788 protein-coding genes, 3 tRNA genes, 2 other RNA genes and 12 pseudogenes (2 of these 805 only partly in view) are annotated in these 922,746 nt (G+C 64.8%); 439 read left to right on the forward strand and 366 right to left on the reverse strand.

All coding sequences use genetic code 11. From position 1 onward, the window contains the following. The 3 genes from AB4Y35_RS07990 to dprA all read right to left on the reverse strand — a co-directional run. Positions 1-771, reverse strand: the beginning of a protein-coding gene (locus tag AB4Y35_RS07990) for a DNA topoisomerase III (RefSeq protein WP_368704024.1). It extends 1,887 nt beyond the left edge of the window; 771 of the gene's 2,658 nt are visible here — the first part of the coding sequence; it begins with the start codon at positions 769-771; its stop codon lies beyond the left edge, outside the window. Positions 772-1,028: 257 nt separating this feature from the next. Further along, positions 1,029-1,406: a thioredoxin family protein gene (locus tag AB4Y35_RS07995; protein ID WP_110383187.1), complete on the reverse strand. Its 378-nt coding sequence runs from the start codon at positions 1,404-1,406 to the stop codon at positions 1,029-1,031. Positions 1,407-1,502: 96 nt separating this feature from the next. After that, positions 1,503-2,768: a DNA-processing protein DprA gene (gene dprA / locus AB4Y35_RS08000; RefSeq protein ID WP_368704025.1), complete on the reverse strand. Its 1,266-nt coding sequence runs from the start codon at positions 2,766-2,768 to the stop codon at positions 1,503-1,505. A gap of 285 nt (positions 2,769-3,053) precedes the next feature. Here dprA and def point away from each other — a divergent pair, with 285 nt between their 5' ends. The 4 genes from def to htpX all read left to right on the forward strand — a co-directional run bounded on the left by def (position 3,054) and on the right by htpX (position 6,368). After that, entirely contained in the window at positions 3,054-3,557 is a 504-nt protein-coding gene (gene def / locus AB4Y35_RS08005) for a peptide deformylase (protein WP_322031547.1), read from the forward strand. Positions 3,558-3,611: 54 nt separating this feature from the next. Further along, positions 3,612-4,607 carry a methionyl-tRNA formyltransferase gene (gene fmt / locus AB4Y35_RS08010; RefSeq protein WP_368704026.1) on the forward strand — a complete coding sequence of 332 codons (996 nt, stop codon included), beginning with the start codon at positions 3,612-3,614 and terminating at the stop codon, positions 4,605-4,607. A gap of 125 nt (positions 4,608-4,732) precedes the next feature. After that, on the forward strand, positions 4,733-5,383 hold the full coding sequence (locus AB4Y35_RS08015; protein WP_368704027.1) for a LysE family translocator: 651 nt from the start codon (positions 4,733-4,735) through the stop codon (positions 5,381-5,383). 130 nt (positions 5,384-5,513) lie between these two features. Beyond that, the gene (htpX, locus tag AB4Y35_RS08020; protein WP_233878856.1) at positions 5,514-6,368 is read left to right on the forward strand and encodes a zinc metalloprotease HtpX; all 855 of its coding nucleotides are present in this window, start codon (positions 5,514-5,516) and stop codon (positions 6,366-6,368) included. Between the two features lie 55 nt (positions 6,369-6,423). Here htpX and AB4Y35_RS08025 read toward each other — a convergent pair whose 3' ends face one another. Then, positions 6,424-7,608 carry a hypothetical protein gene (locus tag AB4Y35_RS08025; RefSeq protein ID WP_368704028.1) on the reverse strand — a complete coding sequence of 395 codons (1,185 nt, stop codon included), beginning with the start codon at positions 7,606-7,608 and terminating at the stop codon, positions 6,424-6,426. A 233-nt stretch (positions 7,609-7,841) separates the two neighbouring features. Between AB4Y35_RS08025 and rsmB the strand changes: the two genes are divergently transcribed. The 10 genes from rsmB to AB4Y35_RS08075 all read left to right on the forward strand — a co-directional run bounded on the left by rsmB (position 7,842) and on the right by AB4Y35_RS08075 (position 17,248). Then, on the forward strand, positions 7,842-9,380 hold the full coding sequence (rsmB, locus tag AB4Y35_RS08030) for a 16S rRNA (cytosine(967)-C(5))-methyltransferase RsmB (protein WP_368704029.1): 1,539 nt from the start codon (positions 7,842-7,844) through the stop codon (positions 9,378-9,380). Further along, the gene (locus AB4Y35_RS08035) at positions 9,377-9,970 is read left to right on the forward strand and encodes a DUF4390 domain-containing protein (RefSeq protein ID WP_368704030.1); all 594 of its coding nucleotides are present in this window, start codon (positions 9,377-9,379) and stop codon (positions 9,968-9,970) included. The genes rsmB and AB4Y35_RS08035 overlap by 4 nt, the downstream gene beginning before the upstream one ends. After that, positions 9,960-12,380, forward strand: coding sequence for an ATP-binding protein (locus tag AB4Y35_RS08040; protein WP_368704031.1), 2,421 nt, complete (start codon positions 9,960-9,962; stop codon positions 12,378-12,380). The genes AB4Y35_RS08035 and AB4Y35_RS08040 overlap by 11 nt, the downstream gene beginning before the upstream one ends. Next, positions 12,381-13,082 carry a response regulator transcription factor EsaR gene (gene esaR / locus AB4Y35_RS08045; protein WP_368695002.1) on the forward strand — a complete coding sequence of 234 codons (702 nt, stop codon included), beginning with the start codon at positions 12,381-12,383 and terminating at the stop codon, positions 13,080-13,082. Between the two features lie 95 nt (positions 13,083-13,177). Next, positions 13,178-13,253, forward strand: a tRNA-Phe gene (locus AB4Y35_RS08050). 256 nt (positions 13,254-13,509) lie between these two features. Further along, positions 13,510-14,241 (forward strand): 7-cyano-7-deazaguanine synthase QueC, encoded by a 732-nt coding sequence (gene queC / locus AB4Y35_RS08055; RefSeq protein WP_368704032.1) that lies wholly within the window; start codon positions 13,510-13,512, stop codon positions 14,239-14,241. A 155-nt stretch (positions 14,242-14,396) separates the two neighbouring features. Beyond that, on the forward strand, positions 14,397-15,029 hold the full coding sequence (gene queE / locus AB4Y35_RS08060; RefSeq protein WP_368704033.1) for a 7-carboxy-7-deazaguanine synthase: 633 nt from the start codon (positions 14,397-14,399) through the stop codon (positions 15,027-15,029). 31 nt (positions 15,030-15,060) lie between these two features. After that, the gene (queD, locus tag AB4Y35_RS08065) at positions 15,061-15,504 is read left to right on the forward strand and encodes a 6-carboxytetrahydropterin synthase QueD (protein WP_028203213.1); all 444 of its coding nucleotides are present in this window, start codon (positions 15,061-15,063) and stop codon (positions 15,502-15,504) included. A 239-nt stretch (positions 15,505-15,743) separates the two neighbouring features. Continuing rightward, positions 15,744-16,526: an HpcH/HpaI aldolase/citrate lyase family protein gene (locus tag AB4Y35_RS08070; protein WP_368704034.1), complete on the forward strand. Its 783-nt coding sequence runs from the start codon at positions 15,744-15,746 to the stop codon at positions 16,524-16,526. Next, entirely contained in the window at positions 16,523-17,248 is a 726-nt protein-coding gene (locus tag AB4Y35_RS08075) for a tetratricopeptide repeat protein (protein ID WP_368704035.1), read from the forward strand. Before AB4Y35_RS08070 ends, AB4Y35_RS08075 begins: the two co-directional genes overlap by 4 nt. Positions 17,249-17,356: 108 nt before the next feature. Here AB4Y35_RS08075 and rodA read toward each other — a convergent pair whose 3' ends face one another. The 5 genes from rodA to AB4Y35_RS08100 all read right to left on the reverse strand — a co-directional run bounded on the left by rodA (position 17,357) and on the right by AB4Y35_RS08100 (position 24,001). After that, positions 17,357-18,523: a rod shape-determining protein RodA gene (rodA, locus tag AB4Y35_RS08080; RefSeq protein ID WP_342920231.1), complete on the reverse strand. Its 1,167-nt coding sequence runs from the start codon at positions 18,521-18,523 to the stop codon at positions 17,357-17,359. Positions 18,524-18,532: 9 nt separating this feature from the next. Beyond that, on the reverse strand, positions 18,533-21,034 hold the full coding sequence (gene mrdA, locus AB4Y35_RS08085; protein ID WP_368704036.1) for a penicillin-binding protein 2: 2,502 nt from the start codon (positions 21,032-21,034) through the stop codon (positions 18,533-18,535). A 101-nt stretch (positions 21,035-21,135) separates the two neighbouring features. Beyond that, a complete protein-coding gene (gene mreD / locus AB4Y35_RS08090) occupies positions 21,136-21,648 on the reverse strand; it encodes a rod shape-determining protein MreD (protein ID WP_069264625.1) in 513 nt (170 codons plus the stop codon). Beyond that, positions 21,648-22,766 (reverse strand): rod shape-determining protein MreC, encoded by a 1,119-nt coding sequence (mreC, locus tag AB4Y35_RS08095; RefSeq protein ID WP_368704037.1) that lies wholly within the window; start codon positions 22,764-22,766, stop codon positions 21,648-21,650. Before mreC ends, mreD begins: the two co-directional genes overlap by 1 nt. A gap of 191 nt (positions 22,767-22,957) precedes the next feature. Next, positions 22,958-24,001, reverse strand: coding sequence for a rod shape-determining protein (locus AB4Y35_RS08100; protein ID WP_004189550.1), 1,044 nt, complete (start codon positions 23,999-24,001; stop codon positions 22,958-22,960). Positions 24,002-24,431: 430 nt separating this feature from the next. Here AB4Y35_RS08100 and gatC point away from each other — a divergent pair, with 430 nt between their 5' ends. From gatC to AB4Y35_RS08125, 5 genes are all read left to right on the forward strand, one after another. Further along, complete coding sequence (gene gatC / locus AB4Y35_RS08105; RefSeq protein WP_028211911.1) at positions 24,432-24,731, forward strand: Asp-tRNA(Asn)/Glu-tRNA(Gln) amidotransferase subunit GatC; 300 nt, start codon at positions 24,432-24,434, stop codon at positions 24,729-24,731. Positions 24,732-24,922: 191 nt separating this feature from the next. Continuing rightward, the gene (gene gatA / locus AB4Y35_RS08110; RefSeq protein WP_368689449.1) at positions 24,923-26,413 is read left to right on the forward strand and encodes an Asp-tRNA(Asn)/Glu-tRNA(Gln) amidotransferase subunit GatA; all 1,491 of its coding nucleotides are present in this window, start codon (positions 24,923-24,925) and stop codon (positions 26,411-26,413) included. A 2-nt stretch (positions 26,414-26,415) separates the two neighbouring features. Continuing rightward, positions 26,416-27,891, forward strand: a complete 1,476-nt coding sequence (gene gatB, locus AB4Y35_RS08115) for an Asp-tRNA(Asn)/Glu-tRNA(Gln) amidotransferase subunit GatB (RefSeq protein WP_368704038.1) — start codon at positions 26,416-26,418, stop codon at positions 27,889-27,891. Positions 27,892-28,027: 136 nt separating this feature from the next. Continuing rightward, a complete protein-coding gene (locus AB4Y35_RS08120) occupies positions 28,028-28,864 on the forward strand; it encodes a PPK2 family polyphosphate kinase (RefSeq protein ID WP_368704039.1) in 837 nt (278 codons plus the stop codon). Positions 28,865-28,950: 86 nt separating this feature from the next. Then, positions 28,951-29,730 carry an exodeoxyribonuclease III gene (locus AB4Y35_RS08125; RefSeq protein ID WP_324162864.1) on the forward strand — a complete coding sequence of 260 codons (780 nt, stop codon included), beginning with the start codon at positions 28,951-28,953 and terminating at the stop codon, positions 29,728-29,730. 30 nt (positions 29,731-29,760) lie between these two features. Here AB4Y35_RS08125 and AB4Y35_RS08130 read toward each other — a convergent pair whose 3' ends face one another. The 8 genes from AB4Y35_RS08130 to argB form a co-directional block, all read right to left on the reverse strand. Beyond that, positions 29,761-30,900, reverse strand: coding sequence for a M48 family metallopeptidase (locus AB4Y35_RS08130; RefSeq protein WP_368704040.1), 1,140 nt, complete (start codon positions 30,898-30,900; stop codon positions 29,761-29,763). After that, on the reverse strand, positions 30,897-32,291 hold the full coding sequence (locus AB4Y35_RS08135; RefSeq protein WP_368704041.1) for an AmpG family muropeptide MFS transporter: 1,395 nt from the start codon (positions 32,289-32,291) through the stop codon (positions 30,897-30,899). Before AB4Y35_RS08135 ends, AB4Y35_RS08130 begins: the two co-directional genes overlap by 4 nt. 81 nt (positions 32,292-32,372) lie before the next feature. After that, positions 32,373-32,981, reverse strand: coding sequence for a methionine biosynthesis protein MetW (gene metW, locus AB4Y35_RS08140; protein ID WP_133188307.1), 609 nt, complete (start codon positions 32,979-32,981; stop codon positions 32,373-32,375). Beyond that, entirely contained in the window at positions 32,978-34,123 is a 1,146-nt protein-coding gene (locus AB4Y35_RS08145; protein WP_368704042.1) for a homoserine O-acetyltransferase, read from the reverse strand. Before AB4Y35_RS08145 ends, metW begins: the two co-directional genes overlap by 4 nt. 311 nt (positions 34,124-34,434) lie before the next feature. Continuing rightward, positions 34,435-35,025, reverse strand: coding sequence for an HdeD family acid-resistance protein (locus AB4Y35_RS08150; protein WP_368704043.1), 591 nt, complete (start codon positions 35,023-35,025; stop codon positions 34,435-34,437). Between the two features lie 61 nt (positions 35,026-35,086). Further along, complete coding sequence (slmA, locus tag AB4Y35_RS08155) at positions 35,087-35,773, reverse strand: nucleoid occlusion factor SlmA (RefSeq protein ID WP_368704044.1); 687 nt, start codon at positions 35,771-35,773, stop codon at positions 35,087-35,089. 45 nt (positions 35,774-35,818) lie between these two features. Beyond that, on the reverse strand, positions 35,819-36,577 hold the full coding sequence (locus AB4Y35_RS08160; RefSeq protein WP_368704045.1) for a pyrimidine 5'-nucleotidase: 759 nt from the start codon (positions 36,575-36,577) through the stop codon (positions 35,819-35,821). A gap of 52 nt (positions 36,578-36,629) precedes the next feature. Next, complete coding sequence (argB, locus tag AB4Y35_RS08165; protein ID WP_368689439.1) at positions 36,630-37,529, reverse strand: acetylglutamate kinase; 900 nt, start codon at positions 37,527-37,529, stop codon at positions 36,630-36,632. A 322-nt stretch (positions 37,530-37,851) separates the two neighbouring features. Here argB and AB4Y35_RS08170 point away from each other — a divergent pair, with 322 nt between their 5' ends. Then, positions 37,852-38,088, forward strand: coding sequence for a cysteine-rich CWC family protein (locus AB4Y35_RS08170; protein ID WP_368689438.1), 237 nt, complete (start codon positions 37,852-37,854; stop codon positions 38,086-38,088). On the opposite strand, the gene AB4Y35_RS08175 is transcribed toward AB4Y35_RS08170, so the two are convergent. Then, on the reverse strand, positions 38,078-39,751 hold the full coding sequence (locus AB4Y35_RS08175) for a hypothetical protein (protein ID WP_368704046.1): 1,674 nt from the start codon (positions 39,749-39,751) through the stop codon (positions 38,078-38,080). The genes AB4Y35_RS08170 and AB4Y35_RS08175 overlap by 11 nt on opposite strands. A gap of 117 nt (positions 39,752-39,868) precedes the next feature. On the opposite strand from AB4Y35_RS08175, the gene AB4Y35_RS08180 reads away from it, so the two are divergent. Together AB4Y35_RS08180 and AB4Y35_RS08185 are read left to right on the forward strand one after the other, a co-directional pair. Beyond that, complete coding sequence (locus AB4Y35_RS08180) at positions 39,869-41,302, forward strand: ATP-binding protein (protein WP_368694992.1); 1,434 nt, start codon at positions 39,869-39,871, stop codon at positions 41,300-41,302. 18 nt (positions 41,303-41,320) lie between these two features. Further along, a complete protein-coding gene (locus AB4Y35_RS08185) occupies positions 41,321-41,863 on the forward strand; it encodes a response regulator transcription factor (protein ID WP_028203192.1) in 543 nt (180 codons plus the stop codon). A 73-nt stretch (positions 41,864-41,936) separates the two neighbouring features. Here the strand turns inward: AB4Y35_RS08185 and hslU are convergent, their stop codons facing one another. The 9 genes from hslU to AB4Y35_RS08230 form a co-directional block, all read right to left on the reverse strand. Beyond that, positions 41,937-43,286, reverse strand: a complete 1,350-nt coding sequence (hslU, locus tag AB4Y35_RS08190; protein WP_368704047.1) for an ATP-dependent protease ATPase subunit HslU — start codon at positions 43,284-43,286, stop codon at positions 41,937-41,939. A gap of 36 nt (positions 43,287-43,322) precedes the next feature. Continuing rightward, positions 43,323-43,859 (reverse strand): ATP-dependent protease subunit HslV, encoded by a 537-nt coding sequence (gene hslV, locus AB4Y35_RS08195; RefSeq protein ID WP_069264666.1) that lies wholly within the window; start codon positions 43,857-43,859, stop codon positions 43,323-43,325. A 344-nt stretch (positions 43,860-44,203) separates the two neighbouring features. Further along, entirely contained in the window at positions 44,204-44,623 is a 420-nt protein-coding gene (dksA, locus tag AB4Y35_RS08200) for an RNA polymerase-binding protein DksA (RefSeq protein WP_322031516.1), read from the reverse strand. Positions 44,624-45,210: 587 nt separating this feature from the next. Continuing rightward, positions 45,211-46,320, reverse strand: coding sequence for a GTP-binding protein (locus AB4Y35_RS08205; RefSeq protein ID WP_368704630.1), 1,110 nt, complete (start codon positions 46,318-46,320; stop codon positions 45,211-45,213). Between the two features lie 221 nt (positions 46,321-46,541). Beyond that, entirely contained in the window at positions 46,542-47,744 is a 1,203-nt protein-coding gene (locus AB4Y35_RS08210; protein WP_368704048.1) for a class I SAM-dependent rRNA methyltransferase, read from the reverse strand. A 63-nt stretch (positions 47,745-47,807) separates the two neighbouring features. Next, a complete protein-coding gene (gene xerC / locus AB4Y35_RS08215; RefSeq protein ID WP_368704631.1) occupies positions 47,808-48,710 on the reverse strand; it encodes a tyrosine recombinase XerC in 903 nt (300 codons plus the stop codon). Between the two features lie 57 nt (positions 48,711-48,767). Further along, positions 48,768-49,451 carry a DUF484 family protein gene (locus tag AB4Y35_RS08220; protein ID WP_368689433.1) on the reverse strand — a complete coding sequence of 228 codons (684 nt, stop codon included), beginning with the start codon at positions 49,449-49,451 and terminating at the stop codon, positions 48,768-48,770. A 130-nt stretch (positions 49,452-49,581) separates the two neighbouring features. Next, positions 49,582-50,448 carry a diaminopimelate epimerase gene (dapF, locus tag AB4Y35_RS08225; protein WP_368694991.1) on the reverse strand — a complete coding sequence of 289 codons (867 nt, stop codon included), beginning with the start codon at positions 50,446-50,448 and terminating at the stop codon, positions 49,582-49,584. A gap of 58 nt (positions 50,449-50,506) precedes the next feature. Next, a complete protein-coding gene (locus tag AB4Y35_RS08230; RefSeq protein ID WP_368704049.1) occupies positions 50,507-51,394 on the reverse strand; it encodes a lipid A biosynthesis lauroyl acyltransferase in 888 nt (295 codons plus the stop codon). 272 nt (positions 51,395-51,666) lie between these two features. Here AB4Y35_RS08230 and metK point away from each other — a divergent pair, with 272 nt between their 5' ends. Next, on the forward strand, positions 51,667-52,857 hold the full coding sequence (metK, locus tag AB4Y35_RS08235) for a methionine adenosyltransferase (RefSeq protein ID WP_368704050.1): 1,191 nt from the start codon (positions 51,667-51,669) through the stop codon (positions 52,855-52,857). A gap of 123 nt (positions 52,858-52,980) precedes the next feature. Here the strand turns inward: metK and AB4Y35_RS08240 are convergent, their stop codons facing one another. Further along, positions 52,981-53,265 carry a hypothetical protein gene (locus AB4Y35_RS08240; protein WP_368704051.1) on the reverse strand — a complete coding sequence of 95 codons (285 nt, stop codon included), beginning with the start codon at positions 53,263-53,265 and terminating at the stop codon, positions 52,981-52,983. Positions 53,266-53,873: 608 nt separating this feature from the next. On the opposite strand from AB4Y35_RS08240, the gene AB4Y35_RS08245 reads away from it, so the two are divergent. Next, the gene (locus AB4Y35_RS08245) at positions 53,874-54,635 is read left to right on the forward strand and encodes a phytanoyl-CoA dioxygenase family protein (protein WP_368704052.1); all 762 of its coding nucleotides are present in this window, start codon (positions 53,874-53,876) and stop codon (positions 54,633-54,635) included. Positions 54,636-54,657: 22 nt separating this feature from the next. On the opposite strand, the gene AB4Y35_RS08250 is transcribed toward AB4Y35_RS08245, so the two are convergent. After that, the gene (locus AB4Y35_RS08250; protein WP_069264683.1) at positions 54,658-54,864 is read right to left on the reverse strand and encodes a DUF3185 family protein; all 207 of its coding nucleotides are present in this window, start codon (positions 54,862-54,864) and stop codon (positions 54,658-54,660) included. 234 nt (positions 54,865-55,098) lie between these two features. Between AB4Y35_RS08250 and mgrA the strand changes: the two genes are divergently transcribed. Both mgrA and AB4Y35_RS08260 read left to right on the forward strand, forming a co-directional pair. Then, on the forward strand, positions 55,099-56,142 hold the full coding sequence (gene mgrA, locus AB4Y35_RS08255; RefSeq protein WP_368704053.1) for an L-glyceraldehyde 3-phosphate reductase: 1,044 nt from the start codon (positions 55,099-55,101) through the stop codon (positions 56,140-56,142). 283 nt (positions 56,143-56,425) lie between these two features. After that, positions 56,426-57,349, forward strand: a complete 924-nt coding sequence (locus tag AB4Y35_RS08260) for a fatty acid desaturase (protein WP_368704054.1) — start codon at positions 56,426-56,428, stop codon at positions 57,347-57,349. Between the two features lie 141 nt (positions 57,350-57,490). Here AB4Y35_RS08260 and AB4Y35_RS08265 read toward each other — a convergent pair whose 3' ends face one another. The 5 genes from AB4Y35_RS08265 to AB4Y35_RS08285 all read right to left on the reverse strand — a co-directional run bounded on the left by AB4Y35_RS08265 (position 57,491) and on the right by AB4Y35_RS08285 (position 65,403). Next, complete coding sequence (locus tag AB4Y35_RS08265) at positions 57,491-57,676, reverse strand: hypothetical protein (protein ID WP_028203177.1); 186 nt, start codon at positions 57,674-57,676, stop codon at positions 57,491-57,493. Positions 57,677-58,054: 378 nt separating this feature from the next. Next, a complete protein-coding gene (locus AB4Y35_RS08270) occupies positions 58,055-59,296 on the reverse strand; it encodes an MFS transporter (protein WP_368704055.1) in 1,242 nt (413 codons plus the stop codon). A gap of 104 nt (positions 59,297-59,400) precedes the next feature. Then, complete coding sequence (locus AB4Y35_RS08275; protein WP_368704632.1) at positions 59,401-60,954, reverse strand: efflux transporter outer membrane subunit; 1,554 nt, start codon at positions 60,952-60,954, stop codon at positions 59,401-59,403. Continuing rightward, on the reverse strand, positions 60,954-62,210 hold the full coding sequence (locus AB4Y35_RS08280; protein ID WP_368704056.1) for an efflux RND transporter periplasmic adaptor subunit: 1,257 nt from the start codon (positions 62,208-62,210) through the stop codon (positions 60,954-60,956). Before AB4Y35_RS08280 ends, AB4Y35_RS08275 begins: the two co-directional genes overlap by 1 nt. Before the next feature lie 10 nt (positions 62,211-62,220). Next, positions 62,221-65,403, reverse strand: coding sequence for an efflux RND transporter permease subunit (locus AB4Y35_RS08285; protein WP_368704057.1), 3,183 nt, complete (start codon positions 65,401-65,403; stop codon positions 62,221-62,223). Between the two features lie 548 nt (positions 65,404-65,951). Between AB4Y35_RS08285 and AB4Y35_RS08290 the strand changes: the two genes are divergently transcribed. Next, positions 65,952-66,164: a hypothetical protein gene (locus AB4Y35_RS08290; RefSeq protein ID WP_028211876.1), complete on the forward strand. Its 213-nt coding sequence runs from the start codon at positions 65,952-65,954 to the stop codon at positions 66,162-66,164. A gap of 134 nt (positions 66,165-66,298) precedes the next feature. Beyond that, complete coding sequence (locus AB4Y35_RS08295) at positions 66,299-67,366, forward strand: serine/threonine protein kinase (protein WP_368704058.1); 1,068 nt, start codon at positions 66,299-66,301, stop codon at positions 67,364-67,366. 15 nt (positions 67,367-67,381) lie between these two features. On the opposite strand, the gene AB4Y35_RS08300 is transcribed toward AB4Y35_RS08295, so the two are convergent. Beyond that, positions 67,382-69,340, reverse strand: coding sequence for a DUF3857 domain-containing transglutaminase family protein (locus AB4Y35_RS08300; RefSeq protein WP_368704059.1), 1,959 nt, complete (start codon positions 69,338-69,340; stop codon positions 67,382-67,384). Between the two features lie 452 nt (positions 69,341-69,792). Between AB4Y35_RS08300 and AB4Y35_RS08305 the strand changes: the two genes are divergently transcribed. From AB4Y35_RS08305 to AB4Y35_RS08315, 3 genes are all read left to right on the forward strand, one after another. Then, positions 69,793-71,193: an OFA family MFS transporter gene (locus AB4Y35_RS08305; RefSeq protein ID WP_042265491.1), complete on the forward strand. Its 1,401-nt coding sequence runs from the start codon at positions 69,793-69,795 to the stop codon at positions 71,191-71,193. A gap of 13 nt (positions 71,194-71,206) precedes the next feature. Continuing rightward, the gene (locus AB4Y35_RS08310; RefSeq protein WP_324162980.1) at positions 71,207-71,335 is read left to right on the forward strand and encodes an oxalate:formate antiporter; all 129 of its coding nucleotides are present in this window, start codon (positions 71,207-71,209) and stop codon (positions 71,333-71,335) included. Between the two features lie 192 nt (positions 71,336-71,527). Next, complete coding sequence (locus tag AB4Y35_RS08315; RefSeq protein ID WP_368704060.1) at positions 71,528-72,922, forward strand: HdeD family acid-resistance protein; 1,395 nt, start codon at positions 71,528-71,530, stop codon at positions 72,920-72,922. 19 nt (positions 72,923-72,941) lie between these two features. Here AB4Y35_RS08315 and AB4Y35_RS08320 read toward each other — a convergent pair whose 3' ends face one another. The 14 genes and pseudogenes from AB4Y35_RS08320 to AB4Y35_RS08385 form a co-directional block, all read right to left on the reverse strand. Further along, positions 72,942-73,964, reverse strand: a complete 1,023-nt coding sequence (locus AB4Y35_RS08320; RefSeq protein WP_368704061.1) for an XdhC family protein — start codon at positions 73,962-73,964, stop codon at positions 72,942-72,944. Beyond that, positions 73,937-74,509: a CoxG family protein gene (locus AB4Y35_RS08325; protein WP_368704062.1), complete on the reverse strand. Its 573-nt coding sequence runs from the start codon at positions 74,507-74,509 to the stop codon at positions 73,937-73,939. The genes AB4Y35_RS08320 and AB4Y35_RS08325 overlap by 28 nt, the downstream gene beginning before the upstream one ends. Then, positions 74,500-75,810, reverse strand: a complete 1,311-nt coding sequence (locus AB4Y35_RS08330) for a VWA domain-containing protein (protein ID WP_368704063.1) — start codon at positions 75,808-75,810, stop codon at positions 74,500-74,502. Before AB4Y35_RS08330 ends, AB4Y35_RS08325 begins: the two co-directional genes overlap by 10 nt. A 5-nt stretch (positions 75,811-75,815) precedes the next feature. Then, positions 75,816-76,703, reverse strand: coding sequence for an AAA family ATPase (locus tag AB4Y35_RS08335; protein WP_368704064.1), 888 nt, complete (start codon positions 76,701-76,703; stop codon positions 75,816-75,818). Positions 76,704-76,779: 76 nt separating this feature from the next. After that, on the reverse strand, positions 76,780-77,577 hold the full coding sequence (locus tag AB4Y35_RS08340) for a xanthine dehydrogenase family protein subunit M (RefSeq protein WP_368704065.1): 798 nt from the start codon (positions 77,575-77,577) through the stop codon (positions 76,780-76,782). 13 nt (positions 77,578-77,590) lie between these two features. Further along, the gene (locus tag AB4Y35_RS08345) at positions 77,591-79,981 is read right to left on the reverse strand and encodes a xanthine dehydrogenase family protein molybdopterin-binding subunit (protein ID WP_368704066.1); all 2,391 of its coding nucleotides are present in this window, start codon (positions 79,979-79,981) and stop codon (positions 77,591-77,593) included. A gap of 14 nt (positions 79,982-79,995) precedes the next feature. After that, positions 79,996-80,493 carry a (2Fe-2S)-binding protein gene (locus AB4Y35_RS08350; protein ID WP_368704067.1) on the reverse strand — a complete coding sequence of 166 codons (498 nt, stop codon included), beginning with the start codon at positions 80,491-80,493 and terminating at the stop codon, positions 79,996-79,998. Between the two features lie 475 nt (positions 80,494-80,968). Next, positions 80,969-82,387: an amino acid permease gene (locus AB4Y35_RS08355; protein WP_368704068.1), complete on the reverse strand. Its 1,419-nt coding sequence runs from the start codon at positions 82,385-82,387 to the stop codon at positions 80,969-80,971. 324 nt (positions 82,388-82,711) lie between these two features. After that, on the reverse strand, positions 82,712-83,368 hold the full coding sequence (gene rqpR / locus AB4Y35_RS08360) for a response regulator transcription factor RqpR (protein WP_368689412.1): 657 nt from the start codon (positions 83,366-83,368) through the stop codon (positions 82,712-82,714). Next, a complete protein-coding gene (locus tag AB4Y35_RS08365) occupies positions 83,365-84,390 on the reverse strand; it encodes a sensor histidine kinase (RefSeq protein ID WP_368704069.1) in 1,026 nt (341 codons plus the stop codon). Before AB4Y35_RS08365 ends, rqpR begins: the two co-directional genes overlap by 4 nt. 405 nt (positions 84,391-84,795) lie before the next feature. Continuing rightward, positions 84,796-85,566, reverse strand: a complete 771-nt coding sequence (locus AB4Y35_RS08370; protein WP_368704070.1) for a ferredoxin--NADP reductase — start codon at positions 85,564-85,566, stop codon at positions 84,796-84,798. A gap of 649 nt (positions 85,567-86,215) precedes the next feature. Then, a complete protein-coding gene (locus AB4Y35_RS08375) occupies positions 86,216-86,860 on the reverse strand; it encodes a LysE family translocator (RefSeq protein ID WP_368704071.1) in 645 nt (214 codons plus the stop codon). Positions 86,861-86,995: 135 nt separating this feature from the next. After that, a complete protein-coding gene (locus AB4Y35_RS08380; RefSeq protein WP_042265511.1) occupies positions 86,996-87,796 on the reverse strand; it encodes an endonuclease/exonuclease/phosphatase family protein in 801 nt (266 codons plus the stop codon). A 53-nt stretch (positions 87,797-87,849) separates the two neighbouring features. Further along, positions 87,850-88,272: pseudogene (locus AB4Y35_RS08385) on the reverse strand (hypothetical protein); the annotation flags it as partial. Positions 88,273-88,921: 649 nt separating this feature from the next. Between AB4Y35_RS08385 and AB4Y35_RS08390 the strand changes: the two are divergent. The 3 genes from AB4Y35_RS08390 to AB4Y35_RS08400 all read left to right on the forward strand — a co-directional run bounded on the left by AB4Y35_RS08390 (position 88,922) and on the right by AB4Y35_RS08400 (position 91,053). Beyond that, positions 88,922-89,230, forward strand: a complete 309-nt coding sequence (locus tag AB4Y35_RS08390) for a DUF4148 domain-containing protein (protein WP_368704072.1) — start codon at positions 88,922-88,924, stop codon at positions 89,228-89,230. Positions 89,231-89,429: 199 nt separating this feature from the next. Beyond that, positions 89,430-90,536: an NAD(P)/FAD-dependent oxidoreductase gene (locus tag AB4Y35_RS08395; protein WP_368704073.1), complete on the forward strand. Its 1,107-nt coding sequence runs from the start codon at positions 89,430-89,432 to the stop codon at positions 90,534-90,536. A gap of 205 nt (positions 90,537-90,741) precedes the next feature. After that, the gene (locus AB4Y35_RS08400) at positions 90,742-91,053 is read left to right on the forward strand and encodes a high-potential iron-sulfur protein (RefSeq protein WP_069265209.1); all 312 of its coding nucleotides are present in this window, start codon (positions 90,742-90,744) and stop codon (positions 91,051-91,053) included. Positions 91,054-91,133: 80 nt separating this feature from the next. On the opposite strand, the gene AB4Y35_RS08405 is transcribed toward AB4Y35_RS08400, so the two are convergent. Then, positions 91,134-92,648: an amidase gene (locus AB4Y35_RS08405; protein WP_368704074.1), complete on the reverse strand. Its 1,515-nt coding sequence runs from the start codon at positions 92,646-92,648 to the stop codon at positions 91,134-91,136. Between the two features lie 188 nt (positions 92,649-92,836). Continuing rightward, positions 92,837-93,535 carry a dienelactone hydrolase family protein gene (locus tag AB4Y35_RS08410; RefSeq protein ID WP_368704075.1) on the reverse strand — a complete coding sequence of 233 codons (699 nt, stop codon included), beginning with the start codon at positions 93,533-93,535 and terminating at the stop codon, positions 92,837-92,839. A gap of 266 nt (positions 93,536-93,801) precedes the next feature. Between AB4Y35_RS08410 and AB4Y35_RS08415 the strand changes: the two genes are divergently transcribed. Both AB4Y35_RS08415 and AB4Y35_RS08420 read left to right on the forward strand, forming a co-directional pair. Then, positions 93,802-94,956, forward strand: a complete 1,155-nt coding sequence (locus AB4Y35_RS08415) for an NAD(P)H-dependent flavin oxidoreductase (protein ID WP_368704076.1) — start codon at positions 93,802-93,804, stop codon at positions 94,954-94,956. Positions 94,957-95,526: 570 nt separating this feature from the next. Beyond that, positions 95,527-96,672 (forward strand): branched-chain amino acid ABC transporter substrate-binding protein, encoded by a 1,146-nt coding sequence (locus tag AB4Y35_RS08420; RefSeq protein ID WP_342924397.1) that lies wholly within the window; start codon positions 95,527-95,529, stop codon positions 96,670-96,672. Positions 96,673-96,798: 126 nt separating this feature from the next. Here the strand turns inward: AB4Y35_RS08420 and AB4Y35_RS08425 are convergent, their stop codons facing one another. Continuing rightward, entirely contained in the window at positions 96,799-98,019 is a 1,221-nt protein-coding gene (locus tag AB4Y35_RS08425; RefSeq protein ID WP_368704077.1) for an MFS transporter, read from the reverse strand. A gap of 154 nt (positions 98,020-98,173) precedes the next feature. On the opposite strand from AB4Y35_RS08425, the gene AB4Y35_RS08430 reads away from it, so the two are divergent. The 3 genes from AB4Y35_RS08430 (at position 98,174) to AB4Y35_RS08440 (ending at position 101,040) form a co-directional block, all read left to right on the forward strand. Then, on the forward strand, positions 98,174-98,860 hold the full coding sequence (locus tag AB4Y35_RS08430) for a HugZ family protein (protein WP_368704078.1): 687 nt from the start codon (positions 98,174-98,176) through the stop codon (positions 98,858-98,860). A gap of 413 nt (positions 98,861-99,273) precedes the next feature. Then, a complete protein-coding gene (locus AB4Y35_RS08435) occupies positions 99,274-99,582 on the forward strand; it encodes an H-NS family nucleoid-associated regulatory protein (protein ID WP_069265202.1) in 309 nt (102 codons plus the stop codon). 294 nt (positions 99,583-99,876) lie between these two features. Further along, complete coding sequence (locus AB4Y35_RS08440; protein WP_368704079.1) at positions 99,877-101,040, forward strand: cation diffusion facilitator family transporter; 1,164 nt, start codon at positions 99,877-99,879, stop codon at positions 101,038-101,040. 79 nt (positions 101,041-101,119) lie between these two features. Here AB4Y35_RS08440 and AB4Y35_RS08445 read toward each other — a convergent pair whose 3' ends face one another. The 3 genes from AB4Y35_RS08445 to AB4Y35_RS08455 form a co-directional block, all read right to left on the reverse strand. Next, a complete protein-coding gene (locus AB4Y35_RS08445) occupies positions 101,120-101,590 on the reverse strand; it encodes an Lrp/AsnC family transcriptional regulator (protein ID WP_174479506.1) in 471 nt (156 codons plus the stop codon). A gap of 77 nt (positions 101,591-101,667) precedes the next feature. Then, positions 101,668-102,300 (reverse strand): exonuclease, encoded by a 633-nt coding sequence (locus AB4Y35_RS08450; RefSeq protein ID WP_028203150.1) that lies wholly within the window; start codon positions 102,298-102,300, stop codon positions 101,668-101,670. Positions 102,301-102,314: 14 nt separating this feature from the next. Continuing rightward, a complete protein-coding gene (locus AB4Y35_RS08455) occupies positions 102,315-102,959 on the reverse strand; it encodes an MBL fold metallo-hydrolase (protein WP_368704080.1) in 645 nt (214 codons plus the stop codon). Positions 102,960-103,728: 769 nt separating this feature from the next. Between AB4Y35_RS08455 and AB4Y35_RS08460 the strand changes: the two genes are divergently transcribed. Beyond that, complete coding sequence (locus tag AB4Y35_RS08460; protein ID WP_368704081.1) at positions 103,729-104,328, forward strand: septal ring lytic transglycosylase RlpA family protein; 600 nt, start codon at positions 103,729-103,731, stop codon at positions 104,326-104,328. Between the two features lie 155 nt (positions 104,329-104,483). Here the strand turns inward: AB4Y35_RS08460 and rsmI are convergent, their stop codons facing one another. Then, positions 104,484-105,386 carry a 16S rRNA (cytidine(1402)-2'-O)-methyltransferase gene (gene rsmI / locus AB4Y35_RS08465; protein WP_368694972.1) on the reverse strand — a complete coding sequence of 301 codons (903 nt, stop codon included), beginning with the start codon at positions 105,384-105,386 and terminating at the stop codon, positions 104,484-104,486. Between rsmI and AB4Y35_RS08470 the strand changes: the two genes are divergently transcribed. The 7 genes and pseudogenes from AB4Y35_RS08470 (at position 105,385) to AB4Y35_RS08500 (ending at position 109,669) form a co-directional block, all read left to right on the forward strand. Beyond that, positions 105,385-105,912: a YraN family protein gene (locus AB4Y35_RS08470; RefSeq protein WP_368704082.1), complete on the forward strand. Its 528-nt coding sequence runs from the start codon at positions 105,385-105,387 to the stop codon at positions 105,910-105,912. The genes rsmI and AB4Y35_RS08470 overlap by 2 nt on opposite strands. A gap of 113 nt (positions 105,913-106,025) precedes the next feature. Then, a complete protein-coding gene (locus tag AB4Y35_RS08475; RefSeq protein ID WP_069265196.1) occupies positions 106,026-106,613 on the forward strand; it encodes a phosphoheptose isomerase in 588 nt (195 codons plus the stop codon). A gap of 28 nt (positions 106,614-106,641) precedes the next feature. Continuing rightward, positions 106,642-107,424: a BON domain-containing protein gene (locus tag AB4Y35_RS08480; protein WP_324159678.1), complete on the forward strand. Its 783-nt coding sequence runs from the start codon at positions 106,642-106,644 to the stop codon at positions 107,422-107,424. Further along, positions 107,424-107,759 carry a c-type cytochrome gene (locus AB4Y35_RS08485; protein ID WP_368704083.1) on the forward strand — a complete coding sequence of 112 codons (336 nt, stop codon included), beginning with the start codon at positions 107,424-107,426 and terminating at the stop codon, positions 107,757-107,759. Before AB4Y35_RS08480 ends, AB4Y35_RS08485 begins: the two co-directional genes overlap by 1 nt. A 67-nt stretch (positions 107,760-107,826) precedes the next feature. Continuing rightward, a tRNA-Ala gene (locus tag AB4Y35_RS08490) sits at positions 107,827-107,902 on the forward strand. 191 nt (positions 107,903-108,093) lie between these two features. After that, positions 108,094-109,302, forward strand: coding sequence for a tyrosine-type recombinase/integrase (locus AB4Y35_RS08495; protein WP_368704084.1), 1,209 nt, complete (start codon positions 108,094-108,096; stop codon positions 109,300-109,302). Between the two features lie 94 nt (positions 109,303-109,396). Then, positions 109,397-109,669, forward strand: a pseudogene (locus AB4Y35_RS08500) (CopG family ribbon-helix-helix protein). Positions 109,670-109,843: 174 nt separating this feature from the next. Here the strand turns inward: AB4Y35_RS08500 and AB4Y35_RS08505 are convergent. Next, positions 109,844-110,017 (reverse strand): hypothetical protein, encoded by a 174-nt coding sequence (locus tag AB4Y35_RS08505; protein ID WP_368704085.1) that lies wholly within the window; start codon positions 110,015-110,017, stop codon positions 109,844-109,846. On the opposite strand from AB4Y35_RS08505, the pseudogene istB reads away from it, so the two are divergent. The 4 genes and pseudogenes from istB to AB4Y35_RS08525 all read left to right on the forward strand — a co-directional run bounded on the left by istB (position 109,935) and on the right by AB4Y35_RS08525 (position 113,446). Then, positions 109,935-110,660: pseudogene (gene istB / locus AB4Y35_RS08510) on the forward strand (IS21-like element helper ATPase IstB). The gene AB4Y35_RS08505 and the pseudogene istB overlap by 83 nt on opposite strands. 811 nt (positions 110,661-111,471) lie before the next feature. Beyond that, positions 111,472-112,002 carry a hypothetical protein gene (locus tag AB4Y35_RS08515; protein WP_368704086.1) on the forward strand — a complete coding sequence of 177 codons (531 nt, stop codon included), beginning with the start codon at positions 111,472-111,474 and terminating at the stop codon, positions 112,000-112,002. Positions 112,003-112,012: 10 nt separating this feature from the next. Further along, the gene (locus AB4Y35_RS08520; RefSeq protein ID WP_368704087.1) at positions 112,013-112,720 is read left to right on the forward strand and encodes a protein mobD; all 708 of its coding nucleotides are present in this window, start codon (positions 112,013-112,015) and stop codon (positions 112,718-112,720) included. Between the two features lie 168 nt (positions 112,721-112,888). After that, positions 112,889-113,446 (forward strand): hypothetical protein, encoded by a 558-nt coding sequence (locus AB4Y35_RS08525; RefSeq protein ID WP_368704088.1) that lies wholly within the window; start codon positions 112,889-112,891, stop codon positions 113,444-113,446. Between the two features lie 234 nt (positions 113,447-113,680). Here the strand turns inward: AB4Y35_RS08525 and AB4Y35_RS08530 are convergent, their stop codons facing one another. Beyond that, entirely contained in the window at positions 113,681-114,514 is an 834-nt protein-coding gene (locus AB4Y35_RS08530) for a DUF932 domain-containing protein (protein WP_368704089.1), read from the reverse strand. Between the two features lie 1,063 nt (positions 114,515-115,577). Between AB4Y35_RS08530 and dpdE the strand changes: the two genes are divergently transcribed. The 8 genes from dpdE (at position 115,578) to dpdD (ending at position 133,661) form a co-directional block, all read left to right on the forward strand. After that, positions 115,578-118,886, forward strand: coding sequence for a protein DpdE (gene dpdE / locus AB4Y35_RS08535; protein WP_368704090.1), 3,309 nt, complete (start codon positions 115,578-115,580; stop codon positions 118,884-118,886). Then, positions 118,883-121,459: a protein DpdF gene (dpdF, locus tag AB4Y35_RS08540; protein WP_368704091.1), complete on the forward strand. Its 2,577-nt coding sequence runs from the start codon at positions 118,883-118,885 to the stop codon at positions 121,457-121,459. The genes dpdE and dpdF overlap by 4 nt, the downstream gene beginning before the upstream one ends. A 95-nt stretch (positions 121,460-121,554) precedes the next feature. Then, positions 121,555-122,442: a protein DpdG gene (gene dpdG, locus AB4Y35_RS08545; RefSeq protein ID WP_368704092.1), complete on the forward strand. Its 888-nt coding sequence runs from the start codon at positions 121,555-121,557 to the stop codon at positions 122,440-122,442. After that, positions 122,439-125,609 carry a protein DpdH gene (gene dpdH / locus AB4Y35_RS08550; protein ID WP_368704093.1) on the forward strand — a complete coding sequence of 1,057 codons (3,171 nt, stop codon included), beginning with the start codon at positions 122,439-122,441 and terminating at the stop codon, positions 125,607-125,609. The genes dpdG and dpdH overlap by 4 nt, the downstream gene beginning before the upstream one ends. Continuing rightward, a complete protein-coding gene (locus tag AB4Y35_RS08555) occupies positions 125,606-126,328 on the forward strand; it encodes a hypothetical protein (protein WP_368704094.1) in 723 nt (240 codons plus the stop codon). Before dpdH ends, AB4Y35_RS08555 begins: the two co-directional genes overlap by 4 nt. A 3-nt stretch (positions 126,329-126,331) precedes the next feature. After that, the gene (dpdJ, locus tag AB4Y35_RS08560; protein WP_368704095.1) at positions 126,332-130,840 is read left to right on the forward strand and encodes a protein DpdJ; all 4,509 of its coding nucleotides are present in this window, start codon (positions 126,332-126,334) and stop codon (positions 130,838-130,840) included. Then, positions 130,840-131,367: a phospholipase D-like domain-containing protein DpdK gene (dpdK, locus tag AB4Y35_RS08565; protein ID WP_368704096.1), complete on the forward strand. Its 528-nt coding sequence runs from the start codon at positions 130,840-130,842 to the stop codon at positions 131,365-131,367. Before dpdJ ends, dpdK begins: the two co-directional genes overlap by 1 nt. A gap of 8 nt (positions 131,368-131,375) precedes the next feature. Next, a complete protein-coding gene (gene dpdD, locus AB4Y35_RS08570; protein ID WP_368704097.1) occupies positions 131,376-133,661 on the forward strand; it encodes a protein DpdD in 2,286 nt (761 codons plus the stop codon). Positions 133,662-133,701: 40 nt separating this feature from the next. On the opposite strand, the gene AB4Y35_RS08575 is transcribed toward dpdD, so the two are convergent. The 6 genes from AB4Y35_RS08575 to AB4Y35_RS08600 all read right to left on the reverse strand — a co-directional run bounded on the left by AB4Y35_RS08575 (position 133,702) and on the right by AB4Y35_RS08600 (position 139,348). After that, positions 133,702-134,070 (reverse strand): 6-carboxytetrahydropterin synthase, encoded by a 369-nt coding sequence (locus tag AB4Y35_RS08575; protein ID WP_368704098.1) that lies wholly within the window; start codon positions 134,068-134,070, stop codon positions 133,702-133,704. A gap of 128 nt (positions 134,071-134,198) precedes the next feature. Next, positions 134,199-134,900 carry a 7-cyano-7-deazaguanine synthase QueC gene (gene queC, locus AB4Y35_RS08580; RefSeq protein WP_368704099.1) on the reverse strand — a complete coding sequence of 234 codons (702 nt, stop codon included), beginning with the start codon at positions 134,898-134,900 and terminating at the stop codon, positions 134,199-134,201. A gap of 18 nt (positions 134,901-134,918) precedes the next feature. Beyond that, a complete protein-coding gene (gene dbpB / locus AB4Y35_RS08585; protein WP_368704100.1) occupies positions 134,919-135,995 on the reverse strand; it encodes a DGQHR domain-containing protein DpdB in 1,077 nt (358 codons plus the stop codon). Beyond that, positions 135,992-137,287 carry a tRNA-guanine transglycosylase DpdA gene (gene dpdA / locus AB4Y35_RS08590; RefSeq protein WP_368704101.1) on the reverse strand — a complete coding sequence of 432 codons (1,296 nt, stop codon included), beginning with the start codon at positions 137,285-137,287 and terminating at the stop codon, positions 135,992-135,994. Before dpdA ends, dbpB (AB4Y35_RS08585) begins: the two co-directional genes overlap by 4 nt. Next, entirely contained in the window at positions 137,284-138,405 is a 1,122-nt protein-coding gene (dbpB, locus tag AB4Y35_RS08595) for a DGQHR domain-containing protein DpdB (protein WP_368704102.1), read from the reverse strand. Before dbpB (AB4Y35_RS08595) ends, dpdA begins: the two co-directional genes overlap by 4 nt. A gap of 7 nt (positions 138,406-138,412) precedes the next feature. Continuing rightward, the gene (locus AB4Y35_RS08600; RefSeq protein WP_368704103.1) at positions 138,413-139,348 is read right to left on the reverse strand and encodes a hypothetical protein; all 936 of its coding nucleotides are present in this window, start codon (positions 139,346-139,348) and stop codon (positions 138,413-138,415) included. 393 nt (positions 139,349-139,741) lie between these two features. Here AB4Y35_RS08600 and AB4Y35_RS08605 point away from each other — a divergent pair, with 393 nt between their 5' ends. The 8 genes from AB4Y35_RS08605 to ggt all read left to right on the forward strand — a co-directional run bounded on the left by AB4Y35_RS08605 (position 139,742) and on the right by ggt (position 149,673). Then, the gene (locus tag AB4Y35_RS08605; protein ID WP_368704104.1) at positions 139,742-140,542 is read left to right on the forward strand and encodes an HNH endonuclease; all 801 of its coding nucleotides are present in this window, start codon (positions 139,742-139,744) and stop codon (positions 140,540-140,542) included. Positions 140,543-140,551: 9 nt separating this feature from the next. After that, positions 140,552-141,709 (forward strand): DGQHR domain-containing protein, encoded by a 1,158-nt coding sequence (locus tag AB4Y35_RS08610; protein ID WP_368704105.1) that lies wholly within the window; start codon positions 140,552-140,554, stop codon positions 141,707-141,709. 235 nt (positions 141,710-141,944) lie between these two features. Further along, entirely contained in the window at positions 141,945-144,332 is a 2,388-nt protein-coding gene (locus AB4Y35_RS08615; RefSeq protein WP_368704106.1) for a hypothetical protein, read from the forward strand. A 425-nt stretch (positions 144,333-144,757) separates the two neighbouring features. Then, positions 144,758-145,546 (forward strand): GntR family transcriptional regulator, encoded by a 789-nt coding sequence (locus tag AB4Y35_RS08620; RefSeq protein WP_368704107.1) that lies wholly within the window; start codon positions 144,758-144,760, stop codon positions 145,544-145,546. A 62-nt stretch (positions 145,547-145,608) separates the two neighbouring features. After that, the gene (locus AB4Y35_RS08625; RefSeq protein ID WP_368704108.1) at positions 145,609-146,427 is read left to right on the forward strand and encodes an ABC transporter substrate-binding protein; all 819 of its coding nucleotides are present in this window, start codon (positions 145,609-145,611) and stop codon (positions 146,425-146,427) included. Between the two features lie 15 nt (positions 146,428-146,442). Next, positions 146,443-147,210: an amino acid ABC transporter permease gene (locus AB4Y35_RS08630; RefSeq protein ID WP_042265588.1), complete on the forward strand. Its 768-nt coding sequence runs from the start codon at positions 146,443-146,445 to the stop codon at positions 147,208-147,210. A 1-nt stretch (position 147,211) separates the two neighbouring features. After that, complete coding sequence (locus AB4Y35_RS08635; RefSeq protein WP_368704109.1) at positions 147,212-148,012, forward strand: amino acid ABC transporter ATP-binding protein; 801 nt, start codon at positions 147,212-147,214, stop codon at positions 148,010-148,012. Positions 148,013-148,080: 68 nt separating this feature from the next. Further along, positions 148,081-149,673: a gamma-glutamyltransferase gene (gene ggt / locus AB4Y35_RS08640; protein WP_368704110.1), complete on the forward strand. Its 1,593-nt coding sequence runs from the start codon at positions 148,081-148,083 to the stop codon at positions 149,671-149,673. A 46-nt stretch (positions 149,674-149,719) separates the two neighbouring features. On the opposite strand, the gene AB4Y35_RS08645 is transcribed toward ggt, so the two are convergent. Beyond that, positions 149,720-150,166 carry an SRPBCC family protein gene (locus tag AB4Y35_RS08645; RefSeq protein ID WP_133185444.1) on the reverse strand — a complete coding sequence of 149 codons (447 nt, stop codon included), beginning with the start codon at positions 150,164-150,166 and terminating at the stop codon, positions 149,720-149,722. Positions 150,167-150,325: 159 nt separating this feature from the next. Here AB4Y35_RS08645 and AB4Y35_RS08650 point away from each other — a divergent pair, with 159 nt between their 5' ends. Then, positions 150,326-150,619: a hypothetical protein gene (locus tag AB4Y35_RS08650; protein WP_368704111.1), complete on the forward strand. Its 294-nt coding sequence runs from the start codon at positions 150,326-150,328 to the stop codon at positions 150,617-150,619. Between the two features lie 273 nt (positions 150,620-150,892). On the opposite strand, the gene AB4Y35_RS08655 is transcribed toward AB4Y35_RS08650, so the two are convergent. Further along, complete coding sequence (locus tag AB4Y35_RS08655; protein ID WP_368704112.1) at positions 150,893-151,201, reverse strand: DUF4148 domain-containing protein; 309 nt, start codon at positions 151,199-151,201, stop codon at positions 150,893-150,895. 274 nt (positions 151,202-151,475) lie between these two features. On the opposite strand from AB4Y35_RS08655, the gene AB4Y35_RS08660 reads away from it, so the two are divergent. The 6 genes from AB4Y35_RS08660 (at position 151,476) to AB4Y35_RS08685 (ending at position 157,561) form a co-directional block, all read left to right on the forward strand. Further along, positions 151,476-151,730 (forward strand): DUF2282 domain-containing protein, encoded by a 255-nt coding sequence (locus tag AB4Y35_RS08660; RefSeq protein ID WP_324159952.1) that lies wholly within the window; start codon positions 151,476-151,478, stop codon positions 151,728-151,730. Between the two features lie 40 nt (positions 151,731-151,770). After that, complete coding sequence (locus tag AB4Y35_RS08665; protein ID WP_368704113.1) at positions 151,771-152,619, forward strand: DUF692 family multinuclear iron-containing protein; 849 nt, start codon at positions 151,771-151,773, stop codon at positions 152,617-152,619. Continuing rightward, on the forward strand, positions 152,616-153,395 hold the full coding sequence (locus AB4Y35_RS08670) for a putative DNA-binding domain-containing protein (RefSeq protein ID WP_368704114.1): 780 nt from the start codon (positions 152,616-152,618) through the stop codon (positions 153,393-153,395). The genes AB4Y35_RS08665 and AB4Y35_RS08670 overlap by 4 nt, the downstream gene beginning before the upstream one ends. Positions 153,396-153,645: 250 nt before the next feature. Further along, positions 153,646-155,160 carry a diguanylate cyclase gene (locus tag AB4Y35_RS08675; protein ID WP_368704115.1) on the forward strand — a complete coding sequence of 505 codons (1,515 nt, stop codon included), beginning with the start codon at positions 153,646-153,648 and terminating at the stop codon, positions 155,158-155,160. 90 nt (positions 155,161-155,250) lie between these two features. After that, a complete protein-coding gene (locus tag AB4Y35_RS08680; protein ID WP_368704116.1) occupies positions 155,251-155,886 on the forward strand; it encodes a DUF2239 family protein in 636 nt (211 codons plus the stop codon). A 370-nt stretch (positions 155,887-156,256) separates the two neighbouring features. Next, complete coding sequence (locus AB4Y35_RS08685; RefSeq protein WP_368689386.1) at positions 156,257-157,561, forward strand: solute carrier family 23 protein; 1,305 nt, start codon at positions 156,257-156,259, stop codon at positions 157,559-157,561. Between the two features lie 91 nt (positions 157,562-157,652). Here AB4Y35_RS08685 and AB4Y35_RS08690 read toward each other — a convergent pair whose 3' ends face one another. Next, a complete protein-coding gene (locus AB4Y35_RS08690) occupies positions 157,653-159,320 on the reverse strand; it encodes a Na+/H+ antiporter (RefSeq protein WP_368704117.1) in 1,668 nt (555 codons plus the stop codon). Between the two features lie 521 nt (positions 159,321-159,841). Here AB4Y35_RS08690 and AB4Y35_RS08695 point away from each other — a divergent pair. Together AB4Y35_RS08695 and AB4Y35_RS08700 are read left to right on the forward strand one after the other, a co-directional pair. Further along, the gene (locus AB4Y35_RS08695) at positions 159,842-161,107 is read left to right on the forward strand and encodes an EAL domain-containing protein (RefSeq protein ID WP_368704118.1); all 1,266 of its coding nucleotides are present in this window, start codon (positions 159,842-159,844) and stop codon (positions 161,105-161,107) included. 48 nt (positions 161,108-161,155) lie between these two features. After that, positions 161,156-161,857 carry a copper homeostasis protein CutC gene (locus tag AB4Y35_RS08700; protein ID WP_368704119.1) on the forward strand — a complete coding sequence of 234 codons (702 nt, stop codon included), beginning with the start codon at positions 161,156-161,158 and terminating at the stop codon, positions 161,855-161,857. Between the two features lie 62 nt (positions 161,858-161,919). Here AB4Y35_RS08700 and AB4Y35_RS08705 read toward each other — a convergent pair whose 3' ends face one another. The 7 genes from AB4Y35_RS08705 to AB4Y35_RS08735 all read right to left on the reverse strand — a co-directional run bounded on the left by AB4Y35_RS08705 (position 161,920) and on the right by AB4Y35_RS08735 (position 171,296). Beyond that, complete coding sequence (locus AB4Y35_RS08705; protein ID WP_368704120.1) at positions 161,920-165,543, reverse strand: indolepyruvate ferredoxin oxidoreductase family protein; 3,624 nt, start codon at positions 165,541-165,543, stop codon at positions 161,920-161,922. 258 nt (positions 165,544-165,801) lie between these two features. Next, positions 165,802-166,740, reverse strand: a complete 939-nt coding sequence (locus AB4Y35_RS08710) for an ion channel (RefSeq protein WP_368704633.1) — start codon at positions 166,738-166,740, stop codon at positions 165,802-165,804. Between the two features lie 240 nt (positions 166,741-166,980). Further along, positions 166,981-167,226, reverse strand: a complete 246-nt coding sequence (locus AB4Y35_RS08715; RefSeq protein WP_368689381.1) for a hypothetical protein — start codon at positions 167,224-167,226, stop codon at positions 166,981-166,983. Positions 167,227-167,397: 171 nt separating this feature from the next. Continuing rightward, the gene (locus AB4Y35_RS08720; RefSeq protein ID WP_069265166.1) at positions 167,398-167,619 is read right to left on the reverse strand and encodes a hypothetical protein; all 222 of its coding nucleotides are present in this window, start codon (positions 167,617-167,619) and stop codon (positions 167,398-167,400) included. 210 nt (positions 167,620-167,829) lie between these two features. Next, positions 167,830-168,813: a carbohydrate kinase gene (locus tag AB4Y35_RS08725; RefSeq protein ID WP_321923026.1), complete on the reverse strand. Its 984-nt coding sequence runs from the start codon at positions 168,811-168,813 to the stop codon at positions 167,830-167,832. Between the two features lie 16 nt (positions 168,814-168,829). Beyond that, entirely contained in the window at positions 168,830-170,167 is a 1,338-nt protein-coding gene (locus tag AB4Y35_RS08730; protein WP_324153835.1) for an AGE family epimerase/isomerase, read from the reverse strand. A 73-nt stretch (positions 170,168-170,240) separates the two neighbouring features. Then, positions 170,241-171,296: a LacI family DNA-binding transcriptional regulator gene (locus AB4Y35_RS08735; protein WP_368704121.1), complete on the reverse strand. Its 1,056-nt coding sequence runs from the start codon at positions 171,294-171,296 to the stop codon at positions 170,241-170,243. Between the two features lie 229 nt (positions 171,297-171,525). On the opposite strand from AB4Y35_RS08735, the gene AB4Y35_RS08740 reads away from it, so the two are divergent. Continuing rightward, entirely contained in the window at positions 171,526-171,681 is a 156-nt protein-coding gene (locus AB4Y35_RS08740) for a DUF3309 family protein (protein WP_035512102.1), read from the forward strand. A gap of 107 nt (positions 171,682-171,788) precedes the next feature. On the opposite strand, the gene AB4Y35_RS08745 is transcribed toward AB4Y35_RS08740, so the two are convergent. Then, positions 171,789-173,636 carry an EAL domain-containing protein gene (locus tag AB4Y35_RS08745; protein WP_368704122.1) on the reverse strand — a complete coding sequence of 616 codons (1,848 nt, stop codon included), beginning with the start codon at positions 173,634-173,636 and terminating at the stop codon, positions 171,789-171,791. Positions 173,637-173,878: 242 nt separating this feature from the next. After that, on the reverse strand, positions 173,879-174,925 hold the full coding sequence (locus AB4Y35_RS08750; protein ID WP_368704123.1) for a bile acid:sodium symporter family protein: 1,047 nt from the start codon (positions 174,923-174,925) through the stop codon (positions 173,879-173,881). A gap of 687 nt (positions 174,926-175,612) precedes the next feature. Between AB4Y35_RS08750 and AB4Y35_RS08755 the strand changes: the two genes are divergently transcribed. From AB4Y35_RS08755 to AB4Y35_RS08765, 3 genes are all read left to right on the forward strand, one after another. Continuing rightward, positions 175,613-176,062: a hypothetical protein gene (locus AB4Y35_RS08755; protein WP_368704124.1), complete on the forward strand. Its 450-nt coding sequence runs from the start codon at positions 175,613-175,615 to the stop codon at positions 176,060-176,062. A gap of 535 nt (positions 176,063-176,597) precedes the next feature. Continuing rightward, the gene (locus AB4Y35_RS08760) at positions 176,598-177,695 is read left to right on the forward strand and encodes a porin (RefSeq protein ID WP_368704125.1); all 1,098 of its coding nucleotides are present in this window, start codon (positions 176,598-176,600) and stop codon (positions 177,693-177,695) included. A gap of 185 nt (positions 177,696-177,880) precedes the next feature. After that, complete coding sequence (locus AB4Y35_RS08765) at positions 177,881-178,855, forward strand: LysR family transcriptional regulator (protein WP_368704126.1); 975 nt, start codon at positions 177,881-177,883, stop codon at positions 178,853-178,855. An 18-nt stretch (positions 178,856-178,873) separates the two neighbouring features. Here AB4Y35_RS08765 and AB4Y35_RS08770 read toward each other — a convergent pair whose 3' ends face one another. Continuing rightward, a complete protein-coding gene (locus AB4Y35_RS08770) occupies positions 178,874-179,839 on the reverse strand; it encodes an NAD(P)H-dependent flavin oxidoreductase (RefSeq protein ID WP_368704127.1) in 966 nt (321 codons plus the stop codon). Positions 179,840-180,056: 217 nt separating this feature from the next. Between AB4Y35_RS08770 and AB4Y35_RS08775 the strand changes: the two genes are divergently transcribed. Next, complete coding sequence (locus AB4Y35_RS08775; protein WP_368704128.1) at positions 180,057-180,950, forward strand: alpha/beta fold hydrolase; 894 nt, start codon at positions 180,057-180,059, stop codon at positions 180,948-180,950. Positions 180,951-180,971: 21 nt separating this feature from the next. On the opposite strand, the gene AB4Y35_RS08780 is transcribed toward AB4Y35_RS08775, so the two are convergent. After that, the gene (locus AB4Y35_RS08780) at positions 180,972-181,445 is read right to left on the reverse strand and encodes an Lrp/AsnC family transcriptional regulator (RefSeq protein ID WP_368697090.1); all 474 of its coding nucleotides are present in this window, start codon (positions 181,443-181,445) and stop codon (positions 180,972-180,974) included. Positions 181,446-181,604: 159 nt separating this feature from the next. Between AB4Y35_RS08780 and AB4Y35_RS08785 the strand changes: the two genes are divergently transcribed. Both AB4Y35_RS08785 and AB4Y35_RS08790 read left to right on the forward strand, forming a co-directional pair. Next, the gene (locus tag AB4Y35_RS08785; protein ID WP_368704129.1) at positions 181,605-182,513 is read left to right on the forward strand and encodes a DMT family transporter; all 909 of its coding nucleotides are present in this window, start codon (positions 181,605-181,607) and stop codon (positions 182,511-182,513) included. A 101-nt stretch (positions 182,514-182,614) separates the two neighbouring features. Next, positions 182,615-183,919: a DUF445 domain-containing protein gene (locus tag AB4Y35_RS08790; RefSeq protein WP_368704130.1), complete on the forward strand. Its 1,305-nt coding sequence runs from the start codon at positions 182,615-182,617 to the stop codon at positions 183,917-183,919. A 213-nt stretch (positions 183,920-184,132) separates the two neighbouring features. Here AB4Y35_RS08790 and AB4Y35_RS08795 read toward each other — a convergent pair whose 3' ends face one another. The 6 genes from AB4Y35_RS08795 to AB4Y35_RS08820 are packed head-to-tail and all read right to left on the reverse strand — an operon-like array spanning position 184,133 to position 188,223. Further along, positions 184,133-185,065: an MBL fold metallo-hydrolase gene (locus tag AB4Y35_RS08795; RefSeq protein ID WP_368704131.1), complete on the reverse strand. Its 933-nt coding sequence runs from the start codon at positions 185,063-185,065 to the stop codon at positions 184,133-184,135. Next, positions 185,062-185,523, reverse strand: a complete 462-nt coding sequence (locus AB4Y35_RS08800) for a MaoC family dehydratase (protein ID WP_368704132.1) — start codon at positions 185,521-185,523, stop codon at positions 185,062-185,064. The genes AB4Y35_RS08795 and AB4Y35_RS08800 overlap by 4 nt, the downstream gene beginning before the upstream one ends. Further along, the gene (locus tag AB4Y35_RS08805; protein WP_368689367.1) at positions 185,520-185,753 is read right to left on the reverse strand and encodes a DUF1289 domain-containing protein; all 234 of its coding nucleotides are present in this window, start codon (positions 185,751-185,753) and stop codon (positions 185,520-185,522) included. Before AB4Y35_RS08805 ends, AB4Y35_RS08800 begins: the two co-directional genes overlap by 4 nt. A gap of 2 nt (positions 185,754-185,755) precedes the next feature. Beyond that, entirely contained in the window at positions 185,756-186,262 is a 507-nt protein-coding gene (locus tag AB4Y35_RS08810) for a YbaK/EbsC family protein (protein WP_368704133.1), read from the reverse strand. 40 nt (positions 186,263-186,302) lie between these two features. Next, entirely contained in the window at positions 186,303-187,226 is a 924-nt protein-coding gene (locus tag AB4Y35_RS08815) for a hydroxymethylglutaryl-CoA lyase (RefSeq protein WP_368704134.1), read from the reverse strand. A gap of 49 nt (positions 187,227-187,275) precedes the next feature. Continuing rightward, positions 187,276-188,223 carry a 2-hydroxyacid dehydrogenase gene (locus AB4Y35_RS08820; protein ID WP_368689364.1) on the reverse strand — a complete coding sequence of 316 codons (948 nt, stop codon included), beginning with the start codon at positions 188,221-188,223 and terminating at the stop codon, positions 187,276-187,278. Between the two features lie 270 nt (positions 188,224-188,493). On the opposite strand from AB4Y35_RS08820, the gene AB4Y35_RS08825 reads away from it, so the two are divergent. Further along, the gene (locus AB4Y35_RS08825; RefSeq protein ID WP_368704135.1) at positions 188,494-189,105 is read left to right on the forward strand and encodes an RBBP9/YdeN family alpha/beta hydrolase; all 612 of its coding nucleotides are present in this window, start codon (positions 188,494-188,496) and stop codon (positions 189,103-189,105) included. Between the two features lie 36 nt (positions 189,106-189,141). Here AB4Y35_RS08825 and AB4Y35_RS08830 read toward each other — a convergent pair whose 3' ends face one another. From AB4Y35_RS08830 to AB4Y35_RS08845, 4 genes are all read right to left on the reverse strand, one after another. Continuing rightward, on the reverse strand, positions 189,142-189,465 hold the full coding sequence (locus tag AB4Y35_RS08830) for a type II toxin-antitoxin system RelE/ParE family toxin (protein WP_368704136.1): 324 nt from the start codon (positions 189,463-189,465) through the stop codon (positions 189,142-189,144). Next, on the reverse strand, positions 189,462-189,737 hold the full coding sequence (locus tag AB4Y35_RS08835) for a CopG family ribbon-helix-helix protein (RefSeq protein ID WP_368704137.1): 276 nt from the start codon (positions 189,735-189,737) through the stop codon (positions 189,462-189,464). Before AB4Y35_RS08835 ends, AB4Y35_RS08830 begins: the two co-directional genes overlap by 4 nt. 107 nt (positions 189,738-189,844) lie before the next feature. Then, entirely contained in the window at positions 189,845-191,074 is a 1,230-nt protein-coding gene (locus AB4Y35_RS08840) for an acetate/propionate family kinase (RefSeq protein WP_368704634.1), read from the reverse strand. 23 nt (positions 191,075-191,097) lie between these two features. After that, positions 191,098-192,039 (reverse strand): bifunctional enoyl-CoA hydratase/phosphate acetyltransferase, encoded by a 942-nt coding sequence (locus AB4Y35_RS08845; RefSeq protein ID WP_368704138.1) that lies wholly within the window; start codon positions 192,037-192,039, stop codon positions 191,098-191,100. A gap of 496 nt (positions 192,040-192,535) precedes the next feature. On the opposite strand from AB4Y35_RS08845, the gene AB4Y35_RS08850 reads away from it, so the two are divergent. The 4 genes and pseudogenes from AB4Y35_RS08850 (at position 192,536) to AB4Y35_RS08865 (ending at position 197,469) form a co-directional block, all read left to right on the forward strand. Continuing rightward, positions 192,536-192,760, forward strand: a complete 225-nt coding sequence (locus AB4Y35_RS08850; RefSeq protein WP_368704139.1) for a hypothetical protein — start codon at positions 192,536-192,538, stop codon at positions 192,758-192,760. Between the two features lie 33 nt (positions 192,761-192,793). Continuing rightward, positions 192,794-195,406: pseudogene (locus AB4Y35_RS08855) on the forward strand (DUF3141 domain-containing protein); the annotation flags it as partial. 139 nt (positions 195,407-195,545) lie between these two features. Further along, entirely contained in the window at positions 195,546-196,325 is a 780-nt protein-coding gene (gene fabI / locus AB4Y35_RS08860; RefSeq protein WP_133185379.1) for an enoyl-ACP reductase FabI, read from the forward strand. Positions 196,326-196,458: 133 nt separating this feature from the next. Beyond that, complete coding sequence (locus AB4Y35_RS08865) at positions 196,459-197,469, forward strand: sulfate ABC transporter substrate-binding protein (RefSeq protein WP_368704140.1); 1,011 nt, start codon at positions 196,459-196,461, stop codon at positions 197,467-197,469. An 80-nt stretch (positions 197,470-197,549) separates the two neighbouring features. On the opposite strand, the gene AB4Y35_RS08870 is transcribed toward AB4Y35_RS08865, so the two are convergent. The 6 genes from AB4Y35_RS08870 to argS form a co-directional block, all read right to left on the reverse strand. Next, complete coding sequence (locus AB4Y35_RS08870; protein ID WP_368698449.1) at positions 197,550-197,855, reverse strand: hypothetical protein; 306 nt, start codon at positions 197,853-197,855, stop codon at positions 197,550-197,552. Between the two features lie 247 nt (positions 197,856-198,102). Beyond that, positions 198,103-199,725: an ABC transporter substrate-binding protein gene (locus tag AB4Y35_RS08875; RefSeq protein WP_368704141.1), complete on the reverse strand. Its 1,623-nt coding sequence runs from the start codon at positions 199,723-199,725 to the stop codon at positions 198,103-198,105. A gap of 178 nt (positions 199,726-199,903) precedes the next feature. After that, complete coding sequence (locus tag AB4Y35_RS08880) at positions 199,904-200,680, reverse strand: SDR family oxidoreductase (protein WP_368704142.1); 777 nt, start codon at positions 200,678-200,680, stop codon at positions 199,904-199,906. Between the two features lie 11 nt (positions 200,681-200,691). After that, positions 200,692-201,345 (reverse strand): thiol:disulfide interchange protein DsbA/DsbL, encoded by a 654-nt coding sequence (locus tag AB4Y35_RS08885; RefSeq protein ID WP_254314667.1) that lies wholly within the window; start codon positions 201,343-201,345, stop codon positions 200,692-200,694. Between the two features lie 204 nt (positions 201,346-201,549). Then, a complete protein-coding gene (locus AB4Y35_RS08890; protein WP_368704143.1) occupies positions 201,550-202,392 on the reverse strand; it encodes an SPOR domain-containing protein in 843 nt (280 codons plus the stop codon). 79 nt (positions 202,393-202,471) lie between these two features. Continuing rightward, positions 202,472-204,256, reverse strand: coding sequence for an arginine--tRNA ligase (argS, locus tag AB4Y35_RS08895; RefSeq protein WP_368704144.1), 1,785 nt, complete (start codon positions 204,254-204,256; stop codon positions 202,472-202,474). A gap of 357 nt (positions 204,257-204,613) precedes the next feature. Between argS and AB4Y35_RS08900 the strand changes: the two genes are divergently transcribed. After that, the gene (locus AB4Y35_RS08900) at positions 204,614-204,940 is read left to right on the forward strand and encodes a DUF1840 domain-containing protein (RefSeq protein WP_368689353.1); all 327 of its coding nucleotides are present in this window, start codon (positions 204,614-204,616) and stop codon (positions 204,938-204,940) included. A 140-nt stretch (positions 204,941-205,080) separates the two neighbouring features. Here the strand turns inward: AB4Y35_RS08900 and AB4Y35_RS08905 are convergent, their stop codons facing one another. The 7 genes from AB4Y35_RS08905 to AB4Y35_RS08935 form a co-directional block, all read right to left on the reverse strand. Next, a complete protein-coding gene (locus tag AB4Y35_RS08905; protein ID WP_342919521.1) occupies positions 205,081-205,281 on the reverse strand; it encodes an acid-shock protein in 201 nt (66 codons plus the stop codon). Positions 205,282-205,529: 248 nt separating this feature from the next. Beyond that, positions 205,530-208,247, reverse strand: a complete 2,718-nt coding sequence (gene metH, locus AB4Y35_RS08910; RefSeq protein WP_368704145.1) for a methionine synthase — start codon at positions 208,245-208,247, stop codon at positions 205,530-205,532. A gap of 61 nt (positions 208,248-208,308) precedes the next feature. Next, positions 208,309-209,391: a homocysteine S-methyltransferase family protein gene (locus AB4Y35_RS08915; RefSeq protein ID WP_368704146.1), complete on the reverse strand. Its 1,083-nt coding sequence runs from the start codon at positions 209,389-209,391 to the stop codon at positions 208,309-208,311. 202 nt (positions 209,392-209,593) lie between these two features. After that, positions 209,594-209,851, reverse strand: a complete 258-nt coding sequence (locus tag AB4Y35_RS08920) for a DUF3567 domain-containing protein (RefSeq protein ID WP_028201771.1) — start codon at positions 209,849-209,851, stop codon at positions 209,594-209,596. Between the two features lie 176 nt (positions 209,852-210,027). Further along, a complete protein-coding gene (pcaD, locus tag AB4Y35_RS08925; protein WP_368704147.1) occupies positions 210,028-210,816 on the reverse strand; it encodes a 3-oxoadipate enol-lactonase in 789 nt (262 codons plus the stop codon). Positions 210,817-211,248: 432 nt separating this feature from the next. Further along, on the reverse strand, positions 211,249-212,670 hold the full coding sequence (locus tag AB4Y35_RS08930) for a DUF3108 domain-containing protein (protein ID WP_368704148.1): 1,422 nt from the start codon (positions 212,668-212,670) through the stop codon (positions 211,249-211,251). Positions 212,671-212,788: 118 nt separating this feature from the next. Continuing rightward, on the reverse strand, positions 212,789-213,694 hold the full coding sequence (locus tag AB4Y35_RS08935; protein ID WP_368704149.1) for an IclR family transcriptional regulator: 906 nt from the start codon (positions 213,692-213,694) through the stop codon (positions 212,789-212,791). A 117-nt stretch (positions 213,695-213,811) separates the two neighbouring features. On the opposite strand from AB4Y35_RS08935, the gene AB4Y35_RS08940 reads away from it, so the two are divergent. The 7 genes from AB4Y35_RS08940 (at position 213,812) to rfaE2 (ending at position 221,220) form a co-directional block, all read left to right on the forward strand. Then, complete coding sequence (locus AB4Y35_RS08940; protein WP_368704150.1) at positions 213,812-214,804, forward strand: fumarylacetoacetate hydrolase family protein; 993 nt, start codon at positions 213,812-213,814, stop codon at positions 214,802-214,804. 194 nt (positions 214,805-214,998) lie between these two features. Next, a complete protein-coding gene (locus AB4Y35_RS08945; RefSeq protein ID WP_368704635.1) occupies positions 214,999-216,129 on the forward strand; it encodes an ABC transporter substrate-binding protein in 1,131 nt (376 codons plus the stop codon). A 59-nt stretch (positions 216,130-216,188) separates the two neighbouring features. After that, entirely contained in the window at positions 216,189-217,013 is an 825-nt protein-coding gene (locus tag AB4Y35_RS08950) for an enoyl-CoA hydratase/isomerase family protein (protein WP_368704151.1), read from the forward strand. Between the two features lie 119 nt (positions 217,014-217,132). Beyond that, the gene (locus AB4Y35_RS08955) at positions 217,133-217,879 is read left to right on the forward strand and encodes a PhaM family polyhydroxyalkanoate granule multifunctional regulatory protein (protein ID WP_368704152.1); all 747 of its coding nucleotides are present in this window, start codon (positions 217,133-217,135) and stop codon (positions 217,877-217,879) included. Positions 217,880-217,987: 108 nt separating this feature from the next. Beyond that, positions 217,988-219,193 (forward strand): patatin-like phospholipase family protein, encoded by a 1,206-nt coding sequence (locus AB4Y35_RS08960; protein ID WP_368704153.1) that lies wholly within the window; start codon positions 217,988-217,990, stop codon positions 219,191-219,193. Between the two features lie 486 nt (positions 219,194-219,679). Next, entirely contained in the window at positions 219,680-220,549 is an 870-nt protein-coding gene (locus AB4Y35_RS08965; protein WP_368704154.1) for a ferritin-like domain-containing protein, read from the forward strand. A gap of 179 nt (positions 220,550-220,728) precedes the next feature. Continuing rightward, a complete protein-coding gene (gene rfaE2, locus AB4Y35_RS08970; RefSeq protein WP_368704155.1) occupies positions 220,729-221,220 on the forward strand; it encodes a D-glycero-beta-D-manno-heptose 1-phosphate adenylyltransferase in 492 nt (163 codons plus the stop codon). Between the two features lie 111 nt (positions 221,221-221,331). Here the strand turns inward: rfaE2 and AB4Y35_RS08975 are convergent, their stop codons facing one another. The 3 genes from AB4Y35_RS08975 to AB4Y35_RS08985 form a co-directional block, all read right to left on the reverse strand. Continuing rightward, positions 221,332-221,571, reverse strand: coding sequence for a hypothetical protein (locus AB4Y35_RS08975; RefSeq protein WP_133185352.1), 240 nt, complete (start codon positions 221,569-221,571; stop codon positions 221,332-221,334). 73 nt (positions 221,572-221,644) lie between these two features. Further along, entirely contained in the window at positions 221,645-222,445 is an 801-nt protein-coding gene (locus AB4Y35_RS08980; RefSeq protein WP_368692514.1) for a type III pantothenate kinase, read from the reverse strand. After that, positions 222,442-223,353 carry a biotin--[acetyl-CoA-carboxylase] ligase gene (locus AB4Y35_RS08985; RefSeq protein ID WP_368692515.1) on the reverse strand — a complete coding sequence of 304 codons (912 nt, stop codon included), beginning with the start codon at positions 223,351-223,353 and terminating at the stop codon, positions 222,442-222,444. The genes AB4Y35_RS08980 and AB4Y35_RS08985 overlap by 4 nt, the downstream gene beginning before the upstream one ends. Positions 223,354-223,704: 351 nt before the next feature. On the opposite strand from AB4Y35_RS08985, the gene AB4Y35_RS08990 reads away from it, so the two are divergent. From AB4Y35_RS08990 to AB4Y35_RS09035, 10 genes are all read left to right on the forward strand, one after another. Beyond that, positions 223,705-224,838: an MlaE family ABC transporter permease gene (locus AB4Y35_RS08990; protein WP_368704156.1), complete on the forward strand. Its 1,134-nt coding sequence runs from the start codon at positions 223,705-223,707 to the stop codon at positions 224,836-224,838. Next, positions 224,835-225,770 (forward strand): ABC transporter ATP-binding protein, encoded by a 936-nt coding sequence (locus AB4Y35_RS08995; protein WP_368704157.1) that lies wholly within the window; start codon positions 224,835-224,837, stop codon positions 225,768-225,770. Before AB4Y35_RS08990 ends, AB4Y35_RS08995 begins: the two co-directional genes overlap by 4 nt. A 73-nt stretch (positions 225,771-225,843) precedes the next feature. Continuing rightward, positions 225,844-226,809, forward strand: a complete 966-nt coding sequence (locus AB4Y35_RS09000) for an MlaD family protein (RefSeq protein ID WP_368704158.1) — start codon at positions 225,844-225,846, stop codon at positions 226,807-226,809. Between the two features lie 87 nt (positions 226,810-226,896). Next, on the forward strand, positions 226,897-227,571 hold the full coding sequence (locus AB4Y35_RS09005; protein ID WP_368704159.1) for an ABC-type transport auxiliary lipoprotein family protein: 675 nt from the start codon (positions 226,897-226,899) through the stop codon (positions 227,569-227,571). Positions 227,572-227,641: 70 nt separating this feature from the next. After that, complete coding sequence (locus AB4Y35_RS09010; protein WP_368704160.1) at positions 227,642-229,024, forward strand: VanZ family protein; 1,383 nt, start codon at positions 227,642-227,644, stop codon at positions 229,022-229,024. 163 nt (positions 229,025-229,187) lie between these two features. Then, positions 229,188-229,514, forward strand: coding sequence for a ferredoxin (locus tag AB4Y35_RS09015; protein WP_069265095.1), 327 nt, complete (start codon positions 229,188-229,190; stop codon positions 229,512-229,514). A gap of 46 nt (positions 229,515-229,560) precedes the next feature. Continuing rightward, complete coding sequence (locus AB4Y35_RS09020) at positions 229,561-230,193, forward strand: alpha/beta hydrolase (RefSeq protein WP_368704161.1); 633 nt, start codon at positions 229,561-229,563, stop codon at positions 230,191-230,193. A 304-nt stretch (positions 230,194-230,497) separates the two neighbouring features. Then, the gene (locus tag AB4Y35_RS09025; protein WP_368704162.1) at positions 230,498-231,802 is read left to right on the forward strand and encodes a D-alanyl-D-alanine carboxypeptidase family protein; all 1,305 of its coding nucleotides are present in this window, start codon (positions 230,498-230,500) and stop codon (positions 231,800-231,802) included. Then, a complete protein-coding gene (locus AB4Y35_RS09030) occupies positions 231,799-232,764 on the forward strand; it encodes a D-amino acid aminotransferase (protein WP_368704163.1) in 966 nt (321 codons plus the stop codon). Before AB4Y35_RS09025 ends, AB4Y35_RS09030 begins: the two co-directional genes overlap by 4 nt. Further along, positions 232,761-233,054 (forward strand): DUF493 family protein, encoded by a 294-nt coding sequence (locus tag AB4Y35_RS09035; RefSeq protein WP_368692523.1) that lies wholly within the window; start codon positions 232,761-232,763, stop codon positions 233,052-233,054. The genes AB4Y35_RS09030 and AB4Y35_RS09035 overlap by 4 nt, the downstream gene beginning before the upstream one ends. A 76-nt stretch (positions 233,055-233,130) precedes the next feature. Here the strand turns inward: AB4Y35_RS09035 and AB4Y35_RS09040 are convergent, their stop codons facing one another. After that, positions 233,131-234,108 carry a transcriptional regulator GcvA gene (locus AB4Y35_RS09040; protein WP_368704164.1) on the reverse strand — a complete coding sequence of 326 codons (978 nt, stop codon included), beginning with the start codon at positions 234,106-234,108 and terminating at the stop codon, positions 233,131-233,133. Between the two features lie 101 nt (positions 234,109-234,209). Between AB4Y35_RS09040 and AB4Y35_RS09045 the strand changes: the two genes are divergently transcribed. From AB4Y35_RS09045 to AB4Y35_RS09090, 10 genes are all read left to right on the forward strand, one after another. After that, positions 234,210-234,536, forward strand: a complete 327-nt coding sequence (locus AB4Y35_RS09045; protein WP_158756803.1) for a DUF2917 domain-containing protein — start codon at positions 234,210-234,212, stop codon at positions 234,534-234,536. A 109-nt stretch (positions 234,537-234,645) separates the two neighbouring features. Beyond that, entirely contained in the window at positions 234,646-235,560 is a 915-nt protein-coding gene (gene lipB / locus AB4Y35_RS09050; RefSeq protein ID WP_368704165.1) for a lipoyl(octanoyl) transferase LipB, read from the forward strand. A gap of 13 nt (positions 235,561-235,573) precedes the next feature. Then, a complete protein-coding gene (gene lipA / locus AB4Y35_RS09055; protein ID WP_342949553.1) occupies positions 235,574-236,575 on the forward strand; it encodes a lipoyl synthase in 1,002 nt (333 codons plus the stop codon). A gap of 377 nt (positions 236,576-236,952) precedes the next feature. Continuing rightward, positions 236,953-237,504 carry a fimbrial protein gene (locus AB4Y35_RS09060; protein ID WP_368704166.1) on the forward strand — a complete coding sequence of 184 codons (552 nt, stop codon included), beginning with the start codon at positions 236,953-236,955 and terminating at the stop codon, positions 237,502-237,504. A gap of 76 nt (positions 237,505-237,580) precedes the next feature. Beyond that, the gene (locus tag AB4Y35_RS09065) at positions 237,581-238,360 is read left to right on the forward strand and encodes a fimbria/pilus periplasmic chaperone (RefSeq protein WP_368704167.1); all 780 of its coding nucleotides are present in this window, start codon (positions 237,581-237,583) and stop codon (positions 238,358-238,360) included. Between the two features lie 97 nt (positions 238,361-238,457). After that, on the forward strand, positions 238,458-241,028 hold the full coding sequence (locus tag AB4Y35_RS09070; RefSeq protein WP_368704168.1) for a fimbria/pilus outer membrane usher protein: 2,571 nt from the start codon (positions 238,458-238,460) through the stop codon (positions 241,026-241,028). Between the two features lie 39 nt (positions 241,029-241,067). Next, positions 241,068-242,099: a fimbrial protein gene (locus AB4Y35_RS09075; RefSeq protein ID WP_368704169.1), complete on the forward strand. Its 1,032-nt coding sequence runs from the start codon at positions 241,068-241,070 to the stop codon at positions 242,097-242,099. Positions 242,100-242,454: 355 nt separating this feature from the next. After that, positions 242,455-243,741, forward strand: a complete 1,287-nt coding sequence (locus AB4Y35_RS09080) for a dicarboxylate/amino acid:cation symporter (RefSeq protein WP_165979442.1) — start codon at positions 242,455-242,457, stop codon at positions 243,739-243,741. A 170-nt stretch (positions 243,742-243,911) separates the two neighbouring features. After that, on the forward strand, positions 243,912-245,873 hold the full coding sequence (locus tag AB4Y35_RS09085; RefSeq protein ID WP_368704636.1) for an ATP-binding protein: 1,962 nt from the start codon (positions 243,912-243,914) through the stop codon (positions 245,871-245,873). Positions 245,874-245,957: 84 nt separating this feature from the next. Beyond that, positions 245,958-247,307: a sigma-54-dependent transcriptional regulator gene (locus AB4Y35_RS09090; protein ID WP_368692531.1), complete on the forward strand. Its 1,350-nt coding sequence runs from the start codon at positions 245,958-245,960 to the stop codon at positions 247,305-247,307. Positions 247,308-247,378: 71 nt separating this feature from the next. Here the strand turns inward: AB4Y35_RS09090 and AB4Y35_RS09095 are convergent, their stop codons facing one another. Next, the gene (locus AB4Y35_RS09095) at positions 247,379-247,912 is read right to left on the reverse strand and encodes a TlpA disulfide reductase family protein (RefSeq protein WP_368692532.1); all 534 of its coding nucleotides are present in this window, start codon (positions 247,910-247,912) and stop codon (positions 247,379-247,381) included. 197 nt (positions 247,913-248,109) lie between these two features. On the opposite strand from AB4Y35_RS09095, the gene AB4Y35_RS09100 reads away from it, so the two are divergent. Next, positions 248,110-248,658, forward strand: coding sequence for a hypothetical protein (locus AB4Y35_RS09100; RefSeq protein WP_368704170.1), 549 nt, complete (start codon positions 248,110-248,112; stop codon positions 248,656-248,658). A 421-nt stretch (positions 248,659-249,079) separates the two neighbouring features. Here the strand turns inward: AB4Y35_RS09100 and AB4Y35_RS09105 are convergent. The 9 genes and pseudogenes from AB4Y35_RS09105 to AB4Y35_RS09145 form a co-directional block, all read right to left on the reverse strand. Then, a pseudogene (locus AB4Y35_RS09105) lies at positions 249,080-249,685 on the reverse strand (ATP-binding protein); the annotation flags it as partial. A gap of 450 nt (positions 249,686-250,135) precedes the next feature. After that, on the reverse strand, positions 250,136-252,352 hold the full coding sequence (locus tag AB4Y35_RS09110; protein WP_368704171.1) for an ATP-dependent RecD-like DNA helicase: 2,217 nt from the start codon (positions 252,350-252,352) through the stop codon (positions 250,136-250,138). Continuing rightward, entirely contained in the window at positions 252,349-252,846 is a 498-nt protein-coding gene (locus AB4Y35_RS09115) for a hypothetical protein (RefSeq protein WP_368704172.1), read from the reverse strand. The genes AB4Y35_RS09110 and AB4Y35_RS09115 overlap by 4 nt, the downstream gene beginning before the upstream one ends. Positions 252,847-252,848: 2 nt before the next feature. Further along, on the reverse strand, positions 252,849-253,373 hold the full coding sequence (locus AB4Y35_RS09120; RefSeq protein WP_368704173.1) for a hypothetical protein: 525 nt from the start codon (positions 253,371-253,373) through the stop codon (positions 252,849-252,851). After that, entirely contained in the window at positions 253,370-255,622 is a 2,253-nt protein-coding gene (locus tag AB4Y35_RS09125) for a hypothetical protein (protein WP_368704174.1), read from the reverse strand. The genes AB4Y35_RS09120 and AB4Y35_RS09125 overlap by 4 nt, the downstream gene beginning before the upstream one ends. 3 nt (positions 255,623-255,625) lie before the next feature. Further along, positions 255,626-257,332, reverse strand: coding sequence for a hypothetical protein (locus AB4Y35_RS09130; RefSeq protein ID WP_368704175.1), 1,707 nt, complete (start codon positions 257,330-257,332; stop codon positions 255,626-255,628). 318 nt (positions 257,333-257,650) lie between these two features. After that, entirely contained in the window at positions 257,651-258,610 is a 960-nt protein-coding gene (locus AB4Y35_RS09135) for a hypothetical protein (protein ID WP_368704176.1), read from the reverse strand. 458 nt (positions 258,611-259,068) lie between these two features. Further along, positions 259,069-260,100 (reverse strand): annotated as a pseudogene (locus AB4Y35_RS09140) (ATP-binding protein); the annotation flags it as partial. Positions 260,101-260,312: 212 nt separating this feature from the next. Then, entirely contained in the window at positions 260,313-260,570 is a 258-nt protein-coding gene (locus AB4Y35_RS09145; protein WP_028201802.1) for an accessory factor UbiK family protein, read from the reverse strand. A 528-nt stretch (positions 260,571-261,098) separates the two neighbouring features. On the opposite strand from AB4Y35_RS09145, the gene AB4Y35_RS09150 reads away from it, so the two are divergent. The 7 genes from AB4Y35_RS09150 (at position 261,099) to ptsP (AB4Y35_RS09180) (ending at position 269,084) form a co-directional block, all read left to right on the forward strand. Next, positions 261,099-261,437 (forward strand): P-II family nitrogen regulator, encoded by a 339-nt coding sequence (locus AB4Y35_RS09150; protein WP_028201804.1) that lies wholly within the window; start codon positions 261,099-261,101, stop codon positions 261,435-261,437. A 40-nt stretch (positions 261,438-261,477) separates the two neighbouring features. Further along, positions 261,478-262,995: an ammonium transporter gene (locus AB4Y35_RS09155; protein WP_368704177.1), complete on the forward strand. Its 1,518-nt coding sequence runs from the start codon at positions 261,478-261,480 to the stop codon at positions 262,993-262,995. A 396-nt stretch (positions 262,996-263,391) separates the two neighbouring features. Then, positions 263,392-264,681, forward strand: a complete 1,290-nt coding sequence (gene gshA / locus AB4Y35_RS09160; RefSeq protein ID WP_028201806.1) for a glutamate--cysteine ligase — start codon at positions 263,392-263,394, stop codon at positions 264,679-264,681. 123 nt (positions 264,682-264,804) lie between these two features. Further along, on the forward strand, positions 264,805-265,758 hold the full coding sequence (gene gshB / locus AB4Y35_RS09165; protein ID WP_342919490.1) for a glutathione synthase: 954 nt from the start codon (positions 264,805-264,807) through the stop codon (positions 265,756-265,758). Positions 265,759-266,195: 437 nt separating this feature from the next. Then, positions 266,196-266,777 carry a PTS sugar transporter subunit IIA gene (locus AB4Y35_RS09170; RefSeq protein WP_368704178.1) on the forward strand — a complete coding sequence of 194 codons (582 nt, stop codon included), beginning with the start codon at positions 266,196-266,198 and terminating at the stop codon, positions 266,775-266,777. 85 nt (positions 266,778-266,862) lie between these two features. After that, on the forward strand, positions 266,863-267,132 hold the full coding sequence (locus AB4Y35_RS09175; RefSeq protein WP_028201809.1) for an HPr family phosphocarrier protein: 270 nt from the start codon (positions 266,863-266,865) through the stop codon (positions 267,130-267,132). A gap of 212 nt (positions 267,133-267,344) precedes the next feature. After that, positions 267,345-269,084 carry a phosphoenolpyruvate--protein phosphotransferase gene (gene ptsP, locus AB4Y35_RS09180; protein WP_368704179.1) on the forward strand — a complete coding sequence of 580 codons (1,740 nt, stop codon included), beginning with the start codon at positions 267,345-267,347 and terminating at the stop codon, positions 269,082-269,084. 75 nt (positions 269,085-269,159) lie between these two features. On the opposite strand, the gene AB4Y35_RS09185 is transcribed toward ptsP (AB4Y35_RS09180), so the two are convergent. The 3 genes from AB4Y35_RS09185 to gpmA all read right to left on the reverse strand — a co-directional run bounded on the left by AB4Y35_RS09185 (position 269,160) and on the right by gpmA (position 272,822). After that, complete coding sequence (locus tag AB4Y35_RS09185) at positions 269,160-269,921, reverse strand: ThiF family adenylyltransferase (RefSeq protein WP_368704180.1); 762 nt, start codon at positions 269,919-269,921, stop codon at positions 269,160-269,162. Between the two features lie 179 nt (positions 269,922-270,100). Further along, positions 270,101-271,684, reverse strand: a complete 1,584-nt coding sequence (locus AB4Y35_RS09190) for a S41 family peptidase (RefSeq protein ID WP_368704181.1) — start codon at positions 271,682-271,684, stop codon at positions 270,101-270,103. Between the two features lie 388 nt (positions 271,685-272,072). Next, a complete protein-coding gene (gene gpmA / locus AB4Y35_RS09195; RefSeq protein WP_368704182.1) occupies positions 272,073-272,822 on the reverse strand; it encodes a 2,3-diphosphoglycerate-dependent phosphoglycerate mutase in 750 nt (249 codons plus the stop codon). Between the two features lie 211 nt (positions 272,823-273,033). Here gpmA and AB4Y35_RS09200 point away from each other — a divergent pair, with 211 nt between their 5' ends. From AB4Y35_RS09200 to AB4Y35_RS09220, 5 genes are all read left to right on the forward strand, one after another. After that, positions 273,034-273,459, forward strand: coding sequence for a rhodanese-like domain-containing protein (locus AB4Y35_RS09200; RefSeq protein WP_042270087.1), 426 nt, complete (start codon positions 273,034-273,036; stop codon positions 273,457-273,459). After that, positions 273,456-273,716: a glutaredoxin 3 gene (grxC, locus tag AB4Y35_RS09205; protein WP_042270085.1), complete on the forward strand. Its 261-nt coding sequence runs from the start codon at positions 273,456-273,458 to the stop codon at positions 273,714-273,716. The genes AB4Y35_RS09200 and grxC overlap by 4 nt, the downstream gene beginning before the upstream one ends. Positions 273,717-273,945: 229 nt before the next feature. Beyond that, positions 273,946-274,410, forward strand: coding sequence for a protein-export chaperone SecB (gene secB / locus AB4Y35_RS09210; protein ID WP_368704183.1), 465 nt, complete (start codon positions 273,946-273,948; stop codon positions 274,408-274,410). 46 nt (positions 274,411-274,456) lie between these two features. Continuing rightward, positions 274,457-275,455, forward strand: coding sequence for an NAD(P)H-dependent glycerol-3-phosphate dehydrogenase (locus AB4Y35_RS09215; RefSeq protein ID WP_324148394.1), 999 nt, complete (start codon positions 274,457-274,459; stop codon positions 275,453-275,455). Positions 275,456-275,531: 76 nt separating this feature from the next. Next, positions 275,532-276,065, forward strand: coding sequence for an O-acetyl-ADP-ribose deacetylase (locus tag AB4Y35_RS09220; RefSeq protein WP_368704184.1), 534 nt, complete (start codon positions 275,532-275,534; stop codon positions 276,063-276,065). 25 nt (positions 276,066-276,090) lie between these two features. Here AB4Y35_RS09220 and trmL read toward each other — a convergent pair whose 3' ends face one another. Both trmL and AB4Y35_RS09230 read right to left on the reverse strand, forming a co-directional pair. Continuing rightward, positions 276,091-276,561, reverse strand: a complete 471-nt coding sequence (gene trmL / locus AB4Y35_RS09225; protein WP_368692545.1) for a tRNA (uridine(34)/cytosine(34)/5-carboxymethylaminomethyluridine(34)-2'-O)-methyltransferase TrmL — start codon at positions 276,559-276,561, stop codon at positions 276,091-276,093. Between the two features lie 42 nt (positions 276,562-276,603). Further along, positions 276,604-277,434 carry a phosphoribosyltransferase family protein gene (locus AB4Y35_RS09230; RefSeq protein WP_368704185.1) on the reverse strand — a complete coding sequence of 277 codons (831 nt, stop codon included), beginning with the start codon at positions 277,432-277,434 and terminating at the stop codon, positions 276,604-276,606. Between the two features lie 87 nt (positions 277,435-277,521). Here AB4Y35_RS09230 and AB4Y35_RS09235 point away from each other — a divergent pair, with 87 nt between their 5' ends. The 8 genes from AB4Y35_RS09235 (at position 277,522) to AB4Y35_RS09270 (ending at position 284,892) form a co-directional block, all read left to right on the forward strand. Then, on the forward strand, positions 277,522-278,511 hold the full coding sequence (locus AB4Y35_RS09235) for a methyltransferase domain-containing protein (protein WP_368704186.1): 990 nt from the start codon (positions 277,522-277,524) through the stop codon (positions 278,509-278,511). A gap of 267 nt (positions 278,512-278,778) precedes the next feature. After that, the gene (locus tag AB4Y35_RS09240; RefSeq protein WP_368704187.1) at positions 278,779-279,255 is read left to right on the forward strand and encodes a DUF2244 domain-containing protein; all 477 of its coding nucleotides are present in this window, start codon (positions 278,779-278,781) and stop codon (positions 279,253-279,255) included. A gap of 89 nt (positions 279,256-279,344) precedes the next feature. Continuing rightward, positions 279,345-281,033 (forward strand): cytochrome c oxidase subunit II, encoded by a 1,689-nt coding sequence (gene coxB, locus AB4Y35_RS09245; protein WP_368704188.1) that lies wholly within the window; start codon positions 279,345-279,347, stop codon positions 281,031-281,033. Positions 281,034-281,155: 122 nt separating this feature from the next. Beyond that, entirely contained in the window at positions 281,156-282,769 is a 1,614-nt protein-coding gene (gene ctaD / locus AB4Y35_RS09250) for a cytochrome c oxidase subunit I (RefSeq protein ID WP_368692549.1), read from the forward strand. Between the two features lie 137 nt (positions 282,770-282,906). Then, a complete protein-coding gene (locus AB4Y35_RS09255) occupies positions 282,907-283,047 on the forward strand; it encodes a cytochrome oxidase small assembly protein (protein WP_208867222.1) in 141 nt (46 codons plus the stop codon). 40 nt (positions 283,048-283,087) lie between these two features. Beyond that, positions 283,088-283,666, forward strand: coding sequence for a cytochrome c oxidase assembly protein (locus tag AB4Y35_RS09260; protein ID WP_368704189.1), 579 nt, complete (start codon positions 283,088-283,090; stop codon positions 283,664-283,666). Between the two features lie 43 nt (positions 283,667-283,709). Next, a complete protein-coding gene (locus tag AB4Y35_RS09265; protein ID WP_254314617.1) occupies positions 283,710-283,931 on the forward strand; it encodes a DUF2970 domain-containing protein in 222 nt (73 codons plus the stop codon). 103 nt (positions 283,932-284,034) lie between these two features. After that, entirely contained in the window at positions 284,035-284,892 is an 858-nt protein-coding gene (locus tag AB4Y35_RS09270; protein WP_254352550.1) for a cytochrome c oxidase subunit 3, read from the forward strand. Between the two features lie 134 nt (positions 284,893-285,026). Here AB4Y35_RS09270 and AB4Y35_RS09275 read toward each other — a convergent pair whose 3' ends face one another. Then, a complete protein-coding gene (locus tag AB4Y35_RS09275) occupies positions 285,027-285,236 on the reverse strand; it encodes a twin transmembrane helix small protein (RefSeq protein WP_028201826.1) in 210 nt (69 codons plus the stop codon). A gap of 105 nt (positions 285,237-285,341) precedes the next feature. Between AB4Y35_RS09275 and AB4Y35_RS09280 the strand changes: the two genes are divergently transcribed. The 11 genes from AB4Y35_RS09280 to nagE all read left to right on the forward strand — a co-directional run bounded on the left by AB4Y35_RS09280 (position 285,342) and on the right by nagE (position 298,457). Then, the gene (locus tag AB4Y35_RS09280; RefSeq protein ID WP_368692551.1) at positions 285,342-286,136 is read left to right on the forward strand and encodes an SURF1 family protein; all 795 of its coding nucleotides are present in this window, start codon (positions 285,342-285,344) and stop codon (positions 286,134-286,136) included. Between the two features lie 104 nt (positions 286,137-286,240). Beyond that, the gene (locus tag AB4Y35_RS09285) at positions 286,241-286,885 is read left to right on the forward strand and encodes an SCO family protein (protein ID WP_368704190.1); all 645 of its coding nucleotides are present in this window, start codon (positions 286,241-286,243) and stop codon (positions 286,883-286,885) included. Between the two features lie 38 nt (positions 286,886-286,923). Next, positions 286,924-288,033, forward strand: a complete 1,110-nt coding sequence (locus AB4Y35_RS09290; protein WP_324162342.1) for a COX15/CtaA family protein — start codon at positions 286,924-286,926, stop codon at positions 288,031-288,033. A 9-nt stretch (positions 288,034-288,042) separates the two neighbouring features. Further along, entirely contained in the window at positions 288,043-288,948 is a 906-nt protein-coding gene (gene cyoE / locus AB4Y35_RS09295) for a heme o synthase (RefSeq protein ID WP_368695733.1), read from the forward strand. A gap of 4 nt (positions 288,949-288,952) precedes the next feature. After that, positions 288,953-289,594, forward strand: a complete 642-nt coding sequence (locus AB4Y35_RS09300) for an SCO family protein (RefSeq protein WP_368692554.1) — start codon at positions 288,953-288,955, stop codon at positions 289,592-289,594. A 191-nt stretch (positions 289,595-289,785) separates the two neighbouring features. Beyond that, positions 289,786-290,598, forward strand: a complete 813-nt coding sequence (locus tag AB4Y35_RS09305) for a MetQ/NlpA family ABC transporter substrate-binding protein (protein ID WP_368704191.1) — start codon at positions 289,786-289,788, stop codon at positions 290,596-290,598. A 456-nt stretch (positions 290,599-291,054) separates the two neighbouring features. Continuing rightward, complete coding sequence (locus AB4Y35_RS09310; RefSeq protein WP_324148451.1) at positions 291,055-291,789, forward strand: GntR family transcriptional regulator; 735 nt, start codon at positions 291,055-291,057, stop codon at positions 291,787-291,789. 76 nt (positions 291,790-291,865) lie between these two features. Next, the gene (gene nagA / locus AB4Y35_RS09315) at positions 291,866-292,969 is read left to right on the forward strand and encodes an N-acetylglucosamine-6-phosphate deacetylase (protein ID WP_368704192.1); all 1,104 of its coding nucleotides are present in this window, start codon (positions 291,866-291,868) and stop codon (positions 292,967-292,969) included. Beyond that, entirely contained in the window at positions 292,962-293,969 is a 1,008-nt protein-coding gene (locus tag AB4Y35_RS09320; RefSeq protein WP_368704637.1) for an SIS domain-containing protein, read from the forward strand. The genes nagA and AB4Y35_RS09320 overlap by 8 nt, the downstream gene beginning before the upstream one ends. 12 nt (positions 293,970-293,981) lie before the next feature. Beyond that, the gene (gene ptsP / locus AB4Y35_RS09325) at positions 293,982-296,576 is read left to right on the forward strand and encodes a phosphoenolpyruvate--protein phosphotransferase (RefSeq protein ID WP_368704193.1); all 2,595 of its coding nucleotides are present in this window, start codon (positions 293,982-293,984) and stop codon (positions 296,574-296,576) included. Between the two features lie 120 nt (positions 296,577-296,696). Further along, positions 296,697-298,457, forward strand: coding sequence for an N-acetylglucosamine-specific PTS transporter subunit IIBC (gene nagE, locus AB4Y35_RS09330; protein ID WP_368704194.1), 1,761 nt, complete (start codon positions 296,697-296,699; stop codon positions 298,455-298,457). 84 nt (positions 298,458-298,541) lie between these two features. Here the strand turns inward: nagE and cydB are convergent, their stop codons facing one another. The 4 genes from cydB to rpoH form a co-directional block, all read right to left on the reverse strand. Then, positions 298,542-299,678, reverse strand: coding sequence for a cytochrome d ubiquinol oxidase subunit II (gene cydB / locus AB4Y35_RS09335; protein ID WP_368692464.1), 1,137 nt, complete (start codon positions 299,676-299,678; stop codon positions 298,542-298,544). 37 nt (positions 299,679-299,715) lie between these two features. Then, positions 299,716-301,302: a cytochrome ubiquinol oxidase subunit I gene (locus AB4Y35_RS09340; protein WP_342919463.1), complete on the reverse strand. Its 1,587-nt coding sequence runs from the start codon at positions 301,300-301,302 to the stop codon at positions 299,716-299,718. Next, the gene (gene cydP / locus AB4Y35_RS09345) at positions 301,289-301,591 is read right to left on the reverse strand and encodes a cytochrome oxidase putative small subunit CydP (RefSeq protein ID WP_368704195.1); all 303 of its coding nucleotides are present in this window, start codon (positions 301,589-301,591) and stop codon (positions 301,289-301,291) included. Before cydP ends, AB4Y35_RS09340 begins: the two co-directional genes overlap by 14 nt. A gap of 188 nt (positions 301,592-301,779) precedes the next feature. Next, positions 301,780-302,715 (reverse strand): RNA polymerase sigma factor RpoH, encoded by a 936-nt coding sequence (rpoH, locus tag AB4Y35_RS09350; protein WP_069264904.1) that lies wholly within the window; start codon positions 302,713-302,715, stop codon positions 301,780-301,782. 577 nt (positions 302,716-303,292) lie between these two features. Here rpoH and AB4Y35_RS09355 point away from each other — a divergent pair. After that, positions 303,293-303,676, forward strand: coding sequence for a nuclear transport factor 2 family protein (locus AB4Y35_RS09355; RefSeq protein ID WP_042270104.1), 384 nt, complete (start codon positions 303,293-303,295; stop codon positions 303,674-303,676). Between the two features lie 141 nt (positions 303,677-303,817). Here the strand turns inward: AB4Y35_RS09355 and leuA are convergent, their stop codons facing one another. Then, entirely contained in the window at positions 303,818-305,464 is a 1,647-nt protein-coding gene (leuA, locus tag AB4Y35_RS09360) for a 2-isopropylmalate synthase (RefSeq protein WP_368704196.1), read from the reverse strand. Positions 305,465-306,049: 585 nt separating this feature from the next. Then, positions 306,050-307,012 (reverse strand): DNA-binding protein YbiB, encoded by a 963-nt coding sequence (gene ybiB / locus AB4Y35_RS09365; protein ID WP_368704197.1) that lies wholly within the window; start codon positions 307,010-307,012, stop codon positions 306,050-306,052. 239 nt (positions 307,013-307,251) lie between these two features. On the opposite strand from ybiB, the gene AB4Y35_RS09370 reads away from it, so the two are divergent. Next, positions 307,252-307,950 carry a fumarylacetoacetate hydrolase family protein gene (locus AB4Y35_RS09370; RefSeq protein ID WP_368704198.1) on the forward strand — a complete coding sequence of 233 codons (699 nt, stop codon included), beginning with the start codon at positions 307,252-307,254 and terminating at the stop codon, positions 307,948-307,950. Positions 307,951-307,992: 42 nt separating this feature from the next. After that, positions 307,993-308,640 (forward strand): maleylacetoacetate isomerase, encoded by a 648-nt coding sequence (maiA, locus tag AB4Y35_RS09375; protein WP_368704199.1) that lies wholly within the window; start codon positions 307,993-307,995, stop codon positions 308,638-308,640. 97 nt (positions 308,641-308,737) lie between these two features. Here maiA and ftsY read toward each other — a convergent pair whose 3' ends face one another. Beyond that, positions 308,738-309,898, reverse strand: a complete 1,161-nt coding sequence (ftsY, locus tag AB4Y35_RS09380) for a signal recognition particle-docking protein FtsY (protein ID WP_368695725.1) — start codon at positions 309,896-309,898, stop codon at positions 308,738-308,740. Between the two features lie 284 nt (positions 309,899-310,182). Here ftsY and rsmD point away from each other — a divergent pair, with 284 nt between their 5' ends. From rsmD to AB4Y35_RS09395, 3 genes are all read left to right on the forward strand, one after another. Next, positions 310,183-310,824 (forward strand): 16S rRNA (guanine(966)-N(2))-methyltransferase RsmD, encoded by a 642-nt coding sequence (gene rsmD, locus AB4Y35_RS09385; RefSeq protein WP_368698413.1) that lies wholly within the window; start codon positions 310,183-310,185, stop codon positions 310,822-310,824. 108 nt (positions 310,825-310,932) lie between these two features. Further along, positions 310,933-311,427, forward strand: a complete 495-nt coding sequence (gene coaD, locus AB4Y35_RS09390; RefSeq protein ID WP_133185293.1) for a pantetheine-phosphate adenylyltransferase — start codon at positions 310,933-310,935, stop codon at positions 311,425-311,427. A gap of 89 nt (positions 311,428-311,516) precedes the next feature. Continuing rightward, entirely contained in the window at positions 311,517-311,777 is a 261-nt protein-coding gene (locus AB4Y35_RS09395) for a YfhL family 4Fe-4S dicluster ferredoxin (protein WP_069264882.1), read from the forward strand. A 71-nt stretch (positions 311,778-311,848) separates the two neighbouring features. On the opposite strand, the gene hisC is transcribed toward AB4Y35_RS09395, so the two are convergent. From hisC to AB4Y35_RS09435, 8 genes are all read right to left on the reverse strand, one after another. After that, positions 311,849-312,916, reverse strand: coding sequence for a histidinol-phosphate transaminase (gene hisC, locus AB4Y35_RS09400; RefSeq protein WP_368704200.1), 1,068 nt, complete (start codon positions 312,914-312,916; stop codon positions 311,849-311,851). Positions 312,917-312,931: 15 nt separating this feature from the next. Then, a complete protein-coding gene (gene pth / locus AB4Y35_RS09405) occupies positions 312,932-313,534 on the reverse strand; it encodes an aminoacyl-tRNA hydrolase (RefSeq protein ID WP_368704201.1) in 603 nt (200 codons plus the stop codon). A gap of 149 nt (positions 313,535-313,683) precedes the next feature. Continuing rightward, positions 313,684-314,292, reverse strand: coding sequence for a 50S ribosomal protein L25/general stress protein Ctc (locus tag AB4Y35_RS09410; RefSeq protein ID WP_368692474.1), 609 nt, complete (start codon positions 314,290-314,292; stop codon positions 313,684-313,686). A gap of 169 nt (positions 314,293-314,461) precedes the next feature. Next, complete coding sequence (locus AB4Y35_RS09415) at positions 314,462-315,418, reverse strand: ribose-phosphate pyrophosphokinase (protein WP_069265235.1); 957 nt, start codon at positions 315,416-315,418, stop codon at positions 314,462-314,464. A gap of 90 nt (positions 315,419-315,508) precedes the next feature. Further along, a tRNA-Gln gene (locus AB4Y35_RS09420) sits at positions 315,509-315,585 on the reverse strand. A gap of 50 nt (positions 315,586-315,635) precedes the next feature. After that, complete coding sequence (ispE, locus tag AB4Y35_RS09425; protein ID WP_368704202.1) at positions 315,636-316,538, reverse strand: 4-(cytidine 5'-diphospho)-2-C-methyl-D-erythritol kinase; 903 nt, start codon at positions 316,536-316,538, stop codon at positions 315,636-315,638. An 80-nt stretch (positions 316,539-316,618) separates the two neighbouring features. Next, positions 316,619-317,281 (reverse strand): lipoprotein insertase outer membrane protein LolB, encoded by a 663-nt coding sequence (gene lolB / locus AB4Y35_RS09430; protein ID WP_368704203.1) that lies wholly within the window; start codon positions 317,279-317,281, stop codon positions 316,619-316,621. Then, complete coding sequence (locus AB4Y35_RS09435; RefSeq protein WP_368692477.1) at positions 317,281-319,116, reverse strand: tetratricopeptide repeat protein; 1,836 nt, start codon at positions 319,114-319,116, stop codon at positions 317,281-317,283. Before AB4Y35_RS09435 ends, lolB begins: the two co-directional genes overlap by 1 nt. 122 nt (positions 319,117-319,238) lie before the next feature. Here AB4Y35_RS09435 and mutM point away from each other — a divergent pair, with 122 nt between their 5' ends. Both mutM and mutY read left to right on the forward strand, forming a co-directional pair. Beyond that, positions 319,239-320,069 (forward strand): bifunctional DNA-formamidopyrimidine glycosylase/DNA-(apurinic or apyrimidinic site) lyase, encoded by an 831-nt coding sequence (gene mutM, locus AB4Y35_RS09440; protein ID WP_158756862.1) that lies wholly within the window; start codon positions 319,239-319,241, stop codon positions 320,067-320,069. A 15-nt stretch (positions 320,070-320,084) separates the two neighbouring features. Further along, a complete protein-coding gene (mutY, locus tag AB4Y35_RS09445) occupies positions 320,085-321,218 on the forward strand; it encodes an A/G-specific adenine glycosylase (RefSeq protein WP_368704204.1) in 1,134 nt (377 codons plus the stop codon). Between the two features lie 26 nt (positions 321,219-321,244). Here mutY and AB4Y35_RS09450 read toward each other — a convergent pair whose 3' ends face one another. The 11 genes from AB4Y35_RS09450 to kdsD form a co-directional block, all read right to left on the reverse strand. Further along, complete coding sequence (locus AB4Y35_RS09450) at positions 321,245-321,883, reverse strand: LON peptidase substrate-binding domain-containing protein (RefSeq protein ID WP_368692480.1); 639 nt, start codon at positions 321,881-321,883, stop codon at positions 321,245-321,247. Positions 321,884-321,925: 42 nt separating this feature from the next. Next, on the reverse strand, positions 321,926-322,819 hold the full coding sequence (gene rapZ / locus AB4Y35_RS09455; protein ID WP_368704205.1) for an RNase adapter RapZ: 894 nt from the start codon (positions 322,817-322,819) through the stop codon (positions 321,926-321,928). Between the two features lie 150 nt (positions 322,820-322,969). After that, positions 322,970-323,938, reverse strand: coding sequence for an HPr(Ser) kinase/phosphatase (gene hprK, locus AB4Y35_RS09460; protein WP_028201859.1), 969 nt, complete (start codon positions 323,936-323,938; stop codon positions 322,970-322,972). Between the two features lie 196 nt (positions 323,939-324,134). Then, a complete protein-coding gene (gene ptsN / locus AB4Y35_RS09465) occupies positions 324,135-324,590 on the reverse strand; it encodes a PTS IIA-like nitrogen regulatory protein PtsN (RefSeq protein ID WP_028201860.1) in 456 nt (151 codons plus the stop codon). A 355-nt stretch (positions 324,591-324,945) separates the two neighbouring features. Beyond that, positions 324,946-325,302, reverse strand: coding sequence for a ribosome-associated translation inhibitor RaiA (gene raiA, locus AB4Y35_RS09470; protein ID WP_028201861.1), 357 nt, complete (start codon positions 325,300-325,302; stop codon positions 324,946-324,948). Between the two features lie 173 nt (positions 325,303-325,475). Next, complete coding sequence (locus tag AB4Y35_RS09475; protein WP_368692482.1) at positions 325,476-326,993, reverse strand: RNA polymerase factor sigma-54; 1,518 nt, start codon at positions 326,991-326,993, stop codon at positions 325,476-325,478. Between the two features lie 282 nt (positions 326,994-327,275). After that, on the reverse strand, positions 327,276-328,067 hold the full coding sequence (gene lptB, locus AB4Y35_RS09480; protein ID WP_324153760.1) for an LPS export ABC transporter ATP-binding protein: 792 nt from the start codon (positions 328,065-328,067) through the stop codon (positions 327,276-327,278). After that, positions 328,064-328,756 (reverse strand): lipopolysaccharide transport periplasmic protein LptA, encoded by a 693-nt coding sequence (gene lptA, locus AB4Y35_RS09485; protein WP_368692483.1) that lies wholly within the window; start codon positions 328,754-328,756, stop codon positions 328,064-328,066. The genes lptB and lptA overlap by 4 nt, the downstream gene beginning before the upstream one ends. A gap of 31 nt (positions 328,757-328,787) precedes the next feature. Further along, complete coding sequence (gene lptC, locus AB4Y35_RS09490; protein ID WP_324153764.1) at positions 328,788-329,387, reverse strand: LPS export ABC transporter periplasmic protein LptC; 600 nt, start codon at positions 329,385-329,387, stop codon at positions 328,788-328,790. Further along, positions 329,384-329,938, reverse strand: coding sequence for a KdsC family phosphatase (locus AB4Y35_RS09495; RefSeq protein ID WP_368704206.1), 555 nt, complete (start codon positions 329,936-329,938; stop codon positions 329,384-329,386). Before AB4Y35_RS09495 ends, lptC begins: the two co-directional genes overlap by 4 nt. Next, positions 329,938-330,924, reverse strand: coding sequence for an arabinose 5-phosphate isomerase KdsD (kdsD, locus tag AB4Y35_RS09500; RefSeq protein WP_254314581.1), 987 nt, complete (start codon positions 330,922-330,924; stop codon positions 329,938-329,940). The genes AB4Y35_RS09495 and kdsD overlap by 1 nt, the downstream gene beginning before the upstream one ends. Before the next feature lie 225 nt (positions 330,925-331,149). On the opposite strand from kdsD, the gene AB4Y35_RS09505 reads away from it, so the two are divergent. The 13 genes from AB4Y35_RS09505 (at position 331,150) to AB4Y35_RS09565 (ending at position 349,236) form a co-directional block, all read left to right on the forward strand. Beyond that, complete coding sequence (locus AB4Y35_RS09505; RefSeq protein WP_368692485.1) at positions 331,150-333,165, forward strand: cation:proton antiporter; 2,016 nt, start codon at positions 331,150-331,152, stop codon at positions 333,163-333,165. A gap of 96 nt (positions 333,166-333,261) precedes the next feature. Continuing rightward, a complete protein-coding gene (locus AB4Y35_RS09510) occupies positions 333,262-333,828 on the forward strand; it encodes an adenine phosphoribosyltransferase (RefSeq protein WP_133182228.1) in 567 nt (188 codons plus the stop codon). A 35-nt stretch (positions 333,829-333,863) separates the two neighbouring features. Continuing rightward, positions 333,864-334,478: a LysE family translocator gene (locus AB4Y35_RS09515; protein WP_254338637.1), complete on the forward strand. Its 615-nt coding sequence runs from the start codon at positions 333,864-333,866 to the stop codon at positions 334,476-334,478. 18 nt (positions 334,479-334,496) lie between these two features. Beyond that, the gene (locus tag AB4Y35_RS09520; RefSeq protein WP_368704207.1) at positions 334,497-335,381 is read left to right on the forward strand and encodes a DUF4743 domain-containing protein; all 885 of its coding nucleotides are present in this window, start codon (positions 334,497-334,499) and stop codon (positions 335,379-335,381) included. Between the two features lie 75 nt (positions 335,382-335,456). Further along, a complete protein-coding gene (gene purU / locus AB4Y35_RS09525; RefSeq protein ID WP_133182234.1) occupies positions 335,457-336,326 on the forward strand; it encodes a formyltetrahydrofolate deformylase in 870 nt (289 codons plus the stop codon). A 247-nt stretch (positions 336,327-336,573) separates the two neighbouring features. After that, positions 336,574-337,899 carry a nitrate/nitrite transporter gene (locus AB4Y35_RS09530; RefSeq protein ID WP_368704208.1) on the forward strand — a complete coding sequence of 442 codons (1,326 nt, stop codon included), beginning with the start codon at positions 336,574-336,576 and terminating at the stop codon, positions 337,897-337,899. A gap of 45 nt (positions 337,900-337,944) precedes the next feature. Then, entirely contained in the window at positions 337,945-339,339 is a 1,395-nt protein-coding gene (locus AB4Y35_RS09535; protein WP_368704209.1) for a NarK family nitrate/nitrite MFS transporter, read from the forward strand. A 169-nt stretch (positions 339,340-339,508) separates the two neighbouring features. After that, positions 339,509-343,234: a nitrate reductase subunit alpha gene (locus tag AB4Y35_RS09540; protein WP_368704210.1), complete on the forward strand. Its 3,726-nt coding sequence runs from the start codon at positions 339,509-339,511 to the stop codon at positions 343,232-343,234. Further along, a complete protein-coding gene (gene narH / locus AB4Y35_RS09545; RefSeq protein ID WP_368704211.1) occupies positions 343,231-344,784 on the forward strand; it encodes a nitrate reductase subunit beta in 1,554 nt (517 codons plus the stop codon). The genes AB4Y35_RS09540 and narH overlap by 4 nt, the downstream gene beginning before the upstream one ends. Positions 344,785-344,800: 16 nt before the next feature. After that, positions 344,801-345,502 (forward strand): nitrate reductase molybdenum cofactor assembly chaperone, encoded by a 702-nt coding sequence (gene narJ / locus AB4Y35_RS09550; RefSeq protein ID WP_368704212.1) that lies wholly within the window; start codon positions 344,801-344,803, stop codon positions 345,500-345,502. Beyond that, positions 345,499-346,182: a respiratory nitrate reductase subunit gamma gene (narI, locus tag AB4Y35_RS09555; RefSeq protein ID WP_368692495.1), complete on the forward strand. Its 684-nt coding sequence runs from the start codon at positions 345,499-345,501 to the stop codon at positions 346,180-346,182. Before narJ ends, narI begins: the two co-directional genes overlap by 4 nt. Positions 346,183-346,451: 269 nt before the next feature. After that, positions 346,452-348,470 (forward strand): type IV pili methyl-accepting chemotaxis transducer N-terminal domain-containing protein, encoded by a 2,019-nt coding sequence (locus tag AB4Y35_RS09560; RefSeq protein ID WP_368704213.1) that lies wholly within the window; start codon positions 346,452-346,454, stop codon positions 348,468-348,470. Positions 348,471-348,540: 70 nt separating this feature from the next. Further along, a complete protein-coding gene (locus tag AB4Y35_RS09565; RefSeq protein WP_368704214.1) occupies positions 348,541-349,236 on the forward strand; it encodes a response regulator in 696 nt (231 codons plus the stop codon). A gap of 30 nt (positions 349,237-349,266) precedes the next feature. Here the strand turns inward: AB4Y35_RS09565 and AB4Y35_RS09570 are convergent, their stop codons facing one another. Beyond that, a complete protein-coding gene (locus AB4Y35_RS09570) occupies positions 349,267-350,352 on the reverse strand; it encodes an AI-2E family transporter (protein WP_342919433.1) in 1,086 nt (361 codons plus the stop codon). A 113-nt stretch (positions 350,353-350,465) separates the two neighbouring features. After that, entirely contained in the window at positions 350,466-353,357 is a 2,892-nt protein-coding gene (gene uvrA / locus AB4Y35_RS09575; RefSeq protein WP_368704215.1) for an excinuclease ABC subunit UvrA, read from the reverse strand. A 220-nt stretch (positions 353,358-353,577) separates the two neighbouring features. Between uvrA and AB4Y35_RS09580 the strand changes: the two genes are divergently transcribed. The 6 genes from AB4Y35_RS09580 (at position 353,578) to AB4Y35_RS09605 (ending at position 360,242) form a co-directional block, all read left to right on the forward strand. Continuing rightward, positions 353,578-354,753, forward strand: a complete 1,176-nt coding sequence (locus AB4Y35_RS09580) for an MFS transporter (protein WP_368704216.1) — start codon at positions 353,578-353,580, stop codon at positions 354,751-354,753. A 149-nt stretch (positions 354,754-354,902) separates the two neighbouring features. Further along, positions 354,903-355,445 carry a single-stranded DNA-binding protein gene (locus AB4Y35_RS09585; protein WP_069265232.1) on the forward strand — a complete coding sequence of 181 codons (543 nt, stop codon included), beginning with the start codon at positions 354,903-354,905 and terminating at the stop codon, positions 355,443-355,445. A gap of 298 nt (positions 355,446-355,743) precedes the next feature. After that, positions 355,744-357,411 carry a hydroxylamine reductase gene (gene hcp, locus AB4Y35_RS09590; protein WP_368704217.1) on the forward strand — a complete coding sequence of 556 codons (1,668 nt, stop codon included), beginning with the start codon at positions 355,744-355,746 and terminating at the stop codon, positions 357,409-357,411. 17 nt (positions 357,412-357,428) lie between these two features. Next, the gene (locus AB4Y35_RS09595) at positions 357,429-358,451 is read left to right on the forward strand and encodes a 2Fe-2S iron-sulfur cluster binding domain-containing protein (RefSeq protein ID WP_368704218.1); all 1,023 of its coding nucleotides are present in this window, start codon (positions 357,429-357,431) and stop codon (positions 358,449-358,451) included. A gap of 154 nt (positions 358,452-358,605) precedes the next feature. Next, positions 358,606-359,274 carry a transcriptional regulator gene (locus AB4Y35_RS09600; protein WP_368695711.1) on the forward strand — a complete coding sequence of 223 codons (669 nt, stop codon included), beginning with the start codon at positions 358,606-358,608 and terminating at the stop codon, positions 359,272-359,274. Beyond that, positions 359,271-360,242 (forward strand): threo-3-hydroxy-L-aspartate ammonia-lyase, encoded by a 972-nt coding sequence (locus AB4Y35_RS09605; protein WP_368692504.1) that lies wholly within the window; start codon positions 359,271-359,273, stop codon positions 360,240-360,242. Before AB4Y35_RS09600 ends, AB4Y35_RS09605 begins: the two co-directional genes overlap by 4 nt. Before the next feature lie 11 nt (positions 360,243-360,253). On the opposite strand, the gene AB4Y35_RS09610 is transcribed toward AB4Y35_RS09605, so the two are convergent. Beyond that, the gene (locus AB4Y35_RS09610) at positions 360,254-361,129 is read right to left on the reverse strand and encodes a LysR family transcriptional regulator (RefSeq protein ID WP_368704219.1); all 876 of its coding nucleotides are present in this window, start codon (positions 361,127-361,129) and stop codon (positions 360,254-360,256) included. A gap of 136 nt (positions 361,130-361,265) precedes the next feature. On the opposite strand from AB4Y35_RS09610, the gene AB4Y35_RS09615 reads away from it, so the two are divergent. The 6 genes from AB4Y35_RS09615 to AB4Y35_RS09640 all read left to right on the forward strand — a co-directional run bounded on the left by AB4Y35_RS09615 (position 361,266) and on the right by AB4Y35_RS09640 (position 370,453). Next, on the forward strand, positions 361,266-362,588 hold the full coding sequence (locus AB4Y35_RS09615) for an MFS transporter (protein WP_368704220.1): 1,323 nt from the start codon (positions 361,266-361,268) through the stop codon (positions 362,586-362,588). Between the two features lie 158 nt (positions 362,589-362,746). Beyond that, complete coding sequence (locus tag AB4Y35_RS09620) at positions 362,747-363,388, forward strand: response regulator (RefSeq protein ID WP_368704221.1); 642 nt, start codon at positions 362,747-362,749, stop codon at positions 363,386-363,388. A gap of 104 nt (positions 363,389-363,492) precedes the next feature. Next, complete coding sequence (locus AB4Y35_RS09625; protein WP_368704638.1) at positions 363,493-364,173, forward strand: response regulator; 681 nt, start codon at positions 363,493-363,495, stop codon at positions 364,171-364,173. Positions 364,174-364,199: 26 nt separating this feature from the next. Further along, complete coding sequence (locus AB4Y35_RS09630; RefSeq protein ID WP_368704222.1) at positions 364,200-364,883, forward strand: response regulator; 684 nt, start codon at positions 364,200-364,202, stop codon at positions 364,881-364,883. A gap of 239 nt (positions 364,884-365,122) precedes the next feature. Next, a complete protein-coding gene (locus AB4Y35_RS09635) occupies positions 365,123-365,854 on the forward strand; it encodes an aquaporin (RefSeq protein WP_368704223.1) in 732 nt (243 codons plus the stop codon). Positions 365,855-365,950: 96 nt separating this feature from the next. Then, complete coding sequence (locus tag AB4Y35_RS09640; RefSeq protein ID WP_368704224.1) at positions 365,951-370,453, forward strand: transporter substrate-binding domain-containing protein; 4,503 nt, start codon at positions 365,951-365,953, stop codon at positions 370,451-370,453. Between the two features lie 171 nt (positions 370,454-370,624). On the opposite strand, the gene AB4Y35_RS09645 is transcribed toward AB4Y35_RS09640, so the two are convergent. Together AB4Y35_RS09645 and AB4Y35_RS09650 are read right to left on the reverse strand one after the other, a co-directional pair. After that, complete coding sequence (locus AB4Y35_RS09645) at positions 370,625-371,569, reverse strand: LysR family transcriptional regulator (protein WP_368704225.1); 945 nt, start codon at positions 371,567-371,569, stop codon at positions 370,625-370,627. A 239-nt stretch (positions 371,570-371,808) separates the two neighbouring features. Then, positions 371,809-371,937, reverse strand: coding sequence for a hypothetical protein (locus tag AB4Y35_RS09650; protein WP_368704226.1), 129 nt, complete (start codon positions 371,935-371,937; stop codon positions 371,809-371,811). Between the two features lie 85 nt (positions 371,938-372,022). On the opposite strand from AB4Y35_RS09650, the gene AB4Y35_RS09655 reads away from it, so the two are divergent. The 3 genes from AB4Y35_RS09655 (at position 372,023) to AB4Y35_RS09665 (ending at position 374,898) form a co-directional block, all read left to right on the forward strand. Continuing rightward, positions 372,023-373,153, forward strand: coding sequence for a porin (locus AB4Y35_RS09655; protein ID WP_368704227.1), 1,131 nt, complete (start codon positions 372,023-372,025; stop codon positions 373,151-373,153). A 199-nt stretch (positions 373,154-373,352) separates the two neighbouring features. Then, on the forward strand, positions 373,353-373,787 hold the full coding sequence (locus tag AB4Y35_RS09660; protein WP_368704228.1) for a CHRD domain-containing protein: 435 nt from the start codon (positions 373,353-373,355) through the stop codon (positions 373,785-373,787). A 142-nt stretch (positions 373,788-373,929) separates the two neighbouring features. Then, entirely contained in the window at positions 373,930-374,898 is a 969-nt protein-coding gene (locus AB4Y35_RS09665; RefSeq protein ID WP_368704229.1) for an alpha/beta hydrolase, read from the forward strand. Here the strand turns inward: AB4Y35_RS09665 and AB4Y35_RS09670 are convergent. Then, positions 374,868-375,743: an EcsC family protein gene (locus AB4Y35_RS09670; RefSeq protein WP_368692563.1), complete on the reverse strand. Its 876-nt coding sequence runs from the start codon at positions 375,741-375,743 to the stop codon at positions 374,868-374,870. The genes AB4Y35_RS09665 and AB4Y35_RS09670 overlap by 31 nt on opposite strands. A 123-nt stretch (positions 375,744-375,866) precedes the next feature. On the opposite strand from AB4Y35_RS09670, the gene AB4Y35_RS09675 reads away from it, so the two are divergent. Both AB4Y35_RS09675 and AB4Y35_RS09680 read left to right on the forward strand, forming a co-directional pair. Beyond that, positions 375,867-377,462: an MDR family MFS transporter gene (locus AB4Y35_RS09675; RefSeq protein WP_368704230.1), complete on the forward strand. Its 1,596-nt coding sequence runs from the start codon at positions 375,867-375,869 to the stop codon at positions 377,460-377,462. Between the two features lie 87 nt (positions 377,463-377,549). Beyond that, positions 377,550-378,026, forward strand: coding sequence for a MarR family winged helix-turn-helix transcriptional regulator (locus AB4Y35_RS09680; RefSeq protein ID WP_368704231.1), 477 nt, complete (start codon positions 377,550-377,552; stop codon positions 378,024-378,026). Between the two features lie 23 nt (positions 378,027-378,049). On the opposite strand, the gene AB4Y35_RS09685 is transcribed toward AB4Y35_RS09680, so the two are convergent. Continuing rightward, positions 378,050-379,330 (reverse strand): amino acid deaminase, encoded by a 1,281-nt coding sequence (locus AB4Y35_RS09685; protein ID WP_368695702.1) that lies wholly within the window; start codon positions 379,328-379,330, stop codon positions 378,050-378,052. A gap of 127 nt (positions 379,331-379,457) precedes the next feature. Here AB4Y35_RS09685 and AB4Y35_RS09690 point away from each other — a divergent pair, with 127 nt between their 5' ends. The 3 genes from AB4Y35_RS09690 to AB4Y35_RS09700 all read left to right on the forward strand — a co-directional run bounded on the left by AB4Y35_RS09690 (position 379,458) and on the right by AB4Y35_RS09700 (position 382,392). Next, the gene (locus AB4Y35_RS09690) at positions 379,458-380,390 is read left to right on the forward strand and encodes a MurR/RpiR family transcriptional regulator (protein ID WP_368704232.1); all 933 of its coding nucleotides are present in this window, start codon (positions 379,458-379,460) and stop codon (positions 380,388-380,390) included. Positions 380,391-380,424: 34 nt separating this feature from the next. After that, positions 380,425-381,918 (forward strand): amidohydrolase family protein, encoded by a 1,494-nt coding sequence (locus AB4Y35_RS09695; RefSeq protein WP_368704233.1) that lies wholly within the window; start codon positions 380,425-380,427, stop codon positions 381,916-381,918. Positions 381,919-382,002: 84 nt separating this feature from the next. Next, positions 382,003-382,392: a RidA family protein gene (locus tag AB4Y35_RS09700; protein ID WP_028201897.1), complete on the forward strand. Its 390-nt coding sequence runs from the start codon at positions 382,003-382,005 to the stop codon at positions 382,390-382,392. Positions 382,393-382,440: 48 nt separating this feature from the next. On the opposite strand, the gene AB4Y35_RS09705 is transcribed toward AB4Y35_RS09700, so the two are convergent. Further along, positions 382,441-382,785: a helix-turn-helix domain-containing protein gene (locus tag AB4Y35_RS09705; protein ID WP_368704234.1), complete on the reverse strand. Its 345-nt coding sequence runs from the start codon at positions 382,783-382,785 to the stop codon at positions 382,441-382,443. Between the two features lie 567 nt (positions 382,786-383,352). Here AB4Y35_RS09705 and AB4Y35_RS09710 point away from each other — a divergent pair. The 11 genes from AB4Y35_RS09710 to pyrF all read left to right on the forward strand — a co-directional run bounded on the left by AB4Y35_RS09710 (position 383,353) and on the right by pyrF (position 394,946). Beyond that, positions 383,353-384,300, forward strand: coding sequence for an IclR family transcriptional regulator (locus AB4Y35_RS09710; RefSeq protein WP_368704235.1), 948 nt, complete (start codon positions 383,353-383,355; stop codon positions 384,298-384,300). Beyond that, complete coding sequence (locus tag AB4Y35_RS09715; RefSeq protein ID WP_368704236.1) at positions 384,297-385,313, forward strand: 2-dehydro-3-deoxygalactonokinase; 1,017 nt, start codon at positions 384,297-384,299, stop codon at positions 385,311-385,313. The genes AB4Y35_RS09710 and AB4Y35_RS09715 overlap by 4 nt, the downstream gene beginning before the upstream one ends. A 96-nt stretch (positions 385,314-385,409) precedes the next feature. Further along, positions 385,410-386,087, forward strand: a complete 678-nt coding sequence (locus AB4Y35_RS09720; RefSeq protein ID WP_368692571.1) for a 2-dehydro-3-deoxy-6-phosphogalactonate aldolase — start codon at positions 385,410-385,412, stop codon at positions 386,085-386,087. After that, entirely contained in the window at positions 386,084-386,863 is a 780-nt protein-coding gene (locus tag AB4Y35_RS09725) for an SDR family oxidoreductase (protein ID WP_368704237.1), read from the forward strand. The genes AB4Y35_RS09720 and AB4Y35_RS09725 overlap by 4 nt, the downstream gene beginning before the upstream one ends. A gap of 152 nt (positions 386,864-387,015) precedes the next feature. Continuing rightward, positions 387,016-388,017, forward strand: a complete 1,002-nt coding sequence (locus tag AB4Y35_RS09730; protein WP_368692573.1) for an arabinose ABC transporter substrate-binding protein — start codon at positions 387,016-387,018, stop codon at positions 388,015-388,017. Positions 388,018-388,151: 134 nt separating this feature from the next. Further along, positions 388,152-389,663 (forward strand): L-arabinose ABC transporter ATP-binding protein AraG, encoded by a 1,512-nt coding sequence (gene araG, locus AB4Y35_RS09735; RefSeq protein WP_324162371.1) that lies wholly within the window; start codon positions 388,152-388,154, stop codon positions 389,661-389,663. A gap of 23 nt (positions 389,664-389,686) precedes the next feature. Then, positions 389,687-390,703: an L-arabinose ABC transporter permease AraH gene (araH, locus tag AB4Y35_RS09740; RefSeq protein ID WP_133182306.1), complete on the forward strand. Its 1,017-nt coding sequence runs from the start codon at positions 389,687-389,689 to the stop codon at positions 390,701-390,703. 33 nt (positions 390,704-390,736) lie between these two features. Further along, entirely contained in the window at positions 390,737-391,549 is an 813-nt protein-coding gene (locus tag AB4Y35_RS09745; protein WP_368704238.1) for an SDR family NAD(P)-dependent oxidoreductase, read from the forward strand. After that, the gene (locus tag AB4Y35_RS09750; RefSeq protein WP_368704239.1) at positions 391,546-392,466 is read left to right on the forward strand and encodes an SMP-30/gluconolactonase/LRE family protein; all 921 of its coding nucleotides are present in this window, start codon (positions 391,546-391,548) and stop codon (positions 392,464-392,466) included. Before AB4Y35_RS09745 ends, AB4Y35_RS09750 begins: the two co-directional genes overlap by 4 nt. Before the next feature lie 291 nt (positions 392,467-392,757). Then, on the forward strand, positions 392,758-393,948 hold the full coding sequence (locus tag AB4Y35_RS09755; RefSeq protein ID WP_368704240.1) for an aldose 1-epimerase: 1,191 nt from the start codon (positions 392,758-392,760) through the stop codon (positions 393,946-393,948). A gap of 182 nt (positions 393,949-394,130) precedes the next feature. Further along, positions 394,131-394,946, forward strand: coding sequence for an orotidine-5'-phosphate decarboxylase (gene pyrF, locus AB4Y35_RS09760; protein ID WP_368704241.1), 816 nt, complete (start codon positions 394,131-394,133; stop codon positions 394,944-394,946). 92 nt (positions 394,947-395,038) lie between these two features. On the opposite strand, the gene AB4Y35_RS09765 is transcribed toward pyrF, so the two are convergent. Genes AB4Y35_RS09765 through thiL form a run of 5 tightly spaced genes read right to left on the reverse strand, consistent with a single transcriptional unit; the run spans position 395,039 to position 401,102 of the window. Then, a complete protein-coding gene (locus AB4Y35_RS09765) occupies positions 395,039-398,359 on the reverse strand; it encodes an ATP-binding protein (protein ID WP_368704242.1) in 3,321 nt (1,106 codons plus the stop codon). Positions 398,360-398,388: 29 nt separating this feature from the next. Continuing rightward, positions 398,389-398,937 carry a cupin domain-containing protein gene (locus tag AB4Y35_RS09770; RefSeq protein WP_368704243.1) on the reverse strand — a complete coding sequence of 183 codons (549 nt, stop codon included), beginning with the start codon at positions 398,935-398,937 and terminating at the stop codon, positions 398,389-398,391. A gap of 55 nt (positions 398,938-398,992) precedes the next feature. Then, complete coding sequence (locus AB4Y35_RS09775; RefSeq protein ID WP_342919401.1) at positions 398,993-399,493, reverse strand: CinA family protein; 501 nt, start codon at positions 399,491-399,493, stop codon at positions 398,993-398,995. Positions 399,494-399,538: 45 nt separating this feature from the next. Beyond that, a complete protein-coding gene (locus AB4Y35_RS09780; protein ID WP_368692581.1) occupies positions 399,539-400,123 on the reverse strand; it encodes a phosphatidylglycerophosphatase A in 585 nt (194 codons plus the stop codon). Then, positions 400,113-401,102, reverse strand: a complete 990-nt coding sequence (thiL, locus tag AB4Y35_RS09785; protein WP_368704244.1) for a thiamine-phosphate kinase — start codon at positions 401,100-401,102, stop codon at positions 400,113-400,115. The genes AB4Y35_RS09780 and thiL overlap by 11 nt, the downstream gene beginning before the upstream one ends. A 187-nt stretch (positions 401,103-401,289) precedes the next feature. Between thiL and AB4Y35_RS09790 the strand changes: the two genes are divergently transcribed. The 4 genes and pseudogenes from AB4Y35_RS09790 (at position 401,290) to AB4Y35_RS09805 (ending at position 407,754) form a co-directional block, all read left to right on the forward strand. Then, a complete protein-coding gene (locus AB4Y35_RS09790; RefSeq protein ID WP_368692583.1) occupies positions 401,290-403,584 on the forward strand; it encodes an NADP-dependent malic enzyme in 2,295 nt (764 codons plus the stop codon). 1,318 nt (positions 403,585-404,902) lie between these two features. After that, positions 404,903-406,606 (forward strand): group II intron reverse transcriptase/maturase, encoded by a 1,704-nt coding sequence (gene ltrA, locus AB4Y35_RS09795; RefSeq protein ID WP_368704245.1) that lies wholly within the window; start codon positions 404,903-404,905, stop codon positions 406,604-406,606. Between the two features lie 295 nt (positions 406,607-406,901). Next, positions 406,902-407,189: pseudogene (locus AB4Y35_RS09800) on the forward strand (ribonuclease); the annotation flags it as partial. Between the two features lie 7 nt (positions 407,190-407,196). After that, a complete protein-coding gene (locus AB4Y35_RS09805) occupies positions 407,197-407,754 on the forward strand; it encodes a barstar family protein (RefSeq protein ID WP_133182332.1) in 558 nt (185 codons plus the stop codon). 86 nt (positions 407,755-407,840) lie between these two features. Here AB4Y35_RS09805 and AB4Y35_RS09810 read toward each other — a convergent pair whose 3' ends face one another. From AB4Y35_RS09810 to speE, 3 genes are all read right to left on the reverse strand, one after another. Then, on the reverse strand, positions 407,841-408,581 hold the full coding sequence (locus tag AB4Y35_RS09810; protein ID WP_368704246.1) for a 16S rRNA (uracil(1498)-N(3))-methyltransferase: 741 nt from the start codon (positions 408,579-408,581) through the stop codon (positions 407,841-407,843). A 19-nt stretch (positions 408,582-408,600) separates the two neighbouring features. Then, on the reverse strand, positions 408,601-409,014 hold the full coding sequence (locus tag AB4Y35_RS09815) for a VOC family protein (RefSeq protein ID WP_342919395.1): 414 nt from the start codon (positions 409,012-409,014) through the stop codon (positions 408,601-408,603). A 102-nt stretch (positions 409,015-409,116) separates the two neighbouring features. After that, the gene (gene speE / locus AB4Y35_RS09820) at positions 409,117-409,980 is read right to left on the reverse strand and encodes a polyamine aminopropyltransferase (RefSeq protein ID WP_368704247.1); all 864 of its coding nucleotides are present in this window, start codon (positions 409,978-409,980) and stop codon (positions 409,117-409,119) included. Between the two features lie 380 nt (positions 409,981-410,360). Here speE and tkt point away from each other — a divergent pair, with 380 nt between their 5' ends. Then, positions 410,361-412,403, forward strand: a complete 2,043-nt coding sequence (gene tkt / locus AB4Y35_RS09825; protein WP_368704248.1) for a transketolase — start codon at positions 410,361-410,363, stop codon at positions 412,401-412,403. A 137-nt stretch (positions 412,404-412,540) separates the two neighbouring features. Continuing rightward, positions 412,541-413,551, forward strand: a complete 1,011-nt coding sequence (gene gap, locus AB4Y35_RS09830; protein WP_368692587.1) for a type I glyceraldehyde-3-phosphate dehydrogenase — start codon at positions 412,541-412,543, stop codon at positions 413,549-413,551. Between the two features lie 54 nt (positions 413,552-413,605). Here the strand turns inward: gap and AB4Y35_RS09835 are convergent, their stop codons facing one another. Continuing rightward, positions 413,606-414,331 (reverse strand): FadR/GntR family transcriptional regulator, encoded by a 726-nt coding sequence (locus AB4Y35_RS09835; RefSeq protein WP_368704249.1) that lies wholly within the window; start codon positions 414,329-414,331, stop codon positions 413,606-413,608. Positions 414,332-414,636: 305 nt separating this feature from the next. On the opposite strand from AB4Y35_RS09835, the gene AB4Y35_RS09840 reads away from it, so the two are divergent. The 3 genes from AB4Y35_RS09840 (at position 414,637) to AB4Y35_RS09850 (ending at position 417,593) form a co-directional block, all read left to right on the forward strand. Further along, a complete protein-coding gene (locus AB4Y35_RS09840; protein WP_368704250.1) occupies positions 414,637-415,980 on the forward strand; it encodes a C4-dicarboxylate transporter DctA in 1,344 nt (447 codons plus the stop codon). Between the two features lie 67 nt (positions 415,981-416,047). Continuing rightward, complete coding sequence (gene alc, locus AB4Y35_RS09845; protein WP_368704251.1) at positions 416,048-417,067, forward strand: allantoicase; 1,020 nt, start codon at positions 416,048-416,050, stop codon at positions 417,065-417,067. A 13-nt stretch (positions 417,068-417,080) separates the two neighbouring features. Beyond that, on the forward strand, positions 417,081-417,593 hold the full coding sequence (locus tag AB4Y35_RS09850; RefSeq protein WP_368704252.1) for an ureidoglycolate lyase: 513 nt from the start codon (positions 417,081-417,083) through the stop codon (positions 417,591-417,593). A gap of 103 nt (positions 417,594-417,696) precedes the next feature. Here AB4Y35_RS09850 and fur read toward each other — a convergent pair whose 3' ends face one another. Beyond that, entirely contained in the window at positions 417,697-418,125 is a 429-nt protein-coding gene (gene fur, locus AB4Y35_RS09855; RefSeq protein ID WP_069268417.1) for a ferric iron uptake transcriptional regulator, read from the reverse strand. 136 nt (positions 418,126-418,261) lie between these two features. Here fur and AB4Y35_RS09860 point away from each other — a divergent pair, with 136 nt between their 5' ends. From AB4Y35_RS09860 to AB4Y35_RS09910, 11 genes and pseudogenes are all read left to right on the forward strand, one after another. Continuing rightward, the gene (locus AB4Y35_RS09860) at positions 418,262-419,197 is read left to right on the forward strand and encodes an outer membrane protein assembly factor BamE (protein WP_368704253.1); all 936 of its coding nucleotides are present in this window, start codon (positions 418,262-418,264) and stop codon (positions 419,195-419,197) included. 173 nt (positions 419,198-419,370) lie between these two features. Further along, a complete protein-coding gene (gene dapB, locus AB4Y35_RS09865) occupies positions 419,371-420,168 on the forward strand; it encodes a 4-hydroxy-tetrahydrodipicolinate reductase (protein ID WP_368704254.1) in 798 nt (265 codons plus the stop codon). A 54-nt stretch (positions 420,169-420,222) separates the two neighbouring features. Continuing rightward, positions 420,223-420,951, forward strand: a complete 729-nt coding sequence (locus tag AB4Y35_RS09870) for a MotA/TolQ/ExbB proton channel family protein (RefSeq protein ID WP_254352461.1) — start codon at positions 420,223-420,225, stop codon at positions 420,949-420,951. Between the two features lie 12 nt (positions 420,952-420,963). Then, positions 420,964-421,395, forward strand: a complete 432-nt coding sequence (locus tag AB4Y35_RS09875; RefSeq protein ID WP_324162301.1) for a biopolymer transporter ExbD — start codon at positions 420,964-420,966, stop codon at positions 421,393-421,395. A 178-nt stretch (positions 421,396-421,573) separates the two neighbouring features. After that, complete coding sequence (leuS, locus tag AB4Y35_RS09880) at positions 421,574-424,168, forward strand: leucine--tRNA ligase (protein ID WP_368704255.1); 2,595 nt, start codon at positions 421,574-421,576, stop codon at positions 424,166-424,168. Positions 424,169-424,267: 99 nt separating this feature from the next. Continuing rightward, positions 424,268-424,831: an LPS assembly lipoprotein LptE gene (gene lptE, locus AB4Y35_RS09885; RefSeq protein WP_368704256.1), complete on the forward strand. Its 564-nt coding sequence runs from the start codon at positions 424,268-424,270 to the stop codon at positions 424,829-424,831. Between the two features lie 43 nt (positions 424,832-424,874). After that, entirely contained in the window at positions 424,875-426,095 is a 1,221-nt protein-coding gene (gene holA / locus AB4Y35_RS09890) for a DNA polymerase III subunit delta (protein ID WP_368704257.1), read from the forward strand. Positions 426,096-426,281: 186 nt separating this feature from the next. Next, positions 426,282-427,553 carry a glutamate-5-semialdehyde dehydrogenase gene (locus AB4Y35_RS09895; protein WP_368704639.1) on the forward strand — a complete coding sequence of 424 codons (1,272 nt, stop codon included), beginning with the start codon at positions 426,282-426,284 and terminating at the stop codon, positions 427,551-427,553. Between the two features lie 75 nt (positions 427,554-427,628). Further along, entirely contained in the window at positions 427,629-428,051 is a 423-nt protein-coding gene (locus tag AB4Y35_RS09900; RefSeq protein WP_368704258.1) for a CopD family protein, read from the forward strand. Positions 428,052-428,822: 771 nt separating this feature from the next. Next, positions 428,823-428,954: pseudogene (locus AB4Y35_RS09905) on the forward strand (ESPR domain-containing protein); the annotation flags it as partial. A gap of 381 nt (positions 428,955-429,335) precedes the next feature. After that, positions 429,336-432,434 carry a YadA-like family protein gene (locus AB4Y35_RS09910; RefSeq protein WP_368704640.1) on the forward strand — a complete coding sequence of 1,033 codons (3,099 nt, stop codon included), beginning with the start codon at positions 429,336-429,338 and terminating at the stop codon, positions 432,432-432,434. Between the two features lie 102 nt (positions 432,435-432,536). Here AB4Y35_RS09910 and AB4Y35_RS09915 read toward each other — a convergent pair whose 3' ends face one another. After that, a complete protein-coding gene (locus AB4Y35_RS09915; protein WP_368704259.1) occupies positions 432,537-433,394 on the reverse strand; it encodes a MurR/RpiR family transcriptional regulator in 858 nt (285 codons plus the stop codon). 289 nt (positions 433,395-433,683) lie between these two features. Between AB4Y35_RS09915 and edd the strand changes: the two genes are divergently transcribed. From edd to AB4Y35_RS09935, 4 genes are all read left to right on the forward strand, one after another. Further along, positions 433,684-435,597 carry a phosphogluconate dehydratase gene (gene edd, locus AB4Y35_RS09920; RefSeq protein WP_368704260.1) on the forward strand — a complete coding sequence of 638 codons (1,914 nt, stop codon included), beginning with the start codon at positions 433,684-433,686 and terminating at the stop codon, positions 435,595-435,597. Between the two features lie 2 nt (positions 435,598-435,599). After that, positions 435,600-436,241 (forward strand): bifunctional 4-hydroxy-2-oxoglutarate aldolase/2-dehydro-3-deoxy-phosphogluconate aldolase, encoded by a 642-nt coding sequence (gene eda, locus AB4Y35_RS09925; RefSeq protein WP_110385350.1) that lies wholly within the window; start codon positions 435,600-435,602, stop codon positions 436,239-436,241. Positions 436,242-436,539: 298 nt separating this feature from the next. Continuing rightward, positions 436,540-437,901, forward strand: coding sequence for a GntP family permease (locus AB4Y35_RS09930; protein WP_368704261.1), 1,362 nt, complete (start codon positions 436,540-436,542; stop codon positions 437,899-437,901). Between the two features lie 68 nt (positions 437,902-437,969). Further along, positions 437,970-438,479, forward strand: a complete 510-nt coding sequence (locus AB4Y35_RS09935) for a gluconokinase (protein ID WP_368704262.1) — start codon at positions 437,970-437,972, stop codon at positions 438,477-438,479. 96 nt (positions 438,480-438,575) lie between these two features. Here the strand turns inward: AB4Y35_RS09935 and purB are convergent, their stop codons facing one another. Beyond that, positions 438,576-439,964 (reverse strand): adenylosuccinate lyase, encoded by a 1,389-nt coding sequence (gene purB / locus AB4Y35_RS09940; protein ID WP_368704263.1) that lies wholly within the window; start codon positions 439,962-439,964, stop codon positions 438,576-438,578. 254 nt (positions 439,965-440,218) lie between these two features. Here purB and AB4Y35_RS09945 point away from each other — a divergent pair, with 254 nt between their 5' ends. The 7 genes from AB4Y35_RS09945 to AB4Y35_RS09975 all read left to right on the forward strand — a co-directional run bounded on the left by AB4Y35_RS09945 (position 440,219) and on the right by AB4Y35_RS09975 (position 447,934). After that, the gene (locus AB4Y35_RS09945) at positions 440,219-442,021 is read left to right on the forward strand and encodes a tetratricopeptide repeat protein (RefSeq protein ID WP_368704264.1); all 1,803 of its coding nucleotides are present in this window, start codon (positions 440,219-440,221) and stop codon (positions 442,019-442,021) included. 100 nt (positions 442,022-442,121) lie between these two features. Further along, a complete protein-coding gene (locus AB4Y35_RS09950; RefSeq protein WP_069268435.1) occupies positions 442,122-443,078 on the forward strand; it encodes a LysR family transcriptional regulator in 957 nt (318 codons plus the stop codon). Positions 443,079-443,278: 200 nt separating this feature from the next. After that, positions 443,279-444,565: a Glu/Leu/Phe/Val dehydrogenase gene (locus AB4Y35_RS09955; protein ID WP_069268469.1), complete on the forward strand. Its 1,287-nt coding sequence runs from the start codon at positions 443,279-443,281 to the stop codon at positions 444,563-444,565. Positions 444,566-444,811: 246 nt separating this feature from the next. Beyond that, complete coding sequence (locus tag AB4Y35_RS09960; RefSeq protein WP_368704265.1) at positions 444,812-445,705, forward strand: glutamate/aspartate ABC transporter substrate-binding protein; 894 nt, start codon at positions 444,812-444,814, stop codon at positions 445,703-445,705. An 89-nt stretch (positions 445,706-445,794) separates the two neighbouring features. After that, positions 445,795-446,535 carry an amino acid ABC transporter permease gene (locus AB4Y35_RS09965; RefSeq protein WP_133182381.1) on the forward strand — a complete coding sequence of 247 codons (741 nt, stop codon included), beginning with the start codon at positions 445,795-445,797 and terminating at the stop codon, positions 446,533-446,535. Continuing rightward, complete coding sequence (gene gltK / locus AB4Y35_RS09970) at positions 446,535-447,212, forward strand: glutamate/aspartate ABC transporter permease GltK (protein WP_368704266.1); 678 nt, start codon at positions 446,535-446,537, stop codon at positions 447,210-447,212. The genes AB4Y35_RS09965 and gltK overlap by 1 nt, the downstream gene beginning before the upstream one ends. Then, on the forward strand, positions 447,209-447,934 hold the full coding sequence (locus AB4Y35_RS09975) for an amino acid ABC transporter ATP-binding protein (RefSeq protein WP_368704267.1): 726 nt from the start codon (positions 447,209-447,211) through the stop codon (positions 447,932-447,934). Before gltK ends, AB4Y35_RS09975 begins: the two co-directional genes overlap by 4 nt. 68 nt (positions 447,935-448,002) lie before the next feature. Here AB4Y35_RS09975 and AB4Y35_RS09980 read toward each other — a convergent pair whose 3' ends face one another. Together AB4Y35_RS09980 and AB4Y35_RS09985 are read right to left on the reverse strand one after the other, a co-directional pair. Continuing rightward, positions 448,003-448,911: a class II glutamine amidotransferase gene (locus AB4Y35_RS09980; RefSeq protein ID WP_133182387.1), complete on the reverse strand. Its 909-nt coding sequence runs from the start codon at positions 448,909-448,911 to the stop codon at positions 448,003-448,005. 77 nt (positions 448,912-448,988) lie between these two features. Continuing rightward, positions 448,989-449,216: a hypothetical protein gene (locus tag AB4Y35_RS09985; protein WP_324140935.1), complete on the reverse strand. Its 228-nt coding sequence runs from the start codon at positions 449,214-449,216 to the stop codon at positions 448,989-448,991. Between the two features lie 60 nt (positions 449,217-449,276). Here AB4Y35_RS09985 and pyrC point away from each other — a divergent pair, with 60 nt between their 5' ends. From pyrC to rnpB, 3 genes are all read left to right on the forward strand, one after another. After that, entirely contained in the window at positions 449,277-450,332 is a 1,056-nt protein-coding gene (pyrC, locus tag AB4Y35_RS09990; protein WP_342947647.1) for a dihydroorotase, read from the forward strand. Continuing rightward, a complete protein-coding gene (locus AB4Y35_RS09995; protein WP_368704268.1) occupies positions 450,329-451,279 on the forward strand; it encodes a DUF3025 domain-containing protein in 951 nt (316 codons plus the stop codon). The genes pyrC and AB4Y35_RS09995 overlap by 4 nt, the downstream gene beginning before the upstream one ends. 70 nt (positions 451,280-451,349) lie before the next feature. Then, positions 451,350-451,761, forward strand: an RNA gene (gene rnpB / locus AB4Y35_RS10000) — RNase P RNA component class A. Positions 451,762-451,844: 83 nt separating this feature from the next. Here the strand turns inward: rnpB and AB4Y35_RS10005 are convergent. Next, positions 451,845-452,267 carry an OsmC family protein gene (locus AB4Y35_RS10005; RefSeq protein ID WP_027795839.1) on the reverse strand — a complete coding sequence of 141 codons (423 nt, stop codon included), beginning with the start codon at positions 452,265-452,267 and terminating at the stop codon, positions 451,845-451,847. A gap of 635 nt (positions 452,268-452,902) precedes the next feature. Between AB4Y35_RS10005 and rplM the strand changes: the two genes are divergently transcribed. The 3 genes from rplM to erpA all read left to right on the forward strand — a co-directional run bounded on the left by rplM (position 452,903) and on the right by erpA (position 454,336). Continuing rightward, positions 452,903-453,331, forward strand: coding sequence for a 50S ribosomal protein L13 (gene rplM, locus AB4Y35_RS10010; protein WP_027795838.1), 429 nt, complete (start codon positions 452,903-452,905; stop codon positions 453,329-453,331). Positions 453,332-453,342: 11 nt separating this feature from the next. Further along, the gene (gene rpsI / locus AB4Y35_RS10015) at positions 453,343-453,735 is read left to right on the forward strand and encodes a 30S ribosomal protein S9 (protein ID WP_028209425.1); all 393 of its coding nucleotides are present in this window, start codon (positions 453,343-453,345) and stop codon (positions 453,733-453,735) included. 235 nt (positions 453,736-453,970) lie between these two features. After that, on the forward strand, positions 453,971-454,336 hold the full coding sequence (gene erpA / locus AB4Y35_RS10020) for an iron-sulfur cluster insertion protein ErpA (protein WP_028201951.1): 366 nt from the start codon (positions 453,971-453,973) through the stop codon (positions 454,334-454,336). 59 nt (positions 454,337-454,395) lie between these two features. Here erpA and AB4Y35_RS10025 read toward each other — a convergent pair whose 3' ends face one another. Continuing rightward, positions 454,396-455,550, reverse strand: a complete 1,155-nt coding sequence (locus AB4Y35_RS10025) for an anhydro-N-acetylmuramic acid kinase (protein WP_368704269.1) — start codon at positions 455,548-455,550, stop codon at positions 454,396-454,398. A 302-nt stretch (positions 455,551-455,852) separates the two neighbouring features. On the opposite strand from AB4Y35_RS10025, the gene AB4Y35_RS10030 reads away from it, so the two are divergent. The 6 genes from AB4Y35_RS10030 (at position 455,853) to AB4Y35_RS10055 (ending at position 460,507) form a co-directional block, all read left to right on the forward strand. Beyond that, complete coding sequence (locus AB4Y35_RS10030) at positions 455,853-456,131, forward strand: type II toxin-antitoxin system RelE/ParE family toxin (protein WP_368704270.1); 279 nt, start codon at positions 455,853-455,855, stop codon at positions 456,129-456,131. Positions 456,132-456,143: 12 nt separating this feature from the next. Next, positions 456,144-456,455: a HigA family addiction module antitoxin gene (locus AB4Y35_RS10035; RefSeq protein WP_368690366.1), complete on the forward strand. Its 312-nt coding sequence runs from the start codon at positions 456,144-456,146 to the stop codon at positions 456,453-456,455. 125 nt (positions 456,456-456,580) lie between these two features. Continuing rightward, positions 456,581-457,846, forward strand: coding sequence for a tyrosine--tRNA ligase (gene tyrS / locus AB4Y35_RS10040; protein ID WP_368704271.1), 1,266 nt, complete (start codon positions 456,581-456,583; stop codon positions 457,844-457,846). Further along, entirely contained in the window at positions 457,843-458,313 is a 471-nt protein-coding gene (gene dtd / locus AB4Y35_RS10045; protein WP_368704272.1) for a D-aminoacyl-tRNA deacylase, read from the forward strand. Before tyrS ends, dtd begins: the two co-directional genes overlap by 4 nt. A 45-nt stretch (positions 458,314-458,358) precedes the next feature. Beyond that, complete coding sequence (locus AB4Y35_RS10050; RefSeq protein ID WP_368704273.1) at positions 458,359-459,042, forward strand: histidine phosphatase family protein; 684 nt, start codon at positions 458,359-458,361, stop codon at positions 459,040-459,042. Positions 459,043-459,355: 313 nt separating this feature from the next. Then, entirely contained in the window at positions 459,356-460,507 is a 1,152-nt protein-coding gene (locus tag AB4Y35_RS10055) for a branched-chain amino acid ABC transporter substrate-binding protein (RefSeq protein WP_368704274.1), read from the forward strand. Positions 460,508-460,596: 89 nt separating this feature from the next. Here the strand turns inward: AB4Y35_RS10055 and AB4Y35_RS10060 are convergent, their stop codons facing one another. From AB4Y35_RS10060 to AB4Y35_RS10110, 11 genes are all read right to left on the reverse strand, one after another. Beyond that, the gene (locus AB4Y35_RS10060) at positions 460,597-461,541 is read right to left on the reverse strand and encodes an oxygenase MpaB family protein (protein ID WP_368704275.1); all 945 of its coding nucleotides are present in this window, start codon (positions 461,539-461,541) and stop codon (positions 460,597-460,599) included. Positions 461,542-461,578: 37 nt separating this feature from the next. After that, positions 461,579-462,655, reverse strand: coding sequence for a Holliday junction branch migration DNA helicase RuvB (ruvB, locus tag AB4Y35_RS10065; protein WP_042262539.1), 1,077 nt, complete (start codon positions 462,653-462,655; stop codon positions 461,579-461,581). A gap of 98 nt (positions 462,656-462,753) precedes the next feature. Then, the gene (ruvA, locus tag AB4Y35_RS10070) at positions 462,754-463,335 is read right to left on the reverse strand and encodes a Holliday junction branch migration protein RuvA (RefSeq protein ID WP_368695673.1); all 582 of its coding nucleotides are present in this window, start codon (positions 463,333-463,335) and stop codon (positions 462,754-462,756) included. 106 nt (positions 463,336-463,441) lie between these two features. Then, positions 463,442-463,984 carry a crossover junction endodeoxyribonuclease RuvC gene (gene ruvC / locus AB4Y35_RS10075; RefSeq protein ID WP_028201962.1) on the reverse strand — a complete coding sequence of 181 codons (543 nt, stop codon included), beginning with the start codon at positions 463,982-463,984 and terminating at the stop codon, positions 463,442-463,444. 181 nt (positions 463,985-464,165) lie between these two features. Further along, the gene (gene purH / locus AB4Y35_RS10080; RefSeq protein WP_368704276.1) at positions 464,166-465,731 is read right to left on the reverse strand and encodes a bifunctional phosphoribosylaminoimidazolecarboxamide formyltransferase/IMP cyclohydrolase; all 1,566 of its coding nucleotides are present in this window, start codon (positions 465,729-465,731) and stop codon (positions 464,166-464,168) included. A 70-nt stretch (positions 465,732-465,801) separates the two neighbouring features. Further along, positions 465,802-466,035, reverse strand: coding sequence for a Fis family transcriptional regulator (locus AB4Y35_RS10085; RefSeq protein ID WP_028216158.1), 234 nt, complete (start codon positions 466,033-466,035; stop codon positions 465,802-465,804). Beyond that, entirely contained in the window at positions 466,032-467,099 is a 1,068-nt protein-coding gene (gene dusB, locus AB4Y35_RS10090) for a tRNA dihydrouridine synthase DusB (protein ID WP_368704277.1), read from the reverse strand. The genes AB4Y35_RS10085 and dusB overlap by 4 nt, the downstream gene beginning before the upstream one ends. A gap of 256 nt (positions 467,100-467,355) precedes the next feature. After that, positions 467,356-467,754 carry a type II toxin-antitoxin system VapC family toxin gene (locus tag AB4Y35_RS10095; protein WP_368704278.1) on the reverse strand — a complete coding sequence of 133 codons (399 nt, stop codon included), beginning with the start codon at positions 467,752-467,754 and terminating at the stop codon, positions 467,356-467,358. Then, a complete protein-coding gene (locus AB4Y35_RS10100) occupies positions 467,751-467,993 on the reverse strand; it encodes an antitoxin (protein WP_368704279.1) in 243 nt (80 codons plus the stop codon). The genes AB4Y35_RS10095 and AB4Y35_RS10100 overlap by 4 nt, the downstream gene beginning before the upstream one ends. An 89-nt stretch (positions 467,994-468,082) precedes the next feature. Then, positions 468,083-469,372 (reverse strand): UbiH/UbiF/VisC/COQ6 family ubiquinone biosynthesis hydroxylase, encoded by a 1,290-nt coding sequence (locus tag AB4Y35_RS10105; protein WP_368704280.1) that lies wholly within the window; start codon positions 469,370-469,372, stop codon positions 468,083-468,085. 52 nt (positions 469,373-469,424) lie between these two features. After that, positions 469,425-470,849: an aminopeptidase P N-terminal domain-containing protein gene (locus AB4Y35_RS10110; protein ID WP_368704641.1), complete on the reverse strand. Its 1,425-nt coding sequence runs from the start codon at positions 470,847-470,849 to the stop codon at positions 469,425-469,427. 271 nt (positions 470,850-471,120) lie between these two features. Here AB4Y35_RS10110 and AB4Y35_RS10115 point away from each other — a divergent pair, with 271 nt between their 5' ends. Continuing rightward, positions 471,121-471,732, forward strand: coding sequence for a glutathione S-transferase family protein (locus AB4Y35_RS10115; RefSeq protein WP_368704281.1), 612 nt, complete (start codon positions 471,121-471,123; stop codon positions 471,730-471,732). Between the two features lie 96 nt (positions 471,733-471,828). On the opposite strand, the gene AB4Y35_RS10120 is transcribed toward AB4Y35_RS10115, so the two are convergent. The 3 genes from AB4Y35_RS10120 to AB4Y35_RS10130 all read right to left on the reverse strand — a co-directional run bounded on the left by AB4Y35_RS10120 (position 471,829) and on the right by AB4Y35_RS10130 (position 475,387). Continuing rightward, entirely contained in the window at positions 471,829-473,436 is a 1,608-nt protein-coding gene (locus AB4Y35_RS10120) for an FMN-binding glutamate synthase family protein (RefSeq protein WP_368704282.1), read from the reverse strand. Between the two features lie 247 nt (positions 473,437-473,683). Continuing rightward, a complete protein-coding gene (gene mnmA, locus AB4Y35_RS10125; RefSeq protein ID WP_368695669.1) occupies positions 473,684-474,880 on the reverse strand; it encodes a tRNA 2-thiouridine(34) synthase MnmA in 1,197 nt (398 codons plus the stop codon). A gap of 12 nt (positions 474,881-474,892) precedes the next feature. Next, positions 474,893-475,387: an NUDIX hydrolase gene (locus tag AB4Y35_RS10130; RefSeq protein WP_368704283.1), complete on the reverse strand. Its 495-nt coding sequence runs from the start codon at positions 475,385-475,387 to the stop codon at positions 474,893-474,895. Positions 475,388-475,682: 295 nt separating this feature from the next. Between AB4Y35_RS10130 and AB4Y35_RS10135 the strand changes: the two genes are divergently transcribed. From AB4Y35_RS10135 to AB4Y35_RS10145, 3 genes are read left to right on the forward strand one after another with little or no spacing between them, the layout of a single operon-like run. Beyond that, on the forward strand, positions 475,683-476,834 hold the full coding sequence (locus tag AB4Y35_RS10135; protein ID WP_368704284.1) for a Re/Si-specific NAD(P)(+) transhydrogenase subunit alpha: 1,152 nt from the start codon (positions 475,683-475,685) through the stop codon (positions 476,832-476,834). Positions 476,835-476,851: 17 nt separating this feature from the next. After that, complete coding sequence (locus tag AB4Y35_RS10140) at positions 476,852-477,181, forward strand: NAD(P) transhydrogenase subunit alpha (RefSeq protein ID WP_028201972.1); 330 nt, start codon at positions 476,852-476,854, stop codon at positions 477,179-477,181. Next, entirely contained in the window at positions 477,182-478,636 is a 1,455-nt protein-coding gene (locus AB4Y35_RS10145) for an NAD(P)(+) transhydrogenase (Re/Si-specific) subunit beta (protein ID WP_368704285.1), read from the forward strand. It abuts the gene before it with no gap. A 75-nt stretch (positions 478,637-478,711) separates the two neighbouring features. On the opposite strand, the pseudogene AB4Y35_RS10150 reads toward AB4Y35_RS10145, so the two are convergent. The 7 genes and pseudogenes from AB4Y35_RS10150 to AB4Y35_RS10180 all read right to left on the reverse strand — a co-directional run. Beyond that, positions 478,712-479,404: pseudogene (locus AB4Y35_RS10150) on the reverse strand (helix-turn-helix transcriptional regulator); the annotation flags it as partial. 77 nt (positions 479,405-479,481) lie between these two features. After that, positions 479,482-479,871 (reverse strand): VOC family protein, encoded by a 390-nt coding sequence (locus AB4Y35_RS10155; protein ID WP_342919346.1) that lies wholly within the window; start codon positions 479,869-479,871, stop codon positions 479,482-479,484. A 187-nt stretch (positions 479,872-480,058) separates the two neighbouring features. Continuing rightward, positions 480,059-481,375, reverse strand: coding sequence for a class I SAM-dependent RNA methyltransferase (locus tag AB4Y35_RS10160; protein WP_368704286.1), 1,317 nt, complete (start codon positions 481,373-481,375; stop codon positions 480,059-480,061). 237 nt (positions 481,376-481,612) lie between these two features. Then, positions 481,613-482,317 (reverse strand): membrane integrity-associated transporter subunit PqiC, encoded by a 705-nt coding sequence (locus AB4Y35_RS10165; protein WP_368704287.1) that lies wholly within the window; start codon positions 482,315-482,317, stop codon positions 481,613-481,615. Continuing rightward, the gene (locus tag AB4Y35_RS10170) at positions 482,314-483,927 is read right to left on the reverse strand and encodes an intermembrane transport protein PqiB (protein ID WP_368704288.1); all 1,614 of its coding nucleotides are present in this window, start codon (positions 483,925-483,927) and stop codon (positions 482,314-482,316) included. The genes AB4Y35_RS10165 and AB4Y35_RS10170 overlap by 4 nt, the downstream gene beginning before the upstream one ends. Beyond that, positions 483,920-484,582, reverse strand: a complete 663-nt coding sequence (locus tag AB4Y35_RS10175; RefSeq protein ID WP_342919343.1) for a paraquat-inducible protein A — start codon at positions 484,580-484,582, stop codon at positions 483,920-483,922. Before AB4Y35_RS10175 ends, AB4Y35_RS10170 begins: the two co-directional genes overlap by 8 nt. Then, positions 484,579-485,394, reverse strand: a complete 816-nt coding sequence (locus tag AB4Y35_RS10180) for a paraquat-inducible protein A (RefSeq protein WP_368704289.1) — start codon at positions 485,392-485,394, stop codon at positions 484,579-484,581. Before AB4Y35_RS10180 ends, AB4Y35_RS10175 begins: the two co-directional genes overlap by 4 nt. Before the next feature lie 397 nt (positions 485,395-485,791). Between AB4Y35_RS10180 and AB4Y35_RS10185 the strand changes: the two genes are divergently transcribed. Both AB4Y35_RS10185 and AB4Y35_RS10190 read left to right on the forward strand, forming a co-directional pair. Beyond that, complete coding sequence (locus AB4Y35_RS10185; RefSeq protein ID WP_368704290.1) at positions 485,792-486,391, forward strand: YceI family protein; 600 nt, start codon at positions 485,792-485,794, stop codon at positions 486,389-486,391. Positions 486,392-486,433: 42 nt separating this feature from the next. After that, complete coding sequence (locus AB4Y35_RS10190) at positions 486,434-487,003, forward strand: YceI family protein (RefSeq protein ID WP_368690368.1); 570 nt, start codon at positions 486,434-486,436, stop codon at positions 487,001-487,003. Between the two features lie 80 nt (positions 487,004-487,083). On the opposite strand, the gene secF is transcribed toward AB4Y35_RS10190, so the two are convergent. The 5 genes from secF to queA all read right to left on the reverse strand — a co-directional run bounded on the left by secF (position 487,084) and on the right by queA (position 493,363). Then, the gene (gene secF / locus AB4Y35_RS10195) at positions 487,084-488,034 is read right to left on the reverse strand and encodes a protein translocase subunit SecF (protein ID WP_368704291.1); all 951 of its coding nucleotides are present in this window, start codon (positions 488,032-488,034) and stop codon (positions 487,084-487,086) included. A 15-nt stretch (positions 488,035-488,049) separates the two neighbouring features. Beyond that, on the reverse strand, positions 488,050-490,098 hold the full coding sequence (gene secD, locus AB4Y35_RS10200) for a protein translocase subunit SecD (RefSeq protein ID WP_368704292.1): 2,049 nt from the start codon (positions 490,096-490,098) through the stop codon (positions 488,050-488,052). 167 nt (positions 490,099-490,265) lie between these two features. Beyond that, a complete protein-coding gene (gene yajC, locus AB4Y35_RS10205) occupies positions 490,266-490,595 on the reverse strand; it encodes a preprotein translocase subunit YajC (RefSeq protein WP_042262488.1) in 330 nt (109 codons plus the stop codon). 248 nt (positions 490,596-490,843) lie between these two features. Next, positions 490,844-492,043 carry a tRNA guanosine(34) transglycosylase Tgt gene (tgt, locus tag AB4Y35_RS10210; RefSeq protein WP_368704293.1) on the reverse strand — a complete coding sequence of 400 codons (1,200 nt, stop codon included), beginning with the start codon at positions 492,041-492,043 and terminating at the stop codon, positions 490,844-490,846. A 246-nt stretch (positions 492,044-492,289) separates the two neighbouring features. Continuing rightward, a complete protein-coding gene (gene queA, locus AB4Y35_RS10215) occupies positions 492,290-493,363 on the reverse strand; it encodes a tRNA preQ1(34) S-adenosylmethionine ribosyltransferase-isomerase QueA (RefSeq protein WP_368704294.1) in 1,074 nt (357 codons plus the stop codon). A 237-nt stretch (positions 493,364-493,600) separates the two neighbouring features. Here queA and recG point away from each other — a divergent pair, with 237 nt between their 5' ends. The 6 genes from recG to ubiA all read left to right on the forward strand — a co-directional run bounded on the left by recG (position 493,601) and on the right by ubiA (position 500,791). Next, positions 493,601-495,892, forward strand: coding sequence for an ATP-dependent DNA helicase RecG (recG, locus tag AB4Y35_RS10220; protein WP_368704295.1), 2,292 nt, complete (start codon positions 493,601-493,603; stop codon positions 495,890-495,892). A 150-nt stretch (positions 495,893-496,042) separates the two neighbouring features. Then, on the forward strand, positions 496,043-497,002 hold the full coding sequence (locus tag AB4Y35_RS10225; RefSeq protein ID WP_069268466.1) for a hydrogen peroxide-inducible genes activator: 960 nt from the start codon (positions 496,043-496,045) through the stop codon (positions 497,000-497,002). Positions 497,003-497,406: 404 nt separating this feature from the next. After that, positions 497,407-498,846 (forward strand): catalase, encoded by a 1,440-nt coding sequence (locus AB4Y35_RS10230; RefSeq protein WP_368704296.1) that lies wholly within the window; start codon positions 497,407-497,409, stop codon positions 498,844-498,846. A gap of 88 nt (positions 498,847-498,934) precedes the next feature. Next, positions 498,935-499,111: a hypothetical protein gene (locus AB4Y35_RS10235; RefSeq protein WP_342919333.1), complete on the forward strand. Its 177-nt coding sequence runs from the start codon at positions 498,935-498,937 to the stop codon at positions 499,109-499,111. Positions 499,112-499,279: 168 nt separating this feature from the next. Then, the gene (locus AB4Y35_RS10240) at positions 499,280-499,768 is read left to right on the forward strand and encodes a Dps family protein (RefSeq protein WP_342919332.1); all 489 of its coding nucleotides are present in this window, start codon (positions 499,280-499,282) and stop codon (positions 499,766-499,768) included. Positions 499,769-499,927: 159 nt separating this feature from the next. After that, complete coding sequence (ubiA, locus tag AB4Y35_RS10245; RefSeq protein ID WP_368696008.1) at positions 499,928-500,791, forward strand: 4-hydroxybenzoate octaprenyltransferase; 864 nt, start codon at positions 499,928-499,930, stop codon at positions 500,789-500,791. 74 nt (positions 500,792-500,865) lie between these two features. Here the strand turns inward: ubiA and proC are convergent, their stop codons facing one another. From proC to AB4Y35_RS10275, 6 genes are all read right to left on the reverse strand, one after another. After that, positions 500,866-501,681: a pyrroline-5-carboxylate reductase gene (gene proC / locus AB4Y35_RS10250; protein ID WP_368696009.1), complete on the reverse strand. Its 816-nt coding sequence runs from the start codon at positions 501,679-501,681 to the stop codon at positions 500,866-500,868. Positions 501,682-501,703: 22 nt separating this feature from the next. Continuing rightward, the gene (locus AB4Y35_RS10255; RefSeq protein ID WP_368704297.1) at positions 501,704-502,402 is read right to left on the reverse strand and encodes a YggS family pyridoxal phosphate-dependent enzyme; all 699 of its coding nucleotides are present in this window, start codon (positions 502,400-502,402) and stop codon (positions 501,704-501,706) included. A gap of 178 nt (positions 502,403-502,580) precedes the next feature. After that, positions 502,581-503,810: a glycolate oxidase subunit GlcF gene (gene glcF / locus AB4Y35_RS10260; protein WP_368704298.1), complete on the reverse strand. Its 1,230-nt coding sequence runs from the start codon at positions 503,808-503,810 to the stop codon at positions 502,581-502,583. Between the two features lie 18 nt (positions 503,811-503,828). Continuing rightward, on the reverse strand, positions 503,829-504,917 hold the full coding sequence (glcE, locus tag AB4Y35_RS10265) for a glycolate oxidase subunit GlcE (protein WP_368704299.1): 1,089 nt from the start codon (positions 504,915-504,917) through the stop codon (positions 503,829-503,831). Positions 504,918-505,058: 141 nt separating this feature from the next. Beyond that, entirely contained in the window at positions 505,059-506,564 is a 1,506-nt protein-coding gene (locus AB4Y35_RS10270) for an FAD-linked oxidase C-terminal domain-containing protein (RefSeq protein WP_028201996.1), read from the reverse strand. A gap of 48 nt (positions 506,565-506,612) precedes the next feature. After that, positions 506,613-508,028 carry an FAD-binding oxidoreductase gene (locus AB4Y35_RS10275; RefSeq protein ID WP_368704300.1) on the reverse strand — a complete coding sequence of 472 codons (1,416 nt, stop codon included), beginning with the start codon at positions 508,026-508,028 and terminating at the stop codon, positions 506,613-506,615. 194 nt (positions 508,029-508,222) lie between these two features. Between AB4Y35_RS10275 and AB4Y35_RS10280 the strand changes: the two genes are divergently transcribed. Both AB4Y35_RS10280 and hmpA read left to right on the forward strand, forming a co-directional pair. Beyond that, entirely contained in the window at positions 508,223-508,804 is a 582-nt protein-coding gene (locus AB4Y35_RS10280) for a cob(I)yrinic acid a,c-diamide adenosyltransferase (RefSeq protein ID WP_368704301.1), read from the forward strand. Between the two features lie 265 nt (positions 508,805-509,069). Next, entirely contained in the window at positions 509,070-510,272 is a 1,203-nt protein-coding gene (gene hmpA, locus AB4Y35_RS10285) for an NO-inducible flavohemoprotein (protein WP_368704302.1), read from the forward strand. 119 nt (positions 510,273-510,391) lie between these two features. On the opposite strand, the gene AB4Y35_RS10290 is transcribed toward hmpA, so the two are convergent. From AB4Y35_RS10290 to AB4Y35_RS10300, 3 genes are all read right to left on the reverse strand, one after another. Further along, positions 510,392-511,396, reverse strand: coding sequence for a helix-turn-helix domain-containing protein (locus tag AB4Y35_RS10290; RefSeq protein ID WP_342919324.1), 1,005 nt, complete (start codon positions 511,394-511,396; stop codon positions 510,392-510,394). A 320-nt stretch (positions 511,397-511,716) separates the two neighbouring features. Beyond that, on the reverse strand, positions 511,717-512,169 hold the full coding sequence (locus tag AB4Y35_RS10295; protein ID WP_042262452.1) for a GDP-mannose mannosyl hydrolase: 453 nt from the start codon (positions 512,167-512,169) through the stop codon (positions 511,717-511,719). A 190-nt stretch (positions 512,170-512,359) separates the two neighbouring features. Continuing rightward, positions 512,360-514,318: a hypothetical protein gene (locus tag AB4Y35_RS10300; RefSeq protein ID WP_368704303.1), complete on the reverse strand. Its 1,959-nt coding sequence runs from the start codon at positions 514,316-514,318 to the stop codon at positions 512,360-512,362. Positions 514,319-514,946: 628 nt separating this feature from the next. On the opposite strand from AB4Y35_RS10300, the gene AB4Y35_RS10305 reads away from it, so the two are divergent. The 7 genes from AB4Y35_RS10305 (at position 514,947) to AB4Y35_RS10335 (ending at position 525,038) form a co-directional block, all read left to right on the forward strand. After that, complete coding sequence (locus AB4Y35_RS10305) at positions 514,947-515,951, forward strand: helix-turn-helix domain-containing protein (protein WP_342919322.1); 1,005 nt, start codon at positions 514,947-514,949, stop codon at positions 515,949-515,951. A gap of 103 nt (positions 515,952-516,054) precedes the next feature. Beyond that, positions 516,055-517,563: a mannose-1-phosphate guanylyltransferase/mannose-6-phosphate isomerase gene (locus tag AB4Y35_RS10310; RefSeq protein ID WP_368704304.1), complete on the forward strand. Its 1,509-nt coding sequence runs from the start codon at positions 516,055-516,057 to the stop codon at positions 517,561-517,563. 41 nt (positions 517,564-517,604) lie between these two features. Continuing rightward, positions 517,605-518,996 carry an undecaprenyl-phosphate glucose phosphotransferase gene (locus AB4Y35_RS10315; protein WP_368704305.1) on the forward strand — a complete coding sequence of 464 codons (1,392 nt, stop codon included), beginning with the start codon at positions 517,605-517,607 and terminating at the stop codon, positions 518,994-518,996. A 62-nt stretch (positions 518,997-519,058) separates the two neighbouring features. After that, positions 519,059-521,290 (forward strand): polysaccharide biosynthesis tyrosine autokinase, encoded by a 2,232-nt coding sequence (locus AB4Y35_RS10320; protein WP_368704306.1) that lies wholly within the window; start codon positions 519,059-519,061, stop codon positions 521,288-521,290. Positions 521,291-521,379: 89 nt separating this feature from the next. Next, on the forward strand, positions 521,380-522,498 hold the full coding sequence (gmd, locus tag AB4Y35_RS10325; protein ID WP_069267834.1) for a GDP-mannose 4,6-dehydratase: 1,119 nt from the start codon (positions 521,380-521,382) through the stop codon (positions 522,496-522,498). A gap of 6 nt (positions 522,499-522,504) precedes the next feature. After that, the gene (locus AB4Y35_RS10330; protein ID WP_368704307.1) at positions 522,505-523,464 is read left to right on the forward strand and encodes a GDP-L-fucose synthase family protein; all 960 of its coding nucleotides are present in this window, start codon (positions 522,505-522,507) and stop codon (positions 523,462-523,464) included. Between the two features lie 179 nt (positions 523,465-523,643). Next, positions 523,644-525,038, forward strand: a complete 1,395-nt coding sequence (locus tag AB4Y35_RS10335) for a glycosyltransferase WbuB (RefSeq protein ID WP_368704308.1) — start codon at positions 523,644-523,646, stop codon at positions 525,036-525,038. Between the two features lie 58 nt (positions 525,039-525,096). Here the strand turns inward: AB4Y35_RS10335 and AB4Y35_RS10340 are convergent, their stop codons facing one another. Further along, positions 525,097-525,747, reverse strand: a complete 651-nt coding sequence (locus tag AB4Y35_RS10340; RefSeq protein WP_368704309.1) for a hypothetical protein — start codon at positions 525,745-525,747, stop codon at positions 525,097-525,099. Between the two features lie 226 nt (positions 525,748-525,973). On the opposite strand from AB4Y35_RS10340, the gene AB4Y35_RS10345 reads away from it, so the two are divergent. Beyond that, positions 525,974-526,684, forward strand: coding sequence for a putative colanic acid biosynthesis acetyltransferase (locus AB4Y35_RS10345; protein ID WP_368690226.1), 711 nt, complete (start codon positions 525,974-525,976; stop codon positions 526,682-526,684). An 88-nt stretch (positions 526,685-526,772) separates the two neighbouring features. On the opposite strand, the gene AB4Y35_RS10350 is transcribed toward AB4Y35_RS10345, so the two are convergent. The 3 genes from AB4Y35_RS10350 to AB4Y35_RS10360 form a co-directional block, all read right to left on the reverse strand. Continuing rightward, positions 526,773-527,915: a polysaccharide biosynthesis/export family protein gene (locus AB4Y35_RS10350; protein WP_368704310.1), complete on the reverse strand. Its 1,143-nt coding sequence runs from the start codon at positions 527,913-527,915 to the stop codon at positions 526,773-526,775. Between the two features lie 285 nt (positions 527,916-528,200). Then, positions 528,201-529,430 (reverse strand): glycosyltransferase, encoded by a 1,230-nt coding sequence (locus tag AB4Y35_RS10355; RefSeq protein WP_368704311.1) that lies wholly within the window; start codon positions 529,428-529,430, stop codon positions 528,201-528,203. Then, on the reverse strand, positions 529,427-530,824 hold the full coding sequence (locus tag AB4Y35_RS10360) for a hypothetical protein (RefSeq protein WP_368704312.1): 1,398 nt from the start codon (positions 530,822-530,824) through the stop codon (positions 529,427-529,429). Before AB4Y35_RS10360 ends, AB4Y35_RS10355 begins: the two co-directional genes overlap by 4 nt. A 313-nt stretch (positions 530,825-531,137) precedes the next feature. Here AB4Y35_RS10360 and AB4Y35_RS10365 point away from each other — a divergent pair, with 313 nt between their 5' ends. Then, entirely contained in the window at positions 531,138-532,301 is a 1,164-nt protein-coding gene (locus tag AB4Y35_RS10365) for an acyltransferase family protein (RefSeq protein ID WP_368704313.1), read from the forward strand. A gap of 75 nt (positions 532,302-532,376) precedes the next feature. On the opposite strand, the gene AB4Y35_RS10370 is transcribed toward AB4Y35_RS10365, so the two are convergent. Beyond that, a complete protein-coding gene (locus tag AB4Y35_RS10370) occupies positions 532,377-533,681 on the reverse strand; it encodes a glycosyltransferase (RefSeq protein ID WP_368704314.1) in 1,305 nt (434 codons plus the stop codon). 350 nt (positions 533,682-534,031) lie between these two features. On the opposite strand from AB4Y35_RS10370, the gene AB4Y35_RS10375 reads away from it, so the two are divergent. Continuing rightward, positions 534,032-535,279, forward strand: a complete 1,248-nt coding sequence (locus AB4Y35_RS10375) for an oligosaccharide flippase family protein (protein WP_368704315.1) — start codon at positions 534,032-534,034, stop codon at positions 535,277-535,279. A gap of 54 nt (positions 535,280-535,333) precedes the next feature. Here AB4Y35_RS10375 and AB4Y35_RS10380 read toward each other — a convergent pair whose 3' ends face one another. After that, positions 535,334-536,500: a glycosyltransferase gene (locus AB4Y35_RS10380; protein WP_368704316.1), complete on the reverse strand. Its 1,167-nt coding sequence runs from the start codon at positions 536,498-536,500 to the stop codon at positions 535,334-535,336. 456 nt (positions 536,501-536,956) lie between these two features. Here AB4Y35_RS10380 and AB4Y35_RS10385 point away from each other — a divergent pair, with 456 nt between their 5' ends. Continuing rightward, entirely contained in the window at positions 536,957-537,892 is a 936-nt protein-coding gene (locus AB4Y35_RS10385; RefSeq protein WP_368690234.1) for a glycosyltransferase family 2 protein, read from the forward strand. Positions 537,893-537,948: 56 nt separating this feature from the next. Here the strand turns inward: AB4Y35_RS10385 and aroG are convergent, their stop codons facing one another. The 4 genes from aroG to AB4Y35_RS10405 form a co-directional block, all read right to left on the reverse strand. Continuing rightward, positions 537,949-539,022: a 3-deoxy-7-phosphoheptulonate synthase AroG gene (aroG, locus tag AB4Y35_RS10390; RefSeq protein WP_069267830.1), complete on the reverse strand. Its 1,074-nt coding sequence runs from the start codon at positions 539,020-539,022 to the stop codon at positions 537,949-537,951. A gap of 426 nt (positions 539,023-539,448) precedes the next feature. Continuing rightward, positions 539,449-540,915, reverse strand: a complete 1,467-nt coding sequence (gene tldD / locus AB4Y35_RS10395) for a metalloprotease TldD (protein WP_324157788.1) — start codon at positions 540,913-540,915, stop codon at positions 539,449-539,451. Positions 540,916-541,064: 149 nt separating this feature from the next. Next, a complete protein-coding gene (locus tag AB4Y35_RS10400; protein WP_368690371.1) occupies positions 541,065-541,898 on the reverse strand; it encodes a carbon-nitrogen hydrolase family protein in 834 nt (277 codons plus the stop codon). 69 nt (positions 541,899-541,967) lie between these two features. Then, the gene (locus tag AB4Y35_RS10405) at positions 541,968-546,443 is read right to left on the reverse strand and encodes a YhdP family protein (RefSeq protein WP_368704317.1); all 4,476 of its coding nucleotides are present in this window, start codon (positions 546,441-546,443) and stop codon (positions 541,968-541,970) included. A gap of 325 nt (positions 546,444-546,768) precedes the next feature. Here AB4Y35_RS10405 and glnE point away from each other — a divergent pair, with 325 nt between their 5' ends. Further along, a complete protein-coding gene (gene glnE, locus AB4Y35_RS10410; RefSeq protein WP_368704318.1) occupies positions 546,769-549,588 on the forward strand; it encodes a bifunctional [glutamate--ammonia ligase]-adenylyl-L-tyrosine phosphorylase/[glutamate--ammonia-ligase] adenylyltransferase in 2,820 nt (939 codons plus the stop codon). A gap of 66 nt (positions 549,589-549,654) precedes the next feature. On the opposite strand, the gene recN is transcribed toward glnE, so the two are convergent. Together recN and AB4Y35_RS10420 are read right to left on the reverse strand one after the other, a co-directional pair. Continuing rightward, complete coding sequence (recN, locus tag AB4Y35_RS10415; protein ID WP_368704319.1) at positions 549,655-551,334, reverse strand: DNA repair protein RecN; 1,680 nt, start codon at positions 551,332-551,334, stop codon at positions 549,655-549,657. 95 nt (positions 551,335-551,429) lie between these two features. Further along, complete coding sequence (locus AB4Y35_RS10420; protein ID WP_028202022.1) at positions 551,430-552,341, reverse strand: NAD kinase; 912 nt, start codon at positions 552,339-552,341, stop codon at positions 551,430-551,432. Positions 552,342-552,602: 261 nt separating this feature from the next. Here AB4Y35_RS10420 and hrcA point away from each other — a divergent pair, with 261 nt between their 5' ends. From hrcA to pabB, 7 genes are all read left to right on the forward strand, one after another. Next, entirely contained in the window at positions 552,603-553,622 is a 1,020-nt protein-coding gene (hrcA, locus tag AB4Y35_RS10425) for a heat-inducible transcriptional repressor HrcA (protein ID WP_133182506.1), read from the forward strand. Between the two features lie 205 nt (positions 553,623-553,827). Beyond that, complete coding sequence (gene hemH, locus AB4Y35_RS10430) at positions 553,828-554,895, forward strand: ferrochelatase (RefSeq protein ID WP_368704320.1); 1,068 nt, start codon at positions 553,828-553,830, stop codon at positions 554,893-554,895. Positions 554,896-554,942: 47 nt separating this feature from the next. After that, positions 554,943-555,350, forward strand: coding sequence for an RNA-binding S4 domain-containing protein (locus AB4Y35_RS10435; protein ID WP_069267787.1), 408 nt, complete (start codon positions 554,943-554,945; stop codon positions 555,348-555,350). A 550-nt stretch (positions 555,351-555,900) separates the two neighbouring features. Then, positions 555,901-556,503 carry a nucleotide exchange factor GrpE gene (grpE, locus tag AB4Y35_RS10440; RefSeq protein WP_368704321.1) on the forward strand — a complete coding sequence of 201 codons (603 nt, stop codon included), beginning with the start codon at positions 555,901-555,903 and terminating at the stop codon, positions 556,501-556,503. Positions 556,504-556,743: 240 nt separating this feature from the next. Further along, on the forward strand, positions 556,744-558,702 hold the full coding sequence (dnaK, locus tag AB4Y35_RS10445) for a molecular chaperone DnaK (protein WP_368696028.1): 1,959 nt from the start codon (positions 556,744-556,746) through the stop codon (positions 558,700-558,702). Between the two features lie 294 nt (positions 558,703-558,996). After that, a complete protein-coding gene (dnaJ, locus tag AB4Y35_RS10450; RefSeq protein WP_342919295.1) occupies positions 558,997-560,130 on the forward strand; it encodes a molecular chaperone DnaJ in 1,134 nt (377 codons plus the stop codon). 55 nt (positions 560,131-560,185) lie between these two features. Continuing rightward, a complete protein-coding gene (gene pabB, locus AB4Y35_RS10455) occupies positions 560,186-562,093 on the forward strand; it encodes an aminodeoxychorismate synthase component I (protein ID WP_368704322.1) in 1,908 nt (635 codons plus the stop codon). Between the two features lie 84 nt (positions 562,094-562,177). Here the strand turns inward: pabB and panB are convergent, their stop codons facing one another. The 6 genes and pseudogenes from panB to hda all read right to left on the reverse strand — a co-directional run. Beyond that, positions 562,178-562,993 (reverse strand): 3-methyl-2-oxobutanoate hydroxymethyltransferase, encoded by an 816-nt coding sequence (gene panB, locus AB4Y35_RS10460; RefSeq protein WP_368704323.1) that lies wholly within the window; start codon positions 562,991-562,993, stop codon positions 562,178-562,180. Positions 562,994-563,059: 66 nt separating this feature from the next. Continuing rightward, on the reverse strand, positions 563,060-563,752 hold the full coding sequence (locus AB4Y35_RS10465) for a deoxynucleoside kinase (RefSeq protein WP_368704324.1): 693 nt from the start codon (positions 563,750-563,752) through the stop codon (positions 563,060-563,062). Continuing rightward, complete coding sequence (gene folK, locus AB4Y35_RS10470; protein WP_368704325.1) at positions 563,749-564,288, reverse strand: 2-amino-4-hydroxy-6-hydroxymethyldihydropteridine diphosphokinase; 540 nt, start codon at positions 564,286-564,288, stop codon at positions 563,749-563,751. The genes AB4Y35_RS10465 and folK overlap by 4 nt, the downstream gene beginning before the upstream one ends. A 72-nt stretch (positions 564,289-564,360) precedes the next feature. Further along, a complete protein-coding gene (pcnB, locus tag AB4Y35_RS10475; protein WP_368704326.1) occupies positions 564,361-565,995 on the reverse strand; it encodes a polynucleotide adenylyltransferase PcnB in 1,635 nt (544 codons plus the stop codon). Then, positions 565,992-566,678, reverse strand: coding sequence for an HAD family hydrolase (locus tag AB4Y35_RS10480; protein ID WP_368704327.1), 687 nt, complete (start codon positions 566,676-566,678; stop codon positions 565,992-565,994). The genes pcnB and AB4Y35_RS10480 overlap by 4 nt, the downstream gene beginning before the upstream one ends. A gap of 653 nt (positions 566,679-567,331) precedes the next feature. Beyond that, positions 567,332-568,009 (reverse strand): annotated as a pseudogene (gene hda, locus AB4Y35_RS10485) (DnaA regulatory inactivator Hda); the annotation flags it as partial. A gap of 283 nt (positions 568,010-568,292) precedes the next feature. On the opposite strand from hda, the gene purM reads away from it, so the two are divergent. Then, complete coding sequence (gene purM, locus AB4Y35_RS10490) at positions 568,293-569,366, forward strand: phosphoribosylformylglycinamidine cyclo-ligase (RefSeq protein ID WP_368704328.1); 1,074 nt, start codon at positions 568,293-568,295, stop codon at positions 569,364-569,366. A 77-nt stretch (positions 569,367-569,443) separates the two neighbouring features. Here purM and kynA read toward each other — a convergent pair whose 3' ends face one another. Genes kynA through kynB form a run of 3 tightly spaced genes read right to left on the reverse strand, consistent with a single transcriptional unit; the run spans position 569,444 to position 572,347 of the window. After that, positions 569,444-570,406 carry a tryptophan 2,3-dioxygenase gene (kynA, locus tag AB4Y35_RS10495; RefSeq protein ID WP_368704329.1) on the reverse strand — a complete coding sequence of 321 codons (963 nt, stop codon included), beginning with the start codon at positions 570,404-570,406 and terminating at the stop codon, positions 569,444-569,446. Between the two features lie 10 nt (positions 570,407-570,416). After that, the gene (gene kynU / locus AB4Y35_RS10500) at positions 570,417-571,667 is read right to left on the reverse strand and encodes a kynureninase (RefSeq protein WP_368704330.1); all 1,251 of its coding nucleotides are present in this window, start codon (positions 571,665-571,667) and stop codon (positions 570,417-570,419) included. 35 nt (positions 571,668-571,702) lie between these two features. Beyond that, entirely contained in the window at positions 571,703-572,347 is a 645-nt protein-coding gene (kynB, locus tag AB4Y35_RS10505) for an arylformamidase (protein ID WP_368704331.1), read from the reverse strand. Between the two features lie 190 nt (positions 572,348-572,537). Between kynB and AB4Y35_RS10510 the strand changes: the two genes are divergently transcribed. Then, entirely contained in the window at positions 572,538-573,044 is a 507-nt protein-coding gene (locus AB4Y35_RS10510) for an Lrp/AsnC family transcriptional regulator (protein WP_028202039.1), read from the forward strand. Between the two features lie 33 nt (positions 573,045-573,077). Here the strand turns inward: AB4Y35_RS10510 and AB4Y35_RS10515 are convergent, their stop codons facing one another. After that, positions 573,078-573,590 carry a flavin reductase family protein gene (locus tag AB4Y35_RS10515; protein ID WP_368704332.1) on the reverse strand — a complete coding sequence of 171 codons (513 nt, stop codon included), beginning with the start codon at positions 573,588-573,590 and terminating at the stop codon, positions 573,078-573,080. 192 nt (positions 573,591-573,782) lie between these two features. On the opposite strand from AB4Y35_RS10515, the gene msrA reads away from it, so the two are divergent. Further along, positions 573,783-574,331, forward strand: coding sequence for a peptide-methionine (S)-S-oxide reductase MsrA (gene msrA, locus AB4Y35_RS10520; RefSeq protein WP_368704333.1), 549 nt, complete (start codon positions 573,783-573,785; stop codon positions 574,329-574,331). A 68-nt stretch (positions 574,332-574,399) separates the two neighbouring features. On the opposite strand, the gene AB4Y35_RS10525 is transcribed toward msrA, so the two are convergent. The 3 genes from AB4Y35_RS10525 to pdxH form a co-directional block, all read right to left on the reverse strand. Next, positions 574,400-575,809, reverse strand: a complete 1,410-nt coding sequence (locus tag AB4Y35_RS10525) for a DUF72 domain-containing protein (protein ID WP_368704334.1) — start codon at positions 575,807-575,809, stop codon at positions 574,400-574,402. A gap of 119 nt (positions 575,810-575,928) precedes the next feature. Then, a complete protein-coding gene (locus AB4Y35_RS10530; protein WP_368704335.1) occupies positions 575,929-577,143 on the reverse strand; it encodes a class I SAM-dependent methyltransferase in 1,215 nt (404 codons plus the stop codon). Between the two features lie 187 nt (positions 577,144-577,330). Further along, entirely contained in the window at positions 577,331-577,972 is a 642-nt protein-coding gene (gene pdxH, locus AB4Y35_RS10535; RefSeq protein ID WP_368704336.1) for a pyridoxamine 5'-phosphate oxidase, read from the reverse strand. A gap of 164 nt (positions 577,973-578,136) precedes the next feature. On the opposite strand from pdxH, the gene tcdA reads away from it, so the two are divergent. Next, on the forward strand, positions 578,137-579,009 hold the full coding sequence (gene tcdA, locus AB4Y35_RS10540) for a tRNA cyclic N6-threonylcarbamoyladenosine(37) synthase TcdA (RefSeq protein ID WP_368704337.1): 873 nt from the start codon (positions 578,137-578,139) through the stop codon (positions 579,007-579,009). A 90-nt stretch (positions 579,010-579,099) separates the two neighbouring features. On the opposite strand, the gene AB4Y35_RS10545 is transcribed toward tcdA, so the two are convergent. Continuing rightward, a complete protein-coding gene (locus AB4Y35_RS10545; RefSeq protein ID WP_324156713.1) occupies positions 579,100-579,834 on the reverse strand; it encodes a Crp/Fnr family transcriptional regulator in 735 nt (244 codons plus the stop codon). Positions 579,835-580,568: 734 nt separating this feature from the next. On the opposite strand from AB4Y35_RS10545, the gene AB4Y35_RS10550 reads away from it, so the two are divergent. After that, on the forward strand, positions 580,569-582,107 hold the full coding sequence (locus tag AB4Y35_RS10550; RefSeq protein WP_368704338.1) for a mannose-1-phosphate guanylyltransferase/mannose-6-phosphate isomerase: 1,539 nt from the start codon (positions 580,569-580,571) through the stop codon (positions 582,105-582,107). A 50-nt stretch (positions 582,108-582,157) separates the two neighbouring features. On the opposite strand, the gene trxA is transcribed toward AB4Y35_RS10550, so the two are convergent. Further along, on the reverse strand, positions 582,158-583,006 hold the full coding sequence (gene trxA / locus AB4Y35_RS10555; RefSeq protein ID WP_368690260.1) for a thioredoxin: 849 nt from the start codon (positions 583,004-583,006) through the stop codon (positions 582,158-582,160). Between the two features lie 106 nt (positions 583,007-583,112). Beyond that, on the reverse strand, positions 583,113-583,994 hold the full coding sequence (locus AB4Y35_RS10560) for a pirin family protein (RefSeq protein ID WP_368704339.1): 882 nt from the start codon (positions 583,992-583,994) through the stop codon (positions 583,113-583,115). 210 nt (positions 583,995-584,204) lie between these two features. Here AB4Y35_RS10560 and AB4Y35_RS10565 point away from each other — a divergent pair, with 210 nt between their 5' ends. Further along, positions 584,205-585,113: an EamA family transporter gene (locus AB4Y35_RS10565; protein ID WP_368704340.1), complete on the forward strand. Its 909-nt coding sequence runs from the start codon at positions 584,205-584,207 to the stop codon at positions 585,111-585,113. An 84-nt stretch (positions 585,114-585,197) separates the two neighbouring features. Here the strand turns inward: AB4Y35_RS10565 and AB4Y35_RS10570 are convergent, their stop codons facing one another. Both AB4Y35_RS10570 and tsaE read right to left on the reverse strand, forming a co-directional pair. Next, on the reverse strand, positions 585,198-586,745 hold the full coding sequence (locus tag AB4Y35_RS10570) for an N-acetylmuramoyl-L-alanine amidase (RefSeq protein ID WP_368704341.1): 1,548 nt from the start codon (positions 586,743-586,745) through the stop codon (positions 585,198-585,200). Then, positions 586,727-587,317: a tRNA (adenosine(37)-N6)-threonylcarbamoyltransferase complex ATPase subunit type 1 TsaE gene (tsaE, locus tag AB4Y35_RS10575; RefSeq protein WP_368704342.1), complete on the reverse strand. Its 591-nt coding sequence runs from the start codon at positions 587,315-587,317 to the stop codon at positions 586,727-586,729. The genes AB4Y35_RS10570 and tsaE overlap by 19 nt, the downstream gene beginning before the upstream one ends. A gap of 17 nt (positions 587,318-587,334) precedes the next feature. Here tsaE and queG point away from each other — a divergent pair, with 17 nt between their 5' ends. The 8 genes and pseudogenes from queG (at position 587,335) to AB4Y35_RS10615 (ending at position 594,593) form a co-directional block, all read left to right on the forward strand. Next, positions 587,335-588,732: a tRNA epoxyqueuosine(34) reductase QueG gene (queG, locus tag AB4Y35_RS10580; protein WP_368704343.1), complete on the forward strand. Its 1,398-nt coding sequence runs from the start codon at positions 587,335-587,337 to the stop codon at positions 588,730-588,732. Positions 588,733-588,848: 116 nt separating this feature from the next. Then, positions 588,849-589,334 (forward strand): methylated-DNA--[protein]-cysteine S-methyltransferase, encoded by a 486-nt coding sequence (locus AB4Y35_RS10585; RefSeq protein WP_368696125.1) that lies wholly within the window; start codon positions 588,849-588,851, stop codon positions 589,332-589,334. Between the two features lie 10 nt (positions 589,335-589,344). Next, positions 589,345-590,319, forward strand: a complete 975-nt coding sequence (gene xerD, locus AB4Y35_RS10590; RefSeq protein WP_368704344.1) for a site-specific tyrosine recombinase XerD — start codon at positions 589,345-589,347, stop codon at positions 590,317-590,319. 55 nt (positions 590,320-590,374) lie between these two features. After that, positions 590,375-590,866, forward strand: coding sequence for a Cys-tRNA(Pro) deacylase (gene ybaK / locus AB4Y35_RS10595; RefSeq protein ID WP_133182557.1), 492 nt, complete (start codon positions 590,375-590,377; stop codon positions 590,864-590,866). Positions 590,867-591,077: 211 nt separating this feature from the next. Beyond that, on the forward strand, positions 591,078-591,698 hold the full coding sequence (gene plsY, locus AB4Y35_RS10600) for a glycerol-3-phosphate 1-O-acyltransferase PlsY (protein ID WP_368690373.1): 621 nt from the start codon (positions 591,078-591,080) through the stop codon (positions 591,696-591,698). A gap of 203 nt (positions 591,699-591,901) precedes the next feature. Further along, a pseudogene (locus tag AB4Y35_RS10605) lies at positions 591,902-593,701 on the forward strand (methyl-accepting chemotaxis protein). 87 nt (positions 593,702-593,788) lie between these two features. Then, positions 593,789-594,112 (forward strand): ArsR/SmtB family transcription factor, encoded by a 324-nt coding sequence (locus AB4Y35_RS10610; protein ID WP_368616805.1) that lies wholly within the window; start codon positions 593,789-593,791, stop codon positions 594,110-594,112. Continuing rightward, complete coding sequence (locus AB4Y35_RS10615) at positions 594,105-594,593, forward strand: SRPBCC family protein (protein ID WP_368704345.1); 489 nt, start codon at positions 594,105-594,107, stop codon at positions 594,591-594,593. Before AB4Y35_RS10610 ends, AB4Y35_RS10615 begins: the two co-directional genes overlap by 8 nt. An 87-nt stretch (positions 594,594-594,680) precedes the next feature. On the opposite strand, the gene AB4Y35_RS10620 is transcribed toward AB4Y35_RS10615, so the two are convergent. Beyond that, entirely contained in the window at positions 594,681-595,166 is a 486-nt protein-coding gene (locus tag AB4Y35_RS10620) for a YajQ family cyclic di-GMP-binding protein (RefSeq protein ID WP_028209548.1), read from the reverse strand. 278 nt (positions 595,167-595,444) lie between these two features. On the opposite strand from AB4Y35_RS10620, the gene murB reads away from it, so the two are divergent. After that, entirely contained in the window at positions 595,445-596,491 is a 1,047-nt protein-coding gene (gene murB / locus AB4Y35_RS10625) for a UDP-N-acetylmuramate dehydrogenase (RefSeq protein WP_368704346.1), read from the forward strand. A gap of 42 nt (positions 596,492-596,533) precedes the next feature. On the opposite strand, the gene AB4Y35_RS10630 is transcribed toward murB, so the two are convergent. After that, positions 596,534-597,361: an EAL domain-containing protein gene (locus AB4Y35_RS10630; protein ID WP_342919268.1), complete on the reverse strand. Its 828-nt coding sequence runs from the start codon at positions 597,359-597,361 to the stop codon at positions 596,534-596,536. Positions 597,362-597,605: 244 nt separating this feature from the next. Here AB4Y35_RS10630 and hmgA point away from each other — a divergent pair, with 244 nt between their 5' ends. Further along, on the forward strand, positions 597,606-598,955 hold the full coding sequence (gene hmgA, locus AB4Y35_RS10635) for a homogentisate 1,2-dioxygenase (protein ID WP_368704347.1): 1,350 nt from the start codon (positions 597,606-597,608) through the stop codon (positions 598,953-598,955). Continuing rightward, a complete protein-coding gene (gene fahA, locus AB4Y35_RS10640; RefSeq protein WP_368704348.1) occupies positions 598,952-600,265 on the forward strand; it encodes a fumarylacetoacetase in 1,314 nt (437 codons plus the stop codon). The genes hmgA and fahA overlap by 4 nt, the downstream gene beginning before the upstream one ends. A gap of 76 nt (positions 600,266-600,341) precedes the next feature. Here the strand turns inward: fahA and AB4Y35_RS10645 are convergent, their stop codons facing one another. Both AB4Y35_RS10645 and AB4Y35_RS10650 read right to left on the reverse strand, forming a co-directional pair. After that, complete coding sequence (locus AB4Y35_RS10645) at positions 600,342-601,499, reverse strand: MFS transporter (RefSeq protein WP_368704349.1); 1,158 nt, start codon at positions 601,497-601,499, stop codon at positions 600,342-600,344. Positions 601,500-601,611: 112 nt separating this feature from the next. Next, a complete protein-coding gene (locus AB4Y35_RS10650; protein ID WP_368704350.1) occupies positions 601,612-602,796 on the reverse strand; it encodes an MFS transporter in 1,185 nt (394 codons plus the stop codon). 350 nt (positions 602,797-603,146) lie between these two features. Here AB4Y35_RS10650 and AB4Y35_RS10655 point away from each other — a divergent pair, with 350 nt between their 5' ends. Then, positions 603,147-603,416 (forward strand): hypothetical protein, encoded by a 270-nt coding sequence (locus tag AB4Y35_RS10655; protein ID WP_368704351.1) that lies wholly within the window; start codon positions 603,147-603,149, stop codon positions 603,414-603,416. A 65-nt stretch (positions 603,417-603,481) separates the two neighbouring features. Here the strand turns inward: AB4Y35_RS10655 and AB4Y35_RS10660 are convergent, their stop codons facing one another. Both AB4Y35_RS10660 and AB4Y35_RS10665 read right to left on the reverse strand, forming a co-directional pair. Further along, positions 603,482-605,299, reverse strand: a complete 1,818-nt coding sequence (locus AB4Y35_RS10660) for a winged helix-turn-helix domain-containing protein (RefSeq protein WP_368704352.1) — start codon at positions 605,297-605,299, stop codon at positions 603,482-603,484. Between the two features lie 256 nt (positions 605,300-605,555). Beyond that, entirely contained in the window at positions 605,556-606,365 is an 810-nt protein-coding gene (locus AB4Y35_RS10665; protein WP_368704353.1) for a crotonase/enoyl-CoA hydratase family protein, read from the reverse strand. Positions 606,366-606,483: 118 nt separating this feature from the next. Between AB4Y35_RS10665 and AB4Y35_RS10670 the strand changes: the two genes are divergently transcribed. Beyond that, entirely contained in the window at positions 606,484-607,014 is a 531-nt protein-coding gene (locus AB4Y35_RS10670) for a hypothetical protein (RefSeq protein ID WP_342919261.1), read from the forward strand. 111 nt (positions 607,015-607,125) lie between these two features. Here the strand turns inward: AB4Y35_RS10670 and AB4Y35_RS10675 are convergent, their stop codons facing one another. Next, entirely contained in the window at positions 607,126-608,088 is a 963-nt protein-coding gene (locus AB4Y35_RS10675) for a LysR family transcriptional regulator (RefSeq protein ID WP_368704354.1), read from the reverse strand. A gap of 586 nt (positions 608,089-608,674) precedes the next feature. Between AB4Y35_RS10675 and aspT (AB4Y35_RS10680) the strand changes: the two genes are divergently transcribed. From aspT (AB4Y35_RS10680) to AB4Y35_RS10690, 3 genes are all read left to right on the forward strand, one after another. After that, positions 608,675-610,357 (forward strand): aspartate-alanine antiporter, encoded by a 1,683-nt coding sequence (gene aspT, locus AB4Y35_RS10680; RefSeq protein WP_368704355.1) that lies wholly within the window; start codon positions 608,675-608,677, stop codon positions 610,355-610,357. 98 nt (positions 610,358-610,455) lie between these two features. Continuing rightward, complete coding sequence (gene aspT, locus AB4Y35_RS10685) at positions 610,456-612,141, forward strand: aspartate-alanine antiporter (protein ID WP_368704356.1); 1,686 nt, start codon at positions 610,456-610,458, stop codon at positions 612,139-612,141. Between the two features lie 71 nt (positions 612,142-612,212). Continuing rightward, positions 612,213-613,874, forward strand: a complete 1,662-nt coding sequence (locus tag AB4Y35_RS10690) for a bifunctional aspartate transaminase/aspartate 4-decarboxylase (protein ID WP_368704357.1) — start codon at positions 612,213-612,215, stop codon at positions 613,872-613,874. A 149-nt stretch (positions 613,875-614,023) separates the two neighbouring features. Here AB4Y35_RS10690 and AB4Y35_RS10695 read toward each other — a convergent pair whose 3' ends face one another. Beyond that, positions 614,024-614,683, reverse strand: coding sequence for a YceI family protein (locus AB4Y35_RS10695; RefSeq protein WP_368704358.1), 660 nt, complete (start codon positions 614,681-614,683; stop codon positions 614,024-614,026). A gap of 429 nt (positions 614,684-615,112) precedes the next feature. Here AB4Y35_RS10695 and AB4Y35_RS10700 point away from each other — a divergent pair, with 429 nt between their 5' ends. The 3 genes from AB4Y35_RS10700 to AB4Y35_RS10710 are packed head-to-tail and all read left to right on the forward strand — an operon-like array spanning position 615,113 to position 617,161. Next, a complete protein-coding gene (locus AB4Y35_RS10700) occupies positions 615,113-615,706 on the forward strand; it encodes a cytochrome b/b6 domain-containing protein (RefSeq protein ID WP_368704359.1) in 594 nt (197 codons plus the stop codon). Positions 615,707-615,712: 6 nt separating this feature from the next. Next, a complete protein-coding gene (locus AB4Y35_RS10705; RefSeq protein WP_368704360.1) occupies positions 615,713-616,498 on the forward strand; it encodes a molybdopterin-dependent oxidoreductase in 786 nt (261 codons plus the stop codon). A gap of 48 nt (positions 616,499-616,546) precedes the next feature. After that, a complete protein-coding gene (locus AB4Y35_RS10710) occupies positions 616,547-617,161 on the forward strand; it encodes a hypothetical protein (RefSeq protein WP_368704361.1) in 615 nt (204 codons plus the stop codon). Positions 617,162-617,729: 568 nt separating this feature from the next. On the opposite strand, the gene AB4Y35_RS10715 is transcribed toward AB4Y35_RS10710, so the two are convergent. Further along, positions 617,730-618,938: an MFS transporter gene (locus AB4Y35_RS10715; RefSeq protein ID WP_368704362.1), complete on the reverse strand. Its 1,209-nt coding sequence runs from the start codon at positions 618,936-618,938 to the stop codon at positions 617,730-617,732. A 475-nt stretch (positions 618,939-619,413) separates the two neighbouring features. Between AB4Y35_RS10715 and xdhA the strand changes: the two genes are divergently transcribed. The 3 genes from xdhA to xdhC are packed head-to-tail and all read left to right on the forward strand — an operon-like array spanning position 619,414 to position 623,946. After that, the gene (xdhA, locus tag AB4Y35_RS10720; RefSeq protein WP_368704363.1) at positions 619,414-620,952 is read left to right on the forward strand and encodes a xanthine dehydrogenase small subunit; all 1,539 of its coding nucleotides are present in this window, start codon (positions 619,414-619,416) and stop codon (positions 620,950-620,952) included. Between the two features lie 40 nt (positions 620,953-620,992). Beyond that, positions 620,993-623,359 (forward strand): xanthine dehydrogenase molybdopterin binding subunit, encoded by a 2,367-nt coding sequence (gene xdhB, locus AB4Y35_RS10725; RefSeq protein WP_133182597.1) that lies wholly within the window; start codon positions 620,993-620,995, stop codon positions 623,357-623,359. Beyond that, positions 623,356-623,946, forward strand: coding sequence for a xanthine dehydrogenase accessory protein XdhC (xdhC, locus tag AB4Y35_RS10730; RefSeq protein WP_368704364.1), 591 nt, complete (start codon positions 623,356-623,358; stop codon positions 623,944-623,946). Before xdhB ends, xdhC begins: the two co-directional genes overlap by 4 nt. A 72-nt stretch (positions 623,947-624,018) precedes the next feature. Here the strand turns inward: xdhC and AB4Y35_RS10735 are convergent, their stop codons facing one another. The 3 genes from AB4Y35_RS10735 to AB4Y35_RS10745 form a co-directional block, all read right to left on the reverse strand. After that, positions 624,019-625,029 carry a LysR family transcriptional regulator gene (locus tag AB4Y35_RS10735; protein ID WP_368704365.1) on the reverse strand — a complete coding sequence of 337 codons (1,011 nt, stop codon included), beginning with the start codon at positions 625,027-625,029 and terminating at the stop codon, positions 624,019-624,021. A 159-nt stretch (positions 625,030-625,188) separates the two neighbouring features. Continuing rightward, positions 625,189-625,842 carry a 2-hydroxychromene-2-carboxylate isomerase gene (locus AB4Y35_RS10740; protein ID WP_133182603.1) on the reverse strand — a complete coding sequence of 218 codons (654 nt, stop codon included), beginning with the start codon at positions 625,840-625,842 and terminating at the stop codon, positions 625,189-625,191. 79 nt (positions 625,843-625,921) lie between these two features. Further along, on the reverse strand, positions 625,922-627,421 hold the full coding sequence (locus AB4Y35_RS10745; protein WP_368704366.1) for a TAXI family TRAP transporter solute-binding subunit: 1,500 nt from the start codon (positions 627,419-627,421) through the stop codon (positions 625,922-625,924). Positions 627,422-627,991: 570 nt separating this feature from the next. Between AB4Y35_RS10745 and AB4Y35_RS10750 the strand changes: the two genes are divergently transcribed. Both AB4Y35_RS10750 and AB4Y35_RS10755 read left to right on the forward strand, forming a co-directional pair. Continuing rightward, the gene (locus tag AB4Y35_RS10750; protein WP_368704367.1) at positions 627,992-628,345 is read left to right on the forward strand and encodes a BON domain-containing protein; all 354 of its coding nucleotides are present in this window, start codon (positions 627,992-627,994) and stop codon (positions 628,343-628,345) included. A 345-nt stretch (positions 628,346-628,690) separates the two neighbouring features. After that, on the forward strand, positions 628,691-628,951 hold the full coding sequence (locus AB4Y35_RS10755; protein WP_069267822.1) for a hypothetical protein: 261 nt from the start codon (positions 628,691-628,693) through the stop codon (positions 628,949-628,951). Positions 628,952-628,987: 36 nt separating this feature from the next. Here AB4Y35_RS10755 and AB4Y35_RS10760 read toward each other — a convergent pair whose 3' ends face one another. Next, a complete protein-coding gene (locus AB4Y35_RS10760) occupies positions 628,988-629,776 on the reverse strand; it encodes a sulfite exporter TauE/SafE family protein (RefSeq protein WP_368704368.1) in 789 nt (262 codons plus the stop codon). A gap of 324 nt (positions 629,777-630,100) precedes the next feature. Here AB4Y35_RS10760 and rarD point away from each other — a divergent pair, with 324 nt between their 5' ends. Both rarD and AB4Y35_RS10770 read left to right on the forward strand, forming a co-directional pair. Next, positions 630,101-630,988: an EamA family transporter RarD gene (rarD, locus tag AB4Y35_RS10765; RefSeq protein WP_368704369.1), complete on the forward strand. Its 888-nt coding sequence runs from the start codon at positions 630,101-630,103 to the stop codon at positions 630,986-630,988. A gap of 169 nt (positions 630,989-631,157) precedes the next feature. Next, positions 631,158-631,538, forward strand: coding sequence for a DUF5594 family protein (locus AB4Y35_RS10770; protein WP_368704370.1), 381 nt, complete (start codon positions 631,158-631,160; stop codon positions 631,536-631,538). 27 nt (positions 631,539-631,565) lie between these two features. On the opposite strand, the gene AB4Y35_RS10775 is transcribed toward AB4Y35_RS10770, so the two are convergent. Genes AB4Y35_RS10775 through AB4Y35_RS10790 form a run of 4 tightly spaced genes read right to left on the reverse strand, consistent with a single transcriptional unit; the run spans position 631,566 to position 634,454 of the window. Further along, a complete protein-coding gene (locus AB4Y35_RS10775; protein ID WP_368704371.1) occupies positions 631,566-633,182 on the reverse strand; it encodes a TIGR01244 family sulfur transferase in 1,617 nt (538 codons plus the stop codon). Positions 633,183-633,221: 39 nt separating this feature from the next. Further along, positions 633,222-633,674: a DUF6691 family protein gene (locus AB4Y35_RS10780; RefSeq protein ID WP_368704372.1), complete on the reverse strand. Its 453-nt coding sequence runs from the start codon at positions 633,672-633,674 to the stop codon at positions 633,222-633,224. A 1-nt stretch (position 633,675) separates the two neighbouring features. Further along, entirely contained in the window at positions 633,676-634,122 is a 447-nt protein-coding gene (locus AB4Y35_RS10785) for a YeeE/YedE family protein (RefSeq protein ID WP_368704373.1), read from the reverse strand. Then, positions 634,119-634,454: a metalloregulator ArsR/SmtB family transcription factor gene (locus tag AB4Y35_RS10790; protein ID WP_028202089.1), complete on the reverse strand. Its 336-nt coding sequence runs from the start codon at positions 634,452-634,454 to the stop codon at positions 634,119-634,121. The genes AB4Y35_RS10785 and AB4Y35_RS10790 overlap by 4 nt, the downstream gene beginning before the upstream one ends. A 116-nt stretch (positions 634,455-634,570) precedes the next feature. Here AB4Y35_RS10790 and AB4Y35_RS10795 point away from each other — a divergent pair, with 116 nt between their 5' ends. Beyond that, positions 634,571-635,458: an MBL fold metallo-hydrolase gene (locus AB4Y35_RS10795; RefSeq protein ID WP_368704374.1), complete on the forward strand. Its 888-nt coding sequence runs from the start codon at positions 634,571-634,573 to the stop codon at positions 635,456-635,458. An 85-nt stretch (positions 635,459-635,543) separates the two neighbouring features. On the opposite strand, the gene AB4Y35_RS10800 is transcribed toward AB4Y35_RS10795, so the two are convergent. Continuing rightward, a complete protein-coding gene (locus AB4Y35_RS10800) occupies positions 635,544-636,647 on the reverse strand; it encodes an acyltransferase family protein (RefSeq protein ID WP_368704375.1) in 1,104 nt (367 codons plus the stop codon). Positions 636,648-636,921: 274 nt separating this feature from the next. Here AB4Y35_RS10800 and AB4Y35_RS10805 point away from each other — a divergent pair, with 274 nt between their 5' ends. Next, positions 636,922-637,890 carry a zinc-binding alcohol dehydrogenase family protein gene (locus AB4Y35_RS10805; RefSeq protein WP_368704376.1) on the forward strand — a complete coding sequence of 323 codons (969 nt, stop codon included), beginning with the start codon at positions 636,922-636,924 and terminating at the stop codon, positions 637,888-637,890. A 28-nt stretch (positions 637,891-637,918) separates the two neighbouring features. Beyond that, positions 637,919-638,095, forward strand: coding sequence for a DUF1427 family protein (locus tag AB4Y35_RS10810; protein WP_035512139.1), 177 nt, complete (start codon positions 637,919-637,921; stop codon positions 638,093-638,095). A gap of 63 nt (positions 638,096-638,158) precedes the next feature. Here the strand turns inward: AB4Y35_RS10810 and AB4Y35_RS10815 are convergent, their stop codons facing one another. Continuing rightward, a complete protein-coding gene (locus AB4Y35_RS10815; RefSeq protein WP_165979530.1) occupies positions 638,159-638,614 on the reverse strand; it encodes a host attachment protein in 456 nt (151 codons plus the stop codon). Between the two features lie 306 nt (positions 638,615-638,920). Here AB4Y35_RS10815 and AB4Y35_RS10820 point away from each other — a divergent pair, with 306 nt between their 5' ends. Then, complete coding sequence (locus tag AB4Y35_RS10820; RefSeq protein ID WP_368704377.1) at positions 638,921-639,616, forward strand: pyridoxamine 5'-phosphate oxidase family protein; 696 nt, start codon at positions 638,921-638,923, stop codon at positions 639,614-639,616. A 16-nt stretch (positions 639,617-639,632) separates the two neighbouring features. Here AB4Y35_RS10820 and AB4Y35_RS10825 read toward each other — a convergent pair whose 3' ends face one another. The 3 genes from AB4Y35_RS10825 to AB4Y35_RS10835 form a co-directional block, all read right to left on the reverse strand. Then, entirely contained in the window at positions 639,633-639,767 is a 135-nt protein-coding gene (locus AB4Y35_RS10825) for an entericidin A/B family lipoprotein (RefSeq protein ID WP_342952240.1), read from the reverse strand. A 159-nt stretch (positions 639,768-639,926) separates the two neighbouring features. Then, positions 639,927-641,030 (reverse strand): glycosyltransferase, encoded by a 1,104-nt coding sequence (locus AB4Y35_RS10830; protein ID WP_133188946.1) that lies wholly within the window; start codon positions 641,028-641,030, stop codon positions 639,927-639,929. A 90-nt stretch (positions 641,031-641,120) separates the two neighbouring features. Beyond that, positions 641,121-642,503 carry a calcium-binding protein gene (locus AB4Y35_RS10835; RefSeq protein ID WP_368704642.1) on the reverse strand — a complete coding sequence of 461 codons (1,383 nt, stop codon included), beginning with the start codon at positions 642,501-642,503 and terminating at the stop codon, positions 641,121-641,123. A gap of 584 nt (positions 642,504-643,087) precedes the next feature. Here AB4Y35_RS10835 and AB4Y35_RS10840 point away from each other — a divergent pair. The 11 genes from AB4Y35_RS10840 to AB4Y35_RS10890 all read left to right on the forward strand — a co-directional run bounded on the left by AB4Y35_RS10840 (position 643,088) and on the right by AB4Y35_RS10890 (position 658,062). Next, positions 643,088-644,194, forward strand: coding sequence for a sugar transferase (locus tag AB4Y35_RS10840; RefSeq protein ID WP_368704378.1), 1,107 nt, complete (start codon positions 643,088-643,090; stop codon positions 644,192-644,194). 277 nt (positions 644,195-644,471) lie between these two features. Beyond that, a complete protein-coding gene (locus AB4Y35_RS10845) occupies positions 644,472-645,566 on the forward strand; it encodes a polysaccharide biosynthesis/export family protein (protein WP_246089374.1) in 1,095 nt (364 codons plus the stop codon). Positions 645,567-645,678: 112 nt separating this feature from the next. Next, positions 645,679-647,877, forward strand: a complete 2,199-nt coding sequence (locus tag AB4Y35_RS10850; protein ID WP_368704379.1) for a polysaccharide biosynthesis tyrosine autokinase — start codon at positions 645,679-645,681, stop codon at positions 647,875-647,877. A gap of 400 nt (positions 647,878-648,277) precedes the next feature. Beyond that, complete coding sequence (locus AB4Y35_RS10855; RefSeq protein ID WP_368704380.1) at positions 648,278-649,381, forward strand: glycosyltransferase family 4 protein; 1,104 nt, start codon at positions 648,278-648,280, stop codon at positions 649,379-649,381. Further along, entirely contained in the window at positions 649,369-650,586 is a 1,218-nt protein-coding gene (locus tag AB4Y35_RS10860) for a glycosyltransferase family 4 protein (RefSeq protein ID WP_368704643.1), read from the forward strand. The genes AB4Y35_RS10855 and AB4Y35_RS10860 overlap by 13 nt, the downstream gene beginning before the upstream one ends. 207 nt (positions 650,587-650,793) lie before the next feature. After that, the gene (locus AB4Y35_RS10865) at positions 650,794-652,050 is read left to right on the forward strand and encodes a hypothetical protein (RefSeq protein ID WP_368704381.1); all 1,257 of its coding nucleotides are present in this window, start codon (positions 650,794-650,796) and stop codon (positions 652,048-652,050) included. Next, complete coding sequence (locus AB4Y35_RS10870) at positions 652,043-653,341, forward strand: oligosaccharide flippase family protein (protein WP_368704382.1); 1,299 nt, start codon at positions 652,043-652,045, stop codon at positions 653,339-653,341. Before AB4Y35_RS10865 ends, AB4Y35_RS10870 begins: the two co-directional genes overlap by 8 nt. 139 nt (positions 653,342-653,480) lie before the next feature. Beyond that, positions 653,481-654,422: a glycosyltransferase family 2 protein gene (locus tag AB4Y35_RS10875; protein WP_368704383.1), complete on the forward strand. Its 942-nt coding sequence runs from the start codon at positions 653,481-653,483 to the stop codon at positions 654,420-654,422. An 87-nt stretch (positions 654,423-654,509) separates the two neighbouring features. Then, the gene (locus tag AB4Y35_RS10880; RefSeq protein WP_368704384.1) at positions 654,510-655,604 is read left to right on the forward strand and encodes an acyltransferase family protein; all 1,095 of its coding nucleotides are present in this window, start codon (positions 654,510-654,512) and stop codon (positions 655,602-655,604) included. A 240-nt stretch (positions 655,605-655,844) separates the two neighbouring features. Beyond that, positions 655,845-656,951, forward strand: a complete 1,107-nt coding sequence (locus tag AB4Y35_RS10885; protein WP_368704385.1) for a glycosyltransferase family 4 protein — start codon at positions 655,845-655,847, stop codon at positions 656,949-656,951. Between the two features lie 34 nt (positions 656,952-656,985). Further along, complete coding sequence (locus AB4Y35_RS10890) at positions 656,986-658,062, forward strand: glycosyltransferase (RefSeq protein ID WP_368704386.1); 1,077 nt, start codon at positions 656,986-656,988, stop codon at positions 658,060-658,062. 120 nt (positions 658,063-658,182) lie between these two features. Here the strand turns inward: AB4Y35_RS10890 and AB4Y35_RS10895 are convergent, their stop codons facing one another. From AB4Y35_RS10895 to AB4Y35_RS10940, 10 genes are all read right to left on the reverse strand, one after another. Continuing rightward, positions 658,183-659,097, reverse strand: coding sequence for a transcriptional regulator (locus AB4Y35_RS10895; protein ID WP_133188926.1), 915 nt, complete (start codon positions 659,095-659,097; stop codon positions 658,183-658,185). An 89-nt stretch (positions 659,098-659,186) separates the two neighbouring features. Further along, positions 659,187-660,974 (reverse strand): hypothetical protein, encoded by a 1,788-nt coding sequence (locus AB4Y35_RS10900; protein ID WP_368704387.1) that lies wholly within the window; start codon positions 660,972-660,974, stop codon positions 659,187-659,189. A gap of 424 nt (positions 660,975-661,398) precedes the next feature. Next, on the reverse strand, positions 661,399-661,857 hold the full coding sequence (locus tag AB4Y35_RS10905) for a GtrA family protein (RefSeq protein WP_368704388.1): 459 nt from the start codon (positions 661,855-661,857) through the stop codon (positions 661,399-661,401). Continuing rightward, a complete protein-coding gene (locus AB4Y35_RS10910) occupies positions 661,850-662,932 on the reverse strand; it encodes a glycosyltransferase family 2 protein (RefSeq protein ID WP_368704389.1) in 1,083 nt (360 codons plus the stop codon). The genes AB4Y35_RS10905 and AB4Y35_RS10910 overlap by 8 nt, the downstream gene beginning before the upstream one ends. 59 nt (positions 662,933-662,991) lie before the next feature. After that, a complete protein-coding gene (locus tag AB4Y35_RS10915) occupies positions 662,992-663,978 on the reverse strand; it encodes a cupin-like domain-containing protein (RefSeq protein WP_133188918.1) in 987 nt (328 codons plus the stop codon). 115 nt (positions 663,979-664,093) lie between these two features. Beyond that, positions 664,094-665,239 carry an SGNH/GDSL hydrolase family protein gene (locus tag AB4Y35_RS10920; protein WP_133188916.1) on the reverse strand — a complete coding sequence of 382 codons (1,146 nt, stop codon included), beginning with the start codon at positions 665,237-665,239 and terminating at the stop codon, positions 664,094-664,096. A 31-nt stretch (positions 665,240-665,270) separates the two neighbouring features. Next, positions 665,271-667,574, reverse strand: coding sequence for a condensation domain-containing protein (locus AB4Y35_RS10925; protein WP_368704390.1), 2,304 nt, complete (start codon positions 667,572-667,574; stop codon positions 665,271-665,273). 3 nt (positions 667,575-667,577) lie between these two features. Next, entirely contained in the window at positions 667,578-677,507 is a 9,930-nt protein-coding gene (locus AB4Y35_RS10930; RefSeq protein WP_368704391.1) for an amino acid adenylation domain-containing protein, read from the reverse strand. A gap of 345 nt (positions 677,508-677,852) precedes the next feature. After that, the gene (locus AB4Y35_RS10935) at positions 677,853-679,004 is read right to left on the reverse strand and encodes an acyltransferase family protein (protein ID WP_368704392.1); all 1,152 of its coding nucleotides are present in this window, start codon (positions 679,002-679,004) and stop codon (positions 677,853-677,855) included. 186 nt (positions 679,005-679,190) lie between these two features. Beyond that, positions 679,191-679,871, reverse strand: coding sequence for a 4'-phosphopantetheinyl transferase superfamily protein (locus AB4Y35_RS10940; RefSeq protein ID WP_368704393.1), 681 nt, complete (start codon positions 679,869-679,871; stop codon positions 679,191-679,193). Between the two features lie 696 nt (positions 679,872-680,567). Between AB4Y35_RS10940 and AB4Y35_RS10945 the strand changes: the two genes are divergently transcribed. The 3 genes from AB4Y35_RS10945 to AB4Y35_RS10955 all read left to right on the forward strand — a co-directional run bounded on the left by AB4Y35_RS10945 (position 680,568) and on the right by AB4Y35_RS10955 (position 684,901). After that, positions 680,568-681,476: a glycosyltransferase gene (locus tag AB4Y35_RS10945; protein WP_246089371.1), complete on the forward strand. Its 909-nt coding sequence runs from the start codon at positions 680,568-680,570 to the stop codon at positions 681,474-681,476. A 308-nt stretch (positions 681,477-681,784) separates the two neighbouring features. Continuing rightward, positions 681,785-683,656 carry an HAD-IIIC family phosphatase gene (locus AB4Y35_RS10950; RefSeq protein WP_368704394.1) on the forward strand — a complete coding sequence of 624 codons (1,872 nt, stop codon included), beginning with the start codon at positions 681,785-681,787 and terminating at the stop codon, positions 683,654-683,656. An 81-nt stretch (positions 683,657-683,737) separates the two neighbouring features. Beyond that, positions 683,738-684,901 (forward strand): hypothetical protein, encoded by a 1,164-nt coding sequence (locus AB4Y35_RS10955; RefSeq protein ID WP_368704395.1) that lies wholly within the window; start codon positions 683,738-683,740, stop codon positions 684,899-684,901. Between the two features lie 49 nt (positions 684,902-684,950). On the opposite strand, the gene AB4Y35_RS10960 is transcribed toward AB4Y35_RS10955, so the two are convergent. From AB4Y35_RS10960 to AB4Y35_RS10990, 7 genes are all read right to left on the reverse strand, one after another. Next, positions 684,951-686,129, reverse strand: a complete 1,179-nt coding sequence (locus tag AB4Y35_RS10960) for a hypothetical protein (RefSeq protein ID WP_368704396.1) — start codon at positions 686,127-686,129, stop codon at positions 684,951-684,953. Between the two features lie 370 nt (positions 686,130-686,499). Beyond that, a complete protein-coding gene (locus tag AB4Y35_RS10965; protein WP_368704397.1) occupies positions 686,500-687,930 on the reverse strand; it encodes a UbiA family prenyltransferase in 1,431 nt (476 codons plus the stop codon). Between the two features lie 150 nt (positions 687,931-688,080). Further along, positions 688,081-688,506: a GtrA family protein gene (locus tag AB4Y35_RS10970; protein WP_368704398.1), complete on the reverse strand. Its 426-nt coding sequence runs from the start codon at positions 688,504-688,506 to the stop codon at positions 688,081-688,083. Then, on the reverse strand, positions 688,503-689,246 hold the full coding sequence (locus tag AB4Y35_RS10975) for an SDR family oxidoreductase (protein ID WP_368704399.1): 744 nt from the start codon (positions 689,244-689,246) through the stop codon (positions 688,503-688,505). Before AB4Y35_RS10975 ends, AB4Y35_RS10970 begins: the two co-directional genes overlap by 4 nt. Continuing rightward, positions 689,246-690,565, reverse strand: a complete 1,320-nt coding sequence (locus AB4Y35_RS10980; RefSeq protein WP_368704400.1) for an FAD-dependent oxidoreductase — start codon at positions 690,563-690,565, stop codon at positions 689,246-689,248. Before AB4Y35_RS10980 ends, AB4Y35_RS10975 begins: the two co-directional genes overlap by 1 nt. Before the next feature lie 442 nt (positions 690,566-691,007). After that, complete coding sequence (locus tag AB4Y35_RS10985) at positions 691,008-692,096, reverse strand: TAXI family TRAP transporter solute-binding subunit (protein WP_368704401.1); 1,089 nt, start codon at positions 692,094-692,096, stop codon at positions 691,008-691,010. 60 nt (positions 692,097-692,156) lie between these two features. Next, the gene (locus tag AB4Y35_RS10990) at positions 692,157-693,191 is read right to left on the reverse strand and encodes a hypothetical protein (RefSeq protein WP_368704402.1); all 1,035 of its coding nucleotides are present in this window, start codon (positions 693,189-693,191) and stop codon (positions 692,157-692,159) included. A 727-nt stretch (positions 693,192-693,918) separates the two neighbouring features. Between AB4Y35_RS10990 and groES the strand changes: the two genes are divergently transcribed. Continuing rightward, complete coding sequence (gene groES / locus AB4Y35_RS10995) at positions 693,919-694,209, forward strand: co-chaperone GroES (RefSeq protein WP_110857043.1); 291 nt, start codon at positions 693,919-693,921, stop codon at positions 694,207-694,209. A gap of 44 nt (positions 694,210-694,253) precedes the next feature. Further along, on the forward strand, positions 694,254-695,894 hold the full coding sequence (gene groL, locus AB4Y35_RS11000; RefSeq protein WP_133189858.1) for a chaperonin GroEL: 1,641 nt from the start codon (positions 694,254-694,256) through the stop codon (positions 695,892-695,894). A 251-nt stretch (positions 695,895-696,145) separates the two neighbouring features. On the opposite strand, the gene AB4Y35_RS11005 is transcribed toward groL, so the two are convergent. After that, positions 696,146-696,991 (reverse strand): hydroxymethylpyrimidine/phosphomethylpyrimidine kinase, encoded by an 846-nt coding sequence (locus tag AB4Y35_RS11005; RefSeq protein WP_368704403.1) that lies wholly within the window; start codon positions 696,989-696,991, stop codon positions 696,146-696,148. Positions 696,992-697,275: 284 nt separating this feature from the next. Here AB4Y35_RS11005 and AB4Y35_RS11010 point away from each other — a divergent pair, with 284 nt between their 5' ends. From AB4Y35_RS11010 to AB4Y35_RS11045, 8 genes are all read left to right on the forward strand, one after another. After that, the gene (locus AB4Y35_RS11010) at positions 697,276-697,446 is read left to right on the forward strand and encodes a rubredoxin (protein ID WP_008342674.1); all 171 of its coding nucleotides are present in this window, start codon (positions 697,276-697,278) and stop codon (positions 697,444-697,446) included. Positions 697,447-697,642: 196 nt separating this feature from the next. Beyond that, positions 697,643-699,148 carry a hypothetical protein gene (locus tag AB4Y35_RS11015; RefSeq protein WP_368704404.1) on the forward strand — a complete coding sequence of 502 codons (1,506 nt, stop codon included), beginning with the start codon at positions 697,643-697,645 and terminating at the stop codon, positions 699,146-699,148. Positions 699,149-699,381: 233 nt separating this feature from the next. Beyond that, a complete protein-coding gene (locus AB4Y35_RS11020; protein ID WP_133189864.1) occupies positions 699,382-699,960 on the forward strand; it encodes a YqgE/AlgH family protein in 579 nt (192 codons plus the stop codon). Next, positions 699,957-700,391, forward strand: a complete 435-nt coding sequence (gene ruvX / locus AB4Y35_RS11025) for a Holliday junction resolvase RuvX (RefSeq protein WP_133189866.1) — start codon at positions 699,957-699,959, stop codon at positions 700,389-700,391. The genes AB4Y35_RS11020 and ruvX overlap by 4 nt, the downstream gene beginning before the upstream one ends. A gap of 19 nt (positions 700,392-700,410) precedes the next feature. Next, entirely contained in the window at positions 700,411-700,932 is a 522-nt protein-coding gene (gene pyrR, locus AB4Y35_RS11030) for a bifunctional pyr operon transcriptional regulator/uracil phosphoribosyltransferase PyrR (RefSeq protein ID WP_133189868.1), read from the forward strand. Positions 700,933-701,024: 92 nt separating this feature from the next. After that, a complete protein-coding gene (locus AB4Y35_RS11035; protein WP_368704405.1) occupies positions 701,025-702,044 on the forward strand; it encodes an aspartate carbamoyltransferase catalytic subunit in 1,020 nt (339 codons plus the stop codon). 26 nt (positions 702,045-702,070) lie between these two features. Then, positions 702,071-703,354 carry a dihydroorotase gene (locus AB4Y35_RS11040; RefSeq protein ID WP_368704406.1) on the forward strand — a complete coding sequence of 428 codons (1,284 nt, stop codon included), beginning with the start codon at positions 702,071-702,073 and terminating at the stop codon, positions 703,352-703,354. Between the two features lie 72 nt (positions 703,355-703,426). Further along, entirely contained in the window at positions 703,427-704,197 is a 771-nt protein-coding gene (locus AB4Y35_RS11045) for a lysophospholipid acyltransferase family protein (protein WP_368704407.1), read from the forward strand. 36 nt (positions 704,198-704,233) lie between these two features. On the opposite strand, the gene AB4Y35_RS11050 is transcribed toward AB4Y35_RS11045, so the two are convergent. Then, complete coding sequence (locus AB4Y35_RS11050; RefSeq protein WP_368704408.1) at positions 704,234-705,085, reverse strand: symmetrical bis(5'-nucleosyl)-tetraphosphatase; 852 nt, start codon at positions 705,083-705,085, stop codon at positions 704,234-704,236. 374 nt (positions 705,086-705,459) lie between these two features. Here AB4Y35_RS11050 and rfbB point away from each other — a divergent pair, with 374 nt between their 5' ends. The 14 genes from rfbB (at position 705,460) to AB4Y35_RS11120 (ending at position 723,850) form a co-directional block, all read left to right on the forward strand. Further along, positions 705,460-706,521 (forward strand): dTDP-glucose 4,6-dehydratase, encoded by a 1,062-nt coding sequence (gene rfbB, locus AB4Y35_RS11055; protein ID WP_368704409.1) that lies wholly within the window; start codon positions 705,460-705,462, stop codon positions 706,519-706,521. 11 nt (positions 706,522-706,532) lie between these two features. Then, positions 706,533-707,426, forward strand: coding sequence for a glucose-1-phosphate thymidylyltransferase RfbA (gene rfbA / locus AB4Y35_RS11060; protein ID WP_368704410.1), 894 nt, complete (start codon positions 706,533-706,535; stop codon positions 707,424-707,426). After that, positions 707,411-707,962 carry a dTDP-4-dehydrorhamnose 3,5-epimerase gene (gene rfbC / locus AB4Y35_RS11065; protein WP_368704411.1) on the forward strand — a complete coding sequence of 184 codons (552 nt, stop codon included), beginning with the start codon at positions 707,411-707,413 and terminating at the stop codon, positions 707,960-707,962. Before rfbA ends, rfbC begins: the two co-directional genes overlap by 16 nt. Positions 707,963-707,969: 7 nt before the next feature. Further along, the gene (gene rfbD / locus AB4Y35_RS11070) at positions 707,970-708,854 is read left to right on the forward strand and encodes a dTDP-4-dehydrorhamnose reductase (RefSeq protein ID WP_368704412.1); all 885 of its coding nucleotides are present in this window, start codon (positions 707,970-707,972) and stop codon (positions 708,852-708,854) included. Between the two features lie 64 nt (positions 708,855-708,918). Continuing rightward, positions 708,919-710,121 carry a sulfotransferase family 2 domain-containing protein gene (locus AB4Y35_RS11075; RefSeq protein ID WP_368704413.1) on the forward strand — a complete coding sequence of 401 codons (1,203 nt, stop codon included), beginning with the start codon at positions 708,919-708,921 and terminating at the stop codon, positions 710,119-710,121. Positions 710,122-710,336: 215 nt separating this feature from the next. After that, the gene (locus AB4Y35_RS11080; RefSeq protein ID WP_368704414.1) at positions 710,337-711,782 is read left to right on the forward strand and encodes a mannose-1-phosphate guanylyltransferase/mannose-6-phosphate isomerase; all 1,446 of its coding nucleotides are present in this window, start codon (positions 710,337-710,339) and stop codon (positions 711,780-711,782) included. Then, complete coding sequence (locus tag AB4Y35_RS11085) at positions 711,782-712,576, forward strand: ABC transporter permease (protein ID WP_368704415.1); 795 nt, start codon at positions 711,782-711,784, stop codon at positions 712,574-712,576. The genes AB4Y35_RS11080 and AB4Y35_RS11085 overlap by 1 nt, the downstream gene beginning before the upstream one ends. Beyond that, positions 712,576-713,796, forward strand: a complete 1,221-nt coding sequence (locus tag AB4Y35_RS11090; RefSeq protein ID WP_368704416.1) for an ABC transporter ATP-binding protein — start codon at positions 712,576-712,578, stop codon at positions 713,794-713,796. The genes AB4Y35_RS11085 and AB4Y35_RS11090 overlap by 1 nt, the downstream gene beginning before the upstream one ends. Next, positions 713,796-715,265, forward strand: a complete 1,470-nt coding sequence (locus tag AB4Y35_RS11095) for a methyltransferase domain-containing protein (protein WP_368704417.1) — start codon at positions 713,796-713,798, stop codon at positions 715,263-715,265. The genes AB4Y35_RS11090 and AB4Y35_RS11095 overlap by 1 nt, the downstream gene beginning before the upstream one ends. Before the next feature lie 231 nt (positions 715,266-715,496). Next, positions 715,497-719,153, forward strand: coding sequence for a glycosyltransferase (locus tag AB4Y35_RS11100; RefSeq protein WP_368704418.1), 3,657 nt, complete (start codon positions 715,497-715,499; stop codon positions 719,151-719,153). A gap of 67 nt (positions 719,154-719,220) precedes the next feature. Next, positions 719,221-720,255, forward strand: coding sequence for a GDP-mannose 4,6-dehydratase (gene gmd / locus AB4Y35_RS11105; RefSeq protein ID WP_368704419.1), 1,035 nt, complete (start codon positions 719,221-719,223; stop codon positions 720,253-720,255). A 150-nt stretch (positions 720,256-720,405) separates the two neighbouring features. After that, on the forward strand, positions 720,406-721,560 hold the full coding sequence (locus AB4Y35_RS11110; protein ID WP_368704420.1) for a glycosyltransferase family 4 protein: 1,155 nt from the start codon (positions 720,406-720,408) through the stop codon (positions 721,558-721,560). Then, positions 721,548-722,663 carry a glycosyltransferase family 4 protein gene (locus AB4Y35_RS11115; RefSeq protein ID WP_368704421.1) on the forward strand — a complete coding sequence of 372 codons (1,116 nt, stop codon included), beginning with the start codon at positions 721,548-721,550 and terminating at the stop codon, positions 722,661-722,663. The genes AB4Y35_RS11110 and AB4Y35_RS11115 overlap by 13 nt, the downstream gene beginning before the upstream one ends. Next, positions 722,660-723,850: a glycosyltransferase gene (locus AB4Y35_RS11120; RefSeq protein ID WP_368704422.1), complete on the forward strand. Its 1,191-nt coding sequence runs from the start codon at positions 722,660-722,662 to the stop codon at positions 723,848-723,850. Before AB4Y35_RS11115 ends, AB4Y35_RS11120 begins: the two co-directional genes overlap by 4 nt. Positions 723,851-724,080: 230 nt before the next feature. Here AB4Y35_RS11120 and AB4Y35_RS11125 read toward each other — a convergent pair whose 3' ends face one another. Genes AB4Y35_RS11125 through rfbF form a run of 9 tightly spaced genes read right to left on the reverse strand, consistent with a single transcriptional unit; the run spans position 724,081 to position 733,801 of the window. After that, positions 724,081-726,414: a sugar translocase gene (locus AB4Y35_RS11125; RefSeq protein WP_368704423.1), complete on the reverse strand. Its 2,334-nt coding sequence runs from the start codon at positions 726,412-726,414 to the stop codon at positions 724,081-724,083. A 17-nt stretch (positions 726,415-726,431) separates the two neighbouring features. Then, entirely contained in the window at positions 726,432-727,427 is a 996-nt protein-coding gene (locus AB4Y35_RS11130) for a glycosyltransferase family 2 protein (protein ID WP_368704424.1), read from the reverse strand. Beyond that, positions 727,424-727,876, reverse strand: a complete 453-nt coding sequence (locus AB4Y35_RS11135; RefSeq protein WP_368704425.1) for a GtrA family protein — start codon at positions 727,874-727,876, stop codon at positions 727,424-727,426. The genes AB4Y35_RS11130 and AB4Y35_RS11135 overlap by 4 nt, the downstream gene beginning before the upstream one ends. Then, on the reverse strand, positions 727,851-728,780 hold the full coding sequence (locus AB4Y35_RS11140; protein WP_368704426.1) for a transketolase family protein: 930 nt from the start codon (positions 728,778-728,780) through the stop codon (positions 727,851-727,853). The genes AB4Y35_RS11135 and AB4Y35_RS11140 overlap by 26 nt, the downstream gene beginning before the upstream one ends. Beyond that, complete coding sequence (locus AB4Y35_RS11145) at positions 728,777-729,583, reverse strand: transketolase (RefSeq protein ID WP_368704427.1); 807 nt, start codon at positions 729,581-729,583, stop codon at positions 728,777-728,779. Before AB4Y35_RS11145 ends, AB4Y35_RS11140 begins: the two co-directional genes overlap by 4 nt. After that, complete coding sequence (locus tag AB4Y35_RS11150; protein ID WP_368704428.1) at positions 729,580-730,626, reverse strand: NAD-dependent epimerase/dehydratase family protein; 1,047 nt, start codon at positions 730,624-730,626, stop codon at positions 729,580-729,582. Before AB4Y35_RS11150 ends, AB4Y35_RS11145 begins: the two co-directional genes overlap by 4 nt. Before the next feature lie 9 nt (positions 730,627-730,635). Beyond that, positions 730,636-731,949: a lipopolysaccharide biosynthesis protein RfbH gene (gene rfbH / locus AB4Y35_RS11155; protein ID WP_368704429.1), complete on the reverse strand. Its 1,314-nt coding sequence runs from the start codon at positions 731,947-731,949 to the stop codon at positions 730,636-730,638. An 11-nt stretch (positions 731,950-731,960) separates the two neighbouring features. Then, on the reverse strand, positions 731,961-733,031 hold the full coding sequence (gene rfbG, locus AB4Y35_RS11160) for a CDP-glucose 4,6-dehydratase (RefSeq protein WP_368704430.1): 1,071 nt from the start codon (positions 733,029-733,031) through the stop codon (positions 731,961-731,963). Continuing rightward, on the reverse strand, positions 733,031-733,801 hold the full coding sequence (gene rfbF, locus AB4Y35_RS11165; protein ID WP_368704431.1) for a glucose-1-phosphate cytidylyltransferase: 771 nt from the start codon (positions 733,799-733,801) through the stop codon (positions 733,031-733,033). Before rfbF ends, rfbG begins: the two co-directional genes overlap by 1 nt. A 652-nt stretch (positions 733,802-734,453) precedes the next feature. On the opposite strand from rfbF, the gene AB4Y35_RS11170 reads away from it, so the two are divergent. From AB4Y35_RS11170 to AB4Y35_RS11180, 3 genes are all read left to right on the forward strand, one after another. Continuing rightward, positions 734,454-735,437: an NAD-dependent epimerase/dehydratase family protein gene (locus tag AB4Y35_RS11170; RefSeq protein ID WP_368704432.1), complete on the forward strand. Its 984-nt coding sequence runs from the start codon at positions 734,454-734,456 to the stop codon at positions 735,435-735,437. After that, the gene (locus tag AB4Y35_RS11175; RefSeq protein ID WP_368704433.1) at positions 735,434-736,456 is read left to right on the forward strand and encodes a glycosyltransferase family 4 protein; all 1,023 of its coding nucleotides are present in this window, start codon (positions 735,434-735,436) and stop codon (positions 736,454-736,456) included. The genes AB4Y35_RS11170 and AB4Y35_RS11175 overlap by 4 nt, the downstream gene beginning before the upstream one ends. A gap of 320 nt (positions 736,457-736,776) precedes the next feature. Beyond that, positions 736,777-738,660: a polysaccharide biosynthesis protein gene (locus tag AB4Y35_RS11180; RefSeq protein ID WP_368704434.1), complete on the forward strand. Its 1,884-nt coding sequence runs from the start codon at positions 736,777-736,779 to the stop codon at positions 738,658-738,660. 41 nt (positions 738,661-738,701) lie between these two features. Here AB4Y35_RS11180 and cysC read toward each other — a convergent pair whose 3' ends face one another. Continuing rightward, the gene (gene cysC / locus AB4Y35_RS11185; protein WP_368704435.1) at positions 738,702-739,310 is read right to left on the reverse strand and encodes an adenylyl-sulfate kinase; all 609 of its coding nucleotides are present in this window, start codon (positions 739,308-739,310) and stop codon (positions 738,702-738,704) included. A gap of 614 nt (positions 739,311-739,924) precedes the next feature. Here cysC and AB4Y35_RS11190 point away from each other — a divergent pair. After that, positions 739,925-741,046: an FkbM family methyltransferase gene (locus AB4Y35_RS11190; protein ID WP_368704436.1), complete on the forward strand. Its 1,122-nt coding sequence runs from the start codon at positions 739,925-739,927 to the stop codon at positions 741,044-741,046. A gap of 519 nt (positions 741,047-741,565) precedes the next feature. Here AB4Y35_RS11190 and AB4Y35_RS11195 read toward each other — a convergent pair. Then, positions 741,566-742,999, reverse strand: a complete 1,434-nt coding sequence (locus tag AB4Y35_RS11195; RefSeq protein WP_368704437.1) for an O-antigen ligase family protein — start codon at positions 742,997-742,999, stop codon at positions 741,566-741,568. Positions 743,000-743,333: 334 nt separating this feature from the next. Here AB4Y35_RS11195 and gmd (AB4Y35_RS11200) point away from each other — a divergent pair, with 334 nt between their 5' ends. Both gmd (AB4Y35_RS11200) and AB4Y35_RS11205 read left to right on the forward strand, forming a co-directional pair. Continuing rightward, on the forward strand, positions 743,334-744,371 hold the full coding sequence (gene gmd / locus AB4Y35_RS11200; protein ID WP_368704644.1) for a GDP-mannose 4,6-dehydratase: 1,038 nt from the start codon (positions 743,334-743,336) through the stop codon (positions 744,369-744,371). After that, entirely contained in the window at positions 744,371-745,270 is a 900-nt protein-coding gene (locus AB4Y35_RS11205) for an NAD-dependent epimerase/dehydratase family protein (RefSeq protein ID WP_368704438.1), read from the forward strand. The genes gmd (AB4Y35_RS11200) and AB4Y35_RS11205 overlap by 1 nt, the downstream gene beginning before the upstream one ends. A gap of 115 nt (positions 745,271-745,385) precedes the next feature. Here the strand turns inward: AB4Y35_RS11205 and galE are convergent, their stop codons facing one another. Both galE and AB4Y35_RS11215 read right to left on the reverse strand, forming a co-directional pair. Then, positions 745,386-746,417 (reverse strand): UDP-glucose 4-epimerase GalE, encoded by a 1,032-nt coding sequence (gene galE / locus AB4Y35_RS11210; RefSeq protein ID WP_368704439.1) that lies wholly within the window; start codon positions 746,415-746,417, stop codon positions 745,386-745,388. A gap of 32 nt (positions 746,418-746,449) precedes the next feature. After that, positions 746,450-747,625, reverse strand: coding sequence for a glycosyltransferase family 4 protein (locus AB4Y35_RS11215; protein WP_368704645.1), 1,176 nt, complete (start codon positions 747,623-747,625; stop codon positions 746,450-746,452). A gap of 650 nt (positions 747,626-748,275) precedes the next feature. Between AB4Y35_RS11215 and AB4Y35_RS11220 the strand changes: the two are divergent. The 12 genes and pseudogenes from AB4Y35_RS11220 to AB4Y35_RS11275 all read left to right on the forward strand — a co-directional run. Next, positions 748,276-748,467: pseudogene (locus tag AB4Y35_RS11220) on the forward strand (UDP-glucose 6-dehydrogenase); the annotation flags it as partial. Next, positions 748,439-749,431: a D-glycero-beta-D-manno-heptose-7-phosphate kinase gene (gene rfaE1 / locus AB4Y35_RS11225; protein WP_368704440.1), complete on the forward strand. Its 993-nt coding sequence runs from the start codon at positions 748,439-748,441 to the stop codon at positions 749,429-749,431. The pseudogene AB4Y35_RS11220 and the gene rfaE1, both read left to right, overlap by 29 nt. Positions 749,432-749,536: 105 nt before the next feature. After that, on the forward strand, positions 749,537-750,526 hold the full coding sequence (gene rfaD, locus AB4Y35_RS11230) for an ADP-glyceromanno-heptose 6-epimerase (RefSeq protein WP_368704441.1): 990 nt from the start codon (positions 749,537-749,539) through the stop codon (positions 750,524-750,526). A 450-nt stretch (positions 750,527-750,976) separates the two neighbouring features. After that, positions 750,977-751,348, forward strand: a complete 372-nt coding sequence (locus AB4Y35_RS11235; protein WP_368692727.1) for a CidA/LrgA family protein — start codon at positions 750,977-750,979, stop codon at positions 751,346-751,348. After that, positions 751,345-752,088, forward strand: coding sequence for an LrgB family protein (locus AB4Y35_RS11240; protein ID WP_368704442.1), 744 nt, complete (start codon positions 751,345-751,347; stop codon positions 752,086-752,088). Before AB4Y35_RS11235 ends, AB4Y35_RS11240 begins: the two co-directional genes overlap by 4 nt. A 943-nt stretch (positions 752,089-753,031) precedes the next feature. After that, a complete protein-coding gene (locus tag AB4Y35_RS11245; protein WP_368704443.1) occupies positions 753,032-753,628 on the forward strand; it encodes a hypothetical protein in 597 nt (198 codons plus the stop codon). Positions 753,629-755,217: 1,589 nt separating this feature from the next. Continuing rightward, on the forward strand, positions 755,218-756,228 hold the full coding sequence (locus AB4Y35_RS11250; protein WP_368704444.1) for a PRTRC system protein D: 1,011 nt from the start codon (positions 755,218-755,220) through the stop codon (positions 756,226-756,228). Continuing rightward, positions 756,225-756,560 carry a hypothetical protein gene (locus AB4Y35_RS11255; RefSeq protein WP_368704445.1) on the forward strand — a complete coding sequence of 112 codons (336 nt, stop codon included), beginning with the start codon at positions 756,225-756,227 and terminating at the stop codon, positions 756,558-756,560. The genes AB4Y35_RS11250 and AB4Y35_RS11255 overlap by 4 nt, the downstream gene beginning before the upstream one ends. Positions 756,561-756,667: 107 nt before the next feature. Continuing rightward, positions 756,668-756,826 carry a hypothetical protein gene (locus AB4Y35_RS11260; RefSeq protein ID WP_368704446.1) on the forward strand — a complete coding sequence of 53 codons (159 nt, stop codon included), beginning with the start codon at positions 756,668-756,670 and terminating at the stop codon, positions 756,824-756,826. After that, positions 756,823-757,071: a hypothetical protein gene (locus AB4Y35_RS11265; RefSeq protein WP_368704447.1), complete on the forward strand. Its 249-nt coding sequence runs from the start codon at positions 756,823-756,825 to the stop codon at positions 757,069-757,071. Before AB4Y35_RS11260 ends, AB4Y35_RS11265 begins: the two co-directional genes overlap by 4 nt. Before the next feature lie 2,004 nt (positions 757,072-759,075). Further along, entirely contained in the window at positions 759,076-759,204 is a 129-nt protein-coding gene (locus tag AB4Y35_RS11270; RefSeq protein ID WP_368704448.1) for a hypothetical protein, read from the forward strand. Positions 759,205-760,337: 1,133 nt separating this feature from the next. Next, positions 760,338-760,553: a hypothetical protein gene (locus AB4Y35_RS11275; protein ID WP_368702797.1), complete on the forward strand. Its 216-nt coding sequence runs from the start codon at positions 760,338-760,340 to the stop codon at positions 760,551-760,553. A gap of 138 nt (positions 760,554-760,691) precedes the next feature. On the opposite strand, the gene AB4Y35_RS11280 is transcribed toward AB4Y35_RS11275, so the two are convergent. The 5 genes from AB4Y35_RS11280 to AB4Y35_RS11300 form a co-directional block, all read right to left on the reverse strand. Then, on the reverse strand, positions 760,692-761,495 hold the full coding sequence (locus AB4Y35_RS11280) for a hypothetical protein (protein ID WP_368704449.1): 804 nt from the start codon (positions 761,493-761,495) through the stop codon (positions 760,692-760,694). A gap of 54 nt (positions 761,496-761,549) precedes the next feature. After that, positions 761,550-762,005: a hypothetical protein gene (locus tag AB4Y35_RS11285; protein WP_368704450.1), complete on the reverse strand. Its 456-nt coding sequence runs from the start codon at positions 762,003-762,005 to the stop codon at positions 761,550-761,552. A gap of 59 nt (positions 762,006-762,064) precedes the next feature. Next, positions 762,065-763,153 (reverse strand): integrase domain-containing protein, encoded by a 1,089-nt coding sequence (locus AB4Y35_RS11290; RefSeq protein ID WP_368704451.1) that lies wholly within the window; start codon positions 763,151-763,153, stop codon positions 762,065-762,067. 1,550 nt (positions 763,154-764,703) lie between these two features. Continuing rightward, the gene (locus tag AB4Y35_RS11295; RefSeq protein WP_368704646.1) at positions 764,704-765,540 is read right to left on the reverse strand and encodes a glycosyltransferase; all 837 of its coding nucleotides are present in this window, start codon (positions 765,538-765,540) and stop codon (positions 764,704-764,706) included. Next, positions 765,540-766,802 (reverse strand): oligosaccharide flippase family protein, encoded by a 1,263-nt coding sequence (locus AB4Y35_RS11300; RefSeq protein ID WP_368704452.1) that lies wholly within the window; start codon positions 766,800-766,802, stop codon positions 765,540-765,542. Before AB4Y35_RS11300 ends, AB4Y35_RS11295 begins: the two co-directional genes overlap by 1 nt. 544 nt (positions 766,803-767,346) lie before the next feature. Between AB4Y35_RS11300 and iscB the strand changes: the two genes are divergently transcribed. The 4 genes from iscB (at position 767,347) to AB4Y35_RS11320 (ending at position 772,131) form a co-directional block, all read left to right on the forward strand. After that, the gene (gene iscB / locus AB4Y35_RS11305; RefSeq protein ID WP_368704453.1) at positions 767,347-768,759 is read left to right on the forward strand and encodes an RNA-guided endonuclease IscB; all 1,413 of its coding nucleotides are present in this window, start codon (positions 767,347-767,349) and stop codon (positions 768,757-768,759) included. Then, positions 768,728-770,122 (forward strand): phosphomannomutase/phosphoglucomutase, encoded by a 1,395-nt coding sequence (locus AB4Y35_RS11310; protein ID WP_368704454.1) that lies wholly within the window; start codon positions 768,728-768,730, stop codon positions 770,120-770,122. The genes iscB and AB4Y35_RS11310 overlap by 32 nt, the downstream gene beginning before the upstream one ends. A gap of 341 nt (positions 770,123-770,463) precedes the next feature. Next, positions 770,464-771,753: a glycosyltransferase family 87 protein gene (locus tag AB4Y35_RS11315; RefSeq protein ID WP_368704455.1), complete on the forward strand. Its 1,290-nt coding sequence runs from the start codon at positions 770,464-770,466 to the stop codon at positions 771,751-771,753. 84 nt (positions 771,754-771,837) lie between these two features. Further along, a complete protein-coding gene (locus AB4Y35_RS11320) occupies positions 771,838-772,131 on the forward strand; it encodes a superinfection immunity protein (RefSeq protein ID WP_368704456.1) in 294 nt (97 codons plus the stop codon). Positions 772,132-772,204: 73 nt separating this feature from the next. On the opposite strand, the gene AB4Y35_RS11325 is transcribed toward AB4Y35_RS11320, so the two are convergent. From AB4Y35_RS11325 to AB4Y35_RS11340, 4 genes are read right to left on the reverse strand one after another with little or no spacing between them, the layout of a single operon-like run. After that, positions 772,205-773,497, reverse strand: coding sequence for a glycosyltransferase family 87 protein (locus tag AB4Y35_RS11325; protein WP_368704457.1), 1,293 nt, complete (start codon positions 773,495-773,497; stop codon positions 772,205-772,207). Further along, a complete protein-coding gene (locus AB4Y35_RS11330) occupies positions 773,494-774,579 on the reverse strand; it encodes a glycosyltransferase family 2 protein (RefSeq protein WP_368704647.1) in 1,086 nt (361 codons plus the stop codon). The genes AB4Y35_RS11325 and AB4Y35_RS11330 overlap by 4 nt, the downstream gene beginning before the upstream one ends. A gap of 21 nt (positions 774,580-774,600) precedes the next feature. Next, on the reverse strand, positions 774,601-775,845 hold the full coding sequence (locus tag AB4Y35_RS11335) for a glycosyltransferase family 87 protein (RefSeq protein WP_368704458.1): 1,245 nt from the start codon (positions 775,843-775,845) through the stop codon (positions 774,601-774,603). A 42-nt stretch (positions 775,846-775,887) separates the two neighbouring features. Further along, the gene (locus tag AB4Y35_RS11340) at positions 775,888-777,123 is read right to left on the reverse strand and encodes a glycosyltransferase family 87 protein (RefSeq protein WP_368704459.1); all 1,236 of its coding nucleotides are present in this window, start codon (positions 777,121-777,123) and stop codon (positions 775,888-775,890) included. A gap of 762 nt (positions 777,124-777,885) precedes the next feature. On the opposite strand from AB4Y35_RS11340, the gene AB4Y35_RS11345 reads away from it, so the two are divergent. The 17 genes from AB4Y35_RS11345 to AB4Y35_RS11425 all read left to right on the forward strand — a co-directional run bounded on the left by AB4Y35_RS11345 (position 777,886) and on the right by AB4Y35_RS11425 (position 795,141). Beyond that, positions 777,886-778,056 carry a Flp family type IVb pilin gene (locus AB4Y35_RS11345; protein ID WP_368704460.1) on the forward strand — a complete coding sequence of 57 codons (171 nt, stop codon included), beginning with the start codon at positions 777,886-777,888 and terminating at the stop codon, positions 778,054-778,056. A gap of 98 nt (positions 778,057-778,154) precedes the next feature. After that, complete coding sequence (locus tag AB4Y35_RS11350) at positions 778,155-778,325, forward strand: Flp family type IVb pilin (protein ID WP_368704461.1); 171 nt, start codon at positions 778,155-778,157, stop codon at positions 778,323-778,325. A gap of 81 nt (positions 778,326-778,406) precedes the next feature. After that, positions 778,407-778,577, forward strand: coding sequence for a Flp family type IVb pilin (locus AB4Y35_RS11355; RefSeq protein ID WP_368704462.1), 171 nt, complete (start codon positions 778,407-778,409; stop codon positions 778,575-778,577). A gap of 72 nt (positions 778,578-778,649) precedes the next feature. Further along, positions 778,650-779,192, forward strand: a complete 543-nt coding sequence (locus AB4Y35_RS11360; protein WP_368704648.1) for a prepilin peptidase — start codon at positions 778,650-778,652, stop codon at positions 779,190-779,192. 83 nt (positions 779,193-779,275) lie between these two features. After that, positions 779,276-780,112: a Flp pilus assembly protein CpaB gene (gene cpaB, locus AB4Y35_RS11365; RefSeq protein WP_342921481.1), complete on the forward strand. Its 837-nt coding sequence runs from the start codon at positions 779,276-779,278 to the stop codon at positions 780,110-780,112. 300 nt (positions 780,113-780,412) lie between these two features. Then, positions 780,413-782,089, forward strand: a complete 1,677-nt coding sequence (locus tag AB4Y35_RS11370) for a type II and III secretion system protein family protein (RefSeq protein WP_368704649.1) — start codon at positions 780,413-780,415, stop codon at positions 782,087-782,089. Between the two features lie 21 nt (positions 782,090-782,110). Further along, the gene (locus AB4Y35_RS11375; protein ID WP_368704463.1) at positions 782,111-782,410 is read left to right on the forward strand and encodes a hypothetical protein; all 300 of its coding nucleotides are present in this window, start codon (positions 782,111-782,113) and stop codon (positions 782,408-782,410) included. A 61-nt stretch (positions 782,411-782,471) separates the two neighbouring features. Continuing rightward, entirely contained in the window at positions 782,472-783,680 is a 1,209-nt protein-coding gene (locus AB4Y35_RS11380; protein WP_368704464.1) for an AAA family ATPase, read from the forward strand. 12 nt (positions 783,681-783,692) lie between these two features. Beyond that, positions 783,693-785,084 (forward strand): CpaF family protein, encoded by a 1,392-nt coding sequence (locus AB4Y35_RS11385; RefSeq protein ID WP_368704465.1) that lies wholly within the window; start codon positions 783,693-783,695, stop codon positions 785,082-785,084. A 31-nt stretch (positions 785,085-785,115) separates the two neighbouring features. Continuing rightward, on the forward strand, positions 785,116-786,093 hold the full coding sequence (locus AB4Y35_RS11390; protein ID WP_368704466.1) for a type II secretion system F family protein: 978 nt from the start codon (positions 785,116-785,118) through the stop codon (positions 786,091-786,093). Between the two features lie 44 nt (positions 786,094-786,137). Then, complete coding sequence (locus tag AB4Y35_RS11395) at positions 786,138-787,106, forward strand: type II secretion system F family protein (protein WP_368704650.1); 969 nt, start codon at positions 786,138-786,140, stop codon at positions 787,104-787,106. 66 nt (positions 787,107-787,172) lie between these two features. Then, entirely contained in the window at positions 787,173-787,667 is a 495-nt protein-coding gene (locus AB4Y35_RS11400; RefSeq protein WP_368704467.1) for a TadE/TadG family type IV pilus assembly protein, read from the forward strand. A gap of 47 nt (positions 787,668-787,714) precedes the next feature. After that, positions 787,715-788,821, forward strand: coding sequence for a TadG family pilus assembly protein (locus AB4Y35_RS11405; RefSeq protein WP_368704468.1), 1,107 nt, complete (start codon positions 787,715-787,717; stop codon positions 788,819-788,821). A gap of 219 nt (positions 788,822-789,040) precedes the next feature. Next, on the forward strand, positions 789,041-790,042 hold the full coding sequence (gene waaC / locus AB4Y35_RS11410; RefSeq protein ID WP_368704651.1) for a lipopolysaccharide heptosyltransferase I: 1,002 nt from the start codon (positions 789,041-789,043) through the stop codon (positions 790,040-790,042). Positions 790,043-790,272: 230 nt separating this feature from the next. Further along, complete coding sequence (locus AB4Y35_RS11415; RefSeq protein WP_368704469.1) at positions 790,273-791,157, forward strand: Kdo hydroxylase family protein; 885 nt, start codon at positions 790,273-790,275, stop codon at positions 791,155-791,157. Positions 791,158-791,242: 85 nt separating this feature from the next. Next, a complete protein-coding gene (gene waaA / locus AB4Y35_RS11420) occupies positions 791,243-792,550 on the forward strand; it encodes a lipid IV(A) 3-deoxy-D-manno-octulosonic acid transferase (RefSeq protein ID WP_368704470.1) in 1,308 nt (435 codons plus the stop codon). A gap of 587 nt (positions 792,551-793,137) precedes the next feature. Further along, on the forward strand, positions 793,138-795,141 hold the full coding sequence (locus AB4Y35_RS11425; protein ID WP_368704471.1) for an acyltransferase family protein: 2,004 nt from the start codon (positions 793,138-793,140) through the stop codon (positions 795,139-795,141). 27 nt (positions 795,142-795,168) lie between these two features. Here AB4Y35_RS11425 and ureG read toward each other — a convergent pair whose 3' ends face one another. The 17 genes from ureG to AB4Y35_RS11510 all read right to left on the reverse strand — a co-directional run bounded on the left by ureG (position 795,169) and on the right by AB4Y35_RS11510 (position 811,097). Continuing rightward, the gene (gene ureG, locus AB4Y35_RS11430) at positions 795,169-795,819 is read right to left on the reverse strand and encodes an urease accessory protein UreG (RefSeq protein ID WP_368704472.1); all 651 of its coding nucleotides are present in this window, start codon (positions 795,817-795,819) and stop codon (positions 795,169-795,171) included. Between the two features lie 16 nt (positions 795,820-795,835). Continuing rightward, the gene (locus AB4Y35_RS11435) at positions 795,836-796,516 is read right to left on the reverse strand and encodes an urease accessory protein UreF (protein WP_368704652.1); all 681 of its coding nucleotides are present in this window, start codon (positions 796,514-796,516) and stop codon (positions 795,836-795,838) included. Further along, on the reverse strand, positions 796,503-797,156 hold the full coding sequence (gene ureE / locus AB4Y35_RS11440) for an urease accessory protein UreE (protein ID WP_368704473.1): 654 nt from the start codon (positions 797,154-797,156) through the stop codon (positions 796,503-796,505). Before ureE ends, AB4Y35_RS11435 begins: the two co-directional genes overlap by 14 nt. A gap of 9 nt (positions 797,157-797,165) precedes the next feature. Continuing rightward, complete coding sequence (gene ureC, locus AB4Y35_RS11445; RefSeq protein ID WP_368704474.1) at positions 797,166-798,872, reverse strand: urease subunit alpha; 1,707 nt, start codon at positions 798,870-798,872, stop codon at positions 797,166-797,168. A gap of 41 nt (positions 798,873-798,913) precedes the next feature. Continuing rightward, positions 798,914-799,219, reverse strand: coding sequence for an urease subunit beta (locus AB4Y35_RS11450; RefSeq protein ID WP_069269270.1), 306 nt, complete (start codon positions 799,217-799,219; stop codon positions 798,914-798,916). Between the two features lie 17 nt (positions 799,220-799,236). After that, a complete protein-coding gene (ureA, locus tag AB4Y35_RS11455; RefSeq protein ID WP_028208480.1) occupies positions 799,237-799,539 on the reverse strand; it encodes an urease subunit gamma in 303 nt (100 codons plus the stop codon). Between the two features lie 251 nt (positions 799,540-799,790). Continuing rightward, positions 799,791-800,696 (reverse strand): urease accessory protein UreD, encoded by a 906-nt coding sequence (locus tag AB4Y35_RS11460; protein ID WP_368704475.1) that lies wholly within the window; start codon positions 800,694-800,696, stop codon positions 799,791-799,793. Positions 800,697-801,129: 433 nt separating this feature from the next. Next, entirely contained in the window at positions 801,130-801,705 is a 576-nt protein-coding gene (locus AB4Y35_RS11465; protein ID WP_368704476.1) for a GNAT family N-acetyltransferase, read from the reverse strand. A gap of 611 nt (positions 801,706-802,316) precedes the next feature. Continuing rightward, positions 802,317-802,808 carry an RES family NAD+ phosphorylase gene (locus AB4Y35_RS11470; protein ID WP_368704477.1) on the reverse strand — a complete coding sequence of 164 codons (492 nt, stop codon included), beginning with the start codon at positions 802,806-802,808 and terminating at the stop codon, positions 802,317-802,319. Further along, a complete protein-coding gene (locus tag AB4Y35_RS11475) occupies positions 802,808-803,236 on the reverse strand; it encodes an antitoxin Xre/MbcA/ParS toxin-binding domain-containing protein (RefSeq protein ID WP_069269414.1) in 429 nt (142 codons plus the stop codon). The genes AB4Y35_RS11470 and AB4Y35_RS11475 overlap by 1 nt, the downstream gene beginning before the upstream one ends. 530 nt (positions 803,237-803,766) lie before the next feature. After that, complete coding sequence (gene urtE / locus AB4Y35_RS11480; RefSeq protein ID WP_069269410.1) at positions 803,767-804,462, reverse strand: urea ABC transporter ATP-binding subunit UrtE; 696 nt, start codon at positions 804,460-804,462, stop codon at positions 803,767-803,769. Between the two features lie 22 nt (positions 804,463-804,484). Then, positions 804,485-805,366 carry an urea ABC transporter ATP-binding protein UrtD gene (urtD, locus tag AB4Y35_RS11485; protein ID WP_368704478.1) on the reverse strand — a complete coding sequence of 294 codons (882 nt, stop codon included), beginning with the start codon at positions 805,364-805,366 and terminating at the stop codon, positions 804,485-804,487. Continuing rightward, complete coding sequence (gene urtC, locus AB4Y35_RS11490) at positions 805,363-806,556, reverse strand: urea ABC transporter permease subunit UrtC (RefSeq protein WP_368704479.1); 1,194 nt, start codon at positions 806,554-806,556, stop codon at positions 805,363-805,365. Before urtC ends, urtD begins: the two co-directional genes overlap by 4 nt. 1 nt (position 806,557) lies before the next feature. Further along, entirely contained in the window at positions 806,558-808,207 is a 1,650-nt protein-coding gene (urtB, locus tag AB4Y35_RS11495; RefSeq protein WP_368704480.1) for an urea ABC transporter permease subunit UrtB, read from the reverse strand. A 115-nt stretch (positions 808,208-808,322) separates the two neighbouring features. Continuing rightward, positions 808,323-809,627: an urea ABC transporter substrate-binding protein gene (gene urtA / locus AB4Y35_RS11500; RefSeq protein WP_368704481.1), complete on the reverse strand. Its 1,305-nt coding sequence runs from the start codon at positions 809,625-809,627 to the stop codon at positions 808,323-808,325. Positions 809,628-810,047: 420 nt separating this feature from the next. Beyond that, positions 810,048-810,371, reverse strand: a complete 324-nt coding sequence (locus AB4Y35_RS11505; protein ID WP_028208467.1) for a rhodanese-like domain-containing protein — start codon at positions 810,369-810,371, stop codon at positions 810,048-810,050. 72 nt (positions 810,372-810,443) lie between these two features. Then, the gene (locus AB4Y35_RS11510; RefSeq protein WP_321929254.1) at positions 810,444-811,097 is read right to left on the reverse strand and encodes a protein-L-isoaspartate O-methyltransferase; all 654 of its coding nucleotides are present in this window, start codon (positions 811,095-811,097) and stop codon (positions 810,444-810,446) included. A gap of 284 nt (positions 811,098-811,381) precedes the next feature. Here AB4Y35_RS11510 and AB4Y35_RS11515 point away from each other — a divergent pair, with 284 nt between their 5' ends. From AB4Y35_RS11515 to AB4Y35_RS11550, 8 genes are all read left to right on the forward strand, one after another. Further along, positions 811,382-812,458: a LacI family DNA-binding transcriptional regulator gene (locus AB4Y35_RS11515; RefSeq protein WP_368704482.1), complete on the forward strand. Its 1,077-nt coding sequence runs from the start codon at positions 811,382-811,384 to the stop codon at positions 812,456-812,458. A gap of 169 nt (positions 812,459-812,627) precedes the next feature. Then, positions 812,628-814,115, forward strand: a complete 1,488-nt coding sequence (locus AB4Y35_RS11520; RefSeq protein WP_368704483.1) for a sugar ABC transporter ATP-binding protein — start codon at positions 812,628-812,630, stop codon at positions 814,113-814,115. Beyond that, positions 814,096-815,118, forward strand: coding sequence for an ABC transporter permease (locus AB4Y35_RS11525; protein ID WP_368704484.1), 1,023 nt, complete (start codon positions 814,096-814,098; stop codon positions 815,116-815,118). The genes AB4Y35_RS11520 and AB4Y35_RS11525 overlap by 20 nt, the downstream gene beginning before the upstream one ends. Before the next feature lie 101 nt (positions 815,119-815,219). Next, positions 815,220-816,188, forward strand: a complete 969-nt coding sequence (locus AB4Y35_RS11530) for a substrate-binding domain-containing protein (RefSeq protein ID WP_368704485.1) — start codon at positions 815,220-815,222, stop codon at positions 816,186-816,188. Between the two features lie 13 nt (positions 816,189-816,201). Then, positions 816,202-817,251 (forward strand): sugar phosphate isomerase/epimerase family protein, encoded by a 1,050-nt coding sequence (locus AB4Y35_RS11535; protein WP_368704486.1) that lies wholly within the window; start codon positions 816,202-816,204, stop codon positions 817,249-817,251. A gap of 25 nt (positions 817,252-817,276) precedes the next feature. Further along, the gene (locus tag AB4Y35_RS11540) at positions 817,277-818,425 is read left to right on the forward strand and encodes a Gfo/Idh/MocA family protein (protein ID WP_368704487.1); all 1,149 of its coding nucleotides are present in this window, start codon (positions 817,277-817,279) and stop codon (positions 818,423-818,425) included. 169 nt (positions 818,426-818,594) lie between these two features. Continuing rightward, complete coding sequence (locus AB4Y35_RS11545; RefSeq protein ID WP_368704488.1) at positions 818,595-818,918, forward strand: type II toxin-antitoxin system RelB/DinJ family antitoxin; 324 nt, start codon at positions 818,595-818,597, stop codon at positions 818,916-818,918. After that, entirely contained in the window at positions 818,915-819,202 is a 288-nt protein-coding gene (locus AB4Y35_RS11550) for a type II toxin-antitoxin system RelE/ParE family toxin (RefSeq protein ID WP_368704489.1), read from the forward strand. The genes AB4Y35_RS11545 and AB4Y35_RS11550 overlap by 4 nt, the downstream gene beginning before the upstream one ends. A 30-nt stretch (positions 819,203-819,232) precedes the next feature. Here the strand turns inward: AB4Y35_RS11550 and AB4Y35_RS11555 are convergent, their stop codons facing one another. Together AB4Y35_RS11555 and AB4Y35_RS11560 are read right to left on the reverse strand one after the other, a co-directional pair. Continuing rightward, positions 819,233-820,399, reverse strand: a complete 1,167-nt coding sequence (locus AB4Y35_RS11555) for an ABC transporter substrate-binding protein (RefSeq protein WP_368704490.1) — start codon at positions 820,397-820,399, stop codon at positions 819,233-819,235. 130 nt (positions 820,400-820,529) lie between these two features. Then, positions 820,530-821,471 (reverse strand): CysB family HTH-type transcriptional regulator, encoded by a 942-nt coding sequence (locus AB4Y35_RS11560; protein ID WP_028210583.1) that lies wholly within the window; start codon positions 821,469-821,471, stop codon positions 820,530-820,532. 248 nt (positions 821,472-821,719) lie between these two features. Here AB4Y35_RS11560 and AB4Y35_RS11565 point away from each other — a divergent pair, with 248 nt between their 5' ends. From AB4Y35_RS11565 to cobA, 6 genes are all read left to right on the forward strand, one after another. Further along, entirely contained in the window at positions 821,720-823,399 is a 1,680-nt protein-coding gene (locus tag AB4Y35_RS11565) for a nitrite/sulfite reductase (protein WP_368704491.1), read from the forward strand. A gap of 30 nt (positions 823,400-823,429) precedes the next feature. After that, a complete protein-coding gene (locus AB4Y35_RS11570; RefSeq protein ID WP_368691950.1) occupies positions 823,430-823,966 on the forward strand; it encodes a DUF934 domain-containing protein in 537 nt (178 codons plus the stop codon). Next, positions 823,963-824,742 (forward strand): phosphoadenylyl-sulfate reductase, encoded by a 780-nt coding sequence (locus AB4Y35_RS11575; RefSeq protein ID WP_368704492.1) that lies wholly within the window; start codon positions 823,963-823,965, stop codon positions 824,740-824,742. Before AB4Y35_RS11570 ends, AB4Y35_RS11575 begins: the two co-directional genes overlap by 4 nt. A 99-nt stretch (positions 824,743-824,841) precedes the next feature. Then, positions 824,842-825,804 carry a sulfate adenylyltransferase subunit CysD gene (gene cysD, locus AB4Y35_RS11580; protein WP_368704493.1) on the forward strand — a complete coding sequence of 321 codons (963 nt, stop codon included), beginning with the start codon at positions 824,842-824,844 and terminating at the stop codon, positions 825,802-825,804. A 25-nt stretch (positions 825,805-825,829) separates the two neighbouring features. Next, positions 825,830-827,146: a sulfate adenylyltransferase subunit 1 gene (locus tag AB4Y35_RS11585; protein ID WP_368704494.1), complete on the forward strand. Its 1,317-nt coding sequence runs from the start codon at positions 825,830-825,832 to the stop codon at positions 827,144-827,146. Between the two features lie 53 nt (positions 827,147-827,199). Beyond that, complete coding sequence (cobA, locus tag AB4Y35_RS11590) at positions 827,200-827,973, forward strand: uroporphyrinogen-III C-methyltransferase (RefSeq protein ID WP_368704495.1); 774 nt, start codon at positions 827,200-827,202, stop codon at positions 827,971-827,973. An 83-nt stretch (positions 827,974-828,056) separates the two neighbouring features. On the opposite strand, the gene AB4Y35_RS11595 is transcribed toward cobA, so the two are convergent. The 3 genes from AB4Y35_RS11595 to lptF are packed head-to-tail and all read right to left on the reverse strand — an operon-like array spanning position 828,057 to position 830,753. Beyond that, positions 828,057-828,434: a sirohydrochlorin chelatase gene (locus tag AB4Y35_RS11595; RefSeq protein ID WP_368704496.1), complete on the reverse strand. Its 378-nt coding sequence runs from the start codon at positions 828,432-828,434 to the stop codon at positions 828,057-828,059. Positions 828,435-828,488: 54 nt separating this feature from the next. Continuing rightward, on the reverse strand, positions 828,489-829,637 hold the full coding sequence (gene lptG / locus AB4Y35_RS11600; protein ID WP_368691945.1) for an LPS export ABC transporter permease LptG: 1,149 nt from the start codon (positions 829,635-829,637) through the stop codon (positions 828,489-828,491). 15 nt (positions 829,638-829,652) lie between these two features. Next, positions 829,653-830,753 carry an LPS export ABC transporter permease LptF gene (gene lptF, locus AB4Y35_RS11605; RefSeq protein WP_368704497.1) on the reverse strand — a complete coding sequence of 367 codons (1,101 nt, stop codon included), beginning with the start codon at positions 830,751-830,753 and terminating at the stop codon, positions 829,653-829,655. 134 nt (positions 830,754-830,887) lie between these two features. Between lptF and AB4Y35_RS11610 the strand changes: the two genes are divergently transcribed. The 3 genes from AB4Y35_RS11610 to AB4Y35_RS11620 are packed head-to-tail and all read left to right on the forward strand — an operon-like array spanning position 830,888 to position 833,329. Next, positions 830,888-832,399: a leucyl aminopeptidase gene (locus tag AB4Y35_RS11610; protein ID WP_368603822.1), complete on the forward strand. Its 1,512-nt coding sequence runs from the start codon at positions 830,888-830,890 to the stop codon at positions 832,397-832,399. A gap of 52 nt (positions 832,400-832,451) precedes the next feature. After that, positions 832,452-832,868, forward strand: coding sequence for a DNA polymerase III subunit chi (locus tag AB4Y35_RS11615; RefSeq protein WP_368704498.1), 417 nt, complete (start codon positions 832,452-832,454; stop codon positions 832,866-832,868). Positions 832,869-832,927: 59 nt separating this feature from the next. Beyond that, positions 832,928-833,329 carry a DUF2486 family protein gene (locus AB4Y35_RS11620; RefSeq protein WP_069265458.1) on the forward strand — a complete coding sequence of 134 codons (402 nt, stop codon included), beginning with the start codon at positions 832,928-832,930 and terminating at the stop codon, positions 833,327-833,329. Between the two features lie 60 nt (positions 833,330-833,389). Here the strand turns inward: AB4Y35_RS11620 and AB4Y35_RS11625 are convergent, their stop codons facing one another. After that, positions 833,390-833,749: a c-type cytochrome gene (locus AB4Y35_RS11625; RefSeq protein WP_368691943.1), complete on the reverse strand. Its 360-nt coding sequence runs from the start codon at positions 833,747-833,749 to the stop codon at positions 833,390-833,392. Positions 833,750-833,881: 132 nt separating this feature from the next. Beyond that, positions 833,882-835,555 (reverse strand): dihydroxy-acid dehydratase, encoded by a 1,674-nt coding sequence (ilvD, locus tag AB4Y35_RS11630; RefSeq protein WP_368704499.1) that lies wholly within the window; start codon positions 835,553-835,555, stop codon positions 833,882-833,884. A gap of 170 nt (positions 835,556-835,725) precedes the next feature. On the opposite strand from ilvD, the gene AB4Y35_RS11635 reads away from it, so the two are divergent. Then, a complete protein-coding gene (locus AB4Y35_RS11635) occupies positions 835,726-836,685 on the forward strand; it encodes a LysR family transcriptional regulator (protein ID WP_368704500.1) in 960 nt (319 codons plus the stop codon). A gap of 235 nt (positions 836,686-836,920) precedes the next feature. Then, positions 836,921-837,835, forward strand: coding sequence for a prolipoprotein diacylglyceryl transferase (lgt, locus tag AB4Y35_RS11640; RefSeq protein WP_324160849.1), 915 nt, complete (start codon positions 836,921-836,923; stop codon positions 837,833-837,835). A gap of 92 nt (positions 837,836-837,927) precedes the next feature. On the opposite strand, the gene AB4Y35_RS11645 is transcribed toward lgt, so the two are convergent. The 5 genes from AB4Y35_RS11645 to AB4Y35_RS11665 form a co-directional block, all read right to left on the reverse strand. Further along, positions 837,928-838,662, reverse strand: a complete 735-nt coding sequence (locus AB4Y35_RS11645; RefSeq protein ID WP_324160850.1) for an SIMPL domain-containing protein — start codon at positions 838,660-838,662, stop codon at positions 837,928-837,930. Between the two features lie 136 nt (positions 838,663-838,798). Then, a complete protein-coding gene (locus tag AB4Y35_RS11650; RefSeq protein WP_368704501.1) occupies positions 838,799-839,257 on the reverse strand; it encodes an EVE domain-containing protein in 459 nt (152 codons plus the stop codon). 113 nt (positions 839,258-839,370) lie between these two features. Further along, positions 839,371-839,552: non-coding RNA, 6S RNA (gene ssrS, locus AB4Y35_RS11655), on the reverse strand. 128 nt (positions 839,553-839,680) lie between these two features. After that, positions 839,681-839,995, reverse strand: a complete 315-nt coding sequence (locus tag AB4Y35_RS11660) for a cell division protein ZapA (RefSeq protein ID WP_042268772.1) — start codon at positions 839,993-839,995, stop codon at positions 839,681-839,683. After that, a complete protein-coding gene (locus AB4Y35_RS11665) occupies positions 839,992-840,345 on the reverse strand; it encodes a hypothetical protein (protein ID WP_028207759.1) in 354 nt (117 codons plus the stop codon). Before AB4Y35_RS11665 ends, AB4Y35_RS11660 begins: the two co-directional genes overlap by 4 nt. A gap of 451 nt (positions 840,346-840,796) precedes the next feature. Here AB4Y35_RS11665 and AB4Y35_RS11670 point away from each other — a divergent pair, with 451 nt between their 5' ends. The 5 genes from AB4Y35_RS11670 to cobC are packed head-to-tail and all read left to right on the forward strand — an operon-like array spanning position 840,797 to position 845,102. Beyond that, on the forward strand, positions 840,797-841,807 hold the full coding sequence (locus tag AB4Y35_RS11670) for a FecCD family ABC transporter permease (protein WP_368704653.1): 1,011 nt from the start codon (positions 840,797-840,799) through the stop codon (positions 841,805-841,807). Then, entirely contained in the window at positions 841,804-842,637 is an 834-nt protein-coding gene (locus tag AB4Y35_RS11675; RefSeq protein ID WP_368704502.1) for an ABC transporter ATP-binding protein, read from the forward strand. The genes AB4Y35_RS11670 and AB4Y35_RS11675 overlap by 4 nt, the downstream gene beginning before the upstream one ends. A gap of 41 nt (positions 842,638-842,678) precedes the next feature. Continuing rightward, positions 842,679-843,743, forward strand: coding sequence for a nicotinate-nucleotide--dimethylbenzimidazole phosphoribosyltransferase (gene cobT, locus AB4Y35_RS11680; RefSeq protein ID WP_368704503.1), 1,065 nt, complete (start codon positions 842,679-842,681; stop codon positions 843,741-843,743). A gap of 10 nt (positions 843,744-843,753) precedes the next feature. Continuing rightward, positions 843,754-844,530 (forward strand): adenosylcobinamide-GDP ribazoletransferase, encoded by a 777-nt coding sequence (locus AB4Y35_RS11685; RefSeq protein WP_368704654.1) that lies wholly within the window; start codon positions 843,754-843,756, stop codon positions 844,528-844,530. Beyond that, positions 844,515-845,102: an alpha-ribazole phosphatase gene (cobC, locus tag AB4Y35_RS11690; RefSeq protein WP_368704504.1), complete on the forward strand. Its 588-nt coding sequence runs from the start codon at positions 844,515-844,517 to the stop codon at positions 845,100-845,102. Before AB4Y35_RS11685 ends, cobC begins: the two co-directional genes overlap by 16 nt. Positions 845,103-845,123: 21 nt before the next feature. Here the strand turns inward: cobC and AB4Y35_RS11695 are convergent, their stop codons facing one another. From AB4Y35_RS11695 to cobU, 4 genes are read right to left on the reverse strand one after another with little or no spacing between them, the layout of a single operon-like run. Beyond that, a complete protein-coding gene (locus AB4Y35_RS11695; RefSeq protein WP_368704505.1) occupies positions 845,124-846,032 on the reverse strand; it encodes a cobalamin-binding protein in 909 nt (302 codons plus the stop codon). Continuing rightward, a complete protein-coding gene (cobD, locus tag AB4Y35_RS11700) occupies positions 846,032-847,057 on the reverse strand; it encodes a threonine-phosphate decarboxylase CobD (RefSeq protein WP_368704506.1) in 1,026 nt (341 codons plus the stop codon). The genes AB4Y35_RS11695 and cobD overlap by 1 nt, the downstream gene beginning before the upstream one ends. After that, positions 847,050-847,985 carry a CobD/CbiB family cobalamin biosynthesis protein gene (locus AB4Y35_RS11705; RefSeq protein WP_368704655.1) on the reverse strand — a complete coding sequence of 312 codons (936 nt, stop codon included), beginning with the start codon at positions 847,983-847,985 and terminating at the stop codon, positions 847,050-847,052. Before AB4Y35_RS11705 ends, cobD begins: the two co-directional genes overlap by 8 nt. Continuing rightward, positions 847,985-848,539: a bifunctional adenosylcobinamide kinase/adenosylcobinamide-phosphate guanylyltransferase gene (gene cobU, locus AB4Y35_RS11710; protein ID WP_368704507.1), complete on the reverse strand. Its 555-nt coding sequence runs from the start codon at positions 848,537-848,539 to the stop codon at positions 847,985-847,987. The genes AB4Y35_RS11705 and cobU overlap by 1 nt, the downstream gene beginning before the upstream one ends. Positions 848,540-848,668: 129 nt before the next feature. Here cobU and AB4Y35_RS11715 point away from each other — a divergent pair, with 129 nt between their 5' ends. Further along, entirely contained in the window at positions 848,669-850,204 is a 1,536-nt protein-coding gene (locus tag AB4Y35_RS11715) for a cobyric acid synthase (RefSeq protein ID WP_368704508.1), read from the forward strand. 29 nt (positions 850,205-850,233) lie between these two features. Here the strand turns inward: AB4Y35_RS11715 and AB4Y35_RS11720 are convergent, their stop codons facing one another. Continuing rightward, positions 850,234-850,653, reverse strand: a complete 420-nt coding sequence (locus tag AB4Y35_RS11720; RefSeq protein WP_069265444.1) for a PaaI family thioesterase — start codon at positions 850,651-850,653, stop codon at positions 850,234-850,236. A gap of 209 nt (positions 850,654-850,862) precedes the next feature. Between AB4Y35_RS11720 and AB4Y35_RS11725 the strand changes: the two genes are divergently transcribed. Then, positions 850,863-851,489 (forward strand): ParA family protein, encoded by a 627-nt coding sequence (locus AB4Y35_RS11725; protein WP_368704509.1) that lies wholly within the window; start codon positions 850,863-850,865, stop codon positions 851,487-851,489. Positions 851,490-851,543: 54 nt separating this feature from the next. Here AB4Y35_RS11725 and panD read toward each other — a convergent pair whose 3' ends face one another. From panD to AB4Y35_RS11745, 4 genes are all read right to left on the reverse strand, one after another. Continuing rightward, positions 851,544-851,930: an aspartate 1-decarboxylase gene (gene panD, locus AB4Y35_RS11730; RefSeq protein ID WP_069265442.1), complete on the reverse strand. Its 387-nt coding sequence runs from the start codon at positions 851,928-851,930 to the stop codon at positions 851,544-851,546. 98 nt (positions 851,931-852,028) lie between these two features. Continuing rightward, positions 852,029-852,871 carry a pantoate--beta-alanine ligase gene (gene panC / locus AB4Y35_RS11735; protein WP_069265441.1) on the reverse strand — a complete coding sequence of 281 codons (843 nt, stop codon included), beginning with the start codon at positions 852,869-852,871 and terminating at the stop codon, positions 852,029-852,031. Between the two features lie 305 nt (positions 852,872-853,176). After that, positions 853,177-854,091 carry a ScpA family protein gene (locus AB4Y35_RS11740; protein ID WP_368704510.1) on the reverse strand — a complete coding sequence of 305 codons (915 nt, stop codon included), beginning with the start codon at positions 854,089-854,091 and terminating at the stop codon, positions 853,177-853,179. Beyond that, the gene (locus AB4Y35_RS11745; protein ID WP_069265440.1) at positions 854,091-854,276 is read right to left on the reverse strand and encodes a DUF3460 family protein; all 186 of its coding nucleotides are present in this window, start codon (positions 854,274-854,276) and stop codon (positions 854,091-854,093) included. Before AB4Y35_RS11745 ends, AB4Y35_RS11740 begins: the two co-directional genes overlap by 1 nt. Positions 854,277-854,744: 468 nt before the next feature. On the opposite strand from AB4Y35_RS11745, the gene AB4Y35_RS11750 reads away from it, so the two are divergent. Then, entirely contained in the window at positions 854,745-856,430 is a 1,686-nt protein-coding gene (locus AB4Y35_RS11750; protein WP_368704656.1) for an autotransporter assembly complex family protein, read from the forward strand. 61 nt (positions 856,431-856,491) lie between these two features. Further along, positions 856,492-860,961, forward strand: a complete 4,470-nt coding sequence (locus AB4Y35_RS11755) for a translocation/assembly module TamB domain-containing protein (protein WP_368704511.1) — start codon at positions 856,492-856,494, stop codon at positions 860,959-860,961. A gap of 72 nt (positions 860,962-861,033) precedes the next feature. On the opposite strand, the gene metG is transcribed toward AB4Y35_RS11755, so the two are convergent. Beyond that, positions 861,034-863,187, reverse strand: a complete 2,154-nt coding sequence (gene metG / locus AB4Y35_RS11760; RefSeq protein WP_368704512.1) for a methionine--tRNA ligase — start codon at positions 863,185-863,187, stop codon at positions 861,034-861,036. 462 nt (positions 863,188-863,649) lie between these two features. Further along, complete coding sequence (locus AB4Y35_RS11765; RefSeq protein ID WP_368691928.1) at positions 863,650-864,303, reverse strand: OmpA family protein; 654 nt, start codon at positions 864,301-864,303, stop codon at positions 863,650-863,652. A 318-nt stretch (positions 864,304-864,621) separates the two neighbouring features. Here AB4Y35_RS11765 and apbC point away from each other — a divergent pair, with 318 nt between their 5' ends. The 5 genes from apbC to AB4Y35_RS11790 all read left to right on the forward strand — a co-directional run bounded on the left by apbC (position 864,622) and on the right by AB4Y35_RS11790 (position 870,236). Next, positions 864,622-865,710: an iron-sulfur cluster carrier protein ApbC gene (gene apbC / locus AB4Y35_RS11770; protein ID WP_368704513.1), complete on the forward strand. Its 1,089-nt coding sequence runs from the start codon at positions 864,622-864,624 to the stop codon at positions 865,708-865,710. A 149-nt stretch (positions 865,711-865,859) separates the two neighbouring features. Continuing rightward, entirely contained in the window at positions 865,860-866,414 is a 555-nt protein-coding gene (locus tag AB4Y35_RS11775; RefSeq protein ID WP_342920927.1) for a superoxide dismutase family protein, read from the forward strand. 143 nt (positions 866,415-866,557) lie between these two features. Beyond that, positions 866,558-867,127: a dCTP deaminase gene (gene dcd / locus AB4Y35_RS11780; protein WP_028207739.1), complete on the forward strand. Its 570-nt coding sequence runs from the start codon at positions 866,558-866,560 to the stop codon at positions 867,125-867,127. 86 nt (positions 867,128-867,213) lie between these two features. Beyond that, positions 867,214-869,493, forward strand: a complete 2,280-nt coding sequence (locus tag AB4Y35_RS11785) for an arginine/lysine/ornithine decarboxylase (protein WP_028207738.1) — start codon at positions 867,214-867,216, stop codon at positions 869,491-869,493. Between the two features lie 62 nt (positions 869,494-869,555). Next, entirely contained in the window at positions 869,556-870,236 is a 681-nt protein-coding gene (locus AB4Y35_RS11790) for a lysozyme inhibitor LprI family protein (protein WP_368704657.1), read from the forward strand. A 10-nt stretch (positions 870,237-870,246) separates the two neighbouring features. On the opposite strand, the gene AB4Y35_RS11795 is transcribed toward AB4Y35_RS11790, so the two are convergent. The 3 genes from AB4Y35_RS11795 to AB4Y35_RS11805 all read right to left on the reverse strand — a co-directional run bounded on the left by AB4Y35_RS11795 (position 870,247) and on the right by AB4Y35_RS11805 (position 873,807). Next, positions 870,247-871,176: a bestrophin family protein gene (locus tag AB4Y35_RS11795; protein ID WP_368704514.1), complete on the reverse strand. Its 930-nt coding sequence runs from the start codon at positions 871,174-871,176 to the stop codon at positions 870,247-870,249. Between the two features lie 254 nt (positions 871,177-871,430). Further along, positions 871,431-872,837: an argininosuccinate lyase gene (gene argH, locus AB4Y35_RS11800; protein ID WP_342920930.1), complete on the reverse strand. Its 1,407-nt coding sequence runs from the start codon at positions 872,835-872,837 to the stop codon at positions 871,431-871,433. 139 nt (positions 872,838-872,976) lie between these two features. Further along, entirely contained in the window at positions 872,977-873,807 is an 831-nt protein-coding gene (locus AB4Y35_RS11805; RefSeq protein ID WP_368704515.1) for a helix-turn-helix transcriptional regulator, read from the reverse strand. A gap of 200 nt (positions 873,808-874,007) precedes the next feature. Between AB4Y35_RS11805 and AB4Y35_RS11810 the strand changes: the two genes are divergently transcribed. Beyond that, on the forward strand, positions 874,008-874,772 hold the full coding sequence (locus tag AB4Y35_RS11810) for a methyltransferase domain-containing protein (protein WP_368704516.1): 765 nt from the start codon (positions 874,008-874,010) through the stop codon (positions 874,770-874,772). A 79-nt stretch (positions 874,773-874,851) separates the two neighbouring features. On the opposite strand, the gene ppc is transcribed toward AB4Y35_RS11810, so the two are convergent. Next, positions 874,852-877,926 (reverse strand): phosphoenolpyruvate carboxylase, encoded by a 3,075-nt coding sequence (gene ppc / locus AB4Y35_RS11815; RefSeq protein ID WP_368704517.1) that lies wholly within the window; start codon positions 877,924-877,926, stop codon positions 874,852-874,854. A 453-nt stretch (positions 877,927-878,379) separates the two neighbouring features. Here ppc and hemC point away from each other — a divergent pair, with 453 nt between their 5' ends. The 3 genes from hemC to AB4Y35_RS11830 are packed head-to-tail and all read left to right on the forward strand — an operon-like array spanning position 878,380 to position 882,809. Then, complete coding sequence (gene hemC, locus AB4Y35_RS11820; protein ID WP_368704518.1) at positions 878,380-879,432, forward strand: hydroxymethylbilane synthase; 1,053 nt, start codon at positions 878,380-878,382, stop codon at positions 879,430-879,432. Beyond that, a complete protein-coding gene (gene hemDX / locus AB4Y35_RS11825; RefSeq protein ID WP_368704519.1) occupies positions 879,429-881,606 on the forward strand; it encodes a fused uroporphyrinogen-III synthase HemD/membrane protein HemX in 2,178 nt (725 codons plus the stop codon). Before hemC ends, hemDX begins: the two co-directional genes overlap by 4 nt. Before the next feature lie 3 nt (positions 881,607-881,609). Continuing rightward, a complete protein-coding gene (locus tag AB4Y35_RS11830; RefSeq protein WP_368691918.1) occupies positions 881,610-882,809 on the forward strand; it encodes a heme biosynthesis protein HemY in 1,200 nt (399 codons plus the stop codon). A gap of 87 nt (positions 882,810-882,896) precedes the next feature. Here AB4Y35_RS11830 and AB4Y35_RS11835 read toward each other — a convergent pair whose 3' ends face one another. The 3 genes from AB4Y35_RS11835 to AB4Y35_RS11845 all read right to left on the reverse strand — a co-directional run bounded on the left by AB4Y35_RS11835 (position 882,897) and on the right by AB4Y35_RS11845 (position 886,606). Beyond that, positions 882,897-884,216 (reverse strand): MFS transporter, encoded by a 1,320-nt coding sequence (locus tag AB4Y35_RS11835; protein ID WP_368704520.1) that lies wholly within the window; start codon positions 884,214-884,216, stop codon positions 882,897-882,899. A gap of 161 nt (positions 884,217-884,377) precedes the next feature. After that, positions 884,378-885,136, reverse strand: a complete 759-nt coding sequence (locus tag AB4Y35_RS11840) for an SDR family oxidoreductase (RefSeq protein ID WP_069265421.1) — start codon at positions 885,134-885,136, stop codon at positions 884,378-884,380. Positions 885,137-885,166: 30 nt separating this feature from the next. Beyond that, the gene (locus AB4Y35_RS11845) at positions 885,167-886,606 is read right to left on the reverse strand and encodes an aldehyde dehydrogenase family protein (protein WP_368704521.1); all 1,440 of its coding nucleotides are present in this window, start codon (positions 886,604-886,606) and stop codon (positions 885,167-885,169) included. Between the two features lie 296 nt (positions 886,607-886,902). On the opposite strand from AB4Y35_RS11845, the gene ppa reads away from it, so the two are divergent. Next, on the forward strand, positions 886,903-887,430 hold the full coding sequence (gene ppa, locus AB4Y35_RS11850; protein ID WP_028207725.1) for an inorganic diphosphatase: 528 nt from the start codon (positions 886,903-886,905) through the stop codon (positions 887,428-887,430). A gap of 71 nt (positions 887,431-887,501) precedes the next feature. Here the strand turns inward: ppa and AB4Y35_RS11855 are convergent, their stop codons facing one another. From AB4Y35_RS11855 to AB4Y35_RS11865, 3 genes are all read right to left on the reverse strand, one after another. After that, positions 887,502-890,354, reverse strand: a complete 2,853-nt coding sequence (locus AB4Y35_RS11855) for an EAL domain-containing protein (protein ID WP_368704522.1) — start codon at positions 890,352-890,354, stop codon at positions 887,502-887,504. A 159-nt stretch (positions 890,355-890,513) separates the two neighbouring features. Next, positions 890,514-890,834, reverse strand: a complete 321-nt coding sequence (locus tag AB4Y35_RS11860) for a GIY-YIG nuclease family protein (RefSeq protein ID WP_368704523.1) — start codon at positions 890,832-890,834, stop codon at positions 890,514-890,516. Positions 890,835-890,916: 82 nt separating this feature from the next. After that, positions 890,917-892,089, reverse strand: coding sequence for a GNAT family N-acetyltransferase (locus tag AB4Y35_RS11865; RefSeq protein WP_368704524.1), 1,173 nt, complete (start codon positions 892,087-892,089; stop codon positions 890,917-890,919). Positions 892,090-892,317: 228 nt separating this feature from the next. Here AB4Y35_RS11865 and AB4Y35_RS11870 point away from each other — a divergent pair, with 228 nt between their 5' ends. After that, the gene (locus tag AB4Y35_RS11870) at positions 892,318-894,429 is read left to right on the forward strand and encodes an NAD(+) synthase (protein ID WP_368704525.1); all 2,112 of its coding nucleotides are present in this window, start codon (positions 892,318-892,320) and stop codon (positions 894,427-894,429) included. A 75-nt stretch (positions 894,430-894,504) separates the two neighbouring features. Further along, positions 894,505-894,843 carry a P-II family nitrogen regulator gene (locus AB4Y35_RS11875; RefSeq protein ID WP_028207721.1) on the forward strand — a complete coding sequence of 113 codons (339 nt, stop codon included), beginning with the start codon at positions 894,505-894,507 and terminating at the stop codon, positions 894,841-894,843. 175 nt (positions 894,844-895,018) lie between these two features. On the opposite strand, the gene AB4Y35_RS11880 is transcribed toward AB4Y35_RS11875, so the two are convergent. From AB4Y35_RS11880 to AB4Y35_RS11900, 5 genes are all read right to left on the reverse strand, one after another. Continuing rightward, positions 895,019-896,194 carry a porin gene (locus AB4Y35_RS11880; protein ID WP_254355771.1) on the reverse strand — a complete coding sequence of 392 codons (1,176 nt, stop codon included), beginning with the start codon at positions 896,192-896,194 and terminating at the stop codon, positions 895,019-895,021. A 579-nt stretch (positions 896,195-896,773) separates the two neighbouring features. Then, positions 896,774-897,556 carry an ABC transporter ATP-binding protein gene (locus tag AB4Y35_RS11885; RefSeq protein WP_110388757.1) on the reverse strand — a complete coding sequence of 261 codons (783 nt, stop codon included), beginning with the start codon at positions 897,554-897,556 and terminating at the stop codon, positions 896,774-896,776. Between the two features lie 30 nt (positions 897,557-897,586). Next, complete coding sequence (locus AB4Y35_RS11890) at positions 897,587-898,309, reverse strand: ABC transporter permease (RefSeq protein ID WP_028210520.1); 723 nt, start codon at positions 898,307-898,309, stop codon at positions 897,587-897,589. A gap of 19 nt (positions 898,310-898,328) precedes the next feature. Then, positions 898,329-899,018 (reverse strand): ABC transporter permease, encoded by a 690-nt coding sequence (locus AB4Y35_RS11895; RefSeq protein WP_028207717.1) that lies wholly within the window; start codon positions 899,016-899,018, stop codon positions 898,329-898,331. 256 nt (positions 899,019-899,274) lie between these two features. Beyond that, positions 899,275-900,051 (reverse strand): ABC transporter substrate-binding protein, encoded by a 777-nt coding sequence (locus tag AB4Y35_RS11900; RefSeq protein WP_368704658.1) that lies wholly within the window; start codon positions 900,049-900,051, stop codon positions 899,275-899,277. Between the two features lie 434 nt (positions 900,052-900,485). Here AB4Y35_RS11900 and AB4Y35_RS11905 point away from each other — a divergent pair, with 434 nt between their 5' ends. After that, positions 900,486-901,184: a pirin family protein gene (locus tag AB4Y35_RS11905; RefSeq protein ID WP_368704526.1), complete on the forward strand. Its 699-nt coding sequence runs from the start codon at positions 900,486-900,488 to the stop codon at positions 901,182-901,184. Positions 901,185-901,290: 106 nt separating this feature from the next. Here the strand turns inward: AB4Y35_RS11905 and AB4Y35_RS11910 are convergent, their stop codons facing one another. Then, positions 901,291-901,863: a periplasmic heavy metal sensor gene (locus AB4Y35_RS11910; protein ID WP_368704527.1), complete on the reverse strand. Its 573-nt coding sequence runs from the start codon at positions 901,861-901,863 to the stop codon at positions 901,291-901,293. 234 nt (positions 901,864-902,097) lie between these two features. Between AB4Y35_RS11910 and AB4Y35_RS11915 the strand changes: the two genes are divergently transcribed. Continuing rightward, on the forward strand, positions 902,098-902,829 hold the full coding sequence (locus tag AB4Y35_RS11915) for a response regulator (RefSeq protein ID WP_028207713.1): 732 nt from the start codon (positions 902,098-902,100) through the stop codon (positions 902,827-902,829). Next, positions 902,813-904,129 carry an ATP-binding protein gene (locus AB4Y35_RS11920; RefSeq protein WP_368704528.1) on the forward strand — a complete coding sequence of 439 codons (1,317 nt, stop codon included), beginning with the start codon at positions 902,813-902,815 and terminating at the stop codon, positions 904,127-904,129. The genes AB4Y35_RS11915 and AB4Y35_RS11920 overlap by 17 nt, the downstream gene beginning before the upstream one ends. A gap of 167 nt (positions 904,130-904,296) precedes the next feature. Here the strand turns inward: AB4Y35_RS11920 and AB4Y35_RS11925 are convergent, their stop codons facing one another. After that, positions 904,297-904,563 (reverse strand): hypothetical protein, encoded by a 267-nt coding sequence (locus AB4Y35_RS11925; RefSeq protein ID WP_028207711.1) that lies wholly within the window; start codon positions 904,561-904,563, stop codon positions 904,297-904,299. Between the two features lie 177 nt (positions 904,564-904,740). Next, the gene (locus tag AB4Y35_RS11930) at positions 904,741-906,420 is read right to left on the reverse strand and encodes a diguanylate cyclase (protein ID WP_368704529.1); all 1,680 of its coding nucleotides are present in this window, start codon (positions 906,418-906,420) and stop codon (positions 904,741-904,743) included. Positions 906,421-907,192: 772 nt separating this feature from the next. Here AB4Y35_RS11930 and AB4Y35_RS11935 point away from each other — a divergent pair. Together AB4Y35_RS11935 and AB4Y35_RS11940 are read left to right on the forward strand one after the other, a co-directional pair. Then, positions 907,193-908,956 (forward strand): ABC transporter permease, encoded by a 1,764-nt coding sequence (locus tag AB4Y35_RS11935; RefSeq protein WP_368704530.1) that lies wholly within the window; start codon positions 907,193-907,195, stop codon positions 908,954-908,956. Positions 908,957-908,996: 40 nt separating this feature from the next. Next, positions 908,997-910,346 carry an AAA-associated domain-containing protein gene (locus AB4Y35_RS11940; RefSeq protein ID WP_368690972.1) on the forward strand — a complete coding sequence of 450 codons (1,350 nt, stop codon included), beginning with the start codon at positions 908,997-908,999 and terminating at the stop codon, positions 910,344-910,346. A gap of 83 nt (positions 910,347-910,429) precedes the next feature. Here AB4Y35_RS11940 and AB4Y35_RS11945 read toward each other — a convergent pair whose 3' ends face one another. The 3 genes from AB4Y35_RS11945 to AB4Y35_RS11955 all read right to left on the reverse strand — a co-directional run bounded on the left by AB4Y35_RS11945 (position 910,430) and on the right by AB4Y35_RS11955 (position 912,929). Continuing rightward, on the reverse strand, positions 910,430-910,987 hold the full coding sequence (locus AB4Y35_RS11945) for a hypothetical protein (RefSeq protein ID WP_368704659.1): 558 nt from the start codon (positions 910,985-910,987) through the stop codon (positions 910,430-910,432). Between the two features lie 5 nt (positions 910,988-910,992). Further along, positions 910,993-911,505, reverse strand: coding sequence for a hypothetical protein (locus AB4Y35_RS11950; RefSeq protein WP_368690971.1), 513 nt, complete (start codon positions 911,503-911,505; stop codon positions 910,993-910,995). A gap of 341 nt (positions 911,506-911,846) precedes the next feature. After that, entirely contained in the window at positions 911,847-912,929 is a 1,083-nt protein-coding gene (locus tag AB4Y35_RS11955) for a sigma-54 interaction domain-containing protein (protein ID WP_368704531.1), read from the reverse strand. A 389-nt stretch (positions 912,930-913,318) separates the two neighbouring features. Between AB4Y35_RS11955 and AB4Y35_RS11960 the strand changes: the two genes are divergently transcribed. The 5 genes from AB4Y35_RS11960 (at position 913,319) to otsA (ending at position 917,724) form a co-directional block, all read left to right on the forward strand. Next, a complete protein-coding gene (locus AB4Y35_RS11960; RefSeq protein ID WP_368704532.1) occupies positions 913,319-913,636 on the forward strand; it encodes a hypothetical protein in 318 nt (105 codons plus the stop codon). Positions 913,637-913,945: 309 nt separating this feature from the next. Next, on the forward strand, positions 913,946-915,331 hold the full coding sequence (locus AB4Y35_RS11965) for a sigma-54 dependent transcriptional regulator (protein WP_324150203.1): 1,386 nt from the start codon (positions 913,946-913,948) through the stop codon (positions 915,329-915,331). 91 nt (positions 915,332-915,422) lie between these two features. Further along, positions 915,423-915,644 carry a hypothetical protein gene (locus AB4Y35_RS11970; protein ID WP_368704533.1) on the forward strand — a complete coding sequence of 74 codons (222 nt, stop codon included), beginning with the start codon at positions 915,423-915,425 and terminating at the stop codon, positions 915,642-915,644. A 162-nt stretch (positions 915,645-915,806) separates the two neighbouring features. Next, positions 915,807-916,028 (forward strand): hypothetical protein, encoded by a 222-nt coding sequence (locus AB4Y35_RS11975; RefSeq protein WP_368704534.1) that lies wholly within the window; start codon positions 915,807-915,809, stop codon positions 916,026-916,028. A 223-nt stretch (positions 916,029-916,251) separates the two neighbouring features. Beyond that, a complete protein-coding gene (otsA, locus tag AB4Y35_RS11980; protein ID WP_368704535.1) occupies positions 916,252-917,724 on the forward strand; it encodes an alpha,alpha-trehalose-phosphate synthase (UDP-forming) in 1,473 nt (490 codons plus the stop codon). A 155-nt stretch (positions 917,725-917,879) separates the two neighbouring features. Here the strand turns inward: otsA and AB4Y35_RS11985 are convergent, their stop codons facing one another. The 6 genes from AB4Y35_RS11985 to AB4Y35_RS12010 all read right to left on the reverse strand — a co-directional run. Further along, positions 917,880-918,470 carry a hypothetical protein gene (locus AB4Y35_RS11985; RefSeq protein WP_368704536.1) on the reverse strand — a complete coding sequence of 197 codons (591 nt, stop codon included), beginning with the start codon at positions 918,468-918,470 and terminating at the stop codon, positions 917,880-917,882. Positions 918,471-918,580: 110 nt separating this feature from the next. Beyond that, entirely contained in the window at positions 918,581-919,987 is a 1,407-nt protein-coding gene (locus AB4Y35_RS11990) for an MFS transporter (protein ID WP_368704537.1), read from the reverse strand. A 71-nt stretch (positions 919,988-920,058) separates the two neighbouring features. Next, positions 920,059-920,562, reverse strand: coding sequence for a YbhB/YbcL family Raf kinase inhibitor-like protein (locus AB4Y35_RS11995; RefSeq protein WP_368704538.1), 504 nt, complete (start codon positions 920,560-920,562; stop codon positions 920,059-920,061). 186 nt (positions 920,563-920,748) lie between these two features. Continuing rightward, a complete protein-coding gene (locus AB4Y35_RS12000) occupies positions 920,749-921,198 on the reverse strand; it encodes a very short patch repair endonuclease (RefSeq protein ID WP_028205780.1) in 450 nt (149 codons plus the stop codon). A gap of 40 nt (positions 921,199-921,238) precedes the next feature. Continuing rightward, entirely contained in the window at positions 921,239-922,588 is a 1,350-nt protein-coding gene (gene dcm, locus AB4Y35_RS12005; protein WP_368704539.1) for a DNA (cytosine-5-)-methyltransferase, read from the reverse strand. 136 nt (positions 922,589-922,724) lie between these two features. Continuing rightward, positions 922,725-922,746: the 3' end of a hypothetical protein gene (locus AB4Y35_RS12010; protein WP_368690992.1), read on the reverse strand. It continues 242 nt past the right edge of the window; 22 of the gene's 264 nt are visible here — the last part of the coding sequence; its start codon lies off the right edge, out of view; the stop codon is at positions 922,725-922,727.

Below are 922,746 nucleotides of genomic sequence, written 5' to 3' on the forward strand. Positions count from 1 at the left end.
CCAGAGGCGCGAATCGCGCTTTTCCGGATCGAACTCGTCCTTCTTGAATTTCGGGTCGTACCAGCGGCCTTCGTAGAAGCCGCCCGCGCAGACGAACTCCGCGCGCACTTCCCAATAATCACGCGGGATGAAGCGGCGGATCTTCTCTTCGCGTTCGACGACGATCGACAAGGTTGGCGTCTGAACGCGGCCCACCGTCGTGAGGAAGAAGCCGCCGCCCTTGCTGTTGAAGGCGGTCATCGCGCGCGTGCCGTTGATGCCGACGAGCCAGTCGGCTTCCGAGCGGCAGCGGGCGGCGTCGGCGAGCGGCTGCATGTCGTGGTCGCTGCGCAGGTTCGCGAAGCCGTCGCGGATCGCCTGCGGCGTCATCGACTGGAGCCACAGGCGCTGGACCGGCTGCTTCGCCTTCGCGTGCTGCGCGATGAGGCGGAAGATCAGTTCGCCCTCGCGCCCCGCGTCGCAGGCGTTGATGAGCTGCGTGACGTCCTTGCGCTTCATCAGCTTGTTGAGCACCTTGAGCCGCGATTCGCTCTTGGCGATCGGGTTCAGGTCGAAGTGCGGCGGGATCACGGGCAGGTGAGCGAAGCTCCACTTGCCGCGCTTGACCTCGTATTCTTCCGGCGCTGCGATTTCCAGCAGATGGCCGACTGCCGACGAGAGTACGTAGTCGTCGCTCTCGTAGTACTCGTCATGCTTGGTAAAACCGCCCAGCGCACGCGCGATGTCGTTCGCGACGGATGGCTTCTCGGCGATGATCAGAGCTTTGGACATGACTGGTTGCTTGTGGGTGTATCCGGTTGGCGCCCCGGGGCCGATGCCGCCTGAATGGGCGCTTGGGCGCGATGCCCGGCGTTGCTGCCCCGCTCGGGGGGCCGTTCTCGACCGCTTTATAGCACATGGCGCGTCGGCGTCGATTTTTGCGTCATCTCATGACGACACCCGCGCACCCGCCAGGGCGCCCAATCATAAGGGCGCGCCAGGCCGCGCGGCAAGCGGCGTGCCTGATCGGGGTCAGATGCTGGGGGCGCTCAAACCGCGCTCAGGGCGGGGCGCAGCTTGGGCGCGTCGGACACGCCCGGCAGCGCCGTGAGGTCCGAGAGCATGCGCTCGACCACGGCGGCGTGCGGCAGGACCGTGCCGAAAAAGCGCGTGGCGTGGCCGTCCTCGATCAGGATGGTCGGGAAGTTCTCGACATCGAGATCGTCGAAGCGGTCGGCATGGGTTTCGATGTCGATGTACGCGAAGCAGACATCGGGATGCGCCTCGGCGATGCGGTCGAACGTGGCACGGTAGTCGCGGCACGTCCCGCACCACTGCGCGCACAGGCACGCGACGAACAGCGTGTCCTGATTGCTGACGCGCTCGGCGATCTGGTCGGCGTCGGTGTCGAGGTCTAGCGCGGGCATGGTCGTTCCTTGCGTTCTCTTATATATAGAGCGGGGTATTTGGCGCGAATGTATCACGGCGGCGCGCAGGCGGTGATGCTCCCCCAATGTGCGGCATCAGCCGCGCGAAGCCCGCACGAACCAGCCGCCGGGCAGGGCGTCGAGGTGTCCCGCGAGTTCGAGTTGCAGCAGCGTGCCTTGCAGCACCGCTTCGGCCATGTCGGTGCGCTGCGCGAGGATTTCAACCGTGGCCGGCGCGTGACCGAGCGCGTCGAGCAGGCGGCGGGCTTCGGCGCCAAGGCTGGCGGGCGGTTTTCGCGCTGCTTCGGTGCGAGGCACAGGCGGCGGCTCGGGGTGAGGGAATGCGAGCGCCAGCTGTGGCGTTTCGCTTGTGTCGTCGCGCTGGATGCAATCGAAGGGAACCGAGACCTTCTGGCGGCGGGGTTCCCGCGGCGACGCGAGCGCGCGCCCGGCACCCGGGGGTGGCCCGATATTGAGTGCATCGAGCACCTCTTCGGGCGTTTCGACCAGCTGCGCGCCCTGCTTGATGAGCACGTGGCAGCCGCGCGTGAGCGGCGCGTGAATCGAGCCGGGCAGCGCGAACACGTCGCGTCCCATTTCGTTGGCGAGCCTTGCCGTGATGAGCGAGCCGGAACGTTGCGCGGCCTCGACCACCACCACGCCTTCGACGAGCGCGGCAATCACGCGGTTGCGCTGCGGAAAGTTCGCGGAGCGCGCCGGGGTGCCGAGCGGCCATTCGGAGGCGAGGGCGCCGTGTGCGGCGATCTCCATGGCGAGCGGACGATGGGCCGGGGGATAGACGAGATCCGCGCCGGTGCCGATCACGGCGACGGTGCCGCCCTGCTCGTGGAGTGCACCGCGATGGGCGGCGCCGTCCACGCCGAGCGCGAGCCCCGAGACGACCGTGAGACCCGACGCGGCGAGTGTGCGCGCGAAACGCGCGGCGTCCTCGACGGCCTGCGGCGTGGCGTTGCGGCTGCCCACGACGGCTACCGCGCGCGCGTGGAGCAGCTCGAGCCGGCCCATTGCGTAGAGCAGCGGCGGTGGATCGGGCATGTCGAGCAGACGGGCCGGATACGCCGGATCGGCAAGCGTGATCAGCGCATTGCCGGGCGCCGCGCGCCACGCCTGCAGGGCATCGAGTTGCGCCGCGAAGTCCGGCCGGGGCTCGGCCAATGCGGCGTGTGCGGCCTGCGTACCCGCCACCGAGGCGAGCGCCGCGAACGGCTGGGCCAGCACGTTTTGAGGCAGGCCGAACGCGCCGAGCAGCGCCCGCAGCGCAGCGGGCCTCAGGCCGCGCGCGAGGGCGAGGCGCAGCCAGGCAGCCAGTTCCCCGGCAGACAACGGCAAGGTCGTCGGCATTGCGTTCCCCGGGCGCGGACGGTTTGCCGCACCTCGTGATAAAATTTTCACCATCCGAAATACACCGTGGCGTCCTGACCCGTGGCACTGCGCACACGCCTTCGGGCGCACTGCGCCCGCACGGGCGATCAGCGCGTTCAACGTTGAATTGCGGCCCTTTCGTCCGAATATGAGGAGATATCCTCCGTATCCGGCCTGGGACCCGCAAGCTGGCCGAATGGCCAGGCCGCGCATCGTTCCCTGTGCCCGGCTCTTTCAGGCGCCCAACGAGAAACCCGTCAAATCATGGCTCTACTGAACATTCTTCATTACCCGGACAAGCGTCTGCACAAGGTCGCGAAGCCGGTCGAGGCGGTCAACGACCGCATCCGCAAGCTGGTCGCCGACATGGCCGAAACCATGTACGCCGCGCCGGGCGTCGGTCTCGCGGCCACCCAGGTCGACGTGCATGAGCGCGTCGTGGTGATCGACGTGTCCGACGCGCACGACGAACTGCGCGTGTTCATCAACCCGGAAATCATCTGGTCGAGCGACGAGCGCGAAGTGCACGAGGAAGGCTGCCTTTCCGTGCCGGGCATCTACGATGAAGTCGAGCGCGCGGAAAAGGTGCGCGTGCGCGCGATGAACGAAAAGGGCGAGACCTACGAGGTGGACTGCGAAGGGCTGCTCGCCGTGTGCATCCAGCACGAAATGGATCACCTGATGGGCAAGGTGTTCGTCGAATACCTGTCGTCGCTCAAGCAGACGCGCATCCGCAGCAAGATGAAGAAGCTCGAACGCGCGATGTAAGCGCGATCCGACTGTCTCTTTCTTCATCAACCCGCCGCCACGCACCGAGCGCCCATGAGCCACACTCTTCGCGTCATCTTCGCCGGCACGCCGGAATTCGCCGCCGCGGCGCTCGCGGCGATTCACGAAGCGGGCTTTGCCGTGCCGCTCGTCCTGACCCAGCCGGACCGCCCGGCGGGCCGCGGCATGAAGCTCCAGGCAAGCCCGGTCAAGCGCTATGCGCAGGAGCATGGCATGGCCGTCGCCCAGCCGCCGTCGCTGCGCCGTGCGGGCAAGTATCCGCAGGAGGCCGCCGCGGCGCTGGACCTGCTGCGCGCCACACCGCACGACGTGATGGTGGTCGCCGCCTACGGGCTGTTGCTGCCGCAGGAAGTGCTGGACATCCCGCCGCGCGGCTGCATCAACATTCACGGGTCCATCCTGCCGCGCTGGCGCGGCGCGGCGCCGATTCATCGCGCGATCGAAGCCGGCGACACCGAGACCGGCATCACGCTCATGCAGATGGACGCGGGGCTCGACACCGGCCCGATGATCTCCGAGGTGCGCACGCCGATCGCGCCCGGCGACACCACGGCGACGCTGCACGACCGCCTGGCGCAACTCGGTGCGCAGCTGATCGTGGATGGGCTCGTCGCGCTCGAGCGCGACGGCGCGCTGCCCGCCACGCCGCAGCCGGCAGAAGGCGCGACATACGCCGAAAAAATCGGCAAGCAGGAAGCCGCGCTGGACTGGCGCCGGCCCGCGGTGGCGCTCGCGCGGCAGATTCGCGCGTTCGACCCGTTCCCGGGCGGCGCGGCCACGCTGGACGGCGCGCAGCTCAAGCTGTGGGCTGCCGAGCCGGTCGAGCGTACGTCGACCGCCGCCGCCGAGCCGGGTGAGATTCTCGAAGTGAGCGCGGCGGGCGTGGTGGTGGCCTGTGGCGAGGGTGCGCTGCGCCTCACGCAGCTGCAAAAGCCGGGCGGCAAGCGGCTGCCCGCGCGCGAATTCCTGGCCGGCATGCCGCTAACGGCGGGGCAGCGGTTCCAGTTGCCCGAGACCCCGGCGGCCTGAACGCGGGCTCGCGCCATTGCCTGAACGCCAGCGCCTGACAACGGCCGCGAAGCCAAGTGCCGCGCGGTTCCCGGCGCGCTAGAATCAATGGCGTTTGAAGCGCGTTTTTCGATTTTGAGGTTGTCATGCTCGGCATTACCCATTTCGGTTTCTTTGTCGTCGCCGTATTTCTCCTGAACGTGACGCCGGGGCCCGACACGGCCTATATCGTCGGCCGCAGCGTCGCGCAGGGCCGCGGCGCAGGCCTCGTTTCCGCACTGGGTATCTCGGCGGGCTGCTGCGTGCACACGCTCGCCTGCGCGTTCGGCTTGACCGCGCTGCTCGCGGCGTCGGCCACGGCGTTCACGGTCATCAAGATCGTCGGCGCGATCTATCTCGTGTATCTCGGCGTGCGCCTCATGCTCACGAAGCACGAGTCCAGGCCCGCCGCAGGCGGCGCGCCAGCCACGCCTTCCGCCGCCGCGCCGCGCCCGCTGCGCCAGCTGTTCGTGTCGGGTTTCTGCACCAACGTGCTCAATCCGAAGGTGGTGCTGTTCTTCGTCTCGTTCTTCCCGCAGTTCGTGTCCACGGGGACGGAGCACAAGGCCCTCGCTTTCCTCACGCTCGGCGCCGTGTTCCTGTTGATGAGCACGGTGTGGAACAGCTTCGTCGCGTGGGTGGCGGGCAGCGTCACGCAGCGCTTCTCGGGCAAGCCGGGCGTGAAGAAGTGGCTCGACCGCACGGTCGGCTCGGCGTTCGTCGGGCTGGGCCTGAAGCTCGCGACCGCCACGCGCTGAGATTGAATTTTTCGGATCTGCCCATATCTAACAAATCGCTTACAATGCGCTCGCCCGAGCGCGGCTGACCGGCTGGCGGCGGGCGTTCAACGATCGATTTGATCCCCTGGTGGGTGAAGGAGCACAGCACATGTTCAACTGGGTCAAAACCGCGATGTTGATGGCCGCGATTACGGCCCTTTTCATCGTGATTGGCGGGCTGATCGGCGGGCATCGCGGGATGGTGCTGGCGCTGTTCTTCGCGCTCGCCATGAACTTCTTTTCGTACTGGTATTCGGACAAGATGGTCCTGCGCATGTACAACGCGCAGGAAGTCGATGAGACCACGGCGCCGCAGTTCTATCGCATGGTCCGCGATCTGGCCACGCGGGCGGGCCTGCCGATGCCGCGCGTCTACCTCATCAACGAGGACGCGCCCAACGCCTTCGCCACGGGCCGCAACCCCGAGCACGCCGCGGTCGCGGCGACCACGGGCATCCTGCGCGTGCTGTCCGAGCGCGAAATGCGCGGCGTCATGGCGCACGAGCTGGCGCACGTGAAGCACCGCGACATTCTCATCTCGACGATCTCGGCCACCATGGCCGGCGCGATCTCGGCGCTCGCCAACTTCGCGATGATCTTCGGCGGCCGCGACGAAAACGGCCGCCCGGCGAACCCCATCGCGAGCATTGCCGTGGCGCTGCTCGCGCCGATCGCGGGCGCGCTGATCCAGATGGCGATTTCGCGTGCGCGCGAATTCGAGGCGGACCGCGGCGGCGCCGAGATTTCCGGCGATCCGCAGGCGCTCGCCTCGGCGCTCGACAAGATCCACCGCTACGCGCAGGGCATACCGTTCCCGGCGGCCGAACAGCACCCGGCCACGGCGCAGATGATGATCATGAATCCGCTGTCTGGCGGCGGCTTGCAGAACCTCTTCAGCACGCACCCGTCCACGGAAGAGCGCATCCGCCGCTTGATGGAGATGGCTGCTGGCGGCCGACGCTAGAGCGGCAACCGCTAACCGGCAGTGAAAAAAACGCCTCTTCGGAGGCGTTTTTTGTTTAGCCCGTCGCCGCGGCGTCGCCGTTCACCTGTCGGGCGCCCGCTCGCGCCGAAACCCGCAATGTCCGTTGACGCAGCGAAACCACGAAGAACACGAAATAGACGCCGATGAACCAGGACACGTCGAGCGCGTAGTACACGTGCCCGAACTTGACGACGATCCACGCGGCGATGAACGCCAACGGTACGGCGTAGAAAAACACGCGATCCATCCGGTTTTCTTCTTTGCTGCTCTGGAACAGCGAAACGTAGCAGCACGCAAAAAACGGCGCGATGTCGTATTCCTTCATTCTCGGATTCAGCGCGAGACAGAACGCGAGCACATAGAACAGCCTGCCGGGCACGCTTGCGTTTTCGGCAATCATGAGCCGCCGCCCGCGCAATGGATTGACCGCATACACGAACAGCGCCACGACCACCAGTTCGTAGATCAGCACGTCTTCCAGTGTCGACAGCGCGCGCACGTGTTGTTCGAGTATCCCGAACAGCACGAGCCCGGAATCGTTCTGGGCGAGCATCTGCCAGCGCAGCAGGGTTTCGAAGTCGGTCCACAGGCGCGGCTCCAGCGCGAACTGCGCGATGGTTGCGAGCGCAACACACAAGGGCAAGGCGAAAAAATAGCGCATGCCTTTGGGGATAAAAAAGAACACGACGGCGTAGGTCAGGAAATAGATCTTGATGGAGGCAAACAGGGCGATGAAAAAAGCCAGCGCGCAATACTTTGCCGTTGCGTTGCCGCTTTGCTGCGATGAATGCCGCGAAGCGTCCTGTGAAGCCGCATAAAAAAGCGCAACGATCAGCAGGTGGCCGAAGATCGCAAAATTACCCGTGAGGATGCCGCCCACGCCCGCGCCGCCGGTCAGAAACCCCAACGCACCCGCGACGACGAAATCCGCATACCGGATGCTGTAGGCGAGATAGATCAGCGACGCGACAACGAACGCCAGATAGAGCCAGTGAAACGGCACGCGCGAGAACAGATTCAAAAAGATGGGCGGATAGACGAAGGGGAATCCGTGCGGGATATACGGATTCGCGCCGCGCTTGAACTGATCCAGCGCATACGCGTACACCTTGTAGTCCCAGAAAGGCGAGAACAGCTTCCCCCGTCCCTGCTGGTACACGGAAAAGAGCGCAACGAAGGCGAGGAACGCGAAGTCTTGTTTCTTCCCGAGTAGTTTCATGATGGCCGCTACGACGCAGGGAGGAGGGGCGTTTTCTGCCGCCATCATGCGGCGAGCCGTTAGTCGGTATCCGCCAATATGTATCCCGGCGCTTTCGTCGCTGTCCGCGCGCGGGTGCGGTGCCGTCAACGGGAATCGCGCCGGCTGGCAGTGTTGCGCGCTCGCCACGCTACAATGGCTCGCTTGTGCATCATCGACGCCGCGCTGCACCGCGGCCCGCATCCGGTTTTTTCATGACATCGAGCCCATCCCGGCGACCCAGCAAGCCGTCTCACGGCAAAAAGAGTTCCGCATCGCCCGCGCGCCAGCGGGGCGCGGCGTCGGCGCACAGCCACGCCGTGCACCTGGCCCCCGATTCGCTGGGCTTTGCGCTCGACCAGGCCGCTCATGCGGTCGGCGCGGTGCGCGCCGGTTCGGCCTTGCCTGCCGCGCTCGCGAGCGCCTTCGCCGTTTTGCCCGCCGACTTCGCGCCGCAGGCTCGCGGCGCCGTGCAGGACATCGCGTACCGCACGATGCGGCGGCTCGGCACGGTCGACTGGCTGATCCGGCAGCGCGTGAGCAAGGCGCCGCCGCCGCTCGTCGCGAACCTGCTGGCCTGCGCGCTGGCGTTGCTCGCCGAAGACGAGGCGAGCGCGGCCTACACGCCGTTTACGGTCGTCGATCAGGCCGTGCGCGCCGTGGGCGCGCGCCGCGAGATCGCCTTCGCGAAGGGGCTCGTCAACGCGGTGCTGCGCGGTTTTCTGCGCGAGCGCGACAGCGCGCTTGCCGCCGCCCAGGCCGATGAAACCGCCCACTGGAACTATCCGCGCTGGTGGATCGACGCGGTGCGCGCCGCGTGGCCCACGCAGTGGCAGGCGATTCTCACCGCGGGCAACACGCAGGGCCCGCTCACGCTGCGCGTGAACGCGCGCCGCGCGAGCGCTGCCGACTACGTCCAGCGGCTCGCCGCAGAAAACATCGCTGCCACGCAGATCGGCGCACACGCCGTACGCCTCGCCGCCGCGTTGCCGGTGGATCGCATCCCCGGGTTCCTCGCTGGCGATGTGTCCGTGCAGGACGCCGGCGCGCAAGTGGCCGCACAAATCCTCGGCGTGCGTGACGGCATGCGCGTGCTCGACGCGTGCGCGGCGCCCGGCGGCAAGAGCGGCCATCTGCTCGAGCTTGCCGACATCGACCTGGTTGCGCTCGAAAGCGACGCCGCGCGCGCCGCGCGCATCGGCGAAAACTTCGCGCGCCTCGGTTTCGCGCAAGACGATCCCGCGCACCCGATGCGGCGCGCAAGGATCGTGGTCGGCGACGCAGGCAATCCTGCCGCGTGGCACGACGGCGAAGGCTTCGATCGCATCCTCGCCGACGTGCCGTGCTCGGCCTCGGGCATCGTGCGCCGCCATCCGGACATTCGCTGGCTGCGCCGCGAGAGCGACATCGCGGCGCTTGCCGCCGAGCAGCGCCGCATCGTCGACGCGCTGTGGCCGCTCGTGAAGCCGGGCGGCGAGCTGCTCTACGTGACCTGTTCGATCTTCCCCGAGGAAGGCGAGGCGCAGGCGCGCTGGTTTGAAAGCACCCATGCGGATGCGGTACGATTGGACGCCCCGGGGCAACTGCTGCCCGAGGCGTTCGGCGCGCCGGCCCGGGGGCCAGAAGACGGCGCCGCCGGCGAGGCGCGGCACGAGGCCGCTGCAAAGGCCGAAGTGACGACAACTGGCTTTCCCGTTCCCGATCGCACCGCAGATCACGACGGATTCTTCTACGCGCGCTTTCAGAAACGGTGACCATCAAACGCTTCTTCCCGCTGCGGTTCGCGGCCCTGATCTGGCTGGTGCTTGCCGTCGTCGGCTTCGTGGCCGCCGCGCCGGCGCGCGCCGATTCGATCTCGGTGCAGCGCGCGTCGCTCCAGGCCGACAGCAACGGCTGGAGCCTCGACGCCCGTTTCGACTTCGACCTCAACAGCAGCCTGGAAGACGCGGTCAACAAGGGCATTCCGCTTTACTTCACCACTGACTTCGAGCTCACGCGCGCGCGCTGGTACTGGTTCGACGAGCAGCCGGTGAACGTGTCGCAAAGCATTCGCCTGTCGTTCCAGCCGCTCACGCGCGAGTACCGCGTGTCGAGCGGCGGCCTGCAGCTCGGCTTCTCGACGCTCGCGGACGCGCTCGCGGTCATCAAGCACGTCACCTCGTGGCACGTGATCGACCGCAACGACGTGCATGCCGGCGAAACGTACACGGCCTCGGTGCGCATGCAACTCGACGTCGCGCTGATGCCCAAGCCGTTCCAGATCGACGCCGTGAACAACCGCGACTGGAACCTCGCTTCCGACTGGAAGCGCTTCAACTTCACGGTGACCGAACGTGCTAAATAAAGTGCGCCGCGCCACCAGCTTCAGCAGCGTCGTCGTCAAGCTGCTCGTCTCCACCGTCGCGTTCACCGCGACGCTGCTGCTCGTCCTGCTCGCCGCGGCGAGCGCGAACACCGAGTTCTTCGACCGCTACTACGGCTGGCTCTACGCGGCCAACATCGTTGTCGCGCTGATCTTCCTGTCGGTGGTCACGGCGCTCATGATCGTGATCGTCGTGCGCCTGAGGCGCGGCAAGTTCGGCACGCGGCTGCTTGCCAAGCTCGCGTTCTTCTTCGCGCTCGTGGGCGTGGTGCCGGGCGGCATCATCTATATCGTTTCGTACCAGTTCGTCTCGCGCTCGATCGAGTCGTGGTTCGACGTGAACGTCGAAACCGCGCTCACCGCGGGCCTGAATCTCGGCCGCGGCATGCTCGACGCCTCGCTCTCCGATCTGCAAACCAAGGGCCGTCTGATGGCCGAGCAAATCGCGAACGGCGATTCCGCGGGCACGACGCTCACGCTGCTGCGTGCGCGCGACCAGTTCGGCGTGCAGGACGCGATGATCGTCGAGCCGGTGCGCAGCATGTCGGGCGCGGCGCCGGACATGCACGTGGTGGCGCAGGCGTCGAGCAACTTCTCGTCGCTCATGCCTGCTGACATGCCCACGGCGCTCATGATCGACCAGGCGCGCGGGCGCGGCTATGCGGCGATCGAAGGCGAAGTGGACGGCGACCCGCATCAGCTTGGCTCGAAGGGCGCGCTGCGATTGCGCGTGGTCACACGCATTCCCGATGCGAACACAACCGATCTGCAGCCGGTCGAGCGCTTCCTGCAACTCGAGCAGCCGGTGCCGGCCGCGCTCGCGCGCAACGCCGACGCCGTGCAGCGCGCGTATCGCGAGTACCAGGAAAAGGCGCTGGGCCGCACGGGCCTGCGCAAGATGTATATCGGCACGCTCACGCTCGCGCTCTTTCTCGCCACCTTCGTCGCGATGATGCTCGCGCTCGCGCTCGGCAACCAGCTGGCGAGGCCGCTCTTCCTGCTCGCGCAGGGCACGAAGGAGGTGACCGAGGGCGACTACACGCCCAAGCGCGAAATCAAGTCGCGCGACGAGCTGGGCTTCCTCACGCAGTCGTTCAACGCGATGACGCGCCAGCTTTCCGAAGCGCGCCAGGCCGTGGAGAAGAACCGCGTCGCGCTCGAGCATTCGAAGGCGTACCTCGAGAGCATTCTCGCGAATCTCACGGCGGGCGTGTTCGTGTTCGACCGGCAGTTCCGCCTCACGACGGCGAACCCCGGTGCGGAGCGCATCTTCCGTCAGCCGTTCCAGACGCAGCTCGGCGTCGCGCTCGATCATATCGGCGCGCTCACGGAGTTCGGCGCGATGGTGCGCAAGGCCTTCGCCGACCAGGAAGCGTCGCGCGGCGATGGCGATCTCGAGCGCGTCCACTGGCAGCAGCAGTTCTCCGTGCCGATTCCGGGCGAGACCGATCCGCTCACGCTGCTCGTGCGCGGCGCGCGCCTCGTATCCGACACGGGCCGCGACGCGGGCGACATGCAGACCTCGGGCTACGTCGTGGTGTTCGACGACATCTCCGACGTGATCTCGGCGCAGCGCTCGGTCGCGTGGGGCGAAGTCGCGCGCCGTCTTGCGCACGAGATCAAGAATCCGCTCACGCCGATCCAGCTTTCGGCCGAACGCCTGCAGATGAAGCTCACCGACAAGCTCGCGCCCACCGACGCCGAAGTGCTCAGGCGCGGCGCGACCACCATCGTCAATCAGGTCGCGGCGATGAAGCAGATGGTCGACGACTTCCGCGATTACGCGCGCACGCCGCCGGCGGTGCTCGCGAACCTGCAGCTCAACGAACTCGTGAGCGAAGTGCTCACGCTCTACGGCGCGGAAGAAGGCAAGAGCGCGATCAAGGTCGAGCTCTCCGACTTGCCGGTGATACGCGGCGACGCGACGCAATTGCGTCAGGTGATCCACAACCTGCTGCAAAACGCGCAGGACGCGGTGACCGATACGCAGAATCCTCGCGTGACGCTCGAGACCCGCGCCGTAGAATACGGAGACCCCGACGCGCAAGGACGCACGCGCGTGGCGGTTCGTCTCACGGTATCGGACAACGGCCCGGGTTTCCCGGCGCGCATCCTCACGCGTGCGTTCGAACCCTATGTGACGACCAAGGCCAAAGGAACAGGACTCGGGCTTGCGATGGTCAAGAAGATCGTCGACGAGCACGGCGCGCGCATCGACATCCGCAATCGAATGAGAGCGGGCGATGTGATCGAAGGCGCGCAGATCTCGATTCTCTTTCTCCAGTTGGCAGACGATGCCGTCACGCCCGGACCCGGCCGAGCCGGGGAGGGGCAGGCGCGTGCCGAAGCGGAGCAGGGATCAAAAGCAACAGTGCAGACAAGGGCAGCGTAAATGGCAACCATCCTGGTGGTAGATGATGAAATGGGCATCCGGGAATTGCTCTCGGAGATCCTCAGCGACGAAGGACACGTCGTGGAGCTCGCGGAAGATGCGCAGCAGGCGCGCGACTTCCGGCAGCGCCACGTGCCGGACCTCGTGCTGCTCGATATCTGGATGCCGGACACCGATGGCGTGACGCTGCTCAAGGAATGGGCCGCGCAGGGTCATCTCACGATGCCGGTCATCATGATGTCGGGGCACGCGACCATCGACACCGCCGTCGAGGCGACGAAGATCGGCGCGCTCAACTTCCTCGAAAAACCGATCGCGCTGCAAAAGCTCTTGAAGGCGGTCGAGCAGGGGCTCGCGCGCGGCACGGCCGCGCCGGTCACGCCGGCCACTTCGGCGGCGGCGGGGAAGACGGCGGCGGGCGGACCCGCGGTCGTGGCATCGGCGGCGGCGCTGCCGGTGCTGGGCGCTGACGGCGTGCATGGCATGCAGGCGGGCGCGGCCACGCAAACGGCATCGATCTCGTTCGACATCCCGCTGCGCGATGCACGCGACGCATTCGAGCGCGCCTACTTCGAGTACCACCTCGCGCGCGAGAACGGCAGCATGACGCGCGTGGCCGAAAAAACGGGGCTTGAGCGCACGCACCTGTATCGCAAGCTCAAGCAGCTCGGCGTCGACCTCGGCAAGAGCAAGGGCGAATGAACGTGGGCAGGTGAGCGGCGCGGCCAGACGCATCGATTTTGCGTAAGCCCACTTGGCAAACGCTGATTTCACCGCTATACTCTTCTTTCTTCGTTGGCCCGGTAGCTCAGTTGGTAGAGCAGCGGATTGAAAATCCGCGTGTCGATGGTTCGATTCCGTCCCAGGCCACCAGAATGCAGCCCCAGGAGATCGTTCGATTCCTGGGGCTTTTTCGTTGTGCGCGTTGTCCTGCGGCTCGAACTCCAGACATCGACGGTATCCGGGGTATAAGGGTGCGCCGATGCCCGTAGAGGGGCCCCGGCCTATACTGCATGAGCCGGCGCGGGGGTTGTCCCTGCCGGTCCGCCGGGCGCCAGGCGACAAAAGCGAGCAACCCAGGCACGCAACGAAGGCATTCGCGCGGAAACCTCATACACGGAGTTTCACGGTGACTCGAACAGAAGCCAAAGGCGCGCTCGTCCTGTTTTCCGGCGGCCAGGATTCGGCCACGTGCCTCGCATGGGCGCTCGACCGCTACGAGAGCGTCGAAACGCTCGGCTTCGATTACGGCCAGCGTCATCGCGTCGAACTGGAATGCCGCGAGGGCTTTCGCGCGGCGCTTGCCGGCACGTTCCCCGAGTGGGGCGAGCGTCTCGGCGACGATCACATGATCGATCTCTCGGTGCTCGGCTCGATCAGCGACACGGCCATGACGCGCGAGATCGAGATCGAAACCGCCGCGAGCGGCTTGCCGAACACCTTCGTGCCGGGCCGCAACCTGATGTTCATGCAGATCGCCGCGGCGATCGCTTATCGTCGCGGGCTCAAGGTGCTGGTGGGCGGGATGTGCGAAACGGACTTCTCGGGCTACCCCGACTGCCGCGACGACACGATGAAGGCGCTGCAGGTGGTGCTCAATCTCGGCATGGACACGCGCTTCGTGCTGGAAACGCCGCTCATGTGGCTCGACAAGGCCGACACATGGCGGCTCGCCGAACAGCTGGGCGGCGAAGCGCTGGTGGACATGGTCCGCGTGGAAACGCACACCTGCTACCTGGGCGAGCGCGCCGAGCTGCACGCGTGGGGCTTCGGCTGCGGCGAGTGCCCGGCGTGCAAGTTGCGCAAGCGCGGGTATGAAGCGTATCTCGCCGGCGAGAACGTGACGGAAGCCCCGGTCTGAGTGTTAGCCTCGGGCCGCACGCGTGACTTTCGCGGTGGATGAATACGGCCAGGGCCGCGCACGGGCGGCGCGCCCCGCCGACACGATGATTTCGCGCCCGAGACCAACCGGCTTTGCACGCGCCTCGCGCGCATGAGCCAGAACCAGGCTGCACGATGACTTACGCGGTAAAGGAAATTTTCTACACGTTGCAGGGCGAGGGCGCGAACGCCGGGCGTCCGGCCGTGTTCTGCCGGTTCGCCGGCTGCAATCTCTGGTCGGGCCGCGAGGAAGATCGCGAGCAGGCCGTTTGCCGCTTCTGCGACACCGACTTCGTCGGCACCGATGGCGAGAACGGCGGCAAATTCCGCACGCCGGAAGAACTCGTCGAGAAGATCGCCTCGCTATGGCCCGAAGGCGAGGGCAACCGCTTCGTGGTCTGCACGGGCGGCGAGCCGATGCTGCAGATCGACCAGCCGTTCGTCGACGCGCTGCACGCCGCCGGTTTCGAGATCGCGATCGAAACCAACGGCTCGCTGCCGGTGCTGGAAACCATCGACTGGATCTGCGTGAGCCCGAAGGCCGATGCGCCGCTCGTCGTCACGAAGGGCAACGAGTTGAAGGTTGTCGTGCCGCAGGAAAACCAGCGCCTCGCCGACTACGCGAAGCTCGATTTCGAGTATTTTCTCGTGCAGCCCATGGACGGCCCGTCGCGCGACCTGAACACGAAGCTCGCCATCGACTGGTGCAAGCGCCATCCGCAGTGGCGCCTGTCGATGCAGACCCACAAATACCTGAACATTCCCTGATTCACGCGAATTTACCTGAAGAAGCGCCGTGCTGACGATCACCCGAAAACTCGAATTCGACGCGGGCCACCGCATCCCCGACCACCGCAGCCAGTGCCGTAATCTGCACGGCCATCGCTACGTGCTCGAAATCACGCTGGAAGGCGACCTTGTCGAAACCGAGGGCGCGCCCGACCGCGGCATGGTGATGGACTTCGCCGACGTGAAGTCGCTCGCGAACCAGCATCTCGTCGATCTGTGGGATCACGCGTTCCTCGTCTTCGCGGGCGATACGCAGGTGCGCGGCTTTCTCGAAACGCTGCCGGGCCACAAGACGGTCGTGATCGACCGCATTCCGACCGTGGAAAACCTCGCGGCCATCGCGTTCGATATTCTCGCGAACGTGTACGACGCGCACTATGGCGTGAATCTGCGCCTGCACAAGCTGCGCCTGTACGAGACGCCGAACTGCTGGGCCGAAGTCACGCGCGACTGACGCGCGCAGGGCCCCTTTACCCGCCTCACTCACCCTCGCTCCGGCGACCCGCGCAAGGCGGGTTTTCCGTGCCGTCCCGCAAACTTTTGTCGCGGTATGATCATTGCCGCAAGGCCTGCGCATCCCCGCGCGCGGCCCGACAAACACATAACGGAGCGAGACCTGCCGGCTGCCGCGCTGCCGGGCGACACCGCCCGCGCCTGGCGCGTGCGCCCCGCAGTCTCGCCGGGAGCACGGCGATGAGCACCTTCACCAATCCCCTCAAGGAACGCCTCAAGGAGGCGGACCCGCTATTCGGCCTATGGCTGTCGATGGGCAGCGAGACCGCCGCCGAGGCGCTCGCGCACGCCGGCTTCGACTGGCTGCTGATCGACATGGAGCACACCCCCAACGACAGCGCCGACACCATCGCGCAACTACGCGCCATCGCGGCCGCGCATCTGCCCACCGAGCCCGTGGTGCGTCTGCCCGACAGCGAGCCGTGGCTCGTCAAGCACGTGCTCGACGCGGGCGCGCGCACGGTGATGTTCCCCAATGTGGCGTCGGCTGAAGAAGCGGCGCGCGCCGTGAGCCTCACGCAGTACCCCGACGCGAGCACGCCCGGCGGCCAGCGCGGCGTGGCGGGCGCGGTGCGCGCGGCGGCCTACGGCATGCGGCGCGATTATCTTCAGGGCGCGAACGCGCAGATCGCGACGATCGTGCAGATCGAGTCGGCGGCGGCGCTGGCCGAAGTCGAGAAGATCGCGAAGGTGCCGGGCGTCGACTGCCTGTTCGTGGGTCCCGCCGATCTGGCGGCGAGCCTCGGCCATCTCGGCGACTCGAAGCATCCGGACGTGGTCGCCGCCGTGCAGCGCATCGTCGCGGCCGCGCGCGAGGCGGGCGTGGCCGCGGGCATCTTCGCGATGGATGCGGCCGCCGCGAGGCAGTATCGCGAGATGGGTTTCAGCTTCATCGCCCTGGCCGCCGACGTGATGTGGCTCGTGCGCGCGACACGCCAGGCGCTGCAGGAGGCGAGATCATGACGCGTCCGAAAGCGCTTTTGGGGCGGGCGCGCGCGCTCGCCATCGGCTGCTTCGCGGCCGCCGCGCTCGGCGTGAGTGGAGCTGCGGCGGCCGCCGACGCCGCGAGCGCCACCGCGGGCGCGGAATCCGATCCGCAAACGGCCAACGCCGTTGCCGACTACAACGCGGGCAACCTCAGCGCGGCGCGCGCCGAGTTCCAGGCGGCCGCGGAGCGCGGCAACCGGCTGGCGGAGTTCAACTACGCGATGATGCTCGTGAACGGCGAAGGCGGGGCCGCCGATGTGGGCGAGGGGCGCAAGTGGCTGCGCAAGGCCGCGGACGCCAACATGTCGCACGCGCAGTATGTGTACGGCAAGATGTACGACGACGGTGACTTCGTCGAGCGCGATCCCGTGCAGGCGCACCAGTGGTTCCTCAAGGCAGCGAAGCAGGGCCACGTGCAGGCGGAGCTGGCGCTCGCGAACCAGTACCTGGACGGGCGCGGCACCACGCGCGACAACAAGCAGGCGTTCTACTGGTACAAGAAGGCCGCCGAGGGCGGCGACATGACGGCGCAATACGTGACCGGCTCGTTCTACGAGCGCGGCGGCGACGGCGTGCCGAAGAACCTCAACGTCGCGCGCGCGTACTACGCCGCGGCGGCGGCCCAGGGCGATCCTGTGGCGCGCCTGAAGTACCAGCAGTTGAGTGCACAGCTGATGAAGTCGGCGCCCACCCAGTAAGCGCCAGCGAGCGATCACCGAAACGAAAACGCGCCGGACTATGCCGGCGCGTTTTTTTGGGGGGCTTCGATCTCCGCGATCGGGCGGCCATGGCCGCCCGCCGCGCCCTCAACTCTGCATCAAGCGCTTCTGGCGTCCCACGCTCATGATCAGCCCGATCGCCACGCCGAGCGTGGTGAGCGCCGTGCCGCCATAACTCATGAACGGCAGTGGCACGCCGACCACGGGCAGGATGCCGCTCACCATGCCGATGTTGACGAACGCGTAGGTAAAGAACGCCATCGTGAGCGAACCGGCCAGTAATCGCCCGAACAGCGTCGCGCCGTTCGCGGCGATATAGAGCCCGCGCGCGATCAGACACATGTAGAGCGTGAGCAGCACGAGGCCGCCCGCGAGGCCGAACTCCTCGGAGAACACCGCGAAGATGAAGTCGGTGTGCTTTTCGGGGATGAACTCGAGGTGCGACTGCGTGCCCTTCAGCCAGCCCTTGCCGAGCGGGCCGCCCGAGCCGATCGCGATCACGGCCTGGATGGTGTGGAAGCCCTTGCCGAGCGGATCGGAGGTCGGGTCGAGCAGCGTGCAGATGCGGTGCTTCTGGTAGTCGTGCATGAGCGGCCAGTTCACCTGCGGCTGGCAGATCTTGTCCTGGAACGCCGCGATCGAGGCCACCGCGATCACGCCCGCAATCAGCACCGGCACGATCAGCTTGAACGAGAGTCCCGCGAAATAGATGACGAAGAGGCCTGAGGCGAACACGAGCACGGCGGTGCCGAGGTCCGGCTGCTTGGCGATGAGCCCCACCGGCACGAGCAGGATCACGAAGCCGACGACGAAGTCGTACCAGCGCATCACGCCTTCGCGGCGCTGGTAGTACCAGGCGAGCATGAGCGGCGTGGCGATCTTGAGGATTTCCGAGGGCTGGATCACGACGCCCACGTTGATCCAGCGCTTGGCGCCCTTGCGCGTGAGGCCGAATAGCGCCACCGCAACGAGCAGCGCGATGCCGAACGTATAGATCGGCACCGCGAAGCGCATGAGCGTGTTGGGCGGCACATTGGCGAGCGCCCACATCAGCACGAAGGTGAGCATGATGTTGCGCAGCTGGTCTTCCACGCGGCCCGGCACGTCGAGGCTCGCGCTGTACAGCGTGACGATGCCCACGCACAGCAGCAGGAACACGGTGAGCGCGAGCGGGCGATCGAAGCCGAGGAACATCTTGCGCAGCGTGTCGAGCACCGCGCGCTTGTCGATCTTGTCGAACTGGAGGAAAGGCATGGTGATTCCTTACTCGTCGATGCCGCCCGTTGCGGGCTTGGGCGGCGGTGCGAGCGTGGCCGCGTCGCTCGCGCTGGCGGGGCGGCGCGGGCGATGGGGGCCAGGGCCGAAGTGGCGGGGCTCGGAGGCGGGCGCGGGGCGCGCGGCGCCCGTGTCGGGCGTGCCGGCGGTGCCGCCATTCACGGCGTCGATTGCTGCGGGCGCATCGGGGCTCACGTTCTGACGGGGCTTGCGAGTCTTGCCGGCGGCGCTGCTGGCGGGCGTGGGCCGCGTCGCCGCACCGGAGGCCGCAGCCGGACCGGCAGCGGAGGCAGGCGCAGCGGCGGCCGCGCCTGAAGCTTGCGCAGCCGCCGCCGCAGCGGAAGCCGCCGCGGCCGCCGATGCCGCGCCGGGAATCGGCAGCGGCGTGAAGCCGGCGGCGACCCGCACTGGCTGCACGGCGGGCGTGGCCGGGGCCGGGCCCGAAGCCGCCGACGCCGCCGAAGCCGCCGAAGCCGCCGAAGCCGCCGAAGCCGACGAAGCCGACGAAGCCTCGGGCGGCGCGCCGATCACGGGCGCGGAGGCGTCTTCCGTGGCCGACGCCGCCGCGCTCACGGCCGCCTGCTCGACGCCCGGCTTCAGGCGATCGACGAGGTAGTAATCCAGCACGCGGCGCGCGATCGGGCCTGCGGCCTGCGCGCCCCAGCCGCCGTTTTCGACGATCAGCGCGAGCGCGATCTGCGGCTTCTCGGCCGGCGCGAACGCGATGAAGAGCGCGTGGTCGCGCAGATTTTCGGCGAGCGCATGCGCCTTGTACTTGCCGCCCTGCAGCGAGAACACCTGCGCCGTGCCGGTCTTGCCCGCCGAGGTGTACGGCGCGTTGCGGAACACCTGATACGCCGTGCCCGACTGATTCATCGTCACGTTTTCCATGCCGCGCTTCACCACGTCGATGTCGGCCTGGCTCACGTTCAGGCGGCCGCTTTGGCTCGGCACAGTGAGGCGTTCCTGCTTCGTGATCGGATTTTCGATTTCCTTCACGAGGTGCGGCTTCATGAGCACGCCGTTGTCGGCGAGCGTGGCCGTGGCGTGCGCGAGCTGCAGGATCGTGAACGAGTTGTAGCCCTGGCCAATCCCGAGGCTGATCGTCTCGCCCTCGTACCAGCGCTGCTGCTCGGGCTTGCGGTACGCCTTGCGCTTCCATTCGGTGGAGGGCAGGATGCCGCGCGCCTCGCCCGCGATGTCGATGCCGGTGAGCTGGCCGAAGCCGAGCGGCTTCATGAAGTTGGCGATGTTGTCCACGCCCAGGTCGTGCGCGAGCATGAAGAAGTAGGTGTCGTTCGACACCATGATCGCGCGGTTCATGTCGATCCAGCCCTGGCCCGAGCGCACGTCGTTGTTGAAGCGGTGGCCGCCGAACATGTAGAAGCCGGGGTCGGAGAAGCCCCACTGCGGCGTGCGCTTGTGCAGCGTGAGCGCGGCGAGCGCCATGAACGGCTTGTAGGTCGAGCCCGGCGGGTAGGTGCCGTGCAGCGGACGGTTCAGGAGCGGGTGATCGGGCGAGTTGTTGAGCTCGTCCCAGGTCTGCTGGTCGATGCCGTCCACGAACGAGTTCGGATCGAAGCTCGGCGCCGAGACGAACGCGAGAATGTCGCCCGTGGAAGGCTCGATCGCCACGAGCGCGCCGCGCTTGCCCGCGAAGGCCTGCTCGGCGATCTGCTGCAGACCGATGTCGATCGACAGCACGAGGTTGTTGCCCGGCGTGGCCTGGGTGCGCGAGAGCGTGCGCACGGGGCGGCCGCCCGCCGTCACTTCCACTTCCTCGAAGCCGGTCAGGCCGTGCAGCTCGGTTTCGTAGCTCTGCTCGACGCCGATCTTGCCGATGTAGTCGGTGCCGTTGTAGTTGTTCGCGTCCAGACGCGGATCGTAGTGCTCGGGATCGCTGTCGTTCTTGTCGGAGAGGTCGTCGATGCGCTCCTGGTCGCGCTGCGAAATCCGGCCGATATAGCCGATCACGTGCGCGGCCGTGGGCCCAAGCGGATACTGGCGGAACAGGCGCGCGCGCACTTCCACGCCGGGGAAGCGGAAGCGCTGGGCCGTGAAGCGTGCGACTTCGTCGTCGGTCAGGCGCGTGCGGATCGGCAGGCTCTCGAAGTTCTTCGAGTCTTCGAGCAGCTTCTTGAAGCGGCGGCGGTCGCGCGCATCGATCGGGATCACGGTCGAGAGCTCGTCGATCGTGTTGTCGAGCGTGTCGGTGAGCTTCGAGGGCGTGATTTCGAGCGTGTACGCCGAGTAGTTCTTCGCGAGCACGACGCCGTTGCGGTCGGTGATGATGCCGCGGTTCGGCACGATCGGTGCGACGGAAATGCGGTTTTCGTCCGCCTGCAGCGAGTACTTGCTGTGGTTCCAGACCTGCAGATAGAGGAAGCGGAACGCGATCAGCCCGAAGCAGACGAACACGAACAGCCCCGCCGCCGCGACGCGCAGGCGGAACTTCGTGAGCTGCTGCTGGGTGTCCTTGAATTCGGTCATGCTGTCAGACCCAGGCCCCACGGTTCCAATCGCGAGGAACGGCGGGCCGGGGTGCGTAAGAGGTAGTCAAGCGAGTCTTCCAGCGGCGGGCGGCGCGCCGCTCAAATGGGCCGGGTGTCGTCGGGATCGACGGGGCGGCGCTGCGGCAGCAGCAGCAGCACGCTCGCGATCGGCCAGAGGATCGCCTCGACGAAGCCGCTGATGAGGTATCCCCAGCCAGGAAACGACGCGCCCATCAGCAGGCGGATCACGAACGGCACGACCTGCGCGCCGACCAGCATGGGCGTGACGGCGAACATCTGCAGGCCGATCGACATCCACAGCACGCGGCGGTGAATGGTGATCGCGCCATACGAAAGCAGCGTGTAGGCGAGCGCGTGCTCGCCGAGCAGGTTCGCGTTGTGGACGTCCATGAGGAGCCCGAGGAAGAACGCGACGCCCATGCCGACCTTGCGCGGCTGGTGAATGTTCCAGAACAGCAGCACGAGCGCGACGAAGTCGGGCACGCCGGGCAGCTTGCCCCAGGGCAGCAGGTTCAGCAGGAACGCCGCCGCGAGGCTGAAAACGATGAAGTACGGATTGACCGGCTGCAGAATGTATTGCGGACGCGGCATCAGTGGCCCCCTTTCTCGACGGCCTTCGCTGCCTCTTCGCGCAGGCTCTCCCTGGGCCGCTTTTTCTCCGCCGGCTTCGTGTCTGCTGCGGCTGCATTCGCCGCGGGCTTCGCCTGCTGCGCCGGGGCCGGGGCCGCGCCCGATGCAGCGGCGGCGGGTTTCGCCTTCGCGTCGTCGGCTTTCTTGTCGCCCTTCTTGTCCGCGGCCTTGGCGGGCTTCTTCTTCGCGTCCTTCGCCTCGGCGGCCGCTGCGGCCTCTTCGGCGGCGATCGGGTTGGGCGGCACCTGCGGCACATAGTGCAGCACGAGCACCTGGCGCGCCCCGCGCACGGCGGCGAGCGGCAGGCAGACCACGCGCGCGAACGCGGTGTCGGCCTGCTTGTCCACGCGCAACACCTTCGCGACCGGCAGCCCTTGCGGATAGATGCCGTCGAGGCCGCTCGTCACGAGTTCGTCGCCCACTTGCAGATCGGCGCTGATCGGCACGAAGCGCAGATCGAGCAGGTCGCCCTTCGCCGTGCCGTAGATCACGCTGCGCAGACCCGTGCGCACGACTTCGACCGGCACGGCCTGGTCCTTGTCGGTGACGAGCGTAACTTCGGACTGCATGGGGAACACGCGCGTGACCTGGCCGATGACGCCGTCCTCGCTCAAGACCGGCGAGCCGTTCTGGATATTCTGCTGCGAGCCGCCGCCGATCACGACCTTCTGCGTGAACGGGTCGCGCGTGTCGTACTGGATCTCCGCCGGCGTGGTTTGCGCGCCGATGCGCTGCGAGAGCTGCAGAAGCGCGCGCAGGTGCGCGTTTTCGGCGGCGAGCGAAGCGGCCGCGTTGGCCTGCTGCGAAAGCTGCAGATTGCGCACGTGCAGCTGGGTGTTTTCGGTGCGCAGCGTGGAACTCGTCACGGCCAGATCGGCGGCGCCCATAAAGAAGTCACGCGGCACGAGGGCCGCGCGTTGCAGCGGGTAGAGACCCGCGCCGAGCACGCCGCGCACAATCTCGAGCGTCTTGAAACGCGCGTCGGAGACGAGGAGCGCGAGCGACAGCACGACGAAGAAAATCAGCCGTGCGAGTGCCGATGGGCCCTGTTTAAAGAGGGGCGGCGGACTGTATTCCATGGTCGGCGCCGGGGGCGTGTGCGGTTCGGTGAAACAGAGGGTGTAACGGAGGGCACAACGAAGCGTGAAACTTCGGCGCCCCGCAGGACGCCCCATTGCGGGCGCCGTGGCGGCGCGCGTGCCGCCACGCCATCAATGGCGCGGCGACGCCGAAACCGCGCCGCGGGTGAGCGCAGCGGTGCGCGGCGCGCTTACTCGTACGAGAAGATGCTGCCAAGCTTGTCCATGCGCTCGAGCGCCATGCCCGAGCCGCGCACCACGCAGGTGAGCGGGTCTTCGGCCACGAGCACCGGCAGACCGGTTTCTTCGGCGAGCAGGCGGTCCAGGTCGCGCAGCAGTGCGCCGCCGCCCGTGAGCATCATGCCGCGCTCGGCGATGTCGGCGCCCAGTTCCGGCGGCGTTTGTTCGAGCGCGATCTTCACCGACGAGACGATCTGGTTCAGCGGGTCGGTGAGCGCTTCGAGGATTTCGTTGCTCGAAATGGTGAAGCTGCGCGGAATGCCTTCCGACAGGTTGCGGCCCTTCACTTCCATTTCCTTGACTTCGGAACCCGGGAAGGCCGAACCGATTTCCTTCTTGATGGCTTCAGCGGTTTGCTCGCCGATCAGCATGCCGTAGTTGCGGCGGATGTAGTTGACGATCGCTTCGTCGAACTTGTCGCCGCCCACGCGCACCGAGCCCTTGTAGACGATGCCGCCGAGCGAGATCACGCCCACTTCGGTCGTGCCGCCGCCGATGTCGACGACCATCGAGCCCGTGGCTTCCGAAACCGGCAGGCCTGCGCCGATCGCGGCGGCCATCGGTTCTTCGATGAGGTAGACCTGCGAGGCGCCCGCGCCGTGCGCGGCTTCCTTGATCGCGCGGCGCTCGACCTGGGTCGAACCGCACGGCACGCAGATGATGATGCGCGGCGACGGCGAGAACATGCGCGACTCGTGCGCCGTCTTGATGAACTGCTTGATCATCTGCTCGGTGACGGTGAAGTCGGCGATCACGCCGTCCTTCATCGGGCGGATGGCTTCGATGTTGCCCGGGACCTTGCCGAGCATCTGCTTGGCTTCCTTGCCGACTGCCTGAATCGTCTTCTTGCCGTTCGGGCCGCCTTCCTGGCGAATGGAGACGACCGAGGGTTCGTCGAGGACGATGCCCTTGCCGCGCATGTAGATCAGGGTGTTGGCGGTGCCGAGGTCGATCGCCAGGTCGTTGGAGAAGTAGCTACGCAGAAAACCGAACATTCAAAAATCCTGTCTCGCTTGTGGCCGTCCTTCCAGCTTGGTGGGCGAGGACGGCAGCGGAAAAATTAACAGCCTCAGGGCGATATGCTCCACCACGAGAGCACTCCGAAATCACGGCGGAGGGCGTCGCAAGGGGCGCCACGAGGGGCCTGAGACTGCGGGGATGATTACCGGAGGCAGCCTGGCTGCGCCGCCCGTTTGATCTTGTCTGGCCGCATTGTGTTGCGTACAGAACTGAAAGGCGGATGCAAGGCGGTCCGGGTTTGGGTCGAACGCGTAATGATACCTTATAATTTTGCCTGTTTTGCAGGATCCGGAAGGCAGTTTTTGACCTCATCGAAGCTTTCCTCCAGAGCCGGATCCGGCGCGATAAACCGCTGTTGCAGCACCGAATTTCCGCACTGCCGCAGCCCCTTTTTCCGGTGACCGCATGGCCCTGACCCTGAACGATGTGAAGCGTATCGCGCATCTTGCGCGCCTCGAACTGGCCGACGCCGAAGCCGGCAATACGCTCGAACGCCTGAACGGCTTCTTCGGCCTCGTCGAGCAGATGCAGGCCGTGGACACGACCGGCATTGCGCCGCTCGCCCACCCGATCGAGCAGATCGAGGACGTCGCGTTGCGTCTGCGCGAGGACGCCGTGACCGAAATCGTGGACCGCGAAGCGCTGCAGCGTCCCGCGCCCGCGGTGCAGGACGGACTTTACCTCGTACCGCGCGTGATTGAGTAAGCGCGCAGCATTTTTTCGCCATTTCGAAATCTTTCGAGTCGTCGGAACAGTTCGAAACGGCACGGACTCCCGAATTTTCCGGGGTTTTCCGGGTAGCGGCCTGAACGTTTGCCAACGTCAGTCGAGCCGCTCCCGGACGGCGCAACGATCGGATTTCGACCACGCCGTGACGTTCTTCCAGGAATCACGCAATGCATGACAAAAGCTTGACCGAACTGCGCGCCGCGCTGGCTGCGAAGGAGTGCTCCGCAGTCGAGCTGGCCCAGCACTTTCTGGGCCGGATTGAGGCGCATCAAGACCTGAACGCCTTCGTCGACGTCAATCCCGAATTGACGCTCGCCCAGGCGAAGGCCGCCGACGCGCTCCTGCACTCGGGCCACGCGGGCCCACTCGCGGGCATTCCGCTCGCGCACAAGGACGTGTTCGTCACGCGCGGCTGGCGCTCGACCGCCGGCTCGAAGATGCTTGCAAACTATGTGAGCCCGTTCGACGCGACCGTGGTCGAGCGGCTCGAGCGCGCGGGCATGGTCTGCCTCGGCAAGACCAACATGGACGAATTCGCGATGGGCTCGTCCAACGAGAACTCGCATTTCGGCGCCGTGAAGAACCCGTGGGACACGAAGGCCGTGCCGGGCGGCTCGTCGGGCGGTTCCGCCGCGGCCGTCGCCGCGCGCCTCGCGCCCGCCGCGACCGGCACCGACACCGGCGGCTCGATTCGCCAGCCGGCGTCGTTCACGGGCGTGACGGGCATCAAGCCCACCTACGGCCGCGTCTCGCGCTACGGCATGATCGCGTTCGCCTCGTCGCTCGACCAGGGCGGCCCGTTCGCGCACAGCGCCGGCGATTGCGGGCTGCTCCTGAACGCCATGGGCGGCTTCGACGAGCGCGACTCGACCAGCCTCACGCACGAGCACGAGGACTACACGCGCTTCATCGGCCAGACGTGGAGCCAGGACGCCGGCGCCGACAAGCCGCTCGCGGGTCTGCGCATCGGCCTGCCGAAGGAATACTTCGGCGCGGGCCTGGCCGACGACGTGCGCGCCGCCATCGACGCCGCGCTGAAGACGTACGAGTCGCTCGGCGCCACGCTCGTGGAAGTCACGCTGCCGAAAACCGAGCTGTCGATTCCCGTGTACTACGTGATCGCTCCGGCGGAAGCCTCGTCGAACCTCTCGCGTTTCGACGGCGTGCGCTTCGGCCACCGCGCCGCCGAATACCGCGATCTGCTCGACATGTACAAGAAGTCGCGCGCCGAGGGCTTCGGCCCCGAGGTGAAGCGCCGCATTCTGGTGGGCACCTACGTGCTCTCGCACGGCTACTACGACGCGTACTACCTGCAGGCGCAGAAGATCCGCCGCATCATTGCGCAGGATTTCCAGGAAGCGTTCAAGCAGTGCGACGTGATCATGGGGCCGGTCGCCCCGAGCGTGGCATGGGATCTCGGCGCCAAGGGCGACGATCCGCTGCAGATGTACCTCGCGGACATCTACACGCTCTCCACGAGCCTCGCGGGCCTGCCCGGCATGAGCGTGCCGTGCGGCTTCGGCGCGGGTGCGAATGCGCAGCGACCCGTCGGTCTGCAGATCGTCGGCAACTATTTCAACGAGGCCCGCATGCTGCAGGTCGCCGACGCCTTCCAGCGCGCGACCGACTGGCATCGCAAGGCGCCGGCAGGGGTGTGAACATGGCAACACAGTGGGAAGTCGTTATCGGTCTCGAGACGCACGCGCAATTGTCGACGGCGTCGAAGATCTTCTCGGGCGCATCGACGCAGTTCGGCGCCGCGCCCAACTCGCAGGCCTGCCCCGTCGATCTCGCGCTGCCGGGCGTGCTGCCGGTGATGAACCGCGGCGCCGTGGAGCGCGCGATCCAGTTCGGCCTCGCGATCGACGCGACGATTGCGCCGCGCAGCATTTTCGCGCGCAAGAACTACTTCTATCCGGACCTGCCGAAGGGCTATCAGATCAGCCAGTACGAGATTCCGGTCGTGCAGGGCGGCCAGATCACCATTCAGGTCCCGGCTAACGAAAAGGCCGGCAAGGAAGCCTACGAGAAGACCGTCAATCTCACGCGCGCGCACCTCGAAGAAGACGCAGGCAAGTCGCTGCACGAAGACTTCGCGGGCATGACGGGCATCGACCTGAACCGCGCCGGCACGCCGCTGCTCGAAATCGTCACGGAACCCGAAATGCGCAGCGCCGCCGAAGCGGTTGCGTACGCGAAGTCGCTGCACACGCTCGTCGTGTGGCTCGGCATTTGCGACGGCAACATGCAGGAAGGCTCGTTCCGCTGCGACGCGAACGTCTCCGTGCGTCCGGTCGGCCAGAAGGAATTCGGTACGCGCGCCGAGATCAAGAACCTGAACTCGTTCCGCTTTCTCGAAGAGGCGATCCAGTACGAAGTGCGCCGCCAGATCGAGCTGATCGAAGACGGCGGCACGGTGGTGCAGGAAACGCGCCTCTACGACCCGGACAAGCGCGAGACGCGCTCGATGCGCAGCAAGGAAGACGCGCACGACTACCGCTACTTCCCCGACCCCGACCTCATGCCGCTCGTGATCGATGCTGCGTGGGTCGAGCGCATGAAGGGCGAACTGCCCGAGCTGCCCGCGACGATGCAAACGCGCTTTGTCGAGCAGTACGGCGTGACGCCGTATGACGCGAACGTGCTCACTTCGAGCAAGGCGATGGCGGCTTACTTCGAAGCGGTGGTGGCCAAGGCGGGCGCGGCGCAGGCCAAGGCCGCGGCCAACTGGCTGATGGGCGAAGTCTCGTCGCAGCTCAACCGCGAAGGCCTCGACATTGCCGACTCGCCGGTCTCGGCCGCGCAGTTCGCGGTGCTGCTCGCGCGTATCGCCGACGGCACGATCTCGAACAAGATTGCCAAGGAAGTGTTCCAGGCGATGTGGGACGAGAAGGCTGCCGACGAAGCCGCTGCCGACCGCATCATCGAAGCGAAGGGCCTCAAGCAGATCTCGGACACCGGCGCGCTCGAAGCGATCATCGACGAGGTGCTCGCCGCGAACCAGAAGTCGGTGGAAGAATTCCGCGCCGGCAAGGAAAAGGCGTTCAACGCGCTGATCGGCCAGGCCATGAAGGCTACGAAGGGCAAGGCGAACCCGCAGCAGGTCAACGAGCTGCTGAAGAAGAAGCTGGGCTGAGTTTGACTTGAGCCGGCCGGATTCGGGCATGCTTGCGAGGCGGCGTCGTGCGTAGCAGTGCGGCGCCGCCTTGCCGCTTCAGGCGGGCGCAATGGCGTGAAGCCATCTGTATTCACGAGAGAGAGGAGAACAACACATGTCCAAGGTCCCGAGTCTCGACGATTACCGCGTGCCGTACTTCAGCGACAAGAAGACGGAGACGTTCTCGCTCAATGCGCTCGACCCCGCCGTGAAACCGTTCTCGACCGGCAGCAAGGACGCCGACCGCGACCGGCTCGCCGAGATCGGCAACAAGCTCGACGTGTTGCAGGAGCGTCTGCATTCGCAGCGCCATCAGCGCGTGCTGCTCGTGTTGCAGGGCATGGACACGAGCGGCAAGGACGGCACGATCCGCGGCGTGTTTCACGAGGTCGATCCGCTCGGCCTGCGCATCGTGCCGTTTCGCGCGCCGACGCCCATCGAGGCCGCGCGCGACTTTCTCTGGCGCGTGCACCTGCAGGTGCCCGCGGCGGGTGAGCTGGCGATCTTCAACCGCAGCCACTACGAAGACGTGCTCGTGCCGCGCGTGATCGGCCAGATCGACCCGGCCGAGTGCGAGCGCCGCTACCGGCAGATTCGCCATTTCGAGGCGCTGCTCGCCGAGAGCGGCACGTCGATCATCAAGTGCATGCTGCACATCTCGAAGGACGAGCAGCGCAGCCGCATCCAGGCGCGCATCGACGACCCCACCAAGCACTGGAAATTCGACGTATCCGATCTCGAAGCGCGCAAGCATTGGGACGCCTATCAGGCCGCATACCACGACGCGCTCGCGGCCACCTCCACGGAATACGCGCCGTGGTACGTGATCCCCGCGAACTCGAAGTCGCACCGCAACCTCATGGTGGCCGAACTGCTGCTGCGCCTGATGGAAAGTCTGAAGCTCGAATTTCCGCCGGCCAAGGCCGAACTCAAGGGTCTCAAGATCGACTGAGACCGACCGTATTCCCTCGCGCGGCGCGGCGCAGTTCCGGTTCGGCGCGCCGTGCGAGGCAACGCACAATCAAGAGGAAAGAAGACATGTTGCGTGTGATCACCGCGAATCTGAACGGCATCCGCTCGGCGGCGAAGAAGGGCTTTTTCGAATGGTTCGGCGAACAGAAGGCCGACGTGCTCTGCGTGCAGGAAATCAAGTGCTCGCAGGACGACATGACGCCCGAATTCCTCGCCCCGCACGACTTCACGGGCTACTTCCAGCATGCGGTCAAGAAGGGCTATAGCGGCGCGGGCGTCTATTCGCGCCACGAGCCCGACGACGTCATCATCGGCTTTGGCAGCGAGGAGTTCGACCCGGAAGGGCGCTATGTGGAAACGCGCTTCGGCAAGCTTTCGGTGATCTCCGTGTACGTGCCTTCGGGCTCGAGCGGCGAAGAGCGTCAGGCCGCCAAGTACCGCTTCATGGACGAATTCATGCCGCATCTCGCGGAACTCAAGCGTGAGCGCGAAGTGATCCTGTGCGGCGACGTGAACATCGTCCACAAGGAAATCGACATCAAGAACTGGAAGGGCAACCAGAAGAACTCCGGCTGCCTGCCCGAAGAGCGCGCATGGCTCACGAGCCTGTTCGACGACGTGGGCTACGTGGACGTGTTCCGCACGCTCGACGCGCGCCCCGAGCAATACACGTGGTGGAGCAACCGCGGCCAGGCGTATGCGAAGAACGTGGGGTGGCGTATCGACTATCAGATCGCGACGCCCGGCATTGCGCACAAGGCGAAGAAGACCTCGATCTTCAAGGACATCAAGTTCAGCGACCACGCGCCGCTGACCATCGACTACGACTACAAGGTCAAGAGCTGACGCTCACCGCGGCGCGCTGTGAAACCGCTTTCAGGGCGCCGATACCACCTTGCGCTTTTGCACGGCCGGGATGCCCTCGTAGTCGGGCAACTCGGCGAGCGGCTTGCCGATGGCCTTGGCGTAGAGCGGCATCATGTCGGCGAGGCGCTTGGCGATATCGGCGCGCCGCGCCGGCGTGTACGGGTGCACGTAGATGAAGCCCTGATCGCGGTCGGCGCGCGTGGCCACCGCGAGCTTGTCCCACAGCGTGAGCGCCGCGCGCGGATCGAAGCCCGCGCGCGAAGCGATATCGCTGCCGATCACGTCGGCCTCGGTTTCGTCGGCGCGGCCGTAGTGCATCTCCACGAGCTGCGAGCCGATGCCGAGCGGAAACACGCCGAGATCCGCGAGCCCGAATAGCTGCGGCACCGAGCCCGATTCGATCTGCGCGGCCTGTTGTTCGCCCAGGCGCTCGCGCACGTGCTCGCGCACAGCATGCGCGATCTCGTGGCCGAGCAGCATGCCGAACTCGTTGTCGTTGAGCTTCACGCGATCGAGCAGGCCGCCATACACGACGATCTTGCCGCCCGGCAGCGCGTACATGCGGATGTCGTTCGAGCGGATCACCGCCACTTCCCACTTCCAGTTCTTGACGCGATCGCTCCACTTCTGCGAGTAAGGCGCGAGCCGGTCGACGAAAGCCCGCACGCGCTGCACGTGCGGATCGCTTTCGGCATAAAGGCGGTTCGAATGGGCCGCGCCGCGCACGATCTCGTTGAACTCGGCCGTGGCCTGCGCTTCGAGCATCGGCGAGGGAATCAGGTTGCGGTACACGGCGGCGTTGCCAAAGCGCACCACACGGCCCGTGTTCGGCGCGCCGGGGGCGACGCTGCCCGGCGCGACGCTTGCATTCGCGCCGCTGTTTGCTGCGCCGTTCGCGCTGTTCGCCGCGCCGTTCGTCGGGTTCGTTGCGGCATTGCCTGCACCCGCGGCGCTGCCTGCTGGCGGCGTGGCAGGGTTGGCCGGCACGCTCGCCGGGGCGCTCGTGGCGGCCGGGTTTTCGGCACCCCAGGCATTCCATGTGCAAAGACCCGGCAAGACGGCGGCGAGCGCCAGCACGAGCGCGCGAGCGCGCTCGCCGCTGCGCAGCGGCGCACGCGGGCTTTGCGCGACGGTCTCATGCGTGCTCACGACCGGACTCTCCACGGGGCAATACGAATGAGCAGGAGCATACCCGGTACCGCGAGCACCGTGCAGACGATGAAATAGTCGAACCAGCCGATCTTCGCGACGACGTAGCCGCTCGCGGCGGAGGCCAGCGTGCGCGGCACGGAGGCGAGGCTCGTAAAGAGTGCGAACTGCGTGGCGGTGTAGCGCGGATCGGTCGTGCTTGCAATATAGGCAGTGAACGCAGCGAGCGTGAGTCCCGTTGCGAAGGTCTCGAAGCCGTACACGAGCGCGAGCGCAACAGCGCGCGGATCGAGCGTGAACTGCACGCTGGCGCCGAAGAGCCCCGCGGCCCACGCAACCGCATGGCTCACGGCGAGCACGGCATCGTAGATGGCGGCGAGCGAGGGCGATCCGGCGCCGAGCTGCGCGAGCCACGCAAAACCCAGAGTAGAAATCATTTGCAGGAAGCCGAAGATCCACAGCCCGCGCCCAATGCCGATCTTCACGAGCGCCACGCCGCCGATAATGCCGCCCGCGAGGCTCGCGCCGAATGCCGTCATCTTGGCGATCACGCCGATCTCGGTGCGCGAATAGCCGATGTCGAGGAAGAACGATGTGGACAGGGTGGTCGCCATCGTGTCGCCGAGTTTGTAGAGAAAGATGAAGGCGAGCACAAACAGTGCCGCGGCGAGACCGTCGCGGCGCACGAATTCGGCGAACGGCTGCACGATCGCTTCGCGCAGGTTCCTGGGCGGCGCGCCGTGCACTTCGGGCTCTTTCACGACGAGCGTCATGACCATGCCGGGAATCATGAACACCGCCGTCACGACGAATACGGTGCTCCACGGCAGATGATCGGAAAGGATCAGCGCGAGCGAACCCGGCACGAGCGCCGCGATCTTGTAGGCGTTCACGTGCACGGCGTTGCCGAGGCCCTGCTGTGTGTCGGTGAGCAGTTCGCGCCGGTAGGCGTCGATGGAGATGTCCTGGCTCGCGCCGAAGAACGCCACCAGCGCGGTGAGCGCGGCTACAGTCCAGATCGAATCTTTCGGCGAAACGTAGCCGAGCGTGCCGATGGCGAGCGCCACGAGAATCTGCGTGACGAGCATCCAGCCGCGCCGCCGCCCCGGGCGCCAGCCGGGCAGGCGCGGCACGTAGCGGTCCATGAGCGGCGCCCAGACGAACTTCCAGGTGTAGGGGAACTGGATCAGCGCGAAGAGGCCGATCTCCTTGAGATTGACGCCCTCCGAGCGCAGCCACGCCTGCACCAGATAGACGAGCGTGAACAGCGGCAGCCCGGAGGTAAAGCCGAGGAACACGCAGATCAGCATGTGCGTATTCAGATACGCACGCCAGCCGGGGTGGGATTCGTGAGCGGTAAGAGCGGGTGCCTCGTGGGGCGGATTCTGCATGTCGTCGTTAGCGGCGGCGGTGTTGGGTGCGGTTCCAGGTGAACCGGTCGGGCAGAAAAACACGCGACGCCGCGCACGGCGTCATTTTTTTCTCACGCGATAGACCGCAAGACTACCACGCCAGTTCACACCCCAACGAACGGTCTGACCCCCATGGAGCACGGCGCGGTCGAGAATTTCGACGCCCACCTCGGGCGCGAGCGCCTCGAAGTCCTTCACCGTGAGAACACGTACGTTCGGCGTGTTATGCCACTGATAGGGCAGCGACTTCGAAACCGGCATGCGGCCGCGGAGTACCGAAAGCCGGTGCGGCCAGTAGCCGAAGTTCGGGAACGAGACGATGCACTCCTTGCCCACGCGCGCCGTCTCGCGCAGGATGGCGGCCGTCTGGTGAATGGTCTGCAGCGTTTGCGAGAGGATCGCGAAGTCGAAGCTCGCGTCCTCGAACAGGCGCAGGCCGTCCTCCAGATTCTGCTGGATCACGTTGATGCCGTTCTTCACCGAAGCGAGCACGCCCGCGTCGTTGATCTCGATGCCGTAGCCCGTGCATTCCAGCTCTTCGGTGAGCAGCGAGAGCAGCGAGCCGTCGCCGCAGCCGAGGTCGAGCACCTTCGCGCGCGGTTCGATCCAGCGCGCGATGGTGCGAAAGTCGGGACGGGCGGAAAGACTGTCGAAAGCGCTCTGGTTCATGCGCCCACCTCAGCAGCAATACGTTCGTAGTAAGCGCGCACCACATTGTGATAGCGCGCGTCGTCGAGCAGGAAGGCGTCGTGGCCGTGCGGCGCGTCGATTTCCGCGTAGGTCACCTGGCGCTTGTGATCGAGCAGCGCCTTCACGAGTTCGCGCGAGCGCGCGGGCGCGAAACGCCAGTCGGTCGCGAAGCTCGCCACGAGGTATTTCGCCTTCGTGTGCGCCAGTGCGCGCGTGAGGTCGCCGTCATACGCCTTGGCGGGGTCGAAGTAATCGAGCGCGCGCGTGATCAGCAGGTAGGTGTTGGCGTCGAAGTAGTCGGCGAACTTGTCGCCCTGATAGCGCAGGTACGACTCCACTTCGAATTCCACGTCGAAGTTGAAGTTGTAGGCGTTCTCGGCACCTTCCGCACGGCGCAGCGCCCGGCCGAATTTCTCGGCCATGTCGTCGTCGGACAGATAGGTGATGTGGCCGATCATGCGCGCCACGCGCAGGCCGCGGCGCGGCTTCACGTTGTGGGCGTAATAGTCGCCGCCATGGAAGTCGGGGTCCGAGAGGATGGCCGAGCGCGCGACCTCGTTGAACGCGATGTTCTGCGCCGACAGCTTGGGCGTGGAGGCGACCACGATGCAGTGGCCGATGCGATCGGGATAGCGCAGGCTCCATGCAAGCGCTTGCATGCCGCCAAGGCTGCCGCCCATCACCGCGGCGAACTTCTCGATGCCGAAGCGATCGGCCACGCGCGCCTGGGCGTCCACCCAGTCCTCGACCGTCACGACCGGAAACTTCGCGCCATAAGGCTGGCCGGTGGCCGGGTCGAGGCTCATCGGGCCGGTCGAGCCGAAGCACGAGCCGAGATTGTTCACGCCGATCACGAAGAAGCGGTTGGTGTCGAGCGGCTTGCCCGGGCCGACCATGTTGTCCCACCAGCCCACGTTTTTGGGGTCGTCCGCGTAGACGCCCGCCACGTGGTGCGACGCATTGAGCGCGTGACAGACGAGCACCGCGTTGCTGCGTGCGGCGTTGAGCGTGCCGTAGGTTTCGACCACGAGGTCGTACCCGGCCAGCGCCGTGCCGTTCTGCAGTTGCAGAGGCTCGTCGAAATGCAGTGTTTGAGGAGCGACGATGCCGATCGATTCCATTCGTTCCGCCTTGGTTTTTCGGGCGGCTAAACGGTGTCGGCGGGCGCGGAGTGCGAAAGGATTGGCGCAGCTGACGACCTCTTTAGCCGCATTTATATCGAACTCCGGGGCCCAGGCCCTGGGAGTTCACGCGCCCGCAATCGAGTCAGCAAATCGGCGCGTGGGTATTGCAAAAGGAACGCAGAGTATATCGGAAAAAGTGCAAAGCGACGCGGCGCACGGGAAAGGCGGCCCGGGCGGCGCGCTGCCGCCCGGCGCCTTGGCGCCGCCGCTTCACGTGCCCGCGCACCGCGCGAGGCCGCGAAGCCTTATCACTTCCTGGGCGCGGACGGATGCGCGTTGCGCCAGCGCCGCAGTTGCAAGGCCGCGATGATCATCAGGAGGCCGTAGAGGACCGCATAGGCGGCGATCACCCAGATCAGCGAGAGCGCGCCCGCGCCGGGGAACATCGCGAAGAAAAAGCCCACCGTGGCCGAGAGCAGCCCCGAAATCCCGACCGCCCACGGATGCGCGATGGCGTGCCGGTACTGGATCGCATAGACGATCTCGAAGATGCCCGTGAAGAACGCCCACACGCCGATGATCATGACGAGGACGATGGCGGTCTCGCCGGGCCAGAAGAACGCCACGAGGCCCGCGATCACGCCGATCAGACCGATGATGACGTAGGTCCAGCGCCGCGTGCCGCCGCCGCGCGCGCCGTAGATCAGCGCGAACGCACCGTCGACAAGGGCGTAGGCGCCCCAGACGATGGCGAGCGTGAGCACGGTGAGACCGGGCAGCGAGAAGGCGAGCACGCCGAAGACGATGGCGGCGATGCCTCGGGCAATGAGCCAGCCCCAATGGGCGGAGAGGCCCATCAGGATGGGCGGCAGGCCGAGGGGCGGAACGGGACGGTTCATGCGACGGTTCTCCTGGTAGCGACGCGAGCCACCGCCACGGAACAACGCCGCCGCGGCCGCGCTATTGAAGAATGATGCGGATCTGCTCGTCGGCGTGCTCGCTCGGTGAACGAGTGAAGCCGCTTTGCGCATAGCGATGCCAGCAACCGATCACATAGCGCACGACCAGATTCGCCCGGACCGTTGGATCGTATCCCTTGGCGGCCGGCTTCGCGTTGACATGGTCAGACCCCGAAATTGCCTTGCGCTCGGCCTCCTGCGCGAGGTCGACGCGCAGGCACTGGCGCAGCGACGCCTCGACGCGATCGAGCATCTGGTTCACGCGCTCGGCGAGCCGCTCGTGCTCGCCCACGAGCGCTTCGCAGGTCAGCACGCGGGTCATGCCGGCGTTGCGTGTGGAAAAGTTGACGAGCATCAGCGCGATCGCACGCGCCTGCAGGACGCCGCTCGGCTCTTTTTCGACGATCTGGTTGATGAGCCCGAAGAGCGTCTGCTCGATGAAATCGATCAGGCCCTCGTACATCTGGGCCTTGCTCGCGAAATGGCGATACAGCGCGGCCTCGGAAACCCCCAGGCGCGCGGCCAATGCCGCGGTGGTGATTTTCTCGCCGCGCGGCGCCTCGAGCATGGTGGCGAGCGTCTGGAGAATGTGGATACGGCGTTCGCCCGGTTTCGGGCGGGGGGCGCGGCGGGCCGCGCCCGGCGATTCTGCTGCTTCGACTGCTTCACGCGTTTCTGTCGGCTGCATGGATATCGTCCCTGGCGTTGGCCTCTGGGTTGGCGCTCCCCCGTTTTACTTCGAGCGTCCCGACTGCAGGCCTGGTTTCAGGGATTTTAGCGAACGAATGCGACGATCGACATAGTGCGGCCTGCCGGTACCCGGCAAGTGCGGGGGCAAATGCCCGGTGATCCAGACGGTGCGGATGCCGAGGCGCCGGTAGCGCTTGAGATGGCTGCGTGTGTCTTCGATCAGGATCGCATCGGCGAGCGCCACGCCCGCCCGGCGCAGCGTGCCGCGCAGCATCGCGCAGTCGGGCTTGGCGCGCCAGTGGCTGCGCGAGCGCATGCCTTCGATGGCGATCACACGTTCGAACAGCCGCTCGATGCCGAGCGCCGCGAGCACCGCGTGCGCGTAGTCCTCGGGGCCGTTGGTGAGCACGATCTTGCGCCCGGGCAGCGCGGCGAGCGTGCGGGCGAGGCCGCGCTCGGCGTGCAGCATGCCGTGCAGGTCGTCGAAGGTGTGCACGACCTTGAGGAAGTCGTGCGGGTCGATCGGATGATGGCGCGTGAGGCCGAGCAGCGTCGCGCCGTAGCGGCGCGTGTAGCTCGTGCGCAGGTGATTGGCTTCGTCGCGGCTCACGCCGAGCGCGTCGACGATGTACTGCGTCATGCCGGCGTTGATGGCCGGGAAGATTGCGCGCGACGCATTGTGCAGCGTGTTGTCGAGATCGAAGAGCCAGACGGGGCCGCGCGAGGTGGGGGCGCCCGCTGTACGGGCGACGCGGCGCGGCCGGCGCCGGGCACGCCTGGCATGAAGGCTGGAGTCGGTCATCGCGGACGTGAGACGCGGCGGCGGCACGGCGCCGCCGCCGGGAGCAAGGAGCTTAGTGCGAGCGGATCATCGTGCCGAACGGCTGTTCGGTCAGGATTTCCAGCAGCACGGAGTGCTCGATGCGGCCGTCGATGATGTGCACCGAGCGCACGCCGCTCTTGGCCGCGTCGAGCGCCGACGAGATCTTCGGCAGCATGCCGCCCGAGATCGTGCCGTCTTCGAAGAGCGCGTCGATTTCGCGCGCCGAGAGGTCGGTGAGCAGATTGCCTGCCTTGTCCATCACGCCCGGGATGTTCGTCATCATCACGAGCTTTTCGGCGTTGAGCACCACGGCGAGCTTGCCCGCCACGAGGTCCGCGTTGATGTTGTACGAGAGGCCGTCTTCGCCGAAGCCGATCGGCGAGATCACTGGAATGAACGCGTCGTCCTGGAGCGCCTTCACGACCGCCGGGTTGATCGCCTCGACTTCGCCCACCTGGCCGATGTCGACGTACTGACCGGGGTTGTCGCGGTCCGGCATCATCAGCTTGCGGGCGTGGATCAGGCCGCCGTCCTTGCCGGTCAGGCCGACCGCGTGGCCGCCGAAGTGGTTGATGAGCGTGACGATGTCCTGCTGCACTTCGCCGCCGAGCACCCACTCGACGACTTCCATGGTTTCTTCGTCGGTCACGCGCATGCCCTGGATGAACGTGCCTTGCTTGCCGATCTTCTTGAGCGCCGTGTCGATCTGCGGGCCGCCGCCGTGCACGATGACCGGATTGATGCCCACGAGCTTGAGCAGGATGACGTCGCGCGCGAAGCCCTGCTTGAGCCGCTCTTCGGTCATGGCGTTGCCGCCGTACTTGATGACGACGGTCTTGCCGTGATACTGGCGAATGTAAGGCAGCGCTTCGGCCAGAATTTCGGCTTTCAGGGTGGGGGCGATCTGCGAAAGGTCGATGGGCTCGGACATGGCGGCGGAGACTTGGACGAAAAACAGACGAAACTCGCGGACGAAAATCCGCGGACGAAGAACGCGGCCGCAAAACGGTCGAAACAGGCCGGATTGTACAGGACTGGCGCGGTGCAGCAGGGAAAACGGCGGGGAAAACGACGCGCATCGGGCGCTTCCCGAGGCACATGCGCAACACGGGCGCGAGCGTATCGGCGGCGCCGCAAAACGGGGCGAAATCGGCAGGGAAACGCGGGCGTGACAAGCGAGGCGCAGGACCCGCGCGCGGGCTGTGGCATCATCTTCCTGTCGCCAACCCATGGCTTCGAGAGGAGTGCGCGCCATGACCGCCTCCGCCGTGCCCGCCACCGGCATGAAAAGCGCCCGCTGCCCGCGCTGCGGCAACAGCTTCGATTGCGGCAGGAACACCGAACCCTTCGATTGCTGGTGCAAGTCGCTGCCCGCCTTGCCCGCGAGCGAGCTGGACCCGCGCGGGCGCTGCCTCTGCCCCGAATGCCTCGCGGCGGCGGCGGCGCCGGCAGCGGGCGCCGCGCCGAAGGGCAGAAGCGTTATGCCATGAATGGCGCGCCGAGTTGCGCGTTGCGTTGCGCGCCGTGCGCGAGCGCCGCGAGATCGGCGCTCACCTCGTCGAGCACGGGCTCCCACTGTCTGAACGCCTTCTGACGGTACAGCCGGGTATTCGGATACCACGGACTGTCGCGCCGATCCAGCAGCCAGACCCAATGCGGATTCACGTCCAGCAGCACCCAGGCGCGCTTGCCGAGCGCGCCCGCAAGGTGTGCGCTCGACGTGCACACGGAAATCACCAGGTCGAGCGCGTCGACGAACGCGGCGGTGTCGTCGAAGGTCTTCCACTGGGCGCTGAAGTCGGTCACCTCGAAGCCCGCTGCGCGCGCCGCGGCGATGTCCTGCTGTGCGCCGGGCTGCAGCGAATAGAACGCCACGCCCTCGATGCCGCCGAAATGCCGGGCATACCGTTCGAGCCCGACGCGACGAAACGGATTGCGTTTGTGCGTGAGGCTGCCCGTCCACGCGAGCCCGACCTTCAGGCGCGGTTCGCCCGCAAGGCGTTCGCGCCAGCGCGCCGCCGCCGCGGGATCGGCCTTGAGATAACCGGTGGGGCCCGGGATCGTCGCTTCCTCAGTGCCGAAGATGAGCGGCAGGCTCAACAGCGAGACTTCGCAATCGTAGGGCGGCAGGTTTTCGACGGGGCCGCCCGCGCAGTACAGATCGCAATGGCGGCCCAGGCTTCGTGCGAGCAGCGCGCCCATCTGCGGAAACGAATTCCAGACGAGCCGGCCGCCTTCGCGATGCACGCGTTCGGCGAGCAGGGGCACGTAGCGGCAGAATTGCAGCAGGTCGCCCATGCCCTGTTCGCCCCAGACCAGCAAGGTGCGGCCCGCGAGCGGCTCGCCTCGCCACTCGGGCTTCGGGAACAGCGGGCGGCCCATGGCCAGCTCACTCGACCCCTGCCAGCGCGTCTCGTGTCCGGGCCAGCCTTCGGCATAGTTGCCGCGCAGAAGCAGGGTCATCGACAGGTTCGAGCGTAGCGACGCGTCGTTGGGCGCATACTGGCAGGCGGCGCGCGCGGCGCGTTCGACCTCGTCCCACTGCTGCGCTTCCTTGCAGGCCATCGCATGGTTGTTCAGGGCGAGCGGGCTTTGCGGCGCGAGTTCGAGCGCGCGGCGACTGGCGTGGAGTGGACGCGCCGCGTCGGTATCGGTTGGGAACACGCGCGCCAGGTTGATCCAGGCGTTGACGTTGGCGGGCTCTTCGGCGACCGTTTCTTCGAGCAGCGACAGAATCTCGCGGTCTCCAAAATTGATCTGCATCAAAGCTGTTGCAAGATTGTTGCGCAGATTTGGAAACGTACGCGCGATTCCCAGCGCGTGGCGGTAAGGTTCTACCGCTTCGGCATGACGGTTTGCAAACTGCAGCGCGAGGCCTGCTGCGAACCGCGCGGCGGCCCGCTCCGGAGCGAGCCGGGCGATCGCGGCGCTCAGGCGTACGGCTTCTTGCGCGCGGGCGCTGTCCTGTGCGCGAGCGGCGATGCGCATGAGCGCGTCGTCGTCGAGGCCGCTCAGCGCGGCGCGCGTGGCGGCCAGCAATTCGTGTGCGGACGCATCGGTCGCCTTGCCGGTTCCACTGGCCGCCGCAGCGTCGATGAAATCGAGAAAGAGATTGCGCACGGTGTGGAGTACGTCAGGGGGCGAGGCTTGCATTGTTCCGTCTGGCTTGTCAGAAAGCGCCGAAGCAAAAGTGGTCGGCGGATGACATAGATTGAAGCAAACCCTTTCAAGATGATGAATCAGATAAGTCTTAACCGGTAAACTGACAGCATGCATCGCATAACCGTCAGTGCTCGCGTCAATCTCAGCCATCTGTTCTGGCTGCGCAGTCTCGCCATCATCGGCCAGCTCTGTACGATCGCGTTCGTGCAACTCTTCATCGGCGTGCAGTTGCCGCTACCCGCCATGCTGTTCGTGATCGCCATGGAAGTGGCGTTCAACGGCGTGACCTGGCTGCGCGTCACGCAGGATCGTCCCGAGTCGAATCTCGAACTGTTCGGCCAGCTCTGGGTCGATCTAGGCGCGCTTTCCGCGCTGCTCTTTCTTTCCGGCGGCACGACCAATCCGTTCGTCTCGCTCTACCTGCCCTCGCTCGCCATCGCGGCCGCCGTGCTGCCGTGGTATCTCACTGCCTGGCTCGCGGCCTTCGCGGTGGCCTGCTACGTGCTGCTCGGCTTCGACAACGTGCCGCTCAATCTCGACAATCCCGCCAACCTGTTCGACTACTATCGCGCGGGCATGTGGGTGAACTTCATGGTGAGCGTGTGCCTGATCGTGTGGTTCGTCGCGCGTATGTCGCGCGCGCTGCGCCAGCGCGACACCGCGCTCGGCGACGCGCAGCAGCGCCTGCTGCGCGACGAGCGCGCCGTGGCGCTGGGCGTGCAGGCCGCCACCGTGGCGCACGAGATCGGCACGCCGCTCTCGACCATCGCCATGCTCACCGAGGAACTGCGCGACGTCGCGCGCACGGACAAGGGCCTCGAACCGTATGCCGCCGACCTCGAGCTGCTCGACAAGCAGATCTCGCTTTGCACCTCGGCGCTCGCACGGCTGAGGAGCCGTGCGTCGTCCACCGGCGCGCGCCAGCTCGTGAGCGAATGGCTCGGGCCGTTCGTCGAGCAATGGCGCCTGCGTCATCCGCACGTGAAGTTCGAACTCCTCGACAATGGACCGGGCGACTTCGCCCTCGACGACACCGTCGCCGTTGGCCAGATCCTCACCATCCTGCTCGACAACGCCGCGCGCGCCAGCCGCGATTTCGTGACGCTGCGCGCCTATGCGGCCGCGCGAGCCGGCTACGTCGATTTCGAAGTTTGCGATGCGGGGCCCGGCATTCCGTCGTCGCTGCGCGCCTCGCTGGGCGCCGCGCCCGTGGACAGCACCCAGGGCGGCCACGGCGTCGGGCTGTATCTGGCGTTTTCGTCGGCGGCGCGCCTTGGCGGCTCGATCGAGCTCAACGACGTCACGCCGCCCGGCAGCGCGTCGGGCGAGGTAAGCGGTGCGGATGACGAGACGTCGGCCGGCGCCGTCACGGGCAGCGGCATGCGCACGCGCCGACCGCGCGGCACCCGTGCGGTGCTGCGCCTGCCGGCGAAGCCGGTCAAGGCGGGTCAGGCGAACTCAGCGGCGGCGCGCGAGGGCGCCGCGCCCGCGGGTTCGGAGATTGGATCAGGCGAGGGGCCGACCCGGCCCGACGCCGCGTAACAACACGGAGAATTAGGCATGAGCGATATGAGTTTTCTGGTCATCGACGACGACGAAGTGTTCTCCGACATCCTCACGCGCGGCCTCACGCGGCGCGGCTTCGAGGTGAAGCAGGCACACAATGCGGAAGAGGCGATTCGCTTCGCCAACCAGCAGAAGTTCTCGCAGATCACCGTGGACCTGCATCTCGGCAACGACTCAGGCCTGTCGCTCATCGCGCCGCTGCGCGAACTGCAGCCGGACGCACGCATGCTCGTGCTCACGGGCTACGCGAGCATCGCCACGGCGGTGCAGGCCGTGAAGGACGGCGCGGACAACTATCTGGCCAAGCCCGCCAACGTCGAGATGATTCTCTCGGCACTCCAAAGCGATGCGAGCGCCATGCAGGCCGAAGAGGCTATCGAGCACCCGGCGCCGCTCTCGGTCGCGCGCCTCGAATGGGAGCACATCCAGCGCGTGCTGGCCGAGCACAACGGCAACATCTCGGCCACGGCGCGCGCGCTCAACATGCACCGCCGCACGCTGCAGCGCAAGCTCGCGAAGCGCCCGGTGCGCCAGTAAGCACGGCTGCCCCAGGCGCGGCAAAAGAAAAGGGACCCCGCGGGGTCCCTTTTTCATGCGCCATGCGTAACGTTTAGAGCACGTAACGCGACAGGTCTTCGTCCTGCGCCACTTCGCCGAGTGCATTGTCGACATAGGCGGCGTCGATGGTCACGCTCTTGCCGGCGTGATTGCCGGCCGCGAACGAGACATCTTCCAGCAGCTTTTCGATCACCGTGTAAAGACGGCGCGCGCCGATGTTCTCGGTCTTCTCGTTCACCGAGAAGGCGATTTCCGCGAGGCGGCGAATGCCGTCTTCGGCGAAATCGAGCTGCACGTCTTCGGTTGCGAGCAGGGCCTGATACTGCTTCACGAGGCTCGCGTCGGTCGCGACCAGAATCGCTTCGAAGTCCTTCACGGAGAGCGAGTCGAGTTCTACGCGAATCGGGAAACGGCCCTGCAGTTCGGGAATCAGATCGCTCGGCTTCGAGAGATGGAACGCGCCGCTCGCGATGAACAGGATGTGATCGGTCTTCACCATCCCGTATTTCGTGTTGATGGTCGTGCCTTCCACGAGCGGCAGCAGATCGCGCTGCACGCCCTGACGCGAAACTTCGCCGCCGCTGCCTTCGTTGTTGCGCGAGGCGATCTTGTCGATTTCGTCGAGGAACACGATGCCGTTCTGCTCGACGTTCTGCACGGCCTTTTGCTTGACCTCTTCGTCGTTGAGCATCTTGCCGGCTTCCTCGTCGGTCAGCAGCTTGAGCGCTTCCTTGACCTTCACCTTGCGGCGGGTTTTCTTGCCGCCGCCGAGATTGGCGAACATCGAGCGGATCTGCTCGGTCATGTCTTCCATGCCCGGGGGGCCCATGATGTCCATGCCCACTTGCGGCTGCTCGACGTCCAGCTCGATTTCCTTGTCGTCGAGCTGGCCTTCGCGCAGGCGCTTGCGGAAGGTCTGGCGCGTGGTGTTGTCGCCGCTTTCGGCGTGGCTCGCCGCATCGGACGAACCGAAGCCTACCGGGCGCGCCGTCGGCAGCAGGATGTCGAGGATGCGGTCTTCGGCCTGATCCGTGGCCTTGCTGCGCACCTTGCGCATTTCCGTTTCGCGCGTCTGCTTCACCGAGATTTCTATCAGGTCGCGCACGATGCTGTCCACGTCGCGGCCCACGTAGCCCACTTCGGTGAACTTGGTCGCTTCGATCTTGATGAACGGCGCATCCGCGAGTTTGGCGAGACGCCGCGCGATTTCGGTCTTGCCGACGCCCGTCGGCCCGATCATGAGGATGTTCTTCGGCGTGATTTCCTGGCGCAGCGGGTCGGCGACCTGCTGGCGGCGCCAGCGGTTGCGCAGCGCGACGGCCACGGCCTTCTTCGCGTTCGCCTGGCCGATGATGTGCTTGTCGAGTTCCGAGACGATCTCGGCGGGGGTCATGGTGCTCATCCTGATTCCTTCTCGTCGGTACGGTCGGTTGGCGAGTTATTCGATGGTTTCGATCACGCGGTTGTGATTCGTGTAGATACACATGTCGCCCGCGATCTCGAGCGATTTTTCGACGATCTCGCGCGGCGAGAGTTCTGTGTTCTCCACGAGTGCGCGGGCCGCGGCCTGCGCATACGCGCCGCCCGAACCGATCGCGCAGATGCCTTCCTCGGGGTCGAGCACGTCGCCGTTGCCGGTGATCACGAGCGTGGTGGTCGAGTCGGCGGCGATCAGCATGGCTTCGAGGCGGCGCAGCATGCGGTCGGTGCGCCAGTCCTTGGCGAGTTCGACGGCGGCGCGCGTGAGGTTGCCCTGATGCTTTTCGAGCTTGGCTTCGAAGCGGTCGAGCAGCGAGAACGCGTCCGCGGTGCCGCCGGCGAAGCCGACCATGACCTTGCCGCCGTAAATGCGCCGGACCTTCTTCGCGCCACCCTTCATGACGATGTTGCCGAGGGTGACCTGGCCGTCGCCGCCGAGCGCGACCTTGTCGCCGCGCCGCACGGATACGATCGTCGTGCCGTGAAATTGCTCCATGTGCGTTCCTTTTTACCGTTGATGCCGGGTTGGATGCGAAGGTGGTGTGCCTGCCGCTTTCGGGTGGGCGCCGCGGTACCCGCGCGCCGTGCACGCTGCGGGCGCCGCCGCCCTGAATCCGGGTGCGTCGCGCGCGCTTCTCGCGCGCCGCGAGCGCATATCAGTTGCAGTTTAGGGCGGCGATGGGCATATCAAGGGCCGCGGGCGCAGAAAACGGCACGGCGGCGCGATGGCCGGTGTGGAACGGCGCGCGCAAAAGAAAAAAGCGCACGGGGCTCCGTGCGCTTCGACAGGGAAGGCAAGTCGCTAGCCGCGCAAGCAGGGCTTCGCGGCCAGAAAAAAGCTCAATCGCCGAACAGCTTCTGGCGCAGTTCGCGGCGCTCTTGCGCTTCGAGCGAGAGCGTGGCGGTCGGACGCGCGAGCAGACGCGGGATGCCGATCGGCTCGCCCGTTTCTTCGCACCAGCCGTAGTCGCCGGAATCGATGCGCGCAAGCGATTGCTGCACCTTCTTGAGCAGCTTGCGTTCGCGGTCGCGCGTACGCAGCTCGAGCGCATGCTCTTCTTCGATCGTCGCGCGGTCGGCCGGATCGGGAACGATCACGGTTTCGCGCAGATTCTCAGTGGTCTGGCCCGCATTGCGGAGGATTTCCGCCTGCAGCTGTTCGAGCCGGTTCTTGAAGAAGGCGAGCTGATCCTCGTTCATGTAATCCTTGTCGCCCATCTTCAGGATTTCGGCTTCGGTCAAGAGTCGTTTCGTCGTCATCTGGCTTGCTTCTTCAATGAGTGAGGCAAAACTGGCACATCTTGCCTGCACTTTTGTGTTGCCCGCAGTGGCCGTTACCAACCTTTACCACTTTGCCAGGCGCAGTTACCGCGCCGTTATATGCGCGCTGGCGGGCACGGACGATGAACTGTCGTGACGCCCGAAGCGCCGCTGCGGGGCCGAACTCCTCTGGAAACCGGTCATCAGATGCTCCTGAGGCATATATCGTACCGACTGCGCGCTGCGACGCGATGCGCTGCCGGCGGGGTGTCCCTCGGCTGAATTCCGGGGCACCTCTCTTCCAGTGGGGCCGTATTGTAACCGAACCGCAAACTCGCGCCGCAAGCGGGAAATCCCTGCTGTGACCCGCCGGTCGCCAGGCCGTTTGCGAACCGGTCGATATCCAGAAAATATAACGCGCCAATCGTGAAAAAGCGATGGTCGGGTACGTTATTTGACGCACAGAACCGGAAGGAATTCTTTGCGCCGGCCGCAAACTTGGCTCGGCTCTCGCGTCGCAGTGCACAAACTCCAGACGAAAACGCCCGGCAGCGGGCCGGGCGTATCGGGAAAAGCGGGGAAGCCGGTCAGGCGAGGCAGGCGTCGAGCCCGTCGGTGATGAGGTCCTGCGGCAGCTCGATGCCGATGAACACCATCTTGCTGCCCTTCTTCTCGATCGGCAGCCACTTGGCGGCCAGGTCGCTGCCCATCATCTGGTGCACGCCCTGGAACACCACCTTGCGGTCCACGCCCTTCATGTAGAGCACGCCCTTGTAGCGCAACAGGCGCTCGCCGTAGATCTGCAGAATGCCGCCGAGGAAGTCTTCGAGGCGGTTCGGATCGAACGGACGGTCGCTGCGGTAGACAAACGACTTGATCTTGTCGTCGTGGTGCGCGTGATGGTGGTGGCCGTGATCGTGGCCTTCGTGGTTGTCCCCAGGGACTAGCTTTGCGTCGCACTGGCCGTGATCGTGGTCGCAATCGGCGTGGTCATGATCATGCGCGTGGTCATGGTCATGATCGTGATGCGCATGAGCGTGATCGTCTTCGGCGAGGAAGTCGGGGTCGATTTCGAGCTTGGCGTTCAGGTTGAAGCCGCGCAGGTCGAACACTTCCTTGATGTCGGCCTCGCCGAAATTGACCTGGCGGATCTGCGCCTTCGGGTTCATGTGCAGCACGCGATGGCGCAGGTCGGCGAGTTCATTCTCGTCGACGAGGTCGGCCTTCGTGATGAAGAGGCGGTCGGCGAAACCGACCTGGCGCTGCACCACTTCGTGCTCGTCGAGCTGATGGTTGCCGTGCTTGGCGTCCACGAGCGTGATGATCGCGTCGAGCAGGAATTCGTCGGCGATCTCGTTATCCATGAAGAACGTCTGCGCGACCGGGCCCGGATTGGCGAGGCCGGTGGTTTCGATCACCACACGGTCGAAGTCCAGCTTGCCGTCGCGCTTTTGCTGCGCGAGGTCGCCGAGCACACGCGCGAGGTCGCCGCGAATCGTGCAGCAGATGCAGCCATTGCTCATCTGGATGATCTGCTCGGTGCTGTCCTGCACGAGGATTTCGTTGTCGATGTTCTCTTCGCCGAACTCGTTCTCGATCACGGCGATTTTCATGCCGTGCTTTTCGTTCAGGATGCGCTTGAGCAGCGTGGTTTTGCCGCTGCCGAGAAAGCCGGTCAGGATGGTGACGGGAATCATGCTGGTTGCCATGCTGTCTGCCTGGTAGGTGTTCGAGGGGTACGTTCAGGCGCGCCGCTTCGTGCTGTCGCTGCCTTCGAGTGTTACAACATAACTTCCTATTGAAACATATCTGCGCCGCGCCCGCATCCGGCGGCCGGGCGCGAGACCCAATCGGGGCGCGAACAGATCGCCATCAAGGTGTTCCAGCGCGCCGTCGAAAGGGCTCAAATAAGGCCGTCTCAGGCGATTTGCAACAGCAGGCCCTTCAGATATTCGCCTTCCGGGAATGCCGTGAGCAGCGGATGATCCACACCGGCTCCAAGGCGCTTGAGGATACGCGCGTCCACCTTCGCGTCGGCAGCGGCGCCCGCAACGATCTTCTGGAACAGCGCCGAATCGATCGCACCCGAGCACGAATACGTGAACAGCAGACCGCCCGGACGCAGCAGCTTGAAACCCGTGAGATTGATGTCCTTGTAGGCGCGCGCGGCGCGGTCCACATGCTCGCGCGAGGCCGCGAACTTGGGCGGATCGAGCACCACGAGATCGAAGCGCTCGCCGTCGTCGTAGAGGCGGCGCAGCGTCTTGAAGGCGTCGGCGTCGAGCCAGCTCGCGAGCGCGGCGTCGAAGCCGTTCGCCTCGACGTTCTTCTGCGCCGTGGCGAGCGCTTCGCCCGAGGAATCGATCGACACCACACGTTTCGCGCCGCCCTTCATGGCCGCGAGCGAGAAGCCGCCGGTGTAGCAGAAGCAGTTGAGCACCTCGCGCTCGCGCGCGTACGTCTGCACGAGCGCGCGGTTGTCGCGCTGATCCACGTAGAAGCCGGTCTTGTGGCCGTTGCGCACGTCCACGTGATAGCGCACGCCGTTCTCGCTCGTGATGATCGTGGCCGGCGGTTCGTCGCCGGCGAGCAGGCCGGTGATCTGTTCGAGCCCTTCCTTTTCGCGGATCGACACGTCCGAGCGCTCGTACACGTTTGGGCAGCCCGTGGCCGACGTGAGTGCGGCGACGATCGCCTCCTTCCACGCCTCGACGCCCGCCGCCATGAACTGGCACACGAGCTGGCCGCGGCCGTCGCCGCCATCTTCGATGTAGTAGTCGACGATCAGGCCAGGCAGGCCGTCGGCCTCGCCGAAGATGAGGCGCACCGCGCCCGTGCCGCTCACCATCGCGCGGCGGTCGGCGACGGCGCGCTGCACGCGCCGCTTGAAGAACGCGTGGTCGATCGGTTCGTTTTCGTCGAAGCTCCACACGCGCGCGCGGATCTGCGAGTGCGGGCTGTAGGCGGCGCGCCCGAGAAAGCGGCCGTCGGCCGCGCGCACGATGACGGTCGCGCCTGGCGCGGGCTTGCCTTCCACGTGGTCGATCGCGTTCGCGTACACCCACGGATGGCGGCGCAGCAGGGATTTTTCTTTGGACGGCTTGAGGGTGACGATATTCATGATGGCTTCGATGCTGGGTGACGGCACTCGTGTCGCGCAGCGTTGCGCGAGCGCCGTGGCGTATCAATCGCGCTTCTTGGCGCGCGGATGCGCGGTGTCGTAGACCTTCGCGAGATGCTGAAAGTCGAGCGACGTATAGACCTGGGTGGCCGAGATGCTCGCGTGGCCGAGCAGTTCCTGCACGGCGCGCAGGTCGCCGCTCGACTGCAGCAGATGCGTGGCGAACGAGTGCCGCAGCACGTGCGGGTGCACGTTCGCGGGAATGCCCGCCGCGATGGCGGCGCGCTTCACGCGCTCGCGCACCACGCCGGGCGCCATGCGGTTGCCGCGCACGGAGAGAAAGAGCGGGGCGTCGTCGTGCTTCACGAAGGCGCTGCGGGCGGCCAGCCAGGCGTCGAGCGCGTCGAGCGCCTTGCGCCCGACCGGCACCATGCGGTGACGGTTGCCCTTGCCCAGCACCTCGACTTCGGCGGCGTCGCGCTTGAGCCAGCCCGCCGATTCGTAGCCGTCGCGCTTCACGTAACGCACGTCGAGGCCCACGAGTTCGGCGAGGCGCAGCCCGGACGAGTAGAACAGCTCGAGCATCGCGTGGTCGCGCAGCGCCTCGGGGCCGCCTTCCTCTGTGCCGGCGACGGCAGGCGCTTCCATGAGATGCGCGGCGTCATCGACGGAAAGCGCCTTCGGCAGCGTTTTGGCGCGCTTGGGCGCACGCACGGCGGCCACGGGATTCGCGTCCATCTCGATGCGCCCCGCGAGCCAGCGATAGAAGGCGCGCCAGGCCGAGAGCCGGTGCGCGATCGAGCGCGCCGAGAGGCCGCCCGCATGCGCGCGCGCCACCGCGCCACGCACCTGCGCGGCGGTGACCGTTTCGAGCGGCTTGCCGTTGGCGAGCTTCTTCAGCTCGTCGAGTTCATGCGTGTAGCCGCGCAGCGTGTGCTCCGAGAGCCGCCGTTCGTGTTCGAGCATCGCGAGATAGGCGGCGATCGGATCGGTCGGGTTCACGTTGGGCGGCCTGGGCGGGTGTCAGTGCGGCAACAGGCGCGAGAGCGCCGCGCTCGCGAGTGCGCCGATCTGCGTGAGAAAGTCGGTGGCCATGCCTTCGTGGAAGCGGCGCGGGTCGGGCGAGCCCATCACCAGCAGGCCGAAGGCTTCGCCCACTGGCGCGTCGTTCGAGGCCACAGCGGGGGCGCGCAGTGCGATGATCGCAACCGATTCGGCGGCGCCGTCGCTCGAGTCGAGCCATTGCGCGGCCTCGAAGCCGGTGTTCGCGCCGCAATACGGCGTGTCGAGACTGTTCGCGAAGATGCGCACTTCCTCGCCGGTATGGCGTGCGAAGTCGGCCTGGCTGTAGGACTCGGCCACGTCCCACACGCGCAGCGCGGCTTGCGGCATGTCGAACACGTCGCGCAGGTTCTGCGTGATCGAGCGCGGCAGTGCGTACGGATCGCGCTCGGCGATCATGCGCGTGGTCCAGCGGTTGAACTTCGCGGCGATCGAATCGTTCTCGTGGCCGTAGCGCAGCAGCTCGGAGAGACGCCGCTCGAGATGCTTGTTCTTCTCGCGCAGCATTTCCATCTGGCGCTCCTGCAGCGAGACGGCAGCCTTGCCATGCGGATTGCCTAGCTTGATCGTCGCGAGCAGTTCGGCGTGCTCAACGAAAAAATCAGGGTGGGCGAGCAGATAGTCGGCAACTTCGCGATCGTTCATGTTGTGGACGCGTTGTAGTTGTGAGGCGCGCACGGCGGCGCGCGGTCTGTCATGCGGTGGATGGCTTTCGGGTATTCGTACAGCGCGACGTTCTCTCGTTGCGCGCGCCGCACGAGGCCGATGGTGCGTGTCAGTCGGCCAGCTCGATCTCGCCTTCGAACACCGTGGCAGCCGGGCCCGCCATGGTGAGCGCGGCGGATTCGTCGCGTGCGCCGTCCCAGGCGATGGTCAGCAGGCCGCCGTGGGTATGCACCTTTACGGGCGTGTCGAGCAGCCCGCGGCGAATGCCCGCCGCCACGGCCGCGCATGCGCCCGTGCCGCACGCGAGCGTTTCGCCTGCGCCGCGCTCGAATACGCGCAGCTTCACTTCGTTGCGCGAAACGATCTGCATGAAACCGGCATTCACCTTGTTCGGGAAACGCGCATGCGTTTCGATGACCGCGCCTTCGGCCTTCACCGGGTACGCCTCGACGTCGTCCACGACCTGCACCGCGTGCGGATTGCCCATCGAGACGACCGACACCCAGCGCCGGGCGCCGTTCACGTCGAGCGGCCAGAGCGTGTCGTTGCCTTCGCGGCGGCCTTCGAGGCCGTTCGCGTTGAACGGCACGAGCGCCGGTTCGAACTCGGGGCGGTCCATGTCGACGACGACTTCACCGTTTTCCTGCACGACGAGCGTGATCGTGCCCTTCTGCACCTGCACGCGCACGCGATTCGAAGCGGTGAGCTTGCGGTCGCGCACGAATTTCACGAAGCAGCGCGCGCCGTTGCCGCAGTGCTCGACCTCGCCGCCGTCGCAATTGAAGATGCGATAGCGGAAGTCCACGCCTTCGACGGTCGGCTTCTCGACCAGCAGCAACTGATCCGCGCCGATGCCGAAGTGGCGGTCGGCGAGCGCGCGCACGCGCTCGGGCGTGAGCGCGAGGTCCTGGCTGTAGCCGTCGAGCACGACGAAGTCGTTGCCCGCGCCGTGCATCTTGGTGAATTTGAGTTTCATGCCGTCATTGTAAGCGAGGCCCGGGCGAAAACCCGGGCCTCGATCGTGTGCGCGAAGTTCAGTTATAGACGCTCGGCTCGCCTGGCGGCCGCGTCTTGAAGCGCTTGTGGACCCAGTAGTACTGCTCGGGAATGTGCGGAATCTGTTCTTCGAGGAAGGCGTTCATGCGGCGCGCGTCGAGATCGTCGTCGCCGGTCGGATAATTTTCCCAAGGTTTGAACACTTTCAGCCGATAACCCTTGTAATTGGGCAACACCTCGCCGATGAACGGTACCACCTGCGCATGACCCACCTTCGCCAGACGTCCCACCGCCGTGAGCGTGCACGCCGGCACGCCGAAGAAGGGCACGAACGTGGAATTGCGCATGCCGTAGTCCATGTCGGCGCCGAGCATCACGGGTTTTTTGTCGCGCAGCCAGCGCAGCACGGCGCGCGCGCTGTCCGCACGGCTCACCATTTCCGCGCCGAAACGGCTGCGTCCCGCCTTGGCCGCGGCTTCGAACTCGGGGTTCGAGAACGGCTGGTAGAGCGAGCCGCAGGGCCGGTGCAGCGAGTAGTTCAGAAACATGGAGCCCGCCTCGATGCCCACGAAATGCAGGCCGAGGAAGAGCGTCGGCGGCAGGTTCGGATCGGTGAGATCGATCTCGCTGTCGAGCTCGACGATTTTTTCGAGCTTCTTCGCCGAGGCGAACCATTGCACGCTGCGCTCCATATAGCTGCGAATCGCATGACGGAAGTGCAGCCCCGCCACTTCCTCGCGCTTTTCGTCGCTCCACTCGGGGAAGCACAGGCGCAGATTCGTATGAACGACGCGCTTGCGCCGGCTCGGGATCTGGTAGAGCAGCCAGCCGAGGCCGTCGCCCAGACGCGCGACGAAGCCATAGGGCAGGATCGCAAACAGCTTGAGCAGGCCGATGGCGAAACGGGAGCCGAGTTTGCCTATCATGCGGCAACTCCGCTGCAGGGCTTGCGAACTGTGAAAGGGGCGATGGGCGGCACGCGGGGGAGACTCTGCGACAATTTAAGGAAGTCGCTATAATAAGGGCTTCGCCGAGTTAATAGACAACTTGCGGGGCGAAGCCGGTGGGCTGTGAACTACGCGTGATCGAACGCGAATCATGGCAACCGGGCAGCAATTCCGCTAAAGCGTCGCCGCTTCAAAGCTCCCGAAGCTGGCTACGTGAACTCAACCGTCACCAGCTACAAGGAGCTAGACACGTGGCAAACGACTATTTCTTCACCTCCGAATCCGTCTCCGAAGGCCATCCGGACAAGGTCGCCGACCAGATCTCGGACGCGATCCTCGACGCCATCCTCACGCAGGACAAGTACTCGCGCGTTGCAGCGGAAACGCTGTGCAACACGGGTCTCGTCGTGCTGGCCGGTGAAATCACCACGACGGCCAACGTCGACTACATCCAGGTCGCGCGCGACACCATCAAGCGCATCGGCTACGACAACACCGACTACGGCATCGACTACCGCGGCTGCGCGGTGCTCGTCGCCTACGACAAGCAGTCGCCGGACATCGCCCAGGGCGTGGACCGCGCGCACGACAACAACCTCGACCAGGGCGCCGGCGACCAGGGCCTGATGTTCGGCTATGCGTGCGACGAAACGCCCGAACTGATGCCGCTGCCGATCCACCTTTCGCACCGTCTGGTCGAGCGCCAGTCGAACCTGCGCCGCGACGGCCGTCTGCCCTGGCTGCGCCCGGACGCGAAGTCGCAGGTCACGATCCGCTACGTCGACGGCAAGCCGCACGCCATCGACACCGTCGTGCTCTCCACCCAGCACTCGCCGGACATCGACCTCGGCACGCTGCGCGAAGCCGTGATCGAAGAAGTCATCAAGCCGGTGCTGCCGTCCGAGCTGATCAAGGGCGACATCAAGTTCCTCGTGAACCCGACTGGTCGCTTCGTGATCGGCGGCCCGCAGGGCGATTGCGGTCTCACGGGCCGCAAGATCATCGTCGATACGTATGGCGGCGCAGCCCCGCACGGCGGCGGTGCGTTCTCGGGCAAGGATCCGTCGAAGGTGGACCGCTCGGCAGCCTACGCCGGCCGTTATGTCGCGAAGAACATCGTGGCCGCCGGCCTCGCGTCGCGCTGCCTGATCCAGGTGTCGTACGCCATCGGCGTGGCTGAGCCGACCTCGGTCATGGTCAACACGTTCGGCACCGGCAAGGTTTCGGACGCGACCATCACGAAGCTCGTGCGCGAACACTTCGACCTGCGTCCGAAGGGCATCATTCAGATGCTCGACCTGCTGCGCCCGATCTACGAAAAGACCGCTGCTTACGGCCACTTCGGCCGCGAAGAGCCGGAATTCTCGTGGGAAGCGACCGACAAGGCGCTGGTTCTGGCCGAAGCCGCCGGCACGGAGCCGGTGAGCGCAGCCGTCGCGTAAGCATTCGCAAGAGCCGGCCTCGCGCCGGCTTGAGTGAAGCAAGCGAAGAAAAACCCCGCAGGGCGCAAGCCCATGCGGGGTTTTTTGTTTTCTGCGGATTGCGCGGTGTCGGCCGCGCGGGTCTCAGCGCATCGCGAAACCGAACCAGCCCGTGCTGCTCGCGCCCATACGGCGCGGCTTGCGCGTGCTGCGCGTCACGTGAACCGTGGACGGCGCGGCGAGCGTGCGCAGCGGCGCATTCGGACGATAGAGCAGCGTGCGCAGCGAGAAGTGACGCGCGCCCGAGCGCATGCGCAGTACGGCGAAGAACGAGTGGAACCAGCCGCGCATGCTGTCGACGGGCTTCGCTTCGCGCACTTGCTGCGTGAGCGCGCGGGTGCGGGCGGCATGGTGTCGCAGAGCGCGCACCAGGTGACGGCGGGCGGGACGTGCCGCTTTCAGGGCTGTGTGGGCGGCGTGGGTCATGCGTTGAGGAGTGAAGAGGGTATGCATGGCGGTTGAGCAATCGGTTCGAGGTGCGCCTTGCGCGACGCTTTGCATCGAGCAGCAAACGTGCCTGTCTTCCAGGGCGTCACGATCTGGGTGGACGGGAGACGGGCCGCATGGCGCGGCGTAGGACGCGACGCGACGGATTCTTCTGTTGGAGCACCTTGTGTGGCAAGGCGTTCACGGCGATCCGTGCGTGCGATGAGAATTCGGCGAAGTAAAACAACATCGCGACAGGCTACACGCGAATCGTGACCGCAGAAAGTCCGTTAATACCCGGCCCTGCGCGTCTTTGATGCACACGATCCCGCCCTTTGTCTCCATCGCGGTGCGCGCGCGCCATTCGCGTGCGGCTCGATCCGCGGCGCGCATGGAGCCACCTCGTGTGAGAGCGTGGTCCTTCCCGCCGTGCCGGCACGCTTTACAATCGATGAGTCGGCGCGCGCCGACGCCTCAGCCTTATCGTTTGACGAAGCGACGAACGCAGGCTGCGGCCCTTGCTCGCATCGAGATCGCATAACGGAAGTCCCATGTCAGTCCAGTCAAAGAAAGAACAGGTGCAGGCGCTGCGCGAGCGCGGCTTCGTGGTCGTGCCGGGGCTCGTCTCGCCCGAGCGCTGCGAGGCGATCAAGCGGGTTGCGCAGGAGCAGTTGCAGGCGGCTGCCGCGCCGCTCGAATTCGAAGCCGATTTGCGCTACCCCGGCGCGCCCGACTCGAAGGACGCCCCCGGTGGCCATACGGTGCGGCGCCTGCTCGACGCGTACTCGCGCCACGCGCTGTATCGCGAGTGGGCCACGTCGCCGGAAATCGCGGGGTGGATGGAACTGTATTTCGGCGAGGAGCCGGTCCTCTCTTGCGCGCATCACAACTGCATGATGACGAAGCACCCGCACTACGGCAGCCTCACCGGCTGGCACCGCGATGTGCGCTACTGGTCGTTCGAGCGGGACGACCTCGTGTCGGTCTGGCTCGCGCTCGGGCCGGAGAAGATGGAAAACGGGGGCCTGTGGTTCGTGCCGGGCTCGCACGACGCGCCGTTCACCTCGGACAAGTTCGACGCCGCCAAATTCTTCCGCGCCGACCTGCCCGAGAACAAGGTGTGGATCGACCGAGCCATTGCCCCGACGCTCGCCGCCGGCGACGTGGTGTTCTTCCACTGCAACACGCTGCATTCGGCGGGGCAGAACCAGAGCGATCAGGTGAAGTTTTCGCTCGTCTACACCTATCACGGCGCGAGCAACGTGCCGCTGCCGGGCACGCGCTCGGCGTCGAAGCCCGAGGTGAAGTTCTGAGCCGACGCTGCCGTGCTGGCGCCTAGCGCCGGCGCCCCGACATCGCGAGCCCGGTGATGCCCGCGAGCGTCGCGGCGATGCCGCCCCCGATCAGGAGGATTGTGCGGTTGGTGGGCGCGCCGGTAAACAGGCGCGACATGTCGTTCGCGAACGAATGGAGCGACTGGCCGCCGAAGTACAACAGCACGACGCCACAGGCGATGAGCGCGATCGAAATCGCTTTGGCCATGAACAACCTCTCGCAAAGGATGGACGCCGCAGTGTAGGCGAGTGGCCGCGGCGCGTCCAGGGTGCGGCTTTTCCACCGGACTGACAAGCGCGCCCCATCGCCTTTCCCGCATAGTGGGCATCTGCACGGCTTGGGCGGATTGGCTAACATAGCTGCCTCACGCGAGCGGCGCGCTCCACGGCGCGTCGCGCCCGTCCCTTCGCTCACCACCCGTTTTCGCCGAGGATTCAGACCATGGCTTACGAAGCAGCCTCAGAACGCTATTCGGACATGCAGTACCGCTTTTGCGGCAAGTCGGGGCTCAAACTGCCCGCGCTGTCGCTCGGTCTGTGGCACAACTTCGGCGACACCACGCCGATCTCGACCCAGCGCGATATCCTGCGCACCGCGTTCGATCTCGGCATCACGCACTTCGACCTCGCGAACAACTACGGCCCGCCGTACGGCAGCGCCGAAACCAACTTCGGCCGTATTTTCAAGGACGATTTCCGTCCGTACCGCGACGAACTGCTGATCTCGTCGAAGGCCGGCTGGGACATGTGGCCGGGTCCGTACGGCCAGGGCGGCGGCTCGCGCAAGTACGTGCTCGCGAGCCTCGACCAGAGCCTGCAGCGCATGGGCCTCGACTACGTCGACATCTTCTATTCGCACCGCTTCGACGTGGAAACGCCGCTCGAAGAAACCGCGGGCGCGCTGGCCACTGCCGTGCAGCAGGGCAAGGCGCTCTACGTCGGCATCTCGTCGTATTCGCCCGCGAAGACGCGCGAAATGGCGCGGCTCCTCGCCGAATACAAGGTGCCGCTGCTCATTCACCAGCCGTCGTACAACATGCTCAACCGCTGGGTCGAGGAAGAACTGCTCGACACGCTCGAGGACCTGGGCACGGGCAGCATCGCGTTCACGCCGCTCGCGCAGGGTGTGCTCACGAACAAGTACCTGAACGGCGTGCCCGAAGACGCGCGCGTGAACCGCCCGGGCGGCGGCTCGCTCAAGAGCGAGCACCTGAGCGCGCAGAACATCGAGCACGTGCGCAAGCTCAACGACCTCGCGCTGCGCCGCGGCCAGAGCCTCGCGCAGATGGCGATCGCCTGGACGCTGCGCGGCGGCCGCGTGACCTCGGCACTGATCGGCGCAAGCCGCGCGGGGCAGGTGCGCGAGAACGTCGCTGCGCTGAAGAACCTCGAGTTTTCGAAGGAAGAACTCGCGGAGATCGACCGCTATGCGACCGAAGGCGGCGTGAACCTGTGGGAGAAGCCGTCGACCGATCAGCCCATCTGAGCGGCACGCTTCTGCCTGCTTCCCGGCGCAAAAAGCCGCCTCCCTTCGCGAGGCGGCTTTTTTATGCGCGAACAATCGGAATCGGGCAGACATCGGCCATGGCCGCGCGGCGCGCCGTTCTTCGCTTTGTCATGTGGCCCTGCTAACGTCGCGGCAGCCTTTGCCGCGAGGAATCACCATGGAGTTCTTGAGCGCCGAAACTGAAGCGCTTTCCCCGTCCGCCACCCGCGCCGAACCCGCCAGGCGGTCAACCCACTCACCCCGGCCCGCAACGGCGAGCCGCATGAACGCCGCGCTGATCGCGTTCGCGTTCACGGCGCTTAGCTACGAACTCATCGGCTTGCCGCTGTTGCTGGACGCAGCGGGCGGCCCGACGCTCGCGCTGCTGGCGACACTCGCGCCCGTCGTGCTCGCCACGCCGATCCACTGGGGCCTCATTCATGAAGGCATCCACGGCCAACTGGCGCGCGACCGGCGCGTGAACGAGTGGCTCGCCCGCGCGCTCTCGATCGGTCTGGCGATGCCGTTCGACGCCGTGCGTTTCGGACACCTGATGCATCACCGCTTCACGCGCGAGCCGTTCGACCGGCCCGATGTGCACGACACGCACGGCGCGAGCGGCCCGCGCTGGCGTCGTCGCGTGGCGTACTACGGGCGGTTGATGGGGGGTCTCTACCTCGCCGAATTGCTGCTGCCGCTGCTGGCGTTCGTGCCGGCGCGGCTCGCGCGTGCCGTCATCGAGCGCGGCGTGGGCGCGCATGGCCGCGAAGGCGTGCAGGTGCAGCGGCTCTTCGCGAACCACGCTACCGATCCCGTGCGGCGCCGCCGTGCGCGGCGCGACTGGCTTGCGTCGCTCGCCCTCTATGCGGCTTCGTTCGCGCTCTACGGCAAGGCCTGGCCCGTGCTGCTCGCGGCGATGTACCTGCGCGGACTGTGGCTTTCGCTTGCCGACAACCTGCCGCACTACGGCGTTGCGCTCGACGAACCGGGCCGCGCGCGGGATTTTCGCGTGCCGCGCGTTTTGGGCGTGCTGCTGATGAACCACCATCTGCATCGCCAGCATCATCTGCATCCGACGCTGCCGTGGACGGCACTGCCCGCGCTCGTGCACGCCGAAGACGCCGCAGGCGCGCCTGCGCGCGCGGGCTATCTGGCCGCTGCGTTGCGTCAGTTCAAGGGCTTGCAGCCGGGTATCGATCCCGGCTGAGAGGGGGAGTGCGAGCGAATGGCGCGCGCGTGCGCGAGCCGCGGCGCTTCGAGCCGCGAGGATGCCGCATCAATGCTTCGTCACTTCACGGGCCGGCGCATCGCAAGCCGCCGTGCGTACGAAGCGTACGGCAAACGTCCGCTACATCAGCGCCGGCAGTGTCTCGACGAGCGCAACGGCCGCGAGTACGCCGATCAGCGCGCCGATCACGCGCAGCGTGTTGTGTCTGAATTCCGTTGCGCACGGCACTGCGCCAAGAAAGAGCGCGCCAGCGAGGGCCATCGGGATGATCATCACGAAATCGCCGATCGTGAAATAACCTTCCATGCTTGTCTCCTGTCGATCCGGAGTTAGTGCTTCAGCATTGGCTCCGGTCCCATGCAGGGATTGCGTATCGTATGGGCGACGATGGCTCGCAGTGGTTGTCTTTCTCGTCGCCATGCCAATGGCATGACGCTGCGGCCCCGGGCCTGCAATCGAGTATAGGTGAGGGCGGCGGCGCGTGTGCGCGCCGTCAGACTCCCCGCGAAGCAGATGCCGCGCCGCAAAAGCCCCGCCAGATGCGGCGCTGCGCTGCGGTGCGAGGCACACGGCCCGCAAATCGCGAGTCGTCTGAATATTACGAACGCCTTTCGATGGCGGTAGCACGCAGCACACAATGGCGCGAGTGCGCACGTTGCATGCCGTGCGGGCGGCTTCGCGGGCTCAGGCCGCTCCGGCGCGCTCGCGCGCGCGCAAGGTGAGCGCCAGTGCGAGGCCCACGACCAGCAGCACGATCACGAGGCCGGCCACGCCGCCCCAGCCCGCGCCGGCCCAGAAGTGGCCGCCGATCGACCCCATCACGCTCGAGCCGAGGTAATAGGCGAGCAGGTAAAGCGCGGCGGCCTGGCCCTTCGCTTCACGCGCGAGCCGGCCGACCCAGCCGCTCGCTACCGCATGTCCCGCGAAGAAGCCGATGGTCAGGCAGGCGATGCCCGCAGCAATCGCGGTGAGCGCCGCGAACAGCGTGAGCACGACGCCCGTGAGCATCAGCGCGAGACTGGCGATCAGCACGCGGCCGCGCCCGAACGTGTCGGCCATGCGGCCCGACCACGGCGAGGCGACCACGCCGGTCAGGTAGACGAGGAAAATCGCGCCGATGGCCGCCTGGCTCATGTGATAAGGCGCCGCGATCAACCGGTAGCCGATGTAGTTGTAGAGCGTGACGAAGCTGCCCATCAGCACGAAGCCCATCACGAACAGCATCGGCAGGCCCGGCCGCGCGAAATGGCGCAGCAGCGCCGCGCGATGATGCGCGAAACCGAGGCCGCTCTTCGGCACGAAGTGGCGCGAGGGCGGCAGCAGCGAGCGGAACGCGAACATGGAGGCGAGCCCGAGCACGCCGATCACGGCCACGGCCGCGCGCCAGCCGAACAGGTCGGTGACGATGCCCGTGATCACGCGCCCCGCCATGCCGCCGATCGCCGTGCCGCCCACGTAGAGTCCCATCGACAGGCCGAGGCCGTCCGGGTGCATTTCCTCGGCGAGCCACGCCATGGCCACGGCGGGCACGCCGCCGAGCGCGATGCCGAGGAGCGTGCGCAGCACGAGCATCTCATGCCAGTGCGGCACGAAGGCGCTGGCGAGCGTGAGCAGCGATGAGGCGCACAGCGACGCGGTCATCATGCCGCGCCGGCTCCAGCCTTCGGAGACGAAGCCCGCGACGAAGATCGCGATGGCGAGTGCGGCCGTGGTGAACGAGAGCGAGAGGCTGCTCTGCGCGGGGCTCACGCCGAAGGTTTGGGAGAACGCGGGCAGGAGCGGCTGCACGCAGTAGAGAAGCGAAAAGGTGGCGTAGCCGGCGAACAGCAGCGCGAGGCTTGCGCGCCAGAATTCGCGAGTGCCGCGTTCGATGTACGGAACGGCGGAGGGCGCGGAAGTGCGCGGGGCGCCCGGTGATGCAGTCACGACAGGATCTCCAGCAAGATTGCAAAGGCGCAACGATACGCCTGTTGAGCAAATGGCGTGGTCGAGCGCCGCAGGCCGGGTGCCCGGCGCAACCGCGCGGCCGCTCAGCCCGGAGCGCGCGAGGTGCCCGGCTGCGCGCTGCGAGCGGCGTTCGGCGAAGCGCCTTGCGGCCCACTGGCGGGCTGCGCTTTTTGCGCGTCGTCCGGGTGGACCAGCGCCGCATCGCCCGGTAAATCCGCCGCGCTCCAGCCGCCGCCCAGCGCCTTCACGAGCGCGACGCTCGCCGCCATGCGCCGGCGCGAGATCGCCACGGCCTGGCGTTCGTTGGTGAGCGCCGTGGTTTGCGCGACCACCACGTCGAGATAGGTGATCGCGCCACCCAGATAGCGATTGTTGATGGTGACGAGCGTGCGCTGCGCGGCATCCACCGCGCGGTCCTGGGCGGTCGCTTCCTGCGCCAGCACGCGTAGCGCCGCGAGGTTGTCCTCGACCTCGCCGAAGGCGTCGAGCACCGTCTGGCGATACTGCGCGACGTTCTCGTCATACTGCGCGCGCGCTTCGTTGCGCACCGCCTCGCGCCCGCCGAAGTCGATCAGCGTGCCCGCGAGCGTCGGCCCGAGCGACCAGAAGCGCGCGGGCGCGACGAGCCACTGGCTGAAGTTGGTCGCCTCCAGCCCGCCCGTGACCGCGAGCATGAGGTTCGGGAAAAACGCCGCCGTCGCCACGCCCACCTGCGCGTTCGCGGCGGCCACGCGGCGCTCGGCGGCCGCGATGTCTGGGCGCCGTTCGAGCAGCGTCGACGGCACGCCCGGCGGGCTCGCGATCGCGCGCACCGCGTAGGCCTCCTTCGGCGCGGCAGCGAGCGTGAACGTGGAAGGCGACTGTCCGATCAGAATCGCGATGGCGTGTTCGAGCTGGGCGCGCTGCACGCCGAGATCGATCGCCTGCGCCTCGGTGGTCTGCAGCTGCGTTTGCGCCTGGCCCACGTCGGCGTCGGTGGCGATGCCGCCCGCGTAGCGGTTCTGTGTGAGTTCGAGCGATTCGCGGTAGGCCTTGATCGTGTCGTCGAGCAGTTGCCGTTCGCGGTCGATGCCGCGCAACTCGAAGTAGTCGGTCGCGAGTTCGGCCTGCATCGAGAGCAGCACGGCCTGCATGTCGGCGGCGCTCGCCTGTGCGTTCGCTTTGGCGGCCTCGACGTTGCGCGCGACGCGGCCCCAGATGTCGGGCTCCCAGGTGGCGTCGATGCCCACGGAGTAGTCGTTGATCGTCTGGCCGGCCTTCGACGTGTACAGGAGATTCTGCGAGGTGCGGTAGCGCGAAAAATCGCCGCTCGCCGTCACGAGCGGGAAAAAGCTCGAGCGCTGCTGCGCGACGTTCGCGCGCGCCGCGCGAAAGTGTGCCTGCGCGGCCTGCACGTTCTGGTTCGCGCCTTCGACCTGGACTTCGAGTGCGTCGAGCTGGGCGTCCTCGTAGATCGTCCACCATGCGCCGCGCGACGCACTGTCAGCGGGCTGTGCAATCGTCCAGCCCGTGCCTTCGAGTTCCCTGAAGGTCGCGGCCACGGGCATCGCCGGGCGCACGTAGTCGGGGCCCACCTTGCAGCCGCCGAGCGCCGCAAGCATGGCCAACGCGAACAGTCGAATCCGCGCGGGCTTCATCATTCGCCCTGCGCCTGCGCGCTGTTGCCCATGTTGCTGCCCGCACCGCTCGCGCCATGCGCCGCACTGGCCTCGTGCTCGCCGTGCGGCTGCACGATGCGCACCGGCGTGCCGTCGACGATTGCGTCCTGCGGATTGACGATCACGCGCTCGTCGCCCGTGAGCCCCGCCGCCACCGCCACGCGCGTGCCGAAGTCGGTGCCGAGCGTGACCTTCACGAGTTTTACGCGATCTTGCGCATCGACAGTCGCCACCTTCACGCCGTCGGGGCGGAACAGGAAGGCGTTGCCGGGCAGCGTGATCGGCGTGGCCGAGCCGTCGAGCGCGAAGTGAACCTGCGCGTAGGCGCCGGGCAGCAGCTCGCCGCTGCGGTTGTCCACATCGACTTCGACCAGCATCGTGCGCTGCTGTGCGTCGACCGCGCCCGCCGTGCGCGCGACGATGCCGGGAAAGTGCTTGCCCTGCTCCTCGTTGAGCGTCAGATACGCGTGCTGCTGCACGCGGATCTGCTGTGCGTAGGCCTGCGGCACGTTCGCGTACACGCGCAGACGGTCGGCTTGCGCAAGATGGAACAGCTCCTTTTGCGAGGTGCCGCCGTTGCCCGCGTCGATGAGCGCGCCCACATCGACGTTGCGCGCCGTGACGATGCCGTCGAAGGGCGCCGTCACGCGTTCGTACGACTGCAGTTGCGAGAGCCGCGAGACGTTGAAACGCGCGGAATCGAGCGTGGCCTTCTTTGCGAGCATGTCGCCGACTTTTTCGTCGGTGTCCTGCTTCGCCACCGAGCGCGTTTGCAGCATCTGCGTCCAGCGGTCGGCCGTGGTTTTGGCGAGCGCGTAGTTCGCTTCGGCGTTGGCGAGATCGGCGCGCGCGGCGCGCAACTGGTCGTCCACTTCGGGTGCGTCGATTTCGGCGAGCAGCTGGCCCGCCTTCACGTGCGCGCCGATGTCGAAGTACCACTTGCGCAGATAGCCGCTCGTGCGCGCGTAGATCGGCGTGTCGAGAAAGGCCTGCACGTTGCCGGGCAGCACGAGGTCGAGTGCGCGCGCCGAGCGCTGCGGCGTGACCACCTGCACGGTCAGCGTGCTCGCGCTTTTGGCCTCGCGTTCGAGCGCCGCGTGTGCGCTATGGCGCGACCAGATGCCCTGCGCCGCGAGGCCGAGCACCACGAGCGCGGCGAGTACGATGGGCCAGCGCCGCGGTTGATGAGGACGAGGCGGCTCTTGCGGCGAAGGCGTTTGCGAATGAGTCGTCATGACAGGGGTTTCATGATTTGGGCACCACGTTTTCACTGGCGCGCTGGCGGCGCTCGCCGAGCTTGCGGTAGATGAGCGAGAACACCACGGGGACGAAGATCAGCGTGGCGAGCGTGCCCACCGCGAGGCCGCCGATCACGGCGCGCCCGAGCGGTGCGTTCTGCTCGCCGCCTTCGCCGAGGCCGATGGCCATCGGCACCATGCCGATCACCATGGCGAGCGCGGTCATGAGCACCGGGCGAAAGCGCGTGTAGCCCGCTTCGATCGCGGCGCGCGCCGCGTCGCCGTGCAGGCGCAACTGCTCGCGCGCAAAGCTGATGACGAGAATGGAGTTCGCCGTGGCGATGCCGATACACATGATCGCGCCCGTGAGCGCGGGAATGGACAGCGTGGTATGTGTGAGGAACAGCATCCAGACAATGCCCGCGAGCGCGCCCGGCAGCGCCGTGATGATGATGAACGGATCGAGCCACGACTGGAAGTTCACGACGATCAGCAGATACACGAGCACGATCGCGAAGACGAGCCCGCCGAACAGTCCGGAGAACGAATCGTTCATCGTCTGGACCTGGCCGCGCAGCTTGATGCTCGACGTCTTCGGCAGTTCGCTGCGCGTCTCATCGATGATCTTCGCGATGTCGTCGGAAACGGCGCCCAGGTCGCGCCCGTCGGCGGTGCCGTAAATGTCGATGGTGGTCTGCGCGTTGTAGTGCGTGACCACGGCGTTGCCCGAGATGCGCTGCATGCTCGCGAGCGAGCCGAGTATGTTGCTGCGCCCGTTCGCGGTGAGCGGAATGTTGGCGAGCGACTGCAGCGAATCGATCGTGTATTGCGGGGCTTCGGTCACGACGTTGTAGCTCACGCCGTTGATCGGATTGAGCCAGAACGTGGGCGTGGTCTGCTGGCTGCCCGAGAGCGTGATGAGCAGGTCGCTCGCCACGTCCTTCTGCGTGAAGCCCGCCTGCTGCGCGCGCGTGCGGTCCACGTCGATGAAGATGCGCGGCAGGTCCGCGGGCTGCTGGATGCGCGCGTCGGCGAAACCGGGCACGCCGCGCAGCCGCGCGAGCAGCTTCGCCGCGAACGCGCGGTTGCCGGCCACGTCGCGGCCCACGATCTGCACGTCGATGGGCGAGGGCATGCCGAAGTTCAGCGTCTGGCTCACGATATCGGCGGGCAGGAAGGCGAACTGCACGCCCGGGAACTCGTCGTTGAGCGTGCGCCGCAGGAGGCGCACGTAACCGGCGGTCGCGTGATGGTCCTCGTTCAGCGAGATCAGCACGTCGGCGTCGGACGTGCCGATGGTGCCAGTGTTGCTGTACGAGAGGTTGATGCCCGAGACCGGCAGGCCGATGTTGTCGATGATCGAATGCAGCTCGCCCGGCGGAATCAGCGTGCGCACACGCTTGTCGATACGGTCGACGAGCACGGCGGTTTCCTCGACGCGCATGCCGGTTTTCGCGCGCACGTGCAGCGCGATGGTGCCCGCATCGACCTGTGGAAAGAAGTCGCGTCCGAGGAACGGCATGAGCAGCAGCGACGCGCCACAGCAGGCGAGAAACGCCACCACGAACCACACGGGATGCTTCACCCGCGCCATGAGAAACCCGCGATAGCGCTCGCGCAGCCCCTCGAAGCCGCGCTCGAACGCGAGGTGCACGCGCATGAACGGATTGCGCGTCGTGCCATGCAGGTGATGCAGGTCGGCGGGCTTGTGATGATGGCGCATCAGGTACTTCGCGAGCGTGGGTACGAGCGTACGCGAGAAGAAGTACGACGCCAGCATCGCGAACACCACGGCTTCCGCGAGCGGAATGAAGAGATAGTGCGCCACACCCGTGAGCAGGAACATCGGCACGAACACGATGCAGATGGAGAGCGTGGAGACGAGCGTGGGAATCGCGATCTGGTGCGCGCCGTCGAGAATCGCCTGCTCCAGCGTCTTGCCTTGCTCCAGTTGCTGGCTGATGTTCTCGATCGCGACCGTTGCGTCGTCAACCAGAATGCCGACCGCGAGCGCGAGCCCGCCCAGCGTCATGATGTTGATGGTCTCGCCGAGCGCCGCGAGCACGATGACCGAGGTGATCATCGACAGCGGAATCGAGATCGCGATGATGAGCGTGGCGCGCCAGTTGCCGAGGAACAGCAGGATCATGAGCGCCGTGAGCGCCGCGGCGATGAGCGCTTCGCGCAGCACGCCCTGCACGGAGGCGCGCACGAACAGCGACTGGTCGGCGACCGGATCGATATTGAGCGACGGCGGCACGAGATTGCGCAGCGTCGGCATCATCTCCTTGATGCGGTCCACGATCTCGAGCGTCGACGTGTTGCCGCTCTTGTTGATGGTGAGAAGCGACGCGCGCTGGCCGTCCACGCGCACGATATTGGTTTGCGGCACGTAGCCGTCGCGCACGTGCGCCACGTCGCGGATGTAGATCGTGCCGCTCGCCGTGGTTTTCACGGGAATGTCGTTCAGGCCCGCTAAGCTGTCGGGGCTTGCATTCATCGTCACCGAATATTCGGTCGCGCCGATTTTTGCCGTGCCCGAGGGCAGGATGAGGTTCTGCGCGCTGATCGCATTCACCACGTCCATGGGCGAGAGATTGTGCTGCTGCAGTGCGCGCTGGTTGATGTCGACCATGATCTGCCGCTGCTTGCCGCCATAGGGCAGCGGCGCGGAGGCGCCCGGCACAGTCGCGAGCTGCGTCTTCAGAAAGTTGTTGCCGTAGTCGAACAGCTCCTGCTCGGTCAGCTGCGGCGAAGAAAGCGACAGGCGCAGGATCGGCACCGTCGAGGCGTTGTAGCGCAGGATGAACGGCGGCTGGATGCCGGGCGGCAGCGAGCGCAGCTGCGCCTGTGACAGCGCCGTGACTTCGGCGAGCGCTTCCTGGATATTGGCATGCGGCTGGAAGAAGATCTTCACGACCGCGATGCCGTTCAGCGACGTCGATTCGGTGTGCTCGATATCGTTCACCGCCACGGAAAGGCCGCGCTCGTAGTTGAGCACGATGCGCTTTTCCATCTCGTCGGCGGGCAGACCCGTGTAGGTCCAGATCACCGAGAGCACCGGAATGTCGATGTTCGGGAAGATATCCGTGGGCGTGCGCAGGATCGTCAGCGGCCCGACAATCAAAAGCAGCAACGCGAGCACGACGAACGTGTACGGGCGCTTGAGCGCGAGTCGAACGATCCACATGGAACGGCGGGTTCCTTCGCTGGTGGCGGAGTCTGGCTCGCGCAGCTGGTCTGGCCGCGGTGGCGAGCGTTCAGGTTATCGGTATCGTGGCCGGCTGTTGTGGCGCGCGTGAGGTCTTTGCCTGTGCTGCGCCGGGCCTTTGTGGTGCACGGTTGGCACAGGACTATAGCGCCAGTCAGCATGCATCAGCGTACTTTTTCAGGGACTGCCCTAGCAAGGTCGCGAGGAATGGGGTTTACCATCTATTACAGTCAGGTTTTCGTAAGATGCGTGAGCGAAGCGGGGCGGGGCTTTGGGTGGCACAGGGTGCCGTGAGCACGCCGCCGTTGATACACCCCCCTATTTTTTCGCTTTGCTCACGCGCTCAAACAGGCAACAATGGGGATGCCAAGGGTCCGGCCGTGCTTAAGCGCGCGGCGCGAGCGGGTCGCCCGAGGCGGGTTTGGATGCGCGCGCAACAGGTCGTGCGCATCGGTTTTTTTGTCAGCATGCCGACCGGCCTTCCTTCGAGGGAGCCGGCGAAGGTAGCGAGGTAACGGGGAAACATCATGCAAATCGGTTCTATCGTCCGTTCCGTTCATATCGCGGTGCCACAGGGCGCGCGCGGCATCGTGATGCGCATTCTCGGCGACATGGCGATGGTGACGTGGTATGCCGGGGAGCCTGGCTCGTCGGCGCAGCTCAATACCGAGCCCTTTTTTCTCGAAGATCTGATCGATACGGGCGAGCACGTCATGCCCGCCGGCGCGCAGATCCACTGAGTCTGGGCCCCGTGACACGTTGACGAGGCGCGCCGCGTCCCGTCGCAGGGTTGTGCGCCGCGTTTGTGTTGATCGTGTCTGGCGCGTGCACCGCGCGCTCGCCGGCACCGCCCGCAAGAGGCACAATTGCGGGTATGAATTACGATCCTTCTCCCGTCCCGGGCGGGCCTTCCGGTCCCGGCGAGTCCAGCCACCCCGGCCATCCCGGCGACCAGGCCGCGCCCTACGCGCGCCTCACACCCGAATGCGTGCTCGACGCCGTCGACGGCGTGCTGATCCCGGCCGAGCGCCGCACGGACGGCCGCATGCTCGCGCTCAACAGCTACGAGAACCGCGTGTACCAGGTGGGCGTGGAAGACGGGCCGCCGCTCGTCGCCAAGTTCTATCGCCCCGGGCGCTGGAGCAACGAGGCGATCCTCGAAGAGCACGCTTTCGTCGCCGAACTCGCCGCGCGCGAGATTCCGGCCGTGCCTGCGCTCGCCTTCGAAGGGCGCACGCTGCACGACTTCGAGGGGTTTCGCTTCTCGCTGTTCGAGCGGCGCGGCGGCCGCGCGCCTGATCTCGACCGCAGCGACACGCTCGAATGGCTCGGCCGCTTCATCGGCCGCATTCACGCCGTGGGCGCGACCCGGCCGTATGAGGCGCGCCCCACGCTCGACATTCAGTCCTACGGCTACGAGCCACGCACGTATCTGCTCGAACACGGCTTCGTGCCAGAGGACGTGCGCGAAGCGTGGCAGGCCGCGGTGACGCTCGCGCTCGAAGGCGTGGAGGCGGCCTTCGAGCGCGCGGGCGACGTGCGGTCGTTGCGCCTGCACGGCGATTGCCATCCGAGCAACGTGCTCTGGACCGACGCCGGCCCGCATTTCGTGGACTTCGACGACAGCCGCATGGGTCCCGCTATCCAGGATTTGTGGCTGCTTTTGCCCGGCGATCGCGCGGGCGCTTCGCGTGCGATGGCGGATTTGCTCGCCGGTTACGAGGACTTCTGCGAATTCGAGCCACGCGAGCTGCATCTCGTCGAAGCGCTGCGCACGCTGCGCCTCATCCACTACTCGGCCTGGCTTGCGCGCCGCTGGCACGATCCCGCGTTTCCGGCCGCCTTCCCGTGGTTCAACACGCAGCGCTACTGGGAAGAGCGCATTCTCGAACTGCGCGAGCAGATCGGCGCGATGCAGGAAGGGCCGCTCTGGCCCGTCTGAGCGTCGTGCGCCGGCTCACTGCGCGCTCGCCGGACTATCCGGCGCGGCGCCCTGAGCCGACGGCTTGACGATCAACTGCGCGCGCAGGTCGCGCGCCATCGTCTCGAACGCGGGGCGCATCTGCGCGAAATCGTCGGCGCTGCAGACGTCGCTCGCGAAATGCGTTTGCCCCATACGCGTGACGCGCAGCACGTTCGCCTGCGGGTCGAGCGCGTACTGCGAACTGAAATCGATGAAACGGTTGTCGGCGTGCTGCGGCATGGGCACGTCGAGTACGTGCATGCCCGGCGGCAACACGATGCGCGTGCGCTCGGTCACCACCACGTTGCGGCACATGAAGGGCTGCGTGCGCCGCGATTCGCCGAGCCAGTAGCGCAGATTCGCGTCGAGCCCGCCCACGAAGCTCGTGAGCGTGGGCACGGGCGTGGTCATTTCCGGGTCGACGAAGCCGTCGAAGGTGCCCGTGAGCGTGAGCACGAGCGGACCCGCGGTGGCGTCGAGCGGGCTGGAGGCGAGCGTGGCGTTGCCGCGCAGGTTGGCGTTGCGCAGCTCCCATTGCAGCGACTCTTCGCGCTGCGCGGGCGTTTGCAGGCGCAGCACGCTGCGCGTCTGTTCGGCGGACCAGCCCTCTGACTGCAAGCGGTAGATGAAGCGCGCCGAGCCGTCGGGCGCGACCGTGATGTCGAGATCGCTCTCGCGCGTGGTCGTGGCCGTGGGGGGCGTGCGGACCCGCGTGCCGTCGCCGGCGAGCACGGCCTCGCGGTCCATGTCCGTCGACGGCAAGTAGCCGAACTCGATGTTGCTCGCCGTCGAATCCGCGAACATCTGCAGATCGGGCAGCCAGGTGATGACGTGATTGATCACGCCGAAGCCCGGCACGCCCGGCAGCGTGTAGACGGTGCCGCTGTTCACGAGCGCGGGCGTGCTGCGGATGCCCACGGCGCCGAGCAGCGCGCCGTAGAGCGCGACGTGGTCCTTGCAGTCGCCGTAGCGGTTCGCGAGCACGTCGGTTGCCCGGTGCGGCACGATCTCGCCGCGGCCGATATTCATCGCCACGTAGCGGATGTTGCGGCGCACCCAGTCATACAGCGTTTGCGCCTTGGCGCGCGCGGTGTCGTCGTGCGCCGTGAGCGTCTGCGCAAGCCGCGCGATGGCCGGGTCGCGCGCGGTGGGGTCCACCGCCGCGTCGCGATAGACCTTCGCGAAGGCGGCGTAGTCGGGGAAGGTGGACACCATCAGCCGGTCGCCGTAGCTCACGTAGGCGACCGAGCCATATTCGAGGCGCTCGAAGTTCGACTTGTCGTAGCGGTACTCGTAGCGCGTGCGGCCGTTCACCGTGGCGGGCGGCAGCACGGTGAAGCCGCGCGCGTCGGCGTAGAGCGGCACTTTCGAGGGCAGGTCGTAGATCACGCGGAAGTGGTGCGTGGGCGCGAGGTCGGGTGGCGTGAAGTCGCTGAACCAGCCGGGCACGAGCGGCACGCGCTGGATCTTGCGCCACGTGAGATGCACGCGCGCGCCCGGCTCCACGGCCGGGAATACGATCACCTTGTCCTGCACGTCCTGAAACATCGGGGCGTCGAACGAACGCACTTCCTGCACGTCGCGGATCTGCTCGGGGCGCACGTCGTGACGCCCGCCCTGGGCGTCCTCGGTCCACGCTTCGAGCACCTCCACGTGGGCCATCTCGCGGTTGAACCACACGTAATACTGGCCCGCGCGCGCAATGCCGGCCTCGGTGTTCACGCGTAGCGTGAGCGAGTCGAGCTTGGTGTACGAGCCGTCCGCGTTGACGGTGAAGGTCTGCGTTTCCGCTTCGTTGGTGTAGGGCGCCTGTGCGGCGCTGCCTGCCGGATTCAGCGCGCCCGCTTCGAGCGGCACCGGAGTGAGCTGCGCCACGCCCGGGCGCAGGTCGGCGGCGAAGGTTCCCGTGGCGGGGCCGAGCACGGCTAGGCAAAGAGCGAGAGCGAGGCGCATGGGGGGGCTCGGCAGGTGGCGGGTCGCGGATGAGCGCTACTTCTGCCACTTAAAAGTCATGCAACCCGCTTGTCAAGCGGATGGCCCGCACACCGCCCGCAGGGGGCCCTGAATCGAGTGTTGAGTCTAAATGCTGGGCCGCGCAACGACATGCCCGCCTGCGGCGCCCTGCGCGGCGTCATTGGGCGTCCCCGCCGGTTTGCTGCGCACGCAACAATCGAGGCAGCGCGGCGGCGCGCGGGCCGTTGTATGGCATATGTATGTTTACCTCATATTGCCAAGGAGGCGGTTGGGGACTAAGGTTCGTGCAGCCGTCAAGCGGCAATTAAGTGTTCTATGCGTTTGCGCATATAAAGAGCACGAAAGACCACGCCTACCAACAGCCATTTTGGATGGGACCAGAGCGAGCGTTTACCCCGCGCTCTCAACCTCTGGTCGATTCGGGAGATCCCATGAGCAGCGTTGCAGATTCGACGCGCGGTGCGCAAAGCGCACCTTTCTTTTCCAAAGAGGCGACCGTCGCCCCGCCGGGCTTTTCGCGCTGGATGGTGCCGCCCGCCGCGCTGGCCGTGCACCTGTGCATCGGCCAGGCCTACGCGTTTTCCGTGTTCAACGCGCCGCTCACGAAGGTGATCGGCATTACGCAGTCCGCGCCCGATGACTGGTCGCTCACCACGCTTGGCTGGATTTTCTCGCTGGCCATCGTGTTTCTCGGCCTTTCCGCCGCGTTCGGCGGCAAGTGGCTCGAACGTGTCGGCCCGCGCCGCACGATGTTTACCGCGGCGTGCTGCTTTGGCGGCGGTTTCCTCGTTTCCGCGCTCGGCGTGTATCTCCACCAGATCGCGCTGCTCTATCTCGGCTACGGCGTGATCGGCGGCATCGGCCTCGGGCTCGGCTACGTCTCGCCGGTTTCGACGCTGATCCGCTGGTTCCCCGACCGCCGCGGCATGGCAACGGGCCTCGCGATCATGGGCTTTGGCGGCGGCGCGATGATCGCCGCCCCGCTCTCCGTCATGCTGATGAAGCATTTCGCGAGCGACACGAGCGTGGGCGTCGCCCAGACCTTCGTGGTGCTCGGCGTGGCCTACTTCATCTCGATGACGATCGGCGCCATCACCATCCGCGTGCCCGCGCCGGACTGGAAGCCGGCTGGCTGGACGCCGCCCGTCGTGGCGAAGAAGCTCGTGTCGAACCAGCACGTGCATATCGACCAGGCGCTCAAGACGCCGCAGTTCTATCTGATCTGGCTCGTGCTGTTCCTCAACGTGACGGCCGGCATCGGCATTCTGGGCCAGGCCTCGGTCATGATCCAGGAAAGCTTCAAGGACACCGTGAGCGCCGGCGCGGCGGCGGGCTTCGTCGGCCTGCTCTCGCTCTTCAACATGGGCGGGCGCTTCGTGTGGGCTTCGGCTTCCGACTGGGTGGGCCGCAAGAACACCTACTTCATCTTCTTCGTGTTCGGCGCGGTGCTCTATTACGCGGTGCCGCAGTTCGCGCAGAGCGGCAACATCGTGTTCTTCGTGCTCGCGTTCTGCCTGATCCTGTCGATGTACGGCGGCGGCTTCTCGACCGTGCCCGCCTATCTCGCGGACATGTTCGGCACGGCGTTCGTCGGCGGCATTCACGGCCGTCTGCTCACCGCATGGGCCGCGGCAGGCGTGGCGGGCCCGGTGCTCGTGAACTACGTGCGCGCGTACCAGGTCGCGCACGGCGTGGCGAAGGCCGACGCCTACACGATGACCGTGCACATCATGGCGTCGCTGCTCGTGATCGGCTTCATCTGCAATCTGCTCGTGCGCCGCGTGGACGCGAAGCACCACATGAGCGAGACGCAACTCGCCGCCGGTAAATAAGGAGGAACGCGCAATGTCTACCCAAGCCGCCCCGCAATCGTCGAACAAGGCGCTGATGGCGATCTTCTGGCTCTACGTGCTGGTGCCGCTCGTGTGGGGCGTGACCAACACGCTCACGCAGGCGATGAAGCTGTTCGGCTGATGCCGTGACGCTCGAGTGAAGCGAGGCGGCGCGAGCCGCCCGCCAGAAACCCGTACTGCGGGCCGCCGACGAAAGTCGCGGCCCGCAGTTTTTTTGGGGGGCACGCCGTCACCTCGGCCGCACACGTTCGGGGCGATCCCTCGCCGCACCGCAGTACGATGCGTTTTCATAAGCGGCTGCCGGAGACGGGCGATGGTGCGGCTCATGATGATCCTGCTGGGCGTCGAGTATCTGCGCGAGCGCTGGCGCGGCGTGATGGCGGCGGGCGTGGTGAGCGCGCTCGTGGGCGCGGCGCTCTTCGTCGACGCACTGGACGGCGTGCTGTTCTTTCCGATCGCGCCGTTCGCGTGGCTGCTGCTGATCGAGGGACTGGCCACGCTCGCGGTGGCATGGACCGGCATGGGCGGCCAGCGCACGCTGCGCTATGTGAAGGGCTTTGGCTTCTGTATCACGGCGGCGCTCGTGCTGTCGGGCTACCGGCACGCGTCGTTCATTCTTTCGATGGTGTTCGCCACGCTCTTTCTCGCCGACGGCCTGCTGCAGATCGCCTCGGCCTGGGTCGTGCGCTATCGCACGTGGCGTCTCGCGGTGGCGGGCGGCGCGCTGCAGATCGCCATCGCCATCTTTCTCTATCAGCCTTATCCCACGCACTACAAGGGCACGGTGCCCTACTGCCTCGGGCTCATCCTGATGTTCGCGGGGTGGAACCTGCTGCTGCTCGCCTTGCGCGCGCGCCGGCTCGCCGTGAATCCGGCGGCGTCGCAGGGCGGCGCGGCGGCGCTCGTGGCGAGCGCGGTGGGGGCGGCGAACGCGGCCAAGGGCCGGTCACCCCGGCTCGCGCAGACCGTGTTCGACGGGCCGCCCGCACCGTACGAGCGCGCGCTCACCGTGCACGTGTGGACGCCGGTGGGCAGTTCGAGGGCCGAGGCGCGGCGTCAGCCGCTCATCGACCGCTATATTGCCGCCGTCGATCGCGATGGCGTGATTTCCACGGGTCACGCTGCGCTCGAATCGCCCGAGCGTGTCTATATCAGCCTCTATCCCGCCGTGGAAATCGATCGTTCTCCCGATGAATTCACGCGCACGCTGCGCGCGACGCGCGAGAACGACGTGCCGGGTCTGTTCCAGCCCGACTACGTGACGGAGTCGAAGGCGTGGTGCCCGTCCACGCGCCAGGTGCGCATTCGCAACTACGATCCGCTTCGGTTGGCGAGTTTCTGGCAGCGCTATCGCGAAGACACGACCTATAACCTCACGCACCGCAACTGCTCGAGCACCGTTTCGCACGCGCTGGAGGCGGCGCTCGAAGGCGCGACGCCGCGTGTGTGGGGTCATGGATGGCTCGCGTTCGCGCGCATGGTCACGACGCCGGAGCTATGGGTGGCGGCGCAGGTGCGCAAACGCGGCCAGACGATGGCCTGGACGCCGGGACTCACGCTCGACTACGCGCGCGCGTTGAGCATGCTGGCGGACCCGCGGCCTTCGGGATGGACGCGCATGCTCAGGTCGCTGCGCGCGTCGATGCTAAGACGGGAACGGCGGAAAGAGCGGGAGGCCAATCGCGACGGGCGCTCGCCTCACGCGTGAAGGCGGCCGCGCAGCGGCCTCACACATCGCACGTCGAACCCGCGCCCGCGGCCTGTTCGCGCGCGGCCTTTGCGCCTTCGACCTGGAGAATGGTCGGCAGCGAGACGCCGTTCTTCGCCGCCGTGACCTCGGCGAGGATCGACACCGCGATTTCCGGCGGCGTGCGGCTGCCGATGTAAATGCCCACCGGCCCATGCAGCCGCGCGAGTTCCGCCTCGCTCAGGTCGAACTCCTTGAGCCGCTCGCGCCGCGCCGCGTTGTTGCGCCGCGAGCCCAGCGCGCCCACGTAGAACGCCGGCGTCTTGAGCGCCTCCATCAGCGCGAGGTCGTCGAGCTTGGGGTCGTGCGTGAGCGCGATCACGGCGCAGCGTTCGTCGAGCTTCATGTCGAGCACCGTGTCGTCGGGCATGGTGCGCACGAGCGCCGTGCCGGGCACGTCCCAGGTGTCGGTGTATTCCTCGCGCGGGTCGCACACGGTCACCTGGTAGTCGAGCCCCACGGCGATCTGGCAGAGATAGCGCGAGAGCTGCCCCGCGCCGATCACCAGCATGCGGTAGCGCGGCCCGTGTATCGTGAGCAGGCGCACGTCGTCGAAGTCCACGCCATCGGTCGCTTTCGCGGGGCCGAGCGTGGCGCGGCCGGTCGCCATGTCGAGTGTGCGCGCAACGAGTTCGCCACGCTCGACGGTTTCGAGCAGTTCGCGAATGCCCGAGGCCTCGGAGAGCGGTTCGAGCACGAGCTGGATCGTGCCGCCGCATGGCAGTCCGAAACGATGCGCCTCTTCCGCCGTGATGCCGTACTTGACGGCTTCGGGCTTCACGATCGTCACGCCTTCGCGGTGCACGCGGTCGATCAGATCGTCCTCGATGCAGCCGCCCGACACGGAGCCGACCACGAGGCCGTCGCCGCGCACCACGAGCATCGCGCCCTCGGGACGCGGCGACGAGCCCCACGTTTTCACCACTGTCACCAGCAGCGCACGGTGCCCTGCGTCGAGCCAGCGCACGCTGGATTTCAGGACTTCGAGATCCACGCTGTCCATGATCGTTTCCTCTTCGGAGTTTCCTCTGCGCCTTCGCCTTGTGGCTGGCCTTCTGCGTCGCTCGCGGCCGGTTCCGCCGCCTCGTCGGTATTTTCCTGCGCGCCGCCGCCCAGCTGTTCCCCGAAACGCTTGAAAAACTCGCCGGCGATCTTGCGCGCCGCGCCGTCGACGAGCCGCGAGCCGATCTGCGCGAGCTTGCCGCCTACCTGGGCGTTCGCGGTGTAAGTGAGCGTGGTCGATTCGTCGCCCGCGGCTTCGAGCTTCACGTGCGCGTCGCCCTTGCCGAAGCCCGCTGCGCCGCCCTGGCCCTCGAAGACGATCGTGTAGCTGTTGGGGGCGTCGATATCGGCGAGTTGCATGCGGCCCTTGAAGCGCGCCTTCACCGGGCCCACCGCGGCGGTCAGCGCGACGGCGTAGGCGTTCTCGCCGTCGGCCTCGATGCTTTCGCAGCCCGGTATGCACGCCTTGAGGATCGCCGTGTCGTTGAGCGCTTCCCAGGCGCGCTGTTGCGGCACCGGCAGCGTGTGGCTTTCAGTCAGCTCCATCGTGTTTCTCCTTGTGCCGGGCGCGCCTGCAGGGTGTGCAACGCGCGTGCCGGTTTCGGCAGACGAGTCGCCAGAGGCGTTGCCGCATGAGGCGCAGACCGGATCGGCGCGGCTTCGCACAGGCTGCGCGCGAACGCTTCGAGGCTGTCGAGATTGTGGACGGGGTAGTGGGCGTCGACGTGGGGCAGCATCGCCTGCACGCCGCGCGCTTTCGGCGCGAAATCGCGGTAACGCAAGAGCGGATTGAGCCAGATCACGCGATGCGCGAAGCGGTGCAGGCGCGCCATCTCCTCGCTGAGCCGGCCGCATTCATCGTGATCGAGCCCGTCGGTGACGATCAGCACCGTCGCGCGCCCCCCGAGCATGCGGCGCGCCCAGCGGCGGTTGAATTCCGCGAGCGTGGCGCCGATGCGCGTGCCGCCGGACCAGTCCGCGACCTGGGTGGCGAGCTGCGCGAGCGCGACGTCGGGGTCGCGTTCGCGCAGTGCGCGCGTGGCGTGCGTCAGGCGCGTGCCGAACAGGAACACCTGCAGGCGCTCGCGCGATTGCAGCAACGCGTGGCAGAAGTAGAGCACCGCGCGCGAGTAGCTGCTCATCGAGCCGGAGATGTCGAGCAGCAGCACGAGCGGCAGCTTGCGTTCCACGGGCGCGCGATATTTCCACACGGTCCAGTCGCCGCCCGCGCGCACCGCGTGGCGCGCGCTCGCGCGCAGATCCGCGTGGGTGCCGCGCGACGCTGCCTTCAGGCGTCGCGTGCGAACGGTGGCGAGCGGCAGGCGGCGCGCGCGGATCAGGTGGCGCAGCGTGCGCCATTCGTCGGCGGTGAGCGTGTCGAAGTCGCGCTGGCGCAGGCGTTCCTCGGCGCTGAACGTGGCGTGTGCGCGCAACTCGTGCTCTTCGTGCGAGGGCGGCGGCTTCGCGCCGGGGCGATGGGCAGGACGCGCCGCGAGCGCGTCGGCAAGGCGGTTGTTGCGGCGCGGCGGCGGCACGCCGCCTTGCACCTTCGGCAGCAGCAGCGCGCGCAGCTTGCCTTCGAAATCCGGATCGCGCCAGAAGAGCGCGAACGCGGCGTCGAAGATCTCGCGCTCGTCGGGCGCGCTCGTGAGGAGCGCGGCGAGCGCCGCGTGCACGTCGTCGCGGCGGCCGAGGTCGATGTGGCGCAGCGCTTCGATCGCGTCGACGGCGCGCGAAGGCGACATCGGCAGGCCAGCGCCGCGCAGCACGCGCACGAAATGCACGACGTTGCGCGCAAACACGGGCGCGAGCGTGGGCATGGCGGCGGGCGACGTGGCGAGGGGCATCGTGCTCACTCCCCGAGCGCGAGCGTTTGCGCGATGCGTTGCGCGTCGAGCTGCGCGAGGTCGTCCTGGTACTTCAGCAGCACGCCTAGCGTGTCCTGCACCGACTGCGGATCGAGTTCCGTCACGGCAAGTGCGCTAAGCGCGCGGCACCAGTCGATCGTTTCCGCAATGCCCGGCGCCTTGAAGAGGTCCATCGTGCGCAACTGGTGCACGAACGCCACGGCGCGCTGCTGCAACTCCGGGGCGGTTTCAGGCGCGCGCGCGGCCACGATCGCGAGTTCGCGCGCGCGGTCCGGGTAGCCGAGCCATTGATAAAGACAGCGCCGCTTGAGCGCGTCGTGCACTTCGCGCGTGCGGTTCGATGTGATCACGACGAGCGGCGGCGTGCTCGCGCGCACGGTGCCGTATTCGGGAATCGATACCTGGAAGTCCGAAAGCAGTTCGAGCAGGAAGGCTTCGAACGGTTCGTCGGCGCGGTCGATTTCGTCGATCAGCAGCACGCGGCGCGCGCCCGGGTTGTGCGGGTCGGGCTGCAGTGCCTGCAGCAGCGGGCGCTTGAGCAGAAATTCGTCGCGATAGAGCGTGTCGTTGTGTGGTTTTTCGCCGGCGGCTTCGGCCAGACGCAGCGCCATGATCTGGCGCGGATAGTCCCACTCGTAAAGGGCGCTCGCCGTATCGAGTCCTTCGTAGCACTGCAGGCGCAAGACCGTCGTGCCGAGCATCGCCGCCGCGGCCTTCGCGAGTTCGGTCTTGCCCACGCCCGGCTCCCCTTCGAGAAACAGCGGGCGTTCCATGCGCAGCGCAAGAAAGAGCGCCGTGGCGAGTTCGCGGCTCGCGAAATAGCCGCGCGCTTCGAGTTGTGCGAGGGTGTCGTCGATCGAGGCGGATTGCATGCGGTGTTCTGGCAACGCGAATCAAAGGCGGCGAGCGCTCCCAAGTTCACCTGGAAGCGCTCGCCCTCGGGGCAGCCTAACCGTTGGCTTTCGCCACTGCACGCGCCGCGAGCACCGGTATGAGGTGCGCGCGATAGGCCGCGCTCGCGTGCAGGTCGGTGTTGAGGTCGTCGGCGGGCATCTTCACCGCGCGTGCGGCTTCGGGCGCGAAGTTCGTCTTCAGTGCGCTTTCCAGCGCGCCCGCGCGAAACACCGAAGGCCCGGCGCCCGTGACCGCCACACGCACCTCCCCACCGTACTTCGCGACGAACACGCCCGCGAGCGCGAAGTGCGAGGCCGGATTGCGAAACTTCTCGTAGGCCGCGCGTTCGGGCACCTGGAATTCGACGGACACGATCAGCTCGTCGGGTTCCAGCGCCGTTTCGTACATGCCGAGGAAGAAGTCGTCCGCTGCGATGCGCCGCCGGTCCGTCACCACCGTCGCGTTCAGCGCGAGCACCGCGGCCGGATAGTCGGCGGCAGGATCGTCGTTGGCGAGCGAGCCGCCTAGCGTGCCGAGCGCGCGCACCTGGCGGTCGCCGATCATGCCCGCGAGGTCCGCGAGCGCCGGCAGCGTGTTGCGGATCTGCGCGTTCTCGGCGACGTCGGCATGGCACACGGCCGCGCCCACCTTCACCACCTTGCCGTCCACCTGCACGGCTTTCAGCTCGGGTATGCGCGTGACGTCCACGAGCGTGGTGGGCTGCGCGAGCCGCAGCTTCATCGCCGCGAGCAGGCTCTGGCCGCCACCGAGGAATTTGGCGTCGGCGTCGGCCGCGAGGGCTTTCACGGCGCCTTGCGCGTCGCTTGCGCGCTGATAGTCGAATGCGTACATGGAGCGCCTCCGCTCAAGGTTGTGAAGGGGCCTGCGCGGCCTGGATCGCCTGCCATACACGATGCGGCGTGGCCGGCATCTGCAGGTCTTTCACGCCTAGCGGCGCGAGTGCGTCCAGGATCGCGTTGATGACGGCGGGTGGCGAGCCGATCGCACCGGCTTCGCCGCAGCCCTTCACGCCAAGCGGATTGTGCGTGCACGGCGTGCCTTTCGCGGTTTCGACCGTATACGAAGGCACATCCGACGCGTGCGGCATCGCGTAGTCCATATACGAGCCCGAGAGCAGCTGGCCGCTCTCGTTGTCGTACACGCACTGTTCGAGCATCGCCTGGCCGATCCCCTGGCCTAGGCCGCCATGCACCTGGCCTTCGACGATCATCGGGTTGATGACGTTGCCGAAGTCGTCCACCGCGGTGAAGCGTTCGATGCGCGTCTCGCCCGTCTCGGGATCGACTTCGACTTCGCAGAGATACGCGCCCGACGGATAGGTGAAGTTGGTCGGATCGTAGAACGCGCTTTCGTCGAGGCCCGGTTCGAGCGTTTCCAGCGGATAGTTGTGCGGCACGTACGCGGCGAGCGAGATTTCCGCGAAGGTCTTCGTGCGGTCGGTGCCCGCCACGCGGAACACGCCGTCGGCGAACTCGATGTCCTCCACGCCCGCTTCGAGCATGTGCGCGGCGATCTTCTTCGCCTTCGCCTCGATCTTGTCGAGCGCCTTCATGATGGCCGAGCCGCCCACCGAGATCGAGCGCGAGCCATAGGTGCCCATGCCGAACGGAATGCGGCCCGTGTCGCCGTGCACGATCTCGACCTGTTCGATCGGCACGCCCAGGCGATCGGCCACGACCTGCGCGAAGGTCGTCTCGTGGCCCTGGCCGTGGCTGTGCGAGCCCGTGAACACGGTGACGGAACCGGTCGGGTTCACGCGGACCTCACCGGCTTCGAAGAGGCCCGCACGCGCGCCGAGCGCACCCGCGATGTTCGACGGCGCGAGTCCGCACGCCTCGATGTAGCACGAGTAGCCGAGGCCGCGCAGCAAGCCTCGCGCCTTCGAGGCGTCGCGGCGCGCGGCGAAGCCCTTCACGTCGGCGAGTTCCAGTGCGCGCCCGAGGCACGCTTCGTAGTCGCCCGTGTCGTAGGTGAGGCCAACGGGCGTGGCGTACGGGAAGCTCGTGATGAAGTTGCGGCGGCGGATTTCGGCCGGGTCGATGTTCATCTCGCGCGCGGCCGTCTCCACCAGACGCTCGACCACGTAGGTCGCTTCCGGGCGCCCCGCGCCGCGGTACGCATCCACGGGCACCGTGTTCGTGAACACGGCCTTCACCTCGGCGTAGATCGCGGGCGTGGTGTACTGGCCCGCGAGCAGCGTGGCGTAGAGGATGGTCGGCACGCTCGAGGCGAAGGTCGAGAGATACGCGCCCATGTTTGCCGTGGTGTGCACGCGCATGGCGAGGAACTTGCCGTCCTTGTCGAGCGCGAGTTCGGCTTTGGTCACGTGGTCGCGGCCGTGCGCATCGGAAACGAAGGACTCCGATCGTTCGGCGGTCCACTTCACCGGCCGGCGGATCTTCTTCGCGGCCCACGTGAGCGCGACATCTTCGGCATACAGAAAGATCTTCGAGCCGAAGCCGCCGCCCACGTCGGGCGCGACGATGCGCAGCTTCGTTTCCGGCAGCCCGAGCACGAACGCGGCCATCAGCAGGCGCTCGACGTGCGGGTTCTGGTTCGCCACGTACACGGTGTAGCTGTCGTCGTGCGGCGCGTAGCTCGCGTTCACGGCGCGCGGCTCGATGGCGTTCGGGATGAGCCGGTTGTTGACGATGTCGAGCGTCGTCACGTGCGCGGCCTGCGCGAAGGCGGCGTCGGTCGCGGCCTTGTCGCCGTGGCCCCACGTGTAGCAGGTGTTGTTCGGCACGCCGTCGTGCACGAGCGGCTGGCCGGCGTCGGCGGCGTGCGCCGTGTCGACGGCGGCGGGCAGCTCTTCGTAATCGACCTCGACCCGTTCGGCGGCATCCTTCGCGGCCTTGACCGAGTCGGCGATCACGAGCGCGACCTGGTCGCCCACGTGGCGCGCTTTCTCGTGAGCGATCACGGGATGCGGCGGCTCGTTCATGGGCGTGCCGTCGATGCTGTGGATGAGCCAGCCGCACGGCAGGCCGCCCACGTTTTCCGCCGCGAGGTCCGCGCCGGTGAAGACGGCCACGACGCCGGGCGCTGCCTTCGCGGCGCCAATGTCGATGCTTTTGATGCGCGCATGGGCGTGCGGTGAGCGCACGAACACGGCGTAGGTCTGTGCGGGCAGCACGACGTCGTCGGTGTACTGGCCGACGCCGGTGAGGAAGCGGAAGTCTTCCTTGCGCTTGACGGGTGCGCCGATCATGCGGTTGGGTTCGGGTGCGTTCATGGTGGCCTCCCGAGTCACGCCGTCGTGGCGGCAGCGGGGGCGCCCGTGCGCATTGCCTGCGCGCCGGCGGCCACGGCCTTCACGATGTTGTGATAGCCCGTACAGCGGCAGAAGTTGCCGTCGAGTCCTTCGCGTATGTCGCTTTCCGTGAGGTCGGGCTTGGCGGCGGCGAGCGCGGTCGCGCACATCACCATGCCGGGCGTGCAGAAACCGCATTGCAGGCCGTGGCATTCGCGGAACGCGGCCTGCATGGGATGCAGCTCGCCGTTTTTCGCGAGGCCTTCGATCGTCGTCACCTCCATGCCGTCGCACTGCACCGCGAGCTGGTTGCACGACTTGATCGCGCGGCCGTTCAGGTGGACGGTGCAGGCCCCGCATTGTGCAGTGTCGCAGCCGACGTGCGTGCCGGTGAGACGCTGCTGTTCGCGCAGGAACTGGACGAGGAGCGTGTGAGGTTCGACCTCGGCGGTCACGGGCGCGCCGTTGACCGTGAGGCTAATACTGATCGCCATTGATGTGTCTCCAATGTCGACCGGAGCACGGCGCTGCGTGTGGCTCCGGTCCCATGCCAGATGATGGGATAGAGACCTGCCTGGGCCCGCTTTTTTACACTGAATCGACCGCCATAACCGCCCGCAGGAAAACTCGCCCGTCCAACGCATTGCGCTTCATTGCGCGTGCAACGCACGGCGCCACGCAAACCACGCGGGGCGCTTCGGGCGGATCGAACCATTGCGGGTGGAGCGGAATCTGGGTCCGGCTGGTGCCTTGCTTTTCAGTGAAGCCTGGGGGTGACGCCCGGACAGTAAAGCACAATTTGCCGAATTTCGCTGCGCGGGGTTTTACCCTCCAGAATGCTTGCAGCGTGCGCAAAAAAACGGCCCGCCTCGATGACTCGGGGCGGGCCGTTGCGTTGCAGTGCAGCGATCGAAGGCAATCCAGGCGGGATCCAGGCGGGATCGAAGCACCGCGAAGATCACGCAAACATCAGTCGTGATGCACGCGCTCGTGCGGTGCGTGCGCGAGACGCGAATGGCGGCGCGAATAGCCGAAGTAGACGATGAGGCCGAACGCGGTCCAGACGAGGAACGCGACCCACGTGAGCGGCTGAAGGTTGATCATCAGGAACAGGCACGAAGCGACCGCGAGAATCGGCACCACGGGCACGCCCGGACAGCGGAACGCGCGCGGCAGGTGCGGGTGGGTCTTGCGCAGCACGAGCACGGCGATCGACACCATCGAGAAGGCGGCGAGCGTGCCGATGTTGATCAGCTCGGCGAGCACGTTCAGCGGCACGAGCGCGCCGATCAGACCAAAGAAAATGCCGACGAGCCAGGTCGTGAAGAACGGCGTGGCGAAGCGCGGATGCACCTTCGAGAGTTTGGCGGGCAAGAGGCCGTCGCGCGACATCGCGTAGATGATGCGGGTCTGGCCGTAGCTCATCACGAGGATCACGGTGAGCATGCCGAGCACGGCGCCCAGATCGATGAAGCCCGCGACCCAGTTTTCGCCCGCCACCTGCAGCGCGAACGAAACCGGGTGGCCGACATGGGCGAAGCGCGGCGAGGGCACGATGCCGGTCACGACCGCCGCCACGGCGACGTACAGCACCGCGCACACGGCGAGCGAGGCGATGATGCCGACGGGCAGATCGCGCTTGGGGTTCTTCACTTCTTCGGCGGCGGACGACACCGAGTCGAAGCCGATGAACGCGAAGAACATCACGGCCGCGGCGCCGAACACGCCGCGCCAGCCGTTGGGCATGAACGGATGCCAGTTCGCGGGAGTGACGTGGAACACGCCCACGGCGATCACGAGCAGCACCACGGTCACCTTGATCGCCACCATGATGTTGTTGATGCGCGTGGATTCGCGCACGCCCACGGAAAGCAGCCCCGTGATCGCCATCATCACGAGAAAGGCGGGCAGATTGAAGAGCGTGTGCACGCCGGGCACGGCGCCGGGCGCGGCCGAGAGCGCGGCGGGCAGCGTGAGGCCGAAGCCCGAAAGCAGCGACTGCAGGTAGCCCGACCAGCCCACCGAGACCGCGGACGTGGCGAGCCCGTACTCGAGCATCAGGTCCCAGCCGATCACCCATGCGGCCAGCTCGCCGAGCGTGGCGTACGAATAGGTGTAGATCGAGCCGGCCACGGGAATGGTCGAGGCGAACTCGGCGTAGGCGAGCGCGGCGAAGCAGCAGGCCACGGCCGCGATCAGGAACGCGATCATGAGCGCCGGGCCGGCCTGCACGGCGCCCGTGCCGGTCAGCACGAATATGCCGGTGCCGATGATCGCGCCGATGCCGAGAAAGGTGAGGTCGAGTGCGCCGAGTGCTTTTTTCAGGCCGGCGCCCTGGGCGCTCGCCTGCAACATGTGCTCGACGTTCTTCTTGCGAAAGAGGGACATTTGGCGGGGAACTCCACGTAAAACGCGCGAAGGCGAGGAGCTGGAGCGGTGGTTCAGCCGTGGTTGACCCATGATTGACCTACGCCCGCCTGCGCCGGCTTCGCGTGCCGGATGTCTTTGGGGGAAACCCTAAATTTTAGCGGAAGTCGTGCGCGAGACCGGTCGAGCAGGGTCGGAAACGCTCGTTTGACGCGGACGATTCCGCCGCAATCCGCGACGCCCCAGCGCGATCCTTGCCGGGACCCGCGCAAACGGCGCAATTCATTTCCGGATCAACGGGTTGTGGCGAGAAGGCCGCCTTGATGCCGCAGGGGCGCCGGAACGTCAGGCGTTGACGGTAGGCGAGAGGTCGACGAGCCGGTTGCTCATCACATAGAAGGTCAGCTCGGCGTTGTTGGTGAGCTTCATCTTTTCGAGCAGGCGCGTGCGGTAGACGCTCACCGTCTTCACCGACAGCGAGAGCGCGTGGGCGATGTCGGTGAGACGCTTGCCCGAGGCGAGCATGCACAGCGTCTGGTATTCGCGGTCGGAGAGCTTTTCGTGGGGCAGCTGCTCGCCGTCCACCAGCACGTAGTCGGCGAGCGCTTCGGCCATCGCCGGGCTCACGTACTTGCGGCCCGCGGCGACCTGCTGGATCGCGGAGATCATCTGCGCGGCGTCCACCGTCTTCGAGAGATAGCCGGCCGCGCCCGCCTTCAGCGCGCGCACCGCGTATTGATCCTCGCGATACATCGAGAACATCAGCACCGGCACGCGCGGCGCCTTTTTCTTGGCGCGCTTGAGCACCTCCACGCCGTTCATGTCGGGCAGCGAGATGTCGAGCAGGACCACGTCGCACACGTGCTTCGCGATCGCGGCGAGCGCCTCGGCGCCCGTTTGCGCCTCGATCACCTCGGCGGCAATGCCGCGGTCGAGCAGCAACTGGCGAACGCCCTGGCGCACGACGGCATGGTCGTCGACGAGCAGGATGCGATGGGTCATGAGCGGGCGCCTTCTTTGATGAGGAGGGGCGAGGCGGAATGGGCGACGCCGAGCAGCGCGTCCCACGCGAAGCGCGCACGCACGGTCGTGCCGCGCGGGGCGGCTGCCTGCTGGGCGTCGTCGTGATGCGTGCGCGCGATGCCGCCCTTGACGGCGCGCAGCGAGCCGCCGAAGGCGGCGCAGCGCTCGCGCATGCCGGCGAGGCCGTAGTGGCCGGAGCGGCTCGTGCCGTTGTCTGTGCTGTCGTCGCCATGACCGTTCGTCAGGCTGCGACGCGTGCGGCCCGCGGCGCGCGCGAGGCCGATGCCGTCGTCGGCGATCGTGAGCGTGAGGTGGCGCGCCGTACTTTCGAGCCGCACCTCGGCGCACGTGGCCTGCGCGTGGCGCGCCACATTGGCGAGCGCTTCCTGGGCGACGCGGAACACGGCGAGCGCCGCCTCGGCGGGCAGGCGGGCGAGGCGCGCGTCGTCGCTGGCGCCGGCTACGCTTGCGGCGAGGCCCGTGCGCGCCGCGAAGCCGCGCACCCAGCTCGACAGCGCGGGCGCCAGGCCCGCGTCGAGGTGCGGCGCGTGCAGGCCGTCGAGCACCTGGCGCATCGCGCCGGTGGCGGCTTCGAGCGAGCGGGCGACGAGCGCGAGCGCCTCGGCGCATTGCGGCGGGGCGTTGGCGGGCAGCCAGGTGTGGACGTTGGCGAGCGCGAAGTGCGTGGCGGCGAGTTCCGCGCCGACGCTGTCGTGCAGGTCGCGCGCGAGCTGGTGGCGGACGGCTTCGTCGACGTGAATGGACTGGGCGGCGCTGCCGTGGGCAAGCGTGCGGCTCGCGCGCCGGCGCGCGCCGCGCGCTGGCGCGGCAATCTGCCGATGCGCGCGATCGAGGCCTTCGAGCGCGGCCACCGTGGCCGCCTCGTCGGCCGCAGCGGACCATGCGAGGAGGGCGAGGCCGTCGACGCCATGAGCGGCGCGCGGCGCATCGCCGGCGGGCGTGCGCGCGTTCGGCGCGGCGTATCTCGACGTATCCATCATTCCCCCGTTCAGGAACCGGTTCCTGCTGTCAGACGTCCGTCGGGATTTGGCCTCCCCGACGTGACGGCGAACAGCACGGCGCAGCGTAACGAAATTTACAACCAGTAACAACCTGGCTCTGCCCCTGGACACGTATCAGTGTGTCCAATGTTGCGCTGCGATAATATCTTAAAAAAGGAAAAACTTCAGGCTGGACAAGGGTTAGCGGCCAAACTTCAGGTGTAGCATGAGGTCGCGGGCCTTTGTCATGTAGGAAAAATACTGACAGGAAAGGTATCGCATTTGTGTGACAACTGTAACTGTGCCAGCGACAAAATAAAGGGCGCAAATAAAAATGCGCAGGCGAAAAAAAACCGGAGCACGAGGCTCCGGTTCTTCTTGTCGCGAGTGACCTGAGGCGGGCGCTTAACCGACGAACGCCTTTTCCACCACGTAGTGACCCGGCTGGTTGTTGCTGCCTTCCGTGAGGCCGGCCTGTTCGAGCAGATCGACGGTGTCGCGCAGCATGTGCGTGCTGCCGCAGAGCATGATGCGGTCGCGCTCGGGCGAGAACGGCGGCAGATCGAGGTCTTCGAACAGCTTCTTCGTGTCGATCAGTTCGGTGATGCGGCCGCGGTTGTCGAACACTTCGCGCGTGACGGTCGGGTAGTACACCAGCTTTTCGCGCACGATTTCGCCGAGGTATTCATGCTCGCGCAGTTCCTCGGTGATGAAGTCCTTGTACGCGAGTTCGTCGACGAAACGGCAAGTGTGCGTGAGCACGATCTTGTCGAAGCGGTCGTAGATGTCCGGGTCCTTGATGATCGACATGAACGGCGCGAGGCCCGTGCCGGTCGAGAGCAGCCACAGCACCTTGCCGGGCAGCAGGTTGTCGGCCACCAGCGTGCCGACGGGCTTCTTGCCGATCAGCACCTTGTCGCCGATCTTCAGGTGCTGCAGGCGCGACGTGAGCGGGCCGTCCGGCACCTTGATGCTGAGAAACTCCAGATGCTCTTCGTAGTTGGCGCTCGCGAGCGAGTACGCGCGCATCAGCGGCTTGCCGTCCACTTCGAGGCCGACCATGGTGAACTGGCCGTTGTCGAAACGCAGGGCCTGGTCGCGCGTGCAGGTGAAGCTGAAAAGCGTGTCGGTCCAGTGATGGACGCTCAGAACGGTTTCTTCGGTGAATTTGCTCATGGTTCCTGAAGTGCGAAACAAGCGCCGCCTGACTGCGGCGATCCTGCCGGCCTGCTGTCCAGTACAGCGTAGCTTTGACGATATGCCCGGGACCCGGCGGCCTGGCGTTACGCCACGGCAGGCAAGTCCCTGTTGTTTTGCCAGTTCGCCCCGCTGCGAACGAGGCGCAATCCGCTATTTTACCGCGCTCGAGCCACAAGGACCCGGTCGATCCTGCTTGTCGATCTGCCTGGACCGGGTTGGGTCCCCTGCGCGGCAAGGGAGGGTGGCTCGCTGCGGCGGTGTGCTGGCATCCGCGCGCCGGCGCAACACGCAACGGCCGGGACTGCTGGCGACGGCAAAAGGGGGCGGCGGGTCAAACTTCGCCCGGCCTCGCGGGCCGCAGCGGACCTTGCCAGGACCCGCGAGAGCGGGCTTTCCTGTTGCTGGCGACACGCGGCAGATTGCGAAAACGCGATCGGCGTGTGCGAATTTTCGGCTAAATGATACCGGAAGGTCTGACAGCCCGCAGCATTGACCCTGCTGGCGGGGCAGTTTCGGCGCGGCTTTTAGGCGCCGATGCGCGCGTAATGGCGCCATTTTCGACGCTGCAGCGGTGCTGCGACGGTGCGCCGCGGCGACCGGGGAGCCCGAGGCGCATGAACGCGCCCTAGCGGTCGGCCGCGAGCTTCACGCCGAGCCCGATCAGCGCGGCGCCGCAAAACGCGTCGATCGGGCGGCGCAGGCGGCGGTAGCTGCGCTGGGTGCGGTCGTCGGCGAACAGGAAGGCGAGGCTGCAATGCCAGCCGAACGACATCGCGGCGACCGTGGCGAGCGCGACGCCATAGAACCACAGCGGCGGATGCGCCGGAAACACGGCCGCGAACACGCTGGTCCAGAACACGCACGACTTGGGGTTCGTGAGGCAGGTTATGAGTCCCGCGCGCCAGGTGCGCAGCCACGTGCGCCGGTCGGCGAGAGGCGGCGGTGCGACTGCGGCCTGTGCCGCGGCAGCCAGCTCGCGGCGCACGCCGGAGCGCAGCAGCTTGAGCCCGAACCAGACGAGATAGAGCGCGCCGGCCACGCGCACACCGTTGTAGAGCCAGCCGATGTGCTGCAGCACGGCCGCGAAGCCGAGCATGGCGAGCGCCGCCCAGAGTGTCGAGCCAACGCCCACGCCGGCCGCCGAGGCGACGCCCAGGCCGCGCCGGCCGGCAAGCGAAAGCTGCGTGACCATGAAGAAGTTCGGGCCAGGGCTGATGAGCGCAAACAGATAGACGACAACGATCTGCAGCAGCGTGGCGAGGTAATGCATCTGAGGAGACCTGACGAAACGCGCGGCGCGCGCGACGCGACATATTAGCGCGGGCTTGCGCGTGCCGGTGGCCGCGATCGGGAGCGTGTCGCGCGGATGCTTCGGCGGAACCGCGTCGCGCCGCGGCCCGGCGCGTCAGTCTTCGAGCCGCAGGCGCGCCATGTACGGCAGGTGATCGGAGAGCCAGGCGGTCTCCTGCGCGGGCTGGATCAGCTCGACGGGCTTGAGGCCCCGCACGAACATCTTGTCGAGCGCGAGCGCCGGCGAGAAGGCCGGAAAGGTGCGCGCCGGCTCGCCGAGCAGCGTCGCGACTTCCTGCAGCCCATGCTCCGCGAAGAGCGGCACGGAGTCGTTGCGCCAGTCGTTGAAGTCGCCCGCCAGCACGAGCGGCCCCTGCGGCGCTTCCTTCACGATCCAGTGCGCGATCCAGTTCATCTGCCGCAGCCGCGCGCTGCGCGTAAGCGCAAGGTGCGCGCACAGCAGCGTGACGGACTGGCCGGCGACGTTTGCGCGCGCAACGAGCAGCCCGCGCCGCTCGAAGCGGTGCGCGGAGATGTCCCAGCGGCCGCCCAGATCGAGCGGATGCGGCGAGAGAATCGCATTGCCGTGCCGCCATGAAGGCTTGAACACGTTGGGCCCGAGGGCGATCTGCAATTCGAGCGCGGTGGCGATTTCGGTGGCCTGGCAGTGCCAGACGTCGTCGAGCGGGTCGCCCAGCTGCGCGCCGAAGGCCGAGGCGAGCACCGGCTGCGGCAAGCGGCGGGCCATCGCCTCCTGGAGAAACCACGCGTCGGCATGGGTGGACTGCACCCAGCGCCGCATGGCCTCCCAGGCCTCGAAGCCCAGTGGCGAGCGGCCCTTGTGCAGATTCCAGCTCACGGCGACGAAGTCTTTGCTCAGTGAGGTGTCGATGAGCGGTTGTTCGGGATTTCGCATGCGTTTTTTCTAACGGATTGGGTCACGCCGGGTCGTGCGTTGAATCGGTGCGGTCACTGTGCGGATGCGGACGGCGGTGCAAGCGTCGCACGTACCCGGTACGCAAGCGAAGGGTTCTGGTCGACGATCTGCCAGGTCACCCACTGCCCATCGGGCACGATCAGGCCCGGATGGCTCGCGTTCACCTGGCGCGGCTGCGGCGGCAGCCGGCAGCCTTCCGGCGTCGTCGGCACGGCGTCGTTTTCGAGCGTTTCCTGCGCCTCGACCGACAGGACGACCAGGTTCGCGCGCACCTGCAGCGGGGATACGGTGACCGTGCGCGACAGATCGATGCTGCCTGCCGGCTGATCCTTGCAGCCCACGTTGTGCGAGACGACTTTGTGATGCGTGTCCGTGTGCGCCTGGCCGATCGAGGTCGTGCCATTGAACGCGTCGATTTGCTGGCCGTCGCGCATCACCTGCAGCTCCCACTGAACCGCGCCCTGGGTGATGGGCGCGGGCGACTCGGCGGTCCCGGCGGGCGCAGTGGGCGGCGGCGGGGGCGTCACGGCGCGTGAGGTCGCGGGCGGGGGAGGCGGCTGGGGCGGGGGCTCCGCCGGCGCTTGCGCGCCCGGCAGGATGGGGGGTTCCGAAGGCGTCGTATAAGCCGGCTGCGCCGTTCCCTGCGCCAGTGCGCACACGCTCGTTCCCGCGAGGGCGGCGAAGAGCAGCAGGGCAAGGCAATGTTTCCACAACTTCATATGGGTGGCTCCGTGCACGGCGCCGCGCGAGGCGACAGTGTCGGCAACGCTACGGCGGGGCGGGTACGTTCTGACCATCGATCCTATACCGGGTTCGCAAACGCCGGACCGCGGCGGTCCATAGGAGGTGGGGACGCGGCAGGCCCGCTTCAACTATCGCGCGCCGCGTGATTGGTTATTTAAGCGCAACAACCATAAGTTTAAAGGGGCAATTATTCGAAAATTGTTGTCGTGACTGCAACGGTGACTTGTTGCTTATCGGGATGGTTTTTCGATAGCTCGTGTTTACACTGGCTTGGACGTGTCCGACACGTTGTCTGGATTCCGCCGGCTGGCCAGTAGGGGTTGCAAAGCTTGCCGGGCATCGCCTCGAAGGAGCATCGCCATGAAGCAGTCCGTTACGCTTGCTGCCCTGCTGGTCAGCGCCGCCGCCGCCCTTGTTACCGCGCCCGCATTCGCCGGCGGCGATGCGGCGACGCCGGCGGTTCAATCATTGCCCGTCGCGGCGGTCGCCACGAACGCCCCGAAGACGCGCGCCGAAGTAAGGGCCGAGCTGGCCAGTGCCCGTGCTCATGGCGAACTGAGTCTGGACCCGAATTCGCCGGCTTATCCGCAGCAATACGCGATGGGCGGCTATACCGCGCCTCGCGAGCAGGCCGCGGGCTTCTTCCACGCTCGCAACGTCGCTAACTGACGCATTGGCTTGCGCCGCGACAACGCCGCTTTGTTCCCTTCCGCGCTTTCCTTGCGAGAGTCTGGCGTAGCCTCCCCGCCGGGCGGCGTACAATTTTTGTCAAGCGGCGGCGCGCGTTGTGCGCTGCCCATCCCATGGCAGAGAGGATCGCGGTGCGGCTGGCTTGCCTGCCGGCGCTGCGAAGGCGGGACGCAGGGACATGGACCAGATCGAATGCGTGGTGATCGGCGCGGGGGTGGTCGGCCTCGCCGTAGCGCGTGCGCTTGCGGCGCGCGGGCGCGAGGTGATCGTGCTCGAAGCCGCCGAGGCCATCGGCACCAGCACCAGTTCGCGCAATAGCGAGGTCATTCACGCCGGGCTCTACTACCCGCGCGGCTCGCTCAAGGCCACGTTGTGCGTGCGCGGGCGCGAAATGCTCTACGAGTACTGCGCGTCGCACAACGTCACGCACGCGCGCTGCGGCAAGCTGCTCGTCGCCACGGCGGCGAACCAGATTCCGCAGCTCGAGGCGATTCGCGCGCGCGGCAAGGAAAACGGCGTGTTCGACCTCACGCGCATCAGCGGCAGCGAGGCGCTCGCGCTCGAACCGGCGCTCGAATGCGTCGCGGCCGTGTACTCGCCGCAAACCGGCATCGTCGACAGCCATCAGCTCATGCTTGCGCTGCAAGGCGACGCCGAGCGCGACGGCGCCGTGATCGCGCTGAAGTCGCCGGTCGAGTCGATCGATGCGCTGGGCAGCGGCTTCACGGTGCGAACGGGCGGCGACGCGCCGATCGACATCCGCGCCGGCTGCGTCGTCAATAGCGCGGGCCTGTATGCGACGAAGCTCGCCAAACGCATTCGCGGGCTCGACGCGCGCCACGTGCCGCCGTTCTATCTGGCGCGCGGCAATTACTTCAGCGTGTCGGGTCGCGTGCCGTTCTCGCGTCTCATCTACCCGATGCCCAACGACGCCGGCCTCGGCGTGCATCTCACGCTCGATCTGGGCGGCCAGGCGCGCTTCGGCCCCGACGTCGAATGGATCGATGCGGTCGATTACGACGTCGATCCCCGCCGCGCCGATTCCTTCTACGCGCAGATCCGCACCTACTGGCCCGCGCTGCCCGACGGCGCGCTGCAGCCGGCCTACGCGGGCATCCGCCCGAAGCTCTCCGGGCCGGGCGAACCGGCCGCCGATTTCATGATCCAGGGCGCGGCGTCGCACGGCGTGCGCGGCCTCGTGAACCTGTTCGGCATCGAGTCGCCGGGGCTCACGGCTTCGCTGGCGATCGCGCAGCGCGTCTGCGAGATGGCTTCGTTCGATTGATCGGGCTTTGCGCCCTTCTTCCAATGAGCGGCATCATGCCGCTCACTTATCTCCAGCATTGCAGCGTCACCGGGGCTTGCTTCGTTGTTAAGCTTCTTCGCGACGCCGCCACCAGAGCGGCTCAGAGGCATGCGCGGCACGCGCCACACGAAAGCGCCGCGCGAAAACCCAGCGAACGAATCGCCACAATACTGGAGTGAGTCATATGAAATCGTCCCGCCGCAGCTTTCTGATCACGAGCATCGGCGTCGCTTCGACGCTCGCGCTTTCGCGCCAGGCCTTCGCCGACGCGCCCAAGGCTGCCGAATCCGATCCCACCTCACAGGCGCTCGGCTACAAGCTCGATGCGACCAAGGTCGACCGAGCGAAGTTCGCGAAGTACGCCGCCGGCCAGGACTGCAGCAACTGCACGTTCTATCAGGGCAAGGCCACCGACGCGTTCGCGCCGTGCCCGATGTTCGGCGGCAAGCAGGTCGCCGGTAAGGGCTGGTGCAGCGCCTATAACAAGAAGGCGTGATGAGTCGGCGCGGGTGGCGTAGTGCGTAGACCCCACACGCCTCGCTGCCCGCGCCCGTCGATCATGAAAGCGCAAGCGCGCTACAGTCGCGCCTGCAGCAAGGGCGGCCGGCGGTTGAACCAAGGGCGCGCCGCCTCCAGCTGCGCCGCGAGGCGCAGCAACAACGCGTCGTTGCCCTCGCGCGCGGCGAACTGAACGCCGATCGGCAGCCCACGAGCGTTCCATGCGAGCGGCACCGACATCGACGGCTGGCCCGTCAGGTTGAACAGCTCCGTGCAGCCCGCCCACGCGAACGCCTTGTTCGAGGCTTCGGTCAGCAGCTTTCTCATCAGCACTTCCACCGGCATGGCCGTGACGGCGCGCATCTGGATGCGCTCGCTCTGGCTTGGCTTCAGTTCGCCGATTTTCACCGGCGGCGCCGCGAGCGTCGGGCACAGCAGCACGTCGTAGCGCTTCATCAGGTCGGCGAGCTGCGCCGTGATGCGCTGCTGCACGTCGAGCGCCGCGGGCAGCTCGCGCTCGCCGAGCTTCTGGCCGATGTGCGCCATGGCCCAGGTGGCGATCTCGAACTCCCGGCGGCGCGGCTTCGTGCCCGTGATGTCGTCCGCGTGCAGCACGTACTGTTCGGCCACCACCGACCACAGCATGAGGAACGCCTCGCGCGCCTGCCCGTAGTTCACGGGCAGCGAATACGGCTCCACGCGATGGCCGAGCGACGTGAGCAGTTCGGCGGCGTCGTCGAGTGCGCTGCGCACTTCGGGCGAAACCGTGTCCGCGAACATTGGCTCGGTCAGCAGCGCGATCGCGAGCGGCTTCGATCCGTCGAGCGGCGCGCGCGCGGCGGCGAGGAAGGTGCCGGGCGCGCCGGCAGGCAGCGCGGGGTCGCCGGCGATCAGGTCGAGCATCAGCGCGCTGTCACGCACGCTGCGCGATACCGCGAGATCGACGCCGAGCGCGCCGGGCGGCGGCGGCACGTCGGACGCGGGCTGGAACGCGCGCGACGGCTTGAAGCCGAAGAGCCCGCAGCACGACGCCGGAATGCGGATCGACCCGCCGCCGTCGGACGCATGCGCGAGCGGCACGATGCCCGCCGCCACCGAGGCGGCCGCGCCGCCGCTCGAGCCGCCGGGCGTGTGATCGAGGTTCCACGGGTTGCGGCAGGGGCCGAACAGCTCGGGTTCGGTATAGGGCATCTGCCCGAGTTCCGAGGCGCTGGTCTTGCCGAAGATGTTCAGGCCCGCGGCGCGAAAGCGCGCGACCACGGGCGCGTCGGCAGTGGGGATGTAGTGGCGGTAATGGCGGCTGCCGAGCGTCATGCGCAGCCCGGCCACCGCCGCGCCGAGGTCCTTGACGAGAAACGGCACGCCCGCGAGCGGCCCTTCGCTCAGCGCACTCACGCCGTTGCCGGACGCCTCGATGCGCCGCGCGCGCTCGCGCGCCGCTTCATAGTCCTTGAGGACGATGGCGTTGATCGCAGGATTGGTGGCTTCCGCGCGGGCGATGGCGGTGTCGAGCAACTCGCGCGCGCTCACCTCGCGGCGGCGCACGAGATCGGCGAGGCCGATGGCGTCGTATTCCAGATAGTCGGACTGCAAGGCGCGCACTCCTCGTCGTCGGGTTGGGGCCGGGCTGGGGCAATACGGGCTACGCAAGGAGTGTAAGCGGGCGGCGCGCCCGCCGGGTTTGTCGTTGCGCGCGCATCGATGCGTCAAGGGGTGCGCGCACAACGACAGACGGGCGGCGGCAAGGCTTCATCGCGACAACCGCCGCCGCCCGAAGGGTATTACAGATGCTCGGCGAGGAAGCTCAGCGTGCGGCCGTGCGCGAGCGCCGAAGCGTGCTGGTTGTACGAGGCGCGCACCGAGCAGTTGAAGCCGTGATCGGCGTTCGGGTACAGGTGGAACTCGGCGTTCGGGCGGCCCGCGAAGCGCTCCTTCACCTGGCCCACCGCCGACAGCGGAATGCCGTGATCGAGCTCGGCGTAGTGGAAGAGAATCGGCTTGGTGACCTGGTCGGCGAGATCGAGCTGATTCTGGATGCCGCCGCCGTAGTAGGACACCGCCGCATCCACCGAGCCGCTGGCGGCCGCGAGGTAGGCAAGACGGCCGCCGAAGCAGTAGCCGATCGCCGCGACCTTGCCCGTGCACTCGGGCAGCGCGCGCAGCGCGGCCGCCGTCGCGGCGATGTCGTCGACCACGAGGTTGACGTCCGTCTTCTGCATCAGCGCGATGCCGCGATCGCGATCCGCGCCCACGTAGTCGAGTTCGACGCGCGGGGCCGCGCGCCAGAACACGTCGGGGGCGATCGCCACGTAGCCGTCGAGCGCGTATTGCTCGACGACGTCGCGGATGTGCCCGTTCACGCCGAAGATCTCCTGCAGGATGACGATGCCCGGGCCCTTGCCGCCCCTGGGCAGCGCGAGGTACGCGCCGAAGCTGTCATTGCCGGCGGGAATGTCGATCCATTGGGTCGAAACGCTCATGTTGTTTCTCCGTCTTCATCAATGAGTCATGCGACGCGCCGCAGCGCTCAGGCAGGCGGCTCGCACACTGCCCGCGGCGCGTCGCGAAATCGGGGAGCCAGTTTGCCATAGGCCCTTGAACCTCTGCAGCGCACGCCACGGAAACCTCGTTCTCGCAAGCGGATCGTAATGATCTCGATTATTCATTTTTCGGGCACGAGGGCTTTGGCTAGAGTCGGTAGCGATTTATACCGTCATCGCTCATTCCGCCATACAAGGATCGCCTCATGAGTTCTGCTCCCGCGTTGCGCACATCGCCCGACTGTTCCACGCCGTTCAGCCGCCGCTTCGGTTTGCGCCTGCCGCTCGCGCAGGGGCCGATGGCGGGCGGCCCGACCACGCCCGCGCTCGTCGCGGCGGTGTCCAACGCGGGCGGGCTCGGTTTTCTCGCCGGCGCGGCGCTCGCGCCCGAAAAGATCGCGAGCGAAGTCGCCGCGATTCGCGCGCTCACGGACAAGCCGTTCGGCGTGAATCTCTTCGTGCTCGACCCCGCGCATCCCGACGAGGCCACCGTGCGCCGCGCGCTCGAAGCGATCGACCCGGTGGCGGCGCAGTTCGGCCTGCCGCCCGGTGAGGCGCTCGCACGTTACGCGCCCGACTTTCGCGCGCAACTGGACATGGTGATCGAGCTGCGCGTGCCGGTGGTGAGCTTCACGTTCGGCCTGTTGCCCAAGGCCGATGTTGCGCGCCTGCAGGCAGCGGGCAGCTACGTGATGGGGACGGCGACGCACGTGGCCGAAGCCCTCGCGTGGCGCGACGCGGGTGCGGATGCCATCGTCGCGCAAGGCGCCGAAGCGGGCGGGCACCGCGGCACGTTCATCGGCGAGGCGCCGCACGCGCTCGTCGGCACGATGGCGCTGGTGCCGCAACTCGTGGATGCCGTCGAGGCGGCCGGCCTGCCGGTGCTGGCGGCGGGCGGCATCATGGACGGGCGTGGCATCGTCGCGGCGCTCGCGCTGGGCGCGCAAGGCGCGCAGATGGGCACCGCGTTTCTCGGCTGCGCGGAAAGCGCGATTCCCGCCGACTGGAAGGCGCGGCTGCGTGCGTCGACGGATACCGCGACCTCGGTCACGCGCGCGATCACCGGGCGCCACGCGCGCGGCATTCGCAATCCGCTCATGGAGCAACTCGAGGCGCGGCCCGAGACGGTCGCGCCGTACCCCGTGCAGAACGCGCTCACGCAGCCGTTGCGGCAGCGCGCGGCGCGCGAGAACGACGGAGACTATCTTTCGCTGTGGTCGGGGCAGGGCGCACCGCTTTCGCGCACGCGCGAGGCCGGTCTGGGCGCTGCGCAAATCGTCGCGGCGCTCGATGCCGAATGGCGTGCGCTTCTCGGCAAACTGTTCAGCGAACGACCCGGCAAACTCAGTCACGACGCGTGAGGTATCTGGCCGCATGAGATGCGGCTCTGCAACGCATCGGCGTCCGAAATTAATCGAATGCTTACTTGAACCGGCGCGCGCAAAAAAGCGCGTGCCCGACGCGCGCGCAACTCGCAAACGTTATCGCGAATGCGAGGGATTTTCATATGGTCGCAAGGCGTCCTGGTGTATTCCCGGAACGCGTGCGCTAACACACCAATAACTCCCGTCAAATAATCCAAAAAACGATTCGCGCGGGACCTCTCAGGGAATCTCCCAATAATTGGATCCAAAGTCGGGATGCCTTATTACATAAGGCTTGCGGTCGATTGATCAGGGTTTCGAACTGTTCTTGCACTACGCATATTGGTACTCGCACCAATATCTGAAAAAAATCCCCCAAATTAATTTGATCACCTACACTTGCGCGCAAGTATGGATGGGCGGCCCGCCATGAACGGACCATTCGCCATGCTGGCCAGGTGCATCAAGGATGCATCCTGCGTGGTCGTCCGCACGGGGAGCGACACGTTCGGGGCGCGGGAGCACTGGGCGATTACGTAGCTTTTGGGTTCGAAACTGGAGACTTACATGACTATCAAGCTTCACAAGCTGTTGCCGATCAGCGCTGCGGCCATTATGTTCGCGTCGTTCGCAACGGCAGCGAGCGCAGACGTTACGGTCAAGATTGGCCACGTCGCGCCGCTTACGGGTGGGATTGCGCACCTCGGTAAAGACAACGAAAACGGCGCACGTCTCGCAGTCGAAGAGATCAACGCGAAGGGCCTCATGGTCGGCGGCCAGAAGGTCACGCTCGTGCTCGACGCACAAGACGACGCGGCTGACCCGCGCACGGCCACCCAGGTCGCGCAGAAGCTCGTCGACGACAAGGTCGTTGCCGTCGTCGGCCACCTGAACTCGGGCACTTCGATCCCGGCATCGAAGATCTACAGCGATGCAGGCATCGTGCAGATCTCGCCGTCGGCCACGAACCCGGCCTACACGCAACAAGGCTTCAAGACGACCTACCGTGTCGTGGCAACGGACGCCCAGCAGGGCCCGGCGCTCGCGAACTACGCGGCGAAGAACCTGAAGGTCAAGACCGTTGCCGTGGTGGACGACTCGACGGCTTATGGCCAGGGTCTCGCGAACGAATTCGAGAAGACCGCCAAGTCGCTCGGCATGAACGTGCTGTCGCATGACGCGACGAACGACAAGGCCGTGGACTTCCGCGCCATTCTGACGAAGATCAAGGGCGAAAACCCCGACGCGATCATGTACGGCGGCATGGACGCCACCGGCGGCCCGTTCGCCAAGCAAGCCAAGCAGCTTGGCCTGCGCGCGAAGGTGCTCGCGGGTGACGGCGTCTGTACCGACAAGCTGGCCGACCTCGCCGGCGACGCGACCGACAACATCGTGTGTTCGGAAGCCGGCATGGCGCTCGAAAAGATGCCGGGCGGCAAGGAATTCGAAGCCAAGTTCGAGAAGCGCTTCGGCCAGCCGATCCAGATCTACGCACCGTTCACGTATGACGCTGTGTACATCATCGTCGACGCCATGAAGCGTGCGAACTCGACGGATCCGGCAAAGATCCTCGCCGAAATGCCGACGACGGACTACAAGGGCGTGATTGGCGAGACGACCTTCGATTCGAAGGGCGACCTCAAGCACGGCGTGATCTCGCTGTACAACTACAAGTCGGGCAAGAAGTCGCTGCTCGACGTCGTGAAGATGTAAATCGCGCTTAGCGCGTATTTACCGATTTCGCTCACGCGATTGGAAAAGCCCGCGGGTTTCGGCCCGCGGGCTTTTTTTTCGTTTGGGGTTGCGCGCCGCGCGGCTATCGATGCGCTAGAAGCGCTTTCAGATCCCCAGCCGCCGCAACACCTTCGGTCCCGCAAACGCCACGAGCGCCGCGCACAACGCCACCACGGCGAGCCCGACGGTGAGGTTGGTCACCTGCGTGATGCCGCCGATCACCACCGGCCCGAACAGCAAGCCGAAATACGCAATGCCCGCGACGTGCGCGAGCCCTTCGGCCGCGTGAATGCCTTTCACGCGCGCGGCGGCCGCGAACAGCACCGGCATCATGTTGGCGAGGCCGAGGCCCATCAGCGTGAAGCCCGTGAGCGCGGTGAACGAGAACGGCAGCAACAGCGCGCCGATCATGCCCGCGCACGCGAGCGAGGCGCTCGCCATCACGAGCTGCGGCGCGCCAAAGCGTGCGCGCACGGCGTCGCCGGCGAAGCGCGCCGCGGCCATGCCGCCCGAGAACGCCGCGTAGGCCGCGCTGGCGAGTGCAGGCGTGGAGAGCACCACGTCGCGCATATAGACCGTGGCCCAGTCGTACATTGCGCCTTCGGCGATCAGGGCGATCAGCGCGATGGCGCCGAGCGCCCACAGCGCGGGCGTGCGCCAGCGGTTGCCGGTTTTCGCGTGCTCGCCGTGCGTCGCATGCGGCACGTGCGGCAGGACGGCTGGGCACGAGACGAACAGCACGAGCGCCGCCAGCGCCGACGCGAGAAAGAGATGCAGCGCCGGCGCCATGCCGCGCGCGAGCAGCGCGCCGCCAATCGCCGCGCCCGCCATGCCGCCGAGGCTGAACATGCCGTGCAGCCCCGACATGATCGGCTTGGCGACGGCTTCTTCCACGGCGCTCGCTTCGGCGTTCATGGCGACGTCGAGCGTGGCCATGCCCACGCCGAAAAAGGCGAGCACGACGATCAGCATCCAGTAATACGGGACCACCAGGATCAGCGCGCCGCACACGGACATCGTCAGGCCGCCGGCGAGGCAGGCGCGCCGCGAGCCCACCCGCGCGATCCAGCCGCCAATGGTCGTCATCGCGGCGATCGAGCCGCCCGCGACCGCGAACAGTGCGTAGGAGAGCAGCGCCGGGCTCAGATGGAACTTGTCGCGCACGGTGGGCACGTGCACGCCCCACGACGCGTACATCATGCCGGCGACGAAAAACAGCGCCATGGTCGCGATGCGCGCGCGATGGCGCGTGGCGGCGGGCAGCGCCCGATGATGGGCGGCTGGGCTCGCGACGGCGAGGGCGGGATCGGTCGGTCGGTCGGACACGGGAATTCCGGGCAGAAGGAAGAGAAGGGACCAGGAAGGCGCCTGAAAGCAAACGATGATTCTAACGAAGGTGCGACCGGCCTGTCGCAGCGCGTTGGCCGGGCCGGCTGCTCTAATATCGGCAGAATCCATCGTTCGATTCGAGGATGCGCCCTTGAAGATTCCCGCTCACGCCCCGCTGCATCTGCTGCACCAGGCGCCCACCGGCACGCTCGCCACGCACTCGCGCGAGCCGCGCGGTTTTCCGTATCCGACGCTGCTGCCGTTCGCGGTCGACGCGCGGCATCGTCCGGTGATTCTCGTGAGCCGCCTGGCCGAGCACACGCGCAATCTGCTCGACGACCCGCGCGCGGGCTTTCTCGTCGCGCACGCACCCGACGCCGACGTGCTGAACGCCCCGCGCGCCACGCTGCTCGGCCGCTTCGAACCGGTCGCGCCGGCCGATTCAGCCGCCCACGAAGCGAACGAGGCGCTGGCACGGCGCTACGTGCGCTATCACCCGGACGCCGAGCGCTATCTCGCACTCGGCGACTTCACCTTCTGGGTCATGCACGTCGAGCGGCTGCGCTATATCGGCGGGTTTGGCGCGATGGGCTGGATGGACGGCGCCGATCTCGACACACTGGCACCGCTCGCGCCCACCGAAGAAACCACGCTGATCCGCTTTTTCGAAACGCACCCCGCGCGCCGCGCTGGCCTGCATCTCGCAGGCGTGGATCGCTACGGCGCCGATCTCGTGATCGACGGCGCCCGCACGCGCTTCGTTTTCGATGCGCCACAGCTTGATTTGCAATCCTTGCATGCGGTGCTAGCGGACTGCATAGAGCGCCATACGCAATGACGGTTTATTCCGCCCATGCGGGCGTTATCCGCCGTTCTATATAGCGCGTGGCCTCATGCTGCCTCGCAGCAACCGGTTTCTGTCCCCGTTGATTGGCTCAAAGTTGTCATGCGATGAAATGTTTGATGGATTTCAACGCATTTAATTTTCATCCGCTGCTAATTATGAGATGTGGATTTATCTGGCGAAAGCGGGATTTAGTAAAAATACCGATTTGCACGAAATGACAATGAGTTAGACGCTTGCTGGAAGGCGCTGGATTGGAAATCTGGCTTTAATTATTTTTATTGCTTACACGCAACCCGGCATTCGAATCTGTGTTAATCTCGCCACCGATTTCCGAGGCACGCATCTATCAATCGGCATACTGGCGCGAGATCAGTAGCCATTAAGATCAAACCACAAGGGCACCTATGTCTTCCTACAAGGAACTTCTCGCTCAGCGAGAGAAGCTGGAAAAGCAGATTGAAGAGGCGAAGGCTCGCGAATATGCCGAGGTCCTCGATGAAATCAAGCAGAAAATGGCCGACTACGGCATTACCCTGGCAGAACTCGGTGGCGGCCGCGCCAGCGCCAAAGCCGCGAAGGCAGCCAGCCGTTCGCGTGCGAGCGTCGCGCCGAAATACCGCGATCCCGACAGCGGCAGCACGTGGTCGGGCCGTGGCAAGCCGCCGCGCTGGATCGCCGGTCAAGACCGCGATCGTTTTCTGATCCAGAAGTAAATCAACTTGTCAGCGGCGCGTTTGAACGCGCTGCGCATGAGTGAAAGCAGCAGCGGAGTCGGGCGAGGTATCTCCCGATTCTCGAAAACAAGAAGCCGCGCAGTCCGGGGACGCGCGGCTTTTTGATTTTCTGCGCCACGCGCGATTGGATCGAAGCGTATCCTTGACATGAATGAGAATGCTTCCTGGTATTGTAGGCATCTGATTTAAAAGAGATTTTTAGGGCTATCCATAAAATCGACGCACACAGTCGCTACAATCGCGGTTATTCCCTAATTTGCTCTCGCGCTGCGCATGACTTCTTCCGCCGCTCCACCGTTATCAGATAAACACGAGGTCGCGCGCCGCACCACGTGGGTCAGCGTTGCCGTCAATTCTGTTCTGGTGGTGCTGCAAATCGTCATTGGCGTGTTTGCGCATTCGCAGGCGTTGATCGCCGATGGCGTGCATTCACTGGCCGATATCGTTTCCGACTTCGTCGTGCTGCTGGCCAACCGGCATAGCGGCGCCAAGCCGGACGCCGATCATAACTACGGCCACAGCCGTTATGAGACCGTCGCGTCGTTATTCCTCGGCGCATTATTGATTGCGGTGGGCGTCGGCATGCTGGTGCGCGCCGGCACGCGCATCATGAATCTCGGCGATATTCCGGCGCTGCACGTGAGCGCGCTGATCGTGGCGCTCGTCGTGCTGGTTTCCAAGGAAGGGCTCTTTCGCTACATGCTGCGCGAGGCGCAGCGCGTGCGTTCGGCCATGCTGATCGCCAACGCGTGGCATGCGCGCTCGGACGCGGCGTCGTCGCTCGTGGTGGCGATCGGCATCGTGGGCAGCCTCGCGGGCGTGCGGCTGCTCGATCCGATCGCGGCGGCCATCGTCGGCTTCATGGTCGCGCGCATGGGCTGGGTGTTCGGCTGGGACGCGCTGCAGGACCTCTCCGACCGCGCGCTCGACGAAGCTGCCGCCGCGGACCTGCGCGCGCTGCTGATGGCCACGCCGGGCGTGCTCGACGTGCACGAGATGCGCACCCGCAAGACCGGCGACCTCGCGCTCGTGGATGCGCACATCCTCGTCGATCCGCTGATTTCGGTTTCGGAAGGGCACTTCATCGCGGAGTCGGCGCGCGCCCGCCTGCTCACCGATGCACGCGTGCTCGACGCGCTGATTCACGTCGATCCCGAAGACGACATGCACGTGCGCTCCGTGGCCAACCTGCCCGCGCGCGACGATGTGGCGGCACGCCTGCGTAACGCGCTGGCGGAGCATGACGTGCATGTCGAAGCGATCACGCTGCACTACCTGAGCACGGGGCTGGCGATTCAGGTGGTGCTGGCCGCGGCGGACGACGCGCGCCGCGTGGCCTCGGTGGATCTGGAAGCGCTGCGCGCGCGCCTCGGCGCGAGCAAGCTCGAGATCATGCAGCCACTCGGTGCGCATGGCGCGCTGGCCGCGCACGACTAACCGCGCGAGACGCAATGAATCGCGCCGCGCGGCCGGCATGCGCACGGCGCGGCAGGGAAGCCGCCGCGCCGTTATGGCTTCACAGCGGCAGTTGCGTATCGAACTTGATTTCCCGCAGCACGACGCTCGTGCGCACCTGCGCCACAGCGGGAATGCGGAAGATGCGTTCGTGCAGGAAGGCGTCGTAGGCCTTGATGTCGGGCGCCACGATCTTGAGGATGTAGTCCGATTCGCCCGTGGTGCTGTAACACTCGGTGACTTCGGGGCAGGTGGCGATCTCGCGCTCGAAGGCTTCGACGCCGCCTTCGGTGTGCCGCGTGAGATGGATATGCGCGAGGGCACAGACGTGCAGGCCAAGCTTTTCGCGATCGAGCAGCGCCGTGTAGCGCTGGATCACGCCCGACTGTTCCATATCCTTGATACGGCGCCAGCATGGCGTGCTGGAAAGCCCCACCTGATCGGAGATTTCCTGTACCGAACGGCGCGCGTCGAGCTGCAGCAGGCGCAGGATCTTCTGAGAGAACGTATCGAGTGTCAACTGCGCCTCCATTGCGTCGCTGTATTCCTGAATGGTAGAGGCCAGGAGAACAGAACGCAATGCGAAGCGCAGATGATGAGGGAGATTACCTAATTTGCCGGAGTGCTCGCGGCGTTTTGCCCTGAGTCGTCCCCATCTGCCGCGAGCGCGGCTTGCTGTGCGCGCAGGTCGGCCAGCATGTTGCAGAAGAGGGCGCCTTGCTCGATCGCGTCGTCGAGCGCGACATGCGTGTGCGGATGATCGTCGAACCAGTGCTTCGGGAAGCGCGGCTTGATGCACTTGCGGTACGGCAGGCCCGTCATCGCGAAGGCGAGCGTCTTGATGTCGAGCGCCGACCACGAGAACGGACAGCGCCCGGCGAAGCGCATCATGTACCAGAACATGAAGGTGAAATCGAAGCCCGCCGGCATCGCCACGAACACCGGCTTGCCGGGCAGCGCCTCCACCCATTCGACATAGGCGACGAGCGCCGCCGCCGGGTCCTGCAGATCCTTGCGGCACGCGGCCCAGGCCTCGGGCTGCGTCTCCCACCAGGCGGCCTGCACCGGATGCGGCGCCGCGCCTTCCAGCATCTCGAGATTGGCCGAGAACGTGGCGATCAAACGCTTGTCGGCGGTGTACGCGGCCGAAGCGAAACTCAGCATCGAATGCGGGCCCGGAATGGGACCATCGGCCTCGACGTCAGTGCTGACGTAAATCTCCTCAATAGCGGCTTGATTCATCGTACTTTTCACTCTCATCCAGGTACGCCATCTGCTACGTAAGGGTTGGAGCGGCGCTCCTCGCCGAAGGTCGAAACCGGGCCATGGCCCGGCACGAACGTGACGTCGTCGCCCAGCGGCCAGAGCTTTTCGCGGATCGAACGGATCAGGTCCGCATGATTGCCGCGCGGAAAGTCCGTGCGGCCGATCGATCCCGCGAACAGCACGTCGCCGACCGTGGCGACGCGGTGCTTGCGGCTGAAGAAGATCACGTGACCCGGCGTGTGCCCGGGGCAGTGATAGACCTCGAGTTCCTCGCTGCCGAAGCGCACCGTGTCGCCGTCTCGAAGCCAGCGCGTGGGCTCGAACGCCTCGGCGTGGCCGAAGCCGAAGCGCACGCTCTGCTGCGGCAACTGGTCGATCCAGAAGCGCTCGTCTTCCTGCGGCCCTTCGATCGGCACGCCGAACTTCGTGGCGAGCGCCTTCGCGCCCGCGCAGTGGTCGAGGTGGCCATGGGTGAGCAGCACCTTTTCCAGCTGCACGCCTTGGCGCTCGATCTCGGCTTCGATGCGTTCGAGGTCGCCGCCCGGATCGACGACGGCGGCGCGGTTCGTCGTTTCGTCGACGAGCAGCGAGCAGTTTTGCTGGAACGGCGTGACGGGAATCAGCGTGACTTTCATGCGGGGTTCGTGGGGTTCGGGTCTCGCGGGGCGGGCACAGCGACAAGTCGAAATCGACGTCGCGTGCCGACGGCCCCAGCCAAAGGATCGATTGTACCGGGGTGCAGGAAGCGCCGCCGACGCGGCTCGCGACGGTCTCAATCCCTTGTCTGACAAGGGATGCGGCGGCGCAAGGCGAACGGCTTTGTTACATCAATAGTGAAAAATCATGGAGATTTGTGGGGCACAGGCGTGACAGGAATAACTTTTGGGTATAATGCGACCCATCACGCACGGAATTCGTGCTTTCAAAGGGCGGTGTGACCTTCGTAAAAAAAGAGGTCGCATACATCGCCGTCAAGCAGTGCTGTCGTTCAAGGCGGGCCGAAACAGGCTGCCTTACAAGATAGCAAATCAGGTGTCGATCCGTTCGACGCCGCACGTCTTGCCCAGCCAGGTGCCACGCGCCTGCAACGGCCTACATGCCGTGACGCTGGGTGGGGCCTACGCCGCCGTTCCTGTGCGCCGAGAGTTTCCGGCGCGCCTGAACGAGCTTCATCGTTCGATGGCGGCATGTGGGGTCTGGTCAGGCTGCCGGGGACAGGTTGCGCCAGACGTGAAAGATAACTAGCGGTTAGCGGCTTATTAGGGCTGCATCCGGGCATTGGCACGCGTTCGCCTTTTTCATTCCAGGCGAGCGATGGCGAAGCTTTGCCCGCGACCGCCGAAGCCTTTCCGACAACGCGCACACATGGCGCGGGACAGGCTTCGAGAACGTGATGGCAATGTTATGAACCTTAGACTGACTCGACGACGACTCGGGAGTCTCGCGGCTGTGTCCATACTGGCCGGTTGTGCCATGCCGCCTGCCCAGCAGGACCAGGCATCCAGCGACGCCCTTCGCACGAAGGACGCCGCTTTCACCGCGCCGCAGGGCTACGGCTCCGCGCTCGCTGCGCTGCCCGCATCGGGCACCGCGAAGGACAACTCGCTCGCGAACGCCGAGGCGATCGACGAGAACAGCCCGGACGTCCACTCGTTCCACCAGACCGGCCGCGCCTCGTGGTACGGCCGCGCGTTCCACGGCCGCCGCACCGCAAGCGGCGAGCGCTTCAACATGAAGGCGCTCACGGCTGCGCACCGCACGCTGCCGCTCGGCTCGTATGTGCGCGTGAGCGTGCCGGGCACGTCGAAGTGGGTGGTGGTGAAGATCAACGACCGTGGCCCGTACGCGCGTGGCCGCGTGCTCGACCTCTCGTATGCCGCCGCCAAGCTCCTCGGCGTGCAGCACGCGGGTACGGCGAAGGTGAACATCGAAGGCCTCACGCGCCAGGAAGCGAAGGCCGCGCAAGCGGATATGCTTGCCGCGAACTCGAACATCGATCACTAAGCGGTCTCGTTTGGGCGTGGCGCTGAGTGCGCCGCGACGCGCCCGAAGCTGAACCGCCTGGTACCGCTGGATGCATATGCGAAGGGCCGCCTGATTGACTCAGGCGGCCCTTCGGGTTTTCTGGCTCGTGATTTTGACTGTTGTCGGCTCGCGGTTCAGTCGTCCGCCTCTTCCTCGCCCTCACCCTTCAGTTCCAGCGCCCGCGCGTAGAGGGCATTGCGCGACGCGCCTGTGAGCGCCGCCGCGATCTTCGCCGCGCCCTTCACCGGCACTTCCTGAAGCAGCACGCGCAGGAGCGCGTCGTGATCGGCTTCGCCTTCCGCCTGCTCGCTCGCGCCTTCCACCACCAGCACGAACTCGCCGCGCTGACGGTTCGCATCCCCTGCGAGCCACGTTGGCGCTTCGGCCAGGGTGCCGCTCCAGAGCGACTCGTGTAGCTTCGTCAATTCGCGGGCGATGAGGATGCGGCGCGCGGGACCGAACGCATCGGCGAGCGACTGCACGGTTTCGACGATGCGATGCGGCGCTTCGTAAAACACCATCGCGTGCGTATGCGCGGCGAGCGGCTGCAAGGCGGCTGCGCGCTGCTTGGGCTTGGGCGGCAGAAAACCGAGGAACGTGAAGGTCGAGACCCAATCGCCGGCAGCGGAAAGCGCCGTTGCGAGCGCGCTTGCGCCAGGCAGCGGCACGACGTTCAGGCCGGCGGCGCGCACGGCGTCCACGAGCTTGGCGCCCGGATCGGAAATGCCTGGCGTGCCTGCGTCGGACACACAGGCCACGCGCTCGCCCGCGCGCAGAAATTCGATCACGCGCTGCGCCGCCTCGCGCTCGTTGTGCTCGTGCACGGCGACGAGCGGCTTCGAAATACCGTAGCGCGCGAGGAGCTGGCCGGTATTGCGCGTGTCTTCGGCGGCGATGCGATCGACGAGACCGAGCACGTGCAGCGCGCGCAAGGTGATGTCGGCGACATTGCCGATGGGCGTGGCCACGACGTACAGCGTGGCGGCCGGATACTGCTGGGCCTGTGCGAGTTCGAAGGGGGACGAGAGGGACGTCATGACACGCAACGCGCGAAAGCAGGAAAAGAGGCCGACATTGTGCCACGCGGGCGCGGGCGCACCCGAGGGAAGCGGCGCGAACGAAAGTGCACGCGTCGACAACTTTTGCGCGCGAGCGCAGTCGAATGCCCAACGCCGTGCGACGGGCGCGCGTTTCGAAGCGCACGCGCTGGCATTTTTGCGGCGCGAGCGCCTCGAGCTGGTCGCGCGCAACGTGAATTGCCGTGGCGGCGAACTCGATCTCGTGATGCGCGAGCGTGACGGCACGCTGGTTTTCGTGGAAGTGCGCGCACGCGCGCGGCCGGAGTTCGGCGGCGCGGCGGCGAGCGTGGGGTGGCGCAAACAGCAGCGCGTGCTGCGCGCGGCGCGCTACTTTCTCGCGACGTGGCGCGCCGCCGATGCGAACGGGAAAGCGGCCACGCAAGGACGAACGCCGCCCGCGTGCCGCTTCGACGTGATCGCATTCGAGAGCGGCCGGCTCGTGTGGCTGCGCGACGCGTTTCAACCGGAAGCCCACCAGAGCTAAAACTTACGCAATGGAAAGAAGGGTGAAAATGAACGCCCTCGAGTGCGCTAAACTTGCGGCACGCCGCACCACGCGGAAATTTTGCGATACCCGCAGTACAGATTAGAGACTCGATGTCCGTCGAACGCATTCAACAGCACTTCCGCGATAGCGCAGCCACTACGCTCGCGGCCATGGAAACCCTGGCGGTCCCGATTGCCGCCGCGGTCGATACGATGTTCGCCGCGCTTGCGAACAGCAACAAGATTCTCGCGTGTGGCAATGGCGGATCCGCCGCCACCGCCCAGCAACTCGCCGCCGAACTGATCGGCCGGTTCGAGCGCGAACGTCCGGGCCTGCCCGCGCTCGCGCTGACCACCGACGCCTCGGTGCTCACCGCCGTCGCCAACGACTACGCATATGAGCAGGTATTCGCGAAGCAGGTGCGCGCGCTCGGCCAGCCCGGCGACGTGCTGCTCGCCATCACGACCTCGGGCAACTCCGTGAACGTGCTGGCCGCCATTCAGGAAGCGCACGAACGCGAAATGGTCGTGATCGCGCTGACCGGCAAGGGCGGCGGCGACGTGAACAGCGTGCTCGCCGATACCGACATTCAGCTGTGCGTGCCGAGCGACCGCACGGCGCGTGTTCAGGAAGTGCATCTGTTAACTATTCACTGCCTGTGCGACGGCATCGACGCGATGCTGCTGGGCGAAGACTGACACCGTAAGACGAAGAGAGGGGAAGTTGATGAGCAGATACGGCATGACGCGCGCGCTGGCACGGACCACGCTGACGATCGGCTTCGCAGCCTCGCTCTGCGCAAGCCTGCAGGGCTGCTTCCTGGCGCTGGCGGGCGCGGCCGGGGGCACGGCACTGGTGGCAACCGACCGCCGCACGGTGGGATCGCAAACCGAGGACCGCGAGATCCAGGTGAAGGCGCTCGCCGATCTCGGCAAGCAACTGCCCGATACGGCGCACGTGAACGTGGCGGTGTTCAACCAGCGCGTGCTGATCACGGGTGAAGTGCCCGACGACGCCTCGAAGCAGAAGGCCGAGAGCATCGTGCGAGCCGTGACGAACGTTGCATCGATCGTCAACGAGCTGGCGGTGCAGCCGGCCAGCTCGTTCTCCGACCGCGCGAACGACTCGTACCTCGAAGGACGCGTGAAGGCGGAACTGATTGCCTATAAGGGCATCTCTGCGAACAACTTCAAGGTGGTTAGCGAGCGTGGCACGATCTATCTGATGGGCCTCGTTACGCCGGATGAAGGCAATATCGCCGCCAACGCGACGGCCGGGGTGATGGGCGTGGCGCAGGTGGTGAAGTGCTACCAGTACATCGACGCGCAACAGGCGGCGGTGGCGACGGCGGCTGCTGCCAGTGCGCCGGCGGCGGCGCCTGCTGCCGATGCGCCGACGGTGGGGGCAGTGCCTGATTCGGGCGTGACCTCGCAGCCTATTGAGCACCAGGCGCCCGCGCCCGTGACGAATTCGTCGGCTACGAAGCCGGGGAATACGGGGGCTTTGTGATGCGGCGTTTGGTTGGTGGGGTTGTGGTTGCTGGGGCTCTTGTTGGGTTCGCTTCGCCGGCTTTTTCTGCTGTGGCGGATGGGTTGAAGGTCGCTCAGGCGAATGCTTGCATGGGGTGCCATGCGGTGGATCGCAAGCTTGTTGGGCCGTCGTTTAAGGATGTCGCTACGAAGTACAAAGGCGATGCTGCTGCCCAGGCCAAGCTGGAGAAGAAGGTGCGGGACGGTGGGGCTGGGGTTTGGGGGGCTATTCCTATGCCTTCTCACCCTGGGATGAGCGCCGCCGATATCCATTCTGTCGTGACCTGGGTGCTCGCTGGAGCGCCTTCGAAGTAGTTTTGCTTGGGGTCAAATTTGACGCTTGGCAAAACGGATTTTGTGTGTGTAGAATCGGTGATTCGTTGGGGCGGTAGCTCAGCTGGGAGAGCGTCGCGTTCGCAATGCGAAGGTCGGGAGTTCGATCCTCCTCCGCTCCACCAATAGAACATCCTGGCAGTTCCGAAGAAGTCCGGAAACCCCGCGTAGCGTAAGGCTCGCGGGGTTTTTTGTTTCCATTCTGGGGTCATGGGTTCCGTTGACAGCCGGGGGCATTTCGGAGCACGGTTGGGGAAATCAGGTCATTTTTCGCCCTTGGCGAGAATTTATGCCCCCCACAGACCGGGAGAGCCCCATGCCACTTACGGATCTGGAAGTTCGCCGCGCGGTTGCCAAAGAGAAAACGTACCGAATTTCGGATGGCCGCGGGATGTATCTGGAGGTTTCGCCGTCCGGCGGAAAGTACTGGCGTCTGAAGTATCGATTCAACGACCGGGAGAAGCGACTGGCGCTGGGCGTCTATCCGGATGTCACGCTCGCTCACGCCCGCAGGAAACTCGACGAAGCTCGCGCGATGCTCGCGGATGGTATTGACCCCGGCCAGGCTAAGAAGGACAAGAAGCGCATGGCGCGGCTCAATGCAGCCTGCACGTTCGAGGCCGTGGCGCTGGAGTGGTTCGAAAGGCAGGCGCCCACTTGGGCGACAAGCCATTCGGAAAAAATAATGGGGCGCCTTAAGAATGACGTTCTTCCGTGGCTGGGCCCTCGTCCAATCGCAGACATCACTGCGCCTGAAGTGCTGGAAGTGCTTCGCCGAACTGAAAAGCGCGGGGCGAATGATACTGCGCACCGCATCCACCAGAACTGCGGACAGATCTTCCGCTATGCGGTCGCGACGGGGCGTGCGCTGCATGATGTGAGCGCTGACTTACGTGGGGCGCTGCGGCCCAACAAGCATACCCACTTTGCCTCGATCACGGACCCTGAGAAGGTCGGCGAGATGCTCCGCTCGTTCGACAGTTTTTCGGGCACCTTCGTCGTCCGCGCTGCGCTCCAGTTGGCGCCGCTGCTGTTCGTGCGACCCGGCGAACTGAGGCAAGCCGAATGGGCGCAGTTTGACCTTGAGCAGCGCGAGTGGCGCTATACCGTTTCGAAGACGAAGACCGAACATCTGGTTCCGCTGGCCACGCAGGTGGTCGAGATACTGAAAGAACTCCAGGCACTGACCGGACAATGGCGCCATGTTTTTCCGGGGCGCGATCGCAGAAAACCAATGAGCGGCGCAGCGATCAATGCTGCGCTCCAGCGGCTCGGCTATGACACAAAAACCGAAATCACCGGTCACGGTTTTCGGGCGATGGCGCGAACCATCCTTCACGAGCGCCTCCGCTTCCCGGCCGAGGTCATCGAGCACCAACTGGCCCACCGAGTGCCCGACGCGCTTGGTAGCGCCTACAACCGGACCCGTTTTATCGACGACCGGATCTTGATGATGCAGGCATGGGCCGATTACCTGGATCGGCTGAAGGAGGGGGCGAACGTGGATCAGCCGAGCAGCCGTTAATTCGCTCCGTAGTGGCCAATGAGACACACCGATTGATTCTCGCCAACGGATCGCTCAACTTGATACAGGGCTATACCTTTGAATACCATTTGATATGGCAACTTCAATCAAGCTCGATGGGCTCCTGCAGGAGCGAGTACGGGATTTGGCCAGGCGGCGCCGCCGCACGCCACATTGGATCATGCGCGAAGCCATCGCACAGTGTGTCGAGCGGTAAGAAAACCGCGAGTCGTTCAAGCAAGAGGCGATGCACGCATGGCAGGCCTGTCAGGCGACCGGTCTGCACGTCGCTCACGAGGAAATGGACGCTTACCTTGCTAAGCTCCAGGCCGGGAAGGACGCGGAGCCGCCCGCATGCCACGAGTGATCTGGAGCCAAACTGCTCAACACACGATCGCTTGCCTCCGACGTTTTGTTGCCTACAAGGCGCTGCGCAGCCACACGCGATCCAATCGATTCGCGCCGGTTAGCGTGCGGTGCGGATTCGCCCGCCCCGACTAACCGCCCTGTTCATGATCTCGACGCGGCCTTCCTAAATGGCTTATCGATTAGCGACGGCGAGTATGAAGTCGCGTACCGTGTCGATACTGAAGCCGTGACGATCCTGATCATCCGGCATCAACGCGAAGCGGATATCCGGCATCAGCGCGACACTCGAAACCCGGGTACTGCAGGCCCAGGCCAGCCAGCAGCCGTTTCTCGAAACCTTCTCCATGATTCTGCAGGACGAGCTCGATCGCCGGCAATCCCGGCTGCTCGAACGACGTTTCCAGCAGTCCGGACTGGACGAGTGTAAAACCCTGACCGACTTCGACTGGTCCTTCAATCCGAAAGTACCCCGTCAAGCCTGCTTCGAGCTACACACCCTGAAGTTCGTCGCCGATAGCGACAACGCGCTGCTGATCGGCAAACCCGGCACCGGCAAAAGCCACGTTGCGAAGGCCATCGCCTACAACGCCACCCTGCAGGGGATGAAGGTGCGCTACGTCGAGTCCGACACCGTGTTCGCCGGCTATGCCGTGGAAACGCGTGCCGATCAGGACCGGTTGCTCAAAGCCCTCGTCGAGCCCGAACTCCTCGTGCTTGACGATCTGTTCCTCGCCAAACGCATTCCCGATGCCGCGGCCGAACTGCTGCAGACCTTAGTCCATCAACGCTACAAGCAACGCCGCAGCATCCTCGTCACATCCAACCGCGTCGTCTAGGACTGGGGGCGCTACCTTCGCGACAGCACCATGGCCTCGACGATCCTCGACCGCCTGCTTCATCGCTCCAAACTCCTCGAGTTTGAAGGCAAGAGCTATCGTCTGCGTGAAGCTGCCACCAGACTTGCCGTCACTGAGGAATCCGACGCATAATCCGCTCGTCCTGCCAGGGGGAATTTAGCCGCCCACAAGTGGAGGAAATTGAACTGCCCATCCGGGTGATCGGGCGGCTCGAAATCGCTGAGCGTCCCTTCGCACCGAGGGAGCCGACAGTCTTTGATCCCGCCAACCCGGAGCACTGACGTTTCACGTCGAGACGATTTCGCCGCGTCATCTGCGCATGGCGCCCAAAACCGGCGCAAGCCAATCCTGCCATCACTTCTACAATACCGTTTTTCCGCAAAGCAGCACGATATTTTCTGCATGGTCAACGTGTTGAGTCTGTGAGGTTATTCGTGCGGTTCCCTTGGTCTCTTGCCGAAAGTCCGCGAGCATATCCGGTCGATGCCGATTATTGGCTCGGCCGAGATTGCTAGAGCGATAGTCTTAGTATGTTCGCTCGATGGTTGCAGTTCGCGCGATCCGGGGGACGAAATTTCAAAGGAGAAGACTGCGCGTCGCTTCGATCTGCAGACTCGGTCTGACCGGTAGTGACCAAATGTCCGCTCGTCCGCGTATCCCAGTTTGTGATGCGCGCGTAAGCAGCCCGTGGCGGTATCTAATTAAGTCTTTCTGTTGGCATGTGTAAGTTCGCTAGGTTCTCCCTTAACGATTGTGTAGTTGGCGATCTTGGATTCTGCGTGTGTGGTGCCTGTGGTAACTCATCACTATGCGGTCGTTTGTCGAGTCACTCGTCCGATTCTGCGGCTCGCGTTCTTCGAGGCACGTTGCTCGGACGGGGTGTCAAAAATATTTTCTGTTCCATCAATTTCCTTCGTGTTCCGAGCGCATCCGTGCATACAGATTGAGCGTTGGTGAGGGTATTGACGAGCTGTCTTACCATTCGCATGATGGCCTCGACGGCGATGATTGGGAGCGAATCGTGCCGGGTGCAAAGAGCTATACACGTGCGCAGTGGGATGAGTTTGTCCATGCGCTCGAGGCATTGCCGGAAAAGCCACGAAACGAGCAACGCGTCACGGTCAGCGATGCGATGAAGGAGATGCGCGCGCAGATCGCTGCCACACAGGCAAAGGGCTATACGCTCGACGAGATCGTCAAGGAGGCGAGGCGTAACGGGCTCGATGTCAGCATTGGAGCGGTTAAATATGCGCTGTATCGTCCAGTACCTGCCAAGACCAACTCCGAAGCGACCGACCGACGAGGCAAGAACGGAGGTGAAACGTCTTCCGGTCAGAAGAAGCCTGCAAGGCGAGCGAACAACGCGCGCGATGATGGACGACAACCTAGGGGAAGGAGTGTAAGCCAGCCGGGTGCGATGCAGATTGAGGATGCATTCTCGTTTGAGATCCGCCCTGATATCGAAAACCTGTAGGAGGTCGAGCATGGATGCGAGCCAACCCATTTATCTGGTCGGAGGTAGCAAGGGCGGCGTGGGAAAAAGCATGGTGACACTTGCGCTAGCCGATTATCTGAAGCGGCACGATAGGCATGCCGTAATGGTTGAAACCGACACATCGAATCCCGATGTCATGAAAGCGCTTCGGGATGAAATGATGTGTGCCGCGTATGACCTCGACGATGCGGATGGCTGGATCGGATTCGTCAACTTCTGCGATACGCACCGGGGGGCAGCCGTGATCGTCAATACGGCGGCGCGCAATCAGACAGGGGTTGCACGTTACGGCGGAACACTGGCTCGGGCGCTCGCTGAACTGGAGAGGCAACTCGTCGTGCTGTGGGTGATCAACCGGCAGCGCGACAGTTTGGAGTTGTTGCATATTTTCGGCCAGACGTTCCCGAATACCGTGACACATGTGGTTCGTAACGGTTACTTCGGCACGCCCGACAAATTCACGTTGTATCAGGAATCGCAGATTCGCAAGTCGATCGAGACGAAGGGCTGGTCGCTGTATTTTCCCGATCTCGCGGATCGCGTTGCGGATGAACTGCGTAGCCAGCGTCTCTCTGTCCACAGGGCGGTGGAGACCATGCAGATCGGGCAGCGTGCGGAGCTGTTCCGCTGGCGGGAGTTGTGTGACGCGATGTTCTCGAAGGCGATCAGCGCCGAAGGGGCAGCCCATGAGCAATAGGCGGTCGAGGCCAGTCGACCCGCGGATCCGCCTGTTTCACGAAGTGTCAGGCGATGTTCCAGACGAGGCCAGCCTTGCTCGTATGTGCCGGGTGTCGAGCGCGCTGAACCTGCGTGACAATGACGCACTATGGTCGATGATTGCTGTGCTCGAATACTACGCGCCTATATGAAGCTATGCCCGAACGAACGTATCCGATGGGCAGGCGAGGGGAGTCTCGAAGCCGCGCGCCGCGAAGTCGGTGGCGCGACCGATGCATTGATGCAGCAGCATCGGGACGCGCTTGAGCGATGCAAGGCGACGATCCAATTGGCGGAGAATCTGACGCAGGAACACGAGGCGCGGTACCAGGCGGCATTGGCGAGCCTCAATGAGATGGCGGTGATGGCCTTGATTGAGCACATGTCCAATCGCGTTGTGCGCGCGGCGGGTAACCGGCTGATCGGTGCTGTCGCGACTTCGGCACGCGAGCAGCGAGAGCGATTGGCAGGCACGATTGGCGCATTCGAGTCGGCGGTCGAGGCAGCTGCGGCGCGCGTAGAGGCGATGGCGACTTGTACGGAAAAGAGTTTTGGGTGTTCGATGCATCGCCTGTTGCCGGTCGGCGCTGCCGTTCTTTGTCTACTACTGGTTGTCGGTGGGGGCGTAGCCTGGTGGATGGGATGCCATGTGGCCGGCTCGGAATTTCGCGCAGTTCACCTCCGGCAGGCAAACGGCTGGCCATAGGGCGCTGCTGTCTGTCGAGTCGCGTCCAGGGCCGCGCCGGCCGTTCGGTGTGGGTAGCGCAACGCGCTTCCGGGTAGCTAGGTGTGTTGTTGACGTGCTCGTTGCCGTTGCCGGAATTCGGCTCAGCGTTCGCGGCCTCGTTGTCCTGTATGCCCCGCATCAGGGCGTGACACGATGGGGGCATGGCGCGACGGCTGACAACCGAGGCGGCGTGGGTGCGCCGCCCCGTGGGCGTTATGCTTTCATCTGGAGCATGGCGTCCGCGAGCATCCACAGAGCACGGTTGAGTTTCACATTCTGGTCGATGCCGGTGATGGGGCGTGTGGACATGGAGCGGCCTGCCCGCGAGCGTCCATGCAGGCCGCCCTTCGTGAGGTTTTCCTGCACGCGGTTGAAGACGGTCCAAAGGTCGTCGCGGCGATCCTCGAAGCGACGCGGGGCGAGCACTTGACTTTCGGTGACTGGAGCGGGTGCTTCGGCGTTGGTCGGGTCGTAGCGCAGTGCAAGCGCGGAGCGGGCAAACGCGTACTGCTCGTCGCGGTCGAGCATCACAGCGCGCATGCCGTCCTTCTGCTCGCTGATCAGCGCGAAGCCGTCGAGCACATCGAACGCGCCATTGATCACGTTCTGGACGATGTTGCCTTTGTGCGGCACGCGGATATCGGCGATGTTGTCGCCCGCAACCATGCCGTTCTGGCAGACAAACCGGAACGCGCCTGCGAGCATCTGGTAGCTGGTCGTGCCGTCGTGCGAATTCAGCAGCACGATTTCGTCGGCTTCCTCGCCGGTGATCTGGTCTGCATGGCGTAGCCGGAGCATATGCTTGGTGAATTCGCGCTTACCCTGATCGTGCACGCGGGTCTGACAGATCATAAACGGTTCAAAACCTTCGTTGCGCAGGCCGCGCAGTACATCGATGGTAGGAATGTAGGTGTAGCGTTCCGAACGGCTTTCGTGTTTGCCGTCCGCGAAGATGGACGGGGCAACGCGGCGAATCTGATCGTCTGAAAGGGGCGCGTCAGCGCGCAGCATCGGGGAACCGTAACGGAAAGAGGAAGCGAGTTGCATGGCAGTCTCCGCAGTCAAAGTTGAGGACCTGAACCGGGCGAGGATGTGTGCCTTGCCATTGCGACAGCACACCTTCCGGTGGAACTCGGGGTTGGCTTAGCTGCCGCCAGGCTCCTAGGTTCCCGCCCGTGCGACTCGCGGAGCCGATAGCGGGCAAGCGTCAAGGAAAAAGGCGAGGGAGGGGTGCGGGCAACTCGGTCCCTCGCCCCTTGATGCATGTCCGGTATCGGCTACGGTCGCGGGTCAAGGGCGAGAACCTGGGAGTCGGGTGCATGCCATATCTCGGGTGACTGGGATGTAATGCCGCTTCGTGAGCGTCGCGGGAGCGGCTCAGATCGACGGTGCGTATGCCATCGATCTGATCGTGGATCGGATTGAAGTCGTCGGGCACGTCGAACGCGTCGTCATGAGGTTCTGGATGGTGTTCCACTTGCAGGAGGTTCGGATATCTGGGCGCTGTCGCCTCCCGTCGTGCGGTTCAGGCAGCACGGCATGTCCGCTCGTCCAATCGTGAGGTTCGTTTCTTCGGCGCCGTTATCCCACACGGCGTAGCATGTGCGTATCGTGTAGTAGCGGCAGTCGTCGTGACGTATGCCCGTCTGACAGAGGATGAGGACGCAGGAACTTTTCTCGGGGCGGGTAACACTTCAATGGCGACAAGAGGTTTGCTGATCGTTATCCGTCGACGACCGTTTCACCGCGCCGTTATTCGGGTGCTTACCCCAAACAGGAGTCGGTCTAGTTCGGGCCGCGCGAAATCCTCGACCTTGAGAGCGCGGTGAGAGTGATTGTTATTAAATAGCTCGAAAGGTATTCCACTCGTGTTTGCCTGGATACTGCGATTTGGTAAGATTCTCCGGCCACGTTTACAAAAATAACAAACTAGGACGTTCCTGTTCGCTTATCCTTTCAGTGCATGTTGACGTCGGAGGAATGGGTGATGGATAGTGCATTGCACCGATCCGATATGGAGCTACTAACTGCTCTGAACGTCGTGCGTTGACCGGGGGAGTTGTCGATCTGGCTAACTGCGCGATGAATCTCTTGCCGTAAGAAGACCAATATGTTCGTCAAGTGTGCGTTGTATCCGGGGGACGGAATCGCGAAGTTGCTCCAGCAAGGCAACGATGATTGCGTGATCGAGTATTTTGATGAACCATCCGCGGAAAGGCTCGTCAGGACCGTTCCGACTGCAACGGTCTCCCGCTCGCGTTTGCACAGACAAACGCGCGTGTATTTCTTTGACCAGGTGAAGAAGTGCTGGCGCATTGCCCGGGTGGTCGAGGTCGACGGGAGCACGCTGCAGTTGAAACTTCCCAATGGTCTTTTGAAGGTGAGAGAAGTTGCCGACGTATTCGTGAGGTGGGACCGGCCCATCCGCGACCCCAGTACATACCTGGCGAACTTTATCACCGAGAGTCCAAGCTACGTGTCCGGGCGAGGGCCCTTTATGCGCCGGACAATGGCCCTACGCGGGGGCTTCCAGGGGCTTTCCGCCTACGCGTCGTCGCGGATCGAACTATTGCAGCACCAATATGAGGTCGTTCGTCGAGTCCTCTCGGACCCTTGTCAACGGTACTTACTCGCCGACGAGGTGGGGCTGGGAAAGACCATCGAAGCTGGGATTATCCTTAGGCAGTACGTGCTGGATTACCCAACGAGTCACGTTGCAGTGGTTATCGTGCCGCCACCCCTCGTTCAGCAATGGAGGGAAGAGTTACGGAACACGTTTCACCTCTCCGACTTTCTTGATGATTCAATCTTCGTAGTTGGATTCGACAACCGAAAGGCGATGGCTGCGGTTCTCCCCAGGGCAGGAATGCTGGTTGTGGACGAGGCGCATCAAGTCACGGCCGGCTATGGTTCAGACGATCCGCGCAAGAGCGATTTGTTCAAAGAGATTGCATTGGCGGCTACAAGTGTCCGACGACTCCTTCTGTTATCGGCGACACCTGCGCTAGGCAATGAGCGCGCTTTCCTCGCCATGCTTCACCTCCTCGATCCGCGCCTTTACAGGCTCGAAGACGAGGCTTTATTTCGCGAGAAGATTCAGCATCGGGTCCAACTCTCAGAGCTGGTGGCGACTCTCGTTCCGGACAATGTGTTCCTGCTGGGAAATTCGATCAAGCAACTAAGGGAACTCTTTCCTCGGGACAATCTGATGGCGAAGCTTTGCGACGAACTTCAGGCGATCGTCGATGTGCTACCGGATGAAGACGACCCCGACCTTGATAGTGCGATTCGAACTCTCCGGGCACACGTCAGTGAGACATACCGACTGAGCAGGCGAGTCCTGCGAAACCGCCGCGCGGCGCTTTCCTTTCTCACGCCGAACCGAAGAGGGGTTAAGGTACTGAAATACGCTGCTGGTGCGCGAGTAGACATCGAAAGAGCACTCGAGGACTGGCGTATCGGTGCCATAACTGAAGGAGTAAATCGTGATGGTAGTGTTGCGTCGTTTCAGCCCATCTTCCTGAGCTTTCTTGACGCGTTCTTCTCCGACACAACAGTTTTGCGTGATCTTGTGTCAGCGCGTCTGCACGAGATCGATGGCGCCTCGAACGACACGTTGAGATGTGAGGTGCCGTCTTTCCCGGGCGAAAGCGAATGTTTGAGAAGACTGCTTTCCGCTATCGCGGGTCCCGTCGAAGGAAGCGTTGAAATTTGTCGACTGGTTTCGAGCCTGGTCGGCCAACGTGGGCAGAAACTGGTTCTTTTCACGTCATCTGAGTCGCGTGCGGACCAGTTGTACACAGAGTTGGCCAAACACATGAGAACTCAGGTTGTGCGTCATCGAGTACGCTCGAGGAATGCCGACATGAGCGAATGGGACGACTTTGACGAAACACTCGAGACGGAATGGAAGCGGTTTACAACTGATGCTGCATGCTCGGTTATCGTGTGCGATGGGGCGGCAGAGGATGGCTTGAATCTGCAGGGAGGAAACAAGATCGTTCTTCATGCCGATTTGCCGTTTTCACCAAACCGAATCGAACAACGCATAGGCCGAGTGGATCGCTTTGGGTCTGGGGGGGCAGTCCTTTCGTACGTTGGATACTCCGAGGAAAGCCAATGGGATCGCGCTTGGTTCAGTTGCCTAAACAACGGATTCGAAGTATTTGATCGGTCAGTAGCGAGCTTACAGTATCTGATTGACGAACGAATGGCGGTTGTTCGTGCAAAGCTCCTCCTGGACGGCGCCGACGCGCTCTGTGATCTGGAAGCGAGCTTGGTAGAAGGCATGGCAATACAGCGTGAGATTGACCGTCTCGACAAGATGGACGCGCTCGACTCCATTGATCAGGGGGACTCCGAAGACTTTGAACTTTTGGAGGAGGCAGATGGAGAATGGGCCCGTATTCGCGAGGACGTCGACGAATGGGCAGTGAAGACGCTTCAGTTTAGTCAGATCAAGAGTGGAGCATCCGATCTGGAGCAGGTGATTCGCTATCAGTACAGTTCCGATGAGTCATCGGTACGTACATTGCTTCCGCTGACGCGTTTTCTCGAATACCCCGGTTTTATTGAAGCTATCGATACTGAGCAGCCCGGTGCAAGGCAACAGACGCCTCGTACCTTTGCCTACGCATTTAGACGGCCTACCGCGCTCGCGCACAACGCGCACGTTTTGAGATATGGGTCAGCATTTTGGCGCGGACTCGAACAGTTTTCGCTGCTCGATGAACGTGGACGATCGTCGGCCATGTGGCGGTTCGTGCCTGAGTGGAGTGGCATCGACGTCGCGCATGTGTTCATAAGGTTCGATTTCATAGTCGAAGGGGACGTAGCTGAGGCCTTAGCTTTGTCGACGAGTGTAGGGCATGGCGAAGGCAGTTACTTTGCATTGAGAAGGAGAGCTGACGCAGCGTTCGAGCCGATGGTTGTAACGGTCTGGCTCAACTCGGAGTACGAGGAAGTCACAGATCAGGCAGTGCTCGAGCGTTTGAATGCGCCGTATATGAAAGAGCCACATTTGGGAAAGGGCCAAGACTTCAATCTGAATCCCGAACGGTGGGATGTAATTCGCAAACTTGCGATCTCGGCAGTTGATGACTGGTCTGTGCATGTTCGGCATTCACGGAGCGTTGCGGAGCAAGTTCTGCGAGAGCGTGAGGGATTCAGGGCCAAGATCCGGGCGGCCGGCAGTATGAGCGAGGTACGCCATCGTCTCTTCGACGTTCAGCGGCAGGCGCGTTTGGCTTTTATGGAGCTCGACGGGCTGGATGACGCCCGCGAGGCGGTCCAATTCGAGGCTCAATTGGACCGCGCGTTGTCCGCAGGCGTCGCCAGTCCTTCGATTCTGATAGATGCGGTACAAGCCGTGTTTGTCTCGAATCGTACTCTCGCTGACCTTGAGACAGCAGCCATATGAACGAATTTGGCTTTGCCCAGTTACAAAGGGCTCTACTCCAGTGGCCAGCGGAATTTCCGTATTCCGAGTTCGCGCTGCATGGTGTCTACATGCGGATCGGACAAATCCTCTCGCAGTCGTCGAGCAGTGCTCTAGCGAAGTATGATCTCATGCCGCTGATTCGTCAGATCTTGCTTCAGCAAGTGCAATCTGGCGGACTCGGTCACGTCAAGGTTCCGCAGCACCCGATTTGGCCGTCGTCACGTGAATGGGCAGAGTGGGGCGTGCTCGCGATGCAAGCGCCGGATGGGGGATTTGTCCTTTCCGCCGAGCGCTGGCGGCCGCAGTGGGACGAAGCTTCATCGTTGGGCGTATTCGATCGCGCTTTTTCAAATGAAAGTTCCGCTGTGGTGGACGGGTGCGAAACGGACCCGTGTGTGGCATCGACGACGGGGCTAAGGTATTACAGGTCGCGTGGGCAACGCGAGGCGGTGCGGGCGTCGTTCTTTGCGCCCCCAGGAAGTACATTGGTCGTCAATTTGCCTACTGGAAACGGGAAGAGCCTAGTCGCCCAAATTGATGTTCTTCTCGACGGGCGGGAAGGGAGCACGACGATCGTTGTCGTACCAACGGTGGCCTTGGCAATAGACCAAGAGCGGCAAATGCGGGAGCGCTTGGCGAGCCATGCTGCTAAGGGGGAGCTTTTTGCATGGCACGCCGACCTATCAAGCGAACAGAAGCAGCAGATCAAGGAACAGATTCGCCGGGGGCGCCAGCGAATCCTCTTTGCGTCTCCAGAGTCCGTATGTGGTGGCCTTGTTTATGCGCTTTACGATGCCGCACGCGCCGGTTTCATTCGGCGACTCGTTATCGATGAGGCTCATCTTGTCGCGCAGTGGGGGGACGAATTTCGCCCTTCGTTTCAGATGCTCGCAGGATTGCGACGTGGATTGCTGCGGGTTGTGCCAGACACGTGTGAACCCTTTAACACGCTATTGCTAAGCGCGACACTCGCAGGTGAAACGCTCGAGACGTTGGGCAGTCTCTTTGGTCCAATTTCAGACGTTCAGATCATTTCCGCGGTGCAACTTCGACAGGAACCGGACTACTGGTTCCATCGCGCACAAACGCGCGAAGAAAAGACGGCGAAACTTCTCGAGGCTGTTCGGCACGCACCACGGCCATTCATCGTCTATGTTAGTGAGCGAGCTGATGCTGAGCGAATAGAGCGTTCGCTGCGAGACTCGCTTGGCTTGGTCCGTATCGCGCATTTTCACGGGGAGACCTCGCCCGTCACCAGAAAGTCGATCATAGATAGTTGGAGCAGCAACAAACTGGATGCGATCGTTGCGACGTCCGCTTTTGGCGTCGGTATTGACAAGAACGATGTGCGTGCGGTGATCCACGCCTGCGTTCCGGAAACGCTCGACCGCTATTATCAGGAGGTTGGGCGTGGCGGGCGCGATGGACGACCGTGTGTATCGCTTGTTCTATACGACGAAGCCGATATAGAAACGGGGCGGAGTCTTGGCAGGACTCGTATCATTAGTGACGAATTAGGCCAGGCACGGTGGGACGCCATGCTCAGATCTCATGAGGCACGCGGAGAGGATCAATGGTCAGTCGACGTTACAGTGGTGCCAGCACATGGTATGCGCCAGAGCGACTATAACAAGGCATGGAACATTAGAACCCTGATCTTAATGGCGCGTGCCGGCGTAATCGAACTGGATTCTGATGCGCCGGAGACGCTTACTCGATTACCTGGAGAGTTGGACGATACCTACGAAGCGCGCCAGGAAGAGGCTGCGATACGTTATTTTAATCGAACTACTGTTCGTATATACAACCCGCGACACCGCGAAAGGAGTGTGTGGGAAAACGAGATACAAACCGCACGTCTGCGTGGGGAGAAGAGCACTGCACGCAGTTTCAGCCTTCTGCTTTCTGTATTGAGTGGCCAAGTTGAAGTCTCGGATGCGCTCACGCAGTTGTATGAAGTTGACAACGGCCGATGGCGAATTCCGGTCAGCGGCGGATGTGCGGGCTGTCCAGTGTGTCGGAGAAACGGCGATAAACGATTGCAAACATATATTCCGGCCGTGCCTCAGACTTTCACAAGAGAGTTCGACACGACAAAGTGGGGCAAGTTTTTTCCCGGCCGATCGCCGGATAAGTTCCTCATAACGATGCCAGATGTCCTGTCTCCGGTCGATGCCGGGAGGGTGATCAAGGCGCTATCTGCCGTTGTATCGCATTTTGACGTCGCTGAGATCAACGTCACGGACAGAAAGTTCTGGCGAAGCATCAAGGGTTATGGTGACCTCGCTCGGAGGTCACGTTCCAAGTTCATCATTGAAAACGATATTGCGGCTGGAGACATGTTTGTCGTTAACAAGCAGATTCCAGCGGTTTCGCTTTTGACTTCGCCAATGAGCGAGATACCACTTGAGATTCTGGCGGCCCACAAGCCGCTGCATCTGTTATTCGTATCGGAGAGCTACATGGATCCCTTTGCACCCGGAAGACGCTTCGCAGACGTATGGGCAAACCGCATTGATCTCGATCAGTTTCTTAAAAAATTGATGACATAGTTGTGTTGTTCGCTGTAAGGGGCATTCAAGCAGCGGAGAATGTAAATGTGCGGAAGCTACGCAGGCGGCTTCGCGAAAAGAGAAAAGAGTCAGAAATGGCGATATTGAATATGGAAAACGATGGGATGCCAGGGCAGGTACTCATCGCGCTAAAGACATTGGTCGCATTTGGTCCAATGACTAAGGACCGATTGATCGAAATATGTGCACCTGCGCCAGCGATCGACCCGAAGCGCTTCCGATCCGCCGTCACGCGATGGGCTCAACTCGGTCTCTTTACTGAAGTTGATGGAAAGATTCGCATCGCACCTGACTACAACTGGCTGTCGAACCTTGAGGGCGAAGAGGCGCTACGTCAGATTCCCTCGGTGGTTCGCGAGGTAGCACTTAGCGAGATTAATAACAAGAAGTTCTGGGATGCGGACGCTAATCTGAGTGCGGATTTTTCCCGTGCTGCAGCTTGGATGCTCGCACAAGACATTTATACCCTTCCGTCTTCAGCGACACAGATCCAAACGCTAGAGAGCCGCCAGATTGGGAATGAAGCGCGAAGAATTCTTCAAAACGACACCCGTTGGAACGGATTCAAGCACTGGTCGGTTTTTATGGGCTTTGCCAGTGGCGACGATCCCCTAATTATCGATCCGACGATCGCAGTTCGAGATTCGCTACCCAGTATATTCAAGGAAATGAATACACTAACGGCGGTCGATTTCATTGAGACGCTTGCGAGAATCCTGCCGGTGCTCGATTTTGGTAGCTACCGCCAACTGGTGGAGGCCGAAATCAGAAATACGGAATTGGAGTTGCCTGCAGGAGACGATCTGTCAATGTCGCTGTCTCGTGCGCTTAAGCGCCTGGAACTCGCCGGAGCGATCAATTTTGAGGCCCGTTCAGACGCAAAGCAGGGTTACAACTTTACTGGTTTTTCTGGCAGGGTTTGGGACCGGTTCACGCACGTTACTTATCACGGGGACGAATGATGGCGCTTGCACGTTGGTGGCCCTCGAGCGCCGCGGTTAATGATTGCATCAAGCCGGAAGCAGAATCCGCAGAGGAATGCCTGTTGCTTGCCGTTCATCAATCGATGGATCTGACGAAGAGGGCAACCCAGGAGCGGACCGAAGAGGCTGCCACCGAACAGGATTTACTCAAGTACTTCCTGACCGATGACATGCCTACGGGTACGCTTATCCTTCCCCTGAGTGGGCCCTCGGGATACGGGAAGTCACACTTGATTCGTTGGCTGCATGCGCAGATCCGGCGCCGCCCGGAAGCGAGCCACGCCTACATTATTCGAGTGCCCAAGAGTGCGAGCTTGCGGTCTGTAGTCAAACAGATTGTGGAAGCACTGGATCCAGAGCAGTCAGCAGAAATGCTCAAGGCGTTTAATCAAGCGATTCCGGATTTTCAGCCACGTGCGGCGGCTAATCGGTTGCGCGCCGAGTTGCAGAATGTACTCGAGGAGCGGTTTCGACAACTTCGACTGCAGTATTCATCCGATAGCGCGGACAGTTCCGAGCAACTAACGGACCTGCATCACCTAAAAAATCTTCCAGGCTTGTTGGGTGACGTCGTCTTTACAGATCGTTTGCTTGGGCCGGAGGGCGACGCTTCTGATGTGGCACCGCTTATCCGACTCGTACGGCGTGCGACGGGAGCGAGTGCCGCGAATGGACTAGTGGATGAATCGTTGCCCCAGTTTGAGTCGGGTGATTTCGACATACCGATTGGCTTGATCGGTCAGGCATCGGCAAAGGTAAAAAACTACTATCTAACGACAATTGATGGCGCCAACGCGGAAGGGCGTGCGCGCGCCGTGAGGCTACTGAATGATGCTGTAGATACCGCCGTCGGTAATAGTTTCAATTTGAGTGCAAAGGGTGGGTATTCACTTCAAGATGTCATTCTTGACATCCGTAGACAACTCCTGAAGGACGGGAGGGAACTGATACTACTGGTCGAAGATTTTGCAGCACTCACAGGTATCCAAGAGGTGTTGTTTAATATCTGCATCCAGGAGGCAATACGTGACGGCAAGCAAGAGCTATGTCGAATGCGAACTGCGATCGCAGTCACAGAGGGCTATCTTGACAAGTGGGAGACCATTCGTACTCGGGCGAAATATGAATGGGCTATTCGGCCGACCGAAGAGCGGGATGAGATTGTCATTTCGCGATCGGTCGATCTCGTTGGTAGCTATCTGAACGCGAGCCGATATGGGATCGATCAACTCCGACGCATGTTCAGTTCGATTGACGATGAAAGCGTAGATTCGAGCGATTGGGTGACGGCATTTAGCGACGAAGAGGATCAGACATCAATCATTTCCGGCTTTGGCTATAGTTCAAGGGCACTTGCACTATTCCCATTCAACAGGGAGATCATCTCGGCGTTTTGTGATCGATATCTGAAGATCGGTGGACGACTTTCGTTTAATCCACGTGCGGTCATCAATTACATACTGAGGCCATTACTTCTCGATCATCGTGCTGCATTCGATACCGGGTCCTTTCCTGCTGATGTTGCCGTGGCGACGCCAAGCGCTACGGTCGCCGAGTTTGTGGCTAAGCAGCGGACCTTAACCACAGTGCAGCGAGAGCAGTATCGAAGCTTGCTCGCGAACTGGGGCGGCAATCCTGTGAATAGTGATGGATTGCACGTTCTTAACGCGTCAGTGCTAGAAGCGTTCAATCTCAAGCCTCTTGAAGCGATTGTGAATCGACGTGGCGATGTTGACCTGCCGCCAGTTGATGATGGCGGAGAGACGAAGGTTGAGGTTGAGAGCGATCGTGAAAAACAGCCTGTCGGCGTGCAGGAAGATCCGAAGATAACTGAATGGAAAGCGCGACTCGAGGCGTGGCGGGGAGGTGTAGAACTCGACCAACCGAGCGCCTCGATGATTCGAACGGCCTGCGTCAAACTGGTAGACGCCGTAACAAGCTGGACCTTGAATTCGCTCTCGGGATCTGACGTTAAAAATCTGTCGCCGAAAGCATTCCAAATCCCAAACGCGCGGGGCAATAATCAAGAATACTCCGTCATCGTTAGGATCGCGGAGACCAGTGAGGATCCGGATGGATTTCTCTTCAAAAGCTTGCTGGCGATCGTAAGATGGGCCCAGAGAGCATACCAGTGGAACTACCCAGAAGCGGACGAAGATTTCGTATACGCGTCCCAATTGGGGGAAAAGCTTGCTTCCGAATATCTGTCTCAGGTTCGCGCGATTGCAGACTCGGCGCTAAAGACCGTACTTCCGGCTCTGGCAATGCAGTCGCACGCGTTAGGCCTTGCAACTGTGAGAAAAGACTCAATCGGGACGGAGAGCGTTGAAGCGGTCCTTGCACAGGTTCTGACGCCAGCCGTCGATGTACCCAGTACATTGACCGCGACTGGATGGGCACTCCTTCGGAGGGATTGTTTTACCCATCGAAAAGGGCTGATGGATCTGTTTTTCCGTAGGTCAATGTATTTTCAGGGCGACACCGGAAAGATCCCAATGGCACTCGATGTCACCCGGATCTGGGGAATGCTGCGTGATCAGGACATATATGCAATTGGGTTACAGGCGAAGGAGTTTGATCGCGAAAAGGGACTGGAGAAGGAGATAACTTCTCACGTCAGGCAACTTGCTTCCAGTTTTAGACCACTTTCGGCCCAGTTTTATGGTGAACTTCGGAAGTGGGGCGAAGAGATGACTGCATTGCTCGGCGAAGAGACAAATAAAGCAGACCTATATGCGGAACTTCGTGCGGTTGTCTCAAACGCAATGCGAATTGGTGTGTGGCCGGACAATGTTGATCAAAACGCCTTTAGGGAGATCTTGAAGCAGTTCAATGCCTGCCCTCTAGCAGAGATCAGGAATCTATATGCCGACGCGGAGCGTGCCCAAACGGAAGCGGCGCGCATGGCAGTAATCGGGCGTGTCGATCCCAAGGCATTGCAGGACACGGAGGCGTTGATGTCGTCCATATCCCGGTTTGTTTCAAACTTGAGTGGACTCGTTGAGGCGAAGCGAAACGCGCTTATGGGCTTGGACAAGCGGCCTGTTATTGACGAATTGCTACAGGGACTCGACTCCGTAACATCAGGCGTGGCCATGCTAACTGGACGCGACGCGGAAACTGCGCGTCAGGGGGGGGACTCGTGAGCTTGCTCGAACAGACGAGGGCCCTCAAAGAGGGTTTGGGATATCTCGAGACCGTGAACGATAACGGAGAGGAGGTCCGTGAACTCCACGGACAAAAGCGGACCCTCAGCGTTCTGGCAGAGTCTTTAAATGTCAGCCGGGACAGCGTTCTTCGGTTGCGCTCCGCGAATGTCAATCTCAAGCTGCCAGAAGAGCTAATTGATGATGTCGTCAAATTGGGGGCTGCAGTACGCAAGAGAATGGAGAAGAAGCCAGGCTCGCAAACCCTGAAGTCGGGAAAGGACTGGTCGACATTGCTCGAGAAATTGGGCGTGCTCACGAAGGCTCTGGACGTCGCTGCGAAAGCTGGGTGGAAAGCTTACGTCGTAGAGAAGATCACAACGGATCCGCCGGTTGCGGTGAGGAGTCGTACAGCCGATACAAGCGAGAACCGCGGGTACGTTCGCGAATACGAAATAATTTATTCTCAGTTGCAGCAGGCGAGTCAGAGATTGCCAACGGATGTTGCTTTCATCGAGAACGTAGAGACACTCTCTCATTCGCTGTCTAGCGCGTACGAAAAGATCGATTTTGATGTCCCCGAGGCTGTGAGACTTTTCCTGGAGGGGGCGAACAGCATTGCTGGCGCGTCGCTGTCTCTGCTCACCGAAGAGGTTCTGTGCTGGCTGAAAAATCGGCAGGAAGACGGGCTTTACACAATTAGGGCACGCGTGAATTGATTTATGTATAACGATACGACTCTATTGATCGCATGTCTCGACGCGTTGGAACAACGTGAACTCCCCCTTTTGTCGTGGGGGGTCGTCGATTCGGCCATCACGCACGATGAGTTGGTTGAGTTGGTGACTCCGATACTCGAGGAGGCGACCGACGAGGGGCTTTGCACATATTTTGATGCCGACGCCGTGATTGACGAGATGGCCCGGCGGGTCCTTGTCACCTGTGTCGACGACGGCGAACCTCGATATCGGTCACGAATGGCCGAGACGATAAGATTGGCAAGCAAGTTGAGGCAGTGGTTCCCCAAGCACGGTAGCGATGGTGGATGGGTCAATGCCCCGATGCTTGTAGCGGACTACCGATTTCGCTGGAGAAGGCGCGAATATCCCGATCGCGATCTGACGCTAAGTGAGGTCCTGCCGGGATTCGAGAATGTCTCGCCTCAGAGTATTCTGGGGATGCGAGCCCTTCTGCAAACGGGGGAGAATGAGTTGAAGCTTGCGCAGTTTCAAGTGGATGCAACTAGGCGCATCCTGAGCGCGGTTCGTTCGCGGAGTGGTGGGGGGACGATCGTCTGCGCAGGCACCGGAAGCGGAAAGACCATGGCTTTCTATTTGCCGGCGCTCTCCTATATTGCGCAACTAATTCAGAGCGAAGCATCGAAGCGATGGGTAAAGGCGATAGCCCTGTATCCGCGTAACGAGCTACTGAAAGATCAGTTTAGCGAAGTCTACTCGCAGGCCCGACGTCTTGATCCGGTTCTTGCCTCTGGACGACGCAAGTTGGTCTTGGGCGCGTTATTTGGTGACACGCCGGTTTCGTCCCGGTTTCTTCCGGAACGATGGCGAATGGTTGGGGCGGACGCAGTCTGCCCGTATTTTTCATGTCCCATCCCTGGTTGTGATGGGTCGATGATGTGGCGTGACGCAGATCGCTCACGGGAGATCGAGCGACTCTATTGTAATACCTGTGCCCATTGTGTGCCCGAGGATGAGTTGGTTCTTACTCGCAATCGCCTTGCGGAGCAACCTCCCGATATTCTTTTTACTACGACCGAGATGCTCAATCGTCGCATGTCGGACTCCCGCTATCGGCACTTATTTGGACTTGGCACCCGGGTCCATCGACCGCCCGAGTTGATGTTAATGGACGAGGTGCACACGTATGCAGGCTTCCACGGTGCGCAGGTTGCATATCTGATGCGTCGATGGCGCATGGCGGTTCGCTCGCCGGTCCACTTCGTTGGACTGTCGGCAACGTTGCGCGACGCGCCGACGTTTTTCAGTCAGCTTACGGGGTTGAAGGCCGACCTAGTTGCGGAGATATCACCGTCTCCTAGCGAAATGAAAAAGGAAGGCGCTGAGTACACGTTGGCATTACGGGGAGACCCTGTTTCAAGGACAGCCCTTCTTTCGGCGACGATTCAGACGACCATGCTGATGGCAAGGACCGAGGATCGACGAGGTTATCCAGTCAGCGACGGCGCATACGGTAGCAGGGTATTTGTTTTTACGGATGATCTGGACGTCAACAATCGATTGTATTTCAGCATGTTGGACGCCGAGGGGCGGACACAGGATTCTCGTCGTGAACTCGATCTGCGTCGGCACCCTAACGGTCCGTTAGCACACCTTCGTCGATCCAACTTTTCGACGTCGCAGTATGAAAATGGGCAAGACTGGAGGATAAGTGAATCAATTGGTTACGATCTCTCGGTGTCGTTGCAGGTTGACAGAACAAGTTCGCAAGATACGGGCGTAGACAACGAAGCGGACGTTATTGTCGCTACGGCCTCGCTTGAGGTTGGATACAACGATCCAGCTGTTGGGGTCGTCATTCAACACAAGGCTCCGCGTGAAGTTGCGGCGTTTTTGCAACGACGCGGTCGAGCGGGGCGGTCGCGTAGCACTCGTCCGTGGACTGTGGTCGTCCTGTCCGACTATGGGCGAGACCGGCTTGCATATCAGGCTTACGAGCGACTGTTTGATCCGGAATTGCCGAAGCGTGTTCTTCCCCTGGCCAATCGATATGTTCAGAAAATGCAGTCGGTTTATGCGCTGATTGATTATGTCGGAGGTCAGCTAGAGCAATCCCGTTTGCATTATCACGTTTGGGCATTGTTGAGCGGCCCGGGAAAACGACAGGCCGAAATTGATCTCCAGGCACGGATTGCGCATCTAATAACGGCGATCTTAGAGAATGATGGGGAACGGGAGGCACTCGCGCGCTACCTATCTGATGCGTTGAAAGTGGATCGCGACACTGTTGAAGCGCTCTTATGGGATTTTCCGCGTCCTCTAATGACTGCGGTGCTGCCCACCGCGCTCCGTCGTCTCGAGTCGCAGTGGACAAAAATGGGTAACCCAGGGGAAGACCCGTCGGCAGGCCTCGGTCCTCTGCCAGAATTTATCCCGGAATCGCTGTTTTCCGATCTTAGCTTACCCGAAGTCGCGATTCACTTGCCGGGCGCACAGGACGATCCGGAAGTGATGCCAGTTCTGCAGGCAATGCGCGAGTTTGCGCCTGGTCGGATTTCGAAGCGATTTGGGTTCAGGTACGGCACCGAAAACCACTGGTGCGGGCCAGAGCATTTCTCGAATGAGTCGCATCAACACTTCGATATCGGTCCGTGCATGAAAGGGTATCTGCTGGGCAACTTTGAATACCTCGATAAGGGGGTACCGAATAGCACCCCGGTATTTCGCGTCGTACGCCTGGATGTGACCCAATCACCGCGTAACCTCGGGACGACTTCAAACGCGTTCTTGGAGTGGCATACACAGTTGGTACCGGGACTGCGGCCGTCGGTCTTTCCTGTCCCGAGATCATCACGGCTTTCGGGGATTCTTGGCGCGGCTTCGTTCTACACGCATCGCGAACAGTCTCCGATTGAAGTTCGACGATTCTCGCGCCGTTCTCGGGCGAATCTTCGGTTCACGGATGGACGAACAGAGGAGCGGACCTTTACGTTCGCGATGGACGGTGACGAGGTCGCGATCGGCTTTACGCTGAGTGTTGATGGCTTGAAATTCGACGTTAACGTGCCGGACGCACTGCACTCCGATGCAAATGGTCACTCGTCAGAAAAATGGCGTGCGTTACGGACGGCACGGTATTTTGATCTTGCGTGGTCCGGTGAAATCCTCGCCAGTGTCCAGAATTCGTTTTCGCGAGACTGGCTCGCACGCGTCTATCTCGGCGCACTTGTGTATAACGCCCTGACAGTAAATTGTTCGCTTGAAGAGGCGGGGACTTTGCTAAGTGAAGGGCGGGCAGAAATGGGATTGGTCGAGGTCCTCGAGAACGTGTTCCAATCGACGCAGGTGGATGAAGAGGAAGCGTCATATGGAGATACTCGGGGACCGGAGCGACTAAGGCATGAGCTAATCGCTTTCCTGAGTGATTCAAGCGTGCTGACTGAATTGAAGGCGCTCTCGAACGTCCTCTGGCAACCCATCGATCGAACATGGCAACAGTGGCTAGATTTGCGCTATCTGACGACCTTGGGCGCCGCAATACAGAATGCGGTCCAATCCCTTTGTCCGGATATTGACGTCGATTCTCTCGCAGTTGACGTCATATCGGAGCCTTCCACTGGGCCAGTGGCGGCTATCTGGCTGACCGAAACCATGGTTGGTGGAGGTGGACTCATTGAGAACCTGCTCTCTTGTTACGGTGAGGATCCAGCGCGGTTCTACGCTCTAATTGAAGCGTCGCTGCAAGCAGGGGAGTTTGAACTTGTCGATCAGCAACTTGGTAGTGTAGTGCGTTTGCTCGCGCTTGAACCAGCAGAACCGGAATTAACGGACGCCGTGGCGGAATTTCGGTATGCGGTTGGGCTACAGAGCAGTCGAGCGGCTTTCGACAGATTGAGATCCTCACTTGTCGAACACCAGATGCTTCCAAGCCACGCTTTCCTGGCTTCATTAAACGCGCGCGTACTGAGACCCGGCAGTTCCCAGGTTTCAGACCGATTCCTGCACGACATACTGACTGATTGGCAAGTATCAGAACAGCGCCTGGGGATTGAGATCGACGCTCGACTAATCGCCGCGTTTGCCGCACGAAATGATCTGCCGGATGAACTTCAAGACATGCTCGGAGAGGCCGGTATGTCTACCGATTGGAAAACGGGGATGATATACGGACTTCTCTGGCCCCGTGGAAGCTTGGTGAGGCAGCAGCATCTCTCGATCTACAACCCCTATTGCAACCTGCCGAAAACTGAGCGGTTACTCGTGGCCGAATCGATTCCCGAGTGGGATATTCGGATAGATGTTACGGAACTCGAATGGGAGCAGCGTTGCCAATCCATACTTGCTCACCGCGGATTTGTTACCTTGACCTGTCCTAAAAGCAGTGAGCAAATGTTACAGAATGCGTTTCACACCCTCATGCTAGATCCTGTAGATGCAGGCAGCCTGCATGTCTACCCAGCGTTGGTCGGGATGCGACAGTCGATCTTGGCTGTAGAGGCAGACATTCGGCTTCCCGAAGTAGAGGTGATCTGATGCGATCTCGAAGGATATTTAAATCCGCGACTGCCAGCCAGCACGAGGTGCGTGAGCTATTCCAGTTTGTTTTTCTCGGTGAACTTCTCAACCCGGGGCGTGCAACATGGCTTGTTAGTCCATGGATCAGCGATGTATCGATCCTTGACAACCGAACGGGCGCATTCAACCTTGTTGATCCTGACTGGGGAAGTCGTGAAATTAGCATATCGGAAATGTTGCTATCGCTCATGCGCCGCGGACAGCCCGTTTTTATCGCAACTAGGAGTCTTGATCACAATAAGCGTTTTCTTTCTGTGATGCGAGAAAAGGCGAGAAATTCTGGTCTTGAATCGAAATTGTGGATAAACGACCGTGCGGACGCTTTGCATACAAAGGGATTGCTTACCGATAGGGCGTTGCTTTCGGGTTCAATGAATTTTACCTATGGTGGCTTCGAGTTGAATGACGAGGTGATTTCATTTGATGTCGACCTGCAGCAGATCGCCGAAGCAAGAATCAACTTTGACAGGTATAGAAACGGCTAGGACGGAACGTGGCAAATATAGAGGATCTTATTCCTTCGTTGGATCTGGAAGAGTTGGCGGATGCTGAACGGAGTTGGCTTGATGCGTACGTCGCACGACTCGTCGACTCCGGCCCGACGCCTCTCGATCGGAATGCCGAGGGAGTCCGTGTTGCCGGAGCAGAGACGTGCGCGTGGCTGAAATTTTGGTCGAGCGCGTCGAACGTTCGGCCACTTGTTTTGCCGCTGGCATTCGACAGCGATGGAGCGATCGCATGGCTCGCGTGTGCGGATAGCGATCTGCTGGCTAGCGAAATGCTTGAGGAGTTAGCCGCCCACGTTGGCGTCGCCTACACCGATTTCTCGCCCTTGAGTCGCCTTGCCAGTCCGTACGATGCGATAACTCGAATCGCTACCGAGCGGTTTAAGTGGGTCTACAAGTTTGAAGGTGGTCGTGGCTCCCAGAATGGACAAATCTGGTCGATGCTAGGGATCTATCGAACTTCGATGGCGAATCGACCGGAGCGATACCGTCCAGTCCCACAAACGTTTGGCTCGCTCAGGCTACGCTTCGAGCGAGCAATCGCTGCAGGTAACGAGGCGGAGGCGTATCGAGTCCTGGAGCAATTAAAAGGCACTGGGCGACTCAACGCACAGAATGAGCGGTTTCTCGAAATTCATCTGCTTGCAGGACTTGGTCACTGGTCTCCGATGGTTGCTGGCGAGACGAAACTGCTAGCGCTTCGCGACCTGAGCTTGCCCCGGCAGACTCTCGGTGAGGCAGTCGAGGCACTGTACATCCACTTTCTGGCGATACATGAGAACGACGCGGACCTGTCTGCTGCAACGGCAACATTTAACGAAAAGATTAGGCCGCGATTTGCATGGTTATTCAGAGCGAGGAGGAGCATCACACGTCCTGCTGTCCTGAAGGCGTTTGCTCTTAACGAGCTTTCGCGGGAACGTCCGGACAGTGAACTGCTTGCAACGTTGCGGAACGAGTTGCAGAGTTCGGATGAACCCGTGTTGCCGCAGTGGTTTCCGGACACGAAACCGGATGTCGAAACTGCGGATTGGCTGAATGAAGGGGATATGGCGTTCGAGGATGCGGAATACGAACGAGCGATGGCCTTTTACACGCGGGCGCGGGAAAGTCAGCACGTTCTGCAGCGTATTCTGGAGTGTGCTATCGAAGTGGCGAGCACCGAAGCGACTCAGGAGGCGCTCGACGTGCTTGGCCGTTATCCTGCCGCGATGCAGGCCGCTTTGGGACCACGTTACCGGCGGAAGATTGAGCAACTCCAAAAATCGATCGATGCTGCACAGTCAGCCGTCGATGGAGAAAACATAGTTGACTGGAGAGGATGGGCGCGGGCTGTAAAGGCGGGATTGCCAGGTTCGGAGGCATCTCGCTTGGCGGCGCAGAAGGCGGAAGAGTGGCAACTGTCTGACTACACGTCTTATCCGGAGGCTGTCGGCGCGTTCGTGGCAGAAATCGATGACTACGAGGACGCGGCCTCGCGTACTTACGTAAGGTCGATTCCCCCCATTATCGAATTCTTTGAGCACGCCAAGGGGATGCCAGAAGTGCAGCGTCTTCATCAGACGCTGCTTACACTTATTCTGCTCGAGGGCAATGACGGATTAGAGGAATTAGACTCGGTACAAAGGATAACAGCAACCCTGCTCCAGTCGGGCATCTCGTCTGCCGAATACCGCGAATTGGTTGCCGATCTGCAGGACATGCTTAGGAGAGTCGGATCCCCCCGCTACTTGGATTGGGTGTTCGATATTGTCGAATTGTTTGCTTCGTTTCCGCGCCCTGATGAGGAAGCACCGCTAAGGTTGTTTTTCACTCTTCTGCAACTGGTCAATCAGTACAGGCACCGTCTGAGGACGGATCATTGGCGTGGACTGGAGTTGTTCGCGCAAGATTTCAATCAACTCCCTGCGATCAGTGAACTCCTTGCGGGGCAAAGCGATGAGGGGCAGCAGCAACATACCGACTTTGAACATCTGGCGAATAAATCGGTTGGCATCTACACGCTGACCGAATCGGCCGGACAACGCGCTGCGCAAATCCTGACGTCGCTTGTTCCCTCATGCCATGTCGAGTTGAATTCTGACCATGTCGCTACCGCTCGCCTGAAACAGTTGGCCGCAAATGCAGATGTCTTCGTCTTCGCGTGGCGTAGTAGCAAGCATCAAGCATATTTTGCGATCAAGGATGCGCGAGGCAACAGATCAGACCTCCTGCTGCCCGAGGGAAAGGGTTCTGCGAGCATACTTAAAGTCTTGAGCGAAGCAATCGTATAGAACCAGGAGTGGGGCCATCTACGTTATCGATCGTCTGCTGCTAGCCCTGAACATAGAGGTCACACGCGTCGCCGCCGGCCGTGCGCTCAACGCGTACCCGTGTTACTTCCGGAAAGGTATCTCTCACTTTTCGCAGAATGAAGGTGCACAGGCTCTCAAGCGTGGCTGGACCGAGTTCTGGGATGTCGTCCAGGAAGTGATGATCCAGTTGATCTCGCACTCGATCGATGGCTTGATTGAGAAGGCCCAGATCCACAATCATGCCGGTCTCTGGGTTAGGGCTCCCGCGTACAAAGACTTGAGCATGATACGTGTGTCCGTGGATGCGGCGACTCCCTTCCTGTTCAATCTCGCGATGCAGGGTGTGAGCGGCATCGAAGAAGAATCGTTGGCTTAGCTCGAAGATCATGGGGTGGTTAGAACGTTCTGAGGCTTACTTGTCGAGACTGTTGGGTATTTTCCATGTGAACTGCACTGACGCTGCCACAACGCGGTTGGTTGAAATTCGACCAACCGCGTGATGGCTACCGTGTACGGTTACGGGCGTTTCGATACGAAGTCACGATATCCCTTGGCACGAAGTTCACATGCCGGACATTGACCACATCCGTAGCCCCAATCATGGCTCTGTGTCCGATCACCTAGATAACATGTGTGCGTTTCCGTCCGAACGAGATCAACCAACGCGGCCCCGCCGAGTTCTGCAGCCATCTGCCAAGTGTCACTTTTATCGATCCACATCAACGGAGTATCGATAATTAGTTTGGAATCCATTCCCAACGCAAGGGTAACCTGAAGCGATTTGAGAGTGTTGTCGCGGCAATCGGGATACCCCGAGTAGTCCGTCTCACACATGCCACCAACTAGTGAATGAAGGTCACGACGGTAGGCAATCGCTGCTGCTAGCGTGAAAAACAGCAGATTCCGCCCGGGCACAAACGTATTGGGGAGGCCGCTCTTCTCCATCTCAATTGCCTTGTCCTGCGTAAGCCCGGTGTCGCTGATCGAACCCAGCACGGAAAGGTCGAGCAGATGATCCTGCCCAAGCCTTTTGGTCCAGTGAGGGAACTGCTCACGCAGTCGTGAGAGCACTTTCTGCCTGCACTCCAGTTCGACTGAATGACGTTGGCCATAATCAAATCCGACTGTCTCGACATGCTCGTAGCGATCTAGGGCCCACGCCAAGCAGGTCGTCGAATCCTGGCCACCTGAGAACAAAACCAATGCGCGTGTTTTCATTGAAGCACCTTGTGTCGCTTAGGAGTTTGCAACTTGCCGTGGCTTACGCAACGCTCGCTTCATGGAGCGCACCAAGTAGTTGGTCAAAAGATCGATATCACTTGGGGTATTCTGGATACCGTTCCACGGTCGCTCGTCATATGGTGCAAGGCGCCACTGACCGCTGGTCCATGCCGTATATTCTTTCAGTAACTGGAGGCTTCGTTCAAATTCTGAGCGGGTCGTGGCGCCTTCGCTCGAGTAGAGGTATTCCATTACGAATCCCATGGCCACGATCCCTGCACCGTGACGCAGGCGAGACGTCTTTGGGCTCATCCCGATCCATTCGCTTCCAAAAACTGTTGTCACTGCTCCAAAGAACGCATTGATGAAGTCATAGGCGCGGTTTTCGAAGTCGCCATCCTTTATGAACTCACGAATTGCACCATCAGAAGCTGAGTTCATCACCAACTTCTGCATCGCTGTATCGCTCAAGATCCCTTTGGGATTTGTATGTTGGCGGATTTCGCCGTGCAGTGAAGAGCCGCGTGTAAAGTTCAGGCGATCGACGATGCGCGCGGCAAACTTGCGAGCGGTAAATCGCTCGGGTAACCCTTCAACTGTTGGGAGTAGTTCGTAAATCAGCGTCTTCGGGAGTGGACGAGTGTTGTTGACCAACACGAATTGCTGGCGTAGTTCGTTGTAGTCCTTGCAGACAAGCGCGGAGACAAATACTTGGAAACCGGGTTTTGTGATTCCAGAAAGTGCGCTAAGGCGTTGCTGACCATCGACAACAAATCCCGGCTTTTTATCGCTAACCTTGATCTCGATGTCGACGATCCCATCTCCCTTGTCTTTCACCTTGACGCCTCCGATGAAGGCGACAATCAATGCATTAGGAAGCAGTGCGTCGTCGCGCCGCAGATAGTCGCGAATCTCCTTGATGTGAGATGCAATTTGATGGCGCTGGAAGCCACGCAACTGGCCGCTTTCTTCTCGCCCCACGCGCTCGATCTCGGAAAAAGACCAAATCTGCTCGGGCGTGGCGGCGAAAGTAAACACATCGTGCTCGGGCGCCTGCGACGCACGAATAGCCTTAAATCGGTAAACGCTCACCGTTTTTTCTCCAGGGTACGTTGTACGTGTTTGTGGTATACGCCCAGGTTGTGAAATCCACGGCGCTTATTCCGGTTACTGGATCGGAAAATGATGACCTCGACGCCAGCCTTGCTGCAGATCGAGCAACGGCAGCGCTTCCACGGAGCATCTTCCAAGGTACGTTCTATCAATGCACGCATCTTCTTCAACTCCCTTTCGTGCTTCTCGACGGGGTGTCCATCACCGAGCGTGAGGAATCGCTGATAGTCCATGACAGCTTCGAGCGCATCTTTAGCCTTACCACTACCGCCGTCAAATTTCCGCAATGACGTCAACGCTCGCTCTTCACGACGCTGCAGATCCTCAGCACTAAAGATTCCCCGCTTGATGCCTTGCATCAACCGAGGATTTTCAATTGCTTGAGGAATGCGGATCGCCGCATAATAATCGAGTCCACCTTTCGGAGATTCGAGGTAGTAGTTGGCCTTCGCGTCCTTGAAGGCGCGGATCAGCGGAGACGTAGAGTCGAAACTGGTGATGCCGAAGTTAGTAAACTGATGAATCGAGTCAGCCTTGGCAAACCCAAGCAGGTGAATCTTAGTGTCAGGTTTGATCGCATCGCGCAGTGTATGGAGAACCTGCTTGATAACGTCGACCTTCAAAGGAACAAGTCCCCCAACCGCTAGATAGCGATATCCCATTTTTTCAAGTCGAACAGCTGCGTCAGCCATGCTCTTTGGTGACCAGCCTTGGATGGCTCCGACCGGTTCGAATGGATATCCTTCTGCATCTGTTAGGCGTAGAAATTCCTCGGCGTTGGCAAGCGTAATATCAAAGCGTTCAACAACACCTTGCGCAACCTCGCTTGCAGGAGGATTGTCGGTCAAGCAGTCGAAAATTATGTGGTCTGGAGAGACGCCGTGCGTGAAACCTGCGTCAAGATAGAAATCCACTACCTCCTGCGGCGGGTAAGCGGGAGTTTTGCTGTCTGCATAGGCAAACGCTCCGCAGTCCCCAAGCACCATCGCGTTTTTGAACTTTGAGCCACCGTATCTCAGAAACTTGCGCACGCCATCCCGCAACAACCGTTGCTCTTCGGCAGTTGAATAGCGCACCTTGGATTTGGCCACGCCAGCAGCCTGACGAACGGCACTCATTGATACGAGTAGGCCATCATAAGGCGCAGGCATCATTAGTTCGTGCGCGTAGACATCGTCCCAGTAGCGGCGTCGCCCGGGAGCATTGCGGTCGTTGAGGAAGTCATACTCGGGATCTACATAATCCTGAGTATCAGAATAGAGGAATTTCATTGTTTCATGGTGCTCGTATAAGCTCTAACTAGTGCGTCTTGGAGTCTTCTAATATCTCGGTGTGTGTTTTGGATTTCGTTCCATGCGACACCCAATGCTTCCCATGTGCCCTTAGTCCAGCGACAGGCCGGAGCGACCTTTTCCAGCTCTTTGCGAACAGTTTTGTAGTCCTCGTTGCTGCCAGAAAGGCGGGCGTATATCCTATCCATTAGCACGCCCATGGCTTCGATGCCGGCGGAGTGCATCAAGCGACTTCTGCGCGGATCAGCACCCCATGCTTCAGGGAATATGTCCCGTACCGCAGACCAAAACGTCACGAGAACACGATACATTCCCTCGACGTCGACGACATCGCGGTTGGCGGACTTGTAGGAAGCAAGGGCTCCCAATGGATTGTTCATGCTATTGCGAATCATCGAGATCACCGCGGTATCGGTGATAACGCTGGTGCTGTTTCCCTTCTCGGAAATACGTTTGATCAATTTGTAAAAAGGTGATTCGGGGTCGCGATTAAGTAGGTTGCTGATTTCGGACGGAACCTTGCGAACACTTAGTTCCCGCGGCAGCAAAATGCTGCGAGTCTCAGGCAACAGTTCGTTAATTAGACGCGTCGGGAGGGGCTTAGCCTTGTTTACGAGAATGAACTGTTCGCGCTGAATCTCAAGATTGTCAGAAACGAAACCGACAACAGGCACAGGAATGCTTTTTCGCCCGGCTTGTGCCAATGCCAGCGAACGCTGTTGGCCGTCGACAATCCAAGCGACACGCCGGCCCTCTTCATAGACGGGAATCGTCAACGTACCAGCTTGTGCAATTCCTTGATCTCCAGTGGGCTTTGTGCCGCGAGCAGCAGCGAAGTGCACCGCCGGCGACATTGCAAGGATGATTGCATTTGGAAATAGAACGTTACCCTGATTCAGATAGTCGACGATTCCCTTAACATGGGTTCGAATCTCGGGGCGCTGGAATCCTTTGAGCGCGTCGGACTCGGTCCGCTCGACTCTGGATATGTCAGCAACCTTCACGATATCGGAGCCGTGAATAAAAAAAGCATACACGTCAAGGTCTTCGCCTTGGGTTGTGCGCAGCGCGCGGACTACGATTTCATCTTTCGCCATGTTCCGTCTACCTCGATTTCACGAGCTCCATCCGGAGCGAGCGCCAAAGATCACGGAATCGGCTTTGTTCACAGGCGACCATCGCTTCGTCACGGAGATAGCGCAGCAAATGCGTAGATGCCCCGTCAAATCGAATCCAATTCTTGCGAAGGAGGTTAAGAATTTCAACGTCGCTTTTTTTCTCGCGCTCGGGGCCAGTCGGCCTCTTCAACTCGCGCATTGCCTCCGCCACGGCCGATCGAGCCATTTCGGCGGAGAGTTCACGACCATTTAATACTTCGACGAAGTGGCGTAGCGCTCGCTGAGCAAAATCAACACGTGTGCCCGCATATGGAGACCCCTCCAGGCGTTCGTCATAAGGCAGCGCAATGTGGCTGGCATTCGAAGGCAACAAAGCCTGCCCGTAACTCGATGTAATTATGCGGAGTCTATCGATCTGAGATCTCTTGAGCGAAGTTAGCTCTTTCGCGATGAGTGCGAGGTAGCTGCCGGGCATGGCGAGAAGCAGATTGGCTTCTCTGTGCCTATCAAGTAGTGCGCGAAGCGTGCGTTCCTTTCCCAGTTCTGTGGTTAATGCGGTCCACCAGTCACTTGGTTCTGCCCCAAGATGCACGAGCATCGGTCTCAACGAGTTCGTGCCACCGGAAACAGTTAGGTCGTATGAAGGGATCATGTCCGTAGCACCCACGATGCCAAGTCCAGCTGAAACGATATAGAGCGGACTCCGCGATGCCGCCGCAGCGCGCCGAGCCTCAACAAAGCCGCGCCCCATGTAGACGTCCTGCGCCTGCCTTAACGAATGGGAGTTGCGCACCGCATTTGTCCACAGTGCGGCAACGGTGGCGAGCGACCCACTACAGTCGATAGCGGAGAGGACAACGCCGGTTTCGTCAACGCGCTTTCGGTTGGTGCAGTTGGTCACGATGATCGTCTTGCTTGTCATAACTGCACGGCTCCAAAAAATATCTGCTCTGAAACTGCAAGACCAATTGTCTCATAGGCCTACACTTACATGCGAGAAACACGCTGGTCGCACTGGTATAAGTCGCTTTGCTGTGCGCGTCTGTAGCTCGCGCGCAACGCCACCGGGCGAAGCGATTTATTCGGGGTTCGATCATGCGGTGCTGAGCGCTCTTTGCTCGTCGGAAGGGCGCAGTTGGGCGCGCTGAGCAGCAGATCTATCTCGTCTGTCCGCTGCCACCGTTAGTGCTGCACGACCATGTCACGTTCGAAAATTGGGGATCAATCATCCGTTGAACAGGGCGGATTCGCTTATAATCAGCGGTCGCATTGTCACGTTTAACTACCTGCCAATACGGAGGCCGATTGCGCAGTTATGAAAAAGACAACAGCAGGAGAAAGACTCTTTTCCCTAATCCGAGATGAGGTTTTGGATTCCACGGGAGAGGGCCACGTGCGTTGGTCGAACCTTGAGTCGCTCTTCGAGCACATGGGGAACGACGTTAATTATGCGTATTACGTAAAAGGCGCAATAGCCATCAATATCCTAAGACGCCTCCTGCGCTTCTGGGAGGCGGAGCGCGTTCTAAGTGCAGACGAATCGACCTATGTTCGGAAGGTATCCGCGTTCGTCAGGCAAGAGGTGTTTCCGGGTCTCGACGCTAGTTTCGTTAGCAGATTGGCGAGGTCGGTCATAGAGGCGCAGGCGGCTTCGTTTCGGCCAATCAATCCGCAAGTTAGGGAGGCAGTTGTCGGGGAGCGGCGAATGCTCCGGTGCTATCTATGTAATTGCGACCTGGACCCTGCCGCAGAGGAGGGAGATCCGGCGTTCTTAACGCTTGAGCACCTGTGGCCGACGTCGATCGGTGGTAATAGCGTCGAGGAAAATCTACTGCCGGCGTGTGCGCGCTGTCAGGATACGACAAAGGATACAGCTTCTTGGGAATGGTTCAATATACATAATCTGGTATTGCCCAGTGTCCCCTCACGTGGTGCGCTTAACTCGGTTCCGCGCAGGGCGAAATTCGCAAGGCACTACATGGAGGCAATAAAGCTTGCCGACGAGAACAATCTCACCCTGAAGGAAGCGCTTACAAGGCTTGGGCCGATCAACTCGACGATAACCCATGTGAATACCGGTTCGCCCATTACATTCTTTGACCTAAAGACCGCTTGAGAGGAAATTGTGTCGAACAAAAACGAAACAACGGTTGTCGAAAAGAAGGTATATCCCGCATTTAGTTTTCGTCAAAGAGGTGCATCGGCCCCGCAACTGGTGTTGTTTCACGCACCCGTAAAAGACATCCGTGAGTGGGCAAATGTCGCCGAACTCGGACCAAACACACGGGGGCCCCAGCGAGAGAAGAAAGAGGCGCGCGTACAGGCTATTGCAAAATTTCTTAAGGCTGACGAAAAGAATACGATCCCGACTGCTTTGATCTTGGCGTTCGCCGAGGGGCGTGCGACGTTCACCGCATCCACGAGTACCGATATCGCCGGAGGCGGCCTTCTCTCGATAAACGTCGGTTCAAGTCATGCCGCTACCATTGTTGACGGCCAACATCGCCTTTTCGGAATAGACAGCTTTGATCCAAACATGCCGGTGGCAGTGGTGGCCTTGCTAGATGCGGATGCTGTTGAGCGTGCATTTCAGTTTCTAGTTATCAACAACAAGTCGAGTCGGGTACCAGCAACGCACACCAAAGCTTTGCTGGCCAAAATGAAGGGCACACCACTGGCGGCCCGACTGAAGGGCGCAAAGCTCGCTTTCGATGCTGAAGGAATCAAGGATGTCGACCTTGTAAATTCCGACCCAGATAGTCCGTTCTATCAGACTATCGATTGGACCACGACGCCAGAGGCGAATCGCATGGTTCAAGCAACGTCTATTGAAATATCGCTTGATTATATTGCAGGTCTCGGTATTCCGGAGTATTCAGATCGAGATGTTTGTAGAAGCGTGTTTCTGGTTATATGGAAAGCGGTGAAGTCCCAGTGGGGAGGGCTTTGGGTCAAAGATTCGAGACTTGTGTCTAAGGTTGGGATCATTTGCCTGACGCGGTTTATTGCCGATCGCATCACAAGCTGGGCTGATAATGATGATTTGAATATCGAAGTAACTGATCTGGAACAGATTGAGTCTCAGACGAAGAAGATTATTGCCTATATGGATGCAAGGTTCTGGACCACCCCATGGGCAGAGAAAGCTCAGGGAGGATTTGATACCAATCAAGGTCGCGAAAGAGTAATGTCGGCAATAACGCAACTGTATCGAAACGGCAGGCGGGATATAGCATGGTACACAGACATTGACATTATTGAGCGATCTGCGGCGACGGACTAAAGTCGCGACGGCGAGGTATGGCTCCAGATGGGCACGCAGGTGATCGGCCTCGCCACCTGTTGTGCCTACTGTGACGTTCAAAATGCAAAATGATGTCGGGGGCTGGATGCCGCCCAAGTAGTTCGTTGCGGGCTAGGAGATCTCCGGATCGTATAGATATCAGATTTTGCCAATCGCAGCCTGGCGATCGGAGTCGATATCGGTTGTTCAATTTCCCATTGACAAGCGGGGACTCGTGAAAAGTGCGCTGATAGAGCCAATAATTGCTGTTGCCAGCGGTTGTATTTGGTTGATGGTAGCGCCCGATGCTGGGGCGGCAGTTTTTGCGGCGACGTCGATATCGACCCTCGGGATGCGGTTGATGGATCAACTGAGAGGCGATAAACGTCGCGGGATACAGGCTGTTCGCCGCATTGAGAGCGCCGTTCGGGCAGACCTGGAGAAGTGGGCTACCAGTGAGAATGTACCTTGTCTGCCTGACTTGGATATCGTTGAGCGTCTGCTGTTGCAGGAACTCCCATCCCTTCTCGTGAATCGCTCGGCCTTGGCTGCTGCCTCGATTCATCCAGATGGCTTCATTCAGTCTTGCTCCGGCTTACTTCTCAACCAACTATCCGAGCGACATGCGATTTTCTCTGACGCTACGGATGGGGTTGCGCGGAAATTGGTGAGCAATGTCCTCGTGGCTGCGCTCAAGGCTACGCTCGAGGAGAAGGGTGTTTTCGAAAAATTTCAACCATATTTTGCTGTCGCTCTCAATCAGAGCATAGGTATATTGAACCGCGAAGTCGGAGCGATTGACAACAAACTTGACGAAGTGCTTGCTAGGATCGAAGCATCCGGGATAAATGGCGGGTTGAGTCGACCTGAAGTGCGGGCGTTGCTCACGGCTTTCTTTGAGGAGCAGGTTCCGGAAGCGGATGCCCAGCAACTTCTGCTGCAGAAGGCGGATGAATTGCGCGACCTTAAGCGCAAATTTTCGGCTGCTTTGGATGCTGATCAAGATCTGAAAGAAGCACTGGACGGTGCTTTCAAGGCACTCAATGACGGTCGTTACGACGATGTCGCCCAGCGAATCGAAACCATGATTGAGGATGGTGGAGCAAAGGCTGCGCGCAGTCTCGCCGTAACGTTTAGCCTTTATGAACTGCGTGCAGACTTGGCCTACGTCCAGGCGCGCTATGTTTTGGCAGCCAAATTCTACGGCGTAGCAGCAGGGGTCGGCCTAGCTTATAACAAGCACGCTACATGGGTGATGTTGGAGAAACAGGCGCAATCACTCCTTGATCACGGGCGGATGGTTCCGGGCACACGTAGTTTGCAATCCGCAATTGACGTTTGTCGTCGAAGGCTGGAACTAGCGCCTCCCCAAACCCCCATGTACGTGGAAAGTGCAACGCAGTTGATCAACGCGCTCGGAATATATTCCGAGCGTTGTGAGCACGGGGAGGCGTCATTGGTACTCGAGACCGCGATAGGGTTAGGGCGACCAATCTTCCAAAACGTAAATTCGGAGTTGCATCCAGAAATCTGGGTGGGCATGGCAAATGGGCTAGGTGCGACGTTGAACAATGCCGCAAGACTTGCTGTTGGTGAGCAACGCGACGCATTCTTGGAGGAAGCCGTAGCAGTCTTGAAGGCTGGCGACGAAATGGCCTCTCGGCACGGATCAGGCTATTCCCAAAACATCAAAACGAATCTGGCAACGGCAATTCGACTGCAATCGCGAGACGCAGACGAGCGACGTGACAGCCTCGGCAAAGCCATTGAGTATCGCCTTCAAGTCGTAAAGGATTTGGACGATAACGTAAATCCAATTGAGGCTGGAAATGCGTTAGATAGCCTCGGGAACGATTATGCTGCATTAGCGATGAGTGGGAACGAACTCGATCGACAAGCGTTTGTGCGAGCGTTAGTCGCCTACCGCAAGGCACTTGCTAAACGCCCGAGGACGACCTTTTTAGTAAATTGGGCAAGGACGCAGTACAACATTGGATCGCTCTATCTAGCTGCCGCTGGTCTGGAAAGCGACGGACTTCGCCGACGTCGAATTTGGTCGGCCTCCAATCGATTGGAGGCCGCTGTTGCTGAACTGTCGAAAGAGGAAACGCCGCAAGATTGGCTGGTGGTTTCACAGGCACACGCGAGGTCAATGCTCTGGCTCTTGCAGGACGGTGAAGAGATGCCAAGCGCGAGATTGGCGGAGTTGGCCGGAGCTTTGGAAGAAGCATCCGCGTTTGCGGACCATATGGGAAACATAGACTTTGTCATTAGCCTGTTGGAGATGCAAATGGCATTGGCATCACTGACTTATGCTCGGCGCATGCCCGGTGCGATAGAAGTGATCGAACGACAGTCCCAAGCAATCGAAAAAAGGCGATCGTTCTATCGTAATACTCCGTTGACCGAGCTTATTGACATCGTCTACGCCCAACTCGACGTCATGTTGGGCCATTTGAATGGCGACAATGCGCGCGCAAAGCGCGGACTCAAGCTTGCGATAGAATGTAAGCAGCGCACTGAAACAAAGGGGCCCCAGTGGCTAACTACAGAGATTGAGAGCATCCTTCAAGATCTGTGTGGTGTCGTCGCGGAAATGGAGCAAAATGCGGCGTCAGCATGAAGAGGTCGTTTGAGCGAGAACTCGCCGGCCCTTTCGTCATGTGATATGGGGCCGAAGAGCTCGCGAAGGATGCGCATCCAGAGGCACTGACGGTGTATTTTTACCGCCACAGAGGCCTGTTCAGGATTTGTCGACTGCGAGGTAGAACTCAGACGTGTTTCCAATGCGGCAATGGTGTGCATTTGAGGAACAGGTTGGGGGCATTTTCTCAAAAGCCAGTTCTGGCTTGTATACCAGCAGGGTGCTTGGCTCATTAGTTCGATCCTCCTCCGCACAACGCTAATCCCTCACACCGGCTTATGCCATTTGAAGGCTGCGAAGCCTCAGATTCGCAGCCTTCTTTCCATTGACCACTGGAATTTACGCGCAGATTCACCGGCGACGCACGCACGGGCGGACTCGGTTTGTATCCCTGACAATCTTTTTTGAAAGACTGGATCCACAAATCCACTTGGAGTAATCTGCCCCAACGACTCAGCACCCGCAATGGCATCCTCCCGCACCGCACCAAACGGATCAAGCGCACAAAAATGCCTGCCACCAGCGTCCGCAACACCGCCGGGCTAGCCTTAACCGCCGAGGAAGAGGCCTACCGCTTCCTGCTGGAGGCCATCATCGAAGGCCGCTACGCAGCAGGCCAGCGCATCGTCGCCGAGACGGTTGCAGAAGAGCTTTCAATGAGCCGCATGCCTATCCGCGCGGCACTAAAAAGACTTCAAACCGAAGGCCTGATCATCCAGCGCCCCAACCGCGGCGCAATCGTCCGCGGCCTCACAGTGGAAGAAGTCCGGGACATCTTCGACATGCGCATCGCGCTCGAATGCCTGGCCATGCGCGTCGCCGCCCCCCGCTGCACAGAAGCACATCTCACGAAGCTCCAACGCCTGCTGGAAGACATGGACGCCTGCGTAGGCGACACAGACACCTGGGTCCAACGCCACTGCGCATTCCACGAATACCTGTGCGAAATCAGCGGCCGCACGCGCCTCTACCAGCAGATTCACTCGCTCTACACGCTGATCGAAGGCCCCATGCGCCTGTGGATCGAGCAGGCCACCTTCAGACGCAGACGCGCACGCGACGCCCACCAGATCCTCATCGACGCGCTGCGCACCCGCGACCCCGCGCAAGCCGAGCAGGCGCTGCGCGAGCACCTCGAATCAACCGTTCCCCAGATCATCAAGTTCCTCGAATCGCCCGCGTCACGAGCGTAACGCGTCGGCGTCCTAACTGTCGTCGTACCTCACGCAGCTCACATTCAGCCAGGAGCCTCTCGATGTCAGCAAAACAGTTCAAGCGTCTTCGTCTCGCCGCCTGCGCCGGCTTCGCGCTCCTAGCGCAGGTTGCAGGAACCTCCGCGGCGCAGGCCGCCGATCTGGGTCTCGTGAAAGGCGGCACGCTCACCTACTGTTCGAGCATGGACGCGCCGCCGCTCGCATCCTACGACGAGAATCAGCAGCCGCGCGGCTTCTCCGTCGACGTGGCGCATGACGTCGCGAAGCAGCTCGGCAATCTCAAGGTCGAGTGGAAGGTCATGTCCTTCAGCGGGCAGATCCCGGCGCTGCAGGCGAAGCAATGCGATCTCGTGATCGGCCAGCTCTTCGACAAGCCCGAGCGCCGCCAGATCATCGACATCGTCGACTACATGTATTCGAGCCAGTCGATCATGGTGCCGCGCGGCAACCCGCGCCACGTGCGCTCGCTCGACGATCTTTCGGGCATGAAGGTCGCGGTACTTAACGGCACGACCATCAGCACGCTGCTCGACAAGGAGAACGAGAAGCTCAAGGCTGCGGGCAAGCCGCCCATGAACATCGTTGTCTATAGTTCGGATGCCGATGCATTTCAAGCCTTCCGTATAAATCAGGTCGACGCCTACGGCACCACGTCGGAAAGCGCCGCGCATTTCCAGCAGGTCTCGGGCGACATGTTCGAGGAGGCAGTGCCGGGCTTCAATCGCATCGCGACCGGCATTGGCGCGCGCAAGGGCGAGCCGCTTTCGCCGGCCGTGGCGAAGGCCGTGGCCGATCTCGTGAAGAGCGATCGCTACGGCAAGATGCTCGCCACCTGGAAGCTCGAAAACGATCGCCTGTGAGCGCGGGGTGACGCCATGAATTTCAGTTGGGAAATCTTCCGGAAATTCCTGCTGGACCCAAGCCCGGCGTATCTGCACGGTTTGTGGCTCACGTTCTCGATCAGCGCCTGCGCGATCGTGTTCGGCGCCACGCTCGGACTGATCGTCGCGCTCATGCGGCTTTCGTCGAGTCTGCCCGTGCAGTATCTCGCGCGCGGCTATATCTGGGTCATGCGCGGCACGCCGTTGCTCATGCAGATCGTGTTCCTGTACACCGCGTTTGCCGCGGCGAACATCTTTCACTTTCACGATCTCGACTTCGGCATCATCTCGCTGCCCGGCAATATTCAGGCAGCCGTGCTTGCACTCGGCATGAATTCTGCGGCTTATCAGGCGGAGATCATCCGCGCGGGTTTGAGTTCGGTGGATCGCGGCCAGTACGAAGCGTCGCGCTCGCTTGGCATGACTTCGGTGCTGCTCATGCGCCGCGTCGTGCTGCCGCAAGCGTTCCGCGTGATCGTGCCGCCGCTCGGCAACGAGTTCAACGTCATGCTCAAGAACACCACGCTCGTGAGCGTGATCGGCGTGCCGGAACTGCTGCTCAGCACGCAGATGATCACCTCGGTGAACTTCCGCGTGTTCGAGCTGTATCTCGTGCTCGGCATCTACTTCCTCGCGCTCACCACGCTCTGGGGTTTCGTCCAGCGGCGTCTCGAAGCGCACTTCGGCCGCGGCGAGGCGAAGCCGGCTGCGAATACGCGTCTGTTCGGCGCGCAAACGATGAAACTGCTGCGGGGGCGTTGACATGAACGAAGCACGCGAAATCGTCATCGAGGCGTCGGACATCCACAAGTCGTTCGGCCCGACCAAGGTGCTCAACGGCATTTCGTTGAGTGTCGCGAAGGGGGAAGTGGTGGTGCTGATCGGCTCGTCGGGGTCGGGCAAGACCACGTTCATCCGCTGCCTCAATCTGCTCGAGTCGTACGACAGCGGGCGGGTGCGCGTGAACGGCCATCTGCTCGGCTTCGTCGAGCGCCCGAACGGCACACTGGTGCGCGATTCGGCACGCCAGCTCGCGCGGCAGCGCCGCGATATCGGCATGGTGTTCCAGCGCTTCAATCTGTTTCCGCACATGACGGCGCTGGAGAACGTGATCGAGGCGCCTATCCACGTGCTGAAGATGCCACACGAAGAGGCGATCAAGCAGGCGAAGGCGCTAATCGCCCGCGTGGGTCTTGCCGATCGCGCCGACCACTATCCGTCGCAGCTTTCCGGCGGCCAGCAGCAGCGTATCGCCATCGCCCGCGCACTTGCCATGCAGCCGAAAGTGCTGCTCTTCGACGAACCCACCAGCGCGCTCGATCCGGAAACCGTCGGCGAAGTGCTGCAGGTGATGAAGGAGCTGGCGGAAGACGGCATGACGATGGTCGTCGTCACGCACGAAATGGGCTTTGCTCGCGAGGTGGCCGATCGCGTGGTCGTGCTCGACCAGGGCGAGCTGATCGAAGAGGGGCCTCCCGAGCGCATCTTCACTGCGCCTTCGCACCCGCGTACGCAGACGTTCTTGAAGCGCACGTTGCGAACCGCCATGCCTGCCTCTGCGTAGGCAATAGCCGCAATGCTGCGCCACGTGAATTTACACATCATCAGGACACCAAAGAGGAGAACGCTTCGATGCGTAACTTCGAAACGCCGGGCCGCTCGCTCGTCATGGCTCGCAACGGCATGGCCGCGACTTCGCACCCGAGCGCGACGCTCGCCGCCGTCCAGATTCTCGCCGCCGGCGGCAACGCCATGGATGCCGCGATTGCAGCGTGCGCGGTGCAATGCGTGGTCGAACCCGGCTCGACGGGCATAGGCGGCGACTGTTTCGCGCTCTATTCGCGCGGCGGCACCGATGACGTGATCGCCTACGACGGCTCCGGCTGGGCCCCCGCTGCAGCAAGCGCCGAGCGTCTGCGCGCCATGGGCGTGGAAACCATCGCGCGCCATTCGCCGCACGCCGTCACGGTGCCGGGCGCGGTGGACGCATGGACCACGCTTCATCGCGATCACGGCCGGCTGCCGCTGCGCGACGTGCTTGCCCCGGCAATCCGTTACGCGGAAGAAGGCTACGCCGTCGCGCCGCGCACAGCGCACGACTGGGCGGCAGAAGTCGAAACGCTTTCGCGCGACCAGGTCGCGCGTACAACGATGCTTGTCGAAGGCGCAGCGCCGCGAGCGGGAAGTACGCACCGTCAGCCGCGCCTCGCGAACACGCTGCGTGCCATCGCCGAATCGGGCCGCGACGCGTTCTACCGCGGCGCCGTTGCGGCCGATCTCGTCGCGCAGCTTCAGGCGCACGGCGGACTGCACACGCTGGAAGACTTCGCCGAATTCCGCGGCGAATACGTCACGCCGATTCGCGCAAAATTCCGCGGCTACGACGTGATCGAATGCCCGCCGGCGGGGCAGGGTGTCATCGCGCTGCTGTTGCTGCGCCTGCTCGACAAATACGACGCCGAAGGCAGTCCGCTCGACCCCGACCGTCTGCATCGCGAGATCGAGGCGGCCAAGCTCGCCTACGCAGTACGCGACGCGGTGCTGGGCGACCCGCGCCATGGCGGCGTCGATGTCGAGCGCCTGCTATCCGACGACTACGTGGACAGCCTGCGCAGCCGCATCGACCTCGAAGGCGTCCTGGACCCGGCCGCCGCGCTCACGCAAGTCGAACACCGTGACACGGTCTACATCACCGTCGTCGATCGCGACCGCAACTGCGTGAGCTTCATCAATTCGTTGTTCTATCCATTCGGCAGCGGGCTGATGGGCAAGGAATCCGGTGTAATGCTGCACAACCGCGGCATGAGCTTCTCGGTCGAGCCCGGTCATCCCAATGCGATAGCGCCGCACAAGCGTCCGCTGCACACCATCATTCCCGGGATGGTCGCGCGCGACGGGCGCGTGCAGATGAGTTTCGGCGTGATGGGTGGCCACTATCAGGCCATGGGCCATGCGCACTTCCTCTCGAAGGTGCTGCATTACGACCTCGACATGCAGGCCGCGATGGACCTGCCGCGTGTCTTTCCGCGCCCAGGCACGGGTACCGTGGAAATCGAATCGACCTTGCCCGCCAACGCGCGCGCGGTGCTCGCGGATCGCGGCTTCAAGCTCGTGCCCGCTGCGGGGCCGATCGGCGGTTCGCAGGCGATCCGCATTGACTGGGAGCGGGGCGTGTTGACCGGCGCGTCCGATCATCGCAAGGACGGCTGCGCGCTCGGGTATTGAAGCTGTACGCGGTCGAAAAGAAAGGGGCGCGAGCGCCCCTTTTTCGTTACTGCTTGATCTCGGCTTCGACCAGCTTTGCGAGCAGCGCCAGCGACTCCTGCCAGCCCAAATAACAAGCCTCGACCGGAATGATCTCCGGTATGCCTTCCTGCACGACGGTCATTTCCGCGCCGAAGAACACCGCGCGCAGTTCCACCGTCGTCTGCATGGTGCCGGGCAGGTGCTGGTCTTCGAACACACCGGTGTAGCGCAAACGCTCGTTCGGCACGAGTTCGAGATATTCGCCGCCGAACGAATGACCGTGGCCGGCCGTGAAATTCTTGAACGACATCCGGTAGCGGCCGCCGACTTTCGCGTCGAGTTCATGAACCGTGCAGGTGAAGCCGTTGGGCGGCAGCCATTTCACGACTGCGCTCGCGTCGAGAAAGGCGCGATAGATGCGCTCGGGCGGCGCGCGCAGCACACGATGCAGGCGGACGGTGTTCGATGCCATATCTCAGCTCCCAGAGTGGTGGATGCCCTGCAATAGTAGGCCACCCGCCCGGGACCCATCGCCTAAACTTCCCAATACCGAATCAATACCGAACACCTGGCCGCATACCCATCGGCCGGATAGCCCGCAGCCGCTAACCCGCGGCACCCGGAGGTCACCATGAGCGCTCAACCGCTTGCGATGCATCAGGTCGACTACGAAGGCTTCGAGATTCACGTCAGCGCCACGCCCGCCGACGAAGGCGCGAACCGCTACACCTACACGGCCTACGTTTGCCATCCCGGCGCGAATCCGGCGAAGCCGGGCCACACGGTCGCGTATCACGCGGACGGCGACGAAACCTGGCGCAGCGAGCAGGACGCCACCGAAGAGGCGGTCCACGTGGGCCGCAGCATCATCGACGGCACGCACCCCGATCTTTCCGTGCTCTCGCTCGTCACCCACGGCTTCTAGCCCAGCGAGTGAGCCGCCTTCGCGCGCGGCCCGCGCTAGAAAGCGGGCCGCATGCGTCGCGAGAGGGAAGGAGGAAAAAGGCCCGGACCGCAGTCCGGGCAAAGCCACCGGATTTCCGGCGGCGGAGGTTTTCGTGGGCGTGCCGCTTATTTCTGCCGCGCGCATTGCACGCGCGGCGCAGAAATGAACGGCGGGCCCGCTGTCTCCCAATCGGGAGAGCGGGCCCGCCTGGCGTTGCTCGCGTAGTGCGCCGGCACTACGTGTGAGCCGCGATTACTGGCCGAAGTAGGTCGGCTTGATGTTCGGTGCGCGGGTGCCGGTTTGGGCGCTGCCGTTCGTCGATGCGCCGTAGGCCGTGGCTTCTGCTGCGCCGTTCTGCTGGGCGACGCGCTCCTGCGCAGCCTGCAGGTCTGCCGGATAGTATGGGCTCGACAGGTTCGGGCGGTAGCCGGCCTTTTCCAGTTGGACCAGTTCGGCGCGAACTTGGGCGCGCGTCACGGGCGCTTGCTCGGCTTGTGCGAACGACAGGGCCGGAGCGGCGAGGACGGTAGCGGCGAGTGCAGCAGCAATCAGATTCTTCACGGTAACAACCTCCGAAAATTATGTTGTCGATCCGTAACAATCATGTTGTTCGAACCGTTGATGACACTTTATTGCAGTGCACTTCAAAGAAAAATACCGCGATCTAGCAAACATCGTTACTGCAATTGCAATAATTCCGTCGATCTTCGGCGCTTCGGCCGGGCCGAACGCAGCCCGGTGAGGCAAAATAGGGCGCCCAGGGCCGCGCGGTGCGACGGCTGCGTCGCCCGATCGCTTGCTGCGAAACCCATTTCGACGTTCAAGGAGAAACGCCATGAAGAACACTCTCGGCCGCCAGGCGCTGATCGCCGCCGCGCTCGCGGGTCTTGCGACGGCCGGCGCGGGCGTGGCCCACGCGGACGACACCGTGAATTGCTACGGCGTCGCCAAGGCCGGCCAGAACGATTGTTCGAGCAAGACGGGCGTGCACGACTGCGCGGGCCAGGCCAAGGTCGATCACGACAAGGGCGACTTCAAGACCATGCCGAAGGGCACGTGCGAGAAGCTCGGCGGCACGCCGGAACAATGAGCTTTACGGCTGAGGCGGCGCGCAGCTCGGGGCGCGCAGGATGAGCGCGCCAGGCGCACTCTGTGGCGTGGGTATCGGCCTGCGTCACGCGCACTACGAGGCCTTCATGGCGGGGCCGCCTGCGGTCGACTGGATCGAAGTCCACAGCGAAAACTACTTTGGCGAAGGCGGCTACGACCTGCACGTGCTCGAAACCGTGCGCCGCGATTTGCCGGTGAGCCTGCACGGCGTGGGGCTCGGGCTCGGCTCGGCTGCGCCGCTCGATACGGCGCATCTCGCGAGGCTCGCGCGGCTCGTGGCGCGCATCGATCCCGCCGTGGTTTCCGAGCATCTATGCTGGGGCGCGAGCGCGCAAGGCGCGCTGCACGATCTGCTGCCGATGCCCCTCACGCAAGCCTCGCTCGATCACCTGAGTGCGCGCGTCTCGCAGATGCAGGACGCACTGCACCGTACTGTGCTGATCGAAAATGTTTCGACCTACGTACGATTTCGCGGCGATACCTGGAGCGAGGCGGAATTCCTAGCCGCGCTCGCGCAGCGCACGGGCTGCGGCGTGCTGCTCGACGTGAACAATCTTTACGTGAATCAATGCAACCACGGTGAGGACGCAGTGGCGGCCATGGCCGCCCTGCCGCCGCAGATCGTCGGCGAGATTCATCTCGCGGGGCATCGCGCGACGCCCGCCGCCGTGATCGATGATCACGGTTCGCGCGTCGCGCCGGCGGTCTGGTCGCTGTGCGAGGCCGCGCTCGAGCGTTTTGGCGCGACGCCCACACTCATCGAGTGGGACACGGCGGTGCCGGCGCTCGAGGTGTTGCTCGACGAGGCGCGTCTCGCGCGCGAACGCTTCGTGAAGCACGCGCGCAACGCAACGGAGCTGCGCTCATGACTGCGCGCGACACGCTGGAAGCGACGCAACGAGCGTTCGCCGCCGCACTGGATGACCCCGCCGCCGATGCGGCGCTCACCGGCGAACTGCTTCCCGCCGATGCCACGCTGCTGCACGAGCGCATGGGCCTGTATCGCGGCAATGGCCGCGCGGCGCGGCGGCTTGCGCTCGCGAACGCGTATCCCGTGCTCGCAGCACTGACCGGCGAGGCCTGGTTCGATGCACTCGCGCTAGCCTACGCGCGCGCGCATCCTTCACGCGATGCCGATCTGAACCGCTTCGGCGCGCAACTGCCCCAATTCGTCGAGCGCTACGAGACCGACGTACGTTATGCGTATTTCGGCGATGTCGCGCGGCTCGAATGGGCGCTGCACGCCGCCAGTTACGCAGCGAACGCCACGCCACTTAGCGCGCAGCAATGGCAAGCGCTCGGCGCGGAGCGTCTTGCGCAGGCGCGTCTCGCGGTGCATCCCGCCTGCGCTGCGCTCGCGTTACGCTTCGATGCCGTGGCGATCTGGCGGGGGCACCAGCCGGGCGGCGTCTGGCCTGAGCGTGTGGATGTGCCGTCGTGGGCGCTCGTGGTCCGGCCGCAATGGCGGCCCACGGCGCTCGTGCACACGCATGCCGCCCACGCGGCCTTTGTGGCGCTGCGCGACGGCGCCACGCTCGACGACGCGCTTGCCCAAGCCTTCGACATCGACCCGGCTTTCGACTTCGGCGGCCAGTGGCGAGCGTGGATCGAGGTGCGTGCCATCGTCGGCGTGCGCGGCGACTGACCCTGCAGCATGACAAGCGCACACGAAGTCGCTCGATAAAGCAGAGGAATCCAAAGTAACACGGCGCGCGCCACTCGAAACACACTTTAATCAGGAGAATAGGGCGCAAAATCGAGCCACGCCCCAAACGTCCCCCTCGACCGGACTTGCCCGCATAGCCACGCGTCACGCGCCATGCGAGGATGAATGCATACGCACAGCAAGCGCCCGGCAACCGGCGCCGCTGCAAGGCCAGCCCCGAAGGCCCGAGATGATGATCCGCCGACCGAACGCCGTGCTTGCCATCGGCATCGCGCTGGCCGCAGTGCTCACGCTGATCGCCGCGTGGGTCATGGCGCAGATGCGGCACGACGCGCTCGCGAGCGCCCGTGCTGCCGCCTCCAATATGGCGCTGCTTTTCGAGCGCGACACGGCGCGCAATTTCGACGTCTACGACCTTTCGCTGCAGGCCGTCATCGACGCCATCGACGATCCGCGTCTCGCCGCGCTGCCCCCCGACATCCGCCAGAACGTGCTGTTCGACCGCTCGGCCACGGCGAAGAATCTCGGCGCGATCTTCGTCACCAACGCGGCGGGCGACGTGGTGTTCGATTCACGCTCCGTGCCGCCGCGCGCGCTCAATGTGGCCGACCGCGACTATTTCATCGCGCAGCGCGATTCGCCGCACGTGGGGCTCTTTCTGAGCCACCCGTTCATTCCACGCGACGGGCCCGCCAACGCGACCATCGGACTGAGCCGCCGTCTCTCTAACCCCGACGGCTCGTTCGCGGGCGTGGTGGTCGGCACGATGCGGCTCGATTATTTCCGGCAGCTCTTCAGCGGCGTGGACATCGGCACGAACGGCACGCTGGTGCTCACGCTCGCCGACGGCACGCTGCTCATGCGCCGTCCGTACGTTCCCGAGCTGATCGGCAAGAGCGTCGCGGAATCCGAGCTGTTCCAGCGTTTCCAGCGAACCCAGGCTAGCGGCTTCTTCTCGCTAGCCCCCATAGACCGCGTGCGGCGCTGGTTCGCGCTGCGGCGCGTGGACGGCTATCCGCTCGTGTTCAGCGTCGCCGTCGCGGCGGACGACATCTACCGCGAATGGCGCGTGCGCGCCTGGATCATCGGCACGCTCACGGCGGTGCTCGACATCTCGCTGATCGCGCTCGCATTGATGTTCACGCGCCAGTTGCGCCAGCGCGGCGCGGTGGAGGCGGAGCTGCGCGTGCAGGCGGGCACCGACGCGCTCACCTCGCTCGCGAACCGGCGCGCCTTCGAAACCCGCGCGGACCACGAATGGGCGCGCGCACGCCGCTCGGGCAGCCCGCTCGCGCTCGCGCTGCTCGACGTGGACCGCTTCAAGCTCTACAACGACCGCTACGGCCACCTCGCGGGCGACGGCACGCTCGCGGCCGTCGCGCACGCGCTCGGCGCACACGCACGCCGCGCGGCGGACTGTGCGGCTCGCTACGGCGGCGAGGAATTCGTGCTGCTGCTGCCGGACACGGGCGAGGCCCAGGCGCTCGCGCTAGCCGAGAAGGTGCGCGCCGCGATCGAGGCGCTGGCGCTGCCGCACGCCGACAGCCCGAACGGTGTGCTCACGGTGAGCGTGGGCGTGGCCTGTACGACCCAAAGCGCGTTTGCCGACTGGCGCGCGCTGACCGACGCCGCCGACGCTGCGCTTTACACGGCCAAGCGCTCGGGCCGCAATCGCGTGGCGGCATGGCTGCCCGCCACGACCGACGACACGCGCGGCGCGGATGTCGAAGGCCGCTCCGGCTGACCGTGATCAAATTTTACCCGGATAATATTGCGCAATCAAATTTACCCGGGTAATATTCGCCCATCATTGGATACCAGGACGGAGAACACCATGGTGGTGGCGAACGGCTGTACGGCATTTGCGGGCACGCGCCTGATCGCGCGCGGCGCGCCGCTTCAGGTGGCGCTGGCGGTCAAGGCGGAACTCGAGCGCGAAGTGAACGAAAACGGGAACGAAAGCGGCGCAACGGTGCTGGTCTTCGACGACCGCGACGCGCGCCCGGTCGAGTTCGATCTGCGCGGCTCGGCAAAGGACATCGAGGCGCGCATCGCCGCGCAGGCCAGTCACGAGCAAAGCACAGCCGCGCCGGACGTCATCGACGAAGCCGCCCCGGAGGACGCCCCGCGTGGCCGCGGCCGCCCGAAGCTCGGCGTGGTGGCGCGCGAGGTGACGCTGTTGCCGCGCCACTGGGACTGGCTCGGCGCGCAGCCCGGCGGCGCGTCGGTGGTGCTGCGCCGGCTCGTGGACGCCGCGCGCCACGCGAGCGAGGCACGCGAACGCGTGCGCACGGCCCAGGAAGCCGCGCACCGCTTCATGACTGCGCTGGCCGGCAATCTGCCGGATTACGAGGAGGCGTTGCGCGCGCTGTACGCGGGCGAGCGTAGCCGCTTCGAAGCGGCGAATGCGCGCTGGCCGGAAGACGTGCGCGACTACGCGCGGGAACTGGCGCGAGCCGCATTCGCCTGAACGCGTGAAAGGCTCAAATTGCGCGGGCAAAAAAAACCGCTCCAGCGGGGAGCAGGAGCGGGGAAGTCGGAGAGTTACAACTTGCCAACTCTGCATGAACTCTCGTGGGGGTCACGCAGCAACGCCAGTCTAGATCCAGCATCCCGCCCTCAATATAGGAGGAGTCTGAAACTCCATCCGGTGTCGACTTCCTGACTCACGTCGACGGCTGCCGCGATTGTTTCGGACGCCCGACATCCGGCTTGCCACGCGGTTTGCGGCTCCGTACACTCCCGCCTGACCTGCATCAAGGGCGGCCGTTGCATCGATGCGCGCGCGCCAACAATCAAAACCACAACCAGATCGCCAATCACGCCGACAAGAGGAACCCATGTCCGACTCCTATTTCCCCCGCTGGCGCGCGCAGACGGGTGACACCCGCGGCGTCGTGGCCCCCGACGAGCGCCTGCCCTGGCCGCAGATGTTCGCCATGGGCGTGCAGCACGTCGTCGCCATGTTCGGCTCGACCGTGCTCGCGCCGCTGCTCATGGGCTTCGACCCGAACCTGTGCATTTTCATGTCGGGTGTCGGCACGCTGCTGTTCTTCGTGGTGGTGGGCGGGCGCGTGCCGAGCTATCTCGGTTCGAGCTTCGCGTTCATCGGTCTCGTGATCGCCGTGACGGGCTACGGCGGGCAGGGCCCCAATCCCAACATTCCGGTCGCGCTCGGCGGCATCATCGCGTGCGGCGTGGCCTATACGTTGATCGGCCTGCTCGTCTCGGCCGTCGGCACCAGGTGGATCGAAACGCTCATGCCGCCGGTGGTGACCGGCTCGATCGTCTGCGTGATCGGGCTGAATCTCGCGCCCATCGCGGTGAAGGGCGTGAGCGGCTCGATCTTCGACTCGTGGATGGCCATCGTCACCGTGCTCTGCGTGGGCGGCGTGGCCGTGTTCACGCGCGGCATGCTGCAGCGTTTGCTGATTCTCGTCGGCCTGTTGATCGCCTATGTGATCTACGCGATCGTCACGAACGGCATGGGCCTCGGCAAGCCGATCGACTTCTCGATCGTCGCGAACGCCGCCTGGTTCGGCATGCCGAAGTTCACCGCGCCGGTGTTCGACCCGCACGCCATGACGCTGCTCGTGCCGATCGCCGTGATTCTGGTGGCGGAGAACCTCGGCCACATCAAGGCCGTTTCCGCGATGACGGGCTACAACCTCGACCGCTATGTGGGCCGCGCGTTCATCGGCGACGGCCTCGCCACGATCGTCTCGGGTTTCGCGGGCGGCACGGGTGTCACGACCTACGCGGAAAACATCGGCGTGATGGCCGTGACGAAGATCTACTCGACGCTCGTGTTCGTGATCGCCGCGCTCATCGCGCTCGTGCTCGGCTTCTCGCCGAAGTTTGGCGCCGTCATTCAGACGATTCCGGGCCCGGTGCTGGGCGGCGTCTCGATCGTCGTGTTCGGTCTGATCGCCGTGACGGGCGCGCGTATCTGGGTCGTCAACAAGGTGGACTTCTCGGACAACCGCAATCTGATCGTCGCCGCGGTCACGCTCGTGCTCGGCGCGGGCGACTTCTCGCTCAAGCTCGGCGGCTTCGGGCTGGGCGGCATCGGCACCGCCACGTTCGGCGCGATCATCCTCTACGCGCTGCTGCGCCGCAAACCGGCGCAGGAAGCGGCGGTTTAAGCCCCACCGCTTTACCGCGACATGCGGCGCCGGTCCTCGGCGCCGCGTTTTTCCCTCTCCCGTTTTTTCCCGCTCTGCGCGAGGCGCCCCCTCAGTTGCGATTGCGTCCGCGCGTCGTCATCGCGGTTTCCGAAAGATCGACTTCGCGCATCAGCTTCGCCAGCGTTTCGTCGTTGATCTGCATCTGGTTGCGCAGCTTGAGCAGCGTCGCGCGTTCGGCGCGCATGCCGGCGAGGCGCATTTCCATTTCCAGCGCGTCCGAGCGGCGCGCGTTCGCGCTGCGGTCGCGGTCGGCGTCGAGCGAGGCGAGGCGCCGGCGGTAGGCGTCCATCACGCGCGCGGTCGTGTCGGCGGCGTAGGCGGCCTGGGATTCGTCGAGATCCTCGCTGACCTTTTCGTGCACCGCATCCACGGCGCGGATGCCCGCTTGCGCCGCCTGGATGCGCGCCGCGCGTTCCTCGGCCGCGTGCGGTCCCTGCGCGCCGCGCCGTACACCGCGCAGCAGGAGCGGCAGGCCCACGATCGCCACCAGCAGCGAGGCGAGGATCACGCCCGTCGCGATGAAAATGGCGCTGTCGCGCCCGGGCAGCGGGCTGCCGTTGGCGAGCGCCACGGGCAGCGAGAGCACGCCCGCGAGCGTCACCGCGCCGCGCACGCCCGCCACCGTGGTGATCGCCACGGTGCGCAGGCCCGGCACCGCGTTCGCCACGCCGTGACGCGCGGCGCCGCGGCTCGCCACCCAGCGCAGCAGCCACACCCAGCCGAAGCGCATGGCGTAGAGCGCCGCGAGCACGGCGGCGATATAGCCGATCAGGCGCAGCATCTGCACGTTGCTCGTGTGGTGCGCGTCGAGCAGCGCCTTGCCGAGAATGCCCGGGAACTGCAGGCCGAGCAGCGTGAACACCATGCCGTTGAAGACGAACTCGATCATCGACCAGGTGCTCGTGGCGCGCACGCGCGTCGACACCGGGCCTTTGTGCGCGACGCTCGTGAAGTTCATCGTCATGCCGGCGGAAACGGCCGCGAGCACGCCCGACACCTCGAGATGCTCGGCGAACAGATACGCCGCGAACGGAATCAGCAAGGTGAGCACGACGCCGGGCGCGGGGTCGCCCTCTTCGGTCATGTTGAGAAAGCGCGCCGACACGAAGCTGAAGAGCCAGCCGATCGCTGCCCCCAGCGCCAGACCGCCCGCCGCGATCACGACGAAGCTGAGCGCCGCCGAGCGCAGCGAAAAGTAGCCGGTGAGCGCTGCCGCCACGGCGAACTTGAGCGCGACGAGGCCCGCGGCGTCGTTCATCAGCGCTTCGCCTTCGAGGATGTGCATGAGCTGCGCGGGAATGCGGTCCTTGCCGGCGATGCCCGAGAGCGCGACGGCGTCGGTCGGCGAGAGCACGGCGGCGAGCGCGAACGCCACGGGCAGCGAGATCTGCGGCACGAGCCAGTGCACGAAATAGCCCACGGCGACGACCGTCAGCAGCACGAGGCCGAGCGCGAGCATGAGGATCGCGCGGCGCTGCATGAAGAACTCGCGCTTGGGCATGCGCCAGCCGTCCGCGAACAGCAGCGGCGGAATGAACAGCGCCATGAAGATGTCGGGATCGAACGTGACGTGCGGGTTCACGAGCGGAAACGTGAGCAGCGCGCCGATGCCGATCTGCACGAGCGGCAGCGGCAGCTTGAGGGGCACGGTGCGCGCGATGATGCCGGACACGGCAACAGCAAGCAGCAGAATGAGAACGGTGAAGAGAATGTCCATCGAAAAACGTAGCGGGGGCCAAACGGAGCCAAACGGGACCACACGGGACCAGGCGGGGGAAGCGTTGAAGAGGGCACAGACGCCTCTTTTCACGCGCGGTGCGGCACGGCGTTCTGGCGCGCATTAGAGAGAGGGGCGCGCCGGTCGAGGGACAGTGTAGCCTGACGCGTCTGTAAGCCGCCGCGAAGCGCGCAGGGCGAATGCGTGGTGAGCCCGCTTTTTGCCGAAAATGCGGCAATTTGTCCGCTTTGTGTGCGCCACGACCGAAGCAAAGGCGCGTGGAAAGGCGCACGATATCGGTGCGCCGTGCGATCTCTCGCGCGGTGCATGGCGTGCCCAATCGCTGCGCACGCGACGGGCGCGAATGCATTTGCCGATGCGTGCCAGATCGCAGTGCGAGCGAGCACGGACCTTGCTTGATCCCTCCTCTGACGCAACGAAAATCAGGCTACGGAGGACAAGCGCGGGCCGTGCAGAGGCTGTGCGGACTGCAGCGTCCTTCCTACGCGCTAGAGGATGGCATGATCACAGAGCAACAGGACAAAACCGCCGCGAGCCCTCACGGCTTCGATCTCAGCGTCACTTCGGGGCTGCAGCGCTACAGCGCACACCACGGCGACCTCACGCTCACGAGCGTGTTCCAGCCGGTGTTCAGCCTCTCGCACATGCGTGCGGTGGGCTATGAAGGGCTGCTGCGCGCGCACGACCCGCTCGACCGCCCGGTTTCGCCGCTCGACGTATTCGGCGACGCCGCGCGCGTGGGCGAAGCGCTGCTGGTGGACCGGCTCGCCCAGGGGCTGCACCTGGAGAACTTCGCGCTGCTCGGCGCGGAGCGCGAGTGGCTCTTTCTCAACGTGCATCCGGGCACGCTGATCGAGCCGTATCACTCGGCGGCGCTGCTCGCGAACCTGCGGCGGCTGAACATCGCGCCGCGGCGCGTCGTGCTCGAGGTGCTGGAGGACGACGCGACCGATCTCGACGCCCTCGCGCAGGCCGTGGCGACGTTTCGCGAGCGCGGCTTCCTCGTGGCGCTCGACGACTTCGGCGCGGGCAACGTCGACATCGGCCGCGTGTGGCAGCTCAATCCCGACATCGTGAAGCTCGACCGCATCATGCTCATGCATGCGCAGCATCGTGCCGACATGGCCGCGACGCTGCCGGCGCTCGTGGCGCTGCTGCACGATGCGGGCAAGCTCGTGCTGATCGAAGGCGTGGAGACGGAACACGAGGCGCAGCTCGCGCTCGCGTGCAACGCGGACTTCGTACAGGGCTTCTTCTTCGCGCGGCCCGCGCCCGGACTCGCCGACGCCGCCCAGGCGCAAGGCGTGATCGCCGAGGCGACCGAGCGTTTTCGTCAGCAGACCGAAACGCGCGAGCGCGGCGAGACGAATCGCCTCGTGCCCTATCTGCGTGCGTTCGAGCGCGCGGCCGAACGGCTTTCGGCCGGCGAGTCGATGGAGGAGGTGTGCTGGAACTTCCTCGCACTCGATCACGCGGCGCGCTGCTATCTGCTCGATTCGAACGGCCGGCAGGCGGGCCGCAACGTGGTGCTGCGCGTCGACCGCGCGGAGCGCGACGCGCGCTTTTTGCCGCTCGAGGACGCGCAAGGCGCGAGCTGGCTGCGCAGGCCGTACTTCCGCACGGCGCTCGTCACGCCGGGGCGCGTGCACGTGACCGGGCCGTATCTGTCGATCAACGAGGCGCTGCCGTGCCTGACGCTTTCGATGGCGGTGCAGGTGGGCGAGCGCCTGTGCGTGCTGTGCGGCGACATCGACTGGTTCGAGTAGGCGTGCATCTGCGATCATGTCGTGTTCTTCACGACATGGCGCGCCAACATGCAACACGAACGGGTCCTGCTGGAAGTCATCGCGATGACGGTCGCCGACGCGCAAGCCGCCGAACGCGGCGGCGCGGATCGTCTCGAACTCGTCACCGCAATGGGCGAGGGCGGCCTCACGCCGAGCATCGGCATGATCGAAGCCGTGGTCGCGGCGGTGGCGATTCCCGTGAACGTGATCGTGCGGCCGCACAGCCGCTCGTTTATTTACGATGCGAACGATTACGCGGTGATGCTGCGCGACGTGCGTGCCGCGAAGCTCGCGGGCGCGCATGCGGTTGTGATCGGCATGCTCACGCCTTCGCATGAAGTGGATCGCGAAGGACTGCAGCGCGCGATCGCGGCCGCAGACGGCATGCCGCTCACGTTTCATCGTGCATTCGACGAAGCGCGCGATCTGCACGAAGCGTTCGACGTGCTGCTCGGTTTCGACGCCGTGACGAACGTCCTTACCTCGGGCGGCAAACCTTCGGTGCTCGACGCGCAGGCGCAGATCGAAACGCTCGTGCAGCGCGCGGCGCAGATGCATTGCACGGTGCTGGCGGGCGCGGGGCTCACGCTCGACCGCGTCGCGCCATTCGTGAGCGCGACGCGCGTGCGCGCGGTGCACTTCGGCTCGGGCGTGCGCACCGACGGTAAGTCACTCGCTCCCGTCGACGAAAACAGGGTGCGGCGCGTGCGGAACCTGCTCGACGCCTGACCCATAAAAAAAGCGCGCGCCATTCAGATGAACGGCGCGCGCTTGCCAGCTTCATTTCGCCTTTACTTCGCCACGACCACCGGAATGCCGCGCAACGCACCCGCGCCCTTGAACGACGCGAGGGCTTCCTGTACCGCCGCGCTCGTCTTCACGTCGATGGCAAGGCGCGCCGCCAGTTCGCGCTCGCTGCGCTTCACTGCCGCGAGATTCGCCAGCTTCACGTGCCCATAGCCGCGCACACGTTGATGCAGATTCGCGAGCTTGACGATGTCGTCGGCGTTTTCAGCGGTGAGGCTTGCGAACGCACCGCGCAGCGTCGCCTCGTAGTCGCCGGCGAGGGCGCGCTCCATGCGGCGCTCCAGTGTCTTGCCGAACGGATCGAGCCACGTGCCGCGCACGCTGCGGCCCTTCTTCAGCAGCCCGAACGCACTCCACATCCACTGGCCGAACTGCATCTTGCGCGGTGGCTGGCCGTTCTTCTCACGCGCGATGAGCGGCGGCGCGAGGTTGAACTTCACGGTGAAGTCGCTGCCCGCCGTGCCGTCGAATTGCGCTTCGAGCGCGGCGCGGAACGCCGGATCGGCATGCAGGCGCGCGACTTCGTACTCGTCCTTCACGGCGAGCAGCCGATAGAACGTGGTCGCGACGGCGCGCGCGAGCGTTTTCTCCGCACTCTTGTCGGCGCTGCGCGCGGTATCGACCAGCGCGCGATAGCGCTTCACGTAGCTTGCGCCGCCATAAGCGAGCAAGCGCGCTTCGCGGTCGGCGATCAGTTCGTCGAGCGTTTGCGTGAGCTTGCGCGCCGTGGCCTTCGCGGCCGCCGCACGTTGCGTGTCGAGCGCTTCGAGCGCAGCGGGATCGGCGGCGGCCATACGGCCGATGGAGAACGCGAACAGGTTCGCCTGCACGGCCACGTTGTTCAGTTCGATGGCGCGCGTGAGCGCCGCGAGCGAAACCGGCACGAGGCCGAGCTGCCACGCGAAGCCGAGCATCACGATGTTCGCGCCGATCGTGTCGCCGAGATAACGCTGCGCGAGCGCCTGGGCGTCGCATGCAGAGAGCGGATCCTGCGCGTTCGATGCGCCGCCGGTCGCCGCGTGCCGCATCTTCGCGAGCAGCGCATCGGCGTGCAGGTTCGCTTCGGGGTTCTGCACGAACGACGCGTTCGGAATCTCATGCGTGTTCACGACGATGCGCGTGCGGTCGTGCCGCACGGTTTGCAGCGCATCGGCGCTCGCGCCCACCACCATGTCGCAGGCGAGCAGCAGGTCGGCCTGCTGCGTGTCGATGCGCACCTGGTTGAGCAGCGCGTCGGTGGCCGCGAAGCGCACGAACGAGAGCACCGAGCCGCCCTTCTGCGCGAAGCCCATGAAGTCGAGCACCGAAGCGCTCTTGCCTTCCAGATGCGCGGCCATGCTGATGAGCGCGCCCACGGTCACGACACCGGTACCGCCCACGCCCGTCACGAGGATGTCGTAGGGCGCGTTGTCGAGATGCGTGGCCGGCATGGGCAGCGCATTCACGCGCGTGGCGAGCGCCTGCGGGTCGAATGCCGCGCCCGCGGCCTTCTTGAGCTTGCCGCCTTCGACGGTCACGAAGCTCGGGCAGAAGCCGTTCACGCACGAATAGTCCTTGTTGCACGACGACTGGTCGATGCGGCGCTTGCGGCCCAGCTCCGTTTCCACGGGCTCGACCGAAAGACAGTTCGACTGCACGCCGCAATCGCCGCAGCCTTCGCACACTTCCTCGTTGATGAAGAGGCGCTTGTCCGGGTCGGGGAATTCGCCCTTTTTGCGGCGGCGGCGTTTTTCGGCGGCGCAGGTCTGGTCGTAGATCAGCACGGTCACGCCCGGCGTTTCGCGCAGTTCGCGCTGGACCGTATCGAGTTCGCTGCGGTGATGGAACGTCGTACCCTTCGGGAACAGGCCGTGATGGCCGTCGTACTTCTCGGGCTCGTCGCTCACCACCACGAAGCGCGAGACGCCTTCGGCTTCCACCTGGCGTGCGATCTGCGGCACGGAGATGCTGCCGTCCACGGGCTGGCCGCCCGTCATCGCCACGGCGTCGTTGTAGAGGATCTTGTAGGTGATGTTGGTCTTCGCCGCGACTGCCTGGCGAATCGCAAGGATGCCTGAGTGAAAGTAGGTGCCGTCGCCGAGATTCTGGAACACGTGCGGCATCTTCGTGAACATCGAGTGCGCGGCCCAGTCCACGCCTTCGCCGCCCATCTGGATCAGGCCCGTGGTGTCGCGCTCCATCCACGAAGCCATGAAGTGGCAGCCGATGCCGGCCTGCGCGATCGAACCTTCGGGCACCTTGGTCGACGTGTTGTGCGGGCAGCCCGAGCAGAAGTAGGGCGTGCGGCGCACGGTGTCGGCGGCGTTCGAGAGGATTTGCGGCGCGACGAGATCGACCACGCGCTCGCGGCGGTCGAGCGCGGGCCGGTGCTTCGCGAGCCACGCGGCGAACACGGGCAGGATGCGCGAGGGGCGCAGCTCGCCCAGCTCGGAGAGCAGCAGCGTGCCGTCCTCGGCGTGCTTGCCGATCACCGTGGGGCGCGCGCCTTCCTTGCGGTTGTAGAGGTAGTCCTTGATCTGCTGCTCGATCACCGGGCCCTTCTCTTCGATCACGAGCACGTCGGTGAGGCCGGAGACGAACGCATCGATCCGCGACATCTCCAGCGGGAACGACAGGCCCACCTTGTAGATGCGCACGCCCGCGCGATCGAGGTCGTCGACGGTGAGATCGAGACGGCGCAGCGTTTCCATCAGGTCCAGGTGCGCCTTGCCGCAGGTGACGATGCCGACGTTCGCGTGCGGGCTCGGCGCGATCCACTTGTCGATGCTGTTCATGCGCGCGAAGTGGCGCACGGCGTCGAGCTTGGCGGCGAGGCGCTGCTCGATGGCGAGACTCGGCAGATCGGGCCAGCGGTTGTGCAGGCCGCCCGGCGGCGGCGTAAAACCTTCCGGTGCTTGCCAGTCGGTTTTGATGGCGTCGAGATCGACGGTCGAGCCGGACTCCACTGTTTCCGAAATCGCCTTGTAGCCCACCCACGCGCCCGAGTAGCGCGAGAGCGCCCAGCCATACAGGCCGAATTCGAGCATGTCCGCTATGTTCGACGGATTCACGACCGGCATGTGCCACGCCATCAGCGCGAAGTCGCTCTGATGCGGCATGGACGACGACACGCAGCCGTGGTCGTCGCCGGCCACCACGAGCACGCCGCCGTGCGGCGACGAGCCGTAGGCGTTGCCGTGCTTGAGCGCGTCGCCGGCGCGATCGACGCCCGGGCCCTTGCCGTACCACATCGCGAACACACCTTCGACGGTGCGCTCGGAGTCCGCTTCCACGCGCTGTGTGCCGAGCACGGCGGTGCCGCCCAGCTCCTCGTTGATGGCGGGCAAGAAGCGCACGTCGGCGGTTTCGAGCAGTTTCTTCGCCTTCCACGCCTGCTGATCGACCATGCCGAGCGGCGAACCGCGATAGCCGCTGATGAAGCCCGCGGTGTTCAGGCCATGCGCGCGGTCGAGTGCGCGCTGCATGAGCGCGAGGCGGATCAGCGCCTGGGTGCCGGTCAGGAAGATGCGGCCGCGCGTGGCGGTGAGGTTGTCGGTGAGCTTGTAATCAGCGAGGGGCGGCGTATCAAGCGGCGAGGACGTGTCGCCGAACGCGGGGCGCGCGGTCATTGGGGGAGTCTCCATTTATCGAACGCAGTTGGCGCTTCAGCGCTGGCTGCGATCCCATGTATAGCTTTGCTGTCGTACGCCCTCCGAGGAGAGCGGCGCAAGAGACTCTATTTTTTCTCGCCAATGACGGAAATTTTTTGCTAACTCTCCGGCGCTGCTGCCTATTCGCGCGAGAGCCTGCCCGTGCCGGGCGATTTTGGAGAGAGATTTTCTCTGCCCCGACGCGATCCCGTCCGGATCGGCCTTCGGGACAATCCGTCAGATCGTCCGAGGCGCGTAAGGCTTCGTCCGATCGAACGGCACGACATCGTGAAAGTGCGTGTAGTCCATCGTGCTCACGCCATCCGCATCGCTCATCAGGTCGACGTAGCGGTAGTCCCAGCGGATCTGCCGGTCCGACCAGCTAAAGCGCGCCTGCATGGTCTGCGCGGTCGACTCGTCGGAGCCCTCGATCACGACATGCAGCGTGCCGTGCTGCTCGGCCAGCATCTCGGGTGTGACGCCGTAGAGCGGGCTCGACTCGTCGATCACGTGCATGAGATTCCAGCCCAGCGTGAAGAGCGGATGCTGGTCGCGCACGAGCTTGAGGTCGTGGATGCGCCGCGCGCGAAAGCCGTCCGACGAGGTTTCGATGCGGATCAGCCGCAGCTTCGCGCCTGCTTCGGCGATCACGTTCTGGCGGGCGTTGGCGGCGCGCGCCATCAGCGTCATGCGGCCTTCGATGGGGTGCACCACCACCTGGCTCGCGAACATGATCTTCGCGCGCGGGCGCGAGAAGCGCGCAAACACGAGGCCGGTCGCCAACGCGATGCCCGACATGCCGACGAAGATTTCCAGCGTGGCGACGATATGCGCGTAGAGCGTTTGCGGATGCATGTCGCCGTAGCCAACGGTGGCGAGCGTTTCCACGCTGAAGAAGAACGCGCCGAGAAAGCCCTGCGGGTACTGGTTGGCGATGGGCGCGGCGCCGAGCTGGTAGAGGCACGCGAACACGCCGTTCATGAGCAGGAAGAGGGCCGCGAGCGAGGCAAAGAAGGTGGGCCAGCGCATGGTGAGCGCCGTGTGATAGAAGTCGTCCCACGACTGCGGCATGCCGTAGACGAGCACCTCGCGCGTGCCGATCATCAGCTTGCGCGGCGTGCCGCGTCTGGCTTTTTGCCTGGGCCCCGCGGGCGTTTCGGCCTTGCAGGCGTCCATGTCCACGCCGGGCGAAGCCCCGGATGCCGCTTCGGCTTGCTGGGCCGCTTCCTGGTTGGCGAAGCGCTCCGGCGTCTCGGACGTCATGATGGTCCCTGCGGATCTGAAGTAAGGAGAAGAGCGTAGCAATGGCGCAGGGGCAGGACAAGCGGGCACGCGACAGCGCGCGCTGGCAGGGCGCAGGGCTGGCGCGACGAGAGCAGGAATGAGACGCGGCAGGAGCGGCGTCGTACGAAAGGCTTACGGAAACCCGTGCGGCTTCGGAATGCCCGCGCCGTGTTCGATATCGGCGATGGCCTGGCGGCGCGCGGCGTCCACGGCTTGCGTGGGCGCCTCGAAGCCCGCGTTGCCGCCGACCGTGACCCACGCCTGCACGGCCTTGTCGCGATGCGTGATCTGATACTCGGCGTCCCAGCGAGCGCCCTGCAGTTCGAGCGGATGCACGTGGATGGCGTAGACGCCGTATAGAAAGAGCTGTTCGGACATGGCTAACCTCCTGTCGACCAGAGTTGGCTCTTTGGCTGTCGGCCGGAGTTAGTGCTTCAGCACTGACTCCGGGCCCATGCAAAGCCCTTACTCTGGTCCCATGCAGAGCACCCCCGTCTCATGCAGCGCTGCCGGCAGTCCCTGAGCGGGCACCGGGCTCACCGCGGCGACTTACAGTTCGAGCTCGCCGAGTATGCGATGCGCCAGCGCCTTGGCTTCTTCGAGAGCCTCTTCCGGCGTGCCCGATGCGGCTTCGACTTCATACACCGCGTTTTCGAGTTCCTCGCCGTCGTCGCGCGCCAGGGAGACCAGGCCCTGGTACTGGCCGGCGTTCATGGGCCGCACTGTGGCGACGGCCGTGTAGATCCCCTTGGTGTAGCTGACGTCTTCCATAACGTGCTCCTCGCGGAAGGAAACTCCCCTCGACGGGTCACGTGGATGAAGGCGCGCAAGCGTCGCGCCCGACCCGCAACAAGAGGGAGATTCCATGCTAGCACGTTGCCCGCGCGGCTGCGGGACACGCATATTACGGCTGCGCGGCGCTTTCGTGTCAGCGCCGCGCGGTGTCCAGGCGGTGCGCCAGACGGCGCGCCGCGTGCGCCTTCAGTCGGCGAGCAGCGCGACGACTTCGTCGAGTGTCGGCGAATGCGCGCCGGGCCGGCGGCACGCGGCCGCGCCCGCGGCGAGCGCGAAGGCGAGATGCTGGCGCCAGTTGCGCTGCGGCGCGCTCATGAGGCTGAACAGCAGCCCGCCGATCGACGCGTCGCCGGCGCCCACCGTATCGGCCACTTCGACGCGCGGCGGCGCCGCCTCGATCACCTCGTTGCCCACATAGAGCGTGGCCGCCTGCGCGCCGCGCGTGACGAGCAGCGTGGCGGCCGGATTGAGCGCGCGCACCGCTTCGATGGCTTCGGCCTCGCTCTTGCCCGCGAACAGCATGCGCAGGTCTTCGTCGGAGACCTTGATGAGATCGGCGAGCGCGGCCATGCGGCGCAGGATCGGCTCGTAGCCGTGCGCCATGAGATTGCGGTAGTTCGGATCGAAGCTGATCTTCACGCCGGCCGCGCGCAGCTCGGCGGCGAGCGTGGCGAGCGTTTCGCCGAGCGGCTGGCGCACGAGGCTGATGCAGCCGAAGTGCGCCCACTTGGCGTGCGCGCGCCAGCCTTCGGGCAGCTTCGCGGGATCGAAGGCGAGGTCGGCGCTGTTGTCGCCGATGAAGTAGTACGCGGGCGGATGCGTCTGATGCACGATCGCGAGCAGCGGCGCGCGCTCCACGCGCTGCATGAAGCGCATGTCGAGACCGGCGGCCACGCTCGCGTTCCAGAGTTCGTCCGAGAAGTTGTCGACGCCGAGCGCCCCCACGCTCGCCGTGGGCAGCCCGAGGCGCGCGACCGCGCGCGCGACGTTCCAGCCCGCGCCGCCAGGATGCGCGCGCCAGTGCGAGTCCATACCCGGTGCGCCGGGCTGCGACGTGTGCGGCGTGCCCTCGGGCGCGGGGGTGCGCACGAGATCGGTGAGGATGTCGCCGGCCGAGATGAAGGCCGGGAAGCCGGACGAAAAGTCCGGGCCGGTGCTGCAGGTGCTCATCGTCGTGTTCCTCTCTCTAGTTCTGGCCGCTCGTGCCCGTCATGCCGTTCGCGCCACCAGCGTCGGCGGCGGTCGCTTCCTCGCGGCCCACCACCGGCGCCATGCCGCGTCCGGGCAGCGCGTTCAGCGCTTCGTAGCACGCGCCCATCGTGTGATAGTCGGTCTTGCCGGCGGGGCTCTTCTCGTCACTGTACTTGCGGTTGTCGCAAGTGAGGATGCGGTACCACGCGCCGTAACGATGATCGACGAAATTCGCCCAGCTGTAGCGCCAGATTTCGTCGTACCAGTCCCAGAAGCGCTCGTTGCCGGTGCGCTTGCCGAGCAGCGCCGCCGTGGCGAAGGTTTCCGCCTGCACCCAGAAGTACTTGTCGTGATCGCACACGGTGCCGTCCGGGCCGAAGCCGTAGTAGAGGCCGCCGTGATCGTTGTCCCAGGCGTGCGCCATGGCGGCGTCGAACAGTTCGATCGCGCGCGGCAGCAGCCAGGGCAGCGGCCGGTGACGTTCGAGCAGCAGGAGCAGCTTCGCCCACTCCGTTTGATGGCCCGGCTGGAAGCCCCACGGGCGGAAGATGTTCGAGCTGTCTTCCTCGTTGTAATGCCAGTCCACCGACCAGTCCGCGTGAAAGTGCTCCCACACGAGCCCTTTCGAGAGTTTCGCCTGGCGCAGCGTGATGTTCGAGGCGACGCGCTCGGCGCGGTCGAGATAGACGAGATGGCCCGTCGCCTCGTAGGCCGCGAGCAGCGCCTCGGTCGTGTGCATGTTGGCGTTCTGGCCGCGATAGCCCGAGACGATCCAGTCGGCGCTCGCCTCGTCGGCGTAGAGGCCCGCCGCGCCGTCCCAGAAGCGGTGTTCCATCAGATCGAAGGTCGCGCCGATCATCGGCCGCGCTTCCTCGATGCCGGCCATCGCCGCATGCGCGTAAGCGAGCAGCACGAACGCGAGGCCGTAGCAGTGGCGCGTGGCGTCGAGCATGCGCTTCTTGCCGTCGCGCCAGTCGATCTCCCAGTCGTAGCCCTGCAGCTGCGGGTCCCAGTGGCCCTCGCGCAGGAACTGCAGGCCGTGGCGCGCGTATTCGAGGTGCTGCGGGTCGCCGAATTCGCGATACGCCATCGCATAGTTGAAGACGTAGCGGCAGCTGCTCACGAGGTGCCGCGAGTGCGCGTTGTAGATCGAGCCGTCGTCGCGGAAGTAGTGGAAGAAGCCGCCCGAGGGATCGAGCACGTTCGGCGCGTAAAAGCGCAGCGTGTCCTGCACGTGGCCGAGCAGGAAGCCGCGGTCGCGAAAGCTCGCGACGCCCGGTACGGCGACGGGTTGTGCGGTGGCGGAGGTGGCGGTGTCGGCGGTCATCGTCATGGCTTTCTCTTCTGTCCTGGACGTGGCTTCAGCGTAATTTCGATGTGTGTTCGGCGTGTTTCGACGGCGCGCGTCAGGCGCTTTGCGGTGCGCTTGCAGCATGATGGACAGCGTGCGCGGCAACGAGATTCGATGACGCCGCACCCAGCGTGCTCGCACGCGCGACGAGCTGCACCGGCAAACGGATTTCGCTCGCGGCAGGCGTTTCTTCGAGCAGCAGCTCGACGCCGCGCCGCCCGAGCGCTTCCTTGTCGACGGCGATCGTCGAGAGCGGCGGCGTGGCGTGCGTGGCGCCCGCGATATCGTCGAAACCGATGATGGCGATGTCTTCGGGCACGCGCAGGCCATTGGCGAGGCACACGCGCATGGCCGCGAGCGCGGCGGCGTCGTTGTAGGCGAAGAGCGCGTCGGGCGGCGGGCGCGAGGCGGCGCTCGCCGCATCGATCAAGCGCTGCATGGCGAGCGACGCGCCCGTGTCGGGATCGAGCCCGCCGTCGATCGTCGTTTCGAGCGACGGGTCGAACAACAGGCCTGCCTCGAAGAACGCGCGCCGGTAGCCGAGCGCGCGCTGCGCGATGCTGTAGTGCGCGAGCGAGCCGCCGATGAACGCAATGCGCCGCCGCCCCAGCTCGAACAGATGCTGCATGGCGAGCGCGGCGCCCGCCGCGTTGTCGATGTTCACCGAGCGCAGACCCGCCGCCCACAGGTCGATCAGCACGAGCGGGCGTTGCAGCGCGACGAGCGCGGCGAGCATTTCCGGCTCGACGAAGCCGGCCACGGCGATGGCGTCGGGTGCGTGCAGGCGCAACTGCTGGACGGTGTCGTCGGCGGGGCCGGCGGTGAGCAGCGCGGGCACGATGCCGTGTTCGCGGCAGGCGTCTTCCACGCCGTGCAGCACGTGCGAGAAGAACGGGCTGGCCGCGAAGTTGTTGTGCTGGCGATGGAGCAGGAAGGTGAGCCGGCGAATGCGCGGGCGCAGTTGCGCGCAGTCGTAGCCGAGCGTGCGCGCGACCTCGACGATGCGCTCGCGCGTGGCCTCGGAGAGGCCCGGCTGGTTCTTCAACGCGCGCGACACCGTGCCGATCGACACGTTGGCGGCTTGCGCGACGTCACGAATGGTTGTCCCCATGATTCCTGGCTGGCGGTGGCGCGGTGAGCGTTCCGGGTGTGGTCAGGTGTGCGGCGATTGTATAGTAAAAACCTGTCCGAAAAACCCGAATCTACGCCTCGAATTCCAGGTAAATACCAGTAAACAATGAAATAAACGCAAACATTCGTGTTTAGTAAAATTAACTAAACGCGCGCGGGCACGACGGTTGCGGAAAGCCGGACACTAACAGTCGACTTACGGAGGCATCATGCTCGGCACCCTGCTTCTGGTCATTCTGATCCTGCTGCTCATAGGCGCGTTCCCGGCGTGGCCGCATAGCCGCTCGTGGGGTTACGCGCCTTCGGGCACGCTCGGCATCATCGTCGTCGTGGTGGTCGTGCTGGTTTTGATGGGGACGATCTAGCGACGGTGCAGCAGCACAGCGGCGAAAGCAAAACGGGCCGGCGCGCGGCATGAGCCGCGCGGCCGGCCCGTTCACATTCTGGGCTGCCGCAGGGGAGGGTCAGGCCGCTATGACCAGCCGGCTTCGCCTGGTGTCGAGGCGAGCGTGGGCACGAGGTTGGCGCTCGCGCGGCCGTCGATCACGACGAGCCCGCTCGCTTCCTGTTTCGCGCGGCGCTTGGCGAGCGCCGCGAGCGAGGCGATGGCGTCGCTGCTGTGCTGCGCGCCTTCGCCCGGCGCGATGTGCACGCAGCCGATCGCCATCGTCACGAAGGTGAAGAAGGTGGCGTTGCCGTGGCGATCCTCGCCGTGAATGCCGCCCGCGAGGCGGTCGCCCGGTGCGTAAAAGCGCTGCGCACCCTCGTTGAACGTTTCGATCGCCTGGCGCGCGCGCTCGCGCCATGTCTCGCTCTGGAACAGGATCAGGAAGTCGTCGCCGCCCACGTGGCCGAGGAAGTCGCGCGTGGGGTCGCAGACGTCGGCGAGCACCGTCGCCGCGAACTTGAGCACCTCGTCGCCCTGCCAGTAGCCGTACTGGTCGTTGAAGGGCTTGAACTGGTTCAGGTCGACATAGCACGCGTGAAAGCCCGCGTCGTGCGACAGCAGACGCTCGATATGCGAGCTGATGGGGATATTGCCCGGCAGGAAGGTGAGCGGATTGGCGTAGCGCGCCGCCTGGATGCGCACCTCCGTTACGGCGCGCACGAGGCTCTCGCCGGTGCCGAGCCCGGCGTAGCGGCCGTTATCGGTGATGACGAAGCCATCGGCGAGATAGCGCTGGTCGTCGCTGACGAGCAGCGTCGCCATCTGCTCGACCGTCATCGACTGCTCGATCAGCACTGGCTGCGCGTTGGCGAATTGCAGGCAGGCCTTCTTGCCGAACAGCTCGCGGTGATACGGCAGCGCATAGCGGTCCATGAACGCGCGCCGGTTGATGAGCGCGACGGGCGCTTCGTCTTCCACCACGGCCACCGCGTGCAGGTCGGGTTGACCGTTGAACAGTTCGAGCACGTCGTTGTTGGTCGCCTGGCGCGGCAGCGCGGGCGCGCGCACGAGCATCTTGCTGGCGGGGGCGCCGCCGCCCGCGGGCTGCGTGGCGGCGCTGCGCGTGGCCTCGGGGAACACGGCGATATGGTCCGCGCGAATCGCCTCGCGCGCTTCGCGGGCGAGCACGCGCAGCGGCTCCACGTTGGGGCGGCCGAAGAAAAAGCCCTGGCCGCAGTCGATGCCCATGTCGCGCAGCACGATCAGGTCGGCCGCGTTCTCGATGCCTTCCGCCACGAGCCGTGTGCCGCTCGCCTGCGCGAAATGCTGCACGGCGCGCACGGCTTCGAACTTGAGCGCGTCGTTGGCGATGTCGTGGATGAAGAAGCGGTCGATCTTCACGACATCGGGCTGCAACTGCACCCAGAGGTTGAGGCTGGCGTTGGCCGTGCCGTAGTCGTCGAGCGCGAACTGGGCGCCGGCCGCGCGCAGCGTCTCGACGACCGGCGAAAAATTGCGCAGATCGTGGATGGCGCTTTGCTCGGTCAGCTCGATCACGACGCGCGTGGGGTCGATCGGGCCGTCGAAGAGGGCGAGCGCGGCGTCGCCGTCGGCGGTGAGCTGGCGCAGCGCGTCGGCGCTGAAATTGAGGAACAGCTTGCCGGGGCAGTCGAGTCTCGCGAACGTTTCGATGCAGGTGCGGGCGGCTGCGCGCTCGAGTGCGGCGGTGCACTGTTCGTCACCGGCGCGCGCGAAGAGGGCGGCGGGCGTTTCGAGCGGCGAGCCGGCCGGCCCGCGAATCAGGCCTTCGTAGCCGAGGATCGCGCCACCCTCGAAATCGACGATGGGCTGGAAGACGGCACGCAGCTGGCGCTGGGCGATCAGCGCCCCGACGCCGGGCGCCGCGTGCAGGAGTGGCGCGGGAGCAGACATGGACAGGCCGGAACGGGCGAAGACGATGAACTTAACGGCATATCATCGGATGAATTAAATGAAATTTTGGTGACAGCGCGGGGATGCCCAATCTTTGGGCGTGCGGCGGATGCGCGCGTGACGCGGGGAGGGGAGGCAGGCGGGGGAGGGGGAGACGCCGGGCACTAGCCGCGGCATTGGCTGCAGCGGGGCGGCGAGAAGCCGCCGCGCCGCATGACGTATTGAGATGGATTGAGCGACGCTCAGCGGCGCGCGGCGGCGGCGCTGCGCTCGCTCGCGCCGGCGCGCGATTCGTCGCCCGCGCTGGCGGCGCGCTCGGCGCTCATGTCGCGGGCGCCCCAGCGCTGGGCGAGCGCCGCGCACACCATGAGCTGGATCTGGTGGAACAGCATGAGCGGCAGCACGACCGCGCCCACGGCGTTCGAGGCGAAGATGACCTTCGCCATCGGCACGCCGGCCGCGAGGCTCTTCTTCGAGCCGCAGAAAATGATCGTGATCTGGTCGGCGCGCGAGAAGCCGAGCTTCTTGCTCGTGAAGATCGTGATGCCGAGCGCGAGCGCGAGCAGCACGGCGTTCACCACGAGCAGGCCGCCGAGCGCGGTGAGCGGAATGTGATGCCAGAGCCCTTCGTTCACGGCCTCGGAAAACGCGCCGAACACCACGAGCAGGATCGAGCCCTGATCGACGAACTTGAGCACGCCCTTGTTGCGCTCGATCCAGCGGCCGATGACGGGGCGCAGCAGCTGGCCCGCCACGAACGGCACGAGCAGTTGCAGCACGATGTTCCACACGGTGTGCCAGGCCGAGCCGCCGCTCGCGCTCTGGTTCGTGACGATCAGGCTCACGAGCGCGGGCGTGACGAAGATGCCGATCAGGCTCGACGCCGAAGCGCTGCAAACGGCGGCGGGCACGTTGCCGCGCGCGATCGAGGTGAACGCGATGGACGACTGCACCGTGGACGGCAGCGTGCAGAGGAACAGCACGCCCGCATAGAGCGCCGGGGTGACGAGCGGCGAAAGCACGGGCTTGAGCGCGAGGCCCAGTGCCGGAAAGAGCACGAAGGTGCTGAGCAGCACGACGATATGTAGCCGCCAGTGCGTAGCTCCAGCGACGATCGCCTCGCGCGAGAGCTTGGCGCCGTGCAGGAAGAACAGCAGGCCAACGGCCACGTTGGTGAGCCAGTTGAAACCGGTGGCGGCCTGACCGTGCACCGGGAACAGGCTCGCAAGAATCACCGTGCCGACGAGGCAAAGGGTGAAGTTATCGGGCAGGAATTTCGGACGTGCCATCGGACAATCTCAAGTGCGCGCCTGGGCGCCTGGCTGCGCGCAGATCGATGTGCGTGCAACGGGTGAATCGGGACGTCTATTGTCGGCGCAAGCCGATTGAAAAAGCAAATTCATTTGAAGCATCGATTAATGATTGATGCGCATGTATCGCCAGCTTCGATGCCCCTTTATGCGGGATTCCTCATCGACGTGCGAGGGGTATTCCCGGGCCGCAAAAGTCGTCAGGACTCCGCGCATTCTTCAGATCTTCTGACCTGACTCAAGCATAAAACGAACCGTTCTCACGCCTGCCCGGAGAGCCTTGCCAGGCGGCCTTCCCAGGGTGCACCCGAAGCCAGAAAACCCAGCAGTAACATGGTGTTACAACCCTTCGGGCGGCATAACATCTTTTGGCTCGACACCCATTCGGCACACCCATAAATTACCGTCAAAGGGACGCCCGGACCGTTGTGGCGGCAATCGTTACGCGCTCGCGCGGCGAGCGTCCCGGGACTGGCCCGCCATGGCCCGAGTGGCGGGTGCCAGGCGCAAATGTCGGGCAGGTGAAACGTCACAATGCACGTAGGGTTGTCAAAACTGGGACAGTGGGTCTTGGGGGCTGGATTAGCGGCCCTCGTTGCGCTCGCCCATGCTCAGCCCGGTTTTCCAGGGCACGGCGGGGGCGGCGGCTTCGCGCGCGCGCCTTCCATGCACGCGATACCCGCGCCGCGCGGCGGCGGCATGGCGTGGGGTGGCGGCTACCACGGTGGCCCTGAACGCGGCCGTGGCCCCGCCGCTTACGCAGGTGCCGCTTCGCCCATGCGTGTGGCCGACCAGGGCGGCCGGTACGAGCGCGGCGGCAACCGTGCGCCGAACCAGTGGCAAGGTCAGGTCCAGCAGCAGGCTCCCCATCGCGACTACAGCTACGGCACGCCGTTCGGCGGCTACGGTGGCTATCGTGGTGGCAATCCCATCACGCCCGTGAGCGCGGAATCGCGCCCGGTGCCGCATCCGCCGGCCGACTCGCCGGTGCGCGCGGGCTCGATCCGCGAAGACGTCGCCCGCTACAACGAGGAGCGCGGCGGCAGCTACCGGCAATACCCGCGCAACGGCGGCGAGGTTCCGCGTCCGCCGATGCCTTCGCCTTACCGTAATTGAGCGCTGCCTCGCGGCCCGCTTTTGTTTTCTTCCCTCCGCACGCTTTTTCCCGCTTGCTTCGTTTGACTCTCCTCGGGATTCGCTTCAGGTATTGACCTGTTAGCGCCGCCGAAACACGTCCAAAACAAGGTGCGTTTCTCCATGCCGCGAAAACTGACGCGTGGATACCACACTTTTTTGGAAATCTCTCGTCATACAGAACCCTTTCGTCTCAAATCTCGCTTTCGTTTTGGCGGCGCGTCATTCGCAGCCACGCGCGTGCGGCAGCGCCCCACTGGGCGTGGCCCGGCAGGCTGCGATTAACCGTGACGCAGCGCAGCGCAAAGCACAGTCGACAGCGGCAAACCGGGTTCGATCGGCGGCAAACTAATCCGCCCGATATACCGGCAATAACAGCGTTTATTTTTGACCATAAAAATGGTCCGCAAAGATGGATCCGCCCAGAACGGCCACGCCTGCGAACGACGAAAAAATAAAGCTTTGCGCGAGCGCCTCAGCCGCCCGACACCCTTTTTTGACAAAGACTGGAGAACCCATGAATACAACGGTCAGCCGCGCGCTGCGCACTACCCTGAAGGCGAGCGCGCTCGCCGCTGTTCTTGCCGCCGCGTCGTCGTCGGCGTTTGCGCAGTCGAGCGTCCAGCTCTACGGCCAGGTCGACGAGTGGGTCGGGGCGACGAAATTTCCGGGCGGCCAGACCGCCTGGAACGTGGGCGGCGGGGGCATGTCCACGTCGTACTGGGGCATGAAGGGATCGGAAGATCTGGGCAACGGCTACAAGGCGATCTTCACGCTGGAAAGCTTCTTCCGCGCGCAGAACGGCCAGTACGGCCGCTTCGCGGGCGACACGTTCTTCGCGCGCAATGCGTACGTCGGCCTCGAATCGCCGTACGGCACGGTCACGGCGGGGCGCCTGACGACGCAGTTGTTCGTCTCGACGATTCTCTTCAACCCGTTCATCGATTCGTACACCTTCTCGCCGATGGTGTACCACGTGTACCTCGGCCTCTCGACGTTCCCGACCTACACGACCGACCAGGGTGTGGTGGGCGACTCGGGCTGGAACAACGCCGTGCAGTACTCGACGCCCAACTTCAACGGCCTCTCGGGTTCGGCCATGTATGCGTTCGGCAACCAGGCCGGTCAGAACGGCTCGAAGAAGTGGAGCGTGCAGGGTCTGTACTTCCATGGCCCGTTCGCGGCCACGGCGGTCTACCAGTACGTGAACTTCAACAACACGCCGGGCGACATCGGCAGCATCGTGAGCGGCGACACGACCATCATCGGCCTGAAGAGCCAGGGCGTGGCGCAGGTCGGCCTCTCGTACGACCTCAAGTACGTGAAGTTCTTCGGCCAGTACATGTACACGGCGAACTGGCAGCAGGTGGGCAGCTGGCACGTCAACACGGCCCAGGGCGGCGTGACGGTCCCGGCCGGCCCGGGCACGGTGATGGCGTCGTATGCGTACTCGCGCGACGGCGGCGGCCTGAACCAGACGCGCCAGACGGCGGCGATCGGCTACGACTATCCGCTCTCCAAGCGCACGGACGTCTACGCCGCGTACATGTACGACCACTTCGACAACATGTCGAGCGGCCAGACCTACGGCGTGGGCATGCGCGCGAAGTTCTAAGCGGCGCAGCCTGTCAGTGCGAAGTTCGACGCGAAAACCCCACGCTGCGTGCAGCGCGGGGTTTTTGCATTCTGGGCCGCCCGATATGACGCACGCCTGCGCGTTTCAACACCCGTATTTGATAAAACGAGGAAAATATCGCCGATTGATTCCCGTCTATTTATGTTCGAGTTGAAGGCCGCGCAATGGATACCCTCGTCAGCATGAAAGTGTTTCGCCAGGTGGTGGAGGCGGGCAGCTTCGTCGCGGCGGCCGAGCGCATGAACATGTCCGCCGCGATGGCGAGCAAGCATGTGATGCATCTGGAGCAGCAGCTCGGCGCGCGGCTGTTGAACCGCACCACGCGCCGTGTCGCACCCACCGAGGCGGGGCGCGAATACTACGAGCGCGTGGCCCAGGCGCTCACCGAACTCGACGAGGCCGGCCAGGCGGTGGGCGCGGCGAGCGTGGTGCCGCAGGGGCGGCTGCGCGTGTCGTCGCTCACGGCATTCGGGCTGCGTCATGTGATGGGTGCGGTCGCCGACTACGCCGCGGGGTTTCCGCAGGTGACCGTCGATATCACGCTGTCCGACCGCGTGGTCGAGCTGATCGACGAGGGCTTCGACGTGGCGATCCGCGCCGCGCCTTCGGGGCTCAAGTCGTCTTCGCTGATCGCGCGGCCGCTCGCCACCGCGCACATCGTGCTGTGCGCCTCGCCCGAGTACCTGCGCCGCCACGGCGCGCCGAAAAGCGTGGCCGATCTCGCGCGGCACAACTTCGTTCAGTACGCTGGGGCATCGGCCCAGGAACTCGCGCCGTTCGCGGAGGGCGCGGGCGGCATGAAGCCCAAGCCAGGCGGCAACCTCATCGTCAATCACCTGGAAGCGCTGCGCGTGGTGGTGCTGCAGGGCGGCGGGCTGTCGATGCTCGGCACCGAGGTGGTGGGCGACGATATTGCCGAAGGGCGACTCGTGCCGCTGCTCGTCGACGCACTGCCGCCGCGCGAGCTGCCGATCTACGCCGTGTACGCGAGCCGCCGCCATCTCTCGGCGAAGGTGCGCTCGTTCGTCGATTTCCTGGCCGCGCGCTTTTCGGAGCGCGAGCTGTGGCCGGGCGTGGAGGCAATCCGCGCGGCGGCGGTCAATGCCGACGCCGCCCGTATCCCGTCTGCCCGGGGCTGAAACCGGGCTCGCCTGCGTTCAGCGGCCCAAGCCCAGCCGCGCCTTGGTCGCCTCGTACTCGTGCTTCAGGCGCGCCACGAGATCCGCCACCGAGGGCACGTCATCCATCAGGCCCACGGCCTGGCCCGCCCCCCACACGTCTTTCCAGGCCTTCGCCTTCGAGGTGCCCGCGCCGAAATCCATCTTCGACTTGTCCGACTCGGGCAGCGCATCGGGATCGAGCCCGACGTTCACGATGCTCTCGCGGATGTAGTTGCCGTGCACGCCCGTGAAGAGGTTCGTGTAGACGATGTCCGCGGCCTTCGCTTCGAGAATGGCGTGCTTGTAGTCGTCCACGGCGTGCGCTTCTTTGGTCGCGATGAAGCGCGTGCCCATGTAAGCGAGGTCCGCGCCCATGGCCTGGGCGGCGAGGATCGAGCCGCCGTTGGCGATCGCCCCGGACAGCACGATCGGGCCGTCGAAGATCCGCCGCACTTCGCCTACCAGTGCGAACGGCGAGGTCGTGCCCGCATGGCCGCCCGCGCCCGCGGCCACGAGGATCAGGCCGTCCACGCCGGCTTCGAGCGCCTTGGCGGCGTGGCGCAGGTTGATGACGTCGTGCAGCACGATGCCGCCGTAGCTGTGCACGGCGTCGAGCAGTTCGCGCGGCGGCGCGCGCAGGCTCGTGATGAAGATCGGCACATGGTGCTCGACGCACACGCGCACGTCGTGCTCGAGCCGCGCATTCGACTGATGCACGATCTGGTTGACGGCGACCGGCCCGATGACGGCCTCGGGGTTCGCGCTCTGGTAAGCGGTGAGCTCCTCGCGGATCTGCGTGAGCCAGACGCCCAGTTCCTCGGCGGGGCGCGCGTTGAGCGCCGGAAACGAGCCGACGATGCCCGCCTTGCACTGCGCGAGCACCAGCTCCGGGTAGCTGACGATGAACATCGGCGAGCCCACGACGGGCAGCGAGAGGTTTTGCAGGACGGCGGGCAGTGCCATGGGGAGGTCTCCTTGCGGCGCTTCGATAGACGGCGTGGGCACGAAATCGGCCGTTCGATTATAGGCGTGGGGTCGTTCGGGCATCGCGCGTGCGGATCCCTCGTGCGGTTTTCGAGGGAGTGTTCGGTTTCTACCGTTGCGGGCCCAAAAGCACATTTTCGAGCCGCGCTCGCCTCATACAATGACCGCAGACCAACAAACACAAGAGACTAGCCCCATGCCCTTCGACGGATTCCAGCCTTTCACCGTTCGCACTGCGGGCGGCGTAGACATCTGCGGCGTGAAGGGCGGCGACGGACCGCCGCTATTGCTGCTGCACGGCCATCCGCAGACGCACATGATCTGGCACCGGTGCGCTTCCTCGCTCGCGCAGCACTTCACCGTCATCGCGACGGATCTGCGCGGCTACGGCGCCTCCTCGAAACCGGCCAGCGACGACACGCACGCCGCCTATTCGAAACGCGCGATGGCGGCCGATCAGGTCGAAGTCATGCGCCACTTCGGCCACGAGCGTTTTCTCGTGTGCGCGCACGACCGCGGCGCGCGCGTTGCGCACCGCATGGCGCTCGACCACGCCGACGCCGTCGAGCGGCTCATGCTGCTCGACATCGCGCCCACGCTCGCCATGTACGAGCAGACCGACCGCGAGTTCGCCACGCTCTACTTCCACTGGTTCTTCCTGATCCAGCCCGCGCCGCTGCCGGAGACGCTGATCGAAGCGAACCCCGACGTCTATATCGAGCGCGTCATGGGCAGCCGTCACGCGGGTCTTGCACCGTTCGCGCCGAAGGCGCTGGGCGCCTATCGCGCGGCGCTGCGCCAGCCGGGCGCCGTCCACGCGATGTGCGAGGACTACCGCGCCTCGGCGACCATCGACCTCGAGCACGACCGCGCCGACCTCGAGCGCGGCAACAAGGTGGCGTGCCCGCTGCGCGTGCTGTGGGGCGCGGAAGGGGTGATCGAACGCTGCTTCGACCCGCTCGCCGAATGGCGCAAGGTGGCGCGCGACGTGAGCGGGCGCGCACTGCCGTGCGGCCATTACATTCCCGAGGAGGCGAGCGAGGCGCTGGTCGAGGAGATGCTGGCGTTCTTCGAGGCCACGGAGCACTGACGGGCTGCCGGCGCCCGGGCTTCAGCGCAGCGGCGGCAGGCGGCGCGGCACCGGCGTGGACTTGACGATGGCCGTGCTGGTTTCGGCGCGCTCGGTGACTTTCGCGAGAATCTCGTCGAGCTGTTCGATCGAATGCAGATACAGCCGGGCGATGAAGCAGTCGTCGCCCGTGACCTTGTCGCACTCGACGAATTCGGGAATGCGCCGCAGCACCTCTTCCACCAGATGCAATTGCCCGGGCAGCGGCTTCACGCGCACGATGGCCTGCAAGGTGTAGCCGAGCGCGCGCGGATCGATCTGCACCGTATAGCCGCCAATCACGCCTTGCGCTTCGAGCCGGCGCAGCCGCTCGGACGTGCTCGGCGCCGACAGCCCCACGTGCTTGGCGAGTTCGGCGACGCTCGTGCGGGCGTCCTCGGCGAGCGCCGCGAGCAGCATGCGGTCGATGTCGTCGAGCGGGGCCGCGGCGGGCGTGGGGTTCGGACGTCGGTTCATGATTGCGCGGGTGCTCCGCCAGGTTGGCCTTTCAATCGAAGGCAAGTCTTGCCTCTCGCCTAAGTTTAGCCATGTATTCCTCGCCTTGCAGCCGATAAACTGGCTTGCAGATGCGAAGGGCCGCGCGCCCTTCGTCCGTTACAACGAGGATGCAAGCTCATGTCTTCCACCACTCCTGAAATTCGCCGCGGCGCCGCCGAGATGATCGTCGCGATGCTGATGTCCGGCACCATCGGCTGGCTCGTGGTCGCCTCGCGGCAGGCCCCGATCAACATCGCCTTTTTGCGCTGCGTGCTGGGCGGCGCGACGCTCACGCTCGTGTGCGCCGCGCTCGGCCTGCTGCGCCGCAAGCACCTGCCGCCGCGCACGCTCGCGCTCGCCGTGCTGGGTGGCGCGGCCATCGTCGCGAACTGGGTGCTGCTGTTCGCGGCCTATTCGCGTGCGTCGATCTCCATGGCCACGGCCGTCTACAACACGCAGCCGTTCATGCTGGTCGGTCTCGGCGTGGTCATTCTGCGCGAGCGAGTGAGCGCGTCGACGGTGGCGTGGCTGGCGGTGGCCTTCCTCGGCCTCGTGTGCGTGGTCGAGGTGCAGCCCGCCGTGCTCGCGGTGCCCGGCGAGTATCTGCAGGGGGTGGCCTACGCGGCGGGCGCGGCGTTTCTCTACGCGATCTCGTCGATCATCACGCGCCATCTCAAGGGCACGCCGCCGCACCTCATCGCGCTCGTGCAGCTCGCGTTCGGCGCGCTCGCGCTCGCACCGTTCATCCACTACGGCACGCTGCCGGCCACTCCTGTGCATTGGGCGCAGCTCGTCACGCTCGGCATCGTGCACACGGGCATCATGTATGTGCTGCTCTACGGCGCGATCCAGAAGCTGCCCACGGCGATGACGGGCGCGCTCTCGTTCATCTACCCCGTGGTCGCGATCCTCGTGGACTGGTTCGCATTCGGCCAGCGCCTCGCGTGGATCCAGGTGGTGGGCGCCGCGCTCATCCTCGTCGCGGCGGCGGGCGTGAACCTCGGCTGGCGGATCGTGCCGCAGCGGCGCAGCGCGCGTTCGGCCTGAGGCGTAGCGAGCGCGCAGCGCTGACGGGGCGTTCCGGCGTGCAGCGGTTGGCGCGCGGGCAGCATAATGTCGCGATTCGAATCCGCGACTCCCTGCTCCTCATGACGCCTTTGCACGCCCCACGGGACGAAGCCGAACTCGCGCGCGCCAAGCGCCAGGCGCTGGCGTTTCTGCTGGCTGCAGCGCTCGTGTTCGCCGGCACGGCACTCTTTTTCCCGCCGGGCGTCGTGACGGACGGCGTCAAGTCCGTGAGCGAAGCCGCCATGGTCGGCGGCCTCGCCGACTGGTTCGCGGTGGTCGCGCTGTTCCGGCGCGTTCCGATACCGTTCGTTTCGGCGCATACGGGCGTGATTCCGCGCAACAAGGAGCGCATCGCCGACGAACTCGCCGCCTTCGTGCGCGACAAGTTTCTCGACGTCGGTTCGCTGGTCGGGCTGATCCGGCGCCACGATCCGGTGGCGCGGCTTTCCAGCTGGCTCACCACGCCGCAGAATGCGCAGCGCCTGGGCGACTACGCGGTGCGCATGATGTCGGGCGTGCTCGGCCTAACCGACGACGCGCGCATCCAGGGCTTCATCCGCGACAGCCTGCACGCGGCGCTCGCGCGCGTCGACTTCTCGAAGTCGGCGGGCGCGATTCTCGACACGCTCACCCGCGACGGCCGCCACCAGGAGCTGCTCGACCAGATGCTCGAGCAGCTCGCCATCGTGTTGCGCGACGACGGCACGCGCGCCTTCGTCGCATCGGCCATCGTCGACTGGCTCAAGAGCGACTATCCGACGACCGAGAAGTTTTTGCCGAGTGAGTGGATCGGCGAGAGCGGCGCGCGCGTGGTGGAAAGCGCCGTGAACCGGCTGCTGCTGCAGGTGAGCGAGGATCGCGAGCATCATCTGCGCCAGAAGTTCGACGAGGTCGTGGAAAAGCTGATCGTGAAGCTCAAGAGCGATCCGGCGTTCCTGCGCAAGGGCGAGGAGCTGAAGGCGAGCCTGCGCGAGGGCGGCGCGCTCAACGATTACACGCGCGCGCTGTGGGACAGCCTGCGCGCGTGGCTGCGCGACGATCTGGAGCGTGAAGACTCGGCGCTGCACGCGAAGGTCGCCGCAACGGGCCAGTGGCTAGGCGAGACGCTCGCCGCCGACGCTGACCTGCGCGCCTCGCTCAACGGCCATCTCGAAGACGCCGCGCGCGCCATGGCGCCCGACTTCGCGCGTTACCTCACGCATCACATTCGCGACACCGTGAAAAACTGGGAAACGCGCGAGACGGCGCGGCTCATCGAACTGAAAATCGGCAAGGACCTGCAGAAGATCCGCGTGAACGGCACAGTGATCGGCGGCGCGATCGGGCTCGGACTCTACCTGTGTTCGCATCTGTTCGAGCTGGTGCGGCTCAAGCTCGGGCAGTGAGATTGATTCGGATTCCAGATGAATGGGTCCTGTGAGCATGCGTCAGGCCTGCGCTCGTAGGTCATCTGTAGGGAAATCACCGATGCTTCGGGAATTCTGGCGCGAGTATCATCGGCTCGACAGTTTGATCACGTCAGAGCTAATTCCAACGCTCGTCCGGAAACGGACGAGCGTTTTTTTTCGCGCTTTTCCCGCCTTTTCGCTGCAGCCCGGCTAGACCTCGGCCGCCGGGGCTTCGAGGCGTTCGCCGTCCACGACCAGCGCGCCGCTCTTCGCCAGTTCCCCAGCCAGTTCGCGCAGCAGCGCCGGCCACGCGCCGCGCGGGGCGAGTTGCTGCGCCGCGGCGTGCAGGGAGGCGGCGTTTTCCAGCATCGCGAGTAGCGAGTCGAAGGTCATCGTGCGCACTTCCAGCAGCTTGAAGACGATCAGCACCTTGAGCGCGTTCTTCGCGTTGCGGGCCGGGTCGGCGCGCAGCCAGGCGAGGCGCGAGAACGCGCGCTCCAGCGCCGCCTCGACGTTGGTGAACGGCTTGCCGTGGCCCGGAATCACCACCCGCACGTCGAGCTTCGCGATGGCTTCGAGCACCGCATGCTGCTCGGCGAACCCGCTTTCGCCTTCGAGCTCGGGAAAAATCACGCCGAAGCCGTGCTCCCAAAGCGCATCGGCGCTGATGAGCAGGCGCGGCCCGGCGGCGTAGAGCATCACCGAGTCGGGGTCGTGCCCCGGCGCGCCGATCACTTCCCATTCGAAGCCGCCTAGCGCGAGCCGTTCGCCCGCCGCGAGCGTGCCCGTGAACGCGAATCGGTCGCAGGTCTGCCCGGTGGCGAGAAAGCTCAAACGCGCCTCGTCCCAGTCGCGCACGATCGGCGCGCTCGCCGCGGGGATCAGCGTCGCGCAGGGCCATTGCGCCTGCAGCCGTGCGTTGCCGCCGCAATGGTCGGAGTGCAGGTGCGTGTTGACGATGAGGTCGAGTGCGCGCGGGCCGAGCGCGTGGCGCACGAGCGCGAGCGTCTGTTCGGCGTGCGTGGCGTAGCCGGTATCGACGAGTGCGGCGCGCGCCTCATCGACGAGCAGCACGTTGTTCGACGACAGCCAGCCGCGCTCGAACACGCGGATCGATTCAGGCAGTGCGGGCGCGGCGCTCATGCCGGTGCATGCGCCGGTGTGTACCCGGCCTTGGGCATGACGAGGATCGTCGCGCGCCCGACCACGAGCGTTTCGCCTTTCTGGTTCACGGCCTCGCCCACGAGCTTCACGAGATCGCCGTTCAGGCTCGGCTTCCACCACGCTTCATCCACGCGCCACTCGAACGTGATCGTGTCGTTCGCGTGGGCGGCGCGCTTGAGCTTCATGTCGAATTCGAGCCCGAGCGGTTGCGCATACTGCGAGTAGTGCGTGGCGAGCAGCGCCATGAAATGCGCGGTGGGTTGCGTGCCCGATGCGATCAGGCCGCCAAAGCGGCTTTGCGCCGCGTAGGCTTCGTCGTGGTGCAGCGGGTTCAGGTCGTTCACGAGCAGTCCGAACGATTTCACCGATTCGGGCGTGAGCTGAAGCGTCGAGTGGAACGTCTCGCCGACCGTGACGACGCGGGCGGGCGCGGTCATTGTTTTTCTCCTTGCGACGCCGATGCGAAGCGCTGCGCGACCCATTCGGTGTGCCGCGTCTCGATCGCGTCCCAGACGGCGCGTTTCGCCTCGTCGTCGAACGTGGACCAGCCGGCAATTTCGTCGATGGTGCGCAGGCATCCCTCGCACAAGCCGCTGCGCTCATCCATGCGGCAGATGTTGATGCAAGGCGAGGGCGGCGGCGTGACGGTGGCGTGACTCGCGGTCATGCTCACGCGTCGCGCAGCGCGACGTCCACCACGGGCGCGCCGGTCAGCGCTTCGAGTTCCTGTGGCGAGAGGTTGAACACCGCATGCGGATGGCCGGCGGCGGCCCACAGGCTTTCGAGCGCGAACAGATCGGCGTCGATCAGCGTGACGGGCGTTGTCGCGTGGCCGATTGGGCACACGCCGCCGATGGCATAGCCGGTTTTCTCGCGCACGAACTTCGCGTCGGCGCGGCCGATCTCGCCCACGTGCGCAGCCACTTTCTTTTCGTCCACGCGGTTCGCGCCGCTCGCGATCACGAGCACGGGCGCGTCGTCTGCGCGGCGGCGGAACAGGATCGACTTGGCGATCTGCGCGACTTCGCAGCCAAGGCCCGCGGCGGCTTCTGCAGAAGTCTTGCCGGTCTCGGGCAGCATCACGACCGGCCTCGCGTGGCCGCGCTCGCGCAGCATCAGGGCGACACGGCGCGCGGACTCGGGCAGGGCGTCGAGGTTGTCGAGGGTTTCCGTCATGAGTTGATTTCCTTCGTACTGCGATTCGATGGGTCGCGCGTCACGCGCAGGCGGCTTCGCTGCGGGCCTTCGCAAGCAAGGCCTTGCCCGCGCGCGAGACGTTGGCCCGGCCGATGGCGGTCGAAATGAAGTCGCCTGCCGCGACGACCTGGTTCAGGTCGACGCCGGTATGGATGCCCAGGCCGTTCATGAGGTACAGCACGTCTTCGGTCGCGACGTTGCCCGTGGCGCCCTTCGCATACGGACAGCCGCCGAGGCCCGCCACCGAGGCGTGGAAAATGGCGATGCCTTCTTCGAGCGCCGCGTAGATGTTGGCGAGCGCCTGGCCGTAGGTGTCGTGGAAGTGGCCCGACAGGCGCTCGCGCGGGAACACCTTCGTCACCGCCTCGAACACTTCGTGCACGCGCTTCGCCGTGCCCACGCCGATGGTGTCGGCAATGTCGATCTCGTCGCAGCCGAGCGCAGCGAAGCGCTCCACCACATCGACGACCGAAGCGACCGGCACTTCGCCCTGATACGGGCAGCCGAGCGAGCACGACACGCTGCCGCGAATGCGCACGCCGTGCTCCTTCGCGGCTTGCGCCACGGGCGCGAAGCGCTCGATGCTTTCCGCGATCGAGCAGTTGATGTTCTTCTGCGAGAACGCCTCGCTTGCCGCACCGAAGATCACGATCTCGTTCGCGCGCGCGGCGAGCGCGCCTTCGAAGCCGCGCAGATTCGGCGTGAGGACCGAGTAGATCGCGCCGTCGCGGCGCTCGATGCCGGCCATGACTTCGGCGCCGTCGGCCATCTGCGGCACCCATTTGGGCGAGACGAACGAGGCGGCCTCGAGGTTCGGAAAGCCCGCGGCCGAGAGCCGGTTGATCAGTTCGATCTTGGTTGCGGTGGGAACGAATTCCTTCTCGTTCTGCAGGCCGTCGCGCGGGCCGACTTCGACGATTTTCACTGCGGTGGGTAATGCCATTGCCGTGTCTCCAACGATTTTTTGAAAAGGCTTCGCGATGTTGCGATGTTCAGTAACCGCGCCCGACATGCACCACGCCGCTCACGGTCTCGCCGCGAGCCAGCGCGCCGATCTTGTCGGCGACCTGCGAGATCGCCTCGTCGCGCAACGTGAGCGCCGAGCTGTGCGGCGTGATCGTGATGCGCGGCTCGCGCCAGAACAGGTGATCGGGCGGCAGCGGCTCTTCGCGGAACACGTCGAGCGTTGCCGCCGCGAGCGTGCCGTTGGCCAGCGCGTCGAGCAGGTCCGGTTCGTCCAGATGCGTGCCACGCGCCACGTTCACGAGATACGCGCCGCGCGAGAGCTTGCCGAAGGTGCGCGCATTGAGCACGCTTTCGGTGTCGGGCGTGGCGGGCAGCAGGTTCACGAGCAGTTTCACGCCGTCGAGGAAGGCGTCGAACTGCTCGCCGTGCAATTCGCCCGAATACGTTTCGATGCCCTCGATCGTCTTCATGCTGCGCGAAAAGCCGCGCACCGGCACGCCGAGCGAGGCGATCGCGTGCGCGACCTGCGCGCCCAGCACGCCGAGACCCAGCACGCCCACCGTGAAGGTCTCGTGTGGATGTGGCGCGAGCACGTGCCATTCGCGGCGCGCCTGGGCGAGCGCGTATTCGTCGAAGCGGCGCAGGTAGCGCAGCACGGCATGCTGCACGTACTCGCTCATTTGCCGGCCCATGCCCGAGTCTTCGAGCCGCACGAGCATGGCGGTGCCGGGCAGCGTGCCCGGCCGCTCGCGTTCGTGGGCGAGGATCGCGTCGACGCCCGCGCCCAGATTGAAGATGGCGCGAAGTCCCGGCACGCCGAAGAGTTCGCGCGGCGGGTGCCAGACGACCGCGTAGTCGGCGGGGTCGGTGTCGCCGGGCTGCCACTCGCGCAACTCGGCATCGGGCAGGGCGCGCGCGAGGCCGTGGAGCCACGTGGAGGCGTCGGTCTGCGGGAACCAGAAAATGATCTTCATGATGGGTGAACCTGTCCCTGGTAACGGCTGCGCGCCTCGAACCTACGCGCGCTGTTGCATTGCGTGCGGCCCGTGAGCGCCGCGTGCACCGGCACCATTCTACTTTTTCAGGCCCGCGGCCGCCGGGCAAATCGCGGCGCGCCTGCCCGCGGCCTGTCTCGGGCCGGACCAGGCCGGTGGCGCCGAAAAGCTAAGCAAAAAAAATTGGTTCGGCGCGCGCGGCTCGCAGGCCACAATCGATTCACGCCGTGTTCCAGCGAGGAAAAAATCATGCTTTCGTGCGCGCAAATGCGTTGGCCGCCCCGCCTCGTCACCGTGCCGGGCCTGCACGGCAGCGACGGCGCTCACTGGCAGAGCTGGCTCGAACGCCAGTTCGCGCGCTCGCTGCGCGCGGAGCAGGACGACTGGGACGCGCCCGATCTGGCGGTCTGGGGCGCGGGGCTCGCGCGGCGGCTGGCGGGCGAGCGCGGGCCGTTCCTGCTGGCCGCACACAGCTTCGGCTGCCTGGTGGCGGCGCATGCGCTGCACACCGGCATGCTGGGGGAAAGCGGCGCCGACGTTGCCGGCGTGCTGTTCGTCGCGCCCGCGAGTCCCGAGAAGTTCCGCTTTGCCGGCGCGTTCGAGGCGCGGCAGCTGCCCGTGCCGTCCATCCTCATCGGCAGCGAAACCGATCCGTGGATGCCGCTCGAAGGCGCCCGCGCGCTCGCGCAGCAACTGGGCAGCACGTTCGTGAACCTCGGCGATGCGGGACACATCAACACGGCGGCGGGCTTCGGGCCGTGGCCGCGCGCGAAATATTTCGTCGATACGCTGGTCCATGGCGCCGTGCCGGGCCGGTTGCGCGACGCGGCATTCGACCAGAGTGGTCCGGCGTACGCCTGAGACGCGGCGCGGCGAACCGCAGCGCCGTGCGGCGGCTCAGCGTTCCTTGCGCGCGTGCGAGGCGCGCAGGATCGCGATCGTCGCGGGCTGGACCGCGTAAGCCGGCAGGACTTCGTAGTGCAGCTCGTAGCGTCCCGCAAGGCACACCCAGCGATACACCTCGCGGGCGGGCGGTCCGTCGTAGCCGTCGAGTTGATCGCCGGGGCGCTGGGCGCTTTCCTGGCCGAGGCGCTCGGCCTCGTCGAGCAGCGCATTGACGGTGCGGTACGCGCTGGCGTCGTCGTGGTACTTGTTGACGCCCTTCCAGATGGCCCCGAGGTCCGCCATCGCCTTGTTGGCGAGAATGACCTTCGCGTTCATGCCGCGGCCGCCACAGGTTGTTCGCCTGTGCCGTTCGTGATGTTGTTGGCCCATGCGCGCACTTGCTCGATGGTCGCGACGCGTCCCGCGCTCACGTCGTCGAGTCCTTCCTGCAGCAGGCGGCGCTTCTCCGCCTCGCGTGCGAAATACTGGATCAGCGCGTTCCTGACGATCCAGGTCTTCGGCCGGGCGATCGTGTCCGCGAGGGCGTCCAGTTCCTGCGCGAGCTCGAGGGGCAATTGCGCGGTCAACGTTTGGGTTTCCCCTGCCATGGCGAACCTCCGCAAAAGGGTTGCACAGACCCGCAATGCTGTAGCAACTGGCGAGCCTGCCCTGTTCTCTGGCGAAGACTCCTCCCGCGAAGACGTTTGATGCCCGCTCAGTGCCTGAGCGCCGCCCGCAACAACCGTGCCGTATGGAGCGCGATCATCCCTTCTTCGTCGGTGCGGATCGCGAAAACGGGAACGCGGCTTTCGCGCGAGCTCACGCGCTCGTTGCCGTTACTGCTGCCGACCTCGTTGACTTGCGCGTCGAGCACGGTGCCGAACACCGGCGCGAGCCGCTCGCACACCTGCGCGCGAACGGGCGCGGCGTGCTCGCCGATGCCCGCCGTGAACACGAGCGCGTCGAGCCCGCCCAGCACCACGGCGAGCTTGCCCACGTCCTGCGCGATGCGATACGTATAGAAGTCGATCGCGAGCTTCGCCCGGTCGCTGCCGCTCGCGAGCAGCTCGCGCATGTCGCTGCTCAGGCCCGACAGGCCCTTCAGGCCCGACTCCTGATACAGCACCTTCTCGATGGCGTGGTAGTCCATGCCCTTCGCCATCATCCAGAGCACGGCGCCCGCGTCGAGCGCGCCGCAGCGCGTGCCCATGGGCAGGCCGTCGAGCGCGGTGAGGCCCATGGTGGTCTCGATGCTCTTGCCGTCCTTCATCGCGCACAGGCTCGCGCCATTGCCCAGATGCGCGACGACCACGCGCCCGCGCGCAATGTCGGGCGCGACCTGATGCAGGTGCCTGGCAATGTACTCGTACGAGAGACCGTGAAAGCCGTAGCGCCGCACGCCCTCGCCGTAGTAGCTGTACGGCAGCGCAAAGAGCTGCGCCATGATGTCGTTGCCCGCGTGGAACGCGGTGTCGAAGCACGCCACCTGCGGCAGTTCGGGCGCGGCCTGACGCACCGCGCGAATCGCGGCGAGGTTGTGCGGCTGATGCAGCGGTGCGAGCGGCGTGAGCGCGTCGAGCTCCTGGATCACTTCGTCGTCGATGAGCACCGCGTCGGCGTAGCGCGCGCCGCCGTGCACCACGCGGTGACCGATCGCGGCGGGCGGCGTGTCGCGCAGGCCCACGGCGAGCACGAGGCGCAGGAGGCGAAACGCGGCGTCGTGATCGGCGACCTGGGCCACCGGAAACTTCTCGTCGACGATCAGGCGCCCGTCGGCCATATGCGCGACCACGCGCGGCGCGACGCCGATGCCCTCGATCTGCCCGCCCGCGCCATGCAGTGCGCGCGCACCGCCCTCCACGTGGTCGTCTTCGATCACGCGAAACACCGAACACTTGATGCTCGACGAGCCCGCATTCACGACGAGCACGACATGGCCTTCCATGGCCGGCTGGGCTTGGACGCTGCTCACAGGATCTCCGTTGCTTTGCGCGCGCGCCGCGCATGCGCGAGCAGTACGGCGATCGCGCAACTGCCGATGCGCGAGCGCACGCTGTCGGCGCGGCTCGTGAGGATGATCGGCACGCGCGCGCCGAGGACGATGCCGGCCGCTTCCGCGCCGGCGAGGAAGGTGAGCTGCTTGGCGAGCATGTTGCCCGCTTCGAGGTCGGGCACGAGCAGGATGTCGGGGTCGCCTGCAACGGGCGACGTAATGCCCTTGATGCGCGCGGCTTCGGCGCTGATCGCGTTGTCGAAGGCGAGCGGGCCGTCGAGCAGGCCGCCCGTGATCTGGCCGCGGTCGGCCATCTTGCAGAGCGCGGCGGCGTCGATGGTGGAGGGCATCTTTTCGGACACCGTTTCCACGGCGCCGAGAATGGCGACCTTCGGTGTGCCCACGCCCAGCGCCTGCACGAGGTCGATCGCGTTGCGCACGATGTCGGCCTTGTCGGCGAGCTTGGGGAAGATGTTGACGGCCGCATCGGTGATGAAGAGCGGCTTGTGGTACGAGGGCACGTCCATCGCGAACACGTGCGAGAGACGCCGCTCGGTGCGCAGGCCATTGGCGCCGATCGCGACCTCGTGGAGCAGTTCGTCGCTGTGCAGGCTGCCCTTCATGAGCAGTTCGGCCTGGCCCTCGCGCACGGCGCGCACGGCGAATTCGGCGGCGGCGTGGCTGTGCGGCGCGTCGATGAGTGTGATGCCGTCGAGGCGCAGGTCGGCTTCCTCGGCCACCGCGCGGATTTTCGCTTCCGGGCCGACGAGGATCGGCACGATCAAGCCGAGATTCGCGGCGTCGAGCGCGCCGGTGAGCGAGGACACGTCGCAGGGATGCGCCACGGCGGTGGGCACGGGCGCGAGGCCGCCGCAGCGGGCGAGCAGAACCGAATACTTGTCAGGCGATGAAGTCATGACGGTCTCCTCCAGGATGTGTATCTGGACCATGCTGCGGCGCGCAAAGCCGTAACAGTGTAGACCAGCGCGAACGAGGCAGTCGGCTGGATGCACGCGTGGCCGGCGCGGCATCGTGACGCGCGGTGCTCTGGCCCGGCGGTCGCGCCTGTCATGCTTCGTTCACAGGGCGTTGCGATCATCGGGGAGGCACCGGGGCCCGCCGCGAACCTTGACTTTCGCAGGGCCGCCGCCTAAGTTTTTAGATGCCGCAGTGCAACATGATCTGGCTCTTTTCACGTCGCGGTCGCGAGGCGCACGAAACGCGCACGCGGCCGCGAAACTCTTTTGCCGGCCCCGTTGCCCGCCATGCCGCCGCTGTGAGGGCGGCAGAACAGGGGCAGCGGCCAAGGCCCCGCGCGTCATTCGTCGTGAAGGCGCGCGTCCACGGCCCGCGCCGGCCTGGCGCCTGCTTGCCGCGAGGCAAGCCGGCGCTCCCTTAAAGGAGATTCGTCTCGTGGCAGTTCCCACCTCCTCGCCGCTCGTTTCGTCGCCGTTTTCATTTCTGCCCACGCTCGCATCGGGCACGTCTTTCTGGCCCTTTGCGCCTTTCTGGCCCCTCGCGGGCGCAACCGACGAGGAGTCATCGCCCCACACGCCGCTGACCGACGCGGCTTCGGCCGTGTCCTCGGCCGTGAACCAGGCAATCGAAACGGCGCAATCTGCGCCAACGGTCGCATAGCCGCTCTACGACTACCTCTACGACGCGTGGCAGCGCAGCGTGCTGTTCCTCGACGTGCTGCGCGAGCGCGGCAACCAGACCTATGTGCACGAGCAGGCGGGCATGCCGCCGGTGCTCGCGTTCGACTACGAAGTGATCGTCGACGGCCGCGAACTCGACGATCCGTGCAACTACGCACTCCTGCGCATCAAGCCCGAAGAGGGCGTGCCGACCGATCCGCGCATGCGCCCCTTCGTCGTGATCGATCCGCGCGCGGGCCACGGCCCCGGCATTGCCGGCTTCAAGATGGACAGCGAAGTGGGCATCGCGCTGCGCAAGGGCCACCCGTGCTATTTCGTGACGTTCTTCCCGCTGCCTTGCGAAACGCAGACGATCCAGTCGGTCGCGCAGGCCGAAGCCGTCTTCATTCAACGCGTGCGCGAGTTGCATCCCGACGCGGACGGCCTGCCGTTCATCATCGGCAACTGCCAGGGCGGCTGGGCCGCGGCGCTGCTCGCGGCTTCCGCGCCCGGGCTGGTCGGCCCGCTCATGCTCGCGGGCTCGCCGCTGTCGTACTGGGCCGGCGTGCGCGGCAAGAACCCCATGCGCTATTCGGGCGGCATGCTGGGCGGCTCGTGGATGTCCTCGCTCGCAGCGGACCTGGGCGACGGCCGCTTCGACGGCGCGTATCTGGTGCAGAACTTCGAGTACCTCAATCCGGCCAACACGTACTGGGGCAAGCTCTACAACCTCTATTCGAGGGTCGATTCCGAGCGCGAGCGCTTCCTCGAATTCGAGCGCTGGTGGGGCGGCCATTTCCAGCTGAACCGCGCCGAGATCGACTGGATCGTGCAGAACCTGTTCGTGGGCAACCACCTCACGCGCAACGAGGTGTTCGCGAAGAATGCGCGCTCGCCGGTGGACCTGCGCAACATCCGCACGCCGATCATCGTGCTCGCCTCGTGGGGCGACAACATCACGCCGCCGCAGCAGGCGCTCAACTGGATTCCCGACCTCTATGCGAGCGTCGACGAGATCGTCGCCAACGAGCAGGTGATCGTGTACTGCCTGCACGACAAGGTGGGGCATCTTGGCATCTTCGTTTCGGCGAGCGTGGCCAATAAGGAGCACACCGAACTATTCTCGGCGCTCGACCTGATCGACGTGCTGCCGCCGGGCCTCTACGAAGCGAAGATCACCGACTCGACGCCGGAAGCAGGCCGCCTCGAAGCACTCGAAGGGCGCTACGAGATCCGCTTCGAGCTGCGCACCATCGAAGATATTCTCGCGCTCGACGACGGCCGCGACGACGAGCAGCCCTTCGAGGTGGTGCGCCGTCTCGCGGAGAACAACCAGCGCCTGTATGACCTGTTCGTCTCGCCGTTCGTGCGGGCGTCGAGCAATGCGTACAGCGCGCATGCGCTGCGCGAGTCGCATCCGTCGCGCGTGGAGCGCAGCGTGCTGAGCGACGCAAATCCGACGCTGGGCGTGCTGCCCGCCATGGCGGAGGCGGTGCGCGCGCAACGCAAGCCGGCCGCGCCCGACAATCCGTTCACGCTGCTCGAAAAGCAGGCGTCGGCGACCATCGAGGCAACGCTGGATGCGTATCGCGACGCCCGCGACGCGTGGGTCGAGAGCACCTTCTACAACGTGTACACCGCGCCGTGGGTGCAGGCTTGTGTGGGCGTGGCGCCGAACCAGCCGCTCGAGCCCATCGCGCCGCCGCTCATGGCGCTGCGCAAGGAGCTGGCACAGTACCGCCTGCGCGCGGCGCGCGCGCATCTCGCGAAGGGCACGCTCGTCGACGCGTTCATGCGCATCGCCGCTTACATCGTCGACGAAATGCATACCGTGCAGTACCGGCCGTTCCAGCGCATGCGCGAACTCGCGCGCGAGTATCTCGGCGATCGCCAGCCGAGCATCGCCGAGCTGAAGGAATCGGCGCGCCGCCAGGGCGCGATCGTCCAGCTCGATCCGCAGGCCGCGATCGACGCGTTGCCCGAGATCGTGCCCGACATGAAGACGCGCCGCGCGCTGCTCGCGGCGGTGTATCGCATCGCGACCGTGTCCGGGCCGCTCGAAGGCGAGCGGCGCGAGCGCTATCGCCACGTGCAGCGCGCGCTCGGCGTCGAGCCGGGCAGCGAGAAGACGGGACTGCCGCCGCTCGATGGCGGCGGGTCGTCGTCGGAAGGCGGCGGTGCTTCGGGCGCTGGCGGCGGCACGGCTGGCGACGGCGGTTCCGAACAGGGCGTCAAGGCATCCTCTGCCGCAGAAGCCGCAGAAGCCGCAGAAGCCGCAGAAGCCGCAGAAGCCGCAGAAGCCGCAGAAGCCGCAGAAGCCGCAGAAGCCGCAGAAGCCGCAGAAGCCGCAGAAGCCGCAGAAGCCGCACAAGCTGCGGAACCAGAAGCTGAAGCCCCGGCGGCTCCCGCGAAGTCCTCCCGCGCGAAGGCTGCCGTTGCGGGCGAGCACGCCGCGCCCGCGAAACCCATGCGTGCGGCGCGCGCCGGCGTGAAGGTGAAGAGCGCGGAGCCGGCCGAAGCGAAGAAGGCGCCGGCTGCCGCCAAGACGGCGGCGCGCCGCTCGCGCGCGGCATCGACGCCCACCTCCACGCGGGCCGCGGGCACGACGGCCACGCGCCGTCGCGCGACGCGCAGCGCAGGCGAGTAACGAAGCCCGTTCCCGTGTCACCCCGCACGCGCCGCATCCCCACCGATGCGGCGCGTCGCTTTGAGCTAGCCACACCGGCAGCCAGATCGGCAACTGCATCCGCGGCCATCACCGGCCGTCTTCCACTGCGAGGTCAGCCATGCATACTCCTCCCGAACGGCCGCTTGCCGGCATGCGCGCACTCGTCACCGGCGTGGCGAACGCCGATTCGATCGCCTACGGCTGCGCCCGCGCGTTCGCCGACCTCGGTGCGCAGCTCGCCATCACCTACCTCAACGACAAGGCCAAGCCCTACGTCGAACCGCTCGCCAACGAACTGGGCGCGCAATTGCTGCTGCCATTGAACGTCGAGGAAGACGGCCAGCTCGACGCCGTGTTCGATGCCGTGCGCGAAACGTGGGGATCGCTCGACATCGTGTTGCACTCCATCGCCTATGCCCCGAAAGAGGATCTGCAGGGCGGCCTGCTCGATTCGTCGGCGCAGGGTTTCGCGTATGCGATGGACGTGTCGTGCCACTCGTTCATCCGCATGGCGAAGCGCGCCGTGCCGCTCATGCCGCACGGCGGCACGCTCTTCGCGATGAGCTACGACGGCGCGAACCGCGTCGTGCCCAGCTACAACCTGATGGGTCCGGTGAAAGCGGCGCTCGAAGCGTCGTGCCGCTATCTCGCGTACGAACTCGGACCGATCGGCATCCGCGTGCACGCGATCTCGCCTGGGCCGCTCAAGACGCGCGCGGCCTCGGGGCTGCCCGACTTCGACCGCATGCTCGCCGAGGCCGTGGAGCGCGCGCCGCTCGGCGAACTCGTCGACATCATGGACGTGGGCTACGCCACCGCGTATCTCGCCACGCGCTACGCCCGCCGCATGAGCGGCAACACCGTGTATATCGACGGTGGCGCGCACATCATGGCTTAGCACGAAAGCCGCAAAGCAAAGCTCGCATCGGTATAAGCCGTGCGCCCCGGCTCGCTAGAATCGAGCGTTCGGTCTGCTTACGAAAATCATGCAGGCAGGCCGAAGCGCCTTTCAACGACAGACGGGGATCACCATGGCAGGGTTGGGACGCACGGCGCGCTGGTTCGGCGCGGGCATCATCGCATTGAGCGCCGCGGCGGCGCATGCAGAAACGTCGCTGCTGAACGTCTCATACGACGTGACGCGCGAGTTGTACAAGGACATCAACGCGAGCTTCATCGCCGACTACCAGAAGAAGACCGGCGAGGCCCTGGCGATCAAGCAGTCGCACGGCGCGTCGAGCGCGCAGGCGCTCTCGGTGCTGCAAGGCCTGCAAGCCGATGTCGTGACGATGAACCAGCCCAACGACATCGACCTGCTCGCGCAGCAGGGTCATCTCGTGCCGGCCAACTGGCGCACGCGCCTGCCCGACGCGAGCGCGCCGTACACGACGACGATGGTGTTCCTCGTGCGCAAGGGCAACCCCAAACACATCAAGGACTGGGACGATCTCGCCAAGCCTGGCGTACAGGTCGTGATCGCCAACCCGAAGACGTCGGGCAACGGACGCTATGCGTATCTGGCCGCGTGGGGCTACCGCAAGCAGCAGGGCGCAAGCGACGCCCAGGCGCTCGACTTCGAACGCGCGCTGCTGAAGAACGTGCCGGTGCTGGACGCGGGTGGCCGGGGCGCCACGACGACCTTCACGCAGCGCGGCATCGGCGACGTGCTCGTGACCTTCGAAAACGAAGTGGCGCTCATCGATACGGGCGTGGGGGCGAAGGACTTCGAAGCCGTCTATCCCTCGGTGAGCCTGCTGGCGGAGCCGCCGGTGACGATCGTCGACAAGGTCGTGGACAAGCGCGGCACGCGCAAGAGCGCGCAGGCGTATCTCGACTATCTGTATTCACCCGCCGCGCAGGAGATCATCGCACAGCACCATCTGCGTCCGCGCGATGCCGCGGTGCTCGCGAAGCACGCAAGCGAGTTCAAACCGATCAAGACCTTCACGGTCGAGCAGGTGTTCGGCAGCTGGCAAAACGCGCAGGCGACGCATTTCGCCGATGGCGGCACGTTCGATCAGATCGTCGCGAACCGCAATTGATCCGGGCGGCACGTAAGGACAGCGCATAAAACAAAAGCGCCTCGCGATTGGCGAGGCGCTCTGCCTTTCGGGCGATGGGTTTAGTACCAGCCGCGACGGCCATGCCATTCGTTGCGGCCGTACCAGCGGTGGCCGTCCCAGTAGCGGTCGCCGTGCCAGCCGACCACGACAGCCGGCGCGTAGGCCACGCGCACGGGCGGCGCGACGTAGACCGGGCGCGGCGCGACATAAACAGGCTGCGGCGCGACATACACCGGTGCGGGAGCCACATAAACCGGAGCGGGCACGCCGACGTTCAGGCCGACCACCACACCGGCCATCGCGGTTTGCGAGGCGGCCAGGACGAGCGCTCCAGCACCCAGCGCGGCAAAGAGTTTGGTTTTCATTTTGAGCCCCTTCGGTTGAAGATTCGATGGCTTCAATGTAGCCAGGCGCTCGCCGGCTTGAGTTACCAAACTGCAACAAACTGCGCGCGAATTTTACGGGCGGTAATGGGAGGAAAGGGCGCTCGCCCGCCTGTGGCGGCCTTCCCGCATGTTTGGCGCAGGCGACCCTGTTTCATTTCGTGATCGTGAGGGCAGGCCTGTAAACGAACGGCGCGCCGGGCGCGGAAGCCCGGCGCGGTTCCAGCCGTTACTGCACCGCGACGCTCGCGAAGTTCTGGCGTCCGAACGGGCTCACCTGATAGCCGCTCACGGTTGTGCGCGTGATGGCGGAGGCGGTCGGGTAGCCGAGCGGAATCCACAGCGCCTGGTCGTGGATGATCTGCTGGGCGGCTTCGTAGAGCTTCACGCGCTTCGCCTGGTCGGCGGTGGCCTTGCCTTCGGCGATCAGCTTGTCGAGCTGCGGATCGCAAAAGCGCGCGAAGTTGATGCCCGACTGCACCGCATTGCAGCTGAAGAGCGGCGAGAGATAGTTGTCGGGGTCGCCGTTGTCGCCGGCCCAGCCCATGAAGAGCGTGTCGTGCTGGCCCTGCTTTGCCTGCTTGATCAGCTCGCCCCACTCGATCACCTTGATCTCCGCCTTCACGCCGATCTTCGCGAAATCGGCCTGCAGAAGCTCCGCACCCGCGCGCGGGTTCGGGTTCAGCACGCTGCCGTTCGGACGTACCCAGATCGTCGTCGCGAAGCCGTTGGCGAAGCCCGCGTCGGCGAGCAGCTGCTTCGCCTTCGCCGGGTCATACGGATACGGCTGGATCGACTTGTCGTAGCCCCAGGTGATGGGCGGCCAGGGGTTGGTCGCGGGCGTGGCGGTGTTGTCGAAAATCGCCTTCAGGTACGTCGTGCGGTCGAACGCCATGTTCAGCGCCTGGCGCACCTTCTGGTTGTCGAGCGGCTTCTTCTGCGTGTTGAGCGCGACGAACGCCGTCATGAACGCGGGCGTCTCCACCACCTTGAGCGACTTGTCGTCCTTCGCCGAGGCCACGTCCTGGGGCTTGGGCGAGAGCGCGATCTGGCATTCGCCGGCCTTCACCTTCTGCGCGCGCACGGCGGCGTCGGGCGTGATCGCGTAGATCAGGCGGTCCACCTTCGGCTTCGGCCCCCAGTAGGTCGGGTTCACGTCGTAGCGGATCACCGCGTCCTTCGTGTAGCTCTTGAGCACGAACGGGCCCGTGCCCACCGGCTTCGCGTTGAGGTCGACCTGCTTGCCGGCCTTGAGCAGCTGGTCGGCGTACTCGGCGGAATAGATCGACGCGAAGCCCATCGTGAGGATCGAGAGGAAGGTGGCGTTCGGCTCGTTGAGCTCGAACTTCACCGTGTTCGCGTCGACCTTCGTGACCGCCTTCACGAGCTTCACGAGGCCCATCGACTGCGCGTGCGGGAAGCCGCTCGCGCCGGCCACCTTGTGCCACGGATTGTTCGCGTCGAGCATGCGCTCGAACGTGAAGACCACGTCGTCGGCGTTGAGCGCGCGCGTGGGCTTGAACCATTCGGTGGTCTGGAACGCCACGTCGGGCCGCAGATGGAACGTATAGGTCAGGCCGTCGGCGCTCACTTCCCACTTGTCCGCGAGTGCGGGCACGACCTTCTTCTGCGCTTCGTCATAGGCCACGAGCGAATTGAAGATGACGTCGGCGGATGCGTTGGTCGTGACGAGCGAGTTGAACTGCACGACGTCGAAGCCGTCGGGACTCGACTCGGTGCAGACCGTCAGCGGTTTGGCGAGCGCGGGCGTGGCCGCGAACGCGGCGCCAAGCGCGGTCGCGAGCACGAGGGCAGGCGCAAGCGTGCGCGCGGAGGGCGAGGTGAAGCGCATGAGATCTCCGTGGTTCTTCGGTGGCGGGCGGCGCCCCGTTTTGTTCGATTCAGGAGAGGCGAGAAGGCTCGGAAGGGCGCCCGGACGAGCCAAGCTTATCGAAGGGAAATTGCCGAGACAACAATTTAATCCACATACCCATATGGCATGGGGGCGCCGTGCGGCGAGCCGCAGCGGCTCAGTGGCTCGCCGTGCGTGGCTTGCGCGGCGCCTTTTCGAACACGCGGTCGTAGACCCAGCGCGGCAGCGCGCGCAGCATCGTGGCGGCCACGCGCATCGGCCAGGGGAACACCGCGAACGACGTGCCGCGCGCGATCGCTTGCGCGGTCTTCGCGGCGAACTGGTCCGCGTCCATCAGGAAGGGCATGCGGTAGGGGTTCTTCGCCGTCATCGGCGTGCGGATGTAGCCGGGCGCGATGGTGACCACGGGCACGCCGAACGGACGCATTTCCACGCGCAGCGCTTCGAGATAGGCGAGCGCCGCGGCCTTCGAGGCGCTGTAGGCGCCCGAGCCCGGCAGCCCGCGCACGCCGGCCACGCTCGCGATGCCCACGAGCGTGCCGCGTCTGGCCTGCGCCATGGCCGAGGCGAACGGCTCGAAGGTGGCGACCATGCCGAAGTAGTTGGTGTCCATCACGTCGCGGAACGTGGCGAGATCGCCTTCGCCCGTGAGCACGCCGCGGCTTACGCCCGCATTGGCGATCACGATGTCGGGCATACCGAACTGGGCGATGAAGTCGCGCGCGGCGGCGGCGAGCGCATCGGCGTCGCGCACGTCGGCGGGATAGATGGAGACGGGGTGGCCGGGGTGGGACTGCCGGAAGCCGGCAAGGGCCTCGCCGCGGCGCGCGACGAGCCCGAGGATGGCGCCCTGCCGCGCGTATTCGGCAGCGAGCGCGGCGCCAATGCCGCTCGACGCGCCGGTGATGAAGACCTTCAGTGGCGCGTCTTGCATGGCGCGGTTCCTCACATCTTCTTCGCGCGGATCTGCGAGATGATGTAGTCCATCACCTGGGCCGTGCCCGGCAGTGCCTTGTCTTCCGGACCCTGGACCATGGCCGGGCCGGTCTCGTACTTGCCCTGGATCGCGATGGTCGGCACGCCGTCGATCTTGTAGGCATCGAGCAGGGCCTTGTCGCGCTGCAGCGCGCTCTGCGTCGAGAACGAGTTGTACGCTTCCATGTACTTCTTCGCATCCACGCCCTGCGTGGCGAGGAACTTCGCCTGGTCTTCCGGCGTGAGCAGGTAGTTCTTGTTCACGTGGATTTCGTGGAACACGACCGGCGTGAGCTTCTGGGCGAGGCCGAGCGCGTCGAGCGCGTAGTACATCTTCGAGTGCGGGATGAAATCGTCACGGAACGCCACCGGCACGCGCTTGAACACGACGTCCGGGCCCTGCTTCTTGATCCACGCCTCGAGATACGGGTCGAACGCGTTGCAGTGCGGGCAGCCGTACCAGAAGAACTCGATCACTTCGATCTTGCCTGCGGGCACGTCGAGCGCCTGGGGTGCCTTCAGGACCGTGTAGTCCTTGCCGGCCACGGGTGCCGCGGCCGAGGCGTGGGCCACACCGGCGATCAGCGAAAGCGAGAGAAAAAGCGTACCGAGAAGTCGTTTCATGGCGTTGGAATCCACTGTTCTTGGACCGGCGGCGGCCGGTTGTCTGCCGCAGGACGCCGTTGGCGCGAACCAGGCGCGTGCGGGTGCGGCGGGGGTATTGCTTGTTGATGGACGCCGCGCCGCGCGCCGCGGCCAGGCCTCACGCGAACGCCGCGCTGCTGCGGCTTCGGCTGGCGGGCGCGCGGTGCGCGGCGCGGACGGCGATTACTGCTTCGTGAAGCGGATGACGGCCGTATCGATACCGGCGTCGGACAGGCGCTGACGCGTCGAGTTCATATCGTCGAACTTCGTGAACGGCCCGATGCGCACGCGGTAGTAGGTCACGCCGCCGGCGTCGCGCTGCGTCACCTTCGACTCGAAGCCCTGGAACGCGAGGCGCGCACGCTGCTGCTCGGCGTCGCCCGACGTCTTGTACGCGCCCACCTGCAGGAAATAGCCGGTGTTGGCGTCGCCCGGTACGGGCGCGGCGCTGCCCGGCTTGGCGCCCGGGGGCGTCGGCACCGCGTTGGCGGGCTTCTGCGGCTGGTTGTTCGCGAGGATCTGCGCCGGGTTGTTCGTCGAGTTGCTGGCCGACTGCGGCTTCTTCGCGATCGCCGTGCCGCTCGTGACGTTTTCACCCGTCGACGGCTGCGGCGCGACGGCCACGCCGTTGTTGGCGGCGTTGTTGTTCGAACCCGAGGGCGGCACTTCCACGATCTGCGGCTCTTCGAGCATGCCCGAGGACTGCGACTGGTTCGTGGTCTGGCCCGGCGCCGTGTTGGGCGGCGTGCTTTGCGCGGCTTGCGGCACCGGCTGGCCCGGCGACTTGCCCTGCAGCGCGCGGTTCGGGTCGACCTGCTCGTTGTTCTGGCCGACGTCGGAAGCGGCCGGCGGCGCGACCTTCGAGACGAACGGCGTGGGCGCGCGCGTGATGTACAGCGCCACCACCACCGCGATCGCAAGGCCGACGATCAGGCCCAGCACGATGCCGAGAAAGGTTCCCCCGGACTGCTTCGACTGCTGTTTTGTAGTGCGGCGCGGTTTTGCCATCGTCTGAATCACCTGCAAACAAGAGAATCCTGGAATGGCCGTCCGCGCGAGGCGGCGGCCCCAAACAAGCTGCTGCGCGCGGGTCTCGCGCGTCTCGTTACATGCGCTCCGGCGCGGACACGCCGATCACGGCGAGGCCGTTCGCGAGCACCCGGCGCGTGGCCGCGAGGAGGGCGACGCGGGCGTCGCGTTCGGCGACGTCATCGACGAGAACGCGTTCGGCATTGTAGAACGAGTGAAACTCAGCGGCGAGTTCGCGCAGGTAGAACGCCACCGCGTGCGGCGCGAGTTCGCTGGCCGCATGCGTGAGCATGTCGGGGAATTCACCGAGTTTCGCGATGAGCGCGAGCGCGCGCTCGCTCGCAAGCGGCGCGAGATCGACCTTGGGCAGCGCGGCCGGATCGCCGCCGAACTTGCCCTGCCAGTCGCCGAGAATCGACGAGATACGCGCATGCGCGTACTGCACGTAGTACACCGGGTTCTCGTCGTTTTCCTTCAGCGCGAGGTCGATGTCGAACACGAATTCGGTGTCGGCCTTGCGCGAGATGAGGAAAAAGCGCACGGCGTCGCGGCCGCGGCGGATGGTCGCCTCGTCGAGCAGGTCGGGCGAGACTTCGCTGCCCGGATTCGCGCCGCCCGACCATTCGATCAGGTCGCGCACCGTCACGTAGCTGCCCGCGCGCTTGGAGATCTTCACCTCCTGGCCGTCACGCATCACCGTGACCATCTTGTGCAGCACGTAGTCGGGATAGCCCTTCGGAATGCCGATGCCGAGCGCCTGCAGGCCCGCGCGCACGCGCGCGATGGTGCCGTGGTGATCGGAGCCCTGGATGTTGATGACCTTCGTGAAGCCGCGCTCCCACTTGGTGACGTGGTAGGCCACGTCCGGCAGGAAGTAGGTGTAGGTGCCGTCGGACTTGCGCATCACGCGGTCCTTGTCGTCGCCGTAGTCGGTGGTCTTGAGCCACAGCGCGCCTTCCTGCTCGTAGGTCTGGCCCGAAGCGACCAGCGCCTCGACGGTCTTCTCGACGCGGCCTTCGGTGTACAGCGACGACTCGAGGTAGTAGCGGTCGAACTTCACGCCGAACGCCTGCAGGTCGAGGTCCTGCTCGTGGCGCAGATAGGCCACGGCGAAGCGGCGGATCGCTTCGAGGTTCTCGGGGTCCTTCTCGCCCGTGACGGGCTCGCCGTCCTTGGCCGCGACCGTTTCGCCCGCGAGGTAGTCGCGCGCGATGTCGGCGATGTATTCGCCGTTGTAGGCCGCTTCCGGCCATTCCGCGTCGCCGGGCTTGAAGCCGCGCGCGCGTGCCTGGGTGGAGACGGCGAGGTTGCCGATCTGCACGCCCGCGTCGTTGTAGTAGAACTCGCGGTGCACGTCATAGCCCTGCGAGTCGAGCACGTTCGAGATGGCGTCGCCGAGTGCGGCCTGGCGGCCGTGGCCCACGTGCAACGGGCCCGTGGGGTTGGCCGAGACGAACTCGACGAGCACGCGCTTGCCGGCTTCGCGCTGCGAGCGGCCGAATGCCTCGCCCTGCTCGAACACGGCGCCGATCACGGCACGTTTGGCGCTGGCGGTCAGACGCAGGTTGATGAAGCCGGGGCCGGCCACTTCGGCCGCCTCGACGAGGCCTGCGGCCTCGGGCTGGGCGAGCACGGCGTCGACGATCTGCTGGGCGAGCTGGCGCGGATTCGCGCGCATGGGCTTGGCGAGCTGCATCGCGACGTTGCAGGCGACGTCGCCGTGGGCGGCGACCTTGGGGCGCTCGAGCGTGATCGCGGGCACGACGAATGCGGCTTCGCTCGCGCCTTCGGTGGCCTTCGCCACCTGGGCTACGGCTTGCGCGAGCAGGGTCTCCAGGGTGTGTTTCTGTGCGGGCAGCATGCTGGTTGCAAGTCCTGTGCGGGTAATGGGATGCGGGGCCGGCGCCTGGGGGCGTAACCGGGGGCATGGCCCCTGGCTTGCCGGCGCTGACCGCCAAATACGGTGAGGGCGCCAGCCTCGCGGCGGGCCACCTGCCATGCGCCAATGCACGGGGAGCCTCGTTGCGGCAGGCGGCGTGGCGGCGTACCTGACGCCAGAACGTCCGGGCGCCGCACCCTGCGGGTAATTCCGTCCTGACGGATTTTAGCAGGTGCTAATATGTGAAATGAGGTAGCGCGACAGGGACCGCCTTGGCCCATCTGGCTTCGCAGGCCGGAACGTCACGCGCAAATCCAAAAAATCATAAAGGGAACAGACATGCTGGTTACTTTTAAATGCCACGCGGCGCCTGACGTCACGATGCTGGAGAACCTCGCACAGTACCTTCTCGGCATCATCGGCAAGCGGCTTGGCCCGCGCGGCGTGATTACCCACGACGAACTCGATACCGCCATCACCAAGCTCGAAGCGGCCATCGCCACGGACAAGAAAGAGCGCCACGAGCAGGAAGGCCACTTTCACGAAGGCGAGGATGACCACATGCATCACGAACTGCCGGTCGGCCTCGCGCAGCGCGCCTTTCCGTTCCTCGATATGCTGCGCGCCGCGAAGAAGGAAGACAACGACGTTTTGTGGGGCATTTGAGGTCCGTGTTTGACGTCCTTGCGTGACGTGACTGGGCGGCGAGCGCGGTGTCGCGCCTGGCTGCCCGCCAATTCGACGTTCCAAAAGCAAAGAGCCCGCAATGTTGCGGGCTCTTTGCTTTTGTTCACCTTCGGCTCGCCTTACTGGCTGGCGGCCGCCGGTTCGGCAGCGGAAGCCTCCGGCTTCATCTTCTTTTTCTTCGGCTTCTTCACATGCTTTTCGGTGGGCGCCGAATAAGACGTCGCCGGGCTTGCCTGCTCCGGCGCGGCCGGCTGGGCGAACGACGGCTGCGCAAGCGCCGCGACGCCGAAGGCGGTCAACATCAACATCAGCTTCTTCATACGATTTCTCCGTCGAGGTTGCTTCGATTTTGCGTTTTAAGGATTTGCTGATGATCGAGCCGGCGCGGCGTTGCCGCATGGGGCCGGGTGTCATGCAGGTGATACCGGGTCTTGCCGGGCCATCTTACAAAGCCGAAAAATCGCGCGCGCGTAATCTTCACCTTGCCGGATGGCGTATGTCGGGCGGCGACAACAGGGGGTAGCGCGACGGGAGAAAGCGCGCCGCCCGCGGCGGCGCGCCGCGCGGCTTAGAGCTGCGGCGCGAGTGCGCGGCGGGCGTCTTCGTCGGAGAGCGACATACGCTTTGCATAGTCGGCGAGCTGGTCCTGGCCGATCTTGCCCACCGAGAAATAGGTGCTGTCCGGGTGTGCGAGATAGAAGCCCGACACGCTCGCGGCCGGCAGCATGGCGAGCGATTCCGTCACGCTCATGCCCACCTCGCCCGCCTGCAGGAAGTCGAACATGTCGCGCTTCACGAGGTGATCCGGGCAGGCCGGGTAGCCGGGCGCGGGGCGAATGCCCGCGTACTTTTCGGCGATCAGCGCGTCGTTGTCGAGCGTTTCGCTGGCCGCATAGCCCCACAGGTCGCGGCGCACGCGTGCGTGCAACGCTTCGGCGAACGCTTCCGCGAAGCGGTCCGCGAGCGCCTTGAGCATGATCGCGCTGTAGTCGTCGTGGTCCTTCTCGAACTGCGCTTCCTTCACGTCCACGCCAATGCCCGCGGTCACCGCGAACATGCCGATATAGTCCGCCACGCCCGAGTCCTTCGGCGCGATGAAGTCGGCGAGCGAGCGGTTCGGACGCATCACGCCGTCCACCACCGGGCGCACCGACTGCTGGCGCAGGTTGCGCCACGTGAGCGCGACTTCGCTGCGCGACTCGTCGGTGTAGATCTCGATGTCGTCGTCGTTCACCGTGTTCGCGGGCAGCAGCGCGATCACGCCGTTGGCCTGCAGCCAGCGGCCCTGAATCAGGCGCGAAAGCATCGACTTCGCGTCGGAAAACACGCGGCGCGCCGACTCGCCGACGATCTCGTCGTTGAGGATCTGCGGATAGGGACCGGCGAGATCCCACGTCTGGAAGAACGGACCCCAGTCGATGTAATGCGCGAGCTCGTTCAAGTCGAAATTCTTGAACACGCGGCGGCCGATGAACTTCGGCTTCACGGGCTGGAAGTTCGCCCAGTCGATCTTCGTCTTGTTCGCGCGCGCTTCTTCGAGCGTCACGAGCGGCGTGGCCTTCTTGTTGGCGTGCTGGTCGCGAATGCGCTCGTAGTCGGCCTTGAGTTCGTCGAGGTACTTCGCTGCGCCTTCATCGGAAAGCAGGCTCGACGCGACCGACACCGAACGCGACGCGTCCGGCACGTACACGACCGGACCTTCATAGTGCGGCGCGATCTTCACGGCCGTATGCACACGCGAGGTGGTCGCGCCGCCGATCAAGAGCGGAATCTTCTTGATGCGGAAGTAGTCGTCGCGCTGCATTTCGCTCGCAACGTACGCCATTTCCTCGAGCGACGGCGTAATGAGCCCCGAGAGGCCGACGATATCCGCGCCTTCGACCTTGGCCTTCGCGAGGATCTCGTTGCACGGGACCATCACGCCCATGTTGACCACTTCGAAGTTATTGCACTGGAGCACCACCGAGACGATGTTCTTGCCGATGTCGTGCACGTCGCCCTTCACGGTCGCGATGACGATCTTGCCCTTCGCGCGCACGTCGGCGCCCGATTCGGCGAGCAGGCGCTTTTCTTCCTCGATGAACGGAATCAGGTGCGCCACGGCCTGCTTCATCACGCGCGCCGATTTCACGACCTGCGGCAGGAACATCTTGCCCTGGCCGAACAGGTCGCCGACGATGTTCATGCCGTCCATGAGCGGGCCTTCGATCACGTTGATCGGGCGCCCGCCGCCGCCCATGATCTTCTCGCGCGCTTCTTCGGTGTCCTCGACAATGAAGTTCGTGATGCCGTGCACGAGTGCATGCGCAAGACGCTTTTCCACGGCCTGGTTGCGCCACTCGAGGTTCTCTTCCTTCTTCGCGGCGCCGGTCTTGAACTTGTCGGCGATTTCGAGCAGACGGTCGGTGCCGTCGGCGCGGCGGTTGAGCACCACGTCTTCCACGCGCTCGCGCAGTTCGGCGTCGAGGTCGGCGTACACGCCGAGCTGGCCCGCGTTGACGATGCCCATGTCCATGCCCGCCTGAATGGCGTGGTAGAGGAACACGGTGTGGATCGCCTCGCGCACCGGGTCATTGCCGCGGAACGAGAACGACACGTTCGACACGCCGCCGCTGATCTTCGCGTAGGGCAGGTTCTGCTTGATCCAGCGCGTGGCGTTGATGAAGTCCACCGCGTAGTTGTTGTGCTCCTCGATGCCCGTGGCCACCGCGAAGATGTTCGGGTCGAAGATGATGTCCTCGGGCGGGAAGCCGACTTCGTTCACGAGGATGTCGTAGGAGCGCTTGCAGATCTCGGTCTTGCGCGCGAACGTGTCGGCCTGGCCCTGCTCGTCGAACGCCATCACCACGCTCGCCGCGCCGTAGCGGCGAATCAGCTTCGCGTGATGCACGAACTGCTCCTTGCCTTCCTTGAGCGAGATCGAGTTGACGATGGCCTTGCCCTGCACACACTGCAGGCCCGCCTCGATCACGTCCCACTTCGACGAGTCGATCATGATCGGCACGCGCGCGATGTCGGGCTCGGAGGCGATCAGGTTCATGAAGCGCACCATCGCCGCCTTCGAGTCGAGCATGGCTTCGTCCATGTTGACGTCGATGACCTGCGCGCCGTTTTCGACCTGCTGGCGCGCCACCGCGAGTGCCTCGTCGAACTGGCCGTTGAGAATCATCCGCGCGAAGGCCTTCGAGCCGGTCACGTTGGTGCGCTCGCCCACGTTGATGAACAGCGTGCCTTCCGTCACGTTGAAGGGTTCGAGGCCGGAAAGGCGCAGGGTATGGTCAGTCATGGCGTGGGACCGGATCGTAGGGTGTGGGAGCGGGACTCGGAAGCGGCGATCGAATGTGGCGTCAGGCAGCGTCGCGATACTGGCCGGGCCAGCGGCGCGGCTTGATCTCGGCGAGTGCCTTGGCGATGGCCGCGATGTGCTCGGGCGTCGTGCCACAGCAGCCGCCCGCCACGTTCACGAGGCCGGCGCTCGCGAATTCCTTGAGCAGTGCCGAGGTATCGGCGGGCGTTTCGTCGAAGCCCGTGTCGCTCATCGGGTTCGGCAGGCCCGCGTTCGGATAGCACGAGACGTAGGTGTCGCAGAGCTTCGCAAGCTCGGCGATGTACGGACGCATGAGCGCCGCGCCCAGCGCGCAGTTCAGGCCGAACGTGAGCGGCTTCGCGTGGCGCAGCGAGTTCCAGAACGCTTCGACGGTCTGGCCCGAGAGAATGCGGCCCGAGGCGTCGGTGACAGTGCCCGAGATCATGATCGGCAGATTCTCGCCCGTGTCTTCGAAGAGCTGGTCGAGCGCGAACAGGGCGGCCTTGGCGTTGAGCGTGTCGAAGATCGTCTCGACGAGGAAGAGGTCGCAGCCGCCGTCCATGAGCGCCTTCGCCTGCACGTAGTACGCATGGCGCAGCTCTTCGAACGTCACGTTGCGCGCGCCCGGATCGTTCACGTCGGGCGAGATGCTCGCCGTTTTCGGCGTCGGCCCGATCGCGCCCGCGGCGAAGCGCGGCTTGTCCGGCGTGGAATACTTTTCGCATGCGGCGCGCGCGAGCTTTGCCGACTCGACGTTCATCTCGATGGCGAGATCGCCCATGCCGTAGTCGTCCTGGGCCACCGTGGTCGCGCCGAACGTGTTGGTCTCGATGATGTCCGCGCCCGCCGCGAGATACTGCTCGTGAATCTCGCTGATGATCTGCGGCTGCGTGAGCGAGAGCAGTTCGTTGTTGCCCTTGATATCGCGCGGGTAGTCCTTGAAGCGTTCGACGCCGCCTTTACCTCGATAGGCGGCTTCGTCGAGCTTGTAGCGCTGGATCATCGTGCCCATCGCGCCGTCGAGGATCACGATGCGCGAGGCGAGCAGCGCGGGAAGCGCTGCGCCGCGCGTGTATTTGGCGTCCCCGGCGGGGCGCGAGGCAAGGGCTGCGGGCTGGTTCATGGATCGCGGGCGGGCGTGGTGCCGGTTGAACTGGGAAACCCCACATTGTAGCCGCTGCGGCAACCCGCCGCTGCGGGCGGCGTCGCGTGCCGGCAACCGCTGTGGCGCGCGCCGGACGGCCAAAAGAAAACCCCGCCCGGCAAGCCGGACGGGGTTTCGTGTGAAGGACGCTGCGCGTTGAGTGCCGCGGGGTGCGCTAGCGTCAGTGAAGCACGACGGGTTGCTGCATGAGGCTGTCGAACTGTCCGAGGAATTCGTCGACTTCGTCGAGCGACTGGTCTTCGTCCATCAGCTTTTGCACGTCTTCGCGAAAACGTGCCGCCATCACGCCGTCGATGAAGATCTCGCGGCGCGCGTTTTTGTCGACGATCTCGTAGCCTCCTGCGCGCATCGCGCTGTGGCCGTCCTGCGGTGGGAACTCGACGACGCAATAGTTGGGACTGTTGTAGATCATTTGCATGGCGACACTCCTTTTTCCTGTGCTCCCTGACCTTCTCAGGTCAATACATGGAGCGTTCGTTCTGGAATTCAAGGGGTGGGTCCCGCATCACCTCTTATGTGGACTGCTCTCCCTTTTTTACTTCACTTCTCAACTGCGTCTGCTGCCACTGCCAAGATGCTTTTACTTCGAACTACTTAGACCAACTGTTTGAGAAACGTTTCTAGCAAAGCGGTGAAACGGTGCGACTCCTCTACCGGGGCCAGATGCGCGGCATCGAGCACCACGAAATGCGACCCTTCTATCGCTCTTGCAAGGGCCTGCGTCATGGCCATCGGCGTGCCGCTGTCGTGGCGGCCCGCGACTGCGAGCGTCGGCACGCGCAGTTGCGCGAGCCTCTTGTGCACGTCGAAATCGCGTAGCGCCTCGCAGGCCATCGCATAGCCTTCTGAAGGGGTCCGTAATAAAACGTCACAAATGCGCTCGACAGTCGGCGCATGCGCGTGCCGGAAGTCGGCGGTGAACCAGCGTGCCATCGTCGCGTCGACGAGCGCCCCGAGACCCTCGCTGCGTACTGTGGCGGCGCGATCGTTCCATGTTTCGCGTGCTTGTAGCGGCGTATGGCTCGCGGTGTCGCAAAGCGTGAGCGTCGTCACGCGTTCCGGATAATCGAGCGCGAACTGCTGCGCGATCATGCCGCCCATCGACATACCGACGAGATGCGCATGCTCGATGCCAGTGGCGTCGAAAAGCGCATCGAGGTCGGCGGCGAGATCTGCGAAGCCGAAGGATTCGCTCGCGACGGCGCTCGCGCCGTGGCCGCGCACGTCATAGCGCAGCACGCTGTGGCGATGGCGGAAATGTCCGGCGAGCGTGTCCCACACGCCAAGGTCGCCGCCCAGTTGGTGAATGAACGCCAGCGCGGGCCCACCGCTCCTGTCGTCGAAGACATAGTGCGTATCGATGCCGTTGACAGTCACTTGCATGGGTTCCTCCTTCGCCTTCCAGGCTGGGAGTCAAGCCGTTTGCGAGGTACTGCATGCACGCGATGCTGGTGGAGCAATCCGCGCGCCTGGAGCGCGCAGACGATGCGCGATGCGATGTTCGTTAGCTTGTGTGTCGCGTCCCTGTTTGCTGCGCTGTTTATTGTGCCGTGCCGATTTTGTCCGTCTTGTGCAGCGTTGTATCGGTTTGTTCGTGCTGGTCCGTTTGTCGGTCCGTTTGTCGGCCCGTTCGCTGGTCCGTTGTCTGCGCGCCGTGTCGTGCTGCCGTGTTTCGTCTGCTTGTTCTTTGGCCCTTCGTGTTGCGCGCGATGCCTTGCGATCCTTGACGCATGGCTCGAGTCCAGTATGCGCTATTCCGCGAATTTGTGTTGCGAAGCGGGCCGTCCGGATCGCGCGCTGCGTGCGCTTGCGCGCTCAGGGATGCTCGGGCGCCGGGCCTGGCGAAGCGGGCGACGGTTGCGCGTCGCCGGTGGACGGTGGCGGCGGTGCTTCGGCTGGCGTTTCTGTCTGCATATTGGCGGGCGGCGCCGGCTGCGCCGACGGTTGCGGTTCCGGCTGTGACGCAGCGGGCGCAGAAGCCGGCGCCGCTTCCGGCGTTGCGGATTGTGCCGAGGTTGTGTCGGATGCGGCGCCGGGCGTCGTGGCGGTCGCGGCCGCTGCGGAGTCGGGCGCCGGCGCGGGCGCGTTCGATGCGTCCGGCACCGTGAGCGCGCCACGCCACACCAGCTCGAACTGGTTGCCATTCGGTTCGGTTTGCACGAGGCGCACGGGCAACCAGCCGAGCGACTGCGCGAGCCACACGTCGATGCGCCGCTTGTCGCCCTCGCGGCGCGGCAGACGCATGAAGTGGCGCGCCGTGACATAGCCATGATCCGTGCTCACGGTTTCGTCGCCGATCGTGGTGATGGGCCAGGTCTCGCCGCTGTCGTTGTCCGCGACATAGAACTCGCGCGTGACGCCGGGCTTGTACGCGTCGGGGTCGCCGCGCACGAGGCTCGCGAGCTGCATCACCATGCTGAAGCGGTCCTGCGCGCCATCGGGCAGCGCAAGCGAATTGGGCGTGCGCGTGAAGACGATCTGCTTGTCGGTGCGGTTGAAAACCGTCACGTCCGAAGGACGATGGCCGCGCTTTTCGATGTACTGATCGGGCGCGAGGCCGAAGGCGTCCACGCGGCCCTTGCTTGTCCAGCTGAACTCGCCGACGAAAGGCAGCGGCACACGCACGATCATCTCGTAGCGCTGCCCGTCGCTCGACCAGTGGATCGTGCCGGGCTGATTGCGCACGCCGTTATAGAAGGTGTCGTACTGCAGCTCGCCCGATGGGGGCACCGAAAACTTCAGTCCATGCGAGGCCTGCGTGGCTTGCGCCGAAGGCTGCTTGCCGTTGCCCGGCGCGGTGCTGGCTGTCCCGCTGGTGCCGGCGGCGCTCGCGCTGGCTGGCGATGCGGCTGCGGGCGCGGACGCCGCCTGCGTATCCGGCGGCGAAGCCGGCGCTTTGGGGTGCGGTTTGGGCGGCGTCACCGCGTGCAGCGTATGCGGCTCGGCGGGCCTGGGCGCCGGTTTGGGCGCGGCATGCGCGGGCGCCGCCGCGGGGCCCGCGGGCTTGGCCTCGCGCTCGATGCGCTCGGGTTTGAGCAGCGCCACTTGCACCGGCACACGCACATGCGCGACAGGCGGCGGCGCGCCGTGATGCCGCTCGAACCATTCGGCCGCGAGCCAATGTAGCGCCGTGACCGCGACGAACACACCGACCCAGCGCCACGCGCGCAAGCGCTGCGGCGTGCGTGAGTCGGTGTCGAGGCGGTGTGCCTCGCGCGGGGCGGCGGGAGTGGACATCGGTGGTTCGTGGGTCGGTATCGGTCGTACGTTAATGTGACACAACCCGCCGGGTGCCTGCAGAAACGCAGACGCGCGCGAGCGGGGTCACATGTGTGCCGGCCCAGACATACAGCCCTCAGCGCGGCGTTGGACTGTACCCCAATTCGTACGACAGTTTTTCGGCGCACGCGCGCAGCGCGGTGTCCACTGCGCCGTTCCAGGCGATATCGAACGCGCCTTCGTGACCGAGCGCGATGAGCCCGAGCGCGAGTTCGCCGCTCGCGTCGAAGACAGGCGTGCAGAACGCGTGGATGGTCGGCAGCAACATGCCCTCCACGCGGGCTGCAGCATGCTCGCGAACTTCGGCGAGCGCCAGTTCGAGCGCTTCGGCCGTGCGCGGTGTCGAGCCGTACGAGTAGTGCTGTGCGCCCGCGAGTTCGCGCTCGATCATCGGGGCGGTCTTGCTGCGCGGCAGATAGGCGGCGAACAGCAGGCCGGTGGCGGAACTGAGCATCGGCATGACGTCGCCGAGCTTGAGCGATGCTTTCGCGGGGTGGCTCGACTCCAGCCAGTGCACGACGGTCGGCCCCTGGTTGCCCCACACGGCGATGCCCACGGTGATGTCGAGCGTGTCGCGCAATTCGGTGAGCGCGAGGCGCGCGAGCTTGACGCCGTCCACGCGCGCGAGGCGCGCGAGTCCGAGCTGCAACGCGAAGCCGCCCAGTTCGTAGCGCCCCGAGAGCGGGTCCTGCGCGACCACGCCGAGGCGCATGAAGCTCACGAGATAGCGGTGCGCCTTCGCCGGGCTCATGCCCGCGCGCTGCGCGAGGTCGCGCAGCATCATCGCGCGCGGCTCGCCGGTGAGCACTTCGAGCAGGCGAAAACCCACTTCGATCGACTGGATGCCCGAGCGCAGTTTTTCTTCGCCGGCTTCGGCGCCTTCCGGGGCGTCAGCGGTGTCGAGGGTGTCGGCGAGATCTTCGGCGTTCGTGGCGTCTGTGGCGCTCGCGCGCGGCGAGGCGGATCGGACGGTTGGCGGCATGGATGCGTTGTGGTGTTCAAACGTACGGCGACTGGGGGCATACGGCTCGCCCGCTTGGGGCCCGCCGATTCACCATCGTAGAATACATTTCCCTTATCGTCACTCACGTCTGATTCCATGAAACTTGCCACGCTCAAGGACGGCACCCGCGACGGGCAGCTGATCGTCGTTTCCCGCGATTTGCGCAGCGCCGCCATCGCCGACGCGATCGCACCCACGCTGCAGCGCGTGCTCGACGACTGGCGCTTCTACGCGCCGCAGCTCGCCGAGCTGTACGACGCGCTCAACTACGGCCGTGCGCGCAACGCGTTCAGCTTCGACGCGCGCGATTGCATGGCGCCGCTGCCGCGTGCGTACCAATGGGCGGATGGCTCGTCGTACGTGAATCACGTCGAACTCGTGCGTCGCGCGCGCGGCGCCGAGATGCCCGCCGAATTCTGGACCGACCCGCTCATGTACCAGGGCGGCAGCGACGACTTCATCGGGCCTTGCGACGACATCGTGTGCGCGTCCGAGGCGTTTGGCATCGACTTCGAAGCCGAAGTGGCCGTCGTGACCGGCGACGTGCCGATGGGCGTGAGCCCCGACGAAGCGTTGCGGGCCGTGCGGCTCGTCACGCTCGTCAACGACGTCTCGCTGCGCAACCTCATTCCCGCGGAACTCGCGAAGGGCTTCGGCTTTTTCCAGAGCAAGCCGGCCAGCGCGTTCGCGCCGGTGATGGTCACGCCCGACGAACTCGGCGAGCACTGGCGCGAAGGGCGCGTGCACCTGCCGCTCATCGTGCACTGGAACGGCAAGAAGGTCGGCCAGCCCGATGCCGGCACGGACATGGTGTTCCACTTCGGCCAGTTGATCGCGCACGCTGCGAAAACGCGCAATCTGCGCGCGGGCGCCATCGTGGGTTCGGGCACGGTCTCGAACAAGGACGCGAAGCGCGGCTACTGCTGCATTGCCGAGAAGCGCTGCCTCGAAATGATCGAAAGCGGGCAGGCGAGCACCGAGTTCATGAAGTTCGGCGACAGCGTGAAGATCGAGATGCTCGACGAAGCGGGCAAGTCGATTTTCGGCGCGATCGATCAGGCTGTGGCGTCGCTCCACGGCGAGCAATGACGCGCAAGCGCTGAAGGGTTTCGCCGGATGCCGCGCGCCACGCGTGCGGCTACACTGGCGAACGCCCTTTTTCTTCGAGCGCATCGGGGAGACCAGTCAAGGGACGAGCCGTAGAAGCACGCAGCATCCAAACGTAAAACGAACGACAAGGAGACACCGTGAACGCTTCTCGCCCCAGCCGTCTTGCTGTACGCATCGCCTCGCTCTTCGGTATCTGTGCGCCCACGCTTGCGCTCGCGCAGGTCAAGATCGGCCTCGTGCTTTCGCTCACGGGCCCGGCCGCCTCGCTCGGCATTCCCGCACGCGACACCGCCGCGATGTTCCCCACCGAGATCGCGGGTCAGAAAGTTCAGTACATCGTGCTCGACGACGCCTCCGACACGACCCAGGCCGTGCAGGACACGAAGAAGCTCATCGACGAACAGCATGTCGACGCGATCATCGGCTCGTCGATCACACCCAACTCGCTCGCGATGCTCGACGTGATCGCGCAAGGCGAGACGCCCACGATCTCGCTCGCATCGTCGGCGAAGATCATCGAGCCCGTCGACGACAAGCGCCACTGGATGTTCAAGACGCCGCAAACCGACGCGATGATGGCCGGTGCGATCATGGAGCACGCAGCCGCGCACAACGTGAAGACGCTCGCCTATATCGGCCAGGCCGACGCGCTCGGCGAGACGTTTTATGCCGAGATCGCGAAGGCCGCGCAGCAGCACGACATCAAGCTCGTCGCGAACGAACGCTTCAATCGCACCGATCCGAGCGTGACGGGGCAGGTCCTCAAGATCGTCGCGGCGCACCCCGATGCCGTCGTGGTCGGCGCGGCCGGCACGCCTGCCGCGCTGCCGCCGAAGGCGCTCAAGGAGCGCGGCTACAAGGGCGTCATCTATCACAACCACGGCGTGGGTAACCGCGACTTCCTGCGCGTGTGCGGCGCCGACTGCAATGGCACCTTCCTGCCCGCAAGCCAGGTGCTCGTGGCCGCGCAGCTGCCCGAGGACCAGCCCGGCCGGCGCCTCGCGCTCGACTATATTTCGCGTTACGAAGCCCGTAACGGCGCGGGCACCGTGTCGGCGTTCGGCGCGTACACGTGGGACGCGGGACTTCTGCTGCAGAACGCGATACCCGTCGCGCTCAAGTCGGCAGCGCCTGGCACGCCCGCGTTTCGCCACGCGCTGCGCGACGCGCTCGAAGCAACGCACGGACTGCATGACACCAATGGCGTCGTCAACATGAGCGCCACCGATCACCTCGGCCTCGACGCGCGAGCGCGCGTGATGGTCGAGATCCGCGACGGCAAGTGGGTGTATCAGCCGCACTGATGAGCGGCACTGCCATCGCTTTCACGTAATCAGCAATCCGAAGCAAAGGAGGTCCGCGCATGAACGATCCTTTTTATGCCCACTATCAGGCTCTGCGCGTGCGGCGGCACGAACACGGCATCGTCGAGATCGTGATGAGCGGCGAGGGCGCAAACAAGAGCAGTCTGGCGACCGCCGACGCCAACATGCACCGTGAACTGGCCGAGATCTGGCGCGACGTGGACCGCGATCCCGACGCGCGCGTCGCCGTGATTCGCGGCGAGGGCAAGGGCTTTTCGGCGGGCGGCGACCTGCAGCTCGTCGAGGACATGGCCACGCATTTCGACGTGCGCGCGCGCGTGTGGCGCGAGGCGCGCGACCTCGTCTACAACGTCATCAACTGCGGCAAGCCGATCGTCTCGGCGATGCACGGTCCGGCAGTGGGCGCGGGGCTCGTCGCGGGACTCCTGGCTGACATTTCCATCGCCACGAAAACGGCGCGCATCATCGATGGCCATACGCGCCTCGGCGTCGCGGCGGGCGACCACGCGGCGATCGTGTGGCCGCTGTTGTGCGGCATGGCGAAGGCGAAGTATTACCTGCTGCTGTGCGAGCCGGTGAGCGGCGAGGAGGCGGAGCGCATTGGCCTCGTCTCGCTCGCCGTGGACGAGAACGACCTGCTGCCGAAGGCGTTCGAAGTGGCGAAGCGCCTCGCCAACGGTTCGCAAACCGCGGTGCGCTGGACCAAGTACGCGCTCAACAACTGGCTGCGCATGGCGGGGCCGACCTTCGACACGTCGCTTGCGCTCGAATTCATGGGCTTTGCGGGACCCGACGTGCGTGAGGGCGTGCAGTCGCTGCGCGAGCGGCGTGCGCCGGAATTTCCGGGCGGCGATCCATTCTGACGCATTTTGGTTCGTGCTTTCTGCCGATTTCTGCTTTTACGCGCGCTATCATCGAAGAGATCGTTTCGTGCCGCCCACGCGCGCGCATTTGACCACCTATCTATGCGAGGGAGTTCCGCATGACCGACTCAGCAGGCACCATGCCGCCGTTCCCGGGCTTTCCAGGCTTTCCGCCCGCCGAAATGCTCGACCAGATGTGGGGGATGATGCGCCTCACGCCGTTCGGCGGCGCGTTCCCGGGGGGCGAGCCGGGCGTGGCGCAAGCCTTTGGCCCGCCGCTTTCGATGATGACCGACATGATGACGCCACTCACCAACATCGAGGAACTCGACAAGCGCATCACCGATCTGCGCGCCGTCGAGCAGTGGCTCAAGCTCAATCTCGGTATGTTGCAGTCCGCCATCCAGGCGCTCGAGGTACAGCGCGCTACGCTCACCACGCTGCGTGCGTTCGGCGCGTTCGCGCAGGCGCAGATGACCCCGACGCACGCCGAATCCGAAGCGCCGAGAACGGGCGCCGCGCGCGAGCGGGGCGCCGAGCCGGATGCCGCGAACGCAGGCACAGCACCCGAGGGCGCGGCATCCGCGCCGCCGGGCTTCGACGCGGGTTCGTGGTGGAATCTCGTGCAGGCACAGTTCAACCAGCTCGCGCAATTCGCGATGGCGCAGCCCGCCGCCGCGGCGCAGGCCGCGCAAGCGGCCGCCGAAGCGGTGAGCGAGGCGCAGGCGAAGACCGAAGCCGCCCCGGCGAAACGCAGCAGTACCGCCAAGCGGAGCAGCAACACCGGCAACGGCAATGGCAACAGCGGCGGCGCGGGCCGCAGCGTGCCGCGCGGCGCGAAGAAGGCGCCGGCACAGCCGGAATAAGGCGCGCGGCGTCACGTCACGAAGAACCGTCCTGCGGGACGCAACAGAAAGGCAACAGCAGGGCAACCGCGGGACAAAAGCTGAACAACAACGGGGAGCGTCGGCATCATGCGGCTTGCGCTCGTGATGATGGGCGGCGGCGCGCGTGCGGCCTACCAGGCCGGCGCCTTGCGCGCGCTTGCGGAGCTGGCCGGCCAGGCCGAGCCGGCGCGCCGTGCCATGCCCTTCACGGTGATCTGCGGCACCTCGGCTGGCGCGATCAATGCTACCTCGATCGCGAGTCACGCCGACCAGTTCGCGCACGGCGCGGCGCGCCTCGTCGACGTCTGGTCGGACATGCGCGCCAGCCAGATCTATCGCACCGACTGGCCCGGCGTCGCGGCTGCGGGCGCGCGCTGGCTCGCCGCGCTCGCGTTCGGCTGGGCCGTATCGAGCGTGGGCGCGCACGCCGCGCCACGCACCCTGTTCGACAGCACGCCGCTCGCGCGCATGCTCCCGCACGCGCTCAATTTCCATCGCATCGAACAGATGCTCGACGAGCGGCTACTCTACGCGCTCGCCGTCACGGCGCTCAGCTATTCGTCGGGGCGGCATGTCACGTTCTATCAGGCGTGCGAGCCGATTACCGCGTGGCGGCGCGCGCAGCGTACCGCGCGCATGGTCGCGCTCACGCCTGCCCATGTGCTCGCATCTGCTGCGATTCCGTACGTGTTCCCGGCCGTGCGTCTCGAACTCGACGGCCGTCACGAATATTTCGGCGACGGTTCGATCCGGCAGATCGCACCGCTCTCGCCGGCCATCCACTTCGGCGCGCAGCGCATCGTCGTGCTGGGCGCAGCGGCGCCCACGCCGGAGGTGCCCGCGGCGCGCCCCGACATCGACCGGTATCCGACGCTCGCGCAGATCGGCCAGCAGGTGCTCGCGAGCGTGTTCCTCGACTCGCTCGGCGCCGATATCGAGCGCATCGAGCACGTGAACCGCATGGTCCTGCAACTGCCGCATACGGTGGAGCCGGAGAGCGGCTGGCGGCATGTCGAGGTGCTCGCAATCGCGCCGAGCGAGCGTATCGAACTGATTGCCGCGCGCCACTTGCAGCAGTTGCCGCGCTCGGTGCGCATGCTGCTGGGGGCGATGGGCGGCAACCGCGCTTCGGGCGCGGCGTTCGCGAGTTATTTGCTGTTCGAGCGTGAATTCACCCGGGAATTGATCGAGCTGGGTTACCACGACACGCTCGCTCAAAGTGATGTTCTTTTGACTTGGCTCAAAGCTCCGACAGACGGTGCGATCATGGATTTCGGGGTGCGGCGGAACTGAAACATCGGCATGCTATTATTGTGTAAGGTTTTTCTGGTCATTTGTGGGAGTTGCGGGCGGCGTTGCGGCGCTTCGCCGCGCAGGTTCCGCGGCCTTGACGGGTGGGATGTCTGCCCATTGGAAAATCAGCCAGCAAGGTGTGGCAACAGGACGTCGAACGTGGGGTGCTAGAGTGCGGCATTGTGTCGCAGAGGCCCGCGGCGACGGCTCGCACGCCTCGCGGGTATCGGTGGTGATCAGCGGTATCAGGCGGCCGGGTTCAAGGAACGGAGCAGCTACCCAGAATCCACGACGGCGCCTTCATTCCGGTTGGCTGGATTGTCGTGGGGCAACGCGTGTTGCGTTCGCCGGTCTGCGATTGCGTCCAGAGGGCCGGATACCGCGTAAAATTAAATGCTTTTTGCCTGCGCGGCCGCGTTGTATGCGGGCACGCGGCACGCTACGAATTCGTCATGCGCGCGTTATGCGCAGATCAGGGGCGGGACTATGAACACGATGCTTTATCCGGAACTTTACAAATCGCTCGAATCGGTCCGATGGGACATGGAAAAGGACATTCCCTGGGACAAGTTCGATGCGTCGCTCCTTACCGATGAGCAGGCCGCGACCATCAAGATGAACGCGATCACCGAATGGTCGGCGCTGCCGGCCACGGAAATGTTCCTGCGCGACAACCATCACGACAGCGACTTTTCGGCGTTCATGAGCGTGTGGTTCTTCGAAGAGCAAAAGCATTCGCTCGTGCTCATGGAATACCTGCGCCGCTTCAAGCCGGAAATGGTGCCGACCGAAGAAGAGTTGCACGCCGTGCGCTTCGAGTTCGATCCGGCGCCGCCGCTCGAAACGCTCATGCTGCACTTCTGCGGCGAAATCCGCCTGAACCACTGGTATCGCCGTGCCGCCGAATGGCACACGGAGCCGGTCATCAAGGCCATCTACGAAACGATTTCGCGCGACGAAGCGCGTCACGGCGGCGCCTATCTGCGTTACATGAAGAAGGCGCTCACCAATTTCGGCGACGTCGCGCGCGCGGCGTTCGCGAAGATCGGCGTGCTGATGGCTTCGGCGCGCCGCACCGAAAAGCCGCTGCACCCCACGAACCTGCACGTGAACCAGGCGCTGTTCCCGCGCGACACCGTGCAGTCGCGCCTGCCCGACCCGGAATGGCTCGAGCGCTGGCTCGACGAGCAGATCCGCTTCGACGACGGCTGGGAAAAGAAGGTGATCGAGCGCATTCTGCACAACCTCTCGATCCTGTTCGAGCGCACGTTCACCACGGCACAGGAGCTGAACCGCTATCGCAAGGAAGTAGTGCAGCGCCTGCAAGCCGAGCAAGGCACGCAACTGCCGGCCTGACGCGCCGGGACATCTCGCGTGCGTGGCTGGTGGCGCGCCGCGACCGGGACGGCCCGAAGCGCTTCTCGCGTGACGGGCCGTTTTCATTGGCGCGCGTCTCAGCGGCTTGCCCTATGCGGCTTGACCCATGCGGCTTGCCCGATGCGATCCGCGCCTATTTTTTATCCGAGCCTCATTCCATGCCCGCTTCCTTCGAACGCAAGATCACGACCCGCGCGGCGCTCGCGCAACTGCGCGCCTCGCTGCCCGGCCCTGTAGTGTTCACCAATGGCGTCTTCGACATCCTGCACCGCGGACACGTCACCTATCTCGCCGATGCGAAGGCGCTGGGCGCCACGCTGATCGTCGGCGTGAACAGCGACGCTTCGGTGAAGATGCTCGGCAAGGGCGACGACCGCCCCATCAACAACGAGAACGACCGCATGGCGCTGCTGGCGGCGCTGGAGAGCGTGGACTGGGTCGTGCAGTTCGGCGAGCAGACGCCCGTCGAGCTGATCGGTGCCTTGCGCCCCGATATTCTCGTCAAGGGCGGTGACTACGACATGGACGCGCTGCCCGAGTCGGCGCTGGTGCGCGGCTGGGGCGGGCGGGCGCTCGCAATCGCTTTCGAGCACGACCGCTCCACGACGAAGCTGCTGCAGAAAGTGCGCGCGCAGGAAGGATCGAAGTAAGTTCCGGCGTCCGTCCGCACCGTGCGGCGGACGATGCAAAACCGGCCGCAGGCCGGGCCGCCCAAGGTTTGGGCGTGCCCAGCCTGCGGCCGGTTGCGTTTGAAGCGTGGCTTACTGCGTGAGGGTCGACGCCTGCACCGACGGATCCGCCACCGGGCCGCCGACGGTCGGCACGTCGGCTGACTCGGAGGGCCGGATTGCCTTCACCACCAGCCGCTCGGGGTGGATCTGCCGGTTCAGGTGCTGGGTTTCGCGCGTACCCGACGAGGGCGTCGGGCCGAACACGCCGCCAATGGCGGCAAAGGCCAGCCCGTTGGCGAGAATCAGAATGGCGATCAGCCAGCGCAGCATCGTGTGAAGCTCCTTCGAAATCGTTCGTTCAGTTTCAGGGCCAGATGTGGGCGGCGCGTGGGTCGCGCGCGTCTCAGGACTGCGCCGCGATGAGCGCGAGGCCCGACAGCACCAGCGCATCGTGGCGAGTATGCGGCACCTTGAGCGCCGCTGTCACTTCGGCCGCCGCGCCGCCGCTCACCACGAGCCGCACCGGCATCCTCCACGCATCCTGCAGATCGGCCCAGGCGCGCTCGATGAGCGCGGCCTGCGCGAGCGCACAGCCCGCCGAGATCGAGCTTCGCGTGTCGGTGGCGAAGGCGATGCCGGGGTGAGCAGCATTCGCCATGCCGCCGGCGACCACGGGCAGTTGCGCGGTGTGCTCGCCGAGCGAGCGCATCATGAGCGTGAAACCGGGCGCGATCATGCCGCCGACGAACGTGCCGTCGGCGCGCAGCGCTTCGAGCGTGGTGGCCGTGCCGAATGTCGCGATCAGGAGCGGCTCGTCCGGATACGCGGCGTGCGCGCCGATCATGCCGGCCCAGCGGTCGCTGCCGAGCGCGTCGGGCGTGGCATAGCTGTTCGTCACGCCGCACTGCTGCGCGCAGGCCCGCACCACGGTGCGCGAGAGGCCGGGCCAGTGCGCCTCCACCAGCGCGCCGAGGCGTTCGCCGACTGCCGCGCCCGCGACGTTCGAGATCCACGCGCCGGCGGGCCGGGGCAGCGTCGCCCAGTCTTCGCTTCCGGTTTGGCGTGCGGCCTTGGTGGATTGCGCATCGTCGTCGCGCACATGATCCATCGTTCCCGCGTGCAGGCGCGACCCGTCTGGCGCGACGAGCGCCCATTTGATCCGGCTGTTGCCTGCGTCGATCAGGAGGAAGGGGCCGCGGCTCATGCACCGCTGTCCGCGAGCCGCAGCGACACGTCGCCGGCCGTGACGGTCTCGCGCCCGCCCGGCGTATCGAGGAGCAACTGGCCGCGCTCGTCCACGCCGGCCGCCGTGCCGCGCAGCAGCTCCTTGCCTTGCTCGTAGATGGCGACCTCGCGGCCCGCGTACGCGTGGCACGCATTCCAGCGCGCCTGGAAGGGCGCAAAGCCCGCCGCGCCGAAGCGTTGCAGCGCGGCTTCGAGCGCGTTGAGTTCGGCGGCGAGCGTGTCGGTGAGGTTGGCGTTCGGCCACGCGCGCGACAGCGCCGTGGGCGTCGTGCCGGGCACGACCGCCGCGCTGCCGCCGGCGGCGTTGAGCGCCTCGACGCTGGCGGCGAGCGCATCTTCGCCGCGCACGTTCGTGCCGATGCCGATCACGACCGCCGTGGCGTCGGCGGTGGTCCAGGCGGTCTCCACGAGGATGCCCACCAGCTTGTCGCCTTCGAGCAGCACGTCATTGGGCCACTTGAGCGCGATTTGTCCGGGCGCGGTCACGGGCAGCGTGCGCAGGCCGTCCACCAGCGCCGAGCCGACGGCGAGGCTCAAGCCCGCAAGCCCTTCGATGGGGCGCGGCAGCACGCAGCCGATCGAGAACAGCAGCGCGTCGCCGGGCTGCGCGACCCAGGTGCGGCCGCGCCGGCCCCGGCCGGCCGTCTGCAGATAGGCCACGCGCACGATCGGGCGTGCGAGCGCGTCGCGCTGTTGCGGCAGCGCCTTCAGGCGCGCCATGAGGTCGGCGTTGGTCGAGCCGGTTTCCTCGACGATCTCGATGGGCCAGTCGTGTGCGGCCGGGCCGAACAGCGTGATCGCGCGGTTGCGGTCGATGCGCCAGTCGCCGGCGCTCGGAGTCTCGGGGGTGGGGGGCGTCGCGTTCATGTCTCATATTGTAGTGGCTGGGGCGCGGGTGGCAGCCCGCCACGCTGGTTTCGACCCGAAATGTGGGCAATCCACATGCCACCCACAGGCGGCCCACAGGTTATCCACGGAATCGTCCACAGGGTCGAAGGTGCCCGAAGGGATCGGAAGCTGACAATCACCACGCCGATTTCCGCGCAATTTGCTTAATCTTTAGGCAATTCACAGGCCGCCCACAGGCAGTCCACAAGTTATCCAGAGAGTTGCCCACAGTTCGCCTCGTGTCTGAAAGCCAACCGTGCGCTTTCGGACCGACGAAACGGGGCGCGTTCGCTACAATGTTTGCTCACCCCGTCCGTCGAGTGCTTACCCTTGAATCAAGACACGCCGCCCGGCCTTGAAGTCTCGGCCGGCACCCACGGAAAGACCGTGCGCCTGTCTGGCCAGTGGACAGCGCTCGCGCTCGCGCGCGACCGCGACCAGGGCGGTGCGGCGGTGCGTCTGCGCGCGCTCGCCGACGAGCGCATCGGCGAATGGGACCTCTCGGGCGTGGAGCGCATGGACCACGTGGGCGGCCAGGCGCTCTGGCGCGTCTGGGGCCACAAGCTGCCCACCGACCTCGTCGACCTCACGCAGACGCAGCGCGACATCTTCGAGCGCATCGCCCTGCTCGACTCGGTGCGCGAGCCGGCGGAGCGCATCGTGCGCATCGATCCGGTCACCCAGCTCGGCCTCGCGATCTTCTCGTTCTTCGACCACCTGTACGGCGGCATCGCCATGTTCGGGCGCGTGATCCTCGATCTGCTGCTCGTGGTGCGCAAGCCCAAGGTCACGCCGTGGATCGAGATTTCGGCGAACATCTACAACGCCGGCGCGCGCGCGCTGCCGATCACCGCGCTCGTCGCGTTTCTGATCGGCATCGTGCTGTCGTACCTCTCGGCGCAGCAATTGCGCCTGTTCGGCGCGAACCAGTTCATCGTCAATATCCTCGGCCTCGCGGTGATCCGCGAACTCGGGCCCGTGCTCTCGGCGATTCTCGTGGCGGGGCGCTCGGGCTCGGCCATCACGGCGCAGATCGGCGTGATGCGCGTGACCGAGGAACTCGACGCCATGCGCGTGATGGGCATCTCGCACGGCCTGCGCCTGATCCTGCCGCGGGTGATCGCGCTCGGCATCGCGATGCCGCTGCTCGTGATCTGGACCGACATCATTGCGTTGCTAGGCGGCGCGATCGCGGCGAAGATCGTGCTGGGCATCGACATTTCGTGGTTCATGCGCTCGATGCCCAGCGTCGTGCCGATCGCCAATCTGTGGATCGGCCTCGGCAAAGGTGTGGCGTTCGGCATGCTGGTGGCGATCGTGGGCTGTCACTTCGGCTTTCGCATCAAGGCGAATTCGCAGAGCCTGGGCGAGGGCACGACCACGTCGGTCGTCACGTCGATCACGATCGTGATCCTCGCCGACGCCGTGTTCGCGATCCTGTTCCAGAACGTGGGGCTTTCATGAGCACGACTGGCACGACGGTTACGACGATCGAGACGAAAACGACCGGCACGATCACCACGCCGCTCAAGGAGGTCGCGCAGGATCTGCCGCTGCCGGCCATCGGCGAGCCGGTGATCGAGGTCCACAACCTCTCGAAGCGCTACGGGCGCAACGTCGTCCATCAGCATCTGAACCTCGAAATTCGCCGCGGCGAGATTGTCACGCTGGTGGGCGGCTCGGGCTCGGGCAAGACCACGCTCGTGCGCCAGATCCTCGGGCTCGAGAAGCCGACCTCGGGCACCATCAAGATGTTCGGCGAGAACATCACGACCATCGACGCCGAGCGCGCCCGCCTCATGCGCACGCGCACCGGCATGCTGTTCCAGCAGGGCGCGCTGTTCTCGTCGCTCACGGTGTTCGACAACATCGCCCAGCCGGTGCGCGAACTCGGCAAGGTGCCGGCCGCCCTGCTGCGCGACATCGTGATGCTCAAGCTCGAAATGGTCGGGCTGCCGTGCAAGCACGCCTCGAAAATGCCGGCCGCGCTGTCGGGCGGCATGATCAAGCGCGTGGGCCTCGCGCGCGCGATCGTGCTGGAGCCGGAGCTGCTCTTTCTCGACGAGCCCACGGCCGGGCTCGACCCGCGCTCCTCCGACGAAGTGGTGGAGCTCATCAGCACGCTGCACCGGGCGTTGGGGCTCACGGTGGTGCTCGTCACGCACGACCTGGACGCCATGGTCGCGCTGTCCACGCGCGTGGCGGTGCTCGCCGAGCGCCGGGTGCTCGTGGCGGCGCCCGTGGAAGAGGCGGCGAGCGTCGATCATCCGTTCATCCGCGAGTACTTTCTGGGCATGCGCGGTCGCCGCGCGCTCCAGGCGCTGCCGCCCGAGCGGCGCGCAAAGCTGCCGCCGGCGGCGCTCGCTCCCGCAGCCGTGGGGTACAAGCCGTGGTAGGGCCCGCGCACGCCTCTATCCGGCCTGACCGGCTCAACCGGCGCGCCGCGGCCGCCAAAGAAGGAATCTGACGATGGAAAACAAACCGCATGCGTTCTGGGCGGGCATGTTCACGATAGGGCTGCTGATCGTGATCGCGCTCGTCGTCGTCTTCTTCAGCGCCGATCGGTCCGTGCGCGTGCCGTACGACCTCATTTCGCGCTCGAGCGTGACGGGCCTCTATCCGGACGCGGCGGTGCGGTTTCGCGGGATCGACGTGGGCAAGGTGCAGTCGATCAAGTTCGATACCCAGCATCCGGGCCAGATCCGCATTCGCATTCTCGTCGACCAGAAGGCGCCAATGACGCGCTCCACCTTCGGCTCGCTCGCGCTGCAGGGCGTGACGGGCATCGCGTTCGTGCAGCTCGACGACAACGGCGTGGACCTCTCGCCGCTGCATTCTTCGCCGGCGCGCGTGGCCGAGCTGCCGCTGCGCCCGGGCTTGCTCGACCAGCTCCAGCGCCGCGGCGACGCGCTCCTGCGCAAGCTCGACAACATTGCCGGCGACATCGACGCAATGCTCTCCGAGGACAACCGCAAACAGGTGATGCAGGCCGTGAACAGCCTGCAGCAGGCCGCGAGCAGCGTGAACGTGCTCGCCGGGCAGCTCGAGCCTGCCACGAAGCAGTTGCCGGGCGCGGTGGCGGAACTGCAGCACACGCTGCAGTCGACCAACACGCTGATCACGAGCATGAACCGCCCGGACGGCCCGTTCCAGACCAACCTGAACAAGGCCGGCACGGCGGCGGCCCAGGCGGGCGCGGCGCTCACCTCGATCGACGTCTCGATCCAGGACCTGTCGGCGCGCGTGGGCTACGACACGCTGCCGCGCGTCGACTCGCTCACCGACGACGTGCGCTCGGCCATGCGCGCGGTGGACCGCGCGGCGGGCACCTTCAGCACGAGCCCGCGCAGCGTGCTGTTCGGCGGCGCGCCGCAGCCGGCGCCCGGGCCGGGCGAGGCGGGCTTTGCGTGGCCGTCGGCTGCGGGGACGAAGTAGGCCGCGCCGCTGCCCGACGGCCTGACGCGGCACCATTCGATGCAGTTTCGCGCGGCGCATGCGCCGCGCGCCAAAGAAGGAAACGCAATGTCACGCACATCACGCCTGCCACGATCGATGCAACGCGCCGCAACCGCCGGCTCAGCCTGGCTGGCGGCGCTCGCGCTCGGCGCGCTGCTCGCCGCCTGTGCGAGCAATCCGGCGATCAACGAGGCTCGCTACGACCTCGGGCTGCAATCGTCGCAGGAAGCGCCAGGCGCTCAGGCCGCCTCCGCGGCGCCTGGCGCGCCGCGTGCCAGGCCGCTCCTGAAGGTGCTGGCCGTGAGCGCGCCGCCGCCGCTCGATAACGACGGCATCCTCTACCGGATGAATTTCGACTCGCAGCGCACGGCGCGCTACGCGAACAGCCGCTGGACGATGTCGCCGGCGCGCCTGCTAACGGAACACCTGCGCACGTCGCTCGGCGCACAAGCGACGGTGCTCGCGGGCGGCGACGCCGTGCAGGCGCCGATGCTCAAGGTCGAGCTGTACGAGTTCGAGCAGGTGTTCGAGAGCCCGACGCAAAGCGCGGGCGTGCTGGCGGCGCGCGCAACGCTCATGCAAGGCGGCAGGGTGCTGGCGCAGCGCTCGTTCGCCACGCGCGCGCCGGCGCCTACGCCGGACGCCGCGGGCGGCGTGCGTGCGCTGCAGGCGGCCAGCGACGATTTCGCCAATCAGGTGGGCGCGTGGCTGAGCACGCAGTCGTTCGCGGGCACGCCTTGAGGGGCATGGAGAGGCGTCGCGCGGTCACGATGCGCGGCGTGACATTGGGGGGCAAGGGCGGGATAGCGGCATGATCGAAGCGGGACGGCTCCGGCTGCGCGCCCCGCACGGCGGGCGGCGCGGGATGGACGGCGACGAGGGTGGTCAAGGCGGTGGCCAAAGCAACGGCCAGGGCGCTGGCGACGAACGCGGTGCGATCGCCAGCGGCGACACGCCCGCGCCCGCGTCATCAGCGTCATCAGCGTCATCAGCGTCAGCGTCATCGCCAGCCGCCGCGCGCGAGTCGCTGCCGCGCCAGGCCTCGACGCTCTCGCGCCAGGCGCTCGCGCTCTACACGGCGCTGATCGTTTATGGCTCGTGGTATCCGTTCACCGGCTGGCGCTCGCTCGGCCTCAGTCCCTTCGCCTATCTCGGCGATCCGTGGCCGCGCTACTGGACGGTGTTCGACATCGTCACCAACGTGCTCGGCTACATGCCGTTCGGCGCGCTCGTCGTGCTCGCGGCGTGGCCGCGCTGGCGCGGCTGGCTCGCGGTGCTGCTCGCCGCCATTGCGGGCACGCTGCTCTCGGGCGTCATGGAGGCCGTGCAGACCTGGCTGCCCACGCGCGTCGCGTCCAACCTCGATCTCGCCTCGAATGCGCTCGGCGCCTTGCTCGGCGCGCTCGTGGCGGCGCCCGCCACCGGCGCGCTGCTCGAGCGCGGCTTCCTGCGCCGCCTGCGCTTTCGCTGGTTCGAGCGCGACGCGGCCGTGCTGATGGTGCTCGCCGGGCTTTGGCCGTTCGCGACGATGTACCCCACGCCGCGCCTCTTCGGCCTCGGCGAGTGGGCGCGCGCGCTCTGGCAGCGCCTCGACGGCTCGATGCAGGACGCCGTGCTCGCCTGGACGCCCGCCGCCTGGCATCTGCGCTCGCTGCCCGACATGCTCGCCGCGCGCTTGCCCGATAGCGGCTGGGAAGCGATCGTCACGACGCTGAACCTGTTCGGCGCGGCGGCGTTTGCGACGCTCCCCATGCGCTCGCGGGCGCCGCGCGCGCGGCTCGTCATCGCGCTGATCGTGGTGACGCTCGTCGTCAAGGTCGGCGCGACCTTTCTGCAGTCGCAAAGCGGGCTGATCTTCGACTGGGCGACGCCGGGGGCGCTCGCGGGCCTCGTGTGGGGCACGCTGCTCGCGTTGCTCGCCTTGCGCCTGCCGCGCGCCGTGCGCGCCGCGGCGGCGACGCTCGCGCTCGCGGTGGCCCTCGTGTTCGTGAACGTGCTGCCCGTGAACCCGTACTTCGACGTCGTGCTCGCGGACTGGCGGCAGGGCCGCTACCTGCACTTCAACGGCCTCGCGCGCTGGCTCGCCTGGACATGGCCCTGGGCCGCGCTCGCGTGGACGGCGTTCTCGCTCGAACGCGCGTGGCTCGTGCGGCGCGCGCGCCGCGCCGCGAAGCGCGCTCGCCAGGACTGGTGAGCGCGCGCGGCGCTGGCCTGAGCGTTCACGCCGCGCTCGTTATAATCGACCGGATCGCCGCGCTGCCACGCTCGCGCGCCACGCAATCTATTGCCGCCAAGGCGGGCCAGACGCTTTCGGCAAGCCTGCGCTCCCTGCACGACACTCACCGGTGCCTCACGCCATGACCGATTCGTTCTACAAGTACCACGTCTTTTTCTGCCTGAACCAGCGCGACCCCGGCGCGGACCGCCCGAGCTGCGCGAATTGCAACGCCCAGGCCATGCAGGAATACGCGAAGAAGCGCGTGAAACAGCTGGGCCTCGCGGGCCCGGGCCAGGTGCGCATCAACAAGGCGGGCTGTCTCGACCGCTGCGAGGAGGGTCCGGCCGTCGTCGTGTATCCGGAAGGCACGTGGTACACGTATATCGACGAGAGCGACATCGACGAAATCGTCGTCTCGCATCTGCAGAACGGCCAGGTGGTCGAGCGCTTGAAGATCGATCGCTGATTGCCCCCATGCACGGCCAAACAGTACCCGTAAGGACTGCCGCACGATGAACGCCCAGACACAAAAATTCCAGATCGACGGTCCCGTCGGCAAGATCGAATGCGCGCTCGACGTGCCCGACGCCGGCACGACGCCGCGCGGCATTGCGCTCGTCGCGCATCCGCATCCGCTCTTTGGCGGCACGATGGACAACAAGGTTGCGCAAACGCTCGCGCGCACGCTGGTGCAGCTCGGCTACACGACCTACCGCTCGAACTTTCGCGGCGTGGGCGAAACGGCGGGCACGCACGACAACGGCATCGGCGAACAGGACGACCTGCTCGAACTCATCGCCCACATGCGCGCGCAACCGGGCCAGGCCGACGTGCCCCTCGTGCTCGCGGGCTTTTCGTTCGGCACCTTCGTGCTCTCGCACGTCGCAAAGCGCTATCTCGAAGCGGGCGGCGCGATCGAGCGCATGGTGTTCGTCGGCACGGCTGCGAGCCGCTGGGAAGTCGCACCCGTGCGCGACGACACGCTCGTGATCCACGGCGAACTCGACGACACCGTGCCGATTCTCTCGGTGTACGAATGGGCGCGTCCGCAGGAATTGCCGATCGTCGTGATTCCGGGGGCAGAACATTTCCTGCACCGCAAGCTGCATATCCTCAAGCGCATCATCGTCGAAGCGTGGCGCTGAAGCGTCGGCCCGCAGTCGGCCCCGCTGTTGGCCCCGCTGTCGGCCCCGCTGTTTCGGGGCCCGATGCAAGCCGTTCGTCACCACGCGTATGCCCGGCGAAATGCGTGAAAAATGCACGACAGGTATGCGCAAACGTGTGACTTAGCGAAAATTCGCCACGACGTGACGCGTATAATGTTCGCCAATTTTGTGTTTGCTGCGCCGCGACCGGCGCATGCACGGCACCCGCATTCCGGCTTTCACCGACCGTGCGCCGCATGGCGCGCTACGTTCATCCCGTCCCAATTCAGCCCGACCTGAACCTATGCGTTTTCTCTCCTCCGGCCAACCGTCTTCTTTCGTTCCTTCCTCCGTCGTTCGCAATGTCACGCTCGCAGCGCTGCTGCCCGCCACGCTCCTCGTGAGCGCGAGCGCGTTTGCCCGCACGCCCGCACCCGCCGGCGCGAAAGTGCAGGCACAGCCGCAGGCGCAGGTGTCTGCCGGCGCGGCCGCAGACCAGGTGCTTGGCGGCCTGCCGCCGCCCGCGGTGAACGCGCGCTCGTGGGTGCTCGTCGATGCAACGGCGAACCAGGTGCTCGCCTCCGGCAACGCCGATGAGCGCGTCGAGCCCGCATCGCTCACAAAGCTCATGACCGCGTACCTCGTGTTCGAGGCGCTGCAGACGAAGAAGATCTCGATGGACCAGATCATCGAGCCGAGCGAAGCCGTGCGCCGCGTGAAGAACGACGAGTCGCGCATGTTCATCGAAGCGAACAAGCCGGTCTCGGTGCATGACCTCGTGTACGGCATGATCGTGCAGTCGGGCAACGACGCGGCCATCGCGCTCGCCGAACTCGTGGGCGGCAGCGAAGCGAACTTCACCAACATGATGAACGCCGAGGCGCAAAAGCTCGGCATGACGCACACGCATTTCGCCGACGTGAACGGCATGCCCGACCCGAATCACTACACGACGGCCGGCGACCTCGCCAGGCTCTCCGCGCGCCTGATCCGCGACTATCCCGAGTACTACGAAATCTTCTCGGTCAAGGAATTCAAGTACAACAACATCAAGCAGCCGAACCGCAACCGCCTGCTGTGGATCGACCCGACCGTCGACGGTCTGAAGACCGGCCACACCGAAGCTGCGGGTTACTGCCTGATCGCATCGGCCAAGCGTCCGATCGCGGGCGGCGCCTCCCGCCGTCTCGTTTCGGTGATGATGGGCGAGCCGAAGGAACACGACCGCGTGCAGGACAGCCTGAAGATGCTGAACTACGGCTATAGCGCGTACGACACCACGCGCATCTATCAGGCGAACCAGGCCGTGGCGACGCCGCGCGTCTACAAGGGCACGCTCGACGCCGTGAAGGTCGGCGTGCAGAAGGATCAGTTCGTCACGCTGCCCAAGGGCGCCGCCGACAAGGCCAAGCCGCAGGTCGAACTCACCGGCCCGCTGATCGCGCCGCTCGCGGTCGGCCAGCAGGTCGGCTCGGCGAAGTTCGTGGGCGCGGACGGCAAGGTGCTCGCGCAGGTTCCGCTCGTCGCGCTCGAAGCCGTGCCGCAGGCCGGTGTCGTGGGCCGCGTGTGGGATTCGCTCATGCTCATGGTCAACAAGAAGAAGTCATGACGTCTGCTTCAGCGACCCAGGCGGGCGAGCCGCTCGTCTGGCTCAACGGCGAGATCACGCCGCTTGCCGAAGCACGCATTCCCGTGCTCGATCGCGGCTTCATCTTCGGCGACGGCATTTACGAAGTCGTGCCCGTCTATGCGCTCGCCGATGATGAAGGCACGGTGCGCGTGCCGTTTCGCATCGCACAGCATCTGGCGCGTCTGAAGCGCTCGCTCGAGAAGGTCGGCATTGCGAACCCGTTCGACGAAGCGGGCTGGCGCGCACTCGTCGCGCGTCTGATCGAGGCGAACGAAGCGGCGGGCGCGCTCGCGCGCGATGCGCACGCCAACATCTACGTGCAGGTGACGCGCGGCGTGGCGCCGCGCGGCCACGCCTTCCCGGCGGCGGCCACGCCCACCGTGTTCGCAATGGTCAATCCGCTCAAGCTGCCGGGCGCTGCGCAGCGCGAGCACGGCGTGCGCTGTGTGACCGCCGAAGACAAGCGCTGGCTGAATTGCGACATCAAGTCGACCTCGCTGCTCGGCAACGTGCTGATGGCGCAGCACGCGGCGGAAAACGACGCGTTCGAAACGATCCAGCTGCGCGACGGCTGGCTCACCGAAGCGTCGTCGTCGAACGTGTGGATCGTGAAGGGCGGCGCGCTCTTTGCGCCGCCGCGCAGCAACCGCATTCTCGAAGGCATTCGCTACGGCCTGATCGAGGAGCTGGCCGGGGAATGCGGCGTGCGCTTCGAAGCGCGCGAGATCGCCGAAGCCGAACTGCGCGAGGCGGACGAGATTCTCGTGACCTCGGCAACCAAGGAAGTGCTGGCGGTCGTCGCGCTCGACGGCAAGCCGGTAGGCGGCGGCAAGCCGGGCCCGGTCTACGCGGCGCTTCACGCGGCGTACCAGCGCGCGAAGCAGCGCGAGGCGCAGGCATGGCGCGCATCAGCCGCCGAGCTACAGGAAGTGGAGAAATGAACGTGACACAACAGGCAAACCACCCCGCAGCGAAAGAATCGCTGATCGAATTCCCCTGCGACTTCCCGATCAAGGTGATGGGCAAGACGCATCCGGAATTCCAGGACACCATCGTGACGGTGCTGCGCGAATTCGACGGCGGTTTCGACGCCACGACCATCGAGACGCGTCCGTCGAGCGGCGGCAACTACACGGGCCTCACCGTGACGGTGCGCGCCACGAGCCAGGCGCATCTCGACGACATCTATCGGGCCCTCACCGGGCACCCGATGGTGAAGATCGTGCTGTAAGCGGGCAGAAGGCGTTCGCATGAAAAGGGCCGCAACGTGCGGCCCTTTTTGCATCCGGCGCCCACCCAGTGGGTCGTCAGGGCATGTCGCCCACGCGCGCGCGCTGCGCCGCGGCGGCCGCCGTCATCAGCGGACCGGCTTCGCACGCGTCCTCGTAGAGCCGCCGAAAGCGCGCGACCTCGTCGAACACCCAGTCGCGAAACGCCTGCACGCGCTCGGTCTGCATGCGTTGCGGCGGGCAGATGAAGTAGTAGCGCCACGGGCTCGGACCGTCGATGTCCTTGAAAAGGCGCACGAGGCGCCCGAGCGTGATCTCGTGCATGGCGAGCGAGCGGCGCACGAGCGCGATGCCCTGGCCGTCCATGGCCGCCTGAAGCAGGTTCGACGAATCCTGGTAGAGCACGCCGCGCTTCGGTTCCGGCATGTCCTGGAGGCCTGCGGCGTCGAACCACGGCCGCCAGAGTTCGTCGTCCGAGCGCAGCAGCGGCAGCTTCGCGAGTTCGCGCGGGTCGGTGGGCAGATTGCCGCCGTTGAAATCGGGCGAGCAGGCGGGAAAGAAGATTTCGTCGAGCAGCAACTCGGCATGCAGCCCCGGATAGTGCCCGTAGCCGAAGCGGATGGCGACATCGACGTCGTCGCGCGCGAAGTCGGTGAGCGAATTCGTCGATTGCAGTTCGACGTCCCACTGCGGATGCGCCTCGATGAAGCGGCCGATGCGCGGCGTGACCCAGCGCGCCGCGAACGACGACAGCATCGAAACCACGAGCCGCCGGTCGCGGTCGCCGGCGCGGATCTCCTGGGTGGCGTGCGCGAGCTGGTTGAGCGCGTCGCGCACCTGGCCGGCGTAGCGGCGGCCGGTGTCGGTCACGCGCACGCGTTTGCCGTCGCGGGCGAAGAGCGCCACGCCGAGTTCCGCTTCGAGCGCGCGGATCTGGTGGCTCACGGCGCCGTGCGTGACGAAGAGTTCGTCGGCGGCGCGCGAGAAGCTCTCGTGGCGGGCGGCGGCTTCGAAGGCCTTGAGCGCATTCAGCGCGGGTAGCTGACGCAGATCCATATCGTATTTTTTCTCACATAGCCGTGAAAATTGATCGTTTTGCTCGATCCCTTATGGTGTCTACGATTGTAGCTATCGGAGCAGGTCATTCGGAGTCGGAAATGAGAGAAATTTCTTCGGATATCACGTTTGAAGTGGCGGCCGACCAAACGGCCTCGGTGCGCGTCACGCGCAGCACGCGGCTGACCGTCAAGTGCGGCACTGTCTGGGTCACGCGCAGCGACGACACCGCCGACTACTGGCTCGAGCCCGGCCACACGCTGCGGCTGCGGCGCGGCGAGCGCCTGTGGATCGGCGCGGAAGGCGGCGCGGCTGCGTGGGTGGGCTTCGCGGCGCCGGCGCGCCTCAGTGAGCGCGTGGTCGACCTGGCCGCGCGCGCCGCACAGCGCGCAGGCGTTCACATCGGCGACGGCTGGCGCACGGTTTGACCTGACGGCCCGTCATTCAAGAACGGCGGCGATGGGAGCCCACCCATCGCCGCCGTTATCCGCAGCATGCCCGGCGCGCTCGTCCCGAATTCGGTAAACTCCCGAAATCATGTGCGCCACCCCGGTTTCACCCTCGCAAATTCCTTCCGACCCCGACGCGGCCGCGGTCGCGTCTCAAACGGCAAGTTCGCCCATCGTCGTGCGCTGGCGCGGCAACGAGGCTTATCAAGCAAGCTTCGACGCCATGCGCGAGTTCACGGCCGCCCGTGACGCCCACACGCCCGACGAAATCTGGCTCGTCGAGCATCCGCCCGTGTTCACGCTTGGCCAGGCCGGCAAGCCCGAGCATCTGCTGGTGGCGAACAGCGGCATCCCGCTCGTACAGATCGATCGCGGCGGGCAGATCACGTATCACGGGCCGGGCCAGGTGGTGGCCTACCTGCTGCTCGACCTGCGGCGCCGCAAGCTGATGGTGCGCGAGCTCGTCATGCTCATCGAGGACGCCGTGATCGAAACACTGGCGGCGTATAATCTCGCGGGCGAGCGCAAGGCCGGCGCGCCCGGCATTTACGTGCCAGAAGGCGCCAGCGGCGCGAGCGCTTTGCATGTGGGCGCCAAGGTCGCCGCGCTCGGCCTGAAGATCCGCAACGGCTGCAGCTATCACGGCGTGAGCCTGAACGTGTCGATGGATCTGAGCCCATTTCTCGCGATCAATCCGTGTGGATACGCAGGTCTCGAAACCGTCGATATGGCCACGCTCGGCGTTCAGGCGAACTGGCGCGACGTAGCCGGCACGCTGGCGGCGCGGCTCGAGGCGCACCTCACGGTGCACGCAGCAATACTTCCGACGGTAGCCGAAGCGGCTGCCACAGACCCTTCAGCCGAAGCGGCCGGGATGAACCCGGCCGCAGAGGCGGCTGAAAAGGAAGCGGCCGCTTACGCGGCCGCGATGGACCCGGCCGAAGCGGCCATATCAGGCGGGCAACCGCCGCAACCGCAGGCTGACGTCGCACCGGCGGCCTGACTGGATCGAAAGCATGACTGACGTAACCGCGAACCCCGCCGCAAACTCCGCTGGCACGAGCGCCGACGCCGTTGCCTACGACGCCACCGCAAAACAGAAGGCGCAGGCCAAGACCTCGCGCATTCCGATCAAGGTCATTCCCATCGAGAAGCTCAAGAAGCCCGAGTGGATCCGCGTGAAGGCGGCCACGGGCAACTCGCGCTTCTACGAAATCAAGAACATCCTGCGCGAGCACAACCTGCACACGGTGTGCGAGGAAGCGAGCTGCCCGAACATCGGCGAATGCTTCGGCAAGGGCACCGCGACGTTCATGATCATGGGCGACAAGTGCACGCGCCGCTGCCCGTTCTGCGACGTGGGCCACGGCCGCCCCGATCCGCTCGATCCGGACGAACCGGCCAACCTCGCGCGCACCATCGGCGCGCTCAAGCTCAAGTACGTCGTGATCACGAGCGTGGACCGCGACGACCTGCGTGACGGCGGCGCCGGCCACTTCGTGGAGTGCATCCGCCAGGTGCGCGAGCAGTCGCCCGAAACGCGCATCGAGATTCTCACGCCGGACTTCCGCGGCCGTCTGGATCGCGCGCTGCAGATCCTCAACGCCGCGCCGCCGGATGTGATGAACCACAATCTCGAAACGGTGCCGCGCCTCTACAAGGAAGCGCGCCCGGGTTCGGACTACGCGCACTCGCTCAAGCTGCTGAAGGACTTCAAGGCGCTGCATCCCGAAGTCGCGACGAAGTCGGGCCTGATGGTGGGGCTCGGCGAAACCGAAGAGGAAATTCTTCAGGTGATGCGCGACCTGCGCGCGCACGACGTCGACATGCTGACGATCGGCCAGTACCTGCAGCCCTCGGAGCACCACCTGCCGGTGCGTTCGTACGTGCATCCCGACACCTTCAAGATGTACGAGGAAGAGGCGTACAAGATGGGCTTCACGCACGCGGCCGTTGGCGCGATGGTGCGTTCGAGCTATCACGCCGACCTGCAGGCGCATGGGGCAGGGGTGGTCTGACGAGCCTCGCGCCGCCTGTACGCCCGCAACAAAAAAAAGCCCGCTGAGCGGGCTTTTTCTTTTTCGCACAGCCGTGCGCGTTCGCCTTGCGTCCACCCTCTCGTGCCGTGCCGGTTCGCCTGACATGCACCCTGGGCAACCTGTTTGCTGCTGTTATTTAGGCATATTTCACAATTCAATTCGGACGCAAAGACCTTATTCGGAAACGTCCTAGAGATTCACTGCCATCTAGCATCCAGAATAAGCGTTGTCCGAAGAGGATGGGTGGCGGGCGCAAGCGATTCTGTCTAATTGATTAGCATGACGAATAATAAAGGCAGTCCCGGAGTCAATGACTGGTTGCCGCCGCCGCAATTGAAATAGCCTGGAGTGACTTTATGAAAGCAAAGAGCATGACTGCCGTCGGCGTCGCCGTTCTCGCATTGAGCGCACACGGTGCGTTCGCCGCCGACACGGTTGCCGACGGCCAGATCACCTTCACCGGGGAAGTGACCGCGCAGACCTGCACGATCAACGGCAACGGCACCGGCAGCGCGAACTTCACCGTCGGCCTGCCGACCGTCTCGGCAACGACGCTGGCTTCGGTGGGTTCAACCGCGGGCCGAACGCCGTTCAACATCGCCCTGACGGGTTGCACGCCCGACAGCGGCTCCGTCCACACGTTCTTCGAATCGGGTCCGACCATCGATCCGGTAACGGGCCACCTCGCGCTCGACGCCGGCGGCGCGACCAAGGTCGAGATCGGCCTGCAGAACGCCGACTTCAGCGATATCGTGCTCGGCCAGCCAGATGGTACGCAGAAGTCGCAGTCGGTCAGCATCAACAGTGGCTCGGCAACGCTCAACTACTACGCGCAATACGTCTCGCTGGGCGGCGCAACGCCCGGCGCGGCGAATTCGAGCGTGATGTACACCATGTCGTACGAGTAACGGCCTCGCAAGCCGGCGCCGAGGTTCGCCGACTTGCAGCGCCGGGTTTGCCTGTTTTCAGTCCGAAGGTCCAGTCATGAAGGTCCGATCCGCATTCCGGCTGCTTCCCGCAGCATGTCTTGCCGCAGTCGCGCTCTTTGGCGCGGCGCGCGTCGACGCGGCGGTCGTCATCGCCGGCACCCGTGTCGTTTACAACCAAAAGGACCCCGAAGTTACGCTCAAGATGAGCAATGTCGGCGCGCAACCGGCCCTCGTGCAGGTGTGGGCCGACAGCGGCGATGCGCGCTCCGCGCCGAGCGGCGTCGGCGACGTGCCGTTCACGATCACGCCGCCGGTCGCGCGTATCGATCCTGGCAAAGGGCAGACGCTGCGCATCATCTTTACCGGCGAGCCGCTCGCGCAGGACCGCGAGTCGGTGTTCTGGCTCAACGTTCTCGAAATCCCGCCCAAGCCCACGGGTGAACTGGCCGCCTCGAATCGCCTGCAACTGGCGTTTCACTCGCGCATCAAGCTGTTCTACCGTCCGGGCGGGTTGCCTGGCCGCGCCGACCAGGCGCCCTCGCAGCTCGTCTGGCAACTGGCGAGCGACCACGGGCAAGCGGTGCTGATCGCACGCAACCCGAGCGCCTACCACGTCTCGATCACCGAGGTGACGCTGAAGAGCGCTGCGGGCACCGCCCAGGCCTCCGACGGCGAGATGGTCGCGCCCGGCAAAACGCAGCGCTTCGTCCTGAAAGGCGCGGCCTCTGCGGCGCCGGACGCGAAGGTCAGATTCCGCTCGCTCAACGACTACGGCGGTCCGGTCGATACCGAAGCGCCGCTGCAGCCCGGCGCCGCGCCCGCGTTGCCGCAGTAGTCATCCGGCGCACGCGCGCCGCTCCTCGAATGCACGCCCGATCATGCCGCGCCCGCGCGGCAGGGGATCGGCTTGTCCGAACCCAGGGACCATGCCCATGTCATGCAACTTCTACCGTGGCTTTGCGACGTTCGCGCCGACGCCGCTGCACTCGCTCGCGCTGCTCGCGTTCGCCGCGGCGGCCGGCTGTGCATCGGCCCAGGGTACGCAGGGCACGCAAGGCACGCAGGTCGCGCAGGTGGAGTTCAACGAGGCGTTCCTGCAGCAGGTCGGTCCGGCCATCGACGTGGCGCGCTTCGACAAGGGCAACGTGGCGGTGCCGGGCGAGTATCGTGCCGACCTCTATGTCAACGAGACATGGATGGGCCGCGCGAGGGTGACGCTCAAGGAAACGGCCGATGGCGTCGTGCCGTGTTTCAATCGCGAACTGCTCGAGCGCATTGGCCTCGACTTCGCAAAGTTGCCGGCCGCCGCCGAAGCGCTCGCGCCCGGCGCCAGCGCATGCGTGGCGCTGCCGTCGCTCGTGCCGGACGCGACGGCATCGTTCGATAACGGCGAGCAGCGGCTCGACGTCAGCGTGCCGCAGGCCGCGCTGAGCCGCCGCGCACGCGGCTACGTCGAGCCGAAGTACTGGGACGACGGCATCCCCGCTGCGCTGCTGCAGTACAACGCGAACGCGTATCACTCGGAGGCGAACGGCTATGCATCGACGCAAGGCTATCTCGGCCTGACGGCGGGTCTGAACCTCGGCCCGTGGCGCTTTCGTCACAGTGGCAGCCTGACCACGTCGACGGGCAATGGCACGCACTATCAGTCGATCCAGACGAACCTGCAGCGCGCGATCACGCCGCTCAGGAGCCAGCTGACGATCGGCGATGCGTTCACGGACGGCACGATGTTCGACAGTGTCGGCTTTCGCGGCGTCCAGCTCGCCACCGACGACCGCATGTACCCCGAATCGCAGCGCGGCTACGCGCCGACGATCCACGGCATCGCACGCAGCAACGCCGTCGTGCGCGTGACGCAGAACGGCAACGTGCTGTACGAGACGAACGTGGCGCCGGGGCCGTTCATGATCGACGACCTGTATCCGACGGGCTACGGCGGCAACCTGCAGGTGGTGGTGACCGAGGCGGACGGCACACAAAGCGTCTCGGCGGTGCCGTACGCCGCCGCGCCGTTCGCGGTGCGGCCCGGCATCACGCGCTTTTCCGTGACGGCGGGCGAATACCGCGACGCGCTCGTGGACAGCAAGCCGCCGCTTGCGCAGGCCACGGTCCAGCACGGCTTTACGAACGCGCTGACGGGCTACGGCGGCGCGACCGTTGCGCAAGGCTATCTGGCTGCCGTGGTGGGCGCGGCGCTGAACACGCCGCTCGGCGCCTTCGCCTTCGACCTCACACAGGCGAACACCGCCCTGCCGGGCGGCCAGCCCTCGCGCAGCGGCCAGAGCCTGCGACTGTCGTACAGCGAGCTCGTCGTGCCGACCAATACGAACATCACGGTCGCTGCGTACCGCTATTCGAGCAGCGGCTATCTGAGCCTGCAGGACGCGATGCGCCTGCGCACGAGCGGCATGGCCGGGCTCGCGATGTACGACGGCGGGCTGCAGCGCAACAGCTTCCAGATGACGCTGAACCAGGCGCTGCCGGCCGGCTGGGGCCAGTTTTATCTGAGCGGCACGATGCGCGACTACTGGAACCGCGGCGGCACCGACACGCAGTTCCAGGCCGGCTACAACAACACCTTCCGGCGCGTGAACTACGGCGTATCGGCCTCGCGCCAGTACGCGCTCACTTCCCAGCGTTGGGACAACCGCGTGATGGCGACGGTGTCTGTGCCGCTCGGCATCGGCGCGCATGCGCCGTACTCGACGACGAGCGTTCAGCACGACACGCTCGCGCGGGTGAGCGTGCAGGAGAACGTCTCGGGCACGCTCGGCGCGGACAACGCGTTCTCGTATGGCGTCAACGTCAACCACACCGGCGGGGGCGACGTGGCCAGCACCACCGGCGCAGGCGTGAACGCGACCTGGATTGCGCCGCTCGCCACGCTCAACGCGAGCGCGGCCCTGAACAGCGGCTATCGGCAGGTGGGCGGCGGGCTCGCGGGCGGCGTCGTGGCCTGGCGCGGCGGCGTCGCGCTCACACCGACGATGGGCCAGACGATGGCGATCGTCGAGGCGAAGGACGCGGCCGGCGCGCGCATCGCCACGCAAAACGGCCTGCGCGTGGACCGCTTCGGTCATGCGCTCGTTTCTAATCTCACGCCGTTCTCGAGCAACGAGCTCGAAATCGACCCGAAGGGACTGCCGGTCAGTGTCGAGCTGAAGTCGACGTCGCAGCACGTCGCCCCAACGGCCGGCGCGGTCGTGCACGTGGCGTTCGAGACCGACAACCCGGGCCGCGCGGCGGTGATCCGCGCGAAGGGCCAGGATGGCCAGCCGCTGCCGTTCGGCGCGCGCATCGTCGATGCGGCCGGCAAAGACGTCGGCACGGTCGCGCAGGGCGGCCGGGCTGTCGTGCGCGGGCTCCAGGATATCGAAGGCGAGCTTCAGGTGAGCTGGGGCGAGGGCGGCGCGCAGGCGTGCCGCATGAAATACCGGTTGCCGGCGGCGGATCGCTCGCAAGACACGGCATGGACATCGATCGATTCGGTTTGCGACTGAACACGGGCGCGGTTGCGTTCGGACACACAGGAGAGTGCAATGAGACGTGTGAAACTCGTGGGATGGCTCGTCAGGGTGGCGGCCTTGCTGGCGTTTGGCCTCGGCTTGTTTTGCGGCCCGGCTCACGCATCGTGCACGTCCCCGTCGCTGCCGATCAATCTGCCGTACGGATCGAGCCTGAAGATCGCCACCAGCTTGCCGGTTGGGGCCGTCATTCCCGGCAGCGCGAGGACCTTCACGATCAGCGGTACGTGCGAACTGGGCAAGCGCAATGGCGCGTCTCCAAACACGGTGGAGGTCGGCAGCACGATCGTCGCCTGTACGTCCGACGGCGGGTCGCAGGAAATCTCGCCTGGTCTGTACTCGACCGGCGTAGCAGGTATTGGCATGCAATTGCTGGACGGTTCGGGCACGCCGATCAGCGGCGGCACGAGCCAGAAGTGCTACGACCAGATTTCAACGATCCAGGCCGGCGGGGCATTCAGCTTTTCAGGGACGTTCCAGCTGGTCAGGGTCGCGGGGACGATCCCGGCGAACGCCGACTTCACCCCCGCGCTCGCGGAGTGGCAGTTCGGCGTATATAACACTGGCTACGTGCTCAACTACAACAACGCGCAGTCCGCGCTGCATCCGTCGGGCATCATCGTGTTGAACACGCTCACGTGCAACGTGAACTACCCGGCCGCCGTGGCCCTGCCGGCCGTCAGCGTCGGCACGCTCGGCGTCGTGGGCGCGAGCGCCGGATCGACGCATTTCTCGATTGGCCTGAGGTGCGACGACAACGCGGTAGTCGGCATCACGATGGACGCCGCGCCGGGATACGCGGTGCAAACGCCGGCAGCCGGGGTACTCGGGATTCAGGGTGGGCCAGGACAGGCCGCCGGCGTCGGCGTGCAGATCCTCGATCGCAGCTTCAATCCGGTGCCGCTCCAGCAGCGCGTGGGCATGGGCTCTATCGCGGCTAGCCAGCAGACGCAATACGACTTCTACGCACGCTATTACCGCACGGCCACGCCGGTGACGCCGGGGCCCGTGTCCAGCGCGCTCGTCTTCACGTTCGACTACCAGTGACGCGATTCGCCATGGGCTTTGGCATTTCTGGAAATCCAAACATCCAAAGGGCGCGATTCTGGAAAACCAGATTCGCGCCTTTGTCCGCTGGATAAAAGTCCTTATAAATCAATGGCGTGAGAGATTGCGCTAGCTGGCATTCTCCTTGCAATTAAGAACGCGCGGCCACCCAGGCCGCGACAAAAAAAATCTATGCGTTGCATGGGACGGGACTAAGCGCTAAAGCGCCAAGTCCCGTCGACAGGAGACAGCCGATGTCCGATCCCATCTTCCGGTTTCGCTGATCCCCAGTTTCGACCTGTCGCGGCCCGAACTCGCTTCGTTCGGCCATTGGCTTAACTCATTTGCAGGAACCATCGTGAAGAAACCTCTCCACAAAGTCCTCTACGTCCAGGTGATCGTGGCGATCGTCATCGGCGTGATCCTCGGTCATTACTGGCCCGCGATCGGCATCGACATGAAGCCGTTCGGCGACGCCTTCATCAAGCTCATCAAGATGGTGATCGGGCCGATCATCTTCTGTACCGTCGTGACCGGCATCGCCGGCATGGAGGACATGAAGAAGGTGGGCCGCGTGGGCGGCAAGGCGCTGCTCTACTTCGAGATCGTCTCGACCTTCGCGCTCGTGCTCGGCCTGATCGCCACGCACGTGCTGAAGCCGGGTGCGGGCTTCAACGTCGACGTCCATTCGCTCGACGCCAAGGCCGTGGCCAGCTTCGCCGAAAAGGCCCATGGCCAGAGCAGCGTCGACTTCCTGATGCACATCATTCCGGACACGATCACCTCGGCGTTCGCGCAGGGCGAAATCCTCCAGATCCTGCTGATCGCGCTGCTGTTCGGCGCCGTGCTCACGCAACTGGGCGAGCGCGGCCGCGTGGTGACCGAGTTCATCGACAGCATCTCGGGCGTGCTGTTCGGCGTCGTGAAGATCGTCACGAAGCTCGCCCCGATCGGAGCGTTCGGCGCGATGGCGTTCACCATCGGCAAGTACGGCGTGGGCTCGCTGATCCCGATGCTCAAGCTCATCGGCACGTTCTACCTTACGTCGATCGTGTTCGTGCTCGTCGTGCTCGGCGCGATCGCCCGCTTCACGGGCTTCTCGATCATCCGCTTCGTTTCCTACATCAAGGAAGAGCTGCTGATCGTGCTCGGCACGAGCTCGTCGGAATCGGCGCTGCCGCAGCTGATGCAGAAGCTCGAACGCCTTGGCTGCTCGCGCTCGGTCGTCGGCCTCGTGGTGCCGACCGGCTACTCGTTCAACCTCGACGGCACCAACATCTACATGACGATGGCGGTGCTCTTCATCGCCCAGGCGACCAACACCGACCTCACGTGGACGCAGCAGCTCACGCTGCTCGCGGTGACGATGCTCACCTCGAAGGGCGCGAGCGGCGTGACCGGCGCGGGCTTCATCACGCTGGCGGCCACGCTCGCCGTGGTGCCGACCATTCCGCTCTCGGGCATGGTGCTGATCCTCGGCATCGACCGCTTCATGAGCGAGTGCCGTGCGCTGACCAACATCGTCGGCAACGGCGTGGCGACGGTCGTGGTCTCGGCATGGGAGAAGGAGCTGGACCGCAACAAGCTGCGCGCCGTGCTCTCCGGCGAGGTCGAAGAAATGAAGGAAAGCGCAGGCGCATAAGGCGCGCCGGGCGGGCGCGCGCAAGCCGCAAGGCGCGCCGCCCGCCGATGTCTGTTCTCCCGATGTTTCGCGGCGATGGCCGCTGGGCGGCGCAAGCGTTTCCCCTGCGCGAGCGCCGTCCGTTTTTGTTTTCCCGTCTGACCTGGCCGCAGTCTGGCTGGGTGGGCACGATGCGCGCCGTCCGACCCGGACGCCCCGGCGCGGCCGTGTGCCACAATCTCCCTCATCCCCTCGACCGTCTGGAAGCCGCTCACGTGACGCGCCGCCTCATCATCCTCTTCGCGCTCGCAGCCGGCCTCGTCGCGGTCTGCGCGCTGACATGGGCGCTCACGTGGCAGGCCGGCATCGACGCGCTGCGCCGCAACGCCGCCGTGCGCGGCGACCGCACCGCGGCTTCGCTCAAGAGCACGCTGGAGCGCTACGACTCGCTGCCCTATATCGTCGGCGAGCATCCGCTCGTGCAGGACGTGCTGGTCGAACAGCGACCCGAGTGGGTGGCCGCCGCCAACCGCTATCTCGAAGACGTGAACCGCCACGCGCGCGCCACGACGACCTACATCATCCGCGCCGACGGTATGAGCATCGCGGCCAGCAACTGGCGCGACCCAGATAGCTTCGTGGGCGCGGATTACCGCTTCCGGCCGTATTTCATCGACGCGATGAACGGCCGCGTGGGGCGCTTCTTCGGCATCGGCACGATCTCGCACGATCCGGGCTACTACGTGTCGCAGCCCGTGCGGCGCGACGGCAAGATCGTCGGCGTGGCCGTGGTGAAGCTCAATCTCGAATGGTTTCCGGGCACCGATGCCTCGGAGCCGCTGCTCGTCACCGACGACCACGGCGTGATCTTTCTCTCCTCGGTGCCCGCGTGGAAGTACCGCACGGTGCGCCCGCTGCCGCCGGCCGTGGTGGCCTCGATCGACGCCACGCGCCAGTATGCGAGCGAGCCGATCGCGCCGCTGCCGACGAGCGTCGAACGCGTATTGCAGGGCGGCGCCGACATCGTGCGCATGGGCGCGGGCATCCGCGCGCCGCGCTACCTGGAAACGCGCCGCTCGCTCGGCGAGCCCGACTGGCATCTCGTCACCATGTCGTCGATCGACCCTGTGCTCGAAGCCTCGCGCAACGCGACCATCATGACGGGCTTCGGCTACGTTTCGCTGTGTCTGTTCGGCTTCTACTGGCGCATGCGGCGCGCCCGCGTGAGGGAAGTGATGCGCAGCCGCGCGATGCTGCAAAAGGCCTACGCGATGCTCAACGAACGCGTGGCCGAGCGCACCGCCGACCTCTCGCAGGCCAACGAGCGCCTGCAGCGCGAGGTGGCGGAGCGCACGCGCGCCGAGGCGGAACTGCGCGCGACCCAGGACGAGCTGATTCAGGCGAGCAAGCTCGCCGCGCTCGGCCAGATGGCGGCGGGCATCACGCACGAGCTGAACCAGCCGCTCGCGGCGCTGCGCAGCTTCTCGGACAACACGCGCGTGTTTCTGGAGCGCGGCCAGTACGCGGCGGCGACCGAAAACCTCGAGGCGATCGGCTCGCTCACCGAGCGCATGGGCAAGATCGTCAATCAGCTCAAGCTGTTCGTCGGGCGCGCGCGGCCCAGGAGCGCTCGCGCACCGGTTGCCCGGGCGCTGCGCAACTCGCTCGCACTGCTCGGCAAGCGGCTCGACGGCGTGCGCGTGGACCTCACGCTAACGGAAGACGGCGCACCGACCGTGCCGCTCGATGTGGACGCCGAGTACCCGGACCTGAGCGCGCAGAGCGACGACCTGCGGCTCGAGCAGGTGCTCATCAACGTGCTCGGCAATGCGCTCGACGCCGTGGCGGGCCTGCCGTCGCCGCGCATCGCGATCGACGTGCAGGCGAGCGCCGCGACGCTCGCCATCGCGGTGAGCGACAATGGGCCGGGCATTCCCGAAGAGGTGCTGCCGCGCCTCTTCGAGCCGTTTTTCACGACGAAGGAAATGGGGCAGGGGCTTGGCCTCGGACTCGCGATTTCCTCGTCGATCGCACGCGACTGCGGCGGCTCGCTCACGGCGAGCAACGTGCCGGAGGGCGGCGCACGCTTCGTGCTGACGTTGCGCCGCGCGCGTGCGGATGCTGCGAGCGCGGCGCGTGCCGCCGGGTTGTGACGCTGGGTTGTGACGCTGGGTTGTGACGCTGGGTTGTGACGCTGGGTTGTGTGGCTGGCTTTTGAATCAGGATGGCGAACGAACATGGTGAACACCACGCCCGGCCGGGTGCTCTACGTAGAGGATGACGAACTCGTGCGCCGCGCAGGCGTGCAAAGCCTGCAGCTCGCGGGCTTCGACGCCGCCGGTTTCGCCAACGCGGAAGGCGCGCTGCCGCTCGTCGATGCCGACTTCGCGGGCGTCGTGGTGAGCGACATCCGCCTGCCGGGCATGAGCGGGCTCGATCTGCTCGCGCAATGCCACGAGCGCGCGCCCGAGGTGCCGATCATCCTCGTGACGGGCCACGGCGATATCTCGATGGCCGTGCAGGCCATGCGCGACGGCGCCTACGACTTCATCGAGAAGCCGTTCGCCTCCGAGCGCCTCATCGAAACGGTGCGGCGCGCGCTGGAGCGGCGCCTGCTCGTGCTCGAAAACCTCGCGCTGCGCCGCGAACTGGCGGGGCATGACACGCTCGCGCCGCGCATCATCGGCAAGAGCCCGGCGATCGAACAGGTGCGCAAGCTCATCGCGAACGTCGCGCCGACGGACGCCTCGGTGATCATCAACGGCGACACCGGCGCGGGCAAAGAGCTGATCGCGCGCAGCCTGCACGAGCTTTCGCCGCGCCACGACAAACCGTTCGTCGCCGTGAACTGCGGCGCGCTGCCCGAGCCGATGTTCGAATCGGAGATGTTCGGCTACGAGGCGGGCGCGTTCACGGGCGCAGCCAAGCGCCGGATCGGCAAGCTCGAGCACGCGAGCGGCGGCACGCTCTTTCTCGACGAGATCGAGAGCATGCCGCTCTCGCTACAGGTGAAGCTGCTGCGCGTGCTGCAGGACGGCGTGCTGGAGCGCCTCGGCTCGAACCAGCCGGTGCGCGCCGACTTGCGCGTGGTCGCGGCGGCCAAGGGCGACATGAGCGAGCACGTCGCGGCGGGGACCTTCCGGCGCGACCTGCTGTACCGGCTGAACGTCGTGACGATCGCGCTGCCGCCGCTGGCCGAGCGCCGCGAGGACATCGTGCCGCTCTTCGAACACTTCCTGCTCGACGCGGCGGTGCGCTACCAGCGTCCCGCGCCGCTGCTCACCGAGCGCGACCGCATGCGGCTCGCGCAGCGCGACTGGCCGGGCAACGTGCGCGAGCTGCGCAATGCGGCGGACCGGCGGGTCCTCGGGATTCCCGACGATCTGACGGCCGGCGCGGCGGCCGGCGAGGACGACGCGTTGCCGCTCAAGGAGCGCGTGGAGCAGTACGAGCGCGCGCTGATCGCCGACGCCCTGCAGCAGAGCAACGGTGCGGTCGCCCAGGCCGCCGAGCGGCTGCAGATGGCGAAGGCCACGCTGTACGAGAAGATTCGCCGCTATGGGCTGGTGGCGCGCGGCGAGGCGTAAAGCGGCACAAGGAGGCATAAAAAAAGCAGCGGGATATCCGCTGCTTTTTTATTGGCTACGCGAATCGCGTATCAGGTCGCCAGCGCCTTCTGCAGCAACTGGTCGAGCTCGGCGAACTGCGGCTCGCCCACGTAGCGCTTGAGGATCTTGCCGTCGCGGCCGATCACGAAGGTGGTCGGCGTGAGCTGGACGTTGCCGAACTGCTTTGCCGCCGAACCATCGTCCATTGCCACCTTGAACGGCAGCTGGCGCGTCTGCGCGTAGTTGGCGACGTACATCGGCGCGTCGTAGTTCATCGCCACCGCGACGAACTCGAGACCTTCGCCCTTGAAGCGGTTATAGGTCTGGACCATCTTCGGCATTTCCGCCATGCAGGTGGTGCAGCTCGTCGCCCAGAAGTTGACGAGATAGACCTTGCCCTTGAGGTCGTGCGTGGAGACCTTCTGGCCGGACAGCAGCGTGAAGGTCGCGTCGGGCACGCGCTGCTGGCTGCCGAAGAACGCGAAGTAGCCGGCCACGGCGATCGCGACGACGACCACCGCCGCGCCGATGCGCATGAGCGCGCCGGAACGCTTGTTCGAGGAATTCGGGGATGCAGCGGTCATGAGCCTTGCCTCGTGCGCCAAAGGACGCGGGTGTTGAGCGCAAATATTGTAGCGCCGAATTTCCCGGCATAGCGGTTGCGAGACAACATCCGGGTATGCGCCGACGGATAATGTCGCGCACCTTTCACTTCCGTGACGAACCGCGCCCCATGGTCCTGGACATCCTTCGCCGTGCCCGACTCCCGTTGCATCTGCCGATGGCCGCCTTCGTTCCGGCCCGCGCGGCGACGCTGGGCGTACTCGCCGCCGCGTTCGCGCTGGCCGCCTGCTCGCCCACTTACGACTGGCGCACGATTTCGAACGATGCGAGCGGCTACACGGTCGATCTGCCGGCCAAGCCCGACAAGGACGAGCGCAGTATCGACGTGAACGGCACGCCGATGCGCATGCGCGTGCAGACGGCCGAAGTCGCCGGCGACGTGTTCGTGGTCGGCACGCTCGATCTGCCCGACGCGCAGCCCGCGACGCAGCAAAAGGCGCTCGAGTTCCTGCGCGCGGGCCTCGCGCGCAACGTGGGCGCGCCGGCCGAGGCGCACGCGGTGGCGGTGCCGCTTGCGACGGGCGGCTCGATCGAGGGCGTGGAGATGCGCATGGCCGGCAAGGCGGGCGCCAACGGCGAAGCGCGCACGATCCACGCGCGGCTCGTCGCCAAGGGTGCGCGGGCCTACCAGGTGGCGATCGTCGGGCGCAGCGAGCCGCCGGTCGAGCAGATCGACCAGTTCTTCGGATCTTTCAAGCTGTACTGAGTTTTGGGACTCCGCAGTACGCCTCGCACCGCCATGTTTCGCTCACGCAGCCGCGGGCGTTTGCGCGACGAAGTGAAGGTTGCGCTGCAGGTAAACACGCTAATTACCGGATTTGATTGAGGGTTTACTGGTTACCCACAGGACCTGTGGGTAACTTTGTGGAAAACAGCGCCGCGTTGGCCGGAAAGGGCCGTCCTGTGGGCTTTCTGTTAGTTTTGGCCGCTTTTCTGTATATCCAGAAGGGTAGAAGAATCAATGGGTTACCAAAGTGGCCCCGGCGTAATGCGAACCATGCACAGAACCGGGGTCAACACGACGAAATGTGCATAAGTCAAGTCTTGACTTCGACTTATTGGCGCTATTCACATTCGCCGCAACGCAAAGCGGCGGCGTTTTCCCGCGAAAAAAGCGCTGTGCATGGCTATCGCTCGGCAAACACACGCCGGTACTGCACGGCCTCCGCCACGTGCGTGGCTTCGGGCATCGCGGCGCCCGCGAGATCGGCGATCGTGCGCGCGACCTTGAGCACCCGGTAGTGCGCTCGCGCCGACCAGCCGAAGCGCTCGCCCGCTTCGCGCAGCAGCGCTTCTCCGGTGGCGTCCGGCTGGCAGACTGCGTCGGTTTCGCGGCCGGTCAATGCGCGATTGGTTTTACCCTGGCGCGCCAGCTGGCGTTCGCGCGCCGCTTGCACGCGAGCGGCGATCGCGGCGCTCGGTTCGGCGTTCGAGCTCGCGCGGGCGGCCAGTTCGGCGGGCGGCAGCGCCGGAATCTCGATCTGGATGTCGATGCGGTCCAGCAGCGGCCCCGACAGCTTGCGCAAGTAGCGCGCGGCGCTTTCGGGCGTGCAGCGGCAGCGCCCGGCGGGGTCGCCGCGCCAGCCGCACGGGCAGGGATTCATCGCGGCGACGAGCTGACACGCGGCCGGAAAGTCGGTCTGCCAGGCGGCGCGCGAAATCGTGATCGCGCCCACTTCGAGTGGTTCGCGCAGGGTCTCTAGCACGTGGCGATCGAACTCGGGCAACTCATCAGCGTTTATGGTTGGCGGAACACTAGCCAAGTCTCCCAAAACCCCATAAACATGGGCTTTCAAGGTTCGGCTAGTGGTGACAGGCAAGCCACAACTCTCTTGGGTATCGACATTTACGGGTTGTGGCTAGTGCATCTTCTGTACTTTTTTGGGTTTCGGGGATTGGCCACAACCTGAACGAAGTGATGTTACAGGCAAAGACGCCACTCCCCCCCGCCCCTCGCCTAAGGCGAGGGGAGCGCTCCCGCCGGGCCGCAGGGCCCTCGAGGCAGCCGGGTAAGGACCTAGCGGTCCTGACTCGGCTGCCCCGAGGGCGAGCCTGTTTTACCCCTGACGCATCAATGGCAAGCCCCGTACTCACCCGTTCGGTGCTCGGCCTTCGGCCTGTGCTCCGCTGCGGCTTCCGTGCGGGGTCAGGGCGTTGCCCTGACCATTGACCCGTCGAAGGCGTCACGCGTCTTCTGTGCACTCTAGTGACTGGATTTGCCCTGGCGGCGGCAGTCTAAATCCAGTAATGCGTGATGTACGCCTGCTGATGGCTTGCTCAATGCCTTCGACGTCGCCAGCAAGCAGCACGAGCTCACGCCCTCGGGTAATCGCGGTATAAAGCCATTCCCGCGTGACGAGCGCAGACCTTTCAACGACGACCAAGACGACGCTCGCGGAACTACCCTGGGCCTTGTGGCAAGTGATGGCGTAAGCGAGCTCGATATCGCCCTCCGCTTCTCGAGGCAGCGCACGCGCCTCGGCCTCCCCATCCCACAAGACGGTGATGGTCGGCCCGTCTATTGATGTAACGACTCCGAGCAGCCCATTGAATAGGCCATCCTGATAGCGGTTCGCCGTGGTAACCACCGGGTCACCGACCGCTACCGTAGCAAGAGGCCCGAGTCGACGAGTCGGAGTGTCCAGGTGGCGCATCTTGAGCGATTGAGTTTCGTTGACGTCCGACACGGTCGCCCGTGTCGCAGCGACAACCATCAGTTCGGTGTCACCTCTCAATTGCGTCTGGACTAAATCAAGGTCGGCTATTGGCACGAGATACACGCCCCGGCTTTCGCCGCGCCATGGTTCAATCCTCGGAGTCTTCCCCTCTCGTATCAGCGCAGACATTGCCGGAATTGCACTGTCCTCCGCCTGCCGAAGCACCTTGGTCAGCCGAGCAACGCGGCTGCCCTCGCTGACAACGTCGTGGAAGACTTTGCCGATTCCAACGGGCGGCAACTGCCCCTGGTCGCCAGCGAAGAGAATGCGAGCACCACCTGGCAGCAAGCGGAGCAATCTATGCAGGTTGGGGGTATCCATCATTCCCGCCTCGTCAATGACGAGTAGGGTATTTGCGGTGAACGAGATATCAGAAGCCGGCCTCTTTGTCGTACCCGTGCGTTCCTGTTCTCCCTGTCGCTCGAGCATCCCTATCAGCCGCGCAATCGTGTAGGCCAGCCGAGGTTGATGATGAGACGAAGCGCCGCGTGAGAGCGTCAATGCGGCCTTGCCAGCCAACGCTCCCATCACAACGTCACCACCAACAGCTTCCCACGCGGTGGCTAACACCTTCATCACCGTTGTCTTGCCGACACCCGCTCCGCCTTGCAACGCAGCCACAGGCATCGTAAGAAGCTTGACGACGGCCGCGTGCTGCTCATCAGTCAGTCTCAAACCGACTTTCGATTCAGCATCAAGTACGAGACTGTCCAACGCGTCGAGTTCAGGAATCGACACGAGCGGTGCACGCTGCTCCATAGCCGCTAGCGCAGCCGTTACCTGGTCCTCCAACCATGCCGCACCAGGCACCCGCACCAACGTATCCGCACGACGAAGAAGCCCCTGGTCTTCCGCGTAGCGTAGCGCCGCCTGCGCATCAACAGCGCGCTCTTCAAGCAGAGCAAACAGCCTTTCTTCGGTCACGGCTGTATCGCCATCAGACAGCACCTCTCGCCACACGCTGCTGAAGGCCCCCGTCAAGCGCGCCGGATGCCGATGGAGGTCTGCGTTCGAATCGACAGAGCGCAACAGGCGTTGGCCGACCCGGTCGGCGTGCTTCCAATCCATGAGGCTTGCAGACACGTAGGGATTGCGATGCAATCGGTTAACTGCGTCCGCTCCCGCCATGAAGCGCCACAACTGATTCGCGACTCGAGATTCGCGGATGCCGAGTTTCTCCAGAAACGTGAGGAATTCGACTTCCGCGAGCCTGATATTGACCGCGCCCATATCCATCGCCATTGCGGCGTAGAGCTGCGCCGTGATACGCGACGCAAGAGCAGGTCGGTCAGTGTCTATGACTGCGGTCACTTCTGACATGCGCGCGGCGTCACGCAGCACATCAGGCAACGCGTGGCCGAATGCATCCAGGAGCCGCTGCGCACGGCTGGGGCCAATGTTCGGCATGCGTTGAAGCCACGGCCCGAGAAGATGCCCTTGAGCAACGACCCGTTTCATCCGTTTGCTGTCTATCTGAGGGACACTCTTCCCGAACCGGTCTTGATACGACGAGAGTAACCCTTGCACCGTGAACGCATCACCCGCCAGAGGCTGTGTGTCTCGGCCGGCGAACTTCACGCGGACGATATCGCCATTCTCGCGGCGCGCTGTAAAGATGCAGCCGCCCTCCATCTGCGAGAGCACACGCTCTACAACAACGATGCATTCGATGTTTTCGCTCACTCCTCGACCCTCACGAAGATGCCAGCATGCATGGCGTCTACCTGAGCGCGTAGGCGCAGATTCTCGGCTCGAAGTGATTCGATTTCAGCCGCAGCGTCCTTCAGTTTCTCGAGCAGTTCGGCCTGGACTGCCTGGGCTTCAACTGCCGCTTGTGCCGAAGCCTTCGCGTCCTTCGCCTGTCGGACCATGCGTTGCCGGAGGGCGGCATCTCCGGCTTCCTGCGTGAGTCGAGAACCGATGGGCAAGAGACCTTGCCCTTCGGCCATCATGTTAATGATTTGAGTGAGCTCAGCGCGCTCGTAGAGGTATTTTTCCTGCGTCGTTTTCAAGTCAATGGCTTGTGCAATCGCACGGACATTGACCTTTCCATCTGGAGTCGCAGGAAGTGTTGGCTGTCGCGAGCTATCGGGCTGGGCAAGGTACTCCATTTCGCGGTCGTTGAGATACGCCTCAAGTCGACCGAGCACCTGCGGAATGACGCTGGGGCGTGGCATCTCTATTTGTTCTCCGCTCGGAGTGGCGATACCTTTTGCTTGGTCAATTCGGAAACACGCCGTCGAAGTTTTTCGTTCTCGTGCTGAGCCTCTTTCAACAGTTCGTTGGCATGGGCCAAGTCAGTTTCAGTTATGCGATGCGTTTCGCGCAGCTCTTCGTACAGTTGCTTCCATTCTTGGATACGTGTGCCAAGTTCCTTCCGAACACGCATCCGACCGACAACAGTGCCCTCCTTGAGTGTTTTTAACCAATCATTTACCTGTCCAGCCAACTCGACATATCGGTCTTTATGAAACGTGTTGGGGTGGATTTGGGCGCGACGAGCGACCTCGGCCAGCGACACTGCACCCTTGTTGTGTGGATAGATTCCTTCGTTGGCGGCGATTTCTTCCTGTATTGTCGTCATCACTGCTCGGACGCGCTCGTGCGTCGCCTCAGCATTGGCGTTATAACGCGCGAGAGCAGCCTCGCGCATCCGCTCCCGCGACTCGTCGGAATAGGTTCGCTTTCCCTGACTGTCTTTCATGCAGGCACCTTGGTATCGTTGTTTGCCATCAACGCGCTCACTGTCGGATGAGTCATCCATTTCCTCATCAGGTCTTTGAAGCGAGGCACATGAGCGCGGACTTGAGCTGCCCAGTGCGCTGCAGTCAGTGATTCCTCGTCAACAACGGCTCGTTCGTAGGCGGTCACGCAATCTTGAATGGCACCGTCAAGGTCCTCCCGGAGGAAACCTTCCTCCAAGCGGTGCGTGCAACGGCTTTGACATTTGGAGGGTTCCGGTCGTCCCTTACTTTTATTGCAAGGACCGGCTTCGCCTGCGAACTTGGTGCAGATAACACCGGGGCGTACCTGTTCCCATGCTTTGCCTTGCAGGGTAAGCAACTCGGCCAACTCAGTGGCACTGGATAGCTCCCACTCCGCGCCGTGACGGTGCATCTGGTCGCGTTTTACTTCGATGGCGTGGTGGATAGTCTCGGCCGCCGGGCCGCCGTATCCGCCATGCTCCGCTTCGCCAGTGGTATCGGCTCCGACCATTGTTTCGACAACATCTCTCGCGCGCATGACTCGCAATTCACGCGTTACGGTCTCAATCTCGGCACGAAGCTCCTTATCGGCAAGAATATAGTACAGAGTCATTTCAATGGACTTGTGTCCAAATATCTGCATAAGAAGCCGTGGGGCTTGTGTCAGCGCCAAGGCGACCAATCTTGCAAGTGTCTTGCGGAAGCGGTGCGAACGCAGGTTTTGGCCTCCGGGCGCAGTGTCCAGATTGAGATTCCGCGCATAGGAGATAAGCGCTGGGTTGACGTCACCCAACGGCAAAGTCGCATTGCTCATATATGCAGCAGAGATGCGCCCCCACATGTGTGTCTTGGCTGTCTTGTCTGCTTGTCGTCGCGAACGCTTCGGGCTGAGGGAGTTGACCTTCTCGGCAAGGGCGACCAATCTACCTTGCTGTTCGAATGCGTCCACGGCTACATCAGGGAGTTGCCAATCACGTAGCTCCCCCTCATGGCGTTCTACCAGCTTGAAGGTGCGGCCGTCTGCGTATGCACGGCCGTCGACCGCGTATTCGACACAAGTTCGCTCGAGACTCAGAATCTCAGACCGCCTCGGTCCCATGCTTAGCAGCCCGACGCACAAATGGGCGGCTTGGACCGTGCCGAGCAGTCCCATGAAATCTCTGTAGTTACGAGGAGGCCAGCGCTGCTCTCCCTCGTCATCCAAATTCTCGACCGCATCACCGAAGCCGTGCACTTTAGGAAGGTTCAACGGGAATGGCGGTCTCTCGATAAGACTACCGTTCTGGTCTCTCCACTCAAACGCCTCCAACAACTCCCGGGCCGCATCGCCCCGAGTGTCCCGCACAGTATCCGAAGCAAGATGTGGTTTGTCGGTTCGCTTCCAAACTTCAACTAACTCGGCACCGACGCGAAAGAGGTTTGGGGCAAGGTCGTATATGAGCCACAGTCCACGAGAGCCGAGTTCAGCGACGTATTCGTCGGGCAGAGGGAGGTGTGCGTTTCTCTTGGGAGGAGCCTCGTTATGCCGTGCAGGTCCGGTCATGGCCTTGGCGAGCGAGCGGTTGCCCAGAATGGGAGTGTCCCACCATAGGCCGAGTTCGCTCAGCATTTCCATTCGTATGCACTCTTGAACTACTTTCTTTCGCGCATTCGACGAAAGCGTGTCTAAGTCATCATGCTTTAAATCCGAAAGTAGGCCGATTGTTGCTTCTGAAACATCTGACGGTGCAGCATCCGGCGCAGTCCGCAGCTTAGAAAGCCGCTTTGCGACGGCCACCGCCATCAGCGGTGGTCCATACGAATATGCAATGCCGCGTGCGACGCTCGGGCTTAGTGAGCGGAAACTGTCACGCCCTTTTCCCGAAGGACCCATACGAAGCAAGCAAAGGTAGCGGGAGAGTATGAGCGTCGCGCTATCAAGCACGGCGTTGACCAAATTGTCTTGTCCGATTTTTATGTCTGGTGGCAGGAAGTGCTGAATGCGCTGACGCAGATTTACGGTTGCGTTCTTGGAGCCAGGTGGTATCCAGTCACGTCTTGTCTGCCATACGCCAAACGTGTCACCTTGTTGAAGAACGCGTTGCACTGCTGCGACCTCTGTCGGCGACATGTGAGCTAACGTCTCCACGGAATAGAGCAACCTTGCTCTATTCCGCGTCTCTTCGATATCCGGGTGTTGCTTTTCGCCGTTCGCGGGCTTTCTGGCTGGTTTTAGTTCGTGCGTTTTAACTTGAGCCTTGTTCGCCATACGTCAGGCCTCCGCGCCGTCAAATTCCATGACTCGATAAGCCCCACTCGCGATGCGCGTCTCCCACTCCACGACCATCGCGTCAGCTTGTTGTCGGTCAAACCCTAGCAAGGCGAGCTCGATATTTTCCATTTCTTCGCCGAATGAGGACTGCACATACGCCGTGGCGCTCATGTTTTCTCGCAGGTATCGAAGTTCTGCCAATCGCTTGCAAAGGCCCGGCAAACTGTCTGGAAACAACACGGCATGTTCCACACAAAGTAGGCAGCGCTGAACAGAACACATGGCCTCACCGTCAGGTTGGAAATCAGGCGCGATGCGTTTAGGAGGATTGTGCGGGTCCTTGCAACCTACGCCGATGCGACTGCGTAAGAGGTTTCGATAGGCGTCGAGACGCTGTCGGTTGTCTTCGGTGACCTCTCCGTATCGCGACCACATAGCAAGTATCGTTGGGTCGACACGTCGATGAACACGGATTTCGTGCCAGAGAGCTGTACTGAAGGTTGCATAGAGCTTTCGATGCTCTTCCTGCAGCAACGTATTATCCAAATAGGCGCGCGTTGAACTGAGGCGCTTGTGGTTTAACGCTCTCATTACTGCAAGAATGGAGCCGCCACTGGCGTGGTAGACGCGGGCTGCGAACGCGTCCCGCAAGTCCGTCGCCGTGACCGATGCTATTTGACGGTCAGCTGCCTGCCGACGGTTGAGGGACTCAATTACATTCGGCAAGAAGTCTTTGCCGTCATAGTTGCTGCCGCTCAGCCAATGTATGCCGTACCGATTCGTGAAGAGCCAGACTGAGCGTACGCCTTCCTCAAGCCGAGAGATACGGGTTTGTAGCTCGGGTGAATCCGCTCGTGTCCGCTCTTCCTGGCAGGCAGTAAGCTCACGTTGCAGCTGCAATCGAAGTGGAGCGGTTTGAGCAATGAGCTTCTGGAGTACGAATCCTGCGCCGCCCCGGGTTTTGAAGAGGCCTTCGCAGACCTGTTCAGCCCCGCCCGCCCTGTCCTTAGAACCGCGCAGGATGTATCTCGTTGCATCCTTCGGGTGTGGCTCGATGAACCGTGCCTGCACGTTCAAATCGAGGAATACAGCTGGATTCCAACCTGTGGTCGCAAGGCAAAGATGGAACGCCGCGCGAATGTCATCTCCGTCCGGATATCTACCGCGCAGGATTTCCGCAAGCGTAAGGTCGTACTTCTTGTAAAAGTCGTCTCTGGATTCGTCACCGAACAATTCCTCGACAGCTTCGGGCCGTGCGACCTTCGTGCGTTTGACGAATTCATCTAAGCGTCGGTAGCCTTTGAGCAACCGGGTCTGTTCGAAGTATTCAGTCGGCTGGTCTGTCTGAGATGCAACCGGCGCATCGATTCGAAGTAGTTCAGTCGTCAAATCCCAACGTTCAAGCGCGGCAAACCAGCGGTGTTTGAGGTCGTGCCGAAGCAAGTCGGTCTGCCACTGCGGCGGGAGATGTCGGCTTGGGTTCCGATGTCCGGGGCGTTGCCAGTAAAGCTGTCGCACGCCCAGGGCGGCGCGTGTTTTATTGGCAACCAGCAGGAAATTTCCAAACTGGAGCCTGTCCATCCCATCGTCTAAGGCACGTTGTCGATGTAGTTCGTTCAGGTCAATCGTGGAAGAGACGTTTGATGCCTCGGGCATCGCATCTTCGACAGCGTCAAGCAACCGCCACCAGGCTCGAAGGGCATTCATGTACTGTGCGACAGAATCCTTCGCGAGTGGCGAGAGATGGTCTACAAGAGCAGGAAACATCTCGTGAATGAGCTCTGGGCGTCCACGAAATGGTCCTTTCCACTTTGTACCCTTCGAGGCCTGCTGTCCCGACGCAAAGATTTCCAAGTCAACGAGACACTTTTTGTCCGGATGTGACGTCCAAAACTTCAGTGGTCCGAGAATTTGGACACTTACAGGTTCTGAAACCAGAGACAGTGCGGAAGCGCCGTCCCGAAGATGGTCTTTGGAGTTTTTGTTCGACCGTATGCTCATTGGCCCGTTCCCGAATGGTCTGAATTATTTATCGGCGAGGTCGAGTTCGTCGTCTAGGGAGACTGCTTCACTCACGAGTGCGACAACCCATCGTACGTAGTCCATGGTTGTGGAATCATCAGCGTGACCGAGCTGCGGTTGAATCTGCAATCGGATGATGCTTAACGCCGTTGACTCGAGCAGAGCCGTGGCAGTCTCATTTGAGAGCTGACCGATGCTTTCGTGCTTCGAGAGCTCACGCAAAAGAACTGAACAAGCCCACCAATGACGGCCTTGATGCGGTGACCAACCTGAGATAGGTAGCTCGACGCTGACCCAGGCGTCGTAAATCTCCTTCCCTTTAAAGCGCTGGCCGTTGTCTGCCCGCAAGAACAGATGTACGGCCTCTTGGGCTTTCGCTCGACGAGCGTCTGCGCCCTTAACCCCGTCGAGTCGCCGTTTAAACGCCAGATTCCGAGCACCATTTCTATAGGCGTGCCAACGCCGCGCTAGGCTAAGCGGAATCAGAATCTCCCTGTCAGGTCCGATTTTGTCGCCGTGGTCTTCACCATAACTCGTTCCCTTTGTGCCGTATCGTATTGCGATGGGAACAAGCTGTTTATTCTCGGGTGCTAATGGGTTGGATATCTTCCACGTGCCCGGGTCGGCGGGGAGGGTGTCTACGCGCAGGGCCGCAACTTCCTCGCGTCGCATTGCTGTGAGCAATATGGTTTCGCACATGAGCCCCAACGTCGAGCCGACCGATTCATGAACCCGGTCACACCATCGTCGGACCGCTGCGGTCGCCGGCATCTCTAATTTTCTCGGAGATGCTCTTGCCTTTCCGCGACGAACCCGGACTTGGCGGGTCATCTTGCCACCGGCCCTCGTAGCAGAACCAAGCGTCAGTTCCTGCATCTCATACGGGACCTCAAATGCACCTCTGATTCCCTTACCAACCATCCATGTCAAGAAATCGCAGGCCTGCTGCACACGAGCGTTCACGGTAGCGGCTCTCCGTCTTTGTCCATCCCGAGACCATGTCCCTTCGAGCATTTCGGATTGGTACCGGCCGGCTACATGAACAGAGTAGCTGCAGGTCATCAAGTCCACACTTCGAACGTCGGCCCATTCCAGAAAGTTGACCAGCCAATGGGCATAGTCGCGCATGGTCGTCTGGGTTGGGATTACACTCCGGGCGCTCCCTTCGGGTCGCCAGAGGCCTAATCCGCGCTCAATCAGGTATTGGTTAGCCAACCGGTGATACCCGGGGCGGCCATCAAGAATGCACGGCAGATGCGCTAACGCCGGATAGCGCGTAGCGAAGGGGCCGTCCTTAGGTGAGAAGAACACCGAGTAGCTACGTTGCATTAACGTTTCTCGTTGTCACTATAACTAGGAAGCTAACAGAAACGAGAACTCTTTGGCAATAGAGGCTAGTGATTTTGTTGCGTGGATATAACCAGAAATAGCACCCCTAAATGCGCGAGCGTGATCTCGCCCGGCTGCGGCGGATTGCGCCCGCCGATCAGCGCAGTTGCACTCGACGAATGATGCGGCGCGCGAAACGGCCGCTTGCGCCACTGCTGCGGCGTGAAGCCGACTGCGCTGGCGGAGAGCAGGGCGGCGGAGGCGAGCGCCTCGTCGTCCGTCATCGGCGGCAGGAGCCCGGGCAGGCGCGCGGCGAGCATCGACTTGCCGGCGCCCGGCGGCCCCACCATCAGCAGATGGTGGCCGCCGGCCGCCGCGACTTCGAGCGCGCGGCGCGCGCCGCGCAGGCCGACCACGTCGGCCATGTCGGGTGGCGCGGCGGCCGGTGCGGCGTCGAGGGCGCGCGCACGCACGGGGGCGAGGCGCGCCTCGGGATCGACGCCCGCAAGGTGGGCACACAGGGAGCGCAGATCCGCCGCGCCGTACACCGCGACATCCGGCACGAGCGCCGCTTCGGCGGCGTTCTGCGCAGGGAGATAAAGCTCGGGCATGCGCGAGCGCGTGGCTTCGCCGGTCTCAGCATCAGGAATCCGAAGGATGTCGCTCGCGCCAATGGCCTGAAGGCTGGAGGCTGCCGCTTCGTCGACACGCGCTACGCGCTCCCTATGCGCGCGTGCCGTGCCGCAAGCCATGGCAAATGCGCCGCGCATGGGCCGCACGGCGCCGGTGAGCGAAAGCTCGCCCGCGAACTCCCGGTGCGCGAGCGCCGCAACCGGAAGCTGCCCGCTCGCCGCGAGAATGCCGAGCGCGATCGGCAGATCGAAGCGGCCGGATTCCTTGGGCAGATCGGCGGGCGCGAGATTGACGGTAATGCGCCGCACGGGGAAATCGAAGCCGCAGTTCGAGAGCGCGGCGCGCACGCGCTCGCGGCTTTCGCGCACTTCGAGATCGGGCAGCCCGACGATGGAAAACGACGGCAGCCCGTTGGCGAGATGAATTTCGACAGTGACTTCGGGCGCGCGGCCAGCAGCCGGCGCGCGGCTGCGCACCACGGCAAGCGACATGGGATTCTCCGGAAGGCTCGCATGCGGGGGAGTGGCGCGCGTGGTACGAAGCTTTGGTCCGGGCTTCGTACATGTTTCGCGCGCCGTGCATGCGCCAGGCTGGTGAGGCGTATGCCCCTTTACGGTTCCATTGCGATCACGCTACGGATCGCTTGCGGCGGTGCGGCATGGGGGCTGCACTCGATTGCGCACAGGAGTGCGCGAGGAATTGATCAGGAGGACTGGCTGGTCACCGGCAGCTTCTGCTCGAGCTCGGCGACGCGGCGCTCGAGTTCTTCGAGGCGCTGGCGCGTACGCACGAGCACCTGCGTTTGTGCGTCGAATTCCTCGCGCGTGACGAGGTCCAGCTTCGAAAAGCCTTGCGACAACATTGCGCGAACATTGCGTTCGACATCGCGCGCCGGCGAGTTCTTGAGCAGATCGCTCACGCGCGACTGCAAATCATTGAATACGTCGTTTGGTTGCTTCATTCGATTCCCCTTCGCTGCACAAAAAATGTGCAAGTTTTGTTTCGCCTGTGCCCCGCGACGGACCGTGATCGATCTTGGTGCGAACTCGCAGGGCCACGGCCTGGTGTGCGCGCTAGTGGTGCGCACCGCGGGCCCGTGTGCTTCGCGCCGTGGCGCGGCGGGCCACTGCCAGCCGCTATGCGGCGCCCAGCGCGGCAGCGATGCCTGAGAACACTGTAGCAACGTTCCCCCCGCCACGCCACCGCGCGCGCGCCACGCTGGCCGTTCGGCCAGGGCCTTGCGCGCCGCGCCCCTCAAGGCGCGGACCGCATTGTCCACGGCTTTGGGCGCGCCTGCATCGAAGTCCATCACAGCGGCTTTGCGCAGGGGCTGCAGCAAATTGGCACGGGTGTTGCTAATACTGCCCCGCGCACCGAACGACGGTTGGCTCACGGTGTGCCAGCGACGCGGCGAAGCATCACGCGCCGTTCGCCGGGCGCCCGTTGCAGAAGCAGACAAAGGAATGAAGCAAACCACAGCGAGGACTACATGAAACTCATTACAGCAATCATCAAGCCGTTCAAGCTCGATGAGGCGCGCGAAGCCCTTTCGGCGATCGGCGTTTCGGGGATCACGGTGACGGAGGTGAAAGGCTTCGGTCGCCAGAAGGGGCACACCGAGCTGTACCGCGGCGCGGAGTACGTCGTCGACTTCCTGCCGAAGGTGAAGATCGAAGCCGCCGTGGCCGACGACATCGTCGAGCAGGCCATCGAGGCGGTCGAACGCGCGGCCCGCACGGGCAAGATCGGCGACGGCAAGATTTTCGTCACCCCGATCGAACAAGTGATCCGCATCCGCACCGGCGAGACCGGCGCCGACGCGCTGTAAAGGCTAAAGAGACCGAGACAAGAGGAAAGAGGAAACCGAGATGCGCAAACTTTTGATGTCCCTGATGATGGCCGGCTCGCTGCTGGCCGGCGGCGTCGGCGCCGCGCTGGCGGACGACGCATCCGCGCCCGCCGCGGCGTCCGCGCCGGCCACCACCGCGTCGGCGCCCGATGCGTCCGCAGCCGCTCCGGCTTCGGCGCCCGCAGCCGACGCGGCTTCGGCCCCGGCAGCAGCAGCCAGCGCCCCGGCCGCCGCCGCAAGCGCCCCGGCCGACGCATCGGCTGCCGCAGCCGCCGCGGCGCCCGCCGCACCGACCGCGCCGTTCTCGGTCGATTCGTCGAAGATCAACTCCGGCGACACCGCGTGGATGCTGACCTCCACCGCGCTCGTGCTGTTCATGACGATCCCGGGCCTCGCGCTCTTCTACGGCGGCATGGTCCGCAAGAAGAACGTGCTCTCGACGCTCATGCAGAGCTTCGCGATCACCTGCGTGGTCACGGTGATCTGGACGGTGGTCGGCTACTCGATCGCGTTCACGCCGGGCGGCTCGTTCATCGGCGGCTTCTCGCGCATCTTCCTTGAGGGCATGAACTACATCAAGGGCGACAAGGCGACGACGCTCACCGTGAGCCACCTCGCGCCGACCATCCCGGAGACCGTGTACTTCGTCTACCAGATGACGTTCGCGATCATCACGCCGGCGCTCATCACAGGTGCGTTTGCCGACCGCATGAAGTTCTCGGCGATGCTCGTGTTCATGTCGCTGTGGTCGATCATCGTCTACTCGCCGATCGCGCACATGGTGTGGGAGCCGACCGGCTGGCTCGCCAGCGCCGGCATCCTCGACTTCGCGGGCGGCACGGTCGTGCACATCAACGCCGGTATTGCGGGCCTCGTGTGCTGTATCGTCCTCGGCAAGCGTGTGGGTTACGGCCGCGAAGTGATGGCGCCGCACAACCTCGTGCTCACGCTGATGGGCGCGGCCATGCTGTGGGTGGGCTGGTTCGGCTTCAACGCGGGTTCGGCAGTCGCGGCCGACGGCCGTGCCGGCTTCGCGATGCTCACGACGCAAGTCGCTACCGCCTGCGCCGCACTCGGCTGGATGTTCGCGGAGTGGATCGCCAAGGGCAAGCCGTCGGTGCTCGGCATCGCCTCGGGCGCCGTCGCGGGTCTCGTGGCCGTGACGCCGGCATCGGGCTTCGTCGGCGTGCTGGGCGCGATCGTGATCGGCGTGGTGGCCGGCGTGGTCTGCTTCTGGTCGGCGACGTGGCTCAAGCACAAGTTCAACTATGACGACTCGCTCGACGCGTTCGGCGTGCACGGCATCGGCGGCATCATCGGCGCGCTGCTGACCGGCGTGTTCGCGGTGAAGGACATCGGCGGCGCGGATGGCAGCGTCATCCTGCAAGCCAAGGGCGTGCTCACGACCCTCATCTACAGCGGCGTGGTGAGCTTCGTCCTGCTCAAGGTGATCGACATGGTGATGGGCCTGCGCGTTTCGGAAGAAGAAGAGCGCGAAGGTCTCGACGTGGTTCTGCATGGCGAGCGCGTGGAATAAGCGCGCCGCACTCGATGGTTTGATCTAGCAGGGCAGCAAGCAGCGACCTGGGCCCGCCGTTTCGGCGGGCCCTTTTCTTTTGCGCGCCCGGGCGGCGGGTGTGGGCCTTGCTCTCGCGCCAGGGAGGGGGCCAGGGCGGAATAAGCACCTCGCCGGCGCGTTCGCATAGTGCCCCTTCAGTGCGTGGGCCCAATTGCGCCCGGCGCCGCGGGCGGTCCAGAATGGACATCCGGCGTGAATATCCGTGCGCGGCACGCTCGATTGACCCTACCGCGCTCAAGGGATTTCACGACCCAGATTCATGAGGGCAATCCCGTATTGCAACTGGCGCAATCGTCCCCAGATAAACGACCGGTTTCCCTACAATCAAAGCATTTCGTCCGCGAGTCACCCCTTATGGTCCCGCATCTGGTTACGGCGTTGAACGGCCCGCTCCTCGAACTGGAGCAGCGCATCCTCGATGCGACGCCGGCCATCGAGCGCTGGTTCCGCCTCGAATGGCAGGAGCACACGCCGCCGTTCTACGCCTCGGTGGACCTGCGCAACGCCGGCTTCAAGCTCGCGCCGGTCGACACCAACCTGTTTCCCGGCGCCTTTCACTGCCTGCCGCAGGAAGTGCTGCCGCTCGCCGTGCAGGCGGCCATGGCCGCCATCGAAAAGATCTGCCCGGACGCCAAGAACCTGCTGGTGATTCCGGAAATGCACACGCGCAACGCGTTCTATCTGGAGAATGTCGCGCGCCTCGCCACGATCATGCGCCAGGCGGGCCTGAACGTGCGCTTCGGCACGCTCGACGAAACGATCGCCGGGCCGGTGACGATCTCGCTCGCCGACGGCCAGAAGATCGTGCTCGAACCGCTCGAGCGCTCGCAGCGGCGCCTGGGCCTGAAGAACTTCGACCCCTGTTCGATCCTGCTGAACAACGACCTTTCGGGCGGCATTCCGCCCGTGCTCGAAAACCTGCACGAGCAGTACGTGCTGCCGCCGCTGCACGCGGGCTGGGCGGTGCGCCGCAAGTCCACGCACTTCTCCTGCTACGACGACGTGGCGAAGAAGTTTGCGAAGATGGTGGGCGTGGACCCGTGGATGATCAATCCGTACTTCGCGCACGTGGAAGGCGTGGACTTCGAGGCGCGCACGGGCGAAGAGCAAGTCGCGACCGCCATCGACGCCGTGCTCAAGAAGATCGCGAAGAAGTATCGCGAGTACGGCATCACCGAAAAGCCCTATGTCGTCATCAAGTCCGATGCCGGCACGGACGGCCGCGGCGTGATGACGGTGCACGACGCCTCGGAGGTCGCCGCACTCACGAAGCGCGAACGTGCGAAGATGTCGGCCACGAAGGACGGGCTCGAAGTGCACGACGTGATCGTGCAGGAAGGCGTCTACACGTTCGAGCACATCGGCGACGAAGTGGCCGAGCCGGTCGTGTACATGATCGACCGCTATGTGGTGGGCGGCTTCTACCGCGCGCACGGCAGCCGCGAGCGCGACCAGAACCTGAACGCGCCGGGCATGCACTTCGTGCCGCTCGGCTTCGAGCACACGGCGCTGCCCGACACGCGCGCAAAAGCGGGTGCGGCGCCGCCGAACCGCTTTTACATGTACGGCGTGGTGGCGCGGCTCGGCTTGCTGGCGGCCTCGGTCGAGCTGGAGAAGACCGACCCCGAAGCGATCCAGGTCTGATCCGGCCGTCATCATTCACACAATCGAACGCAGCGCCCGCCACCGTGCGGGCGTTGCCGTCATGAAAGCTGGCGCCACACCAGGCGCCACGCAGCGACAGGACAGGGACAAGGCAGAGACGATATGGACATTCTCTTCATCGCCGATCCGCTCGAGCGGTTCAAGATCTACAAGGACTCGACCTACGCGATGATGGCCGAGGCCGCGAAGCGCGGCCACCGGCTCTTCGCGTGCGAGCCCCAGCACCTCGCATGGGTGAACGGCCAGGTGGAGGCCGACGTGCGGCGCTTCACGATCATCGGCGATACGGCTGACCTGCATCGCGAAACCTGGTTCGAAGCCACGGCCGATTCGCGCGCGCTCACTGGCTTCGACGCCGTCGTCATGCGCAAGGACCCGCCGTTCGACATGGAGTACGTCACCTCGACGTGGCTGCTGGAGATCGCCGAGCGCGCGGGCGCGAAGATCTTCAACAAGCCGCAGTCGATTCGCGATCACTCGGAAAAGCTCGCCATCGGCGAATTTCCGCAGTTCGTCGCGCCGACGCTCGTCACGCGCAGCGCGGCGCGCCTGCGCCAGTTCCATGAGGAGCACCAGGACGTGATCCTCAAGCCGCTCGACGGCATGGGCGGCATGGGCGTGTTCCGCGTGAAGGCGGACGGCATGAACCTCGGCTCGATCATCGAGATGCTGAGTCACGACGGGGCGCGCAGCGTGATGGCGCAGAAGTTCATTCCCGAAATCAAGGCCGGCGACAAGCGCATTCTGCTGATCGGCGGCGAGCCGGTGCCGTTTTCGCTCGCGCGTATTCCTCAGGGCAATGAGGTGCGCGGCAATCTGGCGGCGGGCGGACTCGGCGTCGCGCAGCCGCTCACCGAACGCGACATGGAGATCGCCAAGGCGCTCGGCCCGACGCTCGCGGCACGCGGCCTGCTGCTCGTAGGGCTCGACGCCATCGGCGACTGGCTCACCGAGGTCAATGTCACGAGCCCGACGTGTTTCCGCGAAATCATGGAGCAGACGGGCTTCGACGTCGCCGCGATGTTCATCGACGCGCTGGAGCGCGCGGCGGCCTGAATCCGGCCGGAGTCCGGCTTCGAAACGGGGACCGGGCGCATTTGAAGCCCGCACCTGGAGCGCGGACTTGAAAGCCGCGTGTATGGCGGCATTTGCGGGATGTGGGGCTTTGCAGGGTGGGCGCCCCATCGAGACCTTGACTGGCGGGCAGTTGCGGACCACGAAAGGTCGAGCGCGAGCGCGGAGCCTGTAAATCGCGCGCGACATCTGTCGCCGCTGTGAGCAGAACCGCCTCGCGTGCGCGAAAATGACCCTGCTACAATGCCGCGAGCCCGCGTTCCGGGCTGGCAGGCGGGCGTCGACAAGACGTTCCGGCTGCCGCGCGGCGCGTGTTCCGACCCTGCGAGCTCACGGCTGGCTGCGGGGTTGGCGCTGCAGGACGCGATCTACGGGTCGTCCGAGCATCAACCGGAGCCGTTTTTTGCAGTCAAGCTGACATGGCAGGGATTCTGATCATTGCGCACGCACCGCTCGCCACCGCGCTACGCGAGTGCATCGCGCATATCTATGGCGGTTGTCCGGCGCGCATCGGCGCGCTCGACGTGCTCCCCGACAGCGACCCGGCTGAAGTGGTCGCCAAGGCGAATTCGGAAATCGAGCGCCTGCGCGAAGACAACGGCGCGCTCGTGTTGACCGACATGTTCGGCGCCACGCCTTCGAACATCGCGGCGCGCCTCGCCACGGTGCCCGAGGTGCGCGTGCTGGCCGGCGTGAATCTGCCGATGCTGGTGCGGGCCGTGTGCTACCGCGCAACGCCGCTCGACACGCTGGTCGAAAAGGCGCTGGCCGGCGCGAGCAAGGGCGTCCAGACCATCGGTCCGACCATGCCGCCAGTTGCGCCCGCGAGCGAATGCGCTTGCCCGCCCACGCCCTGCACCGAAGCCACCGCCGACGCGGCAAAGCAGGCCGCGAATCCGGTAGCGGGCCAGAGCGCGAGCCAGCCTGCCGCCGCGACGCGGGGCGCGGCTTGCACCGGCGGCATAGCGGCCGGCGTATTGAGGCCGGCTGGCAGCACCTGAACCGGCGGCGCGCCAGCGAAAGCCAACAACAAGGCAAAGCGAAACAACCCAGTCACACTTCCACACACCGCGTCCGGATCGACCTATGCTGCAACAAGAAACGACCATCGTGAACAAACTCGGCCTGCACGCGCGGGCGTCGGCGAAGCTGACACAGCTCGCAGGCAACTATCAGGCGGAAATCTGGATGAGCCGCAACGGCCGCCGCATCAACGCCAAGAGCATCATGGGGGTCATGATGCTCGCGGCAGGCATCGGCAGCACGGTGATGATCGAGACCGAAGGCCCGGACGAGGCCGACGCCATGAGCGCGCTGCTCAAGCTGATCGCCGATAAGTTCGGCGAAGGCCAGTAAGACGCGCGCAGTCGACGCGCCTTGCCCGGAACGCCGCGGTTTGCCGCGGCGTTTTTATTTGTGGGCGGCGACTGCTGCACAAGGCCGCAGTCATGCGCGGACAGGTGCGCATGGCTACATTCCGCCGCGCTGGAATTTATAATCATCGCCGGGGTCTGAGAGAGCGCATTGCAGCGGTTTGCCGCAGCATCAAATAACCAGAGGAGGTGCGCGTGCCGTTCACGCTGCATGGAATTCCCGTATCACGCGGTATAGCCATCGGGCGAGCGTATCTGATCGCCCCGGCTGCACTCGACGTCGACCATTACCTCATCGAGCACGCGCAGATCGAAGACGAAATCGTGCGTTTTCGCGCGGCGCTGCAGGCCGTGGAGCACGAGCTCGACGCGCTGCGCGCCGACCTCGCCGCCGACGCCCCTTCCGAAATGGGCGCATTCATCGGCGTACACCTCATGATCCTGAACGACGTGATGCTCGTGCAGGAGACCATCGACCTCATCCGCACGCGCCGCTTCAATGTGGAGTGGGCGCTTACCGAACAGCTCGAACGCCTCTCGCGTCACTTCGACGACGTCGAGGACGAGTACCTGCGCGAGCGCAAGGCCGATATCGAGCAGGTCGTGGAGCGCGTGCTGAAGTCGCTCGCGGGCGCCATGCCGCCTTCGCTGCACGGCGGCTGCGACGAGATGATCGTCGTCGCGCACGACATCGCGCCGGCCGACATGCTGCAGTTCAAGGGGCAAACCTTCCAGGGTTTCGTCACCGATCTGGGCGGGCGCACCTCGCACACGGCGATCGTCGCGCGCAGCCTCGGCATTCCGGCGGCGGTGGGCGTGCAGCAGGCGAGCGCGTTGATCCGCCAGGACGATCTCATCATCGTCGACGGCGACCATGGCGTCGTGATCGTCGATCCCGCGCCGATCGTGCTCGAGGAGTACACCTACCGCCAAAGCGAGATGGCGCTCGAGCGGCGCAAGCTGCAGCGCCTGAAGTTCTCGCCCACGCAGACGCTGTGCGGCGCGAAGATCCAGCTCTACGCGAACATCGAGCTGCCCGACGACGCGCAGGCCGCGCTCGATTCGGGCGCGACGGGCGTGGGCCTCTTTCGCACCGAGTTCCTGTTCATGAACCACAAGAACCACTTGCCGGAGGAGGACGAGCAGTTCGCCGCCTACCGCCGCGCGGTGGAGCTCATGAACGGGCTGCCCGTGACGATCCGCACGATCGACGTGGGCGCGGACAAGCCGCTCGACGCCATGAATGCGGGCGACGGTTACGAGACGGCCGCGAACCCGGCGCTCGGCCTGCGCGCGATCCGCTGGAGCCTGTCCGAGCCGCAGATGTTCCTCACGCAGTTGCGGGCGATCCTGCGCGCCTCGGCGTTCGGTTCGGTCAAGATCCTGATTCCGATGCTCGCGCACGCGCAGCAGATCGACCAGACGCTCGACCTGATCCGCGAGGCGAAGCGTCAGCTCGACGACGCCGGTCTCGCCTACGATCCCAACATCCAGGTCGGCGCGATGATCGAGATTCCGGCGGCCGCGCTCGCGCTGCCGATGTTCCTGCGGCGTCTCGACTTCCTCTCGATCGGCACCAACGACCTGATTCAGTACGCGCTCGCCATCGACCGCGCCGACAATGCGGTGGCCGACCTGTACGATCCGCTGCATCCGGCCGTGCTGCAGCTGATCGCGCATACGCTGCGCGAGGCGAAGCGCGCGGGCGTGCCGGTTTCGGTGTGCGGGGAGATGGCGGGCGACCCGTCGTTCACGCGTTTGCTGCTCGGCATGGGTCTCACCGAGTTTTCGATGCACCCGAGCCAGTTGCTCGTGGTGAAGCAGGAAATCTTGCGCTCGCAGCTCAAGACGCTCGAGAAGCCGGTGGCGGAGGTGCTGGCCGCTTTCGAGCCCGAGGAACTGCAGGCCGCGCTGCAGCGTGTGGCGCAGGCCTGAGCGGCCACCCGCGCATCCGCGAAAATGCAAAAAGCCCCGGCATGTCCGGGGCTTTTTTCTTGACTCGCGCGGGCTTCAGCCGTGCCGGTGACGCTCGCCGCACACCGGGCAATCCGGCTGCCGCGCCACGCGCATCGTGTTCCATTCCATGCGCAGCGCGTCGAGCATCATGAGCCGCCCGACCAGCGGCGTACCGATGCCGCCGATCACGCGCAGCGCCTCGGCCGCCTGCATCGCGCCGATGATGCCAACCGTTGGCGCGAACACGCCCATCGTCGAGCACGCCACTTCCTCGAATGGCTGGTCTTCGGGGAACACGCAGGCGTAGCAGGGCGAGGCGTCATCGCGGAAGTCGAACGTGCTGATCTGTCCGTCGAAGCGCAGCGCGGCGCCCGAGACGAGCGGCACGCCGTGCTTCACGCACGCGCGGTTGATGGCGTGGCGCGTGGCGAAGTTGTCGGTGCAGTCGAGCACGACCGTCGCGCCCGGCACCTGCGCGTCGAGCCACGCATCGTCGATGCGTACTTGCAGCGCGTTCACCTTCACCTCGGGATTCAGGCGCGCGATGGCGTCGCGGCCCGACTCGGCCTTCGCGCGGCCGACCGACGCCGTCTCGTGCATGATCTGCCGCTGCAGGTTGGTGAGGTCGACGGTGTCGTTGTCGACGAGCGTTAGCGTGCCCACACCCGAGGCCGCGAGATACATCGCCGCTGGAGACCCCAGGCCGCCCGCGCCCACGACGATCGCATGCGCGTCGAGAAAGCGCTGCTGCGCCTCGATGCCGATCTCGTCGACGAGGATATGGCGGGAATAGCGGAGGAGTTGGTCGTCGTTCATCGCGATGCGCTGGTTCGATGGCGCTGCGATGGACCTCGAGAGCCTGAATGGCCCTGAATGGGGAAACGCGCGCCGGGGAAATACCGTGCCGTTATTGTAACGACGCCAGCGGCTGGAGGAGGAGGGGCGGCCTCGCGACCGGCGCACGAGGCGCGCGAGTCGCGAGGCGGGTCGGCGTGTTACTTCGCCGGTGCCGGAGCGGAGGCCGGCGCGGCAGCGGAGCCCGGAGCCGGCGCCATGATGAGGGCGCCCGGCTTCACGGCGATCGGCGCGGAAGCCGAGGTAGGCGGCTTCTGCTGCGCGAGGCGGCGCTCCATCGGCGACTTCGATTCGGCCACCGGCTTGCCCTGGAGCTTGTTCAGCGCCTGCTGGAGCATGTAGTCGTCGGTGGAGCCGAACTCGACCGGCTTGCGCTCGCGATCCTTCTGGCGCTGCTCCGGCGTCTTCTTGTCGTTCTGCTCCTCGAGCTGACGCAGCATGTCCATGCGCTCCTGCTCGCGCACTTCCTGCTCCTTCTTCTCGTCCGGATCCTGCGTGTTGGCGAGGTGGTTCTGGTAGTCCACTTCGCGCGTGACGAGCGCGTCGTCCGGATCGCCGTCGGCGTACTGGTCGACCGCGATATCAGGACGGATGCCCTTGTTCTGGATCGAGCGGCCGCTCGGCGTGTAGTAGTACGCCGTGGTCAGGCGCAGCGCCGTGTCGGCCGTCATCGGGCGCACGGTCTGCACCGAGCCCTTGCCGAACGTCGTCTTGCCGACGATCAGCGCGCGCTTCGAGTCCTGCAGCGCGCCCGCCACGATTTCCGAAGCCGACGCCGAGTAGGCGTTGGTCAGCACGACCATCGGCACGGTCTTGAACTCGGCCGCCTCGCCCTTGAGCGGGTCGCCGTCGAACGACGGCAGGCGGTAGTTCTCGTAGGTGTCGCGGTAGACCTGCTTCGAGTCCGGGATCTGGCCGTTCGTCGAGACGACGACCGAATCCGGCGGCAGGAACGCGCCCGCTACGCCCACGGCGCTTTGCAGCAGGCCGCCGCCGTTGTTGCGCAGGTCGAGGATGATGCCCTTGAGGTTCGGCTCCTGGCGCGCGATATCCTGCAGCTTCTGGGCGAGGTCGGGGACCGTGCGCTCCTGGAAGCTCGTGATGCGGATATACGCGTAGCCCGGCTGCAGGATCTTCGACTTCACGCTCTGCACCTTGATGATGGCGCGCGTGATGGTGAGCGGGAAGGTGCGGTCGTCGGTCTTGCGGAAGATCGTGAGCGTGACCTTCGTGCCCGGGTCGCCGCGCATCTGCTTGACGGCCTGGTCGAGCGTCATGCCGCGCACCGGCTTGTCGTTGATGCGCGTGATGAGGTCGCCCGGACGGATGCCGGCGCGATACGCGGGCGTGTCTTCGATCGGCGAGATCACCTTGATCAGGCCGTCTTCCGACGAGATTTCGATGCCGAGGCCCGCGAAGCGACCCTTGGTCTGCTCCTGGAGCTCCTGGTAATCGGTCTTGTCGAGATACGACGAGTGCGGGTCGAGGCTCGACACCATGCCCTTGATGGCGGCGGTGAGGAGCTTCTTGTCGTCCACCGGCACGACATACTCATGCTTGATTTGACCGAACACTTCGGCGAAGAGCCTCAGCTGGTCGAGCGGCAGCGGTTCTACGACCGTCTGCTGGGTTTGCTGCGCCTCGGCGGATATCTGCAGGGTGGCAAATACGCCGGTCGCGAGGCCAGCGGCGATCAGGCCGATGTTTTTCAGGTTCTTTCGCATAGAGTATGTTGCGTGCGGTCGAAAAGGCGCGTGGCAGCGTCTATTGGAAAAGCGACGGACAAGTATAACTGCACACCCGCCGTGGCTGTGTATATGGCGCGTACGATGGGACTAAGACAGTGCTGCAGCCGCCTGGTTCGCAAACCGTGTGCCGTAATTTCGCTTCTGGCACGATGCTGGCAGGGCGCTGGCAATCCTGCCAGCCAGGCCCGAAAAAAGGCAGAAAAGGGGAATGTGCAACGAATTTCCAGCGCGGCCAGGGCGAACCCGCACGGCGCCCGCGTGGCCGCAGGGCTGACCCAGGCGCAGCCGCCGGCCCGACGGACCGGCGGCTGTCTGAATCGACAAGGCACGGCCAGAGGCGGCCGATGCCGGGCGGCGCTAAGCGTCAGCCCGCCTTCTTGCCCTGGTTCGCCACGGCGGCCTGCGCCTTCGCGATGGCTTCCGCGTCGCCGAGATAGTAGTGCTTTATGGGCTTGAGGCTCTCGTCCAGCTCATAGACGAGCGGCACGCCGTTCGGGATGTTCAGGCCGACGATGTCGTCATCCGAAATGTTGTCGAGGTACTTCACGAGCGCGCGGATCGAGTTGCCGTGCGCGGCGATCACCACCTTCTTGCCCGCCTTGATGGCCGGTGCGATCGACTCGTTCCAGATCGGCAGCACGCGCGCGACGGTGTCCTTCAGGCACTCGGTGAGCGGCAGTTCCTCGCGCGGCACCTTCGCGTAACGCGGGTCGTTGTACGCCGTGCGCGAGTCGGTCGGCTCGAGCGCCGGGGGCGGCGTGTCGTAGCTGCGGCGCCAGACCAGCACCTGTTCGTCGCCGAACCTGGCCGCCGTTTCGGCCTTGTTCAGGCCCGAAAGCGCACCGTAGTGACGCTCGTTCAGGCGCCACGAGTGGACCACGGGCAGGTACATCTGGTCCATCTGGTCCTGCACATGCCAGAGCGTGCGGATCGCGCGCTTGAGCACCGAGGTGTAGGCGATGTCGAACGTGTAGCCGGACTCCTTGAGCAGCTGGCCTGCCTGCTGCGCTTCGCGGTTGCCCTGCTCGGTGAGGTCGACGTCCACCCAGCCGGTGAAGCGGTTTTCCTTGTTCCACGTCGATTCGCCGTGGCGGATGAGTACGAGTTTGTACATGAGGATGCCGGTCGGTAGTGAAGGAAGCGGTAATCGGGGACGGAGGACGCAACACGGCAGCAGCGCCATGGCGGCGGTCCAGTCCGGCGGGCTGCACGCCCGGGCTGGGGGGCGGTAACCCTGCGACAAACGGTTATTTTATAATGAGCGGATTGTCCGAATCCGATTTCGCACGATTTCTCCGACTTTCCCTTTTTCCGGCGGACCCTCCGTGACGTTCTTCACCAACTACATCAACCTTGTACTCATCGCGATCGTCCTCATCTCAGGAGGGTTGCTCCTGTGGCCGACGCTCAAGCGCGGCGGCCGCGGCGGGGTTTCCACCGCCGAGGCGACGCAGCTCATCAACCGCCGCAACGCGGTGGTGGTCGACCTGCGTCCCGCGGGTGAATTCGCGAAGGGTCATCTGCCCTCGGCGCGCCAGGTCGAATTTGGCGAACTCGAGACGAAGATCGGCCAGCTCGTGAAGAACAAGAGCAACCCGGTGTTGCTGGTCTGCCAGACGGGCCAGCAGTCGCACAAGGCGCTGCGCCTCGTGAAGGACGCCGGTTTTGCCGAAGTCCACGTGCTGGACGGCGGCGTGAACGCCTGGCAGCAGGCCGGAATGCCGGTCGTGAAACAAGGAGGTTCGAAGTGAGCAAAGTGGTCATGTACAGCACCCAGGTGTGCCCGTATTGCCAGATGGCCGAGCGTCTTTTAAAGTCGCGCGGCGTCGAGCACATCGAGAAAGTGCTGATCGACCGGGACCCGGCGCGGCGCGAAGAGATGATGACGCGCACCGGCCGGCGTACCGTGCCGCAGGTTTTCATCGGCGAGACGCACGTGGGCGGTTACGATGACCTCTCCGCGCTCGACCGTGCGGGCGGCTTGATGCCGCTGCTCGAAGCCGCCTGAGGTTACTCGGGCGGATTCAAGGCCTGATTCGCAGCCCGATAGCCGTGCGGCCTCGGTCCGCAGGCGGGCTGCGCAGCGTGACGTAGCGACGCAGGGTTTCGGCCCGCGCGAGCCAGTGAGGCTCGCGCGGGCCTGTTGCCGTTCATTGCCGTAGCGCGGCGCATTTTCGGGACTTCGAGACGTCACGAGGATGCCGCCGCGATCCATTCAATCAGGGAAGCCATACACCATGTCTGACGAGAACAACCAGCCGTTCTTCAATATCCAGCGCATTTACCTCAAGGACATGTCGCTCGAGCAGCCGAATTCGCCGGCTATCTTCCTTGAGCAGGACATGCCTTCGGTCGAAGTGGAAGTCGACGTCAAGGCCGAGCGCCTCGCCGAATCGGTGTTCGAGATCATCGTCACCGGCACCGTCACGGCCAAGGTCAAGGACAAGGTTGCGTTCCTGATCGAAGCCAAGCAAGCCGGCATTTTCGACATCCGCAACATCCCGGCCGAACAGGTCGATCCGCTCGTCGGCATCGCATGCCCGACCATCCTGTTCCCGTACCTGCGCTCGAACATCGCCGACGCGATCACGCGCGCGGGCTTCCCGCCGATCCACCTGGCCGAGATCAACTTCCAGGCGCTCTACGAGCAACGCCTGCAGCAACTCTCCCAGCAAGACGGCGCAAGCAACGCCACGCACTAAAGCGTACGTTGATCGTTTCCACGAACTACCGGTGCGGAGTATCGGAATGAACATCGCCGTTCTCGGCGCCGGAGCGTGGGGCACCGCGCTGGCGGGGCATCTCGCCCAGGCGCATCACACGCTGTTGTGGGCGCGCGATGGCGCGCTCGTCGACACCTTGCGCAAGACGCACGAAAACGCCCGCTACCTCGCGGGCGTCGCGCTGCCCAAGACTCTCCAATACGAAACGGATCTCGCCGCCGCGCTCGACCATGCGTCGGGCGAGGCGGATCTCGTCGTGCTCGCCACGCCCGTGGCGGGCCTGCGCGGCATGCTTTGCACGCTGCGCGACATGGGCCGCGTGCCCGCGCACTTCGTCTGGCTCTGCAAGGGCTTCGAAGCCGAAACGCAATTGATGCCGCATCAGGTCGTGGCGGCCGAGCTGCCGGGCCACGCGAGCAACGGCGTGCTGTCGGGGCCGAGCTTCGCGCGCGAAGTGGGCGAGGGGCTGCCCGTCGCGTTGACGGTGGCGAGCGCCTCCGCCGCATGCCGCGAGCGCACGCTCGCGGCGTTCCACCACCGCGCGATGCGCATCTATACCGGCGACGACGTGGTCGGCGTGGAGGTGGGCGGCGCGGTCAAGAACGTGCTCGCGATCGCGACCGGCATTGCCGATGGTCTGGGCCTCGGCCTGAACGCACGCGCGGCGCTCATCACGCGCGGCCTCGCCGAGATGACGCGCCTTGGCGTCACGCTCGGCGGGCGCGCCGAGACCTTCACGGGACTGACCGGCCTCGGCGACCTCATCCTCACCGCCACGGGCGACCTCTCGCGCAACCGCACCGTGGGCAAGCAGCTCGCGAGCGGCCGCACGCTCGACGACATTCTCGGCGCACTCGGCCACGTGGCCGAAGGCGTACGCTGCGCGCAGGCCGTGCTGGCGCTCGCGCGCGCGCATGGCATCGACATGCCGATCACCCAGGCGGTATGCGCCGTGCTGTTCGACGGTGTCACGCCGCGCGACGCCGTGAGCGCGCTGCTCCGGCGCGACGCGAAGGCGGAGTAGGGCGCTTCGGTCCTGCTGCGCCTGGCTTGAAGCTCGCACGCTTTGCGTGCGAGACCGGAGCGCAAAGGAGGACCGTATGCTGACCATCGGAAACTGCCGCATCGAAGCGCAGGCTGTCGACATCACCACGTTGAAGGTCGATGCGATCGTCAACGCCGCGAACGAATCGCTGCTCGGCGGCGGCGGCGTGGACGGCGCGATTCATCGCGCCGCCGGGCCGGACCTGCTGCGCGAATGCGAGACGCTGAACGGCTGCCCGACCGGCGACGCCAAAATCACCGGCGGCTATCGCCTGCCCGCCAAACACGTCATCCATACCGTGGGGCCCGTCTGGTACGGCGGCGGCCGTGACGAAGCGCATCTGCTCGCTTCCTGCTACCGGCGCTCGCTCGAGTGCGCGCGCGAGGCGGGCGTGACGAGCATCGCGTTTCCGGCAATCAGTTGCGGCGTCTACCGTTTTCCTGCCGACGATGCCGTGACGATCGCCGTCGCGACCGTGATCGACGAGCTATCGAAATATCCGACGCTCGAGCACGTGATCTTTGCGTGCTTCGACAATGCGATGCTCACGCGCTGCGAGCGTGAGCTGGCGGCGCGCGGCAACGCGTAGGGCAGCGCGTAACGACGCACCCGCCTCATTCGCCGCCTTCGAACCCCGCCTGACGCCACGCTTCGAACACCACGACCGCGACCGTGTTCGAGAGATTCAGGCTGCGATTGCCGGGCCGCATCGGCAGGCGCACGCGCTGTGGCGTCTCGAAACGCTCGAGCACCGCGTCGGGCAGGCCGCGCGTTTCCGCGCCGAACACGAACCAGTCGCCCGGCTGGAATGCATGCGCATGAAAGCGGCCCGATCCGCGCGTCGTGAACGCGAACATGCGCGACGGGTCCGGGGCTTCTTTGGCGATGAAGGCATCCCAGTCGGCGTGCACGTGCATTTGCGCGTACTCGTGGTAGTCGAGCCCCGCGCGGCGCATTTTCGCGTCGTCGAGGGGAAAGCCGAGCGGTTCGATCAGATGAAGCCGCGCACCGGTGTTCGCGCACAGGCGGATCACGTTGCCGGTGTTCGGCGGGATTTCGGGTTCGACGAGAACGACGTTGAACATGACGATGAAACTCTCTCGATGTCTTGAACAGGGTGAGGCCGATCAGTCCTTCGGCGTGCGCAGCGCGACGAAATTCGTCACGCGCCGTGCGCCAGCGGCCTTGAGCGTATGCGCGAGCGCGTCGAGCGTGGCGCCCGAGGTCATCACGTCGTCGACCACTCCCACGTGCTGGCCGGCAAGCGGCCGCGTGAGCGCGAAGGCCCGGCCGACGTTGCGGCGGCGCGTCTCGCGATCGAGCTTCGATTGCGGCGCCGTATGCAGGATGCGTCGTACGAGCGTGGCGTCCGCTTGCGTGCCCAACCGGCGCGCGAGCGGCCGCGCGATCTGCCAGGCCTGGTTGTAGCCGCGCTCGATGAGGCGCTCGCGCGAGAGCGGCACCGCGACGACGAGCTCCGGCATGCCGTGCTCATCGCACAGATCTTGTGCGGCCAGCGCGAGGCGTCGCGCAAATTCCTCGCCGAGCGCGAGGCGCGCGCGAAACTTCAGCCCACGCGCGAGCAGGTCGAGCGGCGCGCGATAATCGGCGAGCGCGAGCGTGGCGTCGAATGCGGGTGGCGCGTCGGCGCAGGCCTCGCAGCGGTAGCGCGCGCGTCCCGCCGCACTGCGCCTGTGCGCGAGCGGCATCGCGCAGACCGTGCAGCGCAGGCGCGGCTCATTCCAGTACGCGGCATCGCAGCACACACAGAGCGTGGCTCGCGACAAATTGCCGCATAATGGGCACAGATTGGGCAGCACGAAGTGGGCAAGCCGTGACGGCAGCGCCCGCGCTTTTCGACAGACGCGCGCAACGCCCGCAAGACGAGTGCGGTGCGAAGCGGGCGGTGTGACGCGCGCTGCATTGCGTGCATCACGTGAAGAAGGGCGCGGCGGCATCGAAGGACGGCCCGGGCAGCGGGCTCGCGTGACTGAAAGGAAAGGAGTGAGCGAGTATACTTCGCAGACTTCGCCAATACGACCGACATGTCCCCGTCTCCCGCAAGAACTGGCCGTCCGGATTATGACACCCGGCACCTTCGGCGCATCTTCGATCGCCGTGCGGCGACTTTCGACGACGTTGCCTTCCTGCCGCGTGAAATCGCGCAACGCATGCGCGAGCGCCTCGAGTACATCAAGGTGAAACCTGCGGCCGTGCTCGACATCGCGTGCGGCCAGGGCGACGACCTGCCCAGCTTGCGCGAGCGCTTTCCCGAAGCGCCCGTGTTCGGCACCGATCTCTCCCTCGCCATGCTGCGCCGTGCCCGCGAGCACGACGCCCCCGACACGAGCTGGCGGCGTTTTCTGCCCGCATCGGTTGGCCGCGCGCTCGGTTCGCGCGGTCCGCGGGTTGCGCAAGCCGACTTCGCCGAACTGCCGTTCGCGCACGGCGCGTTCGAGCTGCTGTGGTCGAATCTCGCACTGCACTGGCATCCGCGCCCCGACCTCGTGTTCGGCGAGTGGCAGCGCGTGCTTAAAGTCAACGGCCTGCTGATGTTCAGTACGCTCGGTCCCGACACGCTCAAGGAACTGCGCGGCGCGTACGCCGAAGTCGAGGCCGCGCACGGCGTACCGTCGCGTGCGCACGTCGTCGATTTCGTCGACATGCACGATCTGGGCGACATGCTCGTCGAGAACGGTTTCGAGATTCCGGTGATGGACCAGGAAACGCTCACCATCACCTACAAGACGCCGGAGAAGCTGCTCGCCGACGTGCGCCGCTGGGGCGCATATCCGTTCGAGCGCAACGGCGATGGCGAGGGCGAGAACGGCGGCACCGCGCGGCGCCTGCACCGTGCGCTCGTGGCCGCGCTCGAGGCGCGCCGCTGCACGGACGGTCCGCACGCGGGCACGATCCCGCTGACCTTCGAGATCATCTACGGCCATGCGTGGAAGGCCGTGCCGCGTACGACCGCCGAAGGCCATGGCATCGTGCGCATCGAAGACATCGGCCGGGGTCCTGCAAGGAATCGGTAACGTGGTAAGGGGGCTTTCGTTATGCCTGAAATTAGCGCCTGAAAAGCCCCGGGGAAATGCCTGATAAATCGCTGCAAGGCCCGTCTGATATGGGTTTGCGGGCGATTGGGCCTTGCTTGTGAGGGCAGGGGATCGCGCCTATAATGCGTCAGTTTGCTGCACGGAAGGGTCCCCAAAATCCATTGTGGCAAGTCCAGATGTTCCCGTAGTTGTGCGAGGCGCGACGCGGCGATAGTCTGGCGAGGTTGCAAGTGGGGGAAGCGAGCGATGCAGGCGTCTGATCTGCTGGCGAGTCCGGAACCGGTCCTGAAAGACTGGACCATGAAGCGCAACTGTTCGGTTTCGCCCAGGCAATTCGTGTTCTTCTATGTTTCGCTGGCGCTGGTTTCCATCGCGATCGCCGTTCTGTTGTTGATCCACGGCGCCTGGCTGGTTTTGCCGTTTACCGGTATCGATCTGTTGGTAGTAGGCGGCGCTTTTGTCATCTATGCGCGCCATGCTGTCGATTACGAACGTATCAGGCTTTATCCGAACCGGCTGGTGATCGAACAGATGAGCGCCGACGCGCTCACGCAGTTCGAATTCAATCCCCGCTGGGTCCGGGTCGAGCCGGGCGCGACCCCACGCGACCCGGTGCGTCTCGTGTCCCGCGGTCAGGCGGTCGCTGTCGGGTTGCATCTGCCGCAATATCGGCGTGCGCAGTTCGCGCGGGAACTGCGTGCCTCGCTTGCGCGCGCGCCTTGATGCGCGGCGCGTGAGTTTGCCGGTTGGCGGTACGAGCGTCCCAGGGGGCGCCCTGGTTGCAAAACCTTCCTGCGGGGTCGAGGGTTTGAATGGAAATTATGGGTAAGGAAGCTATGAAAACAATCAAGCGAGCCCTCCAGGGCGTGCTGGCGTGCAGCGGATTCCTCGTCGCCGGCGCGGCACTCGCAGTCGGAGACAGCCCAGGCGGCCCTGCGGTGAACGAGATCAATTTCCAGCCGCCCGTCACGCGCATCGCCGAAGAGCTTTACAGCCTCCACATGATGATGCTGCTCTTGTGCGCCATCATCTTCGTCGGCGTCTTCGGCGTCATGTTCTATTCGATCTACGCGCACCGTAAGGCGAAGGGCCACAAGGCCGCTCACTTTCATGAGAGCACCACGGTCGAAATCATCTGGACGGTGGTGCCGTTCATCATCGTCGTGCTGATGGCGCTGCCCGCCACCAAAGCGGTCGTCGCGATGAAGGACACCTCCAACGCCGACCTCACCGTGAAGGTCACGGGCTACCAGTGGAAATGGGGCTACGACTACGTGAAGGGGCCGGGCGAGGGCATCAACTTCCTCTCCACGCTCAGCACGCCGCGCTCCGAGGTGAACAACCGCGTGCCGATCACCGATACGTACCTGCAGGAAGTCGACAATCCGCTCGTCGTGCCGGTCAACAAGAAGATCCGCATCATCACCACGGCCAACGACGTCGTGCACTCGTGGTACGTGCCCGCGTTCGGCGTGAAGCAGGACGCGATTCCGGGCTTCGTGCGCGACACGTGGTTCAGGGCGGACAAGGCCGGCACCTATCGCGGCTTCTGTACCGAGCTGTGCGGCAAGGAGCACGCGTTCATGCCGGTCGTCGTCGAGGTGCTCTCCGACGAGGACTACGCAAAGTGGGTCGATACGCAAAAGGCGAAGATGGCCGCCGCCAACGACGACCCGAACAAGACCTACACGCTGGCCGAGCTCAAGGAGCGCGGCGAGAAGGTCTACAACTCGAACTGCGCGGTGTGCCACCAGCCCACCGGCAAGGGCGCGGGCGCGTTCCCGGCGCTCGACGGCAGCAAGGTCGTTCAGGGTCCGCTCGCCGGGCACGTGAGCATCGTCCTGCACGGCAAGAACGCCATGCCTTCGTGGGCGCCGACGCTCAACGACGTCGAGATCGCTTCGGTCATCACGTTCGAGCGCAACTCGTGGGGCAACCACACCGGCGACATTCTGCAGCCGCGTCAGGTGGCCGACGCGCGTAACGGCAAGATGCCCGAGGGCGGCGGCACGACGGCGGCAGCGGGCGAGGGCGGCGCGAGCGGCGCGGCCGCGGCAAGCGGGGCGGAAGCAGCTAGCGGCGCGGAAGCAGCCAGCGGCGCGGCCGAAGCGAGTGCGGCAAGCGGTGCGGCGCCCGCAAGCGGCGCGGATCAGGCGTCGGGCGCAGCGGCGCCGAACGCAGCAGCTGCGCTGCCGGCAAGCGTCTACTTCGAAGTGGGCAAGAGCACGCTGCCCGCCGACGCGAAGGACGCCATCCAGGCGGCAGCCGACTACGCGAAGGCGCATCCGGATGCGAAGTTCACGCTCTCGGGCTACACCGATTCGAGCGGCAACGCCAGCACCAACGCCGACCTCGCCAAACACCGGGCGCAAGCGGTGCGCGACGCGATGAAGGCGGCAGGCATTGCCGAAGACCACATCATTCTGAAGAAGCCGGAAACGATCACGGGCGGCGCGAACGCGAAGGAAGCGCGTCGGGTGGAGATCAGCGCGGCGGCCTGAGCGGGCCCGCGCCATAAGAACAAGCAGCAAGAGACGCAAAAGCAATTCGCTTCAGCATTTCAATTGCATGGGGCTGGAGTCAGGCGCCAACGCGCCAACTCCGGACCGACAGGAGATAAGACATGTCTAGCATCGGACACGATGTAGCTGGCGGGCACGGTCACGTGCACGGCGACCACGCGCACGCCACGCCCCACGGCTGGCGCCGCTGGCTGCTCGCGACGAACCACAAGGACATCGGAACGCTGTATCTGCTGTTCTCGTTCGTGATGTTCCTCTCGGGCGGCGTCATGGCGCTCGCCATTCGTGCGGAGCTGTTCGAGCCGGGCATGCAGATCATGCGCCCCGAGTTCTTCAACCAGCTCACCACGATGCACGGTCTCATCATGGTGTTCGGCGCGATCATGCCGGCGTTCGTGGGCTTCGCGAACTGGATGATTCCGCTGCAGGTCGGCGCCTCGGACATGGCGTTCGCGCGCATGAACAACTTCAGCTTCTGGCTGCTGCCCGCCGCCGGGTGCCTGCTGGTCGGCTCGTTCTTCTCGCCGGGCGGCGCGACCGCCGCGGGCTGGACGCTCTACGCGCCGCTTTCCACGCAGATGGGCCCGGGCATGGACTTCGCGATCTTCGCGCTGCACATGATGGGCGCCTCGTCGATCATGGGCGGCATCAACATCGTCGTGACGATCCTGAACCTGCGCGCGCCCGGCATGACGCTCATGAAGATGCCGATGTTCGTGTGGACGTGGCTCATCACCGCCTACCTGCTGATCGCCGTGATGCCGGTGCTCGCGGGCGCCATCACGATGCTGCTGTTCGACCGCCACTTCGGCACGAGCTTCTTCAACGCGGCCGGCGGCGGCGACCCGGTGATGTACCAGCACATCTTCTGGTTCTTCGGGCACCCCGAGGTCTACATCATGATCTTGCCGGCGTTCGGGATCGTTTCGCAGGTGATTCCGGCGTTCTCGCGCAAGCCGCTGTTCGGCTATAGCTCGATGGTGTACGCCACGGCGTCGATCGCGATTCTCTCGTTCATGGTCTGGGCGCACCACATGTTCGCCACCGGCATGCCGGTCACGGGCCAGCTCTTCTTCATGTACGCGACGATGCTGATCGCCGTGCCGACGGGTGTGAAGGTGTTCAACTGGGTCGCCACGATGTGGCGCGGCTCGCTCTCGTTCGAAACGCCGATGCTGTGGGCCGTGGGCTTCCTGATCGTGTTCACGTTCGGCGGTCTCTCGGGCCTGATGCTCGCCATGGCGCCGCTCGACATCCAGTATCACGGCACTTACTTCGTGGTGGCGCACTTCCACTACGTGCTGGTGGCGGGGTCATTATTCGCGTTGTTCTCAGGGTGGTACTACTGGGCGCCCAAATGGACCGGCTGGATGTACAACGAGACGCGCGGCAAGATCCACTTCTGGTGCTCGCTCATCTTCTTCAACCTCGCGTTCCTGCCGATGCACTTCGTCGGTCTCGCCGGGATGCCGCGACGCTATGCCGACTATCCGGCCCAGTTCACCGACTGGAACCAGGTGATCACGATCGGCGCCTTTGGCTTCGGGCTTTCTCAGGTGTACTTCCTGTTCTTTGTCGCGCTGCCCGCGTATCGCGGCGGCGGCGAGCTGGAAAAGGCCGGCGACAAGCCGTGGGACGGCGCAACGGGCCTCGAGTGGACCGTGCCGAGCCCGGCGCCGTTCCACACGTTCGAGAATCCGCCGACGGTCGAGTGAGCCGTTGAGTCTGTGGCGTCCGGCTGTGCGCAGCCGGACGCGAGCGAAGTCCGCGGTCTTCACGCAGTCTTCATCGGAGCACGTACGAGAGGCGATTGACGATGCAAGGAGAAGCCGCGGCCAGCCGCGCTGAACGCATGACCCGGGATCCACAAAAAAGACGCACGCCCGAGCAGATCCGCGCGGGCAATCTACGGCTCGGCCTCATCTTGCTGGCTGTCGTAGTCGGTTTCTTTGTGGCTGCCGTCGTCAAGCAGGTGTATTTCCCCGGTCACTGACGCGCAGGGCGTTTGCCGGAAGATCGTTCGAGGAAGTTCGATGTCCACGCAAGCTGGAAATGATCGCGCGTTCAACCGGTCGATGCTCATCAAGCTCGTCGTCGTGGCGCTGCTGATGTTCGGGTTCGGCTTTGCGCTTATACCGATGTATCGCGCGATCTGCCAGGTCACCGGCATCAACAACCTGGTGCAGCGCGACGCCACGGAGCGCGAGGCGCGCAACACGCAGGTGGACATGACGCGCACGATCTCGGTCGAGTTCGACGCGAACGCACGCGGGCTGCTCGGCTTCAGGCCGGAGCAGACGAGCCTCGACGTGCATCCGGGCGAAGTCATGACGGTGATGTACGACATTTCGAACAACGAAGGACGCACGATCGACGCGCAGGCCATTCCGAGCTACGCGCCGAAGCAGGCGACGGAGTACTTCCGCAAGATCGAGTGCTTCTGCTTCACGCAGCAAACCTTGAAGGCGAACGAGACGAAGCGCATGCCGGTGGTGTTCGTGATCGACCCGAAGCTGCCGAAGGACGTGAAGACGATCACGCTGTCGTACACGTTCTTCGAGCTGAACAAGCCGGCCGTGCCGCCGCCGCCGGAACAATCGGCGGGCGCGTGAGGCTTCAGCGCCGAAGTCAACGATGCCAGGAGGCGAAAGGCGCATGAGCGACGAACGTGGCGGAGCGGGGCCGGCGAAGAAGAAAGGCGGCATCCTGCAGTTGATGAAAGCGGTGGCGTGGTCCTTTCTCGGCGTGCGCAAGCGCGCCGACCTCGAAGACGACGCCGCGAACCTGCACCCCGTGCAGTTGATCATCGCGGGCATCATCGGCGCGGTGCTGTTCATCGTCGTGCTGCTGTTGATCGTGCACGCGGTGGTGGGATGAGCGAGTGCGCGCAACGCTGCGCGCGAAGCAGTGAATAACGAGGACACACTCGGACAAATGCAGCCGGCGATGTCCGGTGCAACTGGAAACTGGAGAAACAGGCATGAGCGGCCAAAACGATAGCCCGTACTACTTCGTACCGCACCCGTCGCGGCATCCGATCAGCGCGTCCATTGGGCTTGTGGTCATGCTCGGGTCGCTCGCCTCGTGGATCAACGGCGAGTCGTGGGGGCCGATCGGCGTGCTCGTCGGCCTGCTGTGGCTGCTCTTCACGCTGTGGCACTGGTTCGGCGACGCCATCGCCGAATCCGAGGGCGGCATGTACGGCAAGCGCGTCGACGTGTCGTATCGCTGGAGCATGAGCTGGTTCATCTTCTCCGAAGTGATGTTCTTCGGCGCGTTCTTCGGTGCGCTCTTCTACGCGCGCGCGATCGCCCTGCATCAGCTGGGCAGCCTCGACTACAAGCTGATCTGGCCGGACTTCTCTGCGGTGTGGCCGAACAACGGTCCCGCAGCGCTGGTCTCGCACTTCCGCTCGATGACGCCGTGGCCCGTGCCGACCATCAACACGGCGCTGCTGCTCTCCTCGGGCGCGACGCTCACCGTTTCGCACCATGCGCTGCGCGACAACCATCGCTCGAAGGCCATCGCGTGGCTCGCCGCGACGATCGTGCTGGGCGTGTGCTTCCTCTTCCTGCAGGCGTTCGAATACATCCACGCGTACGGCGAACTGAACCTCACGCTCGCTTCGGGCATCTACGGTTCGACGTTCTTCCTGCTCACGGGCTTCCACGGCTTCCACGTGTTCCTGGGCGGCACGATGCTGACCGTCGTGATGATCCGGCTCATTCGCGGCCACTTCACCGCGGAGCATCACTTCGCCTTCGAAGGCGCGGCGTGGTACTGGCACTTCGTCGACGTGGTGTGGCTCGGCCTCTACGTCGTCGTGTACTGGCTGTGATGCGTGGTGCGCCGCGCAGGCCGCGGCGCGGGAGACGGGAATGCAACAAGGCGCCGCCCGACCTCGTCGGCGCGGCGCCTTGTGTTTTCCGGAATGCGGTTTGCGCGGCGATGTTCGGTGATGGTCAGCGGCGCTCAGCGACCGTAAGGAATCCCGGTGGACTGGATCCAGCCCATCCAGTGCGCGAACAGGATGAACAGAAAGAGCGAGATGGAAAGGCCCACGCGCGTGGCGAGCGACCAGACCATCCGCTTGGTGCGGCCCCGGTCGTGCATCATGAAGTAGAGCGCGGAGATCATGCTCGCGATGATCAGCGCGAACGCAACGGGGACGAGTATGTGCATGAAGTTCACGGAATTTGGCATGCCTGAAAACGTCTGTCTCATTATCGCACCACGCTGCGTGGCGCGGGGTTCGATCACCGGTATCTCTCGCATCGGACGTGCCCAATGAAAATCCGGCTCGTCCCCACGCTGCTGATCCTGATCGTGATGGCCGTGACGATCCGGCTCGGCTTCTGGCAGCGCGACCGCGCGCATCAGAAGGAAGCGCTGCAGGCGCAAATCACGCAGTACGAATCGTCTGCGCCGCAACCGGTGGGCGCCGCGCCGCTCGCGCTGAAGGAGATCGAGTTCCATCGCGTGCGGGCGACGGGCACCTTGCTGCCCGAGCGCGTGGTGTATCTCGACAATCGTCCGTATAACGACCAGCCGGGTTTTTATGTCGTGATGCCGCTTAAACTCGAAGGCGGCGGCTACGTGCTGGTCAATCGCGGCTGGCTGCCGCGCAACATCGCGGACCGCACCGCGATCGCGCCCTATGTCACGCCGCCCGGGCCGGTCGTCGTGGAAGGCATCGCGCGCGCCAACGCCTCGCGCGCGTTCGAACTCGGTGCGGGTGGCTCTGCAGCGCATCAGAAGATACGGCAGAATCTCGGCGTCGCTTCCTACGCAGCGGAAACCGGGTTGCCGCTGCAACCGTTCGTGATCCAGCAAACCGGCTTCGTGCCGGCCTTCAAGGACGGGCTCGTGCGCGACTGGCCGGTGCCGGATACCGATGTCGAGCGCAACTACGGGTACATGCTCCAGTGGTGGGGCATGGCGCTCGCGGCCCTCGGTTTCGGTCTGTTTGCGGCCCGTAAAGCTGCAAAAAGCGCTGCGACAAAAGCGCGCACCGAAGGCGAAGCCGGGCGGCACGCCGAAGAGCCCGAAGGGCAAGACGCAGGCAGCGCGAAGGACGCCTGATGATCCGTCGGACGAATAGATTCGATCCCGACATGATCCGGACAACGGCGCTGCGCATGCAGCACATGGACAACTGAAAGCGACAGAAGCGAGGATCCACGAGAGTGTCGACGCAATCCCCCCGTTCCGCCCAGGTCGCACAGCCGGCCGCCACCCCCGCGCAGCAGCACGCGAAGCGGCGTGGCCGCTGGACGCTGCTCATCATCATGCTCATCTGCGGCGCGCCGATCGCGATCTCGTACTTCACGTACTACGTGATCAAGCCGAAGGGCGGCACGACGAGCTATGGCACGCTCATCGAGCCGCAGCGGCCCATTCCCGGCGCGCTGATGGTGACGGGCGACGACGGTCATGAAGTGCCGCTCACCTCGCTCAAGGGCCGCTGGCTGATGATCTCGGTGAATGGCGGCGCCTGCGACGAAGCCTGTGCGACGAAGCTCTATATCATGCGCCAGGTGCGCGCGACCCAGGGCCAGGAGCGCGAGCGCATCGTCACGGTCTGGCTGCGCACCGACGACACGAGCGTCCCAGCGAAAGTGAAGGGCGCCTATGCGGATACGCGCATGCTGCGCGCCGATCCGGTCGCCGTCGCCGCGTGGCTGCCGGCCACGCAGACGACGAACGACACCGACCACATCTATCTGGTCGATCCGAACGGCAACCTGATGATGCGATTCCCGGCGCAAGCCGATCCGTCGAAAATCAAACAAGACGTCACTAAACTGCTCAAGTGGTCCCGCATCGGTTAAGGTGCGCAGCGCGAGTCTGACAGAGAAGAGTAAGAGAGATGTTTATCCTGGAGCTGGGTCTGATCGGCCTGTGCATCGCGTTGCTGCCGCTCTCGTGGGTCTGGGTGAAGGCCGACGACAACAAGTTTCGCAAGCTCGTGTGGCTCACGACGTTCATGACGCTCGACCTCGTGATGTTCGGCGGCTTTACGCGTCTGACCGACTCGGGCCTCGGCTGTCCTGACTGGCCGGGCTGCTATGGCACGTCGTCGCCGTTCATCGCGCATGTGCAGATTGCCGCGGCGCATCTCGCCATGCCGAGCGGCCCCGTGAGCATGACGAAGGCATGGATCGAGATGATCCACCGCTATTTCGCCATGGCGATCGGTGTCCTGATCATCGCGCAGATGGCGATTGCCTGGCGCGCGCGCATCAAGCGCCTGCCGCTGCATGTGTCGCCGTGGTGGCCCACCGCGCTGCTCGGACTGATCCTCGTGCAGGGCGTGTTCGGCGCATGGACGGTGACGATGAAACTGCAGCCCATCATCGTCACGACGCACCTGCTGCTCGGCCTCACGCTGCTCGGCTCGCTCGCGTGGCTCGCCGCGCGCATGACGCCGCTGCCCGCATACGAGCCCGATGCCGCGCGCTGGCGCGTGGCCGCGCTGGCGGCGCTCGTGCTGCTCGTCTTGCAGATCGCGCTGGGCGGCTGGGTGAGCACGAACTATGCGGTGCTGGCCTGCACCGACTTCCCGACCTGCAACGGCGCGTGGATTCCGCCGATGGATTTCCATCACGGCTTCCACCTGTGGCGCGCGCTCGGCATGGACGGCAACGGCGACGTGATCACGCAGGACGCGCTCGTCGCGATCCACTGGACGCACCGCACGTTCGCGTTCGTCGTGATCGCTTATCTGGTATGGTTCGCCCTCAAGTTGCGACGCTATGCCTCGCTGCGACGCCCAGCAAACTGGATCATGATCGTGATCTTTATCCAATTTCTGACCGGGCTATCCAACATCGTGCTGCAGTGGCCGCTGCCCGTGGCAGTGGCGCACAACGGTGGCGCGGCGATCCTGCTGCTTTTGGTCGTCGTGCTAAACTTTCGAATTGCTTGTAGCCGCCCCGGCCGCGCCGTTCTCCCTGCGCGCGACACCGCTGCGGTGTGATCCCGCCCTATGGAAAGTACAACCCTATCCCAGACGCCCGGTAGCCGGATTTCCCAATATCTCGCGCTCACCAAGCCGCGCGTCACGCAACTCGCCGTGTTTTGCGCCGTCATCGGCATGTTCCTCGCCGTGCCGGGCATGGTGCCCTGGAAGCCGCTGATCGGCGGCACCGTCGGCATCTGGCTCACGGCCGGCGCGGCCTTCGCGATCAACTGTCTCGTCGAGCAAAAGGTGGATGCGCGCATGCGTCGCACTGCCTGGCGTCCTTCGGCGCGCGGCGAGATCACGAGCACGCAGATCCTGATCTTCTCGGCGGTGATCGGCGGCCTCGGCATGTGGGTGCTGTACACGTTCACCAATCCGCTCACCATGTGGCTCACGGTCGCGACCTTCATTGGCTACGCGATCATCTACACGCTGCTGCTCAAGCCGGCTACACCGCAGAACATCGTGATCGGCGGCGCCTCGGGCGCCATGCCGCCGGCGCTCGGCTGGGCCGCGGTGACGGGCCACGTGCCCGGCGACGCCTGGATTCTCGTGCTGATCATTTTCGTCTGGACGCCGCCGCACTTCTGGGCGCTCGCGCTCTACCGCCGCAAGGACTACGAAAACGCCGGCCTGCCGATGCTGCCCAACACGCACGGCGAGAAGTACACGCGTCTGCATATCCTGCTCTACACCGTGATCCTGTTCGCGGTCACGCTGATGCCGTACATCTCGGGCATGAGCGGCGTGCTGTATCTGGCTTCGGCCGTGCTGCTCGGCGCCGTGTTCCTCGCCTACGCGTGGAAGATCTACGTCGAGTATTCCGACGCACTGGCGCGCAAGACCTTCCGCTATTCGATCGTCTACCTCTCGTTGCTGTTCGTGGCGCTGCTCGTCGACCATTACGTGCATGCGCTCATCGCGGCGTAACGACATGGCCCACCGCACGCTTGCGCGCTTCGTGCGCGCCACGGTCGTCGCGCTTGCCGCTGCAGGCGCACTCGGCGGCACGCTGGTTCTCGAGGGCTGCGGTCAGCAGCCGCCCGCGTTCTCGAACCTCGACATCACCGGTAATACCCAGTTCGGCAAGGACTTCGCACTGCCCGACACCAGCGGCAAGACGCGCACGCTCGCCGACTTCAAGGACAAGGTGGTCGTGCTGTTCTTCGGCTACACGCACTGTCCGGACGTTTGCCCGACCACCATGGCCGAGCTTTCGCAGGCGCTCCAGCAGCTGGGGCCCGATGCGGCGAAGCGCGTGCAGGTGCTGTTCGTCACCGTCGATCCCGAGCGCGACACGGCGCAGATCCTGGGCCAGTACACAGCCGCGTTCAATCCGACCTTCATTGGGCTGCGTCCGGCCAGTGAGGACCAGCTCAAGCAGGTGGCGAAGGATTTCCGCGTGTACTACGCGAAGGTGCCCGGCAACACGCCGGATAGCTACACGATGGACCACACCGCCGCGAGCTACGTGTTCGACACGACCGGCAAGCTGCGCCTCTTCGCGCGCGACGGGCAGGGCGTCACGCCCTGGCTGCACGATCTGAAGATCCTCCTCGGCTCGAATCCCGACTAAGGGACGCCCGGCGTGTTCGCCTCGAGAGGCGAGCACGCGCCGCGCGCTTCAGGGCCGCGCGGGCATACCAGTATGCGAATTCATTATTTCCCGCAACCGGTTCCATATGAGACGATTTATATCGTCCGGCAGATGGCGCACAACGCCACGGAACCGGAGCAATACCAAAACCACGCAGGAACATCATCTCCATGCAGCGCAGAAATCTGATTAAAGCACTCCTCGCCGGCATCGCCGCCACCACGCTCGCAGCCAGCTTCGGCGCCCGCGCCGACGACCAGGTCATCAAGGTCGGCACCGTTTCGGGTCCGGACGCGCAAGTCTGGGCCGTCGTCCAGAAGGTCGCCAAGCGCGAAGGCCTGAACGTCAAGGTCATCGAATTCAACGATTACGTGCAGCCGAACGCCGCGCTCGACGCCGGCGACCTCGACGCCAACAGCTTCCAGACCGGCCCGTATCTCGACAGCCAGATCAAGCAGCGCGGCTACAAGCTCGTGAACGCCGGCCTCACGTACATCTCGCCCATCGGCGTGTATTCGAAGAAGCTCAAATCGCTGAACGACCTGCCGCAAGGCGCGAAGGTCGCCGTGCCGAATGACCCGTCGAACGAAAACCGCGCGCTGCTGCTCCTGCAGAGCAAGGGCCTGATCAAGCTGCGCGCAGGCGCGGGCGTCAACGGCAACAACGCGACGCCGCTCGACGTCGCCGAAAACCCGAAGAAGATCAAGCTCGTCGAACTGGACGCCGCGCAGCTTCCGCGTGCGCTCGGCGACGTGGACGCCGCCGTGATCAACACCAACTACGCGCTCGCAGCCGGCCTGCAGCCGACCAAAGACGCGATCGCGATCGAGGACATCCACAGCCCGTACGCGAACCTGATCGCCGTTCGCACCCAGGACAAGGACAAGCCGTGGGTGAAGAAGCTGGTGGCCGCCTACCAGTCGGAAGACGTGCGCCAGTTCATCAAGAACGAGTTCAAGGGCTCGATGGTTCCGTCGTTCTAAGGGACCTTCGAGCAACGGCTGCCCGCGTCCAATTGACGCGGGAGCCCAGCAGGACCCGAACGCCGTGGCCACCGCCACGGCGTTTTTTATTGCGCGTGCACTCTCGGAGCCGCGCGCTCTTTCCAAGTCGCGTGCTGGTCCTACGGCGGTACTACGGTGGGCTATGTCAGATAACCTGTTGATGCCACTCTGGTCCCATTGTTGGGCCCCCTGATACCGCGCCAGGGTAAATCCTGATGCCAGGCTGCGCCCCGTTTGAGCCTTATGTGTTCGTGCAATGCATTGATTTTTAACGATAATTTTCTATGTGCCGCGGCGAGATGGCATCTGTTGACTGGTCTTATTGTGGTTATATAATGGGCTCGCTTTCGCACCGGACCAGTCTGCACCCCCGGCACTGCCACGCAGCATGCCCGTCCGGCCCCCCACGATCGTCCAACCGCTGGCGCCAAGTCCATGGAAACCCGTTGGTCTGCCCTGATGCCCGATGCGCGCAATGTGACGCCGCTCTATCTGCAGCTGGCGCGCAACCTTGCCACGGCCATTCACTGCGGCGTGTGGTCGGCCGGCGAGGCGCTGCCCTCGGAGCGCACGCTGTCGGACGCCATCGGCGTGTCGCGCATCACCGCGCGCAAGGCGATCGAGCTGCTCGTGGAGCAGGGGCTGATCCGGCGCGCACGCGGCGCGGGCAGCTTCATCACGCCGCGCGTGGAAGATCCGCTTTCGCGCCTCACGGGCTTCACGAAGAAAATGGAGCAGCGCGGCTTCACGCCCGACTCGGTGTGGCTCGCGCGCGAGGTCCGGCCGGCGCACCGCGAGGAGATCGTGCAGCTCGGCCTCTCGCCCGGCGCCTCGGTCGCGAGCCTGCGCCGCCTGCGCCGTGCCGACGGTACCGTGATGGCCGTCGAGCATTCGGCGCTGCCCGTATCGATCGTGCCGGACCCGGAAGCCATCGAGGGCTCGCTGTATGCGTATCTGGAGCAGCACCGCGTGCCTGTGGTACGCGCCCTGCAGCACTTTCGCGCGGTCAACGCGACGGGCGAGATCGCCGCGCTGATGGGCGTCGAGCCGCGCGCGGCGCTGCTCGTCATCACGCGCGTGGGCTTTTCCGCCGATCAGCGCGCCATCGAGCTGACCGACACCTATTGCCGCGACGGCTATTACGACTTCGTTGCGGAGCTGCGCCAGTGAACGCCGCCGCAGTCTCTCTCATGCACGTCACCGAAACGTCCTACCGCGCTTCGATGCGCTTCATCGGAAAACTCTCATGCTGAGCGGAAACATACTCACCCCTGAAGGCTGGATCCACGGCACGCTGTCGTTCGAGAACGGACGCATCACCGCGATCACGGGCGAGGCCACCGATCCGGCGAACAACGACGCGCCCTACATCCTGCCGGGCTTCATCGACCTGCACGTGCACGGCGGCGGCGGCGCCGACGTGATGGAAGCCGGCGACGCGATCGAAACCATCGCGCGCACCCACGCCCGCTACGGCACCACGAGCCTGCTGGCCACCACCATGACCGCCCCGCGCGACGAGCTGATGAACGTCGTCGCGGGCCTCGGCAACGTCACGCGCAATCGCACGGCGGGCGGCGCGCGCGTGCTGGGCGTGCACCTCGAAGGCCCGTACATCAACCCGGGCAAGCTCGGCGCGCAGCCCGACGCCGCCGTTTCGGCCGTGCTCGACGAAGTGCTCAAGTACCTCTCGATCGCGCCGATTCGCGTGGTGACCGTGGCGCCCGAGATCGCGGGCCATATCGAGATCATCGGCGAGATGGCGGCGCGCGGCGTGCGCGTGCAGATCGGCCACTCGCTCGCGACCTACGACGACGCCGTGGCCGCGCTCAAGCACGGCGCCTGCGGCTTCACGCACCTCTTCAACGCGATGTCGCCGCTGCACCATCGCAACCCTGGCGTGGTCGGCGCGGCGCTCGCGCATGCCGAGTACGCGGAGATCATTCCCGACCTGCTGCATGTGCATCCCGGTGCGATTCGCGCCGCGCTGCGCGCCATTCCGCGCCTCTACGTGGTGACCGACAGCACCTCGGCCACCGGCATGCCCGACGGCGAATACCGCCTCGGCAGCCAGCACGTGACGAAGTGCCTTGGCGGCGTGCGTCTCGCCGACGGCACGCTCGCGGGCAGCACCCTCACCATGGACCAGGCGCTGCGCAACCTCGTCTCGATCGGCCTGCCGATCGCGGACGTGTCCGCGCGCCTGTCGCGCTATGCCGCCGATTACCTCGGCATCGAAGACCGTGGCCGCCTCGTGCGCGGCGCATGGGCCGATGTCAACGTGTTCGATCGCGAGCTGGCGCTCACCGCGACCTACGTCGAAGGAGAATCGATTGTCGAATATGCTTAAGGAAGCGCTGGCCTCGGCCAGCGTCGTCGCCGCGCAGCTCGCGGACACCTCGCGCGTCGAGGCGCTCGCCCGCGCGCTGGAGGCCGAACCGCGCCACGTCGCGCTCACCGTCGCGCGCGGCAGTTCGGACCACGCGGCGAGCTACTTCGCTGCGCTCACCATGAGCCGCATCGGCATCCCGGTGGCCACGCTGCCGATGTCGATCGCGACGCTCCAGCAGGCGCCCTTACGCGTGCGCGGCCAGTTTGCCCTTGCTTTCTCCCAATCGGGTAGGAGTCCTGATCTGGTCGCGACGATCAAGGCGCTGCGCGAAGCCGGCGCGCTGACGGCGGCGATGGTCAACGTCACGGGCTCGCCGCTCGCCGAGGCCGCCGGCACGGAGCTGCCGCTCCTCGCCGGTCCCGAGCTGAGCGTGGCGGCCACCAAGAGCTATATCGCGATGCTCGCGATGTCGGCGCAGCTCGTCGGCTTCTGGCAGCGCGACGCCGCGTTCCTCGACGCCGTGCGCGCGCTGCCCGACGCGCTCGATCGCGCAGGCACGCTCGACTGGTCGAAGGCCGTCGAAGAATTGCGCGACGTGAAACAGATGATTGTGATCGGCCGCGGTCCGGGCCTCGCCGTTGCGCAGGAGGCTGCGCTCAAGCTCAAGGAAACCTCGGGCATTCAGGCCGAAGCGTTTTCGAGCGCCGAAGTGCGCCATGGCCCGATGGAGCTGATCGACCGCGATTACCCGCTGCTCGTGTTCGCCCCGCGCGGGCCGGAGCAGGCAGGCCTGATCGAATTCGCACGCGACATGGAAAAGCGCGGAGCGCGCGTGCTGCTCGCGGCGCCCGCCGACGTGGCCGGCGCGGCGCTGCCGCTCGAAACGGCTGCCGATGCGGCACTCGATCCCATCGCGGCCATCTTGTCGTTCTATGTGATGGCGGCGGGCCTTGCCGCCGCGCGCGGCCGCAATCCTGACGAGCCGCGTTACCTGAACAAAGTCACCGAAACCCACTAGATTGGAAAGCGAATGGAACGCATCGAGGAGTCTCGCCTGATGGATCCGCATACTCGCGTCGAGGGGCACATCGTACTGGTCTCTCCGCTCACCGGGCCGGTCGTGCCGCTCGCGTCGGTGCCCGATCCGGTGTTCTCGGAAGGGTTGTTCGGCGACGGCATCGGCGTCGATCCGCTCGTCGGCCGCGTTGTCGCGCCGTGCGACGGTATCGTCGTGCATCTCGCGCGCACCGGCCACGCGGTCACGCTGCAATCGGCCGAAGGCGCACAGGTGCTCGTGCACGTCGGCATCGACACTGTCGAGCTCAACGGCAAGGGCTTCACGCCGAAGGTCGCGCAGGGCGCCCAGGTGCGCCTCGGCGAGACGTTGATCGAGTTCGATCTCGACGTGGTGGCGTGCAATGCGCCGAGCCTCGTTTCGGTCGTCGCGATCGCCAATTCGGATGCCTTCGAAGTGATCGAGCGCGCGGGCGCGGGTCACGTCGAAGCGGGCAAGTCCGCGCTGCTCGTGCTGCGCGTGCGCGACGGCGCGGAGATCGCGGCCGCCCACGAATTGATTGCGAACGAAGTGCGCCGCAACGTCACGCTCACGCATGCGGGCGGTCTGCATGCGCGGCCCGCGGCGCGGGCGCGCGAAGCGGTGCGCGGCGTCGACGCGCGCGTCGAGGTCCGCTTTGGCGAGCGCAAGTCCGCCATCGAGAGCGTCGTCGGCCTGTTGAGCCTTGGCGCGGGCGAGGGCGCGACCATCGAACTCGTCGGCATCGGTCTTGAGGCGCAGCGCGCCGTGGACGCCGTCGCGAACGAGCTCCTGCGCGAAGCGCCCGGCGAGGGCGGCGAAGCGCCGGCGCGGCAGCAGTCGCCCGCGCCCGTGATGCAGGAAGCCGCGGCCGCCGTGGCGTCGTCCGCCGAGCCGGGCGTGCTCGCGGGCGTGTGCGCGGCGCCGGGCGTCGCGGTGGGCAAGCTGGTGCGCTGGGACGAAGCCGAACTGACGCCGCCCGAACTCGCGAGCGGCCCGTCGGCCGCGGAAAGCCGCGCGCTCGACAAGGCGATCGCCGCGGTGGACGCCGAGCTGAACCAGAGCGTGCGCACGGCTTCGCAGCGCGGCGCGATCGGCGAGGCGGGCATCTTCACGATGCACCGCGTGCTGCTCGAAGACCCGACGCTCGTCGACGCCGCGCGCGACGCGATCAGCCTCGGCAAGAGCGCGGGCTACGCGTGGCGCGAAGCGATCCGCGCGCAGATCGTGGTGCTCGGCAAGGTGGACGATCCGCTGCTCGCGGAGCGCGCCGCCGACCTGCGCGACCTCGAAAAGCGCGTGCTGCGCGCGCTCGGTCTGTCGAACGCGGCCGCGCGCACGCTGCCCGAAGAAGCCGTGCTCGCCGCCGACGAATTCACGCCCTCCGATCTCGCCTCGCTCGACCGCAAGCGCGTGATGGCGCTCGTGATGGCGCGCGGCGGCGCGACCTCGCACGCTTCGATCATCGCGCGCCAGGCCGGCATTCCCGCGCTCGTCGCGCTCGGCGACGCGCTGCATGCAGTGCCCGAGGGCACAGAGGTGGTCATCGATGCGGGTGCTGGCCGCTTTGCGTACACGCCGAGTGCGCTCGACATCGAACGCGCGCGCAGCGAAAAGCAGCGCCAGGCCGGCGTGCGCGAAGCGAACCGCCGCACCTCGCACGAAGCTGCAGCCACGCGCGACGGCCACGCGGTGGAAGTCGCCGCGAACATCGCGACGCTGGAGGACGCCAACACGGCCGTGGATAACGGCGCGGACGCCGTGGGCCTGCTGCGCACGGAGCTGCTCTTCATCCATCGCCAGGCCGCGCCGACGGTGGAAGACCATCTTCAGAGCTACCAGGCCATCACGGACGCCCTCGCGGGCCGCACGGCGATCATCCGCACGCTCGACGTGGGCGCGGACAAGGAAGTCGACTATCTCACGCTGCCGCCCGAGCCGAATCCGGCGCTGGGTCTGCGCGGCATCCGCCTCGCGCAGGTGCGGCCCGATCTGCTGGACGACCAGCTGCGCGGACTCGTCGCCGTGAAGCCGGCGGGCAAGGTGCGCATCCTGCTGCCGATGGTGACCGACGTGGGCGAACTCGTGCGTCTGCGCGAGCGCATCGACACGTTCGCACGCGAAGCGGGCCGCACGGAGCCGATCGAGGTGGGCGTGATGATCGAGGTGCCCTCGGCGGCGCTGCTCGCGGACCAGCTCGCGCGCCATGCCGATTTCCTCTCGATCGGCACCAACGACCTCACGCAGTACACGCTCGCGATGGACCGTTGCCAGCCCGACCTCGCGGCGCAGGCCGACGGTCTGCACCCGGCCGTGCTGCGTCTCGTGGCGGCGACGGTCGAGGGCGCGAACAAGCACGGCAAGTGGGTCGGCGTGTGCGGCGCGCTGGCGGGCGATCCGCTCGCGGTGCCGCTGCTCGTCGGCCTCGGCGTGACGGAGCTTTCCGTCGATCCGGTTTCGGTGCCGTCGATCAAGGCGCGCGTGCGCAAGCTCGATTACAACGACTGTTGCCAGCGCGCGCAGAACGCCCTCGCACTCGAATCGGCGCAAGCCGTGCGTGCGGCAAGCCGCGAAAGCTGGCCGCTCGATTGATGATTTCTGTTTCACCCACCCTGAGTAATCCTTAGAAACACGCCGGCGTGCGCAGCGATCGCGCGCCGGCTTCTCTCACCCACACACGTCAAGCAAGAGATAGAGACTGGAGGCAGTTCAATGGATGGCAATCCGTTTCTCAAGATTCAAAGCCTCGGCCGCGCGCTGATGCTTCCCATCGCAGTGCTGCCGGTCGCCGGCATCCTGCTTCGTTTCGGCCAGGCCGACATGCTCAACATCAAGATCATCGCCGACGCGGGCGGCGCGATCTTCGATAACCTGCCGTTGCTGTTCGCGATCGGCATTGCGGTGGGCTTCGCGAAAGACAACAACGGCGTCGCCGGCCTCGCGGGCGCGCTGGGCTATCTGGTCCAGATCGCCGTGATGAAGGACATCAACGACAAGCTCAACATGGGCGTGCTGTCGGGCGTGGTGGCCGGTGTCGTCGCGGGCATGCTGTACAACCGCTTCAAGGACATCAAGCTGCCCGAGTTCCTCGCGTTCTTCGGCGGCAAACGCTTCGTGCCGATCGTCACGGGGCTCACGTGTCTCGTGCTGGGTATCGTGTTCGGCTACGTGTGGGGACCGGTGCAGGGCGTGATCGACACCGCCGGCCACTGGCTCACCACGGCGGGCGCGATCGGCACCTTCGTGTACGGCTTGCTCAACCGGCTCCTGCTCGTCACGGGTCTGCACCACATCCTCAACTCGCTCGTGTGGTTCGTGTTCGGCTCGTTCACGCCGGCAGCCGGCGGCGCGGCCGTCACGGGCGACCTGCACCGCTTCTTCGCGGGCGACCCCACGGCGGGCAGCTTCATGGCCGGATTCTTCCCGGTGATGATGTTCGGCCTGCCGGCAGCGTGTCTCGCGATGCTGCACGAAGCCCCGAAGGACAAGCGCGCGATGGTGGGCGGCCTGCTGTTTTCGATGGCGCTCACCTCGTTCCTCACGGGCGTAACGGAGCCGATCGAGTTCACGTTCATGTTCCTCGCGCCCGTGCTCTACGCGATCCACGCAGTGCTCACGGGGCTGTCGCTCGCGATCTGCTCGCTGCTTGGCATCAAGCTCGGCTTCACCTTCTCGGCGGGCGCGATCGACTACGTGCTGAACTACGGGCTCTCCACGCACGGCTGGTATGCGATTCCGCTCGGCGCGGTCTATGCGGTCGTGTACTACGGGCTGTTCCGCTTCTTCATCCGCCGCTTCAATCTGCCCACGCCTGGCCGTGAAGCCTCGGCGGGCGATACGGCAATCGCCTCGTCGATGTCGGGCGTTGCGGTGGCGGCCGGCGGCGCGGCCGCGGCATCGCTCTCGCGCGCCGCGCGTTACATCGATGCGCTGGGCGGCGCGGCCAACCTCAAGGTGGTCGATGCCTGCACGACGCGTCTGCGTCTCACGGTGGCCGACCCGGCGCATGTTTCCGAGCCGGCCTTGAAGGCGATCGGCGCGCGCGGCGTGCTCAAGCGCGGCGGCGAAAGCGTGCAGGTGGTCATCGGGCCGGAAGCGGACATCATCGCCGATGAGATTCGCGGTGAGATCGCACGCGGCGGCGCGGCGGCTGGCAAGGCGACACCCGCGGCGCAGCCTGCGGTTCAGGCCGTCCAGGCTGCTCAGGCGAGCGCGAGCGCGGATGTTGCGCAGGGCCCGCTCGATCCGAATCCGTCGCGCTGGCTCGCGGTGTTCGGCGGCGTTGCCAACATCGTCTCGCTCGACGCGGTGGCGGCCACGCGCCTGCGCGTGATCGTGCGCGACCCGGCGGCCGTGGATCGCGAGAAGCTCGGCGCGCTCGACATGGTGTGGACTTCGGTCGATACGCTGCACATCGTGGTCGGCGACGCCGCGCCGCGCTATGCACGCGAGCTGGCGCTCCAGCCGGCCTAACCGATTCGCTGTATGCCTGTGAAAAACGCCGCGGCACCTGCCGCGGCGTTTTTGTTTCCAGCGCCCGCTCAATCGCCTGGGCGCTCAGTACAGCGTATGGTGGTTGTCCTGTATCGCGCTGGCGGTGATCTTGCCGCGCATCACGCGATAGACCCACGCGGTGTAGCCGAGCACGATCGGCAGAAAAATGATGACGGCCACCAGCATGATCTCGAGCGTCATCTTGCTCGAGGTCGCGTCCCAGACCGTGAGGCTCGAACGCGGGTCGAGCGAGGAGGGCATGATGAACGGGAACATCGAAAAGCCCGCAGTCAGAATCACGCCGACGATCTGCAGCCCCGTGCTCAAGAACGCGAGCCGCTCGAAGCGCGAGCCCGCAAGCGCGAACGCGAGCACGCCGCCGAGCACGCCCAGGGCGGGGGCGAGCGCCATCCACGGATAGAGCCCGTAATTCGCGAGCCAGAGCCCGGGCCCCGAATCGACGCTTTTCAGGAGCGGATTGGCCACCGTGTCCAACGGCGCCGGCGACGTGATCGTATAGCCGCCGATGAGTGTCGCCACGAGCGCGCCCGCCACGAGGAACAACACGATCGTGAGCGCCGAGAAAAGCCGCAGCGCCTTCGAAGCGCGCATGGCGACGACGCCATCGGTCTTCCTCTTCAGGAACGCGGCGCCGTGGGCGGTGAGCATGCACAGGCTCACCAGTCCGCAGATCAGCGCGAACGGATTGAGGAGTGCGAAGAAGCTGCCGTGATACGTCACGCGCAGATCCGTGTCGTAGGCGAACGGCACGCCCTGGAGCAGATTGCCGAACGCCACGCCGAACACGAGCGCGGGCACGAAGCCGCCGATAAAGAGACCGCAGTCCCACCCCTGGCGCCATCGCACGTCCACGCGCTTGCCGCGATAGTCGAAGCCCACGGGGCGGAAAAACAGCGAGAACAGCACGAGCAGCATGGCGAAGTAGAAGCCCGAGAACGACGCCGCATAGGCGAGCGGCCACGCGGCGAACATCGCGCCGCCCGCCGTGATGAACCAGACCTGGTTGCCCTCCCACGTCGCGCCGACCGCGTTGATGACGATGCGGCGCTCCTCGTCGGTCTTGCCGACGAAGGGCAGCAGCACGGCCGCACCCATGTCGAAGCCGTCGGTGAGCGCAAAGCCGATCAGCAGCACGCCGATCAGCACCCACCAGATCAACTTGAGCGTTGCGTAGTCCATGGCGTGTTTCCTCGCGTCTTTCGGTTTCTCGCAGCAATCACGAGACCTTGCCGCCGGTGGCCAGCGCGGCCGTCTGCTCGTGGAAGTAGCGACCGGTATGCAGCGACGAGGGCCCGAGGCGCGCGTACTTGAACATCAGCGTGATCTCGATGATGAAGAGCAGCGTGTAGAAGATCACGAAGCCCGCGATGCTCAGCATCACGTCGCCGGGTGCGAGGCTCGAAGCCGAAAGACGCGTGGGCAGCACTTCCGCGATGGTCCACGGCTGGCGGCCGGTTTCAGCGACGACCCAGCCGAACTCGGCGGCGAGCCACGGCAGCGGGATGGCCACCAGCGCCCAGCCGAGGAACCAGCGGCGGCTGTCCTTGAGCAGCGAGCGCTGCGCACAGAACCAGAAGGCGAGTACGAAGGTCACGAGAAAGAGGATGCCGAGACCCACCATCACGCGGAACGACCAGAACACCGGCGCGACGGCCGGAATCGCCGTTCGCGACGCAGCCCTGATCTGCTCGGAAGTCGCGTCGACCACGTTCGGCGTGAACCGCTTCAAGAGCAGGCCGTAGCCGAGATCGGCCTTGTGCGCCTCGAACACGTCGCGCGTTTCGGTGTCGGCGGTGCCTTCCTTCATCTTTTGCAGCGCGGCGTAGGCGAGCATGCCATTGCGGATGCGCACTTCGGCGCGGCCCATCAGGTCTTTCAGGCCGATCACGGGCGTGTCGATCGAGCGCGTGGCGATGATGCCCATCAGCCAGGGAATGCGGATCGCGTAGTCGGTGCGTTCTTCCTTCTGGTTAGGCAGACCGAATAGCGTGAAGGGCGCGGGGGCGGGCGCGGTCTCCCATTCAGACTCGATGGCGGCGAGCTTGACCTGCTGTACCACGCCGTCGGTGTAGCCCGATTCGTCGCCGAGGATCAGCACGCATAGCGTCGATGCAAGGCCGAAGCCCGCGGCGATCGCGTACGAGCGCAGGGCGAACTCGACGTCGCGCCGGCGCAGCAGGTACCACGACGAAATGCCGAGCACGAACATCGACGCCGTCACATAGCCGGCCGAAACCGTGTGCACGAACTTCACCTGCGCGACGGGGTTGAAGATCACCGCGAACAGGCTGGTGAGTTCCATGCGCATGGTTTCGTAGTTGAACGACGCGCCCACGGGGTTCTGCATCCAGCCGTTGGCAATGAGAATCCACAGCGCCGAGAGGTTCGAGCCGAGCGCGACGAGAAACGTGGTGAAGAGGTGCGCGCCTTTCGACAGCCGATTCCAGCCGAAGAAGAACACCCCGACAAAGGTCGATTCGAGGAAGAACGCCGCGAGCCCTTCCACGGCGAGCGGCACGCCGAAAATGTCGCCCACGTAGTGCGAGTAGTACGACCAGTTGGTGCCGAACTGGAACTCCATCGTGAGGCCGGTGGTGACGCCCATCGCGAAATTGATGGCGAAGAGCTTGCCCCAGAACTGCGTCATGTCCTTGTAGATCTCCTTGCCGGTCATCACATAGACGGACTCCATGATGACGAGCAGCCATGAGAGGCCGAGCGTGAGGGGCACGAACAGGAAGTGGTAGAGCGCGGTGATGGCGAACTGAAGACGCGAGAGTTCCACCGATTCAATCGTGGGCATGACGGTCTCCTCGCGGCGGCGGCATGGTCTGGGATTGGGACGCGGACGGCTTGAGCGCCGTAGACTCGGGCACGGCCAGGATGGCCTGCGCGACAGCGGCAGGCGGCATGTGCATGTCTTCTGCCTGCGGGTGATTGAAGAACGCGTATTTGAGCGCCATCAAGAGGAGGAGCTTGACGGCGAGAACGAGGGCAATATCGCGCGCGAAGGTGGGGCCGCGCATCCACTGCAGGATGCGCGTGCGCAGCAGCGACGGTGCGCGCTGGCGTTGACCGGATGCCGGGATCATGACGACGGGTGCCCTCGAACGCGTTACGAGGCCAGACCGCGGCGCGGCGTCTGGCTCACCACCTCGAAATCATCTTAGGGTGGAATCAGCGAGGCCGGTACGAAGGTGCGCAGCTTGCGGGGCGCGCAAAAGAAAAACCCCGTTCGCGGGAACGGGGTTTTCGGTGTGGCGTGAAGACCTGGCGACGCTTACGCGTAGTCGGCGAGCGCGGTGCGCATCTTCTTCATGGCGCTCGCCTCGATCTGGCGAATGCGCTCGGCCGAAACGCCGAACTCGTCGGCCAGTTCGTGCAGGGTCGAGCCGCCCGAACCGTCGTCGTCCACGTTGAGCCAGCGCGCCTCGATGATGCGGCGGCTGCGTGCGTCGAGCGCTTCCAGCGCGCTCGCAATGCCGTCCGACTGCAGGCGGTCGCGCGAACGTGCGGCGAGCACGGCGCTCGGCTCGCTGTGCGAGTCGGCGAGCCAGGCGATCGGGGCGAACGACTCCTCGCCGTCTTCGGTCTGGCCTTCGAGCGCGATGTCGGCGCCCGAGAGCCGCGTTTCCATTTCCACGACCTCTTCGCGCTTCACGTTCAGTTCCTGCGCGAGGCCATCGATTTCTTCCGGCGTGAACGACTGCAGGCCCTGCTTGTGGCTGCGCAGGTTGAAGAACAGCTTGCGCTGCGCCTTGGTCGTGGCGACCTTCACCATGCGCCAGTTGCGCAGGATGTACTCGTGGATCTCAGCCTTGATCCAGTGCATGGCGTATGACACGAGGCGCACGTTCTGCTCGGGGTCGAAGCGCTTCACGGCCTTCATCAGGCCGATGTTGCCTTCCTGGATCAGGTCGGCGTGCGGCAGGCCGTAACCGAGATAATTGCGCGCGATCGACACCACGAGACGCAGGTGCGACAGCACCAGGCGGCGCGCGCCTTCAAGATTGTTCTGCTCGCGAAACTCGGTCGCGAACTGACGCTCTTCTTGTGGCGTCAGCATCGGGATCCGGTTCACGGCCTGAATATAAGCGTCGATGTTGCCCAGCTGGCCGGGCAACAGGGAAGCATTCGCGAGCGCCAATGAGCCCCCGGCCTTGGCCGACGACGGGCTCAGCGTACTCGGAAGGGTCATGGTCATTGCGTTGCTCACGTAGCGAACTCCTCAGGAATCTTGCAAAAGTCAGACACCGACTCCACGGTGGATGTTAGCACTCTGAATCCCCGAGTGCTAATACTTGGAGTCTGTAGGGGCTTCAAGGTTCCTTGATTCCTATCGAAATGGTTGTATCGATAGATTACACTAAACGCCGGCAGTCAAGCGGGGTGGGGCCTGGCGCCCGGCGCAGGCCCGCACAGGGGGCAGGCCGAAGGAACACTCTAGAACGGGGCAGTAGTCCGGCGCGAAGGGCGCGGGAAATAAAGGGTGGAATCAGCGACGCTCGAAGGGCCGCGGAGCGCCTGGACCTTGCCACGGAATCTGACAAATAGACATCGGACAAAGACGAAAGTGCTGCGCTGCGACATCCGGGCGCGGCGGCGCGGATGACGCTACCGCCACGCGCGGTTTTCACCGGGCGCGTGGCGTATGCACCATACATGGAGGCGTTGTCTTTGATCGCAAGTATCCTTGCGCCAAAACCTGGTATAAATTTCAGCCAGACGTATGCAGAAAATCTTCGGCGTAGATCTGCGCTCAGGCGCGGACCGACGCGCAAGGGGCTCGAGCGATGGCGGCAAAACTAATCGATGCGATTCGCGGACTTGAGCGCGAGCGCTTTCGCGCGATGGTCGACGGCGACGGCACGTCGCTGGACCAGTTGCTGTCCGATCACGCGACCTTCGTGCACACCAACGGCAAACGCGAGACCAAGCAGCAGTTCATCGAGGCGATCACGGCGGGCCGCCGCCGCTACCGCCAGATCGAGATCCAGTCGCAGGATGTGCTGCACGCGGGCAACGAGGCCTGCGTGGTCTCCGGCCGCGTGCTCATCGAGATGGAAGCGAACAACGGTGCGCTGCTCTTTCCGATTGCCTATACGGCGATCCAGACGCAGGAAGGGGGCCACTGGCGTCTGCTCGCATGGCAGGCGACGCGTTGCGCGATCGAGTGACGACCGGTAAGTCCACTCGCTGAAACGCCGCGTAGGCGCTTCAGGCGCACGCCGGCGGCCCGTTTTGCCGCTGGCGCTCAACAATGCCGCCGATTTCCCTGCTCAAACTCAAACTGCTTCGCACATCGCGCGCGGAAGGTGTCAGGCCGCTGCGCGCCGATCCACTTGCGGCCAGACTGCGCGATTCACCGCGCTGACGACTGCCGCGACGCACGCGTGGACCGCGTCTTCGCCCACGCCCACGCCGTGGCGCAGCGGCTGGCCGCCCACGCGCGCGCCGACGAACACGGCCGTGCCGCCCTGCGAGGTGCGTTCGGTCTCGAACGACGTGATTTCGATGCGTTCGCCGGCCATCGCCGCGATGGCGGCGGCCACGGCTTGCGCATGCGCTTCGTCGCTGCTCGCGGCGGCCGGCATGGCCACTTCACGGCCCTCCCAGCGCACACGGCCCGAACCAGCGTTGGCGGCCGGCCCGTGCGTCTCGTAGTACTCACGCGCGAACAGTGCGCAGACCGCATCGCCCGTGACTTCTTCACCCGACGTATCGGCGACGGTCTGCACGGCGTGGCTGAACTCGATCTGCACGCGGCGCGGCGGCGTGAAGCCCATGCCGCGCTCGAGCAGATAGGTCGCACCACCCTTGCCCGACTGGCTGTTCACGCGGATCACCGCGTCATAGCTGCGGCCGAGGTCGGCGGGATCGATCGGCAGATACGGCACTTCCCAGACGGTGCCGGGCTGCTGCTGCGCGAAGCCCTTGCGGATCGCGTCCTGGTGGGAGCCCGAAAACGCGGTGAACACGAGGTCGCCCGCGTACGGATGGCGCGGATGCACGGGCAACTGGTTGCAGCGCTCGACCACGCGGCGCACGGCGTCGATGTCGGAGAAGTCGAGGCCCGGGTCGATGCCCTGGGTGTAGAGGTTCATCGCGAGCGTGACGAGATCGACGTTGCCGGTGCGCTCGCCGTTGCCGAAGAGGCAGCCTTCGATCCGGTCCGCGCCCGCGAGCAGCGCCATTTCGGCGGCGGCCACCGCCGTGCCGCGGTCGTTGTGCGGATGCACCGACAGCACGATGCTGTCGCGGTACGCGAGATTGCGGTCCATCCACTCGATCTGGTCGGCGTAGACGTTGGGCATCGCGGCTTCGACGGTCGCCGGAAGATTCACGATCATCTTGTGATCGCGCGTCGGGCGCCACGTCTGGGCCACCGCGTCGCAGACTTCGCGCGCGAAAGTCAGCTCGGTCATGCTGAAGGTTTCGGGCGAATACTGGTAAGTCCAGTGCGTTTGCGGGTTTTTATCGGCATGTTCGCGGATGATGCGCGTGCCTTCGACTGCGAGCGCTTTTACTTCCTCCTTCGACTGGCCGAACACGATCTTGCGGAACGACGGGCAGATCGCGTTGTAGAGGTGGACGATGGCCCGCGGCACGCCTTCGAGCGCTTCGAACGTGCGCGCAATCAATTCTTCGCGCGACTGCACGAGCACCTCGATCGTCACGTCGTCGGGAATGCGCTTTTCGTCGATCAGCTTGCGCACGAAATCGAAGTCGGTCTGCGAAGCGGACGGAAAGCCGACTTCGATTTCCTTGAAGCCGATCGCGACGAGCATGTCGAAGAATTCGGTCTTCTGCTCGATGCTCATCGGCTCGATCAGTGACTGGTTGCCGTCGCGCAGGTCGGTGCTCATCCAGATCGGCGCGCGCTCGACGGTGCGCGTCGGCCATTTGCGGCCGTTCAAGCGGATGGCGGGGAAAGGGCGGTACTTCTCGGCGGGATTACGCAACATGACGAGCCTCGTTCTTCATGGTGTCGTTTGCGATGGCGGTCGGCAGCGGGCGGCTGGCGGGCTGGCGACGGAGCACGATGCGCGAAACTTCACGCGTACGGGCGGCAACCTCGGACGCGAAGAAGACGGCCACGGTGACGGCGGTAGCCGGCGCGGCGAAAGCGGACGTGAACGATGCCCATGCAACGTGCATTTTGACCTCGCGACTCGTCCGAACGGTAAGCGGACGAATGCAGACGACAGGTTGTAGAGATACAGCGGATTTGGGGTACTGCGAGAACTGCTTTGGGAGGACCGCGGTGACCGGAGGAGGAGGTCGTTGCGGCGCTACACCAGCTTTAGGCCAGGCGTAGCGATAGGGCCGATAGTCGGCCGAGGGTAATTCGGAGGGTGTTCGGGTAGGAACGCATTCGTCCAATGTAAATCAGGGCGGATGCGTGTGTCAACAGAGAATTTGCAGATTGACCGCGTGAAGATGCGTGGAGATGGCCGACGAAGCGTGCCGATGCGCTTGTGGCAGAGCGCGCGGGTCGCCCGCCCCGCATGGCTTTCAGCGGCTTGGGCGACGTGTTTCGGGTTCGATCGTCAGCGCCTCGCGATGCGCTTGATCGTTTCGATCTGGCGTGCGATCGCCTCAGGCACCGGCGCTTCGCCGCGCAACACGGCGTCGATCCAGGCGGCCGTCGTCGGTGCGTCGCGGCCTTCGGGGAGATCGATTTCGGGCGCGCCGGGCGACGAGCGCTCCGGTTCGACCAGGGTTTCGCAGATGCCGTCGTGCAGCCAGTCGACCTGCACCTGGCGGCGGGTATCGGCGACGGCTTCGCCCTCGGTGCCGCGCGCGAGCAACGCGCCGCCCACTGCCGCTTCCGGATGCGCCGCGAAGAGGGCGCTCAGGCTTTCGCGGTACGGCGGGTGCGTGTAGTTCACGAGACGCAGGCCGGGCTCGGCGAACGGCTGCAGCAGCTTCACGAGCGTATGCGTGGAGTTGCGTACGCCCATGCGCCGGCGCATCGAGAGCAGGCGCGCGAGTTTGGGCGCGAGCGTTTCGATCGACGAAAACGCCACGCGGCCCGCCGCCAGTTGCGCCTCGATTTCGGCGTGATCGCGTGCTTCGGGCCGATTTAGCGCTGCGAAGATTTCCGCGCTCGTGACGCGGCCTGGATCGGTGCCGACGCCGTGCACGAGCGTCGGCACGCCTTCGCGCGCGAGCAGCAGCGCGAGCAGCGGCACGAGATTCGGCTGCTTGCGCGCGCCGTTGTAGCTTGGGATCGACACCGGCCGATAGTCGCCTCGCGGCACCGCGAGCGGCGCGAACGAGGCGTGCGCAGCGGACAGCATGGCGGCCAGTTCATCGGCGGTTTCGCCCTTGAGGCGGTAGGCGAGCAGCACCGCGCCGAGCTCCAGCTCGGGCACGCGGCCGTCGAGCATGGCGGCGTAGAGGGCGTGCGTGTCTTCGGACGAGAGCGAGCGGGCGCCGTGCGGTCCGCGGCCGATCTCCTTGATGAAGCGGGCGCACGGGAAGATGTCGGTGGAGTCGGCGGTGGTCATGGGCGGGCGCGGTTCGTTCGACGGCGTGCGGCGGGCCGCCGTCGTATTGAAATGGGGATGCGGGAAGTATCGCACGAGCACACTGTGCCTCGCCGGCCACGCCTCGCCGGCCGCTTGAAGGCGCCGCCGCGCACGCCCACCGCCGCGCGTTACACTCGCGATTGTTCCGGCGGCGCAAGCCGTGCGATCTACAGGCCCGCGTGCTTCGTGCACGCCCCATCACAAAGACGGAGAACTCCATGACGTACGTATTCGAACCGGCGGCGCTCGCTTCGGTGCCGGTGGCCAGCAGCGACACGCGTTTCCCGGTGCGGCGCATCTACTGCGTTGGCCGCAACTACGAAGCGCATGCGCGCGAGATGGGCCACGATCCGAACCGCGAGCCGCCGTTCTTCTTCTCCAAGCCCGCCGATGCCGTGCTTTACGTTGCGCCCGGCTCGACCGCCGAATTTCCGTATCCCGCGCAATCGCAGAACGTGCACTTCGAGATGGAACTCGTCGCGGCCATCGGCAAGGGCGGCAAGGACATTCCGGTCGCGAGCGCGCTCGACCACGTGTATGGCTACGCGCTGGGCCTCGATATGACGCGCCGCGACTTGCAGGGCGAGGCGAAGAAGCTCGGTCGTCCGTGGGATACGGCCAAGGGCTTCGACCATTCGGCGCCGATCGGCCCGATCCATCCGGTGTCGAAGATCGGCCAGCTCGAGAAGGGCGAAATCTGGCTCGCGGTCAACGGCGAGGACAAGCAGCGCTCCGACATCTCGCAGATGATCTGGCCGGTTGCCGACACGATCGCATTCCTTTCGACGCTGTTCGAGCTCAAGGCCGGCGACCTGATCTACACGGGCACGCCCGAAGGCGTGGGCGCCGTGGTCAAGGGCGATCTGATGACGGGCGGTGTGGCAGGAATCGGCGAATTCGCCGTGCGGGTCGTCTGAGGGGCGCGGCCCGCATCAGGATAAGAGGAGCAAGAGAGGAGCATGAAGCTTTACAGCTATTTCCGCAGTTCGGCGTCCTATCGGGTGCGCATTGCGCTGAATCTGAAGAACCTGTCGTACGAGTACCTGCCGGTTCACCTCGTGCGCGACGGCGGCGAGCAGCTCAAGCCCGCCTACCGCCAGGTGAATCCCGACGCGATCGTGCCGTCGCTCGTCGATGACCAAGGGCACACGCTCCAGCAGTCGCTCGCGATCATCGAGTATCTCGAAGAGACGCATCCCGAGCCGCCGCTGCTGCCGAAGTCGCCCATCGATCGCGCTCACGTGCGCTCGCTCGCGCTGCAGGTGGCGTGCGAGATCCATCCAGTGGACAACCTGCGCGTGCTCAAGTACCTGAAGCACACCGTGGGCGCGGACGACGCGACGAAAGACGCGTGGTACCGCCACTGGATCGAGGCGGGTTTCGCGACGCTCGAACAGCGGCTCGCCAGCGATCCGCGCACCGGCAAGCTCGCTTTCGGCGACACGCCGACCGTTGCCGATCTTTGCATCGTGCCGCAGGTCTACAACGCGAACCGCTTCAAGATCGACACGACGCGCTACCCGACCATTCAGCGCATCAACGACTACGCGCTCACGCTCGACGCGTTCGCGCGCGCGGCGCCGGGCGTGCAGCCGGATACGGAGTGAGTGTTTGACCGGCTCACGCCGGCCGCACCAATGAAAAAGGGCGTCGTTCGCGAGAACGACGCCCTTCGTGCATCTAAATTCGGGTTAAAGAGCGCTTTCAGCTGCCAAGCAGCGCGTCGGCGAATTCTTCGGCCACGAACGGCTGCAGGTCTTCGACCTTTTCGCCCACGCCGATGAAATACACGGGAATCGGCCGCTGCCGAGCGATCGCGGCGAGAATGCCGCCCTTGGCGGTGCCGTCGAGCTTCGTGACGATCAGGCCGGTGAGGCCGAGCGCGTCGTCGAAGGCCTTGACCTGGGCGAGCGCGTTCTGGCCAGTGTTCGCGTCGATCACGAGCAGCACCTCGTGCGGCGCGCCGTCGAACGCCTTGCCGATCACGCGCTTGACCTTCTTCAGCTCGTCCATCAGGTGCAATTGCGTGGGCAGGCGGCCCGCGGTGTCGGCCATCACCACGTCGATGCGGCGTGCGCGCGCGGCGCTCACGGCGTCGAAGATCACCGCCGCCGGGTCGCCGCTTTCCTGCTGCACGACCGTCACGTTGTTGCGCTGGCCCCAGATGGCGAGTTGTTCGCGCGCGGCGGCGCGGAACGTGTCGCCGGCGGCGAGCAGCACGCTCTGGTCGAAGCTTTGCAGATGCTTGGCGAGCTTGCCGATGCTCGTGGTCTTGCCCGCGCCGTTCACGCCCGCGATCATCATGACGAGCGGCTGGGCGCGGCCGAGCATGAGCGACTTTTCGAGCGGCTTGAGCAGGCCGATGAGCAGCTCGCGCAGGGCGTTCTTGACCTGCTGCGCGTCGGTCAGGCGCTCGGCGCGCACCTTCTGGCGCAGCGTTTCGAGCAGATATTCGGTCGCGTCGACGCCCGCATCCGACATCAGCAGCGCGGTTTCGAGCTCTTCGTAGAGATCGTCGTCGATCTTCGCGTTGACGAAGATGCTCTGGATGTTCGAGCCGGTTTTCGAGAGCCCCGACCTCAGGCGCTTGAGCCACGATTGCCTGGCTTCGGGCTCGAGCGCGGGTGGCGGGACGATTTCGACGGCTTCCGGTTCGTCGTCGTTGTCGTTGGCGGCTTGCTGCGGCGTGATCGGAGCGGTCACGGCCGGTCGAGCGGACGGCGCAGGCGGTATTTCGCGCACCGTGCTGGTGGGCTCATCAACGGCCTCGTCCGGCGCCTCGAGGGTGGCTTCGTCCTGCGCGTTCTCGGCCGGCGCGTTCTCGGCGTCCTTCGAGCCGCGGAATCGTTTGAAGAAACTGAACATGGTCTGGGGGAGGTCAGGCGCGCTGCGGGTCGGACCGAGGGGCGGTCAGCGACGGCATGGGAAGAGGTAACGCGCGGAAAACATGGCATTTTATCAGGCGCGTTAGCCGGAGTCGCTGCGGCATTGCCGTGGGAGCGTTGCGGCGCGCACGCGGCACCTGCGCGGCCCTGTGGTAACGTGCGCGCATTGGAGGGCGCGATGCGAAAGCGTCGAACCCCACAGTCGAGTTCCGCCGGCAAGTTGACTGCCGGCGGTCAAATGCACGCAGAAGTACGACCCAACGCATGACCCGTTCCTCACCTTCACGTGGCCAAGGCGGCCGCACCCATCAGCCCGATCCCCGCGCACGTGGCGGTGGCGGTGCGCACACGATCCGCATCATCGGCGGCGACTGGAAGCGCACGCCGCTGCCGGTGCTCGACCTCGATGGTCTGCGCCCGACGCCCGACCGCGTGCGCGAAACGCTCTTCAACTGGCTCGGCCAGCGTCTCGACGGCCTGCGTTGCCTCGACCTGTTCGCGGGCAGCGGCGGCCTCGGCTTCGAGGCGGCCTCGCGCGGCGCCGCACGCGTCGTGATGGTGGAGCGCAGCGCGCGCGCCGCCGCGCAACTGCGCTCGAACCAGGCGCGCCTTGGCGCGCGCACGATCGAAATCGCGGAAGCCGATGCATTGCGCCTCGCGGCCAATCTGGCGCCAGGCTCGTTCGATGTGGTGTTCCTCGATCCGCCGTTCGGCGACACCGCGCTGCTCGAGCGCTCGCTCGAACTGGCTGCGCCGCTCGTCGCTCCGGACGGCTGGCTTTACGTCGAGTCGGGCGAGCGCATCGAGCCGGCTGCGCGGCCCGCGTTGACGGGCTGGAGCGTCGTGCGCGAGGGCCGGGCGGGTGCGGTTCACTATCATTTGCTGCAGCGCGAAAATGAGGAATAATGCGCGTTCGATAAGAAGCGGCGGGCGGCCTGGCCGTCACGCACGCACGTGTGCATGCGTCGCCACGGCACCGCATTGCGCCCCATTTCTGTTGAGAGGAGAAGCCTCATGGTAGTCGCCGTGTACCCCGGTACCTTCGACCCGCTCACGCGCGGCCACGAAGATCTCGTGCGGCGCGCGTCGAGCATTTTCGACACGCTGGTAGTCGGCGTTGCGGACAGCCGCAACAAGAAGCCTTTCTTCTCGCTCGACGAGCGGCTCGAGATTGCCCACGAGGTGCTCGGCCACTATCCGAACGTGCAGGTCATGAGCTTCAAGGGGCTGCTGAAGGACTTCGTGCGCACCAACAACGCACGCGTGATCGTGCGCGGGCTGCGCGCGGTGTCGGACTTCGAGTACGAATTTCAGATGGCCGGCATGAACCGCTACCTGCTGCCCGACGTCGAGACGATGTTCATGACGCCTTCGGACCAGTATCAGTTCATTTCGGGCACGATTGTGCGCGAAATCGCCCAGTTGGGCGGCGATGTGAGCAAGTTTGTGTTTCCGTCCGTGGAAAAGCGCTTGCAGGACAAGGTGGCCTCGATGGGCGGCCCGGTTTAGAAGGCGTGAACGCGTGGCGAAAGCAGCGTAAACTATAGGGCTAAGCAACGTGTGCGCCGGCCCTTGTGGCGGCAGGAAGTGAGAACAGCATGGCCCTGATGATTACCGACGAGTGCATCAATTGCGACGTGTGCGAGCCCGAGTGCCCGAACGACGCGATCTCGATGGGCCCGGAAATCTACGTGATCGACCCGAAGAAATGCACCGAGTGCGTCGGCCATTTCGATGAGCCGCAATGCATCCAGGTGTGTCCGGTGGAGTGCATTCCCAAGAATCCGGAGCACGTCGAGTCGCCCGAGCAATTGATGCAGAAGTACCACGCGCTGACCGCGGCGAAGAACAACGCCTGAATCGCGCAATCCTCCGGAAAATAAAAAAAACGCGCCAACTGGCGCGTTTTTTATTTCATCTCGCCGTCTTCTTACGCGACGATGGCCTTCAACGCATCGACGAGCGTGTCGCACTCGGCATCGGTACCGATCGAGATGCGCAGATGCTGGTTCACGCGCGGCGCGTTGAAATGGCGCACGAAGATCTCTTTTTCGCGCAGCTTGGCCGCAATTGCCGCCGCGTCGTGCGCAGGATGCTTCGCGAACACGAAATTCGCCGCCGAAGGCACCACTTCGAAGCCGAGCGCCGTGAGCGCGGCCGTCAGGCGCTCGCGGCTGGCGATCACGCGCGCGCTCGTCGTCTTGAGCCACTCGCCGTCTTCGTAAGCGGCGGTCGCCGCGGCTTGCGCCAGGCGGTCGAGCGGGTACGAGTTGAAGCTGTCCTTCACGCGGTTCAGCGCATCGATGAGATCGGGGTGACCGAACGCGAAGCCCACGCGCATGCCCGCGAGCGAGCGCGATTTCGAAGTCGTGTGCACGACCAGCAGGTTCGGATAGCGGTCGATCAGCGCGATCGCCGATTCGGCGCCGAAATCCACATACGCTTCGTCGATCACCACCACGGATTCCGTGTTCGCCGCGACGAGCCGCTCGATTTCCGCGAGCGGCAGCGCGTGACCCGTGGGCGCATTCGGATTCGGGAAGATCACGCCGCCATTGGGCTGGCGGTAGTCACCGATACGAATCGTGAACTGCTCCGTGAGCGGCACGGTGCGGTACTCGACCTCGTAGAGCCGCGCGTAGGTCGGGTAGAAGCTATAGGTGATGTCGGGAAAGAGGATCGGCTGGTCGTGCTTGAGCAGCGCCTGGAATGCGTGAGCGAGCACCTCGTCCGAGCCGTTGCCGACGAACACCTGCTCCGCGCGAATGCTGTGATGCGCGGCCACGGCGGCGCGCAGACGCTTCGCGACGGGATCGGGATAGCGGCGCAGCGATTCGCCCGTCTCGCCCAGCTCGTGGCGGATCGCCTCGAGCACGCGCGGGGAGGGCGCATACGGATTCTCGTTGGTGTTGAGCTTGACCGGCTTCGCGAGCGCGGGCTGTTCGCCCGGCACATAGGGCACGAGCCGGTTGACGATGTCACTCCAGTAACGACTCAAGACGCTCTCCTTGTTTCAACCGTTGCGATGCAGCTGCATCACCGCGCGTTCGGCCTCGCCCTTCACGAACGTCGGCATCACGGCGAGCGCGCGTTCGATCGAGGCGTCGATCACTTCCTGCTCCTCGCGGCGCGGCGGCTTGAGCACGAAGTTCGCGACATCGGGCTTTACACCGGCGCGCGCGCCTTCGGGAATCAGGTCGCGTGGATGGCCGATGCCGATGCGCAAACGCCAGTACTGCTGCGTCGACAGATGCGCGGAGATGTCCTTCAGGCCGTTGTGGCCGCCGCTGCCGCCGCCGAGCTTGAGCTTGACGGCGCCGGGCGGCAGATCGAGCTCGTCGTGCGCGACGAGGATCTCATCGGGCAGGATCTTGAAGAACGCCGCGAGGGCGACGACCGATTGCCCCGAGCGGTTCATATAGGTCTGCGGTTCGAGCAGATGCACTTCCTCGCCGTAGAGGCGCGCCTTCGCATAGTGGCCATGGAAGCGCCGCTCGTCGCGCAGCGTCGTGCCGGCTTCGCGCGCGAGCTGGTCCACGAGCCAGAAGCCCGCGTTGTGGCGCGTCGCCGTGTATTCGGCGCCCGGATTGCCGAGCCCGACGATCAACCTGATCATTGTGGTGTTCCGCCTGCGTAAATCGATGAACTGACCCGCAAGTGTACGAAAAAGTGCGAAAAAAAACCCGCCGGGGCGAACCGCGGCGGGTCACGTCGTCCGTTTCAGGGAAACGGATCGAGAGGATCGGCTCTTTGAAGCCGCTGCGATTACTCTGCAGCCGGTGCTTCTTCGCCTTCAGCTGCCGCCTGGGCGCCAGCCGGCACGGGTGCCGACACGATGACCGGGTTTTCCGTTTCAACGTGCTGAACCAGCGTCACGCCTGCGGGCAGGGTGATGTCCTTGGCATGCAGCGATTGACCGGCTTCGATCTTCGCGAGGTCGACTTCGAGGAATTCCGGCAGTTGACCCGGCAGGCACTGGACTTCGATTTCAGCCAGAACGTGCGAGATGATCGCGCCACCCGTCTTCACAGCCGGGTTGGTTTCCTGGTTCATGAAGTGCAGCGGCACCTTCGTGTGGATCTTCTTGTTCGGATCCACGCGCTGGAAGTCCACGTGCAGCACGAGCTGACGGAACGGGTGGTATTGCACGTCGCGCAGCAGCACTTGCTGCGACTTGCCGGCCACTTCGAGGTCGAGGATCGACGAGTGGAAGGCTTCCTTCTTGAGGGCGTGCCACAGCGCGTTGTGATCGACTTCGATCAGTTGCGGCTCGGCGCCGACACCGTAAACGATGCCAGGGGTCTTGCCAGCAATGCGCAGGCGGCGGCTCGCACCCGTACCTTGCAGGTTACGCTCGAAAGCGATGACTTTCATTTGATTCTCCAATGCACTGCCCGCGACCAGGCAGTAAAACGGGGCCTTTTCAGCAGAATGCCTGCCTTCGGGCCCCCAGCGATGCAGCGCGAACCATCGTCCGTTCGCGCCGATTACGTGCAAAAGCGCGGCGTCCTTGCGAACACCGCGCCTTGCGCGTCAATTCTTGTTAGCTTTCCGCGAACAGCGACATGACCGAGTCGCCGCGACGGATACGCGAGAACGTTTCGGCGAGAAGGCCTGCGCTCGTGAGCGAGCGGATCTTCGCGCACGAACGCGCTTCGGCGCCCAGCGGAATCGTGTCGGTCACGACGAGTTCGTCCAGAGCCGAAGCGGCAATACGCTCGCCTGCGCCACCCGAGAGAACCGGGTGCGTGGCGTAAGCGAACACCTTCTTCGCGCCGCGTTCCTTCAGCACTTGCGCTGCCTTGCAGAGCGTGCCGGCGGTGTCGACCATGTCGTCCATGATCACGCAGGTGCGGCCTTCGACTTCACCGATGATGTTCATCACTTCGGCGACGTTCGCCTTCGGACGACGCTTGTCGATGATGGCGAGATCGCAGTTCAGCTGCTTGGCGAGCGCACGGGCGCGCACCACGCCGCCGACGTCCGGCGAAACGACCAGCAGGTTCTCGTGATTCTGCTTGCGCAGATCGCCGAGCAGCACGGGCGTTGCGTAGATGTTGTCGACGGGAATATCGAAGAAGCCCTGAATCTGGTCAGCGTGCAGATCCATCGTGATGATCCGCTCGACGCCGGCGATTTCCAGCATGTTCGCCACGACCTTCGCCGAGATGGCGACGCGCGCCGAACGGGGGCGGCGGTCTTGACGGGCATAGCCGAAGTAGGGGATAGCTGCGGTGATCCGGCCTGCGGATGCGCGCTTGAGCGCATCGACCATGATCATCAGTTCCATCAGGTTGTCGTTGGTCGGCGCGCAAGTCGACTGAAGGACGAAGACGTCCTTGCCACGCACGTTTTCCTGGATTTCGACCTGGATTTCACCGTCGGAAAAGCGGCTAACCATAGCCTTACCGAGGGGAATACCGAGGATCTTGACGACTTCCTGGGCAAGCGCGGGATTTGCGTTGCCAGTAAAAACCATCAGGCCGTCATGGCTGCTCATCATGCACCTGCTGCGGACTTTGAGGGGGCGAGAGGAACTACTTAGGCGAACTGCCCTGGGTAACCCACAGAGCGAACTGCCTGGAATTTTTGGCAGGGGAGGAAGGACTCGAACCCTCGCATGCCGGAATCAAAATCCGGTGCCTTAACCAACTTGGCGACTCCCCTACACTCAACTTTGAGCCTGACTGACCGGTAGGACGATCAGCCACGCAAAACTATGCCGCGAAAGCGAAGAGTGGATGCTTGTTCAGACTCGAGGCTACCGCGCTTCTCCAGTCCGGTTGTTCCGCAAGCAGTCTGGCTCGTGCCAATTCTGCTTCGGACCGACTGGCGAATGCTGCAAAAACGCTGGCACCCGATCCGGTCATCCGCGCTGGTGCGATGCTGTTCGAAACACTTTCAAACCATCGAAGCACCTGCGCTACTTCCGCGTATTTTCCTGCGACAACCGCTTGCATATCGTTATGACCGAAGCTGTCTGGCCATCCGTTTTGCGTTGCTTGCTGTGCAAGAAAGACTGCTATTGTGCAGGTCTTTGTGTCCCTTGTCAATGATTTTTCCGAAAAAATCTCGGCAGTAGGAACATGAACCCGCGGCGTCACGACCAAAAAATGACGCGGGGGCAATTGTACAGCCTCGAGAGCTTCGCCAACACCCTCCGCGAACGCATTTTTTCCGAACACGAAGAAGGGCACGTCCGCGCCCAGCTTGAGTGCGAGCGCCTGCAATTCCTCGCGCTGCAGGTTGAGCTTCCAGAGGCGGTTGAGCGCGAGCAGCGTCGTGGCGGCGTCGGAACTGCCGCCGCCGAGACCCGCGCCCATCGGTAGACGCTTTTCGATATCGATCTCGACACCCTCGCTCGTGCCCGTGTGTTCCTTGAGCAGCGTCGCGGCGCGCACGGTGAGGTCGTGCTCGGCAGGTACGCCTTCCACTTCCACGGTGCGCGTGATGCGGCCATCGTGGCGGCGCGTGAAATGCAGCGTGTCGCCCCAGTCGAGCAACTGGAACACGGTCTGCAGATCGTGATAGCCATTGGGACGGCGGCCCGTGATGTGCAGGAAGAGATTGAGTTTCGCGGGCGCGAGGCAGTCGCGCAGCGAGTCCTGGGTTTCGATCATGATGCTCTTGGGATGATGCCTGGATTCTGGCCGGCGCGTGCCGGCCAGATGTTGCTGATGTGGGACCGCAACCGGCCCGCTTACTGGTCGAGCACGAGCTTGATCTGAAGCGGCGGGACATCGCGCGTGAGATTGACGCGCTTCACGCCATTGGCCGGCGCGTCCGCGTAGGCGACGTAATCGATGGTCCAGCCGTCCTGCTCGATCTGCGAAAGCCGCTGCGGATTCTGCGGGTCGGGCGTGGTGCGCGCGTGCGAGGTGGGCGCAACCGATGGCTGCAGCCAGTAGCGCAGCCCTTCCACGGGCAGTGCGAAGCCGAGCGCCTGCTGCATGAGCGTACTCACGTTGTCGGCCGTGAGCGGCTGGCGGTTGGGCAGTTCCAGCGTGGCTTGCGACGGTGCGGAGGTGACGAGCGCGAGCGTCTGGCCGAGCGGATTGAGCAGTTGCAGCGTCACCGTCGAATCGGTCTCGTGCCAGTCGAAGTTGCCGTACGCATTGCGCTGCTGGCCGTTCTGGTCGACGTACTGCACGGCGAAGCGGCCATGATAGGCGCGGTTCGTCTGCGTAGTGAGCGAGGTCGTGGCGTTCGAGGTGGACGGCTGGCGCGGCGGCTGTTGCGTCGCGCAGCCCGCGAGCACGAGGAGCGCGGCCGCCGCTGCGCCAAGCGACGCGCGCCGTACAAGGCGGGCGGCGCGCGCAACGGGGAGGGCCTTGGGGGAAACCGAAGTGAAAAAATCTGCCATCAGAGATCGTTGACCTGGAGGCGCTTGAGCGTCTTCAGGAGCGTGTCGTTGTCGGGTTCGAGCTTGCGGGCCTCGCGCCAGGCCGCGCGTGCGCCGTCCTGGTCGCCGTTTTTCCAGAGCACTTCGCCGAGGTGCGCGCCAATTTCCGCGTTCGGCTGGAGGCTGTAGGCCTTGCGCAAGAGCTTGATCGCGTCGGCATTGTCGCCCATGCGGTACTTCACCCAGCCCACGCTGTCCATGATGAACGCGTCGTCTGGTGCGAGCGACGAGGCTTTTTCGACCAGTTTGTCGGCTTCCTGCAGGCGCTGGTTGCGGTCCGCGAGCGAGTATCCGAGCGCGTTGTAGGCCTGCGGATTATCGGGCTGCGTCTTGATCAGCTTGCGCAACTGCGCTTCCATGACGTCGTAATGGCCGGTTTTCTCCGCTGCCATTGCGTAGTCATAGGTGAGATCCGGGTCGTCCGGGAAGTCGGTGGTCGCCTTCGCAAGGCGTGCCTCGGCTTCCGGGTAGCGCTTCGCGTCGAACAGGATCGCGGCGTCGGTGCGCGCGATCAGCGCCTGGTCGCGCGGATCGTCGGCCTGGATGCTCGCGAGCTGGCGGCGCGCGTCGTCGGTCTTGCCTTCCTTGTCGAGGATCTGCGCGCGCGTGATCTGGGCCGGCACGTACTGCTGGCTGCTGGGCTGGATCTTGTCGAGCCACTTCTGCGCACCGGCGTCGTCCTTCTGCTCGACCGACAGTTGCGCGAGGTAGATATAGGCCTGACCGGGGTCGGCGGCCGGATTCTTCTCGGCAATCTGCGCGTATTGCGTCAGATACTTCTGCGCCGCGTCGAGCTTCTTCTGCTGCACGCTGATGAGCGCGAGCGCCATCAGCGGCATCAGGTCGGTCGCGTTGTCCTTGTGCAAGGTCTCGAACTGCTTCTGCGCGTCGTCGAGGCGGTCGGCAGCGAGATAGGTCTGTGCGAGCGCAAGACGGCCTTCGCGCGACTTGGGGTTCTGCTGGACGTACTTTTCGATCGATGCAATGCCTTCGGCGCGCTCCTCCGGGCCCATCTGCGCGAGCATCAGCGCGGCGGGAAGGTAGTCGGGCTTGAGCGCGAGCGCCTGCTCGAACGACTTGCGCGCGCCGGGCGCGTCGTCGGCGAGCAGTTGCTGGCGGCCGATCGCGAGCTGTGCCTCGGGACGGTTCATGTCGTCCTTGAGCAGCGCTTTGAGCACATTCAGGCCGCCCACGCGATTGGGGCCGCGCGAAAGCAGAAGCTGCAGCGAGAGGATGGCCTGACCGCGGCTGTCGGCCGGTACCTTCGCCAGTTCGCGCGCGAGCAGCGGCTGGGCGTCGTCCGGCTTGCCGGCGAGCACGAGCAGCGACGCGTCGAGTTGCGCGGCGCGCTCGGAATCGGGTGCGTACTGCTGCCAGAGCTGGACCGCAGTCAGGGCGTCGGACGGGCTTTGCGCCGAGAGCGCGATTTCAGTCGCGCGCTGCGCCATGCGCGGGTCGTGGGTGTCGCGCGCGAGCGCGAGATACGTTTGAAAGGCCGGTGCTGGCTGGTCGCGCTGCAGCGCGATCTCCGCGGCGAGCACCTGGAAGACGATCTGGCTCGACAGCGGAACGCCCGGCAGAGCCTTCTTCTCGTCGGGCGAGGCGGGACCGAAAGCGTCCGGCATGGTGACGGAAGTGTCGTCCGTGTCGGGGGACGGATCCTGCGCATACGCGCTCGACGTGGTCAATGCCCAGGCGGCGAGAACCGCGGCGCCAACGAGGCGACGCGCGAAGGCTGCAGGCACGCGGGGCGTCGCGGGACGCTTTGCGAACAGCTTAACGAAAGACAGTTCCATGGAATTCCGTCGAATGTTTCGGTCGATTGTAACGCGCTGGCTACAATACGCGCACAACGCGCACACACGTTTACGCAAGTTGCAGACCAACCCGGACCAGCATCCGAATCAGGCCGTCAGATATGCCAGAGTTGCCAGAAGTTGAGGTTACCCGAAGGGGGATCGAACCGTGGGTCGCCGGCCGCCGCGTCGAGCGTGTGGAGGTGCGCAACCCCGCATTGCGCTGGCCCGTGCCGGCTACGCTCGCCCGTACGCTGCGCGGCCGCACGATACGTTCGGTCGGGCGGCGCGGCAAATATTTGCTGTTCGAGGTCGACGAGGGCTGGTTCATCGTGCATCTCGGCATGACCGGCACGCTGCGCGTGCTGCGCAATCTGCCGAAGCCGCCGGCCGCGGAAAAGCACGATCACGTCGACTGGTTCTTCGACGACTTCACGCTGCGCTTTCGCGACCCGCGCCGTTTCGGCGCCGTGCTCTGGCACCCGCGCGAGGCCGGCGACGTGCTCGGCCATCCGCTGCTGGCGGGCCTCGGCATCGAGCCGTTCACGCCGGCCTTCGACGGCGCGCTGCTGTTTCGCGAGACCCGCGGCCGCAAGGTCGCCGTCAAGCAGGCGCTGCTCGCGGGCGATATCGTGGTGGGCGTTGGCAATATCTACGCGTCGGAAAGCTTGTTCCGCGCCGGCATCCGGCCGACGACCCCGGCGGGCCGCGTTTCGCTTGCGCGCTACGAACTGCTCGCGGACGCCGTGCGCGCCGTGCTCGCCTCGGCCATCGAGAAGGGCGGCAGCACGCTGCGCGACTTCGTCGGCAGCAACGGCCAAAGCGGCTATTTCCAGCTCGAATACTTCGTTTATGACCGCGCGGGCCAACCCTGCCGCGTGTGCGGCACGCCGATCAAACAGATCGTGCAGGGCCAGCGTTCCACTTATTTCTGTCCGCGCTGCCAGCGCTGAGCGCCAAGTATTTCCATGTACCGAACTTCGTCTACTTCCGCGCCGCTACCGGCTGGCGCGTATCCCGCTGAACTGCTCACCGGTTTCGCGCCGCGCCTGATCGCCTGGCAGCGCGAGCATGGCCGTCACGACCTGCCGTGGCAGAACACGCGCGACCCGTACCGCATCTGGCTCTCTGAAATCATGCTGCAGCAGACCCAGGTCTCGACCGTGATTCCGTACTACGCGCGTTTTCTCGAGCGCTTTCCCACGGTCGAAGCGCTTGCCGCGGCGCCCGACGACGACGTGATGGCGCTCTGGGCCGGCCTCGGCTATTACTCGCGCGCGCGCAATCTGCACCGCTGTGCGCAGGTCGTGGCCGATACCCACGGCGGCAAGTTTCCGTCGACGGTCGAGGCGCTCGCGGAGTTGCCCGGCATCGGCCGTTCGACGGCGGCGGCGATCGCGTCGTTCGCGTTCGGCGCGCGCGAGACGATCCTGGACGGCAACGTGAAGCGCGTGCTCGCGCGCGTGTTCGGCGTGGAAGGCTTTCCTGGCGAAAAGCGCGTGGAGAACGCGATGTGGACGCTCGCCGAAACGCTCGTGCCGGGTGCCGAAGCGAGCGACGCCGACGTGAGCGCGTACACGCAGGGTTTGATGGATCTTGGCGCGACGCTGTGCGGGCGCGGCAAGCCCGACTGCGCGCGCTGCCCTTTCGCGGACGACTGCGTGGCGAAGACGACGGGACGTCAGCGCGAACTGCCTGCCGCGCGTCCGAAGAAGGCCGTGCCCACGCGGCGCACATGGATGCTCGTGCTGCTCGACGGCGATGCGGTCATGCTGGAGAAGCGTCCGCCATCGGGTATCTGGGGCGGCTTGTGGAGCTTGCCCGAAGCCGCGGACGAACCCGCGCTCGCCGAGCGCGCGAGAGATTTCGGCGTGACGCCGGAGGGCGCGGCGTCGAGCTTCGCACTCATGCCGCTCGCGCATACGTTCACGCATTTCAAGCTCGACATCGAACCGCGCGTGATCGAACTCAAGCACGATGCCGCGCCACTCGAAGCCAACGATGGACAGACCGCGTGGGTGTCGCTCGGCAATATCGACGCGTATGGCGTGCCCGCGCCGGTACGCAAGCTGCTCGACGGTTTGCGTGGACCGCTGGTCTGAGTCAGCAAGAGAGCCGCATCAGCGCCTCAAAGCAACTGATGCTGCTGCATGTAGTGATGGACGATTTCGATACGTGCGCCCGCGTCGTTCAACTCCATGAGCTTCTGACGCGCGCGCAGCGCGATCGGCAGCACCTCGGCCAGACGGTTCGATACCCACGAGGGATCGTCGAAGCGGAACGGCTCCGCAAACGGCAGGCTCGCGGGGTCGCGCTCGCGGATCGTCGCGATGATGCGCTCGAGTACTTCCGCACACGCGCCGAATTGCGCGAGCTGTTTGCCGCCTTCCAGCGGAATATCTTCGGGGATCAGTTCGGCCATGCCCACGAGCAGGCCATCGGCTTCCACGCGATGCGAGAGTAGATGAAAGCGCTGCGTGCCGTGAGCCTGGATGTGCAGCATGCCGACGGTCTCGACATCGCATTGCTCGATGAGCGCGAGGCAGCCCACGGGTTCGGGCACGGCAGTCGTCTCGTCGGGCTGCGCGACTTCCGCGCCGCTTTTGAGCAGACACACGCCGAACGGCGTGTGCTCGCGCAGGCACTCGCTCGCCATGTCCAGGTATCGCGCTTCGAAGATCTTGAGCGGCAGCAGGCCGCCGGGGAACAGCACCGTATGTAGCGGGAACAACGGCAAATCGGCAAGCACGGCAGGAGACGAGGACATGGCGCAACGCTTTCGGTTAAGGGCCGCGCGATGCGCAGCCGGTTAGGCGATTAGCCGTGACGACTCTCCGACATCGAGAGGCGCGTCGCGGTGACGCACGATAACGTTCGACTCGCCCGCAAAGCGCGTGGCGAGCGTCTGGGCGATATACACCGATCGATGTTGTCCGCCCGTGCAGCCGATCGCAACGGTGAGATAGCTGCGGTTGTCGGCGCGAAAATGCGGCAGCCACTTCGCGACGAACGCGTAGACATCGTCGATCATTTCGTGGACGGCCGACTGCGCATTCAGAAAGTCGATCACGGGCTGATCGAGCCCGGTGAGCGGCCGCAGGCGCGCGTCGTAATGCGGGTTCGGCAGCGTGCGCACGTCGAACACGAGGTCCGCGTCGAGCGGCACGCCGCGCTTGAAGCCGAACGATTCGAACGTGAGCATGAGCGCGCCGCGCTCGCCTTCGACGAACACCTTCACCCACTGGCGCAGCGCGTTGGAACTCAGGTTACTCGTGTCGACCTGATGGCCGAACTCGGCGAGGTTCGAGACGAGTTCGCGTTCGTGCTCGATCGCTTCTTCGAGTGACTTGAGCATGCCCACGTTCGCGTCGTGCGCGGCGGAGCCCGACAGTGGATGGCGGCGCCGCGTTTCCGAGAAGCGCTGGATCAGCGACTGCGTGCTCGCGTTGAGGAAGAGCACGCGCACGTCGTGGCGAAGCGCGAGGTCGCGGATCATCTCTGGCATGTCGTCGAACGACGAACTCGAGCGCGCATCGATAGCGACGGCGAGGCGTTCGTAGCCGTCGTCGCTGAGATATTGGGCGAGTTGCGGTAGAAAGCGCGGCGGCAGATTGTCGACGCAATAGTAGCCGACGTCTTCGAGCGCGTTGAGCGCCACTGACTTGCCGGAACCCGAAATGCCGGTGATCAGGATGATACGCATGGGAGAGTCGATGAACCCGATTGGGTCATCATAGCATCCGATCCGCGCGCCTGTATTGGCTCTCCGGGCCGCAGGCGCCCGTTTCGAAGCCGCGCGCCTCGCCGGCCGCGCCTCGCCGGCCGCGCCTCGCCGGCCGCGCGGCTACGAGCGTCAGATCAGCTTGCCGGGAAACTGGCTGTCGGGGTCCTGCATGGCGAGACGCTGGCGGTCCATGAAGTCGCGCAGGGTGTCGATACCGCGCAATTGCAGGATCGTGTTGCGCACGGCGGCCTCGACCAGCACGGCGAGGTTGCGGCCCGCGGCCACCTGGATCGTGACCTTGCTGATGGGCAGGCCCAGCACGTCGACGGTCTGGCTCTCCAGCGGCAGACGCTGGAACTCGCCGTCCGGGCGGCGCACGAGCTGCACGATGAGCTTGAGCTTCATCTTCCGGCGCACAGCCGTTTCACCGAAGATCGTCTTGATGTCGAGCAGACCGAGGCCTCGCACTTCGAGCAGGTTCTGCAGCAGCGGCGGGCAGCGGCCCTCGACGAAATCGGGGCCGAGGCGCACGAAGTCCACGGCGTCGTCGGCCACGAGGCCATGGCCGCGGCTGATCAGCTCCAGACCCAGCTCGCTCTTGCCGAGACCCGAGTCGCCCGTGAGCAGCACGCCCATGCCGAGAATGTCGAGAAACACGCCGTGCAGCGTCGCGCGCGGCGCGAGAATGCGCGACATGTAGAGGCGCAGGCTGTCGATGACGGTGGCCGCCGACATCGGCGTGGTGAAGAGCGGCGTGGAAGAGCGCGTGCAACGCAGCACCAGTTCGGGCGGCGCGGTCATGCCGTCGGCGACCACGAGGAACGGCGGTTCGAGTGCGATCAGCTCGGCCATGTGGCGCGAGCGGTCTTCGTCGGTCTGGCGCTGGTAGTAGTGGATTTCGGCGTCGCCGAGCACCTGGATGCGGTTCGGGTGGATCAGGTTCAGGTGGCCGACGAGGTCCGCGCTCGCCGTGGCCGTGGCCACCGTCTCGGTAGAAAAGCCGCGTTCCCAGCCTTCGTGCCCCGTCAGCCAGCTGAGCTTCAGCGTGGTGGCGTTGTCGTCGAAGATGCTTTGGGCGTTGATGCTGGAAGTGTCCATGAGTCGGTGACTCCGCGAGATGACTCGCTTAACGGCTGACTGAATTGCTGGCTAAATAAACCGCGCGACCTGGGTGCGCTACCTGGGTAGTTAACGGCTGCCGGCGCCTTACGCTTCACCCCTGCAACGAGCGTCGAGCGCGCGCTGTCCGGCCGCGCGTACCGCGACCGCGCAACGCAAGACGCCGCACATTACATCAAGGTTGCCACTGGGTGAGCAGGCGATGCAACGTTTCGCGGTCTTCTTCCGTATGGAGCCGCTCACGCGTTTCGCGATCCGACAACAGTTGTGCGATCTCCGACAGGATTTCAAGGTGCTGCTGCGTGGCCTGTTCGGGCACGAGCAGGAAGATCAGGAGCGAGACGGGCTGACCGTCTGGCGCTTCGAAGGCGATCGGCTCGGCGAGGCGCACGAAGGCGGCCTGCGGCTGCTTCAGGCCCTTGATGCGGCCGTGCGGGATCGCGACGCCTTCGCCGAGGCCCGTGGAGCCGAGGCGCTCGCGTGCGAAAAGATTGTCGGTAACCGTGCTGCGGGCGATGCCGTTCTGGTTTTCGAAGATCAGGCCAGCCTGCTCGAAGACGCGTTTCTTGCTGGTGACGGACAGGCCGACGACGACGTTCTCGATGGGAAGTATTTTGGCTAAACGATTCATGTTGGCAGGCGAAAACGTGGCCTGAATGCTCCACACCCCGACAAGCTGCCCGCTTTGGCGCAAGCTCTGGATCTGGCGACGAAGCCCGGTGCCGGGACCGTGGGGACCTGTTTGGTGCGTTAGACCCCGTAATACGACTGGACCATTATAGAACAAGCGTCCACGCCGATGGTGCGATGCGCCACGCATGAGCGCAACCCTCGTTGCCCGGTTGCACCCAGCGGTAAAACCCTGCATTGCGCGTACTCACGAAAAAGCCGCCCGGTTCGGGCGGCTTCGCTTCGAGGGGTGGAGGATGAACTATCGACTCCAGCCCCGGTTCATGGCGTGAATCGCCACACAGGACACTGTGGGATCACTGCGGCGGGATTTCGATGATGGGCGCAGGCTGGTGCTTGATCGCCTCATGTTGATGTCCCTGCACGCGGTCCTTGTGACGTACGACCTGGCGGTCCAGCTTGTCGACCACGAGATCGATGGCGGCGTACATGTCGCCGTTCGCGCTCTCCACAAATATGTCCTTGCCTTTCAGATGAAGGTTCACTTCGACCTTCTGTCTCTTATCCTTTTCCTTATGGTTGTCGACCGAGAGGACCACATTGCCATCGATTACCTGATCGAAATGTCTTAGCACCCTGTCCAGTTTGGTGATCACGTATTCTCGCAACGCTGGCGTTACTTCGAGATGGTGTCCACTGATCTTCAGATTCATAGTGCTTCTCCAGGCTAATGGCCGCGTGACGCGTGAAGTGCGGCAATGCCGGTCGACTGTCTGCCTGTGCGCGGCTCCCCGAAAGGCCTGCGACGGCGGGCTAACTCGGCCGGCCATGTCCGCCAACGGGCGTAGCGGCCGGAAAACGCCTGCTCCGAAAAAGCCGGAACAGGCTAAAGAGACTTGCGCAGATTGACCGCTGGAATCTTCAGTGCCTCGCGATACTTCGCAACGGTTCGTCGCGCGACCACGAAGCCCTGTTCCGCCAGCAGTTCGGCGATGCGGCTGTCTGAAAGAGGAGATTTGGTGTTCTCGGCTCCTATGAGTTGCTTGATGAGGGCGCGGATGGCGGTGGACGATGCAGCGCCCCCGGTGTCCGTCGATACATGCGATCCGAAGAAGTACTTAAATTCAAGTGTCCCGAATGGAGTCAGCATGTATTTACCGGTTGTCACACGCGAGACAGTAGATTCGTGTAGGCCCAGCGTATCAGCAATCTCCCTCAAAACCAAGGGGCGCATGGCGATTTCGCCGTGCACGAAAAAGTTCTTCTGACGCTCGACGATAGCCTGCGCGACACGCAGGATCGTCTCGAAGCGCTGCTGGATATTCTTGATGAGCCAGCGCGCTTCCTGCAGCTGCTGGCGCAGCGAACCGCTGCCCGGATCGCCACGGTTGTTGCGCAGGATATTCGCGTACAGGTGGTTGATGCGCAGCTTCGGCACCACCTCGGGGTTCAGTTCCGCATGCCAGTTCTGGCCGGCCTTCTTCACGATGATGTCGGGCACCACGTAATCGGCTTCGGCCTTGCCATACGACGCGCCCGGGAACGGTTCGAGCGAACGGATCAGCGCATGTGCATCGCGCAGCTCGTCATCGCCCGTCTTCAGTTGCTTGCGCAACCGCGTGAAGTCGCGCGCCGCGAGCAATTCGAGATAGTTCGACACGATCTCGAGCGCGAGCGTGCGCGTGGGCGACGCATTGACGCGCAGCAACTGCAGCTTGAGGCACTCGGAGGCCGAGCGCGCGCCTACGCCCGCAGGGTCGAAGCTGTGCAGCAGCGCGAGCGCCGCATTGAATTCGTCGGCGTCGACTTCGAGTTCTTCGGGAATATCGGCAAGAATTTCCTCGCAGGTCGCGCTGAGGTAGCCGTCTTCGTCGAGCGATTCGATCAGGAAGGTGATGAGCGCGCGGTCGCGCTGGCTCGCGTTCGTTTCGCGCAGTTGCGCCATCAGATGGTCGCGCAGCGTGGTGGTCGATTCGTGGATCTGCAGCGGCGGCAGGTCGTCGTCGTCGGAGGCGTTGCCCGAGCGGCCGTAGTCGTCCAGGTTCCACTGGCTCGCGTCGCCGTTCGCGTCGCCGCCAAGGCCGTCGTATTCGTCCACGCCGCGCGGCTCGCTCTCGCTGTTCTCGCCGCTGCCGTTGGACGCCGAGGTGGAGCTGTTCGCGCCCTGCATCGGCTCGGCGCCGGAGGGCGTGGGCGGCTGCGCGATGACCGAGCCGTCCGCGGCCACGCGCAGCGGGCTCGCGATCCAGTCGTCCTCGTTCTCGAGCAGCGGGTTCTGCGAGATCGCCGTCGCGACCTCCTGCTGCAGTTCGAGCGTCGACAGCTGCAGCAGCCGGATGGACTGTTGCAGTTGTGGCGTGAGCGCAAGATGCTGCGAGAGGCGGAGTTGGAGGCTGGCTTTCATGGCGGTGTGCGAACCATTGTAAAGAGTTTGCCACGCGGACGAAACCACGGGGCATTCGCAAAAACGAGCGTGCGCCACGCCGGTGCGTGCCCGGAATTTGGTGCGCAAACAGGGACGCTGCCCGGCCTGCCATGCACCGTTTTGGGGGCACGGTCGATACCGCGGAGTTACACGGGGAAATGCGAAAGATGAGGCCGGAAAAACGCGACAGCGGATCGCGCGCGCCCGGGTGGGCGCTGCGGGACGGCGGTGAGCGGGCACGCGCGAGGCGCGCCCGGGGGCTTACATGCGGAAGTGCTCGCCGAGATAAACGCGGCGGACGTTCTCGTTCTCGATGATCTCGCCGGGTGCGCCGGCCGCGAGCACGCTGCCGTCGCTGATGATGTACGCGTGATCGCAGATGCCGAGCGTCTCGCGCACGTTGTGGTCGGTGATCAGCACGCCGATGTTGCGCTGCTTGAGGAACTTCACGATCTTCTGGATTTCCAGCACGGCGATCGGGTCGACGCCCGCGAATGGCTCGTCGAGCAGGATGAAGCTCGGGTCGGTAGCGAGCGCGCGCGCGATTTCGACGCGCCGGCGTTCGCCGCCCGACAGCGACAGGGCCGGATTCTCGCGCAGATGCGCGATTTGCAGCTCGTCGAGCAGCGCTTCGGTGCGCTCGGTGATGACGTCTTTCGACAGACGTTTGCCGTTGCCGTCGACCTGCAGTTCGAGCACCGCGCGGATGTTTTCCTCGACGGTGAGCTTGCGGAACACCGAGGCTTCCTGCGGCAGGTACGAAAGACCGAGCGCCGCGCGCTTGTGGATCGGCAGAAGGCTGATGGAGCGGCCGTCGAGGTCGATCTCGCCGGCGTCGAGCGGCACGAGACCCACGATCATGTAGAACGAGGTGGTCTTGCCGGCGCCGTTCGGGCCGAGCAGCCCGACCACTTCGCCGCTTTTCACATCGAGCGAAACGTCCTTGACGACGGTGCGCGAGCCATAGCGCTTCTTCAGGTTGCGCACGACGAGCGTGCTCGTCTTGCCGGCCAGCTGGCGGCCGTAGCTTTGGGTGGCGGTGGCGGTATTCACTGTGGCGGCGCTTCCTGCAGCTTGGTGGACGGCGTGAGGGCGGCCGGGGCGCCGGCGGACGGCTGTGCGCCGGTGGTGGTGTTGCGCGGCGAGAGCATCGCGCGAACGCGGCCACCCGGGTTGCCGGGGCCTGCGACGTCCTTGCCGGAGCGTGCCGTATAGAAGTCGTTCTGGCCGTCGTACGTGACGACGCTGCCGTGGACCTGATCCATCACGGTCGAGAGGCCTTGCAGGCGGCGCACCGTGGCGCGCGTCGTGAGCGTGGTGAGGTCCTGCTTGCCGTCGTAGTCGATGCGCTCGGCCGTGCCGTCGACGTATTCGTCGAGGCCTTCGCGCTTCTGGCGGAAGTAGGCGAGCTTGTCGGCGGGCGTGCCCGGCGCGACGGTGCCGGTCGCGAACTGGTAGCCCTGCGGGTCCTGCGTGACGACGAGCTTGTCGGCCTTGATGAGGATCGTGCCCTTGGTGGCGACCACGTGGCCCGTGAAGACGGTCTGCTGCTTCAGATCGTCATAGGTCATGTTGTCCGCTTCGATATTGAGCGGCTTGTCCTTGTCGGCGCGCTCGGCGTGGGCCGCGGGCGCGAGGCCGGCGAACAGCAGCGCGCTGGCGAGCGCCATCAGCGCCGCGAAGCGTGCGCGGCGGGCTTCGGGCGAACGGCCGTTCAGTGGACGGGGGAGCGAATCGTTCATGCAATCGTGCCTTGCGTGGACGGCCCGGCGTTCAGGACGAGCCGCCGGAGTCTGCCGGGGCGATGGCTCCACGGACGTTGCCGAAGAGCTGGATGACCCGGGAGACATTGTTGTAGTTCATGCCGCTGGTGGCCGTCATGACCGACTGGCCGCGTCGAAGTTTAACCGGCTTTTCGGTCAGGATCACATCGTCGTTCACGAGCACTTTGAAATGCTCGGAATCAGCCTGCATTTCGGGGTCGCCGGCGCCGGCCGCGCGCAGAATGCGCGCGTTGTCGTACAGATTGACGATCGAGGCGTCGGCGTTGACCGTGCCGCGCAGCCCGGTGGCCGTGACGATCGGCTTGCCGGGCTGGAATGCGCGCACAGCCGGGTTCGTGAGGTCGCTGTTCTCGTCGTCCTCGTAGTGAACCATGTGCGTGGCCGTGAGCCGGTACTGCGTGGCGCCCGACTGGTCGAGCTCGGACACCGAGAAGTCGTCGGCGAAATAGTCGGGCGTATGCGTGAGCGGACGCGGCGCCGCCTCCTTCTCGCGCGGCTGGACGGCCTGCAGCAGCCACCACGTGAAGCCGGCGAGCGCGGCGACGCATACGAGCGGCACGAGCGAAGTGAGGCGGAACTTCTGGTTCATCGCGGCATCCCGGCGAGCGGCGCGCAGGCCTCGGCGAGCAGGGCGTCGTAACGGTTCTGCGCGCGCAGGATCAGGTCGGTGACTTCGCGCACGGCGCCGTGGCCGCCCACCTTGTCGGACACCCAGTGGGCGCGCGAGAGCACGTCCGGATGGGCGTTCGCGGGCGCGGCCGCGAAGCCGCACTGGAGCATCACGCCGAGGTCGGGCCAGTCATCGCCCATGTAGCCGCACGCCTCGGGCGCAATGCCCGTTTGCGAGAGCAGCTCGGCGAACGCGACGCGCTTGTCTTCCGCGCCTTGCCACAGGTGCGTGATCTTCAGTTCCTTCGCCCGCACGGCGACGATCTCCGAGCGGCGCCCGGTGATGATGGCCGTGTCGATGCCGGCTTCGCGCAGGAGCTTCGCGCCGTGGCCATCGAGCGAGTTGAACGCCTTCATCGTGTCGCCCGCACCGGTGAACAGCAGGCCGCCGTCGGTGAGCACACCGTCGATGTCGAAAATCATGAGGCGCACACGCGCGGCGCGCGCGGTTGCGTCGAGTGGGGTAGCCATCAGATCACCTTCTTGGAGAACAGGTCGTGCATGTTGAGGGCGCCGATCAGCGTGCCCTCGGCATCGACGACCAGCATCTGATTGATGCGATGGCGCTCCATCAGTTCCACGGCTTCGACAGCAAGTTGGTCCGGACCGATCGTGCGCGGGCCTTTCGTCATGACCTGCGCGATCGGCAGGTCGCGGAAATCGCCCACGCGCTCGAGCACGCGGCGCAGGTCGCCGTCCGTGAAGATGCCCTGCACGTGGTCGTCGGCGTTGACGACGGCCGTCATGCCCATGCGTTTGGCCGTGAGCTGGAAGAGGGCGTCGCGCACGGTGACGTCGTCGCGCACCTTCGGAATTTCGTCGCCCGTGCGCATCACGTCGCGCACGTAGGTGAGCAGGCGCCGGCCGAGCGCGCCGCCCGGATGCGAGCGCGCGAAGTCGTCGGCGCCGAAGCCGCGCGCGTCGAGCACCGCGACTGCGAGCGCGTCGGAGAGCGCGAGCGCCGCCGTCGTGCTGGCGGTGGGCGCGAGGTTCAGCGGGCAGGCCTCCTTCTCCACGCCGGCGTCCAGATGCACGTCGGAGAGCTGGCCGAGCGTCGACTGCGGCCGATTGCCCGTCATGCCGATGAGCTTCGCGCCAATGCGCTTGACGAGCGGCAGGATCGCCACGAGTTCTTCGGATTCGCCGGAGTTCGACAGGCCGATGAAGACGTCGTCGGCGGTGACCATGCCGAGGTCGCCGTGGCTCGCTTCGGCCGGATGCACGAAGAACGCGGGGGTGCCCGTGGAGGCCAGCGTGGCCGCGAGCTTGCGGGCAATGTGGCCCGATTTGCCGATGCCGGATACGACCACGCGTCCGCGGCAGCTGAGGATGAGGTCGACCGCGCCGACGAAGTTGTCGTCGAGCCGGTCGCGAAGCCCGCGCACGGCGTCCGCTTCGATGTCGAGCACGTTGCGAGCGAGCTTCAGCGCCCGGTCGCCATTGATTTTCGCTATCATCCGCGGAGTATAGCAAAGGCGTCTGCGCGCCGCGCCAGCGCCCCCAGCGCCCAAACCCCGTGCGCGAGCCGCCTGGCTTGTCCAGCCGTTTCTCCGTAGCCCTTCCCAATTAGCCCGTTATTAATGTAAACAGGCCCTAGCCGCCCTTGCGTCGATGATTGACCCGGCGCGGGGCAGAATTTGCATCGCCGGTAACGACGCAGACGAACGAGGACGCTTCACACGATGATCTCCCCGCTGGAAATGACGCTGTTCCTGCTGCTCGCCTCGGTGGTTGGCGTCGTGCTGTTTCGTTATCTGAATCTGCCGCCGATGCTCGGCTACCTCACGGTGGGCATCCTCGTGGGCCCGCGCTCGCTCGGCATCGTGCCGGACACGCATGGCGCGCAGAACCTGGCCGAGTTCGGCGTCGTGTTCCTGATGTTCTCCATCGGCCTCGAGTTCTCGCTCTCGAAGCTGCGCGCCATGCGCCACGCCGTGTTCGGCCTCGGACTTTCGCAGGTGCTGGGCACGATCGTGGTGGCGCTCCTGCTCGGGCTCGTGCTGGAGCCGTGGGTGCATATCACGTGGCAGGCCTGCGTGGCGCTGGGCGGCGCGCTCGCCATGTCGTCCACGGCCATCGTCAGCAAGATGCTTTCCGAGCGGCTCGAGATCGAATCGGAGCACGGCCGCAACATTCTCGGCGTGCTGCTGTTCCAGGATCTGGCCGTGGTGCCGCTTCTCATCGTGATCGCGGCGTTCGGCGGCTCGTCGGCGTCGCTCGTCGAGTCGCTCGGCACGGCGGCCGTGAAGATCGTGCTCGCGCTCGGCATTCTGCTCATCGTCGGCCAGAAGTTCATGACGCGCTGGTTCACCGTGGTCGCGCGCCGCCGCTCGCAGGAGCTGTTCGTGCTCAACGTGCTGCTCGTCACGCTGGGCGCCGCGTTCATCACCGACAAGTTCGGCCTCTCGCTCGCGCTCGGCGCCTTCATCGCGGGCATGCTGATCGCCGAAACGCCGTACAAGCACCAGGTGGAAGAGGACATCAAGCCGTTTCGCGACGTGCTGCTCGGCCTGTTCTTCGTGACCACGGGCATGCTGCTCAACCCGCACGTGATCTGGCAGCACCCCATCATGGTGGCGGCGTTCTTCCTCGGGCCGGTCGTGCTCAAGGCCGTGCTCATCACGGCGCTCACGCGCATCTTCGGCGCTTCGCCGGGCGTGGCCATGCGCACGGGTCTCGGCCTCGCGCAGGCCGGCGAATTCGGCTTCGTGCTGCTGAACCTCATTCTCGACAAGCATCTGGTCGACGCCACGCTGCTCCAGGCGATCCTCGCGGCCATGCTGCTGTCGATGCTCGCCGCGCCGTTCCTGATCCAGAATGCCGACCGCATCGTGCTGCGCCTTTCCTCGACGGAATGGATGCAGCAATCGCTGATGATGACGCGCATCGCCACGCAAAGCATCAAGCAGAGCGGCCATGTGATCGTGTGCGGCTACGGCCGCGCGGGGCAGAACCTCGCGCGCATGCTCGAATACGAAGGCCTTTCGTACGTCGCGCTCGACCTCGACCCCGACCGCGTGGCGGCGGCCGCGGCGGCGGGCGAGTCGGTGGTGTTCGGCGACGCCGCGCGGCGCGAGTCGCTCGTCGCGGCGGGCATCCACCGCGCGGCCGCGGTGGCGATCACCTATGCCAATACGCAATCGGCGTTTCGCGTGCTCCATCACATTCACGAGCTGGAGCCCACCTTGCCCGTGATCGTGCGCACGGTGGACGACGCCGATCTCGAACGCCTGCTCGCCGCGGGCGCGACCGAGGTGATTCCGGAGATCGTGGAAGGCAGCCTGATGCTCGCCTCGCACATGCTGGTGCTGATGGGCGTGCCGATGCGGCGCGTGGTGCGCCGCGTGGAGGAACTGCGCGACGAGCGCTACAGCCTCCTGCGCGGCTACTTCCACGGCACCGACGATGTGGGCGAGGACGGTCACGAGCAGGTGCGGCTACAATCCGTACCGGTCGACGAGCGCGCCGACGCCGTGGGCCGCACGCTCGCCGAACTGGGTCTGTATGAGCTCGGCGTCGAGGTGACGGCGATCCGCCGCCACGGCATTCGCGGCGTGGAACCGGACCCATCGACCAAGCTGCGCGAGGCCGACATCGTCGTGCTGCGCGGCCTGCCCGAGCAGCTCGCGCAGGCCGAGGAGCGGCTTTCGCGGCATCGCAAGCCCGGTGCGGCGGGCGCGGGTGCGGCGGCGGCCTGATACGCCGTCGTCGGCGCAATCGCGAGACCGCGCCAAAGGTTCCCGCCCCGTTTAAAACACTCTGCCGTTCTTATCTAGCCACTACCCGGAGAAATCATGTCCAACGCACCTGCGAACCCGAGCGCCGAAGCCGCCCAGTTCGTGAAAAGCCTGATCCGCACGGTGCCCGACTGGCCTCAGCCGGGAGTGCAGTTCCGCGATATCACGCCGCTCATCGGCCATCCGAAGGGCCTGCGGGTGCTGATCGACCTGTTCGTCGAGCGCTATGTCGATGCGAAGCTCGACTACGTGGCGGGGCTCGACGCGCGCGGTTTCATCATCGGGCCGATCGTCGCGTATGAGCTGAACGTGGGCTTCATTCCGATCCGCAAGATCGGCAAGCTGCCGTACAAGACCGTTTCCGAGACCTACAAGCTCGAATACGGCGAAGCGACCGTCGAGATTCACGAGGACGCCTGCGGCAAGGGCGACCGCGTGGTGATCGTCGACGACCTGATCGCCACCGGCGGCACCATGATGGCCGGCAAGCTGCTGCTCGAACGCCTCGGCGCGAGCGTGGTGGAGGGCGCCGCGATCATCGACCTGCCGGATCTGGGCGGCTCGAAGCTGCTCACCGATGCCGGCCTGCCGCTCTTCACCGTGACCGCCTTCGGCGGCCACTGAAACAACCCGAACGCCCACCGTCACGAGTCGATCTCATGCCGAATTTCGCGCTCTTTCTCGCCACCTCCATCGCCATCACGTTCGCGCCCGGTCCCGACAATCTCCAGGTGCTCGCGCGCGGCATTTCGCAAGGTCGCGCCGCCGGTCTCGTAGCCGCGCTCGGCTTCGCCGCGGGCGTGACGTTCCACACCACGCTCGCGGCACTCGGCGTGGCCGCCGTGCTGCGCTCTTCGCCGCTCGCGTTCCAGATCCTCAAGCTCGCCGGCGCCGCGTATCTCGTGTGGATCGGCGTGAAGGCGCTGCGCAGCCAGGGCCTCGCCGCCGCCGGCGACAAGCCGCGCCAGCCGCTCTCCGCGATCTTTCGCCAGAGCGTGCTCGGCAACATCATGAACCCGAAGGTGACGCTGTTCTTCGTCGTGTTCCTGCCGCAGTTCGTCGACCCGCATGGCGCGCAGCACGTCACGCTGCAGATGCTCGAGCTCGGCCTCGTGTTCATGGCGCAGACGGTCGTGGTGTTCTCCCTCTTCGGGCTGTGCGCGGGCACGATCGGCGGCTGGCTGAAGCGCCGCCCGCGCGCGGGCGTGTGGCTCGACCGCCTCGCCGGCGTCACCTTCATCGCCATCGGCATTCGCGTCGCCTTGCGCGACTGATCTACGGAGTCCTGATCGATGACCTTGCCTTGCATTACCGACGCGCGGCGCTTCGATGCCGGCGCGCATCTGCCGTTTCATATCGGTGACGAGCGCGTGGGCTGGATACGCGAGAACGACGTGGCGCTGCTCGCGCGCTGGCCCGACGTGTTCGAAATCGACGGCGATGCGCACAGCGCCCGCGTGACGCTCGCCCCGCACTTCGACAACGTCACGACGCGCAGCGCGGCGCTCGGCTCGGTGATCGGCGCACTCGCGGCGGAAGGGCACATTCCGGGCTGGCGCAACGAAACCTACGCGATCCGCAACGCCTTCGATGCGCCGCCACTCGCCTTTATCGAGCGCGCGGCCTCGCGCTTTTTCGGCACGATGACGTACGCGGTGCATCTGAACGGCGTCGTAGAATACGCGGATGTCGGTGCGGCCGGCGTAGGTGCGCCCGGCGCGCCGCAATTGTGGATCGCGCGGCGCAGCGACACCAAGGCCACCGACCCCGGCATGCTGGACAACGTCGTGGCGGGCGGCATCGGCTGGGGCCTCGGCATCGAGGCCACGCTCGTGAAGGAATGCTGGGAAGAGGCGGGCATTGCCGAGGAGCTGGCGCGCGCGGCGCGCGCGGGCCGCACCGTGCACGTGCTGCAGTCGCTGCCGGAAGGCACGCAGGCCGAGCAGATCTTCATCTACGATCTCGTGCTCCCGGCCGATTTCGTGCCGCACAACCAGGACGGCGAAGTGGGCGAGCATCGCCTCGCGCGCATCGACGAAGCCGCGCGCTGGATCGAGGAGGGTGCGATGACGGTCGACGCGAGCCTCGCGACGCTCGACTGCCTGCTGCGCCGCCAATGGATCGACGAAGACGCGTGCGAGGGCATTGCCGCGATCTTCGAACCGCCGACGCTGTGAAAGGGCGCCGGTTCTTGTAGCAAAGCCCAAAGCCCTTTTAGCAACAGCAAAGTATTGACGGGAGTTACCAAGGTCATGTCGACCGATCACAGCTTCATCCTCAAACTGTCGTGCGCCGACCGGCCTGGCATCGTGCATGCCGTGTCGGGCTTCCTGTTCGAGCGCGGCAGCAATATCCTCGACTCGGCCCAGTTCGGCGACAGCCACACGGGCGAGTTCTTCATGCGCGTGCACTTCCAGCAAGTGGGCGGCGACCCGGGCCTCGACGGCCTGCGCAGCGCGTTCGAGCCGCTCGCGCAAGAGTTCGGCATGCGCTGGGAGATGCATGACGCGAACGTGAAGCCGCGCGTCGTCATCATGGTCTCGAAGATCGGCCATTGCCTGAACGACCTGTTGTTCCGCTATCGCACCGGCCAGCTGCCTATCGAGATTCCGGCGATCATCTCGAATCACAAGGACTTCTATCAGCTCGCCGCGAGCTACAACATTCCGTTCCATCACTTCCCGCTGCTCGGCGGCACCGAGGCCGACAAGGCCGCGCAGGAAGCGCGCGTGCTCGAAGTGGTCAACCGCGAAGGCGCCGATCTCGTGGTGCTCGCACGCTACATGCAGATCCTCTCGCCGCAGCTTTGCAAGGCGCTCGAAGGCCGCGCGATCAACATCCATCATTCGTTCCTGCCGAGCTTCAAGGGTGCGAAGCCGTACTACCAGGCGTTCGATCGCGGCGTGAAGCTGATCGGCGCGACGGCGCACTATGTGACGTCCGATCTCGACGAAGGCCCGATCATCGAGCAGGAAGTCGAGCGCGTGGACCACAACATGACGCCGGACCAGCTCACCGCCATTGGCCGTGACGTGGAATGCGTGACGCTCGCGCGCGCGGTGAAGTGGCACGTGGAGCATCGCATCGTGCTCAACGGGCACAAGACGGTCGTGTTCCGCTGATCATTGATTGGTCACGTGCGACACCATGCCGTAGCGTGTTACATGACACGCTACGGCTTTTCGAACTAATCTTATTGCTCTCCGGCGCGTTCGCATGCATGCGATTTTTCTTCCGCGCCAACTCGCTCCCGCGGTACTACTCCTTAAGTTCTAGTGGCGCATCGTCGCGCACTCCCTGCGGAGAATAGTCCGCACCTTTCGTCTTTCCTACTCTTGTCACGTCAACTAAACGACAAGAGGGAAATTCATGAAAGCCGCCCTATCCCCGCAGGCGGAACCTGTCGCCGATAGCCGTGCCTGGCGCGTGCTGGGTTCGAGTACCTTCGCGTTCACGATCTGCTTTGCCGTCTGGATGATGTTCGCGATCCTCGGCATTCCGCTCAAAAAACAGCTTCATCTCACCGATACCGAGTTCGGCCTGATTGCCGCGATGCCCGTGCTCACGGGCTCGCTCGCCCGCGTGCCGCTCGGCATCTGGACCGACCGCTTCGGCGGGCGCATCGTCTTCTTCATCACCATGCTCGTGACCGTCGTGCCGATCTGGCTCGTCTCGTACGCGACGCAACTTTGGCAATTCCTCACGCTCGGCCTGTTCGTGGGGTTCGCCGGCGCATCGTTCTCGGTGGGCACGCCCTATGTCGCGCGCTGGTTCCCGAAGTCGCGCCAGGGGCTCGCCATGGGCATCTTCGGGGCGGGCAATTCGGGCGCCGCGCTCAACAAGTTCGTGGCGCCGGTGCTGATCGTCGCGGCCGGCACGTGGACCATCGTGCCGAAGGTCTACGCCGTCGCGATGCTCGCGACCGCGTTGCTGTTCTGGATGTTCTCCGCGAGCAACCCGGCGCACCGCGTGCCCGGCAAGGAGAGCGTAGCGGACCAGCTGCGCGTGCTCGCCGACCCGCGCGTGCTGCGCTACGCGCAGTACTACTCGGTGGTGTTCGGCGGCTATGTCGGCCTGTCGCTGTGGATGCCGCAGTACTACGTGAACCAGTACGGCTTCGACATCGAGCATGCCGCGTTTCTCGCCGCGTGTTTCTCGCTGCCCGGCGGCGTGCTGCGCGCGGTAGGGGGCTGGCTCTCCGACCGCTACGGCGCCTATCGCACGACGTGGGCCGTGATGTGGGTCGCGCTTGCGTGCTTCTTCCTGCTGAGCTACCCGCCGACCGACTTCACGATCCACAGCGCGCATGGCCCGATCGGTCTGCATATCAGCACGGGACCGGCGTTCTACACGGTGCTGATGTTCGTCGTCGGCATCGCGATGGCGGTGGGCAAGGCCTCGGTCTTCAAGTTCATCGGCGACGAGTACACCGACAACATCGGCGCCGTCTCCGGCATCGTGGGGCTGGCGGGCGGTCTCGCGGGCTTCGTGCTGCCGATCCTGTTCGGCCTGCTCGTCGACCTCACGGGCGTGCGCACCACCTGTTTCATGCTGATGTTCGGCGCCACCCTGGTGAGCCTGCTGTTCATGCACTTTTCGTTCCGCCCCGAAGCGCTCGCCCTGGGCAGCGCGAAGCTCGCGCGCAAGGCTGGCGCCGCGACGCCGGCGCCGCAGGAAACCACGTACTCCGAATGATCCAACTCGCGCCGCGTTTGCGGCGCCTACTGAACGAGCACAAACATGTCCAAGTATCTCCTGACCCAATGGGAGCCCGAGAACACCCGGTTCTGGCAGGCTTCCGGCGAGCAGATCGCCACCCGTAACCTGTGGATTTCGATTCCCGCGCTGATGCTGGCGTTCGTGGTGTGGTCGCTGTGGAGCGTCACGGTCGTCAATCTCGACAAGGGCGGCTTTCACTTCACCAAGAACGAACTCTTCTGGCTCACGGCGCTGCCTGCGCTTTCGGGCGCCACGCTGCGCATCTTCTATTCGTTCCTCGTGCCGATTTTCGGCGGCCGCCGCTTCACGGCGATCTCCACGGCGAGCCTCCTGATCCCGGCCTTCGGCATGGGCTTCGCACTGCGCGATCCGTCCACCTCGTATACGACGCTGCTCGTGCTCGCCCTGCTGTGCGGTCTCGGCGGGGCGAACTTCAGCTCGTCAATGGCGAACATCAGCTTCTTCTTTCCGAAGGCGCGCAAGGGTTTTGCCACCGGCCTCAATGCGGGCATCGGCAACCTCGGCGTCTCGCTCGTGCAGTTCGTCACGCCGATCGTCATCTCGACGGCCGTGTTCGCCGGCCTGCTCGGCGACGGCCAGACCTGGGTGAAGGACGGCGTCGAGCACAGCATCTGGCTGCAGAACGCGGGCTTCGTGTGGATTCCGCTCATCGTCGTCTCTTCGTTCGCCGCGTGGTTCGGCATGAACGACATCGCCGATGCGAAGGCCTCGTTCCGCGAGCAGGCCGTGATCTTCCGCCGCGCGCACAACTGGATCATGTGTTTTCTCTATGTCGGCACGTTCGGCTCGTTCATCGGCTTCTCGGCCGGCCTCGCGCTGCTCACGAAGGCGGAGTTTCCCGCCATCAACCCGACTGCATGGGCCTTCCTCGGGCCGCTCGCCGGCGCACTCACGCGCCCCGTCGGCGGCTGGATCTCGGACAAGCTCGGCGGCGCGCGCGTCACGCTCTGGACCTTCCTCGCGATGATCGTCGCGGTGATGGGCGTGATCGCGTACCTGCCGGGCGGCGCGCTGGGCGGCGCACAGGGCAGCTTCGCCGGCTTCCTCGCGATGTTCGTCGTGCTGTTCGCGCTCACCGGCATCGGCAACGGTTCGACCTTCCGCATGATTCCCGTGATCTTCCTGACGCACCATCAACGCGCCGCGAAGGGCAACGGTGATGACGTGCAGCGCAGCGCGCTCGCCGAAGCGGGCAAGGAGTCGGCGGCGGTGCTTGGCTTCGCGGGCGCAATGGGCGCGTACGGCGGCTTCTTCATTCCGAAGAGCTTTGGCTCGTCGCTCGAAATGACGGGCTCGCCGGTCGGCGCGCTCGTGTGCTTCATCGGCTTCTATGTGGTGTGCGCGGTGGTGACGTGGTTCTTCTACGCGCGCCGCAACGCATCCACACCTTGCTGAAGCGGATTAGTCCTTTGGGAGTAGTGCGAACTCTCCCGTTGATGAATGGGCAGGCACGGGCCTGCCCGCCATACTCGGAACGATACGGCTGCCTGTCGCCACGCGTGCCACGCAAGCGGGCGGCGACAGGCGTGATCGATCGATTCCAGCAGCAGTCCCGGAGAACCTGATGAGTTATTTTCTGGACCGGTTGAAGTTCATGTCGCGCGTGAAGTCGACGTTTTCGAAGGGTCACGGCGCGGTGGTGAACGAGGACCGCAAGTGGGAAGACGGCTATCGCAGCCGCTGGCAGCACGACAAGATCGTGCGCTCGACCCACGGCGTGAACTGCACGGGCTCGTGCTCGTGGAAGGTTTACGTGAAGAACGGCCTGATCACGTGGGAAACGCAACAGACCGACTATCCGCGCACGCGCGCCGACCTGCCCAATCACGAACCGCGCGGCTGCCCGCGTGGCGCATCATATAGCTGGTACGTGTATTCGGCGCAGCGCGTGAAGTACCCGATGATCCGTGGGCGCCTCATCGAAATGTGGCGCGAGGCGCGCAAGACGCTCGATCCGGTCAAGGCATGGGCTTCGATCGTCGAGGACCCGAAGAAGGCGGCGCACTACAAGCGCGCGCGCGGCCAGGGCGGCTTCGTGCGCGCCGGGTGGGACACGGCCACCGAGATGATCGCGGCGGCCAACGCCTACACCATCGGCAAGTACGGTCCCGATCGCGTAATGGGTTTCTCGCCCATTCCGGCAATGTCGATGGTCTCGTACGCCGCGGGCGCGCGTTATCTGAGCCTGATCGGCGGGGCGTGTCTGTCGTTCTACGACTGGTACTGCGACTTGCCGCCTTCCTCGCCGCAGGTGTGGGGCGAGCAGACCGACGTGCCCGAATCGGCCGACTGGTACAACTCCACGTATCTCATGGTGTGGGGCTCGAACGTACCGCAAACGCGCACGCCCGACGCCCACTTCTACACCGAGGTCCGCTACAAGGGCACGAAGACGGTGGCGGTGTCGTCCGACTTCGGCGAGATGGTGAAGTTCGGCGATATCTGGCTCGCGCCGAAGCAGGGCACCGACGCGGCGCTCGCGCTCGCGATGGGTCACGTGGTGCTCAAGGAGTTTCACGCCACGGCGAAGTCCGCGTACTTCCGCGATTACGTCAAGCAGTACACCGACATGCCGATGCTCGTCACGCTCGCGAAGCGCGATGGCGCGCTCGTGCCGGACCAGTTCCTGCGCGCGTCGCAACTCGCCGCGAATCTCGACGAAGCGAACAACCCTCAGTGGAAGACGCTCGCCATCGATTCGACCACGGGCGATATCGTCGCGCCGAACGGCTCGATCGGTTTCCGCTGGGGCGAAGGCGAGCACGACGGCGGCAAGAAGGTGGGCCGCTGGAACCTCGAAATGAAAGACGGCGGCAGCGGCCGCGAAATCGATCCGCTGTTGTCGCTCATTGACAGGCATGACGAAGTGGTCGAGGTGGGCTTCCCGTACTTCGGCGGCGAACATGGCGCGCTGCTCGCGCGTCGCGTGCCCGTGAAGCGCGTGGCGCTGGCCGACGGCACGAGCGCTTTGGTCGCGACCGTCTTCGACCTGCAGATGGCCAACTACGGCGTCGACCAGGGCCTGGGCGGTCCGAACGTCGCGTCGTCGTATGACGACGACGTGCCCTGCACGCCCGCCTGGCAGGAGAAGCACACCACGGTGCCGCGCAAGCTCGTGATCCAGGTGGCGCGCGAGTTTGCCGACAATGCCGACCGCACGCGCGGCAAGAGCATGGTGATCGTCGGCGCGGCGCTCAATCACTGGTACCACAACGACATGATCTACCGCGGCATCATCAATCTGCTGATGATGTGCGGCTGTATCGGCCAGAGCGGCGGTGGCTGGGCGCACTACGTGGGCCAGGAAAAGCTGCGTCCGCAATTCGGCTGGGCGCCGCTCGCGTTCGCGCTCGACTGGTCGCGCCCGCCGCGCCAGATGAACGGCACGTCGTTCTTCTACAACCACACGAGCCAGTGGCGCCACGAGAAGGTCAGCCTCGATGAGATCCTCGGCCCGGGCGCGGACCGCGAACGCTACAAGAACCTGTCGATGCTCGACCTCAACGCGAAGTCCGAGCGCATGGGCTGGCTGCCTTCGGCTCCGCAACTGGGCGCCAATCCGCTCGACGTCGTGGACGCTGCGCAGCGCGCGGGCGTGCCGCCGGTGCAGTACACAGTCGATCAGCTGAAGTCGGGCGCCTTGAACTTCGCCTGCGACGACCCCGACAATCCCGCAAACTTCCCGCGCAACATGTTCGTGTGGCGCTCGAACATCCTGGGCAGCTCGGGCAAGGGACACGAGTACTTCCTCAAGTACCTGCTCGGCACGCAGAACGCGTTGTTCGGCGACGAAGCCGACGCGATCAAGCCTTCCGAAGTGAACGTGCGCGAAGCGGCCGAAGGCAAGCTCGACCTGCTCACGGTGCTCGACTTCCGCATGAGCACCACGTGCCTTTACGGCGACATCGTGCTGCCCTCGGCCACGTGGTACGAGAAGGACGACCTCAACACGTCGGACATGCACCCGTTCATCCATCCGCTTTCGGAGGCGGTGCAGCCGTTGTGGGAGAGCAAGACCGACTGGGAGATCTACAAGGCCATCGCGAAGAAGTTTTCGGAGATCGGCGGCGCGCATCTGGGCAAGCGCACGGACCTCGTGTGCACGCCGCTCATGCATGACACGCCAGGTGAACTCGGCCAGGCGTTCGAGCCGAAGGACTGGCGTCTTGGCGAATGCGATCTGATCCCGGGCAAGACCGCGCCTTCGATGACGCTCGTGGAGCGCGACTATCGCGAGATCTACAACAAGTTCACCTCCGTTGGGCCGCTGCTCGAAAAGCTGGGTAACGGCGGCAAGGGCATCAACTGGAACACCGTGCACGAAGTGGGCGAGTTCGCACAGCTCACGGGCATCCAGCAGAACCGCGGCGCGGCCGAGGGACGCCCGCGGCTGGAAACGGCCATCGACGCCGCCGAGATGATCTTGACCTTCGCGCCGGAAACCAACGGCCACGTAGCGGTGAAGGCGTGGGACGCGCTCTCGAAGATCACGGGCCGCGATCACACGCATCTGGCCGAAGGCCGCGAGCACGACAAGATCCGCTTTCGCGACGTGCAGGCGCAGCCGCGCAAGATCATCTCCGCGCCCACGTGGTCGGGGCTCGAATCGGAAGAGGTGAGCTACAACGCCGGCTATACGAACGTGCACGAGCTGATCCCCTGGCGCACGCTCACGGGCCGTCAGCAGTTCTATCAGGATCACCGCTGGATGCTCGACTTCGGCGAGGGCCTCTGCAACTACAAGCCCGCCATCGACACGAAGACGACCTCGCCGATGCTCGGCGCGAAACCCAACGGCGAGCACGAACTCGTGCTGAACTGGATCACGCCGCACCAGAAGTGGGGCATCCACTCCACGTACACGGACAACCTGCGCATGCTCACGCTTTCGCGTGGCGGCCCGCACGTCTGGGTCTCGGAAGCCGAGGCGAAGGAAGCGGGGCTCGTCGACAACGACTGGGTCGAAGTGTTCAACGTGAACGGCACGCTCACGGCGCGCGTCGTGGTGAGCCAGCGCGTGCCGCGCGGCATGTGCCTCATGTATCACGCACAGGAAAAGATCATCAACGTGCCGGGCGCGGAAACGAGCGGCATGCGCGGCGGCATTCACAACTCGGTCACGCGCACGGTGCTCAAGCCCACGCACATGATCGGCGGCTACGCGCAACTCGCGTATGGCTTCAACTACTACGGCACCGTCGGCAGCAATCGCGACGAGTACGTGATCGTGCGCAAGATGAAGAAGGTCGAGTGGCTGGAAGGCCCGATGAAGGAAGGAGCAGCATCATGAAAATCCGCGCCCAGGTGGCGATGGTCCTGAACCTCGACAAGTGCATCGGCTGCCATACGTGCTCCGTCACGTGCAAGAACGTGTGGACGTCGCGCGATGGCGTCGAGTACGCGTGGTTCAACAACGTCGAGACGAAGCCCGGCATCGGCTATCCGAAGGAATGGGAGAACCAGGAGAAGTGGAACGGCGGCTGGGTCCGCAACCCGAACGGCAAGATCGAGCCGCGCCAGGGCCCGAAGCTCAAGGTGCTGGCCAACCTGTTCGCGAACCCGAACCTGCCCGGCATCGACGACTACTACGAGCCGTTCACGTACGACTACGAGCATTTGCAGAAGGCGCGCCTCTCGCAGACGCCGCCCACCGCGCGCCCCGTGTCGGTCATCACCGGCAAGAAGATGGACAAGATCCATTGGGGTCCCAACTGGGAAGACGACCTGGGCGGCGAGTTCGCCTCGCGCAGCCGCGACAAGCTGTTCGAGAACGTGCAGAAGGAGATGTACTCGACCTTCGAGAACACCTTCATGATGTATCTGCCGCGCCTGTGCGAACACTGCCTGAATCCGGCGTGCGTGGCGTCGTGCCCGTCGGGCTCGGTGTACAAGCGCGAAGACGACGGCATCGTGCTCGTCGACCAGGACAAGTGCCGCGGCTGGCGCATGTGCATCTCGGGCTGCCCGTACAAGAAGATGTACTTCAACTGGAAGAGCGGCAAGGCCGAGAAGTGCATCTTCTGCTATCCGCGCATCGAGGCGGGGCAGCCCACCGTTTGCTCGGAAACGTGCGTGGGCCGCATCCGCTATCTGGGCGTGATGCTTTACGACGCGGACCGCATCAGCGAGGCGGCATCGGTTGAATCGACGCAGGATCTGTATCAGTCGCAGCTCGACGTGTTCCTCGATCCGCACGATCCCGCCATCCAGGCCGAGGCGCGCCGCCAGGGCGTGCCGCAGAGCTGGCTCGACGCCGCCGTGCGCTCGCCCGTGTACCGCATGGCGGTCGAGTGGAAGATCGCGTTCCCGCTGCACCCCGAGTACCGCACGCTGCCGATGGTCTGGTACGTGCCGCCGCTTTCGCCGATCCAGTCGGCCGCGGACGCGGGCCATATCGGCATGGACGGTGTGATTCCCGACGTGGCGAGCCTGCGCATTCCAATGCGCTATCTCGCCAACCTGCTGACCGCCGGCGACGAAAAGCCCGTAATCTCGGCGCTCAACCGCATGCTGGCGATGCGCGCCTACAAGCGCACCCAGGCCGTGGACGGCGTGAACGACAACGCGGTTCTTGCGCGCGCGGGCCTCACGCCCGAGCAGGTCGAGGACATGTACCGCACCATGGCGATCGCGAACTACGAGGACCGTTTCGTCGTGCCGTCGTCGCACAAGGAAATGGTCGAGGACTCGTTCAACGAGAAGGGCAGTTGCGGCTTCTCGTTCGGCAACGGTTGTTCGGGCGGCGTTTCCGAGGGCTCGCTGTTCGGCTCGAAGATCGAAGGCAGCGTCGTGTATGTCGATATGCCGAAGTCGCGTCGCAAGACGCCGTCTGAAGCTTGAGCGGGAGGACGCCATCATGTCGATTTATCCGGTTCTCTCCGCGCTGCTCGATTATCCCGAGCAGCCCTTGCTCGACGCGCTCGACGAGATCGAAGCCGCGCTCGAAGCCCTGCCGAACGGCGCATTCGCGGTGCACGAACTGGCGCCGCTCATCGCGGCGCTGCGCGAGCGCTCGCTCGTCGAGTCGCAGGAAGCGTACGTGGCCACCTTCGACCGCAATCCGCGCCACTCGCTGCATCTGTTCGAGCACGTGCACGGCGAGAGCCGCGCGCGCGGCCAGGCGATGGTCGATCTGCTCGACGAATACCGCAATCATGGCCTCGACGTCGCGACGAGCGAACTGCCCGACTACGTGCCGCTCTTTCTCGAAGTGCTCGGTCTGATTGGCGACGAAGAGGCGAGCGCACTGCTCGGCGAGGCGATTCACGTACTCGCGGCGCTTGGCAATCAGCTCGAGAAGAGTGAAAGCCCCTACGCGGGCATCTTCACGGTGCTGTGCGAGCTGACCGAGGTCGAGCCGCTGCCGCTCGTGGGCGCGCCCGTGCGCGACATGGACGAGGCGCTCGAACGCTTCGGCACCGGCGCGGACGGCGTGGAGCCGCTCATGCACGCGTTCGGCGCGAGCAACTCGCCGCAGGTCGTTCAGTTCCACCCGCGAGCGCAGTTTGCCGCGGCCACCGCGACCACTCTGGCTGCCTGCGCAAAGGAATCGCCATGAACACGCTCAACCAGTTTTTGTTCGGCATCTATCCGTATATTGCCGCCGCCATCTTCCTGTTCGGCAGCCTCGCACGCTTCGAGCGCGAGCAGTACACGTGGAAGGCGGACAGTTCGCAGCTGCTCTATCGCGGGCATTTGCGGCTCGGCAATATCCTCTTTCACGTCGGCGTGCTCGGGCTTTTCTTCGGGCATCTGTTCGGTCTGCTCACGCCCGTCGCGGTGTGGGACTGGCTCGGCGTGCCGCACGCGGTCAAGCAGCTCGTGGCGATGGTCGCGGGCGGCGTGATGGGCTCGATGTGTCTGGTGGGCCTCGCGATCCTGCTGCACCGGCGGCTTTCGAACGCGCGCGTTTCGGCCGTGACGCGCGTGGGCGACAAGGTGCTGCTGTTGTGGCTGCTCGTCACGCTGTTGCTCGGGCTGAGCACCATCGGCGAATCGGCTAGCCACATGGACGGCGCGATGATGGTGCGGCTCATGACCTGGGCGCAGCACATCGTCACGTTCCGCGGCGACGCGGCGAGCTTCGTGACCGACGCGCCGCTCATCTTCCGCATGCACCTCTTCATGGGCATGACGCTGTTCGTGATCTTCCCGTTCACGCGGCTCGTGCACGTGTGGAGCGGGTTCGCTTCGATCACCTATCTCTCGCGTGCCTGGCAGCTCGTGCGCAGCCGCTAGCGGCCAACGTTTGCCTCTGGACGGCCGTGGGGATGGCCGTTCTTCGCGGGGAGCGAGCACGCTCGCCTTCCCCGCTTTTTTCACGATGTGCGCAGGCCACGTGGCGCGCAATATAGTTCACCGTGACTCGCCCGGGAGGCAGGCGAGCTGACGCATAGTGTCGCAGTTGGCCGTGCAGACCGCGACATAGCGCGCGATCGGCCGCGCTCCGTCAGATAATGTCGGTATAGGCGCCGCCGTTTCGGCGTAGCCGATTCCCCGTCCCGGCCATGACTCCGTCTTCCGATTCCGCAACCGCATCCGCCGCTTCTGCCGGATCTTCCGGCGCGCAGGAAGCGCCGTTCCCGAGGCGGCTCTCCACGCGCATCGTTGTGCTTTCCACGGTCGCGCTCGCGCTCGTGCTCGCGATGATCAGCGGCACGCTCTGGCTTTCCTGGCAGCTCGAAGGCGGCGCCGCCGCGATCAACGACGCGGGCAGCCTGCGCATGCGCGCGAACGCGGTCGCGATCTCACTGTGGGAAGCCCGCACCGGCAAGCCTTCGCAAGTCGACGCCCAGATGCGCCAGCTCGACGAGACGCTGCGCGAATTGCGCGACGGCGATCCGGCGCGGCCGCTCTTTCTCCCCGCCGATGCCGGCATCCACGCGCAGTTCGATCGCGTCGCGACTGCCTGGAACCAGACGCTCAGGCCCGCTGCGCTGAGCGACCTCGCCGCCAGCGGAGGCGAGCCCTCGACGTACATCGGCCTGCTGCCCGGCTTCGTCGACGACGCGAACCGGCTCGTCAGCCTGATCGAGCGCGAGAACGCGCGCAAGACCGCGTGGCTGCGCATTTCGCAGGTCGCGCTTGCGGCGCTGTCGTGCGTGGGCACGCTGGCGATCGTCTATCTGCTTTACCAGTGGTTCGTGGCGCCCGTGCAGCGCTTGCAGGAGGGCCTCGCGCGCATCGAGGCGCGCGAGTTCGACACGCGCTTGCCGGTCGAAACGTACGACGAGTTCGGTCATCTCACGCAAGGCTTCAACCGCATGGTCGCGGAGCTGCAGGCGCTCTATCAGGACCTCGCCGAGCGCGTGGACGCCAAGACCGCGCAACTGGCGGCGCAAAACCGCGAACTCGCCACGCTCTACGAGATGGCGGCGTTTCTCAACACGCCGGGCCCGGCGGAAAGCCTGTGCCACGATTTCCTCACGCGCGTGATGCGCGAATTCGACGCCGATGGCGGCACGGTACGCGTCGTTTCGCCTGACGACGGCAATCTGCATCTGCTCGTCTCGGAAGGCATGCCCGAATCGATCACGCGCGCGGAGCAGTGCATGCCCGCGGCGGACTGTGCGTGCGGGGGCGCGACGGCCGAGGCGCCGGTCGTATTCGGCCTGATGGCGCAGCCGGGCGCGCGCACGGCCGGTGGGGAAAGCGGAGAAAGCGGCGAAAGCGGCCTGAGCGGGGCTTTCACGCAGCGTTGCCTGAAGGCGGGCTTCGTGAGCGTCGCGGTGTCGGCCATCGTCGCGCAGAACGAGACGCTCGGCACGTTCTCGCTGCACTTCCGGCACGAGCGGGAGATTCCGCCGTCGGGCGTCCAGCTGCTCCAGACGCTCGGCCGCCACCTGGGCGTCGCGCTCATGAACCGGCGGCTCGTGGCGCTCGGGCGCCAGCTCGCCGTGTCCGAGGAGCGCAACCTCGTCGCCCAGGGGCTGCACGACAGCATCGCGCAAGGCCTGAGCTTCCTGAAGATGCAAGTACACCTGCTCGATGGGGCGGCGCAGCAGGGCGACCTCGACGAGATCCGCGAGATCGTGCCGCTGCTCGCGGGCGGCGTAGAGGAAAGCTACGACGACGTGCGCGAACTGCTGCTGAATTTCCGCACGAAGCTTGGCCCGGGCAAGCTGCGCCTCGCCGTGGAGGACACCGTGGCGCGCTTTCGCCGCCAGTCGGACGCCGAGCTGACGCTCGACTATCGCGACGAAGACGGGCCGCCGCTGCCGCCCGACCAGCAGCTGCAGGTACTCTTCGTGCTGCAGGAGGCGCTCTCGAATGCGCGCAAGCATGCGGAGGCGCTGCACGTCCAGGTGAGTGTCGTGAACGCGCGCGACTTCCGCCTCACGATCGAAGACGACGGCGTGGGCTACGATCCCGCCGATATCGCCTCGCGTGGCGAATCGCACGTGGGCTTTCACATCATGCATGAGCGCGCGAGACGTCTTGCCGCCGTGCTCACGCTACAGAGCGCGCCGGGCCGCGGCGCACGCGTCGAACTGGTGCTGCCCGCCGCGAGCCGCATGGCGGCGTGAATGCGGCCAACGAACCTGGCCAGGCGTTACGATCAGAACCGGAAGACATCGCGACAAGACAACGATCCCCATGACCATACGCATCCTGCTCATCGACGACCACACGCTCTTTCGCTCGGGCGTGAGCGCGCTCCTGCAGCGCCAGCCTGACCTGGAGGTGGTCGGCGAGGCGTCGGACGGCGTGGAAGGCGTCAAGCGCGCGAAGCAGCACCTGCCCGACGTCATCCTGCTCGACCTCAACATGCCGGGCCTCTCGGGGCTCGAAACGCTGCAACTGCTGGTGGAAGACCTGCCGGACACGGCGGTCGTGATGCTCACCGTCTCCGAGGAAGCCGACGAACTCACCGCCGCGATGCGCGAGGGCGCGCGCGGCTTCCTGCTCAAGAACATCGACGCCGACGCGCTCGTCGCGGCGATTCGCAAGGCCGCGAGCGGCCAGCCGGTCATCACCGAGCATATGACGGCGAAGCTCGTGGAGCAGATGCGCAAGCCCGCGCAGTCGACCGGCGGGACCGGCACGACCGGCGCCGCGCGTGCGAGCGCGGAGACGCTCACGGCGCGCGAGCGCGACATCGTGCGCGAGCTGGCGCGCGGCGCGAGCAACAAGGAGATTGCGCGTACGCTCGACCTGGCGGAGAGCACGGTGAAGATTCACGTGCGCAACATTCTGCGCAAGCTCAATCTCACGAGCCGCGTGCAGGTGGCGATCTACGCGATGGGGCACGACGGCATGACCGACGTGCCCGGCGAGCCGCGCGGGCGTTGAAGTCCGCGCGCTGGCCTGGGCGAAAGCGGCTCAGACGAGCCGCAGATAAATCAGTTCGCGCTTGATATACGCGTAGAAAATCGGCGCGGCGATCACGCCTTGAATGCCGAACGCGGCTTCCATCACGAGCATCGCTACCAGCAGCTCCCACGTGCGCGCCTCGATCTGGCCACCCACGATGCGCGCGTTCAGGAAGTATTCGAGCTTGTGGATCAGGATGAGAAACACGAGCGCCGTGACCGCTGCGGGCAGGCTCACGGTGAGCGCGATGGCGACGATCAGCGTGTTCGAGATCAGGTTGCCGATCACGGGCAACAGGCCCACCACGAAGGTCACCACGACCAGCATCTTCGCGAGCGGCAGCGGCGCGTGAAACAACGGCAGCGCGAGCAGGAGGAAGAGGCCGGTGAACACCGTGTTGATCGCGGAAATCTTCACCTGCGCGAACACGATGCGGCGGAACGCGTCTGCGAAACGCGACACGCGCGCGACGAACGCCGTGGAAAGCGGCAGCCGCGTGGCGTTCTTCTGCGCGCCAATGGCGATGATCGCGCCGATGATCATGCCGATCACGATATGCCCGAAGATGCGCGCGGCGTTCTTGCCGCCCTGGCCGAGCTGGGTGGCGTGCTCGTGCATGAGCGCGAGCGCCTTGAGCTTCATCTGGGCGACGTCCACGGGCAGATAGGCGGCGATGGACTCGGGAATGCGCCCGCGCGCCTGGTCGACGAACGTCATCATCTGCGCCATGACCTTCTGCACGCTCGGCACGTCGCTTTCGAACTGCTCGATGACGCCCACGGTGAGCCCCGTGAGCACGCCCACGATCACGATCGAAACCAGCACCACGGAGAGCCAGCGTGCGCGGCTGCTCGACATGCGCCGCTCGATGAGCGGCGAAATGGTATGAACGAGCTGGAAGACGAGCATGCCCGCGAGCAGTGCGCCGAGCAGGTTCAGGTGCAGCACCGCCAGCATGCCGGCGAGCGCGGCCACATAGCTGCCGATTTCCACTGCCGAAAGCTTCGGCAGGCTCATGTCGCTCGTGAGCCTGACCGGCCGTGGCCGCAGGTCGCGCACCTGTTTATCTTCGGTCGCTTCGTTGCGCTTGACCATGTTGGGTGTATTCCGTCTCCAAACTTTCGGGGGCGCACGCGCCCCCGACCCGTTGTTGCTGCAGCTATTTCTACTGCTAAATTTCCGGCCCGCTTTTCAGCCCGCCTGGCGGGTTACTTGCCCGCGGCCGTGTCCAGCGCGGCGATCTGGCGCTTGAGCAGCGGCGCGAGATAGCGGCCCGTGAAGCTTGCCTTCGACTTCGCCACCTGTTCGGGCGTCCCCTGGGCCACGATCTGCCCACCGCCCGCGCCGCCTTCCGGTCCCATGTCCACGACCCAGTCGGCGGTTTTGATTACATCGAGATTATGCTCGATGATGACCACCGTGTTGCCCTGATCTCGAAGCCGGTGAATCACTTCGAGCAAAAGCGCGATGTCGTGGAAGTGCAGGCCCGTGGTCGGCTCGTCGAGTATATACAGCGTGCGGCCCGTGTCCCGCTTGGAAAGTTCGAGCGAAAGCTTCACGCGCTGCGCCTCGCCGCCCGAAAGCGTGGTGGCCGACTGGCCGAGGCGGATATAGCCCAGGCCGACATCGAGCAGCGTCTTGAGCTTGCGCGCCACCACCGGCACCGCCTTGAAGAACTCGTAGGCGGCTTCCACCGTCATGTCGAGCACTTCGCTGATGTTCCGGCCCTTGTATTGAATCTCCAGCGTCTCGCGGTTGTAGCGCTTGCCGTGGCAGACGTCGCAGGGCACGTACACGTCGGGCAGGAAGTGCATTTCCACCTTGAGCACGCCGTCGCCCTGGCAGCTTTCGCAGCGCCCGCCCTTCACGTTGAACGAGAAGCGGCCCGACTCGTAGCCGCGTTCCTTGGCGGCCGGCACGCCCGCGAACAGTTCGCGGATGGGCGTGAAGAGGCCCGTGTAGGTGGCCGGGTTCGAGCGCGGCGTGCGCCCGATCGGCGACTGGTCGACGTTGATGACCTTGTCGAAGTGCTCGAGACCCTCGATCGCCTCGAACGGCGCCGGCTCCGCCGACGATCCATACAGATGCTGCGACACGGCGTGATACAGCGTGTCGTTGATGAGCGTGGATTTGCCCGAGCCCGAGACGCCCGTCACGCAGGTCAAAAGACCGACGGGCAGATCGAGCGTCACGTGCTTGAGGTTGTTGCCGTGGGCCTCGACGATGCGCAGGCGGCGCTCGCCGGGCTCGATGCGCTCGTCGGGATAGTCGATGCGGCGCGCGCCCGAGAGGTACTGGCCCGTCATCGAGGCCGGATCGTGCTCGACTTCCGCTGGCGTGCCCTGCGAAATTACCATGCCGCCGTGCTCGCCCGCGCCCGGACCCATGTCGACCACGTAGTCGGCCATGCGGATCATGTCCTCGTCGTGCTCGACGACGATCACCGAATTGCCGAGGTCGCGCAGATGCTTGAGCGTGGAGATCAGGCGGTCGTTGTCGCGCTGGTGCAGGCCGATGGACGGCTCGTCGAGCACGTACATCACGCCCGTGAGGCCCGAGCCGATCTGCGAGGCGAGGCGGATGCGCTGCGCCTCGCCGCCGGACAGCGTCTCGGCGCTGCGTTCGAGCGAGAGATAGTCGAGCCCGACGTTGTTGAGGAACATGAGGCGCGCGACGATTTCCTTGACCACCTTGTCGGCGATCTCGCGCTTTGCACCTTCGAGGTGCAGCGTCTGGAAGTAGCCGAGCGTGTCGCGCAGCGGCCAGCCGCTCACTTCATAAATGGCGCGCGCCTCTTCGCCCGCGCCGATGCGCACGAAGCGCGCCTCGCGGCGCAGGCGCGTGCCTTCGCAGTGCGGGCAGGCCTGGTTGTTCTGGTACTTCGAAAGCTCCTCGCGCACGGCGGCCGAGTCGGTCTCGCGGTAGCGCCGCTCGAGGTTCGGGATGATCCCTTCGAACACGTGCTCGCGCACCGAAGTGCGGCCGCGCTCGTTGATGTACGAGAACGGAATCTCCTGCTTTCCCGAGCCGTAGAGCAGGATCTTGCGCACTTTCTCCGGCAGGTCTTCGAACGCGGTATCGATGTCGAAGTCGTAGAACGCGGCCAGGCTCTGCAGCATCTGGAAGTAGAACTGGTTGCGCCGGTCCCAGCCCTTCACGGCGCCCGCCGCGAGCGACAGCGATGGGTGCGCGACCACGCGCTTCGGATCGAAGAACGTGATCTGGCCCAGACCGTCGCACTCGGGGCACGCGCCCATCGGGTTGTTGAACGAGAAGAGGCGCGGCTCCAGCTCGGGCAGCGAATACGAGCAGATCGGGCAGGCGAACTTCGAGCTGAACAGGTGCTCGCGGTTCGTGTCCATTTCGAGCGCGATGGCGCGGCCGTCGGCGAGGCGCAGCGCGGTTTCGAACGACTCCGCGAGGCGCTGCTTCATGTCGGGGCGCACCTTCAGGCGGTCGACCACCACGTCGATGGTGTGGCGCTCGCTCTTCTTGAGCTTGGGCAGCGACTCTACCTCGTAGATCTTCGCTTCCCCTTCGTTGGCGGTGCCGCCGCCCGAGCGCACCCGAAAGCGCACGAAACCCTGCGCCTGCATGTCGTCGAACAGCTCGGCGTGCTCACCCTTGCGGTCCACGATCACGGGCGCCAGGATCATCAGCTTCGTTTCTTCGGGCAGGGCGAGCGCGGCGTCCACCATCTGCGAGACGCTTTGCGACTCCAGCGGAATCTCGTGGTCCGGGCAGTAGGGCGTGCCGATGCGTGCGTAAAGCAGCCGCAGGTAGTCGTGGATCTCGGTGACGGTGCCGACGGTCGAGCGCGGGTTGTGCGACGTGGCCTTCTGCTCGATGGAAATCGCCGGCGACAGACCCTCGATCAGGTCGACGTCGGGCTTCTCCATGAGCTGCAGGAACTGGCGCGCGTAGGCCGACAGGCTTTCCACGTAGCGGCGCTGGCCTTCCGCGTAGAGCGTGTCGAACGCCAGCGAGGACTTGCCCGAGCCCGAAAGCCCGGTGATCACCACGAGCTTGTGGCGCGGCAGGTCCAGATTGACGTTCTTCAGGTTGTGGGTTCGGGCCCCACGGATACGGATCTGTTCCATGAACCTGCGGGAGAAAGGGAAACCAAACCTGCTACTATAACGACTTTTCCAGACCGCCGTTACGGCTTGCTGACGGTCTTTGAAAGGGCCCGGAGCGGCAAGTGCAAGGGCCTCGAAAGAGGCGCGTCAGGGGGCGTCCCGGTCAACAAACGTGCGGGCACTTGCGGTCCGAACACATAACGCTCCGATGTCCTCCAATTCACCCGCTACATCTTCACGCATGAGCGCGCCCGAGTTGCGCGCGACCGTCTCGCTGGCGGCGATCTTCGCGCTGCGCATGCTCGGTCTGTTCATGATCATGCCGGTGTTTTCCGTGTACGCGAAAACCATTCCCGGCGGCGACAACCTGCTGCTGGTCGGCATCGCGCTCGGCGCATACGGCGTCACGCAGTCGCTTCTCTATATTTTCTACGGCTGGGTTTCGGACATGGTGGGCAGAAAGCCCGTCATCGCCACCGGCCTCGTCATCTTCGCGATCGGCAGCTTCGTCGCGGCGGGCGCGCACGACATGGTGTGGATCATCGTCGGGCGGGTGATCCAGGGCATGGGCGCGGTGTCGTCGGCCGTGCTGGCGTTCATCGCCGACCTGACGGCCGAGCAGCACCGCACCAAGGCCATGGCGATGGTGGGCGGCTCGATCGGCATGTCGTTCGCCGTGGCCATCGTCGGCGCGCCGATCGTGTTCCATTGGGTCGGCATGAGCGGCCTGTTCGCGCTGGTCGGGGTGTTCTCGATCCTCGCGGTGGGCGTGGTGATCTGGGTCGTGCCCGACGCGCCCAGCAAGCCCGTGCACGTGCGCGCCCCGTTTGCCGAGGTGCTGCACAACGTGGAGCTGCTGCGCCTGAACTTCGGCGTGCTCGTGCTGCACGCCACGCAGACGGCGCTCTTTCTCGTCGTCCCGCGTCTGCTGGTGGACGCGGGCCTGCCGGTCGCGTCGCACTGGATGATCTATCTGCCGGTCATGGGCCTCGCGTTCGTCATGATGGTGCCCGCCATCATCGTCGCGGAGAAGCGGGGCAAGATGAAGGCCGTGCTCGTTTCTGCGATCGGTCTTATCCTGATCGGCCAGCTTTTGCTCGGCTCGCTCGCGCATACACTTGTCATCGTGTCGGCCGTGCTGTTCGTGTACTTCCTGGGCTTCAACATCCTGGAGGCTTCGCAGCCTTCGCTCGTGTCGAAGCTCGCGCCGGGCAACCGCAAGGGCGCGGCCACGGGCGTGTACAACACCACGCAGTCGATCGGGCTCGCGCTCGGCGGCGTGGTGGGCGGATGGATCCTCAAGCACGAAGGCGCGAGCGCCGTCTTTTACACGTGCTCGGGGCTCGTCTTGTGCTGGCTTATAATCGCGGCCAATATGAAGGCGCCGCCCAAGCGGGCAGAAGCCACGCGGGCTTGACCCGGGCGGGCCTGAGTTAGAACCAGCGGTTCACAGCAACGCAATTCGCGGAGGCGGTCCGCGACCGGCGAAGGCGCATGACACATCAGGCGCTCGCCGGCGCGCACCGCGCGGCCGCTCCTCGCAACGGAATCAAACAGGAGAAATTCATGGCATCCGTGAACAAGGTGATCCTCGTCGGCAACCTCGGCGCCGATCCGGAAGTGCGCTATCTGCCGAGCGGCGACGCGGTGGCGAACATTCGCCTCGCCACGACCGACCGCTACAAGGACAAGGCGTCCGGCGAGTTCAAGGAAATGACCGAATGGCACCGCGTGTCGTTCTTCGGGCGCCTGGCCGAGATCGTCTCGGAGTACCTGAAGAAGGGCTCGTCGGTGTATATCGAAGGCCGCATCCGCACGCGCAAGTGGCAAGCGCAGGACGGCACCGACCGCTACTCGACGGAAATCGTCGCCGACCAGATGCAGATGCTGGGCGGCCGCAGCGGCGGCGCCTCGATGGGCAGCGACATGGGCGACGACGGCGGCTACAGCCGTGAGCAGTCCGCGCCGCGCGGCGGCGGCCGCGCTTCGGGCGGCGGCGGCGCGCCGCGTTCGAGCGGTGGCGGTGCTGGCGGCGGTGCAGGTGGCGGCCGTTCGAACGCGCCGGCTGGCGGCGGCTTCGACGAGATGGACGACGATATTCCGTTCTGAAGGTTACCTTTTTTAAGGTGTAAACAAGAAGCCTGAAGCCCCGGCTCGACCTCACGGTCGTGCCGGGGCTTTTCATTTGCGCGCGCGGACCGAGCGAACTCAGCAAGCTGAGCGAGTCGCGCGCCGACCTGCTGCGACGTTTTCGCACACGCAGTCGCTTCTCCGCCTCGAGCGGACACGTTTTCTGATTTTTGTCACGGCAAAACTCCCGCCGGCGCGCGACCATTTAAAAGATGCATTGATTTTGCATCTTACAAGACTGCTCGCGCCGTCACCCCACAAGGAAAAGGAGAAAGCCGTGTTTTGCTATCAATGTGAACAGACCGACCGCACCCAGGCCACACCGGGGTGTGCCTCGGCCAAGGGCAACTGCGGCAAGGACGCCACGACTGCGGATCTGCAGGACCTGCTGATCTACGCAGCCAAGGGCATCGCACAGTATGGCGCGCTCGCGCGCGGCCTCGGCAGCCCCGATCGCGAAGCCGACCGCTTCATGCTCTACGCGCTGTTCGCAACGCTCACCAACGTCAATTTCAACGCCAGCCGTTTCGTGGCAATGCTGCGCGAGGCCGCGCAACACCGCGATCGCGTGAAGTCGACCTGCGAGGCGCTCGCGCTCGCGCAAGGCGTCGCTGCTGCGCAGCCGGGCGGCGCCGCGCTCTGGCAACCGGGCAACGATCTCGCCGAACTGCAGGCGCAGGCGGCGCTCGTCGGCATCAGGGCCGGGCTGCCGAAGGTGGGCGAGGATGTCGTGGGCCTGCGCGCCCTCGTGCTCTACGGTCTCAAGGGCGTGTGTGCTTACGCCCATCACGCGCGCGTGCTCGGCTACGAGAGCGAGGAGGTCTACGCGGGCGTGGAGGCGGCGCTCGTGTTTCTCGCGAGCGAACCCACGCAAGCCGGCGATATCCTTGAACATGCGCTCGCGCTCGGCAACCTGAACCTCAAGGTGATGGAACTGCTCGATGCGGCGAACACGGGCCGCTTCGGCATGCCCGAACCCACTGCCGTGCGCGTGACGCCGGCGGCGGGCAAAGCCATCCTGGTCTCGGGCCACGACCTCGGCGATCTGGAGGCGCTGCTCGAAGCGACCCAGGGCACCGGCGTGCAGATCTACACGCACGGCGAGATGCTGCCGGCGCATGCTTACCCGAAGCTCAAGGCCTATCCGCATCTGGCAGGCAACTACGGCGGCGCATGGCAGGACCAGCAATCGGACTTCGCGAACTTCCCCGGCCCGATCCTGATGACCTCGAACTGCCTGATCGAGCCGCTGCCGCAGTACCGCCAGCGCATCTTCACCACCGGGCCGGTAGGCTGGGCCGGCGTACGCCACCTCGAGCATCACGCATTCGCGCCGGTCGTGCAGGCCGCGCTCGCGCTGCCGGGCTTCCGCGAAACGGCGCCGGAGGAGACCATCACCATCGGCTTTGCGCGCAACACGGTGCTCGGCGTGGCCGACAAGGTGATCGACGCGGTGAAGGCCGGCCAGATCCGCCACTTCTTCCTGATCGGCGGCTGCGACGGCGCCGCGCCGGGCCGCAACTACTACACCGAGTTCGCCCAGGGCGCGCCCGACGACACCGTCGTCATGACGCTCGGCTGCAACAAGTACCGCTTCAACCGCCACGCGTTCGGCGACATCGGCGGCATTCCGCGCCTGCTCGATCTGGGCCAGTGCAACGACAGCTACTCGGCGATCCAGATCGCCATCGCGCTCTCGAAGGCCTTCGACTGCAGTGTGAACGATCTGCCGCTCACCCTCGTTGTGTCTTGGTTCGAGCAGAAGGCCGCCGCGGTGCTGCTCACGCTGCTCGCGCTCGGCCTGCGCAACATCCATCTCGGACCGACGTTGCCCGCATTCCTCACGCCGAACGTCCTCGACATTCTCGTCAAGCAGTTCGGCATCTCGCCGATCGGCGAGGCGCAAGCGGACCTCGCCGCGGCGCTCGCACGCAAGGCCGCTTGAGCGCGGGTGAAAACGTCATGAGTTATCAAATCGAGCTCACCACGCGCGACGGCCAGGCGTTCGGCTTCGCCTGCGAGCCGGGGCAGGACGTGCTGAGCGCGGCGGCGGCGGCGGATATCACGCTGCCCTCGCAGTGCCGGCGCGGCAGCTGCGGCGCGTGCCACGCCACCGTGACCGAAGGGGTGTACACGCTCGGCGACCACAGTGCGGACGCGTTGCCGTCCGCCGACCCGCAGGCGGTTCTGCTGTGCCGCACGAGACCGTCGGCCGACTTGCGTGTCGCCGCGCCGTACGACGGCACGAAGGTGCTGCTGCAGCCGGTTGCCGCGCGCACAGCGCGCATCGCCGCGCTGGCAACGATCGCCGACGACACGTGCCGTCTCGAACTGTTGCTCGATGCCGACGACACGAGCGGCAGCGCCGCCGAATTCGAGGCGGGCCAGTTCGCGGAGCTGGAGTTGCCGGAAGGCGGCGTGAAGCGCCCGTTCTCGCTTGCCAACACGAGCAACTGGGAAGGGCGCCTCGAGTTCCTCATCCGGCTGCGGCCGCAAGGCGAGTTTTCGGCGTATCTGCGCGAGCGGGCGCAGCCGGGCGACGTGCTCACCGTTCACGGCCCGCAGGGCGGCTTCGGTTTGATCGCCGACAGCCTGCGCCCGCGCTGGTTCGTCGCGGGCGGCACGGGTCTCGCGCCCGTGCTTTCGATGCTGCGCCGCATGGCCGAATTCGGCGAAATGAACGACGCGCGGCTCTTTTACGGCGTGAATCGCGAGAGCGAGCTGTTCCTGCTCGACGAACTGGACGCGCTTCGGGCGGCGCTGCCGCAACTGCACGTCGAGCTTTGCGTGCGCGAAGCGGGTGATGGCTGGCAAGGCTCGCACAGCACCCCCGTCGACGCGCTCGCCGCCGCGCTTGCAGACGGTGGCGCGGCGCCCGATCTCTACGTTTGCGGTCCGCCCGCGATGGTGAGCGCCGCGCAAGCGGTGGCGGTACGCGGGCGCGTGCCGTCCACGCAGTTCGTGAGCGAGCGCTTCACGGTCTGAGTAGCAATGCAGTGAGTCGTGTTTCTTCGTGTCTGATTGACCTCGCCTTCGGGCGGGGTTTTTTTTCGCGCATCGGGCGGCCAGGCACGGTAACTCTGAGCGATCCATTCAAACGATTGACATTCAGTCATTAACTGTCAAAATGTCCAACATCATGATGCCAACCCGCAAACCCCGTTCCGGCCATTCCACTGACGAAAACGCGCTGCTCCTGCGCGAAGGCGAGAAGATTGTCGCGGCGCTCGGGCAGACGCTCGCGCCGCTCGTCGAGGTAGTGCTGCACGACCTCACGCGGCCCGAGCACTCGGTCGTGGCGATCGCGAACAATTTGTCAGGACGGCAAGTCGGCGACGCCGCCACCGAAATGGGTCTCGCGCGCATCACCGACTCCGGCTTCCCCGAAGTCGTGGCCAACTATCCGAACCGCTTTCCCGACGGGCGTCCGGCCAAGAGCACATCCATCGGCCTCAAGAACAGCGCGGGCGAGTACGTCGCGGCCCTCTGCCTGAACATGGATGTGTCGCTGATCGGCGCGGTGACAGCGGGCCTCGGCCAGCTGATCCAGACCAGCACGGCTGCGCCCGTCGCCGAAACGCTCGCGCCGCGCGGCGTGGGCTGCGTGCGCGAGGCGCTCGAACGCTTCGCCGCCACGCGCAACACCACGCCCATCGGCATGACGCTCGCGCAGCGCCGCGAGGCCGTGCGCGAACTCGCGACAAACGGAATGCTGAACCTGCGTCATGCGCTCGCCGACGTGGCCACCACGCTCGGCGTGGCGCGCTCGACCGTCTACACCTACCTGCCAGCCGAAGACCGACCATGAGCACTCTGCCTATTACCTTCGAAGACGTCGCCGCCGCCCACGAACGCCTGCGTGGCGTCGCGCACCGCACGCCGGTTCTGACTTCCAGCACCGCGAACGAACGCACGGGCGCGCAGCTCTTCTTCAAATGCGAGAACCTGCAGCGCATGGGCGCGTTCAAGTTCCGCGGCGCCTATAACGCGATCGCACAGTTCACGCCGGAGCAGAAGGCGGGCGGCGTGATCACGTTTTCGTCGGGCAACCACGCGCAGGCGATCGCGCTGTCGGCGCGCCTGCTCGGCGTAAAGGCCGTGATCGTCATGCCGCACGACGCGCCCGCCGTAAAGGTGGAGGCCACGCGCGGCTATGGCGGCGAGGTCGTCTTCTACGATCGCTATACCGAAGACCGCGAGGCGCTCGGCAAACGGCTCGCGGCCGAGCGCGGCCTCACGCTCATTCCGCCGTACGACCACGCGCATGTGATGGCCGGGCAGGGCACCGCCGCCAAGGAGTTGTTCGAGGAAACGGGCGAGCTCGACCTGCTGCTCACGCCGCTTGGCGGGGGCGGGCTGCTGTCGGGCTGTGCGACTGCCGCGCATGCGCTCTCGCCCGCGTGCACGGTGATCGGCGTCGAGCCCGAGGCCGGCAACGACGGTCAGCGCAGCCTGCAGACAGGTGAGATCGTCCACATCGACACGCCGAAGACCCTTGCCGACGGCGCGCAAACCCAGCATCTCGGCAACCTGACCTTCGCGGTGATCCGCGAGCGCGTGAGCGAGATCGTCACGGTGAGCGACGCGGAACTCGTCGATACGATGAAGTTCTTCGCGAGCCGCATGAAGCTCGTGGTCGAACCCACCGGCTGCCTCGCGGCGGCGGCGGTGTTGCACGGCAAGGTGGATGTGCGCGGCAAGCGCGTGGGCGTGCTCATCTCCGGGGGCAACGTCGACCTGCTGCGCTTTGCCGAGCTGGTTCAGGCTGCAAGCTAAGGCGCCTGAACTTAAGCGAGCAGTTCCCCGAGCGCCGCGCGCGCGTTCGTCACGTGCGCGGACTCGCCCGGTCGGCCCGGCAGCAAATGAAATTCGGCCGCAGGCAGTGCGGGCAGGCCGAATGAAGCCGGGCAGGGCATCAGTCCTTCGCCGATCGACGACTCGTTCAGACACGAGATTCCCAGTCCCGCCTTGAGCGCGAGCTGCAGCCCCGCCACGCCCGAAGCCGAATGCGAAATCAGATAGGGCATGCGCGCTTCGTCGAGCAGCCTCACGACGCGGCGCTGCAACTGGCAGGTCGCCGGCAGCAGCACGAGCGGCCAGGGCGGCGTGAGCGCGGGCCGCTCGCGCAGCGTTTGCGTCGCGCCCACCCACACCAGTTTTTCGCGCCGTATCGACGTGCTCTTGTGCGTACCGCGTCCTTCCTCCACCAGCCGCAGCGACAAGCCGATGTCGTAGGCATTATCGTCCGCGCTGCTGTCGATCACGGCGCTCGGCAGCACGGTCACATGCAGACGCAGACGCGGATGCTGGACCGCGAAGCGCCGGATGATCTCGGCGACGTCGTGCGGCCGGTAGTAGTCCGTGATCGCAATGCGCACTTCGCCGTCGAGCGTGCGGCCGAGCATGTCGTCGAAGGCGGCGTCGCAAAGCGCGACGATGCGGCGCGCGTGGTCGAGCAGCTTCGCGCCCGCGGGCGTGGCGGTCATACCCTGCTTGCTGCGCACGAAAAGCGGCTGGCCGACGCGCTCCTCGAGCTTCTTGAGCTGCTCGCTCACCGACGACTGCGAGAGGAACACCCGCTCCGCACCCGCGGAGACACTGCCCGCTTCCGTCACGGCGATAAACGTGCGCAACTGCGCGAGATCGAAACCGCGTGCGTTCATGGTTCAGCTTGACCCGGTGCGTTTCGTGCCATTTCATCATTCGGAAATTCCGAATATACGAATTGGAATTTCCCGCTTTTCCGATAGATGTTGCGCCTCTACGATGCCCTCAGTCAACCGTTTTCTGGAGATCATCATGGGACGCAGTACGACGCGGGGCGCGGCACACCGATGGAAAGTGCTCGCGGTGGGCGTGGCGGCCAACGCCAGTTTTGCGGCAGCGCTCGGCGGCATTCCCGCGACGGGCGTGTTGATCCGCTCGGATTACCGCATCGGCACGGGCGAACTGGGTATCGTGCTCGGCATGCTGGGACTTGGCATCGTACTGAGCGAGCTTCCCTGGGGACTCCTGACGGACCGCTGGGGCGACCGGCGCGTGCTGCTCACGGGGCTTTCCACGACAGCGCTCGCACTCGTCGCGATGGCGCTCTGGGGCGCCCCGGCGGGCGCGCACACGCCCAGCGCGACGGTGCTCGCGGTTGGCCTGCTCGCGCTCGGCCTGCTTGGCGGAAGCGTGAACGGCTCGAGCGGGCGCGCGGTGATGGCGTGGTTCGCCACCCACGAGCGCGGCCTTGCGATGAGCATCCGGCAAACCGCCGTGCCGACCGGCGGCGGACTTGGCGCACTCGTGCTGCCCGCGCTCGCCGAGCATGCGGGATTCGCTGCCGTCTACGGCGCACTCGCCGCGTTGTGTGTGGTCTCCACCGTGCTGACGATCGTCTGGTTGCACGAACCCGCGCACGAACGGGACGCCGCGCATGCGCCGCTCGTCGCTCACGAAGCGCTCGCGCAGGCGCAACGCGCCGTCTCGCCGCTGCGCAGCGTCACCGTGTGGCGCATGGTGACCGGCATTGGCGTGCTGTGCATTCCCCAGGTGGCCGTGCTCTCGTTCGCGAGCATTTTCCTGCATGACGTCGGCCATGCGGGTACCGCGGCAGTCAGCGCGACGCTGGCGGCCGTGCAGGGCGGTGCGGCGTTCATGCGTGTGTACGGCGGCCGTTGGACAGACCGGCACGGCGACCGGCGTATCTGGCTGCGCGGATGCGCGGCGCTCACCGTCGCGCTGTTCGTGGTGCTTGCCGCGCTGACGGCTTTTGCGTCGCCAGCGCATCGCGCAAGCGCTGCGTTCGTCACGCTGCTCGCCGCGGTGATCGTGCCTGGCGGTATCGCCGCTTCCGCCTGGCACGGCGTTGCCTTCACCGAACTCGCGACGCTCGCGGGCAACGGTCGGATAGGAACTGCACTCGCCATGGGCAACACCGGCGCATTCGTTGCGTTCTTTGTCGCGCCTTCGGCGATCCCGCTGCTGTTGTCGTGGTTCGGGTGGCCGGCGGTCTGGGCGGCGGCCGCGCTCTGCGCCGCGCTGGCATGGCCCGCATTCGCGGCGCCGCGCGAGCGCCGCGACGCCGGGCGCACTGGCGGGAGTCGACAACGCGCTCGCGCGCGTGCCGCAGTTTGACAGTACGGAACACAACCCACATTTAACGTTTCGGAAATCTCCGATTTCGACGGCGGCTTTTCAATGGTCAGATGAACGACCTTGTTGATGTTGCGGGTTGCCGATGCGCTCACGCAGCGCATCGGCAACCCGCAAATCCACCTCGAAGGAGATTCAGTGTGAAGCTACGTGTCGTCCTCGCCGACGATCATCCATTCGTTCTGCTTGGCGTTCGCTCGGCGCTCCTCGCGGCAGACGATATCGAGGTCGTGGGGGAAGCGTGCGGCGCGCGAGAGTTGTTGCAGACGCTCGAAACCGTCCCGTGCGACGTGGTGGTCACCGACCTCAATATGCCGCCGGTCTCCGGCGAAGCCGAGGACGGCCTGCGCCTCGTGCAGCGTTTGCGCCGCGACTGGCCCCATGTGCCCGTGATCGTGCTGACCAGCGTTGCGAACGCTGTCGTTCTGCGCGCGGTGGCGCATGCGGGCGCGGTCGCCATGTTGCGCAAAACCGAGCCGATGGACGATCTCGCAGCCATCGTGCGCGGCGCCGCCCAGGGTCTCGCCTATCTCAGCCCGGCCATCGAGCGCGAACTCGCGGCCGCCGCCGGACCGTCCGACCTGTGCTTGCCGCGCCTGACGCCGCGCGAATCGGAGGTGGTCCGCAAATTCGCGAGCGGCAGTTCGATCACGGAAATTGCGCGTACCCTCGGCCGCGACGTGCGCACGGTGAGCTGCCAGAAGCGCGATGCCATGGCGAAGCTCGGCGTGAGCAACGACGCGGGACTCTTCGCCTATGTCAAGGCGTACGGACTTCTATGAACCCGCTTCCCTCATCGCTGTCGCTTCATGCCCCTGCGGGGGCCGCTTCCCAGCGTGCGATGCGCGACCACGACGACCAGCGCGCCAGCCTCGCGGCGCGCAACATGACGGATACGGCCGACCTCGCGGCACCGGTGCGCGTGATCATCGCCGACGACCATCCGCTCGTCGTGTATGCGCTGGAGAGCATGCTCACCAACTATCCCAACGTGCAGGTCGTCGCGCGTGCGCGCAGCGTGTCCGAGCTGTTCGAAGTCGCGGCCCGGAATGCGTTCGATCTCGTGCTGATGGACCTCTACATGGCGTTGCCCGGCGAGCTGGACGGGCCCGAGGCCATCCGCGCCTTTCGCGCCGGGTTCCCGCAAAAGGCCGTGGTCGTCCTCACCATGGAAAGCGAGGCCGCGGTGCTGCGCAAGACCATCGAGATGGAGGTGGATGCGGTGCTCAGCAAGCGCGACCGCATCGACCTGATCCCGGTTGCGATCATGTCGGCGATGGCGCGCGAGCAATACGTCGGGCCTGTCGTGCGCGACCTGCTCACGGAAGCGGCGCGCGCCGAGCGGCGCGACGAGGTGCACCGCATTCTCACGCGGCGTGAATTCGAGGTGATCACGCACTATGCAACCGGGCTCGGCGTGACGGAAATCGCAGGTCTGCTCGGGCGCAGCGTCAAGACGATCAGCGCGCAAAAGTGCGCGGCGATGAAGAAGCTCGCGCTCAGCAACGATATCGAGCTCTATCGCTTCGCGGTCGAATGCGGCGTGACGCAGGGCGAGCAAACCTGAGCGGTTCAAGCCACGCAAGGTCTCCCATGCACGCTATCCGGGTTGGTCGAGACGACGCGCCTCGCACGGGCAAGCCGCTGCGCGTGATCGTTGCCGACGACCACGCGTGCATCCGGCTCGGCGTGGCCAGCCTGCTGCGCGCAACGGATCGAGCCCTCGTCGTCGGCGAAGCCGGCAATACGCTCGAGCTCGCCACGCAGCTCGATACGACCGACTGTGACGTCGTCATCTCCGATCTGTGCATGCCGGGGCTGGACGGCGAATATGGCTCCCTTACCCTGCTGCGGCGCCTCGCGCAAACACGAGACACGCCTGCGATCGTCGTCCTGAGCATGGTGTCGACGCCGCCCGTTCTGACAGGCCTGATGCATCGCGGCCTGAACGTCATCGTCGACAAGCGCGACGTCGTGCACGATCTCCTGCTCGCCGTCGCCGCCGCTCGCGAGCGCACGCCGTTTCTTTCGGGCCACGCACGCGCCACGCTCGCGCACGCCGGCGCCGCGTGCGCCCCGTGCTCGGGCGTGCCGAGCGCGCGCGAATGGGAGGTCTTCCAGCTTTACGCGCAGGGGATGTCGGTGCGCCAGATTGCGCAGCGGTTTCAGCGCAGCGGCAAAACGATCAGCGCCCAAAAGCGCAGCACGATGCGCAAGCTGGGCCTCGTCACGGAGCGCGATCTGAGCGACTTCGCCATCCAGGTGGGGCTGACCTGATTCATCCCCAGGTGGCGCGCGTCCCCCGGTTATTCCTGCGTTCGCCGGATTTTCTCTCGCCGTGTCTTGCGCAATGCGCCCAGCGTTTTAAGAGTTCTCCTATCTGATTGCCGGAATCGTCTCTCCATAATCCCAAGCTTGACGCATGGCTCGTCAGATATTGCCGACCCGGGAATGCGATCGAACGACGGCCAGGTCGGACCGGGGTCGGGATGTAGTTCGGATCTGGAGATGAAACGATGAAGCTTGGCAGGCGTTTAGCGGTCGAGGGTGCAGGCACCGCGTGGCTAGTATTCGCGGGTTGCGCAGCCACGGCGCTCAACGCGAGCCCGCCCTCCCAGGGCTTCAACGTTTTCGAGATGTCCGCGGCATTCGGACTTGCGCTCACGGTGGCGAACTGCGCCGCCGCGCGCGCGGCGAGCGCCCACTTCAATCCCGCCGTCACGATCGGCTACGCGGTCTCCGGGCGCTTCCCGGTGCGCGATACCGGGCCCTACCTCGCGGCGCAAACCATCGGGGCCGTTTTCGGCGCGGCCTTGCTCGTCCGCGTGGCGAGCGGGCGCCCGGGTTTCTCCGTCGCGGTGTCCGACCTCGGCAGCAACGGCTATGACGATCATTCGCCGACCGACTACGCCCTCGCCGCCGTGTTCCTGCTGGAACTGGCGGCGACCTTCGTGTTCGTCCTCTTCCATCTCCTGATGTCGAGCACGGTCGCACGCCGCAAGACTGCGGCGCTCGCCGTGGGCGCCTGCCTTGCCGCCATCTATCTGATCGCAATCCCGGTGAGCAACGGCGGCGCGAATCCGGCGCGCTCGACCGGTCCCGCACTGTTCGTCGGCGAATGGGCGCTCGATCAGCTCTGGCTCTTCTGGGCGGCGCCGTTGCTGGGGGGCGCCGCGGCTGGCGTGGTGTACCGCCTCGTGAGCCGGCGCTCGCGCATTTCCGCCACGTCATCTCGCGACGGCGTCTGAAATCCAGCCTGCCGTGCGCCAATGAAGTCGCTTCACCGCATCTTCCGTCTTCGCGCGCGCCCGGCTGCATCGTGGCGGGCGCGCGGACTCGCGTGCGTGTCCGCCTGCCTCGGCGCGCTCGCTGCGGCATGGCTGCTCGCGTTTTCCGCGGCGGCGGCCAGCGCCGCGACTTCGTGTGAGCGGACAAACGAGGGCGTCGAGCTCTCGCGGCAGGTCGCCCCGACGTTGCCGCGAGAGCTCGTCGTCGGCGTGGTCGAGGGGGGGCGGCCACCGCTCGAAGTGCTCGACGGCGCCACGCTCACCGGCTTCAGCGCCGACTATCTGCGCCTTCTCGCCGGTGCCGGCGTCATGCTTGAGCCGCGCGTCTTCGCAGACATGCCGGCGTTGCTCGCGGCGGCCTGCGCAGGCGATATCGACATCGTGATGAGCGTTGCGCGCACGCCGTTGCGCGAGCGTTGTCTCGCTTTCACGGTGCCGTATCTGAGCGGCACCACGGCATTTGTCACGCGAGCCGGGAATACCGCGCTCGCGACCCAGCCGGCGCGCCTCGCGCGTGCGACGTTTGCAGTCGAGCGCGGCGACGCCCTCGAATCGGTATTGCGCGAGCGCTTCGCGCAGGCACACTTCGAAACCTTCGCGAGCACGCAGGCGGCGCTGCGTGCCATCGCTCAGGGGCAGGCCGACGTCTACGCAGGCTTTTCGCCCGTGGCGCGCTATCAGCTCACGCTCGAAGCATTCGGCGATCTGCGCGTCGCCTTCGAGGAGCGCGAGCGCGTGCGCGAGTTGCGTTACGCCGTGCCGGTCTCCCGGTCGGATCTGCGCGACCGGCTGGACCTCCTGCTCGCCGGCGTGCGGCCTGCCGCGGCGGCGGCCGAGCGGGCACGCTGGTTCCAGGGCGACGCGCCGGGGCAGGTCTCGCCGTCCGGGTTCAGCCTGAGCGCCGACGAGCGCGCGTGGCTGCGTGCCTTGTCGCCGCTGAAAGTCGGCTACGACAGCGGCTGGCTCCCGTTCAGCTTCACGAGCAAGGCCGGCGAGTCGTCGGGCATGGCCGTCGACTATCTCGGCTATCTGGGGCGCACGCTCGGCGTGACCTTCGAGCGCGTGCCTGTTTCTCCGTGGACGAGCGCTGGAGACGCAATGCAGCGCGGCGAGATCGCGCTCGCCGCAACCTCGGTGGGCGATGGCGTGTTCGGCTCAGGCGTCGTCTACACGGAAGCGTTCGAGCACTATCCGCTCGTCATGGTGGGGCGCCGCGACGAACCGATGGCGCGCTCGCTGGCCGACTTTGCGGGCCGCCGCATCGTGCTGGCGCCGCACACGCCGGCCATGCAGGAGCTGCGGGGTACGCAGGTCGTGCGCACCGCAAGCCTCGACGCGGGACTCGCCATGGTCGTGCGCCACGAGGCCGATGTGCTGGTGGGCAACGCGGCCGCGCTAGACGCGCCGCTCAGCGGCACCTATCTCGACTCGCTGAAGGTGCTGGGAGCGGTGGGCGTCGACGATTCGACGGCATTTGCCGTGCGCTGCGACCTCGCCCCGCTCGCGCGGCTCATCAATCGCGCGCTCGACGCGATGCCGCCCGTCGAACAGCAGCGCATCCGCAATCGCTGGACCGCAGCCGTCTCCACCCAGGCTGGCGGCTGGAGCGTGAACGCGCTGCGGCTCCTGCCGCTCCTGATCGTGTTCGGCGTGCTGCTGCTCGTCACGCTGCGCGCCTACGTGTTGCTCCAGCGCGAAATGCACCGGCGGCGGCGCGCGGAGCAGGTGCTCGCGCGCCAGGTGGAACTGCAGGACACGATGATGGAGATGATCCCGTATCCGCTCGGTGCGCGGGATCTCGAAAACCGCTACCTCGCGGTCAATCGCGCCTACGAAGAATCGACGGGCCTCGCGCGCGCCCGGGTGCTCGGGCGCACGGGTTCGGCCGTGATGGCGTGGGGGCCCGAAAACAGCCGCCGCATGGACGATCTCTACCGGCTCACGATCGTCGAGGGGGAGAGCCAGCGTGTCGAGTTGACGTTGGAGAATGCGCCCGGGGAGCCGCGTCATGGCATTTTCTGGACGCGCCTGTGCCGCGACCTCCACGGCGCGCCGTTCTGCGTGCTCGGCACGATGATCGACGTCACCGACATTCGCCGCGCCGAGTTGCGCGAACGCGAATCGGAGCGGCTTCTCTCGGAGGTGACGGGGTCGCTGCCCGCGATCGTGTTCCAGTTGCGCCGCTCGCCCGATGGCCGCTACTCGTTTCCGTACATTGGCGGCGACACGCAGCGGCTCCTCGGCGACACCGTCGATGAGCTTCGCCGCGCGCGATCGGTCGATCTCTCGCGGGTGGGGCGACATGACCGCGCGCGCCTTGCCTCGCGGCTCGAACGCTCGGCACGCCGGTTCATACCCGTGCACGCCGAGTTCCGCTTTCAGGGCGCGGCCGGGTTCGTGTGGGTGCGCGCGGAGTTCGCGCCGCGCCGTGCCGAGGACGGCGCGATCGTCTGGAGCGGCTATGCGCTCGATGCGAGCGTCGAGCACGCGCGCGCAGACGAACTCGAGCACGCACGCGATATCGCCGAGGCGGCCTCTCGCGCGAAGGACGATTTCCTCGCCATGATGAGCCACGAGATCCGCACGCCGATGAACGGCGTACTGGGTCTCGTCGAGGTGCTCGAGCGCACGCCGCTGAACCCGGACCAGGCGCAAATGGTCGACATGGTGCACGAATCGGCGGGGGCGCTGCTGCAGATCCTCGACGACCTGCTCGACTACTCGAAGATCCAGGCCGGCCATCTCGTCATCGACTCGCAGCCGTTCGACGTGCGCGAACTCGTCGACAACGCCGTCGGGCTGCTGGCCGCGCGTGCGCACGAGAAGGGGCTGAAGGTGCGCGTGGATGTGGAGCTGGAGGTCGCGTCGCAGTTGCGCGGCGACAGCGTGCGGCTACGGCAGATCCTTTTCAATCTGCTTAGCAATGCGATCAAGTTCACGCCGGCGGGCGAAGTGAGCGTGCACGTTCGCGCACGCGATGTCGGCGCACGCGGCGGCGCGCCTGCCTGCCAGCGGCTGTCGATCGCGGTGGCCGACACGGGGATCGGCATTGCGCCCGAAGCGCAGGCGCAGCTCTTCGAGCCGTTCGTGCAGGCCGAGACCTCGACCACGCGCCGCTTCGGCGGCACGGGGCTCGGCCTCACGATCTGCCGCAAGCTCGCCGCGCTGATGGGCGGCACGCTCGAACTGGAGAGCGAAGTCGATCGCGGCACCTGCCTGACGCTGCATATCGAACTGCCCGTGGAGGTGCGTAGCGGCGCGGCCGCCGGGCTGCGCGGCAAGCGCGCGCTCGTGGCGTGCGAGGAGGCGAGCATCGCCGCCGCATTGATGCATTTTGGCTCGGCGCTCGGCATGGCAATGCGCCGCGTCGCACCAGCCGACCTCGCCCGCGCCGCGAGCGCGGACAAGGCCGATCTGGTGTTCGTGTCGGAAGCGCTGGCCGGGCGGTTGGGCAAACCCGGTGCGCCTGTGCTTTGCCTGACGGACAACCCGAAGCCAAGCGGTTATCGCATCGCCGAGAGCGGCGTGCGCGTGAGCGTCAACCCGTTGTCCTGGCGGGGCTTGAGCGCCGTTTGTGCGATGGCGCTGGCGGGGCTGCCACTCAAGCCCGCCAGCCCGTCGCGTCCCGCCGCCGATGTCGAAACGACGCTCCCGGCGCCCGATCGCGAGCAGGAACGCGCTGCCGGCCGCCTCATCCTCGTGGCGGAGGACCATCCGGTGAATCAGGAGCTGATCCGTCATCAACTGGCGCTGATCGGGTTCGCGTGCGACGTCGTCGACGACGGTGCGAAGGCGCTCGAAGCGCTGGCCGAATGCGAATACGGCTGCCTGATCACCGACTGTCATATGCCGAATGTATCGGGCTATGATCTCGCGCGGCGCGTACGCGAAATGGAGCACGAGGCGCACGGCGCGCGGCGCTTGCCGATACTCGGCATCACGGCCAATACGGCGCCCGAGAACATGAGTCAGTGCAGCGAAGCGGGCATGGACGATTGCCTCGTCAAGCCCACGCGCGTGGCCACGCTGCGCGAGTATCTCGCGCGCTGGTTCGGCGTGGAGGGCATGCAGCGCACCCTGCAGGACGAGGCCGCGCGCGAGGCGGGTGCGAACGGACAAGGGGCGGGGCAAGCCGCGTCGAGGGCGGCGGAGCCGGCTTCGCCGGGGCCCGGCAGTTGCGGCGGAAAGCTCGCGGAAAAGCCGGCAAGCGCACGGACGTTCGAGGCGCTGGATCTCACGCACATGATCCAGGTTTGGGGCGGCGAGGCGACCGTGAAGACCTTGCTCGGCTCGTTCGTTTCGGCGATGCGCGACGACTTCGACGCCTTGCCGCCGCTCCTCGAACAAGCCGATGTCGCGCGCCTGCGCGAATGGCATCACCGGCTCGCCGGTGCGGTGGGCGTGCTGCAGTATCCTGCGCTGCTCGCCGAACTCGAGACGTTCCGCAGTCACATGAACAGTCACACTGCCGGGCAACTGCGCGAGGAGGGCTACGCGCTCATCCGCACTTGCCAGGCGATGCTGGTCGGAATCGAGCAGCAGGCCGCGCTGCTCGCGTGAATGATGTACATCAGGAAATCGATGCGCGCAGGACAATAGCGGGCAAAAAGCAGGCGAAAAAAAACGCGGCCGAAGCCGCGTTCAAGCTTGGAGACCCTTCGATGAAGAGTCACTTCTCGCAATTCGTAGCTTAGTCGCCGCGCGACGAGAAATCGAGATAATTTCGATCAATTAACTATTACAGGAAGTGCTGGTAATCGCGCTTGTTGCGGCGGTGTCGTGCCGGCGAAACCACTCGACGGTGAAATCCACGAACGAGCGTGTTTTTGCCGGAACGTGGCGGCGGCCGGGGTAGACGAGCGAGAACTCCTTGTCGGCGTCGCGGATCTCCCACCCGGCGAGCACGTGCACGAGCCGGCCGGTCGCGAGATCGGCGCCCACCTGGTCCGCTGGCAGGATCGTGATGCCCATCCCCGCGATCGCGGCCTGGCGCAGCATCACCGAGTTGTTCACGGCGTATGCCGGCTCGATCAGCACGGGTTTGCGCTCGCCGCCCGGGCCTTCGAAGTGCCATTCGTTGCCGTGAATATCGGCGGACGGCGCAAGCAGCGTGTGGCGGGCGAGATCGGCGGGGCACCGCGGCGCCGCACGGCTCGCGAGGTAGGCGGGCGAGGCGACGGCGACCGGCGCGACGCTCAAAAGCGGACGGCGGATCAGCGTGCCGCCGCTCACCTGACGCGGCGCAACGATGCCGGCGTCGAATCCTTCCTCGATCAGGTCGACCGGACGGTGCAGCAGCGTCAGCAAGAGCCGGACTTTCGGGAACGCGTCGAGGTAGCACTTGAGCATCGGCGTGAGATCGTGCAGCGAAAACGATGCGTGCGCAACGACGCGTAACGCGCCGGACGGCACCGACACGCCATGCGCGATATGCGTTTCGACGCGCGCCAGATCGTCGAGGACCTGCCGGCAACACTGCGCATAGGCGGCGCCTGCCTCGGTGAGCGACGCGCTGCGCGTGTTGCGGTTGATGAGCCGCGTTTCCAGATGGGCTTCGAGCAACGCCACGTAGCGGGTGACCACCGCGTTCGACAGGTTCAGACTCATCGCCGCGCGGCCGAACGAGCCGTGCTCGGCAACGCTGACGAACACACGCATGGCCTGAAGCTGATTCATGTTTTTGGGGAGCGTGGCCACGAGGGGATGGGTACTGCGATGAAAACCTGGAAGTTGGAACAGACGGACTGGTGTTTGCCGGGACGGATATTAGCGATGCACGTCGGGCGAGCGGAATGGGACTCGTCCGAATGATGCTTTATCCCGAATTGGGGTGTTGCCCGACTGCAACGCTTTATCGGGATACCGAATGGAATGATCAGATAAAGAGAAAAACGAGATAAGTCGTGAGCATTGAGTCACAGGCGTTTGAGGATTTTGCCGCCAGCGGAATCAATTAATTCGAAAAGGCTTTTGTCGAGATGGCGGGTGGCTCGCCAATAGGGCCGCCCATAAACTTCGCTATGCAAATCAATGCGGCGCTTCATTCACCGCGCTGCGGAATCGCCATGCCGGCATGAGGCCGGCGACGGCATTCAGGTTCGCCGAAAGGCCTTGCATCGAAGGAAGCATATGAAAAAGAAACTGGCTATCGCGGCGGCAGTCGCCGCGACTTTTGCATCGGCGTCGTACGCGCAAAGCAGCGTCACGCTCTACGGAATTGTTGATGCGGGTCTCACCTACACGACCAACATCGACGGCAACCGAAATTTCGCGATGACGAGCGGCAACCTTCAGGCGAGCCGTTGGGGCCTGCGTGGCGTCGAGGATCTCGGCGGCGGCCTGAAGACGATCTTCACCCTCGAAAGCGGCTTCAACGTCGCCAACGGCCAGCTGAACGGCGGCCTGTTCAATCGGCAGGCATACGTCGGTCTGACACACGACCAGTACGGCACGCTCACGTTCGGTCGCCAGTTCGACTCGATGATCGACTACGTCGGTCCCCTCGCCGCGGTGGGCAGCTGGGGCGGCACCTACACGGCGCACCTGCTCGACAACGATGACCTGAACGGCACGTTCTCGCTCAACAACTCGGTCAAGTACACGAGCCCGAACCTCTCGGGCTTCGAGTTCGGCGGCCTCTACGCGTTCTCGAACCAGGCCGGCGGCTTCGCGGTCAACCGCGCGTATAGCGCCGGCATGAGCTACGCGTACCAGGGCCTGCGTCTTGGCGCGGCCTACACGCAGATCAACGGCGTGAATGCCAACGGCGGGGGCGCTGTCCAGGGTTCGCCGATGGCGAACACGCTCGGCGTGCTCAGCGCGCTCGGCGGGAATGAGCGTCAGCGTAACTGGGGCGCGGGTGCAAGCTACACCTATGGGCCGATGATCGGCGGCGTCGTGTTCACGCAGTCGCGCGTCAACGACCCGCTCGGCAATTCGCTGCGCTTGAACAATATCGAAGCCAATGCACGCTACAACCTGACGCCGGCGCTCGGCATCGGCGCGATGTACACCTATACGAATGCGAACGGCCCGGTGCTCGACGCGAACGGCAGCAACTCGGCGCACTGGCACCAGTTCGCGCTGCAAGCCGACTACGCGCTGTCGAAGCGCACCGACGTGTACCTCGAAGGCGTCGGCATGTGGGGGGCAGGCGCGAACGCCGTGGGCCTGACGCAAGTCGGCTACACGCCGGACGGCGGTGTCTCGTCGAGCAAGAACCAGGGGATCATCACAACGGGTCTTCGTCACCGCTTCTAGGAATTCGGTGGCTTCGGGCACCGGATGGCAGGTAGTACTTGGGTTGAAGGGCGCCGCTCGCGGCGCCTTTTTTTGTTGCACGCAGCTTACGTCGGGCCGACATCGGCGCAGCGGACGCGCCTAGCGGATTTGCTCTAGCATGTGAGGGCGCGGTTTTGCGCCTTCTGGTGCAGCGCGCCACAAAAACAGGAGAAATTCCATGAATTTGTTTCGTCCGCTGCAGCTCGCTCTCGCTCTGTGTGTCCTCGCCTCCAGCGCCGCGTATGCCGACACCGTCGCGCTCAAGGCCGATCTCGAACCGTCCAGCGAAGTGCCGCCGCGCGTGAGCCAGGGCCACGGCATGCTCAATGCCACTTTCGACACGTCCACGAAAACGCTGAACTGGACGATCACCTATGAAGGCCTCTCCGGCCCGGCTGCCGCCGCGCACTTCCACGGCCCTGCGCCGGTCGGACAGAACGCTAATGTGCAGGTACCGATTCCGAAGGGCGAACTGGCGAGTCCGATCAAAGGCTCCGCTACGCTCAACGAGCAGCAGGTCACCCAGCTGATGGGCGGACAGTGGTATTTCAACATTCATACGGCGCAGAACCCGTCAGGCGAGATTCGCGGTCAGGTGCTGCCCGCCAATTGACCGGCGCGCGATCGTTCGCCTCACTCGCCGTACTGTGCGCGCCGCGCGTTCCCGCGATCGAAGTCTGATTGCGGGACGCCATCGACCGACCGCCGCCGAGTGCTGGTCGAGGCCGGTTTGAGTGCTGCGGAGGGCTGAGCCGATGAGCTGGCAAAGCAGGCTGATCTGCAGGTTCTTGCGCCGCACTTTTCTGCCGCAAACTCGCAAGTCGATCAACGTCGCGCGCGTGCGCATGCTGACGGCGAGGCGCATCTGGACGCCGGGCGTGCCGGGCGGCTGGCGCTTGCGCGAACAGTACGACGCCGCCGATGTTCCGATGCGCGGCGAGTGGCTCATCCGCGAGCGCTCGCCCGCGCATCGCACGCTCCTTTATCTGCATGGCGGCGGGTACTACTTCTGCTCGCCGCGTTCGCAGCGCGCGATTTCGTTTGGTCTGGGCAAGCGCGCTGGCGCCGACGTCTTCTCGCTCGACTATCGCCTCGCGCCCGAGCATCCGTTTCCCGCCGCGCTCGAAGACGCGTTGGCGGCGTACCGCCATTTGCTCGCGAAAGGAACGCAACCCGGCTCGATCGTGATTGGCGGGGATTCGGCGGGCGGCGGGCTTGCGCTTGCGACGCTCGTGGCCTTGCGCGACGCAGGCGACGCGCTTCCCGCCGGCGCCGTGCTCTTTTCGCCGTGGACCGATCTTGCGGCGACGGGCGCTTCGATACGCGAGAACGACGGGCGCGATCCCATGTTCAGCGGCGCGGTATTCAAGCGCATCGCGCCGTTTTACCTCGGCTCGGCCAGCGCGACCGATCCCTATGTGTCGCCGCTCTATGCAGACTTTCGCGGCTTGCCGCCGCTAAGCCTGTTCGTCGGAAGCTCCGAAACGCTGCTCGACGACACGCGCCGCGTCGCCGAGCGCGCGCGCGCCGACGGCGTGTCGGTGGAGTGCGAGATTGCCAGCGGCATGCCGCATATCTGGCCGATCTATGCGCCGTTCATGCCCGAGGCGCGCCGCACGCTCGACGTCGCCGCGAGCTTCGTGCGCCGCGTGACGCCTGGGCCGGCGCGCGGCGACGAGAAACCGCAGCCGCCTCAATCGAGCGAGACGTCGATCGCGTCATAGGCCGCGTGCACGGCGGCTTCGCCGTAGCGGCGCTCGAGCCGGCGCACGGTGAAGTGCCCATGCGCCACCTGCTGGAAATGGTCGATGAACACGGTGTTGACCATGGCGCCGAGCACCGCGCCGATGGCCGGTATCGATTTCGCCGCGACCTGCTCGCTCACCTGCACGGAGAAGCGCGCGGCCACGGTCTGCATGAGCTTGAGGAGCGCGGTTGAGCCGTGGGCGGCGAAGCCCTTGGTCGCCATTTCCGACGACGCTGCCGATACCGCCTTCGCGAGCGCGCCGCGCGCGATGAAATAGCCGAAGTCGGCTTCGTCGTCGGCGGCCGAGCGGCCGCCCATGCCGAACACGGTCAGACATTGCAGCTGCGTGTCGGTGCTGGCCAGATTCTCGCCTTCGCTGCGCGCGATGTCGCAAATCGAGCGAAACATCAGCGTGGTCGTGACGGGCAACTCGACCGGCAGCGCGAAAAGGCCGAACGCGCCGCCCGCCGCGCCCGTGGTCGCCACCGCGAACTTGTGCAGCAGGTTGCTCGGCTTCGTGCTCCCACGCGCTTCGGCCGTGGAGAGGGCGCCTTGCTTGCCGAGCGTCTTCAGCGCGAGCTGCAGACACTTGCGCAGCGCGGCTTGCGTCGCGTCGGTCACCTTGTCGTTCGCGACGCCGGGCAGCCGCGCGATCAGCTTTTCCACCGGCGCACCCACGATCGCTGCGAGCTTCATGCCGAGCGGCGGCGTTTCGAGCTCATGTTTGGCGCGCCGCAGCGCGTCGAGATCGGCCTCGGTGAAGGCCGCGGCGGCGCCCGCGCGGGCTGGATCTGCGGCGGTCGGCTCGGTCGTGGGTTCCATTGCGCTCCCATATTTTCAGCAACGACGGCGAGGGCATCGCCGCCGTTCGACGCCTCAGTGTAGTGGATCGGAGCGTGCTATGATGATTAATCTTTGACGCGTCAACCGTTGCTGGATCAAAAAATGGCCGTTCATACCGCCGCCCACCATTCGAGCGGGCAGGTTCTGCCGTTCCGGGAGTCGCTGCTCGCGATGCTCGGCGTCTCGTTCGTGACGATGCTCGTCGCGCTCGACCAGACCGTCGTCGGTACCGCGCTGCCGACCATCGTCGCCGAACTGCGCGGCTTCGAGCTTTACGCGTGGGTCGCCACGTCCTACCTGCTCACCTCGGTCATCACTGTCCCCATTTTCGGGCGGCTCGGCGACTATTACGGGCGCAAGCCGTTCGTGATCGCGTCGATCGTCGTCTTCACCGCCGCTTCCGTGCTGTGCGGCGCGGCCAACAGCATGCTGTTCCTCGTGATCGCGCGCGGGCTGCAAGGCATCGGCGGCGGCATGCTGGTCGGCACGGCGTTCGCCTGCATTCCCGACCTCTTCCCCGATTCGGTCGTGCGCCTGCGCTGGCAGGTGCTCATGAGTTCCGCGTTCGGCATCGCCAATGCGGTCGGGCCGTCGCTCGGCGGCTTTCTCACGCAGTACTACGGCTGGCGTTCCGTGTTTTACGTGAATCTGCCCGTTGGCCTGCTTTCGCTGTTCTTCGTCTGGAAGTATCTGCCGCATCTGCGCCACGTCGCGCACGAGGCGCGCATGCGGCTCGACTGGCCAGGTGCGCTCCTCATCGCGGTCGCGCTCGGCAGCCTGCAGCTTTTCGTGGAACGTCTGCCGGGGCGCGGTCTCACCGCGTCGGCCATCGGCCTGCTCGCTCTCGCGCTGGCAGCCGGCTGGGCGCTCTGGCAATGGGAGCGGCGCTGCCCCCAGGCCATCCTGCCCGTCGACATGTTCCGCAACGCGAGCCTGAATGCGCTTTTCACGCTCGCCGTGCTGGGCGGCTTCACGATGTTTTCGCTGCTCTTCTACGCGCCGCTCCTGTTCCAGGGCGGCTTCGGCATGACGCCGAAGGAAGCGGGCGTCGTCATCACGCCGCTCGTGGTGTTCATCACGATCGGCAGTATCGCGAATGGGCGCATCGTCTCGCGCATCCGCAATCCGAACCTGATGCTCTACATCGGCTTCGCGATGATCGCAGCAGCCTGCTTCGCCGTGGCGCTCGCTACGCGCAACACGCCGCGCGGCCTGCTCATGACGCTCATGATCGTGGCTGGCATCGGCCTCGGATTCGTCATGCCGAACCTCACCGTGTTCGCGCAGCAGACCGCGGGGCGCGAGCATCTGGGCATCGCCACCGCGCTGCTGCAGTCGCTGCGCATGATCGGCGGCATGATCGGCACGGCGCTCACCGGCACGATGGTCACGCAGCTCTACTCGAGCGGCGTGCAACGCGCGCTCGACGCCGACCACGCCACGCACTGGCTGCCGCAGCTCGTCGACCCGCAGATCCTCATCAACCGCGACGCGCAGGCTTCACTGATCGCCGATCTCGCGCACGCCGGGCATAATGGCGCGCCGCTGCTCGAAGCCGCGCGCGAGGCGCTCGTGGGCGCGATTCACCTCGGCATTGCCGTGGCGGCGGCGATCGCGGTGGTGTCGATCTGGCAAACCCGGCGTGTGCCGCCTGTGAAGCTGCAGCGCAAGGTGGAGCCCGTGATTCACGCGGATTGAGACGTTCCGCCCCTGGCGGGCACCGGCACAGGCCCCGGCACGGACCCCGGCAAACGCGCGGCGATGAAGCCGGCAGGAAAACAAAGCATGGAAATTCAGGATCGCATCGCCATCGTGCAGCAGTTTGGACGGACCTACCGGACGTTCATGTCGGCGTTCGAGGCGCAGGTTGGACACCCGCTGCCGCGCTGGCGCATTCTGCTCGCGCTATACGAGCAGAACGGCGAGTCGTCGCAAAAGCGGCTCGTCGAGCGGCTGCGCGTGGACCCGGGCGCGCTCACGCGCCAATTGAAGGCGCTGGAGGCGCTCGGCTGGATCGCGCGCCGCGCCGACGAGCGCGACAACCGCATCACCAACGTGACACTGACCGACGCCGGCCGCGCCGTGACCGAAGAGGGGCTGCCGCGCCGCAACGCGTTCCTGAACGTGACGATGTCGCTGCCCGACGACGCGCTCGCGGCGCTGTCGAGCGCGTTGGGGATGATGGAGGCGCGCATCGGCGAGGCGGCCACGGCGGCGGCCGCGCTCGGGCAGGCTCAGGAGGCCGAGCGGGAAGCGGGCTGAGCCTGCGCCGATGCGCGCTGCGTTCAGAAGAACGTCTCGATCACTTCCGTCACGCGATATTTCGCATCGACCATCAGCACCTGGCGCCACTTGTCGAACGTGAGGCAGGGGTGCGAGATGTCGAACGCGATCATGTCGCCGACCTTGAGGTCCGCGCCCGCCGGAATCTTCAGGTAGGCGTGCTGATCCATCATCTGGAACACTTCCCAGCCTTCGCTTGCCGCCACTTCGCGCGGCGCGCCGCCGTTCGCGGGGCGGTAGTGGCGCGACGGTTCCGGAAAGCCCGCGTCGAACGCGGCGTCGCGCTTGCCGAAGCCGATGATGGCGCGGCCAGGCTCCGGAATCGACTGCACGTAGGCCCAGAGCTGCAGCGCGGGCAGCAGCGCCACGCCCATTTCGCGCGCCACGGGGTTGCGCGTGAGGATCTGCGACTGAGCCTGCTTGTAGACGCCCACGTCGTGCGTCACGTAACAGCCGGGGCGCAGCACCACGTCGATCGCGCCCGCCTGCGTGGCCGGCGCGAACTCCTCCGCGACGATGTCGTACCAGGCCGAGCCCGCGCCCGAAAGCAGCGCGGGCGTGCGCGCGAAGCGGCCCGCGGCGGCCAGTTCCTGGGTGACGTTCAGCGCGTCGCGCAGGAAGGTGCGCACTTCGCTTTCTTCCTTGAGGATGCCCTCGTAGATTTCCACACCCGCCAGCTTGAGCGAGTCGGGATAGCGCGCGATCGCCGCGAGCACGGCGTTGCGCGTGTCGGTGTCGCGCACGCCCGTGCGGCCGCGCGGCACGCCCAGTTCGAGCAGCACCTGCAGCGTGCGGCCCGACGCGCGGAAGAACTCGCCCAGGTGCTCCACGCCTTCCACCGAATCGACGAGGCAGAAGAACTCGAAGGTTGCATCGCTGAGCAGTTCGGCGATGATCGCCATGTTGCGCCGGCCCACGAGCTGGTTCGCCATCAGTACGCGCGTGATGCCGCCGCGGTAGGCGGCGCGCGTCTGGTGCGCCGTGGCGAGCGTGATGCCCCACGCGCCGGTGTCGATCTGGCGGCGAAAGAGCTGCGGCGCCATCGTCGTCTTGCCGTGCGGCGCGAGCTTCACGCCATAGCGCGTGACGAACTCCTGCATCCACTTGAGGTTGTGCTCGACGCGGTCGGCATACAGCACCGCTGCGGGCAGGCTCACGTCCTCTTCGAGTAAATTCCATTCGAGGCGCCCGGCGTCCCCGAGCGGCACGCTCGCGCCCGGTACGTTGCCAAGGCCCTTGCTGTTCGGGTCGATCGTTGCACTCTGATAGTTTGTAACTTTCATTTCCCTTCGCTCCATATGCTTCATGCGTCCCAGCTACGCCGGAGTCCTGCGAACCGGCGTTGACTCGGAGATAGTACACAAAGTAACATCGCTTCGTGAATTGTTATTTATTAACAGACTCCCTGCAATGAACACCGCCGCCGATCCGGCCCGCTTCGACATCGTCGCGCGTATTGCGCAATGCGTGCCCGAACTGCGTCCGGCCGAGCGCGACGTGGCCGCGCTCATTCTCGACGATCTTGCCAGCGCCGCGCGCGCGAGCATCGGCGAGCTGGCGCAGCGCGCGGGCGTGAGCGTCGCCTCCGTCACGCGCTTTGCGAAGGCGGTGGGCTGCCACGACGTGCGCGAACTCAAGCTGCGGCTCGCCCAGGCGGCCGCCGTGGGCGACCGCTTCCTGCGCGGTGCGGCAACTGGCGCTTCCGAAGGCGCGGGCAAGCCGCGCGCCGCCGACGCCAACGGCGAAGCCGAACCGCTGGCCACGCGCGTCTACGACGAAATTCACACGGCGCTCGCGCGCAACCACGAGCTGCTGTGCCAGGCGCCGTTTGCGCAAGCCGCCGCGGCGCTGGCGCAGGCCCGCATGATCTATGTGTTCGGCATGGGCGGCGGCTCGAGCGCGCTCGCCGACGAAATGCGCTTTCGCCTCGTGCGCCTGGGCCGTCCGGTGGCGTCGTACCAGGACAGCCTGCTGCAGCGCATGGTGGCGAGCACACTCTCGCCCGAAGACGTGGTCGTCGCGCTTTCCGTAACAGGACGCGTGCCCGAACTCGTCGACGCGTGCCGCATCGCGCGCGACTACGGTGCGAAGCTCGTCGCGCTCACCGCGCCGGCTTCGCCGCTCGCCGCGCTCGCCGACTGGCTCGTGCCGATCGTCGCGAGCGAGACCGATTTCATCTACAAGCCATCGTCGTCGCGTTACGCGATGATGATGGCACTCGACGTGCTCGTGACCGAGCTGGCGCTCGCGCAACCCGAGGAAAGCCGCGAGTTGCTGCGCCGCATGAAACACACGCTGGACGCGCATCGCGGCGGCGGCGAACGCCAGCCGCTCGGTGACTGAGCGTCCAACCAAGAGCCATCCTGAGGAGACGCGCATGCATTCGCACCCCGAAGCCGCCGACACGCTGATCGTCGGCGCCATGCTTTACGACGGCACCGGCGCGCCGCCCGTCGAGCGCGACGTGGCGCTGCGCGACGGACGCATCGTCGCGATCGGCAACCTGTCGAACTGGCTCGCGGAAGAGGTGATCGAGGCCAATGGGCGCGCGCTCGCGCCGGGTTTCATCGACGTTCATACGCACGACGACACGCACGTGATCCGCGCGCCGCAGATGCTGCCCAAGATCAGCCAGGGCGTGACGACGGTGGTGGTCGGCAACTGCGGGATCAGCGCTTCGCCGGTGACGCTCAGGGGCGATCCGCCCGACCCGATGAACCTGCTCGGCGAGCGCGACGCGTTCAGCTATCCGACGTTCTCCGCGTACGTCGATGCGGTCAACGCGGCGCGGCCCGCCGTGAACGTGGGCGCGCTGATCGGCCATACGGCGCTGCGCAACAACCACATGAACGACCTGAAGCGCGCCGCGACCGGCGACGAGATCGCGGCCATGCGCGCGCAACTCGAAGACGCGCTCGCGCACGGCGCGCTCGGCCTTTCCACGGGCCTCGCGTACGGCTCGGCCTTCGAGGCTTCGACCGAAGAGGTCGCCTCGCTGGCCCAGCCGCTCGCCGCCGCCGGCGCGCTCTACACGACGCACATGCGCACCGAGTTCGACGCGATTCTCGAAGCGATGAACGAGGCGTACCACATCGGCCAGCATGCGCGCGTGCCGGTGGTGATCTCGCATCTGAAGTGCGCGGGTCCTTCCAACTGGGGGCGCAGCACGGAGGTGCTCGCGTCGCTCGAAAGCGCGCGCAAGTATCAGCCGGTGGGGTGCGACTGCTATCCGTATAGCCGCAGCTCTTCGACGCTGGATCTCAAGCAGGTGACGGGCGACATCGACATCACGATCACGTGGTCCACGCCGCACCCGGAGCAGGCGGGCAAGCTCATCAAGGACATCGCAGCGGAGTGGGGCGTGTCGCAGCAGGAGGCGGGCAAGCGTCTGCAGCCGGCGGGCGCGGTGTACCACAACATGTCCGAAGACGACGTGCGCCGCATTCTTTCGCATCCGGCCACGATGGTCGGCTCGGATGGACTGCCCAACGATCCGCTGCCGCATCCGCGCCTGTGGGGCGCCTTTCCGCGCGTGCTCGGGCACTACGCGCGCGACGCGGCCTTGCTGCCGCTCGAAGAGGCGGTGCGCAAGATGACGGGCCTGTCGGCACGGCGTTTCGGTCTTTCGCAGCGCGGCGAGGTGCATGTGGGCTGGCACGCCGACCTCGTGCTGTTCGACCCCGCCCGCGTGCGCGACGCCGCGACCTTCGAGAAGCCGCAGCAGGTGGCGGAGGGCATCGACGCGGTATGGGTGAACGGCGTGCTTTCGTACCGCGACGGGCAGCCCACGGGCGAGCGCGCGGGCCACTTCGTCGCGCGCGGCAAACGCGAGGCGCAAGCCGAGACCCAGGCTGAGGCGAATGCCTTTTAAGCAGGCTTTATCGATCAAATTTCGACCCCCGGCGCGCGTGGCCCAAAGAGCTGCGCGCGCCGCACGATCTCAAAGGAGCAAACGATGAAACGAATTGGAGCGGAAGGCGGCAAGGGCCAGGGCGGACAGCATCTGCCGTTCGCGCGCGCCGTGGAAGCCGACGGCTGGCTATACGTCTCGGGCCAAACGCCGATGGAAGGCGGCGAGGTGATCAACGGCGGGATCGTCGAGCAGTCGCACAAGGCCATCCAGAATCTTTTCGCGATCCTGAAGGAAGCGGGCTACGGCGCGGAGCACGTGGTGCGCTGCGGCGTGTGGCTCGACGACGCGCGCGACTTCACCTCGTTCAACAAGGTGTTCCGCGAGTACTTCGGCGAGCATCCGCCGGCACGCGCTTGCGTGCAGTCGAGCATGGTGGTGGACTGCAAGGTCGAAGTCGACTGCGTGGCCTACAAGGCGCCGGCCGGGAAGTAAGGGCGCGCCTCGAAGTTGCATGAAGCGGTTATGAAGCGGCTGCCGGAGTCATCTGGCAGCCGTTTCTTCTTGCGTGCCGCCGTCGCGCGGCGAGGCGGCGGTAATGCGCAGCTCGATCTTCATGCCGGCCGCGACGGCCATGTTGATGAGCGAATCGAGCGAGAACAGATCGATCTTGCCGCGCGTGAGGTCGGACACGCGCGGCTGCGTGACGCCGAAGAGCGCGGCGGCCTGCGTCTGGCTCATCTTGTTGCGCTTGATGTGCTCTTCGAGCGCGATCATGAGGTCGCTGCGCAAGGTCATGTTCTGGGCCGCTTCGGGCGTGCTCTCGAGTGCGTCCCACACGCTGTCGAAGCGCTGGTGCTCGTGGTTGCGGCGCTTTACGTGATTCATGGTTTGGACTCCTTGTTGTTCAGTGCGTCGCGATAGCGGCACTCGACTGGCTTGGGTTGGTTTAGGTTATACAAGTTTTTATATGACCTCCAGAGCACTGGGCGGCCCGGCGTGCACCAGGAATGATGTGGCTCAAGTCTCTGCAGGACCCAGCGGCCGCGCCCCCGCTTGCATTAAGCACGGCGCGGTTTCTGGCCCTCATTAGCCATTCGGCAGATGGCACTCGCATTAGTCGATTTTCCCAATATATGAGCGACCCAATCACATATTGGAGAACTCGAAAAAACCTGCCTACAATCCAGTCCATCCGATAAGCCGCGACTGCACTGCGCGGCAAACATCGTCGGCAGACCCAGATAAATCCGGCGCACGCGCGAGACGCGGAGCGAACCGGACCGCAAAGGAGACGTTCGCCATGCTTCAGCCAGCGCTTTGCGCGGCCACGCGCCGCCCGCCGCTACCTGTTCGAGCCCCGGCCGCCCGCGCGCCGGGCCGTCTCCCGAAGCACGGTTCGCGCGCCGCCTGACGGCACGCGCCTTTCGATCGTCTCTTTTCATCGCCCTCGCCATGAACAAAGCGATGTCTTCCACACTCGCCGCGCACCTCCCCGACGAGGCCGCGCCCGAGCAAAACGCCGCGGCAAGCTCCGCGCAAGCGCAGCCGAAAGCCCGCCCCGCCGCCGACGAAATCGGCGTCGCGAGCACGTTGCTCGACGGCTCGATGCAGCAGGCCGGCACCCAGACGCTCCTGCGCGGCCTCGCGATCCTCGAAGCGGCCGCCGCCGGCGTGCGCGACCTGCGCTCGTTCGGCGCGGTGCTCGGCACGACGCGCAGCACCACGCACCGCCTGGTTTCGAGCCTCGTGCAGGCGCGCTACCTGCGCCAGGTGCAGGGCGGCTACCTGCTCGGGCCGAAGCTCATCGAACTCGGCACCATCGCGCTCGAGCAGATGCCGCTCACGGCCGTTGCGCGCCCGCATCTGCAGGCGCTCGCCGACGAAACGCTCGACACGATCCACCTCGGCGTGCGCGACGGCGACGACGTGCTGTACATCGACAAGATTCCCGGCCAGCGCGGCCTCGAAATGCGCTCGCGCGTGGGGCACCGCATGCCGCTCGCGTCCACGGGCATCGGCAAGGCGATGATGCTCGACCTCGCGCCGCAATCGTGGCGCGACCTGTTCGACGCGTCGCGCCGCACGCTCGCGGGCGTGAGCTTCCGTCCCGATCACAGCCTCGAACCCGATACCTTCCTCAAGCGCATGGCGACTTACTCGGCGGGCGGGTACACGTTCGATCTGGAGGAGAACGAAATTTCGATCCGCTGCGTGGCGGCGCCCGTGCGCGACGCTTCCGGCGCGATCGTGGCGGCACTGTCGGTGGCGAGCACGATTCCCTACATGCCGCTAGAGCGCATGGACGAACTGATTCCCGTCGTGCAGCGCGAGGCACGCGCGATTTCGCAGGAACTGGGCTGGCGTGCGCCGCAGCCCACCACGCGCAGGATTCGTCGATGAAAGCACGCGAGAAGTCTGTAAGCGGCGCGGCCATCGACGCCGCGATCGCTCGCGACGCCGCGCTCATCGCGCTCGACTGGGGCACGACCTCGCTGCGCGCGTATCTGTTCGATGCGGCGGGCAAGGTGATCGCCACGCGCGTTTCGACGGCAGGGATCATGAACCTGCCTGTGCCCGCCGAAGAAGGCGGCTTCGACGCCGCCTTCGACGAAGCATGCGGCGTGTGGCTCGCGCAAGCGCCCTCGCTGCCCGTGCTGGCCGCGGGGATGGTCGGCAGCGCCCAGGGCTGGGTGCAGGCGCCTTATGTCGAAACGCCCGCGAGCGCCCAGGCGCTGGTGGCCGGCATCGTGCGCGTGCGCGCCGCATCCGGCGCCGAAGTCGCCGTGGTGCCGGGCGTGCTGGAGCCGGGTGCGCTGCCCAACGTGATGCGCGGCGAGGAAACGCAAATTTTTGGCGCGCTTGGCGCATCGGGCGACCAAGCCGAGCCGCAAACGGCGCTCGTCGGACTGCCCGGCACGCACGCGAAATGGGTGGTGGTGGAGGGCGAGCGCATTGCGCGCTTCTATACCTTCATGACGGGCGAGGTCTACGCGGCGCTGTGCGCGCATACGATCCTCGGCCGCACGATGAAGCATCCCGTCGAGCCCGACACGGCAGCGTTCCTGCGCGGCGTGAGCGTGGCGCGCGAGCAGGGCTGCGTGGGGCTGCTCGCCACCGCGTTCAGCACGCGCACGCTCGGCCTCACGGCCCAGCTCGCCGCCGACGAGCAGCCCGACTATCTCTCGGGCCTCGTGATCGGCCACGAACTGGCGGGCCTCGAGGCGGCGCTGGCGCGGCGCGACGTGGCGCTCGCTGGCTGCGCGCCGCAGCTGATCGGCGCCGAGGCGCTGTGCGAGCGTTACCGCATGGCGCTTGCCGCATTCGGATGCAGCGGCGCGCATCTCGTGCGCCAGGCGACCGAACACGGGCTTTGGCGCATCGCCGTGCAGGCCGGGCTCGTCACGCCGCGCTAAACGCGTGCCGATGGGCCGATGAATCGAACCCGCTGCGAACCCGCTGCAAATGCGCTGAAGCGAACCAGACACGAAGCCACGCAACAGGAAGCCGACATGGAACCCGAACTGAATCTGCCCGCCCCGTACACGCCGCACGCCGGCTTCGTCGCCGCGTTCGGCGCCTGCGGCATGGTCGCGATCGTGCGCGGCATCAAGCCCGCCGAGGCCGCCGAGCATGGCCGCGCGCTCTACGACGCGGGCTTCCGGTTGATCGAGGTGCCGCTCAATTCGCCGCAGCCGCTCGACAGCATCGCGGCATTGCGCGACGCGCTGCCCGACGACGCGATGATCGGCGCGGGCACCGTACTCACCACCGAGCGCGTGCGCGACGTGCGGGAAGCGGGCGGCGAGCTGATCGTGATGCCGCACGCCGATACCGACGTGATCCTCGCCGCCAAGCTCCAGGGCCTCGCCTGCGTGCCCGGCGTCGCCACGCCGACCGAAGCGTTCGCGGCGCTCAAGCACGGCGCCGACGCGCTCAAGATGTTCCCCGCCGAGCAGCTCGGTCCGGCCGTGACGAAGGCGTGGCGCGCCGTGATTCCGCCGATCGTGCCGCTGCTACCCGTGGGCGGCGTGAAGCCCGACAACATGGGCCCGCAACTGGCCGCGGGCGCGAGCGGCTTCGGCCTTGGCTCCGCGCTCTACAAGCCGGGCCAGGACGCGGCGGCCACGCGCGCGAACGCGCTGGCCTTCATCGAAGGCTGGAAAGCTGTGCGAGGAGCGCAAAAGTGAATCGCCTCGCGGGCAAGGTCGCGCTCGTCACCGGCGCCGGACGCGGCATCGGCGCGGCGATCGCGCGCGCGTTCGCGGCCGAGGGCGCCGCTGTCGTGCTCGCGGAGCTCGATGGCGCGACGGCGGCTGCGACGGCGCGCGAGATTGCGAACGCATGCGACGGCGCGCGAACGCTCGCCGTGCAAACCGACGTGACGCAGCCCGTCTCGCTGCGCGCCGCCGTGGAAGAAGCGCAACGCGCGTTCGGCCCGGTCGACGTGCTCGTGAACAACGCCGGCATCAACGTGTTCGCCGACCCGCTCACGATGACCGACGACGACTGGCGCCGCTGCTTCGCCGTCGATCTGGACGGCGTGTGGAACGGCTGCCGCGCGGTGCTGCCGGGCATGGTCGAGCGGTGTGCGGGCAGCATCATCAACATCGCCTCGACGCACGCGTTCCAGATCATTCCGGGCTGCTTCCCGTACCCGGTGGCCAAGCACGGCGTCATCGGGCTCACGCGTGCGCTCGGTATCGAGTACGCACCGAAGAACGTGCGCGTGAACGCCATCGCGCCCGGTTACATCGAAACGCAGCTCACGCACGACTGGTGGAACGCGCAGCCCGACCCGGAAGCGGCGCGCAAGGCCACGCTCGAGTTGCCGCCGATGAAGCGCATCGGCCGCCCGGAGGAAGTCGCGATGACGGCGGTGTTCCTCGCCTCGGACGAAGCGCCGTTCATCAACGCGAGCTGTATCACGATCGATGGCGGCCGCACGGCGCTCCATCACGAATGAGCACGTTGAAAAAGTAATGCGCAGCACGAAGGAACACGAGGTTGGAACGAATACGCAGGAATCCGCCGAAGCGCTGGCCGCGCGCATCGGCGGGTAAAAGAAGAGGCGGCCGATACCCTTCCCGTGACTGAAGAAGACAGGAGACTGACAAAATGCAACGACGCATCTTTCTGACGCTGGTGGCCGCCGCAGCTACCGCCGTGTTCGCGCAAGCGCCCGTCGCGCAGGCCGCTGACCAGGTGAAGATCGGCTTTCTCGTGAAGCAGCCCGAAGAGCCGTGGTTCCAGGACGAATGGAAGTTCGCGGAAATGGCGGCGAAGGAAAAGGGCTTCACGTTGGTGAAGATCGGCGCGCCCTCGGGTGAGAAGGTGATGAGCGCGATCGACAACCTGGCCGCACAAAAGGCGCAGGGCTTCATCATCTGCACGCCTGACGTGAAGCTCGGACCGGGTATCGTCGCCAAGGCCAAGGCCGACAAGCTCAAGATGATGACGGTGGACGACCGCCTCGTCGATGGCGCGGGCAAGCCGATCGAGTCGGTGCCGCACATGGGCATCTCGGCGTACAACATCGGCAAGCAGGTGGGTGACGGCATCGCCGCCGAAATCAAGAAGCGCGGCTGGGACATGAAGGACGTCGGCGCGATCGACGTGACCTACGAGCAGCTGCCGACGGCGCATGACCGCACGTCGGGCGCGACCGACGCGCTCGTGGCCGCGGGCTTCCCGAAGGCGAACATCGTGCAGGCGCCGCAAGCGAAGACCGACACGGAAAACGCCTTCAACGCCGCCAATATCGCGCTCACGAAGAACCCGCAGTACAAGCACTGGGTGGCCTACGCGCTGAATGACGAAGGCGTGCTCGGCGCCGTGCGCGCAGCGGAAGGCCGCGGCTTCAAGGCCGACAACATGATCGGCATCGGCATCGGCGGTTCGGACTCGGCACTCAACGAGTTCAAGAAGCCGCAGCCGACGGGCTTCTACGGCACCGTCATCATCAGCCCGAAGCGCCACGGCGAGGAAACCTCGGACCTGATGTACACGTGGATCACGCAAGGCAAGGAACCGCCGCTGCTCACGCTGACGACCGGCATGCTGGCCACGCGCGACAACGTGGAGAGCGTGCGTCAGCAGATGGGTCTCGCGTCGAAGTAAGCGCTGGATAGAAGGTTGTTAGAAGTGGTTTAGGGTGTTTCCCGCTGCGGGGCGGCCGGCGAGGCCGAAGGGTGAGAAGGGCATGAGTGGCATGAAGGCCGCGCCCGCAGCGTATCGAATGAGAGGAAACCGAAGTGTCAGCGACACTGCGTTTTGACAATATCGGCAAGGTGTTCCCAGGCGTGCGCGCGCTCGACGGCGTGTCGTTCGAGGTGAACGCAGGCGAAGTGCATGGCCTGATGGGCGAGAACGGCGCGGGCAAGTCCACGCTCCTGAAGATTCTCGGCGGCGAGTATCAGCCCGATTCCGGCCGCATCCTGATGGACGGCAACGAGGTGCACTTCTCCGATGCGGCGGCCTCGATTGGCGCGGGCATCGCGGTGATTCACCAGGAATTGCAGTACGTGCCCGACCTGACCGTCGCGGAAAACCTGCTGCTCGGCGCGTTGCCCAATGCACTCGGCTGGGTGAAGCGCGGCGAGGCGCGCAAGTTCGTGCGCGAACGTCTCGCCGCGATGGGCGTGGACCTCGATCCGGCCGCGAAACTGCGCAAGCTCTCGATCGCGCAGCGTCAGATGGTGGAAATCTGCAAGGCGCTGCTGCGCAACGCGCGCGTGATCGCGCTCGACGAGCCGACCAGCTCGCTCTCGCACCGCGAGACCGAAGTGCTGTTCAAGCTCGTGCGCGAGCTGCGCGCCGACAATCGCGCGCTCATCTATATCTCGCACCGCATGGACGAGATCTACGAGCTGTGCAATGCCTGCACGATCTTCCGCGACGGGCGCAAGGTCGCCTCGCACGAGAAGCTCGAAGAGGTGAAGCGCGAAACGCTCGTGGCCGAAATGGTGGGCCGCGAGATCAGCGACATCTATAACTATTCGCCGCGCGAGCATGGCAACGTGCGCTTCGCCGTGCGCGGCGTGGAAGGGCATCCGCTCAACGAAGCGGCGAGCTTCGAGGTGAAGTCGGGCGAGATCGTCGGTTTCTTCGGGCTCGTGGGCGCGGGGCGCAGCGAGCTGATGCAGCTCATCTACGGCACCCACAAGCGGCGCGCGGGCGAGATCGAGCTGGACGGCAAGACCATTCGCGTGAAGAGCGCGAGCGACGCGATTCGCCACGGCATCGTGCTGTGCCCGGAAGACCGCAAGGAGCAGGGCATCGTTGCGATGGCGACGGTCTCGGAGAACATCAACATCAGCTGCCGCCGCCACTTTCTGCGCGCGGGCATGTTCCTCGACCGCAAGAAGGAAGCGGAAACGGCGGACCGCTTCATCAAGCTGCTGAAGATCAAGACGCCGAGCCGCCGCCAGAAAATCCGCTTTCTCTCGGGCGGCAACCAGCAAAAAGCGATTCTTTCGCGCTGGCTCGCCGAGCCCGATCTGAAGGTCGTGATTCTCGACGAGCCGACGCGCGGCATCGACGTCGGGGCGAAGCATGAAATCTACAACGTGATCTACCAGCTCGCCGCGCGCGGCTGCGCGATCGTGATGGTGTCGTCGGAGTTGCCGGAAGTGCTCGGCGTGTCGGATCGCATCGTGGTGATGCGCGAAGGCCGTATTTCGGGCGAGTTGCCGCGCAGCGCGGCGAGCGAACACGCGGTGCTTGACCTCGCGCTGCCCAAGCGCACGCAGGCCAAGGCTGCATGAGTGGACCGGGAGGAGTGACTGAAATGCAAGCAAGAGAAAACCTGGCGGCCGAAACCGCCAAGAGCGTCGCCGACGCGCTGATTCCGAGTCCCACCGACAAGCAGAAGTGGTGGCAGCAGATCACCGAGTACAGCCTGATCGTGATCTTCGCGGTCATGTTCATCGTGATGTCGCTGACCGTCGATCACTTCTTCTCGATCGAGAACATGCTCGGCCTCGCCCTGTCGGTCTCGCAGATCGGCATGGTGGCCTGCACGATGATGTTCTGTCTCGCCTCGCGCGACTTCGACCTTTCCGTGGGCTCGATCGTCGCGTTCGCGGGCGTGCTCTGCGCAATGGTGCTCAATGCGACGAACAACACGTTCATCGCCATCGTCGCGGCCGTTGCGGCGGGTGCCGCGATTGGCTTCGTGAACGGCGCGGTGATCGCGTATCTGCGCATCAACGCGCTGATCACCACGCTCGCCACGATGGAAATCGTGCGCGGCCTCGGCTTCATCGCCTCGCACGGCCAGGCCGTGGGCGTGTCGTCGGACACGTTCATCGCCATGGGCACGGCCTCGCTCTTCGGCGTGCAACTGCCGATCTGGGTCACGCTCGTCTGCTTCATCGTGTTCGGCGTGATGCTCAATCAGACAGTGTACGGGCGCAATACGCTCGCCATCGGCGGCAATCCGGAAGCGTCGCGTCTGGCCGGTATCAAGGTCGAGCGCACGCGCGTGTGGATCTTCCTGATCCAGGGCGCGGTCACGGCGCTCGCGGGCGTGATTCTCGCCTCGCGGATCACGTCGGGCCAGCCGAATGCGGCCGAAGGCTTCGAGCTGAACGTGATCTCGGCTTGCGTGCTGGGCGGCGTTTCGCTGCTGGGCGGCCGCGCGACGATCTCGGGCGTGGTGATCGGCGTGCTGATCATGGGCACGGTCGAAAACGTCATGAATCTGCTCAACATCGACGCGTTCTACCAGTACCTCGTGCGCGGTGCGATCCTGCTCGCAGCGGTGCTGCTCGACCAGCTCAAGAACCGCGGCGCGCGCGATTGAGTTCGCTGACAGTTTCATAAGGAAACCCAAACGATGTCGTCCAACGCAAATTCGCCCGCTAACGCGCTCGCGCGCCACGCGCACGAAAACTATGCGCGCTATCCGAGCCTGGCCGACCGCGCGGTGCTGATCACGGGCGGCGCGACCGGCATCGGCGCCTCGTTCGTCGAGCATTTCGCCGCGCAGGGCGCGCGCGTGGCGTTCTTCGACATCGACGCGAGCGCGGGCCAGGCGCTCGCCGACGAACTCGGCGATTCGCGCCACAAGCCGCTGTTCGCCAATGTCGATCTCACCGATATCTCGGCGCTGCGCGCCGCCATCACCGATGTGAAGGCGGCGCTCGGGCCGATCGAGGTGCTCGTGAACAACGCGGCCAACGACAAACGCCACACGCTGGCCGAAGTCACGCCCGAGTCGTTCGACGCGGGCGTGGCCGTGAACCTGCGGCATCAGCTGTTCGCCGCGCAGGCCGTGGCGGAAGACATGAAGGCCGCGCGCGCGGGCTCGATCATCAACCTGGGCTCGATCAGCTGGATGCTCAAGCAGTCGGAAATGCCGGTCTACACGATGAGCAAGTCGGCGGTGCAGGGTCTTACGCGCGGTCTCGCGAGAGACCTTGGACCGTACGGCATCCGCGTGAATTCGCTCGTGCCGGGCTGGGTGATGACCGAGAAGCAGCGCCGCCTGTGGCTCACCGACGAAGGCCGCGAGGCCATCAAGCGCGGCCAGTGCATCGACGCGGAGCTGCTGCCCGCCGACCTCGCGCGCATGGCGCTCTTCCTCGCCGCCGACGACAGCCGCATGATCACGTCGCAGGACATCGTCGTTGATGGAGGCTGGGCATGAGCGCAAAGGAAAGCGCTTCGAACGAAGCGGTGGCCGAGCTGCTCGTCCACGCGAAATGCGAGCTGGGCGAAGGCGCGACGTGGTGCGCGCGCAGCGGCCGGCTCTACTGGGTCGATATTTCCGGCAAACGCCTGCAACGCTACGACGCCAATGCGTCCGGCGCCAAACACGTCACCTGGGAGATGCCCGAGCGCCTCGCGTGCTTCGCGCTGTGCGAAGACGAGCGCACGCTGCTCCTCGGCCTCGCCTCGCAACTGGCGTTCTTCGACATGGAGACGGGCGCGATCGACACCATCGTCGAAGTCGAACCCGGCGTGCCGACGCGCCTGAACGACGGACGCTGCGACCGCCAGGGCCGCTTCGTGTTCGGCACGAAGTATGAGGGAACGCCGCGGCAGGCCATCGGCGGTTTCTATCGCCTGAACCACGATCTCACGCTCGAACGTCTGCCGCTGCCCGCGCCCGCGATCTCGAACAGCATCGCGTTCAGCCCGGACGGTTCGACCATGTATTACTGCGACACGCTCACGCGCGAGATTCGCGCGTGCGACTACGGCGCAGGCGGAACGATTGCAAACGAACGTACCTTCGTCACGCTCACCGACGACACCGGCGTGCCGGACGGCTCGACCGTCGATGCGGAAGGCGGCCTCTGGAACGCGCAGTGGGGCGGCGAGCGCGTGGTGCGTTATGGCGCCGATGGCGTCGAAACCGAGCGCGTAAAGATTCCCACAGCGCAGCCAAGCTGCGTTACGCTCGGCGGTGCGCTTCTGGACACGCTTTATGTCACGAGCGCACGCGAGGAAATGGAGGAGGAGGCCCTCGCGCGCGAGCCGCATGCGGGCGGCGTGTTTTCGGTTCGAATTGGCCGCCAGGGCCTTGAAGAACCGCGGTTTCAGGGGCGCAGGCGCGCTTGAGTCCGGTGTGTCAGGCGCTTGCGCAAAGGCGTGCGGGTATTTTCATCTGACGATACACGCGCGCGAACCGTGCAAGGCGCCGCTGGCGGCAGGCGGCATGAAGAGACGGACAGTCGTTGCAGTTCGGCAACAGATGCAGTCGATCGATAGTGTGCAGTTGGCTTTGCCAGTACCACTAGAAGGGCGAACACAAGAAGCGGCCACAGGCCCGTGCGCATGCGCGGTGTCGACAGGTCACCGGTGAGCCGCCTTTTGCGGCGGCAATCAAACATGCCTCTCGAGGAGCATCTTATGAGCGTCGCGAATTCCGCTGTGCGTCGACCTACCCGTTCCACCGTTTCCGCAGGCGCCGCTGCTGCAAGCGTGCCGCCTTCCGCTTCATCCGCTCCGTCTGTCTCACCGGTTGTGTCACCAGCGGCCGCCGCGCGCCGCGCGCGGCTCGAAGCCGCCACGCATCCGGTTTTGCCGGGGCCGAGCACTTCGGCGGTCGCGATCGGCGCGGCGGGCTCGAGCGACGTGGCGTGCGTGACGCTCGCGAACGCGTATCTGAGGCTCGACGTCGCGCCCCAACTAGGCGGCGGAATCACGCGATTCGACTGGCGCAGCGAAGGCGCGTTCGAGCCCGTGTTTCGCCGTTGCGAGCGCGTGAGCGCGCGCATGGATCCGAACGAACTCGCGTGCTACCCGCTGCTGCCGTACTCGAACCGCATCGGCGCTGGGCGTTTTCACTTTGGCGGCCGCGATATCGAAGTGCCGCGCAATCGCGCCAGCGAACCGCTGCCGATTCACGGCGACGGCTGGCTCGCGCCCTGGAGCATCGACAGTGCCGATCGCGAGAATGTGCGCCTCGTGCTCGACCGCAGCGACGGCGAACCGTATTCGTACCGCGCGGCGCTCACCTACGCGCTCGACGGCGCGACCCTCGCGATGACGCTGGAAGTGGAGAACACGGGCCGCGAGGCGCTGCCGTTCGGCCTTGGCGTGCATCCGTTTCTCGCGCGCGACACGAGCACCGAGCTTTCGGCGCCCGCGAGCGGCCTGTGGCTCTCGGGCCAGGACTGGCTGCCGGTGCGCCACGTGCCCGCGCCGCCTGCCTGGCAGTTCGGCGTGGCCTATCCGCTGCCTGCGCAGCTCGTCAATCACGCGTTCAGCGGCTGGAGCGGGCGCGCGGCAGTGGTGTGGGAGCGCCGCAGGCTCTCGCTCTCGATTTGCGCGAACACCGACTACTACGTGCTCTACACGCCTCCCGGCGCGGACTTCTTCTGCTTCGAACCCGTCGATCATCCGATCAACGCGGTGAACCTGCGCGGCGGCGGCGATGCGAACGGCATGACCGTGCTCGCGCACGGCGAGCGGCTCGTGCGGCGCTTTTCCTTCACCGTGGAGCGCATGGACATGCGCGCGTCAGCCAGCCCGCACCGCGCCGGCGCGCGCGGCCGCACGGGCGCGAGAGGCGGCAAGGGCGCGCGCGCCCGGACGTAAGGCGGTCGTGAGCCAGGCGTAGCGCACGTCGAGCGCGCGCGCCCGGTTCTTCCGGCGATTCGTCTCGCGTCCCGCGGGAGCGCCGGGCGCAGGCCGATTCAGGTACCGCGGCGCGGCCTCATCTTCCGGGGCGGGTAAAATACGCGCCGTTTTCCCTTATTGGCTCGCCGCGAGCAACCACCATGACTTCCTTCATCCAGACCCTCGGCGCCGCCTGGCAGCGCACCGGCTCGCTGTTGTGCGTGGGCCTCGACCCTGAGCCCACGAAGTTTCCCGCCGCGCTGGCCGGCCGCAGCGACGCGATCTTCGAGTTTTGCCGCGAGATCGTCGACGCCACCGCGGCGTACGCGTGCTCGTTCAAGCCGCAGATCGCCTACTTCGCCGCGCACCGCGCCGAAGACCAGCTCGAAGCGCTGATCGCGCACGTCCACGAGAAGCACCCGGGCCTGCCCGTGATCCTCGACGCCAAGCGCGGCGACATCGGCAGCACCGCTGAGCAGTATGCGCGCGAAGCCTTCGAGCGCTTCAAAGCCGACGCGGTCACGGTCAATCCATATATGGGCTTCGATTCGATCGAGCCGTGGCTCGCGCATAAGGGCAAGGGCGTGATCGTGCTGTGCCGTACGTCGAACCCCGGCGGCTCGGACCTGCAGTTCCTCGAAACCGGCGGCAGGCCGCTGTATCAGGTGGTGGCGGACCTTGCCGCAAACAAGTGGAACGCTAGCGGCGAACTCGGCCTCGTGGTGGGCGCGACGTTCCCGAAGGAAATCGAAACCGTGCGCAGCATCGTGGGCGACATGCCGCTGCTGATTCCCGGCATCGGCGCACAGGGCGGCGACGTCGAGGCCACCGTGAAGGCGGGCCGCACGGCGAACGGCACGGGCATGCTCATCAACTCGTCGCGCGCGATCATCTACGCGAGCAAGGGCGAGGACTACGCGCAGGCGGCTGCAACGGCCGCGAGAGAAACGCGCGACCGGATCAACGCCTATCGTTGAGATGGGTTTCCGCGGGGGCGGGTAGACGTTCCTGAACGGTCTGGGCGTCACTGCCTTTGCCCGCGGGCGTCACGTTGACGACGCCCGCGCGGCTAACCCGACTGCGAGCGCAGTGCTTCGAGTTCCGCCGCCACGGCGGCGGCCAGATCGCCGACTTCGTCAGTCCACTTGCCCGCTTCGCGCATCGCCGCGCGCAGCTCGAGGCAGGCTTCATTGATCCTCGAAGGACCCAGCACCGCCAGTCCGCCGGATACGCGATGCGCCCAGTCGTTCATCCGCGCGAAGTCGCGCTGCGAGGCGATCTGGGTGTAATCGACGAGATCGTGATGCACCTGCGCGATGAATATATCGGCGAGCGCGGCAGGCAGTGGCGGGAAGCGGGGCAGCCCGGCGCGCGGATCTGCTTCGGAATCCGCTGTGAGAGTCGCGCTCGACGCGCTTGCGCGTTCGCTCGGCGCGGCGCTGATCTGCGCGGACACGACGGCCAGCACCCGGGCGAGGTCCGCGAGCGCGACCGGCTTGGTGAGATAGTCGGTAAAGCCCAACGCGCGCCCCTGCGCGATCTGCTCGGGCAGCGCATCCGAACTCACTGCGTAGACCGGCAAATGAGGGTGCTTTGCGAGTAACGCGTCCAGCAGCACGTAGCCGTTCATGCCCGGCATGTTCAGATCCGTGAGAATGAGGTCCACTGGCCGCTCGTCGAGTCGCGCCAGCGCCTCCTCGCCGTCCTTCGCCTCGATCACGGTGGCGCCCAGTATGCGCAACTGGTCGCGCAGCAGTGCGCGATTGAGCCGGTTGTCCTCGGCGATCAGCGCAGTTAACGCTGCGAAATTCTCCTCCGTCGCGGGCTGGTCCGCTGCGGGTTGCTGTGCGTGCGCTGCCGTTCCTCGGCCGCGAACCCGCTTCTGCGTCGCGGCACGTATGCCCGCGAGACTGTACAGGCTCACCACGACTGCGCCGCCGTCGAGTTCGAGCGGGACGAGCGGTCCGTCCTGGCGCAGCCATATGATTTTCGCGCGGTCCGGCCAGAGCGAAGCGATATCGTCGCCGGTGAATTCGTCGGTCACGAGCACATAGTCGAACGTGCCGTCATGCGGCGGCGTGTCGAGGCTCAGGAAGGTCGGCGTGCTGCTGCGGCTGTCGAACAGGTTGGCCAGCCACTCGCGGTTCTCCGGCGCGCGGCACAGGATGGCGGGATGCGCGTCGGGCAGCGTCCATTCATCGCCAGCCGTGGCCTCGCCCTCGGGGCGCAGCGGCAGCGTGACGGCCACGCGTGTCCCCACGCCGAGCGCGCTGTCGAGTTCGACGCGGCCGTGCATCAACTGGGCGAGCCGGGCGCAGATCGAAAGCCCGAGGCCGGTGCCGCGCGCTTGCGTGAGCCGATGGGCGTCGCCTTGCGTGAAGGGCTGGAACAGGTGGGGCTTGAGGTCATCGGCAATGCCGTCGCCGGAGTCGCTCACGCTGATCTCAAGCGCACCTTCGCGCCAGCGCGCGCGCAGGACGATCTTCCCGGAACGGGTGAACTTGAAGGCATTGCTGAGCAGATTGTTGGCGATCTGCGCGACGCGCACGGCGTCGAAGCGAAGTTGCGCCGGAATGGCCCGATCCATCACGAGATAGAACGGCAGGTGCTGGCGCACGGCGAGCGGCGCATGGGCGAGCGCGATGCGGACAAGGAGCGCCGCAATCGAGCCGGGTTCTTCGACCAGCTTCATCTGACCCACGTCGATTTTCGAAAAATCGAGCACGTCGCTCACGATCTGCAGCAGTTCGGCCGAGGAGTTTTGCATGGCCTGCACGCGCGCGCCCTGTTCCGGCGCCAGCGGCCCGCGCGCGACGAGTTCGATATTGCCGACGAGCGAAGCGAGCGGCGTGCGGATCTCGTGGCTCATCGCCGCGAAGAAGCTCACCCTGGCGCGCGCGGCTTCGTCGCTCATGCGCTTGGCTTCGCGCAGCAGGCGCTCCGCTTCGTGGCGCTCCGACATGTCCGCTATCGCACAGAACAGGACGGCTTCGTGGTTCATCGTGGCCGGCGCATAGGTGATGGCGAGATGGAGCGCTTCCTTGCCGGGCCGCTCGAGCGAGTACGGCAACTCGTACACCGTCGTCTCGTCCTCGTGTTTCGTGGGGGCGGGCCACGGCCCGTGCTGTTCGAACTCGACACACAGCGCGCTCGGCAAATGCGTGGCGTGCTCGTCGATGCCGAGAACATTGCGCACGATCTGGTTCGCCACGACGATCTCGAAGTTGCTGCGCCTGACGATGCACAGGCCTACCGGCGTGGCGTGCACGAGCAGATGATTGAGCAACTCGCCTTCGAGCGCGCGCGTGGCTTCGTCGTAGGTACGCGTCAGCACCCGGCGATTCCAGTAGCGCGACAGCACGGTGAGCATGGCAATAAGGGCGGCCGTCAGGATCAGGACGATGATGACGGGCGTGCGCGTGATCGCGAAAAGCTCGCCCCACGACAGCGCCACCATGAAGTGCCCAAAGCCATGCACGAGCGGCGCTTCGCGCAGCGCGACGCCGAAGCGGGGGAGTACGTGGAAGTTGCCGGGGGCAAGGTTCGCAAGGCGTCGGTCGAGATACTGCGCGCCAGCAGGGGGCAGCGGGCCGGCGAGCATGATGCCGTCAGCGCCGAACAGCGTCGGGGGGATCGACGGGACGCTGGTGCTCTGGGCGAGGAGGAGCGAGTCGAGATCGACGCTGGTGATCGTGAACGCGTAGAGCGTACCGTTCCTGAGCACCGGCAACGCGCCGAGCACGAGATCGGGCGGGAAGCCGAGCGCTTCGGGTGGGCGGAACCAGGCGACTCTGATACCTCTGGCTGCCGCGACCGGATCCAGGCCGTGGGTCGTGATCTGCAGGAGCGCGGCATCGGCCAGCGTGCGCGCGGCTTCGGCCGGCCGCAATTGCGACCCCTTGGGCGCGACACCACGGCTATACGCCGCGCCGCCGTCGGCGCGCAGCAACATGATGGGCACATCGGACGAGACGATGTCGAGCACCCCCGCCATGTGCTCGCACACTGCCCTCAGATCTGGCGACCCGTCCATGCCTTCGAAGGTCGTCGCGCAGCGGGAGGTTGGCTCGGCGTTCAACGGTGCCGTCGATGCCGAGGCGGTCTCGAGCACGAGGACGACGCCCGCACTGCCGAGCAGCGTGTACAGCCGGTCGAGCCGCGCGTTGGCCTTCGCACTGAGCGTGTTCGCCTCCAGCGTCTGCGCGCGCAGTGCGCTGAACGCGATGCCGCCGAGCGCGGCGGCGGCCATGCACAGCGCCGCAAGGATCAGCAGGCCGGTCAGCAGTGCGAAGACGCGGCGTTCACGCCTGAGGTTGCGCTGGAGCGCCTCGAGCGCGGCGTACGGCGAAGTGGAAGGGGCGCCATGGCGGCGGCCGAAGCTGGGCATCATGCGGATCCGCGTCCCTCGACGCCGCGCGCCTAATCTTTCTTCGCGGCCGCAGCCGCGACGGACGCCGGTTTGCCGAGCAACTCGATGATCGATCGGTGCAGCGGGTATTTTCCGGCGAGCGCGTTCGCATCGGCGATCTCGAACTCGCTGAACTCGAACCCCGGCGCCACCGTGCAGCCCACGAGCGCATAGGTCGAAGGATCGCAGCAGCGCGCCGCGAACCAGTGTCCGGCCGGCACGACCGCCTGGAACACGGTGCCCGGATGGTCGAGCGCGTGGCCGAGCTTGCGCGTGGAGAGCACGCCGCGTTCGTCGATCGAATGAATCTCGAGGGGCGAGCCCGCGTAGAAGTGCCAGAGCTCGTCGGAGCGGATCCGGTGCCATGCCGAATAGGCGCCTTCCGCCAGCAGGAAGTAGATGGCCGTCGAGGCTGCGCGCGTGCCCTCTGCGGCGGCTGCGCCGTCGCGCCGCACGAGCTTGTCGGCTCGATAGGTTTCGCTGTAGTAGCCGCCTTCGGGGTGCGGTTCAAGCCCGAAGCGGCGGATCAATTCTTCGACTGCGGTATTCGCGGCTGCCATGGCATGGGCCTCCTTGATGGGCCCGGCCGGCGCTCCAGCGAGGCGCGGGCCGGTATTAGCGTTCCTGTTCGTCGATGAACGCGAGCAGCCCGCGCAGCGCGTGCGCGGCGGCCTGCACGCGGATCTGTTCGCGGTCGCCCTTGAAGACCAGCGTCTCGACGCTCGTATGCAGCCGGTTGCTCCAGCCGAACGACACCATGCCAACCGGCTTTTCCGGCGTGCCGCCGCCCGGTCCGGCGACGCCGGTGATGGAGAGCGAAACTTGTGCCCGGCTGTTGCTGAGCGCGCCTTCGGCCATCGCGCGCGCGACCGGTTCGCTCACCGCGCCGTGCTTGTCGATGAGTTCGGGCGGCACGCCGATCATCTCGGTTTTCGCCTGGTTCGAGTAGGTGACGAAACCGCGTTCGAACCAGACGCTGCTGCCGGATATGTCGGTGATGGCGGTGGCGACCATGCCGCCCGTGCAGGACTCGGCGGTCGCGAGCATGAGCCGCCCGTCGCGCAGCTTGTTGCCGACGCGGATGGCGAGTTGGTGGACGACGGAATCGGTAGACATTGCAGCAATCCGTTGGGTTGGCGGCGGCGTGGCGGCGACGTGGCGTTACACCGACATGCGCCAGAGCGCGATGACGAGCAGTGTGAAGAATGCGGCGACGATGTCGTCGAGCATGATGCCGAGGCCGCCCTTGAAGCGCCGGTCGAAATAGCGGATGGGCGGCGGCTTCACCATGTCGAAAAACCGGAAGACGACGAAGGCCCACAGCCGGCCCTCGAAATCGACGGGCGTAATCATGAGCAGCACGAGCCAGAACGCCACGATCTCGTCCCAGACGATGGCCGAGGGATCATCCGTGCGCAGCTTCTTCGCCGTGAAGGCCGTGATCCAGATGCCTGCAAAGAAGCCAAAGAAGATCAGCAGTCCCCACTCGGTCACCGTGAGATAGCGGTTGAGCACCTCGAAGGACGCCCAGGCGAACAGCGTGCCGGCCGTGCCGGGCGCGAGCCGCGAGAGCCCCGAGCCGAAGCCGAGCGAAACGATGTGCAGCGGATGGGTGAGCATGAACGGCGCGTCGGCGCGGCGCGGGCCACCGGCCTGAGCGCCCGTGCCGGGTGCGGCGGCGTTGCTTGCCGAGCCTGCCGGAGGAGCCGGCTGACCGGCGGGCGAGGGCGTGGGGTCAGTCTGCATGGAAGTGATCGAAACCTTGCAACGTCAGATTGAGCGGCGTGCCACCCGCGTCGCGCCAGGCGATCTCGGGGGCGGCTTGCGGCGAAGTGCGGGAAGTCATTGTACCGATGCGCGTGACGCGCACACCCGCCTGTTGCGCCGCCGCCTCGACCGCGTCGCGCTGCGCGGGCGCCGCCGTGAAGCACAGTTCGTAGTCGTCGCCGCCCGCGAGCGCGCATTGCAGCTGCACGTCGCGCGGCAGGCGCGCAAGCGCAGGCGAGAGCGGCAGGGCGTCGACGTCGATCGTCGCGGCGAGGTGCGAGCGTTCCAGAATATGGCGCAGGTCGCCGGCCAGGCCGTCCGATACGTCGAGCGCCGCGCGCGCCACGCCGCGCAGCGCGAGGCCCAGCGCCACGCGCGGTTCAGGGTATTCGAGCGCCCGGCGCAAGTGCGCGGCGTCGGGCTCGCTCACCGGCCATTCGCCACGCATCATGCCGAGGCCTGCGCGCGCATCGCCGGGCGTGCCGGAAACCCAGATGTCGTCGCCCGCCTGGGCGGCGTCGCGCCGAAGCGCGGCATCCTGACGCACTGAGCCGAACACCGTCAGGCACAGGTTCAGCGGCCCTGCCGTGGTATCGCCGCCGATCAACTCGCAGTCGAAGCGGTCGGCCAGCTCGAAGAGTCCCGCGCTGAACGCGGCTAGCCAGTCCTCATCCGCCTTGGGGAGCGCGAACGCGAGCGTGAAGCCGAGCGGCTGCGCACCCATCGCGGCGAGATCGGACAGATTCACGGCGAGCGCCTTGTGGCCGAGCGCGTGCGGATCGATGTCGGGGAAGAAGTGGCGGCCTTCCACCAGCATATCGGTCGAGACGGCCAGCATTTCGCCCGCGGCGGGCGCGATGAGCGCGCAGTCGTCGCCGATGCCCAGCGTGGCGCGTTGCGTGTTCGTGCGCGCTCGCCGCGCAAAATATCGGTCGATCAGGGAGAACTCGGAAAGCATGACGAAAGGGTTATGACAGTTGGAATATGGCCGTCGCCGCAAAGGGCGCCCTGGCATGGCTTTTCCCCCCATCGCGGTCGCGGCACTTGCGCCCGAACTGAAAGGAATGCTGTCTGGGATTGGCGCTACAATCGGTCAACTTAGCGTTCGAGTTGTCATTCTAATCCGCACTCACGTCCTGCCTCCCATGTCGAATCCCGCTACGAACAAGCTTCGCGAAGCCGCCCTCGATTATCACGAGTTCCCCACGCCCGGGAAGATCGCGATCGCGCCGACCAAGCAGATGATCAATCAGCGTGATCTCTCGCTCGCGTATTCGCCGGGCGTTGCGTTCGCGTGCGAGGCGATTGTCGAGAATCCGCTCAACGCCGCGCGCTTCACGGCGCGCAGCAACCTCGTGGGCGTCGTGTCGAACGGCACGGCCGTGCTTGGCCTCGGCAACATCGGGCCGCTCGCCTCGAAGCCGGTGATGGAAGGCAAGGCGGTGCTCTTCAAGAAGTTCGCGGGCATCGACGTGTTCGACATCGAACTCAACGAGACGGACCCGCACAAGCTCGTCGACGTGATCGCCGCGCTCGAACCCACCTTCGGCGGCATCAACCTCGAAGACATCAAGGCGCCCGAGTGCTTCATCGTCGAACGCGAAGCGCGCAAGCGCATGAAGATTCCGGTCTTCCACGACGACCAGCACGGCACGGCCATTGTGGTGGCGGCCGCCTTCACGAACGGCCTGAAGGTCGTGGGCAAGGACATCAAGGACGTGAAGCTGGTCGCGTCGGGCGCCGGCGCGGCCGCGCTGGCGTGTCTGGACCTGCTCGTCGACCTCGGCCTGCCGCTCGAAAACATCGTCGTGACCGACCTGGCGGGCGTGGTCTACAAGGGCCGCACCGAGCTGATGGACCCGGACAAGGAGCGATTCGCGCGTGAAACCCACGCGCGCACGCTCGCCGAAGTGATCGAAGGCGCCGATATTTTCCTCGGCCTTTCGGCTGGCGGCGTGCTCAAGCAGGAGATGGTCAAGCAGATGGCGGCCAAGCCGCTCATCCTCGCGCTCGCCAACCCGACGCCGGAAATCCTGCCGGAGCTCGCGCTCGAAGTGCGTCCGGACGCCGTGCTCGCCACGGGCCGCACGGACTACCCGAACCAGGTGAACAACGTCCTGTGCTTCCCGTTCATCTTCCGTGGCGCGCTCGACGCGGGCGCGACCACCATCACGCGCGAAATGGAAATCGCCGCGGTGAACGCGATTGCGGAACTGGCGCGCCAGGAGCAAAGCGATGTCGTGGCCACGGCCTACGGCATCCAGGATCTGCAGTTCGGGCCCGAGTATCTGATTCCGAAGCCCTTCGACCCGCGCCTGATCGTCAAGATCGCGCCGGCTGTGGCCAGGGCGGCGATGGACTCGGGCGTCGCGACCCGTCCGATCGAGGACATGGACGCCTACGAGCAGCACCTCCAGCAGTTCGTCTACCACAGCGGCACGACCATGAAGCCGATCTTCCAGCTCGCGCGCGCCGTGGAGCCGGAGAAGAAGCGCATCGTGTTCGCCGAGGGCGAAGAAGAGCGCATCCTGCGCGCGGTGCAGATCGTGGTCGACGAAAAGCTCGCGAAGCCCATCCTGATCGGCCGCCCGTCGGTGATCGAGCAGCGCATCGCGCGCTACGGCCTGCGCCTGCACGCCGGCCAGGACTACACGGTCGTCAACACCGACCATGACGAGCGCTACCGCGAGTTCTGGCAGACCTATGCGAAGCTGATGGCGCGCAAGGGCATCACGCAGCAAATGGCGAAGCTCGAAATGCGCCGCCGCACCACGCTGATCGGCTCGATGCTGGTGGAAAAGGGCGAAGCCGACGGCATGATCTGCGGCACGGTCAGCACGACCCATCGCCACCTGCACTTCATCGACCAGGTGATCGGCAAGAAGACGGGTTGCAACGTCTACGCGGCGATGAACGCGCTGGTGCTGCCGAACCGGCAGATTTTCATCGCCGACACGCACGTCAACGTCGACCCGACGCCGGAGCAACTCGCAGAAATCACCATCATGGCGGCCGAGGAAGTGCGCCGCTTCGGAATCGAGCCGAAGATCGCGCTGTGCTCGCACTCGAACTTCGGTTCGAGCAACGCGCCGAGCGCCCAGAAGATGCGCGACCTGCTCGAGATCCTCCAGGAGCGCGCGCCGGACCTGCACGTGGACGGCGAAATGCACGGCGACGTGGCGATCGACGCGAACCTGCGCAAGGAAATCCTGCCCGAGTCGACGCTCGAAGGCGAAGCGAATCTGCTCATCATGCCGAACATCGACGCGGCGAACATTTCCTACAACCTGCTCAAGACGGCAGCCGGCAACAACATCGCCATCGGGCCGATCCTGCTGGGCGCGGCCAAGCCGGTGCACGTGCTCACGGCTTCCGCCACGGTGCGCCGCATCGTCAACATGACGGCGCTGCTCGTCGCAGACGTGAACGCGGCACGTTAAGCTCAGTCGCTCGGGTCGCCGGCGACGCGGTTCCCAAAATCGGCGTGCTCCTGTGAGCGCGCCGATTTTTTTGCCCGCGAGACCCGGCTCGATCTAGCAAAATCGCGCAAAATTAGATTGTAAAATTTACCGGTTTGGCCCTTGTGCGGGGTCGGGCTGTGGTCCTCCTCGCCTGACTAACGTTGCTTCCAGGCATCATTAGCGATACCCTTACACCTTTCGTGCGACACGCACGCTCGTGTCCGGGCCGTCCTAACGTAAGGGACATCGACTAGCAGCGTCAGGAGGCGTCAGTCCGAGTCTGACCGGCTGCGACAAGCATACCGTAGGGCATCACGATGGGGCGCGAGTCCCGGGTTGCAACTGCCCAATATCGCTGTGCTTGATTGACGCAGTAGATGTGCCCCGATCCAGGGCACACCTTTTACAGTGAAATTGGGAACCGGAGTGATTATCCGGCGACCTTGTTGCATTGACCTGATTACCGTCAGGTCCCGCCCAGTCAGCGGCTTCACCTCCGCCGACAGGGCGGGGTGTCGTTTGTAACGCCCAATCCTTAGGGCTTGGGTTTCGCTGGAACACACGAGCGGAAGCTCGGTATGTCATTGTTCGACCTCGCCAGCATATTGGTGAGTGCAGAGAACCTGCTGTACGACCAGCAGTAGCCTAGGAGGACATGCGTCACTGGCAACGGTGGGGTGTGAAGCTCTTCTGACAATGTAGCCCCCGGAGGTTCGGGCGAATGGATGCCGCGAGGTATCCGTTTGGAGACTCCTAGCAGCAGTGGGGTTGAGGCGCTAGGCTGGCTGATACGGTTAACGTAAGTGAACTGCTGATAAACCTCGTGATAAGGACCGTGCCAAAGCTGCTGAAGGGCACAAGCCAAAAGGTAGGCGGTCGGATAACTCGCTGGAAGGCCGGGTTACGTCGTCATCAGATCGCCGGGGAATAGGCAGAACCTAAGTCAGTCGTGTGATATGCCGGGAACGTGGTAAGCCCGTATGGCTGCCTGCGGAATATTGCAGGCAGGCGGACCGCAAGGAACGCTGTTAGCTGTGCGGGTATGGGAGGACGGAAAAAGCGAAAGGTATCCTGTAATGGGATGCATAGGGGTTGAGACATCACCCCACGCGAAAGCGGGCAGACTTCCGTCTGGTCTACCGTCGCAAGACGGCTGACTACCCTCTAGCGGAAATAGTGATTGCTGGCGGCTTCTTAGTCGTCAGTGTTGTTCTTACCCCGTTGCGGGAGCAAAACGCTCCCGCAAGGGACGTGTTGCTCTCTGCTCGGGATTCACTTCTTCAAGCGGGAGAGCAGCATGAAAGTATCTGTCCGAAAGGACGGGTCTGCGCTTTCACACGCGCCGGATAACTGGTACGCCGTAGATTGGCGCCGGGTTGAACGGAACGTGAGAGGGATGCAGATTCGAATTGCGAAGGCGACGCGGGAAGGCGACTGGCGCAGGGTGAAAGCCCTGCAACGGATGCTGACCCGCACGTTGTCCGCGAAGCTGTATGCGGTACGACGTGTTACGCAGAACCAGGGTGCGCGAACGGCTGGAGTCGATCGCGAGCTGTGGGATTCGCCTGAAAGCCGATGGGAAGCTGTCGGCAGGTTGAAGCGGCGCGGATACAAGCCCCTGCCATTACGGAGAGTCTTTATCCCCAAGGCTAATGGGAAGGAGCGCCCTCTGGGCATCCCCACCATGCGGGACAGGGCGATGCAAGCCTTGTATCTGCTGGCCTTGGAGCCGGTGTCGGAATCGACAAGCGACCCGAACTCGTATGGGTTCAGGTTAAACCGCTCGACGGCCGATGCCATGTCTCAGATTTTCGTCACCATGTCCAAACGGGTCTCGGCTCAATGGATTCTGGAGGCGGACATCAAGGGCTGCTTTGACTACATCAATCACGACTGGCTGATCGACCATGTCCCTATGGACAAGGAAATCCTCCGGAAGTGGTTGAAAGCTGGCCTGATTTACAAAGGACAGCTACAGGCCACGGAGGCCGGTACGCCACAGGGAGGCATCATTTCCCCGACACTGGCTAATGTGACGCTGAACGGGCTGGAACGTGAACTGATCGAGCACCTTGGTGCGAAACTGGGGATCGTTAAAGCCAAGAAGCTGAAAGTGAATGTAGTGCGATACGCAGATGACTTCGTGATCACAGGCGACTCGCAAGAGGTGCTGGAGAGCGAAATCAGACCTTGGGTAGAAGCATTCCTCGCACAAAGGGGGCTGCAACTGTCAGAGGAAAAAACTCGTATCGTCCACATTGACCAAGGTTTCGATTTCCTGGGGTGGAATTTCCGGAAGTACTCGGGGAAACTGCTCATCAAACCGAGCAAGAAGAACGCGAAGGCGTTCTATCGCAAGGTGGCGGAAGCGATCAGCGGCAACAAAACGGTCAAGCACGAGGAGCTAATCAGACTGCTGAACCCGATGCTACGAGGCTGGGCGCAATATCACAGTCCCGTAGTAGCCAAGCAAGCGTACACCCGCATGGAGCACCTGATTTTTGGGAGGCTCTGGCGGTGGTCTCGGCGGCGGCATCCGAACAAGAACGCCGACTGGGTGCGGAAGACGTATTTCCACACCGTTGGGGATCGCGAATGGGTGTTTTCCGCTCCTGTGGTTCACGAGGACGGTAGGAAGGGGCTACTGGAACTGTACCAACTGAGCGGTACAGAAATCCGACGGCACAAGAAGGTCAAGGGAGAGTACAACCCGTTTGACCTGACGATGGAGCAGTACGGTGAAACTCTGCGGCAGGAACGTCTCGCCAACACGATGCGTTACCGCAAGCAGTGGGCGTCGCTGTATGTGTCGCAGAAGGGGCTGTGTGCCTACTGCGGCTGTGCTCTGGACGATGAGACTGGCTGGCACGACCACCATCTGGAATACAAGATGAATGGCGGGTCAGACGCTCTGTCGAACAGGGTTCTGCTTCACCCCAACTGCCACCAGCAAGTGCACGCTGGCAACATTGCAGTAACTAAGCCGGTTTCATTACACTGATGTGATGGGACTTTGATAGGAATGGTTGTAGGCTTGAGCCGTATGCGGGGAAACTCGCACGTACGGTTCTTAGGGGGGCGCTCTTCCGTAAGGAAGGGTGCCTACCCTCCATGGTCGTCGAACGCGTAACCAGGGAAACGGGAACCAGGCGATGGCGCCTCGTCTAACTCATTGTTTCGGCGGCAGTTTGTCTGGCTTGCGGCGCGCCGCCGCGGTGGCGCTGGTCGCAACCGCAGCGCTCGCGGCAGGTGGCGCTCAGGCGCGCACGAGCCAGCCGGAAGAGGCGGGTAATTCGGTCGGCAGCATTTCGGTCAACGAACTTCCGCGTGAGGCGGTGGGCACGTTGAGCCTGATTGCGGCGGGCGGCCCGTTCCCTTTCGAGAAGGACGGCGTCGTATTCGGGAATTTTGAGCGGATATTGCCACCGCAGCGGCGGGGCTACTATCACGAGTACACGGTCCCGACGCCGGGCGCGCACAACCGCGGTGCCAAGCGCATCGTTTGCGGCGGCCCACGCAAGCGGACCGACAACTGTTACTACTCCGACGACCACTACGCCAGTTTCAGGCGAATTATTGATTGACACCGGGATGAGCGGCATGAGCGATAACGTTTACGCGCACGACCCCCGGGTCGCGAGCGATCTGTTCGCGTCCGGGGAAGGCAACCTGTTCCAGCGCGTCATGCAGTTGAAGCACGACAGCGAGGCGCGCCAGGATGAGGCGGGGCTTTCATCGAACGAGGGGGCCATGAGCCTGTTTTCGACCGTGCAGCCGAATATTGTCCAGTCGATCCGGGCGTTTCGCATTCAGGATCTCTCGGACGAAGCCCAGCGGCTGCAGGAGCATTTCCTCTATGCGTTCTGCGCGAATGCGCAAACCAAGCAGGAAGTACTCGAGACCATTGCCACGTCGTTTCTGTTTCCGAAACATTTCGGCAAGAACTACGACGGCTTGTACGACTGCCTGACCGATCTGGTGCAGAAGGCCGGCGAGCAGCCGGGTTTCGTGATCGTGCTGGAAGGGCTGCCGATCGCCCAGAAGTTCGACAAGGACGGGCGGGAGACGCTGCTCGACGTATTTCGCGAGGCTTCGGAATACTGGGCCGAGCGCAAGGTGCCGTTCCGCGTTTTTTATTCGTTCGCCTGACCTTCGACTCACGTTCCGTCGCGCGCATGCGACAGAAAATCGCGAGCCCGCCTTCCGGCGGGCTTTGTCATTTTTACCCGCTGCGCTTACCAGCCGCCCCAGCGCGCGGCGAGCGCCGCGAGCACCGCGATGCCCGCTGTTTCGGTACGCAGCACGCGCGGCCCGAGCCCCACGGCGAGGAAGCCGTGATCGAGCGCCGCCTCCTCTTCCTGCGACGAGAGTCCGCCCTCAGGCCCGATCAGCACCGTCACTGCGCCCGAAGGCGGCTCGACCGGCAAGGTCGAGAACGCGACGTTGGCGCGCGGCGAGAGCAGCAGGCGCAGTTCGCCCTCGCCGGGGTGCTTGGCCAGGGAGTCGAGCCACGCGGCGATGTCACGCGCGGGCGCAACGTCGGGCAGGCGGTTGCGTCCGCATTGTTCGCACGAGGCCTGCACGATGCGCTGCCAGTGCGCCTGGCGGCGCACGGCGCGCTCGCCCGAAAGCCGCACGACGCTGCGCGCGGCGGTGAGCGGCACGAAGTTCGTCGCGCCCAGTTCGACGGCCTTTTCGATCAGCCAGTCCATCTTGTCGTTGCCGGCGATGCCCTGGGCGAGCGTGATGCGGTAAGGCGGCTCGGCTTCGACGTCGCGGTGAGGGCCGATGCGCACCTGCGTGTCGCGGCGCTCCATGCCGACGATCTCGGCGCTGTACTCGCCGCCAAGACCGTCGAACAGCACGATGCTGTCGCCGGGCTGCAGGCGCAGCACCTGGACGTGGCGCGTGACTTCGTCGGGAAGGGTGACGACCTCGTCGGATTGCAGGGCGTTGCCGACGAAAAAGCGGGGCATAGAACTATTTCTCATTGAATCAGGACAAGTGCCGAGCAAGCGCCCAGCGGTAACCGTCGAGGTCTTCGACCTGCGCGAAACGGTCCCCCCAGAACTGGTCCTGCGGCTCACTCAGCGATTTCGCGCCGGCTTCGAGCGCCCGCGCATACACCGCGTCGACATCGTCGACATACAGATAAAAAGATTGCGGCGCGACGGTCTGTGCGCTTTTGGGCGTGCGCGCCGTCGAACCGAACGCGCCCTCCGGCGCGAACATGACGATCAGCTGATCGTGGTAGGTCATTTCCACGTGCATGATCGCGCCGTCGTCCTCCACGCTGTCGCGTACCGCAAAACCGAGTGCTGCCCGATAGAAGTCCATCGACGCGCGCGCGTCGCGCACCGTCAGATACGGGGTCAGCCATGGCACGCCGGCAGGACGGGGTGCGGTCATCGAGTCTCTCCAGATTCGCGGTTCGGATGAAGCGCCGTGCCGCTTCGGGCAACGGCGCGCAGGATAAAGCGCTTGGAACCAGCCAGTCCACGGGCAGGACCCCTAGAGCTGCAGGAATTCGCCTAGTTTATCGCGGGCTGTGCATGAACCTTTTAACAGCGCCGCGTGCAGTCGCGGGTCGTAGTAGCGCAGGCCCTCGAGCCGCCGCCCGGCTGTGCGCGCCTGCAACGTGGTCTCGTCGACGCCGGCCGGGTCGAGCGCGTCGCTCGCGATCGCCATGAGCCAGAGTGAGCCGTAGAGCGGCACGTAGGCGGCAAGCGGTCGCACGACGGCGAAGGCCGCGCGCAGCCCGCCAAGCAGCGCGCCCACGCGCGGCGCATGATGGAACGGCGAGCCCAGATGGAGCGAGACGAGCGCGTCGGCGGTCATCACACGCTTGAGCGCAGCGTAGAACACCGGTGTGTAGAGGCCGGCAGCCGGCGAATCAGGTGGGGTCAGATCGAATACGACGAGGTCGAAGCGTTCCTGTGCGGAGGCGACAAACGCGGCCGCGTCGCCGATCACGAGTTCCACGCGCGGATCCTCGAAGGCGTCGCCGCGCACCTCGGGCAGATAGTCGCCCGTCAGGCGCACCACGTCCGGGTCCAGTTCGGCCACGACGATGCGCTCGATGTCCGGGTGGCGCAGCAGCTGGCGCGCCGCGCCGCCGTCGCCGCCGCCCAGCACGAGCGCCGCGCGGGGCGCGGGATGCGTGAGCGCGGCCGGGTGCGTCATGCACTCGTGATAGATGAACTCGTCGCCGGCGGAGGTCATCGGGCGGCCGTCCAGCGTGAAGAGACAGCCCAGTTGCGGCGTGTCCCAGACCTCGATGCGCTGCCACGGCGTATCGGCCGCGGCGAGGCGGCGCGCGCCGGGAAAGCCGTAGAGCGCATCTGCCGCAGGATGGAAGAGGAGGGAGTCGGTCACGGAGGTCGAGAGGCGCTGCTGGTGCGCCGCAACGCGCGAAAATCGCGCTGAAAATAGGGCCAACAGAGCCATTATAGGGGGTGTGAACCGGACCCCGGCCGCGGCAGGGGCCAACACGAGGACGGCGGCGCGCACGGTGCATACCGCGCGCCTTACCGCCAGGGTTCATCCCCACGATCTGCTAGAATATTCCGCTTTGCAGCCCTCTCCGTTTGCTCCGGCCGTTTCGCGTCTCCTGGCGCCGCATGTGCGCCTGAGCGGGCGATTTGCCGAGCTTCCGGACTCCCGCGCTGCTGTGTGCGCCGCAGTTTGCCCTCGCAATTTGCGCTGTTCGCGACCCGCGCCGCCCACGCCGCTTTTTGCACACTTCCGGACTCGACATGACGACCTCGTCCTCCGCCTCCCCCGCTACCACCCAGTTGATGGCCAACGCCATTCGTGCGCTGTCCATGGACGCCGTTCAGCAAGCGAACTCCGGTCACCCCGGCATGCCTATGGGCATGGCCGAGATCGCCGTTGCACTGTGGTCGCGCCATCTGCGCCATAACCCGACGAACCCGCTCTGGAGCGACCGCGATCGCTTCGTGCTGTCGAACGGCCACGGCTCGATGCTGCTGTACTCGCTGCTGCATCTGACGGGCTACGACCTGCCGATGGCGGAACTGAAGAACTTCCGTCAGCTGCACTCGAAGACGCCGGGTCACCCCGAGTTCGGCATCACGCCGGGTGTCGAGACGACCACGGGTCCGCTCGGCCAGGGTCTGGCGAACTCGGTCGGCATGGCGCTGGCCGAAGCGCTGCTCGCCGCGGAGTTCAACAAGGCCGACGCGAAGATCGTCGATCACCACACGTATGTGTTCCTCGGCGACGGCTGCCTGATGGAAGGCATCTCGCACGAAGCCTGCTCGCTCGCCGGCACGCTCAAGCTGAACAAGCTGATCGCGCTGTACGACGACAACGGCATCTCGATCGACGGCGACGTGGTCAACTGGTTCCACGACAACACACCGGAACGCTTCGAAGCCTACGGCTGGAACGTGATCCCGCACGTGGACGGCCATGACGTGGACGCGGTCGACGCGGCCATCCAGAAGGCCAAGGCCTCGGACAAGCCCACGCTGATCTGCTGCAAGACCATCATCGGCAAGGGCGCGCCCACCAAGCAGGGCGGCCACGACGTGCACGGCGCGGCGCTCGGCGCCGAAGAAATTGCCAAGTGGCGCGAAGCTGCAGGCTGGAAGTGGGAGCCGTTCACGCTGCCGCAGGAAGTCTACGCAGACTGGGACGCGAAGGATGCCGGTGCGAAGTTCGAGGCCGCATGGAACGAGCAGTTCGCCGCGTACAAGTCGAAGTACCCGACCGAAGCCGCCGAGTTCGAGCGCCGCATGGCGCACAAGCTGCCCGCCGACTGGGCGCAGAAGGCCGCCGCGATCGTCGCCGGCGCCGATTCGCGCAAGGAAACGGTCGCCACGCGCAAGGCTTCGCAGCAGGCCATCGAAGGCCTCGCCGCGGCGCTGCCCGAACTGCTGGGCGGCTCGGCCGACCTGACCGGCTCGAACCTCACCAACTGGAAGGCTTCGAAGCCCGTGCGCGCCGCCAAGGCCGGCGAAACCGGCATCCAGTGGGGCAACCACATCAACTACGGCGTGCGCGAGTTCGGCATGAGCGCGGCGCTCAACGGCCTCAACCTCCACGGCGGCTACAAGGCGTTCGGCGGCACGTTCCTCACGTTCTCGGACTACAGCCGCAACGCGCTGCGCGTGGCCGCGCTGATGAAGTGCCCGTCGATCTTCGTGTTCACGCACGATTCGATCGGTCTCGGCGAAGACGGCCCGACGCACCAGTCGATCGAACAGGTCGCGAGCCTGCGCCTGATCCCGAACATGACGCTCTGGCGTCCGGCCGACACCGTGGAAACCGCGGTGGCCTGGACGGAGTCGATTGCGCATCACGGCCCGTCGTCGCTGATCTTCAGCCGTCAGAACCTGCAGTTCAACGAGCGCACGGATGCGCAGATCGCGAACATCGCCAAGGGCGGCTACGTCCTCAAGGACTGGAACGACGACATCCCGAGCCGCAAGATCATCCTGATCGCCACGGGCTCTGAAGTCGAACTGGCGATGAAGGCCGTCGAGGCGCTGCAGCGCGAAGGCATCGGTGCCCGCGTGGTGTCCATGCCGTCGACCAACGTGTTCGACAAGCAGGACGCCGAATACCGCGAGCGCGTGCTGCCCAAGGGCGTGCGCCGCGTCGCGATCGAAGCCGGTGTGACCGACTTCTGGCGCAAGTACGTGGGCCTCGAAGGCGGCGTGGTCGGCATCGACACGTTCGGCGAATCGGCCCCGGCTGGCGTGCTGTTCAAGCACTTCGGCTTCACGGTCGATCATGTCGTCGCGACGGCCAAGGCCGCGCTCGACAACTAAGCATGCGTAACGGGCCCGCCTGATCGGCAAGATCTGGCGGGCCCGCTGCCTTGAGCGTCCCGCCGGGCCGCCCCAGCCTCGCGTCGGCGCCAGCGCAGCACTGGTTTCAGAATTTTTCAGCCCTTAGGAGATAAACCATGACCATTCGCGTCGCTATCAATGGCTACGGCCGCATCGGCCGTAACACGCTTCGCGCGTTCTACGAGAACGGCAAGAAGCACGACATCCAGATCGTTGCGATCAACGACCTGGGTGACGCGAAGACCAACGCGCATCTGACGCAATACGACACGGCACACGGCAAGTTCCCCGGTGAAGTGAAGGTCGACGGCGACTACCTCGTCGTGAACGGCGACCGTATCCGCGTGCTGGCCAACCGCAACCCGGCCGAACTGCCGTGGGGCGAGCTGGGCGTCGACGTCGTGATGGAGTGCACGGGCTTCTTCACGACCAAGGAAAAGGCCAGCGCGCACCTGAAGGGCGGCGCAAAGAAGGTCATTATCTCGGCGCCGGGCGGCAAGGACGTCGACGCGACCATCGTCTACGGCGTGAACCACAACGTGCTGAAGGCCGAACACACGGTCATCTCGAACGCATCGTGCACGACCAACTGCCTGGCACCGCTCGTTAAGCCGCTGAACGACAAGATCGGCCTCGAAACCGGCCTGATGACGACGATCCACGCGTACACGAACGACCAGGTTCTGACCGACGTGTACCACGAAGACCTGCGTCGCGCACGCTCGGCCACGCACAGCCAGATCCCGACGAAGACGGGCGCGGCTTCGGCTGTCGGCCTCGTGCTGCCGGAACTGAACGGCAAGCTGGACGGCTACGCGATCCGCGTCCCGACCATCAACGTGTCGATCGTCGACCTGTCGTTCATCGCCAAGCGCGACACGACGGTCGAAGAAGTCAACGCCATCATGAAGGAAGCTTCGGAAGGCGCGCTCAAGGGCATCCTGGGCTACAACGACGCACCGCTGGTGTCGATCGACTTCAACCACAACCCGGCATCGTCGACGTTCGACGCCACGCTCACGAAGGTCTCGGGCCGTCTCGTGAAGGTGTCGAGCTGGTACGACAACGAGTGGGGCTTCTCGAACCGCATGCTGGACACGGCGGTGGCTTTCGCGAACGCGAAGTAAGCACGCTCGACGCTGCATGAAAAAACCGCCCCTCGGGGCGGTTTTTTTTCGTCCTTATTTTTCGATGGCGCTCTGGGAGGCGGCAGCGAACGCGGGCGGCGTGGGGAAGTACACGCCCGCGCGCTGTGCCGCATTGGCGATGTGCGCCTCGATCGCCTCGCCGGCCGCCGCCGAGTCGCGCGCCTTCAGCGCCACCACGATCAGGCCGTGCTCGCGATGCGTGGAGAGCACGCGCTCGCGCCGGTAGAACGGCATGCGCTGGCTCTCTTTCATGATGTCGGCGCTGCTGCGCAGGATCGATTCGATCGCCGCATTGCCCGCGAGATTGACGATACGCATGTGGAAGTCGAAGTCGAGCTGCGCGGCTTCGTCGAGTTCGTCGCAGGCGAGGGCGCTATGCAGGGCCTCGGTGTTCGCTTCGAGCCACGCCACGTCGGCATCGCCGATGGCGAGCGCCGCCATGCGCGCGGCGAAGCCTTCGAGCGCGTAGCGCATCTGGTAGGTGTCCGGCAGCGACGACTGATCGGCGAAACGCCACGGGTGAGCGTTGGTGGCCTGCGCGCTCGTCACGTATACGCCTTTGCCCGCGCGGATCGACAGCATGCCGAGCGCTTCGAGCGTCGAGAGCGCTTCGCGCAGCGACGCGCGGCTGATCGCCAGTTCCTCGGAAAGCTGCCGCTGCGCGGGCAGCAGGCTGCCGACCGGATACAGGCCACCCTCGATCCGTTCGCGGATCGTGGCGATGGCGGCGTCGGTGACGGTGTGCGGAACGTTCTTCATCGGATGGCGCGGGCAGCTTTCGCGTGGTCTGACCGGTATTGTAGTCCCGTCCGGCGCACTCGCATGGTGCATCGCGTCAACGCCCACGTGCCGCTGGATAAGGCGTGGCGCTCCGGCCCGCAAACTGGTCAGACCGCGCAAGGGTAAACACCGCGCTTCCCAACCTTGACTCCGGTATATCGGCTTCCTACTATCCGCCATAACAGTGCTGGTCAGACCAGTCAGAACAGTTGCTTCCCCTTCATGGTTTTGCATGGGATGGGGTCAGGCTGAAGCGCCGGGTCCCATCGACAAAGGAGACAGTCGTGACGAAGTTCTTCAATTCGCTGTTTGGCCGCGTAGTGATCGCCCTCGTACTGGGCATCGTCGTAGGCGCGGTGTTTCCCCATTTCGCCCAGTCGCTGCGCCCGCTCGGCGACGGCTTTCTCAAGCTCATCAAGATGGTGATCGGGCCGATCGTGTTCTGCGTGGTCGTGAGCGGCATGGCGCACGCGGGCGACCTGAAGAAGGTGGGTCGCGTCGGCCTGAAGTCGGTGGTCTACTTCGAGGCCATGACGACCGTTGCGCTCGTGATCGGCGCCGTGCTCGCGTACGTCACGCGTCCGGGCGCCGGCATGAACGTGGATCTGCACTCGCTCGATGCGGCCTCGCTCGCGACCTACACGGAGCACGCCAAGAGCCTGAAGGACACCGCGGGCTTCCTGCTGAAGATCATTCCCGACACCGCCTTCGACGCTTTCGCGAAGGGCGACATCCTGCAGATCCTCGTGTTCTCGGTGCTGTTCGGCAGCGCGCTCTCGTTGCTCGGCCCGAAGGCGCAGCGCGTGAACAGCCTGATCGACGAACTCTCGCAGGTGTTCTTCCGCGTGATGGGCTTCATCATCAAGCTCGCGCCGCTTGGCGTGCTCGGCGCGATTGCGTTCACGACCGGTACGTACGGCGTCGCTTCGCTCAAGCAACTCGGGCTGCTCGTGATCGTGTTCTACGCGAGCTGCATCGTGTTCGTCGCGGTCGTGCTCGGCATCGTCATGCGGCTGGCGGGCTTCAACGTGTTCAAGCTGATCCGCTACCTGCGCGAAGAACTCTCGATCGTGCTCGGCACCGCTTCGTCGGATGCCGTGCTGCCGCAGATCATGCGCAAGCTCGAATTCATGGGCGTGAAGGATTCCACGGTGGGTCTCGTGATCCCGACGGGCTACTCGTTCAACCTCGACGGCTTTTCGATCTACCTCACGCTCGCGGTGATCTTCATCGCGCAGGCAACCAACACGCCGCTGTCGATGCACGACCTCATCGTGGTCGTGCTGGTGTCGCTCATCACCTCGAAGGGCGCGCACGGCATTCCCGGTTCGGCGATCGTGATTCTCGCCGCCACGCTTTCCGCCATTCCTGCGATTCCCGTGCTCGGCCTCGTGCTGATCCTGCCGGTGGACTGGTTCGTCGGCATCGCCCGTGCGCTCACCAATCTGATCGGCAACTGCGTCGCGACGGTGGTGGTCGCGGTGTGGGAGCACGACATCGACAAGGCGCGCGCCCGGCGCGTGCTGAACCTCGACGAAGGCTTTCTCTACGTGCCGGCAGGCGACAGCGATGCAGACACCGCGCACGGCGAAGACGGTGCACTCGGCGGCAAGCACGCGCACGCCTGAACGTTCACACCGCATCTGCAGACATTTTTCTTCGATCAACTGAACAACCCAAGTGAGCGACACCATCATGGCCATTCCGACTCTCGACCCCAACGCCCCCGCCTTCACGCGCCGCTACATGAACCTCGCCGATCCGCGTCTGGGCGCCCGCGCGCTCCACGCCAGCGACGAGTTCTTCGCGCCAAAGGAGCGCATGCTCGACCCGCAACCCGCGGTCTTCATCCCCGGCAAGTACGACGACCACGGCAAGTGGATGGACGGCTGGGAAACGCGCCGCAAGCGCACGACCGGCCACGACTTCTGCATCGTGCGCCTCGCGCGCCCGGGCGTGATTTACGGCCTCGATCTCGACACGAGCCACTTCACGGGCAACTTTCCGCCGGCGGCTTCGGTCGAGGCGTGCTACGCGCAGCTGGGCGACGACGCAACGCCCGGTGACAACGCCGACTGGCAAACCATCGTCCCGGCGACGACCTTGCAGGGCAACCAGCACCACTACGTCGAAGTGAGCGATACGCGCGCGTTCACGCATCTGCGCGTGAATCTCTATCCCGACGGCGGCCTCGCGCGTCTGCGCGTGTACGGCCAGCCCCGGCGCGACTGGAGCACGGTGGAGCGCGGCAGCCTCGTCGATCTCGCGGCGATCGAAAACGGCGCGTATCTCGTCGCGGCCAACAACCAGCACTTCGGGCTCGCTTCCACGATCCTCATGCCTGGCCGCGGCGTGAACATGGGTGACGGTTGGGAAACGCGCCGCCGCCGCGAACCCGGCAATGACTGGGCGATCGTGGCGCTCGCGCGGCCCGGCATCATCCGCAAGATCGAAGTCGACACGGCGCACTTCAAGGGCAACTACCCGGACCGCTGCTCGCTGCAGGCGGCGAGCGTGACGGGCGGCACCGACGACTCGCTCGTCACCCAGGCGATGTTCTGGCCGGAACTGCTCGGCGAGCAGAAGCTCGAAATGGACAAACAGCACGTGTTCGAGAGCGGCATCGCCGCGCTCGGTCCGGTCACGCACGTGCGTTTCAACATCTTCCCGGACGGCGGCGTCTCGCGCCTGCGCCTGTGGGGCGAACTGGCTTAAGCGAGGAGCCGCGATGCAGATCCTGCACATGGAACCCTTGACGCGCGAGGTGTTCGCGCCGTTCGGCGACGTCATCGAACTCGAAGGCGCGCGCCACTTTCCGATCAACGGCGGCACGACCGAGCGCTTTCACGATCTCGCCGCCATCGACGTGAGCGAGGCGGGCGGCCGGCCCATCGTCAGCGTGTTTCGCGCCCAGCCGCGTGCTTGGCCGGTCGAGATCGCGATGATGGAGCGGCATCCGCTAGGCAGCCAGGCATTCGTGCCGCTCGGCGACGCGGGCTACGCGGTGGTGGTCGCGCCCGCGGGCGAGTTCGATCCGGCCGGGCTGCGGGCGTTCTGGGCGGGGCGCGGGCAGGGCGTCAACTACGCCAAAGGCGTCTGGCATCACCCGCTGCTCGCGTTCGGGCGCGTGAGCGACTTCGTGGTGATCGACCGCGGCGGCACGCAGCCGAACTGCGACGAGATCGCGCTCGCGCGGCCCTGGCGGCTCGCGCAAGCCGACACGCCGCTCGTGCCCGCCTGAGGTCCGGCCCGTTTTTCCCAAACACGGGCTCACCAAACGAAAACGCCACGGCAGATCTGCCGTGGCGTTTCCTTTTCTGCAGCCTGCAAGCCGCAAGCGGTGGTCAGTGCTTGCGGTGCGGGCAGTTTTCCTTCGTGCAGGCGCCGTACAGGGCGAGCGCGTGCTCCTGGAGCTTGAAGCCGCGCTCCGTGGCGATCATCTGCTGGCGCTTTTCGATTTCGGGGTCGAAAAATTCTTCAACGATGCCGCAGTCGAGGCACACGAGGTGGTCGTGGTGACTCCCCTCGTTCAGCTCGAACACCGCCTTGCCCGATTCGAAGTTGCTGCGCGTGAGCAAGCCGGCCTGCTCGAACTGGGTCAGGACCCGGTAGACCGTGGCGAGGCCGATGTCGAGCTCCTCGTTCAGCAGGTTGCGGTAGACGTCTTCGGCGGTCAGATGGCGCACGGGGCTGTGCTGAAAAATCTCCAGGATCTTGAGGCGAGGCAGCGTCGCCTTGAGGCCGATGTTCTTGAGATCGGTTGGATTGGTCATGACGATAAGTCCCTGGAGTACAATGCTAGGTTGTTATGTTAACGCGTTTTTGCCGTTCCGGGCATTTTCGCCAGAACTTCGAACGATCTTCTACAGAATACGCGCGGCTTCGCGAAAAGCCCGCACGGTGAGGGAAATGATTCCAGAATTCACAACGATCGGCCGGCGCATGCACGGCGGCCGCCTGGCGTGCACCCTGCTGGCTGCGGCCGCGTTCGCCGCGCTCGCCGGCTGTAAAACATACGACAGCGTGACGCAGCGCGTCGCCCAGAGCATTACGCCTTACCGTATTACCATCGTGCAAGGCAATTTCGTCTCGGCGGAAGCCGCGGCGCAGATGAAGGTGGGCATGTCGCGCGCCGAGGTCAAGCAGCTGCTCGGCACGCCGCTCCTCACCGACATGTTCCATGCGAACCGCTGGGACTACATCTTCTATTTCAAGCGCGGCTCGACCGCCGTGGTCCAGCAGCGTGACTTCGTCGTGCTGTTCGAAGGCGACCGCGTAGCGAGCTGGTCGGGCGGCGACGACCTGCCCTCGAACCTCGAGCTGCTCGCCGAAATCGACGGCGACCGCACCGGCAAGAAGGCCGTCGCGGCCGCGCCGGCCTCGGGCGCTTCGGCGCCGGTGGCGGCTGCAGCAGGCGCGCCCGCGCAGGCTTCGAGCGCGACCGGTCCGACGGTCGGCGACACGGCGCGCACGCCGTCGTCCGAACTCGGCACCGCCACCAACGCACTGCCGCAGGACGCCAACGCGCAGGCGGCCGCCGCCGCGAACCGCGCCACGGAAGCCGTGCAAACGCCAACGGGTCTGACGCCGTCGGTGCGCGCGGGTAATCCGCAGTCGTCGGCGCTGCCGCAGAACGTCGGCACGATGCCCTCGCAGGTTCAGCTGCATCGTCAGCCGCAGCCGCAAATCCAGGGCGTGCCGCCGACCAACCCGGTTGGCCCGACCGCCGGCGCGCAAGGCACTGGCGACACCAATGCGGCGCCGTCGGGCCCCGCGCGGGATTCGTCGCTCGCCGCGCCGCCCACGGTGCCGGCCTCGGGAGCGGCTGCGGCTCCGAGCAACTGATCCGGCTGACCGAGCCGGTAACACAAGCAGGGCGTGGTGCGCGAGGCGCGCCACGCTTCGATCCGGCGGCCGGGGTGTCACTACCACCGGCCGCCGCGTTTTTTGGCGGCGGCGCTGCGTGGCGCCTGGTGGCATCCGGCACCGCGGCCAGCGACACATTGGCAGGAAGACTCATGAAAATCGCAATCGCCGGGGCATCGGGCCGCATGGGCCGCATGCTCATCGAAACCGTCCTGAATTCGCCCGACGTCACGCTCTCCGGCGCGCTCGTGCGCAAGGGTTCGGCCGCCATCGGCCAGGACGCCGGCGCGTTCCTCGGCAAGGACACCGGGGTGCGCATCACCGACGACATCGAGCAGGTCTTCGCGCAAAGCGACTGCCTGATCGACTTCACGCGCCCCGAAGGCACGCTCGTGCACCTCGAGGCGGCGCAGCGCCACGGCGTGAAGATGGTGATCGGCACGACCGGCTTCGACGCCCAGCAAAAGGCGCAGCTCGGCGCGGCCGCGCAGAAGGTCGGCATCGTGTTCGCGGCCAACATGAGCGTGGGCGTGAACGTCACGCTCAAGCTGCTCGAGTATGCGGCGCGCTTTTTCGAGACCGGCTACGACATCGAGATCATCGAGGCGCACCACCGCCACAAGGTCGACGCGCCCTCGGGCACCGCGCTTGCGATGGGCGAGGCCGTGGCGCACGCGCTCGGCCGCAATCTCGACGAATGCGCCGTGTATGGCCGCGAAGGCGTGACGGGCGAGCGCGACCCCTCGACGATCGGGTTTTCGGCGATTCGCGGCGGCGATATCGTCGGCGATCATACGGTGCTGTTCGCGGGTATTGGCGAGCGCATCGAGATCACGCACAAGTCCTCGAGCCGCCTCTCCTATGCGCAGGGCAGCGTGCGCGCCGCGCGCTTTCTGCAGGACAAGGCCCATGGCCTGTACGATATGCAGGACGTGCTCGGCCTGCGCTGAGCGTTTCTCCCAAGGTCCGGCGCCTCGCGCCGGACAGACAGTGAGCGAGGTCCGATGGCAGCGAGTTCCGGAGTCATTCACTATCTGCAGACGGGCGACGCGGTCACCCACGCGGTTGCGTGGGTATTGCTCGCCATGTCGGTCGCGAGCTGGTGTTTCCTCATCATCAAGAGCTGGATCCTGCTGCGCGCGAAGCGCCAGGGGCCGCGCGCCATTGCGCGCTTCTGGCAGGCGCGCACGCTTGCAGACGGCGTTGCCGCCATGCGTCCGGTCGACCGCGAGCGCGTGTTCCTGCCACTGGCGCAGGCGGCGCTCGCCGCCGAGGAAGCCGACGCGCCCGGCATGATGCTCGCGCGCGTGGATCGCGGCGAGCGCGTGCTGCGGGCGCTGCGCGGCGCGCTGCAGGCGTCGCAGCGGCGCCTCGAGTTCGGCCAGGTCCTGCTCGCCTCGGTGGGCAGCACGGCGCCGTTCGTCGGGCTGCTCGGCACCGTCTGGGGCATCTACCACGCGCTCGGCAGCATCGCCGCGAGCGGCCAGGCGATGATCGAGAACGTGGCCGGCCCGGTGGGCGAGGCGCTCATCATGACGGCCTTCGGTCTCGTCGTCGCGATACCTGCCGTGCTCGCCTACAACGTGCTGGGCCGCCTCGTGCGCCAGCTCTGCGACGATCTCGACGGCTTCGCCCACGACCTGCACGCCTATGCCTGCGCGCCCGAAGGCGCGCCGCTGCGCCGCGAAGGTGCGCAGGGCGCGATGCGCGAAGGCGCGCGCGCCGAGTCGTAGGAGGCAACGCGTATGGCATTCGGCGGACTCGAAAAGAAGCGCGATACGGCACCGATGTCGGAAATCAACATGACGCCGCTCATCGACGTCATGCTCGTGCTGCTCGTCATTTTCATCATTACCGCGCCGCTGTTCTCGCACGCGATCCGGCTCGATTTGCCGAAGGTCGCCGCCGAGCCCGCGCAGCAGACGGCGCAGACCGTCACGCTTTCCATCGACGCCGCCGGCAAGCTCTACTGGAACGCCCAGCCCATCACGCTGGACGAACTGCGCGCGCGCTTCACGGCAGCGGGCAAACAGCCCGAGTCGCAGCAGCCCGAGCTGCAGCTGCGCGCCGCGCGCGAGACCCGCTACGACGTGATCGCCCAGGTGATGGGCGCCGCGCAGCAGGCCGGTCTCACGCGCCTCGGCTTCGTGACCGAGCCGCCCGCCGGCGCTCATTGAAGACGCCACTGCGCACGCCGCTGAGCGCGCGCCAGTCAACGGTATAATCAACGTTTCCTTTAAAAACGGGCCCAGCGAAACCGCCGCAATCTGCCGGTATCGTGAACGGCCGGCCCGGTGCATCCGGCACTGAAGGTACCGAAGCAGCCGCCCGTTTCCAGCGTTCACCACCCACACCATGCTCGAAAAATACGTTCCCACCGACGTCGAATCCGCCGCGCAAGGCGAATGGCGCGCCACCGACGCTTACCGGACGGCCGAGAAGGCCGACAAGCCCAAGTTCTACTGCGTCTCGATGCTGCCGTATCCGTCGGGCAAGCTGCACATGGGCCACGTGCGGAACTACACGATCAACGACGTGATGTACCGTTACCTGCGCATGAACGGCTACAACACGTTGATGCCGATGGGCTGGGACGCGTTCGGCATGCCCGCCGAAAACGCCGCGATGGCCAATAACGTGCCGCCGGCCAAGTGGACGTACGACAATATCGAGTACATGAAGGGCCAGATGCAGTCGATGGGTCTCGCGATCGACTGGTCGCGTGAGATCGCCACCTGCAAGCCCGACTACTACAAGTGGAACCAGTGGTTCTTCCTGAAGATGCTCGAGAAGGGCATCGCCTACAAGAAGACCGGCACGGTGAACTGGGACCCGGTCGATCAGACCGTGCTCGCCAACGAGCAGGTGATCGACGGGCGCGGCTGGCGCTCGGGCGCGCTGGTGGAAAAGCGCGAAATCCCGATGTACTACCTGCGCATCACGCAGTACGCCGATGAACTGCTGAACGACCTCGACGGCCTCGGCTGGCCCGAGCGCGTCAAGATCATGCAGCAGAACTGGATCGGCAAGAGCTTCGGCGTGAACTTCGGCTTCCCGTACGAACTCGACGGCGAGAAGAAGCTGCTGCGCGTGTTCACCACGCGCGCCGACACGATCATGGGCGTGACCTTCTGCGCGATCGCGGCGGAGCACCCGCTCGCCACGCGCCTCGCGCAAGAGAAGCCGGAATTGCTGCCGTTCATCGACGAATGCAAGCGCGGCGGCGTGGCCGAAGCCGACATGGCGACGATGGAAAAGAAGGGCATGGCCACAGGCTTCTTCGTCACGCATCCGCTGACCCAGGAAAAGGTCGAAGTGTGGATCGGCAACTACGTGCTGATGAGCTATGGCGAAGGCGCCGTGATGGGCGTGCCGGGCCACGACGAGCGTGACTTCGCGTTCGCGAAGAAGTACGACTTGCCGATCAAGCAGGTGATCGCAGCAGAAGGCGAGACGTACTCGCTCGACGGCTGGCAGGAATGGTACGGCGACAAGGAACGCGCCGTGTGCGTGAACAGCGGCAAGTATGACGGCCTCGCCTACACCGCGGCCGTAGATGCCGTCGCAGCCGACCTCAAGGCCCTCGACCTCGGCGACAAGCAGGTCACGTGGCGCCTGCGCGACTGGGGCATTTCGCGCCAGCGCTACTGGGGCACGCCGATCCCGATCATCCACTGCCCGAGCTGCGGCGACGTGCCGGTGCCCGAAAAGGATCTGCCGGTCGTGCTGCCGGAAGACCTCGTGCCGGACGGCACGGGCAACCCGCTCGCGAAGTCGGAAGCCTTCCTGAACTGCAAGTGCCCGACCTGCGGCGCCGACGCGAAGCGCGAAACCGACACGATGGACACCTTCGTCGACTCGTCGTGGTACTTCTACCGCTACGCCGCGCCGGATGCGGTGAACATGGTCGACGAGCGCACCGATTACTGGATGCCGATGGACCAGTACATCGGCGGTATCGAGCACGCCATTCTTCACCTCTTGTACTCGCGCTTCTGGGCGAAAGTCTCGCGCGACCTCGGCCTCGTGAAGTTCGGCGAGCCGGCGAAGAACCTGCTGACGCAGGGCATGGTGCTCAACGAAACGTTCTATCGCGAAGACGCTGCGGGCAAGAAGACCTGGTACAACCCGGCCGACGTGACCGTCACGCACGACGACAAGGGCCGCCCGATCGGCGCGACGCTCAACAGCGACGGCCAGGCCGTGGTGCTGGGCGGCGTGGAGAAGATGTCGAAGTCGAAGAACAACGGCGTCGACCCGCAGGTGCTGATCGACCAGTACGGCGCAGACACGGCGCGTCTGTTCACGATGTTCGCGGCGCCCCCCGAGCAGCAGCTCGAATGGTCGGGCGCGGGTGTGGAAGGCGCGAGCCGCTTCCTGCGCCGCGTGTGGGCCTTTGGCCACGCGAACGCCGAAGCGATCCAGTCGCGCGCCTCGTTCGATGCGGCGGCGCTCACGGAGGTCGAAAAGGCGCTGCGCCGCGAAGTCTACAGCGTGCTCAAGCAGGCCGACTTCGACTATCAGCGCCTGCAGTACAACACCGTTGTATCGGCGGCGATGAAGATGCTCAACGCCATCGACGGCGCCAAGGGTGCCGGTGCTGGCGTGCAGCGCGAAACGTTCGGCGTGCTGCTGCGCGTGCTGTACCCGGTCGTGCCGCACATCGCATTCGAACTGTGGAAGGCGCTCGGCTACGGCGACGAATACGGCACGCTGCTCGATGCACCGTGGCCGAAGGTCGACGAAAAGGCGCTCGAGCAGGCCGAAATCGAACTCGTGCTGCAGGTGAACGGCAAGGTGCGCGGCGCCGTGACGGTGGCCAAGGACGCGCCGAAGGATGCGATCGAGGCGGCCGCACTCGCGCACGAGATGTTCGTCAAGTTTGCGGAAGGCCGTGCACCGAAGAAGATCATCGTCGTGCCGGGCCGCCTCGTGAACGTCGTGGTCTGACGAGGCAAACCAAGGCCATGTGAGCGGCGTAGCGCGCGAAGCACCGCGCGGCGCCGCTCAGCCGACACCGGCGACTCTGTCGCGAACCAGGGAGTCCATGTGATTCGCAGATCGTTTCTCAGGTTGTTCCCGCTCGTGGCGGGCAGCGCGCTGGCCCTCTCGGCGTGCGGCTTCCAGCTGCGCGGCGAGGAGAACTTCGCTTTCAAGCGTCTCGCCGTCGTCGGCGCGCCGCCGCCGCTCGTCGGACGCCTCTCGCGTATGGTCGAAGGCGGCAGCGATTCGGTGGTGGTCGACTCGGTGGCCAATGCCGATGCCGTGCTGCGCGTTTCCGAAGGCCGTAGCTTCAGCACGCTCACGCTCAATTCGCTCGGCGCGGTGGTCGAATATCAGGTCAACTACTCGCTGAACTATGTGCTGACGAGGCCGGACGGCTCCGTGCTGATCCAGCCGAGCGTGATCTCGCTGAACCGCGCGATGACCTATAGCGATCAGTTCTCGACTGCCAAGACGCAGGAAGCCGATCTGCTGTTCACCGACATGCAGAACGACGCCGTCGACCAGCTCATGCGGCGCCTTGCCGTGCTCAAAACGATCAACCCGACGCCCGATCAGGTCGTGCCGGGTGTCGCGCCGCGCGCACCGCTGCCGCCGCCGCCGCTGTAATGCGCGCGGTTTCCATCTACTGAGCGACCTTCGACCGAGCGCCATGCAACTGCGACCCGACGCACTCGAACCGCACCTCGCGAGAGGGCTGGCCGGCCTGTACGTCGTCTACGGCGACGAACACCTGCTTGCCCAGGAGGCGTGCGACCGCATCCGCGCGGCGGCGCGCGCGGCGGGCTTTACCGACCGCTCCGTGTTCACCGTCGAGCGCGGCTTCGACTGGAGTTCGCTGCTCGGCGCGAGCCAGTCGATGTCGCTGTTTGGGGATCGCCAGCTGGTCGAGTTGCGCATTCCGTCGGGCAAGCCCGGCAAGGAAGGCGCGGACGCGCTCAAGACGCTCGCCGCTGCCTCGAATCCCGACGTGCTGATGCTCGTCACGCTGCCGCGCCTCGACGCCGCCACGCAGAAGTCTGCGTGGTTCACGGCGCTGGCCGAGAGCGGTGTCGCGCTGAAGATCGACCCGGTCGAGCGCGCGGCGCTGCCGAACTGGATCGGCCAGCGTCTGGCGCTGCAAGGCCAGCGCGTGGCGCCCGGCGAGGACGGCCGGCGCGCGCTGCAATTCGTGGCGGAGCGCGTGGAAGGCAACCTGCTGGCGGCACATCAGGAAATTCAGAAGCTTGGCTTGCTTTATCCGCAAGGCGTGTTGAGCTTCGAGCAGATTCACGACGCCGTGCTCAACGTCGCGCGCTACGACGTATTCAAGCTCAACGAAGCCATGCTCACGGGTGACGTCGGCCGTCTCGCGCGCATGCTCGACGGGCTGCAGGGCGAAGGCGAGGCTTCGGTGCTGGTGCTGTGGGCCGTGGTCGAGGAAATCCGCACGCTCTTGCGCATCAAGCGCGGCGTGGCCGCGGGCAAGCCGCTCGCCATGCTGCTGCGCGAGAACCGCGTGTGGGGGCCGCGCGAGCGGCTCATCGGGCCGGCGCTGTCGCGCCTGAGCGAAGCGGCGCTGGAGCGCGGTCTCGCGCTCGCGGCGCGCCTCGACCGCCAGGTCAAGGGGCTTTCGGGTCAATCGCGCGCCGACTGGCGCAATGCGCTGCCGCCCGATGCCTGGGATGGCCTGTTCGAACTCGCCATGACGGTGGCCGCGCCACGAGATGGTGCACCGCAGGCGCGTGGCGCCGCCGGTGCGCGTGGTGCTGCTGCGCCTGGACGCCCACAGCCGGGTGCTCAGCCAACTGGCCCAGCGGCGGCAGCCGCCGCAGCTGCGGCCGCGGCCGCGGCCCGACCGCGCACCGCAGGGCCGTCGCGCCGGCAAGGGTAAAGCGTTGCGCGGCACTTCGGCGCCTGCTTGACGGCCGCCGCGCAGCCGCTGCACCTGCCGGGCCGCCCGGCCACGGCCAGCAAACCTTGGCGGCTGGCCTTAAAATCGGGCTGAACCGCTTTGAATCAAACCGTGCTTGGGCAGCTCATCCGACTGCGCCTCACGCGCCGCATGACGAAAGACACCATGGATATCGACCAGTACATGACCGACCTCGGCCGCCGCGCCCGCAACGCTTCGCGCGCGATGGCACGGGCCTCGACGGCCGCGAAGAACGCGGCGCTCGAAGCGGTGGCGCAAGCCATCGAGCGCGACGCGCAGCAACTGAAGGATGCGAACGCACGCGACCTCGCGCGCGCGAAGGAGAAGGGCCACGACGCGGCGTTCATCGACCGCCTGACGCTGTCGGACAAGGCGCTCAAGACCATGGTGGAAGGCCTGCGCCAGGTGATGGCGCTGCCCGACCCCATCGGCGAGATCAGCAACCTCAAGTTCCGCCCGAGCGGCATTCAGGTGGGGCAGATGCGCGTGCCGCTGGGCGTGATCGGCATCATCTACGAATCGCGGCCGAACGTGACGATCGACGCGGCCGCGTTGTGCCTGAAGTCGGGCAACGCCACGATTCTGCGCGGCGGCTCCGAGGCGCTCGAATGCAATACGGCGCTTGCGAAGCTGATCGGCGAAGGGCTGGCCGCGGCGGGATTGCCGCAGGACGCGGTGCAGGTGGTCGAGACCGCCGACCGCGCGGCCGTGGGCAAGCTCATCACGATGACGGAATTCGTGGACGTGATCGTGCCGCGCGGCGGCAAGAGCCTGATCGAGCGCCTGATGGCCGAGGCGCGCGTGCCGATGATCAAGCACCTCGACGGCATCTGCCATGTGTACGTGGACGACCGCGCCGATCTCGCGAAGGCGCTCACCGTGTGCGACAACGCCAAGACGCACCGCTACGGCACCTGCAACACGATGGAGACGCTGCTCGTGGCGCGCGGCATTGCACACGACGTGCTGCCGCCGCTTGGCCGCCTGTATCGCGAGAAGGAAGTCGAACTGCGCGTGGATGCCGCGGCGCGCTCGATTCTCGCCGACGCGGGCGTGGGTCCGCTGGTAGATGCGACCGAAGAGGATTGGCGTACCGAGTACCTCGCGCCCGTGCTGGCGGTGAAGGTGGTCGATACGCTCGACGACGCGATCGAGCACATCAACGCCTACGGCTCGCACCACACGGATGCGATCGTCACCGAAGACCACGACCGCGCCATGCGTTTCCTGCGCGAAGTCGACTCGGCGAGCGTGATGGTCAACGCCTCGACGCGCTTTGCCGACGGATTCGAGTTCGGTCTCGGTGCGGAGATCGGCATTTCGAACGACAAGCTGCATGCGCGCGGCCCGGTCGGCCTGGAAGGGCTGACCTCGCTGAAGTACGTGGTGCTCGGCCACGGCGAAGGCCGTCAATAGTCACGAACCGCACGAGGCGGCGCACGGCGTCGCGCGCCGCCTCGTTGCACAATCGCTCACGAAGAAGAAAAAATAATGTCGATGCTCTGGGTCAAGACGTTTCACATCGTGCTCATCGCCTCGTGGTTCGCGGGCCTGTTCTACCTGCCGCGCATCTTCGTGAATCTCGCGATGGAAACCGAGCCTGCGGCCGTCAAGCGTCTGCTCATCATGGCGCGCAAGCTCTACCGCTTCATGACGATGATCGCCGTGCCCGCGCTGCTATGCGGACTGTGGCTGTGGCTCGTGGTGGGGATTGGGCGCGGCCAGGGCTGGATCCACGCGAAAGTGGGCGTGGTGGTGGTGCTCATCGTCTATCACGCGTACTGCGGGCGCTTGCTCAAGACCTTCGAGCGCGGCGAAAACCGCCGCTCCGACAAGTGGTATCGCATGTTCAACGAGCTTCCCGTGCTCGGCATGCTGGCTGCGGTGGCGCTGGCTGTCATCAAGCCGTTCTGAACCACTGAGCCACTGACGCCGCCACTGCGGCGCGTAATCCAGCTTTTTCCCCTGCGCGGGCGCCGTCAGATGGTGCCCGTTGTCTCGCGGCGCATGCGGGCCGCCGCAACACGCCAGCCGTCCTCCTGCTTCACGAACACGTCAGTGAAGCGATACCCCGATCTCCTCCGCAATACTTCGAATAACTTATCGTCGAGAAATTCGTCGAGAACAGCGGGGCCGCCCGTCGCTGCGGGGGTTTAATATTTACCGAAAAAACTCTGACAATTCTTAATGCAATTGAGTCGAATGCGTAGGATTTTTTAGAAAAGGCGTAGGGGATATTATTGGTGCGGAATTAAGGTTTATTTTTTGTAATAAGTTTCTGTGTGATTGAGGGAAAACGCGGAAATTTCCTTTTGATTCTTATGCGCTTGTCTCGACCTTCGAGAGCGTCTTGGACGCCTTCTGTCTGCGGCTATCTTCCTTGCTGATTGTGCGCCTCAGCCTTATCGCATGGCGCCTTTTGCTTTAAGAGTTCTCTTATTCTCCCTGTGATTTCGAGTCCATAAAGTTGCTGCTGTCATCGCATATGGCTCCGATCGGTCTGTAAGCATTTTCTGAGCTATCGAAATAATCGAGCCATGGCGTGTTCGACGCAGATCGTTGGCTTTAATGGGCCAGTTGATTTTCTTTATTGAAGGAAATGGCCGACAGATTGCAGCACGCATCGGGTTGTGACGCCTATGGGTATCACGCGGTCGGTACTCCCGGAATTCACCAGGGCTAGGAATGAACAGGACATACAAATCAGTCTGGAACGAGACCACAAGAACATGGGTTGCAGCGGCAGAAAACGCCAAAGGCAAGCGCAAGGGTAAGGGCAACGTGAGGGCGGTGGCGATTGCCATCGCGGTGCTGGGGGCGGCGAGCCAGGCGCACGCCTATACCGCAGGCGGGAGTGGCAACACCGCGCCGAGTGACAGTGGCATTGACTCAAACCTTGCGATTGGCTCGAACGCTTATGCGGCTGACACTTCAAATTCGTATCTGATTACAAATGACGACCGCTATCTGCGGCAGTACAACCTTGCGATCGGCGCCAATGCCAGTGCAACAGGCGCAGGAACAATGGCAATCGGCCAATACACGCTTGCCAGTGGCCAGAATGCGGGTGTGGTTGGCTTCGGTGCCACCGCTACGGGCGCGTTTGGAACCGTTGTGGGTTCGCTCGGAACGGCAGCCGGTGCTGCGAGCAGCGCTCTGGGTTACAGGACAGTAGCGAGTGGCGATTTTTCTGCCGCAATGGGCAGTTACAACGCCGCGTTGGGCTATGGGTCGGTGGCGATGGGCGCATTGACGACCTCGACCGGCTCCACCTCGGTCGCCATCGGCAGCTACACGAAGTCGGTCGGTGATGGCTCGGTGGCGATAGGCACGAGTGCCGTCGCGACCAATGCGAACGACGTGGCGCTGGGCACCGGTACTACCACAGCAACCGTGGTGAACACTCCGGGCGCAACGATCGGCGGCAATAGCTACACCTTCGCCGGCACGAACGCGAAGAGCACGATCTCGGTGGGATCGGCAGGCAAGGAGCGCACGATCACCAACGTTGCGGCAGGCCAACTGACGGCTTCGTCGACCGACGCGGTGAATGGCTCGGAACTGTTCGCGACCAACCAGCAGGTTACGCAAAACACAACCGACATCAGCGACCTGCAGGGCAATGTCACGAACATCAACGGCCAGCTCGCAGACGCGGTGAGGTACGACACGTCGACGCACGACTCGGTGACACTGGGCGGCACGGATGCGACCGCGCCGGTGGCGCTGCACAACGTCGCTTCGGGCGCAGTCTCGGCAACGAGCTTCGACGCGGTGAACGGCTCGCAGCTGTACAACCTGGCCAGTTCGACGGCGGATTCGTTCGGCGGCGGCTCGACGGTGAACAGCGATGGCTCGATCTCGAACCCGACATATAACGTGGGTGGCGACACCTACAACAACGTGGGCGGCGCGATCACGAACCTCGATGGCCGCGTGACGCAGAACACGACCGACATCACGAACCTGCAAGGCGACGTCACGAACATTACCGGCCAGCTCGCAGACGCGGTGAGGTACGACACGTCGACGCACGATTCGGTGACACTGGGCGGCACGGATGCGACCACGCCCGTGGCGCTGCACAACGTCGCTTCGGGCGCAGTCTCGGCAACGAGCTTCGACGCGGTGAACGGTTCGCAGCTGTACAACCTGGCCAGCTCGACGGCGGATTCGTTCGGCGGCGGCTCGACGGTGAACAGCGATGGCTCGATCTCGAACCCGACATATAACGTGGGTGGCGACACCTACAACAACGTGGGCGGCGCGATCACGAACCTCGATGGCCGCGTGACGCAGAACACGACCGACATCACGAACCTGCAAGGCGACGTCACGAACATTACCGGCCAGCTCGCAGACGCGGTGATGTACGACACGTCGACGCACGATTCGGTGACCCTGGGCGGCACGGACCACGCTCCCGTCGTGCTGACGAACGTCGCGGCCGGCCGTCTGAATGCGTCGAGCGTCGACGCCGTGAACGGTGCGCAGTTGTACAACCTTGCCAGCTCCACGGCCGGCGCGCTGGGCGGCGGTTCAACGTACAGCGCAGACGGTTCGATCGTGAATCCGTCCTATACCGTCGATCACAAAACCTACAACAACGTGGGCGATGCGATTGCCGCGCTGAACGCAGGCGGTGGCAGTGGGACGGACCCGAACGCCGTGCACTACGACGACGCGTCGATGAACCTGGTGACGCTCGGTGGAACGGACCACGCTCCGGTCGCGCTGACGAACGTGGCGAACGGCGTGCTGAACGCCACGAGCTTCGACGCGGTGAACGGTTCGCAGCTGTACGCACTGGGCGCGAAGACCGATGCGTCGGGCAACATCACCAACGCGTTTGTCGCCTATGACGACACGACGCTGAACACGGTGACGTTGGGCGGCGCAGGCACCTCGCACGCGCCGGTCGTGCTGACGAACGTGGCGAATGCTGCGCTGAACGCCTCGAGCCTCGACGCGGTGAATGGCTCGCAACTCTACGCGCTGGGCGCGAAGACCGATGCGTCGGGCAACATCAGCAACGCGTTTGTCGCCTATGACGACACGTCGCTCAATACGGTCACGTTCGGCGGCTCGGGGCATGCGCCGGTCGTGCTGCACAACGTGGCGAACGGCGTGGATGCGAACGACGCGGTCAACGTCGCGCAGCTCGAAGCCATGGGTGCGAAGGTCGATCCGTCGGGCAACATCTCGAACGCGTTTGTCGCCTACGACGACACCTCGCTGAACTCGGTCACGCTTGGCGGGTCGCTGGATCACGCGCCGGTGGCGCTGCATAACGTCGCGAGTGGTGTCGTTGCGGCAAGCAGCACCGACGCCGTGAACGGCGGCCAGCTCTACGGTGTTGCATCGAGCACGGCCAGCGCGCTGGGCGGCGGTTCGACGGTCAACCCCGATGGCTCGGTCTCGGCGCCGACGTACGTCGTGGGCGGCGACACTTACAACAACGTCGGCAGCGCGATCTCGAACATCGATGGCCGTGTAACGAACATCGAGCAAACGGTGACCAACATCTCGGGCCAGGTGGCGAACGCCGTTCAGTACGACTCGTCGGCACACGACAAGGTCACGCTGGGCGGCACGGATTCGACGACGGCGGTCAAGCTGACCAACCTGCAGGACGCCGAGCTCTCGGCGTCGAGCACGGACGCCGTGACGGGCTCGCAGTTGTACGCCACGAACGTCGAGGTCTCGAACCTGAATCAGCAGATCCAGAACATCAGCGTCAACGGCACTGAGTATCTGTCGACCAACACGACGAGCGGCGCGGCTTCGGCCACGGGCGCCAGCTCGATCGCGGCAGGCGGCGGTGCGATCGCTTCGGGTGCGAACGCAACGGCGATTGGCGACTCGGCAAAAGCCATGGGCAACAACTCGGTCGCGCTCGGTGCGAACTCGGTCGCGGACGAGGACAACACCGTGTCCGTGGGCTCGCAAGGCAATGAGCGTCGGATCACCAATGTCGCGAATGGCGTCCACGCTACCGATGCGGTGAACATGGGGCAGCTGCAGAGCGGCCTGAATGCGCTCCAGAGCAACGTCAACTCGGTGGCGCGCAACGCCTACGGCGGTATCGCGGCGGCAACCGCGCTGACGATGATTCCGGAAGTCGATCAGGGCAAGACCGTCGCGGTGGGTATCGGTACGGCCAACTTCCAGGGCTATCAGGCAGTGGCGCTCGGCGCATCGGCGCGCATCACGCAGAACCTCAAGGTGAAGGTGGGCGGCGGGTATGCATCGGGTGGCGGTGCCACGATCGGCGGCGGTATGTCGTACCAGTGGTAAGCCCGGCTTTCCCCAGGCGATCGGCCGCGTAGTTCGGGCTTCAACGCAAAGCGGACTCCCTCGGGAGTCCGCTTTTTTTGTGGGGCGCCTTCTGGTCCGCCGTTAGCCGTTCGCGTCCAGCCTTCTTCGCGCGATGATCTCCTTCGCATCGGCTAGTTTCTCTGCAAGCTCCGGACCGCGCTGCAGCGCCACACCCACCGCGAGTATGTCGCCGATCGCGAGATGCGAAGTCCGCGAAGTCATCGGCGAGAAGACGTCGGTGTCCTCGTCGACGTTCGCGTGCAGGCCGACGCTCGCCAGGCGCGCGAGCGGCGACGTGCCATGCGTGATGGCGATCACCTTGGCGCCGCGATCGAGCGCCGTGCGCGCGGCATCCACGATGTCGCGCGTGCGCCCCGTGTTCGAGATCGCCACCACGACATCGCCGGGGCCGAGCAGCGCCGCCGACATCAGGAACGTCTGTGGATCCGAATACGCAACGCTCGGCATGCCGAGCCGGAAGAACTTGTGCTGCATGTCCTGCGCGGCGATGCCCGAGCCACCCGCACCATAGAACTCGATGCGCGCCGCATGCGCGAGCAGGCCGATCGCCGCGGCGAGCGAGTCCGTGGAGAGGTTGTTGCGTACCTGCAGGAGCGCGCCGATGGTGCGGTCGAGCACCTTGGCCGCGACGCCCGGCACCGGCTCGTCCGGGCTCACGTCGCGGTAGACGGCCGGATGTTCCGAGGGCAGATCCGCGGCAACGGCCTGCGCGAGACGAATCTTGAACTCGCGGAATCCCGAGAATCCCAGCGCATGGCAAAACCGCGCGATGGTCGGCTGGCTCACGCCCGCGCGCTCGGCGACCTCGGTCATGGACAGATCGAGCACCTCGCGCGGCGCCTGAATCACGTAATCGGCGAGCTTGCGCTCCGAAGGGCGCAATTGCTCGCGCATGGCTTTCATCTGGGACAGCAGCATCAGGAAACTCGCACTATGCTGAAAGATCCGTGGACTATAACGGATCGGACGTTATGTACAAAAACTACAGGATCGCCGTTTGCTCCTTTTCAGTCCAGCCGCGCATCGACGCGCAAGGCCTGTAAATAATGAGACTAGGCGTTCGCTTACCGTCGCGCTCCCAGGGTCTTACCGGGATTGTCGTCTTGTAGTTTTTCTACTAACATCGCGCCATCGCTGTCTGGTGCGCCCAAAGCGCGCCTGATCTGGCCCCGAGCGTCCCCGCCGTGACAAGAAGGAAGGAGATTCGATGGTTTCCCCGCATTCTCAGTTGATGAAGGTCACGCAGCGCGTGATCGAGCGCAGCAAGCCCACGCGCGAGGCCTATCTGGCGCGCATCGCGGCGGCTCAGGACCGGTTCCCGGCGCGCGGCGCGCTCTCGTGCGCGAATCTTGCCCACGGCTTCGCCGGCCTCGAGGGCCGCGACAAGATCTCGATCAAGTCGATCCGCGAGCCGAATATCGGCATCGTCTCGGCGTACAACGAGATGCTCTCGGCTCACGCGCCCTACAAGGATTTCCCCGACATCATCAAGAAGGCGGCCCGCGAAGGCGGCGGCGTCGCGCAGTTCGCGGGCGGCGTGCCGGCGATGTGCGATGGCGTGACGCAAGGCAACGCCGGCATGGAGCTGTCGCTCTTTTCGCGTGAAGTGATCGCGATGAGCACGGCCGTCGCGCTCACGCACAACATGTTCGATGCGGCGCTCTGCCTCGGCGTGTGCGACAAGATCGTGCCGGGCCTGGTGATCGGCGCACTGCAATTCGGCCACCTGCCGACCATTTTCGTGCCCGCCGGCCCGATGACGAGCGGCATCACGAACGACGACAAGGCCAAGGTGCGCCAGCAGTTCGCCACCGGCCAGTGCGATCGCGCGGCGCTGCTCGAATCGGAGGCCGCCGCGTATCACGGCCACGGCACCTGCACGTTCTACGGCACGGCCAACAGCAACCAGATGCTCATGGAGATCATGGGCCTGCATCTGCCGGGTTCGGCCTTCATCCATCCGCATACGCCGTTGCGCGACGAACTCACCGCCGCGGCGGCGCGCCGCGTGCTCGAACTCACCGTCGAGCGCGGCAACTACACGCCGATCGGCCATGTGGTCGACGAGAAGGCCGTGATCAACGGCATCGTCGCGCTGATGGCGACGGGCGGCTCGACCAACCACACGCTGCACCTCGTGGCGATGGCGCGGGCGGCGGGCATCATCATCGACTGGAACGACTTCGACGTGCTGTCGGACGCCGTGCCGCTGCTCGCACGCGTCTATCCGAACGGCAAGGCCGACGTGAATCATTTCCACGCGGCGGGCGGCATCGCCTTCCTCGTGCGCGAACTGCTCGACGGCGGGCTGCTGCACGAAGACGTGAATACCGTCGCGGGCCGTGGCCTGCGTCATTACACCGAGGAGCCGAAGCTCATCGACGGCAAGCTCACCTGGGTGCCGGCGGTGGAGAAGAGCGCCGACGAATCCGTGCTGCGTCCGCTGCCGACGCCGTTCCAGCCGGACGGCGGCCTGCGCCTGATGCAGGGCCGTCTGGGCCGCGGTGTCATCAAGGTTTCCGCGGTTGCGCCGGAGCGCCGCAAGGTGCGTGCGCCCGCCATCGTGTTCGATTCGCAGGAAGCCGTGCAGGAAGCATTCGACCGCGGCGAACTCGAGCGCGATTTCGTGGCCGTGGTGCGCTTCCAGGGCGCGCGTGCGAATGGCATGCCGGAGCTGCACCGCCTCACGCCGTTGCTCGGCGTGCTGCAGGACAAGGGCTTTCACGTGGCGCTCGTGACCGACGGGCGCATGTCGGGAGCGTCGGGCAAGGTGCCCGCGGTCATCCACGTTTCGCCGGAAACGCTGCTGCACGGCCCGATCGGCAAGGTGCGCGACGGCGATACGATCGTGATCGACGCAGTGGAAGGCGTGCTCGACATCGAAGTCGATGCTGCCGAGTGGGATGCCCGTCCGGTCGCGCAGCCCGCGCATCAGGAGCTCAATGAAGTGGGCTTTGGCCGCGAACTGTTCGGCGTGTTCCGCGCCACCGCCGCGCCGGCGGAGCTGGGCGCCACGGTGTTCGGTCCGCTCGTGGGCGAGCAGGCCGCGCCCGCACCGGCCGCTGCTGCCGCGCATGCGCCGGCCCACGCCGCGAACTCAATTCATCATCAAGGAGCCTGAACATGGCAAATAGCACAGTCGCCGACATCGTTCGCCTCGGTCCCGTCATCCCGGTGCTCGCATTCGACACGCCGGAGCAGGGCGAGCACGTTTCCCGCGCGCTCCACGCGGGCGGCGTGAAGGTGCTCGAAATCACGCTGCGCACGAAGGCCGGCCTCGAAGCGATCGAGCGCGCCGCGAAGATCGCGCCGGACATCGTCGTGGGCGTGGGCACGATCACGAAGCCCGAGCACTGCGCGCTCGCGAAGAAAGCCGGCGCACAGTTCGGCGTTTCGCCGGGCCTCACGCGCGAGATCCATCAGGCTTCGCTCGACGCGGGCCTGCCGCTGCTGCCGGGCGTGATGACGCCGACCGACATCATCGTCGCGATGGAACTGGGCTACGAGATCGTCAAGTTCTTCCCGGCGGTGCCGGCCGGCGGCCTGAACATGCTGCAGGCCTTCCACGGCCCGTTCCCGACGCTCAAGTTCTGCCCCACGGGCGGTATCAGCGCCGAATCCGCGCCGACCTTCCTCGCGCTGCCCAACGTGGTGTGTGTGGGCGGTTCGTGGCTCACGCCGAAGGCGGCCATCGCCGCGCAGAACTGGGACGAAGTCACGCGCCTTGCGCACGCCGCGAGCGAGTTGTCGCGCCCGGTGCGCTAATCGAGCGCGTCTGCTCGATGCGCTGACGCGCGCGCCGCATGTTGCGGCGCAACGAAGACCGGAATGCCGCGCCCCGCGTGTACGGAGGGCGTGCAGCGAGCCGCGCAAACGGCGCCTTTCGGGCGCGCGCTTGCGCGGCTCGCGTGTCTTTTAAGTACGCTGCACCAAAAGTCGTTATAAGCTCTACAATCCCCGGCCCGGCGACGGCCGGCACTTTTGTCCCGCATGGGCGCTGCTGCGCCCATCCGTCGCCGCACAGGGCAAAAGGACTTCGAACAACTACCTGGAGAGGAGCCTCATGGGAGTGGCCCACGGCAGCATGCTGCTGATTTACGCGCTCGTCGCGATCGCCGCGCTGATCCTGCTGATCACGCGCTTCAAGGTTTATCCGTTTCTCGTCCTGATCATCGTTTCGCTGCTGCTCGGCCTCGCCGTCGGCATGCCGATGGATCAGATCGTCAAGTCGTTCGAGACCGGCAACGGCAACACGCTCGGCCACATCGCCATCGTGGTGGGCCTCGGCACGATGCTCGGCAAGATGATGGCGGAATCGGGCGGCGCCGAGCGCATTGCCACGACGCTCATTCGCTGGTTCGGCGAGAAGAATATTCACTGGGCCATGATGGTCGTCGCGATCATCGTCGGCTTGCCGGTGTTCTTCGAAGTCGGCTTCGTGCTGCTCATTCCGATCGCGTTCAACGTCGCCAAGCGCACCGGCAAGTCGCTGCTGCTGATCGGCCTGCCGATGGTGGCGGGCCTTTCGGTCGTGCACGGGCTGATTCCGCCGCATCCGGCCGCGCTGCTCGCCGTGCAGGCGTATCACGCCGACATCGGCAAGACCATCGCTTACGGCCTGATGGTGGGCGTGCCTACGGCGATCATCGCCGGGCCGCTTTTCGCGCTCTTCATTCACCGCTACATCAAGCTGCCGGAGAGCAATCCGCTTTCCGAGCAGTTCGTGAGCAAGGCCGACCCCAAGCCCGATAGCGAGCTTCCGGGCTTCGGCGTCACGCTCTTCACGATCCTGCTGCCGGTGATCCTGATGCTGATCGGCAGTTGGGCCGATCTCGTGTTCGAGCCCAAGAGCCTGCCGAGCAATTTGTTGCACTTTGTCGGCACGTCGGACGTCGCGCTGCTGATCGCCGTGCTGGTAAGCTTCTGGACCTTCGGCGCGCAACGTGGCTTCACGCGCGAGCAGATCCAGAAGTTCTGCGGCGACTGTCTCGCGCCGATCGCGGGCATCACGCTGATCGTGGGCGCGGGCGGCGGCTTTGGCCGCGTGCTGATGGACAGCGGCGTGTCGAAGCAGATCGTCGAGCTGGCGCAGAACGAACATCTGTCGCCGCTCTTGCTCGGCTGGATCGTCGCCGCGCTGATCCGTCTCGCCACGGGCTCGGCCACGGTCGCCATGACCACGGCTTGCGGCATCGTCGCGCCGATCGCATCGGCCAGCGCCATGACCGTGAAGCCGGAACTGCTCGTCCTCGCCACGGGCTCGGGCTCGCTGATCTTCTCGCACGTCAACGACGGCGGATTCTGGCTGATCAAGGAGTATTTCGGCATGAGCGTCGTGCAGACGTTCAAGACATGGTCGTTGCTGGAGACCATTATTTCGCTGCTGGGCCTCGGGCTTACCTTCGCCCTCGCAGCGGTGGTGTAACGCGCAACTTTGTTGCATGGGATCGGAGTAAGCGCTAAAGCGCGAACTCCGTTCGACAGGAGCAGTAAATGATTCTGATAGCGATGGGCGTGTCGGGCGCAGGCAAGACACGCATCGGCGAAATGCTCGCCGAGCGCCTCCAGTGCAGCTTCACCGACGGCGACGCCTTCCACAGCGAGGCCAACAAGAAGAAGATGCACGACGGCATTCCCCTCACCGACGACGACCGCTGGCCGTGGCTGCGTACGATTCGCGCGGCGATCGAGGAGAAGCAGCGTGCCCACGAAACGGCCGTGTTCACCTGCTCGTCGCTCAAGCGCTCGTATCGCGACATCCTGCGCGGCAACGACCGCGACGTGTGCTTCGTGTACCTGAAGGGCTCGTTCGAAGTGCTGCACGAGCGCCTCGCATCGCGCACCGGCCACTTCTTCGACCCGTCGCTGCTGCAAAGCCAGCTCGACACGCTCGAAGCGCCGGGCGCGGACGAGGCGATCGAGGTGAGCATCGAGCTCACGCCCGAGCAGATCGTCGACGAGGTCATGAAGCAGATGGAAACGCGCCGCAATCAGGCGTCCTGATCTCGCGGCCACGCACGGCCACGCGATCGTGCGGCGGTAAACGAAAAAGCGCTCGATTCGATCGAGCGCTTTTTTTATGGCCTTGCGACGTCGCGATTACGAAATGCGCTTCGCCAGCTCCACGGCTTTGCCGACGTACGACGCAGGCGTCATCTCCAGCAGACGCTTCTTCGCGTCTTCCGGAATCGCCAGGCCGCTCACGAACGTCTGCAGCGCTTCGCGCGTAATGCCCTTGCCGCGCGTGAGTTCCTTGAGCTGCTCGTACGGGTTCTCGATGCCGTAGCGGCGCATGACCGTCTGGACCGGCTCGGCCAGCACTTCCCACGTGGCGTCGAGGTCGTCGTTCAGGCGCTGCGGGTTCACTTCGAGCTTGTCCAGACCGCGGATCAGAGCGTCGTACGCGAGCAGCGAGTAGCCGAACGCGACACCGATGTTGCGCAGCACCGTCGAGTCGGTGAGGTCGCGCTGCCAGCGCGAGACCGGCAGCTTGTCGGCGAGGTGGCGCAGCGTCGCGTTCGCGAGGCCCAGGTTGCCTTCCGAATTTTCGAAGTCGATCGGGTTGACCTTGTGCGGCATGGTCGACGAGCCGATTTCGCCGGCCTTCGTCTTCTGCTTGAAGTAGCCGAGCGAGATATAGCCCCAGACGTCGCGGTCGAGGTCGAGCAGGATCGTGTTCGCGCGCGCGACGGCGTCGAACAGTTCCGCCATGTAGTCGTGCGGCTCGATCTGGATCGTGTACGGGTTGAACGTGAGCTTCAGACGCTGCTCGACGACTTCCTTCGAGAAGGCTTCCCAGTCGAATTCCGGATACGCCGAGAGATGCGCATTGAAGTTGCCGACTGCGCCATTCATCTTGCCGAGCAGTTCGACCTTCTCGACGCGCTGGATCGCACGCGCGAGACGCGCCGCGACGTTGGCGATTTCCTTGCCGAGCGTCGTGGGGCTGGCCGGCTGGCCGTGCGTGCGCGAGAGCATCGGCTGCTCGGCATGCGTGTGCGCGAGCGCGACGAGACGTTGATGCACCGAGCGCAGCGCCGGCAGGATCACGTGCTCGCGTGCGCCCGCGAGCATCAAGCCGTGCGACGTGTTGTTGATGTCTTCCGAGGTGCAGGCGAAGTGGATGAACTCGCTTGCGCGCTCCAGTTCCGGCTGCCCCTTCACCGACTCCTTGAGCCAGTACTCCACGGCCTTCACGTCGTGGTTCGTCACGCGCTCGATGTCCTTGATGCGCGCGGCGTCGTGCGCCGTGAAGTTCTCGGCGAGCTTGAGCAGGAATTGCTCCGAGGCTGCCGAGAAGCGTGGCACTTCCGCGAAACCGGCCTGCGAGAGGGCGATCAGCCAGTGGATTTCCACGGTCACGCGGTTGCGCATGAACGCGGCTTCCGAGAGCCAGTCGCGCAGCGCTTCGGTTTTCGAGGCGTAGCGGCCGTCGAGCGGGGAGAGCGCGTTGAGCGCGAAGAGGGTATCGGGACGAGTGTCGGACATGATGGGGACGTAACGTGGCGCGTTACGCTCAGTTGGCAGTCGGTTGCAGTCAGATTCGAGACGGCGGGAACCCGAGATTTTATCACCTTGGCGTCTGGGGCCGAGGGCGGCGCTGTCAGCCACGGCTGAGCGCAGGCCCGTGACGCACCTCAAGGCGTTCAGTCGCACCGGCCTGTTGACGCGATGGGGCGTTTTGAGACGGATATAGAGTGCGATCACGTCAAAAGTTTGCGCTCAATCAAATACTTGCTGCCATGACTCTCGATGCTCCCATCCTCGCTGCCGACGAGGCCGCTGCCCTGATCGAAGCCGGCCTGGCTTGCCACCGCGCGGGCCGGCTCGCCGACGCCCACGCTTACTATCAGTCCGCGCTCGCGGCGCACCCCGAAAATCCCGGCGCACTGCACTATCTGGGCGTGATTGCGCTCGGCCGCGGCCAGCTGCAGGAAGCTGCCGATCTGATGGACCGCGCGCTCGCGCAGACGCCCGACGGCGCCGAATATCTGGCCAACCGCGGCGTGGTCGCGAACCGCCTTGGCGACCATGCGGGCGCCGCCGCCTGGCAGCGCAGGGCACTGGCGCTCGCCCCCGGCTTCGCGAACGCGCACAACAATCTCGGCAATGCGCTGATGGAACTCGGCGACCTCGCCGGCGCGGCGCAACACTATCGGCGTGCGCGTTCGCTGGAGCCGCAATGCGCACACTTCGCGTTCAATCTCGGACGCGCACTGGAAGCCACCGATGAAAAAGACGCCGCACTTGCGCAGTTCCGCACTGCCGCCGCGCTCGATCCCAGCGATCTGAAGACGTCGATCCACATGGGTCGCCTGCTGCGCGCGATGAAGCAGTACGCCGAAGCGGCCGCCTGCTTCGAGGCCGTGATCGCACGCGAGCCCGACAACGTGTTCGCGCTCTTCGAACTCGGCTATGCCTATGACGCGATGCGCCGCTACGAAGACGCGATCCCGCTCTACCGGCGCGCCGCGGAACTCAAGCCCGACGGGGCGGGCATCATCAACAATCTGGCCTTCGCGCTGACCGCAGTGGCGCGCTACGACGAAGCGGAGATCGAATATCGCCGCGCACTGGCGCTGAACCCCGACTTGCCCGAATCGCGCTTTCAGCTCGGCATGCTGATGCTGCGGCGCGAAGACTATGCCGGCGGCTGGCCGCTCTTCGAGAACCGCAAGCTCACCTCGACCGCCAGAGCCAACTACCGCAAGCTGCCGTGCCCCGAGTGGCAGGGCGAGCCGCTGCAAGGCAAACGCTTCCTGATCTGCCGCGAGCAGGGCGTGGGCGATCAGATCCAGTTCGTGCGCTATGCGGGCCTGCTGGCGCAGTTGGGCGCGCAGGTTCACGCGTGGGTCGCGCCGGAGCTGGCGTCGCTCGCGGCGACGGTGCCGGGTGTCGCACGCGTGCTCGACGCCGCGCCGGGCGACGATGCAATCGCCTCGCACTACGACTACGGGTGCGACGTGATGAGCCTGCCGCTGAAGTTTCCCGGCCGGCCGATCTACGCCGACATGCCGTACATGCGCGCCGATGCCGTGCAGGCCGCCGCCTGGCGCGCCCGCGTGAACGCTCTGGCCGGCGCCGCGCAGCGCCGTATCGGGCTCGTCTGGGCGGGCAACCCGCGCCATCTTTTCGACGCTTTCCGCTCCGTGCCGCTCAAGTCGCTTCTGCCGCTCTCCGCGCTTCCCGGCAACGCCTGGTTCGCGCTCCAGAAAGGCCCGGCGGCCGTGCAGCTTGCGGCGGTCGCGGGCCGCTGGCCGATGGACGCGCCCGGCGACGATCTGCACGACTTCGCGGCCACGGCGGCGCTCATCGAGGCGCTCGACCTCGTCATCACGGTCGATACGTCGGTCGCGCACCTCGCCGGCGCGCTCGGCAAACCCGTGTGGGTGCTACTCGCCGCGCAGCCCGACTGGCGCTGGGGCAAGGATCGCGCCGATTCGGTCTGGTATCCGTCGGCGCGCGTATTCCGCCAGTCCACGCTCGGCGACTGGCGCGGCGTGGTCGCAGAACTGGAAGCCGCGCTTTCCGAGGCGTTCCGCTAAGGCATCCGTCCGGCGCGTCGCGCGATATTCGCCGCACCGCCGCCCAGGCGTGCGCCCGCGGGCCTAGAATGCGGACTTCTCATCCGCTCGCTGGCCTCGCATGGAACTCAAATGGCTCGAAGACTTCGTCTCGCTTGCGGAGACGCATAGTTTCAGTCGCTCAGCCGAGCTGCGCCACGTGACGCAGCCGGCTTTCTCGCGCCGCATTCAGGCGCTCGAAGCGTGGCTCGGCACCGAACTGATCGATCGCTCGGTTTATCCGACCCGCCTCACGGCGGCGGGGCAGGTCTTCTACGAGCAGGCGCTCGCGATGCTTTCGCAGTTTCACGAGGCGCGCACCCTGTTGCGCGGCCACACGGCCACGCCCGCGGCGACGATCGAGTTCGCGGTGCCGCACACGCTTTCGCTCACGTACTTTCCGCGCTGGCTGCAGCGCATCGAGGCGAAGCTCGGCCGCATCCACACGCGGCTGCGCGCACTGAACGTGCACGACGCCGTGCTGTCACTGGTGGAGGGCGGCTGCGACCTCGTGATGGGCTATCACCACCCGAGCCACCCCGTGACGCTCGACCCCGCGCGTTACGACACGCTGACGCTCGGCATCGAGTCGATCAGCCCATACTCGGCGCCGCAGCGCGCGGGGCGTGCGCGTTACACGCTGCCCGGCACGCCCGATGCGCCCGCACCGTATCTCTCCTATACGCCGAACGCGTATCTCGGCCGCATGACCGAGGTGATCGTTGCCAACGCACCGGCGCGGCTCTATCTGGACCGCGTCTACGAAACGGACATGGCGGAAGGGCTCAAGGCGATGACGCTGGCCGGTCACGGCATCGCCTTCCTGCCGCACAGCGCGGTGGAAGACGCCGTGGCCCAGGGCGAGCTGATTCGCCTCGACCGCGGCACGCGCGGCGTGCCGGAGGGCCAGTTCACGCTCGACATGGAGATCCGCCTCTATCGCGACAAGCTCGCGACGCAGGGCGACGACGCGCGCCAGGCGCTCGTGCGCGAGCTGTGGGAGGCGGTCAGCGAGGAACTTGCGCAGGGCAGGCGCTGACGAAGCGGCAAGCTGAACTCGCAACAGCCACGCAAACAGTCAGGCTATTTCAGCCTGTAAGGCCTGAACACGGCGCCCGCGACACGTTTTTTCGACTTCGGGGACGTTATGCACGAAAAGCATAACGGGATGATCAAACGGCATTGGATTTCACGTGGGCGTTTTCTGACAATGGCACCACTTGTTCGATCGGAGCGTTCATGTCATCCCAACTGCAGTCGGTTCCTTCCTATCTCCACGCCGATGATCTCGGCCCCTGGGGCAACTATCTTCGTCAGGTCGACCGCGTGGCGCCGTATCTCGGCTCGCTCTCGCGCTGGCTCGAAACGCTCAAGCGTCCGAAGCGTATCCTGATCGTCGACTGCCCCATCGAACTCGATAACGGCACCGTTGCGCACTTCGAAGGCTATCGTGTCCAGCACAACGTTTCGCGTGGTCCCGGCAAGGGCGGCGTGCGTTATCACCAGGACGTTACGCTCTCCGAAGTAATGGCGCTGTCCGCGTGGATGTCGGTGAAGAACGCTGCAGTGAACGTGCCGTACGGCGGTGCGAAGGGCGGTATCCGCGTCGATCCGCGCACGCTGTCGCGTGGTGAACTCGAGCGCGTGACGCGTCGCTACACCAGCGAAATCGGCATCATCATCGGACCGAACACCGACATTCCCGCGCCGGACGTCAACACGAACGAGCAGATCATGGCGTGGATGATGGACACCTACTCGATGAACCAGGGCCAGACGGCCACGGGCGTCGTGACGGGCAAGCCCATCTCGCTCGGCGGCTCGCTCGGCCGCCGCGAAGCCACGGGCCGCGGCGTGTTCGTGGTCGGCTGTGAGGCCGCGCGCCGCACGGGTCTTTCGATCGACGGCGCACGTATTGCCGTGCAGGGCTTCGGCAACGTGGGCGGCATTGCCGCGCGCCTGTTCCAGGAAGCCGGTTCGAAGATCGTCGCCGTGCAGGACCATACCGGCTCGCTCTACAACTCGAGCGGTATGAGCGCGGAAGCACTGCTCGAGCACGTTGCGAAGACGGGCGGCGTGGCGGGCTTTGCGGGCGCCGAAGTCATGGCGAACGACGAATTCTGGACCGTCGAAACCGACATCCTCATTCCGGCCGCACTGGAAAACCAGATCACCGAGAAGAACGCGGGCAAGATCCGCACGAAGATCATCGTGGAAGGCGCCAACGGCCCGACCACGACGGCCGCCGACGACATCCTGCACGACAAGGGCGTGCTCGTGATCCCCGACGTGGTGGCGAACGCGGGCGGCGTGACCGTTTCGTACTTCGAGTGGGTGCAGGACTTCTCGAGCTTCTTCTGGACCGAGCACGAAATTAACGAACGTCTCGAACGCGTGATGCGCGAAGCCTTCACGGCCGTGTGGCAGGTGTCGAGCGAGCAGAAGGTCTCGATGCGTACCGCGGCGTTCATCGTGGCATGTAAGCGCATCCTGATGGCGCGCGAAATGCGCGGTCTGTATCCCTGATCGCACCCGGTTGGCAGGCGTCGCGACGCTGCATGTGGCGCCAGGCAAGGCGCGCAGCGAAGTGACGAAACCGTGACTGCGCCGTGACAGGTTTTTGCGCTGCACATCAAGGCGCATAGAAGGCGGACGTCCTCCACAAGGGGGCGTCCGCCTTCGCACATTCAGCCGTTGCGCCAGGGTCACTCTTGATTCTTTCAAAAAAATTACTTTGATAAACTGGCGGCGGTTCTTGTACCGGAGAAAACAATGCAAATCAAAAAGACCGCCGCACTGCTCGCACTCCTTGGTTTCGTCGCCACCAGCGCTTTCGCGCAGGACGCGGGCACGCTCAAGAAGATCAAGGACACGGGCGTCATCTCGCTGGGGCACCGCGAGTCGTCCATTCCTTTTTCGTACTACGACGACAAGCAGAATGTGATCGGCTACTCGCAAGACTACGCGATGAAGATCGTCGAGGCAGTCAAGCAGAAGCTGAACATGCCTAACCTGAAGGTCAAGCTGGTGCCCATCACCTCGCAGAACCGCATTCCGCTCGTGCAGAACGGCACGGTGGACATCGAATGCGGCTCGACCACGAACAATGCCGAACGTCAGCAGCAGGCCGCCTTCTCGAACACGATTTTCGTAATCGGCACGCGCCTCATGACGAAGAAGGATTCGGGAGTCAAGGACTTCGCCGACCTCAAGGGCAAGACCGTCGTGACGACGGCGGGCACGACGTCCGAGCGCCTTCTGCGCAAGATGAACCAGGACAAGAGCATGGGCATGAACATCATCAGCGCGAAGGACCACGGCGAGTCGTTCATGACGCTCTCGACGGGCCGCGCAGTGGCGTTCATGATGGACGACGCGCTGCTCGCGGGCGAGCGCGCCAAGTCGAACAATCCGGGCGACTTCGTGATCGTTGGCCAGCCGCAGTCGCGTGAGGCGTACGGCTGCATGATGCGCAAGAACGATCCTGAGTTCAAGAAGGTTGCCGACGACGCCATCGCCAAGGTCCAGACCTCGAGCGAAGCAACTGCGATCTACCACAAGTGGTTCGAGTCGCCGATCCCGCCGAAGGGTCTCAACCTCAACTTCCCGATGAGCGAAGACATGAAAGCGCTGTTCAAGAATCCGAACGACAAGGCGATCGATTAACACGGCCCCGGCCGGTCGACCCGCATTTAGCGTTTAGCACGGAACGGAAGAAGCGCCGCTTCTTCCGTTCTTTTTCTTGGAGTCTCTTGATGTCCTATCACTGGAACTGGGGCATTCTGCTCAGCCCGGTCTCGACGGGCGAACCCACCACGTACCTCGGCTGGATTCTTTCCGGCCTCTGGGTGACGGTCTCGGTGTCGCTGTGCGCGTGGGTGATCGCGCTCATCGTCGGGTCGTTCTTCGGTGTGCTGCGCACGGTGCCGAACAAATTTCTCGCGGGCGTCGGCACAGTTTATGTGGCGATCTTCCGCAATATCCCGCTGATCGCGCAGTTCTTCATCTGGTACTTCGTGCTGCCGGAAATCGTGCCGCAAGCGCTCGGCAATGCGTTCAAGCAATCGCCGCCGGGCGTGCAGTTCTTCTCGGCGTCGGTCGTGTGTCTCGGACTCTTTACCGCGGCGCGCGTGTGCGAACAGGTGCGCTCGGGCATCAACGCGCTGCCGCGCGGCCAACGCGCAGCCGGCCTCGCCATGGGCTTCACGCAGTGGCAGACGTACCGCTATGTGCTGCTGCCGGTGGCGTATCGCATCATCGTGCCGCCGCTCACCTCCGAGTTCCTCAACATCTTCAAGAACTCGGCGGTCGCCTCGACGATCGGCCTGCTCGATCTGTCGGCCCAGGCGCGTCAACTCGTCGACTACACGGCGCAAACCTATGAGTCGTTCATCGCCGTCACGCTCGCTTACGTGATCATCAACCTCGTCGTCATGACGCTCATGCGCTGGGTCGAGGCGAAGTCGCGTCTGCCCGGCTACATCGGAGGCAAGTGATGCATCACTTCGACTGGAGCGGCATTCCCGGCGCGCTGCCCACCCTGTGGACGGGCGCGATCATCACGTTCAAGATCACGCTGTGCGCGATCGTGGTCGGCATTCTCTGGGGCACGCTGCTCGCGCTCATGCGGCTTTCCAGCGTGAAGCCGCTCGAATGGTTCGCCAAGGGCTACGTCACGATCTTCCGCTCGATCCCGCTCGTGATGGTCCTGCTGTGGTTCTTCCTGATCGTGCCGCAGGTGCTGCAAAACGTGCTGGGTCTGTCGCCCGACATCGACATTCGCCTCGCGTCCGCGATGATCGCGTTCTCGCTGTTCGAGGCCGCGTACTATTCGGAGATCATTCGTGCGGGCATTCAGGCGGTGCCGCGCGGGCAGGTGAACGCAGCGTTCGCGCTCGGCATGCGCTACGGCCAGGCCATGCAATTCGTGGTGCTGCCGCAGGCGTTCCGCGCGATGGTGCCGCTGTTGCTGACGCAGGCCATCGTGCTGTTTCAGGACACCTCGCTCGTGTACGTGATCAGCCTCGCCGACTTCTTCCGTACCGCCACCAATATCGGCGACCGTGACGGAACGATGGTCGAGATGGTACTGTTCGCGGGCGCGTGTTATTTCGTGATTTGCGTGATCGCGTCGAGCCTTGTCAAAGGTCTTCAGAAAAAGGTCGCAAGATGATTTCAATTAAGAACGTTTCGAAGTGGTACGGCCATTTCCAGGTGCTGGCCGACTGCACGACGGAAGTGAAGAAGGGTGAGGTGGTGGTGGTGTGCGGGCCCTCGGGCTCGGGCAAGTCCACGCTCATCAAGACCGTCAACGGGCTCGAACCGTTCCAGCAGGGCGAGATTCTCGTGAACGGCGAGTCGGTGGGCGACAAGCGCACCAATCTCTCGAAGCTGCGCTCGAAGGTGGGCATGGTGTTTCAGCACTTCGAACTGTTCCCGCATCTGTCGATTACCGAGAATCTCACGCTCGCGCAGATCAAGGTGCTCGGCCGCGGCAAGGACGAGGCCACCCAAAAGGGCCTGAAACTGCTCGACCGCGTGGGCCTGCGCGCGCACGCCGACAAGTTCCCGGGCCAGCTCTCGGGCGGCCAGCAGCAGCGCGTCGCGATTGCGCGCGCGCTGTCGATGGACCCCATCGCCATGCTGTTCGACGAGCCGACCTCGGCGCTCGACCCCGAGATGATCAACGAGGTGCTCGACGTGATGGTGGAGCTTGCCCAGGAAGGCATGACCATGATGTGCGTGACGCACGAAATGGGCTTTGCGAAGAAGGTCGCGCACCGCGTGATCTTCATGGACAAGGGCGCCATCGTCGAGGACGACCAGAAGGAAGCCTTCTTTGCGAGCCCGAAGTCGGATCGCGCGAAGGATTTTCTGGCGAAGATCCTGCACTGAGGCTTCGCACGCTTCGAAAACAAAGCCGCGCTCGATGCGCGGCTTTTTTGTTTCTGGCGTCGCCCGGCTTACTCGCCCCAGGTTTGCAGTGCGTCCACGGCTTCCGGGTCGATCTCGCGCGGCTGCCCGGCGCACGGCGCGCTGGCCGACGCGTCGAGCGACGGGTTGGCGAGCTTGTCGAGCACCTTCTGCGGCACCGGCACGCTCGCCTGGGCGATCACGTCGCCGTGCTGGAACATCAGCAGGTCGCCGGGGGCGAAGCGCGTCCAGACCTCGTTGTCGGTGAGCGGCGCGGTGGCGATCACGGCCACGCGGTCCTCGGGCGTCGTGTACTTGGCGAAGTCGATGGAGACATCGGCGTCGACGAGATGGGCCGTCGAAAACGGCCAGCGTCGCACGAGATAGTAGAGATGCGTCGAGCAATGCGCGAACAGCGCCTGGCCGTTCGACATCAGGAAGTTGAAGACGCCGAACTGCGTGACCTCGCGCGTGAGCGACTCCAGCGCGGCGAACAGCTCGGCGAGCGGCGGCTGCGCACCGGGGAACGCCTTGCGCAAGCCTTGTAGCAGCAGGCAGAACGCGCGCTCGCTATCGGTCGTGCCAACCGGCTGGTAGACGCCCGACATCACCGGATTAAAGTCCTGAAGGTCGCCGTTGTGCGCGAAGATCCAGTGCCGGCCCCACAGCTCGCGCTGGAACGGATGACTGTTCTCGAGCGCGCAGTTGCCTTGCGTGGCTTTGCGGATGTGGGCGATGGTGTTGCGCGACTTGATGGGGTAGTGCTTGACCATCTCGGCGATCGGCGAACGTGCCGAGGCCTCGTTGTCGATGAAGAGGCGGCAGGCCTTGTCCTCGAAGAACGCGATACCCCAGCCGTCGGCGTGGTGATCGGTGGCGCCGCCGCGCGCCGCGAATCCTGTGAAGGAGAACGTGACGTCCGTCGGCGCGGCGCAATTCATTCCGAGAAGTTGGCACATGGTACTGATGGTGCGTAATGCGACTGGGACGGCTGAGGCGGCGGCTGCAGTGGTAGGCGGGACCCGCCGTCGACCCGTTACAATGATGATTTTCCAAGCATATCACCGGCCTGCGGGTCGCCAATACGAAATTTGTCGGATGCATTGCAGGCCTGCGTAGAAGGGCGCGTGCCGGGGTCGATGCAGCGCGGATTGTCGTGTGCACGCGACGGTGCGGGCAACGCGTGGGTCGTATCAGCATCGATCGACGCCGCGCTTTTTCCCGTGATATGCCCGGAATTTCCGGCAGCCTGAGCGCGTTCCAAGCGAGCTTGCCGCCGTTCATTCATACCGCTGTTGGTTCACTACCGCGCCTGACTCTTGCCATGAACGCCTCTTCCCCCTCGACTCTCACGCTCGCCCGCCCCGACGACTGGCACCTGCACGTGCGCGACGGCGCGATGCTCGCGGCCGTGCTGCCGCATACGGCGCGCCAGTTCGGCCGCGCGATCATCATGCCGAACCTCAAGCCGCCGGTCACGACGACCGAGCAGGCCGCCGCCTACCGCGAGCGTATTCTCGCGGCGCTGCCGGCGGGCTCGACGTTCGAGCCGCTGATGACGCTCTATCTCACCGACAACACGCCCCCCGAGGAAATCCGCCGCGCGAAGGCGAGCGGCTTCGTGCATGGCGTGAAGCTGTATCCGGCGGGCGCGACGACGAATTCGGACGCCGGCGTGACCGACATCCGCAAGTGTGCGAAGACGCTCGAAGCCATGCAGGAAGTGGGCATGCCGCTGCTCGTGCACGGTGAAGTGACGAGCGCCGACATCGACCTGTTCGACCGCGAAAAGGTCTTCATCGACCGCGTGATGATTCCGACGCGCCGCGATTTTCCGGGCCTCAAGGTGGTGTTCGAGCACATCACGACGAAGGACGCCGTCGACTACATCCGCGCCGATCATGCCGCGCCCGGCCTGCTCGGCGCGACGATCACCGCGCATCATCTGCTCTACAACCGCAACGCGATCTTCCAGGGCGGCATTCGTCCGCATTACTACTGTCTGCCCGTGCTCAAGCGCGAGACGCACCGCGTGGCGCTCGTGGACGCGGCGACCTCGGGCGATCATCGCTTCTTCCTCGGTACCGACAGCGCGCCGCACCCGAAGGGTTTGAAGGAGCACGCGTGCGGCTGCGCGGGCTGCTACACGGCGCTGCACGCGCTCGAGCTCTACGCCGAAGCGTTCGACAACGCGGGCGCGCTCGACAAGCTCGAGGGCTTCGCGAGCTTCTACGGCGCAGACTTCTACGGCCTGCCGCGCGCGACCGAAACGGTCACGCTGCGTCGCGAGAGCTGGACGCTGCCCGCCGAAGTCGAGGCGGGCGGCACGCCCGTCGTGCCGCTGCGCGGCGGCGAGACGATCGGCTGGAAACTCGCTTGAACGAGGCGGGGCAGGGCGTGGCTGCGGGCGCAACGGTCGCGCCGATCGGCGCAGTCGATGCGCACGCACCGATGCCCGCGCGCGCCCCGCGCCGGACCATGCCGCTGGGCAGTTTCACCGACATCGACTGGGCCCGTCCGTGGTTCGCGCAACACGAAACGCGCGGCCGGCGCTGGCAGCAGGCCGCGCTGGCGGGATACGCGGCGTACCTGGCTGAACTGAACGCCGATGCGCTGGCTGCCGCCCAAAGCACGGGCCGCGGCCAGCCGCTGCGCTTCATCGCCCAGGACGACCTGCCCGAGGGCTCGGCCTACGAGGCGCACATCGCGGCGACGGGCTGCGTGCCGACGCGCCACAACCTCCACGACTTCTTCAACGCGCTCGCCTGGTTCGCGTTCCCGCGCATCAAGGCGACGCTGAACGCGCGCCAGGCCGTGGCGATCGACGTGCTGGGCGTGGGCCCCACGCGCGGCGGCGTGCGCGACGCGCTCACGCTGTTCGACGAGAACGCGGTGCTCTTTGCCTCATCGGATGCGACGCTGGTCGCGGCGTTGCGCGGCTTCGACTGGCGCACGCTGTTCGTGACGCAGCGCGCAGGCTGGGAGGCGGCTTTCGGGGAGACGATCGGCGCTGCGCGCTGCGAAGTCCGCGTATTCGGCCACGCGCTGCTCGAAAAGATGATTTCGCCTTATGCGGCGTGCACGGCGCACGCCTGGGTGATCGAGGTGCCGCAAGCGTACTTCACGTGGCCGCGCGCGCAACGCGACGCGTATCTGGACGAAACGGTTAGCGTGACACTCGCCGCCGACGCGGCGCCTGACGCGCTCAACGGGCGCAGCTTCGCGCCGCTGCCGGTGCTCGGCATTCCGGGCTGGTGGGCGCAAAACGAGGATCCGTCGTTCTACGACGACGCCACCGTCTTTCGCGCCGGCCGCCGGACGCGCTAAAAGCCAGGCGGGCGGCAATCGATCCGGCCCCCGGCGCGGCGCGCCCGCCCGTGCTAATATCGCGCCTCGCAAAGCAGGCCAGGCAGTCGCGGCTCCGAGGTTTCGGCCAAAGGAGGCGAGGAAAGTCCGGACTCCACAGGGCAGGGTGATGGCTAACGGCCATCCGTGGCGACACGCGGAACAGGGCAACAGAGAACAGACCGCCGATGGCCCGATTTCGGTCGGGATCAGGTAAGGGTGAAACGGTGCGGTAAGAGCGCACCGCGTCTGCGGTGACGTAGACGGCACGGTAACCTCCACCCGGAGCAATTCCAAGTAGGCAGGCGCGCATCTTCGGGATGCAGGATGGGGCCCCCATTCCGTCTGCGGGTAGGAAGCTTGAGCGCGTCAGCAATGGCGCGCCTAGAGGAATGGCTGCCACGCGCGGCGCGTCTTCGGACGCGGCGTGTGCACAGAATCCGGCTTATCGGCCTGCTTTGCAGCCTCATTCATGCAAAAAGCCGGCGCGGTTCTTCGCAGAACCGCGCCGGCTTTTTTCTTTTGCCGCCGATTTTTGCCGCAGATATTAAGCCGCGACGATCTCGAACGTATGCGTGATCTCGGCGGTCTTGCCGATCATGATCGACGCCGAGCAGTACTTGTCGTGCGAGAGGTTGATCGCGCGCTCCACGGTGGCCGGGTTCAGGTTCTTGCCGGTCACGGTGAAGTGGAAGTGGATCTTCGTGAAGACCTTGGGGTCTTCGCTTGCGCGCTCGGCCTTGAGCGTCACGCTGCAGCCGCTCACTTCCTGGCGGCTCTTCTTGAGGATCAGCACCACGTCGTAGGCCGTGCAGCCGCCGGTGCCGAGCAGCACCATTTCCATCGGCCGCGGCGCGAGGTTGTGGCCGCCGCCTTCCGGTGCGCCGTCCATGTTGACGAGATGGCCGCTGCCCGTTTCGGCCGCGAACGCCATGCCGTCCTGACCCATCCAGCTAACTTTGCATTCCATATGCGTGTGCCCCTGCGCGGTTTCTTGATTCAGACGGCATTGTAGCCCGCACCTTACTGGTATGTCCGGGGGACACGGCGGCGCGCGGCTTAGGCCTCGTGCTTGAATGTTGCGTCGCGACATCCTACGGACAAGGCGGATTTCCCTTGTGCAATTAGGGGTTTCGCTCTAGTTGTCTCGCATGCTTTTCGCAAGGCGAGTTTCCAATGCACTGATTTTTAAGAATTTTTCTGCCGACGTGCTGATTTAAGCGAATTTCACATTGTGGTTTTGGATTTCGCAATGCAAATGGCCTTGCGCCGCACAAGGCCCATCCGTATAATTCGTCTCATTGGTTGTCGTGCTTCACGACACCTCAGCATGTCTCCTCCACCCTCCTCCAAAGAGTGGATTAAGCCCGAACAAACGCGTTCGGGCTTTTTTTCGTCCGCGGCCCCCGTTTTGCCCGCCTCTGCGCCTACAGCAAGCGATTTTTTGACTCGCCGCCGAATTTCCCTTTATAATCGTAGGTTCTCCGCATCCATGTCCGCGCGGAGACGGGGAAACTCGAACCAGGGAGAGCCTGCGCCGACGTCAACGAGCGTCACCACACAAGCAGGACCAAAACAGGGCACAGCATTTTTTTTGGATCGATCATGAAGACTTTTTCCGCCAAGGCACATGAAGTGCAGCGCGAATGGTACGTGATTGACGCGACGGATAAGGTTCTCGGCCGTGTCGCCAGCGAAGTGGCACGCCGTCTTCGCGGCAAGCACAAGCCTGAGTTCACCCCGCACGTCGACACTGGTGATTTCATCATCATCATCAACGCCGGCAAGCTGAAGGTCACGGGCAACAAGACCACCGACAAGAAGTACTACCGTCACTCGGGTTACCCGGGCGGTATCTACGAAACGACGTTCGGCAAGATGCAGGAACGCTTCCCGGGCCGCGCGCTCGAGAAGGCCGTGAAGGGCATGCTGCCGAAGGGCCCGCTCGGCTACGCGATGATCAAGAAGCTGAAGGTCTACGCAGACGCAACGCACCCGCACTCGGCGCAACAGCCGAAGGCGCTCGAGATCTAAGGGGAGCCCACATGATCGGTAACTGGAATTACGGTACGGGCCGCCGCAAGAGCGCCGTCGCTCGTGTCTTCATCAAGTCGGGCAAGGGCGAGATCGTCGTCAACGGCAAGCCCATCGCCGACTACTTCTCGCGCGAAACGTCGCTCATGATCGTGCGTCAACCGCTGGAACTCACGAACCACGGCACGACGTTCGACATCAAGGTGAACGTGACGGGCGGCGGCGAAACCGGCCAGGCCGGCGCAGTTCGCCACGGCATCACGCGCGCGCTGATGGACTACGACGCAACGCTCAAGCCGGCACTGTCGCAAGCTGGCTTCGTCACCCGTGACGCACGTGAAGTGGAACGTAAGAAGGTCGGTTTCCACAAGGCACGTCGCCGCAAGCAGTTCTCGAAGCGTTAATTTCGCATTGGCGCTTTGTGCCTGCGCCCCTCGCGGGGTGCAGCGCAGCTGCAAAAGCCGTCCGCGCTTCGTGCGCCGGGCGGCTTTTTCGTTTGTTTCTTTGTTTTCGTCGGCGCGCCGCACGTGTGGCGCGCAAACTGCGACAATCTGGAGAAACCCCTTGATTTCGTGGGCTTAAGCACGATATCGGGAAGAGCCCTACAATAGCGGCTAGAAGCTTTTTTGGAGAGTTCGAATGAGCGCTGTCACCGAAACTACCGCGACCGAAATGCCCGGTCCCTTCGTTTTCACCGAAGCAGCGGCTGACAAGGTCAAGCAACTGATCGACGAGGAAGGCAACCCGGAGCTGAAGCTGCGCGTATTCGTGCAGGGCGGCGGCTGCTCGGGCTTCCAGTACGGATTCACGTTTGACGAAACGGTCAACGAAGACGACACCGTGATGAACCGCAACGGCGTCCAGCTTCTGATCGACTCGATGAGCTATCAGTACCTCGTCGGCGCCGAGATCGACTACAAGGACGATCTGAACGGCGCGCAGTTCGTCATCAAGAACCCGAACGCGAGCACCACGTGCGGTTGCGGCTCGTCGTTCTCGGTTTGATCGGTTTGCTGTAATAAAAAACGGGGCTTCGGCCCCGTTTTTTATTGGTACGCGCTTGTTCAGCGGGGATAAATCGCGCCCAGCACGCGCTCGCCGGCGGCCCCGGTTACGGCCGCGAGATTGCCCGGTTCGCGCGCCACGCAGCGCATGGCGAGCCACGCGAAGGCAAGCGGCTCCACCTGATGCGGCGGGACGCCGAGCGCTTCGGTGGTCGTGACCGGTACGCCCGCCACACCGCCCGTTTCGAGCGCCTTCTGCAGTGCCGCCATCAATGCCGCATTACGCGCGCCGCCGCCGCAGACATACACGGCACGGCAGTCGCTCGCATGACGCTCGATCTCGCGTGCCACGCTCACGGCGGTCAGGGCGACCAGCGTGGCCTGCACGTCGGCGGGCGTGAGCGACTCGAAGCCCTTGAGCTTGTCGTCGAGCCACTGGGCGTTGAAAAGATCGCGGCCTGTGCTCTTGGGCGGCGGCTGCTCGAAGAACGGTTCGTCGAGCAGGGCATTCAGAAGCGGCTGGTGCAGATTGCCGCTCGCGGCGAACTTGCCGTTCTCGTCGTAGGGCTTGCCTAGATGCCGCTCGGCCCACAGGTCGAGCAGGGCGTTGGCCGGGCCGCAGTCGAAGCCGCGCACGGCGCCCGTCGACGAGAGCACCGTGATGTTGCTGATGCCGCCAAGGTTGCAGACCACGCGCGTGTCCTCCTGCGAGCCGAACAGCGTCGCATGAAACGCGGGCACGAGCGGCGCACCCTGGCCGCCCGAGGCGACGTCGCGGCTGCGGAAGTCGGCGATCACGTCGATATGCGTGAGTTCCGCAAGCAGCGCCGGGTTCTGGATCTGCACGGTGTAGCCTTTCTCCGGCCGATGTCGCACGGTCTGGCCGTGCGCGCCGATCGCGCGCACCTCGGCGGGGGGCACGTTGCTCCCGCGCAGCAACTCGTGGCAGCACACCGCATAGCGGGCAGCCAGCGCGTTGCCGGCGAGCGCTTCGCGTTCGATCTCGTTCTCGCCTGGCTGCTGCAACGAAAAGAGCGCCTCGCGCAGCCCCTGCGCAAAGCCGACGAACGCCTCGGCCAGCACCACTGGCCGCTGTCCCGCCTCGAAGCGCACGGCAATGCCGTCCACGCCATCCATGCTGGTGCCCGACATCAGGCCGAAATACACGCCGTCGGCGGCGTGTGCGCTCTCGTTTCGTGCGTCGCGTGGCGCCACGTTGTGCTCCTTTATCAATGCAATTCAGTGCCCTGCGAGGGAATTATCGGCGCAATGCCTCTCGAGCGTAAGCCGAACGGGTGACTGTTGGCCATCTGTGCGTCGTGGGACGCTCATCGCGCTGCTCGATTGCGGGCGGCGCTGGAGCCTTGCGCGAAGTCAACCCGTTGAGTCTCTGTGTTGACTGCGCAACGCGCGGTTCGTATAGTGAGCCTATACGCTATACGGAGGACGCGCACCGACCCCAAGCCGGATCCTGGCTCCAGACCCACCCATGTTGGATCTGCTTAGTCTGGAGAATCATGATCAAGTCGTGGAACCACAAAGGGCTCAAGGCGTTCTTTTTCACTGGCAACAAGGCGGGCATCCGGCCCGATCATGTACCGCGCCTGCGGCGTCAGCTGGCGCGGCTCGACGAGGCCGAGTCGCCCCGGGACATGAACGTGCCGGGCTGGCGCTGCCATGCGCTGGAAGGCCGTCTCGACGGCCATCACGCGATTCTCGTCAACGGCAACTGGCGCCTGACTTTTGCGTTCGAAGGCCGCCACGCGGTCCTGGTCGACTATCACGACTATCACTGAGGCACGAGCAAGATGAACGACACGATACGCATGCACAACCCGCCACACCCCGGCGAAACGCTGCGCGACGACATCCTCCCGGAGCTTGGGCTCACCGTAACGGAGGCCGCGGCGCAACTCGGCGTCACTCGCGCGGCGCTCTCGCGCGTGCTCAATGGCCGCGCCGGCATCTCCCCGGAAATGGCGCTGCGCCTCGAGGCATGGCTCGGCGAAGAGAACGGCGGCCGCGCCGATCTGTGGCTCGCCATGCAGGTTGCCTACGACCTTTGGCAGGCGCGCGCGAAGGGCGTGCCGCGCGTAGAGCGCGCCCCCGCCCGTTCCTGAGCGCTGGGGTTCGCGGCGCGCCGCGGGCAACCGCCGCGCGCGCGACCCGCAAATCTCGGCCCGGCGAGTCGAATCACGTAAAATTGCGGCCTAGACCCAGACTTAACGACAGAACCGATCGAAGCATGAGCAACGAGTCCACCTCCAGCAACGGCGCCAGCACCGGCGCAAAAGACGCCTTTCCGGTCACCGACGAAGTCCGTCACGCGCTTGCCGTCACGAAGCGCGGCGTGGACGAACTGCTGATCGAAGAAGAATTCGAGCAGAAGCTCGCCCGCAGCGCGGCCACCGGCAAGCCGCTGCGCATCAAGCTCGGCCTCGACCCGACCGCGCCCGACATCCACATCGGCCATACGGTCGTGCTCAACAAGATGCGCCAGCTGCAGGATCTCGGCCACAACGTGATCTTCCTGATCGGCGACTTCACCTCGCTCATCGGCGACCCGTCGGGCCGCAACGCCACACGGCCGCCGCTCACGCGCGAGCAGATCGAATCGAACGCGAAAACGTACTTCGAGCAGGCCGCGCTCGTGCTCGACCGCGAAAAGACCGAAATTCGCTACAACAGCGAATGGTCGATGCCGCTCGGCGCCGACGGCATGATCAAGCTCGCGTCGCGCTACACGGTGGCGCGTATTCTCGAGCGCGAGGATTTCACCAAGCGCTTCCAGAGCGGCGTGCCCATTTCGATCCACGAATTCCTCTATCCGCTCATGCAGGGCTACGACTCGGTCGCGCTCAACGCGGACCTCGAGCTCGGCGGCACGGACCAGAAGTTCAACCTGCTCGTTGGCCGCGAACTGCAAAAGCAGTACGGCCAGGAGCAGCAGTGCATTCTCACGATGCCGCTGCTCGAAGGCCTCGACGGCGTCGAGAAGATGTCGAAGTCGAAGAACAACTACATTGGCATCAGCGAGAAGCCCAACGACATGTTCGGCAAGCTCATGAGCATTTCCGACGTGCTGATGTGGCGTTACTTCACGCTGCTCTCGTTCCGTCCGCTGGACGAAATCGAAGGGTTCAAGCGCGAAATCGAAGCGGGCCGCAACCCGCGTGACTTCAAGGTGCTGCTCGCGCAGGAAATCGTCGCGCGCTTTCACTCGCAGGCCGACGCCGGGCGCGCGCTCGAAGACTTCAACCATCGCGCCAAGGGCGGCGTGCCGGACGACATTCCGTCGATCACGCTCGCGGGTGCGCCCCTCGCCATTGGCCAGTTGCTCAAGCAGGCCGGGCTCGTACCGTCCACGAGCGAAGCGCTGCGCAACATCGAGCAGGGCGGCGTGAAGATCGACGGCGCCACCGTCTCCGACAAGGGCCTCAAGGTGGAAGCGGGCGAGTTCGTCGTGCAGGTGGGCAAGCGCCGCTTTGCGCGCGTGACGCTCACCGCATGATTGCGCTGATCCAGCGCGTGCGCCGCGCCGAAGTCCGCGTGGCGCACGACAGCGGCGAGCGCGTGACCGGCGCGATCGGCCAGGGGCTGCTCGCGCTGGTTTGCGCGGAGCGCGGCGACACCGAGGCCAACGCCGACAAGCTGCTCGCGAAGCTGCTCGGCTATCGCGTGTTCAGCGACGCGGCGGGCAAGATGAACCTGAGCGTGCAGAACATCGACGGCAACGGCGCCCCCGGCGGCCTGCTGCTCGTCTCGCAGTTCACGCTCGCGGCCGACACGAACAGCGGTCTGCGCCCGAGCTTCACGCCGGCCGCGCCGCCCGAAGAGGGGCGGCGTCTGTTCGATTATTTCGTCGCCGCCGCGCGCGAGAAGCATACGACTGTCGAGACCGGCGAGTTCGGCGCCGACATGCAGGTGTCGCTCGTCAACGACGGCCCCGTCACGTTCTGGCTGCAAGTGCGCAACTGAACCCTGTGTTTTTGACTATGCGCTTTTGACCATGCGCTTCTGACCATGAACACGCAGATTCTCTTTATCCGCCACGGCGAAACGGACTGGAACCGTATCAAACGCATCCAGGGCCACATCGACATTCCACTCGCGCAAAGCGGCGTGGCGCAGGCGCGGCAACTCGGCGCGCAGCTCGCGAACGAAGTGCAGTCGGGCGCGCGGCTCGACGCCATCTGGTCGAGCGATTTGCTGCGCGCGCAACAAACTGCGCAGCCCATCGCCGAAGCCCTGGGGCTGCCGGTGCAGCTCACCGAAGGCCTGCGCGAGCGCAACTATGGCGCGTTTCAGGGCCACGACAGCGACGAAATCTCCGAGCGCTTTCCGGACGAGTACGCGCACTGGCAAACGCGCGATCCTGGCTTCGCGCCGCCCGAAGGCGAGTCGCAGCGCGAGTTCTACCACCGGGTGCTGCACGCGCTCGAGCCGATCCTGGCCATGCATCCGGGCGGCCGTATTGCGTGTGTCGCGCACGGCGGCGTGCTCGACTGTGTGTACCGCTTCGCGAACGGCCTCGCGCTCGACGCACCGCGCGGTTGGCCGCTCCTCAACACCAGCGTCAACGTCGTCGATTTCGAGCGCGGTGACTACGTGACGCAGGCGCGCGTCGTCGCATGGGGCGATGTATCGCATCTGGGCGGCGTCAGCGCCGACGACGGCTTCAAGCGCACGCCCGAGGCGGGGCGCTAACCTGTCTTTTCGGGCAGCGCGGTGCCTGGCCGCGCTGTCCTGTTCTTCCTGCCATTCCCATCCCTGCGCGACCCCCGTGCCGCAGCTACGCTGCAACCCCAGCGATTTCCTTTCCGCTCGCTTGCGGGTTCTTTCCAAAGCCCAACCACAAAGTTAAGCGTCCTGCTAATATTTGTCCGACCTTTGGGCGCTCTGGCCACCGGGCGTAAGACCCGGCCCTGCGTTGAAGAGGGACGCGCGCGCACGACAAGCGCGAGGCCGCGTGCCCAAGGTTCGAACGGGTATTCCAAGAAAACACGCAGGAGAAAGTTCAATGACGTTCAAGCTTCACAAGCTGCTGCCGGTGAGCGCAGCGGTCATGGCGCTCGCAGCGCTGTCGGCCAGCAATACGGCGTCGGCCGACCAGGTCGTCAAGATTGGCCACGTCGGTCCTCTCACGGGTGGTTCGGCCCACCTCGGCAAGGACAACGAGAACGGCGCGCGCCTCGCCATCGAGGAAATCAACGCCAAGGGCCTGACGATCGACGGCCAGAAGATCACGCTCGCGCTCGACGCCCAGGACGACGCCGCCGACCCGCGCCAGGCCACCCAGGTCGCGCAGAAGCTGGTAGACGACAAGGTCGTGGCCGTGATCGGTCATCTGAACTCGGGCGCGTCGATCCCGGCATCGAAGATCTACAGCGACGCCGGGATCGTGCAGATCTCGCCGTCGTCGACCAATCCTTCGTACACGCAGCAGGGCTTCAAGACCACCTACCGCGTGGTCGCGACCGACGCCCAGCAAGGCCCCGCGCTCGCCGATTACGCGGCCAAGAGCCTGAACGTGAAGACCGTGGCCGTGGTCGACGACTCGACCGCCTATGGCCAGGGCCTCGCGAACGAGTTCGAGAAGACGGCGAAGTCGCTCGGCATGAAGGTGCTCTCGCACGACGCGACCAACGACAAGGCCGTCGATTTCCGCGCGATCCTCACGAAGATCAAGGGTGAGAACCCCGACGCCATCATGTACGGCGGCATGGACGCCACGGGCGGCCCGTTCGCGAAGCAGGCGCGGCAACTCGGTCTGCGCGCGAAGGTGCTGTCGGGCGACGGCGTGTGCACAGAAAGCCTCGCGGAGCTCGCGGGCGCGGCCACGGACAATATCGTCTGCTCGCAGGCCGGCATGGCGGTCGAGCGTATGAACGGCGGCGCGGCGTTCGCGGCGAAGTACCAAAAGCGCTTCGGTCACCCGATCGAATTCGATGCGCCGTTCACGTATGACGCGGTGTACATCGTCGTCGACGCGATGAAGCGCGCGAACTCCACCGACCACGCGAAGGTCCTCGCGCAGATCCCGGGCACGGACTACAAGGGCGTGATTGGCGAGACGACCTTCGATTCGAAGGGCGACCTCAAGCACGGCGTGATCTCGCTCTACAACTACAAGGCAGGCAAGAAGACGCTGCTCGACGTGGTGAAGATGTAAGCACGCGGGCGCGCGCAGTCGCATCGGCGCGCCGCAGATGAACCGGCCAACCTGTGCGAGCGGGTTGGCCGTTTTTTATTGCGCAGCGCTTACTTCGCGGCCGTTGCCGCCGCCCGCCGCCGCGCGCGTTTCGAGACGCCGTTGACGAGCGCCCAGCGTAATACCGGCGCGACGGCGAGCATGCCGGGCCGCACCATGGCGCGGCGCGCGAAGGCGAATGAGTCGAAGCCGAGCATCTGCTGCGCGAAGGGCGGCAACAGATCGATGCCCGCATTCCTGATCAGCGCGCCGGCGGGGCGCATCCCCGGGCGCGGCGCGGGCGCCTCCATGAGCACGCGCACCACTTCGAACGTGCGGTCGCTCGCGACGAGTTCGGGCTGCATCGACTGCAGATACGCGGCGATTTCGGCGCGCGAGCGCGGCACCTTCTCAGCGCCGAGCAGTTCGGCAATGCGCGCGACTTCGGCGTAGTACTGATCCTGCATCTCGCCGGGCAGCGCGGGATTCACGAAGCGCAAATACGCGCCGAGAAAGCTCGAGACTTCGGCCACGTGCACCCAGGTCAGCAACGCAGGATCGCTCGCGCGATAGGGGCGGCCATCGGGCCCGGTGCCCGTCACGGCGAGGTGGATCCGCTTGACGCGTTCGATCAGCGCGAGCGCGTCGGCGCGGCTGCCGTAAGTCGTACCGGCGATGAAGGTCGCGGTGCGTCGCAGCCGCCCGAGGATGTCGATGCGAAAGGTCGAATGGTCCCACACACCGGCGAGCGCGAGCGGATGCAGCGCCTGCAGCAGCAGCGCGCTGACGCCGCCCGCCATCATCGCGGCGAAATCGGCATGGACCTTCCAGCAAACGGCGTCGGGGCCGAAGAGGCCGGGGTCGCCCGGCGGATTCGAGTAATCGAGTTTCGGGCCGCTGCCCGTGGTGAGATGCGTGATGTTTTCGGCGAGCGTCATGCGCAGGCGGCGCGCGAGCTGACCGGCGAAGCTGGTCGGTTCAGGCGCGTTGGGAGGGAGGCCGGCGTGATCGGACATCGTGCTCTCGCTCTCGCTGCGTTGAGGCTGGTGCGCCTTACGACGCGTCCGGTTCCCAGTCGCCGCCCGTCGATGCGTCGTCCGGCACCGTGAGGCCGAAGTGGCGGTAGCTGAGTTGCGTGGCCACACGGCCGCGCGGCGTGCGCTGCAGATAGCCCTGCTGGATCAGATACGGTTCGAGCACGTCCTCGATCGTGTCGCGTTCCTCGCCGATGGCGGCGGCAAGGTTGTCCACGCCCACCGGACCGCCGTCGAATTTGTGCAGGATGGCTTCGAGCAGCTTGCGGTCCATCAGGTCGAAGCCGACGGGATCGACATCGAGCATGCGCAGCGCGGCGTCGGCGACCTTCGCGGTGATCGCGCCGTCTGCCTTCACCTCCGCGTAGTCGCGCACGCGGCGCAGCAGGCGGTTGGCGATACGCGGCGTGCCGCGCGAGCGGCGGGCGATTTCGAGCGCGCCGTCCGGGTGGATCTGCGCGCCGAGCAGCGAAGCCGAGCGCTGCACGATGCGCGAGAGCTCGCCCGCGTTATAGAACTCGAGGCGCGAGACGATGCCGAAGCGGTCGCGCAGCGGGTTCGTGAGCATGCCCGCGCGCGTGGTCGCGCCCACCAGCGTGAACGGCTGCAGGTCGAGCTTCACGCTGCGCGCGGCCGGCCCTTCGCCGATCATGATGTCGATCTGGTAGTCCTCGAGCGCCGGATACAGGATTTCCTCGACGACCGGCGAGAGCCGGTGAATTTCGTCGATAAAGAGCACGTCGTTCGCTTCGAGATTGGTGAGCAGCGCCGCGAGATCGCCCGCACGCTCCAGCACGGGGCCCGACGTCTGCCGCAGATTGACCCCCATTTCGCGCGCGATGATATGCGCGAGCGTGGTCTTGCCGAGGCCCGGCGGGCCGAACAACAGCACGTGGTCGAGCGGTTCGGAACGGCGCTTCGCAGCCTCGATGAAGATCTCGAGCTGGCCGCGCACCTTTTCCTGGCCGACATATTCGTCGAGCTGGCGCGGGCGCAACGCGCGTTCGAACGCTTCCTCATGAGTCGAGGCGGGCGTGGCGGCGATCACGCGGTCGGCGCCGGCGTGGTTGGCGGCGAGTTTGTCGGTTTCGATCATGCAGCGATTGTACCGCGCAGACTCTGCGACGGCGGGGCCGTCCAGGGCACCACGATGGCGCCGCAACTAACAGCCCGCCTCAGCGTGCGCGAGGGCAATCAGGCCTTGGAAAGCGCCTTGAGCGCGAGCTTGATGCCTTCCGAAACGCCGGTGCCGGCGGGCACGTTCTTGATCGCGGCCAGCCCTTCCTTCTCCGAATAGCCGAGCGCGAGCAGCGCGTTGAGGATGTCGTTCGCGTGGTCGGAAGGCGAAGCGGCGGCGGCCATCGCGCCCAGGTCCGCGCCGAGCTTGCCCTTCAGTTCGAGCAGCAGGCGCTCGGCCGTTTTCTTGCCGATGCCGGGCACGCGCGTGAGGCGCGCCGCATCCTGCTGCGTGACGGCTTGCGCCAGGTCATTCACGCTCATGCCCGAGAGCACGGCGAGCGCCATGCGTGCGCCGATGCCGCTGATCTTGAGCAACTCGCGAAACGTCGAGCGTTCCTCCTGCGTGCCGAAGCCGAACAGCAGATGCGCGTCTTCGCGCACGATCATCTGCGTGAGCAACACGATTTTTTCGCCGTTGCCGGGCAGGTTGTAGAACGTGCTCATCGGCACGTCGACTTCGTAGCCGACGCCGTTGCAGTCGACGAGCAGGTGCGGCGGGTTCTTTTCCAGCAATACGCCGGCAATGCGACCGATCATGGCGGGTTCTGTGATGAGGGAAAGCTCAAGAGTGTAGCGGAGGGCAGGGCCGTCCGGAGCGCGCGGCCGGAACGTCGGCGCCCGGCCAGGCGCATCGGCCATGCATTCAGCCTATCAACCGTCCGCGGCGTACCCGCATGCCCTTTTTCGCGAGCGCAGGCGCAAGCCCGCCCAGCGTGGCAAGTGCATCGCCGCCGTGCGCGTGGCAGATCGCCATGCCGAGCGCGTCGGCGGCGTCGGTGCCGGGCGTGCCGGTGAGGGCGAGCAGGCGCACGACCATCTGCTGCATCTGTTCCTTGGTCGCGCGGCCGTAGCCCACCACGGCCTGCTTGAGCTGCAGCGCGGTGTATTCGGCCACTGGCACGCCGCCCGAAACCAGCCCGCAGATGGCCGCGCCGCGCGCCTGGCCGAGCAGGAGGGTCGACTGCGGATTGACGTTGACGAAGACCTTTTCGATCGCGGCCTGGTCGGGCGCGTGCTGGCGGATCAGCGTGGAAACGCCTTCGAAGATGGTGCCGAGGCGCGTGGGCAGATCGGCATCGGCGGTGCGGATGACGCCGCTAGCGACGTACGTGAGCTGATGGCCGTGACGTTCGATCACGCCGAAGCCGGTGACGCGCAAGCCGGGGTCGATGCCGAGAATTCTCATGAAATGCGGGAAAGACAGATGTGCCTGCGATGGTACAACGAACGGCACAGATGCCGCGAGCCTTGAAGGCGCGAGCGAACAAGGCGCGCCGCGCAAAGAAAAAGCCCGCGAGACGCGAGTCCGGCGGGCTTTGCACAAGCGGCGCGAGGTCACGCGCCGCACGCAACCAGGGCGGCGAAGATCAGTGACGGAAGTGGCGGATGCCCGTCATCACCATCGCGATGTTGTGCTCGTCGGCGGCGGCGATCACTTCGTCGTCGCGCATCGAGCCGCCCGGCTGGATCACGCAGGTCGCGCCCGCGTTCACCACCACGTCGAGGCCGTCGCGGAACGGGAAGAACGCGTCCGACGCCACTGCCGTACCCGCGAGCTTGAGGCCCGCGTTTTCGGCCTTGATGCTGGCGATACGCGCCGAGTCCACGCGGCTCATCTGGCCCGCGCCCACGCCCATCGTCATGCCGTTCGCGCAGAACACGATGGCGTTCGACTTCACGAACTTCGCGACGCGCCATGCGAACAGCAGGTCGTCCATTTCCTTCGGCGTGGGGTGGCGCTTCGTCACCACGCGCAGTTCGTGCGGCTGCACGTTCTTCGCGTCGAGCGATTGCACGAGCAGGCCGCCGCCCACGCGCTTCAGATCGAATGCGTTATGGCCATCGCCCAGCGCGATCTCGAGCAGACGCACGTTCTGCTTCGCGGCGAACACGGCCTTCGCGGCTTCCGAGAACGACGGCGCGATCAGCACTTCGACGAACTGCTTGGCCACGGCCTGCGCCGCGGCTTCGTCCACTTCGCGGTTGAACGCGATGATGCCGCCGAACGCCGAGGTCGGGTCGGTCTGGAACGCCTTGGAGTAGGCTTCGAGCGCGTTCGCGCCGATCGCCACGCCGCACGGATTCGCGTGCTTGATGATCACGCAGGCCGGGGCGTCGAACGTCTTCACGCATTCCCATGCCGCGTCCGAGTCGGCGATGTTGTTGTACGAGAGTTCCTTGCCCTGCAGCTGCGTGTAGTTCGCGAGCGCGCCGGCGGGCGTCGTGAGGTCGCGGTAGAACGCGGCGCTCTGGTGCGGGTTTTCGCCGTAGCGCAGGTCCTGGACCTTGTCGAACGCGAGGTTCAGCACAGCGGGGTAGGTGTTGCGCGACTTGTGCTCGAGCGCTTCGGTGAGGCTCGTGAGGTAGTTCGTGATCGCGCCGTCGTACTGCGCCGTGTGCGAGAACACCTTGGTCGCGAGGCGGAAGTTCGTGGCGTAGCTCACGGTATTGCCGTTCGCGCGCATTTCTTCCAGCACCTTCGCGTAGTCGGCCGGGTCGACCACCACGGTCACGTCGCGATGGTTCTTCGCCGCCGAGCGCAGCATGGTCGGGCCGCCGATATCGATGTTCTCGATCGCGTCTTCCAGCGAGCACTCTTCCTTCGAGATCGTCTGGACGAACGGATAGAGGTTCACGACCAGCAGGTCGATCGTCGGGATGTCGTGCTTTTCGAGCGCGGCCATGTGCTCGGGCAGGTCGCGGCGCGCGAGGATGCCGCCGTGCACCTTCGGGTGCAGCGTTTTCACGCGCCCATCGAGCATTTCCGGAAAGCCCGTGTAGTCGGCCACTTCGGTGACGGAAAGGCCCGCGTCCGCGAGCAGTTTCGCGGTGCCGCCGGTCGAGAGGATCTTGACGCCGAGGTCCGACAGCGACTTCGCGAAGTCGACGATGCCGGCCTTATCGGAAACGGAGATGAGCGCTTGCCTGATCATGATGGATAACGAGGTAGATTGCCGAAAGATCGAGGGGTCCGCGCCGAAGGTCCAGAAAAACGCAGCGGCGTTACAGCAGGCCGTGCTGCTGGAGCTTCTTGCGCAGCGTGTTGCGGTTGATGCCGAGATACTCGGCGGCGAGCGACTGATTGCCGCCTGCCTGCTCGAGCACCACCTCGAGCATCGGTTTTTCGACGCACGCCATCACCATTTCGTAGACGTCGTGCGGATTGCTGCCGTCGAGGTCCTGGAAGTAGATGCCAAGGCTCTCGCGGACGGATTGTTCGATGTTGTGCTTGCTCATGCTGCCAGTCGATCGGTTGATTCGTCGCTGCCGTCGCTGTCGTTGTTCTCGTCGTCGACGTAGACGAGGCGCTCGGAGCGCGCCTTCTGTTCGTCGAAGAACTGGTTGACGGCGACGAGCTGCTCGCGCGTGGTGTCCAGCGTATTCATGCGGTGCCGGAACGTATTGGCGCCGCAAAGGCCGCGAGTGTACCAGCCGATATGCTTGCGCGCAGTACGCACGCCCGTAAATTCACCGTAAAAAGCGTAGTGGTCCTCCAGATGCTCGTTCATGATCGACTGGATTTCGTCTACGCGCGGCGGCGGCAGTAGCTCGCCGGTCGCCAGGAAATGCTCGATTTCGCGGAACAGCCACGGGCGCCCCTGCGCCGCGCGGCCGATCATGATGGCGTCGGCGCCCGTGAGCGCGAGCACTTCACGCGCCTTTTGCGGCGACGTAATGTCGCCGTTCGCGACCACCGGAATGCCCGCGGCGGCCTTCACCGCGGCAATCGTTTCGTACTCCGCTTCACCGTGATAGAGATCGGCGCGCGTGCGGCCGTGCACGGTGAGCATGGCAATGCCGCTTTCCTCGGCAATGCGCGCGATGGTGAGCGCGTTGCGGTTGTCGCGGTCCCAGCCCGTGCGGATCTTGAGCGTGACGGGCACGGCGTCGGGGCCCACGCCCACGGCGTCGACCACGGCCCTGACGATGCGCCCGACGAGCGGTTCGTTCTGCAAGAGCGCCGAGCCGGCCGCGACGTTGCAGACCTTCTTGGCCGGGCAGCCCATGTTGATGTCGATGATCTGCGCGCCGTTCGCGACGTTGTAGCGCGCGGCTTCGGCCATCATTTCCGGATCGGCCCCGGCGATCTGCACGGAGATGGGTTCCACTTCGCCCGCATGATTGGCGCGGCGCATGGTCTTTTCGCTCTTCCAGAGCTGCGCGTTGGACGCGACCATTTCGGAGACCGCATAACCCGCGCCGAGGCGCTTGCACAGCTGGCGGAACGGCCGGTCCGTGACACCCGCCATGGGGGCGACGAACAGGTTATTACGCAAGGTGTGACGGCCGATAGTGAACATGACGCGCGGGCGAGGCCGGTGCCGCGACCCGGATGGCAATCCGGCTGGCGCGGCGAACGGCGTGAATTTGAAAAAGGGGAAACGCGTATTTTAGCGTAAGCGGGATGCGAGGTCGCGCTGCGCGGACCCTGGTCTTGTCGTGGACAGCGTGTCTGGCAGGCGGGGCGCCGTTGCGGCGAAATGTGATTCGACCCCCGTCGCGGCGAATCGTCGATCGCACCTGCCGCCGCTGGCCGTCACAACTCAGGTACCAACGTCAGGCATCAGCCTGCCAGTCTTCGACTTGCAACTGATCCACGCGTGCAAATTCGCGCACATTGTGTGTGACGAGCACCAACCCACGAGCGCGCGCCTGTCCGGCGATCAGTGCATCATACGGACCAATTGGCGTACCGGCGGCCGCAAGTTGTGCACGGAGTTCGCCGGCGTGCTGCGCGTCTTCCGTGTCGAACGGTACGACCTCGAATTGCAGCGCTTCGACGCGAGCCAGATTTTCGGCTGCTCGCTGGCTTTTATAGGCGCCGTAATAAAGTTCGTGCACGACGATCGAAGGGAGTCCGAAATCGCCCGGCAGGTGTGCGCGCAAGCGCCCCACCACAGCCGGATCCCCCTTGAGGATTGCGATGACGGCATTCGTGTCCAGCAGGTATTTCATTCGAACACGTCCAGGTCAGGCCGTACCTGTTCTGCCGGTTGTGTGGTGGCAGCAGCTTCGAAGTCGGCATCGATCGGGCCGATCAGCGGGGTGAGCCAGGCCCAGTCCTGCGGTACCGGCTCGAGTATGACGGCCGCGCCGTGACGGCGTATGCGCACTTCCGCCGTCTCGAAGCGGAAATCCTTGGGGAGCCTGACAGCCTGCGACCCGCCGTGCTTGAAAATCTTCGCGATGTCCATTCGCGCCTCTGCTTGTATCTACAATTTGTATCTATTGTAGCGCGAATGGCGAAGGCGAATTGGCGAATCGATTCCGCTTGTCGACTGGATCAACTCCGCTGCCCGAACATCATCTGCCGCGCGAGCGCAGTCTTCACGGGCGGTGCGAATTCGAGCGCCGTGAGCGCGAGCCCGCGCAGCGTGGCGAGTGGGCCGAAATCGACGGTGAACAGGCGGGCGAGCGTATCCGTCGCCCCGATCGTCATGCGCCGGTCGAACGCGCGGCGGCCCGCGAACTCGGCGAGTGCGCGCGGCGTGGCGCCGTGCTGCGCGAGCGAATCGGCGAGGGCGTGGGCGTCTCGCAGACCGAGATTGAGGCCCTGGCCCGCCACCGGATGCAGTGTCTGCGCCGCGTTGCCGACCGCAGCGATGCGGCCGTGGCCGGAAACGAGGGCGTCGAGCGCGTTCAGGCCGAGCGGAAACGACGCGCGGCCGTGAATCTGCGTGAAGCGGCCCATGCGCGCGCCGAACGCCACGCCGAGTTCGGCGAGGAAACCGGCGTCGGAAAGCTGCGCGCGGCGCTCGGCCTGGGCCGGGGAGCAGCACCACACCAGCGCGTAATCCGCGCCGCGCACGCCGCCCATCGGCAGGAGCGCGATCGGGCCTTCGCTCGTGAAGCGCTCCCACGCGACGTGCGGCTGCGGAGCGGCGAGCGTCACCACGCCGACCAGCGCCGTTTGCCCGTAGTCGCGCGTGCGTTTGGTTTCGGCGGCCGGCGGTGCGGCCTTTGCATCGGCTTCGTCGGCCTCTTCGGCATCGTCGTGCGCGTCGCGTGGCGGCGGCGTGCGATACAGCCCGCCTTCGGCGTTCACGAGGATGCGCGTGCGCAGATGCCGCTCGACGCCCGCGCTCGCGACCGGCAGCGTCACGCCGTCGTTCTCGACGACGGGATCGTGCGCCTGCGTGTGATGCAGCCAGTGCACCGGCGTGCCGCGCACGGCCTGCGCGAGCGCCTGCACGATCGCGCCGTAGCGCGCCACGTAGCCGAGCGCGGGCAGGTCGTAGTCGTGGCGGTCGATCAGCGTGCGCCCGAAATGGCCGCGCTGCGAAACATGAATGCGCTCGATGGGCGTGGCGTCGTGCGGCCACGCGAGCGCTTCGAGCAGCGTGCGGCTGCCTTGCGAAACGGCGATGGCGCGCGGGTCGCCGGCGCTGTCCTCGGGTTCGCGCGCGTCGATCAGCGCAATCGAGAGCCCTTGCGTGGCGCTGCGCCGCGCGAGCCAACCCGCGAGCGCGAGACCCACCGGCCCCGCGCCGACGATCGTTACGTCGTGGTCGAAATGGGCGGGCGCATTCGCGCCGGTGGGAATGTCGTTCGCGCTGCCGGAAACTGCGTTCATGTCGTTTGTTTCGCTTCGTGGGGAGTCTTCGCGTCTGCGTCTGCCGTCTGCGTCAGGCGCCGCGTTGTGCGTCCTGCATGAGCGCTTCGATTTCATCGGCGGCAACCGGCACGCCGCGCGTGATCAACTCGCAGCCCGTTTCAGTGACGATGGCGTCGTCCTCGATACGGATGCCGATGTCCCAGTAGCGCTCGGGCACGTCCTCGGCCGCGCGGATGTAGAGACCCGGCTCGATCGTGAGCGTCATGCCGACGCGCAGCGTGCGCCACGGCGGCGGGGCGGCGGGCTTGTCGGCGCTTGCGGCAACGCCGCGTTCGCCCCGTTCGCCCCGTTCGCCGCGTTCGCGATAGTCGCCCGCGTCGTGCACGTCCATGCCGAGCCAGTGTCCGGTGCGATGCATATAGAAGCGCGCGTAGGCGCGCTCGGCGATCACGTCGTCGACGCTCGCAAAGCGCTGCCGGTCGATGATGCCGGTATCGAGCAGACCCTGCGCGAGCACGCGCACCGCGGCGTCGTGCGGCGCCTCGAAGTTCACGCCGGCGCGCGTGGCGTCGATGGCGGCCTGCTGCGCGGCGAGCACGATGTCGTACAGCTCGCGTTGCGCGCTCGTGAAGCGGCCGCTCGCAGGGAACGTGCGGGTGATGTCCGAGGCGTAGCCGTTCAACTCGCACGCGGCGTCGATCAGCACGAGGTCGCCCTCGCGCGCCACCGCGTTGCCCGCGGGGTAGTGCAGCACGCACGCGTTCGCGCCTGCCGCGACGATCGAGCCGTAGGCGGGCGCCTGCGCGCCGTGTTTGCGGAACGTGTAGAGCAACTCCGCCTCGATCTCGTATTCGCGCATGCCGGGCCGGCATGTCTGCATCGCGCGAACGTGCGCAAGCGCCGAGATCTTCGCGGCGCGGCGCATGGTGTCGAGTTCGTGCGCATCCTTGAACACGCGCATGTCGTCGAGCAGCGGCAGCAGGTCATACGCGGCGGCCGGCGCCGTGACGCCGCTGCGCCCCTGCGCGCGCACCGCGTCGATCCAGCGCTTCACCTGCGCGTCGAAGCGGTCGGAGGCCGCGAGCGCGTAGTGCAGCGCCGGCCGGTTGGCGATGAACTGCGGTATGCGCGCATCGAGTTCGTCGGCAGGAAACGCGGCGTCGAAGCCGAACGCTTCGCGCGCGGCGTCGGGACCGAAGCGAAAGCCTTCCCACGTTTCGCGCTCGACGTTCTTCGCGCGGCAGAACAGGATGGCGGCAGGCTGATTCTCGTCCGCGTTCGCGTCGAGCACGAGCAGCGCCTCGGGCTCCGTGAAGCCGGTGAGGTAGTAGAAGTAGCTGTCGTGCCGATAGGGATAGTCCGCGTCGCGATTGCGCAGCGCTTCGGGCGCGGTCGGCACGAGCGCGACACCGCCGCCTTGCGCACGCAGCGCCGCAAGCACACGCTCGCGGCGCGCGCGGTAGAGCGCCGCGCCGCCGTCGGGGCCGCGCTGCATGTCGGCGGCGTCGGCCACGCTGGCCGCAGGGTGGGCTTCGCTCGAGGCGGCCGGGGCGCTTTGCTTGAGGGTCGAGTCCATCCTGAGATTGTAGCGCTGGCTACAAACGGACGCGCTGGCTCGCGGTGACCCAACCCGCGCGCCGCCGTGGCCGGGTGTTGTCTCTTGCTGACATTATTTGTAGGAAAAATCCTGCACTGCAACAGACGGCGCGTCAGAAAATGGCCAATCCAACGTATACTTCGGCCGGATTCCAGAAAAGGCAGGTGGTATGAAACTCATCGGTTCGCTCGGCAGCCCGTATGTCCGCAAGGCGCGGATCACGCTCGCCGAAAAGAAAATCGACTACAAGCTGGTGCTCGAAAACGTGTGGGGCGCGGAAACGGCGATTCACGATTTCAACCCGCTCGGCAAGGTTCCGTGTCTCGTGATGGACGACGGCGAGGCCGTGTTCGACTCGCGCGTGATCTGCGAGTACGTCGACATGCTTTCGCCCGTGGCCAAGCTCATTCCGCCCGCAGGACGCGAGCGTATCGAAGTGCGTTGCTGGGAGGCGCTTGCCGACGGCATGCTCGACGCGACCGTGCTGATCCGCCTCGAAGGCACGCAGCGCACGCCGGAGCAGCGCAACGAGGCGTGGGTGAAGCGCCAGGAGCGCAAGATCCACGAAAGCCTGACCGCGATGGCCAAGGGGCTCGACGGCAACCCGTGGTGCGCGGGCAACCGCTACACGATCGCGGATATCGCCGTGGGCTGCGCGCTCGGCTATCTCGACTTCCGCATGCCGGAGCTGGACTGGCGCGAGGCGCATCCGAATCTCGCGCGCCACTTCGAGAAGCTCTCGCAGCGTCAGTCGTTCGTCGACACGGTGCCGCAAGGCTGACGTCCAGTCGATCGGCAACTGATGTGACTTAGACAAAACGCCCGACGGCATGGTGTGCCGTCGGGCGTTTTTCGTGTGAGTCGCGGATCGCCTTCCTCAGACGATCTTTTCCTCTGCCGGCGCGAACGAGTCGCTGCGCGCAACCGGCCACCACTTTTCGTACAGCTGATAGCGATAGCGGCCTTCGAGCAGATCGCCGGGCTTCAGGTACTTGAGCAGTTCCGACATCAGCTTTACTTCATACGACGACACGCGCCGCACGATGTGATGCGCACGCAGATCCGATGGGCTCGCGAGACCCGCGGCCTGAATCAGCTCCTGCAGCGCGTGCAGCGTGTTGTGGTGGAAGTTGAAGACGCGCTCGCCCTTGTCCGGCACGTTCAGCGCGCGCTGGCGCACGGGGTCTTGCGTGGCGACGCCGGTGGGGCAGCGGTCCGAGTGGCACTTCTGCGCCTGGATGCAGCCCACGGCGAACATGAAGCCGCGCGCCGAATTCACCCAGTCCGCGCCGATCGCGAGCGTGCGCGCGATATCGAACGCGGTGATGATCTTGCCGCTCGCGCCGATCTTGATCTTGTCGCGCAGGCCGATGCCCACGAGCGTGTTGTGCACGAGAAGCAGCCCTTCCTGCAGCGGTGTGCCGATGTGATCGGTGAATTCGAGCGGCGCGGCGCCCGTGCCGCCTTCCGCGCCGTCCACGACGATGAAGTCGGGCAGGATGCCGGTTTCCAGCATCGCCTTGGCGATGCCGAAAAACTCCCACGGATGACCGATGCACAGCTTGAAGCCCGTGGGTTTGCCGCCCGAGAGCTTGCGCAGGCGCTCGACGAATTCGAGCAGGCCACGCGGCGTGGAGAACTCCGAGTGGCGCGCAGGCGAGACGCAATCCTTGCCGATGGGAATGCCGCGCGTTTCGGCGATCTCGGGCGTGACCTTGGCCGCGAGCAGCATGCCGCCGTGACCGGGCTTCGCACCTTGCGAGAGCTTCACCTCGATCATCTTCACCTGCGGCTCGTTCGCGAGGCGCTGGAATTTATCGGCGCTGAAGGTGCCGTCGTCGTTGCGGCAGCCGAAGTAGCCCGAGGCGATCTCCCAGATGATGTCGCCGCCATTCTCGCGGTGATACTTCGACATCGAGCCTTCGCCGGTGTCGTGCGCGAAGCCGCCTTTCTTCGCGCCCATATTGAGCGCGCGGATGGCGTTCGCGGAGAGCGCGCCGAAGCTCATCGCCGAGATGTTGAAGATCGACATCGAGTACGGTTGCGCGCGGTTGGCGCCCACGAGCACGCGGAAGTCGCTGCCTGCGAGCTTCGTCGGCGCGAGCGAATGGCTGATCCACTCATGGCCCACGGCCTTCACGTCGAGCTCGGTGCCGTACGGGCGGCTGTCCACCGCGTTCTTCGCGCGCTGGTAGACGAGGCTGCGCTGGGCGAGCGAGAACGGCTTTTCGTCGGTGTCGTCCTCGACGAAGTACTGGCGGATCTCGGGCCGCACGAACTCGAACAGGAAGCGCAGATGACCCCAGATCGGGTAGTTGCGCAGGATCGCGTGGCGCTCCTGGAACATGTCGTAGAAGCCGAGCGCGACGAGCAGCGCGGGCACGATTACGCAGTACCACGACAGGTGATGGAGCGCAGCAGCGGCAGCACAGGCCGCGAGCAGCAGCACCGCGCCCCACATGGCGAGATAACGTCGGGAAAACATTGGGGGAACTCCTCGAACTTGATGTAATGCGCGCGCCTGCTCTCCTCTTGTGAAGGGGCGGTGCGCGTCAGCCGCGCGGTTGCCGGGCGCGGCTTGCGGGAATGATGCCGCAAGTTCGTGAATCTGGCCGGGAAGCGGGCAAAGCTTTTTTTTCGGCGTTCGGCAGGCGTCGAAAGTCTGATAAAAAAACGCGGCGCCCTGGGGCGCCGCGCGGTGTTTTCTTACGTTTTGCCTGACGCTGCTCGCATCACGCGGTCGTCGCCGCAGCGGGCTTCTTGCGCGCTACGCGCTTCTTTTTCTTCGGCGCTTCGGGCGGCAGCACGGCGGGCACATGCGGCGCGAGCGTCGTCACCGCTTCGATGATGCCGCCGCCCAGGCACACGTCGCCGTCATAGAGCACCGCCGACTGGCCGGGCGTCACGGCCCATTGCGCGTCGGGAAAACGCAGCGTGAACTGGCCTGCGCCGAATTCGTCTGCGGTATGGAACGAGCAGGGCGCATCGGCCTGGCGATAGCGCGTTTTCGCCCCGCATGTGTGGTCCTGGGCCGGCGGCTCGCCCGCCACCCAGCTCACGTTGCCGGCGCGCAGCTCGTGCGCGAGCAGCCACGGATGATCGTGGCCCTGCACGACGTAGAGTGTGTTCGAGGCCATGTCCTTGCCGGCGACGAACCACGGATCGCCGCTGCCGTCCTTGCTGCCGCCAAGGCCGATGCCCTTGCGCTGCCCGAACGTGTAGAACGCGAGGCCGATATGCTCGCCTACGACCTTGCCGTCGGGCGTCATCATCGGGCCGGGTTTGGTCGGCAGATAGCGGTTGAGGAAGTCGCGGAACGGCCGCTCGCCAATGAAGCAGATTCCTGTGGAATCCTTCTTTTTCGCGTTCGGCAGGCCGATCTTTTCGGCGATTTCGCGCACCTTCGTCTTCGGGATTTCGCCGAGCGGGAACATCGTCTTCGAAAGCTGCGCCTGGTTCAGGCGATGCAGGAAGTACGACTGATCCTTCGTGTGGTCGAGCGCCTTCAGCAGTTCGAAGCGTCCGTTGCTCTCGTTCTGGCGCACGCGCGCGTAGTGGCCCGTGGCGATCGTTTCCGCGCCGAGCGACATGGCGTGGTCCAGGAATGCCTTGAACTTGATCTCGGCGTTGCAGAGCACGTCCGGATTCGGCGTGCGTCCCGCGGAATACTCGCGCAGGAACTCCGCGAACACGCGGTCCTTGTATTCGGCGGCGAAGTTCACGGCCTCGACGTCGATGCCGATCAGGTCCGCGACCGACACCACGTCGATCCAGTCCTGGCGCGTCGAGCAGTACTCGCCGTCGTCGTCGTCTTCCCAGTTCTTCATGAAGAGACCGACGACGTCGAATCCCTGCTCCTTGAGCAGCCATGCGGTAACCGACGAATCGACGCCGCCCGACATGCCTACCACGACCTTACGTTTGCTCATTTCGTTGCTGCCTTAGTTCATCCTGGGTGCTGCCTTGGGCGCCGTCGCGTGCGTCTGGATGAAATCCAGCGGCACGCGCTTGCCAGCGAGGTAATCGTCGACACAGCGCATCACGAGCGGCGTGCGATGGCGCTCGCTCGCGGCACGCAGCTCGTCCACGCTCATCCACACCGTGCGGACGATGTCCGGATCGAGCGCGCGGTCTTCCGCCTCGGCTGCGACACTGCCGCAGTATGTGAAGCGCACGTACGTCGCACCGCTCTCGCCGGGCTTGCCGAAGTGCGTCATATACACGCCGACCAGCGCTTCCGGCGTGAACGCATGCGCGGTTTCCTCGAGCGTTTCGCGCACCACGGCCTCGTGCAGCGTCTCGCCCGCTTCCAGATGGCCGGCGGGCTGGTTCAGGCGCAGTCCAGCTGGCGTGTGTTCCTCGACGAGCAGAAAACGCCCGTCGCGCTCGACGATCGCGGCCACGGTGACGTGGGGTGCCCAGGTTTCCTCATTCATGGGCCGGTATTTTACCGGGACGGCGCGAACGCTGCCCGGGGCCGGATCGGACCCCACAGGGGCGCGGGCCCGGCTCGCCTGGCACTGCCGACCGTCCGGTCGGACGACACAGCGTGTTGTGTGCATCGCACAAAAACGGGCAATTCCCGCTACAAAGGCGTCGCTGCTTTCGGTTAAAGTGGTGCCGTCGTTTGCCGTTGCAATGGATGCCGGCGCTTGAACGCCGTTTGTCGGCCTCCCTTCGCTCGATTCGAGCCAGAACAGCTAGAACAAGAAGGTCGAGGAGGAAACAACGATGCATATCGGAGTGCCTGCAGAGACGCGGGCGAACGAAACCCGCGTGGCCGCGACGCCGGAGACAGTCAAGAAGTACGTCGCCCAGGGCCACACGGTCACGATCCAGGCGGGTGCGGGCGTCGGCGCGAGCTATCCCGACGAGGCCTACACGGCCGTGGGCGCGCAGGTCGCCGATGCGGCCACGGCCTTCGGCGGGGACCTCGTGCTCAAGGTCCAGTCGCCCACCGTCAGCGAATTGCCGTTCATGAAGCGCGGCGCGGTGCTGGTGGGTATGCTCGATCCCTTTAATGCAGAAAACGCCGGGAAACTCGCCGAGGCCGGCGTGACGGCGTTCGCGCTCGAAGCCGCGCCGCGCACCACGCGCGCGCAGAGCCTCGACGTGCTGTCGTCGCAGGCCAACATCGCCGGTTACAAGGCGGTGCTCGTGGCCTCGAACCTTTATCCGCGCTTCATGCCGATGCTCATGACCGCCGCCGGCACCGTGAAAGCCGCGCGCGTGCTGATTCTCGGCGCGGGCGTAGCGGGCCTGCAGGCCATTGCCACGGCGCGGCGCCTGGGCGCGGTGATCGAGGCTTCGGACGTGCGCCCCGCCGTGAAGGAGCAGATCGAGTCGCTCGGCGGCAAATTTCTCGACGTGCCTTACGAAACCGATGAGGAGCGCGAAGCCGCCGTCGGCGTGGGCGGCTATGCCCGGCCGATGCCGCCATCGTGGCTCACGCGCCAGTCGGCGCTGGTGCACGAGCGCGCGAAGCAGGCGGACATCATCATCTCGACCGCGCTGATTCCGGGCCGCGACGCGCCGACGCTGCTGCCCTCGGAAACCGTGCAGGCGATGAAGCCGGGATCAGTCGTGATCGACCTCGCGGCAGGACGCGGTCCCGTTGCGGACGAGGCGAGCGGTCGACGCGGCGGCAACTGCCCGCTCACCGAGGCCGACAAGGTGGTGACGCACCACGGCGTGCAGATCTGCGGCTATACGAACCTCGCCTCGATGGTCGCCGCCGACGCCTCCGCGCTCTACGCGCGCAACCTGCTCGACTTCCTGAAGCTGATCGTTACGAAGGAAGGCACGCTCAACATCGATCTCGCGGACGACATCGTCGCGGCCACGCTGCTGGCCCGCGACGGCCAGGTCACGCGCAAGGCATGACGAGGAGGAGACCAAGAATGGAAGTCATCAACCATACCGTCATCAACCTGATCATCTTCGTGCTGGCCGTGTATGTGGGCTATCACGTGGTCTGGAACGTCACGCCCGCGCTGCATACGCCGCTCATGGCCGTGACCAATGCGATTTCCGCGATCGTGATCGTCGGCGCGATGCTCGCCACGGGCCTGACCGTGGGCGGACCGGGCAAGTTCTTCGGCACGTTCGCCGTTCTGCTCGCGGCCGTGAACGTGTTCGGCGGGTTCCTCGTCACACGGCGAATGCTGGAGATGTTCCGCAAGAAAGAGCCGAAAAAGCTCTCCGCCCCCGGCAGCAAGGAGGGCGCGTAAATGAGCATGAACGTCGTTACGCTGCTTTACCTGGTGGCGTCGGTGTGCTTCATCCAGGCGCTCAAGGGATTGTCGAATCCGAAGAGCGCGCGCGCCGGCAATGTATTCGGCATGGTCGGTATGGCCATCGCCATTCTCACGACCCTTGCCCTGATCGTGAAGGAGTCCGCACAGTTCGGCTCGAATCTCGGGCTCGGCCTTGGCTTGCTCTTCGGTGCGCTCGTGGTGGGTGGCGGCCTGGGCGCCTACGTCGCCGCGCGCGTCGAGATGACGAAGATGCCCGAACTCGTCGCGGCCATGCACTCGCTGATCGGTCTTGCGGCGGTGTGCATCGCGTATGCGGTGGTCTCTGAGCCGGCCGCGTTCGGACTGGTTGCAGAAGACGCGCCGTATCCGGGCTTCCTGCCGTACGGCAATCGTATCGAGCTGTTCATCGGCACGTTCGTGGGTGCGATCACGTTCTCAGGTTCCGTGATCGCCTTCGGCAAGCTCTCGGGCAAGTACAAGTTCAGGCTGTTCCAGGGCGCGCCGGTCGTTTATCCGGGCCAGCATCTGATCAACCTGATGCTCGCGCTCGGCATGGTCGGCTTCGGCATCCTGTTCTTCCTCACGCAGTCGTGGCTGCCGTTCATCATCATGACGGCGATCGCGTTCGCGCTGGGCGTGCTCATCATCATCCCGATCGGCGGCGCGGACATGCCCGTGGTCGTCTCGATGCTGAACTCGTACTCGGGCTGGGCGGCGGCGGGCATCGGCTTCTCGCTGAACAACGCCATGCTGATCATCGCGGGCTCGCTGGTGGGCTCTTCCGGCGCGATCCTGTCGTACATCATGTGCCATGCGATGAACCGCTCGTTCTTCAACGTGCTGCTGGGCGGCTTCGGCGGCGAGGCGGGTGCGGCGGCGGCGGGTGGGGCGCAGGAGCAGCGTCCGGTGAAGTCGGGTTCGGCTGACGATGCCGCGTTCATGCTTGGCAACGCGGAAAGCGTGGTGATCGTACCGGGCTATGGCCTCGCGGTGGCGCGCGCACAGCACGCGCTCAAGGAACTCACCGACAAGCTCGTGGAGAAGGGCGTGGATGTGCGTTACGCGATCCACCCGGTGGCGGGCCGCATGCCGGGCCATATGAACGTGCTGCTCGCGGAAGCCGAAGTGCCCTACGACATGGTGTTCGAGATGGAGGACATCAACAACGAGTTCGGCCAGACCGACGTGGTGCTGGTACTCGGCGCGAACGACGTGGTGAATCCGGCGGCGAAGAACGACCCGAAGTCGCCGATCGCGGGCATGCCGATCATCGAGGCGTACAAGGCGCGCACGATCATCGTGAACAAGCGCTCGATGGCGGCGGGTTACGCCGGTCTCGACAACGAACTCTTCTACATGGATAAAACCATGATGGTGTTCGGCGACGCGAAGAAAGTGATCGAGGAGATGGTGAAGGCGGTGGAGTAAGCGCGGCTCGCATCAGACCCACGCGAAAGGCGCGCAGCGATGCGCGCCTTTTTCAATTGCGGTCGCGCTGAGCGCTCACAGCGACGGCGCGTTCACGCGGCGCAGATAGTCGGCCAGCCGCCGCCCGCTCACGTCGGGAAACTGCTCGAGCACTTCCACGTTCTCCATGCGCGCGATGTTGAAGTTGCGGAAGTCCTCGCGCATTTCGCACCAGGCGCCCACGGTCCATTGCGCGCCCCAGTACACGAGCCCAAGCGGCCAGATGCGCCGCTCCGTATGCGCGCCGATGCGGTCGCAGTACGCGAAGCGCACGACGAGCCGCGTGTCGACGGCGCGGTGCAGCGCGTCGAGCTTGTCCGAGAACGCGTGGTCCATGTGATACGCCGGCGCGAACACGGCGAGCCGTTCCAGCACGGCGCGCTTTTCCGCGGGCATCGCGGCGGCGACTTTCGCGAGCGCACCGCGTGCGCCGCTCGCGAGCGCCGCGCCGCCCCACGATTCGGCCATGCGCGCCCCCACCGCGAGCGCGGTGAGTTCGTCGGCGGTGAAGGTGAGCGGCGGCAGACTCGCCGTGCGCGCGAGCCGGTAGCCGATGCCCGCCTCGCCCTCGATCGGCACGCCCGAAAGCTGCAGGTCGCGCACGTCGCGATAGACCGTGCGCGGCGAGACTTCGAGCCATTCTGACAGTTGCTGCGCGGTGGTGAGACGGCGGCCGCGCAGCAGTTCGGCGATGCGAAAAAGGCGGTCGGCACGGCGGGTCATGGCAGGGCGGTCGCGAAGGCGGGCGCGGTGACTGGGATAAGCACAGATGATAGCGCCGGGCGCGCGCGGCGCCCGGCCGTGGCTTAACCGAGCTTCGGCGCGTGCAGACCGACGCGGTTGCCTTCGGTATCGATGAAGAAGCCGATATAACCGTAGTTGTTCGGCAGCTCTACCGCTGGCCCTTGCTGCTTGCCGCCTGCCTTTGCCACACGGTCGAGCACGGCCGTGACCGATGGCTGCGCGTTCAGATACACGAGCACGCCCTTCGGGTCGGGCTTGGCGTCATGCGGATTGAACACGATGCAGCCGCCGGTTTCCGTATCGGTGTGAGCGAACAGCGCCATCGGCACGCCGCCGACTACTTCGCGCTGCAGCGCGGTGTCGAAGGCGGTTTCGTAAAAGCGGGCGGCACGCTCCAGGTCGTGCGCGGGAATTTCGAACCACGAGATCACACGGGACAGATCGGTAGACACGGTGCAGCTCCTCGAAGACAACGGCGGACGTTGAATGGCGGCAGCCGGGCGGCGGCAGCCTCGCCGGATGGCGTAGAGGCAGTGTGCCAGGGGGCTGCTGACAGCGTGTTGTCAGTAGGTTTGACGCGCCGTGCCGGGCGCTTCGGCGGCGGGTGGGAGCGTCACCCGCCGTGCGCGTTTGCCAATGTCAGCTGGCGTCGCCGTTGCCGGCGGCGGGGTTCGCGCCGCCGCTGGCCGGACGCTGGCGCACGCTGCCCGCGATCAGGTCGAAGCGGAACAGGCGGCATTCGAGCGCGCCGTTGTAGAGCGGCGTCTTGGCGGCTTCGCGCAGGCGCAGCTGGCCCGGCAGCTTGCGGTCCGACGTGAGGACGAACGCGCGCCAGCCCGTGAAGCGCTGCTTGAGCGCGTCGCCGAGCGCCTGGAAGAACTCGGCGTCGGGCGCCTCGTCCTTGGCGCGGCGGAAGCCTTCGTCATCGTCGCCGCGCAGCTCGCGCGCCGTCGGGCGCGCCTCGCCGCGCGCGTTGCGGCCGCGCACTTCGATACGCTCGCCGTACGGCGGATTCGCCACGAGAATGCCGGGCGCAGCCGCGGGCGGCGTCATGTTGCGCGCGTCGAGCTGCTTGAGCGTCACGCTGCCGAAGCCCGCGCGCTTGAAGTTCGCACGCGCCTTTTCCAGCATGACGTCGGAGATATCACTGCCGTAAATCAGCAGGTCGCTGGTCTTGCTTTGCGCGAGGTTGCGTGCCGTGTTCGCCTCGCTCTTGAGGTGCCGCCACGCGGCCAAGTCGGCCTGCTTGAGCGACTCGAAGCCGAAGCGGCGATCGAGCCCCGGCGCGATGTCGAGCGCGACTTGCGCGGCTTCCGCGAGGAAGGTGCCGCTGCCGCACATCGGGTCATAGAGCGGCGTGCCGGGCGTCCAGCCCGTGAGGCGCAGGATGCCCGCGGCGAGGTTCTCGCGCAGCGGGGCGGCGCCCTTGTCCAGACGCCAGCCGCGTTTGAAGAGCGGCTCGCCCGAGGTGTCGAGATAGAGCGTGCATTCGTTCGCCGTGAGGAAGGCGAACACGCGCACATCGGGATAGGCGGTATCGACGCTCGGACGCGCACCGGCCTTGTCGCGCATGCGGTCGCAGATCGCGTCCTTCACGCGCAGCGTGGCGAATTCGAGGCTGCGCAGCGGCGACTTGATCGCGGTGATGTCGATGCGGATCGTCTCGTTCGCCGAGAACCACTTCTCCCACTGCTGCTCGCGCGCGAGCGCATAGATGTCCTGCTCGCTGCGGTACGGCCGCTGGGCGATCTTCAGGAGCACGCGGCTCGCGATGCGCGAATGGAGGTTGGCGGCGATGCCGCCGGCCCAGTTGCCGCGGAAGTGCACGCCGCCGGGCACCTCGGCGCCGACCTGAAGTGCTCCGGGCGGCAGGCGCCGTTGCGCGGTTTCGGCCAGTTCGGCGGCGAGCGCGGCTTCGAGGCCGCGCGGGCAGGGGGCAAAGAAATCGAAAGACATGAAGGAGGATGGGACGCTGCGGGGAAGGCGCTATTGTACGCGGGTTGCGGGAGCGGCCAGACGTGTATGCCGCCCGCACCGCTGAAGACCGCTCAATGCCCGCCCTTGGCCGCCATCTGCCGCGTCCCTGACGCCTCCTCCGAGAATGCCTGGGGCGAGCCTTTATTGGATCCGGATCGCCTGCGGGGCGTGGGGATCAGCTACGCCGCGGGGCCGCGCCAGCGCAAAACCGCCCCCTCAGCCGCCTGCGGCCGCCATTTGCGGGCAGGCAATGCTCGGCGCCGCCTTCGCGCGCACGCCCGTCTTTGCGCCATTCGCCGCCACGCTCACGCGCGGCGCGGCCGCGAGCGCGCGCACGCCGCTCGCGATCGACTGCGAGAGCGCCTCGACCGCCTGCCGGTGGCCGATGACGAGCGCGTCGTAGCCGTCGCCCACCTTCTCGTTGAGCACGCTGCGGCAGGTCAGGACCGTCTGCGTGTCGAGCGCGCGTACGCTCCACACGGCGTCGATGAGCGCATGCGAGCCCGGCCACGATTCGAAGCGCTGCACGTTCACGCTCACGCGATACACGGGCACGCCCTCGGGATGCGGCGAGCCGTACACGTCGATGGTGCCGAGCTGCTGCGTGAGGTCGCCCGAGAGCGCCCGGCGGATCTCGTCGCCGGGCATCGAGGACCAGCGCTCCTGCTCGAGTACGCGCACCTGGTTGGCGTCGGTTTGCACGACGAACTGGGTCTTTGCGACCTGCGGCGGAACATCCACAGGCGCCAGTTCGATCAGCCACGGGGCGTTGCCTGCGCTTGGCGCGGCGGCCGTGCGAGCCGTGTCGTCGCTCGGGCTGAGCGTGTAGAACCGGCTGGCGGGCGAACTGCAGCCCGCCAGCGCGGCGGCGATGACCAGCGCGCCGAGCGCGGCAAGGGCGGGGACGCGTCGGAACGTCATGGCTTGTCTCCAGATTTGCCGCGCAGCAGCGATTCGGGATGGCGCTCCAGATAATCGGAGAGCGCGTTGAGCGATTGCAGCGTACGCGTGAGTTCCTGCATCGCCTGGTGCACGTCGGACTGCAGCGGCGAATCCTGCTGCAGCGTGGACTGCGCGGCGTTGAAGGTCTTCTGCGCCTGGTCGAGCGTGCCTTGCAGCTGCGGCAGGATCTGGTCGTTCACCTTGCCGAACAGCTGGTTGGCGTTCTTGAGCGAGTCGTTCAGGTTGTTGCCGATCTTGTCGAACGGAATCTGATCGAGCTTCTTCGCGATGTCCGCCACCTGCAGCTGCAGCTCTTCGAGCGAGTTCGGCACCGTGGGCAGTTCGAGCGGGTCGTGGTTGAAGTCGACCGTCGCCGGGCCCGCCTTCGGGAAGATGTCGAGCGCGATGTAAAGCTGACCCGTGATCAGGTTGCCGGTGCGCAACTGGCCGCGCAGGCCGCGCGCGACGAGCCGCTTGATCAGCTCCTGGCTTTGCGGCGTATGCGGCGCGGGCGTTTCGCCGCGGATGCGGCGCGACAGGCGCAGCGGGTAGAGGTCGATCGTCACGGGCATCGTGAAGTTGTGCTGCTTCGGGTCGTACTCGATGCCGATGTCGGTTACCTGACCGAGCGCGATGCCGCGGAAATCGACCGTCGCGCCCACCGAAAGGCCGCGCAACGACTGGTTGAAGTACATGACCACGCGTTGCGGCGCGCCGTCCGGCTCGCGCATTGCCTCAGCCTCGTCGGAGGCGAGCGCGAAGGTGGCGCTGTCGGGCGCCTGGGGGCCCATGGACTGGCCGGGCGGCGCCTGGAACGCGAGGCCGCCCACCACGATCGTGGCGAGCGACTGCGTGTTGACCTTGATGCCGTTCGAATCGAGCTGCACGTTCACGCCGCTCGCGTGCCACCAGCGCGTGTTGGTACCCACGTACTGGTCAAAGGGCGCGCTCACGAACACCTGTACCGTCACGCCGGTGCCGTCCTTGTCGAGCGAATAGCCCGTCACCTGGCCTACCTGGATGCGCCGGAAGAAGATCGGCGTGCCGATGTCGAGCGAGCCGAGCGTCGAACTGTGCAAGGTATAGCGATGCCCCTTCTCGTCGATGGTCACGGCAGGCGGCGCTTCCAGCCCGACGAAGTCGCTTTGCGATTCCTGCGAGCGGCCAGCGTCGGCGCCGATATACGAGCCCGAGAGCAGCGTGGTGAGGCCCGAGACGCCGCTTGCGCCCACGCGCGGGCGCACGACCCAGAAGCGGCTGTCCTTCACGGCGAAGCGTTCGGCGTCCTTGGTGAGTTCGACCGTGACGATCACATGCGAAAGGTTGGGCGAGAGCTTGATCGCACGCACCGAGCCGATGTCCACGTCCTTGTACTTGACCTTGGTCTTGCCGGGCTCGAGCCCTTCGGCGCTCACGAAGCTGATCGTGATGGTCGGGCCGCGCGTGGCGACCGACTTCACGACGAGCGCCACGCCGATCAGCGCCGCGACGATCGGCACGATCCAGACGAGCGAAGGCAGCCAGCGCCGCGGCTTGACGATCTCCGGCTCCGGCAGATTGGGCGGGGTCGGTCCTTTCGGACTATTCATGGGGTTGATCCTGTGTGTGTTGCGCAGGTTTGTGTTTGTCTTCGTCCACCGGATCCCAGATCAAGCGCGGATCGAACTGCATCGAGGCGATCATCGTCAGGATCACGACCGAGCCGAACGCGATCGCGCCGGGGCCCGCCGTGATGACCGCAAGCGACTGGAAGCGTACCAGCGCCACGGTTAGCGTGACAACGAACACGTCGAGCATCGACCAGCGCCCGATGAATTCGACGAGCCGGTAGAGCTTCGTGCGTTCCACGGGCCGCCATGTCGAGCCGCGCTGCGAGGTGATCGCGAGCAGCGCGAGCACCGACAGCTTGAGCATCGGCACGAGAATGCTGGCGATGAAGACGATCACGGCGAGCGGCCAGTCGCCCGAGGTCCAGAAGTAGACCACGCCGCTCATGATGGTGTCGTCCTCGTCGCCGACGAGCGAGGCCGTATGCATCACAGGCAGCAGGTTCGCGGGGATGTAGAGCAGCGCCGCGGCAATCAGGAGCGCCCACGTGCGCATGATGCTGTCCGGATTGCGCTCGTGCACGGGCGAGCCGCAGCGTGCGCAGCGCGCGTGCTTCGGCGCGCGCACGTGCGGCTGCACGTGCCCGCAGGCGTGGCAGGAGACGTAGCCGGCGTCGCTGGCGGTCTGGTATTTCATCGGGGCCCCTTGGGGAGCGGGCCGCCGCGCGGCGCCGCCGGGTCTTGCGCGCGCTCGCCGGGCTCGCGGATCTCGGGCTCGGAGAGCGGATGGGACGCAGCCGGTGACGGCGCGGCGGGCGAAGGCGGCGCGTGCGGTCCGCCCGAGCCGGCGTCGCCCGCGAGGCCGCCCGGACCCGCGCCGCCCTCGCGCGCCGCGCGTGCGGCGTCGCGCAGGCCGTCGGCGATGTCCCAGAGCGTGCGCGCATCGAAGGTGACGACCACGGTGAACATCAGCGTGAGCGCGCCGAAGGCGAAGAGCGCGGTTTCGGGAATCACGCGCGCGAGGCTCACCATTTTCACGATCGTGATGAGCACGCCCAGCATGAAGACTTCGAGCATGCCCCAGGGCCGCACGAACTGGATGGCGCGCAGCACGTGGTCGAAGCCCGGTGGAATGAAGCCGCGCCGCACCGGCAGCAGGACGTAAAGCAACGCTACCATCTCCGTGAGCGGAAAAAGGATGGTTGCGCAGAAGACGATCACCGCGATGATCTCCATGTCCTCGTGCCACAGCACCACGAGGGCGCCGAACAGGCTCGACTCCGTAGTGATACCGTTCGCATCGAGCTCGATGATCGGGAACGACTGGGCGATGATGAAGGTGACGAGCGCCGCGACCGTGATGGCGCAGATGCGGTCGAGCCGGGACGCGGCGCTGCTGTAGAGCGTGGCGCCGCAGCGCGAGCAGCGCGCTGACTGGCGGCCTAGCAGCCGCGGTTTGCGGTAGAGCGCGTCGCAATCGTGACACGCGATCAGTTTGTCCTGGGCCATGCGGGCAGGTGACGCAATACGACGTGAACGAGGGACGCGCTGCGGCGGCACACAATCAGGAAGGTGCCGACAGCGCTTCGCGCCATGTTACCAAACGCGCCCGGCGGCGTGCCGGAACGAGCCGCCGACCCCCGACGGGGCGGCCGCCGGGGCTGCCGCGGGGCAAGCCGCGGGTCAGCCGCTCAAGCGGCGCTCGCGTGGCCGGCGAACGGGCTGCGAAGTGTGCCACGTTTGCGCCGTGCGCGTGTGCGAGCCCGGCCCGGACCCGGCCCTTATCTCCGGATGTTTGCAGTCACCCAATTTGGATTATCTTTCGGGCATGGAGCATGCATGGCTGCGCAAGGTGGCCGCTGCCCATCCACGAAGCCAATGACTACGCAATCAAAGCGAGACGATCATGGAAGCCTTGTCGAGGTGGATTCGTTCTTATCGGTGGCGCCCGGCGGTCGGGGCCGCGGCAGTGTGGACCGGCGCCGCCGCGGTGCTGCTCGCGGGCGGGGCCGCCCATGCGCAGCTCGACGCGGCGAAGAGCACGATCGTCGCCGTCTCGCGCCAGATGAACGTACCGGTCCAGGGCAGCTTCACGAAGTTCGACGCGCAGATCGCCTTCGATCCGGCCAAACCCGCGGGCGGCAGCGCGAAGATCACGGTCGACACGGCGAGCTATGATCTGGGAGACCCGACCTACAACGATTCGGTGCACGGGCCCGAATGGTTCGACGCGAAGACGTTCCCGCAGGCAACGTTCGTCTCGACCGCCATCGCGCCGACCGGAACGAACCAGTACAGCGTGAGCGGCAAACTGACGATCAAGGGGCACACGCAGAACGTGGCCGTCCCCGTCGTGCTCACGCAGCAGGGCGGGACGCAGACCTTCGACGGCACGTTGCCGATCCACCGGCTCGCCTTCGAAATCGGCACCGGCGAGTGGAAGGACACCTCGATCGTCGCCGACGAAGTGCTCATCAAATTTCATATCGTCGTCGCGCACAAGTAGATCGACGACTCCGAGGAGGTGCTATTGAACAAGCTCGCACTGATGGCCGCAGGGGGCGCCGTGTCGCTCGCCGCCCTGGTGACGCACGCCGCGCACGCCGCCGATACTTACCAGCTCGATCCGAACCACACGTTTCCGAGCTTCGAGTCCGACCACTTCGGCGGTCTGTCCACGTGGCGCGGCAAGTTCACGAAGACCACGGGCATGGTCACGCTGGACCGCGCGGCCAAAACGGGCACCGTGGACGTGACGATCGATCCGGCGTCGATCCAGACCGGCAATCCGCAGCTCGACCAGCACCTGGTGGGCGACGACTTTCTCGATGTCGCGAAGTACCCCACGGCCACCTACAAGGGCACGCGCATCGTCTTCAATGGCGACACGCCCAAGGAAGTGATCGGCGACTTCACGCTGCACGGCGTGACGCGGCCGCTCAAGCTCGAGATCGAGTCGTTCAAGTGCATGCAGCACCCGGTGCTCAAACGCGAGGTGTGCGGCGTGGAGGCCGAGGCCGCATTCAATCGCGACGACTTCGGCATGGACTCGGGCAAGAAGTATGGCTTCAAGATGAAGACCACGCTGCATATCCAGGCCGAAGGGATCAAGCAGTAGGGTAGCGCGGCGAAGGCCGTTGCGCAGGCACGAAAAAAAAGCCGGTTCGCAAGGACCGGCTTTTTTTGCTGGTGCGCCGCTTAGACCTGCGCGCCCGCGTTCGGATCGTTCGGATCGAACTTTTCCTTCTTGTCCTTGATGAGGTCTTCGCGCTTCACGCCGAGCCACATCGCGAGCGCCGCCGCGACGAACACCGACGAGTAGATGCCGAAGAGAATACCCACCGTCAGCGCCAGTGCGAAGTAGTGCAGCGTCGGGCCGCCGAAAAAGAACATCGAGAGCACCATCATCTGCGTACAGCCGTGGGTGATGATGGTTCGCGACATCGTGCTGGTGATGGCGTGGTTGATGACTTCGGTCACGCTCATCTTGCGCTCGCGCCGGAAGGTCTCGCGAATCCGGTCGAAGATAACGACCGATTCGTTCACCGAGTAGCCGAGCACGGCGAGCACCGCCGCCAGCACCGAGAGCGAGAACTCCCACTGGAAGAACGCGAAGAAGCCCAGGATGATCACGACGTCGTGCAAGTTCGCGATCACGCCGGCTACGGCGTACTTCCATTCGAAGCGGAACGACAGGTAGATGACGATGCCCGCCACCACGCAGGCGAGCGCGAGCAGGCCGTCGGTGGCGAGCTCCTTGCCCACCTGCGGGCCGACGAACTCCACGCGCTGCAGCTGCACCTGCGGTTCAGCGGCCTTGAGCGTGGACATCACCTGGTCGCTCTGCTGCGCGGAGCTCAGGCCCTGCTTGAGCGGCAGGCGGATCAGCACGTCGCGCGAAGTACCGAAGTTCTGCACCTGGGCGTCGCCGTAGCCGATCTTGTTGAGCGAGTCGCGCAGCGGCTCGAGCGGCACCGCCTGCGGATACTGCACTTCGATGACCGTGCCGCCCGTGAATTCGATCGACAGGTGCAGGCCGCGGTGGAAGAGGAAGAACACCGCCGCGATGAAGGTCAGGAGCGAGATCGCGTTGAAGATCAACGCGTGCTTCATGAACGGGATGTCTTTGCGGATGCGGAAAAATTCCATGGTCTTGACTCCGTATCAGCGGGACGAGCCGGTGTTGTTGCCGGAGCCGCCCGAGGCGTCACGGCGGCGCACGACCGGCTTGGCGCGCGCGGCGCCTTTGGCGCCGGCCTTGGCCGGCTCACGCTTCGTGGCCGTCGCGGCGACGGCGCGGCCCGTGTCGGTGCCGGCATCGGCGCCGGCGAGCGCGGGCGTGCCTTCATCAGGCTCCGGACGCCACACCTGACCCACCGCGAGCGACTTGAGCTTCTTCTTGCCGCCGTACCAGAGGTTCACGAGACCGCGCGAGAAGAACACGGCCGAGAACATCGACGTGAGAATGCCGATACAGTGCACGATCGCGAAGCCGCGCACCGGGCCCGAACCGAACGCTAGCAGAGCGAGACCGGCGATGAGCGTAGTCACGTTCGAGTCGAGAATCGTCGCCCAGGCGTGTGCGTAGCCGTTCTGGATGGCCAGCTGCGGCGGCGCGCCGTTGCGCAGTTCTTCGCGCACGCGCTCGTTGATCAGCACGTTCGCGTCGATCGCCATACCGAGCGCCAGCGCAATAGCCGCGATACCCGGCAGCGTGAGCGTGGCCTGCAGCATGGAGAGCACGGCCACGAGCAGCAGCAGGTTCACCGACAGGCCGATCATCGAGATCGCGCCGAACAGCATGTAGTACGCGATCATGAACACGGCGATGGCGGCGAAGCCGTAGATCACCGAGTCGAAGCCCTTGCGGATGTTGTCCGCGCCAAGGCTCGGGCCAACCGTGCGTTCCTCGATGATGTCCATCGGCGCGGCGAGCGAGCCTGCGCGCAGCAGCAGCGCGAGGTCGGCGGCGGCCTGCGGCGTGGGCTGGCCCGTGATCTGGAAGCGGTCGCCCAGTTCCGACTGGATGGTCGCCACCGTCAGCACTTCGCCCTTGCCCTTTTCGAACAGCACCATCGCCATCGGCTTGCCGATGTTGTCGCGCGAGACGGCGCGCACCGCGCGGCCGCCTGCCGAGTCGAGGCGGATGTTGACCGACGGACGCTGATGCTCGTCAAAGCCCGCCGAGGCGTCGATGATGCGGTCGCCGGTGAAGATCACCTGCTTGCGCAGCAGCACCGGCGCGGCGTTGCCTTGCGTGAAGAGTTCGTCGCCCGGCGGCACCGGCGCGTTCACGTCCGGATGCAGGCCCATCGGGTCGGCGAGGCGCGCTTCGAGCGTCGCCGTGCGGCCGATGATGTCCTTCGCCTTGGCGGTGTCCTGCACGCCCGGCAGCTCGACCACGATACGGTCGTCGCCTTGCTGCTGGATCACGGGCTCGGCCACGCCGAGTTCGTTCACGCGGTTGTGCAGCGTCTGGATGTTCTGCTTGAGCGCGGCTTGCTGAACCGCCGTCTTCACGGCCGGCGTGAACGTGCCGACGAGCTGCACGCCGCCTTCGGGGTTGTTCTGCGAAGCCCACTGCAGTTCGGTGATGCCGCCCGAGCCCGCGAGGACCTTGCGCGCCTGCTCGGCCGTATCGGCGTCGGCGAAATTGACGACCACCGACTGGTTCACGCGGTTCACGCCGCCGTCGCGGATGTTCTTGTCGCGCAGGAGCGTGCGCACGTCCGAAGCGTCGGAGTCGAGCTTCTTGTTGAGCGCGCCGTTCATGTCGACCTGGAGCAGGAAGTGCACGCCGCCGCGCAGGTCGAGGCCGAGGTACATCGGCAGCGCGTGCAGCGACGTGAGCCAGCGCGGCGAGGCGCTCTGCAGGTTCAGGGCGACGATGTACTGCGGGTCGTTCAGGTCGGCGTTCAGCGCCTTGTTCAGTGCGTCTTTCAGGCGCAGCTGCGTGTCCGTGTCGGCGACGCGCACGCGGATATTCGCGTTCATCGTCGAGTTGTCGAACGTCACGTCGGTCGCGCGGATATTGTTCGCGGCGACCGCGGCTTCGACCTGGGCGAGCGTGCCCGAGTCGAGCTTGACGGTGGCTTTACCGCTCGACACCTGGACCGCGGGCGCTTCGCCGAAGAAATTGGGCAATGTGTACACGAAGCCGATGACGAGCGCCACCAGCATCACGACATATTTCCAGAGGGGATAACGGTTCATTGGTTGACCCAACGGGGGAGGGGAATGGCCTTAAGCGCTGCGTGCGCGTCCGGCGTTGCCTTCGGGGCGTACCTGCATTGAAGTGTGCTGGTCAGTGGCTGCGAGGGCGGGCCGGATGCGCGAGGCCGTTCTTTCGGAGGCAACGGCCTCGGGGAAACCGTGAAGCTTTACAGCGACTTGATCGTGCCCTTCGGCAGGATGGTCGAGACCGACGACTTCTGCACGGTGATTTCCGTGCCATCCGCGATTTCGACGCCGACGTAGGCTTCGCTGACCTTGGTCACCTTGCCGACGATGCCGCCGCTCGTGATCACTTCGTCGCCCTTGGCCATGGCCGCGAGCATGTTGCGATGTTCCTTCTGACGCTTCATCTGCGGACGGATCATGATGAAGTACAGCACAGCGAACATCAGAATGAGCGGCAGGAAGCTCATGAGGCTCGATTCGGCACCACCTGCTGCACTGCCTTGCGCGAAGGCATTGGAAATGAACGACACGTTGGTCTCTCCGTTTTTTACGATCAAAAAGCGAGCCGGTTATTCTACCACCGGCATTCATCGCGACGATGACGCAAAATAGGCTTTGCGATCAAGCGCTTATCTTGAATCCGGCCCCGACGCGACATGTGTGCGCGTGAAAACCGGGGCGGCTCGGGCGGACCGCATGCCTTGCCCGCGTCATTGTCTCGAAAGTTAATTGTAATGTTTCGCGGCCGGCACGTGACGCGCCGTCGTGAGACGCCCTCTCAATCCACGCCGCGTGCGCGCTGGTCGGCGAAGCGCTGGCGGAACGCCGCGAACGTCTTCGTCTCGATCGCCGCGCGCATCTCGCTCATCAGTTCCAGGTAGTAGTGCAGATTGTGGATCGTGTTGAGCTGCGCGCCGAGGATCTCGCCCACGCGGTGCAGGTGGTGCAGGTAGCCGCGCGTGAAGTGGCGGCAGGTGTAGCAGCCGCATTGTTCGTCGAGCGGGCGCAGCGAGTTGCGGTGCACGGCGTTGCGGATCTTGATGTCGCCGAAGCGCGTGAAGATCCAGCCGTTGCGCGCATTGCGCGTGGGCATCACGCAGTCGAACATGTCGACGCCCGAGGCCACGCCCGCCACCAGGTCTTCCGGCGTGCCGACGCCCATCAGGTAATGCGGCTTGTCGGCGGGCAGCTTAGGCGCGATGTGTTCGAGCACGCGCATCATGTCATCCTTCGGTTCGCCCACCGAAAGACCGCCGATCGCGTAGCCGTGGAACGGCATCTGCGAGAGGCCGGCGAGCGATTCGTCGCGCAGGTCCTCGAACATGCCGCCCTGCACGATGCCGAACAGTGCATTCGGGTTGCCGAGACGGTTGAACTCGTCGATCGAGCGCTGCGCCCAGCGCATCGACATGCGCATCGAATCCGCGGCTTCCTTGTGTGTGGTGGGCACGCCGTTGGTCGCGTAGGGCGTGCACTCGTCGAACTGCATGACGATGTCCGAGTTCAGCACCTTCTGGATCTGCATCGACACTTCGGGCGAGAGGAACAGCTTGTCGCCGTTCACGGGCGAGGCGAAGCGCACGCCGTCTTCCGAGATCTTGCGCAGGTCGCCGAGCGAGAACACCTGGAAGCCGCCCGAATCCGTGAGGATCGGCCGGTTCCAGCCCATGAAGCGATGCAGGCCGCCGTGCGCCTCGATCGTTTCCAGGCCCGGGCGCAGCCAGAGGTGAAAGGTGTTGCCGAGGATGATCTGCGCCTTCATCTCTTCGAGCTCGCGCGGCTGCGTGGCCTTCACGGTGCCGTAGGTGCCCACGGGCATGAAGATCGGCGTTTCCACCACGCCATGATTGAGCGTGACGCGCCCGCGGCGGGCGAGGCCGTCGGTGCCGAGCAGTTCGAATTTCAGGCCGTTTTGCGGGCGTTCGCCTAGATAGGCGCCGTGTTCGGCGCGTGCGTTGCTTTGATGACCGTCGGTCATGCGTTGACTCCTGTGCAACCGGAAAGTGCTTTGCATGGGACCGGAGTATGCGCTAAAGCGCCAACTCCGGATCGCGTGCTTTGCATGGGACCGGAGTAAGCGCTAAAGCGCCAACTCCGGATCGCGTGCTTTGCATGGGACCGGAGTAAGCGCTAAAGCGCCAACTCCGGATCGCAAGTCCGGCGCAGATGGTGAAACGCCGTCGCGCGTTCGTTGTCTCGCGCGGCGGCCTGGAAAATGTGCGTGTTACTTGTTGAGCGCGTCGTCAGTGCGTGTCAAAAGCATGGCGTCGCCGTAACTGAAGAAGCGATAGCGTTCGGCAATCGCGTGACGGTACGCCGCGCGTATCGTTTCGATCCCCGCGAACGCCGAGACGAGCATCAGCAGCGTGGACTTCGGCAGGTGGAAGTTCGTCACGAGCCGGTCGACCACACGGAACTGATAGCCCGGTGTGATGAAGATATCGGTTTCCGCCTGCGTAGCCGCGAGCGCGCGGCCTGCGCGGTCGGCGTCGCGGGCGGCGGCTTCGAGCGCGCGCATCGAGGTCGTGCCCACCGCGATCACACGGCCGCCGCGCGCACGCGCAGCCGCGATCTTGTTGACGAGCGATTGCGGCAGCTCATACCACTCGCTATGCATCTTGTGCTCGGCGATGTTCTCCACGCGCACCGGCTGGAACGTGCCCGCGCCCACGTGCAGCGTGAGCGTGGCGCGCTCCACGCCTTGCGCGTCGAGTTGCGCGAGCAGGGCGTCGTCGAAGTGCAGGCCCGCCGTGGGCGCGGCCACCGCGCCCGGATTCTGTGCGAATACCGTTTGATAGCGCGTTTCGTCGCTCGCGTCGGCGTCGTGCGTGATGTAGGGCGGCAGCGGCAGACGGCCGTGCTGCTCGATCAGCGTGAGGCAGTCGTCGGGAAAGTGCAGCGTGTAGAACTGATCGACGCGCTCGCCCACCGTCACGTCGAACGCGTCGGCGAGGCGCAGCACCGTGCCGGGGCCCGGGCTCTTGCTCGCGCGGATCTGCGCGAGCGCCGTGCGCGCGCCGGTCAGGCGCTCCACGAGCACTTCGATCTTGCCGCCGCTGGCCTTCTGGCCGAAGAAACGCGCCTTCAGCACCTTGGTATCGTTGAAGACGAGCAAGTCGCCCGGCGCGATGCACGCGGGCAGGTCGGAAAAGCGGCGGTCGGTCAGACGCGCGGTTTGGCCTGGCAACTGCGTCGTGTTATCGACCTCCAGCAGACGGCTCGCGCTGCGCTCGGGCAGGGCGGTCTGCGCGATCAGTTCCTCGGGGAGGTCGAAATCGAAATCGGAAAGCTTGAACATGCGGCCTGAAGTAACGGAAATGCGCCGGAGGCCCGGCGCGCGGCGGCTTTGCGGAGCCGAACCGTCAAGCGGTTGCGCCCCAAAAAGCGGCTGCAATGGCCGATCGCGCGTGACGAAAGGCTATGATTGCGGGACGTGCGCGATGGCGATGCGCGCGGCGTGCCCGATGGCCGAGGCCGTCGCGCTGCTCGCGCCGCGCCTTGCCGGAAAGCCGATATTGTACTTGCGAAGCTGCCCATGCCCCCATCCGTTAGCCGATTGATGTCCGAAGCCGAGTCCGCGAGCGAGGCGTCCGACGACGCACGCACGCCCGAGGACGGCGCGCGCAAGCGGCAAGCGGACGCGACGCAAGGGGCCGCACCGCCCGCGCGCAAACGCGCCGCGAAGAAGTCCGCGGACCCGGCCGCAGAAAAAGCCGTGGAAAAAGCCGCCGCCAAAGACAAGCCCAAGCTCACCAAGACTGCCGACCGCCTCGCCAAACTCGGTCTGCGCAGCGACATCGATCTCGTGTTGCATCTGCCGATGCGCTACGAGGACGAAACCACGCTCACGCCCATCGGCGAACTGCTGCCGGGCGGCATCGCGCAAACCGAAGGCGTGGTGTTCGACAACGAGATCGCCTACCGCCCGCGCCGCCAGCTCGTCGTGAAGCTGGAGGATCACAACGGCGACCAGCTCCACTTGCGGTTCCTGAACTTCTACGGCTCGCAGGTCGCGCAGATGGCGATCGGCAAGCGCCTGCGCGTGCGCGGCGACGTGCGCGGCGGCTTCTTCGGCATGGAGATGGTGCATCCGGCGGTGAAGGTCGTGGAGGGCGACGCGCCGCTGCCGCAGGCGCTCACGCCGGTGTATCCGTCCACTGCGGGCGTGAGCCAGGCGTATCTGCGCAAGGCGATCGACAACGCGCTTTCGCGTGCGCATCTGCCCGAATTGCTGCCCGATACGGTCGCGCACGAGTTCATGGAGCCGCTGAATCTGCCGCCCTTGAAGGACGCCGTGAAGACGCTCCACCACCCGCCCGTGAACGCCGACGAGCACGAGCTGATCGACGGCACGCATCCCGCGTGGACGCGCATCAAGTTCGAGGAACTGCTCGCGCAGCAACTGTCGCTCAAGCGCGCGCACGAAGAGCGCCGCACGCGCGCCGCGCCGGCGATGGCTCGCCACATCGCGGGGCGCAAAAGCGACGGGACGCTGCTCGCGCGCCTGCGCGGCGCGCTGCCGTTCACGCTCACGGGCGCGCAGGAGCGCGTGGTGGCGGAAATCGCGCACGATCTCGAACAGCCGCATCCCATGCAGCGTCTGCTGCAAGGCGACGTGGGCAGCGGCAAGACCGTGGTCGCGGCGCTCGCGGCTGCGCAGGCCATCGACGCCGGCTACCAGGCCGCGCTCATGGCGCCCACCGAAATCCTCGCGGAACAGCACGCGCGCAAGCTGCGCGGCTGGCTCGAGCCGCTCGGCGTGCAGGTGGCGTGGCTCGCGGGCAGCCTCAAGGCGAAGGAAAAGCGCGCGGCGCTCGAAGCCGCGGCGCTCGGCACGGCGCAGCTCGTGATCGGCACGCACGCGATCATTCAGGAGGCCGTCGAATTCGCGCGGCTCGGCCTCGTGATCGTCGACGAGCAGCATCGCTTCGGCGTCGAGCAGCGGCTCGCGCTGCGCGCCAAGGCGCAGAACGCGAAGTCTCCCGATGAAACGAAGCGCGAGTTCCAGCCGCATCAGCTGATGATGTCGGCCACGCCGATCCCGCGCACGCTCGCCATGACCTACTACGCGGACCTCGACGTCTCCACCATCGACGAGCTGCCGCCCGGCCGCACGCCGATCCTCACGAAGCTCATTTCCGACGCGCGCCGCGAGGAAGTGATCGCGCGCGTGCGCGCGGCGGCGCTCACGGGTCGTCAGGTGTACTGGGTATGTCCGCTGATCGAGGAAAGCGAGACGTTGCAGCTGCAAACGGCCGTCGAGACTTACGAAACGCTCGTGGCCGCGCTGCCGGAACTCACCGTCGGCCTCGTGCACGGCCGCCTCGCTTCCACGGACAAGGCCGCCGTCATGGATGCGTTCTCACGCAACGAAGTGCAGCTGCTCGTGGCGACGACGGTCATCGAAGTGGGCGTGGACGTGCCCAACGCGTCGCTGATGGTGATCGAGCACGCCGAGCGCTTCGGCCTTGCGCAATTGCACCAGTTGCGCGGGCGCGTGGGGCGGGGCAGCGCCGCTTCGGTGTGCGTGCTGCTGTATACCGGGCCGTTGTCGCTCACGGGGCGCGCGCGCCTGCAAACCATGCGCGAGACCACCGACGGCTTCGAGATCGCGCGCAAGGACCTCGAAATTCGCGGCCCCGGCGAATTCCTGGGCGCGCGTCAATCTGGCGCGGCAATGCTGCGCTTCGCGAACCTCGAGACCGACGCCTGGCTCATCGAGCCCGCACGCGGCGCCGCCGAGCGTCTGCTGCACGAGTTTCCGCTCGTCGTCACGCAGCATCTGAACCGTTGGCTCGGTGCCCGCGAGCAGTATCTGAAAGCGTAAATAGTCCATTGCGCGGAACCTGCGCGCGCCTGCACCGTCTGACCCTTTTGCGCTGATCACGCCCCGCATAGGGGTGTTGATTATTGGCGAATCACCGCCATAGGTGTATAACTACAAGCTATTGATTCACCTTTTTTGATTGGTCCCCGAATGACGCTCACTGAATTGAAATACATTGTCGCGGTAGCTCGAGAGCGCCACTTCGGACGGGCTGCGGAAGCCTGCTTCGTGAGCCAGCCGACCCTTTCGGTCGCCATCAAGAAGCTCGAAGACGAATTGAACGTGCAGATCTTCGAGCGCGGCACGAGCGAGGTGAGCGTGACGCCCATCGGCGAGCAGATCGTCACGCAGGCGCAACGCGTGCTCGAACAGACGCTCGCGATCAAGGAAATCGCCAAGCAGGGCAAGGACCCGCTCGTGGGGCCGCTGCGCCTTGGCGTGATCTACACGATCGGGCCCTATCTGCTGCCCACGCTCGTCAAGCAGATGATCAAGCGCGTGCCGCAAATGCCGCTCATGCTGCAGGAGAACTACACGCTCAAGCTCATCGAGCTGCTCAAGCAGGGCGAGATCGACGTGGCGATCATGGCGCTGCCGTTCCCCGAAACCGGCCTCACGCTGCGGCCGCTCTATGACGAACCGTTCGTCGTGGCGCTGCCTTCGGGCCATGCATGGGAACAGCGCCCGAAGATCGACCCGGACGACCTCAAGCAGGAAACCATGCTGCTGCTCGGCAGCGGTCATTGCTTCCGCGATCACGTGCTGGGCGTGTGCCCGGAACTGATGCGCTTCTCGCAGAATGCCGACGGCATCCAGAAGACGTTCGAAGGCTCGTCGCTGGAGACCATTCGTCATATGGTTGCGAGCGGCGTGGGCATTACCGTGCTGCCGCGCATGTCGGTGACCGAGGTGAAGCCGCACGCGGGCGGCGTGGATTCCGGGCTGCTTTCCTATGTGCCGTTCGACGAACCCGTGCCGGACCGCCGCGTGGTGCTCGCGTGGCGCAAGAGCTTCACGCGCATGCCGGCGATCGAGGCGATCGTCGACGCCATTCACGCCTGCGAGCTGCCCGGCGTGAAGAAGATCGAGGCGCCGGCCGAGGCGGCCTGACGTCCATCGCGCCGTGCGCTTTCGGGCTGCGCGGCGCGTTTTCCCCTCCGGCGCGTCATTCGCCCGCGCCGCCGTTCTCCAGTCTTACGTTTCTTGCGACCCCAATAATCAGCGCCTATTCGATAGATTGAATAAATCAAATTACAGATATCGATAGTCGTTGCTAAAGTTTCCTCTAACCGATCCCAACCGGAAACCCTTGGAGGAAGCGATGCAAACCACCACCCCGAACACCCCCAGCACCTCGGCACGCGCCCATTCTGGCCTTCGCACCGTGTGGTTCTCGCTGCTCGTCGACCGCGCGCTGTCCGCCTGACGGCCTCGCGCCATCGCACCATCGCACCATCGCACGGCAGATTTCACCGAATTCCAGAACACACACGCAAGCAAGGAAGGAATCCAGCATGACCGACCGTACTCTCACCTCGGCAGCCGGCGCACCCGTCGTCGACAACCAGAACTCGCTCACCGCCGGTCCGCGCGGCCCCGTGATGCTGCAGGACGTGTGGCTCCTCGAAAAGCTCGCGCACTTCGACCGCGAAGTGATTCCCGAGCGCCGCGTGCACGCGAAGGGCTCGGGCGCGTTCGGCACGCTCAAGGTCACGCACGACATCTCGCGCTACACGAAGGCAAAGGTGTTCGGCGAAGTCGGCAAGGAAACACCGCTCTTCATCCGCTTTTCGACCGTGGCGGGCGAGCGCGGTGCGGCCGATGCCGAGCGCGACGTGCGCGGCTTCTCGATCAAGTTCTACACGGAAGAGGGCAACTGGGACATCGTCGGCAACAACACGCCGGTGTTCTTCATTCGCGATCCGCTCAAGTTCCCGGACTTCATCCACACGCAAAAGCGCGATCCGCGCACCAACATGCGCAGCAACGTGGCCGCGTGGGACTTCTGGTCGCGTCATCCGGAGTCGCTGCATCAGGTGACGATCCTCATGAGCGATCGCGGCATTCCGAAGAACTATCGTCAGCAGCACGGTTTCGGCTCGCACACGTTCTCGTTCATCAACGCGAACAACGAGCGTTTCTACGTGAAGTTCCACTTCAAGTCGGCGCAGGGTGTGGAGAACTACAGCGATGCCGAAGCCGCGCAGGTGATTGCTCAGGACCGCGAATCGGCGCAGCGCGATCTCTTCAACGAGATCGAAAAGGGCAATTTTCCGAAGTGGCATTTCCGCATTCAGGTGATGCCCGAGGCCGATGCCGCGAAGGTGCCGTACAACCCGTTCGACATCACGAAGATCTGGCCGCACAAGGACTACCCGCTGATCGACGTCGGCACGATCGAGCTGAACCGCAATCCGCAGAACTATTTCGCCGAGGTCGAGCAGGCCGCCTTCACGCCGGCGAACGTGGTGCCGGGCATCGGCTTCTCGCCGGATCGCTTGTTGCAGGGGCGTTTGTTCTCGTATGGCGACACGCAACGCTATCGCCTCGGCGTGAACCATCACCAGATTCCGGTGAACGCGCCGCGCTGCCCGTTCCACTCGTTCCATCGCGACGGCGCAATGCGCACCGACGGCAATCTGGGCGGCAACGTGAACTACGAGCCGAGCCGTTTCGGCGACTTCGCGCAGCGGCCGCAGGCCGGTGAGCCGCCGCTGGCGGCCGGTGCGGTCGATCACTACGATCACCGCGAAGACGACGACTACTACAGCCAGCCGGGCGCGCTGTTCCGGTTGTTCGATGCGGGCCAGCGCGAGCGGCTCTTCGCGAACATCGCGCGACACATCGACGGCGTGCCGGCGGAGATCGTGGAGCGTCAGATCGAGCACTTCCGCCGCGCCGACCCGGCGTATGCGCAAGGTGTGATCGACGCGATCGCGAAGCTGGCGAAGTAAGGACGCGGGCGCGGTTTGTTGTCACAACGTTGAGACAGCGAGCCGCGCCTGAAGCAGCACTTCGAGGAACTACCACAGGAGCACGACCATGACCCGAACGATGACGATGACCCTCAAGACCATGGGACCGGGAAATGCGGCCGCGATGGCGCGCACGCGCGCGCAAGGCACGCAGATCGTGCGCCGGGTGGTGGGCTTTGCAATCTTGGCGAGCGGTTTCGTGGCGATCGCCACGCAAGCCTTCGCGCACCTGGCTGGGCACTGAACGAGCCGGGTACGTTGCTGGACAGTAGGGTCGGATGAGCGGGCTTTCTGAACTTTCCAGGCTACACTGACGACCGATCGAGTGTTCGCGCGCCAGTTTTTTAAGGCGCAGGCGGGCGCAACCGGATCGTCAAGCACGCGTAGTCTCACTGCTACACAAGGAGTCGTCATGGCCAAAAAAGCAACCGTACAGCACGTGAATATCGGCATCAGCGACAAGGATCGCAAGAAGATCGCGGACGGTCTCTCGCGCCTGCTCGCGGACACCTACACGCTGTATCTGAAGACGCACAACTTCCACTGGAACGTCACGGGGCCGATGTTCAACACGCTCCACCTGATGTTCGAAGGGCAGTACAACGAACTCGCGCTGGCCGTGGACGCCATCGCCGAGCGTATTCGTGCGCTGGGCGTGCATGCGCCGGGCAGCTACAAGGATTTCGCGAAGCTGTCGTCGATTCCCGAAGCGGACGGCGTGCCGGCCGCCGAAGACATGATCCGCCAGCTGGTGGAAGGCCAGGAAGCCGTGGTGCGCACCGCGCGCGCGATCTTCCCGGCGACGGAAGCGGCCAACGACGAACCGACCGCCGACCTGCTCACGCAACGCATGCAGACGCACGAAAAGACGGCGTGGATGCTGCGCTCGCTGCTGGCCTGATGCCGATGCGGCGCCCGGGGCGCTGCACCTGAAGCACAATCAATACGATGAAAGGCCCGCCGGATGTCCGGCGGGCCTTTGTATTTGCGCGGGTGCGGCTCGCGGCGACGGCACGCCGCCCTGGCCTACAATAGCGGCATCGCTTTTCCCGCCCCGATCATGTTCGCCCGACTCCCGCTCTATTTGCGGCTCGTCCGCATGGACAAGCCGATCGGCAGCCTGCTGCTGCTGTGGCCGACGCTCAACGCGCTGTGGATCGCCTCGGACGGCCATCCGCCCCTCTCGCTGCTGATCATATTCACGCTCGGCACCGTGCTGATGCGCTCGGCGGGCTGCGCGATCAACGACTACGCCGACCGCGATTTCGACCGCCACGTGAAGCGCACGGCGGAGCGCCCCATCACGTCGGGCCGCATCCGCGCCTGGGAAGCGGTGGCGATTGCCGCGGGCCTCGCGCTCGTGTCGTTCCTGCTGATCCTGCCGCTCAATGCGCTGACGAAGCAGCTTTCGGTCGTGGCGCTGTTCGTGGCGGCGTCGTATCCGTTCACCAAGCGCTTTTTCGCGATTCCGCAGGCGTATCTGGGCATCGCGTTCGGCTTCGGCATCCCCATGGCATTCGCCGCCGTGCAGGATCACGTGCCGGCGCTCGCGTGGATCATGCTGGCCGCGAACGTGTTCTGGTCGGTGGCCTACGACACCGAATACGCGATGGTCGATCGCGACGACGACATCAAGATCGGCATTCGCACCTCGGCGCTCACGTTCGGCCGCTTCGACGTGCTCGCGATCATGCTCTGCTATGCGGCCACGCTCGGCATTTACGTGTGGGTGGGCGTGACGCTGGGCTTCGGCTGGCTCTACTGGCTCGGCTGGGCGGCCGCCGTGGGCTGCGCCATTTACCACTACACGCTCATCAAGAACCGCGAACGCATGCCGTGCTTCGCCGCGTTCCGCCACAACAACTGGCTGGGCGGCGCGCTGTTCGTCGGGATCGCGGCTCATTACGCCATCGCGGGACTCTGAGGCCAGATCGACGAAAAAAAGCGCCGGGTGCATGACACGCCCGGCGCTTTTTCTATCTGGACGCGGCCGCAGGCTTACTGCTTGCCGAATTCCTCGCCCATTTCCTTCGCGCGTGCATCGGCCGCGAGCGCGCCCTTGACGATGGCGGCCTTGACGCCCGAAGCGTCGAACGACGCCAGCGCGGCGGCGGTCGTGCCGCCCTTGGAGGTCACGCGCTCGCGCAGCACGGCGGGCGGCTCGTCCGATTGCAGCGCCAGCTGCGCCGCGCCCGTGAACGTGGCGATGGCGAGCGCGCGGCCTTGCTGCTCGTCCATGCCGAGCTGGCGCGCCGCTTCTTCGAGCGCTTCGATGAAGTAGAACACGTAGGCCGGGCCGCTGCCCGAGATGCCCGTGACCGCGTCGATCTTCGCTTCGTCGTCGAACCAGACCGTCTGGCCGACTGCGCCGAGCACATCCGAGGCGAGCTGGCGGCCCGCTGCGTCCACGCCGCTGCTCGCGACGAGGCCGGTTGCGCCCATGCCGATCAGCGCGGGCGTGTTCGGCATCGTGCGCACGACGCGCGCGTGGCCGTTCAGCCAGCGCGAGAGATCGTCGATGCGAATGCCGGCCATGATGCTGATGACGACCTGATGGGCGCCCAGGTGCGGGGCGATGCCCTCGGCCACGGCCTTGGCGATTTGCGGCTTCACGGCGATCAGGACTGCGTCGTACGACGCGAGCGCGGCGTCCGCGGCGGCGCCGGTGCGCACGCCGAACTGCTCGGCGCTGCGCTTGCGGGCGTCCTCGTTCGGATCGATCGCGTAGAGGTTGTCGGCGGGAACGCCCTTGCGGATCAGGCCGCCGATGAGTGCGGCGGCCATGTTGCCGCCGCCGATGAAGGCAATTTTCATGGTGATGAAATCGTTCAGTGAATCAGTGAGAGTAGTCGCGCGCGCCGAAAATCGCGGTGCCGACGCGCACGATCGTCGCGCCTTCGAGCACCGCCGCTTCGAGGTCGGCCGACATGCCCATGGAGAGCGTGTCGAGCGCGAGGCCATCGGCGCGTAGCGCTTCGAACAGCTCGCGCAGCTGGCGGTGCGGCGCGCGTTGCGCCTCGAGCGAGGTTTCCGGCTCGGGAATCGACATGAGCCCGCGCAGGCGCAGGTTGGGCAGGGCGGCGATCTGGCGCGCGACCTGCTGCGCTTCTTGCGGGGTGACGCCGCTCTTGCTGGCCTCGCCGCTCACGTTGACCTGCAGGCAGACGTTGAGCGGCGCCATGCCGGCGGGACGTTGCGCCGAAAGGCGTTCGGCAATCTTCAGACGATCGACCGAATGGACCCAGTCGAAACGCTCGGCTACGGGGCGTGTCTTGTTCGATTGGAGCGGCCCGATGAAATGCCATTCGATGCTCGCGCGCAAGTCGGCGAGCGCCTCGATCTTGTCCACCGATTCCTGCACGTAGTTCTCTCCGAACGCGCGCTGGCCCGCAGCGTGAGCGGCGCGCACGTCCTGCGCAGGAAAGGTTTTCGAAACCGCGAGCAGCTCCACGCTTTGCGGGTCGCGGCCGGCGTTGCGGGCGGCGGCGGCGATGCGCTCGCGGACAGCTTCGAGATTGTGGGAGAGATCGGTCATCGGGCTTGAAGGCCGGCGCATGAAAGGGCGCACGCCGCCTTTTTGGATCCAAAACGAACAGAACGACGGCCATTATACGGACTGCGCACGGCGCGAAACACTGGCCAGAAAGGCTATACCGAATGGCCGACTGTTGGCGCGCCGCGCGTCTCGTTACGCTGGTGCCGTTCCCGATGGCTCAATTCGTCGCCAGCATATGTTCGACCAGCTCAATCCAGTGCGTGACCGGAATCGCCGTGCCGCTTTGCAGGTGCGTGATGCAGCCTATGTTGGCGGAGACGATCAATTGCGGCTCCAGCGCCTGCAGGCGGTCCACTTTCTGGTTGCGCAGCGTATAGGAAAGGCGCGGCTGCGTGATCGAATAGGTGCCCGCGGAGCCGCAGCAGAGATGGCTGTCGGCGGGCAGCCGCACGTCGAGTCCGAGCGCGGTGAGGAGCCGTTCCACGCCGCCGCGCAACTGCTGGCCATGCTGCAGTGTGCAGGGCGGATGCCAGGCCACCGTCTTGATGCCGCGCCGCCGCGTCGTCGCCACGAGTTGTTCCTCGAATGCGGGCAGCAGCTCCGAAAGATCGCGGGTGAGCTCGACCACGCGGCGCGCTTTCTCCACATAGGCCGGATCGTCGCGCAGCAGGTGCGCGTATTCCTTCACCGTCGCGCCACAGCCCGAGGCGTTCATCACGATCGCTTCCGCGCCCTGCTCGATGTAGGGCCACCAGGCGTCGATGTTCGCGCGCACGTCGTCGAGCGCGTCGTCGGCGTAGCCCATATGCAGCCGGATCGCGCCGCAGCAGCCCGATTGCGGCGCGACGATCGTTTCGATGCCCAGCGCGTCCAGCACGCGCGCGGTCGCGATGTTGATGTTGGGCATCATCGAGGGCTGCACGCAGCCTTGCAGCATCAGCATCTTGCGCGCGTGCTTCGCCGTGGGCCACGCGAGCGAGCGCTGGCGTACGGGCACCTTGTCGCGCAGGCGCTTGGGCAGAAGCGGCCGCACCTGCTGGCCGAGGCGCATGGCCGGCGTGAAGAGGGCGCGGCGCGGCAGCAGGCCCGCGAGCAGGCGGCGCATGATGCGCTGGCGCAGCGGCCGCTTCACCATCTGTTCGGCATGCTTGCGGCCCACTTCCACGAGGCGCCCATACTGCACGCCGGAGGGGCAGGTGGTCTCGCAACTGCGGCACGTGAGGCAGCGGTCGAGGTGCGTGAGCGTGCTCTTCGTGACCGGCGCGCCTTCCACCATCTGCTTCATGAGATAGATGCGCCCGCGCGGGCCGTCCAGCTCGTCGCCGAGCAACTGATAGGTCGGGCAGGTCGCGGTGCAGAAGCCGCAATGCACGCACTTGCGCAGGATCGCGTCGGCTTCGTCGCCGTCGGGGGTGTTGCGTATGAAGTCCGCGAGGTTCGTCTGCATCGCCGCGTGTGGGTGTCGTCAGAAGTCGGAATACAGCCGGCCGCGATTGAAGATGCGGGCCGGGTCGAAGGCGGCCTTCAGGCCGCGATGGATCCTCATGAGCGGCGCGGGCAAAGGCGTGAAGACGCCTGCGCTGCGGTCGTAGTCGCGCCCGGTGCGGAACATCGTGGCGTGACCGCCGGCTTGCTTCGCGCTGATCCGCACCGTTTGCGCATCGGTTTCCGTGATCCACCAGCGCTGCGCGCCGCCCCATTCCATGAGTTGCGCGCCCGGCAGTTGCAGGGGCTCCGCGATCGAGGGCAGCGCGAGCCGCCACAGTGCCGCGTTGGGCGCAATCGACGCAAAGAACGGATCGGTCTGCTCGCGCAGGCCTGCCCAGAAGCGTTCGGCCTCCACGGCGTCCACCACTTCGCCGCCCAGGCTCGCGCGAGCTGTCTTCACCGCGGTTTCCGCGCCCGCGAGGCGTACCGCGAGCGTGCCGTTGCGCCAGGCGCTCGCCGTCATCGGCAGCGGGCGGCCGCCCCATTCGTTGAGCTTGCGCACGGCGTCGGTGCCGTTCATGTCGAATTTGAGCGTGGTTTCCGCTTGCGGCGCCGGCAGCACCTTCACCGAAAGCTCCAGCAGCAGGCCGAGCGTGCCGAGCGAGCCCGCCATGAGCCGCGAAACGTCGTAGCCCGCCACGTTCTTCACGACCTGGCCGCCGAAATGCAGCACCTCGCCGTGGCCGTTCATGAGCACCGCGCCCAGCACGAAGTCGCGCGGTGCGCCCGCGCTCGCCCGCCGCGGCCCCGCAATGCCTGCGGCAATGCAGCCGCCCAGGGTGGCCTGGGCGCCGAAGTGCGGCGGCTCGAATGCGAGCATCTGGCCGTGGGCCGCGAGCGCCGTTTCGATTTCCGCAAGCGGTGTGCCGGCACGCGCCGTGATCACCAGTTCTGCCGGGTCGTACGCGATGATGCCGCGGTGCGCGCGCGTGTCGAGAATCTCGCCTTCGAGCGACTGGCCGTACCAGTCCTTGGTGCCCCCGCCGCGAATGCGCAGCGCCCGCCCATCGGCGCTCGCCGCCCGGATGCGTTCGGACCAGTCCGAGACGATGTCGTCCTCTTCCATGTCGTGATGGTCGCGCTCGTTCGTTATATGGTTCGTTCGATTGTACTGAGCGAACCTCGCCTGACAACCCGGAGCGGACCCTCATTCGGGTCACGCGCTATGCATAGACGGCGCGGTACCGGGTGCGTGCTGGCCGGTCTGTCAGAAGCGCGGCAGCTCGGGGTGCGGCAGCAGATTCCCGCGCACGTGCATGCGCCCGTACTCGGCGCAGCGCGCCCGCGTGGGAATGCCCTTGTCGGGATTGAGCAGCCTGGCCGGGTCGAACGCGTGTTTTACCGCATGAAACGCGTCGCGCTCCTGCGGCGAGAATTGCACGCACATCGAATTGATCTTCTCGATGCCCACGCCGTGCTCGCCCGTCACGGTGCCACCCAGTTCGACGCAGGTCTCGAGAATGTCCGAGCCGAAAGCCTCGGCGCGGTGCCATTCGTCGAGGTCGTTGCCGTTGAAGAGAATGAGCGGGTGCATGTTGCCGTCGCCGGCATGGAAGACGTTGATGCAGCGCAATCCATACTGCTTTTCCATCTCGTGGATGCGCGCGAGCAGCGGCCCGATCGCGCGGCGCGGCACGGTGCCGTCCATGCAGTAGTAGTCGGGCGAGATGCGGCCCGCGGCCGGAAACGCATTCTTGCGGCCCGACCAGAAGCGCAGGCGTTCTTCCTCGGTGCGCGAGATCTGGATGCGCGTGGCGCCATGCTCGCGCAGCACCGTGGTCGTGCGCGCGATCTCGTCGGCGACTTCCTCGGGCGTGCCGTCGGCTTCGCACAGCAGGATGGCGGCGGCGTCGAGGTCGTAGCCCGCGTTCACGAACTCTTCCACGGCGCGCGTGGCCGGCTTGTCCATCATTTCGAGGCCCGCGGGAATGATGCCCGAGGCGATGATGCCCGCCACGGCGTCGCCGCCTTTCACGACGTCGTCGAAGCTCGCCATGATGACCTGCGCGGTTTGCGGGCGCGGAATCAGCTTGACGGTCACCTCGGTCACGATCGCGAACATGCCTTCGCTGCCGATCATCACCGCGAGCAGGTCGAGGCCCGGTGCATCGGGCGCGAGCGAGCCGAATTCGACGATCTCGCCGTCCATCGTCACGGCGCGCACGCGCAGCACGTTGTGCACCGTGAGGCCGTACTTGAGGCAATGGACGCCGCCCGAGTTCTCCGACACGTTGCCGCCTATCGTGCAGGCGATCTGCGACGAAGGGTCGGGCGCGTAGTAAAGGCCGAAGGGCGCCGCCGCTTCGGAAACGGCCAGATTGCGCACGCCGGGCTGCACGGTGGCCGTGCGCGCGTACGGATCGACTTCGAGAATGCGCTTGAAGCGCGCGAGCGAAAGCACGATGCCGTGCCGTATCGGCATGGCGCCGCCCGAGAGGCCGGTGCCCGCGCCGCGCGGCACGACCGGCACGTCGAGGCGCCGGCAGATCTGCACGATGCGTTGCACCTGCGACTCGGTTTCCGGCAGCGCCACGGCGAGCGGCAGCCGCCGGTAGGCGGCGAGGCCGTCGCACTCGTAGGCGACGGTGTCCTCCTCGCGATGCAGCAGGCAATGCGCCGGCAGCACGGCCATCAACGCCTGGACTACCTCGCGCTGGCGTTGCGCGAGCGCTTCCGGGCTCAGCTCGGGCAAGTTCGCCTCGGGTGCGTTCATGTCTCCTCCCGTCTGTTGCGCTTGAGTGCGCTTCTCAGCGCTTGTCGGTTACACCGCCCAGCTGAAGATCTTGCCCGGATTCATCAGGTTGTGCGGATCGAGTGCGTGTTTGATCGCGCGCATCGTGTCGATGGTGTCCGCGCCGTGCTCTTCGACGAGGAAATCCATCTTGTGCAGGCCCACACCGTGTTCGCCCGTGCAGGTGCCGTCCATCGCGATCGCACGCTGCACGATGCGGTGATTCAGGCGCTCCGCCTCGTCGATTTCCTCGGGCTTGTCCGGGTCGATCAGGATCGCCACGTGGAAGTTGCCGTCGCCCACGTGGCCGACGATCGGGCAGGGCAGCGGCGAGGCCTTGAGATCGGTTTCCGTCTCGATCACGCATTCGGCGAGGCGCGAGATCGGCACGCACACGTCGGTCGTCACGGCGCGGCAGCCGGGCTTGAGCTGCAGCATCGCAAAGTAGGCGTTGTGGCGCGCGTTCCACAGGCGGCTGCGGTCCTCGGGGCGCGTGGCCCACTCGAAGCCTTCGCCGCCGTGCTGCGCGGCAAGCTCCTGCACGAGCTGCGCCTGTTCTGCGACGCCCGCCTCGGTGCCGTGAAACTCGAAGAAGAGCGTGTGCTTTTCGCGCAGCGTGAGGTTCGAATGCTTGTTGATCGCGCGCACCGCGAGCGAGTCGATGAATTCCACGCGCGCGATCGGCACACCGATCTGGATCGTCTCGATCACCGTGCGCACCGCCTCCGCCATCGAAGGGAACGCGCACACCGCCGCCGAGACGGCCTCGGGCTGCGGATAGAGCCGCAGCGTGATTTCGGTGATCACGCCGAGCGTGCCCTCCGAGCCGACGAACAGGCGCGTGAGGTCGTAGCCCGCCGACGACTTGCGTGCGCGCGTGCCGGTCTTGACCACGCGGCCGTCGGCGAGCACGGCGGTCAGGCCGAGCACGTTCTCGCGCATCGTGCCGTAGCGCACGGCGTTGGTGCCCGAGGCGCGCGTGGCCGTCATGCCGCCGATGCTCGCATCGGCGCCCGGGTCGATCGGGAAGAACAGGCCCGTGTCGCGCAGCGCTTCATTGAGCTGCTTGCGCGAGATACCGGGCTCGACGGTCACGGTGAGATCTTCGGCGTTGATCGAGAGCACGCGGTTCATCTGCGAGAGGTCGATCGACACGCCGCCCTGGACGGCCAGCAAGTGACCTTCGAGCGACGAGCCGTTGCCGTAGGGAATGATCGGCACGCCATGACGGGCGCACAGCTTGACGATGGTCTGGATGTCCTCCGTGCTCTGCGCGAACACCACGGCGTCGGGCAGTTGCGGGTCGAAGGGCGATTCGTCGCGGCCGTGATGGGCGCGTACGGCTTCGGAAGTGGAGACGCGTTCGCCGAACGCGCTGCGCAGTTGATCGAGGAGTTCGGTGGGGAACGGGCGGCGTGCGAGGGCCGGCGGCGCGGGGTGATTCACGCGGGTGTCTCCTTCGTATGGGTATGACTTCTGGTTCGGTTCATTTTACGCTGAACGCCCGTGCCGCAAAGTCGCGCTCCTTATGCTGCGGTGCATGAAACCTATAATGGGGCCGGCAGGCATGGGCGCCGGACACGGCGCCGGGCGCGGGTGATGCGCGACCTGCGCGAATTTACAGCTTCGGAGAGCACGACATGGGCAATCGCCTGAGCAAGATTGCAACGCGCACCGGCGACGACGGCTCGACCGGACTCGGCGACGGCAGCCGCGTGCGCAAGGACGACGCGCGCATCGCCGCGATCGGCGACGTCGACGAGCTGAATTCGCAGATCGGCGTGTTGCTGTGCGAATCGCTCCCCGACGACGTCCGCGAGGCGCTCGTCGCAATCCAGCACGACCTGTTCGATCTCGGCGGCGAGCTGTGCATGCCGGGCCACACGCTCGTGACCGACGAACATCTCGCGCGGCTCGATGGCTGGCTCGAGCACTACAACGGCGCGCTGCCGCCGCTCAAGGAATTCATCCTCCCGGGCGGCTCGCGAGCGGCAGCGCTCGCGCACGTGTGCCGCACCGTGTGCCGGCGCGCCGAGCGCGCGGTCGTCGCACTGGGCGCCTCGGCGAACGCGGGCCCGCCGCTCGCCGATACGCCGCGCCGCTACGTCAACCGGCTCTCCGACCTGCTGTTCGTGCTCGCGCGTGTGCTCAACCGGGCCGCGGGCGGTAGCGACGTGCTCTGGCGGCACGATCGGGGCGCGGGCAAGCCCAGTGGCGCGTAAGGCATAAAAAGGGCGCGAGCACACGCCGCCCCGTCCGGCCGATGTGCGCTCCAAGGTGGTGTCTGGCGTCCAACCGCACCGCCATCGTCCGAAAAAGACTGTTTCCCGCACCGCAAAAGCCCCGCCGAAGCGCGCTCCAAGGCCATCCGCCGCGCGTTCGCGGCCGGCGCAATCGGGAAATTGCTGGGGTGCGACAAAATGCCTGGGTCGGGCTGTCGCATTAAAGATGTATCTTGTGTGCATCTTTACCACGGAGAAGCCGTAAATGACTGCGCTCACCGCCGACCAGATGGCCCGCGTGAAGGCCACTGCGCCCGTTTTCGCCGAGCACGGCGCCACGATCACCAAGCATTTCTACAAGCGGATGTTCGCCGCGCACCCCGAGCTCAAGAACATCTTCAACCAGACGCATCAGCAAAGCGGCAGCCAGCCCGAAACGCTCGCCCGCGCGGTGTACGCCTACGCGGCGAACATCGACAATCTGGGCGCGCTCGGCGGCGCGGTCACACACATCGCGCACAAGCACGCGAGCCTGAACATCCGTCCGGAGCACTATCCGATCGTCGGCCGCCATCTGCTCGGCGCGGTCGTCGACGTGCTCGGCGACGCCGTGGACCAGCCCACGCTCGACGCCTGGGCCGTGGCTTACGAGCAACTCGCGAACATCATGATCGGCACCGAGGCGAAGCTGTACGAAAGCGCTTCGTGGAGCGGCTTCCGTCCGTTCAAGGTCATGCGCAAGCAAGTCGAAAGCGATGAGATCACCTCGTTCTATCTCGCGCCGGCCGACGGTGCATCCGCGGGCGGCTTCGAGCCGGGCCAGTACGTGAGCGTGACGCGCTTCGTCGACAAGCTCGGCGTGGACCAGCCGCGTCAGTACAGCCTCTCGGACGCGCCCCACGGCAAGTGGCTGCGCATTTCGGTGAAGCGCGAGGCTGGCCGCGGCGAAGCGCTGCCGGGCCACGTGTCGAACATCATGCATGACGGGGTGGAAGAAGGCGCGGTGGTGCACGTGAGCGCGCCGATGGGCGAGTTCACGCTCGATCGCAAGAAGACCTCGCCGGTCGTGCTGATGAGCGGCGGCGTGGGCATCACGCCGATGAAGTCGATGCTCTCCACGCTGATCGCCGAGCGCAGCGAGCGCAAGGTGACCTTCGTGCACGCATGCCGTAACGCGAAGGTGCATGCATTCCGCGACTTTCTGCGTCATGCGGTGTCCGAGTACCCGAACGTCAAGCGTGCGGTGTTCTACGAAGAAGTCGGTACAAACGACCGCCAGGGCGTGGACTATGACTTCGAAGGACGCATCGATATCGGCCGCATCGAAGCGGATGTGCTGCTGCCCGACGCCGACTACTACCTGTGCGGCCCCGTGGCGTTCATGCGCGAACAGCGCGAGGCGCTGATTGCCCGCGGCGTCGATGCTTCGCGCATCCACACGGAGATCTTCGGCTCCGGCATGCTGTAACGTTGCACACCCGGCGCGCTCAAATTACACGCTGAGTACGCCGAATGAAAAAAACGCCGCGCGAAAGCGCGGCGTTTTGCGTATGCAACGGTAAAACATGTATCGAATTGCGACCGGCATTACTCGCCCGAAGCCCGCCGGTTCACGGCGCGATACCCCGATGGCGAAATCGAGAGCCTGCGCCGGAAGATCCGCGCGAGACGCTCGCCGCGTGGCACGCCGCAGCGTTGCGCGATCTCGTCGATGGGAAGATTGGTTTGCGCGAGCAGAAGGCAACTGGCATCGAGCCGGGTGCGCAGCAGATATTCGGAAGGCGTGAGGCCCGTTTGCGTCTTGAAGTGGCGCAGGAAGTTTCGCATGCTCATCTGCGCGACGCGCGCAGCGTCGGCAACCGAGATCGGCTGATGGTAGTTCTCGCGCAGCCAGTGCGCGGCCGAGCTGATCTTGCCGTTCGCGCTGTCCGACTCGCCATCGTCGAGCATGGGGCCGAGCCGCTCCCACGAGCCCGGCATCGAGTCCTCGGATACGCGCTGCGCCAGGGCCACGCCGTGATTGCGCTTGACCACCTTGAGCGCGGCGACGAGCGCCTCGGAAGGCGTCACGACCGAAGCGCCGGCGTTGCGCGCTTCCAGCGCCCGGCGTAGCCGCTGCGCCGAGTTTGCCGTATTGCCGCCCGTGCGCAGGAAGGGCACATCGGCGGCGGCGAGTACGGCGCGTCCCTCGCCGAGCGCGCGAATGATGCGCACTTTCGGTGCGAGCATCTGCAGCCGCGTGATGAGCCGCGCGTTGTCGCGCGCCTCCATCGCACCGGGGCCGCCGGCGATGAATAGTGTGTCGAAGCCGCTGCGCAGCGGGCCATGCAGGCTCTCGGACCATATCCGCAGGCCGCAGCCGCTGGCCACGTTGCCGCCAGGCTCGGAAAGCATGACGATGGAATAAGCAGGAAGCGTGTCGGCGCAGGCATCGTTCGCGAGACGGAACACATCGGCGAGCAAGGTCACATCCCCGAGCGGGAAGCCCTCGAAAACCAGGATGCCTATGCGTTTGGCCACGTGTCCGAACTTCAAATGAGCGCCGCGCGGCTGGAAAGCGGCTTGCCGGCAGACCACCCTATCGATGTACATGGCCGGTTCCTCGCGCAGAAAGGATTCGCAGGAGTACGTTGCGTTTTTGCGCCGCGTGCCCTGATCCGGCTGTGTGGGGCTGTTACATGCGGTCACATCACGCTCTCGGGATTCATGATAGGCCGGTGGGGTGCTGGCGCACGCCGCAGTCTGAAAATGGCGAGAAGTTGGCAGAATGGCTCGGTATGCTGGGCAAGGCGGCTCGGCATTGACCGGGCGTTGATCCCGCTGCTTACGGGCGCGCACACGCGCCCCACGCGTGCTTCACGAACGCCGCGCGGTCAATCCACGACGCGCGTGTGTCTGTCGCTGGGGCGTTTTTAGCAGAAATATTGTTTCGAATTCTTGTGCACGTCCTCGCGCATGAGCAGCTCCTCAGGCCACAGCCACGCGTACTGGCTGTGCTGATCGAAGCGCCCGACAGGCACGGTGCTGTCCAGCATGAACGCATACGCAAGCACAACGTAATGTGTGCCGATGCCGTTTTCCGCCGCGAAGTTGTCCGGATAATGATGCTCGTAGACGCCGACGAAGCGCGCGGCCGAGCGCTGCATGCCCGCAATGCCGAGCTCGGTTTCGACGATGCGCGTGAACGCGGCGTCGAGCCATTCGTCCTTGTGGATGCGTCCGCCTGGCACGAACCACTTGCCGCGCGCCGGGCGATTGCGTCGTTCGCCCACAAGCACGCGGCCGTCGGCATCGGCGACGATGAGGTCGATCCCGACAAGCGGTGCGAGCCGCACAACCTCGAGGAATTCGGTAGGCGACAGCATGGACGAGCGGATCCGTGGGGTGGCGGTCGTGTCGATATGATTGTCTCGAGCGCAGCCGTTGCGCGCGCGGCGCATGACAATCAGGCGTCGCGTTCATCAGCAGTCTAGGCGGCTCAAAATCGCGTTGCACTGTCCAGAGCCGCCTAAGTCTCGCTATCGTGGGCCAAGATGCGAGCCCAGGCACTTGCGCTCAAGGCTTCGGCGCGACGTAGCCTGCGGGCGTGACAGCGTTCGATCTGGCGACCTCGGCATTGTCCGACACGACATACACGGGTGATTCGGTCAGACGCAGCGGGAGCATGCCGTCGTTGTAAGTCATGGTGGTCGGGTTGCCCATCATGTCGAACACGCTCACCTTGCCCGTGCGCCCGCGCGCGTCCACCTGAAGCGTGTAGTTCGTCGCGCGCGTCGCGTCGAACCCGGTCTTCGCGCTCCAGCGCGCGTTGTCGTGGCTCCACAACGCCGTGATCACCTTGCCGCCGCCCGGACGCGCGAACGCGTAAGCGTAGACGCCCGCGGGCGTGCCGCGCAGCGGCCCGAGTGTATACGTACCGTCGATCAGCCGCGTCATGGTCGCGACCGCGAGCGCGGCCGGCTTCGGGCTGATGTTCGACGCGCCGTACATGCCCTTCGGATGCTCGAGTTCGAAGAACACGCCGTAGCCCGGCGTCGTCTCCGGCATGTCCGCTCCATAGAAGACGAACGTGGTGTCCGCGCCTTCGCCGAGCAGGATCAGATGTGCGCGCGCCACGACCGCGCCCTGCGCGTAGAGCGTTTGTGCGTCGGGATAGTTGGCCGCGTAATTCGTACCGATGTCGTAACTAATACCCGTTTCGGTCACGAAGAGCGGGGCGCCCGGTTTGAGCACGTCGCGCATCGTCGTGCGCAGCTCGCGCATGGCTTCGGGCAGCGATAGCGTGCCTTTTTCGGGTGCGCCGTACAGACGCTCCGGCGGATGCGAAGGGCTGGTACCGAAATCGTAGTAGCCGTGGATCGTCACGCCATCGAGATACTTAGCAATGCCAAGCGGTGCGAACTTCTTGAGCCACTCCGTGTTGCCCTGCACGCCTGCATAGGTCGGGCCCATCACGATCGCCGACGGGTCGGTGGCGTGGATGCCCTCGTAGACGGTCTTGTAGAGATCAACGAAATGCGCGTCCGTGTCTTTCCACGGCAGCCCGCCGTCCTTGTCGGGTTCCCACGTGACCTGATAGTAGTTGTGCGCCTGGCGCGGGAACACGCGCGCGCGGATGCGTGCGGACTCCGCGCCAACGCGCGACATGTATTCGCGCAGCTGGCCCAATGACGAAGGCACGTAGCTGTGGGTCTCCTCGCCGTTCGGACTCGCCCACCCGGGAAAGCCGTCGAGCGTGATCAAGCGCATGATGTCGCCGGGCTTGAACTGGAGCTCGAGCTGGGAGGCGGCAGCGTCGAACGTATTCGGACCTTTGGGCTCCATGACGTACCAGCCCCGCTTGTCGTTGGCCCACGCCAGACCGAGGTCGGTGTAGAGCGGACGCAGGCCGTCGCCGCCGCAGCAGTGCTGTCCGGGCGCGATATATGCTGAGCCTTGTCCACCGAAGCGGTGCAGGTCCTGGCGCGCGAAGGTGGGTGCGGGAAGTGCTGCACTCACATCGGGCAGCACGCCGAACGTTGTGATGCCGGCCGGTCGGGTCCCGCGCTGGGGCAAACCCGTAGACGGCTGCGAAGCCAGCGACGCCGAAAACGCGAAGTAGCCTGCCTGCGGCAGCGTGCAGGTGAGCGACGTGACGCGCGGGCCGGCTGCCACCGTGAAGTTGCCGCTTGCCTGCGGACGGCTCCAGGTATCCGTGATCTGCCATTGCACCTTGTCGTCGCGCGTCGCGCGCGTGGTCACGTCGATGCGCACGCTCTTGCCGCGGGGAAACAGGCGTGTTCCGTCGCTGCCGGGCGTATCGGCGAAGAGGGGATCGTCGCCTGCGTCTGTCGCCGCGCGGCCGGCGGCGCTCCTGCAAACGGGCGCGTCGGCGGCGCGGCAACTCATCACCGGGAGCAGCACGCCGAGGACGCCCAGCGCGAGCGTTGCGGCCGGCACCCATGAAAAAGCGCGCGAGCCGCGCGCGGGAGGAGGGTTTACAAGTACGGATGCAAGGGCTGGGCGCAATGTCATTGGCAGGTTCCTCACAGCATGAAAGGGTAAGCCTAGTTGTTCGAGCCAGTCATTTGACGCCAGCCTCCAGGCTTTTCGCGCAATTTCTCCTGGAAGCGCCGCGCGCGAGTTGTGCAGTGCTCGCGGAGCCCGATCATATAAAGCGGCTTTTTGTGAATTTTTTTATTGTGCGGCGCAAACAGGATTTAACGGGTTTAAAATGCCCCTCGCATGCTCGAAATCGGAGCCCAAAGCTTCTTAAACATCATTTAATCAGACGAATCGACTTGCCGTTTTTAATTGGCCGTTTCGCTTCCATCCCATGCGCACGCATCGATCGGAAGGCGTCAAACGATTTTGTAGTAACAAAGGCGAATATACCTGTCTGTAACGGTTATCCGGCACTTTTGCCGATTCGATGTAATCGAACCAATTGCCTTTCACGCGGTTTGCTTTTTTGTCATTTAGCTTGGCGCCAAACCTTCTAATCGGTCCTCGACCGGACTAAATGCGCCAATGTCTCGCCAGTTTCGGTCAGTCGTCGTTGGCGGAATTTTTCTCTGCCTATGATGCACTGCACATGGAATGCTATCGAAATGCTATTACCGGGACTTTTCGCTTGATACGGGGGATTGTTTAGGGGAAAAGCATGGCGTACGCAAGTCTGGATTTGCCGTCGTTCAGCCGCCCGCATCTAGTGACCGCGGGCATCAGTCGAGAGGTGCGTCATATCGCAATTCTGCTGTTCGATGGTTGTTCGCTCCTCGGCGCCGGTATTGTGGCTGAAGTGTTTCATGTAGCGAACGAGCTCTCGACGGACACCGCTCGCAGTTCACCTTACGATGTAAGCATCCTTTCGGCCGATGGCGGCAACGTGACGTGCTCGTCGTCGGTACGGGTCTGGACAGATGGACTCGATGCGCGCCACTACGTCGGTTTCGACGCGCTGTTCGTGGCGGGTGGAAAGGGCGCCTTCGCGGCCGCCAACGACGAGCGTCTCGTCGCGTGGCTGCGTCGCGTGCACGCGAATACCGGCACCATTCGTCCGATTGGTGAAGGCCGTTCACTGCTCGAAGCAGCGAGTCTGTGCGGCCAGCGCACGCAGCATGAGTTCGGCTCGTATGCGATGCAAACGGGACGCGAGGAAGCGGGCGGCGACGCCGGCGACCGGCTCGAGTCGATGAAGAGCGCGCTCACGCTCGTCAAACGCGACCTCGGCGTGGATGTTGCGCGCGCCGTGACCGAGCGGCTCATGCCCGATTCGGGCGGCAACCTGCTGCCGTTCCTCGGCGATGCGCTCGGTAGCGCGCCGGCTGACAAAGTGCGTGCAGCGGCGCGCTGGCTGCAGGAAAACTGTCAGCGGGCCATTTCGATAGCGGACGCAGCACAGGTCGCCGCGATGAGCGAGCGTAACTTTCTGCGCCGCTTCAAGCTGGAGATGGGCATCACGCCATCTGATTACTTACTGCATGCGCGTCTCGCGATTACCTGCAGTCTGCTCACCGATTCGGAATTGCCGGTCGACAAGATCGCGCGCCGCACCGGCATGGGCAATGGCGACCGCCTCGCCAAGATCTTTCGCAAGCGCATGATGATTTCGCCCACCGAATACCGCGAGCAAAGCCGTCGCGAGGCCGGTGTAGAGGCACTGTAGCCGCGGACGCTGTAACACCGCGGTAATAACGATCGCACATCGCCGTAACTGGGTCGCTCGTCGCGAGTCGAGGCGATCCTGCCCGATATGCAGGAGTCCGAACATGAATGAAAGGTCACCGATTCAGGAGGGCCAGAGCCAGGCCCGCGTCGAAGCCGCTGCGTGCACGCGCATCGTGCCGCTCGTGCTGGCGGGCGGGTCTGGCACGCGTTTGTGGCCTGTTTCGCGCGAACATTTCCCTAAGCAGCTAATTGGTGTGGTGGGCAGCGATACGCTGCTGCAGGCCACCGTGCACCGGCTCGACGGCTTTTCGTCAGAGTGGGAGGTCGCGAGTTCGCCAATCGTCGTATGTGGTGAAGAACACCGCTTCGTGATCGTCGATCAGTTGCGTGCGTGCGGCATGGACGCGCGGCTCGTGGTGGAGCCGGCGCGGCGCGACACGGCGCCGGCGCTCACACTCGGCGCGGCGCTTGCGTGCGCGAACGGCGACGACGCGATTCTCATCGTGATGCCGTCGGACCATGCGATCACCGACCTGGACGCCCTGCAACGCGCGCTCGAATGCGCAGCGCGCCATGCGCAGCGCGGCGCGATCGTGACGCTGGGCGTGCCGCCGCGTTCGCCTGAAACGGGGTTTGGTTACATCCGCGTCGGCGAAGCGATTGCCGACGGCGCGCACCGTATCGACGGCTTCGTCGAAAAGCCCGCGCCCGAACTCGCGACGCAGTACGTCGCGCAGGGCGGCTACTGGTGGAACAGCGGCATCTTCGTGATGCGTGCGAGCGTCTGGCTCGATTCGCTGCGCGCGCTGCAGCCCGACATGCATGCAGCGTGCCTTGCCGCGTTCGTCGACGGCCAGCAAGACGGCCCCGTGTTCCGGCCGGCCGCGGACGCCTTCAAGCGCGCTCCGTCCGACTCGATCGATTACGCGGTCATGGAGCGGCTATCGGCCAGCAACGGCTGGACGCCCGAGGGCGTGGTGGTCGCGCTCGACGCGGGCTGGTCCGACCTCGGCTCGTGGGACGCCGTGTGGGCCGCGATGGAAAAGGACGAAGACGGCAACGTCGGACGCGGGCGTGTCGTGTTCGAAGGCGCGGTGGCGACGTACGCGCATTCCGACGGCAGGCTCGTGGCTTGCGTGGGTACATCGAACCTCGTGGTGGTCGAAACCGCCGATGCGGTGCTCGTCGCCGACCGCTCGAAAGTGCAGGACGTGAAGGGGCTCGTTGCGCGTATCAAGGCGGAGCGCGCCCCCGAGGCGGATTCGCATCGCAAGGTGCAGCGTCCGTGGGGCTTCTACGATTCGATCGATTCGGGCGAGCGCTTCCAGGTCAAGCGCATCGTCGTCACGCCGGGGGCGCGGCTCTCGCTGCAACTGCATCACCATCGCGCCGAGCACTGGACGGTTGTGCGCGGCACTGCACTCGTCACTCGTGGTGAGGAATCCTTTCTTATGACGGAAAACGAGTCCACTTACATTCCGCTCGGTGTGCGCCACCGGCTGGAAAACCCGGGCAAGGTGCCGCTCGAAATCATCGAGGTGCAGTCGGGAGCGTATCTGGGAGAGGACGACATCGTCCGTCTCGACGATACGTACGGCCGCTGCGGTTGAGGGTAGCGGCACGGCTTGCAGGGAGAAAAAAGGGAGAAAGCATGCGCGAGCTACAAAATCTGATGGCGAGAGTGCTCGACGTATCTGCCGTAATGATCGGCGCCAGCGTGGCTTCGGAGATCCGTTTCGAAGATATCGTGCCGCGCGGCGTGAACGAAGCCTTCGTGCTGCTCTCAGCGGCCTTTGCACTCGTGATCTTTCCGGCGTTCGAGCTTTACCAGTCGTGGCGCGGCCGCTCCAAGGCGTTGCTCGCGGGCCAGGTGTCGCTTGCCTGGCTCGTGGTGCAGGGCTGCGCGCTGATCTCGATGTACTCGACGATGCATCACGTCGATGTCGTTTCACGCCTGTGGTTCGCCTACTGGACGGCCGTTGCAGGCGGCTTGCTCATTACGTGGCGCTTCCTTGCGCACGGCGTGCTGTCGCATATGCGCCGCGCGGGCATGAATCTCCATCAGGTCGCCATTGCGGGTTCCGCTTCGCAGTGCGACGAGATTGTGCGGCGCATCGATGCGGAGCCAGGCTCCGGTTTCCGCGCGAGCGCGCTCTACAACACCATGCCGCAATCGGCACGGCCCGCGTCCGAGAAGGACGCGCCGGTGTGCGACACGATCGAGTCGTTCGCGCAGCACATCCGCGAGCACGACGTGCACGAGTTGTGGCTCGCTCTTTCGCTTGCCGAGGAACGCACCGTGGTGCGGCTCGTGAGCGAGTTTCGCAACGACCTCGTGAACATCCGCTTCATCCCGGACGTGCGCTCGCTGGCCCTGTTCGACACCAGTACGGTGATCGAGCTGCTCGGCGTGCCCGCGATCAACCTCGTCGCCTCGCCGCTGCCCGCGAGCGCGCAGCTCAAGAAGGCGCTGTTCGACCGCGTGTTCGCAACGCTCGCGCTCGTGAGCCTCATGCCGCTGCTCATCGGCATTGCGATTGCGGTGAAGGTTTCCTCGCCGGGGCCGGTGCTGTTCAGGCAGCGCCGCAAGGGCGCAGACGGCCGCGTGTTCACGATCTACAAGTTCCGCACGATGCGCGAGCACAAGGAGGCGCCCGGCACGGTGAGCCAGGCGACGCGCCACGACCCGCGCGTGACGCGTCTCGGCGCGTTCCTGCGCCGCACGAGCCTCGATGAATTGCCGCAGTTCTACAACGTGCTGCGCGGCGACATGTCGGTGGTCGGACCCCGCCCGCATGCGCTCGAGCACGACGATCTTTATCAGAGCGTGGTGAAGGGCTACATCCACCGCTATCGCATCAAGCCCGGCATTACCGGGTGGGCGCAGGTCAACGGATTTCGCGGCGAGACCGATCGCCTCGAAAAGATGGAAATGCGCGTAGCGCACGATCTGTATTACCTCGGCCATTGGTCGTTCTGGCTCGACATGCGCATCATCGCGGCCACGATCATTCACGGTCTGGTTGGTCGCAACGCGTATTGAGCGCTGCGGCGCATTCGAGCAAGCATCACCAGCAAGCAACACCAGGTTTCGGGAGAAGCAAGATGGCGATGAATTATGACGGCGCTTACTATGGCGCAGCAGGCGCCGACGAGCGATACCTCGGCGACTACCTGCAGACGATGGTGGCGAACTGGCGCGCCATCGCGATCGTGACGCTTGCCGTCACGCTGCTGGGCGCGGCCTATGCGTTCCTCGCGACGCCGACCTATCGGGCCGACGTGCTGTTCCACCTCGTCGACAAGGGCGACGCCAGCAAGAAGGACAGCAGCCTGCCGCCGCTCACGGGCATGTTCGACGAGAAGTCGACCGCGAACGGCGTGATCGAAATGCTGAAGTCGCGCAACGTGACCGAGGAAACGGTGCGCAAGCTGCACCTCGACATTTCGGCGCGGCCGCGCGAAATGCCCGTGATCGGCGGCATGCTCTCGGGCATCCTGAGCGCGCCCTGGGCGCAGCACCTGCCCGGGTTCCTGCGGCCGTCCGGCTACGCTTGGGGCGGCGGCGACATCAAGGTGTCGCGCTTCGATACGCCCGAAGCGATGTACGAGCGCGACTTCACGATCGTCGCCGGCGACGAGCCCGGCACCTTCACGCTGCGCGACCCCGACGGCATTCCGCTCCTGCAGGGCCGCGTCGGCGAGGACGTGAGCGCCAACACGTCGGTCGGGCCGATCGCGCTGCACGTCGACAGTTTGAGCGGGCCGCCGGGAACGCCTTTCCTGCTCACGCGCGCCTCGACGCTCACCACCGTCGACCGGCTGGAGAATTCGCTGCAGATCCAGGAAGTCGGGCTGCAGTCCGGCGTGATCCGCGCGAGCCTCGAAGGCCACAACAGCAAGACGACGGCCGCGATTCTCAACAACGTGGCGCACGAGTTCATCAAGCAGGACATCGCAAGCCGTTCGGCGGAAGCGGAACACATGCTCGCGTTCCTCGACGACCAGCTGCCGCAACTGCGCTCGCAGGTCGATGCGGCCGAGCAGAAGTACAACAAGTTCCGTAACGAACACGGCACCGTCGATCTCGGCGAAGAAAGCCGGCTGCTGCTCCAGCAGGTGAGCGACAACAAGATCCGTCTCGAAGACCTGCGGCAGCAACGCGCGGAACTCGCGCAGCGTTTCACCGAGCATCACCCGGCCGTTCAGGCGCTCGATGCGCAGATCGGCACGCTGCAAGCGGCGCAGTCGCAGCTCACGCGTAATGTGGCGCAACTGCCGGACACGGAGCAGTCGGCCGTGCGCCTGTTGCGTGACGTGCATGTGAGCACGGAGCTGTACACGAGCCTCCTGAACAGCGCGCAGCAACTGCGTGTGGCGCGCGCGGGCCAGGTGGGTGACGTGCGCGTGGTCGATTTCGCCGAAGCGCCGGATGATCCCGTGCGTCCGAAGAAGCTGCTCGTGATCGCGCTCGCGATCGGCGCGGGGCTCGTGCTGGGCGTGCTCGTCGCGTTCGTGCGCAAGTCGCTGTACGGCGGTGTGGAGCGTCCGGACGAGCTCGAAGCCGCGCTCGGCGTGCCGGTCTTCGCCGTGGTGCCGCGCAGCCCGCAGCAGCTGCGTCTGCAGCATCACGTGTCGTCGCGCCGGCGCGGACTGCACGTGCTCGCGCAGCAGAATCCGCAGGACGTCGCCGTGGAAGGCGTGCGCAGCCTGCGCACCTCGCTGCAGCTCACACTCAACGACGCGCGCAACAACATCGTGATGCTCACGGGCTCGCGGCCCGACATCGGCAAATCGTTCCTGTCGGTCAATCTCTCCGCGCTGGTCGCCTCGGTGAACAAGCGCGTGCTGATCGTCGACGGCGACATGCGGCGCGGCGATGTGCACTCGCACTTCGGCATCAAGCACCAGCCGGGTCTCTCCGACGTGCTGCTCGGCGCCGATCTGGACCAGGCGATCCAGCACGAGGTGCTGCCTGGACTCGACGTGCTGGCCAAGGGCTCGCTGCATTCGCATCCGTCCGAGCTGTTGATGAGCCCGCGCTTCGAGTCGCTGCTCGAAGAACTGGGGGCGCGGTACGACCTCGTGATCGTCGATACGCCGCCGGTGCTCGCGGTGACCGACTCGACCGTGATCGGGCGCTACGCGGGCACGACGCTGCTCGCGATTCGCCACGGCCGCCACCCGATTTCGGAGCTCGAGGAAACGGTCAAGCGCCTGCGCATTGGCGGCGTGAATCTGCGTGGCGTGCTGCTCACCGACGTGCCGAAGACCGGCGCGTTCATCGGCGGCGGGTATCGCGGCGGTTACTACGGTTACGAAAGCATTGCAGGGTAGCAACAGGTTGACGGCCGGTTTTCGGGCCGCCCGTCGATGATGAAAACCACCGAATCCCATTTCGCGCACGCGAGGAGAGAACGATGGCAATGGCTCGTAAAGTTGCTTTGATTACCGGCATCACCGGTCAGGACGGTTCGTATCTGGCAGAACTGCTTTTGAACAAAGGCTATGAGGTGCATGGCATCAAGCGCCGTTCATCGCTCTTCAACACGGACCGCATCGATCACCTGTATCGCGATGCACACGACTCGGAGCCCGGCATCCACCTGCATCACGGCGAAATGACCGACACCACGGCGCTGTTGCGCGTGGTCCAGGAGATTTCGCCCGACGAAGTCTACAACCTCGCCGCGCAGAGCCACGTGGCCGTGTCGTTCGACGAGCCCGAGTACACCGCGAACGCGGACGGCCTCGGCACGCTGCGCATTCTGGAAGCGATCCGCATTCTCGGCCTCGCGAAGAAAACGCGCTTCTACCAGGCTTCGACGTCCGAGCTGTACGGGCTCGTGCAGGAAGTGCCGCAGCGCGAAACCACGCCGTTCTACCCGCGCAGCCCGTATGCGGTCGCGAAACTGTTCGCGTACTGGACCACGGTGAACTACCGCGAGGCCTACGGCATCTATGCGTGCAACGGCATTCTCTTCAACCACGAGTCGCCGCAGCGCGGCGAGACCTTCGTGACGCGCAAGATCACGCGTGCGATTGCCCGCATCGCGGTCGGGTTGCAGAAGGAGTTGTATCTCGGCAACCTCTCGGCCATGCGCGACTGGGGCCATGCGCGCGATTACGTCGACATGCAATGGCGCATGCTCCAGCAGGAGCAGCCCGAGGACTTCGTGATCGCAACCGGTGTGCAGTACAGCGTGCGCGACTTCGTGCGCGCGGCGGCGGCGGAACTGGGCATCACGGTGCGTTTCGAAGGCAGCGGCGTCGATGAGGTCGGCATCGTCGACCACGTGGATTCGCGTGAGATGCGGCTCGAAGCGGGTCAGGTGATCCTGCGTGTCGACCCGCGCTACTTCCGCCCGGCCGAGGTCGAGACGCTGCTTGGCGACGCCTCCAAGGCGCAGGAGAAGCTGGGCTGGAAGCCGGCCACCTCGTTCCAGGCGCTCGTCAAGGAAATGGTGCGAGCCGACTATCAGGCCGCGCGGCGCGACGCGCTCGTCACGCTGGCCGGCTTCAAGGCTCTCGAACATCACGAGTGAGATGCCATGGACAAGACCTCCCGAATCTTCGTTGCCGGCCACCGCGGCATGGTGGGCTCAGCGCTCGTGCGCGCGTTGCAGGCGCACGGCTACCATAACCTCGTCACGCGTCCCCACGCGGAGCTCGACCTCACCGATCAGGCCGCGGTCGACGCCTTCTTTGACGGCGAGCACATCGACGCGGTGCTGCTCGCGGCCGCGCGCGTGGGCGGCATTCTCGCGAATTCGACGCAGCCCGCACAGTTCGCCTGGGACAACCTGGCGATCGAGACCAACGTGATCCGGGCATCCTACAACGCGGGCGTGCAGCGCCTCGTGTTCTTCGGCTCGTCGTGCATTTATCCGCGTGAATGCCCGCAGCCGATCCGCGAAACGTATCTCCTCACCTCGCCGCTCGAGCCGACCAACGAGGCCTACGCGATCGCGAAGATCGCGGGCCTGAAGCTCTGCGAAGCGTACAACCGACAGTACGGCACGCATTTCGTCTCGCTCATGCCGACCAACCTGTACGGCCCCAACGACAACTACGATCTCGGCAGCAGCCATGTGCTGCCCGCGCTGATCCGCAAGGCGCACGAGGCGCGCAGCAAAGGCCAGCGCACGCTGACCGTCTGGGGTTCGGGCAGGCCGCGCCGCGAGTTCCTGCACGTCGACGATCTCGCCGATGCGACGATCTTCGTGCTCGAGCACGAGACCGGCGACGGCGTGTACAACGTCGGCGTCGGCGAGGATCTCTCGATCCGCGACCTCGCGCAGCGCGTGTGCGACGTGGTGGGCTTCGAAGGCGAACTGGTATTCGATTCGACCAAGCCCGACGGCACGCCGCGCAAGCTGCTCGACGTGTCGCGCCTGGGCGATCTGGGCTGGCACGCGCACATCGGCCTCCAGGAGGGGCTCGCCCGCACCTACGACGATTTTCTGCAAACCCAGGCCGCGCCGGCGTACGAGGCGGGCATGCGGGTTTGACGTGGCCTGACGGGACCGATGGCATTCGAAACGATCGGCTCAAAAGGACGAAAGGGAAGAGGCGTCTGGTTGGTGGTGGGCGTCGTGCGCGGACCGGATGCACGACGCCCGCTTTTTTTCGCTCGGCGCGCGAGACGATTAAAGGCGGCACACAGCAGTTCAGGGACGGAAGCGACGCAATGAGAATCCTGATTTACGGACTGAATTACGCGCCCGAAGTCACAGGCGTCGGCAAATACACAGCCGAAATGGCGGAGCTGCTCGCGGCGCACGGCCACGAGGTGCGCGTGATCTGCGCGCCGCCCTATTACCCGCAATGGCGCGTGCATGAAGGCTATCGCGCGGGGCGTTACCAACGTGAAACGTTGCGCGGCGTAGGCGTCTGGCGTGCGCCGCTGTGGGTGCCGACCCAGCAGGGCGGGCTCAAGCGCATCGTGCATCTGGCGAGCTTCGCGCTCTCGTCGCTGCCGCTTCTCGCGCGGCTCGCGGCGTGGCGGCCTGAGGCCGTCATGCAGATCGTGCCGACGCTGTTCTGCGCGCCCGGCGCGCTCCTGCTCGCGCGGGCCGTCGGCGCGCGCAGCTGGCTGCATATTCAGGACTTCGAAATCGATGCGGCATTCGACCTTGGGCTGCTGCGCGGCGGCCAGGAGTCGCGTCTCGGGCGCGCGGCCCTCGCCGGCGAACGCTGGCTGCTGCGGCGCTTCGACGTCGTCTCGTCGATTTCGGCGCGCATGGTTGAGCGCGCCATCGACAAGGGCGTCGATGCCTCCCGCGCCGTGTGCCTGCCGAACTGGGTCGACACCGAGGCGATCTTCCCGCTGCCGTATCCGAGCGCGTTCCGGCGGCGCCTGGGCATCCCGCAGGACAACACTGTCGTGCTCTACTCGGGGAACATGGGGGCGAAGCAGGGCATCGAGATTCTAGCGGATGTCGCAACGGCGCTCGCCGCGCGGCCCGATATCAGCTTCGTGTTCTGCGGCGACGGCGCGGCCAGGCGCGAGCTGATCGCGCGTTGCGAGCCGCTCTCGAACTGTCACGTGCTGCCGCTGCAGCCGTCTTCGATGCTCAACGAGCTGCTGAACGTGGCCGATATCCACGTGCTGCCGCAGCGCGCCGATGCTGCCGACCTCGTGATGCCCTCGAAGCTCACCGGCATGCTCGCGAGCGGCCGTGCGGTGGTCGCCATGGCGCGGCCCGGCACGAGTCTCTTCGACGTGGTCTCGAGCCACGGAATCGTGGTGCCGCCCGAGGATGACGCAGCGCTCGCTGCGGCGATCGTCGATCTGGCCGGCGACCCCGCGCGCCGCGCCGCGCTTGGCCGTGCCGCGCGGCGCTACGCGAAGCGCATGCTGTCACCGCAGGCGATCTTCGACGTGCTCGAAGCGAGGCTTGCCGGGCTAGCGGGTGAGGTTGCCGGGCCGGCGGGCCAGACGCAGGTCGAGCCGCAAACCGCGTCAAGTGGCGCTGCTTCGGCGCAGCAAGGCGTGGGTCAATCCGCGGGTCAGAATCAATCTGCGCGTCAGGCGGGCAAAGGCGGATCGACGTTGCCCGAGGTCGAGCAGTCCGACGTATGAGCGACAGCGCCCAGGGCCGCGACGGTGGCCTTGGGCTGCCCCGGACCGCAAGCGGAGCTTACCAGGGCGACTTGTAGAGTTCGGAGTTGGACTGGTCCGGCGACCCGTACGGGCTGCCATACGGATTGCCGTAGACCTGCGCAGTTGGCGAGGTTTGGCTGGCGCCGTAGTCATAGCCGGCCGTCGAGCGGCTTCCCTTCGCACCGCCGCCCCCGCCTCCGCCGGTGCTCCTCGCCACCGCATTGCCGGCGCGCGACATGCCGTTTGCGCCGATCCTGCTGTGATTCGCGGCGCCCCTGCCGCCTGCGCTCGAAGCGCTGCTTCTGTCACCCCTGCCACCGTTGGCGCTCACCGCGCTCGCGGCGTAATCCCCCGGCGTCACGACATGCATGTGCTTTTCGTTCGTGAGCGCGTCTCGCGCGTCGTCTGGCGACGCGCCGTTGCTGCTGTACGGGGTCACGCTGTACGGGTTGTCCGAGGTGCCCGGACCGCCGAGCAGGCGCTGTTCGTCTTGTTGCTGGCGCTGCACGGCGTTGCTGAGGGTGTTGCCCTGGCGACTCTGGTCACTCGCGGCAGCGGGGGAGCCACCGGTGGCGGCGCCGTACGTGGCGCTCTGCGCAAACACCGCGCACGGCCACGCGGCGCACGCGGCCTGCAGCGCGGCGGCGAGTACATAAGGCGCAAATCGATGATGAGAAAAACTGGACATGGCATTGATCCCGCGCGCCGCGAACGATGCGGCGTCAAGCCTTCATGTTGCCTACCGCGCGTCGCGCCGCTGCGCCAAAACCCCTGCCGTGTCGGCCACGCGTGCGAGGCGCTGCGGTGGCCGCCCGATAATGACATCGTGGCTTGATGCGTCCCGTTATGCGGGCCGCCAGGCTTGCAACCGCAGGAAGCCAACAGGAACCGACCCGGATGGGCAAGGAGCGTTCATGACGGAAGCGGTCGAAGGTTTAGGGACCCGCAAAGGGAACGTCGGCGCGGCTGGGCGCAGGGAGGGAGCGGGCGAAGCGCCGCCCGCAGGCGTCGTGCCGCCACAAGCCGCAAACGACGCACGCGCTGCGGAAATCCGCGTGATCGATTTGAGTCGTGCTGGAAAAGGCAACTTCGTCGCGCGCCGGGGCAAGCTCGTGCAGGCCGCGTGGTATCTGGTCGAGGCCTGCGTGCTCGACAATCGTCTGCTGCCGCTCTCCGCGCTGCGCGTGGGCCTGCTGCGCCTGTTCGGCGCGAAGGTCGGGCAGGGCTGCCGCCTCGTCCATCCCATGCGCGTGAAGGCGCCGTGGAATCTGGAAATGGGCGACAACTGCTGGATCGGCGTGGACGTCTGGATCTACAACCAGGCGCCCATCCGCATCGGCTCGAACGTCTGCCTGTCGCAGGGGGCGTTTCTCAGCGCCGGCTCGCACGACATGCGCACGAACATGGACCTGCACGTCGCGCCGATCGTGATCGAGGACGGCGCGTGGGTCTCGTCCAAATGCGTGGTGCAGATGGGCGTGACGATCGGGCGCTCGGCAGTCGTCACGCCGCTCTCGGTCGTGCATCGCTCGCTGGAAGCCGGCGGCGTGTATGGCGGCAATCCGTGCCGCTTTATCCGCTGGCGTTTCGAGGAAGGCCAGCCGCCCAAGGAGCCCCAGGCATAAGGGCGGCGAGGCTGGCTCGTTTCAGGCAGATTCATTCAACGCATGAGCAGGCCCGCAGGCCTGCTCATGCTCATGCGAACCCCACCGGCTAGTACCCGCCGTAACCCACCGCCCGGCCCGCCGCGGCCGCCTGCGTACTCGGCAGGATCAGGTTGATGACGCGGCTCCACTTCACGAGCGCCGACGCATCGACGAACACGACGTCGTTCGGCTGCAACTCGAACTCGTCGGCCGTGGCCATGGCTTCCGGCGACGACGCGTCGAGGTGGAAGACCTGACGGTGTCCCTCCTTCTGCCCGCGCACCACGTAGACCTGCGAGGCGTCGCCCGAACCCTGGCTGACGCCGCCTGCATTGCCAAGCGCGTCGTTCAGCGAGAGATGGCCGTTATCGAACGGCAAGGGACCCGGGTGTCCGACTTCGCCCAGCACGAACACGCGGCTTTCGTTCGCCGAATACACGCGCACGAGGTCGCCGTTCTGCAGCAGGATCTTGTCCGGGTTCACGCCCTTCTTGATCATGTCGGGAATGTTCACCAAGGTCGTCTTGTCGCCGCGCGTCACGCTAACCCGCGAGCGGTCGCCGTTCGCCGTGAAGCCGCCCGCGCGGTTGATCGCCTCGGGCAGCGACATCGTCATGTCGTTGAGAACCATGAGCCCGGGCGTGCGCACTTCGCCGTCCACGTACACGCGCCGGCTGCGGTACGACTCGATGCGCAGCGTGACCTGCGGCTTGTTCAGGTAGTAGGCGAGCTTCTTCGACACGAGGTCGCGGGCTTGCATCTCGGTGAGCCCCGCCACGTGGATCGGACCCACGTACGCCACCTGGATCGCACCCGACGAGTCGACGGTATAGCCCGACTGCACCTGGCTCGCGCTCTGGTCCTGCTGCCCGTTGCCACCGCCGCCGCCCCCGTTCGTCGGCAGGTTCATCTCGGGGTGATCCCACACGACGATGCTGAGCACGTCGCCGGGCCCGAGCGTGTAGGGCTTGGGCGTGCCGAACAGCGTCTCGACGTTCGCCGGGACAGTCGTCGGTCTCGATGCGGCTTCCTTCGCGACCAGCTCGTTGTTGATCTCGATGAGCGCGCCTGGCGGCGGTTGATCCCCGTTGCCGCTCGTGCGCGCGGCGCCGGTCGCGGCCTTCGCCTGGGTGACGCTCGACGGCGCCTGCATCCCTGGCGAAAGGCCACAGCCCGCAAGCAGGGCCGCGGTCGTCACCATGGTCGCCATCGCCGCGAGGGCCGCCCGTGCGCGGCCCGCCGATAATCTGCGCAAACTGCGCGCAGGCTGATTCACAGGCTGCGTCGCGGTTGCGTCGACGGCTGCGCCGCCCGAACAATCAGGTCTGCTGTTTAACATAGTGTTGCCCCCTTACTAACAGGATTCGCACATCGCCACGAAAGTGCAACGCGGGCTCATCGTTCGACTCGTTTTGACGCTTCAGCTGCGTTGCTTCGTCACCCCTGCCAATCCCTACCATTTCCGCTATCTGAATCTGCTGCCGCCTTTTTTCGCTTATTCAGCCTGCTCCGCGGGCTCGCCCTGCGCCATCGCGCTCATCGGACGCCCTCGGCGAAATCGCGCGCCAGCGTGCAAAGGATGTTCCTGCAACAAGCCGAGCAGCGAGCGCACCATGCCGTCCATCGCAAACCGCGCGTCGAACGTGCGCCGCGCCTGAGCACGCATCGCGTCGCGCGCGCGCTCGTCGAGTGCCCGCCATGAGGCGAAGTTGCGCTGCGTGCCGGCGACCGTGTCGGGCGCAACGAACCCCGCGCCGTCCTCGTCGATCTCGCGCCAGACGCCCACCTTGTCCGAGACCAGTGCAGGCAGCCCGCACGCCAGCGCCTCCGCCACGGAAACGCCGAAGTTCTCCTGGTGCGACGGCAGCACGAACACGTCGCTAGCAAAAAACGCGCCCCACTTCAGGTTGCCCTGCAGCATGCCCGGCCAGCTGATGCGGTGCGTAATGCCGTGCGACTGCGCGATCGCCTGCAGCGCGGGTTGCCAGTTGCCCTTGTCGGGCCCCGCAATCAGCAGATGCGCATCCGGCGTTTCGCGCGCATGGTCGGCGAACGCGTGAACCAGCACGTCGCAACCTTTTTTCGGGTGCAGACGCCCGAGAAACAGCACGATGCGTTTGTTGCGCAAATGCGGCGACTCCTGCAGGAAGGCTTCGCGCAATGTATCCGGGTCCTCGTTGGGCGCATTGGTGCCGAACGGCACGACGCGCTCATTGGCGCGGTACAGCCAGAACGATTCGCGCGCAAGCAGGCGTTCTTCGTCGGTCGTGAAGATCACGGCGGAGGCGTCGCGCAGCACGCGGAAATCGGCCCATGGCCAGTACGCCCACTTCTTCAGATGCTTGACCGGATAGGTGGCCTTGAACCACGGATCGAGCATGCCGTGCGTGTACACGTAATACGGCACCTGGGCGTGGCGCAGCGCGCGCCACGCGCCGAAGCCGTGGTATTGCCAGAGCCCGTGCACGATCGCCGCGTCGAAGCGCCTCGCGTTCGCGCGCAGCCACGGCACGTAGCCGGGGCAGTATCCGTAGTGCCCACGGCCCGGGCCCAGTGCGTGCAGCGGGAGCGGGAATTCGCGCACATAAGGCGCGTCGATCGGGTCGAGCGACGCCACTTCGATCTGGTGATCGAGCGCCGTCATCGCGAGACCGCTCTGGCGCACGCCCTCAATCGGGCCGCCCGAGCGGGGGTCGACCGTGGAAACGAGGTGCAGGATTTTCATCGGGGCTCCGGAGTCGCATACGTGTTGAGCGGCACCGGCGCCGCCGCGGGCGCCGTGGGTCGGAAGGCAGGCTCGCGCCCGTAGGACGGATGCAGGCGCTGGCGCTTGCGTTGCAGGTCAATGCGGTAATGAAGCTGCGAATACAGCGCGACGATCAGCCCGAGCGCGAGGCCGTACACGAGGCCCGAGAAACGCGTGCCGAGCGGATTGCCGCCGATCGATGCGCCCGGCAGCGCGGCGAGCACGAGCAGCGCCATGCTGAGCGGCATGAGCATCGGATGACGCGGCGCGATGCGGCGCCAGCGTCTGAACGCGCGGCCCGCGACGATCAGCGCGACGATCACCGCAAGCGGCATGCAGCCTCCGAACACGATGCCTTCGGCGTAGAGCTGGTACACCCAGAAGTTGTGGCCCGCCACCCAGTCGCTGGTGTTGAAGTAATCGTCCTTGCTGAAGGTCTGGTTCACGTACTGATAGTAAATGGGCGAGTAGCGGTAAAGGTGGCCATAACCCTTGCCGAACAGGACCGATTCCACCGATTCGGTGACCTGGTCATACTGGTCGCGCATCTCCGCGATACGCGTGACCGTGGTCGGATCGCGGTCGGACTCCGCGTTCTGCGCGGCCGTCACGCGCTGCGTCCAGTGTTCCGTGATCGACGGGAAGAGCCAGGCCGTTCCTACGCCCAGCGCTACCACGAACGAAAGCGCGATGCCCGTGCGGAAAAACGATTTGATCAGATGACTGATCGACGGCGAGGCGAGCCACGCCGCAAACATGGCGAGCAGGATGGTCGCGATCAGCAGGCTGCGCGTGACGCTCAGCAATTCGACCACGAGCGTGGCGAGGAACACGAGTACCATCGTCATGTTGAAGCGCCGGGCGACGATGAACTGGTGCAACAGCATGGCCTGCAGCGCGAGCAAGGTCGGCGAGACGATGCGAAAACGAATATCGGCCAGCGGCCCGCCGACTGCCAGCAAGCCGAAGAAGAACGTAAACACGAGGCCCAGCACGTTCGCGTAATAAAGCGCGCGTTGCATCTGCAAGACGCGGATGATGTGCCACGGGCGGCACATGGCCCAGTAGCCGAGCCCGAACAGCAGGAATGGCAGCATGACGCGCAGGTATTGTCCGACCGGGTTGTGCTGCAGCATTTGCGCAATGAGACTGCCGACGAGGCTCGCGACGAGCGCGCCCGTCACGAACGAGCGCAGCCGCGTCGGCCGCGCGAAGCGCGGGCCGATCATCGCGAGAATGAGCGCGCCTGCCAGGGCCGGAATGACGGCCAGCCATTGCGCGCTGTGGCCGAACTGGGAGTCCGGTGCCTTATAGTCGAAAGCGAGAGGCACGAGGCACACCCAGAGCCAGAGTGCAGCATGTTTGTTTCGCATCGGCGTTTCTCCCGGTGCGGTGCATAGGGTCGCATACGTTGCGCAAATTACATGCGCGCCGCACGCGTTGGCTCGACTCAATATAAATCGCCGCAAGCGGCTTGCGCATGCGCGTGGCGGGAAGCGGCAGGGTTGTGGCGGCAGGAAAAAAATTCTGATTCGACGTGTGGTTTCGCCCACACACCTGGCCGACAAGGAAGGGAACTTGGCGCACGCTGCACGGCGCCTGTGTCCATGATGGGGCCGGCAGGAGTAAGTTTTTCATCGTCTGCCTTGCGTAAGAATCCGGCATGGACGAAGCGAGGGAAAGGTCATGAAGCTGCTACACGGAGTGCGACTGTCGACGAAAGGGCGTTCCGTCGAGCTCGACTTCGTGCGTGGCATCGCGATCTTCGTCGTGATGGGCTATCACTTCCACACGGTGCGCACGGGCCATCCCTGGGTGAGCGTGCTCGAGTACCCGCTGAAAAGCTTCGGCCACGAAGGCGTGAATCTATTCTTCACACTAAGCGGCTTCCTGGTGGGTGGGCTGCTGCTGCGCCAATATTCGCAAACAGGCCGCATTGGCGCGCGCCGCTTCATCGTGCGGCGGATCTTCAAGATCTGGCCCGCGTACTACGCGCTGATTTTCTTTCATCTGCTTGCCGGCCGCCATCGCCCCGATACGTTCCTCTGGCAGAACCTCACGCACATGCAGAATTACTTCGGCACCGCCATCGCGCAAACGTGGAGCCTCGCTGTCGAAGAGCACTTCTATCTGTTCCTGCCCGCGCTCCTGATCCTGCTCGCGCATTTCCGGCTGCGCGCGAATGCGCTGATCGCCGTGATGGCCAGCCTCTGCGTGGTCGTCCTGAGCGCGCGTTGCATCGCGGTATCGCACGGCGACCTCGTCGGGGCGTTCAACTACACGCAGTACCGCATGGACAGCTTGCTCATCGGCGTGATCCTCGCGACCGTCTACTGGATGAAGCCCGAACTCTGGAGCATGCTCGTCGCGAAGAAGCGCTGGCTGTTCGGCGTGGTGGGGCTGCTGCTCGCCTGGCTCATCTTCGCCACGCCCGACGTCGCGCTCGACGAGAGCGTTGGCTACACGATCCAGGCCCTCGGCTTTTGCGCGCTCATCATGCTCGTGCTCGAACATTCGGGCAGATTTCGCACGACGTGGGTGTATCGCGGGCTCGCGTGGCTGGGCGTCTACTCGTACGGGATCTACCTCTGGCATTCGCTCGCGCTCGCGCCCGGCGACTATCTGATCCACAAGGCGAGCGCGCTCGGTGTGCCGGCGCTCGCCGCCTGGCCCGTCGTGATCGTCGCGCAGTTCTTCATCGCTTCGGTGCTGGGCTATCTCACTACGCGCGCCGTCGAGTTCCCGTTCCTGCGCCTGCGCGACGCGATGTTCCCCGACATGCGCGGAGCCGTTCCTGCCGAGCGACCCAACACGGGTGCCGCCGACAACAAGGTCGAAGGCGTTGCGTGATTCTTTGCGTGATCCTGTGTGACGAGATCGAACTCTTTCGGGTTGCTCAATATTTGACGACGTTTTCGCGAGCGCTCATGCCATCGCGGCCTGCAGCGTGCGCTTGAACTGTTCGAGCGTGTTGCACGAAAGGAGGTGTTCGCCCGTGGGCTGAACGGAGTTCGCGCCCGCGCGCCAACGCTCGGCGAGGACATCGAGCGCGTGCGCGATCGTGGCGGGCTCGAGGTCGTCGAGCAGGGGGCCGAGCGCGCCGTCGCGGCAATACCAGCCGATCAGGCCGTCGGCGCTGGCCACCACGGGCTTGCGGAAGCGGTACGCCTGTACGAGCACGCCGCTCATGCCGTAGTGCTGCTTGTAGCCGAGCCACACAGCGTCGCAGGCGGAAAAGAGTTCGCGCTCCATCTCGTCGGAAATGAACTGGTTGAAGATCACCGGCGCGCTCGCGAGTTTCGGCGCGTGCGCGTCGATGAACGCGCGCGTATCGTCGTCCTGCTGGCCCGCGATCACGAGGCACGGCGCGTCAGGCTTGTGCTCGAGCGCGAGCATCAGTTCGCGAATGCCCTTGCGTTCGCCGATCGCGCCGTACACGAGCAGATAGCGCGTATGCGCGTCGAGCTTCAGCTGCTCGCGCGCGAACACGGGGTCCATGCCTTCGATTTCGGGAAACGGGTCGGCCAGGTAGCTGAGCGGCGCCGCGCGCTGGGGCTTCGTGGTCGCGAACCAGTCGGGTAGCGTCGGGTCGATCGTGAAGAGTTCGCGCAGCCCGCGCGAGCGCATGGCGCGGCGAAACAGCGCCGACTTGGCCAGGTCGACGAAGCGGCGGCGCGGCGTGCGCAAGCCGATGCGCGCATGATGAAACGTCATGCCCATGACGATGGCGATCCACGGCGTCTCGCCGAATGGCGAGTCGAACCCCGCGAGCGTGTAGAAGAAGTAGTCGGCGTAGGGCGCGATCACGAGCCGCACGCGCGTCGTTTTGCGCACCTGACGCAACGCGCGCGCATAGAAGTTGCGAAAGCGCATGTACACGCTCGCGACGAAATGCGGGCCGGGCGGAACCGTATGCAGATCGAGCAGCACGAGGCGCAGATCGGGCCGCGCCTCGCGCACGATGCGCTGCGCGAGCGGATGGTCCGCGTATTCGGTATCGGTGACGACGAGGCAGCGGTGCCCGGCTTCCACGCACGCCTGCGCGATCCACTCGACGTAGCGCCAGCGGTGGCCCGTGAAGTTCGGCTCGATGATGGCGATCCAGTCGCCGCCGACCGATGCGCGCGTGCCGGGAGGCTCGGACGTCACGAGTGTGTCGGCCTCGACGTCGCACAGTGCGGCGGAGTCCGGGCTGTTAGGGGCGGCATTGCGATATCTGGCGATCGACACGTTTTCCATGCGGGAGGCCCGATGAGCATTATTACGAACAAAATAGCAGTGGTGCGCAAGCGGCATGCGCCAGATTGCGGGGCAGGGTGGCCGAAAAAGCCTGGGGATATGCCGATCGCTTGGAGATTCATGAATCGGCGCCGCGCGGATGGCCTACGTAAGCCCACTGTACCGACAGTCGCGCCGCGCAGCGTCCCCGTCTGATTCCACCTGGTAGATGGCGCGCCGTGGATGCCGCCGCGCGGTAAGGTCCAGAACGGGTGACGAAAACGCGTTCCCAAACATGCTTGAAGGGAACTGTGAAAAGGGGCTAAAGCTCCGACTCAGAGATCGACAACAGGAGAGGCATTTTGCGCGTGATGCGGCTGCCAGCCATACCGATCAAGGCCGGCTTCGGACCCGGCGCGGCGACCTGGGTGTTGCTGCAGCAGGTCGTCGTGCGCGGCCTCGTGGCCGTCAAGTTCCTCGTGATCGGGCGCATTCTCGGGCCGTCCGCAATCGGTCTCGCGAGCGTCGCGCTGCTCGCGGTCGCGATTGCCGAAGCGCTCTCCGATACCGGCCTCGCGCAAGCCGTCATACAAGGCCAGTCGCCGCCGACGCGTGCCGAAGCCGGCGCCGTCTGGACCACGCTCGCCACGCGGGGCGTGCTGATCGGCTTGCTGCTCGTCGCGAGCGCGCCGCTCATGGACGCGCAGTTCCACCTGGGCGGCGCGATCGGCCTCGTGCAACTCGCCGCGCTGCTGCCGCTCCTGCGCGGGCTCGCCTCGCCCGCGTATTTCATCACGCAGCGCGAGCGCCACTTCCAGCATATTGCGGCGATCGAAATCTCGTCCGCGTGTCTCGACTGCGCCTTCGGCATCGGGCTCGCGCTCGCGGGGGCGGGTCCGTACTCGCTCCTGCTCGGCATGATGATCGGCGAGGCCTTCAAGAGCGTCGTCACGTGGATCGCGCTGTCGCCGCGTCCGCCGATCCGGCTGCGCTGGTCGGGCATCGGCCATTACGTGGGCTTCAGCCGCTGGATCTGGGCGAGCAGCGTGATCATTCTGATCACCAACCAGTTCGACAAGGTGGTGGTCGGCAAGCTGCTCGGGCCGACGCAACTGGGCGCCTGGCAGATGTCCTCGAAGCTCGCGCAAATGCTGCTCGCCGACGCCGCGCTCGCCCTCTCGCAGTATCTGTTTCCGACCTTCGCCGCGCATCATCGTGGCGGTCCGCAATCGGCCGCGCGGCTGTTCCGTCTCTATCTCATGGTCGCCGTGGCGGGGCTGGCATGCGTGGTGATCGTGCTGCGCTTCGCCGCCGAGCCGCTCTTTTCGCTCGTGCTCGGCGCCGCGTGGCTGTCGGCCGTGCCGCTCTTTCGCATCTTCGTCATCAACATGGCGATCAGCGCACTGAACTCGGTGCTCGCCTCGTATCTGCGCGCGGTTGGCGACGCGCGCGCCGTCACGGTGGCGTCGCTGCTCCAGGTCGTGGCGCTTATCCTGTCCGTGCCGCCTTCGTTGCACATGTGGGGTGTGACGGGCGTGGCATGGTCGATGACCTTCGGGCTGTCTTCGTGCGCGGCTTGGATGCTGTATCGCGTCTCGCGGCAGAAATAGACCGGAGCGCAATGGGATTCAAGCGGGGATTGAAGCGAAGATTCAAGCGGGCATTCAGGCGCGCAGCGCCGCTTCGACGATCTCGGCGAGCTGATGTCCGAGCGTAGGCGAGTTGAGCTGGCAGTACACCGCGTGCGCCGCGGCCGCGGCCGCGCGCATTTCGTCGGGCGGCATGGACCAGATGCGCCGCAACGTGGCGGCGAGCGCTTCTGTGCCGCCGTCGCGCCCGAAGAAAAAGCCGCTGCGGCCGTCCTCGACGTAGCCCGGCTCCGGGCCCATGTGCAGCGGCAGCCGGTCGTGCACGATGGGCGGCAGGCTCAAAGCGAACATGTGCACGACGCTCAAGCCCGCCGAGCCCGGATAGCAGCCCACGCGGCAGCGCCGGCTGATGGTCGCGATGGCGTCGTCGTCGAACACCGCGCCATACCAGACCACGTAGCTGCGATCGCTGTACTTGCGCTTCAGGCGCTCGCCGTGCTCGCCGTCGCCGATCACGTGGAGCGTGATGTCGTTGCCTTCGGCGTGAAGCTGGCCGACCACGTCGATGAGCGGTTCGATCTCCGACCCTTCGCGCAGCCTGCCGATGAAGAGGACGCCGCTCTCGGCGCCCGTCTTGGTGGCGGGCTCCACGCCGCACGAGACGGTGAGGGCGTTGTTCGCGACGACGAGCTTCGCGAGCGGGCAACCGATGGCGACGAGCGAGCGCCGCGAAGCCTCGGTATAGCAGACGTAGCGCACCGCGAGCGCGACCGCGAGGCGATAGCACACCGTGCGCATGAGCCCCGCACTCTCGTGCCGGTAGAGTCCCTGGCCGTGAATCAGCACGGGCACGCGCATCACGCGTCCCGCGAGGAGCGCAAGCCACAGCGACAGATAGCGAACGTCTGCAAAGATCAGGACTGCATCGGGACGTTCGAAAACAATCCGGCTCAGCACACGGCTTTGCATGCGGATACGCCGCGAGGGCAGGCCCGCGAAACTGGCGATATGCGTTTCGACGAACTCGTCGCACGCGGGCTTCTCGCGCGAAAAGCCATTGGCCTCCACGCCCTCGGAGCACGCGAACACCTTGACGGAGAAAAGGCGATTGAGCGACTCGATGACTTCGATGCGATAGCGCGCGATCAATGGCTGCACGTAGAAGACCACCGGGCGTTTGAGCCGCGCGTCGGATTCGCTTTCGCAAACCGTTGTCCCGGAAGAGATGATCTCGTGTTCCACTGGCTGGCTCCGACGTGTCGACGCAGTCATGTTGAGAGGATCTTTCCGGTGGGGTGGGTTAGTCGGTCATATTTGCGCGAATCTCTTTTAGCAGTTGTAGGCGAGTCTTATCAAAAGAGGAATCCGAAAATTGCTATTGGACGAATTTACCGGGGGGTGCTGCGCTATGGGTGATGCGTAATCGATAAATGCGCAGAAAAAATGCAATAAATGCGGATTTAATTAACGGAGAAAAGAAGCGGTAAAAGGTTCGCCGGGACGCGGCCAATACGGATACCGCACAGACACCGCGCAATGCGCGCACTGCGCCCCGCATGCGCGCTCGTTCACAAACAGTTGGAATCAGTCGTTGAATAGATCGTTTCGGACAACTTGAATCCGGCCCGACTGGCGGCGCGAGGGCCTCGTGCTAACCTCGATTCGAGTCGAAACGACCACCGGAATGCGGAGAAACCGATGACAACGCTCGCTACCGATGATCTCGCGTCTTCCATGGCCCCGAACGGCGCGAAGGCGCGCATGCGCGTCGCGGCGGTGATCGCGACCAAGGGGCGGCCAACCGCCACCGCGTGGGTCGTGCGTCTGCTCGCGCGGCAAACGGTGCGGCCGGATCAGATCATCCTTTCTGGCAGCAGCGCAGACGACATCGGACCTTACGATGCCAACGGTCTGCGCGTGAACGAAATCATCGGCACGGCGGGTTCGAGCGTGCAGCGCAATCGCGCGCTCGACGCGCTTGCGCCGGACATCGACGTCGTGATTTTCCTCGACGACGACTTCGCGCCCGAGTGTCACTGGATCGAGCTGTGCGTGGAGCTGTTCGAGCGCGATGCGAATCTCGTGGGCTTTTCCGGCCGCACGCTGCGCGACGGCGCGAATACGCAGCCGATCGCATGGGAAGAGGCCATTGCGCTCGTGGACGGTGCGCAAGCCGAAGTGATGCGGCGTCCGCCGCTGCGGCCCTGCGTGGAGCTGTATGGCTGCAACATGGCATGCCGCGCGCAGGCCATCGCCGATCTGCGCTTCGACGAGCGTCTCGTGCTGTACGGCTGGCTGGAGGACAAGGACTTCTCGCGGCGCCTCGCGCGCCGTGGCGGGGTCGTGTACTGCGACTATCTGCTGGGCGTGCACCTCGGGCTGCGAGGCGGGCGCGTATCGGGCCGGCGCTTCGGTTATTCGCAGGTGGTCAACGCGATGTACCTGTGCAACAAGGGCGTGATGTCGCGCAAGGAGGCGACCAGCAACATCCTGCGCGCGCTCAGCATGAACTGCGTGAAGTCGGTGCGCCCCGAGGCGCATCTCGACCGGCGCGGCAGGCTCATCGGCAACGTGATCGGGATTGCCGATCTATGCATCGGCGCGGTTCGCCCCGAGCGCGCGGAGCGGCTGTAATTCACGCGCAGCGCGGCTTAAAACGACCGCGCTGCGCGCTCCTTTGCGTGCTGCGCTCAGTTGCCCGAACCGCGCGCAATGCGACGCTGCTTCACCGCCTGCGCGAGCCCTTCGAGCACGCCCACGCTTTCGTCCCAGCCGATGCACGCATCGGTGATGCTCTGGCCATAGGTCAGCTCGCAGCCTTCCTTCAGGTCCTGGCGGCCCGCCACGAGGTGCGACTCCACCATCACGCCGACGATGCGCTCGTCGCCCCCCGCCACCTGGCGGCCGATGTCGGCGCACACCGGAATCTGGTTCTCGTGCTTCTTCGAGCTGTTTGCGTGGCTCGCGTCGATCATGAGGCGCGCGGCGAGACCCGCCTTGCCGATATCGCTGCATGCGGCGTTCACGCTATCCGCGTCGTAGTTCGGCGTCTTGCCGCCGCGCAGAATCACATGGCAGTCCTCATTGCCCGCGGTCGAGACGATGGCCGAGTGGCCGCCCTTCGTCACCGAGAGGAAATGGTGCGGCTGCGAGGCGGCCTTGATCGCGTCCACGGCGATCTTCACGTTGCCGTCCGTGCCGTTCTTGAAGCCGACCGGGCACGACAGCCCCGAAGCCAGCTCGCGGTGCACCTGCGATTCCGTTGTGCGCGCACCGATCGCGCCCCACGAGATCAGGTCGGCGATGTACTGCGGGCTGATCATGTCGAGGTATTCGGTGCCGGCGGGCAGGCCCAGCTCGTTGATCGAGACGAGCAGCTCGCGCGCGGTGCGCAGACCGTCGTTGATCTTGAAGCTGTTGTCGAGGAACGGGTCGTTGATGAGGCCCTTCCAGCCCACCGTCGTGCGCGGCTTCTCGAAGTACACGCGCATCACGATCTCGAGCTCGTTCTTGAAGCGCTTGCGCTCTTCGACGAGCTTCTTCGCGTAGTCGACCGCGGCCTTCGTATCGTGAATCGAGCACGGCCCGATGATGACGATCAGGCGGTCGTCCATGCCGTGCAGAATGCGGTGCATGGCGCGGCGCGATTCGAAGATCAGCGTGGAGGCGGCTTCCGAGCAGGGGAATTCGCGGATCAGGTGAGCGGGCGGCGTGAGTTCCTTGAGTTCGCGAATGCGGACATCGTCGGTGTTGTGCGGGGGCATGGTCGTTTTCTCCTGATCCTGTGCGTAGCGTGCGTCGTTCGGACGGTGCTTCAAATTCGGTTAGATGAAGGTGCGGCTCGTAACTGTTGTCGAAACTGTGGGGCGAAAAAAAACCGCCAGGCTTGGCTGGCGGTTTCTCGTGTGTTCGGGGTCCTGCGCGTACTATCAACCCTCTCGATCCGCCAGCGGTCTGAGATACCAAAAGAAGTAAAAATAAAACTTCGTGGCGAACATGGCGGTCTTGTCTGAACGTTCGTTACGTCGAAAGGGTGATTGCCTTTATAACCCGGCCTTCTCGTGGCTGGCAAGCGGGGTGCGGTAAAAAAGCGGACTATCTGCGCAAAAAATGACTCATGCGCAGAAAATCCGCACGGCGATGCGGAATTCCCGCATCGCCGTGCATGGAATACGCACCGGCAAAGGTGCTTAGACCGTGCCGCCCACCGTCATGCGGTCGATGCGCAGCGTCGGCTGACCCACGCCCACCGGTACGCTCTGGCCCTCCTTGCCGCACACGCCCACGCCCGAGTCGAGGCGCATGTCGTTGCCGATCATGCTCACGTACTTGAGCGATTCCGGGCCGCTGCCGATGAGCGTCGCGCCCTTCACGGGGTAGGTGATCTTGCCGTTTTCGATCATGTAGGCTTCGGAGGCCGAGAACACGAACTTGCCGTTCGTGATGTCCACCTGGCCGCCGCCGAAGTTCACGGCATACAGACCGTTCTTCACCGAGCCGATGATTTCCTGCGGGTCCTTGTCGCCGTTGAGCATGTACGTGTTGGTCATGCGCGGCATGGGCAGTGCGGCGTACGACTCGCGGCGCGCATTGCCCGTCACGGGCATCTTCATGAGGCGCGCGTTGAGCGAATCCTGAATGTAGCCCTTGAGAATGCCGTCTTCGATCAGCGTCGTGCACTGCGTGGGGTTGCCTTCGTCGTCGATATTGAGCGAGCCGCGGCGGTTGGGCAGCGTGCCGTCGTCGACCACGGTCACGCCCTTCGCGGCCACCCGCTCGCCGATGCGCCCGGCGAACGCCGACGAGCCCTTGCGGTTGAAGTCGCCTTCGAGGCCGTGGCCGATCGCCTCGTGCAGCAGCACGCCGGGCCAGCCCGGGCCGAGCACGACGGTCATCGCGCCGGCGGGCGCCGGGCGCGCTTCGAGGTTCACGAGCGCGGCGTGCACGGCGTCGTCCACGTATTTCGACAGGATGTCGTCGGTGAAATAGGCGTAGTCGTAGCGGCCGCCGCCGCCGCCGTTGCCGATCTCGCGGCGGCCGTTCTGCTCGGCGATCACCGTGACGGATACGCGCACGAGCGGGCGGATATCGGCGGCGAGCGCGCCGTCGCTGCGGGCGACGAGCACCACGTCGTACTCGCCCGCGAGCGCGGCCATGACTTGCGTGATGCGCGGATCGCGCCCGCGCGCCATCTCCTCGATGCGCTCGAGCAGCTTCACCTTTTCGGTGGCGTCGAGCGAGCTCAACGGGTCGGACGGCAGGTACAGATCGCGGCCCGCAATGCCCGTGAGCGACTTCGCCACCTGGATCTTCTGCTTGCCGCCGCCGGCCTTGGCGATCGAGCGCGTGGCCATGGCGGCCTGGCGGATCGCTTCGGGCGAGAGGTCGTCGGAGTAGGCGAAAGCGGTGCGCTCGCCGGACACGGCGCGCACGCCGACGCCCTGGTCGATGCTGAAGCTGCCCGACTTGACGATGCCTTCCTCGAGGCTCCAGGCCTCGCTGCGCGTGGTCTGGAAGTAGAGGTCGGCGTAGTCGATGCGATGCGTGAAGATCTCGCCGAGCGTGCGCGTGAGCACTGCCTCGTCGAGGCCGTAGGGCGTGAGGAGCAGGTCCTTCGCGGTCGCCAGATTGCGGATGCCGGGTTCGATGATGTTCATGCGCTCTGTGGGATCAACGATAAAGTCTGTCAATGAAGATTCGGGCGCGGTGCTGCGAAATCAAGCGCCTTAAACGGAGAACTCGCGTGGAATTCGATGGGGTTCATTCGCGGGGCCAGTCGTCGCGTGTGTTGCATGCTTGACGTGCATTATGCGCAGTCGAGCACGCGGTGCCGCCACGCCGGCAGGCTCGCGCGCACGCTGGCGATGCGTTCGAGGTCGATGTCGCCGGCCACCACACCCGCGCCTTCGTCGCGCACGTCGACGATCTCGCCCCACGGGTCGATCAGCATGCTGTGGCCCCATGTGCGGCGGCCGTTCTCATGCGTGCCGCCCTGCGCCGCGGCGAGCACGTAGCACTGGTTCTCGATCGCGCGGGCGCGCAGCAGGATCTGCCAGTGGGCGCGGCCGGTGGTGTAAGTGAACGCTGAAGGCACGACCATCAGTGCGCAGTCTCCCATGCGCCGGTACAGCTCGGGAAAGCGCAGATCGTAGCAGACCGACAGGCCGACCCGGCCAAACGGCGCCTCGAACGTGCGCACCTCGGCGCCGGGCCGGATCGTGCGCGCTTCGTCGAACGATTCGGCGCCTTTTTCGAAATTGAAGAGGTGGATCTTGTCGTAGCGCGCGCGTTCCTCGCCGCTCGGATCGAACACGAGCGTGGTATTGAGCACGCGGGTTTCTTCGGGCGCATTCAGCGGCAAGGTGCCGCCGATCACCCACACGTCATGGCGCCTCGCCGCATCGGCGAGAAAACGCTGAATGGGGCCGTCGCCGTGGGGCTCGCGGATCGCCAGCTTGTCGCTGTCCTTGTGACCCATGAAGCAGAAATATTCGGGCAGCAACACGAGGCGCGCGCCCGCGGCGGCAGCCTCGGCGATCAACTGGTCCGCTTCGGCGAGATTGCGCTCGCGATCGGGCGTGCTGACCATCTGCAGCGCGGCGACGCGAAACGGGTCGAGGGAGGGAGCGCTCATCGGCAGATCTTGAATGGGTTCGGGGTGCATGGCGCGCATACCGCGTGCCCATGGCGCAGCGCATCGGTGCGCAATCTAGTGCACCGCGGCCGGCGCCTGCGCGTCCATCTTACCCTGATCGCCATGCAGCCGCTCGACGTGCGGTTTGGCCCACGGGCCCGTGATCGCGAAGTCCATCGCGAACGCGTGCTCGAGCGTTTGCGAGAGCACGACGTCGCCGATCAGCGCGCCGAGGCCGAAGAGCGGATTGATGATGGCCGCCGCGACTACGCCCGCGCCCGCGCTGACCGTCGGCACCACGTGCACGCGCAGGTCCTGGGTTTCGTGCGCGAGGTCGACGCTGCCCGTCATCGTCGCGCGCCCCGGTGCGGTGACGAGCTTGAAATCGTTGGTGCTGCCAATGCCGTTCTGGATCTGCGCGGTGGCCGTCGCGCTCGTGAAGGGCAGGCCTTCGCCGATGATGTCGCGGAAGTCCGTCGTGAGGAAGCGCGCGAGGCTTTGCAGGCTCAGCACGCCGAGCAGCCTCGCCATGCCCGGATCGACCTTGAGGATCTGGCCGTGCCGCAGGTCGAGCGTGAGGTTGCCGTTGAGCGACGGGAAGTCGATGCGCGTGGGGCCGCCTTGCCATGCCAGGTTGCCCGCGAGCGTGCCCGACCCGTTCTTGAGCACATGCGGCCGGCCGGCGCGTTGGAGCAGCGCACCGGCGTCCTTGATGTCGAGATGGAAGTCGAGCGCCGTGCGGCGCGGCGTGTGCATGCCGGCGGCGGCCGAGTCGTCGCTGGCTGCCGTGTCGCCCACTGCGCGCCAGTTTTCCGTGGCGGTGAGGTGCGCGTCCGGGTTGCTGATGTCGAGCTGGTCGAGCTGCCAGACCGGCACGCCGTTGTCGTCGAAGTTGTGCGCGTTCACCTGGAGGCGGCCGAGATCGCGGTCGCGCACGATCAGCTGGTTCACGACGAGGTCGATCGACGGCATGTTCTGCGCGGGCTGCGACATTGCCTGGCCGAGCAGGTCGTTTTCGGTGGCGGCGGGCACGGTGAGGCGCGCGAGCCGCGCCTCGAGCGTGCCGGGCGCGCCCGGCACGGCGCCCGGCTTCCACGAGACGTGGCCCGAGACCTGGTTGGAGGCGACGTTGGCCTGCCATTCGTTGCCGCGCTCGCCGGTGCGCGACGCGCCGAGCACGACGTTCTCCCAGTGGCGCTTGAGCAGCGTGAGCATGCCGACGTGCACCGCGAAGCGCGACGGCAGGAACTGGCCGACCGCGCCATTGGGCGCGAGCGGTGACGAGGCGGCGCTCGGCGCGGCCGCCGTGGTGGCCGCGGTTGCCGATGCGGGGCTTTGCGGCGCGGCAGGCGCGGCGTTGGCCACGGCCGCTTCGGAGGCGGCGCCCGCAGCCGCGTTCTGATTTTGAGCCATCCGCTCGGCCGCTCTTTCGGCCGCGGTCCGCGGCGGGGGAACCGCCGCCCGGGCGCCGCTTGCCGCGCTCGCAGGCGTCGCGCCCTGGGCCTCGGCCGCTGCGGTGCCGCGCAACTGCTGCACCACGGCGCGCCAGGCGTCGGCGTCGAAGGTGGGCAGGTCGACGGCGGCAGCCACCCCTTCCGAGGGCAGATCGGCCGGGCGGTTCATGCCGATCGCGCCGCGCACGACTTCCGGTACGTGACCCGGATGGCGGCGCATCACGTAGCGCGCGGCAAGCGGCCCGAGCGTGAGTTCTGCGTGTTCGAAGGCGGCGTCGTCGGCCCTGGCATCGGCGCCGACAGCGGGTTCGGCGGGCGTGCCGGTGCCCGGCTGCAATTCGAAGTTCAGCGGCATCGGCGTGCCGGCCGCCTTGCCGAACGGCGCGGGCAGGTCGAGCGCGAGGCCGGTGAGATCGGCGTTGGCCTTCACATCGGGCAGACGCCCGCGCTGGCCGGCCACCGAAAGCGAATAGGGCGCCGCGCCCGACAGGCGCCCGAGCGCCGCCGCCGCCATGCCATGCAGGTTCAGCCCGCGCGCCGCATCGACCGCGACGTCGCCGGCCACGTCCACCTTGTAGTGCCCGTCGTCGCGCATGCCGCCGCTTGCGCGCAGATCGCCACCGAGAAAGCGCGCCGTGAGCCGGTCGACATTGGCGCTGTGGTTCGTGAAGCGCACCTGTCCGGTGAGGTTCGAGACGGGCGGCACGTTCTTCGCGGTGAGCGTGTTGTTCTCGAAGCCGATGGCGCCCGCGAGCTGCACCTTCGGCATCGGATGGCGCGGGATCGTGAGCTTGAGCGCGAGCGTGGACTGCCCTTGTGCGCGCACCTTCGCGGTGGCGTGCTTCGAGATGTAGCCGATCGAGCTGTTGTCCGCGTAGTCGAGCAGGTCCGCGAGCGGCCCGCGCCCGCTCCCCTCGATCACGATGTCGGAACCCTTGACGCCCAGTTCCTCGATGCGCCCGCTGACGTTGCGCAGCACGAAGTTGCGATAGTGGCCGCGATCGACGTCGAAGCGCAGCTTGTTCTCGTGCAGCTTGAACATGCCGTCGATGCCGTCGAACGCCGGCCAGACGTTCGGCGCGCCGTTGCGCATCTTGCGCGGCGGGAACGGCGACGGGTCGAAGCGCCCGCCCGTGAACGGCGCGACGATGCGGAACTGGCCCGCGTCGGGGTCGCGCGAGTAGGGGAATTTGGTGAGGTCGCCGTGGATCTCGATCGTCGCGCCCTTTGACAGGCCCGCCTGCAGGCCGTGGCCGAGATAGATGCGCGTCTTCTCGCTAATGGCGGTGGGCAGGTAGCGCGGGATGGCCTTGACCTTGGCCTCGTCGAAATGCGCGACCAGGTCGAGCGCGCCGCGCCCCTTGCCGGGGTTGGTGTAGTGCGCGGTCATCTTCGCGCGCGCGTCGGCGTTCTCGATGCCCAGGTTCGCGACATCGACGGTGAACGCCTTCAGCCGGTTGCCGGGCTCGCGCTCGGCGGCCACGGTCCATTTGGCCGCGCCATAGAGCCGGTCGAACGTGAGGCGCGGATTGTCGAACACGCCGGGTAGCGTGATGGCGACGCTGTTCGTGTCGAGGTCGATGTTGCCGTGCGACTCGTCGGCGTCGATGTGCCCCCAGAGGTTCTCGACCCCCGGCAGGCCCGCGCGCGGGTGGCCGCGCGGCGTGAGGCCCGGCCCCGGCTCCTGTGCATTCATGCTGATGCCCTGCAGGTCGCCCTTGAAGCGATAGTGGGTGACCGGCTCGACGCTCGTGGAGCGCTGCTCGGCGGCCGCTTCGCCCGACTCGGGCTTCGCGCGCTCGAGCGAGAGATCGTAGTTCGCCACCAGCCCGCGCGGATCGAAGCGCACGAGCGCGCCCTGCACGCGCCCTGGCAGCGGCAGCGCGCGCATGAATTCGGCAAGGATGCCGAGATCGATGCGGTCGCCGCGCACGCTCATGAGCTGGCCGTGCTGGAGCGTTTGCTGGCGAAAGCGCGCATCGAGCGTCGTGAGCGCGAGCGAGCGCGTGAGCGGCGTGCCGTCGTCGAGCGGCGGCTGGCCCAGTTCCGCGTGCAAATCGCGCAGTTTAAGCGCGTAGTCGTCGGGCTGGATGCCCAGGCTCCAGTGGAAGCTGGCGACCGGCATGTCGAGCAGCGGCTGCGTGGGCCGCGTGCGCAACGAGACGTTTGCCCCTTCCAGCGCGCCGCTCGCCTCGAGAATGCGTCCGTTCGAGAAGTGCGCCCAGATCGCGTTGTCGATGCGCCCCGCGTAGGTGGCGATCGGGAAGTTGATGTAGCGCGCGAGCGTGGGCAGATCGACGGGGCCGGTCGAGAGGTAGGTGTCGCCCGTCCAGCTGATCGGCTTGCCGGCCTGCGCATGGTGCGCGTGCGTGAAGTGCGCGCGGAAGTCGAGCGGGCCGTGCAGCACGGTGCCCTCGGCCGGCGCCTGGAGCGCGACGCGGTGATCGTAGCCGTCGTTGAGGATCGCGAGGCGGATGTGCGAGAGCGCGAGGTCGGGCACGTCGCGCGTGGCGTCGTGCCAGCGCAGCGTGCCGCCGCGCAGCACGACGGCCTGCTGGCGCATGAGCCACGTCGTGAAGGTGGCGTTGCCCGTGTGCGCGGTGGGCACCGGCACGCCCGCCACGGTGAGCGTGCCGTCGTCCTCTCGCGCGATGTGCACGTCGGGCTGCTCGACCACGATGCTCGAGAGCAGCGGTTCGAGCAGCACGACCGAGCGCCACGACACCGAGGCCGTGGCGTGCGGCACGTCGAGCGCGATGTTGCCGTGGCGGTCGCGAATCGTCAGATCAGTGACGTCGATGCCGGGCTGGAAGCCCGACCAGTGCGGCGCGAGCTTGCCGATACGGAATTCGGCGTGAATCTTCGAGGAGACGAGCTGCTCGATGCGCGGACGGAAGTTGTCCACGTACGGCAGCACGACGTAGCGCAGCCCGAGCAGCAGGACCGAGACGATGAAATACAGGACGAGCGCGAAGATCGCCAGCACGCGCAGCGTGTGGCGCAGGGCCGGGTGATGATGGTGCGGACCCCCTGGCTCGGTAGCCTGGCTGGCATGTCCAGATGGGGGTAGGCCGGCGTGATCGTTTCGCTCGGACATGCTGCGGCGGGTGGGGTATGGTAGCGTTGCGTTCTAACGACGAAATGTATCACAGAGGGCCGTCAGAAGGCCCATCCGGGGAAGCCGGGATGGCCGCGCGGCGCGTGACACGCATGATTTTTTGCACTGCAGTGGTTGCTATGCCCGATGCATCGGCGAGGCGGGCCGCGAGACCAGGCGGGCGGTGTGTGCGTGGCACAGGGCGAACCCTCGTGGTCGAGCCATCGGTATCGGCATCGTCATCGTCACACTGGCAACGTCATCAACCCAGGCGCGCGCAACGTAACAACGGCGAACAGCGGGCCTTCCCGGCAAGCAGCACTTCATGACTGACATCCCTCTTCTGAGTTCCAGCTACTCCCGCTATGCAGCACGTGCCTACGCCGCGCGCCCTGGCCTCGCGGCGCAGGTCGAGGCGCTCGCCGCCGCGCCGCTCTCGCGCGAACGCATCGTCGCGCGGCTCGACGCGTTGAGCGGGCAACTGCTCACGGCAGCAAACGCCGCACCTGGCGCGCCGCTCAACGACGAGCAACTGAAGACGGTCCTGCGCCAGCTGCGCGTGGAAGTGATCTGCGCGGTGATGGAGCGCGATCTCGGCGGCGTGGCCGACGTCGCAGAAGTGACCGGCAGCATGACCGATCTCGCCGAAGTCACGATCCAGCGCGCGCTCGCGTGCGTGAGTGCCGACCTCGAGACGCTCTTCGGCGAGCCGCGCGGCCCGGGCGGCGAGCGCCTCACGCTCGGCGTGGTGGGCATGGGCAAGCTGGGCGGGCGCGAGCTGAACGTTTCGTCCGACATCGACCTGATCTTCGTCTACGAGGACGACGGCGAAACCACGGGCGGCCAGCGCTCGCCCATCGCCACCCAGGACTACTTCACGCGCGTGGGCAAGCGCCTGATCGCTGCGCTGAGCGACGTGACGGCCGATGGCTTCGTGTTTCGCGTGGACATGCGCCTGCGCCCGAACGGCGACTCCGGGCCGCTCGTGTGCAGCCTCGGCATGCTCGAAGAGTACTTCTACGTGCAGGGCCGCGAGTGGGAGCGCTATGCGTGGATTAAGGGGCGGCTCGTTTCCGAGGACGAGAGCGAGAGCGCGCTGCGTCTGGCACGCCAGCTCGATTCGCTCGTGAAGCCCTTCGTTTACCGGCGCTATCTGGACTTCGGCGTGATCAGCGCGATCCGCTCGCTGCACGTGCAGATTCGCCAGGAAGCGCAGCGGCGCGCGATGATGCGCCCCGACAAGGCCGACGACATCAAGCTCGGGCGTGGCGGGATTCGCGAGATCGAGTTCAGCGCCCAGGTGTTCCAGCTCATCCGCGGCGGCCAGGACGCGGGCTTTCGCGTGCGCCCCACACTGGCCGTGCTCGGCTACGCCGCCGCGCGCGGACTGATCGCGCCGGAGGTGTGCGGCGAGCTCACGCGCGCCTACAACTTCCTGCGCGACCTCGAGCATCGCCTGCAGTATCGCGACGATGCGCAAACGCACGCCATGCCCGTCGACGCCGAAGAGCGCGCGGCGCTCGCGAAGTCGATGGGCTTCGCCGACTACGCCGCGCTGATGACGACGCTCGACGGCCACCGCGACAACGTCGAGCGCCAGTTCGTGCAGATCTTCTCCGACAAGATGGGCGGCGAGGGCGGCTGCGGCGCGTCCGAAGACGGCGCGGCGGCATGGGTCTGGAGCGGGGCGCTGATGGAAGAGGGCGCCGAAGACTCGTTGCTCGAACGTCTCGCGGAACTGGGCATCGACGATCCCGCGCCGCTGCTCGCGCGCCTGCGCGGGCTCTGGCAGTCGTCGCGTTACGCGGGGTTGCCCGAGAAGAGCCGCGAGCGCTTCGACAGCGTCGCACAGCGCGCGCTCGAAGCCGCGCGTACGCTCGAGCCGCGCGAGCGCCGCGGCGACACGCTCGCGCGCATGTTCGACCTGCTCGAAGCCGTGATCCGGCGGGGCGCGTATCTCGCGCTGCTCTGTGAATATCCGGATGCGCTCAGCCGCGTGCTCAAGGTGCTGGGCGGCTCGCGCTGGGCGGCGGGCTATCTGATCCGCCATCCGCAACTGCTCGACGAACTGCTCGACGACGAGGCGGTCGCGTCGCCGTTCGACTGGCCCGAGTTCTCGCGCCTGCTGCGCGCACGGCTCGCAGCCGCCGCCGACGTCGAACAGCAGATGGACCTGCTGCGCCACGCGCACCAGGCCGAAGTGTTCCGCATCCTGCTCAACGACCTGGCGGGGCGGCTCTCGGTGGAGCACGTGAGCGACCGGCTCTCCGAGCTTGCCGACGCCGTGCTCGACGTGACCATCGAGACCGTCTGGAAGCAGTTCGCCAAACGCCATCGCGAAGTGCCGCGCTTCGCGGCGATCGCTTACGGCAAGCTGGGCGGCAAGGAACTGGGCTACGCGTCGGACCTCGACATCATCTTCCTGTACGAAGACGAGGACGAGCGCGCCTCTGAGATCTACGCGACCTTCGCGCGCCGCCTCATCACGTGGCTCACCACGGCCACCGGCGCGGGCACGCTGTTCGACGTCGATCTGCGCCTGCGGCCGAACGGCGAGTCGGGCCTGCTCGTGACCGACCTCGACGCGTTCCGCCGCTACCAGTTGCGCGAAGGGGACGCGGCGAACACGGCGTGGGTCTGGGAACATCAGGCGCTCACGCGCGCGCGCTTTTCAGCCGGGGACGCGGCCATCGGCAGCGCCTTCGAGGCGATCCGCGTGCAGGTGCTGACCACGCCGCGCGACGCCGCGCCGCTCGCCAGCGAGATCGTGGCGATGCGCCAGCGCGTGGAAGACGGCCACCCGAACCGCACCGAACTCTTCGACCTGAAGCACGACCGCGGCGGCATGGTGGACATCGAGTTTCTCGTCCAGTACTGGGTGCTGCTGCACGCGGCGCAGGACCCCGAGCTGATCCGCAACACGGGCAATATCGCGCTGCTGCGCGAGGTGTCGCGTTTCGGGCTCATGAGCGAGGAGGAGGCCGAGACGATAGGCTCGGCGTACCGGCTGTATCGCAAGCTGCAGCACCAGTTGCGGCTCGACGGCATGGAGAAGGCGCGTGTCGATCCGGCGCGTGTGGAGCGCGAGCGCGAGGCCGTGCTGGCGTTGTGGAAGCGGGTGTTTGGGGAGCGGGGGGAGGCTTAGGGCGCGCGCGCCAGGCGTCGATGGCCGGCGTGGCTGGTGCGCCTCATACCTGAGGCGCAGTCCCGCTCAAGCGGCCAGCATCTCCTTCGCATGCCGCCTGGTCGTCGCGGTAATCTCCAGCCCGCCCAGCATGCGCGCGACTTCTTCCACCCGGCCGCCCTTGTCGAGCGGCGTGACGGCCGAGACCGTGCCGCCGTTGCCGTCGCCGGACTTCGCCACCTGGAAGTGGTGATCGCCGCGCGCCGCGACCTGCGGCAAGTGCGTGACGCACAGCACCTGGCGCGCGTGCCCGAGCTGGTGCAGCAAACGCCCCACCACTTCGGCCACGCCGCCGCCAATGCCCGTGTCGACTTCGTCGAAGATCAGGGTGGGCGTGGGGCTCGCCGCGCTTGCGATCACGGCGAGCGCGAGGCTGATGCGCGCGAGCTCGCCGCCCGAGGCGATCTTCGCGAGCGGACGCAGCGGCACGCCGGCATGGCCCGCCACGCGGAATTCGATCTGTTCCAGACCGTGCGCGCCGCCGATCGGCTCGCCGGTCGAGCTGCTGCCGAGCGCCACGAGCGCGACTTCGAAGCTGCCGCCGGCCATCGACAGTTCCTGCATGCCTTGCGTGACCGCCGCGCCGAGCGCCTTCGCCGCCTTGGCGCGCGCCTTCGAGAGCTGGCGCGCCTGCGCGAGATAGGCGTCCTGCGCCTTCTGCCCGGCGGCGCGCAGGCCGTCGAGATCGGACGCGGCGTCGAGCGCCGCGAGCTGCTGGCGGCGCGACGCGTGTTCTTCGGGCAGCGTCTCGGCCGGCAGGCGGAACTTGCGCGCCGTCGAATGCAGCGCGTCGAGGCGCCGTTCGACCTGCGCGAGATGTTGCGGATCGAGATCGAGACGCTGCGCGTAGTGCGAGAGCGAGTACGCCGCTTCCTGGATCTGGATCGCGGCCGGTTCGAGCGCGGCGAGCGCGTCGTTCAGCTCGGCGTCGACCTCGGCGAGAGAGCGCAGCTTCGAGACGATCGAGTTCAGCTGCGAGAGCATCGCCTCGTCGGATTCGGATAACGCCGCGAGCGCGCCTTGCACGCCTTCGATCAGGTTGGCCGAGTTCGAAAGCCGCACGTGCTCCGCGTTCACTTCTTCCCATTCGCCCGGCTGCGGCGCGAGCTTGTCGAGCTCGGCGAGCTGCCACGCGAGGCGCTCGCGCTCGAGCTGCAGCTCGCGGTCGCGCGACATCGCGCTTTGCAGGGCGAGACGCGCGTCGCGCGCCTCGCGCCACGCGCGCGTGACGGTGGCGGCGAGATCCGTGAGGCCGGCGTGCGTGTCGAACAGTTCGCGCTGCGCGTCGGGCCGCATGAGTAGCTGGTGCGCATGCTGGCCGTGGATGTCGACGAGCATTTCGCCCAGCTCGCGCAGTTGCGCGAGCGTGGCCGGCGTGCCGTTGATGAAGGCACGCGAGCGCCCGCCGCTGTCCACCACGCGGCGCATCATGACCGTGTGCTCGCCGTCGCCGTTCGTGAGCGCCTGCTCGTCGAGCCAAAGCGCGGCATGCGCGGGCACATCGAACTCGGCGGTGATGTCGGCGCGGGCCTCGCCCGTGCGCACCACGCTCGCGTCGGCGCGTGTGCCGAGCGTGAGGGCGAGGGCGTCGATCAGGATCGACTTGCCCGCGCCCGTTTCGCCGGAAAACACAGTGAAGCCGCTGTCGAATTCGAGGTCGAGCGCGGCGACGATCACGAAGTCGCGAATCGAGAGATGGCGAAGCATGGCGTCTGGTTCTGCTTTTTCTGGGTTGGCTTTGATTACCGTGGGACTGCTGGCTGCATGGCAACGGCCGCGCGCGCTTCACGCGAAGACGCGGGTTAGTCCTCCGGATCGCCCTGCAGCGAGGGGTGCTCGTTCCAGTGCAGCTTCTTGCGCAGCGTGCGGTAGTAGCTGTAGCCGACCGGGTGCAGGAAGGGCACGGTGTGGCGCGAGCGGCGCACCTCGATCACGTCGTTCAGCTCCAGCGCCGTGAACGACTGCATGTCGAAGTTCACGTTGACGTCGCGGCCCGCCACGATCTGGATGCTCACCTTGCAGTCGTCGGGCAGCACGATCGGGCGGTTCGAGAGCGCGTGCGGCGCGATCGGCACGAGCACGATGCCTTGCAGCTGCGGATGCAGGATCGGTCCCTGCGACGAGAGCGCGTAGGCGGTCGAGCCCGTGGGCGTCGCGACGATCAAGCCGTCGGAGCGCTGGTTGTACATGAAGCGGCCATCCACGTTCACGCGCAGTTCGGCCATGCCCGAAAAGCCGCTACGGTTCACGACCACGTCGTTGAAGGCGAGCGCGTGGTAGATCGGGTCGCCGTCGCGGGTGATGCGCGACTCCAGCAGCGAGCGCTCCTCGCGCTCGAACGAGCCCGCGAGCAGCTGCGGCACGACTTCCTGCATCTCGGAAAATGCGATGTCGGTGATGAAGCCGAGCCGCCCGTGGTTGATGCCGATGAGCGGCGTGCGGTAGGGCGCGAGCTGGCGGCCGATGCCGAGCATCGTGCCGTCGCCGCCGAGCACGACGGCCACGTCCGCGCGCGCGCCGATTTCGGCCGGCTGCAGCGCAGGATAGCCTTGCGCGCCGATTTCCTCTGCGGTCTGCGCTTCGAACACGACCTCGAAGCCGCGCTTCGAAATGGTCTGGGCGAGCGCCGTCAGCGGCTCGGCAATGCCTGGCGTATTGCTGCGCCCAACGAGCGCAACCGTCTTGAACTGGCTCTGGATCTTCTGGATCTGCATGCCGGCATTACACCATAGTCAGGTCACGAAAAGAACCTGGCGCCACGCCGGGTGCGGCCCGCCAGGCCTTGCGCGCCGCGCTCTCCAGCCCGAAGCCGGTGACACGGCGATGACAACGCGCCAGGTACCGGGCGATGTGCGGTGCAATCCGCCCGGCGACGGCGGCCGAAACCGGCCCGCCCCGCGCTGCAGGCCTGCCTGCCGGGCCCGGCATGGCGGCGTACTCGCGGCCAAAGCGCCATTAGGCTAAAATTTTGAGTCATGCTAGATCCCCGCGCACAAACCCTCCTCAAGACGCTGATCGAGCGCTACATCGCCGAAGGTCAGCCGGTCGGCTCGCGCACGCTGTCGCGCTATTCCGGCCTGGAACTGAGCCCGGCGACGATCCGCAACGTCATGTCGGACCTCGAGGAGCTGGGTCTCGTGTCCAGCCCGCATACCTCGGCCGGGCGTGTGCCCACGCCGCGCGGCTACCGCCTGTTCGTCGACACCATGCTCACCGTCGAGCCCAGTTCCGACGACGACGCGCTCACGCGCGCGGTGAAGACCACGCTGCGCCCCGGCGAACCGCAGAAGGTGGTGGCGGCGGCCGCCAGCGTGCTCTCGAACCTCTCGCAGTTCGCCGGCGTGGTGCTGACGCCCCGGCGCAGCCACGTGTTCAAGCAGATCGAGTTCATGCGCCTGTCCGACAAGCGCATCCTGCTCATTATCGTGACGCCCGAAGGCGACGTGCAGAACCGCATCATGGCGACGCAGCGCGACTTCACGCCTTCCGAGCTCATCGAAGCCTCCAATTACATCAACGCGCACTTCGCGGGCCTGTCGTTCGACGAGGTGCGCCGCCGCCTGCGCGAGGAAATCGACGCGCTGCGCGGCGACATGACCACGCTCATGCACGCGGCCGTGACCGCGAGCACCGAAGAGCCCGAAGGCGGCGATACCCTGCTCATTTCCGGCGAGCGCAACCTGCTCGAAGTGGCCGACCTTTCCTCGGACATGGCGCGCCTGCGCAAGCTCTTCGACGTGTTCGACCAGAAAACCAGTCTCCTGCAGCTGCTCGACGTCTCGAGCCACGCGCAGGGCGTACAGATTTTCATTGGCGGCGAGTCGCAACTCGTGCCGATCGAGGAAATGAGCGTGGTGACGGCTCCCTACGAGGTGAACGGCAAGATCGTCGGCACCCTCGGCGTGATCGGGCCGACGCGCATGGCGTACAACCGCGTGATTCCGATCGTCGACATCACCGCGCGCCTGCTCTCGCTCACGCTGAGCCAGAACTGAGCGCCGCATCGGGCGCAGCGGGCATCGGGCCCCCCCGCCTTTCCGACGATCATCCCCGAAAGGCGCGGCGCGCGCCATCGGCCGAATGGCCAACGTGCGGCGAGTCGCTGCGTCGCGGCTGCGGTTTGGCCCGCCAGGACCGCCCGCTATAATGCTTGTTTCATGCAACCGTTGCTGCGCATTCGCGCGGCGCCACTGATCGCCTATGCGTTTCGACCTGGAGCGGCCTTCGCAGTCCGCCGCGGCGCATCGCGTCGCCGTGCTGCTCATCAACCTGGGCACACCGGACGCGCCCACGCCGCGCGCCGTGCGCCGCTATCTCGCGCAGTTTCTTTCCGATCCGCGCGTGGTCGAGATTCCGGCGCCGATCTGGCAGGTCATCCTGCGCACGCTGATCCTGCCGTTTCGCGGCCGCTCGTCGGCGAAGAAGTACGCGGCGGTCTGGACGCCCGAGGGTTCGCCGCTGCGCGTGCACACGCAGAAGCAGGCCGACGGCCTGCGCCATCTGCTGCAGATCAACGACTACACGGTCCTCGTCGATTACGCGATGCGCTACGGCACGCCCGACATCCCGGCGATGCTGAACCAGCTCAAGCTGGCGGGCGCGGAACGCATCCTGCTCATGCCGATGTACCCGCAGTACTCGGCGTCGACCACGGCCACGGCGTTCGATGCGGCCTTCGTCGCGCTGCGCCGCATGCGCAACCAGCCGGAAATCCGCACGGTGCGCGGCTATCACGACCATCCGGCGTATATCGCGGCGCTCGCGGCGCAGGTGCACCAGTACTGGCACGCGCACGGCAAACCCAATTTCGCGGCGGGCGACCGGCTCGTGCTGAGTTTTCACGGCGTGCCGAGCCGTACGCTCGATCTGGGCGACCCGTACCACGACCAGTGCCAGCAAACGGCCGCGCTGCTCATGCACGCGCTGGAGCTGACGCCGGTCGAATGCCGCGTGACCTTCCAGTCGCGCTTTGGGCGGGCGCAGTGGCTCCAGCCGTACACGGCGCCCACGCTGCGGGAACTGGGCGCGGGCGGCGTGCGGCGGGCGGACGTGTTCTGCCCCGGTTTCACGGCGGACTGCCTGGAAACCATCGAGGAAATCGGCATGGAAGTGCGCGACGAATTCCTGCACGGCGGCGGCAAGGAGTTTCACCGCATTGCGTGCCTGAATGCATCGCCGGCGTGGATCGCGGCGCTAGGCGAGATTGTTGCGCAGCACCTGCAGGGCTGGCCCGTCCAGGCCGCGGCGCCGGCAGGCGCGGTGGCCTGACCGGGCGAGTCCTGCGTGAACTGAGCAGCGCATCCGGAAAGCTTCTGATGAACTACAAGATTTCGACCGAACCTGGCGCGCGGCTGCGCATCGACAAATGGTTATGGGCGGCGCGCTTCTTCAAGACGCGCTCGCTCGCCTCCGACGCCGTGGGCAAGGGGCGCGTGCGCATCGGCGGCGACGCCGTGAAGGCGTCGAAGGACGTGCGCGTGGGCGACCTCGTCGAAATCGAGATCGATCACGTGGTCTGGGAAGTGCAGGTGCTGGGGATTTGCGAGATGCGCGGCCCCGCCAGCATCGCGCAGACGCTTTATGCGGAAACCGAAGCCGGGCGCGAGAGGCGCGCGGCGGAGCAGGACCGGCGCCGGCTCTTTCGTGAACCGGCTGCCGTGTTGCAGGGCAGGCCGACCAAGCGCGACCGCCGCACTATCGACAAATTTTCGCGTGAGGGTTGAAGAGCGCTTCCATCGTCGCGTGCACGCCCCCGTATTCCGTCGTGTTTTCGTTCACGGCGCCCGACATGCAGATGGTCGTAGTCCCGGCGATGAGTACCAGCGCGACCACCGATATGGCAAAGGTCAGTTTCACGGTACTCCCCTTGGGATCGCAGCAAAACAGCCAGTTTCGAGGCCCGGTTAGCGTTTTTATGCGCGGCGATGCCGCTAAAAAATGTGCTGACCGTGGGCCCGTTCGGTGCGGTGCCAGGCTCAGGGTAAACGCGCCATGAGCAGCACCTGTTCCTGAGTGTAGGTCAGGGATGTCCCTTACTCAATTTCATTTTTGCGGCGCTGCAGTAATGGTTGTTACGGGCGATTTCGCGGCTTGGATGTCTGCATAAAAAAGCCGCGATAGCCCCTTGAAACAAGCGATCCGGCACCCATGTGCAGTCGCAATGTACGAAGCCTCTGTCGCGTCGGCGCAACGACGGTCGGCGCAGTAGGGCGGGTCGCGTCAAGGCGCCCGCAGCTTTGTTCCCTTTTTCACTATTCAACGACGTTCAGCGACATGGAAAACACGCAAGAGAACCCGACGAGCCAGAACCCCACGCCCGCGGACGAGGCGTCGCAGGCAGCCCAGCCGCAGGCGGCTGACGCGGCCGAGCAGGCAGCCCAAGGCGGCGTGGACCAGAACGCTGCGGCGCTTGCCGAGGCCGCACTGGCCGAAGCCCAGCTTAGCGAAGCCCGGGCGAAGGTCGCCGAATTGCAGGACGCCTTCGTTCGCGCCAAGGCCGAGACCGAGAACGTGCGCCGCCGCGCGCAGGAAGACGTCGCCAAGGCGCACAAGTTCGCGATCGAAAACTTCGCCGAGCATCTGCTGCCGGTGATGGACAGCCTCGAAGCCGCACTCGCCCATAACTCGGACGACCTCGCCAAGGTCAACGAAGGCGTCGAGCTCACGCTCAAGCAGCTCACCGGCGCGCTCGAGAAGGGCAAGGTCCTCGCCATCAACCCCGTGGGCGAGAAGTTCGACCCGCACCGTCACCAGGCCATCTCGATGGTGCCGTCCGAGCAGGACGCGAACACGGTGGTCAGTGTGCTGCAAAAGGGCTATGTGATCGCCGACCGCGTGCTGCGTCCGGCGCTCGTGACCGTTTCGGCACCGAAGTAAGAAAAACGTAAGACACGCGACGGCCTGAAGGAACCAAAAGGGCCCCGCAATTGAAAAAAATGATGGAACGCATAGCCCAAACCCCTTGAAATCGCCGTAACGGCACTTATTTGGGCAGCAGTTCCGTATTGAAGTGGACGCCAGCCGCGCACAAGGGAAAACGCGGCTCGAGCATGTAGTTACCTGCGCAGCGCGAAAGCGGCGTCCGCACAGCGACCAAATTCTGGAGATTTGACAAAAATGGGCAAAATCATTGGTATTGACCTCGGCACCACCAACTCGTGCGTGGCGCTGATGGAAGGCAATCAGGTCAAGGTGATCGAGAACTCGGAAGGCGCCCGTACGACGCCTTCGATCATCGCCTACATGGACGACAACGAAGTGCTGGTCGGCGCACCGGCCAAGCGCCAGTCGGTCACCAACCCGAAGAACACGCTGTACGCAGTGAAGCGCCTGATCGGCCGCCGCTTCGAAGAGAAGGAAGTGCAGAAGGACATCGGCCTGATGCCCTACAAGATCGTCAAGCACGACAACGGCGACGCCTGGGTCGAAGCGCACGGCTCGAAGCTCGCGCCTTCGCAGGTTTCGGCCGAAGTGCTGCGCAAGATGAAGAAGACCGCTGAAGACTACCTCGGCGAGCCGGTCACCGAAGCCGTGATCACGGTTCCCGCGTACTTCAACGACAGCCAGCGTCAGGCTACCAAGGACGCCGGCCGCATCGCCGGCCTGGAAGTCAAGCGCATCATCAACGAGCCGACGGCAGCCGCACTCGCGTTCGGTCTGGACAAGGCCGAAAAGGGCGACCGCAAGATCGCCGTGTTCGACCTGGGCGGCGGCACGTTCGACATCTCGATCATCGAAATCGCGGATGTCGACGGCGAAATGCAGTTCGAAGTGCTCTCGACCAACGGCGACACGTTCCTCGGCGGCGAAGACTTCGACCAGCGCATCATCGATTACATCATCGGCGAGTTCAAGAAAGAGCAGGGCGTCGACCTCTCGAAGGACGTGCTCGCGCTGCAACGCCTGAAGGAAGCCGCTGAAAAAGCCAAGATCGAACTGTCGTCGGGCCAGCAGACCGACATCAACCTGCCGTACATCACGGCGGATGCGTCGGGTCCGAAGCACCTGAACCTCAAGTTCACGCGCGCCAAGCTGGAAGCGCTGGTCGAGGAACTGATCGAGCGCACCATCGAGCCGTGCCGCGTCGCGATCAAGGACGCGGGCGTGAAGGTTGGCGACATCGACGACGTGATTCTCGTCGGCGGCCAGACGCGTATGCCGAAGGTGCAGGAGAAGGTCAAGGAGTTCTTCGGCAAGGACCCGCGCCGTGACGTGAACCCGGACGAAGCCGTGGCCGTTGGCGCCGCGATTCAAGGTCAGGTTCTGTCGGGTGACCGCAAGGACGTGCTGCTCCTCGACGTGACCCCGCTCTCGCTCGGTATCGAGACGCTCGGCGGCGTGATGACGAAGATGATCAACAAGAACACCACGATCCCGACCAAGCACGCACAGGTCTACTCGACGGCGGACGACAGCCAGTCGGCCGTGACGATCAAGGTGTTCCAGGGTGAGCGCGAAATGGCGGCGGGCAACAAGCTGCTGGGCGAGTTCAACCTCGAAGGCATTCCGCCCGCACCGCGCGGCGTGCCGCAGATCGAAGTGACCTTCGACATCGACGCGAACGGCATTCTGCACGTGGGCGCGAAGGACAAGGCCACCGGCAAGGAAAACAAGATCACCATCAAGGCGAACTCGGGTCTGTCGGAAGCCGAGATCGAGAAGATGGTGAAGGACGCCGAAGCGAACGCGGAAGAAGATCACCGTCTGCGTGAGCTGGCCGACGCGCGCAACCAGGGCGACGCACTGGTTCACAGCACGAAGAAGGCCGTGGCCGAGTACGGCGACAAGATCGAAGCCTCCGAAAAGGAAAAGATCGAAGCCGCACTGAAGGACCTCGAAGAAACGCTGAAGAGCTCGTCGGCCGACAAGGCGACGATCGAGGCGAAGGTCGAGGCGCTGTCGGCAGCGTCGCAGAAGCTCGGCGAAAAGATGTACGCCGACATGCAGGCGCAGCAGGCAGGCGCGGCCGGTGCCGCCGGCGCGGGTGCCGCAGGTGCCGGTGCTGCCGAGCAGGGCGCGCAGAACGACGCCGACGACGTGGTCGACGCCGAGTTCAAGGAAGTCAAGAAGGACTAAGCCGGTTCGTGGCGGTCACGACCGTTCTGCCTGATCAGCGAACGGTCGTGATCCGATGAAAGCGGCTACGAAAGCGGCCGCATCGGTTACGATGCGTGTCAGCATTGCAGCGCCTGGCGAGCCAACCGGCTCTCCGGGCACATTTGTTTTATGGAGGCCGTTCTCTTTCAGGGGCCGCCGCGGCGTGAGAAGCGCCTGTGCGGATGTTCAGGGGAACGGCAAACGGGTCACCAGATCCAGCATTCAAGAGGAGCCGGCGCGCGCCGTGAAGCGCGAGGCCGGCGTTGAACCGATATGGCGAAACGGGATTACTACGAGGTTCTGGGCGTCGCGAAGAACGCGGGCGACGACGAAATCAAGAAGGCGTATCGCAAGCTCGCGATGAAGTACCACCCCGACCGCAATCCGGACAACAAGGACGCGGAAGAGCATTTCAAGGAGGCCAAAGAGGCCTACGAAATGCTGTCGGACTCGCAAAAGCGCGCCGCTTACGACCAGTACGGCCACGCCGGCGTCGATCCGAACATGGGCGGCGCGGGTGCGCAGGGCTTCGGCGGTTTCGCGGACGCTTTCGGCGACATCTTCGGCGATATCTTCGGCCAGGCAGCGGGCGGCCGTGGCGGCCAGCGCGGCGGTCCGCAGGTGTATCGCGGCGCGGACCTGCGCTACAGCATGGAAATCACGCTGGAGCAGGCGGCGCACGGCTACGAGACGCAAATCCGCGTGCCGGGCTGGAGCGGTTGTGAAGTCTGTCACGGCTCGGGCGCGAAGCCCGGTACGAAGCCCGAAACCTGTCCGACCTGCCATGGTTCGGGTTCGGTGCGCATGTCGCAGGGCTTCTTCAGCATCCAGCAGACCTGCCCCAAGTGCCACGGCACGGGCTCGTACATTCCCGAACCGTGCACGAACTGCCACGGCGCAGGCAAGGTGAAGGAAACCAAGACGCTCGAAGTGAAGATTCCGGCGGGCATCGACGACGGCATGCGCATCCGCTCGGCCGGCAACGGCGAGCCTGGCATCAACGGCGGGCCGTCGGGCGATCTGTACGTCGAGATCCACATCAAGCAGCACGCGGTGTTCGAGCGCGACGGCGACGACCTGCACTGCCAGATGCCGATTCCGTTCACCACGGCGGCGCTCGGCGGCGAGATCGAAGTGCCGACGCTCGCGGGCCGCGCATCGTTCACGGTGCCCGAAGGCACGCAGTCGGGCAAGACGTTCCGTCTGCGCGGCAAGGGCATCAAGGGCCTGCGTTCGAGCATCGCCGGCGATCTGTATGTGCATGTCCAGGTGGAAACGCCGGTCAAGCTCACCGATCACCAGCGCGAGATGCTGCAGCAGTTCGAGAAGTCGCTCGTGGAAGGCGGTTCGCGCCACAGCCCGCAAAGCAAGAGCTGGTTCGACCGCGTGAAGAGCTTCTTCGACTGATGCGCTTTTCCGGCGTCACCATGCAGCAGCAGGTCAATTGCAGGTAGTTAGCGTAATGGCAGTCAATTCTGGCGGCGCGGCGGGAGATGCGACGAGTGTTGCAACTTTCGCGCTGCTCGACGACGGCGACTCGACGGCGGTTAGCCGTTCGAGCCGCCTTTATACGGGGTTCGTGCGCGAGCTTGCATGCGAGCGTGCGGCGGACCTCGACGCGGTGTGCGCGCAAGCGAATGCCGAACTGGGCAAGGGACTTCACGCCCTCGTGATCGGCGACTACGAGTTCGGGCGCACGCTCGAATTCGCAAAGCGCGACACGAGCGCATCCCTCGAAACGCAGCACGGCCACGCCGCGCTGCGTTTTTTATTGTTCGAACGCTGCGAAAGGCTCTCGCGCGAGCAAACCGATGCGTGGCTCGCGGCGCAGGAGGGCGGTGAAGCGCCCGGGCCAGCCGGCGTGGCGGGCGTGACGATCGGTGTCGATCGCGAGCGCTTCGAGCAGGATATCGCCGCCGTGCAGGACGCCTTGCGCGCGGGCGACTCGTATCAGATCAACTACACCTACCGGCTCGGCTTCGAGGCATACGGTTCGCCGCTCGCGCTCTACAGGCGCCTGCGCGAGCGTCAGCGCGTGCGTTACGGTGCGCTGATCGCGTTGCCGGGCGACCGCTGGGTGCTCTCGTGCTCGCCGGAGCTGTTCGTGGAGAAGCACGGCAAAACGTTGCGCGCGAAACCGATGAAGGGCACGGCCGCGCGCAGCACCGATGCGGAGCAGGACGCCGCCGCCGCGCGTTTTCTCGCCAACGATCCGAAGAACCGCGCCGAAAACGTGATGATCGTCGACTTGCTGCGCAACGACCTCTCGCGCGTCGCGCAGACCGGCTCGGTGCGCGTCCCGGCGCTCTTCAGCGTGGAGCCCTACGCTTCCGTCTGGCAGATGACCTCGACCGTGGAAGCGACGCTGCGCGAGGGCACGACATTCGCCGCCGCCATGCGCGCGCTCTTTCCGTGCGGCTCGATCACGGGCGCGCCCAAGCACCGCACGATGGAGCTGATCGAAGCACTCGAACATGCGCCGCGCGGGCTTTACACCGGCACGATAGGGTGGCTCGAAGCGCCCTCGGCAGGCGAGGCATGCGGCGACTTTTGTCTCTCGGTCGTGATCCGCACGTTGACGCTCGATGCGCCCTCGAGGGGCACGGGCGCCACGCGGCGCGGCGAAATGGGCGTGGGCGCGGGCATCGTGCTCGACAGCGTGGCCGCCGACGAATACGAGGAGTGCCGCTTGAAAGCCCGCTTCCTGACCGACGCCGACCCGGGCATTGAATGCTTCGAAACGATGTACGCGACGCGCGCCGACGGCGTGCGTCACGTGGAGCGTCACCTCGCGCGGCTCGCGGCGAGTGCGGCGTGGCTCGGTTTCCCGTGCAACGTTCAAGCGTTGCGAACGCGCATCGACGAAACCTGCGCCACGTTTGCAGACGAGAACGCGCCGCACCGGGTGCGCCTTGCGCTCGGCAAGAGCGGAGCGGCCACGCTCACCAGCGCGCCGCTTGCTGCGCTCGCGCACGACACCGTGGGCGTGCTGCTCGCACCGGATCACGGCTTTGCGCCGGTCGAATCCGCCGACGCGCTGTTGTTGCGCAAGACCACGCGCCGCGCCGAATTCGATCGCGCCTGGCGCGAGGCCGAAGCCCAGGGCGGCTTCGACATGCTGTTCTTCAACGAGCGCGGCGAGCTGACCGAAGGCGGCCGCTCGAACGTGTTCGTGAAGCTCGACGGCAAGTGGTTCACGCCACCGCTCGCCTCGGGCGTGCTGCCGGGCGTGATGCGCGGCGTGCTGCTCGACGACGAAGCGTTCGGCGCACAGGAGCGTGTGCTCACGCGCGACGACGTGCTTGACGCCGAAGCCCTGATGCTCACGAACGCGCTGCGCGGTGCAGTGCCGGCGCGCTTGATTCGATGAGATCACGGCCGTAGCGCACCACAAAAACAAAGCGCGCCCCAGACGGAGCGCGCTTTTTTCATTCTGCGAAGCAAAGCCGCCGGATCAGAACACGTGCTCGGGCCCCGGGAACGTGCCTTCCTTCACGGCCCGCACATACGCGCGCACGGCCGATTCGATATCGGGCTGGCCCGTCATGAAGTCCTTCACGAAGCGCGGCCGCTTGCCGGGGAAAATGCCGAGCATGTCGTGCAGCACGAGCACCTGGCCCGAGCAGTCCACGCCCGCGCCAATGCCGATGGTCGGAATGCGCAACTGCTTCGTCACTTCCGCGCCGAGCGCCGCGGGCACGGCCTCGATCACCACGAGCTGCGCGCCTGCCTCCTGCAGCGCCAAGCCGTCGCGAATCATCTGCGTGGCGGCCGCATCGCTCTTGCCCTGCACCTTGAAGCCGCCGAAAGCGTGCACCGACTGCGGCGTGAGGCCGATGTGCGCGCACACGGGCACGGCGCGTTCCACCAGCATCTTCACCGTGGGCGCGAGCCATTCGCCGCCCTCGATCTTCACCATCTGCGCACCGGCGCGCATGAGCTTCACCGAGTTCGCAAACGCGTCTTCGGGCGTGCCGAAGCTGCCGAACGGCAGGTCGGCGATGATCAGCGCCCTGGTTTGCGCACGCGCCACGCAGGCCGTGTGATAGGCGATGTCGTCGATGGTGACGGGCAGCGTCGTGGTGTGCCCCTGGAGCACGTTGCCGAGCGAGTCGCCGATCAGCACCGTATCGACGCCCGCGCGGTCGCACAGCGCCGAGAAGCTCGCGTCATAGCACGTCAGCATGGCGATGCGCTCGCCTGCATCGCGCATGGCCTGGAGTTTGGGCACGGTGACCGCGCTGCGGCTCGTTTCCTGCAGGTAAGTCATGGGGAAATCCGTTGGGAAAGGGAAAACGGGGAGGGGCTGCGCCGCTCGATCGCGCCGATGAGGCGGTTATAGCGACGTGCCCTTGACGAAGGATTCCTTGCGGCCGCGCATCGTCTCGATACGTTCGGCGACGAGCGCGAGGTCCGCATCGGAACCTGGCAGATCCAGATGCTCCGCGCCGACGGTGAGCACCGGCGCATGATCGTAATGATAGAAAAAATCGTTGTAGCTGTCGCAGAGCGCACGCAGGAATGCGCTCGAAATAGCCAGCTCGCGCGCCAACGCCCGCTTCTGGATGCGCGCGTACAGCGCCTCCGGGCTCGCCTGCAGATAGACGACGAGGTCGGGGGCGGGCGCGGATGACGTGAGGCGCGAGGCGAGCGCGCGGTACAGCGGCAGTTCGTCTTCGGCGAGTGTGAGGCGCGCGAACAGATCGTTGCGTTCGGCAAGGAAATTCGTCACGAGCGGCACGCCCGCTTCGCGGCGCGCGGCCACGTCGCGCGAAAGCTGCTCGCGCTGCAAGGCGATATGCAACTGCGCGGCGAGCGCATGCGACGAGGGCGCGCTGTCGCGATACACGCGCTCGAGAAACGGATTGTCGGCGTTCGATTCGAACAGCGTCTGCATCGACCAGCGTTCGGCCAGACGCGTCGCGAGCGTGGTCTTGCCCGCGCCGATCGGCCCTTCGATCACGATGTACTGGAGCGCGGCTGGCCGCGTGGCGCGCGCGCTGACGACGGGCAGGGGTGTCGTGCTCATCGGCAGTTGCCGGAGGGCGGCGTGTCCGGCGCGGGGGGCGTGCCCATGCACTGGCACAACGGCTTGACCTTCTCGATGCGCTGGTCGGCCACGGCGGCGAGGAAGGCGCTGGCGGGCCCATGGCCCGGAATCACGAGTTCGGGATCGATCTCGACGAGCGGCACGAGCGCGAACGCGCGGCCCGTCATGCGCGGATGCGGCACGACGAGGTCGGTTTCGTCGATGGTGGCGTCGCCGTAAAGCAGGATGTCGATGTCGAGCGTGCGCGGCGCGTTGCGAAAGGGACGCTCCCGGCCGAAGTGATGCTCCACGCGCTGGCACAGGGCGAGCAGCGCGTGAACGTCGAGACTCGTCTCGATCTTCACGACGCAGTTGTAATAGTCGTCGCCGCCCGCGTCGATGGGCGCGGTGCGGTACAGACTCGATTTGGCGACGACGGTGAGGGTGTGCTGTTGTGCGAGGCACACCACCGCGTCTTTGAGAGTCTGGCGCGCATCCCCCAGATTCGCGCCAATTCCCAGCCAGGCAACCGTCATGGCTTCACTTCCTGCGACTTGTGTTGCGGTTCGACGCCTGTGCGCCGCGGCAAGCCGCGACGCCGCACGGCGTCAGTCCTCGTGCGGACCGGCGTGGCCGTCATAGTCCGCACTGCTGGCTTCATGCACGTCACCGGCTGCGCCGGCTTCCGATACAGCACCTTCGCCCGTTCTGCGGCTCTTCGCGCCGCCGCGGCGGCGGCGTTTGCGCGGCGAGCGCTCCTTGCCGCCCTGCGCGAGAAGCGTCTCGCGCGCGGCGTTGTCGCCGGAAATGAAGTCCGTCCACCATTGGCCGACTTCGGCGTCCAGCTCGCCCGATTCGCAGCGCAGCAGGAGGAAATCATACCCCGCTCTAAATCTTTGGTGTTCCAGCAGCTTGATCGCGCCGCGGCCACGTTTTTCGAGGCGCAGCTGCAGGCCCCAGATCTCGCGCATATCCGACGAAAAACGACGGTGAATCGCCAGTTTTTCCGTTTGCGCGTCGATCACGTCGTCCATCGCGCGATGCAGCGCCGGCACGGGCAATTCGCCTTCGGCCGTGTATTGCTGCCAGCGTTGCTGCACGTCGTGCCACAGCAGCGTGGCGAACAGGAAGCCCGGCGACACGGGTTTGCCTGCGCGCACGCGCGCGTCGGTGTTCGACAGCGCGAGCGTGATGAAGCGCTCGCCTTGCGGCTGTTCGAGCACCACGTCGAGCAGCGGCAGCAGGCCGTGATGCAGTCCTTCCTTGCGCAACCACTTGAGGCACTCGAGCGCGTGGCCCGAGAGCAGCAGCTTGAGCATTTCGTCGAACAGACGCGCGGCCGGTACGTTGTTGATGAGGTCCGCGAGCTTCACGATGGGGTCGCGCGTGTGCGCCTCGATCTCGAAGCCAAGCTTCGCCGCGAAACGCACCACGCGCAGCATGCGCACCGGGTCTTCGCGATAACGCGTAGCCGGGTCGCCGATCATGCGCAGCAGGCGCGCGCGCATGTCGGCCATGCCGTTGTGGTAATCCAGCACGGTTTGCGTGGCCGGATCGTAGTACATCGCGTTGATCGTGAAGTCGCGGCGCGTGGCGTCTTCGTGCTGCTCGCCCCAGACGTTGTCGCGCAGCACGCGGCCGCTCGCATCCACGTGGTGCGTCTTGCGGTCGAGTTCGTCGCGGCGCATGCGCTTTGCAGGCGCCGGAGCGGGTGCTTCGGCGTCGGCAGGCGGCGCATCCACGAGCGCGCGGAACGTCGAGACCTCGATGATTTCCTGGCCGAACTGCACGTGCACGATCTGGAAGCGCCGGCCGATGATGCGCGCGCGTCGGAACAGCTTCTGCACCTGGTCGGGCGTGGCGTCGGTGGCGACGTCGAAGTCCTTGGGCGCGACGCCGAGCAGCAGGTCGCGCACCGCGCCGCCCACGATGAACGCGCGGAAGCCCGCCTGCTGCAGGCCTTCGGTCACGCGCACGGCGTTGCGCGAGATCAGCGCGGGATTGATGCCGTGGACGTCGGCGGACAGGATGACAGGCGTAGCCGGGTCGGGCGCGCCTTTGCCGCCGCGCGGCTTCGAGGTCTTCTGCGCGCTGGCCGGCTTGCGGCGCGCGCGGGTGCTGCCGGCAACGGCGGCCGCGCCTTCCTGCGAGGCCGTGTCCGGATCGGCGGCGGGGGCTTCGGTGTCTTGCGCCGCTTCGGCGTCGTCCTGGCCGAACAGCTTGCGGATGAGTTTCTTGATCACTGGGCTTGGAACAAATCGAGAATGCGCCAGCCCGCTTGTTGCGCGTGAGCGCGCAGGGTGTCGTCGGGGTTGGTGGCGATCGGGTCGGTGACTTTTTCGAGCAGCGGAATGTCGTTGTGCGAGTCGCTGTAGAAGTAGCTGTGCTCGAAGTCCGAAAGGCGCTTGCCGAGCGAGGCGAGCCATTGCTCGACGCGCACGATCTTGCCTTCGCGGTAGCTCGGTGTGCCCGTCGGGCGGCCGGTGAAGGCCGATGCCGGATGGCCGTCCACGGTTTCGACCTCGCACGCGATCAGCTTGTCCACGCCGAACGCCTCGGCGATGGGCGCCGTGATGAATTCGTTGGTCGCCGTGACCACGCAGCAGAGGTCGCCCGCTTCCTTGTGCTTTTTCACGAGCTCGACCGCGCTCGGCAGGATGGTCGGCTTGATCACCTCATGCATGTACTGGTCGTGCCACTCCTTCAACTGTGCGCGCGAATATTTCGCGAGCGGCGTGAGCATGGCGACGAGGTACGCATGGATGTCGAGCTTGCCGGCCTTGTAGTCGGCGTAGAAGCGGTCGTTTTGCTCCGCGAAGTGCTCGCCGTCGACAATGCCGAGCTTCACCATGAAGCGGCCCCATTCGTGGTCGCTGTCGGTGGGGATTAGGGTGTGATCGAGATCAAAAAGTGCAAGGTTAGCCATGGGCGCTCATTTTACTTGAAGCGGGAGACGCCGTTGCCGCCGCCGGCGGGCGGCGTCGGCGCGGCGGGGTCCGCGGGGGATTCGGGGCCTGCAGGCACGTCGCTCTGGGCGGGCGCCTTGTTCTCTTGCGATGGCGACGTATCCGACGCATCGGGCGTTGACGGTGGCTGTTCGGGCGTCTCGCCTGTCTGCGGCTCGGGTGCGGCGGTGCCGGCCGCCGGATCGAGATCGCCGCGCAGCTCGCCGCTCATCTCGTTGCTGACGTCGGCTTCGACTTCGCCCTTGAGTTCGGTGCCCAGCTCCTTGTGGACGACGTGACGATATTTGGCCCCCAATTCGCCTTCGACGTTGTCGGTCGGCTTGTCGAAGGGCACGCTCGCCGGCGGGCGCGCCTGCAAGGCCGGTGCCTTCGGCGCCTCGTAGGGCTGGGCGTCGTCGGGCCCGGCGGCGGGGGCTTCCGGCTCGCTGGAGAAGAGCGTCGGCGGTGCGGGCGGCTCGTCGCCTTCAGCGGATGGCGTTTGGGTCGCCGCGTTGCCGCTGGCCTCATCTTCGTGCGCGCCGCTCGTGTCGTCCGATTCTGCCGGCTCATCGGCGGCGAGTTCCTCATCCGTCGGCAATGCGCTCGCGACGCTCACCAGATCGCCGACGCCATTCGCGAGCATCGCGCGCAACAGCGGCAGCGTCACCGCGCGCTTCTGTTCGAGCGAGAAGCGGTCGAGCGCGTCGAGCAGGCCCATCAGGCTCGGCATGTCGCGCCGGAAATGCGTGAGCAGGTAGGCGGGCACGTCGTCGGCGAGCGCAATGCCGCGCTCGCGCGCCGCGAGCTTGAGGATGGCCGCCTTGCCTTCGTCGGAGAGCGGCGCGAGGTGGAACACGAGGCCCCAGCCGAGGCGCGTGCGCAGGTCCTCGCGCACGGCGAGCCCCATGGGCGGCGCGTTGCCCGTCGCGACGAGCGCGCAGGCGGGGTACGAGCGCACCTCGTTGAACAGGTTGAAGAGCGCAATCTGCTGGGCGCCCGAGAGCGAATCGCAGTCGTCCACCGCGTAGATCGTCACGCGCGGATCGAACGTGAACGCCGCCAGCGCGCTTTGCGGCCCCAGATAGCGTACGTGGCCCGCCGGCGCTTCGTCGGCGAGTGCGTGCAGCAGGTGGCTGCGCCCGTTGCCGGGCTCGCCCCAGACATAGAACGTGCGATCGGCGATCGGGCCCGCCATGAGCGCCGCGTCCAGACCGCGCAGGCGCGCGACCAGCTCGGCGTTGGCGCCGATATGGAAGTTGTCGAAGGTCGATGGCGGCGGGGTGCCGAGATCGAGCGTTAACTGTCGCTGCACGGTGTGTCTGGACGGAATCGGTTCTAGTAAAGCGTGCTCTCGTGAGAACCGCGGAGATCACTGGGCCGCGGCCGCCGCAGCACGTTGCCGAGGGCGAGCGCGATCCCGGTCCAGATAACGGCCCGACGCTGGTACGGTGCGAAATACGGTGTGTTGTGCGGCAAAACTCGGTTTCCGGTTGTGGGGCACAGGCGAGGCGCGTTCCAAATCTCGCTCCACCCGCGGCGGCGGGGCGCCGTCAATCGGTTAAAATCGCATTTTACCGACCTTCTGGCGCTTCCCCATGAATCAACCGAAATCCGGCCCCGCTAATCAGGCACAGTCGCAGGGCCAAGGCCTCTCCTACGCCGACGCTGGCGTCGACATGGTCGCGGGCGACGCGCTCGTCGATCGCATCAAGCCGTTTGCGAAGAAGACCCTGCGCGAAGGCGTGATGGGCGGCATCGGCGGTTTCGGCGCGCTCTTCGAAGTGCCGAAGAAGTACAAGGAGCCCGTGCTCGTCTCGGGCACCGACGGCGTGGGCACCAAGCTGCGCCTCGCGTTTCATCTGAACAAACACGACACGGTCGGCCAGGATCTCGTCGCGATGAGCGTGAACGACATCCTCGTGCAGGGCGCCGAGCCGCTGTTCTTCCTCGACTACTTCGCCTGCGGCAAGCTCGACGTCGATACGGCGGCCACGGTCGTGAAGGGCATCGCGCAAGGCTGCGAGCTGTCGGGCTGCGCGCTGATCGGCGGTGAAACGGCCGAAATGCCGGGCATGTACCCCGACGGCGAATACGATCTCGCCGGCTTCGCGGTGGGCGCGGTCGAAAAGAGCAAGATCATCGACGGCAGCACGATCGCCCCGGGCGACGTGGTGCTCGGTCTCGCCTCGAGCGGCATCCACTCGAACGGCTTCTCGCTCGTGCGCAAGATCATCGAGCGCGCGCAGCCGGACCTCGCCGCCGACTTCGACGGCCGTTCGCTCGCCGACGCGCTGATGGCGCCCACGCGCATCTACGTGAAGCCGCTGCTCAAGCTGATGGAAACCATCACGGTGAAGGGCATGGCGCACATCACCGGCGGCGGTCTCGTCGAGAACATTCCGCGCGTGCTGCGCGAAGGCCTCACGGCCGAACTGAACCACGCGGCATGGCCGCTGCCGCCGCTCTTCACGTGGCTGCAAAAGCACGGCGGCGTGGCCGATGCGGAAATGCACCGCGTGTTCAACTGCGGCATCGGCATGGCCGTGGTCGTGGCGGCGGATCAAGCCGACGCCGCTGCCTCGCTGCTGGCCGCCGCGGGCGAGCAGGTGTGGAAGATCGGCGTGGTGCGCGCAAGCAAGGAAGGCGAAGCGCAGACCGTGGTGGTCTAAGCCTCACGCGTTCTCGCGCAAAAAAATGCCCGCCATCGATTGGCGGGCATTTTTGCTTATGGGCGCCGCGACTGGCGTTACAGCACCGTGCGCACGTGCCACAGCTCGGGAAACAGCACGACATCGAGCATCTTGCGCAGATACGGCGCGCCGCTTGTGCCGCCCGTGCCCTGCTTGAAGCCGATGATGCGCTCGACCGTCGTCACGTGCCGGAAACGCCACTGACGGAACGCATCTTCGAGATCGACGAGCTCTTCGGCCATCTCGTACAAATCCCAGTACTCCGAAGGATTGCGGTACACCTCCAGCCAGGCCGCCTCGACCGTGGCGTCGTGTTCGGTCGGCAGGGTCCAGTCGCGGTTCAGGCGCTCGGGTGCGATCGCAAAGCCGCGCCGCGCGAGCAGGCGAATGACTTCGTCGTAGAACGAGGGCGCTTCGAGCGTCGCTTTCACCTGCTCGAAAATCTCGCCGCGATGCTCGTGCGGCTTGAGCATCTGCACGTTCTTGTTGCCGAGCAGGAACTCGATCTGCCGGTATTGATACGACTGGAAACCCGACGAGGCGCCCAGGTATGGGCGCATCGCCGTGTATTCGGAGGGCGTGAGCGTCGAGAGGACGCTCCACGCCTGCACGAGCTGCTCCATGATGCGCGAGACGCGCGCGAGCTGCTTGAACGCGGGCGGCAGCGCGTCGCGGTGCACGTTGGCGAGCGCCGCGCGCAATTCGAAGAGCGCGAGCTTCATCCACAGCTCGCTCGTTTGATGCTGCACGATGAACAGCATCTCGTTGTGGTCGGGCGAGAGCGGATGCTGCGCATTGAGCACGGCGTCGAGCGCGAGGTAGTCGCCGTAGCTCATCGACTTCGAGAAGTCGAGCTGCGCGTCGTGCCAGCCTTCGCCTTGTGCCTCAGGCGCTTGGGGAGCGGGGGCGGGCGCGGCGGCGCCGTGTCCGAACGGGCAGCCGCCACGCGCGGCGCTGCTCGTCTCACTCGTGGTTTCACCCGCGTCGGGCATACCCGGGATTTGCATGTGATCGTTCATCTGCCGCTCCTCAGGTCACCGCGCCGCGCTCGGCGAATTCGGGCTTGCGCCAGGACTCGGTGGCGAGCACGTCGCGCAGCGTCTCCACGGCGTCCCACACGTCGACGTAGCGCAGATACAGCGGCGTGAAGCCGAAGCGCAGCACGCGTGGTTCGCGATAATCGCCGATCACGCCGCGCGCGATCAACGCCTGCATCACCTCATAGCCGTGCGGATGCTCGAAGCTCACGTGCGAGCCGCGCTCCGCGTGAGCGCGCGGCGTGACGAGCGTGAGGCCGTATTCCTTGCAGCGCGTCTCGACCAGCTCGATGAAGAGATCGGTGAGCGCGAGCGACTTGCGGCGGATCGCCTGCATGTCGGTTTGCAGGAACACGTCGAGACCGCATTCGACGAGCGCCATCGACACGATCGGCTGCGTGCCGCACAGATAGCGGCCGATGCCGTTGTCCGGACGATAGACAGGGTTCATCTCGAACGGCGACTTGTGACCCCACCAGCCCGAGAGCGGCTGCGAGAACGCGTCCTGATGGCGCTTGGGCACCCACACGAAACCGGGCGAACCGGGGCCGCCATTCAGGTACTTGTACGTGCAGCCCACGGCGTAGTCGGCGTTCGCGCCGTTCAGGTCGACCGGTACGGCGCCCGCCGAATGCGCGAGATCCCACAGCGCGAGCGCGCCCTGCGCGTGAATATGCTCGGTGAGCGCGCGCATGTCGTGCATCTCGCCCGTGCGGTAGTTCACGTGCGTGATCATCGCGACGGCCACGTCTTCGCGGATCGCGGCGTGCAGCTCGGCAGGATCGTCGACGAGGCGCAGCTCGTAGCCGCGATCGAGCTGCTCGATGAGGCCTTGCGCGATGTACAGGTCGCTCGGAAAATTCGAGCGCTCCGAGACGATCACGCGGCGCTTCGGATCGCGCGCGTTCTGCACGCGCAGTGCGGCGGAGAGCGCCTTGAAGAGATTGATCGAGATGGTGTCGGTGACGACGACTTCGTCGTCGGCCGCGCCGATCAGCTTCGCGAGCTTGTTGCCCAGCCGCTTGGGCATGGCAAACCAGCCCGCCGTGTTCCAGCTGCGGATCAGGCCTTCGCCCCATTCGCCGCCGATCACGGCCTGCGCGCGCGCAGCCGAGGCCGAGGGCGGCACGCCGAGCGAGTTGCCGTCGAGATAGATGGTGCCGGCCGCGAGCGTGAATTGCTCGCGCAGGGCGGCGAGCGGATCGGCGCGATCGGCTGCCAGGGCTTCGTTGCGGTCGTTCATGTCTACGTATCGTGGTTTGGCTAATTTGAGGGGATTCAGTTGGCGGCGGCAGGCGGCAACTCGCGCAGCACGGCGCGCACGGGGCTCGCATCGAGCGTCGCGAACTTCAGCGGCAGGGCGATGAGTTCGTAGTCGCCGGGCGCGACGTCGTCGAGCACGATGCCTTCGAGGATCGCCATGCCATGGGCGCGGATGCGGTGATGCGCGTCCATCGTCTTCGATTCCTGCGGGTCGAGCGAGGGCGTGTCGATGCCGATCAGACGCACGCCGTGCGCGGCGAGCAGGTCGATCGTTGCCGGCGCGACGGCGCAGAACTTGCTGTCCCAGCGGTCCTGCGGCGCGTGCGCGTAGGTGCGCAGCAACACGCGCGGCGGGATGCCGGGCAACGCGCCTTCCACGTGTTCGGGCAGCACGAGCGGCGCGGCGCCCACGCAATGAATCACGCGGCACGCGCCGATATACGCGTCGAGCGGCACCTCGCCGATTGGCGCGCCTGCGGCGTCGTAGTGCAGCGGGGCGTCGGTGTGCGCGCCGGTGTGCGGCGACAGCGTCACGCGCGCGACGTTGACCGGCGAGCCCGCCTCCATGCGCCACACGCGCTCGACGCCAACGGGCGTATCGCCGGGCCAGACGGGCGTTGCGGGGTGAATCGGCGGGGAAATGTCTTTGATCTTGGTCATGTCAGAGGCGTCTTGCGTCTGCGTTGTCTCCTGTCGGCCGCACTTGGCGCTTTAGCGCTTAGTGCGGCCCCATACAAGGCTGATGCTTCGAATGATAGGCAACCCTGCGCGAAATGTGCTTGCGAAAAAAACGCCGCAAACTTCGGTTGTTGGCACATAATTTGTCTTAAGACGGGAATGGAGACCAAATATGAACGCAATCTCGCTTGATGCTACCGATTGCCGTATTCTCGCCGTGCTGCAGAACGAGGGGCGGATCAGCAATCTCGATCTGGCGGAGCGTATTTCGCTTTCGCCATCGGCGTGCCTGCGCCGTTTGCGGCTGCTCGAGGAGCAGGGGGTGGTCGAGCGCTACCGCGCGAGCTTGAACCGGGAGATTCTCGGCTTCGAGATGGAGGCGTTCGTGCAGGTGTCGATGCGCAACGACCAGGAGAGCTGGCACGAGCGCTTCGTCACGGCGCTGCGCGACTGGCCGGAGGTGGTGGGGGCGTACGTGGTGACGGGCGAGACGCACTACCTGCTGCGCGTGCTCGCGCACAACCTCAAGCACTACTCGGACTTCGTGCTCAACAAGCTGTACAAGGCGCCGGGCGTGATGGACATCCGCTCGAACATCGTGCTCACGACGCTCAAGGTGGAAGTGGGCGTGCCGGTGGACCTGATCGCGCAGCGCGAGCCGAAGAGCGCGCCGGCATAAACGAGGACGACGGGGCGAGCGCCCCCCGCCGTGTCAGAGCGACTGGAGCTGGTGGAACGCGCCGCCGTGGAAGACGAGCGGCGAAGCGTCGGTGCCGTCCTCGCGCACGCCGCAGCGTTCCACTTCCCCGACGAAAATCACGTGGTCGCCTTCGTCGTAGCGGCTGCGGTTGTGGCACTCGAACCACGCGATCGCGCCGTCCAGCACGGGCATGCCGGTGTCGCCGGCCGCGTGCGAGACGCCCTCGAAACGGTCGCCCTTCACGGTCGCAAAGCGCTTGCACAGGTCGAGCTGCGACGCGGCGAGCACATTGATCACATAATGGCTGTTCGAGCGGAACACGGGCATGGACGCCGAGCGTGTGGCGAGGCTCCACAGCACGAGCGGCGGATTGAGCGAGACCGAGTTGAACGAGCTGGCCGTGATGCCGATGAGCGCGCCGTCGGGCGCGCGCGTCGTGATCACGGTCACGCCGGTGGCGAACTGGCCAAGCGCGCGGCGGAATGCGCCGTCGTCGAAGTTGGGCGGGGTGGCGCGGCGGGTCATCGGTGTTGGCCTTCACGGGCCGCGCGCGCGGCGGCGGGAGCGGAAATCGGGATCAACGTCATGTGGAAAATCGGCGAATTGTCACAATTTTAGCGGAAGCGGCGGATGGCGGGTCGCGCAGGGCACCGCGCAGTGGTGTCCGCAGTGAGGTCCGCGATGGCGTCCGCAGTCTCGATCAAAGGAGCAAACAGCATGAGTCAGACAGTCGAAACGGCCACCCTGGGCGGCGGATGCTTCTGGTGCCTGGAGGCGGTGTACCTGCGCGTGGAGGGTGTGAACGCGGTGGAGTCGGGCTACGCGGGCGGCCACGTGGCGAACCCGAGCTACGAGCAGGTCTGCGACGGCGATACCGGCCACGCCGAGGTCGTGAAGGTGGAGTTCGATCCCGCGAAGATCACGTATCGCGAGATTCTCGACATCTTCTTCGCGATTCACGATCCCACGCAGCTGAACCGTCAGGGGAACGACGTGGGCACGCAGTACCGCTCGGCGATCCTCACGCACTCCGAGGCGCAGCGCGAGACGGCCGAGCAGGCGATTCGCGAGCTGGCCGCAGAAGGCGTGTACGACGGCAAGATCGTCACCCAGGTGCTGCCGCTCGACGGCAACTACTTCCCCGCCGAGGCGTATCACCAGAACTACTTCGCGCAGCACCCGAACCAGGGCTATTGCTCGTTCGTGGTGGCGCCGAAGGTCGCGAAGTTCCGCCAGAAGTTCGCGCACCGGCTCAAGGCCGAATAAGCGCCAGGAGGCGCGCGGGCGGTTTCGATGTCGGGTTTCGGTACCCGGTTTCGATGCCGCTTCGCGCCTCAGTCTTCCTTTTCCTCTTCTGCTTGCGCGCCGGGCGGCGTTTCGCCCGGCGTCGCGTCGCACGCGGCGTCCAGCGCCATTTCCCCGCGCAAGCGCTCCATCTCGTCCTCAATTGCCCGCGCGAGCTTCGCGCAGGTGAGCGGCGCCGATCCCTCCGCCTTGTTGTTGGTCGTGATCAGCACAGGCTGGCCCGCCATCGCGTAGCGCGCGGCCAGTTCCGCGAGCGTGACGCGCGTATGCGGGTCTTCGTCCACCAGCTTGTCGAACGGCTCGTAGCGCGCCTTCGCCTGCTCGTACTTGAAGCCGCTATGCAGGCTCCAGCGCACGATCAGCGGGCCGGCCGGCGCTTCGCCGTCCATCAGCGCGAGCGCGGCGGCCTGGCGCAGCGGGTCCGGCATGCGCGCGTGCAGGCCGACGCAGTAGCGCACGCCCGCGGCGCGCAGCGTGCGTACGAAGCGCGGCGTGAGCAGGATCGCGTCGCGGATCTCGACGGCGTAGCAGGGGCCGTCGCCGGTTGCGGCGGGCTCGGTCGATTGGGGCAGTGGCGGCAGCGCGGCGAGGAAGGCGGTCAGCCGCTCGACGAACGCCGCCGGGTCGGCCAATAACTGATCGGGCAGCGGCGGAAACTGGAACACGAGCGCACCGGCCTTGCTGCCGAGGCCCGCGAGGCACGGCTCGACGAATTCGCGGACGGCCAGCTCCGCGTTGAGAAAGCATGGGTTCGCGGAAACGGGCTCGCCACGCTCGCCGCGCACACTGGCGTCGGTGACGAGCGCCGGCGCCTTCACGATGAAGCGGAAGTGGTCCGGCACCTGCTGCGCGTAGCGCAGGTAATCGGTGACGGTGAGCGGCGCGTAGAACGAGCGGTCGATGCTCACCGAGCGCAGCAGCGGATGCGCGCCGTAGGCGAAGAGGCCGTCGCGGGCGAGCTTCGATTGGCTGTAGTCCTCGCCGTAGACGATGCCGCGCCAGCCCGGAAACGACCACGACGAGGTGCCAAGGCGCACGCCCGCGGGCAGCGCCGCGGCGACGTCGAGTGTGTCTTGCGTGGCTACGGCGGGCAGCACGCCGCGGCCGCGGCGCTTCGGGGCGCCGGGGTTGGGCGCGGGTTTTGGCAGTTTTGCGCGCGGCTCGCCGTCTTCGCGCGCTTCGATTTCCGTGTCGTCGTCGCGCCTGGCGCGGACAGGGCGCTGGGTGGCGGGCTTCGTCGCAGGTGCGCTCGCCGGCGCCGCGAAGCCGAACAAATCAGGCTGCGGTTCGGCGCGGGCTTCAGTTTTCGGTGCGTTGCGGCGCGCAGCCGGTCGGGTGGCCTGGTGCGCGGCGGGGTGGGCCGCGTCCGGGCCGGAGTCGTTGGCCGACCCGCGGGTGCTGTCGCCAAACAGGTCGTGGCCGTCGTCGCGTTCGTTCATGCAGTGGCGTTGCGCAGTGGCGTCGTGATGGCGGTCGTGGGGCGAAGCCGCCTGAGTCGAGCGCAACTGCGGGAACAGTTGATTCGCCGGCGGCGCGGTGAACCGCGCCGCCGTCTGCGTCAGAGCGGCTTCTCGTACATATACCGGCGCGACCACGGCAGCGTGCTCGCGCTGCGGCCGGCCTTGCGGCAGACGATCTGGAAGATCGACACGTCATCGTGCTCGAACGCGTACGCGCAACCCGCCAGATAAACGCGCCAGATGCGGAACTTCTCGTCGTCGACGAGCCGTTTCGCTTCCTCGGCACGCGCCTCGAAATTCTCCGCCCACAAATCGAGCGTGTGCGCATAGTGACGGCGCAGGCTTTCCACGTCAACCGCTTCGAGGCCGCCGTGCTGCGCCGCCTGGAGCGCGAGGCCGATGTGCGGCAGCTCGCCGTCGGGGAACACGTAGCGGTCGATGAACTCGCCGCCGCCCAGCGCCGTTTCGCCCGATTCGGCGTCCGACGAGGTGATGCCGTGATTCATGGCGACGCCGTCGTCGGCGAGGAGGTCGTGCACCTTGCGGAAATAACCGGGCAGATTCTTGCGCCCGACGTGCTCGAACATCCCCACGCTCGTGATGCGGTCGAACTGGCCTTGTATGTCGCGATAGTCCTGCAGGCGGATCTCGATGCGGTCTTCGAGGCCCGCCGCCTTCACGCGTGCAGTGGCGAGATCGAACTGGTTCTGCGAGAGCGTCACGCCCACGCAGCGCGCGCCGAACTTCTGCGCCGCGCGCAGCACGAGCGCGCCCCAGCCGCAGCCGATGTCGAGCAGCGTGTGACCTTCCTTCACCTGGATCTTCGTGAGGATGTGGTCGATTTTCTTGAGCTGGGCGGTGGCGAGGTCTTCGTCGCCGTTTTCGAAGTACGCGCACGAATAGACCATGTTCTCGTCGAGCCAGAGCTGGTAGAACTCGTTCGAGACGTCGTAGTGGTACTGGATGGCCTGCCTGTCCGTGGACTTCGAATGCGTGAAATAGCGGCGCACGCGCGCGAGCTTGCTGGCGCTCGTGACGGTGTTGCGCGCGAGCGAATAGCTGATGTTGATGATGTCGGCGAGTTTGCCTTCGATGTCGATCTTGCCCTTCACGTAGGCCTCGCCGAGATTGTCGAGGCTCGGCGTGAGCAGGAGCGGCAGCGCCGACGCGCTGTTGACCTTGAGCGTGACCCGAGGCGCGGCGAAGTGGCCGAAGTCGTATTGCTGCCCGCTCCAGAGCACGAGGCGGGCGGGCAAGTCGGCTTTGCTGCGCACTTCTTCTGCCCACTGTGCGAGTTTTTTCTCCCAGAACATGCGTTTCTCTCCATGTCAGATGAACGATTGAAGCCCAATGACAAAAGCGAATTGCGATGCAGGTTTTTTGGCAACAGCGCTACGGCAACGGCGAGGTACTCAACGACAGACAACGAAAGCGGTGAGACGAAAACCCGGTGGGCGCGGCGCAAGTGCGCGTAACGTGCGTTACGCCGCGCGCATGCGCTCAGGGCGCGAGACGCTCGATGCGCCAGGCCGCATTCGCGCTGTCACGCGTGTAGCGGATGCGGTCGTGCAGCCGCGACGGGCGACCTTGCCAGAACTCGATGGCCTCCGGCACGAGGCGGTAACCGCCCCAGTGTGGCGGGCGCGGCGGTGTTTCGCCATACTGCGCGGCGATTTCGCGCTCGCGGGCTTCGAGCGTCTCGCGGTTCGCGATCACCGTGCTTTGCTCCGAGGCCCACGCGCCAATGCGCGAGCCGAGCGGGCGCGAGTCGAAGTAGGCGTCGCTTTCCTCCGCGCTCGTGAGTTCGACCTTGCCCTCGATGCGGACCTGACGCTCCAGCTCGATCCAGTGAAAGAGCAGCGCCGCATGCGGATTCGCGCTCAGCTCGCGGCCCTTGCGGCTCTCGTAGTTCGTGAAGAACACGAAGCCGCGCTCGTCCACGCCCTTGATGAGCAGGATGCGCGCGGCAGGGCGGCCTTGTGAGTCGACCGTGGCGACCGTCATGGCGTTGGGCTCGGGCAGCTTCGCGTCGAGCGCCTGGGCGAACCAGGTCTGGAACTGGCGGATCGGATCGGGATCGACGTCGGCGGCGTCGAGCGAGCCGAGCGAGTAGGTCTTGCGGAGATCGGCGAGGGAGGTCATCTTTTAGGCAGACGCTTCAATGCGGACAAGTATATCGAAGAGGCAGGAAACAGGGGCGCCCGGCCAGGGGCACCCGGCCTCGTTCGGCGGGATCAGGCAAAATACGGGTCTTGCCAGGACCGCGACAGCAGCGTGCGACCGGTCCGCTTACGATTGCTACCGTCATGTCCAGTACCCCGATTTCCCCTGCCGCCGGCTCCGTCGATCTTACCCCGAGCCCTGCCGACGATGTTGCCGACCGCGCCCGCCGATTCGGCGGAATCGCGCGGCTTTATGGCGCACCCGCGCTCGACGCGTTCGAGCGCGCCCACGTTGCCGTGATCGGCATTGGCGGCGTGGGCTCGTGGGCCGCCGAGGCGCTCGCGCGCAGCGCGATCGGCAAGCTCACCCTGATCGACCTCGACAACGTGGCCGAGAGCAACACCAACCGCCAGATCCACGCGCTCGATGGCAACTACGGCAAGCCCAAGGTTGAGGCCATGGCCGAGCGCATCAAACTCATCGACCCGGCCTGCGACGTGCGCCTCGTCGAGGATTTCGTCGAGCCGTCGAACTTCGATGCGTTGCTGGGCGGCGGCTTCGACTACGTGATCGACGCCATCGACAGCGTGCGCACCAAGACCGCGTTGATCGCTTGGTGCGTGGAGCATCGCGTGCCGCTCATCACGGTGGGTGGCGCGGGCGGGCAGCTCGACCCCACGCGGATTCGCATCGACGACCTCGCGCTCACGATCCAGGACCCGCTGCTCTCCAAGGTGCGCGGCCAGTTGCGCAAGCGGCACGGTTTTCCGCGCGGGCCGAAGGCGAAGTTCAAGGTAAGCGCGGTGTATTCGGACGAGCCGCTGATCTATCCCGAGGCGGCCGTGTGCGATATCGACGCCGAGGCCGAGCACGTCACCACGTCGCCGGGGCACCACGGTCCGGTGGGGCTGAACTGCGCGGGCTTTGGTTCGAGCGTGTGCGTGACGGCGAGCTTTGGTTTCGCGGCGGCTTCGTACGTGTTGCGCGCGTTGGCGCATCAAGCCAGCGCGCGTTGAAGGCGAGCGCCAGGAACGCAAGAAAGCGTGCCTGATAGGCACGCTTTCGTATCGACGTGGAAAGCGAACGAACCGCGCGCGTCGGTCGCCTTATTCGACCGCTTCCGCTTCGTGCAGGCGCGGCAGCAGGCGATCGAACTCGCGGCGCACGAGACCGTAGCACTCGCATGCGCGCGCTTCGAGGCGCTTGCGGTCGAGTACGCGGATCTTGCCGCGGCTGTGATGGATCAGACCTTCGTCATGCAGCTTGCCGGCTGCTTCCGTGACGCCTTCGCGGCGCACGCCGAGCATGTCGGCGATCAGTTGCTGCGTCACGCTCAGATCGTTGGAGTCGACGCGATCCACTTCGATCAGCAGCCACCGGCACAGCTGCTTGCTCAGCGAGTGGTGGCGGTTGCAGGCGGCCGTCTGCGCGATCTGCGTGAGCAGTGCGTGCATGTAAAGCAGCGTAACGCGACGCAGGAGGTCCGAGCGCGCAAACTGCTGCTTGAGCGCCTGTGCGCTGATGCGGTACGCGAAGCCCGAACTTTGCACCTGCACGCGGTTCGGCATCGTTTCGCCACCGGTCAGCACCGGCACGCCGGTCATGCCTTCCCGGCCCACGGCGGCAATTTCGACGGAACTGCCGTCTTCCATTGTCGTGAGCATCGAGATGACGGCGGTCGTCGGAAAGTACACGTGATGAATACGCTGGCCGCAATCGCAGAGCAGCTGTTCAGTGCGCAGTTGAACAAGTTCAAGATGCGGCGCCAATGCCTGCCACTCGTTTGACGGAAGCGCGCCCAGCAGATGATTGCCGTGCAGATCGGATTGAAGGGTCAACATGATCGGTCCTCGCGTAAAGCGGCGTATGCCGCCTCCTGTTTTTTCTGCTTCCGGCTGCCGAATTCTTTGTTATCGCCGTTACCCGTTCGGCTATACGTTCGTTGCGCCGGCCCCATAAGTCCCACTAGCGTTTTGCGATCTCGTTTGTCGGCATCTACGCCTGTGTGGCGAACTCTACTTAGCAGGGGTTGTGCCAGCAGCCGCGAAAGTGAGGACGCTTGCGGCCTGGCGCGGCGCCAGCTATTTCCGGGGCGACGCAAAGTCGCATTATTGTTTCAGTTTTGTACAGCGCCAGCGCGGCGCCGTTTGCGAAGTCGCTAGAGTTTGATGGCGCCAACGCCTTGATTTATATAGCTACTTTCGCTGCGCACGCGAATGCGCGGAAATGAGTCCTCGCTGAAACATCGTCGGGCCATCGCCCTGGATGCGTTGCGCGCCTGCCTCTGGAGCGAGGCGGTTTTGAATCACTTCTGTTGGGGGGCTGCCGACACTGTCGCAAAAACGTTCGGATGTGAAACATCACCTTGCGCGGCCAACTTCGCGCTTCGTGCGCTGCCGCACATAACGATGACCGCGCGATGACGAGGCCTGCGCCGCAAGGACAAATTTCCTGGCGCGCCGTGCGTTCAATGTGGCTGCGCGTACAGATTCGCGCGATACGTATTGTTCAAATGTCACCCGTACGCCCAATCAATAACGAGACTCGGTGCATGACTTCGGGGGGAGTGACGCGAATGAACAACGATGTGACATCTGCCGGCCTGATAGCCGCGATCAGCGAAGGTGACGCCGAACTCGTCGTTCAGCCCGTTGTGCTGGCGGGCGGTTCCGGCACGCGGCTATGGCCGCTTTCGCGCGAACACTGTCCCAAGCAGCTGATCGATCTGCTCGATGGCGAGTCGCTGCTCGAGGCGACTGTACGGCGCCTCGACGGCGTGTTTCAGCACGCCGGCGCCTCGTTGCCAGAAGCGCACCGAGCGGTTCGCAAGGCCGCGCCATTCGTCGTGAGCAGCGAGGACTTGCGCCATCTGACCGCCGACCGTCTTGGCCGCAGCGGCATGGCCGCTCGCTTCGTGCTTGAACCGCTCGCGCGCAACACGGCGCCCGCGCTGACGGCGGTGGCGCTTGCCGCCCGCGGCGATGGCGATCCGGTGCTCGTTGCCATGCCCGCGGACCATCTGATCGCCGACGGCGCCGCGTTTGCTGCCGCGCTCGAAGAAGCCGTGGCGCACGCGGCGCGCGGCGCCATCGTCACACTTGGCGTGCCGCCGCAGCGTGCCGAAACGGGCTACGGCTACATCGGCGCGGGTTTGCCGCTTGGCAGCAGCGGCGCGCGCAGCATCGAGCATTTTGTGGAGAAGCCCGATGCCGAGCGCGCTGCAAGCTATGTTGCTTCGGGGAACTATCTTTGGAACAGCGGGATTTTCGTTGTGCGCGCATCGGTCTGGCTCTCGGCGATCGCGCACAGCCGGCCGCTCATCGCGGCGCATTGCGCGGCGGCCTTCGAAAATGCCGCCGTCGACGCTGACGGCACCGTCCACTTGAACCGCGACGCGCTCGCCGCCTGTCCGTCCGATTCGATCGACTACGCGGTGATGGAGTCGGTCGGCGTGAATGCGCTGCTCGCGGGCGTGGTCGTGCCGCTTCGTTCGGGCTGGTCGGACGTCGGGGCGTGGGATGCCCTGTGGCAGGTCTCGGCGAAGGACGAGAATGGCAACGTTGCGCGCGGGCGCGTGCTGTTCGAGGATGCGACGGATACCTTCGTGCATTCGGACGGCCGGCTCGTTGCCTGCGTGGGCGTGCGGGGCATGGTGGTGGTCGAGACAGCCGACGCCGTGCTCGTCGTCGCGAAGGAGCGCGTTCAGGACGTCAAGGCGGTGGTCACGAGGCTCAAGGCGCAGCACAGTGAGGTGGCGCGCCAGCACCGGCGCGTGGAGCGCCCGTGGGGCTGGTACGACTCGGTCGATCAGGGCGAGCGCTTTCAGGTCAAGCGCATCGTCGTAAAGCCGGGTGGCCGGCTTTCGTTGCAGATGCATCACCATCGCGCGGAGCACTGGACCGTGGTGCGCGGCACGGCGCGCGTCACGCGTGGCGACGAGGTGCTTCTGCTTTCCGAAAACGAATCGACCTATATCCCGCTCGGCATGACGCACCGGCTCGAAAATCCGGGCAAGACGGCGCTCGAGATCATCGAGGTGCAGTCGGGCTGCTATCTCGGCGAAGACGACATCGTGCGCTTCGACGACCAGTACGGTCGGGTTCAGCAGGCGTAGCTGAATGAACGCAAGGCGAGGACGCACGCGGCGTCCTCGGCCGTTCGATATCAGTTCAGCGTTGCACTGAGCTTGCGCCGCCACTCGCTCACGAGCTGCGGCTGATGCGCCGCGAGATCGAACACGGAAAGCATGGTCTTGCGGCCCACATCGTCGCGGAAGGCGCGGTCGCGTTTCACGATCTCCAGCAGATGCTCGAGCGCGCCCGCGTACTTGCGCCGCGCGATCAGCGCGTTCGCCAGATCGAAGCGTGCTTCGAGGTCGCCGGGGTTGGCGGCGACCTGGGCTTCGAGCGCGTCGGTGGGCGGCAGGTCGGCGGCGGCGTCGAGCGCGTCGAGGCGGGTCTTGAGCGCGTTGAAGCGCGCATCGATGCCCTGGGTGGTCTTGGGCGAGAGCAGCTCGACTTCCTTTTGCGCGTCGTCGGCGCGGTTGTCGGCGAGCAGCATCTCGATCAGGTCCATGCGCACTTCGTCGTTGCCCGGATCGAACGCGAGCGCGGCCTGCAGCGCCTCATACGCTTCGTCGCGGCGGCCCTCGGCCAGCGCTTCCTGCGCAGCCTGGCGCGCGGCGTCGGCGCCGTCGGGGATCAGGCCGTCGAGGAACTGGCGCAGCTGGCCTTCGGGCAGCACGCCCACGAACTGATCGACCGCCTGGCGGTCCGCGAACGCCACGACGTGCGGAATGCTGCGCACGCCGAAGTGCGCGGCGAGCTCCTGGTTCTCGTCGACGTTCACCTTCACGAGCTTCCATTTGCCCGCATAGTCGGCCTCGAGCTTTTCGAGCATCGGGCCGAGGCTCTTGCAAGGGCCGCACCAGGGCGCCCAGAAGTCGACCAGCACCGGCGCGAGCGCCGACGCTTCGATCACGTCTTTTTCGAAAGTGGCGAGAGTGGTGTCCATTGCGTCCTCGTTGAGATAACCGTTATGTCGCTAGTTGGGGACGAAACGCCCAGGTTTCAATCATCCTCCGAAAGCGGCGAGCCGGTGGTGAGCCGTTAGTGAGCCTTTAGCGCGGCTTCTTTTCCGGCAGCGGAATCCATTCCGTTTCGCCGGGAACATGCCCCATTTCCTGGCGCGTCCAGGCCTCCTTCGCGGCTTCGATCTTCTCGCGCGAGCTGGCCACGAAGTTCCATTCGATGAAGCGCTCGCCTTCGAGCTTTTCCCCGCCGAGCAGCATCACGCGTGCCCCAGTCGTGCTCGAGAGCGTGGCGGTTTCGCCCGGCACGAGCACGGCCATCGTGTACTGCTCGAGCGGCGTGCCGTCGATCGCGAGATCGCCTTCCACGAGATAGACGCCGCGCTCTTCGTGTTCCGCGTCGAGCGCGAACGCGCTGCCCGGCGCAAAATCTGCGGCGACGTAGAGCGTGGCGGAAAAGGTCTCGACCGGCGAGGTGGCGCCGAACGCCGTGCCCGCGATCACGCGCATCGTGACGCCGTTGCGCTCGATTTCGGGCAGCGTGGCGGCGGCGTGATGGAAGAACGACGGCTCCGCATCCTCGTGATCGAGCGGCAGCGCCACCCAGGTCTGGATGCCGTGCATGGTGAGGCCGGTGGCGCGGTCCTCGTCGGGCGTGCGCTCGGAGTGGACGATGCCGCGCCCGGCCGTCATCCAGTTCACGTCGCCGGGCACGATCTTCTGGCTGGAACCGATGCTGTCACGATGCATCAGCGCGCCGTCGAAGAGATAGGTGACCGTCGCGAGCCCGATATGCGGGTGCGGACGCACGTCCACGCCCGAGCCCGGCGCGAGCGTGGCGGGGCCCATGTGGTCGAAGAAGATGAACGGGCCGACGAGGCGGGCGGCGAGCGCGGGCAGCACGCGCCGCACATAGAGATTGCCGATGTCGCGTTGATGAGGCTTGAGAACCGCTTTGATCGATGAGGACATGATGCTTCCTGGATGAGTCGTACGGCGCGGGTTATCGTCGAAACCGGCGCGCGGGCACGCCGTGCGCGAGGCTGGCGCTCATTCTAACGCCGGCTTTCACGGCGTGCGGCCAAGGCAACGGCGGGCGTTGGCGGCACGGCGCGCCGCGGCGCGAGGCGGTAAGATCGCCGCTTCGAAGAACAGGTATGACGCAAAAAGGGGAGAAAGGGGATGTCGCCGAAGGACTTGTTGCTCGCGCTGGTGGTGGTGCTCGCGTGGGGCGTGAATTTCGTCGTGATCAAGGTGGGGCTGCATGGCGTGCCGCCGCTCCTGCTCGGCGCGCTGCGCTTCATGCTGGCGGCCTTTCCCGCGGTGCTGTTCGTGAAGCGCCCGCAATTGCCGCTGCGCTGGCTGCTGGCCTACGGCGCGACCATCTCGCTCGGCCAGTTCGCGTTCCTCTTCACGGCCATGTACGTGGGCATGCCCGCGGGCCTCGCTTCGGTCGTGCTGCAGGCGCAGGCGTTCTTCACGCTCGGTTTTGCGGCGGTGTTTCTGCGTGAGCGCTTTCACGCGCAGAACGTCATCGGCCTGCTGATCGCCGCGGGCGGTCTCGCGCTGATCGGCGTGCAGTCGATCAGCGGTGCTGCGGGTAACAATCCGCAAGGCATGACCATCGCCGGTTTCGTGCTCACGCTGTGTGCGGCCTGCATGTGGGCGCTCGGCAATATCGTCACGAAGAAGGTAGGCAAGGTGGATCTCGTCGGCCTCGTGGTGTGGGCGAGCCTCGTGCCGCCGCTGCCGTTTCTCGCGCTCTCGTACTGGATGGAAGGCCCGCAGCGCATCGTGGCCGCGCTCTCGGGCATCGGCATGACTTCCGTGGGCGCGATCGTCTATCTCGCGTTCGTGGCGACGCTCATCGGCTATAGCCTCTGGAGCCGCCTGCTCTCGAAGTATCCCGCCAGCCAGGTGGCACCGTTCTCGCTGCTCGTGCCGATCGTCGGACTCGCCTCGGCGTCGCTGCTGCTCGGCGAGCAGTTGACCGCGGCCGAGATCGGCGGCGCCGTGCTCGTGATGGGCGGTCTTGCCGTCAACGTGTTCGGCGGCTGGGTCAAGCAGCGGCTTGGTGCGGCGCGCTCATAACGATCCCTCTCCAAATGAAAAACGCCGCGCGAGCCCGAAGGCTTGCGCGGCGCTGCTGAAGCCGCCAGATGCCTCACTCGGCACTCAGGTCATGCGGCTCTTCGCAAGCGGCGGATTGGCCGCGAAATAGCGCTTGATGCCCTTGAGAATCGCGTTGGCCATCTTCTCGCGATAGGCGTCGTCGTTGAGCCGGGTCTCTTCCTCGGGATTGCTGATGAAGGCCGTCTCCACGAGGATCGACGGAATGTCGGGTGCCTTGAGCACCGCAAAGCCCGCCTGCTCGACCGAGCCCTTGTGCAGCTTGTTGATCTCGCCGACCTCGTTGAGCACGAAGCCGCCGTAACGCAGCGAGTCGCGGATCTGCGCCGTCGTCGACATGTCGAAGAGCGCGCGGTTCACGGCGGCGTCGGCCGTCTGCACGCTGATGCCGCCGATCTGGTCCGACGAGTTCTCCTTGTTCGCCATCCAGCGCGCCGCGGCGCTGGTCGCGCCGTGCTCGGAAAGCGCGAACACCGACGAGCCGCGCGCTTCGGGCGTGGTGAACGCATCGGCGTGAATCGAGACGAACAGGTCCGCGCCCACGCGGCGCGCCTTCTGCACGCGCACGTTCAGCGGCACGAAGAAGTCGGCGTCGCGCGTCATCATCGCGCGCATGTTGGGCTGGCCGTCGATCTTCGCGCGCAGCTTCTTCGCGATGTCGAGTGCGACGTGCTTCTCGTAGGTGCCCGCGCTGCCGATTGCGCCCGGGTCCTCGCCGCCGTGGCCCGGATCGATCGCGACCGTCAGCAGGCGCGTGGTGCCGCCCCGGGTGGTTTTCGGCGTGGTGAAGCCGTAGTTGTCGTCGGCGCTGGCGCTGTCGTCGTCGTTGTTGCGCTGGGCGACGACGGGCGGCTTCGGCGCGGCAGGCTTCGGTGCACGCGGCGCAACCACGGGGGGCGCCGGACGCGGCGTGCCCGGCGCGGCGCCCGCGTCGTTCTGCGCGTAGCGCTCGAAGAACGCGTCGCTGTTGTCGTGCGCGGGCGGCGTGTTGGGACCCGCGAGCGTCGGTGGCGTGGAGGGCGGCGCGCTGTCCTTCATCGCTTCGTGCGCGTCGAGCTGCTGCTGCTTGTGCTCGGTTTGCGCGAGCAGGTCCATGAGCGGGTCGGGCGCGACCGCCGGATAGAGGTCGAACACGAGCCGGTACTTGTACGAGCCGATCGGGGCGAGCGTGAACACCTGGGGCTTCACACCGCCCTTGAGGTCGAACACCATGCGCACCACGTGCGGCTGGTACTGGCCCACGCGCACAGCCTGGATCTGCGGGTCGTTCGGCGTGATCTTGGAGACGAGGTTCTTGAGTGCGTCGTCGAGATCGAGTCCGGTGAGATCGACGACGAGACGATCTGGGCCCTGCAGCAGTTGCTGCGTGTTCTGCAGCGGCTGGTCCGATTCGATGGTGACGCGGGTGTAGTCGCGCGCGGGCCACACCCGCACGCCGACGACCGAAGTGGCCCACGCGAGGCGCGGCACGGCAAGACCGAGCACGAGCGTGGAGGCGCCCGCCTTCAGAATCTGCCGGCGACGCCAGTTATGCGTGGCGGTGGCGGCCGATTCGATCGAGCGGAACGGTTTGATTAACATCTTTCTAGACATGCCTTTCCTGATGCGCTGTATGCGTAGGCGGTGAGCACGCGGCCTTCGCCGCTTGCATCCGGCTCCAGCGAGAACACGAGATCGGGTATGCCAAGCAGGCCGCCCGCGCGTTGCGGCCATTCGACGAGGCATACCGCATCTTGCGCGAAATATTCGCGAAAGCCCGAGTCGGCCCATTCGGCCGGATCGCTGAAACGGTACAGATCGAAGTGATAAAGCTGGAGTTCCCCACAGGGCGTGGCGACCGCGTACGGTTCGACGAGCGTGTAGGTGGGGCTGCGCACGCGGCCCGTGTGGCCAAGTGCGCGCAACGTGGCGCGCACGAGCGAGGTCTTGCCCGCGCCGAGGTCGCCGTGCAGCTGCACGTGCAGGCCGTGAAACGGCGGGGCGTCGTGATGCTGCGCGCTCTTTTGTGCAACATTTGCGCGCAGCGAGTCGAGCGCGTGCGCAAAGCGTGCGCCGAAGGCGTCGGTGGCGTCGGCGTCTGCGAGATCGAAACGGCGCGCGAGGAGAACGGCGGCGGATGGATCAAGCGAAAGCGGCGCGTGGTCGTGACCGGGCGTGTCGGGCATTCTCGTAAAATGACGTAATGAACCCCACGCATTCCCCTTCCAACTCCGCGCAGGATGCGCGCGCGTCTTCGGAGGCGCTCGACCCAACGTCCGCTCAGGCGGGTGCTCGAGCGCAGGCTCGAGCTAACGCGCCGCGAGATTCGTCTGCGCCAGCCGTCGAGCAGGCCACGCTGCTCGACGAGGCGGCGCTTGCCGCGCTCGCGGCGCGCATCCGGACGTGGGGGCGCGAGCTGGGGTTCGGTGCGATCGGTATCAGTGACACCGACCTTTCCCATGCCGAGGCGGGCCTCGCCGCGTGGCTCGAAGCGGGCTGCCACGGCGAGATGGATTATATGGCCAAACATGGGATGAAACGCGCGCGGCCCGACGAGCTTGTGGCCGGCACGCGACGCGTGATTACCGCACGCATGGCCTATTTGCCCATCGATACGCTCGCGCCGAATGCAGCGGGAAAGACGCACGAAAGTGCTTCGCAAGGCGGTTCGGATCGCGGTGAGAGCGCTGGCACCGACGTTGGCACGGACGTTGCCCACGAGAGCGTTCACGCCGACTGGCGTCTGCGCGAGCACGCGCGTCTCGCCGACCCGCATGCCGCCGTCGTGTCGATCTACGCGCGCGGCCGCGACTATCACAAGGTCTTGCGCGCGCGGCTGCAGCAGCTTGCCGAGCGCATCGAGGCCGAGATCGGCCAGTTCGGTTTTCGCGTGTTCACCGACTCCGCGCCGGTGCTCGAAGTCGAGCTGGCGCAGAAGGCGGGCGTGGGCTGGCGCGGCAAGCACACGCTGCTCCTGCAGCGCGATGCAGGCTCGCTCTTCTTTCTCGGCGAGATCTACGTGGACGTGCCGCTGCCCACTGACGCCGACGACCCGGCCAGCGCCGCGCCCGAAACGCCGGGCGCGCATTGCGGCAGTTGCACGCGCTGCATCGACGCGTGCCCGACGGGGGCGATCACCGGCCCGTATCGCGTGGATGCGCGCCGCTGCATCTCCTATCTCACGATCGAACTCAAGGGCAGTATTCCCCTGGAACTGCGCGAACTGATCGGCAATCGTGTGTATGGCTGCGACGACTGCCAGCTCGTCTGCCCATGGAACAAGTTCGCGAAGGCCGCGCCCGTCGCGGATTTCGACGTGCGTCATGGGCTCGATCGCGCGAGTCTCGTCGACCTGTTCGGCTGGAGCGCGGCGCAGTTCGACGAGCGCATGCAGGGCAGCGCGATACGGCGCATCGGCTACGAGAGCTGGTCGCGCAATATCGCGGTGGCGATGGGCAATGCGCTGCGCGCCACGCGTGAAGGCGCGGATAGCGCCCGCGACGCCGCGCGCGCGGCGATCGTGACGGCGCTGCGCGAGCGCGAGCATGACGAGTCGGCGGTCGTGCGCGAGCACGTGCTCTGGGCGCTCGAAGCGGCTTGATGCGGATGAAAATGGCAGAGGCTGGCATGGACCTGAAACTGAACGACGGCGCGCTGGAAATCGCGCGCACAACGCGGCACCATGGCGTGCAACGTTCGCGCACGAAGGAGTCGACGATGTTCAACGCAGTGATCGAGGCGCCGTTCGGCAAGGTCGGCATCCGCACCGTCGGGCCCGCGCTGCGCGAGATCGTCTATCTGCCGGGACAGACGGCGAGCGTCGAGCCGGATTGCGAACTCGCCGCGCGCGCGGCTGAGCAGATCGGTCAGTATTTCGAGGACGCCGACGCCGGCTTCGACCTGCCCCTCGCACCGCTCGGCACCGAATTCCAGCGGCGCGTGTGGGACGGCATTTGCGCAATCGAAGCCGGAGAAGTCCTCACCTACGGCGAACTCGCGAAGCGCATCGGCGGCGTCAGCCCGCGCGCCGTGGGCCAGGCGTGCGGCGACAATCCCTTTCCGCTCGTGATCCCGTGTCATCGCGTGGTGTCGGCGAGCGGCCTCGGCGGCTTCGCGCATCACGGCGGCGAAGGCTTCTTTCGCGACGTGAAGCGCTGGCTGCTTGCTCACGAATGCACGTCGAACCGATTTCAACTGCGCTGACACGATGACGATGACGACGAACCCGCCGCCGCTTGCCGCAAGCGATGCCGCCGACGAAGCCGAGCAGGCGCTCGACCCCGCCGCCGCCGAAGCGCTGGCGTCGAGCCTGACCGCCATCGACACGTTCTGCGACGCCATGTGGCTCGAGCACGGCCTCTCGCGCAACACGCTCGACGCCTACCGGCGCGATTTGCGCCTCTTCGCGCAGTGGCTCGCGTGCGAGCGCTCCAATGCGCTCGACACGACCCACGAAGACGATTTGCTCGCCTACAGCGCGCGCCGCAAGGACGATAAATCCACCTCGGCGAACCGGCGTCTTTCGGTGTTTCGCCGCTATTACGGCTGGGCGCTGCGCGAGCAGCGCGTGCATTCGGACCCGACCGTGCGCATCCGCTCGGCGAAGCAGGCGCCGCGTTTTCCGTCCACCTTGAGCGAGGCGCAGGTCGAGGCGCTGCTGGGCGCACCCGATGTCGAGACGCCGCTCGGGCTGCGCGATCGCACGATGCTCGAGCTGATGTACGCGAGCGGCCTGCGCGTGACCGAACTCGTCACGCTCAAGACCGTCGAGGTGGGCCTCAACGAAGGCGTCGTGCGCGTGCTCGGCAAGGGCTCGAAAGAGCGGCTCATTCCGTTCGGCGAGGAGGCGCACGCGTGGATCGAGCGCTACCTGCGCGAGGCGCGGCCGGCGCTGCTCGGCGCACGCACGACCGACGCGCTGTTCGTGACCGCGCGCGCCGAAGGCATGACGCGCCAGCAGTTCTGGCACATCATCAAGCGCCACGCCGCGGCGGCCGGTGTGCATGCGCCGCTCTCGCCGCACACGATGCGCCACGCGTTCGCCACGCACCTGCTCAATCACGGCGCGGACCTGCGGGTCGTGCAGCTTCTGCTCGGCCACAGCGACATCTCCACGACGCAGATCTATACGCACGTCGCGCGCGAGCGGCTGCGCCTGTTGCACGAGAAGCATCATCCGCGCGGCTGACGCTGGCAAACGCGTCTGGTGCAGTCGTTGCGGACCGTGCGATTACAATGCGCCGATGAGCAAAACGAAACACGTGTCCGAAACGCCCGCCACGCAGATGCTGCGCCGCGCGGGCGTCGCCTTCGGCGAGCATCCCTACGAGTACGTCGAGCATGGCGGCACGGAAGAGTCCGCGCGCCAGCTCGGTGTGGACGAGCATCGCGTCGTCAAGACGCTCGTGATGGAGGACGAGCACGCCAAGCCGCTCATCGTCCTCATGCATGGCGACCGCAAGGTGTCGACGAAAAATCTCGCGCGGCAGATCGGCGCGAAGCGCATCGAGCCGTGCAAGCCCGAGGTCGCGAACCGTCATTCGGGGTACTTGGTGGGCGGCACGTCGCCCTTCGGCACGAAGAAAGCCATGCCCGTGTACGTCGAATCGACCATACTCGAACTCGACGAGATCTGGCTCAACGGCGGCCGGCGCGGCTATCTCGTGAGCCTCGCCCCCGCGGTGCTCACGACGCTCCTGAACGCGAAGCCGGTGCAGTGCGCGAGCGTCGAGTAACGGTCGAATAAGGCGCGACCCCCGCTGAGCGGATCCTCGCGCCCGTTCCCGTTGCTTCCCTGATTTACCCTGGTTTGTGCGTGCTTGTGCCGACTGCGCGGGCAGGGCGCGCCCGCGCTTCGGTAGAATGAGCGCCGTCGCGCGCTGCCGGGCGGCGATGACTGTCGCTTCCGCCCGGCGCGCATCGTTCCACTTCCTCCGGGTTTCGTGCATGTACAACCTGTTCGTCGCCGTTCTCGCCTATCTGATCGGCTCGGTTTCGTTCGCCGTGATTGTGAGCGCCTTCATGGGCCTCGACGATCCGCGCTCCTACGGCTCCGGCAATCCCGGCGCGACCAATGTGCTGCGCAGCGGCAACAAGAAGGCCGCGATCCTCACGCTGATCGGCGATGCATTCAAGGGCTGGCTGGCCGTCTGGCTCGTCGCGCACTTCGGCCCGCTTTACGGTCTGGGCGACGCCGCGGTTGCGCTCGCCGCGATCGCCGTATTCCTCGGCCACCTGTATCCGGTGTTCTTCCGCTTCAAGGGCGGCAAGGGCGTCGCCACCGCGGCCGGCGTCCTGCTTGCCGTGAATCCGATTCTCGGTGTCGCCACGCTCGCCACCTGGCTCATCGTCGCGTTCTTCACGCGCTACTCGTCGCTCGCGGCGCTGGCGGCCGCCGTGTTCGCGCCGCTCTACTACGTGTTCATGTTCGGCCCGCGCGTCGTCGCGCTCGCCATCCTCGCCATGAGCGTGCTGCTGTTCTGGCGCCATCGCGCGAACATCTCCAAGCTCATCGCGGGCAAGGAAAGCCGCATCGGCGAGAAGAAGGCGGCCGGCGCGGGCAAGTAGGCCGGCTTGACAGGTCAGATTGCTGCAATCTATTTGTCTGATAATTTCGCTTATCGTCTTTCATCTTCTGGTAAGTAAGTGATTCATGGCGCATCTTCTGCGGATGTGCCCTCAAGAACACCGTGTGGCTTGCCGTAATCCCTGATAGTTCCAGATCAGGCATTTGCGGCTTCCCTCCTTCTATTCCACACGGCATTCCCCCCATGTTTTCCACCATCCGCGCGCGCATCGTCGCGCTATGCGTCGTCATCGTCGTGAGCGCGCTTGCCGCGAATACGGCGCTCAATTATTTCGTCGCCGACTCGCACAACAAGGATTCGATCGACAGCACGCTCACGGCGCTCGAAGAGAGCCACGCCCAGGGCATTGGCGACTGGGTCGCGACGCATGTACGGATGATCGACTCGCTCTAGGACGCCGTGCTCGGGCCGGATCCCGTGCCGGCGCTCAAGCAGATTGCGGCAGCGGGCGGCTTCACCAACGTCTACGTGGGCTATGCCGACCGCACGGCGAAGTTCTCCGACGCCACCGGCATCCCGCCCGACTACGACCCGACCGGGCGCCCCTGGTACAAGCAGGCCGTCGCGGCGGGCAAGGCGGTCGTCACGCCGCCCTATGTGGACGTGGGTACGGGTAAGCTCGTGGTGGCGTTCGCGGAGCCGGTGATTCGCGACGGCGCCGTGAAGGGCGTGATCTCCGGCGACGTGGCGATGGACAGCGTGATCGCCAACGTCCGCTCGATTCACCCCACGCCGGCGAGCTTCGGCATGCTCGTCGACGCGAGCGGGGCGATCGTCGCGCACCCCGACGCGCAGCTCACGCTCAAACCCGTCGCGGAACTCGCGCCCGAGCTGGCCGGCGATCGCCTCAACGCGCTGTTCGCGGCGAGCGAGCCGTTGAAGGTGGACGTGAAGGGCGACGTCAAGCTGATGCGTGCGCAAACGATTCCGGGCACCGACTGGCGCGTGGTGGTCGCTTTCGACCGCGCCGATGCGACGGCGGCGATGCGCTCGCTGCTCACGGCGTCGCTCATTGCGCTCGTGGTGATCGCGGTGGCGGCCGCGGCGATCGTGGCCGCCGCGACGGCCGTGTCGTTCCAGCGCCTCTCGCGCGTGCGCGACGCGATGGACGCGATCAGCGCCGGCGAGGGCGATCTGACGAAGCGCCTGCCCGCCGTGGGCAACGACGAAGTCGCGCAGATCGCGCGCTCGTTCAACGCGTTCATGGACAAGCTGCGCGACGTGATGCGCCACATCCGCGACGCGAGCGAATCGGTGCGTACCGCGAGCGACGAGATCGCGGCGGGCAACGTCGACCTTTCGGGCCGCACCGAATCGGCGGCGGCGAGCCTCGAAGAGACGGCGGCCTCGATGGAGGAGATCACGGCGACGGTCGCGCAGTCGGCGAACGCGGCGCAACAGGCCGACGTGACGGCGGCCACGGCTTCGCAGGCGGCCTCGCGCGGCGGCTCGGTGATCGGCGACGTCGTGCACACGATGGGCGACATCGAGAAGGCGTCCGTGAAGATCGCGGACATCATCGGCGTGATCGACGGCATCGCGTTCCAGACCAACATTCTGGCGTTGAACGCGGCCGTGGAAGCGGCGCGCGCGGGGGAGCAGGGCCGCGGCTTCGCGGTGGTGGCGGGCGAGGTGCGCAGCCTGGCCCAGCGCAGTGCGCAGGCGGCGCGCGAAATCAAGGCGCTGATCGAATCGACCGTCTCCAGCGTGACGTCGGGCTCGCAGCTCGTGCGCCGCGCGGGCTCGACGATGGATGAGATCGTGTCGAATGTCGCGAACGTGACGACCATCATCTCCGAAGTCACCAATGCCGCCGGTGAGCAGACGCGCGGCATCCAGGAGGTGAACCGGGCGGTCAGCCAGCTCGACGAGATGGTTCAGCAGAACGCGGCGCTCGTCGAGCAGTCGACGGCTGCCGCGGCGGCGCTGCGCGGCCAGGCGGCCAATCTCGCGGATGCGGTCGGCCAGTTCAGGCTCGATTGAGGCGAAGGCACGGGTGAACTGAGAAGACGGCGCTGCGGCGCCGTTTTTTCACCTTGACATGCAACCATATGGTTGCATAATCAATGCATGAACGACGACGCCGTATTCCGCGCGCTGGCGGACGCGAGCCGCCGTCAACTGCTCGACCGCCTCCATGCGAAAAACGGTCAGACGCTGACCGATTTATGCGAGGGGCTGGCCATCTCGCGCCAGGCGGTCACGAAGCATCTCACGGTGCTGGAAGAGGCGAATCTCGTCGCGACGCAGCGGCATGGGCGCGAGAAGCGCCATTTCATCAATCCGGTGCCCATCGGCGAGATTGCCGCGCGCTGGATCGGCAAGTTCGAGCACGAGCGCGTGGGCGCGCTCGTCGACCTCAAGCGATCACTCGAAGGAGACAGCCATGAGTAGCGACAAGCACACGCAAGGCAGCGCCCCCGGCAATTCGACGTTCGTCTACGTCACGTTCATCCGCACCACGCCGGAAGCGTTGTGGACGGCGCTCACGAGCCGCGAGTTCACCGAGCGCTACTGGTTCGGCATGCATCACGAATGCGACTGGCAAACGGGATCGTCCTGGTCGCTGCGCTTCGCCGACGGCCGCATCGCCGACTCGGGCGCGGTGGTCGAAGCCGATCCCCCGCGCCGGCTCGTGCTGCGCTGGCGCAACATGTTCCTGGCCGAACTCCATGCCGAGGGCGACTCGCTCTGCACGATCGACATCGAACCCGTGGAGCATGCGGTCAAGCTCACGATTACGCACAGCGTGGCGCGGCCGGGATCGATCTTCATCGAGAAGGTGTCGGGCGGCTGGCCGCGCATCCTCTCGAATCTCAAGACACTGCTGGAAACCGGCGAAGTGCTCATGCCGCTCGTGGTGACGGCGGACTGAGCGCGAGAAAGCGAGCGCGCGCGCGGGGGACGTGTGTAATGAAACGGGGCGGCCTGAGCCGCCCCGCAATACGCTGGACTTGCCGCGTTAATCGCGGAAGTTGTTGAAGTCGAGCGGCGTGTCGGTCACGTCCTTGCGCAGCATGGCGATCACGCTTTGCAGATCGTCGCGCTTGGCGCCCGTCACGCGCACGGCGTCGCCCTGGATGCTCGCCTGCACCTTGATCTTGCTGTCCTTCACGAGCCTCACGATCTTCTTCGCGAGGTCGCCCGAGACACCCTTCTTCACGGTGATGACCTGCTTGACCTTGTCGCCGCCGATCTTCTCGATCTTGCCGTAGTCGAGGAAGCGCACGTCCACATTGCGCTTGGCCATTTTCGACACGAGCACGTCCTTCACCTGGCCGAGCTTGAAGTCGTCGTCGGCGAACGCGGTCAGCTCGCGTTCTTTTTGCTCGACGCGCGAATCCGAGCCCTTGAAGTCGAAGCGTGTGGAGATCTCCTTGTTGGATTGCTCCACGGCATTCTTTACTTCGATCATGTTGGCTTCGCTGACGACGTCAAACGATGGCATTGCTTTCTCCCAAAAGTACGAGGTGCGCAAACGGCGGTGCAAAAGCTATGCAAGCCAGGTGCCCGCGGGTCGCAGCCGCATTTCGCAGTCCACTGACGCATTTTCAGGCAGCGGTTCGCGCACTCGCTATAATCACGGACCGACGCCATTCTACCGGCGCCGTTGCGTTTGCCCAAGGCGGCCTGCCGCCGCCCGGAGGCGAGTCCACGGTGCGCAGGTGCCCGCCGGCGGCCTTTCCGGCCATTTTTCGTCTGCTGTCCATGTTCCGTTCTTCCTCGATGTCCGTCACCCAAACGCCCGTCACTACGTGGTTCGCTGCCGGCTTTGCGCTGCGCGCGCACAACACGTTCGGCTTCGACGTGCGTGCGCGCTACGCGTGCCGGGTCGAAAGCGAGGCCGATCTCGTCGCCGCGGTGCGTGATCCGCGCGCCCAGGGCTTGCGCACGCTCGTGCTGGGTGGCGGCAGCAACGTCGTGCTCACGCGCGACTTCGACGGTCTGGTGCTGCTGATGGCGTTGACCGGCAAGCGCGTTGCGTATGAAGACGGCCACGCCTGGTACGTGGAAGCGGCTGCGGGCGAGAACTGGCACGATTTTGTGTCGTGGACGCTCGCAGCGGGCATGCCGGGTCTCGAGAATCTGGCGCTGATTCCGGGCACAGTGGGCGCGGCGCCCATTCAGAACATCGGCGCCTACGGGCTCGAGATGGCCGAGCGCTGCGTGGCGGTGCGGGCTATCGAGATGGCGACCGGCAAAGCCGTGGAGTTCGACGCGGCCGCCTGCCGCTTCGGTTACCGCGACAGCTTCTTCAAGCGCGAAGGGCGCGATCGCTTCGTCATTACCTCGGTCACGTTCCGTCTGCCGAAGGTCTGGCAAGCCAACGCGGGCTATGCCGACCTTGCGCGCGAGCTGGCGCAGCACAACGCGGGTGAGGCGCCGCATGCGCGCGCCGTGTTCGATGCCGTGGTCGCGGTGCGGCGCGCGAAGCTGCCCGACCCGCTCGAACTGGGCAATGCGGGCAGCTTCTTCAAGAATCCCGTGATCGACGCGCAGCAGTTCGATACGCTCGTCGTGCGCGAGCCGCAGATCGTGTCGTACCACCAGGGTGACGGGCGCGTGAAGCTCGCGGCGGGCTGGATGATCGACCGGTGCGGCTGGAAGGGCCGTGCGCTGCGCGCGGCGGCGGTGCATGAGCGTCAGGCGCTCGTGCTCGTCAATCGCGGCGGGGCGACCGGCGCGGACATTCTCGAACTCGCCGAGGCGATCCAGCGTGACGTCCACGCGCGCTTCGGCGTGGAGCTGGAGCAGGAACCCGTCAGCCTCTAAGGCCGCTCAGGCGCCGCCCGGCGCCTCGCTTGCATCACATCGTCAAATCACCTTGTCCTGGGCCGCGAACACCGGCCCCTGCACGAAGCGCACGTCGTACTGCTGCAACTGCTCGAACTGGGCCGCATCGGTCACGCGGTTGAAAATCAGCGGAATGCGCAGCCGCGCCGCATAGCTCACGAGCGGCTTCACCATCGAATCGCGCAGCGCGGACGCCGCATCCATCTTCACGAAGTCGGGCCGAGGCACGTCCGACACCGAAAGAATCTGCCCGGCATTGGGCAGATTGCCCGCCACCTTGAACCCGTACCGCTGATAGCTCTTCGTGAGATAGCCGAGGAACGTGCGGTGCGCGACCGCCGCCGCCGGCAGCTCGATCACGATGCGTCCGGGGTTGAGCCCGAACGACACCAGCACGTTCGAGAAATGCCGTCCATGGTCGTATTTCACGCTCTTCAGGAGCCGCTCGTGCACGCGCAGGAAGAGTAGCCCGTGCTGCTGGCCACCGAGAAAATTGATGGCGTGCAGCGCGCGCACCATGCGGTCGACCGCGACGAGGTCGGGATCGTCGAGCGTGTCGCTGAATGCGTCGCAGGGCGCGAGCTGGCCGTCCTGCTCACGCAGCGTGACGGCCTGGTAGCCGAGTTCGTCGCCAAAGCGCGACGCCATCGCGAGATCGGCGGTGAGCGACTGCGCCCCGCTGTGCACGCTGATGTCGTAAATCGGCTCGTAGGCGCTCAATAGCTCCACGCCGCGCCGCCGCGCCACGGCCTCTTTGGCGTGCGCGCCAGTGCCCATCGCCAGGTGCTCGCCGAGAAACGGATGGTCGGCGGCGCGGGCAACGAGCTCGGGAATGGTGGGAGCAATCATGGTGATGTAGCGGGAAGCGGATGAAAAGTGCGAGCCCCACACGGGGTCGCATGACCCGATGGTAGCAGCCCGCAGCCGCGCCGGATGGACTGTTTGGTCATAACGTTATCGACCATTCGCGCCAGTTCTGGAGGCGACCGGCTGTCCGTCAGGGTATACGCCTAATTTCACTAATCGTAATTGGTTTTACCATCCGTAAATCGCGTGACGTCATGTCATGACCCGAGAACGTGGAGAGACAGCAATGAACGCACCTTTGCGGCACCCAACCGAAGTCCAGCACGGCTACATGAGCGGCTTTGCCAACGAGTTCGCGACCGAGGCGCTGGCGGGCGCGCTGCCCGCAGGCCAGAACTCGCCGCAGCGCTGCGCCTATGGCCTGTACGCCGAGCAGCTCTCGGGCACCGCATTCACCGCGCCGCGCTCGCACAACCGCCGCACGTGGTTCTACCGGATCCGCCCGGGCGCCGTGCATCAGCCGTTTGCGCCGGTCGCCTCGCGTCTCGATGTGAACGGCGCGCCGCGCCTCGTCGCCGATTTCGGCGATGTGCCGCCCACGCCGCCCAACCAGCTGCGCTGGGACGCGCTGCCCATGCCTGCGGAGCCCACCGATTTCATCGACGGCTGGGTGACGATGTCGGGCAACGGCTCGGCGGCCTCGATGAGCGGCTGCGCGATCCACCTGTACGCGGCGAACCGGCCGATGGTGGACCGCTTTTTCTACAACACCGACGGCGAACTGCTGATCGTCCCGCAGCAAGGGCGTCTCGCGATCCGTACGGAGATGGGCCGGCTCGACGTCGAGCCGTTCGAGATCGTCGTGATCCCGCGCGGCGTGCGCTTCACGGTGGATCTGCCCGATGGCGAAGCCCGCGGCTATATCTGCGAGAACTTCGGCGCGCTCCTGCGTCTGCCGGATCTCGGCGTGATCGGCTCGAACGGCCTCGCGAATCCGCGCGACTTCCTCACGCCCGTCGCTGCGTATGAAGACCGCGAAGGTGCGTTCGAACTCGTCACGAAGCTAAACGGCCAGCTCTGGCGCGCCGACATCGGCCACTCGCCGCTCGACGTGGTGGCGTGGCACGGCAACTACGCGCCCTACAAGTACGATCTGCGCCGCTTCAACACCATCGGCTCGATCAGCTACGACCACCCCGATCCGTCGATCTTTCTCGTGCTGCATGCGCCCACGGACACGCCGGGCGTCGACTCGATCGACTTCGTGATCTTCCCGCCGCGCTGGCTCGCGGCCGAGAACACGTTCCGTCCGCCCTGGTATCACCGCAACGTGGCGAGCGAGTTCATGGGCCTCGTGCATGGCGTGTACGACGCCAAGTCCGAAGGCTTCGTGCCGGGCGGCGCGAGCCTGCACAACTGCATGACGGGCCACGGGCCCGACGCCGAGACCTTCGAGAAGGCATCGAACTCCGACACGACCCAACCGCACAAGGTCGGCGACACGATGGCCTTCATGTTCGAGACCCGCACGCTGATCCGCCCGACGCGCTACGCGCTCGAAACGAGCCAGCTGCAGGCGCATTACTACGAGTGCTGGCAAGGCCTCGCGAAACACTTCAATCCGGAGCAGCAATGAACAGCACCATGACGGACGAACTCAAGGCGACGCTCGACGCGAGGCGCAAGAGCTGGGTCGAGAGCGCGAACGACGCCCAGTGCGATTTCCCGATCCAGAACCTGCCGTTCGGCGTGTTCAGCGACGCCAAGAACGCAACGGCGCGCGTGGGCGTGGCGATCGGCGACCTCGTGGCGGACCTTGCGGTGCTGCACGAAGCCGGGCTGCTGCATCTGCCTGCGAATGCGCAGCAAGACGTCTTTGCGCGTACCGCGCTGAACGACTTCATCGCGCTTGGCCGCGAGACGTGGCGCAGCGTGCGCGTGCAGCTCTCGTCGCTGCTCGCGCGCGACACGGCCACGCTGCGCGACGACGCGGCATTGCGCCAGCGCGCGTTCGTGAAGCTCGCCGACGCGAAGCTGCATCTGCCCGTGCAGATTCCGGGCTACACCGACTTTTACTCGTCGAAGGAACACGCGACGAACGTCGGCTCGATGTTTCGCGATCCGAAGAATGCGCTGCTGCCGAACTGGTCCGAGATGCCGATCGGCTATAACGGCCGCGCGTCGTCGGTGGTGGTGAGCGGCACGCCGGTGCGCCGCCCGAACGGCCAGTTGAAGCTGCCCGATCAGGAGCGTCCGGTGTTCGGCGCGTGCCGTAAGCTCGATATCGAGCTGGAAACGGGCTTCATCGTCGGGCGCGGCAATGCGCTCGGCGAGCCGATTGCGTGCGAAGACGCCGAGGACCACATCTTCGGCATGGTGCTGCTCAACGACTGGAGCGCGCGCGATATCCAGCAATGGGAGTACGTGCCGCTCGGGCCGTTCAACGCGAAGACCTTCGCTTCCACGATCTCGCCGTGGGTCGTCACGCTCGACGCGCTGGAGCCGTTCCGCGTCGCGCAGCCGGTGCAGGAGCCGCAGCCGCTCGAATACCTGCGGCACGAGGGCGACCACGCGTTCGACATTGCGCTCGAAGTGCGGATGCAGCCCGAAGGCGCGGCCGAGGCGACGACCATCGCACGCACGAATTTCCGCCACATGTACTGGTCGATGGCGCAGCAGCTCGCGCATCACACCGTGGCCGGGTGCAACACGCGCGTGGGCGACCTGATGGGTTCGGGCACGATCTCGGGCCCGACGCCGGACTCGTTCGGCAGCCTGCTCGAACTCACATGGAACGCGAAGAATCCGCTCGAACTGAAGAGCGGCGGCACGCGCGGCTTCATCGAAGACGGCGACGAACTCACGCTAGCGGGCTGGTGCCAGGGCGATGGTTATCGTGTGGGGTTCGGTGCCTGCGTCGGCAAGATCCTCCCGGCGCTGAAGTAACCACGCCTCGACTCAGCAAGCAAAACGGCCGATGCACCTTGAAGGCGCATCGGCCGTTTTTTCGTTCGTGCTCGTGTTATGCGCGCGCTTGCGCCAGCCCGCGCAAGCGCTCCCACCGCAACGCACCGAGAAACACCAGCGCCCCCGCAAACAGCACCCACAGCATCGCGTCGCGGCCCGCATGCTCCATCAGCGCGCCGGTGACGATCGGGCCGCCGAAGCTCGCCGCGCTCCACGCCGCGCTCACGAGCGCGCTCGCGGAAACCAGCGCGACGCCCTCGAAACGCTCGCCGCAGGCCACGATGGCGAGCGTATAAATCGAGCCCGCCGCCGCGCCCAGCACGAAGAGGAGCGGCCAGCGCAGCCAGGGCGTAGCGACGACGAAGGGCAACAGCGGCAGCAGCAGCGCGACGATCACGCCCATGAGCGCATGCACGCGCTCGCGGCCGAGCCGGTCGGCGAGCCAGCCGATGGGGAATTGCATGGTCGTGTCGCCGAGCAGCACGACCGAGGCGAACAGCACGGCCACCTCGGTGTCGATGCCGTGACCCATCGCGAAGAGCGGCAACAGCGAGAGCGCGAGCGTATCGAACAGCGCGAAAAAGCCGGTGGCGACGATGAGCGCGGGCATCTTCGGCATCACGTGACGCCAGCTTCCGTGCGGCTCGTGCATGTCAGTTTGCTGCGGGTTCGAGCGGATCGCCGCGAGCATCGGCAGGGCGATGAGAAAGATCGCGCCGCAGATCGCGAAGCGCCACGCCGTATAGCCCGCGATCTGGCTCACGAGTACCGGGCCCGACATCTGGAACAGCGTGAACGTGGTCGCGTAGATGCCCACCACGCGGCCGCGGTTCGAGTCGTCGGCGAGTTCGTTGACCCAGGCTTCGCCGATGGTGAAGAGCAGCATGAGCGCCGCGCCGCAGAGCATGCGCAGGAGCGCCCAGAGCCACAGGTTGGCGCTTGCCTGCATCAATGCGGTCGCGACGGCCACGGTCAGCACCGAGCCGACGATCACCTGGCGCGAGCCGAAGCGTGTCGAGATCCATGCCGTGAACGGCACGACGGCGAGGCCCCCCAGCGCCTGGGCGGCGGTGAGCAGGCCGACGATGGCGGTGCCGTAGCCGGCATCGGTGAGGGCGAGGGCGGTGAGCGGAAGCGTCGCGCCGGAGCCGAGGCCGACCACGGCCACGCTCAGGATCAGCGCGAGAAAGTCGCGGGTGAGGACGGTTTTCATCGGGCGAGATGCTACTACGTGCGCGCGAAAATCGCGGCGCAGGCGTGCCTCGGTTTGAACGCGCGCGACTCGGCGCGACACGCGCCTGTCCGTGCGCGCATCGAGAAACGCATCAAGCGCAGGAAGTCGGCCCGGAAACCGCTACGCGACGGCGCGCGCGCCGGTCGATTTGCGCAGAAACCAGCGTGAGCGCGAGCGCCGCGAACGCGGTGGCCACGCCCACCCACGGCAGCGCCGTGAGCGGCGCGCCCGCGCTGATCGCCACGCCCCCGATCCACGCGCCGCCCGCATTGCCGAGATTGAACGCGCCCTGGTTGAGCGTGGAGGCGAGGTTGGGCGCGTCGCTCGCGCGGTTGACGATCAGTATTTGGAGCGGCGGCACGATCGCGAACGCAAGAATGCCCCACACGAAGATCGTTGCCATGGCCGCGATCGGGTCGTGCATCGTCAGCGAGAACGCGGCGAGCACCACGGCGATCATGGCGAGGAAGGTGAGCAGCGAGCGCATGAGCTTCCAGTCGGCGAGCTTGCCGCCCAGCGTGCTGCCTACCGTGAGCCCGAGGCCGAACAGCAGCAGCACGAACGTGACTTCATGCGGCGAGAAACCGGTCACGTCTTCGAGAATCGGCGTGATGTAGGTGAACACCGCAAAGAGGCTGGCCGAGGCGAGCACGCTCATGCCGAGCACCATGAGCACCTGCGGGTTCTTCAGCACGCCGAACTCATGCACGAGGCTCGCCTTCTGCATTTCGATCTTCGCGGGCAGGCACACCTGCAGCGCCGCCGCCGCGAGGATGCCGATGGCCGTCACGGCCCAGAACGTCGTGCGCCAGCCGGCGATCTGGCCGAGCGCCGTGCCGAGCGGCACGCCCAGCACGTTGGCGAGCGTCAGGCCCGTGAACATCAGCGCGATGGCCTGGGCACGGCGGTTCGGCGCGACGAGGCCAGCCGCGACCACCGAGCCGATGCCGAAGAACGCGCCGTGGCAGAACGCGGTGACGATGCGCGCGGCCATCAGGATCGAGTAGTTCGGGGCGAGCGCACACAACAGGTTGCCGACGATGAAGATGCCGATCAGGCGCATGAGTGCCTGCTTGCGCGGCACATTGGCAATGGCGATGGCGACGATGGGCGCGCCGATCGTCACGCCGAGCGCGTAGGCCGAGACGAGCATGCCCGCCGCCGGGATCGAGACGCTCAGGTCGCGCGCGACGTCGGGCAGCAGGCCCATGATGACGAATTCGGTGGTACCGATACCAAAGGCGGCAACGGCAAGGGCGAGAAGAGGCAAGGGCATGGCGAGTGGTCGGCGCAGGTCGGCGACGGGCCTTGAGCGCGAAGCCGTTTTATTTAAGTCAACGCGGAATTGTACTGAAACCTGACACAACGCATACGGCACGCTTTTCAATGCTGTTGGGAAAACAACAGCCTGTCTCGCCGCAACCCGTTCACCGTTCCTTCATTTTTCTTGACGATTTCTACAGGTTACGTGCATGGCGCAACGCGCTCGCGGGCAGCACGATACCCACACGATCCAGCGAGCGAAACAGTCCGCCATCCGGTCCGCCCGCCGGCAGGCGCAGCCCTCGCATCGTCCGTCCCGCGCATGACGGAACCGAACATGCGCAACCCTCCTGGAGCGATGACATGAACACGATGAACACAGTACGCATCGCGGTGGCCGCAGCGGCCGCCTTATTCGCAGGTAGTGCGCTGGCGCAACCGCAAAGCGACGACCAGACACAACAGGCCAGCACGCCGCCGGCTGCGCAGGACGTCGGCGGCGCGCCGATGTCGACGAGCGCTTCGGGTGCGCCGATGGCGCTCACGCACGCGCAGGTCTACCAGGACCTGGTGCGCTCCGAGCAATCGGGCCAGCAGAAGGCGCTGAGCGAAGGGCTCTATCACGGGAACTGAGTCAACAGGGAGACCCAGGTATCAGGACGGCGACCCGACGCGCTCTCGCGATCTGCGCCAGGCGCTCAGCGTGTCGGGCCGCCGCCAATATGTTTTTCGATGAGCCGCATGCGCCCCGTCGGACGCCAGGGCGCGAACCATGGATTCGTGCGCAACTCGCATAGCCGCGAACTGCGCTCGGCCAGCGCCGTTTCGAGCCAGCGGAACATTTCGTCGGGTTGCGCGAGGCGCGCATAGGCCTCGGCGATGAGCAGCGGCGAGGTGTACCGGGCCCGCCGCCGCGCGAGCAGATCTTCCAGATACCAGCGCAACACCGCGTCATAGCCGCCCGTTTCCCAGCGAGCGCGAATGGTGCTCGCGCGCGCCTGCTGGTTGCAGCGTTCGAGCGCCTCCACGGTGGCGTCCACGGCCTGCGCGTAGAGCTTTTTCACTTCGAACGCGGTAGCGAGCAACTGATAGACGAGCGGCGGATGGTCCATGTGCCCCGGCGCGAGATATTCGCTCACGACTTCCGCATGCCTGCCCGACATCACCATACCGAACGCGCGTGACCCCTGGAACGCCAGCGGATCGATGCGTTCGGCGCGCTCCATCGCGGCGTCGCCTTCCGCGCGGCGGCCCGCCGCCACCAGCATGCGCGCATAGAGCCGATGCGCCTCCGGGTAACTCGGGTTGCGCCGCAGTGCGGCCTTGAAGCCAGCCTCGGCCTGGTCCCAGTCCCAGTCGTAGAAGTAGCGCACGGCCGCGAGCGCGTGATGCGCCTCGGGCAGGTCCGGGTCGAGTTCGAGCGCGCTCTCGGCAAGCGAGCGTGCGACCGGCCAGCCATCGTCGGGTGCGACGAAGCCATGCACCACCGTCGATCCGTAGTAGTTCGAAAGGCCCGTATAGCCGAGCGCATAACTCGGGTCGTGCTCGAGCGCGGACTCGAAGTAGGTGCGGCTGCGCACGAAGTCTTCGCCGTCGATGCCGTGATGTGCGCAAAAGCCCGCTTCGAAATGCACGCGGCGATACCAGAAGAAACGCCCGCGCACATATGCGTCGTGCGCGGCGGGATCGACGGGCAGGCGCCGCTCGAGGCGCGTGCGCTGTTGCTCGGAAAGCGTGGACGCCAGGTTCTCGGCGAGCGCCGCGACCGCTTCCTTGAGGATGTCGAGCGCGCCTTGCGTGGCGCTTTCGTGCGCGCGGCTCCAGATCTGCGCTTCGTCGGCGCAGCGGATCAGACGCGTGAGGATGCGGGTTTGCTGCCCCGCGCGCGTGAGCGAGCCTTCGAGCACGAAGTCGAGTTTCAGCTCGCGCGCGATCTCGCCGATGCTCTTTTGCGTCGCGCGGTATCGCGCCGCCGTGGTGCGCGCGATCGTGAGCAGGCGCTCCGGGTTGAGCGCGCCGAGCGTGACCGAGATCTCGTCGGCGAGCGCGCTGCACAGGCTGTCCTGGCTCGCGTCGCCGGTGTGGTTGGCGAACGGCAGCACCAGCATGCGCACGGCGGGCGGCGCGTGCTCGCTCTCGCGCGGCGCGTGCGGGTCGCGCGCGGCAGCCGGCGCATCGTGAGCGTCGGCAAGTGCGGGCAGGATGCCGTCGAACCGGTAGCCCTTGCCCTTCACGGTGATGAGGTGACGCGGTTTGGCGGGGTCGTCGGCGAGCGCGATGCGGATCTTGCGGATCGCCGTGTTCAGGCCGTTGTCGGTGTCGCGAAAGGGGCTGCCGGCCCACAGCCGGTCGACGATGTCCGCGCGCGAGATCAGCTCGCCGCGGCGCGAGGCCAGCAGGATCAGCAGATCCATGGGCAACCGCTCCAGCTTGACCTCCGTACCTTCGCGTCGCAACTGGTACCGCTCGACGTCGAGTTCGAAGTCCGCGAAGCGGATGATTCGATCCGTCGGCATGAGATCTCTCCCGTGATGCGGCATCAGGGAAGGGGGCGCCGGGGCGGTTCGTCTGAAGATTGCCGTTAGACGACGCAGCAGGACTCAGCGTCATGACACATGGCGGCAGGGGCGGGGGCAGCGGCGCGGATCAATTTCAATGTAGTGGGTCGCGCGCGCGCCTTCAAGCGTCAAGCGCTGCGCACGGTGGCCATCGGCACGTCGATCGACTCAATCGACCGTCGCGAGGGTTCGCGTGCGATTTTCGTTTGGCGGACTACGGTTCGCGTGGATCGAGCGGTTCACCGTGACGGCCCGCGCCGGCCGCGAAGCGCGCCGCGAGTGCGAGCCCTTCGTCGAGCACCGCGCGATAGCCGAGCGCGCCTTCGCGGCGCAGCGCCTCGGCGGTGTCGGGCAGCATGCTGTGCTCGAGCGCCGAGCGGCGGTCCGCGAGCAACGCCGCCTGCGGCAGCGCCGCGAGTTGCGCGGCCAACTGCTCGGCGGCCGCGCGCGCGCCGCCCTTTGCGACCACACGATTGGCGAGGCCGAATGCGAGGGCTTCGTGCGCATCGACGGCGCGGCCCGTGAGGATCAGATCGAGTGCGCGCGACAGGCCGATCAGGCGCGGCAGGCGCACCGTGCCGCCATCGATGAGCGGCACGCCCACGCGGCGGCAAAACACGCCGAGCACGGCGTCTTCTTCGACCACGCGCAGGTCGCACAGCAGTGCGAGTTCGAGCCCGCCCGCCACGGCATAGCCCGAAATCGCTGCGATCACGGGCTTGCTGAGCGACATGCGCGTGGGTCCGAGCGGGCCTGGGCCGCTGCCGTCGGCGTGGATTTCATTGCGGCGTGCGGGATCGGCGAGCGCGCTGAGGTCCGCGCCCGCGCAGAACGTGCCGCCCGCGCCGTACAGCACGCCCGCGAGCCATGCGGGATTTTCCTCGAAGCGCGTAAAGGCGGCAGCGAGTGCATTCGCAACGGGCCGGTCGATGGCGTTGCGCTGCGCCGGGCGCTCGAGCACGAGAATTGCTACACGTTCCTGAGTCTCGATACGGACGTGCTCGCCGAAAGTTTCGATCGTCATTTGTGGCTCCTCGATGCGCCCCGCATTCGTCATAAAAATTTAATGGTCCATCCGTAGCTTAGGCCGGTTTCATTTCCTGAACTGCGCTTTCCCCACCGCACGCATGCAATCGACGTCCATGTCCAGCATCACCTCCGTTTCGGATTCCTCGCCGTATCCCGCTTGTGGACCCTTGTGGACCGTCCCGTTGCCCGACCACGACGCGTATGACCACGTGCGCTTCAAGCGCGTCTTCACGACCGACGGCACGCGCCACGTCGTCGTGATCGTCGATCTGCACAAGCTGCTTCTCTGCGCCGACCGCGACGACACCGACTACGTGCTCAAGCCCGTCGACGACTGGCATAGCGGCAAGATTCGCGGCATTCGCGAGTTTCTCGATCCGGACAACGAGCGCGTGCCGCAGATGCCCTACGTGACGATCAGCAAACGCCGCGTGGCCGGGCTCGCCGGATGGCTCGGACTCGCGCACGAGGGGGTGGTGGCGTTTCGCAACGGCCAGCATCGCGCGCGCTACCTCGCATGGGCAGGGGCGTTGTGGCTACCCGTAGAAGTGCACGAGCGCGAAGCGGCATTGCTGCGCGAACTGTGCGGCGCGGGCGACGGGGGCCTGCTGGTTCCGGTCGACGGCAGCTCGCCCCGGCTCTGATGCGCCGTCGCGCGCGAACGGCATGTTCGCTAACGGCGCGTTTGCAAGCGGCATGTTCTCAAACAAGCGGGCGCACGCACTACGCACAGACTGCGCACGCCCGATCTGCGCTCACGCCACGCTCACCGGCCGCCTGGGTGCGCCATTGGAACTCGCCGGCATGGGCGATGCATGACGTGCATGCTCGAAATGCTCGACCGTGTAGTCGACGAAGCGGCGCGTCTTCGCAGGCAGATACTGGCGGCTCGGATAGACGATGGACATGCGCGCGTCGGGATCGTCGATGTCGTAGTCGGGCAGCAGCCGGCGCAGCGTGCCCGCGCTAAAGTCGTCGGCGACGAGCGGCGCGGGCACGACCGCCACGCCCATGCCGGCCAGCGCGGCGAGCCGCACCATCAGCATGTTGTTGACGGCGTAGCCGGGCTCCAGCGTGACCTGCCGGGCACGCTCGCCGGGCTTCGCGAACTGCCACGTCGCGCTGCGCTCCTCGGGGGGCAGCGCGACCGCCGCGCACTGTGCGAGCTCCTCGGGCGTATGTGGCTCGCCGTGCTCGGCGAGCCACGCGGGCGCCGCGCAGGGGACGAACGTCGTGGTGCCGAGCGCGCGCTCCACGCACTCGCCGTTGCGTGCGGGCGTGGCGCCGACGATGCCCACGTCGAAGCCGTCTTCCATGAGATCCACGGGCCGTTCGGCGAGCGTGAGGCGCACGTTCACGCGCGGATACAGACGCCGGTAACCGTCGATGAGCGGCGTGAGTGTGGCGAGCGAGAGCGCACCCGCGGCCACCACGCGCAGCGTGCCGCTCGGTTCGCTTTCCGTGTGCGCCAGTGAGCGCTCCAGATGATCGAGTTCCTCCAGCACGCAACGACAGCCTTCGAGGTAGCGCTGGCCTGCCTCGGTCAGCGCGAGATTGCGTGTGGTGCGATTGATGAGGCGTGTATTCAGGTGCGCCTCGAGCATCGCGACGGAGCGCGTGACGAGCGCGTTGGAGACGTCGAGCTGCTGTGCGGCGCGACGAAAGCTCTCGGTTTCCGCAACCCTGACGAAGACGCGCATGGCGTGTATCTGGTTCATGTATAGCCTCGTATGCTCGATGCATGGACCGGTTGAGGGACACTGCAACTGCTGGCGAAGTTGTGGAACGAAGCGGTGTGTCGCGTTGTTCTGGTCAAGTGCTTCGAATGGACGACTGCGATCGACGCCTGCGGGAATCTAACAAAAATAATATTGACAGTCGCTGAGAATTACAATATCTATCTCAACACACCGCAGCATTTCTTACTTGTAAAAGATCCAATACGCGATCGGCATGAATTGAGTGAGGAATGCGTTGTGCGTTTTTGTCACTGTCAAATTATTGTGCGTTGCGGATAACGTGTTTGCGTAATTCACGCAAGCATCGGAAATCTGTCAGAACTGCCAGATTCATGGCGGGTCGCCCCTTGCCTGCGGCGGATTGTGAGTCATTGCGGTCGGTGAATTCCCTGTCATTTACAAGCGGGCATTAAGCGCGCATTGATAATTTTGCTGCGTGAATGAATTGTTGCATATGCGGAAAATAACGACCGGGATTTAGCGTGGCATGTTATTTAATGTGCATTGCCGCTCGTTTTTTGAGCATGCTTTCGGGCTAACTAAAACGTAAATCGGCAGACCAGACATGATCGTCGAATTGCTGAAGTCGCAACCCGAGATTGCCCTGTTCGTGAGCCTCGCGCTCGGTTATCTGATTGGTTCGATCCGCTTTGGCCCGATCTCCCTCGGGGGAGTGTGCGGCACGCTGATCGTCGCGCTCGTGCTCGGGCAAACCGGCGCGCGCCTCTCGCCGGACCTCAAGAACATTGCCTTCGCACTCTTCATCTTTGCGCTCGGCTTCACGGGCGGTCCGCAATTCTTCGCGAACGTCGGTCGCGGCTGGCGTTACGGGCTGCTCTCGATCGTCGAGATCGTCTCGGTCATGGCGCTCATCATGATCGCGGTCGTCGTGATGAAGCTCGATGCGGGCACCGCGGCGGGCCTGCTCGCGGGCGCGGCGACCGAATCGGCCGTGATCGGCACGGCTTCCGAGGCGATCACGCGGCTCGGCCTCACCGACGCCCAGGTGAGCACGCTGCAGGCGCATATCGTGACCGCGTACAGCGTGAGCTACCTCTTTGGCCTCATCACCATCGTGCTCTTCACGAGCCAGATCGCCCCGCTGATCCTGCGCGTGAACCTGCGCGAAGAGGCCGCGCGCCTGTATCGCAAGCTCGGCGGCGACGGCGCGCTCGACGAAGGGCAGCGTCTCGCGCTCGCGCCGCTCGAAGGGCGCGCGTTCAAGGTGGGGCCCGCGGCCGGCGCCGCAGTCGCCGCCTTCGAGGCGCGCTTTGGCAACAACCTCACGATCGAGTACGTGCTGCGCGATGGACGCCAGCTCGACGCCAACGCGCAGTCCGTGCTGCAGGCGGGCGACATCGTGCTGATCGCCGGGCGCCGCGAAGCCGTGATCGAAGCGGCAGGCAGTCTTGGCGAAGAGATGCCGGGCGAGGGCTTGTTCAAGCTGCTCGCCAGACGCGTGGACGTGATGGTCACGCAGCGCGACGTCAACGGCCTCACGCTCGCGCAAATGCGCGAACGCGCCGCGCCGGAAGCGGGCCGCGGCATCTACGTCGGCGCGATCACGCGGCTCGACAACACGGTGCCCGCCTTGCCCGGCATGGTCGTGCATCGCGGCGACGTGCTGACGCTGGTCGGCACGCCCAGCGATGTCGCGCGCGGCGCGAAGCGTCTTGGCTACGTGATCCAGCACACCCAGAAGACCGACTTCGTCTATCTGGGCCTCGGCGTGCTGGTCGGCATGATGATCGGGCGTTTCGGCGTGAACGTGGGCGGCGTCACGCTGGTGCTCGGCACGGGCGGCGGGTGCCTGCTCTCGGGTCTGTTCTTCGGCTGGCTGCGTTCGCGTTACCCGCTGGTGGGCTCGCTGCCCTCGGCCGCCGCGCAGGTGCTCAAGGACTTTGGTCTCGCCACCTTCATCGCGGCCGTCGGGCTTTCCGCCGGCCCCGACGCCATCAAGCTCGTGCGCGAGTACGGTCTCGCGCTGCCGCTCGCCGGCATTCTGATGGTGCTGATTCCCGGGCTCCTCTCACTGTGGATCGGGCACATGTTCCTCAAGCTCGAAGCGCCGATGCTGCTCGGCGCCATCGCAGGCCAGCAGTGCAGCACGCCGGCGATCAGTGCGCTCGTCGGCGTAGCCGGCAACTCGACTCCCGTGATCGGCTACACGATCACCTACGCGCTGTCGAACATCCTCTTGCCGCTCATGGGCCCCGTGGTGGTAGGGCTCGCGGCGAAGTTTGGCTGACGAATATTGGCTGGTGTTTTCGGCTCGATCTGGCCGGCGGTGTTCCATTGCCGGCCATCCCCGGCAGCAATGGGGATTCTTTCCAAAGCGAGGACACGATGGAATGGTTGCATGACATCTTTCACAAATCCCCGGAAATCGCGCTATTTCTTTCTCTGGCGGTGGGCTACTGGATCGGCCAGATCAACTTCGGCAAGTTCCAGCTAGGCGGCGTGGGCGGCTCGCTGCTCGCGGCCGTCGTCGTGAGCCAGGTGGGCGTGACCGTCGACAACGGCGTGAAGTCGGTGATGTTCGCCGTCTTCATCTATGCCGTGGGCTACGACTCCGGCCCGGGCTTCTTCAACTCGCTCAACCGCAAGACGCTGCGCGAAATCGCCATGGCGGTGTTCATGGCGTTGGCGGGTCTCGCCACCGTGCTGATTTGCGCGAAGCTCTTTCACCTCAACAAGGGCCTCGCGGCCGGTCTCGCGGCGGGCGGCATGACGCAGTCGGCCATCATCGGCACGGCCGGCGATGCGATCGCGCGCCTCGGGCTGCCGCCCGACCAGGTCAAGGCCATGCAGGCCGACGTCGCGATCGGCTACGCGGTCACCTATGTGTTCGGCTCGCTCGGCGCGATCATCGTCTGCGTGAACATCTTGCCGAAGTTCATGGGCCGCAGCCTGAAGGACGCCTCGGCAGACGCCGAACGCGAGATGTCGGGGGGCGACGCCGCCGCGGGCCCGGGACAGATCACGGCGCTGCCTGAGCTGTTTGGGCGCGTGTTCCGGGTCGACGCGGCCACAGGCAAAACTGTCAAGCAGATCGAGCTGGCCGAGAGCGACTTCGTGGCGGTCGAGAAGATTCGCCGCGCCGGCAAGATGCTCGACGCCACGCCCGACTTCGTGCTGAGCCGGGACGATATCGTGCTGGTGGTGGGCCGCCGCGAGCAGATGGTCGAAGTGGGCGCGCTGATCGGGCCGGAAGTGCCGGACTCGGGCGGCATGAGCCTCGTGATGCAAACGCGCCAGCTCGTCTTCACGAAGAAGGGCATGAACCACACGACGATTGCGGAAGTGCGCAAGAACGTGGACCGCGATCTGCGTCATGGCGTGTACATCGAGAAAATCGAGCGTGTGGGCCAGCCCGTGCCGCTGCTGGCTGAAACGAAGCTCGAGCACGGCGACGTGGTGACGATCTACGGCACGGCAACGGATACGAAGCGCGCCGTGCAGGCTGCCGGCTACGAACTCGCGTACAGCAACAAGACCGACTTCATCTACATGGGCGTGGGCCTCGTGCTCGGCTTGCTGGTGGGCCTGATCGTGGTGAACGTGGCCGGCATTCCGCTCACGCTCGGCTCCGGCGGCGGCTGCCTGCTCGCGGGTCTCGTGTTCGGCTGGATGCGCGGCAAGCACCCCATGTACGGCGTGATGCCGCCCGCGGCTTCGCAACTGCTCAAGGACTTCGGGCTTGCGGCGTTCGTCGCGGTGGTGGGGCTGAACTCGGGCCTGCAGGCCGTCGTGACGATCAAGCAGAGCGGCCTCACCATCTTCCTGCTCGGCGCGGTGGTGACGCTTGTCCCGCTCTTTCTCACGATGCTGTTTGGCCGCTACGTCCTCAAGTACAACAACGCGGCCATTCTGGCGGGTGCGCTGTCCGGCGCGCGCAGTGCGAACCCGGCCTTCGGCGGCATTCTCGACAAGGCGGAGAGCGCGGTGCCCACCGTGCCGTTCGCCATTACCTACGCGATCGCGAACGTGCTGCTCACGCTGCTCGGGCCGCTCGTCGTCGGTCTTGCATGACATGCATTCAACGTGTGCTGCGCGAGGAAAAAAGCGCGCGACACACGCAACGTCTTCCAATGGAGAACACCATGGCAACGAAAGCGAAGGGTAGCGGCGCGAAAGAAAAGTCGGGTCTCGATGCACTGAGCCCGTTCGAACTGAAGGACGAACTGATCAAGGCGGCCGGCGGCGGCGCGACCGCGCGCCCGGCCAATCTCGCGATGCTCAACGCGGGCCGCGGCAACCCCAACTTCCTCGCCACGATTCCGCGTCACGGCTTCTGGCAACTCGGCATCTTCGCCATGCGCGAGTCGGAGCGCTCGTTTGCCTACATGCCCGAGGGCGTGGGCGGCTTCCCGCATCGCGAAGGCATTGTCGAGCGTTTCGATCTGTTCGTGCGCGAGAACAAGGGCCAGCCCGGCATCGACTTCCTCGCGGGCGCGGTGTCGTACGTGCGCGACCAGCTAGGTCTCTCTGGAGGCGACTTCCTCTATGAGATGTGCGAAGGCATCCTCGCCTGTAACTACCCGGTGCCGGACCGCATGCTCAAGCTTTCCGAAATCATCGTCGGGCAGTACCTGCGCCGCGAGATGATCGGCAAGCATCCGTTCGTCGGCGAGTTCGACGTGTTCGCCGTGGAAGGCGGCACGGCGGCGATGACGTACATCTTCAACACGATGCGCGAGAACTTCCTGATCAAGGCGGGCGACACCATCGCGCTCGGCATGCCGATCTTCACGCCGTACATCGAGATTCCGGAACTCAACGACTACCAGCTCAACGTGGTGCATCTGGACGCCACGGTGGAGAACAACTGGCAGTACTCGAAGAAGGAACTCGACAAGCTGCGCGACCCGAAGGTCAAGGCGTTCTTCCTCGTGAACCCGAGCAACCCGCCTTCGGTGAAGATCGACGACGCGAGCCTCGAGTACATCGCCGAGATCATCAAGGAACGTCCGGACCTCATCCTGCTGACCGACGACGTGTACGGCACTTTCGCCGACAACTTCGTCTCGCTCTTCGCGCTTGCGCCGAAGAACACCATTCTCGTGTACTCCTATTCAAAGTACTTCGGCGCGACGGGCTGGCGTCTGGGTGCGATCGCCACGCATCGCGACAACGTGCTCGACCATACGCTCGCGAAGTTGCCGAAGGACGAGAAGAAGGAACTGCACAAGCGCTACGAGTCGATCACCACCGAGCCGGACAAGCTCAAGTTCATCGACCGCCTGGTGGCCGACAGCCGCACTGTCGCGCTGAACCACACGGCCGGCCTTTCGACGCCGCAGCAGGTGCAGATGGTGCTGTTCTCGCTGTTCTCGCTCATGGATACGCCCGACGCGTACAAGAACGCGCTCAAGCGCCTCATTCGCAACCGCAAGCGCGCGCTCTTCGAGGAAATGGGCGTGCCCTACGGCGAGGGCGATCCGAATCAGGTCGACTACTACACGATCCTCGACATGGAATACATGGGCGAGAAGCGCTTCGGGCGCGAATTCGTCGACTGGCTGCTCAAGCAGGTCAAGCCCAACGAACTGCTGTTCCGTCTCGCGGAAGAAGCGCGCGTCGTGTTGCTGCCGGGCAAGGGCTTCGGCACGCCGCATCCGTCGGGCCGCGTGTCGCTCGCGAACCTCAACGAGTCGGACTATCGCAAGATTGGCCGCGCGGTGCGCAAGCTCACGGAGGAATATGTGCAGCGCTATAACGAGGCCACGGGCAAGAACCTCGATCCGACTGCCGTGAAGAAGTAAGCGCGGGCGGCGCGCAAGCGCCTCGCGTCTCAGTTTGTCTGAAGTCCGGGCCGCATCCGGCGTGGTTTGCCGGGTGCGGTTTTTTTATGGTTCCTGGCAGATCTCCGTGGTCGTCCGTCCTCTGTTCGACCCGTAAGCAGACCACCGATTCACGGATCGGCACGCTCCCTGACAAATTCGGCACGGATCCTCATGTGCACGTCATCCCCGACAGCGGAGGACCACTTCGTCAGCCCGAACGCTGCCCGGCTGAAATGGCCGTCGGCGGAGAAGGCCAGCGTCTGGGGATCGCCCGGTGGATCGTGCGAGTCTGAGTCGAACGTGACATCGAGCGTGACGGGGCGAGTCGTCGTGCGGATCGTCAGGTCGCCTGTCAAAAGGCCGCTGTACGGACCGATCCGCACAAGACGGGTGCTGACGAAGCGAATGGCCGGATAGTGCGCCACGTCCAGCATGCTGCCGCTTTCGACGATTCCGGTGACAAACGGCGCGTTCGCTTCGAGGCTTGTCGCGTCGATCGTCACCATGACGCGGCCCGAAGCCTCGCCCTGGAATCCATCGAGCTCGGCACCTATGCGGCTAAAGCGCATCGTGAGATTCGAGTGCCAGGCGTTCGCGACGTCGAATGTCACACCGGAACGGGCCGGATCGAGCCGATACTGTGCCAGCGGTGCGGACGTGTCGATCGGGTCCGCGCTGACCCCGACAGCTGCAAAGGCGGTGCAGGCGAACATCGCGATTGCGCTTGCGTGGGGTTTGAGACGCACCAGGGTCGCGCCACGCCAACGGATGGGGTTGCGATCCAGCACGCTCTTTTACCTCCACTTTTCCGGGCGGGAGCCGCCCGCTGCGAGCAGCAAGCGCATGTGCTCAGACGCCCGCAAAAGATGTGCCGCCGCCGTACTGATGGCTAGACCACAGTCCGGTTGCCAGCATGCCCCATTCACGCGGAAAGCGTCTGTTCAGATAGCACCACGGCCTCGTGACGGAATGAGGACACCGGGGAAACGTTCCGCATGCTCCCTCTATTCCGCTGCGCTTGCAAGCAGGATGCGCTCAAGGGATGTCGGCGTTCGTGTCGGACGACGACGCACCCTGTCGGAAAACTGAAAGGAAAAAATTCTCGGCAGCGGTGGAATAGGGACGGGAGTACGGGGTTTACCCACCAACAAGGAGCCGACCACGGAACGATCGGGCCAGATCCGATCGCAGCCGAACAACTTCCACGAAGCCTGCACATGAGCCGAACGATCATTCAGCCTCTCTGGGTCCGCACGACACACTGGATCAACGCCGTGGCGGTCGTGCTCATGGTGACAAGCGGCTGGCAGATTTACGATGCCTCGCCTATCTTTGCCGGCCTGAAATTTCCCGCGACCATGACCTTGGGCGGCTGGCTGGGCGGCGCATTGCAGTGGCATTTCGCGATCATGTGGGTGCTGGTCGCGAATTATCTCGTCTACGTGTGCCTCAATCTCCTTTCAAGGCGCTTGTGGAGAAAGCTGCTCCCGATCCGTTTGGGTACGCTATGCCGGGATCTTGCCGCTGCGCTGCGCGGCAAGCTCGCACACGAAGATCTGGCGCGCTACAACGCCGTTCAGAAACTGGCGTATGTCGTGGTTATCGCCGACATCGCAGTTGTGATCCTTTCCGGCCTGGCGATCTGGAAATCGGTTCAGTTTCCCCTGCTGAGAACGCTCATGGGTGGATACGACAACGCACGGGTGGTCCACTTCTTCGCCATGAGCGTCCTCGTAGTGTTTTTCGTGGTGCATGTCGTCATGGTCGCGCTTGTGCCGCGCTCGCTGCTTCTGATGCTTCGCGGACGGTGATCGAACATGAACCCTCGCAAAAAGCCGCTCAATGCGTTTCTCGTTTCAAACGCGGATTCGATCATCAAGGACGCGCGCAGCGAATTGAAGAGTCCCGCTCGCAGGTTGCTCGGCAGACAGATACTCACGCTCGGCGGTATTGCGATGCTCTCGGGCTGCGATCTGTCGAACGACAAGTCGGTGAATACCATGCTGCGCAAGATGTCGTTCTTCAATGATCGCGTGCAGGCGCTGCTGTTCGATCCGAACAAGATGGCACCGACGTATCCGGAGTCGATGATCACACGGCCTTTCCCTTTCAATGCGTTCTATGACATCGACGACGTACCGGAAGTCGACGCTGCGACTTATCGGCTGCAAGTGGGAGGACGTGCGAACGGCAAACGCATATGGACCCTCGACGAACTACGAGCGCTGCCACAAGAAAGCCAGATCACGCGCCATATTTGCATCGAGGGCTGGAGCGCCATTGGGCACTGGGGCGGTGTGCGTTTCTCTGATTTTCTCCGCCGTGCCGGGGCCGACACGACAGCGAAGTACGTCGCGCTCCATTGTGCCGATAACTACTGGACCAGCATTGATATGCCAACAGCGTTGCACGCGCAAACGTTGCTTACGCTGACCTATGACGGGGACGTGCTGCCGCCGAAATACGGCTTTCCGATGAAGCTGCGCATGCCGACCAAACTCGGCTACAAGAATCCAAAGCATATCGTTGCCATCACGGTGACGAACGAGTATCCCGGCGGTTACTGGGAGAACCAGGGCTATAACTGGTTCGGCGGTTCCTGAAGTGCAATCGACTCTTTCCTCAACGCATATCCGCTACATGGAGCATTCATGACCATTCGACTCAAAGTTGCAGCGACCATTGCCGCAATGACGCTTGCCGGCAGCGCGCTGGCGCAAACGCCTGACGCGAAGCCCGTGCGTATTCGCGGCAATGTCGTTTCTCTCGATGGCGATGTTCTCAAGGTCCATCGACGCAGTGGCGATACGGTGTCGATCGACCTCGCGGCCAACGTTCCTGTCTCGTCGGTCAAGGCGATGCAGCTATCCGACATCAAGCCGGGTACGTTCGTCGGCACGGCTGCGACAACCGGTACTGACGGCAAGCTGACGGCGACCGAAGTTGTGGTCTTCCCGGAAGCCGCGCGCGGCACGGGCGAGGGACACTACGCGTGGGACCTCGGCCCGAACAGCACGATGACCAACGCGAATGTCGATACTGTCGTGCAGGGCACGGACGGCCGCAATCTGAAGCTGTCGTACAAAGGCGGCAGCAATGAGGTAACGGTACCGCCCAATGTACCGATCGTCACCTTCGTGCCGGCTGCGCGCGCCGATCTGGCGCCTGGCAAGCAAGTGTTCGTGGTCGCGAAATCCGCGTCACAGGGTGCGTACTCCGCGCAGCGCGTGGTGGTCGAAAAGAACGGGGTCGTCCCCCCGATGTAAGAGAGCGCGTTCGGGTTTCCCGGAAGTTGCTGGGCAATCACAATCCACGCGCCGGACCGGAACGCGAACAACTACCCGGTCCGGCGTGCCTTGTGGGCCTCGAAGTTTGCGTGGAGATTCACCAACGCAGAGAGATTCACCGAGATACGCGCCGGCCGCATTCGCAGCGGATCGCGCAGAGCCCGGCGACGTACCGCGCAATACAGCGTGCGGCGCTCAATAGCCACCGCCTGAAGAGTTGGTTGAACTGCTCGACGCGCCGTTGCCGCCTTGATTCATATCGCCGCTCGCGGCGACGGACCCGGAAACCGCGGCCATTCCGAGGCAAATAAGACACGCAAGAACCATCCTGAATCGCTTCATGATGATTTCCTCCTGGGGAAGCTCGCTGGAAGTCCCGCGGAGGGCTTTCCGGCGAGGCGTTAGCCGCGCTATTGCCGACGACGCCGACCTGCGCGTGCATTGCGGACGCGTCGCGCGGCTCATCGCGAACGCAGGCATCGACATAGTAACTAACGCGGCACGCTTACGACTTATTCCCCCCGGCGGTGTCTGCGTTACTCGTGCGTTACGTACCTTGTCCCGCATGCGCACGCACGCTCTTGCGATGAAGCGAAACCGAAAGCGCCACGGCGGAAGCCGCCGCAATGGCGGCGAAGAGAAACACCGACCCATACCCGAACAGATTCGCCACATAGCCGGCGAGCGGGCCGGTAATGCCCAGCGAGAGGTCGAGGAACACGGAGTAGGCCGAAAGCGCCGCGCCGCGGCTCGCGGGCGGCACGAGCCCGACCGCCTCGACGCCGAGCGCCGGGAACACGAGCGCGAAGCCGAAGCCGGTGAGCGCCGCGCCCGCGAGCGCGACTTGCGGCGTGGGCGCGAGCCACAGCAGCAAGAGGCCCGCGCATTCGCAGGAGAACGAGACGATGGCGACGCGGAAGCCGCCAAAGCGTTTGATGGTGTTGGCGAACAACAGGCGCGCGCCGATGAACATCAGGCCGAACACCGTGAGCGTGAACGCGGCGTTGGGCCAATGGCGCGCGGCGTAGAACAGCGTGATGAAGGTCGCGATGGAGCCAAAGCCCGCCGAGCCGAGCGCGAGGCCAATGCCGTGCGGCAGCACGCGCGTGAACACGCTGCGATACGACATGCGCTCGCCGTGCACGATCGGCACCGGCGCGATGGGGCGCGCGAGCCAGAAGCCGAGCGCGGCCATCGCGATGACCGAAATGCCGAGCATCCAGTAGCCGAGGGCGTGCGCCATCACGACGCCCAGCGGCGCGCCAATCGCGAGTGCGCCGTAGGTGGCGATGCCGTTCCACGAGATCACCTTCGCGTTGTGCGCAGTGCCCACGCGGCCGATGCCCCAGAGAATCGCGCCGGTGCCGCACAGGCTTTCGCCGCAACCGAGCAACAGGCGGCTCACCACCAGCAGCGCGAGCGAGAGGCCGGGCCAGTGATCGACGAGCGTGCCGAGCAGCAGCAGCACGCCGCTCGCGCCGCAGATCGTCAGGCCGATCGTCACGGTTTTCTTGGGGCCGAGCGTATCCGCCGAGCGGCCCGCGAGCGCGCGCGAGCAGAGCGTGGCGATGTACTGCACGCTGATCGCGGCGCCCGCCACCACGGTGCTGAAACCGAGGTCGTTGTGCACGTAGCCCGGCAGCACGGCGAGCGGAATGCCGATCGTCAGGTAGCAGAGGAAGGTGAAAAAGACGACCGGAATGATCTGCAGGGTCGTCGACGCGGCTTTGCGCGGGGGCGCCAAATCAGCGGACATGGGGAAAATGCGGATGGAAAACGGCGGGAAAGGCGTGATTCTCCCATGGAACCGGTTTTTATGCAGAAATTGAAAAGCTGTTCCGGCGGGCGGAACACGCGTTTTCTGCGCTGATGACGGCCTTTTGCGACCGATAACCCAGCCGCGAAGATCCCGCGATTTTGCGCGACGTTGGCGGCAATTCGCGGTGCAGCGGCGCCCTGGTCCGACCGTTCGTGCGGAGAAATCGGCATTTGAACGGGTTAATGGTCAGTCGAATATGTCTGATATTCACAAATTGGCCGTGAAATCGCGCAATCGAGACGCTTCAACATAAGCACAGCCGCACTGCAGCACGCCGATTTATCGATTCAACGATATATCCCCCATGCTCCTCTAGCTATGGGTTGCCAATATTGGCAGTGATAGTTTTCGAACCGTCCACTCGAGCGGCACACGCCTTTTGCGAGCCGCAGCCAACGACGAGCCAGAAACCATGAGCCAGCCGATCCGCTTTTACCACCGCAACGCGATTCGCGAAGTCAGCGACGCGGGCGTCACCCGCACCGTTCTCCAGTATCTGCGCGAAGACGCGCGCTGCACCGGCACCAAGGAAGGCTGCGCCGAAGGCGACTGCGGCGCCTGCACGGTCGTGGTGGGGGAGCGCAACGAGGCGGGCGGCGTGAGCTTCAAGGCCGTCAACGCCTGCATCCAGTTCCTGCCGACGCTCGACGGCAAGGCGCTTTTCACCGTCGAAGACCTGCGCCAGCCCGACGGCTCGCTGCACCCCGTGCAGCAGGCCATGGTCGACTGCCACGGCTCGCAATGCGGTTTTTGCACGCCGGGCTTCGTGATGTCGATGTGGGCGCTCTACGAAAAGCATGGCCACGAACATGCCGGCCAGCCCAACCACGCCTGTGCGGCCAAGGGCGCGTGCAGCGTGCCTTCGCGCGACGAGATCGCCAACGCGCTTACGGGCAACCTGTGCCGCTGCACAGGCTACCGGCCGATCCTCGACGCCGCCGAGCAGATGTTCAAGGCCGATGCGCCGAAGCAGCCCATCGACGTGACGGCGCTCGCACAGACGCTTGCCACGCTCGAACGCACGGACACCTTCCACTACGAGAGCCGCGGTCAGCAGTACGACGCGCCGCGCACCGTCGACGCGCTCGCCGCCATCAAGGCCGCGCGCCCCAACACGCGCATTCTCGCGGGCAGCACCGACATCGGCCTGTGGGTCACGAAGCAGATGCGCGAGCTTGGCGACATCGTCTACGTGGGCCAGGTCGACGCGATGCGCCGCATCGACGTGAGCGACGCGTGGATCGAGATCGGCGCAGGCGTGAGCGTCGAGCGCGGTTACGCGGAACTCGCAAAGCATTACCCGGAACTCGAAGAGATGTGGCAGCGCTTCGCCTCGCTGCCGATTCGCAACGCGGGCACGATCGGCGGCAACGTCGCGAACGGTTCGCCCATCGGCGACTCGATGCCCGGGCTCATCGCGCTCGGCGCGCGCGTGGTGCTGCGTGGCGGCGAGACCGAGCGCGAAATGCCGCTCGAAGATCTCTATCTTGCCTACCAGAAGAAGGACATGGCCGAGCACGAGTTCGTGCTCGCGCTCAAGGTGCCCACGCGCACCGGCGCGCGAGCGAATCTGCGTTTTCGTACCTACAAGATCTCGAAGCGCTTCGACTCGGACATCTCGGCCGTGTGCGCCGCCTACGCCTATATCGCCGATGGCGACGTGATCCGCGAGCCGCGCATTGCGTTTGGCGGCATGGCCGCGACGCCGAAGCGCGCGACTCACGCGGAAGGCGTGCTCGCCGATGCGCAATGGCACGAAGCCACGGCGCAGGCCGCGATGATCGCGCTCGGCAACGACTACGCGCCGCTGTCCGACATGCGCGCGACGAGCGACTACCGCCTCGAAGCCGCGAAGAACACGCTGTACCGTTTCTGGCTCGAAACGCGCCCGCATAACCCGCTTGCGCCGCAAGCGCTCAATGTGCGCAATGTAGCCGCAGAAACCGCTTGAGACATTCAGGAACCGGAAAAGACATACGGAGAACGAAACAATGAACCAGCAAGCCGAACCGTTCCTGGACGAACTCAAGGCGCGCGAGCCCTTTGCGCAAGTGCACGTCTCGCGGCCCCACGAATCCGCGCATCTGCACGTGAGCGGCCGCGCCACCTATACCGACGACATTCCCGTCATGGCCGGCACGCTGCACGCCGCACTCGGGCTTTCGCAGAAGCCGCACGCCCGCATCGTGTCGATGAACCTCGCAAAAGTGCGCGCGACGCCGGGCGTCGTGGCGGTGCTCACGGCCGAGGACATTCCCGGCGTGAACGACTGCGGCCCGATCATCCACGACGATCCGGTGCTTGCCGACGGCCTCGTGCAGTATGTGGGCCAGCCCATGTTCATCGTGGTGGCGACGTCCCACGACACGGCGCGCCTCGCCGCCCGCCGCGCCGAAGTGCAGTACGAAGAGCTGCCCGCCGTGCTCACGGCGCAGCAGGCGCGCGCCGCTCAGCAGTCAGTGCTGCCGCCGATGAAGCTCGCGCGCGGCGAGGCGTCCACGCGCGCGGCACGCGCCGCGCATCGCCATGAAGGCGAAATGCTGCTGGGCGGCCAGGAGCAGTTCTACCTCGAAGGCCAGATTGCCTACGCGGTGCCGAAGGACGACGATGGCATGCACGTGTGGTGCTCCACGCAGCACCCGAGCGAAATGCAGCACCTCGTTGCGCATGTGCTGGGCGTCGCCTCGCACAACGTGCTCGTGGAATGCCGCCGCATGGGCGGCGGCTTCGGCGGCAAGGAATCGCAGTCGGGCCTCTTCGCCTGCTGCGCGGCGCTCGCCGCCTGGAAGCTCCTGTGCCCCGTGAAGCTGCGCCCCGACCGCGACGACGACATGATGGTCACGGGCAAGCGCCACGATTTCCACTACACGTACGAAGTGGGCTACGACGACGAGGGCACGATTGAAGGCGTGTCGGTTGACATGACTTCGCGCTGCGGTTTTTCCGCGGATCTGTCCGGCCCGGTGATGACGCGCGCCGTTTGCCACTTCGACAACGCCTACTGGCTGCCCGATGTGTCGATCGCCGGTTTCTGCGGCAAGACCAACACGCAGTCGAACACGGCGTTCCGCGGCTTCGGCGGCCCGCAGGGCGCGTTCGCGATCGAGTACATCATGGACGATGTGGCGCGCTCGCTCGGTCTCGATTCGCTCGACGTGCGCCGCCGCAATCTCTACGGCAAGACGCAGAACAACGAGACGCCCTATGGCCAGGTTGTGGAGGACAACGTCATTCACGAGCTGATCGACGAACTGGTGGAAACGAGCGGCTATCGCGCGCGGCGCGCCGCGATTCGCGAATTCAACGCGAACAACGACGTGCTCAAGAAGGGCATCGCGCTCACGCCGGTCAAGTTCGGCATCGCGTTCAACGTCACGCACTTCAACCAGGCGGGCGCGCTCGTTCACATCTACACAGACGGCTCGGTGCTCGTGAACCACGGTGGCACCGAAATGGGCCAGGGCCTGAATACGAAGGTCGCGCAGGTGGTGGCGCATGAACTGGGCATCGAGTTCGACCGCGTGCGGGTGAGCGCCACGGACACGAGCAAGGTCGCGAACACCTCCGCCACGGCCGCTTCGACTGGCGCCGACCTGAACGGCAAGGCGGCACAGGACGCCGCGCGCCAGCTGCGCGAACGCCTCGCGGCGCTGGCGGCCACGACGTACGGCAAGGGCGAAATCAACGCCGCCGACGTGCGCTTTGCCAACGACTCGGTGATCGTGGGCGAGACGATCGTGCCGTTCGAGACGCTGGTGTCGAAGGCCTATCTCGCGCGCGTCCAGCTCTGGTCCGATGGTTTCTACGCCACGCCCAAGTTGTACTGGGATCAGGCCACGCTGCGCGGGCGGCCGTTCTACTACTACTCGTATGGCGCGGCGGTTTCGGAAGTCGTGATCGACACGCTCACGGGCGAAATGCGCGTGCTGCGCGCCGACGCGCTGCATGACGTGGGCGCATCGCTGAACCCGGCGCTCGACGTGGGCCAGGTGGAAGGCGGCTTCATCCAGGGCATGGGCTGGCTCACCACGGAAGAACTGTGGTGGAAGCCGGACGGCAAGCTCATGACGCACGCGCCGTCCACCTACAAGATCCCGACCGTGAACGACACGCCTCCGGAATTCAACGTGCGGCTCTTCAAGAACCGCAATGCGGAAGACAGCATCCACCGCTCGAAGGCCGTGGGCGAGCCGCCGCTGTTGCTGCCGTTCTCGGTGTTTTTCGCGATTCGCGACGCCGTGGCGAGCGTGGCCGACTACCGCTTCAATCCGCCGATGAATGCGCCGGCCACCGCCGAGGAAATCCTGAAGGGCGTGCGCGCGGTGCGGACGATGGCGCGCGAGGGGGCTGCGAAATGAATCGTCATCCTGAACATTGCGTGCGCGTCGACGAAACCGGACGCGTGATCATCGGCCGTCGCAGCACGCCGGTGCCGCACTACGGGCCCATGCACATCGTGCTGTTCGGCGCGGGCCACGTTGGCCACGCGCTCGTCACGCTGCTCGGCATGCTGCCGTGCGTCGTGCAGTGGGTGGACGAGCGCGACGAGCTGTTCCCCGACGAGGTGCCCGCCAACGTGCAGATCGAAGCGACGGACACGCCGGCGGCCATCGTCGACGAAGCACCGGCGGGCGCGTACTTCCTCGTGATGACGCACAATCACGCGCTCGACTTCGAGCTGAGCGAGCGCATCATGCGGCGGCGCGATTTCGCGTGGTTCGGTCTCATCGGCTCGAAAACGAAGCGCGTGAAGTTCGAGCGGCGGCTCATGGAGCGTGGCGTGGAAAGCGAGCGCATGGATGAGATGACGTGCCCGATCGGCGTGACAGGGATCGTCGACAAGGCGCCTTCGTCGATCGCGGTGGCGGTCGCCGCGCAACTCATGCAGATGCGGGTGGCGCAGCGCCCGGCGGTGGTGAGAACGGTCGCGCTCGAGCGCGCCTGATTCCACTAGCCGCACAAGCGAAACGGGCGCCTCGATGATGAGGGCGCCCGTTTGCGTTAGCTTTGCGCAATTTCAGGCCGCTTCGAGCGGCGGTGTGGGCGTCGCTTCGCTGGCCGCGCTCGCGGTCTTTCTCGCCCCGGCGCGCTTCGTGCCGCGCTCGGCGGTCAACGTCCCCGACACCTCTTCGATCAACCCGCGCAGCCATCCCAGATCGCTTGGCCTGTCCGGCTGCGGATGCCACATCTGATAGCAGTGAATGCGCGGAAACGCGAACGGCGTCTCGACGACGGCAATGGGCATGAGCCTCGCGTAATGCTGCGCGAAGCGACGTGTCGTCGTGAAGATCAGATCCGATTGCAGCAAGACCTGCGGCACGAGCCCGAAGTAGGGCAGCGTCGCGACGATGCGGCGTTCGGCCTTCGCCTTCGCAAACCCCAGATCGATCGCGCTCGCATGCGAGCCCGTATAAGGCGTGGGCGCGAGATGGGGCGCGGCGAGATACGCCTCGCGCGTGAGTTCGCGGCGCGCCAGCGGATGGTCCGCGCGCATCATGCAGACAACCTTGTCCGAGAAGAGGTCGCTGCGCGCAAAACGCGCCTCGGGCTTCGGCCAGTTGCCGATCACGATGTCGAGTTCGCCTGCGTCGAGCGCGCCGTGATGATCGAGCGTGGGCGAGAGCGAGAGGATTTCCAGCCGCGCCGCCGGCGCCGTCTCGCGAAAGCGCGCGATCAGCGTCGGCATGAAGAAGTCGTTGAGATAGTCGGGTGCGGCGAGGCGGAACGTGCGCTTCGAGCGCTCCGGGTCGAAGTCGCCGTGCGGCGTGGCCACGAACTCCACGTCGCGCAGCACGCGTTGCGCGTGCTGCAACAGCGATTCGCCGTACTCGGTCGGCACCATGCCGGCCTTGCCGCGCACGAGGATCGGATCGCCCAGAATCTCGCGCAGCCGGCGCAGCGCCGTGCTGATGGCGGGCTGGGTCTGGTTCAGGCGCAGCGCGGCCTGCGTGACGCTGCGCTCGACCAGCAGCGTGCGCAGCACGCGCACCAGCCAGATGTCGAGGGTGAGGGCGTTATCGTCGTCCATGGGGTGTGGCGGGCAAGGGCGCGTGCGCGATGAAGCACATCGTTGCGCGCACGGATTCACCCATAACCATATGCCTGCTCGCGCGCCACCGCCATAGGGCGCGAGGCATGACCGGCATCAGAAGGGCACGCGTTGGATGGTTCCGCGGCGCGCTGCCCGTCACTCCGTAACCGGCTTCGCGAGCCCCGAAGGCAGCGTGGTGATGCGCTTGACCTCGCGCGAGTCGAGCCAGTTCGGGCTGCGTGCGCAGTAGAGCACCATCGGCAAGGCGTCCTCGCCCCAGAAGAGCTGCTTGTTCATCCAGAACGTCGGCACGCCGAATACGCCCATCGCGATCGCGTCGTTGGTATTGCGGCGCAACTGCGCGCGCACGGCTTCTTCCTCGATCAGCGACTCGCCGTGCGCAATGCCCACGCGCTCGCAAAGCTGCTCGAAGCCCTCGTCGCTCGACGGGTCTCGCCCCTCGCGCCAGATGAAGCGGAAAATCTCGCGCACGCACGCGAAGTCGCCGCCCGCCGCGATGGCGAGCAGCATCGGCCTGACCGAGTCGAACGGGTGTGCGGGCGGCATCTTGAACGGAATGCCGAGTTGCTCGGCGCGAAAGAGCGCGTGCCGGTAGGTGAAGATCCGCTTGGCGGGGACCGCGGCGCTGAGCGGCTGGCCCCAGTGGCGGTATAGCTCGGAAAGCAGCACGGGCGTCGGCACGAAGTCGAAGCCGGGCCACTTGTCCTGCTGTTCCAGCAACAGATACGAAAACGGCGACACGAAGTCGTAGAACCAGGCCGGCTGGCTGGCGTCGATGCCGTCGATCATGCTGTTTCTCCTCTCCAGGGCGATATCCGGGCCATTGCTTGCATGGCCCATTGTTCGGTTCAAAATGCGTGCAGCGGCGCTAATGCGTGCGCTCGCCTGTTTCATTGCTGCCGCTTTCGTTTGCATGGCTCGCCTCTGTACCCGCTGTGCCTGCCTCGTTGCTACCGTCTTCCGGCGCCTCTGCTTCTTCGGCGCTTTCCGTTGTCTGCTCTTCTTCAGCCCCAACGCTTGCGTCCGGCGCTTCGCGCGTCCCGGTCAGGCGCGCACGCACGAAGCCGATATGCTCGCGCAGCACGTAGAACTGCTCCGCGTAGGCGAGCGGCATTTTCATGCCGTTCACCGATTCCTCGATCTTGTCGAGCTGGCGGATCAGCGCCCGGCGCTCGGTGGGCGAGTTGTCGGCCATCGCGGCGCGCTCGAGTGCGATGAGCGAGCCGTACCAGCGGTAGATCCGCGATTTTACCCGCCAGGCGTAGAGCGAAGGCACGATCCGCAGGCCCGGAATCAGCACGACGATGATCGGCACGAGCAGCACCACGAGCCGGTCGGCGAGGCTCGCCACCCAGAAGGGCAGCACGCGGTAGAGGAAGCTCTTGCCCGACTTGTAGTAGCGCGCGGCGTCGGCGCTGATCGGGAAGTCCTGGGCGCGCGGCGCGGGGAATTCGCCCGCACGCTGCAGCAACGTGGAGCGCCCGTGCACTTCCTTGGCCGCTTCGATCAGCAGATCGGAAAGCGCGGGATGCAGCGAGTCGCGCGCGACCAGTTCCGCCGTGGGCGCGATGAAATGCAGGGGAGCTGCCGGCAGGTTGCGGCCGAAGTCGAACGCGCCCATCGGGATCGTGATGGCCGTGAGGAACGGAAAGCGCCGCGCGTAGGCGTCGGCCTGGACAAAGTCGAAGAAGCGCACGCCCGGCATGCGCATGAGGCGTCCCATGACGGGCGGCTGCGCCGAGTCGCCCGCGAGAATCGCGACGTCGATCTTGCCTGCCACGAGTTCGCGCGCGGCGTCGTCGCCGGAAAGCGGCAAAAGCTTGGTCGGGCCGCCGGGCTCGATGCCGTTCGCCTTGAGCAGCGTGAGCGCAAGCTCGCGCGTGCCGCTGCCCTCGGCGCCGATGGCGATGCGCTGGCCTTCGAACTGCGAGAGCCGCGTGGCGACGGGGCCGTGATAGAAGACCACGAGCGGCACGTAAGCCACGCTGCCGAGCGAGACGAGGCCGCCTGGCACCTTGCTCGCGAGGCCGTCCTGCACGAACGCGACGTCGACGTTCGACTTCGGGTCGGCGAGACGCTGCAGGTTCTGCGCCGAGCCCTCCGATTCGAGCACGTTGAGCGTGATGTTGTTGCGCGCGAGGATGGCCTTGTACTTTTCCGCGGCGTTCCAGAAGGTGCTGCCCTTGGGCCCCGCGCTCATGGTGAGCGTGTTGGGCGGCGCGGGCTGGATGAGGCGCACTGCGAGCCAGATGGCCGCCGCGCTCACGAGCAGGATGGGACCGAACGTGACAGCCAGGTCGCGCCACGAGATCGCCACGAAGCGCGCGACGAGACGGGGAGGAGGTTTGCGGCCGGTGCGGGACTTCATCGGGGTGGGGCGGGCCTCGGGTAGTTCGGGGGAGTGCGGGTCGGGTCCGCGTCGGGACCGGCGCTGGCGCCGGGTCGGCTCAGGCGCGCGCGCCGCGCGGGCTCTGTGGTGCCGATGGTACATGAGATTCGGCGTTGCGGCGGCATGCCCGCGTGCCTCGCGGAACAGCTTAAGCGCATGCCGCATGCCCTTAAGCTAAACTCTTTGCGCTTGCGCCACAGCCAGGCTAAATTGTGGTTCGCCTGCTGCGCTTCGCAAAGCGCGCCGGGGCCCGGGAGTGGTGGAGAAGTTGAACGAGCGGGCTCGCGCGAGCATCAATTCATAACAACAGGAAACGGGCGCAGACCTGTTCCGGCGGGTGTAATTCGACGTCCTTTCATCCTTTTGCCTCTCGAATCGCGTCCAGACCCTGGCCGTGTACGCGCGCGTTGCGCGCTGTGCGCTGCCATCGGTAGTGGTAACAGCCGTCAGACCATGGCTGACGGGCGGCCTTCGAGCCGTTCGCCGGCAAGGCAGGCGGTCTTATTCCAGACAACAACCCGCAACAACGCGAAGACACAAGGAGAAAACATGAAATCGGTCGCTATTCTGAAGACGCTGGGCGTGGCACTGTGCCTGTCGGTGGCTTGCAGCGCCTCGTACGCGCAGGACAACTCGGCGAGCGCACCCGCGGCTACGACGGCCGCTCCGGCGACGTCGGCCAAGAAGGCCGACCGCAAGCTGGGCTACACCGTGCGCAAGGCGCTCTCGAAGACCCAGGGCCTCGACGTTTCGAAGCTCAATGTACGCTCGCACGGCGGCGCGATCACGCTGACCGGCACGGTGCCGGATCAGGGCCAGATCGACAAGGCTGGCGAGGTCGCGCAAGGCGTGACGGGGGTGACGTCGGTGACGAACAAGCTGACGGTCCGAGTGCAGCAATAAGCGCTGCACACGCCCTGGAAACGGGGCGTCGGCTGCAGGCGATCGCAACAAGCGGCAAAAAAGCCCGGCCTCTACAGGCCGGGCTTTTTTTATGCGCGTATGACTGGCAAGTACACGTTTGGCGTGTGTTTGGGGGCTGTTGTCACTCGAAGCCGTCGGCTTGTACGCGTCGCGCGTGAACCGGCTGCGTGGATCGCTCCCCGCATGCGGCTTCGTCATGTTGCAGTGCAGCCGCCAAAGTGTAGTTTGACACACAGTCTTCCCGCCGTTGGGGGTATACCGTGGGTATCGCGCGTCTTTCCCGAGGTCGAGCGCGGCCTCATCGCTGGAAAGCAGGAAATCGCCATGACCATTCATACCTACACCGACTTGCCGCTCGTCGACCGGGCGGCCTTCGAGCTGGCCTGTGCGCGGCACGGCTTTGCGCCCATGCAGTTCGACATTCGCGGCGAAGCCGATCCCAACGACCCGGAACATGGCGACATGCTGATCGTGCGGCGCGGCGCCTGGGCGCAGGCTTATCGCATCGATGCTCGCGGCCAATGGCTGCGCCAGTTCGAGGTCGATCTCAACGGGAGATTTTTCCGGCAGGCGCCCCACGCGTAAGCGCTTGAGGCGCGCGGCGCACGACGTGCGCGGCGTTCAGGAGAGCACGAGGCGTACGCCCACGAGCGTGAGCGTCGCGGCGAGCAGCACGCGCAGCAGCTTTTCGGGCGCTTTTGAGGAGAGCATGCTGCCGATCGCGATCCCTGGCAGCGAGCCGCACAAGAGCGAAAGCAGCATGTGCCAGTCGATCGAGCCGAGCAGCCAGTGGCCGGCGCCCGCGAGGAGCGTGAGCGGCACGGCGTGCGCGACATCGGAGCCGACGATGCGCACCGTGGGCAGCGCCGGGTAGAGCAGCAGCAGCACCGTCACGCCGATGGCGCCCGCGCCTACCGAGGTGAGCGAGACGAGCACGCCGAGCACCGCACCCGTGAGAATCGTGAAAAAGAGCGTGCGCGCTTCGCCCGGCCCATGGCGGTGGCGCGAGGCGAACGCGGCGAGCTGCGGGCGGAAAATGAGCGCCACGGCCGTAATGAGGAGCGCCACGCCCAGCACGGCCTGGATCAGATGCCCCGCGCGCGGCGTGTCCATGCCGTAGCGGTGCAGCAGGATCAGCGTGATCGTCGCGGCGGGCACGCTGCCGGCTGCCAGCCGCAGCGTCACGCGCCAGTCCACCGAACCCTTGAGCCCGTGCACGAGCGTGCCTGCGGACTTGGTCGCCGCAGCGTATAGCAGGTCGGTGCCGACTGCCGTGGCCGGATGCACGTTGAAGACGAGGACCAGGATCGGCGTCATCAGCGAGCCGCCACCCACGCCGGTCAGGCCGACCAGAAATCCGACGAACAGGCCGGACAGCGAATACAGCAGATCGATATGGGGGAAGGACATCGCGCGCGAGGAGGCCGGTTCAGGGGGCTACGCCATTGCCTGCCGCGTTGGGAACAGCGCGCGCCGTAAGCGGCGCGTCAGGCTGGACAACGGCCAGGGCTGGCGGCGAAAATCCGCTATTGTCGCAAAACCGGCGGCTTGGCGCAGGGTTAAGCGAAATCAGGCGCGCGGCGCCTTGCTTTCAATTACCTTGGCTTCGTTCCACTGGCAGGATGCGGGCCAGATGCCGGTTCGCAACTTCACGTGCCTTGCGCATGCCTTCACGCACAGGCGCGTGCCGAACAGCGCCGCGAAGGACTGGCGCCGCCATAACCAGAACCCGACATGAATCCCGGCATCCTCTACGCGTTCGCTGCATTCGTTCTCTGGGGGCTCTTCCCCATCTACTTCAAGACGCTGCACCAGATCCCCGCGCTCGAAATGCTCGCGCACCGCATGGCATGGTCGCTCGTGTTCGTGATCGCCGTGCTCGTCGTACGCCGACACTGGCGCTGGTTTGGGCCCACGCTGCGCGACCGCCGCCTGCTCGGGCGCTTCGTGGCGAGCGCCGTGCTGCTCTCGGCCAACTGGGGCATCTATATCTGGGCCGTCAATGCCGGGCACATCGTCGAGGCGAGCCTTGGCTACTTCATCAATCCGCTCATCAACGTGCTGTTCGGCTATGCGTTCCTGCGCGAGCGCCTGCGCCCACTGCAATGGGCCGCCGTGGTGCTGGCCACCGCGGGAGTAGTCTGGCTCACCTGGCAGAACGGCGCGCCGCCCTGGATCAGCCTCGCGCTCGCCGTGACCTTCGGCGGCTACGGCCTTTTGCGCAAAACCGCGCAGCTCGGCGCGCTCGAAGGCCTCGCGCTCGAAACCGTGCTGCTCTTTCCCGTTGCGGTCGTTTATCTGACGATCGTGGGTCTCGCGGGCGAGAGCCACTTCACGCATGCCTCTCGCGCTCTGCAATTGCTGCTCGCGGCCTCAGGCCCGATCACAGCGGTCCCGCTGCTTCTCTTCGGCGCGGCCGCGCGGCGCATTCCGCTGTCGATGCTCGGTCTGATCCAGTACGTCACGCCCACGCTGCAGTTGCTCACGGGCGTGCTGATCTACGGGGAGCCGTTCGGCGCGGTGCGCGCCGTGGGTTACGGCGCGATCTGGGTCGCGCTCGGCGTGTATTCGCTCGAAGGCGTGCGCAGCCTCGTGGCCGCGCGCGAGCGCCGGGCGGCGTGAGGGCGCTAGCGGCGGTGCGCTGTCGGGCATTGGCTGACCTGCCGGCGGCGCGGTAGGATGCCAGGACGATGCGCTGCACGATCGTGGTGAATCGCGTGTCCTTTGCGCGGTGCGGTCGCGATCCGCAGTGCCTTAACCCTCAGTCAATCCCCCGTGGAGTGCCCCGCGCATGAGTATCGAAGCCGTTCGCCGGTTCGAGGCAGAATTCGCACCGCGCATTGCGGCGAAGCTGGCGAAACAGTTCGGCCCTTCGGTGCATGTCGATGTCGTGCCCAACGCCGGGCATGGCCATCCCACGCGCGTGCGCCTGCGCGGCGTCGCGAGCGAGCACCGGCATCCGTATGTCTACCCGCTGAATGTCTCGCTGACCTGGGACACCGAGGAGATCGAGCGTCTCATGGAGCCCGGCGGCGAAACGCGCTTCGAGCACTACCTCGAAGCGACCGGGCGCAAGCTCGCGTCATGGGAGTCGGCGCGCTCTGTCGATTTCGCTTCGCGCACGCAAGGCGAGCCCGAAGTGCTGCTAGGCGGGCTCGATTTCGAGGGCTAAGCGCGCCGCCTTGGCCCTCGAGTTTCATCAACCGCGTGCAGCCCGCGTGAGCCACTCGCGGCCCTTGAGCATGCCCCACCAGTAGAAGCTCGGCAGCACGCTCGCCTTGAGCAGCCACATGAGGCGGCGCGGCCGCGTGGGGTCGAGCGGGAAGGTGGGCAAGAGACGCCCGCCATAACCGAACTCGGCCAGCACGACCTTACCCTTCTCCACGGTGAGCGGGCACGAGCCGTAACCGTCATAGCGATACGCCAGTGGGGCTCCCGCACGCGCGGCGAGCAGGTTCTCGGCCACGATCACGGCCTGCTTGCGCGCGGCCGCGCCGGTCTTGGCGTTCGGCGCGGAGCACACGTCACCGAGTGAGAACACGTTCGGATAGCGCGGATGCTGGAGCGTGGCGTGATCCACCTCGCACCAGCCGGCTTCATCGGCGAGCTGGCTGTCGCGGATGAAGTCGGGCGCGACCTGCGGCGGCACGGCATGCAGCATGTCGAAGCGCTTCTCCACACGCGTAACGTTGCCGTTCGCATCCTTCACTTCGAAGGTGGCGATACGCGCCGGGCCGTCCACGGCCACGAGATTCGAGGAGAACGCAAGGTTCGCGTTGTAGCGCTTCACGTACTCCATGAGCGGCGGCACGAAGGTCGCCACGCCGAACAGCACGGCGCCCGCGAGATTGAACTCCACATTGACCTGGCCGAGCACACCCTGGCGCTGCCAGTGGTCGCACGCGAGGTACATGGCTTTTTGCGGCGCGCCCGCGCACTTGATCGGCATGCCGGGCTGGCTGAAGAGCGCGGTGCCGCCCTTCATCTGCTGCACGAGCTGCCAGGTGTAGGGCGCGAGGTCGTAGCGATAGTTCGAGGTCACGCCGTTCTTGCCGAGCGTTTCCGTGAGGCCCGCAATGCGCTCCCACGCGAGCCGCAGTCCCGGCGCCACGATGAGCTGGCGGTAGGCCACGCGCACGCCGCTGTCGAGCTGCACGACGTTCGCGTCCGGCTCGACGCGCGTGGCGGCTGCGCGGAACCACTTCACGCCCGCAGGCATGACGCTCGCCATGGGGCGGCGCGTCTTCGTCACGTCGTATGCGCCGCCGCCGACCAGCGTCCACGCGGGCTGATAGTCATGGTGATCGCTCGGCTCCACGATGGCGATCTTCAGGTTCGGCTCGCGGCGCAACAGGCTCGCGGTGACGGCGATGCCCGCCGTGCCGCCGCCGATCACAACGACGTCCCAGGTTTCGCCCTCCCACGTGCAGGCCGCCGTCGCGGCGCGCGCGGCGTTAGCGGTTTGCGCGGCCTGGGTGGGCACGCCTTGCTGCGCGAGCCGATAGAGGCTCGTGGCGCGGTTGCCACTGCGACAGTACGCGAGCACGGGGCCGGGCAGATCGACCAGCAACTCGGCGAAGCGCGCAGCGTCTTCGGCGGTGATTTGGCCGGGCTTCACCGGCAGATACGCGAACTGCAGACCGAGCTGCGAAGCCGCGGCGCGCAGTGCCTGCGACGTGGGTTGCGAGTCGCCGCCTTCGCCATCGGGCCGGTTGCAGATGATCGAGCGATAGCCCGCCGCCTGGATGGCGGCGAGGTCGTCGGGCGTGATCTGGTCGGCGCTAGCGAAGCGCGCATCGTGTGGCGTGATTTGCATGTAATTTTGGTCCCGAGGCTGGTGCGGCGTAGTGCTGCTTTAGTGCGGTTTGGTGCTGATCGATGCGGCTTCTTGCGAACGGCGGCGCTGTTCGAGCACGGCGTAAATCGCCATGCCCGCGAGCATGGCGGCGACGAAGAGCCAGGCGCGCGGCTGGCCGCTGCCCGCGGCGACGAGTGCGGGGCCGGGGCAGAAGCCTGCGAGCCCCCAGCCCGCGCCGAACAGCAAGGCGCCGCCAACCAGCCGGCCGTCGATTCGGCGCGATGTCGGCAGCTGAATCGGCGCGCCGGCGAGGCTCGACGCTCGCGTGCGCGCGAGCCAGAAGGCGGGCGCGGCGACCGCGATGGCGCCGGCCATCACGAAGGCGAGCGAAGGATCCCAATTCCCGGCGAGATCGAGAAAGCCGAGCACCTTGGCCGGATTGGCCATGCCTGAGACGAGCAAGCCGATACCGAACAGCAAACCGCACGCGAACGCGCTGAGTTTTCGCATCTCAGCCTCCGATCAGGTGACGCACAGCGAACACGGTGGCGAAGCCCGCCGCCATGAACGCGCCCGTGGCGACGAACGAGCGGCGTGAGCCGCGCGCGATCCCGCACACGCCGTGGCCGCTCGTGCAGCCCGAGCCGTAACGGGTGCCGATGCCGACCAGCAGGCCCGCCGCGACGAGCGTGAGCGCGGATGCATCGATCTGCATTGTCGGAAGCCCCGCGCGCAGCCGCCACAGCAACGGGGCGGCAACGAGGCCGATGACGAAAGCGGCATTCACGCCGCGCTCGCCGCCCGAACCCGGCAATGATCTGCCCAACAAGCCACCGAGCAAGCCGCTGATACCGGCGATGCGGCCGTTCACGAGCACGAAGAGCGCGGCGGCAGCGCCGACCATCAGGCCGCCCGCGAACGATGCGTAGGGCGTGAAGTGAGCGAGGTCGAGACTCATGCTGGATGGACCTTCAGACGCCCGCAATAGAGGCTCGAGAGCGTTTGCATGACCTGAATGACTTCGGGGCTCGCGAGGCGGTAGTAGATGTATTTGCCTTCGCGGCGCGTATCGACGAGGCCTTCGTCGCGCAGTTTGCCGAGATGTTGCGAAAGACTCGGCTGATGCACGCCCACCAGCTCCTCGAGTTCGCCGACATTGCGCTCGCCTTCGGTGAGCTGGCAAAGCAGCAGGAGACGGTCTTCGTGGGCCAGCGCCTTGAGCAGCGCGCAGCACTTTTCGGCGGATTCGCGCAGGGCCGCGAGCGCTTCGGGCGTGAGTGGTGAGTTCATGGGTCGCCTCGTTGGACGAGGTTGCAAGTCAATGATCCAGATTATACTTTGTCTAAAAACATTATATAAATTTATAATATGTGCTTCAATAGAGGGTCATCTTTGCGGAGTCGTTGATGTCCAACCCTGCCCAGCTACAAACCCTCGAGCCCACCGTCGAGCCCTTTTTCGACCCCGTCACGGCCACCGTCACCTACGTCGTGCACGCCGGGCGCGGCACAGCCTGCGCGATCGTCGATCCGGTGCTCGATTACGATCCCAAATCGGGCCGCACGTCCACGGAATCGGCCGACCGCGTGATCGCGTTCGTGCGCGATTACGGGCTTCACGTCGAGTGGCTGCTGGAAACGCACGCGCATGCCGATCATCTTTCGGCGGCGCCGTATCTGAAGGCGCAACTGGGTGGGCGCATCGCCATTGGCGAGCACATTCGCGACGTGCAGGGCGTGTTTCGCGCGGTGTTCAATCTGGGAGAGACGCTCAGCCCGGACGGCAGCCAGTTCGACGTGCTGTTCCAGGACGGCGAGGCATTCCAGGTCGGCGCTTTGGAGGCGCGCGCGTTGCACGTGCCCGGCCACACGCCTGCCGATCTCGCGTACCAGATCGGCAACGCCGTGTTCGTCGGCGACACGCTATTCATGCCCGACGTGGGTTCGGCGCGCTGCGACTTCCCGGGCGGCGACGCGCACACACTCTACCGCTCGGCACGCAAGCTGCTCGACCTGCCGGGCGACACGCGGCTCTTCATGTGCCACGACTACCCGCCGGCATCGCGCGGGCCGTGTTTCGAGACCACGGTGAGCGCGCAGCGCAGCGGCAACGTCCACCTGAACGAGACCGTGAGCGAAGAGGCGTTCGTGCAGATGCGCACCGCGCGCGACCGCACGCTCGCCATGCCGAACCTGATCCTGCCGTCGATCCAGGTGAATATCCGCGCCGGTCGCATGCCGGAGCCCGAAGCCAATGGCGTGCGATATCTGAAGATTCCGATCGACGCGCTTTGACTCTTTGCGGAGTGATTTCCGCAATGTGCATTTCAGGAGGGCGGAAAAACGCTTTTGATCACTCGCTGCCCGCGCACTTCGCCGTTCAGTTCGCGTCCTCGTTGACCGGCAAGTCGCCGGCCGGTTCCTCCTGGGTGTCCGTGCCCGTATCGTTCGCGCCGGCAGTGCGCGATCTGCGCAACCGGATGTCCGGCACAGCGTGCAATAGACGACGCGCGTGCCTGTGCAGCGGCCAGTCGACGAACTGGTAGAGCGCGGCGCCCATCGCCGTTGCCACGATCATCGTGAGCACCACCCCGAGCGGCGCAGTCGGGTCAAAGCCCTCGATAGCGTCCGGCAGCAGCTTGCGTGCAGCTTCCACACAGTATGGATGGCTCAGATAGATGGCATAGCTCGCATTGCCGATGAATATGGCTGCGCGAGTCAGCGGGCCCGAGCCCATCGCCGATTCCAGGTTCAGTGTGCTGCCGATTAGCACGAAAGCCGGAAGGCCGTAATAAAGCAACGGTGCGGTGGAAAGGTCGTGCCAATTGATGTAGGCCATCCAGCCATAGGCGGCGACTGCCATGCATCCGGCAAGCGGTGGCTTGATCGGGATTCCGAACTTCCAAAGCTGGTAGGCCATGAATCCGAGCGGGAACTCGAATAAGCGCTGATTCGAATAAAATGCGGTGAACACGTCGCGCGAGTTCCATGCCTTCGCTGTGCAAAAGATCGCAAGGATCAGCGCCGAAGTGAACAGCAGGCGGTGACGGCGCAGCAGCATCAGCGAAACGGCCGTCACGACGTAAAACAGCATTTCGTAGTTCAGCGTCCAGCCGACGAACAACATCGGGAATATCTGGCCACTTTCCTTGCGATAGGGAATGAAGAAAAGCGACTTCAGCAGATTTGCAAAGTCCGCTGTGGTCGAATTCAACAACTCGGGCGCGATGAGTGCCCCGACGAATACGCTCAGTGTCAACACCCAGTACAGCGGCACGATGCGGGCAATACGGTCCGCGAGAAAGCGCTGCGTGGTCAATTTTGGGTTATCCAGCACGAGCGCGATGACGAATCCGCTTATCACGAAGAAAATGTCGACGCCGAATTCGCCAAACGTGTGTGCTGTCGGCGACATGATGTGAAAGAAGATGACCGTTGTCGCTGCAACGGCGCGCAGCACGGTAAGGGACTGTAGCTTTTGCATGGTGGATGCGCGGTCTGCGCGTTCGCCAATGGCGGCCTGAGCGGGATGTGCTGCGTTTGATCGCGGCTATTCTGACATCGCGGAAAGGCACACAAATGCGTACTTTTGTGTGTGACCGTACAGAACTCAGCAATTAGTTAAAGAGTTACCTTGTCCGAAATTCGAAAGCGTCTGTCCACTCAGCGGGATGCCGGCAAACTAGACTTCCGTTCAATGCGCTGCCGCCTGTGACCCACGGAAAGGCGCGGCGCCCCTGAACCCACGGAGTCCCGCAATGAAAGCCATCCAGTTCAAGACCTTCGGCAAGCCCGACGTACTCGAATTCATCGATCTGCCCACGCCCGCGCCCAAAGCCGGCAGTGCGCTCGTGCAGGTGCGCGCCGCCTCGGTCAACCCGAGCGACGTGAAGAATGTTTCCGGCCATTTCGAGCACACGGTGCCGCCTCGCGTGCCCGGGCGCGACTTCAGCGGTGTCGTGGTGGCGGGCCCCGACGAGTGGCTCGGCGCCGAGGTCTGGGGCACGGGCGGCGACATCGGCTTCACGCGCGACGGCACGCACGCCGAGTTCATCGAGGTGCCGGTGGCCGCGCTTGCGCGCAAGCCCGCGGCGCTCTCGCACGCGCAGGCCGCGTCGATCGGCGTGAACTTCGTGGTGGCCTGGCTTGGCACTGTCGATTACGCGCGCCTCACCGAAGGTGAAACGATCGCCGTGATCGGCGTGTCGGGCGGGGTGGGCGGCGCAGTCACGCAGATCGCGAAGGCGCGCGGCGCACGCGTGATCGGCGTGGGCCGCGAGGCGCCGCTTGCCGGTTCGCCGGCCGCGCGTCTCATCGACGCCTTCGTTCCCATGAACGAGCACACCGCCGAACGCGTGCGCGAGTTGACGGGTGGCGCAGGCGCGGACGTGGTCTACGACGCCGTGGGCGGCGTGGCGTTCGAACTGGCGCTCTCGCTTGCGAAGCGGCGCGGCCGCGTGGTCGAAATCAGCGCGACGGGCAAGCGGCGCGTGGAGTTCGATCTGATCGACTTCTATCACAACGAGACGCAACTGCTCGGCGCCGATAGCGCGAAGCTCGGCGTGGCCGATTCCGCACCGCTCATGCAAGCCATCGCCGAAGCGTTCGATGCCGGCCAGTTCGAGCCGCCCGTCGTGGCCGCGCACTTTCCGCTCGCGCGAGCACGCGAAGCCTACGAGGCGGTCGCCGCGGGCACGGCCGGGCGCGTCGTGATCGACATGGCGTGAGCGACGCTCGAACGAACGGGAGACGAAGATGAAGGGCTATCTGGTGTCGTTCGCGGTCGGCGCACTCGCGGGGCTGCTCTACAACGTGCTGCAGGTGAAATCGCCCGCGCCGCCGACCATCGCGCTCGTCGGTCTGCTCGGCATGCTGGCGGGCGAGAACGTGATCGGCGTCGTGCGCGCGTGCGTCGCGCATCTCGCGGGGTGAGCAAGGCAATCCTCACTCACCGCGCCGGATATCACTCCGCGCGGACTTCGCTGACGGGCTGGCTCACGCCTCGGCCCGCACGAGCCGCTCAGGCAGACGCGTGCGCAGTTCGCGTGCGTCGAGCGCCGCGAGATCCTTGTCGAGTTCGAGCGTGACGAGGCTGCGCGTTTGCGCGTCGATTGCCTTGCGCAGCACGCCGAGGAACGCGGGCGGCGCCGCGAGCACGAGCGTGCCGTAGCGCGCGTCGTTGCGGGCCTTCGCGAGCGTCGTCGCGATTTCCGCCGCGAACACGGTGGCTTCGTGGTCGTGCTGGCTGGTGTCAGGATCGGTCGCGCTGCGGCCGAAGCCGACGCGGTCGGTGGTGCGTCCCGGCTTGTCGGTCACGAGGTTCTCGTCCGACATGCGGCCTTGCAGATGGAGCAGCGTCTCGACCTCGTCGATGGCACCCAGCGGGCTTTCGGCGGCGAAAATGCGCGCGGTCACACGGTTGGCGACAACAATCCAGATCGTTTTCGACATGTTCGACTCCCTGCCATGGCACCCGGCGCATGCGGCCGCCGGGCGGTTGAGTGGACTCGGGCCTCGCGGCGTAAACGTCAAGGGTAGCGCGCTTCGGGCCGCACGGCGCGGGAAGTGCCGCCGCGCTCGTCGGCGCGCCGCTGGCGCTCGCGCGAGACGCGAAAGTGTCGGAACAGCGAGCCGCGTGCCCGCTGACGTCTAGCCCTTCCAGAATTCGGGAGGATGATTCTTGCTGGCGCTGGATTATCTTTTTCTGCGGAAGCGCCTAGCCTTTAGACTCCGCAGCGCGCTGCAAAGGAGTCCGACATGAGCCCGAACGACTCGACCGCCTCGAATGCCGATCGCATCCTCCGTTTTCCGAGCGACATCGCCTTCACGCCGACGGTCAAGGCGATGCAGGAGCGCCTGGGTTCGCGCGAGCTCTATGCGAGCGTGGAGCGCGATCACGCCTGGGGCGTGGCGCTCACGCCCAAAATCCAGGAATTCATCGCCGCGCAGACGAGCGTATTCCTCGGCACCGCGAATACCGAAGGGCAGCCGTACATCCAGCATCGCGGCGGCCCGGCAGGCTTTCTGCACGTGGTGGACGAGCACACCATTGCCTTCGCCGATTTCATCGGCAACCAGCAATACATCACGCTCGGCAACCTCGCCGACAACCCGAAGGCGCATCTGTTCGTCATCGACTATGCGCGGCGGCGGCGCGTGAAGCTCTGGGGCCGCGCGCGCGTCGTCGAAGACCCGGCGCTGGTCGAGGAATTGATGCCTGCGGGCTACAAGGCGCGCGCCGAGCGGGTGATCGTGTTCACGGTGCACGCGTGGGACATGAACTGCCCGCAGCACATTCCCCAGCGCTTCGAGGCGGCGGACGTGAAGGCAGCGTTAGACGAGCGCGACGCGCGCATACGCGAACTGGAAGAGGCCGCGGCGCAACGCGAGGCCCGCGTACGGGAACTGGAAGCGGAAGTCGCGCGGCTGCGCGAGCGGGCGCTCGCGCCGTGATTCGCGCACAGGCGGCTTACTTGGCCTTTTCCGCCGAGTTGGTGATGGCCTGACCGCCCTTCGAAAGGTCCTCGCCTGCGCCTGCGATAGTGTTGCAGGCCGCGAGTGTTACAGCGAAGAGTGCAAGCGCAAACGCGAAATAGCGGCTCATATGGGCTCTCCCTGAATCGAATAGACGTCAAAGCGTCGGATGGAAGCGGCGGCGGGCATGGCGAATGCGCGCCGTCCTTCCTTTCGATTCTACGCGCGAAGCGGGGCCACATGCGCCGACGCTGCGCGCCAGCGCCGCCTGCATGCCGTCGAGCCGCTTTCAGCGCTTGCGCGTCCTGCGCACGACGAGCCACTTGGGCGAGCGAAAGCGCACGATGCTCACATAGAGCCACACGTAGGTGAGCGCGAACAGCACGACGAAACAGAAGAGGTGCAACGTGTGGCGCCAGAACAGCGTGGCCGGAATCACGGCGATCAGGCAGAGCAGCCACAGGTAGGGCGAAGTGAGCGAATTGCGCCGCGTGAGTTCGCGTGCATTGCGCGCGCCCACGACCCAGCGCATGAGGCGCTTGTACACGAGCATGTGCAGGTGCACGCCGTCGGGAATGCCGGGCGACATGCCGCGCACGAACTTCTTCCGGTAGATCGAGAAACATGTCTCGAAGATCGGATACATGAAGAGCAGCACCGGATACCAGGCCGACACGTCGCGGTTGCGCATGACGAGCAGGATCGACAGCTCGGCGAGCATGAAGCCGATGAAATACGCGCCACCGTCGCCGAGGAAGATCAGGCCAGCGGGGAAATTCCACATGAAGAAGCCCAGCACCGCGCCCATCATGATGAACGACGCGGAGAGCACGACCGGATCGTGCACCTGGAAGGCCACGTAGGCTAGCGAGGCGAACATCATGAACGCGACCATCGAGGCGAGGCCGTTGAAGCCGTCGATGATGTTGATCGCGTTGGCGAGCGCCGCGACCGCGAGCACGGTGATCACGAAGGAAATCGCCGCGTAGGAAAGCAGAAAGTCGAGCGGCGGCACGCTGATGCGCGTGACCGCGATGCCGAGGAACCAGAACGCGAGCGCGGCGGCGGCCATCGTGCACAGGAGGCGCGCAAGCGGCGAGACGCGCTTGGTCAGGTCTTCGATCAGCCCGGAGGCGAACGCGGGCAGCCCGCACGCGACGATGCCGAGTATGCCGCCCGAGACGGCCGGATACGCCCCGTGCAACTGCGCGGCCGCCACGATCAGCCCCGCGAGGATGCCCGTTCCGCCGATGCGCGGTACGGGACGCACGTGGAATTTCTGCACGCCGACGAGATCGGAATCGACGGAAAACCTTTCATGCAGATGCGCGTAACGCACGATCAGCAGCGTGACCAGCAAGGAAACGAGAAAGCCGAGGGCAAAACTGAGCATGAAAGGAAACCGCGACCGGAAGAAGGAATGCGCGATTATACAAAGGCGGACAGGCTGCCCGCCCCGAACCTCTTGCGGTCGGCGCCGCGCTCAGGTTCCCGGCGCGTTCGCGGGAGTGATTTCGAGCAGGATGACGTGGTCGGGTATTTCCACGGTGAGTTGGCGCACGTCGCGATGGATTTTGTGCGGTTCCGCCGCCGGAGCGAGCGGATCGTAAATCTCGACACGTTTTGCCGTTTCGCCAAAGTCGAGACCGACGCGCGCGGGCGGGCTGGTGAGCGGCTTTGCTGTCGCACGGTCCCAAATGAGCGTTTCGTTCCAGAGCACCAGCACGAAGCGGCCGTCCTTCTTCTGCAGCAGCAGACTATTCGCCGATTGCGGCATATCCGAAAGCGTATAGGCGAGCGTGTTGCGCGTCGCGGCGCTGGCGCGCCGCGTGGTGTTGGCGTTCAGGAACGACGTGAGATTGCGAATGGCGTAGGCCACCGGCTTGGGGCTATTGTCGTTGCGAAAGAGCCCGTAATGCATTTCATCGTTCTTGTGTGACGGATCGGGCTTTTCATCGAGCAGTTCATAAACATAGAGCCGCTTCACGCCCGCAGAAGCCGCATCCATATAACCGTTGAGGACGCCCTTGGCCTGCGTGTCCTCGTCGACGCCGAGCATGTACCAACCCGCCTGCGGCAATGAAAAGTAGCCGAACTCGGTGATGACGAGCGGCAACTGATATCTCTGGCCCAGGTGAATGGCTGCAAGCATCCATTTGTCGCCGTTCGCGTTCCAGAGGGGCTGCTCGCCGTTTTGTGGGTAGACATGCTGATTCGCAAAGTCGGCCGAAGCCGCACGCGTCTCGACTGACTTGGGGTCGAAGCCGGTCGCGTCGTATACGGGCACCGCCTTGAGCTCCGGCATGGCGTGTACGCGTGCGTAGAGGTCGCGCTGCACAGCGAGCCCGGCTGCAGCGCCGGTTAGCCCCTGGTAAGCGACTGGAAAGTTGTTGAGTTCGTTGGGGCCTTCGATGGCCGCAACGCTGCCGGGCACCTCGGTATTCAACTGCGCAACCTGCCCGATGTGCTTCTCGAAGTCCGCGCCCATCAGGAAGTTGAATTTCACGCCGCGCTGCGCGAGATAGACATAGCTGGAGAACGGGATGGAAGAGCCGGGCGGGTAGTCGCGGACGTGGTGAATGCCGAGCCACGCCATATCGTCGGCGACGTTGTGCACGTTGACATACGCGCCGTCGGTATAGCTGACGTGGGTGTCGACAGCGAGCGTCTGGAGGAATTCGTCGGCTGGCATGGCGTGCACGGTGTCGCCCGCGTGCACCGCCGATACGCATGCGAGTGCGCAGATACCTGCCGCGAAGCTTTCAATGGCACGCATGCCGAACGGCCAGGTCCGTTTCGCGTGGCTCGCGTCGCGCGAACTGGCGGTATCGGTGAGCAGACGATGGGCGGTTGCTACGGAATGCATCACGGCGTATTCCTCGCGTGGAGCGGTTGCCGGCTACCGATTACGCGCGCTTGCTCGCTCCACGCCGGCATTTTCAATTGGCTTACCCACTTTGGAGGCGCGGCCAGAAAGCATTGTGCCGCGTCATTGGCGACATCATGTGTGCGACGGCGAACGGATAGACACTCCACGGGAGATTAGATTCCGTCTATCACAGATGTCGCGATCGAATAATGAAAATAGAGTCGATAGTCGCGACTTCCAGGGTAAACATTAAGGAATCCTTCATATCAATTGACCGAACCCGGCATCACGAGAGACGTAGCGTTATGTGCGTTTGCGCACATAACGCAACGCTCGCATTGTGAGTTGCAGAGCGCCTCCAGCGTGGTTCGGATCATGAGGCCGCGACGATCAGAAACCGTTGGTGGGATTGCGCACGGTTCCTGCGTCGCTCGCGCCGTAATGTGTTGTCGTGGGTTATCGGGGCAGGCGCCACGTGACGTATGGATCGCCTGAGACGGGGACTTACGTGCGTTCGCCGGTGGCGGACGACTGCCAGCCCATGAACGTCTGACGAACACGACACGCACTGGGGTAGGGAAATGTCAGAGTTAACGCAACGGTCAGAGTTTGCGCAACGTACGGTCGACATCGTGCTGCAACGTACGGTCGATGTCGTGCTGATCGTGCTCGGCGCCATATGCGCCGTACACCTGAATCTAAATTCCGGACAGGTGGCCGAGGTGCATCACCCCGATCCCACGCTGGTGGCATTTTGCGCGGCGCTTGCACTCTCGGTCTTTCCCGCTTGCGGGACCTATGGCACGCGTGGCAGCCGCTCGCTTTTCAGCGTCGCGGGCCGCACGGCGTTCGCCTGGCTCGCGGTGCAGCTTTGCGGACTCGTGCTGCTTTATGCGATTCATCACGATCATCTGCTGGCGTTGCCGTGGTTCATGTACTGGACATTGACGACGGGTATTTCGCTGCTGCTGTCGCACACGCTGTTCTTTTCGGAATTCAGCGTGCTGCGACTGACCCGTGAATGGTGGCGCCGGGAAGCTTACGAGGCCGGTTCGCGCGACACGGTTCGCAACGCCGTCATCGGGCACGCCTTGAAACGCGTCTTTGACATAGTGGCGGCAGTGAGTGCGATCGTCCTGCTCTCGCCGCTGCTCGCCGTGCTCGCGCTGCTGGTCAAGCGCGATGGCGGTCCGGCGCTATACGGCCATACGCGCGTAGGCCGCCATGGCAAGAAATTCCGCTGTCTCAAGTTCCGGTCGATGGTGGTGAACTCGGAGCAGGTGCTCAAGGATCTGCTCGAGCGTGATCCCGAAGCCCGCGCCGAATGGGAGCGTGAATTCAAGCTCAAGAACGACGTGCGCGTAACGCGGATCGGCCACTTTCTGCGCCGCTCGAGCCTCGATGAACTGCCGCAGCTCTGGAACGTCCTGCTCGGCCAGATGAGCTTTGTCGGCCCGCGCCCGATCATCGACCAGGAGCTGGAGCGCTATGGCGAGGCGAGAAAGTACTACCTGATGGCCACGCCGGGTATCACGGGCCTGTGGCAGGTGAGCGGGCGCAACGATATCGACTACGCGACGCGCGTTCTGCTCGACGTTTCGTATGTGGAGAACTGGACCTTCCGGAAGGACATCGGGATTCTGTTCAAGACGTTTTTTGTCGTGATTCGCGGAACTGGCGCGTATTGAGCTGCGAGCGAGCCGCAAACGAAAGTGAAAGCGGGCTGCAAACGTGTTAGAGCGAGACGCGGTTGGCATACCAGGTATCCGGTTCACACGGCATGACCCGGAACGCGTGTAACGGATTGGGGGTGTTGCGATGGGACTGAACGCGATGAACTGGATCGGGACTGCGCACGCGCGTGTCGTGCGGGATTTTGGACTCGCGGGCGCGCTGCGCCGCGGGGCCGCTTGTGCCGTTTGCCTGGCGCTCACGGCGCTGAGCGGCTGCGCTCTGGCGCCGGGCATGACCTACACTTCCGGCGCGGCCGGCTCCACGGCGAACCCGGGTGCCGGTGCGGCATCAGGCGCGGCGGTGCCCGATAGTGTGGTGGCCAAGGGAATCGCTGGTGCACCGTCCGGTACGCTCGTCGAGATCACGAGAGACCTCGTGGACAAGGAGGCCGCGGCGCGGCCCAAGGGCATTCCCGCGGACGTGCAGCAGATGTTTGCCAAGGCCACTCCGTATGAAATCGGCCCCGGCGATATTCTCACCATCGTTGTGTGGGATCACCCCGAACTCAACCTGCCCGCGGGCGGCGGCGGCGGCGACGGTCCTTCAGGCGCCAGTTCGGTTGCGTCCGGCTACACCGTCGATACCAACGGCTTTATTCAGTATGCCTATATTGGTCCGCTGAAAGTCGCGGGCCTTTCGGAAATGGGCGTGCGCGACATCCTCGCGGAGAAGCTCGCGAAATACGTGCGCCAGCCGCAGATCACCGTACGCATCGAGACCTATCGCAGCAAGCGCGTGTATCTCGACGGCGAGGTCAAGACGCCGGGCGTCCAGGTGCTCAACGACCGACCGATGACGTTGCCCGAGGCGATCAACCGGGCCGGCGGCTTCACCAGCAATGCCGATCGCTCGCATGTGTCAGTGACACGTGGAGACACTACCGTGGATATCGATATGCCGGCGATGATTCGCAAGGGGTTCAATCCCGACCGGATCATTCTGCACGATGGTGATCTCGTGCGGATCTTTGCACAGACGGACAGCAAGGTCTTCGTGGTCGGCGAGGTCGAGCGTCCTGGCGGCGTGATGTTCAATAACGGACGTATGTCGCTCAACGAGGCGCTTGGCAACGCGGGGGGGATCAACCAGTCGTCGGGCGATGCTTCGCAGGTGTATGTCGTGCGTGGACGCGATACCAGCCAGCCGACCGTGTTCCATCTCGACGCGAGCAGCGCTTCTGCGATGGCAACGGCCGATTCGTTCGAGCTGAAGCCCAACGACGTCGTGTTCGTCGATACGTCTGCTCTCGTGAAGTGGAGCCGTGTCATCAGCCTGATTTTGCCGACGACCCAGGCCGCGGCGACGAGCCGTGCGATTGGATACTGATGTGCACATGAACAATACAAACCACACGAACCGCGTCAGTCGACCTGTTCGCTCTCGGGGGAACAAGATGAATAACCGCGACTATCTGCTCGAAGGGCCTGCGGAGACGATCATGCCGATCGCCCCCGACGGCGGCCATATGGGCAATATGCTGGACACCCTTTACGCTGGCCGCAAGACGATCCTGATCGTTACGCTGATCTTTACGCTTGTCGGCACCCTCTACGCGGTACTGGCGTCCCCCGTCTATCAATCCGACATGCTCATTCAGGTGGAGGAGAGCCCGAACGGGGCAAAATCGGCGCTGGCCGATCTTTCCTCCCAGTTCGCGGTCAAGACCCAGGCATCGGCGGAAATGGAGGTATTGCGCTCGCGGATGGTCGTGTCGTCCGCCGTGGATGCGACGAAGCTCTATATCAAGGCAACGCCGCGCTATTTCCCCGTGGTGGGCCGCTGGGCTGCGCGACATCTGAGCCTCGGCAACTGGTCGGGATGGGGCGGTTACGCCTGGGGTGACGAGGCGATCGAGGTCACGCAATTCGACGTGCCGACGCGCCTCCAGGGCAGACCGTTTGTCTTGACCTACCGGGGCGAGGGGGCCTACACGCTCGAGGGGGGCGGCATCACGCTCGAAGGGAAAGTGGGAGAAGCGCTGCACGCGCCGACGGTGGGTGGCTCGATCGACCTCGTCGTCGGCCGGATCGACGGGCAACCGGGCACGGTCTTCAACGTGATGCGCCTGTCCGAACTGAGCGCGATCCAGGGGTTGCAGACGGCAATCGCCATTACGGAAAAGGGCAAGGAGTCCGATGTCATCGGCGTTGCGCTGGATGGCGAAGACCCGGTACTCACCAGCAACATTCTTAACGCGGTCGGCAACGAATACATCCGGCAGAACGCTCAGCGCACGCAGGAAGAAGCGGAAAAGCAGATTGCCTTCCTCGACCGTCAGTTGCCTCTGCTCAAGGCGCAGCTGGAGAAAGCCGAGAACGATTTCAACACGTTCCGCTCGGCGCACGGCGCCGTCAATCTGGATGCCGAAGCTTCGGCACTGTTGCAGAGTTCGGCGCTGGCGCAGCAGCGTATCGCCGATCTGCAACAGCAACGCGCGCAGGCGATGGCCCGTTTCACCGACGACAACCCGGCTCTCGTCGCCATCAACGGGCAGCTGGCCGAAGCGCAGAAGTCGTTGGAACACCTGGCCGGCCAGACTCGCGCCCTGCCGCCGGTGGAGCAAGAGGTCGTGCGCCTGCAGCGGGAAGTGACCGTCGATACGAACATCTACACGAATCTCTTGAACAACCGCGAGCAGTTGCGTCTGATCAAGGCAGGCCGCGTGTCGAATGTCCGCATGATCGACGCCGCGGTGCCGCCTGAAGGACCGATTCGGCCGAAGCGCGCAATTATCGTGGTTGCGGCCGTGTTTACCGGATTGTTTGCCGGCGCCGCGCTCGTGCTGCTGCGTCAGAGGCTCAACCGCGGCGTCTCCGTCGTGGACGAAATCGAATCGGGCACCGGGCTGGCAGTCTTTGCGGCCGTACCGCGCAGCCGCATTCAGCATTCGATTGCGCGCCGTTTGCCTTACGGCGCGCCGGGTGCGAACACGGTGCTCGCGCACACGGCTGTATTCGACCCGGCGGTCGAGAGCCTGCGCAGTTTCCGCACGGCGCTCGAGCATTCGCTGGAGGACGCGGACAATCGTGTCGTGCTGCTGGCGGGGCCGACACCGATGGTCGGCAAGTCGTTCGTCTCGGTCAATCTGGCGGCCGTATTCGGTGCGTCCGGCAAGCGTGTGCTCCTGGTCGACGCGGATCTGCGGCGGGGCTCGCTGAACCAGCATATGGCGGTGCCGAGTATGCCGGGCGTCACCAACATCTTCGAACACTGCCAAAGCTATGACCACGTGGTGAATCACGACGTGATGCCGGGCGTCGACTTCGTCGCGACCGGTGGTTATGTGACCAATGCCAGCGAACTGCTGCAAAAGGACGCTTTCAGGAATTTCGTGGCATGGGCCAATTCGACGTATGAGCTCGTGCTGATCGACGCGCCGCCGATTTTGCCGGTAGCAGACGCCGGGATCATCGGAAGGCTGGCGGGCACCGTGTTCGTGATCGCGCGCCAGGGCGCGACGAGCGTGAGCGATCTGCGCGAGTCCGTGCGTCGCTTCGAACAGGTTGGCGTGCCGATTCGCGGCGTGATCTTCAACGACATGACCTCGCGTCCGGGACGCTATGGCAACGAATATGCCGCGTACGGCTATTCGAGCTACGGCTTTGCCAAGGATACGGGGAGCGCGAAGGCGGAGTAGCGGGTTACTGCCGGGTGTCCAATATCGCCCGATCTCTTCGTCGATGGCCGCGCCGCGGTCCATCGAATTGCCAGTCGAGCGGCCCCTCATGGGCTGGAGCGGATTCGCACTGCTTCAGCCCACTTCACCGGCGGCTGTGTGACTGTCCGCCCGCACGCGGCGCGAACTCATCACGCCTTTCAGTCACTGGTCATTTGACCGGACCCGTCAATCGCATTAGCGGCGACTTTCCATCGCAATTCGCAACTGACTCTCCGAGACCGGCTTTGGATGCGTGAGTTGGCGTGACATGAGCGACGGCGAACATTCGCCGGTGCGAAGACCGGCCACACTTCAAGACATATGAATTGCATGGCGCGGCCCGTTGAATCCGGCCGTGAGCAATGCCTTCCACCTTGGGATGAAACACGTGCTTGCCCCCAACCTGATGATTAACGGCCGCTTTCTGGGTCGCCGCGCGACGGGTGTCGATCGCTTTGCGTTCGAGACGATCCGGGCGCTCGACCAGTTGATCGAGCTGCGCGATCCACGCGTTGCCGGATTGCGGACCGAGATCATCGTTCCCGAAGCGCTGGCCGCCATGCCGAATCCGTTCCGGCACGTCGCGTTGCGCGCGAGCGGAAAGGGCGGTGGCCTGCGTTGGGAACAACTGGCGCTGCCGCAAGCCGCACGCGGCCGGTTGCTGCTCAATCTCTGCAACTCCGGACCCCTGTGGTATCGCCGTCAAATCACGGTGCTGCACGACGCGGCGCCCGCGCGCGTGCCGGACAGCTACAGCCGGTCCTTCGTTGCCTGGTATCGCCTGATGGCGCCACGTCTTGGCCGCATATCGCAGCGTGTGATTACCGTGTCGGAATTCTCGCGGCGTGAGCTGTGTGACGCTTACCGGATTCCGGCAGACAAGATCGGCGTTGTGCCGGAGAGCGGCGAGCACATGTTGCGTGTGCAACAGGATGCAGCTCCAACTTCAGTCACGCTCGACGAACGTCCATTCGTGCTTGCGGTGGGAAGCCTCAATCGTCACAAGAATTTCCAGCTCGTGGCCGAGGCGGCGCGCCTCATTCGTGACGCGCAGTTCGACATCATCGTGGTAGGCGGGGGCGACGCACGGGTCTACGGAACGGGCCAGGATGCGTTGCCCGCGTTCGTGAAGCATCTCGGATACGTGAGCGATATCCAACTCGCTGCGCTCTATCGGCGCGCGGCGTGCTTCGTGTATCCGTCACGCTACGAGGGCTTCGGGTTGCCGCCGGTCGAGGCGCTGGCGCTTGGCTGCCCAGTGATCGCTTCGCGGCTGCCGGCCGTCCAGGAGGCGTGCAGCGACGCCGTGCTCTACACCTCGCCAGACGATCCTGCGGAGCTGGCGAGCTTGCTCGAGCGAATCACGAGCGACGCCGCGTTACGCGAGAATCTGCGCGAACGGGGCCGCGCACGGACTGCGGAGCTCACCTGGCGAGCGACTGCGACCAGGTTGATCGAGGAGATCTCGCCGTGGCTAATGTGACGCTTGCATCCAATCTTGCGAACGACACGCGCCGATTCGGCCGCGTCGCGCTCGTGCATGAGTGGCTTGTCACTTACGCGGGGTCGGAGAAGGTCGTGGAGCAGATTCTTCAGCTCTTTCCACAGGCCGATCTATACAGCGTTGTCGACTTCTTCCCGGAGTCGCAACGGGGAGTGCTGGGCGGAAGGCATGCAACGACTTCGTTCATTCAGCATCTGCCGCGGGCGCGCAAATCGTTTCGCACTTACCTCCCGCTCATGCCGCTGGCGATCGAGCAGTTCGATCTGTCGTCCTACGATCTCGTGATCTCCTCGAGCCATGCTGTCGCCAAGGGGATTTTGACCGGTCCGAACCAGGTGCATGTCAGTTATGTGCACTCGCCGATCCGGTATGCGTGGGATCTGCAGCACCAGTATCTGTGCGAAGCCGGGCTGCAGCGCGGCATGAAAAGCTGGATCGTGCGTGCGTTGCTTCACTACATGCGTATCTGGGACCAGCGCACGGCGCATGGCGTGGATGCCTTCGTCGCCAATTCTGCCTTTGTGGGGCGACGCATTCGCAAAGCCTACGGCAGCGAGGCCACTGTGGTCTATCCGCCCGTCGATGTGGAGCGGTTCGAATTGGGTGACCAGCACGAAGACTTCTATTTGATTGCCTCGCGCATGGTGCCATACAAGCGGATTCCGCTCATCGTCGAGGCATTCGCCGCGATGCCGTCACGGCGTCTCGTGGTGATCGGTGATGGCGCAGACTTTGCGCGTGTGAAGGCGTGTGCCACGCCCAATGTGACGTTGCTCGGCTATCAGCCCGATGAGGTTCTGGTCGACCACATGCAGCGTGCGCGGGCGTTCGTCGTCGCGGCGGAGGAAGACTTCGGCATTTCGGTTGTCGAGGCACAGGCCTGCGGCACGCCGGTCATCGCTTTGGGTCGTGGAGGCTCGCGGGAGATCGTGGTGGATTCGCCGGACCCCGAACGCGGCACGGGGCTCTTCTTCAGCGAGCAAAGCGTGGCATCAATTGTCGATGCGGTGGAGCGCTTCGAGCGGCAGCCGCCGCTCAAGGCGGAAGTTTGCCGCCGCAATGCGATGCGCTTTACGGAAGAGCGGTTCAAGCAGGAGTTTCTCAGTGTAGTGGAACGCGCGATGGATGCCGACAAAGTGCTCGCCGACACGCCGCCTGTGGTGCGGCGCTGGCATTCAGCCTGAGTCGGCACAATAACGAGATCGTTCACGCACGAATGCTGGGTGAACGCATAGGGGTTTCGGCAAGTGGAACTGACGATATTCGGAGTCATCGTGTTCGTCGCCGGACTGGCGGCGCTCTACGTGTCGTATCGCGGCGCGATTTACGGCATGGCGGCGTTTTCCCTGTTTGGATGTACGCTCGCGCTCAGCCTGGGCGGCATCGGCATTTTGCCGGCGCAAGTCTTTCTCGCGTTCTTCGCACTCAGGGCGTTCAATCTCGTGGGCGGGAAGGGGCTCGCTGACGCGGTCGCGCAGGGCAAGCCGGGCTTCTGGCTGCTCTGCACCTGCGTCTGGGGTGTTACGGGTGCCATCCTGCTGCCGCGTTTGCTGAGCGGCGCAACACTCGTGTTCCCTGTCGACCGCAGCAGCCAGTTCATCGTATTGCAGCCGCTTGGCCCTGTCTCCGGCAACTTGTCTCAGACGATCTATTGCATCGCCGACGTTATAGTGTATTGCTCCATGTTTGCGTTCCTGCAATATCGCGGCGTATACCGGACGCTCGCCAACGCCATCTTCCTGCTCGCCTCGCTTGACGTGCTTGCCGGCGTGATCGATATCGTTGCGCACGCGGCGGGCCTCGACGTTCTCTCGGTAATCAAGACGGCGCAGTTCGCCGATTTGACCGGCCAGGAAATGGCCGGGATGGTTCGCATCAGCGGCACGTTCAGTGAAACGTCCGGCTTTGCGGCATTTACGCTGCCGATCTTTGTCTTTTGCCTGAATCTTTGGCTCGTCGGCTATCGCCCGAAACTGGCCGGTCCGCTCTCGATTGCAACAGGATGCCTCCTGCTGCTGTCGACTTCGGGAACCGCGTATGTCGGGTTAGGGGCGTATCAGTTCGTACTGCTCCTTAGCCGGCCCGCCGTGATCTCGCGTTTCGCCCCCGTACGCAAGCAACGGCTGTGTGTCATTTCGGCATGCGCGGGTCTGTTGGGCGTGCTCTACGTAATCGTCTTTTTGCCGGGGGTGGTGAAAGTGCTCAGTGATTTCGTCGACGCCGCGATTCTGAGCAAGGCGGGTAGCGACTCCGGTGTCGAGCGAATGGGCTGGAATTCTCAGGGCATCACCAACTTCTTCGATACGTATGGAATAGGTGTTGGACTGGGAAGCATTCGTGCGTCGAGCTTTCTGGTGGTGCTGGTGGCAAGCCTTGGCATCGTGGGTGTGGTGTGTTACGGCACGTTCCTCGGCAAGACTCTGCTGACACCGGTGCCTGCCCATTACCCCTTCACGGAGCGAGCCGTCGCTTATGCGGCGCGGCACGCCATGATCGCGACGTTGATCGTCGCATCGGCTTCGCTTAGCGTCTTCGAGCTGGGTTCTTGTTTCTATATATTTGCGGCCGCAGCGGGCGCACTCTCGCCGCGTGTGCTGCGACGTGTGCCCGCGCGCGGCGGATGGGTTGCCAGGGGGGCTCATGAATAAGGTTCACTCGTCGCTGTCAAAGCTTGAACTGCTGGCTGTTTATTTCTCGTACGCAATACGCTACCTCTACCCACTCGTTCTCATTCCTTATTACGGAAGAGTGCTGGGTTCGAGTGGCTACGGGGTGGTATTGGCCGGACTGTCGCTTTCCAGTGCACTCTGGCTGGTCGTCAACTTCGGATTTTCGACCATCGGGGGACGGGATATCGTCCATACCGAAATCGCGAGCGAACGCGATACGATTTTTCGGGATCAATTCACGGCCCGGCTGCTGTTGTCCATTCCCGGTGCGATCGTCGGAGGCATCGCGGTTAGCCGGTCGGAAATCATTGCGAATGTGCCGCTTGCGGGTATTTTTGTCGTTGCCGGAGGGCTGCTGTCCGCCTTCAACATTGGCTGGTATTTCACCAGCACAGGACGCCCGCGCACCAATGTCTTGATCGAAGTACTGGGGCTCCTGCTTTCGCTCGCACTGATCTTTACCTTCATTCGGAAGCCCGTTGATGTCGACCGCGCGTTTCCCGTGATTTTTACCTCCAGCATGATCCAGACGCTGGTGGCATATTGGCTCGTTCGAAAAGAATACAGCGGCTTCCTTTCACCCGTGCGTGCGGCCATGGGTCTGATCAAGCGCTCGGCCACGATCTTCATCTACAGCGGAACAGCGGTTTTGGTGCTGGATGCATCCACCTACATTTTGTCGCTGCTGGCCGCGGCCCAGGAAGTGAGTGCCTTTGGTCTCTCTGAGCGCCTGGTGGGTGCCGCATTGAGCATCATGGCGCCCGCCGCGCAGATTCTGGCGCCGAAGGTCATGTATCTGGTGACCCGTAACCCGGCCCGCGCGAATCTGCTTGCCCGGCGGACATTCGCCGTCTTCTTTGTCGGAGCGGTAGCCGGAGTGATCCTCACGCGATTGCTCTCTGAATGGCTCATACCGCTGATATTTGGGCCGGAGCTGCGTCATGCCGTCCCGGTTCTCAATATCATGGTGTTCATTCTGCCGCTTACCGTTTGCACGCGGGTACTCGGTATCTATTTCCTGATTCCCCGGAAACTTGAAAAGCTGCTTGCCTGGAGCGGTGTGATCAGCGCGGTGGTGAACCTGATGGCGGCCATTCCGCTTGCCAGCCACTGGGGCGCCGCAGGTATGGTCTACGCGCGGATACTCGCGGAAGGATCATTGCTGGTTATGTTGATTTTCGGGATCTGGAAAGCAGGCCTGTTTCGGGAGATTCTCGGAATCAACGAAGGTTTCTCTTTGCCGGCGAGATTTGGAAGATGGCTCGAATGACGAACGCCGCGAATCGCTTTGCGCATGCGTTGTGGTGTACGCGTGAGATCTGCGGGTGCATTCGGCAGGCAGGAGTGCGATGCCTCGCGTGTCGATGCTGCGTCCTCCGCATTCCTGCGGGCAATGATCGATGAGGTCAATGATGGAATCGAGCTTCAGTTCGCGAGTCACGATGGCCGAGCCAATGAGTCAGCCTTCACCTGGCAAAGATCCGAGAATCTGCCTGATCTTCGCCACTCGTGGTCGCGCAGACATTCTCAAGGACGTCGTTGCCTTCGTCGACTTGCAGACGGTTAAACCCGATCTGATCATCGTCTCTTGCGTCTCGGACGAGGACGTTGGCGACCTGTCTGTCCAACCCGGCTTGATCGTGCTGAAGGGGCGACCGGGACTTACGACGCAACGCAATCATGCATTGGATCATGTGCCGGACGACGTCGACGTCGTGATTTTCCTCGACGATGACTTCCTGATGCATAGCGAGTGGATTGCGGAAGTCCTCAAGGCGCTGGATAGCGATCCATCCATTGCTTGTGTCACCGGAACCGTCATCGCGGATGGCATTCATGGACCAGGTTATTCCGTCGAAGAAGGGCGCGCCATCGTTGCGAAGATCGGCGACCTTCCGGAAAGGTTGATCGTCGCGCCGACCGGTGGCCCGTACGGGTGCAACATGGCGTTCCGCGCCAGCAGCATCGCTGGTCTGCGCTTTGACGAGCGCCTCGTTCTCTATGGCTGGCAGGAGGATCGTGATTTCGGAGGCCAGATCTGGAATCGGGGCTATCTCGTCGTGCGTATCAATACTGCGCTCGGTGTGCACATGGGAGTCAAACGCGGCAGGGTATCCGGATGCAAACTGGGTTATTCGCAGGTCATCAATCCGTTCTATCTGGTGAAAAAGAAGACCATGCCTTTGCGCCCGGCGGTCGATCATGTCATACGCAATATCGCGAGCAACATAGTGCGAAGCTTTGCACCGGAACCCTGGATCGACCGGCGAGGGCGTCTCATGGGGAACCTGATCGGATTGTGGGACTTCTTTCGTGGAAGGCTCACGCCTGAGCGACCCGAGAGCTTTTAGCAATCAAGCCTCTGAGGGGACTTCCGATTCGGACAACATATTAGTAGCGGAGAAGGTTTTCTATAGGGCTTGTGTTAGTCGCACGCGATGAACAAAGACTCCCATTTGGCAGTGCCAGATTGCCTGCGCGGCCTCGCAGCCATATCGGTCCTGCTCTTTCACTTCAATCACTGGCTGGGGATCCCATGGTTGGCCCCCAACGCCGGTATTGCTGTTGACTTCTTCTTTGGCCTGTCGGGTTACGTCCTGTGCGTGGCGTATCGTGGCCGCTTCGAAAGAGGGATGAGCGGTGCGCTTTTCGCGCGTATCAGACTCATACGGCTGATGCCGATGATCGTGATCGGAACCTTGTTGAGCGCATCGTATCTCGCGGCGAGATATGTTCTGCTTCACGATTCCGACGTTTCTCCAGGCTGGCTCGCGGCCGCCACGCTCCTTGGTCTATCGTGCATTCCGGTCTTCGGTGCTCCGCATGCAATTGGAGGGCCGCAGGTGTTTCCGCTCAATGGCCCCGAATATACGCTGTTCCTCGAGCTGGTCGTCAACGTCTTCTGGATGCTCACACGCCGATTCGACGGAATAAAGTTTGCGCTCACCATGGCGATCGCAGGCTACGCGCTTACCTCGGTATTCGGTATGGGAGGTGATACGCCGCAGACTTTCCTGTCCGGCTTTCCACGGGTGTTCGGCGCTTATTATCTGGGCGTCCTGCTTTATCACTGCCATGTGAAATTCGGGCTGCTCTCGTTGAAGATCTGGAAGTCGCTTTTTCTTCCAGCGTGCGTCGCAACCATGGTCATTATGGGGTGGAATGGCCAGATCCCGTTCTTCGTGCAGTGGCTGTGGGCCGCCGCCGTGATGCCGTTGCTGATCCTCGGCGGATCTTCGATTGCGCTCACCGGGCCCGTACGGACGGTCGCGCTCGTTCTTGGGGAACTGTCGTATCCCGTGTACGCGTTGCATTACCCCACGTTTGTCTGGCTCAACGGCGTCTATCAGGAGTTGATGCACAGAAAGGATCCGATTCTGGAGGCCGCCGTGTTCTTGCCCGCGATCCTGCTGACCAGTTATCTCATCATGCGTTTCATCGATACGCCCATCCGTGCGTGGCTCGTATCCCGATTTGGCCGATCGACGCCTAAACCGGTTCTCGACGCCACGGCCGCCGATACTCCCGTTTGAGCCGGTACGCGGAGGCTGGCTATGCACGCGTTTGCGTGCGGTATCCAGCAGTGCTGCGCCGGGTGGGTCGATAGCATACCCGTCGGAGAAAGCGGCACTGGCCTGCGGAAGGACGGAAATCGCGTAGCGCGAATCTTGCTCGAAACCTCTGGGCTATCGTTGCGGCCGCTTGAGCTGCCATCTGATCGATTGCCGGGCCATTGACTGAAGAGAATTGACGCTTGAACGTGGAGGGGGGTTATGAAAACGATCGCGTCGAAGACGATAGCGTTCAATGGCAAGTTCTTCGGGGCAGCGCCGACGGGCGTGCACAAGGTTGCCGAGCAACTCGTCGCTGCGACCGATGCGCTGATTGCGGCGCAAGCCGGCAGCGGCGTCGATTGCGCCCTCGTAGTCAGAGACCGCGTCGAGATTCCGCGTTACCGGAACATTTCGTGCGTTCGCGAGAGTCGCTGGGTTCGCAAGATTCACCGGATCGCGTGGGAGCAATGCTATCTTCCCCTGGCTCGCAGAAGGGACTTCATTCTTAATCTGTGCAATCTCGGGCCTTTGCTTCATCGGGATTCGGCGACGATGATCCACGATGCACAGGTATATTCGGCCCCAGAATCCTATTCGCTTCCTTTCCGGCTTTGGTACAAATCGCTCTACTTTTTTATCGGCAAACGTCACAAGATCATCTTTACCGTATCCGAGTTCTCTAAAGCCGAGCTGGTGCGTTATGGCATTGCAAACGCGGACAAGATTGTCGTCGTGCATAACGGCTGCGACCATGTTCTGCAGGTCCAGCCGGACGCGCGACAACTCGCGGCGTTGAGCCTGAAGCCGCGGCGCTATGTACTCGCACTCGCGAACACCCAGAAACACAAGAACGTCGGCATTTTGCTCAAGGCCTTCGCAGGCGCACAGCTGAGCGACGTCGAACTCGTGCTGTTCGGCAGTGCGAGCCAGGCCGACTTCGAAAGTCTCGGGCATGTCGTGCCTCCCAACGTGCGATTTACCGGCCGCATTAGCGATGCCGAGCTCGTTGGGCTGATGACCCACGCCGGCGCACTCGCCTTTCCCTCGCTTACAGAAGGGTTTGGTCTGCCTCCGCTGGAGGCAATGGTGCTGGGTTGCCCGGTCGTCGCTGCACCGTTTGGCGCGCTTCCGGAAGTTTGTGGCAAGGCGGTGCTTTATGCTGATCCGTTCGACGCGGACGCCTGGCGAATGCATATTTTGACCGTACTCAACGATGAGTCCGTGCGGCAGTCACTGATATCCGCCGGACGCCGGCAGGCTGGTGGCTTCACCTGGAGACAGGCGGCGCGCAGCATCTTCGAGACCGTGAAGGCCGTGAGTGGCTGAATTCCTTATAGAAAAGCGATGTTGGGGGCACGTAATGTCTATTGATGTCGACTTCTCATTGGCGCTCAATGATCGAACCGGCAAGCTCTTTCTGGGGAAGGACATCATTTCAACGCTCGGCACCAGGGTGACGAGGGTCCACTACGGCCGATTTCACGAATTTCCCCATAGTGATCTGATGCGCCGGATCGTGGGCCGCCTGACCCACAAGGAAACCATTGCACGGGTCAACAGGTCGCGGCTCGTTTCACTCTTGCCGGTCATTCGCGATCCACGCCCTACGCTGCATCTCGATCCACTGAGCGTCGTGCGCCATCGCCTGGAAGCGCGAGACATTGTGCTGTGCCACGATGTGGGTCCGATCACCCATCCAGAATACTTCGCACCGGGTGTCAATGAACTGTACGTTCGGGCTTATGACGAGATCCGGCGAATGAAGCCCCATATGGTCTTCGTCAGCAAGACTTCGCAGCGGGAATTTCACGCGCTGTACGGCAATGACTTTGCCTCGTCGAACGTCATCTATATTCCAACCCGTTTGGGAGTCAAGAAAGGAGAGGGGCGTCCGGTGGAAGGCGTTTCGCGCCGCTTTCTGCTGACGGTGGGGAGTATCGGCGATCGGAAGAACCAGGCTCGTTGTATCGAGGCGTTTTCGGCAAGCGGGCTCGTGGAGAAAGGCTGGCAGTATGTCCTTGTCGGAGGGCGCGAGTCCGGCGCCGACGTCGCTATTGAACTTGCCAGGCAATCTCCGGGTGTCGTGATGCCGGGTTATACGAAAGATGAAGAACTTCGTTGGCTTTATCGCAACGCATCCGGCTTCGTGCTGATGAGTCTGCTGGAAGGATTCGGAATGCCGGTGATCGAGGCGATAGAGCACGATTTACCATGCCTCGTTTCCCGTGGGAGCATTTTGACGGAAGTTGGCGGCGGCGCGATGCTGTGCGCCGATCCGCTTGCTCGCGAATCGATCGCGTTCGGTATGCGTTCGCTAGCCGAAATGCCGGACGAGGAGCGTGGTCGGCGGATTTCGGAGGCGCGCGCGCATCTCGAGCTTTTTGCGCGCGAACCGATACTCGCTAGCTGGAGAGCACTGGTTGAAAAGGTCGGTTGATTCGCGGGATCGTGCTGGACCCAATTGCAAGGGGGCAGTGCGGGGTCCGTGGGCAGCAGTGTGCGTGCAACAACAAGGCCCGCCCCGGCGAGCCGGGGCGGGCCACGGCAACACGTAAGACTAGTCGCTTCCTTGCAGGGCCGACTTCGCAACGCGGCGGGCGGTATTCACCGCCGAGAAAGCCGCGGCCTTGGCGCGATCCCGCACGCCGCTTCGTCCGGGCGGAGTGGGGTTGAGACCAAGCTTGCGCAGGTAATAGTTGGCCCGATAGACATCCGCGCGCAGCGTGTTGAGAAACTGAAAATTTACGCTCAACGTCACCGAGATATTGTCGCCGTTCTTCAACCAATGGGGGCAATTGACAGGAACGTGAACGCCGTTGCCGGGGGCCAGTTTGTACGTCTTCGCCCTGTCCTGCAACTCGGGTCGATAGTTCGGCGCGTTGTGGTCGATCGTCCAGAATCGCTCGAGTTCCTCTTCGGGAAGCACCTGCCGGTCTTCGCGATCAAAGACGTACAAATCCTTTTGACCGTGGATTTGAAGGATGAAATTGCATTCCCGATCGATGTGATACGCCGTCACCCGCTTCGGTGACGTCACGAAAATGATCAGGTCTTCGCGCTTGATCTGCGATTCGATGTCACCGCCAACCATACCCTTGATCTCCGCCATCGCATGCCTGTACAGCTCGGCGTAGGCTGGATCTTGTTGCGGGCCTCTGAAAATGAACCAGGCGTTGGAGTCTTCCAGCTGCTTTAACGCATTGAGCGGCGAGAACGCACGATTCGTATCTTTCCATTTCTGACCGGGCGCGACGTCACCCATGTCGAAATAGAGGTCATCTGGGCGCGTTTTCAGGGTTCGCTCCGCCAATTCCATCAATTGAGGAAGCTGAAAGAGCGGATGGGACGCCAGATGGTGGGAGACGTCGAAGCTCTTCCGCTCGAAATTCTCCCGAAACACCGAGGAATCCGCGTCGATCCATTTGTCAGGCAATGTCGCTTCGAGAACGGGGGGGACGGCGGTAGTCTCCATGTGATCGCTCCTCTTAGTCTAATGAGGGATAAGCAATACCCTTTGGCACCTGGGAACCCAATTGCGTGGGACGTGAAAACGACGGATAACTAATTACTTGCGACCGTGGGTTTATTGGCCACATCGTCGAACTTGTAAAGCCACGCGGGCGTTCCCTTCAGGGCTACCCAGCCAGGACCGGGCTCAATATTCGGCATTGCGAGGGACACGACCGCTCGCGCTCCGGTTTGATGGAACGCTTGCATGATCTCTTCACGCTGTTGCGCCGTAAGCTTCGTCCAGAATGTTTCACTAAAATTCGGCCAGAGGACTTCGTCTTTGCGATCGAGGCGGTTACGGTCCTGCGGCTCGATACGGTACGGCAGACCGCCGAACTCGGCGACGATGCGCAAGCGTGAGACATAGGCCCAGCTGACTCTGACAGTGGGATAGCTATCCCGTATCACGGCGACCGGATCCCCCGGCTGCAACCCGGAGGCCGTGAGAGCGTCAGCAATCCGCCATTTCGGGTCGTCGTGAAAGTCCGATCGATTAACCGCCGCCACGAACGAAGGCCCGTCGGTCATGGCAAGCTCACCGAGCGCGCCTGCGCCATAGATGATGACGAGCGCTGTGGCGAGCAGGCGGCGCGATTGGAGGGTTGCGTCGAGCAATGGCGCCCATGTCAGAAGCGCAATAACCAAAACGAACGCACTGAGATAACGATCTTCAACGTGAACAATAAAATAGGTGGCGAAACCTCCGACGGTTGGCAGCAGCAATGGCCAAACGCGGATGATTGTCTTGAGGAGCGATGCTCGCCATGACCGTCTGGCAACGATAAACAAGAGCGCTGCGGCGAGCGAAAGCACCGTTGGATGTTGCTTGAGTATCTGCTGCAAGCTCCACAGCGACCGGCCCATTGCTATCAATTGCATCTTCAAACTGAAGAACGTCTTAAAGCCTTTGTACCAATATGCGACGTCGTTATAGGGTGGGTACGTCGTGTGGAAAGGCGTACCAAAGCCGAACACCGGCAAGCCCGCTACCAGTTGACTGGTCGGATGGATTGGCCGGCCGAACTGCGCCGGTCCGCCTTGCCAATTGGTCAGGTGAGGAAGCTCGTTTACGTGCCAGGGGACATTCAGGGCACCTGAGGCGCCAAGCGTGAATTCCCCATAGGACCAGGAAATCCCGGCGATGTAGACCGCAAAAAAAACACCGAAGGTTCCCGCTACCGCACCGAGCGATTTCCACAGGCCGCCCCTCGTGCAGCAATAGATGAAAAGCGTCAACACGAACAGGCAGGCAAATGGAGTGAATACCCCCTTTACCCAAACGCCTAGACCCAGAACCAGACCAAGCAAAGTCGCAGTCAGCAGGTCTTTGCGACGAATCAGGGAGAGAAGCAGGCCGGAAGCCAGGAGGAAGCCGGTGGTGACAAGCAAGTCCGGGCACGCGGCTGAAACGGAATCAAGCGCGAGGCAGGCGCCAAGAAAAACGCAAACCCCAATCCAGACGGTGAACGGGTGCTTGCTCAGCGCAAGCGAACCAGGCCAATACAGCGCGAGCGCACTGCGGATCAGTCCGCGCCAGGCGGCATAAGCAACGAGATAGATTACCCAGTTGATTGCCGTTATGGCATACCACTCGCCGTCCGGCGTGGGGGCGGCCAACGCCCGGGCGCCGGCAACCAATGCGGGATAGCCGGGATTCCAGAACGGGTTGAATATTTCGCGCCAGTCGAGGTGCGTGACGGCCCAGCTGACATTGAGATAGGAGATCCAGTCGCCATAATATTGTGTCCGACCGTAGAGGCCTTCGACGATACCGAGTATGCCGACGACGATCCAGGACAGGATCAAATGCACATTCCCCCGTGACCACTTTATTGTCATGTAGCACCTCCACGCCTGCAGCTAGAAGATCAATAGATAAGGGAGTCAACCGCCCAGTGGTCCAATCAGCAAAATGAGCTATTAACGCCCAATATCAATCGAGGTGTGAGCACGGGCCGATATCCGCCTTGTCGGACGCAAACGCCGCTACGGTCTGGAACGATCCAGCACAATGTGGCGAATTCTCGGAAACGATGGCGTGTTTCTGCACGCCTCGTTCATCGCTCGATGTCGCCCCGGCCGTCATATGACAGCAGGGCATCTCGCTTACGTTCGTGTAGGCAAGTCACGCGATGAATTTAGCCGGTGGAATCGAACCTCTCTGTGCGTTGGGCAACGCGGCTTTCGATCGAGCGAGGCGGATTCATCGGCATATGCGTGCGCACAGACAAGATTCCCAGGTTCGCCGAAAGGGGAGTGGCGTTCAGGGCGGCGGTGCGTCGCCTGCCGTCGGGACCTGATTCGACGCACTGGAGGCCGCGCCGGAAAAGCGCCCCTTTTCGTTGAACGTCCACGCCGAGTTGAGCAGATAGGTCAAGCCGAGAACAAGGGCAGTCGTAACCAGCTGCGCAATGAGATAGTTCAAACCAAGACTGGTGACGAAGAACTTCATGCACACACCGTTCATCAATACGCCGAGCAAGGCGATGATGGCGAACTTCGGTGCGGTCGACAGGGGATTGCTCTTGCTTCGGAACGTGATCTGGCGGTTGAGGCTGTAGTTGACGATCGCGCCGACGGTCGCCCCGGCCATGGAACTGACCGCCGGGGAGGCAAGACCGGAGTGGACCATCGCAATCAAAATCGCATACTGTGCGACGGTGCCGATCGCACCGACGCCCGCATAGACCACAAACCTTCTTGCCGCGCGCAGATCAGGCATCGCTCGTGCCCGCAGATTGATAGCGGCGGCGGATCAGATAAACCGGCCGATTCTTCGATTCGTAGTAGATGCGGCCGATGTATTCGCCAAGTACGCCTATGCCGATCAACTGAACCCCGCCGAGCAGGAGCACGGCCGAGATCAATGACGCGTAGCCAGGTACGGCGACCCCTTGAATCAAGGTTCGCACAATGAGAAACGATGCATACATAATCGCGATACATGCCACGAAGCTGCCGACGTAAGTCCATACGCGGAGCGGCAGCGTACTGAAACTCGTGAAGCCCTCCAGCGCGAAGTTCCACAGTTTCCAACCCGAAAACTTCGACCTGCCTGCGAGGCGAGGCTCGCGCACATACTCGACGATTGCGGTCCGGTAGCCGACCCAGGCAAACAGGCCCTTCATGAAGCGCCGCGTCTCGGGGAGCTGTTTAAGGGCGTCCACGACCTCCCTCGTGATCAAACGGAAGTCACCCACGTTCTCCGGGATCTTCGTGTCGCACATCGCGTTGTGTATGCGATAAAAGATTGCCGCGGTCTGGCGCTTGAGGAAGGAATCCGTCAGCCGGCTCACACGTTTGGCAACGACGACGTCGTGGCCTTCGCGCCATTTCTCGACCAATAGCGGAATGATTTTCGGCGGGTCCTGCAAATCCGCGTCGAAAGGAATCACAATGGCGCCGCGCGCTTCGTCGAGCCCTGCCGAAAGCGCGGCCTCCTTGCCGAAGTTGCGCGTCAGGTCGATGACACGGATGCGGCTGTCTTCCTTCGACATGCCGATCAGCATGCGCAGCGTGTCATCGCGGCTGCCGTCATTCACGCAGACGATTTCAAACTCGGTTCCGTCTATCGATTCGAGTACAGGAATGACCGTGCTGAAGAACGCGCCGATCATCTCCTCCTCGTTATAGAACGGTACGACGAGCGACAACAGGCAGGGCTCGCTAACCGAGGGAGCCTCCGCAAGCGCAGGATTGGACCGCGCAGTCGTCTCGCGCGCGCCTGCCGGCGAGGTTGACGCTTCCCTCAGGAGAGGCTCCGGAGCCAGAAAGTGAGGGCGGCCGATATAGTCCATGATTACCTCGCGCAGATGCCGCGGTTGTCCGACTGGCGTAACGATTTCATCGCAGGCGTTCAGCGTTTGACCAGACGCCGAACCGCATTCAGCGGGGACTTCAATCGGGTCACCGGCGAGTGAACGACTTCCGCAAATGTTTTGGGATGGCGATGTTCGAGCGTCGAGATGACTTTTCTTTTCAAGCTGTCACGCAATGGCGAAACACCGGGTGGCAACGGCTTCAGCCCCATCATGCGCAGAACGTAGTTAGCCTGATAAACCCGCGCGCGCTGCTCGAGCGACCTCATGCAGTAGTTGATGCTGATACTCACCGAAATGTTGTCGTCGTTCTTGACCCAATGCGGCGCCAATGAGGGGTGATGCACCACTTCACCCGGGTTGAGCCGGAAGATCGTGCCGCGACTCTGCAGTTGACGACGATAACGCGCGGCCTCGAAGTTGCCCGCGTAGTAGCGCTCCACTTCCTGGTCAGGCACCAGCTCGCGATCGGTAGCCGGGAAGAGGCATACGTCTTTCGAGCCCTGCAACTGGAAGAGGAAGTTGGTTTCGTGATCGATGTGGAAGGGCGTCGAGATATTCGGCGACGAGACCAGCAATGTCATCGTCACCAGGGTGATGTCGCTGCGCAGCGGGTAACCGGACAACTCCTCGAGCTCGGCCGTAATCGACTCAAGGACATGGGCGTAGTCCGCGTCGTAAAGGTGTGCCTGAGTCAGCTTGATCCATGAGTCGTTTTCGTGAACGCTCGCAAACGCCTCTTTCAGCCGCGTGCTATGCGGCATGGCGCTGAACCTGGCTTCCAGCGAACTATTCTTGAAGTTGATCGCGCGGACGTTGCCATTCTTTTCAAGCATCCGCAGGGCGACCTCCTCGATCCTTGGGATCTCGAACAAGCCGCTCTCATGCAACAGATGATTGAATTTGAACGGATGCAGATTGAAGTTGTTTTTGAATTCCTGATTGCAAGCGTGCAGGAATTTTCCGTCTGAGGTGAGCTGGGGGGATGCATCGGCCAACGCCGCACCATTGCTAGTCACAGACATGGCACACCTTTGCAGGTTAGAGGGATATTGCTTGCAGGCTACTATCGCGCCCGTGGGCCAGATGTGCGTTGACGAACATCCAAGCCGGTTTTGGCGTTTACCCGGGATGTGCGGTCTAGTTGACAGCTTCCTGCCTGGTCACCGAAGTTGTGTCGGCGGCTCTGAAGCTTGGCCTGAGAAAATCGACGACCTCGGCGTCCGTGATCGGTTTGATGTGCAGCCCGAAAGCGGCGTTCAGTGAAGTGACAAAGAACTGGGTCCAGAGCGTGTTCCAGACTACGCCGGCATGGCTGTCTGAAAGGAAGACATTGTGCGGATCGTCGCCGGACGTATTGGTGATGGACCAGCCAGGCGAGAGATGAACCGTCTTGTAATTTGGACGCCCTTGATCGTCGCGCTGGCCCCACATGCTTCTGAACCACGCTTCATCTTCGAGAACATAGACATGGCGATCTGCTGCGGCGAGCGCGCGCAAGCCATTGTTGAAGCGATCTATACCGGCGTCGATATTGGCTATCTCTCTTGCGGATTGCCAGCTTTCGAACTCGCCCGGCCAATCCGCGCCGCTGGCCGCAGTCGAGAGAACGACATAGGTATCCGGGTGATATTTGCGGATCAGCGCGACGGCTTCGCCAATTGACTTGATGCAAGCGTCGATCACGGCCGCGGGGTGCGATGCAGATGGATCGCGTGACATCTCATCAAATAGCTCGTGGCTGCTGAGATCGTTGTCACCGATCCGGATGAACACGATGCCGCCTCGCCAGGCTTGTGGTTCTGTGTCCATCAAATCGACGAGACGGATCGCCTGGCGCTGCGATTGCCCCATCAACTGGCTGCAGGTCGCGCCGCTAACCGCGAAGTTATAGCGGTAGTCCTGTTTAGGGGGCGTGCGGGCGAGCGCACCCAAAGCTTCGCTGGCGATGGCCCGATACTTCCCGGTTCCCCACGCGCCCCATTTGCCCTGGTCGATCTGGTCTCCCCGCAACTGGGCAAGCACCTCGGTCCACTGCCAGGTGGTCGCGCGCCACTTGCCCCCTCGCGCGCGCGGATCTCCCAACATGAGAGTGTCGTGGTAGGACTGGCTATTGGAGTCGCCAAGCACGGCGAGGCGCACCCTTCCCGATGGCGGCTCCGACGCGTTGGCGACGGCGACCGGCACACGGCGAAACAGACCGGGAACGGCTAGTCTGACAAAAAGGCCGGTGACGGACAGTGCGCCGAAAAGCGCGACCAGCAACACCCTACGCGAACGGGACATAGGCCATTTACCCTATCGTGGCGCACCGAGATCATGGCCCTTCAAGGGCGTTTTCCTGTTCGTCGTGCGCGGTTTCGGCAAAGCGGTCGAGTAGTTGCTTGCCCATGACCGCCGCGCCGGCCGCGCGGAACATCTGGTTGTGCATGCCAGGAACCTCGGTGACGACCAGTTTGCCGCTGATCACTTCACCCCAGCCCATGTCGTGCGCAAACAGGCGGCCCTTAAGCACCTGACCGCTGCGGAAGATCTGGACATTGCCGTCGTAGGTCTTCGGACGATATCGCACCTGCTGCTCGCGCAGATAGCCGATATTGCGGCCATACCAGAGGTTGTCGTCGATCATGTTGTTCGCGCTGTCGTTCTTCAGGAAGCCGAACTTCACCGCAAGCTGCGTCAGACGAAGCCAGCGAACGGTCCGAAACTGCTGGAGGAACGCAATCATGGACATCTCGCCACGCTTCGCAAGGCGGTAGTCGCGCGGGATGTCGTCCATGCGCACCTGGACTTTGCGCAACAGGCGATCGTACCAGGGCATCGTTTCCCGATACCCCGGGCACCAGGAGTCGGTGAGGACGACGAGCTCCACCGTTTCGCCTTCGCGGCGCAACTGGTGAGCCGCCTCCAGCGCCATCGCGCCCAGCACACAGTAGCCCATGAGAATATAAGGGCCGCTTGGCTGGATCAGTCTGATGAGTCGCACGGCGTCCGCGGCGAGATCCTCGAAAGCGCGCAACGGGAAGTTGGGCTGAGGCGTCTTCGGCACCATGGGAACGTCGACGATGGGCCGCACGTCGCCAACCTGTTTGGCCAGTTCATACAAGACCGCGATGTTGTTGAGCACGATGACGGGCGTTTGCGAACCCTCCTCGTTGAAGCGCACGACGTTGTGCGCTTTCGCCTCCAGCTCCGCACGGCTCATAAAACCGCTGACGCCCACGCCGCCCGCGACTTGCGCCGTGTCGTTTCCGGCGGCGGGCGCGAGCGCTCGCTGCGGCATGACTTCGGCGGCTTCCAGCACCTCGCGCCATTCAGCCAGATGCCGGTCGATCGTCTCGATGTCGTAGAGGTCCGTGTCGCCCTCACAGGAGATGCGCCAGCCTTCTGGGCGCCGCACCATGAAGAAGTTGAGGTCGTAGAGCGCGCCCGCGTTGAAGGAGGGCGAAGTCGTCGCGGCGAAATCCTGGCGGCGGACCTCGTCGCCCATGCCGACGAAGCTTTGCTGCAAAGCGAAGTTGACCGAGCATAGCGGCGGCCGGTTCATATCCGACACTTCGCCGGCCATCTCCATCATCTCTTCGAACGGCACGTGCAGATGCTCGATAGCGTCGCTGAGCTTGGCGCCACACTGTGCGGTGACATCGGCAAGCGTACTGCCCTGGGTCACATCGAGGCGCAAGATCACCGTGTTGATGAGCGGCCCGATTACACCTTCGAGTTCCTGCTGATCGCGCACCGACATCTGCGTGCCCATGGCGACTTTGGGCTGCCCAGTCGTCTTTTGCAGCGACATCGCGAGGCCCGCAGCCGCCACGCTGAAGAGCGTCACGCCTTGCGCCTTGGCTGCCGCGATCAGACGCTCGCTCATCTCGCCCGGCAACAGAATCGAGCGAATGACGCCCTGGAAGCGCCGCTCCGGCGGCCGGGGGCGGTCGCCCTTTACGTCGAAGCGGCTGAACCCTTTAAGCTCCTGACGCCAATGGACGCGAGCGCGATCGATCGCCGCACTGGCCAGGAACTCACCCTTCCATAGTGCGTAATCGCCATGGTGCAGGTCGACATCCGCGTACTCGGGTTCATGGCCCGCGTGCAACGCCGCGAGTCCTTCCACGAGTTCGCGCACGAGGATCGCGAAGGACCAGCCGTCCATCACGAGCGAATGGAACGTCAGCTGCAACTCGCCTTGCGTGCTCGACCTTGGCAACCACACGGCCCGGAAGAAGGACGCCGACGACAGGTCGAAAGGCGTGCGTGCCTGCTCTTGCCCCACGCGCTGAGCCTCGGCCAGCGCGGCCTGTTCGTCCAGACCGCCGAGATCCACTACCTCGAGCCGGAACGGGGCGCGGCTCCAGACCTGCTGGCGCAGCCCCGCACCCGTCATCAGGAAGCCGGTGCGCAAGATCTCGTGCCGTACTACCAGTTCGCTGAGCACCTGTTCGATGCTCGCGGCGGTAAGCGGCCCCGACAATTGCAGCCGGAAGGCGATGTTGAGCGCGGAGGCCTTAGGCGACGCCTTCTGCTCGTGCCAGTAGCGTACCTGGCAGGCGGTCGCCGGGAAGAGGGCGTGGCCCGCCTCGACCTCCTGCACAGGTGCGATATTCAAGGCTATCGAATTCATCGCTCAGGCTCCCTCGGCAATCCTGCGCTTGAAGTTGAGGATCGACGGCCGCGCCACGGCGGGCGCCTCGACCGGCTCGTCCGTCTGCGTGCCGTCAAGGCTCGCGGCCAGCTGCTCGATCGTGACGTTCTTCATGAGCTGACGCGCATCCACGCCCAACCCGCGCTCATTCATTCGTGCAACGATGCGGAAGAGCTGGAGGCTGTCTGCACCGAGGCTGAAGAACTTCTGATCGATACCCACCTGCTGCAGGCCGAGCACCTCGCCCCAGATCGCGGCGATGGTGGCCTGCGTCGGCGTCATGACCGCGGGTTCGGCTGCGGCGACCACGATTTGCGCGGGTTCGCTCGCCTCGGGCTCGCGCGCCGCTGGTTCGACCGGCACCGGCGCTTGCGGCACGACCTTGAGCGCGGCATGCGGCTGGCGCACCGGCGCGGCCACCATGTCCGCCGTCGGCACGGGCAGGCCCTTGCGGTCGAGCTTGCCGTTGCTGGTCTGAGGCAGCGCGTCGAGCGTCATCCACAGCGTCGGCACCATGTAGGACGGCAGTTGACCGGCGACATGCGCCGCGACTGCGCTCTGATCCGGCTTGTCGGAGCCAGCGCCGACCAGGTAGCCCACGAGACGCGCGCTGTCGGCCACGGTATGCAGGGCGACGGCGGCTGCGGCAACACCGGGAGCCTTGCGCAGGGTGGCCTCGATATCCTCGATCTCGATGCGGAAGCCGCGCAGCTTGATCTGCTGGTCGCGACGGCCCAGGTGCTGGAGCGAGCCGTCGGCGAGCCGTTTCGCGAGATCGCCGGTACGGTAGAGCCGGCGCGGCGCGGCGCCTTCGACGGCAACCGACTTGAAGGCGGCATCGGTCAGGTCGGGGCGGTTGAAATAGCCCTTCGCCAGGCCTTCACCGCCAATCCACAGTTCGCCGCTCACGCCTTCGGGCGCCAGATGCAGGTCGTCGGTCAGCACGTGCAGGTCGGTATTGGCGAGCGGCGCGCCGATCACCACCGGTGCGTTCGCAACGACACGCGAGGCGGAGGACCAGATCGTCGTCTCGGTCGGGCCGTAGAGATTCCACACCTCCGCGCCAGTTGCGAGCAGGTCGTCGGCGAGGTCACGCGGCAACGGCTCACCGCCGCACAGGATCTTGAAGCCCTTCGGCGCCTTGAAGCCGGCCTCGAGCAGCATGCGCCACAACGAAGGCGTCGCCTGGAGCACGGTGGCGGCTTCTTCCGTCAGGCGGGTCACCAGCTCGAAGCCGGTGCGCACTTCCGCGTGGCCGGCGATGAAAGTCCGGCCGCCGGCGATGAGCGGCAGGAACAGCTCGAGACCCGAGATATCGAAGGAGAACGTCGTCACCGCGACGATGCTGTCCCTGACCGTAAAGCCCGGCGCGTGCGCCATCGAGAGCAGGAAGTTGCTCAGCGCGCGATGGCCGATCTCCACACCCTTGGGCTGGCCCGTCGAGCCCGACGTGAAGATCACGTAGGCCGAATCCGCGTCCGTTACGGCGGGCAGCGCCACAGTCTCGTCGTCGTCCTGCGCGAGGAGCGCCTCCACGTCCAGCACGCGATGCGCGCCCGGTTCCAGCACCGTGAGGCTTTCCTCGTCACTGAGGATAGCGGCGATGCCAGCGCCATCGAGAATCTGGCGCAGGCGTGCAGGCGGCATCGTCATGTCGAGCGGCACGTAGGCGCAGCCCGCGCGCCACACGCCGATCATGGCGGCCACAATCATGGCGCTGCGCTCCATCGCGAGGGCGACGCGTGAGCCCGACGCGATACCCGCCGCCATGAGCCGGCGGGCGATCTGGCTGGCGCGCGCATCGAGTTCGCCATAGGTCAGGCTCGTCGAGTCGTCAGATACGGCCGTCGTATCCGGGGCCTGCCAGGCCTGCGCGGCGATCAGCGCCGGGGTCGTCTGCGAGAGATCGTAGTCGCGCTGGGAAGCGTTCAGCTCGTCACGCAGATGGTGGATTTCCGCATCGCTCAAGAGCGGCAGCGCTGCGACAGACGTTTCGGCATCGCGTGCGATTGCCGTCAGCAAGGTTTCGTAGTAGCCGAGCCAGCGCTGGATCGTCGTTTCGTCATAGACGTCGGTGTTGAAGTCGCAATCGAGACGCAGACCCTGTGCCGATTCGATCACGTTCAGGAACAGATCGAAGTTGCTGTAGGCCTTCGCGTTCGGCGCGAAGTGCGTGGTGACGCCTGCCATGTCGAGTTCGCCGTCGACCTTTTCCAGGTTGAACTGCAGATCGGTCAGCGGCAGCCGGTTGAGATCGCGCTTGATGCCGAGATCGCGCACGAGTGCGCCGTAGGTGTAGTTCTGGCGGTCGCCTGCGTCGTAGAGGTGATCGCGCACTGCCTTCATGTGCGTGGCGAAAGGCTTCTCGCGGTCGAACTTCACGCGCAGCGGCAGGAAGTTGACGCAGTGACCAACCAACAGCGCTTCGCCCGCTTGCGACTGGCCAGCCATCGGCGCGGCGATCACCACATCGTCATTGCCGGACAGACGGCCGAACAGCACCTGGGCCGCGCCGAACAGCGTGGCGAACAGCGAGCAGCCCTGCTTCGAGGAAGCGGTCTTCACTTGCTTGAGAAGATCGGCTCCCAGATGGCGGGTCGTCGAAGCGCCGTTGAAGCTCTTGCGTTCCGGACGCGGGCGGTCGCCGGGCAAATCGGGTTGCGGCGCCGGGACGCGATGGACGTTCATCCAGAACTCGCGCGTTTCCTTCTCGACGCCGATCTCGTCCTGCGCCTTGGCGAAGGCAAGGAAGCTCTGCACCTCGTCGAGTTCCGGCTGCGTGCCCCAGACTTCTGCGGCGTAGAGCGCAGCCAGATCGCGCAGGATGATGTTGATCGACCAGCCGTCGCAGACGATGTGATGCGCCGTGAACACGAACGCCCACTTCTGCGCTTCGAGGCGAACCAGTGCGGCGCGCGCGAGCGGGCCTTGGGTCAGGTCGAAGACCTCGCGGGCTTCCGCGTCGATGATGGCCTTGAGCTCGCCCGCCGGATCGGCGTGAGTGGAAAGATCGATCGGGACCAGCGGCACGGTCGTCGTCGGTTCCGCGAACATCATGTCGCCCACGCGCGAGAAGTGCACGCGCAGCGCATCGTGGCGGGCAACCGTCGCGGCGAAGGCGCGTTCGAACGCGGCCTCGTTCAGCTTGCCATTGAGTTCGAGCGTGAACGACTCATTGAACGCGAGCGAGGCTTCGTGGCCTTGTTGGGCCGACATCCAGATTTCCTTCTGCGGCTCGGTGAGCGCCGATTGCGTGAGCGCCGGTTCGGCCTGCGTCAGCGCCGCCGCATCCTGCACGCCGCCGAGAATGCCGACGCGCTGGAGCGCATCGATACTCGCGATGAAGGCGTCGCCGATCTTGCGGATGTCCTCGTCCGAATGGCTCGTCGTCAGGAAGCAGGGGAAGCCTTCCATGATATGCACGCCGAGGTAGCGCATATACGGATAGAAGAGGCTGCCGAGGCGATCCTCGCCCGCGAGATTCACATAGAACCAGCTCGAGAAGGATTCGGCCCGCGTGGCGATGCCGACCTTCTCCAGATGCGCGTTGACGCGCTGCACGAGGCCGGCCATGCGTTCGCCGAGCCCTTCCTGCAGCGCCGGGCCCGCTTCCTTGAGGTGCAGGAGGACAGCTTTCATCGCGGCCAGCACGACGGGATGGCGCACGAACGTGCCTGCGAAGAACGTCGGCGGAACTTCGGGTACCGAAGCATCGCCGAACTGCCACTGACCACCGTCGAGCGCGTCCATGTACTGCGTGGTGCCGGCGAGCACGCCGATGGGCAGGCCGCCGCCGACCACCTTGCCGTAGGTCGCCATGTCGCCCTGGATGCCCCACAGGCCTTGCATGCCGGCCGGATGGACGCGAAAGCCCGTCACGACCTCGTCGAAGATGAGGGCCGACTCATTGGCGGCCGTCACGTCGCGCAACTGCTGCACGAACTCCTTCGGACGCAGATTGGGATGGCGCGACTGCACCGGCTCGATCAGGACGGCTGCGATATCGTCGATATTTGCCTTGATCCACTCGAGGCTTTCGGGGCGCGCGTAAGGCAGCACGACCATGTTGCCCACCGAGGTCTGCGGAATTCCGGGGGCGAGCGGGAATGCGCGCGGCACGCCCGCTTCGCTGCCCGGCTTCACGAGCACTTCGTCGAACTGGCCGTGATAGTCGCCGTCGAAGCAGACCACCTTGTCCTTGCCGGTCACCGTGCGCGCGAGACGCATCGCCGCCATCACGGCTTCCGAGCCGGTATTGCAGAACGTGACGCGCTGATGGCCCGTCATCTCCGAGAACATCTGGGCGACTTCGCCGGCGAGCGGCGACTGCGGTCCGATAGCGAAGCCTTCGGCCAATTGCGCGTTGACCGCGGTAACCACGAAATCGGGCGTGTGGCCGAACGCGGTCTGGCCGTAGCCGTTGACCACGTCGATGTATTCGTTGCCGTCCACGTCCCAGATCTTCGAGCCCTTCGAGCGCTGGGCGACGATCGGATAGACGAGTTCCTTCCATTCCTCGCGGAAGCCGCTGGCGGTACGCGGATCGGCAAGCACGGCGCGATAGGACTGCGTACGAGACTTGGAAGTGGCAGTTTTGGCCGAGTAGCGCGCCGCCAGATCGGTGATGAACGCCTGCTGCGCGTCGGTCATCTGGGCCGAGTGCGAGGCGCCGGGCTTGTACGCGGTGAAGCGCGACGGGCGGTTCTCCTCGAACTTGATCTCGGGGCCGGCGGCGTGCGCGGGCGCGGCGGCAGGTGCGGGCGCTGCGGCGGCAACGACCGGGGCGGCTGCGATGGCCGGGGCGGCGATCTGAATCGCGGCGGGCTGCTGCACGGCCAGCGGCGCACCTTGCAGCACCTCGAGCTGACGCGCCATCACCGACTGCATCGCGGCGAGCTGGTCGCGGATCACCGACTGGAGGTCGCCCGTGGCTGGCGCAACGGCCATTTGCACAGCCACAGGCGCACCCACCGGTGCTGCCGCAATGGCGACGGGCGTGGCCGCGGCTTGAACAGCGGCCGGCGCAGCAACCGGCGCAGCCTCAGCCGGCACTTCCGGATCGGGCGGCATGGCGCCATCGAGGAACTGCGCGAGGGCAGGCAGCGTCGGATAGTCGCTCATGATCTGCCGGAAGCTGATCGTGACGTCGTAGCGGCGGCGCAGCTGCCGCGATACTTGCCCCATGAACAGCGAGTCGTAACCGAGATCCCAGAAGGTCACGTCCGGATTGGACGTATCCGGTGCTTCGCCGGACATTTCAGCGAGCAGCGACGCCAGTTCGGCAATGAGACGCGGTTTGCGGTCGATTTGGACGGTTTGGGCCATGGCGGTCTGGGGAGTATCGATTAGGGCTTCGGACGAGGCTTGTGCGGCAATCGCTGGGGCAACGGTCGTCGGCTGGCGTGAAGAGGCGGTTGCCGGGGCGTCAATCCAGTGCCGTTCCGGCTCGAAGGGGTAGGTCGGTAGCGAAACGCGGCGGCCGGTTTCATCCCGCAGCGTTTTCCAGCTCGGCGTGACGCCGTTCAGCCACAGGCGCCCGGTCGCCTCGGCGAGGACGGCAAGCTCGCGCTCGCGCGTTGCGAAGTCGGGCAGCGAGGCAATCGCGCCCTGATGCCGGTCCTTGGGCAAGCCCTGCAGGACAAAGGTCGAGAGCGTGCGGCCCGGGCCGATTTCGAGCAGCAGCGGCTTGCCCTCTGCCGTGACCGTGGCCAGCGCGTCGCTAAAGCGCACGACATTGCGGCAATGGCTGGCCCAGTACTGTCCCGAGACCGGCTGATCCATCGCCGCCCACTGCCCGGTCACGGAGGACACGTACGGAATCTTCGGCCGCGCGAAAGACAGGCTGTTCGCGACCTTGGCCAGATCGTCGACGACGCCCGACATCATGTGCGAGTGGAACGCGTGCGAAGTGTGCAGACGTCGATGCTCGATGTCGCGTGCCTTGAGCGTGGCCTCGAATGCCTCGATGGCGGCGAAGGGGCCTGCCACGACGCTGAGCGTCGGCGCATTGATCGCGGCGAGATCGACATCCGCGGGCAACATGGGGCTGAGTTCGGCCTCCGACAGGCGCACGACCAGCATCGCGCCCGGTTCGGCGGACTGCATGAGCGCGCCGCGTTGCGCGATGAGGCGCAGCGCATCCTCGAAAGCGATCGCCTCCGCCACGCAGGCCGCAACCAGCTCGCCGACGCTGTGGCCGATCATGGCTGCCGGCTTGACGCCGCGCGAGATCCACAACTGCGCCAGCGCATATTCGACGAGGAAGAGCGCAGGCTGTGCGTAGATCGTCGAGCGGATCGGGTGCGGGGTATCGTCGCCTTCCGGGGCTTCGCTCAACAGCAGCGTGCGGATGTCCAGGCCGAGATGGGGGGCGAGCGCCTCGGCACCCTTGTCGATCCACTCGCGATAGACCGGCTCGGTGCGATAGAGCGCGGCGCCCATGCCCGGATACTGCGCGCCCTGGCCGGGGAACATGAAGACGACTGCAGGCGTGGCCTGCGGGGCCTGTGCTTCGATCGCGCCTTTCTGGAGCTTGGCCTGGGCCTGCTCCACGCTCTCGGCGACCACGACGGCGCGGTGCGCGAAATCGCGGCGGCCCGTTTGCAGCGTCGCGGCCACGTCGGCTAGTGCGATCTCCGGATGGCTCGCGAGATGGGTGGCGAGATTCGCCTTCGCCCGTTCGAGCGCCGCCGTGCTGCGGGCCGACAGCGGCAGGATCTGAGGTTGTTCGCTTTGCTCGCCCGAGGCGTTGCGGCAAGGCGCCTCCTCCAGCACCACATGGACGTTCGTCCCGCCGACGCCAAGGGAACTCACACCGGCGCGGCGCGGCGTGGCGCCATCAGCCCAGGGACGCACTGCCGTATTGAAGAAGAACGGACTGTCGGTCAGGTCGATGCCGGGGTTGGGCGAGCGGAAATGCGTGAGCGGCGGCAACGTGCGGTTGCGCAGCGCGAGCGACGCGGCGATGAAACCCGTTACGCCCGCGGCCGCGTCGAGGTGCCCCACGTTGGCCTTCGCCGAGCCGAGCGCGCAGAACTGGCCGCCCTCGGCGCCGCCCAGGCGGAACGCCTGCACGAGGCCCGCGAATTCGATCGGATCGCCAAGCGGCGTAGCCGTGCCATGGGCCTCGACATAGCCAATCGAGGCCGGGTCGATGCCAGCCTCGGCGTGCGCGATGGCAATGGCGCGGGCCTGGGCATCGACGCTCGGTGCGGTGAAGCCGACCTTGTCGGAACCGTCGTTGTTGATGCCCACGCCGCGGATCACGGCATAGATCGGGTCTTCGTCTGCGATGGCGTCTTCGAGACGCTTGAGCAGGACGACGCCCGCGCCGCTGCCGAACACCGTGCCTTTCGCATCGGCGTCGAACGGACGGCAGACGCCGTCGGGCGCGCCCATGCCGCCCTCTTCGTAGAAGTAGCCGCGCTTTTGCGGGAAGGTGATCGAGACGCCGCCGGCCAGCGCCATGTCGCAGCGTCCGGCACGAAGGTTCTCGACGGCGAGGCTGATCGCGGTGAGCGAGGTGGAGCATGCCGTCTGCACGGAGATGGCCGGCCCCGTGAGCCCGAGCTTGTAGGCGGTGCGGGTGGCGACGAAATCGCCGGCCCCAACGAGCTTTTGATACTCGCCGATCTGGAACTGGCTCGTAAATTCGTCGATGACCGCGCGATCGGACAGGATGTGCTTGAGGAAGTACGTGTTCATCGACGTGCCGGCGAACACCCCGACGGCGCCGGTGATCGTCGCCGGGTCGTATCCGGCATCTTCGAACGCTTCCCAGGCGATCTGGAGGAAGAGGCGCTGCTGCGGGTCGGTCAGCGCGGACTCGCGCGCGAGCATGCCAAAAAAGCCGGCGTCGAAGTGATCGACATCCGCCAGTATCGGCCGCGCCTTGACATAACTCGCGTCGCGGCGCGACTTGTCGTCGAAACTGTCCTCCAGTTCCGCCAGGTCGAAATGCGTGATGCAGTCGCGCCCCGCGAGGATGTTCGCCCAAAATTCGGAGACATTGCGCGCGCCCGGAAACCGCCCGGACATGCCGACAACTGCGATGGCTCCGCTTTGCGCGCCTCGGCGTTGACGGATTGCCTCTTTGCTTGCTGCTGGGAGCGTCGTGCGCAGCTGCGCAGCCAGCGCCTCGACATTGGGGTGACGGAACAGATCCACCAGCGCGACCTTGGCTGCGACGTCGCGCGCGATGATGGCGTGCGCGCGCATCAGATCGAGCGAGCGCAAGCCGAGGTCGAAGAAGTTCGCGCGGCGGTCGACGGATTTGCCTAGAAGCCCTTCAAATACGGACGCGAGCTTGTCGGCAACATCATCGTCGACGGGCGAGGCCGCTGCGGATGTTTCGGATTGCGTATCGATTTCCGCAAGCAGCGCTTTGCGGTTGATCTTGCCATTGGGCGTCAGCGGAAAGTCCGGCAGCACACGCAGCTCCGACGGCATCATGTAGTCGGGCAGGGCGGACTTGAGATAAGCGCGGATTTCTTTCAGGAGAACGTCAGCGTCCGCAGCATCGGCTTTCACGAAGCCAGCGATGGCCTTGCCCATGCGGCCATCGAACGCCGCCACGGCCGCGTCGGCCACGCCGGGCGCCACGCGCAACGCATGTTCGATTTCGTCGAGTTCGATGCGTTTGCCTGCAATCTTGATCTGCCGGTCGTTGCGGCCGAGGAATTCAATTGCTCCGTCCGCGCGGCGGCGTACGAGGTCGCCCGTGCGATAGAGCTTGGCGCCGGGAGCGAAAACGTCGTCGACGAACTTCTCGGCCGTCAGTTCGGGGCGGTTCAGATAGCCGAGCGCGACGCCGTCGCCGCCCGTGACCAGTTCGCCGACTTCTCCATCGGCAACGGGCACGAGCTTGTCGTCCACGATGTAGGCACTCGTGCCCGCGATGGCGTAGCCAATGGGAATGGCATCGCCATGCGCGAGCGCCTCGCCTTCTCGCGGAATGCGATAGCAGCAAGTGAAGGTCGTGTTCTCGGTCGGGCCGTAGCCATTGATGATCTGCAGACCCGGATGAGCCTCCATGACCTTTCGAACATGGACGGGAGACAGCACGTCCCCGCCCGTCAGCGCCTCCTTGAGCGGAAGAAAGGCTTCCAGCCGATAGTCGGCGAGCGCATTGAAGAGGCCAGCCGTGAACCAGGCGCTGGTAACGCCAAGTCGCGCTATCTCGGACGCGATCGTGTCGAGAGAGGGCTGGACCTCGTTGATGATGGCGGCACAGCCGCCGTTCAGTAGCGGTCCCCAGATCTCCAGCGTGCTTGCATCGAAGGCGAGCGGCGCGAGGTTGAGGAAGCGCGTGTGGGGCGAAAGCTCGGTGAACGTCTGGCCCTGCACGAGGCGCAGGATCGCGCGCTGCGGCACGATCACGCCCTTGGGCTTGCCGGTCGAGCCTGAGGTGTACATCACGTAAGCAGCGTCGTCACGAGTGCTAGCGTGGAGCGGCGCGGGCTCGGCCGCCTCGGCCGCCGCCACGACATGCTCGAGATCGACGGAGACGCCGTTCAGTTCGCCAACGCTGGCGAGCGCGGCCGCTTCAGCGATGATGAGCTTGGGCGAGCAGTCGGAAACGATGAAATCGAGCTGCGCCTTCGGATAGGCGCGGTCCAGCGGCACGTAGACGGCGCCCAGCCGCAGGATCGCCAGCATCAAGGCGAGCGTGTCGCGGCTGCGCGAAACCATGATCGCGCAGCGCTCGCCGGGCTCCAGTCCCATTTCGTGCAGGACGGTGGCGAGCCGCGCCGAACGTTCGCCGAGGGCGGCGTAATTTTCCTCGCCCGTGGCGTCAATCACAGCAAGATGATTGCCGAACTCGGCACATATGGCATCGAAGCGCGCTGCCACGCCAGGCACATGATTGGTCCCGCCCGGCAAAACGCCTGAAAGTCCATCTCTGTGTGACATTTGCTACTCCCCCACAATTTTGACGAAGGTCCCGTGCTGAGCAAGGCGAGGGCGATGGGCTCGCGGCACTTGCGCAAAACGGCAGCCGGTCACAGGAAGCACAAGCGCCAGGCGGCTTTGCGCACCCGGCTCGTGTCCCAACTTTAAAATTTGCTGTAGGAGGAAGTTAATCTTCCGCGGGATGCCTATCCGTTCGCCGTCGCACACATGGTGTACTGCAACAACACATCGCACGCACACGCTGGGGCCCACGGGAGAGGGGATTGGCGCAACGCGATGCTGGCTTTCCCGCCCGTTGCTGTGCTGAGGGGCGAGGGCGGCAACCGTCAAAAGGAGGCTTGAGCGCTATCTGTGTCCGTCGAGTTGCACCAGCTCGCTGGCGACGACGCGCCGTTGCATCGACCTTCTGCGCAGTACTCCCATCGCAGGGCGCTCGACCAGCAGATGGAAGATGTATGCCGTCGCAAGCCCGACCGGAAAGAGTCCAATCGACCAGAGAATGCTGACCTGCCTTGTCCCATGAAACAGACATGAGGCCAGAAGCATGAAGATCGGTATGTGCACGATGTAGAGCGAATAGCTGAAATCCCCGATTTTCTCGAGCGCGCGCATCGCGAGGCCGTGGTTCGCGTGCGCATGCAGCATCACGACGAATAACGGCGTGAACGCGAGCGCCCAGGGCAGGCACCAGAGGTATCGCGCATCTCGCATCGACGCGACACAGCCGAACACCAGCAGGATTGGCGATGCGACCAGCAGGTACCGTCGGGGAAAACGCAGTCCTCGCACCTCACGTTCCGCGATCCACGCGCCGAGGTACCACGAAGACCAATACGTCGCGAAGATGAGCGTCCCGCGCCGCTCGAGCAGCACATAGGAAACCACACTCAGCGCCATGAGCCACGCGAGCAGATGATCCGGCCCAAGCCGCCGCTGCGCGGCCAGCAGCAGCGGATAGAGCATATAGAACTGAACCTCAAGCGACAGGGTCCAGAGCACGGTATCCGAACCGTAGACTGGCGAGGCGACGCCCTGTATCCCAAGCAGATTCGCGAAGAAGGTCCGCAAACTCAGATCGCCTAATTGCTCGTTATGCGGCAAATAATGGAGACTGATGCTGTCGAGCGCGAACGTAAGCAGTAACGCGCAAAACAGCACGGGATAGATGCGGATGAAACGCCGTAACAGGAACTCTCGCGCGTCGAGCCGGTACTGCGGATTGCGTGCGAGCCGCACCGCCTGACTGTGATGAATGCAGTAGCCACTGATAACAAAAAAGATCGGTACGCCGATCGGGCCCCAGACGAACGGGATCGACAGGTAGGCCAGCACCGTGTCGAGCGAAATCGCCCGGTGATGCCCCGCGATGAACGCCCGAATGCCAATCCACGTAAGCAACCGGCAATGAAAATACGCGACAGCCATCGCGGCGACGCCACGCATCGCATCGATCATGCGCGCTCTGTCAGCATCTCCCCCAGCTACGGCCTGGTTCATGGCATGTCTCGCCTTCGCGTGGCTTCGCCAAACGCTTGCGGCGTGCCCGCGCGTTGTTATGTGCTTCCATGGATTTAAGCGAGGCGGCGCCGAAACCTCTGTGCGCCGACATACATAATTTATGCGCAATGGGTATGCATGTCCCGTGGGGCGACGCTGAGACTGTCGTGGCCGACCCCTTGCAGGTCAATTCATCTCGACGATTGACCATTCGGCGCGCCTCGCGGCCACCGCTCCCGCGCACGTCCGGCCGGATGTCAAGGCGCGAACGCGCCAATGCGCCGCTTCCTGCGCCTCGCCGCCGACGAAGCGCGGTGTCGTGTCGCCGTGAGCGGCAAGATCGAACTCGAAGTGCTCCGGCGGCAGAATGAAGCCGGTGCCGAGCGCCTTCAGGCAGGCCTCCTTGCGTGCCCACGTTTCAAAGAAAACCGTTTGCCGTTCTGATGCCGGGAGCGCGTCGAATTGTTCGCGCTCGCGAGCGGAGAAGACTTGAACCGGCATGCTCTCCTCGATTGCGCGAATATGTTCTACGTCGATCCCCACCTCGAAACCGTTCGAAACGGCGAGCGCCGCCGTATTCTCGCTGTGGCTCAGGTTGAAGCAGATCCTCCATCCGGCAGGTTGGCTCGTGCAAAACGGTTTGCCTTCCGGCCCATACTCGAGTGCGACCGCCCGCGCAGGGAGCCCAGCATATTGGCCAAGAATCTGTCTGAGTTTTCCCCGTCCAGTCACGTAGCGGCAGCGATGCAGCTCGAAGCGAAAGTTGCCGGCCCGCTCGTGTTCCTGCGCGGATAGCGTCTTCCAGTACCGATCAAATTCACTTACGCAGGCGTCGAGGTCCCATTGCCAGACATGGACTTCTTGCATGGTTGGCGGTGTGAGTGGCGACAAGGACATTGAGGGCCTGGTTCGGCTTGCGGTGGGAAGTGTCGGTGCGGCACGGGGCTGCGCGCCACCCGGTTGAGTGCGCAACGAGTGGCCTACGCACAAGAGAATGTACAGATACAACTCTAGCGGATTTGTTGGGCAACCCACGGAACGAGACTTGCGACACGGCCTACGATCCATCAAAGCGTGTGAAATTACGCTGCACTGCGTGCGCGCATGTGTACGGGGTTCGACGAGCCGACGCGGCAATTGCCGAAACAAGGCGTCGACACAAAACCTGTGAGGCTCTCCGAAAGCAGCTGGGCTGCCTGGTCCTTTGTGACTTGATGCGGCGCCGGACGAATCGTCTATTGCTGTGGCTTCCAGAACGCCTGTCGATTGCGTTCGTTATTGAACTGAGTCAACTCCATGGTCTTTGAAATGATTGGTCCGAAACCCGTTTGGGGGAGGTTTGCCAATCTGGTTTGTATGGAATTAGAAAGTATGTTTAATTTTTGTGTAAGAAATATTTCCGGATTCCTAACGGGTATCTCTGTTCAGGTAAGAAACGGTAAGAATATGTGTGATTGACGTGCTACCAGATCGAGACCGATAGTTTCACTCTTTGCACGAGGAAGTTGTCGAAATTCAGATTCGAGGTGTGGGATGCGGTGTGATTTTGACAATGTCTACAACGTGAGTGTGATCATTCCACACTACAACAGCCTTGATTTGCTTTGGGTGGCAATAGACTCGATTTCCAGTCAAACCGTTGTTCCGCGGGAAATTATTGTCGTCGATGATGCATCGGGGCTGCAGTTCGAATTGCCGAGTCGTTGCGGAGACAACATTGTCTTGCGCCTGATTCGCGCAAGCGAGAACCATGGTGCGGCATGGTGTCGAAACCGGGGCATTGAGGAGGCCACCGGTGATCTGATCGCCTTCCTCGACGCTGACGACCGATGGCTTCCGAACAAACTCGAGCGCTGCATCGCCGCGTTCGGCCCGAAGCCCGAGGGGAACGAAGCGAAGGTGCTCTTCAGCAACGTCGTGCTAACGGACACCGGGCGGCGCATCCTGGGCAACCGTTCGCCCTACGATGGGCAGTCGATGCTCGACTTCATCCTGCTGGAGGGGGGCTATATTCAGACATCGTCGATCATGATGTGGCGTCATCAGTACCCGCTGATCAGCTTCGACGGGTCGTTGCGCCGTCATCAGGATTGGGATTTTGCCATTCGAGCTGAAATGGCCGGTTGCGTATTCGTTTATCTGCACGATGCACTGGTGGAGTATTCCTTGAGTGAAAGCCCCGCCAGAATATCGAAGGCCGTCAGTTGTGAGCCGAGTCTTGTATTTTTCGAAAAATATAATAAACAGATGTCAAAGGGGCATGTCTCATCGTTTATATTTAATGTTCTGATTTACAAGAAAATGAGTATTGCCTTGAGACTTGCCATTGTTGAGCGAGTTTTGTTAAGAGAGATAGAGATTCCCAGCAAGGATTGGGCGTCGCACTTTGCGAGGCTGCTTATCGGGTGGGGCGGTGTGAATTTAATCAAGCAGTTAAGACGAATAATCCAGGCTGAGGATTATTCGACTTGAGTTTCATCGGCCTCGAAAAATAAAAGTCATAGCCGGCGGCCCGGCAAGCTTGCATATCCTGTTTCCTCCCCTCCAGATTGCCGCCTTGAAGTTCGAAGTGCTCGTCAAGGGCTGGTTCCTCCCCCTTTTTTATCTCCCCGATCGGTCCCGTTTTGCTGAGGACGTTTATAAACGTCGTGCGTGCCGTCGTAGGGATCATCCGGTCGGGGTTGTGTATGTCGGCGCACAGATGGTGCATCTGCGCTCTGCTCTAATCTCAAGGCCGATGCCGCCTGCGGGTGGAGAACGTTTCGACTTCGAGGTCCTAAATGCGTCAATTTGTCCGCGATTTGTTTTACTCGTCGGTCGCCGATAAACAGGTCAATTTACCGCTACCGCCGACGTCGCTCGCGATCCATTCTCGCAAGCTCAATATATTGCTGCTCGGCACGTGTTCTGTGGAGATGCTCGTCAAGCGAAGCGCAAACTCCGGGCACAACATCCGGCACATACTGATGGGCTCGAGACGCCATGCGCCGATCCCGGACGCCGCGCCGACCGATGACGTCGTCGTCGTGAATCTCACGCTCCGCCACATTCTGGGCGAAGTGACGCAAATGTCCGAACCTGTGGTGGACATGGTCTTTTCTCGCCTGCGTTCGGACGAGGAAGCGCGCTTGTTGCTGGAGAGAACAGGGGAATATCTCGCTGAGAAAGTGGCGCAGGTCGCCGCGCAGATCACGACAGCTCCGCTCGTCTTCATGTCGTTTTTCGAGCCGAGCTTCAATTACGACGGCGATCTCATCGATCCATTCGCTGTGACATCGCCCGGATATCTGGTGCGTGAGATCAACCGGCTTCTGTCGGACGCTGTGCGCAAGACAAACAATTGCTACTTTCTCGACGCCAACGAGATACTGAATTTTGTCGGCCGCCGGCACCTGCAAGACGATGTCCTGTTGAGCAGCTCCCACGCTTCGTTCATCAACGATTGGGACTTCAAGCTGGACGCGAATCGGCTGATTGCGCCCAAAGCGATTGGCAATATCCTGACATATGAGGTCGCGTCCCGCGAATTTACCCTCGCGTTCCTTTCCCGGATCGAAGCGATAGTCAAGGTCATCGAGCAGCGAGACCCTGTGAAGCTGATTATTGTCGACCTCGACGACACCATGTGGCGCGGCGTGGCAGCGGAGGGCGAGAGCGTGAGTCAGGAGCAACGCATCGAAGGCTGGCCTATCGGCCTCGCTGAAGCCTTGCTGTTCTTCAAGAAGCGCGGCGGATTGCTGGCGATCTGCAGTAAGAACGAAGAAGCGCCAACCATTGAACGGTTCAACGCCATCTGGCGCGGCGCCATCACCATGGACGACTTCGCGTGCGTGCGCATCAACTGGAAACCCAAGTCGCAGAACATCCTTGAAATCCTCAAGGAGGTGAACCTGCTTCCAGGCAACTGTGTTTTTATCGACGACAACGACCGTGAGTTGTCGGAGGTGAAGGCGGCGATTCCTGCCATACGTTGCCTCGGCGGCAATCATTACGACTGGCGGCGAATCATTTTGCGATCGGCCGAAACGCAGGTCCCGATCGTCACCGAAGAGTCAGCGCGCCGCACCGAACTCGTGCGCGCGATCTCGCAGCGCGAAGCCAGTGCCGACGCGAACAACGGTGTTTCGCGGGAAGAGTGGCTAGCTTCGTTACAGCTTCGCCAGTCATTCTTCTTGATCAAGACTCCACAATCCAGACACTTCGATCGCGCGTTCGAGCTTATCAACAAGACGAATCAATTCAATACGACCGGGAAAAGATGGGAGCGGTCGGAGTTCGAGGCGTTCATCAGCCATGGCGGGTACTGCGTGGTCTCTTCGCTGCGCGACAAATTGATCGACAACGGCATCATCTCTGTTTGCCTGATCAATGGCGAAAAGATTGTCCAGGTCGTTCTGTCGTGCCGCGTGTTTGGGCTCGGCGCAGAGTTGGTCGTCGGGGCGATTGCTACGCGGTTGGCGCTGAAATCCGGATCTGAAGTCCGCGCTGAGTTGGTCGATACCGGAAGGAATGCGACCTGCCACGACTATTTCAAACGGCTCGGGTTCTCCCAAACGGCCGTGGGTTTGTACTCGCGCACCGCGAACGAGCTGCCGTCCTATATCGAGATCGAGAATCTGGGCGCGGCGGAGTTTCCTCCTGTGCGGATTTAAAAGAGACGTGTAAAAAACCTCGACCTTCCCGATAAGTCGTGTCGCTCGTAATCTTCAGCCGCATAATCCGAGGCGTTGAGTATGGCAAACAACATCAGGAAGTGGGTGGGTGTGCTCACCATCGCCGCATGCTGTGGCTGGGTGCTTCGTGTCGGCCTGACGCAGCCCGATCACAGCGGGTTCAACTGGGACGTCATTGGCTATGTGGCGTCCATGTACAAGCAGGACGGTCTTTCCGGCGAACCATTGAGGCGTGCTGTCTTCGAGAACGTACTTAAGGAGGTTGGTGAGAGCGACCTTGAAAAGCTGACGGCGGGCGCCTCCCGAAGTCAGCATGGTTCCAGTTCGGCGGAACAGGTCCCTGATGCCACTTATCGCGCGACAGTATTCAACGATCCCGTCTCGCTCGAACAGCAAATACCTTTCTACTCGATACGCGTGCTGTATCTGCAATCGATTCGAATCGTCGATCATTTCGTCCACTCTTATTCGAGTTCATCGATTCTCGTCAACGCAATCTACGCGGCACTTTGCGTACTCATAGTGGCCCTGTTGCTCGAGCATTTCCGGATTTCGCAGCTGTATCTTCCGGCAATTATTTATATTTCGAAACTTACGACCATCGGGCGCATCTCCTCTCCGGATGCTCTTGCTTGCTTGCTATCGCTGCTGGCACTGCTGCTTCTGGTGAAGCGCAGCAGATGGGTGTTCGTGGCGATCGTTGCACTTCCATTGGCCAGAACCGATTTCGTCATTTTGTCGCTGATCCTGTGCTTGTTTTCATTCCGGTTGTTTCCGATACGCATCACGTTGCTTTCTGCAGCGCTATCGGTTGGGTTGCTTGTTGTCGACAATCATCTCAACGGAAACTACGGCTTCTTGCGGGTGTTCAACTTCACGCTATTCGGTGTCGACCCGTATCCAGCGACTATGGAAAATTCAGCGCGTCTCACAGACTACGTGAATGCGTACATATCAGGTGCGAAGAGATCGCACAGCCAACACCTCCTTGTCTACATGTTTTCATTGGTGCTTTTTGGCATGCGGTTCTATAGACGAAATCCGCTTGCTGAACCGGACTATATATTCATCGCGTCAATGCTTTTTGTTTCCTTGCATCTGATTCTCTTCCCGCTCTATCTGGAAAGATTCTTTGTGTTCCCTGTGATTGTTTCGCTGATTTTCATGATCAACCGGATGGCAGAAGGGGCCGGCCTGGCAGCCGGACGATTGAGGCACGCCTGACATCGTGGCGTTCGCGCCGGGATGTTCACGTTGCGCTGGCGCTATGCGCCTACTCCCGCGGGGCAGGACGCGAGAGAGCGCCCCTTCCCGAGGGAACGCTCAAAGGCCAATGACAGGCTATTGCCGCAGCCAGCAGGACATAGGTCGCGAGGAAGTAGTAGGTCAAAGAATGCACTCGAAGACCAAACAAACCTTCAAGGCATAGCGGCAGGATGGTCAAGAAGGGGAAAATCCTCAAAAATATGCCCACCCAGCCATCACCTCGGGACGAAAGAATCATCGACAAATAAAGGCAAACGGAAAAAACGCTGAAATCGTACGACATCAATCTTGGATTCAGCAGAATGAGAATTGCGAGAAAATAGAACAGCTCGCCGGCGGAGCTGATCCGCAGAGAGCTTTGTGCATGCCGGCCCCGAAGGGCCATCGACGCCAGCACGACGAGAAGCATCAGAAGGAGATGGAGGACAAACCCTACTTTCCCCATCCCAAACCTGGAAAAAACGCCAAGAATCGAGATTCCGGCGTCCCCATGGTGAACGATCTGACCGTAGAGGGCGCCCTGGAATCCCTCCCATAGTTGCGGGTAAAAAACAGGTTGGACTATGTAGATACCGGCGACTGATATCAGCACCGCGACGAATGCGAACAAGTTGCGTCGGGGCAGAATGAGATACAGCAAGGCGTAGGCAAGAAAGTAGGGCTTTATGGCCGCGAAAAATATGATCGCGATGGCATGCGGCGTCAGCGTGTAGAACGACCGGTGCTTGTACAAAAAATATGACAGTGACACGAGCAGCAGGTGCGCGAAGACGCTTATGTTGCCTGTCTGGATCGAAGCAAAGCCAGAGCCCCCAATCAGGAAACCAAGAATCAAGCAGGGAGCCAGGCGATGGTATGGAATGAACGATCTGAGATTGATGCAAACGCAAACAATTCCGGCTGCCGAGGCTAGAACCAGGAGGGCAAAGGAGATCGGGAAATCGATGGCCGAAAATACCTTGAGGAAGACGGGCGGATACACAAAAGGAAAGTCGCCTGCTGCACAAGCGTAGGGGTTCGGTCCAGACGAATAGCAGTTCAAACCTTTCTCGTAGACGTGGTAGTCCCAGAAAAATGAGCCGGTTTTACTGCTGAACGCGAGAACCAGTAAGAAGCAAACGGCCGCAGATAAACTCCATAGTAGCCATGCCTTGTCGTCGTTAACGCTCGTCGTCTCTAGCTTCAATTACGTCCCCATCTCGATCAGTGACTGTCAAAAATTCGGCGGTAAAGCGTGAAGGGCCGCAGTGTGGCTTCGCTCGAATAGCGAAGACGCAAACACTGTCCACAGGTTGTCTGGAAAGACCACACGCGCGCCTTACTGGACTGAAAGGACAACCGTAGGGCATGGTGGTGCGTGGGTCTGTACGCCACCGTACGTCGCCGACCCGCGCCAATGCGAAGATGCGTATCGACTTGCGGGTGTGTTGTGCGTCGTAGCGGAACACGTCGGAATGCTTCATCGATGCGTTCAGTCGGCCCGAGGGCATTGGCTCCTGGGCCTGCCGCCATAACGGGAAGTGCACCGCGCCCCGCTTCTCGTCGCTGGCGCGATATCAGATAGCGAGCAGCATGCTCAGGCCGGAAAGTGCAATCACGGCGAGGCTCGCACGATCCTTGAACGCAAATACGATCGGGTCGTCGTGCATCATGCCGCGAAACGCGCACATCCAGATCCGGCTCACCCAGAAGAGCGTGAGTGCAAATGTGGCCCACAATGCTTTCGGGTGGTGATACAGGGCCTTCATTTCCGGCGTGTTCAGATAAAGTGCGAGCACGAGCACGGCGAGGTACGCGGAAGCCGTGCCGAACGAGCGCAAGATCGAGATGTCCTGCGTGATGTAGCCGCGGCCGGCGGCTTCGGTCTTGCCTTCGCGCACGATCATGTCGAGTTCGACATAACGCTTGACCATTGCAAGCGAGAGGAAAATCGGCACACAGAACAAGATTAGCCAGTACGACAGCGGGATGCCGGTTGCCGCGCCGCCGGCGATCACACGCACGGTGTACAGGCACGCAAGCGTGAACACATCGACAAGTGTCATGCGCTTGAGCGCAAACGAGTAGGCAACGGTGGTCACGAAATAGGCGGCCATTACGACGCCGAACTCGCGTGGCAGCAGTATTGCGAGACCGCCCCCGGCGGCGAGCAGCCCTGCAGTGAGCACGATGCCGAATTTCAACGACAGCTTGCCCGACGCGAATGGTCGGCTGCGCTTGCGCGCGTGCCGCCTGTCGGCGTCAAGGTCGAGCATGTCGTTAAGCAGGTACACCGACGAAGCGGCCAGGCTGAACGACAAAAAAGCGATACAGGCGGCAGCGAGTGCGGAACGGTCCGTGAATTGGTGTGCGGTGAGAAGCGGCACGAAGATCAGGACGTTTTTCACCCACTGATGCACGCGCATTTCCTTGAGCACGAGCGGAATCAGCCGGCGCTTTTCCTCGAAAAAGATGATTGCAGCATTTGTCTTGCGGGCCGCGGCGGCAATGTGCTTGTCGCCGACTACGATCGCCTGGCGGGCCTGGCGCCAGACGGGCAAGTCTGCACGCGCATCGCCGCAGTAGTCGAAGCCATGGTCGCCGAACTGCTCAACGAGCGCTCGCGCCTTGTTTTTGCCGAGCAGGTTGTTGCTGACCGTGCTCGCGAGCACACCGGTAAAGAGACCAATATGTGTGGCGATTTGAGAGGCGAGGCGCTGGTTGGTGGCGGTGCACAGATACAGATCACGCCCGCTCGCCCGCTCGTCGCGCAGCCACGAGAGCAGCTCTGTGTTGTAGGGCAGCACGCCGACGTCGATGTTCACGCGTTGTGCGATCTGCTCTTTCAGGTAGGCGCGCCCGCGCAGTGCCCAAGCGAAGCACAGGAAGATCGACAGCGGACTCTGCTTGACGAGTACGAAGAAGGCTTCAAACAACAGGTCGGTGCGCGTGAGCGTTCCGTCAAGGTCCACACACAGCGGGACAGGGTGTGCTGCGGGCGTGGCCATGTTCATTCTCCGTGCCGGGACAGGAACAGTTGGACCGGTTGTCGGGGCGTTGGTCGGAGCGCAGCACAGCCCGCGCTCGCATAGTCTGCGATCCGGAAAAGGATCGTAACGATGGCGGCGTAGGGCCTCTGTGCTGCAGCGCACATGTGCTCAGGAAAAAACGAAGCGTTTGTCGAGGTGGTATTTCGTGACATAACCGATCACCAGACCGAGTGCGCCACCAGCCAGGCGCGCGATTTCCTCATGAAAGAGCGCATCCGCGGCGAATTCCACCGCCCAGAAAACGACTGTCGTGCCGAGCCCCATGGCAACGTACAGCGTGAACGTGCGCACACCGTGTGCAACGCTGCGGTGCTCGTAGCGGAATATCCACGCCTTGTCGAGCAGGTATTTGACGACCAGCCCGACGCCTGTTCCGATGCAGACCGAAATTGCAACTGCATACAGGCCCTGGTACAGGTGGAACGCGAGGCTCTGGCTGCCTAAATTCGCGCCGATTGAAATGGCAGCGAACACCGCGTACCAGAACACGAGCCGCGAACGGCTGAGCGTCATGCTGGCGGCCGGGCTGCTCACAGGGAAATCCTCTTGAATACGAAGCCAGGCAGCGAGCGGATCACGAGCATGATTTCCGCCCAGAACCACGGCGTATAGATCGAATCCTTTCCGCGCTCCACGGCACGCACGATGTCTGTCGCAACGCGCTCGGGCGAGGCGACGAGCGGGCCCGGCAGCGCGAGTCCGGCTGTCATTGGCGTGTTCACAAAACCTGGCTTGATCGTCAGGACTTTCACGTTCGACTTGAAGAGCCGCGCGCGCAGCCCTTCGCAGAAGGTCGTCACCGCCGCCTTGGCGGTGCCGTAGACGTAGTTGGAAGGGCGACCGCGGTCGCCTGCCACCGACGAGATGACGGCGATCGAACCGCTCTTCTGTGCCTCGAACACGGTGGCCAGTAGCGTTAGGAGTGCGATCGTCGAGAGGGCGTTGACGGTGATCTCGCGCACCGCGGCCTGTGGATCGCGTTCGCACTCCGACTGGTCGGAGAGCGTGCCGTGTGCGAGTAGAACGATGTCGATGCGGCCAAGCTCTGTCATCGCGGCGTCGAGCATGGCGCGGTGCTGTTCGAAATCGTTCACGTCGAGCACGAACGTGCCGACTCGACCGGCGCCACGTACGCGCAGGTCCTGAGCGACTGCGTCTAGACGCGTCGCGTGGCGCCCAGCCAGCATGAAGTTCGCCCCTCGTTTGACCCATTCTCGAGCACAGGCTACGGCGATGGCGGAGGAGCCGCCCACAATCAGAATGTTCTTGTCCATTACCGGGTTGTCCGTTGCCAGAAGCGCGACATCAAGGCCGGGTCGCGCAGTTGTTCGAGGGCTTGCCATGCGGGATAGGCGGCACGAAAATCCGCACCGGTCATGTGGGCATCCTTGGCCGGATATTGGCGGCCGTGCGCTTCACGCACGATCGCGTCGAGTCGCGCGAAAAGCGTCGCGTTGCGCGTGTCGTGCTGGGGAAAGTCGAGGGCGAGCGAAATTCCCTGCATCGGGAACGAGAGCAGCCCCGGAGAGACGAGCGGACCACAGCGCTTGAGCACCGCAAGGAAGGAGCCCGCGTGGGTCGAGGCGATCGCGTCGAGGAACGCATGCAGAGCGTCGCGGGCCGTGTTATCCGGCACAACGAACTGATACTGCTGAAAGCCGCGCCGCCCGTACAGACGGTTCCATTCGCCGATGCTGTCGAGCGGATAGAAGTAACTCGCGCAATTAACTACGGCGGCCCCTGCCTTGCTCGCCGCGCGGCGGTAGTAGAACTCGTTGAAGAGCTTCAGCGTGTAGCGGTTCACGGGAGACCACGGCGGGGCGAACGGCACGCGCCGCACGGGGCGGCGCGGCATGTCGAAGCAATGGTCGGTTGCATGGTCGGCGCTGACATAGATGCCGCGCCCAAGCGAGGCGCCGCGTCCTAAACAGTCGATCCACGCCACGCCATACTCGTGCTTTGCGTCGTACTCGTTCGACAGCGCAAGAAACTCATCGAGATTGCCGAAGGGACGTGTGTGGGTGGCCAGGCGGCTCGACTCGACGGGCATCAGTTGCAGCTCGACCCATTCGACGATCCCTGTCAGGCCAAGGCCGCCGATCGTTGCGCGATAGAACTCGGCGTTTTCCTCGGGCGCGCATTCAAGTGGCTCGCAATCGGAGCGCAGCAGCGAAAAGCGACGCACATGTCGTCCGAAGGTGCCGCGCACGTGGTGGTTTTTACCGTGCACGTCGTTGGCGACCGCGCCGCCGAGCGTTACGAATTGCGTGCCGGGCGTGACAGGCAACATCCAGCCGCGCGGCACCGCAAGCTCGAGCAGGTCGCCAAGCGTGACGCCCGCTTCCGCCCGAATGACGCCGGTTTTCCAATCCGCTGCAATGAAGCGGTCGAGGCCGCGAAGCATAAGGACGTGGTCGGTGGCGGCAAGACAGCTGTCGCCATAGCTGCGACCATTGCCGAAGGGCAACGTCGTGCCGAAACGCTTGGCGGCGTCGCGGAGCGCAGTCTGCGCGTTCTCTCGCCAACCAGGCTCGCGGCCGGTTTGCGGTGCATACGGGTAGTGGCCCCAGGAACTGAGCTTCGAGACGCTCATGACGTGCGGTCGCCGGTTAATGGATTAACAGTACGCGCATATTAGGGAGGCTGCGCGGGGATTACCGTTCGCCGGAACACAAAGGCCGTCCTCCGGCACGCGAACTATGCCCTGACCGCAGCGTTCTGGATCACAGGCTCTGCATTCGATCTCGATACGTTCCTCAGGAAAAGCAACGCGTAGCGTCGCCGAATCAGAGGCGAGCGAACTGCCTGGCGACCTCGTGGTCCGAGCCCTGTATTTCTATCGCATCTCTGAGGTGCGCAGCTTTACATGGCGGAACAAGCCTGCCATTTGTCTGTGTACAGACGATTGCGATCATGTATGGCCGGGACCAACATCCATGTCTGCTGATGCGGGTCGTCCGCGTCGCTCATCTTCTGGGTGCTCGTGTTCATCGCTGTTTCCGCGATCTGTTGCAGGATGCTGATGCAGTGCCCGATTACTTGCAAAGCAGCAGCAGGCGCTCCTGGTCCGAGCACGCCCGTGCATTGACTTGTTCTGTGGCGACGGCGCGCGGCGGCGCAGCCGCCTGCATCGCGGCGCGATGCGCGAAACAAGCCTTCAGACGTTGCTCAACGGGCGGATAGTATTGCCAGCCTTTGCCGAGGGCCGGCAGTTCGAGCTTCACCTGCTTCCACTTCGGGTGGCCGTGCTCCTGCAGGTTGTCGAAGTTCGCGCAGAGCGAGTCGGCAAAACGCTTCAGTTTGCCGACCGTATCGCGCAGGTTGTAGTCATAGGTGACGAGAAACGCTTTGACCGTCCACGTCGGTACGTCTTCCTTGAGCCAGTTCGGGTAGCTCGACACGTGGATCGTCGCGGGGTAGTAGGTTTGCTTTGCGCGCGCCGTCTCCGGCGCGTTCGGATCGACGCGCAGGAAGCGGATCTGCTGCAGCAACTCGGGGTTCATGTCGGTAAAGAGCTTGGCGGGTTGCCCGGCGACAATGATGGCTACATCGATCTTCTTGACGATGAGCGCGGCTAGTGCGTCTTCGTTGCTCAGGTGCTGCGCGTTCTGCTCGGGAATCGGCTGGCCGAACATGAGCCGGTACAGCGTCGTCGCCGACTGCGCGGTGCCGCTGCCGATCAGGCCGACGCTGATCACCTTGTCCTTGATCTCGTTGATCGTCTTCATCGGCGAGTCGTTACGCACAACGAAGTAAATCTCTTCGTCGTAGAGCGGCATGATGAGCCGCAGCGGTCGTATCAGCGTGCCGGCCTCTTCGTTGCCGGAATTGGCCATGTCGACGTAGGCCTGGTAGACGTCGGACTGCACGAGCGCGAGCTTCACGCCGCGCTCGAAACGCATGCGCTGCACGTTTTCCGCCGAGCCTTTCGACGGGATCACTTCGAGATCGATGCCCGCCGGCTGCGCGACCCATTTCGCCAGGTCCTGGCCGATCTGGATGTACGTGCCGCGCTCCTGGCCGGTCACGATCTTGTAGTTCGCGCCTGCCGCGGAGGCGAGCGCGAGTGTCGAAAGGAGCAGGGTGATCAGCGCTGCCATCCCCGCGAGCATCGTTTTCAGCATGGTCTCTCTCCCGCCTTGGATACGTTGTACGGCAGACTTCGATTTAATCTGTAATCGGTTTCAATGCGTGCCTTCGGAGGATGGGGCGTCCTTCCACCCAAGTTGGCGAATCGCGCGCTCCTGGGTATCGACGCCGTCGTCGTTGCTGCCGGGGACGGTGGCGCCGGCGGCAGCGGATTGATTCGCAGCAGCCGACGTATCGCTCTCCGCGCCTTCGACGTCCGCTGGATGTCCGTTAGCTGACGTGCTGGTCGCGCTCGGCAGCGGGGGCGTTGACGCGAATGGGGCCGGGGCGTTCGGTGCGGCTGGTGTGGCTGCGCCCCAATCCCGCGACGACGGCAGCGGAACGCTGCTTGCGTCGCGCGGCGGCGGTGCGGCCGCGTCCGCCTGTGCGGCGCCGTTCGGCGTACGGAGCGGCGACCAGCCTGTCGCCAGGATGGCGCGCTCCATCAGCGATCGTGCGCGCAGGCTGCCCGGATCAATCGCGAGCGCCTCCGATGCCTGTTCTCGCACGCAATCCCAGGCACGTTGCGAGGCACATCGGTCCGCGCTTTGCAGCGCATCATCGCGGCGTTGCGCCGCCGGTGCGCTGTGGCGGTGTATCTCGCGCGCTTCCTGATTGTCCGCGCCACGTGGAAGTGCGGCATTCCCGTTTAGCAAGCTTTTCTCCGCAGGACTCGCGCGCGTGACGCGTACTTCTCTTTCCTGGCCGCGCCTTTCGCCGTACAGCAGAAACGCGGCGTATGCGATTGCGACAATGAGCCACGCGAGCAAAACGCCCTTCACGAAGAGCCCTTTGCCGGTGCGCCAGAACGGGCGGTGTTCTTCGAGTTGATAGTGGTGCAAATAGTCCGCGTGCACCGGCGGGCGATTGGATGCGGCCGCGCCGGCAAGTGACACCTTTGCAACGGCAGGCATAGGTGCTGCCGCGGAACCAATGACTCTTAAGGTGGCTTTCGGGCGCGCGTGCGCAGCCATGTCGAGCGGGCGATCCGTGCCGCAGTAAGGGCAGGAATCGACGTACTGATGGAGCGCCCCGCCACAGAACTTGCACGGTGTAGGGAAACTCTGCTTACGAGTCATCTGAGCGGACATGCTGTCGTTCCACCGTCATGGCGACGCCATTTCGGCATGTTCAGGATCGTCGTTGAAGCGATCGGCGAGGCCTCGCGGAACCCACGATCTGCATGCGCAGGAGAGCGGCGGTGCCTGACCGGGCGCAGCCGCTCGAAAGATCATATGAGTGATTCTCCGTTCATACGCTGATTGCCGGTGTTGCCTACCGCACATATGCGCTGCCCGCGGGTCGACCTGACTGAAGTCATCTGGCGCAGCCGACTGCCCGTGAGCAGTGGGGCACGATTTGCTGGTTTGTGGTCCGCCAACAAACCGGTTGTGCGGATAAATGGCGCCCGATCATGGCAAGATTGGGGATTTCCCCGAGAAGCGTCCCGGATGACACGGCAGGCCGGGGCCCGCCTGCTGGATGCCGTTGCTTCCAGAGTCATGCGGTTTCTTGTCGGGTCAGGTATTGTGGCGACCTATCGTATTGTTTTCATTGAATAATATTTCGATGTGGCACTCAAATCCGACATCCAATGGTTGTAACTTGAGCTAGCAAAAGTGCCTCCGGGGTTGAATCAATCTCAACGGAAATTCCCCATTCCGCCCCTTCTTGAATTTGTCACTGCCCGTCCATATAATTAGCACTCACCGCATGAGAGTGCTAACAACTCTGGTGCTATCAACATCTCTGGCTGGCGGTTACCGGCAGCCAGGTTTTCTTGAGTCTCTTCAAGTCCCAATCAACAGAGGAACATCCATGAACCTTCGTCCTTTGCATGATCGCGTGATCGTCAAGCGCCTGGATCAAGAAACCAAGACCGCTTCGGGCATCGTGATCCCGGACGCAGCCGCAGAAAAGCCGGATCAAGGCGAAGTCCTGGCCGTCGGCCCGGGCAAGCGCGACGACAAGGGCGCCCAGATCGCGCTCGACGTGAAGGTCGGCGATCGCGTCCTGTTCGGCAAGTACGCTGGCCAGACCGTCAAGGTCGATGGCAACGAACTGCTCGTGATGCGCGAAGAAGACATCATGGCCGTGGTGAACAAGTAAGTTCATTCCACCGCTCACTATTCAAGAATCCAAGGAGTTAGAAGATGGCAGCTAAAGACGTCGTGTTCGGCGATTCCGCCCGTTCCAAGATGGTTGAAGGCGTGAACATTCTCGCCAACGCAGTGAAGGTCACGCTGGGTCCGAAGGGCCGCAACGTGGTCCTCGAGCGCTCGTTCGGCGGCCCGACGGTCACCAAGGACGGTGTCTCGGTCGCAAAGGAAATCGAGCTCAAGGACAAGCTCCAGAACATGGGCGCGCAAATGGTCAAGGAAGTCGCTTCCAAGACCAGCGACAACGCCGGTGACGGCACGACGACGGCTACGGTTCTGGCCCAGTCGATCGTCCGCGAAGGCATGAAGTACGTCGCATCGGGCATGAACCCGATGGACCTGAAGCGCGGCATCGACAAGGCCGTCGCAGCAGCAATCGAAGAGCTGCGCAAGGTCAGCAAGCCCTGCACGACCAACAAGGAAATCGCTCAAGTCGGCTCGATCTCGGCAAACAGCGACACGTCGATCGGCGACCGTATCGCTGAAGCGATGGACAAGGTCGGCAAGGAAGGCGTCATCACCGTCGAAGACGGCAAGTCGCTGCAAGACGAGCTGGAAGTCGTCGAAGGTATGCAGTTCGACCGCGGCTACCTCTCGCCGTACTTCATCAACAACCCGGACAAGCAAGTCGCCGTGCTGGAAAGCCCGTTCGTCCTGCTGTTCGACAAGAAGATCTCGAACATCCGCGATCTGCTGCCGGTTCTGGAACAAGTCGCGAAGGCTGGCCGTCCGCTGCTGATCATCGCTGAAGACGTCGAAGGCGAAGCTCTGGCAACGCTGGTCGTCAACAACATCCGTGGCATCCTGAAGACCGTCGCCGTCAAGGCTCCGGGCTTCGGCGACCGCCGCAAGGCCATGCTGGAAGACATCGCGATCCTGACCGGTGGTCAAGTCATCGCTGAAGAAACCGGCCTCACGCTCGAAAAGGCAACGCTGGCCGAACTGGGTCAAGCGAAGCGCATCGAAGTGGGCAAGGAAAACACGACGATCATCGACGGCGCAGGCGAAGCCGTGAACATCGAAGCGCGCGTGAAGCAAATCCGCACGCAGATCGAAGAAGCGACGTCGGACTACGACCGTGAAAAGCTGCAAGAGCGCGTTGCCAAGCTGGCAGGCGGTGTGGCAGTGATCAAGGTTGGCGCTGCGACCGAAGTCGAAATGAAGGAAAAGAAGGCACGCGTGGAAGACGCGCTGCACGCAACCCGCGCTGCCGTTGAAGAAGGCATCGTCCCGGGCGGCGGCGTTGCGCTGATCCGTGCACGCACGGCAATCGCCAACGTGAAGGGCGCCAACGCAGACCAGGACGCCGGTATCAAGATCGTCCTGCGCGCAATGGAAGAGCCGCTGCGCCAGATCGTCACGAACGGCGGCGAAGAAGCTTCGGTCGTCGTGGCAGCAGTTGCAGCTGGTCAAGGCAACTACGGCTACAACGCAGCGACCGGCGAGTACGTCGACATGGTCGAAGCCGGCGTGGTCGACCCGACGAAGGTCACGCGCACTGCACTGCAAAACGCAGCTTCGGTTGCTGGCCTGCTCCTGACGACGGACGCAGCTGTTGCTGAAGTGCCGAAGGAAGATGCTCCGATGCCTGGCGGCATGCCCGGCGGCATGGGCGGCATGGGCATGGACATGTAATTGCGATCCGGAGTTGGTGCTTCAGCTGCCGACCAGAGTTAGCGCTTCAGCGCTTACTTTGGTCCCATGCAAAGCTCCTACTCCGGTCCCAGGCAGAGCCAAGGCTTCTGCCGAAATTACATCGACGTGCAGGGAGCACCCCGCGAGGCGTGTTTCCCTGGCCCAAAAGAAAAAACCCGCAGCGATGCGGGTTTTTTTTCGTCTATGCGGTTCGCGCGGCTGGCCTCCGCGCAGAAGGCCAAGCAGCAGTCTTATTCTTTCGCTTCGCCGGGCGAGGCTTCGTCCGCGTCCGTATCGTTGCTGCGCGCCCAGAAGAACCGATCCGGCAGCCACGCGCCCATGCCTGGCCTGAACGCGTTCTGCACGGCCTGATACACATATTCCTGCGCCTCGCGTACGGCCTCGGGCGGCTCCTGCCCATTGGCGAGCAGCGCGGCAATGGCGGCGCCGAGCGTGTCCGTTACGCCCATCATCGGCTGCGTTGAGCGGTCCCACAGATCCTGGCGCAACTGGCCGTCTTCGCAATAGAGCGTGTTGACCACGCGATGCGTGCCCGTTTCCATCGCCAGGATGAACTCGCAACCGGTGGCGAGCAGGTGTGCGATGGCGGCGTCGACGCTGGGCGCCTCTGCGTCGCCGTCTGGCTGTGCGAGCGCGATCAGCGTGGCGGAGTCGGCCACGAGCAGCGTGGTTTGCGGCACGAGCAGGTCGGCCATCGCTTCACGCAGTTCGTCGGCGGCGAGCACGTGTTCGTCGTCGAGCGTGAAGTCGGGGGCGAGGATGAGGGGCACGTCGTCGTAGTCGGCGACCACTTCGGCGATCGCGCTCACGACCTCGGCGCGCGCGCCCGCGCCGACCTTGAATGCCGCGATCGGCATATCTTCGAGCAGCATGCGCGCCTGGGTGGCGACGGTTTCCGGATCGAGCCCGGTCACTTCGTCGCAGCCCGCAGAGTCGCGCACCGTGTAGCCGGTCAGCGCGGTGACGCCATGGCAGCCCATGCTGGCGAGCGTGAGCAGGTCGGCTTGAAGTCCGCCGCCGCCGGTCGGGTCGGAAAGGCCGAAGGTGAGGACGATGGGAGGGGTGTCGCTGGGCATGAACGTGGCGAGATGGATTGGACTTCGGGTGCGGCGTACCGTGCCGTCATAAGAGAATGCTTCAATTATGCGGCCTATCGATGAATCCGGGGGACGGATGACCCCGGCGCGCGCGAGGATTTTTCCGCGCTGCGCGAGCTGCTCGCGGCAGCGCGCGGCGTTTGATCCCGTGCAGGTCAGTTTTCCTCTTGCTAGGCATGGAAACGGCAACAAGGTACCATCATGGCTCTCGTTCCCCTGAATTTTTCCCCGACTGGTTTCGGACTTTTCGACGCGGCATAAGAATGGAATATAGAAGCTGGATGTGCCTGATCTGCGGCTGGATTTACGACGAAGAAGCCGGTTTGCCAGACGAAGGCATTGCCCCCGGCACGCGCTGGGAGGATGTCCCGATCAACTGGACCTGCCCTGAGTGCGGCGCGCGCAAGGAAGACTTCGAGATGGTCCAGATCTGAGCGCGTTGCTCAGATAGCTGGCGATAGCCGGCGCGCAGTCTGGCTGCAGATTCCAGAAGTGTGGCGGGTGTGGAGTGCGGTGTCGCAACGGCGGGCACCGTATTTGCGCTTGCCGTCGCGGTTGTCGACGTCAGCGTCGACGCTATTGTCGAGATCGCCCGCCTGGTCGGCCCGCTAATGTTTTCGGCGCTGCCCTATGAGTCATCTTTCAAGCTCTGATGTGCGGTTCGAAGCATTGCCGAATCCGCGCGGCGGCACGGTGCCGTTCGCGCACGGCGCGCTCGCCCAGGCGCTTGCCGCGCTCGAAGAGCAGCGTGACGTTGCCCGTCCGCTGCGCCAGGCCGCCCGCACGCTGCATGACGCCGGCTGGCTTGCCGCCTCGCGCTTTGCCGATACGCTGCTCCTCGCTTCCCCGCTCGCGCTTGCCGCGCCGGTGCCCGTGGAGCCGCCGCCGGGCTTGCCCGCGCGGCCGCTTCATGCGCCCGAGGAAGCGCAGGGCGCTGAATTCCGCGTGTTGTTCAGCCAGGCGCTCAAGGAACTCGTCGCCGCGCTCGAACGCCGCAATCTGCGCGAGCTGGCATGCTCGCCCGCGCTTTTCGCGCGGCAGCACGCGCTCGTGGCTGCACTGGCGGAGCATGTGCCGGGCATCGCGCTCGCCTACGAGGATGTGGCGCTGCTGGGCCGGCCGCTCGCGCCCGCCACGCTGCATCCGCAGCCGGCTCAGCGCTTTGGTCAGGTGCGCGCGCGCTTCGAGCAGGCGCTTTTGCATGCGTTGAAATCGCAGGTCGACAACGGCAGCCGTGCGGCCAATGCGCTCGCGCTCGCGGCGTTCGACGAGATGGACGCCTGCATGGCCGAGCTATCGAGCCCCGATCCTTACGACTTCTGGCGGCTTGCCGCTGCATGCGCACGCGCGCTCCGGCGCGGCGTGGCCTCGTGGGGCGACGAGGGCGTGCGGCGTCTTTACGCGCGCTGCAATCTGCTGATCGGCGAGCACGCGCACGGCCTGCGCTTCGCGCCGCAAACGCTCGTGCGCTCGACGCTAGCGTTGCTATGGCGCGACTACGCGCTCTTCGGGGCCGCAGCCGAAGACACCGCCGACGTCGATCTGCTGCATGACTATGGCTTGACCGTGGAGTGGCACATCGCCGGCACGCAGGCCTCGGAAGCGCTGTGGGAAGCCGGCAGCGCGCAGGCCGGCGCGCTCGCAGCGCGCGTGGCGCCCACGCGCGAGCTGGGCGCGCTGGTCGTGAATGGCAACGCGTATGAAGATTTTCTGCAGACTGCCGATGCGGCGATGATCGCGCTCGGCACGCACTCGCGCACGCTGACGACGCGCGGTGCGGGCGGGGCCGCAGAGCCCGCCGACGCGCTCGTCGCGGCCGAGGCGGCGTACCGCATCGGCGCTGCGGCCTGGGCGCTCGGGCTCGGTCACGTCGGCCAGCTCGCGGATGCGCTGGGCCTCGCCTGGCGGCGCACCGCGCACGCGGCAACGCTCGCGACGCTCGAGGCGAAGGGCGCGCCGTCGGTTCAGCCGCCCGGCGCCGAGGCGATCGAGCACGCCAGCGAGGCGCTTCGCGCCATGCTGCACAAGGTCGCGGCGGGCATCGCGCAGCCCGACGCCACGCCCGCGGTGCGCGGGCTTGCGGCGGCGATCGTCAGCGGCGTGGCGCAAACCGCAGCGCAAACAACCGCGCACTGAATGGACGGGCGGGCGGATCAGCGGCGTGCGCGAGGCCGCCCAGGCGCCGGGCATCGGCCTTGCGCCGTCGGTCCATTGCCTTGCAAGGGCACAGCATGCGCGTGTTAGAGTGAGCCATTCCCTGCAATGCGCGACGCGTAGCGGCTGGCAAAGTGCGAGGCAGCCATCGGGCGCCCGACCTCCGGCCTGGCAGCGTGCCGCCATTGCGCATCGTCTTTGCTAGAATTCAAACCATGTCCAAGAGTAACGATCGCATCAATCTGACCAACCAGTTCCTGATCGCCATGCCGAACATGGCGGACCCCACGTTTTCAGGAACGGTGGTCTACCTTTGCGATCATTCGGAGCGCGGCGCGCTCGGTCTCGTCATCAATCGGCCCACCGACATCGATCTCGAGGCACTCTTTTCCCGCATCGACCTCAAGCTCGAAATCGAGCCGCTCCTGCACGTGCCCGTTTATTTCGGCGGCCCGGTGCAGACCGAGCGCGGCTTCGTGCTGCACGCGCCCGCCGAGGGCACGAGCTATACGTCGTCGATGTCGGTGCCGGGTGGCCTCGAGATGACCACGTCGAAGGATGTGCTCGAAGCCGTTGCCAACGGCAGCGGCCCTGAGCGCTTCCTCCTCACGCTCGGCCATGCCGGCTGGGGCGCGGGTCAGCTCGAAGACGAAATCTCGAAGAATGGCTGGCTCACGGTCGAGGCCGATCCGAAGATCGTGTTCGACGTGCCCGCCGAAGAGCGTTTCGAGGCGGCGCTCGCGCTGCTTGGCATTTCCTCGACGATGCTGTCGGGCGAGGCGGGTCACGCATGAGCGTGGCCGCTGGGCGAGGGGCCGGCGAGGCCACCTTGCTTGCGTTCGATTACGGCGAAAAGCGCATCGGCGTGGCGCTTGGCAATGCGCTCACGCGCAGCGCCCGGGCGCTTACCGTCATTCCCAACAAGAGTCGCGACTACCGTTTCGAAGCGATAGGCGAGTTGCTGCGCGAATGGCAGCCTGATGTGCTCGTGGTCGGCTTGCCGTGCCATCCGGATGGCACGCCACACATCATGACGCAGCACGCGAAGCGCTTTGGCAACCAGCTCAACGGCCGCTTCGGTCTGCGGGTGGTGTGGGTGGACGAACGCTATTCGTCCGTCGATGCCGAAGCACGGCTGCGCGAGCGTGGCGAGCGCGTCGAACATGTCGACGCCGAAGCGGCCTCCGTGATTCTCCAGCAGTACCTCGACGAACTCCCGCTCTGACTAGCCCGCGAGTTGCCCGATGATCATTCCCGACGCTGAAGCGCTGTACTTCGCCCTTCTCGACGAGATTCGCGCGGCGTATCACGCCGATGCGTTTGGCGCGCCCGGCGGCGTGGCGATCGTCGGCATTCATAGCGGCGGCGCGTGGATCGCCGAGCGGCTCGCGCAGGACGTCGGCGCGCTCGAGTGGGGCGTGCTCAACGTTGCACTGCATCGCGACGACTACGCGAAAAAGGGCCTGCACAGCAAAGCGAGCCCAACGGCGCTGCCGTTCGCGGTGGAAGGCCGCCACATCCTGCTCGTCGACGACGTGCTGTACACGGGCCGCACCGTACGTGCCGCGCTCAACGAACTCTATGACTACGGGCGGCCGGCCTCCGTCGAACTCGCGGTGCTCGCCGAGCGCGGCGGGCGCGAGTTGCCGGTGTCCGCGCGTTTCACCGGCGGCGCAGTGAGCGTCGGTGCACACGAAACGCTCGTACTTGCGCACAACCCCGACGGCCGCTTCGCCTTTGAAGTCGAGCAGGGCAGCGGTAGCTGACGCGCGCATCGAACACATTCGGCGGCAGCGACGGCGGTCCCACAGGCATTCACGCCGTCCACACGCCGCCTATCACACCCAGGATTCACGCGATGAACACACAGCCCACGTCCGCCGCGTCCCCAGCGGACGACAAGCGTTTTCGCTACGGCTTCCTCAAGGGCAATCCGCAGCTCACGAAGAATGGCGAGCTCAAACACCTGCTGTCGATCGAGGGCCTCTCGCGCGCGATCCTCACGCACGTTCTCGACACCGCCACGCAGTTCGTGAGCGTCACCGACCGCGACGTGAAGAAGGTCCCGCTGTTGCGCGGCAAGTCGGTGTTCAACCTGTTCTTCGAGAACTCCACGCGTACGCGCACCACGTTCGAGATTGCGGCCACGCGTCTTTCGGCGGATGTGCTCAACCTGAACATCAACGCTTCGTCGACGAGCAAGGGTGAGTCGCTGCTCGACACCATCGGCAATCTCTCGGCGATGCACGCCGACATGTTCGTCGTGCGCCACGCGTCGAGCGGCGCACCGTACCTGATCGCCGAGCACTGCGCGCCGCACGTGCATGTGATCAACGCCGGCGACGGCCGCCACGCGCACCCGACGCAAGGCCTGCTCGACATGTACACGATCCGCCACTACAAGCGTGACTTTACGAACCTGCGCGTGGCGATCGTGGGCGACATCCTGCATTCGCGCGTGGCGCGCTCGGACATCCACGCGCTGACCACGCTGGGCGTGCCCGAGGTGCGCGCCATCGGCCCGCGCACGCTGTTGCCGGGCGGCCTCGAACAGATGGGCGTGCGCGTGTTTCATAACCTCGATGAAGGCCTGAAGGATGTCGACGTCATCATCATGCTGCGCTTGCAGAACGAGCGCATGAGCGGCGCGCTGCTGCCCTCCGCGCAGGAGTACTTCAAGAGTTGGGGCTTGACGCCCGAGCGCCTCGCGCTCGCCGCGCCCGACGCGATCGTCATGCATCCGGGACCGATGAATCGCGGCGTGGAGATCGACTCGCAGGTCGCCGACGGCCCGCAGTCGGTGATCCTCGACCAGGTGAGCTTCGGCATTGCGGTGCGCATGGCGGTGATGGGCATCGTCGCCGGTAACAACGATTGAAGCGGCGAGAACGACAAGGGCAGCAGATGAAGATCCATATTCAAGGCGGCACGCTGATCGATCCAGCGGCCGGAACCGAACAGCAGCAGGACGTGTACATCGAAGCGGGCAAGATCGCCGCGCTTGGCGCGGCGCCTGCAGGCTTCCAGGCAGACAGAACGCTCGATGCGCGCGGCCTCGTGGTCGCGCCGGGTCTCGTCGACCTGAGCGCGCGCCTGCGCGAGCCGGGCTACGAGCACAAGGCCACGCTCGACTCGGAGATGAACGCGGCACTCGCTGGCGGCGTGACGACCCTCGTGTGTCCGCCGGACACCGACCCTGTGCTCGACGAGGCCGGCCTCGTCGAGATGCTCAAACACCGTGCGGGCAAGCTCGCGCGTGCGCATGTGCATCCGTTGGGCGCGCTCACCGTGGGGCTGAAAGGGCAGGTGATCACCGAGATGGTGTCGCTGACCGAGGCGGGCTGCATCGGCTTCACGCAGGCCGACACGCCGATCGCCGATACCCAGGTCCTGCTGCGCGCGCTGCAGTATGCGAGCACCTATGGCTACGCCGTGTGGCTGCGGCCGCAGGACGCGTATCTCTCGAAGGGCGGTGTGGCCGCGAGCGGCGCGCTGGCTTCGCGCCTCGGCCTCTCCGGCGTGCCGGTGAGCGCGGAGACGATCGCGCTGCACACGCTCTTCGAACTGATGCGCGTGACGGGTGCGCGCGTGCACGTGCAGCATCTTTCGTCTGCGGCGGGCGTGGCGCTCATGCGCGCCGCGAAGGCCGAAGGCCTGCCCGTGACCTGCGACGTGACGGCGAACCATCTGCATCTGATCGACATGGACATCGGCTATTTCGATGCGCAGTTCCGGCTCGACCCGCCGCTGCGCCAGCAGCGCGATCGCGAGGCGATTCGCGCGGGTCTTGCCGACGGGACGATCGACGCGATCTGTTCACAACACACGCCCGTGGACGACGACGAGAAGTTGCTGCCGTTCGCCGAAGCGACGCCGGGCGCGACGGGCCTCGAGCTATTCCTCTCGCTGACCGTGAAATGGGCGCAGGAAGCGCGCGTGCCGCTCGCGAAGGCGCTCGCCCATGTGACGTCGGCGCCGGCTGCGGTGATGCAACGTGACGCGGGACGGCTCGCCGTGGGCGCGAGTGCGGACCTCTGCGTGTTCGATCCCCATGCGCACTGGCGCGTCGAGCCGCGCGCGCTCAGGAGTCAGGGACACAACACGCCGTTCCTCGGCTACGAGCTGCCCGCCGTGGTGCGCGCAACGCTCGTGGCGGGCCGTGTGGCCTTCGAGCGCGGGTTCGATTGAGTTGCGATCACGCATGACAGATTTGTGTCATGCAGGTCTGCTACGATTTCGCGATTCAGCCTATCGTCAAACATGAGCCTTTTCATTCGCAAGACCCGGCTGCTCGCGCATCTGCTGCGCGGCGCCTGCACCGTGGCAATGCGCTTTCCGCGTGCGAGCGCCGATCAGCGCCACGCCATGAACCGCGCCTGGTCCCTCAAGATGCTCGAGCTGTGCGGCCTGAAGCTCGTCGTGCACAACGACGCAGCGCGGCTCGACGCGGGCGCGCTCGTCGTGAGCAACCATATCTCGTGGATCGATATCTACGTGATCAACGCGTGGCGTCCCACGCCGTTCGTTTCGAAGGCCGAGATCCGCAACTGGCCCCTCATTGGCTGGTTCGCGCAGAACCTCGACACGGTGTTCGTCGAGCGCGAGAAGCGCAGTGACGCGAAGCGCATCATGCATGAGCTGGCGGCGCGGCTCGAACGCGGCGAGCTGATGTGCGTGTTTCCCGAAGGCACGACCTCGGATGGCCTCGCGCTCAAGCCGTTTCACTCGAATATGTTCCAGGCGGCGGTATCGGCTGGGCGGCCCGTGCAGCCGCTGTGCATTTTGTATGAAGATGCGCAGGGGCGGCAGTCGGTGGCGCCGGCGTATATCGACGACCTTTCGCTGAAGGACTCGCTCGACGCGATGCTTAAGTCCGGGCCGCTGACGGCTCACGTTTATGTTGGTGAGGCGATCGAAGCGGGGGATGACCGGCGCAAGCTGGCGGCGCGGGCGCAGGAAGCGGTGGGGCAGGCGTTGGAGACGATGCGGGGTGAGGCGGTGCTTCCGCATGGAGTGGCGCAGGCGACTTGACGCCAGATGGCGTGTGCCTGTGTGAATCCGGGTGCTTTAGCCGTTCGTCGCGCGACAACTCTCGCAGGGCACCTGCGTGAGGATGCGTGCGCCCGGATCGTCGACGAGGTGGATTGCCGAAAGCTCCTCGCCCCAGACGCAGCCCGAGTCGAGCCCGACCAGGTTCTTGCGCAGGGTGAGGCCAAGCGCTGCCCAATGACCGAACACCACGGTAATGTCTTCGGTCTTGCGCCCCGGCACGTCGAACCACGGCATGAAGCCCGGCGGCGCGGAGTCGAGCCCGCCGCTGGTCGAGAAGTCCATTACGCCGTCGCTATCGCAAAAACGCACACGCGTGAGCGCGCTGCAGGTCACGCGCAGCCGTTCGATGCCCTTGAGGTCCTTGGACCAGCGGTTCGGCTGGTTGCCATAGAGGCCGGCAAGTGTTTCCCGCCAGTTGTCGCGGCGCAACGCTTTTTCGAGTTCGTGCGCGAGTTCCATCGTGAGATCGACGTCCCATTGAGGCAACACGCCTGCATGCACCATCAGCATGCCGTTCTCGTAGTGCGCGATCGGGCGGTGGCGCACCCAGTGCAGCAGATCTTCCGCGTCGGGCGCACTCAGGATGTCGTCGATGGTGTCGTCTTTCTTGGCCTTGCGGATGCCTGCCGAAACCGACAGCAGATGCAGATCGTGATTGCCGAGCACTGCCACGCCGCGCTCGCCGAGATCGATCACCTCGCGCAGCGTCTCGAGCGACGCGGGACCGCGATTGATCAGGTCGCCAGCGAACCAGAGCGGCGTGTCCGGAGAAGGGGCGGCTTTGGCGAGCAGTTCGCGAAACGGGGTGAGGCAACCCTGTAGGTCGCCGAAAGCGAGAGGGGCGGGATGCGGCGCTTGCTCTTTCATTCGGTTGATTGCTTGCGGTGTACGGCGTGGCGCGAGGCAATGACGGTATCACAAGATGCGTGCCGTCGCGTGACGTTGCGGAAACCAGATAATGCATGGCGGATGAACGATTCGACCCCGGCATGGCACGAAAAATGCCAAACGAATTTGTCAAGCTGTTTCAAGATGTTAGGGGGGTGGCGTTCGTGCGCGGTATCCTTATAATTCTCTACCTATAAAATTAGAACCAGAATCTGCGGGGGTAGTTAAGGCTGAATCAGCTGGATCGGGCGCTTCTCCCGCACGAAGGCTATTTCTACAGTTAGCTTTCAGGCCATCTGGTGTAAAGATTGACGCCAGAATTGCTTCCGCACTCGCGCAATACAAGGAGTTCCATGATTCTGGTTACGGGCGGTGCCGGCTTTATCGGCGCCAACTTTGTGCTTGACTGGCTGAGTCAATCGGACGAAGCCGTACTGAACGTCGACAAGCTTACCTACGCGGGCAATCTCGGGACGCTGAAGTCCTTGCGGGACGATGCGAGGCACGCGTTCGCGCGCGTGGACATCTGCGACCGCGCAGCGCTCGACGCGCTCTTCACCCAGCACAAGCCGCGCGCGGTGCTGCACTTCGCGGCCGAAAGCCACGTCGATCGCTCGATTCACGGTCCGGCTGATTTTGTTCAGACCAATGTCGTCGGCACCTTCACGTTGCTCGAAGCAGCTCGCCAGTACTGGAGCGATCTGCCCGCCGCCGAAAAGGCCGCGTTTCGTTTCCTGCACGTCTCCACGGACGAAGTGTTCGGCTCGCTTTCGGCAACCGACCCGCAATTCTCCGAAGCCACCCCGTATGCGCCCAACAGCCCGTACTCGGCGACCAAGGCGGGTTCTGATCATCTCGTGCGCGCCTACCATCACACGTACGGCCTGCCCACGCTGACGACGAATTGTTCCAACAATTACGGCCCGTACCAGTTTCCCGAGAAGCTGATTCCGCTGATGATTGCCAACGCGCTCGCCGGCAAGCCGCTCCCGGTGTACGGCGACGGCCAGAACGTGCGCGACTGGCTCTACGTGAGCGACCATTGCAGCGCGATCCGCGAGGTGCTCGCCCGCGGCACGGTTGGCGAGACCTATAACATCGGCGGCTGGAACGAGAAGAAGAATCTCGAAGTCGTGCACACGTTGTGCGACTTGCTCGATGAACTGCGCCCGAAGGTGGCGGGTTCGTACCGCGATCAGATTGCCTACGTGACCGATCGTCCGGGCCATGATCGCCGTTACGCGATCGACGCGCGCAAGCTCGAGCGCGAACTCGGCTGGAAGCCTGCCGAGACGTTCGAAACCGGGCTTGCGAAGACAGTGCGCTGGTATCTCGACAATCAGGCATGGGTCGATGACGTCGTGTCGGGCGACTATCGCAAGTGGGTCGAGACGAATTATGCGAAGCGCGGGTGAGGAACAAGGCGATGGCACGTAAAGGCATCATTCTCGCGGGCGGCTCCGGAACGCGGCTGTATCCGATCACGCACGTCGTGTCGAAACAGCTGCTGCCGGTGTACGACAAACCGATGATCTACTACCCGCTGTCGACGATGATGATGGCGGGCATTCGCGACGTCTTGATCATCTCGACGCCGCAGGACACGCCGCGCTTCGAGGCGATGCTCGGTGACGGCAGCCAGTGGGGGATGAATATCCAGTACGCGGTGCAGCCGTCGCCCGACGGACTCGCGCAGGCGTTCATCATCGGCAAGGATTTCGTCGGCAACGATCCGTCGGCGCTGATCCTTGGCGACAACATTTTTTACGGACACGATCTCGCAAAGCAGCTCGAGCATGCTAATGCGCAAGAGAGCGGCGCGACGGTGTTCGCCTATCACGTGCACGATCCCGAGCGCTATGGCGTGGTCGAATTCGATCAGTCGTTCCGTGCGGTATCGATCGAAGAGAAGCCCGCGAAGCCGCGTTCGAACTATGCGGTCACGGGGCTGTATTTCTACGATAACCGCGTTTGCGATATCGCCTCGGACATCAAGCCTTCGGCGCGCGGCGAGCTCGAAATCACCGATGTGAATTCGCGCTATCTTGCTGACGGTGCGCTCAGTGTCGAGATCATGGGGCGCGGATATGCCTGGCTCGATACCGGTACGCACGATTCGCTGATCGAGGCGGCGACCTTCATTGCGACGCTGCAGAAGCGCCAGGGTCTCGTGGTTGCGTGTCCCGAGGAGATCGCGTATCGCAAGCAGTGGATCGATGCGGAGCAGGTGTTGAAGCTCGCCAAGCCGCTGGCGAAGAACAGCTACGGGCAGTACCTCCAGAACATTCTCACTCATCAGGTTGCATGGCTATCCAGGTAACGGCGACGGCACTGCCCGAAGTCAAGATCATTGAGCCCAAGGTGTTCGGTGACGCTCGCGGGTTCTTCTACGAGAGCTTCAACGCGCGCGAGTTCGCCGAGCACGTGGAGCAGGGCGTCGAATTCGTGCAGGACAACCACTCGCGTTCATCGCGAGGGGTGCTGCGCGGGCTGCACTATCAGATCGAGCATGCGCAGGGGAAGCTCGTGCGTGTGGTCGAAGGCGAAGTGTTCGACGTCGTGGTCGACGTCCGCAAAAGCTCGCCGCGTTTTGGCAAGTGGGTTGGCGTGCATCTGTCGGTCGACAATCATCGCCAGCTGTGGGTGCCGCCGGGTTTTGCGCATGGCTTTGTCGTGTTGTCGGAGTCCGCTCAGTTCCTGTACAAGACGACCGACTACTGGTACCCGGAGCACGAGCGCAGCATCATCTGGAACGATGCAGATATCGGCATCGCATGGCCGATCGAGGGCGAGCCGCTGCTGGCGGCGAAGGACGCGGCCGGCGTGCGTCTGGCCGAAGCCGAACTCTACGCTTGAGGCCGGTATGAGTCGGGAAATGACGATCCTCGTGATGGGCGTGAACGGCCAGGTTGGATTCGAGTTGCTACGTTCGCTGCAGGGGCTCGGCCGCGTGGTGCCGTGCGACAGGTCGACGCTCGATCTCGCCGATCTCGAGCGTGTGCGGGACTTCGTGCGAGACCTGAAGCCGTCGCTGATTGTGAATCCCGCTGCGTATACGGCGGTGGACAAGGCCGAGACCGATACCGAGGCTGCGCGACGCTTGAACGTCGACGTGCCGCGCGTATTCGCGGAAGAGGCTGCGCGTGCCGGTGGCGCGCTCATCCACTATTCGACCGACTATGTGTATGACGGTGCGAAATCGAGCGCGTACGTGGAAACCGACGCAACGAATCCTCAGAACGTGTATGGGGAAACGAAGCTCGAAGGCGAATGCGCGATTGCGGCGACGGGATGCGCGCACGTGATCCTGCGCACGAGTTGGGTGTACGGCCGGCGCGGTAAGAATTTCTTGCAGACGATGCTGAAGCTAGGCGGCGAGCGGAAAGAATTGCGAGTCGTAGCGGACCAGATCGGCGCGCCGACCTGGGCGAAGACGATTGCGGCTGCGACGTCGCACATCGTCGCACAAGGTGCAGCGGCAGATGACACCGACTGGTGGGTGCGTCGTTCCGGCGTCTACCATCTGACGTCGGCCGGAGCGACGTCGTGGCACGGCTTTGCAGAAGCGATACTCGCGGCTGCGATGGGCGCTGAAGCGCCGATGGTCTTGCCGATTCCTGCGAGCGACTATCCGACGCCTGCGAAGCGGCCGGCCAATTCGAGAATGTCGCTGGACAAGCTGACTGAGGTGTTCGGTTTGCGGATGCCGGATTGGCACGATGCGCTGCGGCTGTGTTTGGCTGAGTAGATCAGACAGCAGTTTGAGAAGGTTGCGCTCTCAACCTTGAAGTTTCATCAAGATGATTAACTGAATGACGGATCCTGTTTATTACCTCCATATCCCGAAAACGGGGGGAACTTCGCTTACCTCTTTTCTGGATGATCAGTTCGATCCGGAAGAGATCTGTCCGGGGCAATTGCTTCCGGACCTGTTCGCCCTCCCATTGGAATCGATGGAGCGGTACAGGTTGTTTCGCGGGCATCTCTGGCATGGACTGGACGCATACGTTGGGCGAAGCCTGACCTATATCACGATGCTGCGCGATCCGGTCCAGCGTACCGTTTCGTGGTATTTGCACGCGAAGCGCGACGCAAATGCATACCGGCACCAGCAAATGAAAAGTGAACGATGGTCGCTGCTGGATTTCGTTCGGGATGCGGAAACGAACTGGGATACCGTCAATACGCAGACTTTATTTCTGGCGGCCGATTTCGACTATCAAAAGTTGTCTCGCGATCCGGTCGGGTACGGACAAGCGGCCGTCAAGAAGTATGCGGCGCGTGGACACGACCGGGAATTGCTAGGCCTCGCCAAAAAACGGCTTGAATCGTTTGCGTTTTTCGGCATCACTGAGCGAATGCGCGACTCAATGAGTCTGCTTGCACACAAACTTGGATTTTTTCCGAACTTCTCGGTACCCAGATTGAATACCTCGTCGAATCGATCGGGAATTGACGAGTTGTCTGCGGAGGAAGTCGCGGCGATTCGCGAACTGACTGTGCTCGATCAGGAATTGTATGTTTGGGCTTGCCAGCTCTTCGAGGAGCGCATGGGCGAGATGATGAGTTCGCTGTTGATGGAGAGCTATCGACGGGCGGAAACATTGGTCAAGAAGTCCTGGCACGAGCCCATTGCCGAGCATGCTCGAACCCACTTTGGAGTGACCGTGCTCTCTGCACCTTCGTGCGTGGCTGCGGATGAGCAGTTCCTCGTGCAGGTCGGGTTGCGCAATCAGTCCCGATACCAGATTGCCAGTCGCGCGCCGAATCCGGTGCATGTTTCGTATCACTGGCTTGACGCTAAGCGTTCGCAGGCCGTGGTGTTCGACGGCGAGCGAACCAGGCTGCACACGTCTTTGATGCCGGACGAACAAAGGGAAATGCAGGCGCTCATCGTGGCGCCATCCATCGCCGGGCGGTACGTTCTGCGATTGACCCTCGTTCAGGAGGGTGTCGCTTGGCTCGACGACGGCGATTCGAGCACCTTCGGTGAGGTTGAAGTAACCGTCAGTTAAGGTTTTGCTTTCAGGTATGACAGCTCCCTGTCGATTTGGCTACATTGGGGGGCGATCATTACCTTGCGTTACGGGCGACGGTAGTTCGGCGGATATAATCCCTGCCCGGCCCGGTTTGGCTTGTTAAGCCGACACTACTTTGGCGGTTCATCAATACCAATATAAGTGGCGGAGGGTTTCCTTCGCCAGCGGATACTGAATCTGGAGTGAATGTGATGTTAATCCCCGTCATCCTGTCCGGTGGTGCTGGTACGCGACTTTGGCCGGTTTCCCGTGAAGGGCATCCAAAACCGTTCATGAAGCTCGCCGATGGCGAGAGCCTGCTCCTCAAGACATACTGTCGGGCGGCAGCGGTCGCCAGAATCGACGCGCCCTCGCAGCGCGGGGAGATCTTGACGGTCACGAACCGCGACTACTACTTCATGAGCAAGGACGAGTTTGCTTGCGCGAAGCTCGGCGAAACTCAGTCCGGCGCGTTCATGCTCGAGCCGATGGGCCGCAATACGGCGCCTGCCGTGGCCATGGCAGCGTGCTACGTGGCGGAAAAGTACGGGCGCGATGCGCTGATGCTGGTGCTCGCCGCCGATCACCTGGTTCAGGACCAGGCGGGTTTTGCCGCGGCCGTTGCGAGTGCGGTCGAATTGGCGAAGCGCGACAAGCTGGTGACGTTTGGTATCGTTCCGACGAGCCCGGACACCGGATTCGGCTATATCGAGGCGGGAGAGAAAATCGGCGACGGTCGCGCGGCGCTACGCTTCGTCGAAAAGCCGGACGCGGTGAAGGCTGCCGAATACGTTGCAACGGGCAACTACTTGTGGAATTCGGGCATGTTCTGTTTCAAGGCCGGGGTGATCCTCGACGAGATGAAACGCCATGCCCCCGATGTCGCGGCAGCCACCGAATCGTGCTGGGCATCGTTGCACACCGACAAGTCGGCAGGGCAAATGCTCGAGATTCCTGCCGAGACGTTCGAGAAGATGCCCGATATTTCGATCGACTACGCGGTGATGGAGCGCTCGTCGAACGTGGCCGTGGTGCCGTCCACCTTCGGTTGGAGCGACATCGGCTCGTGGGGTGCGATTCGCGATCTGGTCGCCCCGGACCAGGACAGCAACCGTGCTGTCGGCGACGCCATCTTTGTCGATAGCCACAACACCTACGTGCAAAGCCCGGACCGCCTGGTGGCGGCGGTGGGTGTGGCCGACCTGATGATCATCGATACGCCGGATGCCTTGCTGGTTGCGCATCCCGATCGCGCGCAGGATGTGAAGCAAGTGGTGGCCTGCCTAAAGAAGCAGAATCACGATGCCTACAAGCTGCATCGGACCGTTAGCCGTCCGTGGGGTACCTACACGGTCCTGGAAGAGGGGCCCCGCTTCAAGATCAAGCGTATCGAGGTCAAGCCGGGCGCCAGCCTCAGTCTACAAATGCATCATCACCGCAGCGAGCATTGGATCGTCGTTTGCGGGATGGCCAAGGTCGTCAACGGCGACAAGGAAATCTTCGTTGGCACCAACGAGTCCACGTACATCCCTGCCGGCCACAAGCATCGCCTCGAAAATCCGGGCGTGTTGGATCTCGTGATGATCGAGGTGCAGAGCGGCGAATATTTGGGAGAAGACGACATCGTCCGCTTCCAGGACGTTTACGGGCGGGCGTGATGTTAGGGATGTTCAAAGTTCTTTGGGCCTATCGCGGTTTCGTTCTGGGAAGCGTCAAGCGGGAATTCCAGTCCAAGTACCGCAATTCCTTGCTCGGCGCGGCTTGGACCGTGCTCAATCCGCTTGCGATGATCATCGTCTACACGGTGATCTTTTCGCGAGTCATGCATGCTCGCTTGCCTGGGGTGGATAGCACCTTTGCCTATAGCATCCACTTGTGTGCCGGTGTGTTGCCGTGGGGCATGTTTGTCGAAATTGTCAGCAATGGTCAGAACACATTCATCAACAATGCGAACTTGCTCAAAAAGCTGAGCTTCCCACGGTTGTGTCTGCCGACCATCGTGGTGATCAATGCGCTGGTCAATTTCGCGATTGTGTTTGGGTTGTTCACGGTGTTCCTGCTGATGTCGGGCAATTTCCCTGGCGTGCCCTATCTTGCCGTCGTTCCACTGTTGACTCTGATGACGTTGTTTGCCATCGGTTTGGGGATCACGCTTGGGGTGTTGAACGTGTTTTTTCGCGATGTGGGACAGTTCTTCGGGATCGTGCTGAATTTCTGGTTCTGGCTTACACCTGTCGTATATGCGGCCGACATTTTATCCAAGCCTGTACAGGCAGCGTTGCGCTTTAACCCGATGGCATCCGTGATCGAAGCCTTCCAGGTCGTGATGGTGCAACATATCTGGCCGGATTGGTCGACGCTTTTGTTTCCGTTTGTATTGAGCATCGGACTGTGTCTCGTCGGCTTCAGCTTGTTCCGCAAGCATGCGGGTGAAATGGTGGACGAACTCTGATGGGTACCATAACCGTTACTAATCTGGGCAAGGCGTACAAACAGTATCCGACGCGGTGGTCGCGTCTTATTGAGTGGTTGGATCCGCGCCGCAAGCCTCGTCACACGCTGCACTGGGTGCAGCGTGACGTGAATTTCTCGGTTCGCGCCGGCGAGGCGCTAGGGATCATCGGTATCAATGGTGCTGGCAAGAGTACGTTGCTGAAAATGATTGTCGGCACCACGCAACCGAGCGTTGGCAGTGTGACCATCACTGGTCGTGTTGCCGCGTTGCTGGAGTTGGGGATGGGCTTTCATCCGGACTTTACAGGGCGTCAGAACGTCATGATGGCCGGGCAACTGCTCGGTTACAGCGTCGAAGAGACTGTCGCGTTGATGCCGGAAATCGAGGCGTTCGCCGAAATCGGCGAATACATTGACCAGCCGGTGCGCGTGTATTCGAGCGGGATGCAGGTGCGTCTCGCGTTCAGTGTCGCGACGGCTCGCCGTCCTGACATCCTGATCGTCGACGAGGCGCTCTCGGTCGGCGACGCGTATTTTCAGCACAAGAGCTTCGATCGGATTCGGAAGTTTCGCGAGCAGGGCACGACGCTGTTGATCGTCGCTCACGACAAGGCTGCGATTCAGGCCATCTGCGACCGTGCGATCCTGCTGAATGCGGGGCGGCTGGAGATGGAGGGGCCACCTGAGGCGGTCATGGATTACTACAACGCGATGCTGGCTGAGCGTAAGAACCATGAGGTCAAGCAGGAGAAGCTGGATGACGGAACGGTGCAAACCATTTCGGGAACGGGTGAAGCCGTGATCGAGGAGGTCGCGCTGCTGGACGTTTCTGGGCAATCCATCGAGATCGCCGGAGTCGGACAACCGGTCGCGTTGCGAGTCAAGGTCAAATGCGTGCATGCGATACCCGAGCTGGTGGTCGGGTACATGATCAAGGATCGGCTGGGGCAGACGGTATTCGGAACGAACACCTATAACTTGAAGCAAGTGTTGTTTAACTTGGCCGCTGGCCAGTCGCTAGAGCTGAATTTTGAATTCATGGCCAATCTTGGCGTCGGGAGTTATTCGGTCGCTGTGGCGCTGCATACCGGGAGTGCCCATCTCGCCAATAACTATCAATGGCGCGATCGCGCGTTGATATTCGATGTTGCCAACGTGAAGATGGACGAGTTCATCGGAGTGGCTTGGCTGCAGACGACAGTGAGGAGCGTGTTGTAGTGGATAGTTTCTATCGAGCATTTGAAGATCGGTACCGAGGCTCGCGCGAGTTGATCAAAGGTCGGCTGGCGCAATACGCGCCGTTCTTCCAGCCGCTGGCGACGCTGTATCCTGGGGCGAAAACCTTCGACTTGGGTTGCGGCCGTGGCGAGTGGCTGGAGCTCATGAGCGAAGCCGGCTTTGACTCGACCGGCGCGGATCTGGATGCAGACATGCTGGAAGCCTGTCGTGAGCGCAATCTGCCCGCGATTCAGGCCGATGCGATCGAGCATCTTGCATCGCTCGAATCGAATAGTTGCGCGTTGATCTCGGCGTTCCATGTCGTCGAGCATATCAGCTTCGAGCAATTGCAGTCTGTCGTTTCGGAGGCGTCGCGGGTATTGCGGCCTGGTGGTTTGCTGATTTTCGAGACACCGAATCCGGAAAACATCGGCGTCTCGACCAACGACTTCTATCATGACCCCACGCATCAAAAGCCGATTCCGTCCCTGCTGTTGTCTTTCGTAGTCGAGCATGGTGGATTCGACACGGTAAAGACGGTCCGGTTGCAGGAGTCGCCAGCGTTGCGAAGTCCTGATCATGCGGTGCGCCTGCTGGACGTGATTCGCGGCGTGAGTCCCGACTATGCCGTCATCGCGCAAAAGGCTGCCGATCCGGAAATCAAGGAGAGATTTGCGCAGGCCTTTGCGACTGATTACGGTTTGTCGCTGGGGCAGTTGGCCGACCGTTATGAAGCGCGAACTGATTCTGTGCGGCTCCTGATGGAAAAAATCGAAGCACGTATCCAGCGGATGGATGAGCGGTTGCAACTGGTCGAAGTGGAGGAGCGGCAGGTCGCCGAGGGGCGGCTTCAGATCGTGGAGGAACGGCATCGGCATGCCGAAGTGGAGCAACGGCAGGTCGCCGAGGGGCGGCTTCAGCTCGTGGAGGAACGGCATCGGCATGCCGAAGTGGAGCAACGGCAGGAAGCCGAGGCGCGGCTTCAGCTCGCGGAGGAACGGCATCGGCATGCCGAGGAACTGCGCCAGCGCGCAGAGAGCCAGCTTCGCGACGCGGAGGCTCGGGCTCAGCATGCCGAAGCGCAGGCACAGCAGGCGAATGCGCTGTTGCATGCCGTGCAGCACAGCACGTCCTGGCGTGTGTCGGCACCGGTGCGTATTGTCGGCGCTCCGCTTCGAAGATTAACCTCTGCAATCAGCGAACGCAGATTGCTATCAGGGACCAAGAGGCGCATCAAGACCGTACTGAGCGCCGGGGCGAATACGTTGACGAAGCGGCCGGCATTGAAGCGTGTTGCACTCAGGCTCGTGAAGCTGAGTCCAACGTTGGATCGTCGATTGCGCACTATCGTGACATCGTCGGCGGCCAACGCCGTCAGTTCCTCTCAGTCTCAACGAGAATTGTCGCAATCGGCGCGTGAAGTGCTCGAGGAGCTCCGGGCCACCGTTCGTGCTTCTGAATCTCGGTGATGATGCTCATAACCGATCGGATATAAGTGCTCGAATACCTAAGATTCAAGTGGCGATATTTGTTCCCGATGGCGATGTTCCGGCATTGCCCTCAGAGGCAAATAGAACCTCAGCGCTTGAGCGGTGTGCCAGCGACAATGCTACGTGTTGCTTTGGAAACTACATCCTCTATGCGTTCCCGGGCCGTGACGGAGTCGCGGGTGTCGATTGCTCAAGTAAAGTAGGATAAGTATGCGAATCGTTATTGACATGCAGGGAGCGCAAACGGAGAGTCGCTTCCGGGGCATCGGGCGCTATACCCTTTCTTTGGCGCTTGCCATTGCCCGCAATGCGGGACACCATGAAATCTACTTGGCTCTCAGCGGACTTTTCCCTGAATCCATTGAGCCGATACGCCAAGCATTTCGAGGGCTGGTGCCACAAGAGCGGATCCGCGTATGGCAGTCGCTGGGGCCGATGCGTTGGACTGAGGCGGGAAATGCGTCGCGTCGCGCCATCGCCGAACGGGTGCGAGAGGCTTTTCTGGAGACGCTCGATCCCGATATCGTGCTTGTCACCAGTCTGTTCGAGGGGTTGGGAGACGATGCAGTCGTCAGCATCGGCGCATTGGGCGAACCGCTGCCGACCGCGGTCATACTTTACGACCTAATTCCGCTGATCAACCCGGACGAGCATTTCCGCAAGAATCCTATTTATCGTGGCTATTACGCTGATCGCATTGAAAACCTGAAGCGGGCGCGTCATCTTCTTGCCATCTCGGAAAGTGCCCGGCAGGAAGCGTTGGGAGCATTACCCTTTTCGCCCGAGACGGTGACCAATGTGTCGGGTGCTTGCGATGAAATGTTTACCCGGATCGTGCCCGATGCAGATCGGTTGGCGGCTCTGAAGAAGCGTCTGGGGGTGACCAAGCCTTTCATCATGTACACAGGGGGAGCCGATGCTCGCAAGAATCTCCCGCGTTTGATCGAAGCATTTGCGCAACTGCCTGATGCCTCGCGTCAACGCCACCAGTTGCTGTTTGTTGGCCGAATGCCGCTTCCGGAATTGAGCGTGCTTCGCACGCATGCACAACGCGCCGGCCTCCACGCTGACGACCTGTTGTTCAGCGATTTCATCGATGATGAAGATTTGCTGGCTTTGTTCAGTACCTGCAGTCTTTTTGTCTTCCCTTCTCTGCACGAAGGTTTCGGCATGCCGCCGCTGGAAGCGATGGCATGTGGCGCTGTGGTGATCGCGGCCGACAGTACAAGCCTTCCGGAAGTCATGGGCAGCGCCGAGGCACTGTTCGATCCGCTGTCGGTTTCATCCATGAGCGCCAAGATGCATCAGGCGCTGACTGACGAGGGCCTGCGTGCCCGACTACTGGAGAACGCCAGGATTCAGGCGAAGGCCTTCTCGTGGGATCGCAGTGCCAAACTCGCATTGCAGGCCATGGCTACCTTCGAGCGAACCGGTGAGCCCCGGACTGCGCAAGCCGTGACCTTCGAGCGCACGACACTGTTCGAGCCGCGAATCAAAAGGATCCTGCTGCTCAAACTGGATCACATGGGTGATCTGTTGCTGGCGGTGCCGGCTATTTCTCGGCTGCGTGCGCGATACCCGAAGGCCAGTATCGATATTGTAGTGGGTAGTTGGAATCAGGCGTTGGCCCAAACTCTGCCATTCTTTGACCGGGTGTTGACGCTGGACTACTTCAAGCGCAAATCGTCGTTGCAGGCAGAACTGCATGATGGTTCGTTAGCTGAATTTCTGAGGCATTTGGGTTCCTACGACCTGGCTATCGATTTGAGGCGCCAGCCCAATACACGATTCGTTCTGGCGCAAGTTGATGCTGGACTCAAGGTTGGCTATGGCAGCCTCAATCCAACCATCGATGCCACGCTCGACATCTTGCTGCCCACGTATCCGGATGTACCGTTTGCGGAAACACCGTTGAATCGCATCTCGATTAGTGAGCAGATGTTGGCCCTTATCGATGCGCTTCCGGCTCACCCCTCTGACTATGTGGTGTTGCCACCACTCGTAACTCCTTTGCAAGAGCATGCTCGCGCAGTCGCTCTGTTTCCTTACGCCGGCGGGGATGTCAAGGAATGGCCCGTTGCGCGATTCCGCGAATTAGCCCGCCGACTGGCTGCGGACGCCGCGGTGGAATTCGTCAGTGTTTTCTTTGCCAGCGTCGCCGAGGCTCAGCGTTTCAGCTTCAATGGCCTTGAGAAAGTGGTGGTTCATGCCGGACTCAGCATCCCCGAACTCATGCAGCGTCTCGCTGGCCACCAGCTATGTGTCGCCAACAATTCTGGTGGTGCGCACATGGCGGCCTATCTGGGCGTGACGGCGCTGGGCGTCTATGGCGGCCTGGAAACAGCGCGCGAATGGGCGCCGGTGTTCGGCGACAGCTATGTCCTGCACCGCGATGCAGCCTGCTCACCCTGCCACATCGCTGCGCGAGGCGACTGTCCACACAAGTTCTTTTGCCTCGATGACATCTCCGTGGAGGACGTGTATGTTCGTTGCCGCGAACTGCTTGTTCGGAATGGTGCCGCGCTTCCGGCGGCAGAGTCACGTCCGAGTATCCAGTCAACGCGCAAAAAGCTGTTTCAGGCACTCGCACCCTTGGTACGTCAATGCAACGAAGACGAATTGAGTCAAGTGGCGCAGGCTATAGCGCTCAGTTTGCCTAAGCGAACGCGTCGTGCACTGTTTGTCGATGTGTCGGTGCTTGTTCAACATGACGCCCGGACAGGGATCCAACGCGTCGTGCGGAGCATTCTGAGCGAGTTGCTAAGAAACTCACCGAAGGATTTCGAGGTGTGGCCGGTCTTTGCAACGCATGATCGAACGGGCTACTTTTATGCAAGACGTTTGCGTTCGCAATTCATGGGTCAGAATGATGCCGGTACCGTGGAGGAGGATCCCATTGATTTCCAGACAGGTGATGTCTTTTTGGGGCTAGATCTATACCCATCTGTCGTACCGGTTCAAGAAGCGTTCTTTGATGAAATGCATCGCCATGGTGTTCGTATCCTGTTTGTGGTGTACGACCTCTTATGCGTGCAAATGCCTAACTACTTCTCGCCCGGGAGCATGGAGCTGTTCGAGCAATGGCTGAATACGATCTCCCGTTATGATGGGGTTGTTTGCGGATCCCGGACGGTGGCGCACGAATTCACGCAATGGCTGCAGGAGCACCATCCTCAGCGCGAAGAGGCATTTGAAGTCGGTTGGTTCCACTACGGGGCGGATGTACAGAACTCGCGACCGAGCTCGGGCATGCCCAGCGACGGGCCTCGTATACTCAAGGCACTACGCGCAGCGCCCAGCTTTTTGATGGTGGGGACGGTTGAGCCGCGTAAAGGACATGCCCAGGCGCTGGCGGCTTTTGAGCAGCTTTGGCAAGAGGGTGCTGCAATTAATCTGGTTGTCGTCGGCAAATCCGGGTGGCTGATGGAAAAGCTGGTCGAGCGTCTGCAAGCTCATCCCGAGCTTGGAAGACGGCTATTCTGGCTGGAGAGCATTAGCGATGAATACTTGGAGCAAGTCTATGCGGCTTGTTGTTGTTTGCTTGCGGCCTCGGAGGGCGAGGGCTTCGGGTTGCCGCTGATTGAGGCTAGTCGCAAGCATCTGCCCATACTGGCTCGCGATTTGCCGGTGTTCCGTGAGGTGGCGCTGAGCCACGCTCACTATTTCAGCGCCCGCAGTGGTGAAGAATTGGCGGAAGCCGTGACACACTGGCTCGCGCTGTATCGACAAGGCACGCATCCGAAATCCGAAGGAATGCACACACTGACCTGGCAGGACGCTGCCCGGCAGTTGCTGGACAACGTATTGCCGACGCGTCGGGTCACCAAAGCCGTTACCGGCACGGAAATATCCGTCGAGACTCAATGACATCGCCGTCAACCATCTGATAAAAATTTTGCAAGAGAGTTATGGACTTAAGATGAGTTCTCAAAGTATGAAAGTTTCTATTATTACCGGCATCACTGGCCAAGACGGTGCCTATCTCGCCCAGCTCTTGCTTGAGAAGGGCTATAAGGTCTATGGCACATATCGCCGCACCAGCTCGGTGAACTTCTGGCGAATCGAAGAGTTGGGTATTGCGAAGCACCCCAACCTCCATCTGGTCGAATACGACTTGACGGATCTGTCGTCGAGCATCCGCCTGCTGCAATCTACCGGCGCGACCGAGGTCTACAACCTCGCCGCGCAAAGCTTCGTCGGTGTGTCCTTTGACCAACCGGCAACCACGGCGGAGATCACCGGCATCGGCCCGTTGAATCTGCTCGAGGCCATCCGCATCGTCAACCCTAAGATCCGCTTTTACCAAGCGAGCACGTCCGAAATGTTCGGCAAGGTGCAGGCTATTCCGCAGATCGAGTCGACGCCGTTCTATCCGCGCAGCCCCTACGGCGTCGCGAAGCTCTACGCACATTGGATCACGGTGAACTATCGCGAGAGCTACAACATCTTCGGTTGCAGCGGCATCCTCTTCAACCACGAATCGCCCCTCCGTGGCCGCGAGTTTGTGACGCGCAAGATCACCGACTCCGTCGCCAAGATTAAGCTCGGCCAACTCGACGTACTCGAACTGGGCAATATCGACGCGAAGCGTGATTGGGGTTTCGCGAAGGAATACGTTGAAGGCATGTGGCGCATGTTGCAAGCTGACGAACCGGATACCTACGTGCTGGGCACGAATCGTACGGAGACCGTACGCGATTTCGTGCGCATGGCGTTCAAGGCAACCGGAGTCGACCTCGAATTCAAGGGGCGTGACGAGAACGAGACCGCGATCGACGCCGCGACCGGCAAGACGCTCGTCAAGATCAACCCGAAGTTTTATCGTCCGGCCGAAGTGGATCTGCTGATCGGCAATCCGGAGAAGGCAAAGAAGCAACTGGGCTGGGAGCCGAAGACGACGCTCGAGCAACTGTGCGCGATGATGGTCGAAGCCGACCTGCGCCGCAACGAGCGCGGCTTCTCGTTCTGATGCACCTCGGGCGCCGGTGACGGGGCTCGCCGGCTGCATGAGCCGTGCTTTTGCACGGTTGTTTGCTGCAGTGGGTGATCCCGTCGTCGGGTCGCTTAAAAGAATAATGCGGAAAGACACACCGCGCTGGATGTACAACAAGGGGCATGGGTGAAGGTTGGTTTTGGTACGACGGCATTGGCCCGTAGCATTGCGCATGGCGGGGTGGACGGCATTGGCTCGTACACCCGGGAGCTGGGGCGAGCCCTGCTTGCCGGCGGCGGGGTCGATCTCGTCCCCGTCGGCTTTCGTGCGTTCGTCGGCAATGACGTGTTGCCGGGCGCCCGGCCGCCCGTCAATCTCGGCCGCCACGCGGTCATGGCGACGCTGGGCGCCGTGAGCCCGTGGAAGTGCGTGGCCGAGGAGGAGCTTGTGACGCAGCACGTGGACGTGTTCCATGCGACCGATCACCTGATTCCAAAGCTCTCTGCGATACCCGTCATCGCGACCTTGATGGATGCGATTGTATTGTCGAATCCCGAGTGGACAACCGTGAAGCTGGCTGCGTTACGTCGTTGGCTCTTGCGGCGCTCGGGCACATGGGCGGATCATGTGATCACGATTTCGGAGTATTCGAAGCGCTCGATTGTGGAACATTTCGGTATCTCGGCTGAACGCATTTCCGTCGTTCCCTTGGGTGTGCACCCGCGGTTTTTTGGACAGATCGACCAGACGGCCCGTGACGAGGTGCTGAAGCGGTTAGGCCTGCCGGAGCGGTTCTTTCTGTGTCTGGGGACCTTGCAGCCGCGGAAGAATCTCGATCGTGTCATGGATGCGCACTCCAGTCTGCCGCCCGGGTTGCGCCGAGAGTTTCCATTGGTCGTCGTAGGAATGGCTGGGTGGGGGTGTGAAAGCCTTGTCGCCCGGCTGCGCGCAAGCGAAACCGAAGGCAGAGCCCGCTGGTTGCAGTATTTGCCGGATTTCGACGTGCGTGTCCTGATGCAATCGGCCAGTGCGCTGGTGTTCACGTCGCTTGGCGAGGGTTTCGGACTGCCGGTTGTGGAGGCGTTCGCGTCGCGTCTTCTGGTCATCGCGTCCAATACAACCTCCGTTCCCGAAGTGGCGGCAGATGCCGCCATTCTGGTTGATCCCTGCAGCTCAGGTGAAATTGCCGATGCCATGCGCCTCGTGATCGAGGGTCCTCGCGAAGCGGACGTGATCCGCGAGGCTGGGTTGGCGAGAGCGCGAGCGTTCACCTGGCAGGCGTGCGCCGAGAAGACCCTGGCAGTTTATCAATCTGTCCTGGATGGTTCATGTCGCTCCTGACTCAATCTGCCTCGGGACAATGCAGCGTGACGTTGGGGGTAGATGTCACCTGGATGGTTGGCAACTACCGTGGCATGGGACGATTCGCGCGTCAGCTCATCGAGCCGGTGAGTGCGTCGGTGCTGGGTCTCGCGCCAAGCGGCGTGACCACCACGGATTGGCCATGCGTTAGTGATGGCCGCGGTTTCTTTCCATGGTGGGAGCAGGTCGAGCTGCCCCGCCTGTGCGAAGCGCAGAAGCTGGATTACCTGTTGTGTCCGTACAACACTGGACCATTGCGATCTACGGGCCGGACCCGCCTGATCTCGGTCATATATGACCTAATCTATCTGCAACCCTGGCGGGTGCTGCCTCCGTCGAGATCCCTGTATCAAACGTTCGGGCGGGTGTACAGGCGGCAGGTGGTGCCCCGGCTGGCTCGCCGCGCCGACGTCGTGCTGACTGTATCCCGCTTTACCCAGCGGGAACTGGTCGAGCAGTTCGGACTGTCGGAAGAGGATGTGCACCTCATTCCGTGTTCGATTCCGGATGACTGGTTCGCTCGTCCACTCAGTGAGGCAGCTCGCCAACCCTATCTGTTTACCGTGGCGGGCGAAGTGCCCAGCAAGAACGTCGATCGCCTCCTGCAAGCGTTCGCGTTGGCGAGGCCGACGCTGGATGACGACATCAGGTTGCGCATTGCCGGGATCAAGTCGGCGCATCACGAATATTTCCTGCGGCGGGCATCTGCACTGGGACTCGCAGGTCATGTCGAGCTGCTCGGGTATGTATCCGACCAGGAGCTGAAGCTGCACTACCGTCAGGCACGGGCATTCATCTTTGCTTCGTTGTTCGAAGGGTTCGGCATACCGCTGTTGGAGGCGATGGCATCGGGTACGCCTGTCGCGTGCAGTAACACGACTTCGATGCCCGAGATCGTTGGTGGGTCCGGTCTGCATTTCGACCCATTTTCGGTTGGCGAGATGGCCGAGCAGATCCGCGGCATATGCAGCGGTGGCGAAACATTCGAGGCGAGAGTCCGCAACGGAGTGGACCGCGCGCGTCTGTTTTCGGAGTCGATCGTCGCCCCGTCGATTCAGGAGTTCTGGGAACGTTTGTCGTGACCACAGAAAAGAAAAAGCTGCTGGTGCTGACGCCCAGACTTCCCTACCCGGTGATCGGCGGGGACAAACTGAGGATCTATCACCTCTGCAAGGCGTTGTCGCGCCAATATTCGCTGACGCTGCTGAGCTTGTGCGAGTCGCGCGAAGAGGTGGACTGCGAACTGCCTGACGACGGCGTATTCGACCGGGTCGAGCGAGTTTTCCTCTCGAAGGCGCGTTCGTACGTCAACACTCTGCTTGCGCTTCCCACGCGGACGCCATTGCAGGTCGCTTACTACCGGAGTCGGGCATTTGCTGCGGCAGTTGCACGGTTGATGCCTTCGCATGACGGCGCACTCGTCCATCTGGTGCGCTGCGCTGAGTATGTGCGCAAGTCGGACAAGCCGCGGGTTCTCGAAATGACCGACGCGATCTCGCTCAACTACAGTCGGGTCAAGCAGCTCAAGAATGCACGGGGGCTCAAGTCGCGCGTGCTCAGTCTTGAGGCTAAACGCTTGCACGATTACGAGCGCACGATCGTCAACGACTTCGATTTGTCCGTGCTGGTTTCGCAGACGGATAAGGACTATCTGTTTCCTGGCTCGCATGCCAGGAATGTGCTCGTGTGCTCGAACGGAGTCGATCTGTCCGGGTTGCCGTACTCGGTGCGTAGCATGGCAAGCCGCGTGCTGATTTTCATCGGCGACATGCGGACCGTTCAGAACGAGGATATGTGCCACTTCTTCGCGCAAGAGGTGTTGCCGTTGCTGCGCAAGCGCGCGGATTACCGGTTCAGGATCGTGGGTTCGATTTCCCCCGCGCTTGCGGAGCGGTTCAGGGCATACGACGGTGTTGAGGTGACAGGGCGGGTTGCGTCGGTGGCAGATGCGGCTACGGATGGCGCAATTGGTGTGTGCCCGATGCGAATCGGAGCGGGCGTGCAGAACAAGATTCTGGAGTATATGGCGTTGGGGTTGCCTGTCGTGGCGACTTCGTCTGGACATGAGGGGCTACACGCCGAGGCCGGTCGAGATCTGATGATCGCGAACACACCGCAGGAATTTGTCGATCGGATCGAGTGGCTCATGGACAACGAAGCCGGAGCGGTTGAAATGGCTGCGCACGCCAGGAAGTTCGTTGAGCAGGAGCACGGCTGGTGGAGAATGGTTGCCCCGCTTCTTGCGCGGCTAGGAACCCTGCTTGCGTGAGATTTGGTATGCCGGGCGAGCGGAATACCATTCGGGGTGTCCACATATTGCCTTGGTGTCCACCCCGACCGTCGTATACTTCATTTGGACCCTCCGGTTTGCCTGTGAAGACCTCTATGATCGTCCATCTGGGCACTTTGATGTCGTCGGCCCGTATGGGGCCGCCTCCTCTCAGCGTTCGCTACCGGATAGGTGGGGGCACTCATTCCATTTGTCGCCGCCCAAACGGGTCATGGTGACGCTTCGATCCACAGCTTTTGCAGGCCAATTGCGAGCTTCCGACCATCTGGGCTTATCCCGAGCTCGCTCGGGGACACCGGTTGTGGCGGGCGAATCTCGATGCGTTGTGCCCCGTTTACGCTATCAAACTCTAAAGAGAACTCTTGCATATCGGTGGTTGGAACAAAGCTCTGAATTTGCTGACCGATGACCACGATAACCGGGTGCCCTGAATTCGGACCGAAAGCCTTAGCACGCAGGTGAAGGATAAAGCGCTTCGGGAGTGGCTCCGTGAACTGTAGAATGACCTCGGGGGAAATATTGGCGTCCGACCAACGCCCCCAACTCTCCGGGTGCGACAAGCCATCGAGGTTACTTACAAAGGTTGGCAAGCCGAAGCGCGCAAAGTCAATTCCTTCAACAAGATTTCCGTGATACCTGACGCCAAACGCGTCCACGATAAATCCTGCGCGCTCCATGATTTGCTCAGGTGACAGGTTGGGAGGAAGCCTTTCGATGTTTTTGCCGTTCGCTCTTAAGTCGAAAAAAACTAGGTAGCCGTCTTCACTGATTATCGCGGGCGAGTGCACCAGAATGCGAGCAAGGTCCGACTCGATCGCAGCACCTCTATCTGCGTAGCCACGCCGGTCCAAATAAAGTCCGCTAAAGCCGATCTTCCGGGCAATCTCGATTTGCTGGCTCAGAGGCTCACGTGCCAAAGCACGGAAAAAAAGATCACCGGATCGGCCCTTCATCACCCCGTAGCTCCACGCGAGCGAGGACGAGTGCAGATACCCTCTGGCGAGATCATATGTTTGTAGTCCATTAACCGGCGGAGTTTCGGGAAAGCCGACGTAAGGGAGTTGATAGATCGCGCTTCCCCGGGGGAGAGCGCGTTCGATCTTGGCGATGAACTGGGCGTCACTGCGATATTCGGCCTGACTTGCAGCAAGGCCCGCGATCGACGGCGGCGCAGTCTGATCCCATGCAGCAAGGCCCGCGGTCGACGGCGGCGCAGTTTGATCCCATACCGCAAAAGCGCAAAGGATGATGCTAACGACTGCAGCCGACGGAGTGAAGCTATTGCGATACTTGCCGCACATGAGCCATTGCTCCACTAAAAGTAATATTGCAGTAATCGAGGTGAATGCTATAAAAACACTAACTCGATTCCATGCGCGGATTAATGGGCTGATTAGCAGGCTAAAGATCGATGAAAACCCACCTACGGTGCAAAATAGTGTTAGCGACAACGTGAGTACGGCAAGTGCATGGAGCCGATCCTCAGCGCCTTCCTTGCTTTCTCTATGCACTATTAGAGCGATAAGTAGTGCGACGAAACCTGCGCTTCCAATGATTCCGAGGGATGCAGTGCTGTTTTCGTTTACAAACGGAAAGTTTGTTGAATATGCATGATTCAAATTGGAAAAAGCAGGAAGACGATGTCCAGAGCGAGGCAGCAAGAGTTGCGCGATCTTTAAACCGTATATTTCTGTTTCCCGCAGACTTCGATCTGCTACCTCCAGATTTACACCGTGTTCGGCGCGATAGATGATGTTGGGAGTCAAATTCGCAACTATGCCGACAGTTACAATTGCCACCGAAATCACGCAGGCCCCGATGGACCTGATCGAATGCGTACGGGTGTAGCGCACTATTCCAGCAGTCAAAAATGTAAGGGTGCCAAAGAAAGAATAGTAGACGCCGAAGCAGGAGAGGGCCGCTAAGATGGCAACGTCAAGGATTCGGCTCGATAGCGGGCGCCTCTTGTCGATATAGGTGAGCTCGCCAATATAAATCCGGTACGCATACCAAATGAAAATCGGTGCAACAAAATACCACGTGTAAAAAAGATGGCCGGCACGCAGAAAGTGAAATGGCAAGATTGAGAAGATGAATCCACCGGCGAAGCTAAAGGATCGAGATAAGGACAATCTTCGTAGAACAAAATATGTGGCGACGGCATTTATCGGGAATCCTGCAAGATAGTAAATATTGAGCGCCATTCCGGCGCTCCCCGAAAAAATACCAAGAATCTTCAATATAAGAATGCTTCCAGAGTCTGGTATTGGATAGTCGTAAAGATCCGCGCCAAATGGTGCGCCCATCAGGTCGGTATGAAAAATCCACGGATTTTCCATGGCGCGTTTGATCCAAGTAAGGATCAGCAATCCATCACCCCTGTAGGTAAGCGGGACATGGATGGAAAAATGCCTCCCCCCAATGGCTAACCATCCAGTGGCTAGTGCTGCCACAGCCAATACGGTCGGAACACCCCACGCCACCATTTTATTTTTTATTGGTGAATTCACAGTCAACGTGTTTTGTACGGTGAGATTGGTCACAGAGCTAAGTCCAAGGATTAGGCGGTGGGCGCAATGGAGTCCGACTTTTCGGCGACAGTCGATTTAGCGTCGACCGATGAGGCAATGGCATTAATTCTCTCGCGTTCAATGACTAAGGGACGTTTCTGCGCATAAGTCAGAATTGCGCCGACGTACTCACCCAGCAACCCGATGAAAAACAGTTGCACTGACGAAAAAAAGAACAGCCCGATAAGCATCGGGGCGCTCCCCATCGTGAAGCTGTTCCAATACAGCAACTTCAACACCAGGTAAACGAGCGACAAACAGAGGCTTACGCCCGACAGGAAAAACCCCCCGATAGCAGCAAGCCTGAGTGGTACCTTCGAATGCGAGGTGATACCAAGCATTGCGATGTCATACAGGGTATAGAAGTTGTTCTTCGAGATCCCGCGTTTGCGTCGCGGTTGCACATAAGACAACTGGACCACGTCGAAGCCGATCTCGCAGATGAGCCCACGGAAATACGGATAGGGATCGTCAATCTTCCGCAGGATTTCAATAATCTGCCGATCGTAAAGCCCAAATCCGGTGAAGTTTTGAATGAGCTTGACGTTTGCAATGCGCGTGACTAAACGGTAGTACATGCGGCGGAGAGCAAAAAAGAGCGCGGACTCTTTCGACTGAGGCTTCACCCCGATCACGATCGGCGCACCTTCGAGCCACTTCTCGACAAAATCACGCATCAAGTCGGGAGGATCCTGGAGGTCGGCGACGAGGAGAATGACAGCGTCGCCCTTAGCCTGCATCAGTCCGTACATCGGAGAGCGGATATGCCCGAAATTTCGCGCGTTGACGATCACACTAACGGCAGGGTCTGTCGCCGCAATACTGCGCAGCTTGCTGACAGTCGCGTCTGTGGACGCATTGTCGATGAACAGGTGATCGTATGTCACACCGGGAATCGTCGAGAATACTCGGCGAGCCTCGTTGTACACCGCCTCGATGTTTTCCTCCTCATTGAAACAGGGAGTGACGACCGTAACGTGCTTCATGGGAAATTGAAAACAAACTGACGGTTAAGGATGAATGCAAGCAGGCTGAGTGGAATCAGCATGAGTGCATTTGCGACGTAAATGCTGGCGCCATGATCTAGCAACAAACGTACGCCGCCGAGATTTACCAGGTAGACGACACAATAGACGCCCACGAAACGCCAGAAACGCGAGCGAGGCGCACCAGAGAAAACCAGTCGACCTACGCTCTGGAAGTTAAACAGGACGCCACCGACCGTTGCGAGGCCAATTGCGATTGGGTAGACGACGCCAACATAGGTGAGTACGGCGAACAACGAGTAGCCGAATGCGGTGTTCAACCCGCCGACAACCAGAAAGCGAGCAAGCTGAATTGCCGTTTTTCGCATTGGCTCGCCAGCGAGGCCATCCTCGCTTCCCGTCTCGCCTACGAACTCGTCGGGCTTACTGTTGGAATTGGGCGCTTGCATCAAGTGCCTTTCTGATCCGTTTCTCAACACTCTCAGGGGCCAAACCGTGGCTCTCCATCAGATACGTATAGTTACCGCATATCTCGCTGAAACGATCTTGAATGCCGACGCGCACAAATGTTCCAAGGTAGTGACCCATCAACGTTTCAGCGACCAGGCCGCCAAGTCCGCTGTAGATCGAATGTTCCTCGAACGTGACAATTGCCTCTCGGCCCTTGGCCAAGGTGCGCAGTGACGATTCCGGGAATGGTTTGAGACAAGGGGCGGAAACGACGTCTGCATTGCCCAGTGCTGCAGCCACTTCTTGTGCCAGCTTGACGCCAGAGCCAGTGGCAACGAACAGAAAAGGCGCGCCAGTGTTAGTCGCCGCAATCAAATCGCCGTTTGACCAGTTGCTTAGAGGCGCACTATGGATGTCACCGAGGTCGGCCTTGCCAATTCGAAGGTACGCGGGACCCGGATTGCGCATGATACGCTCTGCGCATGCAGTCAATTCGAATCTGTCGCAAGGCGAATAAATCGAAATTTGGGGTACAGCGCGCAACGCGGCGATATCTTCGGTGGATTGATGGCTAGTGCCAAGCTGCGCGTAAACGACTCCAGCTCCGTCGCCGATAAAGGTAACGGGCAAATTCTCATAGCAGACATCGATCTTGATCTGCTCAAGCACGCGGATCGGTACGAACGCTGCCAAGCCATAGACGATCGGGCGGAACCCCGCCTTCGCGAGTCCGGCAGCGACGCCAACCATATTTTGCTCGGCTATGCCGCAATTCAGATACTGATCGGGACATGCGTGCCGGAACGCATCGAAAAGCGCGTAACCGTGGTCGCCTGTCAGCAGCAACACCTTGGGGTCTTGTTTGGCTGCAGATACCAATGCGTTCGAAAATGCATCTCTCATTGCTGGCCTCCCAGTTCAGACACGGCAGCTTCATAGGTCTGGGGTGTGAGCCGCGTGTAGTGCCAGATATTGTCGTGTTCCATGAACGAGACGCCTTTCCCTTTGACTGTCTTGGCGATTAGCGCCTTTGGACGTCCGTTCTTCTGGTTTTTGAATTGCTGATAGGCGGCACCAATCGCAGGTTCGTCGTGGCCGTCGATGCTTAACGTGTCAAAATCGAAAGCCGCGAACTTCGCGGCTATATCGCCAAGGCCGATGACCTCATCGGTCGAACCCATGGCTTGAAAACCGTTCACGTCCACAATTACTACCAGGTTGTCCAGTTTGAACTGAGCAGCGAAAAGGGCAGCTTCCCAGATTGGCCCTTCGTTCAATTCGCCGTCTCCAACAAGCGCGTAGCACATTTGCTCCGTCTTTTTTCTCTTGGCACCCAATGCGAGTCCGACGCCAACAGACAGACCGTGTCCTAACGAACCGGAAGTGACTTCGATACCCGGCACGTGTGTATCTGCCAGCCCTTTAAGATGGGTGCCGTTTCCGAAATACCGAGCGATGTCCTGCGCCGCGAGCCAGCCGATTTCATGCAGGCAGGCATATTGCGCCATAACGCCGTGCCCCTTACTGAGCACCATGTAGTCGCGGCGTGCGGAGCGTGGGTCGTTTGCATCGAAGCGCAAATGGCTTCGATAAAGCACTGCAAGCAACTCCACGATTGAAAATGCGCAGCCAATGTGGACTGTCGACCCCGCAAATGCCATATCCAATATGGTCTTGCGCAGGCGAACTGCATCGAATTTCGTCATGCCGTGACCGCCATGCGGTTCCAGTTGATGGTCTTGAGTAAGGCGTCTTCGAGAGGCGTTATTTCTGCGACATTGAGGACTCTGCGCGCCTTTGTCGTATCCGGAACGTACCTCGGGGCGGGGGCGCCTGTCGGGGATATGCGCGGCGTCGCCGGGATGTTGGAGCCGCACTGGGCTTCGATCATGCGTGCCAGATCAATAATCGAAACTTCACGCTCGGATCCTACGTTGTATGCCTGGCCGCGTTCGCCGGAAAGCAACATCTGAAAGAGCCAAATGCAGGCATCCGCCATATAGAGATAACTGCGCATCGGGCACCCGTCACCGTTGATGGTGATAGGGCGACCAGCCAAAGCATCACGAATAAAATTTCCAGCCGCGAACGGGCCGTCAAGCGGGATGCCAGGACCAATGAGTGCGTAGATCCGGGCAATAGTGGCGAACATATTGCTCTGGCGCCCGTACGCCGACACCAGCCATTCCGCTGCGCGCTTGCCTTGACCATACGCAGCGCTCACATCGAGCGGATCGGGTGCTCCGCTAAATGTCTCCGGTACGTGGGTGAGCGCTGGCGGCTGAGTACCATATATCGCGCCGCTCGATGTGAGCAGAAAGCGCGACGCGCCGTGTGCCTGGGCGAAGTCCAGCACATTTCGCGTACCGATGATATTCGTGTCGAATATTCGTAGCCTGTCCGACGCCTTCGCTGGATCGGCAACATCAGTTGCCGCATGAATGCATAAATCGATTGGTCCGGCGTTTGCCCTGAAATCCGCCACATCGCCTCTGATCAGCGTTACTTCAGCGCTATTGAATAGATGAGGCGCGTGGCCTTGTGCCTTGTCGGGGTCACGACTCAGCGCGACGATTTCGATCCTGCTACCGCGTACGCGGTTGGCATGCTGCACCACCTCGAGCAGCCAGGAGCCGATAAAACCTGTTCCACCGGTGATGAAAAGCCGCGCGCGATCGAACGCAGACCAGACCTCGGCGGTCTGGTCGACGATCAAATCGAGATCCTCAACGGGCAGCGGCTTACGCATATTTTTAAATCAGAAGTTGACGCCGAGGAATGTTTCGATCTTTTCGGCGACGAAGTCGAGCATCTCCTTGCTGAGGCCAGGGTACACGCCGACCCAGAAGGTGCGGTTCATGACGATGTCGGTATTCGTCAGTTCGCCGCTGACACGGTATTCCCTGCCAATCATGTACGGCTGACGCGTGAGGTTGCCAGCGAAAAGCAGTCGCGTACCGACCTTGTTCTGATCGAGGTAGTCAAGCAGGTCAACGCGGTTGAACTCGGCTTCTGGCTTCAAGGTAATCGGGAAGCCAAACCATGACGGATCGGAATTCGGCGTCGCGTTGGGCAAAATCAGAAAGTCCTTGCAGCTTTGCAACCGGTCATGCAGATATGCGAAGTTCTCGCGACGCGCCTGCACGAAACCATCGAGGCGATCCATCTGCGCGAGCGCACACGCCGCCTGCATGTCCGTGATCTTCAGGTTGTAGCCGAGGTGCGTGTAGGTGTACTTGTGGTCGTAGCCTTCTGGCAAGTTGCCAAGCTTCCAGCAGAACCGCTTGCCACAGGTGTTGTCCTTGCCAGGTGCGCAGTAACAGTCGCGCCCCCAATCGCGGAACGATTCCGCGATCAACTTGAGTTCGGGGTTATTCGTGAAGACAGCGCCGCCTTCACCCATAGTGATGTGGTGCGCGGGATAGAAGCTGAGCGTGCCGATATCGCCGAACGTACCTACGAGTTGACCGTTATAGGTCGCGCCAAGCGCATCGCAGCAGTCTTCGATGAGCCACAGGTTGTACTTCTTGCAAAGGGCGACGATGACTTCGAGATTGTAAGGATTGCCCAGTGTATGAGCGAGCATGATCGCTTTCGTCTTCGGCGAAATGGCTGCTTCGATCTTGCTTGCGTCGATGTTGTACGTACCTAGTTCTACGTCGACAAAAACCGGTACTGCGCCGAACTGGATAATAGGATTGACGGTGGTCGGGAAACCCGCCGCAACTCCGATTACTTCGTCACCGCGTTTGATCGCGCGATCGCCGAGCCTCGGGGAGGTCAGCGTTGAGAACGCAACCAGATTAGCGGACGAACCCGAGTTGACGGTAATCAGGAAATTCACGCCGAGATACGCTGCGAGTTTCTTTTCGAACTCGTCATTGAAACGCCCGGTCGTAAGCCAGCCGTCGAGCGATGCTTCGACCATGAGCTCCATCTCGCGTGCGCCAATCACCTTGCCGGAGGGCGGGATCACGGTTTTTCCGGGTTCGAATGCGGGCCGTTGCGTGGCAAGCGAACCGTACTGCTGCACGAGTTGGATAATCTGCTCGCGGATCTGATCTTTATTCATGGCAGGTAGTCTTAAGACTGAGTGTATTCGTCAATTTGGGCTAGTGTAACTGCGCGCATATCTTCACCACGGGCGGCGGCCTTGTACCAGCTGACAATGTTGTCGAGTGTCCGGTCGAGACTCCACCGGGGGCGCCAGCCGAGGCGCGTACGCGCTTTCGAGCAGTCCAGTTTCAGATAAGTGGCTTCGTGCGGGTGCTCATTGCCGTCCAGCTCCCAGCGCGCATTGTCACCCCATTGTGATGTGAGCCGCTCGACGATCGCTTGAACGGGCTGAGCATCCGAATCGTTTGGCCCGAAGTTCCACGCGTCGGCGTGACGCGGCCCAGCGGTATACAGGCTTTCTGCGAGGGCGAGGTAACCACTGAGTGGTTCGAGGACGTGTTGCCACGGCCGAATCGCGTTCGGACTGCGGATGCTGACTGTCTCTCCATTGCCGATTGCGCGAATGATGTCGGGGATGAGCCGGTCTACTGCCCAGTCTCCGCCCCCGATGACATTGCCTGCGCGAGCGCTTGCGATTGCTACGCCATGTTTGTCGTAAGCTGCCGGATTGAAGAAAGAGCTACGGTAGGCGGCGGTGACCAACTCGGTGCAGCCCTTGCTGCTGCTGTACGGATCGTAGCCACCCATTGCTTCGTTTTCGCGGTAGCCCCATTCCCATTCCCGATTCTCGTAACACTTGTCAGTGGTGACAATAACGACGGACCGCACGGCGGGGACGTGTCGAACAGCCTCGAGCAAGTGCACTGTACCCAGTACATTCGTCTCGTACGTCTCTACCGGATTCACGTACGATTCGCGCACGAGTGGCTGGGCTGCCATATGAATCACAACGTCGGGCGCAGCCTCTTTGATCGCATTCAACAGGAACTCGCGGTTGCGTATATCCCCGATGATCGATTCAATGCCGTCAGCAACCCGCGCAAGCGCGAACATGTTCGGCTCGGTAGTGGGGGCGAGCGAAAAGCCCGTGACTCTGGCGCCGAGCGCCTGCAGCCAGAGCGTCAGCCAGCCGCCTTTGAAACCGGTATGCCCCGTAAGAAAGACTTTCTTGCCACGCCAGAATGAGTTGTCCGTCATCACCACACCTTCCAGGGCGCCTTGCCACTCTGCCAAAGCTCTTCCAGGTAATTCTTGTCCCTCAACGTATCCATGGGCTGCCAGAAGCCTTCATGCTCGTACGCTGAAAGTTGACCACTACTGGCGAGTTGTTCCAGCGGCTCGCGTTCCCAAATGCATTGGTCGTCCGGGATCAGGTCGATCACCTTCGGCGATAGCACAAAGAATCCGCCATTAATCATTCCGCCGTCGCCCTTCGGCTTTTCCTTGAACGAGCTGACTTTGTTTTCCCGGATATCCAGTGCGCCGAAACGGCCTGGCGGGTAAGTAGCGCTGAGCGTCGCAAGGGTTCCGCGCTGCCTGTGATACTCCATGAGCGTATTGATGTTGATGTTGCTAAGCCCATCACCGTAGGTGAAGCAAAAAGATTCCTCATCCTTAACGAAGTCTTTCACCCGACGCAGACGGCCGCCCGTCATCGTCGATTCTCCGGTGTCGACTAACGTCACCTTCCAGGGCTCGGCATATTGCTGATGAACCTTCATTTCATTCGTACGCATATCGAACGTCACATCCGACATATGAAGGAAATAGTTCGCAAAATATTCCTTGATCACATAGCCCTTATAACCGCAGCAGATCACGAAATCGTTGACCCCGTAAGCCGAGTAGATCTTCATGATGTGCCACAGAATCGGTTTGCCTCCGATTTCTATCATTGGCTTCGGGCGATTGGCTGTGTCTTCTGAAATTCGAGTCCCAAGTCCGCCTGCGAGAATGATGGCTTTCATCGAAATCCTGTGGTGTATTCGGTAGATTCTGGGCGGCAATGATTGGCTTACGGGCCCGAGCGACGGAAGTCGCAAAACTGCACGGCGATTGACCGTTGAGCACTTCGCGGCTATTGGGGCATCATCCCTGCAGCTTACTTTGAGTGATTTTGTAAGGTCTTGGAAGCGGAACCGGTGCATTATATTGTTCCACTCTGGTGTTGCATAGCAACCACCGAACCGCGGCTTTGTGCTGCTTCGAAGCGCTTCAGGCTTCCATCGACATGCTCGGCGAGGCCAGCGGATCGATCTCCAGGATGGTCGGATCAGTTCCAGCCCGTTTGCTGATGCAGGCCAGCGGTCGTTGCATACCTGTCGGGTACCGTCCCTTGACGACCCCTGAGATTTGTCGCTTTGCGTGCGTTGCGTTTACGTTGAAAGTACATGCGTCTAGTTCTGTTGGTAATGCCGCAGACCAAGACTCAAAGCGGAGCAAGTGGCGCTCCTCTGCCACCATGATTTGCACGCGGTCAACTGCATTCGATCCAGCCCCGAGGTGCCCATCCGTTACACTATTGTTATGCGCTAATCGTGCGCCGACGCCGTACGATCGTGTTCCTTTACCGGCCGTATTCGTATTTTTTCCGTCTAAAATTACCTGGAACCAACACCAATGCATGTCGTGGTAACGGGCGCGAATGGCTTCGTGGGCCGCGCCTTATGCCGTACCCTGGTCGAAAACGGACACCGCGTAACCGGTATCGTTCGCCGGGCCGGCACGGCACCGGCTGGCGTCGTGGAATGGGTTCATGGCACGCCAGAATTCGCCGATATCGACATGCACTGGCCGGCGCCGTCCGGCGATGTCGACTGTGTCGTGCATCTTGCCGCGCGCGTGCACGTCATGAATGAAGCAGAGAGCGACGAGACGCAGCGAGCCTTCAATGCGACCAACGTCGAAGGCACCCTGCGCGTCGCGCGCACCGCGCAGCGCCATGGCGTGGGGCGTTTCATCTACGTGAGCAGCATCAAGGCAATCGCGGGCAGCGGGGGCACGCGCGAACCGCTGCGAGAAGACGCGCTCGCGCAACCCGACGACGCCTACGGCCGCTCGAAGCTTGCGGCGGAACGGTCACTGGTCGAGCTGCGCAGCGAGACGGGACTCGATGTCGTGATCGTACGGCCACCACTCGTCTATGGCCCGGACGTCGGCGCCAACTTCCGTAAGATGCTCGATGCCGTCTGGCGCGGGACACCCTTGCCGTTGGGCGCCGTGGATGCCCAGCGCAGCCTGCTGTTCGTCGACAATCTGGCCGACGCGCTCATGCACTGCGCATCCGACGCACGCTCAGCAAACGGTTGTTTTCATCTGGCAGACGATGTCGCGCCTTCCGTCGCGGACCTGCTGCGTGCCATTGGCAGGCATCTCGGCCGCCCGGCACGGCTCATACCGGTGCCCGTGTCACTTCTCAAACTCGCCGGCAGGCTCACGGGAAGAACCGCGCAGATCGAGCGTCTCACCGAAAGTCTGGTTCTCGATACATCGGCGATCCGGCGACAGTTGTCGGGCTGGCACCCGCCGTCCACGCTAGACGAGGGACTGCGCGCGACGGCCGACTGGTATCGCGCATGTCGCAAGGAGCAGGGGCGGGCATGAGGGAGGTTTATGACGTAGTCACAACATCCGGTTGGATCGTGCTGCTTACGGTCGCGGCATCGGCTCTGGCAAGTTTTCTGATCCTTCGGGGCTTGCTTTCGACCGGTCTCGCCTGGCGTATCGCGACCGATGTGCCGAATCATCGCTCGCTTCACGTCAAGCCGATTCCGCGCGTGGGCGGTTGGGGGATCGTACCGGTCGGCCTCGCGGCGCTCTTATGGCACGCATCGCAGATGTGGTTGATCGCGGCGGGAGCGGCGGCGCTCGCCTTGGTGTCGCAGATCGACGATCGTCGCGATTTGCCCGCGCGCATCCGGTTTGCCGTCCATTTCGCGGCAGTGGTCGCGCTGGTCGTCATCTGGCCGGCGGACGCACCTTGGTGGCTGCTCGCAGGCATCGGCTTCCTGATGCTCTGGCTGATCAACCTGTACAACTTCATGGACGGCGCCGATGGTCTCGCGGGCGGCATGGCCCTGTTTGGTTTCGGGGCCTACGCGGCGGCGGCGCTGGCCGCCGCGCATCCGTCGCCGGCGTTGGCAGAGGCGGGCGCCGCCCTCGCCGGGGCATCACTCGGCTTCCTGTTCCTCAATTTTCACCCGGCGAAATTGTTCCTGGGTGACGCCGGCTCGATCACGCTCGGCTTTCTGGCGGGCGCACTCGGCTACTGGGGCTGGCGCGGCGCCGTCTGGCCGCTCTGGTTTCCAGCCTTGGTTTTTTCCCCGTTTATTGCGGATGCGTCGATTACATTGCTGAGGCGCGTCTGTCGTGGGGAAAAATTCTGGCAAGCGCATCGGGAGCACTACTATCAACGCATGGTGCGCTCGGGTATCGGTCACAGTCGCACCGCAATCTACTGGTATGCCGTGATGTTTGCGGGTGTCATCGTCGCACTTTGGGCGCTGGGGCGGCCGACGTGGCAGCAATGGCTGATTTTTGCAGCGTGGTACGGCGTTCTGGGGTGCTGTGCGGTCGTCATCGATAGGCGTTGGCGAAGCTTTCAGAATTCTAACGAGAAATAGCCGAGCTTTGCGGTTGATTCTTCCCTTTAAATGCTGACGCATCTGTAACACGGCTGAGACGTTTGTTTCTTCAGGGAAATTCCTGCGGCGCGGCACAAGGATTAAGATCAGCGCGCGGTGCGCTCCGATCGTTTGGTACCCCGTCAGGCTTGCGGGCATAATAACTGCTGCGGCGCCGCGGCATGGAGCGGGTCCCTGTGGCAGCAATGGCCAAGTTTAGGTGCGTGGTCTGGAGATTTGCCTCCCAGGAGATCGTCATCGATCTTCATACGGCAGGCTCCCCAGAATCTGACGCGAAATAATTTCGAGGTTTGCCGCCAATGTTGCGATCCAAGGCATCTTGGTTGTCGTTCGGTGTTTTCTTCTTCGACATGCTGGCCGCAGTGGCGGCATGGCTCGTCGCGTACGTCGTCCGCTTCAACGGTGAAATTCCGGGTCCCTTTTTTAAGGGCGCATGCGTTGCGCTCTTCTGGGTCCTTCCCGTCTACGGCGCGATGTTTCGCACCTTCGGCTTGTACCGTGGCTTGTGGGTATTCGCGAGCCTGCCCGATCTGATGCGCATCGCGAAGGCGATCGTGGTCGGTGCGCTCGTCGTCATGATCGGCGCGGTCATGTTTCAGCCGAAACCGATCATTCCGCGCTCGGTCCTCCTGCTTACGCCGATGCTGCTGTTCCTCGCAATGGGCGGCGCGCGAGCGATCTACCGGGCCAGTAAAGAGTTCTATCTGTACGGCGGTCTTGTCGGTCGCGGTAAGCCTGTGCTGATTCTTGGTGCGGGGGGCGCGGGCGCGAGCCTCGCGCGTGAGCTGTCGCGCTCGGGTGAATGGCGCCTGGTCGGTCTGCTCGACGACGACGTCGCGAAGCGGGGTCGCGAGATCTATGGCTACAAGGTCCTCGGCACGATCGACGAGATCGCGCACTGGACGGAGACGCTCAAGGTCGAGCATGTGATCATCGCGATCCCGTCCGCGCCGATGGAGACGCAGCGACGCCTCGCTACGCTCTGCGTGCGCCTTGGCGTCAAGGCGATGGTCTTGCCTTCGCTCACGGCCCTGATGCCTAGCCAGGGTTTTCTTTCCCAGATTCGCCAGATCGATCTGGAAGACCTTCTCGGCCGTGAAGCGGTCAACATCGACACCGCCCACGTCGAGGCGCTGCTGCGAGAGCGCGTGGTGATGGTCACGGGCGCGGGTGGCTCGATTGGCTCCGAACTCTGCCGCCAGATCCTGAAGTTCCAGCCCGCGCAACTCATTGCATTCGACTTGTCCGAGTACGCGATCTACCGCCTCACCGAAGAGATCCGCGAGCGCTTTCCCGACCAGGCGATGATCTCGTTCATCGGCGATGCGAAGGACTCGCTGCTCCTCGACCACGTCATGTCGCGTTACGCCCCGCATATCGTCTTCCATGCGGCGGCATACAAGCACGTGCCGTTGATGGAGGAGCTCAACGCATGGCAGGCCTTGCGCAACAATGTACTTGGCACGTATCGCGTCGCGACCGCGGCGATCCGCAACAACGTGCGCCATTTCGTGCTGATCTCGACTGACAAGGCCGTGAATCCGACCAACGTCATGGGCGCAAGCAAGCGTCTTGCCGAGATGGCGTGCCAGGCGCTGCAGCAGACGAGCGAACGCACACAGTTCGAGACCGTGCGCTTCGGAAACGTACTGGGTAGCGCGGGAAGTGTCATCCCGAAGTTTCAGCAGCAGATTGCGAGGGGCGGTCCTGTGACCGTCACGCATCCGGAGATAACCCGCTTTTTCATGACGATTCCCGAGGCGGCGCAGCTCGTGCTTCAGGCATCGAGCATGGGGCAGGGCGGCGAGATCTTCATTCTCGACATGGGCAAGCCCGTCAAGATCGTCGATCTGGCGCGTGACCTGATCCGTCTTTATGGCTTTGCAGAAGATCAGATCCGTATCGAGTTCAGTGGCTTGCGTCCCGGCGAAAAACTCTATGAGGAGTTGCTGGCCGATGACGAGATGACCGCGCGTACGGCGCACCCGAAGCTGCGTATCGCGCGGGCGCGCGAGGTGCCGGTCAATCTGCTGGACGAATTGCTGCCGTGGCTGATGCAGCACCGCGTTCCGGGCGACGACGAAGTGCGCCGCGACCTCCGCCGCTGGGTACCCGAGTACCAACCGTCGAGCGTGTCGAAGCTCCAAAGTGTGGGTGGAACGTCGGTGAGAGCCACTGGCTGATTGCGGGAGCGAAGCGGCCAGCGCGCCTCGCGATAAATTGGTTATTTTCCGCCAATGCCCGCGCGAATATTCGCGACCTTGTGCGATCGTTCTCTGACGCGGCGAATATCAAAATGGCGGTCACGCACCAAGAAATCAACGATATGGTCAACACAAGTTTCGACCGTATTATCTTGCGTGTGCAGAGTGATATCTGGGTGAGCCGGCGGGTGATAGGGTGAGGCGATACCGGTGAACTGTGCGATCTCACCGCGGCGGGCACGTTGATATAGCCCTTTGGGGTCGCGCTTCTCGCAAACTTCGAGCGGAGTGTCGACAAACACTTCGACAAACGCGGATTCGCCGACAATGCGCCGTGCATTTTCCCGGTGCTCGGGCTCGGGAGAAATGGTCGCCGTAACGGCTATAAACCCCTCATTGCAAAACAGCGCCGCCACGTGGGCCACGCGCCTGAGATTTTCCGTGCGCTCGGCGGCGCTAAAACCAAGATCTGAATTGAGGCCCGTACGCAACACGTCGCCGTCGAGCATTGTTGCTCGAAGGGCAAACGTTTGCAGTCGACTGACCAACGCGCGCGCGACGGTCGACTTGCCCGCTCCGGACATGCCGGTGAGCCAGATGACAACTCCAGCCGACGTTGCTGTATTCACTTCCTTGCCGCCTCGATCAACGTAAACCTGATTCGCATTCTAACGTTTCGAAGCAGTTCTTGTAACGCGGATGTAATAATCTGCAACAAAATCGCAGGCTTGTAACTTTAGGTAATGAGTGGCTTGCGAGGGGGAAACTGCGGTGTCCCCGTCCCCTTGTTGGCAATGACTGAAAAGGCACCCCTAAATACTGGCAATCGTGGTGCCCGGCTTGGGCACGACCGATGGTTTGGTCATGGATATGCCGCAACGATTCTGATTCGCGCGGACGTTGCAAACGACTACTGCATGCCGTATAGACCGATAGAGTTATTCGCCGACGATAGCGTTGGAGCCGTCACCTCTTACTTCTACGAACAACACCGGAGCATCGATAGGCGTGTGGGTTGAGGGCGGCACAATTTTAGCGGTCTCACTCGGGCAGAAATGGTTGGTCTACATACGGTCACTATTATGTGTTGCCGCGAGGCAAGAGCATTGTCGTGATGCACTCTGTCTCGCCGAGCGAGGCGTACACGGGGTATTGACCCGGAATCTTGCTGATGTCACGATGTTCCCGCCTTACCTAGTGGTAAGCATGCGTAATAGATGAAAACCTTTTGAAGGATCTATTCGTGACACAGCAAGACATTGCCATCGGGGCCAAGCATTATTCGATATCTGCTGACCAGGACTACTGGAAGCATCTGGGCGTGCGGTTCGAGCCAAATACGACCGCACTTCTGCAGTGCCTCAGTAGCGACGACTCCAGGATTCTCGACATCGGCGCGAACGTTGGCATGACCGGCATTCTTTTCGGCCAGTTGGCGGCGCGCGGTAAGGTCGCCGCAATCGAGCCGGTGCCGGGGGCCTTCAGGCTTCTCGAAAGCAATCTGGCAAGCGCCGGGTATCAAAATGTCAGCACGTTCAACTTCGCTCTTGGCAATGCTGAGGGGGAGGTGGTCATGCAGGGCAATCCGAACAATCTGTCCGGCTCCTTCGTCGTCAGCGCACACAGCATTAACGATGGGTTTCACTTCCGCCAGGCTGTGAAACTGCACAAGCTTGACGGTGTTTTCGATACCCTAGGTCTCGATCGTTTGGACCTGGTCAAGATCGACGTTGAAGGGTACGAGCTTGATGTTCTGGAGGGAGCTGCGCGGACGCTGGCCAGATACCGGCCGATCGTCACACTCGAGATGAACCACGTCGCGCTTAATCTATGGCGCCACATGTCGCTCCCCGCGTTCCGAGCGCGCCTGCTAGAGATCTTCCCGTACGTCTACGCCGTGAACGAAGGCAGCTACTTGGATTTCCGGGACGAGAAACACGCGCATGACGTGCAGTTCCGGCATCTGACGAGTTGGCAATTTATGGACCTCGTAGCTGGGTTCGACGAAGCTGCCTTGACGAGCCGCCTTAACCGTCTTGCAGACATCCGCCAGACCAACGAGCTCGACTACGCGACCGCTCATCCGCCCGCAATTGTGCCGCCGGCGCCTGAAATGGTGTCCAACGAAGCTCTGGACGATGCCAGAAATCGGGTTGCCCAACTCGAAATAGAGCTGGCTTCGATGCAGGAACAAATCTCCAAAATGGTGCCCAAGGAAGCTCTGGACGATGCTAGAAATCGGGTTGCCCAACTCGATATAGAACTGGCTTCGACGCGGGAACGAATCTCCAGCATGGAGCACTCGCACAGCTGGATGGTGACCGCCCCCCTGCGCGGTGTCAGGAAAATACTCAACAGGCAATAGGTCGATTGAATATCCGGGCAAAGCCGCCTTCGGGCGGTTTTTGTTTTGTGGGTGGCAAGATACTGATCGATCATGGGCCACCGGAGGAATGAACGCTCTCCGCAAATGCTGCGGAGTCGGGAGCGGCTCGCGCTGGCTTTCGCCATGACAAAGGGCTTGGGCCCGATCGAACCGATGCTTGAAATTGCGCACGACAAGACTGCTACAACATGTGGCTTCCAGATTCTTGTCGCTGTAGATGGGAGCGTCAGACAACGCCGGTTCGACGACTGGTCTACTTGTTGCTACAGGCGACTAGCGCCCATAGGCCGAACTTCGGCGCTCAGTAGGCTCGGCGTTGCCGTTTCGAGAGGGTTTCGGCCCGACCGGCGCCTGTATGCCTGCCCAATGCTGAGAGCAATTTCACCGTGGGTAAGATCGATGAAATTTCAGTCGAAAATATCACCGAGGTGGTCGTGGGCTTTTGCGAAGCGCAAACTGCCCAAAACCAAACTGATACAACACTCCAGACAGTTCGCCCTACAACCGCTCGGATTTAACATCCGAGCGTTCCGTAATCGCCGCGAGGACGGCCAGCATGGTCGTGTAGAAAGACACCGTGCTCTTCAGGTCGAACGTCTCGACGGTCAGCCCAAAAACGAAAAACATCAGGACGAAGGACAGCCCCATGAGCGCTGTGCGCCGCGTTGTCCTCGATTCGGACTTGAGCTTCGCCGCGAAAAATATTGCGGGCACGATGTAGATCGACAGCAGCGCGAGGCCGCCCACAATGCCGTAGTTGGCCATGTAGGCGAGCAACTGGTTATGTACTTCGCCTTCGCCGAATGCGGCCGCCTTCGGGGTGAGCGCGCCTTGCTTGGCCATCGAGGTCATCTTGTCGCGGAACCCGTCGCCACCGAGGCCCAGCACCGGATGTTCAGCGATCAGCGTCGAGGCTGCCTCATATAGCTGCAGGCGGATGCCAACCGAGGTGTCGCGGTGGCCCTGCGTGTACTGCGCGAGGTCGGATGACACGTCGCCGACACGCTGGCGTACCGTCCCCGACAGCCCGTACACCATCCCGAGCAGCAGCGCGACAGTCACCGGCATCAGCACCTTCCAGTGAAGTGGCTTCCCGCGGCCGAGTTCCCACACGATCAGTACGGCAACGAGAGGGATCGCAGCCCAGCCACCACGCGAGCCCGACAGCAGCGAAGCGGCAAGGCCGGCAAACAGGCCCGCGAACTTGAGCGCACGCATGAACGTCGAGTCCTTGCGCCACCAGTTCAGCGCAATCGCCGACAGCACGCCGAGCGCGACTGCGAGATCGCCGAAATGGATCGGATTCAGGAACGCGCTGCCGATGCGTCCGTCGCCCCAATCGCGCGGCAGGATGACGGCAATCACGAGCGACGAGAGCGCCCCCAGCGTAAAGGAGAGGTCCGCCCAGGCGAAGGTCCGCAGCGGCGCGCGCCGCAGCGCGAGAAAGATCGGGACTGCGAGCAGGAACCGCGAGGGCGAATCCCAGGTGCGGAGCAATGGATGGTCGTGCGAGAGCGTGCTGAGTGCCACGGCGGCAACAGGGGCGCACAGTGCAACGCACAACGCCAGCCCGAGACGGTCGGGACGCGCGTAGCCATACGGCGCGCCAGCCGGCCGCCAGCACAACGCCGCCAGGGCTATGACACCCGCACCGATCGATACGGCGCTCGAGGCGCCCTGCACGAGCATTGCAATAGAGGGAAAGCCAAGCAGGAAAGCCGCGGTCAGCCAGTCGCCGGGCTCGGTGCGTCGGGAGTCAATCGTCACTGCTGTCTGCATCGCTACACTGCTCTTGTCGGTAAGGGCGGGACTGACTACATCTCCCGCATTACGTCCCCAATTCGCACCCTCTCGGTTACGAAGTAAGACGGAAACCTGCCATTGTACGCACACATTCCACCCGCTCGCGTTTTCCCCAAAAAATGCGCACATCAGGACGGTCACCGTTCTAAAAATAAGGGAGCGACTACCCGTTGAGCTTGACATAAGCCAGTATGCGCTCCAGGATCGCACCTCCGGGCAGCCAAGCTGCACAAGAATAAATATTATGCGGATGCAGGCAGCCTCAAGCGCTCCAAATGCGATTGCCCGCCGTGGGCATGATGAACAATCAGAATTTCGCAAGGCACTTCGATTCGACCATGGGGCAAAAGGGCGCCGATGATGAACCTGCGCGCCGCAATTTGAATCTCGGATTAATCGATGTTTCAAAACCGCTCGCGAAGAACCCGCGCATGGCATCATTCGCATACTTGAGGGAAAGAACATCGTGAAATCAGCAATCATTACTGGCATTACCGGCCAGGACGGCGCCTATCTGGCGGAGCAGCTTCTCGAGAAGGGCTATATCGTCTACGGCACTTACCGCCGGACGAGCTCCGTCAACTTTTGGCGTATGGAAGAGCTTGGCGTCGCGCATCATCAAAAACTGCGCCTCGTCGAGCACGATCTGCTGGATGCGGGCAGCTGTATTCGCCTGGTGGAGCGCGCTCAGCCCGACGAGGTCTACAACCTCGCCGCGCAGAGCTTCGTTGGCGTGTCGTTCGAGCAGCCGGCGCTCACCGCGCAGGTGACCGGAGTCGGCGCCCTGAATCTGCTCGAGGCGCTGCGCATCATCAATCCGAAGGCGCGCTTCTATCAAGCCAGCACGTCGGAGATGTTCGGCAAGGTGCAGGCTATTCCTCAGACGGAATCGACGCCGTTCTACCCGCGCAGCCCGTACGGTGTCGCCAAGCTCTACGCGCACTGGATCACGGTGAATTACCGTGAAAGCTACGACATGTTTGCGTCGAGCGGCATTCTCTTCAATCACGAATCGCCGCTGCGCGGCCGCGAGTTCGTGACGCGCAAGATCACGGATTCGCTCGCGAAAATCAGCCTCGGCCAGCTCGACGTGCTCGAACTGGGCAACCTCGACGCACAGCGCGACTGGGGCTACGCGAAGGAATACGTGGAAGGCATGTGGCGCATGTTGCAGGCCGATCAGCCCGATACTTATGTGCTCGCAACCAACCGCACGGTAAGCGTGCGCGATTTCGTCAACGCGGCGGCGAAGTGCCTTGGCATCGAGATCGAATGGCAAGGCACCGCGGAAAACGAAATTGGACGCGATGGCAAGAGCGGCAAGACGATCGTGCGCGTGAATCCCGCGTTCTATCGGCCGGCCGAAGTCGACCTGCTCATCGGCGATGCACAAAAGGCGCACGACGACCTTGGCTGGGCGCCGAAAACGTCACTTGAAACACTGTGCCAGATGATGGTTGAAGCGGATGTCGCGCGTAACAAGAAGGGGACGTCGTTCTGATGGCTTCAGTGCTGATTACAGGAGCCGAGGGCTTCACGGGGCGTTATGTTGCTCAGGCATTGCGCGAGCGCGGCCATCAGATTTCGAGTCTCGTGCGACGCTGTGATGAGCCCAAACCTGACGTGTACGCGTGCGATCTTCAGGATCGCGCGGGGCTCGCAGAGGTGGTGGCGCGTGTGCGTCCGGACTGGGTCGTGCATCTGGCCGCCATTTCGTTCGTCGGGCACGGCAATCCCGGGGAAATTTACGCGACCAACGTCGTGGGATCGCGCAATCTGCTCGAGGCGCTCTCCGCGAGTGAAAAGAAACCTTCGGCGGTGCTGCTTGCAAGCAGCGCGAACATTTATGGCGCGGGCCCGCTGGGCCTGCCGATCCCGGAGACGGCGCCGTATCATCCTGCGAACGACTACGCCGTAAGCAAGGTCGCGCTCGAATACATGGCGCAACTCTGGACGGACCGGTTGCCGATCATCACGGTGCGCCCGTTCAATTGCATCGGCGTGGGCCAATCGCTGAGCTTTCTCGTTGCGAAGATGGCGGATCACTTCCGTCGGCGTGCGCCGGTCATCGAGCTGGGCAATCGCGATGTGGCTCGCGACTTCTCCGATGTGCGCTGGGTGGCCGACGTGTATTGCAGGCTGCTCGAAAAGGCGCCAGTCGGCGAAGTGTTCAACGTGTGTTCGGGCCATGCGGTCACGCTCACGCACGTGCTGCAGACGATGTCCACGATCACCGGTCACGATATCGAAGCACGGACCAATCCCAACTTCGTGCGTGAGCACGAGGTGAAATCGCAGTGTGGCGATAACCGCAAGCTTTTGAGTGCCATCGGCCAGCTCGATGCGCCGACACTCTACGACACCTTGCAATGGATGTTGTCCGATAGCAGCGCCGCCTGATGGTGGCGGGCAGGGTGCGTTCTGCCTGTTACCGATACATCGCGCCGAGGTACTGCGCTCGAGTCATTCTTTGCAGCCGCGCCTGCCCGACAAACCAGCGCGGCTGCATTCAGCCTTACTCAAACCCCCGCGGATTCTTCTCCTGCCAGCGCCAGTGGTCCACGCACATGCGCTCGATCCCGAACTCCGCTTTCCAGCCGATGACGTTTTCCGCCGCGACCGGATTCGCATAGCATTCGGCGATGTCGCCGGGCCGGCGCGCCACGATCTCATAGGGCACAGGGCGCCCTGAGGCCTGTTCGAACGCCTTCACGACTTCCAGCACGCTGTAGCCGCGCCCAGTGCCAAGATTCACGACCAGGCCTTCGCCACGCGCGGCAAGCGCATCGAGCGCCTTGAGGTGGCCCTTCGCGAGATCGACCACGTGAATATAGTCGCGCACGCCCGTGCCGTCCGGGGTCGGATAGTCGCCGCCGAACACGCGCAGCTTTTCGAGTTTGCCCACTGCCACTTGCGCGACATAAGGCATGAGGTTGTTCGGAATGCCCGCCGGATCCTCGCCGATCAGCCCGCTTTCATGCGCGCCCACCGGATTGAAATAGCGCAGCACGGCGATGCGCCACTCCGGGTCCGAGATCGTGACGTCGCGCAGGATCTGCTCGGCGATGAGCTTCGACTGGCCGTAGGGATTCGTTGCCGAGAGCGGAAACGATTCGTCGATCGGCGAGCGTTCGGGCATGCCGTACACCGTGGCCGAAGAGCTGAACACGAACTGCTTCACGCCGTGCTGCCGCATTACGTCGAGCACCACGAGCAGTCCGTCGACATTGTTGCGGTAGTACTCGATGGGCTTTGCCACCGATTCGCCCACGGCCTTGAGCGCCGCGAACTGAATCACGCCGGTAATGCGATGTGCTTCGAAAACGCGCGAAACGGCAGCTGCGTCGCGCACGTCGGCTTCGTAGAACGCCACGGGCTTGCCTGTGATCTGCTCGACGCGCTTGAGCGATTCGCTGCTGCTGTTCACGAGATTGTCGATGGCGACCACCTCATAGCCGCCATTGAGCAGCTCGACGCAGGTATGCGAGCCGATATAGCCCGCGCCGCCGGTGACGAGGATGGTGCCCTTTGAGTTCGTCGCAGTCATGCCGTGTTCGTTCCCGTGAAATCCAGACTCGATCAAAAAGTCGACCCGGTGATTTCCCGGATCAGTTCCCGGTAGCGTTGTACCACAACGCGCTCATCGAATTCTTTCTCGATTTTTTTCCGGCCCCGTCCGGCCATGGCGGCGCGCGCCGGCCTGTCGAGGTCCAGCATTTGTGCGAGGCTGGCGGCGAGCGCGGCGGCGTCGCGCGCTTCGCACAGCAGGCCGTTCACGCCGTTGGCAACCACTTCGCGGCAGCCGGGCACGTTGGTGGCCACGATCGGGCGGCCCATCGCGCTCGCTTCCATCAGCGTGCGCGGCACGCCCTCGCGGTACGAGGGCAGCACGACGCAATCCGCATCGGCGATAAAAGGGCGCACATCGGCCGTTTCGCCCAGATATTCGATCACGCCTTCGCGTTCCCAGGCGGCGACTTCTTCGCGAGAGATCGCGCTCGGGTTGTCCACACCCACCGGGCCGAGCAGCTGGAAGCGTGCGTGCGGATAGCGCGCGCGCAGCGTGCGTGCGGCCTCGACGTACTCGCCCACGCCCTTGTCCCAGAGCAGCCGGCCAATCAGAACGAAAGCAAACTCCGCGCGCTCGGGCAGTGGCGTGAAGGGGAAATCGTCGAGATCGACGCCCTCGCCGTGCAGCAGCCTCGCGCGTTCGGGATGTGCGAGGAGATTGCCATCCTTGAAGGCGGCTTCGTCGTCGCGATTGAGGAACCACACTTCGCGCGGGAAGCGGAACGCGAAACGATACAAACGCTTGGCGACCTGCGCGGCGCGGCTCTTCTGGATGAATACGTAACCGAGGCCCGTTGTGACCGCCACCGAAGGCGTGCGCGCGAGCCAGGCGGCAATCGATCCGTAGATGTTCGGCTTGATCGTGTAGTGGAACACGACGCCCGGCTTGAGCGCGCGATAGTGGCGATAGAGCGCCACGAGCGTGCGCAGGTCGTCGAGCGGATTCGTGCCCTTCGAGGCCACCGGCAGTTCGACACAGCGGCAGCCCATGGCAGCGAGCAGCTCGAACGTGCGGTCGCGCGGCGCGATCACGGTGACTTGAGCCCCGCTTTGCGTCAGCGCAAGCAGGAGACCCCGGCGGTAGGTGTATATCGCCCATGCGGTGTTGCAGACGACGGCGATGTGAAGCGACTGTGCGCGTGAAACGGGGTTCGGCGCGCTTGCCGCTGAGTGGTCGTTGAAAATCACGTGCGCGAGAGTGGTGCTGCTAGAAGAGAAGTGGATGACAAGTTCGGGCGAACAGGCAGTGTACCGGCAAAATCTCCCTCGAACACACGCTGCGCGACACGTGCCTTCGAGGGGGCGCGCCTAGGTGATACCGGATAGCGCGGAGCATCTCGTGGAAAGTCTCCGAGCGATGCCGCGTTGCGCGGGGAGTCACGTTGCTCGCTGCTTTTAGCTGGTCGCATCGCTGATGCAACGGGTTTCAATCACGAGATCGTTGAGGCTTAGATGGTAAAGAAGCGGTGCCGCGTAAGTCCCTGAACTGAGATGCTGCCTTCGCGTCTTCAACTAAAAACGTTTGTCTGCTTGACATTGTGGAATTTCTCTGAAATTGTGCGGGCGTTGGATTGCTGTGTGACCAATTCGCATTTGGGAACGCACACTTTGATCTCGCTGCATATACAATTCCCGTCTTCGTTCGAGTCGAGGCACTGTTCGCCTTGGTGGAGCCGAGCCAGCTGATCGCGATCTCATCGGCTTCATGGAGGTTGATTAACGCGTCGCGAGCACTGCTGGCGGCGTCTTTGGTGTCTCATCATGAAGCCGACGGAACAGTACGCGCACGGAAGCCCGTGCTAGACACGCGGCTCATGTTCGCGTCGAGCCAGGACGACGCGTTCGTGAGCGTCACTGAATGGACCGCCTTCAAGGCGCCCGATTTCGCGCATTTGAAGAAGGTGCTCAAGGCACCGCGGATCTTCGACGGACGCAATCTGTACGAGCCCGACGCCATGGCGGAGCTCGGCATTGACTATCATTCGATTGGGCGACCCCATGTCAATCTCGCAAACTCCGCAGCCTGAAGGCGCACCCGTCGCCGCCATCGCGCCCGAAGTGCGCGTCGTGCCGCGCGAAAAGCTCGCGACCTCGCGCGTGCTGGTGGTGGGCGACGTCATGCTCGACCGCTACTGGTTCGGCGACGTCAACCGTATTTCGCCGGAAGCGCCGGTGCCGGTCGTGCACGTGCAGCGCAAGGAAGACCGCCTGGGCGGCGCCGCGAACGTCGCGCGCAACGCGGCCGCGCTCGGCGCGCATGCGGGCCTCCTGTGCGTGGTGGGCCACGACGAGCCCGGCGAGCGCATCGTCGAGCTGCTCGACGAAAGCAACGTGAACGCGTATCTCGAGCGCGATCCCGCCTTGCCGACCACCATCAAGCTGCGCGTGCTGTCGCGCCAGCAACAGCTGTTGCGCGTGGACTTCGAAAACACGCCCGCGCACGAGATCCTGCTCGCCGGCCTCGCGCGTTTCGACGCGCTGCTGCCCACGCACGACGTGATCCTGCTCTCCGACTACGCGAAGGGCGGGCTCACGCACGTCACGCAGATGATCACGAAGGCGCGCGCCGCGGGCAAGGCGGTGCTCGTCGATCCCAAGGGCGACGACTGGGAGCGCTATCGCGGCGCGAGCCTCATCACGCCGAACCGCGCGGAGCTGCGCGAAGTGGTGGGCACGTGGAAGTCCGAGGAGGACCTGCACGCGCGCGTGACGAAGCTGCGCCGCGAACTGCAGTTCGACGCGCTGCTGCTCACGCGCTCGGAAGAGGGTATGACGCTCTTTTCCGATGACGGCGCGCTGCACGCGGCGGCAAATGCGCGAGAAGTGTATGATGTCTCGGGCGCCGGCGACACGGTGATCGCGACCGTCGCGGTCATGCTGGGTGCGGGCTTGCCGCTCGTCGAAGGCGTCGCGCTCGCGAATCGCGCGGCCGGCATCGTGGTCGCCAAGCTCGGTACGGCCACTGTCGACTACGACGAACTCTTTCAATAACGTTGCGCACGCGGGCACGCAGCGCTCGCACCCCGGCCGGAATTTCCGCAGCGTTTTTCCGGCGGGGCATCAACCTCGCGTGAACCTCGTCACCGCAGACCTATCATGACCCTCATCGTCACCGGCGCGGCCGGCTTCATCGGCAGCAACATCGTCAAGGCGCTGAACGAACGCGGCGAAGACCGCATCATCGCCGTCGACAATCTCACCCGCGCGGACAAATTCAGGAATCTCGTCGATTGCGAGATCGACGACTACATCGACAAGACCGAGTTCGTCGAGCGCTTTGCGCGCGGCGATTTCGGCGACGTGCGTGCGGTGTTCCACGAAGGCGCCTGTTCGGACACGATGGAAACCGACGGCCGCTACATGATGGACAACAACTTCCGCTATAGCCGCACCGTGCTCGACACGTGCCTCGCGCAGCGCGTGCAGTTTCTGTATGCGTCGTCGGCGGCGATCTATGGCGGCTCGACGCGCTTCGTCGAGGAGCGCGACGTGGAAGCGCCGCTCAATGTGTACGGCTATTCGAAGTTCCTGTTCGACCAGGTGATCCGCCGCGTGCTGCCCACGGCGCAAAGCCAGATTGCGGGCTTTCGCTATTTCAACGTGTACGGTCCGCGCGAAACGCACAAGGCGCGCATGGCGTCGGTGGCGTTCCACAACTTCAACCAGTTCCGCGCCGAAGGCCGCGTGAAGCTGTTCGGCGAATACAACGGTTATGCGCCGGGCGAGCAGACGCGCGACTTCGTCTCCGTCGAGGACGTGGTGAAGGTGAACCTGTTCTTCTTCGATCATCCGGAGAAGACGGGCATCTTCAATCTGGGCAGCGGCCGTGCCCAGCCGTTCAACGACATCGCGACGACCGTGGTGAACACGCTGCGTGCGATGGAAGGCAAGCCGGCGCTCTCGCTCGCGGAGCAGGTCAAGGAAGGGCTGATCGAGTACATCCCGTTTCCCGACGCGCTGCGCGGCAAGTATCAGTGCTTCACGCAAGCGGACCAGTCGAAGCTGCGCGCAGCGGGCTACGACGCGCCGTTCCTGACGGTGCAGGAAGGGGTGGATCGTTACGTACGTTGGCTCTTCGCTGGCTGACAGCCCTCGCTCGTAGATGCCAATGTGAACGCGGATCAGCACTACTCGCGCGGCGCGTCACCGTGAGCAAAAAAAACGCTGATCGCGCAAAGGGCGAAGCACGATGAAGCATATGGCGCGGGCGTTTTTTTGGCACTGTTCGAGCGTGCTGTGCGCAGCGAGGTCGTTGGTGCGTGAGACCTTGCTCAATGTTCTCGTAGTATATCTGTACGCGGCGGCGCTCTATTGCGGGCGTGGATTGTTGTGCCGCCGGGCGAAAGCCTGGATCGCCGTGACTGTCACGGGAACTCGAATCGGTGCACATGTGCCCTGAGACGCACAAGCAAGGTTGAGGCAGGGCCGGCTGGTGCCGCTGTAACGTCCGCTTGGTTTCGCTAAAACTTCCACCGCAAGGCGCGCATTCGTTGCGCGCGCCGCTTTCCGCCCTGCCTTTCCGCGCGGATCCGAATCATGCTTCGTTCCCTTGCCGCCCTCCTGATCTTCCAGTGTCTCGGCGAGAGCGTGTCCTACGTGTTCTCGCTGCCCGTGCCCGGTCCCGTGATCGGCATGCTGCTCCTGTTCGCCTTCGCGTTGATGCGGCCTGCTGCCGCCGAGGCCATCGAGCCGACCGCGCTCGAATTGCTGCGACATCTCTCGCTGCTCTTCATTCCGGCGGGCGTGGGCATCATGGTGTCCGCGCAGGCCGTGCGCGGCGAGGCGCTCGCCGTGATCGCGAGCCTCGTCGTGAGCACGACGCTCGGCATCGCGGTGACGGCGCTCGTCACGCGCGCACTGCTGCGTCGACAGCGTCGCAACACGACGGCCGGGGAGGGCACAGCGTGAACAGCCATCTGCCCATCACGAAGCTCGACGCGATCTGGGTCTACCTCGCCGCCACGCCGCTGCTCGGCTTGACGGTGACGCTCGTCGCCTATCTCATCGCCATCAATATCTACGCGCGGGCCAAGCACAATCCACTCGCGAACCCGGTGCTGATTGCCGTGGCGCTCGTCGTCGCGGCGCTCAAGATCACGGATACGCCGTATCGCACGTATTTCGAGGGCGCCCAGTTCGTGCACTTCCTGCTCGGCCCCGCCACGGTCGCGCTCGCACTGCCGCTCTATCGTCAGTGGGACAAGCTCAAGCGCGGCGCACTGCCATTGCTCGGCGGGCTCATTGCGGGCTCGCTTACGGCGATCGTTTCTGCCGTCGGCGTCGCGAAGCTCTTCGGTGCTTCGCATCAGACTATTGCGTCGCTTGCGCCCAAGTCTGTCACCACACCGATCGCCATGGCCGTTGCCGACAAGGTCGGCGGCATCCCGTCGCTCACTGCCGTGCTCGTGATATCGACGGGCGTGTTCGGCGCGGTGACCGCGCGCTGGATTCTCAACGTGATTCGCGTGCGTGAGACCGAGGTGCGCGGCTTCGCAATCGGCGTGGCCTCGCACGGCATCGGCACCGCTCGTGCGTTTCAGGTGAGCGAGGAGATGGGCGCATTTTCCGGGCTCGGCATGGGTCTCAACGGTGTGTTCACCGCGTTCGTCGTGCCTGTATTGCTGCCGGTCCTTCTGCGGTGGCTGTAGAATAATTTTCGGCGCTGGTGGCGCGCTGCTCCACTAGGAACTTCGGCAGACCGATGGTTTAGGCGCCTAAACGGCTAGAGCCGGAATGGTGCTGTTTCTGTGAAGCTTTTGAGCAGATTCTGGCCCGCAGACGACACCGTCGTCGGTTCAAATGGTTCACATTTTGCACTTCTTTATAAGCTATTGATTTCAAAGGGAAGCAGGAGCTTGAAGTAGGGTTTTCGTTTAGGCGCCTAAACCAATAATTGCGCTATTTAATTTAATAGTTCGGAGATCAAGAGCTTTTTGACTCTATGGTCTGATTTCTGAATGGCAATCCGCCCCAAAAACTGACTTTCGACATGGTACGTTAGACCCGGTGTGAAGCAATTAAGTCTATGCCCGGCTGCTGAGCCGCCTCATGAAAACGTCGATTTGCCTACCAACTATCAAGGTATTTGCGTACCCGCGCCGACTAATCGCTACGCCTGGCGCGTGCCCTGTATCCCCGAAACGCAATCCGTCAGCTTTAGGTGCCTAAGTTGGTTGGACTCCGATGGTGCCGAGTTTGCCGAGTTTTTTGTTATCGCATCTGCCCGCGCGTTTGCACGGTTTGCACGCCCGAAAATGTTGAAAGGGGTGAAATTCGCCGTTAAATTAGCGAGTTAGCGGGCACGACGAGGTGTCGATTTCCTGCACGCGCCTGCAACGCGTGGAGCAGAATGGTGCTGTTTTTGAGAAGCTTTTGGTTGACCCGCCTTTGCTAGGTTCTGGCATTCCGTTGCACAAATTGCACACGCACCTTTTTTCTCGCCACGAAAAAGTATTGCAAAATCAATTATTTGCACAAGAATTGGCTGAGCTGTCAGCGTTTAGGCGCCTAAACGGCAGCAAGCGAGCAGCGTGTGTGTCGACCTGTTGATGCCGTCCCTTGAAACCTCACGGGCCTTAAACGATGACTGTTATGAACGACGATCTGGAAATCCGTAGAGCGCGTAGTTCCAGCGACCACAGGCGCCTTCGCTCCAATCCCGCAACGACGCCGTGGGACCTGGGCGACAACTATCGCCGCTGGCTTCAGACGGGAGTCTGGCCGTCTCAACGTGCGTTGGCGGCGGCGCTCTCTGTCTCCGGAAGCCATGTGTCCCGGTGCATCTCCATCGCACTACTCCCAAAGCTGGTTTTGGACGCCCTTGGGGGGAAAAAATACGTCAGCTTCAAGCTCGGCAAGGAACTATCGAAGCTGGTTCGAGAAATCGAACCCTACGATTTGAAGAAGCACGCGCTGAAGGTAAGAGGATTGAAACTCGTCGACCCCAATGAAATCTTGCAAGTTCTAAGAAGCGGCGATGGCCCTGGTCGTCGAAATGCGCGTCTTTTGATCTCCGCTGATCGCAGCGGGAAAGTGATACGCATTGAGGGCCCAGACGTCGAGAAGTTGACTCGAAATCTCGGCGTGGTAAAAGACGCGATCAGGGAATGCCTGAATGGTATCAATACGATCTCCGGATTTTTTGGTGACATGAGAGCTGAGCACGATCCAAACCTCGAAAGGCCTTGACGAGTCGCTCCGGAGATCTCATGTTGGGTGCAGATGTTTGTCCGCGATAAGACCCCGTCAGCTCCGCTGCAAGCCGCATGACGATCGGTAGGCTGTAACGTTTGGTGCGCGATCAGATAGTCGACCGGTTCCGACGTTTCTCGTGTGCGCCGATCGCCATCAATTACTCGCGCGATGCCCTGTTGGGCTGCAATCATAAGAGCCCGTTTCGGGCGTGGTCGTGGGACGATGCGGAGGTCCATACGCCGTAAGTCATCTGGAAATTCTCTCCAAGGGCCGAGGCCGCGCGTGGTCCCATCGGGAACGAAGATTCACAATATGCGAAACCGTTGGTTATCCACGAGGCCAGTCGGCATCATTCGCCGACCATGAATTGTCGCTGTGCCCCTCGATAGGCCGAACTCGATTTCTCCTTTGGCACGACGCGTGCCATCCGGCGGTATGCCTGTTTAGGCGCCTAAATGCCTAAACCCGGAATGATGCAGTTTTTGTGGAGCTTTCGGCTTTGCTCCGTCGATAGAAGGCGGAAAGCAATCGGCTCTCTTGCCAGCTGTACTGCTTTCAACCTTTCAACAAATCTGGAGAGCGGTCGCGTCCCCGTTGTAGTAGGTACAGCGTCGCTCTATCTGCTCTATCTACCCTGACTGCGACCGGTCGTACGGATATCGGTTGGTCCGCGATTGACGCTGCTTCGGCGTGGGTAGAGCCGCCCCATAAATCTTTGGAGTTGATTCGATTGAACTGAGTCTGCACAAGCGTGAAGCGCGGTCAGCGTGCACTTGCGGCGCGGGATTCCGGCACGGTGGCTCGCGATAGAGCGCAAGTGGTCGCTTCGCCGGTGGATACCCGAGTGACGTGCAAGGTATTGCAAACGATAGCGTTAACGCTGCAGAAAACCGCAAGACGACCCCGGCAAACCGATCCCTGCTGTCGTTGGGTCGTCTGCGCGCGGGCGTTCTCCGTACCTGTGAGTGTGCTTGCTACGTGCCAGGCGCGGGACTCCATAAAAAACTTGACTTCGCGGAAGAATGCTCGAATAGGTCAGAAATGCTGTCTGATTAAATCAATTGACGCAATAAATAAACTTAAAAGTCTATAAATCATACGGACTAGTTCTTTATTCGCAAAAAAGTTGCAGGCGCCTGCAACTTTTTGTGCCCTCATTGAGCGTAAATAGCGTTATAGCTATTTGATTTTAAAGGGATACGCGTGGAAAGCAGGTCGTTCTATCAGTGTGCAAATTTTGGAACACTTTTCGCGCCGTTTGGATCGTTCTCTGGTTCAGCGCGCGTCTAGTGGAAAGCTCCAAAAAAACATCACCATTCTGCGAAAACCGTTGCAGGCGCCTGCAACTCGTCGCCTCGCCAGATCCCGTTGCGTAATGGTATGCAAAATAGCTCGGCTTTTACGGGCCGGTGACAGCGAGCAAAAGCCCCTTGTTCCTGTGCGCATTCATCGACTTTCTCTCTCGTCGTACTGGATAGACTCGATACAGCAGAGTCGGAGTTAGATAGGAAAACGAAGCGAAGGAAAAGCTCGTCTCCGACTTTCGGACAATCCTGTCAACTCCACGCTCAAGGACACCGAACTTGAAAACCCCCGTCTTCGCCGTTGACGTCGGCTACGGCAATACGAAGTACGCATACCGCGATGTGAATGGCGCGGTCACTAGCGGCATTTTTCCGTCACTCGCGCCGCTGGCCGCGAGCCGCACGCTTTCAGCCTACGGTGAGAGTGTGTTTCCCACACGCAAGGTCGCAAAGATCTCGATCGAGGGCATCGAATACGAAGTTGGCCCTGATGTGCCGATAACTGCGGCTTACGGCAGGACAGGCCGCGCGCTCGCAGACGCCTATGTGTCGACCGACAACTACGCGGCATTGCTTTTTGGCGCGTTTCATTTCGCCGGTGTCACGCACATCGAGCGTCTTGTCTTGGGCCTGTCTGTTCACAACCTGGAAACATATTCAACGGAGCTAAAGCTGCTGTTCGCTGGAGAACATGACTTTGGTCACGGCCGCGTCGTGGTCGAGAAGGTGGTAGTCATCCCACAGCCTTTGGGTTCGCTTGCGTTTGCTGCCAGCGGGCGCCGCGGTGGCTTTGGACATGACGATGCGCACCTTCTGGTCGATGTAGGCTACTTCACGACGGACTGGATCTGCGCGAAAGGCTTCACGATGGACGATAAACGCAGTGGCGGCATTCCCGGTGGCGTATCACACGTTTGTCAGCGGATCGCGAAACTCATTTCACGTGACGAAGGCGAGCAGGTCGACGACATCGAACGTATCGATAAGGCGTTGCGAGAGAGGGCCCCCTTCTATTTCTATGGCAAGAAGATCGATCTCGCACGGTATGTCGCATTGGCCGACCCGATCATGACCAGCGTTGCGACCGAAATGCAGAACGAAGTCGGTCGCTTGCACGACATCCGCTCGATCATTCTTTCGGGCGGTGGTGCAGCGCTCTACAGCATTGCAATTCGGCACACGTTCCCGCGTGCTGTCATCGAACTGATTGACTCGCCATGCCTCGCAAACGCGCACGGATTCCTGATCGTCGGCGAGGCTGGACTCGCGCGTGAACGGGAGGTGGCATGAACAACAAAATTGAGATGACGATTACGATCAATCCTCTTGTTTCGCCGCTGCTGTACGAACGATTGAGTAGCTGCACTACGCCTCGCGAACGCGCAGCAGTATTCAGATCGCTTGCCGAGGCGGAACTTCGTGAACAGCTGATGCAGCGTACGCGAGCATCACAGCGCGAATCGGTATTGTCCACTTCGGCGCGCCCCAAAACGTCGAGGTTACCAGTGAGCGACGCGATCGCGACCGAAGACTTCCAGACTTTGACCGCAGATGATGCGGCGCACGTTGCGCCGAAGTTCAGCGTAGAACTGCTCAATCAACTGGCCGGTTACCTCGACTAGCTCTGCGAACTTGACTTTCCCAACAGCGTGCAAGGATGAGTTCTGACCCAGGTGACGCAGCGCGTCGCGCTGTGCACCCGGGTGTCTACGTCAAGGAAAAAATCGACATGGAATACGAACGCCTATACGCCATCCTTCAAGGCCAACGTCTGGATGAGCCACTCTCCTGGATCTATCTTGCGGCGCTGGTCGCAGTGGCAATCGCGGGTTGGAAATTCGGCGGAGTTCTTTTCGACGCACGTCAGCGCCCGGAGGACGAGCAATGAAAGGCCTCCAGGCAGCAGTGAGAATATTTCTAGGCTGGCACTGGCTTGCGCGCCGTGCTTCGATTGCGATCTTCTGCTATCTGCTCGCGCTTGTCGGTCTGTTGTTTTACGCAGGGGGTATGCCGGAGGGCGGCAAGTTTCTTTTTACTGTTGGCAGCTTGGGCTTTAGCTGGGCGATCGGATTCCTCTATCTGATACGAATGATTTTTTCCCTGCTTCTGCGGTGCCGTCGCCTGTTTATGTAGATCTGGACGCTTCGGACGGGCCACGAAGCAGTGGCTCGCAACAGAGGGGAAACACCGTCGCCCCGTCTTTTGCTCTACCGACCTTTGTCCATCGGATCGGATCAACGGAAGCGGCGGTTCCTCACCAAGCGCTGCTCGAATCGAAGGCGCGCGTGTCCAACGATGCGAGCGGATCGGCGATACAGCTCAACAATTCGCCTTGTCAGCGGCGGGCCTTTAAGTTTACAGGGGGGAAAGGGCCGGAGACGAGTTCCGTGCTACTGGCCGAACCTCTGACTCCTTCCACGGAAAGACGACTGGGGCCCGCTTTTTACACCAGTGAATTGCACTCGTGATAGTCGGACCAGCACGCCCAACGCCCGTTCTGCATGAAGAAGCGCGGCGGAGTTCTGCACCGGCTGCGGGACGTATGGCGAGAAAGCCGAGTGATTTTGGGCTTTTATCGCCAGACCAAGCGCCGAAAGCTCGACAGAAATTGCATCATTCCGGGTTTAGCCTTTTAGGCGCCTAAACGAAAAATTGGCGAAACGGCGTGCGCTGCTCCAGGGGACACAGAGTTTGCCTATGCACGGGGACAGTGTCTTGCGGCGACATGAGGGGCGGTTCCCAGCATCAAGCGACTGGAGCCAGCGCGCGCCTTGCCTGGACCCACTCGCGGGCGCCTGCGCCGACCGGGTTTCAGCAGAAATTGACAGACTGGCTGGGGCAGCCCTTCGTCGCGAAGAGGGGCTGCCGCAGCCGTGATACTCTCAATACTGGTGTCATCTACGGACGGGGAATGACGATGGATTGGAGTTTCTTCGCACTGCCTGTCGCCTTCGTGCTCGGTGCTTTGGGCCTGGTCATGGACCACAACGGTCGCAAGGCGGACCGCGAACGCGCAACCGGTGGGCGGTGATACAACGGAGATTGAATACAGATTTTCCAAGCTCGTAGCTAACGGTAGCGTTCGCGGATCTCCTCATGCATAGCATGTGCCGCACGCTTGTCGCCAACAGGCGACCCCGGAAGAGCAGGGGCATGTCAAATAGTGAAAGGAGCGGCTTATTCCCGCGTCCCTGTCAATGGACGACTAAAACGAGGCGATATGCTCGTCTTTATGAAGCAATCGTGGGAATTTCCGCCAGAAAGTAGTGCAATCGTTGCAAACCCAGAATTAAAGGTTGCCGGCAGTCGCGTGTCGGATTGTTGGGGCGCGCACTAGTGGCTCCTCGACGACGAACGGCGGATCAAAAGCTGCGTGAAAAGCATCATCATTTCGCTAAAAGCGTTGCAGGCGCCCGCAACGCTTGGCCGCCCTTCACGTCGCACGATGGTTCTAACATAGCTCGGCTTGGCATTGCCGCGCTGTTCGTCGCATTTGGGCTGTGCGGCCTTGCCATTATCCGGGATCGAAGCCGCCAGCAAAGCTGGGAGCGCCGTGCAAACAAAAGGATGTACTCTCCGCGGAGGAAATAACAATGAGCTTCGCCGTTTTTACTTTGATTGTCGGGTTGGCCATCTGCTGGTATGGCGGCTATATGACCAGGAAGGGCCGGGAGGCGGACCGTGAACGCCGTTCGCGATCGGACTGAACGGATGACAGCAGCGTGAGCCTCAGCTGTCCCGCCGTTGTCGCGCATTCGAGTGCGGTTATTTACATTGCTGCGAGTTCTTCCGAGCGTTTGATGCCCGGCGCCTAGGCGTGCACGGGTAGCTTGAGTGGCTATCTAAGTCGAAGGCTGGCAGGCACTCTACATTGGGCGCATCGCAGTGGTTGGAACAGGATGCGCACTTTTCGACGAACAGGCGAGGGCGGCTGCTGATGGTTAAGCACGTACACTGGCGCGGTGTTACCCTATGACTGGAACGCATCGACGTCGGAGAAGCATGATGGGCTGGAGTTTTGGTGCACCGGGAGTCGCTATCTTACTAGTCGCAATGGGCCCGATCATGGATCGCAACGGTCGCAAGGCCGACCGCGAACGCGCAACTCGAGGACGTCGATAACAACGGAGACTTCATATGGGTTTCGGCATTGTCGCGATGATCGTCGCGTTGGGCCTGTGCGGTGTCGGCATGCTCATGGAGCGCAACGGTCGCAAGGCTGACAGCAAACGTGCCAAAAGAAGACATCTAGTCCGCGGAGAATAATCATGAATTTTGGACTCTTTGCTCTGGCTATTGCGTTGTCTTTCTCCTTTTACGGCGGCTATATGGTGAAGAAGGGCCGTGAGGCGGATCGTGCGCGCCGCTCGCGGACGCAGTAAATGTGCACGCGCAGCCTTACTCTATACACCGCTATAGTTTACTGTCAGAGACGATAATGGGCTGGAGTTTCGCGGCCTGGCAGTCGCCATCACGCTCAGCGCGTTTGCCTTAGGTTTGGGCCATAACGGTAGCAAGGTCGACCACGAGCGTGCAAACAGAGGGCGTCGACTCCACGGAGAATGAGCATGGGTTTTGCACTTTTTACTTTGTTTGTCACGTTGGTCATCTACTTTTACGGTGGCTATATGGTGAAAAAGAGCCGTGAGGCAGATCGCGAGCGCCGCTCGCGTTGGCACTGAACGCACGACTGCTGTTTCGGCTTTCGCTATCGATTTCAATCAAGGCCGCGTTTTCGTACGCGGCCTTCTGTATTTCTGGCTGGTTTCGTGGATTCAAAGCTTGGACTCCTGCGCCCTACACGCCGTGCGTTACACCTGTCAGCGTAACCGACACACCTCGCAGCCTGTCTTGCGTAGATGGTGCGAAGGAGCGTTGCCTGCTTCGGTGCCTTACCCGGAGCCGCTCGCCGGTTGTGACATCACGACGAATGAACGGAACGTGAAGAATGTTGCGTTCCAACGCGATGCCGGTTCTTGGCATGTGCCGACGCCATTCCATTTGAAAATCGTAGCCACTCCATAACGTCGGTGCCGCCGGTGTCTTGGCTGGCATCGTACTGTTGTCACTTAGATATCCTGATGACATTATCCGCCGCAAGCTTGACTTTGCGACGGGCGCGGAATACTAGGCTGGCGAACGTCCTCCGCAACGAGGCGATCGCTAACCTCGCTAACAGGAGAGTTGAGATGATGTTCGATGAAACGCCTCGATGCCAGCGTGTCCGGGATCTCGGGTTTGCTGCACACAGATGCGGTGTTGAGATGGCGCACGGACTACACGACGAACCATGCGTCTTCAATGGGGCAGCGGATGGTTTGCGTTGTCGCCGTTGCTTGATCGGATGCGTTGACAAACGGGACAGCTGGATAGCTTCCTATGTCCGTACGAGGCTAAGAATGATGGCGGGCGATATCTTTTCGGTATCGCGCCACACCGCCGACTTCACTGCGCGTGCGTTGCAGGATCGTTTCTTCTCGGATACCGATGTCGTGCTGAAACGAGTCCTCGACCTTGCCGCTCTACGGTATCTGCGCGATGGTTCGATTACTGTCACGCAGGAGGACGTGACAGACGCGTTGCGCTTGTTACTCATGGAGGCCAGTCGCCCGTAAAGAGTCGGACAGGCGAGAGCCCGGATCCGAATCGGTACACGCCGGATCGTGCATAAACCGATCGACGGACACTGAGTGGAAGTGCGCCGTCGATCCCCTTTGTAGCGGCGTCGTTACGCCATGTTGTGTTGAAAGCCCTTAATCAAGCGCTGTCGCCTTCGTCCGCTTACGGTTCGTCGTTGGGGCGAATTCGGCACGCCACTCATCCTGCGAAATGCACGGTAGTCCGAGCGCCTCAGCGACGCGTTTGAACGCGCCCGCCGTGTCGAGAAGATCGCGCTGCGCGATTACCTTGTGGGCGAGTCCATGCATGATTTTCTCGGGCGCGCCATTGAGTCGCGCCGCGGTCAATTCGGTTTCGAAATCGACAGCGCGGTTCAAGACAGCGGCGATCGGCATCTTGAATTGCTGAGCCTTCGCAAAAGACGTTGATCCCGGTAGCGTCGCCTCGGGAAATAGCGTGATCTCCGCTTCGCGCGCATATTCGGCCACGATGGGGTAGACTTCCTCGAGGGCGGCGTTCGCTGGGGCGTCGGTACAGAGGATCCTGATGCAGGACGCAGCCACACCCGCCGCACCTAATTCCGCAAGCGTTTCTACGGCAGCCTGCTGTGATGCGGTGTCCGGAGACGTCGACACGATGATCGTTTTCAGTTCGGTAAGAACAGGGCGCCTTGCCTGGATGAATGCGATCATGGCTTTCCGGTCTTCAGGCGACACGTCGATAATTCCCCCGCGCCGGGATGTCATCAAGGTGCAGTAGTGATCCTGAAGTGCTGTTTCACTTGCCGCCAAATGTATGTTGCTCCCTTGTTCGTCGGACATATGAAGCGGGCGGGGATTGATAAGCAATCCTCCAGTCTGTGCGTGAAGAACTTGCGCTGCTGAAGTTTGCGCGGCACCGTTCGAGCTTTGAAAGTGAGCCACAATCAGATGAGTCATGGTTGATCCTTCGATGGTTGTAGATGGAGCGATGAAAGGCATTAAGAACGTTGCTTACTTGCGATTGACGTCGGCGCGAACCGTATCCTGTGCATACGCTTCGCGCTTGGCCTGGCGTCTGCGACTACGGGCGAGTTGCGAGGATTCGAGCGGCTGGTAGGTTCGCAAGCGAAATGCGTCCCACTGTCGGTTCTCGATGGGGCGACGAATACGCGGGATCACAACGGAGCGCAGAACTTTGCCGCTGTAGCCTGCGTGCAGGCATACAAGGAGCACCGCGCTAAGTGCGACCAGCGCGTCATCGACATGGCAGTCCCGGTAGTCGAGATGGCGCGCGTATGCATGAAGCGCGTCTTCCGGAATATCGAGGATGGAAGTGGGCGATAGGCCGCGCGATTGGAGGAAATCTTCAAACTGTCGCCATAGTGGTAGCAGCGTATTGACGGCGTTCTCGCTACTGTATCGGTTAAGCGCGCCGCGCGCTTCCTCTGTGAGTGGGGATTCCAGCACGTTGTCTTGCTCCTTTGTAAGTGTTTGGTTCGTAGCCGTTAGGTAATTTGTAGTGCAGATTAAAAGAGTTTTTGTCTGAGCCTTTTTCCTCCATGATTCGTTTGAAAACGGCGTCCACGTGCTGGCCTTCGCCGCCTGTCGGCAGGGTCGTGAGACGCGGATCGATCCTCGGCGCGTCGCGTCGCGGACTCCGTCGCGCTGTTCGGTTGGTTGCGGGGAACGAAGTCGCTCGGCAAATGGATTTTTTCTGGGAACCGATGGCGGATCTCCCAGCAGTAGACCTCAAGAATCATCTTCACCCGCGACGGTCCGTGACCGAGGCGGTCCGAGAGCTGGGTCAGTACATCGACAGGTGGTACGCCGCGATCCAGTGCGGCGTTAGCGAAGTCGACCGCATACGTGAATCGCAGACTGTGGCTCGCGAGTTCCCGACGCATTGGCAATTGCTCGAAGCGTGATTTCAGGCGGGACTTCGCGCTTTTGAGATCGTCGTGGCAGCCGCTCACCAACTCAAAGTCGCGATCGCGGCAGAACGCCAGCGCTGCGTTGATTGCGTCGAGCGTCTCGTCGATATGGTCGGCCAGCACTTCGGTGCGGCGCGGGCGGCCGTTCTTGGCTCCGCGTTCGACAGGCAGGCGCCGATCTCCCTGCAAGATTAGATCTCGCCACGTTTCCAGTGATTTGCCGCACATGAGTGCCTCGCGCATGCGAAGTCCAAGCCAACGCATCAGGCGAATCACGTGCACGACGCTGCTGTCGAACGCCTGCGCTGCGGCGAGCAGGTCGCTGAATTCCTGGGGCGTACGCGCTCGATGCTTGCCATGCCGGTCTCGTCGCTCGAGCTGGAGGTCTCGACTGCGGGTTGAGCGGGACACATCTTGGCCGGCCGTACCTTGAATCACTGAGAGCGACGCTCGATAGTTCGCGAGGGTGCCAGGTTTCATCGCCCCGGCAACGAGGAACCAGACGAAGTATTCCAGCATCCAGTCTTCCGCCTGGTCCACCGCTTCCAGTGTGTGGCCAACGCGCGCGGCGAAACGTGAGAACTCGCTCCAGTGCAAGCGGCGGTGCTTCTGTGAGTCTTTGCTTCCGCCGGCGTCCCGACTCATCTGCGCGGCGTGGTTGACGCCTCTTGATCTTCGTCCCATAGGGTTCCTTTCCTGTGGCTGGCTGGTTTCTCCGCCTGTACTTCAGCCTCATGCGCGGGGCGGCGACGCACATGAGGGCACCCTGTTGCCACCGGCTGCGGTGGCGTCGTGTCCGCAAAGGACACGTGATTGAGCAGGGCCAACGAGGGTGCGACGTTGACCTGCTGTGATTCGGAAGTGCAAAAAGATGGGCAGAGGCGGTTTAGCTGAGGGTCCCCGGTTAGAACCGGTGGAAAGGTCTGCGCTTGGAAATGAGAGCCCCGGGGGCGGTATGAACACCTTGCGTCGCAAGGCGACGCATTCGATGTTCAACCGCATTTCTGTGCATGCAGCACGTGGGCGATGACGGCTCGCGTGAGGGCGAGCACGATGTGGGCGGATTCTCGGGTGAACAAGTCACGTCGGGATCGCGCTTGAGGGCGTGTGAACGGGTTGATGTGCGCCAGAGCGGCGCGTGGCAGACCAGAACGTTCGATGAGGTCCAGCGTTTCAGAGATGCGAAGAAGGACCACGATTGTCCGCAAGCGGACAATTGAGACATGCTGCTGATCCCGGTTGCACCAGGAGCTCAGTCATGCCTTCGGGTAGCCCCCTTCGATTTGGGCAAGTAACGTGTGTAGCGTTCAGGCGGGAAAACAGAATCCCGCACAAAAATGCCACACGACGCTTCGGAGAGCACTTGGCTCCAGCAATGCGAGGAAAGGATGAGCGATCAATGAATCGTCGGTGACCATCATTGCGTTGGCCAAAAGTGAGGCTGCAAGGCCTTCTTTTGTGCAAGTCAGATCTGTTTAGCGCCTTGCGGCGCGCGACTTTTCAAAGGTGTCGCAGGACCGTCAGCGGATAGACCGTCGGTGCCGGTTAGCGACTTATGAAGGGAGGTAAGCTTCGCGTGAGCTCACACCAGGGTTGTTGAACCAGCAGGCGTAAGCGACGACGAGAATGATGAGGCGACCTGGAAGCCGCGTGCAGTCACGAAGCGACCATGCGGGGGGTAGCACGAATGCATAGGATATTCGCCTGCGTCGGCGACAAAACCGACCACTCGACGAGCTCCCCGAAAGAGAGCATTGCATTCTTCGGTCCAGCCTGGTGAGGCTAGATCAACGTCTCAAAAGAATCTTGGGCGATAAGAGCCCTTACCCGCAAAAAGCGGTTTAACGGTCGATGCTCTGGTGAGCGACAGCAGCGACATTTAATCTCAATCATATGAGGATAGTCAAGCGCTTCCTTCGCGATGTGCATCTGCCATTACGGTCCTCGTTCCGTTTCCGGAACCGTGCTGACGACCGTTGCCCGGTAGACTTTGCGGCTTGCGCCATGCGCGGGCCGCGCCCGGTGTTACGCCGCGCGGCAAGGCCGTGTCCCAGCAAGCGCGGGCAAAGGCACTTGCCACGTTTCCCATGCCGTGTCCGCGGCTCAAATGCGCGGGGAGCCATATTGGGCTCTGTTGGCTGCCGGCGCGGGTCTGGACGGGTTGGGTGCGTGTTGAGTTCATCACCCTGACGCAATTCCACAACGAACAGCAGAATCGCCGCTGTTCTGCCTTGCTACGTCCCTTGGGCAAACAGCGCGCGCTTCATCTTCTGCAAGGTGCGGTACGGCGTCACGAAGTGAAGCAGGCTCTTCGCCACGCCCGCCCAGTCGCGCCAGTTGAGCACATTCAGATAACGCAACTGCAGGCGCAACGTCGATACAATCTGCCGGCGCCGCTTCGTCGCGCTGATACCGCCTTCGTTCAGCTCATAGTAGAGCCCAAGTTCCGGCAGATTCGCGCACTCGTAGCGCTCCATCAGTCGCAGGAACAGGTCGAGGTCCTCGGCGGCCGGATATTGCACGCGATAATTGCCCACGGCGAGCACGGCATCGACGCGCAGCATCACCGAAGGATGCACGAGCGGCGAGCGCAAGAGGCGCGTGCGCCGCAACGCGCGCGCATCGCTGCTCGGACGCAGCATGAAAAGCGGCTCGCCCGCGCGATTGACCACCTGGGTCCACGTGCCGAGCGCCGCGAGCGTGGGTTCCGCTTCCATGCGCGCGCGCTGTTTCGCGAGGCGCTGAGGCGCGGCGAGATCGCCTGCATCGATACGCGCCGCATAGCGAAACCCGCGCGCCGCGAGCGCCTCGACACCCGCCTGCAAGGCGCGCTCGATGCCACCGTTCTTCGCCATGCGCAAGACTTCCACGCACATGCCGGGCACCTCGGGCGCGACGATGGCTGGCGTGCTGCCATCGTCAACGACGAGCGCATAGATCGTTGCATCCTCACCGAACGAAGCGAGCGTGCGGGCAACGTCGTCCTGACCGTTGTAAGCGGGCATGAGCACGGCGACATCGGCAAGCACGCCCTCGCGTGCATCGCGCAGTGGAAGCGCGGCAGAATTCATCATGAAACGAGTTTGAAGCGGATGTAGTAGAGGTTCACGCAGGTCGCCGCGAGATAGCCCGCCGCGAGGCCGCAGAGCGCGCCATACGAGTCGAGTCGCGGTATCGCCACGAGATTCACGGCGAACGCCACGGCGAGCGCGAGCAGCCATTTCGCGAGCAGCACGAATTTCGCCTGATATTTGAGCACGACGAGGTTGCCGATGGCTTCGAGTCCCGCCGGCACCGAAAGCCACACGGCCCAGCGGAAGATGCCGATCGCGCCTTCATAGTCCGGCCCGAACACGCGGCCGATGATGAAACCCGCGAGCGCATCGAGCACGAGCGCGCCGGCCACCATCAGCACGGCCGTCATCGCGAAGAGGCGCACGAGGTTGCGGCGCAACTGCGCGGTCTGCTGCACGCGGTAAACGAAGGCGGGCGCGATCGTCTGCGAGAGCATGAGCGCGAGCGTGATCCAGTTCTCGTTGAGCTGCTGCGCGGCCGAGTAGCGGCCAAGATCGGCGAACGAGATCGTGCGCTCGAGCATCAGGCGGTCGAGCTTCAGGAACAGGTACATGCAGATGAGCCCGAGCCAGAACACCGTGCCCGCGCTTGCGAAATGCTTGAAAAGCGAGCGGTCCACGTGCCAGCCGAGCTTGCCGCCGTGGCGGCGCCGGAAGTAGAGCACCAGCGCCGCGCCAATCGCCGCCGATTCCAGCGCCCAGAGCCAGCCGAAGGTCGCGGGCGCGAACGCCGCGCGCGCAAGCAGGTACACAAGCAGCGCCTTGATCACGGCCGTCGTCATGCTTGCGAGCAATTGCGGCTTGCTGTAGGTCATGCTCTGCAGCCACGCGTTGATCACGCCCACGAACGGCTCACGAAACAGCATCGTCACGGCAAGCCCGGCGAGCATGGCGCCGACCATCGGATCGGTTACGCCGAGCGCAATGCCCGCCCACGTGACGAGAAGCGCCGCCGCCGACACGCCAATGCGCAGCGCAAACGCGCTCCCGAGCACGGTGCCGAGCTGCCCCGGCGGCCGGTTGACGATGGTGGGCACGAGAATCTCGGCGCCGCAGACCCAGGTCACGGGCGCGAGCACGAGCAGTAGTGTGTTGGCGTACTGCCACTTGCCGAATACGTCAGGGCCGAAATAGCGCGCGAGCACGCCGCTGATGACGATAGCCACCGCGATCTGCGTGACGCGCTCGAGGCCGAGCCACACGATGTTTGCAAACGCGCGGGCGACGTCGGGATTGCCAAAGCGCTTGAGGCTCAGCATCGCGCCTCGCTATGGCGGGCGGGCCAAAAAACGGGGCAGGCACGCGGGATGCGCAGTCTCTCCGCCATTTTTGACGAATATTTTGGCAATAAAAGAAAACGGCGAAGCATTAAAATGGGTGCATACCACTGCCGAAAAACGGCAATTATAGTTTGTAACGGAACCCACTTTTCGTAACTCCAGAGGCTTACAGTCGCCTGTCTGTGTTACGAATAGACCCGAAGTGCCATCAGGACGTGAGCCTCAACGTCAACTACCCCACTCTGAAAGGTGGAGCTTGAGGTGGTATGTCAAGCTCGGGTTGACCAGACCGAGTGCCGCAAGGCGCTACGTTGCGCAGAAGACAGTAGACCCACCGCCGGATGCTTCACCCAGTCCGGCGCACTGGAAGGGGCGGTTGCAGACAAGCGACCGGGTAAGTACGAAACGGATCGTCCCCGTCAGCTTTATCGCTGGCACCTGCTGCGCAACATCGTCGAGGGGAGACTTCCCGCAAGGGATGCGTCACAAGGCCCGTAAGGGCAAAAGCTTTACAGGAGCAGCCGTGGCCGTATTTGTGCTGGATCGAAGGGGTAAACCGCTGATGCCCTGCACCGAAAAGCGCGCGAGGTTGTTGCTCGCCCGTGGCCGCGCGCGCGTGCATCGCGTCATGCCTTTCGTGATCAGGCTCACCGACCGCAAGGCCGACGCCTGCTCGTTCCAGCCGCTGCGCGTCAAGCTCGATCCCGGTAGCAGGGTCACCGGCATTGCGCTCGTGCGCGAGGCAGATGACGGCATTGCCGTGCTTAACCTCTTCGAGCTGGTCCACCGTGGCCGCCAGATCAGCGAGGCGTTGACAGCTCGGCGGGCGTTTCGTCGCCGTCGTCGAGGCGCCAACCTGCGCTACCGTGCACCGCGCTTTCTCAACCGCAGCAAACCCGAAGGCTGGCTGGCGCCGAGCCTGATGCACCGCGTGCACACCACGATGGCGTGGGTGAACCGCATCCGCCGCTTAGCGCCGGTCGCAGCGCTCTCGTCGGAACTGATCCGCTTCGACATGCAGGCGCTTGAGAATCCGGAAGTCTCCGGCGTCGGGTATCAGCAGGGCACGCTCGCGGGCTACGAGGTCCGTGAGTATCTTCTCGAGAAGTGGAACCGTACTTGCATCTACTGTGATGCCACGGATCGCCCGCTGCAGGTCGAGCACCTCACGGCCAGGGCGCGCAATGGCAGCAACCGCATCGGCAATCTGGGGCTTGCCTGTGGCGGCTGCAACCAGGAGAAAGGCTCGCTCAACGTGCGGGAGTACGTCAAGGATCCGAAGCGTCTCGCGCGCATCCTCGCCGCCGCCTCGCGTCCGTTGAAAGATGCCGCAGCCGTCAATGCGACGCGCCGGGCGCTAGCCGATGCACTGCGGGCCACCGGCCTGCCGCTCGAACTCGCCTCAGGTGGGCGCACGAAATTCAACCGTGTCACGCACGGTATTCCGAAAACCCATGCCCTCGATGCCGTGTGTGCAGGCTGCGTCAACGCGGTCCGCGACTGGCAGCGCCCGTCGCTGACGATTGCAGCGACCGGGCGCGGCAGCTACCAGCGTACGCGCCTTACGCGCTACGGCTTCCCCCGGGGCTATCTCATGCGGCAGAAGCAGGTGCAGGGATTCCAGACCGGCGACCACGTGCGCGCTGACGTGCCGCACGGCAAGAGAGCTGGCGTCCATACCGGTCGTGTTGCGGTTCGCGCGACTGGCTCGTTTAACATCCAGACAGCCACCGCTGTCGTTCAGGGCATTAGCCATCGCCACTGCACGCTCATTCAGCGTGGTGACGGCTATGCGTACCTTCAACCCAAGGATAGCTTCCGACAGGAAGACGCGGGTGATGGGCGTGCTTCGCACGCCGCGCTATCCCTCCCCGGCATGAATCCGGGGTTTCTCGCGCAATCTGATGATTTCGAAATCGATTTTCAAGGCATATGACATTCGCGGCGTGATCGGCAAGACGCTCGACACCGACACCGCGCGCGCCATTGGCCGCGCCTTCGGCAGCGAAGTGCGCGCTCAGGGCGGCGACGCCGTGGTGATCGCGCGCGACGGCCGGCTCTCGGGTCCCGATCTCTCGCGAGCGCTGGCCGACGGCCTGTGCGAGGCCGGTGTGGACGTGGTCGACGTCGGCATGGTGCCCACGCCCGTGGGCTACTTCGCCGCGAGCGTGCCGCTCAAGCTCGCGGGCGGCGAGCGCAACGTGGACTCGTGCATCGTCGTGACGGGCAGCCACAATCCGCCCGACTACAACGGCTTCAAGATGGTCCTGCGCGGCAAGGCCATTTACGGCGACCAGATCCTTGCGCTGTATGACCGCATCGTTGCAGATCGTTTCGACGCAGGCGAGGGCAGCTACACGAAGTACGACATCGCCGACGCGTATGTCGATCGCATCTTGAGTGACGTGAAGCTCGCGCGCCCGCTGAAGATCGTCGTCGACACCGGCAACGGCGTGGCCGGCGACCTGGCGCCGCGTCTTTTCAAGGCGATGGGCTGCGAGCTGGTCGAGCTCTTCACGGAAGTGGACGGCAATTTCCCGAACCACCATCCGGACCCGGCGCACCCCGAGAATCTGCAGGATGTGATCCGCGCGCTCAAGGAAACGGATGCGGAAATCGGCTTCGCGTTCGACGGCGACGGCGACCGTCTGGGCGTCGTGACCAAGGACGGCGAGATCATCTACCCCGATCGCCAGCTCATGCTGTTTGCCGAGGAAGTGCTTTCGCGCAATCCGGGCAAGCAGATCATCTATGACGTGAAGTGCACGCGCAATCTCGCGAAGTGGGTGAAAGAGAAGGGCGGCGAGCCGCTCATGTGGAAGACGGGCCACTCGCTCGTGAAGGCGAAGCTGCGCGAAACCGGCGCGCCGCTCGCGGGTGAGATGAGCGGTCACGTGTTCTTCAAGGACCGCTGGTACGGCTTCGACGACGGCCTGTACACGGGCGCACGTCTGCTCGAAATCCTCTCGCGCGTGGCCGATCCGAGCAAGCTGCTCAACGACCTGCCGAACTCGCACGCTACGCCCGAGCTGCAATTGAAGCTCGAGGAAGGCGAGAACTTCGAGCTGATCGGCAAGCTGCAGAAGAACGCGAAGTTCACGGGCGCCGACGAGGTCATCACCATCGACGGCTTGCGCGTGGAATACCCGGACGGCTTTGGCCTTGCCCGCTCGTCGAACACCACGCCCGTGGTCGTGATGCGCTTCGAGGCCGATAACGACGCCGCGCTCGCGCGCATCCAGGCCGACTTCAAACGCGTGATTCTCGCCGAGAAGCCGGACGCGAAGCTGCCGTTCTGACGAAGACGTTCCGGCGGCCCGCCGCTACGTAGACAGCGAGCCCGCACACGACCGATTTAACGGCTGTGTGCGGGCTCGCGAACGTTTACGGGCTCGTTGTGACTGTCGCGCGGCAAGCTGTTCGCCCATACTTCGGGATACAAGCTGTCGCGAGGCACGACCGGCACGAGATGCGCCGCCAGACTGAATGGCGGGGCGTCGCGGTCTCCCGGCCCGAGCGTCGCGCATGTCGAGGAGGGCCGGGGGATGCTGCGTGTCATCGGGTTCAGAACCAGGTTCGGAGTCGCTGAAGTCATTGCGACCGGCGATCGTGTCTCGATTGCCTGGGCCAATCAGGCGGCATGATCGTGCGCGACGATTCCATCCATCGCGATTCCCGGCCATTGCACGCGGCGCCCGCCTGGCTCGACGGGCAGCGTATCTGTATTTACGCGGCCTTCGTGCTGCTGGTGAATATTGGCTACTTTTCGCTGCGGATCTGGTTTGGATGCATCGACCGGATACCCAACGTCAGCCCGCCAGGTTGGGATTTCGCCGTATTCTGGAGCGCCTCCTGGCTCGCGTTGCATGGGCCGGCAGCCAGCGTGTTCGACACTGCCCTCATCGAGCGGATCGCGTTACCGCTGCAGAACATGCTGCCGACGCCCTTCGTCACGCCGTGGACCTATCCGCCCACGTTTTTGCTGGTCATGCTCCCGGCCGCGTTGCTGCCTTTCTCCGTCTCGTGTCTCGCCTATGTATCGGCAGGCATGGCCTTCGCATACCACGTGTGCGCGCGCATCCTGCCAACTGTGCGGAACCCGTCATGGTGGCTGTCGGTTGTCGCTTTTCCTGCCGTCTGGGTCGCGGCCGGCGCCGGGCAGAACTCATTTTTGACTTTTGGGCTCTTGGGGCTGGGACTCATCTCGCTCACCAGGCGCCCATGGCTCGCAGGCATTTGCTTCGGATTGCTGGCCATTAAACCGCAGCTGGGCCTCGTGATTCCCATTGCGTTGCTGTTCGGCAGGCATTGGCGCGCCTTCGTCTCGGCGGCGCTGACTGTCGGCGCGTTTTCCGCGCTCGCCGGGCTGGTGCTCGGATTCGACACGTTCTCCCGCTTTGCGCAGGCATTGCCCGCCTTTAGCCAGTTCGTCGTCGAGTATTCAGACCGGTGGCCGCGCGGCATATCGACGGCGTTTGGCGCGGCGCGCCATTTCGGCGTGGCAGTGCCGACCGCGTATGGCTTGCACGCGGTCGTGGCGGCGCTGGCCGCTAGCGCCGTCGCCTGGCTTTGGGCCGTGCGCGCGCGATTCGAGTTGCGGGCGTCGGTGCTCGTGCTCGCCACACTGCTGGTGCCGACCTATGTGATGCCCTACGACCTGCTTCTGCTCGGCTTGCCGATCCTGTGGCTCGTGCGCGATGGTGCCCGCAACGGCTGGATTCGCGGCGATGGGGTCGCGGTAGTGAGCGCATGGCTCTCGCCGCTCGTCTTCTATACCCCTGGCGATTGGGCGGCCGGCGTTTATGTACCGGTCATCGTGTTCGCTTTGTTGATGGTCGTCGTGCGGCGCCACCTTGCGCAACAGGCTGCGCACGCTGGCGAGCGGCAGCTGGCAGATATCAATGCAGGGACCGGGTTAGCTGCAAAATAATGCCATTCAGAGCTGGTACACAGCCAGGTGGCGTCAGAGGCGCATCGCGTGAGTTCACGCTGGCGTTGACTTACGGGGGACAACATGAGTAACGATCAATCGAGCACCGGTGCCGGGCACACGCCCAGTGATTCGGGCGGGCTTCTCGCCATGTTGGTGTTGCTGTATTGCCTTCCTTCGATCATCGCCTTCCAAGGTATGCACCGTAAGCGACGCGCCATCACGAGGCTTAACATGCTGCTCGGATGGACCGTGCTCGGCTGGTTTGCCGCTTTCCTGTGGGCGCTGACTGCCGTTCAGAAGGCGGGATCTGCAATGAGCGATCGCGCGCGTGCAAATGCGAGAATCGACAAGGAAGTGCGGACGGTCTTTCGCTGAGTTCACTCCACATCCACACATCGGCGGTCGCACGCTGCAGCTTGCGGCCGGCGAACGCCGCGGCCCCGCACGTCTATTTCGCGTGGTCGCGTGAGGCGCGTATCAGTATCAGAACGAGCCACGCAGGGAGGAGGAATGCCGCCCATGAGTGCGTGGCTGTCGTATTGCAGATCGAGAGAAACGACAGCAGGGGCGTGAACCACGCCAGCGTCACGAAGGCATAGTCCATAGCGGAAAGAGACGTTGATGAGTGGCGTGCATTAGCGTGGGCGCAAATGCACACGATAGGTAGAAGCAGCCAGGCGAGATCGTAGTACACGAGATAGGGCTGAATCATGAGCGTGGTGACGATGGCGGCCGCCGCGAGCAGTTCCCGGTTCATCCGGCGCGCCCAGGCCATCGAAGTGGCCAGCACCGCCGCAAGGGCGATTGCGATGTGTATCGAGTACGCCGCGCCAGCGCCTACGCCGGCCGCACGCAAGAACGCGAAGACAGTGGGCATGGCACGCCAGAGATGGCCTTCGCCTTGTACTAGTGCGACATCCTGAAACCACGCCGCGGCTTGAAAGAACTTGATCCATAGCGACCAGCCAAACAGGGCGGCGCTTGCGGCGCTGAGGACGGTCGCCGTCAAGATCGTTGCGGCGCAGGCTCGATAATGGCGGCCGCACAGAAAGAACAGTGGGAACAGGATGCCCAATTGAGGCTTGATCACGAGCATGCCCGCACAGATACCTGCAAGAATCGGCGCAGTCTCGAGGATGCCGAGCGCACCGGCCGCCAGTGCAAGTGTTAGCAGAGAGTTCTGCCCATAGACCATCGTTACCCAAATGCCCGGAAACGCCACGACCGTCGCCCAGGGCAAAGTATTCTGTCTCATCAGCGGCATGCAGGCGAGCAAGCACCCCGCAACGCCGATACCCAAAAAGAGTGCGTACGAAGCGGCGTAGGGCAGCGATGCCAGCGGGTACACGAGCAACTGAAACGTCGGCGGGTAGATCCACGGTCCGAACATATCCGCCAAAGGCGTGCCCGCCTGCAGCGACGCCTCGCAGGCCAGTAGCCGTTGGTTGTCGAACGCTGCCGCAGCCCCGTGGCGCAGTGAAACCTCAGAGGCGCACCAGAAGACCCGAAAATCCGAACCGGGGAGCGGGACCCCTTCTTTATGGAGGCCCCAATAGCACACCGCCCAGATTCCGATTAGCGCCGCCTGCAAGATGAACAATGCCGCGCTGTACAACCTGATTCGATCACGGCTCAGCCACGGCTGTTGTTTTGCCGTAGCTGTCTTGTGGCTGGCCTGGGTCGCAACGCGCATCGCGAGGCCCTGCGAATTTACCGCGACCCTTGATCGACGCATCTTCATCGGCCGGCTGCGCGCACCTGCGACGCGTCACGCCAGCGAACCAGTTCCAGCGGTGCGCTATGGGGACGGGCCTCTGCGCGTTCGACTGGCAGGACGCTGATGCCGGCACGCGACTCGTAGCGCCGGCGCACGAGGTAGACAGGTCGCTCTTTTGACTCGTCGTAAATACGCCCGACGTATTCGCCAATGACACCGATGCCGACCAGCTGTATGCCGCTCATGAACAGCACCACGGAAACGAGAGAAGCGTAGCCCGGCACGGGATTGCCGAACAGCAACGTGCGGCCGACCATGAACGTACCGTAGCAAAACGCGAGCGCGGCTATCGCGCCGCCGATATACATCCAGATACGCAACGGCACGGTGCTGAAACTCGTAATGCCTTCGAGAGCAAAATTCCACAGGCGCCAGCCAGAGAACTTGGTTTTGCCCGCGCTGCGTGGTGTGCGTTCATAGTCGAGCGTGACCGTATTGAATCCGACCCACGCGAACAGCCCCTTCATGAACCGATGCCGCTCCGGAAGACTGCGCAGCGCATTGACCACTTGACGATCCATGAGTCGGAAGTCGCCCACATTTTCGGGGATCTTCAATTCCGATAGTGCGTTGTGGATGCGATAGAACAACGCTGCGGTTGTGCGCTTGAGAAAGGAATCGCAGGCGCGGCTCGCGCGCCGGGCGAGTACGACTTCCGCGCCCTGGCGCCAACGCTGGATCATCTCCGGGATCAACGAGGGCGGATCCTGCAGGTCTGCATCGATGACGACGACAGCGTCGCCGGACGCTTCGTGGAGACCCGCTGTGAGTGCAGCCTCCTTGCCGAAGTTGCGCGTGAGATCGATGACCTTGACGCGCCGGTCGCGTTGGCTCACGAGGACCAGCTTGTCAAGTGTGGCGTCTCGGCTGCCGTCGTTGATGCAGACGATCTCGAAGCGCACGGATTCAATGGACTCCATCGTCGCGATGATCTGTTCGAAGAACACTTCGACGCCGTCCTGTTCGTTGTAGAACGGAGCGACGATAGAGATGAGCGGGCTCTCGAGCGCGAGTGCGGCGCGACGCACTTGCTCGTCGATAGGCATGTTCATGATGTTTTCTCCCTCTTACGACGAGGCTGCGGTGTTGGAGATTGCCTGCGCGCTTCGCTCGCGCGCGATCTGCGCGATCAGCATCCAGAGCGTGGCGATCGAGATGAGCGGGGTGAACGGGACGTGCAGATGAGAAACGAGCGTGAGGCCGGCTATGGGGGCAAGCCAGAGTACGGCCAGCCATTCCCGCTGTCCGCGCTGAAAGCCGTGGTCTCTCGCGTGATGGACCACCCATGCGATCACGATTCCATACCAGGTCAGGTCATAGTCATAGAGGTATGGGCTCACGAGCATGCTGGCGCATACGAGCACGGCGGCGCGCAGCCCGAAAGCGCTGGGCCGGCCCCACGCGTAGCAGACGGCGGCGGCGGCGCACAGGGCGGATACGGCCTGTGCGCCGCTGGCGAGCGCGGTTGGCGCATGGAGCAGCTTGAGCGCCGCGAACGGCGTGGGCACCCGAAACAGGAGGGCCCGTCCCGTTTCGACGAAGCTGTTGGCGAGCCCCATGTTATGAACGAACGCGACAAGCGTTTCGCTGCCGAAAGCCAGTACCGAGAGCCCCAGTGAAAGCGCCACGCCCACGCTCATTGCGACCAGTGCGCGCCACGAGCGTGAAGCCAGCAGCGCAAGCGGAATGAGCACGCACAGCTGTGGCTTCATCGCGACGAGTGCAAAGCAGAGCCCCGCGAGAATCGGGCGGCGGCGCAACAGGATCAGTCCGAGCCCAACCAGTGACGCCGTGAGCAGCCCATTCTGGCCGGACGTCAGCACGAGCGCGGAACCCGGGAAGGCGATTGCGAGAAGCGCGGTGCGCGGGTGAGGCGCGATCGTCTTGACCACTTTGACGAACAGGGCGAGCGCGCCGAACAGGAAGATGGGTGCAGAGAGCGTGAACGGCAGCAGTGCCAGCGGATAAACGAAGAGCAGGAACGTCGGCGGATAGAGCCACGGAAGGACGCCGACGGGCCGCCCCGCGGCATATTCCTCGACGGGCTTCAGGATGTCGAAGTTGTACGCATCCACCGCGTGTCCTTGCAGGGCGAGATGCGAGGCGCTCCAGAACGGCAGGCAGTCCACGGCAAGCACGCTCAGTTGCGGGTCTTTCAGCCATACGAGGTGATACACGTAGGCCAGCGCCACGCCAAGATAGTAAGCGAGCGCTGCGAGCGGGTAGACCCACAGGCGCGAGCCGCTCAACCAGTGCGAGCGGGACTGTTGGATTCCCAGGGGCAGAGCGGGCGTGGCCCTGGAAGTGCTCATGGAATCGCGGAAAGTCGTCTGGTTCATGGCGTGGTCTCTCGCCTATAGGGTGGAATCGATGCGTGCTCGACGGAGCACGGCGAGCAGCATGAGCAACAGGATCGCGGGTCCGGTTTGTGGCAGCCTGAGAATCTGGTTGACGAACTCGAACACTGGCAGGAGCCAGACGAGGAGCAGCACGGGTTGCTCGCCGCGCAGCCACCCACGGCGTAATCCAGTCGCGAGGAGACCTGCGCAAGACAAGCCGACCCACGTTAGTTCGTAGTGCCAGACATAAGGCGTGACGATGAGCGTGGCTGTTCCGAGCGCGGCTGCGCGCAGGGCGGGGTCACACGTCGTGCGCCAGATCTTCCATGCGCCGCAAGCAGCGATGACGGCAATCGCTGCCTGCATCAGTCCCGCTGCGACGAGCGACGCGCCAATGAGCCGCAGCGAAGCGAACACGGACGGCGAGGCGAGCCAGAAGCGGACGTCGTGCTCGAGGATGAGTTCGCGCGCCATGCCAACATTCCCTGCAAACAACCGAAGCGATGGAGAGCCGCAGAGCGCGATGCTTGCGATGAAAAAAAGCACGGCCGTCAAGGCGGCCCATCCAAACACTCTCCATGCGCGTGCCGCGATCAGAACGAGTGGGAACAGGATGCCGAGTTGCGGCTTGATCATCAGCAATCCGATGCAGATCCCGGCGATCACGGGGCGCCGGTCGATCGATGCGATCGCAAACGCGGCGAGCGCCGCGGTAATTAGCGCGTTCTGCCCGAAGATGGCACACACCATCACACATGGCATCGCGAGCACGATGTAGCGAGCGGCTGCGCTGCCAAGCGGGCCTTGTGCGAGTCCGGAAACGCGAACGGTTGCACAGACAAACGCGAAGGCGCTCGCGCCCAGGAAGGCGAAATAGGCAAGCGGAAGCGGCAACAGCGCGAGCGGCGTGACGAACAGGAGGAACGTGGGCGGATACAGCCAGGGGATGAATGCGCTCTTGGGTAAGCCACCCGTCACCGCGGCCACGATGCGGGAGAACGCCGAGTATTCGAAGACCGCGGAGGCCTGGCCGTGCAGGACTGCGTGGCTGGCGGACCAGAATACGAGCAGGTCGGAGCCCGGGCGCCAGCCGCCTGCATCGGCAAAGCCGTGAGTCACCCACGCCCAGAGCGCCACGAAGCCGACACCGATGACGAGCATGACGGTGCTGTAGGCAATGAGTCTCTCGCGCGAAAGCCAGGAGCACGCCGTCAACTGCAAGCGTGAGCCATCCGGCTCAAGTGGTCGCATTTTTTGTAGTCCCCGTTGAATATTTTCAGTGGGCGGTACACCCGCCTCGTTTTTCCCCGAACACGCAAGCAGTGCGCTGCATGGCAGGCAATTCCTGTGTGTTGCCTGGATTATTGGAAGACGAGTGCAACGGGAGCAATGCAGACTGCATTGTCAATGTTCGCGCGCGAACACTCGCCCGCAAAGTCGCCTTGAATGAATAAAGCGCTGAAAAAAAAGCGCGTTGCGTAGTGCGTCGACGGGGCGGATGTTGTCGGGTAACTACTGATTCTGGGGTGAAGGGTGCCGCAGGAGTTTTGTATAAACGCGTGCTTAATGCTCGTCTTCCTAACTAAAAAAGTAGTGGACTTATCAACGTAATGTCATGTCTGGCTAACTTATAGACGAACGATCGTATTGAAGTTAAAAGAGAATTGTTCCATAAATGCAGGGGTAAACGCGAGAGTTGAAGGTGAACCGAATGTGGGCGACAGAGTTTTAACAATCTCGAAGTGGTGGATAAAACATGCTTATGGCTGTCGACGCGTCGTCGTATTAAGCGGGCTGGGCCACATGCAGCGTGTCAATTTTTCCGATTTGGTGTGTTGAGGAACAGGAAATTGTTGCGCGTGTGGCGAAGCGCACAAAGTCATCGGTTTGACACGCGTAGAACTGCGCCTGTGGCTGCAGCACCGAACCCGGTACGTAGCCCGACCCACCCTCAAAACCACATGGAAACGGAATCGGGGGTTAACCATGTACACATCGATTGGAGATCACAAAATGCAAAAGATCATCGCTCAGGCAAAGACCTTCGCTCGTGACGAAAACGGCATCACGGCTCTCGAGTACGGGATGCTCGCGGGTCTGATCACGGTGCTGATCATCGCCAGCATCGCATCGATCGGCTCGACACTGAAGAACGTGTTCTCCGACGTTGCGTTCGCGATCTGATCGGCGCCGGGGCGAGTGGGCACCCAACGCAAGCCTCACTCGCTCCAATCGCTGAAAGGACCGGATTAAACACATTCATAACTCGCAGGGGATCAAAAATGCAAAAGCTCATCGCTCAGGTGAAGACCTTCGCTCGTGACGAAAACGGCATCACGGCACTCGAGTACGGGATGCTCGCGGGTCTGATCACGGTGCTCATCATTGCCAGCATCGCATCGATCGGATCGACGCTGAAGAACGTGTTCTCCGACGTCGCCTACACGATCTGACTGATGCGCGGGGCGAGTGGGAGTGGGTATGCAACGCAAACTGCACTCGCCCTGCATCTCACACCAAACAGGGGATCAAAAATGCAAAAGCTCATCGCTCAGGTGAAGACCTTCGCACGCGACGAAAACGGCATTACGGCGCTCGAGTACGGGATGCTCGCGGCCCTGATCACGGTGCTGATCATGGCGAGCATCGCATCGATCGGCACCACGCTTCAAAACGTCTTCTCCGACATCGTCAATACGCTCTAACCCGCGCGCTGGCGAGCGAGGTTGGTCATGACAAAGCAGGTGTAACCCGGGAGCGCACAAATGGAATTCACGATGCTGTCTGTTTCCTTGCCGCCGCAGCCGGTTCCGCTGTGTGTGATCGCGTTGGCGATCCTTGCGGCCAGCACGGACATCGTAAGTCGCCGGATTCCGAACCTGCTGATCGTGGTCGGTGTTGTCTCGGCGCTCGCGGTGCAGATCGCGCTGCGCGGCGCCGTTCCTGGCTGCGCGGTCTGGCTGGGTGGCGCGGCGACCGGGTTCGCGCTTCTGCTGCCGTTCTATTTGCTACGCGGCATGGCGGCCGGCGACGTCAAGTTGCTGATGATGCTGGGTGCGTGGCTCGGAGCGGCGGCAACCGTCGATATCGCAGTCAACACTTTCATCATCGGCGGGGTGTGGTCGTTAGGGGTTGCCCTGGTGCGCGGACAACTGGTGCGTCTGATGGGAAACGTCGCAGCGTTGCTCGCGGGAGCGAGCCGCGTCGCGCGCATGGCAGGTGTATCGCCAGGTACGGTGCGGGAATCGGTTGGATCGATTCCGTATGGTGTCGCGATCGCCGGGGGAACGGTTGCCGTGCTGTTCACGATGGTGAGCTGACGCACTGGCCGGTGCCCACGGGACAAGGGCCGGGTTTTCGGTCCGTCGATTACTAATGTTATGGAATGCTTACGGGGGATGTCATGAAAAACAGCCGCGCGTTCGTCATGCTCGCGATTGCTCTGCTGGCGGGTCTCGCCGCAGTAGTGTTCGCTTCCAAGTGGTTGCTTCAAACGTCGTCAGGCGCCACGGTACCCGTTGCCGTCGCATCCGACGACATCAATCTCGGCCAGCCGATCAATGAAACGATGATCAGAACGGTCAGCTGGCCAAAGGACAGCCTCCCGCCAGGGACATTCGCCATACCGAAGGATCTCGACGGGCGGGTGGTGCGCGCAAGCCTCACGCGGGGTGAACCGGTGCTCGAGTCGAAGCTCGCGCCCGTGGGCACCAAAGGCGGGCTATCCGCTGTGATCGGCGACGGACATCGCGCGATCACGGTCCGCGTGAACGATGTGGTCGGCGTCGCGGGCTTCGCGTTGCCGGGCAACTACGTCGACGTGATCGTCAACACGCAGGAGCCGGAGAAGAAGGCCGACACCCAGCAGCAGAGCATCTCGAAGATCGTACTCGAAAAAATTCTGGTGCTGGCCGTCGCGCAGCAGGTCAATCGCGACGACACCGCGCCCAAGGTCGTGAACGCGGTGACCCTGGAGGTGACGCCCGAGCAGGCGGAGAAGCTCGATCTGGCGCGCAGCGTGGGCACGCTCTCACTCGTCCTGCGCAACCAGGTGGACGACAACAAGCTCATGACCGACGGCGCGACCAAGCAGACTTTGCTCGGTGGTCCGCTGCCGCCGCCCGTGCCGCTGCCGGAACCGGCACACCCGGTGCGTGTGAAGTACGCCGAGCGTGCGCCGGCCAAGCGCAACTGTATCGGTGTGCTGTCGGGTGTGACCGGCAGTCAGGAGTGTTTCTGAAAGCAGGCAGAACGGCTGCCTGAACCCGGCGATGACCTTCCGGGCAGAGGGCGAGTGAGCGGTAAAGCCGCCATTAAAACGTAGGTAAGTACGGGGTATAACGATATGGATACCAAAGTAAACGTGGGGTCCACGGGGGCCCGCGACGGCGTTCGTCCGTGGCGCGTCGCAACGCTTGCCTGGGTTTGTGCCGGGTTGATGACTTCGACACCGGGCTGGGCACAGCAGGCAAACGGGAACGCAGGCCAGGAGAAGCCGGCCGCAAGCGCTGCGGTTCCCATGGGCAAAGGTCCCATGCAGATGACCATCAGCATGGGGCCGGCGCAAGGCAGCAGCGCGCCGCCCAAAGCGGTGGCGGGACCGCTGCGCGGACCGAACTGCGTGGGCCCCATTCGCAACGAGAGCAATGTGGTCGTGCCGCTTGGCAAGTCGACGCTCGTGCCGATCGACGAACCGGTGCGCAACCGTACGCTCGGCAATCCGGAGGTCGCGCAGGCGACCATGGTTTCGCCGCAAACGCTCTACATCGTCGGCCAGGCGGTCGGGACGACCAACATGATCGTCCAGGGCAAGAGCGGCGCCTGCCAGGTGATCGATGTGATCGTCAGCGCCGACTCCGGCGGCCTGCAGGCCGCGCTCGCGCAACTCATGCCGCAGGAGCGCGACATCCGCGTCTCGACGGCCGCCGACAACATCGTGCTCGCCGGTCATGTGTCGAGCGCGCAGGCCGCCCAGCAGGCCGTGGAAATTGCCCAGGTGTTCGGCGTGAGCGGTCAGAGCAATAACGGCGCGCACACGGGCGGTGTGATCAACATGCTGAGCGTCGATTCCCCGCAGCAGGTCATGCTCGAAGTGAAGGTCGCCGAAGTCGACAAGACGCTGATCGACCAGCTCGGCTCGGCCGTCAATATCCAGGGCGGCTTCGGCTCCTGGACGGGCGCGCTCGTGAGCAATCTGCTTGCGGGCGTCTCGAGCGCATTCGGTTTCTCGAAGGCGAACAACAACCCGCTCAAGTTCGCCATCGACGCGCAGAAGACCGACAACCTCGTGAAGATCCTTGCCGAGCCTAACCTCGTCACGATCAGCGGTCAGGAAGCCACTTTCCTCGCCGGCGGCAAGATCTTCATCCCCGTGCCGCAAAGCGGTGGCGGCACTTCCGCCACGGCGATCACGCTGCAGGAAGAGGAGTTCGGCGTGGGGCTCAAGTTCACGCCGACGGTGCTCAACGGCGGGCGCATCAACCTGAAGGTGGCGCCGGAAGTCTCGGAACTGTCGCCCACGGGCGTCACGCTGAGCGCGGCGAACGTGAGCGGCGTCACGATCCTGCCGCTCATCACGACGCGGCGTGCTTCCACCACGGTCCAGATGCACGACGGCGAGTCGTTCGCGATCGGCGGGCTTATCAGCAACAACATTACCGGCTCGCTCAAGGCCGTGCCAGGCCTCGGTGAGATTCCGGTGCTGGGCGCGTTGCTCAGGAGCACCTCGTTCCAGCAGGACCGCTCGGAGCTGATCTTCATCGTCACGCCGCACCTCGTGAAGCCGGTGGCAGACATCGCGCAACTCCAGATGCCCACGGACAGCTTCTCGCAGGTCCACGAAGCCGACGTGTACGCGACGGGCAACATGGAAGGCCGCGCGAATCGCAATCAGGGACGTTTTGCACCGCCCGCGCCCGCTGGCACGCAGGCCGTACCGGCTGAACCCGCACCTGGCGCTACGCCTGCCGTGCCCGCCGCACCTGCCGCACCACAGACGCCGGCTGCGCTGCCCGCACCGCAGGTCTCTTCCCGACGCGAAGAGTCGCCGGCGCCGACCGTGCCGGCGCCTGCTGAAGCGCTCGTGCAGTCCGTACCCACGCAGCAGGTGAACGCGCAGGCCCTCGTGCCTCCACCGGGTGAGGACAGCGCGGCGCGCGCGCTGCGAATCGAGCGCGAGGCGGCACGGATCGCGTCGAACGATACCTCCGCTCATTGACCAGGCGACCAGGAGACCAAAATGAAACTCGAAAACTTTGCATTCGTTCGCCGGTTCCTGCTGATCGCGCCGCTCGGTGCAGCGCTCGGTGGTTGCATGACCAGCTCGCCGATCTGGGAGGCGCACTTCGGGGAAGCCGTGCGCCACTCGATGCAGGCGCAAATCATCGACCCGGAAGCGGGCCAACACGCATCGCAGCCGGGTGTGGACGGCAAGTCGGCGGCATCGGCGATGGATAACTACGACAAGTCGTTCCAGCATCCGACGGCATCTGCGAACCCCTACACGATTGGCGTAAGCGGTGGCGGCGGTAGCCAGTGAGCGCCGTTACGCACACACGCGCAACTGGCCGGGAAGGGAACAACAGCGGGGACATACGATCATGATCGACATACTCATTACCTCGACGGACGCAGAGCGGCTTGCGCAGATCATGCGCACGATTGCGGGATGCGGCCCGTACCGCACGACGCGTAGCGTGGGCACGCCGTTCGATCTCGTGGAGCGCGGCGACACGCTCGACGCGTTCGACGTCCTGATCGTCGACGCGCGGGGTTTGCAGGAGGCACAGTTGCCTTCCGTGAGCGAGCTGTGCCGTCGTTGCGAACGGCTCACGTGCATTCTGCTGATTCCGGAGGCGTCGCCTGAGGAACTCATCGCGGCAATGCGCGCGGGCTTTCGCGACGTGGTCACGGGGCCGCCGGACGGCCGCACGATCGGCGAAGCATTGCAGCGTGCAATCGGCCAGCGTGCGCATGGGAGCACACGCACGTCGCGCATCGTCTCGTTCATGTCGTGCAAGGGCGGCGTGGGGACGAGCTTCATTGCGGCGAACGTGGCGCATATCGTCTCGCAGACGCAGAACCGTCGCGTGCTGCTGATCGACCTGAACCAGCTCTACGCGGACGCGGCGTTCCTCGTCACAGCGGAGACGCCGCCCTCGACGCTGCCGCAACTGTGCGCCGAAGTGGACCGCATGGACGTGGCGCTCTTCGAAGCGAGTGTGATGCATGCCGCCGGGAACTTCGACATCCTGGCGGGCGCGGGCGACCCGATCAAGGCGAGCGAGATGCGTCAGGACAGGCTCGAATGGGTGCTCGGCGTCGCCGCGCCCCGTTACGACTGCGTGATCCTCGATCTCGGTCAGACGATCAATCCGCTTTCCATGCTCGCGCTCGATCGCAGTGACGAGATCCACATCGTCCTGCAGGCGAGCATGCCGCATCTTCAGGCAGGACGCCGCTTGCAGGAGATCCTGCAATCGCTCGGCTACGGGCCGGAGCGCATGCGCCTGCTGCTGAACCGGCAGACGCGTCACGGCGAGCGCGTGCGCGAGGCCGCCGACACCGTGCTCGGCATGAAGCCATTTCTCGTCATTCCCGACGACGCGCGCGCCGTGGCCGAGGCCGTCAATCAGGGCGTGCCGATTGCCACCGCAGCGCCCGGCAGCCCGGTGACGCGCAGCCTGCGCACGCTGGCGTCGAGCGTCGCGCTCCCGAATGCGAACGGCGCGACTGCGCGGGGCAAGGGCGAATCCCTGTTCGCGCGCATGCTCGGCCGCCAGGCGCCGGCCAAACTCGGATTGATGTAAAGGAGAAAAGTCATGTCTCTTCGCGAGCAGATCTTTGCGCAGCGCCTCGAGCCGACGATCGTCGAGCGCGCCGATACGGGCGCCGCCGCCGCGGTAGCCCCGGCGACGCCGTCCCGGGTGAAGACCGAGGCGTACCAGAAGCTGAAGTACGACACGCATCATGCCGTGCTCGAACGGGTGGAACTCGAGCGTCTCTCACGCATGCCCCAGGAGCAGATCCGCAGCGAGATCAACGCGCTCGTGGGCCGCATACTCGAAGAGCAGAAGGCGCTGGCGAACGACCTCGAGCGCAAGCAGCTGGCCATCGACGTGTACGACGAGATGTTCGGCTTTGGCCCACTCGAGCCGTTGCTGCGCGACCCCACTGTCTCGGACATTCTCGTGAACACGTGGTGCCAGACTTACGTGGAGCGCCGCGGCAAGCTCGAACTCACCGATGTCAACTTCTACGACGACGCCCATCTCATGAAGGTGATCGAGAAGATCGTCTCGCGGGTGGGGCGGCGCATCGACGAGTCGAGCCCGATGGTCGACGCGCGCCTGCCCGATGGCTCGCGCGTGAACGCCATCATTCCGCCTTCGGCCGTGGACGGGCCGCTCGTATCGATCCGGCGTTTTGCGGTCAAGCCGTTGCTGGTCTCGGATCTGATCGAACTGCAAACGCTCACGCCGCCCATGGCCCAGGTGCTCGAAGGCCTCGCGCGTGCCAAGGTCAACATTCTGGTTTCGGGCGGCACCGGCAGCGGCAAGACGACCATGCTCAACGTGCTGTCGGGCTTCATTCCGAACGACGAGCGCATCGTGACGATCGAGGACGCCGCCGAACTTCAACTGCGCCAGGATCACGTGCTGCGCCTCGAGACGCGTCCGCCGAACATCGAAGGCAAAGGCGAGATCGCCCAGCGCGCGCTCGTGCGCAACGCGCTGCGTATGCGCCCTGACCGCATCATCCTCGGCGAAGTGCGTGGCGCGGAAGCGCTCGACATGCTCAACGCGATGAACACCGGCCACGAAGGCTCGCTTGCGACGATCCACGCCAACACGCCGCGCGATGCGCTCACGCGCCTCGAGAACATGATCAGCATGGGCGGCCTGGCCTTGCCGCCGCGCACGATGCGCCATCAGATCTCCTCCGCGATCTCGGTCGTCGTGCAGGCCGCACGCCTGACCGATGGCCGTCGCAAGATCGTGAGCATTTCGGAGCTGACCGGCATGGAGGGCGACATCATCAACATGCAGGAGATCTTTACGTTCAAGCGCACGGGCATGGATTCGAACGGCAACGTGCGTGGCCACTTCTGTGCGACAGGTGTGCGGCCGAAATTCTGCGAACGGTTCGCGGCGTTTGGCGTGAACCTGCCCGAGCAGATTTTCGATCCGGGCCGCCGTTACGACACGGTCTGATATTCACGACGTTCATCCGGGGGAGCGTGTCATGAGTACAACCTTCATTCTGGCAATCCTGCTGCTGTTCGTAGCGGTCGTGCTTGCCAGCCAGGGCGCGTGGGAATGGTGGAACAGCCGGCATGGCGCCGTCGCGCGCCGCCTCGAATCGCGCATCGAGGCCGTGGCGACGGGCGGGGTGGGGCGCAAGGAGGCGATGTCGATCCTCAAGGCGCGCAAGCTCGATGGGTCGACGTTGGGCCAGCGCATGCTGCTGCTCATGCCGGGCATTCGCTCGTTCGAGGCCTGGGTGCAGCAGTCGGGCATCAGCTGGACGGCATCACGCGTCATCGCAATGTGCGCGCTCATGCCGGTTCTCGTGATCGCAGCGGGGATGTTCGTCCATGTGCCCATTGTCATGCTGTCGACCGTTGCAGCGGTGTCTACGGTGCTGCCGTTGATGTACGTGCGCATTCGGCGCACGAAGCGGATGCAGCGCTTCCAGAAGCAGTTGCCGGATGCCTGCGACATGCTGGCTCGCGCGTTGCGCTCGGGGCATGCGCTCACGGGGGCGATCGACCTGGTCGGCACCGAGTTCGCCGACCCGATGGGCGCCGAGTTCCGCACCACGTTCGATGAGATCAACTATGGCGTGTCACTCAACGAGGCGTTGACGGCACTCGCGCAGCGCGTGCCGGTGGGCGATTTGCGTTACCTCGTCATCGCCGTGCTGATCCAGCGCGAGACAGGCGGCAACCTGGCCGAACTGCTGGACGGTATTGCGAGCCTCGTGCGCGAGCGCTTCAAGCTGTTCGACAAGGTCCGCGTGCTTTCCGCGGAAGGGGTCCTCTCCGCGCGGGTGCTGGGGCTGCTGCCGGTGGTCACGGGCGGGGCCATCTCCTTCGTGAATCCAGACTTTCTCGAAGTGCTGTGGCAGGACCCGGCGGGCGTGCTGATGCTTCAAGCCGGCACTGTGATGCTGCTGGCCGGCATGGTTTGGGGGCGGCGCATCGTGCGGATTCGCGTATGACGGTGCCACGTCCCGGGCCACTATCAAAACTCAAGGGGGGAGCCATGTTAGCGCTCGATTCGACGCGGTTGCTGTTGCTGGTTTGTCTCTTTGCCTGCGTGTTCGGCCTGTCTTTGGCCGCCATGTATGTCCTTGCACCCAAGGCCATGCGCCGGCGCATTGAACAGGTGGGCGGCGGTCGCGGCGCGCCTGTTCCTGGTATGCAGCCGGACGCCTCCAGCGAGGCCTGGTACGAAAAGCTCGTGCAGATTTCCGAGCCGCTTTCCCGGCTCTCGACGCCGAAGGAAGGCTGGGAGGTCTCGGCGCTGCGCGTGCGCCTGATGAATGCGGGCTGGCGCTCGCCGGGTGCCGTCGCGATCTTCTTCGGCACTCGCACCGTGCTGGCACTGCTGCTGCCCACGCTTGCAGCCATGTGGATGATTAGCGGCGGCGGGGCGGCAAGTTCGGTCACGCGGTTTGCAGTGGTTCTGGTGACGCTGGTGGCGCTCGGGTACTACCTGCCGGCACTGGTGATCGCGCGCGTGGTTGCGCGCCGCAAACGCGCGATCTTCGAGGACTTCCCCGACGCCATCGATCTGCTGACGGTCTGCGTCGAGGCGGGCCTCGGTCTCGACGCCGCGTTGATGCGCGTGGCGGAGGAGATCAGGTTGCGCAGCGCAGTGGTTGCCGACGAACTGGATCTCACGCTCCTCGAAATGCGCTCGGGTTACACGAAGGAAAAGGCATTGCGCAACCTTGCCATGCGCACGGGTGTTGAAGATGTCGACTCCTTCAGCACGATGCTCATCCAGGCCGAGCGTTTCGGAACGAGCATCGGCGATTCGTTGCGCGTGCTTTCGGACACGCTGCGTACGCGCCGGCGCATGCTTGCAGAGGAAAAGGCCGCGAAGATCGCGCTCAAGCTGCTGTTTCCGCTGATGTTCTGCATTTTTCCGGCGCTGATGGTGGTGCTGATGGGGCCGGCGATGCTGCACATCTACCGGACGATGCTGCCGACCATGAACGGCGGTTAGCGGGCGGCCGCAGCGGGTGACCAAAACAGAGCAAGCCCTGTACGGGCGATTCGATCGGGGGAAGTTATGGAAACTGCAAAGACCGGTGCGGCGAAGCTTGCGTTACGCGCGGCAAGGGGAAAAGGGCGCGCAGGGAGCCCGCGGCTTGGACGCAGCCGGCGCGCGCAGCGCGGCGTGGCTGCGGTGGAGTTTGCCCTTGTGCTGCCGATGCTGCTGATCCTGCTGTTCGGCATCACCGAAGTGGGCTTGTTCCTTTACGACAAGGCCGTGATCACCAACGCCAGCCGGGAAGGCGCCCGCGCCGGAGTCGTGCTGAAAAACCCGAAGCTGACCCAGTCCGACATCCAGACGATCGTGACGAACTACACATCGAACTATCTGCTGACGTTTGGCCAGCAAAATACGCCGGTGGTCCAGGCGAATGGCACCGGCGGCAGTTTCGGTACGCCGCTCACGGTGGTTGTCACCTACCAGTTCAACGGATTGGGTTTGGGAAGGATGGTGGATCCCGTCGCGGGCGCGATCACGCTGTCCGCCACGACCGTGATGAACAATGAATAAAGGGGACAATCATGCGCACGGGGAGCAGAAGGAAGCAGAAAGGGGCCGTGGCTGTGACTGTCGCGGCGTTCATGGTCTTTCTGCTGGGAACCGCAGCGCTGGCTGTGGACATGGGCAATTTGCTGGTCGCTCGAACCGAGCTCCAGAATGCGGCTGATGCGGCTGCGATGGCGGGCGCCGGTTGCTTGTACAAGCGAACGGAATGTAACAACACCACTGCCACTGAACCCACCTGGAGCGACGCCCAGTCGACCGCAGCGAGTTTCGCCGTTCCTGCGTCGTCGGCGCCGGCAACGAATCTGGTGCAGAACGCTCGCTTGCAGGTGGTATCGACTACGTCGGGCTACTGGAATGTCACCGGCACGCCGGCTGGTCTGCAAGCGCCCGGAACGTTCACGCCGGGCGCCAACGACATGCCTGCCGTTCAAGTGTCCATCGCCAAGGATGGGTCCAATACAAACGGTGGAGTTCTCACAATTTTGGGGGGATATTTCGGTTTCAGCGTTCTGAAGGCCAGCGCAGTCGCCACCGCTGTCATTTCCCGGCCAGGCTATGTCGGTAAAGCGGGGTTGTTCCCGATCGCGATTCCTCAGTGCATGTACAACAACTACTGGAATACGAGCACGAACTCGCCCGTGACCTACCAGGGCACGGCAATCCCGGGACAGACTGAGCCGCAGACAATGGGGCAGCCGTATGTGTTCGACATGATGTCGACCTACCACACGGACAAGTGTAGTCAGACTGCCCAGTGGACCTCCTTTAACATTCAAAGCGCCCAAAGTGCGAGCGCGACCCGAGATTTGATCACCTCAGGGAATCAGGTGCCGTTAGGCATTGGTGACCAGACCTGGATCCAGAGTGGCACGAAAGATACGCTCTTTCAGGCCACGCAGGCATGTAGCGATGTGCCTAACGGGAACGGAAGCTGTGCCTACGTGACGGTGGCAGTGGTCGATTCGGTGGCCAATCCGGGGCAAAACCAGACCATAGAGGCGTTTGCCTGCCTGCACATCATCAACGAAGTTGGCAACGGCACGAATGCCCACATCGTCGCCCAGATGAGCGCAGATCAGAGCAAGTGCCAGGCGGCAAATTCGGGTGGGGTCGGCCCGAACTACGGCGCGATTACACCGCCGAGGCTGGTGCAGTAAGCCGGTTTGTCGCCGCGGGCACAAGCGTCCTACGCACCGCGTGGCGCGAGCGGCGAGCCGCGCACGCCACCGTGCCGGTTTCCGTGGCGGCGGTTTCGATAGGCCCCGAGGCCTTTGGGGGAGCGACGCCCATGCCCGCGCTTTCTCCCCCCTTTTTCGCTTATCTTCGCCCGGCGCGCTAAAATTGCGGACCTTTTTAATTCGTCCGCACAAAGAGCCCTGAGCGTGCAAAAGATCCTCATCGTGCGCGTGTCGTCGCTTGGCGACGTCGTCCACAACATGCCCGCCATCGCCGATATCCGGCGGCGGTACCCCGACGCGCAGATCGACTGGCTCGTCGAAGAGAGCTTCCAGTCGCTCGTCGAGCTCGTGGAGGGCGTGCGCCGCGCGATTCCGTTTTCGCTGCGCCGCTGGCGCAAGGGCCTCTTCTCTGCCGCCAACTGGCGCGAGATCGGCGCATTCCGGCGCTCGCTCGCGGCCGAGAAGTACGACCTCGTGATCGACTGTCAGGGCCTCATCAAGACGGCCTGGGTGGGGAGCTGGGCGCGCGGGCCGCTCGTCGGCCTCGGCAACCGCACCGACGGCGCGGGCTACGAATGGCCCGTGCGCTTCTTCTACGACCGGTCGATTCGCATCGAGCCGCGCACCCACGTGGTCGAACGCACGCGCAAACTGGTTGCGGGCGCGCTCGACCTCGCGCCGCCGTCGCCTACCGACGACATCGAGTTCGGCCTCGACACCTACCGCGCCGCGCAGGCGCTCGCGGGCGTCGGGCTGAACCTGCCGGTGCCCTATGTGGTGTTCGTGCACGCCACGTCGCGCGCCGACAAGCAGTGGCCCGACCAGCACTGGATCGAGCTGGGCCAGGCGCTCGTGCGGCGCGGCGCGTCGCTCGTGCTGCCCTGGGGCAGCGAGGCGGAGCGCGCCACGAGCGAGCGCCTCGCGCGCGAATTCGGCGAGGCGGCGATCGTGCCGCCCAGGCTCTCGCTGCCTGCCGTGGTGGGTCTCATCGACGGCGCGGCGGCCACGGTGGGCGTGGACACGGGGCTCGTGCACATCGCAGCGGCGCTGAAGCGCCCGACCGTCGAGTTGTACAATTTCGCGACCGCGTGGCGCACGGGCGGCTACTGGTCGCCGGACGTCGTCAATCTGGGCACGGCAGGCCAGCCGCCAACGCTTGCGCAGGTGAAGGGCGCGCTGGCGGGCTTCGGGCTGCTGTAGCGGCGCGCCGCCGCGGCGCGGGTGCCCGACAAACTGAGGGGCTGCGGCGCGTCAAGGCGGTCCACTGAGGCTGCGGGTATAAGAATCGGCGCGCACGAGGGTGCACGGACGTGCACGAGCGCGCGCCAGGGCTTGGCCGGCATGCGGCGCGCGAGATGGCAATAAAGCGCACCACGCTCGCAGCGCGCCACACCGGCAGGCAATCAGATCCATCGCTTCCAGGGGCGACCATGAACGAATCCCAGATCATCGAAGTCACTTCCGCCGACTGGCATGGCCAGCAGCTCTCGCAACCGCGCGAGACGCTGCTCGACGCCGTCGAGCAGGGCAAGGTGCTGTATTTCCCGAACCTGGCCTTCGCGATCGAAGGCGGCGAGCGCGCGCTGCTCGACCCCGCGATCGCCGACCCCAAGCGCAAGAACATCAGCCTCGACCCGAACGGCGGCGCGCTGCACGGCGTGCTCGGCGATACCGTCACGCAGTCGGCCGTGCGCGCGCTGATCGCGCGTTACCAGACATGCGCGCGCACGCTGGTCGACGGACTCTTTCCCGAGTACACCGGCAAGCTGCGTGTCGCGCCCACGAGCCTGCGCCTGCATCAGGTGGAAACGCGCCAGACCTCGTGGCGCAAGGACGATTCGCGCCTGCACGTGGATGCGTTTCCGTCGCGTCCGAACTATGGCGAGCGCATCCTGCGCGTGTTCACCAACGTCAACCCGAACGGCGTGCCGCGCGTGTGGCGCGTGGGCGAGCCGTTCGAGGACATGGCAAAACGCTTCCTGCCCAACATCAAGCCGCAGTTTCCGGGCTCGGCATGGCTGCAGAACCTGCTGCACATCACGAAGTCGCAGCGCAGCGAGTACGACCATCTGATGCTCAATCTCCACGACGGCATGAAGGCCGATCTCGGCTATCAGAAGTCGAGCCCGCAGGAGACCATCGGCTTTCCGCCGGGCAGCGTGTGGGTGTGCTTCTCCGATCACACGTCGCATGCCGTGATGTCCGGCCAGTTCATGATGGAGCAGACTTTTTTCCTGCCGGTGAAGGAGATGGTGCATCCGGAATGGGCGCCGCTCGGCATTCTCGAACGCCTCAAGGGCAAGGAACTGGTTTGAATCCCCGCGCGATGAGCCTGTCAATCCACGCTTCCTGCCGCGCGGCCGCGGCGTTTCGCATGACCCTGGCCGACGCGGAGGTCCGATGCTGAGAGCGATCTATCGCGCGGCCTGGTGGCTCATTGCACCGCTCGCGGTGCTGCGGCTGTTCATTCGATCGCGCCGCGAGCGCGGCTATCGCGAGCATATCGGCGAGCGTTTCGGCTATAGCGCTGGGCGCTTGCCCGAGGACGACGCGCCGCTCATCTGGGTGCATGCCGTCTCCGTGGGCGAGACCCGCGCGGCGCAGCCGCTCGTCGACGCGCTACTGGCGGCGCGCCCCGATGCGCGCATCCTGCTCACGCACATGACGCCGGGCGGCCGCGCCACTGGCGAGCAGCTGTTCGGCAATCGCGTGCTGCGCTGCTACCTGCCGTACGACATGCCGCATGCGGTGCGGCGCTTCCTGCACGCATGGCGGCCGTCGCTCGGTCTCGTGATGGAAACCGAGGTCTGGCCCACGCTCATCGACGAATGCAAGCGCGCCGACGTGCCGCTCGTGCTCACCAACGCGCGCATGTCGGCGCGCTCGTTCAAGCGGGCGGCGAAGTTCGGCGCGGGCACGCGCGAGGTGTTCGGCGGCTTCACGCGCGTGCTCGCGCAAAGCCCCTCTGACGCGGAGCGTCTCACCGCGCTCGGCGCGCGCAATGTGGCGGTGCTCGGCAACCTCAAGTTCGACATGGCGAGTCCTCCGGCGCTAATCGCGCGCGGTCGCGAATGGCGGCGCGCGATCGGCGAGCGCCCGGTGTGGGTGGCGGCGAGCACGCGCGAAGGTGAGGAGGAACTCGTGCTGCAGGCCTTCGCGGCACTCAATGTGCCGGATGCGCTTTTGATCCTGGTGCCACGCCATCCGCAGCGCTTCGACGAGGTGGCCGCGCTCGTGGAGCGCAAGAACTACAAGCTCGAACGGCGCTCGCGCTGGGCGCCGGCCGCGGCTGCCGCGGCCTCCGCGCATGCGGGCGTGCGTTTGCTGCCGCAGGATGTGAGCGTTCTGCTCGGCGACTCGATGGGGGAGATGGGCGCCTATTACGCTGCCGCCGACCTCGCGTTCATTGGCGGCAGTCTCCTGCCGCTCGGCGGGCAAAACCTGATCGAAGCGTGCGCCGTGGGCGTGCCGGTGCTGATCGGGCCGCACGTGTTCAACTTCACGCAGGCCACCGCCGACGCCACGGCCGCGGGCGCGGCCCTGCAGGTTCAGGACCCCGCCGATCTCGCGCGCGCCTTGCACGAACTCTTCAACGACAAGCCGCGCCGGGTCGCCATGGGCGCGGCCGCAGCGGCATTCGCCTCGCGCCATCGCGGCGCGACGGCACGTACGGTGGACGTTGTGGAGGCGCTCGTCTCGGACGTATGAATTCGCGCGCGGTAGCGCGTGCGCCAATCGCGCAACGACAACAAGGGCGATCAAACTGGCAACGATCGCCGCTATGACTTTCTACATTCTCCGTATTTGACCGCTACGAATTTTCGTGTTGCGGTATTTGTCCAAAATTAATATAGCAAAACTAACTATCATCCACTGATCGTTGGTTGACGACGAGCATTGCAGCGCCAATGCAAAGCGCGAGCCCGTGGGAAAGTGCCACTGGAAAAGTAGGTCCCGCAAGCGCAACTCCGGAAGAGCCGGCGTCATTTTCACCTTGGGGTGTTTCGTTTGTTATTTGAAAGTCCGCTTTTTGAAAGGGACAAAAACGGACACGTGAAGGGCAATTTATAGACGCGTGAAGGGTGACATATAGACGCATGAAAGGGTTGGGTCATTGCGTGCCTTCGCGCGCAGCGATGCGTACGTATGCGCACATACGCTCAAGCCAGAGCGCGGGTGTACTGGGTTCACGTGGTTGATTTGCGTTCGGGCCACGTCTGCGTAAGGAACGCATTGCTGAATATCGGTATCGCTCCTGTCCGCTTCACCGATATGCAGTCATCGAAGGCCAGTTCATGTCACCGACGATTACCCCGCAAGTGCTGCCGGTTCCGTCCGCGACGGAAATCCTCGATAGTCCGTCGGGTCGGGCCGCGACCCATAGCGTAGCGACGCATGAATATCGTCCGCACGTCGACGGTCTGCGCGCGATCGCGGTTATGGGAGTGATTCTCTTTCATGCGTTCCCAAGCCGGATGGCAGGCGGATTTATCGGGGTCGACGTGTTCTTTGTCATCTCCGGATATCTCATTACCAGCATCATTCTCACGAATCTTGAGCGCGACAAATTCAGTATTGCCGATTTTTACGGCAAGCGTATCCGCCGAATTTTCCCTGCGCTTCTTCTTGTATTGTTCTTTTGCGCGGTCGCCGGTTGGCTCGTGCTGCTGCGAGACGAGTACCCGCAACTCGGGAAGCACATCGTCGGCGGGACTTCGTTCGTCCAGAATTTTGTCTTGTGGAGCGAGAGCGGTTACTTCGATAGCGGTCACGAGGCCAAACCGTTGTTGCATCTCTGGAGCCTTGCGGTTGAAGAGCAATACTACATATTCTGGCCCCTGCTATTGAGCTATGCGTGGACGCATCGCTGGCGATTCACGGTCGTGAACGGGGCGATCCTGGCGATGTCCTTCGGCGTCAGCGTATGGCTTGCCTGGCGGGATCCCGTTGCTGCCTTCTACTCGCCCCTTTCCCGCTTCTGGGAACTCATGGTTGGCGGCTCGCTTGCCTATCTCGCTTTGCGTCGCCCGGATCTGGGCGACCGATACGCCAACCTGCTCTGTGCAATGGGAGTGGGTCTCTTGCTGTCTGGATTCTTGCTGATCAATCATGAGCGGCCATTTCCAGGATTTTGGGCACTATTGCCGACGATGGGCACATTCCTCGTCATCGCAGCGGGTTCGGGCGCGTGGATCAATCGCACTATTCTCTCGAGTCGCCCATTCGTGACTTGCGGGCTGATTAGCTACCCGCTTTATCTCTGGCATTGGCCGTTGTTGTCTTTCGCGCATCTCGTCTGGCCGGACAATGGTCACCCCACGAAGATTGCCGTGGTATTGCTATCGGTCTTGCTCGCGTGGCTCACGCACCGCTTTGTCGAGAGCAAGATTCGCTGGCATCGCTCTGCGAATCGAACGGCGCTTCTGCTGGTTCTCGGCCTGGTGCTGATGATGGTTAGCGGCGTGGCGATCAAGGATGCGCTCATCAGTCCCCGCTTCGACGCTGTCAACCTCGCAACGCGGACCGGGTGGCACTTCCTGGCGTTAAGAAGTCCAGACGGGCAGGCTCGGGACGGCATCTATCCCTTGCACGAAGACCGGAAGACTACGACGCTTTTTCTCGGGGACTCGCATGTCGCCCAGTATGCAGAACGAGTCTATGCGGATGAGGAGCGGGACCCTTCAAAAAACGGGGCCATCTTTGCTGTCGCTGCGGCTTGCCCACCCATTGCGCACGTTCGCGATCGCAATTTACCGGTCGATTCAGACTGCGGGTCGGTCCGGCACGAGGCGCTGGCGAAGGCCGCGAATAGCCGAATCACGACGGTTGTGATCGGCGGATACTGGAGTTACTACTTCAACGCCGCGGGCTATTACCTGGCCAGCGGCCAAAAGGAGTTGAGTCTGGCCACGCCAGAAGGCAGAGAGGCCGCGTTCGCCGAACTCGATCAGGAAGTCAGGGAACTGCAGGCGCAGAACAAAAAGGTCTATGTGCTGCTCGACAATCCCATAGGTGACCCGTTCGACCCGCATGTCTTTTTATCGAGAATCGGGCGTTTCGACCCACGCGAGGCGGAGCGACGGGTGAAAGTCGATGGCCTGCAACAAAGCGTTCGCAAGGAACTGATCGCGCTAGCCCAGCGCGATCATGCCTCGATCATCGACCCCGAGGCGCGCCTCTGTGTGGATGAAGCGTGCATCCGCGTGACGGGAAAATGGTCGGCCCTCTATGAGGACCGATCACACCTGAATCCCGACTGGATCGTGAAAAACGCCGACTACATCGATCCGTCGATCTGAGGGATCGGTGGTGGGACGTCGATGTGTTCAAGCGCTTTCTGTGACCAGAAGGCCCCGTTTTTCTATGAACGCAATCACCTCACCGAGCCCCTCGAGCGCCTTCAAATTGCACATCACAAACGGCCGCTCCCCACGCATCTTTTTCGCGTCGGAGGCCATGACGTCGAGGTTCGCGCCCACGAGCGGCGCGAGGTCGGTCTTGTTGATGACGAGCAGGTCCGACTTCGTGATGCCGGGGCCGCCTTTGCGCGGAATCTTTTCGCCGCCCGCCACGTCGATCACGTAGATCGTGAGGTCAGAAAGCTCGGGGCTGAAGGTGGCCGCGAGATTGTCGCCGCCCGATTCGATGAAGACGATGTCCGCATCGGGAAAGCGCGTGAGCATCTGGTCGACGGCTTCGAGGTTGATCGATGCGTCTTCGCGGATCGCCGTGTGCGGGCAGCCGCCCGTTTCCACGCCCATGATGCGCTCGGCGGGCAGGGCGCCCGCGACGGTCAGAAGGCGCTGGTCTTCCTTCGTATAGATGTCGTTGGTAATGGCGACGAGGTCGTAGCGCTCGCGCATGGCCTTGCAGAGCATTTCGAGCAAGGTCGTCTTGCCGGAGCCGACCGGCCCGCCCACGCCGACGCGCAGCGGCGGCAGCTTCCTGGTTCGTTTGCTGGATGCGTGCGAATTCATGGTTCGTGTGTGTGTTTCAGGAGCGGAAAAGCCGCGAATACTGCGATTCATGGCGCGCAGACAGAACGCCGAGTTGCGGCGCGAAGGTGTTGAGCGCCTCGGGAGCCGTGGCGAGCGCACGCGTCACGGCTTTCTCGATTTCGGGCCGCAGCGCGACGATGATGCGCTGCCCGGCGAGCTGGCCGAGCGGCACCGCCTTGAGTGCGGCGGCGGTCTGGTTTTCGATCCAGCTGAACGCGTAGGCGGCGAGCGCGGCGTCTGGCGCGGCCTCATGGGCCCACGCGGCGAATGCGAAGGCCGTGGGTTGCGCAATGGGCGTCATGCGCTCGAGCGTGGCGCGCCGTTCGGCGTCGCCCCATTCGAGCTGCGCGCAGAGCTGGCGCAGCGACCAGCCCATCTGCGCGGTTTCGCGCCGCAGTTCCGCCGACTCGCGGCTCGCGACGAATTCCTCGTTCGCTACGACAAGGGCGCGTGCGTCGTGCGTGCGCCAGCGTTCCATCTGGTGCGCCACAAAAGGTAGCTCGCCGCTAGCGAGCACGTTCGCGAGGCCGCCCGCTATCCAGTGAGCGGCGTCGTCGGCGTTCGTGACGAGTTGGGCATCGATCGCGGCTTCGAGTCCCTGCGAGTAGCTGAACGCGCCGATGGGCAGCGCCGGCGACGCGAGATGCAGCAGGGCGGTTAGCTCAGCGATGTTCATGGCTGTGGTCGTGCGCGTGGCCGTCGCAATGACCGTGATCGTGTCCGCAATCGTGGTCATGCGCGTGATCGTCGCCATGAGCGGGATTGTGCGAATGACCGTGCGCGTGGTCGTGGTCATGCGCGTGACCGTGGTGCTCGTCGTACACGCGTTGCGCGAGCGCGTAGTCATCGGCGAAGGTTGCGTCGTGGCCGTGGCGGTGGCCGCCGCCGTATGCGCCCGCTTCGGGCTGGAACGGCAACTTCACGCGTTCCACCTGCGCGCCCAGGCGCTTGAGCATGTCTTCGAGGACGGGGTCGGCTTCGAGCTTGAGCTCGTCCGAGCCCACTTCCACGGGCGTATGGCGATTACCGAGGTGATAGGCGGCGCGCGTGAGCGTGAGCCGGTCGGGCGCACGTACACGCAACACGCTTTCGGCCGCCGCGATCACGCGCACGAGGCCGCCGTCGTCGGCCACGAGCAGGTCGCCGTCGCGCAGCACCGTGCCGCGCGGCAGCACGACACCCACTTCCTCGCCCGTGTCGAGCGTGGCCGCGAGGCGGCTCTTGCAGCGCGCGTCGTAGGGCAGCGTGAGCGTAGGCGCCCGCTTCACAAGAACGGGCGCGAGCTTCGCATTGAGTCGTTTGTCGATCGTGCGCATGGCTAGACTTTAGAACAGGAAGTAACGCTGTGCCATCGGCAGCACCGTGGCGGGCTCGCAGGTGAGCAACTGGCCGTCGGCGACGACCTGGTACGTTTCGGGATCGACGCTGATCGTGGGCTGCCACGCATTGTGAATCATGTCGGCCTTCGTCACGCTGCGGCAGTTACGTACCGCCACCACACGCTTTTGCAGGCCGTAGCGCTCGGGCATGCGCTTGTCGAGCGAGAGCTGCGAAACGAAGGTGAGCGAGGTTTGTGCGAGCGCCCGCCCGCGCGTGGCGAACATCTCGCGGTAGTGCACGGGCTGCGGCGTGGGAATCGAGGCGTTCGGGTCGCCCATCTGCGCGAGCGCGATCATGCCGCCCTTAAGAATCAGCGAAGGCTTGATGCCGAAGAAGGCCGGTTCCCAGAACACCAGGTCGGCCCACTTGCCGGGCTCGAGCGATCCCACTTCGTGCGCGATGCCGTGCGTGAGCGCGGGATTGATCGTGTACTTCGCCACATAGCGCTTCACGCGGAAGTTGTCGTGGCGCGCGCTGTCCCCGGGCAGGGCGCCGCGCTGCACCTTCATCTTGTGCGCGGTCTGCCACGTGCGGATGATGACTTCGCCGACGCGGCCCATCGCCTGGGAATCAGAAGAAAGCATCGACAGCGCACCGAGATCGTGGAGGATGTCCTCGGCGGCGATGGTCTCGCGGCGGATGCGCGACTCGGCAAACGCAATATCTTCGGCAATCGACGGGTCGAGGTGGTGGCACACCATCAGCATGTCGAGATGCTCGTCGAGCGTGTTGATCGTGTACGGGCGCGTGGGGTTTGTCGACGAGGGCAGCACGTTCGCTTCGCCGCACACCTTGATGATGTCGGGCGCGTGGCCGCCGCCCGCGCCTTCGGTGTGGTACGTGTGGATCGTGCGGCCCTTGAAGGCGGCCACGGTCGCTTCCACGAAGCCCGACTCGTTGAGCGTGTCGGTGTGGATGGCCACCTGCGTGTCCGTTGCGTCCGCCACGCTCAGGCAGTTGTCGATGGCGGCGGGCGTCGAGCCCCAGTCCTCGTGCAGTTTCAGGCCGATCGCACCCGCGGCGATCTGTTCTTCAGCGGGCTTCGGCAGGCTCACGTTGCCCTTGCCGAGAAAGCCGAGATTGATCGGCCAGCCGTCCGCCGCCTGCAGCATGCGCTCCATATGCCACGGGCCCGGCGTGCAGGTGGTGGCGTTGGTGCCCGTGGCGGGGCCGGTGCCGCCGCCCAGCATGGTCGTCACGCCCGAGGCGAGCGCTTCGTCGATCTGCTGCGGGCTGATGAAGTGGATATGCGTGTCGATGCCGCCCGCCGTGACGATCTGGCCTTCGCCCGCGATCACTTCGGTCGCGGCGCCAATGGGAATCGTCACGCCTGGCTGCACGTCCGGGTTGCCCGCCTTGCCGATTTTCCAGATGCGGCCGTCCTTGATGCCGATGTCGGCCTTCACGATTCCCCAGTGATCGACGATCACGGCGTTCGTGACCACGGTGTCCGCGACTTCTGCGTGCACCCGCTGCGACTGGCCCATGCCGTCGCGGATCACCTTGCCGCCGCCGAACTTCACTTCGTCGCCGTAGACGGTGTAGTCGCGCTCGATCTCGATGATGAGTTCGGTATCGGCGAGACGCACGCGGTCGCCGGTGGTGGGGCCGAACATCTCCGCGTAGGCGCGGCGGCCGATCTTCAATGTCATGTCGGATTCCTGATGAATTCGCCTGAATTCGCTGGCCGCGCTCAGAGCGGGCCCATCACCTGGCCGTTGAAGCCGTATACGGCGCGCTCTCCCGCAAGCGCCACGAGTTCGACGGTGCGCTCCTGTCCTGGCTCGAAGCGCACGGCCGTGCCCGCCGCAATGTTCAGGCGAAAGCCGCGCGCGGCTTCGCGATCGAACGAGAGGGCGGCGTTGACCTCGTAGAAGTGGAAGTGCGAGCCGATCTGCACGGGGCGGTCGCCCGTGTTGGCCACCTTCACCGTGATGGTTTCGCGGCCTGCGTTGAGTTCGATTTCGCCGTCGTCGATCAGCATTTCGCCGGGGATCATGGCTGGCTCCTCCCGGCTCAGGGGATCGGATGGTGGACGGTGACGAGCTTGGTGCCGTCGGGGAAGGTCGCTTCGACCTGAATGTCGGGGATCATCTCGGGCACGCCTTCCATCACGTCATCGCGTGTGAGCAGGGTGGTGCCGTAGTGCATGACCTCGGCGACGGTCTTGCCGTCGCGGGCCGCTTCCATCAGCGCCGCGCTGATGAAGGCGACGGCTTCCGGGTAGTTGAGCTTGAGGCCGCGCTCGCGGCGCCTTTCGGCGAGCAGCGCGGCGGTGAAGATCAGGAGCTTGTCTTTCTCGCGTGGCGTGAGCTTCATCGCGTCATCGTATTGGGTCGGTTGGGGCAAGTCTGTCGACCCAGCTTACGGGAGCGAGGTTACGCGCAGCTTGCGGCCTCGCGCGCGGCGCGCACGAATCGATGCAAGCTCACAGCAAGGTGTGTGCCAATGAAGGGGACAGCGTGAGTGCACCAATCACGAGGTGCTTATGCACCGCGATGGCGATGTTGCGCTGCGTTATCGTGCGTGGAGGCGCCGATGCGCACCGCCGAGGTGCGTATGACGTGCGCTCAAGTCGTCCACAAGCGCAGCGGCGCGGCCTTCACGCCATGCACGAACGGCCGCAGCGCCGTCCAGCATTGCGTGAGCGTGCTCTGCAGCGGTTCCATCGACCGACCGACCACGCGCACGAGCACCACGCCCGGCGCGATGCAGGTCGCGCCCGAGCGCAGCGCGTCGTCGAAAGGCAGGATGGCGGCGAGGTCTTGTGCGAGCGCCTCGTTGCACGCGGGGCCGATCGCCCACAGCACGCCGAAAGCGGGGTAGCCCGCGAGGCCTTGCGGCGCGTCGCGTAGCGGGTCGTTGGCGTCGATGAGGGCGCGCTCGAGCCAGAGCAGTTGATCGTCGGCTTCGCCTTCAGGCGCCGCGCGCGTCACGCGCGTGAGCGCTCGCACCATGCCCGCCGACCAGCGTTCGCCCGCGGCCTGGCGGCCCAGTTGCGTCGCGTCCCAGCCGATGGCCGTGGCCCCCGCGCCGAGCGTGAGCGCGAATTCGAGTTCGGTGTGGGCGTGGTCGAACACGAGGTTATTTTGCGGCAGCCAGTCGAGCTTCGCGCCCGCGCCCACGCGCACGTTGATGCGCTGGCGCGCCACGCGGCCGTTCGACTTGTACCACTTGGTGGCGCCCGGCGTGGTGAGCACGGCGTGAGCGCCATCGCCGACACTCACGTCGATGTCGAGCCGGTCGCCGCCCGCGATGCCTGCTGGCGGATGCACGATCACCGCGTGACAGATCGCGTCGCCTTCGGGATAGAGCGGTCGTTGCACGCGCAACGGCCCCACGTGCAGGCGATGCGTGAGCGCGGTGCGCGCGCCCTGGCGCTCGAAGCCGAGCTCGAGTTTCGCAGCCCATTCCTGATGCACGGTGCTGCGAAACGTGGTGTGGGCGAGTGCGGCGTGATCGACGTGGAGCGACATGCGTGACGAGGGAAAAAGCGGGGATGGCGTGGAGGATAGCACGCGTGCTCGCGAGCGCTGACCAGGGGCCAGGGGGCCTGTGCGTCAAATCCGATTGCATGTCGCGCCGGCGGCCAGCGCTCAGATAGCCTTTTCCGCCGTCAGCAAGTTTCACGAGCCCGCGCGAGGCCACACCGTACGCCTCGGTGCCGATTGCGACCGAACAAACCACTGGTGAGATGACGAGTCCCCCCGTGGCTGAAGAACGTCACATCAGCCTTCATGCTTACCGCCTGCTCCAGCAGGGACTGGGCCACTGGACGCATACTTCGCCGGCTGATCCTGGACATTGTCGATCCGCGCGCTCGTCATCCGCCATCTCATCGCTGACGAATGAGATGCCAGAGTGAGCAACACACCGGAACAGCCAGCGCGCGACCGTCGGCATGTCACCTCACGCGGGCAGTGATGTCTGCATTGTCCGTTGATCGGCCCTGATCCGGGAGAAAAGATGGACGTCGTGAAATGCATCTTTCCAGTAGCCCCATTGCCGCATCACACCTTCTTCCACAAATCCCAAGCTTCTCAGAAGTCCAATCGAGGCGTAGTTGTCGAGGTTCGTGATCGCCTGGATACGGTTGATTTGCCAGTGGTCATATGCATGTGCAATCGCCGCGTTTAGCGCTTCGCGCATCAATCCCTGTCGCCATGAATGACGTTCCAATTCGAAGCTAATACTTGCGGAATAGAACTTGGAATCGAATCTAAACCCGCATGAGCCAATGAAACGCATGCCGCATTTCGATACGATGGCCCAGCGCACACTTAGTCCTTCCGCCAGCTCTTTGAGCATAGCTGAGACAAGCAGCCGGGCATCGTCGATGCTGTTTAGCGGCGCCAAGTCGTAAAAGCGCATCACTTCGCGATCGGACCAGATTTCGAATATCCTTTGGGCGTCGGACATCTCGATCGGGCGAAGCTGAATCCGGGCTGCGTAAGAGACGTCGACCTCGGTAAAAAGTGGAAGCATTGGTTTGTCGCGCGTTGACTAGCTTCGATGAAAAAGGACCGGCAGAGTGCAGCAAGCTTTCGACACTCGCACAGAAGCGCCCACCACTGTCATAGTTCGCGACTTGCAACAGCATGATCATGAGGCTATCCGAGTGCACGCCTGCAGGTCTGTGAAGCGGGATTCAGACATCCGTTTTCGGGTTACGCGCGCAAAACACGGTAGAACTGGGCGACTGAATGAAGCATAGCAGCCAGGTCGGACGAGTTTTTCGGCGCCTCAGCGCGGATACTTACCATCTTTTACGAAGACCACTCTATGTAACCTGTCGTAACCAGAGGGCGCATAACGATACTGCCAGGTCCCTGCTAACGGCAGTGTGGTGATGGAGTCGGAGTGCTGGAAGTCCGCTTGCTGCCAATTCTTTTCGTCGAGCCATTCGCAGCTTTGTCACCAGAAGTCCAAGGCCCCGTTGTTTGCCGTAGCACGGAATGCGGCGCAACGCATTAAGCGCTCCCAGCGGCGCTACTTTGTTGCCCACGCCAGTCGGACAACGGCCAGTTCGTCTCTGCCTGGTGAAATTCCGACGTGATACCAGTCTGGAAGATTGCGACCGCACGGTGACTGCGCGTTCAGTGCTGTTCCGGTTCTCCCGGACTCCCTGTTGCAGGTAGAACGAACAGGCGTTCGTCCCATAAGACCGGCAGCGCTTCGGATACGACGATCCGCGCAGCGTCTGGATGGGCGGGATTTACCAGCGCGTTGGACTCGGCACGTGCGACTACAGAAGGCACGATCAGGACCGCGGAGCGGCATTCCTCCAGCCAGCGGTTTCCGAAATCACGTGCGATTTCAGTGGATGGCCCGTCCCAACCTGCAGGCAGTGTGCCGGGGGTGAACCTTTCGACGGGAAGATCATCAGGAACCTGCGCCTCGACCCAGACGTGTGTCTTCGGCACTTTGCCGATCCGTGCGTGTACCAGTACCTCGAGCATGGCTCCAGCGAACGTGAGCGCGCCATAGATCACGGGACGGCCGGGGCTGTTGAATCGACCGCCAACGAGCATGGCGCCGGTGCCGCTCCATAGCGGATGGCGCCTGTCGGCAATGCGGAAAATCCTCATCAGGCCGGTAGCCCGTAGAAGAGCTTCCAGAGGAGTTCTTCCACGCGGCGCGCACCCAGCTCGGTCAGGGCAACCTCAAGGGGCACGCGCCCCTCCAGCAAGGGGTGGGGCGTGGCAAGGAAGGTGCGTGCGTCCGCCGGATCGTCCCAGACGTAGGCCGCGCTCGCGTAGACCCGTGCGAGGCGCTCTGTCTTCTCCGATTCATCAGGTGTCAGCCTGTCGCGACGGCGCTTGTAGGTTGCCTCAGGGACGATGCGTGCCTGGAGCGCGCGCCTTGCCTCCGCGGTCAGGGCGATCTGTTCGACGCCGTTACGCAAGGCGGATTTGGGCAGGCCTTCTGCGACCTGCGCCTCAAGTTCGGCGATCGAATGGGGCACCGGACTCAGTCCCATGACTGCAGCGATCTTCTCGGGGGAAACGAGTTGCATGGCGCGCTCCCGTCGTAAATCAAATGAGCCTTCATTATAGCTCATTTGAGCTCGCCGCGATCAAGGCTGACTACCCGGCCTCCATCTCAGCTAGCTCAAGCCCGGCGCCGCCGCGCATAACGGCAATGCGGGGATGACCGCTGCGTACCGGGGAGATCGGATGGCACATCGTCGTCGGCGGGCAGGGCGCTCAGGTGCGCGCAGATCACGCACTCGTCACACTTCTCGTCGGGCCTGACGCATCGCTCTGGCCGCGGAGACGGGCCCAATCTGGCCAGCATGCGCGCGTTCCATCGCGCGTGGCCAGAGGCAGGGATTATCCAGACAGCGTCTGGAAAATCCCTGCCGGCAGACTTGCGTGGGTGCGTAAAATGGCTGATGCCGGCACCTCAGTCAATCGATGCGGTCATAACTATCTAGCGCTTTACGCTGCGTCCCAAGGAAAGGGTGCCGAACTGAAGCTTCGAGGGCCGCTAAGGCGGCTAGACGACAGGCGTCTTCACTCACGGGGAAGTCGATGCTCTCAGGCTTCAAACCGCAATCAACTCCCGCACCCCATCCGCATCCATGCTCGCGCCGGCGCCGCCCGCCACGATTTCGCCGCGGCTCATCACCCAGTAGCGGTCCGCAATGGCCTTGGCGAAGTCGTAGTACTGCTCGACCAGCAGCACCGTCATGTGCATCTCTTCCACGAGCCTGCGCAGCGTGCGGCCGATGTCCTGGATGATCGAAGGCTGGATGCCTTCGGTCGGCTCATCGAGAATGAGCAGCTGCGGATCGCTCATCAGCGCGCGGCCGATGGCGAGCTGCTGCTGCTGGCCGCCCGAGAGGTCGCCGCCGCGCCGCGCCTTCATGTCCTTGAGCACGGGAAAGAGTTCGTAGATATGCGCGGGCACGCTTGACGGCATGCGCTTCTTGCTCGCCGCGCCCACCAGCAAATTCTCTTCGACGCTCAGGCGCGGAAAGATATCGCGCCCTTGCGGCACGTAAGCGAGGCCCTGCGCCACCCGCGCGTGCGTGGGCAGCTTCGTGAGCGCTTCGCCGCGCCACGCGATCGAGCCGTTCTTCGTCGGCACGACGCCCATGAGGCAGCGCAGCAGCGTGGTTTTGCCCACGCCGTTGCGCCCGAGCAGCACGGTGAGTTCGCCCTCGGGCACCGTCATCGAGACGTTGCGCAGGATGTGGCTGCCGCCATAGTACTGATTCAGCGATTCGATGGTTAGCATAGCCGATCGGTTGAAAGCGGGCCTAGCGGCCCAGATACGATTCGATGACCGCTTCGTCGCGCTTCACGTCGTCGAGCGTGCCGTGCGCGAGCACGCTGCCTTCGGCCATCACCGTGACGCGCCCGGTCTCACCCGCGAGCGCGGCGACGAACTCCATGTCGTGCTCGACGACCATCATCGAGCAGCTGCCGCGCAGGCGGTTGAGCAGCGTCGCGAGTTCCATGGTTTCGTCGTCGGTCATGCCGGCGGCGGGCTCGTCGAGCAGCAGCAGTTGCGGCTTTTGCATGAGCAGCATGCCGATTTCGAGCCGCTGTTTCTGGCCGTGCGAGAGCTCGCCCGCGAGGCGCCGCGCGTCGCTCTCGAGCCGGATCACTTCGAGCGTTTCCTCGATCTTCGCCTGCGCCTCGCGGCCCAGGCGCGCGCGCAGCGTGGCGAACCAGCCCTTGTCGGCCTTCATCGCGAGTTCGAGGTTCTCCCACACGGGATGCTGCTCGAACACCGTGGGCTTCTGGAACTTGCGGCCAATCCCCGCGCGCGCGATGGCGGGCTCGTTCATGCGCGTGAGGTCGAGCGTCTGTCCGAGGAACACCTTGCCCGCATCGGGCGCGGTCTTGCCGGTGATGACATCCATCATCGTGGTCTTGCCCGCGCCGTTCGGGCCGATCACGCAGCGCAGCTCGCCCGCGTCGATCACGAGCGAAAGCTTGTTGAGCGCGCGAAAGCCGTCGAAGCTCACGGTCACGTCTTCGAGATACAGGATCGTGCCGTGCGAGATGTCGATCGCGCCGGGTTCGACCACGTGACCTAGTTCGGCCACGCCGGAGAGGGCGATTTCGTCGTACTTGAGGGCGTCGTCGAACGGGTTGTGGTTGAGCGGGTCGCTGATCACGCTATGTCCGTTCATGGGCGTTCGCTCCGCGTGGTGATCCGGTTCCGGATGAGTTCGATGAGTCCCATGATGCCGTTGGGCAAAAGGAGCGGCACGAGCACGAACATCAGGCCGAGGAAGAACAGCCAGTACTCGGCGAAATGGGCGGTAAAGAAGCTCTTTGCGCCGTTCACGGCGAAGGCGCCGATGATCGGTCCGATGAGCGTGCCGCGTCCGCCCACGGCCACCCAGATCGCCATTTCGATCGAGTTGCCGGGCGACATCTCGCTCGGGTTGATGATGCCGACCTGCGGCACGTAAAGCGCGCCCGCGATGCCGCACAGAACCGCCGAGACGGTCCACACGAACAGCTTGTAGCCAAGCGGGCTGTAGCCGAGAAACATGAGGCGCGTTTCGCCGTCGCGCACGGCGCTCACCACACGCCCGAGCTTCGAGGTGACGATGGCGCGCGCGCCGAGAAATGCGAGCACGAGCACGGCGAACGTCAGGAGGAACAGCACGGTGCGCGTGCCCGGATGCGTGATCGGCATGCCCGCGATGCGCTTGAAGTCGGTGAAGCCGTTATTGCCGCCGAAGCCCGTTTCGTTGCGGTAGAAGAGCAGCATCGCGGCGAACGTCATGGCCTGGGTGATGATCGAGAGGTACACGCCCTTCACGCGCGAGCGGAACGTGAAGAAGCCGAACACCCAGGCGACCACAGCGGGCACGAGCACGACGAGCAGGAGCGCATACCCGAGGTGCTGTGTGCCTTGCCAGTACCACGGCAGCGCATGCCAGTCGAGAAACACCATGAAGTCGGGCAGGTCGCTGCCGTACTTGCCGTCGTGACCGATCTCGCGCATGAGGTACATGCCGATGGCGTAGCCGCCCAGCGCGAAGAAGAGGCCGTGGCCGAGGCTCAGAATGCCGCAGTAACCCCACACGAGATCGAGCGCGAGCGCGGCGATCGCATAACACATGAGCTTGCCGCCCAGCGTCAACGCATACGCGGAAAGATGCAGCGCGCTCGCTTGCGGCAGCACCAGCGCGCAAAGCGGCACGCCCACGCCGATCACGAGGATCAGCACGATGAGCGCGAGCCAGGCACGCGGCGAGAGCAGGGCCGGCCGCGCGGGCAAGCCAAGGGCGAACGTTTCGGCACCGTCGCTTGAAGGTCGCGAGGCGCCCAGCGTGTGACGCGTGGAAGAGGAAGTGACGCTCGTCATGTCAGGCCTCCGCGCTGCGGCCCTTGAGGGCGAACAGCCCCTGCGGACGCTTCTGGATGAAGAGCACGATCAGCACGAGCACGGCGATCTTCGCGAGCACGGCGCCCCAGAACGGCTCGATGGCCTTGGAGACGAGCCCGAGACCGAAGCCGCCGATCACGGTGCCCGCAATCTGCCCGACGCCGCCCAGCACCACGGCCATGAACGAATCGATGATGTAGCTCTGGCCGAGGTCGGGTCCGACGTTGCCGATCTGCGAGAGCGCGCAGCCGCCGAGGCCCGCTACGCCCGCGCCGAACGCGAAGGCCCACGCATCCACGCGCGCGGTGCGCACGCCCACGCAGGCGGCCATGCGCCGGTTTTGCGTGACGGCGCGCACAAAGAGGCCAAGACGCGTTTTCGTGAGGACGGTCCAAGCGATGCCCACCACGATCAGCGAGAACGCGAGGATCGCGAGGCGGTTGTACGGCAGGATGAGGTTGGGCATGACAGTCACGCCGCCGCTCATCCACGAGGGGTTTTCGACCTGCACGTTCTGCGCGCCGAAGATCATGCGCGTGGCCTGAATGAGGATGAGGCTGATGCCGAACGTGGTGAGGAGCGTTTCGAGCGGGCGGCCGTAGAGGTGGCGGATCACGAGCCGCTCGATTCCCGCGCCCACGAGCGCCGCGGCGACGAACGAAGCGGGAATCGCGAAGAGCGGATACCAGTCGAACGCGCCGGGCGCATAGCGCTGCACGAGCGTTTGCACGACATAGGTTGCGTACGCGCCGATCATGAGGAATTCGCCGTGCGCCATGTTGATGACGCCGATGAGCCCGTAGGTGATCGCAAGGCCGAGCGCCGCGAGCAGCAGCACGCTGCCGAGCGAAAGGCCCGCGAACAGCGTGCCGGCGATCTCGCTGCGGCGCTGGATGGCGTCGAGCGCGTCGATGCCTTGTTGCGCGGCGGCGCGCACATCGGCGTCGGGCTCGCTGTACGCGCCGCTCGTGTTCTTTGCAACGAGCGGGCGCAGCAGTTCGTACATGTCGAGGTCGTGGCGCGCCGCGACGAGTTTCGCCGCTTCGAGGCGCGTGGCCGCATTGGGGTCGTGCAGCGCGGTCATCGCCCAGAGCGTGTCGAGACGGCGCTTGAGCGCCGGGTCGGTTTCCTTCGTGCGCGCAGCGTCGATCAGCGGCTTCATGGCCGGGTCGGGGTTCTTGAGCAACCCGTTAATGGCCGCCCGGCGCGTTTCCAGGTCGGGCGAGGCGAGTTGCAGGCCCGAGACCGCGCCCGCTACCTTCGAGCGCAAGAGGTTGTTCAGCGTGATGGGCTGCGCGCTCGAGGCGACGTTTGCGGCGACGGGCTGACCCGTGGCGGCGTCGCGCGCGCTTTGCCCGTCCGCGCCATCCTGCACGAGCACTTCGCCCGAATCGGTTGCCGTGACGCTGTCGTCGGCGAGCGCTTTGAGCAGCGCATGCGAAGCGGCGTCGTGCGTGGCGATGAGTTTGTCGATGGCCGCGGATTTCGCGTCGAAGTCGTCGCCGCCGAGCGGCGCGACGTCGGCTGCATCCAGTGCGTGCGCGCCAGTGCATAGCGCCGTGAAGAGCGCAGCCGCGGCGAGCGCGTGGCGCAAGCCCGCGCGCGCGGACCTCGGGAGTGAGTGAGCCATGGTGCTTTCTTTTTTGGTGCGGATCACAGCGCAACAGCCTGAAGTTACGCCGCGGCCCGTAGACAGGGCACGCGAGCGCGCGCCACGTTGCGGCGCGGCGCTCGCGAAGACAACGTCAGGCCACGCGCGAGCGGCGCAGGAAGGCGGGCAGCGCGTTCGAGGTGACCACATCCGGCTTGCCTTCGTTGCCGGCGATGAACGGGCTCCACGGCTGCGCGCGCACGGCGGTCTTCGTTTTCCACACGACGTTGAACTGGCCGTCGCCGCGAATCTCGCCGATCATCACGGGCTTGTGCAGGTGATGGTTGCCGTCCATCGTCAGCGTGAAGCCCGAGGGCGCTGCCACGGACTGGCCGATCATGGCCACGCGCACCTTGTCGACGTCGGTGCTCTTCGCCTTTTCCACGGCCTGCTTCCACATGTGGATGCCGACGAAAGTCGCTTCCATCGGGTCGTTGGTCACGCGTTTGCTGCCGCCGGGCAGGTTGTTCGCCTGCACCCAGGCTTCGAACTGCTCCTTGAACTTCGTGTTGTTCGGGCCTTTCACCGACATGAAGTAATTCCACGCCGCGAGGTGTCCCACGAGCGGCTTCGTGTCGATGCCGCGCAACTCTTCCTCGCCCACGGAGAACGCGACCACGGGCACATCGGTCGCCTTGATGCCCTGGTTGCCGAGCTCCTTGTAGAACGGCACGTTCGAGTCGCCGTTGATGGTCGACACGACCGTGGTCTTGCCGCCTTGCGAGAACGTCTTGATGTTCGCGACGATGGTCTGATAGTCGCTATGGCCGAACGGCGTGTAGACCTCCTGAATATCGCTGTCTTTCACGCCCTTCGAGTGCAGGAAGGCGCGCAGGATCTTGTTGGTCGTGCGCGGATACACATAGTCGGTGCCGAGCAGGAAGAAGCGCTTCGCGCCGCCGCCTTCGGCGCTCATCAGGTATTCCACCGCCGGAATGGCCTGCTGGTTGGGCGCCGCGCCCGTATAGAACACGTTGCGCGACATCTCTTCCCCTTCGTATTGCACGGGGTAGTAGAGCAGGCCGTTGAGTTCCTCGAACACCGGCAGCACCGACTTGCGCGACACCGAGGTCCAGCAGCCGAACACGCAGGCCACCTTGTCCTGGGTGAGGAGCTGGCGCGCCTTTTCGGCGAAGAGCGGCCAGTTCGAGGCCGGATCGACCACCACGGGCTGGATCTGCCGCCCCATCACGCCGCCGTTCTTGTTGATGTCGGCAATCGTCATCAACGCGGTGTCCTTCAGTGAGGTCTCCGAAATGGCCATCGTGCCCGAGAGCGAATGCAGGATGCCGACCTTGATCGGCCCGCTGCCGGTGTCCGCGTGCGCGAACGGCATGCGCCCCGCGGCCGCGAGTGCGCCCGACATCGTCCCGAGTTTCAACAGACTGCGACGTTTCATTTTTGTGCCTCTTGTCCGTGAGTGAGTCGTGGGCCATGGCGCGTGGTCGTTGTCGTCTTGCGCGCCGCCCGGTGTGTGTGGCGTGTCTTGCGCATACCCTTCTGCAAGCGTTGTGCCAGCGCGAAGGTCAAGCGCCAGGCTTGCCCCATAAGGCGCGCGGCGATGCGGGGCGCATCGGCGGCCATGGAACGGGCGGGCGATTGTGGTGCAGTGAGATGCATGTTCGGGCGCGCTGCATCGTCTCAGTGCGCGCATGCATGAAGCGGGACGAACGGTGCGGCAGGGCGCGCTGCATCGTTGTGCATGAGGGGCATGCCGGTGCGGCACGCCGTGGGCCGGAGCGAGCGGCCCACAAATGACAAAGGGCGCGGCCTGAGCCGCGCCCTCTCGCGCCGTTTGGTTAAGCTGGCGTGCGCCTGCTTAGTACGTCGGCACCTTGGGGTCGACCTGACGCGACCAGGCGTCGATGCCGCCTTGCAGGTTGAACACCTTCGTGTACCCGCGCGATTCGAGGAACATCGCCACCTGGGCGCTGCGCGCGCCGTGGTGGCAAATGCAGACGATCTGCGCCTCGTCGTCCAGTTCCTCGCTGCGCGCGGGGATCTCGCGCATGGGGATCGACAGGCTGCCGGCGATCTTTGCCGTTTCGATTTCCCACGGCTCGCGCACGTCGAGCAGTACGGGAGTCTCGCGCGAGGTGTCGGCAAGCCATTCGGCGAGGGCGGGGGCGGTCAGATTCTGCATGGAACACTCAATCGGGTAAGTAAGCCGGGCTGCCGTGCATGGAACCCGGCAATGCGGCAGGTTGGCAGCGCCTTAGAACTTGAAGCGCGGCGGATGCACGGCGTTCTGCAGCGGCTCGACGTATGTTTCGAACACGCCGGCAATGCGGAACTGCTTTTCGTCGATGCGCGTGATGATCTGCGCTTCCATGACGGGCGCGCCGCCCACGAAAGCGGCCAGACGCCCGCCCACCTTGAGCTGCTCGAGCAGTTCCTGCGGCACGACCGGCAGGCCGCCCGAGACGCAGATCACGTCGTACGGCGCATTCGCGGCCCAGCCGCGTGCGCCGTCACCGACCACGACTTCGGCGTTGAGCACACCGTTCTTGACGAAGTTCGCGCGCGCGAATTCGGCGAGTTCCGTGTCGATCTCCACGGTCAGCACCTTCTGCGCCCGGTGCGCGAGCAGCGCCGCCATGTAGCCGGAGCCCGCGCCGATTTCCAGCACGCTCTCGTGCTTCTTCACCGCGAGTTCCTGCAGCACGCGCGCTTCGACGCGCGGCGCCATCATGTGCTGGCCGTTCGGCAGCGGCACTTCGAGGTCGGCGAACGCGAGGGCGGTATAGGCCTCGGGGACGAAATGCTCACGCTTGACGATCGAGAGCAGGTTCAGCACGTCCTGGTCGAGCACTTCCCAGGGGCGAATCTGCTGTTCGATCATGTTGAAACGCGCTTGTTCGATGTTCATGGTGACTCGGCGTTGTGGTCGGGATCGGTTCGGGTCGAAGCCCGGCGAAAAAGGGCGTCGGGCAATCGGAGAATTGTAGCAAACCGGCTACTGGCCTGGCCGCGCCGCCGGCAGCCCCAGGGGATTCCGGGGGCATTGGCGGATCGGTGTTTGTCCTGGCTACGTGCGCCTTGCGGTTTTGCGGTTCTCGTACCAAAAATGTAATCGATTACATTTTGACGCGGCCAAACGGCTCACGCTTCGGCCGCCGCAGGTTTCCGAACCGGTCACCAACGCCTTTGCCCATGTCCGCTCGCTCGTCCAGAACGTCGCCACTGCGGCCGCTGCCGCAAGCCGAAGACGCCAGCGCCGCCACCGCCTCGCGCGGCGGGTCGATCGCGGCGGTGGCGCAGCGCGCGGGCGTCTCGGTCGCGACAGTTTCGCGGGTGCTCAACGGCCATGCGAACGTGCGCGCCGCCACGCGCGAGCGCGTGCTCGCCGAGATCGAAACGAGCGGCTACCGCGTCAACGAACTCGCGCGCAACCTGCGCACCGCCGAAAGCCGGCTGCTCCTGACGATGGTGCCCGACTTCGGCAACCCGTTTTACGCGGAGATCGTGCGCGGCATCGACAGCGTTGCGCGCCAGCACGGCTTTTTCCTGCTGCTGTGCGACACGGGCGCCGACGCCGGCCGCGAGCGCAGCTACTTCGACCTGCTGCGCCGCCATCGCGCGGACGGGGCGATCTGCCTCGACCCGGCGACCGTGCAGCACGCGCTGGCCGCCGAATCGACGGCGCTGCCGTGGGTAGCCTGCTGCGAGTTCGATCCGGACGTGGGCGTGCCGTACGTGGGTATCGACAACTACCGGGCCGCGCACGACGCCGTGCGGCATCTGATCGCGCGGGGGCGGCGCCGTGTCGCGCTCATCAACTCCGACGAGCACTACCTCTACGCGCAGCAGCGCCGCGACGGCTGGCGCGACGCGCTCGGCGAAGCGGGCATCGCGATGTGCGACGCCTGGCGCGTGAACGTGAACTGCCTCGACTACGACGCGGGTGCGCAGGCCGCCGCCGCGCTCATGCGGTTGCCGGCAGGCGAGGCGCCCGACGCGATCTTCGCGGTGTCGGACACGCTCGCGGTGGGCGTGGTCAACGGCCTGCGCGGTGCGGGGCGGCGCGTGCCGCACGACGTCGCCGTGGTCGGCTTCGACGATATCGCGCTCGCCGCGCAGATCGACCCGCCGCTCACGACGATCGCGCAGCCCATGCGGGAGCTGGGCGAGACGGCCGCGCGCCTGTTGCTGCGGCGTTTCGCCGACCCGCGCGCGAGTGTGCCGGGCGTGCTGCTGCCGCACAGGCTGGTGGTGCGCGAGAGCGGATGAAACGCAGGAAACGTAGACGAGCACATAGGAGGGGAGACCAGCGGTGTTCTGCTGTGCATGGGACCGGAGTCAGGGCTAAAGCCCTGACTCCGGTCGACAGGCGGGCGGCGTGAGCCGCTCGCCGCAACCCGCAAAGCCACAAGCGCCAGTACTGGAGGAGCGCACGCGCATGAGCGTCGCCGTGAAGTTCAACGACATCCGCAAGGACTTCGGTCCCGTGCGCGTGCTGCACGGCGTGAGCTTCGAGCTTGCGCCGGGGCGCATTCACGGGCTGCTGGGCGAGAACGGCGCGGGCAAATCCACGCTCATGAAGATCCTCGCGGGCTACGAGAACGCGAGCGCGGGCGAGATGCTGGTGGACGGCGTGGCGCGCCGCTTCGACGGCTCGCGCGAGGCCGAAGCCGCCGGCATCGTGCTGATCCACCAGGAGTTCAATCTGGCCGAGCACCTGACGATCGCGCAGAACATCTTCCTCGGCCACGAGAAGCGCAAAGGCTGGCTCGTCGACGACGCCGCCATGCGCCGCGAAGCGCGCGATCTGCTCGCGCAGGTGGGCCTCGCGCGCGACCCGGACGTGAAGGTGCGCGACCTCATCGTCGCCGAAAAACAGCTCGTGGAGATCGCCAAGGCGCTCTCGCGGCACGCGCGCCTGCTCATCATGGACGAGCCCACGGCCACGCTCACGCCCGCCGAAACCGCGCGCCTTTTCGCGCTCATGACGAAGCTGCGCGCCGCGGGCACGACGCTCGTCTACATCTCGCACAAGCTCGACGAGGTAGAGACCATCACCGACGACGTGGTCGTGATGCGCGATGGCCGCTTCGTGGCCGCGAGCGCGACGGCAGGGCTCGCGCGCCAGCAGATGGCGAACCTCATGGTGGGCCGCGACGTCTCCGACATGTTTCCGGAGAAAGGCGCGGCGCCCGAGCTTGCCCCCGTGGCGCTGCGTGTGGCACATCTCACCGTGCCGGGCTGGGTCGAGGATCTGAGCTTCGAGGTGCGCGCGGGCGAGATTCTCGGCTTCGCGGGACTCGTGGGCGCGGGGCGCAGCGAGGCGTTCGAGGCAATCGTGGGCTTGCGCCACAAGCACGCGGGCGAGATCGAGATCGACGGCCGCCCGGTGACGCTGCGCCATCCGCGCGACGCGATGCGCCACGGCCTCACGTACCTGAGCGAAGACCGCAAGGGCCGCGGCCTGCACATGAACCTCACGCTGCAGGACAACCTCACGCTCATGACGCTCGAGCGCTACGGCCATCCGCTGCTCGACCTCAAGGCGGGCCGCCGCGCGCTGGAGAAGGCGGTGCGCGACTTCGGCATCCGCACGGGCGACCTCGACAGCCGCGCGCGCATGCTCTCGGGCGGCAACCAGCAGAAGCTCGCGCTCGCCAAGTTCCTGCAGCCCGACCCGCGCGTGATCGTGCTCGACGAGCCCACGCGCGGCGTGGACGTGGGCGCGAAGCGCGACATCTATTTCCTGATCCAGCGGCTCGCGGCCTCGGGGCGCGCGGTCGTCGTGATCTCGTCCGAACTGGTCGAGCTGATCGGGCTCGCGCATCGCGTGGCCGTGATGCGCGCGGGCCGGCTCGTCGCCACGCTCGGGCACGAACATCTGAACGAAGAGGAGCTGATCGCTCATGCAACCGGCACCCACTGACGCGGCGTCCGAAGGCCGTGGCGCGCGCTCGGCCGCGGCGCGATTCGTGCACCGGCTCGCGGGCGTCGGGCCGCTCATCGGCCTGATCCTGCTGTGCGTGCTCGGCACGCTGCTCAACCGCGATTTCGCCACCGCCGGCAACCTGCTCAACGTGCTCACGCGCACCTCGTTCATCGGCATCATTTCCGTGGGCATGACGTTCGTGATCATTTCGGGCGGCATCGACCTGTCGGTCGGCTCGATGGCCGCGTTGATCGCGGGCGTGATGATCTGGGTGATGAATACGCTGGCGGCGAGCGAACACGCGTTGGCACCTTTGGCCATCGTCGCGATCGGCATGGCGATCGCGCTCGTGCTCGGCGCGGTGTTCGGGCTCGCGCATGGCTTGCTGATCACGCGCGGGCGCATCGAGCCTTTCATCGTCACGCTCGGCACGCTCGGCATTTTCCGGTCGGTACTGACCTGGCTCGCCGATGGCGGCGCGCTCACGCTGCAGAACAATCTCGTCGATCTCTACGGGCCGGTCTATTACGCGAGCCTCTTTGGCATTCCGGTGCCCGTGTGGGTGTTCGCGCTCACGGCGGCGGGCGGCGCGCTGATTCTCAACCGCACGGCGTTCGGGCGGCACGTGCAGGCGATCGGTTCGAACGAGCAGGTCGCACGCTATGCGGCGATCCGCGTCGATCGCGTGAAGTGCGCGACCTACGTGCTGCTGGGCGTGTGCGTGGGCGTGGCGACGGTGCTCTATGTGCCGCGCCTCGGCTCCGCCACGCCGACTACGGGCTTGTTGTGGGAGCTGGAGGCGATTGCTGCCGTGGTGGTGGGCGGCACGGCGCTCAAGGGCGGCGAAGGGCGCGTGGCGGGCACCGTGGTCGGCGCGGTGCTGCTCTCGGTCATCGCCAATATTCTCAATCTCACGAGCATCATCAGCGTGTATCTGAATGCGGCGGTGCAGGGCGTGGCGATCATCGCGGTCGCGTTCCTGCAGCGCGGCAGACGGTAAGGATGTCGAAGCAGATCTGGCAGGGCGGTGGGGAAGTAAAAGGAGGCAGCGAAAACTCAACGCAAGAACGGGCGCGGGAGCGCACGATAGGAGACGGCATCATGAAGAAGATGATTCGAACGATGTGTGCAGGCGCGCTGGCGCTTGGCGTAGCGGCGACGTTCGGTGCGGGCGCGGCGCGCGCCGACGACAAGGTCACGCTGGGCGTGGCGATTCCCACGGCCGACCATGGCTTCACGGGCGGCATCGTCTGGTGGGCGAACGAGGCGAAGAAGGACCTCGAAAAGGCGCACCCGGACCTCAAGGTCATCGTCAAGACGGCGGCGAACGCGCCCGATCAGGCGAACCAGTTGCAGGACCTCGTGACCGTCAACAAGATCAACGCGCTCGTGATCTTCCCGTATGAATCGGCTTCGCTCACGCAGCCCGTTGCGCAGGTGAAGAAGCAGGGCGTGTACGTGACGGTGGTCGATCGCGGCTTGACCGACACGAGCGCGCAGGACGCCTATGTGGCCGGCGACAACACGGCGTTCGGCAAGATCCCCGCCGAGTACCTCGCGAAGCAGCTGGGCGGCAAGGGCGATATTGTCGCGCTGCGCGGCATTCCCACCACGCTCGACAACGAGCGCTGGACCGCGTTCACGTCGGTGCTGAAGGGCTATCCCGGCATCAAGATCCTCGACGCGAAGTACGCGAACTGGAACCGCGACGACGCCTTCAAGACGATGCAGGACTACCTCACGCGCTTCAAGCACATCGACGCGGTCTGGGCCGCCGACGACGACATGGCCGTGGGCGTGCTCAAGGCGATCGATCAGGCCAAGCGCAACGACATCAAGATCGTGTTCGGCGGCGCGGGATCGAAGGATATGGTCAAGCGCGTGATGGACGGCGATCCGCTCATCAAGGCCGACGTGTCGTATTCGCCGAAGTTCATCTACGACGCGATCAAGCTCACGGCCGAAGCGCGTTTGCAGGGCAAGGCGTTGCCGCCCACCACGATCATTCCTTCGGTGCTGATCACCAAGGAGAACGCGAAGCAGTTCTACTTCCCCGATTCGCCGTTCTGAGGACGGGCTTGCGATGAAGACGATCAAGGGCCCAGCGATATTCCTCGCGCAGTTCCTCGGCGACGACGCGCCGTTCGACAGCTTCGCGCACATGGCCGGCTGGGCGGCCCAGCTCGGCTACAAGGGCATCCAGGTGCCCGCGGATGCGCGTCTCGTCGATCTCGCGCAGGCCGCGTCGAGCGTGGCGTACTGCGACGACCTGCGCCAGCAGGCCGACGACGCGGGGGTGACGATCACCGAGCTTTCCACGCATCTGCAAGGACAACTCGTGGCCGTGCATCCCGCCTACGACACGCTGTTCGACGGCTTCGCGCCGCCGCAGGTGCGCGGCGATCGCGAAGCGCGCACGGCATGGGCCATCGAGCAGTTGATGCTGGCCGCGCGCGCTTCGAAGAATCTGGGGCTCAGTGCGCACGTGACGTTTTCGGGCGCGCTGGCGTGGCCGTACGTCTATCCGTGGCCGCAGCGGCCGGCGGGTCTCGTCGAAGCCGCCTTCGACGAACTCGCGCGCCGCTGGCGGCCGATTCTCGACGCGTTCGATGCGGCGGGCGTGGACGTCTGCTACGAGCTGCATCCGGGTGAGGATCTGCACGACGGCGTGACGTTCGAGCGCTTTCTTGCGGCAGTGGGCGATCATCCCCGCGCGAACATCCTCTACGACCCCAGCCACTTCGTGCTGCAGCAGCTCGATTACCTCGCGTTCATCGACCTCTATCACGCGCGCATCAAGGCCTTTCACGTGAAGGACGCCGAATTCCGCCCCACGGGCAAACAAGGCGTGTACGGCGGCTACAGCGCATGGGTGGAGCGCGCGGGGCGCTTTCGCTCGCTCGGCGACGGGCAGATCGATTTCGGCGCGATCTTCTCGAAGCTCACGCAGTACGACTATCCGGGCTGGGCGGTGCTCGAATGGGAGTGCGCGCTCAAGCATCCGCACGACGGCGCGCGCGAGGGCGCGGAGTTCATCAAGCGGCATCTCATCCGCGTGGCCGAGCACGCGTTCGACGACTTCGCGGGCAGCGGCGTCGATGCGGCGCAGGTGAAGGGCGTGCTGGGCCTCTGAACGCGATTTTCGCAGGAGACACGCAATGACGCGAAGACTCAGGCTCGGGATGGTCGGCGGCGGCGAGGGGGCGTTCATCGGCGCCGTGCATCGCATCGCGGCGCGTCTCGACGACGGTTTCGAACTCGTCGCGGGCGCACTGTCGTCCGATGCGACGCGCGCGCAGTCGAGCGCCGAGGCGCTCGGCCTCGCGCGCAGCTACGCCGACTGGCGCGAGATGGCGAGCGTGGAAGGCGCGCGCGAGGACGGCATCGACGCGGTGGCCATCGTCACGCCGAACCATCTGCACGCGCCGGTGGCGCATGCGTTCATGGACGCGCGCATACACGTGATCTGCGACAAGCCGCTCGCGGTCTCGCTCGCCGAGGGCGAAGCGCTCGCGCAACACGCGCGCGACGCGAATCTCGTGTTCGCGCTCACGCATACGTATTCGGGCTATCCGCTCGTGCGGCATGCGCGCGAGATGGTCGCGGCGGGTGAGATTGGCGAGGTGCGCATCGTGCAGGTCGAGTATGCGCAGGACTGGCTCGCCAATCCGGTCGAGCGCAGTGGCGCGAACCGTCAGGCGATGTGGCGCACCGATCCGGCGCTCGCGGGGCCGGCGGGGTGTCTGGGCGACATCGGCACGCATGCCTATCAGCTGGCGGCGTTCGTGAGCGCGCTCGTGCCGGAGTCGCTCGCGGCCGACGTGCATACCTTTGTGCCGGGCCGCCGCGTGGACGACCACGTGCAGGCCATGCTGCGCTACGCCAACGGCGCGCGCGGCATGCTATGGGCGAGCCAGGTGGCGAGCGGCGCGGAGAACGCGTTGCGGCTGCGCGTGTATGGCACGAAGGCGGGCCTCGCGTTCGATCAGGAGGAGCCCAACCTGCTGTGGTTCACGCCGCAGGGCGGCGAGGCGCAGCGGCTCACGCGCGGCCGCGTGACGGGGGCCGCCGCACGGCACGCCACGCGCGTGCCGCCGGGGCATCCGGAAGGCTATCTGGAAGCGTTCGCGCAGCTCTATCGCGACGCCGCCGCGCAGATCCTCGCGCGCGAGGCCGGCGAGCCTGCGCCGCCCGCGAGCCGGCTACTGACGACGGTCGACGACGGCGTGGAGGGACTGCGCTTCATCGAGGCCGTACTGGCGAGCAGCGCGGCGGGCGGCGCCTGGCGCAGCATCGTGCGGCCGTGACTGGCCATCTGGATGAATTGAGGAGATAGGGCCTGGCAGTGAAAGTTGCGACATGTTTAACCCGCTTCAACGGTGAAGCATGTCCAACGTCATTCAATTGCATTACACTGCGTATTCGACGAAATCGCCGACGAAATCAGCGGCAACGACCAAACCAGGGAGCGAGTCGATGAACGCAAATGCATTGGTACAGGTTCGCATCGATCACGCGCTCAAGCAGCGCGCGGCTGAAGTGCTCGACAACATGGGGCTCACGGTATCGGACGCCGTGCGCATTCTGCTCACGCGTATCGCGAACGAGGGGGCGTTGCCGTTCGATTTCGCCGTCGATCCGGTGGCGCATGACGCGTGGTTTCGGGCGAAGGTCCATGAAGCGCTGACGGACCCGCGGCCGGCTGTGGCGGATGAAGAGGTGGAGGCGCACTTCGCGAAGCGGCGCGCGGCGGCGGCCGGCGAGCCTGGGCCCGCTCACAACCGCAAGACGAAAAGTTGAAGCCAGGCTGGTCGCCGCTCGCGCTGGCCGACCGCGAGGCGCTGTTCAACTTCACTATGACGAGCAATCCGCGCAGAGCGATCGCGTGGGACGAGCGGATTTCGGCATCCGTTCGACGTCTGCGGCTTTTTCCCAACCTTGGCCGGGTTGGCCGTGTGAGTGGCACACGCGAGCTGGTGGTCGAATCAACGCCGTTCGTGCTCGCTTACCGGTACGAGAACGAGGCGCTCACGATATTGCGCGTCCTGCATAGCGCGCGCCGCTGGCCCGACGTCATCGATTGAGCGGCGGCAGGGCGCCGCCGATCGTAGCGTCTATTGCCCCAGATACACGAATTTGCCCCCGCGTACCGTGCCCATCACGCTCGCGCGCTGGTCGAGGCCCACGTGGTCCGTCGGGCTCGTGTTCACCATGCCGTTGGGCACGACCACTTCGTGCGCGTGCTCGAGCTCGCTGCGCAACGCCACGCGGAACGCCTCGGTGCCCGGCTGCGCGGTCTTGAGCGCACGCGCAACGGCGTCCTGCAGGCGCGGGTACACGCCCGCCGCGTCGCCCGCGAATTGCGTAACCGTGCCCGGCCCGTACTTTGCCTCGTAGGCATCGACGAAGGCGAGCGCCGCCTTTTGGGCCGGCTGGTCGGCCGGCAGGGTGCGCGCCACCACCACGGGCTGGGTCGGGAACAGGGTGCCTTCCACGTCCTTGCTGCCCAGCTTGATGAACTCAGGCGTGGCGATGCCATGCGTCTGGTAGATCGGCCCCTTGTAGCCGCGCTCGATCAGCGTGCGTTGCGGCAGCACGGTCGGCGTGCCTGCGCCGGCGATCAGCATGGCGTCCGGTCTGGCCGCCATCAGCTTGAGAATCTGGCCCGTCACGCTGGCGTCGGTGCGGTTGTAGCGCTCGGTCGCCACGATCTGGATGTTGCGTTCCTTCGCGTACTTCGTGAATTCGTTGAGCCAGCTGTCGCCGTAGCTGTCCGCGAAACCGATAAAGCCCACGCTTTTCACGCCGTGCGCGGCCATGTAGCGCGTCATGACGTCGGCCATGGCGGCATCGGTCTGCGCCATCTTGAAGGCCCACACGCGCGCGCCCTGCTGCGGCTCGACCACCGAGCCCGAGCCGACCAGCGTGATCATCGGCGTCTTGCTTTCCGCCACCGGGTCGAGCGCCGCGAGCGCCGCAGGCGTGATATTCGGGCCGACGATCACGTCCACGTGATCTTCGTTGATGAGCTTGTGGATGTTGCGCACGGCGGCGCCCGGGTCCGAGCCGTCGTCGAGCACGATGTAGTCGGCCTTCTGGCCCGCGATCGTGTCGGGCCACATCAGCATGGCGTTCTTGCTCGTGATGCCGATGGCGGCCGCAGGTCCCGTGCTCGAGAGGTCGATGCCGACCTTGATGTCGGCGTGGGCGGCCGGGGCGAACGTGGCGGCGGCAAGGGCGGCAGCCGCGGCGAGCGGGCGCAAAAGCGTGTACAGCTTCATCCGTTGAGTCTCCTGTCGATCAGAGTTGGCGCTTCAGCGCCTTACTCTGACCCCATGCAGAGATGGCGAGAAGTGATGTTGTTGTAGTGCGGATTTTGTCTGATTTTTCTTCCGGCGCTCGCGCAGCGGCTTACAGCTCGTAGGTCTCGTGCTCGCCCTTGAGGGCCTGCTCGATGAGCTTGCGGTTCAGGCTCGGCGAAAGCAGCTCGACGAGCGTATACACATAGCTGCGCAGGTAAGCACCCTGCTTGAGCGCGACGCGCGTGACGTTGCTGCCGAACAGATGCCCCACGGGCACCGCGCGCAGGTGCCGGTCGCGCTCGGCGTTGAAGGCGATATCGGCCATGATGCCCACGCCGAGGCCGAGCTCCACGTAGGTCTTGATCACGTCGGCGTCGATGGCTTCCAGCACGATGTCGGGCGAGAGCGCGCGCAGGCGGAACGCGTCGTTGATCTTGGTACGCCCGGCGAACGCATTGTCGTAGGTGATCAGCGGATATTGGGCCAGATCGTCGAGCGAAAGCGGCTTGCGCTCGAGCAGCGGGTGGTCGGGCAGCATCACCGCCACGTGATGCCACGTGAAGCAGGGCAGCGACACCAGTTCCTTGTAGCCGGAGATGGCCTCGGTCGCGATGCACAGATCGGCCTGGTCATGCAGCACCATTTCCGCGACCTGGGTCGGGCTGCCTTGCAGGATCGACAGGTGCACCTTCGGGAAGCGCCGCTTGAACTCGGCGATGGCGGCAGGCAGCGAGTAGCGCGCCTGCGTGTGCGTGGCGGCGATCGTGAGGTTGCCCTGGTCCTGCGCCGCATAGTCCTTGCCCACGCGCTTGAGGCTCTCCACTTCCTGGAGAATGCGCTCCACCGAGGCGAGGATGATCCGGCCCGGCTCCGTGAGCGAGCGCACGCGCTTGCCGTGGCGCGTAAAGATTTCGACCCCAAGCTCGTCCTCCAGCTCGATGATCGCCTTCGAGACCCCCGGCTGGCTTGTATACAGTGCCTTGGCCGCTTCCGTGAGGTTGAAATTCTGGCGTACAGCCTCGCGGACGAAGCGGAACTGGTGCAGGTTCATAGATAACCCTTATAACCTGTTTGCATATCGACCTGATTTTTGAGTCGTTTGAAATATAAGGCGAGTTTATTACCATTCCTCCAACTTTTCCAATATGGATATCTGTTTTGGTCATTAGCAAATGACCGGCGCGATTGAAGGCGCGGCCGCCTCGCAGGAGGCAGGACAGAGCGGAAAGAGCGAAGTCGAGAAGTCGGAGCGCGGCGTAACCGGAACGCCGCGATTGAACCAAACCCTGGGGTCCCCGAATGTACCAATACGATCAGTACGACCAGACCATCGTCGACGAACGCGTCGCGCAATACAGCGACCAGGTCCGCCGCCGCCTGTCGGGCGAATTGAGCGAAGAAGAGTTCCGTCCGCTGCGCCTGCAAAACGGCCTGTACTACCAGCGCCACGCCTACATGCACCGCATCGCGATTCCGTACGGCAATCTGCGCAGCGACCAGCTCCGCATGCTCGGCACGATCGCGCGCGAGCACGACCGCGGCTACGGCCACTTCTCGACGCGTTCGAACATCCAGTACAACTGGATCAAGCTCGAAGAAACGCCGGAAATCCTGCGCAAGCTGGCCTCCGTGCAGATGCACGGCATCCAGACCTCGGGCAACTGCATCCGCAACATCACCGCCGACCAGTTCGCGGGCGTTGCGCCCGACGAGATCGTCGATCCGCGCCCGTGGGCCGAAATCCTGCGCCAGTGGTCGACGTTCCACCCCGAATTCGCGTGGCTGCCGCGCAAGTTCAAGATCGCCGTGTCGGGCTCGAAGGAAGACCGCGCCGCCGTGCAGATCCACGATCTGGGCGTGTATCTCGAGCGCAACGAGCAGGGCGAAATCGTCGCGAGCATCCTCGCAGGCGGTGGCCTTGGCCGCACGCCGATCGTCGGCGCCATCATCAAGCGCGACCTGCCGTGGCAGCACCTGCTGACCTACTGCGAAGCCGTGCTGCGCGTGTACAACCGCTATGGCCGCCGCGACAACATGTACAAGGCGCGCATCAAGATCCTCGTGAAGGCGCTCTCGCCGGCGAAGTTCGCCGAGCAGGTCGAAGAAGAGTGGCAGCACCTGAAGGACGGCCCCTCGACGCTCACGCAGGAAGAACTCGATCGCGTCTCGCAGTACTTCGTGCCGCCGGCATATGAAAAGATCGCCGACACCGACACGTCGTACGAAAAGCATTTGCTGGAAAACCGTGCGTTCGCGCGCTGGGTCGAGCGCAACGTGCGCCCGCACCGCGTGCCGGGCTACGCGTCGGTCACGCTCTCGCTCAAGCCGCGCAACATCGCGCCGGGCGACGCTACCGACGCGCAGATGGAAGCCGTGGCCGGCTGGGCCGACGAATACTCGTTCGGCCAGATCCGCGTCTCGCACGAGCAGAACCTGATCCTCGCCGACGTCAAGAAGCGCGACCTGTTCGCGCTGTGGGAAAAGGCCAAGGCGCAAGGTTTCGCGACCGCGAACATCGGCCTGTTGACCGACATCATCGCGTGCCCGGGCGGCGACTTCTGCTCGCTCGCCAATGCGAAGTCGATTCCCATCGCCCTCGCAATCCAGGAACGTTTCGACAACCTCGACTTCGTCTACGACCTGGGCGACCTGTCGCTGAACATCTCGGGCTGCATCAACGCATGCGGTCACCACCACGTCGGCAACATCGGCGTGCTGGGCGTCGACAAGGATGGCTCGGAGTGGTATCAGGTCACGCTCGGCGGCGAGCAGGGCAACGGCGCCAACGGCGCGCGCCTTGGCCGCGTGATCGGCCCGTCGTTCTCGGCGGAAGAGATGCCCGACGTGGTGCAGAAGGTGATCGACACGTTCGTCGAGCATCGCATCGACGACGAGCGTTTCATCGACACGTACGACCGCATCGGCATCGCGCCCTTCAAGGAGCGCGTGTACGCATCGCGCCAGCCGGCCCACGCTTAAAGCACGCAACGAGACTACGAGATTCGAGCAATGGCATTGATCATCAAAAAACGCGAGATCGTTGAAGACAACTGGCAAGTCGTGCGTGCGGCCGAAGACGGCGCATTGCCCGAGGTTGCCGCGCTGCCCGCGGGCAAGGTGCTGGTGCCGCTCGCCTACTGGCAGGCGCAGCGCGATGCACTGGTCGCTGCGCGCGGCAAGGACGAACTCGGCGTGTGGCTCGCGCCGGACAGCGAACCGGCCGATATCGCCGCCGACTTCGACAAGCTCGCGGTGATCGGCGTGGACTTCCCCGTGTTCCGCGACGGCCGCGGCTTCTCGATCGGCCGCCTGCTGCGCGAGCGCTATGGCTACCAGGGCGAACTGCGCGCGATCGGCGACGTGCTGCGCGACCAGCTGCGCTTTCACGAGCGCTGCGGCTTCGATGCGTTCGCCGTGCGCGCCGACAAGGACATCCACGACGCGCTCAAGGCGTTCACCGAATTCACGGTGCAATACCAGGGCGCCTTCGACGAACCGTCGCCGCTGTTCCGCCGCCGCGCTGCACAACAGGGCGCTGCGGCATGAGCACCGTCGCGAACGAAATCACGGCTGAGTTGCAGGCGAAGATCGGGCGCCTCGACGCGCTGCTCGATTCGATCGCCGCGCGTCACGCCGACGTGAAGCTGGCCAGCAGCCTCGCCGCCGAAGACATGCTGCTCACTCACGCGATTCTTTCGCGCGGCGTGAAAATCGGCATCTTCTCGCTCAACACGGGCCGCCTGCACGCCGAAACGCTCGGCATGCTCGACGTGGTGCGCGAGCGCTACGGCTACGAGATCGAGCAGTTTCATCCGCAACAGGACGCCGTGGACGAATACGTCGCCCAGCACGGCCTGAACGCGTTCTACGAGAGCGTCGATCTGCGCAAGCGCTGCTGCGAAATCCGCAAGGTCGAGCCGCTGAACCGTGCCCTGTCGGGCGTTTCCGCCTGGGTCACGGGCCAGCGCCGCGAGCAGTCGGTCACGCGCGCGGAGCTGCACGAGGAAGAACGCGACGAAGCGCGCAACATCGACAAGTTCAATCCGCTCGCGGACTGGACCGAAGCCGATGTCTGGGCCTACCTGCGCGCCTTCGAAGTGCCGGTGAACCCGCTGCACGCCCGCGGCTACCCGAGCATCGGCTGCGAGCCCTGCACGCGTGCGATCCGTCCCGGCGAAGACAGCCGCGCGGGCCGCTGGTGGTGGGAGTCGCGCGACACGAAGGAATGTGGCTTGCACATCACGTCCGTGTCGGCCATTCCGGTTGTCGCAGTGTCGTCCGAAATGTCGCCCGAAGTGTCGCCAATCGGCCAGGCGAACTAAGATTCAATTTTGTCGCGCCGTCGCGAAGACCGGCGCGCTACCGAATACCGAGTACTGCGCGTCCCGTAAAAAGGGCGCGAATAAACGAAGGATCCGAACATGAGCACCACGCTCGACTCAGCAGTGAACGCACCGCTCCAGGTCACGGCGAATCGCATGGACCATCTCGACTGGCTCGAAGCCGAGTCGATCCACATCCTGCGTGAGCTCGTCGCCGAATGCAGCAAGCCTGCGCTGCTGTTCTCGGGCGGCAAGGACTCGGTCGTCGTGCTGGCGCTCGCACTGAAGGCGTTCGGCCTCGGCGCGAACCGCAAGACCGCGCTGCCGTTCCCGCTCGTGCACATCGACACGGGCCACAACTACCAGGAAGTGATCGACTTCCGCGATCGCCGCGCAGCCGAAATCGGCGCGGAACTCGTGGTCGGTCACGTCGAAGATTCGATCAAGCGCGGCACCGTGCGCCTGCGCCGCGAAACCGATTCGCGCAACGCCGCGCAAGCGGTCACGCTGCTGGAAACCATCGAGCAATACGGCTACACGGCGATGATCGGCGGTGCGCGCCGCGACGAAGAGAAGGCCCGCGCGAAGGAGCGCATCTTCTCGTTCCGCGACGAATTCGGCCAGTGGGACCCGAAGGCGCAGCGCCCGGAACTCTGGAGCCTGTACAACGCGCGCCTGCACAAGGGCGAGCACCTGCGCGTGTTCCCGATCTCGAACTGGACGGAACTCGACGTGTGGCAATACATCGAGCGCGAGAAGCTCGAACTGCCGTCGATCTACTACGCGCACCAGCGCGAGATCGTCCGCCGCAACGGCCTGCTCGTGCCGGTCACGCCGCTCACGCCGATGAAGGAAGGCGAAGTCAGCGAAATGGCGCAGGTGCGTTTCCGCACCGTGGGCGACATCAGCTGCACGTGCCCGGTGGCGAGCGATGCCGACAACGTCGAGAAGATCATCGCCGAAACGGCCGTGACCGAGATCACGGAACGCGGTGCGACGCGCATGGACGACCAGGCGTCGGAAGCCGCGATGGAACAGCGCAAGAAGCAAGGTTATTTCTAAAGAGCACGCAGAGGAAAGAATAGACATGGTTACGACGCATCAACCTGAAGACCTCGGCGTGCTGCGCTTCATCACGGCGGGCAGCGTGGACGACGGCAAGAGCACGCTGATCGGCCGCCTGCTGTACGACAGCAAGGCGGTTCTGAGCGACCAGCTCTCGGCGCTTTCGCGTGCGAAGAACAAGCGCACGGTGGGCGACGAGATCGACCTGTCGCTGCTCACCGACGGCCTCGAAGCCGAGCGCGAGCAGGGCATCACGATCGACGTGGCGTACCGCTACTTCGCCACGGCCAAGCGCAAGTTCATCATCGCCGACACGCCGGGCCACGAGCAGTACACGCGCAACATGGTCACGGGCGCTTCGACGGCGCACGCCGCGATCATCCTGATCGACCCGACGCGCGTGACGGTCGAGAACGGCGTGACGCAACTGCTGCCGCAAACCAAGCGCCACAGCGCCATCGTCAAGCTGCTGGGCCTGCAGCACGTGATCGTCGCGATCAACAAGATGGATCTCGTCGACTACAGCGAAGCGACGTTCAACCTGATCCGCGAAGCCTATGTCGTGCTCGCGCGCCAGCTTGGCCTGAACGACGTGCGTTTCGTGCCGGTCTCGGCGCTCAAGGGCGACAACATCGTCGCCGCGAGCGAGCGGATGCCGTGGTACGCGGGCGAGCCGCTCCTCGACGTGCTCGAGCAACTGCCGGTCGCGCAGGCGGTGGGCGAAGCGCTGCGCTTCCCGGTGCAGTGGGTCGCGCGCCAGGACGGTTCCAGCGCCGACGACTTCCGCGGCTACATGGGCCGTGTCGAAGCGGGCGAAGTGAAGCTCGGCGACGCCATTACGGTGCTGCCGGCGGGCCGCAGCGCAACGGTGGCCGAAATCATCGCGCCGGTGCCGGGCGGCACGGCGCAGGTCGATCGCGCGTTCGCAGGCCAGACCGTCACGATCCGTCTCGCGGAAGACGTGGACGTTTCGCGCGGCGACACCTTCGTGCCGGCGGCCGATGCCACGCAACCCACGAAGAAGCTCGAAGCGGACCTCTGCTGGTTCGACGAGGAGCCGCTCTCGCCGCAGCGCAAGTACCTGCTCAAGCAGACCACGAGCACGGTGTTCGCGAAGATCGGCGCGGTCAAGCAGGTGCTCGACGTGCATACGCTCTCGCACGCCACCGACCGCCACGAACTCGCGATGAACGATATCGGCCGCGTGGCGCTCTCGCTGCAGAAGCCGCTCGTCTGCGACCTGTATGATGCGAATCCTGGCACCGGCGCGTTCGTGCTGATCGACGAAGCGACGCATCACACGGTGGCCGCGGGCATGATCCGCGCGTTCTCGGCGTAAGGCGCTGCGCGAGGTTGCGGCCGCGCGCGGCCGCAACAATGGATTCGAAGCATATGGGCAAGGTATATCTGATCGGCGCGGGACCGGGCGCAGCGGACCTCATCACGGTGCGCGGCGCACGGCTGCTCGCGAGCGCCGACGTCGTGCTGCACGACGCGCTCGTCGAGCCGGCCATGCTCGAGTACGCGCCGGCAACCGCGAAGTTCATCGCGGTGGGCAAGCGCTGCGGGCAGCGCTCCACGGCGCAGCACTTCATCAACAGGCAACTCGTCGATGCCGCGCGCGAGCACGCCGTGGTCGTGCGCCTGAAGGGCGGCGATCCGATGCTGTTCGGCCGTGCCGACGAGGAAATGCGGGCGCTCGAAGCGGCCGGCATCGAGTTCGAAGTCGTGCCGGGCATCACGGCGGCACTCGCCAGCGCGGCGACGCTGCAACGCTCGCTCACGCTGCGCGGTGTGGCGCGCAGCGTCGCGCTCGCCACGTATTCGCGTGCGGCTGGCAGCGAGGAGATTCGCGAGCAGGTCAACGCCGATTCGTTGGTGTTCTACATGGGCCGAGACAGCGCGCCCGAGATCGCACGCCAGCTGATCGAGGCGGGCCGCGCGGGCGCGACGTCCGTGGCGATCGTCGAAGCCTGCAGCACCGCGCGCGAGCGCACGCTCACACTGACGCTGGCAGGTCTCGCAGCGGGCGAGGCGCAGGACTGGCTCGACCCGGCGCAGCCGAGCCTGCTGATGATCGGCGAGGCGTTCGCCGAACGCTCAGGGCAGGCAGAGCGCGACGATGAAGCGCAAGGCGATGGTCAACATCGCCGCGCCGCCGCTTAACGCATAAGCGCCGCGCGAAACAGGCTCGCAAAGCAAAACGGGCTCGCTGAAAGGCGAGCCCGTTTTTTTATGCGTGAGCGGTTCTAGTCGCGGTCGTTTTCGATGCAGTACCGCACGATCGCATCGAGCACCGCATCGTCTTCGCCGACGGCGCCCGCACAACGCAGCCGCACATCCGGATGCTCGCTCTGGCATTGCGCGATCAGCGCGGGCAGATCGCGGCGCACGTGGCCGCCCTGGCCGAAGAACACCGGCACGACCGTGATCGTGTCGCAGCCTGCCGCGGCCTGCCCGGCGATGGCATCGGGCAGGCTCGGCGTCATCAGTTCGAGAAAGGCGAGGCCGACCGGCCCCGCATCGCCGCGCGTGGCGGAAAGCTTCGCGGCGAGCCGCTGGAACGGCTCCTGCCAGCGCGCGTCGCGCGCGCCGTGGCCGAAGAGAATCATGCCGTGCGTGCCCATGCTTGCGAGCCTGTGCGAATTAGCGGCTGAACTATCGGCTGAACGCTACCGGCATCAATGCCGGTCGACCCATTTGAGCCCGATCAGTCCGACCGCGAGATAGATGAGCCCCGGTGTCGCCGCCGTGAGCGGCGCGGGCCAGGTGTTCAGTGTACCCACGTGCGAGAACAGTGTGTTGACGAGCTGGAAGCTCATGCCGAGCATGATCCCGCCGAACACCTTCATGCCCACCACGCCGGCGCGCGTATGCAGATACGCGAACGGCAGCGAGAGCACGAGCATCACGAACACGGCGAACGGGTAGAGCAGCTTGCGCCAGAACGCGATCTGGTAGCGCTGCGCGTCCTGATGGTTCTCGGTCAGATGCTGGATGTAGCGGAACAGGTTGAACATCGACATGCGGTCGGGCGAAACGAGCAGCACCGAGAGAATGTTCGGCGTGAGCTCCGAGCGCAGCGAGTATTCGGGCGCCGAGGTCTGCTGGGCGCGATAGACCGGATTGAGCGCATCGACCGGCTGGTTCTGCGGCGGCGCCACGCCGATCAGTTGCGTATCGGTCACGTCCTTGAGCAGCCAGTGGCCCGGCGGCTGGAACGTGCCGCTCTTCGCGAGGCGCACGTTGGAGAGCCGGAACTGCGAATCGAATTCGTAGATGCGCACGTTCGTGATGGTCGCATCGGGCAGCAGCTCCCCGACGTTCACGAAGCGCGTGACCTGCTCGCCGTCGGCGCGCGCGGTGAGCGTGTCCTTCACCCACACGCCCGACTGGAAGTTGCTCGACACGGCCGAGCCCAACGCCTCGAGGCGCACGCGCTCGGAGAGCTGGTCGGTGTAAGGGCCGACGACTTCGCCGATCAGGTAGGTGAGCAGCACGAGCGGCACGCCGATCTTGAGCAGCGAGCGCAGCGCCTGGTTGGTGGCGAGGCCCGACACGCGAAAGATCGTGTACTCGGAGTTCGCGGCCATTTGCGCGAACACGTAGATCGCGGCGATGAGCGCCGCGACCGGGATGATCTCGTAGAGCCGCGAGGGCGCCTGGAGCGCCACGCGCAGCACCGCGTACTGGAATTTGTAGTTGCCGTGGCCGACCGAGTTCAGCTCGTTGATGAGGTCGAAGAAGAAGAACAGGCCGGAGAAGGCGAACAGGATGAAGATGAACGTCAGGTAGACCTGGCGAGCGAAGTATTTTTCGTAGATGCGCATCGGTCAGTTTCCCTCTCAGTTGCCAGGAGAGGCGCGCCGGAACATCGCGCGTGTAAAGAGCGGCCGGTTGCGCACGCGTATCCAGAAGATGAACACGACGAGCGCGAGCACCACGGCGTGCAGCAGGACGAGGCCGACGCCGAAGGGCATCTTGCCTTGCTCGATCTGCGACTGCACGACGTTGAGCAGGTTCGAATAGGTGAGGTAGATCAGCACCGCCATCACGAGATTGATCGTGCGGCTGCGGCGCGGGTTCTGGTAGGCAAGCGGAATGCCGAGCAGCATCAGGTTGATCGCGATGAGCGGCAGGCCGGCGCGCCAGGCGAGCTCGCCCAGGTTGTCGTTGGTCGGGTGGCGCAGGAGGCCCGGCGTGGACGTGGTGCTCGCCGAGGGCGTGTTCACGAGCGGCTGGCTCGTGATCTTCACGCCATAACGCTGGAACTCGCTGATGCGGAAGTCCGGGTGGCCGGGCTCGCCGTCGTAGCGGCGGCCGTTTTCGAGCACGACGAAGCGGTCGCCGCCCGTCATGGTTTCGGTGTGGCCCGTCTTCGAAACGATCACGCTCACCTTGCCGTTTTCCGTGCTCGTGACGAACACGTTCTCCACGCGGCCCTGGTCGGGGCTCATGCTCTCGATGAAGAACACGCGGTGCGTGGTGGGCGATTCGCGGAACTGGCCGGGCGCGAGCAGCGACACTTCATCGCGCTGCTGGAAGCGCGCGCGAATCAGCTTGCTCTGCGCATTCGACCACGGCCAGCCGATGAACGCGAAGAACACGATGAGCAGGATGATCGGCGCGGCAAAGGTGGCGACCGGCTTGATCAGGCGCGTGAGGCTCACCCCGGAGGAGAGCCACACGACCATTTCGGAATCCTTGTACCAGCGCGTGAGGACGAACAGGATCGACACGAACAGCGTGACGATGAGCATGACGGCCATATAGCCGATCACGGTGAGTCCGATCAGCACCAGCACGTCGCGCGGGTCGATCTGACCGGACGCGGCGAAGCCGACGATGCGGATCATCATCGTCGTCAGCATGATCGTGAGCAGAACCATGAACACGGCGCCGGCCGTGTACGCGAGTTCGCGCTGCAGGGAACGTTCGAAGATCATTCTTGATGGGCAGGGCGGGCGGACCGTGCCGGGAGGCGCGCAGCTCGCGCAACCGCCCAGGAGCCGCCGCGGGAAAAATAGCGGATAATTGCGGCTTTCATCCTAAGCCCTGATTTTATCCGAGGACAAGCGCGATGGACTTTAGCATAAAAGCCTGTGACTGGAGCAAAGGCGGGGACGGCCCCTTCCTGACCGGCAAGTCGGATTGTGTCGTGGTCGGCGTGTTCGAGGCGCAAACCCTGTCGGGCGCGGCGTTCGCCATCGACAGCGCCATTGGCGGCGCAATCGCGCGCGTCGTCAAGGCCGGCGACATCGACGGCAAGGCCGGCTCCACGCTGTTCCTGCCGGAAGTGAGCGGCATCGGCGCCTCGCGCGTGCTGCTCGTGGGTCTCGGCAAGCAGGACGCGTTCGGCCAGAAGGCTTACGGCGACGCGGTCAAGGCCGCCTGGCGGGCGATCCTCGGCACGAAGATCGCGCAGGTCACCTTCACGCTCGCGCAATTGCCGGTGAAGGAGCGCACGGGCGACTGGGGCGTGCGCACCGCCATTCTCGCGCTGCGCAACGAGACCTATCGCTTCACGCAGATGAAGAGCAAGCCCGACGTCTCGCAGCGGGCCCTCAAGCGCGTGGTCTTCAGCATCGACGCCGCCGAAGAGAAGGCCGCGAAGCTTGCGGCGAAGCAGTCGGTCGCGCTCGCCAACGGCATGGACCTCACGCGCGACCTCGGCAATCTGCCGGGCAACGTCTGCACGCCGACCTATCTCGCGGCCACGGCCAAGAAGCTCGCGCGCGACTGGAAGCTCAAGGTCGAGGTGCTCGGTCAGCGCCAGATCGAGACGCTCAAGATGGGTTCGTTTCTTTCGGTAACAAAGGGCTCGGTCGAGCCGCCGCAGTTCATCGTGCTGCACTATCAGGGCGCCAGCACCAAGGCCGCGCCCATCGTGCTGGTCGGCAAGGGCATCACGTTCGACACGGGCGGCATTTCGCTCAAGCCCGGCGAAGGCATGGACGAGATGAAGTACGACATGTGCGGCGCGGGCTCGGTGCTCGGCACGATCCGCGCGGTCGCCGAAATGGGGCTCAAGCTCAATGTGATCGGCATCATCCCGACCTGCGAGAACATGCCCGCGGGCAACGCCACGAAGCCGGGCGACATCGTCACGACGATGGCGGGCCTCACGGTCGAAGTGCTCAACACCGACGCCGAAGGCCGCCTGATCCTGTGCGACGCGCTCACCTATGCCGAACGCTTCAAGCCGGCCGCCGTGGTCGACATCGCCACGCTCACGGGCGCCTGCATCATCGCGCTCGGCCATCACAACAGCGGCCTCTTCTCGAAGGACGACGCGCTCGCGGGCGAACTGCTCGACGCGTCGCGCGAAGCCAACGATCCGGCCTGGCGCCTGCCGCTCGACGACGAGTATCAGGATCAGCTCAAGTCGAACTTCGCCGACCTCGCCAACATCGGCGGGCGTCCGGCGGGCAGCGTGACGGCGGCGTGCTTCCTGTCGCGTTTCACCGAAAACTACCCGTGGGCGCACCTCGACATCGCGGGCACGGCGTGGAAGAGCGGCGCGGCCAAGGGCGCAACGGGCCGTCCGGTGCCGCTGCTCGCCCAGTTCCTGATCGATCGTGCCGGGCAATGAGGGCAGGAATGGCGATTGCTGCCCACCTGACGGTGTGTAAAGTGGTGTGGGCATGACGCGCATCGATTTCCACACGAACGTCGGCGACTCGCTGCTGTATGCGTGCCGCCTCGTGCGCAAGGCGTATCAGGCGGGCCAGCAGGCGGTAGTGCTGGCCGAGCCCGCGCGCCTGCGCGCGTTCGACGAAATGTTGTGGACCTTTTCGCCGCTCGACTTCGTGCCGCATTGCATGGCCGACAGCCCGCACGCGGGCGAATCGCCCATCGTGCTGGCAGCGGATCTCGAGCGTGTGCCGCATCATCGTGTGCTGCTCAATCTCGGCGCCCAGGTCCCGCCACAGTTCGCACGCTTCGAACGTCTGCTCGAAGTGATTGGCGATGCGCCCGACGAACTCGCGTCGGGCCGTGAGCGCTATCGTTTCTACCGCGACCGCGGTTACGCGCTCAACAACTACAAGCAGGGCGGCTGAGGCCGGACGCGCGAGGCGTACCGGCGCAAGGCCGACTGCCCCGATCGATGGAGGTATACATGTCCGGCATGCACGACTCGGAAGATAGTGCGATTCCGCTCTTGAACGAGGTGATGGTGAGCGGCAATCCGCTGCGCGCGCACAACGTCGAAGAGGCGAAGAGCGCGACGGCCGCTGCCGTCCAGGCCGCCGTGGCCGAGCGCGAGGAGGGCCTGTTCGCGCACGACGCCGACGCGCTCGTCGAGCGCCTGCGCGGCCGTTGCCTGACCTGGCTCACCGGCGAAGGCCGCGCCGTGATCGAGGCGCGCTGCAGCGCCGCGATGCAGGAGCATACGAACTGGCTCGTGGGCCAGGTGTCGCGCGAAATCGGTCTTGCGCTCGAAACGGAACTCACGAACTGGGTGAAGGCCGCCGTGCGCGAAGAACTGGCGGCGCGCGCAGGGCGTCCGCCTTCGGCCTGATTCACTTGAGCGTGCGGCGGCGTGCAGTCGCTGGGCGCCCGCGCCATCACACCGTTCGCCTCACTTGAGCGTGAGGATCCAGCTCGCGAGCTGCGCCGCCTGTGCGGGGTTCAGCTGCGTGTTGGCCGGCATCGGCACGGTGCCCCACACGCCGCTGCCGCCTTCCAGAATCTTGTGGGTGAGATAGGCCTGCGCGTCGGGCTTGCCCGCGTACTTCGCGGCGACATCGCGCAGGGCGGGACCCATGAAATTGCGGGTCACCGAGTGGCAGCTCATGCAGTTCTGCTGCTGGGCGAGCGCGAGGCCGGTGGGTCCATGCTGCGCGCGGACCGGGGCCGCCCCGAGCGCGCCGGCAAGGCCGATGGCGAGCGCGGCGGCGAGCGTCGCTGTCTTGTTCTTCGCTTGCGACTTCCGTTTCATACTGGTCTCCGCCCGCGTATGCGCCGGCTGTGTCGTCGCATTATAAAAGCAAAGGGCGCACGTCCCGGACGTGCGCCCTTTGCTTTACTGCCGGCCGGGATTCGAGCGGCGCCTGGCCCGGCTTGGCCCCGCCTAGCCCGTCACCGCGCCCTGGTTCGCCGGGCGCGCGAGCGCCGCGTACTTCGCCATGACGCCGCGCGTGTAGCGCGGCGCGGGCTGCTTCCAGGCCGCGCGCCGGCGCGCGAGTTCGGCGTCGTCCACGTTCAGTTGCAGCAGGAGCGTGTGAGCATCGATGGTGATCGAGTCGCCTTCCTGCACGAGCGCGATCGTGCCGCCTTCAAACGCTTCCGGCGCGACGTGGCCCACCACCATGCCCCAGGTGCCGCCTGAGAAGCGCCCATCGGTGATGAGCCCGACCGACTCCCCCAGCCCCTTGCCGATGATCGCCGAAGTCGGCGCGAGCATTTCCGGCATGCCGGGCCCGCCCTTCGGGCCGAGGTAGCGCAGCACGACGACGTCGCCGGCCTTGATCTTGTCCGCGAGGATGGCTTCCATCGCGCTCTGCTCGTCGTCGAACACGCGTGCGGGGCCCGTGATGACCGGATTCTTCAGGCCCGTGATCTTGGCGACCGCGCCGTGCGTCGCGAGATTGCCCTTGAGGATCGCCAGATGGCCTTCCTTGTACAGCGCCTGGCTGATGGGGAAGATCACCTTCTGGTCCGCGCGCGGCGTGGACGGCACGTCCTTGAGTTCTTCCGCGATGGTCTTGCCCGTGATGGTGATGCAGTCGCCATGCAGGAGGCCCGCGTCGAGCAGGATCTTGAGCACCTGCGGAATGCCGCCGGCCTCGTGCAGGTCGGTCGCGACATACTGGCCCGAAGGCTTCAGGTCGCAAATCACCGGCACCTTCTTGCGCATGCGCTCGAAGTCGTCGATGGTCCATTCGATTTCCGCGGCATGCGCGATGGCGAGATAGTGCAGCACGGCGTTGGTCGAGCCGCCCGTCGCCATGATGAGCGCCACGGCGTTCTCGATCGACTTCTTCGTGATGATGTCGCGCGGCTTGAGGTCCTGCTTGACGGCCTCGACCAGCACACGCGCCGATTCCGCGGCCGAGTCGACTTTCTCCTCGTCGGGGTTGGCCATCGTCGACGAATACATGAGCGACATGCCGAGCGCCTCGAACGACGAACTCATCGTGTTCGCGGTGTACATGCCGCCGCACGAGCCGGTGGACGGGCAGGCGTTTTTCTCGACGCCTTCGAAATCTTCTTCGCTCATGCGCCCCGCGGTGAATTCGCCCACGGCCTCGAACGCCGAGACGATGGTGAGGGCCTTGCCTTTCCAGTTGCCCGGGCGGATCGTGCCGCCATACACGTAGATGCCGGGCACGTTGATGCGCGCGAGCGCGATCATGCCGCCGGGCATGTTCTTGTCGCAGCCGCCGATCACCACCACGCCGTCCATCCACTGGCCTTGCACGCAGGTCTCGATGCAGTCCGCGATGACTTCGCGCGAGACGAGCGAGTACTTCATGCCCTCGGTGCCCATCGACATGCCGTCCGAGATCGTGGGCGTGCCGAAGGTCTGCGGGTTCGCATCGGCGCGCTTGATGGCGTCGACGGCCGCGTCGGCCAGCCGCTGCAGGCCGGCGTTGCACGGCGTGATGGTCGAATGGCCATTGGCGACGCCGATCATCGGCTTGTCGAAGTCGGCTTTCTCGTAGCCGAGCGCGTAATACATCGAACGATTGGGCGAGCGGGCGACACCTTGCGTGATGTGCTTCGAACGACGGTTATAGGGCATGGGGACCTCCGGTGGATTTTGTCTCGGACGCCGGGTGTGGGTTCTGGTTCGGGGAGCGCCGGCACGTCTATCGAAGCATGCGATTTCGCGAGGGCGCTGTCCAATATATTATTCGTGGTCTATTGAGTCGTAAAACATATCAACATGACCACAGCGCGAGGCCGCCGCCGATGAATCCGACGATCCCCGATCTGCGCCAGCTTCGCTATTTCGTCGCCGTGGCCGAGGAGCAGCATTTCGGCCGCGCGGCGGCGCGCCTGTCGATGACGCAGCCGCCGCTCTCGCAGGCCATTCGCGCGCTGGAGGAGACGCTGGGCGTGGAGCTGTTTGCGCGCACGCGCCGTTCGGTCGAATTGACGGCCGTGGGCGCCGATCTGCTGCCGGAGGTGAGGCGCCTGCTGGCGAGCGCCGAAGCGCTGCGGCCGCTCGCCCAGAGCCTCGCGCGCGGCGAGGCGGGCGTGCTCGCGCTGGCCTTCGTCTCGACCGCCGACTACGGCTTGCTGCCGCTCTTGCTGCGCGACTTCGGCGCGCGCTATCCGCGTGTGCGCCTGCAGCTCGCCGAAGCCACGAGCGATGTGCAGGTGGAAGAGCTGGTGGCGGGCCGCATCGACGCGGGTCTCGTGATCGCCCCCGTGCCGCCACGCCACGCGGCCCAGCTTGCTTACCAGCCGGTCGCGCGCGAGCCGCTCGTGGTCGCCATGCCCTCGGCGCTGTCGGCGCGCCTTGGCGGTCCTTCAGCCGACGACTGGCACGATGAGCCCGTGAGCCTGCGCGATCTCGCCGATGCGCCGCTCGTCGTCTTCCCGCGCCATCTGGCCCCCGGTTTCTACGACACCATCATGGACTGCTACGGCGCGGCGGGTCTCGCACCCCTGATCGGCCAGGAAGCGATCCAGATGCAGACGATCGTGAGCCTCGTCTCGGCCGGCATGGGCGTGGCGCTCGTGCCGCAGTCGCTGCGCCATCTGCGGCGCACGGGCGTTGTGTACCGGCCGCTCGCCGGGGCGGTGCCGGCCATCGAAACGGGGCTCGTCTGGCGCTCGGCCGAGGTGAGCCCGGTGCTCGCGGCGTTCATCGAGATCGTGCGCGCGCATGCGGCGACGGCGGGCTGGCCGGCGCGCGAGGGCTAGCCGGAAGCCGGGCCGACCGCGTCGATCATCTGTCGCCGTTACACTCGCGGCGCAGCGCCAAACGTGCATTTTGGTTCGCGCCCCCTCGCGTCGGCGATAATGTCACGCCGTGACGCGCCGGCGGCGAACCTCGTCGCTTTGCAAACGTCCAACGTGCCTGGCCCGCTTGTGTGAGCGGCGCGGAACTGCTTACAACCCGATTTCAATCGATATCGCCGACAAGACTTCATCCACGATGCTCATCCACCCGAACTTCGACCCCGTCGCCATTCATCTGGGGCCGCTCGCCGTGCGCTGGTACGGCCTCATGTATCTCGTCGGCTTCATTCTGGCGATCGTGATCGGCCGTCTGCGCCTGCGTCTGCCTTACGTGGCCGCGCAGGGCTGGACCGCGAAAGACATCGACGACATGCTGTTCTACGGCGTGCTCGGCACGATCCTGGGCGGGCGCCTGGGCTACGTGCTGTTCTACAAGGCGAGCTGGTATTTCGCGCATCCGCTCGACATCTTCAAGGTGTGGGAAGGCGGCATGTCGTTTCACGGCGGCTTCCTCGGCGTGACGTTCGCGATGGTGCTGTTCGCGTGGCAACGCGGCCGCACCTGGCTGCAAGTGACGGACTTCGTCGCGCCGATGGTGCCCACGGGGCTCGCCTTTGGCCGTCTTGGCAACTTCATCAACGGCGAACTGTGGGGCCGCGTGACCTCGCCCGATTCGCCGTGGGCCATGCTGTTTCCGGGCGCCGCGAACGACGACGCCGCGTGGCTCGCCGCGCATCCGCAACTGGCCGCGCAGTGGCACCTGAACGAAGTGTTCGCGCAGTACCATCTGCTGCCGCGCCATCCGTCGGAACTGTACGAAATCGCTCTGGAAGGCATTGCGCTGTTCATCGTGCTGATTCTGTTCGCGCGCAAGCCACGCCCCGTTGGCGCGATTTCGGCCATGTTCCTGATCGGCTATGGTCTCGCGCGCTTCACGGTCGAGTTCGCACGCGAACCCGATGACTTCCTCGGCCTGCTGGCGCTCGGCCTCTCGATGGGCCAGTGGCTCTCGCTGCCGATGATCATCGTGGGTATCGGCCTGATGGCGTGGGCGTATCGTCGCGCCAAACGCGGCAAGGACGGCGCACAGGTAGCAGGCGCGAAGAGCTGACGCGCACGCGAACGCGCCACGCGTTTTAGCCCATGAAAAAGGCCACGGTTTTCACCGTGGCCTTTTTGCTTGCGTGGCTTGTATCGCGCGCTTTACTTCATCTGCACCGAGCCGGAGACGTTGACCGTCACCGTGGACGTGCCGCCTTCGAGCGGCACCGGTGCCGACATCTTCGCGTCAGCCGAAGCGGCGCGCGCGCTCATCATCATCATGGGGCGCGGCATCACGCCCGAGTGCCCCACGTTCACGTCGCGAATCGTGTAGCTGCTGTAGCCGAACGCGCGCGTGGCCGAAAGCGCCTGGTCACGGAACGAGGCGATGGCCTGGCCCGACAGCTTTTGCTCGGCGGCGCGCTGTGCCTCGGGCGACAGCGAGAATTGCACGTTGCCCACCTGCATGATCGACGAGAGATCGCCGGCGAGCTTCGATGCCGCCGCGAAATCATGCGACTCGAGCACGACTTCCGTGCGGCCGCGCCAGGCGGAGATGCGCCCGTCGCGATCCGTGGAAGGGAAGATCGAGAACTGGCCGGAATGCGCGGTCACGCCAGCGACGCCTCTGGCGCGTTGAAGCGCGGAGTCGGCTCGTTGATTGAGCGTCGCGGTGAGCGAGGCCGGATCGTTCGCTTCCTGCTCGTAGAACAGCGTAATGTTGACGACGTCCTGAGGCACTTCGGCGCTCGCCTGCGCAGACAGCGAAAGCACGCCCGAGGGCTGCTGGAAGCGCGCGTCGCTCTGTGCGAACGCGGCGCCCGGCGCGAGCGTCATGGCGAGGGGGAGGGCGGCAGCCAATGCGGCGGCGAGCGTAACGGCGGTTTTTCGGTTCATTGAGGCTCCTTGCAGAACTGGCGTCGCGCGCGAGGCATACGTGAGCACGCGCGACTGTGCGCGATTGTGCTTGAAGTCGCGCACGAATGCTGTGTGCGTGCCCGGCCGCCCTGCGTCGCGGCAGAACCGAACCGCATCACATCAGATGTTTCGTGATGAAGTTCCACTCGGCCGTCGTGACCGGCGTGATCGAAAGGCGATTGCCCCTGGCGAGCACGCGCATGTCCGCGAGTTCCTCGTGCTCGCGCAAGGCGGCGAGCGCAATCAGCGGGCACTTCTTCTTGAACACGACGTCGACGAGCATCCAGCGCGGATTCTCGTGCGTCGATTTCGCGTCGTAGTAAGCGCTTTTCGGATCGAACTGCGTGGGATCGGGGTAGGCCGTGGACGACACCTGCGCGATGCCCGCGATGCCGGGCTCGGGGCAGCTCGAGTGATAGAACAGCACGCCGTCGCCTTGCTGCATGGTGTCGCGCATGAAATTGCGCGCCTGGTAGTTTCGTACGCCGGTCCAGGGCAGCGTGCGCTGCGGCGCGTTTGCGAGGTCGTCGATGCTTGCTTCGTCGGGTTCGGACTTCATCAGCCAGTAGCGCATGAGTCGAAGTTCACGTCGAAAGGGGAGAGGGGCGAGTGTGCATGCCGCGACAAACGCCAATGCACGCCGCACAAAGGAAAACGGCATCGGACTGTGGTCCGATGCCGTTTGAATAGGTCCCCGCCATAGCCGCTAGGCCGGCATCCTGAACCGAGGGTTCAGAATTGGTCGCAGTTAGCAGCACTTCGGGTACATCAGACTGTGTGACGCGCACGCCCGTGCTACAAATTTCCGCAACCGTGCACATGGCATTGGTTCAAGGAATATATGACCTTGGCGAACCAGGCAGGGAAGCTGACTAAACTGTTTGGCAGCGTGTTTAGAAACGCGCGTTTCTAAACAAATCAACGCTACCTTTGAACAACATCATACCGCACGTTGCTGCGTAATACTGCGGCTTACAACCGCGGCGTACATCAGCGCTTATTGCACACCGTACTGGTGAATCACAGCGCCGAGTTGTTCGTTCATTTGGCGCATTGTACGACGGATTTCTTCGGCTGGGAATGCTTCCCCGTGACGCACGCTGGTTTGCAGGCGCAGCAGTTCCGAGGCGAGCGAGAGCGCCGCCATGACGGCGATGCGATCGGTGCCGCGCACGTTGCTGTGATTGCGGATCTTCGACATTTCGGCATCCACGCGCGCCACGGCTTCGAGCAGCGCCTGTTCCGTTTCCGGCGAACAGACGAGGCGATAGGTTTGGCCGAGTATCGTCGCTTCGATCTGCTTGGTGGTCATGCATTTTCTCCGTGGCGGGCCGCGTTGCTGTCGTCGTCGTTGCTCTGCGACGGCTCGAGCAGATCGAGCTGGTTGTCGCGCTCGTTACCGGCGCGTGCGCGTGGCAGCTTTTCGAGGATCGCGTTCAGACGCACCTGCGCATCGTCGATCTTGGCCGAGAGGGCATCGCGCTCTGCCTGCAGCGCGGCGCGCTCCTCGCGGACCTGTTCGAGTTCGGTGCGTGTTTCGTCGCATTGCGCACGCAGCTGCGCGAGTTGCTCTTCGAGTGCGAGGCGTGCTTCGTGTTGGCGCTGATTAATCTCGATCAGCCGCCCGATGTTTTGTGAGAGTGTTTCGAGTTCGTTGAGCATGTGCTGCGTCCTCTAAAGACAGGCATTCTAGCGCGGATTAACGCGTATTTTGATAATTGTGTCGTTTCCAGACGTAACAACCCGGCTTCTTACCCGAATCAGGCACAAAACCCTCGCTACGTGTGCTGCATACGCCGGGCGGGAACGTAATTTGCCAGGGCCGCGCACAAAGCGCATCGTCTCGATCGTGGTCTGCGCGTTATAACATCACGGATTCATGGTCTTTTGCCAGTGCTTTCGCGAACCGCTTGTGCCACGCGTCATGCAGAATCCCTGGCGACCAAAATACTGCGCTCTGTCGCGGCCTGCGTATACCCCTGCTGTCTTTCTGTGCGAGCTTGATTGAAATCCGCTGCCGAGTTCCCCGATGCGTTCCATGAGCCGCGATGAGTCCCATGCTGTGCCACCTGTGCCACCTGTGCAGCCGCTCCACGCGCTGCCGCGCCGCTCGATGAGCGCGCGCCGTGCGTGCATGATCTGGGGCGCGCTCGCAGCCGTGGCGCTCGGGGTGTTCGCTGCCTCGCTCGCAACCGGCAGCGTGAGCGTGACGTTTGCGCAGGCGCTGGCGGCGCTCGCTCCCGCGCATGACGTGCACGGCGCGCCGGACATGGCGATCGAAATCGTGCGTACGTTGCGCTTGCCGCGCGCGTTGGCGGGGTTTGCATGTGGCGGCTTGCTCGCGCTGGCGGGCGCGCTGCTGCAGGTGCTGCTGCGCAATCCGCTGGCGGAGCCCTATGTGCTCGGCGTGTCGGGGGGCGCTGCCGCGTTCGCGCTGGTCGCGATGATCGCGGGCGTGGCGTGGTGGGGCGTGCAGGCGAGCGCATGCGCGGGCGCGTTCGTTTCGATCCTCCTCGTGCTCGGCCTTGCGCGCCGCGAGTTATGGCGCGGCGAGCCGCAAGACAGCTCGCCGCGGCTGCTCCTGACGGGCGCGGTGACGGCCGCAGGCTGGGGCGCAGTGATCACGCTGCTGCTCACGCTCGCGCCCGACACGCGTCTGCGCGGCATGCTGTTCTGGCTAACGGGCGACCTCAATGGCGCGGCCACGCCATGGCCCGCGCTCGCGACGCTTGGCGTGGTCCTTGCGTGCATCGTGCCCGCCGCGCCAATGCTCAACGTGCTGCTGCGCGGCGACGCTGCTGCGCAGGCGCTCGGTGTGCCGGTGCTGCGTCTGCGCGTGGGCATTTATCTTGCCGCGTCGCTCGCGGCGGCCGCTGCCGTGACGACGGGCGGCACCATCGGCTTCGTAGGGCTCGTCGTGCCCCACATGCTGCGTCTCGCGTTCGGCAACGACCAGCGCATGCTCGTGCCCGCTGCCGCGCTCGCGGGCGGCGTGGCCGTGATGGGCGCGGACCTCGTCGCGCGTACGGTGGCGGCGCCTGCGCAGTTGCCGGTGGGCGTCGTGACTGCGCTCGCGGGCGTGCCCGTGTTCCTGTGGATGCTGCTCGCGAGGCGCGGACGATGAGCGATACGCATCCTTCCCTGCTCGCGGTCCACGCGCTCACGTTGCGTGCGGGCGCGCGCACGCTCGTGGAATCGCTCACGCAAAGGTTTGCCGCCGGCGAAATCTGGTGCGTGGCGGGCGCGAATGGCGCGGGCAAGACCACGCTGATCGGCGCGCTCGCGGGCCTGGGCGAGCCCTCGGCGGGACGCGTCGAAGTGGAGGGCATCGCGCTCGCGCAGTGGCCGCCGCTGCACCTCGCGCAGCGCCGCGCACTGATGCCGCAGGACCAGCGTGACGCCTTCAGCGCGAGCGTGATCGACACCGTGCTGCTCAATCGCTATCCGCATCTTTCGGGCTGGGGCTGGGAAGGCGACGCCGATCGCGCCGCCGCGCACGCCGCGCTCGCCACGCTCGGCCTCGAAGCGTTCGCCGCGCGCGATGTGCTGTCGCTTTCGGGCGGCGAGCGCCAGCGTGTCGCGCTCGCCGCCGCGCTGTGCCAGGGCGCGCCGCTCCTGCTGCTCGACGAGCCGCTCGCGCATCTGGACCTGCATCATCAGATTGCCTGTCTCGAAGCGCTTTCGCACTGGGTGCGCAGTGAAGCGCGGACAGTGCTGTTTTCGTGCCACGATCTCAATCTTGCGCGGCGCTTCGCAACGCATGCGCTCCTGCTCGACGGCCGCGGCGGTTTTCACGCAGGCCCTGTGCGCGATGTGCTCACGCCGGAGCGCGCGAGCGCCGCATTCGGTCATCCGCTCGTGCTGATCCGCGAGGGCGCGCACGAGGCGCTTGTCCCCGCACTCGGCTCGACATCTTCATCACCGCATTCGCCGGGATCGAACGGCGTGCACTAGTGCGCCGCTGTCGCCCGCATCACTTCGAAACGAAATACACCATGACGTCATCGCTTACCGAACTGCTCGCCGTCGAACCGCTCGACCTCTCGTTGCGCGACGAACTGCAACGCCTCATCGACACGAAGACCAAACCGCCCGGCAGTCTCGGCCGGCTCGAAACGCTGGCGCGCCAGCTCGGCATGATCCAGGGCACGACGCGCCCGAGCGTCGAGCGTCCCGTGATGATCGTGTTCGCAGGCGACCACGGCATCGCTGCCGAAGGCGTGAGCCCATACCCGCAGGCCGTCACCGCGCAGATGGTCGCGAACTTCGTGGCTGGGGGCGCGGCCATCAACGTGTTCAGCGACGTGGCGGGACTCACGCTCGAAGTCGTCAACGCGGGCGTGGCGACGCCGCTGCCGCCGTCGCCGACCCTCGTCGATGTGCCCATCGCGCACGGCACGCGCAACTTCGCGCGCGAGCGCGCCATGACGCGCGACGAAGCCATCGCCGCGCTCGCGGCGGGCGCCGGGCGCGTGCGCCATCACGCGGCACTCGGCACGAACGTGATCGGCTTTGGCGAAATGGGCATTGCGAACACGTCGTCGGCCGCTTGCCTGATGAGCCGGCTGTGCGGCGTGCCGATCGACGAATGCGTCGGGCGCGGCACCGGCCTCGACAATGCGGGCCTTGCGAAAAAGCGCAATGTGCTCGCGGCGGCGCTCGCGCATCATGCCGACGCGCGCGAGCCGCTCGACGTGCTTGCCGCGTTCGGCGGCTTCGAGATCGCGATGATGGCGGGCGCGTACCTCGAAGCGGCGCGCTCGCGCATGGCGATTCTCGTCGACGGCTTCATCGCCACCTCGGCGCTGCTCGTGGCCGACGCGCTCGCGCCGAACGTGCGCGACTACTGCGTGTTTGCGCACGCATCGAACGAAGCGGGGCATCGCCGCATGCTCGATCACTTCGGTGCGCGCGAACTGCTCACGCTCGACCTGCGTCTGGGCGAGGGCACGGGCGCGGCGCTCGCGGTGCCGCTGCTGCGCGCGGCGGTGGCGTTCCTGAACGACATGGCGAGTTTCGAGTCGGCCGGCGTCGACAATCGCAGTGATCGCCACGCCTGAGCGCCGCGCGATGAATCCACTGGCGGAACTGCGCTATTTCTTCACTGCGCTGGGCTATTTCACGCGCGTGCCGGTGCCGCGCTGGGTGGGCTTCGAGCCCGCGTGGCTCAACGCGGCGGCGCGCTACTTTCCGCTCGTCGGCGCGTTGATCGGGGCGCTTGGCGCGCTCGTCTATCTCGCCGCGTTGCGCGCGTTTCCGGCGAACGTGGCCGTGCTGCTGTCGATGGCCGTCACGCTCCTCGCGACGGGCGCCTTCCACGAAGACGGTCTCGCCGACTGCCTCGACGCATTCGGCGGCGCGTACGACCGCGAGGACGTGCTGCGCATCATGCACGATTCGCGCATCGGCGCGTTCGGCGCGATCGGCCTCGCGGTGGCGCTCGCGCTCAAGTGGCAGACGCTCGCGGCGCTGCCGCCGGCGCGCGCCGCGATGCTGATGATCGCCGGCCACGCCGCGAGCCGCGCTTGCGCGATCAGCTATCTCGTCTCGCTCGAGTATGTGCGTCCAGAGGGCAAGGCCAAGCCCGTCGCGCAGCGCATGAGCGTGCCCGCGTGGCTGTGCGCGTGCGTGTTCGGCTTGCCATGGCTGTTCTGGCCGGTGTGGTCCGGCGCGCCCGACTGGCGCGCGGGCGCCGCGACGCTCGGCGTGCTCGCGGTGTTGCGCTATGTGCTGGGGCGCTACTTCGTGCGCCGCATCGGCGGTTATACGGGCGATTGTCTCGGCTTCGCGCAACAGGTGTTCGAGATCGCCATCTACCTCGTGGGGCTCGCATGGATCTCGTTCTGATCCGCCATCCCGCCGTGGCGGTGGATGCGGGCATGTGCTACGGCGCGAGCGACGTGCCGCTCGCGGGCGACGCGACGCAGCAGGCCGTGTCGCTCGCCGGGCGGATTGCGGCGCTCGGCGTGCGCGAACCGCAGCGTATCGAAACGAGTCCGCTCACGCGCTGCGCGAGCGTGGCGGCGGCGCTCGGCGATCTGCGCGGCCCCACGCCGCAAGCCGAAGCACGCCTCGCAGAGATGGATTTCGGCGCGTGGGAGATGCAGCACTGGGACGCGATCGAGCGCGCGCAGATCGACGCATGGGCCGCGAATTTCGAGCATGCGCGCGAGCACGGCGGCGAGAGCGTCGCGCAGTTCGATGCGCGCGTAAGCGGCTGGTTCGACACGCTCGACGCGCGCGAGAAGTCCACCGTTTGGGCCGTCACGCATGCGGGCGTGATGCGCACCGTCACGGCGCGCGCGCTCGGCGTGCCGCTCGCGCGCTGCGTGCGCTGGCCGCTGGAGATGGGCGCGATCGTGCATTTGCGTTACGACGCGTCAAGCGCCCTGTGGCTGCTGGCGCGCTGGAACGCCTAGCGAGTCGATTCGGAGATCGAATCAATGCGCCGCGGCGTTGCGCGAGCGGGCGAGGTCGAGATCCTTGCACAGCTGCGCCGCGCCCTGCGCGATGCGCGGTGTGGGGCGCGTGAGCAGATCGCCGTCGATGGCGAAGAGATTGCCGTGGGCGACGGCGGCCAGCGCCGGCCAGGTACGCCAGCGCTCGAGGCTCGGCAGCGGGCGGTCCGGCGACGTCGCGCCTTGCGACGCGGTGACGATCGCATCGGGATTGGCGGCGAGGACGGCTTCAGTCGTTACCGTCGGCACGAGCGGTTCGAGCGCCGCGAACACGTTGCGGCCGCCGCAGAGCGCGATCACGTCGCTGATCATGTGCGAGCCGTTGAGGGTCATCAGCGGCTGATCCCAGACTTCGTAGAACACGCTCACGGGTGCGCGCTGCGCATAACGCGCGCGCAGCTGTGCGATGTCGCGGCGGTAATCCGTCGCGGCGGCCTGCGCGGTGTCTTCAGTGCCGAGCAGCGCGCCGAGGCGCGTGAGCGAGGTCGCGACATCGTCGAGCTTGTGCGGCTCGCTGAAAAAGAGGGGGATGTGCAGCGCGCGCAGACGATCGAGCTGTTGCTGCGCGTTGCCGTGACGCCAGACCACGATGAGGTCGGGCTTGAGCGCGGCGATGCGTTCGAGGTCGAGCGCGCGGTTGTCGCCCACGCGCGGCACCTTTTGCGCTTCGGGCGGATAGTCGCTGTAGGCCACGGCGCCGACCACTTTCGCGCCGCCGCCCGCGGCGTAGAGCAGCTCGGTCACGTGGGGCGCGAGGCTCACTACGCGCTGCGCAGGCGCGGGGAGGGTGACGGTGTCGCCCGCGTCGTCGATGGCGGTGACGCTCGCATGCGCGGCGCACGGCAGGAGCGTCGCGGCCAGCAGCGCCAACGCCGTGGTGGCCGCGCGCATCAACCGATCGCCCGCATGGCTTGCCCGAGTGCGCTTTCGAAGCGCTGCCACTCGCCCTCGGACGCGGGCAGGCCGAAGCGCAGGCTGGCCGGCGCGTCGAAGCGGCGCGTCCACACGGCGTGGCATGCGAGCGCGTCCTGCAGCGCGGGCGCGCGCGGGTCCGTGATCCAGGCGAACAGCGGCGTGGCGTGCGGCGTGAAGCCGTGAGCGCGCAGCAGCGCAACGAGGCGCGCGCTGTCGGCGGCGAGGCGAATGCGCATTTCGTTCTGCCACGCGCTGTCTTCGAACGCATGGGTGACGGCGTGGCGTGCCGGCCCGCTCACGGTCCACGCGCCCAGCTGTGCGCGCAACGCGGCCAGCAGGGCGGGGGCGCCGAGCGCGAAGCCGCAGCGCGCGCCCGCGAGCCCGAAGAACTTGCCAGGCGAGCGCAGCACGACGAGTCCTTCTCGGCTCGTTGCGCGCGCAAGCGTTTCGGAGCGCTCGTGGCCGAGGGCATCGGCAAAGGCTTCGTCGACGATCAGCGTGCCGCCGCGCGTCGCGAGTTGCGCATGCCAATGCAGCAGGTGGGCGGCAGCCAGATGCGTGGCCGTCGGATTGTTCGGATTCACCACGACGGCGTGCGTGACGGTATCGGGCAGCGCGTCCTGCGTGACGTCGAGCGGCACGATCTCATGGCCCGCGCGTGCGAACGCCGGTGCGTACTCGCCGTAGGTGAGCGGCGCGATGGCTACACGGGCGCGCGGCAGCAATGCCGGCAACGCGCGGATCGCGGCCTGACTGCCCGCCACCGGCAACACGTGGCGGGCGTCGGGTGCGCCGTAGTAGCGCGCCGCGCAGGCGGCAAAGCCGTCGCCGTCGTCGGGCAGGCGCCGCCATGCCGTGGGCGGCACCGGCGGCACCGGGTAGCCATGCGGATTGATGCCGGTTGAGAGGTCGATCCAGGCGTCCCAGGCGATGCCGTAACGCTGCGCGGCTTCGTGCAGATTGCCGCCGTGCGCGACGAGTGCGGTTGGCTGCTCAGACATGCGTCGCCACGCTCACGAAGGCCAGTGCGAGCAGCGCCGCGAGCCACAAAATGGTGGTGCGCTCGACGAGCCGCAAGGCCGCATCCACGTGCTGCGCGCGCGGCGGCGAGCCCGCGCCGAGCGCCGGGCGCTCCTCCAGCAAGCCGTGATAGACGGCCGCGCCGCCCAGCAGCACGTTCAGGCTGCCCGCGCCGGAGGCCATCACCGGGCCCGCGTTCGGGCTCTCCCAGCGATGCGCCTGGTCGCGCCAGCAGCGCAGCGCCATGCGCGTGTCGCCGAGCAGCGCGTAGCTCGCGGCCGTGAGGCGCGCGGGAATCCAGTTGAGCCCGTCGTCGATGCGCGCGGCCGCCCAGCCAAAGCGCAGGAAGCGCGGCGTGCGGTAGCCCCACATGGCATCGAGCGTGTTGGCGAGGCGGAACGCGAGGGCGCCCGGGCCGCCCGCGATCGCGAACCAGAACAGCGCGCCGAAGATCGCGTCGTTGCCGTTTTCGAGCGCCGACTCGACGGCCGCGCGCGAGAGCGCGGTGGCGTCCGCCCCGGCTGTGTCGCGCGAGACGATGCGGCCCGTCAGCTCGCGCGCGGCGGCGAGGTCGCGCCGGGCGAGCGCGGCGCCGATCGGCGCGATGTGCTCCGTGAGGCTGCGCGCGCCGAGCGCGAACCAGAGCAGCGCGACGTGCAGCGCCCAGGCGAGCGGCCAGGGCAGCAGCGCGCACAGCAGCGCGGCGACGATGACGGGTGGCGCAACGGCGGCGAGCCATGCGACGAGGCCGAGCGGTCGGCCGCGGCGGCCCGTGTTCAGGCGCGCTTCGATGCGGTTCGCGTACTGGCCGAAGGCGACGAGCGGGTGCGCGCGGCGCGGCTCGCCGAGCCAGCGGTCCACAGCGACGCCGGCCACGGCGAGCGCGGCGGTGACGGGTAGCGAGAGCATCATGAGGTCCCGCTCGGCGCCTTGAGCACCAAAGGCAGGCCCGCGGCGACGAGCGTGGCGCGGTCGGCGAGCGCCGCGATGCGCTGATTGAGGCGGCCGAGTTCGTCCACGTAAAGGCGCGTGGCCGCGCCCATCGGCACGACGCCCATGCCGATCTCGTTGCTCACCACGAGCACCGTGCCTTGTGCGCGCTCGCAGGCGGCGGCGAAGGCGTCGAGGCGCTCGCGCCAGTCGGGCAGCGGCGCTTCGGAATCGGCGGGGCAAAGCAGGTTCGCGAGCCACAGCGTGAGGCAGTCGATCAGCACGCACTGGCGAGGCCCCGCCGCTGTATCGAGGGCGAGAGCGAGATCGAGCGGCGCCTCGGCGAGCGCCCAGTCCGCGGGCCGCCGCGCGCGATGGTGGCCGATGCGCTCGGCGAACTCGGTGTCGGCCGTCACGCGCGCGGTGGCGACATAGGTGACCGGCAGGCCGCTCGCGGCGGCGAGGCGTTCGGCGTGCGCGCTCTTGCCCGAGCGCGCGCCGCCGACGATGAAGGTGAGATCGCGCGAATTCATCGCGTGATTGTAACGGCTGCGCCCAGGCTCGCTCTTGTCCCATCGCCCAATGTCGCGCCGTGGTCCTGCATCGGGCGGCGGGGCGATGGGATAATGCGCGTTCGCCTTCGCAGCCCACCCAAGCGCTTCATGACCGCCACGCTACCCGCCATGCCCCGCGTACCCAACGGCACGCTGATGATCCAGGGCACGACCTCCGACGCCGGCAAGAGCACGCTCGTCGCCGGCCTGTGCCGCCTCGCGCGCCGCGCGGGTGTGCGCGTCGCGCCGTTCAAGCCGCAGAACATGGCACTGAACAGCGCCGTGACCGTGGATGGCGGCGAGATCGGCCGTGCCCAGGCGCTGCAGGCCGTCGCCGCCGGCATCGAGGCGCATACCGACCTCAATCCGGTGCTGCTCAAACCCAACAGCGACCTCGGTTCGCAGGTCATCATCCACGGCAAGGCGCGCATGAATCTCAACGCGCGCGCGTACCAGGACTACAAGCCGCTCGCGCGCGAGGCCGTGCTGGCGTCCTATGCGCGTCTGCGCGCGCGCTACGACACGGTGTTCGTGGAAGGCGCGGGCAGCCCCGCCGAAGTGAATCTGCGCGCCAACGACATTGCCAACATGGGTTTCGCGGAGGCGGTCGATTGCCCGGTCGTGCTCGTGGCCGACATCGACCGGGGCGGCGTGTTCGCGCATCTGATCGGCACGCTCGCCTGTCTTTCGGAGAGCGAGCGCGCGCGCGTCAAAGGTTTCGTCATCAACCGCTTCCGCGGCGACCGCACGCTGCTGGAGCCCGGCCTCGCCTGGCTCGAGCAGCAGACGGGCAAGCCGGTGCTGGGCGTCGTGCCGTATCTGCACGGCCTCACGCTCGACGCCGAGGACATGCTGCCGGGCGCCGCCCACAGCGGCGCCCAGGCCGGCGGCGAGACGCTGCGCGTGGTCGTGCCGGCGCTGCCGCACATCAGCAACCACACCGACTTCGACGCGCTGCGCGCCCATCCGCAGGTCGATTTCACCTACGTGCGCACGGGCGAAGCGCCGCCCGCCGCCGATCTCGTGATCCTGCCGGGCTCGAAGAACGTGCGCGACGACCTCGCGTGGCTGCGCGCCCAGGGCTGGCAGACCGCGCTCGCGCGGCATCTGCGCTATGGCGGGCGCGTGATCGGCATTTGCGGCGGCATGCAGATGCTCGGCCGCGCGATTGCCGATCCGCATGGCGTGGAGGGCGAGCCGGGCGCGGTCGAGGGCTTCGGCTGGCTCGACTACGAGACCGTGCTCACGCGCGAAAAGACCTTGAAGAACGTGACGGGCGCGCTCGCGCTGGAGGGCGCGCAAGGGCATGCAGACGAGGGCCCGGCGCGCGTGGCGGGCTACGAAATCCATATGGGCGAGACGCGCGGGCGCTCGCTCGAATCGCCCGCGCTGTGGCTCGCGGAGGCAGACGCGGGGGCGACGCGCCCGGATGGCGCGCGCTCGGCGGACGGCCAGATTCTCGCGACCTACGTGCACGGCCTCTTCGACACGCCGCAGGCGTGCGCCGCGCTCCTGCGCTGGGCCGGGCTCGCGCAGGCGCGCGCGGTGGACTACCCGGCGTTGCGCGAGGCGTCGCTGGAGCGGCTGGCGGACACGCTCGCGGCGAGCCTCGATCTGGAGAAGGTGTTCGGCGTCATCGGCTAAAAGTGCAGCTAAAAGCGCGGCTGACCGGCTCAGTAGAGCACCATCTGCGTACAGCGGAACAGCGCGATGGTCTTGCCGTCCGGGCCGCTCACGGTGGCGTCCCAGACCTGGGTGCTGCGCCCGAGGTGCACGCCCTTCGCCACGGCCGAGATGGTGCCTTCGCGCGCGGTGCCGAGATGATTGCTCTTGATCTCGATGGTCGTGAAGTTCTTCGCGTTGGGCGGCAGGTGCGCGAGGCAGGCGTAGCCGCAGGCGGTGTCGGCGAGGCCGATCACCGTGGCGGCATGCAGGAAGCCATTGGGGGCGAGCAGGTCGCTGCGCACGTCGAGTTCGGCGCGCAGCAGGCCTTGCTCGAGGACCAGCGGCCGAAAGCCCAGCAAATCGGGCAGGCGGCCGCGCTGCCGCTCGAGCAGGGATTCGATCGTGATGTCGTGGCGTAGCGTGCTCATGGTCGGTCAGTCTCCTTGATTTGATATGAACATTGCAGGTGCGCGCTCGTGGGGGGCTTCGGCGGCGCGCAATTTGCCGATAATATCGGACGGTTGATTCGGGGCGCCGGCTCGTCTGCAAGGCGCCTCGCCAGGTATCGAACAACGCATCACGCAAAAATCACGGCAATCCGGCTGGCCTTGCGCCAGCCATCCTGACGGGAGCATTCATGACGGTAATCGTGGTGGCGAATCCCAAGGGCGGCGTGGGAAAGAGCACGCTGTCCACCAATCTGGCCGGCTATTTCGCCGCACAAGGCGAGTGGGTGGCGCTCGCGGACCTCGACCGGCAGCAGTCCTCGCACGCCTGGCTCGATCTGCGGGCCGCGACGCTGCCGGCCATCGAAAGCTGGCAGGTCGATCTGGACAACCCGGCGAAGCCGCCCAAGGGGCTCGAGCACGCAGTCATCGACACGCCCGCCGGCCTGCACGGCAACCGGCTCCAGGCGATCATCGAGCTGGCGGACAAGGTGATCGTGCCGCTGCAGCCCTCGATGTTCGACATTCTCGCCACCCAGGACTTCCTGAACCGCCTCGCCAAGGAAAAGTCCGTGCGCAAGGGGGCGATCCAGGTGGGCGTGGTGGGCATGCGGGTGGATTCGCGCACGCGCTCGGCCGAGCAGCTGCAGCGCTTCGTCGAGGGCCTCGAACTGCCGGTGCTGGGGTATCTGCGCGACACGCAGAACTACGTGCAGCTCGCCGCGCACGGCCTCACGCTGTGGGACGTCGCGAAGAGCCGGGTCGAGAAGGACCTCGACCAGTGGCAGTCGATTATCGGCTGGGTCGACGGCAAATAAGCACGCCGGTACGGCGGCGCGGGCCCGGTGAGCCGCGCCGGCCTGACCCGCGTGTCAGCTCCAGGCTTGCGTGGGCACGTGGTCGCGGCTGCCCTTGATGCGGTTGTTCTCGTCCACGAACACGAGGTCCGGCTTCCAGCCGGCCTTGAGCTCTTCCTCTTCCACGTTCGCGAACGCCGCGATGATCACGAGGTCGCCCAGTTGCGCGCGGCGCGCGGCCGAGCCGTTCAGCGAGATCATGCCGCTGCCGCGCTCGCCCTTGATCGCGTAGGTCGTGAAGCGCTCGCCATTGTTGATGTTCCAGATGTCGATACGCTCGTTTTCGACGATGTTCGCCGCTTCGAGCAGGTTTTCGTCGATGGCGCACGAGCCTTCGTAGTGCAGCTCGCAGTGCGTGACCGCGACGCGGTGGATCTTCGACTTGAGCATATGGCGTTGCATGGAGGGTCTCCTCAGGCGAGCGGGCGCGCGGCCCGCCGCGGGTAAGCGGAATCTGGGGGGATCGGGTGAAAGCGGGACGGCGCGGCCGCCCGCGGCCCTCAGATCTCGAGGTTGTCGATCAGGCGCGTCGCGCCGAGCTTCGCGGCGGCCAGCACGACGAGCGGCGACTCGGCGTCGCCGGCCACGCCCGGTGCGGGCGGCAGCAGGTTCGCACGCTTGCGGATCGCGATGTAGTCGGGCTTCCAGCCGCGCGCGGCGAGCGTCGCCATGGCGTCGAGTTCGAGCTGCTGGAAGTCGCGGCGGCCCGACAGCACCGACTCGCGGATCGCGCGCAGCACGCCCGCCAGTTGCGGCGCCTCGGCGCGCTCGGCTTCCGTGAGGTAGCGGTTGCGCGAGCTGAGCGCGAGGCCGTCGGTGTCGCGCACCGTTTCGGCGGCGATCACCTCGGTCGGCAGCGCGAACTGGTTGCACATCGCGCGCACGATCATGAGCTGCTGGTAGTCCTTCTTGCCGAACACGGCCACGCGCGGCTGCACGCACGACATCAGCTTCATGACGACCGTGCACACGCCCTCGAAGAAACCGGGGCGGAATTCGCCTTCCAGAATGTCGCCGAGGTCGTGCGGCGGGCGCACGCGGTACTCCTGCGGCTGCGGATACATGTCGCGCTCGGTGGGCGCGAACAGCACGTAGACGTTTTCCTTCTGCAGCTTCTCGATGTCGTCCTGAAGCGTGCGCGGATACTTGTCGAAGTCCTCGTTCGGGCCGAACTGCAGCCGGTTGACGAAGATACTCGCCACGACCGGGTCGCCGTGCTGGCGCGCGAGGCGCATCAGCGAGAGATGGCCTTCGTGCAGGTTGCCCATGGTCGGCACGAACGCGGTGCGGTTTTGGCCGCGCAACTGGTCGCGCAATTCCTGAATCGAGCTAATGACTTTCATGATCGGATGCTTTATGCCTCGCGCGGGGCAAGACTTGGGTTGCACGGCCGCAAGCCAGAGACCCGGACGAAGGGCCGCGAGCGGACGTCGCGCGCCCGGTCCGCGCGAGTGGCGCGGTGTGCCCCGTATATGGGACGAGACCGGGCAGGCGCGGGCGATTGTAGTGGATTTGTGAATGCGGCGCACCCGCCTCGGGTAGGGGGTTGTCCTGGCGTTCCGCTGTGCGGCCCGGCGCAGGCATCTGCGCGATGCGGTCCTATTTATTGGCTCGCCGCGCGCGGACCCGGGCAAGGCCGGGCCGAGGATCAGGCAGGCAGATACGCGAGCCGCACGTAGATCGGCGCGAACGGCTCGGGCTGGGTGATCTCGATGAGCGATTCGCGCGACAGCTCCAGCATGGCGATGAAGTTCACGATCACGACGGGCACGCCGCGCGTGGTGTCGAACAGCTCGGAGAACTCCATGAAGCGCTCGCCCTGGAGCCGGCGCAGGATGATGCTCATGTGCTCGCGCACCGAAAGCTCCTCGCGCGAGATCTTGTGATGCTGGACGAGCTTCGCGCGCTTGATGACGTCGGCCCACGCGGCGCGCAGGTCGTTGCTGTCCACGTCGGGAAAGCGCGGCGTGATGCTCTGCTCGATATAGACCTCGGCGCGCAGGAAGTCGCGGCCGAGCTGCGGCAACTGGTCCAGGCGCTGGGCGGCGAGCTTCATCTGCTCGTATTCGAGCAGGCGGCGCACGAGTTCGGCGCGCGGGTCCTCGGCTTCCTCGCCGGTATCGGCCTTCTTGACCGGCAGCAGCATGCGCGACTTGATCTCGATGAGCATGGCCGCCATCAGCAGATATTCGGCCGCGAGTTCGAGGTTGGTCTTGCGCAGTTGCTCGACATAGCCGAGGTACTGGGTCGTGACCTCCGCCATCGGGATGTCGAGGACGTTGAAGTTCTGCTTGCGGATGAGGTACAGCAGCAGGTCGAGCGGGCCTTCGAAGGTCTCGAGGAAGACTTCGAGCGCATCCGGCGGGATGTAGAGGTCCTGCGGGAGCTTGAAGAGCGGCTCGCCGTAAAGGCGTGCGAACGCGACGCCGTCGACCGTGTCGGGCGTCGAGTCGGTCGTGGGCGTGGTCAGCGCCTCACCGGGCGTTTGTCCGGCGGCGTGGCCCGCGTGACTGGCCGCGTGCTCGCCTGCGGGCGGCGCGCCGGCCCCGTCGGCCTCGGCCATCAGAAGTTCTGGTAGTAGACGTAAGACGTCTGCTTCACGCGCGAAGCCTGCTGGCGCTCGCGCTCGTCGAGGTCGATCGGCTGCTTGTCCCACAGGAGCGCGCGGCCCTTGCGTTGCTGTTCTTCGAGCTGCGGCTTTTGCTGCTTGAGCTGGTTGATGAACTGCGTGATGTCCGACTGATACATGGCTGACGTCCGTCCAGTAAGGCGGGGCGCCTGATTGCGCCGCGCCGCTAATTCTGTCGGCGGCAATTTTACCGCAAGCCAACGCCGCGGAACATCCGCCCGGGCGGAATGCGTTGGCCATCCCCGAGGCCGCCCCGCGCGTGCCATCGGCCCGGCCGCGCCCGCCGTTGTGGCACGCTTTGCACCTCCTCCTGGGGTTTTGACGCGCCGATGTGGTGAAATAACGCGTTTGCGCCCGTTGCCGCTTCCCGTGCCCTGCGCGCGAGCGGCGCAACCGGTGGCAACCAGTTCTACGACGGCCGGAGGTGGCGTTTGGCGGGATGGGTGATCGAAGCATTGTGCGCACGGCGGCGCCCCTCGCGGGCGGCGCGGCCACGGCTCGCCGCGTGCCTGATCGTGTGCCTCACCGTGTGCTCCGCCGTGGCGCCGCCCGCCCGGGCCGACATCCTGACCACCCTCCTGCCGTGGATGCGCCCGCGCACCTACTACGACGTCGAGATCCAGGCCTCCCCGCGCGACCTGCGCAAGCTGCTCGAGACGCACCTCGACATTGCGCGCTTTGCCACGCGCTCGGACGTGAACGAGGACCAGTTCGAGTTCCTCGTGACCGCGACGCCGCAGCAGGTGCGCGACCTCGCCTCGACGGCGGGCTATTTCACGCCGGTCGTACGCACCGACGTGCGCACGATCGACGGCCGGCGGCACGTGCGGGTGAGCGTCGACGCGGGGCCGCGCACGACGATTTCGTCGGTGAAGCTCGTGTTTCGCGGCCCGGTCCTCACGGAAGACCCGGCGCAGGAGAACACTGCGCGCTTCGCATTCTCGTTGCACGAAGGCGACGCCTTTACGCAGTCGGGCTGGGACGACGCCAAGAACGCCTCGCTCAAGGCGCTGCAGGCGCGCCGCTACCTCGGCGCCAAGATCACGTTTTCGGAGGCGCGCGTCGATCCGCTCAGGCATGACGCGCAACTTTCCGTAACGTTCGACAGCGGGCCGACCTTCACGCTGGGCAAGCTCGACGTTTCGGGCCCGCGGCGCTATCCGGGCTACATCATCGACAACGTGAATCCGCTTTCGCCGGGCGAAATCTACGACCTGAAGCGCGTGGCCGAACTGCAGCGCCAGGTGCAGAACACGCCGTACTACGCGAGCGTGGCGATCGACGTCGACGCGAACACGCAAAAACCGCTCGAGACGCCCGTGCACGTGAAGGTGAGCGAGTTCCCGTACAACAACTTCCGCGGCGGCGTGGGTTATTCGACCGACACCGGCGCGCACGTCCAGGGCTCCTACACCTACCTGAACACGTTCGGGGCGGCGTGGCCATTCCAGGTGCAGGGGCGGCTCGACCAGATCCAGAAGTTCGGTCAGGTCCAGCTTTCGATGCCGCCGGGTCCGCGTGCCTGGACCAACAGCCTCGTCGCTTCCTACACGACGACCGACGTCTCGGATACGAACATCTATAGCGCGCGTGTCGGGGTGCAGCGCACGCGCACCTCGCAGAACATCGACTACGCGTACGCGCTGATGTTCTACGACGACCGTCTCACGCAGAACGTCGGGCCGTCCTCGCGGGCCTATGCGCTCGTGCCGACCTGGGGCTGGACGCGCCGCAACGTCGACGATCCGCTCTTTCCGCGCTCGGGCAACATCATCCGCATGGAGGCGGGCCTCGCGCTCAAGAACGTGGGCGCCGAGCAGAGCTTCCTGCGCGCCTACATGCGCGGCCAGCAATACCTGCCGATCGGCCACAGCGACATCATGGTGTTCCGCGCGGAGCTGGGCGGCGTGTTCACGAGCGGCCCGTCGAGCGGCATCCCCGCGTCGCTGCTGTTCCGTGCGGGCGGTTCGAACTCGGTGCGCGGCTACTCGTTCCAGAGCATCGGTAACGACCAGTCGGGCTCGATCCTGCCGACCAAGTATCTCGTCACCGGCTCAGTGGAGTACCAGCACTGGTTCAGCCACGACTGGGGCGGCGCGGCGTTCTTCGACGTCGGCACCGCCACCGATACCTGGGGCGAAAAGGAGTTCGATCCCGGTGCGGGTATCGGCGCGCGCTGGCGCAGTCCCGTCGGGCCGGTCAACCTCGATCTCGCCTATGGTTTTCGCACTCACAGCGTGCGGCCTTATCTGACACTCGGGATCGCCTTCTGATGATGACGCGCTCGCTGCTCCGCTTCGCAACGCTTCCTGCGCCGCACGGCGAGGGGGGCGCATGAGCGCGCGCCGTTTTGCTGCGGTGGCATGGCAGCCCGCCACGTTCGCGGTGCCGCCGGGGGAGGCTGGGCGCAGCCCGGACGATGAAGCGCGCGGGGAACCCGGCGGCCATGGAGGCAATGGCGGCGACGGCGGCGCGGGTGATAAAAATGCGCCGCCGCGGCGCCGCGGGCCGCGGCTCTGGAAGGCGCTTGCCTGGGCGATCGTCGTGCCGGTGCTGCTGGTCGGGCTCGTCGCCGGCTTGCTCTATGGCGTGCTGACCACCGAGCGCGGCACGGCCTACGCGTGGCGCGCAGCAGTCAGGCTGCTCGACGGCAAGCTCGCGGGCCGGTTCGAAGGCGGCACGCTCGCGAGCGGCGTGCGCTTTTCCAACCTGAGCTGGCGCGGCACGGACGGCACCACGTTCAAGGTCGACCGCATCGGCGGCCAATGGGAGCTGCAGGGCTTCGGCCAGAAGCCGTGGCGCTTCGTGGTGGACTATCTGCACGCCGGCGACATCGAGATGCGCATCGTGCCGTCGCACGAGCCTTCCTCACCGATGAAGCTGCCGGAAAACCTTCAGTTGCCGCTCGGGCTCGAGATCCGCGACCTGCAGGTGGACAAGCTTACAGTGCACGAAGGCACCTCGACCAACGAGTTCTCGCACTTCCAGTTCCACGGACGCAGCGACGGCCGCCATCACGAGGCCGCCATCGAGCGTCTCGACACGCCCTTTGGCGCGGTGAGCGCCGAGGCGAAGCTCGATGGCGTGCGGCCGTTCGCGCTCACCGGCGACCTGGGCTACTCCGGCAAGGTGAACGGCGAAGACGTGCAGGTCAGCGCAAACCTCGCCGGCTCGCTCGAGGCGCTCACGGCCGATGTCGAGGCAAGCGGCATGAAGCTCACCGGCCGCGCGCACGTGGAGGCCACGCCGTTCGCTTCCGTGCCGCTGCAGCGCGTCACGCTCGCGTTCGATCATGTCAATCCGCAGGCGTTCGCGCCGGGCGCGCCGTTCGCCGACCTCGCGGTGCGTGCGCAGCTGCAGCCGGTGCCGGGCGGCACGGCGGGCGTGCCGGCGGCGCTCGCGGCGGTGGCTTCGGGGGCGGCGGCGGTGTCGGACGTGACGCCGGCTTCCGCGCCGGCGCTCGCATCGGCGCCGGCGGGCGGCGCGAAGCCCGATGCCGCGGCGGCAGCCTCGGCCGCGGCCGACGCGGCCCGCGCGCGCAGCAACGCGGCGGGTTTCACGGTGGCGGGCGCGGTCTCGATCGTGAACGCGAAGCCGGGCGCCATCGACGAAAAGTTGCTGCCGCTCATCGACGCCCACGCCGACGTCGTGCTCGATGCGAAGACGCAGCGCATCCCGAAGCTCGCCGTGCGTCTCGTGAAAAACGCGACGGTCACCGGCGGCGGCACGATCAGCGGGCGCGACGGCCGTTTCGACCTGAAGGTGGCCGGGCTCGACCTCAACGCGATCCAGTCGAGCGTGCGCGCGACGCAATTCGCGGGGCCGGTCGGCGTGCGGCTGAACGGCGACGTGCAAAGCGTCACGCTCGATCTCGCCGATCCGAGGGCGGCGCTGCGCGTGCAGGGCAAGATCACGCAGGACCCCGCGCGCCTGTCGCTCAACGACGTGCGGCTGACTTCGGGGGCGGGGCGCATCGACCTGTCGGGTGCGCTCAAGCACGACGCCAGCTCCACCTATCAACTCAAGGCGGTGCTGACCAATTTCGATCCGCTGTCGCTCACGTCGCAAACACCGGCGCGCACGGCCGCCAAAACACCTGCGCCGGCCGCCCGGCCGCGGCCCGCGCCCCAGTCCGCCGCCGATGCGTTCAACCCGCAGCGCAATCTCGCGCTCAATCCGGCGCTGAACCCGTCGCTCAACCCCGCACAATCGGGCGAGCAGGCCGCCGAGCAAAAGCGCGTCGAGAACGCGAAAGAGAGCAGCCCGGGCGGGGCGGCCGAGCCCCACGCGAAGCCGCGACCGGCCACGCGTCCCGCAGCGCGGCGCATCGAGGCGCGCGTGAACGGCACGCTCAACGCGAGCGGCACGCTCGCGCCCACCTTCACGACGCGGGCCGAGTTCAAGCTTGGCCCGAGCGTCTACGACGACCTGCCGCTCACGGGTCAGGGCCTCATCCAGCTGGCAGGCTCGCGCATTCTGCCAAGCCGCGCGAACCTCTCGGTCGCGGGCAATACCGTGGATCTGCAAGGCAGCTTCGGCGCGCGGGGCGACCGCCTGCGCTTTCGCGTGGATGCGCCGCAGCTCGACCGGCTCGGCTTTGGTATCGCGGGCCAGCTCGCGGCGAACGGCGACGTCATCGGCACCTTCGCCCATCCCGACGTCTCGCTCGACTACAAGGCCGACCACGTGGTGTTCGGCGATAACCGCGTCGGCCATGCCGAAGGCCGGGCGCTCGCGCGCGACGGCGCGAACGGCGCGCTCGCCTTCAGCACCGACGCGAGCGACATCGCCGTGGCGGGCGTCGATATCACGACGCTCACCGCGCGCCTCGACGGCACGCGCGCGAAGCACACGCTCACCGCGAGCGCGAAGGGCAAGGTCCAGGGCCAGCCGATCGACTTCGTGGCGGCGGCCAACGGCGGCCTCCAGGACACGCGCGAAGGCACGCGCTGGAACGGCACGGTGACGCAACTCGAGAACCGCGGCGTGCCCGGCGTGAAGCTGCAGTCGCCGCTGACGGTGAGCGCGGGCCCCGGCAAGGTCACGCTCGGCGCGACGCGCATCACGGGGGAAGGCGCCTCGCTCGAGCTGAAATCGTTCGATCTCGACCATGGCCGCATCCGCTCGGCGGGCACGCTCACCAATGTGTCGCTCGCGCGCATCATGCAGATCCGGCAGCAGTTCACGGGCGTGCCGTCCACGCTCAGGACCGACCTGATCTTCGACGGCGACTGGGACTTCTCCGTGGGCCCGACGGCCACCGGCTACGTGCAGATCAAGCGCCGCTCGGGCGACATCACGACCGAGGTCGGCCGCGGCTTTGCCTCGCTCGGCGTGGGCGACCTCAACGTGCGCGCGGCCTTCAGCGGCGGCAACCGCCTCACGCTCACGGCGCACGCGCTGGCGAGCCGCGTGGGCATGCTCGACATCGACGCCTACACGACGCTCATGCCGCGCGACGGCATCCTCACCGTCGCGGACGAGGCGCCGATCGGCGGCACCATCAAGGCGAACGTGCCTTCGCTGAGGAACACGGGCGGCATGCTCGGCCCGACTTACCTGCTCGACGGCCATCTCGCGCTGCAGCTCGCACTCGGCGGCACGGTCGCGAAGCCGAACCTCACGGGCTCGCTGGTCGGCGACGGCATCTCGGCCACCATGGTCGACCAGGGCGTGGAGCTGAAGGACGGCGTGATCCGCATCGCGCTCTCGCAGAACCTCGTCGACTTCCAGCAGGTGGAGTTCCACGGCGCAACGAGCGGCACGCTGCGCGCGAAGGGCCAGGTGCGGCTCGACAACGCCGAGCCCGATCTCACCGCGAGCATCGTCGCCGACAAGCTCGAGCTTTTCGCTTCGCCCGACCGCAAGCTGTCGCTCTCCGGCAGCGCGAGCATCGCCAACGGCGGGCATCTGGGCGGCATGCAGATCGACGGCAAGTTCACGGTCGATCGCGCGCTGTTCGACATGCCGGAGTTGCCCGCGCCGTCGCTCGGCGACGACGTCGTGATCGTGCGCCCCGACGGCACCACGGTCGGCGGCAGGCCGCCCATCGAAGAGACGGCGTCGACCAGGCCCGCGCCGCGCTTTGCCCCGCGCGCGAACGTCGACATCGATCTCGGCCACGACTTCCGCTTCCGCGGGCAGGGCGCGGATCTGGGCCTGGCGGGCACGATTACGGTCAATAGCGCGCCGGACGTCCCGCTGCGCGCGGTCGGCAACGTGCGCGTGACCGAAGGCTCCACTTACACGGCGTTCGGCACCAAGCTCAATATCGAAAACGGCTTCTTCACGTTCAACGGGCCGGTGGGCAATCCGGGCATCAACATTCTCGCAATGCGGCGCAACCAGCAGGTCGAGGCGGGCGTGCAGGTCACCGGCACCGTGCAGGCGCCGGCGGTGCGGCTCGTTTCCGAGCCCAACGTGCCCGATAACGAAAAGCTCTCCTGGCTGCTGTTCGGGCACGGCACCGACCAGGGCAACAACCTCGGCCAGCAGAGCGCGATGACGACGGCGCTCGCCCTGCTCGGCAGCGCGCAAGGCAAGCGCATTGCGCAGAGCATCGGCCTCGACGAATTTTCGATCGGGCGCAGCGAGGTGGGCCTGACCGACACCGAGGTCGTGATGATCGCGAAGGCCATCAACCAGCGTCTCGTGATCGGCTATGAGCAGGGCCTGCAGTCGGCGTCGAACGCGGTGAAGGCCACGATCAACCTCTCGCGCTACTGGTCGCTGGTGGTGTACGGCGGCACCTTCAACGGTGCCGATATTCTCTATACGCGCCGTTTCGATCGGCTGCGTCGCTAGCGCCTCGAAAAATCAGGCGCAAAAAAAACGCCCCTCGCAAGGGGCGTTTCGCATGACATCGGCGAGCGGGTTTTACTTGACCCGCATGCCCGGCTTCGCGCCGCTATGCGGCTCGAGAATGTAGAGACGCGGTTCGGCCTTCTCGTCGGCGGAAGACGCCGCGAGCACCATGCCTTCGGACATGCCGAACTTCATCTTGCGCGGCGCGAGGTTCGCAACCATCACCGTGAGCTTGCCCTTGAGGTCTTCCGGCTTGTACGCCGAACGGATGCCCGAGAACACGTTGCGCGTCTTTTCCTCGCCCACGTCGAGCGTGAGTTGCAGCAGCTTGTCCGACCCTTCGACGATATTGCAGTCGACGATCAGCGCCACGCGCAGGTCGATCTTCGCGAAGTCGTCGATCGAGATGACTTCCGGCGTTTCATCGGCGGCCGGCTTCTTCGCTTCCTTGGCGGCCTTCGACTTCTTGTTCGCATCCGCAGCCGCGGCGGTGGGCGCATCGGTCGCCTGCAGCGAATCGCGGTTGGCGGCGAGCAGCGCTTCGATCTGCTTCGGATCGACGCGCGTCATCAGGTGCTTGTACGCGTTGATCGGCTGATGCGACGAGAGCGCCTTGCCTGCATCGGCCCAGGTCAGCGGCTTGATCGCCAGGAACTGTTCGACGCCTTCTGCGAGCGTCGGCAGCACCGGCTTCAAAGCGAGCGAAAGCAGGCGGAACGCTTCGAGGCTCACGCTGCAGGTTTCGTGCAGCGCCACCGGGTTGGCCGGATCCTTGGCCTGCTCCCACGGCTTGGCCGTATCGACGTAACCGTTCACGGCGTCGGCGAGTTCCATCGTCTGGCGCAGCGCGCGGCTGTATTCGCGCGCTTCGTAGTGCGCAGCGATTTGCGCAATCGCGCCGCGCAGTTGCTCGAGCAGCGGATGCTGCATCGCGCTATCTTGCACGCGGCCGTCGAAGCGCTTGATCAGGAAGCCCGCCGCGCGGCTTGCGATGTTGATGTACTTGCCGACGAGGTCGCTGTTCACGCGCGCCTGGAAGTCTTCGAGGTTCAGGTCGAGGTCTTCCATCGTGCTGTTGAGCTTCGCGGCGAAGTAGTAGCGCAGCCACTCGGGGTTCAGGCCCGTGGTCACATAGCTTTCCGCCGTGATGAACGTGCCGCGCGACTTCGACATCTTCGCGCCGTCCACGGTCAAAAAGCCGTGCGCGAAGACGTTGGTCGGCGTGCGGTGGCCCGAGAACTGCAGCATCGCCGGCCAGAACAGCGTATGGAAATACAGGATGTCCTTGCCGATGAAGTGGTACTGCTCGGTCTTCGAGCCGGCCTTCACCCATGCCTCGAAATCGAGGCCGCGCTGCTCGCACAGGTTCTTGAAGCTCGCGTAATAGCCGACCGGCGCGTCGAGCCACACGTAGAAGTACTTGCCGGGCGCGCCCGGAATCTCGAAGCCGAAGTAGGGGGCGTCGCGCGAGATGTCCCAGTCGGCGAGCTTCGATTCGCCCGACTCGCCCAGCCATTCGCGCATCTTGTTGGTCGCTTCCGGTTGCGCGAGGCCGCTCACCCAGCCGCGCAGGAAGTCTTCGCAGCGCGGGTCCGAGAGCCGGAAGAAGTAGTGCGTCGAGGTCTTGCGGATGGGCGTCGCGCCCGAGACCACCGAGTACGGATTCTTCAGGTCAGTGGGCGCGTAGGTCGAGCCGCACACTTCGCAGCTGTCACCGTACTGGTCCTTCGCGCCGCACTTCGGGCACTCGCCCTTGATGAAGCGGTCCGGCAGGAACATGTTCTTGACCGGGTCGTAGGCCTGCTCGATGTCGCGCGTCTCGATGAAACCCGCTTCCTTGAGCGCCAGATACACCGACTCGGAGAGCACGCGGTTCTCTTCGGAGTCCGTCGAGTAGTAGTTGTCGAACGACACGCCGAAGCTGTCGAAGTCGCGCTTGTGCTCCTGCCACACGCGCGCGATCAGTTGCTGCGGCGTGAGGCCTTCCTTCTCCGCGCGCAGCATGACGGGCGTGCCGTGCGTGTCGTCGGCACCGACGTAGTAGACCTCGTGGCCATGCATTCGCAGCGCGCGAACCCAGATGTCCGTCTGGATGTACTCGACCAGGTGGCCGATGTGGATCTGGCCGTTGGCGTACGGCAGAGCAGACGTAACGAGAATCTGGCGGCGGCCGCTTGGATTGGCATGCGCGCCGGCTGCTGCGAGGTCGGTGGCGGGTGCTGACATAAGTGAGGGGAAGTCCGATATTGCGGGGGAAAGCGCGATTTTAGCAGGGCGGGCGCAGCGCCGTTCGGCGAGCCGGTGGACGCTCGTATGCGCAATGCCTGGAGGGCGCGCGGGCTGCGCAAGCCGCGGTGATGCTGCGATGCACAAATTGCAGCCAAAAAAAACCGGGGCAAGATTGGCCCCGGAGCAACAACGACAAGAGGAGAATGGTGACGCGGCGGCACTGCCGCACACGTACCGTAAAGACAGACAGCACGTTTTCCCGAGAGTTCGAAAAATTTTTCGATTCTCTTCCAATGCGTTGAAGCGGGGGTCGGATGGCCGTCCGGCAAGGGTTGCGGACGCGTCTTCGGGGCGCTCGAAATGCAAACGGGACGGCATGATTGCCGTCCCGCTGATGCGTCGCTGTTTTTGCTGCGCAGTCGCCGGCAACCGCGTTCCCGGCGACTGCGTCGGGCCAGCTTAGCCGCCCTGGTGCTGCGACGTCGCGCGCAGGTACATTTCCACGCGACGGTTAGCAGCGCGGCCCGCTTCGGTGTTGTTGTCGGCGATCGGTTGCGTATCGCCGAGGCCTGAGGCCGACATGCGCTGCATCTGAATGCCGCGCGAAGCGAGGTAGTTCACGACGCTCTGGGCGCGGTTGACCGACAGCGTCTGGTTGTAGGCGGGGGAGCCCGTGTTATCCGTATGGCCGACCACCTGCGCAACGACTTCCGGGTTCTGCTGGAGCGTCTGCGCGACCTGGTCGAGCACCGGCGCGAACGACGGCTTGATCGCGTAGCTGCTGGTGTCGAACGTCACATTGCTCGGGATGTCGAGCTTGAGCGAGCCGTCCGGCTGCTCGGTGATCTTCGTGCCGGTGCCCTTGGTGGCGCCCGTGAGCTTGTTGTGGATGTTCTGCCAGTTGTAGCCGGTGATGCCGCCGACCAGTGCGCCAGCGCCAGCGCCGATTGCCGCGCCCTTGCCGCCGCCGAAGATGGCGCCGATCGCCGCGCCCGTGCCTGCGCCGACACCGGTGCCGACGGCCGTGTTGGTGCCCTGCTGCGTCGCGCAGCCGGCGACGAGCGCGCCGGCCACGGCGAAGACGGACAGGCGAGTCAGGATTCTTGTGTTCATTTGCTTTCCTTTCTTGAGTGGAACGGACGCTGCCCGCGGCGTTCGCGGCCCCGCATGCGAACAGGGTCTTCGAACGGTGCGCGGCGGCAGCTACTACAATGACGCCTTGAGGTTGGCGCCGCCAGGCGAAAAGCCGCTGGGTCGCGGCTTCGAGACCCCCTGGTCGGCACACAAAATCGATGCTGCCGCGAAGCGTGCCCTGCCGGGCAATTTTGCGCAATGCAGCTTAACAATTTCTTTCGATTTCCGGCGCGTAGGCGATCAGTCCTCACTCGGATCGGCGCTAACGCAGACCGGCATTCTCCCCACGGAGTTTCAATGAGCATAGATCGGGCTTTGGTCGACGCCGCGCTCGCGGCCTTGACGGATCCGAACACGGGTCATCCCTACACGGTGGCCAAGGGCGTGCGCAACGTCACCGTCGATGGCGATACGGTCGGCGTCGAGATCGTGCTCGGCTATCCCGCGAAGAGCCAGTTCGACGCGGTGCGCGCGCAGATCGAGGCGGCGCTTGCCGCCGTGCCGGGCGTGCAGGCGAGCCGCGTCGCGGTCAGAAGCGAAATTACCGCGCATACGGTACAACGCGGCGTGAAGCTGCTGCCCAACGTGAAGAACATCGTCGCCGTGGCCTCGGGCAAGGGCGGCGTGGGCAAGAGCACGACCGCCGTGAATCTCGCGCTCGCGCTCGCCGCCGAAGGCGCTTCGGTCGGCGTGCTCGACGCGGACATCTACGGCCCTTCGCTGCCGATGATGCTCGGCATCGAGGGCCGCCCCGAGTCGCCCGACGGCCAGTCGATGAATCCGCTCGAAGGCCACGGCGTGCAGGCCAACTCGATCGGCTTTCTGATCGAGCAGGACAACCCGATGGTCTGGCGCGGCCCGATGGCGACGTCCGCGCTCGAGCAGCTGCTGCGTCAGACCAACTGGCGCGAGCTCGACTATCTCGTGGTCGACATGCCGCCGGGCACCGGCGACATCCAGCTCACGCTCTCGCAGCGCGTGCCCGTCACGGGCGCCGTGATCGTCACGACGCCGCAGGACATCGCGCTGCTCGACGCGAAGAAGGGCCTCAAGATGTTCGAGAAGGTGGGCATTCCGATTCTCGGCATCGTCGAGAACATGGCCGTGCACATCTGCTCGAACTGCGGCCACGCCGAGCACATTTTCGGCGCGGGCGGCGGCGAGCGCATGGCGAAGGAGTACGGCGTGGAAGTGCTCGGCAGCCTGCCGCTCGACATCGCGATCCGCGAGCAGGCCGATTCGGGCCACCCGACCGTGGTGGCCGCACCCGAGGGGCCGGTGGCGGCCACCTATCGCGCGATCGCGCGCCGCGTGGCGATCCAGATCGCCGAGCGCGCCCGCGACATGACCTCGAAGTTCCCGACCATCGTCGTGCAGAACACCTGAGCGCCGGTGCGGGCCGCCGCGCTCGTGCGGCGCCCCGCGCATGGGGACAGATAGGCGCGCGACGCGCCGCGTGCGCGGTATCATGTGGGCTTCATCGGGTCCGGTATGGCGGCAGCAACGGGGCTGCCGCCGCCCGGCAAGAGGATCGCATGGATAAAGGACACGACAGGCAAGCGGGGAATGCGCAGGTCGTCAGGATGATCGCCCTCGTCACGCTCTGCGGCTGCGCGCTGCTGGCGGGCTGCACGAGCTTCATGGGGCAGCAGGAGAAGCGCGCGGTCGCCCAGTTGCTGCCCACTGTCGGCAGCCAGGTGCGCGGCACGGTTTCGTTCGTCGAACACTCGGACGGCGTGCAGGTGAGCTACAACCTCGCGGGCCTGCAGCCCGACAGCGATCACGCATTGCAGGTGCACGAGCGCGGCGACTGCAACGCCACCGACGCCTCGAGCGCCGGCGCCGTGTTCGCGCCCGCCGCGGAGCGCCTGAAGCCCGGCGTGCGCGTGGAAGGCGATCTCGGCAATATCCATGCGGATTCGAACGGCGTGGCGTCGGGCTTTATCGTCGCACCCGACGTCTCGCTCGACGGCGTGCGCTCCGTGCTGCAACGCGCGGTGATCGTGCACCGGGACGCCATCGACCCGTACGCGTACCCGCAGCGCGGCACCGGCCCGGCGCTCGCCTGCGGGCTGATCCGCGCCCAGTGAGCGCGGCGTTTGCGCCGGCGCGAAACGCAGTTCCAGGCATGGCGATCCACATCGCGTAAAATAGGCGCCTTTCGCACGCGGCGTGCGCCCGGTGGGCCCGTCCGCATGCTTTCCCGACCCGAATTTCTCGTCAAGTAGCGAACATGGCAATCAAGTCCGACAAGTGGATCCGGCGCATGGCCGAAGAGCAGAAGATGATCGAGCCGTTCGTGCGCGATCAGGTCCGTATGTCGGAAGACGGCCGCAAGATCGTGAGCTACGGTACCTCGAGCTACGGCTACGACATCCGCTGCGCCGACGAATTCAAGATCTTCACGAACATCAACTCGACCATCGTCGATCCGAAGAACTTCGACGAAAAGTCGTTCGTGGACTTCAAGGGCGACGTCTGCATCATCCCGCCCAATTCGTTCGCGCTCGCGCGCACGGTCGAGTATTTCCGCATTCCGCGCAACGTCCTGACCGTATGTCTGGGCAAGTCGACCTATGCGCGCTGCGGGATCATCGTGAACGTCACGCCGTTCGAGCCCGAGTGGGAAGGGTACGTCACGCTGGAATTCTCAAATACGACACCTTTGCCTGCGAAAATCTACGCGAACGAAGGGGTGGCGCAAGTGCTGTTCTTCGAAAGCGACGAGATCTGCGAGGTCTCGTACGCGGATCGCGGCGGCAAGTATCAAGGCCAGCACGGCGTGACCCTGCCGAAGACCTGACGAACCAGACCCTGCCACCGGACACAACGACATACGGGGACCGCTGCGCGTCATATGCAGCGGTCGTTTCTTTTGGAGAATCGCCCATGAAGTTCCGTTTTCCCGTCGTCATCATCGACGAAGACTTTCGCTCCGAGAACATCTCGGGTTCCGGCATCCGCGCGCTGGCCGAAGCCATCGAGAAAGAGGGCGCGGAAGTCCTCGGGCTGACGAGCTACGGCGACCTCACGTCGTTCGCGCAGCAGTCGAGCCGCGCCGCTTGCTTCATCCTCTCGATCGACGACGACGAGCTCCTGCCCTACGTCGAAGGCTCGGACGAGGAAGCGCCCGAGCACGCCCCCGCGATCGTCGCGCTGCGCGCGTTCATGGAAGCGGTGCGCAAGCGCAACTCGGACATCCCCATCTTCCTGTACGGCGAGACGCGCACCTCGCGTCATCTGCCCAACGACATCCTGCGCGAGCTGCACGGCTTCATCCACATGTTCGAGGACACGCCGGAGTTCGTCGCGCGCCACGTGATTCGCGAAGCGCGCGTGTATCTCGACGCGCTGGCGCCGCCGTTCTTCAAGGAACTCGTCAAGTACGCCGACGAAGGTTCGTACTCGTGGCACTGCCCGGGTCACTCGGGCGGCGTCGCCTTCCTGAAGAATCCGCTCGGCCAGATGTTCCACCAGTTCTTCGGCGAGAACATGCTGCGCGCCGACGTCTGCAACGCGGTCGAGGAACTCGGCCAGCTGCTCGACCACACCGGCCCGGTCGCGGCCTCGGAGCGCAACGCGGCGCGCATCTTCAGCGCGGACCACGTGTTCTTCGTGACCAACGGCACGTCCACGTCGAACAAGATCGTCTGGCACGCAACGGTCGCCCCCGGCGACATCGTGCTGGTGGACCGCAACTGCCACAAGTCGATCCTGCATGCGATCACGATGACGGGCGCGATTCCCGTGTTCCTCACGCCCACGCGCAACAACTTCGGCATCATCGGCCCGATTCCGCGCGACGAGTTCAAGCCGGAAAACATCCGCAAGAAGATCGAGGCGAATCCGTTCGCCCGCGAGGCGCTCGCGAAGAATCCGAACGTGAAGCCGCGTATTCTCACGATCACGCAGAGCACGTACGACGGCGTGGTCTACAACGTCGAGATGATCAAGGATCTGCTCGGCGACATGCTCGACACGCTGCACTTCGACGAAGCCTGGCTGCCGCACGCCGAATTCCACGAGTTCTACCAGGACATGCACGCGATCGGCGCGGGCCGTCCGCGCACCAAGGCGCTGGTGTTCGCGACGCACTCCACGCACAAGCTGCTCGCCGGCATTTCGCAGGCCTCGCAGATCGTCGTGCAGGACTCGGAAGACAGCGCGTTTGACCGCCACCGCTTCAACGAGGCGTATCTGATGCACACGTCGACGTCGCCGCAGTACGCGATCATCGCGTCGTGCGACGTGGCCGCCGCGATGATGGAAGCGCCGGGCGGCCCGGCACTGGTGGAAGAGTCGATCGCCGAAGCGCTCGACTTCCGCCGCGCCATGCGCAAGGTGGACGCCGAATACGGCGACGACTGGTTCTTCCAGGTTTGGGGGCCGGACGAGCTGGCAGAAGAAGGCATCGGTTCGCGCGAAGACTGGATGCTGCGGCCGAACGATCACTGGCACGGCTTCGGCGCGCTGGCGGAAGGCTTCAACATGCTGGACCCGATCAAGGCGACCATCGTCACGCCGGGTCTGGACGTCGACGGCGAATTCGGCGAGACCGGCATTCCGGCGGCGATCGTGACGAAGTACCTGGCCGAGCACGGCATCATCGTCGAGAAGACGGGCCTTTACTCGTTCTTCATCATGTTCACGATCGGCATCACGAAGGGCCGCTGGAACTCGATGGTCACCGAACTCCAGCAGTTCAAGGACGACTACGACAACAACCAGCCGCTGTGGCGCGTGCTGCCCGAGTTCGTCGCGCAGCATCCGATGTACGAGCGCGTGGGCCTGCGCGATCTGTGCCAGCAGATCCACAGCGTCTACCGCGCCAACGACATCGCGCGCCTCACGACCGAGATGTACCTCTCGAGCATGGAGCCGGCGATGAAGCCTTCGGACGCCTTCGCGAAGCTCGCGCACCGCGAGATCGACCGCGTGCCTGTCGACGAACTCGAAGGCCGCGTCACGTCGATCCTGCTCACGCCGTACCCGCCGGGCATTCCGCTGCTGATTCCGGGCGAGCGTTTCAACAGGACGATCGTGAATTATCTGAAGTTCGCGCGCGAGTTCAACGAGCGCTTCCCGGGCTTCCATACCGACATCCACGGGCTCGTGGGCGAGACCATCAACGGCCGCATCGAGTATTTCGTGGATTGCGTGCGCGCCTGAACGCGCAAGGGAGGGGAATGTTGGGTGGTTCATCGGCGCGGCTAGCGCGTTACTTTGCTGCGATGGTATCGACGCTGTCGGCGATTTCGGCCGCCACGGTGCTGTTCGCCGTGGCGCCGGCGGCGCGCGCCGAGGTTGCGGCGGCCGATCCGATCGATACGGCCATGCGCACCTGTCTCGCGCGCGCGGACCGGTCGTCGACGGCCGGGCAGATCCAGTGCATGGACGACGCGCGCAGCGCATGGCGCAAGGCCGCCGACAACGCGCTCACGCAACTGCTCGCGAAGCTGCCGGCCGCGCAGCAAAAGCGCTGGCAGCTGAGCCAGCAGAAGTGGGCGTCCTGGCGCGACGCCGAAGACACCATGCTCGGCGCCGCGTTCGCGACCACGAGCGGCAGCACTTACCAGCTCTACGAGGCGGACATGCGCCTGCAGCCGGTGCGCGATCGCGCGCTCGCGCTGCGCAACCAGGCGACGACGTACGACGGCGACGCGCCGAAGGTGCGCGCCTGCAGCGCCGACGCGCGCTGCGAACACGTGAGCTACGACCTCAATCGCTACTACCGTCAGCTCTATGCGCGCATGCCGAAGCACGCGCGGCCTGCGGTCTCGCGCGCGCAAAGCGACTGGCGCGCGTATCGCGACGCGACCACGCCGCTCATCGACGAGCATGCGCGGCTCGATCTGCTAGGCGGGCGCCTCGCGACCTTGAAGCGCCTCGCCGAAACGGTGAACAACCACTGAGGCCGCGCCTTCAGTCGAGGATGAACTGCTCCGGCGCGCGCGCCGGCAGCGCGGTAGGCTCGCCCATCAGGTCGTGCAACGCGACCTCGATGCCGGCCGACATCAGGTTGAGCGCGAGGTCGTTGTCTTCGGTGCCGAACGGGTCTTCGAGCTGCGAGGCGATCGCCTCGTGGGCCATGAACGCGTAGGCCACGAACACGGCGAAGATCGGCGTCAAACCGCCGATGCTGTCGACGAGGCCGAACGGCAGCATCGCGCAGAAGAAGTACACCGTGCGATGAATCATCACCGTATAGGCGAACGGCAGCGGCGTGGAGACGATGCGCTCGCATCCGCCGATCACATCCGAAATGCCATTGAGATTGTGCTCGAACGCGAGCACCGCGTAGCCGTCGAGGCGACCTTCGCGCGTCTCGCGCTGGATCCATTCCGAGGCGCACAGCATGAGCGTAGCCGGGCGATAGCGCGACGCCATCACGCGCGCGAACAGCGCGGGCGGCAGGCGGGGTTCGAGATCGGCGCGCGGGTCGGTGTTGCGCAGTTGATGGCGCAGTGCATGCGGCAGCGCAGCGAGCAGACTCATCAGCTCGCGGGCCCGTTCGCGCGTGGCGGCTTCGTCGCCGCTGCACGGGAGCGTCAGTGCCTGGCGCACCAGCGAGCGCGTTTCGTTGAGCATTTGCCCCCAGAGCTTGCGGCCTTCCCAGTAGCGGTCGTAGCTCGCGCTGTTGCGAAAGCCGAGAAACACCGCGAGCGCGATGCCGATCAGCGAGAACGGCACGGTGCTCAGGTTGACCGTGAGCTTGAGGATGTGATCGTGCGCGGCCACTGCGATGATCGACAGGACCAGCACGATGAACAGGCGCGGCAGAAGTTGCGGCAGCACGGAACCGCGCCACGCGAGCAGCATGCGGAACCAGTGGAGGTGAGGGCGGACGATCATGGGGCAGGTGGTGGGAGCGAAGACGAAACCTGACGGAGCGAGTCGTCAGTATGGCGCGGGATCGTAGGCCATGGCGCGCGACTGCCGGGCGCACACTTCCGCCATTTTGCTGCGGGTACAGCGCGCTGTCATGTGTGTCCTCGAGCGCCTGGTCGCCTTGTGCGCCGCCCAAAAACAAACCGGGCGCGCGACGTTGTCCGTCGCGCGCCCGGTTAGGCTTTGAGTGCGGGCGTTTTCCACCCGCCATGCTGCGCTTACTTCAGTGCCGCGCGCGCTGCCGCGATGGCCGCACGCACCTGCTCCGGCGCGGTGCCGCCCGGATGGTTGCGCGCCGAGACCGAGCCTTCGAGCGTCAGCACTGCGAACACGTCTTCGGAGAGCAGGTGCGAGACGGCCGGCAGTTCGCGGCGCATCTCGTCGAGCGTGAGGTCGGCGAGATCGCAGTTGCGGTCCACGCAGATCCGCACCGCGTGCGCCACGGCTTCGTGCGCGTCGCGGAACGGCAGGCCCTTCTTGACGAGGTAGTCGGCCAGATCCGTGGCCGTGGAGAAGCCTTGCAGCGCCGCCGCGCGCATCGCCTGCTCTTTGACCGTGATGCCCGCGACCATCTCCGCGAAGATGCGCAGCGTGTCCGCCACGGTATCGACGGTGTCGAACAGCGGCTCCTTGTCTTCCTGGTTGTCCTTGTTGTAGGCGAGCGGCTGGCCCTTCATGAGCGTGAGCAGCGCCATGAGATGGCCGTTCACGCGGCCGGTCTTGCCGCGCGCGAGTTCCGGGACGTCCGGGTTCTTCTTCTGCGGCATGATCGACGACCCCGTGCAGAAGCGGTCGGCCAGATCGATGAAGCCCACGCGCGGGCTCATCCACAGCACGAGTTCTTCCGAGAAGCGCGAGACGTGCGTCATCACGAGCGCGGCCGCCGCCGTGAATTCGATGGCGAAGTCGCGATCGGACACGGCGTCGAGCGAGTTGGCGCAGATGCCGTCGAAGCCCAGCGTCTTCGCCACGGCGAAGCGGTCGATCGGATAGCTCGTGCCCGCGAGCGCCGCCGCGCCGAGCGGCAGACGGTTCACGCGCTTTCGGCAATCCACCATGCGTTCGGCGTCGCGCGTGAACATTTCCACGTAGGCGAGCAGGTGATGGCCGAAGGTGACCGGCTGCGCCACTTGCAGGTGCGTGAAGCCCGGCATGATCGTGCCCGAGTGCTGTTCGGCGAGGTCGAGCAGCGCGCCGCGCAGGTCGCCGAGCAGGCCGCCGATGCGGTCGATCTCGCCGCGCAGCCACAGGCGGATGTCGGTCGCGACCTGGTCGTTGCGCGAGCGGCCCGTGTGCAGGCGCTTGCCCGCGTCGCCGATCAGGGCGGTCAGACGTGCCTCGATGTTCAGGTGTACGTCTTCGAGGTCGAGCAGCCATTCGAATTCGCCGCGCTCGATCTCGCCCTTGATCTTCGCCATGCCGCCCTGGATGGCGGCGAGGTCGTCGGCCGAGATGATCTTCTGCGCGGCCAGCATCGACGCGTGTGCGAGCGAGCCCTCGATATCGACGAGCGCGAGGCGCTTGTCGAAGAAGACCGACGACGTATAGCGCTTGACCAGCTCCGACATGGGTTCGGAGAAGCGAGCCGACCAGGCTTCGCCTTTTTTGTGCAGTTGGGACGTCATGGTGATGGGGCGTGAACGAGCAAGCGGTGAGAAGGCGTGCCGCGCGGCGCATTGCGCTGCATTGCGTCAAGCACGGCGGGAAAGATCACGATTTTAACATTGGCGCTCTGCCGCAACGCCGCCAGGCGGCCCGCGCCGCTCAGAGCCGCACCAGCACCACGAGCTTGAGATCTTCGCGGTGCGCGGGCTTGAAGGTGATCTGGTCGTAGGCGATGCGGCCGTGGCGCGGATGGTTGAACTCGCGCCGGCCGCCCTCGCGCTCGAACACGTCCTGCGAGGCCCAGAAGCGCGCGAAGTCGTCGCTCGCGGCGATCAGCGAGTCGATCAGCGCGCGCGTGGGCGCGTCGTTCAGGTGGCGGATGGAGTCGGCGCGGAACTCGGCGGCCAGGCGCCGCGCGCGCGTTTCCCAGTCGACGATCAGCTCGCGCCCGAGCGGCTCGGTGAACGTGAAGCGCAGCAGGTTGCGGTCGTGCTCGCCGTCGAGCCAGCCCGTGAAGAGGTCCGCCGCATGCGCATTCCAGGCGAGCGCGGTCCACTGGCGGTCGAGCACGTAGGCGGGGGCGTCCACGAGTTTCACCGTTTGCAGCAGCGTGGCGGGCGCGTCCGCGGCGGTGGCCGGATCGGGCTCGGCGGGGTCGCGCTGCGCGGCCAGCTCGAACAGATAGGCGCGTTCGGCGCGCGAGAGCCGCAGCGCGACGGCGATGCGCGCGAGCGCGTCCGCCGAGGCCGAAACGGGGCGGCCCTGCTCGATCCACGTGTACCAGGTCGGGCTCACGCCGCACAACTGTGCGACTTCCTCGCGGCGCAGGCCGGGCGTGCGGCGGCGCGGGCCCGGCGGCAGGCCGACCTCCGCGGGCGAAAGACGCTCGCGATGGGCGCGGATGAATTCGCCCAGCGCGCGGGCGGGCGTCGCGTCGAGGGTTTTGCCGGCGGCGGCGGGCGAAGCCGGGGAGGGCGTGTCGAGGCTCATTGGGCGTGGGGCTAGTGGCGGCGATACCAGAATAATCGCTTAACTTGTACTGGTACAAAACGGCCTCTATTGTAGCGGCTGACGTGGCGACGGGCCGCCTCGTCAGCCAGCCCGGAGATTGCAGAACCCTCGGCGTGCGGCGCTTGCCGCTTCGCGCCCCACATAAAGCACCGCATAAGAACCCGCAAAAGGAGCATGCGATGAAGCATCACGATCAGGTCGCCGACGCATTCGGCTCGACCGCCGCCGCCTACCTCACGAGCCAGGTCCACGCGAGCGGCGCGGATCTGGAGAACCTCGCCGCGACCTTCGCGGCCACCTGCGGCAATGCGACGGTGCTGGACATGGGCTGCGGCGCGGGCCACGCGAGCTTCGCCGTCGCGCCGCACGTGCGCGAAGTCGTGGCCTACGACATCGCCCCGCAGATGCTCGCCACGGTCGAAGCCGCCGCGAAGGAGCGTGGCTTGACGAGCGTGCGGACGCAGCAGGGCGCGGCGGAAACGCTGCCGTTCGCCGACGCGAGCTTCAACTGGGCCGTGAGCCGCATGAGCGCGCACCACTGGCGCGACGTGCCGCAGGCGCTGGCCGAAGTGCATCGCGTGCTCAAGCCGGGCGGCCGGCTCAAGTTCATCGACATCGCGGGCATCGACGATCCGCTTTACGACACGCATATTCAGGCGATCGAACTGTTGCGCGACGCGTCGCACATTCGCGACTACCGCGCCGACGAGTGGCTCGCGATGCTCGACGCCGCCGGCTTCGACGCGAAGGTGAGCGAACGCTGGCGCATTGCGCTCGACTTCGATACGTGGGTCGCGCGTATGCGCACGCCGCCGGAGCGCGTGACGGCGATCCGCTCGATGTGGGAGCGCGCGCCCGATGAAGTGCGCCAATACTTCGATGTGCAGAGCGATTCGTCGTTCAAGCTCGACGCCCTGATGATCGAGGCGACGCGGCGCGATTGACGCTCGCCTGAGGCAATAAAAAACGGCGTCGTGACCGCGAGGGCACGACGCCGTTTGCACATCAGCACAGTTCGAACGCTCAACCCGTATTGCGCAGCCCCGCCGCAATCCCGTTGATCGTCAGATGAATACCGCGCCGCACGCGCGGGCTCGGGTCGCCGGCGCGATAGCGCTTGATCAGTTCCACCTGCAAGTGATTCAACGGATCGAGATACGGGAAGCGGTTCTTGATCGAGCGCGCGAGCAGCGGGTTGTCGGCGAGCCGAACGGCCGCGCCCGTGATCTCGCCGAGCACCTTCGTCGTGCGCTCCCATTCGGCCACGATGCGCTCGAACACGAGCTTGCGCAGCTTCTTGTCCGCGACGAGCTGCGCGTAGCGCGAGGCCACCGCGAGGTCGGTCTTCGCGAGCGTCATGTCCATGTTCGAGAGCAGGTTCGAGAAGAACGGCCAGGTCTTGTACATCTTCTTGAACATCGCAAGACGGCGCGCGCGCTCGGCGTCGCTGCCCGCATCGTCGAGATACGAGGCGACCGCGCTGCCGAAGCCGTACCAGCCCGTGAGCAGCAGGCGGCACTGGCCCCACGAGAAGCCCCACGGGATCGCGCGCAGATCGTCGATCTTGCGGTTCTTCGGGTCCTGCAGCTTGCGCGAGGCCGGGCGGCTGCCGATGTTCAGCTCGGCGATTTCCGTGATCGGCGTGGAGGCGAAGAAGTAGTCGGTGAAGCCGGGCGTCTCGTAGACGAGCGCGCGGTAGGCGGCCATCGCGGCGTCGGAGAGCGATTGCATCGTCTCTTCGAATGCGGGCAGCTGGTCGGGCGCGTTGCCCGCCCCGCCCAACGGCAGCAGCGTCGCTTCGAGCGTCGCGGCGATCACCGTTTCGAGGTTGCGGCGGCCGATCTCCGGATTGCCGAACTTGCTCGCGATGACTTCGCCCTGCTCGGTCAGGCGGATCTGGCCTTCCACCGTGCCCGGCGGCTGCGAGAGGATCGCGTTGTAGGTCGGGCCGCCGCCGCGGCCCACCGTGCCGCCGCGGCCGTGGAACAGACGCAGCGTGATGCCGCGCTGCTTGTACAGCGCGACGAGCGCCAGCTCCGCGCGGTACAGCTCCCAGTTCGAGGTGAGGAAGCCGCCGTCCTTGTTGCTGTCCGAATAGCCGAGCATGATTTCCTGCTCGTTGCCCTGGTGCTCGACGATGCCGTCGAGGCCCGGCAGCGCGAGCAGGTCGCGCATGATGCCCGGCGCGTGGCGCAAGTCGGGAATCGTCTCGAACAGCGGGATCACCATCAGCGCGGCCTTCGCGGGGTCTTCCGCGTGGCCGAGGCGTCCGCTCATGAGGCCGGTTTCCTTCTGCAGCAGCATCACTTCGAGCAGGTCGGAAACCGTTTCGGTGTGCGAGATGATGTAGTTGCGCACCGCGCGCGCGCCGAACTTCTCGCGCGTCACGCGCGCCATTTCCAGCACGCCCAGTTCGCTCTTCACGAGCTCGGAATAGTCGAGGTACGGCGAGCGCAGCGTGCGCGGATCGGCGAGCTGCGCGAGCAGCACGATCTGCTTGTCTTCTTCGGAAAGCGCCGCGTAGTCGGCTTCGACACCGGCGCGTGCGAGCAGCTCGGTAATCACGGCTTCGTGGATGTCCGAACTCTGGCGCAGATCGATCGAGGCGAGATGGAAGCCGAACACGTCGACGGCGCGCATGAGCGGCGCAAGCCGCGTGGTGGCGAGCGACGCGCCGTGATGCTCGGCGAGCGAATCCATCAGGATATGCAGGTCGTGCGAGAACTCGTCCGCATCGGCGTAGGGCTTGGCGCGCACGGGCGCGGCGTTGCGGCCCGCGCTGCGCACGGCCACCACGCCTTCGCCCAGCCGCACGCGCGCGCTCGCGGCGACGCGCGTGTACACGCCGATCAGCGCGCGGCGATACGGCTCGTCCACGCGGTGCGGCGACTGGTCGGGCGAGGCTTCGGCCAGCGCCTTGAGCTCGTCGCTTGCGCCCGCGAGCAGGTTCGACACCGAAAGCTCGGCGCCCAGGCGGTGCACTTCGTCGAGGTAGTGCTGCAGGATCACCTGCGCCTGGCGCTCGCTCGCCTCTTCGAGCGTGGCGGCGGTGACGTTCGGGTTGCCGTCGCGGTCGCCGCCGATCCAGCTGCCCATCTGGAAGAAAGCGGGCAGGCGCGCCGAAAGACCGTGCTCCTTCAGCTGCGTTTCGATCTCGCTGTAGAGCGCCGGGATCTCGGTGAGGAAGGTCGTGTGGTAATACGAAAGCGCGTTTTCGATTTCGTCGCCCACGGTCAGGCGCGAGTCGCGCAGCATGCGCGTTTGCCAGAGCGAGGTCACGCGCGCGCGCAGGAGCGACTCGTTGTGCTCGAGCTCGCGATGCGTGAGCGGCTGGTCGCGCTCGGCGAGCAGGCGCGCGATGTCGTGCTGCGAGTCGAGCGTGCTCTTGCGCTGCACTTCCGTGGGGTGCGCGGTGAGCACGGGGACGATCAGCGCGTCGTTGAAGAACTGCTGGAGCACCGGCGTCGCGGCCGCGCCCGCCAGCGCGAGACGTTCGAGCGAATGCGCGATGGTGCCCGCCTGCGGCGCCGAGCCCGCGAGGTCGTGAATACGGCGGCGGCGGTTGCGGTGGCGATCTTCAGCGATGTTCGCAAGATGCGAGAAGTAGCTGAACGCGCGCACGACCGTCACGGTCTGCTCGGGCGAGAGCGCGCGCAGCTGCTTGTCCAGCGCGAGCGCGTCGGCGTTGTCGTCCTCGCGGCGAAAGCGCACGGCGGTCTGACGAATGGTTTCCACGACGTCGAACACGGCGTCGCCTTCCTGCTCGCGCAGCACTTCGCCGAGCAGGCGGCCCAGATAGCGGATGTCTTCGAAGAGCGGCTGGTCCTTGTCGTCGCGCGCGCGGCCATTGCGCGGAGCGCCGGCGCTCGCTTTCGGAGCCTTCGCCGCCTGCGCGGCCTTCGTCGCTTTTTCGGCCTTCGGCGTCTTCGCCGCCTTGACAGCCTCGGCGGCCGGTTGGGTCGTCGTGGATTTCGTGGTCTTCGTGGTCTTCGTCGTTTTCGCCGGTTTCGTGGACGGCGTGGCCGATGCGGCCTTCGAAGTTGCGTTCTGCGATGCGGTGTTGCGGCGCTCTGCGCGCGCCGAGCCTGAAGACTTCACGATGTTTTCCTTGAGGCTTGCCAGGATATGGGCAGGTTAGTCGGAGAACTGCCAACTGCATGGCCGCGGCGCGTGCCGGGCCGTGTACTGCGGGTGCAACCTGGAGAGGGTGGAAGGTGCCACCCTGCGCGAGCCGTGCGGATAGGGCAGAGGCGGCGCGGCCCGCCAATGGCGGTGCGCCGGGTGCAGGCCTTGCGGGAGAGTGCGCCGCTGCGAGGGCGAGCGCAAGCCGAAGCGGCGCCGCGCGGGCCGCGTATGTGCCAGCCGCATGCCAGACGCGCGCCAGTTTGCCTACGATGGGTATAGTAAGCGCCGCTGCAACGCCTGAGTCTCTTCCTTGCCGCCGCCCGCGCCCTGTCAGCCTGTCCCTGCGGGGAGGCGGTAAAAAGGGCGCGTGCTAACATTGCCTGTTATCCGATCCTGCTTTTCATCCCGTCATTCGATGTACTTGCCATGAACTCCGAGACGTTATCCGCGCCCATGCCCCGCACCCTGGTGATCGCTTCGCGGGAGAGCCGCCTCGCGATGTGGCAGGCCGAGCATGTGCAAGCTGCGCTGCACAAATTATATCCAGCCTGCGACGTGAAAATTGTTGGAATGACGACACGCGGCGATCAAATTCTCGACCGCACGCTCTCGAAGGTGGGCGGCAAGGGTCTTTTCGTGAAGGAACTGGAGCAGGCGCTCGCCGAGGGCCGCGCCGATCTCGCCGTGCACTCGCTCAAGGACGTGCCGATGGAGCTGCCCGAAGGCTTCACGCTCGCGGCCATCATGGAGCGCGAGGACCCGCGCGACGCGTTCGTCTCCAACGACTACGACTCGCTCGCCGCGTTGCCGGCGGGCAGCGTGGTGGGCACGTCGAGCCTGCGCCGCGAGTCGATGATCCGCGCGCGCTATCCGCATCTCGACGTCAAGCCGTTGCGCGGCAATCTCGACACGCGCCTCGCCAAGCTCGACCGCGGCGATTACGCGGCCATCATTCTCGCGGCTGCGGGCCTGAAGCGCCTTGGCCTCGGCGCGCGTATCCGCGCGCTCATCGAGCCCGAGGACAGCCTGCCGGCGGCGGGCCAGGGCGCGCTCGGCATCGAGATCCGCGCCGATCGCGCCGATATCGCCGCATGGCTCGCGCCGCTGCACGACGACGCCACCGCGAAGGCAGTCGAAGCCGAGCGCATGGTTTCGCGCGCACTGGGCGGCAGCTGCACGGTGCCGCTCGCGGCCTACGCGCAGTGGCACGACGGCAAGCTTGCGCTGCGCGGCACGATCGCCACGCCCGACGCGAGCCGCGTGCTCGCCGCGCAGGAGGCCAGCGCCGCGTCCACGGTCGACGAGGCCATGGCGCTCGGCCGCCGCGTTGCCGACGACCTCATCGCGCAGGGCGCGCTCGAGATCGTGCGCGCACTCGCGGACGCGGCGCAGGCCGCCGATGGCCCGAATACGGCGCCCGCCAGTGGCGCCGCCGCCCACAACCCAACCGGCACGGGCGAAGGCCCGGCCTCCAGATGATGGCCGGCCCCAGGCACCCGTACGGCAACCCCAGCCAGCCCGACGACTGGGGCGGTCCGGGCGACGCCTCCGCCGGCGCGAAGCGCGCGTCGACGGCAAGCGGCGATAACAGCAACGGTGGCAATGGTGACGGTAAGCCATTCACCGTCGTGATTACCCGGCCGGCCGGTCAGTCGGATGGTCTCGCGGGGCAACTCGCGCAGCACGGCATGCGCACGCTCGACTTCCCGCTCATCGCCATTGCGCCCGTGACCGACGAAGCGCCGCTGCGCGCCGCGCTCGGCGCGCTCGAACGCTATGCGCTCGTCGTGTTCGTTTCGCCGAACGCCGTCGATCGCGCGTTTGCGTGCTATGCCTCGGTCTCGTCGATCTGGCCGCCCGCGCTGCCCGTGGCCGTGGTCGGCCCGGCGAGCGTGGCCGCGCTCGAGCGGCACGGCGTGGCGGCACCCGACCATCGCGTGGTGAGCCCCGCGGGCGCGGGGGACGAAGAGCCCGCGCGTTTCGATTCGGAGTCGCTCTACGCGGCGCTCGAAAAGAGCTTCGGCGTGGACGCCTTCGCGGGCAAGTGCGTCCTGATCGTGCGCGGCGATGGCGGCCGCGAGTGGCTCGCCGAGCGTCTGCGCGAAGCGGGCGCCGAAGTCGAGACCGTGGCGGCCTACCGCCGCGTCGTGCCCGAGCCGCCCATCGCCGCCTGGACCCAGGTGCACGCGCTGCTCGAAGGCGCGCCGCACGCATGGCTCGTCACGAGCTCCGAGGGCGTGCGCAACCTGGACGAACTCGCGCGCGAGCACCTCACGGCGGGCGAGATCGTCGAGCTGCGTCATGCGCCGCTCGTCGCGCCGCACCCGCGGATCGCCGAGACGGCGCGCTCAATGGGTTTTGATAGGATTACGGTGTCCGGCGCGGGCGACGAACGCATCGTCGAGACGCTGCTAGGCCTCGCTTCTTCCGTTGTTCAACCGGTTCAGAACACTCCGGCCCAGGCGCCGACCAACCCACGCATGACAGATTCGAACAACTCAAGCAGCACAGCTAACCAGGGCGCCGTCGCGACGGGCGCGTCGGCATCGGGCAGCGCATCGGCGCGGCCTTCGTATGCGTCGTCGGGCGCGGGCTCTTCCGCGCCGCTGACGCCGCCGCCGGGCGCGGGCAACGGGCGGCGCGGCGCAGGCTCGGCGCTGCTGTGGCTCGTCCTGGTGCTGGTCGCGGCGGGCTCGGGCGCAGGCGGCTATTTCCTCAATCGCAAGGTCGACAACCTCGGCATGCAGGCCATTCAACGCCAGCAGGCGAGCGAGCAGCAGACCGCCGCGCTGCGTGCGCGCGCCGACCAGGCCGTTGCGGGCGCACAGCAGGTCGACAAGCAGATCGCCCAGCTCGAAGGCAAGATCGCCGACGCGCAGAATTCGCAGCAGGCGCTCGCGCAGCAATACGCCGATCTGTCGAAGAGCCGCGACGACTGGACGCTCGCCGAAGTCGGCCAGATGCTGTCGAGCGCGAGCGAACAGCTCCAGCTCACGGGCAACACGCAGCTCGCACTGTTCGCGCTGCAAAGCGCCGACACGCGCCTCGCCGCCTCGGACAACGCGCAGGCCATCGCCGTGCGCAAGGCGATCGCGCAGGACATCGACAAGCTCAAGGCCGCGCCGTCGACGGACCTCACGGGTCTCGCCATCAAGCTCGACACCGCGCTCGGCCAGATCGACTCGCTGCCGCTTTCGGGCGAGGCGATCGTCGCGCATACGAAGCCCGAGGCTGCGCAGCCCGCCGATATCGCCCAGGTTGCCGCGGCGACCAACCAGCCGAAATGGAAGGTGTGGATCAACACCTTCGTCGACGGCGTGGGCAAGCAGATCGCGAGCCTCGTGCAGGTGCGCCGCATCGACAACGCGGACGCCATGCTGGTGTCGCCCGATCAAGGCTACTTCGTGCGTGAGAACCTGAAGCTGCGTCTGCTGTCGGCGCGCCTCTCGCTGCTCTCGCGCAACCAGGAAACGCTCAAGTCCGACCTCGCGGCCGCCGACGCCACGCTCGCACGCTACTTCGACGGCGCGTCGAAAGACACGCAAACCGTGCGCGGGCTGCTCAAGGAAGTGAACGACGGCTCGGCCGCCGTTGCGCTGCCCACGCTCGACACGAGCCTGAAGGCGATCCAGCAATACCGGAGCCGGGGGTAAGACATGGCGATCCGTGGACTCCTCTGGCTCGCGCTTCTCTTCGCGATCGCCGTCGCGCTCGCGACCGTCGGGCGCTTCGACACCGGGCAGGTGCTGCTCGTCTATCCGCCGTATCGCGTGGACGTCTCGCTCAACCTGTTCGTGGTCGGCATCGTGGTGGCGTTCCTGCTGCTGTACGCGATCCTGCGATTCGCGCGCAACATCGTGACGATGCCGCGCCGCGTGGCCGCCTACCGCGCGCGCATGCGCGCCGAGAAGGCGCACTCCGCACTGCGCGACGCCGTGGGCAATCTCTACGCGGGCCGCTTCTCGCGCGCCGAGAAAGCCGCGCGCGATTCGCTCGCCGACGCGAAGAACACGAGCGCCGCGGGCCTGATCGCCGCGACGGCCGCGCATCGTCTGCATGAATACGCGCGCCGCGACGAATGGCTCACCCAGGTCGACGACCCCGACCTCCAGGAAGCGCGCCTCATGGCGACCGCCGACATGCGCGCCGACGGCCGCGACGCCGATGGCGCGCTCGCCGCGCTCACCGAAATGCGCACGCAGGGCGGGCGCCGCATCCACGCGCAACAGATCGCACTGCGCGCGCAGCAGCAGCTCAAGAACTGGAGCGAAGTGCTCAAGCTCGTGAAGACGCTGGAAAAGCGCGAGGCGTTGCACCCGGCCGTGGCCGTGCGCCTGCGCCAGCTCGCGGCGGAAAATCTGCTGCGCGACCGTCGTCACAACGCCGATGCGCTGCTCGAGCTGTGGCAGTCGCTCTCGAACGTCGAGCGTCACTCGCCGCGTCTCGCCGACTGCGCCGCCGAACTGCTGATCGCGCTCGATCGCCAGGCCGACGCACGCAAGATCGTCGAGGAAGCGCTCTCGCAGAACTGGGACGCGCGTTTGCTGCGCCGCTATCCGGACACGGCGGGCAGCGACGCGCTGCCGCTCATCCAGAAGGCCGAGGCGTGGCGCAAGGAACGTCCCGAGGACGGCGACCTGCTGTTCGCGCTGGGCCGTCTGTGCCTGAAGCAGCAACTGTGGGGCAAGGCGCAGTCGTTCCTCGAAGCCGCGCTCAAGTCCGCCGACGCCACGCAGAACGAACCGCTCAAGATCCGCTCGCATCGCGCGCTCGCGCGCCTGCACGAGCAACTTGGCGACGGCGAGAAGGCGGCTTCGCACTACCGCGAAAGCGCACTGTCGATGAACGTGGTGTAAAGCAGCCCGCCACGAATCAGAAGCCGCAACGAAAACGGCCGCCTGCAAAACAGGCGGCCGTTTGTTTTGGCTGAAGCCGTAATGCGGTTAGCGGTTCACGAGCTTTGCCGGCGCCGAAAGCGCGAGCAGACCGCCCAGGATCATGAACGCCGCGAGCATGTACATGCCTGAGTCGTTGGCCTTGGTGGCCTCTTTGAGCCAGCCCACCGCATACGGGCTCAGGAAGCCCGCGAGGTTGCCGATCGAGTTGATGAGCGCGATGCCGGCCGCCGCGCCCGTGCCCGCGAGCCAGGCCGTGGGCAGGCTCCAGAACAGCGGCAGCGTGGTGAGAATGCCCATGGTCGCGATGGTGAGCGCCGTCATGGCGAGCGTCGTGTCGTGCGCCCACGTGACCGACAGCACGAGGCCGAGCGCGCCGATGGCGGCCGGCACGGCGATGTGCCAGCGGCGCTCGCGCGTGCGGTCGGCGCTCTTCGCCACCAGCACCATGCCGACCACGGCCGCTGCGAACGGAATCGCCGAAAGCAGGCCGATCGTGAGCGCGTCTTTCACGCCGGTCGCCTTGATGATGGTGGGCAGCCAGAAGCTTACGCCGTAGAGGCCCATCACGAACGAGAAGTAGGTGAGGCTCATCACCAGCACGCGCGCGCTCGTGAGCACGGTCATGATCGGCGGGTCCTCCTTGGTGGCATCTTCAGCGGCGATGTTGCGTTCGAGCAGCGCGCGCTCTTCATCCGTGAGCCACTTCGCTTTGCCGATGCGGTCGTCGAGCACGAAGAACACCAGCACGCCGACGATCACCGAAGGCAGCCCTTCGAGCAGGAACAGCCACTGCCAGCCTTGCCAGCCGTTCGCGCCGTCAAAGGACTTGAGAATCCAGCCCGACACCGGTCCGCCGATCACGCCCGACAGTGCGATGGCCGTCATGAACCACGTGGTCATGCGCCCGCGGCGGTGCGCCGGATACCAGTAGGTGAGATAGAGGATGATGCCGGGGAAGAAGCCCGCCTCGCACAGGCCGAGCAGGAAGCGCATCACATAGAACATGGTGGGCGTGGTGACGAACATCGTCAGGATGGAGACGAGGCCCCACGTGACCATGATGCGCGCGATCCACACGCGAGCGCCCACGCGATGCAGGATGATATTGCTTGGCACTTCGAACAGAAAGTAGCCGATGAAGAAAATGCCCGCGCCGAAGCCATAGACCGCATCGGAGAGATTGAGCGCCGAACTCATCTGCAGCTTGGCGAAGCCCACGTTGACGCGGTCCAGATACGCGACCACGTAACACAGCATGAGAAGCGGAATGAGGCGCCACGCGACTTTGCGGTACGTGGCTTCTTCGAAGGCGGAGGGCGGGGCGCCCGCTCCCGCTTGCGGCAGATGATTCGCTGGACTGGCCATGGTGTCTCCTTAGCGATCTTGCTCGTTGGCGTGTTTGTTGTATTGCCACCTTGATATGGCGGGTATTCGACGCGAAAGCACGATCATTCTATACGCGCCGCCGTGGTGCGACGGCGCGTAAATGTCGGGGAAAACACCGATCGGTCGGCTAGCGGGCGCCACTAGACGCAGCGCCCGCCATCCACTTCGATGCAGGTGCCGGTGATGAACGCCGCCTCATCCGAGGCGAGATAGAGGCACGCGTTGGCGACGTCTTGCGGCGTGGAAAAACGCCCGAGCGGAATGGTCGCGACGAAGCGCTGGCGGTTCTCGGGCGTGTCGGGCACGCCCATGAACTCGGCCGTGAGCCCCGTATCGCCGATCACGGGATTCACGCAGTTCACGCGGATCTGGTCGGGGCCCAGCTCGGCGGCGAGCGCCTTGCTGGCGACGATCATCGCGCCCTTGCTGCCGTTGTACCAGACGAGCCCGGGCCGGGGCCGGATGCCGGCCGTCGATGCGATATTGACGAACGCGCCGCCGCCGCGCTCGCGAAAGTGCGGCACGAACGCGCGCACGCTCCAGTAGAGGCCCTTCACGTTGACCGCGTACACGCGGTCGAACTCCGCTTCGCTCACTTCGAGCACCGGCTTGTTGCGATGCGTGGTGCCCGCGTTGTTGACGACGATCTGCACGCTGCCGAAGTCTTCGATCGCCGCCTCGCGCAGCGCGTGCCAGTCGGCTTCGCGCGTGATGTCGCCCTGCACGGCGATGGCCTTGCCGCCTGCGAGCGCGATCTCGCTCGCTACGCGCTCAGCGGCGTCACCGTTCAGATCGTTGATGACGACGTTCGCGCCTTCGCGCGCATAGGTCCTGGCGATGCCTTCGCCGAAGCCCGAGCCGCCGCCCGTCACGACGGCCGTCTTGCCTTTGAGTCGCATGGTGTCTCCGTTTATGTTTATCGACATGATTCAGCCGTGCCGGATCGCGATGGTCTTGAGCACCGTGAAGCCATAGAGCGCTTCGAAGCCCTTTTCGCGCCCGTGTCCCGAGTGGCGCGTGCCGCCGAACGGCAATTCGACGCCGCCGCCTGCGCCGTAGTTGTTGACGAACACCTGGCCCGCGCGCACGCGCCGGGCGAGACGCATCTGGCGCGCGCCGTCGCGCGTCCAGATGCCCGCGACGAGGCCATACGGCGTGCCGTTGGCGAGCTCGAGCGCTTCTTCCTCGCTCTCGAAGGGCATGGCCGCGAGCACCGGGCCGAACACTTCCTCCTGGGCGAGGCGGCTTTGCGGCGGCACGTCGCGCAGGAGCGTCGGGACTTCGTAGAAGCCGCCGCTCGGCGCATCGGCTTCGAGCTTGCCGCTTGCCGCCGTGGCGATGCGGCTCGCGGCCGCTTCGTCGAGAAAGCCGCGCACGCGCTGGCGCTGCTTCTCGTTGATGAGGGGGCCGCAGTCGAGATCGGCACTGGCCGGGCCCACGCGCAACTTGCCGAACGACGCGGCGAGGCGGTCGATGAGCGGCTCGTAGGCGCTGCGCTCGATCAGCACGCGGCTGCCTGCCGAACAGGTCTGCCCCGCGTTCTGCACGATGGCGGCGACGAGCACGGGCAGCGCGGCATCGAAATCGGCATCGGCGAAGACGATTTGCGGCGACTTGCCGCCCAGTTCGAGCGTGACGGGCACGTGGTGTTCGGCGGCCATCTGCGCGACGAGCTTGCCCGTTTGCGGCGAGCCCGTGAACGAGATGTGGTCGATGCCGGGATGCGCGCTGAGCGCCGCGCCCGCCTCATGCCCGAGCCCGGTGACGATGTTGAGTGCGCCCGCGGGCAAGCCGGCTTCGCGCGCGAGTTCGGCCACGCGCAGCAGCGACACGCAGGCGTCCTCGGCGGGCTTCACCACGCACGCGTTGCCGGTGGCGAGCGCCGCGCCCACGCTGCGGCCGAAGATCTGCATCGGGTAGTTCCAGGGCACGATGTGGCCCGTCACGCCGTGCGGCTCGCGCACCGTGAGCACCGTGTAGCCGGCCTGGTAGGGCAGGGTTTCGCCGTGCAGCTTGTCGGCGGCGCCGGCGTAGAACTCGAAATAGCGCGCGAGCGCGGCGGCGTCGGCGCGCGCCTGCTTGAGCGGCTTGCCGGTGTCGCGCGCTTCGAGTTGCGCGAGTTCTTCCTTGTGCTGGCCGACCAGGCCCGAGAGCGCGAACAGCAGTCGCCCGCGCTCCGCGGCGCTCAGTGCGCCCCAGGCGCCTTCGAAGGCTTTGCGTGCGGCCGTGACGGCCGAGTCGATGTCGGCTGCATTGCCGCGCGCGAGCTGCGCGAACGGCTGGCCGGTGGAGGGGTCGATCGCGGCGAGCGTCTCGCCGCTGGCGGGCGATTGCCATTCGCCGCCGATGAAGTGCTTCGCTTCTTCCATGCATGCGCCTCGTAAATGGGGAGGGAAACGCAAAACGGGAAACGTCGCCGAAACGTGACTCGGATCACCCGATGGCGGGCCGCGCCGGCAGATCGATTATCGCGCCAATTTCGGGCGCCACGCGCAGCAATTCAGCAGGCACTTCATCTGCGTGCGGGAAAGCCCTGGGCCGAACTGCCGGCCGCCCTGGCCGATTGGCTATAATGGCGTCCATCCTCCAACGTCCGCGACGTTCGGTTCCGTGCTGTTTTTCCGCGCGAGCCGTCGATTTTTCCCCTTCTCAACAGAGAGCGCTCATGAGCTTTGCAAATGTCCCCGCCGGCAAGGATCTGCCGCAAGACTTCAACGTGATCATCGAGATTCCCGCGCAAAGCGATCCGGTGAAATACGAAGCCGACAAGGACCTGGGCCTGCTCGTCGTCGACCGTTTCGTCGGCACGGGCATGCGCTATCCCGTGAACTACGGCTTCATTCCGCAGACGCTCTCCGGCGACGGCGACCCGGTCGACGTCCTCGTGATCACGCCGTTCCCGCTGCTGGCAGGCTCGGTGGTGCGTTCGCGCGCGCTCGGCATGCTGCAAATGACCGACGAGTCGGGCGTCGACGCGAAGCTGATCGCGGTCCCGCACGACAAGGTCTGCCCGATGACGGCCAACCTCAAGTCGCTCGACGACGTGCCCGAGTACCTGAAGGACCAGATCAAGCACTTCTTCGAGAACTACAAGGCGCTCGAAAAGGGCAAGTGGGTCAAGGTCGAAGGCTGGGTCGGCATCGAAGCCGCCCACAAGGAAATCACCGAAGGCGTGGCGAACTTCAAGAAGTAAATCGCGCTGCAGGTTTGATCGAAAACCGCACGTGCCTGTCAGGGCCGTGCGGTTTTTTCATGGGCGCGCGATCAGCCCACTTCGGCGACGTCGCGCAGTTCGGGCCCCGGCAGGATATCGAATCGCGCGGGCCTACCCACCGCGTAGCCTTGCGCGTAGTCCACGCCCATCGCGATCATCCAGTCGACGATGGCGGCGTCCTCCACGCACTCGGCGATCGTCAGCTTGCCTGCTGCGTGCGCGACCTGGTTGATCGATCGCACGATGGCCTGGTCGAGCGGGCTGTCGATGATGCCGCGTATGAAGCTGCCGTCGATCTTCAGATAATCGACGTGCAGATGCTTGAGGTAGTTGAACGACGACATACCCGCGCCGAAGTCGTCGAGCGCGAAGCGGCAGCCCTGCGCGCGCAGGCGTTCGATGAGCGTGATCGCCTCGTCCAGGTTCGTGATGGCGGCGGTTTCGGTGATCTCGAAACACACGCGCTCGAACGGGATGGACCAGATGCGCTGCTGCTCCTCGATATAGTCGGCGAGCTGCTCGTCGCCGAGCGAGGCGCCCGAGAGGTTGATCGACCAGGTGCCGTAGTCGTGGGTGCCTTCGGCGATCATCGCGAACGCGCTCGCGATCACCCAGCGGTCGATGGCCGGCATGAGGTCGAAGCGCTCGGCCGCGCCGATGAACGCGGAAGGCTCGACGAGCGCGCCTGAGGCGGACTGCATGCGCAGCAGCAGTTCGACGTGCGTGTCGTCGGCCGCCGATGCCGATGTGGACGATTGCGCGAGCGAGAGGATCTTCTGGCCGAACAGGCAGAACTGGCCGTTCTCGAGCGCCGCCTTGATGTCGGAGACCCACGCCATCTGCGCGTGCGTTTGCGAGAGTTCCTCGTCGTCATAGCGAAAGCGGTGCACGCGGTTGCGGCCTTTCTTCTTCGCCATGTAGCACGCCACGTCCGCGGCCTTCATCACCTCCTTCACGGAAACGAGCCCCGCCGCGTCGCCGACGAGGCCGATGCTCACGCTCGTCTGCACGATGCGCCCGGCGCCCGTGAAGCGGATCGCGGCAATGCCCGCGCGCAGGTTCTCCGAAAGCAGCGACGCGTGCGCGGCCGTGCAATGCGGCAGCACGACGCCGAATTCGTCGCCGCCCAGGCGCGCAATGATGTCCTCGCCGCGCAACTCGCTCTTGAGCACGCGGCAGACCTGGCGGATCAATTCGTCGCCGGTCGAGTGGCCGCAGGTGTCGTTGACGACCTTGAACTGGTCGAGGTCGAGGAACATGACCGCATGGCCAGGCTGTCCGGCAGGTGCGCTCGCGCTCTCGTCGAGCAACGCGGCCAGACGCCGCTCGAATTCGCGGCGGTTGTAGATGTCGGTGAGCTCGTCGTGGGTCGCCTGGTAGGCGAGGCGGGCGGCATGCTCGCGCAGCGCGCTCACGTCGTAGAGCACGATGACGGTGCCGATCACGCGGCGTTGCGCGTCGCGCAGCCTCGACACCGAGTAGTCGACCGCGAGACGCGAGCCGTTCGGGCGCATCACGTGCAGACTCGCTCCGCCTGCGTTGCCTGCCGCCTGAGAATTCATCAGGAGATCGAAGCGCTGCGGTTCGTGCGCGTCGTTGCGCAGATCGCAGATCGCGTCGAACGGTTGCGCGAGCATCCCGGCGGCCGCGCGGCCGAGCATGCGTTCGGCCACCGCGTTGCAGTAGGTCACGCGCGCGTGCTCGTCGGTGCGGATCACGGCTTCGCCGATCGAGGCCAGCGTGACCTCCGCCAGTTCGCGTTCGGTATAGGCCTTCGCTTCGGCGGTCCTCAGCTCGGAAATGTCGAACAGGCAACCGACCATGCGCACGGCGCGCCCGCGCGCGTCGCGCACCGCCTGGCCGCGCGCGCGGCACCAGCAGTAGCTGCCCGCGAGCGTGCGCAGACGAAACTCCACATCGAAAGTCGTTGCGCGCGCAAGGTGTTGGCGCAGCGCGTGGCGCACGAGCGTGAGGTCGTCCGGGTGGACGAGCTGGGTGAGGCCCGTGTCGCTTTCGAAGCGCGTGCCCACATCGTAGCCGAGCTGCTCGTAGAGCCAGTTCGAGAAGTAGCATTGCCGGCTGCCGACCTCCCAGTCCCAGAGTCCGGCGTTGATGCCTTCAAAGCCGAGCGTGAGGCGCTCCTCGTTCTTGCGCACTTCGGCTTCGAGGCGGTCGCTGCGTGCGAGCGCGCGGCGGATGAATTGCGAGAACACGCCGAGCAGCACGATCGCGGAGGCGGCGAGCGCGAGCGTGAGGAGCGAGCGTGTGGCGCGCGCGGCGTCGTCGAGCGAGCGGGAAAAGCCGCTTTCGATGGGCGCGAGCTGATTGTCGATCTCGCGCAGTTCCTGCACGAGGCCGGTGGACTCGGGCGCGTGCAGTTTGCCCGCCTGCACGAGCGCGTGCAGGCGTTCGCCGGTATCGGCAAGACGCAGGATATAACGGTCGCCGATCTCCCAGAAGGCTACGGCCGGGCGCATCCACGGCGTGTTCTTGAGCGTGCGGTAGCCCCAGGTCATGCCGTCCATATCGGCGGGCGCGATGCGGCCCAGCTCGAAACCGTGCCGGATCGCCGCGGTGTCCGGCTGCGCGCGGTTCATCTCTAGCCGCGCCGCACGGTCGCCGAGCGGCACGGCAATGCCGGCGAGGAACGCGCGGTAGTCCACCTCGTCGCCGGTGCGTGCATAGCGCTCCAGCGCGTGAACCGCGTCCTTCTGACCCTTCGACCAACTGCTTTCCCCCGCCACATAGGCAAGCAGGATCGACATGATCGAGAGGCTGACCGCGGCGATCGCGGCCATGACGGCAGCGAGCAGCCATAGCGGCAGCAGGACCGCGGTCGTGCGCCGCAATCCGTGCCAACCGGGGGCAAGCTGGCTCGTCTCCGTTTTAATGGGTCTCTTCATGCTTCACCGGTCCCTTCGGCTTGCGAGGTGAAATGAGAGCGCACGCCGGGGGCTAAGACCGGCGTCTTGTGAGCAATAACGGCGAGGGCTGCGGCGGCTTTAGGCTTTAGACGGCGCGTTCGATGAAAAGAGCAAACGCTCTTGGCGCGAGGCGTTTGCTCATTCGGGCGCTGCGGTTTCCGGGGCTTCTTCCGGGGCCGGTGGGGGCGGCGGGGGCAGGACCGATTCGAGCGTGCGCGCGCCGCGCGCGAGCGCGCGCTTTTCGCGTGGGGTGAGGCGCTTGACCCAGTACTCGGCGCTCGAGGCGCGCGCACGGTCGGCGAACTCGAATTGCGCGAGCACCTGCACCGGCTTGCGTGAGCGCGTGTAGCGCGCGCCCGTGCCGCTCGCGTGCTGGGCGAAGCGGGCGGCGACGTCGATGGCGATGCCCGTGTAGACGCTGCCGTCGGCGCATTCGAGCATGTAGAGGAACCACGGCATAGTTCTGGAAGCGATGATCGTTATGGGCGAGCGTGTTTCAGGACACACCGCGCGTGAATTTTACGTACGGGCAACGCGCGCATCACGCTCGAAAAGGATTGCGCTCATTGAGTTCGTGCATGTAGGCGTGAATGTGGTTCGTCTCGCTCTCGAGAAAGCGCGCGACGGCATCGGAGAACGCCGGATGGGCGAGCCAATGCGCCGAGCGCGTGGCGGTGGGCAGGAAACCGCGCGCCATCTTGTGTTCGCCTTGCGCGCCGCCTTCGAACACGTCGAGCTTTTCCTCGATGCAGAATTCGAGCGGCTGATAATACGCGGTCTCGAAGTGCAGGCAGGGCACGTGTTCGAGCGCGCCCCAGTAGCGGCCATAGAGCGTACCGCCCTGGCCATTCTCGCCGCGTTGCCAGACCACGAGCGAACTCGCGATCGGCTTGCCTTCGCGCTCGGCGATCACGAGCAGCAGATTCTCCGGCATCGTCTCGCCGATCCTGCGAAAGAAGTCGAGATTCAGGTACGGCGAAGAGAAATGCTCGCGGTAGGTTTGCCGGTAGCAGCGGCTGAAAAAGCGCCACTCGGTGTCGCTGATGTCCTCGCCGCGCACACGCCGCATCGTCACGCCCGCGTCGTGCACCTTGCGGCGTTCCGCGCGGATGTTCTTGCGCTTCTTCTGCTCCAGCGTCGAGAGGAAGTCCTCGAAGTCGCGATAGCCGTCGTTGAGCCAGTGAAACTGCACGCCTTCGCGCTGCATCATGCCGAGGTCGGTCAGCGCCTCGGCGTCTTCGGTGGTCGGAAAGAGCACGTGCAGCGACGAGACGTCGGCCTGCTCGGCGAAGGCGAGCAGCGTCGCGGCCAGATGGCGGCGCGCGGTTGCATCGGCGGCGATCAGACGCGTGCCCTGCACCGGCGTGAACGGCACGGCGCACAGGAGCTTCGGGTAGTACTCGAGGCCGTTGCGCTTGTACGCGTCGGCCCAGGCCCAGTCGAACACGTACTCGCCGTACGAGTGGCCCTTCAGATACACCGGCGCGGCGGCGGCGAGGCGGCCCGTGCGCGTGTCGGTGAGCGTGACGAATTGCGCGGCCCACCCCTCGTTGGGCGTGGTGCAGCGCGTGGCGTCGAGCGCCGCGAGGAATTCGTGGCGCAAAAAGGGCGTAGGCTGCGCCTGGCGCGCGAGCAGCGTGTTCCATTCGGCGGCGTCGACCTCGGACGGTGAGCCGAGGATGCCCGTGCGATAATCGAAATGTTCCTGTTTCATGCGTGCCCGTTGGCGTGGGATGCGGCTTGGGTCGTTCAGCAGCGCCTGCCGCGGCAAACGGTCATGGTAAAGCAAACGTCCCGAGCGGGTGAGGACCGCCGCGCTTCGTGCAGCGGCGTCAGCCGGGCAGCATCGAGCGGTTCCAAAGCGGCATCAAGCGGTGTCAAGCAGCCCGAACGTCAGAGCGCGCGCTTGCGTGCGCAGCGCGCCCGCCTCAAGGTTATCGAAATGAAAGAGCGCTTCTTCAATCTCTATACGCACGGCTTTGCGCGCGTGGCCGTGGGCGTGCCGCGCTGCCGTGTGGCCGATCCCGCATTCAACGCCAGCGAGACGCTCGCGCTCGCGCGCGAGGCCGCCGCGCAGGGCGCGGCGCTCGTCGCGTTCCCCGAGCTTGGGCTTTCGGCCTATACCTGCGACGACCTGTTCCATCAGCAAGCGTTGCTCGACGCCTGCGAGCGTGCACTCGCGCAGATCGTGGAAGCGTCGGCGGTGTTGCCGATCGTGATGATCGTGGGGCTGCCGGTGCGCGCCGGGCATTCGCTCTTCAACTGTGCAGCCGTCGTGGCGGGCGGGCGCGTGGCGGGCGTCGTGCCCAAGAGCTTCCTGCCGAACTACGGCGAATTCTACGAACCGCGCCAGTTCAGCGCCGCCGATAGCGCGAGCACCGACACCGTGCGCCTCGCCGGCGCGGACGTACCGTTCGGCGCGTCGCTGCTGTTCGAGGTGCCGCAGGTTGCGGGTCTGCGCTTTCACGTGGAGATCTGCGAGGACGTCTGGGTGCCGATCCCGCCGTCGTCGTTCGCGGCGCTCGCGGGCGCTTCGGTGCTCGTCAATCTTTCGGCGTCGAACGTCGTGGTGGGCAAGGCGGGCTACCGTCAGCAGCTGGTCTCGCAACAGTCGGCACGTTGTCTCGCCGCGTACCTGTACACCTCGGCGGGCAAGGGCGAATCGACCACCGACATGGCCTGGGACGGCCACGCGCTCGTGTGCGAAAACGGCGAACTGCTCGCGCAGTCGGAGCGCTTCTCCGACGACTCGCACCTCATCTTCGCCGATGTCGATCTCGCACGGCTGCAGCAGGAGCGCATCCGCCAGACCACGTTCGGCGATTCGATCCGCCGCCACGCCGATGAAGTCGCGAAGTTCCGCGTGATTTCATGCGAGCTGGCCGGCGAGGGCGCATGGCAGCGCGACGCGCTCGCGCTCTCGCGCCGCGTGGAGCGCTTCCCCTATGTGCCGGCCGATCCGAAGCGGCGCGACGAGCGTTGCAACGAGGTCTACAACATCCAGGTGCAGGCGCTCGTGCAGCGGCTTTCGCAGGCGGGCATCAAGAAGGTGGTGATCGGCGTCTCGGGCGGGCTCGACTCCACGCATGCGCTGCTCGTGTGCGCGAAGGCGATGGATCGCCTCGGGCTGCCGCGCGCGAACATCCTCGCGTACACCATGCCCGGGTTCGCCACGAGCGAGCGCACGCTGCGCCAGGCGCGCGAGCTGATGGCGCTGGTGGGCTGCACGGCACGCGAAATCGACATTCGCCAGAGCTGCATGCAGATGCTCGAAGACCTCGGCCATCCGTACTCGGAAGGCAAGGAAACCTACGACATTACTTTTGAAAACGTGCAGGCCGGCGAGCGCACGAATCACCTGTTCCGCCTCGCCAACTTCAACCACGCGATCGTGATCGGCACGGGCGATCTCTCCGAGCTTGCGCTCGGCTGGTGCACATACGGGGTGGGCGATCACATGTCGCACTACAACGTGAATGCGAGCGTGCCGAAAACGCTCATCACGCACCTCGTGCGCTGGGTGGCCGAAACGGGCCAGATTGGCCAGAACGGGGAGAGCGGCCGCGACGTGCTCGAAGCGATTCTCGCCACCGACATCAGCCCGGAGCTGATCCCCGGCAAGTCCGATGGCGCGCCCGAGCAGAAAACCGAAAGCACGATCGGCCCCTACGAGTTGCAGGACTTCAACCTCTACTACACGCTGCGTTTTGGCTTCGCGCCTTCGAAGGTCGCGTTCCTCGCGCGCCACGCGTGGGGTGACCGCGAAGCGGGCGCGTGGCCCGAGAACGCGAAGGTCGCGCGCAATCAGTACGATCTCGCGTCGATCAAGCGCAATCTGCGCATTTTCCTCGACCGCTTCTTCCGCCAGAGCCAGTTCAAGCGCACCTGCATTCCGAATGCGCCGAAGGTCGGCTCGGGCGGCTCGCTCTCGCCGCGCGGCGACTGGCGCGCGCCCAGCGATTCGGAGTCGGTGGTCTGGCTCGCCGATCTGGAGCGCGTACCCGACGAAGCGGGCGGGGCGAGCGCGGCGCCTGCGGGCAAGCCCTCGGCGTGAGCCCCGGCCGCACAGCGTAGAATCCCGATATGTACCGAAATTTCCGACAAATCCGATAACGAGACGAGGTTCGCCATGAAACGCATTACTGCCGTGATCAAACCGTTCAAGCTCGACGAAGTGCGCGAGGCGCTCGCCGAAGTGGGCCTCACGGGCTTGACCGTCACCGAGGTCAAGGGCTTCGGCCGCCAGAAGGGCCACACGGAGCTTTACCGCGGCGCCGAATACGTGGTCGACTTCCTGCCGAAGGTGAAGATCGAGGTGGTGGTCGCGAGCGACCAGGCCGACCAGGTGATCGACGCGATCATCGGCGCGGCGCGCACCGGCAAGATCGGCGACGGCAAGATCTTCGTGACCGACGTGGAGCGCGTGATCCGCATCCGCACGGGCGAGGAAAACGAAGCGGCGGTTTGAGGCCGCGCGCCTTCGAACACCGGAAGCACCCATAGAAAAAGGGACGGCGCCGCCTGCGCGGCCCGTCCCCAGAATAAAAAACGGTGCGATACCCTTTCGGACATCGCACCGATACGCGCCTCTCGCAGCAGCGTGAAAACGTCGATGTAGCTGTTCTTTCTACACTCGCTTCGAATTAGAACGAGTGCTGGATACCTGCGTACACGCCAACCTGGCTGTGGCCCGGAACCGGGTTGCCCGTGCTTGCGGCCGTACCGAAGTTGTTGGCGTTCAGGCCGAAGTTGGCCGTCTTGCTGTTCTGCACCGTGCCTGCCTGGATGTCGAGCAGCGTGCGCTTGGACAGGTTGTACGAGCCGCCGATCGTGTACAGCGTGGCGTTGCCGCCGCCGTTGTTCGCATTGACGTGGTAGACCGCTGCGATCAGGGCTGCAGCCGGCGTCATTTGCCACGTCACACCGCCCCACTCGTGGTCGAGCGTGGTCGGCTGGCCGATGATGCCCGGATTCATGCCCGACGAACGGATGGCTTCGTAGCCGCCCTGAACCTTGAACGCGCCGAGGAACAGGTTGAACATGGCCATGTAATCGCGCGAGTAGGCGAATACGCCGTTGCCGTTACCTTGCGAGGTCGAGAGCGGCGTCTTCGTGCTGCCGTCCAGCGCGTTGTACAGGCCGCCGAGCTGACCATTGTTCGGATTGCGGATTTCGTCATACAGGCCGCGGATCTGGAACAACGAGCTCGTGTAGGTCAGTTGCAGGCCAGCTTCGCGACCCGACGGCGTCGTGTTGTTGCCGTTCCAGTTCGTCGCGTTCGAGAACGCGTACTGGCCGTACACGTCAAAGCCGTACCAGTTCGGCGACTGGTACGAAATGTTGTTGCTCGATTGCGGCCAGTTGCGGCCACGGACCATCGAAGCCGACGACCAGTTCGACTGACCGAACGGGTCGAAGTCCCAAATGCCGTTGGAGATGAACAGCATGCGGCCAGCCAGCAGCGTACCGAACTGGTCGTTCGCGACGCCGATAGTTGCCCAGCGATTCCAGAGCGAGCCGGCCGAGCCGAGCGAGCCGTTCGCGGTGCTGAAGCTGCCTTCCAGGTGGAACAGAACCTTGTTGCCGCCACCGATGTCTTCAACGCCCTTCATGCCCCAGAGGCTGGTGCCCCAGTAGCCGCTTTCGAGCTGAACCTGGCTGGAGCCGTGGGTGGCTTGACCATTTGCGCCGCTGCCGGCACCAATGCCGTTCATATACGCCACACCCATGTCGAGGCGGCCGTAGAGCGTGACGCTGCTTTGTGCATGCGCGATCACGCCAGCCGACATCAATGCTGCGGCGAGCAAAGCTTTCTTCATCTTCTCCTCCATACCCTGTCAAAGAGTCAACCTTAGTACTGCGAAAGACGTCCGTGCGCTTGGCGGCGCTGCGAACAGAAATCGTCGCGTGAGGGAGAATTACCCCGAGGACCGGCGTACGGGCTGGTGCCGCTGCATGACCCGGGCTGGGTCGTCTTGCAGGTCCCCTGGTTGACTGGCATCTCCCGTTCTTTTTGAAGTGAAACTACTTTTAATGAACTTTGTTTTGCTACTTTGGTTACTAATTTAGCAAAAAAGGTCCGCGCTGGCGAACTAATTCGTGCTCGCACCCCGGGATGTCGTCAAATTGCAATATGGTCTTCCTGGATGGTGGTCAGAGAGGTACTACGAATATGTCGAAAACCTTGTGGGACAAGGGACTCACGTCAATTGAATGGCTGAGTTCAGGATTGCCACTATTGACGGGGGATTTCACAAGGAGTAATGCGAAAAACGCCGTTTTTGCGGCTAAACGGACGGCTTTTCGAGGACGAAAGTCCCAAAAAGAAAAGGCGCTGTAAGCGCCTTGTAAAACTACTTTTACTACATCGCCGAAAGGCGGCGACCCTGTGAGTCGTCTTACTTGAGGCTGCCTGAAAGGAACTGGCGCAGGCGCTCGCTCTTCGGATTGGCGAAGACCTCGGCCGGCTGGCCTTCCTCTTCTACGAGTCCCTTGTGCAGGAACATGACGTGGTTCGAAACGTTGCGCGCGAAACCCATTTCGTGGGTGACCACGATCATCGTGCGGCCTTCCTCGGCGAGCTTCTGCATGACCTTGAGCACTTCACCCACGAGTTCGGGGTCGAGCGCCGAGGTCGGCTCGTCGAACAGCATGACGTCGGGGTGCATGGCGAGCGCGCGGGCAATCGCCACGCGCTGCTGCTGACCGCCCGAGAGGTGCGAGGGGTATTGCTTTTCCACGCGCGGCGCGAGACCGACTTTCTCCAGATAGGTGCGCGCGCGATCTTCGGCTTCCTTGCGCGGCAGGCCCAGCACGTGCACGGGCGCCTCGATCACGTTCTCGAGCACCGACATGTGCGACCACAGGTTGAAGTGCTGGAACACCATGGCGAGCTTGGTGCGCACGCGCTGGAGCTGCTTTGCGTCGGCGGGGTGCAGGGCGCCCGTGCGCTTGTCCGCGCGCGTGGCGACTTCCTCGCCGTCCACCACGATGCGCCCTTCGTTGGGCTGCTCGAGGAAGTTGATGCAACGCAGCATCGTGCTCTTGCCCGATCCGGACGAGCCGATCACGCTGATCACGTCGCCGGCATTGGCTTTCAGGGACACGCCCTTGAGGACTTCGTTGTCGCCGTACTTCTTGTGGATGGAGTCGACGAACAGCTTCTGCTTCTGGGAATTCATCAATTGACCTTTAAACACGCCCTCGCGGGCTCACTTGCCTTGCGGTCGCAGGTACGCGAGCCAGCGGCGCTCCGCGCGGCGGAACAGCCACACGAGCGTGAAAGAAATGATCAGGTACAGGAGTGCAGCGATGCCGAACGCGCCGAACGACTGATACGTCGCCGAGTTCACGTCGCGCGCGATCTTCAGGATGTCCGGCACGGTCGCCGTGAAGGCCACGGTCGTTGCGTGCAGCATCAGAATGACTTCGTTGCTGTAGTAGGGCAGGGCGCGGCGCAGCGCCGAAGGCAGGATCACGCGGCGGTACAGCGTGAATTGCGACATGCCGTACGCGCGCGCGGCCTCGATCTCGCCGTAGGGCGTCGCCTTGATCGCGCCCGCGAAGATTTCGGTGGTGTACGCGCAGGTGTTGAGCGTGAACGCCAGCAGCGTGCAGTTCATGCCGCTCCTGAAGAACGCGCTCGTGAGTTCGTGGTTGCGCACGATCTCGAGGCTGTAGAGGCCCGTGTAGCACAGCAGCAGCTGCACGTAGAGCGGCGTGCCGCGGAAGATGTACGTGTAGAGCCACACGAGCCCGGCGAGCCACTTCTTCTTCGACACGCGGGCCACGGCGAGCGGCACCGAGAGGCAGAAGCCGAGTCCGATCGAGATCACGAGCAGCCATAGCGTGATGGCCACGCCGCTGAAATGATAGCCGTCGGAGAAGAGGTAGTTGCGCCAGTATTGCTGGATCAGTTGGACGAAGTCTTGCATGGTCTTGGCCTCGCGCTATTTATAGATCCGCCTTGCGCACACCGGTGGAGTAGCGCTTGTCGAGATACATCAGCACGAAGTTGGAGACCGTGGTGATGACGAGATAGATCGCGCCGGCGAGCAGCGTGAAGAAGAAGAAACGCAGCGTGCCCTTGCCGGCGTCCTGGCTTGCCTTCACGACGTCGGCGAGGCCGATGATCGAGACGAGCGCCGTGGATTTCACGAGCACCTGCCAGTTGTTGCCGATGCCGGGCAGCGCGAAGCGCATCATCTGCGGGAACATGATGCGCGTGAACACCTGCCAGCCCGTCATGCCGTAGGCGTGGCCCGCTTCGAGCTGGCCGCGCGGCACCGCGAGGAACGCGCCACGGAAGGTTTCCGTGAAGTACGCGCCGTAGATGAAGCCCAGCACGACCACGCCCGCGAGGAACGGATCGATGTCGATCTGATCCCAGCCGAGCATGTCGGTGAGGTTGTTCAGCCAGATCTGGATGCTGTAGAAGAGCAGCAGCATGAGCACGAGATCGGGCACGCCGCGAATGAGCGTGGTGTAGAGCGTGCCCGCGCCGTGCGCGACGCGGTTTTTGGAGAGCTTGGCCGCCGCGCCGATCAGCCCGAGCACGAACGAGAGCGCGAGCGACAGCACGGCGAGCTTGACGGTCTGCCAGGTGCCGGCGAGGATCAGCGGGCCGTAGCCTTGAAGAAACATGGGCAAGTCCTTGACGGTGCGTTTCTCACACCGCGAAAGGCGCGGCTGTCTGCCGCGGTTCAAATCCGGTCATGGCCGCGCGTTTTTTAGCCTGGTCGCGCGCGGGCCGATGCGATTGCGCTCGTGAGCGCGCCTGTGACTGTATACGAAGCCCGGTGGCGGTCTATCGGGGAGCCCCCGGGGCTTTGATGTGTCGTGGCGCGAGGCGCGAGCGGTGGGTGTCTCGTTGTTTATTTACCTGCGTGTGCGTTCCCGTTCACTTGCCTTTGTAGATATCGAAGTCGAAGTACTGCTTCGCGATCCTGTCGAACGTGCCGTCCGCATGAATCGCGGCCAGCGCCGTGTTGAACTTCGCTTTGAGTTCGGCGTCGTCCTTGCGCAGGCCGATGGCGGTGCCGTCGCCGATCGTCGCCGGGTCTTCCACTTCCTGGCCCGCCCACGCGAAGCCCTTGCCGCGCGGCGTTTTCAGGAAGCCGAAATCCGCCTGGACCTCGTCTTGCAGCGTGGCGTCCAGGCGCCCGGCGATCAGATCCTGGTAGACCTGATCCTGATTCTGGTACGAGATCACGTTCACGCCCTGCGGCGCCCAGTGCGCCTTTGCGTACGCTTCCTGGGTCGAGCCCTGCTCGACGCCCACGTTCTTGCCCTTGAGCGAAGCCGGCGTGGGCAGGAGCGGCGAGCCCGCGCGCGCGAGCATGCGTGCGGGCGCATCGAACATCTTCGCGGAGTAGTCGATCTGCTGGGCGCGCTGCGGCGTAATGGTCAGCGACGACACGATCGCATCGAACTTGCGGGCCTTGAGCGCCGGGATGATGCCGTCGAGGTCGTTTTCGACCCAGACACACTTCACGTTCATGCGCGCGCACAGGGCTTTCGTGAGGTCGACATCGAAGCCGACGATCTGTCCGTTCGGCGCTTTGGATTCGAACGGCGCATAGCTGGCGTCCACGCCGATGCGAACGGTTTTCCACTCTTTGGCGGCGGCGCTGCCTGCGATCAGGGCGAGCGCCACGCACACTGCAAACTTCTTCATCATTCTCCTGTCGAGCCGGAGCGCGTGCCTTTTTAGCACTGACTCCGTCCCATGCACGACTGATACGGGTGGCGCGGCGCGGTAAGGGGCGCGCGGCCGACGCAAGGCGGACCGGCTCGTGGCCGTTGGCCGCCATTCTAGGCGATCAAAAATGCGGGTCGGAAAGCGCGACGCACTCCGGCCCCGGCGGCAGCGCGCGCTGGCGGGGCGGGGTAGCCGCCACGGGGTGTCCACCCCGCGCCATCAAGCTCACGCTGGCCGAAAAGCGCGGTATTTTACCCGAAGCCGGAGGGCGTGCGGGTCTGACGCAGGGCGACGCCGGCAACGCAGCCCATTGATGTTGCTGGCGAAACGATGCGGTGCGCCGCTGCGGATTGTGCAAGCGGGCCGCCGCCCTTACCTTCGGATATCGACATGATTGACCGGAGATTGCCATGCTGACCATCCGACGCGCCGACGAACGCGGCCACGCCAACCACGGCTGGCTCGACTCGTACCACAGCTTTTCGTTTGCCGACTATTTCGACGAAGCGCATATGCACTACGGTGCGCTGCGGGTGCTCAACGACGACCGTATCGCGGGCGGCCAGGGCTTCGGCGCGCACGGCCATCGCGACATGGAGATCGTGACCTATGTGCTTTCCGGCGCGCTCGCACACCGTGACAGCATGGGCAACGGCTCGACCATCCGCCCCGGCGACGTGCAGCGCATGAGCGCCGGCACCGGCGTGATGCACAGCGAGTTCAACGGCTCGAAGGAAGAGGAAGCGCACCTGCTGCAGATCTGGCTGCTGCCGCGCGAGCGCGGCGGCGCGCCCGGCTACGAGGAAAAGCGCTTCGACGACGCCGACAAGCGCGGCCGGCTGCGCCTCGTCGCCTCGCCAGACGGGCGCGACGGCTCGGTGACCGTACAGTCGGATGCCTCGATCTACGCGGCTCTGGTGGACGGCGAGGAGCGCGTCGGGTACGCGGTGCCGGCCGGGCGGCGTGTCTATCTGCATGTGGCGCGCGGCGCGCTGGACGTGAACGGCCAGCGCCTCGAAGCCGGTGATGCCGCGATGATCGAGGCTGAGGCGGCCGTCGCGCTCGCAAACGGCGCAGCAGCCGAAGTGCTGCTGTTCGATCTCGCCTGAGCCTTTGACGGGCGGCGGCAAGCGGTCGTCCGCGCCATGAAAAAAGCGCCGCGGGGTGCGAATCCCGCGGCGCTTTGTCGCGCTTTTGCGCGCGCGTGTGTGCCGATTACTGCTGCGCAGCCGGTGCCGAAGCGCCGCCCTTGTGGTGCTGCTCCCAGCGCTCGTGCATCTGCTCGTGGCGCTGCTCCATCTTCGCGAAACGCTCCTTGATCGCCGTGCTCACGGTCGTCTTCTGCTGGTCGTTCAGGCCGTTGTAGAAGGCGAGCCAAGCTTGCGTGGTTTGCTCGCGCAGCTGCTGGTTCTGCTGCTCGACCTGTTCGTGCGCCGTGTGCATGGCGTTCAGGTCGAGGATCGGCTGGTTCTTCATCGAATCGAACTGCTGCTTCATCTGTTCATGATTCTTGCGCATGGCCTGACCGTTCTGCTTCATCGTGTCGAGCGCGGCCTGCCATTGCTTTTCCTGCGCGGCGTTCAGGTTCAGCTTGTCGTGCAGCTTCTTGAAGCCGAGCATGAAGTCGCCGTGCATGCCGGGGCCGCCATGCATGCCCGGACCGCCGTGCATCATGCCGGAACCGCCCTGGGGCGGCGGCGGGGTCTGGGCGTTGGCGGCGGTGGCGCCCACGGTGAGCGCGAGCGAGGCAGCGGCGATGGCGAGAAGGCGCGAAGTCGTCTTGTACATGGTGATGCTCCTGACAAATCCATGAGGGTTTTATCCGGTCTGGCGCGGCGCTTTCGGAAAGTGGTGGCGCTCGCAACCGGTGTCCCTAGCGTATCGACCCGGCAGGCGGCGCGTGTTACGTGGCGGGCCGCCGAGATTACGCGACATTACACGCGCCTTTCGCGGTAACACCTCGTAACCCAGCTGGAAGAGCTGTAAGCAAACGGCCCGTGCGCGCGCGTTACACTTCATCCCATGGCTACTCAAATCCTTGTCGTCGACGACGACCTCGAACTACGCGACCTCCTGCGCGACTATCTCGCGCGCCAGGGCATGGAGGTCTCGGTGCTGCACGACGCCGGCTCGCTGGAGCGGCGGCTCGAGCGCGAGCGCCCGGACCTGATCGTGCTCGACCTGATGATGCCGGGCGTCGACGGCCTGACCGCGCTGCGCAAGCTGCGCGCAGCCGGCGACGACATCCCCGTGATCATGCTGACGGCGCGCGCGGACGACGTGGACCGCATCGTCGGCCTCGAACTCGGCGCGGACGACTACCTCGGCAAGCCGTTCAACCCGCGCGAGCTGCTCGCGCGCGTGCAGGCGGTGCTGCGCCGGCGCCGCACGGTGCCTTCGGCCGCGGCGCCCGAGCAGCGCGAGCCGTACGCGTTCGGCCGCTTCACGCTCGACTTCCAGTCGCGCACGCTGCAGCAGGAAGGCAAGCCGATCATGCTGTCGGGCAGCGAGTTCGCGCTCCTGAAGATTTTCGTGAATCACCCCATGCGTACGCTCACGCGCGAGCGCCTGCTGGAGTTGCTGCACGGTCCCGAGTACGACGGCACCGACCGCGGCATCGACGTGCAGGTGTGGCGTCTGCGGCGCATTCTCGAAAGCGACCCGTCCACGCCGCGCTTCATTCAGACCGTACGCGGGCGCGGCTACGTGTTCGTTCCCGACGGAGAGCAGGGCAACCATGCGCCGGCCGGTTGATTCGCTGTTCGGGCGCCTCGCGGTCATCTTCATCGGCGTTCTGCTGGTGTCGCATGTCGCCTGGTTCACGCTCATGCGCGTCGAACACAATCAGATGCAAACGCGCTACGCCGTCGAGGAAGCGACCTTCCTCGTCGACGCGGTGCGCCAGCACGTCGAGCGCGAGCCCGACCAGCCGCTGCCTTCGCGCGTGCAGCTCGTCGATCCGGCGAGTCCCGCCGTGCCGCCCGTCACCGAACGCATGCCCGAGCCGCTGCGCCGTTTCATCGACGACGTGCGCGAACGCATGCCGCCCGGCACCGACGTGCGCGTCGGGCCGCCCGGCGGGCCGCCCACGCTGTGGGTGCGCGGGCCGCAGGACGCCCGCTGGATCGTCCTGCCGGGCCAGCCGCTGCGCATCATGCGGCCGCTCGACAAGTTTCTGCCCTGGGTCATCACCATTTTCGCCACCGCCGTGATCGCCGCGCTCGTGGCCGCCTGGATGCTGCAGCAGCCGCTGAGCGCGCTCGCACAGGCGGTGGGGCGCTTTGGCCGCGGCGAGCCCGTGCCGCCCGTGCCCGAACGCGGGCCGCGCGAGCTGCGTCAGCTCACGCTGGGCTTTAACCAGATGGTCAAGGAAGTCGAGCGTACGGAGAAAGACCGCGCCGTCATGCTCGCGGGCGTCGCGCACGATCTCAAGACGCCGCTTGCCCGGCTGCGCCTGCGCGCCGAAATGATGGACGAGCAAAAGGTGCGCGACGGCGTGGTGCGCGACGTCGAGTCGATGGCGCACATCGTCGACCAGTTCCTCGTGTTTGCGCACGACGGCGCCGATCGCAGCGAGCCCGTCGAGGTCGACGACCAGTGCGAGCGCATCGCGCGCAACCACCGCACCGCGAGCGGCGAGACGATTGCGATCGAAACGCGTCTGCGCGCGGGTCCGGAGTTTCGTCTGCCCGCGGCCACGCTCGAACGCGTGGTCTCGAACCTGCTCGACAACGCGCATGCGTATGGCGCACCGCCCGTCGTGATCGAGAGCGAGCGCGGCGCGACGGGTTTTTCGCTCACCGTGCGCGACCACGGCAAGGGCATCCCCGACCAGGAACTGACGCAGGCGAGCCGGCCGTTCGTGCGTCTCGACCCGGCGCGCGGCGGCAACGGCCACAGCGGCCTCGGCCTCGCGATCGTCGAGCGGCTCGTGCGCCGCGCGGGCGGCGAACTCTCGATCGGCAACGGCGAGAGCGGCGGGCTCGCGGTGCGTATGACGTTTGCGTTCGACGTGGTGGAGCGCACCGTCACCGAGGCGGCGCAGATCTGGTAAATCGCGTGGGAATGGTTTGGCGGAAGCCCGCACCGAACAGGCGGGACATGGCCGGATGGGCTCGACGTGGTACTGAGCTGGTATGACCAGGCGGGAACCGGACGTTCCGCCCGAAGGCGCCGCCAGAGCGACGCCAGGATAAGCCACGTCAGGTCGGGCGCAGCCGCTCAGGCCGTGAAGAGCGTGTCGAGCGCGGCGGCGGCCTCGTTGTCCACCGTGTTGTAGGTCACGGTGTCGGCCTCGAAGATGTAGTGCGTGGTGTACTTGCCGAGGCGGGCAAGAATCTCTTCCTGAATCAGCTCGGGCGTGGCGTCGAGTTTCAGGTACCACGCGGTCGATGACAGGCGCGTCTGGAACGCGCCGTACTCGACCATCAACTGGTCGAACGCGAGCGCATCCTGATCGCGGCAGACAATGACCAGATTTCCCTTCATGCATGCCTCCAGATTTGTGCGGAACACCGAAGTGGCGCGGTTTGACTCATGCGCACCGGATGGACTGGCGCGCACCGTTCATCCCATGATACCGCGCCTCGCCGGTTGAGCCGGGCGAGCCCCGCAGCCTGGTACGGGCATCCCTCGTGTGACTCGTTGCGCAAGCTCGTTGCGCACTCACCAGGTCGGCGCCGCGGCGCGCGGCGGCACGACGCCCTCGGCCGTCATGGCCTCGCAACGGTCGCGCCCGGCCGCCTTCGCCATATAGAGCGCGAGGTCGGCGCGGCTCATCAGACGCTCGGGCTGATCCTGCGCGGCCGCAAGTTCGGTCACGCCGATGCTCACGCTCACGCTCGCTTCCTCGGGCAATTCCACGCACATGCGCTTGCCCACCTGCTCGCGCAGGCGATCGAGCACGATGAGCCCCGTGGCAAGTGAGGTCGCGGGCAGCAGGATGCCGAACTCCTCGCCGCCCAGGCGTCCGACGGCGTCGTCGGCGCGCAGTTCGGCGCGGCAGGTCTCCACGAAATGCTGGAGCGCGCGGTCGCCCGCCGGGTGGCCGAAGCGGTCGTTGATCTGCTTGAAGTAGTCGAGGTCGGCAATTGCCATGCACAGCGGTTGGCCTGCCGCATAGGCCGCATCGATCTCGCGGCGCAGCAGGTCGAGGAAGTAGCGCCGCGAAAGCGCACCGGTCAGCGCGTCGTGGCGCGCCTCGGCGGCGAGCAGGGCGTTCGCGGCCTGCAACTGCCCGGCGAGGTCGCGGCTCGCATGGTGCAGACGCCGCTCGCGCACCCACGAGACCGAGATCACCGCCGCGAGCGCCGCGGTGCCCGCGAGCGTGAGAAAAATGAGGAGCCGGTCGCGTTGGTGGTTCGCGATCAGCTCGGACCATGCGTTGACCGGATCCACGAGGTGTGCCGAGAGCCCGGAGTTCAGGCCGCCGCGCTGCTCGTAGAGGGCTGGCGCGCGTTGGCCCGGCAAGGCGATCATTTGCGCGGCGTCGGCGCGCGGGATCCACGGCGCCTCGCTCAACGCGGTTTTCGATGCCGGGCGCAACTCGAGCGGCGCGAAGTGCTCGCGCAGATAGGTGTTCACGCGGTCCAGCGCATTCATCTCGGCGACGTGCGAGCCGGGCAAGGCGCGTCCTTCGAGCGCGCTGTCATGGGCCATGATGATGACGCCATTGTTGTCCGCGACGAAGGTGCCCGGGTGGGTCACCCAGTGGCGCAGCCGCGCGATGCTGACCTTCGCGACCACGGCGCCGACCAGCAGGCCGTCGTCATAGGCGGGTGCGGCGACGAAAATGCCGGGCTCGCCGCTTGCCGTGCCCACGCCGTAGGCTTCGGAGAACGCCCCGAGCAGCGTGTCGTTCAGATACGCGCGCGGACGCATGTCCACGCCGACGTAGGAGATTTTTTCGAGCGCATTGCTCGACGCGATGCAGATGCCGTTCGCGTTGACGAGCCAGATTGCATCGAGCCCGGAGAAGCCCTGGGCGTCGTGGAGAAAGCGGTCGACCCCGGCGAGCGCCGGCACGCCTTGCAGCTCCTTGCGCCGTGCCAGTTCCGTCGATTCGCTCGACGCGGCATAATGCGCGGCCTCGGTGAGTGCCTGCTGGACGACACGGGTTTCGGCCATCGTCGCCGGAATGGCGCGCGACATGGCGAGGTCGCTGGCGATCACTTCGGCCATGTTGTCCACGACCGAGCGCATCATCTGGCGCTGTGCGGCGAGCGCGGCCTCGAACTCCTGGCGCACCATGCGGTCCGCGAGCCAGTCGGCCGCCGCCCAGCAGACGAGCGCGACCACCACGACCCCGAGGGGTCCGGCTGCCTGACGCAAGAGTCTCCTGTTCATCGGCCTTCTGGTTCGTGAGTGGTATGGAGGCGTGGGTATCGGCGCCCGTGGGCGTCGGTGCGCCACCGACGGAGCGTGTCGATTTTACCCCTCGAACGGGGCTGGCGAGCCCGCTCTCGAAGCGTCGGCGCGGCGTTGCGAGGCGGCGCGAGCGGGCGGCGGCGCGAGCGTGGATCGCTAACATGCAAGCCGCATGCCGTCAGCACGGCGATACGCGGCGATGAGCGCAGTGGAGGGGGCGCAAGCGTGGTCAGAGCGGTTGCGTGCGCGGGGTTTGTGCGTGAGTCAGCGTGTGGCGCGCAAGCGACGCCCTCTGGCGTTGGCGGCCTGAATGAGGCAAGCGCGGAGGCGGATGCGGCGTCGTTGTGTCATCAAGGCGTCATCGATGCGTCATCACGATGACGTGCAGAAGCCGGGCGCGGCGCGTTCTGGAAGCTCTCCAGAAGGCCGGCGAAAGCGCCGCGAAAGCCCGTGTAGCCTGGCTTTCACGGCGTACCGGACGCGGTTGTGAGTGTCATCGAGGTTGTAGTAGTGTCGTGCCGTTTCAGTCGAGGCAAGCCCAGTCGCCCGCCGCCAGTTGCCAGCCGCAACTGCGGCGCGGGCGGTGCGTACCACCGCGGCATCGTCGCCGTGTCATCAACGCCAACGAAATTCTGAGTCCATGCGCCTTGCCTTTGTCGATCCGCCATCCCCGCAGCTCGTGCAGTGCCTGTCCGGCGGCACGGACGTCATGTCGTCCGCCTTTCTGAAACCTGGCGCGGAGGGCGTCTGAATGGAGTTCAGCTTCAACCTGAACCGCACGGCCAACGCCTCGGCGTGGCGCGTGCTGCCGAACCGCTGGGACTTCGTGGCGTTCCCGCTGATGATCGGCCTGATCGCGATGGCGGCCGTGGGCTTTCACGAAACGATGGCGCCCATCGCCACGTTGAAGGCGCAGCCCATTTCGCTCGATCCCGCGAACCTGCCCGAGTACGCCATGCGCACCACGCTGCGCATGCTCGCGGCCATGGTGGCCTCGCTGATCTTCACGCTCGTCTACGGCACGCTCGCGGCGAAGAGCCGCCGCGCGGGCCAGGTGCTCGTGCCGATTCTGGACATCCTGCAGTCGGTGCCGGTGCTCGGCTACATCTCGTTCACGGTCACGTTCTTTCTCGCGCTGTTTCCCTCACGCGTGCTGGGCGCTGAACTCGCGGCGATCTTCGCGATCTTCACGAGCCAGGCCTGGAACATGACCTTCAGCTTCTACCAGTCGCTGCGCACGGTGCCGCGCGATCTGGATGAAGTCTCGCGCGGGTTCCACCTGACCGCATGGCAGCGCTTCTGGAAGCTCGAAGTGCCGTTCTCGATGCCGGGCCTCATCTGGAACATGATGATGTCGATGTCGGGCGGCTGGTTCTTCGTGGTGGCCTCCGAAGCGATCACGGTGGGCAACAACACGATCACGCTGCCGGGTGTCGGCGCGTATCTGGCGCAGGCGATCGCGGAAAAGAACCTGCATGCGGTGGGCTGGGTGATTCTCGCGATGATCGTGGTGATTCTCGCCTACGACCAGTTCCTGTTCCGCCCGCTCGTGGCGTGGGCCGACAAGTTCCGCATGGAGAACACGAGTTCGGGCGACGCACCCGAGTCGTGGCTGCTCGACCTGATTCGCCGTACCCATCTCATTCATCAACTGCTCGTGCCGCTCGGCTGGCTCTTTGCCAAGGCGGCGCGCATGCCGATCAAGCTGCCGTCGTTTCCGAACGTGACGTTCGCCGCGCCCGTGGCGCGCGGCCGCGCCGGCTTGCGCGCACGCATCGGCGACGCCGTGTGGGCCGTGCTCGTGATCGCCTTGACCGTGTTCGTGGTGTGGCGTGTGGTGACCTTCGTACGCACGGGCGTGACGCTCGACGAAGTGTGGCACGTGCTCGGTCTCGGCTTCATCACGCTCTTTCGCGTGATCTTGCTGATCGCCATCGCTTCGGTGATCTGGGTGCCGCTCGGCGTGCTGATCGGCCTGCGCCCCGCGCTCGCCGAGAAGGTGCAGCCGCTCGCGCAGTTTCTCGCGGCGTTCCCGGCGAACCTGCTGTTCCCGGTGTTCGTGATCGTGATCGTGCGCTTTCACCTCAACCCTGACATCTGGCTGTCGCCGCTGATCGTCCTCGGCACCCAGTGGTATATCCTGTTCAACGTGGTTGCAGGGGCCAGCGCCTATCCGAACGACTACAAGGAAGCGGCGAAGAACTTCCATATTCGTGGCTGGCAGTGGTGGCGTCAGGCTATGCTGCCGGGCATCTTCCCGTACTACATCACGGGCGCCATCACGGCTTCGGGCGGTGCGTGGAATGCGAGTATCGTCGCGGAGTTCGTGCAGTGGGGCGACACGAAGGTCGTCGCGCACGGCCTGGGCGCCTACATCGCGCAGATGACGGCGGCCGGCGATTACCCGAAGATCATTCTCGGCATTGCCGTGATGTCGCTCTTCGTCACGCTGTTCAACCGCCTCCTGTGGCGCCCGATGTACACGTACGCCGAGTCCCGTCTGCGGCTCGACTGATCGACGACTGATCGAACAACGAATGATCGAAGGTAACGCGATGCAAAACCCCAAGACGCTGAGCGCCGCGCACGGCGATGTGCAGACGGCCCCGAACCCGCCGCGCCTCGGCGAAGAAATTCTGAACGTGAAGGACGTGTGCCGGGGCTTCAACAAGACCCAGGGCGAACTGCTCGTGCTCGACGACGCCAACCTCCAGCTGCGCGAGGGCGAGATCGTCGGGCTGCTGGGCCGTTCGGGCTCGGGCAAGTCCACGCTGCTGCGCATCATCGCGGGCCTCATCTCGCCCACGTCGGGCGACGTCACCTGGCGCGGCAAGCCGCTCGAAGGGCCGGCCGAAGGCGTGGCGATGGTGTTCCAGACCTTCGCGCTGTTCCCGTGGCTCACCGTGCTGCAGAACGTGGAAGCGGGCCTCGAAGCGCAGGGCGTGGGCGCGCGCGAGCGGCGCGAACGGGCGCTGGCGGCGATCGACCTGATTGGTCTGGACGGCTTCGAAAACGCCTATCCGCGCGAGCTTTCGGGCGGCATGCGCCAGCGCGTGGGCTTCGCGCGCGCGCTCGTGGTCGACCCGATGCTGATGCTCATGGACGAGCCGTTTTCCGCGCTCGACGTGCTGACCGCCGAAACGCTGCGTACCGACCTGCTCGACCTGTGGACGCAAGGCCGCCTGCCGATCAAGTCGGTGCTGATCGTCACGCACAACATCGAGGAAGCGGTGTTCATGTGCGACCGCATCCTCGTGCTGTCGTCGAATCCGGGCCGCGTGGTGGCCGAGATCAAGGTGCCGTTCAAGCATCCGCGCAACCGTCTCGACCCGGTGTTCCGCAAGCTCGTGGACGACATCTACGCGAAGATGACCGCGCGTCAGACCGACGAGACGACGAAGAAGGGCCTTGAACTCGGCAGCTGGCTGCCGCGCGTGTCGACCAACCTGATGGCCGGTCTGATCGAAACGCTCGCGATGGCGCCGTATCACGGCCGTGCCGACATGCCGGAAATTGCGCGCTCGCTGCATCTGGAAGTGGACGACCTGTTCCCGATCGCGGAAGTGCTGCAGAACCTCGGTTTCGCCGACGTGCGCGAAGGCGACGTGCTGCTCACGCCGCCCGCGCGCGTGTTCGCGGAGTTCGGCACGCAGGAGCGCAAGATGATGTTCGCCGAGCATCTGCTGCGCCACGTGCCGCTCGCGGCGCGGATCAAGAAGGTGCTCAACGAGCGCCCGGGGCATCGCGCGCCGCGCGTGCGTTTCGAGCAGGAACTGGAGGACTTCCTCTCCGACGGCGCCGCCGAAGAGACGCTCGACACCGTGATCGACTGGGGCCGTTATGGCGAGATCTTCTCGTATAACGACCAGTCGGAAATCTTCAGCCTCGAAGACGTGGAGTCCTGAGCGACGCGCGCATCGCCAGGCATAAAAAACGGTCGCGGGGCGCGTTCACCCGGCGACCGTTTTTCGTTTGCGGACAAGGCGCGCTATTGCAGCGTGCCCCAGCGCTCTACCGCGGGCTCGGCCGTGGCCCACTTCCAGCCCGACTGGTCCTGACAGGCGCTCGCGGTGAACCACTGCTCGGGCGCGTCGGCTTTCTCGCCGTCCTGCACCGAGAACACGAAGTCCTTGCAGAGCGTGAGGGCGTTGGCGAACGCGCGCGTCACGCGCACCTGGCCGTGGCCGTTCTCCACGGGCAAATCGTGCTTGATGCGCCAGAGGTCCATGCCGCCCACGGGCAGGCGGCCGGCCGTCTCGGCGATCAGCGCCTGCTGGTCCGCGTGCATGCTCTTCATGAAGCGGCCGACGGCTTCGTCGGTGGCCGCCTGCACGGCAATGCCCACGCCGATGCCGACGGCAGGATTCGCCGTGACGATGCCGGTGGCCGCCGCCGCCGCGGCGCCGCTCGCCGCGCCGATCGACGAGCAGCCGCTCGCCGCGAGCGCGACGCCCGCGCAGAGCGCGGCCAGCGCGATGAGCTTCACGGGGCGTGACGTCGGCGAATCCGTTGCACCGTGCCGTACGCGCTTCGCGCGCGCGTTCATGCCGCTCATTGCAGCGCACCCCAGCGGGCGGTGGCGGGTTCGGCCGAGGCCCACTTCCAGTTGTCGCCGTCGCGGCATACCGAAGCGACGAAGAACGCGCTCGAGGCGGGCTTGTCCTTCGTGGCCTCGTGATCGACCGAGAACACGATCTCCTTGCAGTCGAGCGCACCGCTGCTGATCGTGCGGCTCACCGTGACGCGGCCGTGCTCGTCGTCCTCGATCGGGAACGAGTGCGTGATCGACCACGGCGCGACCGCGCCGACTGCGAGCGGGCCCGCCGCGTGGGCGATGCTGTTCTGGGTGTTGGTGTGGACGACGCGCTCGGAGTACTGCACGCCGGCCTTCGCCGCGGCCACGGCGCCGAGGCCGATGCCGGTCGCCACGGCGGCGTTGCTCGTCACTTTCGAGGCGACCGCCGCGCCCGCGATACCGGCGCCGGTTTGTGCGCCTTCGGAGTAGAGCGAGCTGCAGGCCGAGCACGCGAGGCTCGCGATTGTGGCGAGCAGCGTGAGCGACATGACGCGTCGCCAGCGAGGATGAGCGGAAGGGAGCGGGGGCACGCCGGCGATCGTTTCCATGACCGCGGCCGACACCGCTGGCGCAACGCGCGCCCGAGCACTTCGTTCTTGCATGATGATTCCCTGCCGCTAGCCGGATAGCGCCGCGTTGCGCGGATATCCAGCATGTTTTGCTTACTTAACGTGCTGCGGATTGTGCAGCACGGGATTGCTTACGGGGATAGGTAAAGTGCAAGAAATTGCAAAAGGGCGTGCACGGCAGGCCGATCTTTGATCGGCTTGCCGTGCGGCTCCCGCCTCGCCGCGCAACGAGCGTGCCGCGATGAGGCGGGGGAGGGGAATCAGGCTTCGTTCGTGTCCGGGTCGGCGGGTGCTTCGCTTTCGCCATCGTCGGCGCCGTAGCTGCCGAGCCGGTTGTAGAGCGTCTTGAGGCTCACGCCGAGCGTGCGCGCCGCGAGACGCTTGTCGCCGCCGCAATACTTGAGCGTGCCGAGAATGATCTGCTTTTGCGCATCGGCGAGCGGCGTGCCGATCCAGACGCTCATGGCGTCGCCCTGGGTGACCGGCTTCTTCACGCGCGGCACCAGCTGCGGATGCGCGATCTCCACGACCTTCTCCGCGAGGATGAACGCGCGGTACACGGCGTTTTTCAGTTCGCGCACGTTGCCGGGCCACGACCAGTTGCGCACGGTTTCGAGCGCGCGCTTGCTGAACGCCTTTTGCGTGCCTTCCTGGTCGTTCAGCTCGGTGAGGAAATGCTGCGCGAGCAGTTCACGGTCGCGTTCACGTTCGCGCAGCGGCGGCGCGCGCAGCGGAAACACCGCGAGCCGGTACATCAGGTCCTCGCGCAGGCAGTTTTCCTTCACGGCCGTCACAGGGTCGCGGTTGGTGGCGGCGATGATGCGCACGTCGCCGCGAATCGCTTCGTTGCCGCCCACCGGAAAGTACTCGCCGGTTTCGAGCGCGCGCAGCAGCTTCACCTGATGCAGCAGCGACATCTCGGTGATTTCGTCGAGGAACAGCGTGCCGCCGCGCGCGTGCTCGAAGTGGCCATCGCGCGCCTGCACGGCGCCCGTGAAGCTGCCTTTTTCGTGACCGAACAACTCGGCCTCGATCAGCTCGTCGGGAATCGCGCCGCAGTTGACCGCGATGAACGGACCGTCGCGGCGTTCGCTGTGCGAGTGAATCGTGCGGGCGATCAGTTCCTTGCCCGTGCCCGATTCGCCGACGATGAGCGCCGTCGCCTCGGTTACGGCCACGCGGTCGATCTGCGCATACAGATCCAGCATGACGGCCGACGAGCCGTACAGCAGACCGTACGACTGCAATCCCGCGACACGCGCATCCGCGTCCGCCGCGGTATTTCCGTTGTTTTCGCTGTTGCGTTTGGTGGCGGCGGGCGAGCCCGGCTCGATTGACGCCATAGGGATGTTCGTCCTGCAAAGGTAGTGCGGGGCGTCCGCTTCTACGCGCATCGGCGTGCTTCTGCGCGTATCGGCGAACAGGCCCTGCGGTCCGGGGCTGGCCGTCCAGGACAGGTGCGGAACTTGCCGCTCCGACGGCCGCGAGGTTTGCGTCTGCGAGGTTGGCATCTCGTTTTCGCGTAAACATTTAACCACTGCCGCGCCTGACAGGGCAATGGACCTGTCCAGGCACACCGCGAGCGCGTGTGGCACGCATCCTGCTGCGGAACTTGAAGCGCCCCGCGCCGTCTGCATGAATAGGGGCAGCGCATCGGCCACGCCCCGGGCGATGTCATTCGAGTCAACTCGCGTCTTCCGTCTTTGACGAGGCGTATCTGGGAGAAAGCGATATGTCGAAGAACCGCAGCGGTTTGGTAGGAACCCTGGTGACCGTCGGCGCGCTTGGCGCGATGGCGGGCATGCTGGCCTGGCGTTTCTCGCAGCGTCATCGCATGCAACGGCAAACTTTTTATCGCGATCTGAGCCGCTGGGAGGGCGAAGGCGGCTCGCTTGCCGACACCACGGGCAACAACGGACTGGGTCCGGAAATGGCCATGGCCGGGGGCGCCTCGGACGCGCCGGCACATGGCGCGAAGAGCCGGATGCCGAATGGCGTGAACGGCGCGAATGGGTCCGCTGGCATGCCGTGGCCGTTTCCGCACAGCTAGAAGGCGGGCGTGGCAGGGCCACGCGAGAGCCGTGCCCGCTTGTCTCGAATAAGTCTATAATAGTCATATCAACAACAATCGAGGTTCGGGCGGCCCGCAGTTGACGGTATTGTTGCTCAGTTGTAGCAAAACCGCGCATATTCAGGCTTTTGCCGCCTAGGGCGTGCGTCCGACCGTTTCGTGCTCCACTGCAGCGCAATCACGTGCGTCGCGACTTCCGCGGTGCCGGGCAAGGTTGTCCGGCACGCTTGCGAAGGGCGCGGCGCTCGCGCTTTGGAGCCATTCACCTATCAAGGCTGACGAGACGCGATGCCACATGTATTGATTGTCGATGACGATGCGGAAACCCGCGAGGCGCTGGCGGCCGTGGTGAGCGACGACGGGCTCACCACGGCGCAGGCAGGCGACCTGCGCGAGGCGCGCATCCAGCTCGTGCGGCAGACGCCGGACGTGGTCTTCACCGACCTGAAGCTGCCCGACGGCAGTGGCACCGACCTGTTCGAGGATCTCGACCCGCGCTCGGGCGTGGAACTCGTGGTCATCACCGGGCACGCGACGGTCGAGACGGCCGTCGATGCGCTCAAATCCGGCGCGATCGATTACCTGGTCAAGCCGATCAACCTCCAGCGCGTCAAGGCGATCCTGAACCGCCTGCCGCGCGCGGGCGACCTCAAGGCCGAAATCGGCACGCTGCGTGGCGAGCTGCGCCGCATGGGGCGCTTTGGCCTGATGCTCGGCAATTCGCCGACCATGCAGGAGGTCTACGACCAGATCAGCCGCGTCGCGCCGACGCCCGCCTCGGTCATGCTGGTGGGCGAATCGGGCACCGGCAAGGAAGTGGCCGCGCAAACCATCCACCAGTTGAGCCTGCGCCGCAAGCACGAATTCCTCGCGGTGAACTGCGGCGCGATCTCGCCGAACCTGATCGAGTCCGAGATGTTCGGTCACGAGCGCGGCTCGTTCACGGGCGCCGACCGGCAGCACAAGGGCTATTTCGAGCGCGCGAACGGCGGCACGCTGTTCCTCGACGAAATCACCGAAATGCCGATCGAGCTGCAGGTGAAGCTGCTGCGCGTGCTCGAAACCGGCATGTTCATGCGCGTGGGCACGACCAAGGAAATCGAGACCGACGTGCGCCTGATCGCGGCGACCAACCGCGACCCCGAGCAGGCCGTCGCCGAAGGCAAGCTGCGTCTGGACCTGTATCACCGCCTCAACGTGTTTCCGATCAGCCTGCCGCCGCTGCGCGAGCGCGGCAAGGACGTCGAGTTGCTCGCCCAGGCGTTCCTCGACGAGCTCAACGAACGTCACGGCACGAAAAAGCAGTTTCCCGCAGCGGTGCGCGACATGCTGGCCGCGTACCCGTGGCCGGGCAATGTGCGCGAGCTGAAGAACTACGTGCAGCGCGCGCACATCATGTCGGGCAACGACGGCGATTTCACGGCCACGGTGCCGCTGCAGATCTCGCTCTCGAAGCCGATCGCCGGCACGGCGGTGACGATCCCGTTCGGCACCTCGCTCGCCGATGCCGATCGCCAGCTCATCCTCGCGACGCTCGAGCAGTGCGGCGGCGTGAAGACGCGTGCGGCGGAAATCCTCGGCATCAGCCTGAAGACGCTCTATAACCGTCTTGTGGAGTACGGCAACGAAAGCGCCGGCAAGGGCGATGCGCCCGCGCGTGTAGCCGGCGCCTGAGCAGCATGAGCGAGCGTGCCCATGTGGCGCGCTCGCGCGGGCGGTACGACGCTTGCAGTGTGAGTTTCGCGTCCATGATGAGGAGCGAAAGATGCCGAGCTGCAAAACCACTGATGCCGTCCGCGTGAAGCCCTGGCTCGCGCATACCCCGCAGCCCGACGAACCGCCGCCGGATCAGCCCGGCGAGCCCGACGTGCCGCCCATCGGCGATCCACCGGAGCCACCGGGTGAAGTGCCGCACGCGCGACCCCGATTCGACCCTTCGGTCTCCTCTCGATTTCATCTCTCGCCTGGCGCATTGCCCGCCACGTGAGCATCTGCTCACTCTGGCTCGAGAAGCGATCCGCTGATCGTGATGTTTTTATGTACTAGTTACAAAGGCGCCACCATTTTTACCGGCGAATTCACGCGGCGAACCCTAGACTATAAAAAAGCGCCACGGCCGCGTGGCCGCCTTCCCGCTGGAGGCATCGACATGAGACATCCTGCCTTGCGCCGCTCCGCACGTTACACGGGCAAGCGTGGCCCGCGCGATTCGCAAGAGAAAAGCAGTCCGCAACCGTCGAGCGCGCCGGACCCCGCGGGCCAGAATCGCGCCGCGCCTGGCGTGCCGCCCGACGGCGAGCACAACCAAGGCGGGGCGCGGGCTGAGGGCATCGAGTACCAGCGCGATCTCGGCTCCGAACAGGACGCCTGATCCGCTTCGAACCGCGTCTCACCGCGCGCTGTTGGCAGGCCGGTTTCCTGGCCTGACAGATCACCGGGGTATTCCGTTCTTGCGTGCTTGCCGCGCGGAATTTGCTCGCGCCATCGTTTATGAGAAAAGATTTTTGCTCCAGACCCTGCCGAGCCGGCACGCGTCTTGCATACGTACCTGAAGCATCGTCTTCGGACCCAACGAAACAGGAGGTAGAGCCGCAATGGGCAGACTGATCGTGGTATCGAATCGCGTTGCGCCGACCCAGGAGGGCCGTCCCGCAGCGGGCGGGCTCGCAGTCGGCGTATTGGACGCGCTCAAGGAAACCGGCGGTGTGTGGTTCGGGTGGAGCGGCGAAACCGTCGCGGAGCCGTCCGCACCGGTCATCGAGCAGCAGGGCAGCGTCACCTACGCGACGGTGGGTCTCACCCGGCGTGACTATGACCAGTACTACAAGGGCTTCTCGAATACGACGCTCTGGCCGACGTTCCACTACCGCAACGACCTCGCGCGCTACGAGCGCCAGGAGTACGGCGGCTACCTGCGCGTGAACGTGTCGCTCGCGCGCCAGTTGCAGCCGCTCATCGAGCCCGACGACATCATCTGGGTGCACGACTATCACCTGATTCCGTTCGCGCGCTGCCTGCGCGATCTCGGGGTGAAGAACCCGATCGGCTTCTTCCTGCACATTCCGCTGCCGGTGCCCGAAGTCATGCGCTCGGTGCCGCCGCACGAAGAACTCATGAAGTTCATGTGCCACTACGACGTGGTCGGCTTCCAGACCGGCGCCGATCGCCAGGCGTTTCTCGACTACATCGAGCGCGGCGGTCATGGCACCGCAAGCGACGACGGCATGGTCCACGCGTGGGACCGCTTCCTGAAGGTCGGGGCGTACCCGATCGGCATCTATCCGGACGCCATTGCCAAGGCCTCGTCGCAGTTCGCCGACCGCAAGGCCGTGCGCAGCCTGCGCGAAGCCATGCGCGGACGCAAGTTGATCATGAGCGTGGACCGGCTCGACTATTCGAAGGGGCTCGCCGAGCGCTTCCAGGCGTTCGAGCGCCTGCTGCAGAACGGGCCAGGCTGGCATGGCCGCGTCTCGCTCCTGCAGATCGCGCCGCCGACGCGCTCCGACGTGCAGACCTACCAGACGATCCGCCGCAATCTCGAAGGCGAGGCGGGCCGGATCAACGGCCGTTTCGCGCAGCTCGACTGGACGCCGATCCAGTACCTGAACCGCAAGTACGAGCGCAACCTGCTGATGGCGCTATTCCGCGAGGCGCAGGTGGGCTATGTCGCGCCGCTGCGCGACGGCATGAACCTCGTGGCGAAGGAATACGTGGCGTCGCAGAATCCCGACGATCCCGGCGTGCTGGTGCTTTCGCAGTTCGCGGGCGCGGCCGAACAGCTGCCGGGCGCGCTGGTCGTGAATCCGTACGACCTGAACCAGACGGCCGAGGCGCTCGAGCGCGCGCTCTCGATGCCGCACGCCGAGCGCGTCTCGCGCTACAACGACATGATGGCGTCGCTGCGCGAGAACAATCTTTCGGTGTGGCGCGATACGTTCCTCGCCGACCTGCGCAGCGTCGCGACGGCCGCTTCGGTCACGGCCAGGGCGCGCAATGCCGCGCCGGCGGGGAAAGCTCCCGTGCAAGCGAGCGCGCCCGAACAGGCGCAGCGTGCGGCGCGCGCGTAGCGAGGCATTGGCGGTTAGGGGCGCAGCGGGATGCATGCCGCCCCTGGCCGACTAACCACTCTCGGCGCAAATGGATCCGCGCGGCGGCCTTCGGGCCGCCGCGTTTTTTTGCGTCCGCGCAATCGCTACCCGGCGATACGCGTCGCGGCGTGCGCTCAGACCCGCTGGCCGCTCGGCGCGGCAAACGGCATCGGCGCGCGGGTCGGATCGAAATCGGCCCAGTGTCCGTCGTGCCATTGGCCCGAGGCGCACTCGATATCGGCGGCGCCGCCGTCGCGCAGCAACTGCGCGGCGAGATCCTGGTTCTCGTAGCAGACGTGCACCGAGAGCAGCACGCCGTCGCTGCGCGTCTCGCGATGCACCCGCTCGTGGTGCATCGACATTTGCTGCGCAGCGGCTTTCGCGCCCACGCTCGCGCCGATGCGCGCCCCGATCCAGGCGCCCACGCCGGCCGCGATCACGACCGATGGCAGCGCAGCCGAGAACGCGCTGAAAATCACCACGCCCACCACGGCGCCCGCCACGGCGCCTGCGGTGATATTGCGGGTGTGATGCGGGTGCACGGCGGCGACCGTGGGCGGCGCGCCCATGGCCGTCCCCTGGACGCTGTGGCGCGCATGCTGGCCGCGCGGATTGACGAAGAACAGGTTGACGTCTTCTTCGAGGAAGCCGCCCGCGTACAGCTTTTCGGCGGCGGCTTCGGCGGCGGGAAAGGTCGTGAACCGACCAGCGACGATCAGTGACATGGGAAGCCCCCTTTGCCGGGTCCGGCAGGTTGACTCGCCGGGCGCGGCCGCGAATGCGGCCCGCCCTGAATCCATGTTAGTGCCTGCGCACGCGCAGGGTTAGGCCGCTGTTAGCCCGGCGTATGCGCCGCGGTGCCCGGCATCAGGCGCAGCAGGCTCACTACGGCCGCGACGGCAGCGAAGGCCGTCGCCACATAGAGCGCCGTGGTCGGCCCGTGCTGCGGCGCAACGCCGAAGATGAGCGCCACGAGCGCCGCGCCGAGCGTCTGCCCGGTGAGGCGCGCGGTGCCGAGCATGCCGCTCGCGCCGCCGCTGCGCTCGCGCGGCGCGGAGGAGAGGATTTGCCGGTTGTTGGGCGACTGGAACACGCCGAAGCCCGCGCCGCACAAGGCCATGCGCCAGCAGATATCGAACACCGCCGGATGCGCGCCGAGCGTGGCGAGCGAGAGCAGGCCGAGCGCGAACAGCGCGAGTCCGATGCCGCCGAGCATGCCCGCCGGATAGCGGTCGGAGAGCGCGCCCGAGAGCGGCGCGGCGCCGACGATGACGAGCGGCCAGGGCGTCATGAGGAGGCCCGTGTCGACCTGCGAGAAACCGAAGGTCTCCTGCAGCATGAAGGGCAGCGCGACGAACGCGAGCATTTGCGCGCAGAACGAGCAGACCGAGGTGCTGATCGACAGCGCGAACACGGGGTTGGCGAGCAGATCGACGGGCAACAGCGGCGCGGCCTGCGTGAGCTGGCGGCGCACGAAGAACCAGCCGATCACGATCGCGAGCACGAATTCGAGCGCGACGAGGCGATTGCTCTCGCCGTGGCCGAGGCCGTCGACGGCAAAGATCAGGAGGCCGAACACGATGGCGTTGAGCACGGCGCTCAAGTAGTCGTAGGGCGCGGGATGCCGCTCGTTCACGGGCAGCGCGCGCAGGCCCAGCACGAGCGCGGCGATGCCGATCGGCACGTTGATCGCGAAGAGCCAGGGCCACGTCGCGATGGCGAGCACGCCCGAGGCCAGTGTTGGTCCGACCGCGGAGGCGATCGCGACGACCATCGCGTTGATGGCGACGCCGCGACCGAGCTGCGCGCGCGGATAGATCATGCGCACGAGCGCGGTGTTCACGCTCATGATCCCCGCGCCGCCGAAGCCCTGCACCATGCGTGCGAACGCGAGTTCGGGCAGCGTGGTCGCCAGCGCGCAGCCGAGCGACGCGACGGTGAAGAGCACCATGCCGGCCAGATACACCCGCTTGTAACCGATGCGGTCGCCGAGCGAGGCGAGCGGCAAGAGCGAGATGGTCACCGAAAGCTGATACGCGTTGACGATCCAGATCGAGCTTGCCGCGCTGGCATGGAGATACCGCGCAATGGTCGGCAACGCGACGTTGGCGATCGCGCCGTCGAGCACGGCGAGCGTGATGCCGAGCGCGACCACGAGGATCGCGTAGTAACGCTGTGGAAAGGGCAGGCCGTTTTCGATGTCGGCGGTGGAAGCGGCGGAGAGTTCGGAAAGCGTGGGCATCGACGGGAGAGGCGGCGCGCGATGGAGGTGCGCCGCCGGCTGGACGTTGTTTTCTGGTGTGCTCTGGCGGCTTATTTCAGTTCATAGAGCCCGACGTAGGTGGTCGAATCCACCTCGTTCAGATGCGTCATGAAGCGCGCGACCGCGTTCGTCGTTTCCGGCGTGACGGGCAGTTGCGCCGCCTTGAGCGCATGCACGCGGAAGATGTAGCGATGGGGTTTGTCGCCGCGCGGGGGCGCTGCGCCGCCGAAGCCGACCGTGCCGTAGTCGTTGCGCACCTGCACCGCGCCCTGCGGCAGCAGGCTGCCGTCGGGCTTGCCGGCGTTGCGGGCGAGCGAGCGCACGTCGGGCGAAATGTTCACCACGACCCAGTGCCAGAAGCCGCTGCCCGTGGGCGCATCCGGATCGTAGACGGTGAGCGCGAAGCTTTGCGTGTCGGCGGGTGGATCGTCCCACTGCAGCGCGGGCGAGACGTTGTCGCCGTCGACACCGAAGGCCCGGTCGTCGAACTCCTGCGCCTTCGGCATGAAACCGTTGCTGGGAAAGTCATCGGACCAAAGTCGGAAATCAGCCATCGGGTGTCTCCTTCGCTTGGGGTCGTGGGACGGTCGCGCCAGCACGTGTGACGCGTGAAGGTGGGTGCGCAGCCGCTCGATCGAGTTTATCACCGTGGGCTCTACAGGCAGGGCCAGCTTCGCAGCGTGGCATGCGCGGCGCATCGGCTTGCGGTCACGCTTCGCGTGATGCCTGGCGAGGGCGCGTTACGAACGCGCCTCGAACCAGGCCGACGACTCGTCTTCGAGCCACGCGGCCAGCCGCTCGACGACCGCCTGCGGATCGTGCTGCGCGCCACGCAACGCGCATTCCCAGATCACCGCCACGCGCCAGCCCTGGGCGGCGAGCGCGGCGAGCGCCCTGGCGTCGTTCAGACGGTTGCGCGCGATCTTCTCGCGCCAGAACTCGGGGCGCGTTTGCGGCCACTTGAAGAGGGCGCAGTTGTGGCCGTGCCAGAAGCAGCCGTGCACGAACACGACGGCGCGCCGGCGCGGCAGCACGATGTCGGGCCGGCCCGGAAGCTCGCGCACGTTCAGGCGAAAGCGGAAGCCGCGCCGGTGCAGCAGACTGCGGATCAGCTTCTCGGGCTTCGTGTTGCGTCCGCGGATGCCGGACATCATCCGGCTGCGGGTCGCGGTATCGACGACGTCCACCATCGTCTGTCGCCTCGCTTCGGTTGGCCGCGGCGCGCGCGGGTCAGCGGCCTCCCGCCGTGACCGTCGCCGCGTTGCGTGCGGTGCGCGACGTGCGTGCCGTACGCGTGGTGCGCGTTGTGTGCGCAACCTCGGGAACCGTCGGCGCGTCTGCACGCGGTGCTGCGTGCTGTGCGGCCAGCAGCGCATCGAGGTGCGGCATCATCGTGCGCGCGACTTCGCGCATCACCGGCATCACCACGCTGTTGCCGAACTGGCGGTACGCCTGGGTATCGCTCACCGGAATGCGGAAGGTGTCGGGCAGGCCCATCAGCCGCGCACACTCGCGCGGCGTGAGGCGGCGCGGACGCAATCCTTCGCCTTGATAGACGAGGATCTCCGAGCCGTCCTTGTGGTAGCGCGCAGAAAGCGTGCGCGTGACGCTGTCGGGAAACGCGAGGCCGTAGCCGAAGCCGTTGCCGGCCGCGCGATGCTTCTCGGCGTATTGCTGCAGATAGGCCCAGAGCCCCGGCGTGAGCGTGTACTTCGGCTGCACGCGGCGCGCGCCGTGATCGAAGAAGCGCTCGCCGTCCCACGGCAGCAGTGGCTCGCAGCCGTCGGTGCGGTGCAGGATCGAGGCGAGCCGCGGGCCTTCTTCCGGCAGCGCGAGCGCGTCCCACGAGAACGCCGCCGGCTCGCGAAAACCGACGATGATGATGCGTTCGCGATGCTGCGGCGTGAAATGGCTGCCGTCGATCACGCGGTAGTGCACGTCGTAGCCGAGCTCGTCGCGCAGCACCTGGAGGATCACGTCGAACGTGCGGCCGCGGTCGTGCGAGACCAGGTTCTTCACGTTCTCGAGCAGGAATGCGGCGGGCCGCTTCTCGGCGATGATGCGCGCGACGTCGAAGAACAGCGTGCCCTGCGTGGTGCAGGCAAAGCCGTGCGGACGGCCAAGCGCGTTCTTCTTGCTCACGCCCGCGATCGAGAATGGCTGGCACGGAAAGCCCGCGAGCAGGACGTCATGATCGGGCACGTCGGCGGCCTCCACGGCCGTAATGTCGCCGATGAACGGATGATCCTCGCCGTAGTTTTCCAGATAGGTCTTGCGCGAGAACGGATTCCATTCGCTCGTGAAGACGCATTCGCCGCCGTGTGCCTCGAACCCCTTGCGGATGCCGCCGATGCCCGCGAACAGGTCGATGAAGCGAAAGCGCGCCGCCGCGCCATGGGCGTGAGCGCCGCCTTGCAGCAGCTCGCGCAGTGCGGCTTCGAGCATCGCGGGGCAGGGCGTCTCGCCCTTTTCCCAGCGCCGCACGGTCTTCACGTCGCGGCCGACGTGCGTGGCGATCTGCTGTTGCGTGAAACGCTTGCGTGCCTGCTGGAGCAGGTCTCTCGGTTCGGCCGTGAGCACGGAGTCCTCGTTAGGGTATTTTTGCGGACATTATGACCGATGGTCGACCCGCGGCACCAGGAATTCCCGAGGTGCGTGCGCAGACGAGCGCCGCGCAGGCGAATGCCTGCACGCGCGAGCGTCGAATTCAGGGGAGTCAGGAGTGTTGCGGGCCGGCG

The organism is Paraburkholderia sp. EG286A, from assembly GCF_040965375.1.
Lineage (GTDB): Bacteria > Pseudomonadota > Gammaproteobacteria > Burkholderiales > Burkholderiaceae > Paraburkholderia.

Coding starts and splice junctions, on each gene's coding strand:
- AB4Y35_RS07995 (WP_110383187.1), bottom strand. CDS start 1,406: ATGCCCGCGCTAGACCTCGACACCGACGCCGACCAGATCGCCGAGCGC.
- dprA (WP_368704025.1), bottom strand. CDS start 2,768: ATGCCGACGACCTTGCCGTTGTCTGCCGGGGAACTGGCTGCCTGGCTG.
- def (WP_322031547.1), top strand. CDS start 3,054: ATGGCTCTACTGAACATTCTTCATTACCCGGACAAGCGTCTGCACAAG.
- fmt (WP_368704026.1), top strand. CDS start 3,612: ATGAGCCACACTCTTCGCGTCATCTTCGCCGGCACGCCGGAATTCGCC.
- AB4Y35_RS08015 (WP_368704027.1), top strand. CDS start 4,733: ATGCTCGGCATTACCCATTTCGGTTTCTTTGTCGTCGCCGTATTTCTC.
- htpX (WP_233878856.1), top strand. CDS start 5,514: ATGTTCAACTGGGTCAAAACCGCGATGTTGATGGCCGCGATTACGGCC.
- AB4Y35_RS08025 (WP_368704028.1), bottom strand. CDS start 7,608: ATGAAACTACTCGGGAAGAAACAAGACTTCGCGTTCCTCGCCTTCGTT.
- rsmB (WP_368704029.1), top strand. CDS start 7,842: ATGACATCGAGCCCATCCCGGCGACCCAGCAAGCCGTCTCACGGCAAA.
- esaR (WP_368695002.1), top strand. CDS start 12,381: ATGGCAACCATCCTGGTGGTAGATGATGAAATGGGCATCCGGGAATTG.
- queE (WP_368704033.1), top strand. CDS start 14,397: ATGACTTACGCGGTAAAGGAAATTTTCTACACGTTGCAGGGCGAGGGC.
- AB4Y35_RS08070 (WP_368704034.1), top strand. CDS start 15,744: ATGAGCACCTTCACCAATCCCCTCAAGGAACGCCTCAAGGAGGCGGAC.
- AB4Y35_RS08075 (WP_368704035.1), top strand. CDS start 16,523: ATGACGCGTCCGAAAGCGCTTTTGGGGCGGGCGCGCGCGCTCGCCATC.
- rodA (WP_342920231.1), bottom strand. CDS start 18,523: ATGCCTTTCCTCCAGTTCGACAAGATCGACAAGCGCGCGGTGCTCGAC.
- mrdA (WP_368704036.1), bottom strand. CDS start 21,034: ATGACCGAATTCAAGGACACCCAGCAGCAGCTCACGAAGTTCCGCCTG.
- mreD (WP_069264625.1), bottom strand. CDS start 21,648: ATGCCGCGTCCGCAATACATTCTGCAGCCGGTCAATCCGTACTTCATC.
- mreC (WP_368704037.1), bottom strand. CDS start 22,766: ATGGAATACAGTCCGCCGCCCCTCTTTAAACAGGGCCCATCGGCACTC.
- AB4Y35_RS08100 (WP_004189550.1), bottom strand. CDS start 24,001: ATGTTCGGTTTTCTGCGTAGCTACTTCTCCAACGACCTGGCGATCGAC.
- gatC (WP_028211911.1), top strand. CDS start 24,432: ATGGCCCTGACCCTGAACGATGTGAAGCGTATCGCGCATCTTGCGCGC.
- gatA (WP_368689449.1), top strand. CDS start 24,923: ATGCATGACAAAAGCTTGACCGAACTGCGCGCCGCGCTGGCTGCGAAG.
- gatB (WP_368704038.1), top strand. CDS start 26,416: ATGGCAACACAGTGGGAAGTCGTTATCGGTCTCGAGACGCACGCGCAA.
- AB4Y35_RS08120 (WP_368704039.1), top strand. CDS start 28,028: ATGTCCAAGGTCCCGAGTCTCGACGATTACCGCGTGCCGTACTTCAGC.
- AB4Y35_RS08125 (WP_324162864.1), top strand. CDS start 28,951: ATGTTGCGTGTGATCACCGCGAATCTGAACGGCATCCGCTCGGCGGCG.
- AB4Y35_RS08135 (WP_368704041.1), bottom strand. CDS start 32,291: ATGCAGAATCCGCCCCACGAGGCACCCGCTCTTACCGCTCACGAATCC.
- metW (WP_133188307.1), bottom strand. CDS start 32,981: ATGAACCAGAGCGCTTTCGACAGTCTTTCCGCCCGTCCCGACTTTCGC.
- AB4Y35_RS08145 (WP_368704042.1), bottom strand. CDS start 34,123: ATGGAATCGATCGGCATCGTCGCTCCTCAAACACTGCATTTCGACGAG.
- AB4Y35_RS08150 (WP_368704043.1), bottom strand. CDS start 35,025: ATGAACCGTCCCGTTCCGCCCCTCGGCCTGCCGCCCATCCTGATGGGC.
- slmA (WP_368704044.1), bottom strand. CDS start 35,773: ATGCAGCCGACAGAAACGCGTGAAGCAGTCGAAGCAGCAGAATCGCCG.
- AB4Y35_RS08160 (WP_368704045.1), bottom strand. CDS start 36,577: ATGACCGACTCCAGCCTTCATGCCAGGCGTGCCCGGCGCCGGCCGCGC.
- argB (WP_368689439.1), bottom strand. CDS start 37,529: ATGTCCGAGCCCATCGACCTTTCGCAGATCGCCCCCACCCTGAAAGCC.
- AB4Y35_RS08170 (WP_368689438.1), top strand. CDS start 37,852: ATGACCGCCTCCGCCGTGCCCGCCACCGGCATGAAAAGCGCCCGCTGC.
- AB4Y35_RS08175 (WP_368704046.1), bottom strand. CDS start 39,751: ATGCAAGCCTCGCCCCCTGACGTACTCCACACCGTGCGCAATCTCTTT.
- AB4Y35_RS08180 (WP_368694992.1), top strand. CDS start 39,869: ATGCATCGCATAACCGTCAGTGCTCGCGTCAATCTCAGCCATCTGTTC.
- AB4Y35_RS08185 (WP_028203192.1), top strand. CDS start 41,321: ATGAGCGATATGAGTTTTCTGGTCATCGACGACGACGAAGTGTTCTCC.
- hslU (WP_368704047.1), bottom strand. CDS start 43,286: ATGAGCACCATGACCCCCGCCGAGATCGTCTCGGAACTCGACAAGCAC.
- hslV (WP_069264666.1), bottom strand. CDS start 43,859: ATGGAGCAATTTCACGGCACGACGATCGTATCCGTGCGGCGCGGCGAC.
- dksA (WP_322031516.1), bottom strand. CDS start 44,623: ATGACGACGAAACGACTCTTGACCGAAGCCGAAATCCTGAAGATGGGC.
- AB4Y35_RS08205 (WP_368704630.1), bottom strand. CDS start 46,320: ATGATTCCCGTCACCATCCTGACCGGCTTTCTCGGCAGCGGCAAAACC.
- AB4Y35_RS08210 (WP_368704048.1), bottom strand. CDS start 47,744: ATGAATATCGTCACCCTCAAGCCGTCCAAAGAAAAATCCCTGCTGCGC.
- xerC (WP_368704631.1), bottom strand. CDS start 48,710: ATGCTCGAACACGAACGGCGGCTCTCGGAGCACACGCTGCGCGGCTAC.
- AB4Y35_RS08220 (WP_368689433.1), bottom strand. CDS start 49,451: ATGAACGATCGCGAAGTTGCCGACTATCTGCTCGCCCACCCTGATTTT.
- dapF (WP_368694991.1), bottom strand. CDS start 50,448: ATGAAACTCAAATTCACCAAGATGCACGGCGCGGGCAACGACTTCGTC.
- AB4Y35_RS08230 (WP_368704049.1), bottom strand. CDS start 51,394: ATGATAGGCAAACTCGGCTCCCGTTTCGCCATCGGCCTGCTCAAGCTG.
- AB4Y35_RS08245 (WP_368704052.1), top strand. CDS start 53,874: ATGTCAGTCCAGTCAAAGAAAGAACAGGTGCAGGCGCTGCGCGAGCGC.
- AB4Y35_RS08250 (WP_069264683.1), bottom strand. CDS start 54,864: ATGGCCAAAGCGATTTCGATCGCGCTCATCGCCTGTGGCGTCGTGCTG.
- mgrA (WP_368704053.1), top strand. CDS start 55,099: ATGGCTTACGAAGCAGCCTCAGAACGCTATTCGGACATGCAGTACCGC.
- AB4Y35_RS08260 (WP_368704054.1), top strand. CDS start 56,426: ATGAACGCCGCGCTGATCGCGTTCGCGTTCACGGCGCTTAGCTACGAA.
- AB4Y35_RS08265 (WP_028203177.1), bottom strand. CDS start 57,676: ATGGAAGGTTATTTCACGATCGGCGATTTCGTGATGATCATCCCGATG.
- AB4Y35_RS08275 (WP_368704632.1), bottom strand. CDS start 60,954: ATGAAGCCCGCGCGGATTCGACTGTTCGCGTTGGCCATGCTTGCGGCG.
- AB4Y35_RS08280 (WP_368704056.1), bottom strand. CDS start 62,210: ATGACGACTCATTCGCAAACGCCTTCGCCGCAAGAGCCGCCTCGTCCT.
- AB4Y35_RS08285 (WP_368704057.1), bottom strand. CDS start 65,403: ATGTGGATCGTTCGACTCGCGCTCAAGCGCCCGTACACGTTCGTCGTG.
- AB4Y35_RS08290 (WP_028211876.1), top strand. CDS start 65,952: ATGCAAATCGGTTCTATCGTCCGTTCCGTTCATATCGCGGTGCCACAG.
- AB4Y35_RS08295 (WP_368704058.1), top strand. CDS start 66,299: ATGAATTACGATCCTTCTCCCGTCCCGGGCGGGCCTTCCGGTCCCGGC.
- AB4Y35_RS08300 (WP_368704059.1), bottom strand. CDS start 69,340: ATGCGCCTCGCTCTCGCTCTTTGCCTAGCCGTGCTCGGCCCCGCCACG.
- AB4Y35_RS08305 (WP_042265491.1), top strand. CDS start 69,793: ATGAGCAGCGTTGCAGATTCGACGCGCGGTGCGCAAAGCGCACCTTTC.
- AB4Y35_RS08310 (WP_324162980.1), top strand. CDS start 71,207: ATGTCTACCCAAGCCGCCCCGCAATCGTCGAACAAGGCGCTGATGGCG.
- AB4Y35_RS08315 (WP_368704060.1), top strand. CDS start 71,528: ATGGTGCGGCTCATGATGATCCTGCTGGGCGTCGAGTATCTGCGCGAG.
- AB4Y35_RS08320 (WP_368704061.1), bottom strand. CDS start 73,964: ATGGACAGCGTGGATCTCGAAGTCCTGAAATCCAGCGTGCGCTGGCTC.
- AB4Y35_RS08325 (WP_368704062.1), bottom strand. CDS start 74,509: ATGGAGCTGACTGAAAGCCACACGCTGCCGGTGCCGCAACAGCGCGCC.
- AB4Y35_RS08330 (WP_368704063.1), bottom strand. CDS start 75,810: ATGCCCCTCGCCACGTCGCCCGCCGCCATGCCCACGCTCGCGCCCGTG.
- AB4Y35_RS08335 (WP_368704064.1), bottom strand. CDS start 76,703: ATGCAATCCGCCTCGATCGACGACACCCTCGCACAACTCGAAGCGCGC.
- AB4Y35_RS08340 (WP_368704065.1), bottom strand. CDS start 77,577: ATGTACGCATTCGACTATCAGCGCGCAAGCGACGCGCAAGGCGCCGTG.
- AB4Y35_RS08345 (WP_368704066.1), bottom strand. CDS start 79,981: ATGAACGCACCCGAACCCAACCGCATGATCGGCGCACCCGTCAAGCGC.
- AB4Y35_RS08350 (WP_368704067.1), bottom strand. CDS start 80,493: ATGGCGATCAGTATTAGCCTCACGGTCAACGGCGCGCCCGTGACCGCC.
- AB4Y35_RS08355 (WP_368704068.1), bottom strand. CDS start 82,387: ATGTCCCTCTTTCGCAAGAAGAACGTCGAGCACATGTTGCAGGCGAGC.
- rqpR (WP_368689412.1), bottom strand. CDS start 83,368: ATGACCCATCGCATCCTGCTCGTCGACGACCATGCCGTCGTGCGCCAG.
- AB4Y35_RS08365 (WP_368704069.1), bottom strand. CDS start 84,390: ATGATGGATACGTCGAGATACGCCGCGCCGAACGCGCGCACGCCCGCC.
- AB4Y35_RS08370 (WP_368704070.1), bottom strand. CDS start 85,566: ATGAGCAAATTCACCGAAGAAACCGTTCTGAGCGTCCATCACTGGACC.
- AB4Y35_RS08375 (WP_368704071.1), bottom strand. CDS start 86,860: ATGCATTACCTCGCCACGCTGCTGCAGATCGTTGTCGTCTATCTGTTT.
- AB4Y35_RS08380 (WP_042265511.1), bottom strand. CDS start 87,796: ATGCGAAATCCCGAACAACCGCTCATCGACACCTCACTGAGCAAAGAC.
- AB4Y35_RS08390 (WP_368704072.1), top strand. CDS start 88,922: ATGAAGCAGTCCGTTACGCTTGCTGCCCTGCTGGTCAGCGCCGCCGCC.
- AB4Y35_RS08395 (WP_368704073.1), top strand. CDS start 89,430: ATGGACCAGATCGAATGCGTGGTGATCGGCGCGGGGGTGGTCGGCCTC.
- AB4Y35_RS08400 (WP_069265209.1), top strand. CDS start 90,742: ATGAAATCGTCCCGCCGCAGCTTTCTGATCACGAGCATCGGCGTCGCT.
- AB4Y35_RS08410 (WP_368704075.1), bottom strand. CDS start 93,535: ATGAGCGTTTCGACCCAATGGATCGACATTCCCGCCGGCAATGACAGC.
- AB4Y35_RS08415 (WP_368704076.1), top strand. CDS start 93,802: ATGAGTTCTGCTCCCGCGTTGCGCACATCGCCCGACTGTTCCACGCCG.
- AB4Y35_RS08420 (WP_342924397.1), top strand. CDS start 95,527: ATGACTATCAAGCTTCACAAGCTGTTGCCGATCAGCGCTGCGGCCATT.
- AB4Y35_RS08435 (WP_069265202.1), top strand. CDS start 99,274: ATGTCTTCCTACAAGGAACTTCTCGCTCAGCGAGAGAAGCTGGAAAAG.
- AB4Y35_RS08440 (WP_368704079.1), top strand. CDS start 99,877: ATGACTTCTTCCGCCGCTCCACCGTTATCAGATAAACACGAGGTCGCG.
- AB4Y35_RS08445 (WP_174479506.1), bottom strand. CDS start 101,590: ATGGAGGCGCAGTTGACACTCGATACGTTCTCTCAGAAGATCCTGCGC.
- AB4Y35_RS08450 (WP_028203150.1), bottom strand. CDS start 102,300: ATGAATCAAGCCGCTATTGAGGAGATTTACGTCAGCACTGACGTCGAG.
- AB4Y35_RS08455 (WP_368704080.1), bottom strand. CDS start 102,959: ATGAAAGTCACGCTGATTCCCGTCACGCCGTTCCAGCAAAACTGCTCG.
- AB4Y35_RS08460 (WP_368704081.1), top strand. CDS start 103,729: ATGAACCTTAGACTGACTCGACGACGACTCGGGAGTCTCGCGGCTGTG.
- AB4Y35_RS08470 (WP_368704082.1), top strand. CDS start 105,385: ATGACACGCAACGCGCGAAAGCAGGAAAAGAGGCCGACATTGTGCCAC.
- rsmI (WP_368694972.1), bottom strand. CDS start 105,386: ATGACGTCCCTCTCGTCCCCCTTCGAACTCGCACAGGCCCAGCAGTAT.
- AB4Y35_RS08475 (WP_069265196.1), top strand. CDS start 106,026: ATGTCCGTCGAACGCATTCAACAGCACTTCCGCGATAGCGCAGCCACT.
- AB4Y35_RS08480 (WP_324159678.1), top strand. CDS start 106,642: ATGAGCAGATACGGCATGACGCGCGCGCTGGCACGGACCACGCTGACG.
- AB4Y35_RS08485 (WP_368704083.1), top strand. CDS start 107,424: ATGCGGCGTTTGGTTGGTGGGGTTGTGGTTGCTGGGGCTCTTGTTGGG.
- AB4Y35_RS08495 (WP_368704084.1), top strand. CDS start 108,094: ATGCCACTTACGGATCTGGAAGTTCGCCGCGCGGTTGCCAAAGAGAAA.
- AB4Y35_RS08505 (WP_368704085.1), bottom strand. CDS start 110,017: ATGGAGAAGGTTTCGAGAAACGGCTGCTGGCTGGCCTGGGCCTGCAGT.
- AB4Y35_RS08520 (WP_368704087.1), top strand. CDS start 112,013: ATGGATGCGAGCCAACCCATTTATCTGGTCGGAGGTAGCAAGGGCGGC.
- AB4Y35_RS08525 (WP_368704088.1), top strand. CDS start 112,889: ATGAAGCTATGCCCGAACGAACGTATCCGATGGGCAGGCGAGGGGAGT.
- AB4Y35_RS08530 (WP_368704089.1), bottom strand. CDS start 114,514: ATGCAACTCGCTTCCTCTTTCCGTTACGGTTCCCCGATGCTGCGCGCT.
- dpdE (WP_368704090.1), top strand. CDS start 115,578: ATGTTCGTCAAGTGTGCGTTGTATCCGGGGGACGGAATCGCGAAGTTG.
- dpdF (WP_368704091.1), top strand. CDS start 118,883: ATGAACGAATTTGGCTTTGCCCAGTTACAAAGGGCTCTACTCCAGTGG.
- dpdG (WP_368704092.1), top strand. CDS start 121,555: ATGGCGATATTGAATATGGAAAACGATGGGATGCCAGGGCAGGTACTC.
- dpdH (WP_368704093.1), top strand. CDS start 122,439: ATGATGGCGCTTGCACGTTGGTGGCCCTCGAGCGCCGCGGTTAATGAT.
- dpdJ (WP_368704095.1), top strand. CDS start 126,332: ATGTATAACGATACGACTCTATTGATCGCATGTCTCGACGCGTTGGAA.
- dpdK (WP_368704096.1), top strand. CDS start 130,840: ATGCGATCTCGAAGGATATTTAAATCCGCGACTGCCAGCCAGCACGAG.
- AB4Y35_RS08575 (WP_368704098.1), bottom strand. CDS start 134,070: ATGATCTTCGAGCTAAGCCAACGATTCTTCTTCGATGCCGCTCACACC.
- queC (WP_368704099.1), bottom strand. CDS start 134,900: ATGAAAACACGCGCATTGGTTTTGTTCTCAGGTGGCCAGGATTCGACG.
- dpdA (WP_368704101.1), bottom strand. CDS start 137,287: ATGAAATTCCTCTATTCTGATACTCAGGATTATGTAGATCCCGAGTAT.
- dbpB (WP_368704102.1), bottom strand. CDS start 138,405: ATGGCGAAAGATGAAATCGTAGTCCGCGCGCTGCGCACAACCCAAGGC.
- AB4Y35_RS08600 (WP_368704103.1), bottom strand. CDS start 139,348: ATGACAAGCAAGACGATCATCGTGACCAACTGCACCAACCGAAAGCGC.
- AB4Y35_RS08605 (WP_368704104.1), top strand. CDS start 139,742: ATGAAAAAGACAACAGCAGGAGAAAGACTCTTTTCCCTAATCCGAGAT.
- AB4Y35_RS08625 (WP_368704108.1), top strand. CDS start 145,609: ATGTCAGCAAAACAGTTCAAGCGTCTTCGTCTCGCCGCCTGCGCCGGC.
- AB4Y35_RS08630 (WP_042265588.1), top strand. CDS start 146,443: ATGAATTTCAGTTGGGAAATCTTCCGGAAATTCCTGCTGGACCCAAGC.
- AB4Y35_RS08635 (WP_368704109.1), top strand. CDS start 147,212: ATGAACGAAGCACGCGAAATCGTCATCGAGGCGTCGGACATCCACAAG.
- ggt (WP_368704110.1), top strand. CDS start 148,081: ATGCGTAACTTCGAAACGCCGGGCCGCTCGCTCGTCATGGCTCGCAAC.
- AB4Y35_RS08645 (WP_133185444.1), bottom strand. CDS start 150,166: ATGGCATCGAACACCGTCCGCCTGCATCGTGTGCTGCGCGCGCCGCCC.
- AB4Y35_RS08650 (WP_368704111.1), top strand. CDS start 150,326: ATGAGCGCTCAACCGCTTGCGATGCATCAGGTCGACTACGAAGGCTTC.
- AB4Y35_RS08660 (WP_324159952.1), top strand. CDS start 151,476: ATGAAGAACACTCTCGGCCGCCAGGCGCTGATCGCCGCCGCGCTCGCG.
- AB4Y35_RS08665 (WP_368704113.1), top strand. CDS start 151,771: ATGAGCGCGCCAGGCGCACTCTGTGGCGTGGGTATCGGCCTGCGTCAC.
- AB4Y35_RS08670 (WP_368704114.1), top strand. CDS start 152,616: ATGACTGCGCGCGACACGCTGGAAGCGACGCAACGAGCGTTCGCCGCC.
- AB4Y35_RS08675 (WP_368704115.1), top strand. CDS start 153,646: ATGATGATCCGCCGACCGAACGCCGTGCTTGCCATCGGCATCGCGCTG.
- AB4Y35_RS08680 (WP_368704116.1), top strand. CDS start 155,251: ATGGTGGTGGCGAACGGCTGTACGGCATTTGCGGGCACGCGCCTGATC.
- AB4Y35_RS08685 (WP_368689386.1), top strand. CDS start 156,257: ATGTCCGACTCCTATTTCCCCCGCTGGCGCGCGCAGACGGGTGACACC.
- AB4Y35_RS08690 (WP_368704117.1), bottom strand. CDS start 159,320: ATGGACATTCTCTTCACCGTTCTCATTCTGCTGCTTGCTGTTGCCGTG.
- AB4Y35_RS08695 (WP_368704118.1), top strand. CDS start 159,842: ATGATCACAGAGCAACAGGACAAAACCGCCGCGAGCCCTCACGGCTTC.
- AB4Y35_RS08700 (WP_368704119.1), top strand. CDS start 161,156: ATGCAACACGAACGGGTCCTGCTGGAAGTCATCGCGATGACGGTCGCC.
- AB4Y35_RS08705 (WP_368704120.1), bottom strand. CDS start 165,543: ATGACCGCGCGCCCCGCGTTCGGCGACACGTCCTCGCCGCTTGATACG.
- AB4Y35_RS08710 (WP_368704633.1), bottom strand. CDS start 166,740: ATGGACGCCTGCAAGGCCGAAACGCCCGCGGGGCCCAGGCAAAAAGCC.
- AB4Y35_RS08715 (WP_368689381.1), bottom strand. CDS start 167,226: ATGTCCGAACAGCTCTTTCTATACGGCGTCTACGCCATCCACGTGCAT.
- AB4Y35_RS08720 (WP_069265166.1), bottom strand. CDS start 167,619: ATGGAAGACGTCAGCTACACCAAGGGGATCTACACGGCCGTCGCCACA.
- AB4Y35_RS08725 (WP_321923026.1), bottom strand. CDS start 168,813: ATGAGCACCTGCAGCACCGGCCCGGACTTTTCGTCCGGCTTCCCGGCC.
- AB4Y35_RS08730 (WP_324153835.1), bottom strand. CDS start 170,167: ATGACGATGACCGCCGACACCGCCACCTCCGCCACCGCACAACCCGTC.
- AB4Y35_RS08735 (WP_368704121.1), bottom strand. CDS start 171,296: ATGGGGACAACCATTCGTGACGTCGCGCAAGCCGCCAACGTGTCGATC.
- AB4Y35_RS08740 (WP_035512102.1), top strand. CDS start 171,526: ATGCTCGGCACCCTGCTTCTGGTCATTCTGATCCTGCTGCTCATAGGC.
- AB4Y35_RS08745 (WP_368704122.1), bottom strand. CDS start 173,636: ATGTCTGCTCCCGCGCCACTCCTGCACGCGGCGCCCGGCGTCGGGGCG.
- AB4Y35_RS08750 (WP_368704123.1), bottom strand. CDS start 174,925: ATGGCACGTCCGAAATTCCTGCCCGATAACTTCACCCTTTGCCTCGTC.
- AB4Y35_RS08755 (WP_368704124.1), top strand. CDS start 175,613: ATGCACGCGATACCCGCGCCGCGCGGCGGCGGCATGGCGTGGGGTGGC.
- AB4Y35_RS08760 (WP_368704125.1), top strand. CDS start 176,598: ATGAATACAACGGTCAGCCGCGCGCTGCGCACTACCCTGAAGGCGAGC.
- AB4Y35_RS08765 (WP_368704126.1), top strand. CDS start 177,881: ATGGATACCCTCGTCAGCATGAAAGTGTTTCGCCAGGTGGTGGAGGCG.
- AB4Y35_RS08770 (WP_368704127.1), bottom strand. CDS start 179,839: ATGGCACTGCCCGCCGTCCTGCAAAACCTCTCGCTGCCCGTCGTGGGC.
- AB4Y35_RS08775 (WP_368704128.1), top strand. CDS start 180,057: ATGCCCTTCGACGGATTCCAGCCTTTCACCGTTCGCACTGCGGGCGGC.
- AB4Y35_RS08780 (WP_368697090.1), bottom strand. CDS start 181,445: ATGAACCGACGTCCGAACCCCACGCCCGCCGCGGCCCCGCTCGACGAC.
- AB4Y35_RS08785 (WP_368704129.1), top strand. CDS start 181,605: ATGTCTTCCACCACTCCTGAAATTCGCCGCGGCGCCGCCGAGATGATC.
- AB4Y35_RS08790 (WP_368704130.1), top strand. CDS start 182,615: ATGACGCCTTTGCACGCCCCACGGGACGAAGCCGAACTCGCGCGCGCC.
- AB4Y35_RS08795 (WP_368704131.1), bottom strand. CDS start 185,065: ATGAGCGCCGCGCCCGCACTGCCTGAATCGATCCGCGTGTTCGAGCGC.
- AB4Y35_RS08800 (WP_368704132.1), bottom strand. CDS start 185,523: ATGACCGCGCCCGCCCGCGTCGTCACGGTCGGCGAGACGTTCCACTCG.
- AB4Y35_RS08805 (WP_368689367.1), bottom strand. CDS start 185,753: ATGACCGCGAGTCACGCCACCGTCACGCCGCCGCCCTCGCCTTGCATC.
- AB4Y35_RS08810 (WP_368704133.1), bottom strand. CDS start 186,262: ATGACGGAAACCCTCGACAACCTCGACGCCCTGCCCGAGTCCGCGCGC.
- AB4Y35_RS08815 (WP_368704134.1), bottom strand. CDS start 187,226: ATGGCATTACCCACCGCAGTGAAAATCGTCGAAGTCGGCCCGCGCGAC.
- AB4Y35_RS08820 (WP_368689364.1), bottom strand. CDS start 188,223: ATGAAGATCATTTTCTGGTTCCCGCAGACCGACGCCTCCACGTGGCTC.
- AB4Y35_RS08825 (WP_368704135.1), top strand. CDS start 188,494: ATGCTTTCGTGCGCGCAAATGCGTTGGCCGCCCCGCCTCGTCACCGTG.
- AB4Y35_RS08830 (WP_368704136.1), bottom strand. CDS start 189,465: ATGAACGCGAAGGTCATTCTCGCCAACAAGGCGATGGCGGACCTCGGG.
- AB4Y35_RS08835 (WP_368704137.1), bottom strand. CDS start 189,737: ATGGCAGGGGAAACCCAAACGTTGACCGCGCAATTGCCCCTCGAGCTC.
- AB4Y35_RS08840 (WP_368704634.1), bottom strand. CDS start 191,074: ATGGAAGGCCATGTCGTGCTCGTCGTGAATGCGGGCTCGTCGAGCATC.
- AB4Y35_RS08845 (WP_368704138.1), bottom strand. CDS start 192,039: ATGACTTCATCGCCTGACAAGTATTCGGTTCTGCTCGCCCGCTGCGGC.
- fabI (WP_133185379.1), top strand. CDS start 195,546: ATGCATACTCCTCCCGAACGGCCGCTTGCCGGCATGCGCGCACTCGTC.
- AB4Y35_RS08865 (WP_368704140.1), top strand. CDS start 196,459: ATGGCAGGGTTGGGACGCACGGCGCGCTGGTTCGGCGCGGGCATCATC.
- AB4Y35_RS08870 (WP_368698449.1), bottom strand. CDS start 197,855: ATGAAAACCAAACTCTTTGCCGCGCTGGGTGCTGGAGCGCTCGTCCTG.
- AB4Y35_RS08875 (WP_368704141.1), bottom strand. CDS start 199,725: ATGCGCTTCACCTCGCCCTCCGCGCGCACGCTTGCGCCTGCCCTCGTG.
- AB4Y35_RS08880 (WP_368704142.1), bottom strand. CDS start 200,680: ATGCAAGACGCGCCACTGAAGGTCTTCATCACCGGCGCGTCGAGCGGC.
- AB4Y35_RS08885 (WP_254314667.1), bottom strand. CDS start 201,345: ATGAAACGACTTCTCGGTACGCTTTTTCTCTCGCTTTCGCTGATCGCC.
- argS (WP_368704144.1), bottom strand. CDS start 204,256: ATGCTGCCCGCACAGAAACACACCCTGGAGACCCTGCTCGCGCAAGCC.
- AB4Y35_RS08900 (WP_368689353.1), top strand. CDS start 204,614: ATGCTGGTTACTTTTAAATGCCACGCGGCGCCTGACGTCACGATGCTG.
- AB4Y35_RS08905 (WP_342919521.1), bottom strand. CDS start 205,281: ATGAAGAAGCTGATGTTGATGTTGACCGCCTTCGGCGTCGCGGCGCTT.
- metH (WP_368704145.1), bottom strand. CDS start 208,247: ATGACTGACCATACCCTGCGCCTTTCCGGCCTCGAACCCTTCAACGTG.
- AB4Y35_RS08915 (WP_368704146.1), bottom strand. CDS start 209,391: ATGAACCAGCCCGCAGCCCTTGCCTCGCGCCCCGCCGGGGACGCCAAA.
- AB4Y35_RS08920 (WP_028201771.1), bottom strand. CDS start 209,851: ATGCAAATGATCTACAACAGTCCCAACTATTGCGTCGTCGAGTTCCCA.
- pcaD (WP_368704147.1), bottom strand. CDS start 210,816: ATGCAAGTGACTGTCAACGGCATCGATACGCACTATGTCTTCGACGAC.
- AB4Y35_RS08930 (WP_368704148.1), bottom strand. CDS start 212,670: ATGTCCACTCCCGCCGCCCCGCGCGAGGCACACCGCCTCGACACCGAC.
- AB4Y35_RS08935 (WP_368704149.1), bottom strand. CDS start 213,694: ATGCCGCCAACCGTCCGATCCGCCTCGCCGCGCGCGAGCGCCACAGAC.
- AB4Y35_RS08940 (WP_368704150.1), top strand. CDS start 213,812: ATGAAACTTGCCACGCTCAAGGACGGCACCCGCGACGGGCAGCTGATC.
- AB4Y35_RS08950 (WP_368704151.1), top strand. CDS start 216,189: ATGAACGATCCTTTTTATGCCCACTATCAGGCTCTGCGCGTGCGGCGG.
- AB4Y35_RS08955 (WP_368704152.1), top strand. CDS start 217,133: ATGACCGACTCAGCAGGCACCATGCCGCCGTTCCCGGGCTTTCCAGGC.
- AB4Y35_RS08960 (WP_368704153.1), top strand. CDS start 217,988: ATGCGGCTTGCGCTCGTGATGATGGGCGGCGGCGCGCGTGCGGCCTAC.
- AB4Y35_RS08965 (WP_368704154.1), top strand. CDS start 219,680: ATGAACACGATGCTTTATCCGGAACTTTACAAATCGCTCGAATCGGTC.
- rfaE2 (WP_368704155.1), top strand. CDS start 220,729: ATGCCCGCTTCCTTCGAACGCAAGATCACGACCCGCGCGGCGCTCGCG.
- AB4Y35_RS08975 (WP_133185352.1), bottom strand. CDS start 221,571: ATGCTGCGCTGGCTGATCGCCATTCTGATTCTCGCCAACGGGCTGGCC.
- AB4Y35_RS08980 (WP_368692514.1), bottom strand. CDS start 222,445: ATGAGCCGCGGCCCCTTCCTCCTGATCGACGCAGGCAACAGCCGGATC.
- AB4Y35_RS08985 (WP_368692515.1), bottom strand. CDS start 223,353: ATGAACGCGACGCCCCCCACCCCCGAGACTCCGAGCGCCGGCGACTGG.
- AB4Y35_RS08995 (WP_368704157.1), top strand. CDS start 224,835: ATGAGCACGACTGGCACGACGGTTACGACGATCGAGACGAAAACGACC.
- AB4Y35_RS09000 (WP_368704158.1), top strand. CDS start 225,844: ATGGAAAACAAACCGCATGCGTTCTGGGCGGGCATGTTCACGATAGGG.
- AB4Y35_RS09005 (WP_368704159.1), top strand. CDS start 226,897: ATGTCACGCACATCACGCCTGCCACGATCGATGCAACGCGCCGCAACC.
- AB4Y35_RS09010 (WP_368704160.1), top strand. CDS start 227,642: ATGATCGAAGCGGGACGGCTCCGGCTGCGCGCCCCGCACGGCGGGCGG.
- AB4Y35_RS09015 (WP_069265095.1), top strand. CDS start 229,188: ATGACCGATTCGTTCTACAAGTACCACGTCTTTTTCTGCCTGAACCAG.
- AB4Y35_RS09020 (WP_368704161.1), top strand. CDS start 229,561: ATGAACGCCCAGACACAAAAATTCCAGATCGACGGTCCCGTCGGCAAG.
- AB4Y35_RS09025 (WP_368704162.1), top strand. CDS start 230,498: ATGCGTTTTCTCTCCTCCGGCCAACCGTCTTCTTTCGTTCCTTCCTCC.
- AB4Y35_RS09030 (WP_368704163.1), top strand. CDS start 231,799: ATGACGTCTGCTTCAGCGACCCAGGCGGGCGAGCCGCTCGTCTGGCTC.
- AB4Y35_RS09035 (WP_368692523.1), top strand. CDS start 232,761: ATGAACGTGACACAACAGGCAAACCACCCCGCAGCGAAAGAATCGCTG.
- AB4Y35_RS09040 (WP_368704164.1), bottom strand. CDS start 234,108: ATGGATCTGCGTCAGCTACCCGCGCTGAATGCGCTCAAGGCCTTCGAA.
- AB4Y35_RS09045 (WP_158756803.1), top strand. CDS start 234,210: ATGAGAGAAATTTCTTCGGATATCACGTTTGAAGTGGCGGCCGACCAA.
- lipB (WP_368704165.1), top strand. CDS start 234,646: ATGTGCGCCACCCCGGTTTCACCCTCGCAAATTCCTTCCGACCCCGAC.
- lipA (WP_342949553.1), top strand. CDS start 235,574: ATGACTGACGTAACCGCGAACCCCGCCGCAAACTCCGCTGGCACGAGC.
- AB4Y35_RS09060 (WP_368704166.1), top strand. CDS start 236,953: ATGAAAGCAAAGAGCATGACTGCCGTCGGCGTCGCCGTTCTCGCATTG.
- AB4Y35_RS09065 (WP_368704167.1), top strand. CDS start 237,581: ATGAAGGTCCGATCCGCATTCCGGCTGCTTCCCGCAGCATGTCTTGCC.
- AB4Y35_RS09070 (WP_368704168.1), top strand. CDS start 238,458: ATGTCATGCAACTTCTACCGTGGCTTTGCGACGTTCGCGCCGACGCCG.
- AB4Y35_RS09075 (WP_368704169.1), top strand. CDS start 241,068: ATGAGACGTGTGAAACTCGTGGGATGGCTCGTCAGGGTGGCGGCCTTG.
- AB4Y35_RS09085 (WP_368704636.1), top strand. CDS start 243,912: ATGCGCGCCGTCCGACCCGGACGCCCCGGCGCGGCCGTGTGCCACAAT.
- AB4Y35_RS09090 (WP_368692531.1), top strand. CDS start 245,958: ATGGTGAACACCACGCCCGGCCGGGTGCTCTACGTAGAGGATGACGAA.
- AB4Y35_RS09095 (WP_368692532.1), bottom strand. CDS start 247,912: ATGACCGCTGCATCCCCGAATTCCTCGAACAAGCGTTCCGGCGCGCTC.
- AB4Y35_RS09100 (WP_368704170.1), top strand. CDS start 248,110: ATGGCCGCCTTCGTTCCGGCCCGCGCGGCGACGCTGGGCGTACTCGCC.
- AB4Y35_RS09115 (WP_368704172.1), bottom strand. CDS start 252,846: ATGCCACGCCCCAGCGTCATTCCGCAGGTGCTCGGTCGACTTGAGGCG.
- AB4Y35_RS09120 (WP_368704173.1), bottom strand. CDS start 253,373: ATGAAAGACAGTCAGGGAAAGCGAACCTATTCCGACGAGTCGCGGGAG.
- AB4Y35_RS09125 (WP_368704174.1), bottom strand. CDS start 255,622: ATGGCGAACAAGGCTCAAGTTAAAACGCACGAACTAAAACCAGCCAGA.
- AB4Y35_RS09130 (WP_368704175.1), bottom strand. CDS start 257,332: ATGAATGCCCTTCGAGCCTGGTGGCGGTTGCTTGACGCTGTCGAAGAT.
- AB4Y35_RS09145 (WP_028201802.1), bottom strand. CDS start 260,570: ATGAAGCAACCAAACGACGTATTCAATGATTTGCAGTCGCGCGTGAGC.
- AB4Y35_RS09150 (WP_028201804.1), top strand. CDS start 261,099: ATGAAACTCATTACAGCAATCATCAAGCCGTTCAAGCTCGATGAGGCG.
- AB4Y35_RS09155 (WP_368704177.1), top strand. CDS start 261,478: ATGCGCAAACTTTTGATGTCCCTGATGATGGCCGGCTCGCTGCTGGCC.
- gshA (WP_028201806.1), top strand. CDS start 263,392: ATGGTCCCGCATCTGGTTACGGCGTTGAACGGCCCGCTCCTCGAACTG.
- gshB (WP_342919490.1), top strand. CDS start 264,805: ATGGACATTCTCTTCATCGCCGATCCGCTCGAGCGGTTCAAGATCTAC.
- AB4Y35_RS09170 (WP_368704178.1), top strand. CDS start 266,196: ATGGCAGGGATTCTGATCATTGCGCACGCACCGCTCGCCACCGCGCTA.
- AB4Y35_RS09175 (WP_028201809.1), top strand. CDS start 266,863: ATGCTGCAACAAGAAACGACCATCGTGAACAAACTCGGCCTGCACGCG.
- AB4Y35_RS09185 (WP_368704180.1), bottom strand. CDS start 269,921: ATGAACGACGACCAACTCCTCCGCTATTCCCGCCATATCCTCGTCGAC.
- AB4Y35_RS09190 (WP_368704181.1), bottom strand. CDS start 271,684: ATGCGAAAGAACCTGAAAAACATCGGCCTGATCGCCGCTGGCCTCGCG.
- gpmA (WP_368704182.1), bottom strand. CDS start 272,822: ATGTACAAACTCGTACTCATCCGCCACGGCGAATCGACGTGGAACAAG.
- secB (WP_368704183.1), top strand. CDS start 273,946: ATGTCTGACGAGAACAACCAGCCGTTCTTCAATATCCAGCGCATTTAC.
- AB4Y35_RS09215 (WP_324148394.1), top strand. CDS start 274,457: ATGAACATCGCCGTTCTCGGCGCCGGAGCGTGGGGCACCGCGCTGGCG.
- AB4Y35_RS09220 (WP_368704184.1), top strand. CDS start 275,532: ATGCTGACCATCGGAAACTGCCGCATCGAAGCGCAGGCTGTCGACATC.
- trmL (WP_368692545.1), bottom strand. CDS start 276,561: ATGTTCAACGTCGTTCTCGTCGAACCCGAAATCCCGCCGAACACCGGC.
- AB4Y35_RS09230 (WP_368704185.1), bottom strand. CDS start 277,434: ATGCCGCCGCGCCCTTCTTCACGTGATGCACGCAATGCAGCGCGCGTC.
- AB4Y35_RS09235 (WP_368704186.1), top strand. CDS start 277,522: ATGTCCCCGTCTCCCGCAAGAACTGGCCGTCCGGATTATGACACCCGG.
- AB4Y35_RS09240 (WP_368704187.1), top strand. CDS start 278,779: ATGCAGGCGTCTGATCTGCTGGCGAGTCCGGAACCGGTCCTGAAAGAC.
- coxB (WP_368704188.1), top strand. CDS start 279,345: ATGGAAATTATGGGTAAGGAAGCTATGAAAACAATCAAGCGAGCCCTC.
- ctaD (WP_368692549.1), top strand. CDS start 281,156: ATGTCTAGCATCGGACACGATGTAGCTGGCGGGCACGGTCACGTGCAC.
- AB4Y35_RS09255 (WP_208867222.1), top strand. CDS start 282,907: ATGACCCGGGATCCACAAAAAAGACGCACGCCCGAGCAGATCCGCGCG.
- AB4Y35_RS09260 (WP_368704189.1), top strand. CDS start 283,088: ATGTCCACGCAAGCTGGAAATGATCGCGCGTTCAACCGGTCGATGCTC.
- AB4Y35_RS09265 (WP_254314617.1), top strand. CDS start 283,710: ATGAGCGACGAACGTGGCGGAGCGGGGCCGGCGAAGAAGAAAGGCGGC.
- AB4Y35_RS09270 (WP_254352550.1), top strand. CDS start 284,035: ATGAGCGGCCAAAACGATAGCCCGTACTACTTCGTACCGCACCCGTCG.
- AB4Y35_RS09275 (WP_028201826.1), bottom strand. CDS start 285,236: ATGCACATACTCGTCCCCGTTGCGTTCGCGCTGATCATCGCGAGCATG.
- AB4Y35_RS09280 (WP_368692551.1), top strand. CDS start 285,342: ATGAAAATCCGGCTCGTCCCCACGCTGCTGATCCTGATCGTGATGGCC.
- AB4Y35_RS09290 (WP_324162342.1), top strand. CDS start 286,924: ATGTTTATCCTGGAGCTGGGTCTGATCGGCCTGTGCATCGCGTTGCTG.
- cyoE (WP_368695733.1), top strand. CDS start 288,043: ATGGAAAGTACAACCCTATCCCAGACGCCCGGTAGCCGGATTTCCCAA.
- AB4Y35_RS09300 (WP_368692554.1), top strand. CDS start 288,953: ATGGCCCACCGCACGCTTGCGCGCTTCGTGCGCGCCACGGTCGTCGCG.
- AB4Y35_RS09305 (WP_368704191.1), top strand. CDS start 289,786: ATGCAGCGCAGAAATCTGATTAAAGCACTCCTCGCCGGCATCGCCGCC.
- AB4Y35_RS09310 (WP_324148451.1), top strand. CDS start 291,055: ATGGAAACCCGTTGGTCTGCCCTGATGCCCGATGCGCGCAATGTGACG.
- nagA (WP_368704192.1), top strand. CDS start 291,866: ATGCTGAGCGGAAACATACTCACCCCTGAAGGCTGGATCCACGGCACG.
- AB4Y35_RS09320 (WP_368704637.1), top strand. CDS start 292,962: ATGCTTAAGGAAGCGCTGGCCTCGGCCAGCGTCGTCGCCGCGCAGCTC.
- ptsP (WP_368704193.1), top strand. CDS start 293,982: ATGGAACGCATCGAGGAGTCTCGCCTGATGGATCCGCATACTCGCGTC.
- nagE (WP_368704194.1), top strand. CDS start 296,697: ATGGATGGCAATCCGTTTCTCAAGATTCAAAGCCTCGGCCGCGCGCTG.
- cydB (WP_368692464.1), bottom strand. CDS start 299,678: ATGGACTACGCAACGCTCAAGTTGATCTGGTGGGTGCTGATCGGCGTG.
- AB4Y35_RS09340 (WP_342919463.1), bottom strand. CDS start 301,302: ATGCCCACGATTGAATCGGTGGAACTCTCGCGTCTTCAGTTCGCCATC.
- cydP (WP_368704195.1), bottom strand. CDS start 301,591: ATGATCCCGGCATCCGGTCAACGCCAGCGCGCACCGTCGCTGCTGCGC.
- AB4Y35_RS09355 (WP_042270104.1), top strand. CDS start 303,293: ATGGCGGCAAAACTAATCGATGCGATTCGCGGACTTGAGCGCGAGCGC.
- leuA (WP_368704196.1), bottom strand. CDS start 305,464: ATGTTGCGTAATCCCGCCGAGAAGTACCGCCCTTTCCCCGCCATCCGC.
- ybiB (WP_368704197.1), bottom strand. CDS start 307,012: ATGACCACCGCCGACTCCACCGACATCTTCCCGTGCGCCCGCTTCATC.
- AB4Y35_RS09370 (WP_368704198.1), top strand. CDS start 307,252: ATGACGTACGTATTCGAACCGGCGGCGCTCGCTTCGGTGCCGGTGGCC.
- maiA (WP_368704199.1), top strand. CDS start 307,993: ATGAAGCTTTACAGCTATTTCCGCAGTTCGGCGTCCTATCGGGTGCGC.
- ftsY (WP_368695725.1), bottom strand. CDS start 309,898: ATGTTCAGTTTCTTCAAACGATTCCGCGGCTCGAAGGACGCCGAGAAC.
- rsmD (WP_368698413.1), top strand. CDS start 310,183: ATGACCCGTTCCTCACCTTCACGTGGCCAAGGCGGCCGCACCCATCAG.
- coaD (WP_133185293.1), top strand. CDS start 310,933: ATGGTAGTCGCCGTGTACCCCGGTACCTTCGACCCGCTCACGCGCGGC.
- AB4Y35_RS09395 (WP_069264882.1), top strand. CDS start 311,517: ATGGCCCTGATGATTACCGACGAGTGCATCAATTGCGACGTGTGCGAG.
- pth (WP_368704201.1), bottom strand. CDS start 313,534: ATGATCAGGTTGATCGTCGGGCTCGGCAATCCGGGCGCCGAATACACG.
- AB4Y35_RS09410 (WP_368692474.1), bottom strand. CDS start 314,292: ATGAAAGTCATCGCTTTCGAGCGTAACCTGCAAGGTACGGGTGCGAGC.
- AB4Y35_RS09415 (WP_069265235.1), bottom strand. CDS start 315,418: ATGAGCAGCCATGACGGCCTGATGGTTTTTACTGGCAACGCAAATCCC.
- ispE (WP_368704202.1), bottom strand. CDS start 316,538: ATGATCGAAACCCAGGACTCGCTGCGCGACTGCCTCGCGCCCGCGAAA.
- lolB (WP_368704203.1), bottom strand. CDS start 317,281: ATGGCAGATTTTTTCACTTCGGTTTCCCCCAAGGCCCTCCCCGTTGCG.
- AB4Y35_RS09435 (WP_368692477.1), bottom strand. CDS start 319,116: ATGGAACTGTCTTTCGTTAAGCTGTTCGCAAAGCGTCCCGCGACGCCC.
- mutM (WP_158756862.1), top strand. CDS start 319,239: ATGCCAGAGTTGCCAGAAGTTGAGGTTACCCGAAGGGGGATCGAACCG.
- mutY (WP_368704204.1), top strand. CDS start 320,085: ATGTACCGAACTTCGTCTACTTCCGCGCCGCTACCGGCTGGCGCGTAT.
- AB4Y35_RS09450 (WP_368692480.1), bottom strand. CDS start 321,883: ATGTCCTCGTCTCCTGCCGTGCTTGCCGATTTGCCGTTGTTCCCGCTA.
- rapZ (WP_368704205.1), bottom strand. CDS start 322,819: ATGCGTATCATCCTGATCACCGGCATTTCGGGTTCCGGCAAGTCAGTG.
- hprK (WP_028201859.1), bottom strand. CDS start 323,938: ATGGACACTTCCAGCATCAACGCCCAAAGCATCTTCGACGACAACGCC.
- ptsN (WP_028201860.1), bottom strand. CDS start 324,590: ATGAATCGTTTAGCCAAAATACTTCCCATCGAGAACGTCGTCGTCGGC.
- raiA (WP_028201861.1), bottom strand. CDS start 325,302: ATGAATCTGAAGATCAGTGGACACCATCTCGAAGTAACGCCAGCGTTG.
- AB4Y35_RS09475 (WP_368692482.1), bottom strand. CDS start 326,993: ATGAAAGCCAGCCTCCAACTCCGCCTCTCGCAGCATCTTGCGCTCACG.
- lptA (WP_368692483.1), bottom strand. CDS start 328,756: ATGAACGATTCGCTCCCCCGTCCACTGAACGGCCGTTCGCCCGAAGCC.
- lptC (WP_324153764.1), bottom strand. CDS start 329,387: ATGAACCAGAAGTTCCGCCTCACTTCGCTCGTGCCGCTCGTATGCGTC.
- AB4Y35_RS09495 (WP_368704206.1), bottom strand. CDS start 329,938: ATGGCTACCCCACTCGACGCAACCGCGCGCGCCGCGCGTGTGCGCCTC.
- kdsD (WP_254314581.1), bottom strand. CDS start 330,924: ATGATAGCGAAAATCAATGGCGACCGGGCGCTGAAGCTCGCTCGCAAC.
- AB4Y35_RS09505 (WP_368692485.1), top strand. CDS start 331,150: ATGATCTCCCCGCTGGAAATGACGCTGTTCCTGCTGCTCGCCTCGGTG.
- AB4Y35_RS09510 (WP_133182228.1), top strand. CDS start 333,262: ATGTCCAACGCACCTGCGAACCCGAGCGCCGAAGCCGCCCAGTTCGTG.
- AB4Y35_RS09515 (WP_254338637.1), top strand. CDS start 333,864: ATGCCGAATTTCGCGCTCTTTCTCGCCACCTCCATCGCCATCACGTTC.
- AB4Y35_RS09520 (WP_368704207.1), top strand. CDS start 334,497: ATGACCTTGCCTTGCATTACCGACGCGCGGCGCTTCGATGCCGGCGCG.
- purU (WP_133182234.1), top strand. CDS start 335,457: ATGTCGACCGATCACAGCTTCATCCTCAAACTGTCGTGCGCCGACCGG.
- AB4Y35_RS09530 (WP_368704208.1), top strand. CDS start 336,574: ATGAAAGCCGCCCTATCCCCGCAGGCGGAACCTGTCGCCGATAGCCGT.
- AB4Y35_RS09535 (WP_368704209.1), top strand. CDS start 337,945: ATGTCCAAGTATCTCCTGACCCAATGGGAGCCCGAGAACACCCGGTTC.
- AB4Y35_RS09540 (WP_368704210.1), top strand. CDS start 339,509: ATGAGTTATTTTCTGGACCGGTTGAAGTTCATGTCGCGCGTGAAGTCG.
- narH (WP_368704211.1), top strand. CDS start 343,231: ATGAAAATCCGCGCCCAGGTGGCGATGGTCCTGAACCTCGACAAGTGC.
- narJ (WP_368704212.1), top strand. CDS start 344,801: ATGTCGATTTATCCGGTTCTCTCCGCGCTGCTCGATTATCCCGAGCAG.
- narI (WP_368692495.1), top strand. CDS start 345,499: ATGAACACGCTCAACCAGTTTTTGTTCGGCATCTATCCGTATATTGCC.
- AB4Y35_RS09560 (WP_368704213.1), top strand. CDS start 346,452: ATGACTCCGTCTTCCGATTCCGCAACCGCATCCGCCGCTTCTGCCGGA.
- AB4Y35_RS09565 (WP_368704214.1), top strand. CDS start 348,541: ATGACCATACGCATCCTGCTCATCGACGACCACACGCTCTTTCGCTCG.
- AB4Y35_RS09570 (WP_342919433.1), bottom strand. CDS start 350,352: ATGGTCAAGCGCAACGAAGCGACCGAAGATAAACAGGTGCGCGACCTG.
- uvrA (WP_368704215.1), bottom strand. CDS start 353,357: ATGGAACAGATCCGTATCCGTGGGGCCCGAACCCACAACCTGAAGAAC.
- AB4Y35_RS09580 (WP_368704216.1), top strand. CDS start 353,578: ATGAGCGCGCCCGAGTTGCGCGCGACCGTCTCGCTGGCGGCGATCTTC.
- AB4Y35_RS09585 (WP_069265232.1), top strand. CDS start 354,903: ATGGCATCCGTGAACAAGGTGATCCTCGTCGGCAACCTCGGCGCCGAT.
- AB4Y35_RS09595 (WP_368704218.1), top strand. CDS start 357,429: ATGAGTTATCAAATCGAGCTCACCACGCGCGACGGCCAGGCGTTCGGC.
- AB4Y35_RS09600 (WP_368695711.1), top strand. CDS start 358,606: ATGATGCCAACCCGCAAACCCCGTTCCGGCCATTCCACTGACGAAAAC.
- AB4Y35_RS09605 (WP_368692504.1), top strand. CDS start 359,271: ATGAGCACTCTGCCTATTACCTTCGAAGACGTCGCCGCCGCCCACGAA.
- AB4Y35_RS09610 (WP_368704219.1), bottom strand. CDS start 361,129: ATGAACGCACGCGGTTTCGATCTCGCGCAGTTGCGCACGTTTATCGCC.
- AB4Y35_RS09615 (WP_368704220.1), top strand. CDS start 361,266: ATGGGACGCAGTACGACGCGGGGCGCGGCACACCGATGGAAAGTGCTC.
- AB4Y35_RS09625 (WP_368704638.1), top strand. CDS start 363,493: ATGACGGATACGGCCGACCTCGCGGCACCGGTGCGCGTGATCATCGCC.
- AB4Y35_RS09630 (WP_368704222.1), top strand. CDS start 364,200: ATGCACGCTATCCGGGTTGGTCGAGACGACGCGCCTCGCACGGGCAAG.
- AB4Y35_RS09635 (WP_368704223.1), top strand. CDS start 365,123: ATGAAGCTTGGCAGGCGTTTAGCGGTCGAGGGTGCAGGCACCGCGTGG.
- AB4Y35_RS09645 (WP_368704225.1), bottom strand. CDS start 371,569: ATGAATCAGCTTCAGGCCATGCGTGTGTTCGTCAGCGTTGCCGAGCAC.
- AB4Y35_RS09650 (WP_368704226.1), bottom strand. CDS start 371,937: ATGAAGCGCCGCATTGATTTGCATAGCGAAGTTTATGGGCGGCCCTAT.
- AB4Y35_RS09655 (WP_368704227.1), top strand. CDS start 372,023: ATGAAAAAGAAACTGGCTATCGCGGCGGCAGTCGCCGCGACTTTTGCA.
- AB4Y35_RS09660 (WP_368704228.1), top strand. CDS start 373,353: ATGAATTTGTTTCGTCCGCTGCAGCTCGCTCTCGCTCTGTGTGTCCTC.
- AB4Y35_RS09665 (WP_368704229.1), top strand. CDS start 373,930: ATGAGCTGGCAAAGCAGGCTGATCTGCAGGTTCTTGCGCCGCACTTTT.
- AB4Y35_RS09670 (WP_368692563.1), bottom strand. CDS start 375,743: ATGGAACCCACGACCGAGCCGACCGCCGCAGATCCAGCCCGCGCGGGC.
- AB4Y35_RS09675 (WP_368704230.1), top strand. CDS start 375,867: ATGGCCGTTCATACCGCCGCCCACCATTCGAGCGGGCAGGTTCTGCCG.
- AB4Y35_RS09680 (WP_368704231.1), top strand. CDS start 377,550: ATGGAAATTCAGGATCGCATCGCCATCGTGCAGCAGTTTGGACGGACC.
- AB4Y35_RS09685 (WP_368695702.1), bottom strand. CDS start 379,330: ATGAAAGTTACAAACTATCAGAGTGCAACGATCGACCCGAACAGCAAG.
- AB4Y35_RS09690 (WP_368704232.1), top strand. CDS start 379,458: ATGAACACCGCCGCCGATCCGGCCCGCTTCGACATCGTCGCGCGTATT.
- AB4Y35_RS09695 (WP_368704233.1), top strand. CDS start 380,425: ATGCATTCGCACCCCGAAGCCGCCGACACGCTGATCGTCGGCGCCATG.
- AB4Y35_RS09700 (WP_028201897.1), top strand. CDS start 382,003: ATGAAACGAATTGGAGCGGAAGGCGGCAAGGGCCAGGGCGGACAGCAT.
- AB4Y35_RS09705 (WP_368704234.1), bottom strand. CDS start 382,785: ATGAATCACGTAAAGCGCCGCAACCACGAGCACCAGCGCTTCGACAGC.
- AB4Y35_RS09710 (WP_368704235.1), top strand. CDS start 383,353: ATGAACAAAGCGATGTCTTCCACACTCGCCGCGCACCTCCCCGACGAG.
- AB4Y35_RS09715 (WP_368704236.1), top strand. CDS start 384,297: ATGAAAGCACGCGAGAAGTCTGTAAGCGGCGCGGCCATCGACGCCGCG.
- AB4Y35_RS09720 (WP_368692571.1), top strand. CDS start 385,410: ATGGAACCCGAACTGAATCTGCCCGCCCCGTACACGCCGCACGCCGGC.
- AB4Y35_RS09730 (WP_368692573.1), top strand. CDS start 387,016: ATGCAACGACGCATCTTTCTGACGCTGGTGGCCGCCGCAGCTACCGCC.
- araH (WP_133182306.1), top strand. CDS start 389,687: ATGCAAGCAAGAGAAAACCTGGCGGCCGAAACCGCCAAGAGCGTCGCC.
- AB4Y35_RS09745 (WP_368704238.1), top strand. CDS start 390,737: ATGTCGTCCAACGCAAATTCGCCCGCTAACGCGCTCGCGCGCCACGCG.
- AB4Y35_RS09750 (WP_368704239.1), top strand. CDS start 391,546: ATGAGCGCAAAGGAAAGCGCTTCGAACGAAGCGGTGGCCGAGCTGCTC.
- AB4Y35_RS09755 (WP_368704240.1), top strand. CDS start 392,758: ATGAGCGTCGCGAATTCCGCTGTGCGTCGACCTACCCGTTCCACCGTT.
- pyrF (WP_368704241.1), top strand. CDS start 394,131: ATGACTTCCTTCATCCAGACCCTCGGCGCCGCCTGGCAGCGCACCGGC.
- AB4Y35_RS09765 (WP_368704242.1), bottom strand. CDS start 398,359: ATGATGCCCAGCTTCGGCCGCCGCCATGGCGCCCCTTCCACTTCGCCG.
- AB4Y35_RS09770 (WP_368704243.1), bottom strand. CDS start 398,937: ATGGCAGCCGCGAATACCGCAGTCGAAGAATTGATCCGCCGCTTCGGG.
- AB4Y35_RS09775 (WP_342919401.1), bottom strand. CDS start 399,493: ATGTCTACCGATTCCGTCGTCCACCAACTCGCCATCCGCGTCGGCAAC.
- AB4Y35_RS09780 (WP_368692581.1), bottom strand. CDS start 400,123: ATGCAGACTGACCCCACGCCCTCGCCCGCCGGTCAGCCGGCTCCTCCG.
- thiL (WP_368704244.1), bottom strand. CDS start 401,102: ATGCTTTCCGAGTTCTCCCTGATCGACCGATATTTTGCGCGGCGAGCG.
- AB4Y35_RS09790 (WP_368692583.1), top strand. CDS start 401,290: ATGTCGAATCCCGCTACGAACAAGCTTCGCGAAGCCGCCCTCGATTAT.
- ltrA (WP_368704245.1), top strand. CDS start 404,903: ATGAAAGTATCTGTCCGAAAGGACGGGTCTGCGCTTTCACACGCGCCG.
- AB4Y35_RS09805 (WP_133182332.1), top strand. CDS start 407,197: ATGAGCGGCATGAGCGATAACGTTTACGCGCACGACCCCCGGGTCGCG.
- AB4Y35_RS09810 (WP_368704246.1), bottom strand. CDS start 408,581: ATGCCCCGCTTTTTCGTCGGCAACGCCCTGCAATCCGACGAGGTCGTC.
- AB4Y35_RS09815 (WP_342919395.1), bottom strand. CDS start 409,014: ATGACCGCACCCCGTCCTGCCGGCGTGCCATGGCTGACCCCGTATCTG.
- tkt (WP_368704248.1), top strand. CDS start 410,361: ATGACGACCTCGTCCTCCGCCTCCCCCGCTACCACCCAGTTGATGGCC.
- gap (WP_368692587.1), top strand. CDS start 412,541: ATGACCATTCGCGTCGCTATCAATGGCTACGGCCGCATCGGCCGTAAC.
- AB4Y35_RS09835 (WP_368704249.1), bottom strand. CDS start 414,331: ATGAAGAACGTTCCGCACACCGTCACCGACGCCGCCATCGCCACGATC.
- alc (WP_368704251.1), top strand. CDS start 416,048: ATGGCCATTCCGACTCTCGACCCCAACGCCCCCGCCTTCACGCGCCGC.
- AB4Y35_RS09850 (WP_368704252.1), top strand. CDS start 417,081: ATGCAGATCCTGCACATGGAACCCTTGACGCGCGAGGTGTTCGCGCCG.
- fur (WP_069268417.1), bottom strand. CDS start 418,125: ATGACCAATCCAACCGATCTCAAGAACATCGGCCTCAAGGCGACGCTG.
- AB4Y35_RS09860 (WP_368704253.1), top strand. CDS start 418,262: ATGATTCCAGAATTCACAACGATCGGCCGGCGCATGCACGGCGGCCGC.
- dapB (WP_368704254.1), top strand. CDS start 419,371: ATGAAAATCGCAATCGCCGGGGCATCGGGCCGCATGGGCCGCATGCTC.
- AB4Y35_RS09870 (WP_254352461.1), top strand. CDS start 420,223: ATGGCAGCGAGTTCCGGAGTCATTCACTATCTGCAGACGGGCGACGCG.
- AB4Y35_RS09875 (WP_324162301.1), top strand. CDS start 420,964: ATGGCATTCGGCGGACTCGAAAAGAAGCGCGATACGGCACCGATGTCG.
- leuS (WP_368704255.1), top strand. CDS start 421,574: ATGCTCGAAAAATACGTTCCCACCGACGTCGAATCCGCCGCGCAAGGC.
- holA (WP_368704257.1), top strand. CDS start 424,875: ATGCAACTGCGACCCGACGCACTCGAACCGCACCTCGCGAGAGGGCTG.
- AB4Y35_RS09895 (WP_368704639.1), top strand. CDS start 426,282: ATGGATATCGACCAGTACATGACCGACCTCGGCCGCCGCGCCCGCAAC.
- AB4Y35_RS09900 (WP_368704258.1), top strand. CDS start 427,629: ATGTCGATGCTCTGGGTCAAGACGTTTCACATCGTGCTCATCGCCTCG.
- AB4Y35_RS09910 (WP_368704640.1), top strand. CDS start 429,336: ATGGGCAGTTACAACGCCGCGTTGGGCTATGGGTCGGTGGCGATGGGC.
- AB4Y35_RS09915 (WP_368704259.1), bottom strand. CDS start 433,394: ATGCTGCTGTCCCAGATGAAAGCCATGCGCGAGCAATTGCGCCCTTCG.
- edd (WP_368704260.1), top strand. CDS start 433,684: ATGGTTTCCCCGCATTCTCAGTTGATGAAGGTCACGCAGCGCGTGATC.
- eda (WP_110385350.1), top strand. CDS start 435,600: ATGGCAAATAGCACAGTCGCCGACATCGTTCGCCTCGGTCCCGTCATC.
- AB4Y35_RS09930 (WP_368704261.1), top strand. CDS start 436,540: ATGGGAGTGGCCCACGGCAGCATGCTGCTGATTTACGCGCTCGTCGCG.
- AB4Y35_RS09935 (WP_368704262.1), top strand. CDS start 437,970: ATGATTCTGATAGCGATGGGCGTGTCGGGCGCAGGCAAGACACGCATC.
- purB (WP_368704263.1), bottom strand. CDS start 439,964: ATGTCCGACACTCGTCCCGATACCCTCTTCGCGCTCAACGCGCTCTCC.
- AB4Y35_RS09945 (WP_368704264.1), top strand. CDS start 440,219: ATGACTCTCGATGCTCCCATCCTCGCTGCCGACGAGGCCGCTGCCCTG.
- AB4Y35_RS09950 (WP_069268435.1), top strand. CDS start 442,122: ATGGAACTCAAATGGCTCGAAGACTTCGTCTCGCTTGCGGAGACGCAT.
- AB4Y35_RS09955 (WP_069268469.1), top strand. CDS start 443,279: ATGTCATCCCAACTGCAGTCGGTTCCTTCCTATCTCCACGCCGATGAT.
- AB4Y35_RS09960 (WP_368704265.1), top strand. CDS start 444,812: ATGCAAATCAAAAAGACCGCCGCACTGCTCGCACTCCTTGGTTTCGTC.
- AB4Y35_RS09965 (WP_133182381.1), top strand. CDS start 445,795: ATGTCCTATCACTGGAACTGGGGCATTCTGCTCAGCCCGGTCTCGACG.
- gltK (WP_368704266.1), top strand. CDS start 446,535: ATGCATCACTTCGACTGGAGCGGCATTCCCGGCGCGCTGCCCACCCTG.
- AB4Y35_RS09975 (WP_368704267.1), top strand. CDS start 447,209: ATGATTTCAATTAAGAACGTTTCGAAGTGGTACGGCCATTTCCAGGTG.
- AB4Y35_RS09980 (WP_133182387.1), bottom strand. CDS start 448,911: ATGTGCCAACTTCTCGGAATGAATTGCGCCGCGCCGACGGACGTCACG.
- pyrC (WP_342947647.1), top strand. CDS start 449,277: ATGAACGCCTCTTCCCCCTCGACTCTCACGCTCGCCCGCCCCGACGAC.
- AB4Y35_RS10005 (WP_027795839.1), bottom strand. CDS start 452,267: ATGGAATGCAAAGTTAGCTGGATGGGTCAGGACGGCATGGCGTTCGCG.
- rplM (WP_027795838.1), top strand. CDS start 452,903: ATGAAGACTTTTTCCGCCAAGGCACATGAAGTGCAGCGCGAATGGTAC.
- rpsI (WP_028209425.1), top strand. CDS start 453,343: ATGATCGGTAACTGGAATTACGGTACGGGCCGCCGCAAGAGCGCCGTC.
- erpA (WP_028201951.1), top strand. CDS start 453,971: ATGAGCGCTGTCACCGAAACTACCGCGACCGAAATGCCCGGTCCCTTC.
- AB4Y35_RS10030 (WP_368704270.1), top strand. CDS start 455,853: ATGATCAAGTCGTGGAACCACAAAGGGCTCAAGGCGTTCTTTTTCACT.
- AB4Y35_RS10035 (WP_368690366.1), top strand. CDS start 456,144: ATGAACGACACGATACGCATGCACAACCCGCCACACCCCGGCGAAACG.
- tyrS (WP_368704271.1), top strand. CDS start 456,581: ATGAGCAACGAGTCCACCTCCAGCAACGGCGCCAGCACCGGCGCAAAA.
- dtd (WP_368704272.1), top strand. CDS start 457,843: ATGATTGCGCTGATCCAGCGCGTGCGCCGCGCCGAAGTCCGCGTGGCG.
- AB4Y35_RS10050 (WP_368704273.1), top strand. CDS start 458,359: ATGAACACGCAGATTCTCTTTATCCGCCACGGCGAAACGGACTGGAAC.
- AB4Y35_RS10055 (WP_368704274.1), top strand. CDS start 459,356: ATGACGTTCAAGCTTCACAAGCTGCTGCCGGTGAGCGCAGCGGTCATG.
- AB4Y35_RS10060 (WP_368704275.1), bottom strand. CDS start 461,541: ATGTCCGATCACGCCGGCCTCCCTCCCAACGCGCCTGAACCGACCAGC.
- ruvB (WP_042262539.1), bottom strand. CDS start 462,655: ATGATCGAAACCGACAAACTCGCCGCCAACCACGCCGGCGCCGACCGC.
- ruvA (WP_368695673.1), bottom strand. CDS start 463,335: ATGATCGGTCGCATTGCCGGCGTATTGCTGGAAAAGAACCCGCCGCAC.
- ruvC (WP_028201962.1), bottom strand. CDS start 463,984: ATGAGAATTCTCGGCATCGACCCCGGCTTGCGCGTCACCGGCTTCGGC.
- purH (WP_368704276.1), bottom strand. CDS start 465,731: ATGATCAGGCAAGCGCTCATCTCCGTTTCCGATAAGGCCGGCATCGTC.
- AB4Y35_RS10085 (WP_028216158.1), bottom strand. CDS start 466,035: ATGAGCAAGCACAACATCGAACAATCCGTCCGCGAGAGCCTTGGCATC.
- dusB (WP_368704277.1), bottom strand. CDS start 467,099: ATGTTCACTATCGGCCGTCACACCTTGCGTAATAACCTGTTCGTCGCC.
- AB4Y35_RS10095 (WP_368704278.1), bottom strand. CDS start 467,754: ATGAAATACCTGCTGGACACGAATGCCGTCATCGCAATCCTCAAGGGG.
- AB4Y35_RS10100 (WP_368704279.1), bottom strand. CDS start 467,993: ATGGACATCGCGAAGATTTTCAAGCACGGCGGGTCGCAGGCTGTCAGG.
- AB4Y35_RS10105 (WP_368704280.1), bottom strand. CDS start 469,372: ATGAACGCAGTTTCCGGCAGCGCGAACGACATTCCCACCGGCGCGAAT.
- AB4Y35_RS10110 (WP_368704641.1), bottom strand. CDS start 470,849: ATGCAGCGCGGCCCCGACGGCGGCGCGGCGCTCTACCGCGCGCGCCGC.
- AB4Y35_RS10115 (WP_368704281.1), top strand. CDS start 471,121: ATGAAACTCATCGGTTCGCTCGGCAGCCCGTATGTCCGCAAGGCGCGG.
- AB4Y35_RS10120 (WP_368704282.1), bottom strand. CDS start 473,436: ATGTTTTCCCGACGTTATCTCGCCATGTGGGGCGCGGTGCTGCTGCTC.
- mnmA (WP_368695669.1), bottom strand. CDS start 474,880: ATGAGCAAACGTAAGGTCGTGGTAGGCATGTCGGGCGGCGTCGATTCG.
- AB4Y35_RS10130 (WP_368704283.1), bottom strand. CDS start 475,387: ATGAATGAGGAAACCTGGGCACCCCACGTCACCGTGGCCGCGATCGTC.
- AB4Y35_RS10135 (WP_368704284.1), top strand. CDS start 475,683: ATGCATATCGGAGTGCCTGCAGAGACGCGGGCGAACGAAACCCGCGTG.
- AB4Y35_RS10140 (WP_028201972.1), top strand. CDS start 476,852: ATGGAAGTCATCAACCATACCGTCATCAACCTGATCATCTTCGTGCTG.
- AB4Y35_RS10145 (WP_368704285.1), top strand. CDS start 477,182: ATGAGCATGAACGTCGTTACGCTGCTTTACCTGGTGGCGTCGGTGTGC.
- AB4Y35_RS10160 (WP_368704286.1), bottom strand. CDS start 481,375: ATGTCTTTCGATTTCTTTGCCCCCTGCCCGCGCGGCCTCGAAGCCGCG.
- AB4Y35_RS10165 (WP_368704287.1), bottom strand. CDS start 482,317: ATGACGTTCCGACGCGTCCCCGCCCTTGCCGCGCTCGGCGCGCTGGTC.
- AB4Y35_RS10170 (WP_368704288.1), bottom strand. CDS start 483,927: ATGAATAGTCCGAAAGGACCGACCCCGCCCAATCTGCCGGAGCCGGAG.
- AB4Y35_RS10175 (WP_342919343.1), bottom strand. CDS start 484,582: ATGAAATACCAGACCGCCAGCGACGCCGGCTACGTCTCCTGCCACGCC.
- AB4Y35_RS10180 (WP_368704289.1), bottom strand. CDS start 485,394: ATGGCCCAGGACAAACTGATCGCGTGTCACGATTGCGACGCGCTCTAC.
- AB4Y35_RS10185 (WP_368704290.1), top strand. CDS start 485,792: ATGGAAGCCTTGTCGAGGTGGATTCGTTCTTATCGGTGGCGCCCGGCG.
- AB4Y35_RS10190 (WP_368690368.1), top strand. CDS start 486,434: ATGGCCGCAGGGGGCGCCGTGTCGCTCGCCGCCCTGGTGACGCACGCC.
- secF (WP_368704291.1), bottom strand. CDS start 488,034: ATGGAATTTTTCCGCATCCGCAAAGACATCCCGTTCATGAAGCACGCG.
- secD (WP_368704292.1), bottom strand. CDS start 490,098: ATGAACCGTTATCCCCTCTGGAAATATGTCGTGATGCTGGTGGCGCTC.
- tgt (WP_368704293.1), bottom strand. CDS start 492,043: ATGACCGACGGTCATCAAAGCAACGCACGCGCCGAACACGGCGCCTAT.
- queA (WP_368704294.1), bottom strand. CDS start 493,363: ATGTTCAAGCTTTCCGATTTCGATTTCGACCTCCCCGAGGAACTGATC.
- recG (WP_368704295.1), top strand. CDS start 493,601: ATGCCCCCATCCGTTAGCCGATTGATGTCCGAAGCCGAGTCCGCGAGC.
- AB4Y35_RS10225 (WP_069268466.1), top strand. CDS start 496,043: ATGACGCTCACTGAATTGAAATACATTGTCGCGGTAGCTCGAGAGCGC.
- AB4Y35_RS10230 (WP_368704296.1), top strand. CDS start 497,407: ATGACCGACCGTACTCTCACCTCGGCAGCCGGCGCACCCGTCGTCGAC.
- AB4Y35_RS10235 (WP_342919333.1), top strand. CDS start 498,935: ATGACCCGAACGATGACGATGACCCTCAAGACCATGGGACCGGGAAAT.
- AB4Y35_RS10240 (WP_342919332.1), top strand. CDS start 499,280: ATGGCCAAAAAAGCAACCGTACAGCACGTGAATATCGGCATCAGCGAC.
- ubiA (WP_368696008.1), top strand. CDS start 499,928: ATGTTCGCCCGACTCCCGCTCTATTTGCGGCTCGTCCGCATGGACAAG.
- proC (WP_368696009.1), bottom strand. CDS start 501,681: ATGAAAATTGCCTTCATCGGCGGCGGCAACATGGCCGCCGCACTCATC.
- AB4Y35_RS10255 (WP_368704297.1), bottom strand. CDS start 502,402: ATGACCGATCTCTCCCACAATCTCGAAGCTGTCCGCGAGCGCATCGCC.
- glcF (WP_368704298.1), bottom strand. CDS start 503,810: ATGCAGACGAACCTCGCGGACTTCATACGCAACACCCCCGACGGCGAC.
- glcE (WP_368704299.1), bottom strand. CDS start 504,917: ATGGAAGAGGACGACATCGTCTCGGACTGGTCCGAACGCATCCGGGCG.
- AB4Y35_RS10270 (WP_028201996.1), bottom strand. CDS start 506,564: ATGAACGCACCCGAGGCGAACTTGCCCGAGCTGAGCCCGGAAGCGCTC.
- AB4Y35_RS10280 (WP_368704301.1), top strand. CDS start 508,223: ATGGGCAATCGCCTGAGCAAGATTGCAACGCGCACCGGCGACGACGGC.
- hmpA (WP_368704302.1), top strand. CDS start 509,070: ATGACTGCGCTCACCGCCGACCAGATGGCCCGCGTGAAGGCCACTGCG.
- AB4Y35_RS10290 (WP_342919324.1), bottom strand. CDS start 511,396: ATGTACATCGATAGGGTGGTCTGCCGGCAAGCCGCTTTCCAGCCGCGC.
- AB4Y35_RS10295 (WP_042262452.1), bottom strand. CDS start 512,169: ATGCTGTCGCCTACCGAATTCCTCGAGGTTGTGCGGCTCGCACCGCTT.
- AB4Y35_RS10300 (WP_368704303.1), bottom strand. CDS start 514,318: ATGACATTGCGCCCAGCCCTTGCATCCGTACTTGTAAACCCTCCTCCC.
- AB4Y35_RS10305 (WP_342919322.1), top strand. CDS start 514,947: ATGGCGTACGCAAGTCTGGATTTGCCGTCGTTCAGCCGCCCGCATCTA.
- AB4Y35_RS10310 (WP_368704304.1), top strand. CDS start 516,055: ATGAATGAAAGGTCACCGATTCAGGAGGGCCAGAGCCAGGCCCGCGTC.
- AB4Y35_RS10315 (WP_368704305.1), top strand. CDS start 517,605: ATGCGCGAGCTACAAAATCTGATGGCGAGAGTGCTCGACGTATCTGCC.
- AB4Y35_RS10320 (WP_368704306.1), top strand. CDS start 519,059: ATGGCGATGAATTATGACGGCGCTTACTATGGCGCAGCAGGCGCCGAC.
- gmd (WP_069267834.1), top strand. CDS start 521,380: ATGGCTCGTAAAGTTGCTTTGATTACCGGCATCACCGGTCAGGACGGT.
- AB4Y35_RS10330 (WP_368704307.1), top strand. CDS start 522,505: ATGGACAAGACCTCCCGAATCTTCGTTGCCGGCCACCGCGGCATGGTG.
- AB4Y35_RS10335 (WP_368704308.1), top strand. CDS start 523,644: ATGAGAATCCTGATTTACGGACTGAATTACGCGCCCGAAGTCACAGGC.
- AB4Y35_RS10340 (WP_368704309.1), bottom strand. CDS start 525,747: ATGTCCAGTTTTTCTCATCATCGATTTGCGCCTTATGTACTCGCCGCC.
- AB4Y35_RS10345 (WP_368690226.1), top strand. CDS start 525,974: ATGACGGAAGCGGTCGAAGGTTTAGGGACCCGCAAAGGGAACGTCGGC.
- AB4Y35_RS10350 (WP_368704310.1), bottom strand. CDS start 527,915: ATGGCGACCATGGTGACGACCGCGGCCCTGCTTGCGGGCTGTGGCCTT.
- AB4Y35_RS10355 (WP_368704311.1), bottom strand. CDS start 529,430: ATGAAAATCCTGCACCTCGTTTCCACGGTCGACCCCCGCTCGGGCGGC.
- AB4Y35_RS10360 (WP_368704312.1), bottom strand. CDS start 530,824: ATGCGAAACAAACATGCTGCACTCTGGCTCTGGGTGTGCCTCGTGCCT.
- AB4Y35_RS10365 (WP_368704313.1), top strand. CDS start 531,138: ATGAAGCTGCTACACGGAGTGCGACTGTCGACGAAAGGGCGTTCCGTC.
- AB4Y35_RS10385 (WP_368690234.1), top strand. CDS start 536,957: ATGACAACGCTCGCTACCGATGATCTCGCGTCTTCCATGGCCCCGAAC.
- aroG (WP_069267830.1), bottom strand. CDS start 539,022: ATGCCCCCGCACAACACCGACGATGTCCGCATTCGCGAACTCAAGGAA.
- tldD (WP_324157788.1), bottom strand. CDS start 540,915: ATGAACATCATCGAACCCGGCATCCGCAATCTGGCGACCGCGAAGGAC.
- AB4Y35_RS10405 (WP_368704317.1), bottom strand. CDS start 546,443: ATGTCCGAGCGAAACGATCACGCCGGCCTACCCCCATCTGGACATGCC.
- glnE (WP_368704318.1), top strand. CDS start 546,769: ATGACTGACATCCCTCTTCTGAGTTCCAGCTACTCCCGCTATGCAGCA.
- recN (WP_368704319.1), bottom strand. CDS start 551,334: ATGCTTCGCCATCTCTCGATTCGCGACTTCGTGATCGTCGCCGCGCTC.
- AB4Y35_RS10420 (WP_028202022.1), bottom strand. CDS start 552,341: ATGCAGATCCAGAAGATCCAGAGCCAGTTCAAGACGGTTGCGCTCGTT.
- hrcA (WP_133182506.1), top strand. CDS start 552,603: ATGCTAGATCCCCGCGCACAAACCCTCCTCAAGACGCTGATCGAGCGC.
- hemH (WP_368704320.1), top strand. CDS start 553,828: ATGCGTTTCGACCTGGAGCGGCCTTCGCAGTCCGCCGCGGCGCATCGC.
- AB4Y35_RS10435 (WP_069267787.1), top strand. CDS start 554,943: ATGAACTACAAGATTTCGACCGAACCTGGCGCGCGGCTGCGCATCGAC.
- grpE (WP_368704321.1), top strand. CDS start 555,901: ATGGAAAACACGCAAGAGAACCCGACGAGCCAGAACCCCACGCCCGCG.
- dnaK (WP_368696028.1), top strand. CDS start 556,744: ATGGGCAAAATCATTGGTATTGACCTCGGCACCACCAACTCGTGCGTG.
- dnaJ (WP_342919295.1), top strand. CDS start 558,997: ATGGCGAAACGGGATTACTACGAGGTTCTGGGCGTCGCGAAGAACGCG.
- pabB (WP_368704322.1), top strand. CDS start 560,186: ATGGCAGTCAATTCTGGCGGCGCGGCGGGAGATGCGACGAGTGTTGCA.
- panB (WP_368704323.1), bottom strand. CDS start 562,993: ATGACTTACCTGCAGGAAACGAGCCGCAGCGCGGTCACCGTGCCCAAA.
- AB4Y35_RS10465 (WP_368704324.1), bottom strand. CDS start 563,752: ATGAGCACGACACCCCTGCCCGTCGTCAGCGCGCGCGCCACGCGGCCA.
- folK (WP_368704325.1), bottom strand. CDS start 564,288: ATGACGGTTGCCTGGCTGGGAATTGGCGCGAATCTGGGGGATGCGCGC.
- AB4Y35_RS10480 (WP_368704327.1), bottom strand. CDS start 566,678: ATGGCTAACCTTGCACTTTTTGATCTCGATCACACCCTAATCCCCACC.
- purM (WP_368704328.1), top strand. CDS start 568,293: ATGAATCAACCGAAATCCGGCCCCGCTAATCAGGCACAGTCGCAGGGC.
- kynA (WP_368704329.1), bottom strand. CDS start 570,406: ATGAACGATCACATGCAAATCCCGGGTATGCCCGACGCGGGTGAAACC.
- kynU (WP_368704330.1), bottom strand. CDS start 571,667: ATGAACGACCGCAACGAAGCCCTGGCAGCCGATCGCGCCGATCCGCTC.
- kynB (WP_368704331.1), bottom strand. CDS start 572,347: ATGACCAAGATCAAAGACATTTCCCCGCCGATTCACCCCGCAACGCCC.
- AB4Y35_RS10510 (WP_028202039.1), top strand. CDS start 572,538: ATGAACGCAATCTCGCTTGATGCTACCGATTGCCGTATTCTCGCCGTG.
- AB4Y35_RS10515 (WP_368704332.1), bottom strand. CDS start 573,590: ATGACCCGCCGCGCCACCCCGCCCAACTTCGACGACGGCGCATTCCGC.
- msrA (WP_368704333.1), top strand. CDS start 573,783: ATGAGTCAGACAGTCGAAACGGCCACCCTGGGCGGCGGATGCTTCTGG.
- AB4Y35_RS10525 (WP_368704334.1), bottom strand. CDS start 575,809: ATGAACGAACGCGACGACGGCCACGACCTGTTTGGCGACAGCACCCGC.
- AB4Y35_RS10530 (WP_368704335.1), bottom strand. CDS start 577,143: ATGTTCTGGGAGAAAAAACTCGCACAGTGGGCAGAAGAAGTGCGCAGC.
- pdxH (WP_368704336.1), bottom strand. CDS start 577,972: ATGACCTCCCTCGCCGATCTCCGCAAGACCTACTCGCTCGGCTCGCTC.
- tcdA (WP_368704337.1), top strand. CDS start 578,137: ATGTCCAGTACCCCGATTTCCCCTGCCGCCGGCTCCGTCGATCTTACC.
- AB4Y35_RS10545 (WP_324156713.1), bottom strand. CDS start 579,834: ATGTTGACCCTTCAATCCGATCTGCACGGCAATCATCTGCTGGGCGCG.
- AB4Y35_RS10550 (WP_368704338.1), top strand. CDS start 580,569: ATGAACAACGATGTGACATCTGCCGGCCTGATAGCCGCGATCAGCGAA.
- trxA (WP_368690260.1), bottom strand. CDS start 583,006: ATGGACACCACTCTCGCCACTTTCGAAAAAGACGTGATCGAAGCGTCG.
- AB4Y35_RS10560 (WP_368704339.1), bottom strand. CDS start 583,994: ATGTCCTCATCGATCAAAGCGGTTCTCAAGCCTCATCAACGCGACATC.
- AB4Y35_RS10565 (WP_368704340.1), top strand. CDS start 584,205: ATGTCGCCGAAGGACTTGTTGCTCGCGCTGGTGGTGGTGCTCGCGTGG.
- AB4Y35_RS10570 (WP_368704341.1), bottom strand. CDS start 586,745: ATGTCTAGAAAGATGTTAATCAAACCGTTCCGCTCGATCGAATCGGCC.
- tsaE (WP_368704342.1), bottom strand. CDS start 587,317: ATGCCCGACACGCCCGGTCACGACCACGCGCCGCTTTCGCTTGATCCA.
- queG (WP_368704343.1), top strand. CDS start 587,335: ATGAACCCCACGCATTCCCCTTCCAACTCCGCGCAGGATGCGCGCGCG.
- AB4Y35_RS10585 (WP_368696125.1), top strand. CDS start 588,849: ATGTTCAACGCAGTGATCGAGGCGCCGTTCGGCAAGGTCGGCATCCGC.
- xerD (WP_368704344.1), top strand. CDS start 589,345: ATGACGACGAACCCGCCGCCGCTTGCCGCAAGCGATGCCGCCGACGAA.
- ybaK (WP_133182557.1), top strand. CDS start 590,375: ATGAGCAAAACGAAACACGTGTCCGAAACGCCCGCCACGCAGATGCTG.
- plsY (WP_368690373.1), top strand. CDS start 591,078: ATGTACAACCTGTTCGTCGCCGTTCTCGCCTATCTGATCGGCTCGGTT.
- AB4Y35_RS10610 (WP_368616805.1), top strand. CDS start 593,789: ATGAACGACGACGCCGTATTCCGCGCGCTGGCGGACGCGAGCCGCCGT.
- AB4Y35_RS10615 (WP_368704345.1), top strand. CDS start 594,105: ATGAGTAGCGACAAGCACACGCAAGGCAGCGCCCCCGGCAATTCGACG.
- AB4Y35_RS10620 (WP_028209548.1), bottom strand. CDS start 595,166: ATGCCATCGTTTGACGTCGTCAGCGAAGCCAACATGATCGAAGTAAAG.
- murB (WP_368704346.1), top strand. CDS start 595,445: ATGTCCGTCACCCAAACGCCCGTCACTACGTGGTTCGCTGCCGGCTTT.
- AB4Y35_RS10630 (WP_342919268.1), bottom strand. CDS start 597,361: ATGATTGCTCCCACCATTCCCGAGCTCGTTGCCCGCGCCGCCGACCAT.
- hmgA (WP_368704347.1), top strand. CDS start 597,606: ATGAACGCACCTTTGCGGCACCCAACCGAAGTCCAGCACGGCTACATG.
- fahA (WP_368704348.1), top strand. CDS start 598,952: ATGAACAGCACCATGACGGACGAACTCAAGGCGACGCTCGACGCGAGG.
- AB4Y35_RS10645 (WP_368704349.1), bottom strand. CDS start 601,499: ATGAAAACCGTCCTCACCCGCGACTTTCTCGCGCTGATCCTGAGCGTG.
- AB4Y35_RS10650 (WP_368704350.1), bottom strand. CDS start 602,796: ATGCCCTTGCCTCTTCTCGCCCTTGCCGTTGCCGCCTTTGGTATCGGT.
- AB4Y35_RS10655 (WP_368704351.1), top strand. CDS start 603,147: ATGAACACGATGAACACAGTACGCATCGCGGTGGCCGCAGCGGCCGCC.
- AB4Y35_RS10660 (WP_368704352.1), bottom strand. CDS start 605,299: ATGCCGACGGATCGAATCATCCGCTTCGCGGACTTCGAACTCGACGTC.
- AB4Y35_RS10665 (WP_368704353.1), bottom strand. CDS start 606,365: ATGACGATCGAAACTTTCGGCGAGCACGTCCGTATCGAGACTCAGGAA.
- AB4Y35_RS10670 (WP_342919261.1), top strand. CDS start 606,484: ATGTCCAGCATCACCTCCGTTTCGGATTCCTCGCCGTATCCCGCTTGT.
- AB4Y35_RS10675 (WP_368704354.1), bottom strand. CDS start 608,088: ATGAACCAGATACACGCCATGCGCGTCTTCGTCAGGGTTGCGGAAACC.
- aspT (WP_368704355.1), top strand. CDS start 608,675: ATGATCGTCGAATTGCTGAAGTCGCAACCCGAGATTGCCCTGTTCGTG.
- aspT (WP_368704356.1), top strand. CDS start 610,456: ATGGAATGGTTGCATGACATCTTTCACAAATCCCCGGAAATCGCGCTA.
- AB4Y35_RS10690 (WP_368704357.1), top strand. CDS start 612,213: ATGGCAACGAAAGCGAAGGGTAGCGGCGCGAAAGAAAAGTCGGGTCTC.
- AB4Y35_RS10700 (WP_368704359.1), top strand. CDS start 615,113: ATGAGCCGAACGATCATTCAGCCTCTCTGGGTCCGCACGACACACTGG.
- AB4Y35_RS10705 (WP_368704360.1), top strand. CDS start 615,713: ATGAACCCTCGCAAAAAGCCGCTCAATGCGTTTCTCGTTTCAAACGCG.
- AB4Y35_RS10710 (WP_368704361.1), top strand. CDS start 616,547: ATGACCATTCGACTCAAAGTTGCAGCGACCATTGCCGCAATGACGCTT.
- AB4Y35_RS10715 (WP_368704362.1), bottom strand. CDS start 618,938: ATGTCCGCTGATTTGGCGCCCCCGCGCAAAGCCGCGTCGACGACCCTG.
- xdhA (WP_368704363.1), top strand. CDS start 619,414: ATGAGCCAGCCGATCCGCTTTTACCACCGCAACGCGATTCGCGAAGTC.
- xdhB (WP_133182597.1), top strand. CDS start 620,993: ATGAACCAGCAAGCCGAACCGTTCCTGGACGAACTCAAGGCGCGCGAG.
- xdhC (WP_368704364.1), top strand. CDS start 623,356: ATGAATCGTCATCCTGAACATTGCGTGCGCGTCGACGAAACCGGACGC.
- AB4Y35_RS10735 (WP_368704365.1), bottom strand. CDS start 625,029: ATGGACGACGATAACGCCCTCACCCTCGACATCTGGCTGGTGCGCGTG.
- AB4Y35_RS10740 (WP_133182603.1), bottom strand. CDS start 625,842: ATGATCGACGGCATCGACGCCAGCCAGCCGGCCTGGTTCTACGACTTC.
- AB4Y35_RS10745 (WP_368704366.1), bottom strand. CDS start 627,421: ATGAAGTCCCGCACCGGCCGCAAACCTCCTCCCCGTCTCGTCGCGCGC.
- AB4Y35_RS10750 (WP_368704367.1), top strand. CDS start 627,992: ATGAAATCGGTCGCTATTCTGAAGACGCTGGGCGTGGCACTGTGCCTG.
- AB4Y35_RS10755 (WP_069267822.1), top strand. CDS start 628,691: ATGACCATTCATACCTACACCGACTTGCCGCTCGTCGACCGGGCGGCC.
- AB4Y35_RS10760 (WP_368704368.1), bottom strand. CDS start 629,776: ATGTCCTTCCCCCATATCGATCTGCTGTATTCGCTGTCCGGCCTGTTC.
- rarD (WP_368704369.1), top strand. CDS start 630,101: ATGAATCCCGGCATCCTCTACGCGTTCGCTGCATTCGTTCTCTGGGGG.
- AB4Y35_RS10770 (WP_368704370.1), top strand. CDS start 631,158: ATGAGTATCGAAGCCGTTCGCCGGTTCGAGGCAGAATTCGCACCGCGC.
- AB4Y35_RS10775 (WP_368704371.1), bottom strand. CDS start 633,182: ATGCAAATCACGCCACACGATGCGCGCTTCGCTAGCGCCGACCAGATC.
- AB4Y35_RS10780 (WP_368704372.1), bottom strand. CDS start 633,674: ATGCGAAAACTCAGCGCGTTCGCGTGCGGTTTGCTGTTCGGTATCGGC.
- AB4Y35_RS10785 (WP_368704373.1), bottom strand. CDS start 634,122: ATGAGTCTCGACCTCGCTCACTTCACGCCCTACGCATCGTTCGCGGGC.
- AB4Y35_RS10790 (WP_028202089.1), bottom strand. CDS start 634,454: ATGAACTCACCACTCACGCCCGAAGCGCTCGCGGCCCTGCGCGAATCC.
- AB4Y35_RS10795 (WP_368704374.1), top strand. CDS start 634,571: ATGTCCAACCCTGCCCAGCTACAAACCCTCGAGCCCACCGTCGAGCCC.
- AB4Y35_RS10800 (WP_368704375.1), bottom strand. CDS start 636,647: ATGCAAAAGCTACAGTCCCTTACCGTGCTGCGCGCCGTTGCAGCGACA.
- AB4Y35_RS10805 (WP_368704376.1), top strand. CDS start 636,922: ATGAAAGCCATCCAGTTCAAGACCTTCGGCAAGCCCGACGTACTCGAA.
- AB4Y35_RS10810 (WP_035512139.1), top strand. CDS start 637,919: ATGAAGGGCTATCTGGTGTCGTTCGCGGTCGGCGCACTCGCGGGGCTG.
- AB4Y35_RS10815 (WP_165979530.1), bottom strand. CDS start 638,614: ATGTCGAAAACGATCTGGATTGTTGTCGCCAACCGTGTGACCGCGCGC.
- AB4Y35_RS10820 (WP_368704377.1), top strand. CDS start 638,921: ATGAGCCCGAACGACTCGACCGCCTCGAATGCCGATCGCATCCTCCGT.
- AB4Y35_RS10825 (WP_342952240.1), bottom strand. CDS start 639,767: ATGAGCCGCTATTTCGCGTTTGCGCTTGCACTCTTCGCTGTAACACTC.
- AB4Y35_RS10830 (WP_133188946.1), bottom strand. CDS start 641,030: ATGCTCAGTTTTGCCCTCGGCTTTCTCGTTTCCTTGCTGGTCACGCTG.
- AB4Y35_RS10835 (WP_368704642.1), bottom strand. CDS start 642,503: ATGCATTCCGTAGCAACCGCCCATCGTCTGCTCACCGATACCGCCAGT.
- AB4Y35_RS10840 (WP_368704378.1), top strand. CDS start 643,088: ATGTCAGAGTTAACGCAACGGTCAGAGTTTGCGCAACGTACGGTCGAC.
- AB4Y35_RS10845 (WP_246089374.1), top strand. CDS start 644,472: ATGACCTACACTTCCGGCGCGGCCGGCTCCACGGCGAACCCGGGTGCC.
- AB4Y35_RS10850 (WP_368704379.1), top strand. CDS start 645,679: ATGCCGATCGCCCCCGACGGCGGCCATATGGGCAATATGCTGGACACC.
- AB4Y35_RS10855 (WP_368704380.1), top strand. CDS start 648,278: ATGAAACACGTGCTTGCCCCCAACCTGATGATTAACGGCCGCTTTCTG.
- AB4Y35_RS10870 (WP_368704382.1), top strand. CDS start 652,043: ATGAATAAGGTTCACTCGTCGCTGTCAAAGCTTGAACTGCTGGCTGTT.
- AB4Y35_RS10875 (WP_368704383.1), top strand. CDS start 653,481: ATGATGGAATCGAGCTTCAGTTCGCGAGTCACGATGGCCGAGCCAATG.
- AB4Y35_RS10880 (WP_368704384.1), top strand. CDS start 654,510: ATGAACAAAGACTCCCATTTGGCAGTGCCAGATTGCCTGCGCGGCCTC.
- AB4Y35_RS10885 (WP_368704385.1), top strand. CDS start 655,845: ATGAAAACGATCGCGTCGAAGACGATAGCGTTCAATGGCAAGTTCTTC.
- AB4Y35_RS10890 (WP_368704386.1), top strand. CDS start 656,986: ATGTCTATTGATGTCGACTTCTCATTGGCGCTCAATGATCGAACCGGC.
- AB4Y35_RS10895 (WP_133188926.1), bottom strand. CDS start 659,097: ATGGAGACTACCGCCGTCCCCCCCGTTCTCGAAGCGACATTGCCTGAC.
- AB4Y35_RS10900 (WP_368704387.1), bottom strand. CDS start 660,974: ATGACAATAAAGTGGTCACGGGGGAATGTGCATTTGATCCTGTCCTGG.
- AB4Y35_RS10905 (WP_368704388.1), bottom strand. CDS start 661,857: ATGCCTGATCTGCGCGCGGCAAGAAGGTTTGTGGTCTATGCGGGCGTC.
- AB4Y35_RS10910 (WP_368704389.1), bottom strand. CDS start 662,932: ATGGACTATATCGGCCGCCCTCACTTTCTGGCTCCGGAGCCTCTCCTG.
- AB4Y35_RS10915 (WP_133188918.1), bottom strand. CDS start 663,978: ATGTCTGTGACTAGCAATGGTGCGGCGTTGGCCGATGCATCCCCCCAG.
- AB4Y35_RS10920 (WP_133188916.1), bottom strand. CDS start 665,239: ATGTCCCGTTCGCGTAGGGTGTTGCTGGTCGCGCTTTTCGGCGCACTG.
- AB4Y35_RS10925 (WP_368704390.1), bottom strand. CDS start 667,574: ATGAATTCGATAGCCTTGAATATCGCACCTGTGCAGGAGGTCGAGGCG.
- AB4Y35_RS10930 (WP_368704391.1), bottom strand. CDS start 677,507: ATGTCACACAGAGATGGACTTTCAGGCGTTTTGCCGGGCGGGACCAAT.
- AB4Y35_RS10935 (WP_368704392.1), bottom strand. CDS start 679,004: ATGAACCAGGCCGTAGCTGGGGGAGATGCTGACAGAGCGCGCATGATC.
- AB4Y35_RS10940 (WP_368704393.1), bottom strand. CDS start 679,871: ATGCAAGAAGTCCATGTCTGGCAATGGGACCTCGACGCCTGCGTAAGT.
- AB4Y35_RS10950 (WP_368704394.1), top strand. CDS start 681,785: ATGCGTCAATTTGTCCGCGATTTGTTTTACTCGTCGGTCGCCGATAAA.
- AB4Y35_RS10955 (WP_368704395.1), top strand. CDS start 683,738: ATGGCAAACAACATCAGGAAGTGGGTGGGTGTGCTCACCATCGCCGCA.
- AB4Y35_RS10965 (WP_368704397.1), bottom strand. CDS start 687,930: ATGGCCACGCCCGCAGCACACCCTGTCCCGCTGTGTGTGGACCTTGAC.
- AB4Y35_RS10975 (WP_368704399.1), bottom strand. CDS start 689,246: ATGGACAAGAACATTCTGATTGTGGGCGGCTCCTCCGCCATCGCCGTA.
- AB4Y35_RS10980 (WP_368704400.1), bottom strand. CDS start 690,565: ATGAGCGTCTCGAAGCTCAGTTCCTGGGGCCACTACCCGTATGCACCG.
- AB4Y35_RS10985 (WP_368704401.1), bottom strand. CDS start 692,096: ATGCTGAAAACGATGCTCGCGGGGATGGCAGCGCTGATCACCCTGCTC.
- AB4Y35_RS10990 (WP_368704402.1), bottom strand. CDS start 693,191: ATGTCCGCTCAGATGACTCGTAAGCAGAGTTTCCCTACACCGTGCAAG.
- groES (WP_110857043.1), top strand. CDS start 693,919: ATGAACCTTCGTCCTTTGCATGATCGCGTGATCGTCAAGCGCCTGGAT.
- groL (WP_133189858.1), top strand. CDS start 694,254: ATGGCAGCTAAAGACGTCGTGTTCGGCGATTCCGCCCGTTCCAAGATG.
- AB4Y35_RS11005 (WP_368704403.1), bottom strand. CDS start 696,991: ATGCCCAGCGACACCCCTCCCATCGTCCTCACCTTCGGCCTTTCCGAC.
- AB4Y35_RS11010 (WP_008342674.1), top strand. CDS start 697,276: ATGGAATATAGAAGCTGGATGTGCCTGATCTGCGGCTGGATTTACGAC.
- AB4Y35_RS11015 (WP_368704404.1), top strand. CDS start 697,643: ATGAGTCATCTTTCAAGCTCTGATGTGCGGTTCGAAGCATTGCCGAAT.
- AB4Y35_RS11020 (WP_133189864.1), top strand. CDS start 699,382: ATGTCCAAGAGTAACGATCGCATCAATCTGACCAACCAGTTCCTGATC.
- ruvX (WP_133189866.1), top strand. CDS start 699,957: ATGAGCGTGGCCGCTGGGCGAGGGGCCGGCGAGGCCACCTTGCTTGCG.
- pyrR (WP_133189868.1), top strand. CDS start 700,411: ATGATCATTCCCGACGCTGAAGCGCTGTACTTCGCCCTTCTCGACGAG.
- AB4Y35_RS11035 (WP_368704405.1), top strand. CDS start 701,025: ATGAACACACAGCCCACGTCCGCCGCGTCCCCAGCGGACGACAAGCGT.
- AB4Y35_RS11040 (WP_368704406.1), top strand. CDS start 702,071: ATGAAGATCCATATTCAAGGCGGCACGCTGATCGATCCAGCGGCCGGA.
- AB4Y35_RS11045 (WP_368704407.1), top strand. CDS start 703,427: ATGAGCCTTTTCATTCGCAAGACCCGGCTGCTCGCGCATCTGCTGCGC.
- AB4Y35_RS11050 (WP_368704408.1), bottom strand. CDS start 705,085: ATGAAAGAGCAAGCGCCGCATCCCGCCCCTCTCGCTTTCGGCGACCTA.
- rfbB (WP_368704409.1), top strand. CDS start 705,460: ATGATTCTGGTTACGGGCGGTGCCGGCTTTATCGGCGCCAACTTTGTG.
- rfbA (WP_368704410.1), top strand. CDS start 706,533: ATGGCACGTAAAGGCATCATTCTCGCGGGCGGCTCCGGAACGCGGCTG.
- rfbC (WP_368704411.1), top strand. CDS start 707,411: ATGGCTATCCAGGTAACGGCGACGGCACTGCCCGAAGTCAAGATCATT.
- rfbD (WP_368704412.1), top strand. CDS start 707,970: ATGAGTCGGGAAATGACGATCCTCGTGATGGGCGTGAACGGCCAGGTT.
- AB4Y35_RS11075 (WP_368704413.1), top strand. CDS start 708,919: ATGACGGATCCTGTTTATTACCTCCATATCCCGAAAACGGGGGGAACT.
- AB4Y35_RS11080 (WP_368704414.1), top strand. CDS start 710,337: ATGTTAATCCCCGTCATCCTGTCCGGTGGTGCTGGTACGCGACTTTGG.
- AB4Y35_RS11085 (WP_368704415.1), top strand. CDS start 711,782: ATGTTAGGGATGTTCAAAGTTCTTTGGGCCTATCGCGGTTTCGTTCTG.
- AB4Y35_RS11090 (WP_368704416.1), top strand. CDS start 712,576: ATGGGTACCATAACCGTTACTAATCTGGGCAAGGCGTACAAACAGTAT.
- AB4Y35_RS11100 (WP_368704418.1), top strand. CDS start 715,497: ATGCGAATCGTTATTGACATGCAGGGAGCGCAAACGGAGAGTCGCTTC.
- gmd (WP_368704419.1), top strand. CDS start 719,221: ATGAAAGTTTCTATTATTACCGGCATCACTGGCCAAGACGGTGCCTAT.
- AB4Y35_RS11115 (WP_368704421.1), top strand. CDS start 721,548: ATGTCGCTCCTGACTCAATCTGCCTCGGGACAATGCAGCGTGACGTTG.
- AB4Y35_RS11130 (WP_368704424.1), bottom strand. CDS start 727,427: ATGAAGCACGTTACGGTCGTCACTCCCTGTTTCAATGAGGAGGAAAAC.
- AB4Y35_RS11135 (WP_368704425.1), bottom strand. CDS start 727,876: ATGCAAGCGCCCAATTCCAACAGTAAGCCCGACGAGTTCGTAGGCGAG.
- AB4Y35_RS11140 (WP_368704426.1), bottom strand. CDS start 728,780: ATGAGAGATGCATTTTCGAACGCATTGGTATCTGCAGCCAAACAAGAC.
- AB4Y35_RS11145 (WP_368704427.1), bottom strand. CDS start 729,583: ATGACGAAATTCGATGCAGTTCGCCTGCGCAAGACCATATTGGATATG.
- AB4Y35_RS11150 (WP_368704428.1), bottom strand. CDS start 730,626: ATGCGTAAGCCGCTGCCCGTTGAGGATCTCGATTTGATCGTCGACCAG.
- rfbH (WP_368704429.1), bottom strand. CDS start 731,949: ATGAATAAAGATCAGATCCGCGAGCAGATTATCCAACTCGTGCAGCAG.
- rfbG (WP_368704430.1), bottom strand. CDS start 733,031: ATGACGGACAACTCATTCTGGCGTGGCAAGAAAGTCTTTCTTACGGGG.
- rfbF (WP_368704431.1), bottom strand. CDS start 733,801: ATGAAAGCCATCATTCTCGCAGGCGGACTTGGGACTCGAATTTCAGAA.
- AB4Y35_RS11170 (WP_368704432.1), top strand. CDS start 734,454: ATGCATGTCGTGGTAACGGGCGCGAATGGCTTCGTGGGCCGCGCCTTA.
- AB4Y35_RS11175 (WP_368704433.1), top strand. CDS start 735,434: ATGAGGGAGGTTTATGACGTAGTCACAACATCCGGTTGGATCGTGCTG.
- AB4Y35_RS11180 (WP_368704434.1), top strand. CDS start 736,777: ATGTTGCGATCCAAGGCATCTTGGTTGTCGTTCGGTGTTTTCTTCTTC.
- AB4Y35_RS11195 (WP_368704437.1), bottom strand. CDS start 742,999: ATGTGCGCATTTTTTGGGGAAAACGCGAGCGGGTGGAATGTGTGCGTA.
- AB4Y35_RS11205 (WP_368704438.1), top strand. CDS start 744,371: ATGGCTTCAGTGCTGATTACAGGAGCCGAGGGCTTCACGGGGCGTTAT.
- galE (WP_368704439.1), bottom strand. CDS start 746,417: ATGACTGCGACGAACTCAAAGGGCACCATCCTCGTCACCGGCGGCGCG.
- rfaE1 (WP_368704440.1), top strand. CDS start 748,439: ATGTCAATCTCGCAAACTCCGCAGCCTGAAGGCGCACCCGTCGCCGCC.
- rfaD (WP_368704441.1), top strand. CDS start 749,537: ATGACCCTCATCGTCACCGGCGCGGCCGGCTTCATCGGCAGCAACATC.
- AB4Y35_RS11235 (WP_368692727.1), top strand. CDS start 750,977: ATGCTTCGTTCCCTTGCCGCCCTCCTGATCTTCCAGTGTCTCGGCGAG.
- AB4Y35_RS11245 (WP_368704443.1), top strand. CDS start 753,032: ATGAACGACGATCTGGAAATCCGTAGAGCGCGTAGTTCCAGCGACCAC.
- AB4Y35_RS11255 (WP_368704445.1), top strand. CDS start 756,225: ATGAACAACAAAATTGAGATGACGATTACGATCAATCCTCTTGTTTCG.
- AB4Y35_RS11260 (WP_368704446.1), top strand. CDS start 756,668: ATGGAATACGAACGCCTATACGCCATCCTTCAAGGCCAACGTCTGGAT.
- AB4Y35_RS11265 (WP_368704447.1), top strand. CDS start 756,823: ATGAAAGGCCTCCAGGCAGCAGTGAGAATATTTCTAGGCTGGCACTGG.
- AB4Y35_RS11270 (WP_368704448.1), top strand. CDS start 759,076: ATGGGTTTCGGCATTGTCGCGATGATCGTCGCGTTGGGCCTGTGCGGT.
- AB4Y35_RS11275 (WP_368702797.1), top strand. CDS start 760,338: ATGATGGCGGGCGATATCTTTTCGGTATCGCGCCACACCGCCGACTTC.
- AB4Y35_RS11280 (WP_368704449.1), bottom strand. CDS start 761,495: ATGACTCATCTGATTGTGGCTCACTTTCAAAGCTCGAACGGTGCCGCG.
- AB4Y35_RS11290 (WP_368704451.1), bottom strand. CDS start 763,153: ATGGGACGAAGATCAAGAGGCGTCAACCACGCCGCGCAGATGAGTCGG.
- AB4Y35_RS11295 (WP_368704646.1), bottom strand. CDS start 765,540: ATGAATTCTGCCGCGCTTCCACTGCGCGATGCACGCGAGGGCGTGCTT.
- AB4Y35_RS11300 (WP_368704452.1), bottom strand. CDS start 766,802: ATGCTGAGCCTCAAGCGCTTTGGCAATCCCGACGTCGCCCGCGCGTTT.
- AB4Y35_RS11310 (WP_368704454.1), top strand. CDS start 768,728: ATGATTTCGAAATCGATTTTCAAGGCATATGACATTCGCGGCGTGATC.
- AB4Y35_RS11315 (WP_368704455.1), top strand. CDS start 770,464: ATGATCGTGCGCGACGATTCCATCCATCGCGATTCCCGGCCATTGCAC.
- AB4Y35_RS11320 (WP_368704456.1), top strand. CDS start 771,838: ATGAGTAACGATCAATCGAGCACCGGTGCCGGGCACACGCCCAGTGAT.
- AB4Y35_RS11325 (WP_368704457.1), bottom strand. CDS start 773,497: ATGAAGATGCGTCGATCAAGGGTCGCGGTAAATTCGCAGGGCCTCGCG.
- AB4Y35_RS11330 (WP_368704647.1), bottom strand. CDS start 774,579: ATGCCTATCGACGAGCAAGTGCGTCGCGCCGCACTCGCGCTCGAGAGC.
- AB4Y35_RS11335 (WP_368704458.1), bottom strand. CDS start 775,845: ATGAGCACTTCCAGGGCCACGCCCGCTCTGCCCCTGGGAATCCAACAG.
- AB4Y35_RS11340 (WP_368704459.1), bottom strand. CDS start 777,123: ATGCGACCACTTGAGCCGGATGGCTCACGCTTGCAGTTGACGGCGTGC.
- AB4Y35_RS11345 (WP_368704460.1), top strand. CDS start 777,886: ATGCAAAAGATCATCGCTCAGGCAAAGACCTTCGCTCGTGACGAAAAC.
- AB4Y35_RS11350 (WP_368704461.1), top strand. CDS start 778,155: ATGCAAAAGCTCATCGCTCAGGTGAAGACCTTCGCTCGTGACGAAAAC.
- AB4Y35_RS11355 (WP_368704462.1), top strand. CDS start 778,407: ATGCAAAAGCTCATCGCTCAGGTGAAGACCTTCGCACGCGACGAAAAC.
- AB4Y35_RS11360 (WP_368704648.1), top strand. CDS start 778,650: ATGCTGTCTGTTTCCTTGCCGCCGCAGCCGGTTCCGCTGTGTGTGATC.
- cpaB (WP_342921481.1), top strand. CDS start 779,276: ATGAAAAACAGCCGCGCGTTCGTCATGCTCGCGATTGCTCTGCTGGCG.
- AB4Y35_RS11370 (WP_368704649.1), top strand. CDS start 780,413: ATGACCATCAGCATGGGGCCGGCGCAAGGCAGCAGCGCGCCGCCCAAA.
- AB4Y35_RS11375 (WP_368704463.1), top strand. CDS start 782,111: ATGAAACTCGAAAACTTTGCATTCGTTCGCCGGTTCCTGCTGATCGCG.
- AB4Y35_RS11380 (WP_368704464.1), top strand. CDS start 782,472: ATGATCGACATACTCATTACCTCGACGGACGCAGAGCGGCTTGCGCAG.
- AB4Y35_RS11385 (WP_368704465.1), top strand. CDS start 783,693: ATGTCTCTTCGCGAGCAGATCTTTGCGCAGCGCCTCGAGCCGACGATC.
- AB4Y35_RS11390 (WP_368704466.1), top strand. CDS start 785,116: ATGAGTACAACCTTCATTCTGGCAATCCTGCTGCTGTTCGTAGCGGTC.
- AB4Y35_RS11395 (WP_368704650.1), top strand. CDS start 786,138: ATGTTAGCGCTCGATTCGACGCGGTTGCTGTTGCTGGTTTGTCTCTTT.
- AB4Y35_RS11400 (WP_368704467.1), top strand. CDS start 787,173: ATGGAAACTGCAAAGACCGGTGCGGCGAAGCTTGCGTTACGCGCGGCA.
- AB4Y35_RS11415 (WP_368704469.1), top strand. CDS start 790,273: ATGAACGAATCCCAGATCATCGAAGTCACTTCCGCCGACTGGCATGGC.
- waaA (WP_368704470.1), top strand. CDS start 791,243: ATGCTGAGAGCGATCTATCGCGCGGCCTGGTGGCTCATTGCACCGCTC.
- AB4Y35_RS11425 (WP_368704471.1), top strand. CDS start 793,138: ATGTCACCGACGATTACCCCGCAAGTGCTGCCGGTTCCGTCCGCGACG.
- ureG (WP_368704472.1), bottom strand. CDS start 795,819: ATGAATTCGCACGCATCCAGCAAACGAACCAGGAAGCTGCCGCCGCTG.
- AB4Y35_RS11435 (WP_368704652.1), bottom strand. CDS start 796,516: ATGAACATCGCTGAGCTAACCGCCCTGCTGCATCTCGCGTCGCCGGCG.
- ureE (WP_368704473.1), bottom strand. CDS start 797,156: ATGCGCACGATCGACAAACGACTCAATGCGAAGCTCGCGCCCGTTCTT.
- ureC (WP_368704474.1), bottom strand. CDS start 798,872: ATGACATTGAAGATCGGCCGCCGCGCCTACGCGGAGATGTTCGGCCCC.
- AB4Y35_RS11450 (WP_069269270.1), bottom strand. CDS start 799,219: ATGATCCCCGGCGAAATGCTGATCGACGACGGCGAAATCGAACTCAAC.
- ureA (WP_028208480.1), bottom strand. CDS start 799,539: ATGAAGCTCACGCCACGCGAGAAAGACAAGCTCCTGATCTTCACCGCC.
- AB4Y35_RS11460 (WP_368704475.1), bottom strand. CDS start 800,696: ATGTCGCTCCACGTCGATCACGCCGCACTCGCCCACACCACGTTTCGC.
- AB4Y35_RS11465 (WP_368704476.1), bottom strand. CDS start 801,705: ATGCTTCCACTTTTTACCGAGGTCGACGTCTCTTACGCAGCCCGGATT.
- AB4Y35_RS11470 (WP_368704477.1), bottom strand. CDS start 802,808: ATGAGGATTTTCCGCATTGCCGACAGGCGCCATCCGCTATGGAGCGGC.
- AB4Y35_RS11475 (WP_069269414.1), bottom strand. CDS start 803,236: ATGCAACTCGTTTCCCCCGAGAAGATCGCTGCAGTCATGGGACTGAGT.
- urtE (WP_069269410.1), bottom strand. CDS start 804,462: ATGCTAACCATCGAATCGCTGAATCAGTACTATGGCGGCAGCCACATC.
- urtD (WP_368704478.1), bottom strand. CDS start 805,366: ATGAACGGACATAGCGTGATCAGCGACCCGCTCAACCACAACCCGTTC.
- urtC (WP_368704479.1), bottom strand. CDS start 806,556: ATGACGAGCGTCACTTCCTCTTCCACGCGTCACACGCTGGGCGCCTCG.
- urtB (WP_368704480.1), bottom strand. CDS start 808,207: ATGGCTCACTCACTCCCGAGGTCCGCGCGCGCGGGCTTGCGCCACGCG.
- urtA (WP_368704481.1), bottom strand. CDS start 809,627: ATGAAACGTCGCAGTCTGTTGAAACTCGGGACGATGTCGGGCGCACTC.
- AB4Y35_RS11505 (WP_028208467.1), bottom strand. CDS start 810,371: ATGCAGAATCTGACCGCCCCCGCCCTCGCCGAATGGCTTGCCGACACC.
- AB4Y35_RS11510 (WP_321929254.1), bottom strand. CDS start 811,097: ATGAACATCGAACAAGCGCGTTTCAACATGATCGAACAGCAGATTCGC.
- AB4Y35_RS11515 (WP_368704482.1), top strand. CDS start 811,382: ATGTCCGCTCGCTCGTCCAGAACGTCGCCACTGCGGCCGCTGCCGCAA.
- AB4Y35_RS11520 (WP_368704483.1), top strand. CDS start 812,628: ATGAGCGTCGCCGTGAAGTTCAACGACATCCGCAAGGACTTCGGTCCC.
- AB4Y35_RS11525 (WP_368704484.1), top strand. CDS start 814,096: ATGCAACCGGCACCCACTGACGCGGCGTCCGAAGGCCGTGGCGCGCGC.
- AB4Y35_RS11530 (WP_368704485.1), top strand. CDS start 815,220: ATGAAGAAGATGATTCGAACGATGTGTGCAGGCGCGCTGGCGCTTGGC.
- AB4Y35_RS11535 (WP_368704486.1), top strand. CDS start 816,202: ATGAAGACGATCAAGGGCCCAGCGATATTCCTCGCGCAGTTCCTCGGC.
- AB4Y35_RS11540 (WP_368704487.1), top strand. CDS start 817,277: ATGACGCGAAGACTCAGGCTCGGGATGGTCGGCGGCGGCGAGGGGGCG.
- AB4Y35_RS11545 (WP_368704488.1), top strand. CDS start 818,595: ATGAACGCAAATGCATTGGTACAGGTTCGCATCGATCACGCGCTCAAG.
- AB4Y35_RS11555 (WP_368704490.1), bottom strand. CDS start 820,399: ATGAAGCTGTACACGCTTTTGCGCCCGCTCGCCGCGGCTGCCGCCCTT.
- AB4Y35_RS11560 (WP_028210583.1), bottom strand. CDS start 821,471: ATGAACCTGCACCAGTTCCGCTTCGTCCGCGAGGCTGTACGCCAGAAT.
- AB4Y35_RS11565 (WP_368704491.1), top strand. CDS start 821,720: ATGTACCAATACGATCAGTACGACCAGACCATCGTCGACGAACGCGTC.
- AB4Y35_RS11570 (WP_368691950.1), top strand. CDS start 823,430: ATGGCATTGATCATCAAAAAACGCGAGATCGTTGAAGACAACTGGCAA.
- AB4Y35_RS11575 (WP_368704492.1), top strand. CDS start 823,963: ATGAGCACCGTCGCGAACGAAATCACGGCTGAGTTGCAGGCGAAGATC.
- cysD (WP_368704493.1), top strand. CDS start 824,842: ATGAGCACCACGCTCGACTCAGCAGTGAACGCACCGCTCCAGGTCACG.
- AB4Y35_RS11585 (WP_368704494.1), top strand. CDS start 825,830: ATGGTTACGACGCATCAACCTGAAGACCTCGGCGTGCTGCGCTTCATC.
- cobA (WP_368704495.1), top strand. CDS start 827,200: ATGGGCAAGGTATATCTGATCGGCGCGGGACCGGGCGCAGCGGACCTC.
- AB4Y35_RS11595 (WP_368704496.1), bottom strand. CDS start 828,434: ATGGGCACGCACGGCATGATTCTCTTCGGCCACGGCGCGCGCGACGCG.
- lptG (WP_368691945.1), bottom strand. CDS start 829,637: ATGCGCATCTACGAAAAATACTTCGCTCGCCAGGTCTACCTGACGTTC.
- lptF (WP_368704497.1), bottom strand. CDS start 830,753: ATGATCTTCGAACGTTCCCTGCAGCGCGAACTCGCGTACACGGCCGGC.
- AB4Y35_RS11610 (WP_368603822.1), top strand. CDS start 830,888: ATGGACTTTAGCATAAAAGCCTGTGACTGGAGCAAAGGCGGGGACGGC.
- AB4Y35_RS11615 (WP_368704498.1), top strand. CDS start 832,452: ATGACGCGCATCGATTTCCACACGAACGTCGGCGACTCGCTGCTGTAT.
- AB4Y35_RS11620 (WP_069265458.1), top strand. CDS start 832,928: ATGTCCGGCATGCACGACTCGGAAGATAGTGCGATTCCGCTCTTGAAC.
- AB4Y35_RS11625 (WP_368691943.1), bottom strand. CDS start 833,749: ATGAAACGGAAGTCGCAAGCGAAGAACAAGACAGCGACGCTCGCCGCC.
- ilvD (WP_368704499.1), bottom strand. CDS start 835,555: ATGCCCTATAACCGTCGTTCGAAGCACATCACGCAAGGTGTCGCCCGC.
- AB4Y35_RS11635 (WP_368704500.1), top strand. CDS start 835,726: ATGAATCCGACGATCCCCGATCTGCGCCAGCTTCGCTATTTCGTCGCC.
- lgt (WP_324160849.1), top strand. CDS start 836,921: ATGCTCATCCACCCGAACTTCGACCCCGTCGCCATTCATCTGGGGCCG.
- AB4Y35_RS11645 (WP_324160850.1), bottom strand. CDS start 838,662: ATGAACCGAAAAACCGCCGTTACGCTCGCCGCCGCATTGGCTGCCGCC.
- AB4Y35_RS11650 (WP_368704501.1), bottom strand. CDS start 839,257: ATGCGCTACTGGCTGATGAAGTCCGAACCCGACGAAGCAAGCATCGAC.
- AB4Y35_RS11660 (WP_042268772.1), bottom strand. CDS start 839,995: ATGACCACCAAGCAGATCGAAGCGACGATACTCGGCCAAACCTATCGC.
- AB4Y35_RS11665 (WP_028207759.1), bottom strand. CDS start 840,345: ATGCTCAACGAACTCGAAACACTCTCACAAAACATCGGGCGGCTGATC.
- AB4Y35_RS11670 (WP_368704653.1), top strand. CDS start 840,797: ATGAGCGCGCGCCGTGCGTGCATGATCTGGGGCGCGCTCGCAGCCGTG.
- AB4Y35_RS11675 (WP_368704502.1), top strand. CDS start 841,804: ATGAGCGATACGCATCCTTCCCTGCTCGCGGTCCACGCGCTCACGTTG.
- cobT (WP_368704503.1), top strand. CDS start 842,679: ATGACGTCATCGCTTACCGAACTGCTCGCCGTCGAACCGCTCGACCTC.
- AB4Y35_RS11685 (WP_368704654.1), top strand. CDS start 843,754: ATGAATCCACTGGCGGAACTGCGCTATTTCTTCACTGCGCTGGGCTAT.
- cobC (WP_368704504.1), top strand. CDS start 844,515: ATGGATCTCGTTCTGATCCGCCATCCCGCCGTGGCGGTGGATGCGGGC.
- AB4Y35_RS11695 (WP_368704505.1), bottom strand. CDS start 846,032: ATGCGCGCGGCCACCACGGCGTTGGCGCTGCTGGCCGCGACGCTCCTG.
- cobD (WP_368704506.1), bottom strand. CDS start 847,057: ATGTCTGAGCAGCCAACCGCACTCGTCGCGCACGGCGGCAATCTGCAC.
- AB4Y35_RS11705 (WP_368704655.1), bottom strand. CDS start 847,985: ATGCTCTCGCTACCCGTCACCGCCGCGCTCGCCGTGGCCGGCGTCGCT.
- cobU (WP_368704507.1), bottom strand. CDS start 848,539: ATGAATTCGCGCGATCTCACCTTCATCGTCGGCGGCGCGCGCTCGGGC.
- AB4Y35_RS11715 (WP_368704508.1), top strand. CDS start 848,669: ATGACCGCCACGCTACCCGCCATGCCCCGCGTACCCAACGGCACGCTG.
- AB4Y35_RS11720 (WP_069265444.1), bottom strand. CDS start 850,653: ATGAGCACGCTACGCCACGACATCACGATCGAATCCCTGCTCGAGCGG.
- AB4Y35_RS11725 (WP_368704509.1), top strand. CDS start 850,863: ATGACGGTAATCGTGGTGGCGAATCCCAAGGGCGGCGTGGGAAAGAGC.
- panD (WP_069265442.1), bottom strand. CDS start 851,930: ATGCAACGCCATATGCTCAAGTCGAAGATCCACCGCGTCGCGGTCACG.
- panC (WP_069265441.1), bottom strand. CDS start 852,871: ATGAAAGTCATTAGCTCGATTCAGGAATTGCGCGACCAGTTGCGCGGC.
- AB4Y35_RS11740 (WP_368704510.1), bottom strand. CDS start 854,091: ATGGCCGAGGCCGACGGGGCCGGCGCGCCGCCCGCAGGCGAGCACGCG.
- AB4Y35_RS11745 (WP_069265440.1), bottom strand. CDS start 854,276: ATGTATCAGTCGGACATCACGCAGTTCATCAACCAGCTCAAGCAGCAA.
- AB4Y35_RS11750 (WP_368704656.1), top strand. CDS start 854,745: ATGCGCCCGCGCACCTACTACGACGTCGAGATCCAGGCCTCCCCGCGC.
- AB4Y35_RS11755 (WP_368704511.1), top strand. CDS start 856,492: ATGAGCGCGCGCCGTTTTGCTGCGGTGGCATGGCAGCCCGCCACGTTC.
- metG (WP_368704512.1), bottom strand. CDS start 863,187: ATGTCAGCACCCGCCACCGACCTCGCAGCAGCCGGCGCGCATGCCAAT.
- AB4Y35_RS11765 (WP_368691928.1), bottom strand. CDS start 864,303: ATGAACACAAGAATCCTGACTCGCCTGTCCGTCTTCGCCGTGGCCGGC.
- apbC (WP_368704513.1), top strand. CDS start 864,622: ATGAGCATAGATCGGGCTTTGGTCGACGCCGCGCTCGCGGCCTTGACG.
- AB4Y35_RS11775 (WP_342920927.1), top strand. CDS start 865,860: ATGGATAAAGGACACGACAGGCAAGCGGGGAATGCGCAGGTCGTCAGG.
- dcd (WP_028207739.1), top strand. CDS start 866,558: ATGGCAATCAAGTCCGACAAGTGGATCCGGCGCATGGCCGAAGAGCAG.
- AB4Y35_RS11785 (WP_028207738.1), top strand. CDS start 867,214: ATGAAGTTCCGTTTTCCCGTCGTCATCATCGACGAAGACTTTCGCTCC.
- AB4Y35_RS11790 (WP_368704657.1), top strand. CDS start 869,556: ATGGTATCGACGCTGTCGGCGATTTCGGCCGCCACGGTGCTGTTCGCC.
- AB4Y35_RS11795 (WP_368704514.1), bottom strand. CDS start 871,176: ATGATCGTCCGCCCTCACCTCCACTGGTTCCGCATGCTGCTCGCGTGG.
- argH (WP_342920930.1), bottom strand. CDS start 872,837: ATGACGTCCCAACTGCACAAAAAAGGCGAAGCCTGGTCGGCTCGCTTC.
- AB4Y35_RS11805 (WP_368704515.1), bottom strand. CDS start 873,807: ATGAGCCTCGACACGCCCTCCCCGGCTTCGCCCGCCGCCGCCGGCAAA.
- AB4Y35_RS11810 (WP_368704516.1), top strand. CDS start 874,008: ATGAAGCATCACGATCAGGTCGCCGACGCATTCGGCTCGACCGCCGCC.
- hemC (WP_368704518.1), top strand. CDS start 878,380: ATGAACTCCGAGACGTTATCCGCGCCCATGCCCCGCACCCTGGTGATC.
- hemDX (WP_368704519.1), top strand. CDS start 879,429: ATGATGGCCGGCCCCAGGCACCCGTACGGCAACCCCAGCCAGCCCGAC.
- AB4Y35_RS11830 (WP_368691918.1), top strand. CDS start 881,610: ATGGCGATCCGTGGACTCCTCTGGCTCGCGCTTCTCTTCGCGATCGCC.
- AB4Y35_RS11835 (WP_368704520.1), bottom strand. CDS start 884,216: ATGGCCAGTCCAGCGAATCATCTGCCGCAAGCGGGAGCGGGCGCCCCG.
- AB4Y35_RS11840 (WP_069265421.1), bottom strand. CDS start 885,136: ATGCGACTCAAAGGCAAGACGGCCGTCGTGACGGGCGGCGGCTCGGGC.
- AB4Y35_RS11845 (WP_368704521.1), bottom strand. CDS start 886,606: ATGGAAGAAGCGAAGCACTTCATCGGCGGCGAATGGCAATCGCCCGCC.
- ppa (WP_028207725.1), top strand. CDS start 886,903: ATGAGCTTTGCAAATGTCCCCGCCGGCAAGGATCTGCCGCAAGACTTC.
- AB4Y35_RS11855 (WP_368704522.1), bottom strand. CDS start 890,354: ATGAAGAGACCCATTAAAACGGAGACGAGCCAGCTTGCCCCCGGTTGG.
- AB4Y35_RS11860 (WP_368704523.1), bottom strand. CDS start 890,834: ATGCCGTGGTTCCTCTACATGCTCGAATGCGCCGACGGCAGCGTCTAC.
- AB4Y35_RS11865 (WP_368704524.1), bottom strand. CDS start 892,089: ATGAAACAGGAACATTTCGATTATCGCACGGGCATCCTCGGCTCACCG.
- AB4Y35_RS11870 (WP_368704525.1), top strand. CDS start 892,318: ATGAAAGAGCGCTTCTTCAATCTCTATACGCACGGCTTTGCGCGCGTG.
- AB4Y35_RS11875 (WP_028207721.1), top strand. CDS start 894,505: ATGAAACGCATTACTGCCGTGATCAAACCGTTCAAGCTCGACGAAGTG.
- AB4Y35_RS11880 (WP_254355771.1), bottom strand. CDS start 896,194: ATGAAGAAAGCTTTGCTCGCCGCAGCATTGATGTCGGCTGGCGTGATC.
- AB4Y35_RS11885 (WP_110388757.1), bottom strand. CDS start 897,556: ATGAATTCCCAGAAGCAGAAGCTGTTCGTCGACTCCATCCACAAGAAG.
- AB4Y35_RS11890 (WP_028210520.1), bottom strand. CDS start 898,309: ATGCAAGACTTCGTCCAACTGATCCAGCAATACTGGCGCAACTACCTC.
- AB4Y35_RS11895 (WP_028207717.1), bottom strand. CDS start 899,018: ATGTTTCTTCAAGGCTACGGCCCGCTGATCCTCGCCGGCACCTGGCAG.
- AB4Y35_RS11900 (WP_368704658.1), bottom strand. CDS start 900,051: ATGAAGAAGTTTGCAGTGTGCGTGGCGCTCGCCCTGATCGCAGGCAGC.
- AB4Y35_RS11905 (WP_368704526.1), top strand. CDS start 900,486: ATGCTGACCATCCGACGCGCCGACGAACGCGGCCACGCCAACCACGGC.
- AB4Y35_RS11910 (WP_368704527.1), bottom strand. CDS start 901,863: ATGTACAAGACGACTTCGCGCCTTCTCGCCATCGCCGCTGCCTCGCTC.
- AB4Y35_RS11915 (WP_028207713.1), top strand. CDS start 902,098: ATGGCTACTCAAATCCTTGTCGTCGACGACGACCTCGAACTACGCGAC.
- AB4Y35_RS11920 (WP_368704528.1), top strand. CDS start 902,813: ATGCGCCGGCCGGTTGATTCGCTGTTCGGGCGCCTCGCGGTCATCTTC.
- AB4Y35_RS11925 (WP_028207711.1), bottom strand. CDS start 904,563: ATGAAGGGAAATCTGGTCATTGTCTGCCGCGATCAGGATGCGCTCGCG.
- AB4Y35_RS11930 (WP_368704529.1), bottom strand. CDS start 906,420: ATGAACAGGAGACTCTTGCGTCAGGCAGCCGGACCCCTCGGGGTCGTG.
- AB4Y35_RS11935 (WP_368704530.1), top strand. CDS start 907,193: ATGGAGTTCAGCTTCAACCTGAACCGCACGGCCAACGCCTCGGCGTGG.
- AB4Y35_RS11940 (WP_368690972.1), top strand. CDS start 908,997: ATGCAAAACCCCAAGACGCTGAGCGCCGCGCACGGCGATGTGCAGACG.
- AB4Y35_RS11945 (WP_368704659.1), bottom strand. CDS start 910,987: ATGAACGCGCGCGCGAAGCGCGTACGGCACGGTGCAACGGATTCGCCG.
- AB4Y35_RS11950 (WP_368690971.1), bottom strand. CDS start 911,505: ATGTCGCTCACGCTGCTCGCCACAATCGCGAGCCTCGCGTGCTCGGCC.
- AB4Y35_RS11955 (WP_368704531.1), bottom strand. CDS start 912,929: ATGGCGTCAATCGAGCCGGGCTCGCCCGCCGCCACCAAACGCAACAGC.
- AB4Y35_RS11960 (WP_368704532.1), top strand. CDS start 913,319: ATGTCGAAGAACCGCAGCGGTTTGGTAGGAACCCTGGTGACCGTCGGC.
- AB4Y35_RS11965 (WP_324150203.1), top strand. CDS start 913,946: ATGCCACATGTATTGATTGTCGATGACGATGCGGAAACCCGCGAGGCG.
- AB4Y35_RS11970 (WP_368704533.1), top strand. CDS start 915,423: ATGCCGAGCTGCAAAACCACTGATGCCGTCCGCGTGAAGCCCTGGCTC.
- AB4Y35_RS11975 (WP_368704534.1), top strand. CDS start 915,807: ATGAGACATCCTGCCTTGCGCCGCTCCGCACGTTACACGGGCAAGCGT.
- otsA (WP_368704535.1), top strand. CDS start 916,252: ATGGGCAGACTGATCGTGGTATCGAATCGCGTTGCGCCGACCCAGGAG.
- AB4Y35_RS11985 (WP_368704536.1), bottom strand. CDS start 918,470: ATGTCACTGATCGTCGCTGGTCGGTTCACGACCTTTCCCGCCGCCGAA.
- AB4Y35_RS11990 (WP_368704537.1), bottom strand. CDS start 919,987: ATGCCCACGCTTTCCGAACTCTCCGCCGCTTCCACCGCCGACATCGAA.
- AB4Y35_RS11995 (WP_368704538.1), bottom strand. CDS start 920,562: ATGGCTGATTTCCGACTTTGGTCCGATGACTTTCCCAGCAACGGTTTC.
- AB4Y35_RS12000 (WP_028205780.1), bottom strand. CDS start 921,198: ATGGTGGACGTCGTCGATACCGCGACCCGCAGCCGGATGATGTCCGGC.